Raw genomic sequence first — 904,430 nt, forward strand, 5'->3', positions numbered from 1 at the left:
CGGAAACTCCTCGCCGCCGGGCGCCAGGGCTTCGTACCGCACGGGTACCGAGAGCCGCGCGGGATCGATGACGAGTACCACCAGGTCCACCGGGCCCTCGGCACCGGCCGGGTTCTCGGAGCCGTACAGCATCTCGGCCACGCCGGGGAGCTGGTGGGGCGACGAGCAGTGGATGAAGCCCTCTTCGTGCAGAGTGCGGCCGCGGGTGGACATCTCGTACGTCCCCGTCCCGCGGGCCGCCTCCCACAAGGGGCGTTCGGTGAGGTGCTGCAGCAGTTCTTCGGCCATGGGGCCCAAACTAGCTGCGCAGACGGCTCCTTCGGGCCATCGGCGTGGCCGCCGATCCGGCCGTCGGCAGCGCCGCGATCCCGCCGACGATGTGCCGCGCCGGATGGGCCGGACGGGCCCCGGCGCGTGCGCCGCCTGCCCGGCAGCCGGCGTCTCTCCGCCCCTATTCCGTCAGCAGTTTCGCCTCGGTCCCGGGGTCCAGCCCCACCACCGGGCGGTCCGGCCGCTGCGGTGCCGCGCCGCCCAGCTCGGACAGCCAGTTCCAGGTGTCGGTGACCGTCTCCCCCACCGGCCGGCAGTGGAGTCCGGCCGCGCATGCCTTGCTGACGTCGCCGCGGTGCATGGTGTCGTGCAACTCTCCCGGCGGCAGCCAGACCGGCAGGTCGGTCCATGGCTCCACGCCCGCCGCGAGGATCTTCTCGGTGGCCGTCCAGCGCAGCACGGCGTCGGAGCCGGTGGCGCGTACACAGGCATCCAGCAGCTCGCCCATGGTGGCGTGCCCCGGGCGGCTGACCAGGTTGTACGGTCCGTGCAGGCAGCGATCCGCCGCGTCCAGCAGCCAGTTGGCGAGGTCGCGGGCGTCGATGTACTGGAGCGGGGTGTCCGGGGTGCCCGGGGCCATCACGGGTCCGCCGCGGGCGATCCGCCGCAGCCACCACGGCAGCCTGCCGATGTTCTCCCACGGGCCGAGTATCAGTCCGGCGCGGGCCAGCAGGGCGCGGTCGCCGAAGGCGTCGAGCGCGGCCAGTTCGCCACCGCGTTTGGCCAACGGGTACGAGACCTCCGCCCCGGCGTCCGGCGAGGCGCCGGTCACCAGCGGTCCGTCCTCGGGCAGTCCGGCCGGGGCCGGGTACGCGTACACCGAACGGCTGGAGACATACACGTACCGCCCGGCCCGGTCCGCGAGCAGCCGGGCCGCGTCCCGCACCGCCGAGGGCGCGCCGCTCCAGGTGTCGACGACCAGGTCCCAGCCGCCCTCCCCCGCGGCGGCGAGCGCTGCGAGGCCGTCGGCGGTGGTGCGGTCGCCGAACAGCTCTATGGTGCCCGGCGGGGGTGGGTGGTGGCCGCGGTGGAACACCGTGACGTGCCAGTCCCGCGCGAGCGCCGCCTCGGTGACGGCACGTCCGACGAATTCCGTACCGCCCAGGATCAGAAGCCTCATGGGCCGACTCTGCCCGCGGGCAGGGCGGTTGGGAACAGTTCCTCGCTCTGGGCGGAATCGGACACGCCGGTGGCCGCGGTACGCCGCAAGGAACCACGGCGGAACGGCTGAACCTGTGCCCCCGCTTGATCCGCCGGCAGCGAACGGTCCCGGCGGGCCGCTCCCCCTGATGGATGCTGGGCCCAGCGGCCCGGGGCGGACCGGGTCCAGCCATTGGAGGTAGACGCGTGAGCGAGCGTCCGGAAACGCTGTACAAGGCCATCGGCGGTATCGACGCACTGCGCCGGCTGAGCAGCACCTTCTACGACAGGACGCTGGCGGACCCGCTGCTCGCCCCTGTTTTCGCGGACTTCACTCCGACCCATATCGAACATGTCGCCGTGTGGCTGGCCGAGATCTTCGACGGGCCCACCGACTACACCGGGAAGCTCGGGGGCCATCAGTCCCTGTTGCGCTCCCATCTCGGGCTGTCGGTCACCGAGCCGCAGCGGCTGCGCTGGATGGAGCTGATGGCAGCCGCGGTCGACAAGGAACTGCCGGACGACGAGCTGCTGCGCCGCCGAGTGCTGGAGTACTTCGACTGGGGCACCAGGATCGCGCGCGACGTCTCGGCGTCCCCGGCCGGTGCGGACCTCGGTGATCCGGGGCCGACGCCGCGCTGGGGCTGGGAAGGCCTGCGCTGACGGCCGGCGCGCGCATGACCGGTGCGCGCCGACGCCCGGCGCGCATGACCGCTAGGCGCTGCCGGGTTCGGTACGGGCCGGGTTCAGCAGCTCGTCCTGTGTGTCCTCGGGCTCTCAGGCGAGTTCGAGCGGGAACGCGCCCCGGTGACCGGTGCCCGCACCCTCCGCCGGGCGGGCCTCGAACTCGCGGCAGCTCCAGATCTCCTGGACGAACCCGGTCCGCCGGTCCCACAGATCGAGCACATCGTCCTCGCCCGCCGCCCCGCGGTACGCGTCCTTCGCACCCCGGAAACAGGCAAGGCCGCCGGAGAGTCCCCGGTCGGTCGTCGCCGGGAAGTAGTCCGAGAACGCGCAGGCGATGCATGACTGCAGACGGACTCCGGGCGGGAGGGAGCGCTGGATCATGGCGAGTGCGGTGGCGAAGTCGCACTCGGCCCGGCGCGACCCGTAGACCGCGCCGCCGAAGTGCAGCTCCAGATGGAGATCGGCGTCCGGACGGCGCAGCGACAACAGGCAGCCGAGCGTGGCCTGGTGAACCGTGCCGTCCGCGACGACCGGAAGCGGCAGGTCCCACTCCAGCACGCAATCGGTGAGAGCGCCGTCCGCCAGGGCGAACATTCCGCTCTCCGGCGGCATGCCGGCCACCGGAGCGAGGTCGTCGAAGCTTTCGCCCTCGAAGTCGACGCCCCTGATCCGGATCCGGAGTTGCTGTCCATCGGTGGTGAGAATGACGGCCTCGGAACCTTGTCGGTCCCGGTACCACCCTGCCCATGACTCGTCTGTCATGGGCACGGACTGTAGCCCGTGCCCATCGCCGTCCCCCGGGCGCCCTCCACTTCGCCGTTGCGGGCGCCACGGGCGCCGTGACCTCAGCCGACCTGCGGCTCCCGCCACATGGGCCACATCGAGGGACCGTCCGGGAGTTCGACGGTCGTGCCCATGAAGGTAAAGCCCAGCCGTTCGTAGAGCCGGCGGCTGCGCGCGCTGCTCGCCTCCAGATAGGCGGGGACGCCGTCGCGGTCGCAGCGCTCCAGCACATCGGCGATCAGGGTCGCACCGATCCCCTCCCCCTGACGGTCCGGGGACACCCCGATCATGAGCAGATACTCATGGGCCCTGTCGTGCGGGTGGATCGCGCCCGTGAGCCTCCCCACCAGCTCGGCCCGCTCGTTGTCGGGGTCCGCGGTCGCGCGCATCAGGGCGGGGGTGGTGTCCTCCTCCGGGGGCGCGCCCGCGGGCACGGGCAGCCACAGGGCCACGGCCGTGCCGTCCTCCAGCAGGTCGATACGGCCTTCGGCGAGCGTGACGTCGACGAAGACGCCGAGGAACTTTCCGTGCACGGCCCGGCGGTGCGCCTCGTCCGGGAAGACCCAGCCGCTGACCGGGTCGTGGTGGAACGCCTCGTCCAGGAGCCGAACCACCTGTTCCCGGTCTTCCGCTTCCGCCTGCCGTATCCGTACGCCCATGTCCGGCTCCCGCTCTCGCTCGTACCACCTCAACCGACGTACAGGATCTTAGAGTTGATGCCGTACGGGTCCGGCGGGAGCCGGTCGCTCCGCCGCCCTCCTCTCTGCCCCGGCGCGTTCGGTGGATGACGGCCACTTCCTCTTTCTCCTCTCCTCCCTCAGTGGGTCCGGCGGGTGACGAACTCAGCCAGGGCGAGCAGATCGCCCGCCGCCGCCAGGTCGGGCACCGCCCGGGACAGATGGTGGACCGCGCGGGCCATCCGGTCCGCCGCGCCGACCTGCGCCCAGTCCCGGCCGCCGGCCCGGTCGACCGCGTCGGCGGCTCGGCTCACCTCGCCGGGTGTGCGCATGGAACCCCGGTAGAGCGCCGCGAGTTCGGCCGCCGCCGGGGTGTGGGAGGTCAGCGCGGCGACCACCGGCAGGGACTTCTTGCGGGCGGTCAGATCCGCCCCGACCGGCTTCCCGGTCTGCGCCGGGTCCCCCCAGATGCCGATCAGATCGTCGATGAGCTGGAAGGCGAGGCCCGCCTCCCGGCCGAAGCCGTCCATCGCGCCGACCGCCCGCTCCTCCACGCCGGCGTACAGCGCACCGAGCGCGCAGGCGCAGCCGAGGAGGGCGCCGGTCTTGGCGGTGGCCATGGCGAGACACTCGTCGAGCGAGACCTCGTCGGGGCCGCGCTCCTCGAAGGAGCAGTCGGCCTGCTGTCCCGCGCACAGCTCGATGACGCAGTTCGCGAGCCGGGTCGAGGCGCGCGCCGAGGCCGGGCGGGTGTCCTCGGTGAGCAGCCGGTGGGCCAGGGCGAGCATGGCGTCGCCCGCGATGACGGCGGCCGGGACGCCGAACACCGTCCAGGCCGTGGGCCGGTGCCTGCGGGTCCGGTCCTCGTCGATGACGTCGTCGTGCAGCAGGCTGAAGTTGTGGACCAGCTCCACGGCCACGGCTGCCCGCACCGCCTGCTCCGCATCGCCGCCCACCGCACGGGTCGCGGAGAGGACGAGTGCGGGCCTGATCGCCTTGCCGGCCTGCCCCGCGGTCGGAGTGCCGTCGCCGTGCTCCCAGCCGAAGTGGTACATCGCGACACGCCGGATGGATCCGGGCAGCGACTCGACCGCGGCCCGAAGCTGCGGATCGACGAGACTCCGGGTGCGCTCCAGGAGCGCCAGGGCCTCATGGCCCTCGGCGGTGGCGGTGTCCGTACTGATCATGGTCACAGTGGCTCCCTCAGGTCACCCGGGTCCGGAGCGACCCGGCCGGGGCGTCGGTGGTGCGGTGAGCGGGTGGTTTCCACGGGGCAGCGCCACAGGTCACTCGGCCCATAGGTCACCCCCGTCGGAGCGGACCAGGCCCGTCCGAGGAAACCGGGACGGGCCGCCGGTCCCGGGCCGGGGTGGGTCAACCGACCCAGGACACCTCGGATCGGCGGCCTCGGGCCGGGGATGACGGGTGGGACCCGGACGGGGCAGGTCCGGGTCCCGCGGACCTCAGCGCCAGCGGCTGACCTCGACGTTCTCCAGGACCCCGAGGGCGTCCGGCACCAGCACGGCCGCCGAGTAGTAGGCCGTCACCAGGTAGGAGATGATCGCCTGCTCGTCGATGCCCATGAAGCGGACCGAGAGGCTCGGCTCGATCTCGTCGGGGATGCCGGTCTGCTGGAGCCCGATGACCCCCTGCTCGGCCTCGCCGGTTCGCATGCAGATGATCGACGTGGTGCGGGCGTCGGTTACCGGGATCTTGTTGGACGGGAAGATCGGTACACCGCGCCAGGCGGGCACATGGTGGCCGCCGATCTCCACGCTCTCCGGCACCAGCCCGCGCCTGCTGCACTCGCGGCCGAACGCGGCGATGGCCCGCGGGTGGGCGAGGAACAGCTTCGATCCGCGGCGGCGCGACAGCAGTTCGTCCATGTCGTCGGGGCCGGGCACGCCGTCGTGCGGCTGGAGGCGCTGGTCGTAGTCGCAGCTGTTGAGCAGCCCGAACTCCCGGTTGTTGATGAGCTCGTGCTCCTGGCGCTCGCGGAGCGCCTCGACCGTGAGCCGCAGCTGCTGCTCGGTCTGGTTCATCGGCTGGTTGTACAGGTCGGCGACCCTGCTGTGGACCTTCAGCACGGTCTGGGCGACGCTCAACTCGTACTCGCGCGGCGCCGATTCGTAGTCGACGAACGTGTGCGGGACGACGGCCTCGCCGACATGGCCGGCGGAGAGGTCGATCTCCGCCTCGCCGTACTTGTTGGTGCGCTGGTGCGGGATGTTGAGCAGGCCGGCGAGATGCGCGCGGAGCGAGTCCGCCCGCTCGGCGAGGTTGAGCACATCCGCCCGCCTCAGCGTGAGCACCGTGCACGCGGTGACGGCGCGGGCCGTGTACTCCCAGACTGCGTCGCCCTCGATCAAGGAGTGGTCGCCGAAGTACGCCCCGTCGGCGTGCACCCCGAGCACCGCCTCGTCGCCGTAGGGGCCTGTGCCGACCTTCTCGACCTTGCCGTGCGCCAGCAGGAAGACCCGGTCCGCGGACTCCCCGGAAGCGGCGATCACCTGCCCCGCGGCAATCTCGCGCTGCTCGCACCGCCGGGCCAGCTCGGCGAGCACCTCCTCGTCGCCGAAGTCCCGCAGGGCGGACAGTTCACCGAGCTCCGCGGGGATCACCGTGACCCGGTCACCGGTCTGCACGAACGTCACCCGGCCGTCTCCGACCGAGTAGCTCAGCCGGCGGTTCACCCGGTATGTGCCGCCCTGTACCTGCACCCATGGAAGCATGCGCAGCAGCCACCGCGAGGTGATCTCCTGCATCTGCGGAGCGGACTTGGTGGTCGTCGCGAGGTTCCGCGCAGCCGCCGTGCCCAGACTCTGCTGCGGCGGTGCCTGCGTGTTCTGAACCTCTTCACCAACGGACATCTGACGTCCTCTCGATCATCGGCTGACCTGCGAGAAGAAGCCTTTCAGCGTGGGGACGCAGCACGCTATTACACAAAAGAGTGTGACTAATCGGTCTTTGGGCTGGGCACGACGCCGAGCGATGTCCACATCGCTTCTTAATTTGCATCGCTGATGCAAGTTATCTAGGCTGACCACCATGCGGCTGACGAGATTCACCGACGTGGCGCTGCGCGTACTGATGCGCCTCGCCGTCGTGGAGAACGAGGACCCGCCGACCACCCGGGAGGTGGCGGCGACCATGCAGGTGCCGTACACCCACACCGCGAAGGTGGTCGCCCGACTGCAGCACCTCGGCCTGATCGAGGCGCGGCGGGGCCGCGGCGGCGGACTCACCCTCACCGGAGCCGGCCGGTCCGCCTCGATCGGCGGACTCGTCCGCGAGCTCGAAGGGCCCGGCGATGTCGTCGAGTGCGAGGGCAGCACCCCCTGCCCGCTGCGCTCGGCCTGCCGGCTGCGCGGCGCCCTGCGCCGGGCGGAGGATGCCTTCTACGCCTCGCTCGATCCGATCACCGTCGCCGAACTCGTCACCTCCCCCACCGGCCCCCTGCTGATCGGCATCAGCAGTGGCCGCCCGGCCGCCGACTGAACCACCACATCCCCACCGGGCGGTTTCCGCTGCCCAAAAATACGAATCTCAGATACCAATTCAACCTCCGAGGAGTCAGCCCGATGCTCTCCGAGCCGTCCACCGCCACCGTCCGTGCCACCCTCCCCGTCGTCGGCGCGGCCATCGGCGACATCGCCGATCTCTTCTACCGGAAGCTGTTCGACGCCCACCCCGAGCTGCTGCGCGACCTCTTCAACCGCGGCAACCAGGCGTCCGGCGCCCAGCGCCAGGCCCTCGCGGGGTCCATCGCCGCCTTCGCGACCCAGCTGGTCGAGCGCCCGGACACCCGCCCCGACGTGATGCTCGGCCGGATCGCCCACAAGCACGCCTCGCTCGGCGTGACCGCCGCGCAGTACGACGTCGTGCACACCCATCTCTTCGCCGCCATCGCCGAGGTGCTCGGCGATGCGGTCACCCCTGAGGTCGCGGCCGCCTGGGACGAGGTGTACTGGCTGATGGCCAACGCCCTGATCGCCATCGAGGACCGGCTGTACGCGCAGCAGGGCGTGGCCGCCGGTGACGTCTGGCGCGCGTGGGAGGTGACCGACCGGATCGAGGAGACCGCGGATGTAGCCACCTTCCGGCTCCGCCCGGCCGACGGCACCTCCGCCCCCGCCTTCCGCCCCGGCCAGTACGTCTCCGTTCAGGTGGAACTCCCCGACGGGGCACGCCAGATACGCCAGTACAGCCTCTCCTCGGCCCCGGACTCGCCGGTCCGTTCCATCACCGTAAAGCGGGTGCACGGCGACGGCTCGCCCGACGGCGAGGTCTCGTCCCACCTGCACGCCCGCACCCGGGCGGGCGACCGGCTGCGTGTCTCCGCCCCCTACGGCGATCTCGTCCTCGACGCCGTCGACGCCCCGCTGCTGCTCGCCTCCGCGGGTATCGGCTGCACCCCGATGCTGTCGATGCTGGACCACCTCGCGGCCACCGGCCATCGCGCCCCGGTCACCGTCGTGCACGGCGACCGGTCCCCCGCCGACCACGCCCTGCGCACCGACCACGAGCGGCTCACCGACAAACTCCCGGACGCCGTGGCGCACTTCTGGTACGAGAACCCGGAGCCCGGCCACCCGGCCGACCGCACCGGTCTGGTCGATCTGAGCGGCCTCACGGTCCCGTCCGGCACGCACGCGTACCTCTGCGGTCCGCTGCCCTTCATGCGGGCCGTCCGCACCCAATTGCTGGCCAAGGGCGTCCCGGCGGCCGACATCCACTACGAGGTGTTCGGCCCCGATCTGTGGCTCGCCCAGGACTGAACCTCACCGGATGCTGGCGGAATTGACCGGATCTGCTCGCACACCGCCCGAACAACGTGCCGGCGGATGGCCCGGAGCACGGCGCTCCGATACAAGCGGTGTACGGACTCGCTCCCCCCACACCCCAAAGGAGTCGGCCATGTCCACCCCCATGTCCGCGAGCGCCCTGCTCGAAGCCCTCCGGCACGAAGGACTCACCGTCGTCCAGGTAGGCGACTGGCGTACGCACAACCGCAATCACAAGGGCCCCTGGGGCCCCGTGAACGGCGTGATGATCCACCACACGGTCACCAGCGGTACCGCGGCCACCGTCCGGATCTGCCGCGACGGCTACCCGGAGCTGCCCGGCCCGCTGTGTCACGGCGTGATCGCCAAGGACGGCCGGATCCACCTCGTCGGCTACGGCCGTGCCAACCACGCCGGCCTCGGCGACGACGACGTGCTGCGCGCCGTCGTCGCCGAGAAGCGCCTCCCGCCCGACAACGAGGCCGACACCGACGGGAACAGGCACTTCTACGGTTTCGAGTGCGAGAACCTCGGCGACGGCAAGGACCCCTGGCCCGACGCCCAGCTCGAAGCCATCGAGAGGGCCGCCGCCGCAGTCTGCCGCCATCACGGCTGGACGTCCCGCTCGGTCATCGGCCACAAGGAGTGGCAGCCCGGGAAGGTCGATCCTCGCGGTTTCACGATGGAGTCCTTGCGCACCCGGATGCACGCCCGGCTGAAGTAGCCGCACGCCCGCACCCACGCCACCAGGGCGACGGGGGCCGACCGGCAGACCGGGCGACAATGGGCGCATGCCCTGCCACCCACTCGACCTCTCCCGGCTGCAGCCGGTGCTCCCGTCACCCCTGCAACCGGTCGAGGACGAGCGCTTCGACCGGCACGGCATACGGCTGCTGCTCAAACGCGACGACCTGATCCACCCGGATCTGCCGGGCAATAAATGGCGCAAACTCGTCCCCAATCTGACGGCCGCCGCCGGGCGCACCGTGCTGACCTTCGGCGGCGCCTACTCCAACCATCTGCGCGCCACCGCCGCCGCCGGCCGGCTGCTCGGATTCCCCACCGTCGGCGTCGTACGCGGCGACGAGCTGGCCGGCCGGCCGCTCAACCCGTCGCTGGCGCAGTGCGCGAAGGACGGCATGCGTCTGCACTTCGTGGACCGTGCGACGTACCGCGCGAAGACCGATCCGGCGGTCCTGGAGGGGCTGCTGAGCGCCTACGGGGCGTGCAGTGTCGTCCCGGAGGGCGGCAGCAATGCCCTGGCCGCACAGGGCTGCACAGCGCTCGGGCGGGAGCTGCACGGCCTGGCCGATGTGGTCGCGGTGGCCTGCGGCACGGGCGGCACCCTCGCCGGTCTCGCCGCCGGCCTCGCACCGGGGCAGCGGGCACTCGGCATTCCGGTGCTGCGCGGCGGCTTCCTGGGGGACGCGATACGGGAGCTGCAGCGGGAGGCGTTCGGCGGGCCCGCCGGGGTGTGGTCCCTGGACGAGCGTTTCGCCTTCGGCGGCTACGCCCGTACGACTCCGGAGCTGCACGCCTTCGCCGACGACTTCGAGGACCGGCACGGGCTGCCCGTCGAGCGGCTCTACGTCGCCAAACTGCTGTACGGGCTGACCGAGCTGGCCCAGGAGGGCGCGTTCGCCCCGGGGACGAGGCTCGTGGCGGTCGTCACCGGTCAGCCCTGGGGCACGTCGGACTCCTCGCGGTAGGCCGCCGCCTCCTCCAGGTCCAGCCGTCGCAGCAGGTTCCGCATCATCTCGTCGTCGATCCGCCGCTCGTCCCGCAGCCGTACGAAGACCGTGCGCTCGGCGTCGATCATTTCCCTGGCCAGCCGCCGGTAGGTGTCGTCGGCCGACTCCCCGGTCACCGGGTTGGCCGCGCCGAGCCGCTCCCACACGGCGTTGCGGCGGCGCTCCAGGACCATACGCAGCCGGTCGGTGAGCGGTCCGGGCAGACAGTTGCGTGGGTCGGTGAGCAACTCCTCCAGGCGCGCATCGGCAGCCGCGGAGGCCTCGCTCTGGGCCTGCGCCTCGGCGAGGGTCTCCGCCTGCGCGTCGCGCCCCGGGAGCTTCAGGACGCGCACCAGGAGCGGCAGGGTGAGCCCTTGGACGACCAGCGTGCCGATGACGGTCGTGAAGGTCAGGAAGAGCACCAGGTTGCGGGCCGGGAAGTCCTCGCCGTTGGTCATCGCCACCGGGATGGAGAATGCGATGGCGAGCGAGACGACGCCGCGCATCCCGGCCCAGCCGACGATCAGGGGCGAGGTCCAGTTGGTCTCGGTCTCGCGCTCCCTGATCCGCTTCGACAGCCACCGCGGCAGATAGGTGGCCGGGTAGACCCAGATGAAGCGGACCACGACGACGGCGAGGAACACGGCCACCGCGTACCGAAGGGCCTCCGTGACGGCATAGGTGCCGAGCCCTTTCAGTACGAAGGGCAGCTGCAGTCCGATCAGCGCGAAGACCGCCGACTCCAGGATGAACGCGACCATCTTCCACACGGCCGCTTCCTGGAGCCGGGTCGCGAAGTCGACCTGCCAGGAGCGGTGCCCCAGATACAGCGCCACGACGACCACGGCGAGCACTCCGGAGGCATGCACGCGTTCCGCCGCCGCGTACGCCACGAAGGGGATCAGCAGCGACAGGGTGTTCTGCAGCAGGGCTTCCTTGAGGTGCGTGCGAAGCCAGTGCAGCGGCACCATCAGCACCAGACCGACCCCGACACCGCCGCCCGCCGCGAGGAGGAACTCGCCGATCCCGGCGCCCCAGCTGATGCTCTCGCCGACGGCGGCGGCCAGCACCACCTTGTAGGCGGTGATCGCCGTCGCGTCGTTCACCAGGGACTCGCCCTGCAGGATCGTCGTGACCCGGCTCGGCAGCCCGACCCGGCGGGCGATGGCGGCCGCCGTCACGGCGTCCGGCGGCGCGACGACGGCGCCCAGCACCAGTGCGGCCGTCAGCGGCAGGTCGGGCACCAGCCAATAGGCCAGCCAGCCGACGGCGAAGGTGGCGAAGAGGACGTAGCCGACGGAGAGCAGGGCGATCGGCCGGACATTGGCGCGCAGATCGAGGTACGAGCTGTCGACCGCGGCCGTGTAGAGCAACGGCGGCAGCAGCAGCGGCAGCACGATGTGGGCGTCCAGGGTGTACGACGGCACGCCCGGCAGATAGGAGGCGAGCAGCCCCCCGGCGACCAGCAGCAGCGGGGCCGGCACCGGGGTGCGGCGGGCGGCCCCCGCGATGGCCGCACTGGCCGCGACAAGTGCCACCAGCGGCAATGCGTCCATCTCACCGTCCTCACATCCGTCGTAACCTGACAATCATGAGTGAGTGCCTGCACGTTCTCGAACTGCCGCGCCCCGAGCCCGCCCCGCTCAGCGCCACATGTCCCGAATGTCTTGCCGCGGGCACCCACCCCGTGCAACTGCGGCTCTGCCTGGTCTGCGGCCATGTCGGCTGCTGTGATTCGTCGCCTCTGCAGCACGCCACGGATCACTTCAAGACGACCGGCCATCCGGTCATGCGGAGCTACGAGGCGGGCGAGAGCTGGCGTTGGTGCTTCGAGGACGGTTCGATCGTCTGACGTCTGGGTACGTCAAACCGGCGCCTGTTGTTCGTAATTGACCGCCGCAGACCTCTAGCCACTGTGTGTACTCATGGGCTTACCATGAGTGACAGTCATGGGATGGGGTCCCGGCGACACGGCATCATGGATCGCGATAGCGTCGCCGGACCAAGAACCGAAGACGTACCGCATGGCTCCGGGGCACCCTTCCCGGAACCTCGAAAGAGTTTGTGCCACCTTGGAGGTGAGGGTGTCCCAGATCGCAGGCGAGCCCGGGAATCAGGACTTCGTGGAAGTCCGGCTGCCCGCTGCGGGTGCCTACCTGTCGGTGCTGCGTACGGCCACGGCCGGTCTCGCAGCGCGCTTGGACTTCACGCTCGACGAGATCGAGGATCTTCGCATCGCGGTCGACGAGGCCTGCGCGATTCTGCTCCAGCAGGCCGTGCCCGGCTCCGTCCTCAGCTGCGTCTTCCGACTCGTCGACGATTCTCTCGAGGTGACGGTAGCGGCCCCGACGACGGACGGCCGGGCCCCCGAGCGCGACACATTCGCCTGGACGGTGCTCTCCGCACTGGCCGGCAAGGTCGACTCCACGGTCGCCGACGACCGTACGGTCAGTATCAGCCTGTACAAACAGCGCGGCGCGGGACCCGGGCCGGCGTGAGCAACGGGAACGGGGACGGTCCTGTGCGGGACGAGACGATCCGACCAGGGGTGGTGCGACCAGCAGGCATCCCGGAGCAGCAGGCCCTGCCCCATCCGGAGGACGGGGCGGACGGGCCGGTGGTCCGTACGGTCGCGGTGGAGCAGGCGGAGCGGGCAGGCCAGATGAGCGAGCACGGACACCACGATCCGCGTGACCGCAGTGGAGCGCGGGCACTCTTCATCGAGCTTCGGGAACTCCCCGACGGCTCGCCGGAGAAGGCCGAACTGCGCAACCGGCTGGTGCGGATGCATCTGCCGCTCGTGGAGCACCTGGCCCGCCGGTTCCGTAACCGCGGCGAGCCGCTGGACGATCTGACGCAGGTCGCCACGATCGGCCTGATCAAGTCGGTGGACCGGTTCGACCCGGACCGCGGCGTCGAGTTCTCCACGTACGCGACACCGACCGTCGTGGGCGAGATCAAGCGGCACTTCCGCGACAAGGGCTGGGCGGTCCGGGTGCCGCGCCGGCTGCAGGAGCTGCGGCTCTCGCTCACCACGGCCACCGCGGAGCTCTCCCAGCAGCACGGCCGGTCGCCCACGGTCCATGAGCTGGCGGAGCGGCTGGGCATCTCCGAGGAAGAGGTCCTGGAGGGCCTGGAGTCGGCCAACGCCTACAGCACGCTCTCACTGGACGTCCCGGACACGGACGACGAGTCCCCTGCGGTCGCGGACACGCTGGGCTCCGAGGACGAGGCGCTGGAGGGCGTCGAGTACCGGGAGTCGCTGAAGCCTCTGCTGGAGGACCTGCCGCCCCGGGAGAAGCGCATCCTGCTGCTCCGGTTCTTCGGCAACATGACGCAGTCGCAGATCGCGCAGGAGGTCGGCATCTCCCAGATGCATGTCTCGCGCCTGCTGGCCCGCACGCTGGCACAGCTGCGCGAACGACTGCTCGTCGAGGAGTAGCGGGCGTCGCGCGTCACGCCTCCGGCGTCGCGCGCGGACCCCGGATGCCCAGCGCCTCCCTCGTCACCGGCCTGAACAGCTGCACCAGCGCGGTCAGCGCCACCGCGGCGAGGACGATCCCCGCCGGGATCAGCGCACCGTGGGAGCGCAGCAGCGTCCAGGCCACCGGCAGCGCCATGAGCTGCGTGATCAGCGCCGGACCCCGGCTCCAGCTGCGCCGCAGCAGCAGTCCTCGCGCGGCGAGGAGCGGGATCAGGCCGAGCGCGATCAGCGTGAGACCGCCCATCTCCGCCTGCTCCGGACTGTCCGGCCGGCCGAGCAGGCCCATGACCAGCATGTAGACCCCGCCGAGTGCGAGCGCCGCCCCTTCGAGGGCGTTGAGTCCGGCCACGAGGGCGATCCTGGCCGGCTTCGTCGGCTCGGCCGTGGGCGACGAGGGCGGCGTGTTCTGCTGAGTACTCACCCTTGCAGGTTGGCATCCCGGCGCCGCGAAAGCGAAGCCGGGGTCCGGATCGGAGTGCCGCGATGCAGCCCCTCGCACCCGGACCGTCACCGAACGTGAAGACAACGGGTGAGGACTTCAGACCGATTCCACGCGGTAGGTAGTCTGGCCGTCATGCGCGCACTCCTTGTGGTCAATCCAGCTGCTACCACCACCAGTGCGCGGACCCGTGACGTGCTCATCCACGCGCTGGCCAGCGAGATGAAGCTGGAGGCGGTGATCACGGAGTACCGCGGGCACGCCCGGGACCTGGGGCGGCGGGCCGCCGACTCCGACGACATCGATCTCGTCGTGGCCCTCGGCGGCGACGGCACGGTCAACGAAGTCGTGAACGGCCTGCTCCACAACGGTCCCGACATCGACAACCTGCCGAGCTTCGCCGTGGTGCCCGGCGGCTCCACCAATGTCTTCGCGCGCGCTCTGGGCCTGCCCAACGACGCGGTGGAGGCGACCGGCGCGATCCTGGATGCGCTGGCCAACCGGACCGAACGCACGGTCGGTCTGGGACTGGCGGCCGGCACGCCCGGGACCGAGGACGAGTCGGTCCCCAAGCGCTGGTTCACTTTCTGTGCCGGTCTCGGTTTCGACGCGGGCGTGGTCGGCCGGGTCGAACAGAAGCGCGAGCGCGGCAAACGGTCGACGCATGCGCTGTACGTACGTCAGGTGGTGCGGCAGTTCCTGGACGAACCGCACCGGCGGCACGGAACGATCACGCTGGAAGTCCCCGGCGCGAACCCGGTCACCGATCTCGCGCTGTCCATAATCTCCAACACGGCCCCCTGGACCTACCTGGGGAATCGTCCTATATACGCATCCCCGAAGGCCTCGTTCGACACCGCCCTGGATGTCCTCGGACTGAAGCGCCTCTCCACCCCCGCGGTCGCCCGGTACGGCACCCAGCTGCTCACTTCGAGCCCCGAGAAGGGTCCGCACGGCAAGCACGCTGTTTCACTTCACGACCTCACGGACTTCACCTTGCATTCAAAGGTTCCACTGCCGTTCCAGATGGACGGTGACCACCTGGGCCTGCGTACCAGTGTGACGTTCACAGGCGTACGCCGTGCACTGCGTGTGATTGTGTGAGCGGAAGGACCCAAAGTCCTTTAACTCGAACGTTTGGACTGGCCTCCACCCCATAGAAGTACGGCTGTGACCTAGCCGACACCGAGGAATCAAAAAAAAGTTTCCGGAAGGGGTTGTATCCGCCGCCGAGGTTTGCGAATCTCTACATGGCGATCGGGACGGCCCGCAACAACGGCCTCCACTGAGAGCCAGAACCCCTCCTCACTTCACAGGACCACAACCAGTTCATCTGGGCGTCGGCCCATCAGCTGTGGGGGGATTCGTGAAAGCGTTCACATTCACAAGCAACAGTATGCAATACCAAGGAGAGGTAGCAGCCATGGACTGGCGTCACAACGCCGTTTGTCGTGAGGAAGACCCCGAGCTGTTCTTCCCCATCGGCAACACCGGTCCTGCGCTGCTGCAGATCGAGGAAGCCAAGGCCGTCTGCCGTCGCTGCCCCGTCATGGAGCAGTGCCTGCAGTGGGCGCTCGAGTCCGGCCAGGACTCCGGCGTCTGGGGTGGCCTCAGCGAGGACGAGCGCCGCGCAATGAAGCGCCGCGCCGCTCGCAACCGGGCGCGTAACGCCAGCGCCTGATCCGACGCCACCGCTACGAGCCTCAGTCAGGCGGCGCGTACAGAGCGTACGCACCACCCCGCCCCCCGAGTCGCAGCGCGCAGTACCCCCGAAGCGCATGCATGACCAGTGAGCCCGGACCATCAACAACGGTCCGGGCTCACTGCTGTTCCCCCGGGGAACAGCTCCGGCTACTTCTCCGCGCTGACCGGGATGTCGAGGACCACCTGGGTGCCGCGCCCGGGAGCCGGGACCATGCCGAACGATCCGCTCAACTCGCCCTCCACCAGCGTCCTTACGATCTGCAACCCCAGGTTGCCGGCCCGCTGCGGGTCGAACCCCTCGGGCAGTCCGCACCCGTCGTCCTGGACGGTGATCAGCAACCGGCCCTCGGCCGGGGAACCGCCGCGCACCGCAGAGACCTCCACCGTGCCGGTCTCGGCGACGGTGAACGCGTGCTCCAATGCGTTCTGCAGCACCTCGGTCAGCACCATGGCCAGCGGAGTGGCCACTTCCGCGTCGAGGATGCCGAAACGGCCCGTGCGACGGCAGGTGACCTTGCCCGGCGAGATCTCGGCCACCATCGCGATGACCCGGTCGGCGATCTCGTCGAACTCGACCCGCTCGTCCAGATTCTGGGACAGCGTCTCATGGACGATGGCGATCGAACCGACGCGCCGTACCGCCTCGTTGAGGGCCTCGCGGCCCTGCTCGGAATCCATCCGGCGGGCCTGCAGACGCAACAGGGCTGCCACGGTCTGGAGGTTGTTCTTCACCCGGTGGTGGATCTCCCGGATGGTGGCGTCCTTCGTGATCAACTCACGCTCGCGGCGACGCAGTTCGGTCACGTCGCGGAGCAGGACCAGGGAGCCGATACGGACACCCTTGGGCTTGAGCGGGATCGCCCGGAGCTGGATCACGCCGCCCGCGCACTCGACCTCGAACTCGCGGGGCGCGTAACCGCTGGCCACCTTGACCAGGGCCTCGTCCACCGGGCCGCGGGACGGGGCGAGTTCGGCGGTGGTCTTGCCGAGGTGGTGTCCGACCAGGTCGGAGGCGAGACCGAGGCGGTGGTACGCGGAGAGGCCGTTGGGGCTGGCGTACTGGACGACGCCGTCGGCATCGAGCCTGATCAGCCCGTCGCCGACACGCGGCGACGCATCCATGTCGACCTGCTGGCCGGGGAACGGGAAGGATCCGGCAGCGATCATCTGGGCCAGGTCCGAGGCCGACTGGAGGTAGGTGAGCTCCAGCCGGGACGGGGTGCGGACGGTCAGGAGGTTGGTGTTCCGGGCGATGACCCCGAGAACCCTGCCCTCACGGCGTACGGGGATGGACTCGACCCGTACCGGCACCTCCTCGCGCCACTCCGGGTCACCCTCGCGCACGATCCGGCCCTCGTCCAGCGCCGCGTCCAGCATCGGACGGCGGCCGCGCGGCACCAGGTGGCCGACCATGTCGTCCTGGTAGGAGGTGGGGCCGGTGTTGGGCCGCATCTGGGCGACCGACACATAGCGGGTTCCGTCGCGGGTGGGAACCCAGAGGACCAGGTCGGCGAAGGACAGGTCGGAGAGCAGCTGCCACTCCGAGACCAGCAGATGCAGCCACTCGAGGTCGGTGTCACTCAGGGCTGTGTGCTGGCGGACGAGGTCGTTCATGGAGGGCACGTGTGCGAGCGTACCTGTGGATACGCACTGGTTCCGAACCGAACGACCGGCCCGTACGTTCAAGGGGGAAGGGGCCGGAAATTGCCGCGCTCCGATGGATGGACACAGGCGAATGGTCTAGTCCACAATGCTCAAGACAGAGCTTCCGCTCTCCCCGCACAGGAGAGTGGATCGAGGTGGCCGCGCTCTCTGCCCTGACTGCGACGGCGCCTCTCCCCGGCCGGGGGCACCGCACACCGCCGGCCGAGTAACTCCGGGCTGCGGTGCCGGACGGGCTGAGGGTCCCGTCCTGGCGCCGCGGCCCGCGGGTGTTTCTGCGGGCCGCCCCGTGTTCAGCGGGTCTCGGTGACCTTGGCCAGTGCGCGGGGCGCGTCCGGGTCCTGACCACGGGCAATGGTCACCTCGTACGCCAGCAACTGCAGCGGCAGGATCTCCAGGATCGGCTGGACCTCCTCGGCGACCCCGGCCGTCGGCAGCACGAAGCCCGCGGATGCCGCCTCCACCTGGGCCTTCGGGCCGACCACGAAGAGGTCCGCGCCACGGCCGCGCAGCCGGTCCAGGACCGGCTGGAGGGCCTCGCCGCCCCGGCCGTCGGTGACCACGGCGATCACCGGGGAGATGTTGTCGACCATGGCGAGCGGGCCGTGCAGCAGATCGGCCCCGGAGTAGGAGAGCGCGGGGATATAGCTCGTCTCCATCAGCTTCAGGGCGGCTTCCTTGGCCGTGGGGTAGCCGTATCCGCGCGAGGTGATGACCATGCGCTCGGCAAAGCGGTAACGCGACGCCAGGCCCTTGATCTCGTCCTTGCGGGCCAGGACCGCTTCGGCCAGCTCCGGCAGGATCGCGGCGGCGGCGCCGTCCCCGCCGCGCAGGCCCTCGACGAAGAGGTAGAGGGACAGCAGGGAGGCGGTGTACGTCTTGGTGGCCGGAAGGGCCTTCTCCGGGCCCGCCAGGATGTCGATGTGGTGCTCGGAGACGGCGGCGAGCGGCGAGTCCGGGTTGTTGGTGACGGCCAGGGTGATCGCGCCGGCCTCACGGGCCGCCCGGGTGGAGGCCACCAGGTCGGGCGAGCCGCCGGACTGGCTGACGGTGATCACGAGGACGTCCCGCAGGTCCGGCTTGGCGCCGTACGCCGTGGTGGTCGACATCGACGCCAGACCGCAGGGCAGGCCGAGCCGGATCTCCAGCAGGTACTTGGCGTAGAGCGCCGCGTTGTCCGACGTACCGCGGGCGGTGAGCAGGACGAAGCGCGGGTTCTTCGCCGCGATCTCGGCGGCCACCGCCCGGATCTCCGGGGCGCCCCGGTCGAGGATGCGGCGCAGCACCTCGGGCTGCTCGGCCATCTCGCCGGACATGATGCGGCCCGGCCGCTCGCCCTCTTCGGCCGGAAACGTGGCGGACATGTCGGGTGCCTCCCAGAGGTCTCTCGGTGCGTCCGGAGCGGCGGTCCGACCAAGTCGACCACGGGGACGCCGAGGGCCGCCAGCGGGCCGCGGCCGGACAACGCACGAACGCCATCCGGACGTCACCGCAGGGTGGCCCGGCTCTGCTAGATTAGGTCTTGATTGGTCTATACCACATGTCATCATCTCCTCAGATCGGCAGGCCCCGCGTGGAAGTTGTCATCGTCCCGGACGCCAAGGCAGGCGGCGAGCTCATCGCGGGGGCCATCGGCGCCCTGCTCAGCCGCAAGCCCGACGCACTTCTCGGCGTTGCCACCGGTTCGACCCCGCTGCCCATCTACCAGGCACTGACCGCCAAGGTCCGCTCCGGCGAGGTGGATGCCTCGCGCGCCCGCATCTGCCAGCTCGACGAGTACGTCGGACTGCCCGCCGGCCACCCCGAGTCGTACCGCTCGGTGGTGCTGCGCGAGGTCGTCGAACCGCTCGGCCTGTCCGAGGCGTCCTTCATGGGCCCCGACGGCTCCGCCGAGGACGTACAGGCCGCCTGCGAGGCGTACGACAAGGCGCTCGCCGCAGCCGGCGGGGTGGACCTGCAGCTGCTCGGCATCGGCACCGACGGTCACATCGGCTTCAACGAGCCGTGCTCCTCGCTCGCGTCCCGCACCCGGATCAAGACGCTGACCGAGCAGACCCGGATCGACAACGCGCGCTTCTTCGACAACGACATCAGCCAGGTGCCGCACCACGTCATCACCCAGGGCATAGGCACCATTCTGGAATCCCGCCACCCGATCCTGCTGGCCACGGGCGAGGGCAAGGCCGAGGCGGTGGCGCAGACGGTCGAGGGGCCGGTGGCGTCGTTCGTCCCGGCGTCGGCGCTGCAGCTGCATCCACATGCGACGGTGGTGGTGGACGAGGCGGCGGCGTCGAAGCTGAAGCTGGCGGACTACTTCCGCGCCACGTATGCGGCGAAGCCGCGGTGGCAGGGGATCTAGGGTCTTCGTTCGGATCAGGCTGAGCCCAGCATGATCCGAACGAGAGGCCCCAGGTCTCCGGACAAGGAAGGGCCGGGGCACCGTGGCGGTGTCCCGGCCCTTCTTTGTTGCTCATACGCCGGACGGCTCGGCTCAGTGGCCGGACACGGTCGGGTGGGGTGCTCCCGTGATGGCTTCCGCTGCCGCAACTCCGCAGACTCGTGCCGCTCCGTGGGTCGCTATGTACAGCGCTCCCCTCGGCTCCGCCTGCGGTACGCCCATCTCGACCACCACCGTGTCGGGACGCTCCGCCAGCAGCGTGGTGAGTGCCTGGCTCATCCACGCGTGCCGGTGGGCGTCACGGACGACCGCGACGATGCGCCGCTCCCCCGCGGCCCGCATCACCGAGGCCGCCGGCTCCTCGGTCTCGCCGCTGTACGTGTCGGTCGCGGTGCCGGGCAGGACCCGGGCCAGTTCGGCCGCGACGCCCCACGGGGTCTCGTCACCGACCGCTATGTTCGCGACGGGGGTGAACGCGGCCACGTACGCCGGTTCGGTGAGCGGTTCTGCGGCGCCGGTCAGCTGCAGCGCGCGACGGGCGGCGACCAGGCCGATGTCGGACGCGATACCGGTGCGGGGCGCGGTCCCCTCCTGCGTTGCCGCGCCCGGCTCCGGGACAGCCCCCCGGGCCCGCTGCGTCCAGGACGCGAGGGCACGTACCCGTGCCGCCGCGTCGGCCAGCCGCTCCTCGGGCAGTTCGCCGGCCCGCACCGCCGCGACCAGCGCGTCGCGCAGCCGCAGCACGGTGGCCTCGTCCTCCAGCCCGCCGCCGACGCAGATCGCATCGGCGCCCGCGGCGATCGCGAGGACGGAGCCGCGCTCGATTCCGTACGTCGCGGAGATGGCCTGCATCTCCATGCCGTCGGTGACGATCAGGCCGTCGTAGCCCAGCTCGTTGCGCAGCAGACCCGTGAGGATCTGCGGGCTCAGCGTCGCCGGGCGGTCCGGGTCGAGCGCGGGCAGCAGGATATGCGCGCTCATCACCGATTTGGAACCCGCTGCGATCGCCGCCCGGAAAGGCACAAGCTCACGCGCGTGCAGGGTCTCGAGGTCCACATCGATGCGGGGCAGCGCATGGTGCGAGTCGACGGCGGTGTCGCCGTGTCCCGGGAAGTGCTTGGTGCAGGCGGCGACCCCGGCGGCCTGGAGGCCTTCGATGTACGCGGCGGTGTGCCGGGCCACGAGGTGCGGGTCGGCCCCGAACGACCGTACGCCGATGACCGGGTTGCCCGGATTCGAGTTGACGTCGGCGGACGGCGCCCAGTTGAGGTTGACGCCGCACTGGGCGAGCCGGCGGCCGAGCTCCTGAGCGACCGCGCGGGTCAGCTCCAGGTCGTCGACGGCCCCGAGGGCGAGGTTGCCCGGGAAGGACGAGCCATGACGCACCTCCAGTCGGGTGACGTCACCGCCCTCCTCGTCGATCGCGACGAGCACGTCGTCCCGCTCGGCCCTGAGCTGGGCGGTGAGCGCGGCGAGCTGTTCCGGCGTCTCGATGTTGCGGCCGAACAGGCCGACGGAGGAGAGGCCTTCACCGACGCGGCGCAGCAGCCAGTCGGGGGCGGTGGTACCGCTGAACCCGGGCTGCAGGACGGCCAGGGCGTCGCGCGTGACGGTGTCCGTGGTGGAGGTGAAGGTGGTCATGGGGCGGCGTTATCCCTTCACTGCGCCGTCGGTAAGACCGCTGACGGCCTTGCGCTGCAAGTAGATGAAGAGGATCAGGATCGGTACGGCGAAGAGCGAGGAGGCGGCCATGGTCGCTCCCCAGTCGTCACCGAACGCGGTCTGGAACTGGGAGAGCCAGAGCGGCAGGGTCTGCGACTCGATGTCCTTGTTGAGGATGAGGACGAGCGGGAATTCGTTCCAGGCGGTGATGAAACCGAAGAGCGAGGTCGCCATCAGGCCGGGGCCGAGCAGCGGCAGGATCACCTTCATGAAGGCCTGCGGGCGGGTGCAGCCGTCGACCATCGCGGACTCCTCCAGCTCCCTCGGCACCGAGGCGACATAGCCGCGCAGCGTCAGGATGGTGAAGGGCAGGACCATCATCATGTAGAAGACCGTCAGCGGGACCAGGCTGTTCAGCATGTCCGCGTCGCGGACCAGCATGTAGATCGCGATGACCATGACTTCCCACGGCGCCATCTGCGCGACCATGAAGGTCAGCAGGATGCCGCGGCGGCCCTTGAAGCGCATGCGCGCCATCGCGAAGGACGCCAGCAGCGCGATCAGCAGCGAGGCAGCCACGGAGAGCACGGTGACGGTGAACGAGTTGCGGACCAGGGTCCAGAAGTGGTCCGCCGCGACGGCCTTCTCGAAGTGGTCGAAGGTGATGTCGGTGGGGAACCACACCGGGGTGTCGGTGATGATGTCGCCGGTCGGCTTGAAGGCCGTGCTGAACATCCAGTAGACGGGGAAGGCGAAGCCTATGAAGAGGACGACTGCCGTCGCGTTGGGCCAGATCCGGCCGATCAGTGAGCGCCTCACAGCTCGTCCTCCTCTTGCTTGAGTACGGTGCGCAGGTAGTAGCCGGTCATCGCCAGCAGGACGATGATCGTCAGGAACGAGATGGCCGAACCCATGCCGAAGTGCTGGTTGCCGACACCTTCGACGAAGGCGTAGACGGGCAGGGTCTCGGTGAGCCGGTCCGGGCCGCCGCCGTTGATCGCGAAGAGCTGGGCGAAGGACTTGAAGACCCAGATGACTTCGAGGAACGTGGTGGCCAGCAGGAACGGCTTGAGGAACGGGAACGTCACCGAGGTGAAGCTCTTCCAGGTTCCGGCGCCGTCGAGCGACGCGGCCTCGTACAGCTCCTTGGGGATCGTCGTCGACGCGGCGTACAGGTTGATCGCCACGAACGGGATGGACATCCAGACGATCACCAGGGTGACCAGCGAGAAGGTGGAGAACTGGGTGCTCGTCCAGTTGTAGTCGGCCATCGAGTGCCAGCCGAGGCTGTCGAGCACATAGTTGACGACGCCGAAGCGCTGGGCGAACAGCCACTGGTAGACCGTGGTCGCGGCGATGATCGGCATGGCCCAGGCGAGCACGAGGCCCAGCATGAGCAGCAGTCGCATCTTCTGCCCGAGGCGCGCGAGCAGCAGGCCGATCAGGGTCCCGAACACCATGATCAGGACAACGTTGGCGGCGGTGAAGAAGATCGAACGCTCGACGACCTTCCAGAAGTCCGAACTGCCGAGGACTTCGGTGTAGTTGTCGAAGCCGTTCCACTCGGTCAGGTGGAGGATCAGCTGGCGCGGGTTGAGGTTCTGGAACGACAGCATGCCGTTCTTGACCAGCGGATAGCCGAGAAGCACCGCCGTGACGAGCAGTGCGGGCAGGAGGAGCAGGTACGGGGCCGAGCCACCGACCCGCTTCTTGCTCGATGCGGCAGGGCCGCCGGGAGGCGCGTCATCCTTGCGGACACCGGCTGCCGGGACCGAGTCCACTTGTTCGGTCTGCACTGACATGCTCGCCATCTCTTCTTGGGCCGTACGGTCGAGTCACGCGGGAGCGCCGGGGGGCGGTCGTTGCCCGCCCCCCGGCGCGTGCGGTCAGCTCGTCTGCGAGAGACGCTTGTTGATCTCCGACTCGACGGCCTTGGCGGCGTCGGCCGGGGACTTGCCGTTCAGAACCGCGGTCATGTAGCTCTTGATCGGGTTCGGCGCGTTCTCGACAGCGGCCCACTCGGGGATGAGCGGGGTGGTGCCACCACCGGCGGCGGCCGGGGCCGCGGCCTCGGCGGCGCCGTTGCCGGTCAGGTTGGAGTTGAGCGACTCCTTGTTCGGGATGACGCCGTTCTCCTTGGCCAGCTGGCCCTCGAACTGGTCGGACAGGGCGAGCTTCAGGAACTCCTTGGCGAGGTCCTGCTTCTTGCTGCCCGCGGCGACCGCGAAGTTGGAGCCACCGAGGAAGACGCCCTCGGGCTTGTCGGCGGTCTCACCCGGGATGGTGAAGTAGCCGATGTCGCCCTCGATCTTCTTGTTGGCCGCGATGGCCGTGCCGGCCTCCCAGCCCATGCCGACAAAGGCACCGACGTTGCCCTTGGCGAAGACCTCGGCCTGCTGCGGGGTCGCCTCGTCCTTGTCCTTGGGAGCCTTGGAGTAGGACTGGTACTTCTTGTAGAGCTCCATGGCCGCGGCGACCTTGGGGTCGGAGAGGTTGGAGACGTACTTGTCGCCTTCCTTCTTCACGAGGTCCGCGCCCTGACCGATGGTCAGACCATCGAAGAAGTACCAGTTCTGGCCGGGCAAGTAGATCGGCTCCGCCTTGCCCTTCTTCTTGATGGCGTCGAGGTCCTTGAAGAACTCGTCGCGCGTCTTCGGGGTGTCCTTGATGCCTGCGTCGGCCCAGACCTTCTTGTTGTAGATGACGACGCGGTTGGCGAAGTACCACGGGGCGGCGTACTGCTTGCCGTCGAAGACCGAGGACTTGTTGAGCGCGTCGACCCAGTCGCCGCCGATCTCCTGCTTGAGGTCGCTCAGGTCGGCGAGGCCACCGGTGGCCGCGTACGCCGGGGTCTGGGTGTTGCCGACCTCGATGACGTCCGGCGGGGTCGACTCGGAGAGAGCCGTCGTGATCTTCTGCTGGATGCCGTCCCACTTCTGGGTCTGGAACTTCAGCGTGGCGCCGGTCTTCTTCTTGAAGGCTGCGGTCAGGTCCTTGGTCCAGCCGGGAGGCGTGGAACCGTCCATGGCCCAGACGGTCAGCGTCTGGCCCTTGTAGCTGTCGGGGCCGGTCTTCTTGCCACTGTCGCCCTTGCCGTCGTCCGAGCCACAGGCAGTGGCACCGGCCATGAGAGCTACGACACCAATGGCCGCGATGAGTCCGCGCTTCACGACACCCTCCTCAGGGATGCAAGAGAATTCCCCCCACCACCCGAGATCGCCGTCCGTCGCACAACCTCATACGACGGGTACTGCCCGTGGGGCTGGGACCTGGTCTTTAATGGTTTAGACCAGTACCGGGAGCTTGGCCTAGACCTTTAGGGGTGTCAAGGGTGTATAAGAAGTGCACTCGCGTCCGTTATAGGACCGACACCTGAGGGAGGGCGACGAGCCGTGACCGGACCGTGCCACCATGTGAGCCGCGACAGATGGAGGAGCCGGTGACGGCAGCAGCGCAGCAGTCGGGAAGGCGGGCGATGGGTTCCGACGGGGGCAGTGCGGAGAACGGGACGGGCGCGGGCACCGGTGCGGCCACGCGTACCGCCCGCGTGCCGAAGTACTACCGCCTCAAGCGCCATCTCCTCGACATGACGGACACCATGCCGCCCGGCACCCCCGTGCCGCCGGAGCGGACCCTGGCCGCCGAGTTCGACACCTCGCGCACGACCGTGCGCCAGGCGCTCCAGGAGCTGGTCGTCGAGGGCCGGCTGGAACGCATCCAGGGCAAGGGCACGTTCGTGGCCAAGCCGAAGGTCTCGCAGGCCCTGCAACTGACCTCGTACACGGAGGACATGCGCGCCCAGGGGCTGGAGCCGACCTCGCAGCTGCTGGACATCGGCTACGTCACGGCCGACGACACCCTCGCCGGGCTGCTCGACATCACCACCGGCGGCCGGGTGCTGCGGATCGAGCGACTGCGCCTGGCCAGCGGCGAACCGATGGCGATCGAGACAACCCATCTGTCGGCCAAACGCTTCCCCGCACTGCGCCGTTCACTTGTGAAGTACACCTCGCTGTACACAGCACTGGCCGAGGTGTACGACGTACGGCTGGCCGAGGCCGAGGAGACCATCGAGACCTCACTCGCCACCCCCCGCGAGGCCGGCCTGCTCGGTACGGACGTGGGCCTGCCGATGCTGATGCTGTCCCGTCACTCCCTGGACGGACAGGGCGAACCGGTGGAATGGGTGCGGTCGGTGTACCGCGGCGACCGTTACAAGTTCGTGGCGCGTCTGAAGCGGCCGACCGACTGAGACGGCGGGCCCCGGCTCCTGACCGGCCAACTGCCCGAATAGGGACGGAGCACCAGGAGTCGGCCCCCCGGGCAGCATTCTCTCCCCCGGCCCCGGCACACCGTTGCCGGACCGAAATACGGACAGGGGGTGACGCTGGCCGGAACTCTCCCCTAGATTTCCTGCGCATTACAACAGGTGGTCAGCGAGGGGACGGAGTCGCCATATGCCAGAAGAAACAGACACGAAACCACCAACGGTCACACCTATGAGGGTGGTCATCGCCCTCTGCCTCATCGCGCCGTTCGTGGCGATGCTCTGGGTGGGTTCGTACGCGAAGGTGGACCCGGCCTTCATCGGCATTCCGTTCTTCTACTGGTACCAGATGCTCTGGGTACTGATCTCCACCGCGCTCACGATGGTCGCGTACAAGCTGTGGCAGCGTGACCAGCGCTCCCGCAAGGGGGGTGCTTCCGCATGAAGGACGGCGTGAACGGCGTCGCGCTCGGCGTCTTCATCTTCTTCTTCCTGGCCGTCACGGTCATCGGCTTCATGGCCGCGCGCTGGCGCAAGGCCGAGAACGAGGCCAGCCTCGACGAATGGGGGCTGGGCGGACGGTCGTTCGGCACCTGGGTCACCTGGTTCCTGCTCGGCGGCGACCTGTACACCGCGTACACCTTCGTCGCCGTCCCTGCCGCGATCTACGCGGCAGGCGCGGCCGGCTTCTTCGCGGTCCCGTACACCATCCTCGTGTACCCGTTGATCTTCACCTTCCTGCCGCGGCTGTGGTCGGTGTCGCACAAGCACGGGTACGTCACCACCTCGGACTTCGTCCGCGGCCGCTTCGGATCGAAGGGGCTCTCGCTGGCGGTCGCCGTCACCGGCATCCTCGCCACGATGCCGTACATCGCGCTTCAACTCGTGGGCATCCAGGCGGTGCTTGACGTGATGGGCGTCGGCGGCGGCGAGAACACCAACTGGTTCGTCAAGGACCTGCCGTTGCTGATCGCGTTCGCGGTGCTCGCCGCGTACACGTACTCCTCCGGGCTGCGGGCCCCCGCGCTGATCGCGTTCGTCAAGGACGGGCTGATCTACCTGGTCATCGCGGTGGCGATCATCTACATCCCGATCAAGCTGGGCGGCTTCGACGACATCTTCGCCAAGGCCGGCGAGGCGTTCTCGCAGACCAACCCCGCAACCGGCAAGCCGCGCGGCGCCCTCGCGCCGGCCGATCCGGGCCAATGGGGCTACGCCACTCTGGCCCTGGGTTCGGCGCTTGCACTCTTCATGTACCCGCACTCGATCACAGCGACGCTCTCCAGCCGCAGCCGTGACGTGATCCGGCGCAACACCACTATCCTGCCGCTGTACTCGCTGATGCTGGGCCTGCTGGCGCTGCTCGGCTTCATGGCGATCGCCGCCGGGGTCAAGGTGCAGAACGGGCAGCTGGCGATCCCGCAGCTGTTCGAGAACATGTTCCCCGACTGGTTCGCCGGGGTGGCGTTCGCCGCGATCGGTATCGGCGCGCTGGTGCCCGCCGCGATCATGTCGATCGCCGCTGCCAACCTCTTCACCCGGAACATCTACAAGGACTTCCTGAAGCCCGACGCGACCCCGGCCCAGGAGACGAAGGTCTCCAAGCTGGTGTCGCTGCTGGTGAAGGTCGGTGCGCTCGCCTTCGTCCTCACGATGGACAAGACGGTCGCGATCAACTTCCAGCTGCTGGGCGGGATCTGGATCCTGCAGACGTTCCCGGCGCTGGTCGGTGGCCTGTTCACCCGGTGGTTCCACCGCTGGGCGCTGCTCGCCGGCTGGGCGGTCGGCATGGTCTACGGCACGATCGCCGCGTACGGGGTGGCGAGCCCGACCCAGGCGCACTTCGGCGGCTCCTCGAAGGAGATCCCGGGGATCGGCGAGATCGGCTACATCGGCCTGACGGCGTTCGTACTGAACGTGGTGGTGACGGTGGTGCTGACGTTCGTCCTGAACGCGGTGAAGGCCCCGGCCGGAATCGACGAGACGTCACCGGCCGACTACACGGCGGACGCGGGCGACCCTGGCGTGAAGGTCGAACTCCCGTTGGCCAGGCCCGAGCCGGCCGGCTCCCCCGACGCGAGCCCGTCGACCAAGTAGGCCTGTACGCCAGTCATGAATGTGGCCCGCCCGGCGACGGAGGACAAATCCGTGGCCGGGCGGGCCACACAGGTCTCGGACAGGAGCGGCACCTCTGGTGCCCCTGGGCGCGCGCCCCGCGCCCCGTACTGCAGACTTCCGCCATGGACATATCGATCAGGCCCGTCGACCCCACCGAACACCACCTCCTCGGCGAGATCACCGCATTCGCGTACCTCGACGACGGCCTGCTCGACCTCGGTGCCGACGACCCGTATCTCGAACAACTCCGCGACGTGCCGCGCCGCGCCACCGAGGCCGACGTGCTCGTCGCGGTCGGTGCCGACGGCCGGGTACTGGGCGGCGTGACATACGCACCGCCCGGCAACCCGTGGGCCGACATCGCCGGCCCCGACGAGGCCGAATTCCGGATGCTCGCCGTCGCGCGGGAGGCGCGTGGCCTCGGGACGGGTGAGGCGCTCGTACGGGCCTGTATCGACCGTGCACGGGGTACGGACGGCGTCGCGCGGCTCGTCCTGTCGACGCAGTCGGCCATGCTCGGGGCCCACCGGATCTACCGTCGGCTGGGCTTCGTACGGACTCCGGAGCGCGACTGGTATCCCATTCCAGGCCTCCAGCTGCTCACCTACAGCCTCACCCTGTGAACCCCGTACGACACAACATGTGGGGGCCGTCTCATAGGGCGGCCCCCACATGTATGCTCGTGCTCGCTGTCGCCGCAGGGAAATCCGGTGTGAATCCGGAACTGTCCCGCAACGGTGTGATCGGTGTACTTTTGCGCACCCTGTAAGTCCGAGGACCTGCCGACAGCGCGTCCGGCTCGACCGATCCGGACGCCCAGACGTCCGGGCCTCGCGGATGGGCCGGTGGACGCCGCACGGAGTGCTGCCCTCTTTTCCGGGCCTGCCTCTGCCCGGCTGCCCCGCTCCCCGCCCGGCCCCGAGCCGAGCGAGGGAGAGCACCACATGACCATCGCGCCAGCCGATCCGGCTTCAGTCGCCGAGTCCACGGGAACCGCGAACGACGGACCCGGGACCGCACTGCTGCGGACCCTGACCGACCTCACCGTCGATCTGCCCGACACCGACCCCGGTCGCGTCGCCGCCGCCGCGCTGCGCGGCCGCAACGCCCGGTCGGACGAAGCAGAGTTGCGTTCGCTGGCCACCGAGGCCGCCGCGGGTCTGATCTCCGAGGACCCCGCGTACTCCCGGCTCGCCGCCCGCCTCCTCACCCGCACCATCGCGGACGAGGCGGCCGGTCAGGGCGCGGTGTCCTTCTCCGCCTCGGTCTCCGTCGGCCACCGCGAGGGTCTGATCGCGGACCGCACGGCCGCGTTCGTGGCGCTCCACGCGGCCCGGCTCGACGCGCTGGTCGAGCAGTCGCTCGCCGACGGCGCCGACGACCGGTTCGGCTACTTCGGACTGCGGACGCTGCACAGTCGCTACCTGCTGCGCCACCCGCACACCCGTCAGGTCATCGAGACGCCCCAGCACTTCATGCTGCGGGTCGCGGCCGGTCTCGCCGAGGACGACTCGGCGCGCGCAGTGGACGAGGTCGCCTCGCTGTACGGCCTGATGAGCCGCCTCGACTACCTCCCTTCCTCCCCCACACTCTTCAACTCCGGCACCCGGCACCCGCAGATGTCCTCCTGCTATCTGCTGGACTCGCCACTGGACGAGCTCGACTCGATCTACGACCGCTACCACCAGGTGGCACGACTCTCCAAGCACGCGGGCGGCATCGGCCTCTCGTACTCCCGGATCCGCGCCCGCGGTTCGCTGATCCGCGGCACCAACGGGCACTCCAACGGCATCGTGCCGTTCCTGAAGACACTCGACGCCTCGGTCGCCGCGGTGAACCAGGGCGGCCGCCGCAAGGGCGCCGCCGCCGTCTACCTGGAGACGTGGCACGCGGACATCGAGGAGTTCCTGGAGCTGCGCGACAACACCGGTGAGGACCAGCGGCGTACGCACAACCTCAACCTGGCGCACTGGATCCCGGACGAGTTCATGCGCCGGGTCGACACGGACGGCGACTGGTCACTGTTCTCGCCCGCCGACGTGCCCGAACTGGTCGACCTGTGGGGAGACGAGTTCGACGCCGCGTACCGGGCCGCCGAGGCCAAGGGCCTGGCCCGCAAGTCGATGCCGGCGCGTGAGCTGTACGGCCGGATGATGCGGACCCTCGCGCAGACCGGCCAGGGCTGGATGACCTTCAAGGACGCCTCCAACCGGACCGCGAACCAGACCGCCGAGCCGGGCCGCGTGGTCCACTCGTCGAACCTGTGCACCGAGATCCTCGAAGTCACCGACGACGGCGAGACGGCCGTCTGCAACCTCGGTTCGGTCAATCTCGGGGCGTTCGTGGCCGACGGTGAGATCGACTGGGAGCGGCTGGACTCCACCGTCCGTACCGCCGTGACGTTCCTCGACCGGGTCGTCGACATCAACTTCTACCCGACCGAGCAGGCCGGCCGGTCCAACGCCCGCTGGCGCCCGGTGGGTCTGGGCGCCATGGGGCTCCAGGACGTCTTCTTCCGGCTGCGGCTGCCGTTCGACTCCCCCGAGGCCCGCGCGCTCTCCACGAAGATCTCCGAGCGGATCATGCTCGCCGCGTACGAGGCGTCCTGCGACCTCGCCGAGCGGTCCGGTCCGCTGCCCGCCTGGTCCGAAACGCGCGCCGCGCGCGGTGTGCTGCACCCCGACCACTACGCCACCGAGCTGACCTGGCCGGAGCGCTGGGACGCGCTGCGCGCCCGGATCGCGAAGACCGGTATGCGCAACTCGCTGCTGCTGGCCATCGCGCCGACCGCCACGATCGCCTCGATCGCCGGGGTGTACGAGTGCATCGAGCCGCAGGTCTCCAACCTCTTCAAGCGCGAGACGCTCAGCGGTGAGTTCCTCCAGGTCAACGCGTATCTGGTGGATGAGCTGAAGAAGCTCGGCGTGTGGGACGCGCGGACCCGTGAGGCGCTGCGCGAGGCGAGCGGCTCCGTGCAGGGGTTCGCCTGGATCCCGGAGGACGTACGGGCGTTGTACCGCACGGCGTGGGAGATCCCGCAGCGCGGACTGATCGACATGGCGGCGGCGCGTACACCGTTCCTCGACCAGAGCCAGTCGCTGAACCTGTTCCTGGAGACGCCGACGATCGGCAAGCTCTCCTCGATGTACGCCTATGCCTGGAAGCAGGGGCTGAAGACGACGTACTACCTGCGCTCGCGCCCGGCGACGCGGATCGCCCGCGCGGCATCCGGCCGGGCAGCGGCCGCCGCCCCCATTCCCGTACAGCAGGCAGCGGCTCCCGACGCGGACGCGATCGCCTGCTCCCTCGAAAACCCCGAGTCCTGCGAGGCCTGCCAGTAATGAGCAACACCGAGAAGAATCTGCTCGACCCGGGCTTCGAACTGACCCTGCGGCCCATGCGCTACCCGGACTTCTACGAGCGCTACCGCGATGCGATCAAGAACACCTGGACGGTCGAGGAGGTCGACCTCCACTCCGACGTGGCCGACCTCGCCAAGCTGTCCCCCGGCGAGCAGCACATGATCGGCCGACTCGTCGCGTTCTTCGCGACCGGCGACTCGATCGTCTCGAACAACCTCGTGCTGACGCTGTACAAGCACATCAACTCCCCCGAGGCGCGGCTGTACCTGTCGCGGCAGCTGTTCGAGGAGGCGGTGCACGTCCAGTTCTATCTGACGCTGCTCGACACGTATCTGCCCGACCCGGATGACCGCGCGGCAGCGTTCGACGCGGTCGAGGAGATCCCGTCCATCCGCGAGAAGGCGCAGTTCTGCTTCAAGTGGATGGACTCGGTGGAGAAGATCGAGCGGCTGGAGACGAAGGCGGACCGCCGTCGCTTCCTGCTGAACCTGATCTGCTTCGCGGCGTGCATCGAGGGGCTGTTCTTCTACGGCGCGTTCGCGTACGTCTACTGGTTCCGCTCGCGCGGCCTGCTGCACGGTCTCGCCACGGGGACCAACTGGGTCTTCCGCGACGAAACGATGCATATGAACTTCGCGTTCGAGGTCGTGGACACCGTCCGCAAGGAGGAGCCCGACCTCTTCGACGACGAACTCCAGCAGCAGGTCACCGACATGCTGAAGGAGGCCGTCGACGCGGAACTGCAGTTCGGCCGTGACCTGTGCGGCGACGGCCTGCCGGGTATGAACACCGAGTCGATGCGCGAGTACCTGCAGTGCGTGGCCGACCAGCGGCTCGCCCGGCTCGGCTTCCCGACGGTCTACGGCTCCGAGAACCCGTTCTCGTTCATGGAGTTGCAGGGTGTTCAGGAGCTGACGAACTTCTTCGAGCGCCGCCCGTCGGCGTACCAGGTGGCGGTGGAGGGCTCGGTCGCCTTCGACGACGACTTCTAGACTCTGGCACCGACCCTGGGATACGGGCGCCGCGTTGCCGTGACCGGCTGCGCGGCGCCTGCCGTTTCCGGGGGCTCCGCCCGCCGTTCGTGCTCTGCGGCGCGCAGCTCACGGTTGATCCGGCGCTCCCGTGCGAGCCCGATGAGTGCGGGCAGCAGGACGAGAGCGAAAAGTGCCGCTATGGCCAGGAAGTTCATGAATGTGTTCATGCCTCTACTGTCGTCCGTGCGACCACATTCCGGCAGTGGCAGGACTGCCACACAGCATCGAATTACTGCCACACTGACGTCATGCTGAAGAATGTCGCCGCTCTCCTGCTGGACGAGGTCCACCCCTTCGAACTCGGCGTGCTGTGCGAGGTGTTCGGTCTCGACCGCAGCGACGAGGGTCTGCCGGTCCACGATTTCGCGGTGGTCTCCGCGGAAGGCCCGATGCTGCAGACCCATGCCGGGTTCACCATCAGCACACCGCACGGAATCGACCGGCTGGAGGAGGCCGACCTCGTCGCCGTACCGGCCGGCAGCCACTTCATGGACCGGGAGTACCCCGAGGAGGTCCTGGACGCCCTGCGCCGCGCGGTGGACCGCGGGGCGCGCGTGCTGAGTGTGTGCTCCGGCGCGTACGTCCTCGGCGCGGCCGGGCTGCTGGACGGCCGCCGATGCACCACCCACTGGCGCCACACCGCCGAGCTGGCCCGCCGCTTCCCGCGGGCCGTCGTCGAGCCCGATGTGCTGTACGTGGACGAGGGGCCGGTCATCACCTCGGCGGGCACCGCCGCCGGGATCGACGCCTGTCTGCATCTGGTCCGTCAGGCGCACGGTCCCGATGTCGCCAACGCCATCGCCCGCCGCATGGTGGTGCCGCCGCACCGGGACGGCGGCCAGGCGCAGTACATCAAGCGCCCGCTGCCGCGCACCGCGTGCGACACGGTCGGCGGGACGCTCGCCTGGATGGAGCGCCATCTCGACCAGGAGATGACCGTCGAGCAACTCGCCGCCCAGGCGCACATGTCGCCGCGCACCTTCGCACGCCGCTTCCAGCAGGAGACCGGCACCACCCCGTACCGCTGGCTGCTACGACAACGAGTCCTGCTGGCACAGCACTTGCTGGAGACCTCCGATGAAACGATGGATGTGATCGCCGACCGGACCGGTTTCGGAAACGCCGCCGCGTTGCGTCATCAGTTCGTCAAATCCCTGGGGACCACTCCGAATTCCTATCGCCGTACCTTCCGTGGACCGATGTCCGTCTCCGAAGCTGCCTGATCCACGTCGGACCTGACCTCCGATCATTCGTCCAACCATTTTCCGCATCAGTCCATGGACCACGGGCCCCGCTGCCCGCAAGGGTCGGGCGCATGGACATGCGGATGGCAAGACGAAGGACCATCGGAGCCGTGGTGACGGCGCTCGCCGCCGCGCTGCTGCCCTGGCAGAGCGCGGCGGCCGAGGGCGGCTCGGCCGCCGCGGCCCCGCCCGAGGTGCTGCCCACGCTCCGCGAATGGCAGGGCGGTCAGGGCGAGTTCACGCTCACCGATCGGGCCGGAATCGTGCTGGACGGGGTGCGGGACAGTCGTACGGCCGCCGACGCACGCCGATTCGCCGGCGAACTGAACGGCAGGGCGTCGGTGTCACAGGGCCGCGCGGCCCGTTCCGGGGATATCGTGCTGCGCCAGGACCCGTCCCAGAAGGGCGTGTTGGGAGCGGAAGGCTACCGGCTCACGGTCGGCGCCCGCATCACCGTCACCGCCGCGACCTCCACCGGCGTGTTCTACGGCACCCGGACCGTCCTCCAGTTGCTGAACGACGACGGCCGTGCCGCGCGGGGTTCGGCAACCGATGTACCCGCGTACCGCGAGCGCGGAGTCGGGGTCTGCGCCTGCTACATCAACATATCGACACAGTGGTTCGAGCGGCTGATGAAGGACATGGCGTCGCAGAAGCTCAACCAGCTGTGGATCGAGGCCAAGGTCAAAAGCGACACCGACCCGGCGTCGGCGTTCTGGGGCTACTACACGAAGCCGCAGGTCCGCACGCTGGTCGCGATGGCCAGGAAGTACCACATCGAGCTCGTGCCGGAGATCAACTCCCCCGGCCACATGGACACCTACCTGGAGAACCACCCGGAGCTGCAGCTCAAGGACCAGAACGGCGTCGCCTCCCCGCCCCGGCTCGACATCTCCCGGCCCGAGGCACTGGCGTACTACACCTCGATGGTCGACGAGGCGCTGAAGGTCTGGGACAGCCACTACTGGCACATGGGTGCCGACGAGTACATGATCGGCTCCTCCTACCCGGCCTACCCCCAGCTGCAGGCCGCAGCACGCGCGAAGTTCGGTGCGTCGGCCACTCCCGACGATCTCTTCACCGACTTCATCAACCAGGTCAACGCGCATGTGAAGGCGGACGGCAGGTCCCTGCGGATCTGGAACGACGGGCTCGTCGGCAAGAACGCCGTCGTCCCGCTGGACCGTGACATCACCGTCGAGCACTGGCTGAGCGGCGGTTCCATCCAGCAGCCGTCCTCGCTGCTCGCCGAGGGCCGGCCGGTCATGAACTCCGCCTACTCCCTCTACCTGGTGCGGGGCGGATTCACGATGCAGACCCAGAAGCTGTACGAGAGCGACTGGACGCCGTTGCGCTTCGAGGGTCAGACACTGACCCAGGGGGCGGCGAACCTCACCGGCGCGAAGATCAGCCTGTGGCCGGACAGTGCGGCGGCCGAGACGGAGAACGAGGTGGAGGCGAAGGTCTTCATGCCGCTGCGCTTCGTGGCGCAGGCGACCTGGGGCGGCCCGAAGCCGAGCCCGACGTACGCCGGTTTCGAGGCGCTCGCCCGGAAGGTCGGTCACGCGCCGGGCTGGGAGAACACCGACCGCACGCCGCTCGCCGACGGTACGTACCGGCTGACCACGGGCGCGAAGGCGCTGGCCCCTGGGACGGACGCGGGCGTGTCCCTGGTCAGGAACAGCGCGGCCTCCTGGGCGCTGACGGCGACCGCCGACGGGTACTACACGGTGCGGTCCACGGAGAACGGTCAGTGCCTGGACGCGGTGCGCGGCAAGAAGTATCTGGGCGCGCCGCTGGAGGTGGGGGCGGAGCTGTCGCTCGGGAACTGCTCGGCGACGGCGCGTACGCAGCGCTGGCAGCTGGACACCGGGGCGGGTGCGCTGACGCTGCGCAACGCGATCTCGCAGCTGCATCTGACGGAGCGGGCGTCGGACGGCGCCGCGGTGCAGACGACGGGCGCGACCCGGCTGACGGCCGGAGCCGCCTGACGAGTCCGGCTGAGGGCGTCACCCGCCCGATGCGACCCGGCTGACGGCGCAAACCGCCCGACGCCGTACCCAACGGGGCCCCGCCCGCCGGATCACCTGATCGCCGGCGCGCGGGGCCCTTCCATGTCCGGGGTCAGATACCGCAGTTGGACGCCGACCGGAAGTGGCTGGGTCGGTGGTCCAGATGGACGTGGTCGCCATGGTCCGGGTAGCCGGGACCGAGGATCCCGTCGAAGCCGTGGTGGCGGGCTCCGTCGGCGAGGGTGCACAGGGCGTGCGGCCCGGCCCCGAGGCCGGCCGCGTCGCCGTACAGATGGCGGCTGTTCGAGGCGCACCGCACTGTTGCAGGCCGTGGATCGGAAGCCGCTGACCACAGTTGGCTGCCTTCCGGAGTCCCGGAAGGCAAGCAGGCCCGGTGGAATCCGGAACGTCAGTCGTTCGGCACGATCTCGTAGCGTGGCGTGTTCTCCGCCATCTGCCTCAGCGCGTCCTTGCGGTCGCGCTTCGAGAGCCGGTCGATGTACAGGTAGCCGTACAGGTGGTCCGTCTCGTGCTGAAGGCAGCGCGCGAAGTATCCGTCGCCGCGGACCTTGATCGGGTTGCCCTTGGCGTCCTGTCCGCGCACCACCGCGTAGTCCGGGCGGGCCAGCGAGGCATAGGCCGTCGGCACGGAGAGGCAGCCCTCGTTGGAGTCGTCGAGGACGCGCTCCTCGGGCGGCAGCTCGTCCAGCACCGGGTTGCAGACGACGCCCACGTGCCGCACACCGTCGTCGTCCGGGCAGTCGTAGACGAAGACCTTGCGGTCCACGCCGATCTGGTTGGCGGCCAGACCCACGCCTTCAGCCGTCTTCTGGCTGGCGAACATGTCGTCGATCAGCTGGGCCAGCTCGTCGCCGAACTCGGTGACGTCCTTGCACTCCTTGTGGAGCACCGGGTTGCCCACGACCGTGATCGGCCGGGAGGTGCCACGCTCGCGGTACGCCGCCTCACGCGCCTCACAGTCCTCGGTGTCCACGACGAATCCTTCGTCGTCGACGCTGATCTGCTCGTCCGTCTCCTGCTGCGCCATGTCCGCCGTACGCCTTCCTCAAAACCCGAATCGATGCCCGTACAGCGTAACGGCCGGGCCGCGGACGCACGGCTCAGCAGACTTCTTCGAGATCCCGCCACTCACGGCTGTCCGGGCTGTCCGCCACCCAGCCGTCCAGCAGTCCGCGGACCAGCCCGGCCGGCGCAGCTATCCCGCACTCGCGCTCGGGCACCCACAGCTCACCGGCGGTCCGGTGGCCCAGCGGGCCCGGATGGCCGGGCTCGCTGTGGTCGTGCGGGTCGAGGTGCTCACCGTCGCCCTCGTCGCTCTCCATCCGGCTCTCCGAACAGGCCCGGCAGAGCAGCCGTACGGACGACGACCAGTCCTCGGCGGCGAACCCGGCATCGGACGCCAGCTGCTCCAGGGCGTCCCGGTCGGCCTCCGTGGCGGCTTCGAGAAGCACCACCCAGGTGGGTACGGGGGACGGCGCCCACAGCTCGATCTCGTCGAACACGGGATACGAGGGGCCGGCCGCGGTCACCCGCTCGCCGTGCGGCACCCCGTCGTGCAGGACGACCTCGCCCCAGCGCCGCCCGGAGGACGGCAGCGGGATCGACAGCACTTCCATCCGCGCCGGGTCCAGCCTGCGGCCCCAGACGACCTCGGCCTCGCCCTCGGGCGACAGCCGTACGGCTGCGCTGCCCAGCTCCATGCCGGCCGGCTCGCTGTTGGCCGCCGCGGTGTGCTGGCCGCTGCCGGGTACCTTCAGCCCGTAGGCCTGCCAGGCGCGACGGGCCAGTGGCCAGTCCTGCAGAGCGGTGGCGGCGATCCCGACGTTCCACCAGTCCGGGGCGCCGGACTCCTTGTCGAGCAGCGCCACGGCCCGTAGGCCGGCCGCCCTCGCCTGTTCCCAGTCGTGCCGGAACTTGTGCAGCAGCGCCAGGTTGAACCACGACTCGGAGAGCCAGGGCTCCAGGTCCGCCGCCCGTGTCAGCAGTGCGCCCGCGTCCTCGTACCGGCCGTCGCCGATCAGCGTGAACGCGCGGTCCGTGGCCTGCCGCCAAGAGGCGGAGGGCCGATGCCGTACCTTCCCGAAGATCTTCACGATTCCCGCCTGTCCCGACTCGGACACCCTCGTTTTCCGGTCTTCTTCGCATCCAACCATGCCCAGCCGGACGCCCGCTCATTACCCATGGGTTACCCAGGCAGGACGGGGGTCAGACCGCCCCGGGCCAGCACGCGAGCGAGCGATTCCACGACCTCCGGCTGATAGTCGTGGCCGGTCCCGAGCCTGAGCTGTTCCAGTGCGTCGAGCGGCCCGCTGAGACCTTCCCCGCATAGGTCGTCGTATGCGTTGACGGCCCGGACGATCCGGGCGGGCAGCGGCTGCTCGCGGTACGGGTCGGCCTGCCGCTCCACCACGACGGCGATCTCGGTGTCCACCCCGGTCTGCCGGACGACGGCCCCGCCCAGCAGCGCGATCCGGCGCTGCTCGGCGGCGGGCAGTGGGGCCGTCGCCCCGTCGGGCACCGGATCAACGAGGGAGAGCTGCCCGATGTCGTGCATCAGGGCCGCGTACTCCAGCACGGTCAGCTCGGCCCCGGAGAGCCCCAGCTCGCGGCCGACGGCCGTGCAGAGCATCGCCACCCGGCGGGCATGCCCGTGCGGGGTGTAGCCGGCGATCTCGGTGGACCGGGCGAGCGAGGTGATGGTCTGCCGGTAGGTGGTGCGCACCGCGACGAACCGGCGGAACGACACCTGGGTCAGCAGCAGCGGTACGCAGAGCACGGGCAGCGCCCACAGGCCGGCGACGGAGACCCCCAGGGCCATCACCGCTCCGGTCGCGCAGACCGCCGAACCGATACCCAGCAGAGCGCGCAGCTCGTCACGGAGCAGCGGCCCGTACGGGAAGGGGGTACCCGCCCGCAGCAGCAGGGCGCCGAGCACGGCGTCGCACAGGGCGGTGAGCACGAGCAGTACGAGCAGGAAGAGCGCGAAGTACGGGCCGTCGCCGAACCAGACGGCGGACCGGCCGGAATTGTGGAGCGGCTGGAAGCACACAGCGGCGAACGAGACGATGATGATCCGCCGGGCCACCTGATCGGCGGTGGGCCCGCTGCCACGTGCCACATGGGGCACGGCGGCGACGAGCTGCGCCGCGACGAGAACAGCGATGACCTGCAGGGCTCCGTGACTGGTGGGCTCCCCACCGCTGCGGCCGAGAAGCGCGTACGCGAGCGCTCCGGCGGCGCCGAGCGGCGCGGGCTCCCGCTCACCGGGCAGCGCACCCCAGCGGGCCAGCTCACCGACGGTGATGAGCACGCCGAAGGCGAGGGCAAGCCCGGGTTCGTGGAGACCGTGCCAGAGGGTGTGGGCGAGCCCGGCGACGGCGAGCGCACCGGCGGCGCCGCGGACCGCCAGGACAGCGGGGGGCAGCCTCGTCCGGCCCCGACCGCGACTCACCGGGTCCGGTCCACGGACGACTGCGCTCCAGGAGCGAGCCCGTACCCATCCGCAGCCACCGCACGACCGGCCGCCACATCAAGCCCGTCCCCGGACACCGCACGACCGGCCGCCGGCTCGAGCCCGTCAGGCGATTGCGGGCGAACCGGCCTCCGGACGGCCCCGGCTCCCGTACCCGCTCCCCCACCCACCCGTGGCACCGGCACCGTCTCGTCGGCCGTCACCGCCGTCGACGCCGTCGACCACCCGTGCCGGTCCAGGCCTCGCGCCAGCGCCCGCACCATCTGCGGATCGAACTGCGTGCCCGCACACCGCTTCAGCTCCTCCACCGCCGCCGGCACCGGCCGCCCTCTCCGGTACGACCGTGTCGACGTCATCGCGTCGAACGCGTCGGCCACCGCGACGACCCTCGCGAACTCGGGGATCTCCCGCCCGCTGAGTCCGTACGGATAGCCGCTGCCGTCGAGCCGCTCGTGGTGGTGCAGGATCGCCGCACGCGCCTCGCCCAGGAAGCCGATGCCCCGGACGATCTCGTGCCCGTACTCCGGATGCAGTTCGATCACGCGCCGTTCCTCCGGGGTGAGCGGCCCGTCCTTGCGCAGCACCCGGGTCGGGACGCAGAGCTTGCCGACGTCGTGCAGGATCCCGGCGAAGCGGAGCACTTCGAGGCGGTCCTCCGCCATGCCGAGTTCCCTGGCGATCAGCACGGAGGCCCGCCCCACGCGCTCGCTGTGCCCGCGGGTGTAGGTGTCCTTGATGTCGACGGCCTGCACCAGCGCCCTGATGGTGGCGCGGTGCGCGGCGTGCTCGCGGTGGTACTGGGAGAAGATCCAGCAGGAGATGTACATCGGCAGCAGGACGAAGAGCGCGGACACCGGTCCGTACGAGCTGCGCCACAGCACGGCCATCATCAGCCCGGCGAGACCGTGCACCAGATGCGGTCCGAGCGAGCGCGGCAGGAGCCCGCTCCAGGCGTGTCGCAGCGGCAGCCGTTCGGCCGTTGCCAGGATCGAGCCGTCCAGGGCGGTCAGGACGAGGCTGAAGGCCAGCGCGGCGGCGCAGGCGGGCAGCAGGGCGTACGGGAAGTCGGGCAGCCGTTCGGGACCCGGTCCGCCGAGCGTGGCGCCGCCGCCGAGCAGACCGTGGACGTACGACGCCGCCCAGACGGTGAGGGCGAGCTGTGCCGCCCGCCAGATGCGGCGGGCCGTGGCGGGCGCGTGCTCGACCCGGCCGATGAGCGAGCCGGGGATCGCGACCAGCGCGGCGGCTGCGGGCGGCAGCAGGAACGCGGCGGCGAGCAGCAGCGGAAAGAACGATCCGGCACTGATCGGCACGGAGCTGCCGAGGAGGCGGCAGCGGCCCGGAAGCTCGCAGGCCAGATAGAGCGCCGTGAGCAGTCCGACGGTGGTCCACGCAATCCCCGCACCGGGACGCAATGCGGGCAGCGCGCAGAGCGTGGCGCAGACCACTGTGGCCAGAATGTGCGCGCGCGCCGCTAACGGTGTGGCTCTCACCCGCCCCACCCGCCCCCCAACGATGGTCAATGGAGGCGCCAGGCTAGCGAGTTGGACGCGCGATCGAGCGCCGATGAGCTCGATTAGCACGTTCGGGTGAGTTCGGCTGATGTGTACGCCGTACCGGTGGTACGCGTAAGGGCGCGCCGCGGCTGTCGCGGCGCGCCCTTACGCGTACGGAGGAAGGTGGGTGCGGGACGTACCGCCGCTCAGCGACTGCCGCCCATCACTCTCCGGCCCTCACCTGCCGGCCGTCACTCGCTGGCGGCGGTCGGCAGCTGCGACTCGGCCACCACGTCCTGATCCGGCACGGCCTGCCCCGAGCGGATCAGGTCGATCCGGCCCATCACCTTGGAGCGCAGATCGGTCGGCACGTCGTCGTGACCGCAGCAGCGCTTCACCAGCTTCTTCACAGCCTGCTCCAGGCCGTACTTCTCAAGGCACGGGGAGCACTCCTCGAAGTGCACCTCGAACTTGGTGCAGTCGCTGTCGGGCATCTCATGGTCGAGAAACTCGTAGAGATGATCGAGGACCTCTGAGCAGTCTGTCTCGTGCGGCTCTCCGCAGCTCATGAGCCCGAGCCTTTCCGATCGTCCGACTCTCCGGCACCGGCCGGGACGAGCCCGCGCTCACGGGCGTAGTCCTCCAGCATGCCGCGCAGTTGGCGGCGGCCCCGGTGCAGTCGGGACATCACCGTACCGATGGGAGTCCCCATGATGTCCGCGATCTCCTTGTAGGCAAAGCCCTCTACATCCGCAAGATAAACGGCGATGCGGAACTCTTCGGGGATCGCCTGCAGTGCGGACTTCACATCCGAGTCCGGAAGGTGGTCGAGAGCCTGCGACTCGGCGGAGCGCAGACCTGTCGACATGTGCGACTCGGCGCGCGCCAGCTGCCAGTCCTCGATCTCCTCGGCGGCACTGCGCTGAGGTTCGCGCTGCTTCTTGCGGTACGAATTGATGAAGGTGTTCGTAAGGATGCGGTACATCCATGCCTTGAGGTTCGTACCCTCGCGGAACTGGTGGAAGGAGCCGTACGCCTTCGCATACGTCTCCTGGACCAGGTCCTCGGCGTCTGCGGGGTTGCGCGTCATGCGCAGCGCGGCCGAGTACATCTGGTCGAGGAAACCGAGGGCGTCCCGCTCGAAGCGCGCGTTACGCTCGGCGGTCGTCTCCTCCGCGCGGCCGTCGTCGGTCCCTGTGTCGGTACCGGTGACCGGACCCACCTCCTCCAACGCTGTGGCGGATCCGAAACCGGACCCGCTCGAATCGGAGAATAGTCGACCTTGCTTCGACGCGGGCTGTCGATCCGATCCGCTCAGTGCCCGCTCGGGAGTGGTCTTCGCCGCGTGCAGCACCGTCCACTCCAGGTCAGCGGCGTTCGAGCGGCGCGGGCAGATGGTCGAACCCATGCGACGGACTCCCTCTCCACATACGACGTTGATGTACCGATGTCACCGACAACAGTGGCCCCCCACTCAACATTCCCGGGGCTGTGCCCGGTCTCCGCGAGGGTGACCCGATCCACCCGGAAGGAGGGGTGGCCGGTGTGTGAGGGAGACGAGTCCGGCGTTACAGGAGTCGGTCCAGCCAATTGGTGACGGCGGTGGTGAGGATCTCCATCGCCTGATCCTGGGTCAGGTCGGCCTTCTTCGGTACGGCGAACCCGTGGTCGCCGTACGGCACCTCGGTGATCTCGAACTCCCCCGGCGGAAATTCGGCGGGCCGTCCGAACGGGTCGTGGCCGCCCTGCACGACGAGCGTGGGCACACCCGAGCCGAGCAGCTCGTCCTTGCGGGACTTCTCCGGCTTGCCGGGCGGATGCAGCGGGAAACTGAGCGCGAGGACCGCGTGGGCGCCCAGCTCCGTCGCCGTCCGGCAGGCCACCCGGGCGCCTGCGCTGCGTCCCGCGGCGACGACCGGGAGCCCTGCGGCGGTGAGCGCGGGCCACAGGCCGCGCCAGCCGGTGTCCAGGGTCTTCGGGGCGGCTGCGAGCTTCTTCCCGGCGACCCGCCACGGCTGCTCCACCAGGGCCACGGTCACTCCGTGGGCGGGCAGCGCGGCGGCCAGGGCCTGGAGGTCGCGGGCTTCGATGCCGCCGCCGGCGCCGTGACCGGCGGCGAGCACCAGGCGCGGCTTCTTCGAGGGCAGCCAGGTGATCCGGGCCGTCCCGGCGCCGGTGTCAACCGTCTCGGTTGTCGTACGAGCTGTCTCTGTGGGGCTCACGTGTCTCATCCTGCCCGGTCAGAAGAGTGTGCCGACCTCCGGCGCGGCCAGCTCCTCCAGCAGTTCGGGTCCGTTGTTGCGGACATTGCTGACGGCGGTGGTCACCGGGTAGGCCCGCATCAGTCCGCCGGGCGGTGGTGCGAGCAGCGCCCGCAGTCCCTCGATGTCCGTGTGCGAGGGGTCCAGCCAGGCGTCCCAGCGGTCCGGGGTGAGCATCAGCGGCATCCGGGGGTGGATGTCGGCGAGCGCCGACGGGCCCTCGGCGGGGGCGACGGCGAGCGGGGTGGTCTCCGCCTCGGTGGTGATCACGGAGCAGGTCACCCACCAGGCCTGCGGGTGGTCGTCGGGCAGGGTGCGGTCGCGCCAGAACTCGTACAGTCCGGCCATCGCGAAGACCGATCCGTCCGCGGGTGTCACGAAGTACGGCTGCTTGCGGGGGCGCTTCTTCCTCCCCTGCTCCTCCAGCTGCCGCTCGTCGGTACCGGTGACCCACTCGTAGTAGCCGTCGGCGGGCAGGATGCAGCGCCGTGAGACGAAGGGGCGGCGGAACGACGGCTTCTCGTGGACCGTCTCCGCCCGGGCATTGATCATCCGGGCGCCGCCCTCCGGGGACTTGGCCCAGGAGGGCACGAGTCCCCATTTCAGTGCGCGCAGCTGGCGAACCGGACGTTGATCATCGGCGTCTTTCACCGGGCGTTCCAGTACGGCGTAGACCTCCTTGGTCGGCGCCACGTTGTAGTCGGGCTCCAGCGCCTCCACCGGTTCCCACTTCTCGACGCCGAAGAGTCCGGTCAGATCCTCGGGCCGCCGACTCGCTGCATACCGTCCGCACATAAGTGCCAGACTGCCACGACCCACCGGCACGACCGCAAGGAGCCGCCCGCACCATGGACAGCACCGATCTGGGCGATCTGTGGGATCGCATATTCGGCACCCAGCCCGCACCCGAGCAGTGGCTGGTGGTCGTGACGGCCACGGTCGCACTCATCGCCGTCGTGCCGAACGTCCTGTGGCGGGTCTCCCGCAACACGATCACCATCGCGCACGAGGGGGGCCACGGGCTGATCGCTCTGGTCACCGGCCGCAGGCTGGAGGGCATCCGGCTGCACTCGGACACCAGCGGGCTGACCGTCAGCCGTGGCAGGCCCACCGGTATCGGCATGATTCTCACCGCGGCGGCGGGCTACACCGCGCCGCCGCTGCTGGGACTGGGCGGCGCCTGGCTGCTCAGCAGCGGCAGGATCACGCTGTTGCTGTGGGTGGCGACCGCGCTGCTTGCCGTGATGCTGGTGATGATCCGCAATGTGTACGGGGCGCTCACCGTGATCTTCACCGGCTCGGCCTTCCTGCTGGTGTCCTGGCTCGCCTCGCCCGACGTGCAGTCGCTCTTCGCATACACCGCGGTCTGGTTCCTGCTGCTCGGCGGCGTGCGTCCGGCGTTCGAGCTCCAGTCGAAGCGGCGCCACGGCGGCGCACCGGACTCGGACGCGGACCAGCTGTCCCGGCTCACGGACGTCCCGGCCGCACTGTGGCTCTTCCTCTTCCATGCGGTGTCGCTCTGCTCACTGATCGGCGGAGGCCGCTGGCTCCTCGGCCTGTGAGGGACGGTGGCACCGGCCCCGGGCTCGTTGCGGCCGGTACCACGCTTGTATTACGCCCCGGTTTCCGCCTGTTTGATCAAGATCCGGGTTTGCGGTGAGCCACTAAAGTGAAGGCCATGACCGAAAGTTCCGTGCACCCCGCCCTCTGGCCCGCCCCCCATGCGAGCGGAGCCGTCGACGCAACCGTCACCGTGCCCGGATCGAAATCGGTCACCAACCGGGCGCTGGTCCTCGCCGCCCTCGCCGCCGAGCCGGGCTGGCTGCGCCGCCCGCTGCGCTCCCGCGACACCCTGCTGATGGCGCAGGCGCTGCGCGCGATGGGCGTCGGCATCGAGGAGGGTGTCGGCCCGGACGGCTCCGGGGAGGCATGGCGGGTCATCCCGGCCGGGCTGCACGGCCCCACCACGATCGACGTCGGCAACGCCGGCACGGTCATGCGCTTCCTGCCGCCGGTTGCCACCCTCGCCGACGGGCCGATCCACTTCGACGGCGACGCGCGTTCGTACGAGCGGCCGCTGAACGGTGTGATCGACGCGCTGCGGGTGCTCGGCGCCAGGATCGACGACGACGGGCGCGGCTCGCTGCCGATGACCGTGCACGGCGGCGGTGCGCTGGACGGCGGCCCGGTGGCGATCGACGCGTCCTCGTCCTCCCAGTTCGTCTCGGCGCTGCTGCTGTCCGCGCCGCGTTTCAACCAGGGCGTGGAGGTGCGTCACACCGGCACCCGGCTCCCGTCGATGCCGCACATCCGGATGACGGTCGACATGCTGCGGGTCGTCGGCGCCCAGGTCGACGAGCCGGAGACGGGCGGCGAGCCGAACGTCTGGCGGGTCTCCCCGTCGGCGCTGCTCGGCCGTGATCTGACGGTCGAGCCGGACCTCTCCAACGCGCAGCCGTTCCTGGCCGCGGCCCTGGTCACCGGTGGCCGGGTCACGATCCCCGACTGGCCACTGCGCACCACCCAGCCCGGTGACGCGCTGCGCGAGATCTTCACCGCGATGGGCGGCAGCTGCGAGCTGACCGAGCGCGGTCTGACGTTCACCGGTTCGGGTCGCATCCACGGCATCGACGTCGACCTCGGCGAGGTCGGCGAGCTCACCCCGGGCATCGCGGCGGTCGCGGCCCTCGCCGACTCCCCATCCACGCTCAGCGGTGTCGCCCATCTGCGGCTGCACGAGACGGACCGGCTGGCCGCGCTGACCAAGGAGATCAACGAGCTCGGCGGCCGGGTGACCGAGACCGCCGACGGGCTGCATATCGAGCCGCGCCCGCTGCACGGCGGTACCTTCCATACGTATGACGACCACCGGATGGCCACCGCGGGGTCGATCATCGGCCTTGCAGTCCCCGGAGTGGAGATCGAGAACGTGGCGACAACCGCCAAGACCCTGCCGGATTTCCCGCAGATGTGGACCCGAATGCTCGGGGTCTGAGTCATGCGTCGCTACGGCAAGAACCCCGACGAGGACGACATCCGGTTCCGCCCCAACCCGAAGGGCAACCGGCCTCGTACGCATACCCGTCCGAAGCACGAGGACGCCGAGGACGGCATGGTCCTCACCGTCGACCGCGGCCGCCTCACCTGCCTCGTCGAAGGCCGTACGGTCATGGCGATGAAGGCGCGCGAGCTGGGCCGCAAGGCCGCGGTGGTGGGCGACACCGTCTCCCTCGTCGGCGATCTGTCCGGGGACAAGGACACTCTGGCCCGCATCGTCCGCATCGGTGAGCGCCGCTCGGTGCTGCGGCGGACGGCGGACGACGACGATCCGTACGAGCGGGTGGTCGTCGCCAACGCCGATCAGCTGGCGATCGTCACCGCGCTGGCCGATCCGGAACCCCGTCCGCGGATGATCGACCGCTGTCTGGTGGCGGCGTACGACGGCGGGCTCAGCCCTCTCCTGGTCCTCACCAAGTCCGACCTGGCGTCCCCGGACAAGCTCCTGGAGGCGTACACCCCGCTGGGTGTCCCCTACATCGTCACCAGCCGCCAGGAGCTGGAGAACGGCGACGCGGCGGACCGGGTGCGCGAGCAGCTGAACGACCGGGTCACCGCGTTCGTGGGGCACTCCGGCGTCGGGAAGACCACGCTGGTCAATGCCCTGGTGCCGAAGGACCGGCGGCGTACGACGGGTGTCGTCAACGCGGTCACCGGCCGCGGCCGGCACACCACCACCTCGGCCCTGGCGCTGCCTCTGCCGGACGGGCGGGGCTGGGTGGTCGACACCCCCGGTGTGCGCTCCTTCGGGCTGAACCACATCGACCCTTCGCGGGTCATCCACGCGTTCCCCGACCTGGAGCCCGGCACCGAGGACTGCCCTCGCGGCTGCACCCACGACGCCGTCCAACCGGAATGCGCTCTGGGCGCCTGGGTGGTGGCCGGGCATGCCGATCCGGCCCGGCTGGACTCGCTGCACCGGCTGCTGGCCACCCGGGAACGACGCGAAGGCGACTGACCCAGGCACGTTTGCGATCTGCTGCTACCGGTAAGTGCATAATCGCACGCAGCGCGACAGAGCAGTCACCGACGTGGGAGGGCACCGACGATGGCGTGGCTGCTGGTCGTGGTCGCAGGGCTTCTGGAGACCGGCTTCGCTGTCTGTCTGAAACTGTCGCACGGCTTCACCCGGCTCTGGCCGACCATCGCCTTCTGCATCTTCGCGCTCGGCAGTTTCGGTCTGCTGACCCTGTCCTTGAAGAAGCTCGATGTGGGGCCCGCCTACGCCGTGTGGACGGGCATCGGCGCAGCGGGCACCGCGATCTACGGCATGGTCTTCCTCGACGATGTGGTCTCCACGCTCAAGCTGGTCTCGATCTCCCTGGTGATCCTGGGTGTGATCGGGCTCCAGCTGTCGGGCTCGTCCCACTGATTGCGGCAGGGGGGCGTCCGGGGAAGGGACAGGCGGCGCTGTGCCCGGCCGCCTCGCCGACCGGAACCCCCACGCCCCCAACCGGAAGAGCGGGTGGCCTCGGGTCCGCGCCCGCGCAGGAGCGGAGAGCCACCGGAGCGGACCTCCCGCAGCCACGTTCCTGGCCCACGCGGAAGCAGTCCTCGGAATTGGTCCGCCACCGGTGCCCCCGTCACCCGGCAGGCCACCGCTCCACCACCTCGCGCACCAGCGGCGCCGCGTCCGTGGGGACGGGGGACGCGGCAACCGCGTACGACAGTGCGAGGCGCAACGAGATCTCGCAGGTCACGGCCAGCGCCGCCGGGTCGTGCGGCGGGCGCCCCCCGTCCAGGGCGGCCACCGCGCGGTCGCGCACCAGGCCGAGGAGCTCGGTCGGGGTCGGCGGCCCGGCATCGGCCCGCCGCTGCGCCGGTACGGGCGAGGAGGGCGGCCCCGAGAGGCGGGCGGGGCAGGGTAACCGCTCTCCCCAGTAACCCGTGAGCAACGCTCTGACCAGGCTGTTCGTACGAGCGGCCCGAACCGTCCAGGCGGCGGTGGCGGCCAGTCTGTCCCCCGTACCGCCGGGCGATTCCAATGCCCGTTCGACACCGGCGAGGTAGCCGTCGGCAGCGCGCCGGACGAGAGCCCGGGCCAGGCCGTCCTTGCTGCCGAACTCGTTGTAGAGGGTCTGCCGGGAGACTCCCGCGGCGGACGCGACGTCGACCATCCGCACCGTCGCCCAGGGCAGGGTGCTGACCGCCGAGAGGGCGGCGTCCAGTAATGCTTCTCGCGCTGCAGGCATCGTCGCCTCCCACGCCAGGGGTCTGCGGTTCAGAGTTGACGCGCTCCCCCGCACTGTCAAGAGTTCATGCACCTCCAGGGTCCTGTGGCTGCGTTCACCTGCGGTCGATACTGTGACGACATGCCCGACTACCACGATGATCTGCGCCTCGCCCATGTGCTGGCGGACGCCGCCGACGCGACGACGATGGACCGGTTCAAGGCTCTCGACCTCAAGGTCGAGACCAAGCCGGACATGACGCCGGTGAGCGAGGCCGACAAGGCCGCCGAGGAGCTGATTCGCGGTCACCTCCATCGGGCGCGCCCGCGCGACGCGATCCTCGGCGAGGAGTACGGGATCGAGGGCACCGGCCCGCGCCGCTGGGTCGTCGACCCGATCGACGGCACCAAGAACTACGTGCGTGGTGTGCCGGTCTGGGCGACGCTGATCTCACTGATGGAGGCGGGCGAGAACGGCTTCCAGCCGGTGGTGGGCGTGGTGTCGGCCCCCGCGCTGGGGCGCCGCTGGTGGGCGGCGAAGGGTGCGGGGGCGTTCTCCGGCCGCAGCCTCACCTCCGCGACCCGGCTGCACGTCTCGAAGGTCGAGCGGATCTCGGACGCCTCGTTCGCCTACGCGTCGATGACCGGCTGGGAGGAGCAGGGCCGGCTCGACGGGTTCATGGATCTGACCCGGGCCTGCTGGCGTACGCGTGGGTACGGGGACTTCTGGCCGTACATGATGGTCGCCGAGGGTTCCGTGGACATCTGCGCGGAGCCGGAGCTGTCGCTGTGGGACATGGCGGCGAACGCGATCATCGTCCAGGAGGCGGGTGGCCGGTTCACCAGCCTCGACGGGGTGCCCGGTCCGGGCGGCGGGAACGCGGCGGCCTCGAACGGGCTGCTCCACCACGAGCTGCTGGGGTATCTGAACCAGCGCTACTGAGACAGCTTGCGGCTTGACCTGCGCACTTTCCCTTCCCTCACGCTCCCTGGGCTGTCGTGGGGCCGTCATCGCTCTTCGGGCCGTACCCGAACACGCGGTTGACGGCCTCCCGCGTGTGCCTCTCGCTGCCCGGCATCAAGTGCGTGTACGTCCGCAGTGTGAAGCCGGCACACGAACGATGATCGATTGCTCACGCCAGTTACGCACTGTGTGTGGCGCTCCCGTCGTACACGTCCTGGTGGCGTCGGACCTCGGTGTGATGCTCGGAGCTCCAGGCGGCCAGGGGCTCGATGGCGGAGAGCAGGGAGGAGCCGAGGGTGGTGAGTGAGTACTCGACGCGGGGCGGCACCTCCGCGTAGGCAGTGCGGTCGACCAGCCCGCTGCGCTGAAGGCGCCTGAGGGTGAGGGTGAGCATGCGCCGGGAGAGGGCGGGGATCGCGGTGTCGAGGTCCGAGTAGCGGGCGTCGCCGGCGGCCAGGGCGCCGATGACCAGCATGCTCCACTTGTCGCCCACCAGGTCGAGGATCTCGCGAATGAAGTCCGCGTCCCGCTCGTCCCAGCGCTCACACGGGCCCGCCAGGCGCAGTACGTTCGCCCGCGCCTCGCCGGTGGAGGCCGCCTGGCCCTCGTTGTCGCTCACCGATGACGCCCTTCCAGTGTTCCTCAGGAACATAAAAGTACCTTTTGTAACTCTTGTCGCGCTCCTGCACAGTAGGCCTAGGCACCGGGCGTCAACGCCCTGGTCGAAGCGGTCGTTCTGCGCACAGGGCGCCAACCGCCGGGCACTTCAGGCGTATTCCCGCCTCATCGCCTCCGGCACTGCTCCCACCTGTCGCACCAGCGCCGCACCCTCACTGGGCGAAGGGATATGCCCAGCAATGGAAGGGCTCAAGGACAAGGTCTTCATCGTCACCGGCCGCGCATCGGGCATCGGCGCGGCCGCCGTCTTCCCTCAACGCTAGGAGCACACAGGTATGCGATACACACGACTGGGATCGACCGGCCTTCAGGTCTCGGCGCTGACCCTGGGGGGTATGAGCTTCGGGGATCCCACACGGGGCACTCACGAATGGTCACTGGGCTACGACGCCAGCCGTACCGTCATCCGCAAAGCGCTGGACGCCGGGATCAACTTCCTCGACACCGCCAACGGCTACTCCGACGGCTCCAGCGAGGAGATCATCGGCCGTGCACTGCGCGACCTCGGGATCCAGCGGGACGACGTGGTGATAGCGACGAAGGTCTACGGCCGGATGCGTCCGGGACCGAACGGCGCGGGCCTGTCCCGGAAGGCGATCCTCACCGAGATCGACAACAGCCTGCGCCGCCTGCAAGTCGATCACGTCGACCTGTACCAGATCCACCGCTGGGACTACGAGACGCCGATAGAGGAGACCCTGGAGGCCCTGCACGATGTGGTGAAGGCCGGAAAGGCCCGCTACATAGGCGCGTCGTCCATGTACGCCTGGCAGTTCTCCAAGGCGCTGTACCTGGCCGACCTGCACGGCTGGACGCGCTTTGTTTCCATGCAGAACCACTACAACCTCCTGCACCGCGAGGAGGAGCGCGAAATGCTGCCGCTCTGCGCGGACCAGGGCATCGGTGTCATCCCCTGGAGCCCGCTGGCGCGCGGCCGGCTCACCCGTCCGTGGGACTCGGCGACGGCGAGGTCCGAGACGGACGAGTTCGGCAAGACGCTGTACGGGGAGGACGCCCGCGTCATCACCGAGCGGGTCCTCGAGGTCGCCGAGCGACGCGGGGTGGCACCGGCGAGCGTGGCGCTGGCGTGGGTGCTGCGAAACCCGGTGGTGACCGCACCGATCATCGGAGTTACCCGTCCCGAGCAGTTGGACAGCCTCGTCGCGGGTGTGGACCTGACGCTCGACGACGAGGAGGCCGGCTACCTGGAGGCCCCGTACGTGCCGCAAGCGGGCTTCGTCCAGACGTCCAACAGGTAGACCACGCCGCGGGGCCGCCCCTGCAGGCTGCGGGCACGGGCGGCTGCCGGCTCGGACGGCGCCGCCTCATCGGCGGTGGGCGGGGTCGGCGTCGCCGTAGGGGGGCGTCACTCCGCCCGTAGTGGCGGGGTGGTGGCAGGGGCGGCCTTCCACCCGGCGTGATCCGTACACAAGGCGCACGGGCGGAGTGGGAACGTGGGCGACGTTCCTCCGGCCGCCTGTGGGCCGCCCGAGGGGGCCCACGACGACCGACAACGACCAATGCCGCTACGAGGCGTACAGACTCCCGAGGGGCGTGCGGTCCACTTCCGTGCGCCCCTCGAATGATCTCCACCTACCCCTTGTTGGACTCCGCCAAGGATGCAACGCTGAGAGTCCCCCCACTTGTGAACTTGTGAATCGGCTCACGTGGTCGCTTCACGAAGGAGGTGGCTCCCTTCATGCTCGTCCGTGACGCCATGAGCACGATGGTCCTCACTATCGGCCCCACCCACACGCTCCGCCAGGCGGCCCAGCTGATGTCGGCTCGCCGCATCGGCGCAGCCGTCGTCCTCGACCGCGACACCAGCGGACTCGGCATCATCACCGAGCGCGACATCCTCAACGCGGTCGGCGCCGGCCAGAACCCCGACACCGAGACCGCATCCACCCACACCACCACCGATGTGGTCTTCGCCGCGCCCAGCTGGACCCTGGAGGAGGCCGCAGAGGCCATGACGCACGGCGGTTTCCGGCATCTGATCGTGCTGGACGACCACGGGCCCGTCGGTATCGTCTCGGTCCGCGACATCATCCGCTGCTGGGCGCCCACCAGGCGCCACCCGGTGGAACTGGTCGGCTGACCGCCCCTACGCACGTACGGCCGGTGGACCGGCCCCCTCGATGCAGAGGGGACCGGCCCACCGGCACCGGCAGCCGTCCGTACTAGCCGCGAAGGGCCTGGACCGCGACCTCCAGCCGCTTGCCGAAGTCGCCGTCCGCCTGGCGGAAGTTGTTGATCGCGCGCTCGGCGATGTCGTCGCGTGAGACCTTGGCGATGAACCCGGCGAGGTTGTCGATCAGCCGGACCTTCTCGTCCTCGGAGAAGAGCCGGTAGAGGTTCCCGGCCTGCACGAAGTCGTTGTCCTCGGCGTGGCTCGGGGCCTCGTGCGTACCGGTCCCACCGGTGACGGTGATGGGCTCCCACAGCGGACGGTCGGTCTGGACCGGACCACCGAAGCTGTTGGGCTCGTAGTTCTTCGCACCCTTGTGACGGCCGTCGTACAGGTACCCGTCCCGGCTGTTGGTCCGTGCCTCGGTGGCGTGCGGACGGTTCACGGGCAAGTGGTCGGCGTTGATCCCGACGCGGTAGCGGTGGGCGTCGCCGTAGGCGAAGAGGCGGCCCTGGAGCATCTTGTCCGGGGACGGGCCGATGCCCGGCACGAAGTGCGCGGGGCTGAAGATCGATTGCTCGGTCTCCGCGAAGACGTTCTCGGGGTTGCGGTTGAGCTCCAGCTTCCCGATCTCGATCGGCGGGTAGTCCTCGTGCGGCCACACCTTGGTGAGGTCGAACGGGTTGAACCGGTACGCGGCCGCCTCGGACGCGGGCATGATCTGGACCTGCACCGTCCAGGACGGGAAGTCGCCGCGCTCGATCGCCTCTCGCAGATCGCGCTGGTGGCTGTCCGGGTCCTCGCCGGCGAGCTTGTTGGCCTCGGCCTGCGTGAGGTTCTTGATGCCCTGGTCGGTCTTGAAGTGGTACTTGACCCAGAAGACCTCGCCGGCCTCGTTGTTCCACTGGTACGTGTGCGAGCCGTACCCGTTCATGTGTCGCAGCGTGGCCGGGATGCCGCGGTCACCGAAGAGCCAGGTCACCTGGTGGGTGGACTCGGGCGACAGACCCCAGAAGTCCCAGACGTTGTCCGCCTCCTGCGAGCCGGTGTACGGATCGCGCTTCTGGGTGTGGATGAAGTCCGGGAACTTGATGGCGTCCTTGATGAAGAACACCGGGGTGTTGTTGCCGACGAGGTCGTAGTTGCCCTCTTCGGTGTAGAACTTCAGCGCGAAACCGCGGGGGTCGCGCACCGCGTCGGCGGAGCCGAGGTTGCCCGCGACGGTGGAGAACCGCAGGAACGTCTCGGTCTGCTTGCCGACCTCGGAGAGGAACTTCGCGCGCGTCCACTGCGAGACATCGCGGGTCAGCGTGAAGGTGCCGTACGCACCGGCGCCGCGGGCGTGCACGATGCGCTCCGGAATGCGCTCACGGTTGAAGTGCGCGAGTTTCTCCAGCAGCAACTGGTCCTGCACCAGGACCGGACCACCGACGCCTGCGGTCTGACTGTTCTGGTTGTCGGCGACCGGTGCGCCGGCCTCCGTGGTGAGCGGTCCCTGCGTCACGTGCGCCTCCTGCGTCATTCCTGCACATCCGTCATGTCCTGATGTCCGCACAGCCTGTCCCTTACTTATGATCCCGATCCTACAATGGACCAAGTCCAAGTCAAGCCAGGATCCAAAGTCACACCCGTTCGGAACCAGGGCGCCCTCACTGTTAGGCTTGCTCTTATGAGTGACCTGTTGGAACGACTCCGCGGACGCGGCTGGCGCATGACCGCGCAGCGGCGTGTCGTGGCCGAGGTCCTCGACGGGGACCATGTGCACCTGACGGCCGACGAGGTCCACGCCCGGGCCGTCGCCAAGCTGCCGGAGATCTCCCGCGCCACCGTCTACAACACGCTCGGTGAGATGGTGACGCTCGGCGAGGTCATCGAGGTCTCCACCGATCACCGCGCGAAGCGGTACGACCCGAACGCGCACCGCCCCCACCAGCACCTGGTCTGCGCCCAGTGCGGCGCCATCCGTGACGTGCACCCGGCGGGCGACCCGCTGGCGGACCTGCCGACGGACGAGCGGTTCGGCTTCACGGTCTCCGATGTCGAGGTGACGTACCGCGGCATCTGCCCGAACTGCGCCGCAACTGCCTGAGACGGGACGAAGGGCCCGGTGCGAGTGACACTCGCACCGGGCCCTTCCGCATTCCACCCGACCGGGACCGAGCCTGCTCACCTCACCGGCCGTTCCGGTACGGAACCACTTCGACGGGCACCCGCAGGGCCTGCCGTAGGTGCGCGCCGGCCGCGCGCTTCGCCCCCACTGGACGTGCCCGAGCGGCGAACTGAAGGTGCTTCCCACCCCGGACGCCCTGCCGCTGCTCGCCAAGGGCGATGTCGACGCCCAGTGGGCGGCCCCCGAGGCAGCCGTGATGAACGGCATCGACGGCGGCTTCGACATCAAGTGGGTGGCAGGGAACTTCTCCCCCGATCCCACCTCCAAGAGCGGCCTCTGGGTGCGCCTCAAGGAGGGCGAGAGCGCCGGACACGTCGACATGGCGGGCCGGAGGATGGGCACGGTGATCGGCAAGGGCTCGGTCATCGCGTACCCGATGGACACCTCGCTGAAGAAGCACGGCGGCGGCCTCGACAAGATCAGTTTCCAGCAGCTCGGCTCCGCGGACGTACTGACCGCCCTGCAGAACGGCAGCGTGGACTCCGCCTGGCTGCTCGACCCGGTCTGGCGCAAGGTGGACGGCGACAAGCGGTACGCGTTCCTGGGCGGCCAGCCGGTCGGCGAACCGCTCGGCGGTCTCCTCTTCGGCCCGACGCTGCTGACTGAGGACCCGGACGCGGGTGTCGCCCTTCTCCGCGCCTACATCCGGACGGTGAACACCTACTTCGCCGGGGACTACAAGTCCGATCCCGCGTTCGTGACGGAGCTGGCGAAGCTGATGAAGATCGACGAGGCGACGCTGCGGTCGACGCCGTCCATGCGGATGGACTGGGAGATCCGGAAGGGCACGACGGACCGGCTGCAGCAGGCGTACAGCGACGCGGGCGTCTCGGAGGGCAAGCCGCCGGTACCGGAGGAGAAGGCCGTCGACCGGGCGATGTACGGGGAGGCGGTGGGCCACAGGCTCTGACGCGGCGCCCGTACGGCATGCACAGGGGGCGGCATACACAGAGGGCCGGATCCTCGAAAGGATCCGGCCCTCTGTCTTCAGTAGCGGGGACAGGATTTGAACCTGCGACCTCTGGGTTATGAGCCCAGCGAGCTACCGAGCTGCTCCACCCCGCGTCGTGAACACAACATTACGTGACGCCCCGGACCAGCGCAAATCCGTTCCTGACGACTGTGGGAAGCGCGGTGGCGCGGGGCCCCGTCGCCCCTGTGACGCCCGTGCCGCACCCCCGCACACCACTACGCGGTCAGCTCCTGGTGCAGGGCCTCACGGAGCCTGGCAGCCCGCTCCGCGACCTCCGCCGGGCCCAGTTCGACCGCACGCGCGCACCAGCGCTGCCCCTCGGTGAGTTCGCCGCGGCGGGCGGCGAGCAGGGCCAGCCGCAGCGCGGCCCGGCCGTGGCCGTCGTTCGCGGCGCGGCTCCACCACAGGGCGGCCTCGCGCTCGCTGCCCTCACGGGCGAGGAGCAGCCCCAGATTGAAGGCACCGTTGCGGCTGCCCGACTCGGCGGCCTCGCGGTACCAGCGTGCGGCGCTCTCCAGGTCACCGCGGGAGGCGGCGAGCATGCCGACGCGCACCTGGGCGCGGCGGTGCCCCTGCTCGGCGGCCCGCTCGTACCAGGCCTCGCACTCGGTCTTCTCCGGCATCGGCTCACCGAGCCCGGGCGGCCCCGGCGGCGGCTGGCGTGAGTCCAGCACCCCGGCCAGCCGGAAGGCCGCCTCGGCGCTGCCGCCCCCCGCGGCGCAGCGCAGATGGCGTTCGGCCTCCTGCTCCTCGCCGTGGTGCAGCAGGGCCATGCCGACCTGCAGCGCGGCCTCGGTGTGCCCGGCGGCCGCGGCCCTCTCGTACCAGGTCAGAGCTGCCCGGTCCTCGTCGCGCCCGGCGTGCAGAATGCCGAGGTTGAAGGCGGCGTCGACACTGCCCGCCTCTGCGGCCTTGGAGAACCAGGGCTGCGCGCCGGTCGCGTCGCCCGCCTGGAGCAGCAGCACGGCCAGGGCGTTGGCGGCCTCGCGGTGACCGGCGTAGGCGGCACGGCGGTACCACTGCTCGGCCTGCGGTGTACGGTCCTGGGCGGCGCAGAGCAGCCCCAGGTTGTACGCGCCGTTGACGTCGCCCGCGTCCATAGCGGCGCGGTACCAGCGCTCGGCGGTCTGCTGCTCGCCGCGGGCGGCGTGCAGGGCGCCCAGGGCATTGGCCGCGTTGCCGTCGCCCTCCTGGGCGGCGCGCAGCCACCACACGGCCGCGCTCTCCTCGTCGCCCGCGTCGCGGAGCAGGAAGCCGAGTGCGCAGGCGGCCCGGGCCTCGCCGCCCTTGGCGGAGGTGAGGTACCAGCGGCCGGCCTCCTTGAGCTCGCCGCGCTGTTCCAAAATGGCGCCGAGATGCAGGGCGGCACGGCGATGACCGCGCGCGGCGGCCTGCCGGTACCACTGCTCGGCCTCACCGACGCGCCCGGTGGCGGGGCCCGCCACGGGTCCGTCGTCCTTGCGCCCGCCCGCACGGCCCTCCTTGCGCGCACCGGTCCCGGTTCCGGTGCCGTCGGCGGCGCCACTGCGCGCAGGCAGGCCCGTCCCCAGTCCGGCGTCCGCCCCCGGGCGGCCGAACGCGTCGTGCGGCTCGTCGGCAGCCTTGCTCTCCAGGGTGCGTGCCAGGCGGTACGCGGCCTCTCGGTGCCCCTGCTCGGCGGCAGCGCGCAGCCAGCGCTCGGCGCCGACGTCGCTGCGGTGTTCCAGCAGGTCGGCGAGGGCGTACGCGCCCAGCGCATGGCCCTGCTCGGCAGACTGGCGCAGCCAGTACTCGGCGCCCGGCTCGTCGCCACGCTCGCGGTAGTGGCGGCCCAGCGCGTGGGCCGCGGCGGCGGAACCGGCGACGGCGGCGATACGCCACCAGCCGGCCGCCTCGTCGGCGTAGCCGCGCTGGTGGAGGAGGACGCCCAGGTTGTTGGCGGCGGCCCGGTCGCCGTCGGCGGTGGCCGCACGCAGATAGGGCTCGGCGCCGTTCAGATCGCCTCGGCGGAGCAGCAGCGCACCGAGGACGCTCATCGACGCGGTGTCTCCGGCGTCGGCGGCGCGACGGTGCCGCGCCTCGCTCTCGGCGGTCTCCGTGCTCTCGGCGTTCTCGATGCCCCGAGTGCTCCCGGCGCTGTGGCACGGCTCCGCGTCCCCGGCGCTCCCACCGTCCTCGAAGGCCTGGACGGCCTGGACTGCCTCGGCGTCGTCCGTGGCATGGGAGACAAAAGCCGCATCTGCCATGTTTCCCGCCTCATGGACGCGCCGCTGCACAAACCGCCCTGTCTCCAACAGAGTTGCCCTGTCCCCCATAAATACCATCGTCCCACCACCTGCAACCCGCGTGCACCTGGTATCTCGCGGCCAGTGAGGTCACTTCAGCGTTTTGTCGACATGCCCACAGAGAGATAAGTCAAACACGCCCGGAACCAACTCGTGCCCCGCAAACCGCACTTCAGGCCCTTTGAGCCAGAAAGTCTCGACAACACGACGAAGGCCCGGATCCTCGAAAGGATCCGGGCCTTCATCTTTTCAGTAGCGGGGACAGGATTTGAACCTGCGACCTCTGGGTTATGAGCCCAGCGAGCTACCGAGCTGCTCCACCCCGCGTCGTTGTGTTCAAACCGTACCACGATGCGAGGGTGGTGCTTTACCCGTTGCTACCGGCCGCCGCTCAGCTGCCCTTCTCCGTCTTGGGCTGGGCCGCAGCCGCACGCCGCAGCGCGTCCTCCAGATCCGCCTGGGCCTTGCCGTAGGCGGTCCAGTCCTGCTTCTTCAGGGCTGCCTCGCCTTCGGTGTAGGCCTTCTGCGCATCCGCGATCGCCTGCTTCAGTGCGGCGTCGCCGGTGGCCGGCTTCGTGCCCGGTGGCCGGGTGGTCTCCGCCGGCGGCTGGCTGGTGCCGGTGTCCTCCACTCCGAAGACTGCGTTGAGCGCCTCCCCGAGGCTGTTCTCGAAGACGATCTTCGAACCGTACGAGGCGGCGACCTTGCGCAGCAGCGGATAGTTCTGCGTGCCACCGCGCGTGTACACCGGCTCGACGTACAGGAAGCCGCCGTCGAGCGGCACGGTCAGCAGGTTGCCGTACTCGATGTCGGAGTCGGTGCCCTTGAGGTTTCTCACGAACTCGGCGACATCGTCGTTGCCGTTGAGCTCGCTCTGTACCTGGCCGGGTCCCTTCACCGTCGTGGTGACTCTCAACAGCCTTATCGTGCCGTAGTCCTTGCTGGCCGCATCCGCGTCCACCGCCATGAACGCCCCGAGGTCGGGCCGCCCCTTCGGAGTGAAGGTGGTGGTCAGCGAGAACTTCTGGGCCGTCTGGTCCGGCATCTTTATGCTCAGGTAGTACGGCGGGACGGCGCCGGACTCCTTGTTGGTCGGGTCGTCCGGGACCTGCCACGCGTCACTGCCGCTGTAGAACTGTGCGGGGTTGGTGACGTGGTAGCGGGTGAGCAGCTCGCGCTGCACCTTGAACAGGTCCTGCGGGTACCGCAGGTGGTCCATCAGGTCCTCGGGGATGTCGGCCCGCGGCTCCACCGTCCCCGGGAACGCCTTGCGCCAGGTCTTGAGGACCGGGTCCTTGGTGTCCCACTCGTACAGCTTGACCTTGCCGTCGTACGCGTCGACGGTGGCCTTCACCGAGTTGCGGATGTAGTTGACCTGGTTCTGCTGGGCGACGACCGCACGCTGGTTGGTGGTGAGCGAGTCGGCCGTGGTGTCACCGAGCGTCGTACGCGAGGCGTACGGGTACCCGTTGGTGGTGGTGTAGGCGTCGACGACCCACTGGATGCGGTGGTTCACCACGGCCGGATAGGCGTCGCCGTCGATGGTCAGCCACGGGGCGACCGCCTCGACGCGCTCCTTGGGTGTGCGGTTGTAGAGAATCCGCGAGCCGTTGCCGATGGCCCCCGAGTAGAGGATCTGCGGCTCGCTGAACGACACCGCGTACGCGGCGCGGTTGAAGGCGCTGCCGAGACTGACCCCGCTGTTGCCGTTGTAGCTGGTGGTCTTCTCGCCGTCCTCCTCGTAGTCGAGCTCCTTCTGGGGCCCGCCGACGATGGAGTACTGCTCGGTCTTCTCGCCGTAGTAGATCTGCTGCTCGTACGAGCCGAGCTTGCCGGTGGTCGGCAGACCGGACTCGGTGAAGTCCGGGGAGCCCTTCGGGTTCTTGCCCGTCGTGGTGCCCCGGGCGGCGATGGCGCCGTAGCCGTGGGTGTACGTGAAGTGGTCGTTGATCCAGTTGCGCTTGGGGATGCCCTCCAAGTTGAGCTCGCGCAGACCGATGACCGTGTCCTGGTCCTTGCCGGCGGCATCCTTGTAGCGGTCGACGTCCAGAGTCTTGGGGAACTGGTAGTAGTTCCTCTTCTGCTGGAGCTGCTGGAAGGCCGGGGAGACGACGTTGGGGTCCATCACCCGGTAGCTCGCCGCCTCGTCAGCACCCGCACGGAGCTTCGCGTCGTCGGTCGTTGTGCTCTTGCCCGTGTAGTCGTCCACCTGTGCGTCATCGATGTCGTACGCGTCACGCGTCGCCTCGATGTTCTTCCGGATGAACGGGGCTTCCTTGGCCTGCTCGTTCGGCTGGACCTGGAACTTCTGCACGATCGCCGGGTACAGCCCGCCGATCAGGATCGCGGAGAGCACCATCAGGCCGAACCCGATCATCGGGAGCTGCCAGGTGCGGCGCCACAGCGTCGCGAAGAACAGCACGGCGCAGATCGCGGCGATGCAGAACAGGATCGTCTTCGCCGGCAGGTAGGCGTTGGCATCGACGTAGCGCAGGCCGGTCCAGTTGTCCGTCGCCTTGAAGTCACTGGACTTCACGGCGAGGCCGTACCGGTCGAGCCAGTACGCCACGGCCTTCAGCGAGACGAAGACGCCGAGCAGCACCGACAGGTGGCCGGTGGCCGCGCCGGTCGCCCGCGCGCCGGGGCTGGTGATGCGGAGCCCGCCGTACAGGTAGTGGGTCAGGGCGGCGGCGATCAGCGAGAGCACCGTGGCCGCGAAGCCGAAGCCCAGCAGGAAGCGGTACCACGGCAGGTCGAAGGCGTAGAAGGACACGTCCAGGTGGAACTGGGGGTCCTTCTGCCCGAACGACACGCCGTTCACGTACATCAGCCACGTACGCCACTGGCCCGAGGCGGACGCTCCGGCGATCAGCCCGACGAGCGCGGTGATCGCGAGCAGCACCCACCTCTTGTACGGGGCGAGACTCATCCGGTAGCGGTCCAGGCTCTGTTGCTCCAGCGACATCGCGCTCAGCGGCGGCCGGAGCCGGTGCGCGAGCCAGACGTTCACGCCGACGGCGATCGCCATCAGCAGTCCGAAGACGAGGAACAGCCCGATCTTGGTCCACAGGGTGGTGGTGAAGACGGACGAATACGCGACCGACCGGTACCAGAGCCAGTCCGTCCAGAACCCGGCGAACATGACAAACACCATGGCGAGAATCGCCAGGACGCCCAGTGTCATGAGCAGGGTACGGGCGCGCCGGGACGGGCGGCCGACTCTGATCCGTGGCCCGGTCGGGCCCCCGCCGCGGTCCGGCATCTGGAAAGCCAACGTGCGCCCCTCGAAGTTCGCGGTCGTGTGAAGCAGGCCCAGCGATGGTAGAGCCCACCTATGCAACTTACTGAGGCTTTACCTAGTTCCCGTTCCCGGGGCGGAAGGGGGGAGGATGTTGAGCATGTCCAACGTTTCCCCCTCAGGCCCCCCGATGGCCGCGAGCCCCCTCACTGTCGCCGTGCTCGAAATCGACGAGTACGCCTCCGGCCTCGGCTGGGACCAGCCGGCCCGGCTCTTCGCGCTCGTCGACACCGCCAAGCTGCGGGTCCAGGAGCCCGGCCTCGCCGCCCAGCTCGGTCTCGACAGCTCCGATTCGACGACCGCCGCACTCACCCCCATCGAGCAGGAGGAGCTTCCCCCCGGAAAGGCGCTGGACGAGTTCCTCGCCACGATCGCCTGGCCCGACGCGGTCGTCGGCTGCGCCATGACGGTGGAGCGCCTGATGCTGCCGCCGTCCGCCGAGTCCTCCGTACCGGAGGGGCTCAGTGACGCCCAGCTGACCAAGTGGGTCGCCAAGCACCCCGACCGGCAGGAGGTGCGGATGACCGTGGCCGTCCTGCGCAACGGTGCGCGGGAGTCGGCCGTACGGCTCCGGGAGAAGGACTCCCCGACCGAGGTGCTGACCGGCGCCGGCCTGGTGCCGGGGCTGGCCGAGGCGCTCGCCGCCACGTTCGAGTCCTGACCGGAGCGGGCGGTACCGCCCGCTCCCCCGCCAGGGGCGGCGCGGTCAGCCTGCCGAGCAGCTCGGCAGGCCGGCCGTGTCGCCCGCGCGGATCTTCTCCAGCGACTTCTTCGCGTCGTCGATCGTCTTCACCTTGACCAGGGTGAGCCCGCTGGGGGTGTCGGAGGCGGCGGCCTTGCAGTTGTCGCCCGGCGTCAGGAAGTACCTGGCGCCCGCGTCGCGCGCGCCGACCAGCTTCATGTTGATGCCGCCGATCGGACCGACCTTGCCCTGGTCGTCGATGGTGCCGGTGCCCGCGATGAACTTGCCGCCGGTCAGCTGACCGGGCGTGAGCTTGTCGACGATGCCGAGGGAGAACATCAGGCCCGCGCTCGGACCGCCGACATCGGCGAGCTTGATGTCGATCTCGAACGGGAACGTGTGGTCCGTCCCGGCCTGGATTCCGACGATCGCCCGGTTCTCCTTGGGGGCCTTCTTCGTCGTGATGGTGATCTTCTCGGTGCCCTCGGGCTGCTTCCCGGCCTTCTCGGCCGCTGCCGCCGTCTTGGCCGGGATCACCGTGAAGGTGACGTTCTCCCCCGGCTTGTTCTTGGTGACCAGTTTCGCGACGTCCTCGGGCTGCTTGACCGCCGTACCGTCGACCGCCTTGATCACATCACCGGCGTGCAGCTTGCCCTGCGCGGGGCTGTCCTTGATCACCGTGGAGACCACGACGCGCGACGTCACCGGGATGCCCAGTTCGGTCAGGGCGGCGACCTTGGCGCTCTCCTGGGACTGGCTGAACTCCTCGGCGTTCTCCTGCGTCGACTGCTCCTCGGTCTTGCCGCCCGGGTACAGCGTGTCGTGCGGAACGACCACGCTGTCGTGGGCCAGCCAGCCGTAGACGGCCTCGACGAGGTTCATGTTGTAGTCGGCGCCGGTGACCCTGACCGTCGTCATGTTGAGATTGCCGGACGTCTTGTACGTCGGATGCCCGGAGATCTGCAGGACCGGCTCGCCGTCGACCTTGCCGAGCGTGTTCACGGTCGGCCCGGGAGACATCTCCGAATACGGCACTGGGATCAGCACGCCTGCGCAGAGCAGCGCGATGAGAATCAGCGTGGAGGCGAGCATCGTCGCGGTGCGGCGTGGCATGGAACGACAGTACGGGAAGGGTCTCTCAGTGCACCGCCGGGGCCGGTCCGTACGGCCGGGCGTCGTGCTGTGCCGAGTGGCGGGACAGTCGGCGCCGGGATGCGGATTGGCGACTGCGTACGTTTCGGTGCTGCCTCAGGCAGCGTCGGAACCGGAGTCGGATCTCTCCATCGCTTCACGGAACCGGGCATATCCGGCGAGTTCGGTGACATCACCGGCCGTGCGATTACGGGCGGCCCAGCTTCCCCATATCGCAGCACCGACAGCAGCGAAAAGCGGAATCAGCAACCAGGCGAGTGCTGCCATCACTACCTCCCCACGCCATGTGCGACCGCAACGGACCGATCAGCAGATTAGCCTTCTGCAGATTCAACGCTCACGGCAGGGGTGCGGTTACGCAAATCGGGGCGGATGTCGCCGGTCCGGTTTGCGCTCAGCAGGCGCCCACCCACTCCTCCGTACCGTCGGAGAACCGCTGGTGCTTCCAGATCGGAACCTCATGCTTGAGGTCGTCGATGAGCTTGCGACACGCCGCGAATGCCTCCGCACGGTGCGGGCAGGAGACGGCGACGACCACGGCCAGGTCCCCGACCTCCAGTTCACCCACACGATGGACAGCGGCCAGTGCCCGGACCGGGAACTCGGCGACGACCTTCTCGGCCACCCGGCGCATCTCGTCCTGCGCCGACGGATGGCAGGAGTAGCCGAGCGCGCCGACGTCCTGGCCGCCGTCGTGATTGCGCACCGTGCCGACGAAGAGCGCCGTGCCCCCCGCGGCGTCGTCCCCGGCGGCGCGGAAGATCTCGTCGACGGACAGCGGGGTGTCCCGGATCTCCAGCAGCCGGATCGGGTCCTGCGCCGCCTGCTCACCGGGGTGGTCATGAGTGGGTGCCATGGCGCCCATGGTGCCGCACGGCACCGACTTCGCGGAATAGCGCTTTCCACCGGCGGGCCGCCGGCCGCCTTGGAGCCTCCTACAGCGACCGGGGCGCCCGGCCCGGTCCCGCCCGGACACACCGCGGCCGGACACGTCTCAGATGCGGCGGCGGGCCTTGCGGGCGCGGCGGACCAGGGCGGCGGTGCCGAGCAGCGCCACGGTCGCACCGGCGGCGCCGGCGGCGGTGGCGTCCTTGCGGCCGAGCCTGCGCCCGGCGACGGTGTGGCGGCCCTCGACCTCTTCGAGGAGGGCGGCGAGTACTTCCTCGTTGGTCCACCCGGGACGCCAGCCGACATCGTGCAGACGGCTCACGCTGACCACCCAGGGGTGCATCGTGTACGCGAGATCTCCCGCCGGGGACGGGGTGAGGCCGATCCGGTGCAGCCGGGCGGCGGCGCCGAGGGCGACCGCAGAGGGCAGTTCCATCCGGCGGACGCCACTGAGCTCCTCGACCTCCTCCTGTTCCAGCCAGCCGTCGCAGCCGACCGCGAACTCTCCGTCGATCTTCTCCAGCGCGGCGTACTCCAGGGCCGTGACCAGGTCGTCGACATGGCAGAACTGCCAGGTGGGGCGTGATCCGGCGACGACCAGGAGGCGCGGCGACTCGAAGTAGCGGGTCAGCGCCGTGTCCGTACCGCCGACCAGGACAGTGGGGCGGACCACGGTCACATTGAGGCCGGGATGGGCGCGGGGTGCGCGCCGCCCGAGCCGTTCGATCTCCAGGAGGTCGCCGACGCCGGTGGCCTCCGCCGTGGCACGCAGTTCGGCGTCCTCGGCGAGCGGGATGTCGTTGTCGGGAAGCGCCCCGTAGACCATCGCCGACGTGCAGAGCACGACCCGGTGGACCCCGACAGCCGCGGCGGCCGTCAGCACGGTCTGGGTGCCGCGGACGTTGTACGCGGTACGGGCGGCGGGGTCGGTCTCCAGGTCGAGATCGAGCGCCAGATGGACGACGACGTCTGCGCCGCGCAGCTTCTCGGCGATGGCGGGATCCCGTACGTCGAGGATGTGCCAGATCGCCTCGGAGACCTCGCCACGGCGCTCGTCGATGGCGATGACCTGCTTGATCTCCTCGGAAGCCGCGAGGCGCGCGGTGAGCAGCTCACCGACGCCGGTCGCGGCACCGGTGACCGCGACGACGGGGCCGCGGCTCTTGGAGCGGCTCTTCGAGGGTTTGCTCTCGGGCGAAAGGTCGGCCAGGTTTCGCGCTGCGCGAACCTGAGGATCTGGGGAACTCACCGGGCGTCTCCAGCGGTTGTCTTCAGTACGTACCCGAATGACGCGTACGTACCAGGTGGCGTCCATCCTGCCGCAGGCCGGGGGTCGGCGGAGCACTGAGGCCCCGAGCGGGCTTGGTGTCTACGCTGGATGGTGATGTCGGGCAGTCGCCGTCGGTTCGAGCCGGCGGCCCTACGAGCCGAGGAAACCCGTGAGTGACACCCCATTCGGATTCGGCCTTCCGCCGGAGGAGCCGGAAGACGGCGACGAGGGCAAGAAGAAGGACCCCGCCGGAGGTGGGCAGGGTTCAGGCGGGCCTGCGAACCCGTTCGGCTTCGGGCCGGGCGCGGGCGGGGACAACCCGTTCGCAGCGATGTTCGGCACGATGAACCCGAACGACCTGGGAGCCGCCTTCCAGCAGCTCGGCCAGATGCTGAGCTACGAGGGCGGTCCCGTGAACTGGGACATGGCCAAGCAGATCGCCCGCCAGACGGTCGCGCAGGGCACCCCGGACGGCACGAAGGACGCGAGCGTCGGCCCTTCGGAGCGGGCCGCGGTCGACGAGGCGCTGCGGCTGGCCGATCTCTGGCTGGACGGCGTGACGTCGCTGCCGTCCGGTTCCGTCTCGACCGTGGCGTGGAGCCGTGCGGAGTGGGTCGAGGCGTCCCTCCCCGCCTGGCAGAAGCTGGTCGACCCGGTGGCTGAGCGCGTCGGCCTCGCCATGGGCGATGTGCTGCCCGAGGAGATGCAGGCGATGGCGGGCCCGCTGATCGGCATGATGCGGTCGATGGGCGGCGCGATGTTCGGCCAGCAGATCGGGCAGGCCGTGGGCGTGCTGGCGGGCGAGGTCGTCGGCTCGACCGATATCGGGCTGCCGCTGGGACCGGCCGGAAAGGCCGCGCTGCTCCCGCTGAACGTCGAGAGATTCGGCAAGGACCTGAGCGTGCCGCAGGACGAGGTGCGGCTGTATCTCGCCCTGCGTGAGGCCGCCCACCAGCGGCTCTTCGCCCATGTGCCGTGGCTGCGCTCGCACCTGTTCGGCGCGGTCGAGGGGTACGCGCGCGGCATCAAGGTCGACACCAGCAAGCTGGAGGACGTGGTCGGCCAGTTCGACCCGTCGCAGCCCGAGCAGCTGCAGGACGCCCTTCAGCAGGGCATGTTCCAGCCGGAGGACACGCCGGAGCAGAAGGCCGCGCTGGCTCGGCTGGAGACGGCGCTCGCGCTGGTCGAGGGCTGGGTCGACGCGGTGGTGCACGAGGCCGCGAAGGCCCGGCTGACGTCGGCCGACGCACTGCGCGAGACGATGCGCAGGCGGCGCGCCTCCGGTGGTCCGGCCGAGCAGACCTTCGCCACGCTGATCGGCCTCCAGCTGCGGCCCCGGCGACTGCGGGACGCCTCGCGGCTGTGGGCGTCGCTCACGGACGCCCGCGGTCTCGACGGTCGCGACGCACTCTGGGCACACCCGGACATGCTGCCGACCGCCGGTGACCTGGACGACCCGGACGGGTTCGTGCACCACGAACAGCTGGACTTCTCGGAGCTGGACAAGATGCTCGGCGAGGCCGCGAAGGGTACCCAGAAGCCCGCGGACGACCAGGGCGACACCGGTGACCGGGGCGACGCGGACGGCAAGGGCGGCAGCGACGGCAAGGACGACACCGACCAGTGAGCCTGCACGACGACGCAATCCTCGTACTGAAGAGGTACGAGTCATCGGCCGACCCGGACCAGGAGCAGCTGCGCCAGGTCTATCTGGACCATCTGTCGCGGCACCCGGACGGCATGTGGAAGGCCTGCGGGGCCGGGCATCTGACGGCCAGCGCGCTGGTCGTCGATCCGGAGCGCGGCCGGGTTCTGCTGACGCTGCACCGGAAGCTGCAGATGTGGCTGCAGATGGGCGGGCACTGCGAGCCCGAGGACGACACGCTGGCTGCCGCGGCGCTGCGTGAAGCCACCGAGGAGTCCGGCATCAGCGGTCTGACCCTGCTGTCGGGCGGCCCGGTGGCGCTGGACCGGCATCCGATCCCGGCACCCTGTCACTGGCATCTGGATGTGCAGTACGCGGCACTGGCTCCGTCGGGCGCCACGGCGCAGATCAGCGACGAGTCGCTGGATCTGCACTGGTTCCCGTACGACGAGGTGGCCGAGGTGGCCGACGCCTCGGTCGTACGCCTGGTCGCGCGCACACGCGCGGCCCTGGAGGACGGCCGGCAGCCGTAACGGACCGCAACGGGTAAGGGGCGGCCTCCTTCGAGGCCGCCCCTTACCCGTGTCCATGCGGTGCGGCTCAGTTCCAGGCGTTGTTCTGGTTCTGGCCGTGCGCTCCCTGCTGGCCCATGCCGTACTGGGCGCGCAGCCCCTGGCCGATCTGGGCGCTCTGCGGGGGCAGCACCTCGCTGGGCTGGACCAGGGCGAAGCCCTGTCCGAGGAAGCTCAGCTCCCAGCCCTCGCCGGTGTTGCCGCGCCGCCGCCAGACCCCGGAGGAGTGCGTCTGGGCCTGCATCTGCACCCGCAGCGAGCTGGACCAGGCGACGATCGCATCGGCGTCGACGTTGACGTACTTGTCGGGCGTGACCTGCATCATCAGCGGCTGGCCCGAGGTCATCAGGGCGACCTTGCCGGTGCCGGAGATGTTGAGCTGGTACTTGCCGGTGCCCGAGATGCCGTACTGGCTGTCCACGGCGATGACCTCGGTGTGCAGCGACGAGTCGAGCGCCAGGACGTAGGCGCTGTCCACCGTCATGCCGTCGTGGTCGACGTCCACGACGTGGACGTACTGCGCCAGGTTGGCGAGGTAGACGGTGCCCTGCCCGGAGCAGCGCATCAGGTCGAGGCCCTCACCGGTGGTTGCGCGGGCGCGGCGCTGCCCGTGCGACTGGTACTCGCCGTCGAACTCCATCAGCCCCTGGTAGGCGACCATGGCGCCCTTGCGGGCGAGGACGTCGTCGCGACCGGTCAGCGAGACCCGCAGGAGCTGCGGGTTCTGCACGGTGTACCGCTCCTGGGACTGCTGTTCCGTGTAGCTGAAAAGCGGACTCTGCATGGTGTGTTCTCCCTCCCCCTCAGTTCCGGATCCGCAGGCGGTCCGTACTGTCCTCGCTCGGCTGGACGACGACGATGCCCTGGCCGGAGAACGCCATCTGGTACGCCTCGCCGCTTCCGCGCCCGATGAGCGAAGAGGCCTTGAAGCTGCGCTTGCCCTTCACCTTGAGGTTCGGGGACCACGCCACGAGGGCGTCCGGGTCGACGTAGGTCTCGTCGTCCCCGCGCCCGCAGTCCACGACGATCGGCGTGCCGCGTGAGGTGATGGCGACCCAGCCGGTGCCGGCGATGCAGACGTTCCACAGGCCCTGGCCGGCGAACTTGGCCAGCCCCTTGACCCGCTCGACGCCCCAGGTGAGGTGGCCGTCGAAGGCCAGGACGTTGGTGCCGTTGACCGAGAGCGAGTCGTTGTTGAGATTGATGACGACCACATCGGCGCCGTAGTCGGCGAGGTAGAGCAGCCCGTCACCGGCGCACTTCATCAGGGGCGCGCCCTCGCCGGTGATCCACTGGGAGGCGATCTGACGGACGGCGGGCGGATTCGGTTCGTACTGGATGAAGCCCTCGTACGACACCATCGAGCCGGTACGCGCATAGAGGTCCTGGCCGGTGGCCATGGCGACCTTGAGCATCGTGCGGCCGTGGTTCTCCATCCGGGCCGTGACGGGGGTCGGGGCGAAGCCCGCGAGTTGCTGGTTCATGACGGGCTCCCTCAGACCTCGTAGGGCTGGACGACGATGAAGTTGCCGGGGGCTCCCCGGAACTGGAGGTTCACGGTCTCTCCGCTGTGCCCGGGGTATGCGTTGCGGCGCAGTCGGACCTGGCTGGAGATGATCACCTGGGACGCCGACGACCAGGCCACGATGGCGTTGCAGTCGGCGAACGTGGTCGGCGTGACCGGCAGGACGACGGGAACCCCGTGGGTCTTGACGATGACCGTCCCGGTGCCCTGGAACTGCATGGTGAACAGGGCGCCACCGGGAATGCCGTGGCCCTCGATCCTGCGGACCTCGTGCTGCAGCGACTCGTCGAAGGCGAGAACGCTCTCCGCCGAGACGCAGATGCCGTCGCCCTGGAGCTCGATGGCGTGCAGATGGGAGCCGTCCTCGGCGAGGAAGACCTGCCCCCGGCCGGTACAGCGCATCAGCTGCATCTCCTGGCCGGTGGCGTTGCCGACGATGCGGCCGGCGAAACCGGCGCCCTTGTAGCTGAAGTCGACCTTGCCCTGGTACATCACCATGGAGCCCTGGCGGGCGAGCACCGGTGTGCCGCCCATGGTGAGGTCGACCCGCATGAGCTGCTGATTCTGCGGAGTCCAACGCTGGCCGGTGGCCGTCTCCTTGTACGGCTGGAGCGCGGCCTGCAAGCCTGCGCCGGCCGCCTGCGGCACCCCTTGCGGTACGCCCTGGGGCATGCCGGGGGGCTGCTGCCCGTACGGAGCCTGCTGCCCGTAGGGGGCGGCGGGCACGGGCTGGCCCGGGACCTGCCCGAACTGCGGCTGCTGGGGCGGCTGGCCCGGCTGTCCGTACGGAGCCGGGGCGGGCGCGGGCGGCGGCACGGTGCCACCCATCGGCGCCATCGGCGCCGCGATCGTCGGCGCGGCATGCATCTGCTGCTGCGGGGTGGGGGCCGGGGCCTGCGCGGCCGGGGCTCCGAAGGACGGGGCGGGCTGCGGGACTTGGGAGGTCTGCGGGGCAGCCGGAGCGCCGAAGGACGGGGCCGGGGCGGTCGCCTGCGGCGGCGGGGCGAACGACGGAGCGGCCGCCTGCTGCTGCGGCGCGGCGGGCGCCTCCTCGGCGACCTCGCCTCCGAAGTTCTTCAGCAGCGCGTCGAGGCCGCCGTCGAACCCCTGGCCGACGGCTGCGAACCGCCAGACGTCCTTCAGATAGAAGTCGCCCAGCATCACCGCACGCTCGGTGGTGAACTCGGAGCCGGTGAAGGCGTACCTGACGACTTCCTCGCCACCCGCGACGATCCGGATGTACCCCGGACCGACCTGCGACATCTGCCCCGCACCGTCGATGGTCGCGGTGAACGACAGCTTGTGGATGTTCGCCGGAATGCGGTCCAGAGTGACGCGGAACGACTCGGTGTCACCGGCCTGGGTGCCAAGGAGCTGAATGGACTCCTCGGGCGACTTCGGCTGATTGAAGAAGATGAAATACCGGTCGTCGGAGAGCTGCTCATTGGCATCGAGGCCGAAGCAGCTGATGTCAAAGGTCAGTCCCGGTCCGGAGATCTGCACACCTACGTACAGGTCCGTCCCCGGCGTGAGATCGCTGATCTTGGCCTTGTGGCCGCGTTGGAATTCCCTTGCCATGCGTAACGACCGTCCCCCATCCCGAATGTGAATGCGTCGCGCCAGGCTAGCCGCAAACTCCGACATTGAGCTGAGTCGGTACACACCCGGTACAGAATCACCGAATGTCACTCGCTTCGGGCGGCCGGCAGATGCGGCAGCCGGTCGGCCGCCACCACTCCTTCGAGGTAGCCGCGAGCCCGCTCGGTCCGCGGGTACGCCTCCAGCAGCCGCCAGAACCGCGGACCATGACCGGGGACCAGCAGATGCGCGAGCTCATGGACGAGCACGTAGTCGACGACGTACTCCGGCATACCCTGCAACCGGTGCGACAGACGGATGCTGCCCTCCGCCGGTGTGCAGGACCCCCATCGGGTGTTCTGATTGGTCACCCACCGCACCGACGCGGGTCTGGCCCGGCCGTCGAAATACAGGTCGGACAACCGCGCGGCACGCTCGGCGAGTTCGCTGTCACCGAGGATGCGCTTGCTCTCCTGGGCGGCGAGTTTGTCGAGCATCACGCTCACCCAGCGCTGCTCCTCCGCCTCCGACATCCGGGCGGGGATCAGCACAATGGTGCGGTCGCCCTCCCGGTACGCGGAGACCGTTCTGCTGCGGCGGCTGCTCCTGCGGACCTCGACCGCGCTCGTCGCCGAGACGCGGGGCGGATGGCTGGCCGCGCTGCGCTGATGATATCCGGCGCTGCGCGCGGGGGTCTCGCCGGCGAAGCCGGGTGACGGGTCGGCGGGCACGCCCCGACGTTACCCGCTGTCAGTGGGGGAAGTCCCGCCCCCAGGGCGGTTGACGCTTGATCCACTCCACGGCATGCACCATTTGAACGACTAATGCCCCTGCCTGTGGATAACTTTCTGCACGTTTCGACACCTGCCTGCATTCTGGCAACGGATCTCGCGAAGCTCCGGCCACGCCCCGCATACAGAGACCGCAGAGCGACCGCAGAGAGATCACACAGAGATCGCACACGGACCGCACCGACGCTGGACAGCACGACGGACAGAGACCGGGGAGACCATGCATCCGATGTTGAAGCCCGCACTGCGCCGCGCCTGGCGCGGCAGGAACACCGTGCAATTCGGAGTGACACGCGCTCACGCGGTGAAGCTCGGCCCGGTGGATATCGCCACCGGAAGTTTCCTGGAACTGCTCGACGGAACGCGCGGCCTGCCGCTGCTGCGCGAAGAGGCACGGGCGCTGGATCTCTCGGACCATCAAGTGGACACACTGGTGAGACGCTTGGCGAACGCGGGGCTGATCGACGACGTACGGGCCGGCGGCCCGGAAGCCGCAGCGTTACGGAACCGGGCCGACGTCCTGGAGCGGCAGCGCCCCGACCTCGCGTCGCTCTCGGTCATCCACCCCGAACCGGGCGGCGGGATGCGCAGGCTGGTGGCCCGCCGTGCGATGCGGGTCCAGGTGAGAGGCGCCGGCCGGGTCGGTGCGGCGATCGCCGCCGTTCTGTCCGGCTCCGGAGTGGGACAGGTCGAGGTCCTGGACGGCGGGGTCACCGAGCCCTCCGACATCTCACCGGGCGGGCTCCCGGCAGCGGCGGTCGGAGAGCGCAGGGACACCGCCGCCCGGCAGTTGGTCCGCCGCTCGGCCACCGGCTCCACTCCGCGGACGACGGGGACGGCGGACGCCGCGGCGGGTGGCACGTCGGCGGGCAGCCCAGCTGCGAGTGGCGGGCCCGGACTGTCGTTGGTCGTGGTCGCCCCTCGGGACGGTCTCGCGGTCTACGCCCCCGACCCCCGCGCCGCCGAACCGTGGATCACGTCGGGCATTCCTCATCTCTACGCCGGGGTGATCGAGGCCACCGGTGTGGTCGGCCCTCTGGTCCTGCCCGGGGGTACGGCCTGCGCGGGATGCCTGGCGCTGACCCGCACGGACCGGGATCCGCAGTGGCCAAGGATGCTGACGCAGTGGCGGTCCGGGCGACGCAATGCCGTGCAGGCGTGCGACCTGGGGCTCGCGACAGCGGTGGCCGGTCTCGCCGCAGCCCATGCGCTGGCTTTTCTGGACGGCGAACTGCCCGCCAGCACGGGGGCCAGGTGGGAGGCCGCTCTGCCGCTGTTGGACTGGAGGTCGGAGCAGGTCGGGGCGCACCTCGACTGTTCCTGCGGGGCGGGTGGGCACACTGAGGGGGAGCGCACCTCTGGGCTCGGCACGACGCAGGACACAATGGCCGGGTAACCGCCGCACGCGGCACGGCAGTCTGGGATTTGGAGGGGCGTATGTCTGATCTACCCCGGAAAGCGGTCACCCGTACCGCCAAGTTGGCCGCACTGCCACTCGGCTTCGCCGGCCGGGCCACGTGGGGTCTGGGCAAGCGGATCGGCGGCAGGTCCGCGGAGATAGTGGCCCGCGAGCTCCAGCAGCGCACGGCGGACCAGCTGTTCAAGACATTGGGGGAGCTGAAGGGGGGTGCCATGAAACTCGGTCAGGCCCTGTCCGTCTTCGAGTCGGCACTGCCCGAGGAGGTTGCCGGGCCGTACCGGGCGGCGCTCACCAAACTGCAGGAAGCCGCGCCCCCCATGCCGACCCGCACCGTCCACGGGGTGCTGGCAGAGCGGCTCGGTGAGGACTGGCGGGAGCTGTTCCTCGAATTCGAGGACAAGCCGTCGGCCGCCGCCTCGATCGGGCAGGTGCACCGGGCGGTCTGGCACGACGGGCGCGAGGTCGCGGTGAAGGTGCAGTATCCGGGCGCCGGGGAGGCCCTGCTCTCGGATCTCACTCAACTCAGCCGCTTCGCCCGGATGCTCGGCCCGCTGATCCCCGGGATGGACATCAAACCGCTCATCGCGGAGCTGCGTGACCGCGTGTCGGAGGAGCTGGACTACGAACTGGAGGCGCGGTCCCAGCAGGAGCACGCCGAGGAGTTCGCGGACGATCCCGATGTGGTGATCCCGGATGTGGTGCACCAGTCGGACCAGGTGCTGGTGACGGAGTGGATCGACGGTGTGCCGCTCTCCGAGGTGATCACCGACGGCACGCAGGAGCAGCGGGACCGGGCGGGCCAGCTGCTGGCCCGATTCCTGTTCTCGGGTCCGGCGCGCACGGGCCTGCTCCACGCGGACCCACATCCGGGCAACTTCCGGCTGCTGCCTGTGGGAACGGAGGACGGCGAGGCCGGACAGTGGCGGCTCGGGGTGCTGGACTTCGGCACGGTGGACCGGCTGCCGGGCGGTCTGCCGCAGCCCATCGGGGACTCGTTGCGGCTCACGCTGGCGGGTGACGCCGAAGCGGTGTATGAACTGCTGCGCGCGGAAGGCTTCGTCAAGGAGTCGATCGACCTCGACCCGAATGCGGTACTCGACTATCTGCTGCCGATCATCGAGCCGGCACAGGTGGAGGAGTTCACCTTCACCCGGAGCTGGATGCGCAATCAAGCGGCTCGGATAGCGGATCTCCGCTCCCCCGCCCATCAGCTGGGCAAGCAGCTGAACCTGCCGCCCGCCTATCTGCTCATACACCGGGTGACGCTGAGCACGATCGGAGTGCTGTGTCAGCTGGGTGCGACGGTGCGGCTGCGGGACGAACTGGAGTCCTGGGTCCCGGGGTTCCTGCCGATCGAGGATCTGCCCGTCGAGGACCTGCCCGTCGAGGACCTGGCCGTCGAGGACCTGCCGATCGCGGACCTGCCTGAGCAGGAGCAACGGGTGGGCGACGCGGCAGCCGGGGCATAGGCCCCGGGACCGGGCCGGGGCGGGCCTGTCACCACCAGGGCGAATCGAGGCGGCCTTCGATCGCCCTGATATGGCTGCGGGCGCAGTTGTCACAGAAGTACTGGCGTCTGCCGTTCTCCACGGAGCAGACCCAGGTCGGCGGCGCGTACTCGCTGTCGGCGGCGGTGCCGCACCGGGCGCACACCACGACATGCGCGCCCGGTGCGGGGTGATGAGTCTCCTCGTTCACCTCGTGACGATAACTCCGTCCCCGCCGCGCGGCACGTCACCACACAGCACGACCGCGGGGCCGATCCGTTCGGACCGGCCCCGCGGAAGGGGTACTGACAAGAGGTACTGATCGCTGCCGGGCAGAGCGGCTGTCCGGCAGCGGGTGGAGCGGTTCTTCGGCCTGACTAGTGCATGACCGCCATGGCCAGCGCGCGGCGGGCGCGCATCGAAGCGCGCTCCGCTCGGCGCTGCATCCGCCGGGCGGAGACCAGGCGCACGGCCTGGCGCTCCGCATCGGCTTCCCTCAGGCGGTCGTGCATATGCGCACGAGCCAGAGCTTCTGGGATGAGTTGCATTTCACGGGTCCTGTTCTGACGCGAGTCGTTCGCGCCGATGCTTGTGACGTTCGGTGTTGCGGAGCCGACGGGCTCATTCGTGGGGACGGACATTGGTGCCTGATTTCGGGGATCGTGGGTTCGGGGACGGTCGATGGTTCCGATGCGCTTCATGGGTTTGGGGGCCGTGGCCTCCAGGCCGGCGATCACGCCGCGACCGGGTTCTTGCGCGGACGGCCACGCGGCCGCTTGCGAGCGACGACGACGCCCTGGATGAAGAGCTCGCCGCCCCAGACACCCCACGGCTCGCGGCGCTCCTTGGCGCCGGCGAGGCAGGCCTCGACGAGCGGGCAGGTGCGGCAGAGGGACTTGGCGTACTCGACATCGGCCGGCGACTCGGCGAAGAAGACCTCCGGGTCGTAGGAGCGGCAGGGGACGGGCACGCCGAGGTTCTCGATGGCGTCGTCGAGCGCGGTGAGCGCAGTGAGGGGGATCAAGGTGGAGTCCTCCGTGAGGCCGGGCGGGGGGATCGTTTCGGAAGGCGGTACGGACGGGGCGTGCGCTTCGAGTTGCACGGTGGTGGTGTCCTCGTCTGGTCGTTCCGGCCGGTCGGCCGGGTGGCTGCTGGTACCGGGTGCTGCTTGTCCCGAGGCGCCTCTTCGCTGTGTCGTCCGTTTGGACAAAACAAAAGGGCCGCGGATCCCGAGTGGGGTTCCGCGGCCCTGAAGGCGCCGGCCTGATGGTCCATCAGGCTGGATCACTCCAGGGTTCAGGCCCACGGAAGGCCCACATCTTGTGGTGGTGCGTCGTCTGCTGCTCGGCTCCGGCACCGACTGCCGCAAAGGCATAGGCCGCCTTGGCCTGTCCCTTCGCTACTGCTGCCGTCGGTGCCTGGCTCGGTCGCTCATTGCGCTCCCGCACGGGGAGGCTCGCCAGGGACAGCGGGCTGACGGCGGAAATGCCGGACAGACCGGTGCCACGCAGCGAGGATTCCGAAGAGCAGGCGAGGCCGAGCGAGCAGGCGGAGACGACCGACAGATCGGTCATTTTGTTGGTCTCGATGATGCTGATCACGACAATCGCCTCCTCTCGGCGTCTCGGGGGGACCGGGCCTGCCGGTCCTGCGTATTCGGATAAGTACAGCACGGGGTGAGGGCTTCAGAGAAGTCGCTGTTCCCGTGGTTAAGAACCTATGGTGACGACTGGGGCGGGCGCAAACTATTTTTTCGACGAGTTTTTCTCACACCTCCTCGTCGTCTCCTCCGAGCCCCTCGTCTGGGTCCTGGCCTGCGCATATGGCCAGCACGGCGGCGCCGAACCGGTCCAACTTCCGGACACCGACCCCGGAGATTCCCGCCAGTTCACCGTCGCTGCCCGGGACCGCCTCCGCGATCGCCATCAGCGTCTTGTCGGTGAACACGCAGTAGGCCGGCTGGCCGATCTCCTTGGCCTGTTCCGCGCGCCAGTCGCGCAGCCGCTCGTAGAGCGCCTCGTCCATGTCGGAGGGGCAGTCCTCACAACGCATCAGCTTCATCTCGCCCGCGTCGGTGAGGGTCTTGCCGCAGACCCGGCACAGGGCGGGGCCACGGCGCCTGCGCTTGGCCACCGCCGGCCGCTCGATGCCTCCCCCGCCGCTTCCCCCGATGCCGGTCACGCCGCGGCCGCCGCCGAGCGCCGCCGAGCCGGGGCGCAGCCCGTTCAGGAAGCGGCTCGGGCGCCGTCCGCCGCGGCTGCCGGGCGACCGGGACAGCGACCAGGACAACGAGAGATGGAAGCGGGCTCGGGTGACGCCGACGTACAGCAGCCGGCGTTCCTCCTCGATCTGCTCGTCGGTCTTGGCGTACGTGATCGGCATCATGCCCTCGGTCAGTCCGACCAGGAACACGGCGTCCCACTCCAGGCCCTTCGCCGAGTGCAGTGACGCCAGCGTGACTCCCTGGACCGTGGGGGCATGCTGGGCGGCCGCCCGCTCGTCCAGCTCCGCCACCAGGTCGGAGAGTGTCGCCCCCGGCTTGGCCTGTTCGAAGTCCTCGGCCAGCCGGACCAGGGCGGCCAGGGACTCCCATCGGTCGCGCACCGCCCCGGAGCCGGCGGGCGGCTCCGTGGTCCAACCCTTGGTGGAGAGCACCGCCCGCACCTGCGAGGGCAGCCCCTCCGCGCCGTCGAGCAACGAGTCGTTACCCCCGGCGCGGGCGGCGCCGCGCAGGGCGACGCCCGCCTCCCGTACCTCGGCGCGCTCGAAGAAGCGCTCCGCTCCCCTCAGCTGGTACGGCACGCCCGCGTCGGACAGGGCCTGCTCATAGACCTCGGACTGGGAGTTGACCCGGTAGAGCACGGCGATCTCTCCGGCCGGGACGCCCGCAGCGATCAGATCGCGGATCCGGCGGGCGGTGCCCTCGGCCTCGGCGGGCTCGTCCGCGTACTCCGTATAGGCCGGCTCCGGCCCCTGCTCCCGCTGCGAGACCAGTTCGAGGCGGTGCTCGGCGGCACGGCCGCGGGCCTGGCCGAGCACGCCGTTGGCGAGATGGACGACCTGGGGCGTGGAGCGGTAGTCCCGAACCAGCTTGACCACGGTCGCGTTCGGGTGGCGGGTGCGGAAATTCAGCAAGTGGTCGGGGGTGGCCCCGGTGAACGAGTAGATGGTCTGGCCGGCGTCCCCGACGACGCACAGGTTGTCCCGGTCGCCGAGCCAGAGGTCGAGCAGCCGCTGCTGGAGCGGGCTGACGTCCTGGTACTCGTCGACCACGAAGTGCTGGTACTGGCTGCGGACATGGTCGGCAATGTCATGGCGGTCCTGGAGGATCGCGACGGTGAGGAGCAGCACATCCTCGAAGTCGATCACCGAGCGGTCGCGCTTCAGCTGCTCGTACATCGCGTAGATCTGGGAGATCTCGGCCGGATCGCGCGGGGCGTCCCGCTGGGTCTTGGCGACCACGGCCGGGTAGTCGGCGGGCACGGTCTGGGTGACCTTCGCCCACTCGATCTCGCTGGTGACGTCCCGCAGCTCGTTGCGGTCGAGCCGGATGCGGCAACGGGCGGCTGATTCGGCGACCAGCTGGACCTTGCGCTCCACCAGCCGCGGCAGATCACCACCGACTGCTTTCGGCCAGAAGTACTGGAGCTGTCGCAGGGCTGCGGAGTGGAACGTCCGCGCCTGCACCCCGGCCGCGCCGAGCTGGCGCAGCCTGCCCCGCATCTCGCCGGCGGCCCGGTTGGTGAACGTGACAGCCAGCACACTCGTCGGCTGAAGTATCCCGGCACGCACCCCGTACGCGATGCGGTGCGTGATCGCTCGGGTCTTGCCCGTACCGGCTCCGGCCAGCACACACACCGGACCGTGCAGGGCCAGGGCGACCTCGCGCTGCTCGGGGTCCAGTCCGTCGAGCACGGCGTCCGCCGACTCGGGGACCCGGGGGAAGAGAGAGGAATGCGTTGCTGATGTCACCCCGCCATGCTGCCAGGTCGGGAGAGCCGGACGCGGAAGTTGTCCACAGGGGAGCGGCATCCGTCGTATGAATGCAGGGGTGGCTGCGGGAATGGCGGCCAGGTCGCGTATGTTCCACTCCCTGCGGGGGGCACCTTTCCAGCTTTTCCGCTGGACGCGGCAACGCAACGTGACGAGACGAACGAGACAGAGGAGCGGAAAGACATGCCGGGCACTGTGACGATGTACAGCACCACGTGGTGCGGTTACTGCCGTCGGCTCAAGGGCCAGATGGACCGCGAGGGCATCACGTACAACGAGATCAACATCGAGCAGGACCCGGAGTCCGCGGCCTTCGTCGAGAAGGCCAACGGGGGCAACCAGACCGTTCCGACGGTTCTGGTAGTTCCCGCCCAGGGGGGCTCTGAGGTCGTCATGACGAACCCGAGCCTTGCCCAGGTCAAGCAGGCACTCAGCGCCTGACTCTCGCGAGACGCAACCCCCGGCCGGTCTGACGCCGATCGGGGGTTTTGTGTGCCCTGGGGACCCCAGCAGCAGGACAAGGAAGCCCGCCCTCGGCACGCCCGGTATCGGCTACCGCCGTGGTCGACAGGAGACCGTCATCACCCGAACTCCTGCACGTGTCCCACAGGGGCGCGAGAGACTGAGCACTCCGCCTGGCGGCCGTCGCCAACAGAAGCTCTCAGCGCGCGAAAGCAGAGCTGCAGGTTCAGAGCGTGAGCACAGGCCGGGTGGAGAAATCCTCGCAAAGGTCTTCACCGTCCGGGCCATACACGAACTCGGCCATGGATGGGTTGCGATTGGCTCTTCTCGGACGGTTCGACGCTGACGAACCCCTCGCTGGCCCAGGTGAAGCAGAAGATCGGCGTCTGATCGCGCGCGGTTGCGCTCTTCGCGCCGGTGCGAGGTGTAGAGGGCGAAGAACCCGCACGCAGAGCCGATGCCAAGAGCCCGCGTGAACGCCCGCTGCCTTCCGGTCGCCCCGGAGGACGGCGGGCGTTCGCGTACCCGGAAGCCGGGCTTCGGGTCACGCCGCCGCGACGCCGAGCTGCCGGGCCGCCGCCGCGACTGTCTGCTCAAGAAGGACCGCGATGGTCATCGGTCCGACCCCGCCCGGGACCGGGGTGATCAGCCGCGCCCGCTCGGCGGCTGTCTCGAAGTCGACGTCGCCGACGTTGCCCTCGTTGTAGCCGGCGTCGATCACCACTGCGCCCGGTTTGATGTCCGCACCAGCGATGAAGCGCGGCTTGCCGACCGCGGCCAGCAGGACGTCCGCCTCCCGCACGATCGACGAGAGGTCGGCCGTCCGTGAGTGGCAGTACGTCACGGTGGCGTCCCGGCCGAGCAGAAGCATCCCGGCGGGCTTGCCGAGGATGGCGCTGCGCCCCACGACGACCGCCTGCTTTCCCGCGAGGTCGACGTCGTACTCATCCAGCAGGCGGATGATTCCGCCGGGCGTGCAGGAGACGAAGCCGGGCAGGCCGAAACTCATCGTCGCGAACGAGTGCATGGTGACCCCGTCGACGTCCTTGGCCGGATCGATCGCTTCGAAGGCGGCGCGTTCGTCGATGTGCGGTCCCACAGGGTGCTGGAGCAGGATGCCGTGGACACCGGGGTCGACCGACAGTGCGGTGACCGCGTCGACCACATCCTGTGTGGTGGAGGTGGCGGGAAGGGCCACGTGCCGCGACTCGATGCCCGCGCTCTCGCACCGGCGGCGCTTCATCCGGACGTAGGTCACCGAGGCCGGGTCTTCCCCGACCAGCACCGTCGCCAGGCAGGGTGCCTTCCCGGTGCGCAGCCGGAGTTCCGCTGCCGCCGCGGAGCTGGTTCCGATGATCTTGCGCGCGAGGGCGGTGCCGTCCATCGGACGGGCTGTCTGAATCCGGGCCACGTTTCGCTCCTGAGTGTCACGAGGATCGCGAGGATCACGGTGTGTCGCCCAGGCGCACGGCATCGACGGTTGTCGAGAGTTCCGTCGGACCGCTCCCCGGTGGTGCTCCACCTCAGCGCCAGTCACGGCCCGGAGCCAGAGTAGTGCGCCGTCGTCTCTTCGGGGGAGAGACCGGCGCGGTCCTGAAGGTGCGACCGGGCCGCGCACGCCCCGGTCGCACGCCGAGCAGCGCGCGTCAGCCGACGCTGCCCGGCCTCGGGAGCGGCTTGCCGTACCAGAGTTCGATCAGACGTGCCGCGATCGAGATGCCGAACGGCGGCAGGACCTCGCCCGACTCGAAGGCCGCCGTCAGGTCCTCGCGGGAGAACCAGCGGGCCTCCTCGATCTCCTCGCCGTCCACATCGATCTCCGACGACGTGGCCCGGGCCATGAAGCCGAGCATCAGGCTCGACGGGAACGGCCAGGGCTGGCTGGCGATGTACTCGACCTCGCCGACCGTGACGCCCGCCTCCTCGAACACCTCGCGGGCGACGGACTGCTCGATCGACTCCCCCGGCTCGACGAAGCCCGCGAGCGTCGAGAAGCGGCCTTCCGGCCAGTGCACCTGACGGCCCAGCAGAGCACGGTCCTGGTCGTCCGTGACCAGCATGATCACCGCGGGGTCGGTGCGCGGGTAGTGCTCGGCGCCGCAGGCCTGGCAGCGACGGATGTGGCCGGCCGCCGCGATGACCGTGCGTTCGCCGCAGCGGGAGCAGAAGCGGTGCAGCCGCTGCCAGTTCTCCAGGGCCACCGCGTGCACCATCAGCCCCGCGTCGCGGGGGCCGAGCAGCAGTCCGGCCTCGCGCAGGCCGGCCGGGCGGGCCGGCTGGTCCATGCGGCCGGGCAGGGAGTCCTTCTGGAGCGCGAAGTAGCTGACGCCGTCCTCGTCGGTGCCGAGGAAGTAGCGGTGGGTCTCGGTGACCGGGGCCTCGAAGGCCGGGGTCATGACGATCTCCGTACCGCCGTCGGCCGTGTCGTCGATCAGCACCTGCCCGCCCGAGACCACGAAGACGCGGGTGGTCGGGTGGCTCCAGGCGGCGGAGAGCCAGGCCTCGTCGAGGCGGTGGTGCGCGGCGCGGTCGATGCCGCTGGGCGCGGTGAGACCGATGGGCCGGTCTGTCGTGGCGTTGTCGAAGGTGCTCACAGGTGCTTCCTACTCCCCCGGGACGGTTCGGGTGTTCAGAGGATTCAGCGGAGTGCGGCCGACAGCTCGCCCCACAGGTGGGCGGTGGTCTCCACGCCCTTGAGCAGGAGATCGAGTTCGACCTTCTCGTTGGGGGCGTGCCAGCCGTCGGACGGTACGGAGATGCCCAGGAAGAGGACGGGTGCGCCGAGCACGTCCTGCAGGTCGGCGGCGGGTCCCGAGCCTCCTTCGCGGGTGAAGAGGATCTTCTGGCCGAAGGCCCGTCCCATGGCCCGTGCCACGGCCTGCAGGGCGGGGTGGTCCAGCGGGGTCAGGCAGGGGCGGGTGGCGGGGGCGAAGGTGATCCGGTGGCGGATGCCGGCCGGGAACTGCGCCTCGGCCCAGGCGCGGACGGCCTGCTGGACATGGTCGGGGTCCTGGCCGGCGACCAGCCGGAAGCTGATCTTCACGAGGGCGGAGGACGGAATGATGGTCTTGCTTCCGGCGCCCTGGTAGCCGCCGCCGATGCCGTTGACCTCGGCGGTGGGGCGGGCCCAGATGCGTTCCAGCGTGGAGTAGCCGGCCTCGCCCGTCGTGGCCTGCGACTTGGCGGTGCGCAGCCAGGTGTCCTCGTCGAAGGGGAGCTCGGCGAAGAGGGCGCGCTCGGTGTCGGTGAGTTCCGTCACGCCGTCGTAGAAGCCGGGGATCGCGACCCGTCCGTTCGCGTCGTGCAGCGCGGCGACGAGGCGGGCCACGGCGGTCGCCGGATTGGGGACGGCGCCGCCGAACGATCCGGAGTGGATGTCCTGTTCCGGGCCGTACAGCTCGATCTCGCACTCGGCGAGGCCGCGCATGCCCGTGCAGACCGTCGGGGTGGTCTCGTCCCACATGCCGGTGTCGGAGACGATCACGGCGTCCGCGGCGAGACGCGCCGCCTGCTGCTCGACCAGGGTGCGGAAGTGCGGGGAGCCGGACTCCTCCTCGCCCTCGACGAGGAGCTTGAGGTGTACGGCGGGGGTGGTGCGGCCGGTGGTGGCGAGGTGGGCCCGGACGCCGAGGGTGTGGAAGAACACCTGGCCCTTGTCGTCGGCCGCGCCGCGCCCGTACATCCGGCCGTCCCGGATCACCGGTTCGAACGGATCGGTGTCCCAGCCGTCCTCCCGGGCTGCGGGCTGCACGTCGTGGTGCCCGTAGACGAGGACGGTCGGAGCGTCCGGGTCGTCGGACGGCCACTCGGCGAAGACCGCGGGCGCACCTGCGGTCTCCCAGATCTCCGTGACCGGGAAGCCGGTCTCCTTGAGCTTGGCGGACAGCCACTCGGCGCTGCGTCGTACGTCTCCGTCGTGTTCCGGCTGGGCGGAGACGGAGGGGATCCGCAGCCACTCGGCGAGGTCGTCGAGGAAGGCTGTGCGGTGCTGCTCGGTGTACGTACGGACGGCGCTGTCCGGGGTGTCGCTCATGGTCTTGAGCCTATCGGCCCATCGGAGGTGGCTCGTCCAGGAGGAGCTGCTCCAGCTCGGCACGGCACGGCAGGTGGTCGGGACGGACGGCTTCCCCGCTGCGGACGAACAGGAATGTGGTGGTGACGGAGTCGAGCGGTATGTCGTGCAGTTCGGCCCACGCGAGGCGGTAGACGGCGAGCTGGAGCGGGTCGGCGCCAGGGGTGCCCGAGGTGCCTTCGCGGCCGCTGGGCACATTGCGGGTCGTCTTCCAGTCCACGATCTCGTACGTGTACCCGTCGGGGCCCTCGTTGCGGTACACGGCGTCGATCCGGCCTCGGATCACCCGGCCCGCGAGGGTGATCCGGAACGGTGTCTCGACGCGGTACGGGGTGCGGTGGGCGTACGGGGTGCGCTCGAAGGCCTCCTTGAGCGCAGCGAGGTCGCGCTCGTCCGCGATGTCGGCGTCGCTCTCGTCGCCGCCGGGCAGCTCGTCGGGGCCGAGCATGGGCAGCGGCAGCTCCTCGAAGCGGGCCTCCACCCAGGCGTGGAACCGGGTGCCGCGGCGGGCTGCCGGAGCAGGCGGGCGGGGCATGGGGCGGGCCAGTTCCTGCGCGAAGCCGTCGGGGTCGTCGGCGAGACGCAGCAGCTGCGTGGCGGAGAGCGAGGCGGGCACGAGGACCTCGCGCACGGTGGCGCGGGCGCGGCGCAGCTCACCGGCGAGCGCGTCGAGGTCCCGGTCCCAGGAGGCGAGGGTGCGGGACTCCTCCGGGGTGAGCCGTGAGGGGGTGCGGGCTGCGGGGACGTGAGGGTCGGGGGCGTGTGGTGCCGGGGCCGGGTCCGGCCCCGGGGCCACGGGGGGTTCGGTCGACCAGGCGTCCCAGTCCGCGGCCTCGTCCGGGTACAGGTCCTCGTCCGGGTACGGGTCCTCGTCGGCGTACGCGTCGTCGTCCGGGAAGGGGAACGGGAACGCCTCGTCGTCCGGTGCGGCGGGATACGCCCCCGGCACCGAGTCGCTCCCCGTCGCCAACTTCTCCAGATGGGCCAGCACTGTGTCCGCGGCCGCCCGGCGGCGGGCGAGTGCCGTGTCGTCCAGGGGCAGCGGCCAGGCGTGGTCGCCGGCTGCGGTGGCCGCCAGTGCCGGGTTCTCCTCGTCCTCGGCCGGCTCGTCCTCCCATGCCTCGATCTCGCCGTGTCCGGCCGCACAGTGCTCGTACAGCGCCTGCAGAAAGCCGGACGGGCCACGCGGCTTCTTCTGGGACGGGCCCCACCAGTGGCCGGAGCCGAGCAGCAGGGTGCGGGGCCGGGTGAAGGTGACGTATCCGAGGCGCAGCTCCTCGGTGTGCTGGTGCTCCTTCATCTCCGCTCTGAAGCCCTTGAGCCCCTGGGCGTCCCAGGTGTGGACGACGGGAAGCGTGGCCACGTCGCCGCGCAGGGCGTGCGGGAGGACCTTGGACTGGGAGGTCCAGGCGTCGCGGGACTGGCTGCTGGGGAACTGGCCGGCGACCAGGCCGGGCACGGCGACGACGTCCCACTCCAGGCCCTTGGACTTGTGGGCGGTGAGGACCTTGACGGTGTTCTCGCCGCCGGGCAGCGCGTTGTCCAGGCCCTTCTCGTACTGGACGGCGGTGCGCAGGAAGCCGAGGAAGGCCAGGAGCGTGGCCTCGCTGTCGACGGAGGCGAAGCGGGCCGCCACGTCCAGGAAGTTGGCGAGGGTCTCTCGACGGCGGGCGGCCAGGGCCTGCGGCGACGCGGAGAGTTCGACTTCGAGGCCGGTGGTGGCGAGGACGCGGTGCAGGACGTCCATGAGGGGGTCGGCCAGCGAGCGCCGCAGGTCGCGCAGTTCGGTGGCGAGGCGGGCGAAGCGGATGCGGGCATCGGTGGAGAACGGCAGCCCGTCGTCCTCCGTACCGCTCGATTCGAGGAACGTGTCGAGGGCGTCGGCGAGCGAGATGACTTCGGCCGGGTCGATGCCCTCGACGGCTTCGGCGAGCCGTCGGTCGGGGTCGAAGTCCTCGTCGTCGGCGTGGGCGGCGTGGTGGACGAGGAGGCGGGCGCGGCGGCCGAGGAGGGCCAGGTCGCGGTGGCCGATCCGCCAGCGGGGGCCGGTGAGCAGCCGGACCAGGGAGGCGTTCGCGCCGGGGTCCTGGAGGACTTCACAGACCGCGACGAGGTCGGCGACCTCGGGCAGGTGCAGCAGCCCGGACAGGCCGACGACCTCGACCGGGATGTCGCGGGCGACGAGCGCGGCCTGGATCTCCGGGAAGTCCCCGGCGGTGCGGCACAGGACGGCGATCTCGCCGGGTGCCTTCCCGGTCCGTACGAGATGGGCGATCGAGTCGGCGAGCCAGTCGATCTCTTCGGTGTGGGTACGCAGGAGGGCGCAGCGGACGATGCCGTCGCGCTCGGCGCCCGGGGCGGGGCGCAGTGCCTCCACACCCTCGTGCATGGCGCGCAGCGGCTCGGCGAGCCCGTTGGCCAGGTGCAGCAGGCGACCGCCGCTGCGGCGGTTCTCGCTGAGGGAGTACCGGGTGGCGGGGGTGCCGTCGGCGTGCGGGAAGTGGCGCGGGAAGTCGTCGAGATTGGCGACGGAGGCGCCGCGCCAGCCGTAGATCGCCTGGCAGGGGTCGCCGACGGCGGTGACGGCGTGCCCGGACGCGGTGCCGTCGGGGCCGCTGCCGAAGAGGGCGGAGAGCAGCAGCCGCTGGGCGACGGAGGTGTCCTGGTACTCGTCGAGCAGGACGACCCGGTATTCATCGCGCAGGATCGCGCCGACCTCGGGGCGGGTGAGGGCGAGCTCGGCGGAGAGCGCGATCTGGTCGCCGAAGTCGAGGAGGTCGCGGCTGCGCTTGGCGTCCCGGTAGCGCCGGGTCAGCGAGAGGAGCTCGCGGCGGGCCTCGGCGGTCTCGGGGATCTTGCGCAGCTCGGCGTTGGTGAGCCGGGCCGATGCGAGGGTACGGAGGAGCTCGGTGTCGTACTCCGCGAGCCGTTCGGGGCGGACGAGATGCTCGGCGAGTTCGGCGTCGAGCGCCAGCAGATCGCTGACCAAAGTGGGGAACGACCTGGTCAGGGCCGGGTAGGGGCCGGGGGCCTCGCGCAGCACGCGGGCGGCCAGCTGGTAGCGGGTGGCGTCGGCGAGGAGGCGGGTGGTGGGTTCGAGTCCTATCCGCAGCCCGTGCTCGGTGAGGAGCCGTCCGGCGAAGGCGTGGTACGTGGAGATGCTGGGCTCGCCCGGCGGGTTGTCCGGGTCGATGACGTCCGGATCGGTGACGCCGGCGGCGACGAGGGCCTTGCGGACGCGCTCGGAGAGCTCGCCCGCCGCCTTGTTCGTGAACGTGAGCCCGAGGACCTGCTCGGGGGCGACCTGTCCGGTCCCGACCAGCCACACCACGCGCGCCGCCATCACCGTGGTCTTCCCGGACCCGGCTCCGGCCACGATCACCTGCGGGGCGGACGGCGCGGTGATGCAGGCCGTCTGCTCCGGGGTGAAGGGGATCCCGAGGAGCTCCTTGAGCTGCTCGGGATCGGTGATACGTGAGGACACTCCACAGAGGCTAACCGGGCGGACCGACAGTGTGCGGGCGATGAGCCGGACCGGCCGGTGGCCGGAAGGTGCCTCGTCCGGGGTTGCTGACCGGTCCAGGTTGAAGGCCGATCGATCCCGATCGCATGTGATCGCATCAACGACCTTACGAGGAGGGTCGTATGAGCCCCGACGCACCTGCCCCCGGCTTCGGGCCGGACTCCGCCTGGCTCATGGGGCGCATCGATACGACGAAGGCGCATCCGGCCCGGGTGTATGACGTATTCCTCGGCGGCACGGACAACTTTCCCGCCGACCGGGAGGCCGCGGCCATGGCGCCGGCGGCCAATCCGCGGGGGCACCTCGACGTCCGGCACAACCGGGACTTCGTACGGCGGGCCGTGACCGAGCTCACCACGGGCGCGGGCATCCGGCAGTTCCTGGACGTGGGGGCGGGGCTGCCCACCCGGCAGAACGTGCACCAGATCGTCCAGGACATCGCCCCGGAATCCCGGATCGTCCACGTCGACCACGACCCGGTCGTCCTGGTCCACGCGCAGGCCCTGCTCACCAGCTGCGCCGAGGGCAGGACGGACTACATCGAAGCCGACCTGCGCGACCCCGCGAAGATCCTCCTGGAAGCACGCCGGACGCTCGACCTCGACAGGCCGGTCGCCCTCGTTCTCGCCGCCGTACTGCACTTCATCGAGGACGACGAGGCGTACGACATCGTCCGGAACCTGCTGGACGCTCTGCCGTCCGGCAGCCATCTCGTCCTGAGCCACCTCAGCGAGGACATGAACCCGGTGGCGATCAACAAGGTCGCGGAGACATTCCGGAAGCGGGGATTCTCCTTCGTGCTGTGTTCACGTGCCGGCATCGAGCGCTTCCTGACCGAGAACGCCCTGGAGCAACTGGAGCCCGGCATTGTCCCTGCGCACCACTGGCGCCCGGATCATGCGGCCGACGCGGAAGGCACCGGAACCGGTGCCTTCCGCGGAGCACCTGGCGGGTCTCGACGCCATCGAACGGACCCGGTACGTGAGCATCGGCGAGGCGACCGATGACGACATCAATGTCTACGTGACCGTGGCTCGCAAGGGCTGACCGTCCACAGCCGATACCCGCGTCACTCCAGGATGTGGCGGCCCTCCGGCTGTGCGCTGCAGGACGCCCGGAACGTGCAGTGGGTGCAGTGCTGACCGGTCGTGGGGGTGAAGCGTTCGTCCAGTACACGGCCCGCGGCCGTGGCCAGCAGGTCGGAGACCCACTCGGTGGTGGGCGGCTCCTGGGCCTGCACCTTGGGCAGGGTGTCGCCGCCCTCCTTCTTGGGGGCGGGCTGCCTCAGCTGTACGAGTTCGGCGCCACCGGGTGCGGGACGGTGGCCGTCGAAGATCTCGTCGACCGCCCCTTCCCTGACGGCCAGCTGATACACGGCGAGCTGGGGGTGACGGGCGGCCTCGTCCTTCGTCGGAGCCTGTTTTCCGGTCTTGAAGTCGACGACGTACGCCCGGCCGTCGGCGTCCCGTTCGACGCGGTCCATGGAGCCGCGGATCCGTACCTCGTACTCCCCCGCTTCGAGTGTCACGTCGAAGTCGTGCTCGCTCGCGGCGGGGGTGCGGCCGGTGCGGTCCATGACATGCCAGCGCAGGAACCGCTCGAGGGCGACCCGCGCCTGCTCCTTCTCCTGCTGCGACTTCCATGGGGCGTCGAAGACCAGCCCGTCCCAGACGGAGTCGAGGCGTTCCATCAGGACCGCCAGATCGGCGGGGGTGCGGCCGGAGGCGACCTCGTCGGCGAGTACGTGCACGACGTTGCCGAAGCCCTGCGCAGCCGTCGCCGGGGCGTCCGCCTTCACCTCGCGGCCGAGGAACCACTGCAGTGCGCAGGTGTTGGCGAGCTGATCGAGTGCGCTGCCGGAGAGGGCCACGGGGTGGTCCCGGTCGCGGAGCGGGACGGCCGAGCGGGTCGGCTCGTACAGGCCCCACCAGCGGTACGGATGGGCCGACGGTACGAGCGGCTGGCCCTCGTCGTCCGTGAGTGCGGCCAGCCGGGCCAGCCGGTGGGCCGCCTCGTCGCGCAGGGCGTCGGAAGCATCCGGGTCGACGGTGGTGGCGCGCAGTTCGGCGACGAGCGCGGCGACAGCGAGGGGCCGGCGGGGGCGGCCGGTGACGTCGCGCGGTTCGACACCGAGCTCGGTGAGGAAGCGGGACGGCTGGTCGCCGTCGTCGGCGGGGGCCTTCACCGCGGTGACGATCAGGCGTTCTCGGGCGCGGGTCGCTGCGACGTAGAAGAGGCGGCGTTCCTCGGCGAGCAGGGCGCCCGGGGTGAGCGGTTCGGCGAGTCCGTCGCGGCCGATCCGGTCCGCTTCGAGGAGTGAACCGCGGCGGCGCAGGTCCGGCCAGAGGCCCTCCTGCACCCCTGCGACGACGACCAGCCGCCACTCCAGCCCCTTCGACCGGTGCGCGGTCATCAGGCGTACGGCGTCGGGGCGTACGACGCGCTCGGAGAGGGTGTCGGCGGCGATGTCCTGGGCGTCGACCTCTTCGAGGAAGTTGAGAGCGCCGCGGCCGCCGGTGCGTTCCTCGGCGCGGGCCGCGGTGTCGAAGAGCGCGCAGACGGCGTCGAGGTCGCGGTCGGCGTTGCGGCCGCCGGCGCCCCCGCGCAGCGCGGCCCGTTCGAGCCGTCCCGGCCACGGGGTTCCGGCCCACAGCTCCCACAGGGCCTCTTCGGCGGTGCCGCCGCCTTCGAGGAGCTCACGGGCCTTGCACAGGAGCGCGCCGAGACGCTGGGCACCGCGGGCGTACGCGGGGTCGTGCGCGACGAGGCGCTCGGGCTCGGCGAGTGCGCGGGCCAGCAGTTCCCCGGAGGGTGCCGGTACGCGATTACCGGCTGCCCGCTCCTCGTCGCGCAGCGCCCGCCCGAGCCGGCGCAGATCGGCGGCGTCCATCGAGCCGAGAGGGGAGGCGAGGAGGGTGAGAGCGGTCTCGGTGTCGAGCCAGGGAGCAGGAGACTCGTCGGAGGTGAGATCCGGGGCGGGATCCGAGGTTGGATCCGCGGCCGCGTCCGCTCCCGGTGTCTTCTTCGTAGTCGGCGTGCGGTGCAGCGCCGCCGTGGCGACCGTGCGCAGCGCCATGAGGAGCGGGGCCACCGCCGGTTCGTGGCGCAGCGGGAGGTCGTCGCCGTCGACCTCCAGAGGCACGCCCGCCGAGGTGAGCGCGCGGCGCACCGCGGGGATCGTGCGGCCGCCGGCGCGTACCAGCACCGCCATCTCGTTCCACGGCACGCCGTCCTCCAGATGGGCCCGGCGCAGCAGGTCGGCGATGTTGTCGAGCTCGGTGGACGCGGTCGGGTAGGTGTACGTCTCCACCCGGCCGCCCTCGCGGACCGCTGCGAGCTCGCGGTGGGCGCGCACCTTCGCCGACGGCAGGCGGGTCAGCGGCATCCGGCGGGTGAGCATCCGGGTGGCGGCCAGCAGCTGTGCGCCGGAGCGGCGCGAGGTGGTGAGGACGCCGACCGGGGCCGGGTCGCCGTCCGCCCGCCGGAACGTCTCCGGGAAGTCGAGGATGCCGTTCACATCGGCGCCCCGGAAGGCGTAGATCGACTGGTCCGGGTCGCCGAACGCGATCAGGTCCCGGCCGCCGTCGGCCCCCGGCGCACTCCCCCGGTTGCCGGCCAGCGCGTGGAGCAGCCGCACCTGCGCCGGGTCGGTGTCCTGGTACTCGTCGACGAAGACCGCGTCGTACTCGCCGGCCAGCAGCGCCGACACCTCGGGGCGCTCGGCGAGGAGCACCGCCCGGTGGACCAGCTCGGCGTAGTCCAGTACCCCCTGCGCGTCCAGCACGTCCAGGTACTCGGCGAGGAATTCGGCGGCCGCACCCCAGTCCGGGCGGCCGGTGCGGCGCGCGAAGTCGGCGAGGGCATTCGGGCCGAGGCCCAGCTCGCGGCTCCGGGCGAGCACCGCGCGTACCTCGTCGGCGAAGCCTCGCGTGGTCAGGCAGGCCCGCAGTTCGTCGGGCCAGCGGATGTGCGCGAGGCCCTCCCGCTCCAGTTCGAGCTGGCCGGCCAGCAGATCGCGGACGGTGACGTCCTGCTCCGGTCCGGAGAGCAGCCGCAGCGGTTCGGCGAAGAGGTCGGCGTCCTGGTGGGCGCGGACCAATGCGTAGCAGAAGGAGTGGAACGTGGTGGCCTGCGGGCCACGGGCGGCGCCGAGCCGGGCGGCCATCCGGTCGCGCAGCTCCACCGCGGCCTTGCGGCTGAAGGTGAGCACGAGGATGCGGGCCGGGTCGCCGCCCCGGGCGACGCGGGCGGCGACCGCCTCGACGAGCGTGGTGGTCTTGCCGGTGCCCGGCCCGGCGAGGACCAGCAGCGGACCGCCGGGGTGATCAACCACCGCCTGCTGCGCCGCGTCCAGGAGAGGGGGGTCCACGGAACCCGGCCGGGTACGCACCAGTCGGTACGCGCCTGTGGTCCTCCCCCTACGCCCCTGCGGGCGTGGAGAGACCCCCTGCCGTGCCTGACGGTGCGGACTGTTCCGGGTGAAGGAGGAGGAGCTCACGTGGATCGCCGGTCCTGGTGGGTGTGCTGGTGGTGAGGGGTCGGGGGTGCGCGCCGCGAACTGTCGACGCTACGCCAGCGAAGGGGTCGGATGCGGCGAGTCCGCTGCGGCGATCGTCACGTTCCACGTCGCACCGCAGGTCGCCCGGAAAGGTGGGCGGAGAGTCTCGGAGCAGGTCGGGCAGCAGGTCACGCTGCACTTCTCGCACGTCCTGCGGTCCCGGCTGCTCCCGTCCGGGGACCGAATGGCGGAAGCTGTCAGGTGTGAGCTCCTCCGTCCTCGCCCTCGGCCCCGCCGTGACCGCCGCCGGTCACGCCGTCCCACCGTGCGCGCTTCATGTCGAGGCGCGGTATGTGACCCTCCGCGCTGCGCGATGCCTCGCGCAGCGGAGTGCTCTCCTCGCGGTAGTGGTCCAGCGCCCGCAGTTCGTGGCCGGGCAGCAGCGCCCCGTCGGAGCGCACCACACGCCACCACGGCGCCGCACCGCCGTACAGCGCCATGACCCGGCCGACCTGGCGCGGCCCGCCCTCGCCCAGCCACTCCGCGATATCGCCGTACGTCATGACACGGCCGGGTGGGATCAGGTCGGCGACATCGAGCACGCGCTCCGCGTACTCGGGCAGCTCGTCGGGCGCCCGTTCGTCCCTCGCGCCGTCGTCGCTCGTCCAGTGTTCGCTCATCCGACCCATGGTGCCGTACGCCACCGACAGCCCGGCCCGGATCGCGAGCGACCGCTACGTATGCATCCGTTCACCGAGTGTGCACGCAGGAGCAAAGGAGCGTATGTTGCCCATCGCACGACCGTGCAATGCACCCTGATGCCCCCCTCTGTCTCCAGGCCGTGCCACCATCATGCGGGCGGTGACCGGTGATACGAGAACACGAAGACCAATCAGAGGCGACGAAGGAGCAGGGCGTGCAGCCACCGAAGGCGGCGGACGCCTCTGATGCCGAGCCGCGCCCGGAAGAAGGCCGGAACCGGGCTCAGCCACCGGAGCAGAAGACGGCACCGGAGCAGGAGCCGTCATCCGAGACGGAGCGCGAGCAGGGGCACGGCCAGGAGCCTGCGCAGCAGGCCCGCCCGCACCATCTGGTCGGCTCCACCCTCTCCACCGTCCGCGCGGCCGAAGAAGCCGACCGTGTCTCCGGGGACGAGCCGCTGCTCCCGGCGCGCGTGCACCGCCCCTCCGACCTCATGCGGCTCCTCGTCGGCGTTCTGGCGATCGCCGTCCTGTTCTCCATCGCCGCGTTCGCCCACGGCACGACCACCGGTCTCGAGAACGACATCAACAAGGGCACCGACCAGGCGCCCGACGTCCTCATCAAGATCGCCGGTCTGGTCTCCAGCATCGCCGTGCTGCTCGTGCCCGTCGCCTTCGCCATCGAGCGGCTGATCAAACGCGACGGGCTGCGGATCGCCGACGGGGTTCTTGCCGCCGTGCTCGCGCACGGGGTGACGCTCGCCACCGACCTGTGGGTCGCCAAGTCCGCCTCCGGCACCATTCAGGACGCCCTCACCCAGCCGCAGCCCGGTGCTGCGCTCACCGATCCTGTCCACGGCTATCTGGCACCTGTCATCGCCTATATGACGGCGGTCGGCATGGCGAGACGGCCGCGCTGGCGGGTCGTGCTGTGGGTGGTGCTGCTGCTCGACGCCTTCGCCATGCTGGTCGGCGGCTACACGACACCGTTCTCGATCGTCCTGACCGTGCTGATCGGCTGGACCGTGGCCTACGGCACGCTGTACGCGGTCGGCTCGCCGAACGTCCGGCCGACCGGTCAGCATCTGATGGCCGGTCTGCGCCACGTCGGCTTCCGCCCGGTCACCGCGATGCGCGCCGACGACGCCCCCGACTCCGGCGACCAGAGCGACCGGGGCCGCCGCTATCTGGTCTCCCTCGAGGACGGTCCACCGCTGGATGTGACGGTCGTCGACCGGGAACAGCAGGCGCAGGGCTTCTTCTACCGGGTATGGCGCAGACTCACCCTGCGGGCCATCACCCAGCGCCGCTCCATCCAGTCGCTGCGCCAGGCTCTGGAGCAGGAGGCGCTTCTCGCGTACGCGGCGATCGCCGCCGGGGCCAACGCCCCCAGACTGATCGCCACCTCCGAACTCGGTCCCGACGCCGTGATGCTGGTGTACGAGCACATCGGCGGACGCTCGCTCGACGCGCTCGAGGACGTGGAGATCACCGACGATCTGGTGCGCGGTGCCTGGCGGCAGGTGAAGGCGCTCCAGTCGCGGCGGATCGCGCACCGCAGGCTCACCGGCGACGCGATCCTGGTGGAGCCTTCCGGCACGGTGTTCGTCACCGATCTGCGCGGCGGGGAGATCGCGGCCGGTGATCTGGTGCTGCGGATGGACATCGCCCAGCTGCTCACCACCACCGGTCTGCGGGTGGGTGCCGAGCGGGCCGTCGCGGCCGCGCTCGAAGTACTCGGTCCCGACGCCGTCGCCAACTGTCTGCCGCTGCTCCAGCCGATCGCGCTCAGCCGCTCCACCCGGGCGGCGCTGCGCAGGCTCGCCCGGGAGCGGTCGCAGCGCGAGCGGGAGGCGGTGCTCGAAGCGTCGGACGCCGCCAGGCGCGCCAAGGCTCAGGAGTCCGAGGTGTCGGACGCGGAAGGGGTCCCCTCGGTCCCCGCCGACCGCAAGGCGCTCCGTAATGAGAAGCAGGCGGAGAAGCGCGCCGAGAAGCGGGCGATAGACGATGCGCTGGACGAGGCCCGCGAGGAGGATCTGCTGACTCAGATCCGCCGCCAGGTGCTGCTGATCCGGCCGCAGGCGCCCGTCGAGCCGGTTCGGCTGGAGCGGATCAAGCCGCGCACCCTGCTCAGCTTCATCGCCGGTGCCATCGCCGCGTACTTCCTGATCTCCCAGGTCACGGAGGCCGACTTCGGCGCGGTCGTCGAGCAGGCGGAGTGGGGCTGGGTGGCGGCGGCGCTCGGGTTCTCGGCGCTGAGTTACATCGCGGCCGCGATGAGCCTGCTGGGGTTCGTGCCGGAGCGGGTGCCGTTCGGCAAGACCGTGCTGGCGCAGGTGGCCGGCTCGTTCGTGAAGATCGTCGCGCCGCCCGCGGTCGGTGGGGTGGCGCTGAACACCCGGTTCCTGCAGCGTTCCGGGGTGCGCCCGGGGCTGGCCGTCGCGAGTGTCGGCGCCTCGCAGCTGTTCGGGCTCGGCTGCCATGTGCTGCTGCTGGGCGCGTTCGGCTATCTGACCGGTACCGAGAAGACCCCGTCGTCGCTCACCCCGTCCAGGACGGTGATCGCCGGGCTGCTGACCGTCGCGGTGCTGGTGCTGGTGGTGACCGCGATCCCGTTCCTGCGGAAGTTCGTGGTGACGCGGGTACGGTCCCTGTTCGCCGGAGTCGTACCGCGCATGCTCGACGTCGTGCAGCGGCCGCAGAAGCTGCTCACCGGCATCGGCGGCATGCTGCTGCTGACCGGCCTGTTCGTGATGTGTCTGGATGCGTCGATCCGGGCGTTCAGCGGTCCCGACGTACCGCAGCTCAGCTACGCGAGCATCGCGGTGGTCTTCCTCGCCGGCAACGCGTTGGGTTCGGCGGCGCCGACCCCGGGCGGTATGGGCGCGGTCGAGGGTGCGCTGACGCTGGGGCTGATCGCGGTCGGTCTGCCCAAGGAGGTCGCGGCGCCTGCCGTGCTGCTGTTCCGGCTGATGACGCTGTGGCTGCCGGTCCTTCCCGGCTGGCTCTGCTTCAACCATCTCACCCGCAAGGACGCTCTCTAGTAAGGGCTGTCCCGTAATCCCCCGCCAGGGATTACGGGACAGCCCTTGGGTCCCGGCTCACGGATCCGGTCCCCGGTCCCGCCGCCACCCGCTTGGACCGGCGTCCCGCGCGCGGTCCGGCACCCCATCGCACGATGGAGCAATGAGGACCCCCCCTGCCCTGCGCGCCGCGGCCCTCGCCGCAACCGTGACCGTTCTGCTGCCCCTCACCGCCTGTTCGGACAGCGGCGACGGTGCGGCCGACACGGACCGCACCCGGAACTCTCCGCACGCGGCGAACGCCGCCGACACGTCGGTGCCGGCCGACCTGACTTCCCAGAAGCTGGAGTGGAAGTCCTGTCCCGCCCCTTCCGCTGCACAGGGCGGTGGCACCGCCCCCACCCCGCTCCCCGGCGACACCGCCTGGGAGTGCTCCTTCATGAAGGTCCCGCTCGACTACGCGAAGCCGGACGGCGACACGATCAAACTGGCGCTCATCCGCGCCAAGGCCAGCAACCCGAGCAAACGGATCGGCTCACTCATCTTCAACTTCGGCGGCCCCGGCGCCTCCGGCGTCGCCACGCTGCCTGAATTCGGCACCACGTACGACAAGCTCCGAACCCGCTACGACCTGGTGAGTTTCGATCCCCGCGGGGTCGGCCGCAGCGAGGGCGTGAAGTGCGAGAACGACAAGCAGCTCGACGCGCGCTTCCAGAGCGACCTCACCCCGGACGACGCCGCCGAGGTGCAGGCCTACGCCAACGAGCAGAAGGAGTATGTGGCGGCCTGCAAGAAGAACTCCGGCTCCGAACTCCCCTACGTCGGCACCACCAACGCCGCCCGCGACATGAATCTGATGCACCAGGTGCTCGGCGACGAGAAGCTGCACTACCTCGGTTTCTCCTACGGCACCGAACTGGGTGGCGTCTACGCCCACTTGTTCCCGAAGAGCGTCGGCAGGATGGTGCTGGACGCGGTCGTCGACCCGACCGAGGACACCGAAGAGTCCTCCCTCGGCCAGGCGCAGGGGTTCCAGCTGGCTCTGGACAACTTCACCAAGGACTGCGTGAACCGCGGCGCCGCCTGCAAGCTCCCCGGTTCCACCGGGAAGGAGGTCGAGCTGTGGATCGCCGATCTTCTCCAGCGGCTGGAGAAGAAGCCGATCCCGGGGCTCGGCACGCGGCAGCTGACGCAGTCACAGGCCATCACCGGGATCGCGGCCGCCCTCTACTCCCGGGAGAACTGGCCGCTGCTGGAAGAGGGGCTCGACGAGGCGGACGGCGGCAACGGCGCACTCCTCCTGGCCTTCGCCGACTCGCTGAACGGCCGCTCCGACGACGGTCGTTACGACAACTCGACGGCCGCCAACACGGCCATCAACTGTGTCGACACCAAGCAACGGTTCAGCGCCGACGAGACGAAGGCGAAGCTCCCGGCGTTCCAGAAGGCGTCGCCGATCTTCGGTGACTATCTGGGCTGGGGCCTACTGGCATGCACCGGCTGGCCGGTGAGGGGTGCCTGGGACACCCCGGACGTCAGCGCCCCCGGCGCGCCCCCCATCCTGGTCATCGGCAACACGGGAGACCCGGCGACCCCGTACGAGGGCGCGAAGGCGATGGTCGACGCACTGGGCAAGGGCGTCGGGGTGGAGGTGACGTACAAGGGGCAGGGGCACGGCGCGTACAACAGCGGCGACGCCTGTGTGCAGAAGGCAGTGGGCGACTATCTGTTGGACGGCAAAGTCCCGGCGGCCGGTACTGTCTGTGGCTCAGGGGCTGGCGGCAGCGACAAATAGGGCGCGTCGCACGCCGTACGTGCAGGCACAGCGGGGAGGGACGTACAGGTGGTTCACCATGCTCGCGCCGGAGCGCTGGCCGCTGCCGCACTGCTGCTGACGGGGGTGCTCGCCGGCTGCGACGGGGGCTCGGACGCGAAGGCGGACGGCAAGGCGGGCCGCAGCGCCGCGCCCTCGTCCACCGGGGCGTCCGGCGGATCGGACGGGAAGCCGGACGCGCTGCCCGTCCTGCCCGCGGCCCTCACCTCCCAGCGGCCGGAATGGAACCGCTGCAAGGCAGTCGGGGGCGAGAGCGCACCGGCCTCCGGCTGGAGATGCGCGACGGTCAAGGTGCCGTTGAACTACGCCGAGCCGACCGGCGACACGATCGGGATCGCACTGATCCGCAAGGAGGCCCGGGACAAGGGCCGTCGGCTCGGCTCGATGCTGTTCAACTTCGGCGGCCCCGGTGGCTCGGGCGTCTCGATACTGCCACGCGCCGCCGGATCGTACGGGAAGCTCAACACCCGCTACGACCTGGTGAGTTTCGACCCGCGCGGAGTCGCGGGCAGCTCCGGGGTGAAGTGCCGCACCGACCAGGGGCAGGAGGACGCCAACCGGAAGATCGACCTGACTCCGGACACGGCGGCGGAGGAGGCGGCGTTCATGAAGGACGGCGCGGACTTCGGTGCCGGCTGCGAGCGCAGCTCGGGCAAGGTCCTCCCTTACGTCGGTACGACGAACGCCGCGCGGGACATGGATCTGATCCGCGAGGTGCTCGGCGACAAGAAGCTCACGTATTTCGGCATCTCGTACGGTACGGAGCTCGGCGGTACGTACGCGCATCTCTACCCGAAGAATGTGGGACGCACGGTCCTCGACGCGGTCGTCGACCCGACCGCCGACACGATCGGGCACGCCCGCAACCAGGCGACCGGCTTCCAGCGGGCGCTGGAGAACTACCTCAAGGACCGTGGCCAGGACCCGAAGGCGGGCACCCGGCGCATCGCCCGGCTGCTGGAGCGGATCGACGGGAAGCCGCTGCCGACCGGCTCGGGCCGCAAGCTCAACGAGACGCTGGCGATCACCGGCGTCGTGACGCCGCTCTACTCCAAGAGCAATTGGCCCGTTCTGACGCAGGCGCTGGACGAGGCCGAGAACCAGGGCACCGGCAATCTCCTCCTCCAGCTCGCCGACTCCTACAACGGCCGTGACGAGAACGGGCACTACGACACCCAGAGCCACTCGCAGCGCGCCATCTCCTGCGCGGACAGCAAGCTCCGGCCGACGGCGGGCGACGCGAAGGCGCTGCTGCCCGAGTTCCGGAAGCTGTCCCCGGTCTTCGGCCCGTTCCTGGCGTGGGACACGGCCGGCTGGTGTGCCGACTGGCCGGTGAAGGGTGAGCACGACACTCCGGAGGCGAGTGCTCCGGGCGCCGGTCCGATCCTGGTCGTCGGGACGACCGGTGACCCGGCGACGCCCTACGAGGGTGCACAGAAGATGGCGGACGAGCTGGGCAAGGGGGTCGGCGTCATGCTCACCAACAAGGGCGAGGGTCACGGCGCATACGGCGAGAGCCCGTGTGTGACGTCGACCGTGGACGCGTACTTCCTGGACGGGAAGGTTCCGGCGAACGGCAGGACCTGCTCGTAGAACGGGTCGACGGATACGACGAAGGGGCCGGCCCGCGCAGTGCGGACCGGCCCCTTCGAAGCGTTCAGCCCCCCATACGGAGGCTCGGTACAGCGGCTCAGTACACCGGCTTCTCGGGCTCGATCTGGTTGACCCAGCCGATCACGCCGCCGCCGACATGCACCGCGTCGGCGAAGCCCGCCGACTTGAGGACCGCGAGGACCTCGGCACTGCGGACACCGGTCTTGCAGTGCAGGACGATGCGCTTGTCCTGCGGAAGGTCCTGCAGGGCGTTGCCCATCAGGAACTCGTTCTTCGGGATCAGCTTCGCGCCGGGGATCGAGACGATCTCGTACTCGTTCGGCTCGCGGACGTCGATGATCTCGATCTTCTCGTCGGCGTCGATCCACTCCTTGAGCTGCTTCGGAGTGATCGTGGAGCCGAGCGCCGCCTCCTGGGCCTCCTCGGACACGACGCCGCAGAAGGCCTCGTAGTCGATGAGCTCGGTGACGGTCGGGTTCTCGCCGCAGACCGCGCAGTCGGGGTCCTTGCGGACCTTGACCTGGCGGTACTGCATCTCCAGGGCGTCGTAGATCATCAGACGGCCGACCAGCGGGTCACCGATACCGGCGAGCAGCTTGATCGCCTCGTTGACCTGGATGGAGCCGATGGATGCGCAGAGCACACCCAGCACGCCGCCCTCGGCGCAGGACGGGACCATGCCGGGGGGCGGCGGCTCCGGGTAGAGGCAGCGGTAGCAAGGGCCGTGCTCCGACCAGAAGACGGACGCCTGGCCGTCGAAGCGATAGATCGAACCCCACACGTACGGCTTGTTCAGCAGCACCGCGGCGTCGTTGACGAGATAGCGGGTGGCGAAGTTGTCCGTGCCGTCCACAATCAGGTCGTACTGGGCGAAGATCTCCATCACGTTCTCGGCTTCGAGCCGCTCTTCGTGAAGGACAACGTTCACATACGGGTTGATGCCCAGGACCGAGTCCTTGGCGGACTGGGCCTTGGAGCGGCCGATGTCGGCCTGGCTGTGGATGATCTGGCGCTGCAGGTTCGACTCGTCGACCTCGTCGAACTCCACGATGCCGAGCGTGCCGACACCGGCCGCAGCCAGGTACATCAGGGCCGGCGAGCCGAGACCGCCGGCGCCGACACAGAGCACCTTCGCGTTCTTCAGCCGCTTCTGCCCGTCCATCCCGACATCCGGGATGATCAGGTGGCGGGAGTACCTGCGGACCTCGTCGACGGTGAGCTCAGCAGCTGGCTCGACCAGGGGTGGCAGCGACACAGGAACCTCAACAATGCAGGTGGTCGGTTTCTACGTACTTCATCTACGTACGGTTGTTCACCCGCAACACTGCCACGCCCCTCCTCATTCCGAGATACCAGGTCCGATCCGCGAGACGATTTCGTCCCAGTACCCGGGCAGCGCCGCGAATGGGTCGGTTTGTCCACCATGGTCGGTGCGGATCGTGCGATCGGTGAAGAAGATCGTCCCCGCCCCCTGCCAGCGGGCGATCCGCATGGCCTCGTCGAGGTGGGTGCGCGGGACGCCGTGCACAAAGTGCGCAAAGCATTCCGGTGGGTAGTCCGCGGTCCACTCCGCCACCTGCGACCAGCGGTAGTCGGTCCACGCCCCGGAGAAGGTGACCAGCTGGTCGGCCGTCTCGGCATAGCCGGGATACGGGTGGGTCCCGTGCCCCAGCACCAGCAGACCGCCCCCGGCCTCTTCGTCCCCTCCGTCCTTGCTGTCCTCGCGCTCCTCCAGGAGCGCGGCGAGTGTGCTGGTGATCCGGCGGACCGCCGGAAGGTCGGCGCGCTCGGCCGGACACCGGTCGAGGTAGAAGCCGTCGACGCGGTACCAGTCGAGGAAGGACTGCGCGTCGGCGATCAGCTCGCCGAACGGCCGGTTGCCGAAGGTCAGATCGAGATGGCCCAGCAACAGGCCGCCGCCCGCCCGGACGGCGTCCTGCTCAGCCCTGTCATGCACGGCCCGTTCGCGGGCTTTGCGGAGCCAGCCCGCGGCCTCCAGACAGTGCGGGTCGGGCCGGGCGCCGGGGCCGCTGTCGATGTTGAGGACCGCCCAATGCAGCGGGGTGCCGGAGCGGGTCAGCTCGGCCCATTCGGTGGGCGCGAGCAGCGGGTGCGCGTACCCCGGGACGCCGAAGCCGAGCTGCTCGGTGCCGCTGGTCCGGCGGGCGGTACCGGCGCTGGTCAGATGCGGCATGCCGCCTCCATCCAGATGTCGGCGAGGGACTCCTCCAGATTGATCCGGGGGCGCCAGCCGAGCCGGTCGCGGGCGGTGCGGACGTCCGCCTGCTGCCAGGCCCCGCAGCCGTCCGGGTACGGGGACGGGGTCGCCGAGAGGTGTTCGATGACGGACTCGGCGGGGGTGCGGGGGGCGCCGATGGGGAGCCGGGCGGGGGGTGTGTCGAGCTCGTGCAGGGCACCCGGGTATCCCGCGACCTTGGCGAGCACGGCGGCCGCGTCGCGCAGCCGTACGGCCCGGCCGGTACCGATGTTGACGACGCCCTGCGCGGCGGAGAGCGAGGCGGCGTGCACGGCGCGGGCGACATCACGTACGTCGACGAAGTCGCGCTGCACTCCGAGGCCACTGAGTTTCAGCTCGCCGTCGCCCGACTGCATGGCACGGCGCATCGCCTCGGCGAGCCGGCCCAGCGGTGAGCCGGCCGGGGTGCCGGGGCCGACCGGCGAGAAGACCCGCAGCACGACCGCGTCGAGGCCGGAGCCCAGGACGAGTTCGGTGGCGGCGAGCTTGGAGACGCCGTACGGGCCGCCGGGGCGCGGCACGGCGTCCTCCGCGGTCGACGATCCGGGCTGCGAGGGCCCGTACTCCGAGGAGCAGCCGACCTGGACGAGACGGGCGCTGCAGCGACTGCGGCGCATCGCCTCGCAGACGGTGGCGACGGCGACGGTGTTGTGCCGGGTCAGATCGCGGGCGCCGCCGCGGGTGGCGCCCGCGCAGTTGACGACGACCCCGGGGTGGACGGCGTCCAGGAAGCGGGTGAGTGCTCCTGGACTGCCACCGGCCAGGTCGAACCGTACGTCGGCGTCGTCGCCGCGGCCGAGCGCGGTCAGGTGCACGGCGGGGTCGGCGAGCAGCCGGTCGGCCACGAACCGGCCGAGGAATCCATTGGCTCCGAGCAGCAGAACCCTCATCGTGTGCCCCCTTCGTGCCGACGGCGGGCTGCCGGCGCGGGGGATTGGGGGGTCATGTCCGGTGTCTCCTTGGGGAGGTTGCGAGCGTTACGGGACAGGCACCCGCGGCGTCGGCTCCGCGGGGTTCGTGCGGGGTTACCCGCGGGTGTGGGCGGAGGCCCTGGAGAGAGCGACGGTGGCGTGGATCAGCAGCCCGAGCGCGGCTGCGCCACAGGCGATGGCAGGTACGGCTCCGGTGCCGGCCGCCGCTACGACGGTGTCGACGGGCCGGGCGACGAAGTGCAGGCCGGGCAGCCGCCCGGCCAGGACCAGGGCGGGCGCGACCGCTTCGACGGCGCAGGCTGCGGCGAGTCCGGTGGTGGCGGGCTCGGGGAAGCCATGGATGGTCAGCAACCGGGCCAGCAGGAGCAGGACACCGAGAGCGGCGGCCGCGACCGGGGCGCCGCCACCTCCGTATCCCAGGTCGGCGAGGTAGAGCAGCCCGGTGAGGACGCACAGGAAGAACGCGACGGTCCCGAAGAGCAGGGGGCGCACAGCTGCTGCGAACTCCTCCAGTGCGCGGCTGCCTGCGAGTTTGCGCTGTGCGTGTACGGAGAAGAGGTGCGCGCACCAGGCGGCCGGGGCGACGGCGAGCGCGAGCCCCAGGAGGGGTGCGGGGGTGATCGCCCAGGGTCCTTCGGGGCCGCCGCTGAGGACCTGGTCGAGCAGGGCGTCGCCGTAGAGGACGTACCCGAGAAGCCAGTACCCGTAGACCGGGGCGGCAGCCGAGTAGCGTCCTTCGGCGGCGTGCAGGGGGCCGCTCCGCAGGCACAGACCGAGGCCGAGGAGCGCGACCAGCGCCCCGACAAGGGCCACGGTGAGCCGCGCTCCGCCGCCGAGCACCCCGTCGGTGAGTTTCAGGACGACAGCGGTCGCGGTAGAGGCGGCGCCGGGCAGCAGCGCGCGGAGCGACCAGGCGGCGCGCGTCTCGATGTCACGCATCGGCGCGGGCGCCGTCGCGCGACCGGGCTCGACCGCGACGGCGGGGACCCTCGCGTAGAGCTCCTCGGCGAGCGAGAAGACGTCGCGGTGCCGGTAGCGGGCGGCGGCGCGGTCGGTGACCCCGTGGGCTTCGAGCCCGGCGGCGATCTCCAGGGGATCGACGGCGCGTTCGCAGAGCTCGCGGTGCCGGTGCATGAGCGTCTTCACGGGGTCGATGGGCCCACGCCGGGCCACGGTGGGCTTGCGCGCGGAGACGGCGGGGGTGTGCGCGATCTCGGGGGCGCGGGCGATGGGCGCGGCGTCGGCCGTGCCCGTGGCCTTGACTTCGGTCTCGGCCTCGGCCGCTTCCGGCCCGGACTCCGGTTCTTCGCTGGGGAGGCGGTCCGGGGCGACGGTCGCCTTCCGCGGACGGGCGGGGTCGGTGGGCGGGGGTGAGTGGGGGGCCGGGGTCTGATCCAGGGCCGGGGCCACATGCGGGGCTGCGGCCGGATCCGGCTCCGCGGTCGGAGGGCGGTCCGGTTCCGTATCGCCGGCCGCGTCCGGCGCCTGGGAGGTGGCCGGGTCCACCTCCGGGGCATGCGGGCCTTCGCCCCGGTCGGCGCTCCCGCCCCGTCCCATGAAGTGCCTCATGACCGACGCCGGCCGTCCCTTCCCGGGGAGGCCCGGCACCACCGGCATGCGCCCCTTCCCGGTGAAGCCCGGCACCACCGGTGCCCGCCCCGGCAATGCGGGCAGGCCCCAAGCCGGTGCGGAGATCTCCGCGACCCGCGTCTCGGAGACCAGGGCCTCCGAGCGGGAGTCCCAGCTCGCGTCGGGCATCGGTGTGCCCGAGACATCAGGCGCCTCGGTCGGGCGGCCGCCCATGGGGGTTCCTCCGTGTTCTTCGCCAAGTCCGCGGGACCGGCCGGCGGGTGCACCCGGCCGGCCCGCCCTCGTGTCCGTCTCCTGCTCACACATCGCAGTCCCCCGTTCTCCGCGCGCCCGCGCACACGCCCTCGGCCGTCCAGCTCGGGGTGTGCCCGGCCGTGGGTGGGACGGGGGCCGTCCAGCTGCCCAGCACATGGGCCTCCGGCGGTGTCGCGAACGGGCGTGGGGCGCCGTTCGCGTTCAGCGCATGCGTGTCTCTGCGCACCGGGGAGTGCGAGATCAGCTCCAGGTAAATACCGCGAAATGCCGCGAGGTTCTGTTCGACGGTGAAGAGTTCGAGCGCGCGGGCGCGGGCCGCCGCGCCGAGGCGTGCACGGCGCTCGGGGTCGCGCAGCAGCGTGATGCACGCGTCGGCGAGCGCCCGGGGGTTGCGCGGCGGCACCACCAGCCCCGTACCGCCGATGACTTCGACGACGGCGCCGACGTCCGTCGACACCGTGGCACGTCCGCAGAACATCGCCTCGACCAGACTGATCGGGAAGCCTTCGACGACGCTGGAGAGGACCACGATCCCGCCCGCCGCATACGCCTCCGCCAGGTCGGGCAGTTCGGCGTCGCCGATGTCCTCGAAGGAGACCGGGTTGTCACCGATGGCGTGCGCGTCGGCGGCCTCGTCGGGGAAGAGCTGGGCGGCGAGCGCCCGGCACTGGGCGAGGTACGTGGTGCCTTCCGCGCACGGTGCCGGTGCGCCGATGATGCGCAGCCGCGCGTCCGGTTCGGCCTTCCGCACCACGGCGAACGCGTGCAGCAGCGCGATCAGGTCCTTGGAGGGTTCGATCCTGCCGACCCAGACCAGCGTGTCGGGTCCGCCGTCGTCGCTCTCCCCGAGCGCGGCGAAGCGGGCCGCCTCCATGCCGGGGTAGACGGTGCGCAGCTTGGCCCGGTCGGCGCCGCACCGCTCCTGCCAGCGGCGGGCGTGCGTATTGCCCGGGGTGATGAGCGCGGCCTGCCGGTACACCTCGGTGGCGAGCCGTCCGAGGAAGTTGGCGAGCAGGGCGCGCACCGGCGCGCTCAGCGGCGTGCCGGTCGCGGCGAGGTAGTGCGCCCGCAGTTGCACACCGTGTTCGGTGACCAGCAGCGGCACCCCGAAGAAGCGTTTGGCCAGCAGCCCCGGCAGAGCGGCGGCTCCGCCGGACGTGGCGTGGCAGAGGTCGACCGCGCCGAGGCTCTCCTCGTCGTACCAGTCGAGGGAGAGCGGACGCAGGACGCGGTCCAGCTCCGCGGCGAAGGCGAGGAGGTCAGGGACGGTCGCGGTCTGGACGGTCCGGCCGGTGCCGGGGGCGCGGCAGGCGGCTTGGAGTACGCGGACGGCGGTTTCGGAGCGGAGCGCCGCGGGAAGTCCGCCGTGTTCGCGGGCCAGTTCGGCGAGTCCGTACAGCCCGTCCGTGAACTGCGCGTCGGCGGTGTCGGAGCCACCCGTCCGACGTACGCCGTCCCCGTCGTCGCGCGTCACGTCCGCCGTACAGATGGATGTCGCGAGCGCCGTGAAGTGCGCCGTGAAGCGGCGCCGTTCGCGACGTCCGTACGACCGCCCGCCCCCGCCGGTCATCAGCCGGGCGAGCAGCCCCTTGGGGACGTGGCCGCCCAGGATGTCCTCGTCGGCCATCCACAGCGGCGCCGTCCGCACCCGGCTGACCTGGGGCGGGAGCTGTACCCAGCCCTGCGCCTCCTGCTCGGCGGAGCGGCTGAGCGCGTAGAGATCGAACTCGTGCGTCAGTCCGCGCACCAGACGGTCGCACCAGAGTCTGGACTCACCGGTCGCATACGGATAACCACCGTCGGTGAGGAGTCCGATCCGCACGAGTACACCCTCGATCTCCCTTGTGGGCGGCCGCCGCTGAAATGGCGACTCGCAGCGGGACGACCGTAAGCGGATACGCCGGTGGCGCGACGGACGGTTGTCCATCGCGCCACCGAAAGGGGTGAACCGTCGTAACTTTCCTGCCCCGGTAGCGTTCCGTCGCGCTATGAGGATGATCGGTTACGCAGGGTCAGGCTGCGGCCAGCTCCTTGCGGGCTGCGCGGCGCACTGCCGCGCGCGCCGGATCGAGGGCGGGCACCGCGGCCAGCAGCTGCTTGGTGTACGGATCCTGGGGCGCCCCGTACACCTCGTCGACACTGCCCTGCTCGACGATTCGCCCCTGCCGCATCACCGCGACCCGGTCGCTGACCTGCCGCACGACCGCGAGGTCATGGGCGATGAAGACCAGTCCGAGGCCGAGTTCGCGCTGGAGCTCGGCCAGGAGTGCGGTGACCTGTGCCTGGGTGGTGACGTCGAGCGCGGAGACCGGTTCGTCGCAGACGATCAGCCTGGGGTCGGCGGCGAGCGCGCGGGCGATGCCGACGCGCTGGCGCTGGCCGCCGCTGAACTCGTGCGGGTAGCGGTCGTACCGGTCGGGGTCGAGTCCGACGCGTTCCAGCAGTTCCTGGACGCGCGCCCGGATCCGGGTGTCGTCGAGTGCGCCTGCCGCGCGCAGCGGATCGGCGACGGATTCACCGATCGAGCGGCGCGGGTTGAGCGAGGCGACGGGGTCCTGGAAGACCATCTGGAGCTCGCGCCGGTGCGGGCGCAGCGCCTTGTCGGACAGCGATCCGATCTCCGTACCCCGGTAGTGGAGCCGGCCCGCGGTCGGGTCGAGGAGGCGTACGAGCATCCGGCCGAGCGTCGTCTTGCCGCTGCCGCTCTCGCCGACGATGCCGAGTGTCTCGCCGGGGTGGACGGTGAGCGATACGCCGTCCACGGCGGTGACCCGGCTGCGGCCCCGTCCGAATTCGCGTCGCAGATCGATGGCTTCGAGCAGCGGCTCGCCCGCCTGCGCAGCGAGGGACACGGCGTCGTCGAGCCTCGGCTCGCCCGCGTCCGCGACACGAGCCGCCGGAACCGGCTCCGGCTCCGGGCGCTTCACGTCCACCCGCGGTACGGCGGCCAGCAGTTCGCGCGTGTACGGCTGCCGGGGCGCGCCGAGCACCTCGGCGACCGGCCCGCGTTCCACCTCCCGGCCCGACTGCATGACCAGCACCTCGTCGACGCTCTCCGCCGCGACGCCCACATCGTGGGTGACCAGCAGGAGCCCCATGCCGGTCTCCCGGCGCAGGGTGTGCAACAGGTCCAGGATCTGGGCCTGGACGGTGACGTCCAGCGCGGTCGTCGGCTCGTCGGCGATCAGCAGCTGCGGCTCGCAGGCCAGCGCCATCGCGATCAGCGCACGCTGCCGCATCCCGCCGGAGAACTCGTGCGGCCGGGACCGTGACCGCCGCACCGCGTCGGGGATCCCGACCCGGTCAAGCACGTCGACGGCCCGCGCCCGCGCCGCCCGCCCGGAGGCGCGCGTGTGGACCCGGTACACCTCGGCGATCTGGTCACCGACCGCGTAGTACGGGTCCAGCGAGGACAGCGGGTCCTGGAAGACCATCGCGGCCTTCGCCCCGCGCAGTGCCCGCAGTTCCGCGTCGTCCGCCGCCTGTACGTCCACGCCGGCAACCCGGATCGAGCCGCCGACCGCGGCGCCTGTCCCCCGGTGGAGCCCGAGCAGGGCGTACGCCGACGCGCTCTTGCCGGAGCCGGACTCGCCGACGACGCCGAGCGCCGCGCCCTCCTCCAGCGTGAAGGAAAGGCCGTCCACGGCCCGTACGCCATCCGCGCCGTCGAAGGAGATGGTCAGATCGGAGACCTCGACCAGACTCATGCCAGCACCACCCGACGGTCGGCCATCGCCTGCAGGATGTCCGCGACGGCATTGGCAAGGACGACGAAGAAGCCGGTGACGAGCACCAGGCCGACGACGACCGGCAGGTCGACGTTCTTCACGGCGTCGACGAGTTCGCGTCCGACACCGGGGATGTTGAAGAGCGACTCGGTGAGGACGGCGCCGCCGAACATCGAGCCGATGTCCAGTGCGCCGAGCGCGATCACGGGACCGAGCGCGCCGCGCAGCGCGTGCCGCCCGACGAGCTTCCGCTCGCTCACCCCGTACGCCCGGAAGGTGCGCACATGGTCCTCGGCGAGGGTCTCCAGCATCGACGCCCGGGTCATCCGGGCGTACGGAGCGGCGGAGACCAGGGCCAGTGAGACCCAGGGCAGCAGCAGATTCCAGGCCCACTGTTCCGGGTTCTCGGTGAGCGGTACGTAGTCGGGGAACGGCAGCAGCTGCAGCGCCGAGCAGAAGACGATGATCAGCAGCAGACCGACGACGAAGACGGGCGTGGCCATGCCGGCCAGGGTCAGTCCGGTGAGGAGCCGCTCGGTCGCGCGGCCGCGCCGCCACACCGAGAGCAGCCCGGTGCCGACGCCGAGCACGATCCACAGCACGAAGGCGCCGATGGCGAGCGAGGCGGTGGCCGGGAGCTTGGTCAGGATCATCTGGGTGACCTGCTCGTCGTTCTGGTAGGAGCGTCCGAGGCAGGGTGCCTGGCAGTGCAGGATTCCGGTGCCGGTCGAGTAGTCGCGGCCGGCGAAGATCCCCTGGAGGAAGTGCGCGTACTGCAGGTACAGCGGGTCGCCGAGCCGCAGTTGGTCGCTGACCTGTGCCACCTGGGCGGGCGAGCAGCGCGGACCGCAGGCGATCTGTGCGACGTTGCCCGGGGCGACGTAGAAGGCGGCGTAGACGACGACGCTGAGGGCGAGGAGCACGAGGAGCGCCCCGCCGATGCGCCGCAGCAGGAACCGGCTCATGCTCCGGCCTCCTTCTTGCGTCCGGTGCCGATCCGCAACCGGGAGGCGATGCGCGGGTCGAGTGCGTTGCGTACACCTTCACCGAGGACGGTCAGCGCCAGCACGGTGATGAAGATCAGCAGGGCGGGGATCAGCAGATAGGTGGGCGCCGCCTGGTACCAGGTGTCGGCGTCGCTGAGCATCTGCCCCCAGGACGGCGTGGGCGGTTTGATGCCGACGCCGAGGAAGGACAGCGCCGCCTCGACGACGATGTTGCCGGGGAAGAGCAGCACGGCGTAGGTGATGACGGGTGCGGCGAGCGCGGGCAGCAGCTCCCGCCGGGCGATCCGCCAGCCGCCCCAGCCGCTCAGCCGGGCGGCCGCCACATGGTCGAGCGACTTCAGCGCGAGGGTCTGGGCGCGCACGATCTTGGAGATGCCGGACCAGCCGACCAGCCCGACGATCGCGGCGATCAGCACCGGACGCGGGAAGTCGGCGGGGACGACGGCGAGCGCGCCGAGCGCGATCACCATGACGGGCAGGGCGACGACGATGTCGGTGACACGGCTGAGCGCCTGGTCGACGAAGCGGCTGCCGAGTCCGGCGGCGAGCCCGACGACCACGCCGATGATCACCTGGAGCAGGGTCGCGGCCAGCGCGACGCCGAGCGAGACCCGGGCCCCGTACACGACGCGGGCGAAGAGATCGCGGCCGGTGAGCGGTTCGACGCCGAGCCAGTGGTCGGCACTGATCCCGCCGAACGAGCCCAGCGGTACGCCGCCGGTCGCGGAGTCGACGAGGTTCGCGTGGTAGGTGGTGGGGTCCTGGCCCTCGATGCCCGCCAGCAGCGGGGCGGCGAGCGCGACCAGGACCAGGAGGGCGACGATCACGGCCGCCACGGCGGCGGAGCGCCGTGCGCGCAGCCGCCGCCAGAACGAGGAGGCCCCGGAGGCGGGGGCCTGCACGGCCCCCGCCTCCTTGACCAGCAGAGCTTCGGCCATGGTTACTTGACCGCGACCTGCGAGATGTCGAGTACACCGGTCCAGTCGCTGATGACGACGTTCTTGACGGACTCGCCGTACAGGCGCTTGTAGACGGGGTGGAACAGCGGCACGGTCACCGCCTGCTCACCGATCTTCTTGTCGAGTGCGCCCCAGCGCTTCGCGGCCGCGCTCAGGTCGGTCAGTTTGTTGATCTCGTCGATCTCCTTGTTGACGGAGGCGTCGTCGAGCTGGGAGGCGTTGAAGTTGTAGCCGTTCTTGACGATCTGGCGTCCGTCGAAGATCGGTGCGAGGAACGGACCGCCGGAGGGCCAGTCGGCGCCCCAGCCGGTGAGGAAGAAGCCGGGCTCGCTCTTCACGTTGTAGATCTTGTCCGAGTACGCGTTGGACTCCAGGCCCTGGAGCTTGACCGTGATCCCGGCATTCTTCAGCGCCTCCTGGATCGCGGTGGCGATCTCCGGGCTGGTGGCGAAGTTCTTGTCGTTGGAGTGCGTGAGGGTGATGGTCAGGCCCTTGGCGTAACCGGCCTCCTTCAGCAGCTCCTTGGCCTTGGCCGCGTTGCCCGTCCTGCCGGCCGGGAAGGCGTCGTACGCGTTGTAGCCGAAGGACTCCTGCTCCGGCAGGAAGGTGGTGGCGGGCTCGGCGAGCGAGGAGCCACCGGCCGCGTTGACGACCGAGGTGCGGTCGACGGCGTACGAGATCGCCTGGCGCACCTTCGGGTTGTCGAACGGCTTCACCTTCGGGTTGAAGGCGATGTAGTTGGTGTAGCCGAAGTGGCCGGTGCCGACCCGGGCGGCGAGCTTCTTGTCGCCGGTGACCTTGGCGAGCTCGGCCGGGCCGAGGTTGGTGTCGGTGGTGACTGCGGCGGCGTCGGCGCCGCGGGAGGCGGAGAGCCGCTGGTTGATGACGGCCGAGTCGAGCCCCGAGCGCACGTCGATCCGGTCCGGGTACGCCTTGCGCTCCTCGTCGGTCGCGGCCGACCAGAACTTGTTGCGCTCCAGGACGAGGCGCTCGCCGTCGCCCTCGTTCTTGACGACCTTGTACGGACCCGAGGAGATGGGGTGGTTCTCGTACTTCGTGCCGGTGTCCTTGGCCTTCGGTACGGGGGTCGTCTGGGTCTGCGTCGCCAGGTAGGGGAACTCGCCCTCCGGCTTGTTGAGGTGGAAGACGATCGTCTTCGCGTCGGGCGTCTCGATCGAGGCGAGGCCCTTCTTGTCCTTGTACGGACCCCGGTAGTCGGCGCCGCCGATCAGCCAGTCGCGCAGGTAGGGCGCACCGCCGGAGAGTTCGGCAGCGAAGGAGCGCTCGATGCCGTACTTGATGTCCGCGCTCGTGATCGCGGTGCCGTCCTCGTACTTCAGGCCGTCCTTGAGCGTGTACGTCCAGACGGTGGCGTTCTTGCTGGGCGTGCCCAGGTCGGTCGCCAGGTCGGGGACGACCTTCGCGCCGGCCGCGCCGGCCTCCCGGTTGCGGGTGGTCAGCGTACGGAAGACCAGGGACGGAACGTTGCCGCCGCCGGAGGTGTAGAGCCGTGCGGGGTCGAAGTCCTCCTGCGCGGCTCTGTTGAGGACGGTGAGGGTGCCGCCCTTGGCGGGCTTGCCCGCTGCGCCGGAGCTGCTCTCGCTGCCCTTGCTGTCCTGGGGCCCGCACGCGGCGGCGCCCGAACCCACGACGAGAACCACGACGGCCGCTGCCACGCGGCGCGATATGACGGACGGTTGACGCATCGGAAGATGACCTCTCGGAGTGCTGCTTGCGGTGAAATGCGGATGGTGGGTCCGGGCAGGCTGCAGCGAGGGTGGGGGACAACCGGTCGGAAGGCGAAAAGGGGGACCGGGGTACCGAAACTGCCGCGCCTGCGGACGTGAGAACGCCGGGGCGCGGCAGTCGGGAAGGGCCGTTCGGGCCGAGACCAGGGCTCGGGGAAAGGGCCGACGCGCGCTCAGGCAGGCGTCAGCAACAGTGAATGTCGGCGACGCTGTGCCCGGTCACGCCGATGAGCGCCAGCACAATGGCGGCGCATTCGGAGGTGACAGGGTTGCGTGACATGCCGAGAAATATGCGGGACCACATCGGCGATGTCAACGCGGAACAAGACGCCGGTCTCAGATGCTGGACAGCGTTTCGGGCGGCCGCCCTCCCGGCCCGGGCGCGGGTCTCAGCAGGGGGCGATCAAAGGGTGGCCGGGCAAAACCGGGCCGACGCCCCGATCCGGCTCAACCGACCGGGTATACCCAGGGGTTGGGGCGGCACTTGATCCCATCGATGTCCAGGGATTTGGTCTGCTGCTGCATCACCGGGGCCGGTGCGCCCGGCGTGCGGCACGTCACATGGTCGTGCCCCAGCCGGTGGCCGACTTCATGGTTGATCAGCATCTGGCGGTAGGCGAAGAGCTTCCCGGGGCCGAACGTCGACGACCCCTGCGCCCAGCGATAGGCGTTGATCATCACGCGCTCGGTCGCCGCGGAATCGCACGAGACATTGTCCTCGGTCGTGTCGAGGCCCGACTTCTTGCACCAGTCGCCGGTGGTCCCCGGGCTGGCCAGAGTGATCACGAAGTCGGGGTCGCCCGAGGAGATCCGCTCAAAAGTCATGACGCCGTCGTGCGCCCAACTCCGGTCGTCATTAAGGGTTTTCTGGACGGCTTCGGCAAAGAGTCCGGCATCGAGACCGAGACCTTTTTCGACATCGATCCGATAGCGGTACTCATGTCCCCTGCCCGGAGCCTTCGCCCCGCCCGGGACCACCTCGAAATGCCCGGAGCCCTGGAGGTCAGGGGCGAGCGGATAGCCCTTGGCCATCTTCTGCTCGTACGAAAGGGCCTTGACCGCGACCGATGCGGGCGTCGGCCGGTCGTCCGAGCGGGAGGAGATGTCGTGGCCACCGTCCCGGTCCACGCCCGTAGGCGCGGCGGCACCGGCCCGCGCACTGCCGTCATGGGCGACCTGCCCCGCGACGACGACCGCGAGCACGGTGGTCACCGCGGCGGCCGCAATGCCGGTGAAGGTACGGCCCTTGCTGCCTTTGCCGTCCTTGGTGTCCGGAGCGGTGCCCGGCGCCACGTCCCTGTCCCCGCCGGGGGGCCGCTCGTCCGACTCGACGACCGAGCTGAAGGGATCGGCCGGCGGGGCCAGTGGGGCGGACGGGGAACGCGGTGCGGGTGGCGTGAGCGATGCGGGTGTCGCGTCGAAGGCGTCGACGAACTCCCGTCGCGGCCCCGGTATCAGCGACCGCTCACGGACCGCCTGCTGCTGGGACATCGGCTGAGGGCGCTGCGGCACCGGCGTCCGCTGAACCATCGGCTGCTGCTGGGAGACCGGCCGAGGTGCCCCCGGGCGTGGCCCCTGGCCACCGGCATCGGTCCGAGCCGGGACTTGCCAGTCGCCGTACCGCTGCCGCGTTCCGGCTCCCCAGCCACCACCCGGTTCACGCAGTTCGGGATGGCCGCCGCGCACCTGTGGGACTCCTTGGAACGGGATGTGCCCGTCCGTGCCGGGCGGCGTGTCGGCCGCCCTCCTGCGCCGTCCGTTGCCGGACTCCGGCCGCGGCCCCTCACGACCGCCGCCCGTCTTCGCGGCGGCATCACTCTCGGATCCCTTGAGTGGAGGGCCTTTTCGGCTATGTCGTCCCACGCCCCGGATCAGCTCCCGCCGCGTTCGTCGAGCAATTCCCGGAACGCCTGGGCGACCGCCTCCGGGTACTCCATCATCGCCACATGCCCGGCATCGGGCAGTGTCAGCAGCCGCGAATCGCGGAAGGCCGCGGACGCCCTGCGTGCCATCCGGTACGAGACGAGCTGGTCCCGTCCGCCGTACACGAGCTGAGTCGGAGCGAGCACACGCTCGGCCTGGCGCCACAGTCCGTGCTGCCCGCCCAGCGTGTAGGCATCGACAATGCCACGTGCCGAGCGCGTCATCGCGTCCCAGAAGTACGGCAGCTCCAGCCGTCGCTCCATTTCGGCCACCGCATCGCGGAAGCCCTCCTCGGAGACACGTGCCGGATCGCCGTAACAGAGTGCCATGACTCCGCGGGTGCGTTCTTCAGCGGTCCAGTCCCTGCTGAGCCGGGAGAACAGGGATGCGACACCCGGAACGGCGAGCAGTGCGGTCGGTACGGCAGGCCACTGCACCCTGATCTCGGGCAGTGCGGGCGAGACCAGGGTGAGCGTGCGCACCAGGTCCGGACGGACGGCCGCGACCCGGGTGGCCACTGCACCACCGAGTGAATTGCCGAAGAGATGAACGGGCCCGCGCTCCTCCGCGTCGAGGAGCCGGATCACCGCGCGGGCGTGCCCGGTGACCGAGTAGTTTCCGTCGTCCGGCGGCGGGGAGTCCCCGAAGCCGGGCAGGTCGACCGCCTCGCCGTCCACCACGTCCTGGAGCAACGACATCAGCGCCGACCAGTTCTGCGAGGAGCCGCCGAGCCCGTGCACATAGAGTGCGGGCGGCAGTCCGGACCGCTCCGGCGGGCGGGTACGGATGTTCAGCGTCAGCCCGGGCAACGCGACGGAGCGCAGCTTCTCCCCCTCGGCGACCCGGACGGGGCTCACCGTGGGGGCCACCGCGGCAGCAGCGGCGCGGGCTCCCGGCAGCTCGGTCGAAGACATGCGGCAATGTTACGAGACGATCACACCGTGATTCGTGTGTTCGCCGTCACAGATCGCATAGCGCCGCGAAGGGGGAGCTCCTACGCTCGAAGCTAAGGAAGGGAGTCACCATGTCGGTCGACCCCAGTGACCCGGAGACCTTTGAAGACATTCAGCCGGACGAACCGGACCAGGAGACGCCCGAGGCGGATGCCGTCGAGCAGCACGCCGACCTCCAGCAGAAGAGCGACGATCCGCTGACGGACATCGACCGGGCCACCGCAAATGAGGCGGATGCGGCCGAGCAGCACCGCGTCGTAGCACAGGACGAGGACGACTACCGCTGATACGTCCCGTTTTGCCGTGTGGTTCGAAGAATCTGTGGCTACCGCAGCGGTCCGGTCCGTGAAATTCTGCGTCCGCGCCGCGCGCACCCGGGTTACTCAAAAGTACGATGGCCGAACGGCGCAGCGCGTACGCAACGGCTGCGTTCGCTCACAAATTTGGGAGGCGGCGTGACAGCCATCGAGCAGACAGAGGCGGCGCGCCCGCGGGGCACTCGCCTGCCTCGCCGCGCCCGACGCAACCAGCTGCTGGGCGCCGCGCAGGAGGTCTTCGTCGCGCAGGGCTACCACTCCGCCGCGATGGACGACATCGCGGAGCGGGCCGGTGTCAGCAAGCCGGTGCTCTACCAGCACTTCCCGGGCAAGCTGGAGCTCTATCTGGCACTGCTCGACCAGCACTGCGAGTCGCTGCTGCAGGCGGTCCGTACGGCGCTGGCGTCGACGACGGACAACAAGCTGCGCGTCGCCGCGACGATGGACGCCTACTTCGCGTACGTCGAGGACGAGGGCGGCGCCTTCCGGCTGGTCTTCGAGTCGGACCTGACGAACGAGCCGGCGGTACGCGAGCGGGTCGACCGGGTCTCGCTGCAGTGCGCGGAGGCGATCTCCGACGTCATCGCGGGTGACACGGGGCTGTCCAAGGACGAGTCGATGCTGCTCGCGGTGGGTCTGGGCGGTGTCTCCCAGGTGGTCGCCCGGTACTGGCTGTCCAGTCAGTCGGCGATCCCGCGCGACACGGCGGTGCAGCTCCTCACCTCGCTGGCCTGGCGCGGCATCGCCGGGTTCCCGCTGCACGGCATCGATCAGCACTGACCGTCCGGCCTTGTTCGCTGCGGGCGTGGCCCGCCGACCCCTGACAGCTCCCCTCACCGGGCTAATGTGTGGTTCGTACGGCGCGGCTCACGCGCAGAGGACTGACCGTCGGAGGGATATAGCCGTGGAGGTCAAGATCGGCGTGCAGCACGCACCCCGGGAGATCGTTCTGGAGAGCGGGCTTTCCGCCGAGGAGGTCGAGAGCGCGGTCGCCGAGGCTCTCACCGGCAAGGCGCAGCTGCTCAGCCTCACGGACGACAAGGGCCGCAAGGTCCTGGTGCCGGCCGACCGGGTCGCCTACGTGGAGATCGGCGAGCCGAGCACGCGGCGGGTCGGGTTCGGCGCACTGTAGGAGCACGCTCGACGCAAGGCAGTGAGAAGCGGCCCGGCGGGGATTCCCGCCGAGCCGCTTCGTCGTTTCGCGCTGCTCACGGCCACCGGCGCCTGTGCGACACCTGTGCGAAAAATGTCGCAGGAGGGTTGCGTTCCATGGCCCACGGGTAGGACCGCCTACGACCGATTTGCCCCTACAGCTCCACGAGCAGGGGATATCCCCCTCCGCAACCCGCGAGGTGAACGTCTGTGATCTGGGAATCCCTCGGTTCCGTCGTGCTCGGACTCGCCCTCTCCTGGGCGGCGCTCCGTTCGCTGTCGGGTCGGCTCCCGTCCCGCCGCACCGTCTTTGCCACCGGCGGCCTGGGGGCCCTGTTCGGCGCGTATCTGACGCACTCGGCGCTGGGGCCGGGCCATGTCCTGGCCACCCTGATCGGCGCGGTGCTGATCGGGGCGGTGACGCTCTCCCTGCTGCTCCGTCCGGGCAGCCGCCGCCTGAGCCGATCAGCGGCGGCCTGACGGCCTCGTACGAGGCCGGCCCCGGATCGGCGGCCGGTCCGGGGCGGGCAGCGGTCGGGGTCAGGCAGCCAATCCGAGCGCGGCCATCCGCTTGGTGTGCGCCTCGGTGATCCGCGAGAACATCCGGCCGACCTCCGCCAGGTCGAACCCGTCGGCCACCCCGCCGACAAGCATCGTCGACAGCGCGTCGCGGTCGGCGACCACCCGCTGGGCCTGCGAGAGCGCCTCGCCCATCAGCCGGCGGGCCCACAGGGCGAGCCGGCCGCCGACGCGCGGGTCGGCCTCGATCGCGGCGCGCACCTTCTCGACGGCGAAGTTTCCGTGGCCCGTGTCGTCGAGCACAGCGAGGACGAGCGAGCGGGTGTCCGAGTCGAGGCGTGCGGCGACCTCGCGGTAGAAGTCACTGGCGATCGAGTCGCCGACGTACGCCTTGACCAGGCCCTCGAGCCAGTCCGACGGGGCGGTCTGACGGTGGAAGTCGTCGAGCGCCTTGGCGAAAGGCTCCATCGCGGCGGTCGGCTCCGTGTCGATCGCCGTCAGCCGGTCCGTCAACCGCTCGAAGTGATGGAATTCGGCGGCCGCCATCTTTGCCAGCTCTGCCTTGTCGGCCAGCGTCGGCGCGAGTTTGGCGTCCTCGGCGAGCCGCTCGAAGGCCGCCAGCTCTCCGTATGCGAGCGCCCCCAGCAGATCCACGACCGCGGCGCGGTACTGCGGTTCCGCCGATGCGGTGGCCCAGTCCTGGGCGGCGATTCCGGTGGGTGCGGGGGCTTCAGTGGCGTTGTCAGGCGTCTCCATGAACCGCAGAATAGCCCGCCCGACAGGGGGTGGAAGGGCCTGGTCAGCCACCGACATCACACCGTTCCGATGAATTCGCCCGACACACATGCGCGAATCCGGGGTACAGTGATATTGCGCTGACAGAGCATTTTGTATGTGCCGCTGGCGCGAAATGAATGAGGATGCCCGGTCGGTGGCCCGATCGGCTCCGACCCGACAGCCCTCCACGCGGGGCGTACGACACGTACGACCGCAGATGAGGGGCCCCCTCAGCGGCACGAGCGCTCGAGCGACGGCAGTGGTCCCGCGCCACCCGGCCCATCCACGGCCGGATGACCAACCCCGGCACGGTACGACCCCCAGCGTTCGCCTCGGACCGCGTCTCACAGAAGAGGCAGCACCCTGACTACGTTCCGAGACCTCGGGATTCTTCCCGAGACGGCCGAGGCCCTTGAGGCCGTCGGCATTGTGTCCCCGTTCCCCATCCAGGAGATGACGCTCCCCGTCGCACTCTCCGGCTCCGACGTGATCGGACAGGCCAAGACCGGTACCGGCAAGACGCTCGGTTTCGGTCTTCCGCTGCTGGAGCGCGTCACCGTCCCCGCGGACGTCGAGGCCGGCCGGGCACAGCCCGAGCAGCTGACCGAGGCGCCGCAGGCGCTGGTCGTCGTCCCCACCCGTGAGCTCTGCCAGCAGGTCACCAACGACCTGCTGACGGCCGGCAAGGTGCGTAACGTCCGCGTGCTCGCCATCTACGGCGGCCGTGCGTACGAACCCCAGGTCGAAGCCCTGAAGAAGGGCGTCGATGTGATTGTCGGCACCCCGGGGCGACTGCTCGACCTGGCGGGACAGCGCAAGCTCGACCTGTCGCACGTGCGCTCGCTCGTTCTCGACGAGGCCGACGAGATGCTCGACCTGGGCTTCCTGCCCGACGTCGAGAAGATCATCACGATGCTTCCGCCCAAGCGCCAGACCATGCTGTTCTCGGCGACCATGCCGGGTGCGGTCATCGGCCTCGCGCGGCGTTACATGACGCAGCCGACGCACATCCGTGCCACCTCACCCGACGGTGAGGGCGCGACCGTCGCGAACACCTCGCAGCACGTCTTCCGGGCCCACTCGATGGACAAGCCCGAGATGGTCTCGCGCATCCTGCAGGCCAACGGCCGCGGACTCGCGATGATCTTCTGCCGTACGAAGCGGACGGCCGCCGACATCGCCGAGCAGCTGGAGAAGCGCGGTTTCGCGTCCGGCGCGGTCCATGGCGACCTCGGCCAGGGCGCCCGTGAGCAGGCGCTGCGCGCGTTCCGCAACGGCAAGGTGGACGTGCTCGTCTGCACCGACGTCGCGGCCCGCGGTATCGACGTCGAAGGCGTCACGCACGTCATCAACTACCAGTCGCCGGAGGACGAGAAGACGTACCTCCACCGCATCGGCCGGACCGGCCGTGCCGGTGCCAAGGGCATCGCGGTCACGCTGGTCGACTGGGACGACATCCCGCGCTGGCAGCTGATCAACAAGGCGCTGGACCTGAAGTTCCCCGACCCGGTCGAGACGTACTCCACGTCGCCGCACCTCTTCGAGGAGCTCGACATCCCGGCCGGCACCAAGGGTGTGCTGCCGCGCACCGAGCGGACCCGTGCGGGTCTTCGCGCCGAGGAGATCGAGGACCTGGGCGAGACGGGCGGCCGTGGCCGCAAGCCGTCGGCCGCGTCCTCGGCGCCTGCGGCACCTGAGGAGCGCACACCGCGTACGCCGCGTCAGCGTCGTCGTACCCGGGGCGGGTCCACGGTCGCGGACGGCGCCGCCGCTGTGGTGCCGGCGCCGGCCTCGGAGGCCTCGGAAGCCGTGTCGGTTGCTGACGCGCCGGCCGAGCCGCGTACGCCGCGTCGCCGTCGTCGTACCCGTGTCGGGGCCCCGGATGTCGTGGCCGAGGCCGCGGTGGCCGTGGCGGAGGCTCCGGCCGCCGTCGTCGAGGTACCCCTGACGGTCGAGGCGGAGCCGGTGGCCGAGGCCAAGCCGCGTCGTCGCCGGGCCCGCGTCGTTGCCAAGCCGGCGGACGAGGTCGACTTCCAGACCGCGCCGATCGCCGAGCCGATGCCGGAGGTCAAGGCGGTGACCAAGCCGCGTCGTCGCGTCCGGGTCGTCGCCAAGCCGGCGGACGAGGTCGACTTCCAGATCGCGCCGATCGCCGAGCCGGTGCCGGAGAGCAAGCCGCGCCGACGGACGCGGGCTGCGGCGAAGCCGAAGGCGGAGACCGTGGTGGAGGCTCCGGTCGCCGAGGGCGAGGCGAAGCCGCGGCGTCGCCGGGCGCGGACGGCTACCACGGAGAGCTGATCGCACCAGGTCGGTCGATCCGGGGCTCCGCCCCGAACGCTTGAACCGCCGGACGGGCTTGAGGGCAACCTCAAGCCCGTCCGGCGTTTGAGGACACCCGATTCAGCCCGTGCGGCGTTCGAGGACTTAGCCTCTTTCCCATGAGTCGGCCGCACACCTTCACCCCGCCCCCCTGCGCCCGCGTCCACCCGCTGCGTACCGCGCGCGGGGACTTTGCCGTGCTGGAGGCCCTGCCGCCCGCCGAACCGCGCGGCACCGCCCTTCTGCTGCCCGGTTACATGGGCAGCAAGGAGGACTTCATCGCGCTCCTCGAACCGCTCTCCGCCGCCGGGTACCGCATCGTCGCCGTCGATGGTCGCGGACAGTACGAGACCGAGGGGACAGACCGTCAGGAGACGTATGCCCAGGGCGAGTTGGCTCGTGACGTACTCGCCCAGGCCGCCGCGCTCGACGCCGGCGGTGACGGCGCCGTACATCTGCTCGGGCATTCGCTCGGCGGCCAGATCGCCCGCGCGGCCGTGCTGCTCGACGCCTCGCCGTTCCGTTCGCTGACGCTGATGTCCTCCGGCCCCGCCCAGGTCATCGAGGCCCAGCAGCTCAAGGTGAAGATGCTCAGCGACGCCCTCGCGACGCTGAGCATGGCCGAGGTGTGGGAGGCGATGCGCGCCCTCGACCCGCCGGAGGACGCGGCCACGGACGGCGAGGGTCTGCGCCGGCGCTGGCTGCGGCACCGGGCCGCCCAGCTGATCGCCACCGGCCGGCAACTGGTGACCGAGCCGGACCGGGTGGCCGATCTCGCCGCCGTACCGCTGCCCGTCCATGTGCTGTCCGGCGAGCGCGACGACACCTGGCCGGTCCCCCTGCTCGACACGATGGCGCAGCGACTCGGCGCGCACCGCACCCGGATCGCGGGCGCCGAACACTCGCCCAACACGGACCGCCCGGAGCAGACCGCCGCCGCGCTCGTCTCCTTCTGGGACGGCGTGTAGCTCAGTACTGCGCCTGCAGGTGCTGCCAAAAGCCGTCGCGCAGCGCCCGCCGCAGGTGGGCGTGGCCGCGCAGCGAGTGCTGGAGGAGCCGTTCGGCTTCGACGAGCAGATCCTGGTCGACGGAACCCGGCAGGTAGGGGTGCCCGGGCAGCAGATCGGCGAGGGCCTCGCGACCGCGGGCGGCGAGCCAGGCCGCGGCGATCTGCGCACCGACGAAGCGGACATCGTCGCGCGAGGGGGCCGGGGTGTCGTCCTCGTATGTGGTGACGGGGCGTCTGGTGACGTACGGGCGACAGAAGTCGAGGTCGAAGGTGCGCTGGCTGTCCACCTCCCAGAGCAGCGGTTCGGCCTGGTTGCGGCCTTCTCCGGCCTCGATGCCCCACAGGTGGACCCGGGCCCCGTACCCCTGCGCCGCCTCGACCGCCGACACCAGGTCCTCGTCGCCGCCGACGAGCGCCGCGTCGCTGATGGCGCGGTGCCGGGCGAGCGATTCGAGGTCGGTGCGGATGAGTGAGTCGACCCCCTTCTGCTGGTTGTTGGCGTTGAGGTTGCCGAGTCTGACCTTGACGTCGGGGAGTTCGGCGATGGACTGCTGCTCGACGGTGTGGATCCGGCGCCTGGCCCCGTCGTACCAGTACACGCGCAGGAGTCTGCTGTCCGCGAAGATCGTGCGGGCCTTGTCGATGAACGCCTCGATCAGCCCCTCCGCATCGAGGTCGAAGGAGCGCCGGTCCTCGGTGCCGGTGACGAGCAGCCCGGCCGCCGCGTACACATAGCCCGCGTCCACGAAGATCGCGTGGGTCGACGGGGTCTTCGACACCTCGGCGAGCATGCGTTTGAGCAGCTCGTTGGTGCGGTCCAGGCTCTCTGCGATCTCTGCCTCGCTCATACGGACCTCATTGTCCGCGCACGATCCATTACCCACTGGTACTTAGACATCCAAAAAATTTCCTTAGCGTAGGGAATGTTTGCAGAGAGCATGCCGTTGTACCCCCTGTGGAGCGCGGGACACCGATGTCTGGTGCTCCACATCCTTGCGGACGGACCATCCGTCCTCCCCAGTAGTTCTCCAGCAGGAGGATCAGACGAAGGGAAGCCATATGCGCTTCGAGATCATGCGACTCGACGATGTCGACGGTACCGCCGTGGACAGCACCGTCGTGGACGCCGCCTCCGTCAACCGGATCGTGCAGCAGGCCGCCGCGATAGGCCAGCGCATCTATATCCGCCCGGCCGAGACCTCGGCTTCGTAACACCTGACGACGCACAAAGACGAAGCGCCCGCGTACGGACTGTCCGTACGGGGGCGCTGTGGCATGTGCGGGCGCCGTCAGGAGCCCTGGATGACCTGGGTGATCCCGTTGATGATCTGCTGCACAGCGATGGCGGAGAGCATCATTCCGGCAAGCCGCGTCACCAGCACGACACCGCCGTCCTTGATCACACGGATGATCAGCAGCGAGTAGCGCATGGCCAGCCAGAGCACGACATGCATGACGATGATCGCCGTCCAGACGGAGATCTGCGTGGCGAAGCTGTCGGCGTGCTGCACCGCCAGGATCACCGACACGATCGCCCCGGGTCCGGCGAGCAGCGGCATGCCCAGCGGTACGAGCGCCACGTTGACGTCCTTCGTCTGCGTCGGCTCGTCGGTCTTGCCGGTCAGCAGATCGAGCGCGATCAGCAGCAGCAGAAGTCCGCCGGCGATCATCAGGGCGGGCACGGAGACATGCAGATAGTCGAGGATCTGCTGGCCGAGCACACCGAAGACGGCGATCACACCGAAGGCGACCGCAACCGCCTGGAACGCCATCCGGCGCTGGATCTTGGCGGGCCGTCCGGCGGTCAGGGCGAGGAAGATCGGGGTGATCCCGGGCGGATCCATAATCACAAAAAGCGTGAGAAAAAGGGATCCGAAGACAGCAACGTCGAACACAGTGAGGCCTTGCGAGAAGAGAGCGGGTCGAAACAGGACACACGCAGCCCACAGCCGGGTCCGGCCGGGCACGCGAAGAGAGAGGGGGTGACGTACGGGACGTACGCGAGAAGCAATGAAGTACGCGAGGCGCGCAGGCGGGGAGCTACGCGGGGCGGGGTCCGCCGGCACCCGGCACCGGGAAGGCTCCCGTGGCGCGCCGGGTGATCTCGCCGTAGATCTCCGGGTCGGTGGTGTATTCGCCGAGCCGTACAGTCTTCCGGCTGCCGTGGTAGTCACTGGAACCGGTGGCCAGCAGCCCCAGTTCCTTGGCGAGCCCGCGCAGCCGGGCCCTGGTCGGCTCGTCATGGTCCATGTGGTCGACCTCGATGCCGTCGAGGCCTGCCGCGGCGAACCGGGCTATCGACGCCTCGGGCACCACCTCACCGCGCTTGACGGCGAGCGGGTGGGCGAAGACGGTGACGCCACCGGCGGCCTTGACCAGCCGGATCGCCTCGAAGGGGTCGAGTTCGTGCTTCTCGGCGTACGCGCGTCCGCCGTTGGCGAGCCACTCGGGGGTGAAGGCGTCGGAGACGGTCTCGACGACACCGAGCTCGACGAGCGCGGTGGCGATGTGCGGCCTGCCGACCGATCCTTCGCCGGCGATCCGGGCGACCTGCTCCCACTCGACGGGAACGCCGAGCGCCTGGAGCTTGCGCACCATCGTCCGCGCGCGCGGCACCCGGTCGTCGCGGACCAGCTCGCGTTCGCGCGCCAGCTCGGGCTCATCGGGGTCGAAGAGGTACGCGAGCATGTGCAGGCCCACGGCGTCCATCCGGCAGGAGAGCTCGGCGCCGGTGACGAGAGTGAGGCCCTCGGGGAGCGCGGCGATCGCCTCGGCGTGGCCGCGGACGCTGTCGTGGTCGGTGAGAGCGACGACATCGAGCCCCGCCGCGGCGGCGTTCCGCATCAGCTCGGCGGGGGTGTCCGTGCCGTCCGACGCGGTGGAGTGGGTGTGCAGGTCGATGTGCACGACGCGTACTCCAGTGCTCTCAGCCGGACAGGGGGGGACGCCCAAGGATAACCGGCATTCGAACACCGCCCGGTCAGGACGGCAGGACCGCGGGCAGGGCAGCAGCGCGGCCGGGACCGTGTGCCGCCCCTGGGGTCTTTCGTTTGGACCAGGCTGGATCAGGGAGCGGGGTCTGGAGGCCCTAGGGCTGGCTGAGCAGTCGTGGGCTGAGCGCCCCGCAGGGCACGAGGTCGACCTCTGCCCCGGCGTCGCGCAGATCGGTCAGTATCAGCTCGTCGTACATCAGCAGCGCGGACTGCTCGGGCCAGACGACCGCCCACAGCCAGAGCCCGCGCGCCTCACCCGCGAAGACTGCCCGGTCCTCGGGGGCGCTCTTGACCTGCCAGAGCGGGGTGGGCCGTCCGGCGGCCAGCACCTTGGCGTTGGGCGGGCCGTCGACGTGGAGGTACGGGCCAGGGTCGGGGCCGTCGATCCCGGCGTAGCGCGCGCCGAGGCCGACCCCGAGCTCCTCGGCGACGAGCAGCATCTCGCCCACCCCGCCGAGCGGACCGGGTCCCGAGCAGGCGACGACGGTGGCGCGGCCGCCGCTGCGGTCGTCCCCCGCGTACGCCACGCCGGTGAACAGCCAGCCGACCGGCAGCGGCCAGGGCATCCACACCGGTACCCGGGCACGGTGCACCACCACGCCGAGCGCCTCGACGCTGGGTGGGATCACCGGCTGCAACGGATACACGGCGCCGTGCACGGCGCACTGCCAGGTGTCGGCAAAAAGACCGGGCGCCCTGACCCGGCCACCGCACTTCGGGCAACTGGGTTCGCCCCTCATAGCGCCCAACGGTCCTCCCCGGCTGTCGCCGCGTCAAGGACGATCACCCGTCCGCAGCGTGGCTCCCACCAGGATAAGTAGATGTATCTTGCATTCATTAGGTTCTCTAACTTATTATGTGCACAGCGCATCGATCTACTGGAGAGCGAGAACCCCATGCCGGCAGAGGATCCATTCGATCAGGGAACGGGCAGCATCCTGCGCCAGCCCAAGGCCGTCTGGGCCACCGCGGGCGCCTCGGTTGTCGCGTTCATGGGGATCGGGCTGGTCGACCCGATCCTGCCGTCCATCGCCAAGGGACTCGAGGCCACGCCCAGCCAGGTGTCCCTGCTCTTCACCTCGTACTTCCTGATCACCGCGGTCGCGATGCTGGTCACCGGTTTCGTCTCCAGCCGGATCGGCGGCCGTAAGACACTCCTGACCGGCCTCGCGCTCGTCGTCGTCTTCGCCGGGCTCTCCGGTACTTCGTCGTCCGTCGCGGAACTCGTCGGCTTCCGGGCCGGCTGGGGGCTCGGCAACGCGCTCTTCGTCTCGACTGCGCTCGCCGTGATCGTCGGCGCGGCGGCCGGCGGCAGCTCCGCGGCGATCCTGCTGTACGAGTCTGCGCTCGGCCTCGGCATGGCCTGCGGACCGCTGCTCGGCGCGCTGCTCGGTGACGCCAGTTGGCGCTACCCGTTCTTCGGCACCGCGGCGCTGATGGCGATCGGCTTCATCTGCATCACGGCGTTCCTGAAGGAACAGCCGAAGCCGGCCCGCAAGACCTCACTGCTCGATCCGGTCAGGGCGCTCGGTCACGGCGGCCTCGCCTCGGTCGCCACCTCGGCGTTCTTCTACAACTACGCGTTCTTCACGATCCTGGCGTTCACCCCGTTCGTGCTGAACATGACGCCGTACAAGTCGGGCGCGGTCTTCTTCGCCTGGGGTCTGCTGCTCGCCGTCTTCTCGGTGCTCGTCGCACCCCGGCTGCAGAAGCGCTTCGGCTCACTCAAGTTGCTCGGCGCCTCGCTGGTCCTGCTCGCCGTCGACCTGCTGATCCTCGGCTACGGCAATCACACCGCGGCGATCGTCTGCACGATCGTCTCCGGCGCCTTCATCGGCATGAACAACACCGTCTACACGGAGCTGGCGCTCGGCGTCTCGGACGCGCCGCGCCCGGTGGCGAGCGCGGGCTACAACTTCGTCCGCTGGTTCGCCGCGGCTGCCGCCCCGTATCTCGCCCCGAAGATCGAGGAGTGGAGCAACATCCACGTCCCGTTCGTGGTCGCCGCGCTCGCCGCCGTGGCCGGCGCGCTCGTCGTCCGGATCCGGCGTACGGCCCTGACCCATGAGGCGGAGGAGCTGGAGCCGAAGCACGCCACCGAGGACGGCGTCACGGTCTTCGCCAACTGACCTGCGGGTCAACCCTGTTCCGCCCCGCCCGCGGCTCTGCCTCCTGGCCGCGCGGCGGGGCTTCCCCCGCGTCCCGTATGGCGTACGTCTCAGTCCAGGGCTACGGAGGTACGCAGCGGATCACGCAGATCCGTCCCGTGCGACAGCCACCGCTCCTGCAGCTCCTGAGCCCCGCGGACGCGCTTCCACGCCGCCTCGTTGTGCGTCATCGGCAGCAGCGGCAGGAACCGCACCGGCTCCATCGGCTCGTCCAGTTCGAGGTCCTCGACCAGACCGCCCGACTCGGCGACCAGCACGGAGCTGAACGGCGCCCCGGGCCACAGCGGTCCACCGAGGTCCAGCGAGGCGCCGGGCGCCACGATCAACCCCTCGACCTGCGGCGAGGCTGCCAGCACCGCCAGCCCGCGGAGGACCTTGTCGGTGTCGGCAAGACCGGCCCGCACGGAGAGGACCAGCTCGGCGCGTGGCCCCTTCACCGGGTCCGCGAGGGCTGCGGTCGGGTCGGCCATCGGCTGGGCGGACATGCCGAGCGTCGCGTAGCGCACCACATCGCCGTCGACGAAACGGAGCACCTCGATCCGGTCCGTACCGAGGAATGTCACCGCGGCGCGTGCGTCCGGTTCACCGAGAGCCGTCCGCAGACGGGCCTCGACCAGAGCAAGAATTTCTCCCATGTGGCGAGCATAGAACGCGTATCGAACGGGCAAAGTAAGGGATTGGCCCTGTGTCGGCTGATAGTCTTGGCCGCTGGTCGGACAGCACGCAGAAGCGTCGCTCTCAGTTCCGACGACACGTCATCCCCCACGGGGGACCGGCTGGAGGAGGTGGGGCTGCAATGGATCGAAGTCGATCGTGCAGTACCGATCGCTCTTCCGCCCGACACCTTTCTTCGGTGATCTGAAGCCTTCTCGGTCAAGGCCCGGGGCATTGCGCACGACGGAAGAGCACTCCTTTTTTGCCTGTCTGTAGCGAACGCCGTCATCGTGCCGCCGCGGTGCCGCCCGCTTTGCGGATGTGAGCACACGTCCCCATTCCGGGCTGTTCCACGCGCCCGACGACGGCCCTCCGTGAAGGAGCCAGCCATGTCGATGATCCGTGACCTGCGCGCCGCCGTGCGCCCGTCCCTGCGCAAGACCAACGTCCTGCACAGCAATTACGACACCACCCGTGACCCGTCCGCCTCCAGCGCGGTCGTCGACTGCGCGGTCTACCGCGACGGGCGGCGCCAGAAGAGCGGAAGCTGCCTCACACCGCACGAGGCGATGCTCCGGGTACGGGAGGAGGGCGGCTTCGCCTGGATCGGCCTCCATGAGCCGACCGAGGCCGAATTCGCCGATATCGCCCGGGAGTTCGGTCTCCACCCGCTCGCCGTCGAGGACGCCGTCCACGCCCACCAGCGGCCGAAGCTGGAGCGGTACGACGACACGCTGTTCACCGTCTTCAAGACCATCCACTACGTCGAGCACGCCGAGCTCACTGCGACCAGCGAGGTCGTCGAGACCGGTGAGGTGATGTGCTTCACCGGCCGGGACTTCGTCATCACCGTCCGGCACGGCGGGCACGGTTCGCTGCGTGCGCTGCGGCACCGGCTGCAGGACGACCCCGAACTGCTCGCCAAAGGGCCGTCGGCCGTTCTGCACTCCATCGCCGACCATGTCGTCGACGGCTACATCGCGGTGGCGGACGCTGTCCAGGACGACATCGACGAGGTGGAGATCGAGGTCTTCTCCACCCCCGCGAAGGGCAGCCCGCGCGGTTCGGACGCCGGCCGGATCTACCAGCTGAAGCGTGAGGTGCTGGAGTTCAAGCGGGCCGTCTCACCGCTGCTGCGGCCGATGCAGCTGCTCAGCGAGCGGCCGATGCGGCTGGTCGACCCCGACATCCAGAAGTACTTCCGGGACGTCGCCGACCACCTGGCGCGGGTGCACGAAGAGGTCATCGGCTTCGACGAACTGCTGAACTCCATCCTGCAGGCCAACCTGGCGCAGGCGACCGTCGCCCAGAACGAGGACATGCGCAAGATCACCTCCTGGGCGGCCATCATCGCCGTGCCGACCATGATCTGCGGCGTCTACGGCATGAACTTCGACCACATGCCGGAACTGCGGTGGACGTACGGCTATCCGATGGTGATGGGCGTCATCGGGGTCGTCTGCTTCTCCATCCACCGCTCGCTCAAGCGCAACGGGTGGCTCTAATAGAGTTCGGCCCATGACTGCTGCTGCCGCTGACTCGCTGCTCGGACCGGCCCTCGTCGAGGAGGCCACCAAGAAGTCCGGCCTCATCTGGGTGCGTGGCACCGGGCCCGCGCGGGCGCTGTGGCACGCATGGCACGAAGGGGCGGCCCATCTCGTCGGGGACGGCCCGGGCGAACAGCCGCTGCCGGCCGGTCTCACCGACGGGTCCGCCGCCGAGGTGACCGTACGCAGCAAGGACAAGGGCGGCCGGCTGGTCGCCTGGACGGCCGCCGTGACGGAGCTCGCGCCACACTCCGAGGAGTGGGAGGCGGCGGTCGCCGAGCTCAAGGGCAAGCGGCTGAACGCGCCGGACGCCGAGCAGATGACCGAGCGGTGGGCGCGCGAGTGCCGGGTACTGCGGCTGACGCCCGGCGACTCCCGTACGGACCTGCCGGACACCTCGCACGCGGCGCCGCCGCTGCCGACCCCGGCGACCACCCGCCGCCCCGCGCCCGACGCGCTCCCGCGCCTGCTGCTGAAGCGCCGCCGCAAGAGCTGACGGCGGCCGGCCGGCGCTACGAGGTCGACTTGGGGAGCTGCTGCCCATAGTCCACGGTGTCGCCCTTGGCCGGGGCCTTCAGCTCGAAGTCCAGGCCCCAGTCGGCGAGCGTGAGAATGCCTCCGCCACCGCCGCGGGCGAACCGCAGCGGATACGGCGTGCCCTTCAGCGATACGTCGAGCGCACCGCCCTCGCCCTTGCCGCCGAGGATCTGGACGGTACGGACGGAACCCACCTTGCCGTGGTCGCCCTTGTTGACCTTGCCGTGCAGCGTGAGCATCCCGTCGAGCAGGGTCTTCATGTCGGTGAAGCCGCGCAGCTGCTTGTACGTGGGGTCGTCCTGGGGGACCTTCACGTACTTGTTCTGGAGCTTGTCCCCGGCCGCGGCACCTGCGTCACCCTTGCTGTCCGTGCTGTCCTTCTCGTCGTGGCTCCAGAAGCCGGAGTCGGCCTTCAGGTAGACCTCGTCACCGATCCGCAGCAGCTCGAACGTGCTGTTCTTCGAGGTGAGCGAGCCCGTGCCGCCGTCCTCCTTGAGCCGCATGTCGATCTTGTACGTGCCGCCCTTGCTGACCAGCGTGCCGGCCAGCCGCACCGCGTCCGCGGAGTCCGCCGCACTCTGTGCCCGCTTCTCGATCTCCGCCGCCGAGAGTCTGCCGACGCCGTTGGTCCCCTTGTCCGGATCCTCGCTGCCGCACGCCGTCAGGGCTGCGGTCAGGCCCGCACAGAGCAGGACGGCAACAGCGGTCCGGCGGCGGGGAGCGACGGACGGGACAAAAGAGGTCACGGGCGCACTGCCTCTCATCTGCGTGTCGGGGGTGGCTGACGGCAGCGTACCGGTGCCGGGTACGCCGTCCGGCGCAGAGCCGTACGGACGGCTCCACCGGGCCGACCCGGAGCGGTACGGGCTAGCCTGATCCCGTCATAACAGCGAATAAACGACTAAACAGACCTACTCCATCTCGACGGGACGGAAGGAGGCACACAGCATGGCCGCAGGCGCCTCCCGGGTCTTCGTCTCGCACCTCTCCGGTGTGCCCGTCTTCGACCCCAATGGCGACCAGGTGGGCCGCGTCCGCGATCTCGTCGCGATGCTGCGGGTCGGCGGCCGTCCGCCACGGCTGCTCGGCTTCGTCGTCGAGGTGGTCAGCCGGCGCCGCATCTTCCTCCCCATGACCCGGGTGACGGGCATCGACTCGGGCCAGGTCATCACCACCGGCGTGGTGAACATGCGGCGCTTCGAGCAGCGCCCCACCGAACGTCTGATCCTCGGCGAGTTCCTGGACCGCCGGGTCCGGCTGGTGGAGACCGACGAGGAGGTCACCATCCTCGATGTCGCGATCCAGCAGCTCCCGGCCCGCCGCGACTGGGAGATCGTCAAGTACTTCGTGCGCAAGGGCAGGGGCGGGGCGCTGCGCCGCAAGGGCGAGACCCTGACGGTGGACTGGTCGGCGGTGAGCGGCTTCTCACTGGAGGAGCACGGGCAGGGCGCCGAGTCGCTCGTCGCCACGTTCGAGCGGCTGCGCCCGACCGATGTGGCCAACGCGCTGCACCATCTGTCGCCGAAGCGGCGCGCGGAGGTGGCCGCCGCGCTCGACGACGACCGGCTCGCCGACGTCCTGGAGGAGCTGCCCGAGGACGACCAGGTGGAGATCATCGGCAAGCTCAAGGAGGAGCGCGCCGCCGACGTCCTGGAGGCGATGGACCCGGACGACGCGGCCGACCTGCTCTCCGAACTGCCGGAGGAGGACAAGGAGCGGCTGCTGATGCTGATGCGGCCGGACGACGCGGCGGACGTGCGGCGGCTGATGTCGTACGCGGAGCGGACCGCGGGCGGCCTGATGACCACCGAGCCGATCGTGCTGCGGCCGGACGCCACGGTCGCCGACGCGCTCGCGCGGGTCCGCCGCTCCGACCTGTCCCCGGCGCTCGCCGCGCAGGTGTACGTGTGCCGGCCGCCGGACGAGACGCCGACCGGCAAGTACCTGGGCACGGTGCACTTCCAGCGGCTGCTGCGCGACCCGCCGTTCACACTGGTCAGCTCGATCGTCGACAGCGACCTCGTGCCGTTGACCCCGGACACCGCGCTGTCGGTGGTGACCAGTTACCTGGCGGCGTACAACCTGGTCTCGGTGCCCGTCGTGGACGAGAGCGGGGCGCTGCTCGGTGCGGTGACCGTCGACGACGTGCTCGACCATCTGCTGCCCGAGGACTGGCGCGAGAGCGACTTCCACGGCGAGGAGTGGGTGGCCCATGGCGGGTGAGGACCGCTCCCGGACGTCGGGGTCCGGGCCGTCGTCGACGGGGTCGTCGGCGATGACGCGCACCTCCAGGGGCCGGCTGGATCAGCCGAAGGACCTGCGGCCGCGGCTGCTGCCGGAGTACGACCCCGAGGCGTTCGGCCGGTTCTCCGAGCGGATCGCCCGTTTCCTGGGCACCGGGCGGTTCATCGTCTGGATGACGCTGATCATCATCGTCTGGGTGCTGTGGAACATCTTCGCCCCGGTGAACCTGCGCTTCGACCAGTACCCGTTCATCTTCCTGACGCTGATGCTGTCGCTCCAGGCCTCGTACGCGGCCCCGCTGATCCTGCTCGCGCAGAACCGGCAGGACGACCGCGACCGGGTCACCCACGAGCAGGACCGCAAGCAGAACGAGCGCTCCATCGCGGACACCGAGTACCTCACCCGGGAGATCGCGTCCCTGCGGATGGGGCTCGGCGAGGTCGCCACCCGCGACTGGATCCGCTCGGAACTCCAGGACATGGTGAAGGACATGGACGACCGGCGCGCACTATTTCCTGCCGAGAGTGACGAAGACCGCTGACGGCCCATCCCGGCGGCGGGCGCAGGCGCCGTAACATCGTCGTATGGCTACCGAAGACGCGGTGCGCGAAGCACTGGCGACAGTGAACGACCCGGAGATCCACCGACCGATCACCGAACTCGGCATGGTCAAGTCGGTCGAGATCACCGCTGACGGTGCGGTCGCTGTCACGGTGTATCTCACCGTGTCCGGCTGCCCGATGCGCGAGACCATCACCAAGAACGTGACCGACGCGGTGGCGAAGGTCGAAGGCGTCACGCGAGTCGACGTGACGCTCGACGTGATGAGCGACGAACAGCGCAAGGAACTCACCTCGTCGCTGCGAGGCGGCACGGCGGAGCGCGAGGTGCCGTTCGCCAAGCCCGGCTCGCTGACCCGGGTGTACGCGGTGGCATCCGGCAAGGGCGGCGTCGGTAAATCGTCCGTGACGGTGAACCTGGCGGCGGCGATGGCTGCCGACGGCCTCAAGGTCGGCGTCGTGGACGCGGACATCTACGGGCACAGCGTGCCGCGGATGCTCGGCGTGGACGGCAAGCCGACCCAGGTCGAGAACATGATCATGCCGCCGTCGGCGTACGGCGTGAAGGTCATCTCCATCGGCATGTTCACCCCGGGCAACGCCCCGGTGGTGTGGCGTGGCCCGATGCTGCACCGAGCGCTGCAGCAGTTCCTCGCCGATGTGTACTGGGGCGACCTCGACGTCCTGCTGCTCGACCTGCCGCCGGGCACCGGTGACATCGCGATCTCCGTGGCACAGCTCGTGCCGAACGCGGAAATCCTGGTCGTCACGACCCCGCAGCAGGCCGCGGCCGAGGTGGCCGAGCGGGCCGGCTCGATCGCGGTGCAGACCCACCAGAAGATCGTCGGCGTCGTCGAGAACATGTCGGGCATGCCGTGCCCGCACTGCGACGAGATGGTCGACGTGTTCGGCACGGGCGGCGGCCGGAAGGTGGCCGAGGGCCTGACGAAGACGGTCGGCGCGGAAGTGCCGGTGCTCGGCTCCATCCCGATCGACGTACGTCTGCGCGAGGGCGGCGACGAGGGCAAGCCCGTGGTCCTGTCGGACCCGGACTCCCCGGCCGGCAAGGCGCTGCGCACGATCGCGGAGCGGCTGGGCGGCCGCCAGCGGGGCCTGTCGGGCATGTCTCTGGGAATCACCCCGCGCAACAAGTTCTGACGACAGCCCGGGTCCTCGATCGCCGCGACGGAAAAAGCCCGTCCGGCGATCGAGGAAAGCGCGGCGAACCGCACACGTCCGGCCACGGCTCACCGCGCACCGCGCACCGCGCACCGATCGAGCCGCTACGCGTACGTGGCGATGTCTGCGATCACTGAGAACCCGAGTCCGTACGCGCTCATCCCGCGCCCGTACGCCCCGATGTGCACCCCGCCGCGCGCCGACCCCGCCAGCACCCACCCGTACTCGGACTCGCGGTAGTGGAACGGCACCGGAACCCCGTCCACCGGCAGGGACAGCACCGACCATGCGGGACCGTCCAGATCGTCGGCGAGTTCGAACGCCGTCTCCGTCTGCTGGTCCAGCCAGTCGTCGCGCAGTGTGTGGTCCAGCTGCGGGGGCCACGTGAACGCCAACAGGCCCGAGCCCGCCAGCCAGGCGGCCGACGACACCGTGGTCGCGTCCAGGACTCCCGTACCGTCGCCACTGCGCCGCACGGGACTGCTCGCCACGGTCACCACGACCGCGAACCGCTGCTTGTCACCGCCCGAGTCGCCCCGGATCAGCGGCTCGTCACCATGCCCGGTCGATCCGTGCTGCACCGTGCCGTCCGCCGCCGTGCCGACCGGCATCAGCCAGCGCGGACCGGTGAAGGCCTCGTCCAGTCCGTACCAGGGGAACGACGCCTGCAGATAGCCGTCGACCGTACGCCGGGCCGCCGGCACCTCCTCCTCGGTGACTGCGTTGGACGCACCTTCCGCGCCTGCCCGACTTGTCGTCTCCATCTGCCCGGCCGCCTCCTCGATCCCTAGGGTCCGGAGTGGCCCGCCCCCCTCGGGCAGCCTCGCAACCGGACAGATGGAGAATAGCCATACCGTCCGGACGAGTCGGGATTGACCGGTGTCAGGTGGCGTCTGCGTCGAACGGCGGACGGTCGTCCTTCGTGGGCTGTTCACGCTTCTTGAGCAGGTCGGGAGCGCCCGGGGAGCCGTTCGCCGCGGTGATCGCCGCGCTGCCCGACACGCCGCCCGCGGACTCCACGGACGTGGTCTCACGCCCGTGCACCGCGTCGGTGACCTCCGCCATCTCCTTGCGGAGGTCGAAGCTCTCGCGGATCTCCTTCAGCCCGAGATCGTCGTTGCCGTCCATGAGCTGCTTGCGGACGAACGTCTTCGGGTTGAGGTCCTCGAACTCGAAGTCCTTGAACTCCGGGCCGAGCTCCGTACGGATGTCTTCCTTGGCGCTCTCGGAGAACTCACGGATCTTTCGGATGAAGCGCGAGGCGTCCTGGATGACCTTGGGCAGCTTGTCCGGGCCGAAGACGAGCACGCCGAGGATCACGAGCGTCACCACCTCGAGTGCGCCTATGTCATTGAACACCTGGTTGCTCCTCGTGTTCTCCGAGACCATGGACCAGGCCGGATGAGGTCCGGCCCCGGCCCACGGTACCCGGCGGACCTGTCCGGGCGGTAGCGTCCCGGTGCCGTCACGTGCCCGTTGCGGACCCGAGGGTCAAAGTCATGGACAGGTCTTTACCACTGCGGGTCAGACCGAGGTCCAAACGGTCGCCCGGGCGGTGTGCGCGGATCTTCACGATCAACTCCTCGCCGCTGTGCACCCGCTGGCCGTCCACCTCGGTGATGATGTCGCCCGGCTTGATGCCGGCCCTCGCCCCGGGACCGCCCGGCGTCACCGCGGGCTTGCCCCCGGCGCCCTTCGCGCCGACCTTGGCACCATCACCGGTGTACTTCATGTCCAATGTGACGCCGATCACCGGATGGGTGGCCTTCCCGGTGTTGATCAGCTCCTCGGCGACCCGCTTGCCCTGGTTGATCGGGATGGCGAAGCCGAGGCCGATGGAACCCGCCTGGCCGCCCTCGGTCGTCGAACCGCTGTCGGCGGCGCGGATGGCGCTGTTGATGCCTATGACGTGGGCGTCGGTGTCGACCAGCGGGCCACCGGAGTTGCCCGGGTTGATGGGGGCGTCGGTCTGCAGCGCGTCCACGTAGCTGATGTCGCTGCCGTCGCCCTTCTCGCCGCCCGCGGTGATCGGCCGGTCCTTGGCGCTGATGATGCCGGAGGTGACGGTGTTGGACAGGTCGAAGGGGGCTCCGATGGCCACGACCGGGTCGCCGACCTGCACGTTGTCGGAGTTACCCAACGGCAGCGGCTTGAGCCCGGAGACGCCTTTGACCTTGACCACGGCGAGGTCGTAGCCGCTGTCCTTGCCGACGATCTCGGCGCTCGCGGTCTCGCCGCCGCTGAACGTCACCGTGATGTCGCCGGAGGGGCCGGCCGGGGCGACCACATGGTTGTTGGTGAGGATGTGCCCCTCGTTGTCGAGGACGAAGCCGGTGCCGGTGCCCGATTCGGTGGTGCCGCTGACGTGGAGGGTGACCACGCTGGGCAGGGCGCTGGCGGCGATGCCCGCGACGCTGTCGGGGGCGCGGCCGCCGCTGTTCTTCGCGGCCTGCGGGAGCTCGACCGTGGTCAGTCCGCCGTTGCGCTCGATGTAGGCCCCGATGCCACCACCGATGCCGCCCGCCACCAGGGCGAGCAGGAGCGCGCCGACGAGCAGCGGGCCGCGCCGGTTCCTCCCCCCTCCGCCGCCGGAGCCGAGCGGTCGGCCTGGCTGGGTCAGCGGCTGCTGGTATCCGCCCCAGGGGTCGTACTGCAGCCAGTGCGTGGACTGGGGCGGCTGGGGCGGGGGCGTGAAGGCCGGGGCGGGGACGGGACCCTGCGTGGGGACGGGCGCGGGCCCGGCGGGCCTGTCCGCGCCGTTCATGCCCGCGTACGGCGCGGGTACCGGGGTGCCGTGGGCCGGCGTCGGGACCGGGCGCTGTACGGGAGGTGCGGGCGCCCAGGGCCCGAGGCCGCCGTACGGCGGGGTGCTGTACTCATCGGGCTCATGCAGTGGCTTCACCGCCGGGGCCGGGGCGGGGGCGGATGCGTGGACCGCCGGTGCGGGGGCCGGGATTGCGGGCGCCTGCGCCACGGGCTCGGGTGCTATGGACTGCACGGGCGTCACGGGTTCGGGTGCTATGGACTGCACGGGAGCCACCGGCTCGGGTGCCACGGGCTGCGCGGGCGCCACGGCCTCGGACCGTGCGGGTGTGTCAGCCGCCCGCGCGTCCTCGATCGGTGCATCCACCGCGGCGGCTGCACTCTCCGGCGCTGAAGTGGTGGTGTGCCCCGGCGTGGGACGGCTCCACCACTTCGCCTTCGGCCCGGTGGGCTTTCCGTCGTCCATGTTCTCCCCGCAACTGCCGCAACTGGCCCTCTGCACGCCCGCGAGGGACGTCCCTCGCGGTATTCCTCCCGGGATTCAACCAGGTTCGCGAATGGCTGCGCAGATCCCCGTCAGCGCCGGGGAGAAAGCGGCAGAGCGTGATCGGCGGAGCTCGGCAGGGCCGAGGCCGATGTGGGCGTCCAGGACGAGGTCGACGAGGGCGCAGGGGACATGGGGGTCAGTCCGCTGCCGAGCGCCCGGGTGAACAGGGGGCTGGTAGCAGTCGGACGTATCAGCGGCGGCGCGGACATATTGGTCAGCACCGGGACCATGAAGGGGTTGGGCGTGACGAAACCCGTGCCCAACAGTGCGGGTACACGGCCGTTCGGCTGCTGGAACGGCGCGGCGGCGGCGACGGTGGGGCTGCTGTGGGGCCCTGCCGACGTGCCGATGCCGCCACCACGGCGGCTGGTCACGCCGCCGCTCTCGGCGCGTGCGTCGGCGTCGAGGGGTGTCACATTGTTTCCGGCGCCCTCGGCGCGGACCGGGGCGTCGGGACCGGCGTCCGTCGGCAGGGCACCGCCGAGCGCGATGGCCGCCAGCGAGACGGCGCTGGCCGCCGCGAAGGCGAACCTGCGACCGCGCCACGGCGAACGGTCCGCGTCCCGGCCCACCTCATGGATGGGAAACGCGGAGCGCGACGCGGCACCCGGAAGCACCGCGGCCGAGGCATGCGGTGTCGGGAGATAGCCGAAGCGGTCGAGCCGCGAGCTCCCCGAAGCTGAATCGGTGCGGCTGCCGGGAGGCTGGATCGCGGGGAAGAGTCCGTCGGCGAAGCGCCCGGAGCCGCCGAATGGTCTTCCTTGGCTGTCGTCGTCACCACCAGGTCCCCCGGGAAGGCCCTGAAGCCGGGCGAGGAACCCCTCGGACGGCGAAGGCGGGGCGGACTCTGCAAAGACGCTCTTCAGCCGCCGCTGGGCGGCAGCCTCGGCCTTGCACTTGGTACAGGTCGCGAGATGGGCGAGCACCCGGTCACGGACGTCATGTTTGAGCTCACCGTCGACAAGCGCGGCAAGCCGGTCCCCCAGATGCTGTTCCGCAGGGGTCGGACCCGTGCCACTCACGCCGATCCGCCCTCCCCCGCCACCATCGCGCCCGCCAGGGACCGCTGCTCGGCGCGGGCCTCGGGAGAGCGGTGCTGCAGCGCCTTGCGCAGATGCGAGCGTCCACGGTGGATGCGGCTGCGCACGGTGCCGAGCTTCACGCCGAGTGTCGCGGCGATCTCCTCGTACGAAAGTCCCTCGATGTCACAGAGCACGACCGCGGCGCGGAACTCGGGCGCAAGGGTGTCCAGCGCCTGCTGCACGTCCGCGTCGAAGTGGGTGTCGTTGAAAACCTGCTGCGGGGACGGCTCGCGGCTCGGCAGCCGCTCGGCGGCGTCGTCGCCGAGGGAGTCGAAACGGATCCGCTGCTTACGACGGACCATGTCCAGGAACAGGTTGGTCGTGATGCGGTGCAGCCAGCCCTCGAAGGTGCCGGGCGTATAGGTCGACAGCGAACGGAACACCCGTACGAAGACCTCCTGGGTGAGGTCCTCGGCATCGTGCTGGTTGCCCGTCAGTCGGTAGGCAAGGCGGTAGACACGACCGCTGTGCGTGCTGACGATCTCTTCCCATGAGGGCGGCATCCAAGCCTGGGAGTCCGCATCTGAGGCGAAGGTCGCGGTCGGTGCGGAGTCGCTGGAAGAACGGTCAGCAATGTTGGTCACGGATTTCGGCTCACCCGCCGACCTGAGGAAGCGCCGTAGCACTCCTCCCCGATCCACAGGCGCAGCCGCACCTCCCCTGTCGGCTCTGGTGGTGTCCAGTGGAGCCCCTACCATAGCCACCTCGCCCGTTAGCTCCGGATAAGCCTTTTTCCTGCTGGGGCCGGGGGCCACCCCGGAACCGCCGGCCGCGGATTCCCGGGCCCGATCTGCGGGCCCCGTCCACGCGCTTTCCCCTGCCCCTTGATAACGCCCGGTCCCATCTGCGGGTTCCCGGGTACAGCGGATACAGTCACCGTTGCGCCAACTACGGGGACAGGAGAGGGTCATTACCGCCAACCGGCAGACGAGCTGGGCGTTCGCCGACGCCTTTGTCGCCGAGGACGAAGCACTGCGCTGGGCCCGGGACCGGGCCCGGGACGCAGGTCTCCGCTCGGTGTCGCCAGGCACCGGCGCAGCGCTGCGCCTGCTCGCTGCCACGACGGGCGCCAAAGCAGTGGCCGAGATCGGCACCGGAACCGGCGTCTCCGGCATCTATCTGCTGCACGGGATGCGACCCGACGGCGTACTGACCACGGTCGATCCGGAGCCGGAGCGTCAGCAGTTCGCCCGCGAGGCGTTCCGGGCCGCGGGGTTCGCCGCCAATCGGGCCCGGTTCATCCCGGGACGCGCCCTCGACGTACTTCCGCGACTCGCGGACGGCGGATACGACCTGGTGTTCTGCGACGGCGACCGGCTGGAGAGCCTGGACTGCCTCGCTGAATCGTTGCGCCTGCTGCGACCCGGTGGTCTGGTCTGCTTCGAGGGTGTCTTCGCGGACGGCCGCACGGTGGACTCGGCGGCGCAGCCCGCGGAGGTGCTGAGGCTGCGGGAGCTGTTGCGGGCGGTGCGGGAGAGCCAGGAGCTGATGGCCACCCTGTTGCCGGTGGGCGACGGGTTGCTGTGCGCGGTCCGACGCGGCTGACCGTCCACCGGTCCCCGCCCCGTACCCGGGGCTGCGAAGTGTCCCGGACGCACCACTGCCCCGGCACGGGCTCCGTGGCGGGGCAGTGGTGAAGTGTGGGCGCCTCTGCGTCAGCCGACGACCTTCTTGAGGGCGTCGCCGAGCGCATCGGCCTCGTCCGGCGTCAGCTCCACGACAAGCCGACCGCCGCCTTCGAGCGGAACGCGCATGACGATGCCCCGCCCCTCCTTTGTCACCTCGAGCGGGCCGTCGCCCGTCCGCGGCTTCATGGCCGCCATGCTCGTTCCCCTTCCTGAAACCAGCTCATATCAACCGGCGGCCCCATGACAGGCGCTGTGTCACCGGCATCGAACACATTGCTTCCTCGCCATTATCCCGCATCACAGACCCCGATGACCAACATCGGTCTGCATCGCTTGCGCAACGCGCTCTCTCAAAACCACTCAATTCGGCGATCCGACTGCGATACTCCGTCGCCTTCACCCCTGCATCGGGGTGCAATTGTTAGACGCAGGTCACATGTTCGCCCTCCGTGATGTCGGCCATGCTTGCCTCGACAGGCATTGCCCAAGGCGCAAAGGGGACAGCAAATGGCGGACAACGTGGCCGACACGGTGCTCTACGAAGTGACTGACGGTCTCGCGACGATCACGATCAACCGGCCCGGCGCGATGAACGCCATGAACACGGCGGCCAAGGTCGCGCTCCGTGACGCGCTGCAGTCGGCTGCCGCCGACACCGCCGTGCGGGCCGTTCTGCTCACCGCGACCGGGCGCGCCTTCTGTGTCGGCCAGGACCTCAAGGAACACGTCGCCACGCTCACCGCCACCCGCGAATCCGGCACGGGCAATGCGCTGAGCACCGTGCAGGAGCACTACAACCCGGTCGTACGGGCGATCACCGAGATGGAGAAGCCGGTCGTCGCCGGGGTCAACGGTGTCGCGGCCGGTGCGGGCTTCGGGTTCGCGCTCGCGTGCGACTACCGGGTGGTGGCCGACAGCGCGTCCTTCAACACCTCGTTCGCCGGGGTCGCCCTGACCGCCGACTCGGGCGTCTCGTGGACGCTGCCCCGGCTGATCGGTCAGAGCCGCGCGGCCGATCTGCTGCTCTTCCCGCGTTCGATCTCCGCACAGGACGCCTACGAGCTGGGCATCGCGAACAAGGTGGTGCCCGCCGACGACCTCGCCGCGGAGGCCCTGACGGTGGCCCGCAGGCTGGCGGACGGTCCGACGGTGGCGTACGCCGCGCTCAAGGCGTCCCTGGCGTACGGCGCCGGCCACACGCTGAGCGAGACGCTGGAGAAGGAGGACGAGCTCCAGACGAAGGCGGGCGCGTCGGAGGATCACACGATCGCGGTGCAGGCCTTCCTGGACAAGGCGAAGCCGAAGTACCTGGGGAAGTAGCAGTCCGCTACGCCGCGGTACCCCGGGCCACGCAGTCCGCCAGATGGTCGTCGACCAGGCCGCACGCCTGCATCAGGGCGTAGGCCGTCGTGGGGCCGATGAAGCGCAGGCCGCGCTTCTTGAGGTCCTTGGCGAGGGCCGTGGACTCAGGGGTGACCGCCGGGACGTCGCCGAGGGTGCGCGGGGCGGGGCGGGTGGCCGGGTCGGGCGCGTACGACCAGATCAGTGCGTCCAGCTCGCCGTCCGGCCAGTCGGCCAGCACCTTGGCGTTGGCAAGGGTCGCCTCGATCTTCGCGCGGTTGCGGATGATCCCGGCGTCGGCGAGGAGACGTTCTCTGTCGGCGTCGGTGAACTCGGCGACCGCGGGGATCTTGAACCCGGAGAAGGCGCTGCGGAACCCTTCCCGGCGGCGCAGGATCGTCAGCCAGGACAGTCCGGACTGGAACGCCTCCAGGCAGAGCCGTTCGAACAGGGCGTCGTCGCCGTGGACCGGGCGGCCCCATTCGGTGTCGTGGTAGACGAGGTAGTCGTCGGTGGACAGTGCCCAGGAGCAGCGCGGCCTGCCGTCGGCCGCGGCTTCGACGCCGGCGCCGCTCATCGCTGCGGCTCCTCGCCGGGCCGGGGCCCGGACTGCGGCCCGGAAGGTCCGGGCGGGGGGCCGGACGGCGCCGGCGGGTGCGGCGGTTCCCACGGGGACCGCTCGGGGCGCGGCCGGTGGGACCGCTCGGGGAGCGGCGGGTGCGGCGGTTCCCACGGGGACCGCTCGAGGCGCGGCGGGTGCGGCGGTTCCTTGAAGAGCCCCTTGCCGCCCACTGCGGTCGCCTGCGCGCCGGCGAGCGCCGACTCCAGCTCGGCGATCCGCGCGTCCCGTTCGGCAAGCTCGGCCCCGAGCCGGCCGAGGGCGTCGTCGACGTCCGTCATCCGGTAGCCGCGGGCCACCACGGGCAGTCGCATCGCTTCTATGTCCGCGCGGCCGACCGGCCGGTTCGCGGGCAACGGGTCGGTCAGCTGCTCGGGCGCCACGTCCTGCAGGACGGCACTCTTCCCTCCGCCGACCACCGCGAGGGTGACCGCGGCCACGACCACCACCATCGCCAGCAGCAAGAACCAGAACACGCGCATCTCCCCGGGAGCGAAAACCTGTCCGGCTCCGATCGTGCCATGCGGTGCCGACAGTTAGGGTCGCAGGCGACCCACGGGGCGATCTACCAGAGGAGAAACACGGGATGCGAAGCGGTGCGCTCAGGCTGGGGCGGCGCGAATTCGGGGCGCACGAGCCGGTGATCATGGCGATCGTGAACCGTACTCCGGACTCCTTCTACGACCAGGGCGCGACCTTCCGCGACGAGCCCGCGCTCGCCCGGGTCGAGCAGGCCGTCGCGGACGGCGCCGCAATCATCGACATCGGCGGGGTGAAGGCCGGTCCCGGCGAGGAGGTGACGGCCCAGGAGGAGGCCCGACGCACGGTCGGGTTCGTCGCCGAGGTACGGCGCCGCCACCCGGATGTCGTCATCAGCGTCGACACCTGGCGCCACGATGTCGGCGAGGCGGTCTGCGAGGCCGGTGCGGATGTGCTGAACGACGCGTGGGGCGGTGTCGACCCGAAGCTCGCGGAGGTCGCCGCGCGGTACGGGGCGGGGCTGGTGTGCACGCACGCGGGCGGCGCCGAACCGCGGACCCGTCCGCACCGGGTCGTGTACGACGACGTGATGGCGGACATCCTGCGGGTGACGGAGGGGCTGGCCGAGCGGGCCGTGGAGCTCGGGGTCAGACCGGACGGCATCATGATCGACCCCGGTCATGACTTCGGGAAGAACACCCGGCACTCGCTGGAGGCGACGCGTCGGCTCGGTGAGATGACGGAGACCGGCTGGCCCGTCCTCGTATCGCTGTCCAACAAGGACTTCGTCGGGGAGACGCTCGACCGGCCCGTGAAGGAACGGCTGGTCGGGACGCTGGCGACGACCGCGGTGTCGGCCTGGCTGGGGGCGCGGGTGTACCGGGTGCACGAGGTGGCGGAGACGCGGCAGGTGCTGGACATGGTGGCGTCGATCGCCGGGCACCGGGCGCCGGCGGTGGCGCGGAGGGGGCTGGCGTAGCCGGGGCATGAGGTGGCGGGGGGCTGCGGCGGGCTTTGCCCCCTGCCCGTCCTCTCCCGAAACCGGGGCTCCGGCCCCGGACCCGCACCTCAATCGCCGGAGGGGCTCGAACAAGCCCGTCCGGCGCCCGCGTGCCGTCCTACCGGCCGACTTCCTTCGTCACCAGGGTGACCGCCTCTTCCACGCTGTCCGTGACGTGGAAGAGCAGCAGATCCCGCTCGGACGCCTTCCCCTGCGCCACCACCGTGTCCCGCAGCCAGTCGACGAGCCCGGACCAGTACGCGGTGCCGAAGAGCACGATCGGGAAGCGTGTCACCTTGCCCGTCTGGACGAGCGTGAGCGCCTCGAAGAGTTCGTCCAGGGTGCCGAGGCCGCCGGGCAGGACGACGAAGCCCTGCGCGTACTTCACGAACATCGTCTTGCGGACGAAGAAGTAGCGGAAGTTGACGCCGATGTCGACGTGCGGGTTGAGGCCGGACTCGAAGGGCAGCTCGATGCCGAGGCCGACCGAGACGCCCTTCGCCTCCCGTGCCCCCTTGTTCGCCGCTTCCATCGCTCCGGGCCCGCCCCCGGTGATCACCGCGAAGCCCGCCTCGACCAGCGCCTTGCCGATCTGTACGCCCGCCTCGTAGTCCGGTCCGCCGGCCGGGCTGCGGGCCGAGCCGAAGACGCTGATGGCGCTGGGCAGCTCGGCGAGGGCGCCGAATCCTTCGACGAACTCCGACTGGATGCGCATCACCCGCCATGGGTCGGTGTGCACCCACTCGGAGTCGCCCTCGGTGTCCAGCAGCCGCTGATCGGTGGTGCCGGGCTGTACCTGTTCCCTGCGGCGCAGTACCGGTCCGAGCCGCTGCTCCTCGGGGACGTGCGCTTCCTCGGGGTTGCCCATGACCTGCTCCCTCCGACGACATGCCGACGTTGTGTGTCAGGTCAGGGTAGATCTACGGAGGTTACGCACAGGGGAATGCTGTGGGTCAGCCGGTGAGCCAGGAGCGGAGCCGCTCCTCGCAGTGGGTGATCCGGTCGACGGCCACGTGCTCGTTGCGCTTGTGCGCGAGGAGTGCGTCGCCGGGTCCGTAGTTCACCGCGGGGACGCCGAGCGCGCCGAAGCGGGAGACGTCCGTCCAGCCGAACTTGGGCTGGGCGGTGCCGCCGACCGCCGCCATGAACGCCTTGGCCGCCGGGTGGGAGAGGCCGGGCATGGCCGCGCCGGAGTGGTCGTCCACGGTGAACTCGACGACGCCGCAGTCCGCGAAGACCTCGTGGACGTGGGCCAGGGCCTCTTCGGCGCTGCGGTCGGGGGCGTACCGGTAGTTGACGACGACGGTGCAGGCGTCCGGGATGACGTTGTTGGCGACGCCCGCCTCGATCCGTACGGCGTTGAGGCCCTCGCGGTACTCCAGCCCGTCGATGACCGGCCGGCGCGGTTCGTACGCGGCGAGGCGGCCGAGGATCGGGGCGGCGGCGTGGATGGCGTTGGACCCCATCCAGCTGCGTGCGGAGTGCGCGCGCTCCCCTTCGGTACGGAGAAAGACCCGCAGGGTGCCCTGGCAACCGCCCTCGACCTGAGCGTCGGACGGTTCGAGGAGGACGGCGAAGTCGCCCTCCAGCCAGTCCGGGTGGGCGTCGGCGACATGGCCGAGCCCGTTGAGGTGTGCGGCGACCTCTTCGTTGTCGTAGAAGACGAAGGTCAGGTCGCGGTTGGGCTCGGGCACGGTGGCGGCGATCCGCAGCTGGACGGCGACGCCGGACTTCATGTCGGAGGTGCCGCATCCCCAGAGCACGCCGTTCTCGTCGAGCCGGGACGGAACGTTGTCGGCGATCGGGACGGTGTCGATGTGTCCGGCGAGCAGCACGCGTTCGGCGCGGCCCAGCTGCGTCCTGGCCACGATGTTGTTGCCGTACCGGTCGACGGCCAGGTGCGGGAGGGCGCGCAGAGCCGTCTCGATCGCGTCGGCCAGCTCCTTCTCGTCCCCGCTGACCGACGGGAAGTCGACGAGCCGGGCGGTGAGCGCGGGACCGTCCAGGGTGAGGTCAAGCGTGCTTTCGGGCATGGAACCGACCCTAAGGGACTTCGGTCTCGGGCCCGCTCGGCCCCTCCAGTACGGTGGGGCCGTGCCCCGGACCGCCTCCTCCACCCGCCGACACACCCGCCGCAGCCGCCCCTTCCGTATCGCGGCAGCCCTTGCCGTGCTTCTCGCCGTGGCCGGCTACCTGACCGTGCAGTACGTCACCGGCAACAAGGGTGGCGAGCGGTGCACGGTGCAGTCCGCCGACGGTTCGGCGGGCCGGGGGCGTACGTACCGGATGAGCCCGGAGCAGGCCGCGAACGCCGCGACGATCTCCGCGGTCGGCACCTCCCGCGGGATGCCGGAGCGTGCGGTGACGATCGCGTTGGCGACGGCGTTGCAGGAGTCCGGGCTGCGCAATATCCAGCACGGCGACCGTGACTCGCTCGGGCTGTTCCAGCAGCGTCCCTCGCAGGGCTGGGGCACCGAGAAGCAGATCCTCGACCCGGTCTACTCGGCCGGGGAGTTCTACCAGCATCTGGCCGAGGTGCCCGGCTATTCGCGGCTGCCGCTGACCGTCGCCGCGCAGCGCGTGCAGCGCAGTGGCTACCCGCAGGCGTACGCCAAGCACGAGCCGGATGCCGCGCTGCTGGCCGCCGCGCTGACCGGCCGTACCCCCACGGCGCTGAACTGCACGCCGACGCGGACGGCGGCCGCTGCGGCCGACACGGCGAAGGTGCGCGCGGAACTGGTGCGGACCTTCGGCAAGGGCGTGCTGCCCGCCGCGGGCGAGGCGAAGGATGGGAAGTCGGCGGGCGGGACGCACGGCGGGACGTCGACGGCGGGCACGGTCTCGGTGCCGGTGAAGAAGTCCGCCCGGACCGCCGGGGACGGCGGCACGGCGCAGCGCGGCTGGGAGCTGGCGCACTGGGCGGTGGCGCAGGCCCAGGCACTGGACATCGACGAGGTCGCGTATGCGGGCCGGGTATGGAAGGCCGGGTCGGGCTGGCGGACGGAGCGTGCGGAATCGGGCACCGCAGAGGTCCGCATACGGCTCGTTCGCTAGTACGGAAGGTCCCTCGTACGGGCCATCCGGACTTTCCGGAACCGGTGGTCACCGCACACTTTCGACACCTCTCTCTCGGTTGCCCAAATCCCTTGGGAACAAAGAGAAGTGACGGTTCATCGAACGCTCGGTGAATGCAATGTTTGCCCGGGTTCCTCCGTTGCCGATTATGTGACGCATTACCGACTCTTTACCTCGGCACACCGCAACCTCTCCCTCCCCCACGACGGTTGTCACTGCGTCCGGTCAACGGACAGACAGAATCCACACCGCCGAAGGAGCATCATGTCCCTCCCCCTGACCCGTCGGATCGCCCGTGCCGCGCTGCTGATCGCGGCGGGCGCAGCCCCCGTGGTCGGTGCGGCCGGTGCCGCAGGTGCCGCGGAGCTCCCGCAGACCCCCGAGCTCGGCGGTCTGACCACGGTCGACGGCGCAGGCCTCGGCAAGGCCGTCGACGGCGCTTCCCAGCAGGGCACCAAGGCCACGGGCGCCACCGGTGGAAAGATCGCCGGGACGACCCTTCCGGCCGCGGGCAAGATCGTCGCCAAGACGGGCGGCACGGTCGCCCCCACCGCACAGAGGGCCGCCGGTGAGGCCGCGGGCAGCGCCGGTGAACTGGTCGGTGGGGCCACCGGTGGCGCGGCCAAGGGCGGTCTGCCCACGGACAGCCTCGTCGGCGGCGGCCTGCCCACCCACGGGCTGCCCACCCACGGGCTGCCCACCCAGAGCCTGCCCACCCACGGGCTGCCCACCCAGGGCCTGCCGATCGGCTGATCCCGCCGGCACGGCACATGCGAGAGGGCCCCGGGGTGCGCACTCCCGAGGCCCGCTCGCGTGTCGTTCAGATCATGCAGTGCGCATCATGCGGTGCAGATCACACGGTGCCGGTCCTGTCGTCCGGTTCAGGAGAGCCGCTTGACCGCTGCCTCGACGCGCTCGTCCGTCGCCGTGAACGCCACGCGTACGAAGCGGTCGCCCGCGGGTCCGTAGAAGTCGCCCGGCGCCACCAGGATGCCGAGCTCCGCGAGGTACGCCACGGTCTCCCAGCACGGTTCGTCGCGCGTCGCCCACAGGTAGAGGCTCGCCTCGCTGTGCTCGATCCGGAAGCCGTGGGCCTCCAGCGCCGCCCGCAGTGCCGCGCGCCGGTCCGCGTACCGGGTCCGCTGCTCGGCGACGTGCGTGTCGTCTCCGAGCGCCGCGACGGTGGCCGCCTGGACCGGGGCGGGCGTCATCATTCCGCCGTGCTTGCGGATCAGCAGCAGCTCGCCGAGGACGGCCGCGTCACCCGCGATGAAGGCCGCGCGGTATCCGGCGAGGTTGGAACGCTTGGAGAGCGAGTGGACGGCGACGATGCCCTCGTACCTACCGCCGCAGACGTCGGGGTGGAGCACGGAGACCGGTTCGGCCTCCCAGCCCAGCTCCAAGTAGCACTCGTCGCTGAAGACCAGCACATCGTGCTCGCGCGCCCAGGCGACGATCCGGGTCAGCTCGTCCTTGGACAGGACGCGGCCGGTCGGGTTGGACGGTGAATTGAGCCAGAGCAGCCTGAGGCCGGCCGGGTCGAGCTCGGTCGGGTCGTCGTAGACGACGGGCTCGGCGCCGCAGAGCCGGGCGCCCACCTCGTACGTCGGGTAGGCGAGCCGCGGGTACGCCACCTTGTCGCCCGCGCCGAGGCCGAGCTGGGTCGGCAGCCAGGCCACGAGCTCCTTGGAGCCGACGACCGGCAGCACGTTCTCGTGCGCCACGGAGATCGCGCCGAGGCGCCGTTCCACCCAGCCGGTGAGGGCGTCACGGAGTTCGGCCGTTCCCCACACCGTCGGATAGCCCGGGCTGTCCGCGGCGGCGACGAGCGCCTGCTGGATCAGATCGGGCACGGGGTCGACGGGGGTGCCGACGGACAGGTCGACGATGCCGTCCGGGTGGGCCGCAGCGGTCGACTTGTAGGGCGCGAGCTTGTCCCAGGGGAAGACCGGGAGGCGGGAGGAGACTGCTGCGGACACGGATCTCTGCTTTCTCGTACGAGGGTTACGAGGGCGATGCGGGTGTTTCGGGTGGTTCGGGGACTGCCGGTGGCCCGGGCCGGAAAACACCTCGGCCCCGCACGGTGACGAGCCGTACGGGACCGAGGCGGCGCACGTGCCGGTCGCCGCTTACTGGTTCTGCGGCGGCAGTGCTGCGATGAACGCGTGGTCGCGCTCGATCAGGCCCAGCTTGGAGGCACCACCGGGCGACCCGAGGTCGTCGAAGAACTCGACGTTCGCCTTGTAGTAGTCCTTCCACTCCTCCGGGGTGTCGTCCTCGTAGAAGATCGCCTCGACCGGGCATACCGGCTCACAGGCTCCACAGTCGACGCATTCGTCCGGGTGGATGTACAAGGACCGCTGGCCCTCGTAGATGCAGTCGACGGGGCACTCTTCGATGCAGGCCTTGTCCTTTACGTCGACACAAGGCTGCGCGATGACGTAGGTCACGCTGTCGTTCCTCCTCGGTAGGGCGTTGGCTCTCGCGCGGGAGCGCGGCGTCGTCGATGCCCACCCCTAGTATCTCCGTTCCTGGGCACGAACCGAACAGGAGGGGCGGACAGAGCTGTGGAATTCACCATCGGCGGACGGCTTGAGGTCCGAATTACACCAGCTGACGTGGGCAAACGGGTATCAGTGCGACGCCGCTCCAAGGGCGACGCGGCGGGGTCGAAGTTCACCGACACGGTAGGTGTTCTCACATCGTGGGACGCCGGTGTGCTGTCGATCACACCGAAGAGCGGTGAGTCCGTCCATATCTCGGAATCGTCGCTGGTGGCGGGCAAGGTCGTACCGTCCGCACCGGCCCGGCGCCGGGGTCCGGCGGCCACGTTCGCGGAGCTCGCCCCCGTCTACGCCCGCGCCTGGCAGCCCGTGGAGAGCGAACCGCTCGGCGACTGGCAGCTGCGCTCCGCGGCCGGCTTCACCCGGCGCGCCAACTCCGTACTGCCGCTCGGTGACCCGGGGCTCCCGCTCGACGAGGCGCTCGCACGGGTGAAGCAGTGGTACGACGACCGGGGCCTGCCCGCGTACATCCAGACCGCAACCGGCGCCGAGGGCACGCAGGAGGAGCTGTGCGCGGAGCTGGAGCGCCACGGGTGGCGGCGCGAGGTGACGGCGCAGGTACGGATCGCGGCGCTGGCCCCGATCGGCGATCTGGACGCGGACATCGCGCCGGTGCGGCTGAGCCGGGAGATCGACGAGGGGTGGCTCACGCGCTACCAGCGGTTCGACACCCCCGGCCCTCACGTGCTGGAGGTGCTGGGCAGCGGGCCCTCGGTGTGGTTCGCGACCGTGCCGGGTGACGCGCAGGGCGAGGCGCCCGCGGCGATCGGGCGGTGTGTGGTGGACGGGCGCTGGGCAGGCTTCATGGCCGTCGAGGTCGGTGCCGCGTACCGTCGCCGGGGTCTCGCCACCGCCGTGATGACCGCCCTGGCCCGCCAGGCTCTGGACGAGGGCGCGTCGGCGGCCTGGCTGCAGGTGGAGGAGGACAACGAGGGTGCGCGTGCGCTCTACGACCGGATGGGGTTCGAGACGCATCACCTCTATCACCACTTCCGGTCGGCGTAACCGGGGAAGGTACATACGTGTCCGCCATGAACCCGCCGAACCCCCCGAACCCGCCGGATCCGCCGGACCCCGAGAACCCGTCGGGCTCCGGGCGGGACGAGCTCCGACGGCAGTTCGCCGAGAAGGCGCGCGCCGAGCGGCCGGACCTGGCACTGCTCTGCCTGCTGCTGGCCGCGGAGGCCGACCCGGCTCTGGACACGGACGGGATCGACGCGGCGCAGATCGAGCTGGACCGGCTGGCGGGCCTGCTTCCGTACGGGGTACGGGGCGGGCATGCCTGGGCCTCGGCGCTGGCCGAGCTGCTCGGTGAGCGGTGCGGGTTCGCGGGCTCCTCGGCGGACTACCAGCGGCTGGAGTCGTCACTGCTGCACCACGTGCTGCGGCGCCGGCGCGGACTGCCGATCCTGCTGTCGGTGGTGTGGATCGAGGTGGCTCGGCGGGCGGGCGCCCCGGTGTACGGGGTGGCGCTGCCGGGTCATTTTGTCGTCGGGTTCGGTGATCCGGCCGAACGGGTGCTGGCCGACCCGTTCGCCGGCGGTCGGCCCATGACCGGGCAGGACGCGGAGCTGCTGGTGACGGGGGCGACCGGAGCGCCGCTGGAATCGTCGATGCTGGTGCCGGCCCGCCCGCTGGAGATCGTGCTGCGGATCCTGAACAACATCAGGGCGTGGGCGGCGGTCCGCCCGGAGAGCACGCGGGTGGCGCTCTGGGCGGTGGAACTGTCGCTGCTGCTGCCGTCCCATCCGGCGAGGCTGCGCTACGAGCGGGCTCAACTGCTCGTACAGAGCGGGGAGTTCCTTCGCGGGGCGGCTGAGATGGAGGAGTACGCGGAGTTGGTCGGGGTGGTGGAGCCGACAGCTGCGGAGGCGATCAGAGGACGGGCACGCGCGGCGAGGGCGTTGCTGAACTAGCCGTAGAGTGCGGCGGCGGACCGGGCCGTCCCGACTGCGGTGAGCAGGGCCCGGACGACGGGCCGCACGCAGGCCGCCGTGCGCCGTCATCGAGGGCGGCAGCGCCGGCCTCGGATTCACCACCTTCGCCACCACCGCCGTGCTGGGCGCGGCCGCGATCTGCCTGGTGCCGCCGGCCCGCCGCGCCCGGCGTGGGCCGGCCGCGCAGCAGACCTCGGCGCCGGCCGGTGCGACCGGCTGACGCCCCGCCCCACCCCGCCCCGCGAGTGACGTGATCGGACGCGCCCGCGGAACCCCGGACGACGCCGGGCGTTCCGCGGGCGCGTCCGTTTGATGCGGCGAGTGCGCCCGGAAACCCTGCCACCCCGAAACGTTGACGAACCGGGTGCCGGGGGATCAGAATCAGGGAACAATCTGAACTTAAGTTCATCTGGCGAACACGATGGATAGGCGGGCGCATGGACAAGGTGGTCGCCTCGGCCGCACAGGCCGTGGCAGATGTCCACGACGGTGCGTCGTTCGCGGTCGGTGGCTTCGGCCTCAGCGGCGTACCGAACACGCTGATCCAGGCGGTGTACGACACCGGAGTCGGCGGACTGGGCGTGGTCTCCAACAACTGCGGCGCGATGGACTCCGGTCTCGCGGTCCTGCTCTCGGCGGGCCGGATCGCCCGGGTCACGGGCAGCTACATCGGCGCGAACAAGGAGTTCGCCCGGCAGTACCTCGCCGGTGAGCTGGAGGTCGAGCTCATCCCCCAGGGCACCCTGGCCGAGCGGCTGCGCGCCGGCGGTTGCGGCATCCCCGCCTTCTTCACGCCGGCCGGCGTCGGCACGCAGGTCGCCGACGGCGGACTGCCTTGGCGCTACGACGGCGCGGGCGGGGTCTCGGTGGCATCGCCGCGCAAGGAGACGCGCGAGTTCGACGGTGACGAGTACGTGCTGGAGCGGGGTATCACCACCGATTTCGCACTGGTCCGGGCCGCCAGGGGGGACCGCCACGGCAACCTCGTCTTCAACAAGTCGTCCCGCAACTTCAATCCCCTGGCAGCCATGGCGGGCCGGATCACGATCGCCGAGGTCGAGGAGCTGGTCGAGCCGGGCGAGATCGACCCGGACCAGGTCCATCTGCCGGGCATCTTCGTCCAGCGGGTGGTGGCGCTCACTCCCGAAGAGGCCGTGGACAAGAAGATCGAGAAGCGCACGACCAGGGAGGTGCCGGCCTGATGGCCTGGACGCGAGACGAGATGGCCGCCCGCGCGGCCCGCGAGCTGGGCGACGGTGAGTACGTGAACCTCGGCATCGGGCTGCCCACACTGATCCCCAACCACCTCCCCGACGGCGTCCAGGTCGTCCTGGAGTCGGAGAACGGCATCCTCGGCACCGGCCCGTTCCCCCGCGAGGACGAGGTCGACCCGGACCTGATCAACGCCGGCAAGGAGACCGTCACCGTCCTGCCCGGCGCCTCCTTCTTCGACTCGGCGCTCTCCTTCGGGATGATTCGCGGCCGCCACATCGACACCGCCGTGCTGGGCGCCATGCAGGTCTCCGCCCGTGGCGACCTCGCCAACTGGGCCGTTCCCGGCAAGTTGGTCACCGGCATCGGCGGGGCCATGGACCTGGTGCACGGGGCCCGGCGGGTCATCGTGACGATGACTCACACCGCCAAGGACGGCAGCCCGAAGATCGTCGAGAAGTGCACGCTGCCGCTCACCGGCCGGACCTGCGTCGACCGCATCATCACCGACCTCGGTGTCCTGGACGTCACCGACGACGGCCTCGTCCTGGTGGAGAGTGCCCCGGGCGTCACCGCCGAGGAGATCCAGCGCCTGACCGCCGCCCCGGTCCGGATCGCCGCGACCGTCGAAGGGAACGCGCGATGACCCGTCAGCTGCGCGATGTCTACATCGTCGACGCCGTCCGCACCCCGGTCGGCAAGTACGGGGGCGCCCTGTCCGGGGTGCGCCCCGACGACCTCGCTGCCGGAGTGCTGCGGTCCCTGCTGACCCGTACACCGGACCTCGACCCGGCTCGGATCGACGACGTCCTCTTCGGCAATGCCAACGGCGCCGGCGAGGAGAACCGCAACGTCGCCCGGATGGCCGTGCTGCTCGCCGGACTGCCCGTCACCGTCCCCGGCAGCACCGTCAACCGGTTGTGCGCCTCCGGCCTCGAAGCCGTCGTCCAGGCCGCCCGCGCCATCGCGGTCGGCGACGCCTCCGTCGCCGTCGCGGGCGGCGTGGAGTCGATGAGCCGCGCCCCCTGGGTGCTGCCCAAACCCTCGCGTGCCTTCCCGGCCGGCAACCAGGAGCTGTTCTCCACCACGATCGGCTGGCGCATGGTCAACAAGCGCCTGGAGCCGCAGTGGACCGTCCCGCTCGGCGAGGGCGCCGAACTGATCGCCGACCGGTACGGCATCACCCGCGAGCAGCAGGACGCCTTCGCCGTGGCAAGCCATGAGAAGGCCGCCCGCGCCTGGAAGAACGGCCTGTACGACGGCGAGGTCGTGCCCGTCGAGGGTGTCGGCCTCACCCGCGACGAGACCATTCGGGACAACACCTCGCCACAGTCGCTGGCCGGGCTGAAGCCCGTCTTCCGCCCGGACGGCACGGTCACCGCCGGCAACGCCTCTCCGCTCAACGACGGTGCCGCCGCGCTGCTGCTCGTGGACGAGGAAGGCCTGAAGGCCACCGGCCGTGAGCCGCTGGCACGCGTCCGTGCCTCGGCCGTCACCGCCGTGGAGCCGCAGTACTTCGGCCTCGGTCCCGTCGGGGCCGTCAGTAAGGCCCTTACCGCGGCCGGCCGCGGCTTCGGCGACCTGACCACGTTCGAACTCAACGAGGCCTTCGCTGCCCAGTCCCTGGGCTGCCTGGCCGAATGGCCCGGCCTCGACCCCGCGGTCGTCAACCCGCGCGGCGGAGCCATCGCCATCGGCCACCCGCTCGGCGCCTCCGGTGCCCGTATCGCCGGAGCCGTCGCCCACCAGCTCGCCGCCGCGGGCTCCGGAACCGGCCTCGCCGCCCTGTGCGTCGGCGTCGGACAGGGCCTCGCCCTGGTCCTGGAAAGGTAGGAAACCCCCGTATGACCACCCCTCTGACCCAAGGTCGGATCTCCGAGGAGATGGCCGAGCAGCGCGAGGCCTACGCCAAGGCCGTGGCCGCCGGCGCTCCCGGGAGGAGCCATCCCGACCGCGGTTACGCCCCTTACCGCAGCAGCGTGCTGCGCCACCCCGGCAAGCCGCTGGTCGCCCTGCACGACCCCGAGGCCGTGGAGCTCTCCGGCCCGGTCTTCGGCGTCACCGATGTCACCGCCCTCGACCACGACCTGACCCGCCGGCACCAGGGCCAGCCGCTCGGCGAGCGGATCAGGGTCACCGGCCGGGTGCTGGACCGCGACGGCCGCCCGGTGCGCGGCCAACTGGTCGAGGTCTGGCAGGCCAACGCCTCGGGCCGCTACGCCCACCAGCGCGACGACCACCCCGCCCCACTCGACCCCAACTTCACCGGCGTGGGGCGCTGTCTCACCGACGATCAGGGCGCGTACGAGTTCGTCACCGTCAAGCCGGGCGCCTACCCCTGGCGCAATCACGTCAACGCCTGGCGTCCCGCCCACATCCACTTCTCGCTCTTCGGCAACGCCTTCACCCAGCGTCTGATCACCCAGATGTACTTTCCGGGGGACCCGCTCTTCGCCTACGACCCCATCCTCCAGTCCGTCACCGACGACTCCGCGCGCCGGCGGCTCGTCGCGACGTACGACCACGACCTGTCCACCCCCGAATGGTCGCTCGGCTACCGCTGGGACATCGTCCTCGACGGTCCGGCCGCCACCTGGATCGAGGAGGGCCGCTGATGTCCACCACCCCGTCGCAGACCGTGGGCCCGTTCTACGGCTACGCGCTGCCGTTCGCCAAGGGCGGCGAGATCGCCCCCGTCGGACACCCCGACGCCCTCACCGTCCACGGCTATGTCTACGACGGCGGCGGGGCTCCCGTCCCCGACGCCCTCATCGAGATCTGGCAGCCCGCACCCGACGGCTCACGCCGCGGCGCGCCCGGCTCGCTGCGCCGCGACCCCGTCACCGGAGAGGTCATCGGCCGGGGCGACGTCGGCTTCACCGGCTTCGGCCGCGTCGGGACCGACGCCGACGGCCACTACGAGCTGCGCACGCTGCCGCCCGGCGGCGTCCCCTACCTCTCGGTGATCGTCTTCGCCCGTGGTCTGCTGCACCATCTGCACACCCGGATCTACCTGCCCGGCCTGACCGACACCGCGGCCGACCCGCTGCTGGCCGGCCTGGACCCCAAGCGCCGTGCCACGCTCCTCGCCGTCACGCACGGAGACCGACTGCACCGCTTCGACATCCGGCTGCAGGGTGACGGTGAGCACGAGGAGACGGTCTTCCTTGCCTTCGACTGACCCCGCCGAGGACCTCGGCCTGCTCTCCCCGGGGCAGGCCGGGTCACCGGTCGAGGCCGCCACCGGCGACGCCGCGTACGTCCGCGCGATGCTGGATGCCGAAGCCGCTCTGACCCGTGCGCAGGCCGCGCTGGGCCTCGCCCCCGCCTCGGCGGCGCGGGCCGTCACGGCGGCGGCCGCCGAGACCGCCCGCTACGACGTCCGGGATCTCGCGTTGCGTGCCCGCTCCGGCGGCAACCCCGTCATCCCGCTCGTCGCCGACCTGACCGCCGCCGTCGCCGAGCACGACCGGCAGGCCGCCGCCCATGTGCACCGCGGCGCCACCAGCCAGGACATCCTGGACACGGCCGTCATGCTGGTCACCGCCCGCGCCCTGGAACCCGTCCTCGCCGACCTCGGACGCGCGGCCGACGCCCTGGCGCGGCTCGCCGCCGAGCACCGCGACACACCGATCGCCGGACGCACGCTCACCCAGCACGCCGTGCCCACCACCTTCGGCCTCAAGGCCGCCGGCTGGCGCTCACTGGTGCTCGACGCCCACGAACGCCTCGCGGCCGTCCGGGCAGCGCTGCCCGCACAACTCGGCGGAGCGGCCGGCACCCTGGCGGCCTTTCACGCCTTCGCCGAGGCCGACGGCTCGACCGCCGACGCGGATCCCGGCCCGGACCTGGGCCTGCGGCTGCTCGCCGGCTATGCCGCCGAGACCGGGCTGGCCGAGCCCGCGCTGCCCTGGCACACCCTGCGCACCCCCGTCGCCGACCTGGCCGGCGCCCTCGCCTTCACCGCCGGGGCACTCGGCAAACTCGCGGCGGACGTCCTGCTGCTGTCCCGTACGGAGATCGGCGAACTCGGCGAGGGCAGCGGCGGCGGCTCCTCCGCCATGCCGCACAAGGCCAACCCGGTCCGCGCCACGCTGATCGCCGCCGCGGCCCGACAGGTCCCCGCCCTCGCGTCCGTGCTCTACGCCGGGCTCGCCGCCGAGGACGAGCGCCCGGCCGGCGCCTGGCACGCCGAGTGGCAGCCCCTGCGCCAGGCCCTCCGCCTGGTCGGCGGAGCCGCCCGCGACGCCGCCGAACTGGCCGAAGGCCTGCGCGTCCACCCGCACCGGATGCGGGACAACCTCGACGCCACCGGCGGCCTGATCATCAGCGAGCGGCTCGCCGCGATGCTGGCGGCCCTGATCGGCCGCGACGAGGCCGGGCAGGCACTGTCCCGGGCCTCCCGCCGCGCCGTCGAGCAGGGCATGGAACTCGACGAGTCCCTCCGGGAGGAGCCCGGCATCGCCGGCGCCCTCCGGCAGGACCGGCTGCGCGAACTGACCGACCCGACGCGGTACGCGGGTTCCGCGGGCGCCCTCGTGGACCGCGCCCTGCGCCGCACCGGCGTTGCCCAGGACCCGATCTGACGCAGCGTCGGACATCGACGGCGACGGGCAGCCCCCCGCCCCACCGCGCCGACCGGCGGCCGCGAGCCGTCCGCGACCACCGCCCGCCGGGCGGCCCCGCACCACGAGCACGAGGAGACCGCATGAGCACTTCTGCCCCCGCGCAGCGTCTGCTGCACCACCGCGTGGACGGCCGGGACTCCGCCCCGCCGCTGATCCTGGGCCCTTCGCTCGGTACCTCGCTGGCCGTCTGGGACCCCCAGACCCCGTCGCTGGCCCGGACCCACCGAGTGGTGCGCTGGGACCTGCCCGGCCACGGCGGCTCCCCGGCGGGCCTGCTGCCCGACAGCGGCACCGTCGCCGACCTCGGGCAGCTGGTCCTCGGCCTCGCCGACGCGCTCGGCATCGAGGAGTTCGGCTACGCCGGCATCTCGCTCGGCGGCGCGGTCGGCACCTGGCTCGCGGTACACCACCCCGAGCGGGTCACCTCACTCGCGATCCTCTGCTCCTCGGCCCGCTTCGGCCGGCCGGAGGGCTGGTCCGACCGCGCGGCGCTGGTGCGCGCCGAGGGCACCGGCCCGGTCGCGGAAACCGCCCCCGCCCGCTGGTTCACCCCGTCCTTCGCGGCCTCCCCGGCCGCCCGGGCGATGGTCGACGACCTGTCCGCGGCCGATCCCGGGGCCTACGCCGGGCTCTGCGACGCACTCGCAGGCCTCGACCTGCGCGCCGAGCTGCCTCGTATCACCGCGCCGACCCTGGTCGTTGCGGGCCGCGAGGACCTGGCGACGCCCGTCGCGCACGCCCGCGAGCTGGCCGACGGCATCCCCGGCGCGGCCCTGACCGAGGTGGCGCACGCCGCGCACCTCGCCAACATCGAGCGTCCGGTGCCCGTACTGGCCGCACTGCTGGGACACTTCGCGGCCGATGCCGCACCGCCTGCCGACGACGCCTCCCGGCACGACGCCGGTATGGCCGTGCGCCGCGCCGTGCTCGGCGACGAGCATGTCGACCGGGCGATCACCCGCACCACCGACTTCACCGCCGGTTTCCAGGACTTCATCACCCGCTACGCGTGGGGCGAGATCTGGACCCGGCCCGGACTGAGCCGCAGAACCCGGAGCTGCATCACCCTCACCGCGCTGGTGGCCCACGGCCACCACGAGGAACTGGCCATGCATGTGCGGGCCGCGCGGCGCAACGGTCTCACCCCCGAGGAGATCCAGGAAGTCCTGCTCCAGTCGGCCGTCTACTGCGGCGTTCCCGCGGCGAACGCCGCTTTCGCCGTCGCGAACCGCATTCTCGAAGAGGAGAACTGACCGCCATGGACCACACCACCGTCGGCATCATCGGCGGCGGCCCCGCGGGGCTGCTGCTCGCCCGGCTCCTGCACAACTCCGGCATCGACTGCGTCGTTCTGGAGAGCCGGGACCGCACCTACGTCGAGCAGCGCCAGCGCGCAGGCATCCTCGAACAGAGCACGGTCGACGTGCTGCGGGAGTCCGGTGCGGGTGAGCGACTGGACCGCGAGGGGCTGGTCCACAACGGCATCGAGCTGCGCTGGAACCGCCGGGCACAGCGCATCGACTTCCCGTCGCTCACCGGCGGCCGCAAGGTGTGGGTGTACGCCCAGACCGAGGTCGTCAAGGACCTGATCGCCCTTCAGGTGGCGGACGGCGCCCCGCTGTTGTTCGAGGCCCAGGTGAATGAGGTCGTCGGAGCCGACACGGACCAGCCCGTCATCCACTACACCCACCAGGGCCAGGACAGGACTCTCGGGTGCGACTACGTCGTGGGCTGCGACGGGTTCCACGGTGTGACCCGCAGGGCGGTCCCGGACAGCGTCATGAGCACTTTCGAGCGGGTCTACCCCTACTCGTGGTTCGGCATCCTGGCCGATGTCCCGCCGTCCTGCGACGAGCTGATCTACGCCCACTCGCCGCGCGGCTTCGCCCTGCACAGCATGCGCTCCACCACGGTCAGCCGGCTCTATCTGCAGGTCCCGAACGACACCGACCCGGCCGACTGGCCGGACGACCGGATATGGGACGAACTCGACGCCCGTTTCGCGACCGACGGCGACTGGCGGCTCGAACGCGGCCCGATCACCTCCAAGGCCGTGCTGCCGATGCGCAGCTTCGTCACCGAGCCCATGCGCTGGGGCCGGATCTTCCTGGCCGGCGACGCCGCACACATCGTGCCGCCCACCGGTGCCAAGGGGCTCAACCTCGCGGTCTCCGACGTCGTCGTGCTCGCCCGGGCCTTTGCCCATCTGAAGGACAGCGGCTCCGCCGAGCTGCTCGACGAGTACTCGGACACCTGTCTGCGCCGGGTGTGGCGCGCGGAGCACTTCTCGTACTTCATGACGACGACCCTGCACACCGACCCGGGTCAGAGCGCATTCGAGACCCGGCTCCAGGTCTCCCAGCTGGACCGCGTGTCGTCGTCCCGGCACGCGGCCGCGGAGCTCGCCGAGAACTACGCGGGCCTGCACATCGGTTGAGCTCCTGCTGAGGCAGCGGCGGTGCGGGGCCGAAGAGTGCCGCGCACCCCAGGCGTTGCCCGGGGCGTGCGCCGGACACCCCGTCGGCGCAGGTGGAGCGGGTGCGCAGGGCCCGGCCGCCCCGCGCGGCCGCAGGGTCCGACGGGTACGGTTTCCGCACACCCCGGAGGCTCGACGAGGAGGACCGCATGCCGCATGCCGCGACCGCATCCGAGGCGGACGCCGCAGCGCCCGGCGGCGAGCCGGTCGGACCGCTGGAGCGCGGTCTGGCCGTGCTGCGCGCCCTGGCCGCGCACCCCGGACCGCGGATGCGCCCCGGCGATCTGGTCCGCGCCACCGGCCTGGCACGCTCCACCGTCGACCGCATCGTCACCACCCTCACCCACCTGGGATATCTGCGCATCGAGGACGACCGCGACGTCTTGCTCGCGCCGCGCCTGATGGAGCTGGGCAATGCCTACCTCACGTGCTGCGGTCTCCCCGACGCCCTGGAACCGCTCGCCGTCGCGCTGGCCGACGAGCTGGACGAGTCGGTCTCCCTCGCCGTGCCGGACGGCGCCGGGGTGCGGTTCATCAGCCAGTCCACCCGACGGCGCACCATGGCGCTGGCCTTCCAGATCGGCGACCTGCTGCCCGCCGAGCGGTGCGCCCCGGGCGCCCTCTTCGCCGCCGACTGGAGCCCCGAGCAGCAGGCTGCCTGGCGGACCCGGCTGCGCGACGACCCGGGTGACGCCGGCTTCCCCGCCGTTCCGCCCCGCTCGGCGCCACCGGCCCCCGACGAGGTGGAGTCGGTCTTCCGGCAGCGGGTGGCCGACGCCCGTAGTGCCGGCTGGGTCGCCGACGACCAGCTGATCGAGCCCGGTCTGGTCGCCGTCGCGGTCCCCGTGCACGCCCCCGGCGGCAGCACGGTGTGCGCGCTCAGCGTGGTGAGTCACACCAGCAGGCACAGCGCCCGGTCGCTGGCCGAGCACGCCCTGCCCCGGCTGCGGGAGTACGGGGCGCGGATGGAGGCGGCACTGGCTTCGCCCGCACCGGCGGCCACGCCGCCCGCGCCCGGCGGCCCGGACACCTCGCGCACCGCCAAGGCGGAGCTGGGTCCGGAATTCCTGCAGTCGCTGACCCGGGGGCTGGCCGTGCTCACCGCCCTGGGATCAGCGCCCGGTGGGCTCACCCTGTCCGGCGCTGCGGAGGCCACCGGCCTGGCCCGCGCCACCGCCCGCCGGGCGCTGCTCTCCCTCCAGCAGTTGGGGTACGCGGCCCCTGCCGGTGAGGGACGCCGTTTCACGCTGCTGCCCACGGTGCTGGAACTGGGCTATGCCCGGCTCTCCCGGCTGACCTTCGCAGAGATCGCGCAGCCCCATCTGGCCCGGCTGGTGGAGCAGGTGCACGACTCGGCGTCCGTCGCGGTGCTGGCCGACGACGACATCATGTACGTCGCCCGGGTGCACACCGTACGCATCATGAGTGTCAACATCACGGTCGGCACCCGCTTCCCGGCGTACGCCACCTCCATGGGCCGGGTGCTGCTTGCCGGCCTGCCCGAGCAGGAGGCGGCCGAGCGGGTGGCCCGCGCCTCGGTGCAGCCGCTGACACCGTTCACCCGGGTCGACGCCGCCGATCTCGCCGAGGCCGTGGCGCAGGCGCGACGGGACGGTCACGCCCTGGTCGACCAGGAACTGGAGGAGGGTCTGCGGTCGATCGCGGTGCCGGTGCACGACCGCACCGGCCGGGTGGTCGCCGCCGTGAACGTCTCCACCCACGCCAGCCGGGGCACCCTGGACGACGTGCGGCAAGCGGTACTGCCCGCGCTCACGGCGGCGGCGGCCGCGATCGAGGAGGACCTGGCGGTCGTGACCGAACGGGTCCGGCTCGCGATCCCCTGAAGGCTCCGGCCCTCGATCCTTCTGCGGGCTGTGTCGCCCACCCTCAGGCGAGTTCCGTGACCGTCCCCTCCAGCACCGCGGGGGCCGGGCCCCCATGGATGATCCCGAGGCGTTGTGTCGCCCGGGTCAGTGCCACGTACAGGTCGTTCAGACCGCGTGTCGACCGGGCCAGGATCTCCGTCGGATCGGCGATGAGCACCGCGTCGAACTCCAGGCCCTTCGCCTGGCGTACCCCCAGCACCACCACCCTGCTCTCCAGGTCGGGCTCCTCCCCGTACACCGCACCCGGGACCGACTCGGCGACCGCGGCACCCAGTTCGTCACGGCGGGTGTCAGGGACGAGTACCGCGAGCCGGCCGTCCTCCAGCGCGGCGGCCTCCTTCGCCGCCCGGTCGGCGAGGGTGGGGGCCAGCAGACCGGGCTCGGTGCGCATGCGCCACGGCTCCACCCCCGTCTCCCGTACCGAGCGCGGCAGCTGGAGCCCCGGGCCGAGCGCCGCGAGAACCTCCGTGGTGGATGCCATGATCTCGGCGGGGGTGCGGTAGTTGACGGTGAGGGACACCTGCCGCCACCGGTCGCCGACGTGCGGGGCGAGCGCGGACGCCCACGAACTGGCACCCGCCGCGTCGCCGGTCTGTGCGACGTCGCCGACCAGGGTCATGGAGCGGGTCGGGCAGCGCCGCATCAGCAGCCGCCAGGCCATCTGGGAGAGCTCCTGCGCCTCGTCGACGATGATGTGCCCGAAGACCCAGTCCCGGTCGGCGAAGGCGCGTTCGGCGACGGTCCGGACCATGCGTTCCTCGTGACGGTCGGCGAGCGTCTCGGCATCGAGCATGCCCGTCAGACTCTCCTCGTCCTCACCGTCGCCTGCCGCAAGGTCGAGGACGCCCTGCGCGTACGCGACACCCTCCGCCCGCTCGGCTGCGGCGGCGGCCTCGGCCGCACGGTTGTCCTGACCGAGCAGTTCAGCGGCCTCGTCGAGCAGCGGCACGTCGGCGGCGGTCCAGCCGTCCCCCGTCGTCCGGTACAGCAACTCCCTTTCCGCATCGGTCAGTTCATGTGCTGCCGAAGCAAGCCGCGCGCGGTCGCCGTACAGGTCGGTCAGCAACTGCTGTGCGGTGAGCGGCGGCCACAGGGCGTCGAGCGCGGCCCGCACGTCGGCATCGGTGGCGAGCATCCGCCGTACGTCGGCGATGTCCTGCGCCTCGGTCCGTTCCTGGGCAGCGGCCGAGTCGTCCTCGCCGAGCAGCCCCGGCAGGGCGTCCAGGTCGGCGCGTACGGCACGGTCGAGATCGGCCTCGGCGAGCACCTCGGCGATGTCCGCCTCCAGCCGGTCGGCGAGGTGGCGGATGTCCTCGACGGACCGCCGGGACAGCGCGGCGACGATCTCACGCCGGAAGACGGGGGCGGCCCTGTTGTGCGGCAGCCTGGTTGCGCGGGCGGCGTCGGCGGCGCGTACGCACTCCTCGTGGTCGAGGCGGACGACATCGCCGTCGAACTCGACCTCCAGCCCGGTGCCCGCCGGCACCTGCCGGTCCCGGACCGCCGCCGCGATCACGGCCGCCATCTCCGTACGCCCCTTGAGCTCGGCGGTCTCCGGCGGTTCGGTCCGGTCGGCGCGGACGCCCGGGAACAGCTCGCCGACGGTGGACAGCAGCACGCTGTTCTCGCCGAGACCGGGCAGCACCTGGCCGATGTACCCGATGAAGGTGGGGTTCGGTCCGACGACCAGCACGCCCCGGGAGGCCAGTTGCCGGTGCGTGTAGAGGAGATACGCGGCCCGGTGGAGCGCGACCGCGGTCTTGCCCGTGCCGGGGCCGCCCTGCACCACCAGGACCCCTCGATGGTCGGAGCGGATGATCGCGTCCTGCTCGGCCTGGAGCGTGGCAACGATGTCGTGCATGCGGCCGGTGCGCCCGGCGTCGAGCGAGGCGAGCAGCGCGGCCTCGCCGGTCAGCTCGCCGACCGGCACCCCGTCGCGGTCGAGCACCTCGTCGTCGAGCCGCACGACCCGGTTCCCGCGGGTGGTGATGTGGCGGCGCTTGCGGACGCCGTGCGGGGCGGCGGGCGTGGCGACGTAGAAGGGGCGGGCGGCGGGTGCGCGCCAGTCCAGCAGCAGCGGATCGTCGTCGGCGCACTCGGCAGGCAGTCCGACGCGCCCGATGTAGTGCCGATCGCCGTCCCGCAGATCGAGCCGCCCGAAGCAGAGCCCGTTCTCGGCGGCGTCGTACCGCGCGACCTGCCCGGCGTATCGGGCGGCGGATGCCTCGCGCTCCAGCCGCCCCTGCCGGGTCCCGCCGGTCTCCCGGAGGACGCCGGTCAGCTGGTGCCGGGCATGGTCGCGGAGGGCTTCCACGCGCGCGTGGAGCATGTCGAGATGGTCCTGCTCGTGTGCGATCTCAGCTGTGGACAACGGTGCACTGGCTCCCTGCGGGCGGTGGCGGGCGGCAGCCAAGGGTGCCCTACATCGGGACGGAAGGGGAGCCGCGCAGGTCCGCAGGTACGCCGGACTCGGATCCCCCCGCCCCGGCGCCGGCTACCGGGGGTCCCCCTGCCCGGCGATCCTGCGCACCGTGTGCAGCAGGTACTCCTTGCGGTTGAGCGGGTTGTGGTCGGTACGCGGACGGTCCGGGACCGTACCGACCACCGCCCGGTACGAGTCGAAGGCCGTCTCCAGGACGCCTTCGCCGCGCGTGAGCGCCGGAAGCTGTTGGTGCAGCTCATGGACCCGAGCCGCCGGAATCTCACCCTGCAGCACGCACGACGCACCCTGCACCGCCGGGGTCCGCGGCACGGCACGCAGGCGGGCGAGCACGGGCAGGGCCGGGCCGAGCGTGTCCGCCGGAAGCTCCAGCCGGAACCGGTGCATCGGCTCGTACACCGTGGTGCCGGCCTGTTGCAACGCGGCCATCAGGATCAGCGGTGTCAGATTGCGGAAATCCCCGGCCGTGCTCGACATGGATTTGTCGAATACGGCATGCGAATGACTCTGCCGGGGCCAGTAGCCGGAATGCGTCATCGTGACAATGCAATCGGTGACCTGCCAGCCATGAATTCCCTGGCGCAGCGCCGAACGGACCGTTTCCTCGACCGCCCTCATCAATGAGAACGGCATGGATCCGAGCTCCACCTCCAGTCGGTATTCCACTCCGCTGCCGATCGGAGCGGGATCGACACGCAGCCCGATGGTCGCCAGGAAAGGGTTGCGCTCCGTGTCCCCGGCCTCGAAAGCGGATCCGGTGCCGATCGGCCGTTCCACACAGATGGTGGTGGTCTCCCGGAAGGTGACGTCGATCCCGAATTCGTCGGCCAGCGTCGCCTGAATGACTTCCTTCTGCACCTCGCCGTAGAGCGATACGGACACTTCCTTCCGGATGTCGTCCTGACGCAGATTGATCAGCGGGTCCTGTTCGGCGAGCTGGGCGAGTGCGAGATGGAGTTCACCCCGGCCGGCCGGAGCGCGGGGAACGACGACCGATTCGAGCGTCGGCGGGGCGAAGAAGTGACCGGTCGTGGCGGTGCCCGGCACGCCGACCGAATCACCGATCCGGATGTCGCCGAGCCCCCAGAGCTTCCCGATCTGCCCCGCACGGACCGACGCGGCACGGACGGTGGAGCCCTGGTCGAAGACGCTGATGGCGGTGACCTTGCCGTCGTCGCGCCCGCCTCGCTCGTCCGGCGCGTCACTGTCACCGCGTCCGCCGTCCCGGCCGAACGGCAGCCGGTCGCGGGTCCGCACCGTTCCCGAGAACATCCGGACGTACGCGATCTTCTCGCCGCTCGAACCGCGCTCGACCTTGAACACGGTGCCCGAGACCGGCCCGTCGACGTCGCCCTCGGCCGCGGGCAGCAGCTCCTTGATCCCGCCGATCAGCGCGTCCACACCCGTCCCGGTGATGGCCGAGCCGAAGAAGACCGGATGGACGAGCGCCTGCCCGGTCTGCGCGACCAGCGCGCTGCGGAGCGTGCTGTACGGGAGCGGCGCGCCGCCGTCGACGTACGCGGCAAGGAGAGCCTCGTCGCGGTCGGCGAGCAGCTCGGTCAGCCGGGAGGTGAAGCCGGGGTCGGAGTCCGTGTACGGCGTGCAGCGGGCGCTCCGCGTCCCCAGCCCGTCGGCCGAACCCATCGCGACCACGTCCCGGCTCAGCTTCTCGGAGACGGTCCGCAGAACGGACGCGTACTGCGCACCGCCACGGTCGATCTTGTTCACGAAGATGAGCGTGGGAATGCGCAGCCGTTGCAGGGTCCGCATCAGCACGCGGGTCTGCGCCTGCACGCCCTCCACGGCGGAGACGACCAGCACCGCGCCGTCGAGCACGCTCAATACCCGCTCCACCTCGGCAATGAAGTCCGGGTGACCGGGTGTGTCGATCAGATTGACCGTGATGCCGTCGACCGGAAACGAGACGACGGCCGATTTGATCGTAATGCCGCGCTGTCGTTCGAGTGCGAGGGAATCGGTCTGGGTGTTCCCGTCGTCGACGCTGCCGATCTCGTCGATGACCCCGGCGGCGTGGAGCAGCCGCTCGGTCAGGCTTGTCTTACCGGCGTCGACATGCGCCAGAATTCCCAGGTTCAGCATGTACACGAAGCTTCATGTCCTCGAGATCGGTGGCAATTTCCGTCTGAATGAACATGGGAGTTCCGCGCATGATCGTCTCCTGGGTCTCGATTGACCGATGGCCGGTCGACTGATGCCGGGAGTACAGCAGGAAGCCACCCCGGCGGACAACTCATTTATGACCGGATTTCCAGCCGGAACCGTCGGACGCCCCGACTTTCTGCGCGGATCGTGGGGCCGGAGGCCGGGGCGACGGTCCGACCAGGGGCCGAGTCAGGGTCAAGCACCTCCCAACTCGCTTCGGACTCCGGCAAGTTCGAGTGCTCCACGCCGGCGCCACCAGCACCAGCGAACGCCCCGTCACCATGAGACACAGTCAGCAAACGAGTGGATCGACGAGCCCCAAACATCGATGCAGCTTTTCATACAGTCCAATGGGTGATTATTAGCTTTTCACCACCCGATGGGACCACGCATTAGCTCCGGCGCGGGGCTGCCTATTGGCGTTGAGTCGCTTTTCGATTGACGGTGGAGCATGTCGCTACTGCGTCACACCGAGTCGACAGCCGGTCACTCACCGCAGTTGCGCCGAAAGGAACGTGTTCAGATGCGCTCTGCCCGCACCTTGTTCGCTTCGGCCGCCATCAGTGCGGTCCTGGCGGTTACGACACCAGCTGCCTTCGCGATGGCCGCGGCCGACGGGGACGGCGGCGGCTCCTCCCACAGCAGCAACAGCCACGGCGGCTACGGCGGCGAAGACGGCGGCTACGGCCAGGACGGAGGCAGGCCCAGCGGCGGCGTCCGCACCGGTGGTGGCGCCCTGGCCATGAAGGCGGCCGGCGACGACGGCCACGGTGACAAGTCAGACCACGGCGATAAGTCGGGCCACGGTGACAAGTCCGACCACGGCGGGAAGTCGGACCGCGGCGACAGCGAGGACGCCGGCACTGGGTTCGTCGACGAGGACAGCAGTGGCTACCTCGACAAGCACGGCGACGAGGCCGGCAGCGAGGACGGCAGCGAGGACGGCAGCGACTACGGCAGCGAGGACGGCAGCGGATACGGGAAGCACGGCGGCGACAAGAAGGGCAGCGGCTACCTCGAGAAGCACGGCGACAAGGGCGGCCACGGCAACGGCAGCAAGCCCAGCGGCGGCATCCACACCGGCGGCGGCGCCATGGCCATGGTCGTGTCCGACAAGGGTAGCTACGGCGACGAGGAGGGCAGCGGCGACGGCAGCGACTACGGCAGCGGCGACGGCAGCGGCGACGGCAGCGGCGACGGCAGCGGCGACGGCAGCGACTACGGCAGCGAGGACGGCAGCGGATACGGGAAGCACGGCGGCGACAAGAAGGGCAGCGGCTACCTCGAGAAGCACGGCGGCGACAAGAAGGGCAGCGGCTACCTCGAGAAGCACGGCGGCGACAAGAAGGGCAGCGGCTACCTCGAGAAGCACGGCGACAAGGGCGGCCATGGCAACGGCAGCAAGCCCAGCGGCGGCATCCACACCGGCGGTGGCGGGACGGCCATGACCGCTGACAGCGGTCTGGCCGCCGGTTCGGCACTGCTGATCGGTGGGCTCGGCGTCGGTGCGTACAAGATGCGCCGCCGTCAGGCCACGGGCGGTGCGGTGGCCTGAACGAACTGACCTGGACGAACTGAACGGCCAGCGGCTTGCCGCATCTGTCGCGGTCGCCGTCCCTCGGGGCGGCGGCCGCGGCGGCTGCGTTTCCCGCCCCCACCGGCCGACCGACCCACCGCCCGACCGACTGATGACGCACGGAAGAAAGGCACGCTCCCATGGCCGCCCCGCAGTCGTCCGATTCGAACCCCTCCCCATCCGGCACCGGCTCTTCCACCTTCGGCCGCACCCTGCTCTGGCCCGCAGCAGCAGCCGGACTGGGCCTGCTCATGATCTTCAACTCGTTCGGCACTGCGGAGGACAACAAGCCGTTGACCGCCCCGTCGGTGGCAGCTCCCGCCCCCGCCGCCGCCCCCGCCGCCCCTCCCGCTCCGTCGGCCGCCGCCTCTCCCGTCCCGACGGGGCCGTTCATGCCGCGTTCCAACCCGACGAAGCTTCAGATCCCGTCGATCGCGGTCAGCGCACCCTTCACACCGCTGACCCTCGGCGCGAACGGGCAGCTCAACGCCCCGCCGCCGAACGACACCAACCTGGTCGGCTGGTACAAGGGCGGAGTGACCCCCGGTGAGCGCGGCTCGGCGATCGTCGCCGGTCACGTCGACACGACGACCGGACCGGCGGTGTTCCTTCAGCTCCAGTTCGTGAAGCAAGGCGCCACAGTCGACATCACGAGGGCGGACGGCAGCGTCGCCACGTTCAAGGTCGACTCCGTCGAGAAGTTCAGCAAGGCGAGCTTTCCCGACGACCTGGTGTACGCCGACGCCCCGAACGCGCAGTTGCGACTGATCACATGCGGCGGCACGTACGACAGGAAGGCCAAGGACTACAAGGACAACGTCGTGGTCTTCGCCCATCTCGACTCGACGAAGCGCCCCTGACGGTCTCCGTCCGCCCCCAACTCCTTGAAGAAATGATGACGGGTGTGGCCGCCCGGGATCCCTCCGCCGCTGCCGGTCTCCAGATAGCCCTGCCGACGGTAGAAGCCGGGCGCCTGGAAGGACATCGACGAGACGATCATCGACGTGCAGCCGCGCGCCACAGCCTCGTCCTCGGCGGCGCGCACCAGGCGGGCCCCCCAACCTTCGTGGCGCCGGTCGGCCCGCACCCACACTTCCGATATCCCGGCACAACCGCCCCAGGTCCAGCCGACCAGCCCGGCCACCAGTTCACCCGCCTCATCGGTGACCCGAACGGAGAGGCCGCGGTCGTCGTGGGCGCCGGTCGCATCGTTGTTGAACGCGGTCAGCTCTTCGCTCAGCCGGGTGGAGAGCACCGGGTCCTCCGCACCGACGCGCAGGGTCGCATCCGCGCTCTGTCCAGTCGTCATGACGTATGAGTGTGCCAGCACCGCGGATCACGCGAAAACGAAATCTGTCCTGTTCAGGCCGGTGGCATCGGCCACCTCCCCCGGTGCAGCCGTCGGCGGTCGGCTCAGGGCCTCAGCCAGAACGCCGGCCGTCCTGGCGACCAGGGGATTGTCGGCGGGGGCGTCCCGATCTGGCTTGGTGGTCATCACGGCCAGGACGACCGGCGGGCGGCCGGGGGGCCAGGCGATGCCGGCGTTGTTGTTGCCCCCGTAGCTGCCGCCGGCGGTCTTGTCGGCGACGGTCCAGTCGGCGGGAAGCCCGGCGCGGAAGCGTTCACCGCTGGTGGTGTTGGCGAGCAGCCAGCCGGTGAGCAGCCGGCGGTCGCAGGGAACGAGTGCGTCTCCCAGGACGAGGCGCGCATAGGTGCGTCCGACGGCACGGGGCGTGGTGGTGTCCGTCTCGCGCCATGGCTCCGCCGAGTTCAGCTCGGGCTCCCAGCGGTCGAGGCGGGTGACCGGGTCGCCGATGGAGCGGCAGAAGCGGGTGACGGCGCCGGGGCCGCCCAGTTCTCGGAGGAGGAGGTTGGCCGCGGTGTTGTCGCTGTGCGTGATGGAGTACGCGCACAGGTCGGCGACCGTCATCCCGCGGGAGAGGTTCTCGGCCTTGCCGGTGATCGGCGAGTTGCCCGAGGCCTGGACGTACTGTGCGCCGTAGCGGATGCGGCGGGTCAGGAACTCGCCGTTGCGGTCCAGATCACGAAGGACCGCTGCCGCGCCGATGGTCTTGAACAGGGAGCACATCGGGAAGCGCTCGTCCGGTCGATACACCACCGTGCGGCCCGTGGCGGTGTCATGTGCGTAGGCGCCGAGCCGGGCGGAGTGTTCCCGCTCCAGAACGCGCAACTGCCGGGCGGCCCGGGCCGCAGCGCCGGACGCCGTCGGGGAAGTGTGCACGGTTGAGGCGGCGTTCGCGGGGGCGGCAGGGACACGGCGGCCAGGGCCGCCCCGGCTCCGGTGGCCAGGATCCTCCGGCGGGTCGCACGAGCTCCGATGGATCGCACAGTCGTATGCCTTTCCTTCGTACGGCAGTCGTACGGCAGGACGTCTGCCAGGACATCACCTCCCACCCCACCGGTTGCGATGACCGCATCATTCGCTACTCGACGCCCACGCCCGTCAACCGTTTGAGGCAGTGCCGCTCCATCACCACCCGCTACGACCGGACCGCCGAGTCCTGCAAGGCGGCCGTCACTTCGTATCACCACTCGATTCCGAGGGTGGCGGCCAAATGTGTCGCCCCGGCCTGCAGGGGACCGTAGCCTCGCCCGCATGAAGCTGCTCTCCGTCAATGTCGGCAGGCCCCGGCCCAACCCGTGGAAGGGCCTCGGCGCGACCGGGATCGACAAGCGGCCGGTTCATGGTCCCGTCTCCGTCATCGCCCCCGGTTCGAAGGGCACCGGCACGGTCGGTCTCGTGGGCGATCGCGTGTACGACGTGAAGCACCACGGCGGTTCCGACCAGGCCGTCTATGCCTATGCCCGCGAGGACCTCGACGGGTGGCAGGCCGAGCTGGGCAGGCCGCTCGCCGGCGGCGCCTTCGGCGAGAACCTCACGACACTCGGCCTCGACGTCAACGGCGCCCTGATCGGTGAGCGCTGGCGCATCGGGCCCCACGTGGTCCTGGAGGTGTCGTGCGCACGGATCCCGTGCGCCACGTTCCAGGGCTGGCTGGAGCGCGAGGGCTGGATCAAACGGTTCACGCAGGCCGCACTGCCGGGCGCGTATCTGCGCGTGATCGAGCCGGGAGAGATCCGTGCCGACGACCCGGTCGAGATCGTGCACCGGCCCGACCACGATGTGAGCGTGGCACTGGCCTTCCGCGCGATGACGCTCGAACCGGAACTGTTGCCGCGGCTGCTGGTCGCCGACGCGTTGCCCGAGGAGAGCAGAGAACTGGCCCGCAGGCGCACGGCCACGTAGACGTCCGACGTCACTGCTCAGAGGTGGAGTTGAACTCCCTCTCGACTGCGCACCACGTCACGGTGGACGATCCCCTGCCCGATTCGCCGCAGCTCGCTCCCCGGCGGCCGGCCGCAGGGATCACATCGCGGCGGCCGGACGCGATCAGGGCGTCGGTTCCTCCGGCAGGGCCGCGTACAGGTCGCGGAACGCCGCGGTCAGGCTCGCGATCATCCGCCAGTACGTAAAGGCAACGGCGTCGGACGTGGCGCCGTCCGGCCGTACGGCGAGATCGAGGTTCCGGTACGCGACACGGAACAGCGCCCGGACGCCGCCACGGCCTTCCTGGTCGTAGCCGTAGTCCTCGACGGCCATCAAGGTCCGTAGATGTCCGATCAGTTCCTTGGTCGCCGTGTCGATGACGTCGCGTCGGGGACGTGTCGGGCGTTTCGCCAGCGCATGGTCGACGGCCCGGGCGATCGCGTCGATATCGATGCCGGTGCCGGCTGCCGCGTGCTGTGGAGCGGCGTGAGGTTCGGTCCCGGTCACGGGCTCTCCTACCGGCGGCCGGGAGCACACCCGATTGCCTTCAGATCTCCGAGGAATGGTGTTCCAAGGAGATCCCCATATGAACCTCCGCAGAAGGCAATTCGGGATGCCGTCCGCTCACGGACGACCGGAAATTTCTGGCGCCCGATCGCCCCACTGCCGGTGCCGGTTGTCGCTACCGTGAGTTCATGACGGGAAAGACCGGCAACGCCGTACTGGCCGATCGTATGAATGCTGCGGGTCTGATGCAGCACGAACTCGCAGCCCGGCTCAATGAGCACATCGAGCGGCTGACCGGCCGGCCCGGAACCCTTCAGGACCGGCACATCCGGAACTACCTGACCGGAAGAACCCGTTGGCCGCACAACCGTCAACGGCAGGCTCTGGAGGCAGAATTCGGCTGCACGGCCGAGGAGCTCGGCTTCGTCCCCCGGCAGAGCTCCTCCTCGGCTGCCGTCCGAGCGACACCGGAGGATTCCGTGGAGCGACGAGCCTTCACCACCAGGGCCGCGGTGGTCGCCGCAGGCGTTGTCCTGCCCGCAGCGCGGAACAGCATCGGCTTCAGCGACGTGCGGCGCATCGACCAGGCTCTGGACGCTCTGTATCAGGAAGAGAACAAGCTCGGCGGCACCAGTCGTATCGAAGCCCAGTTCCTGGGCTGGATGAACCATTCCCTGTCCCTGCTCAACAGCGGCCGCGCCTCGGCCCGCGTACGTTCCCTGCTCTATGCCACGGCCGCGAACGCGGCGAGCACCGCAGCCTGGGCCGCTCTCGACTCGCACCACCAGCAGCGGGCCGCGCAGCATCTCGAGCGTGCTGTCACCTTGGCCGGCCTGTCCGGAGATCCCGAAGCCGTTCACCGGGCGTGGAACAACGTCGCCATGCTTGCGGGGCAACGCGGACGCCCCATCGAGGCCCTTCATGCCGCGCAGGCAGCGCGGGACTCGGGCATGGCGCGGCGCGATCCTCTGTACGCGTCCCACGCCCACGTCCGGATCGCCCTGTCCCACGCACGTATCCGTGACAAACAGGCCGCACTCCGTGCCCTGGGTCACGCGGAGGACGCGCTCGCCCGCACCGATCCGGCTCATCGCCCCACCTGGCTCGCCTACTACGACAGGGCTGAACTGCACGGCCTGGCCGGGATCGTTCACCAGCGGCTCGGCCGGCCCGAGCAGGCCGAAGCCCGCACCCATCAGGCACTTGCGCGACTCAGCCCCGAGCTCACCCGGAACCGGGTCTACTACACCGCCCAACTCGCCCTCGCGCAGCTCAATCAGGACGCCATCGAGGCGGCGTGCGCGACCGCCGACCGCGCGCTCACCACAGCCGGAACGGCGCCCGGAAGCCACCGCATCAGCAGTCTCCTCGACGACTTTCGCCGTCGGCTGACCACGCACCCCTCCCCCCTCGCACGCGAATGGCTGCAGCACACAACCGTGAAGGAGACCGCCGAATGACCCTCGATCTGCGGCACTGCACGGACAGCGAACTGCCGGGCATCCGCCACGTCCTCCTGGACGTGTATGCGGAGGTGTACGCCGGTCAACTGCATGTGCCGTTCGCCGGCCTTGAGCGTTTCGATCAACGACTGACGAATCACTCCAGAGGCACCGGCTGGGAAGCGGTGATCGGCTATGCCGGCGCCGAACCCGTCGGCTACGCCTACGCCGCACCCCTGCCCGAGGACGCCCGCTGGTGGACACACATGACCACCCCCCTGCCCGAAGGTTTCACGAAAGAGACCGGGTCACGCACGCTCGCCCTGTTCGAGTTGATGGTGCGCGAGCCGTGGCGGGACACGGGCGCCGCGCACGCCATTCATGAGGAGCTGCTCAGCCGCCGCACGGAGCAACGGGTCACGCTGCTGTGCGAGCGGGAACACCCCGGGGTCAAGGCGCTCTACGAAACGTGGGGATACGCCCACATAGGCGATCAGCGGCCCTTTCCCGACAGCCCTCTGTTCGCCGTCATGGTGCGCGCCCTCCGCTAGGACAGCGGGAGCAGTCGGTCGACGCCGCAGGATGCTCTAGGTCAGGACCATCCAGCGTCGGCCGTCGATGAGTTCACGTGCCGCGTCGAGGTGGCCTGCGTGGCACGCGGTTTCGGTGATGACGTGCAGCAGAACGTCCCGAAGGTTGTGCAGGTGCGGTTCACCGAAGAGGTGATGCGGCCACCAGGCCAGGGCGGTGTCCGCAGCTGTGGCGGCGATGACGGCGTCTGCGAGATCCGTCTCGTGGCGGTACCGTCCGAGGACGTCGGCGGCCGTCAGACCGGGGCCCACCTGCCAGGCGTCGTCGCTGTCGTCCAGGGCCCGGATGACGTCCTTCTCACCGGCGACGACGGCACGGAACCAGAACCGTTCGACGTCCAGCGCAAGGTGCTGCACGAGTCCCAGGCAGTTCCATCCGGACGGCAGCACGGCTTGCCGCAGCGCATCCGCGTCCAGCCCGTCGAGAATTCCCGTGATGTGGCGTCGCTGCCCGTCCAGGGCTCTGAGGAGCGCCCTGATCTCGCCGTTCGGTGGCGCTTCCCCGGTCACTTCGCAATCTCCCAGATGTGGCCACCGGGGTCGCGGAAGCTGGCGGTCCGGATTCCCCAGGGCCGGTCCATCGGCCCGTTCAGCAGCGTCACGCCTCGTGCGGTCAGCTCCTCGCACATCGCGTCCACGTCATCCACGGCAAGGGTGAGCTGGAAGCGGGATCCGGCGTCGGGCGCCGCGACGCGCGCGGGCTCGATCAGCTCGTGCGCCTCGGTGGTCCTCAGCAGGTTGATGAGAGTGTCCCCGAAGCCGAATACGGCCGAGTTGTCGTCCTCGAAGATCACCGGCAGTCCGAAGACCTCCCGGTAGAAACGTTCTGTGGTGTCCAGGTCCTCGACGAACAGGGTGAGGGCGCCGATGCCCCCGGGCCACGCAGGATCGCTTGTCTTGTCGGTCACGGTTACAGAGGATCTCCGAATCGGCGGTGCCGTGTACAGGGGGCGGTCGGCCCGGACCGCCCCGTCCCCACCCCCGAGGCCTGATTCCGGGCCGCTACAGCCAGCCCTTCTCGCTCGCGATCCGTACCGCCTCCGCCCTGTTCCGCGCCGCCATCTTCTGGATCGCCGTGGACAGGTAGTTGCGGACCGTGCCCTGCGAGAGATGGAGCGCGGTGGCGATCTCCGCGTTGGTCGAGCCGTCGGCCGCCGTGCGCAGGACATCGCGTTCGCGTTCGGTCAGTGGGCTCGCCCCGTCGGCGAGCGCGGCCGCCGCCAGCGTCGGGTCGATGACGCGTTCTCCGGCGAGCACCTTGCGTACCGCCTCGGCGAGTTGGGCGGCGGGGGCGTCCTTCACCAGGAAGGCGTCCGCGCCCGACTCCATCGCGCGGCGCAGATAGCCGGGGCGGCCGAACGTCGTGACGACGACGACCTTCACGGCGGGGAGTTCGCTCCGCAGCAGTCCTGCCGCTTCGATGCCCGTCATGCCCGGCATCTCGATGTCGAGGAGCGCGACGTCGACGGCGTGCTCGCGGGCCGCGGCGAGCACCTCGTCACCGCGGGCGACCTGGGCCACCACCTCGATGTCGGGTTCCAGACCGAGCAGCGCCGCGAGGGCCTCGCGCACCATGGACTGGTCCTCGGCCAGGAGGAGTCTGATCATGCTCATTCCCCGGATCCTAGGTCGGATCCGAGCGGAACACTGAGGGTGAGGGTAAAGCCTTTACCGGAAGCGGAGTCGGTGGGCCGGGTGGTCATCGTGCCGTCGACCGTGGCGAGGCGTTCGGTGATACCGGTGAGGCCGTTGCCCGGCTTCGTACCGGAGCCGCCCCGGCCGTCGTCCGCCACCGTGAGTTCCAGGATCCGGCCGCCGAGCGTCTGGCGTGGGGCGAGGGTGACCGTGCAGCGGCGGGCGCCGCTGTGGCGTACGACATTGGTGACGGCTTCCCGCAGCGCCCAGGCGAGGACTTCCTCCGGCTTCTCGGGGAGGTCGTCGGGGGGATCGGTCGGGACGTCGGCGGTGATGCCGGCGGCGGCGAGTGCGGTACGGGTTCCGGCCAGTTCACCGGGGAGCGTCGGCCGCCGGTAGCCGGTGACAGCACTGCGTACGTCCACCAGGGCCTGGCGGCTGACCTGTTCGATGTCGGCGACCTGGAGCGCCGCCTGGTCGGGGTGGTCGGGGAGCATCCGTCCGGCCAGCTCGCTCTTGAGCGTGATCAGCGAGAGCGAGTGGCCGAGCAGGTCGTGCAGGTCGCGGGCGAGCCGCAGCCGCTCCTCGTTGGCGGCGAGCTGGGCGACGGTGGCGCGGGCCTCGCGCAGCTCGATCGTCGTACGGATCATCTGCCGTACGCCGGTCATCGCGAACCCGCCGAGGAGTGCGGGGACGACCAGGGCGGTGATGATCTCGCGCGGGTGGTCGCCGGTCAGGCCGATGCCGACGAGTACGGCGGTGACGGCGGGGATCAGCCACCCGGCGGTCCGCAGGGGCAGGGTGGCCCCGACGGTGACGGAGACGTACACGAAGAGGACCAGCCACGGGGTGCCCAGCGTCAGGGAGAGGGCGACGGCCAGGGCGCCGAGGAAGGCGATCGTCGTCCCGACCCGGCGACGGTCCAGCGCCTTCGACGTGTGGCGGAAGACGAGGACCAGGTACGTCCCGACGAAGACCACCAGGCCGAGGGCGCCCAGCGCGGTGGCCCACGGCGTGTGGTTGCCGTCGAGGAGGTCCTTGACCGGGGCGCTCATGAACGCGAGCCAGATGCCGATCCAGAGCAGCTTGATGCCCACCTGGCGGCGGTTGGTCGGCGGGCGCCCGATCCCTACGAACGTCGCGTCGTCGTTCACGCCTTGAGGGTGTCCTTCCGGTAGAGCCAGGCCGCGCCACCCGCGAAGAGCAGGAAGTAGACGCAGAGGATGCCGACGTCCTTGGCGTGCGGCGAGCCGCCCATCTCGACGGCCTGGCCGAGAGAAGCGTACGCGTGGGTGGGCAGCCACCCGGAGATGTTCTGGAGCCACTGCGGGAAGGTCGCGCTGGGCATCCACAGGCCGCCGAGGATCGACAGCGCAAAGTAGATGATCATGGTGATCGGGCGGACCGCGTCGCCGCTGGCGAGGTAACCGATGGCGACCCCGAGCGCGGCGAAGACCAGCGAACCGGCCCAGATGACCCCGACCAGCGCGAACCACTGCCAGGCGTCCAGCCGCACGTGCTTGACGGCAGCGGCGACCAGGAAGACGACCACGATGCACGGCAGGGTGACCATCGCGGCGCTGGCGATCTTCGCCAGGACGTAGCCGCGGCTGGGCAGTGCGGTCAGGCGCAGCTGGCGGACCCAGCCCTTCTCGCGCTCCTTGGCGATGCGCTCGCTGTTGCCCATCAGTACGGCGGTCAGCGCGCCGAACGAGGCCATCGAGACCATGAAGAAGGCCTGCAGCGTCAGGTCGGTGTGCGGGACCTTGTCGGTGGTGTTCTGCGTGCCGGAGATCAGCAGGTAGATCACCGACGGGTAGATGATCGAGAAGAACATGAACTTCTTGTTCCGCAGGGTGCGGGTCACTTCGAGCCTGATGAGTGTCCACGAGAAGAAATTCATCATGCGGTCCTGGCCTCCTCGGCCTCGGTGATGGCGACGAAGGCCTGCTCCAGGCCGAGTCCTGCGACTTCGAGTTCGCGCGGGTAGAGGCCGAGCGCGTAGACCGCGTGGACGGTCGCGTCGGCGTTGTGCGACTGGATGCGGACCCTGTTGCCGCTGATGTCGAACGTGGACAGGAACGGCAGGTCGCGCAGGGCCGCCTCGTCGATCGGGCCCTCCAGCTCGAAGGAGATCCGGCGGGCCCCGGCCTTCGCCTTGATCTCGGCCGCGGTGCCGTCGGCGAGGAGCCGGCCCTTGTGGAGGACGAGAACGCGGTCGGCGATCGCATCGGCCTCTTCGAGGTAGTGCGTGGCGAACAGGACGGTACGGCCCTGCTCGGCCTGCTCGCGCATGGTGGCCCAGAAGGCCTGGCGGGCGGTGACATCCATGCCGGTGGTCGGCTCGTCGAGGACGATCAGGTCGTTGGCCCCGGCGGTGGCGAGCGCGAACCGTACGCGCTGCTCCTGGCCGCCGGAGAGCTTGTTGACCATCCGGTCGGCGATCGACGCGATGCCCGCGCGGGCCAGGACTTCGGAGACCGGGTACGGGCGGGGGTGCAGATGGCAGACGAGCCGGACGATCTCCTCGACCGTGACGTCCTCCATCAGGCCGCCGCTCTGCAGCATCGCGCCGACCCGGCCCCGGGCGATCGCCTCCTGCGGGGACGTGCCGAAGAGCCGGACCGTGCCGGAGTCCGCGGTGCGCAGGCCGAGGAGCAGATCGAGGGTGGAGGACTTTCCGGCGCCGTTGGGGCCGAGGAGCGCCACGGTCTCGCCGGGGTGCAGGTCGAGGGAGAGCCCGTCGACGGCGCGCACGTCCCCGTATGCCTTGCTGACCTGGTCGAAGCTGACCACGGCCGCTTGCGCGGTGGTGGCTTCGGTGGCTGTCGTTGTCATGCGCCCAGCCTGGCGGAGCGGGGTGTTCGCCCGGCAGGGTCACGGGTCGTGAATCGGGGATGACAGATGTCATGCCGGACGTATGACACCGCCCGAGCGCCGCCGTCGTGGAGTACGCACGGCACCGCCCCCGGCCGGAGGTACGGGCGGGGGCGGTGCCGTGCGTGCTGCGGCGGTACGGGTGGTGCTATCCGTTGCCGTCGAGGGCGATCGTGGCGGTGCGCTCGGCGGGGGTCCTGCCGAGCAGCGCGGTCTGCATGGCATGCGCCACGTCGTCCGCACTCAGCTGGTGCTTCTTGCCGTCACCCTTGGTGATCATGATGCCGTCGAAGACGCCGTCGCAGAGGGTGTCGATCGCGGTCTTGTTGTAGTACTCGACCAGTCGGCCGTCGACCGCCCTCATGGAGAGGATCTGCGGCAGCGACTTCGCGGGGCCGAACTGGATCTGCTTGGGCCCGGCCTTGATGGTGATCAGGCCGGACATCGCGGGCTTCGCGAATTCCTTCATCGCCCGGTCCAGTTCGGCCTGGTCGATGGTGGGCTCGCGGGTGGCGACCGGCAGTTCGACCGTGGCCGGCTTGCCCGTCTGCACCTGGGCGCGGTACGCGTCCCGGACCGAGATCATCGACCGGTTGACGTCCAGCGCCTTGCCCACCTTGCCGGGAACCTCGACGGCCTTGCCCGGCTCGAACTTGATCGTGCCGTCACGGGCGGAGCCGGAGGCACCCGCCAGATCGGTCAGCGCGACGCCGAGCTTCTCCTTGTCGACCGGGATCACCGGGTCGGCCTTCCGCTCGCCGCCGAAGAGGGAGCCGATCACCGACACCGGGTTGTAGTCGCTGCCCGCGGCACCACGCACGGTCTCCTGGCTGTCCAGCGAGAGACCGGCCTTGTCCGGGGCCAGCTGCGTGTTCTTGCCGTCCACGGACAGCCGGAGGGGGGCCTTGGCGCGCTCGCCGAGCGCCGCGTCCAGTTTGGCGACAGCCTGCTCCTTCGTACCGCCGCCGATGTCGACGCCGAGGACGGTGGTGCCCTTGGCAACCTCGGAGTGGTTCATCAGCAGGCCCGCACCGTACGCGACTCCGGCCAGACCGACGACTCCCACGCAGAGCAGGACCAGCTTGGAGCGGCCCTTCTTCACGGGGGCCGGGGCAGGGCGGGTGGCGGCGGGGGCGGGCGACGGGGCGGCGGGGCGACCCGGTCCGGTGCCCATCGGGCTGTCCGGGAGAGGGGGTGTCAGGCCGGGACCCGGCACGCCGGGACCGCCGGGCCGCGCGAACGGCGACGGTGCGGACGGCGCGCGATGCTCCTGCGGGACGACCGGGATGCCACTGGTGAGCGTGTCCCCGGAGACATTGCCGCCGGGACCGGAGGCGGGCGCCGCGAACTGCGGCGTCAGGACGGCCGTGTCGTCGGACATCCGCGGAGGTACGCCACCGGGAGCACCGGGACCGGACAGGCCGGACGGACCACCGGGGCGGCCGGCGAATCCGTCCGCGCCACCGAGGTTCGGGCTGAGCGGCGAGGTGCCGGTGACCGGACCGGTGGTGGCACCGGACGGGCCCGGCGTACGCACACCGAGGTTCGGCGTGGCGCGCGGCCCGGGAATCTCGTCCCCACCGAACTCGTCACGGGCACCGGGGCGAGGCGCCCCCTGGTCGCCTCCGCGCTGCGGACCCTCCGAGAAGTACGGAAGGTCGGCGCGCGGCGGGGTCGGTCCGGCGGATCCCGCAGATCTACCGGCATCCATGTCCGCACCGGCACCCGTGCCCACGCCCGGGCCACCGCCGGCCGGTGCGCCCGCGCCGTCGACCACCGACGTGTTCGTCGGAGCCTTGCGCGGGGCGAACCAGTCGCTGCCGCTCTTCTCTCTGGACGGCTTGTCGGCGGCCGGTTCCGCGGTCGCCGATCCGTCCCGCGCCTCGTCGGCCGGCTCACCCTGTGCACCAGGTGCGCCGTTGGATGCGGGTCCGCCCGGACGCGGCGTGCTGCCTGTGCGCTCACGCGAGGCGTCCGCCTCGGCCTCGCTCATCGGCGTACGCATGACGACCGGGGGGATGGGACGCGATCCCGGGATGTTGATCCGGATACGCGTCGTCAGTGTCGTCTCGGTCCTCGGCTCTTCGGGCTGAGGCGCATCCGCAGACTCCGGGGACTCCTCAGGGGCGTCCTGCGAAGGGTGCAGCGACGGATACTGGCGTGATCCGTACGGCGGCGTACCCGACGGGTACGCGGCTCCCCCGCGCCCCTGGGGCCCGGAGGACGAACTGTCAGTTTCACGACTCAAAGCAGGTTCTCCCGATTGGCTCCGCCGCCCGTACTTCCCCCATGCCGCAGGCCAGGGAACGGCTCGGCGCGCGAACCACCATACTGGCCGCCGCCGCCGGACACCCCGCGACCGGGGGAGACGGCGGCGCACCCCCCGGACGAACAGGGGGCATTACGGGATCGGACGTGGCACATTACTTGCCAGGTCGACCGCTGTCGGCGCCTTGTTGAGGCGATCGCGACATGGTGGCACACATCACAGCGATCGCCATCCCGCCCAGCATGAAGAGGGTGAGGCCCAGTTCGTCGCCGAAGACGTAGTCGCCCTCCGGCCGCCCGCCGAGCAGAACGACGACCGAAATCAGCCAGCCCGCGGCGGGCGCCAGGGCGCCGATCTGGGTGCCGGTGAGCAGCCGGCCGCCGTAGAACAGTCCGGCGCAGGCCACCAGTGCGAGCAGCAAACCGCCCGGGAACCAGGCGGCTTGGACGAACGCTCCGGCGAGCCCGACGAGCACGCCGAGGACCACGAGGCCCAGGTAGGCGCCGATGCGGCCGGGGTTCAGGGGCGCAGCAAGGCCGGTGGGCACGGGCTCTCCGGGCGGGGCGTCGGTGCGGGACGGGCGCTGCTTGCCGTTGCTCATGGACGTGCTCCCGACTGTGCTTCCGGTACGCCCGGTACGCCCGGTACGCCCGCGAAGAGATCGTGTTCCCGTTCACCCTCGGGTGCTCCGGAGGCTCCGCGTACCAACTCGTAGTACTCGGTGCTGAAGACGGGCTGTCCCAAATCATTCGAAAGGGCGAAGAACGGACCTTCCACGGCGACCTGGGTGCTATGCGCCCGCATCGCCGCCGTCTTGGCCGCCGCTTGGGCCGCGCCGTCGATCTCCGTGGTGATCTGCGTGTCGTTCACCACACCCGGTACGTCATCGATCGCGGCGATCCCCGGGAAGGCGTCGGGGGCTGTGGCGCGCAGCCGTGCGAAGGCCTGCTCGGCGACGGAGCGCGGCACCCGGTTCCAGTAGATCTTGTCGATGGTGTGCGGCGAGGTGCCCGGGGATGCCTGCGGGGCGTCGGGCCCGGTGCGGTAGGCGGGATCGGCCGCGAGATCCGCGGCGCGCATCGCGACGCGGTGCGCCTGGATGTGGTCCGGGTGCCCGTAGCCGCCGTCGGGGTCGTACGTGACGAGGACCTGCGGGCGTACCGAGCGGATCACCTCCACGAGGTACGCGGCGGCGTCGTCGACGTCCGTGTTCCAGAAGGCGCCGGGCCGATGGTTCTGCTCGGCGCCCATCATTCCGGAGTCACGGAACCGGCCGGGTCCGCCGAGGAACCGGTGGTCGGTGACCCCGAGCTCCTTCATCGCGGCGGCGAGTTCACCGATGCGATGGGTGCCCAGGGTGTCGTCCCGGTCGGCCGCGAGGTGCGCGAGCTCGGGCGGGATGACCTCGCCCTCCTCGCCGAGCGTGCAGGTCACCAGGGTGACCTGGGCGCCCTGGGCCGCGTACAGGGCCATGGTGGCGCCGTTGTTGATCGACTCGTCGTCGGGGTGCGCGTGCACCAGGAGCAGACGACGGGCGGGAAGGTCCGTCATGGGACCCACCCTACGAGCCGACCGGCCCACGGTCCGACCGTGGACGGCGGCCCGGGCCCCGGGTCAGAACTTGATGCCCCCGATCATGCCGGCCACATTCGTGGTCAGTTCCGAGATGGTGGGCGCAATGGACGAACTGGCGAGATAGAAACCGAGCAGCATGCAGACCACCGCATGTCCGCCCTTCAGTCCGGATTTCCGGATCAGTAGGAAGACGACGATCGCCAGCAGCACCACCGCCGAAATCGAGAGTGCCACGGCGGTTCACCTCCATCAGTACGGTCGGGGACGGGCAGCACGCATGGAGCCAGCAGGTTCTTACCCACCGAGCGCTACGGATCATAACTATCCGTGCCACCGCATTGATCGGGGCACAGCAGCACGAGGGGCGCACGACCGGGTGGTCGGGCGCTCTGCCGGGTCCGGGGACCGACGCCGCATCAGGCCCTAGGGTTCGGGGTTATGACCTTGCAGAAGCTTTCGTTTCCCCGACAGCACGCCAGGACTCAGCGGTTCACCCTCGGCGCTCCCCGTGCATTCACCGTCTCGCCGGACGGGGAGCGGGTGATCTTCCTGCGGTCGGCCTCCGGCACGGACCGGTCCAACAAGCTCTGGGTGCTGGACCTGGCGGCCGACGGCACGCCGAAGGAGCGGGTCGTCGCCGACCCCGGGACACTGCTGGGCGGTTCGGCGGAGAAGCTGTCGGCACAGGAGCGGGCGCGGCGCGAGCGCAGCCGTGAGGGGTCCTCGGGGATCGTCGGGTACGCGGTGGACTCGGCGGCCGAGTTGGCGGCGTTCGCACTCTCCGGGAAGGTGTACGTCGCCGAGTTGCGGGCCGGTTCGACGCGCGCGCTGCCGGTACCCGGCCCGGTGCTCGACCCCCGGCCGTCGCCCGACGGGCGCCATGTCGCCTACGTGTCGAAGGGCGCACTGCGGGTCGTGGGGGCGGAGGGCGACGGGGACCGGGCGCTCGCGGAGCCGGAGGACGCGCACATCTCGTACGGTCTCGCGGAGTTCATCGCGGCCGAGGAGATGCAGCGCTCGCGCGGGTTCTGGTGGTCGCCGGAGTCGGACCGGCTGCTCGTCGCCCGGGTCGACGACAGCGCGGTGAAGCGCTGGTGGATCGCCGACCCGGCACACCCGGACCGCAAGCCCGCCGAGGTGGCGTACCCGGCGGCGGGGACGCCCAACGCCGACGTGCGGCTCCTGGTGCTGGGACTGGACGGCACCCGTACCGAAGTGGTCTGGGACCGGTCGCGCTATCCGTATCTGGCGCAGGTGCACTGGTCGTCCCAGGGTGCCCCGCTGATCCTTGTCCAGGCCCGTGACCAGCGCAGTCAGCTCTTCCTCGCGGTGGACCCGGAGAGCGGTACGACGCGGACGGTCCATGTCGACGAGGACCCCGTGTGGCTGGACCTCTTCGCCGGGGTGCCCGCGTGGGCGCCGGACGGGCGGCTGGTGCGGATCGTTGACGAGGGCGGGGCGCGGGTGCTCTCGGTCGGCGACCGGCCGCTTACCGGGGCGCAGTTGCAGATCCTGGCGGTCCTGGACATCGGTGAATCGGATGTCCTGGTGGCGGCGTCGGCGGGCGAGGAGGCCGCGGAGCCGGAGATCGGCGAGAGCCATGTGTACCGGGTCAACGAGCTGGGCGTGGAGCGGGTCTCCGAGGGGGCGGGGGTGCACTCGGCGGTCCGGGCGGGCGGGGTGACCGTGCTGGTCTCCACCTCGCTGGAGCGGCCCGGCGCCACGGTGCGGGTACTGCGGGACGGCAAGCAGATCGCCACGGTCGCGACATATGCGGAGGAGCCGGTTCTGTCGCCGCGGGTGCAGCTCACCGAGGGGGGCGCACACCGGATTCCGTGCGCCGTGCTGCTCCCCACCGACTATCAGGAGTCGGATGGTCCGCTTCCGGTACTGATGGATCCGTACGGTGGACCGCACGGCCGGCGGGTCGTCGCCGCGCACAATCCGCACCTCACCTCGCAGTGGTTCGCCGACCAGGGCTTCGCGGTGGTCGTCGCGGACGGCCGCGGCTCTCCGGGGCGGTCCCCCGCCTGGGAGAAGGCGATCAAGAACAACCTGGTCCTCACCCTGGACGACCAGGTGGAGGCGGTGCACGCGCTCGCCGAAAGGTTCCCGCTGGATCTCACCAAGGTGGCGATCCGCGGCTGGTCGTACGGCGGATACCTAGCGGGCATGGCCGTACTGCGGCGGCCCGACGTCTTCCACGCGGCGGTCGTGGGTGCTCCGGTGACCGACCAGCGGCTGTACGACACCCACTACACCGAGCGCTATCTCGGTGACCCGACGACACAGCCCGAGGTGTACGCGTACAACTCGCTGCTCACCGACGAGGGGTTGTCCGAGGCCGCGGACCAGGTCCGGCCGATGATGATCGTGCACGGTCTGGCGGACGACAATGTGGTGGTCGCGCACTCCCTGCGGCTGTCGTCGGCGCTGCTCTCGGCCGGGCGGCCGCATGAGGTGCTGCCGCTCAGCGGGGTGACGCACATGACTCCGCAGGAGCAGGTTGCGGAGAATCTGCTCCTGCTGCAGGTGGACTTCCTGAAGCGGTCGCTGGGGCTGAGCGAGTAGCTCCGGCCGACCGGTCCGACGCCGCCGGGCCCGTGGTCAACAAGCAACCGGCCGGGAGGACTTGAAAGTCCTCCCGGCCGGTTCACGGCACCCGCACGGCCGTACGCTGTTCATGCTGACGCGTTCGTATATCGGACGTGCGACGGCCGAGTTGCCCGTGCGTTAACGAATGCGGGGGCCGGTGCCCGGCTCCCCCGGCTCATCGGGCGCTTCGGGCCCCTCTCCCGGTCCCTCCGGCTCCTCGGCGGGCTCCTCGCCGGGCGGCACCACCTGCTTCTCCTCCGCGAAGTGGCACGCCGAGTCGTGATGGGCCGGGGTGTCCGTCAGCCGGAAGACCGCGGGGACCGCGAGCAGCGGCACCTCCAGTTCGCACCGCTCCTGGGCCTTCCAGCAGCGGGTGCGGAAGCGGCAGCCGGACGGCGGGTTGGCCGGGGACGGCACATCGCCGTACAGGATGATCCGCTCCCGGTGCTCGCGCGCCATCGGGTCCGGCACCGGCACCGCCGACAGCAACGCCTGGGTGTACGGGTGCGTGGGATGGTCGTAGATCTGCTCGTCCGTGCCGATCTCGGCGAATCGGCCCAGATACATCACGCCGACCCGGTCGGAGATGTGCCGGACGATCGACAGGTCGTGTGCGATGAAGACGTAACTCAGGTTGAACTCCGCCTGCAGCCGGTCGAGCAGGTTGATGACCTGAGCCTGCACGGAGACGTCGAGGGCCGAGACCGGTTCGTCGGCGACGATGATCTCCGGGTTGAGGGCCAGGCCGCGGGCGATGCCGATGCGCTGGCGCTGACCGCCGGAGAACTGGTGCGGGTAGCGGTTGATGTACTCCGGGTTGAGGCCGACGACATCGAGCAGGTCCTGCACCCTGCGGCGCCGGTCGCTCTTGGGTGCCACCTCGGGGTGGATCTCGTAGGGCTCCCCGATGATGTCGCCGACCGTCATCCGGGGGTTCAGCGAGGTGTACGGGTCCTGGAACACCATCTGGATGTTCCGGCGCACGGCCTTCAGCGCGCGGCCGGACAGCTTGGTGATGTCCTCACCCTTGTACTTGATCGAGCCGGCCGTCGGCTGTTCCAGATGAACGAGCATCCTGGCGACGGTCGACTTGCCGCAGCCGGACTCCCCCACGATGCCGAGGGTCTCGCCCGCGGCCAGTTGGAAGGAGACGCCGTCGACCGCCTTGACCGCACCGACCTGCTTCTTGAACAGGATGCCCTGGGTCAGCGGATAGTGCTTGACGAGGTCGCGGACCTCCAGAATGGGTTCGCCGCCCGCGCGGGTGCTCCCCTGCTCAGCGTGCATCGAGCGTCTCCTTCCAGAAGTAGCAGGCGCTCTCGCGGTGCTGGGCCACCTCGAACAGCGGCGGCACCTCGCCACGGCAGATGTCCTGGGCCAGTGGGCAGCGCGGGTTGAAGGCGCAGCCGGGCGGGATGTGCAGCAGGTTGGGCGGCAGCCCCTTGATCGCGTACAGCTCCTGGCCCTTCTGGTCCAGCCGTGGGATCGACTGGAGGAGGCCCTTGGTGTACGGGTGGGCGGGGGCCTTGTAGATCTCGTGGACGGGGGCCGACTCCACGATCCGGCCCGCGTACATCACGGCGATGTAGTCGGCGACGTCCGCGACCACGCCCAGGTCGTGGGTGATCAGGATGAGTCCCATGTTGAGTTCGCGCTGGAGCTCGGCGAGCAGGTCCATCACCTGGGCCTGGACGGTCACATCGAGGGCGGTGGTGGGTTCGTCCGCGATGATCAGCGAGGGTTCCAGCGCCATCGCCATGGCGATCATGATGCGCTGGCGCATGCCGCCGGAGAACTGGTGCGGGTAGTTCCCGACGCGTTCCTTCGCGGCCGGGATGCGGACCCGGTCCATCAGCTCGATGGCCTTGGTCCGGGCGTCCTTGCGGGACATCCCGCGGTGCACGACGAACATCTCGCCGAGCTGCTCCCCCACGCTGAGCACGGGGTTGAGGGACGACAGCGCGTCCTGGAAGATCATGGCCATCTCCTGGCCTCGGATCTTCCGGCGCTCCTCGGTCTTGAGCTTCAGCAGATCGCGGCCCTTGAAGATGATCTCGCCGCTGCTGATCTTCCCCGGCGGCATGTCGAGAATGCCCATGATCGCCTGTGCGGTGACCGACTTGCCGGAGCCGGACTCGCCGAGGACCGCGAGCGTCTCGCCCTCGGCCACCGAGTAGTTGACCCCGTTGACGGCTTTGGCCACCCCGTCCCGGGTGTGGAACTCCACGTGCAGATCGCGCACTTCGAGCAACATGGCAACGGGCTCCTCAGCGCAGCTTGGGGTCGAGGGCGTCGCGCACCGCGTCGCCGAGCATGATGAACGCGAGCACGGTGATCGCCAGCGCTCCGGCGGGCCAGAGCAGCATGTGCGGGGCGTTGCGGATGTACTGGGAGGCGGCCGAGATGTCGATGCCCCAGGAGACTGCCGGCGGCTTCAGACCGACGCCGAGGAACGAGAGGGTCGCCTCCAGAGAGATGTACGTACCCAGGGCGATGGTCGCGACGACGATCACTGGGGCGACCGCGTTGGGGGCGATGTGGCGGAGCATCATCCGGGAATTGGAGGCACCGAGTGCGCGGGCCGCCTGGACGTAGTCGTTCTGCTTGGCGGTGATGACCGAGCCACGGGCGATACGGGCGATCTGCGGCCAGCCCAGCAGCACGATGAATCCGATCACCGGCCAGACGGTCGAGCTGGTCACCACGGAGAGGAAGACCAGGCCGCCGAGGACGACCGGGATACCGAAGAAGATGTCGGTGATACGGGAGAGGAACGAGTCCCACCAGCCGCCGAAGAAGCCGGCCAGCCCACCCAGGATGCCGCCCAGGATCGAGACTCCCACGGTGGCGCAGACGCCTACGGTGACCGATGTCCTGGCCCCGTAGACGGTACGGGTGTAGACGTCGCAGCCCTGGCCGTCGAAGCCGAACGGGTGGCCGGGCTGGGAGCCCTCCTGGGCCTTGCCCAGGTCGCAGTTGAGAGGGTCCTGGTCCGCGATCAGCGACGGCCAGATCGAGATGATCACCAGGAAGAGGATGATCAGGGAGGAGATGATGAAGACCGGGTTGCGGCACAGGTCGCGCCATGCGTCGGACCAGAGACTGCGGGGCTTCTCGGCCGGTCCGGTGCCCTCGGGGCCGCCCGGTGTCTTCTCCAGCGTCTCCCCTTGCGCCAGGGCGAGATCCATGGCTGCTCCTGCCCCACCCGGAGAGATCGCTTCGTCCGGCGTCTGCTCAGGCATAGCGGATCCTCGGGTCGAGTACGGCGTACAAGAGGTCGACGATCAGGTTGGCCGCCAGGAAGACGAGGACCAGGACGGTGACGAACCCGACGACGGTCTGGGAGTTCTGGCGCAGGATGCCCTGGTAGAGCTGGTAGCCGACGCCGTGGATGTTGAAGATGCGCTCCGTGACGATCGCCCCGCCCATCAGGGCGCCCACGTCCGTACCGATGAAGGTGACGACGGGGATCAGAGAGTTGCGCAGCAGATGCCGGAGGACGACCCGGCGCCTGGGGAGGCCCTTGGCCGTGGCGGTACGGACGTAGTCGGCGCTGGCGTTCTCGGCGATCGAGGTCCGGGTGAGCCGGGTGACGTACGCCAGAGAGACCGAGGCGAGGACGAGTCCGGGGACGAGGAGCTCGTTGAACGGCGCCTCCGGGGAGACGGACGGTTTGATGACGCCCCACTCCACGCCGAGGAGGAGCTGGAGCAGCAGACCGGTGACGAAGGTCGGGATGGAGATGACGACCAGGGTCAGGATCAGCACCGTGGTGTCGACGGGCCGGCCGCGGCGCAGGCCGGTGACGACACCGAGGGTGATGCCGATGACGACCTCGAAGACGATCGCGACGATGGTGAGCCGGATGGTGATGGGGAAGGCGGTGCCCATCAGCTCGGTGACCTTCTGGCCGTTGAACGCGGTGCCGAAGTCGCCGGTGAAGACATTGCCCATGTAGGTGGCGTACTGCTGCCAGACCGGCTTATCGAGGCCGAATTCCGAGCGGAGCTGGGCGGCGGTCGCCGGATCGCACTGGCGCTCGCCACAGAGACCCGCGATGGGGTCGCCCATCACGTTCACCATGAGGAAGATCAGCAGCGTGGTGCCGAAGAAGACCGGGATCATCTGCAGCAGCCGCCGGATCACATAACGTCCCATGAAGACTCCGGATGTCGCGGGGGGTCGGTGGCGCGGGGATGAGGAAGCCGGATGGCCGGTGCGGCACAGCGCACCGGCCATCCGGCCCTGCGGGTTTACTTGACCTTGATCTGCTCGTACACCGGGACGCTGAACTGGTTCAGCGCGACGTTGGTGATCTTCTCCGAGTAGCCGGCGCTGCCGTTCTGGTACCAGAGCGGGATGACGGGCATCTGCTCGGCAAGAACCCTCTCCGCATCCTGGAAGGTGGAGACGGCCTTGGCCTTGTCGGACTCGGCGTTGGCCTTGTCGACCAGGGAATCGAACTGCTTGTTGCTCCACTTGCCGTCGTTGGACGAGGCGTTGGTGTAGTAGAGGGGCTGCAGGAAGTTCTGGATCAGCGGGTAGTCCATCTGCCAACCCGCGCGCCAGGCGCCGGTGAGCTTCTGCTGGGAGACCTGGCTGCGGAAGTCGGCGAAGGTGCCGACCGGGGAGCCGACGCAGGCCTTGTTGTTCCCCATCGCCTTGTTGATGCTGTTGCAGACGGCGTCGACCCACTCCTTGTGCGAGCCGGTGTCCGCGTTGTACGAGATCGTCAGCTGGCCGCCGGGGATACCGCCGCCCTCCTGGATCAGCTTCTTGGCGTTCACCGCGTTGTATTCGCACGGGGCCCCGCACAGCCCCTCCTTGAAGCCGCCGTCCACGCCGAGGACCGGGGACGTCCAGTCGGAGGCGGGGGTGCGGGTCTTCTGGAAGATCTGGTCGGTGATCTGGTCGCGGTTGATCGCCATCGACAGGCCCTGCCGGACCTTGATGCCGCCGGGGGTGTCCCACTTCTTGTCGTAGAAGGGGAAGGCGAGGGTCTGGATGATGCCGGCCGGGGTGTTGATGTACCGGTCGCCGAGGTCCGCCTTGACGTTCTTCAGCTGCGAGGCCGGTACGTCGTCGACGAGGTCGAGGTTGCCCGCGATCAGGTCGGTGTAGGCAGTGTTGTTGTCGGTGTAGACCTTGAGGTCGATGCCGCCGTTCTGCGCCTTGTCGTCACCGGGGTACTTGTCCCACTTGCGCAGGCTCATCGAGGAGCCCTTGGTGTACTTCTCGATGGTGTACGGGCCGTTGCCGACGGGCTTGGCAAGCCAGCCTGCATGGTCGGTGAAGAAGCTCTGCGGCAGCGGGGCGAACGCCGGGTAGCCGAGGGTGTCCGGCCAGAGGGAGAACTTCTGCGTCAGCTTCACCGAGAAGGTCATCGGGTCGACGACCTTGAGGCCGGCAAGCTTCGTCGCGCTGGCGCTGCCGGTGTCGGGGTGGACCTTGTCGTAACCGTCGATGTATCCGAAGAAGTAGGCGTTCTTCTGATTGTTCTTCAGCAGGGCGCCGTAGTTCCAGGCGTCCACGAACGACTTCGCGGTGATCTTCTCGCCGTTGCTGAAGGTCCAGCCGTCCTTCACCGTGATGGTGAAATTCTGCGAGTCGGTGGTGTCGATCTTCTCGGCGAGCATGTTCGTCGCCGCACCGGTCTTCGGGTCGTACTTCTTCAGCCCCCGGAAGACCATGTCGAGGACCTTGCCGCCCTGCACCTCGTTGGTGTTGGCGGGCTCCAGCGGGTTCTGCGGGTCACCCCAGGAGGAGCTGACGATCCCATTGGCGCCGCCGCCGCCACCACCGCCGCCCCCGCCGCCGCCACCGCAGGCCGTCGCCACCAGGGCGACGGCCACGGCACATGCGGCCCACTTGGCCTGTGTGGCTCCGCGCATGGAATGCCTCCTCATCGAGCTCCGTCTCACGTGGAGTCAAATATCACCTGATCGATCACCTTCTGCACATTTACACCCCCCATCCGAGCGCAGCAGGTGCGCCGCGGGCGCATTCCGGTGAGCAGCGGAGTGATAGCGGCCGCGCATCGAACGTGCATCGTCCACGCATCCGATTGGCCTGGTCGGCGAGTCCGGGTGCGGCAAGTCGACGACGGGCCGGCTGATCACCCGGCTGCTGGAGCCGACCGGCGGCAAGATCTCGTACCGCGGGCACGACGCACCGGCCCGTGAGCGGATCCGGCTGACCGGCGATGTGCCGTCTCCGGTCGACCCGCCGTCGGGCTGCCGGTTCCGCACCCGCTGCTGGAAGGCGACGGATAAGTGCGCGAGCGAGACGCCGCCGCTGGTACGCATCGAGGGCAGCCGGGACGGCCATCTGACGGCCTGCCACCACCCGGAAGGCCCCCGGGACCGTGTCGTCCGTCCCGCGGGCGCGTACGGGCCAGGACGCGCCGGGCCCGGCCGAGCAGAACCCCAAGGCCGGGGGCTGACACCCCTGCCCTCGCCCCGGAGACGGCCGGGCGGAGACGGATCCGATCGGTCCGCGATCCACCCGCCTCCTCCGGCCCGAGGAACCGAGCAGTCGGCCCATTGACCCGAGCCACTCGCGAGCCCGGTTCCCGGGACATGGGAAAGGCGCCCGGAACCGATCGGTTCCGGGCGCCTTCGTACCTGCGCCTTCGAGCAGAACTACGCCGCGTGCACGACGTCCTTCTCCTCGGCGAAGTGGCACGCCGACTCGTGCGCGGCCGGGGTGTCCGAGGACTTGAAGCGCTCGGGGATCGCCAGCAGCGGCACCTCCGTCGCGCACTTGTCCTGGGCCTTCCAGCAGCGGGTGCGGAAGCGGCAGCCCGACGGCGGGTTCGCCGGCGACGGGACGTCACCGGTGAGGATGATCCGCTCGCGGCCCTCGCGGGCCTCCGGGTCCGGAACCGGGACCGCCGACAGCAGCGCCTGGGTGTAGGGGTGCGTCGGGTGGTCGTAGATCTGCGTGTCCGTACCGATCTCGGCCATCTTGCCGAGGTACATGACGCCGACCCGGTCCGAGATGTGCCGGACGATCGACAGGTCGTGCGCGATGAAGAGGTAGGAGAGGTTGAACTCGTCCTGCAGCTTCTCCATCAGGTTGATGACCTGCGCCTGCACCGACACGTCGAGCGCGGAGACCGGCTCGTCGCAGATGATGATCTCCGGGTTGAGCGCGAGGCCGCGGGCGATGCCGATGCGCTGGCGCTGACCGCCGGAGAACTGGTGCGGGTAGCGGTTGATGTACTCCGGGTTGAGACCCACGACATCCAGGAGGTCCTGCACCTTGCGGCGCCGGTCACCCTTGGGGGCCACCTCCGGGTGGATCTCGAAGGGCTCCCCGATGATGTCGCCGACCGTCATCCGCGGGTTCAGCGAGGTGTACGGGTCCTGGAACACCATCTGGATGTTCCGGCGTACGACCTTCAGTGCGCGGCCGGACAGCTTGGTGATGTCCTGGCCCTTGTAGAAGACCTCACCGGCGGTGGCCCGCTCCAGCGTCATCAGGAGCTTGGCGACCGTGGACTTGCCACAGCCGGACTCACCCACGATGCCGAGCGTCTCGCCCTGGTACAGGTCGAACGAGATGCCGTCCACGGCCTTGACCGCACCGACCTGCTTCTTGAACAGGATGCCCTGGGTCAGCGGGAAGTGCTTGACCAGGTTGCGGACCTGGAGGATCGGCTCGCCCTGCGACACCGGCGCCTCGATGGCGGCAACGGCCTCCGCCTCGGTGGCCGCGTCGACCATCTCCACTTCGGTGACGTTCGGGGTGGCGTCCACGGGCTCCTTGTTGATGTCAGCCATGGATCGTCTCCTTCCAGAAGTGGCAGGCGCTGCCGCGGCCGACCAGCTCGGTGCCGTTCTGTTCGGTCACCGGGCGCAGGGCCGGGATGTCCGTACGGCAGATGTCCTGTGCCATCGTGCAGCGCGGGTTGAAGGCACAACCCGTGGGCACGCGGAGCAGGTTGGGCGGCAGGCCCTTGATCGCGAAGAGCTCCTGGCCCTTCTGGTCCAGCCGCGGGATCGACTCCAGCAGACCCTTGGTGTACGGGTGTGCCGGGCGCTTGTAGATCTCGTGGACCGGGGAGGTCTCGACGATCCGGCCCGCGTACATCACGGCGATCTTGTCCGCGACGTCGGCGACGACACCGAGGTCGTGCGTGATCAGGATGAGACCCATGTTGTACTCGCGCTGGAGCTCCGCGAGGAGGTCCATCACCTGGGCCTGCACGGTCACGTCGAGCGCGGTGGTCGGCTCGTCCGCGATGATCAGGTCCGGCTCCAGGGCCAGCGCCATGGCGATCATGATGCGCTGGCGCATACCGCCGGAGAACTGGTGCGGGTAGTCCGAGACCCGGGCCCTGGCGGCCGGGATCTTGACCTGGTCCATCAGGTCGATGGCCTTGGCCTGAGCGTCCTTCTTGGACAGGCCCTGGTGGACCCGGAACATCTCGCCGAGCTGGTAGCCGACGGTCAGCACCGGGTTCAGCGAGGAGAGCGCGTCCTGGAAGATCATCGCGATCTTCTGGCCACGGATCTGCCGGCGCTCCTCGTAGGACATCTTCAGCATGTCCTGGCCGCGGAAGAGGATCTCCCCCTGGGGGATCTTGCCCGGCGGCATGTCGAGGATGCCCATGACGGCCTGCGCCGTCACGGACTTGCCGGAGCCGGACTCACCGAGAACGGCGAGCGTCTCCCCTGCGTCCACGCTGTAGTTCACACCGTTGACGGCCTTGACCACGCCGTCACGGGTGTGGAACTCCACGTGCAGGTCACGGACTTCGAGCAGCGGGCCGACGTGGTCGTCACCCGAGCGCGGGGACGGGACTTCGGCGGTTTTGTCGATGGTAGTCACGTACGCCCTCCTTATCGCGACTTCGGATCGAGGGCGTTGCGGACGGCTTCGCCGAGCATGATGAACGCCAGAACGGTGATGCTGAGCATGATCGACGGGTACAGCAGGATGTGCTGCGCGACGCGGATCTGACTCGCGCCACCCGAGATGTCGATGCCCCACGAGATCGTCGGCTCGGCGAGCCCCAGACCCAGGTAGGACAGGGTGGCCTCGGCCGAGATGTACACACCCAGCGAGATGGTCGCGACGACGATCACCGGTGCCATGGCGTTCGGCAGGATGTGCTTGAACAGGATCCGGGACGTGCCCGCACCCAGAGCCCTGGCCGCCTGGACGTAGTCCGACTGCTTGATGGTGATCACGGCCCCGCGCATGACACGTGCGATCTGTGTCCAGCCGAGGAACGCGAGGGCGAGGACCACGACCCAGACGGAGCGGTCGGTGAACGCCTGCAGGACCACCATGGCGCCGAGCAGGAAGGGCAGTCCGAGGAAGACGTTGGTGAACCCGGACAGGAGCGCGTCGATCCAGCCGCCGAAGTAGCCGCCCAGCATGCCGATCAGGCCACCGAACACGGTCACCAGCGCGGTGACGGAGATACCGACGATCACCGAGGCCCGGGTGCCGTAGATGACACGCGCGTAGACACTGCGGCCCTGACCGTCGTAACCCAGCCACTCGGCCGAACCGACCTTGCCGAGCTCGGGCTTGCCGAGGAAGTGATGCACCAGGTCGCTGCTGGTCGGCGAGGCGCTGGTGAACAGCCCCGGGAACACCGTCATCACGAGCAGGATCACGATGAGGACGGACGAGATGACGAAGTACCAGTTGGAGCGGAGGTCGACCCACGCGTCGCCCCAGAGGCTGCGGGCCTTCTCGGCCTTCACGGCCACCGGCTCCGCCACTGCCGTCTTCGGGTCTTCGGTCGCGGGTGCGGTCTTGATCACGTCAGGCATAACGGATCCTCGGGTCCAGGACCGCGTACAGCAGGTCGACGAGCAGGCTCATGAAGAGGTAGACCAGCACCAGGACGGTGACCAGGCCCACGAGGGTGGTGCCCTCGCGCCGGACGATCGACTCGTAGATGGTGCCGCCGACGCCCTTCACGTTGAACAGACCCTCGGTCACGACCGCGCCGCCCATCAGGGCGCCCAGGTCGGTACCGAGGAAGGTGATGACGGGGATCAGCGAGTTGCGCATCAGGTGCACACCGACGATGCGGCGCCTGGGAAGCCCCTTGGCCACAGCGGTACGCATGTAGTCCGAGCGCAGGTTCTCGGCCATCGTCGTACGCGTCAGTCGTGCCACGTAGGCGAGGGAGAGCGACCCGAGCACGACGGCCGGCGCTATCAGCTCGCTCCACGTTGCCTCGTTCGAGACGTTCGGCGCGATCCAGTCGAGCTGGAAGGCGAACACCGACTTGACGATGAAGCCGAGGACGAAGACCGGGATCGAGATGATCAGCAGAGTGAAGACCAGGATCGCGTTGTCCGCGAGACGGCCGGCGCGCAGCCCGGCGACCATGCCGAGGCCGATACCGAGAACGATCTCGATGAGGAACGCCATGGCGGCCAGTCGCAGGGTGACGGGGAACGCGTCACCGAGGACGTCCGTGACCGGACGGCCGCTGGCTATCTGAGTGCCGAAATCAAAATGCAGGACGATGCCTGTCATGTAATTCCAGTACTGCTGCAGGATCGGCTGGTCCAGCCCCAGTTGGTGCCGCATGGCGGCCAGGGTGGCAGGGTCGGCGCCCTTGTCCCCGAAGAGTCCCCGCACGGGGTCGCCGGGCAAGGTGTAGACCATCAGGAAGATCAGCAGGGTTGTCCCGATGAAGACCGGGATCATCTGGAGCAGTCGTCGTGCGACATAGCGCCCCATGGTGCCTCCATGTAAGTGGCAAGCGGCAGCCGACGGGCCCTCCCCCGTCACCGACCCCCTGTGGGGTCGTCGGTGACGGGAAAGGGCCCCCCGGCCACGGCGTGCAGGCTGGTCCGGGACCGATGTCAGTGTCGGTCCCGCACCGGCCCGCGGACTACGTCGGTGGTTACTTCTTGACCTGAACTTCGGTCAGGATCGGGTCGCCGTCCTGGGCGTACTGGACGTTCTGGACCTTCTCCGAGTAACCGGCATTGACCTTGTAGTACCAGAGCGGGATGGTCGGCATGTAGTTGACCAGCTCCTTCTCGATCTCCTGGTACCCCTTGACCGACTCGTCGAGCGAGGCAGCGGAGTCCGCGGCCTTGATCTTCTTGTCGAGGTCCTTGTTGGAGAAGAAGCCGTTGTTGCCGGCCGCACCCGTACGGAACAGGTCGCTGATGAAGTTCGCGTTCACCGGGTAGTCGAGCACCCAGCCGCCGCGGTAGAACGACTTGACCTGCTTGGCGTCACGGGCGTCCAGGTCGGCCTGGAAGTCGACCTTCGAGTCACCGGCGCACGCGACGCCGGTCGCCTGGGTGATGCTGTTGCAGACAGCCTCGACCCATTCCTTGTGGCCGCCGTCGGCGTTGAACTGGATGTAGATCTTGTTACCCGGAACACCGCCGCCCTCCTTGATGAGAGCCTTGGCCTTCGTCGGGTTGTACGTGGTGACGTCACCCGCGACGTTCGGCTGGTAGCCGAGAACACCCTTGGCGACCCAGCCCGTGGCCGGCTCGCGGGTGCCCTGGAGCACCGTCTTGGTGATGGTGTCGCGGTCGATCGCCATCGACAGGCCCTGCAGGACCTTCGGGTCGGTGTGCTTCCACTGCTTGGTGTACATGGCGACACCGAGCGTCTGGATGGCGGAGTACGCCTTGTCCACGGCGCGGTCACCGAGGTCGGACCGGTAGACCGGGAGGTCCTTCGGCGCGATCTGGCGCAGCACGTCGACGTTGCCGGACTTCAGGTCCTCGTAGGCGGTCTCGAGGGTGGTGTAGTTCTTGAAGATCACACCGCCGTTCTTCGCCTTGTCGGGGCCCTTGTAGTCGTCGTAGCGGGCGACCTTGATCTGCTTCTTGTGGTCCCAGCTGACGAACTTGTACGCGCCGTTGCCGACCGGCTTCTCACCGGCAGCCTTCGGGTCCGCGTAGAAGGACTCGGGCAGCGGCGAGAAGACCGTGTAGCCGAGCTTGTACGAAAAGTACGGCAGCGGGTTGTTGAGCTCGATGGTGAAGGTGTAGTCGTCGACGACCTTCAGACCCGACATGGCGTCGGCCTTCGGCTTGGCCTTCTCGTCCTCGGGGTGGACGTCGGCGAAGCCCTTGATGTCGGCGAACCAGGACGCGTTGGTCTGTGCGTTCTTGATGTTCGCGGCCCAGTTCCACGCCTTGACGTAGGACTCGGCGGTGACCGGCGTTCCGTCGTGGAACTTCCAGTCCTTCTTGAGCTTGACGGTCCAGAGCTTGCTGTCCTTGGTGTCGACAGACTCGGCGTTGACCATCACGAGCTTGCCGGCCGGGTCGTAGTCGACCAGCTGCGAGAAGATCGCGTCGGTGACGATGCTGCCGTTCGACTCCATCGTGTTCGCCGGCTGCAGCGGGTTCTGCGGCTCGCCGACCTCGACGGAGAAGATGCCGTTGGCGTTGACAGCACCCTTGGCGCCGTCGTCCTTGCCCTTGCCACTGTCGCTGCCGCCACCACAAGCGGTCGCAGCCAGGGCGATGATGGCCGCTCCCGCGACCCACTTGGCGCTCTTGGCACCACGCATGGGTTTCCTCCTCATGAGTCCACTTTTGACTACAAGAAAGGCACTGGCGTGATACACCGACACCCCTGACGGTGATCGTTTCAGTGCCTCGAGTGTGCTCGTGAGTCGACACTCCCCACAGTGCGTGACCCATTGACCCGAGCTCAATGGACCCAACTATTAAGTACGCCCGGGCTGTAAACCACACTTAAAGGGTCTCGGTTTGACAACATCGGCCAGGCATGGTTGACCGAAATCCGGACAAAGTGATCCCAGACAGACACCCGCGAAACGGACCGTTAACACATGTTCCGGAGAGCGACGCCCGATATCCGGACACCCCGGGCAGGAAATCGAGTTGACGAAAAACCCGGGCCCCCACAGTGTCTGCGGGGGCCCGGGCCCTGTGTCAATGGGTCGTACGGGGTCAGCGCTTGGCGCGCGACGCGGCGCGGCCGCGCTCCTTCTGGTCCAGGACGACCTTACGGATACGCACGGTCTCCGGGGTCACCTCGATGCACTCGTCGTCGCGGCAGAACTCCAGCGACTGCTCGAGCGACAGCTTGCGGGCGGGCACCACGTTCTCCGTGGTGTCCGCGGAAGCCGCACGCATGTTGGTGAGCTTCTTCTCCTTGGTGATGTTCACGTCCATGTCGTCGGCGCGCGAGTTCTCGCCGATGATCATGCCCTCGTAGACCTCGGTGGTGGCCTCCGTGAAGATGACACCGCGCTCCTGGAGGTTGACCATGGCGAACGGCGTCACGACGCCCGCACGGTCCGCCACCAGCGAGCCGTTGTGACGCGTGCGCAGCTCGCCGAACCACGGCTCGTGGCCCTCGAAGAGGGAGTGCGCGATGCCCGTGCCGCGGGTCTGGGTCAGGAACTCCGTACGGAAGCCGATGAGGCCGCGGGACGGGACGATCCACTCCATGCGGACCCAGCCCGAACCGTGGTTCGTCATCGTCTCCATGCGGCCCTTACGGGTCGCCATGAGCTGCGTGATGGCGCCGAGGTGCTCCTCCGGCGAGTCGATCGTCATGCGCTCGATCGGCTCGTGCGTCTTGCCGTCGACCTGCTTGGTGACCACCTGCGGCTTGCCGACGGTGAGCTCGAAGCCCTCGCGGCGCATGGTCTCGATGAGAATGGCCAGGGCGAGCTCACCACGGCCCTGGACCTCCCAGGCGTCGGGGCGCTCGGTCTCCAGGACACGGAGCGAGACGTTACCGACCAGCTCCCGGTCCAGACGGTCCTTGATCTGCCGGGCAGTGACCTTGTGGCCCTTGCCGCCCTTGCCGACCAGCGGCGAGGTGTTCGCACCGATGGTCATCGAGATGGCCGGCTCGTCGACCGTGATCAGCGGCAGCGCGATCGGGTTCTCGGGGTCGGCCAGGGTCTCACCGATCATGATGTCCGGGATACCGGCGATCGCGCAGATGTCGCCCGGACCGGCCTTCTCGGCGGGCTTACGGGTGAGCGCCTCGGTCATCAGGAGCTCGGTGATGCGGACGTTGGACATCGAGCCGTCACGCTTGATCCACGCGACGGTCTGGCCCTTGCGCAGCTCACCCTGCTCGACACGGCACAGCGCGATACGGCCGAGGAAGTTGTCGGCGTCCAGGTTGGTGACGTGGGCCTGGAGGGGCGCCTCGTCGTCGTACTCCGGGGCCGGGACCGCGGAGAGGATCGTGCTGAAGAACGGCTCCAGGCTGTCGCTGTCCGGCGGGACGGTGCCGTCCTCGGGCTTGGTCAGCGAGGCGACGCCGTCACGGGCACAGGCGTAGACGATCGGGAACTCGATCTGGTCCTCGTCGGCGTCCAGGTCCAGGAAGAGGTCGTACGTCTCGTCGATGACCTCGGCGATCCGGGAGTCCGGACGGTCCGTCTTGTTGATGCAGAGGATGACCGGCAGCCTGGCCGTCAGCGCCTTGCGGAGCACGAAGCGGGTCTGCGGGAGCGGGCCCTCCGACGCGTCGACCAGCAGGACGACCGCGTCCACCATCGACAGGCCGCGCTCGACCTCGCCACCGAAGTCGGCGTGGCCGGGGGTGTCGATGATGTTGATCGTGATGACGTCGCCGCCATCCTTCGGGTGGTACTTGACGGCCGTGTTCTTGGCCAGGATCGTGATGCCCTTCTCACGCTCCAGGTCGTTCGAGTCCATCATGCGGTCGTCGAGGTGCTCGGCGGCGTGCGCGGCGAAGGCGCCGGCCTGCTTGAGCATGGCGTCGACCAGCGTGGTCTTGCCGTGGTCGACGTGGGCGACGATGGCTACGTTACGGATGTCGTGGCGCGTGGGCATGGGTGGCTTGCGCTTCTCTCGGATCGTGGGATCAGGCGTCTTAGTCGGTCTCAAGTCCTGGTACGCCCGCCGGGCGGACGCGCCACGGCTACCCCCCATGGTACGGGGCTGGCGCCGTAGCGGCTTCCCGGGCAGGTGTCACCAGCGACGGGAGAGGCGCACCGCTTCACGGGCCGCTGCCGATGCCTCCTTGCGCAGCGGCGTTTCACACCTGATGTCTCCGCCCCCCGAAGAGATCCAGTTCACTACGTGCCCGACGGTCTGTTTCCGTTGCTTGCCATGACCGCAGGAGTAGCGGAAATTCGGTCTCGATCAGCTGTACCGAGCTGAACTCCACAAGGTGTCCGGCAGCGCCGCCGAATTCACCGCCGGCGTTGTCGGCAGGCGCATACTCCCCCGGTTCGCCCAGCTCCGACGTCTCGTCCCCCTTCTCCGCCAGACCGAGGTGAACGCCGAGCGCGAGCAGCACGGCGTCGTTGTCCGGCGAGGTCCCGTCGGTCCCTTCGGTCCGTACGGACGCCATGTCCGTACGCAGGCGGCGCATCGGCTTGGTGAACTCGGTGCCCTTGGCGGCGGTGAGGTGCTGGGGCTCGGTGACCCCGTTGAGCACCCACCGACGCCGGGCGTCAAACCAGGTGCACGTGCCACCTTTACAGGGCCGGGGCCGTGATTCCGTGACGGGAACGTTGCCCTTGCCGATCCTGGCGGCCGTCGGCCAACCGTCCGACCGCGGCTTCTCGCGGCTGGTTCCGTCACTCGACGTACAGGCGCTCACGCCCGTCGTCATGACGGCAGCGACAGCTACGGCTGCCGGCGTCCTCTTCATGTTTCCGCCCCCGTGGTCATGTCTTCCGGTGAATTTCACCGGTGGTCATGGCCACGGTCCCCGGGGCGGGACGGCTGCACTCGGGACTTGAGCAGCTTCAGAGGTGGGGCTCCGAAGCTGCGGGACTCTGAGGCGCGGGCTAGGAGTTGGGGCTCCGGGGTGGGGGCTCTCAGAGGTGGGGGGATGGAGCGGCTACCCGGGTCAACAGGTGCTCATGACCTTGCCCGCCGGGACCGCGGCGGGCAAGAGACTTGAGCCAGTTCTGAGCTTGAGTTGAGGTTCTGACCTGCTACTTCTTACGATTCGCGGGGGAACCGGCCGCTTGCGGCTTCTTGAAACCGATGTCCTGGTAGTGGGGCACTCCGAAGCCGAAGGCACCGACGTTGACGAGCTTCCTGTCGGTGGCCACCAACTGCGGACGCTGATAGAGCGGAATCGACGCTGCGGCGGCCCAGATGCGGGCGTCGGCCTGCTTCATCAGATCCTGGGCGGCGCCTTCGTCCAGCTCGGAGAGCGCCTCGTCGAAGAGCTGGTCGATGTGGTCCGTGCCGACACGGGTGTAGTTCTGCTCGACGAGCAGCGAGCCGTCGGTGGCGGGCACCGGCTTGGCGAAGATCGGCCGGTCGTCGGTGGCCGGGTAGGCGGTGGCGGGCCAGGAGTACAGCGCCAGGTCGTAGGCGCCCGAGGCGACATGGTCCTTGAAGTAGCCGGCGTCCGCCACCTTGATGATCTCCGTGCGGATGCCGATCGAATCGAGCATGGCCGAAATTTTCTCCCCGACGGCCCGCAGAGACTCCGATCCAGGACCGGACGGCAGGACGAAACGCAAGGTCAGCGGCTTGCCGTCCTTGCCCAGCGTGTCGCGGACGGAGTCGGCGGCCTTGGCCGGAGCCGCGGGGGCCGCGGTGCCCATGGGGGCATAAGCACCGGCGGCACCGCCCGGCCCGCGGTTCTGTCCGGTGACCTTGCCGCGGGCGCTCTCGGCGGTGCTGGTGTCGGCGACGGCGCGGGCGGACGTGAAGGCGTCGGCCTGGCGCAGCAGGGCGGCGCTCTGGACGGCGGCGGCCGGGGCGGGGGCGAGGACGTGGCCGGGGCTGGTGTCCTCGTCCTCGCGCGGCTTGTTGTCGTCGCCGGGCTTGTTGTCGTCGCTCTTGTCGGCCTTGGCAGCCTTGTCGGCCGTCTCCGCCTTGCCGTGCTCGCCTCCCTTCACCTTCTCGCCCTTGCTGCCCGCCTTCGTACCGTCGGACTCCTTCTTCGTCGCGCCGCCCAGCGTCCAGCCGGCGTCGGCCAGCAGCGCCTGCGCCTTCTTGGTGTCCTGCTCGCCGAGTGCGCCGCTGTTGTCCTGGTATCCGGGCTGCCCGGCCAGCGCCAGGTGGCTGCCGAGCGGCGCGGCGGGCAGGCCGAGCGGCCCCAGTACGGTGTTGACGAGCTCCTGACGGTCGAGGGCACGGGCCACCGCGCGGCGTACCCGTTCGTCGGCGAGCGGCCCGGACTCACCGTTCAGCGCGAGCTGCGTGTAGGCGGGCTCCAACGACTTGCGTACGACATAGGCGCGCAGCCCGTCCTGCTCGGTGGCGTACACCTCCGCCGCTTTCCGGGTCTTCTCCCGACTCGACCGGGCGGCCGCCGCGGCCTTCTCGTCGGAGCCGTGCGCCAGGGCCCAGGAGCGCAGTGCGGCGGCGGGGCCGATCTCGGAGCCCGGGCCGTGGGTGAGCGGCTGGCCGTTCCCTCCCTTGTCACGCGCCGCGGCCACGATCCGGTGCGCCGCCGCGGCGTCGACATCGGCGATGTCGACCTTGCCGTCGACCAGTGCCTGGACCCGGTCCTGCGGCTTGACCGCCCGGAAGACCAGCGAGTCGAGCTTGGCCGGGCTGCCCCACCAGTGCGGGTTGCGGGTCAGGGTGACGGTGCCCGCGCCCTTCTTCACGCCGCGCAGCCGGAACGGTCCTGAAGTGGCCGCGAGGGTGGTGCGCGCTCGGTCGTTGAAGGCGGCCGGGGAACTGGTGACCTGCTTCGGGTACAGCGGGGAGAAGAGGGAGCGCCAGTCCCCGTACGGCTTGGCAAAGGTGACCCGGACCTCCAGGTCGGTCTTGCCGCGCTCGATCCGCTCGATCCGGTCGTAGCCGGCGTTGCGGGCGGTCCAGAACGCCGAGTCCTTGCCGCTCAGCGCGCGCCACTGGGCGACGAAGTCGGGGGCCCCGATCTCCCGGCCGTCGCTCCAGACGGCCTGCTGGTTGAGCCGGTAGAGCACGACCTGCTTGGGCTCGCGCTCGATGACCTTCGCCGATTCCAGGTAGTCGGGGTTCATGCGGGGGCTGCCTTTGGTGTCCAGCGGGAAGAGCGTCGGCAGCAGGGCCCCGGTGATGCGCGTGGTCGTGGCGTCGGCGTCCGCCTGGAAGGCGTTGAAGGTGGTGGGCATCGCGTCGATCGCCCAGTTGACCGTGCCTCCCTCGGCGACCAGATCCCGGCCGGCGGCGGCGACATCCTGTGGCACCACGATGGCGACGGTGGTCACCCTGTCCGAACTGGTACACCCGGCCAACGCGGGGATCGTGAGCACACCCGTCGCGAGGAGCGCGAGCACGCGGCGCTTTCGGACTGTCCCGCGCGGGACGCCGACGTGGGACATGGCTGATACCTCCGGGGCCGGCCCGGCCCACCCGCACACGGATGGGCCGGATTGTGCTTTTTAGTGGCATTTGCAGTTGATCACACTGGTTCCGCTCATCCACTGAAGGTGCCCACGCGCGAGAGTCGGCGCCGACACGGCGCACCGGCCCCGAACCTCACCCGGGCGGCGGAGCGTCCGATCGAGACGGAACGGTCCGCTCTCTTCCCAAAGGGGATGTGACGCGCGACACTCGCATGCGCATGAGCATGGCCACCCGCGACTGCGGAAGTGAGAGCAAGTCATGTCACTGCACGACGAGTTGACAGCTGTTCAGCGCTGTCTCGACGACCTCGCCCGCACCGTCGGACGGCTGGAGCGGAGCCTTTCGCAGCTGCGCACGGCCGAAGCCGGTCCGCGGCCGCCCGGCGCCGCCGGTGGCACCGACCCCGCCGACGGCGCCGTCACGGTCACCGACGTCATCACGATCACCGAGGCGCCGTACGACGCCACCCTGTGGACGGACTCGGACGACGAGGGTCTGGGCGTCCGCGGCAGGCACGCCCCCTAGGAGAGTTCCTTGGCCACCGGAACGGAACCAAGTGCGGAACCAGGTACGGAACCACCACAACTGAAGGGACCGCCCCGACGCGGCGCACGCGCCCGGCCGTCCGGTGTGCACGGCGCCTCGCGGGCCGCCATCGCCGCCCGCCATCTGCGGACCGACCGCTGGTGGCTGGCGCCCGCGGTGACCGCGGGCGGGCTCCTCGCCTTCATCGTCTACTCGACGTGGCGGGCCTTCTCGAACGCGGACTACTACGCCGCCCCCTATGTGTCGCCGTTCTACTCGCCCTGCCTGGCGGAGAACTGCGCCCCTATGCGGCACGGCCCGAACTGGGAGATCTTCGGCAGCTGGTGGGGCCTCTCCCCCGCTCTGCTGATCCTGATCTTCCCACTCGGCTTCCGGCTGACCTGCTACTACTACCGCAAGGCCTACTACCGGGGCTTCTGGGCCTCGCCCCCGGCCTGCGCGGTCGCCGAGCCGCACACGACGTACACCGGCGAGACCCGCTTCCCGCTGATCATGCAGAACATCCACCGGTACTTCTTCTACGCCGCACTGCCGGTCGCCGGAATCCTCACGTACGACACCGTGCTCTCCTTCCGCGACGAGCACTACGCCTGGGGCCACATGGGCCTCGGCTCCCTGATCTTCCTGGTCAACATCGTGCTGATCTGGGCGTACACCCTGTCCTGCCACTCCTGCCGGCACATCATCGGCGGCCGGCTGCGGCACTTCTCCAAGCACCCCGTGCGCTACCGGCTGTGGGGCTGGGTGGGCCGGCTCAACGCCCGGCACATGCTGCTGGCCTGGTCCTCCCTGATCAGCGTGGCGCTCGCCGACTTCTACGTGTATCTCGTCGCCTCCGGCGCCTTCGACGATCCGAGGTTTTTCTGAATGACAGAGCTCGAACGGCAGCAGTGGGACGTCGTCGTGGTCGGTGCCGGAGGCGCCGGACTGCGCGCCGCCATCGAGGCACGGGAGCGCGGCGCCCGTACCGCGGTGATCTGCAAATCGCTCTTCGGCAAGGCACACACCGTCATGGCGGAGGGCGGAATCGCCGCCTCCATGGGCAACGTGAACTCCGGGGACAACTGGCAGGTGCACTTCCGCGACACCATGCGCGGCGGGAAGTTCCTCAACCAGTGGCGGATGGCGGAGCTGCACGCCAAGGAGGCACCGGACCGGGTCTGGGAGCTGGAGACCTGGGGTGCTCTCTTCGACCGTACGCCGGACGGAAAGATCTCCCAGCGCAACTTCGGCGGCCATGAGTACCCGCGGCTCGCGCACGTCGGGGACCGTACCGGCCTCGAACTGATCCGCACCCTCCAGCAGAAGATCGTCTCGCTGCAGCAGGAGGACTATCGCGAACACGGCGACTACGAAGCCCGGTTGAAGGTCTTCCAGGAGTGCACCGTCACCCGCGTGCTGAAGGACGGCGAGAGGGTCAGCGGGACCTTCTGCTACGAGCGGGAGTCCGGTCGCTTCTTCGTCCTCGAAGCCCCCGCGGTCGTCCTCGCCACCGGCGGCATCGGCAAGTCCTTCAAGGTGACGTCGAACTCCTGGGAGTACACCGGCGACGGCCACGCCCTCGCGCTGCTGGCGGGCGCACCCCTGCTGAACATGGAGTTCGTGCAGTTCCACCCGACCGGCATGGTCTGGCCCCCGTCGGTGAAGGGCATCCTCGTCACCGAGTCGGTGCGCGGCGACGGCGGTGTACTGCGCAACTCCGAGGGCAAGCGGTTCATGTTCGACTACGTCCCCGATGTGTTCAAGGAGAAGTACGCGCAGTCGGAGGAGGAGGGCGACCGCTGGTACGAGGACCCGGACCACAACCGCCGCCCGCCCGAGCTGCTGCCGCGCGACGAGGTCGCCCGTGCCATCAACTCCGAGGTGAAGGCGGGCCGCGGCTCACCGCACGGCGGAGTGTTCCTGGATGTGTCGACCCGGATGCCCGCAGAGACGATCCGGCGGCGGCTGCCCTCGATGTACCACCAGTTCAAGGAGCTGGCGGATGTCGACATCACGGCGGAGGCGATGGAGGTCGGCCCGACCTGCCACTACGTGATGGGCGGGATCGCCGTCGACTCGGACACTGCGGCGACCGTCGCCGTGCCCGGTCTGTTCGCCGCGGGCGAGGTCGCGGGCGGCATGCACGGCTCCAACCGGCTCGGCGGGAATTCCCTCTCCGACCTGCTGGTCTTCGGCCGACGGGCCGGACTGCACGCAGCCGAGTACGCGGCCGGACTGTCCGCCGCCCCCGAGGTGGATGACGAGCAGATCGACGAGGCAGCGGCGGAGGCCCTGCGTCCGTTCAGCGCGGAGGGCCTGGAGGACGGGGCGACGGCAGAGAATCCGTACACCCTCCACCAAGAACTCCAGCAGACGATGAACGACCTGGTCGGCATCATCCGGCGGGCACCCGAGATGGAACAGGCCCTGGAGAAACTGGCCGCCCTGCGGGTACGGGCGCACCGCGCCGGGGTCGAGGGGCACCGGCAGTTCAACCCCGGCTGGCACCTCTCGCTGGACCTGCGGAACATGCTGCTGGTCAGCGAGTGCATCGCCCGGGCGGCCCTGGAGCGCACGGAGAGCCGCGGCGGTCACACCCGCGAGGACTGTCCGACGATGGAGCGCTCCTGGCGGCCGGCCAATCTGCTGTGCCGGCTGTCCGACGACGCCGTCATGAAACCGGGCGGCCAGATCGAACTCGTCCGGAAGACGACCGAACCCATCCGCCCGGATCTGCTCTCCCTCTTCGAGAAGGAGGAGCTGGTCAAGTACCTCGCCGAAGAGGAGCTGTACGAGTGAGCAGCTACGACGCACGGTTCAGGGTGTGGCGCGGGGACCCCGACGGCGGCGGTCTGGAGGACTTCACGGTCGAGGTGAACGACGGGGAGGTCGTCCTCGACATCATCCACCGGATCCAGGCCACCCAGGCGGGCGATCTGGCGGTGCGCTGGAACTGCAAGGCGGGCAAGTGCGGCTCGTGCAGCGCGGAGATCAACGGACGGCCGCGGCTGATGTGCATGACCCGCATGTCGGTGTTCGGCCGGGAGGAGACGATCACCGTCACTCCGCTGCGGGCGTTCCCGGTGGTCCGCGATCTGGTGACGGACGTGACGTTCAACTACACCAAGGCGCGGGAAGTGCCCGCCTTCGTACCGCCGAAGGGGGTGAAGGCGGGCGACTACCGGATGCAGCAGGTCGATGTGGACCGCTCACAGGAGTTCCGCAAGTGCATCGAGTGCTTCCTGTGCCAGGACACTTGCCATGTGGTCCGCGACCACGAGGAGAACAAGACGGCGTTCGCCGGACCGCGCTTCCTGATGCGGGTCGCCGAGCTGGACATGCACCCCCTGGACGCCGCTGCCGAGTCGGGACTCGACCGGAAGGCGACGGCGCAGGAGGAGCACGGGCTGGGCTACTGCAACATCACCAAGTGCTGTACGGAAGTGTGTCCCGAGCACATCAAGATCACGGACAATGCGCTGATCCCGCTGAAGGAGCGGGCGGTGGACCGCAAGTACGACCCGCTGGTCTGGCTGGGGAACAAGATCAACCGACGCCGGGACGCTCCGTGACCGGGCTCCGGCCGAGCCCGTCCGGCTCGACCGGGCTCAGCCGAGCAGCTTGACGATCGCCGCGGTGGTGTCCGTCTCGCCGAGCCGCGGGAAGATCTTCTCGATGCTGTTGTCGTGGGCGCCGCCGTCCATGTCGGTGACCGCGTCCGTGACGACGGTGACGTTGTAGCCGTGCTCGTTCGCGGCCCGGGCGGTGGACTCCACGCCGATGCTGGTGGCGATGCCCGTCAGCACGACCTGCGTGACACCGCGGCGGCGCAGCTGAAGGTCGAGGTCGGTGCCGTAGAAGGCGCCCCACTGCTGCTTGGTGACCACGATGTCGCCGTCGCGCGGGCCGAGCTCGGGGACGATGTCGGCCCAATCGGCAGCCGGCTGCCCGGAACGGGGGGCGCCCTCGGTGCGGCCGGGGGCGCCGCCGGTGACGCGGACCAGAACGACCGGGAGACCCTTGGCGCGGAACGCGTCGGCGAGGTTCGCGGAGTTCGCGACGATGTCGGCGGCGGGGTGGGCGGTAGGGAGGCCGACGATGCCCTTCTGAAGATCGACGACGACCAGGGCGGTCTTCTGGTCGAGGGTGGTGGCGGTCATGATGGCGCTCCTCCGAGAGGGATGGGTGGTTCCTGTGGTGATCAGGTGCGGGTGCGCAGGGCGCGGTCGGTGAGGGTCAGGACGATCAGCAGCAGGCCGAGCACGACCGAGACCCCTGCCATGAGATGGAGCCCGCCGTCGCTTGCCGACCGGCCGTAGGCGAGGGCGATCAGGCTGGACGCGGTGATCGCCCCGATGTACTGGGCGGTGCGCTGGAGTCCGGCGGCTGACCCGATGCTCTCGGGCGGCGCGTACGCCTGGACGGCGACCTGGTTGCTCGTACCGATCAGCCCCTGCGGGATGCCGAAGCAGGCTCCGGCGAGCAGCAGTACGGCGAGCGGCGTGGAACCGGAGAGGAACACCAGCACCGCGGCGCCGACGGTGAGCAGCACACAGGCCAGTGCGAGAGGGCCGCGGATGCCCTTCGTCCGGGCTCCGAGCAGCGAACAGACCAGTGCGGCGAGTGACATCGGCAGCATCAGCAGTCCCGTGTGGCCGGAGGAGTAGCCACGTACCTCCTCCAACCACTGCGTATATCCGTACATCACGCAGTAGATCAACAGATAGCTCAGTCCGTGCCGCAGATACGTGCGGGCGAGCGCTGCGTTGCTCGCGAGCATCCGCAGGTCGATGAAGGGCCGCGGGCGGCGCAGCTGCCACCACACCAGCGCACCGGTCAGCACGGCGAAGGGCGCGAGCAGCCACCACATCGGGTGGGCGAGATCGAGCAGGAAGAAGACCAGCACGGTCAGGGCGGTGGAGAAGAGGCCGATGCCGAGCGGATCCAGGTCGAGCCGGGGCGCACGACCGTCGGCTCCACGCGTGCGCGGCGGATCCGCCGGGATCCAGAGCAGCGCGGAGCCGAATGCGATGAGGGCGACGGGCACATTGACGGCGAAGATGCCCCGCCAGCCGACAACCATGACGAGCAGCCCGCCGAGCGTGGGCCCGACGGCGGCGCTGCCGAGCGCGGCGAAGGAGAGCCGGGCCAGGACGGGACGTGGGGTGGCGCGGCCGACCCGCCGGGACTCGTCGCGCAGCACCGCCATGGCGGCCGGGTAGGCGGCCGACGTACCGATGCCGAGCAGCAGCCGGGATGCGATCAGCCAGCCGAAACTCGGCGCGAACGTCCCGACGAGACCGGAGGCGATCACGACGACCAGACCTGCGAGGAAGACGCGGCGGGGGCCGAGGGCGTCGGCGAGCTTGCCGAGAACGGGCTGGGCGACGGCGCTGGCGAGGTAGAGGACCGAGATGAGCCAGGCGGTGTCGGCGGCGCCGATGCCGTAGGTGTGGGCGATCGCCACCAGGGCCGTGGAGATCATGGTGGTGTTGAGCGGGTTGAGCAGGGAGCCGAGGAGCAGCGGTGCGGTGAGGCGCGCACCGAAACCGGGGCCGGTGGCTGCGGGGCGGCCGGAGGAAGTGGCCGGAAGACGGCCGAGGCCGGTAGCGGTGGCCGCCGCGGTCGCTTCCGGGGCCGGCCGGTCGCTTGTCACTTTCACTTTGACTTTCACCGCGTCCGCCGCCGGGGTCGGCATCGGCTCCGGGGCGGTCACTGCTCGACCAGGCGGTCCAGGAGGGCCGTGGCCTCGGCGACGGCACGGCGCTCGGCCCCGTCGAGCTCGGCGGCGATCGCTTCGGCGAGCCAGTTGTGCTTGGCGGCCCGGACCGCGCCGAGCGTGGTCCGGCCGACGTCCGTGATGGACATGACCGACTTCCGGCCGTCGGCAGGATCCGGCGCCCGCTCGACGAGCCCCTGGCTCTCCAGCGCCCCGAGGGTCAGCCGCATGGACTGGGGCCGTACGTATTCGGCGCGGGCCAGCGCGGCCGTGGTGGCCGGACCCTCCCGGTCGAGGCGGGAGAGCACCGAGCGCTGGGTCGGGGTGAGCAGGCTGTCCGACGAGGTGGTGCGCAGCCGGCGCAGCAGACGGCTGACGACGGACGCCAGCTGCGTCGCGACCTGCTCCGCGCTGGGCTCGCCGCCCGACTCGGCGGTGGTTTCGGACGATGGTTCCCGCATGAGTCCACGGTAAAAGATGCACAGGCCATCTTGCAAGGTTGCCTGTCTATTTTTCCTCACGGCCTTGCTCGTGGCGTGGCGTGCGATCTAGGGTGAATGCGCTTTCAAAGTGTGTAGGTACGGAAGAAGAAGCGGACGGTCGGTTCGGGTGAGTGCCCCAACGGTGTACGACGTCGCAGAGCGGTCGGGCGTCTCGATTGCGACGGTCTCGCGGGTCTACCGCAACCCCGACTCCGTGCGTGCCCAGACCCGCGAGCGGGTCCTCGACGCGGCCCGCGAGCTCGGGTACGTGCCCAGCGGGAACGCGCGGGGCCTGGCCAGCCGCACCACGGGGGTGCTCGGGCTCTGCTTCCCCGACTACGCCGACCCGGACGCCGAGGCCGATGCGGAGGCGGACAGCGACGCCGACGACGCGGTGATGCTCTACTCCGACCAGATCATCCGCGGCATGGAACGGGCGGCACGGCGACACGGGTACGCGCTGCTGATCGCCGCGTCACTGGAGGGCGGGCCCGAGAGCCTTGTCGCGAAAGTGGCCGGCCGGGTCGACGGCTTCGCGGTGCTGGCGCAGACCGTGCCGACCGAGGACCTCGAAGTGATCTCGCGCCGGCTGCCGGTGGTGATGCTCGCCGGACCGCGCGAGATCGACCACCTCGACCACATCGTCGTGGCCAACGCCGACGGCGAACGCGAACTGGCCCGTCATCTGATCGAGGACCACGGGCTGCGCAGACTCGCCTTCATCGGGGGCGAGGTGGCGTCACCGGACGCCGAGGCGCGGTTCCGCGGCTTCCAGGAGGCCTGCCGCGACGCCGGACTCCCGGTGCCGGACGCACCGGACATGCGGGCCGAGATGATGACGCAGGCCGAAGGCGCCCGGACGGCGGAAGCCATGCTCGACCGGTACGCAGGCCTGAGCGACACCGAACGCCCGCAGGCCATGCTGTTCGCCAACGACCAGATGGCGGTGGGCGCGCTGCGCGCGCTGGAACGGCGCGGGGTGCGGGTGCCCGAGGACCTCGCCGTGACCGGGTTCGACGGGATCCCGCTGAGCCGGATCGTACGACCGCCGCTGACGACCGTACGACAGCCGATCCGGCAGCTGGGCGAGCAGGCGGTGGAACTGCTCGTACAGCGCCTGGGCGACCGGGAACGCGAGCCGGTATCCCTGATGCTCCCGGTATCCCTGGCCCGCCGGGCGAGCTGCGGCTGCGGCTGAGCCCGCCGAACGGGCTGCGGCTGCCTCACCCACCCCGGACGAACCGCGAAGCCCGGCCGTCCTGCGCGCGAGGCCGACCCGGCCGTTGTACATGCCTGGATGTGCGAGCCCAGCCTGACGGCCCGGCTCCTCCTCCCGGCACCCCCTGGCCCATATGCGCCCCGAAGAACCGCTCCCGGTTCCCCCGCAGCTGCGCCACCTCCCCGATGAGCCCCTCGTACTCGAAATGCCCCGCGCTCAGCACCTGCAGTTCACGCGGTCCGGCGAGCGCATTGTGTACGGCGAACTGGCCGGGCGGCGGCACCGAGGGATCGAACAACGCGGCCGCCACCAGCGTCGGCAGCTCCAGCTGTGCGGCGGCCGTCGCAGCGTCGAAGTAACGCAGCACTTCGGTGACTTCGGGATGGTCGCGGTGATACGCGCGCAACGACTCACCGCTGCCGACGCACCGCAGCGTCAGCCGCAACGGGTGGTTGCCGAACGTGGGCACCGTCAGCTGCGCGGCGCCGAACCGGTCGTCCCACGGCAGAGCCAGCGCACCGAGCCCGCCGCCGAAGCTCTCCCCGAGATAGCCGAGCCGGGGAGCCCCCGGATCATCCCCGGGGGCCAGCTCCGGAACGAGTTCATGCAGCGCCGACGCGGCACACCACAGATCCGCCACGCAGTCGCCGATGACATACGTGTCACGCGACCCGATGCCGTGACGGACATGCGCGTCGGCCACATCGGGGATGCCCGGCCACAGACCCCGGCTGCCCATGCCGCGCACGCAGGGCAGGATCGCGGCGGACCGGGGCAGGGGCAGATCGGGCCCCGGCTCCTGCCGTCCCCCGTACCCGTGGCCGATGACGAATCCGTGCTCCGCGGCACCCTCGACGGGCAGGGCGAGCCAGCCGCCGAGCCGGACCCCGCCCACGGAGGTGAACGTCACACCGTGGATCCGCAGTCCGTCCCGCTCGACCTCCAGCGGGCCGATCTCAGGCTCCGTGGCGACCTTGCGGGCCTCGTCGTGACGGGTTCGCCAGAAGGCCGCGAAATCGCCCGGGGCGGCGGGCGCGGGGACGCTCAGCAGCTCGTCCCGCGTGTACCCGTAGGACGGATCGAACGGGAAATCATGCGCAAACGAAGACATGATCACGACAATATCGCCCAACCTCGGGCAGCGCGGCGCCCTACGAAATGGGTCACATGCTCTTCATGTTCGCAAACACACCGTTTACCGTTCCAAAGTTGAACATTTAGATGACGAGCACGTTGCACGAGTGTGACCTAGCACCCCCTTGCGCATCCTCGAACCCGTGTCGCAGAGTGATGTATGCGCTTACAGGCAGCGCATACATCCGGATTGCTCGAGGAGGAGCCCTCCATGTCCCGCACCGCCAGAACCGCCTCGGTCGGTATCGCAGTCGCGCTCGCATTCGGTATCACTGCATGCGGCAGTTCCGATGCCGACGTCGCCGCGGACAAGAAGCAGACGCTCACCGTCTGGGCCATGGGGGCCGAGGGCGAGAAGCTCGCGGATGTGGCAAAGGTCTACGAGAAGTCGCACCCGAACATCACCCTCAAGGTGACCCCGGTCGGCTGGGACGTCGCCCACCAGAAGCTCGTCTCCGCGGCCGCCGCCGGCACCATGCCGGACGTGGCGCAGATGGGCGGCAGTTACATGGGCGAGTTCTCCGAGCTCGGTGTCCTGGAACCGGTGGACACCAAGACCTTCGACAAGAAGGACTTCTTCCCGTCCGGCTGGAACCAGGGCGAGGTGGACGGCACCGCGTACGGCGTGCCGTGGTACGTCGACACCCGTGTCCTCTACTACCGCACCGACCTGGCCGAGAAGGCCGGCATCGACAAGGCTCCGACCAACTGGACGGAGATGCAGGACCTCGCCACCGCGTACCAGAAGAAGGCCGGCACCAAGTGGGGCCTGTCCATCCAGCCCAGCGGTCTGGACACGGTGCAGAACTTCTACTCCTTCCTGTACTCGGCCGGCGGCGAGATCGTCAACGACAAGGGCGAAGCCGTCATCGACAGCCCCGAGGCCGTCAAGGCGCTCAAGGAGTACGGCTCGTACTTCGACAAGGGCCTCTCCAACAAGTCCGTGGCGCCCGGCTACGACGTGGTGAAGGACTTCGGCAACGGCCGCGTCCCGATGTTCTTCGGCGGCCCCTGGCACGTCACCCTGCTGAACGAGGGACAGCCGCAGATCAAGGGCAAGTGGGCGGTGGCCAACGTTCCCGCCGACAAGTCCTCCGTCTCCATGGCGGGCGGCTCCTCGCTGGTGGTCTCCAAGGACAGTGAGCACAAGGCCGCTGCCACGGAGTTCATCAAGTACCTGACCGACGCCAAGGGCCAGGCCGACTGGTACGAGCGCACCAAGGACCTGCCCGCCAACACCGCGGCCTGGACCTCCGGAGCGCTCGCCGACGACGCCAACCTCCAGGTCTTCAAGAAGCAGATGGACACCGCCAAGGCCGCTCCCTCGCTCGCCAAGTGGACCGAGATCACCGACAAGGTCGACCAGGCCATCGCGAAGGTCACCCAGGGCAAGGCTTCCGCCGAGGACGCGCTGAAGACGGCGCAGTCCCAGATCGAAGGCCTCGTGAAGTAGGAGCCATGAGCACCATGACCGGAAAGGCCGCACAGCCGGCCAAGGTGCAGGCCGGGCCGGGGACCTCCCAGTCCCCGGCCGCCGGGCCCCAGGAGCGCCGGGGTCGCAAGAGGCCGTCGATGGGTGTGCAGAACGCGGCCGGCTGGCTGTTCTCCACCCCCTTCCTCGTCCTCTTCACCGTCTTCATGGCGTTCCCGATCCTTGCCACCCTGCTGATGAGCTTCACCGACTTCGGGCTGCGCAATGTCACGCACCCGCTGGACGCGAATTTCATCGGCTTCGAGAACTACGTCAATCTGTTCGGCGACGAGAAGTTCCTCAAGTCGCTCTTCAACACGGCGTACTTCGTGGTCATCGGCGTCCCCTTGACGATCTTCCTCGGACTGGTTGTCGCGGTGCTGCTGAACAACGGCATCGACCGGGCTCGGACCTTCTTCCGGGTCGGCTTCTACGCCCCGGTGGTCACCACCATCGTCGCCGTCGCCGTGGTCTGGCGGTTTGTCCTCGACCCGAGCGACGGACTGATCGCGGGCCTCTTCACCGAAGTGGGTCTCACCCCGCCGGACTTCCTCGGCTCCGAGACGCTGGCGATGCCCTCGATGATCGCCATGGCGGTATGGCGCAACCTCGGCACGGTCATGGTGCTTTTCATCGCCGGACTGCAGGCCATTCCCACCGAGGTACGGGAAGCCGCGAAGCTCGACGGAGCCGGTGTCTGGCACGAGTTCCGCAGGATCACCGTGCCCCTGCTGCGGCCGACGCTGCTCTACGCCACCGTCATCACCACCATTGGCTACCTCAATGTCTTCGAGGAACCATTCGTGATGACGCAGGGCGGACCCTCGGACTCCACCCTCACCGTCTCGCTGAACATGTACCGCGAGGGCTTCAACTTCTTCCACATGGGCTACGCGAGCGCCATGGCGTATGTCCTCTTCGTAGTGATCATGGGCATCACTGTGCTCCAGCTCCGACTGCTGAAGGACAACACGAAATGAGCGCCACCCGCGCACCCGGCGCCGTCCCGACGGCGCCGTCGAAGGAGCCGATCAGGCTCCAGGGAGTGAAGAAGACCCGGAACCCGAAGCGGCTGCTGATCTACGTCCTGCTCGCGGTCGGCCTGTCGGTGATGTCCGCCCCGTTCCTCTGGATGGCATTCTCGGCCTTCAAGACGTCGAGCGAACTGTCGGCCAGCCCACCCGTGTGGATCCCCACCGAGTGGACCCTGGACAACTTCCGGGACCTGCTCGACAAGCTCGATCTGCCGCTGTACTTCATGAACTCCGTCATCGTGGCGGTGCTGGTCACCGTCTCGAACCTGGTGTTCTGCTCGATGCTCGGCTACGCCCTGGCCAAGCTGAACTTCGTCGGGCGCAACAAGATCTTCGGGCTGGTCCTGGGCGCCCTGATGGTGCCCGGCAACCTGATGCTGCTGCCGCTCTTCGTGCTGATGAGCAAGCTCCAACTGATCGACAGCTACGCAGGTCTCGTACTGCCCTTCGCCGCGGGAGCCTTCGGTGTTTTCCTGATGCGGCAGTTCATGCAGTCGATCCCGGACGAGCTGCTGGAAGCGGCCCGGATGGACGGCGCCGGCGAGTGGTACATCTTCTGGCGGATCGTGATGCCGCTGGTGAAGCCCGCCCTCGCAACGCTCTCGATCTTCGCCTTCCTCGGTTCCTGGAACAACTTCGTCTGGCCGCTGATCGCGACCAACGACCCGGACAAATACACACTTCCGGTCGCGCTCGCGACGTTCGCCACGGACCCCAACAAGGCCGGCGGCTCCAACGGCATGCTGATGGCCGGAGCGTTCCTGGTCGTGCTGCCCGTGCTGATCCTGTTCATCGCACTGCAGCGGCACTTCACCCAGGGCATCGCCACGGCGGGCATGAAGTAGCCCGCCCCACCGACTCGTACGAGGCCGCACCCCACACCCCCGGCGGCCCCCCTTCACGCACCAGAAAGACATTTTGCGATGACTCACACCCAGGTCCCGTTCCCCGAAGGCTTCCTGTGGGGTGCCTCCACGGCCGCCCACCAGATCGAGGGCAACAACACCAACAGCGACTGGTGGGTCAAGGAACACGCCGCGGGCACCCACATCCAGGAGCCCAGCCTGGACGCCTGCGACAGCTACCACCGCTGGCACGAGGACATGGACGTGCTCGCCGGACTGGGCTTCAGCGACTACCGGTTCTCCATCGAGTGGGCGCGCATCGAGCCGGCCGAGGGCCAGTTCTCCCGGGCCGAGCTCGCGCACTACCGCCGCATGGTCGAAGGCGCCGTTTCGCGCGGTCTGCGTCCGATGATCACGCTGCACCACTTCACCGTGCCGCAGTGGTTCGAGGCGCGCGGCGGCTGGACCGCCGAGGGTGCCACCGAGCTCTTCGCCCGCTACGTCGCCGCCTGCGCACCGGTGATCGGCCAGGACGTCAGCCATGTGTGCACCATCAACGAGCCCAACATGATCGCCGTGATGGCCGGCCAGGCCAAGCGTGGTGACAACAGCTTCCCGCCGGCGGGTCTGCCGACCCCGGACGACGAGACCACCCAGGCCGTCATCGCCGCCCACCACGCGGCCGTCAAGGAGGTCAAGGCGATCAACGCCGACATCCAGGTCGGCTGGACCATCGCCAACCAGGTCTACCAGGCCCTGCCCGGAGCCGAGGACGTCACCGCCGCGTACCGCCACCCGCGCGAGGACATCTTCATCGAGGCCGCCCGCGGCGACGACTGGATCGGCGTCCAGTCCTACACCCGTACCAAGATCGGCGCCGACGGCCCGATCCCGACGGCCGACGGCGTCGAGCGCACCCTTACGCAGTGGGAGTACTACCCGTCCGCGGTGGGCTACGCGCTGCGCCACACCGCCGAGGTCGTCGGCGGCGACGTACCGCTGATCGTGACCGAGAACGGCATCGCGACCGATGACGACAGCCGTCGCATCGACTACTACACCGGGGCGCTGAACGAGGTCGCCGCCGCGCTGCAGGACGGCCTCAACATCACGGGCTACCTGGCGTGGAGCGCCCTCGACAACTACGAGTGGGGCTCCTACAAGCCCACCTTCGGCCTGATCGGCTGGGACCCGGAGACCTTCGAGCGGCTGCCGAAGCCGTCCGCCGTCTGGCTGGGCGAGATGGGCCGCACCCGCACGCTGCCGCGCATCGCCGACTGACGACAACCCACAGACCGGGAGCCACCTGACGGCCCCCTTCAGTGCGGGAGCCGACGGAACCTGACGGCCGCCGGTCCCCGTGCTGCTCCGTTCGGCGCGGCCGAAGCCCCACGGCTTCGGCCGCGCCGAAGGCCATACCCGAAAACGGCGCCACCGCCGCAGCCATACCCGCGGCAGTCTCTCCACTGCCGCGTCGAGCACGCCACGAAATTCCCCCTTCCCCCTTCTGCCACTGGGAGCTGGATCTTCATGGACCGTCGCACATTCATCACCGCCGCCGGCACCGGGGCTGCCGCCCTGTCCCTGGGGGCCATGTCCGCGTCCTCCGCGAGCGCCGCGCAGTCCGCGCCATCCGTGGCCGCCTCGCCGGGCGTTCGTTCCGTTCCATCCGCGCAACCTGTTCATGCTCTTGATACACCGCTGCTGCTGCGCTGGTTCCGCGATACGTATCACTCGATCGAGGCCATGACGACCGACCTCGGTCTGGCCACGGACAAGATCGATGTCAGCGGCTCCGGCGGCCCCGTCCAGTCCCGCCAGACGTCGCCCACCAATATCGGCTGCGGCCTCTGGTCGACCGTCGCCGCCGCCGGTCTCGGGGTGATCAGCGAAGCCACGATGCACCGCAGGCTGGAGCGCACCGTCCGGACCGTGGAGAAGCTGGAGCGCCACCACGGCTTCTGGCTCAACTGGTACGACGCGCACGACGGTTCGGTGCTGACCGAGTGGCCCGGCACCGGGGACCCGGTCCGTCCGTTCCTCTCCTCCGTCGACAACGCCTGGCTGATCACGGGCCTGCGCATCGCCGCCGACGCCTCACCCGCGCTGCGCCCCCGCGTCGCCCGGATCCTGGCGACCGCCGACTGGTCGTACTACTACACGCCCTACGACGCCGCCGACCCGGTCGCCGGCCCCGGTCAGCTGCGCGGCGGCTTCTGGCCCGACACCGAGGAGCCCACCGGGCACCACTACGGAGCGCTCAACACCGAGCCCCGCATGGCCAGTTATCTGGGCATCGCGGACGGCTCGCTGCCCGCCGACCACTACTGGCACCTGCTGCGCACGATGCTTCCCGAGCACGAGCAGGAGCAGCACCCGCAGGGTGCGTACGTCGCCATGGACGGCGTCCGGGTGTGGCAGGGCCACTACACGCACCGCGGCCGGAAGATCGTGCCCAGCTGGGGCGGTTCGATGTTCGAGGCGCTGATGGTGCCGCTGTTCGTGCCGGAGGCGGAGTGGTCGCCGCAGTCATGGGGTCTCACCCACCAGCGTTACGTCCGCAGCCAGATCGAACACGGTATGAAGGAAGCGGAGTACGGGTACTGGGGCTTCTCCCCCGCCAACATTCCCGAGGGCGGGTACCAGGAGTACGGTGTCGACGCCATCGGCATGCAGGTCGACGGCTATGCCTCCAACACCGATCGCACGTACACCACGGACGGCGCTCCGCTGCCGCCCGCGTCGGCCTTCACCAACGGTGTCGTCACCCCGCACGCCTCGTTCCTCGCCCTGCCGTACGCACCGGGCGAGGCGGTCGCCAACCTGCGGGCGCTCGACCGCGACTTCGGGGCCTACCACGAGGGCTACGGCTTCCGGGACTCCGTCAATGTCCGCACCGGACGGGTCAGCGACTACATGCTCGCCCTGGACCAGGGCATGATCGCCGCGGCGCTGGCCCAGACGATCCGCCCCGGGCTGCTGCAACGGCCGTTCCGGACCGGTGGGTTCCGGTCGAAGGTGCGTCCTCTGCTCGCCAAGGAGCAGTTCTCCATCTGACCTGCGGCGGCGTGGAGCAAGGGCGATTCCGGGGTCAGTTCCATCCCTCGCGGTACGCCGCCCAGTCGCCGTCCCGCGCCGCGAAGTCGACATAGAGCGCGACTCCGAACCGTTCCCGGCCGCGGTCCGTACGCGCCAGACCCAGTCTGGTGCCGCGGACCGCGGCCGCGACCGTCTCCGCCGCCTCATGGTGTCCGAGATCGTCCTCGTGGAAGAAAGGCAGTCCCATCAGGAGATCGGTTCCCGGGGGTGTCACCTCCAGGGCGAGCGCGGTCTGCTCGGCGACGTAACCGCCGTACATGCCCTCCAGCGGCATCCAGGTGTCGTACGACATGACGGCGATCTGGTCGACGCGCCGCGCCACCTGCCCGAAGAACTTCTGCGACCACCACTTGGGACTGCCGCTGAGTGTGCCCACGACACTGTGCGCGGCGGGCAGCGGGTCGATCTGGTGAGCGGCGACGGAGAGCGGGGCCCTGCGGGCCCTCGTGAGGGTGTGCAGGTCGTCGAGGAGCGAGAGGTAGTGCGGGTCGCCGGAGTGCAGAGGTTCGAGGTCGAAGTGGACACCGTCGAAACCGGCATCGAGGATCTGCCTCGCGGAGTCGACCACGGCGGTGCGGGACGCGCGCCGTTCCAGGCGCAGACCAGCGGGTCCCTCCGTGGCGAGTACGTCCCCGAGCCAGGCCTGCACCCGGATGCCGGGCAGGGTGCGATGCACGGCATCGACCAGCCATCGTGCCTTCGGGTAGCGGGTCGCGGGCACTGTGCCGTCGTGCTCCAGAGGTCCCGCATGGACGTACAGGTCCTTGATCCCCGTCCCGCTGATCCGGTCGGCGAACGCGGCCAGGTCCCTGTCGTTCTTGCGCCCGTCGACCCAGGCGTGCCCGAGCCAGATGGCATCACGGCCGCGGGTACGGCTGCCGGCGCCCGGGTCGCCGGAGTAGTTGAGCCGCAGGGTGACACCCGCGGTGAGCAGCGGAACCACGATCACCAGGACGAGTCCCAGCGCGATCCGTCGCGGCCAGGTCCGCCACAACCGATTCCAGCGGAACCGGGCCGCCCAGTTCCGCACAGCGCCGGCCATGCCCTTCATATGCGAACGCACTCCGGTTACCCCCTGATTGTCGGTGTGCGGTGGCAGTATGACCGGCATGATGTCCCACCGCCGAAAGGCCGATGCCGCGTAAGCGGCCCGGCGCGCTGCGCGCTGCCCGGCGGAGGACGCCCGGATGGCTGTCCGACCCGGACGGAATTCATCGGCTCTCCCTCCCCACCAGCGCCGCGATCCGTTGTCTGGAGCGTGAGAGCGATCTGTACGGGATCTTCCCGGGCGCACAGCAGCGGCCCTGCGCCACGCCTGCTCCTTCTCCCCCTCCCCGGCCGCACGCTGCGTCCCAGCCTTGCCGGCTGCCCCTGCCGTGGCTGCCCGCTCGACGACGTGACCCATACCCGGGACGTGCTGGGCGACATCCTGTCCGCGCTCGCACCACGGCGGCGGGCCGAGCTGGGGCGTCGGGTCGCCCGGCTCGATGCGCCACTGCTGCGCCGGCCCCCGGCCCATCCGCGCACCCGGTCATCCGTGGCAGCGCGAGGCGTGCTGGAGATGCGTCTACGACGCGGTCGTCGATCCCCCACGGCGCCTGCGGTAGGACCGGCGGCGGGGCCGTCCTCGTGACGGTCCCCCGTGGATCGCCGGGTCGCGGGTCACTGAGGGTGGACATAGCCTCACACATGTGATGCAGCTCGTGAGCCGTACCCGGATTCTCATACCGGGCCGGGCCCTCGTCGCCGTGCTGATGGCGGTGTGCTGGCTGGCCCTTCCCGCTGCGCCGGCCGCTCGCGCCGACGACCCCGTCACGTTGTCCCGGGACGGGCAGATCACCGACAAGGTGGGTGCGCTCGGCGATCGCCGGGGCCAGGTGGTCGCCGCACTCGACCGTCTCTACGCAGACCGGCGCATCCAGCTCTTCGTCGTGTATGTACGGGACTTCTCCGGCCGCTCCGCGCAGAACTGGGCCGATGCGACGGCCGACAAGAACGGTCTCGGTCTCGACGACGTGCTGCTCGCCGTCGCCACGCACGACCGGCAGTACGCGTACACCGTGGACCCGGGCTCCCGTCTCACCGACGCCCAGCTGCGGGACGTGGCGAGCACGGCCATCGAGCCGGCCCTCAAGCAGAACGACTGGGCGGGTGCCGCAATCGGGGCGGCCAACGGCTACGCCGCCGTAGTGGCCGGGAAGCCCGTGCCCACTCCTACCATCACACCCGGCATCGACGATCCCGGAACAGGCAGTTCCGGCGGGACGAGCACCGGGGACCTGATCCTTCCCGTGGTCCTCGTCGGCGGGGCGGGAGCGGTCGCCGCCTATGCGTACACCCGCCGGAAACGGCGCACCACGACCCGCACCACGCCCGGGTCGGCCGGCTGGGGCCGGGGCGCCGCACCGTCGGGCGGGCCGCCCCGGCCGCCGACTCCGCTGCCGGAGCTCGATGCCCATGCCAGGCAGGCGCTGGTGGAGACGGATGACGCGGTCCGCACCAGTGAGGAGGAACTCGGTTTTGCCACCGCGCAGTTCGGGGAAGAGGCCGCCGCCCCGTTCACCGAGGCCGTCACGTTCGCGAAAGGCGAGCTGACGGCCGCGTTCCGGTTGCGTCAGCAGTTGGACGATGCGTTCCCGGAGGACGATGCGACGCGTCGCCGGATGCTGGACGAGATCATCAACCGCTGTACGGGGGCCAATGCCCGTCTCGATACCGTCTCCGCGGACTTCGACCGGCTGCGCGCGCTGGAACGCAACGCTCCACAGGCGCTTGCAACAGCCGAGACCGCGTTCCGTGCGCTCGCGGTCCGGGCTTCGGCGGCCGAGACCGCCCTCACCTCGATGCGCGGCCGGTACGCGGATTCGGCCTCCTCCTCCGTCGCGGACGACATCGAGCAGGCGAAGGACCGCCTCGTCTTCACGACCTCCAGCCTCAACCAGGCGAGGCAGGCGGTGGACGGGGGAAACAACGCGGCAGCGGCCGTGTACGTACGGGCGGCCGAGGGCGCGGTCGATCAGGCGACCACGCTCGTCGACGCCGTGGACCGGCGCGCCCGGGAACTCGCGGAGGCGGCGGCCGCACTGCCGGCCGCACTCACCGAGACGGAGACCGATCTGGCCGATGCGGGCGGGCTGCTGGAAGGCACCTCGGAGGGGGTGTCGACCGCGGATCTGCGAGGCCGGATCGCCCGCGCACAGTCGGTACTGGGCGACGTGAACAGGGAGATGCAGGCCGGCCGTTACGACCCGATCGATGCGCTGCGCAGGGTGGAGGAGGCCGATGCCGCGCTGGACGAGGCGCTGGCCGGGGCCCGCGAACGGGAGCAGGGTGACCGCCGGGCCCGGTCCCTGCTCGACCAGGCCATGCTCACCACACGTTCGGCAATCGCTGCCGCTGCGGACTACATCACGACGAATCGGGGGGCCGTCGGCAGCCAGGCCCGGACCCGGCTCGCGGAGGCCCAGCGGCGGCTGGAGCGGGCCCGGGAGCTGGCCGGTACGGCCGATCCGCAGGGTGCGCTGGCCGAGGCTCATCAGGCCGGCTCGCTGGCCGGGCAGGCGCGGAGCCTGGCCGAAGAGGATGTGCGGGCGTACGGGAACCGGAACGGTCCGGGCGGTGTACAAGGAGGGGGCGGCGGGGTTGGCGGCGCGGTCCTCGGCGGGATCATCCTCGGCGGTCTCCTGGGCGGCGGCGGGGGCGGCAGGGGCTACGGAGGGGGGTTCGGCGGCGGATTCGGCGGGGGCGGAGGCGGCGGCCCCGGCAGCTTCGGCGGCGGGGGCACTCGCGGCCGGCGGGGCGGCGGGGGCCGCTTCTGAACCATCGGCAGAGCATGCACGGGGAGCGTTCCCACGGTCCGAAACGGCGTTCGTAGTGTCCATACAAAGGAGAGGTGCCATGACCAAGCAGACCGTCCTCGGCCGCGTCACTCAGCTGGCGAAAGCCAATATCAACGCCCTGCTGGATCAGGCGGAGGATCCGCAGAAGATGCTGGACCAGCTGATCCGCGACTACACGGCGAACATCTCGGAGGCCGAACAGGCGGTGGCGGCGACCATCGGCAATCTGCGGCTGATGGAACAGGACCACCGCGAGGATGTCGACGCGGCCAAGGAGTGGGGCGACAAGGCCCTCGCGGCCAGTCGCAAGGCGGACGAGCTACGGGCCGCCGGATCGGTGGCGGAGGCCGACAAGTTCGACAACCTGGCCAAGGTCGCGCTCGGCCGGCAGCTCCAGTCGGAGAAGGAGGCGAAGACCGCGGAGCCGACAATCGCGTCGCAGACGGTGGTGGTCGACAAGCTCAAGTCCGGCCTGGATCAGATGAAGTCGAAGCTGACAGAGCTGAAGTCCAAGCGCGACGAGCTGGTCGCGCGCGCCAAGTCGGCCCAGGCACAGAATCAGATGATGGACTCCGTCAAGAACATCAATGTTCTCGACCCGACCAGTGAGCTCAGCCGATTCGAGGACAAGGTCCGGCGGGAGGAGGCGAGAGCGATGGGCAAGCAGGAGCTCGCCGCATCGTCCCTGGACGCCCAGTTCGAGCAGCTGGACAGCCTGGGCGACAGCGCGGAGGTCGAGGCCAGGCTCGCCGCCCTGAAAACGGCCTCATGACCACCGCACCCGGAGCGCTCACCGCACTCGCACCACGTCCGGGTGTCAGAACATGCTCAGCAGCTGCTCGACCGTGCGCTCGGCGGCCGGCTGCCCGTCGGGCAGCGGCAGTTCGAACCAGACGGTCTTGCCGCGCGGTGTCCGCCTCGAACCCCAGGCCGCGCTCAACAGCCCCACCAGCTGCAGCCCTCGCCCGCCCTCGTCCGTGTCGCGCGCCCGGCGTCGTCGTGGCTGGACGAGACCCGCATCCCATACCTCGCACACGAGCGTACGGTCACGCAGCAGCCTGAGCCGGATCTCGCCCTCGCCGTACCGCAGGGCGTTGGTCACCAGCTCACTGACGAGGAGTTCGGTGGTGTCCACCAGGTCGTCGAGGTCCCAGGCGATCAGCTGGCTGCGGGCCAGTTCGCGGGCGAGACCGACGGAGCGGGGTTCGCTCGGCAGCCGCCAGTCGCCGACCGCGTCGGCCGGCAGGCCCTGGATGCGGGCCATCAGCAGGGCGATGTCGTCCTCGCCGTGCCGGGTGTCGAGGGTGGCCAGGACGTGGTCACAGACGTCCTCCAGGGGGAGTTCGGGTTCGACGAGGGCGTCGCGCAGAGCCTGCAGTCCTTCGTCGAGCGGGTGGTCGCGGGATTCGACGAGTCCATCGGTGTAGAGGGCGAGGAGGGCGCCCTCCTTGAGTTCGACCTCGACCTCCTCGAAGGGTTCGCCGCCGACGCCGAGCGGCATCCCGGGCGGGACGTCGAGCAGCAGGGCCGGTTCGCCCGGCTCGACCACAACAGGGGGGAGGTGACCGGCGTTGGCGAAGGTGCACCGCCGGGTGACCGAGTCGTAGACGGCATAGACACATGTCGCCAGGTAGACCTCGGACAGGTCGGCGTCGCGGGACTTGTGGGAGGCCCTCGACGGCCACTGGGCGCCACCGCCGAAGCCGTCGGAGGCGGTGCTGCCACCGGGGGTGCCGAGGCCGCGGGCCACCTCGTCGAGCGCGGAGAGCACTTCGGCGGGTTCCAGGTCGAGGAGGGCCAGGGTCCTTACGGCAGTGCGCAGTTCACCCATGGCGACGGCGGCCCGCAGTCCGCGGCCCATGACGTCGCCGACGACCAGGGCGGTGCGATGCCCAGGGAGTTCGATCACGTCGAACCAGTCGCCGCCCACCTCGGTCGCCGCGTTGCCGGGCAGATAGCGGCAGGCTATGTCGAGGCCCGCGGCCTCGGGGTCGCCGGGCGGCAGCAGGCTGCGCTGGAGGATGAGTGCGCGTTCGTGCTCGCGCCGGTAGAGGCGGGCGTTGTCGATACAGACGGCGGCTCGGGCGGCCAGTTCGGTGGCGAGGGCACGGTCGCGCTCGCCGAAGGGCTCGCTGCCCTTCGTACGGGAGAACTGGACGAGGCCGACGACGGTGTCATGGGCGACCATCGGCACGGCGAGAGTGGACTGGACGAAGCCACGGTCGTCCCCGGGGACGTTCTTGACCCGGCCGGTGCGCAGAGCCGTGGCGCAGGGGGAGTTGAAGGGGTAGCGGTGGACGGCGCCCAGGGCCGGCGGGTCGGTGTCCCCGTCGGTCGCGGTGCTGTCCGGGACCGCGTCCGACACGGCGCTGGCGAATCCGACGCGCCGCAGTTCGGCGGAGCCGCCGACGGGCTCCTGGCGGAGCGAGCCCCAGCTGCCGGGCGGTGCCTCGTCGCCGGTGAGCAGCCCCTGGTAGAGGTCGACGGAGGCGAGGTCGCAGAAGCCGGGTACGGCCACGTCGAGGAGTTCGCGGGCGGTGGTCTCCAGGTCGAGGGAGTTGCCGATGCGTGCGCTGGCCTCGTTGAGGAGGGCGAGGTTGCGGCGGGCACTGGCGGCCTCGCGGGCGGCAATATGGCGGCGGGTGACATCGGTGGCCAGTCCGGCGATGCCGACGGGCCGGCCTGCTCCGCTGTGCACGCGGTAGAGGTTCATCGACCAGTGGCGGCTCTCCGCGTCGCCGGGTGCGGTGCCGACGAGCTGGAGATCGGTGACGGAGTCTCCGGTCTCCAGGACCCGCTTGAGCGTGGCGGTGAGCCGCTCGGCCTCGGGGCGGGCGAGATAGTCGTCGACCGTGCGGCCGCGGTGGTCGTCGGCCTGGCCGCCGAAGACGGTGGCGAAGCGCTGGTTGGCTCGTACGACCGTGAAGTCCGTGCCGAACAAGACGAAACCGAAGGGAGATTGGCCGAAAATGGCCTGCGAAGCCGCCAGATCAGTCTCGATACGGCGCAGGGCGCGGACATCCACGACGATGCAGAGCGCGGCCCGCTCCCCGCTCCCCGTCTCACTGGGCATCACATAGAGCTCGGCGAGCCCGTGGACGGCATTTTCGCCCGGGATGCGGAAGGGGACGAGGCCCGTCCACTCCTTGCCGTCGAGTATCTCACCGACCCGGCGATGGCCGTCGGTGCGCAGCTCGGAGGGCATGAATGCCTCGACCGGATCCCTGCCCACCGCCTCGTCTGCGGCAATGCCGAAGAGACCGGCGGCCCGGCGGCTCCACTGCTCGATCAGCCCGTCGGGGCCGATCGAGAAGGAGGCGACCCTGATGTAGTCATAGATCGAGCCAGGCGGGCTGCTCTGCCACACGACGTTGCCCGCTGTCCCAGGTATTTCGCTCACGCGACCGTCCCCTCCAGCTCACACACCGGACCGGTCCTGCCCGCAGTATTCAGCACTACGGCGCTTACCGACACGGCGTTCACGATCACAGCACGGTCTCAGTCCCTTTCAGCCAGGTACTGACAGGCACTGCCCGAGCTTTGTGATCGCTGTGCGTCCCACCCCACTCCTAACCAGGGAGGGCCAGCTCGAACCACACCGTCTTGCCACTCTTTCCGTGCCGAGTCCCCCAGCGGCGAGCAGAACGGGCCACGAGCTGCAGCCCTCGGCCCCCTTCGTCATCAGGTCCGGCGGCACGTTCGGTGGGCAGATCCGGAAGCGGATCGGAGACTTCCACAAGCAGTCCGGGGCGGGCGTCCGGACCTTCGCCGTTGGGTTGGGGACGCACGAGTCGTACGCCGATGGGGCCTGAGGTGTAGCGCATGGAATTGGTCACCAGCTCACTGACCAGCAGAACGGTCACATCACCGACGGTCGCGTCGAGCCCCCAGCCGCGCAGTGCCTCGTGGACCGCATGCCGAGCGGTGCGCACGGCCCCCGGCACGGCCGGAAAGGTCCACTCGGCGCAGTCGCCTTCGGTATCGATCACGCCGATCACTTCCCAAGACCAGCAAACAGGGAACGTCTGTCTAAGGGGACTAATCAGCCCATACCCGATATTTGGGGTGGACTATCGCTGGAATCGGCATGTGGGGCGTACGGGTGTAGGGCAGCGTGCGCGCACGGAGGGGGCACGGTCAGTGGCGCGCGCCGTCCGACAGGGGCCCGGTCGGGGCATCTCGGTCAGGGGCGGTTCCGGTCGAGGCGGCTCCGGTCGGCATGCGGCGCATGGCCTCGGCCACGGCGGGCCGGTCCTGGTCCAGCCAGTCGACGGCGTCACTCTCGCCCGGTCCGAGCCATCTCAGTTCGTCATGGTCCTGGAGCGGGGCGGGCACACCGGACACCAGCCGCGCCGTCCACACCCGGAGCACATATCCGGGCGCCAGCGGCCACTCGCCGGGGATGCGCTCCAGCGGCTCCGTCTCCACACCGAGTTCCTCGCGGAGTTCACGTACGAGCGCCTGCTCACCGGTCTCCCCCGGCTCCAGCTTCCCGCCGGGCAGCTCCCAGCGGCCCGCCAGCTCAGGCGGGGCGCTACGGCGCGCGGCCAGCAGGCGTCCCTGGTCGTAGACGGCTCCGGCCACCACCACGCGATCGTTCATACGCCGGAGCGTAACCCCCAGCCCGCGACGCTCCGACCCGCCCGCCGCGACCACTCCGCCCCGCCCCGGCTCGCGCGCCACCGGCCGGCCCGCTCCCCGAGGCGGCGGTCAAGGAAGGTGGTCAGGGACGGGCGCTCTGCCCCAGGCGCTCGACCCAATAGAGCTGCTTGTGGCCGCGGCTGTCGAGCTTGTCGGCGATCTTCTGCGCCTCGGCCTGCGTGGCATATCTGCCGACGCGGTACCTGTTGCCGTTGTCGTCCTGCCGTATCACCAGCCAAGGGAGCACGGCCCCGCTGTCGCTCATCGTGTCCCTCCCGAGCATCGCGCCCCTCCCCTGAACGGCCTGCACGACTCTAAGGATCCCCAGGAAACCGCAGTACGCATATGCCCGAGCGTACGCCTGACCTTCACGCAACGGATACGTAATTACACAAAGAGGCACCGATCCGGCCATCACAAAGGGGCGCAGTCATCCTGATGCGCCCCCCTGTGCCACACGGATCACTTGCGCCGCCTACGCCTCTGCCTCCGCCGTTGCCGTTGCCGATGCCGTCCGGATCGTCGGCATCGGCATGAGGACCGGACCGGCCGCCGGTTCCTTGCGGCAGACGTCCCCGCACTCCGCGTCCAGCGAGCAGCACAGCGAGCAGATCGGCCCCGACCGGACCGGGCAGTCGGCGATGTCCGGAAGTTCGTAGGCGGTGTCGCAGACCGAGCAGGTATGGGTGGCCGTGATGTCCTCGATCTCGACGTCCGGGCCGTTCACCGGGTTGGGGCGGGCCAGGTAGTACTTCCCCTTCGTCGCCCAGGCGATCAACGGGCAGAGGGTCAGGGAGAGTCCGGCCGCGATGAAGGTCGAGAAGGCCTCCGCGTAGGCACCGAACAGCCCGAAGAAAGCGAGGATCGAGACGGTTGAGGCGATCACCATCGCGCCGAATCCTGCCGGGTTCACCGCGTACAGATAGGCGCGTTTGAACTCGATGTACCGCGGGCTGAGCCCGATCCGCTTGTTGATGACCAGGTCGGCGGCGACGGCCGCGATCCAGGCTATGCCCACGTTCGAGTAGAAGCCCAGCAGTTTGTTGAGGGCGGCGAACATGTTCATCTCCATCAGCGTCAGCGCGATGGCGAGGTTGAGGAAGATGTACCAGACCCGGCCCGGGTGTTTGTGGGTGAGCCGCGAGAAGAAGTTCGACCAGGACAGTGAGCCGCTGTAGGCGTTGGTCACATTGATCTTGATCTGCGAGACGATCACGAACAGAGCGGCAGCCGGCAGGGCGAATGAGCCGAGCCACGGCTTCAGCGCCTCGATCTGCGGTGCGATCGGCTCCAGTGCGTGCGTCTTGCCGACCGCCCCCAGAGCCACGAACGCCAGCAGCGCACCGCCGAGCTGCTTTGCCGCCCCGATGACGACCCAGCCGGGCCCGGCGGCGAGCACCGCGAGATTCCAGCGCCGCTTGTTGGCCTCGGTCTTCGCGGGCATGAAGCGCAAGTAGTCGGCCTGCTCGCCGATCTGGGCGATGAGCGAGAGCGCGACGCCCGTACCGAGCCCGAAACCGATCCAGGAGAAGCCGGATCCCGCACCCTCCGTACCGCCGAAGGAGCCGAACGCGCCCCAGGCGTCGGGGGCTTCGAAGGCGAGCACGACGAACGGCAGGAGCATCCCGACGATCCAGATCGGCTGGGTCCACGCCTGCACCTTGGCGAGCGCCCCCATGCCACGGAAGACGATGGGGATGACGATCAACGTGGTCAGCAGATAGCCGACCTCGACCGGCAGCCCGACGGCCTGATGCATGGCCTGCGCCATGATCGAGCCTTCGAGGGCGAAGAAGATGAAGGTGAAGGACGCGTAGATCAGCGAGGTCAGCGTCGAGCCGAAGTAGCCGAAACCGGCGCCGCGCGTGACCAGATCCATGTCCAGGCCGTACTTCGCACAGGTCCGGGCGATCGGTATGCCGGTGAGAAAGATGATCGTCGCGGCGGTCAGGATCGAGGCGAAACCGCTGGTGAAGCCGTAGGCGAAGACGATCGAGGCACCGATCGCGAAGTCGGCGAGATAGGCGATGCCACCGAGTGCAGTGCCCGCGACCATCGAGGGCGACCAGCGCCGGAAGGAGTGCGGCGCGTAGCGAAGCGAGTAGTCCTCGCGGCTTTCGTCGGCGGCGAGCTTTGCGTAACTGCGCCTGGGGGGCGGCGGCTTGGCGGCCCCGGTCTCCGTTGCCTCCGGGACCCCGGCGGGCTTCACCTCCGGGGCCTCGGTCGTCGTCGTGGGGCCGGCAATGTCCGTCATCGGTGGCTTCCCGTTCGTCAGTCCGGTGTGCGGGTACGAACGGGAAGGTAAGAGCAGGACATGACAAGCCGTTACAGCCAGTGATTGCCCATCGGTTACGAGAGCCGAGTGGGCGTTAACTCGTCATCACGGGCGCCGGACAGGCCGTCCGAGTATCGGTCACCCGACAGGAACTCGACGCACCGGCCGCCCGGCAGGGACTCGACGTACCGGTCACCTGACGGGAAGGTGGTAGGAGATCCGGTAGCGGTCGGCGGGCACCACCACGTCCGCCGTCTCGACCGGCCGACCCGATGCGTAGTACGTACGCCCGATCACCATCACCACATGGCCCGGCACACCACCGAGCGCCAGGAGTTCCTCCGCCAGCCCCGGGCGCGCACCGACCTGCTCGACCACGTTGTCCACGACGACATCGATCGCGGCCATCCGCTCGACCACCCCACAACCGCCCAGCGGGCCTTCCTCGGGCAGCATCACCGGCGTGCGTCCCGTGATCGCGAGGGGTTCCCAGGAGGTGGAGAGCATCATCGGCTCCCCCGCTTCCCGGAAGATGTACCTGGTGCGCATCACCCGGTCCCCCGGCTCGACACCGAGGCGGCCGGCGATCTCCGGGCTCGCCTCTTCCTGTTCGCTGCGGGACTCCCAAGTCCCTCGCACCCCTTCCGCCGTCTGCTCCTGACGGAACGGGCTGGCTCCCGCGTCCGGCCGGTAGCCGGAGCGGGCGATGCTTCGCGGGACCGGGCGCGCACGCACATACGTACCGGAGCCGGAGCGTCCCTCGACCAGCCCCTCCGCCATCAGCACCTTGCGTGCCTCCAGCGCCACGGTGTCCGAGACCCCGTACTCCTCGCGGATACGGGCCTGCGACGGCAGGCGCGTGTGTGCCGGCAGCGAACCATTGACGATCTTCTCTCGCAGATCGCTCGCAACGCGCAGATAGGCGGGCTGCTCACCGAATGTCACAGGCCACTCCCAACAGGTTGACAGTCTGCAACAGCCTGGCAACCGTCGGTTGTGAATCGCAAGCACAGGCCAACGTTTCACCCGAAGTGATGACTTGGCGCCGCCCTGCGCATGTCGCGGTCCCGGCCGCCACGGGGATCTCGGCCACACTCGGCCCGGTACGGCGCCATGGCCTCTCGATCACGCTCGATCACCGCCAAACCCTTGACCCGTTTTGGTCCAGACCAATAGTTTCCTCACCACACAGCACGGCTCTCGCACCTCTCAGCGCACCCACAGGAACGGGCCCCATGCGTCGAAGAATCCTGTCCAGACTGGCCATTGCCGCCTGCGCCCTCTCACTGGCGGCCGGGATCGCACCCGCTGCCTCCGCCTCCGGAGGCTCCGCCTCCCCCTCCCACGCCTCCGGTTCCGCCGCCTACAAGCGCGTCGGCTACTTCACCCAATGGGGCGTCTACGGACGCGACTTCCAGGTCAAGGACCTGGAGACGAGCGGCACCGCGGCCAAGCTCACCCACATCAACTACGCCTTCGGCAACGTCAGCGCCGACGGCAAGTGCTTCACCGGCAATGTGCCGGGAGAGGCCGACGCCTGGGCGGACTACGTCCGTCCGCTGGACGCCGCAGGGTCGGTGGACGGCGTCGCGGACACCGACACCCAGCCTCTCGCGGGCAACTTCAATCAGCTGCGCGAGCTGAAGGCCAAGCACCCCGGCCTCAAGGTGATGATCTCCCTGGGTGGCTGGAGCTGGTCCACCCACTTCTCGGACGCGGCCCGCACCGCCGCCTCCCGCAAGGCGTTCGTCTCCTCCTGCATCGACCTGTACTTCAAGGGCAATCTGCCGGTGGACGGGGCGCGCGGCGGCGAGGGCGCGGCGGCCGGTCTCTTCGACGGCGTGGACATCGACTGGGAGTGGCCCGGTTCCGCCGGCGACACGGACACGGTCTACCGCCCCGAGGACAAGCGGAACTTCACCGCGCTGGTGCACGAATTCCGCACCCAGCTCGACGCGTACGCGAAGAGCACTGCCAAAGAGGGCGAGGGCCACGGGCACAGCAGCAGGCCCAAGCACTACGAGCTGTCGGCGTTCGTTCCCACCGCTCCGGCCAAGATCGACGCAGGCTTCGACGTCCGCCGCATCATGCGGGACTTCGACTTCGTGAACCTGCAGGGCTACGACTTCCATGTGTCCGGCGAGACGACCACGGCGCAGCAGTCCGCGCTGTACGCGAAGAACGACTTCAGCGTCGACCAGACCGTGCGCGAATGGATCGGGCGCGGCGCCCCCGCCCGCAAGCTGGTCATGGGCATGCCGTTCTACGGTCAGGGCTGGACCGGAGTGACGGGCGGCGGCGACGGTCTCGGCCGGCCCGCCGCGGCCCCCGCACCCGCCACCTGGGCTGCGGGCTACGAGGACTACAAGGCCCTCAAGAAGCTGGCCGAATCCGGTACGTACAAGATCCATCGGGATGTCAGGAACGGCCACGCATGGCTGTTCGACGGCACGACCCTGTGGACGTACGACGACCCGCAGGTGCTGCGCGCCAAGACGTCGTACATCCGTCAGCAGGGTCTGGGCGGCGCGATGTTCTGGTCGCTGGACGGGGACACGGACGACGGCGAGCTGATGACCGCCGTCGACCAGGGCCTCGACCTGCGCTAGGGGGTACTTCACAGAAGCCCCCAGGGCACTGGTCGGCAGGGGTGTGGGGGAGGCCGCCGATGCGGTCGCCCCCACACGTTCAGCAACTCACGAAAGCCCTACGGACGGGGCATCAGAACTGCAGCGCCCAGGAGTTGATCCTCCCGGTGTCGGCCGCCGCGTTGTCGCTGACCCGCAGTTTCCAGGTGCCGTTCGCCACCTCCGACGAGGCGTTCACCGTGTAGGTGGTGCTCACGTTGTCGCTGCTGCCGCCCGTTCCGTACGCCTTCAGGTTGTAGACCGAACCGTCGGGCGCGACCAGGTCGATCCTCAGGTCGCCGATGTAGGTGTGCGTGATGTCGACGGGCACGCTCAGCGCCGCCGGTGCGTTGCCGGTGACACCGGTGACGGTGACCGGCGACTCGACGGTGGAGTTGTCGCTGATGGTGTAACTCGTCGTGTTCTCGAACTTCGGTCCCGGCGGAGTCGTGGTGCCGGTGCCGACGTTCAGCAGCCGGTTCGGCGAACCCGTGCCCGGGCTGGTCACGACTCCGGTGGCGGCCGCGGCGACCAGTCCGGCCGAGACCTGCGCGGGGGTGTCGCTCGGGTGGTCGGCCAGATAGAGGGCCGCGGCGCCGGCGACGTGCGGAGTCGCCATCGACGTACCGGAGATCGTGTTGGTGGCGCTGTCGCTGGTGTTCCAGGCCGAGGTGATCGACGAGCCCGGGGCGAAGATGTCCAGCACGCTGCCGTAGTTGGAGAAGCTGGAGCGGGCGTCGGTGCTGGTCGTGGAGCCGACGGTGATGGCCTCGGTGACGCGTGCCGGTGACTTGGTGGAAGCGTTGGTCGACTCGTTGCCCGCGGCCACGGCGTAGGTGATGCCGGACGCGATGGAGTTGCGCACAGCGGCGTCGAGCACGGAGTCCGCCCCACCGCCGAGGCTCATGTTGGCGACGGCGGGCTTGACGGCGTGCGCCGTCACCCAGTCGATGCCCGCGACGACCTGGGCGGTCGTGCCGGAGCCGCTGTTGTCGAGGACCCGGACGGCAACGATCTTCGCCTTCTTGGCGACGCCGTACGCGGAACCTGCCACGGTGCCCGCCACATGGGTGCCGTGGCCGTAACCGTCCTGTGCGGTGTTGTCGTTGTCGATGGCGTCGTAGCCGTACGAGGCCCGGCCGCCGAAGTCGCTGTGGGTGATCCGGACACCCGTGTCGATGATGTACGCGGTGACGCCCTCGCCGGCCTTGTCGGGGTAGGTGTAACTCCCATTCAGCGGCAGGCTCTTCTGGTCGATCCGGTCCAGTCCCCACGAGGGCGGCGACGGCTGGGTGCCGGAGACCGTGAAGGTCCGGTTCTGCACGACCGACTTGACGGCCGGGTCCGCGGCGAACTTCTTCGCCTGGGCGGCGGAGAGCTCGACCGCGTAGCCGTTGAGCGCGGCGTGGTAGGTCTTCTTGATCTTGGCGCCGTACTCCTCGGCCAGCGCCTTTCCCTGCGCGGAGCCCGCTTCGGCCGCCGATTCGTCGAGCGTGACGATGTAGCTGCCACTGATGGTGCCCGGGGCGCCCGCGTTCTCGATCCGGCCTTCTGCCGCCGTCCCGGCCGCGGTGGCGGGGAACGTCGCGGCGGTGGAGAGAACGAGGGCGGCGCCGGCTATGACGCTCGCTGCGGCAAATCTTCGACGGGCGTGGGGGGTGTGACGCATCACTGACATGTGAGGGGTCCTCCTCAATTGCGGTGCGCTGGTGGGGGTGTGGCGCGGGATGCAGGGACTGAGGACGGAGACAGGAACAGAGAACAGCCGAAGAGCATGGCCATGACAACCAACTACTCTGGGATCCGTGCTGCCCATCGCCCGGCCGACAGCGAAAGATTGACCGATCCATAGGAATCCCACAAGGGCCCCGTGGGCTGTGCCATACCTTCGCCATTCGCCCGCCACACGCCTGACATGCTGGCGGCCATGGCCACCTATCTCTGCCCGCAGGACGGCACCCGCGCCGAGACCACCAGCCTGACCTGGTGCTGCCCGGTCTGCCGCGGCCCCTGGGACCTGGACTTCAAAGCCGCCGGGCGGCTCTCACTCAACTCCCTCGCCGGACGCGTCAATTCACTGTGGCGTTACGAGGAGGCACTGCCCCTCTCCTCGCCCGCCACCAGCCTCGGGGAGGGCCGCACGCCGCTCGTGCCGCTCACCCGCACGGTCTCGGCCAAGCTCGACTTCCTGATGCCGACGCTCTCCTTCAAGGACCGCGGCGCCGTGATGCTCGCCGAACTGGCCCGCCGCCTCTCCCCCGAACGCGTCGTCGCGGACAGCAGCGGCAACGCGGGAACAGCCGTCGCCGCCTACTGCGCGCGGGCCGGGCTGCCCTGCACGGTGTACGTCCCCGAGGGCACCTCCCCGAAGAAGACCGAACAGATCCGGGCCCACGGCGCCCGCCTCGAGATCGTCCCCGGCGACCGCGAGGCCACCGCACTCGCTGCCCGGACCGCCGCCGACTCCCCCGGCACCTTCTACGCCTCGCACGTCTTCAACCCGTACTTCCTGCACGGCACGAAGACATACGTCTACGAGATGTGGGAAGACCTCGGCGGCCGGCTCCCCGCCGCCATCGCCGTACCGGTCGGCAACGGCACGTTGCTCCTCGGCGCGGCCCTCGCCACCGCGGAACTCCACGCCCATGGCCTGATCGACGAGAGGCCGGCGCTGATCGCCGTACAGGCCGAGGCCGTCTCGCCGCTGGCCGCCGCCTTCCACGCGGGGACGGACGGCCTGCTCGACGATCCCGGCCGGGCGGCCGCCCCGACACTCGCCGAAGGCATCGCCATCCCCCGCCCACCGCGCGCACGCCAGATCCTGGCGGCGGTGAGGGAGTCCGGCGGCACGTTCCTCACGGTGACGGAGGATCAGATCCGCAAGGCGCAGCTGGATCTGGCAGCCCGCGGCTTCTACGTCGAGACGACCGGCGTCGCCTGCTGGGCAGCGGTCGGCGACTGGACGGACCGCAGCGTCGTCGTACCGCTGTGCGGCGCGGGCCTCAAGACGGGCCTGGCGCCCTGACCTCGCATGCGGTCACCTGCACGCCATGACCGGCATGCAGGTGACCCGCCATGCCGATCAGTCAGTCCAGTACGTGTCGTGCTTGATGAAGAACTCTGCCCGCTCCTGCTGCGACCACTCGGCGGCCTGAGCGACCTTCTCGAAGTACTCCTCGCGCGGCGCACCCGGCGTGAACAGCAGCAGCATCGACGCCGGCGCGTCGGAGTCGTTCCGGAATGCGTGCAGCCCGCCCTGCGGTACGTACACGAAGTCGCCCTGCTCGGTGTCGATCCACCGCTCACCGTTGTAGATCCGCACCGTCCCGTCGAGGATGAAGAACGATTCCGAGATCGACCGGTGGAAGTGCGTGGCCGGGCCGCCCGCTCTGGGCGCCATGTCCATCCGGTACAGCCCGAACTCGCCGTGCGTGGTGTGCGTGGTCGCCAGATAGTGGGTGGCGCTGCCGGTGCGGGACTGCAGGTTCGGCACCGTGTCCGCCGGCCTGTACGTGGCGCTGATCTCTCCCTTGCCGTCCCCGTAGATCGGCTCCGGATACGACATGCCGTTCTCCTCTCGATGCTGCCGGTGCTCTCGGTAGGGTCGGTGCTCTCGATGCTGCCGGTGCTCGATGCGGCAGCATCGGGTGACGATCGAGGCCCTCCGTATCGACTCTTGACGCATGGCCGCGATTGTCCACGGGCCGGGCACGGTCCGGAAGTCGACACCGGCTGCCGAAGCCGCGCAGGGCCGACTCGGGCAGGATGGGCTCCATGACGGACCCGCGGAACGCGGAGCCGGCGAAGCGCGCACTGCCGGGAATCGTGGTGCCGGGCGGGTGGCGGACGTCTCGGCCGACGGCCTGAGGGCGCGTCGGGAGGGAGGGGCCCGGGCTGCGGTGCAGGAGAGCCCCGAGGAGTGGTGCCACTCGGGCCCGCCTCGCGCATCAGGCGCTCAAGCAGCTACCCGAAGCGGCCCCTGTGGGCCGTCGGTGGCAAAGCAGCCCATGTCCTCGTGCGCCTGCCGTCGGGTTCCCACGCCGCGCTGAACAATCGCCCTGGTCAAAGCGTAGGACGTGGCTCAGCGGACCGAGGGGAACGACCGATGGACAGAACGGCACATCCGGATCGCAGAGCTCTGCTCACCGGCGGACTTGCGGTCGCCACGGTTGCGCTTGCGGGGTGCTCATCGACGAGCGCCACCCCGTCGACGAACAGCGCTCCGTCGGCGAGCAGCGCTTCGCCGGAGGCGCGGCCGGCCACGCCCGCCGCAGCATTCGCGAGACTGATGGACGGCAACAAGCGCTGGGTGAGCGGAGATCTGCAACATCCCGACCGGGATCCGGACCGGCGCCGGCTCGTGGCCCAGACGCAGGAGCCTTTCGGGTCGATCCTCGCGTGCATCGACTCCCGGGTACCGCCTGAACTCCTCTTCGATACCGGGCTGGGCGACCTTTACGTGATGCGCACCGGCGGAGAGGCGGTCGGCCCGGTGGTCACGGGTTCCGTGGAGTACGGCCCCATGACGAGTGGCACTCCGCTCATCGTGGTCCTTGGGCATCAGCGCTGCGGCGCCATCGAGGCGGCGTACAAGTCCATCCGCGACGGCAAGCCGCTGCCAGGAAACCTGGAGGCGATCGCCAAGGCTCTGCGGCCGGCGTACGAGCTAGCAGTCCGGGAAGGCGGTGCCGATCCGGTCGAGACCATGGCCCGCGCCCAGGTCAGGCTGACCGCGGCCGACCTGCGCTCCAACCAGGACCTGGCCCCACTCGTGGCAAAGGGCACCCTTGCCGTGGTCGGCGCCTACTACTCGCTCGACACCGGCAAGGTGGAAGTCCTGGCCGGCGCGCCTTCCTGACCGGCCGGACCGGGCGAATGCGCGTGGTCGGGGCGGTGCGGATGAACGGGACCGCCTCTTGGAGGCGCCTCGAAACAGCCGAAAGCGCCTTGCGGCGGTCCGCCGGATCGGGAGTTTCGTCGACGACGCGGCTACGCCAGATCCTCGAAGGAGTCCTCGCCCGGACGCCAGACCGTCCAGTCCGCAAAGTCCTGGGTCCGGTACGACGCGATCTCCGGGCCGACGAGCTCGTCCCATTCCGGATGCAGGACGACGGTGCCGGACGGCAGCCGGATCCGCAGGCCGATGCCCGTTGCCTCGACAGTGTCGACGACCTCCTCGCCGGCCAGGGCGCGCAGGGCGTCGGCGTAACCGAGCCGACCGTCGCGGTAGACCTCACCGTCGGGTGTCTCGACGCACGGCATCACGAGGTACGTGAGGATCTGCTCGTCCGGCGAGCCGAAGTGCAGCTCCAGGTGGTCCAGAACGAAATGCACCGCGTCCAGCCGGCACCCGACGAGCCTCGACAGCAGCTCGTTCGGCACGTACGCCGCCATTGCATTGCTCCCCTACACCGGTCGCCCCAGGATCCGCACAGCGGCGTCCGGGTGCCGCAAGCCCTCGGAGCCTAACAACAAACACCCCCTGACCTGCAAAAATAATCCAGAGGACGTCTCGCGCGGACACAAGGCGGCGGGTCGACGCAGAGGCCGGCATCCCGCACTACTGGTGCATCGAGGATGAGGACGGGGCACCCGTCGTCCACGTCTACGAGCTCGACGAACCCACCGGCGCCTACGCGCCCGCCGGTATCTTCCGGGGCGCCCTCCAGCGCCCGGTGCCCTTCGAGATCAGCCTGGACCTCGACAAGCTCACACCGCCCCGAAGCAGCTGAAATGTCACCACCATGTCAGCACGGGAACACAGAAGGGGTCGGACTCGTCAGAGTCCGACCCCTTCTGACCTGCACATTTGACGAAAGTACCTAACATGCAGTGACGGGGCAGCTACACATTGAAGCGGAACGCCTCGGCCCCGATCCTGGCCTGCGGCGAAGCTTCGCCCAAGCCACCGACCTTGGATTTCACCGCTCGGTCGCGTTGGCCCCCGACGAGCGTTTACGACCGTCCTGCGGACTACCTGCGGACCGGGCAGCCTCCCTCATGGCTCTTCGCACCCACAGAGTTACGACCGTCGGTAGGATCGACACCATGAGCAGTAGCAGAAAGTACTCCATCAGCCTGCCCGAGGACCTTGCCGAGGCCGTACGCGCCCATGTCGGGCCCGGTGGCTTCTCCGCCTACGTCGCCGAAGCCCTGGAGCAACGGGTCGCCATGGACAAGCTTCGGGAGATCGTCGCCGACTTCGAGACCGACAATGACGAGCTCACCCGCGAGGAGGTCGAGGCCGCCCGCGCCCTGCTGCGCCATGACCACCGACAGGTCGGCGGTGCCGCGGCCTGATGCCTGGCACCCTGTTGCTCGACAGCGAAGGACTCTCCAAGCTCTACCGCAAGGACCGCACCGTCGTAGCACTGGTCCAGGCGGCATCGGAGGAAGGCATCCGCGTGGCCACCAGCGCCATGACCACTCTTGAGGCCGATTACGAGCGGATCCACCCGGCCCGCATCAAGTGGGTCCTCTCCCGCGTCGACGTTCACGACGTCACCAGAGAGGTCACCGGCGAAGCCGCCGTCCTCCTTCGCGCCCATCATCTCCACGGCCACAAGTACGCCATCGACGCCGCCTTCGCCGTCATCGCCCGCAGCGCACCCCAGCCGGTCACCGTCCTCACTTCCGACCCCGAGGACCTGACACTCCTGTGCGGCCCTTCCGTAGAGGTCGTCAAGGTCTGAAGCGCCGGCCACAGCCACGCCAGCCAGGTCGGCCGTCAGCCACAGCACTTCGCGGACGAGGACTCCCCGCAGACAGACACCTGCGCCCGACCCACCAACAAGCGGGCCGGGCGCCGCCCTTGATGGAGCGTCAGACGTTGAAGCGGAACTCCACCACGTCGCCGTCCTGCATCACGTACTCCTTGCCCTCCATGCGGGCCTTGCCCTTCGCGCGGGCCTCGGCGACCGAGCCCAGCGTCACCAGGTCCTCGAAGGAGACGATCTCCGCCTTGATGAAGCCCTTCTGGAAGTCGGTGTGGATGACACCGGCCGCCTCGGGGGCCGTGGCGCCCTTCTTGATCGTCCAGGCGCGGGCTTCCTTCGGACCTGCCGTGAGGTAGGTCTGCAGGCCCAGCGTGTCGAAGCCGACGCGGCCGAGGGTGGCCAGGCCGGGTTCTTCCTGGCCCATGGACTGGAGGAGTTCGAGGGCCTCGTCGTCGTCGAGTTCGATCAGCTCGGACTCGATCTTGGCGTTGAGGAAGATCGCTTCGGCGGGGGCGACCAGGGCGCGCTGTTCGTTCTTGAAGTCCTCGTCGACCAGCTCGTCCTCGTCGACGTTGAAGACGTAGAGGAAGGGCTTGGTGGTGAGGAGGTGCAGCTCGTGGAGGAGCTTGCCCTTCTCCGTGCCTGCGGTGATGCCCGCGGCGAAGAGCGTCTCGCCGGACTCCAGGATCTGCTGGGCCTCCTCGACCGCGGCGAGGACCGCAACCTTCTCCTTCTGGAGGCGGGACTCCTTCGTGAGGCGCGGGACGGCCTTCTCGATGGACTGGAGGTCGGCGAGGATCAGCTCGGTGTTGATCGTCTCGATGTCGTCCTTGGGCGAGACCTTGCCGTCGACGTGGACGACGTTCTCGTCCTTGAAGGCCCGGATGACCTGACAGATCGCGTCCGACTCGCGAATGTTCGCGAGGAACTTGTTGCCCAGGCCCTCGCCCTCGCTCGCGCCGCGGACGATGCCCGCGATGTCGACGAAGTCGACGGTGGCCGGGAGCAGGCGCTGCGAGCCGAAGATCTCGGCCAGCTTGTTCAGGCGGGCGTCCGGGACCCCGACGACGCCGACGTTCGGCTCGATCGTGGCGAACGGGTAGTTGGCCGCCAGCACGTCGTTCTTGGTCAGGGCGTTGAACAGGGTCGACTTGCCGACATTCGGCAGACCGACGATTCCGATCGTGAGCGACACGTTGGCGACTTCCTGGAGTAAGGACGGGTGGGCCGATTCTCCAGTTTACGGGCGGGGGCGAGCGGGTACTCACGCGTCCGGTCGGGGGCCGATGCGGTTCCCGTTCGACCATGTGGCATCGAACTCACCGCCAAGGTCACCCAAAGGGCGTGTCCAACGCCTCCTCCCTCCCACCTCGCGACCTACGTTGTCCCGGTGGAGCAGCCCAGAACACGTCCCCCTCAGCGTCGGCAGTCGTCGCAGCAGGCCCCACCGTCCCCGCAGAGCACCATCGACGAGGCCGCCACCGTCTACCGGGTGGTGGCCACGCCCGACGGGCGGGCACGACGGGTGCCGGCCGCCCTGCTCGCGCTGCGCAGGCTGCCCAATCCTCGACTGACCGGCATCGGTGCGGGGCTGTTCGCCGCCGCCGTCATGTTCGCGCTGGCCTGCCTCGACTGGCTGCTGTTCGATGGTTCGTCGATCCTGTACGGGGTGCTGTTCCTGCCGGTCAGCGCGCTGACCGCGCTCTGGGTCCGGCCCGCGGACCTGGTGACCGCACCGATCAGCGTGCCGATCGCGTTCGCCGTCGGTGTGATTCCGATCGCCGGTGGCACGGGCGGCTTCGGCGGGCAGACCATGGCGGTGGTCACGGCGCTCGCCGTCCATGCCGGCTGGCTGTACGGCGGCACGCTCATCGCCGGGCTCATCGCCACCGTGCGCAAGGTCCGGCTGATGCGGCAGCGCCGGCGGCGGATGCGGTCGGCCACGAAGACGGGGCGCCCCGCCCGGCCGCCCCGGCGTCCAAGGCCCTGAGACCGGGGCAGGGGCGCCATAGGGCTATCTGCCTGCCGCCGCCATCGCCGCGCCCACGATGCCCGCGTTGTTCTGCAGCTCGGCCGGCACCATCTCGGCCCGCACGTGTTCGATCAGCGGCAGGAACTTGTCGGCCTTTCGGCTGACTCCGCCGCCGATGATGAAGAGCTCGGGCGTGAACAGCATCTCCAGATGGGCCAGGTACTTCTGCACCCGGTGCGCCCAGTGGTGCCAGCTCAGCTCCTCGTCCTCCTTGGCCTTCGTGGAGGCGTGCTTCTCCGCTTCGTGGCCGTCCAGCTCCAGATGGCCGAGCTCGGTGTTGGGTACGAGCTGCCCGTCGATGAAGACCGCGCTGCCGATACCCGTACCGAGCGTCAGCATGATCACGGTCCCCTTGCGGCCGCGCCCCGCGCCGAAGGTCATTTCGGCGATTCCTGCCGCGTCGGCGTCGTTGAGGACGGTCACCGGAAGGCCCAGCTTCTCGCCGAGCAGCGTCCGGGCGTCATGGTCGATCCAGCCCTTGTCGACATTGGCCGCGGTGCGGGTGACACCGCCCGTGACGACGCCCGGGAAGGCGATACCGACCGGGCCCGACCAGTCGAAGTGGCCGACCACCTCGGCCACGCAGCCGGCCACGTCCTTGGGCGTGGCCGGATGCGGTGTCAGTACTTTGTGGCGCTCCTGCACCAGGTCTCCGCGGTCCAGGTCCACGGGAGCACCCTTGATCCCGGATCCGCCGATGTCCACGCCGAAGATCTGCATGCGATCCACCGTACGGCCTGGCGCCGCACCCCGCTCACCTTCCCGGAGCACGGGCCGCTCCTCCCGGAGGAGAACGGAAGGCGTCACTCGGCGGTGAGTGCCGCCGCCTCTGCACGCAGGTCCCGGCGGAGCTCCTTGGGCAGCGAGAAGGTGATCGACTCGTCGGCCGTCTTCACCGTCTCCACGTCTCCGTAGCCGCGCTCGGCCAGCCACTCCAGTACGCCGTCCACCAGCACGTCGGGAACCGAGGCACCGGAGGTGAGGCCGACCGTGGTGACACCTTTCAGCCAGGCCTCGTCGATCTCGCTCGCGAAGTCCACCAGGTGCGCCGCGGGGGCGCCCGCGTCGAGGGCGACCTCGACCATGCGGATCGAGTTCGAGGAGTTCTTGGAGCCGACAACGATGACCAGTTCGGCGTCCTCGGCGAGCTTCTTCACCGCGATCTGACGGTTCTGCGTGGCGTAGCAGATGTCGTCGCTGGGCGGCGAGACCAGCTGCGGGAACTTCTCCTTCAGCGCGTCCACCGTCTCCATCGTCTCGTCGACCGAGAGCGTGGTCTGGGAGAGCCAGACGACCTTCGACTCGTCGCGCACGGAGACACGGGCGACGTCCTCGGGGCCGTCGACCAGCGTGATGTGGTCGGGCGCCTCACCGCTCGTGCCGATGACTTCCTCGTGGCCCTCGTGGCCGATCAGGAGGATGTCGTAATCCTCCTTGGCGAACCGGACGGCTTCCTTGTGGACCTTGGTCACCAGCGGGCACGTCGCGTCGATCGTGGCGAGCTTGCGCTCGGCGGCCTCGGCGTGCACGGTCGGCGCGACGCCGTGCGCGGAGAACATCACGATGGAGCCCTCGGGTACCTCCGCCGTGACGTCGACGAAGATCGCGCCCTTCTTCTCCAGGGTCTGCACGACGTACTTGTTGTGCACGATCTCGTGGCGGACATAGATCGGGGCCCCGTACTGCTCCAGGGCCTTCTCGACGGCGATCACGGCACGGTCCACGCCCGCGCAGTAGCCACGGGGCGCGGCGAGCAGGACACGGCGGGTGTCACTGTGGCGCGTGGTGCCCGCACTCGGGGCGGCGGCGGGTGACGGGCTGGGCGTAGCAGTCATGCGTCCCATCGTAAGGCCGTACCGAACAGGCGAGGGATCGGCCGTGTCGGGAGACTGAGCCGTACGCGACGTTCGCCACGTGTACGCCCTGCAATGCCACGTATGCCACGTACGCGACCGTGTCCGTGCGACCGACGGAGGGTTCATGGCGGGCAGCAGTACGGCGGACCGGGCGACCTTGCGGCGGACACTCGGGTTCCGGGATCTGGTTGTCTACGGGCTGCTGTTCATCGCCCCCATGGCGCCCGTCGGCGTCTTCGGCACGCTCGACGCGAAATCTGACGGCGCGGTCGCGCTGGTGTACGTCGCGGCGACCGTGGTCATGGGCTTCACCGCGTTCAGTTATGCGCAGATGGTGCGCGTGGCCCCACTGGCGGGTTCGGTCTTCACCTATGCGCGCAAGGGGCTCGGCGAAGGGCCCGGGTTCGTCGCCGGGTGGATGGCGATGCTCGACTATCTGCTGATTCCGGCGGTCGCCTATCTCTTCTCCGGGATCGCGATGAACTCACTGGTCCCGGAGGTGTCTCGGTGGGTGTGGACGGCGCTCGCGGTGGTCATCACCACACTGCTCAACCTCTGGGGTGTACGGGCTGCGGCGCGGGTCGGCTTCGCGGTGCTCGCGATGGAGATCGCGGTGCTGCTGGTCTTCCTGGTGTCGGCGGTGGTGGTGCTCGTGCGGGACGGGGCACAGCGCGGCTGGTGGACGCCGTTCACGGGTGACTCCGGCTTCTCCGTGAACGCGGTACTGGCTGCGGTGTCGGTGGCCGTGCTCTCGTATCTGGGCTTCGACGCCATCGCCTCGTTCGCGGAGGAGGCCACCGGCGGCTCGGAGAAGGTGGCGCGGGCGCTGCTGTTCTGTCTGGTCCTCGCGGGGGTGCTGTTCGTTGCGCAGGGCTATCTGGCGGCGCTGCTGGAGCCGATGACGTCGGCGGATCTGGCCGCCGAACCGGCCAGGCAGGGGTCGGCGTTCTACGACACGGTCGACTTCGCGGTGGGCAGGTGGCTGCACGACCTGGTGGCGGTCAGCAAGGCGATCGGGGCGGCGTTCGCCGCGCTGGCCGGGCAGGCGGCCGCAGGGCGGCTGCTCTTCGCCATGTCCAGGGAGCAGCGGCTGCCCTCGCTGCTGGCCCGGGTCGACCCGCGGTCCGGAGTGCCGCGGGCCGCGATCCTGATCGCCGCGGCCGTGACGCTGGTGGCGGCGGTCTGGGCGGCCCGCCGTGACGACGGCCTCGACCATCTGGTGTCGGTGGTCGACATCGGTGCGCTGACGGCGTTCGTGCTGCTGCACGCGTCGGTGGTCGGCTGGTTCGCCGTACGCCGCATGGACGGGCCGCCGAGCTGGTGGCGGCATGTGCTGGTGCCGGTGGTGGGTGCGGGGGTGCTGATCGCGGTGATCCTCAACGCGGCGACGAGCGCGCAGGTGGTGGGGGTCTGCTGGCTGGGGGTGGGGCTGGTGGTGCTGGCGATGCAGTGGGGGCGGGGTCCGGCTGTGTAGGGCTGCCTCGTTGTCCGTGGTGGCGGATACGCTCGCTCGCATGGCTCTCAATACCTCCGCGGAAGCCCCGCTGCCCGTCGGCGAGGTGTCACGGCTCATCGGCGGATGGATCGACCGGCTCGGGGCCGTCTGGGTCGAGGGGCAGATCACCCAGCTGTCGCGGCGGCCGGGCGCCGGGGTGGTGTTCCTGACCCTGCGCGACCCGTCGCACGACATCTCGGTGAGCGTGACCTGCTTCCGGCAGGTCTTCGACCGGATTGCGGACGTGGTGACGGAGGGCGCCCGCGTCGTCGTCCTCGCCAAGCCCGAGTGGTACGCACCCCGCGGCCAGCTGTCCCTGCGGGCCACGGAGATACGGCCCGTCGGCATCGGTGAGCTGCTGGTCCGGCTGGAGCTGCTGAAGAAGTCCCTGGCCGCCGAGGGGCTCTTCGCCCTGGACCGGAAGAAGCCGCTGCCGTTCCTGCCGCAGCTGATCGGCCTGGTCTGCGGGCGGGCGTCGGCGGCCGAGCGCGATGTGCTGGAGAACGCGCGGCGCCGCTGGCCCGCGGTGCGCTTCGAGGTGCGCAACACGGCGGTGCAGGGCGTGCACGCGGTGAACCAGGTGGTCCAGGCGGTGAAGGAGCTGGACGACCTGCCGGACGTCGACGTGATCATCGTGGCGCGCGGCGGCGGCAGCGTGGAGGACCTCCTGCCGTTCTCGGACGAGCAGCTGATCCGTACGGTCGCCGAGTGCCGTACGCCGGTGGTGTCCGCGATCGGGCACGAGCCGGACTCTCCGCTTCTCGATCTGGTCGCCGATCTGCGGGCGTCGACGCCCACGGACGCGGCGAAGAAGGTCGTGCCGGACGTGGGAGAGGAGCTGGACCGGGTGCAGCAGCTGCGGGACCGGGCGCTGCGGACGGTACAGGGGCTGCTCGACCGGGAGGAGCGGGGACTGGCGCACGCGCTGGGCCGGCCCTCCATGCAGCAGCCGCTGCGGATGGTGGACGAGCGCGCGGCGGAGGTCGACGCGCTGATCGGGCGCAGCCGCCGGGTGCTCGGGCATCTGCTGGACCGGGCGGACTCGGAGCTCGCCCACACCCGGGCGCGGGTCGTCGCGCTGTCGCCCGCGGCGACGCTGGAGCGCGGGTACGCGGTGCTGCAGCGGCCGGACGGTCATGTGGTCCGCTCCCCCGCGGACGCCGGGGCGCCGGGCGACGAGCTGCGGGCGCGGGTGTCGGAGGGCGAGTTCACCGTGCGGGTGGCCGAGTGAGCCGGTGCGGCGCCCCTTTCCCTTCGCCCGGACCCGGGGCAGCCGCGGACGCGGTTCGGACCTGGCTGTCGTAGCTCACACATAGGGTGGATCACATGACGGACGACGCGACAACGGCAGCTGCCGCCACGGACACGCTCGGCTACGAGCAGGCGCGCGACGAGCTGATCGAGGTTGTACGGCGCCTGGAGGCGGGCGGCACGACGCTGGAGGAGTCCCTCGCGCTGTGGGAGCGCGGCGAGGAGCTGGCCAAGGTCTGCCGGCGCTGGCTGGAGGGGGCCCGGGCCCGCCTGGACCAGGCCCTGGCCCAGCCCGGGAAGGACCAGCAGGACGACGCCGGGTGACTTCCGAGCCGTAGGGCTCCGGGGCGGGCCGGTCCGCCCGGCCCGGAATGGATCCGGAGCGCCCGGCGGTTGTGCATCTCGTCGGAAGTCGGGGCGGCCGCGCACGTCATCCACGCACACGTTTGTGGAGTGGATCACTCAGGCCAGCTTTTAGTTGAAAGTTAACCTATCTCTCGGTTACGGTCGCCGTATCGCTTGATCCCCCATTCGCCCGGAAGGTAATCCGCAAGATGTCCCTCGCTCTTGACCCCGCCGCCCAGGACCTCCTCTTCCGTGAGGCCCGCACCGCCAACGCCTTCACCGACGAGCCGGTCACCGAGGAGCAGATCCAGGCGATATACGACCTGGTCAAGTACGGCCCCACCGCCTTCAACCAGTCGCCGCTGCGCGTCGTCCTGGTCCGCTCCGACGACGCCCGCGCGCGCCTCGTGAGCCACATGGCGGAGGGCAACCAGCCGAAGACCTCCACCGCCCCGCTGGTCGCGATCCTGGCCGCCGACAACGAGTTCCACGAGGAGCTCCCGGCCCTGTTCCCGGTCTTCCCGCAGGCCAAGGACGCGTTCTTCTCCGAGCGCCCGGTCCGCGAGTCGTCCGCCATGCTGAACGCCGCCCTGCAGGCCGCGTACTTCATCATCGGCGTCCGCGCCGCCGGTCTGGCCGCCGGACCGATGACCGGCTTCGACGCCGCGGGCATCGAGAAGGAGTTCCTCGACGCCGACCACAGCCTGCTGATGGTCGTCAACATCGGCAAGCCGGGCGAGGACGCCTGGTTCCCGCGCCTGCCGCGTCTCGCCTACGACGAGGTCATCAAGACCGTCTGACCCACCCGGTCATACGGAGAAGGCCCCGGAGCACTTGGTGCTCCGGGGCCTTCTCCGTATGCCTGGCTCAGGACGTCTTGAGTGCGGCGGCCATCTCCGCCAGCCGCTGCGTCGAGGCCGAGCCCGTGACAACCGTGGTCGCGCCGTCGTCGTGGCGCACCAGGGCGTCGTACTTCGGGCCCTTCCAGTGCTGCCACGTCTCGCCCGCGACCTGCTGCGTACGCCCGGTGTTCCTCGCGTCCTGGCTGACCTCGGACACGTACTTCTTCGCCGGGGACGTGGACTGCTCCACCGCGACGTACTTGCCGTCCGGGTCGAGGAAGCCCAGGTGCCAGCCGTTGCCCGACTGACGCTCGTAGCTGACCGAGGTGGGCTTCCAGTCCTCGGACAGGCCGGCCGGAGCGGCCACCGGATACGGCGCCGCGCGCCGCGCCGTCAGGAGCTCCACCCGGTAGTCGACCGCCTTGACCGGGTTGGCCTTGTCGTCGTGCGGTACGAAAATGTAGACACCCCCGGCGACGGCGGAGATCACCGCCATCGACAGGAACATGTCCCGCACTGTCTGCTTGCCTCGCTTGCTTGCCACGGGTCCATGTTCGCATTACGCCCGACGGGTCCGACCGAGGGGCGGCCACCCATGACAACCGGCCGGCGAGGCCGCTCATACGTGACCCGGTCTGCTCATTTTATCGACCTGACGATAGAGTCACAGCACCCTCTTCCGGTCGTCGCCGTACAGAAAGGTGCGTTCCGATGTCCGAACATCACCTGCCGTCACAACTAGAGGTCTCCCCGGAGGCCCCCGACCGCAACCTGGCGCTGGAGCTGGTCCGGGTCACCGAGGCCGCCGCCATGGCTGCCGGGCGCTGGGTCGGCCGCGGTGACAAGATCGGTGCCGACGGCGCCGCTGTGAAGGCCATGCGGACCCTCGTCTCCACCGTCTCGATGAACGGCGTCGTCGTCATCGGTGAGGGCGAGAAGGACGAAGCGCCCATGCTCTTCAACGGCGAGCGGGTCGGTGACGGCACCGGCGCCGAGGTCGACATCGCCGTGGACCCGATCGACGGCACGACCCTGAACGCCAAGGGCATGCCGAACGCGATCGCCGTGCTGGCCGCCGCCGACCGCGGCACCATGTTCGACCCGTCCGCGGTCTTCTACATGGACAAGCTGGTGACCGGCCCCGAGGCCGCCGACTTCGTGGACATCAATGCCCCGGTGTCGGTGAACATCCGCCGGGTCGCGAAGGCGAAGAACTCCGCCCCCGAGGACGTCACCGTCGTCATCCTGGACCGCCCACGCCACGAGGGCATCGTCAAGGAGATCCGGGAGACCGGCGCCCGGATCAAGTTCATCACCGACGGCGATGTCGCCGGCTCGATCATGGCGGCCCGTGAGGGCACCGGCGTCGACCTGCTGATGGGCATCGGCGGCACCCCCGAGGGAATCATCTCGGCCTGCGCCATAAAGTGCCTCGGCGGTGTCATCCAGGGCAAGCTCTGGCCGAAGGACGAGGCGGAGCGGCAGCGCGCACTGGACGCCGGGCACGACCTCGACCGGGTGCTGTCCACCGACGACCTGGTCAGCGGCGACAACGTGTTCTTCGTCGCGACCGGCATCACGGACGGTGAGCTGATGCGCGGCGTGCGGTACCGCAGTGAGACGGCGACCACCGAGTCGATCGTGATGCGGTCCAAGTCCGGCACGATCCGCAAGATCGACTCGACCCACCGGCTGTCGAAGCTGCGCGCCTACAGCGCGATCGACTTCGACCGCGCGAAGTAGACCGCGCGAGGCAGGCCGCGCGCGGCAGGCGCCGCGCCGGTCAGGTGACGCGCAGCGGCGACACACGGCACTCCGTGCGGAGCCGTCAGAACGCGAAGAGGCGCCCCCCATGTGCGGTGGGGGCGCCTCTTCGCGTCGGTGCGAGGCTTCGGCGCAGGGCTGTCGCGCCGGGTGTCGGTCCGGGGCCGTCTGTTCAGAAGTTCCGTACGGCCGGTCAGCCGGCTGCGGCGATGTGGTCGGCCGAGGCGGCCGCCTTGAGCTCCACCTCGCGCCGCCTGCGGCGGGCGAGCACCACGCGGCGCTCGGCAGCCGTGAGGCCGCCCCACACCCCGTACGGTTCGGGCTGCGCCAAGGCGTGTTCCCGGCATTCGACCATCACCGGACAGCGCGCGCAGACCCGTTTCGCGGACTCCTCACGGGACAGTCGGGCAGCAGTCGGCTCCTTCGACGGGGCGAAGAACAGCCCGGCTTCGTCCCGGCGGCACACCGCCTCCGAGTGCCAGGGGCCGGCCTGGTCCTCCCGAGCAGGAGCGCCCTGGGTGGGAACGGCGGCGACCTGCAGGGGCTGATGCGGCAGTTGCAGCACGGTCTACTCCTGACGACGGCTTCGCGAGCGAGAGACGATGCAGCACTCCCTACCCGCTGTGCGTGCGCCTAAGCACTGAGTGGCACAGGGTTCCGGGCGACGGAATTGTGGTCGACCGGAATTTTGGCCGGATCCAGGGCCGTGCGGACCATTGCCAACCGATGCGGGTTCAGTGGCCGAGGTGCTTGCGCAGCTGGTTGTGGAGATCCGTAATCAGTTTCCCCCGCTTCGGCTTTGCCTCGACGTTCCCGAAGACGGAATAGCCGTTGACGACGATCACCGGGGCTTCCGGGTCTGCGGATTCCAGTGTGAGGACTTCGAAATTGCCGAAGACGCCCGTGCCGCTGCCGCGCAGCGAGATGTTCTCCGGGACCTTGATCTCGACACTGCCGAAGATGGAGGTCGCGTTGATGACGGTGAGTCTCTGGCTGAAAAGCGCCTCGGTCAGATCGATCTCCACGCTGCCGAAGAGCGCGAAGGCGTTCGTACGGCCACCGACCCGCCAGCGGCCCTTGCGGGTGGAGCTGCTGAAGATCGCCACCAGATTGTCGGCCGGGCCCGCGGGGGCCTCGGGGCCGTGCGCGTACGGCGTCGTGGACGACGGCCGGGTGGAGCCGCCGGGGGTCGGCAGGTCCCGTACCAGCGGCTCGAGTTCGCCGACGGTCTTGGCGCGGTAGACGGCGTCGACCCGCTCGGCGTGCTCCTCGACGGTCAGCCGGCCCTCGGCCATGGCCTCCCGCAGGATGTCCGCGATCCGGTCGCGGTCTGCGTCGGAGGCGCGGATGCCGGCGGGCGCGGGCGGCGCCGGGGCGGCAGGCTGCTGAGGGTGCTTTTCGAGGTCCACCGGCCCAGCGTACCCAAACGCGATAGATCGCGACTAGGGCCTGTCCGGGGCGCACTCCGAGCTGATCGGTGCAGGACGACGAGCGCATGCGGTGCTCGAACTGAGCCTTACCTCACAGGTTCGGCCCGCTTGCGGCGTTCTACCCTGGTGGGTGCGCTGCCCAAGGGTGGTCAGCCGCTGTCGCCGAGTGAGGAATGGCCGTAATGCCAGAGTTTGCGTACTCCGATCTGCTCCCGCTGGGAGAGGACACCACGCCCTACCGGCTGGTGACCGCCGAGGGCGTCTCGACCTTCGAGGCCGACGGCCGTACGTTCCTCAAGGTCGAACCGGAGGCGCTGCGCACCCTGGCCGCCGAGGCGATGCACGACATCTCGCACTATCTGCGCCCCGCACACCTGGCGCAGCTGCGGCGGATCGTCGACGACCCCGAGGCGTCGTCCAACGACAAGTTCGTCGCGCTCGACCTGCTGAAGAACGCGAACATCGCCGCCGCGGGTGTCCTCCCCATGTGCCAGGACACCGGCACCGCGATCGTCATGGGCAAGCGCGGGCAGAACGTGCTGACCGAGGGCGGTGACGAGGAGGCCCTGTCGCACGGCATCTTCGACGCCTACACCAAGCTCAACCTGCGCTACTCGCAGATGGCCCCGCTGACCATGTGGGACGAGAAGAACACCGGCTCGAACCTCCCGGCCCAGATCGAGCTGTACGCCACCGACGGCGGCGCGTACAAGTTCCTCTTCATGGCGAAGGGCGGCGGCTCGGCCAACAAGTCGTTCCTCTTCCAGGAGACGAAGGCCGTCCTGAACGAGGCCTCCATGATGAAGTTCCTGGAGGAGAAGATCCGTTCGCTGGGGACCGCGGCCTGCCCGCCGTACCACCTGGCGATCGTCGTCGGCGGTACGTCGGCCGAGTTCGCGCTGAAGACCGCGAAGTACGCCTCCGCGCACTACCTGGACGAACTGCCCGCCGAGGGCTCCCCGACCGGTCACGGCTTCCGGGACAAGGAGCTGGAGGAGAAGGTCTTCGAGCTGACGCAGAAGATCGGGATCGGTGCGCAGTTCGGCGGCAAGTACTTCTGTCACGATGTGCGCGTGGTGCGCCTGCCGCGGCACGGTGCCTCGCTGCCCGTCGCGATCGCCGTGTCGTGTTCGGCGGACCGCCAGGCCACCGCGAAGATCACCGCCGAGGGTGTCTTCCTGGAGCAGCTGGAGAAGGACCCCGCGCGCTTCCTGCCGGACACCACGGACGACCACCTCGACGAGGCGGGTGACGTCGTCGAGATCGACCTGAACCGGCCGATGGACGACATCCTCGCCGAGCTGACCAAGTACCCGGTCAAGACCCGGCTCTCGCTGACCGGTCCACTGGTCGTGGCGCGCGACATCGCGCACGCCAAGATCAAGGAGCGGCTCGACGCGGGCGAGGAGATGCCGCAGTACCTCAAGGACCACCCGGTCTATTACGCGGGCCCGGCGAAGACGCCCGAGGGGTACGCCTCCGGTTCCTTCGGCCCGACGACGGCCGGCCGCATGGACAGCTATGTCGCACAGTTCCAGGCGGCGGGCGGCTCCAAGGTGATGCTCGCCAAGGGCAACCGGTCCAAGCAGGTCACCGACGCGTGCGACGCGCACGGCGGCTTCTACCTCGGCTCGATCGGCGGCCCGGCGGCGCGCCTCGCCCAGGACTGCATCAAGAAGGTCGAGGTCGTCGAGTACGAGGAGCTCGGCATGGAGGCGGTCTGGAGGATCGAGGTCGAGGACTTCCCGGCGTTCATCGTCGTCGACGACAAGGGCAACGACTTCTTCACCGAGCCCGCCCCGGCGCCGACGTTCACCAGCATCCCGGTGCGGGGTCCCGGTCTCGTCTGATCACTTCGTGCGTACGTGCCCGCGGGGACGTTCCGGTTTCGGCCGGGGCGCCCCCGCGGTGCGTCCGTACCGCTTCGCTCAGAGGTCCAGCAGCCCCGACGTCGCGAGCAGATAGCCGAGTTGGGCGCGGCTGTTGCTGCCCAGTTGTTCCGAGACCTTCCGCATGTGTTCGGCGACGCTGCGACGGCTCATGCCGAGCCGGCGGGCGATCGACGCGTCCGTCTCGCCGCCCACGACCGCCAGCAGAATGGTGCGCTGGAGGTCGGACATGATGACGGAGGAGCGCAGCGGCGCGCCGTCGGGGCGGATCGGGACGGAGCGGGACCAGGCGTTGTCGAATTGCCGGACCAGCAGGCTGACCAGGGCCGGGTGCTGGACCCGCAGCGCCGTGTGCGGCTCGTCGGGGACGGGCACGAACCCGATTTCCCGGTCGCAGACGATGACCCGGTCGACGACTTCGGCGAGCGTCCGTACCTCGGCTCCGGCCGACGTCACCTGCTCGATGTAGGAGAGTGTCGCCCGGTGCGAGCGGACGGTGTGCTGGTAGATCGTCCGCTGCCGCACTCCGCGCCGCAGCATCCGCAGATCGCGGGGCAGCGCCTCGCCGAGGACGTGCGAGGGGCGGCCGCCGCCGGGCTGTGCGGTGAGCAACTCCTCCTGGCAACTGCCCACGGCCGCGTCAAGTGCCTTGCCGATGACGGCTCTTCCGACGAGCCGGGTGAGGACGGGCTGTTCGAGCCGGTGGACTTCCGCGTACAGCCCCTCGAACGCGGCGAGACTGGCGCGCACCGCGCGCAGGTTGCGGCGCTGCTGGACGATCTCCTCCTCGATGGGGCCGAGTGCGGCGAACGATGCCGTCTCCGGCGGCACGGGGATCAGCGAACCCGGTGCGTCCCGGTCCGTCACCACCAACTGCAGGGCCCGTAGACAGGCGGGCGCCCCGTCCTGCGGAAGGCTCCCCTCCATGAGCGCACGCCGGTACGCCGCCAGGGCCGTCTCGCAGGGACGGTCGGGCGACGATTCGCGGCAATCACATACCCGTGGGCCGGATTGATCGTCCTTCACAAGTATGCAGATTACATTTGTGCAAACGGCTCGACATCAGGGGTCGTGGTTGCTCGACGAGTATGTCCGGGTGAAGCTCGGCATCGACCAGACCAACAGCCATTCCGACGACGGACCGGACCGCACGGCGCTCGGCGAACGGCGTTATCGATTCCTCGTCGCCGGATACGCCATCTCTTCGTACGGCACCTTCCTGAATATGGTGGCGCTCAATCTGTTCGTCTATGAGACGACGGGCCGGGCGATCGCCATGGGGCTGTTCATGGCGGTGCGGCTGGGGTCCGGCTTTGCCGCCGGTCTGACGGCCGGCACGCTGCTCGCGCGCTTCACCGCCAAGACCGTGATGCTCTGGACGAACGTGGCACAGGCGGCGGTGATGCTGCTGCTGGTCCTTGCGCCGGACGGGCTGCGGACGGGCGCACTGGTGGCCGTCTCGGTGGTGGTCGGGTCCTGCGGCACGCTCTTCATGGTGTCGCTGCGCAGTTCCATTCCCGAGATGGTGGGCGCCGACCGGCGCGGCTGGGCGAACTCCCTTTCCATTACCGGGCGTTCCCTGGCGATGGTGGCCGGCTTCGCATCGGCCGGTGTGGTCGTCTCGCTGGTCGGTTACACCGCCGCGTTCGTGGTGGACATGGCCACCTTTGTGATCTGTGCCGTGACGGTGGCGCTGCTGCCGATCGCGGGCGGAGGCAGAGGGAGGAGCGCTCGGCCGGATTCGGAGGGGGATTCCGGCGGGCGCGCCGAACAGGGTGCGGCGGCCGCGGAGAAGGCGGGGCGGCGGCGGTTGCCCGTCGCGTTCGTCGCGCTGGCCGCCGCGCCCGGTCTCGGCCTGATGGTGGCGCTGCGCGGGGTGGACGCGTTCGGTTCGTCGTCCCACAACGCCGCGCTGCCGATCTACTCCACCGAACTCGACGCCTCGCGCCCGGCCGTGTTCGTCAGCGCCTTCTGGTGCCTGTGGGCGCTGGGCAACGTCGTCGCGCAACAGGTGATCCAGCGGTACGCGAAGCTCACCGGCCGATCGGTGGGTGCGCTGGGCTTCGGCTACGGCACGATCGTGATGTCCGGGGCGTTCATCCTCGCGTTCGCGGGGTTCCCGTTGGTGGCGACGGGAGGGATCGCACTGGTCGCGGGAGCGGCCGACGGGCTCACGGAGGTGTCGTACACCTCGCATCTGCAGACGCTCTCCGCCGACCTGCGCGGGCATGCGTTCGGGCTCTCCGCGACGTTCGAGAATCTTGGCTTCGGCGTCGGAATGATCCTTGTCGCAGCGGCACTTGACCGCTACAGCCCGCTGACCGTCGTCGGATGGTCCCATGGTGCTGCGATGGTGGTCGCGGTGGCGTTCCTGCTCCGGGTGGCGGGGCTGCGGAGGGGAGAGAGGCGCGGTGGTGGAGACGGCGAGAGAGCGGGATCAGGAGCGGGGGAACGAGAACCCCATCGCGGTGATCGGGATGGCGCTGAGGTTCCCGGGAGCTGACACCCCCGAGCAGTACTGGCGCGACATCCGTGCGGGCGTCTCGCACGTACGCCGGTTCACCGGGGCCGAGTTCGCCGCCGCCGGGATATCGGAGGCGGAGTACGCGGCGGAGGGGTTCGTCGGGGCGGCGGCGCTGCTGGGCGGCAACGGGCACGGCGGCATCGACGGGTTCGACGCCGGGTTCTTCGGGATGAGCGGGCGCGAGGCTGCCCTCACCGATCCGCAGCAGCGGCTCTTCCTGGAGTGCTGCTTCCACGCCCTGGAGGACGGCGGCTACGCCGGTCGCGACGAGTCGTTACGGATAGGGGTGTACGGGAGCGCCGGTTACCGCCTCTACTCCCTGCACAGCTATCTCGCCGAGAACCTGGCCACGGAGGCACGGTCCGGCGACTGGATGACCGTCAAACAGGTCCAGGTCGGCAACTACCCGGATTTCACCGCCAATCGGGCCGCGTTCCGGCTCGGTCTGACCGGTCCCGCGGTCAATGTGGCGACGGCCTGTTCCAGTTCGCTGGTCTCCGTCCATCTGGCCTGTCAGGCGTTGCGCGCCGGTGACGCCGATCTGATGCTGGTCGGCTCGGCGGCGCTGCATCTGCCGCAGGTGACGGGGCACCGCCATGTGAAGGGTTCCACGCTCTCGCGGACCGGTGCCGTGCGGGCCTTCGACGCGGGTGCGGACGGCACGGTCGGCGGCAACGGTGTCGCTGCCGTCCTGCTGAAGCCGCTGGACCGGGCGCTCGCCGACAAGGACACCGTGCACGCCGTGATCCTGGGCTCGTCGGTCACCAACGACGGTGCGGCGAAGACCGGTTTCGCCGCACCGGGTGTCGCCGGGCAGCGAGATGCCGTGCTGGGCGCGCTGCGGTCCGCCGGGGTCCCGGCGGAATCGGTGGGTTACCTGGAGGCGCACGGCACGGGCACGTTCAAGGGCGACCCGATCGAGTTCGCCGCTCTCACGGAGGCGTTCCGCCGCCACACCGACCGGACCGGGTTCTGTGCGCTGGGCTCCACCAAACCTGCCATCGGACACCTCGACAGTGCGGCGGGGCTGGCCGGGCTGATCAAAGCGGTCCTGGTGCTGCGGCACGGGATCGTCCCTCCGCTGGTGAACTTCCGGGCGCCGAATCCGGCGCTCGCCGTCGAGTCGAGTCCCTTTGTCCTGCCGAGGCGGGAGACGGCGTGGCCGGTGCCTGGGGAGGTGCGGCGAGCCGGGGTGCACTCCATCGGGATGGGCGGTACCAATGCGCACGTGATTCTGGAGCAGGCGCCCGTGGTGCGGGAGAAGGAGCGGGGGTGGGCCCCGGGGCGGGAGCGGAACGATTCCTCGGAGACGCTGCCCCTGCTGCCGCTGTCCGGCGCGAGCCGCGAAGCGCTGGTGGCGTACGCCCGCGCGTTCCGCGAGCGGCTGGTGCGCGGGCCCTGGGCGGCGCCCGCCGATCTGCTGGTCACGGCCGCGCTGGGGCGACGCCATTTGCGCCACCGGCTGGTCGTGACGTCCGAGGATCCGGTGGCGGGGCTGGACGCCTTCCTGGCGGGGGCGGCCCCGGGCGGTGCGTACGACGCCGGGGTCGTCGAGCAGGAGCCGGAGCGGCCCGTCCTCCTCTTCAGCGGGCAGGGCGGCGGACGTCCGGGCATGGGCGCGGAGCCGGCCGCACGCTTCCCCGTCGTGGCCGAGGTACTCGCCTCCTGCGCCCGCGTGTACGAGGAGGAGACGGGCAAGGGCGACTTCCTCGACCGGGTCGTGCACGGCCACGGCCCGGCCGCCTGGACCACCGACTTCGCACAGCCCGCCCTCTTCGCCCTCCAGATAGCCCAGGCCCGCCTCTGGCAGCAGCTCGGCGTCACACCCTCGCTGGTCGCCGGGCACAGCGTCGGCGAGTACGCGGCGCTCTGCGTGGCCGGGGCGCTGAGCATGGAGGACGGGATGCGGCTGCTGTGCCGGCGCGGGCGGCTGATGCAGGAGCGGTCGGCGAACGGTGCGATGCTCGCGGCGTTCGTACCGGAGGCGCGGGTACGCGAGTTGCAGGCCGCCGTCGAGGGGCTGGAGCTCGCCGTGGTCAACGGGCCGGCCCACCATGTCGTCGCCGGGCCCCCGGAGGCGGTCGAGGCCGCGCGCGCCCTGCTGGCGGCGGGCGGAGAGGCGTACGAGCCACTGGCCGTGGACCGGGCCTTTCACACCGCCCTGCTCGATCCGGTCCTCGACGAGCTGCGGACCGCCGTGGAGAAGGCCGGGCTGCTCCCGCTCCGTACACCGTTCGTCAGCGGGCTCGACGGGGCGGTGCGGCACCCGGGGTGGCGGCCCGACGCCGATTATCTGGTCCGGCAGGCACGCCGGACCGCCGACTTCCACGCGGTGCTGCGGGCCATCGGGTCCACGGGACCCGCTCGACCCACCGGACCCACCGGACCCACCGGCGTGGTCCTTCTCGAACTCGGCCCCTCCGCCGCGCTGACCGGGATGGCGCGCCGGGTGCTGCCGGGTGCTGACCCTGTACCGACATCGGCGTTCCGGCACGCGGTGGCCCGGCTGCACTGCGCGGGGGTGGCCGTCGACTGGGCGGCGTTGCTCGCGGGGTGCGGCGGCCGGCGGGTGCCGCTGCCGACGTATCCGTTCCAGCATCGGTCCCACTGGGTCGGTCCGCCGCCGGTCCCGACCACTTCGTACGTACCCGAGCGCACAACGGAGGATGGCATGACTGAACAGGCCGTACTGGACCGGGTTCTGGCGCTCACCGCCGGCCATCTCGGCTATCGGCCCTCGGAGGTCGGTGCGGACAGGACGTACGTCGGGCTGGGCGCCGACTCACTCCAACTGATCGGCATGGTCCGGCAGTTGGAGGCGGAGTTCGGTACGGAGATTGCGATACGGGAGATACTGGAGGAGGCGGGCACCCCCCGGCTCACGGCTCGCCTGATATCGACGCGTACGGCCCCGAAGCCGCAGGTGGCGGATGATCCGGAACCGGTCTACGCGACACGCGCCGAGGTCGAGGAACTGACCCGTCAGGTGGCCCAGTTGGCCCGCAACCAGGCCGCGATGCTCACCCAGCTCTCGGATGCCGTGGCCCTGCTGACCGGCATCTCCGCCGCCGCCCCGGAGGGGGACCGCCGATGAACCACACGGACGGTGCCGCCGCCGAGGTGACCCGTGCGGCGGAGCTCTCGCGACGCCTGACCGAACAGCTCGCAGCCGCTGCCGTCCCCTCTCCGTACCGCTCCCCCTCCACCGCTGCCGCACAGCACGGCCCCCGCCTCGTCGTGGATCCCGTGGCCGGCATGGCCGGGGCGGGCGCCGACGCCGCCCAGCGCGCGCACACCGCGTCCCTCGTCCGGCGGTTCACCGAGCGCACCCGCACCTCGAAGGAGCTGGCACAGCAGCATCGGCCGGTGCTCGCCGACAGCCGGGCCGTCGTCGGGTTCCGCCAGGCCACCAAGGAAATGCTGTACCCGATCGCCGCCCGGTCCGCGCACGGGTCGCGGCTCACCGATGTCGACGGCAACGACTACACCGACATCACCATGGGCTTCGGCGCCCTGCTCTTCGGGCACGAGCCGGAGTTCGTCACCGATGCCGTACGGCGCCATCTCTCGCAGGGCCTCCGGTTCGGTCCCCGCTCCGCCGACACCGGTGAAGTGGCCGCACTGCTGGCCGAGGTGACGGGGATGGAGCGGGTGGCGTTCGCGAGCACCGGTACGGAGGCGAACTCGGCGGCGGTCCGGCTGGCCCGGGCCGCCACCGGGCGCGACAAGGTCGTCATGTTCCGCGGCTCGTACCACGGACACATCGACTCCGTGCTCGGCCGCCCCGGCAGTCCGGGCGGCCGGGGCGCCGTGCCCGTCTCACGCGGCATCCCCGCGAGCGCCGTCGCCGAACTGATCGTGCTGGAGTACGGCAGCCAGGACGCCCTCGACACCATCGACGCGCTCGGTGACACCGTGGCGGCCGTCCTCGTCGAGCCCGTCCAGTGCCGCAACCCCGCACTCCGCCCGGCCGACTTCCTGCGGTCGCTGCGCGACCTGACTGCCCGCCGCGGCATCGTGCTCCTCTTCGACGAGATGCTGACCGGTCTGCGCCCGCACCCGCGCGGCGCCCAGCACCACTTCGGTGTCGTCCCCGACCTGGCCACCTACGGCAAGGCGCTCGGCAGCGGCTTCCCGATCGGCGCGATCGCGGGCCGTGCCGACATCCTCGACGGCGTCGACGGCGGTCTCTGGCAGTACGGCGACGACAGCGGACCCCCGCACGAGACCACCTTCTTCGGCGGTACGTATATGCAGCACCCGCTCTCGATGGCCGCGGCGCGGGCGGTGCTCACCCACCTCAAGGAGGAGGGCCCCGGTCTTCAGGAGCGGCTGAACGCCCGGACCGACGCGCTCGCCGACCGCCTCAACCGCTTCTTCCGGGACGAGGAGTTCCCGCTCGAACTGGCCCACTTCGGCTCGATGTTCCGGTTCACACACCGCGCCGACATGGAGTTGCTCTACCACCACCTCCTGCTGCGCGGCGTGTACGTCTGGGAGTGGCGCAGCTTCTATCTCTCCACCGCGCACACCGACGACGACGTGGCGACGGTCGCCGCCGCCGTGGAGGGTTCGCTGCGCGAACTGCGCGACGGCGGCTTCTTCCCGTCGGCGAAGCGGCCCGCCCGGCCACTGCCCGCACCGCGCACCCGCCCCGCCCCCGACCTCGGCGTCTATTTCTTCGGCGACTACCCGGAGACCGCGGACACCGCCAAGGCGTACGACAGCGTCATCGAAACCGCCCGCTTCGCCGACGAGCGCGGCTTCAGTTCCGTCTGGCTGCCCGAGCGGCACTTCCACTCCTTCGGCGGCCTCTTCCCCAACCCGGCCGTACTCGCCGCCGTCCTCGCCCGCGAGACCGAGCGGATCAGGATCAACGCGGGCTCGGTCGTCCTGCCGCTGCACGACCCGATCCGGGTCGCCGAGGAGTGGTCGGTCGTCGACAACCTGTCCGGCGGGCGGGTCGGCATCGGCTGCGCCACCGGCTGGCACGCGCAGGACTTCGCCCTGCACCCGGACCGGTTCGAGGACCGCCGGGAGATCGCCTTCTCCCATCTCGACGACGTCCGCCGGCTGTGGGCCGGCGAGTCCATAGCGCGGCGGACGGGCGAGGGCGCCGACACCCGTGTACGCATCCATCCCCGTCCGGTGCAGGCCGAGCCGCCGATGTTCCTCGCCACCTCCGGGCAGCGTTCCTCGTACGGGGAGGCGGCCCGGCGCGGGCTGGGGATCGTCACCAACCTCATGAGCCAGACCGTGGCCGAACTGGCCGCGAACATCGACCACTACCGGCGGGTGCGCGCCGACTGCGGACTCGATCCGGACGGCGGACGGGTGACCGTCCTGGTCCACACCTACCTCGGTACGGATCATGCTGTGGCGCGGGCCGAGGCGCTGGAGCCGATGAGCCGCTATCTGCGCTCGTCGCTGCTGATGAGGTCGGCCGCCACCGCGCTCGGCCGCAGCCCCGAGGACGTGGCGACGGCGAGCGAGGACGACCTGGACTATCTCTTCCGCCGCGCGTACGACCGGTACTGCGATCAGCGGGCCCTGATCGGCACCCCGGAGAGCTGCACCCCGCTCGTCGACGCCCTGCACAGGGCCGGGGCCGACGAGATCGCCGCGCTCGTCGACTTCGGGCTGCCCGAGGAGCGGATGCGGGCAGGGCTGGAACAGCTGGATCTGCTGCGGCGCCGCACCCGGGAGCGGAAGACGCCGGAGGCACAGGAGCTGCAGAAGGCACAGGACCTCACCGCGCCCGCCACCTCCGCGCAGCGGCGGCTGTGGCTCGCGGCCCGGCTGCTCGGCAACTCCGCCGCGTACAACGAGACCCAGGCGGTCCGCCTGCACGGCCGGCTCGACGAGTCCGCCCTCCGTGTCGCCCTGGACGGGCTGGTCGTCCGGCATGCCGGGCTGCGGACCGTGTTCCGGGCCGGAAGCGGCGACGAGACCGTGGTCCAGGTCGTCCGGCCCGGGCTGCGCATCCCGCTCCTGGTGACGGACGCCCGGGGACAGTCCCCCGACGGGGCCGACCGGACGATCGCGGCGGCGCTCGCCGAGGAGAGCGGGCGCGGGTACGACCTGGCCGAGGGACCGCTGTTCACACCCCGGCTGATCCGGCTCGCGGACGACGACCAGGTGCTGGTGCTCGGCATGCACCACATCGTCACCGACGCCCACTCCGCGGGGCTGATGGCGAGTGACCTGGAGGAGCTGTACCGGGCGGCGGTGGAGAACCGTGCGCCGGTCTTCGCACGGCCGGCCGGCACGACGGCCGGTGCACCGGAACCGCCCCGGGACCCGGCCGATCTGACGTGGTGGCGCGAGCAGTTGGGTGAGAAGCCGCCGGTGCTCGGGCTGCCCACCGACCGGCCGCGCGAGCGCCGGGTCGCGGGGCGCGGCGGGGCGGTGGCCGTACGGGTCGACCAGGAGCGGACCGTGCGGTGGCAGGAGTGGAGCGGGGAGCAGGGCGCCACACTGTTCGCGACGCTGTGCACGGCATGGCAGCTGGTGCTGCGCGGGCGGTCGGGTCAGAACGAGTTCGTGCTCGGGTCCACCTTCGGGCGGCGCACCCCCGAGACCCGGGACACGGTCGGCTTCCATGTGGCGCTGCTGCCGCTGCGGGTGTCGCTGCCGGACGGTACGGACACGGCCGTTGCGGTACGGGCCACCGGGCGCGCCCTGCGCGAGGCGGACGAGCGGCAGCTGGTCGACCTGGACGCCCTGCTCGTCGGGGCGCACCCGGACCCGGGTAACCCGCGCCCCCTGATCACCGTGTCGGTGGACCTGGACAACGAGACGCTGTCGCGGATCGACCTGCCGGGACTGCGGGCCGAGGAGGTGCCCGTCGGGACGGAGTCCGCCCCGCTGGAACTGGCCCTGATGGCGACGCGTACGGCATCGGGCCTGCGGCTGCGGCTGCGCTACGACGCGGATCTGTTCGACGCGGAGACGGCGCGCGGGTATCTCGACGAGCTGGTCGGGACGCTGGAGTCGATGACCGGAGGTGGCAGGGCCACCGGGGACGAATCATCGCGCTCCACCGCGGACACGCTCCGGGACGTCTGGGAGTCCGTCCTCGACGTCCGCGGCTTCCCCGCCGAGACCAACTTCTTCGACCTCGGCGGCAATTCGATCACCGCGATCCGCCTGGTCAACCGGGTACGGGACGCGCTCGGTGTCGACTATCCGATGGCGGACTTCTTCTCCGACGCCACGCTGCGGGCGATGACCGACCAGCTCGCGCACGGGCCCGCACCCACCGGGGAGGACGTCGAGATCATCGACCGAGCCCCGGTCAGCGACCAGCAGGCCCGGATGATCGCCGGACACCACTCGGTACCGCACTCCGAGTTGTGGAACATCCCGACCCGGATCACCTTCACCGGCGTGCTGGACGTGCCGGCGCTGCGGTCCGCGCTCACCGAACTGCTGGCCCGGCACCACTCCCTGCGGACCCGGTTCGTCGAGGAGAACGCGTCCTGGTGGCAGGAAGTCGCCGCCGCGCAACCCGTCGATCTGCCCGTCGAGGACCTCACCGGCCTGCCGCCGGGCCAACGGCAGCCCCGGGCCGATGAGTTGTGCCGCGAAACCGCCACGACCGCGTTCGATCTCTCGCAGCCCGCGCTTCCCGGACTGCGGCTGCTGCGCGTCGAGGAGGACCGCTGGGCGTTGATGTTCGTCCTGCACCACATCACCGCCGACGGCTGGTCCCTGTCGCTCCTGCTCGCCGAGATGGCCGCGCTGTACACCGCGGCGGCGAAGGGCGTGCCGCACACCCTTGACCCGCCGGGCTCGCAGGTCACGGAGTACGCCCGCTGGCAGCGCGCCCAGGACGACCCGGAGACCGGGACCCGCCGGGCCGCGTACTGCGCCGCGTACCTCGACGGAGTGCCGTCCCGGGTGCCCGTACCGACCGACCGCCCCCGGCCCGAGCAGCTCAGCGGGCTCGGCGACACGATCCGCGGCCGGGCGTCGGGGGCGGTGCGGGCGGCCGTCGAGAAGTTCGCCGGGGCTGTTCACACCACCCCGTTCGCGGTGGCGGCCACGGCGCTCGGAGTGTTTCTGACCAGGCTCTCGGGGGAGCCGGACATTCTGCTGAGCGTCCCGTACGCCAACCGTCAGGGCACCGCCTTCGAGTCGCTCGTCGCCATGACGTCGACGGCGGTGATGGTCCGCGTACGACAGGATTCGGCCAATCCCGGGACCACCTGTGCCGAGCTGACGGCGCGCACCGGGGCGGGGGCGATGGGGGCGATGGCGCATGTGCTGCCGACGGCCCGGATCATGCAGGCGATGCGCGATGCCGGCGCCGACGACGTGCCGGACCGGGTACCGCATGTGCTCGCCTTCCAGAACTCCCTCGACACGGACATCGAGATCCCCGGTCTGGGCGTCGAGGTGGAGGATCTGGCACCGCCTCTTTCTCGCAGCGAGCTGTGCTTCGGGCTTGCGCCGTGCCGGGACCGTACGAAGGGTTATCGGACGTTCCTGGAGTACTCCGCCGACCTGTGGAACCGGGAGACAGCTGAAGAGCTCCTCAGCTCGTACATCGCGCTGCTCGAAGAGTTCTGCGCCCGGCCGGACCGCCCGGTCCTGAAACTGCTGCTCCCGTCGTCCCCGTCACCCACGCCCTCGAAGCCCTCACCCCCACCCTCACCCCCCAAGCCCTCACCTCCACCCTCACCCTCGGAAGCGAACAGCGGAAAGGCGGACGCCGTATGACGCCGGCCCCCCACCCCAGTCACCCCAGTCACCGCAGTCACACCGACGACCTGCTCTCCTTCATCCGGGCCAGCCCGTCCCCGTACCACGCGGTGGCGAGCGCCGTCCAACGGCTGGAGAAGGCCGGCTTCCGCGAGCTGCGCGGTACGGACGACTGGACGGGCACGACCGGCGGCAGCTTCGTCACCCGCGGCGGTGCCCTGATCGCGTGGTACGTCCCCGAGGACGCCGCGGCGCACACCCCGTTCCGGATCGTCGGCACGCACACCGACTCGCCGAACCTGCGGATCAAGCCCACCCCCGACACGGGCTCGGCGGGCTGGCGCCAGATCGCCGTGGAGATCTACGGCGGGGTTCCGCTCAACACCTGGCTCGACCGCGACCTGGGCGTCTCCGGGCGGCTCGCGCTGCGCGGGCCCGGCGGCACGACCGAGTCGCGGCTCGTCCAGATCGACGAACCGCTGCTGCGGGTCCCGCAGTTGGCGATCCATCTGGACCGTTCCGTCAACGAGGGACTGGCGCTCGACCGGCAGCGTCATGTCGCCCCCCTGTGGGCGCTCGGCGCCCCCGAGGAGGGTGCGCTGCTGCGCCGGGTGGCGGCGGCCGCCGAGGTGGACCCGGACGAGGTGCTCGGCTGGGACCTGATGCTGCACGACGTCCAGCCGCCCGGATATCTGGGCGCTGACCGGGAGTTCGTCGTCTCGTCACGGCTGGACAACCTGGTGTCGGTGCACGCCGGCGTCACCGCCCTGGCCGGCGCGGCGACGGGAGCCGAGCCGCCCTCGTACATCCCCGTCCTGGCGGCCTTCGACCACGAGGAGGTCGGCAGCGGTTCCGAGACGGGTGCGCAGAGCCCCATGCTGGAGCGGGTCCTGGGCCGCTCCGTCACCGCGCGCGGCGGCAGCTCGGAGGACTGGTCGCGGGCGGTGTCGGGGGCCTTCTGCGTCTCCGCCGACATGGCACACGCGGTGCACCCCAACTACGCGGAGCGGCACGACCCGGACCACCACCCGCTGCCCAACGGCGGACCGACGATCAAGGTCAACGTCAATCAGCGGTACGCCACCGACAGCACCGGGATGGCCGTGTTCGCGGCGGCGTGCGAGCGGGCGGGTGCGCCGTGGCAGCCGTTCGTCTCCAACAACGCGATGCCGTGCGGTACGTCGATCGGTCCGCTCACCGCGGCCCGGCTGGGGGTCGCGACGGTCGATGTGGGGGTGCCGGGACTCTCCATGCACTCGGCGCGCGAGCTGTGCGGGGCGGACGACCCGGCGTATCTGGCCGCCATCCTGAGCGCGTTCGTGACGTCCGGCTGACCCTCCCGCACACCCGAGACCGGAAGAGAGACCGTGGAAGAGACTGTCCTGATCTGCCTGCCCTTCGCCGGGGCGGGTGCGTCGTTCTTCACGCCGTGGCAGGGGCAGGCCCCGGCGGAGCTGACGATCCTGCCGGTGCAGCTGCCGGGCCGGGAGAAGAGGTTCGCCGAGCCTGCGTACACCTCGGCGGCCGAGGCCGTGGACGATGCGTACGCCCAGGTCACCGCCGCGCTCGGGGGCACGGGCCGACGGGTGGCCGTGTTCGGGCACAGCATGGGCGCGGTACTCGCGTACGAGCTGGCGCACCGGCTCGAACGCGAGCCCGGGATCCGTCTCGAAGCGCTCTTCGTCAGCGGCTCGCCCGGTCCGTGGACCGCCCGCACCGACCGGGCGGGCGGGCTGCCGGAGGACGAGTTCGTCGCACAGGTGAAGAGCTTCGCCGGGTACGCGCATCCGGCGCTGGAGAACCCGGAGATGCGGGAGCTGCTGCTGCCGTCGCTCCGGGCCGACGTACAGCTGCACGAGAGCTACCGGCCGGCCTCCGAGCGGCCGCTGACCGTGCGCGTCGTCTCGGTCCGCGGGCGTGCGGACACGCTCGTCGGTGCGGCCGGCGCTGCCGAGTGGGGGTGGGCGACGAGCGGGAAGCTGACCGTCGCCGAGCTGGACGGCGGGCACATGTATCTGGCCGACCGCCCGGGCGCGCTGCTGGAACTGATCGCCGCCGAACTGGGCGAGGGATGACGACGAGCGGCGGCACCGGGCGGCTGGCCGGACGGACCGCGCTGATCACGGGTGCGGCCCGCGGACTCGGCAGGGCCTGTGCGCTGACGTTCGCCCGCGAGGGCGCGGATCTGGTGCTGCTCGATGTGGCGGGTCCGCTGCCCGGCGTCCCCTATCCGCTCGGTTCGGCGAGCCAGCTCGCGTACACGGCGGAGCTCTGCCGCGACGCCGGCTCCGCCGTGCTGACCCGGCAGGCGGACGTGCGGGATCTCGGCGCGCTGGAGGCGGCGTCGGACGATGCGGAGGAGCGCTTCGGGCGGATCGACGTCCTCGTCAACAACGCGGGGATCGCGGCCCCTTCGGGCCGTTCCGCACACGAGATCACCGAGCCCGAGTGGCAGCTGATGATCGATGTGGACCTCGGCGGTGCCTGGCGGGCGATCCGGGCCGTCGGCGGGCGGATGACCGCGCAGGGCTCCGGCTCCATCGTCAACATCGCGTCGACGGCGGGCCTGGTCGGCTACCGGCACTTCGCCGGTTACGTCGCGGCCAAGCACGGCCTCGTCGGGCTGACCAGGGCCGTCGCACTGGACTACGCGCCGCGCAAGGTGCGGGTGAACGCGGTGTGCCCCGGGTCGGTGCGGGACGACGACGCGATGGAGGGCCGGATGCTCGCGGAGATCGCCCGGTCGCTGGAGGTGCCGGTCGCCGGGCATGAGGAGACGTTCGTCCAGGCGCAGCCGATGAACGCACTCGTCGAACCGCAGGATGTCGCGGACGCGGTGCTCTGGCTGGCGTCCGACGAGTCGCGTCAGGTGACGGGAAGCGTGTTGACGGTCGACGGCGGATTCACGACGCGCTGAGGCGCACCCCTACGAGGAGGAGAGCACCGGTGCCAACTGCCCGCCATACGCTGACGGTCCGCCTGCCGCAGGGCGCGACGGACGACGGCCCGGTCGCGACCGCACTCGCGACGGCGTCGAGGCGGTGGTGGCCGGACGGCCCGCACCCCCGGCTGTGGACCGAGACCGTCCCGGCACCGGCGGACTCGGAGAGGGCAGCACGCCGCCGCGAGACCGAGGCCCGACGTCCGCTCGGACCGGGGCAGCTGCTGCGGGTGCTGCTGCTGCGGTACGAGGAGGAGGGCGCGGGTGAGTCCGGGGGCGGGTCGGCGGGTGGGAGCGCACCCGCCCCTGCGACCGGTGCCACAGACAGCCTCGCGGGCACCCGCGCAGGCAGGACCGCGGGCGACCTCGCGGGTGAGTCCGCAGGCGGGACCGCGCAGGGCACCGTGCGCCCGCCCGTGCCGCGTCCCGGTGATCTCGTCCTCGTCGCCGATCCGGCCGCGTTGGACGCGACCTCGCTCCGGCTGATCTCTCACGTGCTCTGCGGGGAGCTCGGGCCGGACGAGGTACGGACGGCGGAGCACTCCCCCGCAGCGCATCCCGCCCGCGTCCCCGGCCCCGAAGCCCTGCGGCGCGCTGCCGCCACCGCACTCGTACTCGGACGGTACGAGGGCAGGTCGTCCGTGCGCGTGGCCGTGCCCGTATCGGCGCTGGACCGGCCTGGGAACACCCTTGGCGCGTTCGACGGCCGGGCCGTGCTCGAGGCCGACCTGTCCGAGGACCGCACGGTCGGGGACCTCCTCGCCACTCCCCTCAGTCCTCCGGGCGACGACGCCGTCGACGAAGCCGCCCCTGCCGAGCGCCATGTCGCTCGCGTACAGGACCAGTTGGCCAGGGTGCCGCCCGAGACCCCCCTCATCGACCTCGTCCTGCTCGACGAGACGGAGTCCGCCGAGCAGCTCGCCCTCGGCCGCCCGCCCCGCTCGGCCGCCCCGCCGCCTCTCCCTTCCCGCCGCATAGACGAGGCCTTCGCGGACCAGGTCGCCCTGCGCCCCGAGGCGCCCGCCCTGACCTGCGGCCGGCGCACCCTGACCTACCGGGAGCTGGACTCCCGCGCCGACGAACTGGCCGCCGGGCTGCGCGCCCGGGGCGTCCGGCCCGGTGACCATGTGGGTCTCTGCCTGCCCCGCTCGACGGACCTCGTCGCAATGATGCTCGCGGTCCTCAAGGCGGACGCGATCTACGTACCGCTGGATCCGGATCACCCCGCGGACCGCCGCGCCCGCACCGCCGAGGACGCCGGTCTGCGGCTGACGGTGGAGGACACCGCCCCCCTCACCGGCCGTCCGGCCGACCGCCGGGCCCCCACCGCCCGGCCCGCCACCGCCCCGGCGTACGTCATCCACACCTCCGGCTCGACCGGCCGCCCCAAGGGTGTCGTCGTGCCGCACGCCAATGTCCTCGCTCTCATCGACGCCACCCGCGACGACTTCGGTCTCGGCCCCGGCGACACATGGACGCTCTTCCACTCCAGCGCCTTCGACTTCTCCGTCTGGGAGATCTGGGGCGCCCTGCTGACCGGCGCCCGGCTGGTCGTCGTCGACTACTGGGTCTCGCGCTCCCCCGCCGATTTCCACGCCCTGCTCGTACGGGAGGGGGTCACCGTTCTCAGCCAGACCCCGTCCGCGTTCACCCAGCTCATGGCCGCCGACCGGGAGCACGGGGAACGCCGGGGCCAGGGGACGCCGCTCGCCCTGCGCCTGGTCGTCCTCGGTGGCGAACCGCTGGACGCCCGCCCGCTGCGCGACTGGTTCGACCGCCACCCCGAGGACCGCTGCCGGCTGGTCAACATGTTCGGCATCACCGAGACGACGGTCCATGTCACGGCGCAGACGGTGACCCGGCGCACGGCGCTGTCCGGGTCCCGCTCGGTGGGGCGTCCGCTGCCCGGCTGGTACGTGTACGTGCTCGACGCCCGGGGCAGGCCGGTCCCGCCCGGGGCACCCGGCGAGATCCATGTCGGCGGCGCCGGGGTCGCGACGGGGTACCTGGGCCGCCCGGGCCTGACCGGGCAGCGCTTCGTGCCCGACCCGTGGCACGGCGGACGGATGTACCGCAGCGGCGATCTGGGCAGGCTGCTCCCGGACGGCACGCTGGAGCATCTGGGCCGGATCGACAGCCAGGTGAAGGTGCGCGGCTTCCGGATCGAGCTGGACGAGATCCGTCACGTGCTGCTGGCCGATCCGTCCGTGACCGCGGCGGCGGTGACGGTGTCCGGGGACGCGTTCCTCGATGCGGCGGGTGTGCGGATCGATGCGTACGTGGTTCTGGCGGCGGACCCGGCCGGCCCGGCCGACGACATACGCCGGCGGGCCGCGAAGCTGCTGCCGGAGCACATGCTGCCCGCCTCGGTGACCGCCCTGCCGCGGCTCCCGCTCACCCCGAACGGCAAGCTGGACCCGTCCCGGCTGCCCGCCCCGACGGCCCCGGCCGACGCCCCTGCCGACGCCCCGCCCGGCACCCCCGCCCCCGCCCCCGCCGCGGCCGACCCCTTCGCCGAACTTACCGGGATCTGGGAATCCGTCCTCGGTGTGCCGGTCGGCCCCGACGACAACTTCTTCGATCTGGGCGGCAATTCGCTCTACGCGATCCGTCTCGCCACCGCGATGCGGGAGCACGGCCTGCCTCCGGTGCCGCTGCGGCGGCTCTATCTGTCCCCGACGGTCCGGTCCCTGAGCGAGGCGGTGGACAAGTGACGGCGCGGTGGCCGCACCGCGCGACCGCCCCGCCGTCATGTGCCCTACGGACCTACGCGAAACGCTGCTTCGCCGTCCCGTCGCACGCCTGGAGCTTCAGCGGGTCCCTGGCCGCCGCGAGCGTCAGGCACAGCCCGGCCGAAGCCGCCGGGCGCAACGTGCCCGACTCCTGGACGAACTGCTGGTTCGCCGCACCCGAGCAGTTCCACAGGATGAGCGTGGCACCCGCCCCGTAGCCGGCGCCCGGCACATCAAGGCACCGGTCGTGGCTCAGTTCCGTACGGACGGTCCTCGTGCCTGCGTCGTACCACCAGCCCTGGTTGCGGCCGCCGTGGCAGTCCCAGCCCGCGATCTTCGTGTTGTTGCGGGTCACCGACGCGGGGACGTCCACACACGTGCCGGTGGCCTCGTTCTTGAGGGGCTTGAAGACCGAGTCCCAGGCGGCAGGCTCCAGGACCGGCTTTCCGGTGCTCGCCGGGTCGGCGCAGCTCGCCTCGCGCAGACCGGAGTTGTAGATCTGCGTCAGGCAGGAGGCGAAGGCGGCGTGCCCGCGCGCATTGGGGTGGAAGGACTGCCGGACGGAGTTGGAGTCCGGCGGGAAGTGCGACAGGTCGATGTAGAGGCCGCGTGCCCAGGTGTCCTCCATGCAGACCTCGTGGCCGTGGAAGAGCCGGGAGTTGTCGAGGTAGACGGCCCCGGTGTCGGCGGCGGCCTTGCGCATTCCGCGCTCGAAGGCGGGGACGGCGACGTTACGGCCCCAGGCGGCGTCGGAGTCGTAACCCGCGCAGCCACCCGGAATCTTGCCGGGGAAGTTCGGGTTGTCGTTGAAGTCGGGGCCGATGGGGCTGGGGTAGCCCATCACCACGAGCTTGTAGTCGCCACTGGTGTAACCGGCGTCGGACATGACGGTCTGCAGGTCGCGTACGGTCTTCTCGACCTTGGGGACGAGCCCGTCGATCCGAGCCTGCCAGCCGCCCTCGTACGTCGGCCGGCACGCACCCTGGAGGAGCACCCAACGCTCCACGCAGTCCGTCATCACCGGGCCGAACTGGAGGTCGTCGTTGGCGCCGGCCACGAGCACGATCATCTTGATGCGGGTGTTGCGGGCCTTGATGGCGAGGTTGTCGCTCTGCACGAGTTCGTCGGCGTACTGCCTGGATCCGCCGATCACGATGTTTCCGGTGTACGCGCCCGAACAGGAGACGTTGTACGTGACGTCGGCGGGGATCCCGGTGCGGTGGATGGCGGAGTCGGGCGAGCGGTGGCACCAGTTGTCGGGGCCGTTGGTCCCTGCCTCGTACGTTCCGACGCCCTCGCCGGAGATCTCGCTGTCGCCGAGCGAGATCAGCCCGGTCCTGCGGTCGGCCAGCGGGCGCTCCGCCGGGTCGCCGTACATCCGGATGGCTTCGGCGGCGCGGATGGCCTCCAGCTCGGGCGGGAGGGGGATGGATGCGGTAGGGGTGGTACCGGACCGGTGTGCCGCGCCTGCCGGTCCGGCGGCAGCGGTCATGCCGCCTAATACCGCCGCCATGGCCGCGGCGGCCGCGACCGTACAGCGGACTCTGCGTCTGGTGCGCCTCATTGCGCCTCCCCGGGTTGTGGTTACCCCCGGTATTTACTGGCCGGTAGGCGAATTGGGAATACACAGAACAAGACAAGTGCTCAACTTTTTCAGGAGGTTGAAACCCATGGACGACGCACAGACACCCGCCGGCACGGCCGACACCACCGGCGGCACCGAGTACCGCATCGAGCACGACTCGATGGGTGAGGTGAAGGTCCCCGCCCACGCCAAATGGCGGGCCCAGACACAGCGCGCCGTGGAGAACTTCCCGATCTCCGGCCGGCGCCTGGAGCGGGCCCACATCGAGGCCCTGGCCCGGATCAAGGCCGCCGCGGCCAAGGTCAACGCCGAGCTCGAGGTGCTCGACCCGGACATCGCCGACGCGATCCAGGACGCAGCGGGCGAGGTCGCCGACGGCCGCTGGGACGCGCACTTCCCGATCGATGTCTTCCAGACCGGGTCCGGCACGTCCTCCAACATGAACACCAACGAGGTCGTGGCCACCCTCGCCACCGAACGTCTCGGCCGTGAGGTCCACCCCAACGACCACGTCAACGCCTCGCAGTCGTCCAACGACGTCTTCCCGTCCTCCATCCACATCGCCGCGACCGCGGCCGTCACCGGTGAGCTGATCCCCGCCCTGGACCATCTGGCGGCCGCGCTGGAGCGCAAGTCCGCCGAGTTCGCGACCGTGGTGAAGTCGGGTCGTACGCATCTGATGGACGCGACGCCGGTGACCCTGGGTCAGGAGTTCGGCGGCTACGCCGCGCAGATCCGGTACGGCATCGAGCGGCTGAACGCATCGCTGCCGCGCCTCGCCGAACTGCCGCTGGGGGGCACGGCCGTCGGCACCGGCATCAACACCCCGCCCGGCTTCTCCGCCGCCGTGATCGCCGAGGTCGCCCGCGTCACCGGGCTGCCGCTCACCGAGGCCCGCGACCACTTCGAGGCGCAGGGCGCGCGGGACGGGCTCGTCGAGACGTCGGGCCAGCTCCGCACGATCGCGGTCTCGCTCACCAAAATCTCCAACGACCTGCGCTGGATGGCGTCCGGCCCGCGCACCGGATTGGCCGAGATCAGCCTTCCCGACCTCCAGCCGGGCTCGTCGATCATGCCGGGGAAGGTGAATCCGGTCATTCCCGAGGCCGTCCTGATGGTCGCCGCCCAGGTGATGGGGAACGACGCGACGGTCGCCGTCGCGGGCGCGGCGGGCAACTTCGAACTGAACGTCATGCTGCCGGTCATCGCGAAGAACCTGCTGGAGTCGATCCGGCTGCTGGCCAACGTCTCCCGGCTGCTGGCGGACCGTACGGTCGACGGGATCACGGCCGACGTGGAACGGGCCCGGGAGTACGCGGAGTCCTCGCCGTCCGTCGTCACCCCGCTGAACAAGTACATCGGCTACGAGGAGGCGGCGAAGGTCGCCAAGAAGTCGCTCGCCGAGCGGCGGACGATCCGTGAAGTGGTGCTGGCCTCGGGGTATGTGGAGCGCGGAGATCTCACGGTGGAACAGCTCGACGAGGCGCTCGACGTGTTGCGTATGACCCGCCCGTGACGTGGATCGCAGCAACCGGGCGGCGGCATCCCTAAGATCTCTCCATGGCAGGTAGGGGAGACAACGCGCGCGCAGAAGTCGATCGCCCGGATGCCGCGTACTGGGCGCCGGGCGATCACATCCTGTGGCGCTACCGCGGCAACGGTCCGCGGTCGCCCGGCGGCGCCCACGGCCCGGTTCACATCTGTCGGCCGGTCACTGTCGTCCAGGACACCGACGAACTGCTCGCCGTCTGGATGGCGCCCGGCACCGAATGCATCAGACCGGTCCTCGCCGACGGCACCAGTGTGCACGCCGAGCCGCTCGCCACCCGGTACACCGCGCCCCGCACCGTCGCCCGCTCGACCTGGTTCGGCAGGGGCGTGCTGAAGCTCGCCCGGCCCGGCGAACCCTGGTCGGTCTGGCTGTTCTGGGACCGCGGCTGGACCTTTCGCAACTGGTACGTGAACCTGGAGGAACCGCGCACCCGCTGGGCCGGCGGTGTCGACTCCGAGGATCACTTTCTCGACATCGCCGTGCACCCCGACCGGAGCTGGCGCTGGCTGGACGAGGACGAATTCGCCCAGGCGCAGCGGGTCGGTCTGATGGACCGGGACACCGCGCGGCGAGTACGGGAGGCGGGCCGCGCGGCCGTCGGCGTGATCAACGCCTGGGGCACGCCGTTCCGGGACGGCTGGGAGAATTGGCGGCCCGATCCGCGGTGGCACGTGCCCGCGCTGCCGGATGACTGGGACCGTACGCCCTCGCATATGCCGTCGTGAGACCCTTGATGCACCCCAGGGGGGCAAACGTAGGATCGTCCTCCGGAGGGCTGCTCCGCTCCAACCGGCGCGCGCGGCAGAGGACCTGACCGCAAGTCATCGCACGAGTTGCACGATCTTCATGAGCCGCATCAGTTGCATGAGCAGCAACAACCGCACGAGCCACTACGAGGGGGTGGAGATGTGCACGCTGTCCGCCGCCGAAAAGGCGGAATCGTTGTCAGCGACACACCCCGCAGGCATACGGTTTCGGCCCCGCAGAGCTGGGCATGCGATGGCAGCCGTTGTCATCACCGCCCTCGCCGGGGCACAGTGGCGCCCCACAAGGTGATTGCCTCATACAACCGGCCCGGACGGACGGAACCCCACGCGTGACGGAGCATCCCACCTCCCACGAAGGCCGGCAGCCTCTCGCCGCCCGGTCGCAGGAACGCGCCCGGCCGCGGCAGCAGGACGCCGCGCCGGCAGCCGCCCCTGCCACCGCAGCGATCCCCGGCCCCGCCGCGGCGTCGGGCCCGAAGCCCGCCACGCCGGCGGGCACCGGCTCGAATCCCACGGCGATTCCCGGCCCTGCGGCGGCACCGACCCCCGCCGTGGCACCGAGCGCCGCGGCGGCGGGACCGGACCCGCAGACGGTGGCCCGCCGCGAAGGTGACCGGCTGCGCTTCGTGGGCGCCGCGACCCGCCGGATCGCCCGCGGCATAGATCTGGACGAGATCGTCCTCGGCCTGTGCCGGGCCAGCGTGCCGACGTTCTCCGACGCCATACTCGTCTACCTCCGCGATCCGCTCCCGGTCGGCGACGAGCGCCCGGCCACCCCGTTCGTGCTGCGGCTGCGCCGGTCCGACCGGCTGCGTTTGAACGATGAGGAGACCGAGACCTCCCCGGAGACCGAGCGGCTGCGCCCGCCCGCCATCGACCCGCACGCCGACCTGACGCCCGCGGCCGAACTCTGCGAGGTGCAGGCGGGCGGTGCGCTCGCCGAGGTGCTGCGCGGCGTACGGCCCGTCTTCGGGGACTCCGCGGCGGCCCGCGTCGCCCTGCCCGAACTGCTCGGCGCCGGGCGCACCGTCCCCTCCGGCCACCGGGTGATCCTCGCCCCGCTGCGCGGCCGCCGCCGGGTGATCGGTGCTGCCGTCTTCCTGCGCGGGACCGAGCGGCCCCCGTTCGAGGCCAATGACCTGCTGGTCGCCGCCCAGCTGGCCACGCACACCGCGCTCGGCATCGACAAGGCCGTGCTGTACGGGCGCGAGGCGTACATCGCCGATGAGCTGCAGCGCACCATGCTGCCCGACTCACTGCCGCAGCCCACCGGCGTCCGGCTCGCCTCCCGCTACCTCCCGGCCGCCGAGACGGCCCGGGTCGGCGGTGACTGGTACGACGCCATCCCGCTGCCCGGCAGCAGGGTCGCCCTGGTCGTCGGCGACGTCATGGGCCACTCCATGACGTCCGCGGCAATCATGGGCCAGCTGCGCACCACCGCGCAGACCCTCGCCGGGCTCGACCTGCCGCCGCAGGAGGTGCTGCACCACCTGGACGAGCAGGCGCAGCGGCTCGGCAGCGACCGGATGGCGACCTGCCTGTACGCGGTGTACGACCCGGTCGCGCACCGGATCACCATCGCCAACGCCGGGCACCCGCCGCCCGTGCTGCTGCATCTGGGCGGCCGCGCCGAGGTGCTGCGGGTCCCGCCCGGCGCCCCGATCGGCGTCGGTGGGGTGGACTTCGAGGCCGTCGAGCTGGATGCGCCCTCGGGCGCCACGCTGCTGCTGTACACCGACGGCCTGGTGGAGTCCCGGCTACGGGACGTCTGGACCGGTATCGAGCAGCTGCGCGAGCGGCTTGCCGCCACCGCCCAGCTCACCGGACCGGATCATTCGCCGCCGCTGGAGGCGCTCTGCGACGACGTGCTCGACATGCTCGGCCCGGGCGACCGGGACGACGACATCGCGCTGCTCGCCGCCCGGTTCGAGGGGATCGCGCCGAGCGATGTCGCGTACTGGTTCCTGGAGCCTGAGGACTCCGCCCCCGGACGGGCCCGGCGGCTGGCCCGCAGGGCGCTCAGCCGGTGGGGCCTCGACGAGCTCTCGGACTCGGTGGAACTGCTGGTCAGCGAGGTGGTGACCAATGCAGTGCGGTACGCGGAGCGACCGGTGACGCTGCGGTTGCTGCGGACCGACATCCTGCGCTGCGAGGTCGGCGACGACGCCCCGCAGCTGCCCCGGCAGCGCCGGGCCCGCGACATGGACGAGGGCGGCCGCGGCCTGTTCCTGGTGAACCGGCTGGCCCGGCGGTGGGGTGCGACCCGGCTGTCGACCGGCAAGGTCGTCTGGTTCGAGATGCCGACCCGCGGCCAGCAATAGGGTGCGGTCGAAATAACCCAAGTCTGGACAAGGTCTACATGTTGCCGACCTCTCTTCGTCGGAGTTGACTCAGTCGTGACCGGGCGCTGCCTGGACAATCTGACCGACACCCCGCACCGACGGGAGGACGCTCGTGACCGAGGAAACCAAGAACGCTCCTTACACCACGAACAACGCCGGGATCCCGGTGGAGAGCGACGAACATTCACTCACCGTCGGATCCGACGGCCCGATCCTGCTCCAGGACCACTACCTCATCGAGAAGATGGCCCAGTTCAACCGTGAACGGGTCCCCGAGCGGGTGGTGCATGCCAAGGGCGCCGGGGCCTACGGCACCTTCGTCGTGACCAACGACGTCAGCCAGTTCACCAAGGCGGACCTCTTCCAACCGGGCAAGCAGACCGCCATGCTCGCCCGTTTCTCCACGGTCGCCGGCGAACAGGGCTCCCCCGACACCTGGCGCGACCCCCGCGGCTTCGCGCTGAAGTTCTACACGGAGCACGGCAACTACGACATGGTCGGCAACAACACGCCGATCTTCTTCGTACGGGACCCGATGAAGTTCCAGGACTTCATCCGCTCGCAGAAGCGCCGCCCGGAGAGCGGGATCCGCGACCACGACATGCAGTGGGACTTCTGGACCCTCTCCCCCGAGTCCGCGCACATGGTGACGTGGCTGATGGGCGACCGGGGCATCCCGAAGACGTACCGCAACATGAACGGTTACAGCTCGCACGCCTATATGTGGGTGAACGCGGGTGGCGAGCGGTTCTGGATCAAGTACCACTTCAAGACCGACCAGGGCATCGACTTCTACACCCAGGCCGATGCCGACGAGGTGGCCGGTACCGACGGTGACGTCCACCGCCGCGACCTGTTCGAGTCGATCAAGCGCGGCGATCACCCGAGCTGGACGCTGTACGTCCAGGTCATGCCGTTCGACGACGCACCGGACTACCGGTTCAACCCGTTCGACCTGACCAAGGTGTGGCCGCACGGCGACTACCCGCTGATCGAGGTCGGCCGGATGACGCTGAACGAGAACCCGGAGGACTTCTTCGTCCACATCGAGCAGGCGGCCTTCGAGCCGTCGAACCTGGTGCCCGGCATCGGCCCGTCGCCCGACAAGATGCTGCTCGGACGGCTCTTCTCGTACCCGGACACCCACCGCTACCGGATCGGCCCGAACTACGCGCAGCTGCCGCCGAACCGTCCGCGCTTCTCGCGGAACTCGTACGCGAAGGACGGCCCGATGCGGTACGAGCCGACGCGCACGGGAGCGGTCTACGCGCCGAACTCGTACGGCGGGCCGTCCGCGGACACCGAACGCTTCGGCGACCCGGCGGGCTGGGCCACCGCGGGCGAGATGGTCCACGAGGCGTACAAGCTGCACCGGGAGGACGACGACTGGGGCCAGGCGGGCACGATGGTCCGCAAGGTGCTCGACGACGCGGCGCGCGATCGGCTCGTGTCGAACATTTCCGGCCATCTCCTGGACGGCGTGAGCCGCCCGGTCCTGGAGCGGGCGCTGCAGTACTGGCGCAACGTCGACAAGGACCTCGGCGACCGGATCGCCAAGGAGGTCAACGGCGGCTGACACCGTCGTACGCGGACGCACGGGAGAGGGGCGATGCCGGCCGGCATCGCCCCTCTCCCGTGCGTTCACCGCTCGCTCATGCGTTCACTGATTGAGCGGTTTGTTGTTCCCCGGCCGCCCGGAGTTCGCTCCCCCGCCCGGCAGGACGGGGGACTCGCTCGGCAGGACGGGGGACTCGCTCGGCGTCTCGATGGGTGACTGACTGGCCGAATCGCTGGGCGTGTCGCTCGGGCTCTGCGAAGGCAGGTCCGACGACTCGGACGGCGACGGGTCGGGGCTCTGTGACGCCGAGGGGCTCGTCGACGGGCTGGCCGGCACGGAGACCTCGCCGCGCTCGACATCCTGAAGATCGAACCGGGCACTGGAGCCGCCGCCCAGCGCGCCGAGGGTGTAGTCCGCCCAGATCTGCGCCGGGAAGCCGCCACCGTTGGCCCGGCCGGAGTTGGCGGTACCGGTCAGACTGACCTGGCCGCCGCCGTCCTTGGGGGATTCACCGAAAAGCGCCACGACCGTGGTGAGCTCCGGGGTGTAGCCCGCGAACAGGGCGGACTTGTTGTTCTCCGAGGTGCCCGTCTTGCCCGCCGCCTCGTAGGCCGAGGTGTTGGCCGCCTGGCCGGAGCCGCTGTCCACGACGCCCCTCAGGACGGAGGTCACGGTGTCGGCGGACTTGCGGCTGATCACCTGATTCCCGATGCCCTTGATCGGGTCGACCGTGCGGTCCCGGTGCTTGGCGGACTTCACGATGAACGGGGTGACCTTCCGGCCGTGGTTGTCGAGCGTCGCGTACGCGCCCGCCATGTCCCAGGTCGAGGCGTTCATCGTGCCCAGTGTGATGGCGGGGCGCTCGGGGAAGTTCTGGTCCGGTACGCCGAGCGCCAGCGCGGTCTCCTTCACCGCGGGCGGGCCGACGTCGACCACCATCTGCGCGAAGACCGAGTTGATCGACTTGTTCATCGCGGTCTGCACGGTGACGTCACCGTAGCTCCGGTTGTCCTCGTTCTCCGGGGCGAACGGAGTGTCGCTGCCCACGACCGGCCGCTTGCTGGTGCCGTCGTAGCGGGTGTTGACGCCGATCAGATCGCCGTCCTGGGTTTTCGCCTCGTTCTCCAGCGCGGAGGCGAGGACCAGCGGCTTGAAGGTGGAGGCGGGCTGGTAGTCCCGACGCGTGGCGTTGGAGATGTAGTGCTTGACGTAGTCCACCCCGCCGTAGAGCGCGACAACTGCGCCGGTCTTCGGGTCGACGGAGGTGGCACCCGCCTGGACGGTCGCGTCGACCTTGTTGCCCTTGCGGTCCAGCTTGGACTCCAGCTGGCGGTCGACCGACGCCTCCAGCTGCTTCTGCCGCTTCTTGTCGATGTTCAGGGTGAAGGTCCAGCCGCCGGCCTCCCGCATGTCCCCCGTGATGCCCTGCTTGTCCAGCTCCTTGTTGGCGGCCTCGACGAGGTATCCGGTCTGGCCCTCCATGCCGCGGGCGGGCTTGGGCTTGTCCGGGACGGGGAACTTCAGGGTGTCGCGCTGGGCCTGGTCGAGCCAGTGCATCTCGACCATGTTGTCGAGCGTGTAGGCCCAGCGCTCCTTGACGAGCCTGCGGCCGGTGGGCGTCGCGACCGCCCAGTCGTACTGGCTGGGGGCCTGGAGCAGCGCGGCCAGATAGGCACCCTGGGAAACGTTGAGGTCCTTGGCGTCGACCCCGTAGTAGGCCTGCGCCGCGGCCTGGATCCCGCTCGCGCCGCGTCCGTAGTACGCGGTGTTGATGTACCCGGCGAGGATGTAGTTCTTGTCCTTCTTCTGGTCGACCTTGAGCGAGATCACCAGCTCTTTGAGCTTGCGGCTGACCGTCGGATCCTGCGTCAGGTAGTAGTTCTTCACGTACTGCTGGGTGATCGTCGAGCCACCCTGCTTGCCCTTGCCGGAGAGCGTGTTGAGGATGCCGCGCGCGGTGCCCTTCAGGTCGACGCCCTTGTCCTTGTAGAACGTCTTGTTCTCGGCGGCGACGAAGGTGTGCTGCACCTCCTTGGGGACCTGGTCGAGGTCCACGATCTGGCGGTTGACCCCTTTACCGGTCCGGGTCAGCACTGTGCCGTCGCTGTACTGGTAGACGTTGCTCTGCCGCTCGGCCAGGGCGTTGGCCTTCGGTATGTCCACGTACAGGTAGAGGGCCACGAAGGCGCCCATGATCAGCAGGCAGAACCCGAAGAACGTGCCCAGCATCTTCCGCCAGGTGAAGAGTCTGCGTATGCCGCCGCTCTTCGCGGCCCGCCGCGCTCCGCGCTGCTGGGCTCGTCGCGCATCCGCTCGACCCATCGCTGTATCGCTCCCGTTTCTCTGCTCGCCTGATCCGCCCGGCCCAGACAGCTAACACTGTCGGCAAGGACAAAATGCAGCCGATCCGGTCTTTTCCGGACGTGACAATCAGCACCCGTTCCCTAAGGAACCGACTCCCGGGAGGTGCGCATGGTTGCGAATTCGCTTAATGTGTAATCACATTGCTAGCAACACGCTAGACACGCAAACAGGGGGAATCATGACCGACCAACCGATAACGGTGCAGACCGACGGCGCTCCGGAGATGCCCGAGCCGCAGGTCCGGGAGACCACGGCCCACTCCATCCCCGGCGGCTTCGGCCTGCTCCTGACCGTCCTCGGCGTGTTCCTCGGCGTCGGCCTGGCGATCATCGGTGGCGCCCTGGGCGCCAACGGCCACAACGGGGCGGGGATCCCGCTCCTCGTCGTCGGGGTGCTTCTCGCCGTCGCCTCGTTCTTCTGCATGAGCGGCGTCAAGATGGTGGCGCCCGGCGAGGCCCGCGTCATCCAGCTCTTCGGCCGGTACGTCGGAACGATCCGCGCCGACGGACTGCGCTGGATCAACCCGCTGACCAGCAGCCGCAGGATCTCCACCCGGGTCCGCAACCACGAGACCGCGGTCCTCAAGGTCAACGATGCCTACGGCAACCCGATCGAGCTCGCCGCGATCGTCGTCTGGAAGGTCGAGGACACCGCGCAGGCGCTCTTCGAGGTCGACGACTTCCGGAAGTTCGTCGCCACGCAGACCGAGGCGGCCGTCCGCCACATCGCGATCGAGTACCCGTACGACGCCCACGACGAGGGCGGCCTGTCACTGCGCGGCAACGCGGACGAGATCACCGAGAAGCTGGCCGCCGAACTCACCGCCCGGGTGCAGGCCGCCGGCGTACGCATCATCGAGTCCCGCTTCAGCCACCTCGCGTACGCCCCCGAGATCGCCTCCGCGATGCTCCAGCGCCAGCAGGCGGGTGCGGTGGTCGCGGCCCGCCAGCAGATTGTCGAGGGCGCGGTCGGCATGGTCGAGATGGCGCTGACCCGGATCGCCGAACAGGACATCGTCGAACTCGACTCCGAACGCAAGGCGGCCATGGTCAGCAACCTGATGGTGGTGCTGTGCGGTGACCGCGCGGCGCAACCCGTCCTGAACACGGGCACGCTCTACCAGTGACGGAAGAAACCCCGAAGCGCAAGCAGATGCTGCTGCGGCTGGACCCCGCGGTGCACGACGCGCTGGCCCGCTGGGCCTCGGACGAACTGCGCAGCGCGAACGCCCAGATCGAGTTCCTGCTGCGCAGGGCACTGGCAGAGGCCGGCCGCCTGCCGAAGACGACATCCCCCATCCCCCGCAGAGGCCGTCCGCCCAAGCCCCCGGCGGAGTAGAGGGCGGGCGAGCAGGGGCAGGCGCCGGGCGCCTGCCCCTCAGCGCCGGACGGGCCGGAAGATCAGCTCGTCCGGCGATCGCGGGCACTCAGCCGTCGTCTCAAGGACAAGCCGGCGGAGGACACGACGGAGGACAACCGCGGCACCAAGGGCAACCTGATCGAGAAGGCCCAGAAGGCCGGTTACTCGTACGTCAACAGTGCGAGCGGGCTGAGCAAGGCCAAGAACGGCAAGCTCCTCGGGCTGTTCAGCAACGAGGAGATGTTCCAGCAGCACCCCGAGGGCCAGTGCGACGTCTACAGCCCGGTCGTGGACCTCGGCACGATGACCAGCAAGGCCCTGAGCAGCCTGGACAAGAAAAGAAACAAGAAGGGCTTCTTCCTCATGGTCGAGGAGGAAGGCACCGACGAGTTCGCGCACTCCAACAACGGCACGCGCGTCCTGCAGTCGATGCAGCAGCTGGAGAAGGCCGTCGCGGCGGCCCGCGCGTACATCGCGACGCACCCCGACACGCTGCTGGTCGTCACCGGTGACCACGAGACCGGCGGTCTCTCGGTCGAGGAGTTCGACGCCACCGACGAGTCCGGGGACGCCATCTCCGCCGAAGACGGTCCGTTCTCGATCCGCGGCAGCGACCGCAAGTTCACCATCGGCTGGACCACGTCGGGGCACACCAGCGTGGACGTGCCCGTGACGGCGAGCGGTCCGCTCTCCGACAGCTTCTCGGGCAAGCACCCGAACACATACGTGCACGACGTGCTCAAGCAGGTACTGGCACCGCGCGGCTGAACGCGGTGACGCAGGAACGGGCCCCGGGAGCATTCTCCCGGGGCCCGTTCCCGTGCGCAGGGGCGATGTCGTCGGGCCGTCGCGGCCCGGGCCCGCCGCAAGGTCCGCTCAGGGCCGCACCCAGCAGTACGGCCGATACCCCGCCTCATCTCGGGAGGACTGCCCCACTCGCGTATACATGCAAGGTATACACACAACGTATAGTGTCCGCATGTCTATCGGTCACACCCTCCTCGGACTCCTCGAGTCCGGCCCCCGCCACGGCTACGACCTCAAGCGCACATTCGACGAGAAGTTCGGCCACGACCGTCCCCTGCACTACGGCCAGGTCTACTCGACCATGTCCCGCCTCCTCAAGAACGGCCTCGTCGAGGTCGACGGCATAGAGAGCGGCGGCGGCCCCGAGCGCAAGCGGTACGCCATCACCGAGGCCGGTATCACCGATGTCGCCGGCTGGCTCGCCCAGCCCGAGAAGCCGGAGCCGTACCTCCAGTCGACGCTGTACACCAAGGTCGTCCTGGCCCTGCTCACCGGCCGCAGCGCCGAAACCCTCCTGGACACGCAGCGCGCCGAGCACCTGCGCCTCATGCGCATCCTCACCGACCGCAAGCGCGGCGGCGACCTCGCAGATCAGCTGATCTGCGACCACGCCCTCTTCCATCTGGAGGCCGACCTCCGCTGGCTGGAACTGACCGCCGCCCGACTCGACCGCCTCGCCCGCGAGGTCGCCGCATGACCCCTGCCGGCTCCCTCCTCGTCGCCCGCGACCTGCACAAGTCGTACGGTTCGACACCCGCCCTGGACGGCGCCTCGTTCTCCGTCCACCGCGGCGAGATCGTCGCCGTGCTGGGGCCGTCCGGCTCCGGCAAGTCGACCCTGCTGCACTGCCTCGCCGGCATCGTCACGCCCGACAGCGGCACGGTCACCTACGCGGGCCGCGAGCTCTCCGCGATGCCGGACGCCGAACGCAGCGCCCTGCGCCGCAGCGATTTCGGCTTCGTCTTCCAGTTCGGACAGCTCGTCCCGGAGCTGACCTGTGTGGAGAACGTCGCCCTGCCGCTCCGCCTCAGCGGCACCAGGCGTAAGGACGCCGAGCGCACCGCCCTCCGCTGGATGGAGCGCCTGGAGGTCGACGACCTCGGCGCCAAGCGTCCCGGCGAGGTCTCCGGCGGCCAGGGCCAGCGCGTCGCCATCGCCCGCGCCCTGGTCTCCTCCCCGAAGGTGATCTTCGCGGACGAGCCGACCGGCGCCCTGGACTCCCTCAACGGCGAGCGGGTGATGCAACTGCTCGGCGAGGCCGCCCGGTCCGCCGATGTCGCCGTGGTCCTGGTGACGCACGAGGCCCGCGTCGCCGCCTACTCCGACCGCGACGTCACCGTGCGCGACGGCCGGGCCCGTGACCTGGAGCACGCCGCATGACGCTGCTCGAACCGAAGAAGGTCCCGGCAGCCGAGCAGCCCCGGCCCGCCGAGCCCTCCCGCGCGATCGCCCTGCTGCGCGATCTCGGCCTCGGCATCCGGTTCGCCTCCTCCGGCGGGCGTGAGGGCTGGACCCGCACCGTGCTCACCGCGGTCGGTGTGGGCCTCGGCGTGGCGCTGCTGCTCGCCGCCTCCTCCGTCCCGCATCTGCTCGAACAGCGTTCCGCCCGCGAACAGGCCCGCACCGAGGCCCGCGTCTCACGCGACGACACCGTCCCGAAGTCGGACTCCACGGTGCTGCGGATCAACGCGGAGTCCGAGTACCGCGGCCGCTCCGTCGAGGGCTTCCTGATGCGGCCGGAGGGAACGCACCCGGTCACCGCGCCCGGCGTGACGAACTTCCCCGGCCCGGACGAGATGGTCGCATCTCCTGCCCTCAAGGAGCTGCTCGGCTCCCCGGAGGGCCGACTCCTCAAGGAGCGGCTGCCGTACCGCATCACCGGCACCATCGCCGACCCGGGCCTGATCTCCCCGAGCGAACTGCGCTTCTACGCGGGCAGCGCCACCCTGACCGCCGCCGCGGGCGGCCACCGGCTGGCGGGTTACGGCGACCGGGCCCCGGCCGAGCCCCTGTCCCCCGTTCTCATCGTGCTGGTCATCATGATCTGCGTCGTCCTGCTGGTGCCGGTCGCGATCTTCATCGCGACCGCCGTGCGCTTCGGCGGGGACCGCCGCGACCGCAGGCTCGCGGCGCTGCGCCTGGTCGGCGCGGACATCCGGATGACCCGCCGGATCGCGGCCGGCGAGGCGCTCTTCGGCGCGGTGCTCGGCCTCCTGGCGGGTCTGGCGTTCTTCCTGGCGGGACGTCAGTTCATGGGCGCCGTCGAGGTGTGGGACGTCAGCGCCTTCCCTGCCGATCTGGTCCCGGCCCCCTGGCTCGCGGCGCTGGTCGCGGTGGCGGTTCCGGTGGCGGCGGTGCTGGTCACCCTGACCGCCCTGCGCTCGGTGGTGATCGAACCGCTCGGAGTCGTACGCGACAACCGCAGTCGCAGGCGCCGGCTCCGGTGGCGGCTGCTGATGCCGGTCGCGGGCGTGGCGGTGCTCGCCCTGACCGGAAACGTCGACAGGCACACCCCCGTCGATCCGTATCCGATCGCGGCCGGCGCCGTCCTGGTCCTGGTGGGGCTCGCGCTGCTGCTGCCGTGGCTGGTCGAGGCGTGTGTGAACCGGCTGCGCGGCGGCCCCGTGCCCTGGCAGCTCGCGACCCGCAGGCTCCAGCTGAGCAGCGGGGCGGCGTCCCGTGCGGTCAGCGGCATCACGGTCGCGGTGGCGGGCGCGGTGGCGCTGCAGATGCTGTTCGCCGCGGTGGGCGACGACTTCAACCGGATGACGGGGCAGGACCCCTCGCGGGCCCAGTTCACGACGTTCTCCGAGAACGTGACCGGCGACGCGGCCACGCGCACCATCAAGGAGTTCCGTGCCACCAAGGGCGTGGAGGCCGTCATCGGCACGGTCGAGGTGTACGTCACCCGGCCGGGGAAGTACGAGGGCGACATCCGGCCCACCACCTCACTGTCCATCGGCGACTGCGCGACCCTGCGCGAGCTCGCCCGGATCGGCTCCTGCAAGGAGGGCGACGCCTTCGTCGTCCACCCCAGGAACAACAAGCGCATGGCCGCCTGGATGGACCAGACGGCCCGCAAGGGCAAGGAGGTCGAGATCAGCTCGTCCGCCGGGCCGTCGGGCGGCGTGAAGTCGAAGCGGTGGACCCTGCCCGCCGACGCCCCGACCGTCGTCTCCCGCCGCGATCCCATGGGCGAGGACCACTGGGGCATCATGGCCACGGTCGGCGCGGTCGACCCGAGTACGCTGCCCGGCGCGACGGTCAACGCGCAGATCAAGGTCGACGAGAGCGTCCCGGACGTCTCCGAGTACGTACGGAACACGGCGGCCAGGATCGACCCCGGGATGCGCGTCTCCTCCCTGCATTCGGTGACGCGCGACCGGCAGTACGCGAGCGTGCAGACCGGCCTCCAGGTCGGCGCGACTGTGACTCTGCTGCTGATCGCCGCCTCGATGCTGGTCTCCCAGCTGGAGCAGTTGCGGGAGCGCAGACGCCTGCTGTCGGTCCTGGTCGCCTTCGGCACCCGGCGGACCACCCTCGGCTGGTCGGTGCTCTGGCAGACCGCCGTACCGGTGCTCATCGGCCTGGTGGTGGCGGTCACGGGCGGGCTCGGGCTCGGCGCGGTGATGATCAGGATGATCGCCAAGAAGGTGACCGACTGGTGGCTGTTCCTGCCCATGGTGGGGGCGGGCACCGCACTGATCCTGCTGGTCACCCTGGTCTCGCTGCCACTGCTGTGGCGGCTCATGCGACCGGACGGCCTGCGGACGGAATGACGACGACGAAGCGGTGAGCGCAAGGGGTGCGGTCCCTCCGTGAGGAGGAGGACCGCACCCTTTTTTCACGCATGTCACGTGGCTGCGGTCACCCGTACCGGCAGCGGCCGCATCGCCTCACGCAGTGCGGCCGCGAACTCCTCGAACTCGCCGTGCCGCGCCGCCCCGGTCCGCATCCCCAGCGCCACCCGCCGCGACGGCGCGGGATCCGCGAAATAGCCGGTGGCCAGCGCGTCGTTGCGGGCGGTCTCCACGGTGACGGCGGTACGCGGCAGCAGCGTCACCCCGAGCCCGCCCGCGACCAGCTGCACCAGCGTGGAGAGCCCGGCCGCGGTCGTGGTCACCGGCGCCCCCTCCGTGCGCCCCGCCTCCCGGCAGATGTCCAGCGCCTGGTCGCGCAGACAGTGCCCCTCGTCGAGCAGCAGCAGCGGCAGCTCGCGCAGCGCCTCGCGCGGAATGTCGGCGCGACCGCCCAGCCAGTGGCTGCGCTCCATGACCAGCACGAAGTCCTCGTCGAAGAGCGGGAGTTCGGTCACCTGGGGCACCCCGAGCGGCACGGCGAGCAGCAGCAGGTCCAGCCGGCCTGCGGCCAGCCCCTCCAGCAGCGACGACGTCTGCTCCTCGTGCACCTGGAGGTCGAGCTCCGGGTAGCGGTCGTGGACCAGCCGCAGCACGGTCGGCAGCAGATACGGGGCGACGGTCGGAATCACGCCGAGCCTGAGCACTCCGGTGAACGGCGCCCGGACCGCCTCGGCCTCCTCCATCAGCTCGCCGACGGCCTCCAGCACCACCCCGGCCCGCACCGCCAGCCGCTCCCCGGCGGGCGAGAGCAGCACCTTGCGCGTCGTACGCTCGATGAGCTGGACACCGAGTGTCTCCTCCAGCGCGGACACCGCCCCGGAGAGCGCGGGCTGACTCATCCCGATTGCTGCCGCCGCGTCCCTGAAGTGCAGGTGCTCCGCCACGGCCGCGAAGGCACGCAGCTGCGACAGACTGGGTTGTTTGGGTCGATTGCCCTGGTTGCCCTGCGCCACTGATAGGCACCTCCGATCATCACGACCGAGTGTAGCTATTTCCGCGATCAATGCACCCTGTGCCAAGGTGGACATCGCCCAACCCCCAGGAACTCCCGCAAAAGGGAATTCCTACGCTGCAAGGAGAGCGCGTGCTCACTGTCGGTGACAAGTTCCCCGAGTTCGACCTGACTGCTTGTGTCTCGCTGGAGAGCGGCAAGGAGTTCGAGCAGATCAACCACAAGACCTACGAGGGTCAGTGGAAGATCGTCTTCGCGTGGCCGAAGGACTTCACCTTCGTGTGCCCCACGGAGATCGCCGCCTTCGGCAAGCTGAACGACGAGTTCGCCGACCGTGACGCCCAGATCCTCGGCTTCTCCGGCGACTCCGAGTTCGTGCACCACGCCTGGCGCAAGGACCACCCGGACCTGACCGACCTGCCCTTCCCGATGATGGCCGACTCGAAGCACGAGCTCATGCGTGACCTCGGCATCGAGGGCGAGGACGGCTTCGCGCAGCGCGCCGTCTTCATCGTCGACCCGAACAACGAGATCCAGTTCACGATGGTGACCGCCGGTTCCGTGGGCCGTAACCCCAAGGAGGTCCTCCGGGTCCTCGACGCCCTGCAGACCGACGAGCTGTGCCCGTGCAACTGGACCAAGGGCGAGAACACCCTGGACCCGGTCGCGCTCCTCTCGGGCGAGTGAGCTGACACCGACATGGCACTCGACGAACTGAAGGCCGCCGTCCCGGACTTCGCCAAGGACCTGAAGCTGAACCTCGGCTCGGTCATCGGGAACAGCGAACTCCCGCAGCAGCAGCTCTGGGGCACCGTCCTCGCCTGCGCGATCGCCTCGCGCTCGCCGAAGGTGCTGCGCGAGCTGGAGCCGGAGGCCAAGGCCAACCTCTCCGCCGAGGCGTACACCGCGGCGAAGTCGGCCGCCGCCGTCATGGCGATGAACAACGTCTTCTACCGGACCCGGCACCTGCTGTCGGACCCCGAGTACGGGACGCTCCGTGCGGGCCTGCGGATGAACATCATCGGCAAGCCGGGCGTGGAGAAGATCGACTTCGAACTGTGGTCGCTCGCCGTCTCCGCGATCAACGGCTGCGGCCAGTGCCTGGACTCCCACGAGCAGGTGCTGCGCAAGGCCGGCGTGGACCGTGAGACCATTCAGGAAGCCGTCAAGATTGCCTCGGTGATCCAGGCGGTCGGCGTGACCCTCGATGCCGAGGCCGTGCTCGCCGAGCAGTAACAGCAGTACCCCTGATACGAGAAGGGCCCCGAGGACGACCGACCGTCCACGGGGCCCTTCTTTTCGTGCCGCCTCATTGCACTCTCCGCCTCACTGCACCGGCGGCTTCACTTCCCCTTCGCCCTCACCCGCGGGCGGTGGCCCCGGCGTCGGGGGCGGGGACGGGGGCGGAATCGGGGTCGGGGCCGCACCGATTGCCGTGGCCCCGCGGGGCTGCGGTGCATGGCGAAGGGCGGCCTCCTGCCCGTACGTCCGCAGATAGCCGACCACCGTATTGGTGACCGCGACCAGCGGCACCGCGACGACCGCACCGCCGATGCCCGCGACCATGCCGCCCGCGGCGACCGAGAGGACGACGGCGAGCGGGTGGACGCGTACCGCGCGCCCGAGGATGAACGGCTGCAGCACATGCCCCTCGATCTGCTGCACGGCCAGCACCACGAGCAGCACCATCAGCGCGGTGAACACGCCCTCGGTGACCAGCGCGACGACGACCGCAAGCGCTCCGGAGACCACTGCGCCGACCAGCGGGATGAAGGCGAAGAGGAAGATGAAGACGGCGAGCGGCACCGCCATCGGCACATCGAGGAACCAGATCCCGAGCCCGATGAAGATCGCGTCGATCATGGCGACCAGCACCGTGCCCCGCACATAGGCGGTCAGCGTCCGCCAGGCGCGCGGCCCGGCGCCTGCGACACCCGGCCGGGCCTGGGCCGGTACGAGCTTGAGCACCCACTGCCAGATGCGCTTCCCGTCGTACAGCAGGAAGAGCGTCGAGAACATCGCCAGCAGTATCCCGGTAAGGACCTCCACCATCACGGTGACGCCCTGGAGTCCGGCGGAGGTTATCTCTTCGGTGTTGGTGCCGATGGTGTCGCTGAGGTTCTTCGCGACATCGTTGATCTGCTGCTCGGTGACGTGGAAGGGGCTGTCGAGCAGCCAGCGCTTCAATTCGTCGATACCGTCCCGCACCTTGTCGGAGAGGGTGTCGAGGTTGTCCATGACCTGCCAGACAACGAACCAGCCAACCAGGCCCATGATGACGAAGCCCAGGATCGCCGTGACGGCGGTGGCCAGGCCGCGCGGCAGCCCGTACCGCCTCAGCCGGGCAACGGTCGGCTGCAGCATCGCGGTGACGAGCAGCGCGGCGACGAACGCCAGCACCACCAGCTGTACGGCACTGATGACCCGCATCAGCACCCAGAGCGTGCCCGCCAGGACGAGCAGCCGCCAGCCGGCCTCGGCCGCGACGCGCATCCCCCAGGGGATCGCCGCGACCGGATCGGGCCGGACGGCGACGGACGGGGCGTACGCGGGCGGTGGCGGCACATGGTCGACCGTGGCGGCAGGGTGGTCGACGGCGGTCGGGATCGGCGGCTCGGCGTCCGCGTCCCGGTCCGCCTCGGCCTCCGCCGCGGCCCGGCGTTCCTCGAGGCGCTCGCCCAGCTCGGTCAGTTCGGCGCCCAGCCGGCCGAGCCACCCTGGCAGTTTCGACATGTGTGTTCCTCTTCCCCCGTTTTCTCTCCCCACCGCTCCCCCGGAGTCGTTCGGACGACGGTACACGCGCGAAGCCCCTCACCGTAGGACGGTGAGGGGCTTCGCAAGGTTGCGACCAGAACCCCGGAAGGTTCCGATTTCTAGTACCAGCTGTTCGCCTGCCAGAAGGACCAGGCACCGCACGGGCTGCCGTAGCGGCTGTCCATGTAGTTGAGGCCCCACTTGATCTGGGTGGCCGGGTTGGTCTGCCAGTCGGCGCCCGCGGATGCCATCTTGGAGCCGGGCAGCGCCTGGACCAGACCGTAGGCACCGGAACCGGCGTTGGTCGCCCGGTAGTTCCAGCTCGACTCGTGGTTCACGATGTTGCTGAAGCACTGGAACTGATCGCTGGGGATCATCTGGCGGGCCATCGCCTGGACTTCGGCCACGGTGTACGAGCTCTGCGTGGCGAACGCGGAGGCGCTGCGGACCTCGGAACGGCTGGCGCGCTCGGCGTCCTTCTTGGCCTGCCGCTCCTGCTCCAGCTTGTCCTCGGCCGCCTGCTTCTTCGACTTGGCGTCCTTGGCGGCCTGGATACGGGCCGCTTCCTCGACAGACTTCTTCGCCGCCGCGTCGGCCGCGGACGCCTGGGCGTCGGCCTGCTGCGTCAGCGAGGCGGTCTGCACCTGGGCCTGCTGGCCCGCAGGGATGTCGGCGAGAAGCGTCGTGTCGGCTGCGGCCGCCTCGAAGTTGTTGTCGTCGACAGCGGGAGTGCTGCCCGAAGCAACGCCTACGACGGCGCCGACGGTGGTGACCGCGGTGGCAGATGCCACGGCGAACCCCCGGACCGAGATCCGGCTCACACGGTGTCCTTCCAGCATCGCCCGCTTAGGTGACCTCGCAGGCGCAATCGTGCCCCTGACACTGGCCTCCCTACTGCTTGGGTCACGGGGAGGCACGGGCCCGGTGGGCAGCTCCCCTGAGGGAGTGCCGCGTGGTGCTCGCGGGCGGCATACGGACGGCGATTTTTGAGTTGTGTGGTGCGTGGCACCTCTGGAGGTGCGGGTGTGCCGTATGCGGGGCCTGACGGAAGCAAGACTCTGCCGGAACGGGCCGCCGCGAAGCAATTCTCCGTTGCGTGTGAAAGCTCACACCTCGTTTGGCTCAGGTGTTTTGCCGAAATGGTGCCGCAACATGATGCCGCCCGGCTAAGCTCCTTGGCTTGCCGGGCGGCATCAACTGTGGCATCCCCTATCAGATCTGGCCTTCCTCCAGCATTTCGGTCACCAGTGCGGCGATCTGCGAACGCTCGGAGCGGGTGAGCGTGACATGCGCGAAGAGCGGATGGCCCTTCAGCTTTTCGACCACGGCGACGACTCCGTCGTACCGGCCGACCCGGAGGTTGTCCCGCTGGGCCACGTCATGCGTGAGCACAACTCGGGAATTCGACCCGATCCTGGACAACACGGTCAGCAGGACGTTGCGTTCCAGCGACTGCGCCTCGTCGACGATCACGAAGGCGTCATGGAGCGACCGGCCCCGGATGTGGGTGAGCGGCAGGACCTCCAGCATCCCGCGCCCCAGCACCTCCTCGATCACCTCACGCCCGGCGACCGCCGACAGCGTGTCGAAGACGGCCTGCGCCCAGGGGCTCATCTTCTCGGCCTCGGTGCCGGGGAGATAGCCGAGCTCCTGCCCGCCGACCGCGTACAGCGGCCGGAAGACCATCACCTTCTGATGCTGCCTGCGCTCCAGCACGGCTTCGAGACCGGCGCAGAGCGCCAGCGCCGACTTTCCGGTACCGGCCCGGCCGCCCAGCGACACGATGCCGACGTCCTGGTCGAGCAGCAGATCCAGGGCGATGCGCTGCTCGGCGCTGCGGCCGTGGATCCCGAAGGCCTCCCGGTCGCCGCGGACGAGGCGCACATTGCCCTCGGCCGTGACCCGGCCGAGCGCCTTGCCACGCTCGGACTGGAGGACCAGTCCGGTGTGCACGGGCAGTTCGGCGACCTCGGGGACGTACAGCGTCTCCTCTCCGAAGAGCAGATCCACCTGTTCGGCCGAGAGGGGAAGTTCGGCCATCCCCGTCCAGCCGGAGTCGGTGATGGCGAGTTCCGCGCGGTACTCCTCCGCGAGGAGGCCGACCGACGATGCCTTGATGCGCAGCGGCAGGTCCTTGGAGACGACCGTGACGTCGTATCCCTCGGCCTGCAGATTGCGCGCGACCGCGAGAATCCGAGAGTCGTTGTCCCCCAACCGGTAGCCGGCGGGCAGTACGCCGGGATCGGAATGGTTGAGTTCGACGCGCAGCGTTCCGCCGAGATCCCCGAGCGGGATCGGGGCATCCAGCCGGCCGTACCGGACGCGGAAGTCGTCCAGCAGGCGCAGGGCCTGCCGGGCGAAGTAGCCGAGCTCCGGATGGTGGCGTTTGGCCTCCAGTTCCGTGACCACGACGATCGGGAGCACGACTTCGTGCTCGTCGAAGCGGGCCATGGCGTTCGGATCGGCCAGCAGGACGCTGGTGTCGAGAACATAGGTGCGCCTGTCGGGCATGCGGCGCTTTGTGCTGGTCACCACGGAAGGACGTACCCCCTCGGACGAGGTTGGGCTGCGACGGCGTCGCGGAGCATCCCAAAGGGAGAGGACGGACCGGGCTGCGGCCACCTTGCGCGGGCCGAGCGCCGGCCCTCCGCGTCGACCGCACTGTATGTACGGTCCTTCGTGTGCAAAGGGCCTCCCGGGCGAGCGGACTCGATGCCACTCACTTGGACACGACGTCCGCCTGGTTTTTGACCGGACGTCGACCTGACAGGGGTATTCCCTCGAACACGCGAAGCCATGCCGCCACGAGGCGGGCGGGTGAGCCGGAAGTGATGCCCCCGACCGCGCAGGTCCGGGCCCACGGTGTGAGCCTGTCCGGCACTTGAGGCCGGAACCGTTACGCAAGGGCGCGGGCGAGCCGGAAGCAGTGCCCCGGGGCACGGGTCAGGGCGCCCACCCGCCCCGGGGTTCAGTCCTCGAACGCCGGACAGGCCGGGTTCGGATGCGTGGCGTCAGCCGCCGAAGCGGCGGCCTCGGGCCGCGTAGTCGCGCAGCGCGCGAAGGAAGTCGACCTTGCGGAACGCCGGCCAGAAGACTTCGCAGAAGTAGTACTCGGAGTGCGCGCTCTGCCAGAGCATGAAGCCGGACAGCCGCTGCTCACCGCTCGTACGGATCACCAGGTCCGGATCCGGCTGCCCCCGCGTGTACAGGTGCTCGGAGATCAGGTCCGTGGAGACGATCTCCGCGAGGTCCTCGAAGGACGTCCCCTTGGACGAGTGGTCGAGCAGCAGCGACCGCACCGCGTCCGCGATCTCCTGTCGCCCGCCGTAGCCGACGGCGACGTTGACCAGTATTCCGTCGACGCCGACCGTGGCCTGCTCGGCCTCCTTGAGGACGGTCTGGGTGTGCGCGGGCAGCAGGTCCAGCGTGCCGACGTGGTGCACGCGCCACCGGCCGTCCGCCGCCAGGTCGCGCACGGTGTTCTCGATGATGCCGAGGAGCGGGGTCAGCTCGGACGCGGGCCGGTCGAAGTTGTCCGTGGAGAGCAGCCACAGGGTGACGACCTCGACATCGGTCTCACTGCACCAGCCGAGCAGCTCCTGGATCTTGTCCGCACCGGCCTGGTGTCCCTGCGCGGCCGTGCCGCCGGACGCCTTCGCCCAACGCCGGTTGCCGTCGAGGATGACACCGATGTGCTTGGGCACCTGGGTGTGATCGAGGCGGGCCTCCACCCGGCGCGCGTAGAGCCTGTACACCAGGTCGCGCAAGTTCACTGAGTTCACCTCTCGGTTCTGTGCGGGCCCGCCCGCCCCACTGCCCGGGGTCCGGGGTCGTCCCCCTGGGGATCGCCGCACAAGTCCGCGGAGTCCATCGTTCCGCCGTGCCGTGGCAGTCCCCGACGTCGCCACATTACTGCGCAGGCGCCGCACCGGCCCAACCTGGTCTGTCACAAGTACGTGATAAGGAGGGAAACGTGACTGATTCTTCTTCCTCCTACCGGGCTGCCGGTTCGCGCTACGACTCCATGGAGTACCGCCGGACCGGCCGCAGCGGTCTCAAGCTCCCTGCCGTCTCGCTCGGCCTGTGGCACAACTTCGGCGACGACCGCACACTGGACTCCCAGCGGGCGATTCTGCGCCGCGCCTTCGACCTCGGGGTGACCCACTTCGACCTGGCCAACAACTACGGCCCGCCGCCCGGCTCCGCCGAGCTCAATTTCGGAAAGCTCTTCCGTCAGGACTTTGCCCCGTACCGTGACGAACTGATCATTTCGACCAAGGCCGGGTATGACATGCACCCCGGCCCGTACGGCGAGTGGGGCTCCCGCAAGTACCTGTTGTCGTCACTGGACGCCTCGCTGAAGCGGATGGGGCTGGATTACGTCGACGTCTTCTACTCGCACCGCTTCGACCCGGACACCCCGCTCGAGGAGACGATGGGTGCGCTGGCTTCCGCCGTGCGGCAGGGCAAGGCGCTGTACGTGGGTGTGTCCTCGTACAACTCGGAGCAGACCGCCGAGGCCGCCCGGCTGCTCAAGGAGATGGGTGTGCCCGCCCTGATCCACCAGCCGTCCTACTCGATGATCAACCGCTGGACGGAGGACGACGGGCTGCTGGACACGCTGGAGGCGGCCGGCATGGGCTGCATCTCCTTCGTGCCGCTCGCCCAGGGCCTGCTCACCAACAAGTACCTCCACGGCATCCCGGAGGGTTCGCGCGCGACCCAGGGCAAGTCCCTCAGCCCGGATCTGCTCTCGGACGAGGTGGTCCGCCGGCTGAACGGGCTGAACGACATCGCTCAGCGGCGCGGCCAGTCCCTCGCTCAGCTGGCACTCAACTGGGTGCTGCGGGACAGCCGTATGACGTCTGCCCTGATCGGCGCGTCGAGTGTGCGGCAGCTCGAGGAGAATGTCGCGGCGCTCGCCGGACCGGCGCTGTCCGCCGAGGAGTTGAAGGAGATCGACACCTTCGCCGTGGACACCGAAGGCACCAACATCTGGGCCGGACGGGGCTGATCGGTCCGGTTTTCACGGGTCCCGCCCGGGACCCGCACCACCGGCCCACAAAAAATCGGGCCGGTCCGTGGGGGGGATACGGACCGGCCCGAGGGGGGGTTTCCACCATAACCCTTCGTAAGTGATGCTGCGTGCCACACCGCTCCACAATTACTCTCCGAATTCGCGGGACTCCGGTCCGGGCACGGATTCCGGGGCCTGGGAGAGGGTGCGAAGAGGGCGGACGGCCGGGGGCGCCGCCTTGACGCCGCACCGGTGCCTCCCGGGTCCGGGCCCGTCCCCGTTGGCGGCCCGCAGTGGGCTCGGTGGCCGCCGACCGGCCACCTTGCGGACCTCGGCCTCGGTGGTGTGCGGGTCCTGGGCCATCGGAGTGAGCGCCGCCTTGATCCGCTCGACCTGGGCATCGGCCTTCACCCGGTCGACGGTGGGCCGCTTCGGCGGAAGGGGTGGGCGTCGTCGTGAGCGCCGTTACGGTCGCTGCCGCGGCGGCGGCCGCCGCGCCGTCCTGGGCCCGCTCCTTCCCGCAGCCCGCGAGGGCCGGGCGCCAGGACGGGATCCATCGCGCCGGCGAGGACCGCAGCTGTACGTCTCGTGGAGGTCATGGACCACATATGGGACACGCCCTGACCTGATGGGCCGCTAGTTTCCGCATCATGACGACACGAACCGCGACCGTGACCTGGGCCCAGGCGAACGCGCGCCGGATCGAACGCCAGGGCCTCGCCGCCCCGATGACCTCCTCCCCCGACCGCGCCGTGGCGGCGATGCTCGCCGCGCACGCACAGGTGCCGTCCGCCGCCGAGCTGTCCGTGGGGCTGCGGCTGGCGGGCGCGACGCGTACCGACGTGCGCAAGGCTCTGTGGAACGACCGCACCCTGGTCCGGACGCATGGGCCGCGCGGCACCGTACATCTGCTGCCGGCTGCCGAACTGCCCTTGTGGACCGGTGCGTTGTCCGCGATCCCGGCCCGGACCAGCCCGTTCCGCCAGGACGTCCGGCTGAGCGCGGATCAGACCGAGGAGGTTCTCGCGGCGGTCGGCGACGCGCTGGCGGGGGCCGAGCTGACGATCGACGAGCTCTCCGACGCGGTGGTCGCCCGCACCGGGCCATGGGCCGGGGACCGGGTGATGCCCGCGTTCCAGGACATGTGGCCGCGCTGGCGGCAGGTGATGCATCTCGCGGGCCACCGCGGTGTGCTGTGCTTCGCCCCCGGCCGCGGCCGCAAGGTCACGTACACGAACCCGGGCGCCACCCCGCTCGACGGCCCGGAGGCGCTGGCCGGGCTCGTACACCGCTATCTGTACGCGTACGGGCCCGCCACGCCGCAGCACTTCGCGAAATGGCTTGCCGCACCGAACAGTTGGGCGGTGTCGGTGTTCGCGGAGCAGGCCGGGGCCGGGGCGATCGAAGAGGTGGCGTACGAGGGTGGCGGGCCGGCCTGGCTGGTGGCGGGCGACACCGACTTCCCCACCGGGCCGGCGCGCGGGGTTCGGCTGCTCCCCTACTTCGATGCGTTCGCCATCGCGTCGCAGCCGCGCGAGAGGCTCTTCCCGGACGCTGCGTACACCCGCGCGCTGGCGGGTGGCCAGGCGGGGAACCACCCTGTGCTGCTGATCGACGGCACGGTCGCCGGGGTCTGGCACCAGCGCCGCTCGGGCCGCCGGATCGCGGTGACCGTGGAGCCGCTGTCCCCGCTCACGACCGGGCAGCTGCGGGGGCTGGAGGAGCAGGTGGAGCGGGTGGGGGCGGTGCTGGAGGGGAAGCCGGAACTGACGGTCGGAAAGGTGACGGTGGGGCCGCACGCATAGCGCCCACCCGGTAGCCGGTCGCTTGTGTCCTCAGGTGGTCGCTTCCGCGCCGCGGTGGCCTCGGGTGTAGCGGATCGCGACCGTGTCCCCGCCGATGACCACGAAGCGTCCGCCCTCGCACCGGATGACGGCCTGGTGCACCTCGCCGCGCTCGTCCCGGAGCTCCTCCGTGCGGGTGACCGTCCAGCCGCCGTCGGGCGGTTCGGGCAGGTGCGGCAGGGCGGCGAACCCCCACTGGCCGGCGGGTACGCACCAGTCGGGCAGACGCGGCCAGGTGCCGGGCCCGATATGCAGGGTCCAGTCGGAGGCGCAGGTCAGGAGCAACGACTGGCTGCCGGAGAGCAGGAACTCGACGGCCTCCGGTTCCCCCATCCGCCCCTCCGGCCGGTAGAAGAGGCCGAGGACGCCGACGACCCGTGCCCCTCTGAGCCATTCGGCGTTGCCCTGCCGCGTGCTGCGGGAGGCCTCCTCGCCGTTCTCCACCCTCATGGCCTGCTCCTTCCCCGTGCGCTCACCGCCCAGGGTCGCATCATTTTGGGCGTACGCCGGTGAAGGGAGAGTGATGGCACAGCGAGCGTCACCACGTTTACGGCCGCTACGGCTTGCGGGCCTCGATCAGGAAGCGGGTGGTGTGCGCGACGAACGGCCCCTCGGCCTCGATGAGGTGGTGCAGGGCGGCCAGTTGCGGCCGGTACTGCTCGACCGTGAAGCCGGGCACCATCCAGATCACCTTCCGCAGGAAGTAGACGACGGCGCCGATGTCGAAGAACTCGGTACGCAGCGTCTCCAGCCGCAGATCGACGACTTCGAGCCCGGCCGCCTCCGCGTCCGCGCGGGCCCGCTGCGGGTCGCGGGCGCCGCGGGCCTCGGGGGGCTGCGGGCCGAGGAAGTACTCGACGAGTTCGAAGACGCTGGCCGGACCGACCTGCTGCGAGAAGTACGTACCACCGGGCTTCAGTACGCGCGCGATCTCCGCCCACCACGTGGTCACCGGATGCCGGCTGACCACCAGGTCGAAGGCCGCGTCCCCGAACGGCAGCGGCGGCTCGTCGGCGTCGGCGACCACGACCGCGCCGAGCGGGTGCAGAAAGGCGGTGGCGCGGGCGATGTTCGGCGGCCAGGACTCGGTGGCAACGGTCAACGGCGGCAGCTTCGGGGCGGAGGCGAGGACCTCGCCGCCGCCGGTCTGGATGTCGAGGGCCGCCTGCGCCCGGCCCAGCCGCTCGGCCATGGCGTGCGCATACCCCCAGGAGGGGCGCTGTTCGGTAGCCCGGCCGTCGAGCCAGGAGAAGTCCCAGCCGTCGACGGAGACGGCGGCGGCCTCGGCGACGAGCGCTTCGAAGCGTGTGCGTTCCTCTTCTTCGGATGTTCCGGGCATGCGGGGATGGTGTCATCCGCACATTCGCGGGCGCGACCGAATTCCGGGTGCTCCGGCCCGTCAGGCCGCGAGGCCGCCGAACAGTATCCCGAGCAGCGCGCCCGCGATCATGAACGGCCCGAACGGGATGCCCGTCCTGCGCCCGGCCCGCCGCAGGATCACCAGCCCGAACCCGTACACGGCACCGAGCACGAACCCGGCGAAGCCGCCCGCGAAGACGACCGCCCACCCGTACCAGCCGAGAGCCACCCCCAGCGACAGGGCGAGCTTGACGTCGCCGAAGCCCATCCCGTTCGGGTTGATCAGAAAGAGCAGGAAGTAGAAGCCGCCGAGGGCGAGGCCGCCGAGCAGAGCGGACAGCCACGAACCGGCGTGCTCCGGAAGCAGCGCCGCGCCACCCAGCAGTACGACGGCCGCACCCGCGAGCGGCAGTGTCAGCCGGTCGGGCAGCCGGTGGACGCGGCGGTCGATGGTGGCGAGGAGTACGGCGACGGGGGCAAGCAGCAGCCAGACGGCAAGCTCGGGCCGGAGCCCGGTGGCCGCGGCGAGGGCGGCGCAGCCAAGGGTGCCGGCGACGGGGGCAAGGACGGCGGGGGCGTAGCGCGCGACCGGTTCGGTGCGGGGGTCCCCCTCCCGACCGTCGCCTTCCCTCGTGCTCGCGTCCGCCGACTCGGCGATCTCGGCGGCCTCGTCGCGCTCGTCGGGTGGGGCCGGTACCGCGGCCGTCTTCGTCTGCGCAGTCGGACGCACCGCAGTTGTACGCACCGCAGCACCCGCGGCACACGCCGCGCACCGTGTGGAGCCGAGCCAGCCGCGGGCCACCCCACTGAAGGGGTGGCCGGCGGGGCAGGTGTCCCGCCATGCGTCCTCCGGTTCGACGGAGAACCGGTAGGCGGCGCGCGGGACCAGCAGTCCGGTCGCGGCGCCCCAGAGCGCGGCGACGCCTGTCAGCATGACGTACACGGAACCGACCCTAGGCGGGCGACGCACACGCGGTCATGGGCCCTGGGGCCCACTGCGCGTCATTTCGGGCCCAGCGGCTGTCACCGGGCGCTACCGTCGTCGCCATGGGTCAATGGCGCAATGGCAACGGGACGTTGACGATCGGGGACCGGGAGGGGGGACCGGGGCTGGAGGTACCGCTTCGGATCGCCGCCTCGTACCGGGCCCGGTCGAAGGGGCTTCTCGGGCAGGACGGGATCGACGGGGCGCTGATGATCACCCCGTGCGGGAGTGTGCACACGTTCGGGATGCGGTTCACGATCGATGTGGCGTACCTGGACCGGAAGTTCAACGTCGTGGCGGTCCACACGATGAAGCCGGGTCGGCTCGGGATGGTGCGGCTGCAATCCCGTCATGTGCTCGAGTCGGCGGCCGGGACGATGGAGAAGTGGGGGCTGCGGCCGGGCGTACAGGTGCAGATCGACCGGGCCGGCTGAGGGGCCGGTTACGGGAGCTTGGCCAGCTGCGCAGTGACCACTTCCGCCGGGAGTTCCGGAGGCGTCGCGTCGACGAAGTCGGCGACGTAGAACGTGACGACCGTCGAACCTCTCCGTACGAGCTGGAAGACCAGCGGCACCTTGTCGCCCTCGATGTTCCCCGTCACCTGGTAGGCGATGCTCTCCTCGCCCACCCGCGGCGCATCCAGCAGATCGACCTTGCTGTACGTGGACGGCCCCTCGTCGCTCGAGGTCCTGAACCCGCCCGCGCAGGCCTGCACCGCGTCCCGGACGTCGCGCAGCACCTGCTGGGCCGCGCCCTTCGGGTGGGAGGTGAGGATCTCGGTGACGACGGTCCGGTCGTCCCTTCCCTCCTCCGATTTGTCCATGACGGTACGGAAGACGGTGGCGGTCGCGGCGGGTTCGGGAGCGCCGTTGATCACGGCGGCCAGTGGCCGGCAGGCCCGGCTCTCGGCCTTTTCCGTGCCGGTGTCCTGGCTGCCCTGCAGCGGGGTGACCTCGTAGTCGGCCACGTCGCCGGTGGCCAGGGCCGCCTCGGTCAGCTCCGCCTCGGTGAGCACCTTGCCGGTGCCGGCCGGCAGCGTGCCCGGGGACGGCGGCGGGGGCGGGGACGAGGTGTCTTTGCCGGACGGCTTCGCGCTCGACGGACTGCTCGCCCTGCCGTTGTCCTTGCCGTGGGACGAGTCGCCGCCGGACGGGCCGCAGGACACGGCCGCGAGGCAGAGCGCCGCTGTCGTCGCCGCCATGACTGCTGTGCGAGCCTTCATCGTTCCCCGTTTCCGACCATGGGCCCCGTCCCCTGCCCGGCACGCTAACAACCGGGCGGCGGCGGGTGCGTGGGCCCACGGGCCCAACTCGGGGCCGCGCCCAAGAGGTTCGGTGCCCTTCTTTCGGATCAGGCCGGATCAGGGCGCGTGCCCCGCGAGTCCGGCGTGATCCGACAGCCCTTGGGGCCGGGTGCCCAGGCCGCGGCCGACGAGCGGGGACACCGTGCGGATCAGCTTCAGTTGCGTGGAGCGCAGGACCTTCACGGTCGTGTCGTCGGACCAGCCGGTCGTCGTGGACCACTCGTAGCCCGAGCCGACCACCTCGCTGGCGAACGCCAACTCCGTGGCGAGCAGCGCCCGCGCCCAGTCCATCGGCTCCAGGGGTTCCTTCGCGGCCAGTGCCGTACGGATCCTGGCCCCCCTCCGGTTCAGGTCGGCCGCGTCGTCGAAGCCCATGGCCACCGCGAACTCCTCCGTGCAGCGCGCCGGGCCGCTCCACTCGACCAGGCCCTGCTGCAGGAGCCGGGACTCCTCCTCGGTCAGCGCCAGTTGCTCCGCCGTCTGCAAGCGAGTCCTCACCCGTCCACCCTTCCGGTCCCGCGCCCGCCCCGTGGTCGTTGTCCGTACGTGGGGGCGGGCGGGCCATGAACACTTCCGGGGCACGACGCCAGCGACCCGCTCCGGAACCGTCTTGGGCCCCAGGACTCAGCCGGGGACCCAAGGTCGGCGACGAGGCCGATCCGTCGTCATTCGCTCGGGCTCTTCCCGTAGTAGGGCTTGACCGTCCTGGCCAGCTTCCGCTGGATCGACCGCAGCATCATGATGGTCGGCTCGTCACCGAGTCCCGTGGTCGTCCGCCATTCGACGCCGGTGCCGGCGAGGTCGCTGACGAACACGATCTCCACGGCCAGCAGGGTCCGCGCCCAGTCCACCGGTGCGAGCGGGGTGTCGTCGGCGAGTGCAGCCCGCAGCCTGCTGCACCGGTCGACCAGGTCCTGCTCGTCCGCGAAGCCCATGCCGACGGCGAGCTGGTCGCTGCAGTGAGCCGGGCCGCCCCATTCCAGGAGCGCCCGTCGCAGGAGTTCGGTCTCGGCCCCCGTGAGCAGTTCGCTCGCCGCCACTTCGCCTGCCGACATCAGTTCAGCCCTTCCCAGTACTCTTCGAGCTTCGCCGGGTCCCGCCGGAAGATGGTTCCGCCGTCCGGGCTCATTGGATCGTGGATCACGATGGTCGTGCCGTCCTTGCCGAGGAACGCCTTCCGGCCACTGCCCAGGTCCTTGGTCCGCGACGGATTCTTGATCACGTCCTTGGCGAGTTCGGCGAGATCGTCGGTCGACAGGCCGGGGAAGTCGCCCGCGTGCTTGCTGTCCGCGTGCCCCTTGGCGATGTCGTCGGCATCCTCGAGGCGTTCCTCGTCGGTGCACCAGGAGTTGTTGTGCACCAGGACGGGGGCGCCGCCTGCCAGCACATAGTACGTATGGATGCCGTTGACGGTCAGGTCGTACGTGGTCTGCCGCTGGGTGTACCGGAAGACGGCCGAGACGGCGAGCACGGAGCCGTCCGCGGTCCGCAGCTCCGTGCCGGGCGTGATGTCGTCCGCATCCACCCAACGCCGCCGGCCGACGGCCCAGAACGGGTGCGTGCCGGTCGCGGTGATCACCGCAGGCCCGCCGGCGGTCCGGAACGTCAGCCGGGTGAAGTCCTTGTCGTCGTACGTCGTGATCGTGCGCTCGACCCGTCGGCCCTGGGTGCGGTCGCTGTACGGGTCGGTGGCCCGGACCCGGTCGCCGGTCCGCACCGATTCGATGGGGACGGTCCGCCCGTCGGCGAGCAGCACCTGTGTTCCCGGCAGGAAGCTGTGCTTGACCTTGCAGTTCGGGTTCTCGTCGGGCTTCTTCTCGTCGGGCTTGTCGTCCTTCTTCGGCGGGTCCCTCTTCGTGTCGTCGAGCTTCTTCCGGGCGTCCTCGAGCTTCTTCTCGGCTTCCTTGACCTTCTTGCGGTTCTTGACCAGGCCCTTGAGGGCGTCGTAGAGGTCGCCGCCGTGCTTCTTCAAGCTCTTGATGAGCTTGTAGGCCTTCTTCCACTTCCATGGGGCGCCGTACTTCGCGCCCAGCTTCCCGACGGCACCCCCGATCAGGCTGAGCAGGACGTTGATCAGTGTTTCCGTGCAGGCGCCCATGTCGCCCTTGGTGATGCAGTTCAGTGCGTCGGTGATCCCGAGCTCGTCGGCGAGGATCTTCGCGAGTTCCTTCGCGGCTTCCTTCGCCTTGTCCGTGTTGGACGTCTCTTCCTTCTGGGCGTCCTGAAGCTCTTTCAGCGCCTTGTCGTAGTCGACCTGCGCCGGCGCCTTCGGCGTACCGTCGTCGTTGCGGTCCGACGCCGGATCCCCGGTGCCCGGCTTGCCCGAACCGCCGTCCCGGGCCTCGGTGTTCCCGTCACCACCGCAGTTCCCGCCGCCCCCGATCCGGCAGACCTGCGCGCCGATCTTCTCGGTGAGCTCCGCACCGATCCCCGTCGCCACCAGAGCGCCGACGATCGCCATGACCACCAGGACCAGGCCCAGGTACTCCAAGGCCCCCTGCCCCCGATCGCGCCGGTGGCGCAGACCCAGCAACCGGACGTCCGTACGCGGCCTGGAACCCCGTGACCATCGTCGGATCCGACGACGCAACTCCCCCAGATGTGACATGGTTTCGACGCTAACGAGCGTGCGGTGCACCCGTCTTGGGCCCCCGGACCCCAATGAGCCCCCACCTGCAACGGGCCCACCGGGCAGCGGATCCCCGACCGGTCGTGCCGGCTGCCCGGGCCGTGTAGTCACCTGACCGCCCGTGACCCAACGCCCCTTTCCCCGGACTTGGGCCCGAACTTGGGGCCAAGGGCCCAGGTCATCCGGCCCGCCCGCCCGTACGCTCACGCCACACCCGAGGTTCAGCAGCGGGGCGGGCAGGCAGTGCGAGTCAGTGGCGGAGGGGAAGACCGTGAGAAGTGGCGGCGGCTGGAGAAGCGGAAGCGGGGGCCATATACCGCGGGAGCGCGGCGGAGGTGTGTTCTTTCCCCTGACGCGCAGTTGGGCCGTCGGCACCCTCGTCTACGTCTTCGCCGGGATCCTGGTGACGCGTGGGCTCGTCGAGACGCTCGCCACCGATGAGCGGCTCCAGGCCTTCACCTGGCGGCTGGCACTGCTGCATGTGCCCAGCGTCATCACCACCCTCCTCACCACCCTGGCCGCCGCCCGCGTCCTGCCCGACGAGCAGCGTGAGTCCCGTCTCCTGTATCTGCTCGCCACCTTGGGTGTTCCGGTCGTCGGGCTCGCGTACGGCCTCTACGTCTCGTGGCATGTCGTCGGCGTCGAGGGCGTGCTGATGCCGGTGGTGGTGCTGGTCACCGGCTCTGCCGTGGGACTGGCCGTCGACCGGCTGCTGGAGGCCGACGAGACGGAGTCCGCCGCGCCGAACTCGTACACCTGGCGCGACACCGGTGCCACCGCCATGGAGTACCTGGGGGTGATCGTCCTCGTCGTCACCCTGATCGGCGCGATGGCGATGGCGGGTGTCGGCGGGCAGATCGGCGACCGGATCCGGTGTGCGATCAGTTCGATGGGCGGCGGCAGTGCCGGATGCACGACGGGCGGCGGGGACCCGACTACGAAGCCGAAGACCGATGCCGACTACGAGCCCAAGCTGTGCCAGGTCTCCAGCGTCTCCGACACCGTCGGCGACAAGGTGAAGATCGGCTGGTTCGAGTGGGGCAACGAGTACGGCTTCCAGCAGAAGGTCAGCCAGGCCAAGACGGATGTGAACGAGGACGGCAAGGTCGACGAGAACGACAAGCTGGTCTACATGACGTTCACGGACGCCGCGTCCGTCGGCGCCAGCGGCAGTACGCCCGGCGTCAAGCTCGGCAAGCTCGGCAAGGCGGATGTCGACGTCGGCGGCGGCGTCAAGATCACCAACGGTGACACCTGGGTCTTCAAGAGCGAGGAGGACGCCAAGAAGATGCGGGACGACATCGAGGAAATGAAGATGTGGGAGACCTCGACCAAGTACAGCGGCGGCTACGGCAGCGGCTGGTACTCGGGCATGAAGTGGGCCGAGAAGAAGGAGGACGTCGAGAAGAAGATCGGCGACAAGAAGATCTCCTACTCGACCATCGGCCTCAACGTGTATGCCGACGGCGGTCTCAACATCAGCGCGGGCGACGAGTCCAAGCTCGGCGCCAAGTTGGGCGGCAAGGCCAAGTTCTCCCCCGACGTGACCATCACCAAGGACGACGTGAACGGCAACGAGTCGTACACGTACACCGCCAAGCTCGAACTCGAGGGCAAGGTCGGCGGCACGGCGGGCCCGCTCACCGGCACGGCCGGCGCGAAGGACACCCGCACCGGGGCGATCACCGTCACCCGTGACCAGAAGACCGGCAAGATCGTCCGTATCGACATGACGAAGACGGTCGAGACGGGCTCGACGTCCGACAAGGGCGAGGCCAAGGGCGACAACGGCAAGAAGGACGGCGACAAGCGCGGCGGCAAGGGCAGTGTCACCGACTCGTCCGGCGAAACCGGCATCGAGGTCCAGACGAACTCGATCATCTTCGGCAAGGACGACGACAAGGCCACCGAGGACAAGCGGGCCATCGCCGAGAAGTGGCTGGACGGCAGCGGCAACAACACCGCACCGTTCGAGTACATGTTCGGTGACAAGTCGCTGCAGCAGAAGCCCGACGGGACGGACCCCTTCGACCAGATGATGTTCCAGGACGGCCTGTCGAGCACCATGCAGTACCACGGCGAGACGGACGCCCAGGAGTTCGGCTTCGAGGTCTCGCTCGGCATGAGTCTCGGGTTCTCCATCTCGGACGAGCACAAGAAGGAGACACTGACGGACGCACAGTTCCTCGGAGCTCCGCAGGGCGACAAGCGCAGCTTCCTTCCGTACAGCTACTGCGCGAATTGAGCACCCCCGCAACACCGGCGGCACCATCCGGCACCACCCGGCACCACGCACGACGAGAGGCGATGAACAGACCATGGCAGCGGCAACGGCAAGGGCGGCAGTGAACAGGTCCCGGACGCTCGGCGCGGCTGTTGCCGCCGCCATCGGTCTCACCCTTCTCACCGGCTGCGGCTCCTCGGACACGGGCGCCGTCCCGGACGGCTGGGGCAAGCTCGACACGAAGAGCCTGTCCGTCGGCTACCCGGAGGACAAGGGATACAAGGAGCAGTCCGCGGCCGACCGCAGCAAGAGCAATGCGGCCGTCGCGCTCAAGACGGAGGGCGGGCTGCGCACCGGCATGGTCTCGGTCCAGCTCGACTTCGCGACGGGCGTCGACGACGCGGGCGAGGCGGCCGCCGCGGCGGGCGCGGGCATCGGACTCGGTGCGAGCCGTAAGGCCACCTCCGATGTGCGGCTGGCGGGCGAGGAGAGCGCCCGGGACGCGCGTCGGATCGACTACGAGTTCACCTCGTCCGGCAAGGAGCAGACCCCGGCGAGCGGCACCCGGATGACGGGGGTCGTAGTGGCGGGGGTCGACTCGAAGGACGTACCGTTCGCCATCCGGATCAATGCGGTGAAGGGCTCGCTGAGCACGAAGGATCTCGACGCCTTCGTCGGCTCGATCACCGTGAAGTAGCCCGTGGAGGACTGGCGTTCATGAATGTTCTGCCCGGCGGCACCGCGACCTTCCTGCTGCTGTTCGGCCTGTTCCTCGGTGCGTTCGCCGTGCGCTCGGCGCTGCGGCTGGGCCGGGTACTGAGCCTGATCCGGCACGGGGTGCAGGTCGAGGGCCGGTGCGCGGAGCGCCGGGTCGTGGACCGGGGGGCGGACCGGGAGCGTGGGTACGCGACGGAGTACGTGTTCGCGTTCCGCACGCTGGACGGCCGCGACATGGAGTTCGTCGACCATGCGCCGGGCCCGTTCGGCTTCGAGGTCGGGGCGCCGATCCGGGTCACGTACGATCCGGCGGCCCCGGAGAAGCGCGCCACGGTGGCCGGGCCGCGGGCATGGGGGCCGGTGCTGATGCCCGCAGTGTTCGCGGCCGGCCTGACGGTGTTCTCGCTCGGTCTGCTGTACGGGTTCGTGGCGATGCGGGGCTGGGTCTGAGGGCTGCCGGGGCCGCACGCACCGGTGCGTGCGGCCGGGTACGACGCCCGCACGGGCCCTCCGGGGCGCAGGCCGGACGGCCGCTACCGGCTGGGGACCTCGCTGCCGAACAGCATCCACGGCGACTGCTCGAACGACGCCACACCCGACAACTGCGGCTGCGCCGCCGCCACCTCATGCCGTACGGCCAGCGTGTCCGGCCAACTGTCGAACAGCGTAGTGCCGTTGACGATGACCCCGTTCCAGTCGGTCGCCACCGATGCCCCCTCCCGGTCGACCACGAAGCCGATGCAGAGCACGGAGGCCCTGCCGATCGCCTCCCTGATCGCGCGGACGGCCAGCTCCTGATCGTCCTGGGACAGCCCGTGGAGTCCGAATTCGAGAGCGACGACGCCACCCCTCGTGCGACGGATGCGCGCGTACACCTCGGCGCCGCTCTTCACCCACAGCAGGAAGCTGATCTCGTCGAGCCGTTGCAGGCCCGCCACGGTCACCAGCTGCTCCCTGGTCACCCGCGCCTGGGTGGCCGGCGGTTCGGAGCCGGGGCTGACCAGCGTGATGCGGCCGGTGGCGGAGTGGTCGAGCCGCAGCCCCGCCGCGCCGAGATCCCCGAGCAACGACTCGGCATCGAGTCGGCTCCAGCCGAGGTGGTACGAGTGGAAGAAACCGTCTTTCATCGACGCTTCACCTCATAAGAGTGTGGGGGCACCTCTTCGGATGTGCGTATGAGCACGTCGAATCACCGCTCGGCGGCGGCAAGTCTTCGGCTCACGTTCGGTCGGTTACGAGCGTAATGAGCGCAGCCGACGGGGGCGTGGGCCCACGGGCCCAGGGGCAGGCCCCAAAACGCTCACCGCGCCGATGCCCCGGGCTGACGGCCGATGAGGACCTGAACGGCTCAGGCGACCGGCACAGCGGGGGCGGCGAAGAGCGAGGCGTCCCCGCCCTGGACTCCGTCCCGGACACGCCCGGACACGCCCCGTACGAGGACGCCCCTCCGCCTTGCGATGCACCGCATCCGACGCCGCGCGCTGATCCACCAGGGACTACGGGACAGCCCTCAGCCGATCGTGTCGAGCCTGGGCACGATGCGTGCGGCGAGCTGTTCGGTGAAACTGACCGGGTGCCGGTCCGGCAGCACCTGGACCGCGGTGATGCCGAGCTCCGCGTACTCCTCGACGTCGGCGAGGAACGCATCGGTCTCGTCCAGGACCGGCCTGTTGAACATGAGGGTCTTCTCGATGGAGTCGTAGTCGCGGCCCGCCGCCGCGCAGTGCACCCGCAGTACGTCGAGCTTGTGGGCCACCTCGTCCACATCGGTGGCGAACAGGTTGCACGCGTCCGCGTACCGGGCGACCAGCCGCAGCGTCTTCTTCTCGCCGCCGCCGCCGATCATGATCGGCGGCCGCTCGCCGATCGGCTCCGGCATGCACAGCGTCTCGGCCAGCCGGTAGTGCCGCCCCTCGTACGGGCCGTTCTCCTCGCTCCACATCTGCAGACAGATCTGCAGCGTCTCCTCCAGCCGTTCGAACCGCTCCGCGACCGGGACGACCGGCACCCCGAGTCCGCGCTGCTCCCGCTCGTACCAGGAGGCGCCGAGACCCAGCACGGCCCGGCCGCCGGACAGCACGTCGAGGCTGGTGACGATCTTCGCCAGCAGGCCCGGATGGCGGTACATCACCCCCGTGACCATCAGGCCGAGCGTCATCCGCTGGGTCAGCGCCGCCACGTATCCGAGGGCCGTGTACCCCTCCAGCATCGGCTCGTCGGCCGCGCTCTGCGGGGTCTCCATCTGGAAGTAGTGGTCCATCACGGTGAACGAAGCGACCCCGCCCTGGTCGGCGATCCGCGCCGCCTCGGCGAGCGTGGGCGCGATGAGCGCGGGGTCGGCGGGTTGCGAGTAGTTCCAGTAGTGCAGGCCGAGCTTCACGTCGTCCACTCCTCCATGCCGGAACCTCTGCGACGACCCTGTGCAGTCCCTCGTCACGGTACGTGCGTCCCGGCAGGCAGGCATGGACAGTACGCCCGGCCGGGTGCCGGGGCCTCGGCGCGGCCCTGCTTCGGAACCCTTGCGGGAGTCGGCTTGCTCCCCTGCATGCGGTAACCCGGCGCGCGCAGTGAACCTCCCCCCGGAAAGCTGTTGGGCGTACGCCCCCACCGTCCCCACGGCGAAAGACAAAGAGGGTCTCCCTGTGCGTTTGTACCGAATGGCACTGTGGGTCACGGTCCCTTTGGCCGTTCCTCTCCTGGCGGCACCGGCCGGGGTGACGAGGGCCGGCAGCGGGACGATGCCGGAAAGCCCTCCCTCGGCGCAGCGGACCGAAACCGTTGCGGAGCCGGCCGTCGATTCCACATGGCCGTTCCCCACCCTCGGAGCGACACCGGTGACATTCCCCCGTGCGGCGCGTCGGCCCGCCATCGTGTCGCGTGCACAGTGGCGGGCCGACGAGACCCAGCGCGACGCCCATGCCCACTACGCGGGAGGGGTGACAGCGATCTTCATCCACCACACCGACACCCCCAACGACTACAACTGCGCGGACGTACCGCTCACCCTGCGCAACCTGTATGCGGGCCAGACCCATGATCGGCATTGGGGAGACCTCGGCTACAACTTCCTCGTCGACCGATGCGGCAACATCTACGAAGGCCGCGCCGGCGGTGTCGACCGCCCCGTCGTCGGCTCCCACACCCAGGGGTTCAACCAGGGCACTGCAGGCATCGCGGCGATCGGCACCTTCGGACGAGGGACGGCGGTGCCGGCACCCATGGAGCGCGCGATCGCGGTCCTCGCCGCCTGGAAACTCGGCCTGGGCGGTGTCGACCCCCGCAGCAAGGTGCGACTGACGTCCACCAATGACAAAAGCCGCTACGCCAAGGGCACTTCGGCCGAATTCAATGCCATCTCCGGCCATCGCGACGGCACTGAGACCGACTGCCCCGGGGATGCGCTGTTCGCCCGGCTCCCCGCGATCCGGGACATGGCCGCCGATCTCCAGGGGAGGTCTGCGGGAGCATCCTCCGGCATCGGCGTCCCGGTGACCTTGCAGAGCCTCCACCAGGGCGGTAACTGACGCCGGCCGGCGCGCCTACGGACGCCGACGGCGCGGCCCTCACCCGTTCGGGGCCACCCGGCGGTGCGAATGAGTCCCTCCGGGTGCGTGGACGTCGGGGTCTGCACACGCTGAAGGGTGCTGCGGCCGGTGATCCACGATGAGGGACGATGATCGTATCGGTGGTGTCGATGCCGGATGGCGTCGTTACTCGTACACACGTGTCGGAGGCACGTGAGCGTCTCGCGGCGTCCCGTTTTCTGATCGTGGACATCGAGCTGCCCGAGGAGGCATCGCCCGACGAACAGCCGGTCGCCCACCAGCTCGGCCTGGAAGCCGAGGACTTGGCGTGGCTCGGCAGGGAAGGCGAAGCCGTGCGTGCCGAGTTCCTGGGAGAGAGTGCCGGGTTCGTCGTACCGGTCGTCGAGGCAGGCCAGGTCGCTCATATCCATGCCTTCGTGACCGAGCGGTATCTGGTCACAGTGCACCGAGGGCCGGTCGAAGCGATCGGGAGCCTCACCGCCCGGTTGCCGCGTGAGCGGCCCTCCGACACCGTGGCCACGCTGTTCCTGCTGCTGGAAGAGGCCCTGGAGACCTTTCGTCGCTCCGCCGTGCAGGCCCTGCTGGAGGTGGAGGATCTCGAGGACGAGATGTTCCAGCAACGCCGGCCTCAGCAGGTCTATCGTCTGGCACGGCTACGACGGCGCGCGGCCCTCCTGCACCACTCGCTCCTGCCCTACCTGGAGGCGACGGACGAGACCTTGACGCGGAGGACGATGAGCGGCAGCTTCCCGGAGGAGCGGCAGAGGCTCGCCCGCTCGTACCAGCGCGCTGCGAGGTCGGTGCTCACGGACATCGCGTCTCTCCAGGACGCCTCCCGGCGAGCCTTCGTCAGCTACTCCTCCCTCGTGTCCGGCGAACAGAACGGCGTGATCAACCGACTGGCCATCGTGTCGACGATCTTCCTGCCGCTGACGTTCCTGACCGGATTCTTCGGCATGAACTTCACTTACATGACCGATGAGTTGGAGAGCACGACCGTCTTCTGGCTCCTCGCCGTGGGCCTGCAGGCGATCGTCCTGTTCATCGCCCTTTACGTGCTGCACCGCACCCGCCTCTGGCGGAAGCTGCGCGACGAAGGTCCCGATGAACTGTGAGCCCACGCACGGCCCACATCGCCGGTTTCTCTCCCGGCCCTTCCTCTTGGCCATCGCCCTCCGCCGGAGGTCAGGCCGCAGTCGTGATTTTCTGTTGCTGTTCGAAGGAGCTCATCGTGCGCGTGAAGTCGCGGGTGGACAACAGCAGCTTGTAGACGATTGCCAGTTCGAAGACCAGCAGCAGTGCCGCGCTGACGACAGTGGCACCGATGACCTGGTCCAGGAGCGGGCCGATGATGAACACGCTCATCTGGAACTCGATGCCACTGACCAGATGCGTGCGGATGCGGTGACGCAGCATGAACGAGCGGAACCGTAGGTAGCCAGGGAAGCGGTGACGGAACTCCTGCTGCAGATCGATCACTTGCCCTTGGGAGGCGGCGAGTGTCACTGGGCCGGAGGGCGCCTCTTCCCGCTCAGGGGCGCTGGTTGCATCGTGCTCGATGTCGGCTTCGGGGTTGTCCCGGAGCAGGTCCTCCATGAAGGCGAGCTCCGCCTGGTTCTCGTCTCGACGGGCTGACCGGATGCGCGACTTGATCTGCTTGCGCATCGTGTGCCGGGTCTTGAAGATCTCCAGCGAGTTGATGTACCGCAGGCCGTCCAGGAAGACGACCACGGCAGCGAGCCAGACATAGATCATCTCACCGGTGCGGTAGTACTGGCCGGCCATGAGGGCGACGGCGCAGGCCATGACCCGTATCCGGTCGAAGATGTAGTCCAGCCAGGCGCCGAACACAGACCCCTGACCGGTGAGACGGGCGACCTTGCCGTCCATGCAGTCAAGGATGAAGCTCAGGTGGTAGACCAGCGCGCCGGCGATCAACCAGTACCAGTCGCCCTTGGCGAAGCACGCGGCTGCAACCAGCCCCAGGATCAGCGCGCCCCAGGTGATCTGGTTGGGAGTGATACGGGTGCGCCTGGCAACGAACCGCACCAGGGGTGTGGCTACGGGGTCGACCAGGAGCACGGTCCACCATGCATCGCGCTTCTTCTGTGTGATGCGACGCACCTCGACGAGGGGCGGTATGTCTCGGCGCATGGAATAACTTCCTGAAGTTCAACTGAAGTTCTACTGATGTTTGCCTGAACTTAAGAAAGGGATGATCCAGATACAAGTCTCCGCTTGTGCAACCTTTACCCGCCGGCAGGAGTCATGGCGCCCCGGCGCGGCCCCACACGCACACAATCGACTTCGACGCCGCCGCACTGCGATCCGGATACACACGTACGACCGCAGCCCGGCGAAGCCGCCGTCACCTGGGCAGCTGGACCCACGACGTGTCGGAGCGCCGCCACATCACCTTGCGCATGACCCCGTTCGACGCGGGCGCCTTCCCCGGTACGGGACAGACCGTGAACTACTCCGAGGGCCCCGTACCGCAGCTGGACACGGTGCAGGTGGGCGGTACACATGGGCCCGAATTCCTGTACGGGGAAGCGCAACTGGCCAAGTACCGTTCACACCTCGACCGGATGGAGCGCATTGCGCTGCCACCCGAGAAGTCCCGGGATTTCATCCACGACATCGCACGTCATCTCTGAGGTGAGTCTCCGTGCACGGCATCACATGGGAAGAACCGTTCTGTGGTGAGGGAACCAGCTGGTACCGACTCGGGACGGATGATCAGGGCAACAGCTACATCGCACTCGTCGGCCAGGAAGCCCACTACCTCACCGACAGCCGCGAGGCGCTCCGGCAGATGATCCGCGACATCAAGGCCGGCAAGGCCGACCACCTGCTCTGACGGCGGAGGTCCGGGCCGGTGTCGGCAAGAGGCGACTGTGCATCGGCTATGCCACTGGCAAACTCGCCGTCCGGTAGAAGGCGGCGCACACGTCACACAACGCCGGTGTCCGAGTACCGGTCGCGGCGCGGCGGCCGGCGTGGCCCCGTACCGCTCGGTGTCGCCGCGTCGAGCGCATCGCGGCACACTGAAAACGGGCGTCGATCCGGCGCCGAGTGCTCCTCAGGACGGAGGTCACCACCTCACCTGCGGGATCATCGAAGACTCGGGGCTGTCACCCGCTGCCAGAATGAGTGACCGCCCCGACGGCCGACGGAGGTGCCTGGGCCGTGAGGGGCGACGCACTCATGATCATCGATGGTTGCGGTGTGATCACGGAGTGGAGTCACGAGGCCGCCTCCTTGCTGGGCCTCCCCGCGTCCGAGGTGCTGGGTCTTCCGGCGACAGGACTCTTCACGGTCGGCAAGGGCAACCATGGCGGGGAAGAGCTGCAGCTGATCAGCCGGGAGGGCCGCACGGCAACGTGCGAGCTGTGGGTGCGACCGGTGCTGCGGGACGGTGCCGTGGCCTGGGAAATCGGGCGGCAGCCGACGGAACCCACGGGCGGGACCCATGCGGACGGCATCAGCGAGAGTCTGATCGAGGCCCTGTTCACCGAGTCACCCATCGGCTTGCACATCGTCGACCGCGAACTCCGGATCGTGCGCGTCAATACGGCCACACGCGCCTTTCACGGAGTGCCGTCCGAAGGCCTGCTGGGTCGGCCACTCATGGAGGTGTACCCCCTCTCGGACCCTGCGATCGAGGAATCCGTGGCCCGCCGTGTCCTGGAGCAGGGCGTGCCGGTGCTCGACCGCTTGGTGCGCGTTCGCTTTGCTGCCGATCGCGGCGGGGAACGAGTGTTCTCCGTATCCACCTACCGGCTTCAGGACACCCGAGGTGCAGTCCTCGGGCTCGCGATCTCCACGGTCGAGGTCACCGGCCGGGAGCGGGCGCACGCGCACACCGCCGTCCTCGCCCGTGTGCGCGAAGCCATCGGCCGGACCCTCGACGTGGTCACCACCTGCCAGGAGGCAGCGGATGTCCTGGTGCCTGAGTACGCCGACATCCTCGTGGTCGAGGTAGTGGATGAAGTCGTACGGGGTGAGGACCCCCCGATCGGTCCGCTCAGCCGGGATGTGCCCCTACGGCGTGCTGCCTTCCGCAGCTGTGTCGCGGAGCCCGTGCATCCGGTCGGCGACGTACGCACCGCGCCCTACGGGACCCCGTTCGGGCAAGCTCTGTCCGACCTGCGTCCCCGGCTCGTGGAACTGACTGCCGACAGTGCCTGGCTGGCGGCGGATCCGCCACGTGCCGAGGCCATCCGCGCGTCGGGAGCGCATTCGCTCATCACGGCGCCGCTGACCCTCCGCGGCACGGTGCTGGGGCTGATGAGCCTGTACCGCTGCGGACAGACCGAGCTCTACGGCGAGGACGACGTCGACCTCGCCCTCGAACTGGCCGCCCACACCGCGCTGTGCATCGACAACGCCCGCCGCTTCACCCGCGAGCGGACCATCGCCGCCACGACCCAGCGCCGGCTCCTGCCCCAGAGCCCGGGTCCGCGGGCAGCCCTCGACACTGCGTGGCTCCGCCTCCCCGCGGACCTGGGTGCGAGCTGGTTCGACACCATCGCCCTGCCCGGCGCCCGCACAGCACTGGTCACCGGCAACGCGAACGGCCAAGGAATCTCTGCCGCCACCACCATGGGGCAGCTGCGTACCGCAATCCACGCGCTGGCCGCACTCGACCTGGAGCCCGACGAACTCCTCGCCAGGCTGCACGACACCACCGGCCGCCTGGCCGAGGAACGCGCGGCGCTCCCACCCGCCGATCCGCTGCACGACGAGACACTGGCCGCAAGTTGCATCTACGGGGTCTACGACCCCATCACCCGCATCTGCACCATCGCCCGTGCGGGGCACCCCGCACCGATCGTCGTCCAGCCGGACGGGACGACCCACGTCTGCGACGTCCCGGCGAGCCCCCTGCTGGGATGCGCCGAGGACGTGCCCAGGGCTTCCGCGAGCCTCGAACTCGCCGAGGGCAGCATCCTCGCCTTCTACACCGCAACCCTGCTCCCGGAGGCGGAGGCGGAGGCGGAGGCGGGGGCGGAGACGGAGGCGGGGGCGGAGACGGATCCGGGCCTGCTCCGGAGCGTCCTGAGCCGGTCCGACCGCTCCCTGCAGTCCCTGTGCGACGACGTCGTCTACGCACTGGGAAACGATCCCCCACGAGGCGACGCCGCGCTTCTCCTGGCCCGTACCTCCGGCATCGCCCCCGACCACGTGGCCACCTGGCAGCTCACCCCCGACGCGACAGCCGCCGGCGAAGCCCGAGCCCTTGCCCGGCGCCGCCTCACCGACTGGGGACTGGACGAGGAAACCGTCTTCACCGCAGAGCTGATCGTCAGTGAGCTGGCCACGAACGCCGTGCACTACGGAGCCCCGCCCGTGCAACTGCGCCTCATCCTGGAGCTCACACTCACCTGCGAAATCACGGACGCCGGCAGCTCCGCACCCCATCTGCGACACGCGCCGGTCGCGGACGAAGGAGGTCGCGGGCTGTTCATCGTCTCCCAACTCGCCCACCAGTGGGGCACCCGCTACAGCCAGAACGGCAAGACCATCTGGGCCGAACAGTCCCTCCCGCCCCATTGAGGACTCGATGAACCGGGGAAGCAGGGTCGCTCCTCGAAGGGGAACATCACGCTGCCACCGCGGGACGACCATCTGCTGCGACGCCGAAGGCCCGGTGCCGGGTGGTTCGGCGGCCCGGGCCGTCCGTGAGAAAGCTGTTCCTTTCTGATCATGTGTGCCGCTACAGTGACGCAGCTGTCGTAGGGGAACGTGAGATTCCGTTCCGCGCCGGGGAGGCGAACGGCAGCCTTTCATCACTCTTGTGGGGGCACATGAAGATTCACAGACGCCGCGTGCTCGCGGCACTGGGCACCGCCGTCGCCGTTGCGGCGGGCATGGCCACCGCGCCGGGCGCGGCTGCGGCAGACCCCGTGACGTGGCAGGCCACGGACGGCAAGCTGATGTTCCTCAACGGCGCACGCAACGTCCTGCAGACGAACCAGCTCGGCAGCGGCACCTACACCGACTTCGTCGCCGCAGGAAGCCAGCCTTCCTGGTCGCCCGACGGCAGCCGGGTCGCGTACGTGAAGGACGGCCGGGTCGAGACCCGGCGGTACACCGACTCCACCCTGGTCAAGATCCCTGAGCGGGACACTCCGGGAGGGGTGGGCGATCCGACGTTCCTGTACACCGGCAACACGATCGTCTACTCCGAAGGCGGCCGCCTCCGCTACGCCCCGTCGGACGGTTCCCGCTATGCCGAGCCGCTGTTCTCCACCGCGGAGGACGGCTGCGACCGCAAGCCGAGCGCGTCCGTCAACGGCCTGATCGCCTTCGTGCGCACCGGCGACACCTGCGGCTCGCCGACCGGGTCGGCCGTCTGGCTCTACGACGACACCACCGGCGGCTTCACAGAGCTGACCGACAACGGCGACGACCCCGCGGTCTCGCCCGACGGCACGCAGGTCGCCTTCGTCCGCGAGGCAGGCGGTCTCACCCGGCTGTTCGTCATCAACGTCGACGGCACCGGGGAGCGCCAACTCTCCTTCAGCGACGCCGCGTACGCCCCGGAGTGGTCGCCCAGCGGTACCCGGATCGCCGTCACCAACGGAACCGACGAGGACGCGTCCACCCCTCGCATCGTGGACGTCGCCACCGGTGAGGTCACCAAGATGCCGTTGCCCCCGGGTACCTCGTCGATCCTCGACATTGCCTGGCAGCCGCTGCGCCGCCAGAGCGCCGGCCGGGTCTGGGGCGCCGACTCCTCGGCCACCAACGTGGCCTCGTCCCGCTGGACCTGGAACACGGTCGGCCGGAGCGAGCCCGGCCTGATCGACGCGCGGACGGCCGTCCTCATCAGTAAGGACAGCCCGTCCTACGCCCTGACCGGGCAGTCGCTCGCCGGCCAGAAGCAGGGCCCCCTGCTGATGACGTCGAAGACCTCCCTGTCGAGCGCCGTGCAGACCGAGCTGAAGCGCACGCTGAAGCCCGGCGCCACGGTCTACCTGGTGGGCGGCACGGACATCCTCTCCAGCACGGTGGCGAGCAAGGTCAGCTCGCTCGGCTTCACGCCCAAGCGGCTGTCGGGGACCTCGCGCTACTCCACGTCCGTGGCGGTCGCCAAGGCGGTCACCAGCGCCCCGGAGTACGTGTTCGTCGCCACCGGCACCGACTACCACTCGGCGCTCGCGGCCTCCGCGGCGGCCGGATCGCTCGGCTACGGCGGCAAGGGCACGGTCGTCCTCAACGAGGGCAACACGCTGTCGTCATCGGTGAAGTCGTACCTCAACGCGCTCGACCCCGACCGGACCATGGTCATCCCGGTCGGCACCTCGGCGAAGTACGCGCTCACGCACACGCAGCTCTCCAACTGGCCCGACACCTGGACGTACTACCCGATCAACGGCAGCGGCCACGACGGCACCTCCGTCGCGCTCGCCCGGTTCTGGTGGAGCTCCCCGTACCAGGTGGGCCTGGCCTGGTCGGACAGCTGGCGCGGCGGCGCCTCCGCGAGCGCCGGCATGCTCTCCTACGGCCCGGTCCTGTGGACCGACGAGACGACGCTGACGGAGACGGATGCGACCTACCTGCGCCAGCAGGCGGCCGGCGTCAGTTCCGTCATCGCCTTCGGCGGGACGGGGTCGGTCTCCTCGGCCGAGCTGACCGCGGCGGGCTCCGCGATCAGCGCGGGCAGCTCGCTGATGGACTACCACCCGTACTACAACGGTCTCGCCCCGGCGCAGCAGACGGCGCTCTCGGCGCAGCGCGACGCGAGCGGCACCGACACGGTGGCGCCGAGGGCCGGGACCGCAGCACCGCAACCGGACCTGGAGGCGGTACGGACCACGCACGGGTAGCGGACGGGCAACACGGTCCACCGGCCCCGGGCGTCACGTACGCCCGGGGCCGGTGCGCGTACCGGGCCGCAGGATCTCGCGGCTCCTGTCAGGGAGCGTCGCACCGAACAGCAAGTTCAGCATTTGTCCCAGGACACGTTCCTGCCGGCCTGGCCGGACGGGCTCGTGCCGGTTCCGTCACGTCCCCGCGGGCGGGGCGACCTCGACCCGCACTCCACGGGCCTCGAAGGCGCGGATCTGCGCGTCGGGGGGGCGGCTCAGCTCAGCGCCGCGGTGAGACGGCGCAGCGGCACCTTGCGGCGGTGGGGGCGCGCCGCGCTGGTGCGCAGGCCCATCAGGTGCGGGACCGGCACCTCAGGCATCCGCGTCGCCGGTGCGTGGAGCTCGTGCGCCTCCGGGGCCGGAGAGACCCCGGCAGGGTCGACGGGGGCGGTCGCCACGTGCAGAACCTGCTTGATCATGTCGTCCTCCTCATACATCGCCCAGCGGGGCGCCCGCTGGGCTCTGGAAGCCGGAGCTGAGCTTTGCCACGTCGGTCATGACGGTGTTGACCGGGATGGCGAAGCGGAGGCCCACGCGGCGGCCGTGACCGACGGCTGCGCGGCCGGCTGGCCCGGCTGTACTGTCGCGCCTGGCTCGGCGGCGACCAGGTGGGCCGGCTCGTACGCCGACGGGGGCGGCCACCCGGGGTTCACAGGGGAGGACGCCTGCCGCTGGGAGTGCGCAGGTCTCCGCCCGTCACCCTGGGGGTAAGCGCCGCCGCGGCGGAAGCTCTCGGTCATGGAAATGAGAGTGACCCGCGAACATGAGAACCACCTGAGTCATCCCTGAGAATCACGAAAGAACCGTATATGTTCACATAAGGACGCCTTGGGGGTGTTCCGGCACGGAAATCCGGCTCCTCGGACCTCATCCGCCCCGGGTGCGGTGGACGGCGCCGTGCGGGCCGAGCATCGAGCGGAGCCTCATCACATGCGTGCGGATCATCTGCGGTGCAGAGAGCGGGAAGTCGTCGCCCCACAGCCCCGCCACGATCCGCCGGGTGGACACCCCTTCGGGGCCGGCGGTCAGCAGCAGCGCGAGGAGCATCCGGGTCTTGGGCGGCAGGCCGCCGTGCCAGTGGCTCATCGATACGACGTGGAGATTGCCCAGCAGCAGATAGTTCAGGCTTTCCGTCAAGGGTGCGCCTCTCATCAGGTCAGGTCCACCAACGGTGGTCGTGGTGCTTCGTCCCGTGGTCCCGCAGTCGCGCTCACCCCAGGTCCAGCGGGGGCCTGTTCACCCATTGCACGTGCTGCTCCAGCTCGTGCCGGTCCCTGGGAGCAGTCAGCACCGTCTGCACGCCCGGCTCGGTGAGCAGCCGACGCAGGGTGTACTCGGGGGTGGTCATCCCCCTTCTCCCGGCCGCCAAGTGCAGCTGCGGGCCAACCGTGCGCGGCAGCCGCAGCGCGAGGTTCTTCATCCGGCCCGCGGTGGTCCAGTTGGAGACGGTGCGGTCCTGATGCTGCCAGGACAGCATCCGGTCGTCGTAGGGCTGGGCCGCATCTGGCCGGAAGGCGAGCGGTTTGCCCGCAGCGCGGGTGTGGCGCTTGGATCCCGGCTTGCCGTAGCGGCCCGCCCGCAGATTCGTGGCGAGGGCGGTGTAGGCGTCGCAGGTCTTCTTGATCGCGTGCTGCGCGGCCTGGGCGCCCAAACCCCAACGCTCCCTGACCGGGAGATAGGTGTGCTTGCGCAGCCCCAACGGCTTGCGCACCTTCTCCTCGAAGGCGATCTTCGCGGCCCAGGTGACAGCCTCGTTGCAGGCGGTCAGGGTCGCCTCCAGTGCCGCCGCCTGCTCAGACGTCGGCAGGAGCTTGACCCGCACCACCAGCTTCATGACGGCGGCCCTAACCCCCTGGTCATACAAACCAGCCCGCCGCGCACACGCCCCACACGATCAAGCGACCAGCCGCGCGCACGTTCGACTCGCGCGGCTTCTCCGGCTCCGCCGGACAGCGATACGGGCGCTCCACGCCCGAAGAGGAAGCCGCTGCGATGCTCACCGTCACGGGATGCGACTCCTCCCGCGCGTGAACGCCCGGGGTCCCTCGCAAGATCAGGCTGAAGGTCCTGTGCCGTTCAGAAATGCGTCGCTGCAGGGCGTAGGGACCTGGTGGTGCTCGTCGCTCTCCTGGTGGCCGCAGGCGTTCCGGCCGCCTGGACGGGCTGGAGAGCCGGTGCGGACGCGCCCTGTTCCCTCGCCCGTCTCGCCATGTACCGTTCAACCAAGCGTGCTCCAGTCTTCCGACCGATGCCTTTCTACGCGCGAAGAATCAGCGCCCGCACCGCCTCTCCCCCCACCTTCACGGAGGTATGACGGATGCTCGGATCCAGTAGGTCCCACCGCCGCGTCGCCAGAGTCCTGGCTCTCCTCGGTGCCCTCGTCGCGGGCGCCGCCGTCCAGGCGACTCCCGCCCCCGCGGCACCCGCACCGGGCGGCAGCGCACCGGCGACTGCCGCGGCCGCCACTCCCCACCGTGTCCTCTTCGACAACTCCAAGGCCGAGACCGCCGGCAACGCCGACTGGATCATCGGTACCAGTCAGCCGGACCCGCTTGGCCAGGATGCGACGCCCTCTGCGGAGACCGACTGGACGGGAGCGATCTCCTCCTGGGGCGTGGCCCTGCAGAAGACCGGCGCCTACTCGCTGAAGACGCTCCCTTCGGGCAACAGCATCACCTACGGCACCGCTTCGGCCCTGGACCTGCAGAATTTCGACACCTTCGTCCTCCCGGAGCCGAACGTCCTGCTGTCCTCGGCCGAGAAGGCGGCCGTCATGAACTTCGTGAAGAACGGTGGAGGCCTTTTCCTGGTCTCCGACCACACCGGTGCCGACCGCAACAACGACGGCTACGACGCGGTCGAGGTGATCAACGACCTGATGACCAACAACAGCGTCGACAGCACCGACCCGTTCGGCTTCTCCGTCGACTCGCTGAGCATCAGCACCGACGACCCCAAAGCCATCAACGACTCCTCGAACGCCGTCCTGCACGGGTCCTTCGGCACGGTCGGCGGCAGCATCATCCGCAGCGGCACGACCGCCACCCTCAAGCCGGCCGACAACCCCGCCGTCAAGGGCCTCGTCTACCGGACCGGTTACTCCGGCAACACCGGCGCCTTCTTCGCCACCAGCAGCTTCGGCAGCGGCCGGGTCGCGTTCTGGGGCGACAGCTCGCCGATCGACGACGGCACCGGCCAGTCCGGCAACACCCTGTACGACGGCTGGAACGACCCCGCCGGCACCGATGCCGCCCTGGCTCTCAACGCGACCGAATGGCTCTCCGGGGCGACCGGCGGGGGTGGCACCACCTGCACGTCGGCGCAATTGCTCGGCAACCCCGGCTTCGAGTCGGGCAGTTCCTCCTGGTCCGCCACCAGCGGGGTCATCACCGACGACAGCGGCGAGGCCGCCCGCACCGGCTCCTACAAGGCGTGGCTGAACGGATACGGGACCACCCACACCGACACGCTCTCCCAGCCGGTGACCATTCCGGCCGGCTGCGCCGCCACCCTCAGCTTCTACCTCCACATCGACACGGCGGAGACGACCACGACCACGTCCTACGACACACTCAAGGCCCAGGTCGTGAACAGCAGCGGCACGGTCCTGTCCACCCTTGCCACGTACTCCAACCTCAACGCGGCAGGCGGCTACACCCAGCGCAGCTTCAGTCTCGGCGCCTACGCCGGGCAGACGGTGACGGTCAAGTTCACCGGAACCGAAGGGTCCACGCTGCAGACGTCGTTCGTCATCGACGACACCACGCTCAACGTGAGCTGAGTGCGCACGCCCGCTCACGGCGCCCCGGGCCTGTTTGCATCATGCGCAAACAGGCCCTCGGCGAGTACGCAGGAGTCGAGGTCCGGGCCGAGGCCACGGCCGGATGGCAGGAGCTGAGCTAGGGCCGGTACCGCACGATCACGGCGCGGCTGAAGTTCGCGTCGCCGAACGCTCCGAGTTCGGCCTTGCCGACGCCCCATGCCTCATCGGTCCCCGGAACCGGGGCGATCTCGGCCAGCCGGAACGCCTGTTTCCTGTCGACCTCGGTGACCTTCCCGGTGATCCCGGTGACGTAGGGCGCCCGTGCCTCCAGTGGCAGCCGGATGGCGGTCCAGCCGCGCCCGTCCCAGTGCCAGGCCGTCTGCTGCTTGGGATTACCGAGCGCCCAGATGTCCGAGGGCCCGAGCACCGCGACGCCGGCCATGTCGCTTTCTTTGGGCAGCGCGACGGCCAGCCAGTGGGTGCCGTCGAACCGGGCGGCGATCGGAGTGGAGTACGTGCCCGGCCCGTGGTGGACGCGCGCGAACAGCCAGGCGCTGCCCGCGCCGGCGTACAGGGCCGGTGTGCCGAGCGTGCCGCTACCGAGTACGGCACGTCGATCGGAGGACAGGTCGTACTTCTGCCACCGTGAGCCGTCGAACCGGAGCATCTGCATCCTCGGGACGGAGCCGCCGGTGTCGTACAGCTCCGCAATGGCCCAGGCCTCGCGCTGGGACACGGCGGCGATGTCCAGCACCTGATTGCCGACGGGGTCGACGTCGGAGACGTACTCCGTACGCCTAGGCCCGGTGGGCGGGTGCTTCATCGGTACGGGAGCCACTCGGCGCCGGATCGGCCGCGTGCGGCCCCTCCGTGCCGCACCCGGCGAGCAGCGCGACAACGGCGACGAGTGCAACCCTGCTGGTGACGCGTGGTATCGGCATTCGCGGGGTTGTACGGCCTGGCTCGGCCTGCCCCTCGTAAGGAACTGGCGGTCGCGGAGCGGGTCCTGCGGCGTCATCGCGGGCACCGCCGAGACGGCGAGCTCGCACGTCGGGCCTCGGCCCCCGCTCAGGCGAGCTCCTGCGCAGCCAGTTCACGGATCTCGGGAGGCAGCGCCTCGTCCGCGGCCAGCCGGGCCAGGGCCTCGCGGCTCTGCGGGACCTCGGCGGTGTTGCGGAGTGCCCACACGGCCTGCTCGGCGGCCATGCCTCGCTGCGCGCACCGCTCGGCAAGCTCCATGGCCCATGGAGTGATCGCCGCGGTGTCATCGACCATGAGCCCGCACCAGTACAGGACCTGTTCGGCGATCCAGGCAGAGATACGGACGGTCCACCGTTCGGTGAAGTCCGTGGTGTCGAAGCCTCTGCGCGCGCACTCCGCCTCGGCCTCGGCCATGCGTTCACGCGTCACGCAGCGGGCGTACGGCATGCGCTCCCGCAATACGTGCCTGATCTCGGTCCATTCGGGCCAGGACGCGTCCTGGCCGAGGAACTTCAGAATCACTTCGGGGGGAGGTTCGGGCGCGGCGAGGGGAGCCGGGGGAAGGCATGCTTCGAGCACGGCTCGCGCGTAGGCGAGGTTCTCCTGGCTCTCCTCCGTTTCCGGGGGCCAGATGAAGCCGAGGTCCCAGGAGTACGGCAGGGCGCGTACGGCCTCGGGAAGCAAGGGCTCCTCGCCATCGTCTTCCGTAGTCATCACGAGACTCCCAGGTATTCCATCGCGCTCTTGGGATCCTTCATCTTGCCGGAGTCACGAGCGGCCTGCTTCTCCGCGTCGGTCTTGGAGTTCCACGCAGCGTCCATGTCCTTCAGCTGCTTGGGGGTGACGTCCTGACCGGCGATCCGGGCGCCGAGACCGTTGTCTGCGATGGTCTGAGCCGGGGTGCCTGGTGGGGTCGTACCGGTTTTTTTGTCCTTCTGGAAACCGTTGAAGATCTTGTCCCAGTCCTTGGGGGTCTCGATCTGGTAGCGGGCCGCTCGCGGCGGTGTCACTCCGCTCTCCTTGGTCCAATCGGCCAGCCGCTTGGCCTGAGCAGGGAGGGACGCCTGAGTGGTCGCATTGGCTGTGTTCTTGACCTCCACGACGTGGACCTTGCCGTCCTTGCCCTTGTAAGCGACGTCGACGTCATCGATGGCGCTGACATCGACCGGCTTGCCGTCCCCGAAGTCCACCGACTTGCGGCCCTTCTGCGCGCCGACACTCGCGTACACCTTGGTGCCCTCGGCAGCGTCCAGATCGGCGGCGCGCTTGGCTGCGCGGACCTCCGCCATGGCTTCGGCCAACTGGTGGCGGTCGGTGGCCTTGAGGACAGTGCCGCCCAGGGAGCCGCGGCTCTGGGTGTCGATGCGCTTGTCGTTGAGCATGTCGGTGAGATCGTCCAGTGCGGACGCCAGCTCGGACTTGCCGAATTCACCGCGGCTAAGGTCGGGGTTGTCCTTGGCTCTCGCGGCCAGCTTGTCGATCGCGCCCTCGTTGAGACTGTAGCGCTCGGACTTGGGCGTCTTCTGCTTGTCACTGGCGTCCCGGATGGTCTGCTTGGCCCGGTCGGCCGCGGTGGAGAGTTCGACTCCGTCAGCGGCCCGGTCGGCTTCGTCAGCTTCCTTCTGGGCGTCGCGAGCGTTGTCCGCCTCCTCGCCCTCGCACTCTTTGTTGCCTGCCGCGAGAACGATCAGGGGGGACTCGGCGTGTCCTGCGGCCAGGATTCCCGTGCCGGAGCCGGGCACGCCGCTGGGCTCACGGCCGGCGCCTGCGCCCTCGTACGGCACGAGCCTGGCGGCACCCAGCGCGATGGTGCAACTGCCGTGCTCCTCCGCCTTCTCGGCCGCGTCGTCGGCGTGCTCCTGCGCTTCGTCGGCCGCCTTACGGGCCCCCTTGGCGTCGCCGAGCCCGGCCGCCTTACGGGCCCGGCCCGCGGCGTCCTTGGCCTTGTCGGCTACATCGGCGATGGCTTGGGCGAGTTTGCCCAGCTTGCCGAGTTTGCTGGACTTTCCGGCGACCTTGGCCACGTCGTAGCCGGGGATGAAGAGCGAACCGACATTCCAGATGACGGTGGTGACGGCCTGGGTCTCCTCGCCCCGGTTCCAGGTTTCGCGGACCTCCTCGCCGACGAACATGTCGTCCAGGACCTTGACGCCCGTATTGACCGAGGCGCCGCCCCAGTCGGTCAGCGCGTCGAAGTAGTCACCATCGGCCCACTTGTCACCGGCGTCCTTGGAATCCGTGCTCCACTTGTCGCCGAGCGATTTCCCGTAGTCGACGATGCCGGAGACGGTGTCGATGGGGTGGACGACGGTGTTCCACAGGTCGGTGACATCGCCCCAGATACCGTCGACGAACAGGCCTTCGCCGACCTGCCCGAGCTGATCGAGGGTGCATCCGAAGAAGCCGGAACATTCCTCCTTCTTCTCCCCTTCCCTGCCCTCGTCGTCAGCTGTCCCCTCCTCATCAGTGGCGATCGGCTCATAGGGGTCAGTAGGATCGCCGGCCTCGCTAGTGGAGCCGGTGTCCTCTCCGCCGCCGGACGCGCCGTTGTCGGTGCCATCACCGGTACCGCCACCGGTACTGCCGCTGGTGCCGTCATCCGTGTCACCCCCGGTGCCGCCACCGGTCGTGCCGCCGGTGACGGTGCCGCCATCCGTCGTCGGGCCGGGCCGATCCTCCGTATCGCCGCCCGCCTCAACCGTCTCCCCACCGTCCCCGGTGGCCGGGCACGAGCTCCCCGTCAGTGAACAGATCGCCGACTGAAGGCCGTTGGTGATCCGGCCACCGACTCCACTCAACGCCAGCGCGAGGATGATCGCCGCGACCACAGCGATCAGACCGACATACTCCATCGCCGTCTGCCCGCGGTCCCGCCGCCACTTGATCAGGTGGGGCAGCGAGAAAGGGGGTCGCCCTGCCCGCTCGCGCTCCGCGAGCCGGAACCACCCCCGGCTCTCCTCCCGGCACAGGAACACGAGAATCACGACAGGCAGAAAGAGCTGAGTGAAACCCTGAACCGAACCGTCACGGATGTTGGACAGGCCACCGAGGATCAGCCACGCCTGTACGGCGATCAGGCCCCACCACACCCGGATCCCACCGGTCCAGGCGCGCAGCGCCAGCACCCAACCGACAGCCCCAGGCGCGGCCGCGTACGCAAGCAGCCCCAGCAGCGTGCCGTCCACCGCGTCCAGGGAGGCGGCGGTGAGGAACAGGCCGATGCCGCCCAGCACGGTCGCCCCGAACAATACGTACACCAGCCAGCGGGCCACCATGAGCGGTTGCGGCATGGGTCGGCGGGGAGCGTCATGGACCTGCCCTGACGCTCCGGACCATGGGACACCACCAGAGAAGGACATGACTGACCTCAACCCCCGGAACGGAAACGGCCGTTCATGGTGGCGCACGGCACCCCACCCCGGTGACCAATCGTATGGCGATCGAACAGACGCGCCATGGGCCCAAGGGCCCAAACCAGGACCCGAATCCCTCCCTTGGCACGCACCGATGCGGTCGCCACGGGCTGAGGCCGGCCAGGGAGCAGCGAGCGCCCCAGCAATGACGAGCACGCACCTTGCGGGCTTCAGCGACGCACCGCACATACATCGACGAGGCAGGACCACAACTGGCTTGGCGCCTCGGCGAAGCGGGGGCACCTCGCAGGCACCCCCCATGCATTCGCAGCGCGGCCGTGATCACGGTGCGTCCGATGGTCGCGCTGCGGGGCTTCCTCACTGGCAGCCGCGAGGCGCTCCAGCAAATGATCCGCGACATCAAGGCCGGCAAGGCCGACCACCTGCTGCAACGACGAAGGCCTGGCACTGCGACCGTGTCGCGGTGCCAGGCTGTAGGATCTCGCGGCCCGTGACATAGGCCGTCGCCCTGACCAGGGGCTCTCTGGGCTGTCTCAGCCCATGTCCTCGTCCGGTGTCTCAGGCTCGTGGCATTTCTCCAGGGTCGACTTCGGCAGTCGACCAGCTACTTCTGCCCACTCACGCTGGGCTGGTGCCCGCTCCATGCGGCTTGCGATGTCCGTCTTGAACGTGGCGTCCAAGGTCTCCGGGAGCTTGCTGAACGTGGCGGGGAGCACGTCGAGCAGGCTCAAGAACTGCTCGCCGCTCGAGGCCGTCAGCAGCAGTTCGCATCTCCAGTGCGGCGACGCCTCGGGGCGGTGACTGAGGTGATGCACGAGTGCGGGGAACAAGTAGTGCGTCGCTCCGGAAGCGAGGTGGTCCCGAAGCCAGTCGACCGGAAGCCGCTCGCTGAAGCCGTATGCGCCGGCCTCCCTCTCCAGGTCGAGGAGCTGTTCGGTGTCGACTGCCCGGATCGTGCGGGGAAGAGTTGGGGCCATGCCGTGATGATGCCAAGAAGCCGCCGCGGGGCCGAGAGGTCAGCGGAGCCGGGCTGCGATCTGCCGACGGGCAGGGCCCCAGACTTCCTCAAACTCGTCGGAGGTCAGTTGCTCCGGGTCATGGCCTTCCCACTCTGAGACGGGCAGTTCTGCTGTGATCCCGAACCTGTGGTCGAACTCGGCGAGGCGGCCTGCGGCGTGGGCCTGCTGCCATTCGTCGAGGGAGACCGCTGCGATCGGGGTCAGCTCAGGTCCTTCGAGCTCGATCTGCCGGGTCACCCAACCTTCGGCGTCGACCTCGAAGTAGAACCAGACGTCTTCCTCTTCCCAGTAGCAGCGCATCCACGTCGTCACCAGCCCATGATGACGGAGCCCTCGGATCGTCCACCGCGGCGATGTCAGAGTCATGCTGGAGGATTACGCCCATGCTGATCGCGACGTCGGCTGGGCTGCTGGCAGAGGGGACTGGCGGGACCCTTTCATGTGGAACAACATCGGCTCGCAGTTCGAAACCGGAGAAGCTCCGCAACTCGGCTGATCAGGCCGCCCATCCGGTAGTTGCTTCGCCCTTCGTCTGGATCCACTCGCGGATGGTCCCGATGGCGTCGAGAAGCTCCTCGAAGATGCGGAGATCACGACGCTGCCGACGACCTGTTGCCACGTCCCCGCACTCAAGTTCCGCTTCTCCACTACTCAGTGCCGCGCGGGGCCCTCGTGATGTCAGGCGGCGCGCTTCACGTGGCGGACCAGCCACATCAGCAGGGCGTCCAGGTCAGCGGCGGCCGAGAGGACTCGGTCGACCGCCTCGGGGGTGTGCAGCCACTCCTCGCAGCCGAGGGAACGGGCGGCGATCAGAGAACGGTGGCGCAGCAGGTTCGTACGGGAGTGGTCTGTCGGATAGCCGCGCGGGGGGCGTTTCATCACGTCCCCGGAGATGTCGTAGCCCTTCTTCCGCACGTCCTCGACGATGGCGGACAGTTCGCGGCCGCTCCCCTCGGAGGCCACGGCTTTGCGGAACATGTCCACCTGGCCGGGATCGGGGTACCACCAGGCGCCCTGGATCCGCAGGCCGTCCAGGGAGAACCGGAGACCGATCTCGATCTTGCGGCCGAGCCGGATCACCGCGCTCTGGTGCTGCCACCACCAGGAGTCGGTGCGGTAGTGCCAGACGGAGAAGTCCTCGTACCGGGGGTCGGTGTCCGCCACCTCGTTGAGCAGGGCGATCATCGGCTGCCGGACCAGGCGTTCGCGGTCCGCGCGGTAGCGCTCGCGGGTCGCGTGGGTCGGTTCGCCCTGGAGCTGCCACAACACGTCCATGGCCTGCTCCGGCCAGCCGGTGAACTGTCCGCGCATGCGCGCAGGATAGCTCACCCGTGATCCGCGCGCGGAGAGTGAGACGGGCAGGGAGGCGTAGCCCCAGACCTGTCGCGTCCGGCGGCCATGGTCAGCGCGTCCACGACCAGGCCGGCGCTGTGGTGGTCGGCCATCAAGTAGCCGACGATCTCGCGGGTGGCGAGGTCCAGCCAGGTCGCCAGATACAGCCAGCCCTCATCAGTGAGAATGTAGGTGATGTCGCCGACCAGCTTCATCCCCAGTGCACTCGCGGTGAAGTCGCGGCCGATCAGGTCCGGGGCGGGCACCGCCCTTTTGACCGGGCGGGTCAAGCCCTTGCGCCTGCGCCGCGTGACGCCGCTGATGTCGCGTTCCCGCATGACGCGCTCGACCCGCTTGCGGTTCACGCGGTGTCCGACCCGGCGCAGCCCGGCGTGGATACGCGGCACCCCCGTAAGTGCCTTTGGAGGCGAGGTGGAGCACGGTGATCTCATGGGCCAGGGCGTCGTCGGCGGCCTTCCTTGCCCGCCGGGCCTGCTCGTCGGCCAGCCACGCGTAGAAGGAGGAGCGGGCTACCTTCAGCAGCCGACGCAACAGAGCAACATGGTGGGTGGTCTTCTCCGCCTCGATGAACGCGTACACCTCGCTCATCGATCGCTCTCCTTCGCGAAGAAGACCGCCGCTTTTCACAGCACCTCGATCGTCTCCGCCCGCTCGGCGGCCAGCCTCCGCAGCCGGCGCAGCTCTTCGCGTTCGGCCGTCGTCAGCTCGCCCGCCGCCCCCCGTCCGCGGTCGATCGTGTCCTGCTTGGCCCAGTTTCGCAGTCCCTCGGCACTGACCCCGATGTCCCGGGCCACCTCGGTGACGGTCTTCCCGGAGGAGTGCACGAGCGCGACCGCATCCCGCTTGAACTCCTCCGTGTACCGCCTACTGCGGCTGCTCTTGCTTCCCACCTGGCACTACTTCCTCTGGAACTCACGTCCCAGTCTCCAGGTGTCCAAGATCAAGGGGAAGGTTCACACCCCCGGTTCACAGGCGTTCGCCTGTGAGACCACGGTGTCAACGATCACCGTTTGGGTGGCCCGAACCGAAGTCCGGGCCATCCAAACGGGTGAACCGCCTGAACTGGCAGTCTCAGAACTACGGCATATCTGCCACAACTTGGCCATCTCCTCTGAGATTCGGCCAAGAAATCTGAGACCCTACACAGGCTGTAGGGTCTCGCCGCCGATGACATGTCGATCTTCTGTGACCTGCTGGTTCTCTGTTGTCTCACCGCGATGTCACTCAAGATCAGTCTCAGATCGATGCCATTTCCTCGGCGGAACGATGCGTCTGCGGCTGAGCCACCGAGCACGAGGACTACATGTGAGCTCAGATCGCGCACCGATGAGTTTCCCGCGCCGCGCCGGTCTGTACGCGTGAGACCGACTCACGGAAGGCTGGCGCCATGGGGAAACTGATCTACGGCATGAACCTGACCCTGGACGGCTACATCGCCGCGCCCGGCGACGACATCGGCTGGAGCGTGCCGAGCGACGAGCTGTTCCAGTTTTGGTCCGACCAGTTGCAGGCGACCGACCTGTCGCTGTACGGGCGCAAGCTGTGGCAGACGATGAGCTCCTACTGGCCGACCGGCGACCAGCAGCCCAACGCCACCCCGGCGGAGATCGAGTTCGCACGCCGCTGGCGGGACATGTCGAAGGTGGTGTTCTCCTCGACGATCGACAAGGTCGACTGGAACACCCGCCTGGTCACCAGCGACGCGGTCGCCGAGATCACCCGGCTCAAGGCCGAGGACGGCGGACCGATGGACATCGGCGGCGCGACGCTCGCCGGGGCGGCCATGCGGGCCGGGCTGATTGACGAGTACGTGCTGGCCACCGCGCCGGTCCTGGTGGGCGGCGGCACGCCGTTCTTCACCGCGCTGGACAACTGGGTGAACCTCAACCTGGTGGAGACGCGGACGCTTCCCTGCGGCGTGATCCTGACCAGGTACGAGACGAGGCGCTGAGCGCCCGTCCTGGGTGACCCGGACTATCGCCCGAGCCACCCAAACGAGTGAAGCCCCTGAACTGCAAGTCTCATGGCAGTGGCATTTCTGCCATCCATCTGCCAACTGCCGTGAGATTCTGCCAAGGCTTTTGAGACCCTGCAAGGAGTGCAGGATCTCGCGGCTCGTGGCATAGGGCGTTGTGCTGACCAGCAGGTTCTGGCGAGGTCTCACATCGCGGCCAGGTACTCCTGTCTCAGGAGGGGCGGCATTTCCTCGTGGCCTGCTTCAGGAGTCAGACAGTCGAGCCGCGATCTGGCGACGGGCCGCATCCCAGACCGCCTCGAACTGGTCGGAGGTCAACTCCTCGGGGTCGTAGCCCTCCCACTCCGAGACGGGCAGTTCTGCTGTGATCCCGAACCTGTTGTCGTACTCATCGAGGCGGCCTGCGTCGTAGGCCCGCTGCCACTCAGCAAGGGAGGCACCTGCGATCGGGGTCAGCTCAGGCCCTTCGAGTTCAACCTGCCGGATCACCCAGCCTTCAGCGTCGACTTCGAAGTAGAACCAGACGTCTTCCTCACCCCAGTAACAGCGCATCCACATCGTCACCAGACCATGATGGCCGTGCCCTGGTCCGGCTGGCCGCGGAGGTGTCCGCATTTCGTTGGATGGGCGTCCGGCGGGTTGGGATGATCCTGCGTGACCAGCATGAGCAGAGTCCAGACCGAAGCAGGGTGGGACGGCCCGTATTACCGCGTCCGCGCCGAAGCGTTCGATGCGCTGTTCCTCCCCGGCCCTGACGAAGCACTCGACGAAGTCTGCAATGTTGATGTCGAGGTGCATCTCCCTGATGGCTCGCGCTGGAGCGCGACGGTCTTCACTCTTGCCGAGGTCGATCGGCTGATGAAGCGGTGGGAAGAGACCGGAGAAGCAGCTGGCGGCCAGTGCTTCTGGTGCTCTGACGGCTTGGTCGTGCGGGCTCCGGGCATCCCAGGGATGGTGACAGTGATCGCCGAGCTGCTCAGATCCGGAGAGTTCGACGGCGCATTTCACCGCCTGGATTCCTCGGTCTGAACGTGCCGGACAGAGCCTGTCGCTCAGTGTGCGGTGTCACGGAGGTAGAGGGCGGCGAGCCGCGGGAGTCGGCGTCGCATCTCATCGGGGTCGTCGAAGTCGAAGTCTTCGCCCATGTCTTCTGCGTCTTGTCCGGAACTGTCACCTGAGGCTGCGTACTCGTCCCAGGCCTCGTAGAAGTCCTCTTCGCCACCGGTGATGCGCTTGAACGCATCGCTGGCCGCGTAGTTGACGTCCTCGTAGAACACGGCTTCATCGTCGTACGCCTCTGCGGCGGCGATCACCGCAGGATGCTCAGCAAGACTGTCCGGGCAGGCCGCAGCCCTCTCGTACCAGTCGCGGCCCAGCGCGATCAGACCGGCGCGGAAGTCCATGAAGCTGTCGTCCGAGCAGCCGCCGCCGATGAGGTAGGCGGCTGCCCATACGTCCCATCGGTAGACGGCTTCATGTACCTCGTCGAAGCCCTCCTGGTAGCGGAGGATGTCGTCCTTGGCACGGGTGGCCAACTCGTCAACCAGGGCTTCCACGAAGGGCTTGTCAGCTGTGCCGGCCGAGCGAGCGGCCTCAATGATGGTCCAGAACTCAGAGGTGTCCATGGCGTGGGAACTCTGACAGTCGGGTATGACAACGGCTCCTGCTGGGGCGGATGGCTGCCGCTGTGATCACGGTGACGACCTTCGCTCCGAATGGTGTCAGCGTTATGCCTCGGACAGCCAACTCGTTGCTGCTCTGACGACCCGCTTGCCGAGTGGCGTGAGTTTCATGGGCCGGCCCCGTTCGGCTCGTTCGAGTAGCGGGCCGCCCAGTTCGCGGGCCAGGCGGTTGATCTGAGTGACGAGGGTGGGCCCGTTGACGCCCATGTCCCGGGCTGCCGCGCCGAGGGTGGGATAGGCGGAAGCTTTCACGAACCGCCGGAGGCGTTCTTCAGCGGCGAGGCCGTTGAGTGCGGGTCGCAGCAAGCGGGAAGCCTGTCTGGCTCTCTCCCGAATGCGGAGGCTCTCGTCATGGCTTGCGCCGCCGCGAGGACGCAAGGGGATCTCGTGCATCCTGGCCCACTTGGCGACGTTCGACATGGTCATACCGGTCTCCTCGGCGATGTCGGCGAGGGTGCGACGGCGCGTGACGTACTGCTCGTGAAGCCATTCGCGGGTGATCTCCTGACGGTGTCGGTACTCCTTCGGAGTACCGATCGGGATCTTGTACTCGTCGGCGATACCTCTGATCACGTCGGCCTGGACGCCGTAGAGCTCTCCGATGGCACGCAGGGACATCCGCTGCTCGATGTAGAGCCGCGCGAAGGTGGCTGAGTCAAGGACTTCGCGGACGGGGGCGGAGACGGGGGCGGGCCACGAGCGTCGTTCGCTTGTATCGAGTGCCGGGTGCCGGTCGAGGAGGCAGCGCACGACGTCAATCGTCGTCTGCAGGTGGGCGGCGGCTTGGGTGGCCGTCATTTCGTCCTGACGGATCACACTGTGCAGCTCCTTGATATTGATCTCGAAGGGGCGATGTCCGGGCAGGCCGAGGTCGTGGAGGAGATTGTCCGGCGGGTACCAGGTCACGGGTTCGTGGTGATGCGGTTGCGCTGCAGGAAATCCTCGGCCGCGTGGTCCAGATGCGCGAGAAGCTCGGGGGTCAACCGAAGGTAGCGCATGGCGTGTTGGCTGCGAGCGGAGTTGTTCTCGGGGGTGCAGGTGGACGGTGCCATTCGGGCGGGCAGGCCGCTGGTACGCAGGAACACATAGCTTCTGAAGAGTCGGGCGAGGGTGCCTGTGCTGCCGACGATGTCGCATCGTAGTGCTTCTGCCCCTTGAACCAGCGGAATGTTCGCCAAGGCACCGCCGATGCCAAGAGCTCGACGGACACCTCGCTCCAGGCCCGGTCCTCCATCGCCGCACGCCCCACGGGGCGGACACTCACAGACGCAGCGAATTCCCCCACCACACACCCCCAGCCACACATCAACTTCCTGTGCAGCCACGGTGCCAGCGCAGCGAACGCGGGCGGTATGGATCACTGTTATCGCCGCCCGAATGGGTGACGCTCCGACCTGCGAGTCTCACGGCGGCGGCATAAGTGCCGCCGCCGTGCAGTTCTCGCTGAGATTATGCAGCGAGTTTTGAGACCCTACACAGACCCCATGTGGGCATGCGCCCTCAGGAAGCGTTGCCGCGCGGGAAGGAGACCTCCACGCGCCGGTTCTTCTTCCGGCCCTCTTCGTTGGCGTTGCTGGCGATCGGGTACTGCTCGCCATAGCCGCGGATCTCGAAGGTGACGTTCGAGTCGAGCGACTGGGCCAGCACCGAATGCACCGCGTCGGCACGCTGCTTGGACAGCACGTCACCGTGTGCTGAGGAACCGAGATTGTCGGTGAAGCCGAAGACGCGCACCTTGGTGGCGTTCTGCTTCTTGATCTCGGCAGCGACGGCCGCGATACGGGACTTGGCCGCCGAACTCAGCTTCGCGCTGTCCTTGCCGAAGAGGACTTCGGCCTGGAGCGCGAACTTGATGCTCGCGTTGCTGTCCTCGCGACGCTCCTCGCCGCCCATGTCCTCGACAACCTGGATGATGTCGAGGACCTTGCCCGGCGCGAGCGTGCCACCGTCGGGCATCTTCAGGTCGGGGTCGTTCCCGTCCACCTTGACGGGCGGCTCCGACGACGCCTCCGTACCGGGAGGCACACTCGGACCGTCGTCCGCGAGAGCGGTCGAGACCCCGAAGACGCTGGTGCCGGCCATCAGCATCGCCACCGCGACGGCCCGCCCCACAGCATGTCCTGGCCTGAGCCTTGTGCGTGTGCTGGTCATGTCGGCCATCACCCGGAGATCTTGAGGGAGGTGGTGGCGAAGGTCGGCAACGTGAAGTCAACCTCCGTTGTCGTGCTGGGCGGAGCCGGGAACTGCATGAAGACCGGGATCGACTTCCCCGGCTGGAGCGGGAGAATCCCCGTCGTGCAGAGGCACCGAGAATCCGTGTCGCGGAGGATGTAGTAGCGCTTCTTGCCCGCCTTGTCCACCAGTGTGGCGCCGGCGACCGAGTTGGGGTTCTTCGCCACGATGGCGCTCTCGGCACCCGCCCAGCCTGCGGTGTTGCTCGACTGCTGGCCTTCGTTCTTGATCTCCCCTTGGATGGTGACGAACCCGCCGGAGTCGCGCTTGACCTGATTGATGACGAGGGTGAGGCCGCCCTGCCCCCTCGCCTCGGCCAGCTTCACATTCGGGTCCACGTTGTCCCCGGCGGAAGTGTCTTCCTTCGCACCCTTGTCCCCGTCGGAGGGCTTGGAGGGTGTGGAGGATGACGACGAAGAAACGGGGTCCTTCGTCTTTCCGCCGTCATCGCTGCCGCAAGCAGTGACGGCGAGGGCCAGTGCCGCCGTCACCGAGACAGCGGCCACCACCCTTCGGGTCCTCGCAGTACGCCGAATGCTCATCGGTTCTGATTCCTTTACTCGTCGTTCGCTGTCAGTCGTCGACCAGGTGGACGGCGAAGATGGCCTTGCTCAGAGCGGCCCATGCATCCTGATCGAAGTCAGTCGGGTCGATCGAGAAGCCATCCCGGCCATCGCACTTGAAGGCCACCGGTTCACCCGGGTCGCCCTTGAACTTGTAGGTGCATCGGAACTCGATGACTGCAGTCGCATCCGCGGTGGCCTGCTTGGTCTCCGTACCGGGGATCACCGTGTCGCCGACCGTGTAGCGGGTCCGGATGCTGACGTGCACCTTGTCCCGCAGGTAGCCGTACTCCGGGTAACACGTCTCGGTGTCCGATCGGTTGGACGATGCAAACCGTTGAGCCTGCATACACGGAACCGCCGGGTTGAACATGTAGTCCTGCAGGAACTCGTGAAGCCCGCCCGGCGTCATGAGTGCGGCGACGAACGGAGGTCCGAGGGTGTCACGAGCATCCTGAGCCGCAGCGAGCACGGCAGCGTCCGCTGCGCCCTGAGCTCCGTTTCGAGTTGCTGATGCCTTACCGACAGCAAAGAACGCACACGCGAGGAAGAGCAGGCCCGCCACCATCACTACATAGATGGGGAAGGCCTGCCCTGCATCGCCGCGTTTGCGCGTACCCATTAGCCGGCGGTGATGGAGTCCACGAGGCCGGAGATCCGAGTCGAGATCGCGCCACCGATACCCGTCGCCACGATCGCGCCGATGATCGCCACGACCACCAGGATGATGCCGAGGTACTCGAAGGCCGTCTGGCCGCGGTCCTTGGCCTCGTAGCGCTTCTGGATGGAACGGGCGGCGGTGCTGGCCCAGCCGTTGACGCGGACGGCGGTCTTCAGGGTGATGTTCGACATGGTGTTCCCCTCCAGGTTCGGCCGACCGGTAGCCGGCCGACTCACACGTTTCTTTGTTGTCGCTTCCGTTACCGGCTTCCTCCTGGCCGGTGCCGTTTGCGACATGAGAAACATACGGCGGAACACCCTGCCCGCCAGAGGGTCCCAGGGCCCAATCCCGGGCCCAAAGGGCGAGTTGGGTCCTGACGCCCGAGTCCTGGGCCCGAGTCCCCCGCTCAGCCATGTCCACCACTCCCCCGCGCCGGCGCCGTGCCGAGCCAGCGGGCGATCGCCTCGCTGCGGCTTCCGCTGTGCAGCTTGGTGAAGATGCGGTTGATGTGGTTCTTGACGGTCTTCTCGCTGATGAAGCAGGTGGCGGCGATCTGCTGATTGCTCATGCCGGACGCGATCAGCTCCATGACCTCCACCTCCCGTGAACTCAGCCCGTACTGCTGCCTGTTAGGGGCCGTGACCGACCCCCCGGTTGTTGAAGACTGTGCCACAACTGATTGCAGTTGCGAAAGACCCTGCGCCGGTAGGCCCGGTCGCGTCGCAGGTGACGGCATTTCGGGGGCCGACGGATGTGCAGGCGCACCGTGTTGCTGCACATGTCCGGCGCCCTGCCCGCCGTAGCCGGGGCCCTGGTGGACAACGCCTGTGGTCAGCGCGGTCCCCAGCCCCTCAGGCAGCTGCCCGCCCTGCGGTCCGGGGCCCTGCCTCATATGGGCCAGGAGCGCGTTCGCGGCGGTGGCGGTGAAGTGGGCCCGGCCGCTCTTGGTGTCCCTCACGGCCTGCACGAGTTGGTCCGCCGTGAACTCCCCGTGCACCAGATAGCCGCCCGCGCCCAGCCGCAGTGCCTCGTGGACGATCTCGCTCTCGCGGCTGTACGTCAGCATCATGACCGGGGCGACCTGCACGAGGTGCGGCAGCGCGGAGATGCCGTCGACCCCAGGCATGCGGACGTCGAGCAGGACGACGTCCGGGCGGTGCTGAACGGCCATGTCGTAGGCCTGGCGGCCGTCCGCGGCCTCCGCCACGACTTCGATGTCCTCACGGCCGGAGAGCAGCACGCCCAGGCCGGCCCGGACCACCGGGTTGTCGTCGGCGACGACGACCCTCAGCGGGCCGGTCACCGGCGCCGGAGGAGCAGCAGGAAAGGGGGGAGGCATGTCCTCGGATGCCGCGGACTGCTGGGGGACGGGGAACCCGGAGGAGCTGAGCTCCGAGTTGAGCGGGGTGACGTGCGAGGACGTGTGCTGGGAGGCGTGGTTCTGTGCGGCCCAGTTCTGGCCCGACGCGCGGGAGACGTCGTCCGGCATCTGCGACCTCCTCTCAGGTTCTTGGGGGGTGGGATGGAGCGGATCAGTTCAGTTGTGGTGCGTGGGAGCCGGCTGCGAGCGCGGCCACCGGAAGTTCCAGGCGTACTTCGGTGCCCTTGGCCGCCTTGCCCTTGCCGATGCGGATACGGGCTCCGATGGACGCGGCACGTTCGACCATGCCGACGAGGCCGAAGTGGCCGGCGCGCTTGAGGTCGTCGAGCGTCGTGCCCGGGGGCAGGCCGCGCCCGTCGTCGTACACGCTGACGCGCAGGACATCGCCCTTCACGCCGGCCAGCACAACGAGATAGGTCGGGTGGGCGTGGCGATGGGCGTTCTCCATCGCTTCGGAGGCGACGGTGAGCAGCTGGCGGGCGACCACCTGCGGCACGAGCGGGACCGGGGCCTCGTTGAGCATCCGGAAGGTGGCCGTGAGCCCATGGCGACGGGTGAAGTCGTCGGCCCTGGCGCGGAGTTCGGAGACGACGTCCACGCCTCCATCGAGTCCGGAGTCCCGGCGCAGGTCGGAGAGCAGTTCCCGCGACTCCGCCGCTGCCCGGCGGGCGGAGCGGGCGACCAGTTCGGCCTGGTGCTTGACGGTGAGCGGGTCCATCCGGTCGGAGGAGCTGGCCAGGCCGTCGGCGGCCAGCGCCAGGCCGTGCAGGGTCTTGGCCACCGAATCGTGCATCTCGCGGGCGAGCCGGGTGCGCTCGCCCTCCACGGCCTCGTTCACGGCCAGCCGGGCCCTGGTCTCGGTGAGGGCCTGGCTGGCCGTGCCGAACCGGAGAAGGAGATTGCGAAGGGTGACTCCGACGGCGCCCGCGATCACGCAGAAGCCGGGAAGGAGCAACGCGGTGGCGTCGCCGGCCTCCAGCCTCGAGTCGGTCCCGTACACGCCGATGACGATCAGTGTCTGGAGCGCCGCGAAGACTGCCGCGCCCCGCCAGCCGTAGACGAGTCCCGCCAGCAGCGGGGTACACACGGTGACATAGGCGAGAGTCGACTCGGGCGTGGCGGTGATCAGCAGCAGGGCTCCGAACAGCGCGTCGATGCCGAGCAGCCAGGGGTGGCGCAGGAGGACGGGCCCGAAGCGTTCCCAGTCCCGGAAGAGGACGTACGACCCCATGAAGGTGACGAGGACGGCCGAGCCGATCAGCCAGGTGGCCCCGCCCGACGCCGTGTGATCGATCGCGAACGGAGTGGCTATGGCGATCATCGCGAGCCGGAAGCCGAAGACCTGACGGCACATGGCCTGGAGCGCGTTGAGCTGGATCGCGAACGCCGGGCGCGCCCCGGGGTCGGCCATCGCCTGACGTACCTCAGCGGTCAGTCCGAGCTGTGAACTGCCGAGCTGGAACGACATGAGCCTGTCACCTCCCCCTGGTCATCGTGCTCAAGATCCCCGTCATGCATGTCATCCGCCCGTGAGGAAGCTGAAGTCGACGTTGGCTCCGTAGACGAAGCCGACCGTCAGCAGGACCAGGGTTCCCGGGAGCAGGAAGGTCGTGACCGCGAAGGTGGCCTTCGGAACGGCCCTGGCGGCCTTCCGGCGGGCGTTCTGGGCATCCGTACGCCGCATGTCGTTGGCGATCTGGATCAGCGTGTCGACGATCGGGGCGCCCAGCTCCTCGCCCTGCTGGAGCGTGGTCACGAACATCGCCACCTGTTCCGAGTCGTTGCGCTTGCGCAGCTCCTCGAAGGCCTGTCGACGGCTGACGCCCATGTCCATCTGACGCAAAGTGATGCGGAGTTCGTCGGCCCACGGGCCCTCGTACTTGTCGGCGACGCGCCCCAGTGCCTGGCGGAAGCCGAGGCCCGCCGAGACGACGACGGCCAGGACGTCGAGGAAGTCGGGGAGCGTCCGCTCGATGTGGTCCTTGCGGACCCGGACCGCCGACCAGATGCCGACCTCCACCCAGAACAGACCGAAGCCGATCAGCAGAAGGGAGAGGAAGAGCTGTCCGCGCAGGATCATCGAGGAGGCGCCGAGCAGGCCGAGGGCACCGTAGACGAAGCGGCGGGCGGCGTAGCGATCGATGGTCAGACCGCCGGGGTTGCCCGCCATGTCGATCTGGCGGCGCTTCTTGTTGACGGCCTTGGGGCCCATCATCCGCAGCACCATGGGGGCCCAGCGCATGCCGAGCCGGTCGATGCCGGAACCCACCGCACCGGTGCGGGTGGCGCCGACCTCCAGGGCGATGGCGAGGTCGCCGGGGAGTTTGGCGTCGGCCCGGTACATCCGGATGCCGGCGATGGCTCCGAACACCGCGAGACCCACGACGAGCGCAAGCAACAGGTCCATGTCAGCTCCTCCCCTCAGACATCGATACGGGACATGCGACGGATCACGATGAATCCGATCGCGTACAGGACGAGGGAGACGATCACGGCGACCTGACCGATGAGGGCGCCGGTCATCCGGTCGAGTGCGCCCGGCATCACCGCGTTCATCAGGAGCATCGCGCCGAAGCCGAAGACCGGGACGGCGTAGGCCGTGACGGTCACCTGCGACAGCTGCGTCTTGACCTCACGCCGGGTCTCCTTGCGCTCCTCCAGCGTCTCCGTGAGGTTGCGCAGCGAGCTGACGACCGTACCGCCGGCCCGGTTGGACAGAACGAGAGTGGTCACCAGGACGACCAGCTCGCGCGAAGGCAGCCGGTCGGTCAGTTCGCTCATCGCATCGTCGAGCGATTCGCCGACTGCGAGGCGGCGGGCGACACGGGCCAGTTCCTCGCCCGCCGGGTCCTCCATCTCGTCCGCCGCCATGCTGATGGCAGTGCGCAGGGCGAGGCCGGCCTGGGTGGCGTTGGCGAGGATGCGGGAGAGCTCGGGGAGCTGGTTGATGAAGCGTTCGGTGCGCTTGGTCCGCTGCCAGTTCAGGAAGGCATTGGTGCCCCAGAGACCGATGAGCGCCGCGACCGGGCCGAAGAAGCTGGCGAGGATCGACGAGGCGGCCATCCAGAGTCCGGCCATGGCGACGAGCGCGTAGACGAAGAACTCGCCCGGGGTGATCTCCAGCCCCGTGGCGGCGAGCTTCAGCTCCAGCTTGCGGCCCAGGCCCGTCTTGCGCAGCCTGCGGTCGACGCCCTGGAAGCGGCGCTGTCGCCCGGCTGCCGGTATCTGGCCGGTGTGCGAAAGCCGGTCGACGAGGGCGTCCCGGTCGGCCTTCCCGCCGGTGTAGGCGTGCAGGCCCATGACGCCCGTCACCCCGAAGACGAGGGTGACGCCGATCGTGAGCAGAGGGAGATTGTTCATCGCGCGGTACCTACTTGGCCTCTCGGGTGGCGAGCTGTTCGACGGACGCGGCGACTCCGAAGGCCTGCGGGACGGGCTGGCTGGCCATGTAGAGCTTGTCCGCGATCTTGCGCGGGAGCGGGAGGTACTGGAACTGGCCGTGGATCCGCCCGTCGGCGGCCATCGGCTGGGCATTGAACCGGGCGACGGTCACGATGCGGTACGCGTCGCGGCCGTGCGAGTCCAGCACGGCGATCTCGGTGACCTTGCGGGATCCGTCGGCGTGCCGGGTGAGCTGAACGATGACGTCCACGGCGCTGTTGATCTGGTCGTGCAGCGCCTCGAACGGGATCTTGATCTCGGACATCGAGGCCAGGGTCTGCAGACGCATGAGCGCGTCCTCGGCGTTGTTGGCGTGGACGGTGGCGAGAGAGCCGTCGTGACCCGTCGACATCGCCTGGAGCATGTCGAGCGACTCGCCGCCACGGACCTCACCGACGACGATCCGGTCCGGGCGCATACGCAGGGAGTTGCGGACCAGGTCACGGATGGTGATCTGGCCCTTCCCCTCGACGTTCGCCGGGCGGGACTCCAGGCGGATCACATGGTTCTGCTGGAGCTGGAGCTCTGCGGAGTCCTCGATGGTGACGATGCGCTCATGGTTCGGAATCAGTCCGGACAGTGCGTTGAGCAGCGTCGTCTTCCCCGTACCCGTGGCACCGGAGACGATGATGTTGAGCTTGGCCTGTACGAGCCCGGAGAGCAGGATCAGCATCTGGTCGTCGAGCGAGCCGACATTGATCATCTCCTGGAGCGTGAACGCGCGCGGGAACCGTCGGATGGTGAGGGTCGCGCCGGACAGCGACAGCGGCGGGATGATCACGTTGACACGCTCACCGCTGGGCAGACGGGCGTCGACCATCGGATTCGACTCGTCCACACGGCGGTTGACGGTCGACACGATGCGCTCGATGGTCTGCATCAGCTGCTCGTGCGAACCGAACCGCATCGGGAGCTGCTCGACCTTGCCGCTGCGTTCCACGAAGATCTGGTCCGGTCCGTTCACCATGATTTCGGTGATGGACGCGTCCTCGAGGAGCGGTTCCAGGATGCCGAGGCCGAGCGCCTCGTCGACGACGCGGCGGATCAGCTGGGTGCGTTCGACGGTCGAGAGGACCGGGCCCTCACGGCTGATGATGTGGCTGAGTACGCGCTCCAGGCGGGCCCGCCGGTCGGCGGCGGCCAGCGAGGACATCTCCGCGAGGTCGATCTCCTCGAGCAGCTTGGCGCGGTAGGTGGCCACCATGTGGCTGTCCTCCCGCCCCCCGCTGTTCTTCTCGGGGGCGGTGATGCGGGCCCGCAGGCTCATTCCGTGACTCCCTTGATCCGACGTGCAGATGGTGCTCCGGCCGCGCGACGCGGGGCTCGGTCACTCCCGGGGGAAGGTGGAGCTTCGCTCGGCGTAGCCCCAGCTGAGTCCAGGGACGACGGAGGGGATCTTGATGCGCGCGGTGTAGGTCACCTCGTCGATGCCGTAGCTCGGGATGAAGAGTGAGTCGTCGGCGAGCCAGTCGCTCATCGCCTCCCGGCCCGCCTCTTCGGGAAGCGTCAGCGGCATGTCGTGGCTGGCCGTACGGGCCGCCGCGCGGGCGCCCGTGCCGGCCTGGTTGGCCGTGTACGCGGCCACGCCCAGCTGGATCGCCAGGAGACCCACCAGGAGCAGCAGCGGGATGAAGCCCATGTACTCGATGGCCACCTGGCCGCGGTCGCGTCGGGATGTGACTGTGCGCTCGCTCATCGGTCAGCCCTCCGTCGGCGACGCGGCTTCGCCGGTGATCGTCATCGGCCAGTTCAGTACGCCGGGCACCAGGACCGGCACCTTCAGGCTGACCTCGGCCTTGTACAGAGTGGGCGTCGCCCGGCAGTGCGTTCTCGACTTGCTCTCCCAGGCGTCCGGCAGGTCCTCCCTGGCCGCGCGCTTGCAGGCCAGCGTCGGAAGGTACTCCGCCCCGGTACCCGCCCGGGCGGCCTCGTCGGCCGCGTTCGACGCCAGGCTGAACGTGTAGCCGATCAGCGCGCACTGCCAGAGCGCGATCAGTAACAGGATGATCAGCGGCGTGACGCCCACGAACTCGATCGCGGTCTGGCCGCGATCCCGCCCACGGAAGGAATCACCGTCACGCCTCCTCCGTATCCTCAGGCCTCTCATCTCGGTGGCTGCCATTGGTCAACGTGTCCCCTCGGTCGTCCCACGGCCCCCGGAGTCACCGTCGCGCCGTCTGCGCGGGCGTCCGATGGAGCCTCGGTCGTTCTTGAACTTTCCGGCGTTCTTCCCGCCGCTCCTGTCTGCGCCGGCGGGGAGCTTGACGATCCCCAGCTCTCCGGCCAGGCCCCAGAGCGCCTGCTTCACCGTGCTCCTGGCGTCGAGTTCGTGCATCCGGCCCGCGTCGACGGCGCCCTGGAGTTCCTTGAAGTTCGCGGGAATCGCCGTGTTCGCCATCCGAGTCCCGGTGATCTTCTCGATCAGCGGCGGCTGGATCTCGGTGTTGCGGATGAACCGGTTGACGAGCGTGAGCGTCTCCTCCGCCTTACGGATCTGGAGCCGCTCCCACATCCGTACGGTGCGCTTCGCGCCGCGCACCGCGATCACGTCCGGGGTGGTGACCAGCACCGCCGTGTCGGCCATTTCGATGGCTGCCGCGCCGGCTCCCTGGAGCTGGCTGCCGCAGTCGATGACCACCACCTCGTACCGCGAACGCAGGGCGCTGACGATCTGACGGGCCGACCGGTCGCTGACCTCCTCGCCGCGCTCGCCCTCGCCCGGCGCCAGCAGCAGGGCGAGCCCGCTGCTGTGGCTGAACACGGCGTCGGACAGGACGCGGGGCGATATGTCGGCGATCGCGGCCAGGTCGACGATGGAGCGCCGGAACTGCACGTCGAGGTACGAGGCGATGTCGCCGGACTGGAGGTCCATGTCGACCAGCGCGACGGTCTGCCCCGACGCCTGTGACGCCAGGGCGAGCTGGACCGCCGTGACGGTCGCCCCCACACCGCCCTTGGCACCGCTGACGGTGATGACGGTGCCGCCGGGCCCGGTGAAGACGTCACCTCCGGAGCCCAGGTGACGGCGGACCCCGACCGACCACTGGGCGGCGGACTGGACCCGGTTGGCGAGTTCCTCGTAACTCACCGGCAGGGTGACCAGGCCACGCGCACCCGACTCCATCGCCGCGGAGAACAGCCCGGGGCTGGCATCCGCGGTGATCAGCACGACCCCGATGGCGGGGAAGCGCAGGGAGACCTCCCGGATCAGCTCCAGAGCCGGCACCGGACCGATCCGCTCATGGACCAGCACGACCTCGGGCAGCTCGTCGATCGACTCGCCCGCGAGGCGGGCAAGGGTGTCGATGAGCTGGGTCGAGTCGCCGACCGGTGCGGCCGGCTCTGCGTCGGGAAGCTGGCTGAGCAGAGTGGTGACGGATCTGGCCGCGTCGGGGTCCCCGACGGCCGGGAGGATCCTTGTGGTCATTCGATCCTCACTTGTCCTTGTCGAGCGTGTAGGTGCGGTCGCCCGGTCGGATGGTGCTGTCGCTGCCGGAAGCCAGGAGCGCGAGGCGTACGTGCTCCGCGAAGGACTCGGCGTAGGCGATGCGCTGGGTGTCGAGCGTGTTGAGCGCGAACGTGATGGGGACGGCCTCGGTGCCCATGTTCGACTTGGCGTCCCGGCCGGGCTCCAGGGCGGTCAGCTTGCCGACGTCCAGCACCTTGGCGTTGGAGACGATGACCTTCGACTGGGACGGGGCGCCGTCCTGCTCGCCGGCGAACGTGGCGTAGATGTTGACCGTCGAACCGGGGGTGATCTTGCCGGCGACGCCGGTGGCGGCGTCGATCATGATGGCGATCTCCTGCTCACCGGGCTGCAGTTCGGGACTCTTCTGCATCATGTCCGACTGGAGCAGCGAGCCCTTGCGCAGCTGTGTGACGGCGATCTTTCCGTTGACCTCGGAGAGGTCGGTCACGGCGTTGGTCGACAGCCAGCGCTTCGGCATCTTGATCTTCTCGAACTGTCCGGAGGACAGCGCCGTGTAGGGGGCGATGTCGGACTTCAGCTGGTAGGCCGACACCTCGGGGCCGACCTTCGAGTTGACGTCACTGATCACCGAGAGCACGCCGGCGAAGGCGCCGAAGGCGCACAGGACCGACAGGAGCAGGAGTATCACGCCGCGGCGCTGGCGGGAGTTCATGGGCCGGACAACCTCGTTCGTATCGGATGCGTGGGGCAGCGGACAGAAGGATGCGCGGTGGCTGGGCGTACGTCTGGAAGTCGGCCGGGAATCGCGTCCGGGAGTGTGCCTGTACTACATCTGCATCTACGCGTGTTGCGGAAATGCAGAGACGTCACGGCCGTGCCTGCACGGCCGCTCCTTGGTTCAGGACACTTCCGGGATGCATTCGGTTCTCGGGTGGAGGAAGTGGTGAGGAACAGAACCCACAACGATCTCCGATGAGTTCCATTCCGCACCAGTGGCAGTTCTCGCGCCTTACGGAGGCCACCAGTTGGTACAGAACGGAGATGTCCGGAAGATAGGCGGCAAATTCCACCAGTTTTCCGGTTCCCCACCAGCGTGAGGAGTCGGAAGGCAGAGTGGCCTCCTGAATGGCCAGGGCCTTCCAGGCGGGAGCCAGAGTCTTGTGCACCCAATCCGACTGCGACTGGCCCTTGGCGATCAGCAGATGCGTTCCGAACTCCGGACCGGACGGCGGCTCCACGGCCGGGCCGACCTTGACGAGCTGCGGGTTCGGCCCCGCAACCACAGCGAACTGGGAGCCCGGCACCCATGATTTGGCATGCGTCTTGAGACTGACCGGAACCCGGTCCAGCTTGGTGACCGAGTTCAGCAGGGCGCCCGCGTGGATGTAGTGCGGCAGCAGCCGGGCGGCGGAGGCGACCACTCCGGGACTGAAGTCGCAGATCGACAACTGACGTAACTGCCTTACCAGTACGGCGATGCCGAGCGGCGGAAGATCCACCTTGAGCAGGGCGATGCGATCGCTCTCCAGGACCGATCTGACGGAATGCAGCCTGCGCTCGTGGGCGACCGGCAGGCCGGCCGAGTAGACGGCGACGACATAGCCGTGCTGCTCCAGCAGCACATGCATGTCACTGATCGCCAGATCCATCGTCTGGTCTTCCGGAGCCTGCAGCAAGGCCGCCGTGGGTGTCTGCTGGTCGGTCGGTGGTAGCACAAGATCAGCACTGGTCACTGCTATTGCGGTCGGCACGCTGGTCCCCGTTCGGCTCCGGCCACCGTCGCGCTGACGGCGGCCGCAATCGCTCCTGCTCCGTGCTTCTGCCACAGCACTTTATCCACGTCTTACCAGCCAGAGAACACCTTTCGTGGACCAGTACAGCTACATCCGGGCAACACCCTCGCGACAGGCGGGCGACAGTCAGGTGCGAAATCGGGCGAAACAGAGAGTGGTTAACTCCTGTACCACTGCAGAGGGTTACCGGAACGCGTTCCGATTTTCGCCGGCTTGAATTCATTCGCGCACGTCAGAATGGATCTCGGCTACTGACATCTCATTCCGGCGGTGCGAAATCCGTCACCGTCCGGCCATCCGGGCCGCCCCGGTCCGCCGTCCGCCCGACTCGCCCGTGAGGGTGACCGGTTGGACCGCGGAAGGGGCACCCGCAGCGATCCGGACCCCGGCCGACGCATTCCTGCCGCGCCCCTCGCCGGAACCCGTAACCGCCAGAGGTCTTGACAACTCGATTGGTCTGGACCAGCTTTGTCGGCCAACGGTGGCCACCGTTCTTCAACGCACCTCCATGCCCCGCACGTTCACTCCCGCGTCGCACTCCCGGCACCCGCCTGCATCCCGCGATGCTCCCCCGGCATCCCCAACTCCCCCACGGAGGCAAGCAAGTGGAACGCTCACCCGGCACCCGGCACGGCAGACGCCGCATCCGCCCGGTCCTCGGCTCCGTCATGGCCGTCGTCGCCGCAGCAGCGCTGACCTTCACCGGCCTCGTCGGCACCGCCCAGGCCGCCGACGTCAACAACGCCAAGAACGCGGGCTTCGAGTCCGGACTCGCCAACTGGACCTGTTCCAACGGCAGCGGCACCACCGTCTCCTCCCCCGTGCACGGGGGAGCCGCGGCCCTGAAGGCGACCCCGGCCGGCCAGGACAACGCCCGGTGCACACAGTCCGTGGCCGTGAAGCCCAACTCCACGTACGCACTCAACGGCTGGGTGCAGGGCGGCTACACGTACATCGGCGCGACCGGCACCGGAACGACCGACGTGTCGACCTGGACCCCCGACTCCAGCAGCTGGACCAAGCTCTCCACCAGCTTCACGACCGGCCCGAACACCACCTCGGTGACCGTGTACCTCCACGGCTGGTACGGGCAGGCCCCCTACCTCGCCGACGACATCTCCGTCACCGGCCCGGACGGGGGCGGCGGCGGTGACCCTGCGCCGACCGTGCCCGCCACCCCGGCCGGTCTCGCGGTGGGCTCCGTGACCACGACCTCCGTGGCCCTGTCCTGGAACGCGGTGTCCGGCGCGACGGGCTACAGCGTCTACCAGAACGGCACCAAGGTCCAGTCGGTGAGCGGAGCCTCGGCCACCGCGACGGGACTGTCCGCCTCGACCTCGTACTCCTTCCAGGTGTCCGCGACCAACGCGGCCGGTGAGTCCGCCAAGTCCGCGGCGGTGACCGGTACCACCTCGGCCACGGGTGGCGGCGGGGGCGGCGGGACCGTGCCCAAGCACGCGGTGACCGGCTACTGGCAGAACTTCAACAACGGCGCCACCGTCCAGAAGATCAGCGATGTGCCGGCCAACTACGACATCATCGCGGTCTCCTTCGCCGACGCGACCGGTACGCCGGGCGGCGTCACCTTCAACCTCGACTCGGCGGGGCTCGGCGGCTACACCGCCGACCAGTTCAAGGCCGACATCAAGGCCAAGCAGGCGGCCGGCAAGTCCGTGATCATCTCGATCGGCGGCCAGAACGGCACCGTCTCGATCAACGACGCCACCTCCGCGACGAACTTCGCGAACTCCGTCTACTCGATGATGCAGACCTACGGCTTCGACGGGGTCGACATCGACCTGGAGAACGGCCTCAACTCCACCTACATGACGCAGGCGCTCAGGTCCCTCTCGTCGAAGGCGGGCCCCAAGCTCGTCATCACGATGGCGCCGCAGACCATCGACATGCAGTCGACGTCGAACGAGTACTTCAAGACGGCGCTCAACATCAAGGACATCCTGACCGTCGTCAATATGCAGTACTACAACAGCGGTTCGATGCTCGGCTGCGACGGCAAGGTCTACTCGCAGGGCTCGGTGGACTTCCTCACCGCGCTCGCCTGCATCCAGCTGGAGGGCGGCCTCTCGCCGGCCCAGGTCGGGCTCGGACTGCCGGCCTCGACCAGTGGTGCGGGCAGCGGCTACGTCTCCCCCACGATCGTGAACAACGCCCTGGACTGCCTGGCCCGCGGCACGAACTGCGGTTCGTTCAAGCCGTCCAGGACGTACCCGGATCTGCGCGGCGCGATGACCTGGTCGACCAACTGGGACGCCAAGTCGGGCAACGCCTGGTCGAACGCGGTGGGCCCGCACGTACACGGCCTGCCGTAGCCGGCGCGAGGGGGTACGGGTGCCTGGTGCGGCGTCCGTACCCGCTTCACCCCATACCCCGTACATCCTGACCAGCAGTGCCGCCGCTCCCCCGGCGGCGCTGCTGCGTGTGCGGTGGTGATTGTAGGTGTGCAGCCAGACGGGGTATGCCTCGCGTCGCTCGGTCTCGGTTCGGCGGGTCAACGAGTATGCCGCCTTCATCGAAGTAGACCCGCCACCCAGTGCAATTGTCGTTGTTAATCATTGCTTAGTTCTTGTGTCTCTCTGAGGTAGCCCGAGCAAGGTGACGGAGTCGGCGAGGGCGGCGTCCCTGACGGGTTCGGGGAGGTGGTGGGAAGTTCGGAGGCTCGAAGGGTTGCCCCTGTTTCCGGTGGAGTTGGCCCTGCTTGACCATCGCCGCCAACAGACGGGTCGTGATACTGCGGCGGAGGGTGTTCCTAGGACCATGGCACAGCGGTGGGGCGTGTCTGCGTATCCCTGACCTGCACGGGTGTAAGGGTTCGGCGAACGATCTTCCATGACGACGGGGTGACTCCGACCGATGAACGCGATGCCGACTGTTGTCTCTGCCGAGCCCGCACAACACGACAGCACGCTCCCGGCCGCGCCGGTCGACCTGCACAAGCAGTCGAGCAGGCTGGTACGGCGCTATGGGCCGGCGGTCGGGTGCTACGCGGTACTGAAGGTGGCCGGCTTCGGGGTCTTCATGTGGCTGGTCGACTACTCCGGCTACCACCTCACGAAGCAACTGCGCTTGGGCGGCGGCGCCCACCCGTGGGACGTGCTCGCTTCCTTTGACGGCTGGTGGTACCAACAGATCGCGGAGTTCGGGTACAACCCCCAACTGGTGCCGATCACCGGTTCCCCCTGGTACACGTTCCAGGCGAACTCGGCCGCGTTCTTCCCGCTCTACCCGGGCCTGATGCGCATGGTCTCGGAGTTCACCGGTCTCGGCCTGTACGGCGCCGGGATGCTGGTATCGGTGGTCGCTTCGCTGTTCGCCGCGGCCGGTATCTTCGCCGTCGCGGAGAGGCTCGGCGGGGTCCGGGCCGGTGTGATCGCGGCGGGCCTCTGGGCGGTCGTCCCGGGATCCGGCGCGGAGTGGGCGCTCTACTCGGACTCCACCTTCACCGCGCTCGCCGCGTGGTCCTGCTACGCCGTGATGACCCGACGGTGGATCGCTGCCGGACTGCTCGCCCTGGTGGCCGGGCTCAACCGGCCGACCTCGGCGACCCTGATCGCAGCGGTGTGCCTGGCGGCGCTCGTCGCACTTCTGCGGCGCACTGACGGAACCGGGCGCCCTCTGGCCGCGATGGCGCTGGCTCCGCTCGGGCTGTTCGGGTATGTGGGCTGGGTGAGCTGGCGTATGGGCGACTGGGGCGGCTACTTCAAGCTCCAGAGGGGAGCCTGGCTGCACTTCTTCGACTGGGGCCAGCACAATGCCACCGTGATGCGGGGCATCCTGCTTGGCCGCGACGATGATCTTTTCGCCGCGCTCGTCCCCGATCTGCTGGCGGCACTGATCGTCATGGCGTTGCCGATCCTGATCGTCCTGTTGGTGCGGCTGCGCCCGCCCGCCGTTCTGATGGTGCACACGCTGCTCACCATCGCTACCGTGCTCGGCAGCCAGCAGATGTTCTGCAACGTCGCGCGCTTTCTGCTGCCCGCCTTCCCGTTGTTCATCCCGCTGGCGATTGCCCTGAGCAGGCTTCGCCGACCTGCTCTGGTAACTGTCCTCGGCACCTGCGCTCTCGCCTCCGGCTGGTTCGCCGGATTCGCGATGTTCGAACTCGGTGGTGCCCCATAGCAGCGGCCGGCCGCACGGTGAACTGCGTGTTCATCGGGCTGGTTGTGCCTCAGCTGACGGAGTTCGCGGCGGCCTCGGAAGCGGGGCGCCGCAGCCGCACGCCCAGTGCGCGGTAGCGGCCGGCCCACCGCTGAGCCGTCGTGGGCGAGACCTGGAAGCGCTCGGCGGCACGGCGCAGCGGCCAGCCGTCCTCGACGACGCAGCGGGCCAGACGCAGGCGGCCGATCTCGGTCAGCGGTGCGTTACGGTGAGGCATGAGGGCCTTTCGTCGTCCGGTGCAGATGTCACAATCCCCACCGAACCCGGAAGGCCCTCACTCGTTCAAGATCACCCAGCCGTGATCACTGTCACCAACCTCCATGGACAGAACACCTAGATCACCAGGCTCAGCAGCGCCGCCACCACGAAGCCCGCCACCGACAGGACCGTTTCCAGGACCGTCCAGGACTTCAGGGTGTCGCGTTCGGTGATGCCGAAGTACTTCGACACCATCCAGAAGCCGCCGTCGTTGACGTGCGAGGCGAAGATCGAACCCGCCGAGATCGCCATGATGATCAGCGCCAGATGCGCCTGCGACATGTCCTGGCCCTCGACCAGCGGTACGACGATGCCCGCCGTGGTGACGATCGCGACCGTCGCCGAACCCTGGGCGACGCGCAGGACGACGGAGATCAGCCAGGCCAGCAGGATGACCGGCAGGCCGACGTCGTTGAACGTGTCGGCGAGCGCGGCCGCGATACCGCTGCCCTTCAGGACGGCGCCGAAGATACCGCCCGCGCCGACGACCAGCAGGATGTTGCCGACCGGCTTCAGCGACGAAGTGGACACCGACTCCAGGGACTTGCGGGACCAGCCGCGCCGGATGCCCAGCAGGTAGTACGCGAGGAGCAGCGCGATCGTCAGGGCGACGAACGGGTTGCCGAAGAACTCGATGACCGAGCGGACGGTGGAGGGATCCAGGGCGATGGAGGAGAACGTCGCGGCGAGGATCAGCACCAGCGGGGTGCCGATGATCGTCAGTACGGTGGCGAGCCCGACCGGCTCCTCGCGCGGGGAGACCCCGGCGGCCCGCTGCTCGGCGACGACCGCGGCCTTCGACTCCTCGGCGGCCTCGACCATGTCCTGCGGGACCTCGACGAAGATCCGCTTTCCGATCCAGGCGGCGTAGACCCAGGCGACGAGGACGGACGGGATGCCGACGACGGCGCCCATGAGGATGACCCAGCCGAGGGAGACGTGGAAGAGACCTGCGGCGGCGACGGGTCCCGGGTGCGGCGGCAGGAACGCGTGGGTCATCGAGAGACCGGCGAGGAGCGGCATCGAGTACAGCAGGATCGACTTGCCGGACCGCTTCGCGGCGGCGTACACGATCGGCGCAAGGACGAAGATACCGACGTCGAAGAAGACCGGGATACCGAAGATGAGGCCGGTCAGGCCCATGGCGAGCGGGGCCCGCTTCTCACCGAAGAGGTTCAGCAGGCGGGCGCTCAACACCTCTGCTCCGCCGGAGACTTCGAGGATCGCGCCGAGCATCGTACCGAGGCCGATGATGATCGCGACATGGCCGAGGATGCCGCCCATGCCGGACTCGATGACGGAGACGGCGGCGGATTTCTGCACCGTGCCGAAGAGCTCGGTGACGGAGAGACCGGCGCCCAGGCCGACGGCTATGGAGACGGCGAGTAGCGCGACGAACGGCTGCAGCCTGACCTTGATGATCAGGAAGAGGAGGAGCGCGATTCCGAGGGCGGCGACGGTCAGCAGACCGGCGGTGCCGTCGATCAGGAGGAGGAGTCCACCGGTGTGGGGTGGTGTCTCGACCGGAGGTGGCGTGGCGGCGAGCAGCATGGGACGACTCCGTGGTGTGGGGGTCCTTCGGGCAGGGTGGGGCGCGGCACGGCGTCCCGGTCGTGCGGGGCGCCGTGCCGTGTGGCGTGGTGACGCGGTGCGGCAAGCGGATCAGCCGTGGATCGGTCGGCTCGTTCAGCTCAGGACGGCGAGCGCGTCGATCTCGATCAGCAGGCCCTTGGGGAGGCCGACGTAGACCGTCGTACGGGCGGCGGGTGCCTCCTTGAGGTTCTGCTCGCCGAAGTACGCGTTGTAGATCTCGTTCATCTCCGCGAAGTGGTCCACGTCCGTGAGGTAGACGCGCATCATCATCACGTCGTCCCAGCTCGCGCCGCCCTCCTCCAGGATCGCCTTGACGTTGGCGAACGTCTGGAGGGTCTGCTCACGCAGCGTCGGACCCGCCGGGGTCGGCGCCCGGCCCTCGACGGCGGGCAGGAAGCCGACCTGGCCGGCGACCTGGAGGATGTTCCCCTTCTTCACGCCGTGCGAGAACTTGGCGGGCGGGGCGGTGTGGGTGCTGGGGGTGAGGGCGGTCTTCTCGGTCATGACGGTTCAGGCCTTCTTGGGTTGGGGGGTGGGCGTGCCGGAGTACTCCCGGGTGATGGCGTCGGCGGTGCGGCGCACCAGCGGGAGCAGGGTGAGGAGTTCCTCGGCCGTGACGACGACGTTCGGCGCGGACACCGACATGGCGGCGACGACCCGGCCGTCCGCGCCGCGGATGGGGGCGCCGATGCAGTTGATGGACTCCTCGTGGCCGCCGAGATCGGTGGCCCAGCCCTGTTCGCGGACGGCGGCGAGCTCCTTCAGGAAGGCGCCGGCGTTCGGGATCGAACGGGACGTGTACATGGGGTAGTCGAGCTTCTCGGCGATCGCCCGCCGTTCCGGCTCGGTCAGATCGGCGAGCAGTAGCTTGGCGACGGCGGCGACGGTGATCGCGACGGGCTTGCCGATCCGGGAGTACATCCTGACCGGGTAGCGGCTCTCGACCTTGTCGATGTAGAGGACCTCGTGTTCCTCGTACACCGCGAGATGGACGGTGTGCCCGCACTGTTCGTTGAGCTCGACGAGGTGGGGGTGGGCGATCTCGCGTACGTCGAGGTTCTCGACGGCCTCCTGCGCCAGGGCGAACAGGCGGGCGCCGAGCCGGTAGCGCTGGTCCTGCTGGCGGTAGACGAGCCCGTGCTCGTGGAGCGTACGGAGCAGGCGCAGCGCGGTGGACTTGTGGACGCCGAGACGGTCGGCGACCTGGCCGAGATCGGCGGGGCCCTGGGCGAGGAGCGGAAGGATGCTCAGCGCGCGGTCGACGGTCTGACTCATGGGGTGGGTACCTCCTCGGATGCCCGCTCGGCCGCTGTCCAGCCGGGGCCGAGACGAAGTGTCCCCCAGGCGGTGTCGTCGAGAGCCACCAGCCGGTCGGCGTGGGCACGTGCCGGAGGGTCGGTGAGGTCACCGGGAACGGTGAGGACGGCGGCGGCCATCAGGTGACCGTGCCGGACGCGGTCCCGTACGGGCAGTTCGCGGAGGGTGGCGGAGAGGAACCCGGCGGCAAAGGCGTCGCCGGCGCCGACGGGGGCGACGACGTCGACCCGGAGGGCGGGGACGGTGGTGACACTCTCGGCCCCTCCGGCGTCGGAGGAGCCCGGCCCGGGGCGGGGCCCCGAAAAGACCGTCGCCCCCTCGGCTCCCCGCTTCACCACCAGCACGCCCGGCTCCGGCAGCGCCGCACGGATCGCCTCCGCGCCGCGCAGCCCCCACGCCTCCTCCGCCTCGTCCTCACCGACGAAGACGAGGTCGGAGCGGCGGGCCAGGTCGAGGAGCACGGCCGGTGCCGCGTCGCCGTCGCGCCACAGCCCCGTCCGGTGGTTCACGTCGAAGGAGATCAGCGGGCGTCCGGGGCGGGGCGCGGTCAGGGAGTGGAGCAGGGACAGGCAGTCCTCGGACAGCGCCGCCGTGATCCCGGACAGGTGCAGGATGCGGCCGCAGAGCGCGTCCTCGGCCGGGACGTTCGCCGGGGACATCGCCGATGCCGCGGACCCGGCCCGGTAGTACGCGACCTCGTGCGTGTCGGTCGCCCGGTCGGTCGCCGTACGGAAGTAGATGCCGGTGGGGCGGGCCGGGTCGCGCGTGACCGCCGATGTGTCGACGCCGTACCGGGAGATCGCCTCGACCAGATGGTCGCCGAACCCGTCCGCACCGACGCGGCTGACCCACTTCGCCCGGTGCCCCGACGCCGCGAGCGCGCAGGCAACATTGGACTCGGCGCCCCCGATCGCACGGCCGAAGGACGGCACGTCGGCGAGGCGTCCGGGCCGGGAGGGCAGGAACGTCACCATGGACTCGCCGAGGCAGACGACATCGCTCGTGGTGGCGGCGTGGGCCGCCCCCGCTGCGGGTCCGGGCACTCTGGGCTCCTCGATGATCAGCGTTCAGCGCCGGTTCTCACCATTGACCCGGCGTCGGCTCGGATGTTAGACAGCGTTAAGCGATATGCGCAATGACCGTTGCATATGTTGCAACGATTACTTCTTGAGGAGGCTCCCTTGGCCGCCGACCACCCGGTCACCCAGGCTGGACTCGCCGAACTCGCCGGACTTGCCGACGAACGGGTCGACCACCGCTTCAAGGCACTCCCGCCCGACGCGGAGGGCCTGACCGTCGGCGCCCTGGCCGCCGAACGCCGCAACCTCTTCACCGGCGGCTTCACCACCCCGGTCCTCGCCCTGTCCGCCGAGTCGGTCGAGCACAACCTCGCCCTCCTGGAGACGTACGCGGAACGCCACGGCCTCGCGTTCGCCCCGCACGGCAAGACCTCCATGTCCCCGCAGCTCTTCGCGGACCAGCTGAAGCGCGGCGCGTGGGGCATCACCGCGGCCGTTCCGCATCAGGCGCGGGTCTACCGGGCGTACGGCATCCAGCGGATCTTCCTCGCCAACGAGCTCGTCGACCCGGTGGCGCTGCGCTGGCTGGCCCGCGAGCTGGCGGCCGACGCGGAGTTCCGCTTCGTCTGTTACGTGGACTCGGTGCGTGGTGTCGAGCTGATGGACGAGGCCCTGCGCGCCGCGGGCGCCTCCCGTCGGGTGGATGTCGTGGTGGAACTGGGAGCGGGCGAGGGCGCCCGCACCGGCGCGCGTACCGAGGCCGACTGCGCGGCGGTCGCCGACGCGGTGGCTTCGACGGGGACCCTGCGACTGGTGGGCGTCGCCGGCTACGAGGGCGAGGTGCCGGACGCGTCGCCGGAGCGCGTACGGGAGTGGCTGCGCCGGCTCGTCGCGCTGGCGGCGGACTTCGACAAGGCGGGCCGGTTCGCCGGTGCGGACACGGTTCTGGTCAGCGCGGGCGGCAGCGCGTGGTTCGACGCGGTGGCCGAGGTCTTCGCGGAGATTCCCGAACTCTCCGTACCCGTCGTGAAGTTGCTGCGCTCCGGTGCGTACGTCTCGCACGACGACGGTCACTACCGGCGGATCACGCCGTTCAACCGGGTGTCCGAGGAGGGGACGCTGCAGCCGGCCTTCCGGCTGTGGGCGCAGGTCGTGTCGCGTCCCTCCGCCGAGCAGGCGTTCCTCAACGCGGGGAAGCGGGACGCGGCGTACGACCTCGACCTCCCGGAGGCGCAGGTGATCCGGTCCGGGCGCGACGGCTCGGTGCGGGCGGCGACGGGGATCACGGTCACGGGGCTGTCGGACCAGCACACGTGGATGCGGACCGAGGCGGGGGCGGAGCTCGAGGTCGGCGACTGGGTGGGGATGGGGCTTTCGCATCCGTGCACATCGTTCGACAAGTGGCAGCTGATTCCGCTGGTCGAGGCGGACGGCACGGTCACGGACTACATCCGCACGTTCTTCTGATCCCTGCGGGCCGACTCCCCGCCCCTTCCCGAAACCGGGGGCACTGCCCCGGACCCCCGCTCCTCCATCGCCGGAGGGGCTTGAAAGGCCCGCCTGCACAGGCAGACGAGCAAGGGCCTATGACCGGCCTCGCCGGCGTTCGAGGTGCAGGGTCCGGGGCGGGATGGGGTGAAGCGACACCGTCACCGAAAGGCTGCACAACCATGGACCTCGTCATCCGCGACGCCGGCGTCATCGACGGCACCGGCGCGCCCTCCTACCGGGCCGATGTCGGAATCGTCGAAGGCCGGATCGCCGAGATCCACCCCGAGGGCACCCCGGGGCCCCGCCCCACCGCCACCCGCACCCTCGACGCCACCGGCCTCGCCCTCTCCCCCGGTTTCATCGACATGCACGCCCACAGCGACCTGGCCCTTCTCCGCGATCCGGATCACAGCGCGAAGGCCGCCCAGGGCGTCACCCTCGAAGTCCTCGGCCAGGACGGCCTGTCGTACGCCCCGGTCGACGACCGCACCCTCACCGAGGTGCGGAAGGTGATCACCGGCTGGAACGGCGACGGCTCGGACATCGACTTCGACTGGCGCACGGTCGGCGAATACCTGGACCGCCTCGACCGCAACTTCGGCGGCCAGGGCATCGCGGTCAACGCCGCGTACCTGATCCCGCAGGGCACGGTCCGGATGTACGCGGTCGGCTGGGACGACCGCCCTGCCACCGAGGCCGAGCTGACCCGGATGAAGGAGCTCGTGGCCCAGGGCATGACGGAGGGCGCGGTCGGCATGTCGTCCGGCCTCACCTACACCCCGGGCATGTACGCGAAGAACGCCGAACTCGCCGAACTGTGCCGGGTCGTGGCGGAGCACGGCGGCTACTACTGCCCGCACCACCGCTCGTACGGCGCGGGCGCACTCGCCGCGTACGAGGAAATGGTGCAGCTCACCCTCCCCCGAGCTCCAAAGGGAGCAGGGGAGGCCCCATACGCCGGCTGCCCTCTCCATCTCGCCCACGCCACCATGAACTTCGGCGTGAACAAGGGCAGGGCCCCCGAGCTGATCGCCCTCCTGGACCGGGCCATCGCCTCGGGCGCCGACATCTCCCTCGACACCTACCCGTACACCCCCGGCTCCACGACGCTCGTCGCGATGCTGCCGAGCTGGGCGAGCGAGGGCGGACCCGAGTCGGTCCTCACGCGCCTCGCGGATGACGGGACGGCGGAGCGGATCCGGCACCACATGGAAGTGCTCGGTTCGGACGGCTGTCACGGGGTGCCGATCGAGTGGGACACGATCGAGATCTCCGGCGTCAGCGTGCCGGAGCTCGCCGGACATGTCGGCCGTACGGTCGCCGAGTCCGCGCGGATGCACGGCGAGGAGCCCTGGGTCACCGCCCGCCGTCTGCTCGTCGACGACCGGCTCGGCACGACGATCCTCCAGCACGTGGGCCACGAGGAGAACGTCCGGCAGATCATGCGGCACCGCGTCCACACGGGCGGCAGCGACGGCATCCTCCAGGGCGACAAGCCGCACCCGCGGGCGTACGGCACGTTCCCGCAGTATCTCGGCCGGTATGCAAGGGAGTTGGGCATCCTCTCGCTGGAGGAGTGCGTCGCCCACCTCACCTCGCGCCCGGCAGCCCGGCTGCGCCTGCCCGACCGGGGGTACGTCCGCGAGGGCTACCGCGCCGACCTCGTCCTCTTCGACCCGGAGACGGTGGCTGCGGGCTCGACGTTCGAGGAGCCACGCACGTTGCCGGTGGGCATCCCGCACGTCCTGATCGACGGCCGCTTCGTCATCGAGGACGGCAGGCGGACTTCCGTACTGGCGGGGCGGGCGGTCCGGTCGACGCCGTAGCCCTCTCCGCCGATGCCGCCGTCGGCATGCGGCTCACGATGATCCGAACCTTTCCGCCCGCTCCTTCGCCCAGGCCAGGTCCTCCTCGGTCGGGGCGTCGTCCTGGGTCAGCGCGCGCCGCCAGTAACCACTGAACTCCACCGCAGGCCGGGCCAGCCCGCGCTCCTCGACCAGGTGGCGGCGCAGCGCCCGTACCGCCCCCGCCTCCCCTGCCAGCCACGCGGCCCCCGCCGCCGCCTCACCGGGCAGCTCCGCCGCCCGGACCGCGTCGACCAGAGTCCGCCCCGGACCGTACACCCAGTGCACGGTCACATCGGCGGCGGACGTGAGCCGTTGCTCCTCCTGCGCATCGGGAGACGTTCACCGTCGGTCTGCTGGACGGGATCGAGGCGGCGGTCGCCCGGGGCGGCGACAGTCCGCTCAGCGGCTGACGGGCTGCTGCTCCCACGTGTCCGTAGCCGAGCCGGTGCGGTGGATGCGCTGCCATCCAAGCCGGTTCCCCAGCAGCGCGGTCACCACCGACTGGACCACCACCAGGTACATCAACTGCCGGTAGACGAAGATCTGGAGCGGCAGACTCCACAGCGGCTCGAACTTCTCCCGGTCCAGCCGGAGTGCGTACACCGCGCCGAAGACCTGGACAGCGGTGAAGCCGAGCCACACCAGGCCCGCCCGCCCGGCGTCCTGGAAGAGCAGACCGTACAGCGCGAAGACATCGACCAGCGGCGCGAGCAACGGAAGAACGGTCTGGAAGAGCGCGAGATAGGTCAGTCCCCGCCGGCCCAGCTTGCCCGCTGGACCCCGTTCGACCACAGCCCTACGGTGCTTCCACATCGCCTGGAGTGTCCCGTAGCACCAGCGGTAGCGCTGCTTCCACAGCTGCCGGACAGAGGACGGCGCCTCGGTCCAGGCGATGGCCGACTCCTCGTAGACCACCCGCCATCCGGCCCGGCAGAGCGCCATCGTGAGGTCCGTGTCCTCGGCCAGGGTGTCCTCGCTGACACCGCCGACGCCCATCAGCGCCTCACGCCGGAACGCCCCGATCGCACCGGGAACCGTCGGCATGCACTCCATGACGTCGAACATCCGGCGGTCGAGGTTGAACCCGATGACGTACTCGAGATGCTGCCAACGCCCCAGGATCCCCCGGCGGTTGCCTACCTTCGTATTGCCACTGACCGCGCCGACGCGCGGGTCGGCGAGCGGCTGGATCAGATTGCGGATGGCCTCCGGTTCGAAGACGGTGTCACCGTCGATCATCACGACGATGTCGAAGTGGGCCCAGGCCAGTCCGGTGTTGAGGGCGCTCGCCTTGCCCCCGTTGGGCTGGCGGACGACCATCACCCGGGGATCGGGGATGGATTCGGCGATTTCGTACGTACGGTCACTGGAACCGTCGTCCACCACGATGACCTGCACGTACTCATGAGTGGACGCGAGCAGCGAGCGTACGGTCGCTTCGATGCCCGCCTCCTCGTTGTACGCGGGAACGATCGCCGAGACCGGATCGGTGAGCGGAGGCAGACGCGTCGCGCCACGGCGCCGGCTCCGCTTCGTGCGCACCCGCTTCACATGGACGCGGGCCACGGTGAGCAGCAGGACGAGCCGCAGCAAGGTGAGCGCTCCTGCGACGGCCAGCAGCCAGGTCATCCCGTCGGCAAAGGCCCGGGAGCCCTGCTGCGCCAGGACGACGGCGGTGCCCCTCCACTCGGAGAGCGTGCTCACTTCGTACATCGCCGAGGGCTGACCGAGCCCCTTGCTGACGGTGGTGTACGTCAGGTCGTCGTCGGCCGCCGCCCGGAACAGCTTCCCGGTCTCCGCCACGGCCTCGGCCGAGCCGGTGAACTGCCGTACGGCGCCCCGCTCCGGGCTCCGCGAGCCATCGGCGGCGACCAGCACATAACCGTCGAGGATGGCGCGCCGCCCGGCCTCCCACTGCTCGCCGCAGAGGCTCTCGGTGGTGCTCGTGTGAGGCAGGCGCAGCAGTGGGGTGCCGACGCCCGCGGTACCGGCGAGGGTGTTCTGGGTGAAGGAGAGCTCCAGGCCCGCACGGATACCGGAGACGGAGCCGAGGTCGGCGTCGGTGTAGGTGTGCGAGCCGATCTCGTGGCCCTCGTCCTTGATCCGCCGTACGAGATCTGGATGAGCGGCGGCCTCGGTGCCGGTGAGGAAGAACGTGGCCTTGGCGTGGTGCTCGCGGAGCAGGTCCAGCAGGCGCGGGGTCCAGGCCGGGTCCGGGCCGCCGTCGTAGGTGAGGGCGACGGTACCGGGCAGCACCTCCAATGTGCGGACACCCCCCGTCTTCGGGTCCAGGCGGACAACAGGGCCGCCATGGAAGGGAGCCGACCCGGCGGCGGCGCAGGCGGCGGACGGGGAGGTCGGGGCTATCTCATGACGGCCGTATCCGCTGAACACCAACGCCGTGGCCGCAGCCGCCAGCGTCAGTATCAACAGCACCCAGTGGGCGCGGGGCTCACGACGTTGAGCATGCCTGGTCAATGGTTCTTCCCCTTGCCGGTGGCGGCGGGCGCCGCCGGAGTGCCACGGCCCGGTTTGCCGTCGGCGTTACCGGGCGCGGGGGCGGACGTCGCGCCCGTGGTCGGCGCGGAGGCAGGCGACGCGGAGGCGGGCGCCGAGCCGGTGGCCGTGCCGGCCGGGCGGGTGGTGGGTCCGGGGCTCGCGGACGCGGCGCCGGTGCCCTTGGTGGCTCCTGCCGTGGAGACGGGCGGCTTGGGGCGGGGAGCGTCCACCGGCGAGGGCGAGTGCTCTGCCCGCACCGGCGGCTTGTCGCCCCCGTTCCCGCCCCAGGGCAGGGAGCCACCCACCGGTCCTGAGCCGGAGAGCCCGACCACAACGGTCCCGAGGAAGAGCACGCAGACGACACCGAGCAACGCAGCCGCGTACTTCATGAAGCGGCCGCGCCGCCCCGAGGCGTCGACAAAGACTGCGCTGTTCTTGTCACTCCGATGGCTCATGACGGCGGATTGTACGGAGCGCGCCCCTCCACGGAAAAGCGCGCTCCGATACCGGGACATACCTCGCGGGACGGCCCGCCGCTAGGGCTTGGGCAGTGCGCACCCTGCCCGGCTCAAATCGATCTGGCTACCGGTGCCGATGCACGGCACGATGCCGTAGGTCTCCTGGGCGTAGTTGATGCCCCGGCGGACCGTCACATTGCCGTTCTCATCGACCTCGCACGGGTTGTTGTCCGTGCACTGCTGCCCGTCCTCGTTACCGGTGTTGTTGACGGCGACGACCTTGCCGGTCGCGTTGTCGATCACAGGGGAGCCGGAGGTGCCGCCGATGGTCCGGCAGGCGGAGGTGTAGCGGACCGAGTCCTTCCAGGTCCACTCGCCCTCCTTGAGGCGGTAGACGAAGCCGTCGACATTGCAGCTGTACGTGCGCCTCCAGTAGCCGGAGACGACCGTGATCGCGGTGCCCTGGACCGGGTGCGCGGCATTGAGCTCCAGCGCCTTGATGCCGTAGCTGCTCTCGATCTGGGCGTAGGTGCGGGTGAGTTGGTACAGCGAGATGTCGGTGTCGGTCATCGTCCCGTACGCGATCTTGCTGGCGCGCAGGGTGCCGACGCCGCTGCCCGCGGAGTTCAGCAGGGTGAAGCTGCGGGTGGACGACCGGTTGAAGACGACCTCACCCGGGCCCGGGAAGCCGGTCTCCATGCAGTGCCCGTTGGAGAGCACGAGGGCCGGGTCGGACGGCAGCGAAGCGGCGGTCCGGACTACGGAGCCGGAACAGTTGCTGAGCGCGACGGTCCCGGCGAAGTTGACGGCCTTGGCCTTGACGGCCCGCGGTACGGCGACCTTGGCCGTGGGCGCGGCCGCGTCGTGACTCGTGGCCGCGACAGCGGGGGCCGTTCCGGCTCCGAGGAGCAGAACGGCGAAGAGTGCGCCGACGAGAGGCTTTTTCATGTGGGGGTCCCCTCTGTGACCTCTGTGACCGAAGGGTTCCTTCGGTTTTGTCATGCGCATTGTTAGGGGCGCGCCCGTGCGGAGCAAGAGCCTGTTTTCGGCCTGAGGGCTGTCCCCTAATCCCTGGTGGATCAGCGTGCGGCGTCGGATGCGGTGCATCGCAAGGCCGAAGACGTCGACGGATACCCGGCCGAGATCCCGCAGGAGCGCCAGGAGGCCCTGCGCAGACTGCGGCAGATGTGCCGTCAGGAACTCGAAGGATTCGTCGAGGTGATGGCGTACGGGATGCCCGCCTACGAGCGGAACGGCGTCGGCGAGGTCGCCTTCGCCGGCCAGAAGAGCTGCATCTCCGTCTATTTGCTGCGCTCCGACGTCCGCGAGGCCTTCGCGGAGCGGCCGGCCGGATACGACATGGGCAAGGCGTGCCTGCGCTTCCGCAGGCCGGAGAACATCGACTTCGACCTGGTGCTCGACCTGTTGCGAGCCACGGCGGCCGGACCGGGCACGGTCTGCTGAGGAGGTCCCCGGGCCCTGGCGGGCGTCCGTAGAAGCCCCTCGCGCCGGCCGGATCACCTCATGGCCGGAGGCATCCCACCGCCCCGATTGCGTACGGTCGATTCATGACGACCGACCACGAGTCCGCGCTCGACCTCGACGCGTACCTCGCCCGCATCGGCTGGACCGGCGAGCGGCGCCCCACCGTGGAGGTGTTGCGCTCCGTGCACCGCGCCCATGCACTGGGCATCCCGTTCGAGAATCTGGAGCCTGTGCTCGGCAGCGCGCCCTCGCTCGCGCTCGCGGATCTGCAGGCGAAGCTCGTACGCAGCAAACGCGGCGGGTACTGCTACGAGCAGAACACCCTGCTCGCCGCCGCACTGACCGCGCTGGGCTTCAAGATCACGCTGCTCTGCGCCCGCGTGCTGATGGGTGCCGCGCCCGGGGACGTACGGCCCCGCACCCACATGCTCATGCGGGTCGAGGTACCGGGTGAGCCGACGCCGTATCTCGCGGACGTCGGCTTCGGTGCGAACAGTTCGCTGCTGGAGCCGATCCCGCTGGTGAAGGACGCCGAGCTCTACGACGCCCCGCGTCGTCACCGGCTCGTCCACGCACCGCACGACGGCCCACTGGAGCTGTGGAAACTGCAGACGCACGCCCCGGGCGGGGAGTGGGAGGACCAGTACGCGTTCACGCTGGAGCCGTTCGAGGCGCCGGACTACGAGGTCATCAACTGGCACATCGCGACCAACCCGCGCTCCCCGTTCCAGCACCTGCTGTACGTCCAGCGCACCACCCCGGAAGCCCATCTCGCGCTGATGGGCCGCAGGCTCGTGGAGACCGCGCCGGACGGCACGCGCAAGGAGCGGGAACTGACGGGCGGCGACGAGGTGCTGCGGGTCCTCTCGGCCGACTTCGGCATCCGTCTCCCGGAGGGCACCCGCCTGCCGGAGTGAACGCGCCAGGCGGCGGGCCTGATGAGCCGCGGCCCTCGGCTCGCCGCCCGCCTTCCCGGCGGGCCGTGCCGACCGCTTCGAGGCGAGGCCATCCGCGCCACGCATCCCTCTTCCATACGATGGCCGACCCATCGCCGGGGGCCTTGGTCACGGCCCACGCCTCCCTCACGTGGCGCATCTCACCGGTCCGGCCCGTCACACCCCTATTCCAAGCTCCGCCCCCGCCCGCGCCCGGGGATCCCACTGTCCGGGGCGGGGCGTACATGGCGATGGAAGACGCGGCGGGCGGGCGGCGCTACCCGGGTGGGTCAACCTGCGGGGAATCCCCGCGCCGCCCGTGAAACACGGCCGTAAGCTCGCTGACATGCAGGTCATCCAGTCCACGAAGCTCGCCAATGTCTGTTACGAAATCCGGGGCCCCGTGCTCGAGGAGGCCATGCGGCTGGAAACAGCCGGTCACCGCATCCTCAAGCTGAACACCGGCAACCCTGCCGCGTTCGGGTTCGAGTGCCCGCCCGAGATTCTCGAAGACATCCTGCGCAACCTCGCCGGGGCGCACGGCTACGGCGACGCGAAGGGCCTGCTGTCGGCGCGCCGGGCGGTGATGCAGCACTACCAGACCAAGGGGATCGACCTCGGCGTCGAGGACATCTACCTGGGCAACGGCGTCTCCGAGCTGATCCAGATGTCGATGCAGGCGCTGCTCGACGACGGCGACGAGGTCCTCGTACCCGCTCCGGACTATCCGCTGTGGACCGCCTCGGTGTCGCTGGCCGGCGGTACGGCGGTGCACTACCGGTGCGACGAGCAGGCCGACTGGATGCCGGACCTCGCCGACATCGAGCGGAAGATCACCGACCGCACCAAGGCGATCGTGATCATCAACCCGAACAACCCGACGGGTGCGGTCTACGACGACGAGATGCTGCGCGGGCTGACGGAGATCGCCCGGCGCCACAACCTGGTCGTCTGCTCCGACGAGATCTACGACCGGATCCTGTACGACGGAGCGACCCACACCCCGACCGCAGCAATCGCGCCCGATCTGATGGTGCTGACCTTCAACGGGCTCTCCAAGAACTACCGGGTCGCCGGATACCGGTCGGGGTGGCTGGCGGTCTGCGGTCCGAAGGCGCACGCCTCCTCGTACATCGAGGGGCTGACCATCCTCGCCAATATGCGGCTCTGCGCCAATATGCCGTCGCAGCACGCGGTGGCCACAGCGCTCGGCGGGCGGCAGTCGATCAACGACCTGGTGCTGCCGGGCGGCCGGATCCTGGAGCAGCGGGATGTCGCGTACGACCTGCTGACGCAGATCCCCGGGGTGACCTGTGTGAAGCCGAAGGGCGCGCTGTATCTCTTCCCGCGGCTCGACCCCAAGGTCCACAAGATCAAGGACGACCGGCAGATGGTCCTCGACCTGCTGCGGGCCGAGAAGATCATGGTCGTGCAGGGTACGGGGTTCAACTGGCCGGAGCCCGATCACTTCCGCATCGTGACGCTGCCCTCGACCGAGGATCTGACGGATGCCGTCCAGCGGATCGGGAACTTCCTGGACGGATACAGCCAGCCCTGACCAGGGCGGCGGCCCACAGTATCGGATCGCAGACAACTTTAGACTGATTCCAAGCTAGGATGGTTCCAAGCAACACCAGGAGGCCATCCATGTACGAACCGATCCGCACCAAATCGGTCCACACACCGGCCGACCACGCCGACGACTTCCCGCACCGCTCCCGCGAGGAGGAGCTGGACATCCAGCTGGCCGGACACCTGGCCGCGCTCCTCGCGGTGACCGACGAGCTCGGCCTCGGCGAGGCGGGCGACCGCGTCGCCGAGCAGGTCGCCCGGTTGCGCGGCGCACCGCCCGCCCGGCACGCCGGCTTGACCGACGCCGCACCGCACACGCTCCACCGCCGCGCGCACGCCCTCGCGGGCCGCGCGCTGGTGGTGGCCGCATCCCGCGCCGACACCGCGGCCGCGATCCTCGCCGCCGAGCGGATGGACGCGCACACGGCGGCGATGGCCGCCACGACCACCCCGCCGCCCGCCGCCACGTCCGGCACCACCGCGCCCGCCCCCGCCCCCGTGCGGCTGGTCGGCGCCCTCTGACGGCCCCGGTCCGCGGGCCGGTGAGGCGCGCGGACCGGGTGCCATTCGCCTGCCGGTCCCGGTCAGGCGTTCACGAGTGCCCTCGAGCCCAGCTTCTGCCGGGCGAATTCGAGGTTGCCGGTCACGCGGTCGCGGTGATCGGTGGGCACCTTGCCGCCCTTGAGGAGGCGTTGGCTGCAGCGCTTCGACTCCGCATAGTTCGCGGTCCAGTAGGCAGCTACGGCGAGTTCGTCGAGCGAGCGCCAGTTGTACCATTCGAACTCGACGAACAGGGTGTCGTTCGGGTACGGAATCTGCGCTGCTTGCCGCGCGAACATGTACGCAAGGGGCCAGCGCGGGCCGTTCATGCGGCAATAGCGTGCGAGTTCACCGAGGGCTTCGGCACGCGAGGGACGGCTTTCGTGCGCGCGCAGGTAGCGGTCGATCACCTCGGCCGGCGGCCGGTCGAGTTGTGCCGCAAGCCGTGCGGCGTAGAGATGGGCACAGAAGACCTCCTCGGCGAAGCCTCCCATGCCTGCCCGGCGGTCGTAGGCGGCGAGTGACTTCTCCGGCTCTCCGGCATCGCGCCAGCTCTGGGCGAGGTAGAAGACGTAGCGGGAGTTGTCGGGTTCCTTGATCAGGCCTTGCTGAAGGGTCTCGGCATCGCGCAGGTACTTATTCCGCTGACCTTCCCCCTTCAGGCGTGCACCGCCCCCCACCGAAAGGATGTTGGCGCCTTTGAATGTCCCGCGACTGTACGACGTTCCGCACTCGATGTACTCGTGCAGGACACCGACGTAGCGCCAGGGCAGCCGGGTCGAGACCAGGGCGGAGCGCCAGTGGATCAGGGACCCGGCGTGAAGTGCGACTCTGTAGGCGTCATGAGTCAGCTGTGGCATCCGAAAGCCGGGCTCCACCTCCATCAGGTCGTCGGCGTCGATGAACAGCAGATAGTCCGCTTCGCCGCGCGCCAGGTCGATCGCCTCGCTGCGGCTCCCGTCGTATCCCTTCCAAGGACTCTCGTGCAGGGCGCCGGGCAGATCACTGAAGACGTCACGGATGACGTCCTGGGTGCCGTCGGTCGAGCCCGTGTCCAGGATGACCCAGGTGTCGATCAAGGGGCGCACGGATTCGAGGCAGCGTCGGATGACATGGGCCTCGTTCTTGACGATCATGTTCAGGCAGACTGTCGATTTCACAGGTTTCACCCAACTCTGTGAGGTAAATAGCCGGAATGTAAAGGCACTTGGCTGCCCGACACCGGTCACGCAGCCGCGTCGAGTTGGCGCGGGAACGGCTCGCTGCGCCGTTCCCGCGGCGGCACGGAGCAGAACCGGGCTCTATCGCTTGCGCTTCAGAAGCGCGACGGTCAGACCGCTGAGGGGGACCGTCCCGGAGGTGGTGTACTTCGCACGCAGCACCCTGGCCTGATCGGCGGGGACACTATTCAGAGGATCCGGATTATTACCCGGTACCACCACCCAGATTCGGCTCTCGCCTCTCAAGCACGTGACCGGCACCGGACAATAAACCGGATACAGTTCGTTGTTCTCGGCCGCCGATGTGGCGACGAAAACTTCCCGCAGCTTCGGACCGGATCGAAGATAATAGCGAACTCCCTGATCGAGCATCCATGGAGCCCCCTTGACATATACCGCCGCATCCCCGGAGCGGTAATATTTCTCGATGGTTCGCGCGGCTGCCATGTAATCCGCATTATGCGGGACATCGTGTTCGAATTCTCCTCTCATCCTGCGCTGGTCGGGCAGCACAAGCAGACCGAATACGGTCAGAGCCACGCCAACCGACAGCCAGGACCGCGTCGCCCGGGCAAGTCCGGCCCCCGCCAGCACCGCCCAGGCCGGCACCGTGAACATGGCGTACTGAAAACGGAAATAGGAGATATCCCCATGGGAAGCCACCCACAACACAAAGGGAGGCAGGACGGCCACGGTGAAGCACAGCAGAACGGCATCGCGGCGCTCCATCCATGCCATGGCGGCCAGCGTGATCACCACTCCGGCACACAGGCCCGAGGCGAACACCTGGGGCCAGATGCCGGCCAGACCCCACGCGTCGGGCTCAGGAACCCAGAAGAGCTGGCGGGACGCCTGCGACGTGCCCAGGACGACCACCGGAATCACACAGGCTGCACCGGCCAGGGCCGCGAGGCAGAAGCGCCACAGGACGCCGCTCTCCTGGCGGGCGCGGAGGACAACCGCGACACAGTGCCCCGCCAGAACGGTCAGCGCGACCAGGTGCAGTAGCCCGACAACCGCCACACACAGGGCATACCCTGCCCAACGCCACCAGCGTCGAGGCATATCGAGCGCACGGAGCAGCAGGAACGTCGCCAAGGTCGCGGCCAGGACCACCAGGGCGTAACTGCGAGCCTCCTGAGCGAACCGGCTCACGACGGGAATCAGGGCGAAGAGCATCCCGCCGCACATCCCGGCACGCGGGCCGAAGAGCCTGCGCCCGATCAATGCCACAAGAGCCGCTGTTCCGCTCATGGCCAGCACCGAGGGCATGCGCATGGCCGCCTCCGAGTCGCCGAAGACGGCCATCCACCCGTGCATCAGGACGTAGTACGTAGCATGCACCGCGTCGACGTTGTGCAGCATCGCCAGAATCTGGCCCATGCTGCGATGGCCCACATCCGAGGTGACGAGCTCATCGGTGCCCAGCTGAGGGCCGTTGATCCGGAGGAACGCGATTGCCAGCGTGGCCAGCGCCGGCCACATCCATAGACCGACAGATGCCCCAAAGGGTCGTTTCCGCCTCGTGGTTTCCGGCTGAGTCTCTGCGGTCCGAACAGGACGAGTAAGGGTTGTCACGGAAACAGTCATAATGCCGCCGCGTTGTCGGCCGGGACAGCCACGGACGGAGAAAGCCGTCATTCCCCTGATCGGCCCCAGGCGTGGCGTTCCCAAACCGATAATCCGGATCGCGCACCGACCGGAGTAGGCACAGCACGCCAATGGATCTCTTATGGGTTACTTACGCTGGGCCATTGTATTGATCATTTCGCATACCACTCAACCGCATTGTGCTCACTGTCGAAAGATCCCGAAGAAGGCTCGAAGGAGCTTCCGGACGAATCCCATCGGTTCCCCCAAGGAGTAATGCAGATGAGTCCTGAAAACGGGACCCCATCCCGGCTGGGCCCGCTTCCCCGGCGCGGCAAGCAGCTCGCCGGCGGTGCAGTGGCATCGCTGGCCCTCGTGATGATCGGCTTCACCAGCCCCGCGCTGGCGATCGCCGCGTCGTCGCACACGGCCGGAGTGACCCCGGTCGGCGCGCAGAGCGCCGACAAGTGCAAGGACAAGGACAAGAAGCACCGCTACGGTGCTGCCGGTGCCCTGGGCGACAACGGCAAGGACAAGGACAAGTGCAAGGACAAGGACAAGAACAAGGGTAAGAAGGGCAACACCGGAGCCACCGGAGCCACCGGAGCCACGGGCGACACCGGCAACACCGGCGACACCGGAGCCACGGGCGACACCGGCAACACCGGCAACACCGGGAACACGGGCGACACCGGCGACACCGGAGCCACGGGCGACACCGGCAACACCGGGAACACGGGCGACACCGGCAACACCGGGAACACGGGCGACACCGGCAACACCGGAGCCACAGGCGACACCGGCAACACCGGCGACACCGGAGCCACGGGCGACACCGGCAACACCGGAGCCACGGGCGACACCGGGAACACCGGCGACACCGGAGCCACGGGCGACACCGGCAACACCGGGAACACCGGCGACACCGGGCCGTGCATCAGTGTCGACTCGGTGCGGCCCAACGGCAACGAGCAATTCCTCGGCGCACTCTTCAACGGGGTGCCGTTCTACGGTAGGCGCGACACCAGGGCAGCCGCCGGCGGCGACAATAATGCAAACATCACCCACGGATCGGCGAACGACGACGGCTGGGGAGACCTGAGCACAATCAAGGGTTTCCCCGACGACAAGACCGTCTGCGGCATCTCGGTCGACGGGGCCCAGGGAAATGACGCCTTCTACAAGATCATCACCACGGATGGTGACGTCTTCACCCTGCACTGCAAAACTAATGGGGACGCCATCCAATGCCCCGCCCTGGATGCTGAAGGCAACCCCACGTCGCAGTGGACGGAAGTATCGGATCTGCCGAACTCGCCGGGTTTCAGCTCCAGCGGGCCGCCGCTGAACGGGAGCCAGCAGTCCAGCAACCTGAGCTGGCTGGATCAGCTGATGAACAGCCTCGCCGGCAACAAGGCGATGGAGCCGGGCATGGACGCAGCCGAGAAGGGACTCTCGAAGAGCTAGAAGCGGTCCTGACCTCGTTGGGATCCCTCTGAAGTGTGCCGTGCCCGGGACCGTCCGGGCACGGCACACGTGCGTGCGCCGTGCAGCGCAGCCCAAGTCCTTCCTGTGATCGGGTTGCGGAGAAAATCGGCCGCTCCCGTTGCGTACTGGGATGCGCACTTCACCTTCCGTCCACTCAACTCCGTCCGGAATGTGGGTTTCCGCGAGCACGCTGCCTGTGTGAGACGCATCGTGGGAATCGTCCTGGCGGTGCTGCTGATCGGCGGAGTGGCAGTAGCCGTCGTAGCAGGCCGCGACAGCAAGGACACGAGCACGGCAACGAAGACCGTGCGTGGAGTGATCGGGTCGGAGAAGGCGGAGTTCTTCGCCGATCCCGATGTGGTGAAGGCCCTCGCTGCCAAGGGCTTCACCGTGAAGGCGGAGACGTCCGGCTCCTGGGCCATGGACCAACTGCCTCTGAAGGACTATGACTTCGCCTTCCCGGGCTCGAAGGCGCCCGCCGACGAACTGCAGCGCAAGTCCTCCGTCAAGGGCGGACCGATCCGGCCCTTCTACTCGCCGCTCGTCGTCGTCGCCCACCGAGGCGCCGCACAGGTGCTGGCGGACAACGGGCTGGCGACACTGAGCGGCAAGTCCAGCGGGAAGCTGCTCATGGGTCCGTATCTGAAGGCCGCGAAGGCGGACCGGACCTGGCAACAGCTCAAGGGTGCTGGAAAACACGCCGAGTTGACCGGGACGGTGTTCATCACGACCACCGATCCCGTCTCGTCCAACTCCGGCGCGCTGTACCTCGCCGCCGCCTCGTACGTCGCCGACGGCGGCCGGGTCGCCGCCGACGAGGCCGCGATCGACCGCACCGCGCCGCTGCTGAAGAAGCTGATCCAGGTCCAGGGGGCGCAGCAGACCAGCAGTGACGCGCCGTTCCGGGACTTCATCAGTGGAGTCGGCAATCCGCTGGTCCTGGTGTACGAGTCGCAGGTCGCCTCGCTGCTGCTGCAGAAGCAGGATCTCGGGGACCTGGTCGTCCTCTATCCGGACACCACCGTCTCCAGCGACCACACCCTCGTACCGCTGACCGACTCGGGACGGCAGTTCGGCGAGCTGCTCTCCACCGACCGGCGCCTGCGTGAGCTCGCCGTACGGCACGGCTTCCGCCCCCAGGGCGCGGCGGCCGAGTTCACCGCCGCGACCGCCGGTCACACCGACTACATCGACCGACAGCTGACCGGGATCCGCCAGGCGCCCGTGCCCACCGCCACGGTGCTGCGCGCGATGGCCCGCCGGACCCGCGGCTGATGACCCACGCTTCCCGGGAGACCTCACCCATGACCGAAGCCGAGCCGCAGCCGCTCGTCCTCACCCCGCCCGAGCCCGTCGCCCCCGTCCGCACCGAGCAGGCCGCCGGTCTCGTCCCGGTCGACGACTCCGTGCGCACGGAGATGACGCGACGCGCCACCGAGTACGTCGGCAGCCTCGCCGGGCTCGATGCCCGCTCGCCCGAGTTCACCACCAGGATCGGGGAGATCGCCGCCCTCGGGCAGGGCGACATCCGCAGCGCCGCCCAGCAGTCCAACCGGATGCTGGACCGAACGGTCCGCGAGCTCTCGGCCGGATCGGGGGACGGGGACGCGCAGTCGAGGGTCGGTGCCTCGCTCGTCGAGCTGCGCCGCACCGTCGAGGACCTCGATCCGCGCGACACCCCCGGCCGCGGCGCCCGCCGGCTGCTGGCGAAACTTCCCGGCGGCAACAGGCTGCGCGACCATGTCGCGAAGTATGCCTCCGCACAGTCCACCCTCAACCGGATCGTGGGCTCGCTCCGCGGCGGCCAGGACGAACTGCGTCGCGACAACGCCGCTCTGCACACCGAGCGCACCCGGCTCTGGGAGACGATGGGCAAGCTCCAGGAGTACGTGGTCCTCACCGAGGCCCTGGACGGCGCCGTCGAGCAGCGCATCCGGGCGACGGAGGCCGCCGACCCCGTACAGGCGGACGCCCTGCGCGCCGATGTGCTCTTCCCCGTACGGCAGAAGCATCAGGATCTGCTGACCCAGCTCGCGGTCTGCGCGCAGGGGTATCTGGCGATGGACGTCGTACGCCGCAACAACGAGGAGCTGATCAGGGGCGTCGACCGGGCCGCGACCACGACGGTCTCCGCGCTGCGGATCGCCGTGATGCTGGCATCGGCGCTGGAGAGCCAGCGCAAGGTGAGCGAACAGGTGCAGGTGCTGCGCTCCACGACGGAGGATCTGATCCGCGGCAATGCGGAGATGCTCGCCACGCAGAGCGGGGAGATCCAGCGGATCGCCGCCGACCCAGCGGTGGGTGCGGAGACGCTGCGGACGGCGTTCCAGCAGATCTACCGGACGCTGGACGCGATCGACACGTACAAGGTGCAGGCGACCGAGTCCATGGCGGCGACCGTCGAGTCACTGACGGCCGAACTCCAGCAGGCAAGCACCCACTTGGAGCGCAGCCGGTCCGCGGGCGCCCTCGAGGGCGGTGGTCTCGGATGACGGGCCGGCTGAGAAGGCTGCGGCGCCGGGTGTCGCGCACACTCGCGTCGCTGCTGGCCGTCGCGGTGCTCGTACCGCTGGCGGCGTGTTCGGCGACGGACGGTCCCGCGGCGCCCGGGAAGAAGGACGACGGCGCCCCTCGGGCCGGGACGCTGCGGGTGCTCGCGTCCAGTGAACTCGCCGATATGAAGCCGCTGTTGGCGCAGGCACGGAAGGCGACCAGGATCAGCGTGCGGCCCACCTGGACCGGGACGCTCGACGCCGTCGACCAGCTCGGGTCCGGGAAGGCGGACGGGGCGTACGACGCGGTGTGGCTGTCGTCCGACGACTATCTGCGGCTCCGTCCGGACGCGGCGAAGCGGATCACTTCCGAGACCCCGCTGATGACCTCGCCGGTCGCCCTCGGCGTCAAGCCGTCGGTGGTGAAACGACTCGGCTGGGACGCGTCGGATGTCACCTGGACGCAGGTGCATCAGGCGGTCGCCGACGGGCGGCTGACGTACGGCATGACTGATCCGGCTCGTTCCAACTCCGGCTTCTCCGCACTGGTTTCGGTCGCCTCGGCGCTGTCCGGCGCCCAGTCCGCGCTGACCGACGCCGATGTGCGCAAGGCGAGCGGGAAGCTGAAGGAGTTCTTCGGCGGGCAGCGGCTGACCTCCGGTTCGTCCGGCTGGCTGGCCACCGCGTACGCCAGGCATGGCACGGTCGACGCGCTGATCAACTACGAGTCCGTGCTGCTCTCCCTCAACCGGGACAGTCACACCGGGCTCACCGTGATCCGCCCGCGCGACGGTGTGGTGACGGCCGACTACCCGCTGAGCCTGCTCTCCGCCGCCTCGCCCGACGCCAAGGACGCGGTCCGCGCCCTGACCTCGTACCTCCGCTCCCCCGCCGTGCAGCGGCAGCTGACCCGGGAGACGTTCCGCCGCCCGGTCGTCGCCTCCGTACGGCCGGCGGCGCCGCTGGCCGCCGAGGCCCGCCGGGAACTTCCGTTCCCCGGCTCGCGATCCGTCGCGGACGGACTGCTCGACAGTTACGAGAACAAGCTCCGGCGGCCCTCGCGCACCGTGTACGTGCTGGACACGTCCGGGTCGATGGAGGGCGAGCGGCTGCGGAAGCTGAAGGCGGCGCTGACCGGGCTGACCGGGGACTTCCGGGAACGGGAGGAGGTCACGCTGCTGCCGTTCGGGTCGTCGGTGAAGCGGGCACGTACGCATACGGTCGATCCGGCCGACCCGCGGGCCGGGCTCGCGGCGATCAAGGCGGACACCGCCGCCCTGACCGCAAGCGGCGAAACCGCGATCTTCTCGAGTCTGGAGTCGGCCTACGACCGGCTGGGTCCGGACACCGAGTCCGCGTTCACCTCGATCGTCCTGATGACGGACGGCGAGAACACGACGGGCGACTCGGCCGACGACTTCGCCGCCTTCTACCGCTCGCTCCCGGCGGCGCGCCGCGTCACCCCCGTCTTCCCGGTCGTCTTCGGCGACTCGGACCGTGCGGAACTGGACGCGATCGCCACCCTGACCGGCGGCCGGCTCTTCGACGCGACGAAGGACCAGGGGCCGGGCTCCCTGGACGGGGCATTTGAGGAGATCCGTGGCTACCAGTAGATCGTCGGGCCGGGTCATGGCGTACGTCGAGTCCCGCAAGAATCTCACCGGGAGTGCGTGCGGGATCGCCGGGCTCGCCCTCACCTTCACCGGACTCGCCGGTGCGTACTGGCCGGTGGTGATCGTCGGGCTGTACGGCGCGGGCGCACTGCTCGCCCCGCCCGAGCGGCCGCCCGCCCCGGACTTCCCCGATCCGTCGTCGCAGCTGGAGACGGTGCGGGCCGACTTCGCGACCCTGCGGGAGTATCTGGCCGAGGTGGAGCTGCCGCCCGCCGCCTCCGGGCGGCTCGCCGAGCTGATCGGGCTGCTGGAAGGGCTGCTCGCACCCGGCTGGGTCTCCGAGGCCCTCGCCACCGACCCGGAAGCCATCCACGCCCTGTCCCGCGCCGTGCACCAGGACATCCCGGAATCCGTCGACACGTATATGCGGACCCGCTGGTGGACACGGCTGACGCCGGGCACCGAGCCGCCCGAGCGCCCGCTCGAACAGCAGCTGTCGCTGCTGCACCGGGAGGCGGAGTCGCTGGCCGCGGGGCTGCGGGAGGCCGAGGCGCGCCGGCAGCAGACGCATACGCGGTACCTGGAGGACCGGGGCCGGGCGAACTGAGTCCCGCACAGGCCCGTCCGGCCTCCGTGCGCCCCCGCCGGAGGCAATGTGAAGGAACGACGAAGCGCCGTGAAGATCTCGTGCGCTGGCCTGCAGCGCTGTGCGGACGTTCTCTATAAAAGGGGCGGGAAAGGGCGGCCCCCGGAACCGTCAGGGAGTTCCGGGGGCTGTACCGCGTCGGGCCGTTGACCCACAGGTCAGGGTGGATGTCGGGAGACCCGGCCGCGGAGTGTGCATGGGGGGCGCACTTCGGGAGTGCGCCCCGGCGGGCGTCAGCCCAGACGCTGGACCAGCGCGCGGTACTCGTCCCACAGCTCCTTCGGCGTGTGGTCACCGAAGGTGTTGAGGTGCTCGGGAACCAGCGCCGCCTCCTCGCGCCAGACCTCCTTGTCGACCGTGAGCAGGAAGTCCAGCTCGGACTCGGAGAGGTCCAGGCCGTTGGTGTCCAGGGAGCCCTTGGCGGGCAGGATGCCGATCGGCGTCTCGACGCCCTCGGCCTTGCCCTGGAGGCGCTCGACGATCCACTTCAGGACGCGGCTGTTCTCGCCGAAGCCCGGCCACACGAACTTGCCCGCCTCGTTCTTGCGGAACCAGTTCACGTAGTAGATCTTCGGCAGCTTGGACTGGTCGGGCTTGTCGGCGCCGACCTTGATCCAGTGGTTCATGTAGTCGCCCATGTTGTAGCCGCAGAACGGCAGCATGGCGAACGGGTCGCGGCGCAGCTCGCCGACCTTGCCCTCGGCGGCGGCGGTCTTCTCGGAGGCCACGTTGGCACCGAGGAAGACACCGTGCTGCCAGTCGAAGGACTCGGTGACCAGCGGTACGGCCGAGGCGCGGCGGCCGCCGAAGAGGATGGCCGAGATCGGCACACCCTTCGGGTCCTCCCACTCCGGCGCGATGATCGGGCACTGCCCGGCCGGCACGGTGAAGCGGGCGTTGGGGTGGGCAGCGGGCGTCTCGGACGCGGGCGTCCAGTCGTTGCCCTTCCAGTCCGTGAGGTGGGCGGGGGCCGTCTCGGTCATGCCCTCCCACCACACGTCACCGTCGTCGGTGAGCGCGACGTTCGTGAAGACGGAGTTGCCCCACATGGTCTTCATGGCGTTGGCATTGGTGTGCTCGCCGGTGCCGGGCGCGACGCCGAAGAAACCGGCCTCGGGGTTGATCGCGTAGAGGCGGCCGTCCTCGCCGAACCGCATCCAGGCGATGTCGTCACCGATGGTCTCGACGGTCCAGCCGGAGATCGTGGGCTCCAGCATGGCGAGGTTGGTCTTGCCGCAGGCGCTCGGGAACGCGGCGGCGACATACTTCGACTCACCCTGCGGCGGCGTGAGCTTCAGGATCAGCATGTGCTCGGCGAGCCAGCCCTCGTCGCGGGCCATCACCGAGGCTATGCGGAGCGCGTAGCACTTCTTGCCGAGCAGGGCGTTGCCGCCGTAGCCGGAGCCGTACGACCAGATCTCGCGGTCCTCGGGGAAGTGCGAGATGTACTTGGTGGAGTTGCACGGCCACGGAACGTCCTCCTGACCCTCCTCCAGGGGCGCGCCCAGCGTGTGGACGGCCTTGACGAAGAAGCCATCGGTGCCGAGCTCGTCGAGGACGACCTGGCCCATGCGGGTCATGGTGCGCATCGAGACGGCGACGTACGCGGAGTCGGTGATCTCGACGCCGATCGCGGACAGCGGGGAGCCGACGGGGCCCATGCAGAACGGGACGACGTACATCGTGCGACCGCGCATGGAGCCGCGGAAGACACCCTGCTCACCAGTGAAGATCTCCCGCATCTCGGCGGGGGCCTTCCAGTGGTTCGTCGGGCCCGCGTCCTCCTCCTTCTCGGAGCAGATGAAGGTGCGGTCCTCGACACGGGCCACATCGCTCGGGTCGGAGGCGGCGTAGTACGAGTTCGGCCGCTTCGTCTCGTCGAGCTTGGTGAACGTGCCGTTGGCCACGAGCTCCCCGCACAGGCGCTCGTACTCGGCCTCGGAGCCATCGCACCAGACCACACGGTCCGGCTGGGTGAGGGCTGCGATCTCGTTCACCCAGGTGACAAGCTCCTGGTGACGGGTGGGAACAGTGAGGGGAGCCGCGATGTCGCGCGCCACGATCGCTCCTTTTTGAGGGTGTCTTCTTGGTAGGTGCCCCGTGGGGGCCGCGACCCGGATGCTTCGTAGCCGCTCATCCGGTGCCGACCGCACTCATTTGATCATCCGACCGATTCGCCCATATGTCCAGGGGGCCGCCCACGTGAGCATCACCACTCGAGTTCGCAACCTACGGTGGCGTAGGTAGCATGCGGACATGACTGCTGCCGCCGCGCCCGAACCAGCCGAGGCCGAACCCGAGGTCGCACCAGCCGGGCTCGACCCGGCCGAAGCGGCGCCGTTCCCGGTGAAGCCGCACCTGCGCGGCTGGCTGCACGCCGGAATGTTCCCCGCGGTGCTGATCGCGGGGATCGTGCTGATCGCGCTCACGGACAGCACCCGCGGCCGGATCGCCTGCGGCATCTACATCGTGACCGCATGCCTGCTCTTCGGAGTGAGCGCGGTCTACCACCGCGGCACCTGGGGTCCGCGCGGCGAGGCGGTGCTGCGCCGGCTCGACCACGCCAACATCTTCCTGATCATCGCGGGCACCTACACGCCACTGACCTTGCTGCTGCTCCCGGAGTCGACCGGGCGACCGCTGCTGTGGGCGGTCTGGGCGGCGGCCGCGGCCGGCATCGCCTTCCGGGTTTTCTGGGTCGGCGCCCCCCGCTGGCTCTACACACCCTGCTACATAGCGATGGGATGGGCGGCGGTCTTCTTCCTGCCCGACTTCATGCGCACCGGCGGGATCGCGGTGCTCGTCCTGGTGATCGTCGGCGGGCTGCTCTACAGCGCCGGCGGCGTCATCTACGGCATCAAACGGCCCAACCCGTCACCCCGATGGTTCGGCTTCCACGAGGTCTTCCACTCGCTGACCCTGGCGGCGTTCGTCGTGCACTACGTCGGCATCTCGCTGGTGGCGTACAACCACAGCTGAGCGCCCCCTCCTGCCCCACAGTGGCCGCGGCTCGAAAGCCGCGGCCACTGTGCATGCCACCGCTCCGGCCCGGACCGGTGGACGGCAGCATGGCCCCGGCGCCCGTCGATGCCCGACAATGGCGATCATGGCCGCCACCTCCCGTACCCCGCCTCCCACCTCCGTCGAGGCGCAGCCCCGGCCGGGGCTGCGCGAACGGAAGAAACTCAAGACCAGGATGGCGATCCGGCGCTCGACGTACCGGCTCATCGCCGAGCAGGGGTACGACGCGACCACGATCGAGCAGATCGCGGAGGCGGCCGAGGTGTCGCCGAGCACCGTCTTCCGGTACTTCGCGACCAAGGAGGACATCGTCCTCACCGACGAGTACGACCCCCTCATGGAAGAGGAGCTGCGCAACCGCCCCGCGGACGAACCGCCGCTGCAGTCACTGCGGTTCGTCGTGACAGAGGCACTGGCGGCATTCCTCACCACCGAGGAGGAGGAACTTCGCCGGCGCACCCGGCTGATGGTGGAGGTCCCCGCGATCCGGGCGCGGATATCGGAGACCATGTCGGACACGGCGAACGTCCTGGCCCGGGTACTCGCCGACCGCAGCGGCCGCAGCGCCGACGACCTGCAGGTCCGGGTGTTCATCGCGGCGGTGCTGGGGGCGCTGCGCGAGGTGACGCTGTACTGGGGCGAGCACGGTCAGGAAGGTGACCTGATCGCGATGGTCGACCAGGCCCTGGACACGCTCGAGGGCGGCCTGACGCTCTGACGCCTCCGACGCGGTCGAGCCGGGGTGACCGAGCCCGGCAGCCCCCGGTCACCCCCCGAGCTTCCGCGCCAGCTCCTGCGCGTCCGTCGTCGGCGCATCGCACACAAAGTGCCGGCAGACGTATGCGGTCGGCGCTCCGTCCACCATCGGCCGGTCCGCCAGCAGCGGAAACTCCGTACCGCCCGCCGCGCCCGCCGCGACCACCGCCCCCGGCGCCCGCCCCCGCAGCGCCGTGCGGTGCAGTTCGCCGCCGACCGGACCGGCGACCGCCACCTCGCGCGGACCGTCGAGCAGCGCCTCCGCGACCGCGAGTCCCCACCCGATGAACCGCGGCACCCGCGGCCCCAGCGCCTTCACCACCCCCAGCGCACCCTCCGCGGCGGTGCGATGGGCCTCCGAGCCGGTGTGTGCCGCGTAGGAGAGCAGCGCCCCGGCCGCCGCCGTCCAGCCCGCCGGGGTCGCACTGTCGGTGGGGTCCTGCGGGCGGCGGATGAGCTGTTCCGCGTCGTCCGCCGTGTCGTACAGCTGCCCGCCCTCGCCGGTGAAGTGCTGGAGCACGATGTCGAGCAGGAAGCCGGCGAACTCCAGCCAGACACCCTCGCCGGTGACGGCGGCCAGCGCGAGGAAACCCTCCGCGACATCGCCGTAGTCCTCCAGCACCCCGGCGTTGTCTCCCGTCCGGCCGTCCTTGGACGTCCGGGCCAGCCGGGCGACGTCACCCATATGGACCCGGACCAGCAGGTCGGCCGCCTCGGTGGCGCGCTCGATCAGATCGGGACGGTCGAAGTACGCCCCGGCCTCGGCGAGCGCGGCGATCGCCAGACCGTTCCAGGCCGCCACCACCTTGTCGTCCCTTCCGGGACACATCCGCTCCTCGCGGGCCGCGAGCAGCCGGGCCCGTACATCGGCGGCCCGGTCCGCATCCACCGCCACGTCGGTGCGCGGCAGTTGCAGCACGGAGGCGCCCTCCTCGAAGGTGCCCTCCTCCGTCACCCCGAAGAGTTCGGCGGCGAACGCTGCGTCCTCCTCGCCCAGCACCTCGCGCAGCTGCGCGGACGTCCACACGTAGTACGCACCCTCGACGTGCTTGCCGTCGCTGTCCTCGCTGTCCGCGTCGAGCGCGGAGGCGAACCCGCCCTCCGTAGTCCGCAGCTCCCGCACCATGAAGTCGGCGGTCTCCAGCGCGACCCGGCGGGCCGGCTCGGACCCCGTCGCCCGCCACAGATGGGCGTACACCCGGCAGAGCAGCGCGTTGTCGTAGAGCATCTTCTCGAAGTGCGGTACGACCCATTCCCGGTCCACCGAGTACCGGGCGAACCCGCCGGCGAGCTGGTCGTACATCCCGCCCCTGGCCATCGCCTCACAGGTATCGGCGGCCATCTGGAGGGCGCCCTCGGCGCCGGTGCGCGCGTGGTGGCGCAGCAGGAACTCGATCGTCATGGACGGCGGGAACTTCGGGGCGCCACCGAAGCCGCCGTGCTTCTCGTCGTACTCACGGCTCAGCGCGAGCAGCGCCTGCGCCAGCTCCGACTCGCCCGGCAGCCCCTCCCCGCCGTGCGCCAGCGAGCGGCCCGCCAGATCACGGACGATGCGCCCGGCGACCTCGGCGACCTCGTCGCGGCGGTCGGTCCAGGCGGACACGACACCTTCGAGCACCTGGAGGAAGGACGGCATGCCGTGGCGGGGCTCGGGCGGGAAGTACGTACCGAAGTAGAAGGGCTCGGCGTCGGCGGTCAGGAAGACGGTCATCGGCCAGCCGCCCTGACCGGTCGCGGCCTGCACGGCCTCCATGTACACGGCATCGACGTCGGGCCGCTCCTCGCGGTCGACCTTCACCGCGACGAAGTGCGCGTTCAGATACGCGGCGACCTCCTCGTCCTCGAACGACTCGTGCGCCATGACATGGCACCAATGACAGCTCGCATAGCCGACGCTCAGCAGCACCGGCACGTTCCGGTTGCGCGCCTCCTCGAACGCCTCGGGCGACCACGGCCACCAGTCGACCGGATTGTCCGCGTGCTGAAGGAGATACGGGGAGGTGACCTGCGCGAGTCGATTGGGCATACCCCCATCCTTGCGCACCGGGCGAAGCGACTGCGGCACGCCACGGGCCGGGGCCGTGACTCGCACCCCGGGCGGTCACGGCCGATCCCCTCGCTCTCTCGCGCTCAGCCGCCCCACACAGGACACTTGTCCCGAACCGAAGCTCTCGGAGGGGGACGAACATGCGGGACAGCCACCGGGCCGAAGCCGAACGGCTGTTGGTACGCGCCGTGGAGGAAGAGGTGCGCCGATCGGGCGGCCGGACCGACGCCGCGGCGCTGATGGCGCGTGGGCGGGCCGCCCTCGATTCCCTGGTGGCCGACGCGGGCGAGGAGTACGCCGCGTACGTCCAGGCACTCGACGCGATGGAGGCCGGGCAGCAGCCCCTGTCGCAGCGATTCAGCAAGGCGGCGATGGGAACTCCCCTGCTGGTGACGGGGGTTGCCGCAGCTGCCGCGTTCTGCGCGGATGTCGCGCTCGGCACTTCGGCCGGGCCGGCGCTCGGCGCAGGCGCCGTCGTCGCCGTCGCGGGCGCCGCGACCACCGTCGCCAAGGTGACCGCCTCGCACTGGCCCGCCGCCCACCGGAAGGCGGGTGCGCTGGGTCAGCCCGGCGGCCCCGAGCAGCTGCGGCTGCAGTGGCTGGCGGCGCTGGAGGTACGGGGTATACGCCCGTTCCTGGACCAGCAGCGGATGCTGACCGCGTCGTCCCGTGCGCCGAAGAAGAAGGCCGCCACCGTCGTGCCGCAGCTGCGCGGCGGGGACCGCAGTGCGGCGGCGCGCACCCGGTCGTTGCTCGGCCAGTCCTTCAGTCATCTGCCCGCCCCCGACGGGCCGTTCGCGGGTCGCCGGGCCGAGCTGGCGCAGATCGCCCGGTGGGTGCACGCGGCCCGGGCCTCGACGGAGACGAAGCCGACCGTCGTCGTGCTGCACGGCGAGCCCGGTTCGGGCCGCACCACCCTCGCCGTTCGGGCGGCACACGAACTGAAGGACCAGTTCCGGGGCGCCTGCGTGGTGGATCTGCGCTCCGACATCATCGGCGAGAATCCGCTGCCGACCCGTGACGCACTGCTGCATCTGCTGAACCGCCTGGGCGCGCCCCGCGAGCAGCTGCTGTTCCGGGACGGGGTCTCCCCCGGTCGAGAGGGGTCGAAAGCCTGGGGAAGGTCCTCCGCGGAGCAGCAGGTGCGACGGCTCGGCGAGCTGTACCACCAGCATCTGACCGGTACGCCGGTGACGGTCGTCCTCGACGACGCCGGCGACCCGGCGCAGGTCCGCACGCTCATCCCTGAGCGCTCCGACAGCCTGGTCCTGGTCACCGCCCGTGCGCCCCTGGACCTGCCCGCCGACATCCCGGCCTGGGTGCACCAGCTGCCGGTGGGGCCTCTGGACGCGGCAGGCGCGGAGGAGTTGCTGCGCGCGTCGGCCGAGGAGCAGGAGCTGGGGCCGTACGACTCCCAGTCGACCGACACCATCACCGAGCTGTGCGGCAGCCTGCCGCTGGCGCTGCGCGTCGCGGGGTCCTCGCTCGGGGCGCGTACCCGCAGCTCGCTGGCCACCGATCTCGCCGCGTACGGTCCGGTCGCCCCCGTCGAGCGGACGCTGTGGCTGCGCTACACCGACCAGTCCGAGCAGGCGCGGCGGCTGCTGCGCCGGCTCGCGCTGGCCGGGCGCGCCAGCCTGGGCGCGGCGGCGGCCGCGGCGCTGCTGTCAGCCGAGGAGCAGGAGGCGCAGCGGCTGCTGACGGTCCTGTGCCGGGCCGGGCTCCTCGATCATGTGCGGGGCTCGCGTTACCGCTTGCACGATCTGGTACGGGGCTTCGCCCTCGCCCGGCTGCTGGACGAGGAGGGGGCGGCAGACCGTACGGCCGCGCAGGAGCGGCTGATCCACAACTATGCGGAGCTCGCCGGTGCGGTGATCCGGATGGTGGACGGCAAGATGTCGACCCGGGCGGGGCAGTTCGGCTCGCACGGCTTCACCTCGCTGGACGCGGCGCTGCGCTGGCTGGACGACGAGTCGAGCTTCATCACCTCCGCGCTGCGGCACGCGGAGGGCGTCGACCAGGGGGCCGTGCTGGATCTGCTGGGCGCGCTGTGCGACTACTGCCTGCTGCGCGGCGACCTCTACCGGCTGGGCGAGATCAGTGAGTTGACGCAGGCCGTCGACAAGGGCTTGCTCGAGCGGTCGGTCCAGTGGCGTACCGGTATCGCGGCCCGGCAACTCGGTGAGCTGGACAAGGCCCGTACCACCTTGTCCTCGGTCGTCGGCCTCTACCGTGAGGCGCAGAACGAGGCGGGCACGGCGCTGGCGCTCTGCTCGCTCGGCATCACCCTGCACCACCAGGGCAACCTGACCGAGGCGGCGGCGCGGCTGCGCGAGGCGATCGGGCTGCAGTCCTCGGACGAGCAGGCCGCGGACCGGGCGTGGTCGCTGCATGCGCTGGCCGCCGTCGAGCGTGACCGCGGTCGTCTCGCCGAGGCTCTGGCCCTCCTCGACACGGCACTGGTCCTTCACCGGGAGGGCGAGTCGCTGCACGGCGAGGCGTGGGCGCGGTTCCAGCTGGGTCAGACCCTGCTGCGGATGGGCGATGTGGCGGGGGCCGACGAGGCGCTGCGCACGGCGCTGGATCTGTACGGCCGCACCCGTGACGAACGCGGCGAGGCCTGGGCGCTGACCCAGTTGGCGCGCGCCCGGCTGCTCGACGGCGACGCGGCCCCGGCGGTCGACGAGCTGCGCCGGGCGCTGTCCCTGCACCGGGACAGCGAGGACGCGCGGGGCGAGGCGTGGACGCTGTACTACCTGGGGCAGGCTCTGGAGGAGACCGGCGACACCGATCAGGCGGTTCGGGAACTGGAGCGGGCGCGCACGATGTTCTCCCGGATGCGGGATGTGTACGGGCTGGCGTGTGCCCGGCACCACTCGGGCCGGGTCACCCGCGACCAGCGGGCCGCCCAGACCGGCAATCTGCGCAACTCCGGCTTCGCCCGGCAGCTCCTGGTCGACGCCCGGGCCGACTTCCGGCGGATCGGTGTCGCCCACGGCGAGGCGTGGACGTGTCTGGAGCTGGTTCTGATCGACGCGGGCAACAACCGCGCGCCGCAGGCGCTGGCCCTGTGCGACGAGGCGGCGCAGCTGTTCGACTCGTACGACGACACGCGGGGCGCCGACTGGGCCCACTTCCTGCGCTGCACGCTGCTGCCGTACGCGTCGGCGGGCGGCACGGAGGTGGGCACGGTGGTGGCCCAGCAGGAGCTCGCCGACCTGCTCGGGGCCGGCCATCCGACCCGCGACAGCAAGCTGGAGGACTGCGCGGAGGCGTTCACGGTGGTCCTGAACCGCGGGGTCGATCTGGAGGACGGCTGGCAGGCCTGGCGCCTGGGCATGACACCGACCCGCCATGCCCGCGAAATCATGGGCGTACCGGTGGGGGCGAGGTCGTAGGACGGGGCCGAGGCCTCTTGCCGGGCACTCGTATGTGCCGGACGGGCGGTGGATCAAGCCCGTCCGGCAGGTAGGGACAGAGCGCTACCGGGTGCGCCCGGTCCCGGTTCCCGATGTCCCGGCGTCGGCGGACACCGCGTCGGGATCCGGTGCCTCCTCGAAGTTCACCCTGCCCATGTGCCGGTTCATGGACTTCATCAGCAGCCACACGCCCACCGCGAGCGCCGCGAAGACGATGAAGCCGAGGACGCCGGGTGTCACCTTGTTCTTGTCGAATTCCTCGGCGAGAGGAACGACGTGGGTCAGTGCCTGGGTCGCGTACATATCAGGCATTGTCGCGGATGCCCGCGAAGAGGTCGCTCTCGGGGAGGGACGTATCGACGAGAGACTTCGCCAGCTCGTACTCCTCGGTCGGCCAGACCTCCCGCTGGATGTCCATCGGAACCCGGAACCAGCCGCCGTCGGGGTCGATCTGGGTGGCGTGCGCGATCAGCGCCTTGTCCCGGATCTCGAAGAAGTCGGCGCACGGAACGTGCGTGGTCAGCGTCCGCTCGACGCGCTCGAACTCCTTCCAGCGCTCCAGCCACTCGCCGTACGGCGACTCCAGGCCGCGGGCGAGCAGCGCCTCGTGCAGCGCCACCGTGCGCGGACGGTTGAAGCCCTGGTTGTAGTAGAGCTTCTGCGGCTGCCAGGCCGGACCGAACTCCACCTCGGGGAACGTCTCGGTGTCCGCGGCGCCATCGAACGCGATCATCGAGATCTTGTGGGTCATGATGTGGTCGGGGTGGGGGTACCCGCCGTTCTCGTCGTACGTGGTGATGACGTGCGGACGGAACGCGCGGATGCTCCGGACGAGACGCGCCGCCGCCTTCTCGTCGTCCTCCAGTGCGAAGCAGCCCTCGGGCAGCGGCGGCAGCGGGTCGCCCTCGGGCAGCCCGGAGTCGACGAAGCCGAGCCACTCCTGCTTGACGCCCAGGATCTCCCGGGCCTCGTCCATCTCCTTCTTGCGCACCTCGTGGATGTGCTCCTCGATGTACGCGTCGCCCTGGAGTTTCGGGTTGAGGATGGAGCCGCGCTCGCCGCCCGTGCAGGTCACGACCAGCACGTCCACCCCCTCGGACACATACTTGGCCATGGTGGCCGCGCCCTTGCTCGACTCGTCGTCGGGGTGGGCATGTACGGCCATCAGTCGAAGCTGCTCAGTCAAGACTCGATCCTCAGTGATTGGTCGCCATTGAGTGCTGCCGTCCCGTAGGGACGTCGGTGCGGGGTGGCGGTCGGGCTGCAGGTGGCAGACTTCTATAGTGACCGAAGCCGGGGGTGGAAAATTCCGCGATCCCCCGGTACGGAAGGAACAATCATGACTGCGGTGCGTGAAGCACTTCCGGAGGGCCGCTACGGGCGCTCCGCGGACGAGCGCGCGGACCGCAAGCTCAGGATCATCGGCTCGGTGCTGGGCGTCGCGCTGCTCGGCGTGGTCGGCTGGATCGGTTACGACTACGTGGCGGGCCAGGAGATCAGCGCCGAGGTGATCAAGTTCAAGATCGTCTCGGACGACCGGGTCGACGTCCACCTGGAGGTTCGCAAGGACCGGGACGCGAAGGGCTACTGCACGCTCCGCTCGCAGCGCGTGGACGGCGACGACGTGGCCCGCAAGGACATCCGGTTCGACGACCGCTCCGACCGGATCGACCGGATCGTCTCGTTGCGTACGACGTCGCGGGCGACCAGCGTGGAGCTGCTGGGCTGTACCGCCGACGGCGGGGCGTCGCGTTGACCGGCACGGACCGACTCCGACCTGCGGTTATCGTCCCTGACCTGCGTTGACGCGGTCGTAGCGGTTTACCTTCTCCCCCTTTTCCTGCGGAATTGTTAGGCTCGTGGTTTCGCCCACCCGTGGAGGCACATGCTTCTGGGTAGGGCGATGCTTTGTATTCCCAGTACCGACGCTTGTATTTCCAGTACCGACTAGGAGCACCTGTGACCCAGACCAGCGAAAACGTCACCTGGCTCACGCAGGAGGCGTACAACCAGCTCAAGGCCGAGCTGGAGTACCTGTCTGGTCCCGCGCGCACGGAGATCGCCGTAAAGATCGCGGCGGCTCGTGAGGAGGGTGACCTCCGGGAGAACGGCGGGTACCACGCGGCCAAGGAGGAGCAGGGCAAGATGGAGTTGCGGGTGCGCCAGCTCACCCAGCTCCTGGAGCATGCGAAGGTCGGCGAGGCCCCCGCCGACGACGGCGTGGTCGAGCCCGGCATGGTCGTCACCATCGCGTTCGACGGCGATCCCGACGACACCATGACGTTCCTGCTCGCCTCCCGCGAGTACGCGAGCGCGGACATCGAGACGTACTCCCCGCAGTCCCCGCTCGGTTCCGGCGTGAACGGCAAGAAGATGGGCGAGGACGCCGAGTACGAGCTGCCGAACGGCAAGAAGGCCTCGGTGAAGATCCTCGAGGCGAAGCCGTACACGGGCTGACCCGCACCACCTGCAGCAGCAAGGAGCCCCGGCCGCGGGACGGCCGGGGCTCCTTGCTGCCCTCAGGCGGCCGCCGAGCGGTACTTGCGGACCGCCAGCGTCCGGAAGACCGCGATGATCAGCACGGACCAGATCAGCGAGGCCCAGACAGGATGCTCCATCGGCCAGGCGTCGGACGGTGAGACGCCCGGGTTCCCGAAGAGCTCGCGGCAGGCCTGCACGGTCGCGCTGAACGGGTTCCATTCGGCGATCGGCTGGAGCCAGCTCGCCATGTTCTCGGTGGGCACGAAGGCGTTCGAAATGAACGTGACCGGGAAGAGCCAGATGAGGCCGCCCGAGGTGGCCGCTTCGGGGGTGCGGACCGAGAGACCGATCAGTGCCCCGATCCAGGAGAAGGCGTAGCCCAGCAGGAGCAGCAGCGCGAAGCCGCCGAGCACCTTGCCGGCGTTCCCCTCGGTGCGCCAGCCGACCAGCAGGGCGACGACCGCGAGGACGACCAGGGTGAGCGTCGTCTGGACGAGGTCGGCGAGCGTACGGCCGGTGAGCACCGCACCGCGCGCCATGGGCAGCGAGCGGAACCGGTCGATGAGGCCCTTGTGCATGTCGTCCGCGATACCGGCGCCGGCGCCGGCGGTGGCGAAGGTCACGGTCTGGGCGAAGATGCCCGCCATCAGGAAGTTGCGGTAGTCGGCGGGGCTGGTGGAACCGCCGATCATCATCGAGCCGCCGAAGACGTAGCTGAACAGCACCACGAACATGATTGGCTGGATCAGCCCGAAGATGACCATCTCGGGGATCCGGGTCATCCGGATCAGGTTGCGCCGGGCGACGACGAGGGAGTCGCGGACCGACCGGCCCAGGGAGCCGCCCGGGCGGGGGGCCGCGATGTGCAGCGTTTCCGTCGTGGCAGTCACTTCACGGCCTCCTGTCCGGCCTTCCGGCCGGTCTGCGCCCCGCGTCCGCGGGGGACGGTCCCTTTGTCGTCGGTCTCCGTCAGCTCGGCCACATGGCCGGTGAGCGAGAGGAACACGTCATCGAGGGTCGGGCGGCGCAGGCCGATGTCGTCGATCTCGACTCCTCGGGTGTCGAGGTCGCGGATGATCTCGGCGAGCAGTTTGGCGCCGCCGGAGACCGGGACGGTCAGTTTGCGGGTGTGCTGGGTGAGGGTGACCTCGCCCTTGCCCAGGTGGGCGAGGACGGCCCGGGCCGGGTCGATCTGGTCGGGCTGGTGGACGACGACCTCGACGCGCTCACCGCCGGTCTGGGCCTTGAGCTGGTCGGATGTGCCGCGGGCGATGACGCGGCCGTGGTCGATGACGCAGATGTCGTGCGCCAGGCGGTCGGCCTCCTCCAGGTACTGGGTGGTCAGCAGGAGCGTCGTGCCGCCTGCGACGAGTTCCTCGATGACCTCCCACAGCTGCTGCCGGTTGCGCGGGTCGAGGCCGGTCGTCGGCTCGTCCATGAACATCACCGGCGGGGAGACGACGAGCGCCGCCGCCAGGTCGAGGCGGCGGCGCATCCCTCCGGAGTACGTCTTCGTCGGCCGGTCGGCCGCGTCGGCGAGGTTGAACCGTTCCAGCAGCTGCCCCGCCCGGGCCTTCGCGTCGCGCCGGCTCATCTGGTAGAGCTGACCGACCATCTGCAGGTTCTCACGGCCGGTCAGATACTCGTCGACCGCGGCGAACTGGCCGGAGAGCCCGATCGAGCGGCGGACGTCGTCGGGTCTCTTCAGTACGTCGATGCCCGCCACGACCGCCCTGCCGCTGTCCGGCCGGAGCAGAGTCGTCAGGACACGTACGGCGGTCGTCTTGCCGGCCCCGTTGGGGCCGAGGAGGCCCAGGACCGTGCCTTCCGGCACGTCGAGATCAACACCGCCGAGTGCTCGTACATCGCCGAAGGTCTTCACCAGGCCTTCGGCATGGATGGCGCCTGGCATACGGATTCCCCCAGAGCGTTCGGGTGACTTGCCTCACAGATCCTAGGATTGTGCGCCTTGCGCCGCCCGGTGAACGCGCACACCGAGGGGACCGCGTGTCAGGCCGTCACCTCGTACCCCGCCTGCCGCAGCGCCGCGGTGACCTCCTCGCAGTGGGCCGGCCCCTTGGTCTCCAGGTGCAGCTCGACCTCCACCTCGGTGAGACCGAGCCGCGGATCGGTCCGTACATGGCCGATGTCGAGGACGTTGGCGTCCGCGACGGACAGCGAGGCGAGCAGGGAGGCCAGTGCGCCCGGGCGGTCCGTGAGCCGCACCCGCAGGCTCAGGTAGCGACCGGCCGACGCCATGCCGTGGGTCAGGATGCGCTGCATCAGCAGCGGGTCCACATTGCCGCCCGACAGCAGCGCGACCACCGGCCCCCGGAACGACCGGGGGTCGCTCAGCAGTGCCGCGACGGGGCTCGCCCCGGCCGGTTCCACCACGAGTTTCGCCCGCTCCAGGCAGAGCAGCAGCGCGCTGGACAGCTCGGCCTCGGAGACCGTACGGACCTCGTCGACCAGCTCCTGGACGAGCCCGAACGGCACGTCGCCGGGGCGCCCCACCTTGATGCCGTCCGCCATCGTCTGCAGCCCGTCGATCACCACCGGGTGGCCGGCCGCCAAGGAGGGCGGGTAGCAGGCCGCGCCCGCCGCCTGGACGCCGACGATCCGCACGTCGGGCCGGACGGCCTTCACCGCCACGGCGATGCCTGCGGCGAGACCGCCGCCGCCGATCCCGACAACGATCGTGCGGACCTCGGGGCACTGTTCGAGGATCTCCAGGCCGACGGTGCCCTGACCGGCGATGATGTCCGGGTGGTCGAAGGGGTGGATGAAGACTGCACCGGTCTCCTGGGCGTACTCCTGGGCGGCGGCGAGCGTCTCGTCGACGACCTGGCCGTGCAGCCTGACCTGCGCGCCGTACTCGCGGGTCGCGGCGACCTTCGGCAGCGGCGCCCCGACCGGCATGAAGACCGTTGCCCGTACGCCCAGCAGCGCAGAGGCGAGTGCGACACCCTGCGCATGGTTTCCGGCGCTCGCGGCGACGACCCCGGCCGCCCGCTCCACCGGGGACAGCCCGGCGATCCGTACGTACGCGCCGCGCAGCTTGAACGAACCGGTCCGCTGCAGGTTCTCGCATTTGAAGTGGACCGGCGCGCCGACCAGCTCCGACAGATGGCGGCTGCCCTCCATCGCGGTCACCCGGGCCACTCCGGAGAGCATCTTCTGCGCGCCCCGGACATCGTCGAGGATCACTGGGGGAAACGGGTGGGGCGTACGGAAGTTCATGTCCGCAAGTCTTGCAGCTGGACGCCGTGCGGGATGCCGCCGCAGCGGCGTCCTGCGTCGTTGTCCACAGGTTTGTGCGGCACTCGTACGCGTTGCCCCGGGGCCGCGTACTCTGTCCCCCACCCATCCGACACCGCACGAAGAGAGCCCCCGGCCATGCCCCCTCAGGACATGTCGACAGTTGCGTCTCCTTCCGGGGGCGCCACCCCCGATTCCCCGGGTCCCGACCACCTCCTCGATGCTCTGCAGCACCAGGTGGCCGTGTTCGCCCGCCGTGCCGAGCAGACCCGCCTCGGCGGTGTCGGCCAGGTCCGCAATTCCATGGACCGGGCCGCGTATCTGCTGCTCAACCGGTTGGACCGGGAAGGCCCGATGGGCGTCAAGGCGCTGGCCGCGGGGATGGGGATCGACTCCTCGACCGTGACCCGCCAGGTCGCGCCGCTCGTCGACACCGGTCTGGTCAAGCGCACATCGCACCCGGAGGACGGCCGCGCGGTCGTGCTCCAGCTGTCGCCGCGCGGGCAGGCCCGGCTCGACGAGGTGCGGGCATCGCGGCGGGAGCTGATGTCGCAGGTGACGCAGGACTGGACGGCGGAGGAGCGGGACACGTTCTGCACGCTGCTGACGCGGTTCAACGCGGCGCTGGCCGCGCGGCAGACGCATCAGCCGCCGAGCAACTGAGCCGGGCAGCGGGTCGGGCGGCGCCTCGGGGGTGGCATTCACTCCGTCCGACCTCTTGACCAGGGGTGGTCGGCGGGGCTGCCATGTGGGTGTGCGAGAGCGGCAGGCGGGTCCTCAGCGGCGCCGCGCCCAGGAGTTCGAGGCCTTTGTGGCGGGCGCGGCCGGCCGCCTGCTGCACACTGCCACGCTGCTCACCGCGGAACCCTCGCAGCCGCCCGGGAGCAACGAACGGGCGCTGCGTCTGCTGACCGCCGCACTGGCCCGTACATACGCGGACTGGGACCGGCTGCACGGCGAGGATCCGTACAACCGCACCCGGCAGGAGCTGGCTGCCCGGTTCGCCCGGGAGGCATGGCGGCACCACCGGCCGCGCGGCGGCCTGCTGGACCCGCTGACCCCGAAAGCGCGGCTGGTCCTCGTGCTGCGGCTGTACGAGGGTGTCGCGGAGGAGCAGACCGCCGCGCTGCTGGGGCTTCCGGTGGACCGGGTCCGGGCGATCTGCAACCGCTCGGTGGCCACCATGGGCGACCCGCGGGGGCCCACCCCGCGGCGCCGGACCAGGCGATGGACCATGGGGCCGCTGGGGGCCGCGCCGTGAAGCGCCCCGGCCGCAGGGAGGACCACGTCCGGCGGATGCTGGACGGGCCGCATCCGCAGGTCCCCGCCGGTCTGACGGAGCGGGCAGCGGAGCGAGGCGGTCGTATGCTGCGCCGCCACCGGGCGGCCCGCGCGCTGGCGCTGACGGTGCTGTTCCTGGCGGTGGCCGCGTTCATGGTGTGGGCGGTGGTCACCCAGCCGTGGCAGGTGCCGCCCGCCGAGACGACACCACCTCTGGAAGGCTGGTAAGCCCGGATTCGCCCGGAATTGCCCCTGGAGTGGGGCGTCGTGCGGATCGAGCCGAGGAGGCCGTCACGACCAGGAAAGTCGTTGACTGCCGCAAGTACCCGAGCGTCACGCTCGCTCACCGTCTCCGGTGAGGAAGAGAAAGTCCTGCGGGCCGCGACGGAACACGCGGTCTCCGTCCACGAGCACACGGACAGCCCGGAGCTGCGGCAACAGATCCGTGAGTCGATGGAGGACGAGAAGGCCAACGCCTGACCGGGCGGATCACCTGGCGATGCGCCGGGCGGGCAGCGAATCGGCCCACCCGGCGCTTCGGGGTCCACACCGTCCCAGGACGGACACGTTCTAGCCGAGCGCCTGCGTCAGGTCGGCCAGCAGGTCGTCCGCGGACTCGATGCCGACGGAAAGCCGGACCAGGTCGGCCGGTACCTCGAGCGCCGAGCCCGCCACCGAGGCGTGCGTCATCCGGCCCGGGTGCTCCACCAGGGACTCGACGCCACCGAGGGACTCACCGAGCGTGAACAGCTTCGTCCGGTTGCAGACCTCGACCGCCGCGTCCTCGCCGCCCTCGACACGGAACGACACCATGCCGCCGAACGCCTTCATCTGCTTGGCGGCGATCTCGTGCCCCGGGTGTTCCGGCAGCCCCGGATAGAGGACCTGGGTCACCTTGGGGTGCCGGGTCAGCAGCTCGGCGACCTTGGCGGCGTTCTCGCTGTGCCGGTCCATCCGGACCGGCAGCGTCTTGATGCCGCGCAGCACCAGCCAGGAGTCGAACGGTCCGGCGACCGCGCCCATCGCGTTCTGGTGGTACGCCAGTTCCTCGCCGAGCCCCGCGTCCGCGGCGATCAGCGCACCGCCGACGACGTCCGAGTGGCCGCCCATGTACTTGGTCAGCGAGTGCACGACGACGTCCGCGCCGAGCGCGATCGGCTGCTGCAGATAGGGGCTGGCGAAGGTGTTGTCGACGACCAGCCGGGCACCCGCGGTGCGGGCCACGTCCGCGACGGCCGCGATGTCGGTGATGCCGAGCAGCGGGTTGGACGGCGTCTCCACCCAGATGACCTTCGTACGGTCGTTGACCGCGGCCCGGACCGCCGCAGGGTCGGAGGTGTCCGCGACGGAGAAGTCGACGCCCCACCGCTTGACCACCTTGGCGAAGAGCCGGAAGGTGCCGCCGTACGCGTCGTTCGGGATGACGACGTGGGCACCGGGGTACAGCAGCGTACGCAGCAGGCAGTCCTCTGCCGCGAGCCCGGACGCGAAGGCGAGACCGCGGCGGCCGCCCTCGATGGCCGCGAGGTTCTCCTCCAGTGCGGTGCGCGTCGGGTTGGCGCTGCGGCTGTACTCGTAGCCGCCGCGGAGCCCGCCGACGCCGTCCTGTTTGTACGTGGACACCTGATAGATGGGCGGAACAACGGCGCCGGTGAGGGGATCGGCGGTGTTTCCCGCGTGGATCGCGAGGGTCTCAAAGCTGTGTTGGTCGCTCATGGGGCCCGAGCGTAGTTCGTCACAGGGGTGATCCATGTCCACTGCGCCGTCCGGTGACAATGGGCGTATGGAGATTCTCTGGTTCCTCATCGCGCTGTGCATGCTCGCCGCGGTGATCGGCCCCTTCGTGCTGCGCCGCAGATCCGGTATCCACCAGGTCGCGCCCGGCTCCCCGGACGCCGCCGACCCTGACACGTACGGCTTCGTCCGCCAGGAGGAGCTGGACGTCCGGATGCCGGGCCCCGATCAGGATCTCCTCGATGTTCTCGATGTCGTGCAGCGCACCCAGGACTGGCGCGCGGCCTCGCAGTTGCTGGCCGGGACGCCGAAGGAGAGCGAGGTGCGGTGGCAGCGGGTGCAGGCGTTCGCCGGCGCCGCGTCGCTGGAGCTGATGCAGGCCCCGGGTGTCGGTGGTGCGTGGCTGCGGTCGTGGCGGGCCGAGTCGCCGAAGGACGCGGGCGGTGCGGCCGTGCATGCCGAGTTCCTGGTCCAGCAGGCCTGGCGGTCCTCCACCGCGGGGACGGACGACTTCCGGATCATTCTGGAGGAGGCCCGTACGGTCTGCGGCGAGGCGGCCCTGCTGGCGCCCGGTGACCCGGTCCCGTACATCGTCGAACTGGCCGTCGCCCGCGGACTCGGCTACTCCCACGAGGAGTTCGACCGGCTCTGGGTGAAGATCATCGACCGGGCCCCGGCACACATGGGCGCGCACATCGCGGCGCTGCACTTCTGGTGCGAGAAGTGGCACGGCTCCCGCGAGGAGGCCGACCGCTTCGCCGTTTCGGCGGCCGCCCGCGCCCCGCAGGGCTCGCTGCTGGCCGCGCTGCCGCTGTTCGCGGTGTACGAGCATCTGCCCGAGGTCAATCTCGTCAGCGGCTTCTACGGGAGCCTGGTGGTGACGAGGGCGGTCGAGGGTGCGCTGTTCGCGGTGCACGCCGCGCGTCCCGACGATCCGATGCTCGCCCATGTCCGGCATCTGCTGGTGCTGTTCCTGGTGCGGATGGAGCGCTGGTCGGAGGCGATGAACCAACTCGTCCACATCGACGGGCATGTGGGCGCGCTGCCGTGGACGCAGAGCTCCGACCCGGCCGCCGAGTACACGGTGTACCGGGCGCTCGCGGTCGCCGGGTACGAGGCGAACGGCGGCAGTCCGGCGACGCTGCCGAGGTAGGGGCGGGGCGGCTCCGTGCCTGTTCAGCCCCTGTGCGGCGATTGTTCCGCCGCTGGTTTCGGGCTGCTCACGGACCACGTTGCCGCGCCGACCTGCGGTAGGTCATACTCCGGTTCCCCCCACACCACCCTTGCCGTACCGCTGTCACCAGCCCTGTTCCTGTGGGGGATCTGCCCGATGGGCCCAACTCTGCGCGCCGCCCGCGCTCTTGTCCTGCTTGCCGGCTTCTATCTGCTGAGCCTCGTCCTGCTCGCCGTCCTCGGCGCCCTCGACTGGGCCGCGTTCACGTGGACGACGGGCAGCGTCGCCGCGAAGCTGTTCATCCTCAGTGTCGTGCTGGCGATCCCGATCGTGCGGGGCATGTTCATGCTGCGTACGCCGAAGGACGACGGCCCGGCCGGGCTGCCGGTCGACGACACCCAGGAGCCCCGGCTCTGGGCCGCCGTCCGCGACATCGCCCAGCAGGTCGGCACCCGTGCCCCCGACGAGATCGTGCTCAACGGCGATGTGAACGCCGCGGTCAGCGAGGACGCCAGGTTCCTCGGCCTGGTCGGCGGCAGGCGCCGGCTCTACCTCGGCCTGCCGCTGATGGCCGGACTGTCCGAGGCCCAGCTGCGCTCCGTGCTCGCCCATGAGATGGGCCATTACGGCAACTCCGACACCCGTCTCTCCGCGATCACCGCACGCGGGCGCATCCAGGTGGTCCGCACCATCGCCCACTTCCAGGAGCGGGCGGGCCGGACCGTCGCCAAGGAGCAGGCGCGCCAGGAGAAGAAGGCGGCGAAGGCCGTCGCCAAGGGCAAGAAGGCAAAGGAGATCGACACCGGCGGTGCGGGTCTGTCGTACCGCGCGATGGCGGCGGTCTACACGGCGTACGCGAAGTTCTACATCCGCGCCACGCTCTCCGGGGCCCGCCGCGAGGAGCTCGCCGCCGATGTCGCCGCGGCCAGGATCGCGGGCCGTGACGCGACCGCGTCCGCGCTGCGCGAGCTCCCGGCGCTCGACGCCGCCCACGGCTTCTACATGAACGCGTACGCCACGCTCGGCGTCGAGGCCGGGATGCTGCCGCCGCCCGGCCAGGTCTTCGGCGGCGTACAGCATCTGCTGGCCGCCCGCGAGGACGAGCTGGACGAGATGCGCGGCTCCCTGCCGTCCGAGCCGTCCTCCCCTTACGACTCGCACCCGCCGATCGCGGAGCGCGTCGCCCGGATCGAGGCGCTGCCGGACGACGGGCGCGCGTCGGAGCCCGTGGAGCCGTCGCTGGGCCTGCTCGCCGACGCCGAGCGGACGCTCGCCGCCGTCGAGGAGTCGGTGCTGACCCCGGAGGCACTGCGGCTGCGCCGCGTCGACTGGCCGGAGCTGGTGCACGAGTCGATGACGGTGTACGCCGAGCAGTCGGCGCAGGGGTTCAGCGCGGTGGTCGGCGAGGTGACCGGCAGCGACGGCTCGCTGACTGCCACACTCGACGCGATCGACGCGGGTGCGCTGTGGCAGATCGCCGACCGCCTCCCCAAGTCCGACGAGGCCCGCGCCGCCACCGGCCGCGCGGCCCGCGAGTTCGCCAGGCCCCGGCTGCGCGCCGGACTGCTGCAGCTGGCCGGCGGCGAGTTCGTACGGCAGGGGCGGGCCCGCTGGCAGCTGTCCTGGACCGACTCCGCGACACTGAAGTTGCCCGAGGGGTACGAGGAGACGCTCCCGGCGGCGCTGGATGCGGCGGTGGCGGACGTGCCGGACACCGAACCGCTGCGCAAACTGCTCGCCCCCTAGCCCGCCTCCCTCTCCCATCCCTTATCCCTCCCCCTCCCCGAGCTCACCATTCTGGATTGGACCGGAACCCCCGTGGCACGACTGATACCCCTGCTGGCGATCGCTCTCGGCGTGTACTTCTGGCTGAAGGCGCGGAAGAAGACGACGGAGTTCGTGGAAGGCGCATCCGGCGCCGCCCCCTCGGCGCCCCGCACGCGCCGGAACCGGAAGTCCGGCCCGGCGAAGGCCGCCGCGGAGCTCGGCCTCGTACCGGCCGACGAGCTCGACACCGCGCACGCTGCCGCCCCCGACCCGCGCGACGAGGAGATACGCGCCACCGTCCGGTCCGGGAACTGGCAGGCGGGCGCCGACTTCCTCGCCGAAGCGGGCCGGGACTGGCAGGAGCGCTACCGGCGTGCCGGCGTCCTCCAGGACGAGGCCGCGGCCGACGACACCTGGCTGCTGGCCTGGCGCACCGCGCAGCCCAAGGACGCGGGCGCGACCTTCGTGCACGCCGGCGCGCTGATCAGCGTCGCCGCGGACATCCGTGGCGCGAAGCAGGCGAAGTACACCACGCAGGAGCAGTTCGCCGGCTTCCACCGGATGATGGCCCAGGCCCGGGAGGCCTGCCACGAGGCCCAGCAGCTGGCCGGCGACGACCCGGGCCCGTACATCGCCGAGATCTCCTGCGCCCTCGGCCTCGGCTACGGGCATGACGACTTCCGCGCTCTGTGGGCCGAGGTCGAGAAGCGCGACGCCCACCACCTCGCGGCTCACACATCGGCGCTCCAGTACTGGTGCCGCAAGTGGCGCGGCTCGCACGAGCTGGCCGAGCGTTTCGCGCGCGAGGCTGCGCAGAAGGGCAGCCCCGGCCGGCTGCTCTCCTTCCTCCCCCTCTACGCCGCGTTCGAGCAGGAGTCGGCGGAGCAGGATCTGGACCCGGACGTGTTCTACAAGAGTCCCGAGCTGATCGCCGCGGTCGACGCCTGCCTGATCGACGTGGCCGCCGCCGCGGCGGCCGACCCCGAGGACCGGCGGATCGTCCGGGTCCGCCATCTGCTCGCCTGGCTGCTGTACTGGCAGGACCGGTACGAGGCGGCGCTGGAGCAGTACCGCGCGATCGACGGCTACATCGACAGCGCCCCGTGGACGTACTCCGGGGACCCGAAGGCGCGCTACCTCCAGTCCCGCGACTTCTGCGCCGCGCAGGTCCTGGCCGCGGGCGGGAACTGACCGGTACGGACACGGTGGGGGCGCCGGAATCCCCGGCGCCCCCACCGTGTCCCGCCGCCGGCACCCTCTTCGTCCACGGCGGGGCACAAGCACGGTCCAGCCTCAGAACTTCCGCCCAGTCGGCCTGCGCCCGACGCCGGGCCGCCTCTCGCGGTCAGCCCTCCGCGCGGGCGGGCAGCCGCCATCCCGGGCGCGGGAAATGGCAGGTGTAACCCTCCGGGTAACGCTCCAGGTAGTCCTGGTGCTCGGGCTCGGCCTCCCAGAAGGGGCCGACCGGCTCGACCTCGGTGACGACCTTGCCCGGCCACAGTCCGGAGGCGTCCACATCCGCGATCGTGTCCTCGGCGATCCGCTTCTGCTCGTCGTCCACGTAGTAGATCGCCGAGCGGTAGCTGAGGCCGATGTCGTTGCCCTGACGGTTCTTGGTGCTCGGGTCGTGGATCTGGAAGAACAACTCCAGGATCGCGCGGAAGTCGGTCCTCTCGGGGTCGAAATGGATCTCAATGGCCTCCGCGTGCGTGCCATGGTTACGGTACGTCGCGTTCGGCACGTCACCGCCGGTGTATCCGACCCGAGTCGCCGTCACGCCCGGCTGCCGACGGATCAGGTCCTGCATCCCCCAGAAGCATCCGCCCGCCAGCACGGCCCTCTGCGTCTGCGCCGCCATTGCAGTCCTCCCATATCTGTAATTTCTGTCAGCTCAGTCACTCGGGCTGCTCGGTTCACACACCACCGGCATCCCATACCCACTTGCTCCAACGCGCGAGGGTTCCAAGCGATTCCGTACCCGTCCAACCGGCCCTGCGGTCGTCGGCCGCCGCGAGGAGCGCACCGCCGTGTTGCCCGACCGATATCGCCCCTGCACCGACTCCCACGGATGACTGACCGCACACCGGTGTCCGTGTTCGGAAATCGCCATATCGGCGAGTTCAGCCTCAGGGAGCATCTGGCGCTGATCCGAACACGGCCCGGCATGTACTGCCTAAGCGGCTCCGCGGCGACTACGTGACGTACCTGAACGGTTACGGCGCGGGCGCACGCGGCAGCGCGCTGCTCGGCTTCCGGGAATGGCCGCCCCTCAAACTGGGACGCCAAAGCAGCTTCGTATGGTCGAGCCTCGTGACGGAGCCGGCGCTGCCAGGTGTCTCACGTACGTACGGACACAGGAATCTGACCGAGGAGCAGGACCAGGTGGTTGTCGAGGCCCTGTGCCAGTTCCTTGGAACCTTCCTACGTGACGGTGATACGGAGCGTGACGGGCTGCAAAGCAGCTTCCGTGACTGCTCGCTCCGCTTCGCGGAGTGATCCACGAACGGGCCTACCCGTGTGCGGTGGCGTCGCCGACCCCAGTAGCCGATGGAGTGACGAACACCGCCAGGTAGCGGAACTCCCCGCCTCCTCCGTCCTGCTCGGAGTACTGCTCCCAATCGAGGGAGTACGTGCCTCGCAGATTGCATGTGTTCGGCTCGTAAGCCTCATCTGATTGAAGCATCGTGAGCCGGTATCAGGTCGCATACTCAACCGCGAACGTGCACGGTCACCAGGCCAGCCTGGAAGTAAGTCGGCCTGTGTCCCAGCCGCCAGCGGTGGCTACTTAGTTGGCGGTCTCGTCCCCGTCGGGCGAGGCCGCGAGTGCTTCATCACACGTTATCGTCTTCAACGCCCATCATCATGCCGAGAAGAGCGTTGCCGAGTTTCATGTTCGATTCGCTCTGCGAGATGCCGCAATCGGCACAGAGTTTTTCGCCGGGCTCTCCGCCGCAATCTTCGTCGTAGTTGAGCCCTCCATCGAAGTGCGAGTTGTACTCGTCTCGCGCGTCTTCGACGTCGAACTCCGTGGTGCACTCGACGCATTTCTCCATGCCGGTATGGAGTTTCTGGCCTCCGGCTACGGGGTCGGGGAACAGCTCCAAGTGCTCGGTGCCCTTGGTGGCGGCCAGCCCCTTGGCGAGACTAATGACGATCACGCCGGCCGCGACGCCGAGGACCGTGCAGCCGATGATGATCTTCCCCTTGTGCTTCTTGATCAGGCTCTTCGCGTTCTTGGCGAAGGAGGTGGGCTCGCCGTCCTCGGGGTTGGGCTCGCTGGGCGTGGAGTCATTCACCCGTACAGACCTACCGGACCCACCCCCCAACTGTCAGGCAATTACCCGACATTGCCCAATGAAGCTCAGTACCGTCGACAACGATGCGTCGTGAGCATGATCAGAGCGTCCGTCAGCAGCCCCGCAGCACAGCCGCACCAGATCGAACAGGGATCGCGGTGCAACCCAAAAGCGCCGACACGGCCTCAACTCAGCCATCTACCCAGGTCGGCGCCCGAGCGGGCCGGAACTGATCACAACTGACGGCCACAAGGTGCCTGATCACGCCTGTCGAATGCGTGTCGAAGACACCTCAACGCTCAATGAGCCTTTCCCGGTAACCGGTCGTCGCGCGCTGTGACGGCTGAGCTTGTGCCGCCTCCAAGTCCGCTCAAGCAGTTGAACCTCTGCACCGTGAGGCCAACGGCAATTTCAACAGCCTGGTCGATGACGCGGTACGGAACTACCAGTGGGTTCGCGGCATCAAGAGCGACGAGCTCGGGGTGTACGGCAGGGCGACCCGGGCGCGACTGGAATCGGAGACGTCGGAGCCGTAGGGGGCCCGCACCAGCGCATCCGGCCGATGCTCGCGCGGCTGCGCGCCGTGCGCCCGAGCCCGTGCGCCCGCGCATTCGATGTCCGCGCGCCGAGCGTGCGCGCCGCCGACAGCCGCTCCCGGTTGCTCAAAGTGCGGCGCAGTCACGGCGCACGCATCCTCAATGGATTCACGGAATTGCCGTGTGGATCGGCGACGAGCCCTGCATAATCGCTGGCGTCTATAGGGGGAAGGATTCGCATATGGATGGGCAAAGGTGTTCGAAGTGTTCCACTGAACGGGCGGCGGGGGGCACTGACGCCTGTCAGTGCACTCAGCAGGTGGCCACCACGGCCCGCCGGGGCGGCCCGTACGAAACGGCCGCGCCGGAGGACTTCCACTCGCGGGACGTCCGCCCATACATGTACGTCAAGCTGCCAAAACCGCCCGGCGCACAAGAGCTCCCCTCAGACCCGTCTCCGGGCCAGAGCCCCACCGCTTTGGGACAGCACGGAACACCGTCGGCCCCCGCCGCTCCGCCTTCTGCGACCGTTCCGTCGGGCATGAGCGTGGTGGGCGGTCGTACGCTGGAGGTGCCCCACTCGCTCCCCGCGCCGTCGGCACCGCCGACGACCGGGCCGGGTGAGGCCGACGCCCAGCCGCTCCACAAGCCGCACGACCCGGTAGCGCCGAGTGATCCACGCACACGGCGCACACCGAGTGCATCACACGGGCCGGACGGGCCGAACAGTGCGCTGTCGCCGTCGCGCCCCCCTTCCCGCAAAAGTTCCCGCGGGAGGCAGAGGCGCCGGCCGAAGGGCCGGCGCCGACAGGCCCTGATCCTCGCGGCGATCGTGGTCGCCGTCGCGGGCTTCACGAGCGGGCTGTTCATCCCGGACGAGCCAAGGCGCGACACCGCGCTGCAGGACGGACGCACCGGCGCGCCGGAAGAGTCCGGCCGCACCCCGGCCTCTTTGTCACCCTCCGCGTCGGCGTCCACCGAGCCGTCCGCTGCGAAGCGCGCGAGTTCCTCGGCGCTGCCGGCGTGGCCGACGTCGACGTCGGCCACGCCGGCAGCGCTCTTGGCGTCGACGTCGGCGTCGGCCATGCCGACGGTCCCGAGCCGCGTGCCGACGGCCCCTACCGCCGACTCGGTCGGTTCAGCGCAGCCTCCCACGAGCCAGACCGTCACGGGACCGGTGCTGCGCCGCGGCGACAGGGGCCCCGAGGTCGCGGAACTGCAGCAGCGCCTGCGCCAGCTCTCGTTCTACACCCACGACATCACCGGTAACTTCAACATCCAGGTCGAGAACTCCGTACGCAGCTACCAGAGCGCCCGCGGCATCTCCGCAGAGCCGGGCGTGTACGACGCGGCGACGCGCCGCAGTCTGGAGTCGGAGACCTCGGAGCCCTCGGAGACTTCGGAGCCCTCGGAGACCTCGGAGCCCTCGGAGCCCGACTGAGCGTTTGGTCCGCTGATTCGTGTTTGGTCCCGAGTCAGGTTCCGCGCCAGTTCAGGGTGGCTTCGCCGATCGGTCGGTACGCAGCGGAACATAAAAGGACTATGGAAGATGCTTGACATGGATCAAGCCGTCGTTCCTGTGGATGATGTACCGCTGCGGCTGGGGCACGAAGCCGGGGCAGGAGGCCGTACTTGCCGTCGAGATCACTCGCGAGGGCTTCGAGTGGGCCCTGCGCAACGCGAGCCTGTCGAGCTACGTACGTGGGCTGCATCCCGACCGAAGCACCTGGCAACGTCAGTTGAAGTGTGCACCCGCCCGCGTCCAGTGGGACCCCGAGCGGGACCTGCGCCTCCAACCCCTGTCGTACCGCTCGCTGCAACTCGGGCTCTCCGGGGAGGCCGTACGCCGCTACGCGGACGAGTGAACGGTCTCCATCAGCGACGTGACTCCCCTCACCCACGAGATCCACGCACTCGTCAGCAGCGGCGATCTGGACTCCGCGACCCAACTGCTGCCCCAGGAGCGGGAATACCCTGTCGCCGACGAACTGACGGCCCACCTGCGCTCGTGAGCCGACACGCACGTCGAACGGCCAGCCACCGCCATGGGTCACATGGCAGCACGCAACCGCGGGGACGGGGGTCAAGCTAACGACGTGGTGCGCGATTGAGGGTGGGGCGTGCTGGCCTGGCGGTTCGGCTTGGGGTGGTCACCTCTCGGCGCTGCGGTCGGAGACCAGGCCGGCGATGGCGAAGTGGGTCTGGTCGTAGTACTCGCGGCGGCCGAGGTAGCGCTGGAGTGGGCGCCACTGCTTGTGCTCGGCGTTCACGTGCTCCACGCAGATACGCTCGGAGGACTGCTGGTGCGTTCCTTCTCGTACGCTGCCCACTCCTGGGCCGGGGCGTTCTTCTTCGGCTTCAGCGGCGGGGCGCTGACCTGGTCGGGGAACGGCTTGGCCAGGCCTCGGTAGCCGGAGTCGACTTTGGCCTTGACGTCGGGGAACTGTTCGAACAGGTCGGCGATCCTTTCCGTTCTCACGGCGCTCTGGTCGTGCATCCGGCCGGGACACGGGTCGGGCTCGGAGAGGTGACCGGCCGGGTGGTGCCGGACACGCGAGTTGTACCAATCGTTTGACACAAACCCCCACTGGGCCGCATCTTGTACTCACCGCTTGATACAAGCGGTGAGTACAAGTGCGAGCACACGGGGGTTTCTCATGCGCGAACTCGGCACCGTCCCACGCCCGACCGCCACCGACCGCTATGTGCGCTGGGCCGGGCTGCTCGTCGGACTCGTCGCCGCTCGCCTGGTCGGCTCGAACGACGGCCTCGGCGTCGGCATCCTGTACGCCATCCCGGTGTTCGGGCTCTGCGCGGTCGCCGGCGTCCTGGTGGGCGACGCGCTGACACCGCCGCCGCGGGGAACCGTCCGCACGGCCGGTCTCGCGCCGCGCCGCATTCGCGACTACGTGCCACCGCGCATGACCCTGCTGCTCCTCGCCGAGGCCGCCGTCCTCGTCGTCCTGCTGGCGGTGGCCGCCGTGGTCGCCTCGCCCGACGACATGGGCCGCGCCGGGCGCTCCCTGACCGTGACCTGCCCGGACGGAAGCACGGCGAGCACGAGCCCCTGGCCGGGCCTCTTCTACGGCCTGCCCATCCTCGCCGCCCTCGCCGTCTCCACCACCGCGTGCGTCTGGTCCCTGACCCGGATCGCCCGCCGCCCCGGCGACGAGCAGACCCGCCGCGACCGGTCGCTGGCGATCGTCGCCGCATGGGGGCTGCTGGTCTCCGCACCCCTTCTCGGCGCCGCCTCGACGGCGTCGGGCGCGCTGATGGACATCGGCTGCGACGGCACGGTGGGGCGCCTCGCGAACTGGGCACTGTGGCCCACGGCCCTGGTCGCCCTCGTCACCGTGCCGTGGTGTCTGTTCACGGTGATCGCGCCCAAGGCCGGGGTGCGCCGGTGAACGGTCCCGCCGTCCACGTCGACACCGCGAGCCCCGTCCCGCCCTACGAACAGATCCGCGCCCAGCTGGCCGCACTCATCACCACGGGCCGCATGCCGGAGGGGGAACGCCTGCCGACGGTGCGCCAGCTGGCGGCCGACCTGGGCCTGGCGGCGGGCACGGTGGCGAGGGCCTACCGCGAACTGGAGGCGGCGTCCCTGATCCGCACCCGCCGTGGGGCAGGGACACGGGTGGCCCCGCTTCCGGCACCGACCCGGACACCAGACCCGGCCAAACTGGCGGAACTGGCCCTCCGCTTCGTGACCGAGGCCCGGGGCCTGGGCGCGGACGGGGAGACGGTGCAGCGGGCGGTACGGGACGCGCTGGACGAGTAGCGGCTGTAGGGGGCGGGCCCTGCAACCGCCGGCGCGGAGGGACGACGGTGCCGCCGCGGCCCTCGTCCCGCTTACGACGTTGTGCGCGATAGTCGCGGAGTCGGCCTGGGAAGATGACAACAGCCGTGCGAGTTGGGGCTGTTGTGAGAAAACTCCTCACCCGCACGGCCTTGTCGCATCGGATCTGCACCGGCATCTCCCGCAAGCACCTGGGCAAGCTGATCGCCGAGCTGACCGCTCCGTGGACGGCAGCCGAGGAGGGCCGGTTGCACAACCGGCGAGGTCACAGCCGGCTCCGCGCCGCGGGAGCGGGCCCGGACCACCAGCTGGTGTTCACCGATCGAGTGATCGCGACACTGGTCATCCTGCGTTTCCAACTACCCCACGCGGCCCTGGCCGTCTTCTACGGTGTGGACCGCTCCACGATCACCCGCGCGGTCCACGAGGTGCGCCCGCTGCTGGCCGCCCGCGGCTTCGCCGTCCCCGGCGAGCCCCACGTGCGCCTGCACACCCTGGCCGACGTCTTCGCCTACGCCCACGCCAAGGGAGTCGAACTGCGGCTGGACGGCACCGAGGTGAAGGTGCGCCGCCCCAAGGCCAACAAGCCGGGACGGCGCGCCTTCGTCTCGGGGAAACTGCGGCAGAACACCAAGAAGGCCACCGTGATCAGCGACGAGGCGGGCCGGACCCTGTGGACCGGCGCGATCCGTCCCGGCCGGATGCACGACCAGAGGGCCGTGAGAACGGAAGGGATCGCGCGACCGGGGGCCGGTGCCAGTGGTCGCCACCGGCCCACCGCCTCTACGCGATCCAGTCGAAGACGAACCGGTCCGGGTCCCACCGCTTCCGAGGATTCGCCGGACGTACCTCGATCGACCGCACGCACGCCGTGATGATGGCCCGGCGCTGGAAGTTGTGCTCACGGCGTCCGCTGATCAGGGCCGAGGCCGGTAAGCGGCGCAGCCCGCCGGGCTTCCAGGGCTTGCCCGCAGGGCTGACGATTCCCCTCGCCTGCTAGTCGCGGCAGATGCTTGCCAGGCTCTCGTTCGCGAGCACGCGCCGAACTCCCTCCCGGATCACCTGGGCCTCGCTCTGCGGGCTCGGGTCCGCAGTTCCGGCCGCGGCGGCCGGGCGACGTCGGCGAAAACGGGCCGGTACGCTCGCAGCGACTTGGACGCCGAGGGGGCACCGATGCGCGAGTACCGCACGAACGACAGGGAGATCCCTGTTCTGACCGGGCGCCCCTGGTGGGCGGCCAACGAAGTCCTGGCGTTCGTGCTGGAGTTGGCGGCGCTGGCCTGTCTGTCCTGGTGGGGCTTCCACGCCGGTGGCGGCCACCCGGCCCGGCAACTGCTGCTGGCCTTCGCGATCCCCGCGCTCGCCATCGCCCTGTGGGCGCTCTTCGCCGCGCCACGCGCCCGGATCCGGCTGCCGCTTGCGGGCGTGCTCGCGGTCAAGGCCGTGGTGCTGGGCGGCGGCGCCTTCGGGCTGTATCGGGTCGGCCACCCGGCGGCCGCGGTGGCGCTCGCCGTCGTGATGGTCGCGAACACCGGCCTGGCGGAGACCTTTCGGCACAAGCCTGCGCCCGGGAAGCACCACCCTCGGCCTCGGGCGGACGAAGCGGCAGAACGCGACGGATGAGCGGTTGGGTGTCGCGTTCGCGCGCGGAGCCGAGCTGCGGACCGTACCGGCTCCGGGCCGGCCGTCGTCAGCCGATGACCGGCGGGGCCGCCGCCCGCATCGCGGCCGCGGTCGCCGACGCGTCGTACTCCGGTCCGACGCCCTCGACGAGCACCACGTCGCCCGCCATGTTCCGCGTCCGCAGCGGCAGCAGCTCCTGGTAGGCGGCCGACTCGTACCAGCCGCGGGCGGCCGCCAGGTCGGGGAAGCCGATCACGACGAGCGCACCCGGCCAGTCGCCCTCGACGACCTCGACCTGGGTGCCATGGACGAGGAACCGGCCGCCGAACGGGTCCATGGTCGACTGGATGCGTTCGATGTACGTGAGAACCTCCTCGCCGGGGTAGGCGGCGGGGTGCAGGTGGCCTATGGCGTATGCGGTCATGGTGTCGCCCTCCGGATCTGCGTGCTGCGGTGGTTCCGTCAGCCGGTGTGCACCATGCTGCCCGCGGGCGTACGGACCGTCGATTACCTCCGAGGTAGGGGGCTCAGTCGTTGATGCCCAGGTCCTCCCGCATCAGCTTCCGCATGGTGTCGAGGTGCGGGTTCGCCGCCTTGAGTTTCTCCAGGGCCCTTTCGACGCTCTCGCCGTCGCGGGCCAGGCCGCGGTCCAGGCGTTTGATGGCCGCGTCACCGTTCGCGAGGACCCGGTTGAGGTCGCGGGACGCCTGCAGGATCCGCTCGGGGACGATCATCTGCGCCTCGGCGTAGCGGTCGCGGTGGTCGAGGCGGGCCTCTTCGAGCTGGGCGCGTTCCTGCTCCGTGTAGACGCCGTCCCTGATCCGGTGGAGGGCGTCCTTGAGGAGTGTGTGGAACTGCCGGGAGGCCCGGTTCATGGCCGTGTACTGGGCGCGTCGCTCCTCGAACCTCCGCCGCGTGTCGGCCAGTTCGGCTTCCTCGGCGCGCTGCCGCGCGGTCAGCCGCTGGGCGAGCATCGGGGCGAACAGGGTGCCCAGCACGCCGACGACTGCGGTGATCATGGCGGTGATGGCAGCGGTCATGGGTGTGAGATTAGTGCGATGAACGAACGGGGACGCGGAGCGGCCGGCAACGGAGTCGGCTCCGTCGCCGCCGCCCCGCGAAGGGGAGACCGGTGGGTCCGTACGTCAGGCCGCCGCGTTCTCCGTGACCGTGACGCGACCCTTGCGGATGGTCGCCAGCCGCGGCGCCCTGCGGGCGATCGCGCTGTCGTGGGTGACCATGATGAAGGTCAGCCCGTGCTCCTTCCACATCGTCTCCAGCACCTCCATGACCTCGTCGCGCATGGACTCGTCGAGGTTGCCGGTCGGCTCGTCGGCGAGCAGCACCTTGGGCCGCTTGACCAGGGCCCGTGCGATCGCCACGCGCTGCTGCTGGCCACCGGACATCTCGCCGGGGAGGTGTCCGAGCCGCTCACCGAGTCCGACGGATTCCAGTGCCTCCGCGGCCTGCCTGCGCCGCTCCGACGCCTTGCCGCCGAGCGGGACGAGCGCCGTTTCGACGTTCTCCTGCGCAGTCAGCGTCGGAATGAGGTTGAAGCTCTGGAAGACGAAGCCGATGTTCTGCGCGCGCACCTTGGTGAGCTTGGCCTCGCTGAGCTTCGCGAGGTCCACACCGTCGAGTTCGATGCTGCCGCTCGTGGGCCGGTCGAGGCCGCCGAGCATCTGCAGCAGTGTGGACTTGCCGCCGCCGGTGGGGCCCTGGATGACGAGCCGGCCGCCGTCCTCGATGGTCAGATCGACACCGGCGAGCGCATTGACGGTGGACTTGCCGCGGGTATAGCGCTTGGTGACGTCTCTGAGGGTGTACATGGGTCAACTCCTGCTGGAACAGAGGGGTGGGACGCCCGGGCGGGCTATTCGACGCGGCGCAGCGCATCCGCGGGACGCAGCCGGGAGGCCCGCCAGCCGCCGAAGGCACCCGCGATCAGCCCGCCCGCCACGGCCAGCGCGACGGCGATCAGGATGATGGAGAGGGAGACCGGTGCGGTCAGCGCGATGTCGAGGGACTTGGCCGCCGCCTGCCGGCCGGGTCCTGCCATGCCGGGGCCGCCGAGCATGCCGCCGCCGCCCGAGCCTCCGAGCTGTGCGGTGAGCGTGGGGCTGATCGCGGTCACGACGTACGCACCGGCGAGACCGACCGCGATGCCGAGGACACCGCCCATCAGACCGTTGACGAGGGCCTCGCCGACGACCTGGCGGGTGACCCGGCCGCTCTTCCAGCCGAGCGCCTTCAGTGTGCCGAACTCCCGCACCCGGCGGCTGACCGCGGAGGAGGTGAGCAGCCCGGCCACCAGGAAGGCGGCGATGAGGACGGCGATCGACAGCCACTTGCCGACGCTGGAGGCCAGGTCGGACGCGGTGGACAGGGAGCCGGAGACCGTGTCGGCGAGGTCCGCGGAGGTGGTGACCGTCGTGCCCGAGATGTTCTTCTGGATGGCGGACTTGACGTGGTCGATCTGCTGCGAGTCCGCGGCCTTGACGTAGACCGTGGTGACCTTGTTCTTGGCGTCGGCGAGGGTCTGCGCCTGCTTCAGCGGGATGTAGAGGTTGGCCGCCGCGTCGCCGCTGTCCGCCGTCGAGACGCCGACGATCTTGTACTTGGTCCCGGAGACGGTCACGGTCTTGCCGACCGCGAGCTTCTTCTCCTTGGCGTACGAGGCGTCGACGACCGCGACCTTCGCGTCGGTCTCGGTGGCCTTGAACGTACGGCCCTTGGTGATCTTCGACGAGGTCAGCGGGCCGAGGTCCTGCTTGGTGACGTCGGTGCCGTACACGGTGTACGAGTTGACGTCGAACGAGGCCCCACCGCCCTGGACTTGGCCCTGCGGCTGCCCGCTGCCGCCCTGGCCGCCGCCGGGACCACCCTGGTTGCCCGTGCTGCCGCTCTCGTCCTGCTTGAACTCGCCGCGCTTGAACTGCCCGTCCACCTTCATGACGGTCAGGCTCAGCCCGCCGACGGCGTCCGCGACGCCGTTCTGCTTGCCGACCTTGTCGACGGTGGTGGAGGCCAGGGTCTGGAAGCCCTGGACCATGACGCGGTCGGTGCTCTGGGTCGAGTCGTCGTCGCTGTCCTTGGCGTCGAACTCGAACCTCGGGCGCTGGCTGCTGGAGCCCTGGGCGGCGGCGGCCTTGGTCACCGTCATGTCCGTGCCGAGGCCGTACAGCGATTCCAGGACCTTGTCCTGGGCCTTGCTCATGCCGGAGGAGACCGAACTGACGATGATGACCAGCGCAATACCGAGAGCGAGCCCCGAGGCGACGACCAGCGCCGCCTTTCTGCGGCGGCGCAGCTCGCGCCGGAGGTAGGTGAAGAACATGGCGCGAGGCTATGAAGCGGTCGTGATGGCGAGTTAAGGCCCGCATGAGATCCCGATGAGAACGGCTACGAACGCCACAGGGCGGTGGCACCGGGGGATCCGGGTGCCGCCGCCCTGTGTACGTACGGGACTTCGGGGTGATGAAGTTGCTGCGTGAACCTCCCGCGGGGTCAGCCCGCGGAGCCCGCCTGCCATTCGGCCCAGTTCATGTTCCAGCCGTTGAGGCCGTTGTCGGGCGTGATGGTCTTGTCGGGGGAGTTCTTGACGATGACCACGTCGCCGACCATGGAGTTGTTGTAGAACCAGGCGGCGGGCTGGTTGGCGTCGCCCGCACCCTTCACATCGGCGAGGCCGACGCAGCCGTGGCTGGTGTTGGCGCTGCCGAAGACCGACGGCGCACCCCAGTAGTTGCCGTGGATGAAGGTGCCCGACTGGGACAGCCGCATGGCGTGCGGCACATCCTTGATGTCGTACTCACCCTTGCCGTCGTCGTCGGTGAAGCCGACCGTCGCACCGTTCATCCGGGTCTCCTTGAACTTCTCGGAGATGACCATCTGACCGTTGTACGTCGGGTTGTCGGGCGAACCGGCAGAGATCGGGATCGTCTTGATCGTCTTGCCGTCCTGGGTGACGGTCATGGTGTGCGTCGACGCGTCGACCGTCGAGACCTGGTTGCGGCCGACCTTGAAGGTGACCGTCTTCTGCTGCACACCGAAGACGCCGTTCGCGCCCTCGACGCCGTCGAGCGCCAGCTTCAGGGTGACGGTGGAGCCGCCCGTCCAGTACTGCTCGGGGCGCAGGTCGAGACGCTGCGAGTTGAACCAGTGACCGACGACCTGCTGGCCGCTGCTGGACGTCACGGTGATTCCGGCCTGGACGGCCTTCCGGTCCGTGATCGGCTTGTTGAAGTTGATCGAGACCGGCATGCCGACGCCGACCGTGGAGCCGTCCTCGGGGGTGAAGTTCCCGATGAAGCTGTTGGCGGGCGACACGGTGGTGAACGACGCGTTCTCGTGCGCCTCGCGGCCCTTGGTGTCTTCGGCCGTCGCGTTGATCTTGTACGTGGTCGAGCGCTCGAGCTGCGCGTTCGGCTGCCAGCTGGTGCCGTCGGCGGCCAGGGTGCCGGGGACGCTCGCGCCGGCCGACGTGGTCATGGCGACCTGGGTCAGCTTGCCCTTGGTGACGGTGACCTTCGCGGCGTTGTTGATGCTGGCGTTGGTCGCGCCGTTCTTCGGCGAGATCGCTATCTGCGCCTGGGACGCGTCCTCGGCCGCTGCCTTGTCGACTGCCGCCGCCTGAGACTTCTTCGAGCTCTCGTGGCTGCCCGAGCTCGTGCCTTCGCTGCAGGCAGTGAGCACGAGCACGCCGCCGAGCAGGGCGGACGCGGCCATCAGGCCCTTGCGCCGCTTGCTGTCCGTCATCACACGCTTCTCCATCGTTGCCGAATCCCCCATAACCCCGAGCGGAACCGTCGCGAGACGGATCCCCATCAATGTTTCAAGAACACCTGGCGAGGGCCCTCCGTTCCACATCCGCCTCAGATGTGGGGAACACCACTCATCGACGCAGCCGTGACACCTGTGGTTCCCGGGACCGGCGCGCACCGGCCCCGGGCCGCCGGAAGCGGGCCGGGGCCGGTGCCCTCCTCACCCGCTACGGCGCAACGTCGTCGTCCCCCTCGTCGCCCTCACCCTCGTCGTCGAGGTCCCAGTCGCCCGGGTCCGCGGGGTCGTAGTCGACGATCTCGCTGCTCCAGGAGGCCTGGGCCAGCTCGACCCCCGGCACCTCGCCGACGAGATCGAACGGGTCCACGAGGGAGGCGAGGGCCTCCGCCCCGTCTTCCCGTACCGCGGACTCGGCCAGCATGCGTTCCTCGGCGGACTCGCCGTCCGGCTCGCCGTACTCGGCTGCGATGCTCTCCAGTGCGGTGCCGCTGAGGGCCTCCGCGTCGGTGATCTCCAGCACCATGTCCACGCGAAGGCGAACAAACCGTGATGTCTCAGAAGTGCTCATACGCCGGAGCGTAGAGCTACCGGCAGCCACGACTTTCCTGCGACCCGCTGCTTTCATTAGCATCGGCGCACACGGCTAACTCATGGCTGTCACAAGGGGGATCGAATCCGTGGCCATAGCTCGTCGCCCACTCCTGACCGCCATCGCCGCGGGCACACTACTGTGCGCCCTGTGGTTCGTCCCCTCGGCGAATGCGACGGGCGACGCGGCCGGCGACGCGCCGAGCAGATCTGCCGGCGCGAGCACCGAGGACGAGGCGGCCGGGCCGGCCCTGGCCGAAACCGGCACCGGGGTCGACACCACTGCGTATCTGATCGGTGGCACCGCGTTCCTGGGAATCGGCGCGGGCTTCGTCACGTACTCCACACGCCGCACCACCGCGTTGTCCTCGATCGCCGGACGGGCTTGAAATTCCGGCCCGTCCGGCGATGGGGGACGAATTGCGCAGCAGGCCGCGCCACCCCTCCTAGGCCAGCGCCCCGGTCACCGGCTCCACGGCCGCGACCAGCTTCCCGCCCCGCACGAACGCCTCCGCCGCAGCCAGATCGGGCGACAGGAAGCGGTCCGGTCCCGGTCCCTCGACACCCGCCGCCCGCAGCGCCTCGATGGCGGCCAGGGACGCGGGTGCCGGGGTGAGCCCCTCGGCGGCGCGCAGTTCGATGGCGCGGGTCGCCGCGTACAGCTCGACGGCGACGATCCGGCCGAGGTTCTCGACGGCGGTACGGAGCTTGCGCGCCGCCGACCAGCCCATGGAGACGTGGTCCTCCTGCATCGCGGAGGACGGGATCGAGTCCGCCGACGCCGGGACCGCGAGCCGCTTCATCTCGCTGACCAGGGCGGCCTGCGTGTACTGGGCGATCATCAGACCCGAGTCGACGCCGGCGTCGTCGGCGAGGAACGCCGGCAGACCGTGCGAACGGTTCTTGTCCAGCAGCCGGTCCGTGCGGCGCTCGGTGATCGAGCCGAGGTCGGCGGCGACGATCGCCAGGAAGTCGAGCACGTACGCCACCGGAGCGCCATGGAAGTTGCCGTTGGACTCGACCCGGCCGTCCGGGAGGACGACGGGGTTGTCGACGGCGGAGGCCAGCTCACGGTCGGCGACGATCCCGGCATACGCGAGGGTGTCGCGCCCGGCGCCGTTGACCTGGGGCGCGCAGCGCACGGAGTAGGCGTCCTGGACGCGCGGCGCGTCGTCCTGGTGGTGGCCGGTGAGGCCGGAACCGGCAAGCACCCGCAGCATGTTGTCGGCGCTTGCGCCCTGGCCCGGGTGCGGCCGTATGGCGTGCAGCTCCGGGGCGAGGACCTTGTCCGTACCGAGCAGCGCCTCCAGGCTGAGCGCGGCGGTGATGTCGGCCGAGGTGTAGAGGCTGCGCAGGTCGGCGAGGGCCATCACGAGCATGCCGAGCATGCCGTCCGTGCCGTTGAGGAGGGCGAGGCCCTCCTTCTCGCGCAGTTCGACGGGGGTGATTCCGTGCGCGGCGAGCAGTTCGCCGGCCGGGCGCACGATGCCGTCGGGTCCCTCCGCGTCACCCTCGCCCATCAGCGTCAGGGCGCAGTGCGAGAGCGGCGCCAGGTCGCCGGAGCAGCCGAGCGAGCCGTACTCGTGCACGACGGGGGTGATGCCTGCGTTCAGTACGTCGGCCATGGTCTGCGCGACCTCGGGGCGTACGCCGGTGCGGCCCGAGCAGACCGTCTTCAGGCGCAGGAACATCAGCGCCCGTACGACCTCGCGCTCGACGCGAGGGCCCATGCCGGCCGCGTGCGAGCGGACAATGTTGCGCTGGAGCTGGGCCCGCAGCTCGGGGCTGATGTGGCGGGTGGCGAGTGCGCCGAAGCCGGTGGAGACGCCGTAGACCGGTTCGGGCTTGGCGGCCAGCGCTTCCACGATCTCGCGGGCGGCGGCCAGCGCGCTCACGGCGGCTGCGGAGAGCTCGACGCGGGCGCCCGCGCGGGCCACGGCGATGACGTCCTCTGCGGTGGTACCGGACGTCCCCACCACGACTGTGTGCATATCCATATTCAGAAGCGTACGGACTGAATCCCTTCATGTCACTAGTGGTCGTGCGGTTGACCCCTTACCGACCCGTTCACGGATTCCGCCGGACAGCCCTCAGGGCCGGCTCCCGCGCAGCCGGCGGCGGTCGTGGGCGGACTTCGGCGGCGAGTCGGCCAGCCGGATGACCTCGCCGTCGCGCCCCGCCACCACCGGTTTCGCGGAGCGGGCCGCCTTCGCCCGGTACTGGGCCGCGTCCGCCAGCCGGAACAGCCGCCGGGCCGAGGTCACCGGCCCGATCGGGTCACCGGTCGACGCAATCCCGCAGGCGACCCCGTCGCCCTGCTCCAACTCGGCTGCCCGGTCGCAGAGTTCGGTGGCCACCTCGACCACCTCGTCCGCGCCGGGGCCTACCGTCAGCAGGCAGAACTCATCGCCGCCCAGCCGGGCGGCGAGGGCGCCGGGCAGCATCGCACCGCACCGGGACAGCACCGAGCCGAAACGTTCCAGCAGCCGGTCGCCGACCGCGTGGCCCAGGGAGTCGTTGACCCCCTTCAGACCGTTCAGATCGCAGACGACCAGACTGACCACCGTGCCGTCGGCACGGTGCAGCTCCACCGCCTCGTCGAGCCGCGCGTCGACGGCCCGGCGGTTGGCGAGCCCGGTCAGCGGGTCGGTGAAGGCGAGCTTGCGGACCTCTTCGAGGCGCTCCGTCTGGGAGATACCGGCGGCGACGACGGCGGCCAGCACGGTCGCGAAGTCCGCGTCCTCCCGCCCGAACACCGGCTCCCCCACCGGACGCGCCACATAGAGCTCGCCCCAGGCCCGCCCGTGCAGGACGATCGGCGCCACCACACAGCAGCCGCGGCGTCGCCGTCGCAGGGCCGCCACGCGCTGATGGCGGTAGACGCGCCCGTACCCGTGCGCACCCGCCACCGCCGAATCGGCTTCGCCGTCCCCGGCGTCCCCGACCGGCCCGTACGCGGTCTCCACCCAGGCGTCCGGCTCGCCGCCCCCCGCCCACCGTTCATGCAGGAACTCGGTGATCTCCGGGAACTGATGCACCGGATACGTCTCGTCGTCGGGGAACTCCTCCTCCCCCTCGGCCCGTTCACCCGCGTTCACCAGCACCCGCAGCCGCCCGGGCCCCCGCTCCCACACGGAGAGCGCGGCGAAGGTGCCGCCCAACGCCTGGCACGCCCCCAGCGCGGCCGCCCGCCAGGACTCCGGCGGGGTGTGCGCCGCCGCCATTGCCTGCGCAAGCGAAACCACGGCCCGCAGCCGCGCATCATCACCACCCATCGCTACATCTTATGTAGATTTGCGAAGTCTTGATCAGTTTGAGGCAATGAATAGTCCGCGCTGCGCGTCGGGCGGTGACGCGCCGTTACTCTCCGGGCCAGTTCGGCTTCCGCTTCTCGTTGAACGCGGCCACGCCCTCCGCCCGGTCCCCGGAGAAGGCCACCGACCGCCAGGCCGCGTCCTCCACCTCCAGACCGGCCCGCAGATCGAGCCCGTGCCCGAGCCGCAGGGCACGCTTGGCGGCGCGCAGGCCCACCGGCGAGTTGGCGGCGATCCGCCCGGCGAGCGCCAGCGCCTGCGCCCGGTCCTGCCCCGCCTCCACCAGCTCGTCGACCAGACCCAACTCCCGCGCCTCGGCCGCCTCCACCCGCCGGGCGGTGAAGACCAGCTCGGCAGCGCGTGCCGCACCGATCCGGCGCGGCAGCAACTGCGTACCGCCGCCGCCCGGGATGACACCGACCGAGACCTCGGGCAGACCCACCACGGCCGTACGGTCGGCGACGATCAGATCGCAGGACAGCGCCAGCTCGAAGCCGCCGCCGAGCGCGAACCCGTGCACGGCGGCGACCGTCGGCATCGGCAGGTCGAGCACGCCGGTGTAGGCGGCGCGGGCGGTGGGCCGCTGGCGGACCAGTTCGGCGTCGGTGAACGAGTTCCGCTCCTTGAGGTCCGCACCCACGCAGAAGGCGCGCTCGTGGCTGGAGGTGAGGACGGTGACCCGTACGTCCCGGTCGGCGGCGAGCGCGGCGCAGGCGGCTCCGATCGAGCGGGCCATGTCCGTGGACACGGCGTTCATGGCCTTGGGCCGGTCCAGGACCAGTTCGGCAACGTGCTCCTGGCCCTCATGGACCCGTACGACGACGAACTCCCCGAACCGCTGCTCGGACGTGACGGTCATGGCTGCACCCCTCCGGTTAACGAGCGTTACCGGAGGATCCTAGGCCGCGCCCCGGACAGGGACAGGCGTCAGGAGGTACCTCGTCGCGCCAGCAGCCACGGTTCCACCACGCCGAGTCCGCGCACCGGCCGCTGCCACATCGGCTGCAGCCCGTACCGGTACTTCGGCACGGCCAGCGGCTCCACACCCTCCGCGCGCTCCTTCTCGGCCGCCGCGGCCTCCTCCGCCGCCTGCGCCTCGGAGGCCGGGGCGTCGCCCGTACGCGTCAGCTCCTCGGCGAGAGCGCCGTCCACCAGTACGGCGTCCTTCGGCGCTATCGACGTGAGCCGGCTGGCGAGGTTCACCGTCGTACCGAAGACATCGCCCATCCGGGTCGTGACGGTGCCGAACGCGATACCGACCCGCAACGCCGGCATCGTCTCGTCCTGGGTCATCGCCTCTATCAGGCGCAGCGCGATCTCGGCCGCCGTGCCCGCGTCGTCGGCGGCGAAGAGAACCTCGTCGCCAAGGGTCTTGATGAGCCGGCCGCCGTGTGCGGCGACCAGGTCGGCGGAGGTCGTCTCGAACGCCTCGACGAGCTCGCCGAGCTCCTCCTCCTCCAGCCGGCGGGTGAGCCGGGTGAAACCGACCAGGTCCGCGAAGCCGACGGCGAGCCTGCGGTCGACCATCTCGTCGTCGTCCGCGGCCTGCACCACGCGGCCGGTCGCGGCGGCGAGCTGGCGCCGCCAGACGTAGATGAGGAACTCCTCCAGCTCGGGCAGGAGCAGCTCGACCAGCGGGTACGTGACCTCGGTGCGGGTCATGCCGGGCTCGGGCGGCTCGGTCAGACCCTCCAGGAAGGAATCGATCTGCCACTCCGCCAGCCGGGCGGTGGTCTGCCCGGTGGACCGGGCGACCTGCACCGCCATCGGCTCGCTGAGCAGCCCGGCCTCGACGAGGCCCGCGAGCCGCCGCAGCGCCAGCACGTCCGCCTCGGTGAGCGCCTTGGCCTGCCCGATGTCGGCGAACCCCATGGCGCGCCAGAACCGGGACGCCAGGTCCATCGAGACTCCGGCGGTACGGGCCGCCTGGAACGGGGTATAGCGACGCTCGGCGCCCAGGATCAGCTGCTCCAGCCGGATCGCGAGGGGATCGTCGGTCGGTTCGGCCGTGTGGTCGACTTCGTGATGCGGTGTCGCGTGGACCGAGGGTTCCGGCGGGGGCTCCGCGCCCGTGCCGGAGGTCGTGTCGTCGACGGTCACCAGCCGCCTCCTGCCCGTTCCCTGCGCACTGCCCTGCCGATCTGTCGGTGGATCGCCTCAACGATACGGCAGATGTGCGCTACCTCACGTCCTTAGGGCACCCCGGTACGGGGTTGGCCGGGGGCGGGGGCCGTGGGGGGTGCTCTTCGGTGGGTGGTTTCCACGGGGTGGGGGCCGAGAGCACCCGGGGAACGGCCGGGGCGTGGGCCCGGTATGTGGGGCGTACGGCCTGTGGGGGCTTCCGCGGGGGCGGGGATCTTGAGCACCTGGGGAAGCGCGGCGTGGGCCCGGTGCGCGGGGCGTACGGCCTGTGGGGGGCTTCCGCGGGGGGCGGGGATCCGAGCACCCGAGGAAGCGGGGCGCGGGCCCGGTACGCGGGGCGTACGGCCTGTGGGGGGCTTCCGCGGGGGGCGGGGATCCGAGCACCCGGGGAAGCGGGGCGCGGGCCCAGTACGTGGAGCGCAGGGTCCATGGGGGCTTCCGCGCGGTGGCGGCCTGAGCCACCCGGAGAAGCCGGGTCGCGGGCCGGTACGCGGGGCGCAGAGCCTTGCGGAGGGCTTCCGCGGGGGCAGGGGACCTGAGCACCCGGGGAACGGCCCGCGGACCCGGCATGCGGGGCACAGGGCCCGTGGGGGCTTCCACGGGGCAGGGACCTGAAGCACCCAGGGAAGCCGGGGCGCGGGCCCGGTACGCGGCGCGCAGGGCCCGTGGAGCGGGCTTCCGCGCGGTGGCGGCCTGAGTGCCCGGGGAACAGCCGGGGCGCGGGCGCGTGGGGCGTGCGGCCCGTGGGGGTTTCCGCGGGTGCTGGGCTGATCGCACCCGGGAAACGTTCACCGGCGAGGCGGGCGCCCGGGCGTGGTTCTAGCTGAGGCCGCCTTCCGCGTCCCGTAGATGCACGATGTCGCCCGCCGACACCGGTTCCTGCAGACCGTCGGCCGTGGACAGGATCAGGCGGCCGTCACCGTCGACCGCCACCGCCTCGCCGACCAGCGAACGGTCGCCGGGCAACTGGGCCCGTACCGTCCTGCCCAGCGTCGCGCAGCCCGCCGCGTACGCCGCCTGCAGACCGCTCTGCGCCGCGTCCCCGCCGGCCGCGCGCCACTCGACGTACCAGTGGTCGAGCGAGCGCAGGACGCCGCGCAGCAGCGTCTCCCGGTCGGTGGAGACCGCACCGGCCAGGGCGAGCGAGGCCGCCGTCGGGGCGGGCAGTTCGGCCGTGCGGAGGGTGACGTTGAGGCCGATGCCGATGACGACGCCGTCCCCGGCGCGCTCGGCGAGGATGCCGCCCGCCTTGCGTTCCTCGCCCTCCACGGTGACCAGCAGGTCGTTGGGCCACTTCAGTGCCGTGTCGACGCCCGCGGCCCGCGCCAGCCCGGTCGCGGTCGCGACCCCGGCGAGCAGCGGCAGCCAGCCCCACCGGTGGACCGGCACGTCGTCGCCGGGGGTCAGATAGACGGAGAAGAACAGGCCCGAGCGGGCGGGCGCCGTCCAGGTCCGGTCGAGGCGGCCGCGGCCCGCAGTCTGCTCCTCGGCGACCAGAACCGTGCCCTCGGCCAGCTCCGCCGCCCGCGCCGCGAGGTCCGTGTTGGTGGACCCGGTGACGTTCACGACGTCGAGCGAGGTCCACAGCCCGCCCGGCCTCAGCAGCCCGCGGCGCAGCGCGGGGACGTTCAGGGGCGGCCGGTCCAGGTCCGACCAGCGGCTCGGTGACGCATCCGAAGGTGTCATGCAAGCCACCCTAGGTGTGGCAAACGACGCACTGCCGAACGGTATCCGCGCCGATACGCTACGGATCAGTAGCCATTCAGAACCTGATCGGCAGCTGCCGGACCGGCCGTCGTCGCGCACGCGGCCTCGCACGCAGCCGTAGAACCCACCAGTCAGTCGTCCCCGTGACCAGGCAGGGAGCCGCCACCCGATGTCCGAGCCGGAAGAGATCGACATCCACACCACCGCGGGCAAGATCGCGGACCTGCAGCGCCGTATCGACGAGGCCACGCACGCCGGTTCCGCACGCGCAGTCGAAAAGCAGCACGCCAAGGGCAAGTTGACCGCCCGCGAGCGGGTCGATCTCCTGCTCGACGAGGGTTCCTTCGTGGAGCTCGACGAGTTCGCCCGGCACCGCTCCACCAACTTCGGCATCGAGAAGAACCGCCCGTACGGAGACGGTGTCGTCACCGGCTACGGCACGGTCGACGGCCGCCCCGTCTGCGTGTACTCGCAGGACTTCACCATCTTCGGCGGCTCGCTCGGCGAGGTCTACGGTGAGAAAATCGTCAAGGTGATGGACTTCGCGCTGAAGACCGGCTGCCCGGTCATCGGCATCAACGACGGCGGCGGCGCCCGCATCCAGGAGGGTGTCGCGGCGCTCGGTCTGTTCGCCGAGATCTTCCGCCGCAATGTGCACGCCTCGGGTGTCGTCCCGCAGATCTCGCTGATCGTCGGACCGTGCGCAGGCGGCGCGGTCTACTCCCCCGCGATCACCGACTTCACGGTCATGGTCGACCAGACCTCGCACATGTTCATCACCGGCCCGGACGTCATCAAGACCGTCACCGGTGAGGACGTCGGCTTCGAGGAGCTGGGCGGAGCCCGTACGCACAACACCACTTCGGGTGTGGCGCACCACATGGCGGGCGACGAGAAGGACGCCATCGAGTACGTCAAGTCGCTGCTGTCGTACCTCCCGTCGAACAACCTCTCCGAGGCACCCGCCTTCCCGGAGGAGGCGGATCTCGCGACGACCGACGAGGACCGTGAGCTCGACACCCTCATCCCGGACTCGGCGAACCAGCCGTACGACATGCACACCGCGATCGAGCATGTGCTCGACGACGGCGAGTTCCTGGAGACGCAGGCACTGTTCGCTCCGAACATCATCACCGGCTTCGGGCGTGTCGAGGGCTACCCCGTCGGCATCGTCGCCAACCAGCCGATGCAGTTCGCGGGCTGTCTGGACATCAACGCGAGTGAGAAGGCCGCACGCTTCGTCCGTACCTGCGACGCCTTCAACGTGCCGGTGCTGACCTTCGTCGACGTACCCGGCTTCCTGCCCGGCGTCGACCAGGAGTACGGCGGCATCATCCGCCGCGGCGCCAAGCTGATCTACGCGTACGCGGAGGCGACCGTCCCGCTGATCACGGTGATCACCCGCAAGGCGTTCGGCGGCGCGTACGACGTCATGGGCTCCAAGCACCTGGGCGCGGACATCAACGTCGCCTGGCCGACCGCCCAGATCGCCGTGATGGGCGCGCAGGGTGCGGTGAACATCCTGCACCGCCGCACCATCGCGGCCGTCACGGACCCCGACGAGGCGGAGGCGACCCGCGCCGAGCTGATCGCCGACTACGAGGACACGCTGCTCAACCCGTACGTGGCGGCCGAGCGCGGCTACGTCGACGCGGTGATCATGCCGTCCGACACCCGGGCGCACGTGGTGAAGGGCCTGCGTCAGCTGCGCACGAAGCGGGAATCACTGCCGCCGAGGAAGCACGGCAACATCCCTCTCTAGAAAGGGTCCTGGCCATGATCAAGGTCGTACGGGGCAACCCGACCCCGGAGGAGCTGGCTGCCGCGCTGGCGGTGGTCCAGGCGCGCGCCGCGGCGACGGCCGCTGTGTCGTCCGGCGCGCCGGCGTCGCCCGAGCAGTGGTCCGACCCGGGCCGAATCGCCCGGCGGGACCGGCCTCGGCCGGGCCCACGGGCCTGGGCACGGACGTACTGGCCCGTTTAGTGCTCGGCGGCCCGGCCGTCCGTTCGCACGGCGTCCTCGGAGGCCCGGACCCCTGGCGGGTCCGGGCCTCCGCCGTGCCGCCGCGCAGCGGCCCGGTCCGTACGCATCAGGGCGGCTGAGTACCCGTACTCAGGCGCCGTGGCGGCGGCCGCAGCAGGATCGGGACCATGCTGTGGTCCGATCCCGAGAACAAGCCCCCCAAAGAGCTGCGCGACGCCCAGGACATGATGCGGCGCGTGTGGCTGGTGCTTGCGCTCGCCATGGTGGTCGCGATGTTCGTGCTGGGCCCCCGCTGAGGCGCTCCCGGGCGCCCGCCCGTCCTGCGGACGCGTGGTCCCCCGGCGCGCCGGGCCCTTCTACGATGGCCGGTATGACTGATCAGCGCCGTCTCGTACTCGCCTCCGCCTCACCCGCCCGCCTCAGCCTGCTGCGCCAGGCCGGGTTCGCGCCGGAGGCGATCGTCAGCGGTGTGGACGAGGACGCGCTGTCCGCCCCCACACCGGCCGAGCTGGCCCTGGTGCTCGCCGAGGCCAAGGCCGCCGTCGTGGCCGCCCGCCCCGCGGTCGCGGGTGCCCTGGTCATCGGATGCGACTCGGTCCTGGAACTCGACGGCGAGGCGCTCGGCAAGCCGGCCGACAGCGAGGAGGCCACGGCCCGCTGGAAGTCCATGCGCGGCCGGGCCGGCATCCTGCAGACCGGCCACAGCGTGATCGACACCGTGACCGGGCGCACTGCCTCCGCGACCGCGTCCACCGTCGTCCGTTTCGGCGAACCGACGGACGCCGAGATCGCCGCCTACGTCGCCTCGGGCGAGCCCCTCCATGTCGCGGGCGCCTTCACCCTGGACGGCCGCTCGGCCCCGTTCGTCGACTCCATCGAGGGCGACCACGGAAACGTCATCGGGCTCTCGCTGCCGCTGCTGCGTCGGCTCCTCGGCGAACTGGGATTCTCCGTCACCGACTTGTGGGTCTGATACCCACGAACGGGTTACGCGGGCGCCGGAGCACCCTCTTCGGCGCCGCCGCCCTTCTCGTTCGGGCTACCGGTTCCGCTCCCGTTCCCGTACGCGACCAGCGTGAGCACGATCAGGCCGAGCACGACCATCATGAACACGAACGCGGCCCAGCCGATCAGGCCCACCGTCAGCGCGCCCAGCACCCCGTGCACCACGGCGCAGCTGATCAGGACGGCCCGGCCGACACGCCCGGGAGCCCGGTCACGGATGCCGGTCAGCAGCAGGACCAGGCCGCACAGCACCAGGTACAGCCCGGCGACACCGCCCATCACCCACGCCCCGGCGGACATGGCGGCCGGGTCCAGCCCGGCGAGTGACATCTCCTGGTTGTCGACGACCGTGGCCAGGATGCCGTTGACGAGCACCATGCCCGCGGCCTCCCCGAACAGCACGATCGCGGCCACGAACGCCACCGGTCTGCGCACCACGGCGCTCACCCCTTGTTACCTGTAGTAAGTGCGGTAGCGCGGACCCTACTAACGGGTAATCATTCGGACAAGGGTTCCGACCACGTTCACTCGTCCCACACGCCCACATGCCCTCCGCACGGAGTGTTTACGCACCCCGCTTGTCGCGCCCCTCGTGCGTCGGGCAAAGAAACACTCGCTCGTTAGTAGGGACTCCACAAAGAAACACCGGGAGCCGCCCCTCGATCGAACAGAGACCTGGACCACACCTCGTGGCTACTGTGCGGTCATGAATCCCGGCGTACCGTGGTGCCACAAGGGATTTCGCGCCTCGAGCAAGCCTCGAATCACGCTCCGTGTGGGCAAGCTCACCAATGGGGACGGGTCGTAAGGCCGTGTCGGTAGTCCCTAAACTCAGCTTGTTTCAAGGAGGGAGCCATCGTGCGCAAGGTGCTCATCGCCAACCGTGGCGAAATTGCTGTCCGTGTTGCTCGGGCGTGCCGGGATGCCGGGATCGGGAGCGTGGCGGTCTACGCGGACCCGGACCGGGACGCTCTGCATGTGCGTGCGGCCGACGAGGCATTCGCTCTGGGCGGTGACACCCCGGCCGCCAGTTATCTGGACATGGCGAAGGTGCTGCAGGCGGCCAAGGACTCGGGGGCCGACGCGATCCACCCGGGTTACGGGTTCCTGTCGGAGAACGCCGAGTTCGCCCAAGCCGTCATCGACGCGGGCCTGACCTGGATCGGTCCGCCGCCGCAGGCGATCCGCGATCTGGGTGACAAGGTGGCCGCGCGGCACATCGCGCAGCGCGCCGGTGCCCCGCTGGTCGCCGGGACCCCGGACCCGGTGTCGGGTTCCGCGGAGGTCGTGGAGTTCGCGAAGGAGCACGGGCTGCCGATCGCGATCAAGGCCGCGTTCGGTGGTGGCGGTCGCGGGCTGAAGGTCGCGCGGACGCTGGAGGAGATCCCGGAGCTGTACGACTCCGCGGTCCGTGAGGCCGTCGCGGCGTTCGGCCGCGGGGAGTGCTTCGTGGAGCGCTACCTCGACAAGCCGCGGCACGTGGAGACCCAGTGCCTGGCCGACTCCCACGGCAACGTGGTGGTCGTCTCCACCCGTGACTGCTCGCTGCAGCGCCGCCACCAGAAGCTCGTCGAGGAGGCCCCGGCGCCGTTCCTGTCCGAGGCGCAGAACGCGCAGCTGTACGCGGCGTCGAAGGCGATCCTGAAGGAGGCCGGGTACGTCGGCGCGGGGACCGTGGAGTTCCTGGTCGGTGTGGACGGCACGATCTCGTTCCTGGAGGTCAACACCCGTCTCCAGGTAGAGCACCCGGTGACCGAGGAGGTCACGGGCCTCGACCTGGTCCGTGAGATGTTCCGGATCGCGGACGGCGAGAAGCTCGGTTACGACGACCCGGCGGTGCGCGGGCACTCGTTCGAGTTCCGGATCAACGGTGAGGACCCGGGCCGCGGGTTCCTGCCCGCCCCGGGCACGGTGACCGTGTTCGCCCCGCCGACCGGCCCCGGTGTCCGCCTGGACGCGGGCGTCGAGTCGGGTTCGGTGATCGGTCCTGCGTGGGACTCGCTGCTGGCGAAGCTCATCGTGACCGGTGCCACCCGTGAGCAGGCGTTGCAGCGGGCGGCGCGTGCGCTGGCCGAGTTCAACGTCGAGGGCATGGCCACCGCGATCCCGTTCCACCGTGCGGTCGTCACCGACCCGGCGTTCACCAGCGACCCGTTCCGCATCCACACCCGCTGGATCGAGACCGAGTTCGTCAACGAGATCAAGCCCTTCGCCGCTCCCGCCGACGTGGAGGCGGAGGAAGAGGCCGGTCGTGAGACGGTCGTCGTCGAGGTCGGCGGAAAGCGTCTCGAGGTCTCCCTGCCGTCGTCGCTGGGCATGAGTCTGGCCCGTACCGGACTCGCGGCGGGCGCCAAGCCCAAGCGGCGCGCGGCGAAGAAGACCGGCTCCGCGGTCTCCGGCGACACCCTCGCGTCCCCGATGCAGGGCACGATCGTCAAGATCGCCGTCGAGGAGGGCCAGGAGGTCCAGGAAGGCGACCTGATCGTCGTCCTGGAGGCCATGAAGATGGAACAGCCTCTCAACGCACACCGCGCCGGCACGGTGAAGGGACTCGCCGCCGAGGTCGGCAGCTCGGTCTCGTCGGGCGCCGTCATCTGCGAGATCAAGGACTGATCGCGCACGAAGTGTTCCGGCGAGGCCCCTGCGGAGTCGTACTACCGACTCCGCAGGGGCCTCGCCCGTTCGGCGGCCCGGCAGGAGGCGAGGTCCTCCGGTTGCGCGATGGCATCCTGGACCCGGGGGCGGAAAAAGGGAGGACTGCGCAATGGCGATGAGCACGGCACAGACGCCGGGCCGGCCCATGCGCGCCGACGCGCGCCGCAACTACGACCGGCTGCTCGGCGAAGCCCGTACGGCGTTCGCGGAACACGGCACGGACGCGTCGCTGGAGGACATCGCGCGCCGGGCCGGCGTGGGGATCGGCACGCTGTACCGACACTTCCCGAACCGGCACGCGCTCATGAGCGCGGTCTTCCAGGAGGCCCTGGGATCACTCCTCACCCGCTCCCACGAGTTGGCGGAGGCGCAGAATCCGTGCGGCGGCCTGGTGGAGTGGCTGGGTGCGATCATCACCCATGCGGGTGAGTACCGGGGGCTTGCGCAGGCGCTCATGTCGACGTCGCGGGACGAGTCTTCGGCGCTGTCCGACTGCAATGTGCCGCTGCGCGAGGCAGGGGCGCGGCTGCTGGCCCGGGCACAGGAGAGTGGCACCGTGCGGGCGGATGTATCGATCGGTGACTTGATGCAGCTGACGAATGCGATTGCGTTGGCGGCGGAGCAGGCGCCGGAGGACCCGGCGTTGGCGGGCCGCCTGCTGACGCTGACGCTGCAGGGGCTGAAGGGGCCGCGGGCGACCGGAGGTTGAGGCGGGCCGGAGCCGGGAGCTGTGCCCCCGAACCCTCGAAGAACCAAGGGTTTGTCCCATAATCCCTGGCGGGCGCACGACGCCGGCCACGGCACCTACGGGACAGCCCTCAGCGGCGGCGCAGGTCCGCCACGCGGGCGCGGTCGCCCGGGGGCTGGTCCGTCAAGGAAGCGGCCGCACTGCGCAGTTGCGGACCGGGGCCGCCGTGCGTGCGACGCTGGCCCGGAAGCGGCATGTCCCGGCGCGCCTGGCGGCCCGGAGAGAGGGAGTCCGCCCCGGCGGGGCCCGTCCCTCCACCGGCCACCGCGATCTGCACGCCCTGGTCCGCCAGGGCCTGCAGTTCGGTGGCGGCCCGGTCGTCATGGCCCGCGGGTTCGTCCGTCACCAGGCGGGTGATCAGGTCCGTCGGCACCGTCTGGAACATGGTGTCGGAGCCGAGCTTGGTGTGGTCCGCGAGGACCACCACCTCCGCGGCGGCCTGCACCAACGCCCGGTCCACGCTCGCCGAGAGCATGTTGGACGTGGACAGCCCACGCTCTGCGGTGAGCCCGCTCCCGGACAGGAAGGCGCGCGACACCCGCAGGCCCTGGAGCGACTGTTCCGCACCACTGCCCACCAGGGCGTAGTTGGAGCCGCGCAGGGTGCCACCGGTCATCACCACTTCCACCCGGTTGGCATGGGCCAACGCCTGGGCGACCAGCAGTGAGTTGGTGACGACGGTCAGGCCGGGGATCCGCGCGAGCCGACGGGCCAGCTCCTGCGTGGTCGTGCCGGCACCGACGACGATGGCCTCGCCCTCTTCGACGAGGCCCGCGGCCAGGTCGGCGATGGCCGTCTTCTCGGCGGTGGCGAGATGGGATTTCTGCGGAAAGCCGGACTCCCGCGTAAAACCGCCCGGCAGTACCGCACCGCCATGCCGGCGGTCGAGGAGTCCTTCTGCCTCCAGTGCCCGCACGTCCCGCCGTACGGTCACTTCGGAGGTCTGGACGACGCGGGCGAGCTCGCGGAGCGATACTGCCCCGTTGGCGCGCACCATTTCGAGGATCAACTGACGACGTTCTGCAGCGAACACGAAACTGACAGTAACGTGACCGAGCGAGGGTTTTCAGCAGTTTGCGCCGAAAAACAGAAGTTGTACACGCAAGGGGCCGCCAAGTGGTATAGGCGGCCCCGTTGTTGTTCCCTACTGACCGGACACCGGCATCCCACCCGCCTGACTTGCCGGGAGATGCCGGGGAATGCCAGGTTTTCTAGGCCTCGCCGGCGCGCTTCCGGGTGTGCAACTGACGTGCCACTTCTGCGATCGATCCCGACAGGGACGGATACACAGTGAAGGCGTTTGCGATCTGTTCCACCGTCAGATTGTTGTCGACCGCGATCGAGATGGGGTGGATCAGCTCGCTGGCCCGCGGTGCGACGACACAGCCGCCGACCACGATGCCGGTGCCGGGCCGGCAGAGGATCTTGACGAAGCCGTCCCGGATGCCCTGCATCTTGGCGCGCGGGTTGCGCAGCAGCGGCAGCTTCACCACGCGCGCGTCGATCGCGCCCGAGTCGACGTCCGCCTGGGTGTAGCCGACGGTGGCGATCTCCGGGTCGGTGAAGACGTTCGAGGAGACCGTCTTCAGGTTCAGCGGGGCGACCGCGTCACCGAGGAAGTGGTACATCGCGATCCGGCCCTGCATCGCGGCGACCGAGGCGAGCGCGAAGATGCCGGTGACGTCACCGGCCGCGTACACGCCGGGGGCGCTGGTGCGCGAGACCTTGTCGGTCCAGATGTGGCCGGACTCCTTGAGCCTGACCCCGGCCTCCTCCAGGCCCATGCCCGCGCTGTTCGGGATCGCGCCGACCGCCATCAGACAGTGCGAACCGGTGATCACGCGGCCGTCGGAGAGCGTGACCTCGACCCGGTCGCCGACCCTCTTCGCCGCCTGGGCGCGCGAGCGGGCCATGACGTTCATGCCGCGGCGCCGGAAGACGTCCTCCAGCACGGCGGCCGCGTCCGGGTCCTCGCCGGGCAGCACCCGGTCGCGGGACGAGACGAGGGTGACGCGCGAGCCCAGCGCCTGGTAGGCGCCGGCGAACTCGGCACCGGTGACACCGGAGCCGACCACGATGAGCTCCTCGGGGAGCTCGTCGAGGTCGTAGACCTGGGTCCAGTTCAGAATGCGCTCGCCGTCGGGGAGCGCGTCCGGGATCTCCCGGGGGTGGCCACCGGTCGCGATCAGTACGGCGTCGGCGGTGAGCGTCTCCTCCGTACCGTCGGCCGCGGTCACCACGACCTTGCGGGAGCCGTCGGCGGCCTGGAGGCCTTCCAGCCTGCCCCGGCCGCGCATCACGCGTGCACCCGCACGGGTGACGGAGGCGGTGATGTCGTGGGACTGGGCGAGCGCCAGGCGCTTCACGCGTCGGTTGACCTTGCCGAGGTCGACGCCGACCACCCGCGCCGCCTGCTCGATGTGCGGCGTGTCGTCGGCGACGATGATGCCCAACTCCTCGTACGAAGAGTCGAAGGTGGTCATCACCTCTGCCGTCGCGATCAGGGTCTTCGAGGGCACGCAGTCGGTGAGCACCGACGCGCCGCCGAGGCCGTCGCAGTCGACGACGGTCACCTCCGCGCCGAGCTGGGCGCCCACCAATGCCGCCTCGTACCCGCCGGGTCCGCCGCCGATGATCACGATCCGGGTCACGAAAAGTCCGCCTCGCGTATGTCATCCCGCGGCCGTCTGCCGCCCCGGCCGGGGGTCCGGGGGATCACCCCGGGGGAATGCAGTACGTACTCCATTGTCCCGCACGCGCCAAGATGCTTCGCCCCGGGGCCCTCCATACGGGAGAGAGGCCCCCGGACGAGCCGTCGGCGGAGCCTTCGGCCCAGACCCCGGCAGGACGCTCGCCGGGGTCTTCGTCACAGGAATCGCCGCTCGCCGGGCCGCCTCCCGTACCCTCGATCCCATGTCGCTCTACGCCGCGTACGCCGGCAACCTCGACGCGCGGCTGATGACCCGCCGCGCACCGCATTCCCCGCTGCGCGGCACCGGCTGGCTCAACGGCTGGCGGCTGACCTTCGGCGGGGAGCAGATGGGCTGGGAAGGCGCGCTGGCCACGGTGGTGGAGGCGCCGCGTTCGCAGGTCTTCGTGGCGTTGTACGACCTGGCGCCGATGGACGAGGACTCCATGGACCGGTGGGAGGGTGTCGGCCTCGACATATATCGGCGGATGCGGGTGCGGGTGCACACCTTGGACGGCGAGGAGCCGGCCTGGATGTACGTGCTGAACGCGTACGAGGGCGGGCTGCCGTCCGCCCGGTATCTGGGCGAGGTGGCGGACGCCGCCGAGTCGGCGGGCGCGCCGCACGATTACGTGATGGAGCTGCGCAAGCGCCCCTGCTGAGCCACACATTCTCAGCACGTTTTGTGTGAAAGCACGAAGAGGCGTGTGCAGACTCTCTGCATGAGCATCTACGCGCGTAGGGATTCACCGGTTACGCTCATCCGCGTGAACGCATCTGTTATTCCGGACAACATCCAGGGCGACCCGCACGCCGCCGCTGCCGACGCCGCCGCCCGACTGCGCGAGCTGACCGGCGCCGAGACCCACGACGTCGCGCTCGTGATGGGTTCCGGCTGGGCACCTGCGGGCGACGCGCTCGGCACGCCGGAGGCCGAGTTCCCGGTGACCGAACTGCCCGGCTTCCCTGCGCCGGCCGTCGAGGGCCACGGCGGCACGATCCGCTCGTACCGGATCGGCGAGAAGCGCGCCCTGGTCTTCCTCGGCCGCACGCACTTCTACGAGGGGCGCGGCGTCGCCGCCGTCGCACACGGCGTCCGTACCGCCGTCGCCGCGGGCTGCAAGACCATCGTCCTGACGAACGGCTGCGGCGGTCTGCGCGAGGGCATGCGCCCGGGGCAGCCGGTCCTGATCAGCGACCACATCAACCTGACCGCGGCCTCGCCGATCATCGGCGCCAACTTCGTCGACCTGACCGACCTGTACTCGCCGCGGCTGCGCGCGCTGTGCAAGGAGATCGACGAGACGCTCGAAGAGGGCGTGTACGTGCAGTTCCCCGGCCCGCACTACGAGACTCCGGCCGAGATCAACATGGTGCGGGTCATGGGCGGCGACCTGGTGGGCATGTCGACCGTGCTCGAAGCGATCGCTGCGCGGGAGGCGGGGGCCGAGGTGCTGGGTATTTCGCTCGTCACGAATCTGGCTGCCGGGCTGAGCGGGGAGCCGCTGAACCATGAAGAGGTGCTGCAGGCGGGGCGGGACTCGGCGACCCGGATGGGGTCGTTGCTGGCGCGGGTGCTGGACCGCATCTGAGCGGGCGTCGTTCCTGCGGCGGACGGTAGGGCCCCGCGCAGCGGCCCACCCGCCCGCACCCCCAAGAAACCATCCCACCCCCGAAAGGCGGACACCGTGCAGCAGGACCTCATCGCGCAGGCCAGGACCTGGCTCGCCGAGGACCCCGACCCCGAGACCCGCGACGAGCTCGCCAAGCTCATCGAAGCCGAGGATTTCGACGCGCTCGCCGCACGGTTCGCCGGCACGCTGCAGTTCGGTACCGCCGGGCTCCGTGGTGAGCTGGGGGCCGGGCCGATGCGGATGAACCGGTCCGTCGTCATCCGCGCCGCCGCCGGGCTCGCCGCCTATCTGAACGCGAAGGGGCAGACCGGCGGCCTGGTCGTCATCGGGTACGACGCCCGCTACAAGTCCGCCGACTTCGCCCGCGACACCGCGGCCGTGATGACGGGCGCCGGCCTGCGGGCGGCGGTCCTCCCCCGCCCGCTGCCCACCCCCGTCCTGGCGTACGCCATAAGGCATCTGGGTGCCGTCGCCGGCGTCGAGGTGACCGCCAGTCACAACCCGCCGCGCGACAACGGCTACAAGGTCTACCTCGGTGACGGCTCGCAGATCGTGCCCCCGGCGGACGGCGAGATCGCCGACGCGATCGCCGCGGTCGGCCCGCTGGCCGGCGTCGACCGGCCGGGGAGCGGCTGGGAGATCCTCGGCGAGGAGGTCCTGGACGCCTATCTGGCCCGTACGGACGCGGTGCTGGACGCGGCCACCCCGCGGACCGCCCAGGTCGTGTACACGGCGATGCACGGCGTCGGCACGTCCGTCCTGACCGCCGCCTTCGCGCGCGCCGGGTTCCCCACGCCCGTACTGGTCGCCGAACAGGCCGAGCCCGACCCGGCGTTCCCCACCGTCGCCTTCCCCAACCCGGAAGAGCCCGGCGCGATGGATCTCGCCTTCGCCACCGCCCGGCGCGCGAACCCGGACATCGTCATCGCCAACGACCCGGACGCCGACCGCTGCGCCGTGGCCGTGCCGGACGCCACCGCGGACGGCGGCTGGCGCATGCTGCGCGGCGACGAGGTCGGCGCGCTGCTCGCCGCGCATCTGGTCGCCCGGGGTGCCACCGGCGTCTTCGCCGAGTCCATCGTGTCGTCGTCGCTGCTCGGCCGGATCGCCGAGAAGGCGGGCAACGGCTACGAGGAGACGCTGACCGGCTTCAAGTGGATCGCCCGCGTCGACGGCCTGCGGTACGGGTACGAGGAGGCGCTCGGCTACTGCGTCGACCCCGACGGTGTACGCGACAAGGACGGCATCACGGCCGCCCTGCTCGTCGCCGAGCTGGCCTCCGTGCTCAAGGAGCAGGGCCGTACGCTCCTCGATCTCCTCGACGACATCGCGGTCCAGCACGGACTGCACGCCACCGACCAGCTGTCGGTCCGGGTGGAGGACCTCTCGGTCATCGCGGACGCCATGCGGCGGCTGCGCGACACCCCGCCGACCGCACTCGCGGGCCTCGCCGTCACCTCGGCCGAGGACCTGTCGGAGGGTACGGAGCAGCTGCCGCCCACCGACGGGCTGCGCTACCACCTCGACGGTGCCCGGGTGATCGTCCGCCCGAGCGGCACCGAGCCGAAGCTGAAGTGCTACCTGGAGGTCGTGGTGCCGGTGGGTTCGGCGGACGAACTGCCCGCCGCCCGCGCGAAGGGCGCCGAGCTGCTCGCCGGAATCAAGCGGGATCTGTCGGCGGCCGCGGGGATCTGAGCGGGTGCGGGCACCGTCATTCACGCATCAGGTACGTGAAGCCGGTGTCCGGTCCCACGCAGGACTGGAGCATCAGATCGCCCCAGTACAGGCCCTGGGCGGGGGCGCCGCAGCCCGGCGCGGAACGGCGCGCACACCCGAGGACGGCGCTGGACGTCCCGAAGGTCTCGCTACGAGCGGGGCAGGCAGGCCGGCGCCATCCGTGGAATGTCGGTCCGGCGACAAGGACAAAGCGCGGCCGCAGGCCGTACCGGCCGCCTACGCCACCGCGAACAGCACGACCAGTGCCACCGCACCCGCGACCGCCGGCGCAATCACCTCGTACGCCCACCGGACAACAACTGTCCCGGCGCCCTCGGCGCCGCCGTCCCCCGCCCGCTCGGCCATCTCCCGCAGGTCCCGCACCGTCTGGTCGGCCGCGGCGATCCGCGCGTTCGTGTCCCGCACATCCGCATGCACGGACGTCCGCCGGTACGGATCGTCCTGCGCCTTCAGCGTCTGCTGCCGCGCCGCCTTCTTCCGCTGCCGCAGCGACACCGGCACCGCCCACAGCTGGAACTTCGTGCCGTCCTGCGTGAACAGTTCACTGGAGTACCCGGCCCGCACATCCGCGACCGCCGTCCACGGCGCCGTGATCGTACGGAACGGGTTGCGGATCCGGATGCGCCGGGCGTTCACGAGCACCACCGGCCGCAGCGTGAACGCCACGATCAACGGCACGACCGTCAGCAGCCCGGCGAGCGCCAGCCACGGCACCCGGCCGGCACCCCGGAACACGGCGTCGCCGCCGATCCACCCGACGAGCAGGAGCAGCAGCACACCGCCCACCAGCCCGGCGGGCGACCGGAACGTCCGGTCGGCGTAGGTCGGCTCGGCTGGGGGCGTGGGGCTCGTCATGGGCCCGATTCTGCCTGATGCGCGGGGGGCCCGCCGGAGCGGCCACCCACCCACCGGCCCGGCACCCTCACAAACCCGGAATGCGGGTCCCCCTGTACAGGCCGCTACGCGCGTAGATATGCTCCTCTGGTGACCATGCCCAGCACTGCACCCTCCACCACGGCCGAACGCGTGGGAGGTACCCCCCTCTCCGACGTGACCGCGTCCGACAGCGCGCTGCGCCGCTTCCTGCACGGGCTGCCCGGCGTCGACGCCGTCGGCCTCGAAGCGCGCGCCGCGTCCCTCGGCACCCGTTCGATCAAGACGACGGCCAAGGCGTACGCGATCGACCTCGCCATCTCGATGATCGACCTGACGACGCTGGAAGGCGCGGACACCCCGGGCAAGGTCCGGGCTCTCGCCGCCAAGGCCGTCAACCCCGACCCGACCGACCGCACGACCCCGCGCACCGCCGCGGTCTGCGTCTACCCCGACATGGCGGCGACGGCCGTCACCGCACTGGCCGGTTCCGGCGTGAAGGTGGCGTCCGTCGCGACGGCCTTCCCGTCCGGGCGCGCCGCGCTCGACATCAAGCTCGCGGATGTCCGCGACGCCGTGGCCGCCGGGGCCGACGAGATCGACATGGTGATCGACCGGGGCGCGTTCCTCTCCGGCCGTTATCTCAAGGTGTACGAGGAGATCCTCGCCGTGAAGGCCGAGTGCGCCCGTGCCGATGGCACCGACGCCCGCCTCAAGGTCATCTTCGAGACCGGCGAGCTTTCCACGTACGACAACATCCGCCGCGCCTCCTGGCTCGGGATGCTGGCGGGCGCGGACTTCATCAAGACGTCGACCGGCAAGGTCGGGACGAACGCCACGCCCGCGAACACGCTGCTGATGCTGGAGGCCGTGCGCGACTTCCGGGAGCAGACCGGTGTGCAGATCGGTGTGAAGCCGGCCGGCGGCATCCGCACCTCGAAGGACGCGATCAAGTTCCTCGTCCTGGTCAACGAGACCGTCGGCGAGGACTGGCTGGACAACCACTGGTTCCGCTTCGGCGCCTCCAGCCTGCTGAACGACCTGCTGATGCAGCGTCAGAAGCTGAGCACAGGCCGTTACTCCGGCCCCGATTACGTGACGGTGGACTGATCCCCATGGCATCTGCATTCGAGTACGCACCCGCCCCCGAGTCGCGGTCGGTCGTCGACATCGCTCCCTCGTACGGGCTGTTCATCGACGGCGAGTTCACCGACGCGGCCGACGGCAAGGTCTTCAAGACGGTCTCCCCGTCGTCCGAGGAGGTCCTCTCCGAGGTCGCGCAGGCCGGCGCCGCTGACGTCGACCGGGCCGTGAAGGCGGCCCGCAAGGCGTTCGAGAAGTGGTCGGCGCTGCCCGGCTCCGAGCGCGCCAAGTACCTCTTCCGGATCGCCCGGATCATCCAGGAGCGCAGCCGCGAGCTCGCCGTTCTCGAAACCCTCGACAACGGCAAGCCGATCAAGGAGACCCGCGACGCGGACCTTCCGCTGGTCGCGGCGCACTTCTTCTACTACGCGGGCTGGGCGGACAAGCTCGACCACGCCGGCTACGGCCCGAACCCCCGCCCGCTCGGCGTCGCGGGCCAGGTCATCCCGTGGAACTTCCCGCTGCTGATGCTGGCCTGGAAGATCGCCCCGGCGCTGGCCACCGGCAACACGGTGGTCCTGAAGCCCGCCGAGACGACCCCGCTCTCCGCGCTGTTCTTCGCGGACATCTGCCGCCAGGCGGGCCTGCCGAGGGGTGTCGTGAACATCCTCACCGGGTACGGGGACGCGGGCGCGGCCCTCGTCGAGCACCCTGACGTCAACAAGGTCGCCTTCACCGGCTCGACCGCGGTCGGCAAGGCCATCGCCCGCCAGGTCGCGGGCACGGACAAGAAGGTCACCCTGGAGCTGGGCGGCAAGGGCGCGAACATCGTCTTCGACGACGCCCCGATCGACCAGGCCGTCGAGGGCATCGTCACCGGCATCTTCTTCAACCAGGGCCAGGTCTGCTGCGCGGGCTCGCGCCTCCTCGTCCAGGAGTCGATCCAGGACGAGCTGCTGGACTCCCTGAAGCGACGGCTGTCCACGCTGCGCCTCGGCGACCCGCTGGACAAGAACACCGACATCGGCGCGATCAACTCCCAGGAGCAGCTCTCCCGGATCACGGCGCTGGTCGAGACGGGCGAGGCGGAGGGCGCCGAACGCTGGTCCGCCCCCTGCGAACTCCCGTCGTCCGGCTACTGGTTCGCCCCGACGCTGTTCACGAACGTCACCCAGGCGCACACCATCGCCCGCGACGAGATCTTCGGCCCGGTGCTGTCCGTCCTGTCGTTCCGCACGCCGGACGAGGCGGTCGCCAAGGCCAACAACAGCCAGTACGGACTGTCGGCCGGCATCTGGACGGAGAAGGGCTCCCGCATCCTCGCGGTGGCGAACAAGCTTCGGGCGGGCGTCGTCTGGGCCAACACGTTCAACAAGTTCGACCCGACCTCGCCGTTCGGCGGCTACAAGGAGTCGGGCTTCGGCCGCGAAGGCGGCCGTCACGGCCTGGAGGCGTACCTCGCCCCGTCGAGCCCGGAGGGCGAGCGTTGATGAATGCAGTTGAGCACAGTGACCGACTGAGCGTCTTCAAGACCTACAAGCTGTACGTCGGGGGCAAGTTCCCCCGCTCCGAGAGCGGCCGGGTGTACGAGGTGACGGACTCCAAGGGCAAGTGGCTGGCGAACGCCCCGCAGTCGTCCCGCAAGGACGCGCGTGACGCGGTCGTGGCCGCCCGCAAGGCGTTCGGCGGATGGTCGGGCGCGACGGCGTACAACCGCGGCCAGATCCTCTACCGCATCGCGGAGATGCTGGAGGGCCGCAAGGGCCAGTTCGTACGCGAAGTGGCGGACGCGGAGGGGCTGTCGAAGTCCAAGGCGGCGGCCGTCGTGGACGCGGCCATCGACCGCTGGGTCTGGTACGCGGGGTGGACCGACAAGATCGGCCAGATCGTGGGCGGGGCGAACCCGGTCGCGGGCCCCTTCTTCAACCTCTCCACGCCCGAGCCGACCGGTGTGGTCACGGTCGTCGCCCCGCAGCACTCGTCGTTCCTGGGCCTGGTGTCGGTCGTCGCCCCGGTGATCGCGACCGGCAACACGGCCGTCGTCATCGCGTCCGCCGACGCCCCGCTGCCGGCGCTGTCCCTGGGTGAGGTGCTGGCCACCTCCGACCTGCCGGGCGGTGTGGTGAACATCCTGTCCGGGAGGACGGCGGAGCTCGCGGCCCCGCTCGCGGCCCACCAGGACGTCAACGCGATCGACCTCACGGGCGCCGACGCCGAACTGGCGAAGGAACTGGAGATCGCGGCGGCGGACAATCTGAAGCGAGTTCTCCGCCCACCCGTCTCCCGCCACCGCCCCGAGAAGGAGGCGCAGGGCGCCGCTCATCCACAGGCTGTGGACAGAGAAGACTGGTCGGCCGACCCGGGCACCCGCCGCCTGACGGCCTTCCTGGAGACCAAGACGGTCTGGCACCCCACGGGCGCGCTCGGCGTCTCGGGTTCCTCCTACTGACCGACGCGGCTGCGGCCCGCCCCTCCGGAACACTCCGGAGGGGCGGGCCGCAGCCCTGTGCGCCGGGATCAGCCGTGCAGCAGCCCCGTGACCTGCCCCAGCACCGGCAGGTCCTTCAGCGCGCCGCCGCTGGTCAGCGGATCGGTGGCGACGCCCGTGGAGAGCGGCTTGAAGTCCGCGACCTGCGTGCCCACCCCGTTCGCCAGCGGGTCCACACCCGTCCTGGCCAGCGGGTCGAGCTGCAGCTGCGTGACCGGCGAGACCGCGTGCCCGAGCGCCCCGGTCGCGCCGCCGGCCGCCTCGCCGACCGCACCGAGGCTGCTGTCGGCGCCCGAGGCCGGCGCGACGGGCAGCGGCGCCGCCTGCGCCGCCGCACCCCCCGCACCGAGCGCGGCGCCCACCGCGGTGACGGTCAGACCTGCACGCAGCAGCGCACGGCGCCGGGACCTGGAAAGTGCATGACGTGCCATGGAGTTCCCACCTGATCGAAACGATCGAGTAATCATCTGGGCACGTAGCGTAGTTGAGTTGTGATGCTGGATACCAACAGGGGGACCGGGGGGTTCCCTGCACGGGTCAATGCCTCACACTGGTGTCCCGTGAGTCCCCAACCGATCCCGACCCGCGTCGTGCTGCTCGCGGGCCCCTCCGGCTCCGGCAAGTCCTCCCTCGCCGCCCGCACCGACCTTCCGGTGCTGCGCCTGGACGACTTCTACAAGGAGGGCGACGACCCCACGCTGCCGCTGGTCCCGGGCAGTTCGGACATCGACTGGGACTCCGCACAGTCCTGGGACGCCGACGCGGCGGTCGCCGCCATCACGGAGCTGTGCCGCACCGGACGTACGAACGTCCCGGTGTACGACATCTCCACCAGCTCCCGGGTCGACTGCGAGGCGCTCCACATCGAGCGCACGCCGCTGTTCGTGGCCGAAGGCATCTTCGCGGCGGAGATAGTGGAGCGGTGCCAGGACCTGGGTGTCCTGGCGGACGCCCTGTGCCTGCGCGGCCGCCCGACGACGACGTTCCGCCGCAGGCTGCTGCGGGATCTGCGCGAGGGCCGGAAATCGGTGCCGTTCCTGCTGCGTCGGGGATGGCGCCTGATGCGGGCGGAACGACGGATCGTGGCGCGCCAGACGGCACTCGGCGCGTATCCCTGCGGGAAGCAGGAGGCGCTGGGCCGACTGGCCGCGGCAGCGGCCGGCCGCTGCCGCCGGGCCCCGGTGGCACGCGAGGTGGCGTAGCCGGGAAGACGCCGGGAGTTCACGCGTCCCGCAGCCTGAGTGCCAGCCCGCCTCCGAGCAGCGCGGCCACCGCCCAGCCGGCGAGCACCCCCAGCCCGGCCCACGGGCCGATGGGGAGCGTGTCGAGATCGACAGTGGCCTGGACGGCGAGCCCCGCTGTCATCGGGGCGATCTGCTGCAGGTGCCGGTGCCAGTCCGGATCGGTGACCAGCTGCGTGAGAATCGGCAGGACGAAGAGCAGGCCGAGCACGACTCCGACCGCCGCCGCCGAGTCCCGGACCGCGGTGGCCGCGCCCAGGCCGAGCAGGGCGATCAGCACCAGGTACAGCACCGACCCGGCCGCCGCGCGCAGCGTCGGACCGTCGGCCGGGGACAACAGCGCCCGGCCCGGCGCCGTCGTGAAACCGTTGCCCGGCAGGATCAGTCCCGCCGCCAGCAGGCAGCCGAGCACCGCGACCGGACGGCCCCCGCATCCTCATCCTGACCACGTTCGACCTGGACGAGTACGTGTACGACGCCCTGCGCGCCGGGGCCAGCGGCTTCCTGCTCAAGGACATCACCGCGGAGCGGCTCTTCGACGCGGTACGCGTCATCGCGGCCGGCCAGGCGCTGCTGGCGCCGACGGTCACCCGCCGCCTGATCAGCGAATTCGCCGGCCGGCACCGCAAGCCGAACCCCTCTCCCCCGGCAATCCTCGCAGCACTTACCCCCCGGGAGACCGAGGTCCTGCGCCTGGTCGCGGAGGGCCTGTCCAACCCGGAGGTCGCGGCGCGCCTGCTGATCACGGAGGAGACGGTAAAAACGCACGTCAGCCGAATCCTGGCCAAACTGGCCCTGCGCGACCGAACCCAAGCGGTGGTGACGGCCTACGAATCAGGCCTGGTCGTCCCGGGCTCCCGCGACTGACCACGACACCTTCGAGCCCGCCCGGCCCCCTCCGGCCCGCCCGGCGCGCGAGCACCGGGGTCCGGGGCGGAGCCCCGCCACCCCCGCGTCCGCCCCCAGACGCACCTCAGGGCCGGACAGGACCCCCCGGCCCGTCCGACCCTGCTGTGTTCCCCCGTGAACCCACCGCTCCCCCCGAAGCGGCAGTCCCCGGTTCCCCCCGCTGCCTTCAGGCCACCAGCTCGCCGAAGGACTCCTCCTCGTCACGGCCGAAGCTCAGCACCTCGTCCTCGCGCAGCCGTCGCAGCGACCGCCAGATGCTCGACTTCACCGTGCCGACACTGATGTCGAGGATCGACGCGATCTCCGGGTCCGTGCGCCCCTCGTAGTACCGCAGGACCAGCATCGTGCGCTGGAGTTCCGGCAGCCGCGCCAGCGCCTGCCAGAGCACGGCGCGCAGCTCCGTACCGCGCATCGCGTCCGTGTCGCCGGCCGTCTCCGGCAGCTCCTCGGTCGGGTATTCGTTCAGTTTGCGCCGACGCCAGGCGCTGATGTGCAGATTGGTCATGGTGCGGCGCAGATACCCGCCGACCGCCGCCTTGTCGCTGATCCGGTCCCATGCCCGATACGTCGAGAAGAGAGCGCTCTGCAGCAGGTCCTCGGCCTCGAACCGGTCACCGGTCAGGTGGTAGGCGGTTGCGTACAGGGAGGCGCGGCGCTCCTGGACGTAGGCCGTGAACGCCTCTTCGGCGTCCGCGATCTCCGCCAGGGGCTTCCGCTCCCCCGGGCCCTCCCCGTACACCGCTCCCCCGTTGCCCCCCGCAGATGCGTCGACCACCGTCATGTACGACGTGTGCTGCCGCCCGACGCCACGAGCGCACCCCCGCCCTGCGGCACCGGACTTCTCGGTGCTCCTGCCGACGTCGTGGAGACGCGTGACAACTGCGCTTGAGGTGGTGCTGTGCAGTGCGTTCATCTCGCGCCCCCCGTCGATGGAGTCCGTCCGTTCCATGTGCCAATGAGCTTGCCCGGGCAGTTTCATGGCGCTGTCCGCCGACTGTCACAGACCTGTCACAGGCCCTCCGACCGGCGTGCCGTCCGAATGAGAGGCCGCCAACGGTCGAACTGAGGCTCTCCCATGGGCCAGAATGACCCCCGTGCCTTTCCTGTTGCTGATCGAGGACGACGACGCCATCCGCACGGCCCTCGAACTCTCGTTGTCACGCCAGGGCCACCGTGTGGCCACCGCGGCGACGGGAGAGGACGGCCTGAAACTGCTGCGCGAGCAGCGGCCGGACCTGATCGTGCTGGATGTGATGCTGCCCGGCATCGACGGTTTCGAGGTGTGCCGGCGCATCCGGCGCACCGACCAGCTGCCGATCATTCTGCTGACGGCGCGCAGCGACGACATCGATGTCGTGGTCGGACTGGAGTCCGGCGCCGACGACTATGTGGTCAAGCCCGTGCAGGGCCGGGTGCTCGACGCCCGGATCCGTGCGGTGCTGCGCCGCGGCGAGCGCGAGTCCACCGACTCGGCGACGTTCGGCAATGTGGTCATCGACCGTTCCGCGATGACGGTGACCAAGAACGGGGAGGACCTGCAGCTCACGCCGACCGAGCTGCGGCTCCTGCTGGAGCTGAGCCGCAGACCCGGACAGGCCCTGTCGCGGCAGCAGTTGCTGCGGCTGGTGTGGGAGCACGACTATCTCGGTGACTCCCGGCTCGTCGACGCCTGTGTGCAGCGGCTGCGGGCCAAGGTGGAGGACGTACCGTCCTCACCGACCCTGATCCGTACGGTGCGGGGCGTGGGCTACCGGCTGGACTCGCCGCAGTGACCGCTGCTGCCAAGCGCAGCCTGCTCGCCGGTCTTCGCTGGACCAGTCTGCGGCTGCGGCTCGTCGTCGTGTTCGCGCTGGTGGCGCTGACCGCCGCGGTATCCGCATCGGGGATCGCGTACTGGCTCAACCGCGAGGCCGTGCTGACGCGTACGCAGGACGCGGCGCTCGGGGACTTCCGGCAGGAGATGCAGAACCGGGCGGCGTCGCTGCCGTTGCGCCCCACCAAGGACGATCTGCAGAACGCCGCCGTGCAGATGGCGAGCAGCAGTCCCGGTTACAGCGTGCTGCTCGTCGACAAGCGCGACGGCGACAAGCCGATCGTGGGCAACTCCAATCTGGACACGTTCACGCTCGACAACGTGCCGCTCTCGTTGCAGCAGCAGGTCAACAGGAAGCAGCCGGCGGAGGCGGGCAACACGTACCCGTACCACCTGTTCTGGCAGCGCACCTCGATCCGCGGTACGCCCTACCTGGTGGCCGGCACAAGGATCATCGGTGGTGGTCCGACCGGCTACATGCTGAAGTCGCTCGACCAGGAGCGGCAGGACCTCAACTCCCTCGCGTGGTCGCTGGGGATCGCCACCGGACTTGCTCTGGTCGGCTCCGCGCTGCTCGCGCAGGCCGCCGCGACGACGGTGCTGCGGCCGGTGCAGCGGCTCGGTGACGCGGCGCGCAAGCTCGGTGAGGGCAAGCTCGACACCCGGCTCGTGGTGTCCGGCACCGATGAACTCGCCGATCTCTCCCGTACGTTCAACAGAGCCGCGAGTTCTCTGGAGAAGAAGGTCGCGGACATGAGCGCGCGGGAGGAGTCCAGCCGCCGGTTCGTCGCCGACATGTCGCACGAACTGCGCACCCCGCTCACCGCGATCACCGCCGTCGCCGAGGTGCTGGAGGACGAGGCCGACAGCCTCGACCCGATGATCGCGCCCGCCGTGCATCTGGTGGTCAGCGAGACCAGGCGGCTGAACGACCTGGTGGAGAACCTGATGGAGGTCACCCGCTTCGACGCGGGTACGGCCCGGCTCGTCCTCGACACGGTCGATGTCGCCGACCAGGTCACCGCCTGCATCGACGCCCGCGCCTGGCTGGACGCGGTGGATCTGGACGCCGAGCGCGGCATGATGGTCCGCCTCGATCCGCGCAGGCTCGACGTGATCCTGGCGAATCTGATCGGCAACGCGCTGAAGCACGGCGGATCGCCGGTACGGGTATCGGTACGGACCGACGGCGACGAACTCGTCATCGAGGTGCGCGACCACGGCCCGGGCATCCCGGAGGACGTCCTGCCGCACGTCTTCGACCGCTTCTACAAGGCCAGTGCCTCCCGGCCGCGTTCGGAGGGCAGCGGGCTCGGACTGTCGATCGCCATGGAGAACGCGCACATCCACGGCGGTGACATCACGGCCGCGAACTCGCCGGACGGCGACGGCGCGGTGTTCGTGCTGCGTCTGCCGCGCGATGCCGAAGAGCTCACCCGCACCGCGCGGGACCACGGAGCCGAGGCCCGGGACGAGAAGGGGGACGCGACGTGAGGCGCAGCAACCGTGGTACGCGGCGGGCGCGCCGCACGGCCGGAGCACTGGCCGGCGCCGTCGTCTGCGCAGTGCTGGCCGCCGGGTGCGGGATCAGGACCACTTCGGTGCCGGTCGACGCCGGGGCCGCGCCGTCCCGGGTGCCGTGCTCGATGTCCGCGGAGGACGTCAGCACTCAGGCGATGCAGGGGATCCCGGTGCAGATCTATCTGATCTGTGCCTCGCAGCTGGTCACGGTGGACCGTTCGGTGCAGATCCACGAGGCGAAGTCCGACCGGATCCGGGTCGCGCAGGCGCTCCTCGACGAGCTTCAGGAGGAGCCGGCCGCCGATGAGCGGCAGGCCGGCTTCTCCACGGACGTACCGGCGAACCTGCAGATCAGCGGGGCCCGCGGGGACGATCCGGCGGCCGTGCTACGGCTCAGCGAGCAGCCCGAGGACCTGCCGTCGGAGGCTCTGGCACAGATCGTGTGCACGTACGCGGAGAGCGAGTCGCTGGCCTCGGACGGCACGGTGGTGCTCGGCGGGCCGGGGAATTACGCGCCGCGCGCCTATCTGTGCACCTCGGAGACGAAGGCCCGGCCGGAGGCCGTGCCGACGCTCGGCGCGGCCAAGCTGTCCTGACGGCCGGTCCCCCGGGGTTTTCATGTGGTCTTCAGGTCATCCTGGGGCGAGGCGGAACCGATCCTGCCGGTAGCCGCGTCTTGAGGGGTGTGCGTCAAGGTTCGGGCGGCCAAGCCGTCATCCGCTTCCGCGCGGTCGGGGTGTTTCTCCTCCTCGCGCATCTGCTGCTTGTCGGGTGGCTGACTCTGCGCCCGCTGGATGTGCCGTGGACAACGGCCGCCAATCTTCGGCCCTTCGCCGGCCTAAAGACGGATCTGTCCCTCGGCCCGGTCGAGGCGGCGCACCGGATCGGTGAGGGGTTGCTGCTGCTGGCGCCGCTGGGGGTGCTGCTGCCCATGGCCGGGGGACGGCTCCATGTGTCCCCGTGGGCCTCGCTGGCCCGTACCGTCGCCGCCGGGTCGCTGATCTCGCTGGCGATCGAGCTGGCGCAGACCGGGGTGCCGGGTCAGGTCGTCGATGTCGACTCGCTGCTGCTGAACACCGTGGGCGTGGGGCTCGCCCATCTGCTGGTCGTGCCGGTGTGCCGGAAGCGGCTGCGCCGCCGCGGCCAGGACCGGGTACGACCGGTTCCCCGACTCAGGGACGAGTCGCCTCAGGGGTCGACCCCGACGATTTCCAGGGTCGGTATCGCACCGTAGAGCGACGCTTTGCCCCTGTTCGCCGGGCCACCATGGATATACGGGGAGCACGACGGAGCTGCTCCTCGGCAACGGTTCGCGAAGGAGCCCACCATGGCCGCACTTGCCCGCCCCCGTGACGGACGCATGATCGGCGGAGTGTGCGCAGCGCTGGCACGGCGCTTCGGCACGTCCGCGGGGACCATGCGCGTGATCTTCCTCGTTTCCTGTCTGCTGCCGGGCCCGCAGTTCCTGCTCTACCTGGCGCTGTGGCTGCTGCTGCCGGCCGAGAAGGCGTCGGCGGCCGGCACCGCCTGGTAGTCCCGAGACATACGTGAGTGGGGGGGGGGCCCCGGGGCGGGGGCCCCCCCACACCCCTAATCGGCGGGGGGGGGCCCCGCCCCCGTGGGTCGGCCCCCCGGGGGGGGGGGGGGGGGCGCCCCCCGCCCCGGGGCCCCCCCCCCACTCACGTATGCGCGAGGGGTCAGCCGCCGAGCGGAAGGCCGTTGGTCGACAGGCCGCTGGTGGTCACGCCACCGGCGGGCAGCCCGCCGAGCAGGCCCTTGGCCGGGGCGGTGGCGTCGTTGAGGATCTCGGTCTGGCCACTGCCGAGGAGCTTCGTGGCCGTGTCCTGCACCGGCAGGGACCGGGTGGCGGTCCCCAGCGCGGAGCCGGCGATCGGCAGAGCGGCGGTCGGCAGAGCGGAGGTCGCGGCGTCGAGGGGAAGCGCGGCGGCGGAGGCCGTACCGGCGGCGGCAGCGGCGAAAGCGGCACCGAGAGCGGCGACACCGAGAGCCCTGGCAGCAGACTGCTTCATGTGAAATTCATCCTTGGGGAAGGGGATGCGAGCGGCTCTGCAAACTAGCCAGCGCACTACCCGTCCCGCAAACACGGCGGACGCGGAAAACGGCCGGGATCTGATCTTCCCGGCCGTTTGTCACTGAAGCGCAATTCAGCCCGCGGAAGCGGAAGATGTGCTGGTCGCAGCGGTCTGCTCGAAGAGCCACTCCGACTTCAGCTCGGCATATCCGGGCTTGATCACGTCATTGATCATCGCCAGACGTTCATCGAAAGGAATGAACGCTGATTTCATCGCATTGACTGTGAACCACTGAATGTCGTCGAGCGTGTATCCGAAGGTCTCGGTCAGCCGCTCGAATTCCTGGCTCATGGTCGTACCGCTCATCAGCCGGTTGTCCGTATTCACGGTGGCCCGGAAGTGCAGCCTGCGCAGCAGCCCGATCGGGTGCTCGGCGTACGAGGCGGCGGCGCCGGTCTGGAGGTTGGAGGTCGGGCACATCTCCAGCGGGATGCGCTTGTCCCGTACGTACGAGGCGAGACGGCCCAGCGTCACACTGCCGTCCTCGGCGACCTCGATGTCGTCGATGATGCGGACGCCGTGGCCGAGCCGGTCGGCGCCGCACCACTGGAGTGCCTGCCAGATCGACGGCAGGCCGAAGGCCTCGCCCGCATGGATGGTGAAGTGGTTGTTCTCGCGCTTGAGGTACTCGAAGGCGTCGAGGTGACGGGTGGGCGGGTAGCCCGCCTCGGCGCCCGCGATGTCGAAGCCGACGACGCCCAGATCCCGGTAGCGGTTGGCGAGTTCGGCGATCTCCAGGGCGCGGGCGGCGTGCCGCATCGCAGTGAGAAGGGCGCCCACCCGGATCCGGTTGCCGTCCAGCCGGGCCCGGCGCTCACCCTCGCGGAAGCCCTCGTTGACCGCCTCGACGACCTCTTCGAGGGTCAGCCCGGCTTCCAGGTGCTGCTCGGGGGCGTACCGCACCTCCGCGTAGACGACGCCGTCCGCGGCGAGGTCCTCGGCGCACTCCGCGGCCACCCGGACCAGGGCCTCGCGGGTCTGCATGACGGCACAGGTGTGGGCGAACGTCTCCAGGTAACGCTCCAGCGAGCCGGAGTCGGCCGCCTCGTGGAACCAGATGCCGAGCTTGTCCGCTTCGGTCTCGGGAAGGGCTTCGTAGCCCGCGTCACGGGCCAGGTCGATGATCGTGCCGGGACGCAGACCGCCGTCGAGGTGGTCGTGGAGCAGCACCTTGGGGGCGCGCCGGATCTGGTCGGGGCCGGGCACATGGAGGGTCGGGCTCATCATCTGGGCACTCTAGCGCCTACGCGCGTAGAGCGCCGCGCGCCGATACGCAACGGTGACCGCAAATACGGGTGGAGTACACCTGACCTTCTGACACTGTTCTGTCATGGCACAGCGCGCACTCCCCCTGCCTGCTGCGAGGCTGGGACGGGCCGTGAAGACGGCCGGAGCACAACCTGCGGTCAGCGGCGTGGTCCTGCTGCTCCCGGACGGCGAGGCCGACTCGCACCGCCGCCCTTCCCCTCTGTCGTACGCGCTCCAGTTGCCGCTCGCCCGCACCCTGGCCCGCGCCGGCCAGGACGACGGGCTGGCCGCGCATGTCGTGCACTACCGCTGCCGCGGCTGGAACGCCACGGACGCACAGCTCGCGGCGGACGCCGAGTGGGCGGTGGAGGAGGTCGTACGACGGTACGGCGACGTCCCCGTCTGCCTGGCCGGGCACGGCATGGGCGGCCGTGCGGCACTGCGCGCGGGCGGCCATACGGCGGTCAACTCGGTTCTGGCGATGGCCCCTTGGCTGCCCGAGGACCCGTCGGCCGAGCCGGAGCCGGTGAAACATCTGCTGGGCCGCCAGGTATTGCTCGTCCACGGCACGAACGACGCACGTTCCGACCCGGAGTTGTCGTTCCGGCTGGCCCAGCGCGCCAAGAAGGCCAACCGGGACACCTGCCGCTTCGAGGTCCACTCGGACGGCCACTCCCTGCGCCAGCACCGCGCCGAAGTGGTGGCGCTGGCGGTGGACTTCGTACGGGGATCGCTGTTCGGGCGGAGCTACGCGCGCCCGGTCGCCGACGCACTGGCGGCGCCCCCGCCGCTGGGACTGCGGATGCCCCTGGCGGCGGGATTCGGGCGGTCGTTGAAGTCCTAGGGCCCGCGGGATGCCCTGTGGCCACCAGAGGCGTCAGGGGCGGCAGAGCGACGAGCCGGCTCGCACGCCGCACGGCAGGGCTTCGCGCCGCAGCCCCGATCCTGGACACCCGGCATGCGCTGCATGACTTCTCACACACGCGCCACCGCCCGTCAGTCCGGCAGCAGATGCCCCCGGCGCGACAGCAGGAACTGCTTGAACGCCGCCACCGGGGGTGTGTCCGGGTGGCCGTCCAGCCAGGCCACGCCGATCTCGCGGGCCGCGCGCGGGGCCGTCACCGTCAGTTCGACGACGCCCGGGCGGGCCACCGCGGGCGGCGGCAGCAGGGCCACGCCGAGGCCGGCGGCCACCAGGCCGCGCAGGGTCTCCGCCTCCTCGCCCTCGAACGCCACGCGGGGCGTGAAGCCCGCCTCCGCGCACAGGTCGTCGGTGATCCGCCGCAGGCCGTACCCCGGCTCCAGGGTCACGAACGCCTCGTCGGCGGCCTCGGCCAGGCGGATGCGCCTGCGGGAGGCCAGGCGGTGGTCGTCGGGGACGACCAGGCGCAGCCGCTGCTCGTCGAGACGGCGGGCCACCAGGTCGGGGGCGTCCGGGACGGGTGAGGTGAGGCAGAGGTCGAGGCCGCCGGCCCGGAGCCGCTCGATCATCGCCTCGCCGTAGTTCTGCACGAGTTGGAAGCGCACGCGCGGGTGGTCGGCGCGGAAGGCCCGGATCAGCGCGGGAACGGTCTCCGAGCCCATCGTGTGCAGGAACCCGAAGGCCACCTTGCCCGCGGCCGGATCGGCGTCGGCCCGTACCGAGTCGGCGGCCCGCTCCACCTCGGCGAGGGCCCGCTCGGCGGAGCCCAGGAAGGTACGGCCCGCGGGGGTGAGGGAGACGGTACGGCCCCTGCGGGCGAACAGGGCGACTCCCAGGTCCTGTTCCAGCCTGACCATCGCCCGCGACAGCGTGGACTGCGGGACGCCGAGCTCATGCGCGGCGCGGGTGACGTGCTCGTGGCGGGCGACCGCCTCGAAGTAGGCGAGCCGCGGCGCGAGGACCGCGCGAATGTCTTCTTCGTAACTACTCGGTGACAGCCGAGGCTGTGAGCTGCGTTCATGCACCATGGGATTGATTATGGCAAGTTCGTGCATTGGACGCATGAACCAGGGAGATCTACTTTCGAGGTATGCCTCCTGCCAGTACCAAGGCGTCCACCCTCACGCTGGACGCCTCAGCCCCGTCATCGCCCGTCGCCCCCGCTGCCGCCGCCGTTCCGGACCGGCTGGAGCCCGGCGGCCCCGGCTACCGCCGGATGAGCTTCGCGCTCTTCGCCGCCGGTGTCGCGACGTTCGCACTGCTCTACTCCACCCAGGCACTGCTGCCCGCCGTCTCCGCCGGTTTCGGCGCCACGGCCGGACAGGCCAGCTGGACGGTCTCCGCGGCGACGGGTGCGCTGGCGTTGTGCGTGCTGCCGATGAGTGCGCTCTCCGAGCGGTTCGGACGGCGACAGCTGATGACCGCGTCGCTGACGGTCGCCGTACTGGTGGGCCTGCTCGTGCCGTTCGCCCCCTCGCTCGGCTGGCTGATCGCCCTGCGCGCCGTCCAGGGCGCGGCGCTGGCCGGGCTGCCCGCCTCCGCGATGGCGTACCTGGCCGAGGAGGTACGGCCGAAGGCGCTGGTCGCCGCGATCGGGCTGTTCGTGGCGGGCAACAGCATCGGCGGCATGAGCGGCCGCATCCTCACCGGCTGGATCGCCCAGCTGTGGGGCTGGCGGGCGGCGCTCGGCGCGGTCGGGCTGCTGGCCGTGGCCTGCGCGGTCGTCTTCCACTTCATGATCCCGAGGGCCCGTCACTTCACGCCCGGCACGCTGAACCCGAAGGCCCTGGCGAAGACGGTGGGCGGACACCTCGCCGATCCGCTGCTGCGCAGGCTGTACGCGATCGGCGCACTGTTCATGACGGTGTTCGGCGCGGTCTACACGGTGATCGGCTACCGGCTGATCGGCGAACCGTTCAACCTCCCGCAGGGCGTCATCGGCTCGATCTTCCTGGTCTACCTCGTCGGTACGGTGTCGTCTGCCGCGGCCGGCCGGCTCGTCGCCCGGCTCGGCCGCCGGGGCGCGCTCTACCTGGCCGTCTCCACCACGGCTGCCGGTCTGCTGCTCTCGCTCGCCGACCAGCTGGCCGCCGTACTGCTCGGCCTGGTCCTGATCACGGCGGGCTTCTTCGCCGGGCACGCGGTCGCCTCGTCATCCGTGAGCCGGACCGCGACGAAGGGCCGGGCGCAGGCGTCGGCGCTCTACCAGTCCGCGTACTACCTGGGCTCCAGCGCCGGCGGCACGCTCGGCGCGATCGCCTTCCACGCCGGTGGCTGGGCGGGCACGGTGTCCATGGGACTGCTCGCGGTCCTCGGCGTCGTCTCGATCACGTTGTACGGGTCGCGGGTCGCCCGGGCCGAGCGACGCCGGCTCGTACCGGTGGTGTCCGTACAGAACTGAGACATACGGCGCACAACCATCCACTCCCCGACGCGCGTCTAGCAGGCGGAACCACCGCACAGCGCGCGAAGGGGAGTTGGCGTACATGAGAGTCGCAGGGAACATACGGGGAGTCCGGATGCGGCGCGCGGTCGCGCTGTCCGTCGCCGGGCTGATGGCAGCGCCGGCGCTCGTGCTCGGATCGGGCGCGTCCGCGCAGGCGGCATCCTGCACCACGTCTACCGGGCCGTACCAGAAGCAGGTCGAGAACTACCTGCACCGGCCGGTCGACGGCAGGCAGTCGGCAGCCGACTGCAAGGCGATCCAGTCGTTCCAGCGCACCTACGGGATCACCCCGGACATCGGGTACGCGGGACCGATCACCTGGCAGACGATGAAGACGCTCACGGCCCAGAAGGCGGCCGGCAAGAACCCCAACAAGGACAAGAAGTGCCCCACCGACAAGGGGCGCATCGCGTGCGTGGACCTGACCCGGCAGCTGAGCTGGATCCAGGACGGCACCAATCTGAAGTACGGTCCGGTGCCGATCCGCAGCGGGCGGAACGGGTACGAGACCCGCACCGGGCCGAAGAAGATCTATCTGCGGCACATCAAGCACTGGTCGTCGCTGTACCACGTGTGGATGCCGTACTCGCAGTTCTTCGACGGCGGGCAGGCGTTCCACTCGGTCGGTCTGAAGATGTGGAACCCGCCGGGGTCCCACGGCTGCGTCAACATGCGGGACGCGGACGCCAAGGCATATTGGAATCTGCTGAAGAACGGCGACGACGTGTACGTGTACGGGCGCAAGCCCGGAACGTGACGGAACGTTAGCGGCTTCGGTACTTCCCGCCCCCGTTGTCAGTGGCCTCCTGTAGCTTCCGAAGTGCCGAGCGAGCGGTGACACAACGCAACAGGGGTGGAGCGATGAGTGATCTGACGGCAGCAACGGACATCGACAGCCGTCTGGAGGGACACCGGGTCGAGCTGACCGGTTACTGCTACCGGATGCTCGGCTCGGCCTTCGAGGCGGAGGACGCCGTACAGGACACGCTGGTGCGCGCCTGGCGCAACTTCGAGAAGTTCGAGGGCCGTTCCTCGCTGCGCTCCTGGCTGTACCGGATCGCCACCAACGTCTGCCTCGACATGCTGAACGCGGGGAAGAAGCGGGCCCGCCCGGTCGATCTGACGGGCCCGACACCACTCGCCCAGGCGGCGCTCAACCCACTGCCGGAGAACACCTGGCTGGAGCCGATGCCGGACGGGCGGATCCTGCCGTCGGTGGCCGACCCGGCGGAGGCCGCAGTGGCACGGGAGTCGGTGCGCCTCGCGTTCGTCGCCGCGCTGCAGCTTCTGCCGCCCAAGCAGCGGGCCGTGCTGATCCTGCGCGAGGTGCTGGCCTGGAAGGCGAGTGAGGTCGCCGAGCTGCTCGACACCTCGGTCGCCTCGGTCAACAGCGCCCTGCAGCGGGCCAGGGCGACCCTCGCCGAGAGCGAGGGACTGACCGCCGACACCGCAGACCCACTCGACGAGGAGCAGCGCAAGCTCCTCGAGCGGTATGTCGCGGCGTTCGAGGGCTACGACATGGCGGCGCTGACCGCGCTGCTCCATGAGGACGCCGTGATGACGATGCCGCCGTTCGACCTCTGGCTCCAGGGGCACCACGACATCACGGGCTTCATGGTCTCCGCCGGAGCGAGCTGCGAGGGCTCCCGCCTGGTGGTGACCGCGGCGAACGGCACCCCGGCGTTCGCCCACTACAAGCCGAATCCGGACGGCACCGGCTTCGTGCCGTGGGCGGTGCAGGTCATCGACATCTCGGATGGTGCGATCACCGGACTGCACTGCTTCCTGGACACACTCCGCTGGTTCCCGCTCTTCGGTCTGCCGGACCACCTCGAGGCCGACCCGGCGTGAGGCGGGGCATACGGCGGAGGAACGCGCCGGAGGCGGGCTGAGCTGCGCCGGGCCGGGGGGCTCAGTCCCGGCACCGCTCCTCCACGTTCACGACGTCGGCCAGCCCCACCAGGTCCAGCAGGTTCCGCACTTCGGGCGGCACATTGCGCAGCCGCAGCCGTCGGCCCCCCGCCCGGCGCGCGACAAGCCCCAGCCGCGCTATCGCCTCGACCAGGACCAGATCCGCCTGTACGACCCCGCCCAGGTCGCAGTCCACCCGGGCGTCCGGGGCGCGGACCCTGCCCTCGGGGTCGTACAGCAGGGACTCCAGCTCGGCGCAGAGCACCGGCACGTCGGGCCTGGTGACGCGACCGGCGATGACCAGAGCGTTCGGGGTCATGGGATCCACACGAAGGAGACCGCCGCAACGGCCGGAACTCATCGCTGCGCGACCCGGCTTCTCGACTGACCGGGAAGACCCCGGTGTCCAGCATGCCGAACGGGACCGGCAGCAGTCCACCGGTCCCGTTCACCCGTACGGGTAAGCCGCAGGTCAGGCGATACGTTCCCGCACCACCGGGGTGGCAGTGAACTCCGTGCCGACCGGGGCGATGTCGAACGACCCGGGCAGGGCCTTCAGCGCGTACTCGAACTTCTCCGGGGTGTCCGTGTGCAGCGTCAGCAGTCGCTGGCCCTTGGTCACCGTGTCGCCCGGCTTGGCGTGCATTTCGATGCCCGCGCCCGCCTGCACCGGGTCCTCCTTGCGGGCCCGGCCCGCGCCGAGACGCCAGGCGGCGACGCCGATGTCGTACGCGTCGAGACGGGTCAGTACGCCGGAGGTGTGGGCCGCAACCACGTGCTGCTCGCGGGCGACCGGGAGCGTGGCGTCCGGGTCGCCGCCCTGGGCGGCGATCATCCGGCGCCAGACGTCCATCGCGGAGCCGTCGGCCAGGGCCTTCTCCGGGTCGGCGTCCTTGAGTCCGGCCGCGTCGAGCATCTCGCGGGCCAGGGCGAGGGTGAGGTCGATGACGTCCTTGGGGCCGCCGCCGGCCAGGACCTCGACCGACTCACGGACCTCCAGGGCGTTGCCTGCGGTCAGGCCGAGCGGGGTGGCCATGTCGGTGAGGAGCGCGACCGTCCGTACGCCGCTGTCGGTGCCCAGCGCGACCATGGTGGAGGCCAGTTCACGGGCGTCCTCGATGGTCTTCATGAAGGCGCCGGAGCCGACCTTGACGTCCAGGACCAGCGCGCCGGTGCCCTCGGCGATCTTCTTGGACATGATCGAGCTGGCGATCAGCGGGATGGCCTCGACGGTGCCGGTGACATCGCGGAGCGCGTACAGCTTCTTGTCGGCGGGGGCCAGACCGTCCCCGGCGGCGCAGATCACGGCGCCGGTGGTGTCCAGGACGTCGAGCATCTCGGCGTTCGAGAGGTGGGCGCGCCAGCCGGGGATGGACTCCAGCTTGTCGAGAGTGCCGCCGGTGTGGCCGAGACCGCGGCCGCTGAGCTGCGGCACGGCGGCTCCACAGGCCGCGACCAGCGGGGCGAGCGGCAGGGTGATCTTGTCGCCGACCCCGCCGGTGGAGTGCTTGTCGGTGGTGGGGCGGGAGAGCGAGTCGAAGTTCATCCGCTCGCCGGAGGCGATCATGGCGGCGGTCCAGCGGGCGATCTCCGTACGGTTCATACCGTTCAGCAGGATCGCCATGGCCAGTGCGGACATCTGCTCGTCGGCGACCTCGCCGCGGGTGTAGGCGTCGATGACCCAGTCGATCTGCTCGGGGGTCAGCTCGCCCCGGTCGCGCTTGGTGCGGATGACGGAGATGGCGTCCATGTCCTGGGAGTCCTTCCGGCCGGTACGTACGCAGGAGTCCCGAATGACTCTACGCGCATAGAGGGTGGATACGGGTGTGGCCCTCCCAACGGACGGGAGGGCCACAGCAGTTCTACTTCAGATGGTCCGGGCCGAAGGCCTGCGGCAGCATCTCGTCGAGCGTGCGGAGGCCGTCCGGGGTCTCCAGGACGAGCTCCGGTCCGCCGAACTCGTACAGCAGCTGCCGGCACCTGCCGCACGGGACCAGGATCGCGCCCGTCCCGTCGACACAGGTGAAGTGGGTCAGACGGCCGCCGCCGGTGGCGTTGAGCTGCGAGACCAGGCCGCACTCGGCGCACAGGCCCAGTCCGTACGAGGCGTTCTCGACGTTGCAGCCGACCACCGTGCGGCCGTCGTCGACGCGCGCCGCGACGCCTACCGGGTAGCCCGAGTAGGGGGCGTACGCCCGGGACATGGCGTCGCGGGCGGCGACGCGCAGGGCGTCCCAGTCGACGTCGGCGGCCGCGGTCACTTGCCCTGGCCCTTCCGGTACCGCATGCCGTCCGCCTTCGGCATCCGCAGCCGCTGCGCGGAGAGCGAGAGGACGAGCAGCGTGACGATGTACGGGGTGGCGCTCACGAACTCGGTGGGCACCGTGTCCGTGGCGAGGTACCACACCAGCACGGCTGCGGCGATGACGGCGCTGGCCGCGCCCTGGACGAAGCTCTTGCGGTAGAGCTTCCAGGCGGCGAGCACAGCCAGCACGACGAACAGCAGGAGCAGCAGTGCATGGACGGACTCGCCGCCGTTGCGCAGCTGGAGCGCGTCGGCGAAGCCGAACAGCCCCGCGCCCATGGCGAGTCCGCCGGGCCGCCAGTTACCGAAGATCATCGCGGCGAGACCGATGTATCCGCGGCCGCCGGTCTGGCCCTCGTTGTAGATGTGCGAGGTCACCAGGGAGAGGAAGGCACCGCCGAGTCCGGCCATGCCGCCCGAGATGATCACCGCGATGTACTTGTAGCGGTAGACGTTCACGCCGAGCGATTCGGCGGCGACCGGGTTCTCGCCGCAGGAGCGCAGCCGCAGCCCGAACGAGGTCTTCCACATGACGAAGAAGGTCATGACGAAGAGGGCCGCGGCCAGGATCGTCAGCAGCGACACATTGGTGATCAGACCGCCGATGACACCGGCCACGTCGGAGACGAAGAACCAGTGATGCTTCTCGATCGAGTGCAGCCACTCCGACAGGCCGGGAATCGTCACCGAGGTGATGTCGTCGGCCGGCGGTGACTGCTTGGGGCTGCCGCCCTTGGCCGCCGCCTCACCCGTGTTGAACCAGAGCTTGGCGAAGTAGGTGGTGAACCCGAGCGCCAGGATGTTGATGGCGATACCGGAGATGATGTGGTCGACGCCGAAGGTGACGGTCGCGACGGCGTGCAGCAGTCCGCCGAGCATGCCGCCGATGACCCCGGCCAGCACACCGAGCCAGGGGCTGGTCTGCCAGCCGGCCCAGGCGCCGAAGAACGTGCCGAGGATCATCATGCCTTCGAGGCCGATGTTGACCACACCGGCCCGCTCGGCCCACAGGCCGCCGAGACCGGCGAGCCCGATCGGCACGGCCATCGCGAGCGCCGCGCTGATCTGCCCGGCAGAGGTGACGTCCTGCGCGCCGGTGATGGCGCGCACCGCGGACAGCGCGAGCAGCGCGCCCGCGACGATCAGCAGGACGACGGGGAAGGAGAGGCGGGTGCGGCCGCTGCCACCGGAGACCTTGGGGGCCGCGGGCGGCGGGGTGGAAGTCGCCGTGGCGGTCACGCCGACACCTCCTGCTGGTCGGAGTTACGGGCGGCCTGTGCGGCGAGTTCCGCGCCGACCTTGCTCTGCTGGCGCTTGAGTCCGTAGCGGCGGACGACTTCGTACGCGATGACGACGCACAGGACGATGACGCCCTGGATGACGCCGACGATCTCCTTGTCGTACCCCTCGAACTCGAGCTTTCCGGTGCCGCGCTCCAGGAAGCCCCAGAGCAGCGCGCCGAGCGCGATGCCGATGGGGTGGTTGCGGCCGAGGAGGGCGATGGCGATGCCGGTGAAGCCGATCCCGATGGGGAAGTCACCGCTGTACTCGTAGCTTTCGTTGAGCAGCGTCGGCATACCGACCAGGCCGGCCACCGCGCCGGAGATCAGCATCGAGGTGACGACCATCTTCTTGACGTCGACACCGCTGGCCTCGGCCGCGGAGCCGGACTGGCCGACGGTACGCAGATCGAAGCCGAACCGGGTGCGCGAGAGCGTGAACCAGTAGGCGATGCCCGCGACGACCGCGACCACGATGAAGCCCCAGACGGGCGTCGGGGTGGTCGGGAACTCGAAGAAGTGCGAGGACTCCGGGAGCGGGTTGGTGGAGATCTTCGTGCCGGCCTCGTCGAGGTGGCCGAGACGGCCCTGCTGGAGCAGATAGCCGATGATGGCGGTCGCGATGGCGTTCAGCATGATCGTCGAGACGACCTCACTGACGCCCCGGGTGACCTTGAGGACACCGGCAATACCGGCCCACATCGCGCCGACGATCATCGCGGTGAGGATGATCAGCGGGATCTGGAGGGCGCCCGGCAGGGTCAGCGCGCCACCGACGGCGGCGGCGAAGAAGGCGGCGAGCCGGTACTGGCCGTCGACGCCGATGTTGAAGAGGTTCATCCGGAAGCCGACGGCCACCGCGAGACCCGCGAGGTAGTACGTCGTCGCCTTGTTGAGGATGTAGACCTGGCTGTCCGACTTCACGCCGTAGTCGAACATGATGCCGAACGCGCTGAACGGTTCCTTGCCGGTGGCGGCCAGCACGAGGGCGGTCACCAGGAACGCGACCACGATCGCGAGTAGGGGGGCCGCGATCCCCAGGAGCAGCCGCTCCTTGTCGAACTTCTTCATCGGTCCTCTCCCCCGTTCCGGGGGTCGGTGTCGGCGGAGTCCGGACCGGACTCCGCATCCGTACCGGACTCGGCCGGCGCCTCGAGATGGCCGCTGGCCGCTCCCGTCATCGCCGAGCCGAGCTCTTCCGGGGTGATGGTCGCCGGGTCGGCGTCCGCGACCAGCCGGCCGCGGTACATGACGCGCAGGGTGTCGGAGAGCCCGATCAGCTCGTCCAGGTCGGCGGAGATCAGCAGCACCGCCAGACCCTCGCGACGCGCCTCGCGGATCTGGTCCCAGATCTGCGCCTGCGCGCCGACGTCCACGCCCCGTGTGGGGTGCGCGGCGATCAGCAGCTTCGGGGCGTGGCTCATCTCGCGGCCGACGATCAGCTTCTGCTGGTTGCCGCCGGAGAGCGAGGCGGCGGTGACCTCGATGCCGGGGGTACGGACGTCGTACTCGCGCACGATCCGCTCGGTGTCCGCGCGGGCGGCCTTGAGGTCGAGGAACGCGCCCTTGCTGTTGGGGCGCTCGGTGACATGGCCGAGGATGCGGTTCTCCCAGAGCGGGGCCTCCAGCAGCAGTCCGTGCCGGTGGCGGTCCTCCGGGATGACGGCCATGCCGTCCTCGCGGCGCTTGCGCGTCGGCGTACGGGAGATGTCGGCGCCGTCCAGGGTGAGCACCCCGTGGTCCAGGGGACGCATGCCCATGATGGCGTCGACCAGTTCGGACTGGCCGTTGCCCTCGACGCCCGCGACGCCGAGGACCTCACCCTTGTGGATGGTGAAGGTGATGCCGTCGAGCACGGCACGCACCACCCCGTCCGGGTCGGTGGCGGTCAGCCGCAGGTCATCGACGGTGAGCATCGGCGTGTCGGTGACGGTCGACTCGCGGGTCTCCGGCGACGGCAGCTCGCTGCCGACCATCAGCTCGGCGAGCTGCTTGGTCGTGGTGCTCGCCGGGTCGGCGGTGCCCACCGTCGTACCGCGCCGGATCACCGTGATCTCGTCGGCGACGGAGAGGACCTCGCCGAGCTTGTGCGAGATGAAGATGACGGTCAGACCCTCGGCCTTGAGCTCGCGCAGGTTGTCGAAGAGTGCGTCGACCTCCTGCGGCACGAGGACGGCGGTCGGCTCATCGAGGATCAGGGTGCGGGCGCCGCGGTAGAGGACCTTGAGGATCTCCACACGCTGACGGTCGGCGACACCGAGGTCCTCGACCATGGCGTCCGGGCGGATCCCGAGACCGTACGCGTCCGAGATCTCCTTGATCCTGGCGCGGGCCCGGTCGCCGATCCCGTACAGCTTCTCGGAGCCGAGGACGACGTTCTCCAGGACGGTGAGGTAGTCGGCGAGCATGAAGTGCTGGTGCACCATGCCGATGCCGCGCGCGATGGCGTCACCCGGGTTGTGGAACGAGACCTGCTCGCCGTCCACCGCGATGGTGCCTTCGTCCGGCTTCTGCATGCCGTACAGGATCTTCATCAGAGTGGACTTGCCGGCGCCGTTCTCGCCGACGAGAGCGTGGACGGTACCGCGACGCACGGTGATGTCGATGTCGTGGTTGGCCACGACCCCGGGGAACCGCTTGGTGATGCCGCGGAGCTCCACGGCATGGGGACTGCTGGACGCGTTGATGACGCACTCTCCTTGGCAGGAGCGGAGGGCGGAGGCGGTGGAGGCGGTGGGGGGCGAAAAAAGGTACCGCGCCCGGCGGACGCTACGCGCGTAGCGCCACCGAATCGTTGGCCACCCGATAGCAGGTGGCGGACGGTGTGCGTACGGCTACGGAGACGTGCTGTCGAAGGCCGTACGCGAAATCGGGGCCCGGGCGAGCAACCGAAGCAGCTCCCCCCGGGCCCCGATCGACGGGACGGATCAGGTCGTGGTCTTGACCGTGATCGTGCCGTCGACGATCTTCTTCTTCGCCTCGTCGAGCTTGGCCTGGATGTCCGTGAGGTGGTCACCCGTGGTGGTCAGCGAGACGCCGCCCTTGGCCAGGGAGTACGTCTGGACGCCGGTCAGCGGCTTGCCGTCCTTGACGGACTTGATCAGGTCGTAGACACCGGCGTCGACGTTCTTGACGACCGAGGTCAGGATCGTGTCCTTGTACTTCGCCAGCGCCGGGTCCAGGGCCTGGTCGGAGTCGACACCGATGGACCAGGCACCCTTCTGGCTCGCGACGGCCTCGATCGCACCGGCACCGGAACCGCCCGCGGCGGCGAAGATGACGTCCGCACCCTTGTCGAGCATGCCCTTGGCGGCGGCCTTGCCCTTGTCGGGGCTACCGAAGCCGGACAGGTCCGAACCGGTGGACAGGTACTGGATCTGCACCTTGGCCTTCGGGTTCGTGTCCAGGACACCCTGCTGGAAGCCCGCGGCGAACTTCTTGATCAGCGGAAGGTCCACACCGCCGATGAAGCCGACCTGGCCGTCCTTCGACTTCAGCGCCGCCGCGACACCGGCGAGGTACGAGCCCTGCTCCTCGGTGAAGACGATGGAGTCGACGTTCTTCGCGTCGGAGACCGAGTCGACCAGGCCGAAGTCGACCTTCGGGTACTTCGGGGCGATCTTGTCGACCGCGTCCTTGTACGCAAAGCCGATCGCGACGACCGGGTTGTAGCCGCCCTCGGCGAGCGACTCCAGACGCTGCTCGCGGTCGGCCGGGGTCTCACCGTTCTTGGCGGTGAGCTCCTTCGTCTGGGCCTTGAACTCGGCCTTGGCCTTGTCGAGACCGCGGGCAGCGGAGTCGTTGAACGAGTTGTCGCCACGGCCGCCCACGTCGAAGGCCATGCCGATCTTCATCTGGCCCTTGTCGGAGGGACTGGTGCTCTCCTCGGACGAGCTGCCGCACGCGGAGGCAGTGAGCGCGAGAGCGGCGGTGACAGCACATGCAGCAGTGATCTTGGATACCCGGCGCAAGGGAAGGCTCCTTCAAACCTGACCGAAGCGCCTCTTCCGGCGCTGGTTTCGCCGCGATCGTAACGCGCGTAGATGTCAGATAAAGCCCTGTACGGAAGCCGTTATCGGATCGTCGCGAACCAGCGGTGACCTGTCCGGTTACGAGCGGTTACCGTCGAGCAAAGCCGCGGCGGTGAACAGCTCCACGCCAACAGTGATCGCCTCCTCGTCCGCATCGAAGTCTCCGCGGTGCAGGTCAAGATGCCGGGTGTCTCCGGGCGTACGCACGCCGAGCCGTGCCATGGCCCCCGGAACGTGCTCCAGATACCAGGAGAAGTCCTCCCCGCCGAGGCTCTGCTCGGTGTCCTCGATCGCATACGATCCGCGGCGCCCGGCCATGGCGGCAGCCAGCAGCTCGATCGTCCCCGGGTCGTTCACGACCGGCGGGACCCCACGGACGTAGTTGATCACAGACTTGGCCCGGTACATTCCGGCCACCTCGTCGATGGCGGCATGGACCAGATCAGGAGCCTCCCGCCACGCCGCCAGATCCAGGCAGCGGACCGTCCCGGACAGTTCGGCGTGCTGCGGGATCACATTGCACGCGTGCCCGGCCACCAGCCGCCCCCAGGTGACCGCGAGCCCCCAGCGGGCGTCGACCCGGCGGGCGAGCAGCGCGGGCACCTCGGTGGCCACCCTCGCGGCGGCGGTGACCAGGTCGGTGGTCAGATGCGGACGGGCGGTGTGACCGCCGGGGCCGCCCAGGGTGACCTCCAGCCGGTCGCAGGCCGAGGTGATCGGCCCGGCCCGCAGCCCGATCCTCCCCACATCGACCCTCGGGTCGCAGTGCACCCCGATGATCCGCCCGACGCCCTCCAGCACCCCGGCCTCGATCGCATCGGCCGCCCCGCCGGGCAGCACCTCCTCGGCCGGCTGGAAGATCAGCCGCACGGGGTGCGGCAGCAGCCCCTGCCGGTCGAGCTCGGCGAGGACGAGCCCGGCGCCGAGGACGGTCGTGGTGTGAATGTCGTGTCCACAGGCATGTGCCCGGTCGGGGACGGTGGAGCGGTAGGGAACGCCGGTCTTGGTGTCCGGAATGGGCAGGGCGTCGATGTCCGCACGCAGGGCGAGCATGGGCCGCGTGTCGCCCGCCCGTCGCCCATCGCCCCTGTCCGAGCTTCGCGCCCCTCCCGATGTGCCCACGTCGCAGATCAGCCCGGTCCCGGTGGAGAGCACCCGGGGTTCGAGCCCGGCCTTCTCCAGCCGGGCCTTGAGGGCCGCGGTGGTACGGAACTCCTGGTTGCCGAGCTCGGGGTGCATGTGCAGATCGCGCCGGAACGCGATCAGCTCTGCCCGCAGGGGTTCGGGCAGCGTGCCGGGCAGGGAGGCGTCCTCGGGCAGCTCGGGATCGGACTCGCGGGACATCAACTGGTTCACCTGGTGAAGGGTAGGCCCCTTGCCCCCTCAACTGACCACAGATCAACAAAAGTTCAGCCGCATAGAGGAACAAAATACGGCGTCGGAGCGTGTGCCGTGAGATGGAGGTGGGTAAACTCACCCGCTTTCCCCCGAAGGCGTGCGCCGCGACCCGCCGGTCGGTCCGGACTCCACACGGCTTACGCTGCGTCGCCGGCCCGCTCGGTTCGAGTGCGTCGTACACAGGAGCGGTCCCTGGGCGGGGCCGCGGGACGAGGGGGGCCTCGACGATGCTCGACACCTTGGACCAGAGCGTTCAGCCGTGCCCGGAGTGCGGAACAGAGATCCCGACGGACCCCAGGTTCGTCGTGTGGTGCGCCGCCTGCGACTGGAACATGGACCCGGGAGAGCCCGAGGAGACTACTGGGCGGCTGGAGCGGCTGCGGCGCAGGCTGGCCCGGCAGCACGGGGAGAAGCTGCTCACCGAGGTGACGGCCGGTGAGACATTGCGGCCCCGACGCGATGGCGCCAGTGTCCTGGCCTACACCATCGCTCTGGCCGTCCACGGCGCTACGGCTGCTCTGGTCCTCGCCGGAATCCTGCTGGTGGTACTCGGCTGGGGCAGCGCGCTGCCCCTGGTGGGCGCGGTTCTCCTGGGCATCGCCTGGCCCCTGCGACCCCGCTTCGAACAGCTCCCCGACGACGAGCCGGTGCTGTACCGCGCCGATGCGCCCGAGCTGTTCGCCCTGATCGCCGAGGTCGCCGAGGTCGTCGGCACGGCGGGGGTGCACGCGGTTGTCGTGACCGTCGACGTGAACGCGTCCGTGAGCACGTACGGACTGCGGCAGCGCCGGCGGATGGAGATCGGACTCGGTCTCTGGGAGATCCTGACGCCGCAGCAGCGGATCGCACTGCTGGGGCACGAGCTCGGCCATTACGCCAACGGGGACGCCCGCCACGGGCTGATCATCGCGAACGCACTGCGCTCGCTGACCACGTGGTGGTATCTGCTGAGCCGGATCCCGCAGCCCACCCTTGGCGAGGTGGCGCTCAACGCGTTGTATCTGCTGCCCCGTTGCGTGGTCCAGGGTGTCCTGATGCTGCTCGACCACCTGACGTTGCGCGCCACGCAGCGCGGCGAGTACCTGGCCGATTCCTTCGCCGCCCGAGCCGGGTCCACCGAGGCGGCCGTGGGGCTCCTGGACCGCCTGCTGGTCGGCGGCTCCGCCACGTCCGCGCTGCTGCGCGAAGCCAACACCAAGCAGATGGCACGGTCCGGGAACCCGGCGCGCGAGGATGCCTGGCGCGGCCTGTGGAAGCGGCTGGCCGCCCACATGGACTCGCTCCCGCAGAGCGAGTACGAGCGTCAGCGGCGCTGCAGCGCCCTGCGGGGACACAGCGTCGACACGACCCACCCGCCGACCCACCTGCGCCGCGCCTGTCTGCTCACCGGGGCTCCGACGGCCGCCGAGGTGGTCGCGGCTCCCGAGCGGCAGGCTGCTCTCGATGCGGAACTGGCCGAGGCCCGAGAGACATTGGCGCGCGAGATCCTCAACGGCCGTTAGCGCAACGGGCGTCGGTCCGGCGGTCGAACCTCTTCACGTGCACGCGGATCACGCCGCGTCCCGGCATGATGGCGCCATGCATGACTTCGACTTCCTCTTCGGCACCTGGGACGTGGCGAACCGACGCCTGTCCGAACTCTTCACCGGCTCCACCGCATGGGACGAATTCCCGGGGCACGCGGTGATCCGCCCGGTTCTCGGCGGCATGGGCAACATCGACGAGATCCACTTCCCCACCAAGGATTTCCGTGGGGTGACGCTGCGCCTCTACGACCCTTCGTCGGAGCAGTGGAAGCTGCACTGGGCCGACACCACGACCGGTGCACTGCTTCCCCCGGTGACCGGCGGCTTCACCGACGGACGCGGCGATTTCCACGGCGACGACACCCACGAGGGGCGACCTGTCCGGGTCCACTTCGTCTGGTCGGACATCACGGAGGACTCCGCCCGCTGGACCCAGCGGTTCTCCGCGGACGAGGGGGCGAGCTGGGAGACGAACTGGACGATGGACCTCACCCGCACGGGGCGGTAGCGCCTGTCGCTGCCGGTCCGCCGCCCCGGGAGCCGCGCATGGAGGGCAAGTGCCTGCTCGAAAGTGGGTGGCTCCGGCTTTTTCGTGGCAGCTGAATGAAGCGTCCCGCGCCCTCCGGCACGAAACGGGGCAGTGCGTCGGGCAGCAGTGCGCCGTTGATCGAGGACAGGGTCGTGCGCCTCGGACGCCCCGCCGGCGGCTAGGCCTCCGTGACCGCCGTCGCCCGCCACGGGGCCAGCCGCTGTACGTCGCGCGCCGTCTCCGTGACTCCGCTCAGGAATCCCTGCGCGCGCGGCGACGCCGTGTCCCGCAGCCATTCCGGGGCGATGTCGCAGACCGCGACCTTGACCTCCGTGCCGACCAGTGCGAGTGGCAGTGTGTGGACGACCGTGGACGGGAAGCTCAGAACCGTGCGACCGATCGGGCCACGGCGGGCGATGAGTTCCAGAGGGAGGTCCGGACGGACGATCTCCAGGCCGGTGGCGGCTTCCAGGGCGTGGAGTTTGTCGGCGGACTCCCGGCGATGGGCGAAGTAGCGGGTCGCTCCGTGGGTCCGGGCCAGGGCGGAGACCGCCTCCAGGTACTGCTCCTGGTCGATGACGCCCGTCTCGACCAGGGATGTGCCGACCAGGTCCGCGCCCCGGGTGAGCAGCGGCGGACCGAAGCGGGCACGGGTCCAGGCGAAGGTGTTGGGGGTGACCGTGATGCCGGCCGGAGCCTCGACCGGCATCGCTGTGAACACCTCGACCGTACGGGTCCTCGACGGGGTGAAGCGGCGACGGGCGGTGGCCGTGACCGGAGCCAGGACCAGTTCGCGCGCGCCCGACCTGCCACGCCGGTGCCAGCGCACCAGCCGTTCGCCGCGCGCCATTTGGGCGACGAACTCCATCGTGGCCGTGCCGTCGTCGACCACCGTGAGGCGTCGGGCGCGGACCATCGTGAGGAGCAGCTGCACATAGCGGGAGAACGGGTCGCCGATCACGATCCGGTCCGCCCTGCGCAGCAGTCCCGTCAGTTCGCGCAGGGCCTTCAACGGCGCACCCGCACCGCCGCGCGCCTCCTGCCAGCGCACGGTGGCGCCCTCGTCGCGGGCCAGCTCCGCCATCCGGCGCAGCTGACCGCGCGACATCGGGTCGACCGGGGGGAGGACGACGACCGTCATGTCCGAGCGGACCAGGTCGTCGCCTCCCTCTGTGTAGGCCCACTCCAGGACGTTCAGGAGCTGGACCGGGCTCTCGACGAAGGCGAGGTTCACCGGTCGGCCCGTCAGACCGCGGCCGGCTCGGCGGCCGGGGCCGCCTCGATGTTCTCGGCGACGACGCCCGCGACGCGGCGGAGCTTCTTCATCGGGCCGAGCTCGGACTCGTACACCTTCTTGACACCGTCACCGAGGGAGGCCTCGATGGTGCGGATGTCGCGGACGAGGCGGGTGAGGCCCTGCGGCTCGACCGAGGCGGCCTGGTCGGAGCCCCACATGGCGCGGTCGAGGGTGATGTGACGCTCGACGAACGCGGCGCCGAGGGCGACGGCGGCGAGGGTCGTCTGGAGGCCGGTCTCGTGGCCGCTGTAGCCGATCGGGACGTTCGGGTACTCCTGCTGGAGGGTGTTGATGACGCGCAGGTTCAGCTCCTCCGCCTTCGCGGGGTACGTCGAAGTGGCGTGGCAGAGCAGGATGTTGTCGCTGCCGAGGACCTCGACCGCGTGCCGGATCTGGCGCGGCGTCGACATGCCGGTGGAGAGGATGATCGTGCGGCCGGTGCCACGCAGCGAGCGGAGCAGCTCGTCGTCGGTCAGCGAGGCCGAGGCGACCTTGTGGGCGGGGACGTCGAACTTCTCCAGGAAGGCGACGGCCTCGGTGTCCCACGGGGAGGCGAACCAGTCGATGCCGCGCTCGGCGCAGTGGTCGGAGATGGCCTGGTACTCGGCCTCGCCGAACTCGACGCGGTGGCGGTAGTCGATGTACGTCATCCGGCCCCAGGGGGTGTCGCGCTCGATGTCCCACTGGTCGCGCGGGGTGCAGATCTCCGGGGTGCGCTTCTGGAACTTGACGGCGTCACAGCCGGCTTCGGCGGCCACGTCGATCAGCGCGAGGGCGTTGTCGAGGTCACCGTTGTGGTTGATGCCGATCTCGCCGGTGATGTAGACGGGCTGACCGGGGCCGGCGGTGCGGGTGCCGAGGGTGCGCAGGCGGGAGGTGCTCATGGGGGTGTTTCCTTACTTGGTGGTGGTGTTGTTGGTGGGGGTGGACTGGTGGTTTGTGAGGCTGGGGCCGAGCAGCCACGCCGCGATTTCGCGGATGGCGCCGAAGCCGCCGGGGGTGGTCGTGACGGCGCGCGCGGCGGCGCGTACCGAGTCGTGGGCGCTGGCGACGGCGACGGGCCAGCCGGCGAGGGCGAAGCAGGGCAGGTCATTGACGTCGTTGCCGACGTAGAGCACCCGCTCGGGCGCGATGCCCTGCTCGTCGCACCACTGCTTGAGCGCGAGGTCCTTGCGGTCGATGCCGTGCAGGACGGGGATCCTGAGCTTGTTGGCGCGGGCGGCGACGACCGGGTTCTGCTCGCTGGACAGGATGAGGAGGTCGAGCCCGGACTTGCGCAGGGCCGCGATGCCCAGGCCGTCGCCGCGGTGGACGGCGACGATCTCGCGTCCGTCGGCGTCGATGAGGACGCGGTCGTCGGTCTGGGTGCCGTCGAAGTCGAGGACGACGGCGTCGATGTCGTCGCGGGTCGGCAGCGGCGACGGGTCGAGGAGCGGCGCGAGGGCGCGGGCGCGGGCCAGGTCGTGCGGGTCGTCGATCTCCAGCACCCGGGCGGGGTCGGTGCGGACCAGCGCGGTGTCGCCGAAGAAGCGGTGGCGGTGGGTACGGAAGCCGGCGACGTTCATCGCATACGCCGCGCCGGTCTCCAGCAGGTCCTCGGGGCGGTCCTGCCGCATCTGCCGGACGCCCTTGTCGTGGTTGACGCCGTAGGCGTGGTCCTCGACGGCGGTGCCGTCGCGCCATATGAAGCCGTGGAAGGGGGCCACGGTGACGGCCGTGTCGGCGCCTTCGTGGGCGACCGCTGCGGCCACCCCGTCGATGTCCTCGCGCGTGATGAACGGGCTGGTGCACTGGACCAGCAGCACCACGTCGACGGTGCGGTCGTGCATCGCCTCGTACGTGTCGAGGGCGTGCAGCACCGCGTCCTCGCTGCTCGACCTGTCGCCCGCGATGGCCGCGGGACGCTGCACGCAGTGCAGCCGCCCGGAGGCCCCCAGCGCGTCACCCGCGGCCCGTGCGGCGGCGGCGATGACCGTGTCGTCGGTCGTCACGACGACGTCGGTGACCTCGCTCGATCCGAGACAGGCCTGCACCGCGCGGGCGACCAGCGGTATACCGCCGACCTGGGCGATGTTCTTGGCCGGGACGCCCTTGGATCCGCCGCGTGCGGGGATCACGGCGAGCACGGTCGGGGTCGGGGTCATCTCTGCTCCTGAAGTGGTGTTCACAGTTCGCCCATCCGCCGGATCACGGGGGCGACCCGCTGGACTCCCTGCCGGTACGCCCCCCGCGCCGCCTCCCGAACGGCGTCGCGGACCGCGCCCCGCACCCCGCCGGTCTCGCGCGGCGCCGCGGCGCCCGGCAGCGGGTGGCCGTCCGGGGCCAGGTGGTGGCGGGCGAGGATGCCGGGGAGGTAGCCGGGGGCGGTGGCGGGTGTGTAGTACGGCGTGAGGTCGGGAAGGCGGTCCTCGGCCAGCAGCGCGTCGACGCGGGCGCGAGCGGTGTCGTAGGCCGTGTCGTACGTGCCGTCGGCGGCGACGCCCTGGCCGGCCAGCCACTTCTCGTCGGGCTCCGGGTGGGAGCCGCCGTCGAGCCGGTCCCACGAGGTGAGCAGGCCCGAGCCGATGAAGTGGTGGTTGCCGAGGGTCTCGCGGACGCCGAGGTCGGTGAGGATCGCGGTCGGGATGCGCCGGTGAAGGGACTCCAGCGCGGCGGTCGAGGAGACCGTGACCAGCAGGTCGGTGCGGTCGAGGACCTCGCCCATGTGCCCGTACACCAGGCTGAAGTTGGGCGGCAGCCCGCCGGGAAGCTTCGCCGCGAGCCGCTGGTACGGAAGTTCTTCGATGTGCGTGGTGTGCTCACCCGGCTTGGAGCGCAGCTTCAGCAGCACCTCGCGGTCGGGGTGCAGCCTGGCGTGCTCGACGAGCCGGCGCAGAAGGTACGTCCGGTCGGCGCGGGAAGCCGGTACGGAGGGCTGGGCTGCGAACACGACCGTGTCGCGGCCCTCCTGCGGCCGGTGCGGCGCGCCGCCGAGGAACGGCAGTGCGGCCTCTGTGACCGCCGAGGCATCGGCGCCCACTCCTTCGTACACCGCGCGGAAACGCTCCGCGTCGTGCCGGGAGTTGGCGAGGACGACGTCCGCGCCGTGTCGCAGCAGCAGCCCGTCGGCGAGCTTCTCGTAGACGACACCGACATAGCCGGTGACGACGACGGGCCGGGCGGCCTGCCGCAGGGCGGCGAGGCCGTGCAGCATCGCCTGGACGGCGCCGCCGACCAGGGCGAGGACCACCAGGTCGTACCCCTCGTTCCGCACGGTGTCCAGGAACTCGACGGCCGTCACCTCGCGCACCCGGCCGGTCTCGATCCCGACGTCGCCCACCTCGGCGAGCTGGCGCGGGGTCGGAGTGGCGCGGCCGCGCAGCAGCAGTCCGCTGATCTCGACCGGTCGGTCCGCTGCCCGGGACGCGTCCGGGGCCCCGGTGGTCAGGCGGCGCGCGGTGAGCGCGCCCCATTTCCACCGGGTGTCCGAGTCGGCGAGTACGGCTACCCGGAGCGCCGTCGTTTTGCTGGTACGTGGGGGCACGTCCTAGAAGTTAGGAAGACATTTCGATTGGCGGCCCAACGTGACGGCAACAGCTGGTTAACAGCCCGCCGACTGTTGGCGAATCAGCTCCACAAATGCCCCGTAATCCTCTCGGATTTGGACCGGTTCATCATTCCGACATTCGTCGTTCACCTGCCGTCCCCCCTGGGTCCAGGGCAAATGACGAGCGCCCCCCTAGCGTGTGAAGGGTGGTTAAGCTCTCCGTAATCGTGCCGTTCTACAACGTGCAGACATACGCCCCCGACACCCTGAGAAGCCTGCGGGCCAACGCCCGCGAGGACTTCGAATTCATCCTCGTCGACGACTGTTCGACCGACGGGACCGCGGACATACTCCGCCGCGCCGAGGACGAGATTCCGGGGGTGGTCGTACGCAGACACAAGCAGAACGGCGGACTGGCCACCGCCCGGAACACCGGTCTGGACGCGGCCCGCGGCGAGTACCTCGCCTTCCTGGACGGCGACGACTGGCTCGTCCCCGGGTTCTACACCGACCTGCTCGCCCGTACCGAGGCGCTGGGCTGCGACTTCGTCCGTACCGACCATGTCCAGGCCGACGGCAGGACCCGTACGGTCCACCGCGTCCCGCACGGCCGCAGGGGCGAGGTCATGGACCCGCGGGACGCGATCCTGCCCGCCGGGCGCACCACCTCGGTCGACTATCCGTACGCCTGGGCGGGCCTCTACCACCGCCGGCTCCTGGACCGCGGGCTGCTGCACTTCACGGACGGTCTGCGCACCGCCGAGGACCGGCCGTGGATCTGGCGGCTGCACCGCGAGGCGGATTCCTTTGCGGTGCTGGGGCTTCTCGGCATTTTCTACCGGCGTGGCATCGCCTCGTCACTGACCCAGATCGGCGACGTGCGTCAGCTCGATTTCATCCGCTCATTTGACCAAGTCGTACGGGAAACAGCGGCGGACCGGGATGCGCAGGCACTCCTGCCGAAAGCGGTCCGTACCTATTGCGCGATCATTTCGCATCACATGAGTTCGATGGAAAGGTACGAACCTTCTGTGGCCCGTGCCCTGAAATCGATGAGCGCCGGAGCGCTCAAGCGGATGCCGCAGGACGTGCTGGACGACGCCCTCGACTCGATGGACCTGCAGCGCGCGACCCTGCTGCGCCGGCTGCGCCGCCGGCCCGTCACCGCGAAGGAGGTGGCGGCCGCATGAGCAGCAGCCGGACCCGTACGACACAGATTTTCTTCGCCTCCACCCTCTACGGCGCGGCCACGCTCGCCGCCGCCCTGGACGCGGGCGTCTTCGCGGACGCCGACCGCCGCATCCTGCTCGTCTCGAACAACGCGGCGATCCCGGAGACGACACCCGCCGTCGACGCGATGCCCGGGTTCGACGCGCTGCGCGGCCGGTTCGACGACGTCGTGTCGTGGAACGCGACCATCGCCCCCCATCACCCGAGCGGCTGGGCCCCGCGCCCCGACGACGTGCCGCTGTGGGAACGGCATCTGCGCCTCGCCTGGGGACTCGGCGACGACGACATCGAGCTTGCCATCGAGTCGATCCAGGTCAACCCGGCGATGGCGATCGCCGAGATCTTCACCGGCGTACCGATCGATGTGTACGCGGACGGGCTGATGAGCTACGGCCCGACCAGGAACAAGATCGACCCGCTGATCGGCACCCGGGTGCGGCGGCTGCTCCACCTCGACCTCGTGCCGGGGCTGAAGCCGTTGCTGCTCACCGAGTTCGGCGTGGCGTCGCAGATCGTGCCGACCGAGGCGTTCCTCAAGGTGCTCGGTGAACTGGGCGACACCCACGATGTCGCGGCGAGCGTGCCGTCCGTGGACGCGCCCGCGCTGCTGCTCGGCCAGTACCTCTCCGCGCTCGGCCTGATCAGCGCGGCGGAGGAGGAACAGCTGCACCTGCGGATGATGCGCGGCGCGGTCGGACTCGGCCATACCCGCCTGGTGTTCAAGCCGCATCCGACGGCCCCGGCCCAGTGGTCGCAGGCGATGGAGACGGAGGCGGCGAAACTCGGCGCGGAGCTGACCGTGCTGGACTCGGGGGTGCTGACCGCGCCGGTCCTCGCCGAGGTGCTGTACCAGCGGATACGGCCGGCGCTGGTCGTCGGCTGCTTCTCGACCGCGCTGCTCACGGCGTCCGCGTTCTACGGGCTGCCGGTGGCACGGGTCGGTACGGACACTCTGCTGGATCGGCTGTCCCCGTTCGAGAACAGCAACCGGGTTCCGGTCACGCTGGTGGACGCGCTGGTGCCGGACCTCGGCGACCGGGGCGCGGTCACGGAAGCCGTTGCGGTGGCACCGGCCGAGTTGAACGAACTGATCACCGCGGTCGGCTTCACGATGCAGCCGAAGATCTATCCGGAGCTGCGGCCGGCCGCGGAGCGGTACCTCTCCGCCCATCTCACGGCCACGACCTGGCGCTACTTCAAGCGCAAGCGGCTGACTTCGCTGGGGCTGCCCGGCGGGGTGCCCGCGCAGTTCGCGTTCCTGCCGCGGAATGCCGCGGTGCGCCGGGTCGCGCGGCGGGCGAAGTCGTTGCGGCGGGTTGTGCGACGCTAGCCGGCGCGGCCACCGGTGACCGGGCCGGCCGACCGGGGCCGCCGGCTCCTCACTCGCCGGACGGGCTCGGTATTCGCGCCCGCCCGGCGAGCTTCGTACCGGTCCGGCGAGTTTCGAGCCCGACCGGCGGCCGAGGGCAAAAGGGGGGCGGGGTGCCTGGTCGGCGCCCCGCCCCCCTTCGTCGCGCCGTCAGCCGCGCACACCTCCCTGGATCACTCGGAGGTCGGCCGCGTTGGCCTCGGTGACCTTCCACAGTTCCTGCTGCCGCCCGTGCACATCGGCCACCGCCGCCGCATGGTCGTCCAGCAGCCCGGCCGCCCGCTCCACGAGCCGCGCCCCGAGGTGCCGGTCATGGACGGAGATACCCCACTCGGGCCGTTCGATGTCGGACAGGAAGTACGCCATCTTCGGGTGCGAGATCAGGCTGATGATCGGCGTACCGCAGCCGAACGGGATCATGCCCGCGTGCCCGCGCATCCCGATGACCAGCTTGGTCCGGGCGTACGTGGACCGGATCTCGTCGTTCTCGAAGTCGTACATCGGGATCACCGGCAGCGCGATGCCGTGCTCGCGACGCAGGTCGAAGGCGATGCGCTCGTCGTCCAGCGAGTGGGCCACGCACTGCACCTCGGCGCGCTTGCCGAGCTCCTTCACCGCGGTTGCCATCTCGGCGAGGAAGTGCGCGTAGTCGTGGCCGAAGCGGAGCCCGGACCGGTCGTACGCGGCGTTGATCAGCACGGTGTTCTCGCGCTGTACGGGGTCGCTCCAGCCGTCCACCAGCTGCCGGGTGACCGTGGTCGGGCAGGGCTGGAAGCGGACCTTGTCGTGCAGCGACGTCGGCAGCAGCTCGCGGACCTTCTCGATCGAGCCGTGGTTGCGCAGCCCGAAGAACGAGGCACGCTCCACCAGCTTCCGCAGCGAGGAGAGGAACCGGTCCCGGCCGTGGCCGTACGCCTGGCCGTCGAAGGCGTTGAACCCGACCGCGTACACCATGACGGGTACGTCGATCCGCTCCAGCAGTTCGTCGGGGACGTTCCACTGCCAGCCGCTGTTGCCGTTCGGCGCGGTGTCCGGGATGAAGAGGCCGCCGCCGCCGATGACCAGTCCGCGGCGGGCGTTGACCCGTTCCAGTGCGGCCTCGTCGAAGAGCCGGTGGGCGTGGACGGAGTGCCAGCGGGCCGGGCCGGTGTCGCGGCCGAAGGCCAGCCGGACGCTCTCCGGGAGCAGCTTGTCCCCGGCGTTGCCCTGCCGGTCCATGTAGAAGGCGACGTGCGCGAGCTGCTCGGCGGCCGGTCCCTCGGCGGGGGCCGCAACGTCCTTGGTGCGCAGGTACATCAGCCGGTTCGCCCGGTGGGTCGGGTCGACGCCGAGCCCTTCGAGGGCGTACTGCGCGGCGGTGGCGTCGTCGCCGTGGATCCAGGCGATCTGGGCGAGGCGCGAGAAGGCGGTCGCGGCCCGGTTGGGGGCGGCGCTGGCCAGCAGGAGCTGGGCGCGGGCCTCCTCGTAGCGGGAGACGCTCATCAGTGCGTGGCCGAGCACCTCGTGCGACCAGGCCTCGTCGACGGGGATCCGGACACCGCCGAGCAGGTCGGCCGCCTCCTGGTACTCACCGGCGCCGATGTGCGCGGCGGCGACCCGCCGGGCGCTCTCGGGGTCGGCGGTGCGCCGGACGTGCGCGGTGCCGTAGTGCACCAGCAGGTCGTGGTGCTTGGCGCCGGGCAGCGCCAGGTACGCGGCGTGGAACTCGGCGTCGGACAGTTCGAATTCGCGCCAGCGGTCCTCGGCCTGGGCGTAGCCGGCCTCGCCGCCCTGCCAGGGCTTGTGCCGGCCGGTGAAGTGCAGGATCGCGGTGGTGTCGGGCACCGGGAGGTCGCCGGAGAGCCGCCGCTTGACGAAGTTGTAGCGGGCGTCGAGCTGCACGAAGTCACCGTCGAGCACGGCGTTCAGGATGCCCTGGTCGTGCTTGTCGAGTTCGTACGTGCCCTTGCGGCCGACCTCGTCGATCTTCGCGCAGAACTCGTCGCTCAGATACTCGCGCTGGATGACCAGCAGCCCGCTGTTGAGCTTGTGCTGCCCGTAGAAGAACTGCGGAACGGCGGCAAGACCGTCGCGCAGCGTCAGCAGGTCGCCCAGATCGTCGAGGACCACCATGTCGGTGTCCAGGGTGATCACGGTGTCGTAGTCGCGCACCCGGAAGACGTCGAGGATGAAGTACGCCTTGCGCACCAGGTAGTTGTCCTGGTCGCCCTTGGCGTACGTGTCGTAGTGCGCGGCGTCGACCCGGCGGAAGTCGATGCGCGGGTGCAGCGCCCGGATCTGTGCGACCGAGGCGGGCCGCAGCCCGTCGTGCAGGACGATGAAGTCCTCGCAGACCGCCGGGTTGGACAGGGCGAGGCTGCGCAGCAGGGCGAGGAAGCCGGGCAGATAGTTCTCGTCCACGAAGCTCGCGAAGGCGACGCGGCGCTTGCCGGTGAGTGCGTTCGCGGGGGCGGGGGCCTGTGGTGCGGGCGCGTCGGTCGTAGGGGGCGTCGTCGTCATCGCAGTCGGATCCTCATATCGGTGACGCTCTGGGCGCGTTCCATGACCCACGCCTTTTCGCTGGTGTACTCGTGCACGGAGGTGATGGGCATCTTCATCGCGGCGGGCAGCCGGTAGGCGCCGCTCTCGTAGAAGTCGAAGCCGATCAGGTCGAGCTGCGGGCTGACGTCCAGGTAGTCCAGCAGCCACAGCATGTTGAAGCCACTGGTGGGGATGGCCGGCCAGACATCCGCGCCGACCTTGCCGATGTCGCGCAGCGGCCAGCGCAGCGATTCGTCGCCGAGGTACTGCTGGGCGCCCGGCACCAGCCGGTTGCGCAGCGAGTACTTCCAGTCGCCGGAGACGCCACCGAAGACCAGCCGGGTGTGGACCTTCTGGTCCCAGTTGAAGCCGTGCTTGTGGATGGTGGCGTGGATGTCGGTGCGCTTGCCGGTCGCCGACGGGTCGATCTTGTACGAGTTGAAGCGGACGACCAGGTCGTACGCGTCGATCTCGGCACCCATCGAACCGGTCCCGACACGCTGCGAGTTGGCGATCAGGCAGATCGACTTGCCCGCGATGCGGTTACGGAACTCGCCGAGCGTGGTCCATTCGACGCCGCCGAAGGTGGGGTCGGCGATCGGGCCGCGCATCCGGGTCCGGCGCTGCTCGGCGTAGAGCGCGATGAGGTCCGTGAGGAGGGCGAGATCGTCGGTGCCCGCGTTGCCACGGGGGCTGCCGCCGCTGCCCGCCGCGCCGCTGACCTCCAGCGCGAGGCCGAGGTATTGGCCCAGGGCCTCCTGGATCTCCGGTACCGGCGCACCGACCCGGTCCTGGGTCAGGAGTGCGCCGATCAGCCGGGGCCGTGCCTCGTTCCAGTCCCCCCGCCCGTGCAGCGCCAGGCCCTCGGCCCAGGACTCGGTGACGGACCGGCCGGCGAAGGCCGCGGCCTCGGGGCAGTCGCGCTCCAGCTTCCGCAGCAGTTCGCTCTGGCGCTCCGCGCCCACCCGCAGCCCGGCCGTCTTCGCCGCGACCCCGAAGCCGTCCTCGTCGGTGAGGTCGAGGTAGTGCCCGTACGCCTCGACTGCGGCGGTCTCCGCGCCCATCGCCTCCAGCGTCCGGGCCCGCAGCCGCCAGCCCGCCCGGGAGCGCTTGCGCTGGGTGAGCACGGTGTCCGTGATGAGGATCGCGAGCTTCAGCTCGTCCTCGTAACCGCAGTCCAGCGCCTTGTTGCCGACCGCGAGCAGCGGGTCGAGCAGCTCGTCGCCGAGCACCAGAGCGGCACCCGAACCGCCCTTGGCGGTGCGCCGCAGCAGCGGGATCGGGGAGGCCCCGGAGGACGTCTGCTCCATGGTGGCGTGGGTGGCCAGCAGATTCCGCAGGGCCTCCGCGAGCGCCGTACGCCGCCGGTCGAGCCCTGCGACCAGCTTCCCGCTGTGCGCGGCGCAGGCGCGCAGGCAGGTCTCCAGTTCCGTCGGCCGGACCGTGGCGAGGTGGGACGTACCGCCTTCGGGCGGGAGCGAGTCCTCAGCTTCACGCTGCCGTGGCCAACGGGTGCGGGCTTTCGTCATGGCGCTCCAAGCGTCTGGTGCCCGTGGGGGGTAGGGGCATATGGAGGGGTACTGATGTTCGGCAACCGTTTGGGGTTCCGTAGCACGCTAAGAAACCTGAACGGCCGGAAGATGAACTCGCCCTGTCAGCACGGGAAACTGATCCCCTCTCGTCCGTTTCGGGGCCTCGGAGCGCCCTAACCTGACCCTTCGCCACCGTGGGAAGGGAAGGCCGTGACCATCACTCCGGAGAATCCGGGCAGGACCCTCGAGCGGGTTCTCACCGCCCCGACGCCGGTGCCGGCGCCACCACGCCCGTCGTCATCGCCGCCCCGGGACCGTCGGCCGGCGCGTGCCAGGCCCCGGCTGCGCGCTCTGGACGGGCTGCGGCTGGTCGCCGCGCTGATGGTCGCCGCGTACCACTACGGCGGCCGGGGCGGCGACATCACCAAGGCGTGGGGAACCTCCGCCGCCTCCCTGTTCCCCACTGCCCACACCTGGTTCGCCTACGGCTGCCTCGGGGTGCAGATCTTCTTCGTCATCAGCGGCTTCGTGATCTGCATGAGCGGCTGGGGCCGCTCTCTGGCCTCGTTCTTCGCCTCCCGGGCGGCCAGGCTGCTGCCCGCGTACTGGGCGGCGGTCCTGCTGGTGACACTGGTCTTCGCGCTGCCCGCGGTGGCGTACAAGGCGGTCTCCCCCAGCGACGCGCTGGTGAACCTGACACTGCTGCAGCAGCCACTGGGCGTGGACCGGGTGCTCGGTGTGTGCTGGACGCTGTGGGCGGAGATCCGCTTCTACGCCCTGTTCGCCGTGTGCGTGGTGCTGCCGGGGGCCAACAGGCGACGGATCGTGCTGTTCTGCGCCGCGTGGACGCTGGCCGCGGCGCTCGGCAAGGCATCCGGCGAGCCGCTGGCCGAGGTGGTCCTGATGCCCGAGTACGCCCCCTTCTTCATCGGCGGCATCGGGCTCTACCTGATCCACCGCAACCGGCGGGACGCCACGGCCTGGGGCATCGTCGGAGTCAGCTGGCTGCTCGGCCAGCATTACGCCGTGGCCGCTCTGTGGCACCCAGCGGGCCCGCACGACTTCTCGTACCGCTCGTCGCCGGTCATCATCGCGATCGTGACCGCCGGCTTCGCCGCGGTCGCCGCGATCGCGCTCGGCGCCCTCGCCCGCTTCGACCGCCCTTGGCTGACAGTCGCGGGAGCGCTGACGTACCCCTTCTATCTCGTCCATGAACATCTGGGGTGGGTGGCGGTGAGCGCGTTGCACCGGCGGCTCGGCATCCCGGCGGGGGTGACGGCGGTGCTCACGGTGGTGCTGATGCTGGCGCTGGCGTGGCTGCTGCACCGGTACGTGGAGCGGTGGTGCACCCCGCTGCTGCGCAGATCCCTGACGGGCGGGGCGGGCCGCCCGGCCTGACCACCGCTCAGCGCACCCGGTGCCGTGCCTCGATCCCTGCGACGATCAGCCGCAGGCCGTCCTCGAACCGTTCCTCGTAGTGGGCGAAGTTCTCGGCGCCGGCCGCGGCGGCGAGCGGGTACTGCGCCATCCGGTCGGCGCGCTCGCCGATGTCGAAACCGTCCCGCCCTGCGGCCTCGCGCTCGCCTGCGATCTGACCCGCCGCGGCGTGCGCGCCCTCCTCGTCGAGCAAGCGCCCGCGCTCTTCCCCGGCTCGCGGGGCAAGGGCATCCAGCCGCGCACGAGAGAGATCCTCGACGATCTCGGAGTCGGCGCCCTCGACGCGGACGACATCACCGAGGTGCGGTGGTCCTCCGACTTCTGGCCGCGTGCTGCGCCGGCCGACAGGTTCCGCGAGGGCCGCGTCTTCCTGGCCGGCGACGCCGCCCATGTCCACTCCCCGGCGGGCGGGCAGGGGCTCGACACCAGCGTCCAGGACGCGTACAACCTGGGCTGGAAGCTCGGCCAGGTGCTGCGGCACGACGCACCGGTCGCGCTGCTCGACAGTTACGGAGCGGAGCGGCGGCCGGTCGCAGCCGACATGCTGGGACTCTCCACCCGCATCCACCGCGGTGATCCACCGGGACATCCCCGCCGAGGAGTACGTACGCGCCCTCAAGGTCCTGCGGCGCAAGATCCACGAAGTGGGGGCGACGCGTGGCACCGGTGAGCCGGGCCGCCCACCTCACACGCTGCTGAGCGAGAGCTTCGCCGCGAAACCGAGGAACAGCACACCGGCAGCCGAAGTCGCGCCCGCCGACAGCCGCTTGCGGCGGCGGAACGCGGCGGACAGCCGGGTGCCGCCGAATATCAGCGTCGACAGGTAGAGGAAGCTGGCAATCTGCAGCAGCGTGCCCAGCAGCAGGAAGGACAGCGCCGGATAGGCGTACCCGGGGTCGACGAACTGCACGAAGAAGGAGATCAGGAACAGGATCGCCTTCGGGTTGAAGAGGCTCACCACCAGCGCCCGCCGGTACGGCCGCTCCGCCGCCCCGGCCGCCGTCCTCGCCCCGCCCGGTCCGGCCGCGTCGTCGGTCAGCTCGGCGATCTGCCGGTGCCGCTCGCGCCACATGGACGCCGCGGCCCGCAGCATGCCGATCGCCAGCCAGGTCAGATAGCCCGCGCCCGCGTACTTGACGATGGCGAAGAGCACCGGCGTGGTCTGCAGCAGGGAGGCAGCGCCGAGCGCGGACAGCGTCATCAGCACCGTGTCACCGGTCCACACACCGGCCGCCGCCACATACCCGGTCCGCACACCGCGGCGGGCGGCGACGGAGAGCACGTACAACGAATTCGGCCCCGGCAGCAGAACGATCAGCACGAGGCCGACGAGGTAGGTCGGAAGATCAGTGACACCCAGCATGAAAAGGAGTGTCGCACGCGGGTACGACACTCCTCTCGGGTGGTATTCCCGCCCGGTGACCGTCGGGGCGGATCAGAACGCGTCCGTCGGCACGTACGTCCCCCACACCTCCCGCAGCGCGTTGCACACCTCGCCGACCGTCGCCCGCGCCGCCAGTGCGTCCTTCATCGGGTAGAGGACGTTGTCCGTCCCCTCGGCCGCCTTCTTCAGCCGGCCCAACGCCTCGTCGACCGCGGTCCGGTCGCGCTCGGCCCGCAGCTTCGCCAGCCGGGCCGCCTGCTGGGCCTCGATCGCCGGGTCGACGCGGAGCGGCTCGTACGGCTCCTCCTCGTCGAGCTGGAAGCGGTTGACGCCGACGACGACGCGCTCCCCGCTGTCCGTCTCCTGGGCGATCCGATAGGCGCTGCGCTCGATCTCGCTCTTCTGGAAGCCGCGCTCGATCGCGTTGACCGCCCCACCCATGTCCTCGACCTTGAGCATGAGGTCCCTGGCCTCGGCTTCGACGGCATCCGTCATCGATTCGACGACGTACGAACCGGCGAACGGGTCGACGGTGGCCGTGATGTCGGTCTCGTACGCCAGGACCTGCTGGGTGCGCAGGGCCAGTCGCGCGGACTTGTCGGTCGGCAGCGCGATCGCCTCGTCGAACGAGTTGGTGTGCAGCGACTGCGTACCGCCGAGAACCGCGCCGAGCCCCTGGACGGCGACGCGCACCAGGTTGACCTCGGGCTGCTGGGCGGTCAGCTGGACCCCCGCGGTCTGGGTGTGGAAGCGCAGCATCAGCGACTTGGGGTTCTTCGCACCGAACTCCTCCTTCATCACGCGGGCCCAGATCCGGCGGGCGGCGCGGAACTTGGCGACCTCTTCGAGGATCGTCGTACGGGCGACGAAGAAGAAGGAGAGGCGGGGGGCGAAGTCGTCGACGTCCATGCCGGCCGCGACGGCGGTACGCACGTACTCGATGCCGTCCGCGAGGGTGAACGCGATCTCCTGCGCGGGCGAGGCCCCGGCCTCCGCCATGTGGTAGCCGGAGATCGAGATGGTGTTCCACTTCGGGATCTCGGCCTTGCAGTACTTGAAGATGTCGGCGATCAGCCGCAGCGAGGGCTTGGGCGGGAAGATGTACGTGCCGCGGGCGATGTACTCCTTCAGGACATCGTTCTGGATGGTGCCGGTCAGCCGGTCAGCCGGAACGCCCTGCTCCTCGCCGACCAGCTGGTACATGAGGAGGAGCAGCGCGGCGGGCGCGTTGATCGTCATCGAGGTGGAGACCTTGTCGAGCGGGATCCCGCCGAACAGGACCCGCATGTCCTCGACCGAGTCGATCGCCACCCCGACCTTGCCGACCTCGCCGGACGCGATCGGCGCGTCGGAGTCATGGCCCATCTGGGTGGGCAGGTCGAAGGCGACGGACAGGCCCATCGTGCCGTTGGCGATCAGCTGCTTGTAGCGGGCGTTCGATTCGGAGGCCGTGCCGAACCCGGCGTACTGACGCATCGTCCACGGCCGGCCGGTGTACATCGACGGGTAGACACCACGGGTGAAGGGGTAGGCGCCCGGCTCGCCCAGTTTGTCGTCGGCGTTCCACCCGTCGAGTGCGTCCGGCCCGTACACCGGCTCGATGGGCAGTCCCGACTCCGACTCGCGCGTCATCTGCTGTGCCTCCCGCTGAAGCTACTTGCTGGTAACCAACGACCCTCGCGACGGACTGTAGCGGCGGGCGTGCGGCCGATGGAGAGGCACGGGCTGGGACCTTGCTCACAAGGTGCGTCCTACGGCCTTCCCCACCGCACTCACCATCATGCGCGGGCTTTGGCAACCGGGCAGAGCGGGAATTCGTCCCAACAGATACCGAAGGAAGCAGGGGGCCGAGGATGGCACACAGAACCGGGCACGGTGCAGGAACGATTGGCCGGACAGCAAGGCACCCGGGCGGCGCAGCGGTGGCTGCCGTCGCCCTCCTCGCTCTGACCGCCACCACCGCGGGCTGCAAGGCGCAACCCGCCAACGGGTCCCCGGCGACCACGTCGTCACCGCCGAAGGCCTCCGCCCCGGCGACCGACGACGCCAAGCCCGCCGCGACCGCCTCGAAGCCGCCGGTCTCACCGACACCGTCCGCCACGCCGAAGCCCGCCCCGCAGGGGAAGACGCTGATGGCGACCGGCTCCCAGGGCAAGCAGGTACGGGAACTGCAGGCCCGGCTCCGTCAGATCGGCCACTTCGGCCGCACTCCCACCGGTTACTACGGCACCCTCACCGTCGCCGCCGTGCAGTCCTTCCAGGGCAAGCGCGGACTGTCCCGTACGGGCAGGACGGACACCCTCACCTGGCAGAAGCTGCTCGCCATGACCCGGAAGCCGACGGCCGCCGAGCTGAACCCGCCGACCTCCCGCCCCGTCGCCAAGCCCGACAAGCGCTGCCTGACCGGCCGGGTGCTCTGCATCAGCAAGAACAGCCGGACCCTGTCCTGGATGATCGACGGCCATGTCGTCTCGACGATGGACGTACGGTTCGGCTCGCAGTACACGCCGACCCGCGAGGGCACCTTCTCCATCTACTGGAAGTCCCGGCACCATGTGTCGACGATCTACCACACGGCCATGCCGTACGCGATGTTCTTCAGCGGCGGCCAGGCCGTGCACTACTCGGCGGACTTCGCGGCCCGAGGCTACAGCGGCGCCTCGCACGGGTGTGTGAACGTCCGGGACGAGGGGAAGATCGCCGCGCTCTTCGACCAGGTCCGCACCGGCGACAAGGTCGTCATCTACTGGTGAGGGCGAAGAAGGAAAAGGGGGCGCGGGCGGGACCGGGGGAACGTGTCCCGCCCGCGCCAGGTGCGCTGAGCCGAAGGTACGGGGGGAACCCCGGCTCTGTGCGCTGCCGATGACCAGTCGGCTCACTCTGTACTGCGCCGACGGCTCGGAAAATGTCACACCCGGTGGCAGCGGAGCGGCCGGCGCGGCTCAGCGAGTGGACGCGGCGTTGTCCGGGGCGGCCGAGAGCGCGGGGGCCGACGGCGGCGGAGTGGCGGGTTTGAACCAGAGCGACCGGACCGCGTCCGGACCGTCGTTGCCCGTCCCCTCGTCGGAACCGCTGTCGCTGCCCTGTTGCGCGTCACCGTCGTCGCCGTCGGCTTGTTCCAGGACGCGCTTGCAGAACCGGTCCAGGTTGCCGGCGCCCCTGGCCATCACTACGAGGCGGCGCCTGCGGGCGGCGTCGAGATCGCCTTCGCGGTAGTCGCGGCAGTCCCTGACGGTCCGGCCCTGCCATTTGCCGGACGTGCCGCCCTGGCCGCCGCCGGAGGTGCTGTCGCGGGCGGTCCCGTCAGCGGAACGGGGGGCGGCGTCGGCATCGTCCCCGTAACCACCGTCCTTGCCTTCCGTGCCGCCCCGACCGTCCCGGCCGTTCGTACCGCCGTCGCCCTTGCGGGTTCCCTCGCCGGGGGCGGACGGGGCGGCGGGGTCCGGGGAGGTGTCCGGGCCCGGGGAAGCCGGCGGCGGGACGGGCGTCTTGTCGGACGTGGGCCCTGATCCGAGCCCCCCCGGGGAGGCGGGCGCCGACACGGAGGAGGCGGGCAACGGGTTGGCGTGCCCGCCGAACGGGCCCGGAAGCACGCCCGTACCCGCGGCGACGGCGACCCCGCCGAGCGCGCAGCCCGCGAGGGAAGCGGCAAGGCCGAAGCGCAGGGGCCGTCTCCAGCGCCGCGCACGCATACCACCGCCGGAGGAGGTGGCGAAGGAGGAGGACGAGGAGAATTGGGCGGAGGGGGCGGGGCCGATACGAATCGCTCCGAGCGTCTCGGGCAGCCCCGGATGCACACCTCGTCCTGGCTGCCCCGTCTGCTCCGGCTCGCTGCTCCGTACGGTGTGCCCCGTCGGCTGCGCCGCCTGCGTCGCGGACCGTCCCCGCGTACGGGCGGCGCGCGGGACTGCACGGAAGGCGGCCAGCGCGGCGGCCTCACCCGGCAGTTCGCCGGTGGCCGGCCGGGCTTCGCGGGCGGCGGCGGCCAGCGCGGCCATGAGTCGTACGGCCTCGGTACGCGCGTGGCCGTCGACGGGATCGACCGGTTCGCCGCGGAGCAATCTCTCCGCCGCGTCCTTGTCAAGCCATTCGTACTGTTCGTCGGCCATCACATGTTCCTCTGCGTCCACGGACGCGAATGCGTCACACCGGCGGACGCCGTCAGTCCGGTGCGCGAGACGCGCTGCGCGGGTACGGCATCGAGCTCCGCCATCTGACCTGTCGCGCTCCCGTGCGGGTGGGAAGCGCCGCGCCCGTCGCCGTTCGTGCCGGTCTCGTTGTCCGCATGGAGCAGTTCCGCCAGGCGTTTCAGCCCACGGTGCGCAGCCGTACGCACCGCCCCCGGCCGCTTGCCGAGTGTCTGCGCCGCACTCTTCGCGTCCAGACCTACCACCACACGAAGCACCACGGCCTCGGCCTGGTCCTGCGGCAGCTGGGCGATGAGAGACATGGTGCGGCCGGTGGCCAGGGCCTCGATCGCCTCGTCGGCGGTGTCGGACTCGGCCGGCTTCTCGGACAGCTCCGTCTCGTCGCCGCCGACCGCGGGGCGCCTGCCGCGCATCCGCAGATGGTCGAGGGCGCGGTTACGGGCTATGCGTGCCGCCCATCCCCGGAACCGGTCGGCGTCGCCGCTGAACCGGTCGAGGTCCCGCGCTATCTGCAGCCAGGACTCGGACGCCACGTCCTCGGCGTCCGGCTCCCCCACCAATGTCCGTATGTAACCCAGCAGCCGCGGCTGCACTGCGCGGTACACAGTACGGAAGGCGTCTTCGTCCCCGTCCTGTGCCGCGAGCACCGCGGCGGTCAGCTCCGCGTCGTCCCCCAGCACTCCCTCAACCTGCCCTGCTGTCCTGAATCGCAGCTGGTCACCACTGCCGCGCCACCCTGCGCGACTCAGCACGCTACGTCCTTGGCGGGGGCCACGTCCATGACTTGTACAACCCACAACCTTTCACGGGTACCGTGCGGTGTGACAGAAAACGCAGTCGCGGCGCTGAGATGAGTACGGGGTCGCCATGCGGCCCCGCGGAAGACGACCGGGGCCTCTCCTGTGGGGGGTGGCGGCCCCGGTCGTCCTCGTCAACTTCCCGAGCATTTCCGGCACTCCGCCGCCCGACCGGGTTCGATCACGCCGGCCCGCGCCCGCGCGCCCGCCGCGACGTCGCCGCACGGAGCACTCGCTGTCCCTCGGTCGAGACGTCAAGCGCCTGGCGCAGCCCCGCCCCCGCGGCCTCCGCCAGCATCTCCAGGATCCGGATCTGCCGGCGCACCTCCCCGGCGACCAGCGGCCCGGCCCCCGTCGGACCGTCCTCGCGGCAGCGCCGCAGCAGATCGTCCCCGGCAGCGGGCGTCGCGTCCTGCCCGAGGTGGACCTCCAGGGCCAGGAGCGAGCAGGCATCCGCCCACGCCCGCATCCCCGGATCCGTCCGCTCCGCAGGCGCTTCACCGAGCAGCTTCCGTATCGCCGGTATCGCCCCGTCCACCCCGGACGGCACATCGTTCAGCGCCGCGCGGGCCTCAGCCAGACGGTCCGGCCATTCGTCGCCGTTGGCGCAGCCCGCCCAGAGCGGACGCAGGGGGTCGGGGTCGGCACCCTCCGCGGGCTGCGGCAGGCATCGGTCGAGGCAGGCGATTCCGCTCGCGACCAGTGCCCGCTCGTCCGCGGCGGCGATCAGTTCCAGCAGGCTCATCGGCTTCTCCCCCGTCACCCTGTCCCCGTACGGGCCCGCACGGGGACGCGGCGCTTCCTGCTGCCGCATACCGCTTTCAGCGTCGAATGGCTCAAAAGCGTCACTGCTGGAGTCTGAAATCGCACCCACCAACAGGGGTTCACAACTGCTGGGCCAGCACCTCATTTTGGCGAACATGGGCACGATTGAGTGAACGGTGTGACGATCGGTGGGTGTGTCTGGCGGGGTGTGCGTAACGTTTTCGGCCCCCGTGTCACCAGCGAGATGGTGCGGGGCCTCCCCGTCGCCTCTGGCCGCACCCATATGGTCAGGTCGTAGGGATTCCGGCCGCCCGGGACGGACCGCATACGGGATATGCGTCGCCGACCAGGATGCGAAAGCGGAGGACCAGTGCGCCCAAGACCGTTCGGGGCGTGCCAGTGAGTCAGGACTCACTCCTGCTCACTGCTCAGGAACGGTTGGTTCCCCCGCTGAGCCTCAGCGGGTTCGCCCTCAGCTGAGCGGATACACGCCCAGCGCCGCCCGCTCCCCCTGCATCCGGGTCAGTTTGCGCACGAAGAGGATCGCGAACACCGCGGCCACGATGCCGAACGCATCGGCTGCCAGCATCCGGCCGGCCGCGTCCATGACCTCCTGCGCCCCCTCTGCCTTCATGTACTGCTGGGAGGCGTACCGGGAGAAGAGCGACGAGCAGACCCATGCCACCCACCACAGATTGACCGGGGCCACGGAAACCGTGCGCCAGCTGCCGTCGGTGTGGGTCTGGGCGCTCGCGGTCCAGATACCGCCCGCGATCCGACGCGGCAGCACCAGGTTGGCGACCGGGACGAACCAGGCACCGATCGCCCATCCGGGCTTCATCTGCTGCATGCTCGCGTCGAACACCTCGGCGTTCAGCCGCACCCGCCGGAACCAGAGGATGAAGACGACGCCGGTGGCCAGCATCACCAGGAGTTGCAGGACCCCTGAGGCCGCATACAGGTTGTCGGCGCGATCCGCCTCGGCGTCGTCGAGCGTCGCCAGGCCGTTGTCCAGCGCATCGCCGAGCAGGCTGCGGATGTTCAGCCCCGCGAGCACGGCGAGCAGGTCGGCCACGGCGGCGACCGCCAGCAGGATGACGACGGCCTTCGCGAGCCCGTCGGGTGAGCGCAGCTGCTGTTGCGGTGACGCGAAGGGCGGAGCCGCAGGCATCGGCGCCGACGCCCCGGCAGGGCCGGCGCACAGGATGCAGAGCCCCTCCGCGGTGACCGGCGGTCTGATGCGGCAGGTTGAGCACAGCATGAAGTGGACCCCCCAGGATTCTGACATCTTTTCGCAAGAACGCGCGCCTCCGCCCCCGGAGCGCGCGGCAAGCGGAATGTAGCCCCGGCCCACCGTCATGTCCATCGAAATCCGGTACGACCCACTCAGCCCGTCTTGTCGATCGTCCCGGCGAGCGCCTGGAACTGACTCCAGCTCAGCGCCGGCTTCCTCGGATCCCAGAGCTTCTGGGCCGTGGCCCGCAGTGGCATCCGGATCCCCGCCGCCACCTGCGCCGGAGTCTGTGCCTGCGGCAGGTCGCCCCAGACCGCGAACCGGCCGCCCAGGATCTGGCCCGAGTAACGGGCCGGGACCGGCTGGGTGCCGCGCAGGACGAGCGGCGTCCACTGCTCGTAGATCCGTTTCCCCGTCGGGTAGACGAACTCATTGGGCTGGCCGAGCACGTAGTAGAGGAACTCGTCGTTGAGGTTCACCACCCGGCGACCCTCGTTCAGGTACTCCTCCGGCGGCCGGGCGCCGTACTCCTTGCCCGTCCAGTACTCGACCTCGATGCCCTTGTCGGCCCGGACGATTCCGCCGCGGAAGAAGCCGTCGTTCCAGGCCTTGGGCTGCAGGCCGTGCGGGCGCACCACCGCCGCCCGGTCGTTGAGCCATCCGGTGGCGAGGTCCTTGATGCCGGCCGCCGCACCGTACTTCAGCTGGGCGGCGCGCTGCAGCTGCGGGTACGAGGCAGCGGGGTTCTGGACCGTCAGCGCGCGGTATTCGTCGCCGCCGAGATGCCAGTACCTACCGCCGAAGAGCTCCGCGAACTCGCCGATCAGCTGGTCGATGAGTTTCGCCGCGCCGGGACGGGAGATGTCGATCGACCCGGTCGAGGGCACGCCCGCCGTGTTGCGCAGCTGGAGTTCGGGGTGGGCGCGCAGGACGGCGCCGAGATGGCCCGGGGAGTCGATCTCGGGGACCACATCGATGTGCAGCCGGCCCGCGAGGGCGAGGATCTGGCGGACCTCCGCCTTGGTGAGATGTTCGGGCGACACCACCTCGGGGTGGGTGTCGGACTCGATCCGGAATGCCTGGTCGTCGGAGAAGTGCAGGCCCAGCTGGTTGAGCTTGAGGTCGGCCATCTCGCGCAGCCGGTCCTCGATCCAGCCCACGCTGTAGTACTTGCGCGCGATGTCGAGGTTGAGCCCGCGTTGCGGCCGGTCGGGGCGGTCGCGCACCTCCCCCTCGGGCATGGTGCCGTCGGCGCGCAGCGCCTGTTTGAGGGTGCGGGTTCCGTAGAAAACGCCCGCCTGGTCGGGGCCGGTGACGGTGACCCGCCCGTCGTGGGTCCTCAGGGTGTACGACTCGGAGGCGCCCTTGCCGGGGGTTCCCAGGGCCAGCTCGACATCGCCCGCGCGGGCGGGGACGGCACCCCGGTAACTGATCTTCAGCTCCTTGGCGAGCAGCTGCGCCTCGTCCGCGAGCGCCCCGCTGCCGTCGCCGATCACGACGGCACTCGTCGGCCCCGGCTGCCAGCCGGGGCCCCGGGCGGGGATGTGTTCACGTACGGCGGGGATGGTGCGGGGTGCGGTGGAGAGCGGGTAGCTACGGGTCGGCGAAGGGGACGCGTGCGAGGGCGTGCTGGCCCCGGCCGTCCCCTCTTGGCGTCCGGTGTCGGACACTTCCGGCCAGACGACGACGGTGATCGTCACCGCGGCCGCCGCGGTGAGGGCAGCGCCGGCCACGAGCGCACCGCGTGAGAGCGACATCGGTCAGAAACCTCCGATATAGGGGGTAATAGGGTAAAAGCATGGAGATAGCCGGGCATTCTCCTCGGAGATTCGTCCATCGAACGTTCCCAAACTCTCACTTCCGGGTGATATTCGCGCATCCGTCGGCGGCCGTTACCCGCGCTCGCTAACGTTGGATCACATTCATCTCTCCCTCACCCCGCATCCCCCTGGTCTCTCTCGTCCCACCACGCCAGGGTCACAGATGCCGATGATCCGAGGAGCCCACGCTGTCCAGGCCCAGCGAGTCCCACGCCGGCCTCCCCGAACCACTGCCACAACACGACGTCCGGCCCGCCGTGCCCGTCCAGAACTGCCGTCCGGCCCGAGTCAGCGCCCCCTCCCGCGGCCTCGACCGGTTCAACACCGCATCGCCCGCCGCCGCCGAAGCCGCCCTGCTCGGCTGCTGCGGCAGCCACCGCTGGGCACAGCGGCTGGCCGCCCACCGTCCGTATCCCGATCTGGGCGCATTGCTCGCCGCCGCCGACGAGGCGGGATACGACCTGGGCCCGGCCGATCTCGCCGAGGCACTCGCCGCCGAGGACTCCCCCGGACTGCACCACGCCGCACCCCCGTCCGCGCATCTCGCGCTGAGCGCCGCGCATGCCGCGTACGAGTGCCGCTTCGGCCATGTCTTCGTGATCTGCCTGGACGCCTTCCTGCCCTCCGAGCACCCGGACCAGGTGCTGGCCGGCATCCGGGCCAGGCTGGGCCACGACCTGGACGAGGAGCGGGTGGTCACGGCGGACGAGATGCGCAGACTGGCGCGGGGCCGCATCATCGAGCTGATGACGGACAAGGACCCGGCGGACACGCCCTGAAAGCTGGACGCCCCTAGCCCGTCCGTGCCTGTTTGATTGCCACTTTGATCACACCAGAGGCCCCGGCGCGAACGAACCGACAAACCGTCGCTACGATGGCCGGGGCCGGTGGACCGTACCCGGCCGGGTCAGACCGACAGTCAAGCCGGCCGACCCCAATCCCCGCTCCCGGAGGGTTCTTCCGTGCCGGCTGGAACGCTGTACCGCGGCCGGGAAGGCATGTGGTCCTGGGTGGCTCATCGAGTCACCGGTGTCCTCATTTTCTTCTTCCTGTTCGTACACGTCCTGGACACCGCTCTCGTCCGCGTCTCCCCCGAGGCCTACGACGACGTCGTGGCCACGTACAAGACGCCGATCGTCGCGCTCCTCGAATACGGCCTGGTGGCCGCCATTCTCTTCCACGCGCTGAACGGTCTCCGCATCGTCGCCGTGGACTTCTGGGCCAAGGGCCCGCGCTACCAGAAGCAGATGCTCTGGTCCGCCGTGGGTATCTGGGTCGTGCTGATGGTCGGGGCCCTTTACCCCGTCCTCGGCCACGCCGTACGCGAAGTCTTCGGGAGCTGAGGCCAATGTCCACCGAGTCCTCCGCCGCGATCGGCTCCGTCGAAGGCGTCAGCCTCTACGACGTCGACCACCCGGCCCCGGTCATCGAGCCCCCGCGCAAGCGGACGGGCAAGAGCCCCAAGGGTTCGCGCACCAACTTCGAGATGTACGCCTGGCTCTTCATGCGCCTGTCGGGCATCGTTCTTGTCGTCCTGGTCATCGGCCACCTGCTGATCCAGCTCGTGCTGGACGGTGGCGTCTCCAAGATCGGCTTCGCCTTCGTGGCGGGCCGCTGGGCCTCGCCGTTCTGGCAGGTCTGGGACCTGGCGATGCTGTGGCTGGCCATGCTCCACGGCGCCAACGGCCTCCGTACGGTCATCAACGACTACGCCGAACGGGACAACACCCGCTTCTGGCTCAAGATGCTCCTGTACACCGCCACGGTGTTCACCGTCCTGCTGGGCACGCTGGTGATCTTCACCTTCGACCCGAACATCCGCTAGGCGCCGGGCCAGAGGGACCAGAGGAAATCATGCAGATCCACAAGTACGACACCGTCATCGTCGGCGCCGGCGGCGCCGGTATGCGCGCGGCCATCGAGTCGACGAAGCGCAGCCGTACCGCCGTGCTCACGAAGCTGTACCCGACCCGCTCCCACACGGGCGCCGCGCAGGGCGGCATGGCCGCCGCGCTCGCCAACGTGGAGGAGGACAACTGGGAGTGGCACACCTTCGACACGATCAAGGGTGGCGACTACCTGGTCGACCAGGACGCCGCCGAGATCCTGGCGAAGGAGGCCATCGACTCCGTTCTCGACCTGGAGAAGATGGGCCTGCCGTTCAACCGCACGCCCGAGGGCAAGATCGACCAGCGTCGCTTCGGCGGCCACAGCCGTAACCACGGCGAGGCCCCGGTCCGCCGGTCCTGCTACGCCTCGGACCGCACCGGCCACATGATCCTCCAGACGCTTTACCAGAACTGCGTCAAGGAGGGCGTGGAGTTCTTCAACGAGTTCTACGTCCTGGACCTGCTGCTGCAGGAGGACCCCGAGACCGGGCTGAAGAAGTCAGCGGGCGTCGTCGCGTACGAGCTGGCGACCGGCGAGATCCACGTCTTCCAGGCGAAGGCGATCATCTTCGCCTCCGGCGGCACCGGCAAGTTCTTCAAGGTGACGTCGAACGCCCACACCCTGACCGGTGACGGCCAGGCCGCCGCGTACCGCCGCGGTCTGCCGCTGGAGGACATGGAGTTCTTCCAGTTCCACCCGACGGGCATCTGGCGCATGGGCATCCTGCTGACGGAGGGCGCCCGTGGTGAGGGCGGCATCCTCCGCAACAAGGACGGTGAGCGCTTCATGGAGAAGTACGCGCCGGTCATGAAGGACCTCGCGTCCCGTGACGTCGTGTCCCGCTCCATCTACACGGAGATCCGTGAGGGCCGCGGCTGCGGTCCCGAGGGCGACCACGTCTACCTCGACCTCACGCACCTGCCGCCGGAGCAGCTCGACGCGAAGCTCCCGGACATCACCGAGTTCGCGCGTACGTACCTCGGTATCGAGCCCTACACGGACCCGATCCCGATCCAGCCGACCGCGCACTACGCCATGGGCGGCATCCCGACCAACGTCCAGGGCGAGGTGCTGGCCGACAACACCACCGTCGTCCCGGGCCTGTACGCAGCCGGCGAGGTCGCGTGTGTCTCCGTGCACGGCGCCAACCGTCTGGGCACCAACTCGCTGCTCGACATCAACGTCTTCGGACGCCGGTCGGGCATCGCCGCCGCCGAGTACTCCGCGAAGAACGACTTCGTCGAGCTTCCCGAGAACCCGGCGCAGCTGGTCATCGACCAGGTCGAGCGGCTGCGCAATTCGACGGGCACCGAGCGGGTCGCGACGCTCCGTCTGGAGCTGCAGGAGTGCATGGACGCCAATGTGATGGTGTTCCGTACCGAGCAGACCATCAAGACGGCCGTCGACAAGATCGCCGAGCTGCGCAAGCGCTACCTGAACGTGTCCATCCAGGACAAGGGCAAGCGGTTCAACACGGACCTCCTGGAGGCCATCGAGCTGGGCAACCTGCTCGACCTGGCCGAGGTCATGGCGACCTCCGCGCTGGCCCGCAAGGAGTCCCGCGGCGGTCACTACCGCGAGGACTACCCGAACCGCGACGACGTCAACTTCATGCGCCACACCATGGCGTACCGCGAGGTCGCCGACGACGGCACCGAGTCGATCCGGCTCGACTACAAGCCGGTCGTCCAGACCCGCTACCAGCCGATGGAGCGTAAGTACTGATGGCAACCCCGACTTTGGACAAGGTGGAGGCGGAGTCCGCCGCCTCCCCGTACATCACGGTCACCTTCCGGATCCGCCGCTTCAACCCCGAGGTCTCCGACGAGGCCCAGTGGCAGGACTTCCAGATCGAGATCGACCCGAAGGAGCGTGTTCTCGACGCCCTTCACAAGATCAAGTGGGAGGTCGACGGCACGCTGACGTTCCGTCGCTCCTGCGCGCACGGCATCTGCGGCTCCGACGCGATGCGGATCAACGGCAAGAACAGGCTCGCCTGCAAGACGCTGATCAAGGACATCAACCCGGAGAAGCCGATCACGGTCGAGGCCATAAAGGGCCTCACGGTCCTCAAGGACCTCGTGGTCGACATGGATCCGTTCTTCCAGGCCTACCGCGATGTCATGCCGTTCCTCATCACCAAGGGGAACGAGCCGACGCGCGAGCGTCTGCAGTCCGCCGAGGACCGCGAGCGGTTCGACGACACCACGAAGTGCATCCTGTGCGCCGCGTGCACCTCGTCGTGCCCGGTCTTCTGGAACGACGGCCAGTACTTCGGCCCGGCGGCGATCGTCAACGCGCACCGCTTCATCTTCGACTCGCGCGACGAGGGCGGCGAGCAGCGCCTGGAGATCCTCAACGACCGTGACGGCGTGTGGCGTTGCCGCACCACCTTCAACTGCACGGACGCGTGCCCGCGTGGCATCGAGGTCACCAAGGCGATCCAGGAAGTGAAGCGCGCCCTGATCACGCGTCGCTTCTGACCCTTCCGCTACGCCAGTTCCACCGGAGGCCCCGTTTTCCCGCGCCAACGCCGCGGGAAGCGGGGCCTCTTGCTGCACTCTTCGGGGCTTGACGGTACGGTCATGCGGAACCGGACACCGGTTCGCCGCCCCCGGCGCAGCAAGGCGCGGGGCGCACAAGCTTGATCGAGAGCGGGGAACGTTGAGCGATCCGAATCCGTACGCGGACGACTCAGGCAGGTGGGGACCTCCCCAGCAGCCGGGCAATCCGCCCACCGTCCCGGACGCCCAGGGGTACGGCTACCCGGGTGCGGGCACGCCGAGCCCGGGCACGCCGACGTACGGCTACCCGCAGCAGCTGCCCGACCCCGCGCCCGGTTACGGCTACCCGAACGCCAACCAGCCGCCCCTGCCCGGTTACGGCTTCCCGCCGCAGCAGGGCCCGGGGGCCGGCGGCGGTGCACCGATGCTGTCGTTCGGCGACATCACCGTCATGAACGACTCGATCGTGACGCCGTCCGGCACGATGCCCCTCAAGGGCGCGGTGTGGACGGCCACCGACATGTCGCGCACCGAGGAGAAGATCCCGACGGTCGCGATCGTGCTCGCGATCATCTTCGCCCTGCTCTGCCTGATCGGGCTGCTCTTCCTCCTGATGAAGGAGAAGAAGACGACCGGCTTCATCCAGGTCTCGGTCACCAGCGGCGGCCGGCACCATTCGACGATGATCGCGGCGACGGGCCCGGAGACCTTCCAGATGGTGATGGCCCAGATCAACACGGCGCGTTCGCTGAGCATCTGACGGTCAGTAGGCGGGCGGCGGAACGGGGGCGGGGCCGGGCGCCGGCAACGCCCCTCCCGGCATTGTGGCGCAGGGCCGTTCAGGCAGCGCAGGTCCCGGCGCCACTCAATCCCACGGGGCGCCGTCCCGGTCCTCCGCGACGACCATGATGCGCCGCAACATGTCGTTGAGCAGGGTGCGTTCGTCGCGGTCGAGGACGCCGAGCAGCCGGTACTCCTCGTGGCCGAGGAAGTCCATCGCGCCGAGCCAGGTCGAGCGGCCCTCCTCGGTGAGTTCCACGTTGACCCGTCGCCGGTCCGTGGTCGACGGCGTACGCCGGACGAAGCCGCGCCGTTCGAGCGCGTCCAGCCGGCCGGTGACGGAGGCGGGGGCCAGGTCGAGGTCGGCGGCGAGCTCGGAGGGGGCCGCCCTTCCGCCGCGTCCGGCGAGCTTGTGGAGCGTGTCGAACTCCTGGCGGTCCAGGTCGAAGTCGACCAGGGACTGTTCGCGCACCCGGCGCAGATGGACGGAGAGCTTCTTCATACGGGTCACCGCACCCTCGACATCGGGATCGAGGTCGGGAAGCACGGGCTTCCACCGCTCCACATGTCCGTCGGTCCAGTCGCTTCGCTCCATGAGGAAAGGGTACGCCCGGAGCCTCGATGTACTTCGGTGTCAGATATTTCGTTGACGAATAATTCGGTGTCGAAATAGATTCCTGCGCATGCCGCATCCCCTGCGCACGCGCGCTTTCCGCCTGCTCTTCATCGGACGCACCCTCTCCCTCCTCGGCGACGCCGCCATCCCCACCGCACTCTCGCTCGCCGTCTATCTGGCCACCGGCTCGACGGCCGCCCTCGCCCTGGTCCTGGCGTGCGCGATGGTGCCCAAACTGATCCTGCTGCCGCTCGGCGGCGTCGTCGGCGACCGATTCAACGCCCGTACGGTCGCGCTCACCACCGATCTCGTACGGTGCACGACCCAGCTCTTCGTCGGGCTGGAGCTGCTCGGCGGCGCGCCCCAGCTGTGGCAGATCGCCGTCGCCGAGGCGATCGGCGGCGCGGCGAGCGCGTTCGCCATGCCGACCGCGTCGCCGCTGATCATCGGCACCGTGGAAGCGCCGGGACTCCTGAGCGCCAACTCTCTGATGGCCGTCGTGAACAGCGCGACCCGGGTGGCCGGCCCCGCCCTCGGGGGAACCCTGATCCTCACCGCAGGTCCGGGCTGGGCCTTCGTGCTGGACGGCGCGAGCTTCGCGGTGAGCGCCGCGCTGTTGTCCGCCACCAAGGTCCGGCACGTGCCGATCCCGCGCCGATCGGTGCTCAGCGACCTCAAGGAGGGCTGGAGCGAGGTCCGCAGCCGCGACTGGTACTGGACAAGCCTGATCGCCCATGCCGCCTGGAACGGCGCGGCGGCCGTGTTGATGACCCTGGGCCCGGCCCTCGCCGTACGGGAGATGGGCGGCAAGACCGTCTGGATCGCCCTGCTCCAGACCGGTGCGATCGGCCTGCTGCTCGGCTCACTGCTGGCCGGCCGCGCCCGCCCGCGCCGCCCGGTCCTGGTCGCCAACCTGGGACTCGCCACCTACGCGCTCCCGCTCGGCCTCCTCGCGGCGGGCGCGCCGGCTGTGCTGACCATTGCCGCGTACGGCATCGCACAGGCGGGCCTCGGCTTCCTCGGCCCGGTCTGGGGCACCTCGGTCCAGTCCGCGGTGCCCGCGCACGCACTGGCCCGCGTGACGTCGTACGACTGGCTGCTCTCCCTCGCCGCGATGCCGCTCGGCTACGCCCTGGCCCCGCTCGCCGCCTCGGCCTGGGGGGCCGAAGTCCCGCTCGCCGTCGCTGCGGTGGCGGTCGGCGCAGCCTGCCTGGCGACCGCGGCGGTACCGGGCGTACGGCACTTCAAGGCGCCGGCGACGAAGTCCGGGACCGCGCAGAAGGACCACCCCGGAGTACTCGCTTGAACATGTTCAAATACAGGTCTACAGTCCATGACAACAGCTTTTGAACGCGTTCAAGGGAGGGTGGGGCATGGACCTCACTGTTGTCGCGTACGTCATCTACCTGCTGATCAGCGTGGCGCTCACCGTCTGGGTGGCCCGCACACTGAGCCGCAACGGCAAGGTCTTCCTCGCCGACGTCCTGCACGGAAACGAAAAGCTCGCCGAGGCCGTCAACCACCTGCTGGTGGTCGGCTTCTACCTGGTCAACCTGGGCTTCGTCACCCTCTACCTGAAGAACTCCGACGGGGTCGCCGACGCCCGCGGGCTCTTCGAGGCACTCTCGGTGAAGGTCGGCGTCGTCCTGCTCGTCCTCGGAGTGATGCACCTCGGAAACGTCTACGTACTCAACAAGATCCGCCGCCGCGGTCTGATGGAGCGCGAGCAGACCCCGCCCGTACCGCCGCAGGGCTGGACGGGCCCCACCGGCCAAGGCCCGTGGGCCGCACCCGCCGCCGGCCGGTGACCGGGCAGGTCACGGCCCCGTTCGACGGGCGGCCGACGCCTGTCGAACGGCTCACCGTGCTCTACGACGCGCAGTGCTCGCTCTGCGTCCATGTGCGCCACTGGCTGATGAAGCAGCGTCAGCTCGTCCCGCTCGATCTCGTCCCGGCGGCCTCCGAGGAGGCGCGGCGCCGCTTCCCCGGACTCGACCACGCGGGGACGCTCTCCGAGATCACCGTGATCGGCGACCGGGGGCAGGTCTACCGCGGGACCTCCGCCTGGATCGTCTGTCTCTGGGCGCTGGCCGAACACCGGCCCAAGGCCCACTGGCTGGCTACCCCGGCGGGCCTGCCGTTCGCCCGGGCATCGGTGCTGGCCGCCGCGAAGTACCGGTCGGTGACGGCCGCACCCTGCGGCCCCGGGGACGAGGCCTGCCAGGTCCCCGACCTCGAAGGCTAGGGGCACATCCCCCGGTCCGGGCGGATACCCTCGGGGGCGTGGTGAAGGAAGTGAAGGACGTGAAGGAAGTCAAGGCTCCCAAGAGCGAGCAGACCCGCACACTCATCCTCGAAACTGCGCTTCGGCTCTTCGAGGAACGCGGTTACGACAAGACGACGATGCGGGCCATCGCGCAGGAGGCCGGGGTTTCCGTCGGAAACGCCTACTACTACTTCGCCGGGAAGGAACACCTCGTCCAGGGCTTCTACGACCGGCTCGCCGCCGAGCACGAGGCAGCGGTCCAGCCGGTCCTGGCCGGCGACAAGGATCTGGCCGTACGCATCCGCGGGGTGCTGCTCAGCTGGCTCGACGTGGCCGAGCCGTACCACCGCTTCGCCGCCCAGTTCTTCAAGAACGCCGCCGACCCGGAAAGCCCCCTCTCCCCGTTTTCGAAGGAGTCGGTCGCAGCCCGGGAGGCGGCGATCTCCATTCATGAACGGTGCCTGACCGGCTCCAGCACCAAGACCGACCCCGACATGGCGGAAGAGCTGCCGCAGTTGATGTGGCTGATACAGATGGGTCTGGTGCTGTTCTGGGTGTACGACCGGACGGAGGGCGCCGAGCGCAGCCGCCGTCTGGTCGAACGCACCGCCCCGATCGGCGCCCGAGCGATCGCGCTCTCCCGGTTCCGAGTGCTGCGACCGCTCGTGCGTCAGGTCCACGACGTACTGTCGGAGTTCCTGCCCGGGACGGCAGGACAACCGGCCGCGGATCCCGGGACTAGATCCAGTTGAGTTCCCACAGCCGCCAGATGCCCGTGCCGTCCGACAGGTACTGCGAGCCGGAGACTTCGGTCGTGCTGACGACGTAGTCCTTCTTCTGCCACAGCGGTACGAGCGGCACGTCCTCGCCGACCAGGGCCTGAAGGTCCTTGAAGTCGCCCGAGGTGCGGCTGCGGTCGCTGTACTGCAGCGTGGCCGAGATGAGCTGGTCCATCCGCTTGCTGGTGTAGCCGTTGTGAAGGCTGGTGTCGCGGCCGACGAGCGGCTGGCTGAAGGTGTCGGGGTCCGGGTAGTCGGGCAGCCATCCGACGGTGTACGCGTCGTACTTGCCCGCCGCGTACCCCTTCTGGAACTCCTGCCATTCCACAGCCTTGACGGAGACCTTGAACAGTCCGTTCGCCTCCAGCTGGCGGCGCAGCTCGGCGGTCTCCTTGGTGTACGCGTCGTCGGCGCGGTAGGCGAAGTTGATGTGCAGCGGGATCTGCACCCCGGCCTCCTCCATCAGCTTCCTGGCGCGCGCCGGGTCGGGCGTCGGGTAGTCGTCGAAGAACGGCGTGCTGTGCCCGATGTAGCCCTGCGGGATCAGCGAGTAGAGCGGCTCGACGGTGCCCTTGTAGACGTCGGTCACCAGCGGCCCCCGGTCGATGATCGACGCGATGGCCTGCCGGACCTTCTTGTTGGCGAGCGGGGCGCCGGGGCGCACGTTGAAGACCAGGTTGCGGATCTCGGCGCTGTCCGCCTCGGTGACGTGCATGTCGATGTCGGCGGGGTTGAGGTCGGCGAGAGTGTCGGGCGGCAGCTGCCGGTGCGTCACATCGACCTGCCCGGACTTCCAGGCTGCCAGGAGATCGTCCGACTGCTTGTAGTAGCGGATGTTGACCGGGACGCCGGTCTTCTTCAGCGCGCCCTTGTAGTTGGGGTTCGGGACCAGCTGAGCCTCGGTGCCCGGTGCGTACGACTTCAGGATGTACGGCCCCGAACCGTCGACCGTGTTCCCGGCGCGGAGCTTGTCCGCCGGGTACTGGTCGTGGTCGACGATCGAACCGGCCCCGGTGGCGAGCTTCTGCGGGAAGGTCGCGTCGCGCGAGGAGAGGTTGAAGGTGATCGTGCGGCCTTCGGACACCACGTTCTTGAGGCTGGGGAACAGCACCGAGGGGCCGACGTCCGTCTTGATCCTGATCATGCGCTCGATGGAGTACTCGACATCGGCGGCGGTGACCTTCCGGCCACTGGCGAAGGTCAGATCGTCGCGCAGCTTGCACTGGTACGTCTGCAGCTTCTGGCCGATGAACCCACAGCTCTCGGCGGCGTCCGGCTCGGGGACGATCGCCCCGGACTTGAACGTCAGGAGGGACTGGTAGACGTTGCTGTACATCGCCCAGGAACCGGCGTCGTAGGCACCGGCCGGGTCGAGTGAGGTCACCTCGTCCGTCGTGCCGACCGTGATCGGATCCTTCTTCGCCTCGTCCGAGGGAAGCAACTGCCAGGCGCCGACGCCTGCGATGACCAAAACCGCGAAAATCGCGAGAATCCGTACCCGGATCGACCGCATTGCCGTGCTCTCCCTTACCAGCCCCACCCGGGCAGATGTGCTCAGAAACGCACATCACCACATGCTCGAACTCACCCAATCACACGATTTTCACATCCGGAAGAGGAAATCTGTACTTCTTAGCCAATTCTTTGGCAGTTGAAACCTCCGATGGGCCGAACGGCCGAAAAGGTGGAGGTGCTGTGCGGTTGTGCGGGGGCCGCGACTACGCCTGTCGGGAGGCGAGCTGCACGACGGTGATGTCCGAGGGGGCGCCGACCCGCACCGGCGGACCCCAGGCGCCCGCGCCCCGCGAGACGTACAGCTGGGTGTCGCCGTAGCGTTCGAGCCCGGCGACCGTGGGGTTGGCCAGTTCGGCGAGGTAGTTGCCCGGCCAGAGCTGGCCGCCGTGGGTGTGGCCGGAGAGCTGGAGGTCCACCCCGTGCGCGACCGCGTCGTCGATGACGACGGGCTGGTGGGCGAGGAGGACGGAGGCGCGGGTACGGTCCCGGTCGCCGAGGGCGCGCTCGAAATCGGGGCCCTGCCCCTCGCTCTCCCCGGCAACGTCGTTGACCCCGGCCAGATCGAAGCCGTCTATCTCGACCCGCGCGTTCTCCAGTGGGTGAAGCCCCAATTCCCTTACGTGATCAACCCATTGGGCCGCACCGGAGAAGTACTCGTGATTGCCGGTGACGAAGAACGCCCCATGGCGGGCAGTCAGTCCCGCCAGCGGCTCGGCAGCCGGTCCGAGGTCGGCGACGGTTCCGTCGACGAGATCGCCGACGACAGCGATCAGATCGGGCTGCGTCCGGTTGATCGTGTCGACGATCCGCTGGGTGTGGGCGCGGCCCAGGATGGGGCCGAGATGGATGTCGCTGACGACGGCGATCCGGAAGCCGTGCGCGGACCGGGGCAGTTTGGCGAGCGGGACGGTGACCCGCTTGACGCGCGGGCCGCGGAGCACGCCGTACGTGCCGTATCCGACGGTACCGAGCCCGGCGACGGCGGCAGCGCCTCCTACGGCCCGCGCCACGAACAGGCGACGGGACGGATGGGTGGCCGCCGATGGCGGGGCGGGGGCTTCGACGACGAGGGTGGCCGGGGCCGCAGGAGCTCCACTCGCGGCCGCTTCGGCCGGAGATGAGCCCATATCAGCCGCATCGCTCCCGGCACCGGCCCTGCCGGCCGTACGGCCATCCGTCGCGCGGCGCGCGAGCACCCACCGCAGAACCGGCCGTACCGCCTCACCCACCAGCAGAGCCAGCGTCAGATACAGGAGCGCCGCCAGCCAGAGAAAGCCCGGCCAGGCCAGCGTCTGCTGCAGCCGGAACGGCGCGCCCGCGCGCCCGGAGACCAGAGCACCGATGCTCAACAGCGGCAGCAGCCAGGCCGCCACGGTGCCCGCCCGGCGCAGCGCGCTGCCCGGCGCCGTCGTGTCGCCGACAAGACGACGCCACACATAGCGGTGCACGCCGACCAGCAGCGCGAGGACCGCGACCGCGGCCAGAACGAAGACCAGTGCCACTTGCGCTCCCACTCCGGTACCGCACGCCTGTGTTTCGTACGCCTATGTCCGGTCGCCGCGCGGCCGGTTATGCACGTTCGCGGCGCAGAGCCCTGAGTCCGCGCAACCCGATCACACCGACCGCCGTCCCCAGAAGAAAGGACGTGATGGCGAGCAGCAGATGCACCCAGAAGTACGCAGTCGGGTCACCCGCGTCGTCGAAGGCAAGCCCACTGCCGTCTTTCCATAGATTCTTGGCGAAAGTGACCCAAATGCACCAGCTCCACACCCCGAAGGCGAGCAGGAACCAGGAGACGGGGCGGGTGAGCTTCATGAATCCAGTATCGCCACCGCGCTCCGGCCGGGGCGCTCGGGGTGGACTGTCCCGGCGTTCCGGTCGGCCGGTCCGGCGGTCCGCATCCCCCTCCACATCATCAGCCTGTACGTTTCCGACCGTGCCTGCTCTGAAAAAGACCGCGTTGATGGTCACCTCTGCCGTCCTGCTGTCCACCTTTGTCGTCGGCCCCGCGTCAGCGGTCGGCAAGGACACCACCGACGACCCGAAGCCGACCGCCCCGATGTCGAAGGTCGGCGGCGAGCGGCTCGGCCTCGTCGGCACCCAGGTCGATCTGGGGCCGGACGCCCCGGTGCTGCCGAAGGACCTCACCGGACGGTCCTGGATCGTCGCGGACGCGGAGAGCGGCGAGGTGCTCGCCTCGCACAACTCGCACTGGCGGCTGCCCCCGGCCTCCACGCTGAAGATGCTGTTCGCGGACACGGTCATGGACGCGCCCGAGCTCCAGCCGAAGACCCTGAAGCACAAGGTGACGAACAAGGATCTCGCCGACGTCGGTGAGGGCAGCAGCCTGGTCGGCGTCAAGGAGCGCCTGACGTACACGGTCCACGACCTGTGGCTCGGCGTCTTCCTGCGCTCCGGCAACGACGCGGTGCATGTGCTGTCCTCGATGTACGGCGGCGTCCCCAAGACCGTCACCGCCATGCAGGAGCACGCCGAGGAGTTGCAGGCCCTCGACACACACGTCGTGTCGCCCGACGGCTACGACGCCCCTGGCCAAGTCTCCAGCGCGTACGACCTCACGCTGTTCGCCCGCAGCGGACTGCAGAAGGAGGACTTCCGCGAGTACTGCTCGACTGCCACGGCCGAATTCCCCGGCGAGAAGAAGGCCGGCAAGAAGCGCGAGGCCTTCCAGATCCAGAACACCAACCGGCTGCTCACCGGTGGCGTCGGCGTCGAGCCGTACAAGGGCATCGCGGGCGTCAAGAACGGCTACACCACTCACGCGGGCAACACCTTCACCGGTGTCGCCGAGCGCAACGGCAAGGTGCTGCTCGTCACCGTCATGAACCCGAAGTCCGATGAGAGGCACGCCGTCTACAAGGAGGCCGCGAGCCTGCTCGACTGGGGCTTCGACGCAGCCGGCAAGGTGACCCCGGTCGGCGAACTGGTCCCCCCGAAGTCCGCGCAGACCGGAACCGGCAAGGGCATGGAATCGGGCGGCGGAGAGGGCGCGGCGGGCGCCAACGGCGCGGCGAACAAGGGCGAGCACGGTTCGGGCACCACCAAGGCGGCCGCGGCCGGTGCGGGCTCCAGCGGGGTCGGGATCGCGCTCGGGATCGTCGGCGGGGTCCTGGCGCTGCTGGCCGGCGGGGTGTTCCTGGTCAACCGGCGCTGGCCGCTGCCGGACCTGGTGCGCCGCCTTCCTCGCCGCTGACGTCCGCGGCGCCCTCCTTCGTCTGCCGCCTGCTCGGCGTCGCCGTCCAGGCGGCGCAGAACAGCAGCAGTTTCGCGGTGAAGTTGATCCACAGCAGGAGGGCGATCGGTACGCCGAAGGCGCCGTACATGCTCTTCGACGCGACGCTCTTCATATAGCTGCCGAGCAGCAGCTTGAGGAGTTCGAAGCCGATCGCGCCGATCACCGCGGCGGTCACCAGCCTGCGGTGCGGCGGCTTGACGCCGGGCAGCAGCGTCAGCAGATAGAGCAGCAGCAGGAAGTCGGCCAGGGCCGCCACCAGCAGGGCAGCGGTCTGCAGCAGCACCCCGCCGGCCCCCCGGTCGGAGATGCCCACCAGCCGGGCGGTCCAGCCGACCGCGGTGGAGCCGGCCGTGGAGGCGGCGAGGGTGACGAGCGCCGCCCCGCCGAGGCCTACCAGCAGTCCGGCGTCCTTGAGCTTACGGACGACCGGATTGCCCTGGTCCACGTCGTCCAACTCCCAGACCGCGCGCAGACAGTCGCGCATCGCACCGATCCAGCCGACACCGGTGAAGAGCAACAGCACACCGGCGACCAACCCGACCGTCCCCGCGTGGGCCACCAGACCGGCGATGCCGAGCTGATCGGAGATGCCGGGCACCTGCTCGGCGACCTTGTCCTCGATCTTGTTCAGCTGCTCGGTGGAGAGCATCGCGGCGCCGATCGCCGCGGCGACCGCGATCAGCGGGAAGAGCGCCAGGAAGCTGATGAAGGTGATCGCAGCGGCGAGCCTGGCCCAGTGGACCCGGTCGAGCCTTTCGTACGAGCGCCAGGCGTGCGTCGTCATCAGCCAGGAGACCGGTGGCCCGATGACGGGGAGTTTCTTCAGCCAGTCCATGACGTGCGCGTACCCTCCTGGGCGCGAAAAACCGGTGAGTGGCCCCCACTGCACTCTTCTGGTCGGCGGCGGACGTTTCGCATCCTGAATGGATGACACTCTTTCAACCACCCATTTCGGTGAGTGTTGTAACAAATCCCTCAAAGGTGTTTTCCCGGACGATACGGTCACCACCATGTCCGTCGACACCGTGTCCCTGACCGGCTGGGGCCGCACCGCCCCGACGACCGCACTGCGGTTCCGCCCCCGTACGTACGAGGAGGCGGCGGTCGCGGTGCGGGGCTGCGGACCCCGTGGTTCCATCGCCCGCGGCCTCGGCCGGGCCTACGGCGACGCGGCGCAGAACGCGGGCGGCTCCGTACTCGACATGACCGCGCTGAACCGGATCCGTACCATCGACGCCGCAGCCGGCCTGGTGGTGTGCGACGCGGGCGTGAGCCTGCACCGGCTGATGGAAGTGCTGCTGCCGCTCGGCTGGTTCGTGCCGGTGACCCCGGGGACCCGTTACGTCACGGTGGGCGGCGCGATCGGCGCCGACATCCACGGCAGGAACCAGCATGTCTGCGGCTCCTTCTCCCGACACGTACGGGCCATGGAGCTGCTCACCGCCGACGGCACGATCCGGACGGTCCGGCCCGGCGCCGACCTCTTCGACGCGACCGCGGGAGGCCTGGGACTGACCGGGGTGATCCTGTCGGCCACGCTCCAGTTCCACCCCGTCGCGACGTCACTCATGGCGGTCGACACCGAACGGACCGTCGATCTGGACGACTTGATGGCCCGGCTCACCGCCTCCGACCACCGCTACCGCTACTCGGCCGCCTGGATCGACCTCCTCGCCCGCGGCCGGGCGACCGGGCGCTCCGTACTGACCCGCGGGGAGCACGCACCCCTGCATGTGCTCCCGGCGCGCGACCGGCGCACACCGCTCATGTTCCGCCCGGGCCGGCTGCCCGCGGCGCCTGCGTTCGTACCGGACAGGCTGCTCGGCCGTACCTCCGTCGCCCTGTTCAACGAGCTCTGGTACCGCAGAGCCCCCAAGTTCCGCACCGGTGAACTCCAGAAGCTGTCCACGTACTTCCACCTGCTGGACGCCGTACCGCACTGGAACCGGGTCTACGGCCGCGGCGGCTTCGTGCGGTACCAGTTCGTCGTCGGACACGGACAGGAGGAGGCGCTGCGCCGCATCGTCCGGCGGATCTCGCAGCGCCGCTGCCCGTCGTTCCTCGCCGTGCTCAAGCGGTTCGGGGACGGTGATCCTGGCTGGCTGTCCTTCCCGATGCCGGGCTGGACGCTCGCCCTCGATCTGCCTGCCGCCCTGCCGGGCCTGGCCCGCTTCCTCGACGGGCTGGACGAGGAAGTGGCAGCGGCGGGCGGCCGCGTCTGCCTGGCGAAGGACTCCAGGCTGCGCCCCGAGACGCTGGCCGCCATGTATCCGCGACTGCCCGAATTCCTGGCGCTGCGCGCCGAGCTGGACCCGAACGGGGCGTTCCGTTCGGACCTCTCCCGCCGCCTCGCGCTCTGAGCCCGTGCTGCGCCCGCCGGCTCTTCTTCCCCTCCGCCTCTCACCAATTCGCTGTCCGCCGCCCCCGCTAGGAGTGTTTTCGTGAAGGACGCCTTCGGTGCCCCGCAGTCCCTGCTCTTGCTCGGTGGCACGTCCCGGATCGGGCTGGCGACCGCGCGTCGTCTGATCGCCCGCCGCACCCGCACGGTCTGGCTGGCCGGACGCCCCTCGCCCGGACTGGAGTCGGCCGCGGCGGAACTGCGCGCCCTGGGCGCGCACGTCCGTACCGTCGACTTCGACGCCCTGGACTCCGAGTCCCACGAGACCGCCCTCGGCAAGATCTTCACCGAGGGCGACATCGACATGGTGCTGCTCGCGTTCGGCATCCTCGGGGATCAGGAGCGCGACGAGGAGGAACCGCTCTCCGCGGTACGGGTCGCCCAGACCAACTACACGGGGGCGGTCTCCGCCGGCCTGGTGTGCGCCGGCGCGCTCCAGGAGCAGGGTCACGGATCGCTGGTGGTGCTGTCCTCGGTGGCCGGCGAGCGGGCCCGCCGCGCCGACTTCATCTACGGATCGAGCAAGGCGGGACTGGACGCGTTCGCCCAGGGGCTGGGCGACGCTCTGCACGGCACCGGAGTGCACGTGATGGTCGTACGCCCCGGCTTCGTACGGTCGAAGACGACGGCGGGGGTGGCCGGGTCCCGGTTCGCGACGACCCCGGAGGCGGTCGCGGACGCGATCGTGACGGGGCTGCGGAGGCGCTCGGAGACAGTGTGGGTACCGGGGGCGCTGCGGGTCGTGATGTCGGCGCTGCGCCATGTGCCGCGGCCGCTCTTCCGGCGTCTTCTAGTCTGAGCGGCGCGGTTACGGGGTCCGGCAGACCGTGGAAGCGCGGTCGGCCGGCACCTGCGGCCTCAGGGCTGCAGGGACGGCTCGTCCACGGAACTGCCGCCCTGCGCGGGTACCGCGGGAGCAGATCCCTCCGCCCCGAACGGGAACTCGTTGATCTTGCGCCAGACGGCGTCCGGACCCTGCTCGTACAGCGCGAAGGAACCGCAGGTCCAGGAAGCCTCGTAGTCGGAGAGCTCCGCGTACGCCCGGTCCATCGCCTCCTCGGCGATGTCGTGCGCCACGGTCACATGCGGGTGGTACGGGAACTGCAGCTCGCGCATCAGCGGGCCGGACGCGTCGCGCACCCGCTTCTGCAGCCAGGCGCACGCCGACGCGCCCTCGACGACCTGGACGTAGACGACCGGCGTCAGGGGGCGGAAGGTCCCCGTCCCGGACAGCCGCATCGGAAAGGGGCGGCCGCCGGTCGCGATCTGGGCAAGATGCCGTTCGACCGCGGGCAGGTCGGCCGCCTCGGCCTCGGTCGGCGGGAGAAGGGTGACGTGGGTGGGAATGCCGTATGCGGCAGGGTCCCCGAAGCTCGCGCGCCGCTCCTGGAGCAGGCTGCCGTAGGGCTCCGGGACCGCGATCGAAACGCCGAGCGTTACGGTCCCCACGTCGTTCTCCTCAATCTTCGAAGGTCGATGGCCGGCTTCGCGCCGTCACCGGAGTCGGTTTCCCGTCGCCAGTGTGCCGCCTGCGGCCACCGTCCCGCCAGGGTCCTTGGACTCAGTGCTTCGCGGGCAGAAAGCCCATCCGGTCGTAGGTCAGCGCCAGGGTCTCGGCGGCCACCGCTCGGGCCTTCTCCGCGCCCTTGGCCAGGATCGAGTCCAGCGACTCGGGGTCGTCAAGATACTCCTGGGTGCGGCTCCGGAACGGTGTGACGAACTCGACCATCACCTCTGCGAGGTCGGTCTTCAACGCACCGTAACCCTTGCCCTCGTACTTCTGCTCCAGATCCTCGATACCGGATCCGGTGAGGGTGGAGTAGATGGTCAGGAGGTTGCTGACGCCCGGCTTCTCGGCGCGGTCGAAGCGGATGACCGTGTCCGTGTCGGTGACCGCGCTCTTGACCTTCTTGGCCGTGGCCTTCGGCTCGTCGAGGAGGTTGATCAGCCCCTTCGGGGTGGCCGCCGACTTGCTCATCTTGGACGACGGGTCCTGAAGATCGAAGATCTTCGCCGTCTCCTTGAGGATGTACGGGTCCGGGATGGTGAAGGTCGCACCGAACCGGGCGTTGAAGCGCTCGGCGAGGTCGCGGGTGAGCTCGATGTGCTGACGCTGGTCCTCGCCGACCGGGACCTGGTTGGCCTGGTAGAGCAGGATGTCCGCGACCTGGAGGACCGGGTAGGTGAAGAGCCCGACGGTGGCCCGGTCGGCGCCCTGCTTCGCGGACTTGTCCTTGAACTGCGTCATCCGGGATGCCTCGCCGAAGCCCGTGAGGCAGTTCATCACCCAGCCGAGCTGGGCGTGCTCGGGGACATGGCTCTGGACGAAGAGCGTGCAGCGTTCCGGGTCGAGTCCGGCGGCGAGCAGCTGGGCGGCGGCGAGCCGGGTGTTCGCACGCAGCTCGACGGGGTCCTGCGGAATGGTGATCGCATGCAGGTCCACGACCATGTAGAAGGCGTCGTGGGACTCCTGCAGCGCCACCCACTGGCGGACCGCACCGAGGTAGTTGCCGAGGTGGAACGAGCCTGCGGTGGGCTGGATTCCGGAGAGCACGCGGGGGCGTTCAGAGGCCATGAAACTCATTGTCTCAGGTACGGAACCGATCTCCGGCAGCCGGTGTATGAAAGGTGTGAGGACGCAGGAGGGGGCCCTGCAGAGGGGCCGGGAGGGGGGCCGCGCCGTCGACGACGGGGGTACGGACCGCGCTCTCGGGCGTGCCGAGGGGCAGGTGGAGGGGCGGACCGGGAAGCAGGCCGGGACTCGGGCCGAGGCGGCGGCGAGAGCGCCGGCCGAGGGCGAGGCGGCGGTGATCGCTCGTGTGCGCGCCGGGGAGGCAGAGGCATACGCGCAGCTCGTGCGCGCCCACACGGGCGTCGCCCTGCGGGCCGCGGTCGCCTTCGGGGCGGAGGCCGACGCGGAGGATGTGGTGCAGTCGGCCTTCTTCAAGGCGTACCAGTCGCTGGGCCGTTTCCGGGAGGGTGCGGCATTCCGGCCATGGCTGCTGCGGATCGTGGTGAACGAGACGAGGAACACAGTCCGGTCGGCGGGCCGGGCGCGGGCGGTGGCCGGGCGCGAGGCGATATTGCGGGGCGCCGATCCGGTGATACCGGAGTCGGCGGATCCGGCGGTGGCGGCGCTCGCGCAGGAGCGGCGGACGCTGCTGACAGCCGCGCTCGACGAGCTGAGCGAGGAGCATCGTCGGGTCGTCACGTACCGCTACCTGCTGGAGATGGACGAGGCGGAGACGGCACAGGCCCTGGGCTGGCCACGGGGGACGGTGAAGTCCCGGCTCAACCGCGCCTTGAAAAAGCTGGAGAAGAAGCTCGGGACGACTGCGGACGGTCGAGGGGCGGACAGGCGAGAGGCGGGAGGGGGTGAGGGGCATGAGTGACGCGGAGCGGGGGCGTGGCGGTGACCGGGCGCGCCTGCGGGCGGAGCTGCTGGCGCTGGGGCGCGGGATGGATGTGCCGGAGCGCGATCCGGAGGGCTCCGGGCTGACGATGGCGGAGCGGGTGCTGGCGCAGATCGTCGCGGAGGCGGTCCCGGTGCCCGTTCCTCCGGGGCGGCTGAAGCGGGCCGGGGCGTGGGTGCGGAGGCGGGCCCGCCTGCTGGCCGCGGCCCTCTCGGGGGTCCTGGTCGTGCTGGTGCTGACGCCTCCGGTGCGGGCGACGGTCGCGGACTGGTTCGGCTTCGGCGGGGTCGAGGTGCGGTACGACCCGTCCGCGCCGGCCCCCGAGCGGCCGGGTGCGCCGGTGCCTGGCTGTGACACCCCGGTGACGCTGACGGAGGCGGCGCGGCGGTCGGGCTTCCGGCCGGTCGTACCGCCGGCGCTCGGCGCACCGGCAGCGGTGGCCTTGACGGAACTGCCGGAGGGCCGGTCCATGGTCACCCTGTGCTGGCGGGAGAACGGGCGGACGGTACGGCTCGACGAGTTCTTGTCGAGACTCGATCCGTACTTCACGAAGCAGGTGCGGGAGCAGCCGGAGTGGCTGAAGGTCTACGACGGCCGTGGCGGCCGGGTGGACGGGCTGTGGTTCGCCCGGCCACATGTGCTGCGCTTCGGCATGGTCGACGGGGACGGCAACCGGTGGACGCGGTCGCAACGGACGGCTGGGCCCACCCTGTTGTGGGTCAAGGACGATCGGCTGACACTGCGGCTGGAGGGCGTGGACGCGCGGGAGCGGGCCCGCGCGGTCGCCAAGTCCACGCTCGGACGGGCCGGCGATCGATAGGCCTGGGATCGGTGGGCGCCGGAGCGGAACCTGCAGGGCTCGAGCGGTGTACCAGAAGTGACGCGGTACGGACGGGCCGTAGCGCACAGGGCGAGAGCACAAAAGGGGGACGTCATGGGAAAGCCGGGAAGCCTGTTGATGCGAGGGCCGGGGGTGCGTTCCGTGCAACGGCAGGAGGGCCGGTTCAGGCGGCGGCCGGGGGCCCGGTTGCTGCGGCGGTCGGCCGTGCTTGCGGTGGTGTGGGGGCTGAGTCTCTGCCTCGCGCCGAGTGCGGTGGCGGGCGGATCGACAACCGTGCTCGTCTCCTCGCCCGACAGCGGGGAGGCGACCGCACTCTCCGTCTCGGATCCGAGATATGCCGAGCTGGAGACCCTGCTGGGCCCGGCCGGAAAAGGCGCCAAGCAGCGGCCGCAGAGCATGGACGCGGCTATGGGGACCCGGCAGATCAATGTGACCTGGATGGTCCTGGATCTGGAGCCGATGCGGACCGACCGCGTCTTCCCGGGCGACGATCCGGACACCATATGGATACACACGGCGTCCGAAGTCCCCTATACCTTCCGCGGGTACTGGCACCGGGCGAAGAATCCGGCGGGGCTGGTCAAGCTGTTCACGGAGCTCGGGCTGATGGGGAAGACGAGCAACCAGGACGCGTACGCGAGGGTGTTCCCACAGGCCTGGGACAACAGGAAGGTCGCCGCCCCGATGGACCCACTGGCCGGCCTCGCATCGGAACCGGAGACTTCCCCGTCCGCTCCCCCGTCGGCTTCTGCGGACACCGCCAGGGCCTCCGGCTCCTCCGATCGCTTCGACGGTGTGTGGTGGGCCGTACCCGGGCTGGTGGCGGGGGCGGCGCTCGCTCTGGCCCTGCGCCCCCTGGCAGCTCGCCGGCCTGGTGACGGCGGGGGTGGCGGAGGCTGGGGCAGCCGCGAGAGCGGCCCACGTCAGGAGCTCCTGGACCTCTGACTGCGCTATCTCACGGGCGCGCCACGGATTGAAGGTTTCCTCCCCGGAGATCCGACCGACGATACAAAGTGGGCACCACCCCAGCCCACGCCGCACGACGAACGGAGATCCCGTGTCGACCACGGAAACCGCCATCGCCTCCGCCGAGGCGCACAGCGCGCACAACTACCATCCGCTTCCGGTCGTCGTCGCCTCGGCGGAAGGCGCCTGGATGACCGATGTCGAAGGCCGGCGCTACCTCGACATGCTCGCGGGCTATTCGGCGCTCAACTTCGGCCATGGCAACAGACGCCTGATCGAGGCGGCCAAGGCACAGCTGGACCGGGTGACCCTGACCTCGCGCGCCTTCCATCACGACCGGTTCGCCGACTTCTGTACGCAGCTCGCCGATTTGTGCGGCATGGAGATGGTGCTGCCCATGAACACCGGGGCGGAGGCCGTGGAAACCGCGGTGAAGACCGCCCGCAAGTGGGGTTACCGGGTGAAGGGCGTCCCGGACGGCATGGCGAAGATCATCGTTGCGTCGAACAACTTCCACGGCCGGACGACGACCATCATCAGCTTCTCCACGGACCAGGAGGCGCGGACGGACTTCGGCCCCTACACGCCGGGGTTCGAGATCGTGCCGTACGGGGACCTGACCGCGCTGCGTGCGGCGATGACGGAGAACACCGTGGCAGTGCTGCTGGAGCCGATCCAGGGCGAGGCCGGGGTGCTGGTGCCGCCGCCCGGCTACCTCCCACGGGTGCGCGAGCTGACCCGCGAGCGGGATGTGCTCTTCATCGCGGACGAGATCCAGTCGGGTCTGGGCCGGACGGGCAAGACCTTCGCCTGCGAGCACGAGGGTGTCGTGCCGGACATGTATGTGCTCGGCAAGGCGCTGGGCGGCGGCGTGGTACCGGTGTCGGCCGTGGTCTCGTCGGCCGCGGTGCTCGGGGTGTACCGGCCGGGTGAGCACGGCTCGACGTTCGGCGGCAACCCTCTCGCCTGTGCGGTCGCGCTGGAGGTCATCGCGATGCTGCGCACCGGCGAGTTCCAGGAGCGGGCCACGGAGTTGGGCGACCACCTCCACCAGGAGCTGGGGCTGATGGTGGGTGGCGGCGCGGTGGAGACGGTGCGGGGCCGCGGTCTGTGGGCGGGGGTCGATATCGCCCCGGGTCATGGCACGGGTCGGGAGATCTCCGAGAAGCTGATGGACCGCCGGGTGCTGGTCAAGGACACCCACGGTTCGACGATCCGGATCGCTCCGCCCCTGGTGATCAGCAAGGAGGACCTGGACTGGGGCCTGGACCAACTGCGCGAAGTACTTCGCGGCTGACGGCGCCGGACCGGTGTGGGGCCGGGTCGGCCGGCCCCACCGGTGTCGCTAAAGGATGACGTGAGGCAGGAAGCGTGCGTACTCGTCCGTCACCAGCCCCGCCGATTCGCGGATACCGAGCCCCGCGGACTCGTCCTCGACGACCCAGGCGCCCAGCACGACCCGGTTGCCGTCGAAGTCCGGCAGCGGGGCCAGCTCCTGGTAGCAGCACGGCTCGTCCCGTATCACCACGGGGCTTCCAGGCTCATGGATCGTGACGCCGGCGCCCTCGCGGCCGAGCAGTGGCTTGGCGACATAGCCGATGCCACCTCCACCGTTCCCGTCCCCGGCCAGTTCGCGAGGACCGTCGAGATAGGAGGGCAGCAGATTCGGGTGACCCTGATAGAGCTCCCAGAGGATGGCCAGCAGCGCCTTGTTGGAGAGGAGCATCTTCCAGGCGGGCTCGATCCAGCAGGTGGTGCCCGTGCCGCCGCCGTTGTCGAGGGTGTCCAGGACCTGGGGGCCGAAGCGATCGGTCGCCAGCCACTCCCACGGGTAGAGCTTGAAGCAGCTACGGATGAAGCGGAGCCGGTCGTCGACGAACCGTCCGGTCAGCCGGTCCCAGCCGATCTTTTCCACGGAGAGCGCCTCCGTGTCGATCCCGGCCTGCTCGGCAGTCTCGCGGAGATACGCGACCGTCATCAGGTCCTCGCCGAGTTCGTCCCCCTCGGAGTGGGCGAAATGCAGCGGTCCCGGTGGCAGCAGTGCGGCCTGCCGCTTCCATGCCGCGACGAGGCGTTCATGAAGGGAGTTCCACTGGTCGGCGTCCGGGAAGCGGTCCTCCATCCAGAACCACTGGGCGCTGGCCGCCTCCACGAGTGAGGTGGGGGTGTCGGCGTTGTACTCCAGCATCTTCGCCGGGCCGGTTCCGTCGTAGCGCAGGTCGAACCGGCCGTACAGGGACGGAAGTTCGGCGCGGCGCCGCCACGACTCGGTGATCAGAGCGGCCAGTCGCCGGTCGGTGATGCCGAGGTCGGCGAAGCGGTCCTGCTCAACGATGTGCGCGGCGGCAGCCAGGCACATCGTGTGCAGTTCCTCGACCACGTCCTCCAGCGCCTCGACCTCGGGCAGTGAGAAGACGTAGTACGCGCTCTCGTCCCAGTAGGGGCGCAGCGATCCGTCCGGGTAACGGGTCAGCGGATAGACGATCCCCTGCTCCTCGACGGTCTCCTGCCAACCGGGGCGCGGTTCGGTGGTGCGGCGTTCCATGGCTGGTCAGCCGCCGCCCGTACCGGAGCAGCCGAAGCCGCCGCGGTCGACGGCGGACTTGTCGAAACTACCGCCCTGGACCTTGCCGCCCTTGGAGCTGCCGCCGTAGTAGTAAGTGCCGTTGCCGCTGCTGCTCTTGCACTCGTAACTCGGCAGCTTGGAGTGGGTCACAGGGTCCACACACCGCTTGTCCGGTTCCGATCCGCACGAGGTGATCGCCGCCGCGAGAACCCCCATGGAGCCGAGCACCACCGTGCTCGACCTCACCCTGCGCTTAGCCATGCTTCCGTCTCCCCCATCGTTCTGTTCCAGCCATAGGACCGTCCGTCAGATTAGATGGCCGCCCGGGAAGGCGAGAACCCTGGGGCTGGGGCTGGGGCTGGATGCGGTTCCGGAGTGGTCGAGGTCGCAGCGGCGGAGCACGCGGATGCTGACGGCAGGGCGCGCGGATGGCGGGTGCGGGCGAGGGTGCCGGTCGGGGTCCCGGTTACTACGGCAGCACCCGGCAGAGTGCTTCCAGAGCGCCCGCCCAGGCGCTGTCGGTCGGGGCGCCGTAGCTGATGACCAGTGCGTCGTTTCCCGCCTCCGCGTCCGCGTGCCGGAAGCGGGCCATGCCTTCCAGTGCCAGTCCCTGGAAGGCCGCGGCCTGGATCACCGATCGCTCGCTGCCGTCCGGGAGTTCGAGGACGGCGTGCAGACCGGCGGCGATCCCGCTGATGCGGAGTGCGGGCGCCTGTTCCGCGAGCGCCGCGACGAGCTGGTCGCGGCGGCGCCGGTAGCGCAGCCTCATCGAGCGCACATGACGGTCGTACGCACCGGACTCGATGAACTCCGCGAGCGTCAGCTGGTCCGGCGCGCTCGACACCCAGTCGATGTCGCCCTTCGCCTCGGCCACCTCCTTCACCAGTTCCTGCGGCAGCACCATCCAGGCCAGTCGCAGCCCCGGCGCCAGGGACTTGCTGGTCGTCCCCATATAGACGACCCGTTCCGGGTCGAGGCCCTGGAGGGCACCGACCGGCTGCCGGTCGTAGCGGAACTCGCCGTCGTAGTCGTCCTCCAGGATCAGACCGCCCGCCCCCCGTGCCCAGTCCACGGCCGCGGCCCGCCGGTCGGGATGGAGCGGCACCCCCGTCGGGAACTGGTGCGCGGGAGTCATCAGCACCGCGCCCACCCCGCGCATCCCGACCAGCTCCCCGGTCCGGGAGCCGAGTCCGTCGAGCGGCAGGCAGGGCGTGCGCAGTCCGGCGTCCGCGAGCAGATTCCAGTGCGCATCCAGTCCGTACGACTCGACAGCCACCTCCCGCACCCGCCGCTTCCGCAACACCTTCCCCATCAGCATCAGCCCGTGGAGGAAGCCGGAACAGATCACGATCCGTTCCGGGTCCGCGTACACCCCGCGGGCCCGCGCCAGATAGTCGGCCAGTACGGTGCGCAGCTCGATGCGCCCGCGCGGATCGCCGTATCCGAAGGCGTCGTTGGGCGCGGCGGTCAGAGCGCGCCGGGCCGCCTTGAGCCAGTCGGCGCGCGGGAACGTCGACAGGTCGGGCGAGCCGGGCATCAGGCTGTAGGCGGGCCGGCGCCGCACCGGCCGGGAGCGCGGGGCCGTCACAGCCGGTCGACGTGGCTCGGCCCGCTGCGCAACCCGGGTGCCCGAACCCTGCCTGGCGGTGAGCCAGCCCTCGGCGACCAGTTCGGCGTAGGCGTCGGCCACAGTGTTCCGGGCGATCCCCAGGTCGGTGGCGAGCGTGCGGGACGAGGGCAGCCGGGTCCCGGGCGTCAGCCGCCCGGTCCGTACGGCCTCCCGCAGCGCGTTCATCAGCCCCGCCCGCAGCCCCGCCGCACCTGCTGGGTCGATGTGTAGGTCAGCTCCGAAAGTGGCCCAGGAACCCGTCATGGAAATGGACCATACTCCTGCGCCATCCGCCGCGTAGCGTCATACACATGACTACGAACGAGCACAACCACCCGACCTCCGACTACGCCCCCGAGCACAGCCCCCGCCTGCAGTGGGCCGAGCTCGCGCCCGATGTCTTCAAGGCCATGGTCCGGCTGGAGACAGCGTCCCGTAAGGGCCTGGACCCGGTCCTCGCCGAGCTGGTGAAGATCCGTTCCTCGCAGCTCAACCACTGCGCGTTCTGCCTCGACATGCATACCAAGGACGCGCTCGCGGCGGGCGAGTCGGTCGAGCGGATCGTCCAGCTCAGCGCGTGGGAGGAGTCGCGACACTTCTACACGGAGAGGGAGATCGCAGCCATCGAGCTGACGGAGGCCGTGACGGTCCTGACCGACGGTTTCGTGCCGGACGACGTGTACGAGAAGGCTGCGAAGCACTTCGAGGAGGCCGAGCTGGCCCAGCTGATCGCCGCCATCACGGTGATCAACGCCTGGAACCGGTTCTCCGTGACCACTCGTATGGTCCCCGGCCACTACGCTCCCAGCGACACGAAGCACTGACCCGGACCGAGCAGCGTCGCCGCCCCGCCTCCGCGCCGCCCCTCCTCCGCCTCACCTCTCCCAGGAGCCCCGCGATGACCGTCTCCGTCTTCCGCGACCTGCACCACGGCCGCACCCCCGGAGACCCGCTGGTCCTCCCCGGCCCATGGGACGCCGCGAGCGCCCGCGTCTTCGCCGACGCCGGCTTCCCGGCGCTCGCCACGCCGAGCGCCGGGGTCGCGGCCTCGCTCGGGTACGAGGACGGGGCGACGCCCGCCGCCGAGATGTTCGCGGCCGTGGCCCGGATCGTGCGCGCCGTTTCCGTACCCGTCTCGGCGGACATCGAGGCCGGTTACGGGCTGCCACCGAAGGAACTCGTGGAGCGGCTCCTCGACACCGGTGCGATCGGCTGCAACCTGGAGGACTCGGCCGACGGCGTCCTGACGGACCCGCAGCGGCAGGCGGACCGGCTGGCGGAAGTACGCGCGGTCGCGGGCGATCGGCTCTTCGTCAACGCTCGGGTCGATACGTACGTACGCGGTGTCCCGGACGGCACCGACCCGGAGACGGAGACGATCGCCCGCGGCCGGCTGTATGCGGCAGCCGGTGCGGACTGCGTCTACCCGATCGCCGCACCGCCCGAGTCCCTTCCCCGCCTGGCCGCCGCCATCCCGGCCCCGCTCAACGTCTTCGCCCTGCCGGACGGCCCGACCCCGCGCCGCCTCGGCGAGCTGGGCGCGACCCGGATCACGTTCGGCCCCGGGCTGCAGCGCCAGGCCATGGCAGCCCTCCGAGAGATCGCCGACCGGCTGCACGCGCTGTAGCCTCCCGCCGCCGGCGCACCAAGCCCGCCAGGCCCTAGCCGTGGGCCTGTCTGCCGCCGAAGGCAGCCAGGGTCCGTTCCAGCATCGGCATGGCCCGCACCACGTTGCGGGAGCGGATCAGGGCGTCCCAGGCGGGTTCGAACTTCTTCCAGCCGCCCGCGTAAGCCAGGTGCCTCAGCCGCTCGTGCGTGCCCGGCTGTGCGGCCGCGCCGCGCCAGATGTTCGACCAGCGGTAGAAGTCCCGGTACGCACGCCAATAGCCGTCCTCCAGCTGACGCGAGGTCATCCCCTTCGGGCGGTGGACGACATGGCGGGTGTCGTAGAGATCCCAGTCCCGGTGGACGATCCGGTTCTCGGCCTCCATCTGCTTCCACAGGCCGGTGGACGGATACGGCGTCATGATGTGGAAAGTGGAAGTCTCGATGCCCTGCTCGACGGCCCACTCCACCGTCCGGTCGAAGACGTCCGGGCCGTCGTGGTCGAGGCCGAAGACAAAGCTGGCGTTGACCATGACACCGGCGTCATGGAGCCGGCGGACGGCGGCCGCGTAGTCCTTGCCGATGTTCTGGTCCTTGCGGCGTTCGGCGAGATTCGCGCTGTTGACGGTCTCGAAGCCGACGAACAGACTGCGCAGCCCCGCGTCCACGGCCCGCTCCAGCAGGTCCGGCTGGAGTACGGACTTCACGGTGCCGGCCGCCTGCCAGAGCCGTCCCGTTCCGGCCATCCCGTCGAAGAGCGCCTCGGCGAAGCGCCGGTTGCCGAACAGATGATCGTCGAGGAAGTACAGGTGCTTGCCGGGCAGCCGCTCGATCTCGGCGAGAGCGTCGTCGACAGCCTGGGTGTAGAAGGACTTGCCGCCCTCGAAGAACGCGTCCTTGTAGCAGAAGTCGCAGTGGTGCGGGCAGCCGCGCGAGACGACGATCGAGTTGGGCACCAGATACAGATTCCGCTTGATCAGGTCCCGTCGCACGGGCGGCAGTCCGGCCAGGGTGCGCAGCTTGGAGTCGTACCGGCGGCGCGGCGCACCGTCCCGGAACTCCTTCAGGAACAGCGGCCAGGTGTCCTCCCCCGGCCCGGTGAAGATCGTGTCGGCGTGCGCCGCCGCCTCGTCCGGGAGCGAGGTCACATGGAGGCCGCCCATGGCGACGTGGACCCCCCGGGCGCGGAAGTGGTCGGCTATCTCGTAGCTGCGCCGGGCGGAGGTGATGTACGGCTGGACGACCAGCAGGTCGGGGCTGTCGAGCGCCTCGATGTCGACCCGTTCGACATGCTCGTCGAGGAGCGTCACCTCGTCGTCCGGATCCAGGTAGCCGGCGAGGGTCGCCAGGCCGAGCGGCGGGAAGAGCGAGTACTTGATGGGCCGGAAGAGCGGGCTGGTCGCCTCGGTCAGGGCCGGAAGAATCATCGTCACGCGCATGACAGCCCAGACTGCGCAAACCGTGTCCGCAGTTCCCACCCACGGCCGTTCCCGCCGGGGCCGTGTGCGAACGCGGCCGCCCCCGGCAGCGAGTGCTGCCGGGGGCGGTGAGGTACGCGCCAGGAGGCGTACGGATCAGATCAGACCGAGCTCGCGAACCGCGTCGCGCTCCTCGGCGAGCTCCTGCACCGACGCGTCGATGCGCGTGCGGGAGAACTCGTTGATGTCCAGGCCCTGGACGATCTCGTACTTGCCGTCCTTCGTGGTGACCGGGAAGGACGAGATGAGGCCCTCGGGCACACCGTAGGAGCCGTCCGACGGGATACCCATCGAGGTCCAGTCGCCGGGGGCGGTGCCGTTGACCCAGGTGTACACGTGGTCGATGGCGGCGTTGGCGGCCGAGGCGGCCGAGGACGCGCCACGGGCCTCGATGATCGCGGCGCCGCGCTTGGCGACGGTCGGGATGAAGGTGTCGGCCAGCCACGCCTCGTCGTTGACGAGCTCGGCGGCGTTCTTGCCGGCCACCTCCGCGTGGAAGAGGTCCGGGTACTGGGTCGCCGAGTGGTTGCCCCAGATCGTCAGCTTCTTGATGTCGGAGACGGCGGCGCCGGTCTTGGCGGCCAGCTGCGAGATCGCGCGGTTGTGGTCCAGGCGGGTCATCGCGGTGAAACGCTCGGCCGGTACGTCCGGGGCGGCGGCCTGCGCGATGAGCGCGTTGGTGTTGGCCGGGTTGCCGACGACGAGGACCTTGATGTCGTCCGCGGCGTTGTCGTTGATCGCCTTGCCCTGCGGCTTGAAGATGCCGCCGTTGGCGGAGAGCAGGTCGCCGCGCTCCATGCCCTTCGTACGGGGGCGGGCGCCGACGAGCAGCGCGACGTTCGCACCGGCGAAGCCGACGTTGGCGTCGTCCGTGATCTCGATGTTGCGCAGCAGCGGGAAGGCGCAGTCGTCGAGCTCCATCGCGGTGCCCTCGGCGGCCTTCAGACCCTGCGGGATCTCCAGGAGGCGCAGGTTGACCGGCACGTCCGGGCCGAGCAGGTGGCCGGAGGCGATGCGGAAGAGCAGCGCGTAGCCGATCTGGCCGGCTGCGCCGGTCACGGTGACATTCACGGGAGTGCGGGTCATGGCGATCTCCGTTAGACAGCTGGCGGTGGGGGTCCCTGCCCCTGGTGCTGGATATCCCCTGAATCTTGATGTGAAGAGATATCCAGCGATCAGGCTATCCGACCCGGAACCTCCCGGCCGCCCGGCCCCCTGTGGCACCGCACACAACCGGTCACGCACCGCTCACCGCGACCCGCGTCTCATCCGGCAGCGTCGGTGCACCTCTTCGTCCCGGACGCGAGCGTCGCGCAGGCCCTGGCGTCCGCGGCCTTCTTGACGGCGACCATGGGGGTGTACGCGTCCGTGTCCGTGCCGGCGTCCACTGCGCCGCGCTGCCCCGGGGCCGCGCCTGCGGTGATCCGGACCGTGTCGCCCGGAGTGGCCCTGGTGATCCGGGCCCACGCCGCGGCACACGTTTCGCTGTAGCGCACCTCGACGAGACTTCCGCCGACCGTGACGGTTGCGGCCGTACGGGCGAACCTGCCGCCGCACCCCATGTCCTCCGGATCCTTCCCCGTGCAGTCGGCACCACTGCACTTGACGCCGTCCGGCAGCTCGGGCGCGCTGGGGCTTGGCGACGCCGCCGGGGTGGTGAAGTCCCTCCTGTCATTGTCGTCACCGTCCGGGCCGGTCAGGAGTACCGCGGCAGCTGTCACCATCAGCGCGCCCACCACACCGGCGAGGAACACGGTGAGCTTGCGGCGGTCGACCGGCTTCCGCGGACCGCCGCCTTGTTGCGGCTGCGGTGGCTGCGGTGGCCGCCCGCCTGCAGCGGATCCGTATAGGTCTGTGTATCCGGCACCCGGGCGCGCCTGTGACTGCTGCGGCACCCGCGGGGACGTCCCGCGCTGAATCGGCACGGACGGTGCGCGGCCCCCGTCGCGTTCACCCGCGCCCCCGTCCGAATCCGCGTCCGTGGCTGTGCCGACGCCCGTGCCGCTGACCGCTCCGGCAGAGCGGCGGCTCCCGCCGTGGCCCACCGGGCTCGGCCCGAACTCACCCAGCGCCGCACGCGCCTGAGCGATCCGGATGCCCCCCATCGTCATGTCGTGGCGCATCTCGGCGCGGCTCCAGGCCCGCTCCGCCAACTCCCACATGGTCGTCAGATGCACCTGATCGGTACCCGTGGCCTCGGCGAGAGCGACGATCGCCCCTTTGGGCGCGAGCAGCCGACCGTTCAGATAGCGCTCCCACGAGGTCTTGCTGTAGCCCGTGCGGTCAGCAACCGCGGCGATGCTCAGACCACTGCGGTCGATGAGTCTGCGAAGCTGGCCGGCAAACTCCCTGACCTGTGGGTCGAGTTCATCCGGTAGTGCCTTCCAACGAGGCATTACTTCCCCCTCAGTCCCCCGAACGTGCCCGATGTGCCCCGCTCTGTCGTTCCCCCCTTGTCCCGATACGGCGGTCTACCGTTCCGGACTACCCAGGAGGATGCACAAAGGCGGCCGGTCAGTTCCTGGAGAGAGAGCGCACCGAGTCATTCGGGAGTTCGGCTCGCACCGTCGCACGCCCCCTGTCCTGCCCCGCGTTGCCGTGCCGGCCCGCCACCGTTGCGCGGCGATCACACCGTGGCGGAATGGTCACTTCCGTGCCACAGGCCACAGGGTTTCCTTGAACCGTCGTTCCTCGTCGACGAGGCTGGCTCCAGGTCGGGGCAAGGCCGCTCAAGTCACCACTTTCCGGAGCCACTTCGCTCCTGTGGGCCCCGGCCGCAGGTGTCCGTCCCTTCTCGGGGGAGGGGACGGACATCACCTGGTGGGCGGAAGACCGCCGCGCAGAAGCCAGTCCCGCCGGGCCGGGCTCAGGCAGAACTCAACGGGATGCCATCTCCTTCTGCAGGTTGACGTCCAGCGCGTCCAGGAACTGTTCCGTGGTCAGCCAGGGGGCGTCCTCGGAGATCAGCAGCGCCAGATCCTTCGTCATCCGGCCGCCCTCGACGGTCTCGACGCAGACCCTCTCCAGCGTCTCGGCGAACGCAATGACCTCGGGCGTGCCGTCCAGCTTGCCGCGGTGCGCGAGACCGCGGGTCCAGGCGAAGACCGACGCGATCGGGTTGGTCGATGTCGCCTTGCCCTGCTGGTGCCGGCGGTAATGGCGGGTGACCGTGCCGTGCGCGGCCTCCGCCTCGACGGTCCTGCCGTCGGGCGACATGAGGACCGACGTCATCAGGCCGAGCGAGCCGAAGCCCTGCGCCACGACGTCGGACTGGACGTCGCCGTCGTAGTTCTTGCACGCCCAGACGTAGCCGCCCTCCCACTTGAGCGCCGAGGCGACCATGTCGTCGATCAGACGGTGCTCGTAGGTGAGTCCGGCCTTCGCGAACTCCGCACCGAACTCGGCGTCGAAGACCTCCTGGAAGATGTCCTTGAAGCGGCCGTCGTACTTCTTGAGGATCGTGTTCTTCGTGGACATGTACACCGGGTACCCGCGGTCCAGGCCGTAGCGGAACGAGGTGCGCGCGAAGTCGCGGATCGACTCGTCGTGGTTGTACATCGACAGTGCGACGCCGGCGTCCGGGAACTCGTGGACCTCGACCTCGACCGGCTCGGAGCCGTCCTTCGGGGTGAACGTCATGGTGAGCGTGCCCGGGACCGGGATCTTCAGGTCGGTGGCACAGTACTGGTCGCCGAAGGCGTGACGGCCGACGACGATGGGCTTGGCCCAGCCCGGGACGAGCCGCGGCACGTTCTCCATGATGATCGGCTCGCGGAAGATGACGCCGCCGAGGATGTTGCGGATCGTGCCGTTCGGCGAGCGGTACATGGCCTTCAGGCCGAACTCCTCGACCCGGCCCTCGTCCGGCGTGATCGTGGCGCACTTGACCCCGACGCCGTACCGCTTGATGGCGTGGGCGGCGTCGACCGTGACCTGGTCGTTGGTGGCGTCGCGATGCTCGATGCCCAGATCGAAGTACTTCAGCTCGACATCGAGGTACGGGAGGATCAGCTTGTCCTTGATGAACGACCAGATGATGCGGGTCATCTCGTCACCGTCGAGCTCGACGACGGGGTTGACCACCTTGATCTTGACCATGGAGTGGAACGTCCCTTCCGCACTTGGGCCAATTTATCTCGACGCCAAGATACTCGACATCGAGATAGATGGCCACGGTCTGCTGCGCAAAAGCCGCGGCCCCCTCGCACCCGGTGTGGGTGGCGAGGGGGCCGGTTCGGCGTCACGAGGAGTACGCGGCGTCCTGGACGCACTCGGCGCCGGACGTACCGGGCGTCGTACGGGAGTCAGCGGATCGTGAAGCGGACCGCGTGCTCCAGGAACGGTAGGTCCAGCCACGGCTTGGGCTGCGCCACGAGTGCGAGCAGCACGATCAGAACACCCAGCAGTCCGTACGTCACCAGGTCGGTGAACCGGGAACGGACCGCCAGCATGCCCACCGAGGGGACCACGCAGCGCAGCACGGCTCCACCGAGGAGAGCGACGCCGATCAGTATCGTGCCGATCCTGAAGGCTTCGGCAAAGGGGTTGACGGCCACGATCAGCAGGCCGATCCCGGCCGTGCAGAGCACGGCGAGCAGCGGCCACTGACGGGCCGGGGCGGGCGCGTCCCCGGACGCCGCCCTGCCGCCGCCCTCGGGGCGCGCAGTGTCCCGGGTGAACGAGGGGAACCGTCGCGACGGGCGGGGCTCGACACGCGGACCACCGCTGGGAGTGGAGTCGCCGGGATCGCTGCTGCCGGAGTCGACGCCCGCGGCTTCGACCGTCGCTTCGGCAGTGCTTTCGCCATCCGCGACTTCGGCATCCGTAGCCTCTTCGTCCGCAGGCCCGGCGTCCGGGCCCTCCTCGGTATCAGGGCCCTCGACCGCGGCGCTCACGCCCTCGCCCGGCACACCCTCGGCACGCTCATCCGCACCGCGCGCGCCTCCGCCCGGCGGCACCGGAATCGCCCGGTCCGCCGCGGCGGCCGGGTCGGCCGGACTCGTACCAGGACTCGTACCAGCACCCATGGGGTTCCTTCCGGATCAGGTCGGTCGGCTCAGTCGGCGGAGACGGAAGCCGCTGCAGCCACATCGCGCTCGGCCGCCTCGACCACGTTGACGAGCAGCTGGGCACGGGTCATCGGGCCGACACCGCCCGGGTTCGGGGAGATCCACGCGGCGACCTCGGCCACCCCGGGGTGCACATCGCCGACGATCTTCCCCTCCTCGTCCCGGCTGACGCCGACGTCGAGCACGGCCGCGCCCGGCTTCACGTACTCGGGCCTGATGATGTGCGGCGAACCCGCGGCGGCGACGATGATGTCGGCCTGCTTGAGCTGGGCGGCGAGGTCACGCGTACCGGTGTGACACTGGGTGACGGTGGCGTTCTCGGACTTACGGGTCAGCAGCAGCGGGATCGAGCGGCCGATGGTGACACCGCGGCCGACGACCACGACGTGCGCCCCGTTGATCTCGACGTCGTGGTGGCGGAGCAGCTGGACGACGCCCTGCGGGGTGCACGGCAGCGGGCCCGTCTCGTTCAGGACGAGCCGGCCGAGGTTCATCGGGTGCAGACCGTCGGCGTCCTTGGCCGGGTCCATCAGTTCCAGGACACGGTTCGTGTCGATGCCCTTGGGGAGGGGAAGCTGCACGATGTAACCCGTGCAGTCGGGGTTGGCGTTGAGCTCCCGTACGACGTCCTCGATCTCCTCCTGGGTGGCGGTGTCGGGGAGTTCGCGCTGGATGGAGCCGATGCCGACCTGCGCGCAGTCGCGGTGCTTGCCGTTCACGTACCACCTGCTGCCCGGGTCGTCCCCGACGAGCAGGGTTCCCAGGCCAGGGGTGATGCCCTCCGCCTTGAGGGCCGCCACGCGGACGGTCAGGTCGGACTTGATCGCGGCTGCGGTGGCCTTGCCATCGAGAATCTGGGCAGTCATAGTGCCCATCCTCGCGGATGACCCCGCCCGCATACCAATTCTGGGTCCCCACGGTGGCCGGCAGATTGCGCTTGCACAACACATACGGCAATCGACTGGACAAAAAGCCGATGTCAAGACCACGATGAGCCGCGCAGTATCGCGGGCAGTGCCGGGGGGACAGGCCGTTCTGATTGCGCATGATTCCTCCGCCCGGACCGCGTCGTCCCCGCACTTTCGCAACGGAGGAATTTCGCCATGAGCAACGGCGACCCGAACAACCCCTACGGCCAGCAGCCGGGCGGGCAGCCGGGCTACGGCTACCCCCAGCAGGCCCCGCAGGGCGTGCCCCAGCAGGGCTACGGCTACCCCGCGGCTCCGCCCGTCCCGCAGTTCGGCGCCGCAGGCTTCGGCGGGGGCCCGCTGGAGATGCCGGGCGGCGTCAAGGCCGCCCGCGTCATGCTCTACGTGATCGGCGGCCTGCAGCTCATCGGCGCGATCCTCTTCGTCCTCTCCGCCGTGGCCATGAACGCCGCCAAGAACGACCCGAAGCTCCAGGAGGACGTCCAGTTCCAGCAGCTCGCCGACTACTCCGGCGGCGCGCTGTGGGGCCTCTCCGTCCTCGTGCTGCTGTGGGGTGTCCTGGCCGTGTTCCTCGCCGTGAAGTTCGGCAAGGGCGGCAACGGAATCCGCATCACCGCCATTGTCTTCGGTTCGATCACCGCGCTTCTCGGCATCTACCCGTTCATCGTGGTCGGCCTCGTCCACACGGTTCTGGCGATCCTGGTCATCGTCTTCGTGGCGCGGGCCGACGGCAGCGCCTGGTTCAACCGTCAGCAGCAGCCGCAGTACTGAACCTGCCGGTCTGTCGTTCCCGCACGGGAACAAGAAGGCCGTGAACCCGCACACGCGTGGGTTCACGGCCTTCGGCGTTTTCCGGGTGCCGACCGACCCGCTCCAGGCGCAGCTCCCCGAACGGTCAGCGGTCAGCACCGAGGGCGCCCCCGGAGACCGGCTCCGGGGGCGCCCTCGGCGTTCGTTCACGCCGCTCGTTCGTTCATGCGGCTCGTTCGTTCACGCCGCTCGTTCGTTCATGCGGCTCAGTGGAAGAAGTGCCGCGTACCCGTGAAGTACATCGTCACGCCCGCCTTCTTCGCGGCCTCGACGACCAGCTCGTCACGGACCGAACCGCCGGGCTGGGCCACGGCCTTGATGCCGGCCGCGGTCAGGATCTCCAGGCCGTCCGGGAACGGGAAGAACGCATCCGAAGCGGCGTACGCACCGCGGGCACGCTCCTCGCCCGCCCGCTCGACGGCGAGCTTCGCGGAGTCGACGCGGTTGACCTGACCCATGCCGACGCCGACCGAGGCGCCGCCCTTGGCGAGCAGGATCGCGTTGGACTTGACCGCGCGGCAGGCCTTCCAGGCGAAGGCGAGCTCGGCGAGCTCGCCCTCGGAGAGGGCCTCACCGGTGGCGAGGGTCCAGTTGGCCGGGTCGTCGCCGTCGGCCTGGAGCCGGTCGGTGACCTGGAGCAGCGCGCCGCCGTCGATCGGCTTGACCTCGACCGTGGAGGTCGGGGCGTCGGGGCAGCGCAGCACGCGGATGTTCTTCTTGCGGGCGAGGATCTCGACCGCGCCGTCCTCGTACGCCGGGGCGACGATGACCTCGGTGAAGATCTCCGCGACCTGCTCGGCCATGGCGACTGTCACCGGACGGTTGACCGCGATGACACCGCCGAACGCCGACAGCGGGTCGCAGGCGTGCGCGTTGCGGTGTGCCTCGGCGACGTCGTCGGCGATCGCGATGCCGCACGGGTTGGCGTGCTTGATGATCGCGACGCACGGCTCGGCGTGGTCGTACGCGGCACGGCGCGCGGCGTCCGTGTCCGTGTAGTTGTTGTACGACATCTCCTTGCCGTGCAGCTGCTCCGCCTCGGCCAGGCCGCCGGTGCCGGACGTGTACAGCGCGGCGGGCTGGTGCGGGTTCTCGCCGTACCGCAGGACGTTGCTGCGCTCGTACGTCGCACCGAAGAAGTCGGGGAAGCCCGAGTCGTCGGCGGCGGCGTAGTCGTCCGCGAACCAGGAGGCGACAGCCACGTCGTACGCGGCCGTGTGCTGGAACGCCTCGGCGGCGAGCCGCTTGCGGGTCGTCAGGTCGAAGCCGCCCGCCTTGACCGCGGCGAGGACGTCGGCGTACCGCTCGGGGCTCGTGACGACGGCCACGGACGGGTGGTTCTTGGCCGCGGCGCGGACCATCGACGGGCCGCCGATGTCGATCTGCTCCACGCACTCGTCGGCGGAGGCGCCGGAGGCGACGGTCTCCTTGAACGGGTACAGGTTGACGACGACGAGGTCGAAGGGCTCGACACCGAGCTCGGCGAGCTGCTCGCGGTGGGCGTCCAGGCGCAGGTCGGCGAGGATGCCGGCGTGCACGCGCGGGTGCAGCGTCTTGACACGGCCGTCGAGGCACTCGGGGAAGCCGGTGAGCTCCTCGACCTTGGTGACCGGCACGCCGACGGCGGCGATCTTCCCGGCGGTCGAACCGGTGGAGACGAGCTCGACGCCCGCCTCGTGCAGACCGCGGGCGAGGTCTTCGAGCCCCGTCTTGTCGTAGACACTGACCAGGGCGCGGCGGATGGGCTTATTCACCGACATGACCGAGATGAACCTTTCGTCCCTCAATGCGATAGCCGTTACGGGCGAGCCGCCCCACGACCTCGACGAGCAGCTTGCGCTCGACTTCCTTGATGCGTTCATGGAGAGCGGCTTCGCCCTCCGGCGTGTCCTCTTCGGTCACCTCGACCACGCCCTGCGCGATGATCGGACCGGTGTCGACGCCGTCGTCGACGAAGTGGACGGTGCACCCGGTGACCTTCGCGCCGTACGCGAGGGCGTCACGCACCCCGTGGGCACCGGGAAAGCTGGGGAGCAGGGCGGGGTGGGTGTTGACGAACCGGCCGCCGAACTCGGCGAGGAACCGCTTACCCACGATCTTCATGAAGCCCGCGGACACCACAAGGTCCGGGCGGTGCGCGGCAGTGGCGGCGGCGAGCGCCGCGTCCCACTCCTCGCGGGTGGCGTAGTCCTTGACCTTGCAGACGAAGGTCGGCAGCCCGGCGCGCTCCGCCCGTTCCAGACCGACGATGTTGTCGCGGTCGGCGCCGACCGCGACGACCTGGGCGCCGAAGCCCGCAGGGTCGTCGCCGATCGCATCGAGCAGGGCTTGGAGGTTCGTACCGGAACCGGAGACCAGCACGACCAGGCGGGCCGGAGCGGCGGAGGGGGGCGGGGAGGCCACGGCTGGGCCCTTTCTCGCGTGGTGAAGCAGAGCGACGCTGTTTGTAGGGTCGTTATTTGTAGGGTCGTACGAAAGAATCGCGCCCCTCGATACGGGGAACTCTACGAAGGAGTCGACCGTCAGCAACGATACCGGCACATCGGGGGACCCCCACGGGACGGGGGTGAGGGGCCGGATCGCAGGGGAGATCCAAGGGAGATCGAGGGGGAGATCACAGAGGGCGGGGGTCCGGGCGGCGGATCTCGGCCTCCGGCGCCGCGCTCCCCGCTTTCGGCCCCTCCTGGCCGGGAGGTAGCGTCAGGGGACAGCGAACCGTCCGTCAGGGCGGAAATGACGAGATGGGGAAGACGTTCACCATATGCCGGACCGACGCCGCCGCACCGCCTTCCGCCACCCGCTGCCCGAGCGGGCCTCACTGCTGCTGCGGGAACGCCAGTCCCCGACGGGCTCCTCCTCCTCGGATCCTTCGGATTCGTCGGATTCCTCGAACAAGAAGGACGACAACCCCTTCGCCCCACCGCCGGAGAACCGCCCCGACCAGCCGTGGCGGCCGCGCCACCCGTCGCCCGGCGCGAACGGGAGCGGAGACAACGGTTCGAACGGGAACGGCGACGGGTCGCCCGAGGGCGGCTCGTCCGACGACCGGCCGGTCTGGGGCAGCCAGTGGAGCAGCCACCAGCCGGGCCGCCAGAGCGGCGGCTTCGGCGGCCGTCCGGGCGGCCAGGCCGGACCGAACGGCCCAGGCGGTCAGGGCGGCCCCGGCGGACTGCGCTGGGACCCGACCGACCCTGCCCAGCGGCGCGCCCGCTACGCGCTGCTTGCCGGCATGTGGGCCTTCTTCTTCGCGATCTTCGATTTCCCGGAGATCGCCCTGCTGCTCGGCGCACTCGCCGTGTACTGGTCGATCAGCTCGCTGCGCGCCAAGCCGAGGAGTGCAACGCCGACGGAGAGCACCGACAGGACTGCCGGTACGGGTTCCGGTTCCGCTCCGGCCGGGGGCCCGGCTCCCGGAGCCAGGACTGCCGCCCCGTACGCACAGGGCCAGGGCAGGCCGCAGACGACGGCTGCGATCAGCGGTCTCGTCACGGCGCTGCTCGCGCTCTCGATCGTCGCAATGACGTTCACGGTGCAGCTGGTCTACCGCGACTACTACACCTGTGTGAACGACGCTCTCACCAAGTCCGGACAGCTGGCCTGCAACGACCTGCTGCCGAAGCCGCTGGAGCCGTTCTTCGGCGTCAAGAACTAGCGCTTTCCGGACTGCTCGCCGGCCCAGCCTCCGGAGGCTGGGCCGGCGGCGTCCCGGGACCTTTGGAGAGCGATACCCAGAGGGAACCCCCGGCGGTCCAGGGGGAATCCCCGGCCGCCCGCTCGTGCCACGGGTCGGTCGGCAGGAAGTCGTACGGCTCAGCGCCCGCATCCCCCTCGTACCAGGGCTCCGCACCGGTCACGGGCGCGGACGTCGAGGGTGGTGAAGGCGGAGACACAGGTACGGAACCGACCCCGGCCGGGGATCCGGTTCGGGTTCCGGTTTCCGTGCCCGTTCCGGTGCCGGGTCCTGACTCCGATGCCCTGGCCGCATCCTCGCCCCGACGCCTGCGCCACCACCGCGGACCACCCCGCTGCCGCTCCGAAACCTCCGCATCCGCCGAGGAGGGAGGCACCGACCCGGCCTCCCCTGCCCCGCTGCCGTGCCGTCGCAGCCGCCAGGCCCTCAGCAGCAGCGCCCCGGGTACCCCGATCAACGCCGTCCACGCCGGTGCCGCCGCCCCCGTGAGCCACCAGACCGGGCCGAACTCGGCCAGCGCCCCGGTACCCATCGGTCCGCCTGCCGCCGCGGCCAGCGCCGCCGTCCCGACGCCGCAGCCCACCGCCGCGAGGGCAGCCGTCAGCGCGGTCTCCCAGAGACTGCACGCCTCCCCGTTGCGTCCGGTGAACCGGGCGATCGTCAACCCGGCCGCGACCGGCACCGCCACGGCCGCCCAGTTCAGGAGCGTCCCGGGGCCATGGGCCGGTACCGCTGCCAGCAGGGGGAAGTCCGGCAGCGCCGGTCGCCCGGTGAAGGCGAGCGGGGTCACCGTGGACGCTGTACCGAGTGCGAAGCCGGGCCCGAGCCCATAGGCGGCACCCCATACCGCCGCGTTCGGCACGAGCGCCATCGCGAGCAGCAGCACCGCGGACCGGCCCGCCCCGTCTCCGGAGAGCCCCAGGAACGACGCCTGCACCTGCTCCGCATGCCACACCAGTGACGCCGCGACCAGCAGCGCGCCGCCGCCCAGCAGCACCGCCGTCCCGGCCGCCGCCGACCGGAACACCGCCTCCGCCCGCCCCGCGAACCGGGTCCGCGCCATCGCCTCGTGCAGCCGCACCGGCGCCCAGGACGGCGGCCCGACCGGACGCCCGGCCGCCGTCCACACCCCTGCCCCCGCCGCACCCGCCACCACGGGAACCAGCAGGAACAGGAGCGAAGACGGCTGCGCCACCATCGAGCCGCTCTTCGCATAGAACGCGACAACCGCCACGACCAGCAGATATCCGCCCGTCACCAGGCAGAAGACGCTCCCGGCCGAGGGCGGGGTGCGCCCCTCGTCGTCGGGCTCCATCCCATCGCGGGCGGCCCGATGCACCAGCCACAGCAGCACCGCGGTGACCAGCAGCGGGACAACACCGACGGGGGCGGGGGTGCCGCTGAGGGTGTCGGTTCTGACGAGTTCGGCGCCCTGCGCCAGCAGCCAGATCCCCGCTGCGGCGTGGAAGGCGCCGCCGGGGCCGCTGTCGGAGGACGGGGAGCTGATCCACACCATCATGACGAGCACAGCCAGCGAGCCGAGCCCGAGCCCCCCGGCAAGCACGCCCCGCAGAAAGGCGGAGACCAGCACGGCGGACCGGCCCTGCTCAGCCGACAACGACGGGATGCGTTCGGTCATTTGGATCACATCGCAATGCTCCCAACGACACGCACTTTTTTCGTGTAACGGGCGAATAGCCGCTGTGTCGCTCAATATACGGTTATGTACTTTTCGGCCCAATGCGGGTCCGCCAGGGGGCCTTCATGACTCACAGCGCCACCGATGCGGCCACCCCCTCCCCGCTGCCCTCCTCCTAGGAGCTACGCAGTCTCCGGCCGCCCGAACCCAAGCCACCGGGAGCACCACCATGGCCCCGACCGACCCCGGCACCACCCGGGACCAGCCCATCCCACCCGTCTCCTCCACTCCCACAGCCCTCGCGGTCTCCACCTCCCCTGGCCCCACCCCCGCCGAGGCATTCGATGCCCTCTACGTTGGCCTCGCCACCGCCCTCTTCCGGCAGACGTATCTGCTGACCGGTCGCCGGAACCTCGCCAAGGAGTCCGTCGAGCGGGCCTTCGAGCAGGCCTGGCAGCGCTGGCCCGAGGTGGCGGTCGACCGGGATCCGGCCGGCTGGGTGCGGGCGGCCGCGTACGAGTACGCGATGTCCCCCTGGCACCGGCTGCGCCGCGCCCACCGCCACCCCGACCCCCAGCCGGAAGTCGATCCCCGCTCCCACGCCCTGCTCGACGCGCTGCTCGACCTGCCGCCGACGTACCGGCGCACCCTGCTGCTCCACGACGGTGTCGGCCTGGACCTGCCGGATACCGCAGCGGAGACGGAGGCGAGCACCGTGGCGGCGGCGGGCAGGCTGATGACCGCGCGGGCCGCGGTCGCCGAGCGGATGCCCGAGTTGGCGACCCCGCGCTCACCCGCCGAAGAGTCCGCACTGTGGCACGAACAGCTGGGCACGCTCGCACTCGCCCAGCCCGTGGCCCCACTGCTCACTCCCCATGCGGTCCGCACCGCCGGCGAGAACAAGGCCAGGCTCTGGACGCAGGCGGCCATCGCCCTCACGGCACTGCTCGTCGGCCTCGCGGCGGTCACCATGGTGACCGCTCCGCCGCGGTACGAGACACCGCCGTCGCCCGCCGAGCGGGTCGGTGGCGTGCCGCCCCGCGGCGGTCCGCAGCAGCTGACACCGCAGGACCTGTACATGCAGAAGAAGCTCGACGACGAGCTCGTTCACGGCCCTGCGCGGCTCGTCCCGGAAGTACGTTGACCGACCCGGATGGACCCCGAATCAAAACGGCGCGGGCCCGTACCCCTGAAGAGGGATACGGGCCCGCGCCGTCTGTGCAGTGACGCGACACAGCGGTACGCGCAGTACACGCAGTATCAGCGATACAGCGGATCAGCTGCGATGCAGCTGTCAGGCACCGAGGATCTCGCGCGCCAGCTTGGCGGTCTCGGTCGGCGTCTTGCCGACCTTGACACCTGCGGCCTCGAGGGCCTCCTTCTTCGCCTGGGCGGTGCCGGAGGAGCCGGAGACGATGGCGCCGGCGTGGCCCATGGTCTTGCCCTCGGGGGCGGTGAAGCCCGCGACGTAGCCGACGACCGGCTTGGTGACGTTCTTCGCGATGAAGTCCGCCGCACGCTCCTCGGCGTCGCCGCCGATCTCGCCGATCATGACGATCAGGTCGGTCTCGGGGTCGGCCTCGAACGCCTCCAGGGCGTCGATGTGCGTCGTGCCGATGACCGGGTCGCCACCGATGCCGACGGCGGACGAGAAGCCGATGTCACGGAGCTCGTACATCATCTGGTAGGTCAGCGTGCCGGACTTCGACACGAGACCGATGCGGCCGGGCTTGGTGATGTCGCCCGGGATGATGCCGGCGTTGGACTGGCCGGGGGTGATCAGGCCGGGGCAGTTCGGGCCGATGATCCGGGTCTTGTTGCCCTTCGAGCCGGCGTACGCCCAGAAGGCGGCCGAGTCGTGGACAGCGATGCCCTCGGTGATCACGACGGCGAGGGGGATCTCGGCGTCGATCGCCTCGACGACGGCGGCCTTGGCGAAGGTCGGCGGCACGAAGAGGACGGACACGTTCGCGCCCGTCTTCTCCATCGCCTCGGCGACGGAACCGAAGACCGGTACTTCGGTGCCGTCGAAGTCGACGGTCGTGCCGGCCTTGCGCGGGTTCACGCCACCGACGATGTTGGTGCCGTCGGCGAGCATGAGCTTGGTGTGCTTCATGCCGGTGGCACCGGTCATCCCCTGGACGATGACCTTGCTGTCCTTGGTGAGGAAGATAGCCATGGTGTTGGAGTCCCTCGTCCTTACTTCGCAGCCGCGGCGAGCTCAGCGGCCTTGTCGGCCGCACCGTCCATGGTGTCCACGCGCTGCACGAGCGGGTGGTTGGCGTCGGAAAGGATCTTGCGACCCAGCTCCGCGTTGTTGCCGTCGAGGCGCACGACCAGCGGCTTGGTGACCTCTTCGCCCTTCGACTTCAGAAGCGCCAGGGCCTGGACGATGCCGTTGGCGACCTCGTCACACGCGGTGATGCCACCGAAGACGTTGACGAAGACCGACTTGACGTCCGAGTCGCCGAGGATGATCTCGAGGCCGTTCGCCATGACCTCGGCGGAGGCGCCGCCACCGATGTCGAGGAAGTTGGCGGGCTTCACGTTGCCGTGGTGCTCACCGGCGTACGCGACGACGTCCAGGGTCGACATGACCAGACCGGCACCGTTACCGATGATGCCGACCTCGCCGTCGAGCTTGACGTAGTTGAGGTTCTTGGCCTTGGCGGCAGCCTCGAGCGGGTTGGCTGCGGCCTTGTCCTCGAGGGCCTCGTGGCTGGGCTGACGGAAGTCGGCGTTCTCGTCGAGAGACACCTTGCCGTCCAGCGCCAGGACGTCGCCGGAGGCGACCTTGGCGAGCGGGTTGACCTCGACGAGGAGCGCGTCCTCGGCGACGAAGGTGTCCCACAGCGTCACCATGACCTCGGCGACCTTCTCGGCCACCTCGGCCGGGAACTTCGCCTGGGCGACGATCTCGCGGGCCTTCTCGATCGTGACTCCGGTGTTGGAGTCGACCGGGACCTTCGCGAGGGCCTCGGGGGTCTTCTCCGCGACCTCCTCGATGTCCATGCCACCCTGCACCGAGGCCATGGCCAGGAAGGTGCGATTGGTGCGGTCGAGGAGGTACGAGACGTAGTACTCCTCAAGAATCTCCGGCGCGGTCTCGGCGATCATCACCTTGTGGACCGTGTGGCCCTTGATGTCCATGCCGAGGATGTCGGTCGCACGGGCGACCGCCTCGTCGGGGGTGGCGGCCAGCTTGACGCCGCCGGCCTTGCCGCGGCCGCCAACCTTCACCTGCGCCTTGACGACAGACTTGCCGCCCAGCCGCTCGGTCGCCTCGCGGGCTGCCTCAGGCGTGTCAATGACTTCACCGGCCAGCACCGGTACACCGTGCTTGGCGAAGAGGTCCCTCGCCTGGTACTCGAACAGGTCCACGCGCGTCCGTCCCTTTTCAGTGGTCTCGCGGTTCGTTTTCAGCGTGGGCGTGCCGCGAGGGGCAACGTGACTGCTCTGTCACAAGGAAAGCGCACACGGTGTCCGGGTACGCGGCATGTCCATCTCGCAGGTTATCCCCGAGCTCCGCAGGACCCTAAATCGCAGATCACACCTGGGCGGTGATTACGGTCACAGATCACGCTGGTAGCCGGGTCGCAGTGGACAAAACGGCACGTGAGCGGTGGTGGGAAGAGGGGACCCGGGGCCGGGCGGTGCCCGCGGTCCGGACGGAGTGGTCCGAACACGACGGGGAACCGCCCGGCGACGGGCCGGGAACTGCCCTCAGAGGTCCGAGAGGTCTCAGATCCCCTGGGCCGGGTACGCCGGAGCGGTGAAGGACGGCACCGCGTCGGTGACGAAGTCGGGGGCGATCGATGTCAGACCCTGCGCACCGTGCGCCGCGTTCTCGACGGTCGGGCGCGCTTCGCCGCCCGCCGTGCCCACGAGGCCGCCCGCGAACGGCTGCACCTGCGCGCCGACACCCTGCGCCAGCGGCATCACCTGGGTCGCGACCCCCTGTGCGAACGGGGCGACCGCGTCCCCGGTCAGCCCTTGAGCCAACGGCTGCACCCCGGAGACGACACCCCCCGCGAACGGCTGGACGTCGGAGACGACTGCCCCGGCGAACGGCTGCACCTCGGAGACAACACTCCCGGCGAACGGCTGAGCGTCGGAGACAACACCCCCGGCAAACGGCTGCACCGCGCCGACCGCGCCGTACGTCAGCGGCTGGACCTCGGCCGTGACGCCGTGCACGAAGGGCAGGGCGGCCTGCTCGACGACGCTGTCGGCGAACGGAGCGACCTCGGAGACCACACCCTGAACCAGGGTGCCGACATCTCCGAGCGCCTGGTCGACGACCGGCAGCACCGCGGAGACCGCCTCGGCGACGATGGGCGGGAGCACGGCGTCGGAGGTCTGACCGACGACCGGCCCGGCCTCTGTGAGAGCGCCCTGGGCCGCGCCCGTGACGGTGCCCTGAGCGGTGGTCGCGGCGCCGGGGACGGTGTTCTGCACGTAGCCGGGGATCTGCTCGATCGGGCCGAAGAGGTAGTCGATCGGTGCGTCGGGCGCGGCCGGGACGTCGTAGCCGGGGAGGCCCTGCAGGTCCTGCAGCACGTCTGTGCCGGACAGACCGGACAGGTCCTGCACGGCCTGTGCGTCCTGGACGTCCACGCCGTCGGCGCGGTCGACGGCGCCCGTGAGCTTGCCTGTGACGCCGGTGACCTGGTGCTCGATGCCGCCCGTCACGCGGCCGACCTGCCCAGTGGCCTTGGCGCCCGGGGCGGACGTCGCTTGCGCGACCACGGCGCCGGCAGCTGCCTTCGCCCCGGCGGTCTCCGTCTGCACGGTGTCCTTGAGCTCCGCGACCCCGTCGACCGCGTCGGCCGCGGTGTCGGGGGTGGAGAGCGGAACGGAGACAGGCTGTTCGTCCGCACTGGCTACGGCGGTCCCGAGGGCCCACATTCCGGTGGCCGTGGCGGCGACTGCTATGGAACGGCGAATGTTCTGGTGCATGTGTGTCAGATCCTTCGAATACGTTTCGACGGTCCGGAGTCGTCCGGACAGCGGGCAGACCTGTTCCGCCCCCGCGCGGCAGGTCGAGGCGGGGGAACGGCCTGCCCTAGCCGGGGAATTCGAGGATGTCGCCGGAGCTGTCGCGCATCGGGGCGACGGTCGCCGGAAGACCGGCACCGCGTATGAGCCCGAAGGAGGTACCGCCCGCGAACGGAACGGCGTGCTGTTCGCCGCCGCGTGGCCCATGGGCCTCGGCGCTGGAGGGGTGACCGAAGCCACCACGGGGATCGAGGGGCGCCCGCTCGGGCGCCGGTCCGTACCGCGGCGCGGGTACTCGGCTGTCCGTCCCGCTCGCGGAGGTGCCGTTCAGCAGGGCGACGAGGTTCCAGCCCCGGTCGGCCTCAGCGGTGTACCCGCAGACCGGACGCGCTGCGGGTGCGGCAGCGCGCGCGGCGCCGCCGGTGGAACCGTGGCCCGGGCGCCCTTCGGCAGGGGGATCGACGGCTGTGAGGGGAAGCAGCATCCGGGCGGGCAGCGCCCACAGGTCCGGGAGCACCCCGGCAGCGCTGTCGACCGCCGTGCCGACGCCCTCGACCGCCTCGCCGACTGGCCGGGCGAGATACCGGACGGTGTCCCGCGTCGTCCTGACAACCGACCGGGCACCGGCAACGGCGACGGACGTCGCGGTGTCGGTGGAAACGGAGGTCGTGGCGGAAGTGGCGGAGACGGAGAAGGTGGACGCGGAGGCGCTGGGAGCCGCGGAGGCACTGGAAGCCGAAGTGGCGGAAGCAGAGGCGGCGGTGGAAGCGGCGGCGGTGGAAGCGGCCATCGGCCTGGCGTGCGTTTCAGCAGCCGGCGCGCCCGGCGGCCCTGCGGCCGGAACGTGTGTCGGCACCGGGGCGGAGACATCCGGGAGCCCCGTCGCCGCTTCGGCGTTCGGGACGTCCACCGGCTCGGCTGCCGGATCGGCGTCCCTGTCCTGCGTCCCGGCCCCGTGCGCAACTGCCGTCCCCGCGGCAGGAAGCGACGGAACGGGTGCCTGCGCCGCGTGTGCCTCGGCTCCGAAGATGAGGCCGAGGGCCAGCAGTCCGCCGAGGAGCAGCACCACCTGCAGCGCACGCCGGCCGACCGACCCGCGCACCGGGCGCGGGTCAGCGGCAGGACGAACAGCTGCAGCGGTCACGTCGGAGTGAGCCCTCCCTGATGGCGCGGGGTGCGGAACGCAGTCCTCCGCGGACGACGGGACGATGCTTGCACGACCCTCCCGGGTTGACGCAAGTCCCTTGTTACTGATGGGTCTCCTTGTCCGGTATGGGCAGTGGCCTCTTCTCCAGTGCCGCGGCCATCACCTCCGGGAAAAGATCCGGGGTGCACGCGAACGCCGGTGCGCCCAGTGCGCCGAGCGCCGCCGCGTGTTCACGGTCGTAGGCGGGAGCACCCTCGTCGGACAGGGCGAGCAGCGTCACGAACTGCACACCGGAGGCCTTCATCGCGGCGACGCGCTTCAGCATCTCGTTGCGGATACCGCCCTCGTAGAGGTCGCTGATGAGGACGACGACCGTCTCGGCCGGGCGGGTGATCCTGGACTGGCAGTAGGCGAGTGCCCGGTTGATGTCGGTGCCACCGCCGAGCTGGGTGCCGAAGAGCACGTCGACGGGGTCGTCGAGCTGGTCCGTGAGGTCGACGACGGCCGTGTCGAAGACGACGAGCCTGGTCCGCAGCGTCCGCATGGAGGCGAGCACCGCGCCGAAGACGGAGGCGTAGACGACGGAGGCGGCCATCGATCCCGACTGGTCGATGCAGAGGATGACGTCCTTCTTCACCGCCCGCGTGGCCCGCCCGTAGCCGATGAGCCGTTCGGGGACGACCGTGCCGGCTCCGTCCCCGCCGGGAAGCGGCAGGTAGTTCTTGAGGTTGGCCCGGATGGTGCGGTCCCAGTCGATGTCACGGTGGCGGGGCCTGTTGATCTTCGCCGAGCGGTCGAGCGCGCCGGTCAGCGTGGCCCTCGTGCGGGTGGCGAGCCGCCTCTCGAGGTCGTCGACGACCTTGCGTACGACGGCTCGTGCCGTCTCCTTCGTCGTCTCGGGCATGGCCTTGTTGAGCGAGAGCAGCGTTCCGACGAGATGGACGTCCGCCTCGACGGCCTCCAGCATCTCCGGCTCCAGCAGCAGTGCGGACAGACCAAGCCGGTCGATCGCATCGCGCTGCATGACCTGGACGACGGAGCTGGGGAAATAGGTACGGATGTCGCCGAGCCAGCGGGCGACGGAGGGGGCGGAGCCGCCGAGCCCGGCCGAGCGGTCGCTCCCGCCCCGGCCGCCGGACTTGCCCCCGCCGCCGTACAGCGCGTTCAGTGCGCCGTCCATCGCGGCGTCCCGGCCGGTGAGGGTGCAGCCGGTGGTCTCGGCGCTGTCCCCGCCGAGCACCATGCGCCAGCGCCGCAGCCGTTCGTCGTCCGCCGCGCCGCGCCCGGCCCCTGCCCCGGTGCTCGATGTGTCTGTGTCCGTGGCCGTCGTCATCCTGTTGCCCCCAGCGGTTCCATGGCGTTGTCGACGGCGTCGGCGCCCTCTGTGTCCTCGGTGTCCAGCCCCAGCAGCAGCCGCAGTACGGGCACCACCGCCTCCGCCCGTTCCTCGTCGAGGGCGGGGCCGAAGCCGGGGGCTGTCGTTCCGGTGACGGTCCCGGCCTGCCCTCCGCTGGCCGGGCCGCGGCGTACGAGCTCGCCCAGCGTGCGCCGTACCCCCGATTCGTACGCCGAGAAAGTGCGGCGCAGCAGCGGCAGTACATCGGTGAACGTGTCCGCGGGGACGCCGGCCAGCCAGGCGTCGACCAGGCCGAGCAGCCGCTCGTCGTGGACGAGGAGCATGCCGCCCCCGCCGGCCCCGCCGACGAAGCCCTCGATCCAGGCCGCCGCGCCGGCCGGGGGCGTGCCGGGCGACAGGGCGAGGCCCATCAGCCGTGCCGCGTCGTCCTCTTCGAGCCGCCCCTCGTCGAGCAGCAGCCGGGCCGCCCGGCCCCGGATGACGCCGGCGACGGTGTCCCGGGCGGCCAGCTTGTGCAGCACCGCCGTCCAGCGCTCGCGGAGCCCGTCCGCCGGTACCGCACCGGCGAGCAGCCCGATCGCGGTGTGTACCCCGTCCACCTTGCGGCGCAGTTCGGCGGCACCGTCGGCGTCGAGCCCGGTGCAGGCGGGCGGCAGTCCGACGCAGATCCGCTCGGCGAGCCCGGCCGCGACCTCGCCGAGCGCCGCCGTGTCCGTGGACCGTACGTCCCCGTACCGCAGGGTCCGCGCCAGGGCGGGCAGCGCGTCGGCGAGGTGGCCGACGTCGGCGTCGAGCGCGGCCCGGTCGGCGAGCGCCCGCATCACGACGGGCAGTGCGTCGGGCAGTTCGGCGAGGAGGCAGCGCTCGGCGAGCGCGGTGACCTCGGCGAGCGCGGTCGCCGAGACGGCCTCCGACTCGGCCTTGGCGGTCGCGGCGGTCAGCACGGTGGTGCCCCAGATCCCGGCCTCGGCGACCTGTACATACAGCTCGGGCTCCCAGCGCAGCCGCCAGCTCTCCCGGAACGTGCCGGTGCTCCCCCGGCCGGCGGCCGGTTCGCCCCAGCCGACGGCAAGGAGCCGGAGCCGGTGCAGCAGGCGGCTGCGGCCCGCGTCGATGTCCTTGCGGAGGTCGAACTCCAACTCGCGCTCCATCGCCTCCGGTTTGAGCCGCAGCGTGCGCTGGAGCCGGGCGAGGTCGCGCTGCAACGGCACGGCGGGGGCGGTGTCCGGCACCGCTCCGAGCGTCTCGCCGACGATGAGCCGGTCCTGTACGAGCGCGAGCGGCACATCGGAGCCCTCGCACATCACGGCCCGGATCGCGTCGGTCGTCTCGCTCAGCCCGGCGAGCGGCCGGCCGCGCAGGGCGGCGAGGGTCCCGGCGAGCCGCACAGCCTCGATGACATGGGCCGACGACACGAACCGGTCCTCGTCGCGCAGGAGTCCGGCGACCTTGGTCATCCACCGTTCGATCGGTCGGTCGGGGGCGCCGAAGAGGTGCCCGTACCAACCGGGCGAGTCGATGCCCGCCCCGTAACCGCTGTGCCGGGCGAGCCGCCGATGGGTCCAGGGCACCCAGGTCAGCTCGGCCTTGACCTTGGGCAGCCCCTTGAGGAGGGCCCTGTCAGCCGTGACGGTCGTCCTCGCTCCGAGCGCGGGCACATGCCAGGCTCCACAGACGACGGCCACATCGTCCCCGAACTCCTTTTTCGCGGCCCGCAGTTGGATACGCATGTACGCCTCGCGAACGGCGTCGCGGGGGTGCCCGCCGTCCCCGTACACCTCGCGCAGCGCCGTCATCGCCTCGCCGAGCGCGGCGAACGGGGCCCGCGGGTCGACGAGCCGCCCGTCCGGTGCGCGGTGCTCGACGACGTCCTCCCACCAGCGCTCGGGGTCGTCGTACCCGGCGGCCTCGGCAAGGACCCCGATGGGGTCGATCGGAGGCGCGGCCACCGCCCCGACGGCGTCGCCGTCACCCGCCTGAGCCCGGTCGTGGTCGTGGTCCGCACCCGGGGCCGGGGAGTCGGTCATGGCCAGGGAGTGCGCCGCGGGCAGATCGATGAAGCGGACCGGCACGTCGTGGCGGAGCGCCCAGTGGATCGCGACCCACTCGGGCGAGAACTCGGCGAGCGGCCAGAACGCCGCCCGGCCCGGGTCGTCCACCGCGTGAGCGAGCAGCGCCACCGGTGGCCGCATCCGCTCGTCGGCGGCCAGCGGCAGCAGTGTGTCACCCTCGGGCGGCCCCTCGATGAGGACGGCCCGAGGTCCGGCGACGTCCAACGCGGCGCGGACCGCGCGGGCCGATCCGGGACCGTGGTGCCGAATCCCGAGCAGCAGCGGCCCGGCGGCGGGCGCGGCCCCGGTCACGCGGAGACCTCGCGGCAGGCGCGGTAGAAGTCCTTCCAGCCGTCCCGCTCGCGGACCACCGTCTCCAGGTACTCCTGCCAGACCACTCGGTCCGCCGCAGGGTCCCGGACGACGGCGCCGAGGATGCCGGCCGCGACATCGCCGGGGCGCAGCACCCCGTCGCCGAAGTGGGCGGCGAGCGCCAGGCCGTTGGTGACGACGGAGATGGCCTCGGCCGTCGACAGCGTGCCCGAAGGCGACTTGAGCTTGGTGCGGCCGTCGCTCGTGACACCGTCGCGCAGTTCACGGAAGACCGTGACCACCCGGCGGATCTCGGCCATGCCGTCGGGGGCGGCCGGAAGGTCGAGCGAGCGCCCCATCTGGTCCACGCGCCGGGACACGATGTCGACCTCGGCGTCGGGCGTGGCGGGCAGCGGCAGCACGACCGTGTTGAACCGGCGGCGCAGGGCACTGGACAGCTCGTTGACCCCGCGGTCGCGGTCGTTGGCCGTCGCGATGACGTTGAAGCCGCGGACGGCCTGGACCTCTTGGCCCAGCTCGGGGAGCGGAAGCGTCTTCTCCGACAGGATCGTGATGAGCGAGTCCTGCACGTCGGCAGGGATACGGGTGAGCTCCTCGATCCGCGCGGTCATGCCCTCGGACATCGCACGCATCAGCGGGCTGGGCACCAGCGCGTCGCGGCTGGGCCCGTGCGCCAGCAACTGCGCGTAGTTCCACCCGTAGCGCACGGCTTCCTCGGGCGTGCCCGCCGTGCCCTGGACCAGCAGCGTCGAGTCTCCGCTGACGGCGGCCGCGAGATGCTCGGAGACCCATGTCTTGGCGGTGCCGGGAACGCCGAGGAGCAGCAGGGCGCGGTCGGTGGCAAGCGTCGTCACGGCGACCTCGACGAGGCGGCGCGGGCCCACATATTTGGGTGTGATCACTGCTCCGTCCGGCAGAACGCCGCCGAGCAGGTAGGTGGCCACGGCCCAGGGCGACAGCTTCCAACGCTCGGGCCGCGGGCGGTCGTCGGCGGCCGCGAGCGCCTTCAGCTCGTCGGCGAAAGCGTCCTCGGCATGCGGGCGCAGAGCCTCTGCGCGGACGCCGGCGGTGGTTTCGGACACGGTCATGGATCCCCCTCCAGATCGGTCGACCGGATGTGGTTCCCACCGTGCACCATGCCACTGACAGTCGACCCTTCCCACGGTCTTTCCGCAGGTCGGAGCGATTGTCAGTGCCGCGCCCTACCGTCGTTGCCATGCTGCTATCTCACGGGGGAGAACCCTTGCGCACCGCTGCTCCGGTGGTGCGCTGGACGGTGGAGCAGGTCCTGGTCCTGGCTCCTGACGAGTCGTCACGCAAGGCCGGCGGCAGGCTCGGTTCGGCCGGTCCATGGTCCGGCGCGGGCCGCGACGGATCGGGTGCGGTGTGGGGGCTGTGCAAGGGAAGCGGGAGCAAGCCGTATCAGACGGTGGTCGATACGACAGGCCCCGCATACAAGTGCAGTTGCCCCAGCCGGAAATTCCCGTGCAAGCACGCGCTGGGGCTGCTGCTGCTCTGGGCGTCGGACGAGGCGGTGCTCGGCCCGGCGGAGGTGCCGGACTGGGCCGGGGAGTGGCTGGACGGCCGTCGCAGACGGGCGGCGCAGACGGCCGAGCCGGCCGGGGGAGGCGCGGTCGGCGCCGGTGCAGGCCCGTCCGACCCGGCGGCCGCGAGGCGGCGCGCCGAGCGCCGGGCCGAGCGGATCGCCGGCGGTGCGCAGGAGTTGGAGCAGCGGCTGACGGATCTGCTGCGCGGAGGCATGGCGGCGGCCGACCAGTCGGGGTACGGGCTGTGGGAGGAGACGGCGGCCCGCATGGTCGACGCCCAGGCGCCGGGACTGGCAGGCCGGGTACGGGAGTTGGGGGCGATCCCGGCGTCCGGCCCCGGCTGGCCGGTGCGGCTGCTCGAGGAGTGTGCGCTGCTGCATCTGCTGGACACCGCGTGGCTGGGCATCGACCGGCTGCCGGAGCCGCTGGCGGCGACGGTCCGCACGCGAGTGGGGCTGACGGCCTCCGCCGATGGCCCACCGGTCCGCGACCACTGGCTGGTCCTCGCCCAGTACGACACCCCGGACGGCAAGATCGTCACGCGCCGGATCTGGCTGTACGGAAGGGACTCGGGCCGCACCGCACTGCTGCTGTCCTTCGGGGCGGCCGGGCGCTCCCCCGGTCAGGCCCTGCCGGTGGGCGTCACCATCGACGCCGAGCTCACGCCGTATCGAGGGGCCGGGCAGCTGAGGGCGGAGCTGGGCGGGCAGTTCGGTGCGCCGGTGCCGACCGGTGCTCCCCCACCGGGCTCCACGGCGACGGCCGCGGTCACCGCGTACGGGCAGGCCCTTCGGGACGACCCCTGGCTGGAGTCCTGGCCGGTCACCCTGCGCGGGGTCATACCGGTGCCGTCGGGCGACGGCTGGCAGCTGGTGGACGCGGCAGGCGATACGGCCCTGCCCGTCGCCCCGTCGGCACTGACCCGTCCGGGCCTGTGGAAGCTCGTGGCGATCTCCGGCGGCGCGCCGGTCACGGTCTTCGGCGAATGCGGCCACCGCGGCTTCGACCCGCTCGCGGCCTGGGCCGACAGCTCCGACGACGGTGCGGCCGAGACCGTGCCGCTCATCTGACCCCTGGAGGAGGACCGATGCCCGGTACAGAACCGATGCCCAGTACGACCGCCGCATGGGAGGAGCTCGTCACATCGGCGCTGCTCGGCACCGACCGCCGACCGCTCGTTGCGGGAGCCGGGCCGGGGCCGATCACGCTGCTGGATGCGGCAGCGCTGCACACGGTGCGGCGCAGAGCCGGGCTGCGGCCCGCGACTGCGGCCGCCCGGCCCGGGACGGCGCCCGCCGACCCGCGGCCGCCCCTGCCGCCCGCCGCGCGCCGAAGGCTCGCCCAGCTGCTCGCCGACCGGTCGGCGCCGAGCGGTGCGGGCGGCCGGCGCGGTGCGGCGCCCGATCTCACGGAACTGATCCCGCAGTGGCTCGCCGCCGCCAATCTGCGCGGTTTCCGGGCCCCGGCGGCGCTGCTGCCACCCCTGCTGGACGCGGCCCGGGCACGTACCGACCTGCGGCCGCAGGCCCTGGCGTTCGCCGGGCCGCGCGGGCTGTGGCTGGCCGGGCTGAACCCCGAGTGGAAGTTCGCGCTGCGCGGCTCGTCGGGAAGCTCGCTGCTGCCCGAGGTGACCGACGCCGATGCGGTGCACCGGCTGTGGGAGGAGGGCCTGTTCGCCGAGCGCGTCGCCCTGCTCGGGGCCGTACGGGCGCACGATCCGGGTGGTGCGCTCGCGCTGCTGGCCAGCACATGGCCGACGGAGCGGGCGGAGGACCGGCTGATGTTCCTGGACTCGTTGCGCGCCGGGCTGTCCGCCGCGGACGAACCCTTCATGGAGCAGGCCCTCTCCGACCGCAGCCGCAATGTGCGCGCGACGGCCGCCGAGCTGTTGTCCGCGCTGCCGGAGTCGGCGCTGGCCGGGCGGATGGCGGCCCGCGCTTCGTCGTGCGTGAACCTTGACCTGACGGCGGGTGGCGCGACCGTCGCCGTGGAGGCACCGCACGAATGCGACGCCGCGATGCAGCGCGACGGCATGGTGGCGGTGCCGCCGTCCGGACGGGGCGAACGGTCCTGGTGGCTCGGCCAGTTGGTGGAGGCGACCCCGCTGTCCGTCTGGCCGGGGCGGTTCGGCGGGCGTACGGCGCAGGAGATCGTCGCCCTGCCCGTCGCCGACGGCTGGGGCGAGGAGCTGCACGCCGCCTGGTGCCGGGCGGCGGTGCGGCAGTGCGACCCGCAGTGGGCGCGCGCACTGCTCGGCGCCCCTTCGCTCCCTCCGTCGAACGGGCCGGGTACGGCGTCGCTCGCCGAGCGGTCGAAGCTCCTCGCCACGCTGCCCGGCGCGGAACGGGCCGCATGGGTGGCCGACTTCGTCGCCGCGCACGGCCTGTCGGAGGCGTTCCAGCTCCTGGGCGTCTGCCCGGTCCCCTGGGCGGAGCCGCTCGGCAGATCGGTCGTCGACGCGCTCGACATCGCCCGCGACGCCGGTAGTTACCCATGGAGCTTCAGCGGCGTCATGGGGCTGGCCGAGCGCTGCCTGAACCCGGCGGAGGCGGACCGCCTGGAGGTCCTCACGACCACCCCGGACGAGCCGGAAGGCGCATCACCGGGCGCGGCCGGCTACTGGTCGGAGGCGTTCCGGCGCCTGGTCTCCACGCTGCGGCTGCGCGCGGCGATGGATGCGGAGCTGGGGGTGGAGACGGCGTAGGCGGGCCCGGGGGGCTGGTGCGGCCGCGAAGGCGGGCTGCGCGGGCCGCGCCGGTCCTGGATCCCCCCATGGCACAGGGCCACCGGACCGCGTGCCGCGGGAGACGCGACAGGCGGACCGGGGCAGGCGTCGACCCGGCTGGGGCGGGCCTGGACCGCCCTCTGCCGGGGTCAGGCTTCTGCGGGCTGGCGGACGTTCGCGTTCACCCAGTCGACGATCGATGCCGTCGTCGCTCCCGGGGTGAAGATCGCCGCGACGCCCTGTTCCTTCAGCGGCGCGATGTCCGCCTCCGGAATGATGCCGCCGCCGAACACCTTGATGTCCTCCGCGTCGCGCTCCTTGAGCAGCTCGATCACCTTGGCGAAGAGCGTGTTGTGCGCGCCGGAGAGGATCGAGAGCCCGATCGCGTCGGCGTCCTCCTGGATCGCGGTGTCCACGATCTGCTCGGGCGTCTGGTGGAGCCCGGTGTAGATGACCTCCATACCGGCGTCGCGCAGCGCTCGCGCGATCACCTTGGCGCCGCGGTCATGGCCGTCGAGGCCCGGCTTGGCCACCACCACACGGATCGGACCGGTCACACCCATCACTGCCTCCACATGCGTCTCCCGTGCCTGAAGGGCCGGGGATGTGAACGAACGTTATCGACAGCATCCCGCAACCCGCCGTTTCGCGGTGGACCGGGAGGGGGAAATCACACCTGGGACATGTTCGCCAGGCTCCGTTCCCACATCACGCGGCACGCCGCGCGGGACGGACGCCAGGGGAGCCGCTACGAGGCCGCCGTACCACCGCGCCGCCAGCCGCACGGCACGGCGGTACGGCACCAGGGGCCCGACCAGCCCCCGCCCACACCTCTGCCACGGCGCCCATGAGGGCATACGGGGACCGGAGCCGCCTCCCCGTGCGCCGAGCAGGAGGTCGGCCATGAGGGTCATGAAGGTCCTGCCTTTCCTTCCATCGATGCTGCGCGAGCCGTGCCTGCGCCGCACCTGGCTGTCATCGGCGCTGCTGAGGGCCACCGCACTGGAGCTGATCGTGCTCGCCGGGCATGTGCTTCTCTATCCCGCGGGCATCACCAGCGAGCGACGGGACCCCACGCGCCCGTCCGAGCCGCCCTTCGAGCCGTCCACCGCACCGGCCGGTACCCCGGTCCTTCCCGCTGAGAGCCCCGACCGGCCGCCCGTCGTCCTGCTCCATGGGTTCATCGACAACCGCTCCGTCTTCGTCCTGCTGCGCCGCTCCCTCACCCGGCACGGCTGGCGCCACCTGGAGTCCCTCAACTACTCGCCGCTGACCTGCGACATCCGTACGGCCGCCGAGCTGCTCGGCCGGCACATCGAGGAGATCTGCGGCCGCACCGGGCACCATGAGGTCGACATCGTCGGGCACAGCCTCGGTGGCCTGATAGCCCGTTATTACGTGCAGCGACTCGGCGGTGACCGACGGGTCCGCACCCTGGTCACTCTCGGCACCCCGCACGGCGGCACGGCCGTCGCCCCGATGGCCAGTGCGCATCCGATCGTGCGCCAGATGCGCAGCGGTTCCGCCCCGATCGAGGAGCTGCGCCGGCCCGCGCCCGGCTGCCGGACCCGGTTCGTGAGTTTCTGGAGCGAGCTGGACCAGGTGATCGTCCCGGCCGAGGCGGCCTGCATCGACCATCCGGACCTCGATGCCCAGAACGTACGCGTCAGCGGGATCGGCCATCTCGCGCTGCCGGTCCACCCGGCGGTCGCCGCCGGGATCCGCCAGGCGCTCGAGTCCCCGGAAGCGGCCCCCGGTCTCGCGGGTACCGCCTCAGTGGCCTGAGGAAGACCGGAATCCTCACCGCGCAAGGCCGCCACGCCGCGATGAGGGTCGCCCACCCGCGCCCCAGGCCGCCCAGACAGGCCCAAAAAATAGAACGCGTTTCGAACATAGAGCCAAAGCTCTGTGCACAGCCCGTCGAAAGACGGCCGATTGCCCGTTTCCTGAGCGGCCAAAACCTGACGAAGATTGTCGGCGTCGCATACCGGCGGGTACAGTCGCGGCCACTGCTTTCCCCCTGGGATCCCCCACCGGACCCAGACCCCAGGTCCTGCTGCCGAGGCGAGAGAGAAGTTGGTGAACGACCAGCACCCCCACGCCGGGTATGTCGGTTACGACAGCCACTCCACGGGCAGCTTCGACAACGACCCGCTCTTCGGCTCCCTCCCGGGCAGCTACGACGGCACGTACGACACCACCGGCTACAACGGTGGCCACGACGGCCATTACGACGCCGGACAGGCCGGATACAGCGGCCAGTACGACTCAAGCCAGTGGAACACCGGCGCGCATCAGACCGCCGCGTACGACCCCTATGCCGCGTACGGGACCCAGCAGCCGCAGGAGTACGCCACCACCGCGACCTGGATGCCGGATGCCGGCGGCATTCCCGCACAGGGCGGCGCCCCGGAGTCGTCGGGCCAGTGGGACACCAACGGCTGGTATCAGGACGGCCAGTGGGTAACAGCCGGGACGGCCGCCTACGACACCGGCGCGTACGACGCCACTGCCTGGAACACCGGCGCCACGCCCGAACATGATCAGCAGACCGCGCAAACGGCACACACCGCGCAGGAGTTGTACGAACCGGGACAGACTGCGCACGGCGCCCAGGATTCGTACGAGGCGCATGAGTCGTACGCGGACCAGGGCTCCTACGATCCGTATGAGCCCTACCGCACCGCCGAGTTCAGCCAGCCCGACTCGGACCTCGCCGCCGCCACCGACATCGTCGACGACAGCGACAGCGACAGCGACAGCGATGATCTCGACACGGACCGCGCGGCGGACCACAGCGCCGACGACATCCCCCGTCCCGTGAGCCGCCCCAGCACCCGTGGTGGCAGCCGCAGTCGGCGTCGCACCCCCGCGAAACGTTCCGCACTCCTCACCGTCGCCGTTCCCTCCGCCTGCGTGATGAGCGTCGCCGGTATCGCCGCCGCCTCCGTCGGCGGGCTCGGCAGCGGCGAGGAGAAGGACGACACCATGTCGATGGCGGCCGCCGACCCCGGCACCGTCAAGCCCGTCGCCGCCAACAACAAGCTGGACACCCAGCTCGCCAACCTCAGCGCCGACGCGGAGAACTTCGCCGACCGCGCCAGCCGCACCCAGGAGCGCATCGACCTGAAGGAGCGGCAGGCGGCCGAGAAGAAGAAGCGCGAGGAAGAGGCCGCGCGCAAGGAGGCTCTGCGGCCCAAGTTCCTCCTTCCGGTCGCGCAGCACGGCCTCAGCGCCTACTTCGGCCAGGCGGGCGTCAACTGGATGTCCGTGCACACGGGCATCGACTTCCCCGTCTCGTACGGCACTCCGGTGATGGCCGCGACGGATGGCACCGTACGCACCCAGTGGAACAGCGCCTACGGGAACATGGCCATCGTCACCATGGCCGACGGCACCGAGACCTGGTACTGCCACCTCAGCAGCACCAAGATCCGCTCGGGCCCGGTCAAGGCCGGTGACGTCATCGCGTACTCCGGGAACTCCGGGAACTCCACGGGCCCGCACCTGCACTTCGAGGTCCGGCCCGGTGGCGGCGCGGCCATAGACCCGCTGCCCTGGCTCCGCAGCCACGGCCTCGACCCGACCTGAGCAGCCGCAAGGATCCTCGGCGAGTGGTGGCAGGCACCCCCACGCCCGGCACCACCGCCGCCAGCGCCCCCAGGGGCGTCCTGCCTAGAGCTTCTCCACCGGCGCGTAGCGCAGCAGCAGCTTCTTCGGCCGTTCGTCCCCGAAGTCGACCGTCGCCTTCGCCTGGTCGCCGATCCCCTCGACCGCCGTCACCGTGCCGAGCCCGAACTGGTCGTGCGTGACCCGGTCCCCGACCACCAGCGTGATCGTCGGCTTGTCCGAGGTGCGCCGGGTCGCAAATCCCGAGGGGCCCGAGCGCGAGCGTGACGAGGACAGCGACGACGTGATCCCCGACGTCGGTCCGGCCGGGGCCGCCATCGGCCCGGTCCGCTTCCACTGCAGATGCTGGTCCGGGATCTCCTCGAGGAACCGCGACGGCGGGTTGTACGAGGGCTGCCCCCATGCACTGCGCATCGCCGCCCGGGTCAGATAGAGCCGCTCACGGGCCCGGGTGATCCCGACGTAGGCGAGGCGCCGCTCCTCCTCCAGCTCCTTGACCTGTCCCAGCGCGCGCATGTGCGGGAAGACGCCGTCCTCCATGCCGGTCAGGAACACCACCGGGAATTCGAGGCCCTTCGCGGTGTGCAGCGTCATCAGCGTGATGACGCCGGAGCCGTCCGTGTCCTCGTCGGGGATCTGGTCGGAGTCGGCGACGAGCGCGACCTTCTCCAGGAATTCGGCGAGCGTGCCCGCACTCGCGCCTTCCCCTGCGTCGGACTCCCCCCGCTCCTGCTCGAACTCGAGCGCGACGGCGGCGAGTTCCTGCAGGTTCTCGATGCGGGTCTCGTCCTGCGGGTCGGTGGACGCCTGGAGTTCCGCGAGATAGCCGGTCCGCTCCAGGACCGCCTCCAGCACCACGGCGGGGCCGGCGCCCGACTCGACGATCGTGCGCAGCTCCTCCATCAGCGTGTTGAACCGCTTGACGGCGTTGGCCGAGCGGGCCGCCATGCCGTACGCCTCGTCGACGCGGCGCAGCGCCTGCGGGAACGTGATCTTCTCGCGCAGCGAGAGGGCGTCGATCATCGCCTCGGCGCGGTCGCCGATGCCGCGCTTCGGCACGTTCAGAATGCGGCGCAGCGGGACGGTGTCCTCGGGGTTGGCGAGGACCCGGAGGTAGGCCAGGATGTCCCGGACCTCCTTGCGCTCGTAGAAGCGCACGCCGCCGACGACCTTGTAGGGCAGGCCGACGCGGATGAAGATCTCTTCGAAGACCCGGGACTGCGCGTTCGTCCGGTAGAAGATGGCGACATCGCCCGCCTTGGCGTCGCCCGCGTCGGTCAGCCGGTCGATCTCATCGGCGACGAACTGCGCCTCGTCGTGCTCGGTGTCGGCGACATAGCCGGTGATCCGGGCGCCCTCGCCCGCGTTCGTCCAGAGATTCTTGGGGCGGCGGCTCTCGTTGCGTTCGATGACCGCGTTGGCCGCGGAGAGGATCGTTTGCGTGGAGCGGTAGTTCTGCTCCAGCAGGATCGTCGTCGCGTTCGGGTAGTCCTCCTCGAACTGGAGGATGTTGCGGATGGTCGCGCCGCGGAAGGCGTAGATCGACTGGTCCGCGTCACCCACGACGCACAGCTCGGCGGGGGCGTCGGCCGGTCCGGCCGGGCCCACCAGTTCGCGTACGAGCGTGTACTGCGCGTGGTTGGTGTCCTGGTACTCGTCGACGAGGACGTGCCGGAAGCGGCGGCGGTAGTGCTCGGCGACATCGGGGAACGCCTGGAGCAGATGGACCGTCGTCATGATGATGTCGTCGAAGTCCAGCGCGTTGGCCTCGCGCAGCCGGGACTGGTACATCGCGTAGGCCTGGGCGAGCGTCTTCTCGAAGCCGTCCGCAGCCTGCCCGGCGAAGGTCTCCTCGTCGATCAGCTCGTTCTTCAGGTTCGAGACCTTCGCCGTGAACGACTTCGGCGGGAAGCGCTTCGGGTCGAGGTCCAGATCGCGGCAGACCAGGGCCATCAGCCGCTTGGAGTCGGCGGCGTCGTAGATCGAGAACGACGAGGTGAAGCCGAGCTTCTTCGACTCGCGGCGCAGGATCCGTACGCACGCACTGTGGAACGTCATGACCCACATGGCGTTGGCGCGCGGTCCGACGAGCTGCTCGACGCGCTCCTTCATCTCGCCCGCGGCCTTGTTGGTGAAGGTGATCGCCAGGATCTGGCCGGGGTGCACCCCGCGCTCGGCCAGCAGATGGGCGATGCGATGGGTGAGTACCCGGGTCTTGCCGGAGCCGGCCCCGGCGACGATGAGCAGCGGCGACCCTGCGTGCACGACGGCGGCGCGCTGCTCGGTGTTCAACCCGTCGAGCAGGGCGGCAGCGTCGATCACTGGGCGGTGGGCGCCGTCCCGGTAGTACGCATCCCTGGGCGGCGGGGGCGCGTCGAACACGCCCGCGAAGAGGCCCTCCGGCACCGCTTCGGGTGCGGAGTCCTCGGGGGGCGGCGGGGGCTCTTCCTCCGAGTGCTGGAGGCCGGCCAGGAAACTGTCGTCAAAGAGGCTGCTCATCGCTTGACGAGTCTAGGCCGCCGCACCGACACCGTGCGGCCGCATGGCGAACAGCACCCGGCGCACGGGCACATAAGGAGACCGTGCGCCCACACCGCGTAGCGGAAGAGGGGGCCGCCCGGCCCGCACGCCCACCCCCGTCGTCGAGGTCACGAAAACGTATCGGGCATATCGAACATCGACCTTCACAGCAGCACCACGGGTTGGCTAGCGTGCTCCGTCGGGCGGCCCGTACCCCCTGAGGCGAACCACGCCGAGCGGGCTCCCACGCCGAATCCGGGCTGCCCTCATGAGAGTTCGGAACCGGGGACCCACACGCATCACCGGGGTGAATCGGTCCATATCCCCCCATCCGGACCGTAGGGCAGCCTTCCGTTCCGCCCGAACCCGACAGCTAACCCGGTAGGCGGTCCACGGAAGGAGATGCCGGCCTTGGCGTCGCATCGCAAACCGCGCACCCGGGTGCGCTCCACCACGCCCGCCGTCGGGCTCACAACGGCCGCATTGGCAGGTGTGACCCTGCTCTCCACGCAGAGCGCCATGGCCGCCCCGGCCTCGCCGAAGCCCAGCATCGAGGACGTACAGAAGAAGGTCGACGACCTCTACCGGCAGGCGGGCACCGCGACCCAGCAGTACAACCAGGCGAAGGAGGCCTCCGCCGCACAGCGGGGCAAGGTCGACGCCCTGCTGGACGACGTCGCAAAGCGTGCCGACAAGCTGAACGACGCGCGCAGGACGCTCGGCAACTACGCGGCGGCGCAGTACCGCACCGGCTCCATCGCGCCGAGCGCCACCTTCTTCCTGGCCGACGACCCGCAGGCGTACTTCGACCAGAACCAGCTGATGGCCCGGATGGCGGGCCGGCAGCAGGAGGCGGTCACGGACTTCCGTACGCAGCAGGCCGCGGCGTCGAAGAAGCGCGCCGAGGCGGCGAAGAGCCTGGAGACGCTCACCGAGTCACAGGCCACGCTGCGGACCAGCAAGGCGAACATCCAGAAGAAGCTGGGCGAGGCCCGCACGATGCTGTCGAAACTGACGGCCGAGGAGAAGGCGCGGCTCGCGGCGCTGGAGCGCAAGAAGGAGGCGGAGGCCAAGCGCAAGGCCGAGGAGCTGGCCCGTCAGCAGGCAGCCGCCAAGGCCGAGGCGGACCGCAAGGCCGAGGAGGCAGCGAAGCAGGCGGGATCCGGCGGCGATACGGGAACGGGCACCGGCACCGGCACCGGCACCGGCACGGGGACCGGCACGGGGACCGGCTCGGACAGCAGCGCCACCACGAAGGCCGACAAGGTCCTCGCCTTCGCCCGCGCCCAGATAGGCAAGCCGTACGTCTGGGGCGCGACGGGCCCCTCGTCGTACGACTGCTCGGGGCTGACCCAGGCCGCATGGAAGGCGGCGGGCGTCGACATCCCCCGTACCACCTGGGACCAGGTGGAGATCGGCACGCGGATCGCGACGGCGGATCTGCAGCCGGGCGACCTCGTCTTCTTCTACGACGACATCAGCCACGTCGGCATCTACAAGGGCGACGGCATGATGATCCACGCCCCGAAGCCGGGCGCGAATGTCCGCGAGGAGTCGATCTACTACATGCCGATCTACGGCAGCGTGCGGCCCGCGTAGCCGCGGTCCCGGACAACGGCGAGCCCCCGCCGGAAGAATCCGGCGGGGGCTCGCGCCATGAAGAGCAGGGACCGGCCCGGGCGGCAGCGGCCGGCTCAGGTCCAGAGCGTCGCGATGAAGATATTGGCGACCGTCAGCCCGCCGACCGCTGCGAAGGCGCCCTTCGCGACCTTCTCCTCGTCCCGCTTGATGTACACCAGTGCGAGGATCACGACCAGGACCGCCAGCTTCACGCCGATCTTGATGTTGTTGACCGGCTGGTCGTCCGCCTGGTTGAGCCCGACCAGTGCGATACCGGTGACCAGCATGGTCAGCGCACCGTGCAGCATCGCCGGGACGAAGCGTGCCGTGCCCGCACCCATCGCCTTCATCTGGGTCAGGAAGCCGCCCAGGAGGGCGGCGATACCGATGATGTGCAGCGCGACGAAGACATTGATGAGTACGTCCATGGGGCCGCAGCCTAGCCGGGGCCATGACACCGCTCTCCGGCAAGGTGGGGGCTCCTTGGTGTTTCACTCACATCTGCACCAATTGCCTGACTATGGAGCGTTTTCTCCGATCACTTGATGACATCGCCTCGCCAAATTCGGGCAATAGCCGTCATTACGACTCTTTCTCGTGCCCCGGGTTTAGCGTCCCTATCCAGGTGACCGGCTTCACCGACGCTCGGCACGCGGGCGGCGGCCCGGTCACCCCGCCGAAGAGTCCGGCGGCGGGCCGCTCCCCCTGCTGGCTCGCCGTCGGACCTCCGCGGGCCCGCCGGTAGGCCCCGACGGGCAGTCGACAGCAAGGAGCCCCGCTCACGTGGCAGCGCATCGAAAACCCAAGCAGCGCCCGTGTACCGGCTCTGCTGCCCGCACTGCAGCCACCCTCGCGTTCGCCGGGGCCGCGACAGCTGCTGCCCTGCCGGGGGCCGCACACGCCGATCCGCAGCTCACCCCCGCCCAGGTCAAGGCCAAGGTGGACCGGCTGTACCACGAAGCGGAGGTCGCCACCGAGCAGTACAACGGCGCGAAGGAGAAGGTGACCGCCACCGCCAAGTCCCTGGGCGCGTTGCGCGACGAAGCCGCCCGCAGGACCGAACGCCTCAACGTCTCCCGCAACGCACTCGGTTCGCTCGCCGCTGCCCAGTACCGCACCGGGGGCATCGACCCCGCCGTACAGCTGGCGCTCTCCTCCAACCCCGACGAGTACCTGCAACGGGCCTCGTACGTGGACCGGATCGCCGACCGCCAGGCCACCGAGGTCTCCAAGGTGCAGCGGCAGGTCACCGAGATCGCCCAGCTGCGCGCCGAGGCGAAGGAAGAACTGGCGGCACTGGGCACCCGCCAGGCCGAGCTGAAGAAGCACCGCACGACGGTCAGGGCCAAACTGGCCGACGCCCAGCGGCTCCTGGACACCCTGTCGCCCGTGCAGCGCGCCGCGTACGAGCAGTGGGACACCGCACGCTCCGCCGCCGGCCACGCCGATCGCAGCACGCAGCGCGCCGGCGCCGCACAGGCCGCCCCCAATGTCCGCGCCGCTGAGGCCGTCGCGTTCGCCTACGGGGCGCTGGGCAAGCCGTACGTCTGGGGCGCGACCGGTCCGACCTCGTTCGACTGCTCCGGGCTGACCCAGGCCGCCTGGCGCTCCGCCGGCGTCTCGCTCCCGCGCACCACGTACACGCAGATCAACGCCGGACAGCGCATCTCCCGCTCCGAACTCGCCCCCGGCGACCTGGTGTTCTTCTACTCCGGCGTCAGCCATGTCGGCCTGTACATCGGCGACGGCCGGATGATCCACGCGCCGCACCCCGGTGCACCGGTCCGCATCGCGCCGATCGACGAAATGCCCTTCGCCGGGGCGACCCGGGTGGCATAGGCTCCCGGCTGCCGCAGCCCGGAGTCCCACCGGACCGGTCGAAGGAGACTCGCGCATGCCCATGGACGCGGACGTCCAGAGCCACAGCCGTACGCTCGCCCTGCGCTCCCCCGGCCATCTGCGGGTCGGCCCGTTCACTGTCCGCCACAACCCCGACTGGCAGCTGAAGTACGCCAATTACGCGATCCCGGACCAGGGGGCCGAGCCGACGGCGGCCGATGTGCAGGCACTGATCGCCGCATTCCGCGAGCGGGACCGGATGCCGCGTCTGGAGTATCTGCCCAGTGGGGCACCCGCGGTCGAACCCGCGCTGATCGCCGCCGGTTTCACCGTCGAGAACCGGGCCCCGATCCTGGCCTGCGCCCCCGGCGACCTACTGCCGCCGAAGCCGGTGGACGCCCTTGTCATCGCCGAACCGGCCACCGACGCGGAGTTCTACGCCGCCGCCCGCGTACAGCGCACCACGGCTACGGCGGCACAGGCGAACCCGAGGGCGGCGAGGCGGCGTGGCTGCGCAACGCTGTGGCGGGCGGCGGCGCGGCGGCCCTCGCCACCGTGGACGGCTTACCGGCGGGCGCGGGCGGCTGCTCGGTCCCGGTCGACGGCCTCACCGAACTGGCCGGTCTCGCCGTCGCCGACACCTTCCGCCGCCGTGGCATCGGCGCCGCGCTCTCCGCGCATCTGACCGCGACCGCGTTCGCGCGGGGCCGCCGGGTGGTGTGGCTGGAGCCGGGCGACGCCGATGTGGAACGGATCTATGCGGGCATCGGATACCGCAGGATCGGCGAGAAGCTGAACATCTCGCTCGCCCCCGCCTGAGCACCTCCGGGGTCTCGGCCCCGCTGGTGCGCTTGCGGAGTTCAGACCAGCCGTCGGGCCGTCGCCCACCGCGTCAGCTCGTGCCGGTTCGACAGCTGGAGCTTCCGCAGCACCGCCGAGACATGCGACTCGACCGTCTTCACCGAGATGAACAGCTGCTTGGCGATCTCCTTGTACGCATAGCCGCGGGCGATCAGCCGCAGCACCTCGCGCTCGCGCTGCGTCAGCCGGTCCAGGTCCTCGTCGACCGGCGGCGCGTCCGTCGACGCGAACGCGTCGAGAACGAAGCCGGCGAGCCTGGGCGAGAACACCGCGTCGCCCTCCTGGACCCGGAAGACCGAGTCGATCAGGTCGGTGCCGGTGATCGTCTTGGTGACGTAGCCGCGGGCGCCGCCGCGGATGACGCCGATGACGTCCTCGGCGGCGTCCGAGACGGACAGCGCCAGGAAGCGCACCGGCTTCTCGACCGCGCCCATCAGCGGGGCGCAGCGGCGCAGCACCTCAACGCCTCCGCCGCCCGGCAGGTGGACGTCGAGGAGGACGACCTCGGGGCGGGTCGCCGTGATGACGGTGACCGCCTGGTCGACGTCGGCGGCCTCGCCGACGACCTCGACGCCGGTCTCCTCGGTGCGGCCGATCTCGGCCTGCACCCCGGTGCGGAACATCCGGTGGTCGTCGACGAGCACGACCCGTACCCGGCGCTCCGGGCCCCCGGTTGCCTCAGTGGTCTCCGTCATCGCTCGCCCTCTCCATCTCCAGCTCGACTTCCGTGCCCCCGCCGGGCACCGAACGCAGCCGCGCCGTACCGCCGTTGCGCTGCATCCGGCCGATGATTGATTCTCTTACGCCCATTCTGTCCGCCGGCACGGAATCCGGATCGAACCCCGGCCCCCGGTCCCGTACCGAGACGAAGACCGTACGGCCCTCGACCTCCGCGTAGACCTGCACGGCGCCGCCCTCGCCACCGTACTTCGCGGCGTTGACCATCGCCTCGCGTGCGGCCTGCATCTGGGCGGTGAGCTTCTCGTCGAGCGGGCAGTCGCCGACGACGACGACCTCCAGCGGGACGCCGTGCTTGTCCTCGACCTCGGCGGCGGCGCGCTTGACCGCTTCGGCGAGGGTCTCCGGTTCGTCGTCCTCGTCCTTGCCGGTGCCCTGCGGGTTGTACAGCCAGTTGCGCAGTTCGCGTTCCTGGGCGCGGGCCAGCCTGCGGACCTCGCCCGGGTCCTCGGCGTTGCGCTGGATCAGAGTGAGGGTGTGCAGCACGGAGTCATGGACATGGGCGGCGACCTCGGCCCGCTCCTGGGCCCTGATACGCATCAGGCGTTCCTCGGAGAGGTCCTGGGTCATGCGTACGAGATAGGGGCCGGCCAGCAGCGCGATGCCGGTGAGGACGGCGATCGCCGCGGTGAGGACATTGCCGAGCTGGGCCGCGGAGCCGCGTACCACCATGAAGCCGGCGAGACCCAGGCCGACCAGGGCGACCCCGGCCAGCCCGCGGGCCAGATGCAGCACCCGGCGGCGGCTGCCGACCTCCATCCAGCGGGCCCGCCGGGCGTTGTCGGCCTGCCGCCACACCAGGACGGAACCCGCACCGATCAGCAGCGTCGGCCAGATGTAGCGGTCGGCCTTGCTGCCCATGTCGACGTTGCCCACGAAGACGACCGCGCCGATCAGCAGCGCTATGAGGGCGAAGACCTGCCCCTTGTCGGGCTTGCGGAGCCGGCGCCGGCCGTCGGCACCGGTCTCGAAGACGGAGCGCGGCGACTCGACCCCGCCGACGCCGAGCGGGACGACGATCCAGAACACGGCGTACAGCAGCGCACCGAGGCCGTCAGCGAAGAACAGGCCGAGGAAGACGAACCGCACCCAGGCGACGGGCAGCCCGAGATGCCCGGCGAGTCCGCGCGCGACGCCGCCCAGCATCCGCCCGTCGGCGCTGCGGTACAGCTTGCGCAGCGGTGGCTCCTCCGGGTCGGCGCTGAGGGAGCTTGCGGCTCGGGGCGTGGCGGCTGGCATGCTCCGATCGTCACATGTCGGGGCGGGCGGCGGCATCAGGGTCGGCCCCCACTCGACCCTGAGACGGCCGGTCGTGCGGAGACCAGAGGGCCTCCCTTCAGGGTCCGGCGCGGCCAATATCAGGGATCGGCCAGGGTCGGCGCGGGTGCCGCGGGCGCGCACGGCCCGTCACCATGGAGCCATGACCGTTCCCCAGGACGCCGCCCCCGGCGTCGCACCGCCCGCCGCACCCGGTCCGCAGCTGCAGCGCAGCTCGCGGCAGAAAGTGGTGGCCGGGGTGTGCGGCGGGCTCGGCCGGTACTGCGACGTGGACCCGGTGATCTTCCGGATCGTGCTCGGTGTCCTGTCGGTGACCGGTGGCCTGGGCCTGATCTTCTACGGCTTCGCGTGGCTGCTGATCCCGCTGGAGGGCGAGGAGGAGAACGAGGCACGCAGGCTGTTGTCGGGCCGGGTCGAGGGGGCGTCGCTGATCGCGGTGCTGTTCGCGCTGATCGGCTGCGGGCTCTTCCTCTCCATGCTGGGCAACGGCGGAACGCTGGCGTTCTCCGCGATGCTGACGCTCGCGGTCATCGGCTGCTGTGTCTGGACGCAGCGCCGCAGGACCACGGCCCCCCAGGACCCGCTGCACCCGGCGGCCGCACAGGCGGTGGCGGACGCACCGCCGGAGGTGAAGGCGCCGCCGTCGCCGGCCGGCCCGTCCTGGTGGCGGGATCCGATCATCAAGGACGGCACCTCGGGGCCGGTGGGCGCCGGCTATCTGTGGGGTCCGGCGGACACGGTGCTCGACGAGGGCACGGCACGGCCCCGCAGGGCCGCTGCGGACGCGCCGTTCCGCGCGCCCCAACGGGTGCGGGCGGACCGGGGGCCGCACTCGATCGGCGGCCTGGTCTTTCTGTTCGCGCTGGTCGCGGGCGGTCTGTCCACGGGCCTCAGCTGGGAGACCCATCCGCTCGGTACGAGCCTGCAGTTCGGTCTGGCCGCGGCGCTGGCCGTGTTCGGTGCCGGCCTGGTGGTCAGCACGTTCCTCGGCCGGACCGGGTTCGGCACAGTGCTGCTGTCGGTGATCACGGCGGTGCTGCTGGCGGGCGCGGCCACGCTGCCGAAGGACATCAGCACCCGGTGGGTGCGCGCGGAGTGGCGCCCGGCCTCGGTCGCCGCGGTCCAGCCGCGGTACGAACTGGGCTCCGGGGTCGGCACGCTCGACCTCACAAAGGTGCCGGTCCCGAAGGGTGACACGGTCAGCACCCGGGTGCGGGTCGGCGCCGGCCGGGCGGTCGTCGTCGTACCGAAGGCGGTGACGGTCCAGGTGCGGGCGGAGGCCGCACTCGGGGACATCCGGCTGCCCGCCGATCCCCCGGGCGATGTGGACGTCAGCCCGGCGCAGAACGAGCACCGGACAATCGCTCCGCCGGCCGGCGTCACCCCGGCCGGCACGGTCGAGCTGGACCTGGAAGTCGGTATCGGACAGGTGGAGGTCACCCGTGCTGCGTCATGAGATCCGGCCGGGCCGCGCGGTGGCGGGCATCGCGATGCTCGCCCTGGCGGCCGGCTACGCGGCGGACGCGGCGGGCAGTTGGGAGGCTCCTTGGACCTTCTTCTTCCCGGTGCTCTTCGGCGGCCTCTGGCTGGCCGCCACCACGACGTGGGTGAGCTACCGGATGCGTCGCCGCCGCGACGCGAAGAAGGCGTCCACGGAGAACGACGCGGCGCCACCGAGCACGAGCGGCAGCCAAGCCATGAGGTAGGCCAGGTCGTTGCCGAAGTAGTACGGATCGGCCTGCCAGCTCACGGTCAGCCACAGACTCAGTGAGATCAGTGCCCCGCCGAGTGCGGCGAGCCGCGCCCACAGCCCGATCAGGGTGCCGATGCCGACGGCGAGTTCGCCGAAGGCGATGGCGTACCCGAACGCTCCGGGGTTCTTCAGCGAAAGGTCGACGAGGGCCGGGATCGCGGACGAGTCGCGTACCGCGTGCATCATCTCGCCGACCGAGCCGGGCCCGGCGGCGCGGAAGAAGGCACTCTCCGTCAGTTTGTCGAGCGCGGCATAGATGAAGGTGACGCCGAGAAATATGCGCAGCGGCAGCAGCGCATGCTCCCGTGCCAGATCCCGCAGGCTCCTCTTCTCACCCAGACCACCTGTATTCGTGCCGTATCCATGCATAGTGACCCCGCCTTCCGTCGACCCGTCACCAGACCATACGTACGCGGTGAACGCGCTGCTCACCAGCCCTACGGTTTGATCAGGTGCAATCGGCGTGGGTCCGGCCGGCCGTTCAGTCCGTGACGTCGATCTCGACCCGATTCGTCTCCACCCCGGCGGCCGTCACGACCTGTACGTCCACCAGTCCCGGTTCGACCTCCACCGGCACCGGCACGGTGAGCACGGTGTCCGCCGGGTTGGCGAAGCCGCCTGCCACCGGGATCAGCGGGACATGGACATGGACCCGGCCGATCCGGACGACCACGCGGGCCAGCCGGTCCGGGGCCCCGGCGCCGGGCGGTACGAAACCTGCACCGCGGATCTCGATGTCGTCGCCGGTACGGATCGGCGCGTCCAGATCTCCGGGCTCCCGGGCCCGTACGACGGACAGCACGACCGGACGCCCGCCCTCCGTGTACTTGCCCGCGAAGTACGTCGCCGCGGAGACACCCACCAGGAGGGCCAGCCCCCAGGGCAGATCGGGCAGTTGCTCGGGCCGGCGGGCCAGCCGGACCACGGCGAAGAGGACGGCGACGGCGCTCACCAGCACGTACTGCACGTCGGTGAAACTGCCCCGCCCGGAGTCGTCGGTGAGCAGATCGGCGGCGCGCGGCCGGTCGGCACGCAGCTTCTGCAAACGCCCGGCGAGGGCGCGTACGGTCACCACCCGGCGCACGACCACGGCAATGGCGCACACCAGCGCCAGCGCGGTCAGCACCCCGGCGCCACGCGCCAGCTCCAGACCGTCGATCAGCGCGTCGCGCTCCGCATGACCGGAGGCGCCTGCCAGCTGGAGCGCGAGAACGAGTACGGAGAAGACGGCGAGCAGCACCCAGGCCACGGCGACCGCACGGGAGGTGGAGAGCCGGTTGTCCTCGCCGATCAGCGGGGCGAGGACGCCGCCGCGGGCCCGGTGGAGGCGGGCGGCGCCGGTCAGCAGCCCGGCGGTGACGAGCGCGGCGACCAGACCGGCGGTGCGAGCCGTCGACCAGCCCGCACCGATGGCGGTGCCGGCCTCACCGATGGCGAGCAGGGCAACGCCTCCCCAGACGACGGCCAGGGTGCGCACCCACACCTGGTGAAGCCAGGCGTCGCCCGCCTCCCGGCTGCGCTCGGCGACCGTACGGGCCGACTCGGTCAGCTCGTCGGAGACCCACTGGCGAGTCGCGGACGCGGACTGGGCGACACCGGTCGGCAGCCCCTGGCCCGCGGCGAGTTCGTCCCGCTTGGCCAGGAAGGCGGCCACCGCGCGCCGGTGTCCCTCGCGCGCTCCGTGCGGGCAGTCGCCGCACGTACAGCCACCGCCGTGAGCGCCTTGTCGTGCCTCGTCCAACGCCACGGAGAACGCCGCCCTTTCCCGCCCACGTACTGCCAACTGACCACTGATTGCTGCGAATTGTGCCGTACGGGACGGGACGTGCCCGCATCGGGGCCGCTGGGACGCGCGGATCGTCAGAATGTTCGGGAGATCCTCTTCCACAGCGGCTGGTAGTTGATCCAGGCCACCAGGTCGCTGCCGAGCTGTTCGCGGGTGGCCACCGCCTCCCGGTGCTCGATCAGAACCGGCTTCCCGGCCGCCCGAGCGGCCAGCTGCACCTGGCAGGAACGCTCCATCGTGACGAACCACCAGGCGGCCGCGTCCACCGAGTCACCGACCGTCAGCAGCCCGTGGTTGCGCAGGATGATCGCCTTGCGGGTGCCGAGCGCGGCCGCGACCCGCCGCCCTTCCTCCTCGTCGACGACGACCCCGGTGTAGGCCTGGTAGACCGCATGGTCCTCGTAGAAGGCGCAGGACTCCTGGGTGATCGGCTCGATGAACTCACCGAGCGCGGACAGCGCCCGCCCGTGCAGGGAGTGCGTGTGCGCGACGGCGACGACGTCCGGGCGGGCCCGGTGCACCTGGGCATGGACGGCGAACGCCGCCTGGTTGACGTGGTGGCGCCCCTCGACGACCTGCCCGTCACCGTTGACCAGGATCAGCTCGTCCGGCAGGAGTCCGTCGAAGGGGGCGCCGAACGGGTTGACCCAGAAGCAGCCGGTGTACTCCGGGTCCCGTGCGGTGATGTGACCGGAGACGCCGTCCTCGTACCCGTACGCCGCGAACAGCCGCAGCGCCCCGGCCAGCCGCTCCTTGCGGTACGCGCGTTCCTCGTCGATCGACTGATGGACGGGCGGCATCGCGAACTGCAGCTGTTCCACGGGTATCGGTGTGGGCTCGGGCATGGCGACTCCTCGGGGCTACCAGGGCGTACGGGACCGGAAGTTACCGCCGGTCGCCGCAGGTGGCCAGAGCGATCACGCACCGATTCGGGAACGGTCAGGCGCTCAGCACGAGGTAGGCGAGGGTGAAGTCCCCGCGGTAGCCGCCGTAGTAGCCGGCGCGGCGGGCGTCGACCTCGGCGATCACCTCGTCGTACAGCGGATGGCCGGGGTTCTCCAGCGCCCAGCGCTCACCCCGTCCGATCGGCCCGTTCGACTCGAAGAGGTCCCATTCGCGCTGGTCGGCGACGGTCACCTGGAGTGCGCGCAGCCCTACGGACTCGGCGAGCCTGATCAATTCGAGCAGCGAACCGAAGTCGCCGGGCTCGGCCCCGATGCCGTCGAGTGCGGCGGGGGACGGCTCCCGCAGCCAGATCCCGTCGCCGTACAGCACCCGCCCGCCGGGCCGGGCGGCGGCGCGCAGGGCCTTCAGCGCCTCGGCCGTCGAGCCGGGCCAGGCATGGGCGGAACCGATGGACACGGCGAGGTCGTAGCCGCTCGCGGTCCACTCGGTGGCGGGCGTCGCGTGAAACCGTACGCGCTCCGCGAGCCCCCGCTCCTCGGCGAGCGCCCGCCCGCGCGCCACGGCGTCGGGGTCGGTCTCCACACCGTCGCCGGTGCTGCCGGGCGCCGATGCCACCAGTCGCATCAGCAGTTCGCCCCAGCCGCTGCCGATGTCCACGATGCGCGCCCCGGGGGCGGGTGCACAGGCCGAGATCAACTGTGCGGCGTGCTCCTCCGAGAGCGGGGTGTTCCAGGTCAGTCGGTAGTTGTGAGGCGCGGAGATGATCGGGCGGATCTGATCGGCAGACATGGTCGCGGAGCCTCGCACGGACGTGCAGGCGGTGCAATCGGTTTTCTCGACCGGTACGACGATGCCGCCGCTCAAAAAACGAATGAGCGACGGCATCACGTTGACCCTGCGGGGAGGGGCTACTCCCACTCGATGGTGCCCGGCGGCTTGCTCGTCACGTCGAGGACGACGCGGTTGACGTCGGCGACCTCGTTCGTGATGCGGGTGGAGATCTTCGCCAGAACCTCGTACGGCAGGCGCGACCAGTCGGCCGTCATGGCGTCCTCGGAGGAGACGGGGCGCAGGACGATCGGGTGGCCGTAGGTGCGGCCGTCGCCCTGGACGCCGACCGAGCGGACATCGGCCAGGAGGACCACGGGGCACTGCCAGATGTCGCGGTCGAGTCCGGCCGCGGTCAGCTCCTCGCGGGCGATGGCGTCGGCCTCGCGCAGCAGGTCGAGCCGGTCCTTGGTGACCTCGCCGACGATCCGGATGCCGAGACCCGGGCCGGGGAACGGCTGGCGCTGGACGATCTCCTCCGGCAGGCCGAGCTCCTGGCCGACCATCCGGACCTCGTCCTTGAACAGCTGGCGCAGCGGCTCGACGAGCTGGAACTCGATGTCCTCGGGGAGGCCGCCCACGTTGTGGTGGGACTTGATGTTGGCGGTGCCGGTGCCGCCGCCGGACTCCACGACGTCCGGGTAGAGCGTGCCCTGCACGAGGAACGCGACGTCCTCGCCGGCTGCGCCCGCCTCGGCGACGAGCTCGGCCTGGGCCTGCTCGAAGACGCGGATGAACTCGCGGCCGATGATCTTCCGCTTCTGCTCGGGGTCGGAGACCCCGGCCAGCGCCTTCAGGAACCGCTCCTCCGCGTCGACGACCTTCAGCTGGACGCCGGTGGAGGCCACGAAGTCCTTCTCGACCTGCTCGCTCTCGCCCTTGCGCATCAGACCGTGGTCCACGTACACGCAGGTCAGCTGGGAGCCGATGGCCTTCTGGACGAGGGCCGCGGCGACCGCGGAGTCCACGCCGCCGGAGAGGCCGCAGATGGCGCGCTTGGTGCCGACCTGCTCACGGATCAGCGCGATCTGCTCCTCGACCACATTGGTCGTGGTCCAGGTCGGTTCGATGCCCGCGCCGCGGTAGAGGAAGTGCTCCAGGACCTGCTGGCCGTGCGTGGAGTGCAGGACCTCGGGGTGGTACTGGACGCCGTAGAGCTTCTTCTCGTCGTTCTCGAAGGCGGCGACCGGTACGACGTCCGTGGACGCGGTGACGGTGAAGCCCTCGGGGGCGGCGGAGCAGGCGTCGCCGTGCGACATCCAGACGGACTGCTCGGCGGGCGTGCCCTCGAAGAGCGTGGAGCCGGTCTTGGAGACGGTCAGCGGGGTGCGGCCGTACTCACGGGCACCGTTGTCGTCGACGGTGCCGCCGAGCGTGGTGGCCATCAGCTGGAAGCCGTAGCACATACCGAAGACCGGGACCCCGGCCTCGAACAGCGAGCGGTCGAGGCTGGGCGCGCCCTCCGCGTACACCGAGGAGGGGCCGCCGGACAGGATGATCGCCCGCGGGTTCTTGGCCAGCATCTCGGCCACCGGCATCGTGGACGGGACGATCTCGCTGTAGACCCGGGCCTCACGGACGCGTCGGGCGATGAGCTGGGCGTACTGCGCGCCGAAGTCGACAACAAGGACCACGTCGGGTGCGGTGTCGGGGGCGGCGGGGGGTGCTGCTGGCACGGGGCGGCCTTCCGGCGGTGAAGGGGGGTCGGTCCTCCCGATTCTACCGGGGATGCGAGGGAGACCCTGTTCGCGTCCGCCAGGACGAGGTCGCCGGCCGCCCTCACTGCGGTGTCTCACCATCCGGGCGCCGCGTTGGACCACCGGCGCGGGCGGGTCCATACTGGCTCCATGCGTCAGCACACGACCTACGTCTTTACCTATGGCACCCGGCCCGCCGGCTGCCATGGTCGTGCTGCTTGAGCCACTGACAAGCAACGTTCCAGGCGCCCCGGGCCGACAGGCCCGGGGCGTTCTGGCATTCCGGGTCCGATCGCCTCGGGGGGCCGCACCCCACCAGGACACCAGGAGTCACGGAATGAACAGCACCGCCGTCGCCGCGAAGAAGCTCACCGGGAAGACCCTCACCGAGGAAACCGGTGCGTACACCGACGAGGCCGCCGCCCTGATCGCCGGAGCCCGCGAGCGCATCGATTCACTGGACGACCGGATCATCGGGCTCGTCCAGGAACGGATGGCCGTCTCGGCGGTCATCCAGGAGGCCCGGGTCACCTCGGGCGGCCGCCGGGTCAACCTCTCCCGCGAGATGGAGATCCTCGGCCAGTACCGGGATGCGCTCGGCAAGCCCGGCACCTCGCTCGGCATGACGCTGCTGGAGCTGTGCCGCGGCCGCGTGTGAGACCTGTGAGGCCGCCGCACCGGCCGCGGGGCTGTACGGGCGTATCTGCGTTCGGGCCGACTCTCACCCGTACGGCGCGTGACCGGGCGCACGGTGACTTCGTTGGTCCCGGTGTCCGTGCCAGCCAGGGGCGGCTTTCGAAGAATCCACGCGTGGCTCCGCTGGAGCGTGTGGCGTACTGCAGGTACGCCGTGGGACCGCGCCCCAGCGTGCGTGACCGGTCGGCAGGGGACAGCAGCCCGGTCACCCCAAGAGCGGTCGGCTTCGGGGACGCCCGGAGCCGACCGTATCCGGTCGAAACGGTTGCGCGGGGCGCAGCCAGCACGATGCAAAAGGTAGGTCCCCCTCATATCGCACCACCCCTGACTTGGGTCGACGCCACTCGTGCGCCCCCCGGTACGCCAGGGGGCGCAGACCCGATGCACCACCTCTGCGGCGCTCCCCCGGCACCGCTCCTCGGCACCGACGCTGCCCTGCCGTCGGTGCCGATCGACAAGGGCCCCATGGACCGGTTCGCGGCCCACGGGGCCCTTGGTCATGTCGTGATCCTTTCGTGGCTGCCGGCCTTCGAAGGCGCAGCGGGGCCGCCGCATCGGCAGGGCGACGGCAGCGCACCACGGGTACCGGAGGGGCCACAGAGAGGGGCGTGACGGGCGTCACATAAGAATTCTGTGAGGATCCGGACAACCATTGCCCCGGACCACGGGTCATGCATGCAGAACACCGGCCCCACCCGTGACCCCACCACGCGGAAGGCCTGTCCCTGCATCCGTGCCGCACCCGAAGCGGTACGCCGGACTTCCGAGGTCTTTCATGAAGCTTCGCCGCGCGATGGCGGTGGCCGCAGCCACCGCGGTCATAGCCCCTGCTGCCATCCTGGCCGCCCCGCTCGCGTTCGCCGACGACACGGTCCCTGCGGCCGAGACGACGTCTGCAGCGCCCACCGAGTCCGCTCAGACCAGCACGCCGTCCGCCGACGTCACCACCACCGCGCCCGCCGAGAGCACCTCCTCCTCGCCCGCCGAGGAGACCGAGGAGCCCGCGGGAGAGACGGGCGACCCCGCCGCGGACGCGTCCTCCACTCCCTCCGGGAGCACCACCCCGTCCGGCACGCCGTCCGGCTCCGTGACCCCGTCGGGCACCCCGTCCGAGTCCGAGGACCCGGAGGGGCCGACGGAGTGCGAGAAGTCCGCCCTGGACATCTCGATCAACGGCCTGCCCGGCAAGATCGCCCGCGGCAGCGGCTGGCACAAGTTCACGATGAACGTCTACAACTCGTCGAAGACGACCGTGCGCGATCTCGACTACTTCGCGGGCGCCTCCTCCGACAAGGCCGGCGACGACCTGTTCAGGTCGAAGCAGGTCAGCCTCCAGGCCCTCGACCCGGAGACCCACACGTGGGACGACCTCAGCGAGGACGGCCGCGCGGTCGGTTACGTCGGTCAGTCCGACGAGATCCGGGCCGGCTACGAGGTCGACCTCCCGCTCCGCATCAATGTGAAGTCGACCGCCCCGGTCGGCGCCGGTTTCACCCTCGGCGCCGGTCTGTACGTCGGCGACAAGGACTGCATGGGCGTCAGCGACGTCGCCTACAAGTTCCAGATCGTGAAGTCCGGCGGCAGCGGCTCGACGCCGCAGACCGGTGGCTCCGCTCCGGTCCCGTCCGAGTCGCCGGCCTCCAACACGACGGGCAATGTCTCCGGCACGCTCGCCGAGACCGGTTCGTCCTCCGCGGTGCCGATGTTCGCCCTCGCGGGCGGCGCGGCCGTAGTGCTCGGTGCCGGTGCGATGTTCGTCGTGCGGCGCCGCAGGAACGGTGACGCCGCCGCGTAACGGGCGACATCACCGGTAGGTGTGAGGGGCTGCACTCGGAGGGGGGTGCAGCCCCTTTCCGCTGCCCCCCTTCTCTCCTACTTGTCTGCGCCCTTCTTCGGCGGGACCGCGGGCAGGCCCAGGAACGGCAGCTTCAGCGCGCCGAAGGCCTCCTTCGGCACCGCCGACGCCTTCGGTTCGACCGCGGCCAGCCGCTCGTACGCCTCGCCCTGCGCCGGACGCGGGTCCGCCTCGCCCTTGTTGGGCCAGAACGACATGGCCCGCTCCGCCTGCGCGGTGATGGTCAGCGACGGGTTGACGCCGAGGTTCGCAGAGACCGCCGAGCCGTCGACGACCGAGATGCCCGGGTGCCCGTACAGCCGGTGGTACGGGTCGATGACCCCCTCATCGGCGCTCGCACCGATCGGGCAGCCACCGAGGAAGTGCGCGGTGAGCGGGGTGCCCATGAGTTCCCCGACGTTCGACCCGGCGAACCCGTTGATCTCCTCGGCGAGCAGCGAGGCGCTGCGCGTGGCTTCCTCGATCTGGGTCGGGTTGGGCGCGCCGTGCCCCTGGCGGGCGGTGAGCAGGCCCTTTCCGATGCCGCCCGGCTTGCGGTACGTCGTCAGGGAGTTGTCCAGCGACTGCATGACGAGCCCGATGATGGTCCGCTCCGACCAGCGGCGGTTGGAGAGCGACCGCACGGCGAGGGCCGGATGCCTGGCCATGTTGCCGAGCCAGCCCAGCACCCGGCGGCCGCCGTACGGCACCTGCAGGATCGACATCGCGCCCATGGCGTTGGAGCCCTTGCCGTAGCGGACCGGCTCGATGTGGGTGTTCTCGTCGGGGTGGATCGACGAGGTGATGGCGACGCCCTGGGTGAAGTCGGCCTTCGCGGTGCCGTGCTTCTTGCGGTAGCGGCGGTCGCTGGTCTGCGAGCCGACGAGCGCCTCGGAGTTGGTACGGGTCAGCTCACCGAGCCGCGACGACAGCCGGGGCAGCAGCCCCTGGTCCCTCATCGTGTGGAGCAGGGTCTGGGTGCCGTACGTACCCGCCGCGACGACCACCTTGCGGGAGCGCAGCAAAGTCGGCATGCCCTTCCTGCGGCGGTCCGTCGGGACGGTGGTGACGTGGTAACCGCCCTCCGGGTCGTCCGTGATCGCGACCACGGAGGTCATCGGGTGGATGACCGCTCCGGCCTTCTCGGCGAGGTGCAGGTAGTTCTCGTTGAGGGTGTTCTTCGCGCCGTGACGGCAGCCCGTCATGCATTCCCCGCACTCGGTGCAGGCCTTGCGGGCAGGCCCCGCGCCGCCGAAGTACGGGTCGGCGACCGTCTCACCGGGCTTCGCCCTCGCCGTGCCGTCGGCGTCCTTGCCGTCGCCGAAGAAGACGCCGACCGGGGCGAGATGGAAGGTGTCGCCGACCCCCATGGCCTGCGCGGTCGCCTTCAGATGGACATCGGACGGGGTCATCGTCGGGTTGAGCCGGACTCCGAGCATCCGCTTGGCCTGGTCGTAGTACGGCGCCAGCTCGTCCTGCCAGTCGGTGATGGCGGCCCACTGCCGGTCCTCGAAGAACGGCGCCGGGGGTACGTACAGCGTGTTGGCGTAGTTGAGCGAGCCGCCGCCGACCCCCGCCCCGGCGAGCACCATCACATTGCCGAGCAGATGCACACGCTGGATGCCGAAGAGCCCGAATGCGGGAGCCCACAGGTAGTTCTTGATGTCCCAGGAGTTCTTGGGGAGGGTGCCGGGGGTGAAGCGGCGGCCCGCCTCCAGGACCCCGACCCGGTACCCCTTCTCGATCAGCCGCAGGGCCGACACCGCACCGCCGAAGCCCGAGCCGACGACAAGGACGTCGTAGTCGTACGCCGCGTCGTCATCGGTCTCGCCGGCCGGTTCGGCCTGATTCTGGGCAGGGCTGTCCTGGGACATGGCTCTCCTCGGTGCGAAAAGGGCAGAAGGTGCCGCGGTGTTACGGGGGTCAGCGCAGGCGGAACGCCTTCATCGCCTTCAGGCTGCGGCTCATGAACGCCGCATACTTCTCGTCGTCCATCCCGAAGGACGGGGCGAGCGGGATCAGCCTCTGCTGGGCGACGGTCTGGGCCTCGGTGTACTTGAGGATGCCCTCGGAGCCGTGCCGCCGGCCGAGACCGGAGTCCTTCATACCGCCCATGGGGGACTGCACGCTGCCGTACGCGGGGGCGTACCCCTCGTTGATGTTGACCGTGCCGGTGCGCAGCCGGGCGGCGACCTGGTGACCGCGCTTGGAGTCCTTGGTCCAGACGCTGGAGTTCAGGCCGTACGGGGTGGCGTTGGCGAGGGCGATGACCTCGTCCTCGTCGGAGAAGCGGTAGATGGAGACGACCGGGCCGAAGGTCTCCTGGGTGCAGACGGCCATCGGCGCCTCGACGCCGTCGAGGATGGTCGGCTCGTAGAACAGCGGGCCGATGTCGGGACGGGCGACACCGCCGGCGACGAGCGTGGCGCCCTTCTCGACCGCCTCCGCCACATGCTGGGTGACGGTCTCCAGCTGGCGCTCGCCGACGAGCGAACCCATGTCGGCGCCGTACGCGAGGGAGTTGCCGAGCCGCATGGCCTTCGTGCGGGTGGCGAACCGCTCCACGAAGTCGTCGGCGACCGACTCGTGGACGTACAGCCGCTCGATGGAGATGCAGAGCTGCCCGGCGGAGGAGAAGCAGGCGCGGACGGCCCCCGCGGCGGCCTTCTCCACGTCGGCGTCCTCGAGCACCAGCATGGCGTTCTTGCCGCCGAGCTCCAGCGAGACGCCGACCAGGCGGGCGGCGGCGCCCTGGGCGACCTCGCGGCCGGTGCGCGTGGAGCCGGTGAACGAGACGTAGTCGGCGTGCTTGACGACCTCGGGCCCGACGACCGGTCCGTCACCGAGGACGACCTGGAACACCTCGGCGGGCAGCCCTGCCTCGATCAGCAGGTCACGGGCCCAGAGCGCGGTCAGCGCGGTCTCCGTGTCGGGCTTCATCACGAGGGCGTTCCCGGAGACGAACGCGGGCAGCGCATCGCCGACGGAGAGCTCGAACGGGTAGTTCCACGGCGCGATCTGGCCGACGACACCACGCGGCTGGCGCAGCTCGGTGACCTTGGTCAGCGTCGGCACGACACCGGTGTGCCGCTTCGGCTTCAGGTACGAGGCCGCCCTGCGCCCGTAGTGCCGGGCGGAGACGGCGACCGCCTGCACCTCCTCGTGGGCGTGCAGCCGGGCCTTGCCGGTCTCCAGCTGGATGAGGTCGAGGACCTCCGCCTGCCGCTGGAGCACGAGGTCGTGGAAGCGGAGGAGGACGGCCGCCCTGGTGCGGACAGGGGTGGCGGCCCAGGCGGGCTGGGCGGCGCGGGCCCGCTCGAAGGCGGTCGCGACGTCCTCGGGCGTGGACTCGGGCAGGTCGGCCAGCTTCTCCCCGGTGAACGGGGTGTGGTTCGCGGTACGGCCGGAGCCGACGACACCACGGGTCAGCTGGGCGATCACCTCGGGTGTCACCACATCGGCAGCCGTGCGCACACCCGCAGGGGCGGCGGCCACAGGGTTGGTACCGAGGGGGGCGGCAGAGGCCTGCGAATCCGTCGAGTCCGTCATGAGGGCGAGGGTATGTCCAGCCAACCGCTTTGGGTACCCGTCGGTAATAGGTTTTCACACTCCCCACAAACGAGCCAGTGATCACTGGCAACAAAGCCCCTGATCAGGGAGCTACTGCGGTTTGTGGCCGGTGGAATCCCAGCGGTCTCAGCCGGTGCCGGCCGGTGCGCGCCAGCCACGCAGCATCGTGTCGAACCGGTCCCGGGTGGTGTCCCAGTCGGCGGCCGGACCCGTCATGTACAGCGCGTACTCCGGGCCGCCCTCCTCGTCGTAGTACATCTGGTCGATCGCGTGACGCGGGCCCGGGTGGTCCTTGGACTCGGTCCAGGTGAACTCCCAGAGGGAGCCGGTCCGATCGCGGTAGTAGTTGGAGTGGAGGGTCTTGCGTTCGTACTCGGGCAGCCGCCGGGTGAGGCGCGTCTCCAGGTTCAGCATGTGCATGTACGAGTTCTCGAAGTCGGGCTCCGGGTCGATGCTGATCCGGATGTAATGGTTGCCGTCGTCCGGGGTGTAGTCGACGTTCTGCTTGTCCACCCGGCGCTTCCAGCCGTCGGGGACGACCAGACTGAACCCCTCGGGGTCGTCCACCCGGTGCCAGCCGTCGGGCACGACCGCAGTGGACGGTGCGCGCTTCGACGCCTCGGGCGAGGACCGCGGCGGTGTGCTGCTGCCGTGCAGCGAACCACTCCCGGCGGAGTCCGCCCCCGAGTTGTCCCCGTACTTCATCGCGGCCAGTCCGGCGCCGCCGCCGACCAGCGCCGCGAGGGCGACGACCAGAATCGCCGTACGCCAACGGCCGCGGCTGCGGCGGGTCACCGGGGCCGCGGCGGTGAACTGCCGGACGGTGGCACGTGATTCCGCTCCGGTGCCGTCCGTGCCCATCGAGCGCAGGGCCTCCTCGGACACCCGCTGGGTCGGGACGTAGGCCTGCGCCGCCCGGGGCTCGCGACCCTCCATCGCCTGCAGCAGCATCCGCTCCGTCTCGGCCGCAGACGGCCGGTCTGCCGGGTCCTTGCGGAGCAGTGCGGTGATCACCGGTCCGAGCGCCCCGGCCCGGGCGGGCGGCGGCGGCTCCTCGGTGACGACGGCCTGCATGGTGGAGATCGGGGACGTACGACGGAACGGCGAACACCCCTCGACCGCGGTGTAGAGCGTGGCGCCGAGGGACCAGAGGTCGGACGCGGGACCGGGGTCGCCGCCCCGTACCCGCTCGGGCGCCAGATAGTCGATGGAACCGACCAGTTCACCGGTCCTGGTGATGGTCGAGTCGCCCTCTATCGCGGCGATCCCGAAGTCGGTGAGCAGCACCTGACCGTCACGTGCGAGGAGTACGTTGCCGGGCTTCACGTCCCGGTGCAGCACACCGGCGCTGTGCGCGGCGCGCAGGGCGCTCAGGACATGAAGGCCGATCCTGGCCGCCTCGCGCGGCGCGATCTCGCCGCTCTCCTTGGCGGCGTCGGCGAGTGACGGCCCGTCGACGTACTGCATGACGATCCAGGGCCGGTTGTCGTACTCGACCACGTCATGGACGGTGACCACGCCGGGATGGGTGATGCGGGCCGCGGCTCGCGCCTCTTTCTGGGTACGGGCATGCAGCACGACCCGGTCGGCCTCCGCGACGTACAGCCCGGCGGTCAACTCCTTGACAGCCACCGTGCGGTGCAGCACCTCGTCGTGCGCACGCCAAACCTTGCCCATGCCTCCGCGTCCGAGGACTTCACCGAGCCGGTATCTTCCGGCCAGTACCAGCCCCGCGCCCGTTTCCTGCGATCGGTCCACTTGTCCCCGCCCCGTTTCATTCGGCTGCCAGGTTACGGAGGGGAGGTACGGCCACGGAACCTCGCATCGCTCAAGAGACCTCACTGTGATGCTTGTCGCCCGGCCGCCCGTGTTCCTGCCGGCGATTCAGGAAGTCACGCGGTAGGAGGCGATCGCCTGTTCGTAGATGGCTGTCACCTTGTCGCGCTCGCTGTCCGGACCGAGCACCTGGAGCACGTGGTAGCGGCCGTCGACGATCATCGCGAGGTTGCGGACGTACACTTCGCGCCCGGTGTCGTCCTGCCAGGTGAACTGGCCCTCCGCCATGGCCTGTCGGCCGACGTCGATACGGCGCAGCCCCGTCGCCGAGGACCAGCTGGAGTCCCGGAAGGGCTGCAACTCCCGCTCCTTGTCGCGCTGGTAGACCAGCGGATCACCGCCGTGGGCCCGCACGGTGTCGCGCCCCGGCACGACCAGCAGACTGAACCCGTCGCTGCCGTACCGTATCTGCCGGTCCGTGTTGGCGGGGCTGCGCTGCCAGCCCTTCAGCACGCCGACCTCGAAGCCCTCCTCGTCCTTGCGCAGGGTGTATCCGGGGGCGAGCGCGACGGCGGAGCGGCTGGTCTGCGGCTTCTGGCTACCGGGCGGCGGCGACGACCGGGGCGACTGCGACGGCGACTTTCCGTCGGACGCGCCGGGGTCGCCGGTGTCCGTGGCGGCCGGGGCCGATCCCTTCGAGTCGGATCCGGTACCGGCCTTGGGCATGAACATCACGGCGTACGCGATGGCCGCGGCCAGGGCCAGCAGGATCAGCACGAGCAGCAGCCGCCCGAGCCGCCGCGGCGCACGTCCGGCACCCTGCTGCGGACGGGGCGGGGTGCGCAACGCCTTGGGCCCCTTGGGCTCACGCGGAGCCCTGGGCGCTCTCTCCACCCGTGACCGCTCATACCGGTCGGGCCTCTCCCCCGTCTGGCGGTGACGGCCGTGCGCCGAGGCGCTGCCCAGCCGGCCGCGGCGCTTACGGACCAGCTCGCCCCGGCGGCGTACGACGGGCAGCCGGGTGTCGTCGACGGACGGCAGGGGCACGACATCGAGACCGGCCTCGGGCTCGGGCGCCGACCGTACGAGAGAACGCAGCCAGCCGCGCAGCTCCTCGAAGTCCGGCCGCTCGGTGGGGTCCTGGCGCAGCAGCGACTCGACGACGGGTCGCAGTGGACCGCACTCCTCGGCGAAGGCGGGCGGCTCGCCGCAGACCATCTGAACGAGCTCGGCCGCGTTCTCCTCCGGATACGGGGCATGGCCCTGGACGGCGCGGTAGAGCAGGGCGCCGAGCGCCCAGAGGTCGGTGGCGGGGCCGATGGGCGGCGCCAGCTGCCAGTTCTCGTGGACCGGTCCGGCCTGCTCGGGCGCCCAGCGCTCGGTGACGGCACCGACGACGGCGATCCGGGTCTGCCGGGCACGCTCGGCGGCCAGGGTGGTGGCGGGGCCGCGGTAGGCGGAACTCTCCCGGTCACCCGCGACGATGTCGTCCCAGCGGCCGGAGGCGACCTGCTGCGGCTGCTGGTGCCCGCGTTCCGCTGCGGAGGTGGTGCCGTGGCGCCGGGCGTCGGCGCGCAGAGCGTCCTCGTTGGAGCCTCCGGCGGGAACGGGGCGCCCGAAGTCGGCGCCGTCGCCCCAGGTGCCGGTCAGGTGCATCCGCCGGCCGGGCGGCCCCTGTCCACGGTGACCGCCGTTACCGTCGTCGCCCCTGTCGCTGCCGTACGGGATGCCGTACTCGTTGTCGTCCTCCTCGTCGCCCTCGTCGTCGTACGGGTCGTCGGCGGTGGGGCCCCAGCCGCCCGTCGGCTGCACCCGGCCGGTGTCGGGCCGTCCGGGGCGCTGGACGGGAAGGATGCCGCCCTCTTCCGCTTCCGCCGGCTCACTCGTCCCGGCCTGTCGCCGGTCCTCGCTGACGCGCGCGGCGGCACGGGCGCCCGCCCGGTAGGCGGCGATGGCTCCGGCCCGTGCGGCCCGCAACTCCGCGGCGCTGCCCGCGCCGTGAACGTCGGGATTCGGCGGCCGTCGTACGGCTTCCAGCTCACCGGCGGGGTGGCGCGGGGCCGGCAGCGCGACCGGATCGACGGACCCGACCGGATGATCGATGGCCTCGCCCGGCCCGGCGATCTCGACCGGACCGGCGGGCGGCACCGACGCGGTGGGCGGAACGTACGGACCGGTCGGACCCGACTCGACCGCGGGCCGCCCGTACGCGTCCTCGGCGTCGGGCTGCGGCGTCGGCACGTACCCGCACAGCGCTTCCTCCGCCGCCCCAGCCGCCAGGCCGGTCAGCACGACGCGTCCGTCATCGCAGATCAGCACCGTACGGACGGTGATGTTCCGGTGGGTCCAGCCGTGCGCGTGCAGCACCCGCAGGGCCATCAGCACATCGGAGCCGATCTCGGCGGCCCGGTACGGATTCAGCGGCCGCTCGGCGAGCAGCGCGGCCAGCGGGCGGGCCGCGACCAGTTCACTCACGATCCAGAGCGACCCGTCCTCGGCGAACACATCGAAGACCTGGTCGAGCCTCGGATGGTCGGGCACCTGGGCGGCGGCCTGCGCGGCCTCGATCGCGCGCCGGACCGCGGGGTCCGTGGACCGGCGCACCGCACGCCCGGTGGTCCGACGGGCCGCCGAGGGCAGCCCGTCGGCGTCGAGCACCTCGGCGTCCACGACCTCCGGCAACGGCAGCTGGCGCACCAGGACTTCCTGGCCGCTGGCCGTGTCGAACGCCCGGGTCTCGACCAGTTCGTACTCGTCCGACGGAGGCAGCGGCAGGCGGTAGCGGTCGGCAAGCACCCGACCCGCATAGTCGTCCACGACGCCTCCCCAGAGCGCGCTGTCCCCCCGGCCACGAATCCCGTATCAACCCGTCAATTGCGGTCACTTACCGTGCAATTGATCTATGCATTCGGCTGCGTACGGTTCTCAAGCTCTCACAATACGTGGCAAGTGCCAGCCGTGCGGCAGGGTCGCCGCAACCCGGCGCTCAGTCCCTGGGCTTGAACGTGGCGAAGGCCGTCTCGCGCAGCGTCCGGCACTCCTTGTCGTTCCACTCGCTCGCCTTGCAGCTGATCATGATCGAGTAGCCGTGCGTGTCGTCGGCCCGGAAACCACGGTTCAGCACCCGGATCCGCTGGCCCTGCTGCATACGCTCGAACTCCCAGTCGGCGACGGTCGGGTAGCCGTTGAACTCGATCTTCCTTATCCCGAGGTGCCGGTAGCCGTCGCTGCTGGCCGCGACCGCGCTCCTCGCGGCGTTCCAGGCGGCAGCGGCGTCCTGACCGGGAGAGCTGTTGAAGTCGATCTGGACGCGCGGGAATCCACCGCCGACGGCGTAGATCTGACCCGAGTTACTGCCCGCGATCTTGTAGCGCGTGAAGTTCTTGGGCATCGCCATCGTGAAGTGGAACTGCTTGTTGATGACCGCCCTGTACCCGTCGGGCAGCGCGTCGTCGGCCTTCGAAATCCCGGTCCCGGAGTCGTTCGACCCCTTGCCCGAGTTGTCGTCCTTGTCCTTGCCCTCGCCCTTGTCCTTGCCCTGATCGTTGCTCGGGTCCTGGCCCTGGTCCTTGCCGCTTGCGTCGCCCTCGTCCGTGTCGGCGGAGGCGCCGGCCGCCGAGGGGGCGGTGTCGCCCTTGCCGGAACCGCCGCTCCCGCTGCCCTTGTCATCCGCGCCCAGCCTGAGCGCAAGGACCGTGCCGAGCACGGCGAGGGCGATGGCGACCGCGATGATCGCCAGGGTACGGCGGGGCACCACGTCCGTGATGGACGCCCGGACCGGCGCGTTCGACGACCCGCCCGGACGCTGCGGAGGCACGCCACCGACGGCGGAGGCCGGCGAAGCCGTGGGCCGGGCCGGAGCCGAAGGAGCGGTCCGCGGCGCAGTCGAAGCGGAAGCAGTGGACGTCGAGGCGGCAACGGCCACACCCGCACCGGCGCCCGGCGCCGCCTTCGCGTTCCGCACGGAGCGCAGCGCGCCGCGCAGGCGGTCACGCGCGCCCTCCCCGGCCTCCCCGAGCTTCGAAGCCCCCTTGGTACGGGGGGCGGCGACGCGGCCGGGCAGCGCCATCACCTGGGTGGAGTCGGCCGGCGGGGGCACCACAGGGGCGGGCTTGTCGGCTGCGTGGATCACATCGTTGAGCAGGGCCCGCGCACCCGCGTCGTCGAGCCGCTGCTCCGGGTCCCTGGCGAGCAGACCGTAGATGACCTCCTCCAGCGGACCCGCGTTCTTCGGCGGGTCGAGCGGCTCGGTCATCACCGCGGTCAGGGTCGCGATCGCCGACCCCTTGTCGTACGGCGGGCAGCCCTCGACGCTCGCGTACAGCAGACCGCCGAGCGACCACAGGTCGGCGGGCGGTCCGGGTTTGTGCCCGCGGGCTCGTTCCGGCGAGATGTACGACGGGGCCCCGACGAGCATGCCCGTCGAGGTGACGGACGGGTCGCCCTCGACCTGTGCGATACCGAAGTCGGTCAGGACGACCCGGCCGTCCTCGGAGATCAGCACGTTGGACGGCTTCACATCGCGATGCAGAATCCCCTCGCGGTGCGCCAGACGCAACACGTCGAGGATGGCAAGGCCGACCTCGGCCGCGCGCTTCGGCGTCAGCACACCGTCCTCGCGCACCACCTCGGCAAGCGACTTGCCCTCGATGAGTTCCATCACGATCCACGGCCGGTCGTCCTCGTCGACCACGTCGTAGACCGTCACCGCGCCGTTGTTGCGGATCCTGGCGATCGCCTTCGCCTCGCGCAGTGTGCGAGTGATCAGCCGGCGCTTCTCGTCGTCGTCGATGGCCGACGGGAACCGCAGCTCCTTGACCGCCACCGTGCGGCCCAGCGTCTCGTCGACGGCACGCCAGACCGTGCCCATACCGCCCCGGCCCAGCACCTCCCCGAGCCGGTACCTACCCGCAAGGAGACGTCCATCCGTGTCCCGTTGGGGCTCCCGTGCCTGCTCCGCCTCCGACATGCGTCCCCTCTGCGATCAACCCGCCCTGGCAGAGCGTTCATTGTCCCTCACCCCGGTACCGGTCATGGTGCCGGGTCCGTGGTCCGTCATGATGTGGCCGGAGGAAGGGACTCCCTGCCATGCCGATAATCAGGTCGCTGCTCATCACCCCGTTGGTGATGACGCTGCTCGGCCTCGGAACGGCGAGCCTGCCCAGCGAACCACATCTGACTCCCGCAGCCTCCTACCTTCCCCGGCTCGTCGCCCGGGGCGGCGCTCCGACTGCGGCCCTTCTCGCCCATAGAGCCTCCACCGCCGGGTACGACACCTACCGTTCGACAGGACCCGGCATCCGGCGGCAGGACCGGTTCCGGGCAGGCAGCATCACCAAGACCTTTGTCGCCACGGTCGTCCTCCAACTCGCCCGGGAGCACAGGCTGCAGCTGTCGGACACCGTGGACCGGCATCTGGCAGGACTGGTCCGCGGACATGGCAACGACGGCCGCCGCATCACCCTGCGCGCCCTACTCACCCACACCAGCGGCCTGTACAACTACACGGCCGACACGGACGCCCGCCCCGTCACCGCCACCGACGCCGTCCGTGCGGCCATCGCTCACCGCCCCACGAACACCACCGGCGGTTTCGCCTACTCCAACACCAATTACGCCCTGCTCGGCCTCGTCGTTCAGCACGTCACCGGACACAGCTACGCCACCGAGATCCGCCGCCGCATCATCAACCCCCTCCATCTCGCCGGCACGTCGCTCCCCGGCGCCCGCACCACGCTGCCCGCACCGCACGGCCGCGGCTACTCCCGTGACCCGGCCGACGGCAGCCTCCGCGATGTCACCGTGCTCGACCCGCGCACCGCGGGTGCCGCCGGCGAGCTCATCTCCACACTCGCCGATCTGAACCGCTTCTACGCTGCCCTGCTGGGCGGGCGCCTGCTCCCGCCCGCCCAGCTGAACACCCTGCTGAACACCGGGACGGCGGACGGGATCTATGGCATGGGCATCTATCCGCAGAGGCTCTCCTGCGGTACCACCGTCTGGGGTCACAACGGCCACATAGCGGGCAGTTACGTCCGCACGGCTGCCACCCGCGACGGCCGGCACATCCTGACGTTCCGCATCAACACGGACAGCCTGTCCGATGCGACGCTCGAACCGGCGCTCCTCGACGCCGAGTTCTGCCGACCTCACCAGGGGCCGTCCGGCGCGTCACGGCCGGGCCGCGGACCGGCTCAGATCGGCACGATGTCCGGGGCCCCGAGCCGCGCCGCGTCCGCCGTCTGATCGTCCGGCTGGCGCTGCGAATCCCGCTCCGCCTGCACCCGCTTCTCGTAGTGCTCCACCTCCCGCTCGATCCGGCTCTTGTTCCACCCCAGCACCGACCCCATCAGCTCCGCGCAGAGCCGCGCGCTGCGGGTGCCCCGGTCAAAGGTCTCGATGGAGATCCGGGTCCGCCGCGTCAGTACGTCGTCGAGATGGCGGGCCCCTTCGTGCGAGGCGGCGTAGACGATCTCAGCCTTCAGGTAGTCGTCCGCCGCGGGCAGCGGCTCGCCGAGCGAGGGGTCGGCGACGATCAGATCGAGGATCTCCTCGGTCATGGATCCGAACCGGTTCAACAGATGCTCCACTCGGGCGACATGGAGCCCGGTGCGGGCCGCTATCCTCGCCCGCGCGTTCCACAGGGCCCGGTATCCCTCCGCACCCAGCAGCGGGATGTCCTCCGTGACACAGTCCGCCACCCGCTGGTCGAGGCCATGGACCGCCTCGTCGACGGCGTCCTTCGCCATCACCCGGTACGTCGTGTATTTGCCGCCGGCGACGACCACGAGTCCCGGCAGCGGATGCGCCACCGTGTGCTCGCGCGAGAGCTTGCTGGTCGCGTCCGACTCACCGGCCAGCAGGGGACGCAGCCCGGCGTAGACACCCTGAACGTCGTCCCTGGTCAGAGGGGTGGTCAGGACCGAGTTGACATGCTCGAGCAAGTAGTCGATATCGGCGCTGGAAGCCGCCGGATGAGCCTTGTCCAGGTCCCAGTCGGTGTCCGTCGTCCCGACGATCCAGTGGCGCCCCCACGGGATCACGAACAGCACGGACTTCTCGGTCCGCAGGATCAGACCGGTCGAGGAGTGGATGCGGTCCTTCGGGACGACCAGATGGATGCCCTTGGACGCCCGGACATGGAACTGTCCGCGCTCGCCTATCAGCGCCTGGGTGTCGTCCGTCCACACCCCGGTGGCGTTGACCACCTGCTTGGCCCTGACCTCGTACTCCCCGCCCGCCTCGACGTCCTCCACCCGCGCGCCGACGACCCGCTCGCCCTCCCGCAGGAAGCCGATCACCCGCGCCCGGTTCGCCACGTGCGCGCCGTAACCGGCGGCCGTGCGCACCAGCGTTGCCACATAGCGGGCGTCGTCCATCTGGGCGTCGTAATACTGCAACGCTCCGACCAGTGCGTCCTTCTTGAGCGCGGGCGCGACCTGCAGGGCGCGGCGGCGGGAGAGATGCCGGTGCACGGGCAGCCCGCGACCGTGCCCCGACGACACCGACATCGCGTCGTACAGCGCGACACCCGAACCGGCGTAGAGCCGCTCCCAGCCCTTGTGCTGCAGCGGATAAAGGAACGGCACCGGCTTCACCAGGTGCGGGGCCAGCCGCTCCAGCAGCAGCCCACGCTCCTTCAGCGCCTCCCGTACGAGCGCGAAGTCGAGCATCTCCAGATAGCGCAGCCCGCCGTGGATCAGCTTGCTCGACCTGCTCGATGTGCCGGAAGCCCAGTCGCGCGCCTCGACCAGTCCGGTCGAGAGCCCTCTTGTGGCCGCATCCAGCGCCGTCCCGGCGCCGACCACGCCCGCTCCCACGACCAGCACGTCCAGTTCGCGCTCGGCCAGCGCGGCGAGCGCCTCGGCACGCTCCGCGGGTCCCAGTGTCGCTGTCCTCACTGCTGCCTCCCGGTAGATCGGGGTGGTCCGGCACAGGGATGCGGTCCGACCGCGGGGTCGGGTGCCCGTGCCCACCACTCGATTCTGTCCGCGGTCCGCGACTTCAGCCACCGCCTGTGGACAACACCCGGTCGAAGAGAGCCACACAATGCGACATATAGGTCATATATAACCCTAGTGTGACATTGCGCTGTCCCCAGCGGTTGCGCTTTCTGCCTTCATGGTCTTAGGGAAGGACGGCCACCCACATGCCCGCAGACCTCGCCATCATCGGACTCGGTCACCTCGGCCTGCCCCTCGCCCAAGCCGCCGTCGCCGCCGGTATCCAGACCGTCGGCTACGACACCGATCCCCGCCCGTTCGCCGAGCTCTCCGCCGGCCGCACACCCGTCGAAGGTTCCCTCGCCGCTTCGGAGATCCGCCGGATGCTCTCGAGGGGCTTCCGGCCCACCACCGACCCGGCCGAGCTCGGCCGGGTCCGTACCGCCGCGATCTGCGCGCCCACCCCCCTCGGCGCCGACCGCACCCTCGACCTCACCGCCGTCGGCGACGCCGCCCGCGCCCTCGCCGCCCGGCTGCGCCCGCACACCACCGTCCTGCTCGAATCGGCCGTGCCCCCCGGCACCACCGAGAACTTCGTGCGCCCCCTCCTCGAAGAGGGATCGGGGCTGCGCGCCGGACGCGACTTCCACCTCGCGTGCTCCCCCAGCCGTCTCGACCCCGGCAACCGCAGCCACGTCTACAGCAACACCCCCAAGGTCATCGGTGGCCTCACCCCGGCCTGCACCGAATCGGCCGCCACCTTCTACGGCCGGCTCACCGACAAGGTCGTACGGGCCCGCGGGCCGCGTGAGGCCGAGATGACGAAGGTCCTGGAGACCAACTTCCGGCACGTCAACATCGCACTGGTCAACGAGATGGCGGTGCTCTGCCACGACCTCGGCGTAGACCTCTGGGACGTCATCCGGTGCGCCGAGACCAAGCCGTTCGGCTTCCAGCCGTTCCGTCCGGGCCCCGGCGTCGGCGGCCACTGCCCCCCGGTCGACCCGGGCTTTCTCCCGTACAGCAGCCGCACCCCCGGCCACCCGCTGCGGATGGTCTCGCTCGCCCAGGAGATCAACGACCGGATGCCGAGCTACGTGATCCAGCGCTGCGCCACCCTGCTGAACGAACACGGCAAGTCCGTCCGCGGCGCCCGGGTCCTACTCCTCGGCGTCACCTACAAGCCGGATCTCGCCGACCAGGAGGCCTCACCCGCCCGGGAGATCGCCACCCGGCTGATGGACATGGGTGCGCAGATCGGCTACCACGACCCGCACGTCCTGGACTGGCGGGTCCGCGAACTGCCGGTGCCGCGCGCGGACTCGCTGTACGAAGCCGCGTCGAGCGCGGATCTGACGGTGCTGCTCCAGCACCACCGTACGTACGACCTCCAGGGCCTCGCCGTGAAGGCCCAACTCCTCCTGGACACCCGGGGCGCCACCCCGGCAGGAGCGGCGCACCGGCTGTGAGGGCGGTCCCCCCAAGGATTTCGGTGGGCGATGTCGGAGACGGCTGCCAGCCTGCGGCGTCACTTCTCGCACAGTCGTGCGCTTCCGTCCCAGGGGGGATCCAGCACCATGAGTCAGCCCGTGCCGCCGCCGAACCGGCCACAGCCGCCGTACGACGCCCAGCCCGGCGGCGGCAATCCGTTCGCCGCCCAGCAGCCCGGCCAGCCCGGCGTCCCGACCGGCAACCCGTTCGCGGGTCAGCAGCCCGGCCAGCCCGGCCAGTTCGGCGGTGTGCCGTTCACCCCGGCGGCTCCCGTCCGCAACAACGTGGGCCTCGGCCTGCTCGCCGCGGTCGTCGCCGCCCTCGTCGCCGCCGGCATCTACGGCGGGATCATCGGCGCCACCAAGCACGAGATCGGCTACGCGGCCGTGGGTGTCGGTTTCCTCGTCGGCCTCGCCGCGGGCAAGGTCGGCGGCCGCAACCCCGCGCTGCCGGTCCTCAGCGCGGTGCTCGCGCTGGTCTCCGTCTACTTCGGCCAGCTGCTCGGTGTGGCCATGACCAACAAGTCGGACAGTGTGTCCCTCTCCGAGATCTTCCTCGATCACTTCAGCGAGCTGAACTCCCTGTGGAAGGCCGGCATCGACCCGATCGGCTTCCTCTTCTTCGCTCTCGCCGCGTTCGCCGCGTTCTCGGGCGCCAAGAAGGCCGCAGGCTGATCCGGCTCGTACGGGAGGGCCCGGACCGCCGCATGAGCGGTCCGGGCCCTCCCGTACGTCCGACAAAAAATCAGCGGCGGTGCTGCGAGTCCGCCACCGTCACCTCGACGCGCTGGAACTCCTTGAGGTCGCTGTACCCCGTCGTCGCCATCGCCCGGCGCAGCGCACCGAAGATGTTCATCGAGCCGTCAGGGGTGTGCGAGGGGCCGGTGAGGACCTCCTCCGTCGTACCCACGGAGCCCAGGTCCACCAGCTTGCCGCGCGGCACGTCCTCGTGGACCGCCTCCATGCCCCAGTGCCGGCCGCGGCCGGGCGCGTCCGTCGCACGGGCCAGCGGGGAGCCCATCATCACCGCGTCGGCGCCGCAGGCGATGGCCTTCGGCAGGTCGCCGGACCAGCCGACGCCGCCGTCCGCGATCACGTGCACATACCGGCCACCGGACTCGTCCATGTAGTCGCGGCGGGCCCCGGCCACATCGGCGACCGCGGTCGCCATCGGAACCTGGATACCGAAGACGTTGCGCGTGGTGTGCGCGGCGCCGCCGCCGAAGCCGACGAGGACACCGGCCGCGCCGGTGCGCATCAGGTGCAGGGCCGCGGTGTACGTGGCGCAGCCGCCGACGATCACCGGGACGTCCAGCTCGTAGATGAACTGCTTGAGGTTGAGCGGCTCGGCCGCGCTCGAGACGTGCTCGGCGGAGACCGTCGTACCGCGGATGACGAAGATGTCGACGCCGGCGTCGACGACGGCCTTGGAGAACTGGGCGGTGCGCTGCGGCGAGAGCGCGGCGGCGGTGACGACACCGGAGTCGCGCACCTCCTTGATGCGCTGCCCGATCAGCTCCTCCTGGATCGGCGCGGCGTAGATCTCCTGGAGGCGGCGGGTCGCCGACTCCACGGGCATCTCGGCGATCTCGTCGAGGAGCGGCTGCGGGTCGGCGTGCCGGGTCCACAGGCCTTCGAGGTTGAGGACACCGAGACCACCCAGCTCACCGATCCGGATCGCGGTCTGCGGGGAGACCACGGAGTCCATCGGAGCGGCCAGGAACGGCAGCTCGAACCGGTAGGCGTCGATCTGCCAGGCGATCGAGACCTCCTTCGGGTCGCGGGTGCGACGGCTCGGCACGACGGCGATGTCGTCGAAGGCGTACGCCCGGCGGCCGCGCTTGCCGCGCCCGATCTCGATCTCAGTCACGATGGTGTGGCCTTTCAGTTCCCTAGGCGTACTGTCTGCGTTTTCCAGTATCCCCGACACACAGCTGAGGGGCGGTCCCAGTACGCCCGGACCGCCCCTCACCTGTTCTGTTGCGTTACTTCCTGCTGTAGTTCGGCGCTTCGACCGTCATCTGGATGTCGTGCGGGTGGCTCTCCTTGAGCCCCGCCGAGGTGATCCGGACGAACCGGCCGTTGGCCTGGAGCTCCGGGACGGTGCGGCCGCCGACGTAGAACATCGACTGGCGCAGACCGCCGGTGAGCTGGTGGACGACCGCGGAGAGCGGGCCGCGGTACGGGACCTGGCCCTCGATGCCCTCGGGGACCAGCTTCTCGTCGGAGGCGACGCCCTCCTGGAAGTAGCGGTCCTTGGAGAACGACTTGCGGTCGCCACGCGTCTGCATCGCGGCGAGCGAACCCATGCCGCGGTACGACTTGAACTGCTTGCCGTTGATGAAGAGCAACTCGCCCGGGGACTCCTCGCAGCCCGCCAGGAGCGAGCCGAGCATCACGGTGTCCGCACCGGCCACCAGGGCCTTGGCGATGTCTCCGGAGTACTGCAGGCCGCCGTCGCCGATGACCGGGACACCGGCCGCCTTGGCGGCGAGCGACGCCTCGTAGATCGCGGTGACCTGCGGAACGCCGATGCCGGCGACCACGCGGGTGGTGCAGATGGAGCCGGGGCCGACACCCACCTTGATGCCGTCGACGCCCGCGTCGATCAGCGCCTGGGCGCCGTCACGGGTGGCGATGTTGCCGCCGATGACGTCGACACCCGACGCGTTCGACTTGATCTTGGCGACCATGTCGGAGACGAGACGGGAGTGGCCGTGCGCGGTGTCGACGACGATGAAGTCGACGCCCGCCTCGACGAGTGCCTGGGCCCGCTCGAAGGCGTCGCCCGCGACACCGACAGCCGCTCCGACCAGCAGCCGGCCTTCCTTGTCCTTCGCGGCGTTCGGGTACTTCTCCGCCTTGACGAAGTCCTTGACGGTGATGAGGCCCTTGAGGACCCCTGCGTCGTCGACCAGCGGAAGCTTCTCGATCTTGTGGCGGCGCAGCAGCTCCATGGCGTCCACGCCGGAGATGCCGACCTTGCCGGTGACGAGCGGCATGGGCGTCATGACCTCGCGCACCTGGCGCGAACGGTCCGGCTCGAAGGCCATGTCACGGTTGGTGACGATGCCGAGGAGCTTGCCCGCCCCGTCGGTCACCGGCACGCCACTGATGCGGAACTTGGCGCACAGCTCGTCGGCCTCGCGCAGGGTCGCGTCCGGGTGCACCGTGATCGGGTCGGTGACCATGCCGGACTCGGAACGCTTCACCAGGTCGACCTGGTTGGCCTGGTCCGCGATGGAGAGATTGCGGTGCAGCACACCGGCGCCACCCTGGCGGGCCATGGCGATCGCCATGCGGGCCTCGGTGACCTTGTCCATCGCGGCGGACAGCAGCGGGATGTTCACCCGCACGTTCTTCGAGATGTACGAGGAAGTGTCGATCTGATCGGGCGCCATGTCGGACGCGCCGGGCAGCAGCAGCACGTCGTCGTATGTCAGCCCGAGCGACGCGAATTTCTCGGGCACTCCGTCGACGTTTGCAGTCATGACACCTTCCCCAAATGGCCTTGATCGGTGCGGATGTCCATGCTAACGGCCTCCGGGGGTGTCTCATTCCACGAGCAAGATCACCTAGAGGTTCTGTAGCTTCGTACGGAACTCCGTTTCGGGGTGAAGCCGGTGTTGTTCACTGCTCGGCGAGGGCCCGCAACCTGCTCAGCGCACGGTGCTGGGCGACCCGGACGGCGCCCGGCGACATGCCCAGCATCTGCCCGGTCTCCTCGGCGGTCAGACCGACGGCGACCCGCAGAACCAGCAGCTCACGCTGGTTCTCCGGGAGGTTGGCAAGGAGCTTCTTGGCCCAGGCGGCATCGCTGCTGAGCAGCGCGCGCTCCTCGGGCCCGAGCGAATCGTCCGGCCGCTCCGGCATCTCGTCGGAGGGCACGGCGGTCGATCCCGGGTGCCGCATGGCGGCGCGCTGGAGATCGGCGACCTTGTGGCCGGCGATGGCGAAGACGAAGGCTTCGAAGGGTCTGCCGGTGTCCTTGTAGCGCGGCAACGCCATCAGCACCGCGACACAGACCTCCTGCGCCAGGTCCTCCACGAAGTGGCGGGCATCACCGGGCAACCGGTTCAGCCGGGACCTGCAGTAGCGCAGCGCCAGGGGATGAACATGGGCCAGCAGATCATGGGTGGCCTGCGCGTCGCCGTCGACGGCACGGTGCACCAGAGCACCGATCACCGTCGTCTCGTCGTCGCGCATCGGACCATGGTGCCTCGGTGCCGCTTCATCCGTGGCACCGCGTCCGTAGTTGTGCACCGAAGCGTTATGAGCGGGTGCGCCGGAAGTCATGTCCTGCGCCCTCCCCTTCCGCTCGACCGAATCGTTCCCGAGGAACTCCACATCTCAAGGATGCGGCATCGGCCGGGAAGCGTCACATACCGCGGGGCACCGGCTCCCGATCTGCGGCCCGGCGCGCCCGTCGCCCCGCCCGCCGGAGGGCGGACGGGGACACCTCCTACCGGCCATCGCCGGTCATCAGCGCACCAGGCCCCAGCGGAAGCCGAGCGCCACGGCGTGCGCCCGGTCCGAGGCGCCGAGCTTCTTGAAAAGCCGCCGGGCGTGCGTCTTCACCGTGTCCTCGGAGAGGAAGAGCTCGCGCCCGATCTCCGCGTTGGAACGGCCGTGGCTCATCCCTTCGAGCACCTGGATCTCACGCGCAGTGAGCGTCGGCGCCGCACCCATCTCGGCCGACCGCAGCCGACGCGGGGCAAGCCGCCACGTCGGATCGGCCAGCGCCTGGGTGACGGTCGCCCGCAGCTCCGCGCGGGAGGCGTCCTTGTGCAGATATCCGCGGGCACCGGCGGCGACCGCGAGCGCGACACCGTCCAGGTCCTCGGCGACGGTCAGCATGATGATCCGCGCCCCGGGGTCGGCGGAGAGCAGCCGCCGGACCGTCTCCACACCTCCCAGACCGGGCATGCGTACGTCCATCAGAATGAGATCCGAACGGTCGGCACCCCAGCGGCGGAGAACTTCCTCACCGTTGGCCGCCGTCGTCACACGCTCGACGCCGGGCACGGTCGCGACCGCGCGACGGAGCGCCTCTCGGGCAAGCGGGGAGTCGTCGCAGACGAGGACGGATGTCATGACCGTCCTCCGCAGCTGATGCGCGTCACCTTGAGCCTCCAGGCTGAATACAAGTCGTCACCTGTGCGGTTGACACTCTCGGACATCTGCCCGATCGCTTTTCCGTCAACCGCCTCCGCCCTCTCAACGATGGTCACTCGAAAGAGTTACGGGTCCGACGACCAGGTTCGGCACTCTACGTGAGGAGTCGCACACGGAGGAGAGCGGCGCGGATTGTTCGGTCGTCAATCGAAGCTTCACCTGAAGGTATGCCCCATTTAGCGGGTTTTCTTCCCTTTTGCTGGTGTCTGTGGATAGATTCGCAATCAGTCATATTTACATCTACTTACACCGTAGATGTACGGTCATGAGCACGGTCACCGACGAACGACTACCGCGTAGCCGACTCAGCATGGTTTCGAGGGGACAAGCAATGGCAGATTTCTCCCGCCTTCCCGGACCCAACGCCGATCTGTGGGACTGGCAGCTGCTGGCGGCCTGCCGTGGGGTCGACAGCTCACTGTTCTTCCACCCGGAGGGTGAGCGCGGAGCGGCCCGGAGCGCCCGCGAGAACTCGGCGAAAGAGGTCTGTATGCGATGCCCGGTACGCGCCGAGTGCGCAGCGCACGCCCTGGCCGTGCGTGAGCCCTACGGAGTGTGGGGCGGACTGACCGAGGACGAGCGCGAAGAGCTCATGGGACGGGCCCGCAACCGACTGATCGCGACAGCAGGGGCGCCATCGGGGTTGTCCGCCGCCTCAGGGCACGGCTGACCCTCGAACCGCGCAGAACAACCGAAGAAACGTTCCTGCACTCCCTAGCGGGCGGCCGCCAGGGAAAGCTGGTCCAGCGTGGCCGCCACGGCCGGGACCTGCGCCAGGTCCGGGAGCGTCAGCGCGACGATCTCACGCTCGATCGCCGGCTCCACCGTCACGGTGCGGGCCCCTTTGGGACGTACCGACTCGATCGCCAGCTCCGGCAGCACGGCCACCCCCAGGCCGGCGCCGACCAGGCCGATCACCGCCGGGTAGTCGTCGGTGGCGAAGTCGATCCGGGGAGTGAAGCCGGACTCCTCGCAGACCTCCACCAGTTGACGGCGGCAGCGCGGGCAGCCCGCGATCCAGGACTCGTCGGCCAGTTCACCGATCCCCACCGCATCCGCGCCGGCCAGCCGGTGCCCGTCGGGGACGAGGCCGATCAGCCGGTCGGTGAGCAGCGGACGTACGACCATGTCGTCCCATTCGGCGCCCGAGGTGCCGTAGCGGAACGCCAGTGCGATGTCGCAGTCCCCCTCCCGGAGCATCTCGACCGAGCGCGGCGGCTCGGCCTCGACCAGGGAGACCCTCGTACCGGGGTGGGCGGCACGCAGGGCGGCGAGGGCGCCGGGAACCAGGGTGGAGCTGCCACTGGGGAACGAGACGAGCCGGACCCGGCCGGCCCGCAGCCCGGCGATCGCGGCGATCTCCTCCTCGGCGGCGGTCAGCCCGGCGAGGATGCCGGAGGCGTGACGTACAAGCGCCTCACCCGCCTGCGTGAGCCGCATCTCGCGACCTGTGCGGATCAGCAGCGGGGTGCCCGCGGAGGACTCCAGGGCCTTCATCTGCTGGCTGACCGCGGGCTGGGTGCAGCCCAGTTCACGCGCGGCGGCGGAGAACGAACCGGTGGCGGCCACGGCGCGCAGGACACGGAGATGACGGGCTTCGATCACCTTTCAACCATAAGGCCCTCTTGGAGCGGAAGCCAGTATCCGGCCTGCGGCTTTGAGACCGGGTGGTTACCGTTGCCCCCTATGAAGCCGATGAAGTTGCTGACTGTGAATGTGGGACGGCCCAAGGCGGTCGACTACACCGACGCTCCGGGTGGCGTCACCGGGATCGACAAGCAGCCGGCCGACGGCCCGGTACGGGTCACCGATCCCGGCCCCAAGGGCACCGGCGGCAGCGGAGTGGCCGGGGACGCGGTCTGCGATCTGCGCCATCACGGCGGCACCGACCAGGCCGTGTACGCCTTCGCCCGCGAGGACCTCGACGTCTGGGCGAGCGCGCTCGGCCGCACGCTTGCCAACGGCGCGTTCGGCGAGAACCTGACGATCTCCGGACTGGACGTGAGCGGCGCGAAGATCGGCGAGCGCTGGCGGATCGGCCCCGACCTGGTGCTGGAGGTGACGTCCGGCCGCATTCCGTGCCGTACGTTCGCCGGTCACCTCGACCAGAGCCGCTGGGTCAAGCGGTTCACGGAGGCGGCCGCTCCGGGTGCCTACCTGCGAGTGGTCGAGCCGGGCGAGATCCGTGCAGGGGACACGGTCGAGATCGTGCACCGGCCGGACCACGACGTCACCGTGCAGCTGGAGTTCCTGGCCGCGACGACGCGCCGGGAGCTGCTGGCGGAGCTGCTCCCGGCCCGGGACGCACTCCATCCCCGGACGCTGCGCTCCGCCCTGAAGTACGTGGAGTCGGGGGCCGCAGGCGAGTGACCCCCGCGGTGGGCGTGGCACTAACGTGCCGCGTATGACGACTGCACTGATTACGGGCGCGACCGCGGGGATCGGGGCCGCCTTCGCACGGCGGCTCGCGGCCGAAGGGCACAACCTGGTGCTGGTGGCGCGCAACACCGAGCGGCTCCGGGAGCAGGCAACCGAACTGCACGACCTGCATGGCATCGAGGCCGAGGTACTGACCGCCGATCTGTCCGAGGACGACGGGATCGCCTCGGTGGAGGCGCGATTGACGGACCGTCGGCAATCCGTCGATCTATTGATCAACAACGCCGGGTTCGGCAACAAGGGCCGCTATCTGGAGGTGTCGATGGCCGATGAGCTGAAGATGCTGAAGGTGCACTGCGAGGCGGTGCTGCGGCTGACATCGGCGGCTGCGGCCGGAATGAAGGAGCGCGGGCGTGGCGGGGTCGTCAATGTGGCCTCGGTGGCGGCGTTCGTACCGCGCGGGACGTACGGCGCGTCCAAGGCGTGGGTCGTGCAGTTCACCCAGGGCGCGGCGAAGGATCTGGCCGGGTCGGGGGTGCGGCTGATGGCGCTCTGCCCCGGCTTCGTACGGACCGAGTTCCATGAGCGGGCCGGCATGGGGACCGGCAACATCCCGGGCTGGATGTGGCTCGACGCGGACAGACTGGTGGCGACGGCGCTGGCGGATCTGGCGCGCGGCAAGTCCGTCTCGATCCCGGACGCGCGGTACAAGACGCTGATGGGGCTGGTGAAGGTGGCGCCGCGCGGCCTGCTCGGAGGGGTCACCTCCAAGACTGGCCGCAAGTACGGGCCGCAGTGAGCGCGTTCTTATCGGATGCCGCGGCCCGCGCGGGCGCCGATGTCGGGGCGGCGGGCTTCGGCTTGTTGCCGAACCGGTCCTCGCCGCCGTTGTTCTCGATGACGGCGCCGGCGGCGAGAGCAGGCGAGTCCGGGCCGGGCCGTAGGTCGCGGCGCGGCTCCGGGTCCTCGGTGATACGCCGGGGCGCGCAGCACCACGCCAGATGTGATGGCTATTCACTTTCTGTCCGGGATACCGCCGCTGCACGGCTGCCGAGGGTGCTGTCGTCTCCGCACGTCGCACCGTCGCTCAGTGCCGGGTGGCACCGGACGACGGGCGAGGCGCCGGACGGGATGGCGCGGTTCGCGGCCGGTCCGCCCTTCGCAAAGCCGGTGCCGCCGAGAGGCCTGAATCACTCGGTCCGACCGCTCCACCCGAACCGTCATGAACCCCGTATCCCAATAAAATGGAACCATCTCATCCAGGCTCGTGAGACCGGGAGACACCATGAGATTCGTACAAGTAATCGACTGCAAGACGGAGCGGTTCGATGACATGGACCGCCTCATGGACGAGTGGGTCGAACAGACCAAGGGCTCCCGGACCGCCACTCACAGCCTGATCGGCAAGGACCGCTCCGACGGGGCCCACTACGTGGAGATCGTCGAATTCCCGTCGTACGAAGACGCGGTGGCGAACTCCAAGCTGCCGGAGACCGACCGGATCTTCCAGGAAATGGTGGCGCTCTGCGACGAGACGCCCACCTTCATCGATCTCGACGTGGTCCGCGACGAACAGTTGAACCAGAGACTGTCCCGCAGGTTCTTCCACGAGATCGCCGTCGGCGGCAACCTGGACGCCATCGACGAGGTGTTCGCGGTCGACTACGCCGACCACGACATCGCGAAGGAAGAGGAGACCGTGATCGGGTCCGGCAGCCTCCGGGACAATCTCATCGGATGGCGGGCCGCCTTCGACTTCTCCTTCGACCTGGACCGGCAGATCTGCGAGGGCGACGACGTCGTGACGCTGTGGACCTGGACCGGCACCCACAAGGGCGACTTCATGGGCATCCCACCGACGGGCAGGCAGTGCATCATGACCGGCACCACGATCTTCCGGTTCAAGGGCGGCAGGATCCAGGAGGGCTGGTGGCACGAGGACCTCATGGGCCTGATGCGCCAGCTCGGCGCGGTCGACTGAACCGCGCTCGACCGAGCACCGAGGAACGAAGAAGACCGAAGGCCCCCTGTTCCCGCCGCCGAGCGGCGGGAACAGGGGGCCTTCTACGGCTGTGCGCCGGTGCGGCTACGCGTCAGTGCGAGTGACCGTGACCGCCGTGACCGGAGTCGGCCTCTTCCTCGGCCGGCTTCTCGACGACCAGGGTCTCGGTCGTGAGCAGCAGCGACGCGATGGACGCGGCGTTCTCCAGCGCGGAGCGGGTGACCTTGACCGGGTCGATGACGCCGGCCTTCACCAGGTCGCCGTACTCGCCGGTCGCGGCGTTGAAGCCCTGGCCCTTGTCGAGCTCGGCGACCTTCGAGGTGATGACGTAACCCTCGAGGCCCGCGTTCTCGGCGATCCAGCGCAGCGGCTCGACGGCGGCGCGGCGCACGACCGCGACACCGGTGGCCTCGTCGCCGGTCTTGCCGAGGTTGCCCTCGAGGACCTTGACGGCGTGCACCAGAGCGGAGCCACCACCGGAGACGATGCCCTCCTCGACCGCGGCGCGGGTCGCGGAGATGGCGTCCTCCAGACGGTGCTTCTTCTCCTTGAGCTCCACCTCGGTGGCGGCACCGACGCGGATCACGCACACGCCGCCGGCCAGCTTCGCAAGGCGCTCCTGGAGCTTCTCGCGGTCCCAGTCGGAGTCCGTGGAGTCGATCTCGGCCTTGATCTGGTTGACCCGGCCCTTGACGTCGCCGGGCTCGCCGCCGCCGTCCACGATGGTCGTGTCGTCCTTGGAGATGGTCACGCGGCGCGCCGTGCCCAGCACGTCCAGACCGGCCTGGTCGAGCTTGAGGCCGACCTCCTCGGCGATGACGGTCGCACCGGTGAGGGTGGCGATGTCGCCGAGCATGGCCTTGCGGCGGTCACCGAAGCCCGGGGCCTTCACCGCGACGGCGTTGAAGGTGCCACGGATCTTGTTGACGACCAGGGTCGACAGGGCCTCGCCCTCGACGTCCTCGGCGATGATCAGCAGCGGCTTGGAGCCACCGGCCTGGATGACCTTCTCCAGCAGCGGGAGCAGCTCCTGGATCGAGCCGATCTTGCCCTGGTGGATCAGGATGTACGGGTCGTCGAGGACGGCCTCCATACGCTCCTGGTCGGTCACCATGTACGGGGACAGGTAACCCTTGTCGAAGGCCATGCCCTCGGTGAACTCGAGGTCCAGACCGAAGGTGTTGGACTCCTCGACGGTGATGACACCGTCCTTGCCGACCTTGTCCATCGCGTCTGCGATGAGCTCGCCGACCTGCGAGTCCTGCGCGGAGAGCGCGGCCACGGCGGCGATGTCGGACTTGTCGTCGATCGGGCGGGCGGTCGCGAGGAGCTCCTCGGACACGGCCTTGACCGCGGCGTCGATGCCCTTCTTCAGGGCGGCCGGGGACGCACCCGCGGCAACGTTGCGCAGGCCCTCGCGGACGAGCGCCTGGGCGAGCACGGTGGCGGTGGTGGTGCCGTCACCCGCTACGTCGTTGGTCTTGGTCGCCACCTCCTTCACCAGCTGGGCACCGAGGTTCTCGTACGGGTCGTCGAGCTCGACCTCGCGCGCGATGGTGACACCGTCGTTGGTGATGGTGGGAGCGCCGAACTTCTTGTCGATGACGACGTTGCGGCCCTTGGGGCCGATCGTCACCTTCACCGTGTCGGCAAGCTTGTTGACGCCACGCTCAAGGGCGCGACGGGCGTCCTCGTCGAACTTCAGAATCTTCGCCATGGGAGCTGAGCTTTCCTCTCAAACGAACTGCGCCCCCGACCGCCGGCTAGTTATTTCGCAGGGGGCCAGGGGCGCAGAACGGAAGCAAACGTGGGTGAATTACTTCTCGACGATCGCGAGCACGTCGCGAGCCGAGAGGACGAGGTACTCCTCGCCGTTGTACTTCACCTCGGTGCCGCCGTACTTGCTGTAGAGCACGACGTCACCGGTGTTGACGTCGAGCGGAAGACGCTCGCCGTTCTCGAAGCGACCCGGGCCCACGGCCAGGACGACGCCCTCCTGGGGCTTCTCCTTGGCGGTGTCCGGGATGACCAGGCCAGAGGCCGTGGTCTGCTCGGCGTCGAGCGGCTGGACCACAATGCGGTCCTCAAGCGGCTTGATGGCAACCTTGGAGCTGGTGGTCGTCACGATCCGGCCTCCCCCTTCGGAGATCTCGGGGTTAACTGCGGGGTTAACTGTCTGGGGTGGCGACCAGGTGGATCCGTCGTCGCGGGTGCCGGACCTGCCAGTCGCACAGTACTGCTGGCACTCTCCAGTGGGGAGTGCCAGAGCCGAGACTATGACCGCGATTAGCACTCGGTCAAGCGGAGTGCCAATTCGGTGCGGTCGTGGCGTGGCAGCCATGGGGCAAGACCCCCCGGGGCGCAGTCCAGGAGCATGCGCCCCGGGCGAGGCCCGCAGGGCGAAGTTCACGGGCGCGCGAAGTCCACGGGCACGCGGCTACCGCCGGTCGCAGCCGGTCCCGGGGTCCACGTCGCCGTACGATTCCGACCGGTCCGGCTGCCGCTCCCTCAGCGGTGGCGACAGCCGGGAGTCCGCGGACTCCTGCGGCCGGTCCCGCCGCCCGCAGGCGGTGACGACCCACGACCCGGGCGCCCCGTGATCACTCCGCACGTCCGCCTTCGGCCCCGACTCCGACGTCCGCCCGGGCCCCGCCGCCGGTGCCCGGTGCGGGCCGCGCACCTTCTGCGCGGCCTTCCGGCCCAGTCGTTCGATCGGGTCGACCGACTGCGCGCACCCGGCGGTGGCGGTCAGAAGAACACCGGCCGCCAGCAGTCCGGCGAGCAGCCGGCGCGCCCGGCTCATACGTAGTCCCCCGGCCGTGCCACGGCGTACCCCTTGTCCGTGATGGTCTTCATGACCGTCGTGACCGGCTTCATGGCCGCGCGGATCACGGCGGCCCGGCTGCCGCTACCGTCCCAGTCCGTGGCGTCCCCGAAGCGCGTGAGGACGATGTCGCAGGGGCGCAGATCGCGGTCCCGCTCCCGCCACTCCAGGTCCAGGTCCAGGTCCAGGTCCAGGTCCAGCTTCCCGGCAGGTGCGGCAGGTGCCGGCAGGTCGCCGGGCGGGCCGGCCCGCCCGGCGGGGGCGCCCGGCCCGCCTGCGGAGGGCCTGGCGGCCCGGCGCTCGGCGCGGTCGCCGGATTCGGAGGCGCAACCGGAGCCGACAGCGACGACGAGGGGCGCGGCCGGAACCGCGCATCCCGGCCACCCCCGTCGCAGGCCACCCTGCCTGCGACAGATCGAGCCCGGCCTCTGCCCCGTCATGGCAAATTCTTCCTTTTGTCGTAAAACCACATGATTTCGCATACTGGCAGCAATCGAACGATCACTCGGCCCGACACCGCCGCCGGCCCCCGAGCGGTCCCCCGGCTGGCTCACAATGGGCCGGTGAACGCCTTCGCCCCGACCGGCCCGACAGACCCGCGCGACCCGCGCGACCCGCGCAGCCCGAGCAGCCCGAGCGACCCATCCGATGCCGCCGACCCGCTCGCCGACCCGCTCACCGCCTTCATGGCATTGCGCACCCCCGAGGGCACGGCGCTCCTGGCCGAGCTACGGTCCTACGACCCCGCCCAGGAACTCTCCACCGCGACCCGGCTGCGCCGCAGCCACCCGGCCGCACTGGTTTCGGCGGCGCTGGGGCAGGCACGGCTGCGGCAGCGGGCGGTGGCGAAGTTCGGTGCCGAGGACGCGTACCGGATGTTCTTCACGCCGAACGGTGTCGAGCAGGCGACCCGTACGTCGGTAGCCACGTACCGGGCCGGCCGGTTCGCCGCAGCCGGCGTCCGCAGCGTCGCCGATCTCTGCTGCGGGATCGGTGGTGACGCCATCGCGCTCGCCCGCGCGGGCATCTCCGTCCTCGCCGTGGACCGCGACCTGCTGACCGCCGAGGTGGCCCGCGCCAACGCCGCCGCGCTCGGGCTGGACGCCCTGATCGAGGTGCGGTGCGCCGACGTCACCGAGATCGACACCGCCGCGTACGACGCCGTCTTCGTCGACCCGGCCCGGCGCGGCGGACGCGGCAGGATCTTCGACCCGGAGGCGTACTCCCCGCCGCTCTCCTGGGCGACCGGCGCCGCGCTGAAGGCCCCCCGCGCCGCGCTGAAGATCGCCCCCGGCATCCCGCACGAGGCGGTCCCGGCGCAGGCGGAGGCCGAGTGGATCTCGGACGGCGGCGATGTGAAGGAGGCGGTGCTCTGGTTCGGCGAGGGGTTCGCGGCCGGCTCGTACCGCGCCACGCTGCTCCCGGCCGGCGCGACACTGTCGGCTCCGGCCGCGCTGTCCGCCCCGCCCGTCGGCCCGGTCGGCCGCTATCTGTACGAGCCGGACGGTGCCGTCATCCGTGCGCATCTGGTCGCCGACATCGTGGACCGGTCGGGCGGCCGGCTGATCGACGAGACGATCGCGTACGTCACGAGCGACGAGCCGTACGATTCCCCGTACACCTCGGCGTACGAGATCACCGACCGGCTGCCGTTCAACATGAAGAAGCTGAAGGCGCTGCTGCGGGAGCGGAAGGTCGGCGTCCTGACCGTCAAGAAGCGGGGCTCGGCCGTCGAACCGGAGGAGCTGCGCCGCAAGATGAAGCTCCAGGGCCCGAACGCCGCGACCGTGTTCCTGACCCGGGTCGCCGGGGCGCCGACCATGCTGATCGGCCACCCCGTGCGGCCGGAGATGTCCTAGGCCAGGTCGGTCAGGTCTTCTGCGTACACCTGCGAGAGCGGCTGCGGGCCCACGTACTGCTGGCAGTTGCACTGCCCGGCTTCGAAGCGGACCGGCTTCTTGCTCTCGTCCCAGGCCGCCGGCACCTCGACCCGCTCATGGCACTTGCCCCGCTTGTCATGCTTCGCGAGGTGGTGCGTGCAGCCGCAGACCGGCTCCGGCGGCCGGTTCGCCGCCTCGACGGCCAGGCGTTCCTGCTTGCTCGCCTCCAGCAGTTCCAGCTTGCGGGTGTGCCGGTTGCGCAGCGCCGTACGGACGTTGTCGACCGCCCATCCGAAGCCGCCGGTCCAGAAGACGATGAGCACCCACCAGTACCACTCCATGTGACACCCTCCCCCTGCGCAGATCCTGCTACGCGGCCAGGATAGGGGCGGGGGCAGCGGTGAGTGCCGCTGCCGACGGAGATACAGCGGCTCGGACCCGCGCGCCCCGACGAGCGCCCGCAGCACCCGGCGGCGGTGCACGAACGCCTTGGTGACGCCGGCCGGGCCGGGCAGCCGGCCGATCGTCCGGATGCCCATGAACGACAAGTGGGACGGGCGGGGGTCGGTCGACAGCGGTGAGCCCCGCCCGTCCCGGTCCGGTTCAGTCGTACTGCTCACTGTCCAGGTAGTCCTCGTACGCATCGGGCTCGCCGGCCGAGCCGATGTACTCGGAGTCGTGGACGGCATCCGCCACGTCGGGATCGTGCTCCGGCTCGCCGCTGTAGTCGTACTGATCGGACATGGCGCCTCCTCTCTCGACGGGCACCCGATGCGCCCGGTCACACAGTCAACGAGGCTTCCGAACCGGCCGGTGCGCCCGCGCGATCGGAGTGACTCCATGCGGATGACCGGCGCCACCTCAGTGGCGTACAGCTCGGCCGGTTGACCATGTGCAGCGGCAGCCCGCCCGGAGCGGGCGCGGCCCGGACCGTCAGGCGTTGAGCAGCGCCTCGATGTCGAGCTTCTTCATGCCGAGCATGGCCTTCATGGCCCGGTCCGCCTTGGCCGGGTCCGGGTCGGAGAGCGCCTCGGACAGCCCGCGCGGGACGATCTGCCAGGACAGCCCGTACTTGTCCTTGAGCCAGCCGCACTGGCTCTCCTCGCCGCCGTCGGTGAGCCTGGCCCACAGCTCGTCGACCTCCGCCTGCGACTCGCAGTCGACGGAGAGCGAGATCGCTTCGGTGAAGGGGAACTGCGGGCCGCCGTTGAGTGCGATGTACTCCTGGCCGGCCAGCCGGAATTCGACGGTCATGACCGCGCCCGGCTCGCCCGGCGACGCCACGGAGTAGTGCGTGACGCCCAGCACCTTCGAGTCCCCTCCGAAGATGGAGACGTAGTGGTTCGCGGCCTCCTCGGCCTGGTTGTCGAACCACAGGAAGGTCTTGATCTTCTGCATGGCCTGCTCCTCGGCGACTCGTACGGGGGATGGCTGTGCAAGGTAGACCCTGCCGCCGCCCGAAACTCACCGCGGCGCGCCGCCCTCCTCCGCTTCCTTCTCCGCCCGCGCCAGCAGCAGCGCCCGCTCGCGTGCGTTACGGGTCAGCCCCGCCGCCCGCACGAATTCCGCCCGCGCCTCGTCCGCACGCCCCAGCCGTGCCAGCAGATCGCCGCGCACGCTCGGCAGCAGGTGGTAGGCCGCCAGCGCCGGATCGCCGGCCAGGGCATCGACCAGTGCGAGCCCGGCCTCGGGCCCCTCGGCCATCGACACCGCGACCGCGCGGTTCAGTTCCACCACCGGTGACGGGGCCGCCTTGGCCAGCAGGCCGTAGAGCGTGGCGATGACCGCCCAGTCCGTCTCCTCGTACGTCACCGCGTGGGCGTGGCACGCTGCGATGGCGGCCTGCAGTGCGTACGGGCCGGGGGCCCCGCCCAGCGCGTTCGCCCGCTCCAGGGCCGCGTACCCGCGCCGGATCAGCAACCGGTCCCAGCGGGACCGATTCTGGTCGCCGAGCAGGACGGGCTCGCCGTCCGGGCCGGTCCTGGCCGCGGTGCGGGACGCCTGGAGCTCCAGCAGGGCGGCCAGGCCGTGCACTTCGGGTTCCTGCCCCATCAGCCCGGCCAGCACCCGCGACAGCCGCAGCGCGTCCTCGCAGAGCCCCGGGCGCAGCCAGTCGTCGCCCGCGGTGGCCGCGTACCCCTCGTTGAAGATCAGGTAGATCACTTCGAGTACGGAGTCGAGCCGGGCCGCGCGGTCTGCGCCGTACGGCACTTCGAAGGGGACGCCGGCCCGGCCCAGGGTGCGTTTCGCGCGGACGATGCGCTGGGCGACGGTCGGCTCGGACACCAGGAACGCCCGGGCGATCTCGTCGGTGGTGAGGCCGCCGAGCAGCCGCAGGGTGAGCGCGATCCGGGCCTCGGTCGACAGCACCGGGTGGCACGCGGTGAAGATCAGCCGCAGCAGGTCGTCGTCGATGTCGTCGGCCCCGGCGATGTCGTCCGGCCCGGGCGGCTGCACGTCCTCCAGGGTCCGCCCGACCTCGGCGAGCTTGCGGGCGTACGTCTCCTTGCGGCGGACCAGATCGATCGCGCGGTGCTTGGCGGTTGCCATCAGCCAGGCGCCCGGCCGGTCCGGGACACCCGACTCCGGCCACTGCTCCAATGCCGCGACCAGGGCGTCCTGCGCGAGTTCCTCGGCGATGCCCACGTCCCGCACGATGCGGGCGACACCGGCGATGATCCGCGCGGACTCGATCCTGAATACGGCCTCGACCGCCGCGGTCGCGCTTGCTTCCGTCACGGCCACCCATCAGAGCAGCCGATCAGAGACGGAGCAAGCGCGGCCGGGCCGGGGTCGAGAGCGCCTACTCGCTCAGCCCTCGGCGATCTCGCGGACCTCGGCGGTGACCGTCCAGTTGTTCGGGTGGATCTCCAGGAACCGCTTGGCCCACTCCAGAGCCTCGGGCTTGTCCTTGCACTGCATGATGGCGTAGCCGCCGACGACTTCCTTGGTCTCGGTGAACGGCCCGTCGGTGTAGCTCACCTTGCCGTCCTCCCAGCGGACCCTCGTCCCCTGCGAGGTGGGGGCGAGTCCCGCGGTTTCCAGCATGACCCCGGCCTTGGTGATCTCCTCGAACAGCGCCCCCATGCGCGCCTCGAACTCAGGGTCGGGGGACTGGGCGGGCAGGTTCTGCTCATCGATGCGGATCATCGACAGGAAGCGCGGCATGGTGACTCCTCGGTGCGGGAGGGCGGGGGCTTTCCCTGCCTCTCACCCTTGCGTCGAACGGGAGACGCCGCAATCGACACACCTTCGGAAGAATTTTTCGGCCTTTATCGCAGGGACGCCCAGAGTCTGCTCGCGGCGGGCTCCTGCGCCACCACCCGGTTGGGGTCGGACGGGGCCGCGACGACGGGCATGGTGACCGTGGTCAGCCCGGTCGAGGAGACGGCGCCCAGGCTCTGTGCCAGGCCCCTCAGCTCGCCGAGCGAGTCGAGGCCGGTGTCCGTGGTCAGACTGCCGGTGACCGCGTCCACCATCTTGTACAGGCCGGCCGGGTCGGTCAGCAGATCGGTCTTCCCGGCCTCCTGCAGCAGCGCCTCGACCAGCTGTTGCTGGAGCTTTATCCGGCCCAGGTCGCTGCCGTCGCCGATGCCGTGGCGGGTGCGGGCGAAGGCCAGGGCCTGGGTGCCGTCGAGCCGGTGGGTGCCCGCGTCGAGGTGGAGATGGCTGCTGTCGTCGTCGATGTCCTGCGTCGTGGTGACGGTCACCCCGCCCAGCGCATCGACGAGACCGGCGAAGCCGGCGAAGTCGATCTCGATGTAGTGGTCCATCCGGACGCCGGTGAGCTGCTCCACCGTCTTGACCGCGCAGACGGGACCGCCGACGGCGTACGCGCTGTTGAACATCGCGTGGTACGTCGTCGGAGTGGTGCCGCCCGAAGATGCCGGACACGAGGGGCGCGTCACCAGGGTGTCGCGCGGAATGCTGACGACGGTGGCCTTCGTACGGTCGGCATCGACATGGACGACCATCGCCGTGTCGGAACGGGCGCCCGTGCTGTCACCGCCGCCGAGCGCGGAGTTCTCGCTGCCGCTGCGCGAGTCCGACCCGAGAACCAGGATGTTCAGCACACCGGCCGGCAGCGGGGACGCGGAGGCCGATGGCGACGCCGACGCCGAGGGGGCCGCGGTCGGGACGGTGACGGGCGCCCTGGCGGGGCGGTCGTCGCCCAGCGCGCTGTCGATGTCCACGCTGCGGATGTTCTGGTTCAGATGCCAGTACGCCCACCCCGCCCCGGCCGCGGCGAGCACCAGGATGCAGCCCATCACAGCCGCGGCCGCCCTGAGTCGACGGGAACGGCGTCTCTTGTCTCCGGTCACGTCGAGGAACGTAAGTCCGAATTATTACGCCCGGAACCCTTGTTCGGTTTTCCTTCGGGAAATCTCAGGATCCGTTGAGTTTTCTCATGTCCGGCCGACATCCCGGCCGGTGTCCGGACCGGCGACCTCGAACCGCCAGCGGTGCACCGCGCGGGTGATCAACTCCGGCTCGGGCTCGGGAAGTTCGGGCAGTACGTCGCCGTACGCCGCCTCCCACCAGGTGATGACCAGCACCCGGTCCTGCGGCGCGCGCAACAGTTCGTACCGCAGCGGCTCGTACGCCAGCTCGCCCGTGCGCGCCCGCGCCCACTCCAGCAGCTCGGCGCCCCGGCCGGCCACGGCCCGGGCCTCCCACATGAGGGCGACGGTCATGAGTAGAGGTTGTCCTTACTGACCTCGTGCACATGATCGTGGTCGTGGTGGTGCGCGCTGCCCGGCACATGCGTGTCCGTCACCGGCAGCGACGAGTCCGCCGACAGCTCCAGGTCCGACGCCGACCGGTTGCGGGCCACCATCTCGGCGCCCAGCGCCGCGACCATCGCACCGTTGTCCGTGCACAGCCCCGGCCGCGGCACCCGCAGCCGGATGCCGGCCCGCTCGCACCGCTCCTGGGCCAGCGCCCGCAGCCGCGAGTTGGCCGCGACCCCGCCGCCGATCATCAGATGATCGACGCCCTCGTCCTTGCAGGCCCGGACGGCCTTGCGGGTGAGCACATCCACCACGGCCTCCTGGAAGGACGCCGCCACATCCCGTACCGGCACCTCCTCGCCCGCGGCCCGCTTCGCCTCGATCCAGCGGGCGACGGATGTCTTCAGACCGGAGAAGGAGAAGTCGTACGCGGGGTCGCGCGAGCCGCTCAGTCCGCGCGGGAACGCGATGGCCTTCGGGTCGCCCTCCTTCGCCAGCCGGTCGATGACCGGGCCGCCGGGGAAGCCGAGGTTCAGCACCCGGGCGATCTTGTCGAAGGCCTCGCCCGCCGCGTCGTCGATGGTCGCGCCCATCGGCCGTACGTCGTTGGTGATGTCCGGCGCGAGCAGCAGCGACGAGTGGCCGCCGCTGACCAGCAGCGCCATCGTCGGCTCGGGCAGCGGGCCGTGCTCCAGCTGGTCGACGCAGATGTGCGAGGCGAGGTGGTTCACGCCGTACAGCGGCTTGTTCAGCGCGTACGCGTACGCCTTCGCCGCCGAGACGCCGACGAGCAGCGCGCCCGCGAGCCCGGGACCGGCCGTGACGGCGATGCCGTCGAGGTCGCGGGCGCTGATACCGGCTTCCTTCAGGGCGCGTTCGATGGTGGGGACCATCGACTCCAGGTGGGCGCGGGAGGCGATCTCCGGGACGACGCCGCCGAAGCGGGCATGGGTGTCGACGCTGGACGCGATGGCGTCGGCGAGCAGCGTCGTACCGCGGACGATACCGACGCCGGTCTCGTCGCAGGAGGTCTCGATGCCGAGTACGAGCGGTTCGTCAGCCATCAGTCAGTCTCTGTCTCTTGTACGGGCTCTTGCGCGGGCTCTTGCACCGTCAGGCGCATGACGAGCGCGTCGATGTTGCCCGGCTGGTAGTAGCCGCGGCGGAAGCCGATCGGTTCGAAGCCGAAGCGTTCGTACAGCTTCTGCGCGCGGGTGTTGTCGACCCGGACCTCGAGCAGCACCTCGGCGCACTCGAAGGCCGTGGCGTGCTTCAGCAGGTCGGTGAGGAGTTCGGAGCCGAGGCCGCCGCCCCAGTGGTCGCGGGTGACGCCGATCGTCTGGACGTCGGCGAGGTCACCGGCCGCGGCGAGCCCCGCGTACCCGATGATCCGGCCGGTGACCGGGGACTCGGCGACGACATAGCGCCGGGTCGCCTGCGGGCCGCGCGCGTGCGCCAGCTCGGACCAGAACATACCGGCCGACCAGGCGTCCTCCGGGAACAGCTCGTGTTCGAGCTCCAGCACCGGATCGATGTCCCACCAGCGCATTTCACGCAGTACGGCAGTCGGGGGCGTCACTTCGGGGTGACCACCTTGTAGTTCTTCGGGACCTGGGCGTCGGGCCTGCGCAGATAAAGCGGCTGCGGCGGCAGCAGCTGCGTTCCCGCGGCAAGACGCTCGGCGGCCAGCGCTGCGAGCGCACCCGCGGAGACGTGCTCGGGACCACGGGCGTCCGGGAACGCGTCGGGGTAGAGCGCCGCGCCCGCCCCGACCACCGGAAGGCCGGCGAGCTGTTCGGCGATGTCGGCGGGCCGGTCGACGGCGGGTTCACCGATGCGGGTACGGGGGTCCTCGTACCGCGCCCAGTAGACCTCCTTGCGGCGGGCGTCCGTCGCGACGGCGAACGGACCCTCCAGGCCGCTGCGCCCGGCGGCGTACGCGAGGCCGTCCAGCGTGCACAGCCCGTACACCGGCACGGAGAGCACCGAGCCGAACGTCGCGGCCGTCACCAGCCCGACCCGCAGGCCCGTGTACGGTCCCGGGCCGACGCCCACGACCACCCCGGTCACGGCGTCGAGTCCCGTCCCGGCGTCGCCGAGGACCCGGTCGACAGCGGGCAGCAGCAGCTCCCCGTGCCGTCGGGCGTCGACCTGACTCGACTCGGCGACGACGGCGGTCCCGTCGTGCAGGGCAACGGTGACGGCGGGGGTGGCGGTATCCACAGCGAGCAAGAGCACGCAAACAGCCTACGGCTCCGGCGACGGCACCACGGCTCCCCGTACGGAGTCCCGTTCCCACCGGTCGCTGCTGCTACCGTCACCCGGTGTACGTGGGTACGACGTAAACGCTTGTACGACATGCGACATACGAAGCGCTTGCGTGACGGACGACAGCGAAAGGGGCGCGCACGGTGGCAAGGGGCAGCTCGGGAATCGTGGCCGGGCTCACTGCGGCGGCACTCGCCGCGGTCGGTTTCCTGGCCTACCAGGCATCGGCGAACGTCCCCGAGACACTCGCCGCCCCCAGTCCGAAGGCGACCAGCACCGCCCCCGCCGGCCACGCCGCCGGGCACGCCGCCGGGCACAAGGACAAGAAGCACCCGCTCGCGGTCCCCGCCGGCTCCGGCACCGGGGCGCGGGTCGTGTACGCGCTGGACGACCGGCGGGTGTGGCTGGTCGACGCGAAGGGGAAGATGATCCGGTCCTTCGCCGTCATGCCGAGTTCCGTGAACCCGCGGCCCGGGTCCTACAAGGTGCGTTCGCGCACGGGCGTCATCAAGGGCTCGGACGGCGTGCCGATCGAGCACGTGGTGCTGTTCGCGATGGCCGACGGCGGCGTGCCCGTCGGGTTCAGTGCGGCACAGGACGGCTCCATGAAGAGCCCCGACCCGAAGCGGAAGACCGGCGGGGTACGGATGAAGCGGGCGGACGGCAACGCGATGTGGGCGTTCGCGACGGTCGGTGCCAAGGTGGTCGTGGTCCCGTAACGCCCGGGCGGAAGCCGGCTGCGCGCCGTCTCGTGCGGAAGTCCGCTACGCGGCGTCGCGCTCCTCGGACGCCTGCGGCTCCCCTGATTCCTGCCGTTCCTCGGACGGCGGGGTGGAGACCGCGGTGGCCGCGGCGCAGGCCGCCAGCAGATCCTTCATCGACACCGCGGACGGCACTGGCGGCTGCGGCTGCGGCTGCGCTTCACGCTCGGGCGTCGGCATGGATGCCTCCTGGGGCTCCGATGGAAGGCGTGGTTAGGTAGACCTAACCCGCTCTCGGCATCCATGTGACCACGCCCGGCCCGCCCCGCGCAACAATATGCCGACAGCCTGTCGGAAAACTCGTCTGCGCGGGCTCAGTGCGCCGCTTCCAACGCCGCCCGCAGCCCGGACCAGCGCGCGCCGATCCCGACCAGCGTCACCGAGCGCCGTTCGTCGTCCGTGTCGCCGACCGCGCGGTGGATCACCACGTGCAGCCGGTCGTCCGACAGCTCCTCGACCTTGCCGTCGCCCCACTCCACGACCACCACCGACTCCGGCAGCGACACGTCGAGGTCCAGGTCCTCCATCTCATCGAGCCCGCCGCCCAGCCGGTACGCGTCGACATGGACGAGCGCCGGGCCGGTGCCCAGCGACGGGTGGACGCGGGCGATCACAAAGGTGGGAGAGGTCACGGCGCCGCGCACCCCGAGGCCCTCACCGAGGCCCCGGGCCAGCGTCGTCTTCCCGGCGCCGAGCTCACCGCTGAGCATCACGAGGTCGCCGGGGCGCAGCAGGCCGGCGATCCGGCGGCCCAGGGCCTGCATCTGTTCGGGGGAGGTGACGTCGAGGCGGGCGGTGACCGTGGTTTCCCCGGCCCGGGCTGCTCCGGCCTGCGTCTCCCCGGGCGCCGGGTGCGCGACCGGTGCGTTCGCGGTGTCAGCCGCCAGGCTGTTGTGCGGTGCTTCCATGCCCGCCAACGTTAGCCGCTGCCGGTACGGCTCCGATCCGGACCAGCAGGTCCGCCATCCGGTCCGTCACCGTCTCCGGGTGCTCCAGCATCACCAGATGTCCGGCGTCCGGCACGATGACCAGCTCCGCGTCCGGCAGCTCGTCGGCGATGGCCTCGCTGTGCGAGCTGGGCGTCACCAGGTCCTTGTCGCCTGCCAGGATCAGCACCGGGATGTCGCGGAACGCGGGCAGCGCCGCACTCTTGTCGTGCTCGGTGAAGGCCGGGTAGAACTCCGCGACCACATCGATCGGGGTGGACTCGATCAGCCGCTCGGCGAACCGCTCGACCGCCGGATCCACGTCCCGCGAACCGAACGAGTACCGCTTGATGAGCCCGGCGAAGAGATCGGCGGTCGCCCGTCTGCCCCGCTCCACCAGCTCCGCCTGCGAGCCGAGCGCCTTCAGCACCCCGGGCAGCACCCGTCGCACGGCGTTCACGCCCGCGACCGGCAGCCCGAAGCTGACCTCGCCGAGCTTCCCGCTCGACGTGCCGACGAACGCGACGGCGGCGACCCGGTCCCGGATCAGCTGCGGGTACTGATCGGCGAGCGCCATGATCGTCATGCCGCCCATCGAGTGCCCGACCAGCAGCAGCCGGCCCTCGGGGGCGGCCGCGTCGATGACCGCCTTCAGGTCGCGGCCGAGCTGGTCGATGCCGACCGTCACACCCTCGGCCTGGGCCCGGCCGCGCTCGGAGCGGCCGTGGCTGCGCTGGTCCCAGTGCACGGTGCGCACCAGGCCGCGCAGCGCGGCCCGCTGGAAGTGCCAGGAGTCCTGGCTGAGGCAGTAGCCGTGGCTGAAGACGACAGTGACGGGCCCCGGGGCCTTGCGGCCGAAGAGCCGGCGCCGCCGCGGTCCCGTACCGGAGGCCCCGGCGCCCGCCCCCGGTCGGGTGCCCGCGCCCGTACCACCGTCCGGTTCCACCTCGTCGGTCTCGTAGTACAGCTCGGTGCCGTCGTCGGCGGTGGCCCGGCCGGGCATGCCGCGCAGCGAGCCGTACGGCCCCGAGGCGTCCAGCGCCAGCCTGGCCCTCCTGCGCATGCCCCGGCCGACAGTCATCCGCTCGACCGCGACACCGGCCGCCGCACCGGCCGCGATCACGCCTATGGCGGCTCCGGCAATGCCTGCCCGGCGCCAGCCGACCGCCACAGCGGCCGCCGTCGCCATCGCGTCCCCCGCACTGCTCTCGCTCACCGTGCCGCGCTCCTCGTCGATCGTTGTCCGTCAGGTCTGGTCAGGAGATGCAGGACGTGCCGGATCGGGCTTGATCAGGTCGGATCGGGCGGGGTCTTGTTCTCGGCGGCCCGGATCCCGTCCGGGCCGGCCTGGGCGTCGTTCTCGTCGGCCGGGGTCTCGTTCACATAGACGCGCGGTACCCGGCCGCCGATGCGGGTGACGATCTCGTACGCGATCGTGCCGGCCGCCTCCGCCCAGTCCTCGGCACTCGGCTCGCCCCGGTCCCCCGGCCCGAACAGCACCGCGTCGGTGCCCACCTCGACGACGTCCCCACCGAGGTCGACGACGAACTGGTCCATCGCCACCCGGCCCGCGACCCGCCGCAGGACGCCGCCGACGAGGACCGGGCCGCGCCCGGAGGCATGGCGCGGGATGCCGTCCGCGTAGCCGAGCGGGATCAGGCCGAGCGTCGTCTCGGCGGACGTCCTGTAATGGTGCCCGTAGCTGACACCGTGACCCGCCGGCACCTGCTTGACCAGGGCGATCGACGCGGCGAGCGTCATCACCGGGCGCAGCCCGAAGTCCGCCGGGGTGCCCAGCTCGGGGCTGGGCGAGATGCCGTACATGGCGATCCCGGTCCGTACGAGGTCGAAGTGCGACTCCGGGACCGTCAGCGTCGCCGGAGAGTTCGCCATGTGCCGTACCTCGGGTTCGACGCCCGCCTTCTCCGCGTACGCCACCATGTCCCGGTACACGCCCAGCTGGGCGGCGATCGACGGGTGGCCCGGCTCGTCGGCGCAGGCGAAGTGGGACCAGAGGCCGGTGATCCGGACCGTGCCCGCCTGCTCGGCGGTGCGGGCGGCGGCGACCAGCTCCGGCCAGTCGGCGGGCTGGCAGCCGTTGCGCCCGAGGCCCGTATCGGCCTTGAGCTGGATGCGGGCCGGGCGGCCGGCCTCCCCGGCCGCGGCGACGACCTCGCGCAGCGCCCACATGCCGCTCACCGACACATCGATGTCGGCCTCGATCGCCTCGCGCCAGGGACCGCCCGGCGTCCACAGCCAGCACATCACCCGGCCGCCGAGCCCGGCGGCGCGCAGGGCCAGTGCCTCATGAGGCGTCGCGGTGCCGAGCCAGGTCGCCCCGGCTTCGAGCGCGGCCCTGGCACAGGGCACCGCCCCGTGCCCGTACGCGTCGGACTTGACGACGGCCATGAGTTGCGCGCCGGCCGCCCGGGCACGCAGCGCACGCACGTTGGCGCGCAGTGCGGCGAGGTCGATCTCGGCTCGGGCTCTCAAGGACGCTGTCTCGTTCATCGCGCCCAGTCTCTCAGAGGCGTAGGACAGGGCCCTCAGGTACCGGGCCCGGGGCGCGTCAGGGGCGTCGGGACCGCGCACGACGCCGCCGACGTCACCGGTGGCGCAGCTCATGTTCCACATGGTCGACGAGGACCGGGACATGACTGTGCGGGACGTCCTTCACCGCCGTGACCAGGGTCACCGGCCCACCCGCGCGGACCAGTTCCACCAGCTCATGGACCGCCGCCGTGTGCACCGGGTCGGCGAGCTCGGCACGGTAGCGGTCGACGAAGTCGTCGTAGCGGGTGCCGGTGCGGTCCTCGTGGTACCAGGAGCGGAGTTCGTTCGACGGCGTGAGGTCCTTGAGCCACCGGTCGATCCTTGCCCGGTCCTTGGCGACGCCGCGGGGCCAGAGCCGGTCGACGAGGACCCTGGTCCCGTCACCGTCCTCCTGCGGGTCGTACACCCGGCGTACCCGTACCGAACTGCTGCCCACCGTCGACCACTCCTCACCGGCTCTCATCTGCGGTTCCCTGCCTGCTGGTGCTCAGGATCGCTCAGGCCCGTACGTCCCGCCACGCCGCCGGGATCGCGTCCGCGACGTCCTGCGCGGCGACCGGACCGCCGTCCGAGGCGTGCCGGGCCGCCAGACCATGCAGATGGGCACCGACGGAGGCGGCGTCGCGCGGATCGAGGCCCGCGGCCAGCAGGGATCCCGTCAGGCCGGAGAGGACGTCGCCGCTGCCCGCCGTGGCCAGCCAGGAGGTGCCGGTCGGATTGACCCGTACGGGAGTGTGCTCGGTGTCGGTGGCGACCAGCGTCGTCGACCCCTTGAGCAGCACGGTGGCGCGGTAGCGGGCGGCGAGTTCCCGTACGGCGGCGAGCCGCCCCGCCTCGACCTCCTCGCGCGGAACGCCGAGCAGCGCGGCAGCCTCCCCGGCGTGCGGGGTGAGCAGCGTCGGAGCGGTGCGCGACCGCACGACGGAGGCGTCGAGCAGCCGCAGACCGTCCGCGTCCACCAGCACCGGGACATCGGCGGCCAGCACGTCGGCGACCGCCGAGACGGCCGCCGTACCGTCACCGAGCCCGGGGCCGACGACCCATGCCTGCACCCGCCCCGCCTTCGAAGGCGGCCCCGAGTGGACCAGGGTCTCGGGGTGCCGGGCGATCACGGCGTCGGCGCCCGGGCCGACGTACCGCACCGCCCCCGCCCCGCCCCGCAGCGCCCCGCCGACGGCGAGCACCGCCGCCCCCGGATACCGGGCGGACCCGGCGACGATGCCGACGACCCCGCGCCGGTACTTGTCGCTCTCACTGGCGGGAACGGGCAGCAGCGCGGCAACGTCCGCGTACTGCAGCGCCTCCAGATCGGGTACGCCGGGCAGCTCGTCGTCGAGCCCGATGTCGACGAGGCGCAGCGCGCCCGCCCGCTCGGCGGCCGGGTCGATGAGCAGCCCCGGTTTGTACGTGCCGAAGGTGACCGTCGCGTCGGCCCGCACGGCGTCGCCGAGCACCTCTCCGGTGTCCGCCTCGACACCGCTGGGCAGATCGACGGCGACGATCGGCGCCCCGGTCGCCTCGAGGGCCCGCACCAGCGCGGCCGCGCCCTCACGCAGCCCGCCGCGGCCGCCGATGCCGGTGATGCCGTCGACGACGAGATCGACACGGCCGATCAGGTCCGTGCTCACCCGGTCGGCGCCGTCCACACGCCCGCCCGCCGCGCGGAGCGCCGCGACCCCGCCCTCATGGGCCCGGTCCGGCGCGGTCAGCAGGGCGCGGACGCCCGCGCCGCGCCGGGCCAGCCGGGCCCCCGCGTACAGCGCGTCGCCGCCGTTGTCGCCGCTGCCGACGAGCAGGACGACCCGGGACCCGTACACCCGGCCGCTCCGCCGCAGCAGATCGGCGCAGGCCGCCGCAAGACCCGCGGCGGCCCGCTGCATCAGGGCGCCGTCGGGCAGCCGTGCCATCAGGGCGCGCTCGGCGGCCCGTACGGTCTCCACGCTGTACGCAGTTCGCATACGGTCAACCCTCCGCGATCACCACGGCCGACGCCACCCCCGCGTCGTGGCTCAGCGAGACGTGCCAGTGCTGTACGCCCAGCTCGGCCGCGCGCGCGGCGACCGTGCCGACGACGCGCAGCCGGGGCTGCCCGCTGTCCTCGACGAACACCTCGGCATCCGTCCACAGCAGATTGCCGGGCGCCCCCAGCGCCTTGGCGATGGCCTCCTTGGCGGCGAACCTGGCGGCCAGCGAGGCGATCCCACGCCGCTCGCCGTTGGGCAGCAGCAACTCGCTGTCCAGGAACAGCCGCTGAGCCAGATGCGGCGTACGCTCCAGCGCCGCGTCGAACCGTTCGATCTCCGCCACATCGATCCCGACCCCGATGATCACGCGCTCACTCACTCATTCATTGGTTCACTCGACGGTCACGGACTTCGCCAGATTGCGCGGCTGGTCCACCTCGTTGCCGCGGGCGGTGGCCAGTTCGCAGGCGAAGACCTGCAACGGCACGGTCGCCACCAGCGGCTGAAGCAGCGTAGGCGTAGCGGGGATCCAGATCAGATGGTCGGCGTACGGAACGACCGCCTCGTCGCCCTCCTCCGCGATGACGATGGTGCGCGCCCCACGGGCCCGGATCTCCTGGATGTTCGACACGATCTTCTCGTGGAGCACCGACCGGCTGCGCGGCGACGGCACGACCACGACGACCGGCAGATCGTTCTCGATGAGCGCGATCGGCCCGTGCTTGAGCTCACCGGCCGCGAAGCCCTCGGCGTGCATGTACGCGAGTTCCTTGAGCTTCAACGCGCCTTCGAGGGCAACCGGGTAACCCACATGGCGCCCCAGGAAGAGGACGGTGTCCTGGTGCGCCAGCGAGCGGGCCAGCTCACGCACCGGCTCCATCGTCTCCAGGACCCGTTCGACCTGCCCGGGGACCTCGGAGAGCTGCCGGACGACGGTCCGGATCTCGTCGCCCCACTTCGTGCCGCGGGTCTGGCCGAGATACAGGGCAACGAGATAGCAGGCGACGAGCTGCGTCAGGAACGCCTTGGTCGAGGCGACGGCGACCTCCGGTCCGGCGTGCGTGTACAGCACCGCGTCGGACTCACGCGGAATGGTCGACCCGTTCGTATTGCAGATGGCGAGGACCTTCGCTCCCTGCTCGCGGGCGTGTCGCAGAGCCATCAGGGTGTCCATCGTCTCCCCGGACTGGGAGATCGCGATGACGAGGGTGCGCTGGTCGAGGATCGGATCGCGGTAGCGGAACTCGCTGGCGAGCTCCGTCTCGCAGGGCAGCCGGGTCCAGTGCTCGATGGCGTACTTGGCGATCATCCCGGCGTGGAACGCGGTCCCGCAGGCGACGATGACGACCTTGTCGACCTCCCGGAGCACATGCGGCGGGATGCGCACCTCGTCGAGGTGGAGCGAGCCCGCGCGGTCGATCCGGCCCAGCAGGGTGTCGGCGACCGCCTTCGGCTGCTCGGAGATCTCCTTGAGCATGAAGTAGTCGTAGCCGCCCTTCTCGGCCGCGGAAGCGTCCCAGTCCACGTGGTACTTACGGACATCGGCGGGCTGTCCGTCGAAGTCGGTGACCGTGACGGACTCCCGCCGCAGCTCGACGACCTGATCCTGCCCCAGCTCGATCGCGGACCGGGTGTGCGCGATGAAAGCGGCCACATCGGAGGCCAGAAACGCCTCCCCCTCACCGACCCCGACCACCAGTGGCGAGTTCCGCCGGGCCCCCACCACCACATCCGGCTCATCGGCATGCACGGCCACCAGGGTGAACGCCCCTTCGAGCTGCCGGCAGACCTGCCGCATCGCCTCCGCCGGATCGCCGCTCGACGAGTACGCCTCGGCGAGCAGATGGGCGACGACCTCGGTGTCGGTCTCGGACGCCAGATCGTGGCCGCGCTCGGCAAGTTCGGCGCGCAGCGCGGCAAAGTTCTCGATGATGCCGTTGTGCACGACGGCGACGCGCCCCGCGTTGTCGAGATGCGGGTGGGCATTGGCATCGGTGGGAGCGCCGTGGGTGGCCCAACGGGTGTGCCCGATCCCGGTGGTCCCGGCCGGCAGGGGCTGCTCCACCAGCGCCTTCTCCAGATTGACGAGCTTGCCGGCCTTCTTCACGGAGGCCAGCCCGCCGTCCGCGAGAACGGCGATGCCTGCGGAGTCGTAGCCCCGGTATTCGAGGCGCTTGAGCCCCGCGACGACAACATCAAGCGCGGACTGCCCACCGACGTAACCGACGATTCCACACATAACGATCCTTTCGTGGTCGCCCTCCCCTCGCTTGGCATCGTCGCAGAAGGGGCGCGGGGCGGCCGGGATCATTCGTCGGCGGAGTCGCTGCAATCCTCTGCGAGCCGCAGCCCCAGGTCCGCTTGCCCCTCCTGCACCCACCGCCGAAGTGCTGCGATGCGGCGGCCGCTCAGGCGCAGGCCTCGAACTCGGCACCGTCGATCCGGTATGCCCCGGCCGCCCCGACGGTCCACGAGGGAGAAGCGGGCACCCGGATTCATCTGGGCGCGAGCGTCGGAGATGGCGGCGTCGGTGTGGCCCTGACGTGAGGTGAAGACCGTTCCGGTTCCGCGCGGCGGACGGCTGGAAAGCTCACCGCCGCACTGTCCGCGCAGGCTGCTGACGTCAGGCGAACTCGTGACCAGGGGCAAACCCGATTTCGCCCTCCTGCGGACCTTCATCGGTGACCCCGGCAGCGGGGAGCTCTGTGTGCTCAGGAAAGTGAGCACACAACCGTAGTCGGCACGCCCGGAACGAGCCCTTTCGTCTCCCCACGTGACCGACCCCACCCCCCACTCCGGTAAAACTCCCGCAACAATGAACTCGTGATCACTTCGCCGCCACGGAGCACCCAGCGACGCGCCGAGCACGCTTCGACGCCGTACGTCGACCTGTCGCGTGCCGAATGGAGTGCCCTGCGCGACAAGACCCCGCTGCCGCTGACCGCCGCCGAGGTCGAGCAGCTGCGCGGGCTCGGGGACGTCATCGACCTCGACGAGGTGCGGGACGTCTACCTGCCGCTCTCCCGGCTCCTGAACCTCTACGTCCAGGCCACCTCCGGCCTGCGCGGCGCCCTCAACACCTTCCTCGGGGACGCGGGCAACGGCCACGGCGCGCAGCGCGGCACTCCTTTCGTCATAGGGGTCGCGGGCAGTGTCGCCGTCGGCAAGTCCACCAGCGCCCGTATCCTCCAGGCGCTGCTGGCCCGCTGGCCCGAGCACCCCCGGGTCGAGCTGGTGACCACGGACGGGTTCCTGCTGCCGATGAAGGAGCTCCAGGCGCGCGGGCTGATGTCGCGCAAAGGGTTCCCGGAGTCGTACGACCGACGCGCCCTGACCCGTTTCGTCGCCGACATCAAGGCCGGCAAGGACGAGGTGACGGCGCCCGTCTACTCGCACCTGATCTACGACATCGTGCCGGGCGAGCGGCTCACCGTACGCCGCCCGGACATCCTGATCGTCGAGGGCCTCAACGTGCTGCAGCCCGCGCTGCCCGGCAAGGACGGCCGCACCAGGGTCGGGCTCGCCGACTACTTCGACTTCAGTGTGTACGTGGACGCGCGGGCCGAGGACATCGAGACCTGGTATCTCAACCGCTTCCGCAAGCTGCGCGAGACCGCGTTCCAGAACCCGTTCTCGTACTTCCGTAAGTACACACAGGTCTCCGAGGAGGAGGCCATGGAGTACGCCCGCACAATGTGGCGGACCATCAACAAGCCCAATCTGCTGGAAAATGTGGCCCCCACCCGGGGCCGTGCCACCCTGGTGCTGCGCAAGGGCCCGGATCACAAGGTCCAACGTCTGTCACTGCGCAAACTCTGAGACTCCGACCTCCCGGGAGTACCCGCGTGCTGCACCTGCGCCTGATCGTCCCCGCCGACCGCACGGACGAGGTGCTGCATCTCGTCGACCACGCTGTCGGCACCACGCATCTGGTGGTGCTGCCCGCGGCCGCCCGTGACCCGGCGGGCGATGTGGTGCTGTTCGATGTGGCGCGCGAGGCGGGCGACGAGCTGATCAACGCCCTGCGCACACTCGGTATCGACGAGTCCGGCTCGATCACCGTCGAGCACTCGGACCTGACGCTCTCAGCCCTCGCCGACCGGGCCAAGGAGGACGCTCCGGGCGAGGGCGTGGACGCCGTGCTGTGGGAGAAGCTGACGGACGCGACCCACGAGGAGTCGACGTTCAGCATCACCTATGCGGCATTTCTCTCGGTCGCGACGATGCTCGCCGCCTGCGGTGTGATGCTCGACAACGCGATCCTGATCGTGGGCGCGATGGCGGTGGGTCCGGAGTTCGGACCGCTGGCCGGCATCTCCACGGCGCTGGTGCAGCGTGCCCCGCGTCTGGCGTGGCGTTCGCTGTGGACGCTGATCGCCGGGTTCGCCGTCGCGATAGCGGTGACGGTCGGATTCGCCTGGATGATGAACGCCTTCGGGCTGTTCACGGAGGCGATGATCGAGGCGGCCCGGCCCAACACGGCGTTCATCTGGAAGCCGGACTGGATGTCGTTCGTGGTGGCGTTCCTGGCGGGCATCGCCGGGACACTCTCCCTCACCTCGACGAAGTCCGGGGCGCTGATCGGCGTCGCGATCTCGGTGACGACCGTGCCGGCCGCGGCCAATGCGGCGGTGGCGTTCAGCTACCGGGACTACGGGCAGATGTGGGGCTCGGTGGGCCAGCTGATGGCGAACCTCGCCGGGATCGTGCTCGCGGGGACACTGACGCTGCTGCTCCAGAGGGCGCTGTGGGCAGCCCACCGCCGCCGGACCGCCGCCGCGGCCTCGAGGAGCGCCGGCCAGGCCTGAGAAGAAGCGCCGGAGGGGCCCGATGCGCGCATCGGGCCCCTCCGGCGTTCGGCAACAGCAGGACGACGCGCTACCCGAGCGCGGACTTCACCACATCGGCCAGCCGTCCGGCCACCGACCGCGCCTGCTCGATGTCGGCCGCCTCGACCATGACCCGCACCAGCGGCTCGGTACCCGACTGGCGCAGCAGTACGCGGCCGGTGTCACCCAGCTCGCGCTCCGCCTCGTCGATCGCGGCCGCCAGCTCCGCCGACGTCTCCACCCGGGACTTGTCGACGTCCGGGACGTTGATCAGGATCTGCGGAAGCCGCTGCATGACGCCGGCGAGCTCGGCGAGCGTACGGCCGGTGGCGACGACCCGGGCCGCCAGCAGCAGACCGGTCAGCGTGCCGTCACCGGTCGTGGCGTGGTCGAGGACGATGACATGGCCGGACTGCTCGCCGCCCAGCGCGAAGCCCTCGGCCTTCATCGACTCCAGTACGTACCGGTCGCCGACGGCGGTCTGGACGACGTGTATGCCCTCGCGCTCCATGGCGATCTTGAAGCCGAGGTTGGACATGACCGTGCCGACCACGGTGTCCTTTCGCAGCTGTCCGGCCTCGCGCATGGCGAGGGCGAGCACGGCCAGGATCTGGTCGCCGTCGACCTCCTCACCCGAGGCGTCCACCGCGAGGCAGCGGTCGGCGTCGCCGTCGTGCGCGATACCGAAGTCGGCGCCGTGCTCGACGACGGCGGCCTTCAGCAGGTCCAGATGGGTGGAACCGCAGCCGGCGTTGATGTTCAGACCGTCCGGGGCCGCACCGATCGTGATCACCTCGGCGCCGGCCCGTGCGAAGGCCTCGGGCGAGACCCGGGCGGCCGCGCCATGCGCCTCGTCGAGGACGATCTTCAGCCCGTCGAGCCGGTTCGGCAGGACCGCGACGAGGTGCGCCACATACCGGTCGAAGCCCTCTGCGTACTCCGTGACACGGCCCACACCGGCACCGGTCGGACGCTTCCACGGCGCACCGGTGCGGTGCTGCTCGTACAGCGTCTCGATCCGGTCCTCGAGCTCGTCGGAGAGCTTGTGACCACCACGGGCGATGAACTTGACCCCGTTGTCCGGCATGGCGTTGTGGCTGGCGGAGAGCATCACGCCGAGGTCGGCGCCCAGCGCGCCGGTGAGGTACGCCACCGCGGGGGTGGGCAGCACACCGACGCGCAGGACGTCCACGCCCGCGCTCGCCAGACCGGCCACGACAGCGGCCTCCAGGAACTCTCCGGACGCACGTGGGTCGCGGCCCACCACGGCTGTCGGCCGCCGCCCTCCGTCGAGGGTGCCCGTCTCAGCAAGCACATGCGCCGCAGCGACCGACAGGCCGAGCGCGAGCTCGGCCGTCAGATCCGCATTGGCGACACCGCGTACACCGTCCGTGCCGAAGAGTCGTCCCACTGGTGTCCTCCGAAGATGCTCCGAAACCGAACCGCAAAAACAAAACAAGCCATCACAAGTCAAAACGACTGAGGGCAAGACGCAAGGCGAGAAGCGTGGCGACGCGAAGAGTGATGCCGACCAGGGCGGGCCTATGAACGCCTTATGCCGTTATACGCCCGATGGCGTCTATAGACGAACGCCCCGGAGGCACGAGAAGTGCCGCCGGGGCGAACGTGTAAAGCAGCTGAGCAGGCGGATTAGCGCTTGCTGTACTGCGGGGCCTTACGGGCCTTCTTGAGACCGGCCTTCTTGCGCTCGACCGCACGGTCGTCGCGGGAGAGGAAGCCGGCCTTCTTCAGCGGGGCGCGGTTGTTGTCCACGTCCGCCTCGTTCAGCGCACGGGCGACACCGAGGCGCAGGGCACCGGCCTGACCCGAGACGCCGCCACCCGAGATGCGGGCGATGACGTCGTAGCGGTTGTCGAGCTCGAGCACCTTGAAGGGCTCGTTGACTTCCTGCTGGTGCACCTTGTTGGGGAAGTAGTCCTCAAGGGTGCGACCGTTGATCTTCCACTTGCCGGTGCCCGGAACGATCCGGACGCGGGCAATGGCGTTCTTCCGACGGCCAAGGCCGGCGGCGGGCTGCGGTTCGCCGAAGCGGGACGCCAGCGACTCGCTGGTGTACTCGCCCTCGACGGGAACCTCGGACTCGAAGGTGGTCACCTCGGCAAAAACCTCTTCGCCCTCGGTGCCCTCGATGGGGTTCTCAACAGTGGTCTCGGCCACGATTCTCCTCAGATCTTTCTTTATGTCTTAGGGGGAGGCCGGAACTACTGCGCGACCTGGGTGATCTCGAACGGGACCGGCTGCTGAGCAGCGTGCGGGTGCTGGTCGCCCGCGTAGACCTTGAGCTTCGAGAGCATCTGACGGCCCAGGGTGTTCTTGGGGATCATGCCCTTGATGGCCTTCTCGATGGCCTTCTCCGGGTTCTTGGAGAGCAGCTCGTCGTAGCGCACGGAGCGCAGACCACCCGGGAACCCGGAGTGGCGGTACGCCATCTTCTGGGTCTTCTTGTTGCCGGAGAGGTGAACCTTCTCGGCGTTGATGATGATGACGAAGTCGCCCATGTCCATGTGGGGGGCGTAAATCGCCTTGTGCTTGCCTCGGAGGAGGTTCGCAGCCGTGGTGGCCAGACGACCCAGGACGATGTCCTCGGCGTCGATGATGTGCCACTGGCGAGTGACATCGCCGGGCTTGGGGCTGTACGTACGCACTTCGTAGCCTTCGCTTCTTCAGTGGATGAGGTCCAGACACATGGCACCCCTGAAGCGATCATGCAGCTGGGGCCCACAATGCCGGGAACGCTGTCCGTATGCGAGCCACTGGTAACTGCTCCAGAGAACCTACGTAAGGGCTCTTCGCGTGAGAACGACGAAGCCGATACGTATAACAACCCCCGACAGTACCCGCCCCGCCCGGGACGGGTCAAAACGCGCCGGCCCTACCGCTCCCGCTCGACCCTGCGCTCGTCCCAGACCGGCTCCACGGTCTCCCGCACCACCCCGTCCGACCCGAACACCAGATAGCGGTCGAACGACTTCGCGAACCACCGGTCGTGCGTGACGGCCATCACGGTCCCGTCGTACGCCTCGAGACCGTCCTGCAGCGCCTCCGCCGACTCCAGGTCCAGGTTGTCCGTCGGCTCGTCCAGCAGTAGCGCAGTGGTACCCGCCAGCTCCAGCAGCAGGATCTGGAACCGCGCCTGCTGCCCGCCGGACAGCTTCTCGAAGGGCTGGTCCCCCTGCCGCTCCAGCTCGTACCGGCGCAGTACCGACATGGCCCCGCCCCGGTCCTTCGCGTGCTCGGTCCACAGGATCTCGACGAGCGTGTGCCCCAACAGCTCCGGATGGGCGTGCGTCTGCGCGAAGTGCCCGGCCACGACCCGTGCGCCGAGCTTCCACTCGCCCGTGTGCGCCACCGGCTCCCCGGCCAGCAGCCGCAGGAAGTGTGACTTGCCCGACCCGTTCGAGCCGAGGACGGCGACCCGTTCCCCGTAGAAGATCTCCAGGTCGAACGGTTTCATCAGCCCGGTCAGTTCGAGCCCCTTGCAGGTCACGGCCCGCACACCGGTCCTGCCACCGCGCAGCCGCATCCTGATGTCCTGCTCGCGCGGCGGCTCCGGCGGCGGCCCCGCGTCCTCGAACTTCTTGAAGCGGGTCTGCATGGCCCGGTAGCGCGACGCCATGTCGGGGCTGATCGCCGCCTGCTGCCGCAGCCGGTGGACCAGCGCCTTCAGCCGGGCGTGCTCCTCCTCCCAGCGCCGCAGCAGTTCCTCGAACCGCGCGAACCGGTCCTTGCGGGCCTGGTGGTACGTATCGAAGCCGGCGCCGTGCACCCACACATCGCTGCCCGCCGGGCTGGGCTCCACGCTGACGATCTTCTCGGCGGCCCGGGACAGCAGCTCCCGGTCGTGGGAGACGAAGAGCACCGTCTTCCGCGTCTCCTTGAGCTTCGACTCCAGCCACCGCTTGCCGGGGACGTCGAGATAGTTGTCCGGCTCGTCGAGGAGCAGCACCTCGTCCGGACCGCGCAGCAGCGCCTCCAGCACGAGCCGCTTCTGCTCACCCCCACTGAGCGTCCGCAGCTCACGCCACTGCGCCTTCTCGTACGGAACACCGAGCGCGGCCATGGTGCACATGTCCCAGACGGTCTCGGCCTCGTATCCGCGGGCCTCCGCCCAGTCACTGAGGGCCTGCGCGTACTTCATCTGCGCGGCCTCGTCGTCGACGGTGAGGATCAGCTCCTCGGCCCTGTCGACCGCCTGCGCGGCCTCACGGATGCGCGGCTGGGCGACGGAGACGAGCAGATCCCTGACCGTACGGTCGTCCCGGACCGAGCCCACGAACTGCGGCATCACCCCGAGTCCGCCGCTCACCGACACGGTGCCGCCGTGCGGCTGGAGCTCCCCGGACAGGAGTCGCAGCAGCGTCGTCTTTCCTGCGCCGTTCGCCCCGACGAGTGCGACGACGGCCCCGTCCGCGACCCGGAACGAAGCATCGCCGAGCAGCACCCGCCCGTCCGGTAGGTAGTACTCCAGATGGCCCGCTTCAAGATGTCCCATGCACAGCATTGTCACGGCCCGCGAAGCCCTGGCCCAACCGGTTTACGTTCCGTCTAGGATTCGCGGCATGAGCTTTGGGCAAGGGGGGCCCTCCTGGGGGCCCGGGGGCAATCAGACTCCGGACTGGGCGGCGCTGGCCGAGGCGTCCGCCGCGCGGAGCCGTCGTAAGAAATGGCTGCTGATCGGCGGCGGCGCGCTCGCCACCGCCGCGGTCGCGGCAATCGTCGCCACAGCCGTCATCTCGACCAACAACAACGGCGGCTCCACCGGCTCGGACACGAACGCGAGCCAACTGCCGGGACCCGCCGATCTGCCGACCGACTCGGCCGAGCCCGAGCCGTCCTTCTCCACGGTGGCGCCTCCACCCCCGCCGGACCCGAAGGACTACGTCTCCGACGTGAAGAAGGACAAGGCGCCGCTCACCATCGACTCCTTCTACCCGGGCAAGAAGCTGACGATGGGCGACCGCGTGTACGCCAAGGGCACCACGCACCGCACCACGAACTGCGCGGCGACCACGCAGGGCGCACTCGGCTCGATCCTCATGAACAACGGTTGCGACCAGGTCATCCGTGCCACATACAGCAGGGCAGGGGTCGCCGTGACCGTCGGTGTCGCGGTCTTCGAGACGGAGGCGCAGGCGAAGAAGTCGGCGCAGCAGGCGTCAGGGGGCCTGGCGTCGCTGAGCGGCGCGGGCGTGCCGACGTTCTGCCGGGGTGGTTCGATCTGCCGTCGTACCACCAACTGGTACGGCCGCTACGCCTACTTCACCATCGGCGGCTTCACGAACGGCAAGAACGTCTCCAAGGCCGACAAGAACGTCTTCACCGTCGGCGACGACCTGCGGAACTTCACGTTCCGTCAGATACGCCACCGCGGCGAGGTCCAGGCCTCCGCCGCGGCCACCGCGTCGACCGGCTGATCCGGTCCCGAAGACGTCGTGCGCCTTCCCTTCCTGCTCACGCTCCCCCGGGTACTGCGCCACAGCGCCACGATCGGCGCGGACCTGCCGCCGGACGAGGCCGTGGTCGTCGACCCGCCGGACGCGCCGCTGCGTGCGGCACTGGCGGCGGCCGCCGCGGGCGACCACGGACCCGCCCGTGACCTCCTGGCCGCGACCCGCGTGCACGCCCAATGGGAGCTGAGGGACGGGTACGTGACGCGTCTCGCCGAGGCCGCGCTGCACAACCCCGGCTGGCTGGACGCGTGGCTGGACGGGGCGCCCGGGGACCCGGACGCGGCCCTGGTCAAGGCCGAACTCTGCATCGACCAGGCCTGGGAGATACGTACAGCGGCCCGCGCCCAGCATGTCTCGCGCGACCAGTTCCAGGCCTTCTTCGCGCTCCTGGAGGACGCGGCCCCGGTAATCGGCGCGGCGGCCGAGCTCAACCCCGCCGACCCGGTCCCCTGGCGCATCGCCCTCACCCACGCACTCGGCAGCCAGGCCCCGCGTGCCGTCTTCGACGACTACTGGGCCGAGGCCACCGCTCGCGATCCGCACCACTACGGGTGCCACTCCGCGGCCCTGCAGTACCTGTGCGCGAAGTGGCACGGCTCACACGAGAAGATGTTCGCCTTCGCCGAGAGCGCGGCCGACACGGCCCCGCCCGGCTCGAAGCTGCACGCCCTGCCCCTGTCGGCGGCGCTGGAATACGAGGTCCTCACCACCGGCCCGACGACCACCCCCGCCGGCCCCGACCCGTTCGCGCCCCGCGTGGCAGCCGCCGTCACCCGCGCCCTGGCCCTCTCCGCCGAATACGTCCCGGGCAGCCGCGAGGCCGCCGGCTTCCGCAACCAGCTGGCCCTGATGCTGCTGCGCCAGGACCGCTGGCACGACACCCTGGACACGTTCCGCGCCATCGGTACCGCCGCCACCAAATACCCCTGGGCGTACTTCGGCGACGACCCGCGCCAGGAGTTCCTCGAAACCCGCTCGGGCGTCCGTATCCATGTGGCGACCAGGACGCCGTTCTTCGCCCGTCCCTCGCACCCCCACTCCGTGCCGGCCACCGGCTGGACGGCAGACGCCCCCTGCGCGCTCGCGATAGCGGCCGCCCGCCCGGAGGACGTGGCGCAGGCCGCGCTGATGTGCGGCATCTCCCTGCGTACGGCCCCGGCGTCGGCGACGCACACATACATCGAGGCCGTCCCCGACCTCAAGCCGGCCAAACGCTCGGTCCTGTCCACGGAGGACCGGCTGACCACGGCGGCCGACAACTTCACCACCGGTGAGAAGTGGCCGACACTGGTCCTGCGCCGCGCCCCCGAACGCTGCGGCTTCACCGTGTTCCACAAGGGCAGACCGCTGGCAGCGCACGAGTGGAACACCACGTCCCCGGCTCCGGACCACGCCACGGTCACCGCCACGGCCGCCACCCTGTCCCGGCTCTTCGCCGTCGCGGACCCGCGCCCCCTGAGCCACATCCTCCGCTCCACCGGCAACCCGCCCCGGCACCAGTCCGACCTGCTGGCCGCCCTCGCCCTCCCCCCGCTCCCCGCGGACTTCGGCACCCGCCCGGAGATCCTGGACACCCTCCCCGGCGCCCGGGTCCTCACCCGCCGCGGACTGCTCGCCGGGATGCGCGACACGATGGCGACGGAGGACGGCAGCCACCCGCCGGCCCCCGGCACCTACGAACCCCGCCCGGCCCGCTGGTGGCTGCTGCGGGTCCTGGGCCTGCTGCTGTTCACGGCGGCCTCGGCCTACGCCTGGTGGACCCCGGACATCGGCCCGGTCCGGTCGACGCTGTCGACGCTCACCGCACTGTTCCTGGCGGGACAGCTGACGGGGGCGTGGCGCCGACGGCGGGCACACGCGGGGAAGATTCCCCGCTGAGCCCGGTCCGCCTCAGCAGCACCCGCGTCCCGGCAGCGACCGCACATTGCGCGCCTCCTTGTTGCGCGCGGCCAGCAACTCATCGGCCGGGTAGGCGACTTCCTCCAGCGTCAGCCCGTGCGGCCGCACCACATGCACTCCCGGATCCCGCACCCCGGCAGCCAGCACCCGGGCGGGCCACGGGTCGGGCCGGCGCCCGTCACCCACGAACAGCATCGCCCCCACCAGCGCACGCACCATGTTGTGGCAGAAGGCATCGGCCTGCACGGCCCCGGTGACGACCCCGGACTCCGCGTCCCGTACCCAACTCAGCCTCTGCAGCGTACGGATGGTCGTCGCGCCCTCGCGCTTCTTGCAGTACGCGGCGAAGTCGTGCTCCCCGAGCATCCGGACCGCCGCCGCGTTCATCGCGTCCACATCCAACGGCCGGTCGTGCCAGAGCACATGACCACGCGTCAATGGATCGGCCCCACCGGGCCGGTCGGAGATCCGGTACGCGTAACGCCGCCACAACGCGGAGAAGCGCGCGTTGAATCCCACCGGGGCCTCGGCCACCCGCCAGATCCGTACGTCGGGTGCCATCCGCCCGGCCATCCGCCGCAGGAGCAGCCCGCCGTGCTCGGCCCACACCTCGGTCGGCAGATCGACATGCGCGACCTGCCCACGGGCGTGCACCCCGGCGTCGGTGCGCCCGGCGACCGTCAGGTCGTACGTCCGCGACGACCGCGTCACGGTCCTCAGCGCGTCCTCGATCTCCCCCTGCACCGTGCGCCGGGCGGTCTGCTTCGCCCAGCCGGAAAAATCCTTGCCGTCGTACGCAAGGTCCAGCCGTACCCGCACGAACCCGGGCTCTACTTCGTCACTCACCCAACGATCCTCTCAAGCCTGAACATACGGAACGGGCCCGCACCGCCCCGAAGGGTGGTGCGGGCCCGTCCAGTGGTCTCAGAACGCTCAGGCGTCCTTGGACTCCTCCGCCGGAGCGGCGTCCTCGACGACCTCGGCGGACTCGGCCGGGGCCGCGTCCTTCTTGAGGGAGTCTTCCTTGACCGCACGCTTCGTCGCGGCCTCGGCCTCACCGGTGGCCTGCTGCGCCACGGTCAGCGCCTCGACCAGCTCGATGACGGCCATCGGGGCGTTGTCGCCACGACGGTTGCCGATCTTGGTGATGCGCGTGTAACCACCGGGGCGGTTCTCGTAGCGCGGGGCGATCTCGGTGAAGAGCGTGTGCACGATGCCCTTGTCCGTGATCGTCTGCAGAACCAGGCGACGGTTGTGGATGTCGCCCTTCTTCGCCTTGGTGATCAGACGCTCGGCGACCGGACGCAGGCGGCGGGCCTTGGCCTCGGTCGTCGTGATGCGGCCGTGCTCGAACAGCGACTTCGCGAGGTTCGCGAGAAGCAGACGCTCGTGCGCGGCGCTGCCGCCCAGACGGGCACCCTTTGCGGGACGCGGCATGGTGTATCTCCTTGTGTGCTGCACCGGCCGTATCAGGTACCGGTGTCAGTTCCCGTGAAGCGGCCGCCCCACGGAAGACCATGGGCCGTCGGGGCTCATCGAGCCCGTCCGGCGATCGAGGCCGGAGCCTCACCCCGGTCCGGGGTGCCCGGAAATCCAGGCACCCCGGCCGGAGGCGTACTAGTACTGCTCGGTCTCGACGAAGCCCGCGTCCGCGTCGTCGTCGGCGCCGAAGGCGTCGGCAGCGGCGGTCGGGTCGAATCCGGGCGGGCTGTCCTTGAGCGCCAGGCCCATACCGGCCAGCTTCGCCTTGACCTCGTCGATCGACTTCGCACCGAAGTTGCGGATGTCGAGCAGGTCGGCCTCGGAACGAGCGACGAGCTCACCCACGGAGTGGATGCCCTCACGCTTGAGGCAGTTGTACGAACGGACCGTGAGCTCGAGCTCCTCGATCGGCAGCGCCAGATCGGCGGCGAGCGCGGCGTCCGTCGGGGACGGGCCCATGTCGATGCCCTCGGCATCGATGTTGAGCTCGCGCGCCAGACCGAACAGCTCGACCAGGGTCTTACCGGCCGACGCCATGGCGTCACGGGGACGCATGGCCTGCTTGGTCTCGACGTCGACGATCAGCTTGTCGAAGTCGGTGCGCTGCTCGACACGGGTCGCCTCGACCTTGTACGTGACCTTGAGCACCGGCGAGTAGATGGAGTCGACCGGGATACGGCCGATCTCCTGGCCCGCCTGCTTGTTCTGGACGGCGGAGACGTAGCCGCGACCGCGCTCGACGGTCAGCTCCATCTCCAGCTTGCCCTTGCTGTTCAGCGTGGCCAGGACCAGGTCCGGGTTGTGGACCTCGACACCGGCCGGCGGGGCGATGTCAGCAGCGGTGACCAGGCCGGGACCCTGCTTGCGCAGGTACATCACGACCGGCTCGTCGTGCTCCGAGGAGACGACCAGCTGCTTGATGTTGAGGATGAGGTCGGTGACGTCCTCCTTGACGCCCGGCACGGTGGTGAACTCGTGCAGGACACCGTCGATCCGGATGCTGGTGACAGCAGCGCCGGGGATCGAGGAGAGGAGCGTACGGCGGAGAGAGTTACCGAGGGTGTAGCCGAAGCCCGGCTCCAGCGGCTCGATCACGAACCGGGAGCGGAACTCGTCAACGACCTCTTCGGTCAGCGAGGGACGCTGAGCGATAAGCATGCTTCGATCCTTCAGTCGTGGGCGCCCACTATTTGACGCCCCCAGATACTGACAAGGGTACGGGCGGCACGACCCGAAAGAGCCGTACCGCCCGGACCCACGAGCTCTTCTACTTGGAGTAGAGCTCGACGATCAGCTGCTCCTGCACCTGGGTATCGATCACCTGGCGCTCGGGCAGGGAGTGCACGAGGATCCGCATCGTCGACGGCACGGCTTCGAGCCATGCCGGAACGGTGCGCTCGCCGGCCTCGGCCTGGGCCACCTGGAAGGGGGTCAGGGCCTTGGACTTCTGACGAACCTCGATGACGTCGTTCGCGGCGACGCGGGCCGACGGAATGTCGGTCTTCGTGCCGTTCACGGTGATGTGTCCGTGACGCACCAGCTGACGGGCGTGGTCGCGGGACTTGGCGAAGCCGGCCCGGTAGACCACGTTGTCGAGGCGGGTCTCAAGGATGCGCAGAAGGTTCTCACCGGTCTTGCCGGACTTCTTGTTCGCTTCCTTGTAGTAGTTCACGAACTGCTTTTCAAGGACACCGTAGATCCGCGAGCACTTCTGCTTCTCACGAAGCTGAAGAAGGTACTCGCTGTCCTTGGTGCGCCCGCGTCCGTGCTCACCCGGGGGGTAAGGACGGATCTCGATCGGGCACTTCGCGCTCTCGCACTTGCTGCCCTTAAGGAACAGCTTCTGCTTCTCCCGACGGCAACGCTTGCAGTCGGCCCCGGTGTATCGCGCCATTTTCCAGTTGTCTCCGTTGCTTCAGTGCGTCAGACGCGACGGCGCTTGGGCGGCCGGCATCCGTTGTGCGGAGTGGGGGTGACGTCCTGGATCGAACCGACCTCGAGGCCCGTGGCCTGGAGGGAGCGGATCGCGGTCTCGCGGCCGGAGCCCGGACCCTTCACGAAGACGTCCACCTTGCGCATGCCGTGCTCCTGCGCGCGGCGGGCGGCCGACTCGGCGGCCATCTGCGCGGCGAAGGGAGTGGACTTACGCGAGCCCTTGAAGCCGACGTGGCCGGCGGAGGCCCAGGAGATCACGTTGCCCGCGGGGTCCGTGATCGAGACGATCGTGTTGTTGAACGTGCTCTTGATGTGCGCGTGGCCGTGAGCGACGTTCTTCTTTTCCTTGCGACGCACCTTCTTGGCTGCGCCCTGACGACCCTTGGGGGGCATGTCTTGACTCCAGATGGAGAGGGGAGGTGATCGGTCCTACAGCGAAGACCGCTGGATGCTGCAACGGCCCGGGGATCCGGACTGCCGCAGTACGTCCGCTGAGGACTACTTCTTGCCCGGCTTCTTCTTACCGGCGATCGCGCGACGCGGGCCCTTGCGGGTACGGGCGTTCGTGCTGGTGCGCTGGCCGTGGACCGGCAGACCACGACGGTGGCGGATGCCCTGGTAGCAGCCGATCTCGATCTTGCGGCGGATGTCGCCCTGGATCTCGCGGCGAAGGTCACCCTCGGTGCGGAGGTTGGCGTCCACGTACTCGCGGATCTTGACCAGGTCCTCTTCGGCCAGGTCACGAACGCGGGTGTTCGGGTTCACGCCGGTGGTGGCGAGGATCTCCTTGGACCGGGTGCGCCCGATACCGAAGACGTAGGTGAGGGCAACCTCCACGCGCTTTTCGCGCGGGATGTCAACACCTGAAACGCGTGCCATTCAATGGCTCCAGTTGTTATTTCGGGGGTCTTCCGCAGTGCCACTCCCGACCGCCGACCGCTCCGTGGAAGGAGAGATGGTACGTCCGGGTCCCCGGCCCCCGCCGGAGGTGTCGTCAGCCGTGGCTTGGACGGGCTCTGCGTATGTACGTATTACGTGCGTCGCGCGAAGTGCTGCGAGATGCAGGGGGTCGTGCGTCAGCCCTGGCGCTGCTTGTGGCGCAGGTTGTCGCAGATGACCATGACCCGACCGTGACGGCGGATCACCTTGCACTTGTCGCAGATCTTCTTGACGCTCGGCTTGACCTTCATGGGATGTCAGGTTCTCCGGGTCAGTGCCACCACTCTGCCGAGGCAGGGCGTGGGCAAGATCTACTTGTATCGGTAGACGATCCGGCCACGCGTCAGGTCGTACGGAGAGAGCTCCACCACGACCCGGTCGTCCGGGAGGATTCGGATGTAGTGCATCCGCATCTTGCCGGAGATGTGCGCGAGGACCTTGTGACCGTTCTGGAGTTCCACCTTGAACATGGCGTTCGGGAGGGACTCGATCACGGTGCCCTCAATTTCGATGGCACCTTGCTTCTTGGCCACGCTTCGCCTTTCGAATCGGCTACCTTGATCGACCCTCCGCCCCGTATGTGGACACACGGATGCACGAGAGCCGACGAGTCAGTCTACGTCAGCGGACCCCAAAAGACGAATCCGTCAAGTTTGCCCACCAGAGTAGATCCTTAGACCTGCCCGGGCGCGCGTTCTCGGCCCGGCGGGTCCGGGGCCGCCTCGATGCCGGCCCCTCCCTCACGCAGCCCTCGCGGGCTCGGCGCCGGAGCGCCTCACAAGCTTCGGCCGGACTGCGCCGGACTCCGTCCGTCGGGTAAGTGATCAGCCCAGCGGGTCCGGGGCCGCCTCGATGCCGTACTGCGCGAGCTTCGCGCGGCCGCAGTCGGGGGCCGTCAGGACCAGGGGGCCCTGCTCGGTGAGGGCGATCGAGTGCTCCCAGTGGGAGGACCAGGTGCCGTCCGTCGTGATGACCGTCCAGTCGTCCTGGAGCACCTCGGTCTGCGCCGTACCGAGCGAGACCATCGGCTCGATCGCCAGGCAGACGCCGGGTACGAGCTTGATGCCCTTGCCGCGCTTGCGCGCGACATAGTTCAGCAGGTGCGGGTCCATGTGCATCTCGGTGCCGATGCCGTGGCCGCCGTAGTCCTCGATGATCCCGTACTTGCCGGTGGCGGGGCGGGGCTGTCGGCGGATGTAGGACTCGATCGCCTTCGAGATGTCGACGAGGCGGTTGTTCACCTTCATCGCGGCGATCCCGGCCCACATGGACTCCTCGGTCACCCGGGACAGCTCGATGAGCTCCGGAGCGTGACCGGTGCCGACGAACGCGGTGTACGCGGCGTCGCCGTGCCAGCCGTCGACGATCGCGCCGGCGTCGATGGAGATGATGTCGCCGTCCTTGAGGACGGTCTTGTCGTCCGGGATGCCGTGGACGACGACCTCGTTGACCGAGGTGCAGATGGTCGCGGGGAACCCGCCGTACCCGAGGAAGTTCGACTTCGCACCGTGGTCGGCGATCACCTTGCGCGCGACCTGGTCCAGGTCCTGGGTGGTGGCACCAGGCACCGCCGCTTCCCGCGTGGCCGCGTGAATGGCAGCGACCACCAACCCTGCCTCACGCATCTTCGCGATCTGCTCGGGGGTCTTGATCTGCACCATTACGCGGCGCCTCTCTGCATCGGACGGGTATCGAAGGGTGACGGGTGCTGCGGCGTACTCCACGATACGGCGCAAACAGAGCCGGCCGCGGCGCCCAAGGACGCCGCGGCCGGCTGTACAGCTACTACGGGTGTTTCCTCAGTCCTCGCCGGACTTCTTGAGGGCTTCCATCGCACGGTCGGTCACGTCCGTGACCTTGCCGAGCGCGGAGATCGTGACCACCAGGCCCTGGGACCGGTAGTAATCGATGATCGGCTCGGTCTGCGTGTGGTAGACCTCGAGCCGGGTGCGGACCGTGTCCTCCGTGTCGTCGTCGCGCTGGTACAGCTCGCCGCCGCAGATGTCGCAGACACCCTCGGTCTTCGGCTGGTTGTACGTGACGTGGAAGACGTGCGAACCGTCGTTCCGGCAGATGCGGCGGCCGGCAATGCGCTTGACCACCTCGTCCTCGGGGACCTCCAGGTCCAGGACCGCGTCCAGCTTGGCGCCCTCGTCCTTGAGCATCGCGTCAAGGGCCTCGGCCTGTCCCACATTGCGGGGGAAGCCGTCGAGCAGGAAGCCGTTCGCGGCGTCCGGCTGGGCCATGCGGTCCTTGGCCATCCCGATGGTGACCTCGTCCGGCACCAACTGGCCTGCGTCCATGTAGGCGCGGGCCTGCTTGCCAAGGTCAGTGCCCTGGCTGATGTTGGCGCGGAAGAGGTCGCCCGTGGAGATCTGCGGAATCGACAGGTTCTTGGCAAGGTACGCAGCCTGCGTTCCCTTGCCGGCACCGGGCGGCCCGACGAGGACGATTCGCATCAGCGGAGGAACCCTTCGTAATTGCGCTGCTGGAGCTGACTCTCAATCTGCTTCACGGTCTCCAGACCCACACCCACGATGATGAGGATGCTCGTCCCGCCGAACGGGAAGTTCTGGTTAGCGCCACCGAAGCCTGCCAACGCCATCGTCGGCACCAGAGCGATCAGACCCAGGTACAGCGAGCCCGGCCAAGTAATCCTGTTGAGCACGTAGCTCAGGTACTCGGCAGTAGGTCGACCAGCCCGGATACCCGGGATGAAGCCACCATACTTCTTCATGTTGTCGGCGACTTCCTCGGGGTTGAACGAAATCGCCACATAGAAGAAGGCGAAGAAGACGATCAACAGGAAGTACGCCGTGATGTAGTACGGGTGGTCGCCCTTGACGAAGTGGTCCTTGATCCATGTGGCCCAGCCCGCCGTGGAGTTGGAGAACTGGACGATCAGGGCCGGGATGTAGAGCAGCGAAGAAGCGAAGATGACGGGAATCACACCCGCCTGATTCACCTTCAGCGGGATGTACGTGGACGTACCCCCGTAGGACCTGCGGCCGATCATGCGCTTCGCGTACTGCACCGGAATCCGACGCTGGGCCTGCTCGACGAAGACCACGAGGGCCACCATCACGAAGCCGACCAGGATGACGGTGCCGAACTCGATCCAGCCGTCGGCCAGCTTGCCACTCTGCTTGATGGCCCACAGGGCGCCGGGGAAGCTGGCGGCGATCGAGATGAACATCAGGATCGACATGCCGTTGCCGATGCCGCGGTCGGTGATGAGCTCACCGAGCCACATGACGGCGGCGGTGCCCGCAGTCATCGTGACCACCATGACGATGGTCGTGAAGATGGAGTGGTTCGGGACGATCTGGTCGGCGACCGGGCAGCCGCTGAACAGTGCGCCGCTGGTGGCGGTGGCCACCAGGCCGGTGCCCTGGAGGATGGCGAGCGCGACGGTCAGATAACGCGTGTACTGCGTGATCTTGGCCTGGCCGGACTGCCCCTCCTTCTTGAGCGCCTCGAGTCGGGGAATGACCACGGTCAGCAACTGAAGAATGATGCTGGCCGTGATGTACGGCATGATGCCGAGCGCGAAGATCGTGATCTGCAGCAGTGCACCACCGCTGAACATGTTCACCAGGCCGAAGAGGCTGTTGTTGCCCTTGCTTGCCTGGTCAACACAGGTCTGGACGTTCTCGTAGCTCACTCCCGGTACCGGGATGTGTGCCCCGAGCCGGTAGAGCACGATGATGCCGAGCGTGAAGAGCAGCTTCTTGCGCAGGTCGGGCGTCTTGAACGCCCGGGCGAACGCGGTGAGCACGGTGCCTCCTGCGACCCCCGCGCAGAGCGAGAGGTGACGGTCTTGAGGATCGACGAATACGTAACAGTCAAAGATTCCTGGGCGTGTGCCCAGGGGTTACCACAGCAACAGTGCTGGCCACCTTACCGGCGACCATGCCCCCCTAGGAACGACCAACCGGGGATGCCCCAAATAAGAGGCATCCCCGGTTGGATGTTCAGGCCATCGAGTTGTCCGAGTTGTCTCAGACGAGCTCAGTGACGGTGCCGCCGGCGGCGGCAATCTTCTCCTTGGCGGAGCCGGAGACGGCGTCAACCGAAACCTGCAGCGCCACGGAGATCTCGCCCTGTCCGAGGACCTTGACGAGGTGGTTGTTGCGCACCGCACCCTTGGCGACCAGGTCGGCCACGGTGACCTCTCCACCCTCGGGGTAGAGCGTCGCGAGCTTGTCCAGGTTCACGACCTGGTACTCGGTGCGGAACGGGTTCTTGAAGCCCTTGAGCTTCGGGAGACGCATGTGGAGGGGCATCTGGCCACCCTCGAAGCGCTCCGGAACCTGGTAACGGGCCTTCGTGCCCTTGGTACCACGACCAGCGGTCTTACCCTTGGACGCCTCACCACGACCCACACGGGTCTTGGCGGTCTTGGCGCCCGGGGCAGGCCGGAGGTCGTGGGCCTTCAGCGGCTTGTTCTCCGCCATGTCAGTCGACCTCCTCAACCGTCACGAGGTGGCGGACGGTGTGCACCATTCCGCGGAACTCGGGGCGGTCCTCCTTGACAACCACGTCGTGCAGGCGCTTGAGCCCGAGCGAACGAAGGGTGTCGCGGTGGTTCTGCTTGCTGCCGATGTACGACTTCGTCTGCGTGATCTTGAGGCGAGCCATTACGCACCCGCTCCCGCACGTGCACGAAGCAGAGCCGCGGGGGCGACGTCCTCGAGGGGCAGACCACGGCGAGCCGCGATCTCCTCGGGACGCTGCAGGCCCTTGAGGGCCGCCACGGTCGCGTGCACGATGTTGATCGCGTTGGACGAGCCAAGCGACTTCGACAGGATGTCGTGAACGCCGGCGCACTCCAGAACGGCACGCACCGGGCCACCGGCGATAACACCGGTACCGGGGGAAGCCGGCTTCAGCAGCACGACACCCGCGGCCCGCTCGCCCGTGATCGGGTGAGGGATGGTGCCCTGGATGCGCGGAACCTTGAAGAAGTTCTTCTTGGCTTCTTCCACGCCCTTGGCAATGGCCGCGGGAACTTCCTTGGCCTTGCCGTAACCGACACCGACGGTGCCGTCACCATCGCCCACCACGACCAGCGCGGTGAAGCTGAAGCGACGACCACCCTTCACAACCTTGGCGACGCGGTTGATCGCGACAACGCGCTCAACGTACGCGGTCTTCTCGGCGGCAGCTGCGCCGCCGTCACGGCCCTTCCGGTCCCGCCGCTCGCCGCCACCGGCACCGCTTCCGCGGCGCTGGGGTCCAGCCATTGGATTTACCTCTCTCTGTTACGTCCGCTGTGCGTAGGAACCGGGGCTTAGAACTTCAGCCCGGCTTCACGGGCGGCGTCAGCCAGAGCGGCAATCCGCCCGGCGTACTGGTTGCCACCGCGGTCAAACACGACGGCCTCGACGCCTGCAGCCTTGGCGCGCTCGGCGACCAGGGCGCCGACCTGCTTGGCCTGGGCGCTCTTGTCACCCTCGCCACCACGGATGGACACGTCCAGGGTCGACGCCGAGGCGAGCGTGTGGCCCGCGATGTCGTCGATCACCTGAGCGACCATGTGGCGGTTGGATCGCGTCACGACCAAGCGGGGACGCTCCGGCGAACCGGAGATGTGCTTGCGGACGCGGATGTGGCGACGCTTGAGGGCGGCACGCTTGTATGCGTCGCCCTTGGCGATCTTTACGCCGTATGCCATCGCTACTTACCAGCCTTTCCGACCTTGCGGCGGATGACCTCGCCGGCGTACTTGACGCCCTTGGCCTTGTACGGGTCAGGCTTCCGCAGCTTGCGGATCTTGGCCGCGGTCTCGCCGACCTTCTGCTTGTCGATGCCCTCGACGGAGAACTTCGTGGGGGACTCCACCTTGAAGGTGATGCCCTCCGGGGCCTCGATCAGGATCGGGTGGCTGTAGCCCAGGGCGAACTCCAGGTTGGAGCCCTTCGCCTGGACGCGGTAACCGACACCACTGATCTCGAGCGCCTTGATGTATCCCTGGGTCACACCGGTGATCATGTTCGCCACCAGCGTGCGGGACAGGCCGTGAAGGGCCTTGTTCTGACGCTCGTCGTTCGGGCGGACGACGTTCAGGACGCCGTCCTCACCCTTGGTGACCTCGATCGGCGCGGCAACGGTGTGCGAGAGGGAACCCTTGGGGCCCTTCACCGCGACCGTGCGGCCATCGATGGTGACGTCCACACCGGCGGGAACCTGGATGGGGAGCTTGCCGATTCGCGACATTAGCTATTCCTCCGTTCCCGACTACCAGACGTAGGCGAGGACTTCCCCACCTACGCCCTTCTTCTGAGCCTGCTGACCGGTCAGGAGACCGTGGGACGTGGAGATGATCGCCACGCCCAGGCCGCCGAGGACCTTCGGCAGGTTGGTGGACTTTGCGTATACACGCAGACCCGGCTTCGAGATTCGCTTGATGCCGGCGATCGAGCGCTCGCGGTTCGGGCCGAACTTCAGCTCGAGGACGAGGTTCTTGCCAACCTCGGCGTCCTCGACCTTCCAGCCCGTGATGAAGCCCTCCTGCTGGAGGATCTCCGCGATGTGCGACTTGATCTTGCTGTGCGGCATCACGACGTCGTCGTGGTACGCCGAGTTCGCGTTACGCAGACGCGTGAGCATGTCTGCGATGGGATCAGTCATGGTCATGAATTGGCCTTCGGCCTCTCTCGCCGGGGTTTCCTGTATGCGCCATCCCTCTCCCCACTCAGTGGCGGGACGGGTGCGGTGCGGGGACCTACGGCGTAGTAAGTCGGTCTTGGGCGGCAGGCGCCCAACCCCACAAGCCTACGGCATGTGAGGCCGGGCTCCTGCCGACCAGATGCTTACCGAGAGCTTCCGTCAATTCCCAACGCCCAGAGGGCGAAGAAGAATTACCAGGAACTCTTGGTCACGCCCGGCAGCTCGCCACGGTGAGCCATCTCACGAAGGCACACGCGGCACAGGCCGAACTTGCGGTAGACGGAGTGGGGCCGGCCGCAGCGCTGGCAGCGGGTGTACCCGCGAACGCCGAACTTCGGCTTACGGGCGGCCTTAGCGATCAGAGCCTTCTTCGCCACGGTCAGTTCTCCTTGAACGGGAAGCCGAGGTGACGAAGGAGGGCACGACCCTCGTCGTCATTGGTCGCCGTGGTGACCACGGTGATGTCCATGCCCCGGACCCGGTCGATCTTGTCCTGGTCGATCTCGTGGAACATGACCTGCTCCGTGAGACCGAAGGTGTAGTTGCCACGGCCGTCGAACTGCTTCGGCGACAGGCCACGGAAGTCACGGATACGCGGCAGCGCGAGCGACAGCGTACGGTCCAGGAACTCCCACATCCGGTCACCACGGAGGGTGACGTGGCAGCCGATCGGCTGACCCTCGCGCAGCTTGAACTGCGCGATGGACTTGCGGGCCTTCGTGACGGCGGGCTTCTGGCCGGTGATCGTGGTGAGGTCGCGCACGGCGCCATCGATCAGCTTGGAGTCGCGGGCGGCGTCGCCCACACCCATGTTGACCACGATCTTGACCAGACCGGGAACCTGCATGACGTTCTCGTACGAGAACTCCTCACGCAGCTTGCCGGCGATTTCCTCGCGGTAGCGCGTCTTCAGACGCGGCGCAGTGGTGGCAGTCATCAGATGTCCTCACCGGTCCGCTTGGCAACGCGGATCTTCTTGCCCTCGTCGTCAAAGCGGTAGCCGACGCGGGTGACGACCTTCTTGCCGTCCTTCTCCACGATCAGCTGAACGTTGCTGACGTGAATCGGGGCCTCGGTGGTGACAATGCCACCGGTCTGCGAGCCGCGAGCCGTCTGACCGGCCTTGGTGTGCTTCTTGACCCGGTTGACACCCTCGACGAGGACACGGTTCTGCACGGGATAGGCCACGATGACCTTGCCCTGCTTGCCCTTGTCCTTACCGGTGATGACCTGAACCAGGTCGCCCTTCTTGATCTTCATGCTTACAGCACCTCCGGCGCGAGCGAGATGATCTTCATGAACTTCTTCTCGCGCAGCTCACGGCCCACCGGGCCGAAGATACGGGTGCCGCGGGGGTCGCCGTCGTTCTTCAGAATGACGGCGGCGTTCTCGTCGAAGCGGATGTACGAGCCATCCTGACGACGACGCTCCTTGACGGTGCGAACGATGACGGCCTTGACGACGTCACCCTTCTTCACGTTGCCACCGGGGATCGCGTCCTTGACGGTGGCGACGATGACGTCACCGATGCCCGCGTAGCGGCGACCCGAACCACCGAGAACACGGATGGTGAGGATTTCCTTCGCACCCGTGTTGTCGGCGACGCGAAGTCGCGACTCCTGCTGGATCACGTCTATCTCCTGATCGTCTGCCGGTTCCCGGCGGGGTTCGAACCTGAGTAGATCCGAACCCCACCGAGCCTGGCGGAACTTGCCTGAGGGGAGTGCCCCTCAGGAATTACTTGGCCTTCTCGAGGATCTCGACGACGCGCCACCGCTTCGTGGCGGACAGCGGCCGGGTCTCCATGAGGAGGACACGGTCGCCGACGCCGGCGGCGTTCTGCTCGTCGTGCGCCTTGAGCTTGTTCGTACGGCGGATGACCTTGCCGTACAGCGCGTGCTTGACACGGTCCTCGACAGCGACGACGACGGTCTTGTCCATCTTGTCGCTGACGACCAGACCCTCACGGGTCTTGCGGAAACCGCGGTCGGTGTTCGTCTCAGTCACAGTCTTCTCGCTCATCAGGCGCTCTCCACCGTCTCGATGCCCAGCTCGCGCTCGCGCATCAGGGTGTAGATCCGGGCGATGTCCTTACGGACGGACTTGAGCCGGCCGTGGTTCTCGAGCTGACCCGTCGCCGCCTGAAAGCGGAGATTGAACAGCTCTTCCTTGGCCTCGCGGAGCTTGTTGAGGAGCTCCTCGTTGCCCAGCTCGCGCAGCTCGGACGCCTTGGTACCGGCCGACATCACGACTCACCTGCCTCGCGCCGAACGATCCGGCACTTCATCGGAAGCTTGTGAGCAGCGCGGGTAAGCGCCTCACGAGCAATCTTCTCGTTCGGGTAGGACAGCTCGAACATCACCCGACCGGGCTTGACGTTCGCGATCCACCACTCGGGAGAACCCTTACCGGAACCCATGCGGGTCTCAGCAGGCTTCTTCGTCAGGGGGCGGTCCGGGTAGATGTTGATCCAGACCTTGCCGCCACGCTTGATGTGGCGGGTCATCGCGATACGAGCTGCCTCGATCTGGCGGTTCGTCACGTACGCCGGGGTCAGCGCCTGGATGCCGTACTCGCCGAACGCAACCTGCGTGCCACCCTTGGACATACCGCTGCGCTTCGGGTGGTGCTGCTTGCGGTGCTTGACCCTACGGGGGATCAGCATTTCGGTCAGGCCTCCGTTCCGGTGCTCTCAGCCGGAGCAGCGGCGGCGGGAGCCTCGGCCTTGGGGGCCTCGGCTGCCGGCGCGGACTGCTGCGGCTTGCGACCGCGACCGCCACGCTCGCCACCACGGCCACCACGGCCGGCCGGGCGGTCAGCGCCGCCACGGGCCGGGCGGTTGCCGGCGCGGGCAGCAGCGTTCTCGGCGCGGACCTCGGCGATGTTCTTGACGTCGCCCTTGTAGATCCAGACCTTCACACCGATGCGGCCGAAGGTCGTCTTGGCCTCGAAGAAGCCGTAGTCGACGTTCGCACGGAGCGTGTGCAGGGGCACACGGCCCTCGCGGTAGAACTCCGAGCGGGACATCTCGGCGCCGCCGAGGCGGCCACCGCACTGGATCTTGATGCCCTTGGCGCCGGCCTTCATCGAGCTCTGCATGCTCTTACGCATCGCACGACGGAAGGAGACGCGGGAGGAGAGCTGCTCGGCGACGGCCTGGGCCACCAGCTGAGCGTCCACCTCGGGGTTCTTGACCTCGAGGATGTTCAGCTGGACCTGCTTGCCGGTCAGCTTCTCCAGCTCGCCACGGATGCGGTCGGCCTCGGCGCCACGGCGACCGATGACGATGCCCGGGCGGGCGGTGTGGATGTCAACGCGGACGCGGTCGCGGGTGCGCTCGATCTCAACCTTCGAGATGCCGGCCCGCTCCATGCCCTTCGTCATCATGCGACGAATGGCGACGTCTTCCTTGACGTAGTCCTTGTACAGCTTGTCGGCGTACCAACGGGACTTGAAGTCCGTGGTAATGCCGAGCCGGAACCCGTGCGGGTTTACCTTCTGGCCCATTACCGGGTTCCTTCCTTGCTGCTGACGACCACGGTGATGTGGCTGGTCCGCTTACGGATCCGGTAGGCACGGCCCTGAGCACGCGGACGGAACCGCTTCAGGGTCGGGCCCTCGTCCACGTACGCCTCGCTGATGACCAGCGAAGAGGCGTCGGTGTGGTCGTAGTTGTGTGCAGCGTTGGCAATGGCACTGTCAAGCACCTTGCCAACCGGCACGCTCGCGGCCTGCGGGGCGAAACGCAGGACCGCCTGAGCCTCCGTGGCATCCATGCCACGGATGAGGTCCACCACTCGGCGGGCCTTCATGGGCGTGACGCGGATGTACCGCGCCTGGGCCCTGGCTTCCATGGTTGTCCCTTCGGTGTAAGTCATAGTCAGTCACCCCGCGCTAGCGGCGCTTCGACTTCCGGTCGTCCTTGACGTGGCCGCGGAAGGTGCGAGTCGGCGAGAACTCGCCGAGCTTGTGGCCGACCATCGACTCGGTGACGAACACCGGGACATGAATCTTGCCGTTGTGCACCGCGATGGTGTGACCCAGCATGGCCGGGACGATCATCGAGCGACGGGACCAGGTCTTGATGACGTTCTTGGTGCCTGCCTCGTTCTGTACGTCCACCTTCTTGATGAGGTGGCCGTCGACGAAGGGCCCCTTCTTGAGACTGCGCGGCATCTAAACCCGCTCCTAGCGCTTCTTGTTCGTCTTGCGGCGGCGGACGATGTACTTGCTCGATGCCTTCTTCGGCGAGCGAGTACGACCCTCCTTCTGACCCCACGGCGAGACCGGGTGGCGACCACCGGAGGTCTTGCCCTCACCACCACCGTGCGGGTGGTCAACCGGGTTCATCGCGACACCGCGGACGGTCGGGCGAACGCCCTTCCAGCGCATGCGGCCGGCCTTGCCCCAGTTGATGTTCGACTGCTCGGCGTTGCCGACCTCGCCGATCGTGGCGCGGCAGCGGGCGTCGACCAGGCGGATTTCACCCGACGGCATACGAAGGTGGGCCATGGTGCCCTCCTTCGCCAGCAGCTGCACGGAGGCACCCGCGGAACGGGCGAACTTCGCGCCGCCGCCGGGCCGCAGCTCGATGGCGTGGAGGGTCGTACCGACCGGGATGTTGCGCAGCGCCAGGTTGTTACCGGGCTTGATGTCGGCGGCCGGGCCGTTCTCGACACGGTCGCCCTGCGACAGTCCACGCGGCGCGATGATGTAGCGCTTCTCGCCGTCCGCGTAGTGCAGGAGCGCGATGCGCGCGGTGCGGTTCGGGTCGTACTCGATGTGCGCGACCTTGGCCGGCACGCCGTCCTTGTCGTGACGACGGAAGTCGATCACTCGGTAGGCGCGCTTGTGGCCACCGCCCTGGTGGCGAACGGTCACACGACCGGCGTTGTTACGGCCGCCCTTGCTGTGCAGGGGGCGGACCAGCGACTTCTCCGGCGTGGACCGCGTGATCTCGACAAAGTCGGCGACGCTGGAGCCACGACGGCCCGGGGTCGTCGGCTTGTACTTGCGGATACCCATTTCTCAGTCCTCGTCCGATTTCGGACGATCCAGACCGCCCTTAGGCGGTCGGACCGCCGAAGATGTCGATACGGTCGCCCTCGGCGAGGGTCACGATGGCGCGCTTGGTGTCGGCGCGCTTGCCGAAACCGGTCTTGGTGCGCTTGCGCTTACCCTGCCGGTTGATCGTGTTGACCCCGGTGACCTTGACCGAGAAGACCGCTTCCACGGCCTGCTTGATCTGGGTCTTGTTGGAGCCGGGCGCGACGATGAACGTGTACTTGTTCTCGTCGAGCAGCGCGTAGCTCTTCTCGGAAACGACCGGCTTGACGAGAACGTCGCGCGGGTCCGTGAAGGTCTTGCTGGTTACGGTCGCCTCGCTCATCAGGCGTCGCTCCCTTCGGTCTCATCGGCCTTGGGGCCAGACACGAAGGACTCGAAAGCGGCCTGGGTGAAGACCACGTCGTCGGAGACGATCACGTCGTACGTGTTGAGCTGGCCCGGCTCCAGGATGTGCACCTGGGGCAGGTTGCGGGCGGACAGCCACGCGGCCTCGTCGGCGCGGTCGACGACCAGGAGCAGGTTCTTGCGCTCCGAGATCTTGCCGAACAGCGTCTTGGCGGCCTTCGTGGAGACTGCACCGTCGACCACGCCGGTGACGACGTGGATGCGGGAGTGGCGTGCCCGGTCGGAGAGGGCACCACGCAGGGCGGCGGCCTTCATCTTCTTCGGGGTGCGCTGCGAGTAGTCACGCGGCTGCGGGCCGTGGACGACGCCACCGCCGACGAACTGCGGCGCACGGGTCGAACCCTGGCGGGCGCGGCCGGTGCCCTTCTGGCGGTACGGCTTACGGCCACCACCACGGACTTCGCCGCGACGCTTGGTCTTGTGCGTGCCCTGACGGGCAGCAGCCAGCTGAGCGACAACGACCTGGTGGATCAGCGGAACGCTGGTCTTCGCGTCGAAGATCTCCGCGGGGAGCTCGACGGTACCGGCCTTGTCGCCTGCCGGCGAAAGGATGTCAATGGTGCTCATTACCTCAAGCCCCCTTGGCCGCGGTACGGACCAGGACGAGGCCGCCGTTCGGACCGGGGACTGCGCCCTTGATGAGGAGCAGACCCTTCTCCGCGTCAACCGCGTGGATGGTCAGGTTCTGGGTGGTGACGCGCTCGTTGCCCATGCGACCCGCCATGCGCATGCCCTTGAAGACACGGCCGGGGGTGGCACAGCCACCGATGGAGCCGGGCATGCGGTGCACACGGTGGGCACCGTGGGACGCCTTGCCACCCTTGAAGTTGTGGCGCTTCATCACACCGGCGAAGCCCTTGCCCTTGCTCTTGCCCGTGACGTCAACCTTGACGCCGGACTCGAACACTGCGGCAGTGACCTCCTGGCCCAGCGTGTACTCGCTGGCGTCAGGGGTGCGGAGCTCCACCAGGTGGCGGCGCGGGGTCACGTCGGCCTTGGCGAAGTGGCCCTTGAGGGGCTTGTTCACCTTGCGCGGGTCGATCTCGCCGAAGGCGATCTGGACCGACTCGTAGCCGTCGCTGTCGTTGGTGCGGACCTGGGTGACGACGCAGGGCCCGGCCTTGACGACGGTCACCGGGACAACCCGGTTGTTCTCGTCCCAGACCTGGGTCATGCCGAGCTTCTCGCCCAGGACGCCCTTAATGTTCTTAGCCATCTCGCGCGTCACCTCAGAGCTTGATCTCGATGTCGACGCCGGCCGGCAGGTCGAGACGCATGAGCGAGTCAACCGTCTTCGGCGTGGGGTCGAGGATGTCGATGAGGCGCTTGTGCGTGCGCATCTCGAAGTGCTCGCGCGAGTCCTTGTACTTGTGCGGCGACTTGATGACGCAGTACACGTTCTTCTCAGTGGGCAGCGGCACCGGGCCCGCGACCGACGCACCAGTGCGGGTCACCGTCTCGACGATCTTCTTCGCCGAGGAGTCGATGACCTCGTGGTCGTAGGCCTTGAGCCGGATGCGGATCTTCTGTCCCGCCATGGCTACTAGTAGTCCTGTCTCTCGTAACGCTCTGGAACCCGAGGGCTCTCGTAACTCCACCTCCGACCCACGCGGTCGGGCGTGTCGCATCCCCTCTACGCAGAACTCCCGAAGGAATTCCCAACCAAGGGGGTGCGGGCCATGAGACCGCGGAACCGGGGGCGGAACACCCACCGGGTGCCTGGTCGGCGCCCCACTGTCACTTCCCGGAAGATTCCCGTACGTCCGGCCCGCATGGGGCCGACGAGTACTGTGGGACTCGCTTCCAGTCCTCCCGGCGGGAGGCGCGCAGCATTGACACTCAACCGAGCAACCTGGTCAGTGTGCCATATGCGACACGGCGCTGGCCAATCGGGCGGAGGATCTTACCCCCCGTGGCCGACTGGTCAAACGCGGCCGGACGTCGCCGGGGAGCTGCGGCGATGCCGACAGGTCCGGACACGGCCATTCCGGCCCGGCCCGCCACCGTGACCAACAGCACGCCGCACGCCCGCGACCGGGCCCGACCCGGTCTGCCGCACGGCCGCTGGAATACTCCGGGCATGGACACGATCACCAAGCCGGCCTGGACGCTGCGCCCGGCGGAACCGGCGGATCTCGAGGCCATGGCCGAACTCCGGGCCCTCGTCATGCGCCCGGATCTGGAGCGCCTCGGCCGGTACGACGAACATCGCGTACGGCAACGGCTGCGGGACATCTTCGCACCCGAGCACACCTCGGTCGTCCTCGCGGACGGCGAGTTCGCCGGCTGCGTCACCATGCGTCCGGTCGAGAACGGCTGGTGGCTGGAGAACTTCTACCTCTCCCCCGCGATCCATGGTCAGGGGATCGGCTCAGCCGTCCTGCGGACCCTGCTGGAGCGCGCCGACGCGGACGGGGCGGACGTCCGCCTCGATGTCCTGCAGGGCAGCGCGGCACGTCGGCTGTACGAACGTCACGGGTTCACGCTGGAGCACGAGGACCCGATCGATGTCTATCTGGTGCGCCGCTCCGGCGTGTAGCCGCGACATGCACCGTCAGCGCCCCGATCGCCGTCTAATCTGCCGCGGGAAGCGGCACCCGACCGGCCGCTCGGACGGGGTGAGCGGACGGAGTACGGCACGTGACGGATCGAAGCGGCCCTGGGTGCGGCAGTGGCGGGGTGCGGCGGCGCAGCGTCGTGCGAGCCGCCGCCGCGGCCGCCCTGATGGGCGTCGGCGCCTGTTCCGTACCGGCTCCGCGGCGCAGCGGCCCGATGGCGGACCCAGCCCCCGGCCTCCCGGTCGGCGGCCCCCGGCCGGCCCTGATGATGCAGATCCTCGCCCACCCGGACGACGACCTGTACTTCATGAACCCGGACACCCAGCAGGCCCTGGCCGCCGGAACCCCACTGGTCTGTGTGTACCTCACCGCCGGTGAGGCCGCCGGCCTCAACAGGATCCCCGGCCGGGCACGGCCCGCCCCCGACAAGGCCGCGTACTCCTCGGCTCGGCACCAGGGGCTGCGCCAGACCTACGCGGCCCAGCTCGGGCTGCCGATGTTCACCCGCTGGCACAAGTCCGTCCTCGGTCTGGCCGGCGGACATCGGGCGGAGATCAACACCCTGATGGGCGGCGGCCGACGGGTCGAGCTGATCTTCCTCAATGCGGCGATGCGCATCGGCCGCGGCCGGCTCGGGCTGCCCAGTCTCTGGCACGACCGGAAGCTGAACCTGCGCACCGTCGTCGCCGCCGGCTCACCGCTGGAGCGGGCGGGTGCGTACACCTACGACGGGCTGATCGATGCCCTCGTCGGGCTGCTCGACCGGTACCGGCCGACCGTCGTCCACACGCTCGATCCGGACCCGGACATCCAGCACAGCACGGAGGCCGTCCGCCGGCAGGACATCGAGCAGCCCGGCTACTCCGACCACGCCGACCACACCGCGACCGCCTCGTTCGCCTGGTCGGCGATGATCCGGTGGGTGGCCCGCGCGACCGACGACGGCGGGGGCGTGCCGCGGTTCGTCACCACCGCGTTCCGCGGCTACTACAACCGGCACTGGCCGAAGAACCTGCCGGGCGGGGTGCTGAAGGAGAAGGCCGCGCGCCTGGTCCCGTACGGCGGCGAGGCCGACTGGCGGTGCGGGAACCGGGCGGGCTGCGGCGACTACAACGTGGGCGGCGACCGGCCCCTGACCAACAGGAAGGGCTGGGTCCGCTCCACCCGCTACCGCTACCCCGGCCCCCGCCCCACCGTCACCGCCGAACCGGACGGGCGGCTCGCCGTCTACGGGGTACTGGGGCTGCGGGTGGTGCGGTGGCGCGAGAGCGCGCCCGGCAGCGGGGCCTGGGACGGGCCCGACGATCTCGGCGGCGGGCCCTTCGCGCCGGTACTGGGCCAGGCCGTGACGGCGGACGGCAGGCTGCTGCTGTTCGGGCTGCGCTTCGCGGCGCTCGGCGGACACGGGGCGGCGAACGAACGGGAGATCGCGCTCCTGGAACAGAGCTCCCGGGGCGGCACCTTCCACGCCTGGCGTGGACTGGGCAACCCGGAACCGGCCCCGGACCGGGGCCGCCGGATCGGCGTCCCGGTTGCGGTGACCGCACCCGACGGGCGGGTCCATCTCTTCGTACGGAACGCGGACAAGGGCGTGAGTACGCGGGTGCGGGGCGCGTTCGGCCGGTGGGGCGAGTGGACGGACCTGGGCGGCGGCGAGATCCAGGACGGGCTGAGCGCCGTGGTGGACGGGCACGGCCTGGTCCATGTGTACGGCGCCGGTCATCACGCGGTGCACCACTGGACGCAGGAGACGCCCGGAGCGTGGCTGACCGCCCAGCAGCAGATCGACGGAGCGCCGGTGCCGGGCGACGGGCCCGCCGCTCGGATCACCACGGACGGTTCCGTCGAACTGCTGTACCGGGCGGCGGCGCGGGCTCGGCTGACGGCCGTCACCGGGGGTACGGCGGTGGAGCGGACGGACTTCGACGGGTACGGGCCGGTGAGCGTCGCCGACTCGCCGCTCGGGCCGGTGCTGCTGGGCCGCACCGAGGAGGGCCGGATCCAGCTGCGTACGAGCGAACGGCTGTCCGTACGCGTGGGAGGGCCGGTGGCGCTCGACGGTCCCGCGCTGTACGTCGCGGGCCCGGGACGCCCGGCGGTGGTCGGCCTGGGACCGGACGCCGTCCCCTGGCTCTGGCGTCCGTGACCGCGCGCACCGGGGAATGCCGAAGGGCCCCGGTCCACCGCTTGCGCGGCGGGCCGGGGCCCTCCTTGGTGCTCTGTGCGGAGCAACCAGGTCAGACAGTCAGGTAATTACTTGACGATCTTGGTGACCTGGCCGGCGCCCACGGTCCGGCCACCCTCACGGATGGCGAACTTCAGGCCCTCTTCCATGGCGACCGGCTGGATCAGCACGACGTTCATGAGGGTGTTGTCACCCGGCATGACCATCTCGGTGCCCTCGGGAAGGGTCACAACGCCCGTCACGTCCGTGGTACGGAAGTAGAACTGCGGGCGGTAGTTGTTGAAGAACGGGGTGTGACGGCCACCCTCGTCCTTCGACAGGATGTAGGACTGCGCCTGGAACTCGGTGTGCGGCGTGACCGAACCCGGCTTGATGATGACCTGGCCGCGCTCGACGTCCTCGCGCTTGATGCCACGAAGAAGCAGACCGACGTTCTCACCGGCCTGGCCCTCGTCGAGCAGCTTGCGGAACATCTCGATGCCGGTGACCGTGGTGGTGGTCTTCTCCTGCTTGATGCCCACGATGTCAACGGTCTCGTTGACCTTGAGGACACCGCGCTCGATACGACCGGTGACGACGGTGCCACGACCGGTGATCGTGAAGACGTCCTCGATCGGCATCAGGAACGGCTTCTCGACGTCACGCTCGGGCTGCGGGATCGACTCGTCGACGGCCTTCATCAGGTCGAGGACGGTCTGGCCCCACTCCTTGTCACCCTCAAGAGCCTTGAGCGCCGAGACCTTGACGACCGGAAGGTCGTCGCCCGGGAACTCGTACTCGGAGAGGAGCTCACGGACCTCGAGCTCGACGAGCTCCAGGATCTCCTCGTCGTCCACCATGTCGGCCTTGTTCAGCGCGACAACGATGTACGGAACGCCGACCTGGCGGGCCAGGAGCACGTGCTCCTTGGTCTGCGGCATCGGGCCGTCGGTGGCGGCGACCACGAGGATGGCGCCGTCCATCTGCGCCGCACCCGTGATCATGTTCTTGATGTAGTCGGCGTGACCCGGGCAGTCGACGTGCGCGTAGTGACGCGACTCCGTCTGGTACTCGACGTGCGCGATCGAGATCGTGATACCGCGCTGGCGCTCCTCAGGAGCCTTGTCGATCTGGTCGAAGGCCGAGGCCTCGTTCAGGTCCGGGTACGCGTCGTGCAGCACCTTGGTAATGGCGGCCGTGAGGGTCGTCTTACCGTGGTCAATGTGACCGATGGTGCCGATGTTGACGTGCGGCTTAGTCCGCTCGAACTTCGCCTTCGCCACTGGGTCCTCCTGTGGAGTGGTTCTGTACGCCTTGCTTCATCGGCGCCAGGTGATCTTTGCTGGGATGCCGGGGCCGGGGGCATTCACCGCATTGCTTGCGCTCTGCGACGAATGCCCCACCAAGCTCCGGTGACAAGCCTAAAGCGTGAGCTCGGGAGAGTTACTCGCCCTTGGCCTTCGCGATGATCTCCTCGGCGACGTTCCGCGGAACCTCGGCGTAGGAGTCGAACTGCATCGAGTAGCTTGCGCGACCCGAGGTCTTGCTGCGGAGGTCTCCGACGTAGCCGAACATCTCCGAGAGGGGCACGAGGCCCTTCACGACGCGAGCGCCGCTGCGCTCCTCCATGGCCTGGATCTGGCCACGGCGGGAGTTGAGGTCACCGATGACATCGCCCATGTAGTCCTCGGGCGTGGTGACCTCGACGGCCATCATCGGCTCGAGGAGCACGGGGGACGCCTTGCGAGCACCCTCCTTGAACGCCTGCGAACCGGCGATCTTGAAGGCGAGCTCCGAGGAGTCGACCTCGTGGTAACCACCGTCGAGGAGGGTGACGCGAACGCCGACCATCTCGTAACCGGCCAGGATGCCGAACTGCATGGCTTCCTGAGCACCCGCGTCCACCGAGGGGATGTACTCACGGGGGATGCGGCCACCGGTGACCTTGTTGACGAACTCGTAGGACGCGTCGCCACCCTCGATGGGCTCAAGGGCGATCTGCACCTTCGCGAACTGGCCGGTACCACCAGTCTGCTTCTTGTGCGTGTAGTCGATGCGCTCGACGGCCTTGCGGATCGTCTCGCGGTACGCGACCTGCGGCTTGCCGACGTTCGCCTCGACGCGGAACTCGCGCTTCATGCGGTCGACGAGCACCTCGAGGTGAAGCTCGCCCATACCACCGATGATGGTCTGGCCGGTCTCCTCGTCGGAGTGCACCTGGAAGGACGGGTCCTCCTCGGAGAGGCGCTGGATGGCGACACCCAGCTTCTCCTGGTCACCCTTGGACTTCGGCTCGATGGCGACCTGGATGACCGGTGCCGGGAAGTCCATGGACTCCAGGATCACCGGGTTCTTGTCGTCGCACAGCGTCTCACCGGTGGTGGTCTGCTTCAGACCCATGACGGCGACGATGTCACCGGCACCCACCGAGGGGATCTCCTCACGCTTGTTCGCGTGCATACGGTAGATCTTGCCGATGCGCTCCTTCTTGCCCTTGACCGAGTTCAGCACCGCGGTGCCGGCCTCGAGGCGACCGGAGTAGATCCGGACGAAGGTGAGCTTGCCGAGGTGCGGGTCGCTAGCGATCTTGAACGCCAGGCCGGAGAACGGCTCGTCGTCCGAGGGCTTGCGCTTGACGACAACCTCGGGGTCCTTGACGTCGTGGCCCTCGATGGCCTCGACGTCCAGGGGGGAAGGCAGGTACCGGACGACCGCGTCGAGCAGGGGCTGGACGCCCTTGTTCTTGAACGCCGTGCCACAGAACACCGGGGTGACGGTGACGGAGCCCGCGCCGCCCTTCGATGCGAGGGTGATCCGACGGATCGCCTCGTACAGCTGCTCCTCGGTGGGCTCGACGCCCTCCAGATACAGCTCCATCATCTGGTCGTCGTTCTCGGAAACGGCCTCGAGCAGCTTGCCGCGCCACTCCTGAGCCGCCTCGATGTGGGTGTCCGGGATGTCGACGGTGTCGTACATCTCGCCCTTGACGGCCTCTTCCGGCCACACAAAGGCCTTCATCGACACGAGGTCGACGACGCCCTTGAAGTCGGCTTCGGCACCGATGGGGAGCTGCATGACGAGCGGGACCGCACCGAGGCGGTCGACGATCATGTCGACGCAGCGGTGGAACTCGGCACCCGTGCGGTCGAGCTTGTTGACGAAGCAGATACGCGGCACGCCGTAGCGGTCCGCCTGACGCCAAACGGTCTCGGACTGCGGCTCGACGCCGGCAACACCGTCGAACACGGTGACAGCGCCGTCGAGGACGCGGAGCGAACGCTCCACCTCGACGGTGAAGTCGACGTGACCCGGGGTGTCGATGATGTTGATGGTGTGGTCAACATCATTGAGCGGCCAGTGACAGGTCGTCGCGGCGGACGTGATCGTGATGCCGCGCTCCTGCTCCTGCTCCATCCAGTCCATCGTGGCAGCGCCGTCGTGGACTTCACCGATCTTGTACGAAACACCGGTGTAGAACAGGATCCGCTCAGTGGTGGTCGTCTTGCCCGCGTCGATGTGGGCCATGATCCCAATGTTGCGGACCTTGGCCAGGTCAAGCGAAGTGGTGGCCATAAGGCTCAATCTTCTCTCGGTCTCGATGTGGGTAGCGACTACCAGCGGTAGTGCGCGAAGGCCTTGTTGGACTCGGCCATCTTGTGGGTGTCCTCGCGCTTCTTGACGGCAGCGCCAAGACCGTTGGAGGCGTCGAGCAGCTCGTTCATGAGGCGCTCGGTCATCGTCTTCTCGCGGCGGGCGCGGGAGTAACCCACGACCCAGCGGAGCGCGAGGGTGGCGGCACGACCGGGCTTGACCTCGATCGGCACCTGGTAGGTGGCGCCACCGACACGGCGGGACTTGACCTCGAGCGAGGGCTTGACGTTCTCAAGCGCACGCTTCAGCGTGATGACCGGGTCGTTGCCGGTCTTCTCGCGGAGGCCTTCCATGGCGCCGTACACGATCCGCTCGGCAGTGGAACGCTTGCCGTTGAGCAGGATCTTGTTGATCAGCGAGGTGACAAGAGGAGAACCATAGACCGGGTCGATGATGACCGGGCGCTTCGGGGCGGGGCCCTTACGAGGCATTCTTACTTCTCCTTCTTGGCGCCGTAGCGGCTGCGGGCCTGCTTGCGGTTCTTGACACCCTGGGTGTCAAGGGAGCCGCGGATGATCTTGTAACGAACACCCGGCAGGTCCTTCACACGGCCACCACGCACGAGCACGATGGAGTGCTCCTGCAGGTTGTGTCCCTCACCCGGGATGTAGGCCGTGACCTCGATGCCGGAGGTCAGACGCACACGCGCGACCTTACGGAGTGCCGAGTTCGGCTTCTTCGGGGTGGTCGTGAACACACGCGTGCAGACGCCGCGGCGCTGGGGCGAACCCTCGAGCGCGGGCGTCTTGTTCTTCTCGACCTTGTCCTGCCGGCCCTTCCGGACCAGCTGCTGGATCGTAGGCACTACTTCTCCGGTTTCTGTGTGCCGTTCGTGAAACTAACCTGGAACGTCGCCGACCCACGCGGTCGGGTGTGTCGAATGCTGCAGGCTTCTGCCCTAGGGGCAGAAGGGGCGCAGATTGCGGTGGCCAAAGACAGGCTCGCCATGCGGTTGAGGACACGCACACGAGCCCAGGCACACCCCAGGCACAAGGTCTGAGCGTACCTACCTCACGGACTCCGGTCAAAACAAATGCTGTCCACGACGACGGGCCGCGCGTGACATTCCCGACAGTACCTCTGTTCCGGTACCGACGGGCAACGCCGCAGGGCGGCCACCCCGTACGAAACGGAGTGACCGCCCTGCGGACGGGACACGCGCCTTACTGGTTGTACGGACCGTAGTCGTAGTCCTCCAGCGGAACGGCCTGGCCGGAGCCCGTGCCGAACGGCGAGTAGTCGATGTCGTCGTAGCCGACGGCCGAGTACATCGCGGCCTTGGCCTCCTCGGTCGGCTCGACCCGGATGTTGCGGTAGCGGGACAGACCCGTACCGGCCGGGATGAGCTTACCGATGATGACGTTCTCCTTGAGGCCGATCAGGGAGTCCGACTTGGCGTTGATCGCCGCGTCGGTCAGAACCCTGGTCGTCTCCTGGAAGGACGCCGCCGACAGCCACGACTCGGTGGCGAGCGAGGCCTTGGTGATACCCATCAGCTGCGGACGGCCGGAGGCGGGGTGACCGCCCTCGGTGACCACACGACGGTTCTCGGTCTCGAACTTCGAGCGCTCGACGAGCTCGCCCGGCAGCAGCTCCGCGTCGCCGGACTCGATGATCGTCACCCGGCGCAACATCTGCCGGATGATGATCTCGATGTGCTTGTCGTGGATCGACACACCCTGCGAGTTGTAGACCTTCTGGACCTCGCCGACCAGGTGGACCTGGACCGCGCGCTGACCGAGGATCCGCAGCACGTCGTGCGGGTTGGTGGCACCCACGGTGAGCTTCTGGCCCACCTCGACATGGTCGCCCTCGCCCACCAGCAGACGGGCACGCTTCGAGATCGGGAACGGCGTCTCTTCGCTGCCGTCGTCCGGGGTGACGACGATCTTCTTGGTCTTCTCGGTCTCCTCGATACGGATGCGGCCGGCCGCCTCCGAGATCGGGGCGACACCCTTGGGCGTACGGGCTTCGAAGAGCTCGACGACTCGGGGCAGACCCTGGGTGATGTCGTCACCGGCCACACCACCGGTGTGGAAGGTACGCATCGTCAACTGGGTACCGGGCTCACCGATGGACTGGGCGGCGATGATGCCGACCGCCTCACCGATGTCGACCAGCTTGCCGGTGGCGAGCGAGCGTCCGTAGCAGAAGGCACAGGTGCCGACCGCGGACTCACAGGTCAGGACCGAACGGGTCTTGACCTCCTCGACGCCGGCGCCCACCAGGGCGTCGATCAGGACGTCACCGAGGTCGACGTTGGCAGGCGCGATGACCTTGCCGTCGACGACGACGTCCTCGGCGAGCATGCGGGCGTAGACCGAGGTCTCGACGTCCTCCGTCTTGCGGAGCACACCGTCCGCACCCTTGACGGCGATCTTCAGCTTGAGGCCACGGTCGGTGCCGCAGTCCTCCTCGCGAATGATCACGTCCTGCGAGACGTCCACCAGACGACGGGTCAGGTAACCCGAGTCGGCGGTACGCAGCGCGGTGTCCGCCAGACCCTTACGGGCACCGTGCGTGGAGATGAAGTACTCCAGAACGGTGAGGCCCTCACGGAACGACGCCTTGATGGGACGCGGGATCGTCTCGTTCTTCGCGTTCGACACCAGACCACGCATACCGGCGATCTGACGCATCTGCATCATGTTTCCTCGGGCACCCGAGTCAACCATCATGAAGATGGGGTTCGTCTTCGGGAAGTTCGCGTTCATCGCCTCGGCAACCTCATTGGTCGCCTTGGTCCAGATCGCGATGAGCTCCTGCGTGCGCTCGTCCTTGGTGATCAGACCGCGCTCGTACTGCTTCTGGACCTTCTCGTCCTGCGCCTCGTAGCCCTGGACGATGGCCTTCTTGGCCTCCGGCACGACGATGTCCGAAACGGAGACGGTGACGCCGGAACGGGTCGCCCAGTGGAAACCGGCCGCCTTCAGGTTGTCGAGCGTTGCCGCCACGATGACCTTGGGGTAGCGCTCGGCCAGGTCGTTGACGATCTCGGAGAGCTGCTTCTTGCCCACCGAGTAGTCGACGAACGGGTAGTCCTCGGGCAGCAGCTCGTTGAAGAGCGCGCGACCCAGGGAGGTACGCAGACGGAACGTGTCGCCCTGCTGGTACTCCTGCTCACCCTCCTCGGCAACCGGCGGCACCCAGCCACGCGGCGGGATGGTGCCCACCGGGAAGCGGATGTCGACCTGCGTCTGGAGCGAGAGCTCCCGGGCGTCGAAGGCCATGATCGCCTCGGCGGTGGAACCGAACGCGCGGCCCTGACCGATGACCTTGCGCTCCTCCTCGTCCGTGGTGAGGAAGAACAGTCCGAGCACCATGTCCTGGGTCGGCATGGTGACGGGACGACCGTCGGCCGGCTTCAGGATGTTGTTCGAGGACAGCATCAGGATGCGGGCCTCGGCCTGCGCCTCCGCGGAGAGCGGCAGGTGCACGGCCATCTGGTCACCGTCGAAGTCCGCGTTGAACGCGGTGCAGACGAGCGGGTGGATCTGGATGGCCTTGCCCTCGACCAGCTGCGGCTCGAAGGCCTGGATACCGAGGCGGTGCAGGGTCGGTGCACGGTTCAGCAGCACCGGGTGCTCGGCGATGACCTCTTCGAGGACGTCGTACACCACGGTGCGGCCGCGCTCGACCATGCGCTTGGCCGACTTGATGTTCTGCGCGTGGTTCAGGTCGACCAGGCGCTTCATCACGAACGGCTTGAAGAGCTCCAGCGCCATGGCCTTCGGCAGACCGCACTGGTGCAGCTTCAGCTGCGGACCGACGACGATCACGGAACGCGCGGAGTAGTCCACACGCTTGCCGAGAAGGTTCTGACGGAAACGACCCTGCTTGCCCTTGAGCATGTCGCTCAGGGACTTCAGCGGGCGGTTACCCGGACCGGTGACCGGGCGACCACGGCGGCCGTTGTCGAACAGCGCGTCGACGGCCTCCTGCAGCATCCGCTTCTCGTTGTTCACGATGATCTCGGGAGCACCGAGGTCAAGGAGACGCTTGAGGCGGTTGTTGCGGTTGATCACACGGCGGTACAGGTCGTTCAGGTCGGAGGTCGCGAAGCGGCCACCGTCCAGCTGCACCATCGGACGCAGGTCCGGCGGGATGACCGGCACGCAGTCGAGCACCATGCCCTTGGGGCTGTTGCTGGTCTGCAGGAACGCGGAGACGACCTTGAGGCGCTTGAGCGCACGGGTCTTCTTCTGGCCCTTGCCGGTACGGATGATCTCGCGGAGGCGCTCGGCCTCCTCGTTGAGGTCGAAGGACTCCAGGCGCTTCTGCAGGGCAGCGGCACCCATGGAGCCGTCGAAGTACGTGCCGAAACGGTCACGCAGCTCGCGGTAGAGCAGCTCGTCGCCCTCGAGGTCCTGGACCTTGAGGTTCTTGAAGCGGTTCCACACCTCGTCGAGACGGTCGATCTCACGCTGCGCACGGTCGCGCAGCTGCTTCATCTCACGCTCGGCACCTTCGCGCACCTTGCGGCGCACGTCGGCCTTGGCGCCCTCCGCCTCGAGCTCGGCCAGGTCGGTCTCGAGCTTCTTGGCGCGAGCCTCCAGGTCGGAGTCGCGACGGTTCTCCACCTGCTGACGCTCGACGGAGACGTGCGCCTCCAGCGAGGGCAGGTCACGCGTACGGCGCTCCTCGTCCACGAACGTGATCATGTACGCGGCGAAGTAGATGACCTTTTCGAGGTCCTTCGGCGCGAGATCAAGCAGGTAGCCGAGGCGCGACGGGACGCCCTTGAAGTACCAGATGTGAGTGACGGGAGCGGCAAGCTCGATGTGGCCCATGCGCTCACGACGCACCTTGGCGCGCGTGACCTCCACGCCACAACGCTCACAAATGATGCCCTTGAAGCGGACACGCTTGTACTTGCCGCAGTAGCACTCCCAGTCCCGGGTCGGACCGAAGATCTTCTCGCAGAAGAGTCCGTCCTTTTCGGGCTTGAGCGTGCGGTAGTTGATGGTCTCCGGCTTCTTCACTTCGCCGTGCGACCAGGTCCGGATGTCGTCCGCGGTGGCAAGGCCGATCCGCAGCTCGTCGAAGAAGTTGACGTCGAGCACTTGTCGTCAATCCCTCTTTCGGGGTCGAGTCTCAATCAATGGTCTGAACGGGTCCGGGGCAGGGCCGGGGCCTCATGAGCGAGGCCCCGGCCAGACCCGTCAGACCTCTTCGACGCTGCTCGGCTCGCGCCGGGACAGGTCGATACCGAGCTCCTCCGCCGCGCGGAAGACGTCCTCGTCCGTGTCACGCATCTCGATGGACATGCCGTCCGAGGAGAGCACCTCCACGTTGAGGCAGAGCGACTGCATTTCCTTGATGAGCACCTTGAAGGACTCGGGGATGCCCGGCTCGGGGATGTTCTCGCCCTTGACGATGGCCTCGTAGACCTTCACGCGGCCGGTCACGTCGTCGGACTTGATCGTCAGCAGCTCCTGGAGGGCGTAAGCGGCGCCATATGCCTCCAGCGCCCACACCTCCATCTCACCGAAGCGCTGTCCACCGAACTGAGCCTTACCACCCAGCGGCTGCTGGGTGATCATGGAGTACGGGCCCGTCGAACGAGCGTGCAGCTTGTCGTCGACGAGGTGGTGGAGCTTGAGGATGTACATGTAGCCGACCGAAACCGGCTCGGGGAACGGCTCACCGGAGCGGCCGTCGAACAGGTGGGCCTTGCCGGAGGGCTGCACCAGGCGGTCACCGTCGCGGTTCGGGATCGTGGCCTCGAAGAGACCGGAGATCTCGTCCTCGCGCGCACCGTCGAAGACGGGCGTGGCGACGTTGGTACCGGGGGCGACCTGGTCGGCGCCGATGGCCTGCAGGCGCTTGGCCCACTCGTCACCGAGGCCGGAGACGTCCCAGCCACGGCTGGCGAGCCAGCCGAGGTGGATCTCCAGGACCTGTCCCGGGTTCATTCGGGACGGGACACCCAGCGGGTTGAGGATGATGTCGACCGGGGTGCCGTCCTCCAGGAACGGCATGTCCTCGATCGGGAGGATCTTCGAGATGACGCCCTTGTTGCCGTGACGGCCGGCGAGCTTGTCACCATCGGTGATCTTGCGCTTCTGCGCGACGTAGACGCGGACCAGCTGGTTCACGCCCGGCGGCAGCTCGTCGCCCTCTTCGCGGTCGAAGACGCGGACGCCGATGACCTTACCGATCTCGCCGTGCGGGACCTTCAGCGAGGTGTCGCGCACCTCGCGCGCCTTCTCACCGAAGATCGCGCGGAGCAGGCGCTCCTCGGGGGTCAGCTCGGTCTCACCCTTGGGCGTGACCTTGCCGACGAGGATGTCACCGGCGACGACCTCGGCACCGATACGGATGATGCCGCGCTCGTCGAGGTCGGCGAGGACCTCTTCGGAGACGTTCGGGATGTCCCGGGTGATCTCCTCCGGGCCGAGCTTGGTGTCACGGGCGTCGACCTCGTGCTCCTCGATGTGGATCGAGGAGAGGACGTCGTCCTGCACGAGGCGCTGCGACAGGATGATCGCGTCCTCGTAGTTGTGACCCTCCCACGGCATGAACGCCACGAGCAGGTTCTTGCCGAGCGCCATCTCACCGTTCTCGGTGGCCGGCCCGTCGGCGAGGACCTGGCCCTCGATGACCCGGTCGCCCTCGGAGACGACGACCTTCTGGTTGACCGAGGTGCCCTGGTTGGAGCGCGAGAACTTGGCGATGCGGTACGTGGTGTACGTGCCGTCGTCGTTGGTGACGGTGATGTAGTCGGCGGAGACCTCCTGGACGACACCGTCCTTCTCGGCCTTCAGGACGTCACCGGCGTCGGTGGCGCAGCGGTACTCCATGCCCGTGCCGACGAGCGGGGCCTCCGACTTGATCAGCGGCACCGCCTGACGCATCATGTTCGCGCCCATGAGGGCACGGTTGGCGTCGTCGTGCTCCAGGAAGGGGATCATCGCGGTGGCGACGGACACCATCTGGCGCGGCGAGACGTCCATGTAGTCGACGTCGTCACCCGGGATGTAGTCGACCTCTCCGCCACGACGGCGGACCAGGACGCGGGGCTCGGTGAACCGCATGTCCTCGGAGAGCGTCGCGTTCGCCTGGGCGATCACGAAGCGGTCTTCCTCGTCGGCGGTGATGTAGTCGACCTCGTCGGTGACCCGGCCGTCGACGACCTTGCGGTACGGCGTCTCGATGAAGCCGAACGCGTTGACACGTCCGTACGAGGCGAGCGAACCGATCAGACCGATGTTCGGGCCTTCAGGGGTCTCGATCGGGCACATGCGTCCGTAGTGGGACGGGTGCACGTCACGGACCTCGAAGCCGGCCCGCTCACGGGAGAGACCACCCGGGCCAAGCGCCGACAGACGGCGCTTGTGGGTGAGACCCGACAGCGGGTTGTTCTGGTCCATGAACTGCGACAGCTGGCTGGTGCCGAAGAACTCCTTGATGGAGGCGACGACCGGCCGGATGTTGATCAGGGTCTGCGGCGTGATCGCCTCGACGTCCTGAGTCGTCATGCGCTCACGCACGACGCGCTCCATACGGGCCAGACCCGTACGGACCTGGTTCTGGATGAGCTCGCCGACGTTACGCAGACGACGGTTGCCGAAGTGGTCGATGTCGTCGGTCTCGACGACGATCGAACGACCGGACTCACCGACGGTCTCGGTCTCCCCGGCGTGCAGCTTGACCAGGTACTTGATGGTCGCGATGACGTCGTCGGAGGTGAGCACGCCGGCGTCCAGCGGCTCTTCGGCGCCGAGCTTCTTGTTCACCTTGTAGCGGCCGACCTTCGCGAGGTCGTAGCGCTTCGGGTTGAAGTAGAGGTTCTCGAGCAGCGTCTGAGCAGCCTCGCGGGTGGGCGGCTCGCCCGGGCGCAGCTTGCGGTAGATGTCGAGCAGCGCGTCGTCCTGGCCCTGGGTGTGGTCCTTCTCCAGGGTGGCGCGCATGGACTCGTACTCGCCGAACTCCTCGAGGATCTGCTCGGTGGTCCAACCGAGAGCCTTCAGGAGGACGGTCACGGACTGCTTGCGCTTGCGGTCGATACGGACACCGACCATGTCGCGCTTGTCGATCTCCATCTCCAGCCAGGCACCCCGGGACGGGATGATCTTGGCGGAGAAGATGTCCTTGTCGGACGTCTTGTCGATCGAGGAGTCGAAGTAGACACCCGGCGAGCGCACGAGCTGCGACACGACGACACGCTCGGTGCCGTTGATGACGAAGGTGCCCTTGTTGGTCATGAGCGGGAAGTCGCCCATGAAGACCGTCTGGGACTTGATCTCGCCGGTCTCGTTGTTGGTGAACTCGGCCGTGACGAAGAGCGGGGCGGCGAACGTGAAGTCGCGCTCCTTGCACTCGTCGATCGAGTTCTTCGGGGGCTCGAAGCGGTGGTCGCGGAACGTAAGCGACATCGACCCGGAGAAGTCCTCAATCGGTGAAATCTCCTCGAAGATCTCCTCCAGGCCGGACTTGGTGGGGACGTCTTGTCCACTGTCCAGAGCAGCCTCGACGCGAGCCTTCCAGGCGGCATTGCCGAGGAGCCAGTCAAAGCTCTCGGTCTGCAGCGCGAGGAGGTTCGGAACCTCGAGGGGCTCCTTGATCTTTGCAAAAGAGATGCGCAGCGGGGCGGTGCTGGCACCGTTGTTCGTATTCGCGGTCGAGGCGTTGCGCGAGGCGGCCAAGAGGGGGTCCTTCCGAGGGCTCGGACTCACTACGCGCGTACCGGTCCCAAGTTGGACACGGTGACGGAAATCCCAGGTCAGGGACGAACAGTCATCGGTGTTCAAGCATCGGGCATGCCCCTGGTGACGGGCAGGAGGCAGCTAACAGGCAGCGCAAAGGGTCAGTGTAGCCAAACGGCACACTGATGTCCAGTCCGGGTTCTCAGAGACCCTCGAAGCTCGCAACAGCTGTTCTCAACACCTATAAATCGCCCTCGCGCGGATGCGCTCTTCTTTACTGCCCTCTTCGCCAACGATCCATGCATCGGATCCGGATCGAGTGACGACGCGTCCTGAGAATTGCGCGCCGCGTGCGGTTCGTCAAGGCCCCCCTGCCGGACAGAGCCCCGAGACCCTCATCCGCTGCCCCTCGGCACCGGCCGCAAGCCTCCGCCGGAGGCGTACGGCGAAGATCACGATACTCGTCAACCACGGAAGAGCAAGGTGAGCGCCTCGGGTACGCCGAAGGGCGACCACCCGGATGGGTGATCGCCCTTCGCGATGTGACGTCCGTGCCGTGCGGCACGAGCAGTCCAGACGAGTCAGAAGACTCGCAGGGTCACTTGACCTCGACCGAGGCGCCGGCGCCCTTGAGGGACTCGGCAGCCTTCTCGGCGGCCTCCTTGGCGACCTTCTCGAGGACCGGCTTCGGGGCGCCGTCGACGAGGTCCTTGGCCTCCTTGAGACCGAGCGAGGTCAGCTCACGCACGACCTTGATGACCTGGATCTTCTTCTCGCCGGCACCGGTGAGGATGACGTCGAACTCGTCCTGCTCCTCGACGGCCTCAGCGGCGGCAGCAGCGCCACCGGCGGCGGCAACGGCGACCGGAGCGGCAGCCTTGACGTCGAACTTCTCCTCGAACGCCTTGACGAACTCGGAGAGCTCGATGAGGGTCAGGGTCTCGAACTGCTCGAGCAGCTCGTCCTGGGACAGCTTCGCCATGATGGCGTCCTTCCACTAAGTCGGCAGGTGCCGGGTGTATATGAAGGCGGGCGTACGGGCCCGCTGCGAGCCGTGGGGCGGAGTGTTACTCCGCCACCTCGGCGTCGGCGGGAGCCGGCGTACCGGCACCGCCCTGCTCGACCTTGGCGCGAAGGGCGTCCGCAGTGCGGACGAACTCCGACAGAGGGGCCTGGAAAGTCGCCGCGGCCTTGGCCATCGACGCCTTGATTCCACCGGCCACCTTGGCGAGCAGAACCTCGCGGGACTCGAGGTCCGCAAGCTTCTTGATCTCATCGGCGGACAGCGCCTTACCGTCAAGGACACCGCCCTTGATGATGAGGTTCGGGTTGTCCTTGGCGAAGTCACGAAGACCCTTCGCCGACTCCACCGGGTCACCGGTGACGAAGGCAACCGCCGTCGGGCCTGCGAACAGGTCGTCCAGCGTGTCGATCCCGGCCTCGTTGGCCGCAATCTTGGTCAGCGTGTTCTTCACCACGGCGTACTGGGCGTTCTCACCGAGCGAACGGCGCAGCTGCTTGAGCTGTGCCACGGTGAGACCCCGGTACTCGGTCAGCACAGCGGCGTTCGAGCTGCGGAACTGGTCCGCGAGCTCGGCTACCGCGGCAGCCTTGTCGGGCCTTGCCATGAGCGTCGGCCTCCTTCCGGGTGATGAGGACCGCTCAGAAGGGGCCGGGAAAAACGAAACGCCCCAGCACAAGTGCCAGGGCGCAGCTCGACCGGACAAAGTCCGGGAGCGTTCCACAGTCACCTGCGCAGGTCGTCCGCACTCAACGGATCCTTCGGTCACTGCACCCTCTTGCGAGAACACAGCAACGACCAGCGGTCTTTGGCTTCTGTAGGAGAGTACGCGACCGGGGTCGCGCCGAGCAAATCCGTCCCGGTTCGGGCGGTGCGGGAGGTTTAAGAAGCGCCCGCAGCGCTGCCCTGCTGCTGCTCCAGGAGCTTCTGGAGGTCGGCGGTGCCGGAGAGGCCGGGGCTCCTCGACCGTGCCGTCGGTGCGGCCGGCTCGGCCAGGGCGTCGCAGGAGTAACGGATCCAGCGCTTGCCGCCCGCCTGCCTGGCGAACGCCTCGCCCATGTCGGCGACCTCCGTACGGTCGACTCACGCCGACGCACGGCGCGGCCGGCCACTGCTGCGTACGAGAACGAGGACGGGCCCCGCACCTCGAAAGGTTGCGGGGCCCGCCCATGTCACACGAGACGCGGCTTTCGTACGAGCGCGGAGGCTCAGACGGCGGCCGGGTCCTCCTCGACGAGGAGGTTACGGGTGCGGTTGGCGTCCAGCGGGATGCCGGGGCCCATCGTGGTGGCCAGCGTGGCCTTCTTGATGTAGCGGCCCTTGGCGGCGGACGGCTTCAGACGGAGGATCTCCTCCAGCGCCGCGGCGTAGTTCTCGACCAGCTTCGTCTCGTCGAAGGAGACCTTGCCGATGATGAAGTGCAGGTTCGAGTGCTTGTCGACGCGGAACTCGATCTTGCCGCCCTTGATGTCGTTGACAGCCTTCACGACGTCGGGGGTGACGGTGCCGGTCTTCGGGTTCGGCATCAGACCACGCGGACCGAGCACGCGGCCGAGGCGGCCGACCTTGCCCATGAGGTCCGGGGTGGCGACGACGGCGTCGAAGTCCAGACGGCCCTTCGCCACCTCGTCGATGAGCTCGTCGGCGCCGACGATGTCGGCGCCCGCGGCTTCCGCGGCCGCAGCACGGTCACCGGTCGCGAAGACCAGGACCCGGGCGGTCTTGCCGGTGCCGTGCGGGAGGTTCACGGTGCCACGGACCATCTGGTCGGCCTTGCGCGGGTCTACACCCAGGCAGAACGCGACCTCGACGGTGCCGTCGAACTTGGTGCTGGCGGTGTCCTTGGCGAGACGGACGGCCTCGAGGGGGGCGTAGTTGCGCTCCCGGTCGATCTTGGCGTCCGCAGCGCGGAGGTTCTTGCTGCGCTTCACTTCTGCTCCTGTGTTTTCAAGGTGGGAGGCGTGGTGCGGGCCAGCGCTTGGCCCTACCACTGAAGGACTACGGGGCTGATCAGCCCTCGACCGTGATACCCATCGAACGGGCGGTGCCGGCGATGATCTTCGACGCGGCGTCCAGGTCGTTGGCGTTCAGGTCGGGCATCTTGACCGTGGCGATCTCGCGGACCTGGGCGCTCGTGAGCTTCGCGACCTTGGTCTTGTGCGGCTCGCCGGAGCCCTTGTCCACACCTGCGGCCTTGAGGATGAGCTTGGCAGCCGGCGGGGTCTTCGTCACGAAGGTGAAGGAGCGGTCGTCGTAGACCGTGATCTCCACCGGCACGACCATGCCACGCTGCGACTCGGTCGCGGCGTTGTAGGCCTTGCAGAATTCCATGATGTTGACGCCGTGCTGGCCGAGCGCGGGGCCGACCGGCGGGGCCGGGTTGGCCGCGCCGGCGTTGATCTGGAGCTTGATAAGCCCCGTGACCTTCTTCTTCTTGGGAGGCATTGCTCTCTCCGGGTCCTAGTGAGAGTTTTTCGCCGTCATCCGGATCATCCGGATGCAGGCATACCGCACAACGATAACGGGTATAGCTGCGCGACCAAAAACCGAGCAGGTCAGACAGGCTCTACAGCCTGTCTGACCTGCTCGGTAGGCGTGTGTCCAGAAGTCGGCGAAAACCGTCAGTTCTTCTGGATCTGGTCGAAGCTGAGCTCGACCGGGGTCTCGCGACCGAAGATCTCGACGAGGCCCTTGACCTTCTTCGAGTCGGCGTTGATCTCGTTGATCGTCGCCTGCAGCGTCGCGAACGGGCCGTCGGTGACGGTGACCGAGTCGCCCACCTCGAAGTCCAGCACCTGGACCTCGACCTTGCGGGAGGGAACGGGCTTGCCCGCGGCCTCGGCGGCCTCGCGGGCGGCCTTCTCCTCGGCCTCCGGGGCGAGCATCTTGACGATCTCGTCCAGGGTCAGCGGGTACGGGTCGTAGGCGTTGCCCACGAAGCCGGTGACACCGGGCGTGTTACGCACGACGCCCCAGGACTCGTTCGTCAGGTCCATGCGCACCAGGACGTAACCCGGGAGCTTGTTCTGGCGGACGTTCTTGCGCTCGCCGTTCTTGATCTGGACGATCTCTTCCTCGGGCACTTCGGCCTGGTAGATGAAGTCCTCGACGTTGAGCGAGACGGCGCGCTGCTCCAGGTTGGCCTTCACACGCTTCTCGTAACCGGCGTACGTGTGGATGACGTACCACTCGCCGGGGAGACCGCGGAGCTCGTCACGCAGAGCGGTGACGGCGTCGACCGGGGCGGCCTCTTCCTCGGCCTCTTCCTCGGTCTCGTCGTCGCCCTCGGCGGCCTCGTCCTCGTCGGACTCCTCATCGGAGTCGGCCGCAGCGGCCTCGTCCTCGACGTTCACGGCGGCCTGCTCGGCGGGCTCACCCGCGGCGTCGGCAGCTTCGGCCTGGTCCGGCTCCACAGCGTCAGCCGCCTCGACGATCTCGGCCTCGGCCTCGGCGGACTCGAAGGCGCCCGCCGTCGGCTCGACGGCGTCGTTCAGGTTCGGGTCAGACACGGTGGCTGCTTCTTCCTGGATACAAATGGGTGGAACATGCGAAAGGGGCGCCCATGAGGCGCCCTCCGCGGGATCAGCCGAAGACGTACTTGATGACCCGCTGGAATCCGAAGTCAATCACGGTCACAAGACCAATCATGACGACCACGAAAACAATCACCACGGACGTGTACGTCGTCAGCTGATTGCGAGTCGGCCAGACAACCTTGCGCAACTCGGCGACGATCTGGCGGTAGAACAACGCGAGGCGACCCATGGGGCCCTTCTTTCCGCGCTTGCCACCCTTCCGAGTCCTCTTCTTCGACTCGGGTACTTCATCCTCGGCATCAGGCATGTCGATGGAGCCCACGGCGTCCGTCACGCTTCTCACCTGATTCCGGGTCATGGCCGTGCCGCGCCCGGTGGAGCCGCACGGCGGTGCATTGAAGTACGTACATGCGCACACATCCTGGCGAAGGAGTGTGTAGCAGGGCCGGAGGGACTTGAACCCCCAACCGCTGGTTTTGGAGACCAGTGCTCTACCAATTGAGCTACGACCCTTTGTGGTTTCCACCAACCTACCGCATCTTCCCCGATGCTCCGGGTGCAGGAACGGTGCGGCTGGTGAAGGCCAACGACAGGTGAGTGTACGTGCTCAGCGGCCCGGCGTCGAACAGATAGCTCCGGACAACTCCTGTCCGGTTCTTGTCCGCATGCTGTCCGGGTGCTGTCCGGTCCCTGAAACCCCTGTGCCGACGGGGATTGCGGTCTGGGAGCATGGGGCCCATGAGCGCTGCAACTTCTCCCTCCGAGCGCCGGGTCTCCGCCCGCATCGGTGCAATCTCCGAGTCCGCCACTCTGGCCGTCGACGCCAAGGCCAAGGCCCTCAAGGCCGCCGGCCGTCCGGTGATCGGCTTCGGTGCCGGTGAGCCCGACTTCCCGACCCCTGGCTACATCGTCGACGCCGCGGTCGAGGCCTGCCGCAACCCGAAGTACCACCGCTACACCCCGGCGGGCGGGCTCCCCGAGCTCAAGGCCGCCATTGCAGAGAAGACGCTGCGCGACTCCGGTTACCAGGTCGACACCTCCCAGATCCTGGTGACCAACGGCGGCAAGCAGGCCATCTACGAGGCGTTCGCCGCGATCCTCGACCCGGGCGACGAGGTCATCGTCCCGGCGCCGTACTGGACCACCTACCCCGAGTCGATCCGTCTCGCCGGCGGTGTCCCGGTGGATGTCGTGGCCGACGAGACCACCGGCTACCGGGTCTCCGTCGAGCAGCTGGAGGCGGCACGCACCGAGCGTACGAAGGTCGTCCTGTTCGTCTCCCCGTCGAACCCGACCGGTGCGGTGTACAGCGAGGCCGACGCCAAGGCGATCGGCGAGTGGGCCGTCGAGCACGGTCTGTGGGTGCTCACCGACGAGATCTACGAGCACCTGGTCTACGGCACCGCGAAGTTCACCTCGCTGCCCGCGCTCGTGCCCGCCCTGCGCGACAAGTGCATCGTGGTCAACGGTGTCGCCAAGACGTACGCGATGACCGGCTGGCGCGTGGGCTGGCTCATCGGCCCCAAGGACGTCGTCAAGGCCGCGACCAACCTGCAGTCGCACGCCACGTCCAACGTCTCCAACGTCGCCCAGATCGCGGCGCTGGCCGCCGTCTCGGGGAACCTGGACGCGGTCGCCGAGATGCGGACCGCCTTCGACCGCCGCCGGCAGAACATCGTACGGATGCTCAACGAGATCGACGGCGTGCTGTGCCCGGAGCCCGAGGGCGCGTTCTACGCGTACCCGTCGGTGAAGGCGCTGCTCGGCAAGGAGATCCGCGGCAAGCGCCCGGCCACTTCGGTCGAGCTGGCGGCGCTGATCCTGGACGAGGCCGAGGTCGCGGTCGTTCCGGGCGAGGCCTTCGGCACGCCGGGCTACCTGCGGCTTTCGTACGCACTGGGCGACGAGGACCTCGTCGAGGGCGTGTCGCGGCTCCAGAAGCTGCTGGGCGAGGCGAAGGACTGACCTCCGCGCCCTTCCGCGCAGGTGCCCCCCGGCCGAGGCCGGGGGGCACCTTTTTTGTGCACATTTTCGATCGGGCTGTCGTACGAGCTTGCGTTCGAGGATCAACTCGATGGGAATCCCGCTACCGCGACAGCCCGCGGGTGCGGCAGGATCTTCGAATGGAGCGTGACGTACGGCTGTTGCCCAAGGCCCACCTGCACTTGCATTTCACCGGGTCGATGCGGCCCACGACGCTGCTCGAACTCGCCGACAAGTACGGCGTACGGCTGCCCGAGGCACTGACGGGCGGCGAGCCGCCCAGACTGCGGGCGACGGACGAGCGCGGCTGGTTCCGCTTCCAGCGGCTCTACGACATCGCCCGGTCCTGCCTGCGGGCGCCCGAGGACATCCAGCGGCTGGTGCGCGAGACAGCCCAGGAGGACGTCGCGGACGGCTCCGGCTGGCTGGAGATCCAGGTCGACCCCACCTCGTACGCCCCGCTGCTCGGCGGTCTCATCCCGGCGATCGAGATCATCCTGGACGCGGTGGACTCCGCGGCGCGCGATACCGGGCTCGGGATCCGCGTGGTGATCGCGGCGAACCGGATGAAGCACCCGCTGGACGCCCGGACGCTGGCCCGGCTCGCGGTGCGGTACGCGGACCGGGGTGTCGTCGGCTTCGGGCTCTCCAACGACGAGCGGCGCGGAATGGCGCGCGACTTCGACCGGGCCTTCGCCATCGCCAGGGAGGGCGGGCTGCTGGCGGCCCCGCACGGCGGCGAACTGGCCGGCCCATCGAGTGTGCGGGACTGCCTGGACGACCTCGAAGCGGCCAGGATCGGCCACGGCGTCCGGGCCGCCGAGGACCCGCGACTGCTGCGCAAGCTGGCGGAGCGCGGGGTGACCTGCGAGGTGTGCCCGGCGTCGAACGTGGCCCTGGGCGTCTACGAGAAGCCTGCGGACGTACCCCTGCGCACTCTGTTCGAGGCCGGGGTACCGATGGCGCTCGGCGCTGACGATCCGCTGCTCTTCGGGTCCCGCCTCGCCGCCCAGTACGAGCTCGTACGGCGCCACCACGCGTTCACCGACGAGGAGCTGGCGGAGCTGGCACGGCAGTCGGTGCGGGGGTCTGCGGCGCCCTCCGACGTACGGGCGCGGCTGCTGGCGGGGGTCGACGACTGGCTGGCGAAGCCGGCCGGCTAGCCGCCTCCTCGTCCGGGCACCCCTGTGGGGCCCGGGCCGGCCTTGTGCGTGGACTCAGGACTGTGTGCCGATCCCGTGCAGCACCGTCCGCGCGACGGAAGCGGCGAATTCGTCCAGAGACTGCGGCGGTCGGCCCTCCTCCGTCGCGTCGTACGCGAACGCGCGCTGGACACAGGCGCCGAGCAGCAGCGACGCGGCCGCGTAGGTGTCGGCGCCGGGCCGCACGCGGCCGGCCGCCTGCTCGCTGCGGAGATAGCCGGCGACGCCCCGGATCGGCATGTGCGGGCCGGTGCCGAGCTCGCGCATGGCCGCGTCGTGGCGGCTCTTGAGCCGCGGCTCGGCGTAGAGCGAGGCGGCGATCGGGAAGCTCTGGGCGTAGAAGAGCGCGGCCTCGCGGGCGATGTCGGTGAGATTCTCCTCGACGGTCCGCTCCCCAGCCGCCGGGTCGGCGGTCAACCGCCGCAGCAGTGGGTTGAGCTTGGGCAGCCGTTCCTTGAGCACGGCCACGAACAGTTCTTCCTTGCTGGGGAAGTGCTTGTAGAGCGCCGCTTCCGAGCAGCCCGCGGCCCGGGCGATCTCCTTGGTGGTGGCCCGCGCCAGGCCGATGGTGAGCATCAGCTGGTGAGCGGCGTCGATGATGCGGACGCGGGCCGGCTTCTGCTCCATGGGCACTCCAATGAGGCTTGACGCGTGGTGAGTATCCACTCACTCTAGGGGTGAGTGAATACTTACCCACCCTAGGAGGGTGCGCAATGAGACTCACGGTGTTCGGCGCGACAGGCGGCATCGGCCAGGAGATCGTCCGCCAGGCCGTGGCGGCGGGCCACGAGGTGACGGCGGTGGTCCGCGATCCGGCGCGGCTGCCGGTTCCGCTCTCCGACGTCACGGTCCGCACCCCGGCGCGGATCGACGATCCGGAGGGGCTGCGCGAAGCGGTCGCCGGGCGGGACGCGGTGCTCTCGGGGCTCGGCTCGCGCGGCCGGAAGGCCGACGGGATCACCGAACGGCTCACCGGCTCGGTGATCCGGGCGATGGAGGCCGAGGGGACGCGGCGGCTGCTCGTGGTGAGCGCGGCCCCGGTCGCGCCGAAGCCCGCGGACGACCCGCTGCTGGACCGGATGATGCTGAAGGCGATCGGCGCGATCCTCAAGGAGGTCTACACCGACCTGACCCTGATGGAGGGCGCGCTGGCCCGCAGCGCCACGGACTGGACGTCGGTGCGGCCGCCGAAGCTCACCAACGGGCCGCTGACGGGGAGGTACCGGACGGTCTACGGCAGCAACCCGCGCAGCGGCAGGTCCATCTCGCGGGCCGATGTGGCACACGCGATGCTGGCGCTGATCGACGATCCGGCAGCGGTCAAGCAGGGCGTGGGCGTGGCGTACTGACGCCACGCCCACACACCCCCGGCGGCCCTCGAAAGGTCGGAAGGCGGGGGCTCAGAGGCTGACGCCGACCGTCACCGGCTCATTGACGAGCGTGACGCCGAAGACGTCCTGGACCCCTGCCACGACCTCGCGGGCCAGCGCGAGCAGATCCTCGGTGGTCGCCCCGCCGCGGTTGGTGAGGGCGAGCGTGTGTTTGGTGGAGATACGGGCGGGGCCGGTGCCGTACCCCTTGGTGAAACCGGCCCTGTCGATCAGCCAGGCCGCCGAGGTCTTGGTGCGTCCCCCGTCCGTGGGGAAGGCGGGGGGCGTCACCTCGGGGCCGAGCCGGTCCTTGGCGCGGGCGAGGAACGCCGCGTACTGCGCGCCGTCGAGGATCGGGTTGGTGAAGAAGGAGCCCGCCGACCAGGTGTCGTGATCCTCCGGGTCGAGCACCATGCCCTTGCCGGCGCGCAGGCGCAGCACGGTCTCGCGGGCGGCCGCCGCACGCACCCGTTCGCCCTGCTCGACGCCCATGGCGCGGGCCGTTTCGGGGTACTTCAGGGGCGCGGAGAGACCACCCGCATCTTCCAGCTCGAACCGGACACGCAGCACCACGAAGCGGTCGGGTTCGGCCTTGAAGCGACTGTGCCGGTACGAGAATGCGCACTCGTCATTCGGGATGGTGACCGTTTCGCGGGTGTACCGGTCGTAGGCGACGACCTCCGTGATGGTCGATGCCACCTCCTGACCGTACGCACCGACGTTCTGGATCGGCGTCGCGCCCGCGGAGCCGGGGATTCCGGCCAGGCATTCGATACCGGCGAGACCGGCCTCGACGGTCCGGGTGACGGCGTCCGTCCAGACCTCTCCGGCGGCCAGTTCCAGCGCCGTGCCGACCAGCTCGAACCCCTTGGTCGCGATGCGCAGGGCGGTGCCGTCGAAGCCCTTGTCGCCGATGACCAGGTTGCTGCCGCCGCCGATGACGAGGAGCGGCGTACCGCTGTCGTCGGCCTCGCGCACGGCTGCGACCACCTCGGCGTCGGTCGTCGCCATGAGGAGGCGGGCCGCGGGGCCGCCGAGCCGGAAGGTGGTCAGGGGGGCGAGGGGGGCGTCGTGGAGTTCCTGCACGGGGACAAGAGTACGGTCCGTGGCCCCACCGCTCGGGCGGGGCCACGGACCGCGTACGCGGCAGGCCATGGATCAGGCGGCGACCGGGGCCCGCCCCTCGGCAGGCTCCGCACCCGCCATCGGGTCCGACTCCGGGTCCGCCACGGGCGCCGGTGCGGTGCGGCGGCCCGGGATCAGCAGGGCGGCGACCGCGGCGAGCACCACCGCCCCGGCGCCGATCCAGACCGCCGGAACGGTCCCGTCCGTGAACGACTGCGCGGAGCCGTAACCGCCCTGCGCCGAGAAGACCGAGGCGAGCACCGCGACACCGAGGGCGCCCCCGACCTCGCGGAGGGAGTTGTTGGCGCCGGAGGCGATGCCCTGCTCGGCGGGGCGGACGCTGGACATCACCAGGCTGGCGGCCGGCGCGAAGTAGAGCGCCATTCCGATGCCGCCGATCATCAGGGCGGGCAGCTGGGCGGTGTACGGGGCGTCGGGGGCGATGACCATGGCGAAGAGCGCCAGTCCGACGGCCTGGAGCGCGAGGCCGGTGACGACGACCGGACGGCCGCCGAACCGGTCGGAGAGATATCCGGCGATCGGGGCGACCAGCATCGGCATGCCCGTCCAGGGCAGCATCCGCAGCCCGGCCTCGCTCGGCGAGTAGCCCAGCACGCCCTGGAAGTACTGGCTGAGCAGGAAGATCGAGCCGAACATCCCGAGGAACATCAGCAGGCCGGCCATGTTGATCCCGAAGAAGCCGCGGTTGCGGAAGAGCCGCATGGGCAGCATCGGGTTCTTCGCGTGAAAGCCGTGGTGGATGAATCCGCCGATCAGCGCGGTACCGGCGATCAGCCCGGTGAGGACCGTGGGGCTGGTCCAGCCGTCGGCGTTGGCGCTGACCAGCCCGTAGACGATGCCGAAGAGGCCGCCGCTGACCAGGAGGGTGCCGGGGACGTCGAGCCGGGCGTTCGGGGCGTACGACTCCGCCAGACGCAGCCGGGCCAGCGGCAGCAGAACCAGGCCGATCGGCACATTCAGCCAGAAGATCCACTGCCAGGAGAGGTGCTCGGTGAGGCTGCCGCCGATCAGGGGCCCGCTGGCGACGGCAAGTCCGGTGACGGCGCTGAAGATGCCGAGTGCCATGCCGCGGCGGGCGGCGGGCACGGCGGCCGTGAGCAGGGTGAGCGTCAGCGGCATCATGATCGCCGCCCCGACCCCCTGGACGGCCCGGAAGGCGATCAGCTCATTGATCCCGGACGACAGGGCCGCGGCGGCGGAGGCGCCGGTGAAGACGGTGAGCCCGGCAAGGAAGAGCCGTCTCCTGCCGAACCGGTCACCGAGGGCCGCACCGAGCATGAGCAGCACGGCGAAGGTCAGGGTGTACGCGTTCACCGTCCATTCGAGCTCCGCCAGTTCGCCGCCGAGGCTCTTGCGGATGGAGGGCAGGGCGGTGGTGACGACGAGATTGTCGAGCGCGGCCATGAAGCCGGCGACGCTGGTGATGACGAGGGCCCAGACCGCTCCTGAGCGGCCTGTGGTGTGCTGATTCACTGCTCCCCCAGGGGGTTAGTTATCAATGACTAACTTCGATGGGCAGAAAGCCGGGCCGAACCCGGGTCGCACTGTTCAGACGGTCGGCCGCGCCGAGGGATAGAAACCGGCCCAGACCCGGTGGTCGGGCGGGAAGCCGAGCGAGGCCAGGGTATTGATGAGCATGCCGTACGCGAGGAATGTCGTGGTCTCGCCGATATCGGCGCCGAGCGCGAGGTGGATCTCGTCCCACATCTGCAGCCAGCCGGCCCGCACCGACTCGCCGAACTCGTGGTCCCCGGCGGCCTCGGCCGCGGCGATCGCCGCGTACATCTGCATCTGCAGCAGCAGCTTGTCGGGGTCGTCGACGATGAGGCGCTGATATGCCGCCGCCATGGCCTGGAGCGCTTCCTCGCCCTCCAGGCCGTCACCGGCCTCTGCGAAGACCTTCCGGGTGTCCGCCAGGCAGCGGTCGGAGGCGGCGAGGAACATGGCCTGCTTACTCGGGAAGAGGCGGAAGAGGTACGGCTGCGAGACGCCGACCCGCTTGGCGATCGCCTCCGTGGAGGTGGCGTTGTACCCGCCGCGGGCGAACTCGGCGACCGCCGCAAGGATGACGCTCTCGCGCCGCTCTTCTGCACTCATCCTGGCCATGCAGCTAAGTTAGTACTCAATCACTAACTTGGTCAAGCAGTGGGCGACGGCACTCATGAAAGCCGCACAAGGAGCCGACGCGTAAGGGGCACCCACCATGGGCGGGTACCCCTTACGCAAAGGTCGACTCAGCGGCTCAGGCGAGCTGCACGACGGCGCGGGACATGCCCAGCACCTTCTTGCCCTCACTCATCGCAGTCAGGTCCACCCGCACCTGGTTGTCGTCCAGCAGGGCGGCCACCTTCGCACTGACCTCGACCAGCGCACCCTTGTCGTCGTTCGGCACGACGACCGGCTTGGTGAACCGCACCCCGTACTCCACGACCGCCCCCGGGTCCCCGGCCCAGTCCGTGACCACCCGGATCGCCTCGGCCATGGTGAACATGCCGTGCGCGATCACATCCGGCAGCCCGACCTCACGCGCGAACTTCTCGTTCCAGTGGATCGGGTTGAAGTCACCGGAGGCACCCGCGTACTGCACCAGCATCGCGCGGGTCACCGGGAACGACTGCGCCGGCAGCTCCGTACCGACCTCGACCGACTTGTACGCAACCTTCGCCGTCATCACGCCTCCTCGGCGGCGCGCGCCACCAGCTTCGTCCACGCGGTCACGACATGCTCGCCGGCCTCGTCGTGGACCTCGCCACGGATGTCGAGGATGTCGTTGCCCGCCAGCGACTTGATGCCCTCGATCGTCGAGGTGACCGTCAGTCGGTCCCCCGCCCGCACCGGACGCACATACGCGAACTTCTGGTCACCGTGCACCACACGGCTGTAGTCCAGACCCAGCTGCGGGTCCTGCACCACCTGCCCCGCAGCCTTGAACGTGATCGAGAAGACAAAGGTGGGGGGCGCGATCACATCGGAATGCCCGAGCGCACGGGCAGACGCCGGATCCACATACGCCGGATTGGAGTCGCCCACCGCCTCGGCGAACTCGCGGATCTTCTCCCGGCCGACCTCGTACGGCGCGGTGGGCGGATAGGTCCGCCCCACGAAGGACTGGTCGAGCGCCATGGGCTCGCTACCTCCTGATGGAAAGACGAATGGGCCGAAGAGCAGCCCTGCACAGAACAGCCCTATACAACGACACGAGGCCGCCCCCAGTGGGGACGGCCTCGTGCACGAGCCTGATTCAGCGGGTTTCGCGGTGCGCAGTGTGCGAGTTGCAGCGCGGGCAGTGCTTCTTCATCTCAAGACGGTCCGGGTTGTTACGCCGATTCTTCTTGGTGATGTAGTTCCGCTCCTTGCACTCCACGCAGGCCAGCGTGATCTTCGGGCGGACGTCGGTGGCAGCCACGTGAGTGCTCCTTGGACGGACGGATGGACGGATGAACGCAAAAAAGAGTAGCCGATCGAAGGACCGACCCCACAATCGGCTACCGTAAGTAGCGGTGACCGGACTTGAACCGGTGACACAGCGATTATGAGCCGCTTGCTCTACCGACTGAGCTACACCGCTTTGATGCCGGATCCCCCCGCCGTGAGGCGGGGTTCCCCGATCACCAGAGCCCCAATACGGAATCGAACCGTAGACCTTCTCCTTACCATGGAGACGCTCTACCGACTGAGCTATTGGGGCGAGCGATGAAGACATTACACGGTCCCTCGCCGATCGCCCAAATCCGTTTCGGAGCCCCCCACCGAGACGTAGATCGCCACCGCCCCGATCCCTTTGATCAGCCACTCGTCCGCAGCCGGTCGAAGACCGGACCGGCCACCTGATCAGCGACTTGATCCACCCCCGGCCACCCCCGGTCCGGCCACCGCACCGACCGCCCCGGCCGCCCACACCCGCCCCGTGGCCCGCACCAAGCCACACCGGTATGACTATTTCGCCCCTGCTCGAACCGGGACGAACACGCCCCTAGGCTCGACTCACTCTGCGTGATCTTGCAACCCATCCAGGAGCACGATGCCCGACAGCCAGCCACGGCAGCCGGACGACCCCGCCGCCGACCCCACCAGCACCACCGAAGCCACCCCGCTGGTGCTGTGCGGCGCCCGTCTCACCGACGGCCGCATCGTGGACGTACGGCTCGGCGACGGCCGCATCGAAGCTGTCGGCACCACAGGCAGCCTGACCGCACCCGGCGCCCGCGTGGACCTCCGCGGCTACCTGCTGCTCCCCGCCCCCGTCGAACCCCACGCCCACAGCGACACCGCCCTCACCGCCGACAGCGCAGGCCCCCACAGCCGCGGACCCGCCTCGCACCACCCCGAGGACATCCAGCGCCGCGCGACCGAAGCCGCCCTCCTGCAACTCGGCCACGGCGCCACCGCACTGCGCTCACACGTACGGATCGGCGACGCAACCGGGCTCGCCCCGCTCGAAGCGATACTGCAGGCACGCCACTCACTGCGCGGACTCACCGACCTCACCCCGGTCGCCGTACCCCGCCTGCTCACCGGAACCGCGGGCGCCGACAGCCTCGCGATGCTCCGCGACGCGGTGAAGATGGGGGCCGGCGTCGTCGGCGGCTGCCCCGACCTCGACCCCGACCCGGCCGGATACGCCGAAGCCGTCCTGGACATCGCCGCGGAGCACGGCTGCCCCGTCGACCTGCATACGGACGGTGACGATCCCGCCCGCCTCACCCGCCTCGCCGCCATGGCAGCCGGGCTGCGGCACGGAGTCTCGATCGGCCCGTGTGCCGGCCTCTCCCGCCTCCCCCCGCAGACCACGATCCGCGCCGCCGATCAGCTCGCCGCCGCCGGAGTGACCGTCATCTGTCTTCCCCAGGGCGGCTGCTGCGGGGCGGAACGCCGAGGCACGGCACCGGTACGGCTCCTGCGCGCGGCCGGAGTACACGTCGCGGCCGGCAGCGGGGCACTGCGCGACGTCGCCAACCCGGTCGGCCGAGGCGACCCGCTGGAGGCCGCCTACCTGCTCGCCTCACAGAGCGGGCTACGGGCCGAGGACGCGTACGACACGGTGTCCACCGCCGCCAGAAAGGCCATAGGCCTGCCCGAAGTCCGCGTCGAAGCAGGCTTCCCCGCCGAACTCCTCGCCGTACGCGGCGAACAGCTCCCGGGCGTGCTCTCCCTCGCATACAGCCGGATCGTCGTGCACCACGGACGAGTAGTGGCACGCACGAGCGCGGTACGCGAGTACTGCGACTCGGAGACCGTCGTGGCCCTCGACCTGCCGCGCCAGGGACGACCGGAATCCGGTCCGGGCGGCGGGCCTTGAGCGAGGCGGCGCGCTGCGGCGTACGGTCGTGACCATGCGCATTGTCATCGCAGGTGGACATGGTCAGATCGCGCTGCGGCTGGAGCGGCTGCTCGCTGCGCGCGGAGATGAAACGGCAGGCATCATCCGCAATCCGGAACAGAGCGAGGACCTCCGGGCGGCCGGTGCCGAACCGGTCGTCCTGGACCTCGAATCGGCCACCGTGGAGCAGACGACGGAGGTCCTGCGCGGCGCCGACGCAGCGGTCTTCGCAGCCGGCGCGGGGCCCGACAGCGGTACGGAACGCAAGGACACGGTGGACCGCGGCGCGGCAGTGCTCTTCGCGGACGCCGCGGAACGGGCCGGCGTACGGCGCTACATCGTGGTGTCGGCCATGGGCGCCGATCCGGACCACCCGGGTGACGAGGTCTTCGACGCATACCTGAGGGCCAAGGGCGCCGCCGACATGTACGTACGTTCCAGGACCGCACTCGACTGGACGATTCTGCGCCCCGGAATGCTGACGAACGACGCAGGCACCGGCCAGGTCCAGATGTCCGTCTCGACGGGACGCGGGCCGGTGCCGCGCGACGACGTGGCGGCAGCACTGCTGGAACTGCTGGACACCCCGGCGACAGCCGGCCTGACGCTGGAACTGATCTCGGGTGGCGTGCCACTGACGGTGGCAGTGAAGGACGTCGCGGGGAACTGAGGGGACGGCTGTGCGGCTCCGGGTTCCCGGGACCCGGAACCCGGAACCCGGAACCCGTTCGACGGTGATCACGCGCGATCACCGTCGCACGCCCTCCGCACGCCCTTTCGCCAACTCTTCATCGCATGGCCCTTCTTGGGCCGAACGAGTGACCATGCTCGTACGCGCGACGACGATCAACGCCCACTGGGGCCGGGGGTCGGTAGCGGCCCTCACCGCGGACACCACTCCCACCGGCGCCAAGCTGTCCAGCCAGGACTTCACTGCCTGCCTGCCGACAGCTGTGGGGGCCCCGAGCTCCCCGCAGGCACCGCCGGTTCGTCACGCGCCGCCTGCAGGGGGACTAACTGGGCCCGCGCCAACTCCGCACAGCCGCCCACCGTGATGCGGGAGAGGACGGCGGGAGAGCCGTTTCGAACGAGATGGACGAGGCTTCGCATCCGGAGGACTTGAGCGACACGGATCGCGGGGGCTCCGGATTGCGGCGGCTGTCGTGTCCGGCGGTCGTGGTGGCCGTCCTCGCCTTGGTGGCGGGAGGCTTCATCCGGCTGTTCCAGGATGAGTTGTTCCATCCGTTCGGGGACGCCCGAGCCTATGAGGGCAGCGACACGATGCTGTTTACAGAGCGTCGGCCACCTCCGTCCTGACCTAATCCAGCCTGGAAGTTCAACGCTGTCGGAGGACAAGTGGGGTAGGGAGTTCGCGACTTGCCGAGCCCTCGGTATGCAGATGGGCCGAGCTACACCGTTTCAGTACTAGAAGCCGGCCTCGATGCGGGTCTGGACGCCGGACTCGTCGACGGGCGGGTCGAAGCCGGCCTCGATGCGGGTCTGGACGCCGGACTCGTCGACGGGCGGGTCGAAGCCGGCCTCGATGCGGGTCTGGATGCCGAACTCGTCGACAGGCGGGTCGAAACCGCCTCTTGTGTAGACGCCGTCAGGGTCTTCCCTGGCGCGCACGTCGGCACCCCAGTCGAAACCGCCCCTTGTGTAGACGCCGTCAGGGTCTTCCCTGGCACGCACGTCGGCACCCCAGTCCCCGTCATCGCCCCTGGTGTCGTCGTCATCCCGGCCGGTAATCCCTCTTCCGTCGACGCCGTCAGGGTCATCGTCCAAGGCGACCAGTTCATGCTCCAGCGCTACCGGTGCAGCCATGGCAGTCGCCGGCACTGCCAGGCCACCACCGGCCAGCACCATGGAAGCCGTGAGTACCACAAGCCGACGATTGCAGGATCGCTTGGTCATCGGAATTCTCTATTCGGTATTCGGGGGCTCTGCATTCACCCCGCGTCGAAAGCTGGGGTATTCACGGCTCCCTGTTGCCCGGGTTCGCCCCTGCGGGTCCTGCTTCCAACCAGGACTGGAAGCCTCCCGGCACGTCACGACAAGACATGGCTCGACAATCGAAAGCCGGCGGCTCGTCGGGCGCTGACCACCGGTTTGCACAGAACCAAACCCTGGGAGAGCCGCCGATCCCACCCGTGCGCGCACCCAACACACACGGCCAGGGCGAACAGTTCGTCGCACGTCACGTGGGCACGGTTCATGGGCGTGCAGTGCCACGCGCTCCGGCTCTTGGTCGCGTCGTAAACGCGCTCCGTTTCAGCCTCGATCCCGGCCATCCGAGATCTTCTGATCGGGTAATTATACCGCTTTACAAGTTCGATCAGCAGGCCTGCTCATCTGCCTGTGCCCCCTGTTTCTCGGAACGACCTACGCGCGAAAGTGCGTTCGCGGCTGCCTTGTGCGCCTATGTTGCCGTCACCTACTGCCGTCGCCCTTGTGCCCCAACAACAACTACATGATCTTGGGAAAACCGGCCTCAAGTCCCTGGCTTCGGCCGTCACCTGTGGAGAAGCGGTGCCACCAGTCATGAGAGGTGCGAATGACTGGCCGCTATTGACCGCCGTCGAACCGGAGTGGGGGTGCCACCTGTCACCCCGGGGACAGGCGGGGGACACGAACTGATCAGAGGCGGGGTACCGGCGGTGCGAGGTGAGACGAGCCGCCATTTCGGCACCCTCCCCCAGGCGCGTCCAGAGCCGCCACACCTTCATCGCCTCCGTCCCGCGCGAGGGCGCGCTGCGCACCCCGGACGCCCCCGGCCTCGACGGTGACGACAACTGGGCGGATGAGGACTGAACGAAGGTCAGAGGGCGGCCAGGGCAGTGACCAGCTCGCGAGCCGTTGCCCTGGTCAGCCACTTCAGGGCCGGGCAGCGGCGGCGATACGAGTGGGACCGGGAGACGGCCTCGGGTCACGCGGTCACTTTGGCAACGAACGCGGCGAGGTTCGCCACGGTCCGCTGGACCTTCTCCTCCAGGGTGAGGGACTCGTGGAGGCGTGCGCCGATGCCCGCGTCCTTCTTCCCGCGTACGTACAGGGAGCAGGCCAGGTCGCTGCACATGTAGACGCCAACCGAGTTGCCCTGCTGCCCGGCCTTCCCGGACCTCGGCGCGACCATCAGAGAGACGCCCCCGGTGTGGGTGGTCACGCACACCGAGCACATGCTGCGCCGCATCTGCCAGGAGCCGGCGCCGGAGGAGCGCAGCTGGACGCCGACCGGGCGGCCGTCCAGTTCGATCACGAGGTAGGCCCGGTCGGGGGCCTGAGGATCTCGCCAGCCCAGGAAGTCCAGGTCGTCCCAGCACCGCTCGGCCAGGTCACGGGGGACGGGCAGGCGCTTGGCCTCGCCCTTGGTGCAGTTGACAAACGCGGTACGGATCTCTTGCTCAGTCAGTAGCTTCATAAAGAACACGCTAATTTGCCTAATCAGATTAGGCAAGTGCATAATCATCGATGTCAGGGATGAGAAGCGATTCGGAGGATGAACATGGGACGGGCAGGACGGGTAGGACTGACCACGGAGCGCCTGGTCCGGGCGGGGGCAGAGCTGGCCGACGAGGTCGGCTTCGAGCAGGCGACCCCCGCGGAACTCGCCCGGCGGTTCGGTGTGAAGACCGCGAGCCTGTACTCGCACGTGAAGAACGCCCACGACCTCAAGACCAAGATCGCTCTGCTCGCTCTGGAGGAACTCGCCGACCAGGTGTCCACCGCGGTGGCCGGACGGGCCGGCAGAGACGCCCTGACCGCTTTCGCGAACGTCTACCGCGACTACGCCCTCAAGCACCCGGGGCGCTTCGCCGCAGCCCAGTTCCGGCTCGACCCGCAGACGGCGGCCGCCAGCGCCGGCGTTCGGCACGCCCAGATGACGCGGGCGATCCTGCGCGGATACAACCTGGCCGAACCGCACCAGACGCACGCGGTGCGGCTGCTGGGCAGCGTCTTCAGCGGCTACGTGGGCCTGGAGACCGCCGGCGGCTTCAGCCACAGCACCCCTGACTCGCAGGAGAGCTGGACCGAAATCCTCAACGCGCTCGACACCCTGCTACGCACCTGGCCCACCACCTCCTGACCAACCCTTCCGGCCGGCTCCGCCAACTGACCCTCCTGATCGAAGAGGCCGACGAGATGAACACCGAGCACGACTGGACCACCACTCCCATCACCGCCGACCTCCTGCGCGGCGCCCTCGACCTGGAGCCCACTGAACGCGGCGTGCTGCCCCACCGGTTGCCGGCGCGCGCCCGGCAGCAGATCCCCGACGGCCAGCTGGTCATGGCGGAGTCACAGCCCTCCGGAGTGCGGCTGGCCTTCCGCACCCGGGCCACCGCCGTCGAGTTGGACGTCGTGGCCACCAAACGGGTCTACGTCGGAGCACCGCCACGCCCCGACGGGGTGTACGAGCTCCTCGTCGACGGGCGGCTCGCGGGCCAGGCCGGCGCGACCGAGGGCGACACGCTCACCATCGACATGGCCTCCGGGACCGCACAAACCCGTCCCGGGCCGGTGGAGACCCTGCGCTTCACCGACCTGCCGGACGACGAGAAGGACGTCGAGATCTGGCTGCCGCACGACGAGACCACCCAGCTGGCCGCCCTGCGCACCAACGCTCCCGTCCACACACCGCTGCCCAGCGGCCGCAAGGTCTGGCTGCACCACGGAAGTTCGATCAGCCACGGCTCCAACGCTGCCACCCCGACCGGGATCTGGCCCGTCCTGGCCGCCGCCCTGGGCAAGGTGGAGCTGGTCAACATGGGATTCGGCGGCGGCGCTCTGCTCGACCCGTTCACCGCCCGCACCATGCGCGACACCCCCGCCGACATGATCAGCATCAAGATCGGCATCAACATCGTCAACGCCGACCTGATGCGGCTGCGCGCGTTCGGCCCGGCCGTCCACGGTTTCCTCGACACCATCCGCGACGGTCACCCCACCACCCCGCTGCTGGTCGTCTCGCCCATCCACTGCGCCATCCACGAGAACACGCCCGGACCCAGCGCCCCGGACCTCAGCGCGATGAGCGAGGGGCGCCTGCGGTTCGTGGCCACCGGCGATCCCGCGCAGAGCGCCGCCGGGAAACTGACCCTCACCGTGATCCGGGACGAGCTGGCCCGCATCGTCCGGCAGCGCGCCGCCACCGACCCGAACCTGCACTACCTCCACGGCCTCGACCTCTACGGCGAGGCCGACCACGCCGAACTGCCGCTGCCCGACGATCTGCACCCGGACTCCGCCACCCACCGGCGCATCGGCGAACGCTTCGCCCGCCTCGCCTTCGACGGCGGTCCTTTCGCCATGGAGAACCACTGACCGGCTGTCGGACAGGAAGGACGCGCCGGCGCGCCCCGCAGGCATGCAGAGTGCCGTGCGGATGCCGCAAGTCCCGGGCCGGCGAACCCGGCCAGAGGCCTCTCCGACTCACCAGCGCGAGCGACCCCATAAATCTCCCGCGCTCGCCGGGCTCGACACCACCTGACAAACAGCCGGACGAGTGCGCCACCGACCGGTTCGGCGGCGCACTCTTCCATGCTTCTGGTCAGTTGCGCGGCACACCCACGGCCGTTTCACCTTCTCCCGACAGCGCCGATGAGCAACGGCCGGAGAGGCAAATGGTCCAGGACACCGGGTACGGCGAGGTATGAGCAGAAGCCCACTTGCGGGTCCTGACGCCTGCCCAGCGGAGTTCCTCGGCGGCCGAACTGTGCCCCGCATCCGACCAGATGGTTGCGGGGCACAGTGCCGCGTCTCGGTGAAGCTGCGGCTTACTTGTCAGCCTTGTCCAGGCGCCACCCCACCATTCCCGTGGCTCCCGGCATCCCGTCGCCATCGATCTTGATCGGGGCCGCTGAGCCGTGAGGTGCTGCCGGAATGTGACACCGTCGCAATCAAGGGTCCGGCGAACGGGGTTCTTCACAGCTATGGAAAGGCTGATTTTGCCCTTTCCGGCGCAGACCACCGACAACTTGCATGAATGCCCTCGCGTTAGTTCCGGCACCGAGTGGAAGCCGTCGCCGACACGTTCGAGGCCGGTCTCAACGAACAGCGGATCGCTGGTCGGTCTCCGTCGGCGATGGCTCGGCGGCAGCGTTTTACCCGTCCTGACCGTCCCTCCCGTTCCTTCCCTTATGGCCATGTCTACCGTTATGACCGTTTTCCCCGTCTCGACCGGGTCTGCCGTCCTTGCCTGGCGGGCCGGAGGGGCCGCGCGGACCGGGGGGTCCGGACGGACCGGGGGGTCCGGACGGACCGGGGGGTCCGGACGGACCGGGGGGTCCGGACGGACCGGGGGGTCCGGACGGACCGGAGGGTCCGGACGGACCGGAGGGTCCGGACGGACCGGAGGGTCCGGACGGACCGGAGGAGCTGGGCTCGACGCGGTGCACCTGGAGGTCGATGTGCTGCGTCTGCAGATCATCGATCTGCATTTGGTGGGCGACGAGGGCAGCGGACTGCGCGACGAGCGCGACGATCAGCACGGCGCCGAGTACAAGGGGGCGCCACGGTCTACACGGCGCTTCGTTTACGCTGCTCACATCATCCCTCACAGTGCGTGACGGCGAAAGTGTAAATGCCGAGGAACTGGAGGAGGCGGACCTCCTCGTCGAGTATCTTCCCCGCGGTGACCTCACAGGCCCCGGGTTCGTCCATCACTGCGCGGCGCCGCTGAAGCACGTCATTGAGGCGAAGCGCGACCTCACGGTTCGCCGACACAAGACAACGGCCACCCGAGTCGAGCGCAGGGCAGCGCGCCGACTCATGGCCAACCACAGGATCGACTACCTCACCAGCACCCGGTACTGCAGCTCGTCGCATGTTGCCATCTGTAACTGCGAGCGTCGCCGTCCAGCCATGGAAGGATTGAACCCCTTCTAGTGCATGACGGAAGAGCTGCCCGGGAGGGCCCTGTCGTCAGCCTCCCCACGGCGACTCCGGGTCTCAGTCGGTGATGGCTTGGCTGCAGCGTCTTGACCGTCCTTCCCGTCCTTGCCCGGCGGGCCATCCCGCCCCTCCCGCCCATCCCGCCCATCCCGCCCATCCTTCCCGTCCTTCCCGTCCTTGCCTGGCGGGCCGGGGGGGCCAGACGGACCAGGGGGGCCAGACGGACCGGAGGCACTGGGCTCGACGAGGTGTCCCTGGAGGTCGATGTGCTGCGCCTGCAGATCGTCGATCTGCTCTTGCTGGGCGACGATCGCAGCCGACTCCGCGATGAGCGCGACGATCAGCGCTGCCCCGAGCACAAGGGGGCGCCGCGGTTTACGCAGCATTTCAGTTACCCTGCTCACATGATGCCTCACTATGCGTGACAGCGAAAGTGTAAACGACGAGGCGCTGGAGGAGGCGGACCTCCCCATCGAGTGTCAGGCCGGCAGTGGATGCAGGACCGGATCCCGTCGGCGAGGGCGGCGAGGGCCAGGGTGCGGAGGCGAGACAGATCGCACTCAGTGCGGCGGCCACTACCCGCCCCACAGCCGCCGAGGCGAGAGGATGACGACATGCTCACTCCCCAAGGGATCGCATTTGCCACCCCGGCCGACCTCGGCGACCTGGAGAACTACCGCCGCTTCTGCCTGGCCGCCGGCCTCGATCCCGTACCCGACGGCTACGGCCTCCTCCTCGTCACCGACGAGGTGGGCAACAAGAAGACGCTCGTCACCGGCGACCTCGAATACGTGCGGGCGATCGTCGGGGCCACACCCGAAGTGCTCAATGGACTGGAACTCCCCCAGGACAAGTTCCTCGTCCGCGACGGCTGGCCCGACAGCTGGGCCTGACCCTGTAGAGCTACACCGGCCCCACAGCCGCTGACGAGAAGATGCCTCTCCACACGTCATGGCTGCGGCGCCGCCCAGGCCGGTTCGCCCACGCGTCGAGCCGGAGCCATGTGGCGCCAGATCGGTAGGCCCGGTCATCCGCCCAGCCGAGGAGCTGCCCGACCTCAGCCGCACCCGCAACACCTTCGAGACCACCATCGGTCTCTGATCTCACCGTCCATGCCCGGCGGCGGCCTGGACCGCAGACAACGGCGGACCTCGCCATACCGCCGGATGGCCTACGTGGGGTTTGAGCCAGGGGAATGTGGGCTGGTTGAGTGGATGAGTCGTCCGGTCCACGGAACCGAACCTCACCCCGGCCGCAGCCGGACGGCGACTCCGCCCCCCACACTCGGGAGGGGGGCGGACTCAAGCTGGGTTCGAACTCGCCCCCGAGCACTCCGCCCCCTGTCTCCGGCCACCGCTACGGCTGAGACGGGGGGCGGTTTCGCGTATCCGGGGCTCGCTCACCACGGGGCAGGCCACAGGTTCGGCCCGCCTCCACGCCAGTCGATCATCCCGGACAGAATCACGTCTTCCTCGGCGATGTCGTCCATTCCGACCCGACGCAGTAACTCCGTCACATCCCGCAGGCTGTGCGCCATGCCGAGGATCTCCCCGTCGACACGCACCCGGCGACCGCCGGACTCATCGGGGGGTGGATCACGATCGGCAGGTATCCGGACATGGGCCAGGCCTCGCCCCGGTCGGCAACCCGCGCTCGCTCAGATGAGCCACACGCAGCAGCGCCCGGTCAGGACCAGGCAGGGCGGCCCATCCACCATCTACGTCGCACACGCGAACGACAGGCACGACGCCGATTTTTCGCTGAGGCAGGCAGTTTTGCAGAACCCCCCTCAACCCCTCTCACCTGTGGCTTCTCCGTTTACGGCACGGTGCAGTGCGTACCCCGGGATGCGATCAAGTCCGCTTCGGTCTGCCTGCGTTGCCGTCAAAGACTGCCGTCATCGCGGCTCGTAGAGGGCCCGCGTGACGGCACGAGACTTGGGGTCCTGAATGAGCGGGAAGCTGAGACGCGTCTCCTCTCCGGCGTGGCCGGGAGACCGTGGTGCCGCGCCGGAGGCTGAGTTCGGGACTACCTGCAGGAGCGCTGAACGGCCGCGAACGGTGGCGAAAACGATGCCGATCCGCTGAGGCCGGCAGATTCAGTCCGTGCCCAGCGTGCCCGCGGACAGGCACTTCTTCAGTCGCTGGATGTGGCGCCCCATATCGGCCCACAGGGCACCCCGACTCGTTCGTCAGGAGGGCGGAACTGCCGGAGAATGCCGGGAGCCGACCTGCGGGCCCGGTCGGCCGTGCAGCCGAGCCCGGGCCGGCCGATGCCGTCGGCCGATCCCCGGTCACTCCGTGCGCTGCCGTGGTTCGGACTGCCCGGTGCCGCTCTCGGTGAGAGCCGTGCGCGCGGCCTGCAGTAGTTCTTCGGAGATCGGGTTGCCCCGGGTGGCGCGGGCGAGGGCGAGGGCACCGACCATGGTGCAGAGCTGGGCCATGCCGTCGTCAGCGCCGGTGGCCAGCCGAGCGGCACGGTTGCGTACCCCCTTGATGTAGACGTGGCGGGCGCGGGCGGCCTCGTCGGGCTCGCGCCCCAGGTCGGCGGCGAATCCGGAGACGGGGCAGCCCTCCCCGGCGTGATCGCGGTGCCAGACCGAGAGGTAGTCCTCGATCAGCGTCCGGCGGGCGGCCTCGTGCTCCCCGGCGTGCTCCTCGAGCGTCACCGCCTGCTCGTCGAAGGCGTGGGCGATGGCCTCGTCGACCAGGTCCACCTTCGAGACGAACTGCTTGTGGAACCCGCCACGGGTGAGCCCGGCGGCCTTCATCAGGTCGGCGACGCTGACCGCGGTGCCTTTCTCGCGGAACATCCGGGAAGCGGTGGCTACGACGCGCTGCCGGTTCTCCTGTGCTTGTGCCTGGGACACGCGGCCCATGGAATCACTCTCCTCAGATGGATGTCGCTTGACATCTATTCTAGCCTCCATTTAGATTCCTAGTGACATCTATTTGATGCCGATGAGGTCACCGGTAGGTCAAGCAGGGCCTTGCGCTGCCTCCCACCGTCTGAGGTCGACGGCCTCCGCCCGGCAATCGCAGAACCACCGACAGCACTGGAGACCCCTGTGGCATCGCCACCCTCCCCCACCGAGTCCTCGACGCCCGCGGCGTCCACACCACCCGTGCCGCCTGCCCAGCGACGAGGCGTTTCCGAGGCGGTCCACCGCCGACGCTGGGCCATCCTGACCGTGCTCGCGTTCAGCCTCCTGGTGGTGATGCTGGACAACTCGATCCTCAACGTGGCGATGAAGACCATCGCCCAGCCCGCTCCCACCGGACTCGGCTCCACCCAGAGCCAGCTGGAGTGGGCGGTCAACTCCTACACGCTGGTCTTCGCCGGGCTGCTCTTCACCGCGGGCCTGCTCGGTGACCGGCTCGGCCGCAAGAAGGTGCTGCTCTTCGGCATGCTGGTGTTCGGCGTGGGATCCGTGCTGTCCGCGCTGTCGGACTCCTCCGGGCAGCTCATCACCTTCCGCGCCGTGATGGGCTTCGGCGGCGCCTTCATCCTGCCCGCCACCCTCGCGATCATCATGAACGTCTTCGAGCGCGAGGAGCAGCCCAAGGCCATCGGCATCTGGACCGGTGTGGTCGGTTTCGCCATCGCCGCCGGCCCGATCGCCGGCGGCGTTCTGCTGGAGCACTTCTGGTGGGGCTCGGTCTTCCTGGTCAATGTGCCGATCGTGGTCGCCGCGATGGTCGCGATGGTCGCGATCGTCCCCAACTCCAAGGACCCCAGGCCCGGCAGGCTCGACCCGTTCGGTGTGCTGCTGTCGATCGTCGGTCTGGCGCTGCTGGTCTACGGCATCATCAAGGGCGGCCAGCTGGGCGACTTCACCCGGCCCGAATCCTTGGCGACGATCCTCGGCGGCCTCGCGGTCCTCGCCGGCTTCGTGGTGTACGAGGCCCGCAGCGACCATCCGGCCCTCGACGTCACCTACTTCCGCAACCGGCGGTTCTCCGCGTCCGTCGCCGCCATCGGCCTGGTCTTCTTCGCCCTCATGGGCGTCACGTTCTTCAGCGTCTTCTACAACCAGAGCGTTCGGGGGTACAGCGTCCTGCAGTCCGGTCTGCTCGTGTTGCCGCTGGCCGCCTCCCAGATGTTCTTCGCCCCGCGAGCGCGGCTGGTCGTCAACCGCTTCGGTGCCCGAGCCGTGTGCGCCACCGGCCTCGTCCTGACCGCCGTGGCCTTCGCCGGCTTCCTGCTGCTCGGCCAGGACACCCCCATCTGGGTGCTGGAGGTGCTGTTCTTCCTGATGGGCACGGGGATGGCCCATGTCATGCCTCCCGCCACCGTCATGATCATGTCGTCGCTGCCGCGGGAGAAGGCCGGCTCCGGATCCGTGGTCAACAACACCTTCCGGCAGGTCGGCGGGGCCATGGGGGTCGCCGTGCTGGGGTCGCTGCTGTCCACCACCTACCGAAACGGCATCGACGGCCACCTGGGCGTACTGCCCGCCTCCGACCGGCACGCCGCAGGTGAATCCGTCCAGGCGACCCTGGCCGTCGCCGAGAAGCTGGGACCGGCCGGCAGGGCGCTGGTGCGGCCCGCGAACGACGCCTTCATCCATGCCATGCACATCACCGCAATAGGTTCGGCGGCCGTCGCCCTGGTCGGCGCGGTCGTCGTGCTGGTCTTCCTGCCGGGCAAGGACGCCGCCGTGGCCTCCGGCGGTGATAAGTCCCAGCGCCAGACCGTCTGAGCCCGACGGTGACGACCTTGGTCCAGCTCGCGAATTCGTCCGGCGGTGCGGGCTGGCCAAGCGGGAGTCCGCCGTGCTGCGCAACGTCGTGCTGCAGTCCCTACGCGCCGGAGCTGGGGCAGCTCTACCGCGACACCGTCATCCTGGTCCGCCGGACCCAGGTCCTCGAAGTCCGCGGCGACGTCGATCTGGAGCTGCTCGGCGATCTGATCGTGGGGCCGACGCTGTCGGGCGCGATGCTGCGGCCGGGCTCCTCGCTGGAGGAGGGGCTGTCCGAGCGGATGGTCGACACGCTGCTCGAAGGAGTGCGCCCGCGCGGGTGAGGCCTGTGCTGCCTTCGGTGCCGCTGACCTCCTCCGCCCGGCAATCGCAGAACCACCGACAACACTGGAGACCCCTGCGAAATCGCCACCCGGATCAGCGGTGACATCGCCGGGGCCAACGCCTTGCTGACAGCTCCGCCGACGCTCTGATCACACCTCAACTCAGATATTCCATTACTCCGAAGGAGATCGACTGATGATTACCAGCAACCTTGTTCTTATCCCCGGTGCCGGCGGCGTGAGCCGGACGGTCTTCGATCAATTGCGTTCTCAGGATGTACCGGTCCGTTTCATGGTCCGTCGCGAGGACGAGCGCGCAGCTGAGCTGCGGGCGCTCGGCGCGGAGGTCGTCATCGGCGACCTGACCCGGCCCGAGACGGTAGCGGCCGCGCTGCAGGGCGTGACGCGGATGTACTTCGCGATGCGCGTGTCGCCGGACCACCTGCTGGCGGCGACCGTGGTGGCCTCCGTCGCGAGGGAGTACGGGAAGCTGGAGGCCCTGGTCGACCTGTCGCAGATGACGGTGTCGCAGATGACCGCCACCAGCACCGAGGAGTCGCACCAGCAGCGGCTGCACTGGCTGGCGGAGCAGGTACTGAACTGGTCCGGCCTGCCCGTGGTGCACATCCGACCGACGGCGTTCCTCGACACTCCGCTGTTCACCACGATGGCGGCGCGGTCGATCCAGGAGAACGGCACGATCGCGCTGCCGTTCGGCACCGGACGCACCTCGCCGATCGCCGTGGACGACGTCGCCCGGGTCCTCGCCACCGTGCTCCGCGACCCGGCTCCGCACATCGGGCAGGTCTACGAGCTGACCGGACCGCGTTCGGTCGACATGACGGAGCTGGCCGCGGAATTCTCTCGGGCGCTGGGACGATCGGTGACCTACGTGGACATGCCCCCGGAGAGGTGGGAAGCCCAGCTCCCGAAGCTGGGGATGCCGCCGCACCTTGAACAGCACGTCGCCACCATGGCCCAGCTGCACCGGGACAACCGTTACGACCGCACGACCGACGGCGTCGAGCGCGTGACAGGCATCCCCCCGCAGTCGATCGAGGCGTTCGTGGCCGCCCGAAAGGACTTCTACCTGGGCTGAGCCGCGTCCGATAGCTGGGGGAGAGCGCGATGTGTAGCGCTCGCTGACTTGCCTCGCCCATTGGGACTCCGCCGACCCCGCTCGGATTCGCTGTCCGAGTGACGCCCCTGCTGTGCCCTGCTATGCGAACCCGTGAACACGCCCCGGACGGAGCCGACCGCCCCAGCCACGACGTATCCCTTCTCTGGCATCAGGCGGCTGATTGCTGAGAGCGCGGCACGGGCGCCGGCCGGGCTGGAGCGGGGCGGAGACAGGAGCGCAGGCCTGGCCGGGGGCCGTGCCGCGCGGTAAGCGGAGCGAGCCGCCTCGATGAAGTAGGGAAAGTTCTACCGTGCGGTGAACCGGGACAGTTCCCGAGGCCGGCTTGTCAGGACGAAGCCGTGTGGTCCTCGAAGCGGTGATCAGCCGGTGCCGTTCGACGCTGTGCGAGCCACCCGGAGACGCGTGGCCCCCCGTTCACCGCGCCACCCTCTCGGACGGTGCGGACGTGCCCGAACTCTTGCCGAAGGTAGTACCGCTGTAGCGCCTCGTTCGTTGTCCACGCGTCAAGACGGAGCCACTTCGCACCATGGCTACTACGCGGAAGACCTCGCGGACGCCTGGACCCGGTACTGTGCGGCCAGCTCCGCGTGAGCCGCGCCGACCTGGACGCATGGTGGGAGCGCTCAAGGCTCAGGCCGACGGGCGCCGTTCGGAGCTGATGACGGCCGTTCGACACGGCGAGCAGTTCGACGAGGACAAGGGCCCACCCACCTCCGAACTGCGGGCCCTGCAAGGCTCGATCACCCGGTACGAGCACACCCGGGCCTACATCGACCGCAAGTGGGCGACAGCGCCGGCCAAGTCCCGCAAGAACTACGCGGATGCCCTGGCAACGATCAACCCAACTCTGGTGAAGTCGACCGCCGGGAAGCCGGACTCCGCGCTGCTGCGGCGCGCCCTGTACGGGTGGGCGTACAACCGGAACCGGTGGGACGAGGAACCGCCCGAGGATGTTGCCCTTGCTCTGCGATGAATGGCCAAGAACTCGGTACCGGTCTCCGCCCTCGAAGACGCAGCCACGGTCCGCGTGGCACTGGACGCCCTGGGGCTGAAGGTCGATGGAAAGCCGGCCGCGCCTCGCACCGCACGGCGCAAGCGTGCCTGCCTCAGTGACGTGCTGGGGCTCGCCGTCGAAGAACGGTACTTCACCACGCCCGTGAATCCGCTGACGACCGTCAAGTGGGTCGCGCCGAAGTCTGCCGAGGAAGTCGACCCCGACAGCGTCGCCAACCCCCGCCAGGCCCGCTCACTGCTCAAGGGTGTGCGCGAGCAGGGGCCGCGCGGCGCGCACCTGGAGGCTTTCCACACCATCGCCGTTCTGTTCCGGGTGTACGCGAAGGTGCTGGCACAGACGCAGGAGCGTGCCAACCATCGGATCGATGCGGCGATGCGTGAGTGGAACGAACCGGAGTGAGGGTGCCACCTGTCCCCCGCGGGACAGGTGGGGGACAGGGCCTGATCAGAGGCGGGATACCGGTGGTACGAGGTGAGACAAGCCGCGCATTTCGGCACCCTCCCCCGGTGCGTCCGGAGCATGCAGAAACCCCCGCTGATCTGCTGTGTTAGCAGGTCAGCGGGGGTTTCCCGTTCTGTGGCGGCGCCAGGGTTCGAACCTGGGTAGGCTGAGCCGGCAGATTTACAGTCTGCTCCCTTTGGCCACTCGGGCACACCGCCTCGAACGACGCGTTGGAACTCCGTTTGACCGGGGCTCCTTGGCGACGACGTAAACGATACCTGATGACCGGGGGTGCTCCGCCACCTGATTGATCAGTGCTCGCGGCGGTCGGCGGTGGCTAGGCTTTGCCCTGTACCCACCGCATACGACGCAAGGAGCCACACGTCATGGCCGACTCCAGTTTCGACATCGTCTCGAAGGTCGAGCGGCAGGAGGTCGACAACGCCCTCAACCAGGCCGCCAAGGAGATCTCGCAGCGCTACGACTTCAAGGGCACGGGCGCCTCGATCTCCTGGTCCGGCGAGAAGATCCTGATGGAGGCGAACGGCGAGGAGCGCGTGAAGGCGATCCTCGACATCTTCCAGTCCAAGCTGATCAAGCGGGGCATCTCACTGAAGTCGCTGGACGCGGGCGAGCCGCAGCTGTCCGGCAAGGAGTACAAGATCTTCGCCACGATCGAGGAAGGCATCTCCCAGGAGAACGCCAAGAAGGTGGCGAAGATCATTCGCGACGAGGGTCCGAAGGGCGTCAAGGCGCAGGTCCAGGGCGACGAGCTGCGGGTCAGCTCGAAGAGCCGGGACGACCTGCAGGCCGTGCAGGCGCTGCTGAAGGGGCAGGACTTCGACTTCGCCGTGCAGTTCGTGAACTACCGGTAGGTCTTTCGGCCGCCCGCCCGGCCGGGCGCGGCGCGGGGTCGGGGCGGGGTGGCATGTGCCGGCCGGCCTCGCACCTCCGGGTGCGATGTCCGAATACCGCCGGTCGTTGGAGGCGGGCGGGCGCAGACTTGTCCGTACGGAATGATGAATCGGGCAATTCGGGTGACTCGGTGATTCGTCGCCGTGCACGGAGTCGCCCTGCACGGATGAAGAGAGGCACCGGCCATGACCATGTACGCGACCGTCGACAGCCCGCTGGGCGAACTGCTGCTGGTCGGCGAGGAAGTAGCTGCCGAGGCGGGCGGCGTGGCGCTCGCGTCGCTTTCCGTGCCCGGCCAGAAGGGTGCCGCGGTCGTCCAGGACGGCTGGGTCCACGCGCCGGAGGCCTTCGCCGGGATCGCCGACCAACTGCGGGCGTACTTCGAGGGCCGGCTGACTCACTTCGACATCGCGTACGTCGAGGGGCAGGGCACGGAGTTCCAGCGCCGGGTCTGGGGCGCACTGGACACCGTCCCGTACGGGGAGACGGTGTCGTACGGACAGATTGCCGAGCGGATCGGCACGCCCGGGGCGGGCGTGCGGGCCGTGGGGACGGCGATCGGACGCAATCCTCTGCTGGTCGTGCGCCCGTGCCATCGGGTGATCGGTGCGGACGGGGCGCTGAGGGGTTACGCGGGAGGTTTGGAGCGCAAGGAGCGGCTTCTGGGGCTGGAAGGTGCCCTGGTGGTGCGCTGAGGGGCCGTGTGCTCCATGGGTGTGCGCTGAGCGGCTGAGTACCGAATGGCGGTGTGCTGAATGGCGGGTCTCTTCCCCAGGCCACGGACCGTTGTGGCGCCGGGGGCGGTGCATGTGCCGGAGTGGCTGCCGGTGGAGCGGCAGCGCGAGCTGGTCGAGGCGTGCCGGGGGTGGGCGCGCGGGCCGGTGCCGCTGCGGCACACGGTGTTGCCGGGTGGCGGGGTGATGTCCGTACAGTCGGTCTGTGTGGGCTGGCACTGGCAGCCGTACCGCTATTCGCGCACCGCAGATGATGTGAACGGCGCCCGGGTGGCCGAATTCCCGGACTGGTTGGCGGAGTTGGGGCGGGCGGCACTGGTCGAGGCGTACGGGGAGGAGTACTCGGCCGAGGCATATGCGCCGGACACTGCGCTGATCAATTTCTATGACGGTGCGGCAAGGATGGGCATGCATCAGGACAAGGAGGAGCGCTCGGGCGCTCCGGTCGTCTCGCTCAGCATCGGCGATACGTGCGTCTTCCGATTCGGCAATACCGAGGACCGTGGACGGCCTTACACGGATGTGGAGTTGGCTTCCGGTGACCTGTTCGTCTTCGGCGGGCCGTCACGCTTCGCGTTTCACGGTGTGCCGAAGGTCTGTCCGGGGACGGCTGATCCTGCGACGGGTATGAGCGGTGGCCGGCTCAATGTGACGCTGCGCGAGACCGGGCTCGGCGGACCGGGCGCGGACGGACGTCAGTGACGTTCTCTTGAGTTCCCGAAGAGCAGCCGGTAGATGACGAGCAGCACCAGTGAGCCGCCGATGGCGGAGATCCACGTCGTGGTGTCGTAGAAGTCGTTGGAGATCGGGCGGTCGAGGAAGTGCGACGATATCCAGCCGCCGATGAAGGCGCCGATGATTCCGATGAGGGTGGTGCCGACCAGCCCGCCCGGGTCGCGGCCGGGGAGCAGGACCTTGGCAATGGCTCCGGCCAGCAGTCCGAGAATGATCCAACCGATGATGCTCATGTTGCCGAACCTACCCTTCGCCTGGTTGTGAAACCCAAGACGTTGCACAGGCCTGCGTGGTTGCCGGTTGAGCGGAAGGAGCGGCAGGTCACGGCGGGCTCAGATGCGGGCGTTGTAGTCCGGCCAGGGTTGCAGTTCCGGTGCGTCGTCGTCGGCGTCCTCTGCGTGCCAGCCGGTTCCGTCCAGCAGGGCGATGAGTGACTGTTGCCCGAAGAGGGCGGGTCCGCCGGTGAGCGGCAGCAGCTCGCGTTCCGGGCCGAAGCCGCCGTCGGTGATGCGGTTGCGGAGGACCGTGAGCAGTGGCGGCGGGGAGAAACCAGGGGTCGCCGCCGCACGGGCCACGTCTTCGGTGGTGCGGGCTGCGGGGAGGGGACGCTTCTCCCGTCGCGGGGTGGTGTGCGCTGTCTTCTCGACGGCTGTCAGCAACTGCTCCGTGTCGTTCATGGGTTCATGGTGGACGACGGCACTGACAGTGGGCAGTTGGCGGGTCGACGAGGAGGTCTTCGGCGGCTGCGCCGCCTCGCTGTCCGGTTGTCCGGCCCGCGTCACCGTCCGGCGAACGGCTGGTCCGTTCGCACGATTTCCTTGCCGAAAGGCATCAGGGAGACCGGGATCAGCTTGAAGTTGGCGACGCCCAGTGGGATGCCGATGATCGTGAGGCAGAGGGCGATCCCGGTGGTGATGTGGCCGAGGGCGAGCCACCAGCCGGCCAGGATCAGCCAGAGGACGTTGCCCACGCAGGAGGGCGCGCCGGCGTCGCGGCGGTCGACGACTGTGTAGCCGAACGGCCAGAGGGCGTAGAGGCCGATGCGGAAGGCGGCCAGGCCGAACGGGATGCCGATGATGGTGATGCAGAGGAGGATGCCGGCGGCTATGTAGGCGAGGAACATCCAGAAGCCGCACAGGACCAGCCATATGACGTTCAGGATTGTCTTCACGGGCGATGACCTGCCATCTGCTCTAGTCGGGCGATGCGCTCCGCCATCGGCGGATGTGTCGAGAACATCTTGGACATGCCCTGGCCGGGGCGGAACGGGTTCGCGATCATCATGTGGCTCGCGGTCTCGATCTTCGGCTCAGGGGGCAGGGGGAGCTGTTTTGTTCCGGCGTCCAGTTTGCGCAGGGCACTGGCGAGGGCCAGGGGGTCGCCGGTGAGCCGGGCGCCCGAGGCGTCTGCTTCGTACTCGCGGGAGCGGCTGACGGCGAGCTGGATGACGGAGGCGGCGAGGGGGCCCAGGATCATGATCAGCAGCATGCCGAGGATGCCGGGGCCTTCGTCGTCGTTCGATCGGCCCACGGGGATCAGCCAGGCGAAGTTCACCAGGAACATGACGACGGAGGCGAGTGCTCCGGCGACGGACGAGATCAGGATGTCGCGGTTGTAGACGTGGCTGAGCTCGTGGCCGAGGACTCCGCGCAGTTCGCGTTCGTTCAGGATCTGGAGGATGCCCTCGGTGCAGCAGACTGCCGCGTTGCGCGGGTTGCGTCCGGTGGCGAATGCATTGGGTGCCTGGGTCGGGGAGATGTAGAGCCGTGGCATGGGCTGCCGGGCTGCGGTGGAGAGTTCGCGGACGGTGCGGTAGAGCTGTGGCGCTTCGAACTCGCTGACCGGGCGGGCACGCATGGCTCTGAGTGCGAGCTTGTCGCTGTTCCAGTAGGCGTAGGCGTTGGTGCCTACGGCTACGACGAGCGCGACGACGAGGCCTGTACGTCCGAAGAAGCTGCCGATGACGATGATGAGTGCTGACAGGCCCCCGAGGAGTACGGCGGTTCTCAGCCCGTTGTGCCGGCGGTGCACGGTACGCCCTCCAAGTGGTGCAGCAGGGGAACCCTTTGCTGGTGGTGCTCCACTCCCCAGTGGAGCCTCCTGTACTGGTCAACGCCAGGCGAGGAGAGCTAGTTCCCTTGTGCGCACGGCCGGAGGGCGGGCCGTGTCCGGCGGCTTGTCCGGCTGTTGGGGCCGGAGCAGGCATTGGGCCGTACGGGTGTCGGGGGGGGCGGTGCCGGGTCGGCGCCGGGTCGGTCAGCGCTGGGCGGGGAGTTCGGCGAGCGCGAGGGCCTCGGGGTCGGGCTTGACCTCGCTGGTGCAGTGGGCGCAGCGGGAGGCGATGGCGGGGATCTCGGTGTAGCAGCGGGGGCAGTCGCGCAGGGCGGCCTTGATGTCGACCTTCTGGTCCTTGCTGGTCGCGAAGCGGTTCTGGACCTTGGTCATCGGGACGACGACGCAGAAGTAGAGCACCGCGGCGGTGATCAGGAAGGCGATGGCGGCGGCGAGGAACTTTCCGTACGGGAAGATGGCGCCCTCGACCGAGAACTGGGCCGTGCTGAAGTCGCCGACGGAGCCGGTGGCGAGGCCGATCAGGGGCGTGATGAATGCGGTGCTGAAGCCGGTGACGACTGCGGTGAACGCGGCTCCGACGGCGAGTCCGATCGCCATGGAGATGACATTTCCGCGCAGGATGAAGTCCTTGAACCCGTTCAGCACTGCTCTCGCTCCTCTTCGCTGTGTGCGTGTGTGTGTCGTACGTCTGTGTCGTTGTGCGGGCATGACCCTGCCCTGTTCGGTCCGCTCGGGGCAAACTTGGGCGGGGATGTGCGGTCAGAAGAGGTTGACCGCGGCGAACCGGAGTACGAGCTGCGGGGCGCCGGAGAGCACGATGCCGACCGCGGCGGTGAGGGCGATCGCCGTGGTGAGCGAGACGGGTGCCGCTACGGGTGCGTGCAGGGTCTGGACCGCCACCGCCGGGCCGTCGGCCAGGGCTGCGGCCGGGGCCGGGGCGGCCGGCTCGGCCTCTTCCGGGGCGCGGAACAGCGCAGCCGTCCACTGCAGGTAGTAGTAGAGCGCGATCACGACGTTCACGGCCATGACGACGGCGAGCCAGCCGAGTCCTGCGTCCACGGCCGCGGAGAAGACCGTGACCTTGGCGAAGAGGCCGACGATGCCCGGCGGGAGGCCGGCCAGGCAGAGCAGGAAGAAGCCCATCGCGAGGGCGGTGAGAGGGCGGGTGGCGTACAGGCCTCGGTAGTCGGAGAGGCGATTGTCCGGCTTTGTGCGGGCGACAAGGGCGACCACGGCGAAAGCGCCGAGGTTCACGACGGCGTACATGAGGGCGTACGCGACGGTGGAGCCGATCTGTTCGTCGCTGGAGTAGGCGGCGGAGGCGATCGGCACGAGGAGGTAGCCGGCCTGGGCGATGGACGACCAGGCGAGCAGGCGTACGGCGCTGCGGGCGCGGGTGGCGGTCTGGCGCAGGGCCGCGACGTTGCCGACGGTCATGGTGAGGGCGGCGACGACGGCGAGGGCCGGTCCCCAGACGTCGGCGTACGACGGGAACGCGATCACGGTGACGAGGATCAGCCCGGAGAAGCCGACGGCTTTGCCGACGACCGACAGGTAGGCGGCGACCGGCAGCGGGGCGCCGACGTAGGTGTCGGGGACCCAGAAGTGGAAGGGTGCGGCTGCGGTTTTGAAGGCGAAGCCGACGAGGGTGAGGGCGACGCCCGCCTCGGCGAGGGTGGAGAGCTGGTCGGGCACGTCGTGAAGGCGGGTGGCGAGTTCCGTGAGGTGGAGGGTGCCGGTCGTCGCATACACGAAGCTGACGCCGAGGAGCATCACGGCGGTCGCGACGACGGAGGAGAGGAAGAACTTGAGGGCCGCCTCGGAGGAGCGCCGGTCGTCGCGCTTGATGCCGACGAGGGCGAAGGCGGGCAGGGATGCGACTTCGAGGGCGACGACGAGGGTGGCGAGGTCGCGGGCGGCGGGCAGCAGTGCGGCGCCTGCCGCGGAGGACAGCAGCAGGAACCAGAATTCGCCGGCGGGGAGTCTGCGGGTGTCGCCGAAGGAGAGCAGCGCGGTGAGCAGGGCGCCGCCGAGGACGAGGACCTGGATGATCAGGGCGAAGTGGTCTGCGGTGTAGCTGCAGGCTTCGGTGCCGGTCCCCGTGGTGAGGCAGAAGGTGGAGTGGTTGCCGTCGCGCAGCGGGACGAGGAGGGCGAGGCCGGCGACGAGTCCGGCGATGCTCGCCAGGCCGAGGAGGGGTTTGCGTTCCTCGGGGAGGAAGAGGTCGGCCACCAGGATGATCAGGGCGACCGTCGCGACGATGACGGGGGGCGCGATGGCGAGCCAGTCGACGGACTGGACGAGGCTGGTGGTGCTGTCGGCCGCTGTGGTCACGACTTGCCTCCTGCGAGGAGCTTCTGCACGGCCGGGTCGGTGAGGCCGAGGAGGACGGCGGGCCACAGGCCGGCGAGGACGGTCAGGGCGGCGAGCGGGGTCCAGGCGGCGAACTCGTACGTCTGGATGTCTGCGATCCGGTGCGGTTCCTCGCGCTTCTCGCCCATGCAGACGCGGCGTACCACGATGAGCATGTATGCGGCGGTGAGCAGGGTGCCGAACGCGCCGATCGACATGAAGGTGAGGAAGGCCGGACGGCTGAGGCCCCGGGCCGGGTCGAAGGCGCCGAACAGGGTGAGCATCTCGCCCCAGAATCCGGCGAGCCCGGGCAGGCCGAGTGAGGCCACGGCGGCGAAGGCGAGGAGGCCGCCGAGGCGGGGGGCTCGGCCGTAGAGGGCGGCTCCGGTGGCGCCGGAGAGGGTGTCGAGGTCGGCGGTGCCGTACCGGTCCTTGACGGCGCCGACCAGGAAGAACAGCAGGCCGGTGATGAGGCCGTGGGCGATGTTGGCGAAGAGCGCGCCGTTGACGCCGGTGGGGGTCATGGTCGCGATGCCGAGGAGTACGAAGCCCATGTGGCCGACGGAGGAGTACGCGATCAGGCGCTTCAGGTCGCCCTTGGAGCCGGGGCGGGCGAGCGCCAGGCAGACGAGCGATCCGTAGACGATGCCGACGACTGCGAACGCGGCGAGGTACGGCGCGAAGGTGTGCATTCCGTCGGGGGTGATGGGCAGCAGGATGCGGACGAATCCGTACGTGCCCATTTTCAGCAGGACGCCTGCGAGGAGCACCGAGCCGACGGTCGGGGCGGCGGTGTGGGCGTCCGGCAACCAGCTGTGCAGCGGCCACATCGGGGTCTTCACGGCGAGCCCGATGCCGATCGCGAGTACGGCGATGACCTGCACGGACGAGGTGAGTCCACGGCCGTTGTCAGTGGCGAGTGCCACCATGTCGAAGGTGCCGCTCTTCAGTCCGATGAGGAGGAGGCCCAGCAGCATGATCACGGAGCCGAGCACCGTGTAGAGGATGAATTTCCAGGCGGCTTCCTGCCTCTGTGCGCCGCCCCAGCGGGCGATGAGGAAGTACATCGGGATGAGGACCATCTCGAACGCCAGGAAGAACAGCAGCAGGTCGAGGACGGCGAAGGTCGCGAGGGTGCCGGACTCAAGAACGAGGACAAGTGCGACGAAGGCCTTCGGGGAGGGACCGTCGGGCATTTTGAAGTAGCTGTAGAGCGCGCAGAGGAAGGTCAGCAGCGCGGTCAGCACGAGAAGGGGGAGCGAGATGCCGTCGATGCCGAGGTGGATGCGGACGTCGAGCGCCGGGATCCAGCTGATGTCGGTGGTGGCCTGCATCTTCGACGGGTGGTCGTGGTCGAAGCCGAGGGCCAGCACGATCGCGGCGATGAGGATCGCGCCGCTGACGGTCACGCCGTGGCGTAGCACGGCCTGGTCGGGGTTCTTTCCCCGCAGCCCGGGCGGGGCGGGCAGGAGGGCGGCGGCGGCGCCGATGAGCGGGCCCACGACGATGAACGCGAGAAGGAACTGCATCACGGATTCGCTGATATCGATCACGGCTCACGACCCGGCGTTGACGGTGGCAAAAACGACGGCGGCGATCGCCAGGACAAGGGAACCGGCGAGCAGTGCGCTGAGGTAGGTCTGCACATTGCCGGTCTGGGCGCGGCGGACGGCGGTGCCGAGCAGGCGTGCGCCGGTGCCGGAGCCGCGTACGTACGTGTCGACGACCTCCCGGTCCAGGAAGCGGACGAGGCTGGCCGCGGCCTGGACGGGGCGGACGAACAGTTTCGTGTAGAGGGCGTCCAGGTGGAAGCCGGTGGCGGCGTGGCGGTGGAGCGGGCCGAGCAGCAGCCGGCCCGGGTCGGCCGGGTCGGGGGTGCCCGGGGTGTCGCCGTAGCCGGCGGTGTGGTGGGTCATGGCCTCGGCCTCGACGAGTGCGGGTTCGGCGTCGGGGTGGGCGACGACGGCGCCGACGGGGGTGCGGGCGGCGAGGGCCGTGGTGTGGCGCCAGGCGGCGTAGGTGACGAGGCCGCCGACGAGGGCGACGCCGGTGGAGAGGACGGCGGTGGTCACGGTCGGGGTGAGGCTGTGGCCGTCGAACCAGTCGGTGATCACGCCGACGGTCAGTCCGAAGGCGATGGTGGGGATGGCGAGGACCCAGAGGACGGCGGTCATCGCGACGGGCTGCCTGCCGTGGTCGGGGACCTCGGCGCCGCGGCCGCGGAAGGCGAGGAGCCAGAGGCGGGTGGCGTATGCGGCGGTGAGGACGGCGGCGAGCAGTCCGGCGACGAGGACGGTCCAGCCGGCGGCGGCCGGAGCGACGTGCCGGTCGCCGAACGCGGTGTGTTCGGCGGCGACCAGGACGGCTTCCTTGGAGAAGAAGCCGGCGAACGGCGGGATGGCGGCGAGCGCGAGGAGGGCGACGGTCATCGTCCAGTAGGCGTCCGGGATGCGCTTGGCCAGTCCGCCCATGCGGGACATGGCGGTCAGCGAGTTGGTCCCGGCGGCGTGGATGACGACGCCCGCCGCGAGGAAGAGGACGGCCTTGAACGCGCCGTGCGAGAGGAGGTGGAAGACGGCGGCCCCGCGGTCGCCGACGGCCAGGGCACCGGACATGTAGCCGAGCTGGCCGATCGTCGAGTACGCGAGGACGCGTTTGATGTCGTCCTGGGCGAGCGCTGCGAGCCCTGATCCGATCATCGTGACCGCCGCCATGACGGCGAGGACGACGAGGGCGGCACCGGATTCGGCGAAGACGGGGAGGAGCCGGGCCACGAAGTAGATGCCGGCGGCGACCATCGTCGCCGCGTGGATCAGCGCGGAGACGGGGGTCGGGCCGGCCATCGCGTCGGGCAGCCAGGTGTGCAGGGGGAACTGCGCGGACTTACCGGCGACGCCTGCGAGAAGCAGCAGGGCGATGACGGTGGGATGGTCCAGGCCGCCGTTGGCGACGGCGCCGAGGATGCCGGTGATCCGGAAGGTGCCGGTGTCGGCGGCGAGCGCGAACAGGCCGATCAGGAAGGGGACGTCGCCGAGCTTGGTGACCAGGAAGGCCTTGAGGGAGGCGGCGCGCGCTTCGGGTGTCTCCCAGTAGTGGCCGACGAGGAAGTACGAGCAGATGCCCATGATCTCCCAGCCGACCATCAGCACCATCAGGTCGCCGGAGTAGACGACGAGCAGCATCGCCGCGGTGAACAGGGAGACGAGGGCCGCGTACGAGGGGTAGCGGGGGTCGTCGCGCAGGTAGCCGGTCGAGTAGATCTGCACGCAGGTCGCGACGAGCCCGACCAGGACGGCGACGAGGACCGCGAAGCCGTCGAGGTGGAGGGCGAGGTCGATCGGGACCGAGCCGGTGGGGGTGAGCCGGGTCGCAGCGTCGATGGCCGGGCCGCCGCCCTGGCGTGCGGCGACGACGACGGCGAGTACGGCCGCGCCGAGGGTGGGGAGGACGGCGAGGGGGCGTACGTAGCCGGGGGCGGTGCGGCCGAGGAGCAGGCCGGCTGCGGCGCCGAGGAACGGGAGGAGGGGGACGAGGACGGCGAGGGTCGTGGTGGTCACGCGGTGGCCTCTGCCTTCTTTGCCTTCCCTGCCGGAGCAGTGGCCTGGTCTTCGGTGCTGTCGCCGGGGAGGGCTTCGGCGGCGTCGGTTTCGGCGGTGTCGCGGAGGCGGTCGACGTCCGAGCTGCCTCGGTTGCGGTAGACGGCGAGGACGATCGCCAGGCCGATGCCGATCTCCGCCGCCGCGATGGCGATGGTGAAAAGGGTGAGGGCCTGGCCGGAATGCAGGGCGTCGCGGAGCCAGACATCGAAGGCGACCAGGTTGAGGTTGACGGCGTTGAGCATCAGCTCGACGGACATCAGGACCAGGATCGCGTTGCGACGTGCGAGGACTCCGTACAGCCCGGTGCAGAAGAGGAGGGCGGCGAGCACGGCGGGGTAGGCGAGGTGCATCAGCTCTGCTCCTTACTGCGCTTGCGGGACAGGACGATCGCGCCGACGAGGGCGGCGAGCAGCAGGACGGAGAGTGCTTCGAAGGGCAGGACCCAGTGCCGGAAGAGGAAGGCTCCGGTCGCCTCGGTGGACCCGTGGGCCGGTCCGTCCAGGTCTATCCAGGTGGCGCGGAAGGCGTCGACGACGACCCACACGAGGGCCGCCGCGGCGGCGACCGCCACGCCGAGGGCCGCCCAGCGGTTGCCGGAGTCGGCGTCCGGCGAGGGACCGATGGGGGCCTTGGTGAGCATCAGCCCGAAGAGAAGGAGGACGACGACGGAACCGACGTAGATCAGCACCTGCACCCAGGCGATGAACTCGGCGGTGAGCAGGAGGTACTCGACGGCGAGGCCACCGAGCGCGACGACCAGCCAGAGGGCGGCATGGACCAGCTGCTTGGTCGTGACGGTGATGAGGGCCGCTCCGAGGGTGGCGATGCCGACCAGGACGAAGGCGATCTCGATGCCGGTCGGGGAGAGGAAGCCGGGGTGGGCCGTGGCCGCGGTGGCTGCGAGTGTCACTCCTCCCCCTCTTCCTCTTCCTGGGCCTGCTGGGACGGCTGGGCTGCTTCCTTGGCCTGCTCGGCCTCCTGGGCGCGCTGGGCCTCGAGTTTCTCCGCCGTCTTGCGGGCGGCGGTGATCTCCTTCGGGTCCTCCGCCCCCGGGTCGAGCGCGGGCGGTTCGGGCACCGTCCACATCCATTCGCGGAGCTTGTCCCGCTCATGGGTGAGGTCGTGGATGTCCGTCTCCGCGTACTCGAACTCCGGCGACCAGAACAGCGCGTCGAAGGGACAGACCTCGATGCAGATACCGCAGTACATACAGAGAGCGAAGTCGATCGCGAAGCGGTCGAGGACATTGCGGCTGCGCTCGCGGCCGCCCGGGACGGCAGCGGGCACCGTCTCCTTGTGGGAGTCGATGTAGATGCACCAGTCCGGGCACTCACGGGCGCACAGCATGCAGACCGTGCAGTTCTCCTCGAACAGCCCGATGACACCGCGGGAGCGGGGCGGGAGTTCGGGCTGGACGTCCGGGTACTGCGCGGTGACCGTCTTCTTCGTCATCGTCCGCAGGGTGACGGCCAGGCCCTTGGCCAGGCCTGAGCCGGGGATCGGAGACATTAGCTGATCGCCACCTTCACGATGCCGGTGAGCGCGATCTGCGCGAGAGCGAGCGGGATGAGTGTGGTCCAGGCGAGCTTCTGCAGCTGGTCCTCGCGGAGGCGGGGGTAGCTCACCCGCAGCCAGATGACGACGAAAGCGAGGACCGCGGTCTTGAGGAGCGTCCAGACCCAGCCGAGTCCGTCGGCGCCGAGCGGTCCGTGCCAGCCGCCGAGGAAGAGGACGGTGGTCAATCCGCAGAGGACGACGATGCCCGCGTACTCGGCGAGCAGGAACAGTGCGAACCGCAGACCGGTGTACTCGGTGTACGCCCCGAAGATGATCTCCGAGTCGGCGATCGGCATGTCGAACGGCGGGCGCTGCAGTTCGGCGAGTCCGGCCACGAAGAAGACCAGGGCGCCGACGATCTGCCAGGGCAGCCACCACCACTCGAAGGCATTGACGATGCCGGGGAGGGAGACGGTGCCGGCCGCCATCGCGACGGATGCCGCGGCGAGCAGCATCGGCAGTTCGTACGCGAGGAGCTGGGCGGCGGTGCGGAGGCCGCCGAGGAGGGAGAACTTGTTCGCCGATGCCCAGCCGGCCATCAGCGAACCGAGCACTCCCACGCCCATGACGGCGAGCACGAAGAAGATGCCCGCGTCGACCACCTGGCCGACCGCGCCCTCGCTCGGGCCGATCGGGATGGCGACGAGCACCAGGAGGTACGGGAGGAGGGCGACGGCCGGCGCGAGCTGGAAGATGCGGCGGTCGGCGTCGGCCGGGACGATGTCTTCCTTCTGGGCGAACTTCACACCGTCGGCGACGAGCTGGGCCCAGCCGTGGAAGCCACCTGCGTACATGGGGCCGAGGCGGCCCTGCATGTGGGCCATCACCTTGTGCTCGGTCTGGCCCACGACGAGTGGGACGACCATGAACACCCCGAAGACGATGACGAGCCGGAGGGCGACGTCGAGTACGTCGTTCACGCGGTATCGCCTCCGGCGGGGGGGTTGGGGGTCGGCTCGGATACGGGGTCCGGGTTCGGGGTGTCCGGCTGATCCGGGGTGTCGGGCTGGTCAGGGGTGTCGGGCTGCGCCGGAGGCGCGGGCTCGTCCGAGGTGCCCGTGGCGTCGGTGGCGGGGCCGCTGCGCGGGGCCTCTCCCCTGCCCGCACCTTCCCGGACCGGGGGCTCCGCCCCGGGGCTCCCGCTCCTCGGTTGCCGGAGGGGCTGAGAGGCACCCGGCTCCTCGGTCTTGCCGACACTCGTCTTGCCGACACTCTGAGAGGAGCCCTCTTCCGGGGTCTCCTCGAAGGCCGGGCGGGCGTTGTGCCAGGGCGCGTCCGTGCCGCGGGGCGCCGGTTCCGCCGATGCCGATGCCGGCTCCGTCGCTCCCGGTTCCGTCGCTCCCGGTTCCGTCGCTCCGGGCTCCGTCGCTCCGGGCTCGGGCATCGCCGTTTCCCCCTGCTGGCTCGCCGAGCCCTGGGACGCACTGCGGGTGCGGCGCGGGGTCGCGGTCGGGGGTGTGGCTTCCGTGCTCGCGGCCGGTGCCGCCGCCTCCGGCTGCTGACTCGCCGAGCCCTCGCTCACGCTGCGGGCGCGGCGCACCGGGCGGTCGCCCGCGGCTCTGGCGGTGCGGGCCGGGCGGGTCGGGGCGGGTGGGAGCTGGCCCTTGAGGGGGCCCCATTCGTTCGGGTCGGGGACGCCCGGCGGCAGCATCGTGCGTCGCTTCGGTCCGCCGTGTTCGGATTCGCCCGGCTCCTTGGCGCCCGGCCAGGCCTTGGCGACCCGGGCCGCCAGCACGAAGTCCTTGCGTAGCGGGTGGCCCTCGAAGCCTTCGGGCAGCAGCAGCGGCACCAGATGCGGGTGGCCTTCGAAGCCGATGCCGAACATCTCGTGCGTCTCGCGCTCGTGCCAGGCGGCGCCCGAGTAGACGCCGACGGCCGTGGGAAGGACGGCAGCGTCGTGCGGAACGGTCGTACGGATCAGGAGTCGGCGGACCCTGCCGTGTGCCGGGGCGGCGACGTGGGCGCAGACGCGGAATCCGGTGCCCGGTTCGTCGACGGCGCTCAGCCAGTCGAAGTAGGTGCAGCCCAGCCGGTCGCGGGCCGTCTCGAGGGCAGCGATCCAGGCGGCGGCCGGGACGTCGACGGTCAGCAGCTCGTACGCGTGCTCCGCCGTGGCGTCCTCGCCGAAGAGTTCGGTGACGGCATCCGGCAGGCTGTCGTACGCATCGGCGGCGGGAGTGCTGGTCACTTCCGGTCCTCCCCCGGTGCGGGCGGGGCGGCGACCAGGCCGCTGCGCAGCGCGGCGGTGGAGGGCCGGCTGCCGCCGCCCGTCGCGTACCGCTCGCCCAGCGACTCGCGGGCGATCTTCTCCTGGAGCTTGAGGATGCCCTGGAGCAGGGCCTCCGGCCGGGGCGGGCAGCCCGGTACGTAGACGTCGACGGGGATGATCTGGTCGACGCCCTTCGTCACGGAGTACGAGTCCCAGTACGGGCCGCCGCAGTTCGAGCAGGCGCCGAAGGAGATGACGTACTTGGGCTCGGGCATCTGCTCGTACAGCCGCTTGACGGCCGGAGCCATCTTGTCCGTCACCGTGCCGGAAACGATCATGAGGTCGGCCTGGCGGGGGCCGGGGGCGAACGGGATCACACCGAGCCGGATGAAGTCGTGCCGGGCCATGGACGCGGCGATGAATTCGATGGCACAGCAGGCGAGGCCGAAGTTGAAGACCCAGAGGCTGTAGCGACGCCCCCAGTTGAGGACCACCTTCATCGGCTCCGGCGCGAGCCGGGACAGCACGCCGAGCCGCTTCGGCTCCAGCAGCAGGGTCGTTTCGGGCCGGGGCTGCGGCTCGGGGGTCTGCGGGCTCGTCACGTCCATTCGAGGACGCCCTTCTTCCATGCGTAGAGCAGTCCCACGGCCAGGAAACCGAGGAAGATGAACATTTCCACCAGCGTCGTCGCGCCGTATCCGGGCGCGGCGAATACGGTCGCCCATGGAAACAGGAAGATCGAGTCGACGGCGAAGATCACGTACAGGAAGGCATAGACGTAATAACGGACCTGGGTATGTGCCCATCCTTCACCCACGGGGTCCACGCCGCACTCGTACGTGAGGAGCTTTTCCGGTGTCGGGACCACGGGGCGCAGCAGTCGGCCGGCCCCGAAGGCCACGGCCACGAACAACACCCCGATCAGCGCGAGCAGTCCGACCACCGAGTAGCTGTCGAAGTAGTCCGACGCGAGAACGGTCGATTCCGGCAGGTCCGCCACGTAGGCCACGTCCGCCCCTCCGCTCCCTCATACCTGTTCGACGATCTGTACGCACGGGAGTCTAGGCCCTGCTAAAGAGACGGTAAGCAGCCGCGTCGGGCAAGAGGTGGGGTTATCCCTACTTCACCCCACCCATGAACCCCATGGCGTGCGCAGGTCCGGCCCGGCAGGCTGGGCGCATGACCATGAGCCCCCCGGTGCCCGACGGCGACCGACTGCCGCCCGCCCGCTTCGCCCTCGATCCGTGGACATGGAAGGAGATCTCCTATCTCCTGTCCAACCTGCCGATGGCGCTCGCCGGGTTTGTTTACACAGTGTTCATGATCGGTGTCGGTGTGGGGCTTTCGGTCACGGTGATCGGTCTGCCGCTGCTGGCCGCCGGGCTGCAGGGTGCGCGGCTGCTCGGCCGGGCCGAGCGGGGCCGGGCCCGGGGGCTGCTCGGGATACGGATCGACGAGCCGAGCTCGGTGGCGCTGGCCCGTCATGACCAGGGCTTCTTTCCGTGGCTGTGGTCGAGTCTCAAGGATCCGGTGGGCTGGCGCGCGGTGCTGTACTCGTTCATCCGGCTGCCCTGGGGCGTGCTCACGTTCACGGTGACGTCGGTGAGTCTGTTCGTTCTGTGGCCCGTGCTGCCCTTCACCGCGCGTCTGCTCACCAATGCGGACCGGGCGATGGCGCGCGGGCTGCTCTCGCCGTCGGACGAGCTGGAGCGCCGGATCGCCGAGCTGGAGTCCGACCGCGGGGTGGTCGTGGACACGGCCGCCGCCGACCTGCGGCGTATCGAGCGCGACCTGCATGACGGCGCCCAGGCCCGCCTCGTCGCCCTGGCCATGGGACTCGGCCTGGCGAAGGAGAAGCTCACCGAGGACCCGGAGGCGGCCGCCCGCATGGTCGACGAGGCGCACGGCGAGGTGAAGGTCGCCCTCCAGGAGCTCCGCGATCTCGCCCGCGGCATCCACCCGGCCGTCCTCACCGACCGCGGCCTGGACGCCGCGCTCTCCGCCATCGCCTCCCGCTGCACCGTCCCGGTGACGGTCGAGGTGGACCTGCCGGGGCGCCCGGCGGAGGCGATCGAGGGCATCGCCTATTTCACCGTCTCCGAGCTGCTGCAGAACGTGAGCAAACACAGCGGGGCGCGCTTGGCGTCCGTCGAGGTCTGGCGGTCGGCGGAGCGGCTGCTGATCCGGGTCAGCGACGACGGCCGGGGCGGGGCGCGGATGGACGGCGGTACGGGGATGTCGGGGCTGGCGGAGCGACTGGGAGCGGTCGACGGGCTGTTCGTCCTCGACTCCCCGGCCGGCGGGCCGACGACGGTCACCGCGGAGCTGCCCTGGCGGGACCGGGACCAGCGGCGGGGCCCGGACCGGGACCGGGGTCGGGACGGCGCGGGCACCGCTGAGCGCCGTTAGCCACCCAGAGGCGGGGGGTGGGGAAAACCCCCGGTCGAAGAGGGATACCGGCCTCATGGTGCCTCGTCCCGCAGAACAGCACCCTTGATGTATCAGCCGCTGTACGGGCTGTACCGGACAAGACCACCGCCGAAAGAAGAAACGGACGGCACCCATGGCCACGGCATACGGACCGGACACTCGGGACCATCAGCGGTCCGGCGCCGGCCCCGGGAACAACCCCCCGGTGAAGCACTTCTTCCCGGCGGTGCTGCGCGCGCCGCTGGAGGCGAGGACCTGGCGCGAGTTCAGCTATCTGCTGCTGAGCCTGCCGATCAGTGTGGTGCTCTTCAGCTTCGCGATCACCATGACCTCGCTGGGCGCGGGCCTGCTGATCACCTTCCTCGGCATCCCGGTCCTCGCCCTCGGTCTGGCGATGTGCCGCGGCTTCGGCGTGATGGAGCGGGCCCGGGCGCGGGGGCTGCTGAAGCTGGAGGTGGCGGAGCCGGCGCCGGTGCGCGGCAGGACGGGCGGCCTGATGTCGTGGGTGGGGGCGGTCCTGAAGAGCGGGGTGTCCTGGCGGCATCTGCTCTATGCGCTGCTGCACTTCCCGTGGGCGGTCTTCGCCTTCACCGTGTCGTTGACGTTCTGGGCGTACGGGTGGGCGGCGTTCACGTATCCGCTGTGGCAGTGGGTGTTCCCTGCGTACGTGGGAGGCGACGGCGTACAGCTGTACGGCGACGCCACGCACAACGTCTATCTCGACTCGTCGTTCGAGCTGACCGCGACCAGCGCGTTCGGTCTGGTTCTCGTCCTCCTCACCCCGTGGATCATCCGCGGTCTGGCGTCCGTGGACCGGGTGATGGTGTACGGGCTGCTCGGGCCGTCGCGGCTGGCGTCGCGCGTCGTCGAGCTGGAGTCGGACCGCGGGGTGGTCGTGGACACGGCCGCCGCCGACCTGCGGCGTATCGAGCGCGATCTGCATGACGGCGCCCAGGCCCGCCTCGTCGCCCTGGCCATGGGACTGGGTCTGGCGAAGGAGAAGCTCACCGAGGACCCGGAGGCGGCCGCCCGCATGGTCGACGAGGCGCACGGCGAGGTGAAGGTCGCCCTCCAGGAGCTCCGCGATCTCGCCCGCGGCATCCACCCGGCCGTCCTCACCGACCGCGGCCTGGACGCCGCGCTCTCCGCCATCGCCTCCCGCTGCACCGTCCCGGTGACGGTCGAGGTGGACCTGGCGTCCCGGCCCGCGCAGGCCATCGAGGGCATCGCCTACTTCTCCGTGTCCGAACTGCTGCAGAACGTCAGCAAGCACGCGCAGGCGACGCGTGCGACGGTCGATGTGTGGCGTACGGCCGACCGGCTGCTGCTCCAGGTCACCGACAACGGGCGGGGCGGGGCGGATCTGTCGGCGGGCAGCGGTCTCGCCGGTCTGGCCGAGCGGCTGGGGGCGGTCGACGGCGTCCTTGTCGTCGATTCCCCGGTGGGCGGCCCGACAAGGGTCACGGCCGAGCTCCCCTGGCGTGGCTGAGGCGGAGCACCTCACGGAGAGCGCGTCACACAGGAACATTGTCGCGCAACACATCTCGCGCAGCACATCTATACGCAGGTACGAATCGTCGTGCGGCGCCCGGATCCCGTCCGGGCGCCTCCGTCACGTCCCCCGCCCGCACACGAGCGTCCCTCACAGCCCCCGTCCGCGGACCGATGCTGGAATGCTGGGGGCACCGGGTCGGCCGCGGGCCGACGGACAACAACAGGGGGACAGGGCGTCGTGGCGGAGGACAGGGTGCGAGTAGTCATTGCCGAGGATTCGGTACTGCTCCGGGAGGGGCTCACCCGATTGCTGACCGATCTCGGGCACGACGTCGTCGCGGGGGTGGGGGACGCCGAGGCTCTGATCAAGACCGTGGGCGATCTTGCCGAGCAGGGCGAGCTGCCCGATGTGGTCGTCGCTGATGTGCGGATGCCGCCGACCCACACCGATGAGGGCGTGCGGGCGGCGGTGCGGCTGCGCAAGGAGTACCCCGGCATCGGGGTCCTGGTCCTTTCGCAGTATGTCGAGGAGCAGTACGCCACCGAGTTGCTGGCCGGCAGCAGCCGCGGTGTGGGCTATCTGCTGAAGGACCGGGTGGCGGAGGTCCGTGAGTTCGTGGACGCCGTGGTCCGGGTGGCGCAGGGCGGCACGGCGCTGGACCCTGAAGTTGTGGCTCAGCTGCTGGGCCGGAGCCGTAAGCAGGACGTCCTGGCCGGGCTGACGCCGCGCGAGCGCGAGGTGCTCGGTCTGATGGCGGAGGGGCGGACCAACTCGGCGGTCGCGAAGCAGCTGGTAGTGAGCGACGGCGCGGTGGAGAAGCACGTCAGCAACATCTTCCTGAAGCTCGGCCTGTCGCCCAGTGAGGGGGATCACCGACGGGTGCTGGCCGTCCTGACCTACCTCAACTCCTGATTACCTGACACCCTGTCAGATAATGGCCGATAATCATGCCCGGGCCGCGGAATAGGCGCCTGCGGGCGCCCGGCCACGCCGACGGACAGCCCAGGGGGTTCGCGAAATATGGCAAAGCGGCACGAAAAGGCGTCTCATAGTGGCGTCCACCATGTGACCGGTCCGGGGAAGGCGACCCTTACCGACGTAGGGTGGGCCTTGGGACCGCCGGCGGGCCGGACGGTCCCGAGCCGCCGCCCCGAGGGAGGTCCAGTTCAGTGACCAGCCAGGTCAGTAGCCCAGCCGACCAGGCCGATGAGGCCAACGACGCCGATCAGGCCAGTGAGGCTGTTCTCGGGGAGCAGCGAGCCCCCCAGCCCACAAAACCGGGCGCCGGCGAGAAAGAGATCCGCCGCCTGGACCGGGTGATCATTCGCTTCGCGGGTGACTCCGGAGACGGTATGCAGCTCACAGGTGACCGGTTCACCTCGGAGACGGCGTCGTTCGGGAACGACCTGTCGACGCTGCCGAACTTCCCGGCCGAGATCCGGGCCCCCGCAGGCACCCTGCCGGGCGTCTCGTCGTTCCAGTTGCACTTCGCCGACCATGACATCCTCACGCCGGGCGACGCCCCGAACGTGCTGGTCGCAATGAACCCCGCGGCGCTGAAGGCGAACATCGGCGATGTGCCGCGCGGTGCCGAAATCATCGTCAACACGGATGAGTTCACCAAACGCCCGATGGCAAAGGTGGGCTACGAGACCAGTCCGCTGGAGGACGGCTCGCTGCAGGCGTACAACGTCCATCCGGTGCCGCTGACGACGCTGACGATCGAGGCGCTGAAGGAGTTCGGGCTCTCCCGCAAGGAGGCCGAGCGCTCGAAGAACATGTTCGCGCTCGGGCTGCTCTCCTGGATGTACCACCGGCCGACCGACGGCACCGAGGCGTTCCTGCGGACGAAGTTCGCCAAGAAGCCGCAGATCGCCGAGGCGAACGTGGCCGCGTTCCGGGCGGGCTGGAATTTCGGTGAGACGACCGAGGACTTCGCGGTCAGCTACGAGGTGGCGCCCGCCTCGCACACCTTCCCCACCGGTACGTACCGGAACATCTCCGGGAACCTCGCCCTGTCGTACGGGCTGATCGCCGCGAGCCGGCAGGCGGATCTGCCGCTCTACCTGGGCTCGTACCCGATCACCCCGGCCTCCGACATCCTGCACGAGCTCAGCAAGCACAAGAACTTCGGCGTCCGCACCTTCCAGGCGGAGGACGAGATCGCGGGCATCGGTGCCGCGCTCGGCGCGGCGTTCGGCGGCTCGCTCGCCGTGACGACGACGTCCGGGCCCGGTGTGGCCCTGAAGTCGGAGACCATCGGTCTCGCCGTCTCGCTCGAACTGCCGCTGCTCGTCATCGACATCCAGCGCGGTGGCCCGTCCACCGGCCTGCCGACCAAGACCGAGCAGGCCGACCTGCTCCAGGCGATGTACGGGCGCAACGGCGAGGCCCCCGTGCCGATCGTGGCGCCGCGGACCCCGGCCGACTGCTTCGACGCCGCGATCGACGCGGCCCGGATCGCGCTGACGTACCGCACACCGGTCTTCCTGCTCTCGGACGGCTATCTCGCCAACGGCTCCGAGCCGTGGCGGATCCCGGACATCGACGAACTTCCGGATCTGCGCGTGCAGTTCGCCACCGGGCCCAACCATGAGCTGGCCGATGGCACCGAGGTGTTCTGGCCGTACAAGCGCGACCAGCACACCCTGGCCCGCCCGTGGGCCGTCCCCGGTACCCCCGGTCTCGAACACCGCATCGGCGGCATCGAGAAGCAGGACGGCACCGGCAACATCTCGTACGACCCGGCGAACCACGACTTCATGGTCCGCACCCGCCAGGCGAAGGTCGACGGCATCGAGGTCCCCGACCTGGAGGTCGACGACCCGGCCGGCGCCCGGACCCTGGTCCTGGGCTGGGGCTCCACATACGGCCCGATCACCGCCGCCGTCCGCCGGCTGCGCGCGGGCGGGCATCCGATCGCCCAGGCCCATCTGCGCCACCTCAACCCCTTCCCGAGGAATCTCGGCGAGGTGTTGAAGCGTTACGACAAGGTGGTCGTCCCGGAGATGAACCTCGGCCAGCTGGCTGCGCTCGTCCGGGCGAAGTATCTGGTCGACGCCCACAGTTACAACCAGGTCAACGGCATGCCGTTCAAGGCCGAGCAGCTCGCCACAGCTCTCAAGGAGGCCATCGATGCCTAACACCGACGAGGCACTCCCCACCGGTCTCCCGGCACTCCAGCTGGTGCCAAAGGCCGATGCCAGGCAGTCCATGAAGGACTTCAAGTCCGATCAGGAAGTGCGCTGGTGCCCCGGTTGCGGTGACTACGCGGTTCTCGCCGCCGTGCAGGGCTTCATGCCCGAGCTCGGTCTGGCGAAGGAGAACATCGTCTTCGTCTCCGGCATCGGCTGCTCCTCCCGGTTCCCGTACTACATGAACACGTACGGGATGCACTCGATCCACGGCCGTGCCCCGGCCATCGCCACCGGCCTGGCCTCGTCCCGCCGCGACCTGTCCGTCTGGGTCGTCACGGGTGACGGCGACGCGCTTTCCATCGGCGGCAACCACCTGATCCACGCGCTGCGCCGCAATGTGAACCTGAAGATCCTGCTGTTCAACAACCGGATCTACGGGCTCACCAAGGGCCAGTACTCGCCGACGAGCGAGGTCGGCAAGATCACCAAGTCGACGCCGATGGGCTCGCTCGACGCCCCCTTCAACCCGGTGTCGCTGGCCCTCGGCGCGGAGGCGTCGTTCGTCGCCCGCACCGTGGACTCCGACCGCAAGCACCTCACCAGCGTGCTGCGCGAGGCGGCGGCCCACCCCGGTACGGCACTGGTGGAGATCTACCAGAACTGCAACATCTTCAACGACGGCGCGTTCGAGGTCCTCAAGGACAAGGACCAGGCCGAGAACGCCGTGATCCGGCTGGAGCACGGGCAGCCGATCCGCTTCGGTACCGGGCAGTCCAAGGGTGTCGTACGCGACCCGGCCACCGGTGACCTCAAGGTCGTCGAGGTCACCGCGGAGAACGAGTCGCAGGTCCTGATCCACGACGCGCACGCCGCCAGCCCCACCACGGCGTTCGCGCTGTCCCGGCTCGCCGACCCCGACACCCTGCACCAGACCCCGATCGGGGTGCTGCGCAGCGTGGAGCGCCCGGTCTACGACACGCAGATGGCCGAGCAGCTCGACACCGCGGTCGAGCAGATCGGCAAGGGCGACCTGGCCGCGCTGCTCGCCGGCAACGACAACTGGACGGTCGTCGGGTAGGGCCTTGCTCTCGGATCGGCCCGCGAGCCGGCAGGGTCCGAAAGAGAGGCCCTGGGACACGGACGGGCACACCGTACGGGTGCCGGACCGGGGAGTCTTCACCGCTCCCGGCCCGGTACCCGTTCTCATGTGCCCATGGCCCTGGACCGTCCCGCGTACCGCATCAAACGGCATCTGCTCGGCAAGCCCCTCACCACCGAGCGCATCAGCGACGAGAAACTGAGCAACCGGACGGCGCTCGGGGTGCTCGCCTCCGACTGCATCAGTTCGTCCGCGTACGGCTCCGAGGAGATGCTGCGGGTCCTCGTGCCCGTCGTCGGCGCGGCGGCCTTCACCCTGCTCATGCCGGTGACCGGCGCGATCCTGCTCGTCCTGCTGCTCCTGACGCTCTGTTACAGCGATGTCGTCATGATCTACACCAGGGCGGGCGGTTCGTACGTCGTCGCCCGGGAGAACTTCGGGCCGAACATCGCGCAGATCGCCTCCGTGGCGCTGCTGGTCGACTACATCGTGACCGTCGCCGTCCAGGTGTCGGCCGGTACGAACGCCCTCATCTCGCTCGCCCATCTGATCGGGGGCGGCTGGACCGGCCTGGACCATCTGCAGCTGCCGGTCTCCGTAGCGGTGATCGTGCTGCTCGCGTACGGGAATCTGCGTGGCATCCGCGAGGCGGGCCGGACCTTCGCACTGCCCGCTTATCTCTTCATGGCCGCGGTCGGTCTGGTACTGGTCGTCGCCGGTGCGCGCGGGCTGACGGGCGGGCTGCCGCACGCCGATCTGCACGCGCCGGGGGTGGTGCCGCTGGGCACGCCGGGCAATGGCTGGCTCTACGGCGCCTCGCTCTTCATCGTGCTGCGGTCCTTCGCCAACGGCGGCTCATCGCTCACCGGACTCGAAGCGATCTCCAACGGCATCTCCGCGTTCCGCGAGCCGCAGGGCCGCAACGCCCGCCGCACGCTCATCACCATGAGCTGTGTGCTCGGCGTCCTCGTCCTCGGCGTCTCCACCCTGGCGCACTTCACGCACGCCGTCCCGTACACCGACGGCACGCCGACCGTCATCGCGCAGGAGGCCCATCTCGCCTTCGGCAGCGGGCCATTGGGGACGGTCGGGCTGATTTTCGTACAGCTCGCGACCGCGCTGGTCCTCTATACGGGCGCCAACACGCCGTTCACCGGCTTCCCGTTCCTCGCCAGCTTCGTGGCCGCGGACCGGTTCCTGCCGCGGGTGCTGACCCGGCGCGGGCACCGGCTGGCCTTCTCCAACGGGATCATCGCGCTGACCGTCGTCTCGCTGGCGCTGCTGCTGGCCACCGGCGCCAGCGTGGACAGGCTGGTGGCGCTGTACGCGATCGGTGTGTTCACCGCGTTCACCATGGCCGGGTCCGGCCTCACCGCGTACCACCTGCGCCGCCGCGAGCCGTACCGCAGGGTGAAGATCGTGGTCAACGGGCTGGCCGCGGTCATCTCGGCCGCCGTGGTGCTGATCTTCGCGGTCACCAAGTTCACCGAGGGCGCGTGGCTGGTCGTGGTGGTCTTTCCGCTCGGCGTCTGGGCGCTGATGCGGATCAACCGCGAGTACCGGCGTGAGGCCGCCGCGCTGCAGAGCATCCAGGCGCCGGGCGCCGACCGGCCGCGGGTCCGGCGCCATCTGGTCTTCGTCCTCGTCGACACGCTCGATCTGGCGACGCTGAAGGCGCTGCGGTACGCCCATGAGCTGCGCCCGGACGAGATCCGGGCGGTGCACTTCTCGATCGACGAGGCGCACGGCAGGCGGCTGGCCGCCCGGTGGGAGGCGACGGCCGCGACGTCCGTGTCGCTGGAGCTGGTGGCGTGCCCGGACCGGCGGCTGCGTCACGCGATGAAGGAGCTCGCGACCCGGACCACGGCGGACGGGGAGACCTCGCTGACGGTGCTCGTGCCGCGGCGGCTGTACTCCAACGCGCTCGGGAAGATCCTGCACCGGGGCACCGGCGAGGCGATGGCCATCGCGCTGGAGCAGCTGCCGCACGTGGCGGTGACGATCCTGCCGTTCGACGTCTCGCGCGCGCTGCGGACGCTGGCGGAGGGGCGGGCCCCTCAACCCGACTGAGCGCCACCTGCCCACCGGGGCCCGACTGACTCCGACTGCCCCCGAGCCGCCTCAGCCCGGCTGGTCCTGCGTCGCCTTCCGCGCGTCGTACGTCTCGCGGGCCGCGTGCACGGCGTCGAGGCGCCGCTCGGTCCAGCGCGCCAGCCCCCACACCTGCTCGGCGGCCTCCTTGCCCAGCCCGGTGAGCGAGTAGTCCACCCGCGGCGGGATCACCGGCTTGGCGTCCCGGTGCACAAATCCGTCGCGCTCCAGCGTCTGGAGGGTCTGGGCCAGCATCTTCTCGCTGACGCCGCCGACCTCGCGGCGCAGTTCGCTGAACCGGTACGAGCGCTCCAGCAGGGCGGCGAGGACGAGGACGCCCCAGCGGCTGGTGACGTGTTCGAGCACCAGCCGGGAGGGGCACATCTGCCGGTTCACATCCGGCACCTTACTTACGCTCATACCAGTACCTTACTTCAGAGTGGGTACTTTCCTCTGGTTAGTGCTGCCCCTAGGGTGAGTGACAGAGAGCCCGAACGAGGACCAGAGCATCCAAAGAGGAGAAACCCCCCCATGAGCATCGTCGTCACCGGAGCCACCGGACAGCTCGGCCGTCTCGTCGTCGACGAGCTGCTGACCACCGTGCCCGCGAGCGAGATCGCCGCTGTCGTCCGCGACAAGGAGAAGGCCGCCGGCCTGGCCGCCCGCGGCGTCGAGCTGCGGATCGCCGACTACGACCGGCCCGAGAGCCTCACCGACACCTTCGAAGCCGGGGACCGGGTCCTGCTCATCTCAGGCAGCGAGGTCGGCAAGCGCGTACCGCAGCACACCGCCGTCATCGACGCGGCCAAGGCGGCGGGCGTCGCGCAGCTCGCGTACACCGGCGTGCTGGGCGGCCCCGATGCCGACTTCCAGCTGGCCGCCGAGCACAAGGTCACCGAGCAGCTGATCCTCGACTCGGGCCTGCCCCACACCTTCCTGCGCAACGGCTGGTACACCGAGAACTACACGGCGAACCTCGCCCCGGCCCTGGCGCACGGCGCCGTCGTCTCCAACGCGGGCGAGGGCCGGGTCGCCTCCGCCACGCGCGCCGACTACGCAGCCGCGGCGGCCGCCGTACTGACCGGCGAGAGTCACCTCGGCAAGGCCTACGAGCTGAGCGGCGATGTCGCCTGGTCGTTCGCCGAGTACGCGGCCGAGGTGTCGAAGGCCACCGGCAAGGAGATCGCGTACAACAACGTCCCCGCCGCCGTGCACCAGGAGATCCTGGTCGGCGCCGGCCTGCCCGAGGGGTTCGCGGCAATCCTGGTCGACGTCGACGAGGCGATCGCGCGCGGACTGCTCGCCGGGGCCAACGGTGACCTGGCCCGCCTGATCGGCCGCCCGACGACGCCGCTCGCCGAGACGGTGGCCGGCGCGGTCGCCGCCGCGTAGGGCGTACTCCTCCGGACCGGCTCGGGCCCGGCGTCATGACCGTATCGCAATACGGGTATGACACCGGGCCCTCATGGCGTTACCGTCGTGCAGTTGACGGTGCAGCCGAATGGCTGACGCGGAGGATGCCGGGAGGGCCCGTGGCGGGGACAAATGAACAGCGGGCGGGATTGCTGTCCGGCTTCGGCGCGTATGGCCTGTGGGGCCTCGTCCCGCTCTTCTGGCCGCTGCTGAAGCCGTCCGGGGCGATCGAGATCCTCGCCCACCGCATGGTCTGGTCACTCGCCGTCGTCGGCATCGCGCTGCTCGCGCTGCGCCGCTGGGCATGGATCGGCGAGCTGGTACGGCAGCCGAAGAAGATGGGCCTCATCGCGGTCGCCGCGGCCGTCATCACCGTCAACTGGGGCCTGTACATCTGGTCCGTCAACAACGGTCATGTCGTCGAGGCGTCACTCGGCTACTTCATCAACCCGCTGGTCACCATCGCCATGGGCGTCCTGCTCCTCGGCGAACGGCTGCGCCCGGTGCAGTGGGTGGCGGTCGGCACCGGCGTCGCGGCGGTGCTCGTGCTGGCGATCGGATACGGGCGTCCACCGTGGATCTCGTTGACGCTGGCGTTCTCCTTCGCGACGTACGGCCTGGTGAAGAAGAAGGTCAACATGGGCGGCCTGGAGTCGCTCAGCGCAGAGACCGCGGTGCTGTTCGTGCCCGCGCTCGGGTATCTGCTGTGGCTCGGGGTGCAGGGCGACGCGACGTTCGTGTCCGCGGGTGCGGGCCATGCGGCGCTGCTCGCCGCGACGGGTGTCGTGACGGCCGCACCGCTGGTCCTGTTCGGGGCCGCGGCGATCCGCGTACCGCTCTCGACGCTGGGCCTCCTTCAGTACCTGGCGCCGGTCTTCCAGTTCGCCCTCGGCATCCTGTACTTCCACGAGGCCATGCCGCCGGAGCGGTGGGCCGGGTTCGCGCTGGTGTGGCTGGCGCTCACACTGCTGACGTGGGACGCGTTCCGGACGGCGCGGAGGACGAGGACGCAGGCGGCGCGGCTTGCGGCGTCGGCGCAGCCGCCGTCGGAGCGTCTTCCGCACCAGCTTCCGGCCGACGGGAGCTCTTCGCCGTACGCAGCCCGAGGACAGTGATCAACGCGCCCGGCGTCGCCATCGCCACCGAACGACGAGAGCCGTCCGGAAGGCCGCCAGGGTGGCTCCGGGCGAGCCGCCCGTACCCGCCGTAGCATCCCGCACATCGGTGCCACCGCCGAGCGCGGTGGCACGCGCCGCCTGCGACGCCGGGGCGACCGTGATCGACAACCAAACATGACTCAGTTGCTTTTTTAACTCTGTTGCGTTTTCCTGGATGTCCACGGAACCGCAACCGAGGAGTGCCCATGCCCGCATCCCCGCCCACGGCCGCCGTCCTGATCGTGGGGGCCGGACCGACGGGACTCACCCTGGCCTGCGACCTCGCCCGCCGCTCGATCCCCGTACGGATCATCGACAAGTCCCCCGAGTTCCCGCGCAGCTCGCGAGCCAAGGGGCCCAACCCCCGCTCCCTGGAGGTCCTGGCGGATCTCGGCGTCGTCGAGGAGATCCTGGCCGCCGGCTCGGCGCCGCTGCCCATGCGCAAGTACCGGGACAGGGTGCCGGTCGCCGACGCCGACCCGTTCGCGACATCGCGCCCGACACCCGACGTCCCGTACGACCGGCCATGGATGATCGCCCAGTGGAAGCTGGAGGAGATCCTGCGGACCCGCCTGGCGGAGTACGGCGTGCAGGTCGAACTGTCGGCCGAGGTAACGGGGTTGAAGGAAGGGCCGGACTCGGTGACCGCGTCGCTCGCTGACGGCAGGGACATCGAGGCGCGGTACGTGGTGGGCTGCGACGGCGGCCACAGCGCGGTACGGAAACTCCTCGGCATCCCGTTCGAGGGGGAGACGAACGAGGAGCAGGCCATGGTCTGCGGCGACGTCGAGGTGGACGGCCTCGACCGCGGCTACTGGCACCAGTGGTTCGACGAGGACGGCGCCGTGATGCTGTGCCCGATCCCTGGTACGCGGTCGGGCTGGTGGTTCCAGGCGGGACCCGAGACCGACGCCTCGGGAGCACCCGTACCCCCGTCGCTGGAGAGCTTCCGCCGGCTCTTCGCCCGGCACACCGGACTGCCGGCCACCCACCTGTCGAACGCCACCCTGCTGTCCACGTACCGGGTCAATGTCCGAATGGTCGACCGCTACCGGGTGGGCCGCGCGTTCCTGGCCGGCGACGCCGCGCATGTGCACTCGGTGGCGGGCGGTCTGGGCATGAACACCGGGATCCAGGACGCGTTCAACCTGGGCTGGAAGCTCGCGCTGGTCGTCGGCGGCCAGGCAGGACCGGCCCTGCTCGACACATACGAGGAGGAGCGGCTGCCGGTCGCCTCCTGGACGCTGGACATCACCTCCGAGCGGCTGCGGGCGACACTCGAAGCGATCAAGAAGCCGGGCGGCGGGCTGGATGCGGCGGCCACCCCGGAGACCACCGGCCTGAGCCGCGGCTACCGCTGGAGCTCCCTCTCCCACGACGGTACGGGCGGGAGCCCCACCGGTCCGCTGCGGGCGGGCGACCGCGCTCCGGACGCCCCCTGCCGCAAGACCGCGACCGGCGCACCGATCCGCCTGTTCGAGGCATTCGCCGGACCGCACTTCACCCTGCTGGGCTTCGGCGCGGGCACGGCTGAGGCACTGCAGGAGGCGGCCGCGAGGTACGGCGACGCGTTGCGGGCGTACGCGCTGGACCCGGCGAACACGGACGGCCTGGCCGACGACGGGGGTCATGCCCGCTCGGCGTACGGGATCGTGCCGGGTGAGGACACCCTCGTCCTGGTCCGGCCCGACAACCACGTGGGTCTGATCACTCCGGCCGCGGACGGCCGGGCCGTGGTGGACTACCTCGACCGGCCGGCATGAGTCAGCAGCCCTTGCGCAGCGGGGTGAAGGACAGCTTGGCGCCCTCCTTGAGCTGAGTGGCCTTGCGGTAGACGTCCGACTCGACCTCGTACCAGACGTCGTCCGCGGTGGAGTTGCCACCGACGTTGTCGAGTTCGACGCACCAGCGCGCCCGGCGCACGACACGGGTGTAGCGCATGGTGCCCTGCTGGACCTTCTTGCAGTCCTTGTAGGAGTCGTCGGTGTACCAGGTCCGGCTCCTCTTCCGGCGGCCCGTGCCGCTGGTGGAGGTGTGCTTGACCCTCCTGACACGGGTCGTGCAGCGCTTGACCATGCGCGGCCGGGTGCTCGTGGTGGTCCTCCGTGTGATGTGGCGGGTGTCGTCGCGCAGTCCCGAGACGGTGCGGTCGGTCGGGCTCGGCACGGTGCCGTCGACCACTCCCGAGCCGGCGGGACCGGTGGGTACAGCGTGGCTACCGGGACTGCTGGGCCCGCAGGCGGTGAGCAGGGCGGCCAGGAGGACGGCGGCGAGGACCGGGCGAATACGGATCCGAGCCGTCGAGGTCCTGACGGACCGTATGGACTGGCTGCTGTCGGGCGGGTTGGTCACGGGACGCCTGTTCTGGACGGCGGGGGCAGTGGGGGCTGTTGTCCCCACTGGCTGACCTGCGCGAAGGTACCTCACGGCGCCGCCCCATCACGCACCAGCGCCGCCTGCCGGGCCGCGAGGTGTCGACGAACAGCAACTGGCAGTCATGAGCGCCGCATTCACGGATGCGGCGCGCGTACGGCCCGACGAAGAACTCCATCGCGTCGCGGGCGACGGTGGACAGCAGTGCGCTGCCCGTGGCCCCGGAGGCCCACTCCTTGCCGGCCCCGACTGCGATGCGCGGCACCAGCGGGGGTTCGGCCGCCACCACGTTCACGACCTCGAAGTCCGCGGCGTCGGGCGTCGTCCCGTGCGCCCGGGCAGTGGCCAATCTCCTGAGAGAGGCGCGCAGTTCATGGGCGCGCGCCAGTTCACCACCGCTCACCGAGAGATCCGGGCCGAGCCGCAGCCGGCTCACCCCCGCCCACCGCACCGGATCGGCGGGGGTCTGCGGCACCTCGTACCGCGGACATCCGCTGTGGCCGCCGGTGGCGAGCAGCTCCAGGCACAGGGCGCCGGGGGACGCCGGGCGGGTTCGGGCCTCCTGCTCTGCGCAGTTCCTCCGGCTATGCCCCGGCCGGGTCGCCACTGTGCCCCGAACCCGGACCGTCTGTGCAGGTCAGGGCCGCACGACAGGAAGCGGATCTCCCTAGGCTTGGCCCATGCCCATCCCACCCGCACATGCCCTTGTCGCGACGGACCTCGACGGCACCCTGCTGCGCCACGACGACACCGTCAGTCCCCGCTCCCGTGCCGCGCTCGCGCTGGCCGCCGCGGCGGGAGCGCTCCATCTCGTGGTCACCGGGCGGCCGGTGCCGGGAATACGGAACCTGCTCGCGGAGCTGGACTACCGGGGTCTCGCGGTCTGCGGCCAGGGCACGCAGCTGTACGACGCCGGGACCGGGCGCATGCTGCACGCGGCCACGCTGGACCGGGACCTGGCCGACACCGCGCTCGGCAAGATCGAGGCCCAGGTGGGTCCGGTCTTCGCGGCAGTGGACCAGGACGGGCCCGAGGGCCGGACGCTGATCGAGCCGGGCTACCGGATGCCGCACCCGGCCCTGCCCGCCCAGCGGACAGGCCACCGGGACGAGTTGTGGGCCACCCCGATCGTCAAGGTCCTCGTCCGCCACCCCGAGCTCACGGACGACGCACTGGCCGCCGCGGCCCGCGCGGTCGTCGGCGATCTGGCCACCGTCACACTGTCCGGCCCCGGCACGGTCGAACTCCAGCCGTACGGCGTCGACAAGGGCACCGGGCTCGCGCTGGCCGCCGAGGCCCTGGGCGTGGATCCGACTGCCACGATCGCGTTCGGGGACATGCCCAACGATCTGCCGATGTTCCGCCGGTCCGGGTACGGGGTCGCGATGGCCAACGCCCATCCGGACCTGCGTGCGGCAGCGGACGAGGTGACGACGTCGAACGGGGACGACGGGGTCGCGGTGGTACTGGAGCGCGTGTTCGGCTGAGTCCCCCGGAGCGACATCCGTGCGGCGCCGGAACGGCGTCAGCCGGCGGAAGCGGCGCGTACCCGTTCCCAAAACTATATGCACACGCATATAGTGCAGGCGCACACAGTCGCAGCACGCAACCGTTCCCGGGGGACCCAGCCATGGCCACTCGTACGTTCCTGTTCCTGCTCGGCAGCAGCCGCACCGACGGCAACACCGAGGAACTCGCGCGGCTCGCCGCCGAACAGCTGCCGCCCGAGACCGAGCAGCGCTGGCTGAACCTGAGCGAACTGACACTCCCCGACTTCGAGGACCTGCGGCACGACGGTGAGGGCCGCTACCCCGTCCCCACCGGCAACGCCGCCACCCTGCTGGACGCGACGCTCGGCGCGACCGATCTGGTGCTCGCCTCACCGCTGTACTGGTACGCCATGTCCACCTCCACCAAGCGGTATCTGGACCACTGGTCGGGGTGGATGCGGGTGCCCGGCCTCGACTTCAAGGAGCGGATGGGTGGGCGGACCCTGTGGGGCGTCACGGCGCTGGCGACGTCCGATCGGAGCGTCGCCGAACCGGCGACGGGGACACTGCGGACCATCGCCTCCTACATGCGGATGGAGTGGGGCGGGATGCTGCTGGGAGTCGGCAGCCGGCCCGGTGAGGTACTGGGCGACACGGTCGCCCTCACCCGCGCCAAGACCTTCTTCGGCTGACGGCGCCTCATCTCACGCTTCCGGTGCGCCCAACGCCCGGAGCACATGCGTGACCAGTGCCGCGATCGTCGCCTCGTCCTGGCTCGGTTTGCGCAGCACATGGCGGTAGTAGACCGGCCCGTAGAGCATCTCCACGGCCAGCGGCAGATCGGCGCCCGGCGGGATCTGGCCCTGCTCCTGGGCTCGGCGCAGCCGGGCCACCGCCTCGCCGAAGCGGGGTTCGATCAGCTGGGTCCGGACCGTTTCGGCGAGTTCGTCGTCGTGGTGGAGTTCGGAGAGGATCCCGGCGTACGCGGGGCCGAACGGCGGCGTCGAGAGCAGTCTCACCGCGCCCGTCACATGGGTACGGATGTCGGCGGCGATGTCGCCGGTGTCGACGAACGGCGTGGCGTCGACCAGCGCCTCCGTGAACGCCTCCAGCAGCACCGCGCTCTTCGACGGCCACCAGCGGTAGATCGTCTTCTTGCTGACGCCCGCCCGGGCCGCGATCGCCTCGATGGTGACGCGGCCGTACCCCTTCTCCGTGCACAGTGCGAGGGCGGCGTCCAGGGTCGCCCGTCGTGATCGCTCGCTACGGCGCAGTGAACTCGGCGATGTGATCATTCGGTGAGCATAGGGGTGTTGAGTCCAATCCTTGTTGACAGGGCGTCGCCAGAAGTCGAACAATACAGAGGCAGAAACGGAACGTACCGTGTCGTGTCGTTCCTGCTGTTCGCACCGTTCGTGCCGTTCGTGCCGCGACGAGCCGATCGGGGGACGGCTCGCCCGGCCGACGGCACGAGCGGAACCGCGAACACCCCGCCGCTCAGGCCGTGATGTCCTTCGCTGTGAAGCGTGCCCAGGCGGCCGAGCCGAACACCGCCGCGTACAGCCCCTGCAGCCCCAGGTTCTTGACCACGTCGTCCCAGTAGACGGGGTCGCGCAGCAGGTCCGCGAAGGACAGCCAGTAGTGCGGGAACAGATACGGGTGCATACCGCTCAGCTGCGGGATCGAGTCCAGGATCTGCACCGTGATCAGCACCCCGACCGTCGTGGCCATCGCCGCGATCCCGCTGCCGGTGAGCGTCGAGACGAACAGCCCGAGCGCCGCGAACCCGATGAGCGAAGCCGCCACCGTCACCGCGATCAGCCCGGCCCGCAGCAGCCCCTCACCGAAGCCGATCTGCGTCCCGGAGATCGTCGTGACCTCACCGACCGGGAACAGCAACGCCCCGACGGCCAGTGCCGACGCCGCCACGACCACCGTCGCGAGCAGGCAGAACACCAGCGTGGAGGCGTACTTGGCGAGCAGCAGCCGGGTCCGGCCCGCGGGCGCGACCAGCAGATAGCGCAGGGTGCCCGCACCGGCCTCGCCCGCGATCGAATCACCCGCGACGACGCCGACGGCCATCGGGAGGAAGACCGGCAGGGTCACGGAGAGGGCGGCGAAGACCAGGAACAGACCGTTGTTGGTCACCTGGGAGAGGAACGCCGGGCCGCCGCCCCCGCCCGAGCCGGCCGGCGAGCCGTCGCTCGTCTCGATCCTCACCGCGATCCCGATCAGTACGGGAACGGCGGCCAGCACCCCGAGGAGCGCGAGCGTGCGCCAGCGGCGCAGCGTCGTGGTCAGTTCGGAGCGGAGGATCCCGAAGGTCCACAGCGGGTTGCGGGACCGGCCCGCCCCCGCCGGTCCGACTGCTTCAGCCTGCGACATCGAAACCCTCTCCGGTGAGTGCGACAAAGGCGTCCTCCAGCGAGGCCCGCTCGACGCCGAACGACCGTACGCGCACCCCGCCGCCGACCAGCGCGCTGTTCAGGTCCGCGAGTTCGACGTCGGCCGGCGGGGCCTCGGCGCTCACCCGGTCACCGTCGGCGGTGATACCCGTGACGCCGAGCTCCTTGAGGATGCGGGCGGCGTCGCCCGGGTCGGGGGTGGTGACGGCGAGCCGGCCACGGGTGCCCGCCGCGAGGTCGGCGACCGGGCCCTGGGTGATCAGCCGACCCCGGGCCATCACCGCGGCATGCGTACAGACCTGCTCGATCTCGTCGAGGAGGTGGGAGGAGAGGAAGACGGTGGTGCCCTCCGCCGCCAGTTCCCGGACCAGGGCGCGGATCTCACGCATCCCCTGCGGGTCCAGTCCGTTGGTCGGCTCGTCCAGGACGAGGAGGCGGCGCGGCTGGAGCAGGGCGGCGGCCAGTCCGAGGCGCTGCTTCATGCCCAGCGAGTACGCCTTCGCCTTCTTGCCTGCCGCCGCGCCGAGCCCGACCCGGTCCAGCGCGGTCGCGACCCGGGTCCGGCGGGTGCGCGGATCGGCGGTCGGGTCGGCGGAGTCGTACCGTACGAGATTGTCCCGGCCGGTCAGGAACCCGTACAGCGCGGGCCCTTCGATCAGCGCTCCGACCTGTGGGAGTACGGTGCGGGCGGCGCGCGGCATGGGGTGGCCGAGGACCCGGGCGGTACCGGACGTCGGGTCGATGAGGCCCATCAGCATCCGGATCGTGGTGGTCTTCCCGGAGCCGTTGGGCCCGAGGAAGCCGAAGACGCTGCCGCCGGGGACGCTGAGGTCGAGGCCGTCGACGGCGAGCTGGCCGCCGCGGTACCGCTTGGTGAGACCGCGGGTCTCGATCACGGCCGTTCCGGTCCGGGGCACCGCCTCGGACTCGATCACGGCGCCGGTCTTTGTCATGCGTGACTCCCCATGGGTCGGGTAACGGACCGCCCCGCCGTACGGAGCGTACGGCGGGGCGGTCGCGCGGTGCGGGAGGTGCGGGTCGTCCGGGCAGTACGGGTGGTGTCGGGGCGTCAGTTGGCGCTGTTGGCTGCCCTGACGAGCGCGTCCTTGGTGACCAGCCCGACGTAGACCTTGCCGTCGTCCGTCATCAGTGCGTTGACCAGGCGGGTCTTGAAGACCGTGCCCGAGCCGAACTTTCCGGTGACCTTGTCGCCGAACGAGTCCAGGAACTGCTGTGCCGCAGGCGGCACATCGCCGGACTTCGGCGACGTCGGGATTGCCCGGCCGCCCGGCGCCTCGATCTCCGCGACCGCGCTCCAGCCCTCGCCGATCACCTTCGCCCCCTTGCCGCCGGCCAGCTCGTCCAGCCCGGCCGGTCCACCCGGCACCTTGAACTCCGGTGCCTGCTTCCCGGCTTGCTGCTGCGCCTTCGCGTCGTCGGCCTCGGTCACCTTGGCGCCCTTCGGCGGGGTGAACGTGAACGAGGATCCGGCGGGCTTCGCGAAGTCGACGCTGGTGAACCCGGCGTCGATCACGGCCTTGCCGCCGCTGCTCGGGGAGAGCGTGAACTTCAGCGGTACGCCGTTCTTCGCGTCGACCGCGATCGTGATCGCGCCGATCGTCGAGCCGCCCTGCTTGGGCTTGATGACCAGCCTGTACGCGTCACGTCCGGCGACCTGCGCCGTGCCGTCGACCGTCACCGACGTGGTGGGGCCGGCCGTCTTCAGCGCCTCTTCGGCGAACGCCTTCGGCGTGGTCGGCACGCCGTCCGGGGTCTTGGCCTCGCCACGCTTCTCCGCGTGGCCCGAAGCCTTGTCGCCGGTCGCGTGGTACGCCTCGTTGGACTTGCTGTCGTACGCCCAGACCTGGTCCCCGTTGCGGATCACGCTGTACTCGGCGGCACTGTCCAGCATCGAGACGCGCTGCTTGTCGGGGCCGTCGGCGGCCACCCGCAGCGTGTGCGTACCGGAGGCGAGCTCCGTCAGCTTCTCCTGCGGGTCGGCGCTCGAACCGCCGCGCGGTCCGTCGCCGCCGCCCTGCGCCAGCGAGCCGGCGAGCCCGCCCAGCGACGGGATGCCGAGGTCGGTGCTGATCTTCACCGTGCCGGAGAGCTGCTCGGTGTCCGATGCGGCGATCTTCTCGATGAGCTGCTGTGCGGTGATCTTCGGCAGATCGGGGTCACCGGAGTCCGCGAGCGCCGGGACCAGCCCGATCGTCGCGGCCGCCACCCCCGCCACCGCGACCGGGACCACGTAGCGCGCCGCCCTGCGGCGGCCGGCCATGGTGCCGGTGGCCTCGTCCGCGGCGTTGCCGGTGGTCTCTGCGCTGTCGTTCGGTGCCATGTGTGCCCTACCTCCGTGGTCGGCGGCTTCCGTCCGGATGCACTCGTCCACTCCGCGCCGCCATTCTCACCCGTTTTGGTCAGGAGTGGTTCTTCTCCATCTGACCAAATTCGAGGTGGCGAAGCGTCAGCCCGCGGGAGCAACTCCGCATACCTCTACGGTATGACACCACCCGGCCGGGCCTCCCCCGACCCGTAGGGGTCGGGGTGCACAGCACGCCTGCCGGGGTCAGCCCGCGCGGTGCACCACGGCGTCGCACAGCTCTTCCAGCGCGGCCTTCGCGTAGCACTCGGGCAGCGGCGCCAGCGTCGCCCGCGCCTCCTCCGTCCACCGGATGGTGTCCCGCCGGGCCTGCTCCAGCGCCGGGTGCGTGCGCAGCCGGCAGAGCGCCTCGGCGAGCCGGGCGTCGTCGCTGAGGTCGCCGTCCAGCAGCTCCAGCAGCTCCAGGTCGTCCGGCTTGCCGTCGGCCGCCGCCTGCGCCCGCAGGTGCAGCACAGGGAGCGTCGGGATGCCTTCGCGCAGGTCCGTGCCGGGAGTCTTGCCGGACTCGTGGGAGTCGGAGGCGATGTCGAGTACGTCGTCGGCGAGCTGGAAGGCGACGCCGAGCCGCTCCCCGTACTGGGTGAGGATGTCGACGGCCGACTCGTCGGCGCCGGCCATCATCGCGCCGAACCGGCAGGCCACGGCGATCAGCGAGCCGGTCTTGCCGCGCATCACGTCGAGGTAGTGCTCGACCGGGTCGCGGCCGTCGCGCGGGCCCGCTGTCTCCAGGATCTGGCCGGTGACCAGGCGCTCGAACGCCTCCGCCTGAATGCGCACGGCCTCCGGACCGAGGTCGGCCAGTATGTGCGAGGCGCGGGCGAAGAGGAAGTCGCCGGTCAGCACGGCCACCGAGTTGCCCCAGCGGGTGTTGGCGCTGTCGACTCCTCGGCGTACATCCGCCTCGTCCATGACGTCGTCGTGGTAGAGCGTGGCGAGGTGCGTCAGCTCGACGACCACGGCGGACGGCACGACACCCGGCGCGTCCGCGTCACCGAACTGGGCGGACAGCATCGCCAGCAGTGGCCGGAAACGCTTGCCCCCGGCCCGTACGAGATGCTGCGCAGCCTCTGTGATGAAGGGGACATCGCTCTTGGTGGCATCGAGCAGCCCCGCCTCGACAGCTGCCAAACCGGTCTGGACATCGGCCTCAAGAGCCTGGTCCCGCACGCTCAGTCCGAACGGCCCGACGACGGTCACGAGGGGATCTCCTGTCTGCTGACGATCACACGGAATGTCGATGTGTCGCTGTCATCACTCAAGTCAGCGTATCCGGTCCCCTTTGGATCACCGTGGGCGCCTTCCCGCCACCGCCGGTATGTTCGGCTTGTCCAGGAGCACCGCCGCAGCCGGACGGACCCAGCTGCCTCCCGGCGACGCCCGGGCCCTTTCCGGTCGGCCGGGGGCTCACGCCCCTGTCCGGCCCCGAGATCCGGGTGGCGGCCGCCGTCGGGATGACGTTCGGTCCGATCGAGTACCTGCCGGTCCGGCTTCACCTGGCCGGACGCAGCCACGACGCCGAGTTCCCCGTCGCCCCGGAGCCAGCCGTACGGCCGATCGCCGGCGCTGCGGTCCAGGCCACCGCCGGCGCCCCCGCCCCCCCGCTCGAGCGCCCCATGTCCCCCGTCCACCGAGGTACGCCATGCGCATCCGCACCCGGTTCCCCTACGACACGGCCCACGAGGACGTCTGGATCCCGCTGCCGGACGGCACACGGCTGTACGCCCGGATCTGGCGGCCGATCACCGACGAACCCGTACCGGCGCTCCTGGAGTACCTGCCGTACCGGCTGAGCGACTGGACGGCGCCGCGCGACCGGCAGCGCCACCCCTGGTACGCGGGCCACGGTTACGCCTCCGTACGCGTCGATGCCCGTGGGCACGGCAACAGTGAGGGGCTGCCGGGCGACGCGTACGACGAGACCGGGCCGGCCGACGGGGTTGCCGTCGTCCACTGGCTGGCCGGGCAGGAGTGGTGCTCCGGCCGGGTCGGCATGTTCGGCATCTCCTGGGGCGGCTCCATCTCGCTCCGGATCGCCGCGCTCGCCCCCGAGCCGCTGAAGGCGATCGTCACGGTCTGCTCGACCGACGACCGCTACGACAACGATGTGCACTACATGGGCGGCTCGGTCCTCGCCGTCGGCATGCACGCCCGGGCGGCCACCACGCTGGCCTTCGCGGCCCGGCCGCCAGACCCGGCGCACGTCGGCGACGGCTGGAAGGCCATGTGGCTGAAGCGGCTCGAAGCGGTCCACCCGCCCATCCACACCTGGCTGGCGCATCGGACCCGCGACGCCTACTGGACCCATGGCAGCGTCTGCGAGGACTACTCCGCCATCGATGCGACGGTGCTCGCGGTGGGCGGCTGGCACGACCCGTACCGCGACACCGTGCTGCGGCTCGTCGCGCACCTCGACCCGGCGAAGGTGCGCGGACTGATCGGGCCGTGGTCGCGCCAGTACCCGGACCGCGGCCTGTCGCCGGGCCCGTCGATCGGCTTCCTCCAGGAGACGTTGCGCTGGTGGGACCAGCATTTGAAGGACGAGGACACCGGTGTCATGTCCGAGCCACTGCTGCGGTCCTGGATCAGCGAGTCGCACCGGCCCGCGACGGTGTACGAGACGCTTCCCGGCCGGTGGGTCGGCGACACCGGCTGGCCGTCGAAGAACGTCACGACGATCGCGTACGCCCTCCAGGGCGTCGTCGTCCTCCCGGTGACGCTCGACGAGCCGCGCCCCGAGCGCCTGGTGGTCCGCGATGTCGCCAAGGGCGAGTGGCGGCTGGAGGTCGACCCGCGCTACGGCGGCACACGCGTTCACCCGGACGGCCTCGAATTCACCGAGGACGGGGTGGATGCGTACACGATCCAGGAGAACGACCCGCTGTCGGCGCGCACCCGCTCCGACTGGACGATCAGGCTCCACCGGCCGGAGACGGCCTGGGACGTGAAGATCGAGACGCGGTCCGAGATCAGTGGGGACGAGCACGACTTCCTCACCTCCGACGAGATGGTGTGCAAGGACGGAGACGAGATCGTCTTCCGCCGCACCTGGGTGAAGCGGATCCCCCGCACGGCGGGCTGAACCCACAGTCACACCCCGTCCGACGTGGGGGTACGGCGGAACTTTCCGGAAATGCGGCGAAGTTGAGGCACTGCCGCGCGGTGGCCACACCGACGTAACGTGTCCCCCAAGCGACCTGGAAAGCGAGGCAGCACCACATGCCCGAGCAGAGCAGCCCGCTCGATCTGGCCGAGGGCGACCCCTTCGGTCCGCACAACCTTCCCTACGGCGTGTTCTCCACGACCGGCCACCCGGCCGAGCGCCGGGTCGGTGTCCGCATCGGCAACCATGTGCTGGACGCCGGAGCCGCGGCACACGCGCTCGGCTCGCCCTACGCGCAGCTTCTCGCGCAGCCGGACCTGACCGCGCTGCTGTCGGCCGGCCGCACCGCCTGGCGGGACGTCAGGCGGGCGCTGACCGCATGGGTGACGGTCCCGGCACACCGTGCGGACATCGAGCCGCTGCTGCATCCCGTCGAGTCGGTGACGCTCCATCTGCCGTACCAGGTTGCGGACTACGTCGACTTCTACGCGAGCGAGAACCACGCCACCAACGTCGGAAGGATCTTCCGCCCGGACGGCGACCCGCTCACCCCCAACTGGAAGCACCTCCCGATCGGCTACCACGGCCGGTCCGGCACCGTCGTCGTCTCCGGAACGGATGTGGTGCGCCCCGCCGGCCAGCGCAAGGCGCCCTCCGACGCCGCCCCGGTCTTCGGCCCCTCGGTCAAGCTCGACATCGAGGCCGAGGTCGGCTTCCTCGTCGGCGTGGGGTCCGAGCAGGGCCGGCCCGTCGCGCTCGGCGACTTCCGCGACCATGTGTTCGGGCTCTCGCTGCTCAACGACTGGTCGGCGCGGGACATCCAGGCGTGGGAGTACGTCCCGCTGGGCCCGTTCCTCGGCAAGTCCTTCGCCACGTCCGTATCGGCGTGGGTGACCCCGCTCGAAGCCCTGGAGTCGGCCCGGATCGCACCGCCCGCCCGGGACTTCCCGCTCCTCCCCTATCTGGAGGACGGGGGCGAGGAGGGGCCCGGCGGCCTGGACCTGCGGATCGCCGTCGCGATCAACGGACAGCTGGTCGCCGAGCCGCCGTTCGCCACCATGTACTGGACGGCGGCCCAGATGCTGGCGCACATGACGGTGAACGGCGCGTCGCTGCGTACCGGCGACCTGTACGGCTCCGGCACGGTCAGCGGCCCCGAGGCGGGCCAGCGCGGCTCCCTGCTCGAGCTCACCTGGAACGGACGCGACCCGCTGGACCTCCCGGACGGCAAGCGGACGTTCCTGGAGGACGGCGACACGGTGACGATGACGGCCTGGGCGCCCGGGCCGCACGGCACCCGGGTCGGCCTGGGCGAAGTGACGGGACGGATCGTGCCCGCGCCATGACCGCCCGGCCGGACTTCACCCTGCCCGAGGAGCTGCTGCTCCTCGCGTTGGATCCGCTGCGCGGCACCCCGTACTGCAGGAATCGCTTCCTGCAGTACGGGGTCGTGGGGGCTGCCCTGGCCGAACTGGAGCTCCAGGGGCGGATCACGGAGGAGCGCGGCCGACTGAGTGTGATCAACCCGCTGCCCCCGCACGACCCGCTCCTGGCCGCGATCCTGGCGAGTCTCCCGGCCCCGGCCAAGCGCCGTTTCTCGGGGAGCACCAGCACCTACCGGATGGTCAGGGCCACCGGCCGGGAGATCGAGGGCCTGTACCTGGACCATCTGGTCGCACAGGGCGCACTGGCCAGGGAGCGCCGCCGCTTTCTGGGCCTGTTCCCGTACTACCGGCACCCGGCCGGCCCGGACGACTGGTCGGCACCGGTCCGCGAGCGCTTCGCCGCCGCCGAGGCCGCGGGCTTTCCCGATCCCCGCAGCAGGCTCCTGGCCGGACTCGCCTCCGCCATCGGCCTGTCGCACGCGGTGACCCGCCGGGGCCGGCCGGGCCGCTCGGCGATGCGCGCCCTGGTCCGCCCGCACTGGGCCTCGCACGCGGTGCACCGGAACGTCCGTCAGGACAAGAACAGCCAGAACGGCAACTGACCCTCACTCGTACTCGGGCGGTTCCTCGTCCCAGCCGAAGTTCGGGTCATCGACGGGCGTGGTCCGCGCGGCAGGAGCAGCCGGACGGCTCGCGGGCACGGGAGCCGGCGCGGGGACTGCCGGGGGGGCGCCCCCACTCGTGGCCGGGGCGTCGGCAGCGGCGCCGGGCTCCTCGGACGCGGGCAGCCCGGCGAGCACCTCCAGCACCCCCTCGCCGTACGTCGCCAGCTTCTTCTCGCCGAGGCCGCTGATCGTGCCCAGATCGGTCAGGGAGCCGGGGCGCACGGAAGCGATCTCCCGCAGCGTCGCATCGTGGAAGATGACGTACGCCGGGACGCCCTGCTCCTTCGCCTGGGCGCCGCGCCAGGCGCGCAGCGCCTCGAAGACCGGTACGGCCTCCGGGGCCAGCTCGACGACGGCCGCCGCCTTCGGGCTCCGTTCGCCCTTCGAGGAGCGCGACGCGGGCTTCGGCGCCTCCTTGCGCAGCCGTACCTCCCGCTCCCGGCCGAGCACCGAAGCGCTCTGCCCGGTGAGCACCAGCGTGCCGTACTCGCCCTCGACCTCCAGCAGGCCCTGGGCCAGCAACTGCCGCACCACGCCGCGCCATTCCGCCTCGGACAGCTCCTCGCCGATCCCGAACACCGACAGCTGGTCGTGATCGAACTGGATGACTTTCGCGGTCTTGCGGCCCAGCAGGATGTCGATGATCTGGCCGGCGCCGAACTTCTGGCCCCGCTCCCGCTTCAGCCGCACCACGGTGGACAGCAGCTTCTGCGCGGCCACCGTGCCGTCCCAGGTCTCGGGCGGGGTGAGGCACGTGTCGCAGTTGCCGCAGGCCGCCTTCTGCGGCTCCTGGCCGAAGTACGTCAGCAGCCGGGCGCGGCGGCAGTCGGCGGTCTCGCACAGGGCGAGCATCGCGTCGAGGTGGGCGCCCGCGCGGCGGCGGAACGCCTCGTCGCCCTCGCCGCCCTGGATCAGCTTGCGCTGCTGCACGACGTCCTGGAGGCCGTAGGCCATCCAGGCCGTGGACGGCATCCCGTCGCGGCCCGCGCGGCCGGTCTCCTGGTAGTAGCCCTCGACGGACTTCGGCAGGTCGAGGTGGGCGACGAACCGTACGTCCGGCTTGTCGATGCCCATGCCGAACGCGATCGTCGCCACGACGACCAGGCCGTCCTCGCGCAGGAACCGCGCCTGGTGGCGCGCCCGCGTCCCGGCGTCCAGACCCGCGTGGTAGGGGACGGCCTCGATGCCGTTGCGGCAGAGGAACTCGGCTGTCTTCTCCGTCGAGTTGCGTGACAGGCAGTAGACGATGCCGACATCCCCGGCGTGCTCCTCCTTCAGGAAGGACAGCAGCTGCTTCTTCGGGTCGGACTTCGACACGATCCGGTACTGGATGTTGGGCCGGTCGAAGCTGGCGACGAAGTGCTTCGCGTCCGGCATGCCGAGGCGCTGGGTGATCTCCTGGTGCGTGGCGTTCGTCGCCGTCGCCGTCAGAGCGATCCGCGGTACGTCGGGCCACCGCTCGCCGAGCACGGACAGGGCCAGATAGTCCGGCCGGAAGTCGTGGCCCCACTGGGCGACGCAGTGCGCCTCGTCGATGGCGAAGACGGAGATCTTGCCCCGCCCCAGCAGATTGAGGGTGGAGTCCAGGCGCAGCCGCTCCGGTGCCAGATAGAGCACGTCGAGCTCACCGGCGAGAAATGCGGCCTCCATCACACGGCGCTCGTCGAAGTCCTGCGTGGAGTTGACGAACCCGGCGCGCACGCCGAGCGCCCGCAGCGCGTCCACCTGGTCCTGCATGAGGGCGATCAGCGGGGAGATCACAATGCCCGTACCGGGTCTCACCAGGGCCGGGATCTGGTAGCAGAGGGACTTTCCGGCACCGGTCGGCATCAGGACGACGGCGTCACCGCCCGCCACCACATGGTCGACGACCGCTTCCTGCTCGCCGCGGAACGCCTCGTAGCCGAACACCCGATGCAGCGTCCGCAATGCGTCGCTCTCGGTCACACCCATGGTCACGCCCGTCCCGCTCATCGCTCTGTCCCCCGGGGTCTGCCCTGTTCTGTCCGGCACCGTCCCTGCCACGATAAGCGCCGCCTACGACAACGCCGGACGGGCTTGACTTCTGGGGCCCGTCCGGCGTTTGCGTGGTCTCTGCGCGTTACCGCACGAACACTCCCGCCTGGCTCGCCAGGTCGAGGAAGTACTGCGGGGCCAGGCCCAGCACCAGCGTGACCGCGACGCCGACCGCGATCGTCGTCATCGTCAGCGGCGACGGGACGGCGACCGTCGGGCCGTCCGCCTTCGGCTCGCTGAAGAACATCAGCACGATGACCCGGATGTAGAAGAACGCGGCGATCGCGGACGAGATCACACCGACCACGACCAGACCGCCGGCCCCGCCCTCCGCCGCCGCCTTGAAGACCGCGAACTTCCCGGCGAAGCCCGAGGTCAGCGGGATACCGGCGAAGGCCAGGAGATACACCGCGAAGACCGCGGCGACCAGCGGCGAGCGCCGGCCGAGCCCGGCCCACTTCGACAGGTGCGTCGCCTCGCCTCCCGCGTCACGCACCAGGGTGACGACGGCGAACGCGCCGACCGTCACGAAGGAGTACGCGCCCAGGTAGAAGAGCACCGAGGAGATGCCGCTGGGGGTCGTCGCGATGACACCGGCGAGGATGAAGCCGGCGTGCGCGATGGACGAGTAGGCCAGCAGCCGCTTGATGTCGGTCTGGGTGATGGCGACGATCGCACCGCCCAGCATCGTGACGATCGCGACGGCCCACATGACCGGCCGCCAGTCCCAGCTGAGGCCCGGCAGCACCACGTACAGCAGGCGCAGCAGCGCACCGAACGCGGCGACCTTCGTGGCCGCGGCCATGAAGCCGGTGACCGGGGTCGGGGCGCCCTGGTAGACGTCCGGGGTCCACATGTGGAACGGGACGGCACCGACCTTGAAGAGCAGCCCGGTGAGGATCATCGCGCCGCCGATCAGCAGCAGCGCGTCGTTGCCCATGGTGTCGGCGAGCGCCGGGTCGATCTGGGTGACGGATCCGTCGACCACATCAGCGATGGCCGCGTAGGAGACGGAGCCCGCGTACCCGTACAGCAGGGCGATCCCGAAGAGCAGGAATGCCGACGAGAAGGCGCCGAGCAGGAAGTACTTCACCGCGGCCTCCTGCGACATCAGCCGCTTGCGGCGGGCGACGGCGCACAGGAGGTAGAGCGGGAGGGAGAAGACCTCCAGGGCCACGAAGAGCGTCAGCAGGTCGTTGGCCGCCGGGAAGACCAGCATGCCGGCCACCGAGAAGAGGAGCAGCGGGAAGACCTCGGTGGTGGTGAAGCCTGCCTTGACGGCGGCCTGCTCGCTCTCGCTGCCGGGGACGGACGCGGCCTGCGCGGCGAACGAGTCGACGCGGTTGCCGTGCGCCACGGGGTCGAGCCGGCGCTCGGCGAACGTGAAGACGGCGACCAGCGACGTCAGCAGGATGGTGCCCTGCAGGAACAGGGCGGGTCCGTCGACGGCGATGGCACCCATCGCGGCGATGTGTGCCTTCGTCGTGCCGTACCCCCCGGCCGCGAGGCCGACGACCGCGGCGAACGCGGCGGCGAGGGCGACGACGGCCAGGAAGACCTGCGTGTAGTAGCGGGCCCGGCGCGGCACGAAGGCCTCGACGAGTACGCCGACGACGGCGACACCGATCACAATGAGGACCGGGGTCAGCTGGGCGTACTCGATGACCGGTGCGTTGAACTTCTCTTTCGGGGCGGCCGATGTCACCCCGCCCGCCATTGTCCACAGGCTGTGGACAGCTGTTGCGCTCACTTGGCGGCCTCCACCTCAGGCTGGGGGTCCTTCTTCTGGACGTCCGACATGGTGTGCTGCACCGCGGGGTTGACGATCTCCGTCAGCGGCTTCGGATAGACACCCAGGAAGATCAGCAGCGCGATCAGCGGGAGGACCACCACCAGCTCCCGGGCCTTGAGGTCGGCCATGCCCTGGACCCCGGCCTTCACCGGGCCGGTCATCGTCCGCTGGTAGAGGACGAGGACGTAGAGGGCAGCGAGGACGATGCCGGTGGTGGCGACGATGCCGGCCGCCGGGTAGGCACTGAACGTGCCGACCAGGACCAGGAATTCGCTGACGAACGGGGAGAGTCCGGGCAGCGACAGGGTGGCGAGGCCGCCGATCAGGAAGGTGCCGGCCAGGACCGGCGCCACCTTCTGCACTCCGCCGTAGTCGGCGATGAGCCGTGAACCGCGCCGGGTGATCAGGAAGCCGGCCACCAGCATCAGCGCGGCAGTCGAGATGCCGTGGTTGACCATGTAGAGCGTGGCGCCCGACTGTCCCTGGCTGGTCATCGCGAAGATGCCCAGGATGATGAAGCCGAAGTGCGAGATCGACGCGTAGGCGATCAGCCGCTTGATGTCGCGCTGGCCGACGGCGAGCAGCGCCCCGTACACAATGCTGATCAACGCCAGGACCAGGACCACCGGCGTCGCCCACTTGCTGGCCTCCGGGAACAGCTGGAGGCAGAAGCGGAGCATCGCGAACGTGCCGACCTTGTCGACGACCGCGGTGATCAGGACGGCGACCGGTGAGGTCGCCTCCCCCATGGCGTTGGGCAGCCAGGTGTGCAGCGGCCAGAGCGGGGCCTTCACCGCGAAGGCGAAGAAGAACCCGAGGAACAGCCAGCGTTCAGTGCTGGTCGCCATGGAGAGCGAGCCGTTGGCGCGGGCCTCAGCGATCTCGGAGAGCGAGAAGGTGCCCGCGACGACGTACAGGCCGATGACGGCGGCCAGCATGATGAGCCCGCCGACCAGGTTGTAGAGCAGGAACTTCACGGCTGCGTAGGAGCGTTGCGTCGCGGCGTTCTCGTCGCTGCCGGCGTGGGCCCGGTCCCCGAAGCCGCCGATGAGGAAGTACATCGGGATGAGCATGGCTTCGAAGAGGATGTAGAAGAGGAAGACGTCGGTGGCCTCGAAGGAGAGGATCACCATCGCTTCGACCATCAGGATCAGGGCGAAGAAGCCCTGGGTGGGGCGCCAGCGCGAGGACTTCGTCTCCAGGGGGTCGGCGTCGTGCCAGCCGGCCAGGATGACGAACGGGATCAGCAGGGCGGTGAGCGCCATGAGCGCCACCCCGATGCCGTCCACCCCGAGTTCGTACCGGACGCCGAAGTCCTTGATCCAGGCATGTGATTCGGTGAGCTGATAGCGGGCGCCGCCGGGCTCGAAGCGGGCGAGCGCGACGCCCGCCAGCACGAGCGTGGCCAGCGAGAAGAGCAGCGCCAGCCATTTGGCGGCGGTGCGCCGGGCGGCCGGGACAGCTGCGGTGGCGATCGCGCCGATCGCCGGGAGCGCCGCCGTCGCTGTCAGGAGGGGAAAGGACATGTGATCAGACCGCCCTCATCAGCAGGGTCGCGGCGATGACGACCGCCGTACCGCCGAACATCGAGACCGCGTAGGAGCGGGCGTAGCCGTTCTGCAGCTTGCGCAGCCGGCCGGAGAGCCCGCCCATCGACGCGGCCGTACCGTTGACGACGCCGTCGACCAGGGTGTGGTCGACGTACACCAGGGAGCGGGTGAGGTGCTCACCGCCGCGGACCAGGACCACGTGGTTGAAGTCGTCCTGCAGGAGGTCGCGGCGGGCGGCCCGGGTGAGCAGCGAGCCGCGCGGGGCGACGACCGGTACCGGCCGGCGCCCGTACATCGCCCAGGCGATGGCGACGCCGATGACGAGCACCACCATCGTGGCGGCGGTGACGGTCGCGGCACCGACCGGCGATTCTCCGTGGCTGTGGCCGGTGACCGGCTCCAGCCAGTTCAGGAAGCGGTCGCCGATGGAGAAGAAGCCTCCGGCGAAGACCGAACCGAACGCCAGGACGATCATGGGGATCGTCATCGACTTCGGGGACTCGTGCGGATGCGGCTCGTGGCCTTCCGCATCGAGCTGCCACCGCTTCTCGCCGAAGAACGTCAGCAGCATCACGCGCGTCATGTAGAACGCGGTGATCGCGGCGCCCAGCAGCGCGACGCCGCCGAGGATCCAGCCCTCGGTGCCGCCCTTGGCGAACGCTGCCTCGATGATCTTGTCCTTGGAGAAGAAGCCGGACAGGCCGGGGAAGCCGATGATCGCCAGATAGCCGAGGCCGAAGGTGATGAAGGTGACCGGCATGTACGTGCGCAGGCCGCCGAACTTCCGCATGTCGACCTCGTCGTTCATGCCGTGCATGACCGAACCGGCGCCGAGGAAGAGCCCGGCCTTGAAGAAGCCGTGCGTCACCAGGTGCATGATCGCGAAGACGTAGCCGATCGGGCCGAGCCCGGCGGCCAGGATCATGTACCCGATCTGCGACATCGTCGACCCGGCGAGGGCCTTCTTGATGTCGTCCTTTGCGCAACCGACGATCGCACCGAAGAGCAGCGTGACCGCACCGACGACCACGACGACCAGTTGTGCGTCCGGCGCGGCGTTGAAGATCGTGCCGGAGCGGACGATCAGGTAGACGCCCGCGGTCACCATGGTGGCGGCGTGGATGAGGGCGGAGACCGGGGTCGGGCCCTCCATCGCGTCACCGAGCCAGGACTGCAGCGGCACCTGGGCCGACTTGCCGCAGGCGGCGAGCAGCAGCAGCAGGCCGATCGCCGTCAGCTTGCCCTCGCCCGTCTCCCCGGTCGATGCCAGGACGGGTCCGAAGGCGAACGTGCCGAACGTGGTGAACATCAGCATGATCGCGATCGACAGGCCCATGTCGCCGACCCGGTTGACCAGGAACGCCTTCTTGGCGGCGGTGGCAGCGCTGGGCTTGTGCTGCCAGAAGCCGATCAGCAGGTACGACGCGAGACCGACGCCCTCCCACCCGACGTACAGCAGCAGGTAGTTGTCGGCGAGCACCAGCAGGAGCATCGCCGCGAGGAACAGGTTCAGATAGCCGAAGAACCGGCGTCGGCGCTCGTCGTGCTCCATGTAGCCGATCGAGTAGATGTGGATCAGGGTGCCCACACCGGTGATCAGCAGCACGAACGTCATCGACAACTGGTCGAGCTGGAAGGCCACATCGGCCTGGAAGCCCTCGACCGGGATCCAGCTGAACAGGTACTGGTGCAGCGACCGGTGCTCGGCGCCCTTCCCCAGCATGTCGACGAAGAGCACCGCACCGATGACGAATGAAACGGCGGCGAGCAGCGTGCCGATCCAGTGTCCGAAGCGGTCGAGCCGACGGCCTCCGCAGAGCAGGACGGCCGCTCCGAGCAGGGGCGCCGCGACGAGCAGCGCAATGAGGTTGTCCACGATTCAGCGTCCCCTTACAACTTCATCAGGCTGGCGTCGTCGACCGAGGCCGAGTGGCGGGAACGGAACAGCGACACGATGATCGCGAGCCCGACCACGACCTCGGCGGCGGCGACGACCATCGTGAAGAAGGCGATGATCTGGCCGTCGAGGTTGCCGTGCATCCGGGAGAAGGTGACGAACGCGAGGTTGCAGGCGTTGAGCATCAGCTCGACACACATGAACACCACGATCGCGTTCCGCCTGATCAGCACTCCGGACGCGCCGATGGTGAACAACAGAGCGGCGAGATAGAGGTAGTTGACCGGGTTCACTTGGCGACCCCCTCTTCTTCGTTGTCACGGCCGAGCCGCTCCTCGGAGCGCTGCTCCAGGGCCTTGAGGTCGGCGAGCGACTCGTTCGACACGTCGCGGATCTGGCCGCGCTTGCGCAGCGTCTGCATGACGGTGAGCTCGGACGGGGTGCCGTCCGGGAGCAGGCCGGCGATGTCCACCGCGTTGTGCCGGGCGTAGACACCGGGGGCGGGCAGCGGCGGCAGGTGCTTGCCGCGTACGCGCTCCTCGGACATCTCCCGCTGGGTCTTGGCCCGTTCGGTGCGCTCGCGGTGGGTGAGCACCATCGCGCCGACAGTCGCCGTGATCAGCAGAGCGCCGGTGATCTCGAAGGCGAAGACGTACTTGGTGAAGATGAGGCTGGCCAGCCCCTCGACGTTCCCACCGTGCGCGGCGTTGGCGGTGCCCAGTCCGTTGAAACTGTTCAGGGATGCGTGGGCGATGCCCGCGATCAGCAGGACACCGAAGCCGAGTCCGCACCCCGCGGCCAGCCAGCGCTGACCCTTGAGGGTCTCCTTCAGTGAGTCCGCCGCCGTGACACCGACGAGCATGACCACGAAGAGGAACAGCATCATGATCGCGCCCGTGTAGACGACGATCTGGACGACGCCGAGGAAGTACGCGCCGTTGGCGAGGTAGAAGACCGCCAGGACGATCATGGTCCCGGCGAGGCTCAGCGCACTGTGCACGGCCTTCTTCATCAGCACGGTGGACAGCGCGCCGACCACGGCGACCGTGCCGAGCAGCCAGAACTGGACGGCCTCCCCGGTCGATGTGAGGGAGGCTGCGGCGAGGCCGGTCATGCGTCCACCTCCTGGGCCGCGCCGTTGTTCTCGTTGTCGTCGTCGGACGGCTTCTCGCCCTTGGAGACCGCGACCTGCCGCTCCGTACCGGGCGCGGCCTCCGTGACCAGGCCCCGGTAGTAGTCCTGCTCGTCCATCCCCGGGTAGATCGCGTGCGGGGAGTCGACCATGCCTTCCTCCAGGCCCGCGAGCAGCTCAGCCTTGGTGTAGATGAGGCTCTCGCGGGTGGTGTTGGCGAGCTCGAACTCATTGGTCATCGTCAGCGCCCGGGTCGGGCAGGCCTCGATGCACAGTCCGCAGAGAATGCAGCGCGCGTAGTTGATCTGGTAGACGCGGCCGTAGCGCTCACCCGGGGAGTAGCGCTCCTCGTCGGTGTTGTCCGCGCCCTCCACATAGATGGCGTCGGCCGGACAGGCCCAGGCGCACAGCTCGCAGCCGACGCACTTCTCCAGGCCGTCGGGGTGACGGTTGAGCTGATGCCGGCCGTGGAAGCGCGGCGCCGTCACCTTCTGCTGTTCCGGGTACTGCTCGGTCAGCCGCTTCTTGAACATGGCCTTGAAGGTCACGCCGAAGCCGGCCACAGGGTTCTGGAACTTCTCCCCCGAGGGTTCCGATGACTCAGGCACCGTCAGCCTCCTTTCCGTCACTCGGACTTGCGCCCATCTGACTGCCGTCACTCTGAGTATCCGACCCGCCACTGACAACGAGCTCCCGCTCATTCCGTGGCCTGCGGCGCGGTACCGGCGGCAGGGTCTGTCCGGGCAGCGGTGGCACCGGGTATCCGCCCGCCATCGGGTCGAACGCGGGTCCTGGTTCCGGTGCCGGTTCCGCCCCGGCCCCCTTGGCCGAGCGGTCCCGGAAGATGTCGGCGACGAAGGAGACCAGCAGGATCGCGATCACGGCGCCTGCGACGTACAGCACGATCCTGGTGAAGTCGTAACCCTCGTTGCGCAGTGCCCGCACCGTCGCGACCAACATCAGCCAGACCACGGAGACCGGGATCAGGATCTTCCAGCCGAGCTTCATCAGCTGGTCGTAGCGGACGCGGGGCAGGGTGCCGCGCAGCCAGATGAAGAAGAACAGCAGCAGCTGGACCTTGATGACGAACCAGAGCATCGGCCACCAGCCGTGGTTCGCCCCCTCCCAGAAGGAGCTGATCGGCCACGGGGCCCGCCAGCCGCCCAGGAACAGGGTCGTGGAGACCGCGGAGACGGTCACCATGTTGACGTACTCGGCGAGCATGAACATCGCGAACTTGATCGACGAGTACTCGGTGTTGAAGCCGCCGACCAGGTCGCCCTCGGACTCCGGCATGTCGAACGGGGCACGGTTGGTCTCGCCGACCATCGTGACGATGTAGATGATGAACGAGACCGGCAGCAGGATGATGAACCAGCGGTCGTGCTGCGCCTCCACGATCTTCGAGGTCGACATCGACCCGGAGTAGAGGAAGACGGAGGCGAACGCCGCGCCCATCGCGATCTCGTACGAGATCATCTGCGCGCAGGAGCGCAGGCCGCCCAGGAGCGGGTACGTCGATCCGGAGGACCAGCCGGCCAGCACGATGCCGTAGATCCCGACCGAGGCGACCGCGAGGATGTAGAGCATCGCGATCGGCAGGTCGGTGAGCTGCATCGCCGTACGGTGGCCGAAGATCGAGACCTCGTTGCCGGACGGGCCGAACGGGATCACCGCGATCGCCATGAACGCCGGTACGGCGGCGACGATCGGCGCGAGGACATAGACGACCTTGTCCGCCCGCTTGACGATGACGTCTTCCTTCAGCATCAGCTTGATGCCGTCGGCGAGCGACTGGAGCATGCCCCAGGGGCCGTGCCGGTTGGGGCCGATGCGCAGCTGCATCCAGGCGACGACCTTGCGCTCCCACACGATGGAGAAGAGCACGGTCACCATCAGGAACGCGAAGCAGAACACCGCCTTGATGACGACGAGCCACCAGGGGTCGGTGCCGAACATCGACAGATCCTCGGCGGCGAGTACGGCACGGTCGGGTGCCGCGGCCAGTTGAGCGAGGGCAGTCACGCTCGCACCTCCGGTGTGACGTCGGGAGTACCCGGTGCGGCGGGGCCGATCCGGACGAGTCCGCCGGGGTGGGCGCCGGTATCGGCCGGGACACCCCGCCCGACGGAGTTCAGCGGCACCCAGACCACCCGGTCCGGCATGTCGGTGACCTGCAGCGGGAGTTCGACGCTGCCGGACGGTCCGGTGACGGCCAGCAGATCGCCGTCCTTCACCCCCGTCTCGGCGGCGGTGACGGCGGAGAGCCGGGCGACCGCGGCGTGCCGGGTGCCGGCCAGCGCGGCGTCGCCCTCCTGGAGCCTGCCCTGGTCGAGCAGGAGCCGGTGGCCCGCGAGGACCGCCTCGCCGTCGCCGGCCCGGGGCAGCGGCTGCGCCGACTCGTGCGGGTCGGAGGCGTGCGTGCCGGTCCAGCCGCCGAGCCGGTCCAGCTCACGGCGTACGGACTTCACATCCGGCAGCGCGAAGTGGACGTCCAGCGCGTCGGCCAGCATGTGCAGGACCCGGGCGTCCGTCGGGGCGGGCGCCCTCGTCAGCTGCTCGGGCTTGAGCGCGGCCTCGAACATCCGGGCCCTGCCCTCCCAGTTGAGGAAGGTGCCGGCCTTCTCGGCCACCGCGGCGACCGGGAACACCACGTCGGCCCGCTCGGTGACCTCGCTGGGCCTCAGCTCCAGCGAGACCAGGAAGCCGACCTGGTCCAGTGCCTCCAGGGCGCGTGCCGGGTCCGGCAGGTCGACGGCCTCGACGCCGGCGACGAGCAGCGCGCCCAGTTCGCCGGTGGCCGCGGCCTCGACGATCTGGCCGGTGTCGCGGCCGAACCGGGTGGGGAGTTCGGCGACGCCCCAGACGGCCGCCACTTCGTCCCTGGCCCGCGGGTCGGTGGCCGGGCGTCCGCCGGGCAGCAGCGACGGGAGCGCGCCCGCCTCCACCGCACCGCGCTCGCCGGCCCGGCGCGGGATCCACACCAGCCGGGCCCCGGTCGCGGTCGCGGCCCGTACCGCGGCGGTCAGCCCGCCCGGCACCGCGGCCAGTCGCTCGCCGACCACGATCACGGCGCCCTCGCCGCGCAGCGCCTCGGCGGCCGCGGCACCGTCGCCGTCGAGTCCGACGCTGCCCGCGATCGCGTCCAGCCACTCGGTCTCGGTGCCGGGCGCGGCGGGAAGCAGCGTGCCGCCCGCCTTCGTCAGTCCGCGGGTGGCGTGCGAGGCGACGGCGAAGGTGCGCTGGCCGTGCTTGCGGTTGGCCTTGCGCAGCCGCAGGAAGACGCCGGGGGCCTCCTCCTCCGACTCGAAGCCGACCAGCAGCACGGTCGACGCCTTCTCCAGCGTGGTGTACGTGAGGCCGCTGCCGTCCAGGTCACGTCCGCGTCCGGCGACGCGGGCGGCCAGGAAGTCGGCCTCCTCGCTGCTGTGCACCCGGGCCCTGAAGTCGATGTCGTTCGTATCGAGGGCGATCCGGGCGAACTTGCTGTACGCGTACGCGTCCTCGACGGTCAGCCGGCCGCCCGTGAGGACACCGGCCCTGCCGCGTGCGGCGGCCAGCCCGGCGGCCGCGGCCTCCAGCGCCTCGGGCCAGCTCGCCGGTGCGAGGACACCGTCCTCGTTCCGTACCAGCGGAGTGGTGAGCCGGTCCCGCTGCTGCGCGTAACGGAACCCGAAGCGGCCCTTGTCGCAGACCCACTCCTCGTTGACCTCGGGGTCGTTGGCGGCGAGCCGCCGCATGACCTTGCCGCGCCGGTGGTCGGTGCGGGTCGCGCAGCCGCCCGCGCAGTGCTCGCAGACCGACGGCGACGACACCAGGTCGAAGGGCCGGGAGCGGAATCGGTAGGCCGCCGAGGTCAGCGCGCCGACCGGGCAGATCTGGATGGTGTTCCCGGAGAAGTACGACTCGAACGGGTCGCCCTCGCCCGTACCGACCTGCTGGAGCGCGCCGCGCTCGATCAGCTCGATCATCGGGTCGCCCGCCACCTGGTTGGAGAACCGGGTGCAGCGCGCGCAGAGCACACACCGCTCACGGTCCAGCAGCACCTGGGTGGAGATCGGGACGGGCTTCTCGTACGTCCGCTTCTTTCCGTCGAACCGGGAGTCCGGGTCGCCGTGCGACATCGCCTGGTTCTGCAGCGGGCACTCGCCGCCCTTGTCGCAGACCGGGCAGTCCAGCGGGTGGTTGATGAGCAGCAACTCCATCACCCCGCGCTGCGCCTTGTCGGCGACCGGTGAGGTGAGCTGCGACTTGACGACCATGCCGTCGGTGCAGGTGATGGTGCAGGACGCCATCGGCTTGCGCTGGCCCTCGACCTCGACGATGCACTGCCGGCAGGCGCCTGCCGGGTCGAGGAGCGGGTGGTCGCAGAAGCGCGGGATCTCGATCCCGAGGAGTTCGGCGGCCCGGATGACCAGGGTGCCCTTGGGCACGCTGATCTCGATGCCGTCGATCGTCAGCGTGACAAGGTCCTCGGGCGGGACCGCCGCCTCGCCGCCCCCGGAGGGCGCACTTGTGGTGACTGTCATGCGTTCACCCCCTGGTGAGCGTTCTTGTCGTCGGCCCAGGCGGTCGACTTGGCGGGATCGAAGGGGCAGCCCTTGCCGGTGATGTGCCGCTCGTACTCCTCGCGGAAGTACTTCAGCGAGGAGAAGATCGGCGAGGCGGCGCCGTCGCCGAGGGCGCAGAAGGACTTGCCGTTGATGTTGTCCGCGATGTCGTTCAGCTTGTCGAGGTCGGCCATCTGCCCCTTGCCGGCCTCGATGTCGCGGAGCAGCTGGACGAGCCAGTAGGTGCCCTCGCGGCACGGCGTGCACTTGCCGCACGACTCATGGGCGTAGAACTCGGTCCAGCGGGTGACGGCCCGCACCACACACGTCGTCTCGTCGAAGCACTGGAGCGCCTTGGTGCCGAGCATCGAGCCTGCGGCGCCGACGCCCTCGTAGTCGAGGGGCACATCGAGGTGCTCGTCGGTGAACATCGGGGTGGAGGAGCCGCCCGGGGTCCAGAACTTCAGCCGGTGGCCGGGGCGCATGCCGCCGCTCATGTCGAGCAGCTGGCGCAGCGTGATGCCGAGCGGCGCCTCGTACTGGCCGGGGCTGACGACATGCCCACTGAGCGAGTACAGCGTGAAGCCCGGGGACTTCTCGCTGCCCATCGACTTGAACCAGTCCTTGCCCCTGCTCAGGATCGCGGGAACCGACGCGATGGACTCGACGTTGTTCACCACAGTGGGGCAGGCGTACAGACCGGCGACCGCGGGGAAGGGGGGCCGCAGCCGGGGCTGGCCGCGTCGCCCTTCGAGCGAGTCGAGCAGCGCGGTCTCCTCGCCACAGATGTAGGCGCCCGCGCCCGCGTGCACGGTGAGTTCCAGGTCGAGCCCCGAGCCCAGGATGCTCGTCCCGAGGTAGCCCGCCTCGTGGGCCTCGCGCACGGCCTCGTGCAACCGCCGCAGTACGGGGACGACTTCACCGCGCAGATAGATGAAGGCGTGCGAGGACCGGATCGCGTAGCAGGCGATCACGATGCCCTCGATGAGGCTGTGCGGGTTGGCGAAGAGGAGCGGGATGTCCTTGCAGGTCCCGGGTTCCGACTCGTCGGCGTTGACCACCAGGTAGTGCGGCTTGCCGTCGCCCTGCGGGATGAACTGCCACTTCATGCCGGTGGGGAAGCCGGCGCCGCCGCGGCCGCGCAGTCCGGAGTCCTTGACGTACGCGATGAGGTCGTCCGGCGACATGGCGAGGGCCTTGCGCAGCCCCTCGTAGCCGCCGTGACGCCGGTAGGTGTCCAGGGTCCAGGACTCGGGCTCGTCCCAGAAGGCGGAGAGCACGGGCGAGAGCAGCTTCTCGGGGCTGGCCCCGCTGCCGTTGCCGCCCCCGTCGTTGATTTCGGCTGCCAATGTCATCACTCCCCCTCCTCAGCTGCGGGACCGGCCGGGTGGTCCGGGTCGGATGCCGAGGTCTGCTGCGAGGTGTTCGGCGTCCCGGAGGGACTCGTTGAGGGGCGGTGGTCGGGTGACGGGTGGGCGTGGGAGCTGAGGTGCTCGGCGCCCGGCTGCGGACGGTCCTGCGGAGCTTCCGCGCGGGCTGCCTCGCCGCGCGGAGCGACGACCTTCGGGTGCAGCTCCTCGCCCCTCGCCAGCCGGAGGCCGACGAGCGAGGCGGGGCCGGCGCCGCCGGTCGCCTCGACGGCACCGGGGCGCTGGTCGGGGAAGCCGGCCAGGATCCGGGCAGTCTCCTTGTACGAGCAGAGCGGGGCGCCCCGGGTGGGTTCGACGGTGCGCCCGGCGATCAGGTCGTCGACGAGCTGTGTCGCGCTCTCGGGCGTCTGGTTGTCGAAGAACTCCCAGTTGACCATCACGACGGGTGCGAAGTCGCAGGCCGCGTTGCACTCGATGTGTTCGAGGGTGACCTTGCCGTCCTCGGTCGTCTCGTTGTTGCCGACGCCGAGGTGCTGCTTGAGCCGGTCGAAGATGGCGTCGCCGCCCATCACCGCGCACAGCGTGTTGGTGCAGACGCCGACCTGGTAGTCGCCGCTCGGCCTGCGCCGGTACATCGAGTAGAAGGTGGCGACCGCGGTGACCTCGGCGGTGGTGAGGCCGAGCAGCTCGGCGCAGAGCGCCATGCCCGTACGGGAGACGTACCCCTCCTCGGACTGCACCAGGTGCAGCAGCGGCAGCAGCGCGGAGCGGCTGTCGGGGTAGCGGGCGATCACCTCCTTCGCGTCCGCTTCGAGCCTGGCGCGTACCTCGGCCGGGTAGGCGGGGGCGGGGAGCTGCGGCATCCCCAGACTGACTTCCTGACGTACTTCGGTCACCGGTCGACGCCTCCCATCACGGGGTCGATGGACGCGACGGCGACGATGACATCGGCGACCTGGCCGCCCTCGCACATCGCCGCCATGGCCTGAAGATTGGTGAAGGACGGGTCGCGGAAGTGGACCCGGTAGGGGCGGGTTCCGCCGTCCGAGACGACATGCACGCCGAGCTCGCCCTTGGGCGACTCGACGGCGGTGTACGTCTGGCCGGCCGGGACCCGGAAACCCTCGGTCACCAGCTTGAAGTGGTGGATCAGGGCCTCCATGGAGGTGCCCATGATCTTCTTGATGTGATCGAGCGAGTTGCCGAGCCCGTCGGGTCCGAGCGCGAGCTGCGCGGGCCAGGCGATCTTCTTGTCGGCGACCATCACCGGTCCCGGGGCGAGCCGGTCGATGCACTGCTCGATGATCCGCAGCGACTGGCGCATCTCCTCGAGACGGATGAGGAAGCGGCCGTAGGCGTCGCAGCTGTCGGCGGTGGGGACGTCGAACTCGTAGTTCTCGTACCCGCAGTAGGGGTCCGTCTTGCGCAGGTCGTGCGGGAGTCCGGCGGAGCGCAGGATCGGACCGGTGGCGCCCAGCGCCATGCAGCCGGTCAGGTCGAGATAGCCGACGTCCTGCATGCGGGCCTTGAAGATGGGGTTGCCGGTGGCGAGCTTGTCGTACTCCGGCAGGTTGTTCTTCATGGTCTTCACGAACTCGCGCAGCTGGTCGACCGCGCCCGGCGGCAGGTCCTGGGCGAGTCCGCCGGGCCGGACGAACGCGTGGTTCATCCGGAGCCCGGTGATCAGCTCGAAGAGATCGAGAACCAGTTCACGATCGCGGAACCCGTAGATCATGATCGTGGTGGCGCCGAGCTCCATGCCGCCGGTGGCGATGCACACCAGGTGCGAGGAGATCCGGTTGAGCTCCATCAGCAGGACGCGCAGAACGGTCGCCCGGTCGGGGATCTGGTCCTCGATGCCGAGCAGCTTCTCGACGCCCAGGCAGTACGCCGTCTCGTTGAAGAACGGCGTCAGGTAATCCATGCGCGTGACGAACGTGGTGCCCTGGGTCCAGTTCCGGAATTCGAGGTTCTTCTCGATGCCGGTGTGGAGGTAGCCGATGCCGCAGCGGGCCTCGGTGACGGTCTCGCCGTCGATCTCCAGGATCAGCCGCAGCACGCCGTGCGTGGACGGGTGCTGGGGACCCATGTTGACGATGATGCGCTCGTCGTCGGACTTGACCGCCGACTCGACGACCTCGTCCCAGTCGCCGCCGGTGACTGTATATACAGTCCCCTCGGTCGTGGCCCGGGGCGTTGCGTGTGGAGTAGACATCAGGAGTACGACCTCCGCTGGTCCGGAGCCGGGATCTGGGCGCCCTTGTACTCGACGGCGATGCCACCGAGCGGGTAGTCCTTGCGCTGCGGGAAGCCCTGCCAGTCGTCCGGCATCATGATCCGGGTGAGGGCCGGGTGCCCGTCGAAGATGAGCCCGAAGAAGTCGTAGGTCTCACGCTCGTGCCAGTCGTTGGTCGGATAGACCGTGACGAGCGACGGGATGTGCGGGTCGCTGTCCGGGGCCGAGACCTCCAGCCGGATCAGCCGACCGTGAGTGATCGATCGCAGGTGGTAGACGGCGTGCAGCTCTCGGCCCTTGTCGCCGAGGAAGTGGACACCGCTCACCCCCGTACAGAGCTCGAAGCGCAGGGCCGGGTCGTCGCGCAGGGTTCGAGCCACGGTGGGCAAGTGCTCGCGAGCGATGTGGAAGGTGAGTTCGCCGCGGTCCACGACGGTCTTCTCGATGGCGTTCTCGGGGAGCAGGTCCTGTTCCTCCAGGGCCCCTTCGAGTTCGTCGGCCACCTCGTCGAACCAGCCGCCGTACGGCCGGGGCGTGGCGCCCGGCAGCGTCACCGTGCGGACGAGGCCGCCGTAGCCGGAGGTGTCGCCGCCGTTGTTGGCGCCGAACATGCCCTTCCGTACGCCGATGACCTCGCCGGTCTCGTCGCGCGGCGCGGGTACGCCGTTGCTGTTCTGCTCGTCGCTCACCGCAGCAGCCCCTTCATCTCGATCAGGGGAAGCGCCTTGAGTGCCGCGTCCTCCGCCTCGCGGGCGGCCTCCTCCGCGTTGACCCCGAGCTTGGAGCTCTGGATCTTCTGGTGGAGTTTGAGAATGGCGTCCATCAGCATCTCGGGACGCGGCGGGCAACCCGGCAAATAGATATCGACCGGGACAATGTGATCAACACCCTGCACAATGGCATAATTGTTGAACATCCCACCCGATGATGCACAAACCCCCATGGAGATAACCCACTTGGGATTCGGCATCTGGTCATAGACCTGCCTCAGGACGGGTGCCATCTTCTGGCTGACCCGCCCTGCCACGATCATCAGATCCGCCTGCCGCGGCGATCCGCGGAAGACCTCCATCCCGAAACGGGCCAGGTCGTAGCGCCCGGCTCCGGTCGTCATCATCTCGATGGCGCAGCAGGCGAGGCCGAAGGTGGCAGGGAATACGGATGACTTCCGCACCCAGCCGGCGGCCTGCTCGACAGTGGTCAACACGAAGCCGCTGGGCAGCTTCTCTTCGAGTCCCATGGTGTGCCCCTCAGCCCCTCAGTCCCATTCCAGGCCGCCGCGACGCCATACATACGCGTAGGCGACGAAGACGGTGAGCACGAAGAGCAGCATCTCGACGAGCCCGAAGATCCCCAGGGCGTCGAAGGTGACCGCCCAGGGATAGAGGAAGACGATCTCGATGTCGAAGACGATGAAGAGCATCGCCGTCAGGTAGTACTTGATGGGGAAGCGGCCGCCTCCGGCTGGAGTGGGGGTGGGTTCAATACCGCACTCGTACGCTTCGAGCTTTGCTCGGTTGTATCGCTTCGGGCCGATAAGCGTGGCCATGACCACGGAAAAGATCGCAAACCCTGCCCCGAGGGCGCCGAGCACGAGGACGGGCGCGTAGGCATTCACGCTCCTCGCTCCTTCCAGTCGTCCTTGACCGTTGGACCGCATCGGGCGACCGGCTCGCCACCTCACCAAGATCGTGCACATGTGAGGCAGTTCACAAGCCCGACTGCCCCGCATCCTATGCCTGCCGTCCTGTGATCTGCGACACGGGGTACTACACCGGCTTTGTGATCTCCACCACCAGGCGAAGGATCATGAAGCCGGATGAGAAGTGATCTTCGTACGCAAAGCGGCCGGGTGACCACGAGACGTGACATCTGATGTTGTTACCGCTGGTCAAAGCGATGTTCCACTAACAATCAGACGCCTCGACATGCAAATTGGCAATGGACGACAGGGAGTGATAAGAGGATCCGTCCCGGTCTGACACTCACCCGCGCGAGGGGTTCACGGGGAGCGAAGTGGACGCGTGCGCACATTCGCGATCTTCCGGGCGAAAGGCCACCCGCCCGGCGCCGCCGACGGCACCGGGCGCGCCGGGCGCTCTTATGCCCGCCACGCAACAGCCATGCTGTGACCTACGTCACCCCACTCGACCTTCAACAAAAGCGGGCTTGGCCATTGGTGTGAACGGATGGTAGGCGGCGGGCAATTCGGGCGAATTCCCGAAAGACCGTGATCACAGGGGTGATCACCCCTGCCCGTTTTGCCCGTTACGGCGTCAATAAGGGTCGCCAGAAAGCGGATTCAAAGATTCCGTACGTAACTGTGTCGCAACACACGTTTCTTGAAGGGACCCCTGAGGCCCTGATAGCGCTAGTACTCATGTCCCACACCGCTCACATACCCAGCCACCGGAAGCCCCGCCGAAACGCCTCGAAGACGGCGCTGCGGGCCGGAGTTGCCGGTGGCGTCCTCAGCACCATCGCGGTCGCCGCAGCCGCCGCTCCGGCCCAGGCCGAGCCGGTGACTCAGACCATCGAGATGCCCACCCTCACCTCCGGGCTCTCCACCGCCGTCGCCGCGTCCGCCGAAGCCACGCAGCAGGTCGCCCTCGACCTGGAGACGCAGGCACACGAGGACGCCGCCGCCACCACCGCCGCCAAGGCCGCCAAGACGGCCAAGGCCGAGGCCGTGCGCAAGGCGGAGGCCAAGAAGAAGGCGGAGGCGGCCGCCAAGGCCAAGGCCGAGGCCGCCCTGCGCGCCTCCCGCTCCGAGGCCCGTACGACGCTCAGCGCCACGTCCGCCTCCACCTCCGTCGCCTCCTCCTCGTCGAGCGCCACCGGTTCCGCCGCGTCCGTCGTCTCGTTCGTCAAGGCTCAGGTCGGCGACGCGTACGTGTCCGGCGGCACCGGCCCCAACTCGTGGGACTGCTCCGGTCTGGTCCAGGCCGCGTTCCGCTCGGTGGGCGTCGACCTCCCCCGCGTCTCGCAGGCCCAGTCGACCGCCGGCACCCAGGTCTCCCTGAGCAACCTTCAGCCAGGCGACATCCTGTACTGGGGCGGCGCGGGCTCCGCGTACCACGTCGGTGTCTATGTGGGCGGCGGCCAGTTCGTCGGCGCGCAGAACCCGAGCACCGGTGTGGTGCTCCGCTCCCTGGACTACGACCCGCCGTCGGGCGCGGTCCGCGTTCTCTGAGTTCTCCCAGTTCCTCGAGTTCTCGGATTCACAAGCGCGTGTGATCCGGCTGAGGGCCGTCACTCCCCGCTCGGGAGTGACGGCCCTCAGCCGTGCGGACCGCCCCGGTCGACCCCGTAATCGCCCCGGGCCGAAGGTGTTCGGAAGCCCCGGCCCGAAGCGCACCTCGTCGATGCGCTTGAGGGGTTCCAGCTCGGGCGGTCGGTAATGACCCCAGGTCTGCTCACGGGTGCACCGCTTGGCTGTCTTCCCGTACGGAATGCCCGGCTTGTCCCACTCGGAGGCGATCGCCGGGACACAGGCGGGACCGTCGCGGCCCACGTCCCGGAGGACGTGGGCCGTCATCCCGGCTTCAGGAGCGCGGGGCCACCTTCGCCAGGCCGTTGATGATGCGGTCCATCGCGTCGCCGCCCGTCGGGTCGGTGAGGTTGGCCAGCATCTTCAGCGTGAACTTCATCAGCAGCGGGTGCGTCAGACCGCGCTGCGTGGCGATCTTCATGACCTTCGGGTTGCCGATCAGCTTCACGAAGGCCCGGCCCATCGTGTAGTAGCCGCCGTAGGTCTCCTTGAGGACCTTCGGGTAGTTGTGCAGCGCCAGTTCGCGCTGGGCGGGGGTCGCGCGGGCGTGCGCCTGGACGATGACGTCCGCGGCGATCTGGCCCGACTCCATGGCGTATGCGATGCCTTCGCCGTTGAACGGGTTGACCATGCCGCCCGCGTCACCGACGAGCAGCAGCCCCTTGGTGTAGTGCGGCTGGCGGTTGAAGGCCATCGGGAGCGCGGCGCCACGGATCGGGCCCGTCATGTTCTCCTCGGTGTAGCCCCAGTCGGCGGGCATCGAGGCGCACCACGCCTTGAGGACCTCGCGCCAGTCCAGCTCCTTGAACGCGGAGGACGAGTTGAGGATGCCGAGGCCGACGTTGGACGTGCCGTCGCCCATGCCGAAGATCCAGCCGTAGCCGGGCAGCAGCCGGTCCTGGGCGCCGCGCCGGTCCCACAGTTCCAGCCAGGACTCCAGGTAGTCGTCGTCGTGCCGGGGCGAGGTGAAGTACGTACGCACCGCCACACCCATCGGGCGGTCCTCGCGGCGGTGCAGGCCCATGGCGAGCGACAGCCGGGTGGAGTTGCCGTCGGCGGCGACGACGAGCGGAGCGTGGAAGGTGACCGGGGTCTTCTCCTCGCCGAGCTTGGCGTTCACGCCGGTGATGTGGCCGGTGCGCTCGTCGACGATCGGGGCGCCGACGTTGCAGCGCTCGTACAGCCGCGCGCCCGCCTTCTGTGCCTGGCGGGCCAGCTGCTCGTCGAAGTCGTCGCGCTTGCGGACCAGACCGTAGTCCGGGTACGAGGCGAGTTCCGGCCAGTCCAGCTGGAGGCGGACGCCGCCGCCGACGATGCGCAGACCCTTGTTGCGCAGCCAGCCGGCCTCTTCGGAGATGTCGATACCCATGGAGACGAGCTGCTTGGTGGCTCGCGGGGTGAGGCCGTCGCCGCACACCTTCTCGCGCGGGAAGGCCGTCTTCTCCAGCAGGAGAACGTCGAGTCCGGCCTTGGCGAGGTAGTACGCGGTCGTGGAGCCGGCTGGGCCTGCCCCGACGACGATCACATCCGCGCTGTGTTCGGAGAGGGGCTCGGTCACGGTCGGATCTCCCGAAGACTCGAAATCGCGTGCCGCGCGGCACATGTCCCGTGCAGTCTATGGGGGCCTGCTGATCAACCTTTCGAAGGGCTCCCCGATGTCGACCGTGCCCCCGCCGCCCCCTCCGTACAGCTGCGTGTCCCGACGGACGAGGACGCCCTCTCCTGGCACCGGGCGTTCGACGACCGCGAGGTCATGCCGGAGCTGGATGCGTGACGAGCCGGGTCAGTCGATGTCGTTGAGCATCCAGGTGGACAGGGCGGTGTCGAAGATCTGCCGGGCGTCCGACCAGTAGCGGTCGCGCTCGGTGGTGTAGATCGCGTACTCGGTGCCGTCGTCGGCGATGTAGCTCTGGTCGATCGCGTGGATCGTCTCGCCGCTCTGCTTGTCCTCGTACGTGTACTCCCAGATCGCGCCCTGGAGTCCCTGGAAGGTGTTGGCACCGAGCTTCAGCCGCCGGTAGTTCTTCTGGTTGGCGTCGGCGGTCCGCTCCAGGTTCTGGAAGTTCTCGTACGAGGTGTACGGGGCGTTGCGGATGACGCCGACCTTCAGCTCGGCCCGGCCGGTGGAGCCCGCGTACGTGATCTGGTGGTTCTTCTCGCTCTCCCGGTCCCACTGGACCGGAACGGCGAAGGAGAAGCCGGCACTGTCGGAGACCATGCGGTAGCCGTCGGGGACGGTGGGCGCGGCGGGGGGCGTGGTCGCGGACGCGCTGGGGGACGTGGTCGGAGACGGCGTCGGGGTGGCTTCGGGGGGCGCGCTGTCGCTGCTCGCGGGCGCCGCGGGCTTGTTGTCCTCGGCGGCCGCCGCGGGCGGGTGCTGGTTGTCGCTCCTGTCGTTCTTGAGGAACAGGACTCCGGCGGTGACCCCGCCGCCCAGCACGATGGCCGCGACGAGGGTCACGCTCCAGACGACGACGGAGCGCCTACGGGCGGCGGTGGCCGCTGCGTCGGCGTCGGCCTGGGCCCTAGCCACTGCGGGGCCGAGTCGTACGGTCCGCGGATCGTACGGAGGGTACGGGGTGGACGCGGGAGCATGCGTGGGGACGGTCGCGGGCGGCGTCTGCGGCGGGGGGTTCCAGGCGGGTGGCTGAGGCTGCGTTCCCGGACCCCACGCGGGCGCCGGAGCCACCGGGCCGGCCGGACGCCCCACCAGCCGCAGCAGATGCGGCGCCACCAGCACCGCTCCCCCCACCCACAGCAGCCCGAAGAGCAGCGCGTCCGGCACGCTCGGGGCGATCTCCGCCATGCCCTGACCGCCCACACCGGCGACATCGCCCGAGAGCTGGGCGGACACCCCGCTGAACCCGGTGAGCAGCAGATACAGCACGAGGAACAGCCCACCGGCGATGGCCTGTTCGCGCCGGTCCGCCGAGCGGCGGGCCGCCGACACACCGGCGTACAGCGCGCAGACGACGCCGGTCAGCACCGCACCGGTCACCGCCCACCCGTTCACCGCGTCGCCCAACTCGGAGAGTCCGAAGCCTCCGTGCTCCATCCCGGAGCCGAACCAGCCGAACTCGCCGCGCACGTCGTACTCAACCGGGGCACCCCAGCTCACCCCGAGCACCGCCAGACCGATGTTGGGCAGCACCGGCAGGGTGAGCAGCATGGCCGTGCCGTCCACCCCGTCGACGTTGGCGTACGCGATGAACCCGATCAGCGCGCAGAGCGCGACGACCGCTCCGAGCGCCCGGACCGCCGTGCCCGTCGCACGGACCACGGCATGCGCGGCAGGGCGCTGCGCCAGCCACTGGGCCGCCGCGTCCTGTTGCAGGACGCCGCCGGTGACGAGCAGCGAGAGCACGAGCGCGCCGAGCGCCGCGAGCAGCGGGGAGGACGAGACCGAGACCCCCGCGATGTCCGGCTGGGCGAACAGCCCGAGGACCAGGATCGCGCCGGTGACCAGGGCGCTGATCCGCACCGCCGCCTCCATGCCGCCGCCCTGCTTGCGGGCCGCCCGGGAGGCGAGCAGCAGCGCACCGACCCAGAGCACGGTGACGGTGAGCGGTACGAGGGAGAGCGTGGCGCCGGCCTGTCCGGCGGTCCCGTAGCCGGCGCCGAACGCGTCGGAACCTCCGGATCCGTCGGAACCGGAGCCGTACGGCGAGCCCGGCCCCTGCGCCCGGAGCTCGAAGCCGCCGCCGAACGCCTGGAGCAGCATGGCGAGTGCGATCCGCAGGCGGTCGCTCCAGCCGACGACGATCTCGTCCCCCTGACCGTACGAGGGGATGGCCAGCGCCACCGCGAGCGCCAGGATCAGCCCGGTCGGCCAGGCGGCCGCCTTCAGCGACCCTGCCCAGTCGCCGCGCATCGCCCGGCCGAAGAACTCCCCCGCGGGCGACGGCCGGACGGGTGCGTGACCGGGCGGGGGTGCGTAACCGGGCGGGGGTGCGTAACCGGGCGGGGGTGCGTAACCGGGCGGCGCCGGTTGGGGTGCGTGGCCGGGCTGCGGGGCCATGGGCGGCAGCGCGGGAGGAGCCGGGTCCGCTGCTCCCGCCGCGGTCGGCTGTTCTCGCCCGCATGTCATGCAGAAACGCGCCCCTTCGGGCGCGGCGGTTCCGCAGTGCGGACAGTAGGACGGCGGCATGGGAAGACTCCGGCGCAGCGACGGGGACACAGAGAACCGGTGACACACGGGAACGGAGAAAACGCGTGCCGTATCAACGGACACATCTTCCCGCCCACCGGTTCCCGCATTCACCGAACCCGGCAACTTCCGTCCGGCGAAGGGGTTCCCCACGGTTCACCGTGGCCGCGCCGCCTCCGAACCGCCTCGGCACCGCCGCCTCCCGACCGCCGCAGGGGTCAGGGGCGTACGCCCCGGTGCAGTGCCACGACACCGCCGGTGAGATTGCGCCAGGCCACCTTCGACCAGCCGGCCTTCTGCAGCAGCTGGGCGAGCCCGGACTGGTCGGGCCAGGCGCGGATGGACTCGGCGAGATAGACGTACGCATCGGGGTTGGACGACACGGCACGCGCGACCGGCGGCAGTGCCCGCATCAGGTACTCGGTGTAGACCGTGCGGAACGGCGCCCAGGTCGGCTGCGAGAACTCGCAGATCACCACCCGGCCACCCGGCTTGGTCACCCGGTACAGCTCGCGCAGCGCCGTATCCGTGTCCTGGACGTTGCGCAGCCCGAAGGAGATCGTCACCGCGTCGAACGTCTCGTCGCGGAACGGCAGCTTCGTGGCGTCGCCCGCGGTGAACGGCAGCCAGGAGTGCCGCTTCTTGCCCACCTGGAGCATCCCGACGGAGAAGTCGCACGGCACGACGTACGCACCGGTCGCGGCGAACGGCAGCGAGGACGTCGCCGTGCCCGCGGCCAGGTCGAGGACCTTCTCCGCCGGGCGGGCGTGCACCGCCTTCGCGACCTCCTTGCGCCACAGCCGGGCCTGGCCGAGCGACAGCACGTCGTTGGTGAGGTCGTAGTTCGCCGCCACGTCGTCGAACATCGAGGCGACTTCGTGCGGCTGCTTGTCCAGGGATGCTCGGGTCACCCACCCATTCAAGCAGCCCGGCCGACGGCGCCTCGCGCCGGTCGGCACCCGACCCGCCGGAAGTCGGCTTCGACCGTTCGGGTGCGTGGGGGCACTGCGCGTCGGTGGACCACGTCACCGCCCGAGAGCCCTCTCTCCTCCACGACGTGGGCGGCCCGCGTCACTCCGCATGCGCACTGCGCCGTCCCTGCGCCGCCGGGGCCGGTGCGGAGGCTCATGGCCGGACGGGGGGACGCGTGGACACCCGCCGGGGTGAGTGGCGACCCTCCGCCACCCCCCCGGCGCGGGCTCACACCCCCGGGATGCCCCGGTCCTGGAACGCCTTCCGCACGGCGTCCGCCGCGCTCTTGCCGTACATCTGCTGCGCGGTCGCGATCGTCGTCAGGGCCGCGTCCTGGAAGGACGTGTCCGGCGCGAAGCCGAACTGGGCGTTGACGATGATCCGGTCGGCCTCGCGCGCGCCGAGCGCGCCGCGGATGTCGAACAGGGCCCGCGACCAGATCTCACCGTCCGCGTGCACCTCGCCCACCTTGTCCGCGTAGGTCTTGTCGCCGTCGACACGGCGCAGGCAGTGCGGCGCGGAGGAGGTGTACGAGACGGAATCCCAGTCCGCGACGCAGCCCAGGTCGGTCTTGCGCGGCCAGCCGTACTTGGAGTCCGCGTACGCGCCGACCGACACGGCCAGGTAGTCGCCCCAGGCCTCTCCGATGGACCCGGCCTCCTCCGACGTACCGAAGCCGGGAACTTGGGCGTTGTGCACGGCATGCCCGTACTCGTGGACGATCACCTCCGCGTCCTCGGCATCGTCGACCCCGCCCTTGCCGAAGCGGATCTCGGCCTTCTTGTCGGTGAAGAAGGAGTTGTCGGCGCCCCACTGGTTGATGCGGACGGGCTGGGCCCGGTCGTTGGCACCCGGCAGCTCGCTGCCGAAGCCGAGGCTCTGCAGGTACTCCTGCGCCTCGTTGACCCAGAAGTAGGCCATCACCTGCTCGAACTGGTCGTCCTTGCGGGTGTACGTGCCCGCGTCGGCGACCTTCGCGGAGGTTCCGGTGTCGGATCTGATGTACGCCCACTTGCCGGAGAGCCCGCCGCTGCCGTCGAGGTTGCGCAGGGCGGCCAGGGCGTAGGCGTCGGCGGGCACGGCGGTGGCCGAGTCCTTGGCGTCGGTCAGGTTCTGATCCCCGGAGGACTGCACGGGGTTGACCATGAAGACCCGCCCCTGCGGGGAGCCGGCGGCCGATGCCGTGACGGGGGCGGCGAGGGTGGCTAGTGCCACGGTGGTGGTGGCCGCGGCGAGCAGAACGCGGGATGTGCGGCAGGCCATGAACATCCTCCTGGTGGGAGTACGTGGGCAGCGTGCGGGGGGCGGTAGGGCGCTGCGGGATCTTCCCGCACCCCGGGCCCGTGTGACCAGGGGGCCGACGTCACAGTTCGCCCCGGGGCACCCACGCCGGGTACCGCCCCGGTCACCGCCGCCGGTACACCAGCCGTCCGCCCAGCACCGTGGCCACGCATGTCGCCGCCCCCGCAGCGCACAGCGCCGCCTCGTCCGGTACGTCGAAGACCGCGAGGTCGGCGCGGGCGCCGACGGTGAGCGGGCCGTGCGCCGAGCCGGGCAGGTCGTGCCCCTCCGCGAACGGGTCCAGGCTCGGTTCGCCGATGAGGATGCCGGGGGCTCCGACGGCCGAGACCTCCGTCAGACCCGAGCGGGCGACGGCGGTGCGGACAGCCGGGTCGTGGAACCGGCCCGCAAGGTGCGTCGTCCCGTACCGCAGCATCTGCTGCAGCCCGCGCCGTACGCTGCCCGCCCGCCGCGTCGCGTCCATCCCGGCGGCCAGCCGCTCGAACGCCTCGCCCCACAACGGCCGGTCGCCGAGCTCGTCCACCTCGCGCGGATCGGGGTGGTAGCAGCGGGTGAGCAGCCAGAGGCCGTGCCACTGCCGCAGACCGGGGGTGATGACGCCGGGCCACTGGCGGACGCGGGCCGTCGGGTGGGCGGCCATGACGTCGTCGTACGGGCCGAGGGCGGCGATCCGGTCGCCGTCCACCGCCACCGCGCCCTGCCGGACGGCAGCCGCGCCGACCGGAAGAACCAGCGGCGCGGCATGAACGGTCAGCAATGCGGCCTCAGTTGGCGCTCAGGAGCTTGAGCTCCGGATGCGCGGTGCCGCCCTCGATCGCGGTGGACGAGATGTGCGAGACGACGCGCTCGTCGACCGGGTCGTTCGCCGGGTCGTCGTGGACGACGAGGTGCTCGTACGTCGTGGCGCGCTGCGCCGGGACGCGGCCCGCCTTGCGGATCAGGTCGATGATCTCCAGCCGGTTCGAGCGGTGCTTGGCACCCGCCGAGGAGACGACGTTCTCCTCCAGCATGATCGAGCCGAGGTCGTCGGCGCCGTAGTGCAGCGACAGTTGGCCGACCTCCTTGCCGGTGGTCAGCCAGGAGCCCTGGATGTGCGCGACGTTGTCGAGGAAGAGCCGGGCGATGGCGATCATCCGCAGGTACTCGAAGAGCGTGGCCTGCGTCTGGCCCTTCAGGTGGTTGTTCTCCGGCTGGTACGTGTACGGGATGAACGCGCGGAAGCCACCCGTCCGGTCCTGTACGTCGCGGATCATCCGCAGGTGCTCGATGCGCTCGGCGTTGGTCTCGCCGGTGCCCATCAGCATGGTGGAGGTGGACTCGACACCGAGCCGGTGCGCCGCCTCCATGATCTCCAGCCAGCGCTCGCCGGACTCCTTGAGCGGGGCGATCGCCTTGCGCGGCCGGGCCGGCAGCAGCTCGGCACCGGCTCCGGCGAAGGAGTCGAGACCGGCGGTGTGGATCCGCTGGATGGCCTCCTCGACGGAGACCTTGGAGATCCGGGCCATGTGCTCGACCTCGGAGGCGCCCAGCGAGTGGATCACCAGCTGCGGGAACGCCTTCTTGATCGCGGAGAAGTGTTCCTCGTAGTACTCGACGCCGTAGTCCGGGTGGTGTCCGCCCTGGAACATGATCTGCGTGCCGCCGAGTTCGACGGTCTCCGCGCAGCGGCGCAGGATGTCGTCGAGATCGCGGGACCAGCCCTTGGCGGTGTCCTTCGGCGCGGCGTAGAAGGCGCAGAACTTGCAGGCCGTGACGCACACGTTGGTGTAGTTGATGTTGCGCTCGATGATGTACGTCGCGATGTGCTCCGTACCGGCGTAACGGCGGCGGCGCACGGCGTCCGCGGCCGCACCCAGCGCGTGCAGCGGCGCCGACCGGTAGAGGTCGAGTGCCTCCTCCGGAGTGATCCGCCCGCCCTCGGCGGCTCGGTCGAGGATGGGCTGGAGGTCGGCCTTCTCGGTCACCGGGCTGTCACCTTTCGGCGGTTTTTCAACGGATCTACGGACCGGTTCAGCCTACGCCAGCCCCTGCCGGGGTCAGCGGCCGGACCGGCTGAGCGTGCCGTACGGCAGGCCGGCGCCCCTCTCCTCGGACCTGAAGCGCAGTGTGCCGTCGCCGACGAGGGTGAAGACGACATCGGTGGTGGTGCTCGTGCACAGCCCGGCGGTGTTGGGGCGGTCCGGATCGGTGCGCTCCCGGAGCGTCAGTTCCTTGGCGGTGCCCGAGGAGAGCCGGGCGATGCTGTTGCAGCTGACGGTCACTCCGAGGGTGGAGACCGTGGTGTTCATGCGGACGACGTCCGTGCCCTTCCTCCCCTCGGTGAACACGGCGGTGAGGGTGCCGTGCGGCTGTCCGGTGGTCTTCTCGGTCAGCGGCCCCTTCCAGGTGCCGACGAACGCCTTCGGCACTGCGGTGACCTGGTCCGCGCCGCCGGTGCCCGCGTCCGTCGGGGTCGACGGCCGCGTGGCGGACGTGCTGGGCGGGGGCTTGGCCGCACCGTCGTGCTCCCCGGCGTCGCCGCCACCGCTGCCCGGCAGCAGATCGAAGAGGAAGGCGCTGCCCACGGTCACAGCGGCGAGCGCGCCCGCCACCGCGAGGGCGACGGTGCAACTGAGCCTGCGGCCACGGTTCCGGTCGGGGCGGGCGGGCCCGGAGTCGGCGCCGACGGTGAGGGAGAAGCGTGGATCGGGGGTACGGGGGCCGGGCAGCCCGGTCGAGTTGTCCCCGACGGCCCCGCCCGGCCGCTGCGTCCGAGGAGGGAGGGTCGGCTCGAACGGCGGCCCGAACACCCCGAGCGCACCGCCCGCCCGGCCCACGGCCTGCGCTTCGTTGCCACCCGGTGTCCCGTCGGCCTGGCCGTCGAGGAACACATCGCTGAACGGCACCGGCCCCGACTGCACGGGCGCGTCCTGCGGCTCCAGGTCCAGCAGGGCCACCGCGGCCCGGCTGAGCTCACGCACCAGGGTGCCGGGCAGCCAGCCCGTCGCCACCCGCGCGGCCGCCCCGTCCGGCGCCAGCCGGAGGGCCAGCTCCGACGGGGTGGGCCGGAGCGCCGGGTCCTTCGCCAGACACGCGGCGATCACCTCCCGCAGCTCGCCCTCGATCTCGCCCAGCTCCGGTTCCTCGTGCACCACCTTGTAGAGGAGCACCGCCGAGGAGTCGCCGAGGAAGGGAGCGAGGCCCGTCGCCGCGTACGCGAGCACTGCGCCGAGCGAGAAGATGTCGGCCGCGCCCGAGATGTCCAGGCCCCGGATCTGCTCCGGTGCCATGTAGCCGGGCGAGCCGACCGAGACGCCGGTGGACGTGAGCGAGGCGGTGGCGTCGATGGCGCGGGCGATGCCGAAGTCGATCAGGCGGGGGCCGTCGAGGGCGAGCAGCACATTGGACGGCTTCACATCGCGGTGGATGAGTCCCTGCCCGTGCACGGCTGCCAGCGCCTCCGCGAGTCCGGCGCCCAGGGTACGTACCGACTGTTCGGGCAGTGGCCCGTGCTCGGCGACCGCCCCCGACAGCGGCGGCCCGGCGACATAACCGGTGGCCACCCATGGCACGGGCGCGTCCGGATCGGCGTCCAGGACGGGCGCCGTCCACTGCGCCCCGATCCGCCGCGCCGCGTCCACCTCGAGGCGGAACCGGGCCCGGAACTGCCCGTCGAGCGCGAAGTGCGGATGGACGACCTTGACCGCGACGGTGCGTCCCCCCGCGCTGCGCCCCAGATAGACCCGGCCCATGCCGCCCGCACCGAGCCTGCCGAGCAGACGGTAGGCGCCGATGGTGAGCGGCTCGCCGGCTTCCAGCGGCTGCATATGGACTCCCCCTGTGGACCGGCCGGACCTCCGACCGAAGCCTAGGGGCGAAGGTCATGCGATCACAGAGAAACCATCCGCCGATTTCGCCCCTATGGGAACGAACAGCAGTTTTCGACACAGCAAAAGGCGCGAATGTGTCGTTCAATCGAACGATTCCTGCACTCAACCGGGACTCACCCCGGACGCCATCCGCTAATCGGATACGGCGTGCGGGGTGACCGGCCGCGGCATTCGCGGCATTCGCCGGAAGGGAATCCCCGGGACCGGGCAATAAATACCGGGCTATAAATAACGCAGACGCGGGCGGGAAGGGCAGAAGAAGGTTCAGGATTCACCCATTGCCCGTCCCATTCCCGTACGCACGGATCAGTGGTCGAGCAGCTCGACGTTCACGTCCGCCGGGAAGCCGGTCGTCGGTCCCGTCCGGCGCGCGAACTCCCGTACACCCTCCAGCTGGGCCGCACCGAAGCGGAAGTCCAGCGTCGTGAAGTACCGCTCCAGCAGTTCCGCGTCGAAGACCTCCCACCGCGCCGCGGTCTCCGAGACCTTGGTGACCTCTTCCAGGGACAGGTCACGCGAGGCGAGGAACGCCCGGTGGACCTCGTTCACCATGGCCGGGTGGGCGGCCAGGTAGTCCTTGCGGGCCGCCCAGACAGCGAAGACGAACGGCAGCCCCGTCCACTCCTTCCACATCTGCCCGAGGTCATGGACCTGCAGGCCGAGCCGCGGCGCGTCGTGCAGCGAGGCGCGCAGCGCGGCGTCACCGATGAGCACGGCGGCGTCCGCCTCCTGCATCATCAGGCCGAGGTCGGGCGGGCAGGTGTAGTAGTCCGGCGACACCTCGTAGCGCTCGGCGAGCAGCAGCTGCGCGAGGCGGACCGAGGTGCGCGACGTGGAGCCGAGCGCCACCCGGGCACCGTCGAGCTCCTCCAGCGGCCGCTGGGAGACGATCACGCATGACATGACGGGCCCGTCGCAGCCGACCGCGATGTCGGGGAAGGCCACGAACTGATCGGCGTTGCGCAGGTACTCGACCAGGGTGATGGGGCCGATGTCGAGATCACCGCGGACCAGCTGCTCGCTGAGCTTCTCCGGGGTGTCCTTCGACAGCTCCAGGTCGAGCAGGGTTCCGGTCCGTGCCAGGCCCCAGTAGAGGGGGAGACAGTTCAGGAACTGGATGTGGCCGACGCGCGGCCTGCTGCGACGGTCGTCGCCTGCTGCGGGAGAGACGGTTGAATTGTCCACATCGCGAGGCTAGACCCGCGCGGGAACCCCGGCGCCACCGGGGCTCACAGGCTCGCCCGAGCCCGCTCTCCGGACCGTCTCGGACCGCTCCGCGACCCCTCCCCCGGCCGCCTCCCGAGCGCCCCCGGGCCCCTATGTTCGTCAGCTCATCGGCACGGCTATCAAACGTCCGAGTGAAGTGATCTTTCCCTCTACCCCTCTGCACATGCTGCGTGCTAGGCTCATCGCCAAGTTGCAGTTTGGTTTCCCTTGCAGTACAGAGCCTGCGGAGCATGTAACCCGCAGGCTTTTGTAGTTTTCAGACTTCTTTGCAGGTTCTGGAGCAGGGCAACCCTTTGGCCCAAGGAGGGCTTATGGCTACCGGAACCGTCAAGTGGTTCAACGCTGAAAAGGGCTTCGGCTTCATCGCCCAGGACGGCGGCGGCCCGGATGTCTTCGTTCATTACTCCGCGATCAACGCGTCCGGGTTCCGCTCCCTCGAGGAGAACCAGGTCGTGAACTTCGACGTCACTCAGGGGCCGAAGGGCCCGCAGGCTGAGAACGTCACCCCGGCCTAGTTGCCCGGGTCGGCCGATCGCGGCCGGCATGCAGTACCCAAGGAGCCCCGCTCCTCCGCTTCGGCGGGGAACGGGGCTCCTGCCTTTTGGTGCCCCGTCGCGGTGCCGGCGCCACGGACGAGGGGCTTGACCTTGACACCGTGTGAGGCCGTGCACTGGGAGACATCATGTTCACCATCGGAGACTTCGCCAGGTACGGACGGGTGTCGGCCCGGATGCTGCGTCACTACGACGCCATCGGACTCCTGCCTCCCGACCGCACCGACCCCGCCACCGGCTACCGCTTCTACGGTGCCGCCCAGCTCGCACGCCTCAACCGCATCATCGCCCTGAAGGATCTCGGCTTCACGCTCCAGCAGGTGCAGGCCGTCCTCGACGACCAGGTCGGCCCCGAGGAGTTGCGCGGAATGCTGCGACTGCGGCAGGTGGAGCTGGAGGCTGCCATGGCGGCAGCGGCGGCGCGGCTGGCACAGGTCGAGGCGAGGCTCCGGTCGATCGAGAGCGAGGGGCACATGCCCGCTGACGAGGTTGTGATCAAGAACGTTCCGGCCGTACGCGTGGCGGAACTGACCGGAACGGCGGCGAGCTATCAGCCGCAGGACATCACTCCGGTGATCGGACCGCTGTACGACCGGTTGTTCCCGCTGCTGGAAGCGGCCGGGATCCGGCCCACCGGTCCCGGCATCGCACGGTACGAGGACGCACCGGACGGCAACGGCACGATCGTCGTGCACGCCGGAGTGACGGTTTCGGTGCCGGTCGGTCCGGTCGGCGACACCGGTGTCACGGTGCTGGAGCTGCCCGCGTTCGAGGCGGCGACCATCGTCCACCGCGGCTCGATGGACGGGGTCCTGATCACCGAGCAGACGCTGGCCCGCTGGCTGGACGCCCACGGGTACCGGTCGCTCGGCTACACCCGGGAGATCAATCTGGAGTGCCCCGAGGACCGGGCGAAGTGGGTCACCGAGCTCCAGGAGCCGGTCGCCAGGGACTGATCCTCGGGGAGGACACAGGGTCGTGGGTGAACGTGACGGCGGTACGGGCGTCACGTTCACCCACGACCGCTCGTACGGCTGCCTCCCGCAGCAGCCCCCGGCGCTACGCCCCGGGCCCCGCCCACAGCCCGTCGGCCGTGAGCCCCAGAAGGCCGATCGCGTTGCGGCGCACGATCCGGTCCACCACGTCCGGATCCAGGTGCCCCATCTGCGCCTCGCCGACCTCACGAGACTTCGGCCAGGTCGAGTCCGAGTGCGGGTAGTCCGTCTCGTACAGCACGTTCCCGACGCCGATCGCGTCCAGGTTCTTCAACCCGAAGGCGTCGTCGAAGAAGCATCCGTACACATGCTCGGTGAACAGTTCCGACGGCGGCCGGTGCACCTTGTCGGCGACCCCTCCCCAGGCCCGGTTCTCCTCCCAGACCACGTCGGCGCGTTCCAGGATGTACGGGATCCAGCCGATCTGGCCCTCCGCGTACATGATCCGGAGGTTCGGGAAACGTTCGAACTTGCCGCTCATCAGCCAGTCGACCATCGAGAAGCAGCAGTTGGCGAAGGTGATCGTGGAACCGACCGCGGGCGGGGCATCGGCCGAGGTGGACGGCATCTTCGAGGAGGAGCCGATGTGCATCGCGATCACGGTGCCCGTCTCGTCGCAGGCCCGCAGGAACGGATCCCACTCGTCCGTATGTATCGACGGAAGGCCGAGATGTGGGGGTATCTCGGAGAACGCGACGGCGCGCACCCCGCGCGCGGCGTTCCGCCGGACCTCGTCGGCGGCGAGCTGCGCGTCCCACAGCGGGACGAGGGTGAGCGGGATCAGCCGGCCCCCCGCCTCGGGACCGCACCACTCCTCGACCATCCAGTCGTTGTACGCGCGCACGCCGAGCAGTCCGAGTTCGCGGTCCTTCGCCTCCGTGAACGTCTGGCCGCAGAACCGCGGGAAGGTCGGGAAACAGAGCGCGGACTGGACATGGTTGATGTCCATGTCGGCGAGCCGGTCCGGGACCGCGTACGAACCGGGGCGCATCTGCTCGTACGTGATGACTTCGAGCTTGATCTCGTCCCTGTCGTAGCCGACGGAGGTGTCGAGCCGGGTGAGCGGCCGGTGCAGATCCTCGTACACCCACCAGTCGCCGATCGGTCCGTCGTCGCCCTTTGCGCCCATCACCGGTGCGAACTTGCCACCCATGAAAGTCATTTCCTTCAGTGGGGCGCGGACGATGCGCGGGCCGCGGTCGAGGTACCTGGACGGGAGCCGGTCCCGCCAGACATGAGCGGGCTCCACCGTGTGGTCGTCCACCGAGATGATCTTCGGGAAGGTCTCCATGCCCTCCACGGTAGCGCCGATCTGACGTACCGTCAGCTATCTGGGTCGGCCCCGGTCCCAAATCGTTGTCGAGGGCTTGTGCAGAGCGTCACCCACTGCTGACGTGTCCGCCCATAACAAGGCAGACTGTTGAGCGCGATAGCAACGGTAGGGCGTAATCCGGATCCAGCCGGACCACATCGGCGCAACAGCGGTTATTCCGGGCACAGGTACCAGCGAGACCATCAGGATCAGCAGCACCGGCGGGACCAGCGTGACCGGCAGGACCGGCGGGGCGAGCAGGACAGGGGGCATCAATGGACCGTGACAACGGGCCACGCGTGCGTGTTCCGGAGCAGCGGGCTCCGCAGCAAGAGACGGCCGACACCGACCTGCGCTTCGCCGTACTCGGACCGGTACGCGCCTGGCGCGACGACGAACCGCTGCCCTCCGGCTCACCGCAGCAGCGGGCCCTGTTGGCCGCCCTGCTCCTGCGCGACGGCCGCACGGCCACCGCCGCCGAACTCATCGACGCCATCTGGGGCGAGGAGCCGCCGTCCCAGGCGCTCGCCGCCGTACGGACATACGCTTCCCGGCTGCGCAAGATCCTCGACCCGGACACGCTGATCAGCAAGGCCGGCGGATACGCGATACGGACCCGGCCCGACGCGCTCGACCTCACGGCGGCGCAGGAGCTGGCCGCGGACGCGGAGAAGGCGCGGGCCGGCGGCGACCGGTCCCGGGGCCGCGCCCTGATCAACGAGGCGCTGGCGCTGTGGGACGGCGAACCGCTGGCGTCCGTCCCGGGGCCGTACGCCGAGAACCAGCGCACCCGGCTGGAGGAGTGGCGGCTCCAGCTCACCGAGACCCGGCTCGAACTCGACCTGGAGCTCGGCTGCCACGCGGAGGCGGTCTCCGAACTGACCGCGCTCACCGCGGCGCACCCGCTGCGGGAGCGGCTGCGCGAACTCCTGATGATCGCCCTGTACCGCAGCGGCCGTCAGGCGGAAGCACTCGCCGTGTACGCCGACACGCGCCGGCTGCTCGCCGACGAACTCGGCGTGGACCCGCGCCCGGAGCTCTCGCAGCTCCAGCAGCGGATCCTGCAGGCCGACGAGGAACTGGCCCACCCGGCCGACGAGGCGGCGCCCGCACCCGCCGCCGTCCGCCCGGCCCAGCTCCCGGCCACGGTCCCGGACTTCACCGGCCGCGTCTCCTTCGTACGCGAACTGGGCAACCGGCTGGCTACGGCCGAGGGTTCGGTCATGGCCGTGTCGGCGCTGGCGGGAATCGGAGGCGTGGGCAAGACGACGCTGGCCGTGCACGTCGCGCACCAGGCCCGCCTGCACTTCCCGGACGGCCAGCTGTACGTCGACCTGCAGGGCGCGGGCGCACGGGCCGCCGAACCGGAAACAGTCCTGGGTGCCTTCCTGCGTGCCCTGGGCACGGCCGACTCGGCGATCCCCGACTCCCTGGACGAACGGGCAGCGCTCTACCGCTCCACGCTCGACGGCCGCCGCATCCTGGTCCTCCTGGACAACGCGCACGACGCGGCCCAGATCCGTCCGTTGCTCCCCGGCACGGCGGGCTGCGCGGCCCTGGTCACGAGCCGCGTCCGCATGGTCGACCTCGCGGGCGCGCACCTGGTGGACCTCGATGTGATGTCCCCCGAGGAGGCGCTCCAGCTCTTCACCCGGATCGTCGGCGAGGAAAGAGTCAACTCGGAGCGCGAGGCGGCCCTGGACGTGGTCGCCGCGTGCGGCTTCCTCCCTCTCGCCATCCGCATCGCCGCCTCCCGCCTGGCCGCCCGCCGCACCTGGACGGTCTCGGTCCTGGCGGCGAAGCTCGCCGACGAGCGCCGCCGCCTGGACGAACTCCAGGCGGGTGACCTGGCGGTGAAGGCGACATTCGAACTCGGCTACGGCCAGCTGGATCCGGCCCAGGCCCGCGCGTTCCGGCTGCTGGGCCTGGCGGACGGCCCGGACATCTCCCTGGCGGCAGCGGCGGCGCTGCTGAACCTGGAGGTGCAGGCGGCGGAGGATCTGCTGGAGTCCTTGGTCGACACGAGCCTGCTGGAGTCGGCGGCACCGGGGCGGTACCGGTACCACGACCTGGTACGGCTCTACGCGCGTGCATGCGCGGAGCGGGACGAGCAGCCGCCGGAGGAGCGGGAGTTGGCGCTGTCGCGACTGCTGGACTTCTACCTGGCCACGGCGGCGGGGGTGTATGCGCTGGAGCGGCCGGGGGATCGGTTGGTGGATCACCTGGAGCCGACGAGCTATCCGGGCCTCGCATTCGAGGACCGGCACGCGGCTCTGGACTGGCTCTACACGGAGGCCGGCACACTCCTCGCCTGTGTACGCCAATCGACCGGCCCCGGCACCCTGCGCCGGGCCGTGGACCTTCTCTGGGCGGCGCTGGATCTGGGCGAGTCCGGTGCCAACTCGAAACAGTACGAGACCACCGCTTTTGCCGTACGGGACGCTGCCCGCACCTGCGGCGACCGACGCACTGAGGTGCGTGCTCTGGTCACACTGGCCGATGTGCACCACACGTCGGGGCGCTTCGACCAGGCCGAGCAGGAGGCGGAGGAGATCATGCGGCTCGTCGAAGCCGACCTCGATCCGTTGCCCGGCTGCTGGGCCCCGAACGCTCGCGGCATCATGGCGCTCTACCAGAGCCGGCACGACGACGGCGAGACATATCTGACCCAAGCCATCGACAGCTTCCGTCGGATTCAGGACCGGCCGGGCGAGGCGAGCGCGCTGTGCAACTTGTCGCGCATTCACCTGGCCACGGGCCGCACCGGCAGCGCGGTGTCCCTGGCCCAACAGGGCATAGACATATACGACAGCCTGGGCCATGCCCTGCGAAGTGCCAACGGTCGCTACGCGCTCGGCATGGCCCTCACGCAGAGTGGCCAGTTCACTGACGCGACGGAGCGACTTCTGGAAGCACTGGACGTCTTCCGGGACAGCCGCCAGCGCCTGTGGGAAGGGATGACTCTCTTCAGGCTCGCCGAGGTCGACCTCGCTGCCGGATGCTCGGCCGATGCCGCGACCAAGGCCGAGCAGGCTCTGACCGCGCTGCGAGGCATCGGTGGCGAATGGCGGAGGGGCAACGTGCTCACCGTGCTCGGGCGCGCTCTTGGGGAGATCGGGCAGTTCGGGCGCGCTCAGGTCTGCTGGCACGAGGCCCTGGCCATCTACGAGGAACTGGGTTCGCACGAGGCGGCCGATGTGCGCGCCCTACTGTCTGCCGTTGCCTCCGTGGCGGCTGCGTAGGACGCCTGTCGGAGGCGTTCATCGTTCGTTTATCACGACCCGGCACTCTTCTTCTCAGTCGATCCGTCGCGTCGGGGGGCAGACGGGGCGACAGACGGCCGCGGCACTAAAGTGAGCGGCCCTGAAAGGCCCGTCCGGCAGTCCACGGGGGAACAGCCGGGCGGGCCTTGCCCACCCATCACGAAGAAATGCCAAGGGGAGCAGATCATCATGGCTGACGCGACGAAGAAGGACACAGAGATCAAGCCGCAGGACATGCACGCCACCGGTGGCGAAGCCGACCAGATCACCACTCAGGACATGCACGCGACCGGTGGAACGATCAAGCCGCTGGACATGCACGCCACGGGCGGCACGGCCACGACCGACGACATGCACGCGACGTCGGAGCCCACGAACTAGATCTATTTTCCGGCGGGGGTACGGGGGACGGCCGCGGCGGCGCGGAGGGGGAGCCGTCGCGGCCGCCGCATGTCCGTACACAGCCCAGTGCTCCGGGACATCCGACTGCTCACCGCCGGCCATCCCCGGGGAGTGGCCGAGAGAGTCTGACCGGTCGGGTGCCCCCTACCCCCGCCCCCGCAGCTCCCCCTTCACCACCTTCCCGCTCGCGTTCCGCGGCAGCTCTCCTACGAATTCCACCGCTCTGGGCACCTTGTAGTTCGCCATCTCCCGCCTCGACCAGGCGATCAGGTCGTCGGCCGTGAGCGTCGCGCCCGGGCGCCGGACCGCGTACGCCTTGCCGACCTCGCCCAGCCTGGGGTCCGGGATGCCGATCACCGCCACGTCGGCCACATCCGGGTGCAGGCCCAGGAGTTGTTCGATCTCCGCGGGATACGCGTTGAAGCCGCCGACGATGAACATGTCCTTGATCCGGTCCGTGATGCGCAGGTTGCCCGCCTCGTCGAGGACGCCTATGTCGCCCGTGTGGAGCCAGCCGTCCGGGGTGATGGTGGTGGCTGTGGTGCCGGGGTCCTCGAAGTAGCCCTGCATCACGTTGAAGCCGCGGACCAGGACCTCGCCGGGGGTGCCAGGGGCCGCCAGGACGCGGACCTCCGTGCCGGGGATCGCGCGGCCGGAGGTGGAGGAGATCACGTCGGGCCGGTCGCCGCGGCGGCACATCGTGACGATGCCGCTCGCCTCGGAGAGGCCGTATGCCGTGAGGACCGTCGCGATGCCCAGCTCCGTGTGCAGGCGTTCCACCAGTTGGAGCGGGACGACCGCCGCACCCGTCACCACCAGGCGCAGGGCCGAGAGGTCGTGCGCACCCCGCGCCGGGTGGTCCAGCAGGGACTGGTGGAGGGTCGGTGGGCCGGGGAGGACCGAGATGCGTTCGGCGGCGATGTTCGCGAGGACCGTGTCCACGTCGAACACCGGCTGCGGGATCATCGTCGCGCCCCGCATCAGGCACGCGATGATGCCCGCCTTGTAGCCGAAGGTGTGGAAGAACGGGTTCACGATCAGATAGCGGTCGCCCTCGCACAGGCCCGCCAGCTCGCTCCAGATCGCGTAGCAGCGCAGCGTCTGGGCGTGGGTGATCACGGCGCCCTTGGGGCGGCCCGTGGTGCCCGAGGTGTAGATGATGTCGGAGGGGGCGGAGGGGGCGATCGCGTCCGCTCGCGCCCACACCTCCGCCGGAGAGATCCGCTCGCCCGTCGCCAGGAAGTCCTTCCAGGTGACGTAGGACTCGGGGGCCGCGTCCGCCAGCACCACCACCCGTTCCAGGTCCGGGAGTTCCACCTCCGCCCGGCGCAGCGACGCCACGTAGGACGTGCCCAGGAACGTGCCGGTGACGAAGAGCAGCTTCGCGCGGCTGCGCTGCAGGATGTACGCCGCCTCCGTGCCCTTGAAGCGCGTGTTGAGAGGGACCAGGACCGCGCCGACCGTGACCGCGCCGAGCGCCGAGACGATCCAGTCCAGGGTGTTCGGCGCCCAGACCGCGACCCGGTCCCCCGGTTCCACGCCCGACGCCATGCACGCGGCGGCGGCCCGCTCGACACGGTCGCCGAGTTCGGCGTACGAGATGCGGATACGGCCCTCGACGACCGCCTCCCGGCCCCCGTACCGCCGCACTGCCGTCCGTACCAGCCCCGGGATGCTGCCCCATTCCTCGTCGCCGCGCATCGCATGCCCTCCCGCCGAACCGCAATAGCTGACTATCCGTCAGATTAGCTGTAGCCTCTGCGGCTGTCAGCAGTCATGACGATCGCGGAGGTTGCGGATGGCGACGCTCAAGGACGTGACGGCGATAGCCGGGATCGGGCAGACGGCCTTCGCGAAACAGCTTCCCGAGTCCGAGAAGACCCTGGCCTGCCGGGCGATCGTCGCGGCCCTCGACGACGCGGGCATCGCCGCGTCGGAGGTCGACGCGTTCGCCTCGTACACGATGGAGGAGACCGACGAGGTCGAGGTCGCCAAGGCGATCGGGGCCGGCGATGTCACCTTCTTCTCCAAGGTCGGCTACGGAGGCGGGGGTTCGTGCGCGACGATCGCGCATCTCGCTGCCGCCGTCGCCACCGGGCAGGCGAGTGTCGGGGTCGCCTGGCGGTCACGGAAGCGCGGCTCGGGGCCCCGGCCCTGGAAGAACACCACCGTGCAGCTGCCGACCCCCGCCCAGTGGACCCGGTCGTACGGCCTGCTGAGACCGGCCGACGAGATCGGGATGCTCGCACGGCGGTACATGCACGAGTACGGGGCCACCCGCGACCACCTCTTCAATGTCGCGCTCGCCTGCCGCAACCGCGCCAACCAGAATCCCGACGCGGTGATGTACGAACGCCCGCTGACCCGCGACATGTATATGACCTCGCGCTGGATCAGCGAGCCGCTCTGCCTCTTCGACAACTGCCTGGAGACGGACGGGGCGCTGGCCTGCGTCATCGTCTCCGCCGAGCGGGCCCGCGACTGCCGGCACAAGCCCGTCTACATCCACTCCGTCGCCCAGGGCCTGCCCGCCCAGCACCACGGGATGGTCAACTACTGGAACGACGACCCGCTCACCGGACCCGCCTGGACGGCCGCCCGACAGCTGTGGAAGCAGGCCGACTTCGGTCCGGACGATGTGGACGTCGCGCAGATCTACGACGCGTTCACCCCGCTCATCCCGCTCTCCCTGGAGGGATACGGCTTCTGCGGGCGCGGCGAAGGTGCCGCGTTCACGGAGGGCGGGGCGCTGGAGAGCGGCGGCCGGCTGCCGATCAACACCGGGGGCGGCGGGCTCAGCGAGGCGTACGTGCACGGCTTCAACCTCATCAACGAAGGGGTGAAGCAGCTGCGCGGGATCTCCACCGCGCAGGTTCCGGACGCCGCCACGTGCCTGGTCACCGCCGGTGAGGGCGTGCCCACCTCCGCCGTACTGCTGAGGAGCTGACATGGAATCGCTGTTGCTGCCCGTCGTCGACGAGGACGGCGCTCCCTTCTGGGAGTACGCCGCCCGGGGTGAACTCCGCGTCCAGGCGTGCGCCGCCCCCGACTGCGGAAGGCTCCGCTTCCCGCCCCGGCCCTGCTGCCCGCACTGCCGGTCGTTCGAGAGCGAGTGGCGGGCGATGAGCGAGCGCGGGCGCATCTGGTCGTACGTGGTGCCGCATCCGCCGCTGCTGCCCGCGTACGCAGCACAGGCCCCGTACAACGCCGTCGTCGTCGAACTGGCCGACGCCCCGCACATCCGGCTGGTCGGCAATGTGGTCAGCGGGCCCGACGCGCCGCTGAACTCGGTCGATCCGGGGAGGTTGCGGATCGGGGCATCGGTGAAGGCGGTCTTCGTGCCGGTTAGCCCGGAGCTGACCGTGGTCCGCTGGCAGTTGGAGCGGTGAGCGGCAAGAGGCATGCGGTGAGGGGACGACGATGACACTGCGGACGGAGACCGACAAGGAGACGGGTGTCGCGGTCGTCACCCTCGATCGGCCAGAGAGGCTGAACGCGATCGATCTGGCGACGGCCGATGAACTGGCCGGCGTCTGGCGGGCGTTCCGCTTCGATGACGGGGTACGGGCCGTCGTCGTGACCGGCGCGGGCGGGCGCGCCTTCTGTACGGGGCTCGACCGGGATGTGGAGGTGCCTCAGCCCTCGTCCCCGTACGCCATCGACGATCCGCTGATCGCGATCGGGCCGAAGGCGAACGACCTGTGGAAGCCGGTGATCGCCGCCGTGGAGGGGATGGCGTGCGGCGGGGCGTTCTATCTGCTGGGCGAGGCGGAGTTCGTCGTCGCATCGGAGGAGGCGACCTTCTTCGACCCGCATACGACGTACGGCATGGTCAGCGCGTACGAGGCGATCCACATGGCGCAGCGGATGCCGTTCGGGGAGGTGGCCCGGATGTCCCTGATGGGTACGGCCGAACGGGTGACGGCCCGCCGTGCGTACGAGACCGGGCTGGTCAGCGAGGTGACGAAGCCCGGCGGCGCGGTGGAGGCGGCGGTGCGGGCGGCGAACGTGATCGCGTCGTACCCGACGGAGGCGGTGCAGGGGACGGTACGGGCGGTGTGGTCCGCGAAGGAGGCCGCGAGGGCGCAGGCGCTGGCCCATGCCCCGCAGCTGATCGCGCTCGGGAACCTGCCGGTGGAGCGGCAGGGGGAGCTGTTCAGGGGGCGGGGGCGGGGCAGCGGGGAGTTCCGGCTGCGGTGAGGCGAGGCCGGAACTCCCCGCTGCGACGAGGCGGAGCCCCCGTCAGCTGCGGTCAGTAGCTGAGTTCGGCCTCGGCCCGGCACTTCTTCACCCGGGACACCTTGCTCGGGCTGTCCATCCGCACGGAGACGGTCGCGCTGTCGACTCCCGTCAGTTCCACGTTCGCCTCGCCGGTGTCGACGGTGTTGCCGCCCGCGTCGAGGAAGGTGACATCGACCTTGTACATGTGCGTACCGAGCTCGCTCGAGCTGACCCGGACGGTGGAGGACGTCACAGCCCGCCGCTTGCCCTTGCGGGGCTGGGCGCAGCGGATCACGGTCACACCGGGCTCGTCGGTCGCCGTGGCGCCGGGGGTCGCGGTCTCGTAGGTGGAACTGCCGGACGAGCTGCTCGACGAGTCGTCGTAGATATCGTCGTCGTAGTCGTTGTGGTGGTAGCTGCCGTTGCTCTTCTTGGAGTTGGAGCAGCCGCCGCCGCTGCTGCTCGAACCGTGGCTCCTGCTGCCTCGGCTCTTGCCGCCGTGACTCGACGTCGAGAAACCGGTGAGTGCGAGCACCACCACGACCAGAACCGCCGAAAGTTTCAGATGCTGCCGCATCATCGATGCAGCCCCCCCTTGATTTGTTGTCATGTCGCGGTCCATAGACCGCGCGACACCGTAGCGCATGGCCCATGCAGGAACAGGTGCCAGGCCGTTCCGTCCCTGGTGGCGGGGGTCAACGGCCGGGCGTAGCGTCGACGCCGAGAGCGGTGCAGATCCGCGACGCCGATCCGCACACCCGCAGGAGGCCGACGATGATCCGCAACATCCTCGGCTCGATCGTCGCTCTCGCAGGAGCGGCGGCCGTCGTGCTGAGCCCCTTCCGTGACTGGTACGACGGCCGTCTCGGGCGCCATTACCGGGTAGCGGACCTCTTCAACGGCATCAGTGGCGCGCAGCCGGGACCGTTGGCATCGATCTGGCTGCCGTTTCTGTTCGCGGCCGCCGTGGCGTTGGTGGGCGTGGCGCTGCGATCGCGGCTGCTGGTGGGCTGCGCGGGCGTGATCGTGCTCGGCTTCACCGTGCTGTGGATGGTGCGGCAGGGGCAGGCGGCCGGGAGCCTGACGGTGGCGTCGGACGGGTCCGGGCTGCAGCTCGGGGTGGCGTATGCGGCGGGCGGCGGGGTGCTGCTCCTGCTGGGCGCGCTGCTGATGTCGGGACGGCACGGCAGTGGCAGCCGCCTCGGCCGCAGGGCCCGCAACCAGCCTTACGCGGCGCCGGGGGCGGAAGATCCGGATACCTGGCCGCCGACGCAGGAGCCGGGGCCGTCGGTGCAGACGAGTCCGTGGCCGGAGCCGGAGGTCGACCCGTACACGGGTCCGGACACGCACTGGAGGGACCAGGACACGGCGCCGTACCCGGTGCAGGACGAGGGCCCTGACACGCGACGCCCTCCCCAGCCGTGACGCGTCCCCGGTGCAGGGTTCCGTCCCCCAACGCCGGACGGGCGGGAAGCGGCCGCTGAGTGGCCGCCGCCCCTACGCCCGTGCTCTGTTCCCCGTACCCGTTCCCTTCAGCGCGTCCAGCGCGTACACGCAGCGGTCCTTGCTGCACGCGTACACCACGCCTCCCTGCGCCACCGGTGAACCGGTGATCTCGCCGCCCGTGGCCAGCTTCCATCTCAGCTGGCCACCCGCCGCGTCCAGCGTGTACAGCACGTGGTCGGCGGAGCCGAAGTGGACCCGGCCGTCGGCCACGACCGGGGCGCCGACGACCGCGCCGCCCGCAGCGAAGCGCCACTTCGGGGTGCCTGTCACCGCGTCCAGCGTGTAGAGCGCGTTGCCGCTGCCGACGTGGACGTTGCCCGCTGCCACCAGCACCGGTTCGATCGACTGGCGGGCCTCCGTCGCGATGCGCCAGCGGTCCTTTCCGGTCGACGCGTCGAGCGCGTACACCGTGCCGAGGTAGTCGGCCAGGTACACCCCGCCGCCCGTGACCGCGGGGCCCGGTGCGAAGGCCGGTGGGGAGAGGAAGACCGCGGGCGACTCGAAGTGCCAGCGCACCCGGCCCGCCGCGATGTCGGCGGCGAGGACCCGGGTGCCTGCGGCGATGTACACATGCCCGTCCGGCGCCGGGGTCACCCGGACGGGCACCCCGCCGCAGGAGGCGGCGTCGCCGATCGGGTACGACCAGCGCTCGATGCCCGTGCGGGCGTCGACGGCGCGCAGCCGGGCGTCCTGCCACAGGTACACGGTGCCTTCGTGGATCGCGGGCCCGGCCTCCGCCGTCTCGAAGTCGGTCTGTACACCGCTCGTCTCCCACAGCTTCTCGCCGGTGGACGCCTCCCACGCCTGGACGCCGCCGCCACGCGTGCCGGTGACGACCGTGCCCCGGTCGGCTTTGAGGGAGTACACCCAGGCGTCCGTCTGCAGCCGCCACCGCTCGGCGCCGGTCAGCGCGTCCAGGGCGTACAGCGAAGGGCCGTCGGAGCCGTGGATGCGGCCGCCGTCGAGCGCCATCGACCAGGCCACGTCGCGGGTCTTGAACTGGCGCCGGCCGTTGCCGACGTCCAGGGCATGCACCTCGAAGGACGTCACGTACAGCAGGTCCCCGGCGACAACCGGCGTGCCCCACACGTCGTTCGACATCCGGAACCGCCAGGGCCGCCAGCGGTCCGGCCCGGCAGGCGCCGCTTCAGGGGCGTGCGCCGGAGCGGGTACGGGCGGGGCGGCGGCCGGGGCCGTGCCGTTCAGCCCGGCGGGCGGGCGCACCCAGCCGGTCGCGGGGCCGGCCTCGGCGCCGACCATGGCACGCACGTCACCGGCGCGCGGCCCGGGCCCGATCGGCACCTGCGCACCGCTCAGCCGCACCGGACCGCCCCCGTCCGGAGCCTGAACGGGGGACGGAGAGAAGGAGGGTGCCGGGGACGGGGATCTCAGGTCCGCGCCGCTGCGCCACGCCGGCTCCCAGTCCGCGCCCGGCGGGCGATGGGGCGGCGGGGGCGCCGGAGCAGGCGCGGGTGCGGACGCCACGGGCGCCGCCGTACGCCCTCCCCCGCGCCGCTGCTCGATCATTGCCGTCGCCGATGTCGGCAGCCAGGCCGACGCCGTACCGCTGTCGTCGCTGCCGGAGGCGAAGAGGTGCGGGGCCAGCTGGGCCTGCAGTTCGGCGGGGCTGGGCCGCAGCGCCGCATCCATCTGCATACAGGACTCGATCAGGGGCCGCAGATCGCCGGGCAGGCCCTCCACATCGGGGCCCTCCCGCAGCAGCATGAAGACCGTCTCGACCGGGTTGGCCCCATGGAACGGCGCATGGCCGGTGGCGGCGAACACCAGCGTCGAGCCGAGCGAGAAGATATCGCTGGCGCCCGTCACACTCCGCGAGTCCCGCGCCTGCTCGGGCGACATGTAGGCAGGGGTGCCGACCGCCACGTTGGTCATCGTCAGCCTGGTGTTGGAGACGCCGGACGCGATCCCGAAGTCGATCACCCGCGGGCCGTCCTCGACCACCAGCACGTTCGACGGCTTGAGGTCGCGGTGGACGAGGCCCGCGCCATGGATGGACTGCAGGGCCTCGGCGATCCCGGCGGCCAGCCAGCGCACCGCCTGGGTCGGCATCGGACCGCACTCATTCACTATTTCCTCGAGCGAGGGAGCCGGCACGTACGCGGTGGCCAGCCACGGCACGGCGGCGCGCGGATCGGCGTCCACCACGGCCGCCGTGTAGAACCCGCTGACCGCCCGGGCGGCCTCCACCTCACGCGTGAAGCGGACCCGGAACAGCTGATCCTCGGCAAGTTCTGTACGTACGGTCTTGATCGCCACCCGTCGGCCCGACGCCGAGCGGGCGAGATAGACCAGCCCCATGCCGCCGGCCCCGAGCCGTCCCAGTACCTCGAACGGGCCGATCCGCCTCGGGTCGTGCTGCGTCAGCTGCTCCACCACTTACCTGCCACCTCCCCGTACGGACCTCAGCAACAGAGGCCCGCGAAAAACCGCCCCGTGCAGGGTCTCACCACTGGGCACCACCCGGCGGTGCGCACCCCGATTGTTGCTGGCTAAAGCGATGGTTGCGAACCCGGGGGCGGATCGGGGTGTCACATGTCACTCTGCCCTCTATCGGGACACCGGGGGCTGAAGTACGGCGAACTCGGCACCCTGGTTGTCGTGCAGGACCGCCATCCTCCCGTACGGGATGTCGAAGGGCGGCACGGAGACCCGGCCGCCGAGGTGGACGCCGGTCTCGGCCGTGGCGTCGCAGTCCGCGACGGCGAAGTAGGTGAGGAAATAGCTGGGCATCTCGGCCGGGAACGCGTCGGTGATGACGCTGCGCCCGCCGATCGCGGTGTCGGGGCCCGGTTCGGTGCCTGCCGGGGACCACATCCGGAAGTCGACCCCGGGTGCGTCCGCGCCCGATCCGCCGATGCCGGACCCAACCGGGCCGGACCCGGGAGTCTCGGACCCGGGAGTCTCGGACCCGGGAGTCTCGGAATCGGGGGTCTCGGAATCGGGGGTCTCGGAATCGGGGGTCTCGGACTCACCCCTGCCGGGCTCACCGGTCCGGGGCTCACCGGTCCCGGACCCGGCGGGGCCCGGCGCGTCAGTGCCGGCCTCGGTCGTGCCGGACCCGCCGGTTCCGGGCTCCCTCGTTCCGGACTCACCCCTGCCCGACTCGCCCATGCCCGGCTCACCCATGCCGGCCGCGCCGAGATCCGTGCCACGGAACCCGAAGACCTGCTCGTAGAAGGCGTCCACGCGGTCCTTCTGCCGGGTGTACACCTCGGTCCAGCAGAAGGACCCCGGCTCGTTCTGCTTGTGGAACCCGCTGCGGTCCCCCGCCTGCCAGAGCCCGAAGACCGCACCTCCGGGGTCGGCGGCCTGCGCCAGCATCCCGGCGCTGCCCACCCTGACGGGTTCGGTGATCACCTGGCCGCCCGCCTGCCGGATCGTGGTGACGGTCGCGGCGATGTCGTCGGTGGCGAAGTAGATGCCCCAGGCGGTCGGCATCCGACCGTCCTTCTTGGCGGCCAGTGCGGCAACGAGCTTGCCGCCGCTGAGGGCATCGACACAGGGGCCGCCCCTCTCCACCTCTTCGCCGGCCCGGAAGGTCCATCCGAAGAGCTCACCGTAGAAGCGCTTGCCGGCTTCGAGGTCGGGGAGCTGCACATCCACCCAGCACGGCGCGGAGTGCATGAATGCGGCCATGGACCCGGATCCTTCCGAAGTAGTGACGCTCGTCACACCCAAAGTAGCCGCGGGCCGTCCGCACCGCGCTACAAGAAGCAGTCGAACACACTCTCGATATCGAAGTTCCTTGCCCACCGCGTCACCGAAAGTTATCCACGGAAGTTGTCCACAGGCTGTTGATAACACAATTCAAGCTGTGGATCGCATCCGCCGAAATCCGGCCACTTCCCCCACCCCCCGTGGAAACCCACCACGCACAACAACCCCCCACGCCCCCGGCCCACCCCGGCCACGTACCTGGGTACCCCCCACACCACCCCACCGCACCTGCGAAACTCCCCATTTGCAGTCGGCCGAATCGCGCTCCGATCACCCCTCGGTAAGCTGACGGCATGACAGGACAAGTGCGCACCGTCGACGGCCGCGTGGCCGGTCGACGCGGACAGGCGACGCGACAGAAGCTGCTCGACTGCCTCAGCGAGATGCTCAGCTCCTCGCCGTACCGGGACGTCAAAGTCATCGACGTCGCCCGGAAGGCAGGGACTTCGCCCGCGACCTTCTACCAATACTTCCCCGACGTCGAGGGCGCCGTCCTCGAAATCGCGGATGAAATGGCCAAGGAGGGCGCCGGGTTGACGGAACTGGTCGCAGGCCGCTCCTGGGTCGGCAAGTCCGGCTGGCAGACCGCCGAAGAACTCGTCGAGGGATTCCTCGACTTCTGGCGGCGCCACGACGCGATCCTGCGCGTGGTCGACCTCGGCGCGGCCGAGGGCGACAAGCGGTTCTACAAGATCCGCATGAAGATCCTGAACTCGGTCACCAACTCCCTTACGGATTCGGTGAAGGATCTCCAGGCCAAGGGCAAGGTCGACAAGGACATCAGCCCCGCCGCGATGGCGGGCTCACTGGTCGCGATGCTGGCCGCGGTCGCCTCGCACCAGAAGGGCTTCCAGACCTGGGGTGTCAAGCAGGCCGAACTCAAGCCGAACCTGGCGCTGTTGGTGCACCTGGGCATCACCGGCAAGAAGCCGACGAAGTAGCGCCGGCTCCCGGCTTCCCCTTCCGTTCCGGGCACCGCACGGCCATCCCGGGCTGCCCACGTCCTGTCGCGCCGACGGCGGACCACGCAATGTGGTCCGCCGTCGGCGTATCACCGCGCGTCACGCAGTCGCGCGCCGCTCCAGCCGGAAGAGCCGGATCTCCCGCTCCACCCGGGCCTGGTACGTGGCGTACGGCGGCCAGAACCTCAGCGCCGCCTGCCACACCTCCTCCCGTTCCGCGTCCTCCAGCAGCCGGGCGCGTACCGCGATGTCGTGTCCCTTCCAGTTGATGACGGCGTCGTCCGGATGGGCCAACAGGTTCACAGTCCAGGCAGGATGACCCGTACGGCCGAAGTTGCTGCCGATGAGAATCCACGTCCCGTCACCGTGCTCCGGGGTGGGCATACAGGCCAGTGGGGTGGTCCGCAGCTGCCCGCTCTTCGCGCCGCGCACCGTGAGGATCAGCCCCGGCAGCATCTGCGCGCTGAGCAGCACCTTGCCGCGGGTGAGCCGGTGGACGGTGCGGTCCATGGCGGGTATGACGTGCGGGGCGATCCTCGCGAAGGTGCGGGTCGAGGACACCTTCTGGATCAGCCGGACTCCGGGTGCCATCAGACCGCCACCTCCATGCGCGGCCCGTGCCCCTGCCCCTCTCCCTGCCCCTGGGCGTCGTGCGTGAAGAGCCCGGCCTGCTCGGCCGCGTGGGCGCGCAGCCGGTGGACCGGCCCGAAGAGCAGTTCGTCGGCGGCGGCCCGCTTGAAGTAGAGATGCGCCTCGTGTTCCCAGGTGAAGCCGATCCCGCCGTGCAGCTGGACGGCCTCGGCGGTGGTGATCCGCAGGGTTTCCAGCGCCTGGGCGAGAGCGAGCCCTCCGGCCGCCGGGTCCCAGGCCGCGTAGTAGGCCGCAGACCTGGCTGCCTGCACCCGCACGTACAGATCGGCGAGCCGGTGCTTCACGGCCTGGAAGGAGCCGATGGCGCGGCCGAACTGCTCGCGCGCCTTGACGTATGCGACGGTCCGGTCGAGTGCGCTGGCCGCGGCTCCGGCCGCCTCCGCCGCCAGTACGGCGGCGGCGGTGCGCCCGACACGGGCCAGGGCGCCCGCCGGGCCGGCCGCATCGCCCGTGCCGTCCGCTCCGAGCAGTTCCGCGGCGGTGTCGCGCAGTTCGATGCGGGCCAGCGGCCGGGTCTCGTCCAGCGAGGTCTGCCGGGTGCGGGCGAGCCCGGTCGCCGTGTCCGTGCGGACGAGGAAGAGGAGCGTACAGCTGCGCGGGTAGCCGCCCGCGTGGGCCGCGACCAGCAGCAGTCCGGCGCTGTGCCCGTCGAGGACCCGCTCGGCCTCCCCGTACAGCCGCCACCCCTCCGGGCCGGGCCGGGCCTGTACGCCACCGGCCCGCCCGCCGCCCGCCCAGGCGCCGCCGGTGGTGTCGCCGGTGAGACCGAGGGCGGTGGAGAGCGAGCCTCCGGGGACGGCGAGGGTCGCAGTCAGTTCACCGGCGGCGATGCGCGGCAGCAGGGTGGTGCGCTGGGCCTCGGTGCCGAGTGCGGTGATCAGAGGCGCGGCGAGCGCGGCGGTGGCGAGCAGCGGGGACGGCAGCAGGGCACGGCCGGTCTCCTCGCAGGCGACGGCGAGTTCGACGGGCCCGCAGCCGACCCCTCCGTACTCCTGCGCGAGCGCGAGCCCCGGCAGCCCGAGGTCCTGGGCGAGTTGCCGCCACAGGGCCTCGTCATATCCGTGCGCGGTCCGCACGGCGCTCCTGACCTCGCCGGGTACGCAGCGTTTGACCAGCAGTTCGCGCAGGGTGCGGCGGATCTCGTCCTGCTCCGCGGTGAAGGCGGCGTCCATCGTCTGGCTCCTTCCCCTCAGGGGCCGTAGGCCCTGATCTGACGGGTCGTCATGCTAGGCGTGATATTGCGAGAAACCCAGAGCCGCGCACGCGCTCACCCCACCCCCTCACACCACATCTGATGTACCGTCAGATTTATGCCTTCTTCGCCCTCCTCTCCCCCGCGCAAGGTCGCTGTCGTCGGCATATCCCTCGCGGACTGCGGACGCGTCGACGGCCCCACTCCGTACGCCCTGCACGCCCAGGCCGCCCGCCGGGCGCTCGCCGATTCGGGCCTGGACCGCTCGGTCGTCGACGGCTTCGCCTCCGCCGGACTCGGCACGCTCGCCCCGGTCGAGGTCGCGGAGTATCTGGGCCTCAAGCCCACCTGGGTGGATTCCACCGCGGTCGGCGGGGCGACCTGGGAGGTGATGACCGCCCATGCCGCCGACGCCATCGCGGCCGGCCGCGCCGACGTCGTACTGCTGGTGTACGGGTCCACGGCGCGCGCAGACATCCGGGCCGGGCGCCGCACGTCGAATCTCTCGTTCGGCTCGCGCGGCCCGCTCCAGTTCGAAGTGCCGTACGGGCACTCACTGATCGCGAAGTACGCGATGGCCGCCCGCCGCCATATGCACGAGTACGGGACGACGCTGGAGCAGCTCGCCGAGGTAGCCGTCCAGGCGCGCGCGAACGCGGCGGCCAACCCGGACGCGATGTTCCGGGACCCGATCACGGTGGACGACGTCCTGTCGGGCCCGATGATCGCGGACCCGTTCACCAAGCTGCACTGCTGCATCCGCAGCGACGGCGGGTGCGCGGTACTGCTGGCGGCCGAGGAGTACGTACCGGACACGGCGAAGGACCCGGTGTGGATCCTCGGAACGGGCGAGTACGTCTCGCACTCCACGATGTCCGAGTGGGACGACTTCACGGTCTCCCCCGCCGCGGTCTCGGGCCGGCTGGCCTTCGGGCGTGCCGGGGTGCGGCCCGCCGACATCGATCTGGCCGAGATCTATGACGCCTTCACCTATATGACGCTGGTGACGCTGGAGGATCTGGGGTTCTGCGCCAAGGGCGAGGGGGGCGCGTTCATCGAGAAGGGCCGAATCGGTCGGTCCGGCGAACTTCCGGTGAACACCGACGGGGGTGGGCTTTCGGCCTGCCATCCTGGGATGCGCGGGCTCTTCCTCCTGGTGGAATCCGTCCGCCAACTCCGTGGTGAGGCAGGGAAACGGCAGGTCAGAAGGGCGGACGGCAGCTTTCCCGAGCTGGCCGTTGCCTCGGGAACGGGTGGCTGGTTCTGTTCCTCGGGCACGGTCGTACTGGGACGGGGCTGAGAAGCCCAAAGCTGGGGCGAGCACTGCCTGAAAGCGCTCTCTCTATAACTTTTTGACCCGCGCACCTCAAGCCTCTAGGTTCTGGCGTCCAGGCTCGATCCAGCGAGGACGGGCCACCATCGTCCTTGGGGGGACACATGCACTGGTATCTCGATGTTCTGAAGAAGTACGCGGTGTTCAGCGGCCGTGCGCGCCGCCAGGAGTACTGGATGTTCGTGCTGTTCAACGTCATCGCCGCCATCATCTTGGCGGTGCTCGACGCGGTGCTCGGCACGCAGCCGGTCATCGTCGCGATCTACTACGTCGCCGTCCTTCTGCCCAGCCTCGGTGTCTTCGTGCGCCGCCTGCACGACACCGGCCGCTCCGGCTGGTGGGTGCTGTTCGGGCTCGTCCCGCTGGTGGGCGGGATCACGCTGCTCGTCTTCGCGTGCCTCGAGGGCGAGCGCAGCCAGAACGCGTACGGCCCGGACCCGAAGTCCGGATATGCCGCGGCCTAGTGGGTCCCGCTGTCGGCCCGCCGTCCGGCCGTCCGACCGCACGCATGACCGCATGACCGTGCGCTCACCGCTCTGAGCGCACACCACACAGGGCGTCGCCCCGGCAACCCACTGCCGGCCGACGCCCTGTGGGCGTTCGGCCGCGGCCGCACGCCCAGGGATCGTCGTCCCCCACGCAGGCCTCGGCGCCGAAGAACTCGCCCGCCTCCCACCACCGCGGACCGACCCGGCGGTCCCGCGCCCCGGCGGGCATGATGGGGCCGCATGACCGATGTGACGCCTGATCCGCACTCCGCCCAGCAGGCCTTCCGGGACCTCCTGCACGCCCAGCGCGTATGGGACGTCGAGCTGCCCTCGTTCGATCCCGCCGCCGCGCCCCGCACCCCGCTCCCCCTCTTCCACGCCTGGTTCGCCGAGACGGTGGCCGCCGGACAGGCCGAGCCGCACACCATGACGCTGGCCACCGTCGACGCCGAGGGACACCCGGACCTACGGACGCTGATGCTGCACGACGCGGACGACCGTGGCTGGCACTTCGCCACGCACGCCACCAGCGCGAAGGGCCGCCAGCTCGCCGCGCACCCGCACGCGGCGCTCGGCTTCTACTGGCCCGCGCAGGGGCGGCAGGTGCGGGTACGAGGTCCGGTCACCACCTGCACCCCCGCGGAGAGCCGGGCCGATCTGCATGTCCGCTCGACCGGGGCGCTGGCGTCGGCGCTGGTGGGACGGCAGAGCGAGGTGCTCGGCTCGTACGAGGAACTGCACCGCGCCTCGGACGCCGCCTGGGAGCAGGCGCAGGCGGAACCGGGGGCGGACGTGGCGAGCTGGACGCGGTACGTGGTCGAGCCGCGCGAGGTCGAGTTCTTCCAGGGTGACGCGAGGCGGCGCCACGTCCGGCTGCGCTACCGCCGGGACGGCGGCGACTGGACCCGGGAACTGCTCTGGCCGTGACCTGGCAGAACCGGTTCCAACCAGAAAGGAGCACTATGGGAGACAGGTGAGTTGCTGGAGGCATTCCATGACACGGACCCGTTCCCGCTACGCCCCCGACCACGGTCTGACCACGCGCATGGTCACCACCATGTTCCTGATCGGACTGCTGTACGTGATCCTGGTGGGCGTGCTCCTCGCGGTGCTGCGTGGCGCCTGGCCGATCATCCTGATCTTCACCGGCGGCCTGTTCATCGCCCAGTTCTGGTTCAGCGACCGCATCGCCGCATTCAGCATGGGTGCCCGCGAGGTCACCCCGGAGGAAGCACCCGAGCTGCACGGCACCATCGACCGGATCTGCGCCCTGGCGGACATGCCGAAACCCCGGGTGGCCATCGCCCGGAGCGACGTACCGAACGCCTTCGCCACCGGCCGCGGCGAGAAGACCGCACTCGTCTGCGCCACCACCGGGCTCCTGCGCAGACTCGAACCCGAGGAGCTGGAAGGCGTCCTCGCGCACGAGATGTCGCACGTCGCCCACCGGGACGTCGCCGTCATGACGATCGCCTCGTTCCTCGGCGTCCTGGCGGGCATCGTCACCCGCGTCGCCCTCTGGGGCGGCTTCTCCCGCAACCGCAGCAGCGACCCCGTCGGCATCGCGATCATGCTGATCCCGTTGATCAGCGCCGTCGTGTACTGCCTGAGCTTCCTGCTCACCCGGCTGCTCTCGCGCTACCGCGAACTCTCCGCCGACCGCGCCGCCGCCCTCCTCACCGGCCGGCCCTCCGCGCTCGCCTCGGCGCTCACCAAGGTCAGCGGCCAGATGGCCCGGATCCCGACGGAGGACCTGCGGAAGGCGGAGCCGTACAACGCCTTCTACTTCGTCCCCGCGTTCTCCTCGAAGGAGAGCCTCAGTCGGCTGCTCTCCTCCCACCCGACCCTCGAACAGCGCCTCGACCAGCTGGCCCGCATCTCCGCCGAACTTGCCCGCCCGTAAGGAACCAGGGAGTCCGCAGTGGGTCTTCTCGACACCATCCTCGGCCGCAGCAAACCGGTCCGCCCCGACCTCGACCAGCTCTTCGCCGTACCGTCCGCCGCCCTCACCCTCCAGGCGGGCGCCGGCTTCACCCCCACCGGACTGGGCTCGGTCTGCTTCGCGGGAGTGGAGGGCGGCACCTTCGCCCGTATCCGGCAGGACGTACAGGAACTGCTCGACGCGGACGTCGACCGGGGCGGCATCCCGGTGGAGTTCAGCCAGGACACGTACGGCTACACCTGGCTGCTCTCCCGCCGCTCCCCCGACGATGTGGCCGCCCTGGTCAACGACCTGCACGCGGTCAACACCCTGCTCCAGGACGGCGGCTTCGGCCCGCAGTTGCTCTGCTCGCTGATCGGCTTCCGAGACGCCGAGGGGCGGTCTCTGGCGCTGGTCTACCTGTACAAGCGCGGCACGTTCTATCCGTTCGCCCCGGTGCGGGGCGGCGCCGAGAAGCGCGACAACCAGCTGGAGTTGCAGATCAGGGCGACACTCGGGGACGACCTGCGGGTCGAGAAGGATCTCTCCCGGTGGTTCCCGGTCTGGGGGGCGCCCGGACTGTGAGCCGGACGCCGAGCCGTTCCGTATCATCAGGTTCATGACTGCTGAGCGCCCGAACTCCGTCAGTCGGCTGCGCGCTTCCGACGCCGACCGTGAAGCGGTGGTGGACCAGTTGAGGGAGGCCGCGGCCGAGGGCCGTATCGACCTCGACGAGCTGGATACCCGGCTGGGCCAGGCGCTGGTCGCCAAGACCTACGCCGAGCTGGCGCCCCTCACCGCCGATCTTGGGCCCGCGCCGCAGGACGCGGGGAAGCCGCTGGTCCTCAAGGGCGGCATCCACGGCGCGGTGCGCTCCGGGCGCTGGAAGGTGCCTGCGCACATCGATGTGGACGGCGGCATGGGCGGCGCCAGGCTCGACTTCACCCAGACCGAGTGCCGGCTGCGCGAGATCGAGCTGGAGGTCAACGGGCAGATGGGCGGGGTCAGGATCATCGTCCCTGCGGGCTGGGCCGCGGAGACCGACGAGGTCGATCCCGGCCTGGGCGGCTTCAAGGACCGGACCACGGACGAAAGACTCCCGGGCACCCCGCTGATCCGCGTCACCGGCACGGCCGGCATGGGCGGCGTGGTCATCCGCCACCCCAACGTCTGGGAGCGGTGGAAGCTGCGGCGCGCGCTGCGGCGCAGCAAGTCGTTCTGAGTCGTGCCGGGTGAGCGGCGGAGTGGGGGCCGTCTCACGGCCGGAAGACCGGGACCGCCTCGCCGCCCTCCTCCTGCCGGAAGGTGACGCGCAGTGCCATACCGATGGTGAGGTCGGACTCTGCGCAGTCGACGATCTCCGTCATCATGCGCGGCCCCTCGGCGAGGTCGACGACGGCCGCCGTGTACGGGACGCGGGCGCCGAACGGCGGCAGATCGTTCCGATGGACGACGGACCAGGTGTAGAGCGTGGCGCGGCCGCTCGCCCGCTCCCAGGTGACGTCCTCACTCCAGCAGCGCGGGCAGAACTCGCGTGGGTAGTGGTGGGCCCTGCCGCAGGCGTGGCAGCGGCGCAGCAGCAGGTGCCCCTCGGCGGCCGCGTCCCAGTAGGGCCGGGTGAAGCCGTCCGGTTCGGGCAGGTCGAAGCGGGGGGCGGCCGTGGTCATCCGAAGAGTCCGATCGCGTGGTCGAGGGACCAGACCTGCCAGGACATGGCGAAGAGGGCGACGAGGGAGATCAGCGCCATCATCGCGTTCTGTCCCTGCTCGGCCCAGTCGTGGATCATCAGCACCAGGTAGAGGAGGTTGAGAAGCAGTCCGCCGAGGAGCGCGACGGGTGTCAGGAATCCGGCGATCAGGCCGAGACCCAGGGCGAGTTCGGCGTAGACGACGAGGTAGGCCATGGCCTTGGGACGGGGTGCGACGATCCGCTGGAAGCCGGTCCGTACCGCCGCCCATCGGTGCTTGCCCGCGACGTCCGCCGCCCAGGCGATGCCCGTACCGCGCTCGAACCAGCCCTTCTTGTCCTTGTGCCGCCAGCTCTCCAGCCACCACAGACCGAGCCCTATTCGAAGGACGGCGAGCCACTCGGCTCCGCCGAGCCAGATCGTCTGCATCGGGGCCCCTCCCACTCACGACATCTGACGGTACGTCAGTTCATCTGATCCGGCACCGCTGCGCAAGAGGTGCGCAGCACACGGGCCGGACGCACACACTCGTGATCAATTCGCAATCGATTCCGACCTTGACCGAGACCCATCAAGTAATCGGGCGATTACGCTCCGATCCATGCCCAACAGCACCTCCAACTCCGGCAGTAGTCCCATGCCCGCGCCCGCGCCCGCCCCCGCGCCCACCGACACCACCGAACACCGGCCCGTCTACGTCGTCGGCGGCGGCCCCGGCGGGCTCGCCGCCGCGGCGGCCCTGCGCGAGCAAGGGGTACGGGCCGTCGTGCTGGAGAAATCCGGAAGCGTCGGCGCGTCCTGGCGCGGCCATTACGACCGGCTGCACCTGCACACCACCCGACACTGGTCCGCGCTGCCGGGGCTCGCGATGCCGCGCCGGTTCGGACGCTGGGTGTCCCGCGACCATGTGGTGCGCTACCTGGAGAAGTACGTCGAACACCACGAGCTGGAGGTGGTGACGGGTGTCGAGGTGACCCGTATCGACCGGGCGGCCGACGGCACCGAGTGGCAGCTCACCGCGAGCGGCGGCCGGGTACTGACCGGGCGGGCCGTCGTCGTGGCCACCGGCTACAACCACACCCCGCGGATACCGGACTGGGCCGGCCGCGACACCTTCGCAGGCGAGCTGGTGCACGCACGCGACTACCGCAACCCCGCCCCGTACGCAGGCAAGGACGTCCTCGTCGTCGGGATCGGCAACACCGGCGCGGAGATCGCCGTGGACCTGGTGGAGGGCGGCGCTTCCCGGGTACGGATCGCGGTACGCACCGTTCCGCACATCGTGCGCCGCTCGACGGCGGGCTGGCCCGCGCAGGCGACCGGCATCCTGGTCCGCAGACTGCCGGTGCGGCTGGTCGACCGGGCCGGCCGGCTGATGGCCAAGGCCGCCGTGCCCGACCTCGCCGAACAGGGTCTGCCGCGCCCGGACACGGGCCTCTATTCGCGGGTCAAGGACGGCGCCATCCCGGTCCAGGACGTGGGGCTGATCGACGCAGTGCGGGGCGGCCGCGTGGTGCCGGTGGCAACGGTCGAGTCGTTCGACAAGGACGCGGTCGTGCTGGCCGACGGGACCCGGATCACCCCGGACGCGGTGATCGCGGCGACCGGCTACCGGCGGGCCCTGGAACCGCTGGTCGGACACCTCGACGTACTGGACGCACGCGGGCGGCCGGTGGTGCACGGCAGCCGCACGCCGAAGCACGCACCCGGGCTCTTCTTCACCGGGTTCACCAATCCGATCAGCGGCATGTTCCGCGAAATGGCCCTGGACGCACGGAAGATCGCCAGGAAGCTGGCACACACCGGCTGACCGGCGGGGGGCCTCCGCGCGGACGTCACACGTAACGAGGGAGCGCGTCGGTCGAGATCGTCCACTCGCCGATGGTGACGTCCTCGCCGTACACGAAGTCCTTGCGGACCGCGTACCGCGGGCCTTCCGGCGTCGGATGGATGTCGGAGAGGACTGCACCCGTGCCCGTGCGGGGGTCGAAGATCGCGTAGACGCGGATGCCGAGCAGGGGGTAGTCGCGCATTTTGCTCACCCAGTCGTTGTCCGGATTTGATCGGGAGACGATCTCGACAGCGGCGATGAGAGACCCGGTGGAGCCGGTCACGGTACGGGGCGAGCCGGGCAGGACCGTCTTGCGCGGAACAGGTCGGGGAGCGACGCCCCAGCGGTCGGCGAGCGTCGCCTCGACCATCAGCAGATCGCACTCGTGTCCGCGTAGCCATCGGCGGGGCGGTCGCTCCGGAGGTCGGTGACCGCCTCTTCGTGCAGCAATGGGCGCCCCCTGGGACGATCAGGTGGTCCGGCAGGGCGGTCGGCTGATGGTGCTCGGTGACAACGGGGCCATACGGCCTGGACGATCGCGGTGATGCGGTTGGTGCTGCAGCGGAGCTTCCGCAGGAGGCGCCAGCCCTTCGGAGTGGCCATGGCCTGCTCGCCGAGGCGGCGGATCTTGGCGTGCGTGCTGTTGTGCCGGCGCTTCCACCGCTTGAGATGACGGCCGCGGAAGGGCACCCGGATGGAGCCGTCGGCGCCCTGATATGCCTTGTCGGCGCAGCACTTGAGGCCGGCCTCGATGAGTGCCTCGACGATTCCGTGGGTGCGGGCGGCGGTCAGGTCGTGGGTGGAGCCGGGTAGTGCGGGCGAGGCCCACCCCCCTGCATGCCTACAAGGCCGGCCCCGACTCGACCGAGTCGGGGCCGGAACCCGAGACTTTCAGCAGTCTTCTAGAACAGGCCCTTGTAGCCCTGCCACCCCGTGGTGATCTGCGTGCGCGAGGTGAACGATCCGTTTCCCTTGCCGTCGTTGCGGTAGAGGTTGCCGGAGGTGTCGCGGACGACCAGGTCACCCTTGCCGTCACCGGTGATGTCACCGACGCCCACCATCGCGTTGTACGTCTTGCCCCAGGCGGTGAAGACGGTGACCCGATCCTTGAACTGGCCCGCGCCCGTGCCGTCGTAGCGGAAGAGCGTGCCGTCGCTGCGGCGGGCGAGCAGATCTCCGAAGCCGTCGCCGTTGAGGTCGCCGACACCGGTGATGTGGGTGTACGTGGTCCACGCCGAGCGGATCTTCACCCGGCTCTTGAAGCCGCCGGCGCCGTTGTCGGCATACAGGTAGACGTCGCCCGTGGAGGCCTGCCGCGCGATGAGGTCCGTACGGCCGTCGCCGGTCAGGTCGCCGGGCGCGGTCAGCACGTTGTACTGCTGCCAGCCGGTGCTGATGGAGGTGTAGGCGCCGCTGGGGCTGTAGCCGCCGCCCGCGCACTTGCCCGTGTAGCGGCGCAGGGTGCCGTCGGGCGTGCGGACCAGGAGGTCGTTGCAGCGGTCCTTGGTCAGGTCCCCGAAGGGCACGGCGTAGGTGCCCGCGGGCCAGCCGGAGCCGGACGCCTTGCTGCCGAAGGCACCCTTGCCGTCGCCGTAGTGGGTGGTGAGGTAGCCGGAGGAGCTGAGCGTCATCACGTCGCCCGCGCCGCCGTTGAGGTCGTGGTGGCCACGTGCGCCCCCGGCCACCGTGATGCTCCCGGTGAGCTGCAGGGCCGCGCCCTGGCCGTCCTTCGGCGCCGCGGTCAGCGTCCAGGTGTACGTCCCGTCGGTCGCGTACGCCGCGTCGGAGACCTTGCCGTCCCAGTCGGCGGTCAGCGCGGCGCCGTGCGCGGTGGCGGTGAGCGTCCGCACGGTACGGCCGGCCCTGTCCTTGATCACGATCTGTGCGCCGGACGCCGCCGGCTTGGACAGCTGCCAGGAGCCGTCCCAGCGCGCGTCCGTCGTGGACTTCAGGTCGACGGTCGTGTCGGGGTGCGACTCGATCTCGGCGAGTGGGGACGCGGGCAGACCGGTGGACTCGGCGTGCACAACGCCCGTGGCCGAGTCCAGCCAGGCGACGCCACCGCCGAACCGGTCGGCCGTGATCTTCCCGGTGGCACCGGGCAGATCGGCCAGGTCCCGGGTGTCACCGACGGTGCCTGCGGTGAGGTCGGTCAGGCGGACCTTCCCGGCGTCCTTGTCGAGGCCGAGCAGATAACCGTCGCCCAGCTCACCCGCGGCGGGAAGGTCGGCCTTCTGTTTCGTCGTACGGTCGTAGAGCCCGGAACCGGAGGCGCAGTCCCAGGCGACCCAGCGACCCACTGCCTGGAGCCGGTTCGGCGTGCAGCCGATGTCGACGGTGTCGGCGGTCTCCTTGGACTTGAGGTCGACGGCCTTGATGGTGCCGTCGGTGTCGCCCACCGTCCACAGCTTGGTGCCCCACACGGCGCTGCCGCCGCCCACCCGCTCGGAGACGATCTTCGGCCCGCCGGTCGCTGCCATGTCCGCCACGTACTGGTGGTCGCTCGTGCCGGTGCCCTCGCCGAAGACGACATAGCGGCCGGAGGCCGAGAGCACCTTGCCGCCGTACGTCGTGGGAGTGCCGTCGGCGTTCTGCCGGGGCAGCGGCAGGGACAGCGAGTCCTGCTCCGAGGAGCGGACCTCGAGGTGTGTCTTGGAGGTGCTGTACGCGTAGGTGTCGCCGTACGCGAAGCGGCCGTCGCCGGTGCCCACGGGGAGGGTGCCCGCGAACCGGCGTACATCGCTCGCGTCGTCCGTCGCCGCGGGCTCCTGGAGCACCGAACGGTCGCCCGCAGACGGGCTGTCGCCGAGGTCGAGGGTGCGCTTGAAGATCGAGGGGTAGGGGCTGGTGTCCCACTCGCTCGTCGCCAGCACTCCGGTGGACAGGGCGAGTTCATGCACCTGGCCGGCGCGTGCCGGCAGCTCGCGCAGCGTGCTGAGGCCGATCGTGCCGTCGGAGCCGACCGTGGCCTTGCGCACCGCCCAGTGGCCCGCGTCCGCGCCGCCGGTCACCAGGACGCCGCCGTCGGGCGCCGCCGCCATGAAGAGGGCCGCGTGCGGCAGCAGGGTCTTGGCGTCGCTGCCGCCGATGGGCAGCGCCCGCAACTCCCCGCCCTGGCGTCGCTGATACTCGTCGCCGGGTTGCTGTGGCGAATAACCCGTGGCGGCAAGAACGTAGTCGCCGAGCACCGCCACGGTGGCCGGGTACTCGCGGCTTCCCGCCACGTCGACCGTCGTCTCGGCGCCGTCGAGTGCGTCCCGGCGCAGCAGATGCACCTTGTCGTCGCCGGACTCGCTGTCGTACCAGCCCACGTACGTGTCGGAGAGCACGACCTGCAGCTGCGCGCTCGCCCACGCGGTCGGGAACGCCAGGGTCGCGCGCCCGGTGTCCAGGTCGACGAGCGTGATCTGCTGGCCACCGGTGATGGGGGTGCGCAGGGCGATGGTGTGCCCGTCGGAGCCGACCGCCCACGCGGATGCCGGCACGGCACCGGTCACCGTGGTGTCCATGAGCTCGCCGCCGTCCGGCTTGCGCAGCACGTGCAGCGCTTCGATGCCGCCGGTGTCCTTCGAGGTGGCGGTGAGGACGGCGCCGCCCGTGGCGCCGAGATAAATGTGCCCGTCAGGCAGCGTGAACGTCGTCGACGCACCCGACTTGAGGTCCTTCAGCTCGACTGTGCGCGACGCCTTCGTGTACAGGGCGACGACGTCCGAGGCCGAGCCGTCCACCCGCACACCGGAATCGGCGGGGTCGGAGCCGACGGCCTGCGCGTCGCCGCTCTGCGGGATCCACCGGTACCCGCCCATGGGCCCGAAGCCGGTGTTGTACGCGTCGCCCTCCTGCTCCTCCCTGGTGAGGAAGCCCGAAGTGCCCGCATCGTGCACGGTGTTCTTCAGCGGTGCGAACCGGTCGGGGACCGGGATCGTCAGGGCGGCCGGCTCGGCCTGGGCGCCCTGGAGGAGAAAGGGAGCCGCGCCGCCGGCCACCGCGAGGGCGGCGGCCGTCGCGATGCCCGTGCGCATGAGTTTGCTTCTGCGACCAGGCGAATGACGTCCTGTCACACATACCTCCAACTGGATGGTGATGGGGAGACGGCTCGACGCGGGCGCACACGGACACGCGCATGCGGCGCGCATCGACGTGATGCGATGCGGAACAGACCTCCGGAGGCCGCGAAAGCTAACACAGGACGTACACGGAATTCGAACGTGCTCGCGAATCGTTCGCTAGTGGACAAAACGATATATGTCACTGCCGTGTGACGTTTGGGCATGGAGTTGCGCTGTGTACTTCGGGCAGCCGATGTGGCGGCTGTGCTCAAGCCGGGAAACCAGGACAAAGGGGTGGGAGCGTGACTCCGCAAGCAGCACGTCATCGGCGTTCGGTGAAGCGTCGCGTCATCGCCGGAGTTTCCGTCGCCGCGACGGCCGGAGTCGCGATCGCAGCGACGGTGACCATGAACGCCGAAGCCACGTGGACGTCCACGCGGAGCGTGTCGGCCTCGGACTGCGGATGGCCTCCGAGCTGTGGGCCTCGCCCGCACTACCCGGCTCCACCCACGACCTGACCGCCGCCCGCACCCACGGAATCGTCGAGGCACTCATCGAGGCCGGCCTCAAGTGCTGGGCCGACAAGGCATATCAGGGCGCCGACGGCTCCATCCGGGTGCCCTTCCGCGGCCGTCATCTCAAGCGGTGGAAGCGCCGGCACAACAGCACGCACGCCAAGATCCGCCGCCTCGGCGAGCAGGCCATGGCCACTCTGAAGGGCCGGCGCCTCCTGCGGAAGCTCCGCTGCAACACCACCGCGATCGTCCAGGCCGTTCTCGTCCTTCATCACGCGTCAGCGCGAGGTTGGAAAAGGCTCATCGGCTCACCCCGGCTTGTTCGCTGTGTTTCGAATCGGGGTCGTCGCGTGTCGCTGCGGCTGCGCCGGGTTGCACGGGCCCGGGTTGGTGCTGGTCTCTTCCGTTCTGGTCTTCGTCGGGGCGGGACCCGGCTATCAGGTGACGGTCGGGAGGTCGGCGATGCGGGTCCAGGCGGTGGTAAACGCGCTCGCCCAGGGCCAAGTGGTCTCGACGCAGAGCCATCGGCGGCGGGCGTGTTTCGTGAGGCGTGCGGGCAGGCGGTTGAGCCGGAAGCGAATGGCTTCCGGCTCGGCGTCGGCGAGGCCTTCCTTGTCGTGGAGGGTCAGGAGGCGGAGCCAGACGTCGAGGTCGGCGGCGAGGTTCGCGGTCAGCATCCATGCCTGGTTCACGGTGAAGGAAGGGCAAATCGCGAGGCCCATCGCTTTGTTCGTGCGGACGCTGTCTTCGACGCCGGCGTGGTGGCGGTGGGAGGTCCTGGGGCTGTCCACGCGTCCATGAAGCCGCTCGAATTCAATCGCCTCTACGGCGAGTTGGGTCAGGCGCTGCGCGGCTATGCAGGTCAGCCCGCAGACGACGGGGCCGACAGGTCGAGCGACGCCCTGCTCGCATCCATGCACCACACCTGGCACACCCGACCCTGAACCCTGTCGGAGCCGAACTCCATTTGCGCGCGTATGCCCGGAATCCTCTCAGCCGCCCGCGCTTGCGCCTCAGCGAGTTCCATCCAGAGCCGGACGTCGGGCCGGCCGAGTCCGAAATCCAGGACTGGCCCTTCCGGCTCGCCGATCACCTCAAGCAGAGTATCGAGTCGGGCAACGTCCCGCCGACGGCAGAGTCGCAGACTCATTGGGAGTGGCACGCACGCTTCCCCGAGCTCGCGCAGTTCCAACGATCCCGCCCACTCTTCCGTGCGTCCGGATCAGCCTTTGCCTGCACGACCATTCCTGACGAAGCGTCAGTTCAGTAACCTGACAAGGCGTCAGCTAATTGGATACGGGCGCCCCGAGCCCGGACGGACCTCTGGCAGGAGTGGGCGGAACGATGCTTGGATCGACTCACGGCACCCTCACCACACACTTCCGCGCCCGGGTGGTGGCCTGCGGCGAGGAGCCGCACGCCGCCGTCCACAGCATGACGGCCGCCGCCGCGGAAGGCGATCTCGACGTCAGCGGCCGCCCGCTGCACGCGCCCGTGCCCGACCTGGACCGGTTCTTCCGGCCCGAGTCCGTCGCCGTCATCGGGGCATCCGACACCGAGGGCCGGCCCCGCACCGGCATCACCCGGCAGCTCGTCGCCTGGGCCGAGCGGGTCGGGGCACGCCTGCACCCGGTCCATCCCACCCGGGAGTCCGTCTTCGGCCGCCCCTGCTCTCCTTCCGTCGCGGACCTGCCGGAGCAGGTCGATCTGGCGGTGCTGCTGGTCGGCGACCCGCTCCCGGTGATCGAGGAACTCGGGCAGGCCAAGGTCAAGTTCGCGGTCGCCTTCGCCTCCGGGTTCGCCGAGACCGGCGAAGAGGGCGCCGCCGCCCAGGCGCGGCTGGCGGCCGCGGTGGAGCGGTCGGGGCTGCGGCTGCTCGGACCGAACACCAACCTCAACGCATTCGAGGCGTTCCGGGACGACCTCGACGGGCCGGCGATCGCCCTGATCACCCAGTCCGGCCACCAGGGCCGCCCCGTCTACACCCTCCAGGAGCTGGGCGTACGGCTGTCGCACTGGGCACCCACGGGCAACGAGGCGGATCTGGAGACGGCCGACTTCATCTCGTACTTCTCGCAGCGCCCCGAGGTCGGGGCCATTGCCTGCTACGTGGAAGGGCTCAAGGACGGGCGTTCCTTTCTGCTCGCCGCCGACCGGGCGGCACGGGCCGGGGTTCCGGTCGTGGCGGTCAAGGTGGGGCGTACGGAGACGGGGGCCAGGACGGCCGCGTCACACACCGGCAAGCTGACCGGCGCCGACCAGGTGGTGGACGCGGCGATGCGGCAGTTCGGTGTGATCCGGGTGGACGGGCTCGACGAACTCCAGGACACCGCGGCCCTGCTGGCCCGGGCACGGAAACCGCAGGCCGACGGGGTCGTCGTGTATTCGATCTCGGGCGGCACGGGCGCGCACTTCTCGGACCTGGCAACGGGGGCGGGGCTGAAGCTCCCCACCCTGTCCGAGGAGAAGCAGCGCGAGCTGCACGAGTGGATTCCCGGCTATCTGAACGTGGCGAACCCGGTCGACAACGGCGGGCATCCGGTCGGCGACTGGCGTGGTCGGAAGATCATCGACGCGATCCTCGCCGACCCGGACGTCGGGGTACTGATCTGCCCGATCACCGGCCCGTTCCCCCCGATGAGCGACAGGCTCGCGCAGGACCTGGTGGACGCGGCGGAGACCACGGACAAGCTGGTGTGCGTGGTGTGGGGATCCCCGGTCGGTACCGAGGACGCGTACCGCACGACGCTGCTCGGCTCGTCGCGCGTCGCCACTTTCCGCACGTTCGGCAACTGCATCACCGCCGTGAAGGCCTATCTGGACCACCACCGGTTCGCCGGCTCGTACCGCTCGCCCTTCGACGAGGCGCCGCGCACGCCGTCGCCCTCGTTCCGCAAGGCGCAGGCCCTGATGCGCCCGGGCCACCAGCTGAGCGAGCACGCGGCGAAGCAGCTTCTGCGGGCGTACGGCATCCGCGTCCCGCGCGAGCAGCTGGTCACCAGCGCGGCGGCGGCCGTCCGGGCGGCGGGCCTGGTCGGCTACCCGGTCGTCATGAAGGCGTCCGGCGCGCGGCTGGCCCATAAGACGGAGCTCGGCCTGGTCAAGGTCGGACTCACCTCCGCCAGCCAGGTCCGCGACGCGTACCGCGAACTGACCGACATCGCCCGCTACGAGGGCATCGAGCTGGACGGCGTCCTGGTCTGCCAGATGATCGAGCGGGGCGTCGAAATGATGGTCGGCGTCACGCACGATGCCCTGTTCGGGCCCACGGTGACGGTCGGGCTCGGCGGCGTCCTCGTAGAGGTACTGCACGATGCGGCGGTGCGGGTGCCGCCCTTCGGCGAGGACCAGGCGCGGGCGATGCTGGGCGAACTGCGCGGCCGGGCCCTGCTGGAAGGCGTACGCGGCGGACCGCCGGTGGATGTCGACGCGCTCGTCGAGGTCGTGCTGCGCGTCCAGCGGATGGCACTGGAACTGGGCGACGACCTCTCCGAACTGGACATCAACCCGCTGATGGTGCTGGGCCGCGGGCAGGGCGCGGTAGCGCTGGACGCGCTCGCCGTCTGCCGCTGACCGCCCACGCCACCTGCCAAGGAGCCGCCTCATGCCGTCCTCCCCCGAAGACACCCCCGGGTCCGCCGACCCGCTTGACTCATTGGTACTCCACGCCACTGACAACGGCGTCTCATGGATCACTCTCAACCGCCCCGAAGCGATGAACGCCGTCACCTGGGACCAGCGGGAACGCCTCATCGCCCTCCTCGCCCGGGCCTCCGCCGACCCGGCGGTCCGGGCCGTCGTCCTGACCGCCACCGGCCGCGGCTTCTGCGCGGGCGCCGACCTGCGCGCCGCCCCGTCCACGGGCGCCCGGATCCCCGGCGATGTGGCCCGCACCATCCGGCTCGGCGCGCAGCGCCTGATCGCGGCGGTCCTGGACTGCGAGAAGCCGGTGATCGCGGCCGTCAACGGCACGGCGGCCGGCATCGGCGCACACCTGGCGTTCGCCTGCGACCTGGTGCTGGCCGCCGACTCGGCGAAGTTCATCGAGGTGTTCGTACGCCGCGGCCTCGTACCGGACGGCGGCGGCGGGTACCTGCTGCCCCGGCTGATCGGACCGCAGCGCACCAAGGAGCTGATGTTCTTCGGCGACGCACTCCCCGCGGCGGAGGCGGAACGCCTGGGCCTGGTCAACCGGGTGGTCCCGGCCGAGGAGTTGACGGCAACGGCCCGCGCATGGTCGCAACGTCTGGCGGACGGCCCGACCCGCACCCTCGCCCTCACCAAACAGCTGGTCAACGCATCCCTGGACGCCGACCGCGCAACGGCGTTCGCCGCCGAGGCAATGGCCCAGGAGATCAACATGACCACGCAGGACGCGGTCGAGGGCGTGGCGAGCTTCGTGGAACGCCGCGCACCGAAGTACCGGGGGCTGTGACGATCCGGGCCCAGCCCTTCTTATCTGACGATCCGTCAGCTTAACTGGGAGATGTGATGGGACACGCAGGCATGGCCGCCACCGCCGTCCGGTACCTCAGGTCCGTCGGCGCCGCCACAACCGCCGGCCCGGCGCCGGTCGATCCGCTGCCGCGCCCCGAGCTGCGGGCCGTCGCCGACGACGAGCGGCTGCCCGTCGATCCGGCCGAATTCCGGCGCGTGCTCGGTCACTTCGCGACCGGTGTCACCGTCGTCACCGCCCACGACCCGGACGGCCCCGCGGGGTTCGCCTGCCAGTCGTTCGCTTCGCTCTCCCTCGATCCGCCGCTGGTCACCTTCATGGTCGCCCGTACGTCGACGACCTGGCCACGCATCGCCCGCGCCGGGGCGTTCTGCGTCAACATCCTGGGCGCGGAGCAGGGCGCGTTGTGCCGGGGGTTCGCGGTGAGCGGGGCCGACAAGTTCGCCGGGGTGAGGTACGGGGCCGCTCCCGCGACCGGGTCGCCGCTGCTGGCCTCCGTACCGGCCTGGGTCGACTGCCGCATCCAGGCCGTCCACACGGGCGGCGACCATCTGATCGTGGTCGGGCGGGTGGAGGCACTGGGGGCGGCGGACGGGGTCGGTCCGCTGCTGTTCCACCGGGGGGCGTTCGGCCGCTTCAGCGGGTGAGCGTGTACCGACGCGGTGCGCGACGGCGGCGCTGACGGCGCTGCCGGCCGAGCTTCGGACGGGACCCACAGCTTCGGCAGCGGTGGCGCGACGCGCGCCCCTTCTCCCTCCGGGCTCAGCATGCGCAGCCCTCCCGTCCGCTTCTTCGCGCACGGGTCGGCGACCGCCTCAGCCGGTGCCGGTCAGCACCACCGGCTCCGGAGTCTGCGCCTGCCGCCGGATCACCAGCGCCATCAGCGCCGCCGTCGCGCACAGCGCCCCCGACGCGTACCAGACCATGTCGTACGAGCCGAACACATCGCGCGCCACACCGCCCAGGAACGCCACCAGTGCCGCGCCGACCTGGTGGGAGGCGAGGACCCAGCCGAAGACGATCGCACTGTCGTCGCCGTACTGCTCGCGGCACAGGGCCAGCGTCGGCGGGACCGTGGCCACCCAGTCCAGGCCGTAGAACACGATGAAGAAGACCATCGGCGGGTGCACCGTCGACGCCATCAGCATCGGCAGGAAGAGCAGCGAGACGCCGCGCAGAGCGTAGTAGACGGCGAGGAGCCGGCGGGCGTCGAAGCGGTCGGTGAGCCAGCCGGAGAAAATCGTGCCGATGATGTCGAAGACCCCGATGACGGCGAGCAGCGAGGCGGCTGCCGTGATGGGCATGCCGTGGTCGTGGGCCGACGGCACGAAGTGCGTACGGATCAGGCCGTTGGTCGAGGCGCCGCAGATCGCGAACGTGCCCGCGAGCAGCCAGAACGGTCCGGTGCGGGCGGCGTCGAACAGGACGCGTACGGTACGGGCCGCCGCGCCCCGGGCGGGCGCCGGCTTCTCCACGTACGAGCCGCCGTAGGGGGCCAGGCCCACATCGGCCGGGTGGTCGCGCATCAGGAGCCAGACGAACGGGACGACGACGAGCGCGGCCAGCGCGACGGTCACCGAGGCCGGGCGCCAGCCGTGCTCCTCGACGATCCAGGCGCACAGCGGCAGGAAGACCAGCTGCCCGGAGGCGCCGGCCGCGGTGAGGATGCCGGTGACCAGGCCGCGCCTGGCGACGAACCAGCGGTTGGTCACCGTGGCCGAGAAGGCCAACGCCATCGAGCCGGTGCCGAGGCCGACGAGCAGGCCCCAATAGATCATCAGCTGCCAGGAAGCCGTCATCCAGACACTGGCCAGGGCCCCCGCCGCGACCGTGGACAGGGCCACGACGACGACCCGGCGGATGCCGAACCGGTCCATCAGCGCGGCGGCGAACGGCGCGGTCAGTCCGTACAGCGCCATGTCGATCGAGACGGCCAGCCCGATCTCCCCGCGTGACCAGCCGAACTCCGTGTGCAGCGGGTCGATGAGGAGGCCGGGCAGGGAGTTGAACGCGGCGCCGCCGATGATCGTCACGAACGTGACGACGGCGACGATCCAGGCACGGTGGATGCGCAGGCGGGACGGCTTGCGGTCGGCCGGGCGGGCGTCGTCCTGCGTGGGACCTGCGGCGGCGCTATCGGTTGTCTGGGTCACGTCACCCAGCATCCGGTCCCGGGCCATGTCCTCACGAGTGGCCCGAGGGACATCGTTCGTAGGGATCGGGCCATGAGGGAAGGCGTACGATCATCCGTCGGCCGGGACGAACGCTCACCCGGCCGAATGAGACGGACGAGCCGATCGCACCGGGGGATCTCATGCAATGGGTCGCGCGTCAGCAGTTCCATCACCGTTCCGCGCTGATGCAGGCGTGGGGCGCCGGACTGCTGCTCATCGCCGCCGGGCTCTGGATCTGGCTGGCGTTCCTGCTGGTGGATCAGGCGGATGCGTACTGCTACCGCGTCACCATGCAGTGCACGGTGGTGTCGGAACTGCCCAAGCAGCTCACCGTCCTGGCGGTCTCCGGACCGCTCTCCGTCCTCGGCTCCGCGCTGCTCGTCGGTGGCAGTGTGCGCAGGCAGATCAGTGCGCATGTCTTCCAGGTCATCGAGATGCAGAAGTCCGAGGAGCGGGACCGGCAGAAGCGCTGACGGTCGTCGGCCCGGCCGGACTGCAGCCGTCCGGGCAGCCGCCACGCGGTGCGCGGCCCGGACCCCCGCCGCGGTTGCCCGGCTCACCCGATCCGCTCCAGGCGGCGGATCGGGCGGGCCGCGAGCAGCACCCCCACCACCAGCGCGTTGATCACCGCTCCGGCCAGCAGCACTTCCGAAGCGCCCACCGCGTCCGCGACCGGTCCCGCCAACGCGCGGCCCGCCGCCAGCATCAGCAGGGAACCCGCCACGTCGTAGGCGTGCAGCCGGTTCAGGGCCTCCGGCGGGACGTGCGTCTGGACCGTCGTCGACCACATCACCAGCCAGAACGCGAACACCGCGCCCGCCACGAACTGCCCGGCCCCCAGCGCGAACACCGGCATCCCGAGGCCGAGCACCACCAGATTCACGCACACCCCGGTCAGGGCGATCGCGCCCGCCGCGAGCGGTCGGCGGGGTCTCAGCCGCAGGGCCAGCAGGCCGCCGAGCACGCTGCCCGCGCCGTTCACCGCCATCATCACCCCGTAAGTGCCCGAGCCGTGTGCCTCGGTGACCTCGACCGCGGTCAGCGGGAGCATCGGGCCCATCACAGTGAAGCCGTACACCGTCCAGATCGCGATCACCCCCCACAGCCAGCTGCGCGCCCTGAATTCCCGCCAGCCATCAACCAGTTCGGCGACGAATGTGCCGCGTGGCGCCTCGTCGGACGGCATCGGGGCGAGACGCATCAGGAAGAGACAGACGCCGGAGACCGCGAACGTCGACGCGTTCGCCGCGTACACCGCTCCGGCGCTCGCCAGCCCGACCAGCAGCCCCGCGAAGGCGGGGCCGGCCATGGTCATCAGCGCCTCGGAGACTCGGAGCACCGCGTTGCCGCGCTGCACGTCGAGCGCCACCCGGGGCACCGTCGATGCGACGCCCGGCTGGAAGAGCGCGGCGCCGACGCCGGCCACCGAACTCAGTGCGTACACCGCCCACAGCGGCGGGTTGCCGGTGGCGAAGGAGATGGCCAGCACGGATGCCCCGACCAGCCGCAGCGCGTCGGCGATGATCATCATCCGGCGCGGGGTGAACCGGTCCGCCAGTACACCGCCGAAGAGCACGAAGAGCGCCAGCGGCCCCATCCAGGCGGCCAGCGCGAAGCCCACGGAGGAGTGCGGCCGGCCGGCCCCCAGCAGACCCGCGGTGAGCGCCACCGGGATCATGCCGTCGCCGAAGAGCGCGGCGGTACGGGCGATGAAGAAGAGCCGGAAGTTACGGTTCCAGAGCTCACTTCCCGGTCGGTCGTCGTCCCATCGCGCAACCAGCGGCGGCAAGGAAGCCGTAGGGCCGAGGAGGGACGAAGGGGATGGGGCGCTCTCACGGGTCGCGCCGGGAATGCACTCGTGCTCTGCTGACTTTTCCTTCACGTCAGTGACATGTATCAGTTTAAGGTCTATACCACTAGGGGTGAAGGGAGTCCGCCATGCGGCATCGAGTCGTCGTCCTGGCCCTCGACGGGCTGCTCCCTTTCGAACTGGGCATCCCACAAAGGATCTTCGGCCTGGCACGCGGTTCCGAGGCCGGAGACCAAGGCCGGAAGCTGTACGAAGTCGTAACCTGTTCCGTCCGCCCACCGGGACCGGTCGCCACCGACGCGGACTTCACCATCGCCGTCGAGCGCGGCCCCGAGGCGCTGGCCATCGCCGACACGGTCGTCATCCCCTCCTCCTACGAACTCGGCCCCGTCTACGAGGAGGGCAGGCTGACGGACGCGCTGACCACCGCGCTCGCGTACATCAGGCCCGGCACCCGGCTCGTCTCGATCTGCACGGGCAGTTACGTGCTTGCCGCCGCCGGGCGTCTCGACGGACGCCCCGCCACCACGCACTGGTCGTCCGCCGACCACTTCCAGCAGCTGTTCCCGCGGGTCCGGGTCGACCCCGACGTGCTGTTCATCGACGACGGGGACGTCCTCACATCCGCCGGGGTCGCCGCCGGGATCGACCTCTGCCTGCACATCGTGCGCCGCGACCACGGCACAGCCGTCGCCAATGACGTCGCCCGCCGCACGGTCGTACCGCCGCACCGCGACGGCGGGCAGGCCCAGTACATCCAACGCCCGGTCCCCGAGACACAGTTCGCGACCACGACGAGCGCTCGAGCCTGGGCGCTCGGGCGGCTCGACCGGCCGATCCTGCTGCGCGACATGGCGCAACAGGAGTCGATGAGCGTACGGACGTTCACGCGCCGGTTCCGGGAGGAGGTCGGGATCAGTCCCGGGCAGTGGCTGACCCAGCAGCGGGTGGAGCGGGCACGGGGGCTGCTGGAGACCACGGACCTGTCGATCGACCAGGTGGCACGGGAAGCGGGGTTCGGGACGGCCACGTCGCTGCGCCAGCACATCCAGGCGGCGTTGGGCGTGTCACCGACGATGTACCGGCGGACGTTCCGCGCGGGGGCGGGCGGTCGGTGAGGGCGGCGCGGATGCGGATGCGGCGCCCGAGGAGCTAGAACACCAGCACGCCGCGGGCCACCCGCCCGTGGTGCGCGTCGTCCGCCGCCTTCGCGAAGTCCTCCACCGGGTAGGTCTCCGTCACCAGCTCGTCGAGGAGCAGCCGGCCGTCCCGGTACAGGTCCGCGTAGAGCGCGATGTCGCGCTGCGGGCGCGAGGAACCGTACCGGCAGCCCAGGATCGACTTGTCCAGATACATCGACGAGACGAGGAACGACGCCTCCGCCGTCGCCGCCGGGACACCCAGCAGGACCGCCTGGCCGTGCCGGTCCAGGAGGTCGATCGCCTGCCGGATCAGTTCCGTGCGGCCCACGCACTCGAAGGCGTGGTCGGCGCCGGTCGGCAGGATCTCGCGCACGCCGTCCGCCGACGGCAGGAAGTGCGTCGCGCCGAACTGCCGTGCCACCGCCTCCTTCGCCGGGTTGGCGTCCACCGCGACGATCGTCAGCGCGCCCGCGATCCGCGCGCCCTGGATCACATTGAGCCCGATGCCGCCGGTGCCGATCACGACGACCGTGTCGCCGCGGTCGACCTTCGCCCGGTTGAGCACGGCGCCGACTCCCGTCAGCACACCGCAGCCGATCAGGGCGGCCGACGTCAGCGGGATGTCGGCGGGGATCTTCACCGCCTGCACGGCCTTGACGAGGGTCCGTTCGGCGAAGGCCGAGTTGGAGGCGAACTGGTACAGCGGCTTGCCGCCCCGCGAGAAAGGCTGTCCGGGCATCCCGATCGCCTTGCGGCACATCGTCGGCCTGCCCCGGTCGCACTGGGCGCAGGCGCCGCAGCTGGCCAGCGTGGACAGCGAGACATGGTCGCCGGGCGCGACATGCGTGACGCCCGCGCCGATCGCCTCCACCACACCCGCACCCTCGTGCCCGAGCACCACCGGCAGCGGGAACGGAATGGTCCCGTCCACGACCGACAGATCGCTGTGGCACAGGCCGGCGGCTGCCACCGCGACGAGCACCTCGCCGGGTCCCGGGTCGCGTATCTCCAGGTCGTCGACGACCTCGGTCTGCTTGCCGTCGAAGACGACGCCTCTCATCTCGGCTCCCTCGGTAGGCCGAGCACCCGCTCGGCGATGATGTTCCGCTGGATCTCGTCCGAGCCGCCGTAGATGGTGTCGGACCGGGTGAACAGGAACAGGCGCTGTGCCTCGTCGAGTTCGTACGGTGTGGTGGGCGACCAGTCGTCCGGGCCCACGGCTGCGGCGGCGCCCCTGATCTCCACGGCGAGCTCGCCGAGCCGTTTGTGCCAGCCGCCCCAGAGCAGCTTGGCGACGCTCGGGGCGCCCGCGTCGCCGGAACCGCCCAGGGTGCGCAGGGCGTTCCAGCGCATGGTCTTCAGCTCGGCCCACTGCCGGACGAGCCGTTCGCGCAGTACGGCGTCGGCGACCGCACCGCCGGCGACGGCGGCCCGGACCACACGGTCCAGCTCGGCGGCGAAACCGATCTGCTGGACCAGGGTGGAGACGCCGCGCTCCAGGGCCAGCAGCCCCATGGCGACGGTCCAGCCGTTGCCCTCGCCGCCGACCACCTCCTCGGCGAGCGCGCCGTCGAAGAAGACCTCGTTGAACTCGCTCGTCCCGGACATCTGGCGTATCGGGCGCACCTCGACACGGCCCGGCTGGTCCATCGGCACCAGCAGGAACGACAGTCCGTGGTGGCGCTGCGAGCCCGGGGTGGTGCGGGCGAGGACGAAGCACCAGTCGGCGTCCTGAGCGAGCGAGGTCCAGATCTTCTGGCCGGTGACGATGTACCGGCCGGTACCGTCCGGCACGGCGCCGGTCCGCACCCCGGCGAGATCGGAGCCGGCGCCGGGTTCGCTGTAGCCCTGGCACCAGAGCTCTTCGCCCCGGGCGACGGCGGGGAGGAACCGCTGCTTCTGCGAGTCGGTCCCGTACGCGATGAGGGTGGGGGCGAGGAGGTTCTCTCCGATGTGGCCGACGCGGGCGGGGGCGGTGGTACGCGCGTACTCCTCCGCCCAGGCGACCTGCTGGGTGAGGGTGGCGGGCCGGTTTCCGTAGCCGGCTGTCCCGGTGTCCCAACCGAGGCCGATCCAGCCGGCGCGGCCCAGCTCCTGCTCCCAGGCGCGGCCGCCCTCGGTGGCGCAGGGCTGTGCGAGGTGGGCCTCCAGCCAGGACCGGGCCTCCCGGCGGAAGGCGTCGTCCGCCGCGTCGAACGCGAAGTCCATGTCCACTCCTTGGGGTCGGGCGGAAAATCCAGCCCCTCCGTCGATCGAGGAGCGGGGTCCGGGGCGGAGCCCCGGTGGGAGGTCACGCGTTGGGCCTCGCCTTCGCCGCCGCCGCGGCCGCCATCGCCTCCAGTTGCGCCAGCATCGGCATCGGATCCACCCCCACCGTCCCCGGCAGGAAGTCGGCGATCCGCTCCGGCGTCCAGGCCCCCTCCGCGTACCCCGCCCGCAGTTCCCTCGGCTGCGCCCAGACCGCGATCTTCGGGCCGGCGATCGTGTAGACCTGACCGGTGATCTTCTCCTCGCGGGCCCGATCGCTCAGCAGGTAGACGACGAGTGCGGCCACGTCCTCCGGTTCGCCGATCTCCTTCAGTTCCATCGGGACGTTCGCGGACATCCGGGTCCGGGCCACCGGGGCGACCGCGTTCGCCGTGACGCCGTACTTGTGCAGGCCGAGCGCCGCGCTCCGGACGAGCGAGATGATCCCGCCCTTGGCGGCGCTGTAGTTGGCCTGGGCGACGCTGCCCTGATGGTTGCCGCTGGTGAAGCCGACCAGTGTGCCGCCGCCGTCCTGCTTCCGCATGACTGCCGAGGCCGCCCGGAAGACGGTGAAGGTGCCCTTCAGGTGGGTGGCGACGACGGCGTCCCACTCCTCCTCGGACATGTTGAACAGCATCCGTTCGCGCAGGATCCCGGCCACGCAGACGACCCCGTCGATCCGCCCGAACCGCGCCAGCGCCGTGTCCACGATCCGCTGTCCGCCCGCCATCGTGGAGATGTCGTCGGCGACCGCGACGGCCTCGCCGCCCGCCGCCTCGATCTCCTTGACGACGGACTCGGCTATCTCGCTGCTCGGTTCGCCGCCCTCGATGGAGACGCCGTGGTCGTTGACGACGACGCGGGCCCCCTGTGCCGCCGCGGCCAGCGCGACCGCCCGTCCGATGCCACGGCCGGCACCGGTCACGGCCACCACCTTGCCTGCCAAGAAGTTCCCCATGCCCGGCCCCTTCCCACGGTTTCTGACGGACCGTTAGATTTTACGGGCAGTCGGCTCCGTCAGCACAAGACCGGCGACCCATCGATTCCAGGAGGCCCCATGCCACTGCCGGCCGAGTTCCACGAGATCGCCAAGCGCGTGAACAACTGGGGGCGCTGGGGCGCGGAGGACGAGATCGGGACGCTCAACCTGATCACCGACGCGGTGCTACGGGACGCGGCGACGACCGTCCGCACCGGGCAGCGGATCCCTCTCGCGCTCGCCCTCCAGCAGGACGGCGTGCAGAGCGGGCTGATTCCGGGACGGGTCAATCCACTGCATTCGATGGTCCAGATCAATCAGGAGATCTTCGGCCCCGGCACGGTCGCCACCAGCGACGACGTCGTGACGCTCGGCCTGCAGGCGGCCACCCACTGGGACGCGCTCACGCACGCCTCGCACTCCGGGAGGATCTACAACGGCCGCCCCGCCGCCACCGTCACCGCGCACGGCGGCGCACAGTTCAGCTCCATCGCCGCACCCCCGCACCTCGTCTCACGCGGCGTACTGCTGGATGTGGCGCGCGCCCGGGGCGTGGACCGGCTGCCCGGCGACCACGCCGTGACCCCGGAGGACCTGGACGCGGCGGAGGAGTTCGGCGGGATCCGGGTCCGGGCCGGTGACATCGTCCTCGTACGGACCGGGCAGATCCAGGTCTATCTGGCGGGCGACAAGCACGCGTATGCCTATCCGTCGCCCGGCCTGTCGATCCGGACGCCCGAGTGGTTCCACGCGCGCGATGTCGCCGCGGTCGCCAATGACACACTGACCTTCGAGATCTTCCCGCCGGAGATCGAGGATCTGTGGCTGGGTGTGCATGCGCTGGACCTGGTCGAGATGGGCATGCTGCAGGGCCAGAACTGGAATCTGGAAGGGCTGTCCACAGCCTGTGCGGAGGCGAAGCGCTACAGCTTTCTGCTCTCCGCGATGCCGGAACCGTTCGTCGGTGCCACCGGCACCCCGGTCGCCCCGGTGGCCGTCCTGTGACCTCTATGCGGGATGGGTGACGACGGCGGGCGACGGCTCATGCACGCCGACCCCGTACGCCCCCGCCTGCATCTGGACCTGCATCACGGGCGTCCCGCGGTCCACCTCGCACCAGATCTGCTTGCCGGCGCCTTCCGGCTGCCAGCCCCAGCGGTCGGCGAGGCCGTCGACCAGCTCCAGGCCCCGGCCGCCGGTGTCCTCGCCCGCCGCGTGCCGCTGCTGCGGCGGGCGGCAACTGGTGTCGGCCACCTCGACCCGTACGGTCCCGGCCGTCCCCGCCGTTTCGGCCGCGCCGAACAGCATGCGCAGCACGGCCGGACAGCCGGTATGGACGACCGCGTTGGTGACCAGCTCCGAGATCAGCAGGATGAGCGTCTCGGCCAGCGGCTCGTCGTCCCTTATCCCGGACCCGATCAGTCTCGACCGCGCCCACCTGCGGGCCCGCCCGACCTCTGCGGGATCCGGCCCGACCTCCAACTGAACCTGAAGCACCTGCACCGCTCACACCATCCGAACCGGCGGACACATCGCCTCGCGCCTCCTCAGGATCACGGAACGTGATTCCCTTACGAGACAGCATGGTTGACGTACAGTCACCGCAACAAGCGCTTCGGGCATATTCCAGCGCGAAAGAGTACGCGTGGTGCATACTGTGCGACGCACGCTGCGGGGGGTCGAACAGAAGCACACAGAGGGCGAGGGAATCGCCCCACGGGCGGGCCCGGCGCTTCTGACGGGAACGCGAGCAGGGCACCTCGGCCGGACCGGAGTCGCCCCACGGGCAACACCCGGATCGCCAGGTTCCACAACCACTCGCATCCAACGGAGCGTACCCGAGCCGATGGCAACTGCGGCCCGTGACGAATCACGCAAAGGACACAAGCCGGTATCGGCACTTACCGACTGCACTGTGTAACTCCGCAGCGTGAAGTTCAGGGGTCTTTCGCGTGACATGCATGCACTCGGCACCCATCGTCCCGACCCCAGCCGCACCCGTACCCGGTCAGCCCTCGGTCTGCCGGCGCTCAGCACAGATCGGCCGCAAGCGCCTCCTCGGCCTCGGCCGCCGTCAGCCACTGTCCGGCCCGCAGCCACGCCCGCTTGAGGTGCAGATGCACGTCCGCCTCCCAGGTGAAGCCCATCCCGCCATGCACCTGGAGGCAGTCCCGCGCATTGCGGACGGCCGCCTCGTCGGCGAGCAGTTTCGCGCCGGCGATCTCGACCGGGTCCGCGGTCACGGCCGCCGCGTACACCGCGGCACGGGCCAGCTCGGCACGTACCAGCATCTGCGCGCACAGGTGTTTGACCGCCTGGAAGGCGCCGATCGGCGAGCCGAACTGCTCGCGCCCACGGGCGTGTTGAACAGCCATCTCGGTGGTGCGGGCGGCGCTGCCGAGCTGCTCGGCAGCGGCCAACAGGATGCCTTCGCGCCGGAACCGCGCCGCCCCGGCCCCGGGCAGGGGGTCGCCGAACGTGGCCGGGGCCGTCACACGGTGCAGCGGCGTGAGCGGATCGAGTGCTCGTACGGGGCGGGCGGCGCCCCGTACGAGCGCGCGCAGCGCAGCCCCCTCCAGCACCCGCACCTCCCCGCCCACCAGGGCGATCAGTGCGTCCGCCGCGCCCAGGTGGGCGACCGGGCGGCCCTCGTCCAGCACCGCGACCACCGTCCCGCCCTCCGCCGCCCCCTTCACCGCACCGGCGGCGAGATGCGTGGCCGCCAGCGGCCCAGGCAGCAGCACCCGCCCCGCCTCCTCGAACAGCAGGACGGCCTCGGGCAGCCCCAGCCCCACCCCGCCCTCCGCCTCCGGCAGTCGCAGTGCGAAGAACCCGGCCGCGCCCAGCTCTCCCCACACCACCCGGTCGACGTCCGTGCCCGCGTCGAGCGCCGCCCGCATCCGGTCCCTGCCGAAGCGGCCGGCGAGCAGCTCCCGTATCCCGGCCCGCAGGGCCCGCTGGTCGTCCGAAAGCTGGAAGTCCACAGTCCGCTCAGCGCCCCTTCGGCAGGCCGAGGATCCGCTCGGCGACGATGTTCTGCTGGATCTGCGAGGTGCCCGCGGCGATCGTGTACGAGAGCGAGGTCAGCCGGTCCAGGACCCACTCCCGGTCCAGATCGGCCCCGTCCGCGCCGAGCACCTCGGCCGCCGCGTCGTACAGCTCCTGGCGGGCCTGCGAGTAGCGCAGCTTGAAGACCGAGCCGCCGGTGCCGGGCACGCCACCGCCGGCCCCGGCCCGCTGCGCCTCGCTGACGTTCCACTGGGTGAGCCGCCACAGCGCCCGGAATTCGGCGTTCAGCCTGCCGAGCGTCCTGCGCAGCACCGGGTCGTCCCAGCGGCCGTTCGCCCGGGCCTCGGCAGCCAGGGCGGCCAGGGTGCGACGGCAGGCGACGACCTCGCCGACGAACGCCGTACCACGCTCGAAGGAGAGGGTGACCATGGTGACCCGCCAGCCGTCGTTCTCCGCGCCGACCCGGTGGGAGACCGGCACCCGCACCTCGTCGAGGAACATCTCGGCGAATTCGGTGGACCCGGCGAGCGTGCGCAGGGGGCGGACGGTGACGCCGGGGGCGTCCATCCGCATCGCGAGCCAGCTGATCCCGCGGTGTTTCGGCGCGGCCGGATCCGTGCGCACGAGCAGCTCGCACCAGTCGGCGACCTCCGCGTGCGAGGTCCAGATCTTCTGGCCGCTGACCACGTAGTGGTCGCCGTCGCGGACCGCCCGGGTCCGCAGCGATGCCAGGTCGGAGCCCGCTTCCGGTTCGCTGAACCCCTGGCACCAGATCTCGTCGCCGCGCAGGACCGGCGGCAGCCAGCGGGCCCGCTGCTCGGCCGTGCCCTCGGTGGCGATCGTCGGCCCGGCGTGCAGCAGTCCGACGAAGTTCGCGCCGACGTACGGCGCCCCGGCCCTCTCCGTCTCCTCCAGGAAGATCAGGTGCTGTGTGGGGGTGGCGCCCCGTCCGCCCGCGTCGACGGGCCAGTGCAGGCCCGCGTACCCGGCGTCGTGCAGCATCCGCTGCCAGGCGGTGTCGTACGCCCGCCGCCCCGGCCAGTCGTCGGGACGGGGCTTGGCGGGCAGTCCGGGCAGCACGTCGCCGAGCCACTCCCGCAGCCGCGCCCGGAACTCATCCTCCTCGGGCGTGTACGACAGATCCGTCACTTGCCGAGGTCCCGGTCGAGATCCAGGCCCAGCATCCGGATCGCGTTTCCGCGCATCAGTTTGTAGACGGTCTCGTCGTCCAGTCCCTTGACGTGGTCGAGGGCGACCTCCTTCGTGTGCGGAAAGGTCGAGTCGACGTGCGGGTAGTCGGTCTCGAACGTCGCGTTGTCCCGCCCGACCACATCGAGCGACGCGACACCGTGCTTGTCGCGGAAGAAGCAGCAGAACATCTGCCGGTAGTAGTACGTCGACGGCGGCTCGGGGATCAGATCGCGCACCCCGCCCCACGCCCGGTGCTCCTCCCACACGTCGTCTGCGCGCTCCAGGGCGTACGGGATCCACCCCATCTGGCCCTCGCTGTAGGCGAGCTTCAGCCGCGGGTACTTCACCAGCACCCCGCTGAACAGGAAGTCCATCATCGAGGCCATCGCGTTGTTGAAGGAGAGCGAGGCCTGTACGGCGGGCGGGGCGTCCGGCGAGGCGGCCGGCATCTGCGAGCTGGACCCGATGTGCATGTTGACGACCGTGCCGGTCTCCTGGCAGATCGCGAAGAACGGGTCCCAGTGGCCGGTGTGGATCGACGGCAGCCCGAGATGGGTCGGGATCTCGGAGAAGGTCACCGCCCGCACCCCGCGCGCGGCGTTCCGCTTGATCTCCGCGACCGCCAGGTCGATGTCCCAGAGCGGGATGATGCAGAGCGGGATCAGCCGGCCGCCGCTGTCGCCGCACCACTCCTCCACCATCCAGTCGTTGTAGGCGCGGACACACGCAACCGCCACCTCTTTGTCCTGCGCCTCGGCGAAGGTCTGGCCACAGAAGCGCGGGAAGGTGGGGAAGCAGAGCGACGCCTCGACGTGGTTGAGGTCCATGTCCTTGAGCCGTTCGACCGGGTCCCAGCAGCCCCGGCGCATCTCGGCGCGGGTGATGCCCTCCAGCGTCATGTCGTCGCGGTCGAAGCCGACGGCGGCGATGTTCCGCTTGTACGGGAACTTCAGGTCCTCGTAGATCCACCAGTCGGTCGGCGGGCCGTCCGGATCCATGGTGATGACGTATTTTCCGCCCGTGTACGCCAGCTCGCCGATGCCCGCGGTGAGCGGCTGCGGACCGCGGTCGCGGTACTGGGCGGGCAGCCAGGTCGAGAAGAGGTGCGGCGGCTCGATCACATGGTCGTCGACGCTGACGATCCGAGGCAGTTCCGTCATGGTGTCCCCTTCGGCGCACACGGCTCGTACCGGATGCGTGTCCGGTACGCATCCGATACGCATCTGATGACCCGTCAGATTCAGTTCGGCTCCCAGGCTAGCTCCGCACCCCTGGACCGACAAGGCGCGGCGCTCTACGCTCTCCGCACGATCTGACTACCCGTCAGCTACGAGGGAGCGGGGAACGCAGTGAACGAGACCGCACACGCCCTGGGCGCATCGGCCACCTTCTGGGAGCTCATCGAGCGCCGCGCCGCGCTGACCCCGGACCGTCCCGTCCTCCTCCAGGACGACCGCTCCCTCACCTTCGGCGAGCTGCGCGAGCGCTGCGAGCGGGTCGCGGCCGGGCTGTACGGGCTGGGGGTGCGCCCCGGCAGTGTGGTCGCCTGGCAGTTGCCGACCCGCCTCGAAACGGCGCTGCTCTCCTTCGCCCTCACCCGGATCGGGGCCGTCCAGACACCCGTCATCCCGTTCTACCGGGACCGCGAGGTGGGGTTCGCGCTGCGCGAGTCGAAGGCCGGCTTCTTCGCCGTACCCGGCACCTGGCGCGGCTTCGACCACACGGCGATGGCGCATCGGCTGGCCGCGGAGCTGGACCGTCCGCCGCTGATATTCGAGGCGTACGACCAGCTGCCGGACGCCGACCCGGCGGTGCTGCCCGCACCGCCCACCGACGGCACGGCGGTGCGCTGGATCTACTGGACGTCGGGGACGACCTCCGATCCGAAGGGCGTCCTGCACACCGACCGCAGCCTGATCGCGGGCGGCTCGTGCCTGGCCCACGCGCTGCATCTGTCGGCCGACGACATCGGCTCGATGGCATTCCCGTTCGCCCATATCGCCGGGCCGGACTACACCGTGATGCTGCTGCTCTACGGCTTCCCGGCGGTCCTTTTCGAGCAGTTCGCCATGCCCGGCGCGCTGGACGCCTACCGGCGCCACGGAGTGACGGTCGCGGGCGGCTCGACCGCGTTCTACTCGATGTTCCTGACCGAACAGCGCAAGGACCCCACGGCCAGGGTGGTCCCCACCCTGCGGCTGCTGGCGGGCGGCGGGGCGCCGAAGCCGCCGGAGATCTACCACGCGGTCGTACGGGAGATGGGCGTCCAGCTCACCCACGGCTACGGCATGACCGAGGTCCCCATGATCACCATGGGCGCCCCGGACGACACGGTGGAGCACCTCGCCGAGACGGAGGGCCGGCCGCCCGAGGGCATGGAGATACGGATCACCGACGAGGACGGCAAGCCGCTGCCGTACGGCACGGACGGCGAGGTACGGCTGCGCGGGGAGGCCGTCTGCCGGGGCTATCTGGACGCGGACGCGACACGGCACGCCTTCGACGGGGACGGCTTCCTCATCACCGGTGATGTCGGCCGTCTCCGGAGGAGCGGCCATCTGGTCCTCACCGGCCGGCTCAAGGACATCATCATCCGCAAGGGCGAGAACATCTCCGCCAAGGAGATCGAGGACCTCCTCCACCGCCACCCCGGCGTGGCCGACGCGGCCGTGATCGGCCTGCCGGACAGGGAGCGCGGGGAACGCGTCTGCGCGGTCGTCGAGCAGCCGGCCGGGGCCGGGACGCTGACGCTGGCGGAGCTCGCCGGGTATCTGCGCACGGAGGGTCTCGCGGTGCACAAGCTGCCCGAGCAGCTGGAGGTGGTGGACGCGCTGCCGCGCAACGAGACGCTGCGCAAAGTACTCAAGTACAAGCTGCGCGAGCAGTTCTCCTGACACGCGCACACGGGACACACCCCCGCGGTCCGCCGGGACACACCCCGCGGACCGCGGGAGAGACCCCCGCGAACACGCAGGACACCCCACCCCGGCGCGCCGGGGGTGGGGCCGGGTGGGGCCACGGCGAGGAGGCCACGCACCCGGCCCGGTCAGTGGGGCGCTGCGGACCGATCCGAGGGAATGGCCCTACGCGTCCGGTTCGATCACCGTGAAGTAGACGGCGAACGCGGCCACCGCGTCCTCCTCGGCGATCCGGCCATCATGGTCCGCATCCAGGCTCCGTGCCGCCAGGCTCGCCGATTCGGCACTCGCACCGAGCACCTTCAGCGCACGTTCCACGGCCGGTACCGAGGCCGCTCCGTTGTCGTCGTTGTCGGCCACGGCGATCGCCGCGCGCAGGAACGGGCGGGCGATCTCCGCGAAGCGCTCGGGGCTGTCGCGCAGCCGTTTCACGGCCCCGCCCACGAACTCCTCACGGGTGACGCGTTGGTCCCCGTCCACATCGGCGATGCCCGCCATGCCCTGCCAGAAGGCCTCGGCCCCGGTGTAGAGCGCCTGGCCCTTGTCAGAGCGGGCCGTCGTACCGAATTCGGCGAGCAGACGGGCCGCGGCGGCATTGAAATCGGCGCGATCGATGTATCCGTTGCCGTCCTGGTCGAAGGCGGCGAACCGGAAAGCGATCTTGCGCTCGTACTCTGCGCTGTCCATGCGGGGAGCGTACGACGCCGAAGGGCGTCACGTGTCACTTACGCGCGCCACCGGTGTTACAACCTGGTCTTAACGCCGGGTGGCGGGTACGTTTCAGGCCGAGAGCGGTTGGGCTTCTTCGTCGACGGCCGCGTCCCGGTCGGGGTAGACCTCGAACAGCCGTCGCACCCCGAGGGCGGCCAGCACCCGGTTGACGTGGGAGCCCTCCTCGGCGCCGCGGGCGGGCAGGATCAGTCGCAGCCGGCCGCCGCAGGAACGCATCAGGCGGCGGGCGGCGACCAGCACGCCGACGCCGCTGGAATCGCAGAACAGCACCTCGGAGAGGTCGAGCACCACATCGTGCCGCCCGAAGGCGACCGCGTCGTGGATGCTCTGGCGGACGACCGGCGACGTCACCAGATCGAGTTCGCCGTATATGCGCAGTACGGTCCATGGGCCCTGCTCGGTCTCGGCCACTTGCAGAGTCACGCAACTCGGCCTCTCGTTCCAGGGATCCCAGAGATCCGGAAGTATCCGTTCCTCCTCGCGGCTGCCCCACCGCGCGCCCATGAAACACCGGCCCGCCGACGAAGGCACAGCTGATTTCAGGCAGAAATGATCGCTTCAGGTCCGATTCCAACACCCTCGACGCCGCATTCCCTACCATCCAGGGCGTTCGCGGGGGCGTACTTGCCGCAAAGAGACGTGCATGGTCAGCAGGGCCGACTACATTCGACGGGACGAGGGGTACAGGGCTGGGGGTCCTATGGCGAAAGACACACCACCCCGCTGGGACCGCAAGATGCAGCAACGGCTGGCACGCGGCGAGGCGGCAGCCCTCGGCGAGCTCTACGACCGTTTCGCGTCGCTCGTACACAGCCAGGCCCACCGGATGCTCGACGACGAGTCGGCCGCCGATCTGGTGACCCGCGAAGTCATCGGTTACGTGTGGGAGAACCCCGACGCCTACGACCCCAAGCAGGGCTCGATGCGGTCCTGGGTGGCCCGGCTCACCCACCGCCAGTCCGTTCGGCGGCTGCGCGGGACAGCACCGTCCGCATTCGCGCAGGGATACGAGGACGGGACCGACGACGGCAGCGAGACCGGCGGTGCGGAAGAAACCGTCGCCCAGGAGGAACTGGAGGAGCGGGTGAGGCACGCCACGGCCGCGGCCCGCGCCGACTACATCGTCGCCTCCATGCCCGCACCTCTGCGGGCCGCGCTGGAGCTCGCGTACATCCAGCGCAGGGACTACCGGCAGACCGCGGCCGACCTCGGGGTGACCGAGGACGAGGCCCGCCGTCGCCTGCGGCTCGGGCTGCAGCTGCTCTCCACCGCCAGCACCCGCCCGCTCGAAGGGTCCTCGCCACCCGGATACGGACGGGCCCTGTGAGCGCGAACGACGACGCGGACGGGCGCGAGGGCAACGGGCGCGAGGACGAGGTGCAGGGCCCACGGCGCATACCGGGACCGCGGGCCGCCGCGGACGACTTCGACCTCGACGCCGTACCGCTGCCTGCCCCGCGCACGGACCCCGCACAACAGAGGGCACCGGAGCCGGAAGCGGAGCCGGAGCCCACGGCTGAACCGGCGGGACCGACGGAGCCCACGGGACGTACGACACCCATGGAACCCCCGGCAGCGCCGGCCCCGGCGACCCCGCCTGCCCTGGTGCTCCCCCACGGCGTCCTCAAGTCCCTCCTCGGCGCCTGGGCCCTCGCCGCCTGTTCCGCCGAGGAGACCGAAGCCGTCGAGGCGCACCTCACCGAGTGCGCCGCCTGTGCGGACGAGGCGCTGCGGCTGCGCGACGCGGTCGGCCTGCTGCACACCGACGGCAGCCTGGATCTCGACCCGATGCTGCGCTCCCGGGTGCTCGACGCCTGTCTGAGCCGCCGCCCGGCCAAGATCCCGGTGCCGGACTGGGCCGCTCCGTACGACGCGGAGACCGCCCGGCTCGATGCGCTGCTCCGGGACATCGGCGGCTCGGAGTGGCACGCTCCGGTGCGGCTGAAGTGGTTCGAGCGTGAGCGGGCGGTCAACCGGAAGACGACGGTCGCCGGCGTGATCGGCCATCTCATGACCGTCGACGGACTGGTCAGCACAGCCCTCCGCCTGGACGATCCGCTCGGCAACGCCACCGGCAAGCGGGGCGGGAACGACTCCGCCCGGGGCGGCGGCGTCCCGCTCTCCCCCCGCGCGCGCACCGAGGCGTACTGGTCGGCCGCCCGGCGCCCGCCCACCCGGGCCGTCCGCGAGCCCTGGCGCGAGCAGAGCCACGCCCTCATCCGCACGGTGTCCTTCGCCGGCCGCAGGGTCGCCGAGCTCTCCGTCTCGTACGGGGACTTCGCCCTTCCGCTGCAGGACTCCATGCTGGACCGGGCCTTCGAGTGCTGGGTGCACGGTGGTGACATCGCCAGCGCGGTGGACTATCCGTACGAGGCCCCGTCAGCCGCTCATCTCCACCGGATGATCGACCTGGCCGCGCGGCTCCTCCCGGCCGCCCTCGCCGGACGCCGCCGGGCCGGGCTCGCGGGGCCCGCCCGCCATCTGGTGACGGCCGGTTCGCCGGGCCGTTCGCTCCATCTGGAGATCGAGGGCTCGGGTGGCGGCAACTGGTACATCGCGCTGGACTCCCCGGCCGCGCTCGGCTCACCCGCCCACACGGTCGCACAGGTGGCGCTGGACGGCGCCGAGTTCTGCCAGCTGGTCGCGGGCCATGTGTCGCCCGCCGAGGCGGCGGCCGGGCAGGAGGGCGATCGTGAGGCGATCCGCGAAGTCCTGTTCGCCGCGGCGTCCCTCAGCCGCCTCTGAGCCGTAGCGCAGCCGCCTCTGAGCCGTACCGTCCGGCGCTACGCGAAGATCACCGTGCGGCGGCCGTTGAGCAGAATGCGGCGCTCCGCGTGCCACTTCACCGCGCGGGCCAGCGCCTGGCACTCCACATCGCGCCCGATCGCGACCAGCTCGTCCGGCGTGACACCGTGCCCGACCCGCTCGACCTCCTGCTCGATGATCGGCCCCTCGTCGAGGTCGGCGGTCACATAGTGCGCCGTCGCACCGATCAGCTTCACCCCACGGGCGTGCGCCTGGTGGTACGGCTTCGCGCCCTTGAAGCTGGGCAGGAAGGAGTGGTGGATGTTGATGATCCGGCCGCTGAGCTGCTTGCACAGATCGTCCGAGAGGACCTGCATGTAGCGGGCGAGGACGACCAGCTCGACGTTCTCCGCGCGCACGAGCTCCAGCAGCTGCGCCTCCGCCTCCGCCTTGTTCTCGCTGGTGACCGGGATGTGCCGGAAGGGGATGTCGTAAGAGGCGACGAGCTCGGCGAAGTCCGTGTGGTTGGAGACGACGGCCGCGATCTCGACCGGCAGCGCCCCGATACTGGCGCGGAAGAGAAGATCGTTGAGGCAGTGGCCGAACTTGCTGACCATCAGTACGACCCGCATGCGCTCCGACGACCGGTGGATCTGCCACTCCATCCGGAACGAGTCCCCGACGGCCGCGAAGCTGGCGCGCAGCTTCTCCACGGTCACCGGGGCGTCCGCCGAGAAGTGGACGCGCATGAAGAAGAGACCCGTGTCGTGGTCACCGAACTGCTGACTGTCCTCGATGTTGCAGCCGGTCATGAAGAGATAACTCGACACGGCGTGCACAATGCCCTGTCTGTCCGGGCACGAGAGGGTGAGGACGTACTGCTCGGGGACGGTCTCAGCAGGCTGCGGCGCGGTCATGTCCGTAGCGTGCCACACCGACCGCGGTTCAGGCGGTCCTGGTCATGATGCGGAGCACATCCAGGGAACGTGGCGGAACGTCCGGGTCCTCGCCGTCGTTCGAGGCGAGCAGCACATGGGCCTCGCGGGCGGCCCGTACGGCCTCCGGCCAGCCGTGGTGCTCCAGATAGGCGGAGACCGGGGCATCCGCGCCGACCTGGTGCATGATGCGCAGCACCCGCAGCACGGCGACGTCGACGAGAGCGGCCTCGCCGGAGTCGCGGAAGACCGTCCCGACGTACTTCTCGGCGGACCAGTTGTCCAGCCAGGTGTCCTCGACCAGGCGGTACACGGCGTCGGTGACGTCGCCGTACCCTTCCCGGCCGGCCAGCCAGCACTCGTGGTGGAAGACGGGGTCGGAGAGCATGTGCAGCGCCGAGCGCACGTTGCTGCGCCAGCGCCACCAAGGAACGTCATTGAGCGGCATGCCGCCCATGGTGGAGGAGCGACGGCCGCGACGGGAAGTGTTCTCCGAACCTTGCTGCACGGTTGTCGATCGTACGTTCCTTGTTGCCGAGCTTGCACCGGCCCCCGCAATTCACCTGGATGTCACCGAGCGTTGCACGAAGCACACATCTGCGTTACCCCAAGCGCGGAAATGTTCATGCCCATGACCGGATGGCGACGCCTCACTTCCCCCCGTCCCTACAAACTCCTCACATGTGCGGCGGCGGTCGGGGCGTCGCTGATCACCGGCTGTGGCGTGCTCCCTGGGGCCTCGGGGGACTCCAGGGAGCCCGTCACCGTCATGACCTGGGCCCCCAACGGCTCCACCGGCCCCGATGCGGCGAACATGGCCGGCATGACCGCCATGGCGCGGGCGTACGCACGCTGGGTGAACAACAACGGCGGGCTCGACGGCCACAAACTGCTCGTCGTCACATGCAACGAGGGCGACACCTCGATCGGAGCGGGCAACTGCGCCCGGCGGGCGGTCAAGGAGAAGGCGGTCGCGGTCGTCGGCTCGTACAGCCGGCACGGACAGGCCTTCATGGCACCGCTGGAGGTCGCCGGGATCCCGTACATCGGCGGCTACGGCGCCTCCGAGGAGGAGTTCAGCAGCTACGACTCGTACCCCGTCAACGGCGGCCAGCCGGCGCTCCTCGCGGGCAACGCCAAGCAGCTCGCCCGCGGTTGCGAGCGGGTCTCCGTGGTGCGGCCCGACACACTGGGCGGCGAGAACCAGGCGTGGCTGCTCAACACCGGCCTCAAGGAAGCGCATCGGCCGGCTCCGACGGACGTCCGGGCCGCGGAGTCGGCGACTTCGTACGACGAGGCGGCCGGTCAGGCGCTGCAGGGGGCCGGAACGGCCGACGGGTGTGTGACGGCGGTGCTCGGGGACCGCACGGAGACGTTCTTCGACTCCTTCCGCCGGCTCGAAGGGTCGTACGGGGACGTACGGATCTCCTCCGTGCTCGGCAGCGTCGACCAGCCGCTGATCGACCGCACCGGCGGCCGGGAGAGCCCGTTCGAGGGGGCTTACGTCGCCGGCTGGTACCCGGACGCGGGGGACGCCCGCTGGGACAAGATGCGCGAGGTGATCCGGAAGCACGCCTTCGGCGACAACCGGATCGACCCGGACGACACGGGTGTCCAGACCACGTGGATCGCGTACACGGCGCTGAAGGAGATCGTCACGGCGATCGACGACCCGCAGATCAGCGCGGGCAAGCTCACGGTTGCCCTGAACCAGGGCGTCCGGGCGGACACCGGCGGGCTCACACCGGTGCTGAGGTGGCGGTTCGAGGACATGCTGGGGTCCTCGGCGTACCCGCGGATCGTGAACCGGAAGGTGACGTTCCAAGTGGTACGGAAGGGACGGCTGGTGGCGGAGAAAAAGGGGTTTGTGGACGTGACGCAGACCTTGGCGAACGCCAGCGCGAAGGGGTGAGGGGCGGGGGGGATCAGCCCCGCCTCCCTGCCCGATACTCGGGGGCTCCGCCCCCGGGTCCCCGCTCTTCGAACGCCGGAGACGCCCGATTTTCGGATCAGAGATCGGTCGACGATCGCCGGGTCAGCCCGTACTTCGTCGCGATCGAGTTCCACAGCCCTGACGCCCGCTGCTTCGCCTCGCTCGCCTCACCGCTCGCCACGGTGGCCTGAGCCTTCTCGGGCGTCGCACGGGCCTTCCCGTGCCTGCACACTTTCTTGCCGTTCTTGGCCTGGCGGGCCCACGCTGCGTAGTGGTCGTCGGCGGAGGCCGATGCCTGCCAGGCCTTCGTGAGCGCCTCGGTCAGCTGCGCGTGGTCGGGGAGCTTGTCCACGGACAGCCCCTGCAGCCGTGTCACCAGCTCGCGGCGCTGCTGAGCGGCGCCCTGCAGATCCGTGATCGCCTGGTCCAGGTCCGTGCAGGACTGGGTCTTTGCGACGGCCGCGATCACGGTGGAACGGCTGTTGTTGCTGTCCGCCAGCAGCTTGTCGAGCTCCTCGGCCTGCGGCTTCGCCGGGTCGGCCGCCGCCTGCGTGGAGGGCCGCGCGGCGGGTGAACTCGCGGCGGCCACCGACTGCTTGTCGTCCTTGCCCTTGTCGTCGCCGCTCATCAGCGCACCCGCGCCGAGCCCGATGACCGCGCAGCCGACGACGACCGCGGCGATCAGCGGGACGTGCGACGGCTTCTTGCGCTGCCCGGCCCGGCCCTGCGGCGGCTCGCTGTGCTGCGGCTGCTGCTGCGGCTGCTGGAACGGGGGCTGCTGGGCGCCTCCGTACGGCGCCGCCTGTCCCGGGTCGAACCGGGGCATCTGCTGCGTGGCGCCCGCGGGCTCGTCACTGCGGAACAGGTTGTCGAACTCGGCGGGCGGCTGCCGCTCGCCGGGCGCTCCGGGCCTGATGCTGTACGGAGCGCCGCCCGGCACCGCCGGGATGTACTGGGTCGCATCGGCGTCGGAAGCCGGTGCCGGCTGGGCGTGGGCCAGGAACTGGGTGGCCTCCGCGGGGCTCTCGGGCGGAAGACCGCCCGGCGCGGGACCGGCCGGCACCGGGGCGATGTACTGCGTGGCATCGGCGTCCGCACCCGCGCCCGTGCCCGGCACGACCTCCGGCGGCAACGGCTGATACGGCTGGGGCAGGGGCTGCCCCTGGGGCTGCTGTCCGTACGGCGGCTCCTGGCCGTACTGGCCCTGCTGGCCCTGCTGGCCGTACTGGCCCTGCTGGCCGTACTGACCCTGCTGGCCGTACTGCCCCTCCTGGCCGTACTGACCCTGCTGGTCGTACTGCCCCTGTGACGCCTGAGGCCCCCAGGGCCGACCCCACGGCTGCCCACCCGCCGGAGCGGCCTGGTCGGACGCTCCGCCCGGTATCCAGGGCTCTCCGTCACCTGCGGGCAGCACGACACCTTCGTGCGTGGGCCGTACAGCAGGGAGCTGCTCGTCACCCTGTCCGCTCTGCGTCACCGGGACTCCTACGTGTAAACCTACGGAATCGTCGGCCCACGCTATCGGGTGGCTGCCACCCTTTGCCAAGCGCCCTTTGTCGCACACCGCCCCTTCACCGGGGCGGTAACACACAGCGCCCTCACGGCGCAGTTGACTGGCGCCCCGGTCAGGCCGCCTGGAGTTCCAGTCGCGCCCCGAATTCCCGTACCGCCGGCTCGTCCCCGTACGGCACGAACCTCTGCTGCAGATCGTCCAGATACTCCGTGCCCCGGCTGGACCGCACCGTCCCCAGCAGCTCCATCGCCCGCATCCCCGTATGACACGCCTGCTCCACCTCGCGCAGCTGCACCTGGGCCGTGGCGAGCAGCACCAGGCCGATGCCGCGGCGGCGGGCCCGGGACTCCGGGTGGCCCTCCAGGGACTCCGTCGCCCGGCGGACGGCCGCCTCGGCCTGGCCGAGGTCGCGGTGGCAGTGCGCCAGCTCATCGGCCAGATAGGCGTGGTCGAAGTGGGCGATCCACGCCGGGTCGTCGCCCGTGTCCGGCTCGGCGTGCTCCAGGGCCGTCAGCGCCCGGCCCGTCACCTGCTGGCAGGTGCGGGCGTCGCCGAGCAGGGCGTGCCCGCGGGCCTCCGCCGCGTAGAACATCGCCTCGGCACGCGGGGTGACCCGCCCCCGCGCACCCTCCTGCGCGGCCCGCGCCAGCTGCGCGATCTCCCGTGGGTTGCCGAGCTGGGCGGCGAGATGACTCATCGACGCAGCCAGCACATAGCCGCCGTACGCCCGGTCGCCCGCCGCCTGCGCCAGCCGCAGCGCCTGGATGTAGTACCGCTGGGCGAGCCCGGGCTGCCCCGTGTCGACCGCCATGTACCCGGCGAGTTCGGTGAGCCGGGCAACGGCCGCGAACAGCTGCCGCCCGACCGTTTCGCGGTACGCCCCCGCGAGCAGCCCGGAGACCACACTGTTCAGGTAATGCACCAGCACCGGCCGGACGTGCCCGCTGCCGAACCGGTGGTCGAGGTCGACCAGCGCGGCCGTCATCGCCCGCACCGCCTCGACGTCCGACATCCCGACCCGGGCCCCGGCAGCCCGCGCCACCTGCGGGTCGGCAGCGGTGATCAGCCAGTCCCGGCTGGGCTCGACCAGCGCCGAGGACACGACCGCCGAACCGGACAGGAAGTCGCGGCGACCGACATCGCTGCGCCACAGCTCGCAGACCTGCTCGATCGCGCCGGTCACGGTCGGTGCGAACTGCAGGCCGACGCCGGACGCCAGATTCTTGCCGTTGGCCATCCCGATCTCGTCGATCGTGACCGTACGGCCGAGCTTGCGGCCGAGCGCCTCGGCGATGATTCCCGGTGCCCGGCCGCGGGGTTGCTGTCCGCGCAGCCAGCGGGCCACGGAGGTCTTGTCGTACCGGAGATCGAGGCCGCGCTCCGCTCCGACCATGTTGACGCGGCGGGCCAGGCCCGCGTTGGAGCATCCGGCTTCCTGAATGAGTCCCTGGAGCCGTTCGTTCGGCTGACGGGCGACGAGAGGCCTGGCTGCCATGTTTCCCCCTGAGGCCGCAGTGATCGATGAGGAGATCACTGCCCGGCAATTGCAGAAGAAATGCACACATTCATGGTGTCGGTCGTTTCCGCGTTGTTCACGGTATTCGCTCGCTCATCGTGTCATTGTTCGAGTTTGGTACGTATTCTGCTTGGGCGAACTGTTCCGGATTCCCCCCGTGTGGCTACCCGCCCATCGACGCACCGCCTCATGCGCGCCCCCGTCCATGCATCCATGCGCCCCATATGCGTGATCGGTGTGCCGTGACCGCGTTCGCCACGCCCGTAACCCCAGGTGGTTGCGGCAGTTGAGGTGTTCGTGGAAGAGCCCATCAAAGTCATGGAAGCCGCACAGATCCCCAAGCAGCGAGGAGTACAACTGCTCGACGCCGCAGTGCGGTACACGGAAGAGCGGCACTGGGACGTGTTCCCCGGCACCTGGCTGGAGGCGGTGGGAGGGGCGGAGCGATGCTCGTGCAGGGAGGCCGGTTGCGCCTCCCCCGGCGCCCACCCCACCCGGACCGACTGGGCGGGCCGGTCGGCCGGCAGCGGCGCCGCGGCCCGCCGGATGTGGTCCGAGTACCCCACGGCATCGATCCTGTTGCCCACCGGGCGCACCTTCGACGCGATCGACGTACCGGAGTCCGCCGGTTTCCTGGCGCTGGCCCGGATGGAGCGGATGAACCTGCCGCTCGGCCCCGTCACCTGCACCCCCGACCGCCGGATGCTCTTCTTCGTACTGCCCGGGGCGGCGGCCAAGGTGGACGATCTCGTACGGAAGCTGGGCTGGAGCGCCGCCGCGATCGATCTGTCCGGCCGCGGCGACGGCGGCTACGTGGCGGCGCCGCCGACCCGGATCGGCGGGCGCGGTGCGGTTCAGTGGGCGCGTCGCCCCACCCCCGCAAACCGGTGGTTGCCGGACGCGGAGGAGGTCATCTGCCCGCTCGCGTACGCCTGCGGGCGGGAAGCAGCCGACGCGCGCGCACGCCTTTCGTAGTCTGTCCACCACAGACGGGGACACCGAAAGGCAGTGCACCATGTCGAACCGGACAGCAGCGGAATCGAGCGGGGCGGTGGAGGCGCCGCCCGCCGTTCGCGTGCAGGGTCTCTGGAAGCGGTTCGGCGAGCAGACCGCGGTCGCCGGGATCGATCTGGAGCTGCCCGCCGGGAAGTTCATCGGTCTGGTCGGACCCAACGGTGCAGGCAAGACCACCACGCTGTCGATGGTGACCGGCCTGCTCCGCCCCGACCACGGAACGATCGAGGTCGGCGGGCGCGACGTCTGGCGCGACCCGGTGGACGTCAAGGCCAGGATCGGCGTCCTGCCGGAGGGGCTGCGGCTCTTCGAGCGCCTCTCGGGGCGCGAACTCCTCGCGTACACCGGCCGGTTGCGGGGGCTGCCGGGCGCCGAGGTCGACAAGCGTGCCACCCAGCTCCTGGACGTACTGGATCTGGCGGGCGCCCAGCACAAGCTGGTCGTCGACTACTCGACCGGCATGCGGAAGAAGATCGGGCTCGCGGCGGCGCTGCTCCACAACCCCGAAGTGCTCTTCCTGGACGAGCCGTTCGAGGGCGTCGACCCCGTCTCGGCACAGACCATCCGCAGGGTGCTGGAGCGGTACACCGGCTCGGGGGCGACCGTTGTCTTCTCCAGCCATGTGATGGAGCTCGTCGAGTCGCTGTGCGACTGGGTGGCCGTCATGGCGAACGGCACGATCCGGGCCCAGGGCACCCTCTCCGAGGTACGCGGCTCGGCATCGTCGCTGCAGAACGCGTTCCTCGAACTCGTCGGCGCGGGCGGCCGGGACACCGGTGAGTCCCTCGACTGGCTGGGCGGCGCCCGATGAGCGTGCTCGACACCCCCGTCATCCCCTCCCCCCGCCCCTCGGACGGCCCGGGCGGTGAAGGACTCGTCTCCGTCTTCGTACGGCTCAAGCTGACACTGCTGCGCAACGGGCTGCGGCAGTCGTCGGGCCGGCGGGCCGCCTACATCTCGTCCGTCGTCGTCACCCTGCTGATCGCCGCCGGCCAGGTCATCGCGCTGATCGCGCTGCGCGGCCACGCCCACGCAGGTTCGCTCGTGGTACTGCTCACGGCGGTGCTGGCGCTCGGCTGGGCGGTGATGCCGCTGTTCTTCCCCAGCGGCGACGAGACCCTCGACCCGAGCCGGCTGGTGATGCTGCCGCTGCGGCCGCGCCCGCTGATCGGGGCGCTGCTGATGGCGTCCCTGGTCGGCATCGGGCCGCTGTTCACACTCTGTCTGGCGGTCGGCTCGGCGTTCGCGGTGGCGCACGGGGCGGCGGCCGTGGTGTGCGCGGTGGTGGCCGCGCCGCTGACCCTGCTGGTGTGCGTGGCGCTGGCCCGGGCCGTCGCCACGGCCAACACCCGGCTGTTGACCTCCCGCAAGGGCCGCGATCTGGCGGTGCTCAGCGGGCTGGTGATCGCGGTCGGTATCCAGGTCGTCAACTTCGGTGCGCAGCGGCTCGGCCGGTCCGGTGGACTGTCCGCGCTCGACCCGGCCGCGGACGTGGTGCGCTGGCTGCCGCCGGCCTCGGCGATCGGTGCGGTGGACTCCGCGGCGCAGGGGTCGTACGGCCGGGCCGTGCTGCAACTGCTGCTCTCCGTCGTGGCATTGGGCACACTGCTGTGGCTGTGGCAGCGGAGTCTGGTGAAGCTGATGACCGCCCCGGACGGTTCGACGCTCGCCGCCGCCGAACCGACCCGCAAGAAGTCCGCGGCGGCCGGCTCCCGGCTCTCCGCGCTGCTGCCCGAGGGGCGCACGGGGGCGGTGATGCGGCGCAGTCTGCGGTACATCGCACGGGACCCGAAGACCAAGGCCGCCTGGGTGACGGCGCTCGCCATCGGTCTGATCGTGCCGCTGCTCAACGCCGTGCAGGGCACCGGCTCGGTCTACTTCGCATGCTTCGCCGCCGGAATGCTCGGCATCCAGATGTACAACCAGTTCGGGCAGGACACCTCCGCGTTCTGGACAGTGGCGCTGACGATCTCCTCCACCCGGGACGCGTACCTCGAACTGCGGGCGCGGGCGCTGGCGCTGCTGGTGATCACCCTCCCCTACACAATCCTGGTGACCGTCGTGACGGCGGCGGTGCTCGGGGACTGGGAGGTGCTGCCGGGCGTCATGGGTCTCTCCTTCGCCCTGCTGGGCGCGATGCTGGCGACGGGCGCGGTGGCGTCGGCCAACTTCCCGTACTCGATCCCGCAGGACGGCGCGTTCAAGAACGTGGCACCGGGGCAGGCCGGGCTCGCCTGGATCTCGATCTTCGGCGGCATGGTCTCGGCGGCGGTGCTGTGCGCGCCGGTGATCGTGGCGACGATCTGGCTGCATCTCGCCGATGCGGAGGACTGGTTGTGGCTGCTGGTGCCGGTGGGTGGCGCGTACGGGACGGTGATCGCCTGGGCGGGGCTGCGGCTGGCGGCTCCCCGCACGGCGAACCGGCTTCCGGAGATCCTGGCGGCCGTCAGCAAGGGGTGACCTGAGCAGGTCCGGCCGGGGGTTCGGCTTTCGTTACGAGGAGACGGGCTCGCGGTCGTCCTGGGAGTCCTCGGCGAACTGCTCCAGGAACGGCTCGACCGCCGCGCGCCAGCCCTCCGGCTGGTCGTAGTGGACGAGATGACCGGCGTCCGCCACCTCCGCGTACTGCCCGCGCGGCAGTACGCGGACCATCTCCTGGGCCTCCGCCCGGCCCAGTTCGCCGTCCAGGCCACGGACCACCAGCGTCGGACACCGGACCTGCGCCAGCTCCTCCCAGTGCGCGTCGTGGACCCAGGTCGCGCGGGACTGGAGCATCTGGCGGCGGGAGAAGACCGGCCGCCAGCCGTCGGCCCGCTCGGCCATCACCTCGGCGAAGAACTCACCGCGGGACGGGTTCGGCCGCTCCACCCAGGGGTCGTCCTCGCCGAACCACTTCCGCACGTCGGAGAGCGTCGCGAACGGCAGCGGCCAGGACTTGAACCAGTCCTCCCACTCCCGCTGCGAGGCGGCGCCGAGCGCGGAGGCCCGCATGTCGCAGATGATCAGGGCCCGGACGAGATCGGGGCGCTTCGCGGCGAGCTGCCATGCGGTGAGGGCGCCCATCGAGTGGCCGACGACGGTGGCGGGGCCGAGGCCGAGCTGTTCGATCGCCGCCTCGGCGTCGGCGACGTATGCGTCGCGGGTGTACGGGCCTTCGGCCGGCTTCTCGCTGCGGCCGTGCCCCCGCTGGTCGAGGCCCACGGCCCGGTGCCGCTCGGCGAGCCAGCGGGTGGTGGGGGCCCAGTGGGAGGCCCGGCCCATCAACCCGTGGAGCAGTAAGACCCCGGGGGCGCGCTCGCCCTCCGTGCGCCCCTTGGGCGGATCGGCGAACTCCCAGGCCGCGAGGCGTACGCCGTCGGATCCCGTCACATCGATGCGCCGCACCATATGTCCTGGCACCCCCTTCTGGTCCTCAATCACCGCTCGATCACCGTGCGGTCGCGTCACACAGACTATCGAACCTTTATTCGAACAACGGGTTCCGGCTCGCAACACCCCTCGTTCGAGTGACAGCCCCCAAGGATTGACGTCGGCTCCGGTGGGGAGATCTTCTTCGGGAGGCGGACCACTCGGGGATGAGGGCCCGCGGGGACCGACCTTGAGAGCTCGGGGCTCCAGGTCGGAACAGGGGAGGACAGGCCCCGGCGCCGCGCGGCGCCGGGGCCCTCCCATGTCAGGGGGGCGTGCGAGGCGGTCTGCGCCGGAGTGCGGTCGGCCGGGGCGAGCGGGCCTGCAGGCGCCGGCGTCTGTGCGGGCGGGGCGGGCCGGCCGGGTGCAGTCGTCGGGGCGGCCGGACTCGTGGCAGTCACCTTCTGGTGCACATGCCAGTACGACGGGCGCATCTCCCGCTCCCTCCCCGACCGCGTGGCCAGGCGGCCGCCACTCTCAGGTATGCCTCAGCCACAGCCTGGCACGCGATCCGCCCGAGCGCTGCAATTCCGGACGGAAAAACGGAAAGCGGACGTTACGCTTCAGCATCTCGGTCAGCGCTTGGCGACGAAGACATGCGAAGCGACCTCGGCGTCCAGCTCCGCCGCCTCGCCACTGCTCCCGACCAGCACCCCGCCGGGCGACTGGGTCACGCTGACCACGGAGCCGGGCTGCACGCCCGCCCGCCGCAACGTGTACATCAGCTGGGCGTCCGTCTGGATCGGCTCACCGATCCTCCGCACCACCACGGTCTTGCCCTCGGCTCCCGGGTCGAGCTCCGACAGGCTGACCATGTCCGCGTTCAGGAACGGGTCGGCCTCGGCCTTCTCGCCCAGCTCCTCCAGGCCCGGGATCGGATTCCCGTACGGAGACTCCGTCGGGTGCCGCAGCAGTTCCAGCACCCGGCGCTCCACGGCCTCGCTCATCACGTGCTCCCAGCGGCAGGCCTCGGCGTGCACCTGCTCCCACTCCAGGCCGATCACGTCGACGAGCAGGCACTCGGCGAGCCGGTGCTTGCGCATCACCCGGGTCGCCAGCCGGCGGCCCTCCTCCGTCAGCTCCAGATGCCGGTCGCCCGCGACCTGCACCAGCCCGTCGCGCTCCATGCGCGCCACCGTCTGGCTGACGGTCGGACCGCTCTGGTCCAGCCGCTCCGCGATGCGGGCGCGCATGGGGACGACGCCTTCCTCTTCGAGTTCGAGGATGGTGCGGAGATACATCTCCGTTGTGTCGATCAGTCCGGACATTCGTGCCCCTCGATGCTGTGACATGAAAAACGCCGTCAACGCCATGCGCTGGCCCTCAGCCAATTCTGACGCATACCTCCGACAACCGTGCCGCGCCGACCGAACCCTGGACCGCGCGGGCGGCCCCGGGCGGTATTGACAGGTCACTGGTCCAGACCGCAACGTGATCCGCGGCACGGACACCCACGGTCACCCACCCCCGCCGAAAGGGCCTCCTCGATGAGCGACAGCAAGCTGGCCGGTCAGTTCCTCGACGCAGCGATCGGCCTGCTGGAGCGCGTACGCGACGAGGAGTCCGGCAACATCGCGGCCGCCGGGGCCGCGATCGCCGACACCGTCGCGGCCGGCGGCCGGCTCTTCGCGTTCGGCGCCGGCCACTCGTCGCTCGCCGCCCAGGATGTCGTCTACCGGGCCGGCGGTCTGGCCCTGATGAACCTTCTCGCCGTGCCCGGCACGCTCGGCGTCGACGTGATGCCCGCGACGCTCGGCTCGGCGCTGGAGCGGGTCGACGGTCTGGCCGGCGCCGTGCTGGACTCCAGCCCGGCGAGCGCGGGCGACCTGCTCGTGATCATCTCGCTCTCCGGGCGCAACGCGCTGCCTGTCGAGATGGCGCGGGACGCCCGCGCGCTCGGACTGACGGTCGTCGGCGTCACCTCGGTGGCGTACGCGGACGCGACACGGTCGCGGCACAGCTCCGGCGGATTCCTGCGGGACCACTGCGACATCGTCGTCGACAGCAAGATCGCGATCGGTGACGCAGAGCTGACCGCGGAAGGCATCGAGGCACCGTTCGCGCCCGCCTCGACGGTGGTCACCAGTGCGCTGATGCAGGCGATGATGGCGGCGGCCGCGGAGCGGCTGGTGGAGCGGGGGATCGAACCGCCGCTGCTGCGGTCCGGAAACGTCGACGGCGGGCACGAGTGGAACGGGCGCGTGATGACGGAGTACGCGGACCGGATCTTCTACCGGCAGTAGAGGAACCGGCGCCCGGCACGCAGCACCCCTTTCTGGTGGGCGGCCACCGATCCGTTGACGACGAGACCGCCGGCCGACACGGACACCAGATCCGGACCCGCCTCCTCACCCACCTCGGCCGCGACATCGTCCACCCGCGCCGAGGCCGAGCGCACGGAGACGACTTCGGACATCGGCACCACGGAACCGGCCCGGCCGGGTCGGCCTCAGCCGCCCAGCACCTGCGCCAGGTCCACCGCGCCCGCCACCCGGACCGCAACGCTCTCCGCATACGCCGCGTCCGGGCGCTCGAAGGCCGTGCGATGGGCCGCCCGCAGGAACGTCACCACACCCAGCGTCCGACCCCGGCTGCGCATCACGGCGCACAGGGCGTGCACCGAACCCTTCGGCCACTGACGCTCATCCGCCCAAGCCCCCGCACCCGGACCGGCACTCGACCGGACCGAACCCGTCCGGTCCACCGCCTGCAGCGCCGGATGCCCCGGCGCATACCGCAGGGGAAGGCCGCCACCGGCCACCGGCAGACACGGACCCGGAGCATCGGCCGGCGTCGCCGCCGCCCGCACCAGCCGCTCCCCCACCAGCACATCGATCAGCACATGGTCGGCGAAACCCGCGAGCGCGAAATCCAGATACGACATCGCCGCCTCCATCGGGTCCTCGCACTCGGCCGCCGACCGGCACGCCCGGTACAGCTGATTCGACCGGAACCGCACCCGGTCCGCCTCCTGCGCCGCCAGCTTCTCCGCCGTCACATCCTGGAACAGCCAGCCGACCCCCAACGGCACCGGCTCCTCCGCGAGCGGCGACGCCAGCTGCAGAAACCCGCTGCGCCAGCAGCGCCGCCGGTCCCCGTCCGCCGTCCGCAGCGTCACCCACAGCTCGGTGGGCGCGGGCGGCTGCCCCTCGGCCAGGACATGCTGCAGCGCACCCTCCAGCTCCTCCACCCCCTGCACGACCAACTCGGCGAGCGGACGCCCCAGCAGCGTCGTACGGCCACCGCCCAGCGCCCGCGCCGCACACGCGTTGACAACCGTCGGCCGCAGATCCACATCGACGAGGACCACACCCCACGACGCGTCCTCGAACAGCGCCTCACTCAGCGCGATCGACCGCTCCAGATCGATCTGCGCATGCACCTCGCTGAACGCGCAGTACACCCCGGCCGGCTTCCCGTCCGCACCCCGGACCCCGGCCGACTGCATCCGCACGAGCACCCGCCCGCCGTCCTTGCGCAGCAACGCGAACTCATGCACCTGACGCCCCGGCGCATCCATGGCCGCCATCAGCCGCCCCTGCACCTCAACCACATCCGCACTGCGCACCGCCCACCCCGCGAACCCGGGCCGCCCCACGGCCTCCTCGGCAGACCAGCCGAGAATCCGCTCCGCCTCACGGTTCCAGTGCGTGACCGTGCCGTCCGCGCCGAACGCACAGAGCGCCGCGTCCATCCCGTCGAGCAACGCCGCAAGCAGCTCCGACCCGGGGATCGGGTCGGGGCCGAGGGCATCAGTGGTTCCACTGCTCGTGGAAGTGCTCATCCCGGACCCCCTGCAGGACGTGTCCGCCATTGCCGCACGTCAGACCATTGAACTCGAACGTGACCCAGCACACATCGACTTCCAGGAAATCCGCCCCGCCCCCGGCGCAGGATCCGGCCTACCAACACGCCGAACGATCACACATTCGAGCGTCGCCGGAAGATCACGCATATGTGCGGTCGCAGCTCGCGACCCTCGGAAAACCGGTGCAGACCTGGTCGGGAGGTCGTACGAAGTGGAACCCGCACCGCCATGGGCCTGCCCAAGACGCACACACTCGACGCCCTCTGCGTCGGGCAGCTCGACCACGAGGCGGGGGCTGGGACCGTCCGCGTGCCCCAGCCGGCCCACGTCGTCACGGCAACGGGGCGCGGAAGCTACGCCCGCACCACCCCCGACCTGTACGGATTCCCCCGGCTCGCCCGCGCGCGCCAGAAGCGGCATCACGGCTTCGCCACCGGCGACCTCGTCCGCGCCTCCATACCCAAGGGCAAGTGGGCAGGCACTTGGACCGGGCGCATCTCCGTCCGCGCCTCCGGGAAACACAGCCTCAGCACGCCGGTGGGCCGCTGCACCGTGTCCCACAGGAACCTTCGGCTACTGCAGCGTGCCGACGGATACGCGTACAGCTACCGGCAGGAAGTCACCGAATAAATGGGTTGAGACATTCGCCGAGGGTTCCTAGGCTGCTGTCACACGTTGGAAAGGAGGTGATCCGGAAGTGCAGTCTTCTCGGACTCGTGAGGTGACTGCGGGCTGACGCCCGTTGTCGCGCTCTTTGCAGTGCAGGCCGGTCATCGGCCAATCCCAAGCAGTCACCGACCCGCAGGCTCGCCGGTAAGTCCGGCCGGCTCCTCCGCAAGGAGGAACCAGAGCCTGCGGGTTTCTGCGTGTGCGGGGCCGCCCGGTCACGGGGAGAGGCGCTCCACCCGCCAGTCGTCGCCCTCGCGTACGTATCGCAGCCGGTCGTGCAGCCGGTTCTCGTGGCCCTGCCAGAACTCGATGGTCTCCGGTACGACGCGGAAGCCGCCCCACTGCGGGGGTGCGGGGATGCGTTCGCCTTCGGGGTAGCGGGCGGCCAGTTCCTCGTACCGGTCGATGAGTTCCTGGCGGGAGCCGATCACGGCCGACTGTTCGCTCGCCCAGGCGCCCAGCTGGGAGCCGTGGGGGCGGGTGCGGAAGTAGGCGACCGTCTCCTCGCGGGCGATGCGGGCCGCGGTGCCGTTGACGACGACCTGGCGGGCCAGCGGGTGCCAGGGGAAGAGCAGCGAGACGTACGGGTTGGCGTCCAGTTCGCGGCCCTTGCGGGAGTTGTAGTTGGTGAAGAAGACGAAACCCCGGGCGTCGTACTTCTTCAGCAGCACCGTGCGGGAGGACGGGCGGCCGTCGGGGGTGGCGGTGGAGACCACCATGGCGTTCGGCTCATAGACCATTCCACCTGCGGCGATCTGCCGGAACCAGTGGGCGAACTGCTGCATGGGGTCGGCGTCGAGCGTGTCCTCGGTGAAGGCCTCGGAGCGGTACTGCTCGCGCATCGCGGCCGGATCGGTGGTGGAATCGGAAGGGGAATCTGCGGTGGGCACGGGGTCATCCTGCCGCAGCGGCCCAGTTTGCCCGGCGAGGAGGGGTATCAACCACGCATCGGTAATGCCGGGGGCTGTGCGGGATGTCACGCTTCCCCGCATCGTGGGAACCCGCCAATATCTTGGGGCAGGCCAGTGTGGCCTCCGTACAGCCGCCGATTCGAGGGAGCCGCATGATGTCCGACTTCGTACCCGGGCTCGAGGGAGTCATCGCGTTCGAGACGGAGATCGCCGAACCCGACAAGGAGGGCGGTTCGCTCCGCTACCGCGGGGTCGACATCGAGGATCTCGTCGGTCATGTGTCGTTCGGGAACGTGTGGGGTCTGCTGGTCGACGGGGCGTTCAACCCCGGTCTGCCGCCCGCCGAGCCGTTCCCGATCCCGGTGCACTCGGGTGACATCCGGGTCGACGTGCAGTCCGCGCTGGCGATGCTGGCGCCGGTGTGGGGTCTGAAGCCGCTGCTCGACATCGACGAGGAGACCGCGCGCAACGATCTGGCGCGGGCCGCCGTGATGGCGCTGTCGTACGTCGCGCAGTCGGCGCGCGGGCAGGGGCTGCCGATGGTTCCGCAGAGCGAGATCGACAAGGCGCAGTCCGTCGTCGAGCGGTTCATGATCCGTTGGCGCGGTGAGCCGGACCCGAAGCATGTGAAGGCCGTCGACGCGTACTGGACGTCGGCCGCCGAGCACGGCATGAACGCCTCCACGTTCACCGCGCGGGTCATCGCGTCGACGGGTGCCGATGTGGCGGCGGCGCTGTCGGGTGCGGTGGGTGCGATGTCGGGGCCGCTGCACGGCGGTGCGCCGTCCCGGGTCCTCGGGATGATCGAGGAGATCGAGCGGACCGGTGACGCGACCGCGTATGTGAAGAAGGCCCTGGACAAGGGTGAGCGGCTGATGGGCTTCGGGCACCGGGTGTACCGGGCGGAGGACCCGCGGGCGCGGGTGCTGCGGCGTACGGCGAAGGAGTTGGGCGCGCCGCGGTTCGAGGTGGCGGAGGCGCTGGAGAAGGCGGCGCTGGAGGAGCTGCACGCGCGGCGTCCGGACCGGGTGCTGGCGACGAACGTGGAGTTCTGGGCGGCGATCATGCTGGACTTCGCGGAGGTGCCGGCGCACATGTTCACGTCGATGTTCACGTGTGCGCGTACGGCGGGCTGGTCGGCGCACATTCTGGAGCAGAAGCGGACGGGCCGGCTGGTGCGGCCGTCGGCGAGGTATGTCGGGCCGGGGCCGCGTGATCCGCGGGCGATCGAGGGGTACGAGCAGATCACGGATCTGGGGAACTGACAGTCCCGGTGCTGCGCAAGCCCGGCGTGATCCGAAAGTACGGCCCCGGGCAGGTCCGCAAAGTCTCACCCGGCCTGCGTGTCCATACGCCTAGAGCTTGCCGCGGAGAGTGACGGTGCGGTGTCCGCCGAGGCGGCGCCGCACCTCCTGTTCGAAGCCGTAGGTCAGCTCCGCCCAGTTCCAGAAGGTGAGGCCGAGCTGCCCGCAGGCGTAGTAGTCGTCCTCCCAGCTCCAGCGGTCGATGCCGGAGGGCCGGCGGCAGGAGGGGCACTCCACGATGCCTTCGCCGCCGTCCGCCCAGGCGCCGAGCCGGCCCGCGAACGGGGCCCAGGCGCTGTCGACGGGGCACCAGGTGTCGTCGACGAGGCGGATCTCGGTGGCGCAGAGCGGGCAGGTGGCAGCTCCCGCGTCGCCCTGGCCGCTGTCGAAGACGGTGCGTCCGGTCGCAACGTAGAGACCGTTGCTCCACAGCTCGACCGGTTCCGGGTCGTCGACGGCCTCGGCGTAGTTCGGGCCAGGTGCGTTGCCGTAGCCGTCTCCGTCGAGGACGCAGTCGGTGCGCTCGGCGCTGACGATTCCGTCGGCGATCAGCCGGTCGAGGAGGCCGGCGCCGAGTTGTGCGGCGTCCTGCTCGGTGGCGTCGAGGTCGACGATCGTCTGGAAATGGTCACCCACAGGTCCCCCGAGGTCGGTCGAGTGCGTCGTCCAGCAGGGCCGCCCACTGTGCCACGACCCTCCGGCGCCGGGCGGTGTCGTCGGTCAGTACGTTGGCCAGGCCGAGGCCGCGGGCCATGTCGAGGAGGCCCTGGACGGTTTCGCGTACGCCTGGCCGTGTCTCGTCGGCCTTCAGGAGTTCGACGGCGATGCGGTGGGTCTCGCGGCCGACGCGGGCTTCGAGTTCGCTGACGCGGGGGTGCAGTGACGCCTCGTTGGAGGCGACGACCCAGAGCTGGAGTGCGGCGCGGAACAGCGGTCCTGTGTAGAGGTCGACGAGGGCGGCGACGACGGCTGCGCGGCCTTGGACGGGCAGGGCGCGCAGGGCGGCGGAGCGTTCCTCGGCGACGTATTCGACGGCTGCGGTGAACAGGTCCTCGCGGGTGGGGAAGTGGTGCTGGGCGGCGCCGCGCGATACGCCGGCGCGTTCGGCGACGACGGAGACCGTGGAGCCCGCCCAGCCGTGTTCGGCGAGGCAGGCGACCGCGGCTTCGAGCAGCCGTCGGCGGGTGGCGCGGCTGCGGTCCTGCTTGGGGGTCCTGTCGGTGGAGGGCGTCACAACACCCATGCGGGATCCCGTCGTTCGTGGAAGGCCGTCATCCCTTCCCGTGCCTCGGCGGAGGCGAAGAGAGCTGCCGAGCGGGCGATGAGGTCTTCGGCGTACTGGTCGAAACTTTCCCGCACAGTAACTGTGACCAGCTCCTTCGATGCTGCCAGCCCCTGTGGTGAGGCTCGGCGCAGTCCGTCGAGTACGGGGACGAGCGCCTTGTCCACGTCGTCGGCGGCGGCGAGGGTGATCAGGGAGATCCGGGCGGCTTCGGTCGCGTCGAAGCGTTCTCCGGTGAGGTAGTAGCGGGCGGCGGCGCGCGGGTCGGTGCGGGGCAGCAGGGGCAGGGAGATCACGGCGGGGGCGAGGCCGAGCCGGGATTCGGTGAGGGCGAAGGTGGAGGCGGGTCCGGCGGCCGAGATGTCGCAGGCGGCGAGGAGTCCGAGGCCGCCTGCCCGGACGTGTCCGTCGACGCGGGCCACCACGGGTTTGGGCAGGGTGACGATCTCCCGCATCAGGGCGACGAACGCTTCCGGGTCGGGGGGTGCGCCGAGGTCCGCACCGGCGCAGAACGTGTTGCCGGTGTGGGTGAGGACCACGGCTCGTACGGTGTCGTCCTCGCCGTATCGGGCGAGGGTTTCGCGGAGTTCGGCGACGAGCCGCGCGGAGAGTGCGTTGCGGTTCGTCTGCGAGTCCATCCGTACGGTGGCGATGCCACGTTCGCGGCCGGTGCGGACCAGTTTCATGCCTCTGCCGCCTTCTCGATGACTTTTTCGTTGGCCTGTTCCCGGTCGCGCAGTTCGCGCCGGAGGATCTTTCCGGAGGTGGCGCGGGGTACGGCGCCGATGAATTCGACCTGCCGGACCTTCTTGTACGGGGCGACGCGCTCGGTGACGTACGCCATGACGTCGTCGGCGGTGAGGGCGTCGGGGGCGACTCCCGCCTGCCGGACCAGATACGCCTTGGGGACTTCGTTGCCGTCGGTGTCGTACACCCCGATGACGGCGGCGTCCGCGATCGACGGGTGGCCGAGCAGCAGGGCTTCGAGTTCGGCGGGGGCGACCTGGTAGCCCTTGTACTTGATGAGTTCCTTGACCCGGTCGACGATGCGGAGCCAGCCGTCGGCGTCGACGCGGCCGATGTCGCCGGTGTGCACCCAGCCGTCGGCGTCGATCATGTCGGCGGTGGCGTCGGGCCGGCCGAGGTAGCCCTTCATCACCTGCGGGCCGCGGATGAGTACCTCGCCGTCGGTGTCGATGCCGGCGTCGCGGTCCGGGTCGTCGAGGGAGACGATCCGCATCTCGGTGCCCGGCAGGAGTTTCCCGACGGCGCCGGGCGGCGGGTTCTCGGCGGCGAGCGGGACGACGTGGGTGCCGGGCGAGAGTTCTGTCATGCCGTACGCCTGCCGTACCGGTGGCAGTCCGAGGCGCCGGGAGCAGGCGGCGGCGAGTCCTGCGTCGAGCGGGGCGGCGGCGCAGACGATGTACTCCAGCGAGGACAGGTCGTACTGGGCGACGGCCGGGTGTTTGGCGAGGGCCAGGACGATCGGCGGGGCCACGTACAGTCCGCTGATCCGGTGCTTCTCGATCGCGGTGAGGAACTGGACGAGGTCGAAGCGCGGCAGGACGACGACGGTGGCGCCGAGCCGCAACGGGGCGTTCATCAGGGCGGTCAGCCCGTAGATGTGGAAGAACGGGAGGACGGCGAGGATCCGGTGGCCGGGGTTCATCGGGATGAACGGCCGCAGCTGCTCCAGGTTGGTGGCCATGGAGCGGTGGGTGAGCATGACGCCCTTGGGTGTGCCGGTGGTGCCGGAGGAGTACGGCAGTGCGGCGATGTCCTCGGCCGGGTCGATGGTGATCCGTGGTTCGGGGGCGGTGGAGCCCAGCATGTCGAGTACGGAGGTGTGTCCGTCGGCCCGGTCGCAGACGAATATCTCCTCTATGCCGCCGACGAGTTCGGCGGCGCGGCGGGCGGTTTCGAGGAGTGGGGAGACGGTGACGATCCAGCGGGCGGAGGAGTCGCCGAGCTGTTTGGCGAACTCCTCCGCCGTGGCGAGGGGGTGCACGGTGGTGACGGTGGCACCCGCCCGGGTCGCTCCGAAGAACACGGTCGGGTAGGCGAGGGTGTTGGGGCTGTGCAGGGCGACGACGTCGCCCTTGCGGACCCCGGTGGCGGCGAGCGCCGCCGCGATCCGGCGGTGGAATGTGTCGAGTTGCCGGTAGGTGAGCGTGGTGGTGCCGTCGGTGCCGTCGATCAGGGCGACCGTGTCGCCGTAGGAGTCGGCGGCCTGCCCGAGGACCGCGTCATGGATGGGGAGGTCGAGCGGCTGGACGTCTGCGTACTCGCTCCGGAACACGTTCACCTTGGCGGGTCCCTTCGAACGGTGGCTGGAGGGACAGAGTCCCCTGTGTCAGTACGACTTGGGGAGACCCAGGGACTGGTGGGAAACGTAGTTCAGGATCATTTCCCGGCTGACGGGTGCGATCCGGGCGACGCGGGCTGCGGTGATCAGGGAAGCGATCCCGTATTCGCGGGTGAGGCCGTTGCCGCCGAGGGTGTGCACGGCCTGGTCGACGGCTTTCACGCAGGCCTCGGCGGCGGCGTACTTCGCCATGTTGGCGGCTTCGCCCGCGCCGATGTCGTCGCCCTCGTCGTAGAGCCTGGCGGCCTTCTGCATCATCAGGCGGGCCAGTTCGAGTTCGATGTGTGCCTGGGCGAGGGGGTGGGCGATGGCCTGGTGGGAGCCGATGGGCTCCTTCCACACCTGTCGGGTCCGCGCGTAATCGACGGCGCGGCCGAGGGCGTACCGGCCCATGCCGAGGGCGAAGGCGGCGGTCATGATGCGTTCGGGGTTGAGTCCGGCGAAGAGCTGGAGGAGGCCCGCGTCCTCTCCCCCGCTCTCGGCTTCGCTCGAGCGGGAGGTACCCCCTCCGACGAGGGCGTCGGCGGGCAGCCGCACGTCGTCGAGGACCAGCTCGAACTGCTTCTCCGGTGCCTGGAGTTCCATGTCGATCTGCGAGCGCCGAAATCCGGGGGCGTCGCGCGGGACGATGAAGAGGCAGGGCTTGAGCTTGCCGGTCCTGGCGTCCTCGGTGCGCCCGACGATGAGGGTGGCGTCGGCGATGTCGACGCCGGAGACGAACACTTTCCGCCCGGTGAGCAGCCAGTCCTCGCCGTCGCGGCGGGCGGTGGTGGTGATGCGGTGGGAGTTGGAGCCGGCGTCGGGTTCGGTGATGCCGAAGGCCATGGTGAGGGTGCCGTCGGCGAGGCCGGGGAGCCACTGCTGTTTCTGGGTGTCGGTGCCGAAGCGGGCGATGACGGTGCCGCAGATCGCCGGGGAGACGATCATCATGAGGAGGGGCGATCCTGCCGCTCCCAGTTCTTCCAGGACTATGGAGAGTTCGGCCATGCCGCCGCCTCCGCCGCCGTACTCCTCGGGGAGGTTGACCCCCAGGTAGCCGAGCTTGGCGGCTTCGGTCCACAGTTCGCGGGGGTGGGCGCCGTCGCGTACGACGGAGGTCATGTAGTCGCGCCCGTACCGCTTTCCGAGTGCGGCGACGGCGGCGCGCAGGGCTTGCTGCTCTTCGGTTTCGAGGACGGTGCTCATGGGGTCGGTTCCTCCTGTGCGTCTTGCACGACGGCGAGCAGGGCGCCGACCTCCACCTGGAGGCCGGGTGCGGCATGGAGCGCGGTGAGGGTGCCGGAGGCGGGGGCGAGAATGCGGTGTTCCATCTTCATCGCCTCCAGCCAGATGAGGGGCTGCCCGGCCCGGACGGTGGTGCCGGGTGCGAGGCCGTCGGCGAGCCGGACGACGGTGCCGGGCATGGGGGCGAGCAGGGAGCCGGGTTCGGTGCGTTCGGTGGGGTCGGTGAAGCGGGGGAGGACGGTGAAGGTGTGCGTGCCGGTGGCGCCGTCCACGTGGACCCGGTCGTGGTGGGTGGCGAGGCGGAAGTGGTGGGTGACGCCGTCGTCGGTTTCGACGGTGACGTGTCCGGGGGTGGCGGTGAGGATCCGGGCGCCGGGGGCGTCGATCGCGCCGCTGCGGGTGGTGCGGTACGCGATCTCGTGTTCGGCGCCGTCTGGTTCGCTGCGGTAGCGCCTGATCTGCGGCTGGGAGGGGAGGTTGCGCCAGCCGCCGAAGCGGGATGTGCCGACGGCGTCCGGGTGCCGGGCGGCGTGGGCGGCGGCTGCGGCGAGGGCCGCGAGGTGCCGGTCCGCATTGTCGCCCGGGGTGCGGGTGAGGGCGTCCAGGTGGCGGTCGTAGAAGCCGGTGTCGGGGCGGGCGCCGGTGAAGTCGGGGTGGCGCAGGGACCGTACGAGCAGCTCGCGGTTGGTGACCGGGCCGTGGATGCGGGCGCGTTCCAGGGCGCGGGCGAGGAGCCGTACGGCCTGGGCGCGGGTGGGGGCGTGGGCGATGACCTTGGCGAGCATCGGGTCGTAGTGGATGCCGATGGTGTCGCCGCCGGTGTATCCGGTGTCGAGGCGCAGACCGGGTTCGTCCGGTACGTCCAGCGTGAGCAGTGCTCCGGTCTGTGGCTGCCAGTCGCGGGCCGGGTCCTCCGCGTAGAGCCGGGCCTCGACGGCGTGCCCGTGCGGGGTCGGGGGCGTGGTGGGGAGGGGTTCGCCTTCGGCGACGGACAGCTGAAGGGCGACGAGGTCGAGCCCGAAGACGGCTTCGGTGACGGGGTGTTCGACCTGGAGCCGGGTGTTCATTTCCAGGAAGTACGGGCGTCCGTCGGCGGCGACGAGGAACTCGACGGTGCCCGCGCCCCGGTAGCCGACGGCGCGCGCCGCTGCGGTCGCCGCGTCGTGCAGCCGGGTGCGCAGCGCGTCGTCGAGGCCGGGTGCGGGGGCTTCCTCGATGACCTTCTGGTGGCGGCGCTGGAGCGAGCAGTCGCGGGTGCCGAGGGCCCATACGGTGCCGTGTGCGTCGGCCATGATCTGGACCTCGACATGCCGGCCGCGTTCGACGTAGGACTCGGCGAAGACTTCGCCGTCGCCGAAGGCGCTCGCAGCCTCGGCCGTGGCGGCCGCCATCTCGCCCGGCAGTGCGCCCAGTTCACGTACGACCCGCATGCCGCGCCCGCCGCCGCCCGCCGCGGCCTTCAGCAGCAGCGGCAGGTCACCTGCGGTCGCCTGCGCCGGGTCGACGGGTGCGAGCAGCGGCACCCCGGCGGCGGCCATCAGCTCTTTGGCCCGGGTCTTGGACGCCATCATCTCGATGGCCTTGACCGGTGGGCCGACCCAGACGAGCCCGGCGTCCTGCACGGCCCGGGCGAAGCCGGCGTTCTCGGAGAGGAAGCCGTAGCCGGGGTGCACGGCGTCGGCGCCCGCCGTGCGCGCGGCACGTACGACGAGATCCCCGCGCAGATAGGTGTCGGCGGGCGCGGCCCCCGGCAGCCGTACGGCGGTGTCGGCCTCCCTGACGTGCAGTGCGTCGGCGTCCGCGTCCGAGTACACGGCGACGGTGGCGATGCCCAGGGCACGGCAGGTGCGGAAGATCCGGCAGGCGATCTCGCCCCGATTGGCGACGAGCAGGGTGCTGATCATGGTCGGCCTCACATCCGGAAGATGCCGAAGCCGCCGCGGGCGCCTTCGACCGGGGCGGTGTGGATCGCGGACAGGCAGATCCCGAGGACGGTCCTGGTGTCGCGCGGGTCGATGACCCCGTCGTCGTACAGCCGCCCGGAGAGGAACATCGGCAGCGACTCGGACTCGATCTGCTGCTCCACCATGGCGCGCAGCCCGGCGTCGGCCTCGTCGTCGTAGGGCCGTCCCTTCGCGGCGGCGGAGGCCCGGGCGACGATGGACAGCACACCCGCGAGCTGCTGCGGGCCCATCACGGCGGACTTGCTGCTCGGCCAGGCGAAGAGGAAGCGGGGGTCGTAGGCGCGCCCGCACATGCCGTAGTGCCCGGCTCCGTAGGAGGCACCCATCAGCACGGACAGGTGCGGGACCCTGGAGTTGGACACTGCGTTGATCATCATCGCGCCGTGTTTGATGATGCCGCCCTGCTCGTACTCCTTGCCGACCATGTAGCCGGTGGTGTTGTGCAGGAAGAGGAGGGGGATGTCGCGCTGGTTGGCGAGCTGGATGAACTGGGCGGCCTTCTGCGACTCCTCGCTGAACAGCACCCCCTGCGCGTTGGCGAGGATGCCGACGGGGTAGCCGTGCAGCCGCGCCCATCCGGTGACCAGGCTCGTCCCGTACAGCGGTTTGAACGCGTCGAAGTCGGAGCCGTCGACGAGCCGGGCGATCACCTCGCGCGGATCGAACGGGATCTTGAGGTCCCCCGGCACGATCCCGAGCAGTTCGTCCTCGTCGTACTTCGGTCGCTCGGCGGGTCCCGGATCGGCCTGCGCCTTGCGCCAGTTGAGCCGGGCGACGATCCGCCGCGCCTGGCGCAGCGCGTCGTGCTCGTCGACGGCGAAGTGGTCGGCGAGTCCGGAGGTGCGGGCGTGCATGTCGGCGCCGCCGAGGGACTCGTCGTCGCTCTCCTCGCCGGTCGCCATCTTCACCAGCGGCGGTCCGCCGAGGAAGACCTTCGACTGCTCCTTGATCATGACGGTGTGGTCGGACATACCGGGGACGTACGCCCCGCCGGCCGTGGAGTTCCCGAAGACGACCGCGACGGTGGGGATACCGGCGGCGGAGAGCCGCGTGAGGTCCCGGAACAGTGCGCCGCCGGGGATGAAGATCTCCTTCTGGGACGGCAGATCGGCCCCGCCGGACTCGACGAGGCTGATGCAGGGCAGCCGGTTGGCGAAGGCGATCTCGTTGGCGCGCAGGGCCTTCTTCAGGGTCCAGGGGTTGGAGGCGCCGCCACGTACGGTCGGGTCATTGGCGGTGATCAGGCACTCCACGCCCTCGATGACCCCGATGCCCGTGACGAGCGAGGCGCCCACGGCGTACTCGCTGCCCCAGGCGGCGAGCGGCGACAGCTCCAGGAACGGTGTGTCGGCATCGATCAGCAGCTCGATCCGCTCCCGGGCGAGGAGTTTGCCGCGCCCCCGGTGCCGCTCGACGTACTTCTCGCCGCCGCCCGCGAGGGCCTTGCCGTGCTCGGTGTCGAGCTCGTCGATCCGGTCGAGCATGGTGGCGCGGTTCGCGGCGTATTCGGGACTCGTGGTGTCGAGCCCGGTGGCCAGGACGGTCATGCGTGCGCCTCCGGTGCGTCGGTGGTCTCGAGCAGGGTCACGGGGATGGGGAGGTGTCGGGACCGCAGCCACTCCCCCACCGCCTTGGCCTGCGGATCGAAGCGGGCCTGTGCGGCGACGCCTTCGCCGAGCAGGCCGTGGACGACGAAGTTCAGCGCGCGGAGGTTCGGCAGGACGTGCCGGACGACGGTCAACTCGGCAGTTTCGGGCAGCAGTTCCTGGAAGCGTTCGACGGTCAGTTCGTGCGCCAGCCAGCGCCAGGCGTCGTCGGTGCGAACCCAGATGCCGATATTGGCGTCACCGCCCTTGTCGCCGCTCCGCGCCCCGGCGATACGGCCGAGGGGGGTGAGCTGCGTCAGCCCGGCGGGCAGGGGTTCGGGGAGAGCGGGCTCATCCACTTCCTCGAGCGCCTTTGTCCGTACGGGTGGTGCCACCCGCTCCCGTCGCCCGTCCGGCCCCACGGCGATGTGCTCGACGTCTTCCGCCGGTACGTACCCCGCCTCGAACACTCCGTAGGGCGCGCCCTTGCCGGGCGGGGCGGTGACATGGAAGCCCGGGTAGCTGCCCAGGGCCAGCTCGATCGCGGCCCCGGAGACCGACCTTCCGACGGCCTCCGGGTCCTGGTCGCGGACGACGAGCCGGAGCAGGGCACCGGCGGTCTCCTCGGTGTCGGCGTCGGCCCTGTCGGTACGGGCCAGCTCCCACCGCACCTCGTCGGGCGGCCCGGTACGGGACCGGGTGAGCGCCTGCGCGAACTGGTCCTGCACCAGCTGCGCCTTGGCCTCGATGTCGAGCCCGGTGAGCACGAAGACGACCTCGTTGCGCCAGCCTCCGAGCCGGGTGAGCCCCACCTTGAGGGTGGGCGGCGGGGCCTCGCCGCGCACCCCGGAGATCCGGACCCGGTCCGGCCCGTCCTGGGTCAGGCTCACGGTGTCGAGCCGGGCGGTCACGTCCGGCCCGGCGTACCGGGCGCCCGCGGTCTCGTAGAGGAGCTGGGCGGTGACGGTCCCGACGTCGACGAAGCCGCCCGTGCCGTCGTGCTTGGTGATGACGGACGACCCGTCGGCGTGGATCTCGGCGAGCGGAAAACCGGGCCGGCGGATGTCGTGGCCGCGGAAGAAGGAGTAGTTCCCGCCGGTGGCCTGGGTGCCGCACTCCAGGACGTGCCCGGCGACGACGGCCCCGGCGAGGGCGTCGTGGTCGTCCGGCCCCCAGCCGAAGTGGGCGGCGGCGGGGCCGGTGACGAGGGCGGCGTCGGTGACCCGGCCGGTGACGACGACATCGGCCCCGGCGCGCAGGCAGGCAGCGATGCCGTGGCCGCCGAGGTAGGCGTTGGCGGTGAGGAACCCGTCGGGCACGGGCAGGCTGTCGCCCTCGACATGCGCGACCCGGACCGGCACGCCCACCTTGCGCGCCAGCTCGGCGACGGCCCCGGCTAGCGCGGCCGGGTTGAGCCCCCCGGCGTTGGCAACGATCTTCACACCGCGCTCGTGGGCGAGCCCGAGGCCTTCTTCGAGCTGCTGCAGGAAGGTGGTGGCGTAGCCGCGGGCGGGGTCCTTGAGCCGGCTGCGCCCGAGGATGAGCATGGTCAGCTCGGCGAGGTAGTCGCCGGTGAGGACGTCGAGGGGGCCGTCGGTGAGCATCTCGCGTACGGCGTCGAAGCGGTCGCCGTAGAACCCTGAGGCGTTCCCGATCCGCAGCGGTGCGGCGGTCATCGGGTGCCGCCCCGTGCACCGCCGCCGGGTGCGCGGCCCCCGGGGGCGCGCCCGGGGCCGGGTGGGCCGGCGAAGGCCTGGGCAATGTCCAGCCACCGGTCGGCGTCGGCCCCGACGGCACGGACGGCGAGATCGTCGCGGTGGGCGCGCTGGGTGACGAGGAGGCAGAAGTCGTGCAGCGGCCCGGTGACACGCTGTCCGGCGTCCTCGGGCCCGAATGCGATCGCCTCACCGTCGGGGGCTTCGAGTTCCACGCGGAACTCCTCATCGGGCGCCTTGATCCCCCGTACGAGGAACGCGTAGTCACGGGCCCGCACCCCGATCCGGGCGATGTGGCGCAGCCGGGTGGTCGGGACGCGTACGGCGCCGAGGGCGTCGGCGATGTCCTGCCCGTGCGCCCAGGTCTCCATCAGCCGCGCGGTCGCCATGGACGCGACGCTCATGGGCGGCCCGTACCAGGGGATGCGGGTGCCGGGCGGGGCGGCGCGCAGGGCTCGTTGGAGCCGGTCGCGCCCGTCGCGCCAGCGTGCGAGCAGCGCCGCCGGCGCCTCGGCCACGAGCACCTCGGCGGCCCGGTCGACGAAGCTGCCGGGTGCCGCCTGTGCCTTGGCGACCTCCGCCGCGAAGGCGTCCGGGTCGGTGACGGCGAGCAGGGCGACCTCGTCGGTCCAGGTCAGATGGGCGATCTGGTGGGCGACGGTCCAGCGCTCGGCGGGGGTCGGTCCGGCCCACTGCTTGGCGCCCAACTCCCCCACCAGCAGGTCGAGTTCGTCGCTCTCGCCGCGCAGATCGTCGAGCACGGCTGCGGCATCGGACACGGTGCGCTCCCCTCGGGGCGTGGCGGTGTGCCCAGGAGCATGTCAGCGGACCAGGAAACAAGCAAGCATGCTTGCATGATTTGATGCATCCGGCTCCACGGCCGGGCCGGGACCCGGCTGCTAGCCTCCGCCGATGACTGACGAACCTCGCACCGCGGGTGTGCGTTTCGACGACAACAGGCTTGTCCTGGAGCAGTATCGGGACGAGACCGGTATCTACTACTCCTTTCCGGGCGGCGCCCCGGGCTCCGCCCCGGGTTCCTTCCGCGCCGACGGCCGGACCGCCGGGGGCACATCGGCCGCGCTCTCCCTGGCCGAGGCGCTGCACGCCCGGATCCGCCCGGTCGGCACGGCGGAGAGCGTCCTGCGCGCCTGGTCGCAGGGGGCTCCCCCGCAGGACACGGCCGCCCTGGACGACCCGACGACAGCCGAACCGACCCGGGTCCGCGGCGGCGCGATCGTCATCCGCGACCGGCGGATGCTGCTGATCCACTTCCCCGGGGACGACGGCTGCCACTACGAGATCCCGGGCGGCGGCGTCGAAGCCGGCGAGACACCGGAGGTGGCGGCGGTCCGCGAACTCCGGGAGGAGACCGGCCTGCACGGAACGGTCGTACGCGAGGTGGCCCGGATCTGGCGGGGCGGCACCCGGGGCCACTACTTCACGATGGAGGCAGAGGGCGAGGTGGGCGAACCGGAGACCCTGGACAACTACGGTGGCGTCCCGGCCTGGGTACCGGTCTCCGACCTGCCCACCACCCCGGTCTGGCCCCGCCGCCTGTCCTGGCGGATCGCCCACTGGCACGCCTCCGGCTGGCCGGCGCCTCCGGCGGAACTGGCGGATTCGGTCTGGGACCTGGACGCGGCCTGCGGATGGTGACGGCAGCCCCCTGACTCCGCAGCAGGACTTTGCTGTCCGCCCACCGACTGGGCCGTGCACCTGCGAATTGGCCCACCGCCGAGGCGGCCGCGCGCACGTACGTACCCGCCGCACCCCCACCCCGCAGACCAGCAACGACGCGCCACAGATCGCCAACTGCGGCTGTCGTGTCAGTGGGACCGCATCCGGCGCCACGCGGCCAGGGCCGCGGCGAGGGCGAGTACGGCGAGGGTTATCGCCGCTGCCAGGTAGTGGCCGGGAGTGGCCCAGGAGGGACCCGGCCAGACTTGCACGGCCACCTTGGCGGTGTCGTTGGCGGCTGTGGTGTCATGGCTGGTACGCCCGGCGTCGCCGTCGGAGACGGTGACTCGCCCGGCGTGGTGGGCGACGTTCTTGTCGATGCGGAGGGTGAAGGGGAAGGTTGTCGTGGTTCCCACCGCTCCGGCCCGCGCCGTACACACGTACCGACGTGCGCTCGGCTGTCTCGCGGACGGGATGGTCCATGGCGTGCCGTCCGGGGCGAGGGCGCGGCAGTCCTGGTCGACCAATTCCTCATCGGCTTCGGGATCGTAGGGGGAGGACACGACGGTGGTGCCCGGCGGCACCGTGAACTCCACCCGCACCGTGGCGGGCAGCGCACCGGGGCCGTCGTTGCGCACGCCGACCTGCACGGTGGCGCGGCTGCCGATCGGGCCCTTGGCGGTGTCGGCGACGGCGACCAGGTCGGCCTCGTTGCGCACCGACACCTTCAGTTCCGACGAGCTTTCGTGCGCCGTACCCGTACCGGTACCCGCACCCCGGGCGTCGACGGGCACCAGGCGGAGCACGGATCCTTCGCCGGGTCTGTACTGCGACGCCAGCGGGTCCGGGGGTACGTAGTCGGTCCCGAGGGCGGCGGCCTCGAACACGACGGTCGGGTGCGTGGCGTCACGGTCGGCCCTGAGGACTTCTCGCGCGCCGAGGCGGTAGGACGCGCCCGGGGGGATGACGACATCGGCGGACGGCAGGCGACACCACGTCGATGTGCCGCCCTTGTAACGGCAGTTGCTGTGCTTGGCGGTCGACGCTAGGCCGTCTCGCGTGTTCATGAAGAGCGAGACTCCGCGGGCGGGCACGTCGCCGGTGTTGCGGATGGTCAGTGCGACGGCGAGGCTGCCGCCCGGGTCGACGTCGAGGCGATCGGGATGTGCGTCGACCTCCAGCTTCGGCATGCCGATCATGATGCGGGTGCTTCCCGTGACGGTGGGCCGGCCGGGCGAGGTCACCCGATAGCGCAGCACCGCCGAGTCACCCGCCTTGGTGCCCTTCGCGGGACTCACGCGGAAGGACCCTCCTCCGGCGGGGGTCCCGTTCTGCCCCTCGCAGTGGAAGACCGGCAGATGGATGGGACAGGTGTCCATCGTCTGTTTGATGACCGCGATGCCCTTCAGGTCGCCGGCGTCGAAGGTGACCGTGGCATCGGCCGCCTCGACGTGCAGCTCGGGGGTCTCGGCGGTGCTGTGGGGGTCGTGCGGGACGTAAAGGACCGATGGCGCGACAAGCTCGGGCCCGGAAGACGGTGCGCAGCCGACGAGGCCCGCCGGCAACGCGGCCAGGAGAATGATCGGCCCGACGGCCGCACGGAACAGCGCAATTGGGGCGGCAGCTCCCTGTCGTCCCACCGTGCGACAGCACTTGGCTCCCTCAGACGTGTCCACCGGATCACCCTGCCAGGAGGACATCACGTCCGTGCATCGGTACGGTCACATGGCTCTGACGTGCGGAAAGAGGCGGGGCGCCTGACGGTGACGCATGGTTGGCCACGCCGTTCCCGGCTCTGCGGCCAAGCCCTCGCGCCGGTGTCGTTCGGCTATGGCCCGCAGGGGATGCTCACTCCTGCGGACCCTTTCGCGCCCGGAGCACGGTCCCGGACGACCTGAACCAGCCGTCACCCACATGAGGGCGAGCCCGGCACGCGCGCTCTTCCCCCGGCCTCACCTGCGCCGATGACAGGCCTGAGTACGTCTCCTGCTCGCCGGATGTGCGTCCGTCGACCTCAGATCTGGTTCAGGCCGCCGTCGACGTACAGGCTCGAACCGGTTATGAAGCTGCTCTGGCCGGAGGCAAGGAAGAGCACGGCGGCGGCGATCTCCTCCGGGCGGGCCAGCCTCCCCAGCGGCACCTGACTGGCCAGATACTGCTTGAACTCCGCTGCCTGCTCCGCGTCGGCCTGAAGCCCTGACAGCCCAGGGGTTTCGGTCGGGCCGGGGGCGATGGCGTTGACTCGGATGCCACGTCCCTTGAGTTCGTTGGCCCAGGTCCGGGCGAACGATCGGGTGGCCGCCTTGGACGCCGCGTACACGCCGAACGCCGGCGCGCCGGAGTCCGCGCTGGTGGAGCCGTTCAGGATGACCGAGGCGCCGTCGTTGAGTACCGGCAGGGCCTTCTGGACGGTGAACAGCGTGCCGCGGACGTTGACGCCGAAGTGGATGTCGAAGTGCTCTTCGGTGATGTCCTCCAGCGGCACGAACTCGGCGATGGAAGCATTCGCGAACAGCACGTCAAGTCCCTTGCCCCGGCTACGGATCGCCTCGTACAGCCGGTCCAGGTCGTCCAGGTTCGAGATGTCACCCACCACCGCGGTGGCCGCCGCCGCCCCGATCGCTTCGACGGCCGCGTCGAGTTCGGTCTTGCGCCGGCCGGTGATGAACACGTGAGCACCTTCGGTGGCCATCCGCTCCGCGCCGGCCAGGCCGATTCCGGTGCCGCCGCCGGTGACGAGGGCGGTCTTTCCTTCAAGCAGTCCCACGGTGAACATTTCCTCTCGATTTATGCATCGATCACTACAGAATATGGACAGCAGTGCTCCCGTGCCGGATAGGCACAGAAGGGGGTGTTGGGGTGATGCCCGGTGCCGTCGGGACGGACAGCACGGGCGGGTCAGGCGATGACGATCGGACGCGCCTGGGCTAGATGGGCGGCCAGTTCCTCACGTGTCTGGTGCAGGTGCGCGTTCCACGCGGGCCGGCCGGGGCCGCTGCGCCAGGACTCGCTCAGCGGGCTGTTGTCGACGGTGTCGAAACCGAACTCGTCATACAGGCGTGTCACCAGCTCCACGGCCTCGGGAAAGTCGCTCGAGACCGACAGCGCGTGGCGGCCGGGCGTGCCCGCCGGGCTGCCCGAGGCGAAGAACCGTGGAGCCTGGATGTGCGTGAAGGCCTTCGCCACCTTCGAGGCGGGAAGCTGCTCCTGACGCAGCTCGTGCACGGTCTTCTCGCCCGAGTCGACGACGGGGTAGTGGCCGTCGCGCCAGGGCATGTAGTTGTTCGTGTCGAGCACGATCTTGCCCGCGAGCTGTTCCACGGGCATGTTGTTGACCAGCTTGAGCGGGACCGCCACGATGGCGAAATCAGCCGCCGCGGCGGCGTCGGCGGCGGTCGCGGCGCGCGCCGAGGGTCCGAGCCCGGCGATGAGCCGGGTCAGGGTCTGCGGGCCGCGGGAATTCGCGATGACGATGTCGTAGCCCTGCTCGATCGCCGCACGCGCGAGCGTGCTGCCGACCTCACCCGCGCCGATGATGCCGATTACGGTCATGGATCCTTACCTCAAAAGTCCCGGTGAGACGACGTGTCGCCGCCCGGCCCGGTATCGGCCGAGGCTGCCGCGCATGAGAATGACCTCCTAAAAATTCCGCATCGATCGATGCGGAACCCAGACCGTAGCACTTCCGGAGCGATCGATGCGAAAAGTTCTGCATCGATCGCTCCGGAAGAGGTAGAGTGCGCAGGGTGGCGACCAAACAGAGCGGTCCGATCGGCCGGCCCCGAGCATTCGACACCGAGGCAGCGCTCGAACGAGCCATGCTCTTCTTCTGGGAGCACGGCTACGAGGGCGCCAGTCTGACCGGCCTGACCAAGGCGATGGGCATCTCCACCACCAGCATGTACGCGGCCTTCGGCAACAAGGAGGAACTGTTCCGCAAGGCCCTGGAGCGCTACGACGAAGGCCCGAGCGCCTACCTGACCCGGGCACTGGAAGAGCCGACCGCACTCGGCGTCGCGACCACCGTCCTGACCGGCACCGTGCGCACCACCACGCGGCCGGCCCAACCCCACGGGTGCCTGGGCGTCCAGGGCGCCCTGGTCACCGGCGCCTCCAGCAGCAGCGTCCGCGACCTCCTCGCCGCCTGGCGCAACGACGGCTGCAACCGCCTCCGTGAGCGGTTCCAGCAAGCCGTCGACGAGGGCGACCTGCCCCCCACGACCGACGCGGGACTACTGGGCCGGTACGTCAGCACCCTGGCCTTCGGCATCGCCGTGCAGGCCGCAAGCGGTATCGGTCGCGACGAACTCCAGAGCATGGCCGACGCCGCCCTGGAAGCCTGGCCACCCTTCTAGCCAGAAGGGCTGTCCCGCAATCCCTGGCGGGCGCGCGACGACAGCCACGGCACCTCGCCGCGTTGTCGGAACGTCCGAATACGCCCCGTACGATGACGCCCCTCCGCCTTGCGATGCACCGCATCCGAAGCCACGCGCCGTTACTCCAGGGATTACGGGACAGCCCTCAGGAATTCGCCTTCGCGCGGCGGCCGGCGCCCACCTGGCTGCGAACCGCACCCATGCTCGCCCCGATGACCAGCGCGATCGCCAGCGCGTCGGTGGCCGTCAGGGCCTGGTCGAGGATGAGGAAGCCGGCCGTCGCCGCGATGGCCGGTTCCAGGCTCATCAGTACGGCGAATGTGTGCGCGGGCAGCCGGCGCAGCGCCATCAGTTCCAGGGTGTACGGGAGCACCGAACTCATCAGCGCCACCGCCGCACCCATCGCCAGTGTCGACGGGACCGCCAGCTTCGCGCCCGATTCCAGGATGCCCAGCGGCAGTGACAGCACCGCGGCGACCACCATCGCCAGGGCCAGACCGTCGGCCTGCGGGAAGCGGCGGCCGGTGCGGGCGCTGAAGACGATGTACGTCGCCCACATCGCCCCCGCGCCCAGCGCGAACGCCGCACCGAGCGGGTCCAGCCGGTCGAAGCCGCCGCCCCCCAGCAGGAACACCCCGCCCAGCGCGAGCCCCGCCCAGACGAAGTTGATCAGGCGGCGGGAGGCGATCACCGAGAGCGCCAGCGGGCCGAGCACCTCCAGGGTGACGGCCGCGCCCAGCGGAATGCGGTCGAGAGCCTGGTAGAAGAGCATGTTCATGGCGCCCATGGCGATGCCGAACGCGACCACCGTGCCCCAGTCGGCCCGCGAGTGGCCGCGCAGCTTCGGGCGGCAGACGACCAGCAGGACGACCGCGGCGACCACCAGCCGGAGCGTGACCACCCCGAGCGCACCGGCCCGGGGCATCAGCAGGGCTGCGACCGCCGAGCCGAACTGCACGGAGAGGCCGCCCGCGACCACCAGGGCCACCGGAGCGAGCGCCGCCCTGCGGCCGCCCGGACGCACGGGGCCCCCGTCGAGGGCGGACACCGCCTCCGGTACGGCGACGGCTGCTGCGGCCGGCTGTGCGGCACTGCGCTGGTCGTTCACGTGGCGGCCTTCGTCCTCGATGGGCTGAGCAGGGTCGGGTTCACTTCATTGCACTGCACGATTGAAGATACTGCACTCTTGCGGCTCGGGCCGTTTCTTTACGGTAGAGACCTCCGCGCGGCGCGTGAAATGCCGAATGCGCTCCCGTTATGCTTCCGCCGCATGAGCACAGGACAGGGCCGCAGCGTCGAGCTGCGCCACTTGCGGGCCTTCCTCGCCGTCGCCGACGCGGGCAACGTCACACGCGCCGCAGCCGCGCTCCGGCTCACCCAGCCCGCCGTCTCCCGCACCCTCGCCGCCCTTGAGCAGCATCTCGGCGTCCGGCTCGTGGACCGCTCCACCCATCACCTCGCCCTCACCCCCGAGGGCGTCGTCTTCCGCGACAAGGCGGCCGCCGCGGTCGCCGCTTTCGACGAGGCGGTCGACTCCGGTGGATTGCGCCACTGGCCGCTGCGGCTCGGACACGCCTGGTCCGCGTTCGGCCCGTACACCACACCGCTGCTCCGCAGCTGGCAGGAGCGGTACCCGGAGACCCCTCTCGAGCTGCTGCGGATCGACGACCGCACGGCCGGGCTCACCCGCGGCGAGGTCGACGCGGCGCTGCTGCGCGGGCCCGTCGACGCGCCGGGGCTCGTCACCGAGGTGCTGTTCAGCGAGGACCGGGTGGCGGCGGTGACCGCGGACGGGCCGCTCGCCGCACACACCATGCTCCGTCTCGCCGATCTCGCGGACGGCACGGTCGTCCTCAACACCGTCTCCGGCACCACCACCGTCGATCTGTGGCCGCCGCACGCCCGGCCCGCCGCCACCCTCACCGTCGCCAACACCGACGACTGGCTGACCGCCATCGCGGCCGGGCGCGGCTCCGGGGTGTCGGTCGCCTCCACCGCCGACATGCATCCGCACGCCGGGGTCGCGTACCGCCCGCTCGTCGATGCCCCGACCGTGCCGCTGCTGCTCGCCCGCCGCGACGCACCCGGCCATCCGGCGCTGCCGAAGCTCGCCGCAATGGCCCGCGAAATCATTGGAGAAGACATCACCGGGTGAGGGGACTTCCCCGCACAGCAGGGAAGTTGGGGTGCTGTGAAAGCCGGACACAGGCCGGCCGACACCTGTCGCCATCCGGCCGATGGCGCCCACCCCGGAGCAGGCGGCCGGGCTCGCGCTCGACCCGATCGATCCGAAGAGTCTCAGGGCCATCGCCTTCAACTACCCGACCGACCTGATCGCGTGGATCAACAAGCCGTCCGTGCGGGCGCTCGGCCCGGCCTCGGTGGGTGGTGTGGGCTCGGCGCGCGGGCTGGCCGGGATGTACGCGGCCGCCATCTCGGCGGTGGACGGCCGGGCCCCGCTGCTCAAGGCGGAGACGCTCGCCGAGGTAGCCCGGCTGCGCGCGGTGGGCACCGATCTGGTGACCGGCGAGGAGGACCACTTCGGGCTCGGCTTCGAGCGGCCGGCCGTGCGGTATCCGTCGCTGGGCGAGGGGGCGTTCGGGCACTGCGGTGCGGCGGGGGCGCAGGCGTTTGCCGATCCGGCCAGTGGGGTGGCGTACGGGTACACACGGCGGCGGTATGCGTTTCCTGGCGGGGCGGCGCCGGAGAACGAGCGGTTGGTGGCTGCGGTGGTGCGGGCGGCCGCCACGGACTGATGGCACGCGGGGCGGGGAGTGCCTGTTCCCCACCCCGCCCCTTCCCGAACCCGGGGCTCCGCCCCGGAGCCCCGCCGCTCAATCGCCGCAGGGGCTTGGGTGTTGCCGCAGGGGCTTGGGTCAGATCGGGTGGGTGTCGGTACCGTTCAGGCCCTCTGCCAGCAGCTCCGCCAGGTGTCTCGACCGCACGCCTGCCAGCTGTGCCAGTTGGGTCCGGCAGGAGAAGCCGTCCGCCAGGATGTCCGTGCCGGGCTCCGCGCTCCGTACCGACGGCAGGAGCTGCTCCTCCGCGCATGCCACCGACACCCCCCAGTGGCCCCGTTCGAAACCGAAGTTTCCCGCCAGTCCGCAGCAGCCACCGGTCAGTTCCCCTTCCAGTCCGGCGCGTTCGCGCAGCCGTCGTTCCGCCGCGTCGCCGAGGACCGCGTGCTGGTGGCAGTGGGTCTGGCCGACGACCGGGCGGTCCAGGCGCGGCGGTTGCCAGTCGGGGGCGTACTCCTCCAGGTACTGCGCCAAAGTGCGTACGGAGGCAGCGAGTTCGGCGGCGCGGGGGTCGTCGGGGAGGAGCTCAGGGAAGTCCGTACGGAGGGTGGCGGCGCAGCTCGGTTCGAGGACGACGAGCGGGTCGCCGAGGGAGGGCCCCATCCGGTCCAGCGTGCGGCGCATGACCCTGCGGGCCTTGTCCAGCTGGCCCGTCGATACGTAGGTGAGGCCGCAGCACACTCCCCGTCCCGGATACAGGGCTGTCCGGCCCGCCGCCTCCAGGACCCGGACAGCCGCCCTGCCGACCTCCGGGGAGAGATGGTTGGTGAAGGTGTCCGGCCAGACCGTCACCACCTGGTCGCTCGAAAGGAGCACCGTCCCCCGGCCCCTGCGCTTGACCGCCCACCGCGTGAACGTCTCCCCCGCCAGCACCGGAATCGTCCGCTCCGCAGCGATGCCCGCGAGCCGTTTCACCAGTGCGGCGAGCGGGCGGATCCGGGCCAGTACGTTCAGCACGGGCGCGAACGGGGCCGCGAGCCGCAGCCACCCCGGCAGCCGGCCCATCACGTAGTGGGCGGCGGGGCGCAGCCGCCCCCGGTAGTGGTGGTGCAGGAACTCCGCCTTGTACGTGGCCATGTCCACGCCCACCGGGCAGTCGCTGCGGCATCCTTTGCAGGACAGGCACAGGTCGAGCGCGTCCCGGACCTCCTTCGACCGCCAGCCGTCCGTGATCACCTCACCCGCGAGCATCTCGTGCAGCAGCCGGGCCCGGCCGCGGGTGGAGTGCGCCTCCTCGCCGGTCGCCCGGAACGACGGGCACATCACGCCCGCGCCCGGCGCCTGCGCCGTACGGCACTTCGCGACGCCGACACACCGTCGTACGGCCGCCGAGAAGTCGCCGCCGTCGTGCGGGTAGCCGAAGGTGACGTCCACCGGGTGCGTCGGCAGGACGTCGAAGCGGAGATTCTCGTCGAGGCGGGCCGGGCGGGCGAGCACACCGGGGTTCATGCCGCCGTCCGGGTCCCAGAGGTCCTTGAACCTCCCGAAGAGAGCGACGAGTTCGTCCCCGTACATGCGGGGAAGCAGCTCGGCCCGGGCCTGCCCGTCGCCGTGTTCCCCGCTCAGCGAGCCGCCGTGCGCGACGACGAGCGTGGCCAGCTCCTCGGAGAAGCGGCGGAACCGGGCCACGCCGTCACCGCTCAGCAGGTCGAAGTCGATCCGCACATGGATGCAGCCGTCGCCGAAGTGTCCGTACGGTGTGCCGCGCAGCCCGTGTGCCGTGAGCAGGGCGCGGAATTCGCGCAGATAGGGGCCGAGGCGGGCGGGCGGTACGGCGCAGTCCTCCCAGCCGGGCCAGGCCTCACTGCCGTCGGGCATCCGGGTCGCCGTGCCGGATGCGTCCTCCCGGATGCGCCACAGGGCCCGCTGCCCGGCCGGGTCCGTGACGACGGCCGCGTCCAACGCGTCGGCCGCCCGCAGGATCTGTCCGGCGCGTGCCCGTGCCTCGGCCGGGGTGGCGCCGCCCGTCTCGACGAAGAGCCAGGCTCCGCCGCGCGGCAGACCGGCCGGTTCGCGTACGAGATCGGCGGCCATGCCCTCGACCGTCAGGGGGCAGTACGGGAGGAGGCCGGGGGCGGCTTCGGCGGCCGCGGACTCGTCGGCGTACCCGAGTACGGCGAGGGCGCGGGCCTCGGGTGCCTCGACCAGCCGTACGGTCGCCTCCGTCACCACGCCGAGCGTCCCCTCGCTGCCGCAGAAGGCGCGGGCGAGGTCCGGTCCGCGCTCCGGCAGCAGGGCGTCGAGGGCGTACCCGGAGATGCGGCGCGGGAGTTCGGGGAAGCCGGTGCGCAGCAGGGCGAGGTGGCTGCCGGCCAGTTCGCGCAGGCCGGCGGGCGCGCCGTCCCACCGGCCGCGGCCCAGCCGCAGCGTGTCGCCGCCGTAGCGGGCGACGGTCAGCGCTTCGACGTTGTCGGCGGTGGTGCCCCAGGCCACCGAGTGCGAGCCGCAGGAGTTGTTGCCGATCATCCCGCCGAGTGTGCAGCGGCTGTGTGTGGACGGGTCCGGGCCGAACGTGAGGCCGTGCGGTGCGGCGGCGCGGCGCAGGTCGTCCAGGATCACGCCCGGCTGGACGACGGCCGTGCGGGCCCCGGCGTCCAGCTCCACGATCGACCGCAGGTGGCGGGTGAGGTCGAGGACCACACCGGTGCCGGTGGCCTGCCCGGCGATGGAGGTACCGCCGCCGCGCGGGACCACGGGCACCTCGTGCGCGCGGCAGACGGCGAGCGCGGCGGCGATGTCGTCGGCGTCGCGCGGGGCGACGACGCCGAGCGGTACGCGACGGTAGTTGGAGGCGTCCATCGTCATCAGCGCCCGTGCGGTGGCGTCGAACTCCACCTCTCCGCGCACAGCGCTGGAGAGGGCCCGCACAAGTGAGGTCCGCATCTGCTCGTCGGTCATGCGCCCAGGATGCCGTCGATCGTCCCGCCGACCGGGCCACTGGAGCTGCCGCCCCTCGCGTTTCCCCTGAATACGTCAGTACGTCGGAATACGTCGGAATACGTCGGTCCCGTAGTCACATACGTAACAAAGAAATCCGCAAGCGCTTCACAAACAGATCGTCAATTCTCATATAGTGACCTCGACTTGATTAGGAATTATCAGATCCAGTTATCGCCTCCACCCTCTCCCGTGCCGAACTGTCCGGATCCGCCCTGTCCGTCACCGTCCGCCCCCAAGGACTCCGCTTGCGTCCCTCATCCCGGCCGACCGCACTGGCCCTGCTGGTCTCGACGGCCGTCACCGGCTCCTGCTGCCTGTGGGCGGTCGTCGCCGCCCCCGCCTCGGTAAGGACCCCGCTGGCCTGGGGGGCGGGCGCCGCCGCCGTGCTGCTGTCGGTCGCCGTGGCCGCCGCCGTGCACGCCCGGGCCACCATGCGCCTGCTGCGCGCGCGTCACGCGGCGGAGGCCGAGCGGTTCACCGCGGAGACGGCCAGGATCAAGGCCGCCGCCTCGGCCGAGACCGCCCGGGTCTCCGAGCAGGCGGCCGCCGAGGCCGCCCGACTGGGCGCCGAGGTGGAACAGCTCACCGCCCGCGCGGCCCGCAGCGCCACCGAGCGCTCCGCCGCGGTCGCCGCATGTGCCAATGCCGCGGGCCGGATGCAGGCCCTGGCCACGAGCATGCTCGCCGACCTGCGCGAGATGGAGCACCGGCACTCCGCGGAGGACATCCTCGGCGATCTGCTGCATCTGGACCACCGCACCGCCCAGGTCGGCCGGGTGGCCGACTCCATCGCCGTGCTGACCGGTGCCCGCTCCGGGCGCCGCTGGGCGAAGCCGATCGTGATGGAGTCGATCCTGCGCGGTGCGATGGGCCGGATCGGCGACTACCAGCGGGTACGTCTCCACTCGACCAGTGATGTCGCGATCGCCGGTCACGCCGCCGAGGGCGTCATGCACGCCCTCGCCGAACTCCTCGACAACGCCGCCAACTTCTCGCCGCCCACCGCGGAAGTCCATGTGTACGTCGAGGAGGTGCCGGCCGGTGTCGTGCTGACTGTCGAGGACAGCGGTCTGGTGATGAGCGATGTGCAGTTGCGGCGCGCCGAGCGCGCGGTGTCCGCGACCGACCAGGACCTGGCCGGGCTGTCCGGCACCCGGCTCGGCCTGGCCGTCGTCGGCCGGCTGGCCCGTAAGCACGGTCTGACGGTGTCGTTCCGGCCGTCCGCGCGGGGCGGCACGGGGGCATTGATGATGCTCCCGCAGGAGCTCATCACCCGGACCTCGGTGGCCGTCCCGGCACCCGACCCGGTCACCGCGGCGACCCTCGCACCGGCCGCCGGGCCGGAACCCGCCCACGACGCGACGGGCTCGGCACCGAAGACCGACACCGGCGCCGAGCCCGGCACGGACACCGGCACCGAGCCCGAGCCCGCCACCGGCGACAGCGGACTGCCCAAACGCACCCGCGGCCGTACCCTCGCCGCCGCCGAGGCCCGCGCCCGGACCGACGGCGCCACCGCAACTCCCCGGCCCCGTACCGCCGACCCCAAGGAACAGGCAGCGCGCTTCAGCAGCTTCCGCCAGGCTGTACGGCCCAATTCCCCGCACCCGGAAGGCAACACCCGATGACCGCGACCACCGACGAGAAGCTCAACTGGCTGCTGGAGGGGCTCCTGGAGCGCACCCCCGGTACCCGGCATGCCCTCGTCCTCTCCAGGGACGGCCTCAAGCTGTGCCGCACCCCCGAGCTCTCCGTCGACCAGGCCGACCAGCTGGCCGCGATCTCGGCCGGCATCCAGAGCCTCTCGCACGGCGCGTCCGTCGAGTTCGGTGACGGCACCGGCGGCGTACGGTCCGCGATGGCCGAGTTCTACGGCGGCGTGCTGTTCATCGTCGAGGCGGGCGCGGGCGCCCATCTCGCGGTCGTCGCCTCCGAGGACGCCGATGTCGGCCTCATCGGGCACAACATGAGCGAGCTCGTCGAGCAGCTCGGCGAGCACCTCAGTGCCCCGCCACGCTCCCCCTCGGACCTGGCTGCCACCGTCGACGCGACCGCCGACGTATGACCCGCCCCCGACCCGGCCGGGACGACGGCCCGGACCGGCTGTACACCCTCACCGGTGGCCGCAGCCGGTCCGATTCGGACGCGTTCGATCTGGTGACGCTGGTGGTCTCCGAATGTGAGCCGTCCCCCGGCATGCAGTCGGAGCACGTCACCATCCTGCGCATGTGCGAGCGCCCCACCGCGGTCGTGGAGATCGCGGCGGGCCTCGGCCTGCCGGTCAGCATCGTCCGGATCATGCTGTCCGATCTGCTGGCCACCGGCCGGATCAGCGCCCGTCACCCCCGTACCGCCCGTGTCGCGGACCGGTTCCCCGACCCCGACATCCTGGAACAGGTGCTCGTTGGACTCCGCAACCTCTGACCGTTCCGCCCTGCAGGCGACGGCCGACAACGGACTGAAGATCGTCGTCGTCGGCGGCTTCGGGGTCGGCAAGACCACCATGGTCCGCTCCGTCAGCGAGATCCGTCCGCTGAACACGGAAGAGACCATGACCCGCGCGGGCGAGGCCGTCGACCGTCTCGACGGGGTGCACGCGAAATCGTCCACGACCGTCGCCTTCGACTTCGGCCGGATCACGCTCGACGAACGCTCGGTGCTGTACCTGTTCGGTGCCCCCGGTCAGGAACGCTTCTGGTTCCTGTGGGACCGGCTGTTCTCGGGCACGCTCGGCGCCGTCGTCCTCGTCGACACCCGTCGGCTCGCCGACTCCTGGTACGCGATCGACCGCCTGGAGCACCACGGCACGCCGTTCATCGTGGCGTGCAACGACTTCGGCGGCCCGCTCCACACCGAACAGCAGATACGTGAGGCGCTCGACCTCTCGGACGACATACCCCTGGTGGAGTGCGACGCGCGGGACCGTTCGTCGAGCAAGTACGTACTGATCACGCTGGTCGAGCACCTCCATGCGCTCGCACAGGGCAAGGTGACCGCCCCGACCACCGCCCGTACGGAGACCGCGCCGGAGCCCGCACCGCAGAAGACCCCGGAGCCCAGCTCGTGACTCAGCCCCCGGCGCCCCGCGCCGGCTGCCCCGTCCCGCACGGCCCCGCGCCGCCCCCGGGCCCCCGGTTCCAGACCGAACCGACCCGGCTGTACCGCGAGATGCGCCGCGACCACGGAGCCGTGGCGCCAGTCGTCCTCGGCGGCGACGTACCCGCCTGGCTCGTCCTCAAGCCGATCGTCACCCGGAACGACCTGTACGACCTGCCGGTCGATCTGGGCTGATCCGCCGTTCGAGGTGGTCCACAGGCCGGAGCGGGTGTCTCATCCGACGGACACGGTCCTCGACCGTGTCCATCAGGTACTACGCTCCGGTTCGTGGCCGATATCCAGATTCCCGCTGACATCAAGCCCTCCGACGGACGCTTCGGCGCCGGTCCTTCCAAGGTGCGGACGGAGGCGCTCGACGCGCTGGCCGCCACCGGAACGTCTCTTCTCGGTACGTCCCACCGCCAGGCCCCGGTCAAGAACCTGGTCGGCTCGGTGCGTCAGGGTGTGCGCGACCTCTTCTCCCTCCCCGAGGGCTACGAGGTGATCCTGGGCAACGGCGGTTCCACCGCCTTCTGGGACATCGCGACGCACGGTCTGATCGAGACGAAGTCCCAGCACCTCAACTTCGGTGAGTTCTCGTCGAAGTTCACGAAGGCCGCCAAGCTCGCCCCGTGGCTGGCCGACCCGAGCGTCATCGCCTCCGACCCGGGCACCCACCCGGAGCCGCAGGCCGAGTCGGGCGTCGACGTCTACGCGTTCACGCACAACGAGACGTCGACCGGTGTCGCCATGCCGATCAAGCGCGTCGCGGATGCCGACGAGGGCTCCCTCGTCGTGGTGGACGCCACCTCCGGCGCCGGTGGTCTGCCGGTCGACATCACCGAGACGGACGTCTACTACTTCGGGCCGCAGAAGTCCTTCGCCGCCGACGGTGGCCTGTGGATCGCCGTGTTCTCCCCGGCGGCCCTGGAGCGCGCCGCGCGCATCCACGCCTCCGGCCGGCACATCCCGGAGTTCTTCTCGCTGCCGACGGCGATCGACAACTCCCTGAAGAACCAGACGTACAACACCCCGGCACTCGCCACGCTGTTCCTCCTGAACGAGCAGCTGACCTGGCTGAACACCCAGGGCGGCCTGGACTTCTCGGTCGGCCGCACCGGCACGTCCGCGCGGAACCTGTACGGCTGGGCCGAGGAGTCGAAGTACGCGACCCCGTTCGTCACCGACCCGGCGAAGCGCTCGCAGGTCATCGGCACCATCGACTTCGCGGACGAGATCGACGCATCGGCGGTCGCCAAGGTGCTGCGCGCCAACGGCATCGTCGACACGGAGCCGTACCGCAAGCTGGGCCGCAACCAGCTGCGTGTCGCGATGTTCCCGGCGATCGACCCGGCGGACGTGCTGGCCCTGACGGCCTGCATCGACTACGTGATCGAGAAGCTGTAACGAGCAGCTGTACGTCTGCGAGGGGCCCTTGGTACGGATCCGTACCAAGGGCCCCTCGCCGTTCCTCAGCCCGCCGCCTCCACCAGGACCGTCCGGAGCCTGCCGATCCCTTCCTCCCACGGCTCCCCGTGCCCGCCCTCGCTCCACAGCTCGAGCAGCTCGGACGGCTCGGTCACCACCCGGTCAAGAGCCTGAACCGCAAGGCCCCGCAGCTCCGGGGGAAGCGCCGGAAGCGGCTCGTCCGGCCCGTACGCAGTCGTCACGGGCTCCCCGCCCGGGCACTGCGCGGCCACCAGGGCGGCCGCTGCCACGGCCACAACGGCCTCGTCGGAGTCGAGGTAGTCCTGAGTCGCGACGACGACCGTCAGAGCCTCCCGGATCAGCTCGGCACGCTCGCCCAGCGGGGCGTCGTCCAGATCCCCCGAGAAGTCCGCTGCGGTGTCGCTGTCGAAATGACCGATGTCCCAGGTGCCCATGGCAGCCCCTCCCTCAGTGATGCGGTTCATCGTGCCAACGACCACTGACAAGGGCATGTCCCGCTCGTTCACTCGACCGAGTGGACGAGCGCCAACGGGACGTGTGGGGGCGCACCGTCCCAGGCGCACGCCCCCGGCCGGCAGGTCACGCGCCCCGCCTCCGTCGGCGCCGAGGTCACCCTCGATGTCGCGGATCTGCTCAAGGCCGGGCAGCACCGGAAGTGACGTCCGCGCGGCGCCACCGCCGCTCCCCGTCCTCCCACTCGTCGGTGGGGACGAGTCCTGCCGCCGTGGCCACTGCCGCGGACGCCGCGTGGTCGGGGTGGATGTGTGCGACGACCGTATGGACCGTGCCCCCGGCCAGCAGGTGCGCCACCAGCCCCGCCGCCGCCTCCTTCGCGTAGCCCAGGCCCTGCCACTGGGTGCCGATCACCCAGGCGATCTCGGCCCGCCGGCCCACCACCGTGGCCTGGACCCAGCCCGCCGGGCGGCCGTCGGCGCGGACCCGGAGTACCCAGTTCCACCAGTGTTCGGCAGGGTCGGGGGAGCCGGATTCCCAGCGGGTGTAGCGGGCCCGGAGGGTGTCGAGGTCCTCCGGGGCGCCGCCCGTGTACGTGTGCAGGGCCGGGTCGGCAAGGACCGTCACCATCTCCTCGGCGTGCGCGGCTCGCAGCGGAGTTGCGTCGAGCCGCTCGGTGGAGAAGGCCTCGGGCCCGTGGTTCGTCATAGCGCCCGACCCTACGTGCGGCGCCTCACGGGATGGCTCCGGCCCCGGGACGTACGCCGACGGGGTCGGGTGCGGTCGGTCAGCCGCGCTTGCGGCGCCGGTTCATGAAGACGAGTGCGCCCACGGCGGCGAGCAGCGCCGCTCCGACCAGCGTGCTGCCCTTCATCTCACTGCCGCCCGCGCCCGCGCCGTCGGCGGACGACGCGCCGCCGCCGTCCTTCGACGGCGACTTGGAGTCGCTGCCGTTCCCGCGCGCTCCTGCGACGTCCACCCGTACCACCTCGCTCCGCGCGCCCTCCGAGCCGAACATCAGCGCCGAGCCGTCCGCCGTGTACGTCACGGACTCGGCCTGCCCCTGCAGCGGCGCGTCCACACGGTGGTCGGCGCCGAGCCGTCCGTCCTCGAACGCGTAGCCACGGGCGCTGAAGTAGGACCGCAGCACCAGTTCCTTCCCGTCCGGCGAGAACGTCCCGTCCGTCACCCATGGCACCTCCCCGACCCGCCGGAACACATTGGTCCGGCCGGTGGTGAGCCGTGCGGGGCCTTCGTAGAGTCCGCCGCCGCCCTCGTTCTTCGAGGCGATGTAGACCCGGCCGGTCTTCGGGTGCACCATCAGCGCCTCGGCGTTGCGCGCCCCGTCCGCGTACTTCACGTCGAACTGGGTCGCCCGGACCGTCGCGTCCTTCAGCACCTTCGGTTCGGGGAACCGGTAGATCCAGACGTGGTCCCAGCTGCCGTTCAGGTTGTCGCCGATGTCGCCGACGTACAGATTGCCGTCGGGCCCGAGCGAGATCGCCTCCACGTCGCGCGGCGCGCCGACCCCGCGCATGGTGATCGTCGCGACGGTCTTCCCGGTCCGGGAGTCGACGGCGTAGATGTACGGACCGTCCTCGCTGTCGTTGTGCGTCCAGTAGATGCCCGGGTGGGCGCGGCTCGCGGCGAGACCGCTGGACTCGGTGATCCGGGGGTCCTCGATCGTGAAGCTGCGGTCGGCAGCTCCGTCGTCGGCCGTGGCCGGGGTCGCGGCCGCACCGGCGAGGACGAGCAGCGCGGCGGCGCCGGAGACAGTCAGATACGAACGCATGGGGTCAAGTGTCCATCGTCACGTCGCAGCCCGGCGCGCTGATCCGCCATGATGTCGCCATGCGTTTCATGTTCGTCGGCGATTCCATGACCATCGGGCGCGCCGGCGACTTCACCTGGCGCTACCGCATGTGGCAGCACCTCGAAGCGGCCTTCGACGGCCCGTACGAGATCGTCGGCCCGCGCACCGAGCTGTACGACACCGTGACGAACACTCCGGTCTCGTACGCGTACGGCGACCCGGAGTTCCCCGCCGGGGCCCGACGCCATCTGGCGGGCTGGGGCGAGGGGTGGCTGCACATGGCCCCGGTGATCGCGGACACGGTCACCGCGACCCGCGCGGACGTGCTGCTCGTCTCGCTCGGCCTGATAGACCTCGGGTTCTACACGGACAGCGAGCAGACCGCCCTGAACGTACGGGCGTTCATCGAGGCCGCCCGCACCGCCGCACCGCACATCAAGGCTGTGCTCCTGCCCGTGATACCGAACGTCCGGGCCGAGTCCGATGCCCCGTTCGCCGCCGAGTGCGACCGCTTCAACGAACTGCTCGCGAAGGCCGTCGCCGATCTCGACGCGCCTGCGTCCCCGATCCTGCTGGCGTCGCGCCCGGCCACGTACGACATCCACACGGACACCTACGACGGTACGCACCCCGGCCCCACGGGCGAACAGAAACTTGCCGGGGCGTTCGCCGACGCGATGCATCAGGCGTGGGGCCTGGGAGGTCCCTACATATCGAGCCCGTCCGGGGGGTTGAGTACGACAGCCCCGGGTCCCCCGAACCTCCTCAGTGCCCCGCGGGTCGCGCCCGCACATGCATCCGCTCGCCCTGTCTCCCGAACAGGCTGAGGAACTCGACCGGTTCCGGCCCGGCGCCGGCCCACGCGTGGGGCGTACGGGTGTCGAACTCCACGACCTCCCCGGCGGTGAGTACGAGATCGTGCTCACCCAGCACCAGCCGAAGCCTCCCGGCGAGCACGTACAGCCACTCGTAGCCCTCGTGCACCCGCTGCTCCAGCGGCCCGGTCGCGCCCCGCCCGCCGGGAAGGATCTGCTTGTACGCGTGCGGCCCGCCGAGGTGACGGGTCAGCGGCATGAATGTCATGCCGTCGCGGGTGAAGGGGCGCAGATGGACGCGGGGATCCCCGGTGGGCGGGGCGCCGACGAGTTCGTCCAGCTGCACGCCGTACGCCTTGGCCAGCCGCAGCAGCAGTTCCAGGGTCGGTCTGCGGTGGCCGGACTCCAGCCGGGAGAGGGTGCTGAGCGAGATGCCGGTCGTATCGCTCAGCTGGGCCAGGGTCGTGCCGCGGTCCCGGCGCAGCGCCCGCAGTCTCGGACCGACAGCGGTCAGGACGGCGGCGAACCCGTCTCCGTCCGCCTCTTCTTCTCCGGCTGCCTTCGCACCCTCTGCCATGCCTCCATTTGCCGTCCCGGCAAGTAAAGTTGTCAAGCCGCGTGGTCATGTCGAGCTGTCACGGCGAGCCCAGCATGATCAGGGAGAGCCGGGTCAGCTCATCGATCAGCCAGTCGGGCGTGACCTGGCGCGGACGTCGGCCGTGGTGGGCGAGGAGCTCGTCGACCGAGTGGGTCATCACCATGACCGCGACCCGCTGGTCGCCGTCCCCCACCTCACCCCGCTCCGCGGCACGCTCGGCCTCGCAGGTCAGGAACTCCGACCACATCGTCCGCCACATCGCGAGATGGTCGTCCACCGTGCGGCTGACGCCCAGCACTTCGACGAACGCCACCCGCGCCGCGCGCGGATCGTCCGTGACGGCCCGCACATAGGCGTCGAAGAGGCGACGGAACCGCTCCTCGGTCGAGCACTCGTCCATGCCGTCGGAGAGCAGGACCGCCTCGGACGCGCGCAGTCCGCGGGTCGCCACCTCGTCGTACAGGGCGATCAACAGCGCCTCCCGCGAGGTGAACTGCTGGGAGAAGGCCCGGACCGGCACCTTTGCCTCGGCGCAGAGCTGCTCGACGGTCGTGTTTGCGTAGCCGTATGCGGCGAACAGGGCCCGTCCGGCCCGCAACAGCCGTCCACGCCACTGCGCACGGTCCTCGGCGATCGCATGGACCGTCCCGACCGGCCCGACCGCCTCGCCCGTCCCTGTTCCGCGGCTCACCAGGGCATCCACCACAGGTCCTCTTTCGTCGGCCCCGACATCCCGGCTCGGGGCGGCAACCCAGGAAACGCCGCCATTCTCCCCGTTTCGCCCCACAAGCGGAGGATCCGCCACGCCTTCGATGCCCGCCGATCGACAGGCGATGTCGCCCCTCGGAGAGCTTGTTCACGTAGATGTTCTTGGTGAACCGGGTGTCCTCGCGGCAGGCGTCGAGCGATCCCTCCTGCCCCGGATCGAGCAGGACCAGGTTTCCGTCCTGGCTCTCCGCGTCGAGATATCCGCCCGTGTCGTAGGAGAGTTCGTACCCACCGTCCTCGCCCTGCACGGGCCGGAGGTCGTCGTCACCGAGCGTCAGGTGGTACCCGGCTGTGCGAACCGGCGGCGGAACTCGGCGACCTCCCCGAACTCGGGGCGGATCACCTTGATGGCCACGGGCCGCCCACCGGGCGTGTACGACAGATACACCTTGCCCATGCCGCCCGCGCCGAGCTCGGCGGCCGGCCGGTATCCGCCGATGGTTGTCGGGTCGTCCCCCGCAAGCGGCTGAAAGACCTGGGGCGAACTCTCCCGGTCCGGCTGCTGAGCATTCATGAACTCACGTCTCCCCCGAAGAACGCCACCATCGACACGGCACCCTGTCCAAGGACGAGCCGTCGGCGCCCGCGCCCATTCCCCCACCGCCTGGGCGGACTTACCCCCGTACGCCGCGCGGCAGCAGGGGCCGGGCGGCGCCGGAGGCCGCGTCGCCGGCTGTCGGACCCGCTCCGTAGGGTGTCGGCATGTCCACTGAGTCGCCCCTGATCCAGAGCATGCGTACCGCTGTCGCCGCGGCGCCCACCGACATACCGCTGCGCCTGCACCTCGCCGAGCTGTTGCTCGGTGAGGGTCTGAGCGAGGCCGCGGTCGCCGAGGCCGCCGTGGCGTTGCAGCACGCGCCCGGGGACGCGGGGGCGCGGGCGCTCATGATGCGGGCGATGGGCCTGCCCGCACCGGCTGCCGAAAAGCCGGAGTCGGTGCCGACTCCGGCACCGGAGGTGCCCGACGCCCCCGCGCCACCCACCGGCTTCGACTGGGACCACGGCGGGACAGGACCTCACCGAGCAGGCGACCGCGCTGCTCATGCTCAATCGTGTCGACGAGGCGAAGGCGCTGCTGGCGAAGCGGCTGGCCCAGGACCCCGAAGACGTACGTGCCTGGTCCCAGCTGGGGCGCTGCCACGAACACGTCAAGGAGTACGAGCAAGCCGTCGATGCGACCGGGGCGGCGCTCGCGCTCGACCCGGAGTACGCCAACGCACTGATCATCCGGACGTACGCACTGCGTCGGCTGCGGCGCACCGACGAGGCGCTGGCGGCGGCACAGGAAGCGGTACGGCTCGCCCCGCATTTCTGGCAGTCGTACGAGGCACTCGCCGAGGCGCTGAACGCCTGGCAGCCACGCTGGCCCGAGGTGCTGGAGGCAGCGCAGGAGGCCGTCCGACTGGGCCCGGAAGAGATTGGGGCGTACTACGCGCTCTGGAAGGCGGCCCTCCTCAACGGCCGGCACGAGATCACCAGGATGGCGATCCGCGAGGCCCTGCGGATCGACCCGAACAACGCCTGGGCGCTGCGCGAGCACGCGGACAGGCAGGCCGCTGCGCCCGGGGTGAAGCCGAAGCAACGAGCCGAGGTGTACGCGCAGGCGCTGGCCGCCGACCCGTCCTCGGCCGGACTGCAGCAGGGGCTGGACCGGGCGGTGTTCCAGATGCTGCGCGGCACCCGCTGGCTCGCCGTACTGAGTCTGGTGCTGGCTGGTGCGGCGATCAACCTGTTCCCGTCCGACGGGGACGCCCCGGAGCTGCCGCTGCCGCTCGGGACCCGGCTGTACGTGCTGGCGCTGATCGGCGCGGTCTGGGCGTTCGGTGCGTGGCGGCGCTACCGGAAGCTGCGTGCGGGGGTGCAGCTGAGCGTGCGGTCACTGGTGCGGCGGATGTTCTGGGCGCGGCTGGTGCTCGTGCAGGCGGTGCTGGGGACGCTCTGCGCGGTGGCGGTCGCGGCGGTGCCGTGGACGGACCGGGGCGTTCCGCAGGTGATCTTCTGGGTGGGGCTCGCCCCGACGCTGCTGACGATCTGGTTCGACCGGCCGCGCACGCGGTAGGGGCCGCGTGCCCACAGCCGGTCACGGCACCAGCTGGTTGCCGGTGCCGGGCCCGAGCATCAGCCGCTCGGAGGAGGGGCAGCGGGCATTCCCGCAATCGCCGCCTGGCCGCACCGCCGCCGGCGCCCCGGCCCCGGATCGGGCCCGTACCGTCGAGAACCGTCGTACGACGCGGTCAGCGGGCGAGCCGGCCGAGGAGCGAACCGGCGGCGGCGATGCCGACGCATGCGGCGAGGACGAGTACCGCAAAGTCGAGCCCGAGGTGGGCGGGCGTACCGATGAGCAGTCCGCGCAGGGCGTCGACCTGGTAACTCAGCGGGTTCGCCCTGCTGATCGCCTGGAGCCAGCCGGGCATCAGCGCGACCGGGTAGAGCGCGTTGGAGGCGAAGAACAGCGGCATGGTGATGGCCTGGCCGATGCCCATCAGCCGGTCGCGGGTGAGGACGATCCCGGCGATCGACATCGACAGGCAGGAGAAGAACGCGGAGGCGAGGACGACCACGACGACCACGCCCAGCAGTCGCAGCGGGTTCCAGGTCATACCGACGCCGAGCGCCACGGCGATCACGATGACGACCGCCGCCTGGATCACGGCTTTCACCCCGGCGGCGAAGGCCTTGCCGGCCACTAGGGCGGTCCTGGGCGTCGGCGTGACCATGAGTTTGGTGAGGACGCCGGAGTCGCGCTCCCAGATGATCATGATGCCGTAGAAGATCGCGATGAACATGGCGGACTGGGCGATGATCCCGGGCGCCAGGAAGTCGAGATACGGAACGCCGCCGGTGGGGATGGCGTGGATACGGGAGAACGTCTGGCCGAAGATCAGCAGCCAGAGCGCGGGCTGGACGGCGCGGGTGTAGATCTCGGCGCGGTCGTGGCGCAGCTTCTGCAGTTCGACGGCGCACATCGCCGCGACCCGCGCGGGGACGACGCGCCAGCCCGTGCGGGCGGGCGGCGGTTCCAGGAGGAGGGCGAAGCGGCGGTCGGACGAGCCGGGTTCAGCCGCGGCGGGACGCGGTGCGACGGGTACGGAGGACATCGTTGAAGGCTCCCTTCTCCCCGGGAGAACCGGGGTCGTCCAGGCCGCTTCCGGAGTGGTAACGGAAGACGTCCTCCAGGGTCGGCGGCGGCAGGGCGGTCTCGCCGGACTCCCGGCGGTGCGCGATCAGTTCGGCCTTGAGCTCGGCGGGCGTGCCGAGCGCGCGGAGTCTGCCGAGGTGCATGAGGGCCAGCCGGTCGCAGCGCTGATCGGCCTCGTCCATGGAGTGGGTGGTGACCAGCACGGTCATCCCCGTGCCGGTCCGGATCTCGGTGATGCGGTCCCAGACGCTGTCGCGCGCGATCGGGTCCAGGCCGATGGTCGGCTCGTCCAGGATCATCAGGCGGGGCGCGCTGACCAGGGCCTGGGCCAGTTCGAGGCGGCGCACCATGCCGCCGGAGTATGTGGCGGCGAGCCGGTGCGCCTGGGGGCCGAGGCCGACCGCGTCCAGCGCCTGTCCGACCCGGGCCGCGCGCTGGCGGCGAGGCACGTCGAAGACGCGGGCGAAGAGGGCGACGTTCTCCCGGCCGGTGAGACCGGCGTCGGCCGACAGTTGCTGCGGTACGTAGCCGAGCAGGCGCCGTACGGCCATCTTCTGCCGGGCCGCGTCATGGCCGAACACCTCGATGACACCGGACGGCACGGGCAGCAGGGTGGTGATCGCGCGCATGGTGGTCGTCTTGCCCGCGCCGTTGGGCCCGAGCAGGCCGAAAACCTCGCCGGGGTGGACGAGCAGGTCCAGACCGTCGACGGCTTTCGACGTACCGAAGGAGTAGGTCAGACCGGTGCAGCTGAGAGCGGGGGTCACGGGGGCTCCTCCCCTTCGCGCAATGAGTCGGCGAGTCTGCGCAGTGACGGGAGCGCGGCGGTCAGCGCGGCCCGGTCGGCCGCGTCGAGCTTCGCGACGTGTTCACGGAAGAGCGCGTCGCGCCGGGCACGCCACTCGCGCAGCCGCGCGACGCCTGCGGGAGTCGGGTACAGCAGTGCGGCACGCCCGTCACCGGGGTCGGTCTCCCGCCGCAACAGCCCTTGCGCGACCAGGTGGTTGACCAGGGTGCTGACGGAGTTGGCCGCGAGGCAGAGGTCGTGCGCGGCGGCGGAGACCCGGATACCGGGTCCGGCGGCGACGAGACGGAGCAGCTCAGCGTGCGCCCCACGCAGCCGGGGTGGGGGCAGCCCGCTCCACAGCCGTCGCCGGGCGAGCCTCTGGATGCGGGGCAGAAGTCCGGCGAGCTCATCAGGTAGATCACCTGCCGCCACGCATCCATTTTAACTCTGTGTGCGAGGTATCGGCCGGGGCGCGACTGTCACAGTCCGACGGAGGGCCGCCGCCTCCCGCACTGGGGCGGGAGGCGGCGGCCCCGAGTCGCAGAACTCCGGCGGGCGCCTACTTCAGTGCGTACGCCCGGTTGATCGTCTGGACGGTGCGGTTGCCCGCGGCGTCCCACACCTCGGTCCGCAGGGTCACGTACCCGTTGGTGTCCGCAACCTTCGGGTGATGTACCGACGCCTGGAAGGAGTTGTCGTCCTCGCGCATGATCTTGGCGTTCTCCCAGGTGGCGCCGTCGTCGTACGAGACGGAGACCTTGGCACCCGCCATCGCGGTGGACCCGGACCAGCCCTTGGGCCGCCCCGCGTTCACGGTGAACGTGTACGGGCTGTTCGCCGGTGCCTGGTTGAGGATGTCCAGGGGGACGTCGTAACCGAGCATGACGACCGGCAGGGACTCACAGAGCTTGACGAACTTCTCGCAGCCCTTGACGGCCATGGTGGTCGGCGCCGCCGAGGCGAAGTTCCACTCCGTGCGGACCTTGCCGCCCAGCGTGACGCCCGGGTAGTCCTTGGCCCGGACGACCTCCTGGACGAACCGGTACTGGGCCTTCTCCGGGACCATCACCTTGGTCGTGTCGGTGATCTGCTCACCGTTGCGGTAGAACGTCCAGGTACTGGTGGGTCCGGTCGTCATCGAGTGGGTCGGGTCGCTGTCGCCGGCGATGGTGCCCGTGGTCCGGGTCCAGACGTCACTGCGGCAGAAGGCGCAGAACGACGGGTCTTCCATCGGCGGATGCATCGGCGCGGCGAGCCAGTCCTCCCGGTAGGTCTTGCCGGCGGTCGTGTACGTGGTACGGGGGCCCGTCATGTACGCCTGGTACGCGGTGCTGGGGTACACCACCCGCAGGTACGTGAGGCTGGAGCCCGCCAGCTGGTAGTCGTCCCTGGTGGCGCCCATGTTGAGGGGCTGGGCGGCACGGAACGAGGTCGGCTGGCCCGGGGCCCAGCTGTGCAGGGTTTCGGCGCCCTGATGACGTACGCCGTCGGCGTGGTAGGCGCTGCGGACCTTGACGAAGTCGGCGGCGTCCACGGTCCTGGTCAGGTCGGCCGGGATGCCGCTCGTGCTGAGCGGCATGTGGTAGGCGTAGCCGGACTCGAGAACACCCTTGAGGGCGATGGAGACGTTGCCCTTGCCGAGCAGGGTGCGCAGCTTCTCGCCGTTGTCGTGGCTCGCGATCGCGACCGGGATGGTCTGGTCGGCGGCGAGCGACCCGTTGAACAACGGACCCTGCTTCGCCGACGCCGCGATCACCGCGGTGGCTCCGGCCGCCGTGGCGCGGCGGACCTCGTCGTCCATCTTGCGCGGGTTGGCCACGGTGATGAGCGCGGCCCGGCCCTTGAGGTCGGCAGCGGCGATGTCCTCGGCGGTTCCGCTGCCCGCGTCGGCCAGCCGCAGGTCCTTCGTGCCCTCGAAGCGCTGGGCGAACCCAGGTGTCACCACGGGGACGGAGATGCGCTCGGGGCTGGTGACGCTGAGCTGCGTGATCGGCTCACGCTGGGTGAGGGCGTTGAACAGATGCAGGTCACCGGTGGTGGGCTGCTCGGTGGGCACGGCGCCGATCTTCGAGTCGGAACCGTTGATGAGACCGGCTTCGCCGAGGGTGTTGTTGTGACCGCCGGCTCCGTCGCTGCGGTTGACGAGCATCATCCACGAGGCGTTCTCCAGCGGGCGCTTCTCACCGGTGACCTTCACGGTGAAGTCGGTCGCCTTGGTGCCGTCGACACTGCGGGTCACGTCCTGGTCCGTGACGTCGATGTCGGGGATGGAGAAGCCGTCGATCGCGTAGGTGCGGGTCGGGTCGCCGGGGGCTTCCGTGTAGGTGAGGCCCTCGACGGAGTACGCGCCGACGGGCAACGTGATGGTCGTGGAGCCCTGACCAACCAGGGAGATGTTCCTGAAGGTGGAGTTGTTCATGCCGTGGAGGGTCAGGGCGACCCGTCCGGGGGTCTTGCCGAACCGGTCGGTGAACTTGACCGTGACATCGTGCTGCTCGACGGCCATCACGAAGCCGACCGGGGTGTGCACCGACTCGCCGTCGGTGCCGGTCGCGGTGATGTAGCCGCTGAACTGGCCGGTCTTCAGCCCGTTCGGGTCGAGGGTGACGGTCACCTCACTGTTTCCGCCGGCCGGGACGGTGACCTTGCCACCGGTCACGTCGGGGCCCGACAGGGTCAGCGCGCCGTCGGGCAGCGCGGTCCCGTCGGCTCCCTTGACCGAGGCGGCGAGGTCCAGCGTGGCCACGGACGAGGTGGAGTTGTGGATGGTGACGGTGCGGGTCTCCTTCTCGTACGTGCCCTTCTGCCACTCGACCAGACCGAAGTCGCCCGTACCCGACAGGTCCAGCGCGGGGTCGAGGGCGGCGGGGATGTCCACGCGGCCGTAACCCTGCTGGTAGGGCGTGTAATTGTCCGACTTCTTGGAGTGGGCGGTGAGCTCCTCCTTGATGCGCTCCCCGGACCAGTCGGGGTGGCGCTGGGCCATGATCGCCGCGGCGCCCGCGACGTGCGGGGTCGCCATGGACGTACCGCTGGCCGACGTGTAGTTGGCGTCGACCGGGGTGCCCATGGTCGTACCCGCGGCACGGGCGGCGACGATGTTCACACCGGGGGCGGTGATCTCCGGCTTGATCTTCATGTCGCCGAGGCGCGGGCCGCGGGAGGAGAAGTTGGCCAGGGCGTCGGCCTTGTCGACGGCGCCGACGGTGAGCGCGGCGTCGGCGATGCCCGGGGTACCGAGTGTCGACTGGCCGTCCTTGCCGTCGTTGCCTGCCGCGATGACGAACAGGGTGCCGGAGGAAGCGCTGAGCGAGTCGACGGCGTTGGTGAGTACATCCCCACCCGGGGTGAAGGTCCGGGCTCCGAGGCTCATGCTGACGACGTCGGCGCCCTGGGCGACCGCCCAGTCCATGCCCTCCAGGATCCCCGACACCGCGCCACTGCCCGCGTTGGCGAGCACCTTGCCGATGAGGAGGTCGGCGCCGGGAGCGACGCCCTTGTACTTGCCGCCGGAGTTGGCGCCGCTGCCCGCGATGGTGGAGGCGACGTGCGTGCCGTGACCGTGGCCGTCCTGGACCGCCTGGCCGGGGACGAAGCTCTGACTGGCGGTGATACGGGACTTGATGTCGACGTTGTTCAGGTCGGCGCCGGTGTCCAGCACCGCGACCTTCACACCCTTGCCGTCGAAGCCCTTCGCCCACGCCTCGGGGGCGCCGATCTGGGGCACGCTCTGGTCCAGGGTGACCTTGGCCCGGCCGTCGTACCAGAGCTTGGTCACTCCGGCGGCGCCGGGAACCATGGCGTCCGATCCGCTCCTTGCCTTGTCGGCCGTCGGCTTGACGGAGCGCCAGAAACCCTTGGCCGCACTCTTGTCGACGTGCACCGCCGCCAGGCCGAGGCGCGGCATGGTGTGTTCGTCCTCGGCGCCGGGCAGAGCCTCGGCCTGCTGCCGGAGACCCGCGGCGGACTCCTTGCCCCGGAAGTCGACGATGGCCGGCACGGCATCGGTCTTCGCGTCACCGTAGCCGTCCTTCAACGCCTGCGTGACGTTGAAGAGTTCGCGGTCCACGATCTGGGCGGACACGGCGTCCAGCGCGTCCTCGGGGATGACGTAGAGGTCCCCGTCCTGCCCGCTGGAGATCTGGAAGTGCTTCGACGCATCCGTCGCGGCAACGACGTCGACGGCCTGCTTGCCGTCGGCTCCGGTCGTCACGGCGACCTTGTCACCGGTGATCAGCGTCAGCATCGACGGGGCCGACTGCTTCGGCGCGGGCAGTATTCCCGCGCCCGCCGGGGACGAACCAGACGGGGGTGGCGCCGCGCTTGCCGCACCGGGCAGACCGGTCAGGGACAGGACGACGGCAATGGCCGCCCCTGTGACGGCGGTTCTCCGTATTCGTTCGGACGAGATGTGCATCAATTCCCTCTCGCGGGCGGGCCGGGACGCACCCGGATCACGACGTGAACAACACCATCCGGGTTGACGCAGCGTGACGGTTCGGGTGCGCGCTCGATGGAAGTGAAACGGATCGGCTCACGATGCCGGAACAGCCATGACAGGCGAATGGTCGCCATGGCGAGTCTTCGCCACACCCCGTCCTGTTGTGGGAGGCCTTACGGAAGGTCAGATGGAAGCCATGCTTGAGGTGCTGGGAATCGACCCGGAATCAGAGTCCGTCTACGCCGCATTGCTGTCCGGGCGGCCGGTCACCCTCGATGACCTGGTGCGCACCGCCGGACTCCCACCGGCCCGGGTGCGCGTGGCGCTGCGCCGGCTCCAGTCGTCCGGACTGGTCGGCCGCCGGCACGGGCGCCCGGTCACGTACATCGCCATCGATCCCGAAGTGGCGCTGGACGGACTCCTGTTGAACAGGCAGGACGAACTTCACAAGGCACGGCTGCGCGCCGGGGAGTTCACCGAGCGGTTCCGGCGCGCGGCCGCGACCCGGGACCCGGCCGAGGTCATCGAGATCATCACGGGAACCGACGCGGTGCAGCAGCGCAGCGATCAGATGGTGCGCAACGTACGCCACCAGCTGCGGGTCTTCGACAAACCGCCTTACCACGACGGCGGCCTGGACCCGAACCAGGCCGAACTCGATCTGCTCAACCGCGGTGTCACCGTCCGGGCTGTGTACGACGCCGCCTCCATCGACATCCCCGGCCGTCAGAAGCTGGTGCGCATGTGGGCGGAGGCGGGCGAGGAGGCCCGGGTACTGGCCGACGTACCCACCAAGATGGGTCTCGTCGACGACCGGCTGGCCATGCTGCCGCTGAGGGCCGGTTCGGGCCCGGACCCGAGCCCGTCCTTCGTCGTCCTGCACCGCTCGGCGGTCCTCGACGCCCTGTCCGCGCTGTTCGAGGCCTTGTGGGCGGTCGCCCAGCCGCTCCGCCCGGGCGACGAGGCGGACGAGAACCCGCAGGCCCTGTCTGTGGAGGACCAGCTCCTCGTCAGCCTGCTGACCGCCGGGCTGCCGGACGAGGCCATAGCCCGCCAGGCCGACCTCAGTTACCGCACGCTCCAGCGCCGCCTGCACGCCCTGATGGAACGGGCCGGGGCGAGCACCCGGTTCCAGTTCGGCATCCACGCCGCGGCGAACGGGTGGGTGACCGGCGTGAAGCCCAGGACGTCCGTGTCCGGTGGCGACGAGTAGGCCCCCGGCGCGCGCAGCAATCCGGCAGCCGTTGCCCGTACCGGAAACCGCTCAGCGCTCCGGGAACCGCTCCCCGCACCGGCTGCAGAACACCGGCGCCGGGTCCGGTGAGAGCCGGCCGCACCCGGGGCAGACCCGGTCCAGCATGCAGGGCGCCTCGCCGCCTTCGTGCGCCGCCGAGGGCGCGACCGAGGACTTGATGGTCAGGCCGGGACGGCGGCGGTGGACGGTCACATAGGCCAGACCGTCCGGTCCCGCGGCGAGGGCGCGTCGGGAGGTGCGGGGCAGCCAGAGGACAGTGGTCGGCGCCAGGTTCAGCACGTCGCCCCCGGCGGCGACCCGGCCGCTCCCCGCGATGACGACCAGAAGGACGTCCAGGACGTCCTCCTGATGCTCGCCGACCTCGGCGCCCGGCGGCAGACGCACCAGATTGGCGTCCAACTCACGACCATTTTCAGCCAGTTGCCAAAGGGCGCCACGCTCCTCCGGGCCTGCTTCGGTGAGCAGTTCGTCGAGTACGGCCAGGATCCGGGCGGTGGAATTCACGGCAGCCAGGCTACGCCCCGCCCTAGTGTGAACCCTTTGACCCAGACCAGGGGACGCCACCATGGACCGTGAGCCCGACAAGAAGTACCCGCCGATCGAGCCGTACGACCACGGGATGCTCGACGTCGGCGAAGGCAACCTCGTGTACTGGGAGGTCTGCGGCAATCCGGACGGCAAGCCCGCACTCGTCGTCCACGGAGGTCCCGGGTCGGGGTGCGGGGCGTGGGCGCGCCAGTATTTCGACCCGGACCGGTACCGGGTCGTCCTCTTCGACCAGCGGGGCTGCGGCCGGTCGACCCCGCACGCGAGCGACCCCGCCGCCGACATGAGGTACAACACGACTGACCGTCTGATCGCCGACATGGAACGGCTGCGCGTCCGCCTCGGCATCGACACGTGGCTGCTGTACGGCGGGTCCTGGGGTTCGACTTTGATCCTGGCGTACGCCGAGGAGCATCCGGACCGGGTCTCCGAGATCGTCATTCCGGCCGTCACCACGACCCGGCGCAGCGAGATCGACTGGCTGTACCGGGGCGTCGGACAGATCTTCCCCGAGGCGTGGGACCTGTTCCGGGCCGGGGTACCCGAGGCCGAGGGGAAGCCGACCCCGGACGCCCTCGCCGCGTACGCCCGGCGGATGGAGAGCCCGGACGCTGCGGTACGGGCGAGAGCGACGGCGGACTGGTGCGCCTGGGAGGACGCGGTGCTCTCCCAGGAGACGTACACGGGACCACCCCCCTACAGCGGCCGGACGGGCAGGGCGCAGCAGGCGCTGGTACGGATCTGCTCGCACTACTTCTCCCACGGCGCCTGGCTGGAGGAGGGGCAGCTGATCCGGAACGCCGGGCGGCTGGCGGGGATCCCGGGGGTGCTGGTGCACGGCCGGTTCGACCTCGGCGGCCCGCTGATCACCGCGTGGGAGCTGGCGAAGGCATGGCCGGACGCGGAGCTGACCGTGATCGGCGGGGCGGGGCATCTGGGCGGGCCGGCGACCACCCGGGCGGTCCTGGAGGCACTGGACCGGTTCGCCGCGCAGTAGAGGACGGGGCCGGCGGAGGGCGGGGGGCGGTCCCGTCGGCCGGAGAGAGCAATGGCATGCTATGCAGCCTGCCGCACTGCGGCGGATCTTGCTTCACTCGTCGGAATTTCACGTGGCGTTCCCCCAACCTGCCCGCGAGCCGACGGAATCTGACTGTCCCACCACTCTCTTCCCAAGGGATACGACTTGAGATCGCGGAGAAGACTCTGGGCCACGGCTGCTGTTGCGACGACGGCGGTGGCCGGTGTCCTGGTGCTCCAGGGCATGACCGGAAATTCCGGCGACAGTGCCGACAGCAAGGCAGGTCCGGTCAGGGCCGAGGTGCGCGAGGCGGCGCTGAAGGTGTCCGCCGACGGCAGTTCCGCGACTCTCGGCAGGCGGGACACCGCTCCGTTCAGCATGCTCGGCATCACCTGGACCGACCCGGCGGCGAAGGTGACGGGAGCGGTCGAGGTACGGACCAGGTCGGCCTCGAACGGCACCTGGTCGTCCTGGACGCCGCTGGAGACCGACAACGACGGCCGTACGGAAGCGGGCCGCTCCGGTGTCCGCGGGTCCACCGAACCGCGGTGGGTCGGCCCGTCCAACGGCGTCGAGGTACGCGTCACCGCGGGCGCCAAGGTCTCCGCGAAGCTGCCCGCCGGGCTGCGGCTGGACACCGTCGACCCCGGCAAGGGCTCGTCGCTGCACGCCGATCCGGCCGCCTTCGTCGCCGAAACCGGCGTCCCGGCCGAGCCGTCGCCGTCCGACTCCCCCCCGGCCGATCCGACGGCCACCGCGGAACCGACCCCCTCGGCCACGGAGTCCGACACCGCCCCGGCGTCCGAGGCGCCGCCCGTGACACCTTCCGAGACGGCGACGGACAGCCCCTCGCCCACGGCGAGCGACAGCTCCTCGCCGTCCGCGAGCACCTCGCCGTCCGCAACGCTGCCGCCCGCGCCGCCGTCCACCGTGCCCAAGCCGCCCATCACCTCGCGTGCGGGCTGGGGCGCCGACGAGTCGATCAGCCCGGAGGCACCGGAGTACAACGACACGGTCAAGGCCGTCTTCGTCCACCACACCGCAGGGACCAACGACTACTCCTGCGCCGACTCCGCGGCGATCGTGCGCAGCGTGTACGCGTACCACGTGCAGAGCAACGGCTGGAAGGACATCGGCTACAACTTCCTGGTCGACAAGTGCGGGACGATCTTCGAGGGCCGCAAGGGCGGCGTGGACCGGCCGGTCCTCGGCGCACACACCTACGGCTTCAACCGGGAGTCGACCGGTATCTCCGTCCTCGGCACCTACACGGACACGGCCGCCCCGAGCGCGGTGACCACCTCGGTGGCCCGGATCGCCGCGTGGAAGCTCGGCCAGTACAAGGGTGACCCGGCGGGCAGCACCATGCTCACCGCGGGCGCCACCGGCAGCAACCTCGCCGGTACCAAGTTCACCGCCGGTACGCAGTACTCCTTCAAGCAGATCTCCGGCCACCGCGACGGCTTCGCGACCGAGTGCCCCGGCACCAAGCTGTACGGGCAGCTGCCCGCGATCCGCAGCCTCGCCGCGGGCCCCGTCACCGGACTGGCCATCAAGTCGATGACCGGTGCCACGCTGTCCGGGACGTCGTACTACTCCAAGTCCGCGATCACGGTCGGCTGGTCGGCGAGCACGCCGAGCGTCTTCATCTCCAAGTACGAGCTGCTGGTCGACGGCAAGAGCGTCGCCACCACCGCGGGCACCGCCACTTCGGCGAAGGCCACTCTCGGCGCCGGCACGCACACCATCCAGGTCCGCGCCACGCACCAGTCGGGGAAGACGGCCACGTCCACGGCCTCGACCGTGATCGCCGATCAGACGGCTCCCACATTCACCACCAAGCCGAACCTCGCCCTGCGCACCGGCACGGTGAGCACCACCGCCGTCCCGCTCACCCTGAAGTGGAAGGCGACCGACGCCGCGTCCCTGAAGGAGGTCCGGCTGACCGCCCCGGTCGCCAAGACCTACGGGCCGACCACCACGAGCGCCTCGCACACCGCCAAATCCGGCGCGGCGACCGCCTGGTCCATGACCGCGTACGACCTGGCGGGCAACACCGCGGCCGCCTCCGTCTCCGGCACCCCGGTCATCCTCCAGGAGACCTCGGCCACGAAGACCGGCACCTGGACGACGAAGTCGTCGTCCAGCTATCTCGGCGGCAAGTCGTACTCCAGCTCGTCCAAGAGCGCGAGCCTGACCTGGACGTTCACCGGCCGGTCCGCCGCCTGGGTGGTCTCGCGCGCCAGTACGTCCGGCCAGGCGTACGTCTATGTCGACGGCACGAAGGTGGCCACGGTCGACCTGAAGTCGTCCACCACCAAGTACCGCGACGCGGTGTGGACGAAGAGCTGGTCCACGAGCGCCAAGCACACGGTCAAGATCGTCGTCGTCGCCACCTCGGGGCGGCCGACGATCACCACCGACGGCCTGGTCTACCTCAAGTAGCCGCCACGCACGATGACCTGAGCCCGGCTCCGCGCGCTTGTGCCGCAGAGCCGGGCTCAGGTGTTCACAGGGAGGCGCCCCTGCTCACCAGGCGAAGGCCTCCGGCGACGGGCCGGGGCCCGGGAAGATCTCGTCCAGGGCGGCCAGTACCTCGTCCGACAGCTCCAGGTCCACGGCGCGCACCGCCGAGTCCAGCTGCTCACGCGTACGCGGGCCGGAGATCGGGCCCGTCACGCCCGGCCGGGTCAGCAGCCAGGCCAGGCCCACCTCGCCGGGCTCCAGGCCGTGCTTCTCCAGCAGGTCCTCGTACGCCTGGATCTGCGCGCGCACCGTGGTGTTGGCGAGCGCGTCCGCGGACCGGCCGGACGCCGAACGGGCCGCGCCGCCCTCGCGCTCCTTGCGGATCACACCGCCGAGCAGTCCGCCGTGCAGCGGGGACCACGGGATGACACCGAGGCCGTACTCCTGCGCGGCCGGGATGACCTCCATCTCGGCGCGGCGTTCGGCGAGGTTGTAGAGGCACTGCTCGCTGACCAGACCGTACGAGCCGAGGCGCTTCGCGGTCTCGTTGGTCTGGGCGATCTTCCAGCCGGCGAAGTTGGACGAGCCGGCGTAGAGAATCTTGCCCTGCTGGATCAGGACGTCGATGGCCTGCCAGATCTCCTCGACCGGAGTGGCGCGGTCGATGTGGTGGAACTGGTACAGGTCGATGTGGTCCGTCTGCAGCCGCTTGAGGCTGGCGTCGACGGCGCGCCGGATGTTGAGCGCGGAGAGCTTGTGGTGGTTGGGCCAGGCATCACCGTCCGCGGCCATGTTCCCGTACACCTTGGTGGCGAGTACGACCTTGTCGCGGCGTTCACCGCCCTTGGCGAACCAGGTGCCGAGGATCTCCTCCGTGCGGCCCTTGTTCTCGCCCCAGCCATAGACATTGGCAGTGTCGAAAAAGTTGACGCCCGCGTCCAGGGCGGCGTCCATGATCGCGTGGCTGTCGGCCTCATTGGTCTGCGGACCGAAGTTCATGGTGCCGAGGACGAGTCGGCTGACCTCAAGTCCGGTGCGTCCGAGCTGCGTGTACTTCATGGGCGCCAAGCCAACGCCTTCGAGTCCGCTCGAAGCAAGGGCTCATCGGGCGGTCTCAGCGGATTTCGAGATCCTTCAGGGTCGTTGTCAGCCAGCTCAGTTCCGCCTCGCTCGTCGCGCGGGCGATCGCGAGAACACCTCGGCGGAACGGGTCGTCGAACGCCTCCGCTCCGAGCGGGCGCTCGCCCCCGGAGCCGTAGTCGTAGAAGAAACTGCTCGGCTCCTGCAGGAACGCCAGCCTGCGCCGCAGCACGTCCGCCTGCTCGGCGGGCGCCTGGAGATGGCGGAGGAAGGCGAGGACGGTGAACCAGCGGTTCTCGTCGCTGATGTCCACCTCGTCGGCCTCGCGCAGCCGGCGGCGCAGCTCCTCGCGCCCGTCGTCCGTCAGGGTCAGCGTGTGGCGGGGGGCGGCCCTGCTGCCGGGCTCGGTCCGGCGGCCGAGCCATCCGGCACGCTCCAGGCGCTTGATCGCCGGGTACAGGGTGCCGTCCGCGATCGGGCGGACGTGGCCGGTGAGGTGGGCGACGCGTCGCTTCAACTCGTAGCCGTGCAGCGGCTGCTCGTACAGAAATCCCAGGATGGCCAGTTCCAACACCCGAGCATCCTCCCTCATTGCTCAATACATCGGCGCCGATATATAGTCTCGCCGAGATCTTACATCGCCTGAGGGGAGCGGGAGACATGAAGAGCGCACAGGTGACAGCGGGCGGCGCACACATCCGGTGGGTGGAGATCCCCGGCAGCACGGCACGCACCCGCGTCTATCTGCATGGGCTGGGCGCCTCGTCCGGTCCGTACTTCACCGCGAGCGCCGTCCACCCGCTCCTCGCCGGCAGCCGTTCGCTGCTCATGGACATGCTCGGCTTCGGCATCAGCGACCGGCCCACGGATTTCGACTACACCCTCGAAGCGCACGCCGACGCGATTGCCGTCGCGCTCCGGTCGGCCGATGCGTACGCCACGGATGTCGTCGCGCACAGCATGGGCGGCGCGGTTGCCATCGTGCTCGCGGCCCGACATCCGGACCTGGTGGCGCGGCTCGTCCTGGTCGACGCGAACCTCGACCCGGTCGCGCCCGCTCCGCCGCGGCCCGGCACCAGCGGCATCGCCGCATACACGGAGGAGGAGTTCCTCGCTCACGGCCGGCATGAAGTGCGCGACCGGGTGGGACCCCACTGGTGGTCGACGATGCGGCTCGCGGGCCCGGAGGCGCTGCACCGCAGCGCCGTGCACCTCGCGCGCGGGACGACGCCCACGATGCGTGAGCAGCTGCTGGAGCTGAAGATTCCGCGCACCTACCTGCGGCCGGAGAGCGACGGGCCACTACCCGGCGAGGACGGTCTCGTCGCGGGCGGCGTGCGGGTCGTACCGGTCCCGGGATGCGGGCACAACATCATGCTGGACAACCCCGAGGCGTTCGCGAAGGAGACGGCCCGGGGCCTGGGGCTCGGCTGACGGGAGCCGGTGTCAGCGCCTCAGCCTCCGATCGCGGCTGTCACGGCGACAACGGCGAACATCAGTACGAGCACGGCGGCCATGATGCGGTTTCTGGTCTTCGGGTCCACCCGTCGAGCGTAACCGCACCGCTCAGTGCCCCAGCGGCCAGGAGGCCACCACCTCGTACCGTGGCTGCTCCCCCGGCACCCCGGCGATCGGCGGATTGCTGCGTACGAGAGCGACCTCGCCGACCTCCCACGGCGTGCCCTCGAAGGTGTCCAGGGCCTCCAGGTAGGGATGCAGGTCGGTCTCGGAGCGGCTGCGGGCGAGGGTGAGGTGCGGGGTGTATCGGCGGTGCTCGTCCATCGCGACGCCGGCGCGGCGAGCTGCCGCGTCGGCGCGCTCGGCGAGGAGCCTCAGCGTGTCGAGGCCGCCCGCAGCCCCGGCCCACAGCACATGGCCGTCGAACCGGCCGCCGCGGTGGATGCGCAGCGGGAACCGCTCGGTGCGGCGGGCGGCGCGTCCCAGCCGCTCATGCAGATCGGGCAGCAGCCCTTCGTCGACCATACCGAGGAAGGCGAGCGTGAAGTGCCACGCGTCGGTGCCGGTCCAGCGCATGCGAGCGGCGCCCGGAAGGGTGTGCAGCGGGGCGACGGCACGGCGGAGCTCCGCGATGGCGGAGTCGGGCGGCAGGACGGCGACGAAGAGTCTCATGCGGCTCATGGGCCGAGTGTCGCACCGTACCGGCGCGCAACCCGGTCACCCTGCGTACCGCGTTGCACCTGAGAAGCGGCCCCGCGTATCTGTGAAACGGCCCCGGCCGGTATCCACCCGGCCGGGGCCTTGCCACGTCGCGTACGGGCAGCCCTCAGGCCGCCGTGGTCAGCTGCTCGCGGGGGACGAACCGCACATGCGGGCGGCCCGGCCGCAGGTCGACCTTGATGCGCAGGCCGCCGACGCGGGCCAGCATGAAGCCGACGCCGAGCGCGGCGAACATCGAGAACGCGCCGCCGACCGCCATGGCGGTCCGGACGCCGTACGTGTCGCTGATCCAGCCCACGATCGGGGCGCCCACCGGCGTACCCCCGGCGAAGACCATCATGTACAGGCTCATCACCCGGCCGCGCATGGCCGGATCGGCGGCCATCTGGACACTCGTGTTGGCGCTGATGTTGGTGGTCAGACCGATCATGCCGATCGGGACCAGCAGGATCGCGAAGAGCCAGACGTACGGCGACACGGACGCGGTGATCTCCAGGAGACCGAACACCGTCCCCGCCGCCACCAGCATCCGCAGCCGTGAGGAGCGCCGGCGGGCGGCCAGCAGCGCGCCGGCCAGCGAACCGGCCGCCATGAGGATGTTGAAGAACGAGTACATCCCCGCGCCGCCGTGGAAGATCTCGTCCGCGAAGGCGGTGAGCCAGATCGGGAAGTTGAAGCCGAAGGTACCGACGAAGCCGACCAGGACGATCGGCCAGATCAGCTCGGGGCGCCCGGAGACATAGCGCAGCCCCTCGCGGAGCTGACCCTTGGCACGCGGCACGACGACCGCCCTGTGCAGTTCGCTCGTGCGCATCAGCAGCAGGCCGATGAGCGGGGCGACGAAGGACAGGCCGTTGAACATGAAGGCCCAGCCGCTGCCGACCGTGGTGATCAGGACACCCGCGAGGGCGGGACCGATCAGCCGGGCCGACTGAAAGTTGGCCGAATTCAGACTGACCGCGTTGCGCAGCTGGGCGGGGCCGACCATCTCGGAGACGAAGGACTGGCGGGCCGGGTTGTCCACGACCGTGACCATGCCGAGCAGGAAGGCGATCAGGTAGACGTGCCACACCTGGACGACGCCGGAGAGGGTGAGGGCGGCGAGGGCGAGCCCACAGAGGCCGAGCGCGGCCTGACTGACGAGGAGGAGCTTGCGCTTCGGGAGCCGGTCGGCGATGACGCCGCCGTACAGGCCGAAGAGCAGCATGGGAAGGAACTGGAGGGCCGTGGTGATGCCGACGGCGGTGGCGGACCCGGTGAGGCTCAGAACGAGCCAGTCCTGCGTGATGCGGGACATCCAGGTACCGGTGTTGGAGATCACCGCGCCTGTGGCGAACAGGCGGTAGTTGCGGATCTTCAGCGACGAGAAGGTCCCGCCGGGCTTGCTCTCGTGGGTGGACGTCGGTGCGGGGGCGGAGTCTGCTCCGGATCCCGTACTCAAAAGGGTTCGCCTCCTCGGGCGTGGACTGCGTGCTGACTGACGGGATGCGGCCGTACGGGCTGCACGCCGACGCTGGCCCCGGCGTACACCCCTACCGCTACAGGTGGGCGAGCTTCTCCAGCACAGGTGCGGCCTTGCGCAGCGTCTCCCACTCGTCCTCGTCCAGGCCTTCGGCGAGGGTGGCCAGCCAGGCGTTCCGCTTGGAGCGGCTCTCCTCGAGCATGGCTTCGGCCTGCTCGGTCTGACTGACCATCTTCTGGCGACGGTCATCGGGGTGCGGTTCCAGTCTGACCAGTCCCTTGGCTTCGAGCAGCGCGACGATGCGGGTCATCGACGGAGGCTGCACATGCTCCTTGCGGGCCAGCTCACCTGGGGTGGCGGAGCCGCAGCGGGCGAGCGTGCCGAGCACCGACATCTCGGTGGGGCTCAGCGACTCGTCGACGCGCTGGTGCTTGAGGCGTCGACCCAGCAGCATCACGGCGGAACGAAGGGAGCTCACGGCGGCCGCACTGTCGCCGTCGTGGATCAGGTCAGGCATGTTTGTTAGCGTAACTCATTACCTACCCTAAATACCACTCGACTGGTACACGCGCGGTCTATCGATCACCCAAACGAGTGAGTCAGATCCGGAAAGTGACGTGAAACGACCTCAAAGGCCGTATCTCTGCTTGCCATGGGATCGACAGTGCTCAGCCTGCGGCTAGACGGTGAGCTGCTCGACCGGCTCCGGCAGCACGCTGCCAGACGCGGAACGAGCGTCCAGGACTATGTCGTCAGGACGCTCATCCGCAGCGATTTCGACGAACGCTTCAAAGCGGCCGTCGAGGAGACGGAAAAGTTCTACGGGGCGGACGACCGGGTGAACTGATTCGCCCGGTCGTCCGCCCCGCAGGGGGTGGCGTGTGAAGGGTTACGACGTCAGGCCGAGGGCCGGCATCGCGTAGTAGAAGACGAAGACCGCCGACACCACGTACATGGCCACCGGCACCTCGCGCCAGCGACCGGCCGCCACCCGCAGCACGGAGAAGGCGATGAAGCCGATGCCGATGCCGTTGGTGATCGAGTACGTGAACGGCATCATCACCATGGCCAGGAAGGCCGGAATGGCGAGCGTGTAGTCGCTCCAGTCGATGTCCCGCACCGACCCCGCGATGATCAGGAAGCCGACCGCCAGCAGCGCCGGCGTGGCCGCCTGCGACGGAACCATGGTCGCCAGCGGCGTCAGAAACAGCGCAACCGTGAACAGCAGACCCGTCACCACGCTCGCGAAACCGGTGCGGGCACCCTCTCCGACACCCGCCGTGGACTCCACGAAGCAGGTACTGGCGGAGGAGGAGCTCGCACCGCCCGCGGCGACCGCGATGCCGTCCACGAACAGCACCTTGTTGATGCCGGGGAAGTTGCCGTCCTTGTCCGTCAGCTTGGCCTCGTCACCGACACCGAGGATGGTGCCCATCGCGTCGAAGAAGCAGGACAGCAGCACGGTGAAGACGAACAGGAGGCCGGTCAGCACACCGACCTTGTCGAAGCCGCCGAACAGGCTGACCTTGCCGATCAGTCCGAAGTCCGGGGTGGCGACCGGGTTGCCCGGCCACTGCGGAACAGTGAGACCCCAGGCTTCGCCCGGCAGGTCGGCGACCGTGTCGATGACCATCGCCACAACCGTCATGGCGACGATCGAGATCAGGATCGCGCCCGGCACCTTGCGGACGATCAGTGCGAGGGTGAGCAGCGCGCCGAGGATGAAGACCAGCACCGGCCAGCCGTTGAGGTGGCCGTCGCTGCCGAGCTGGAGCGGCACGGTGGTGTGCGCGATGTCCGGGATCCGGGAGACGAAGCCCGAGTCGACCAGGCCGATCAGCAGGATGAAGAGACCGATACCGATCGCGATGCCCTTGCGGAGCGACTTCGGTACGGCGTTCATCACGCGTTCGCGCAGCCCGGTCGCGACGAGCAGCATGACCACGATGCCGGCGAGGACGACCATGCCCATCGCGTCCGGCCAGCTCATCCGTGGGGCGAGCTGCAGGGCGACGACGGTGTTGACGCCGAGACCGGCGGCCAGCGCGATCGGCACATTGCCGATGACGCCCATCAGCAAGGTGGAGAACGCGGCGGTCAGCACAGTGGCGGTGACCAGCTGGCCGCCATTGAGCTGGTGCCCGTACATGTCCTTCGCGCTGCCGAGAATGATCGGGTTCAGCACGATGATGTACGCCATCGCGAAGAATGTGGCGAATCCGCCGCGGATCTCGCGCGCGACCGACGACCCCCGCTCGGAGATCTTGAAGAAACGGTCCAGGCCGCTGTGCGGCTGTGGAGCTATGGGCTGCCTGGAGTCGACCGAAGCGGTGGCCGAGGGGGACATGTATGACCTCAGTCGTGCGTAGAGGGGGGAGAAGAGCGGTCAGCTTTGGACTTTTACACGAATAAATCGAGACAGCCGTAAGCAGATTCAGTATGAATACATAAGGCGAAGATCGCTATCTCCGCGCGTAGACCCTTGGCCCGACTGGCCCGACAGGCTTTACATACGGGCCGCATACACTGAGCCCATGGCGAAGTGGACACCGACACACGAGGCACCCGAGCCCCTGGAGGGGCCCGTCGTCGCCACCATCACCGGCGGAACGATCCTCTGGTTCGTCCTCTTCCTCGTCCAGCTCCCGTTCTACGGCTGGTTCGACGACCACGGGCACACTTGGTGGGTGTGGACGTGTCTGGCCGGTGCCGGGCTCGGACTGATCGGCATCTGGTACGTGCGGGGGCGCGACGCGGCGCTCAAGCGGGCGGCCGCCGACAAAGCCGGAACGGCCGACGCGGCCGACGGCAGCCACTGACGCCACCGGCGCAAGCCGCTGCCCCGAGAGACCCGGGCCGGCGCAACGACTACGAATGTCGGGGACGAACCCCGACTTCCCTGACGCCGCGGACCGCACCCCCTCCTCCCGCGGTCCGATCTTCGGAATCCCGGCGGGTGAATCGGGCGTTCCGCCCGTACCGTCGGAACCATGACGCAGCGGGCAGTCGACTCCTCCGGGAAGCAGAAACCCCGCCGGCCCCGGCCGGCCCCCATCGACGCCGGTTCCGAACTCGACCCGGTCCACCCGATGAAGCTGCCGGCCTCGGCCGTGCGCAGCAGCGGGCTGACCGCCGCCGAGGTCGCCGAGCGGATCGCCCGGGGCGAGGTCAACGACGTACCCGTCCGCTCGTCCCGCTCCATCGGCGAGATCGTCCGCGCCAATGTCTTCACCCGGTTCAACCTGATCATCGGCGTGCTCTGGCTGGTCATGCTGTTCGTCGCGCCGTTCCAGGACAGCCTCTTCGGCTACGTGATCATCGCCAACACCGGCATCGGCATCGTCCAGGAGTGGCGGGCCAAGAAGACCCTCGACGGCCTGGCCGTCATCGGCGAGGCGAAACCCACGGTCCGGCGCGACGGGGCCGCCGCCGAGATATCCACCTCGGAGATCGTCCTCGGCGATCTGGTCGAGCTCGGCCCCGGCGACAAGGTCGTCGTGGACGGCGCGGTGGCCGAGGCCGACAACCTGGAGATCGACGAGTCGCTGCTCACCGGCGAGGCCGACCCCGTACTGAAACAGCCCGGCGATCCGGTGATGTCCGGCAGCTTCGTCGTAGCGGGCGGCGGCGCGTTCTCCGCCACCAAAGTCGGCCGCGAGGCCTACGCCGCGCAGCTTGCCGAGGAGGCGTCGCGCTTCACCCTCGTCCGGTCCGAACTGCGCAGCGGCATCAGCACGATCCTCAAGTACGTCACCTGGATGATGGCGCCGACCGCGATCGGCCTGATCATCAGCCAGCTCGTCGTCAAGAAGACCGACCTCAAGGATTCCATCGCCCGGACGGTCGGCGGAATCGTCCCGATGATCCCGGAGGGCCTGGTCCTGCTCACTTCGGTCGCCTTCGCGATCGGTGTCGTACGGCTCGGCCGCAAGCAGTGCCTGGTGCAGGAGCTGCCCGCCATCGAGGGCCTCGCCCGGGTCGACGTCGTCTGCCTCGACAAGACCGGCACGCTCACCGAAGGCGGCATGGACGTCACCGAGGTGCGGACGCTGGGCGGTGCGGACGACCCGTACATACGCCAGGTGCTGGCCAACCTCGGCGCGTCCGACCCGCGGCCCAATGCCAGCCTGCAGGCGATCATCGACGCGTACCCGTCGCCGAACGGCGAGGCGTGGCGCTGCACGGAGGCGCTGCCGTTCTCCTCGGCACGCAAGTACAGCGGCGCCGCGTTCGACGAGGGCAGCGGCAAGGCGTCGAGCTGGCTGCTCGGCGCACCCGATGTACTGCTCCCGGACCACGACCCGGCGCTCGGCGAGATCGAGCAGCTCAACCAGGAGGGACTGCGGGTCCTGCTGCTGGCCCGCGCGCAGGGGGAGCTGGAAGGGCCGCAGAGCGCCGCCGGGGCGGAACCGGCCGCACTGGTCGTCCTGGAGCAGCGGCTGCGGCCGGACGCCGGGCAGACACTGCGCTACTTCGCCGACCAGCGGGTCGCCACGAAGGTCATCTCGGGGGACAACGCCGTCTCGGTCGGCGCGGTCGCGGGCAAGCTCGGCCTGCCCGGCGCCGAACACACCCTGGACGCGCGCCGGCTGCCCACGGACCTGGACGACATGGCCACCGCCATGGAGGAGAACGCGGTCTTCGGGCGGGTCACCCCGCAGCAGAAGCGGGAGATGGTCGCCGCGCTCCAGTCCCGCGGCCACACGGTCGCGATGACGGGTGACGGGGTCAACGACGTGCTGGCGCTCAAGGACGCCGACATCGGGGTCTCGATGGGATCCGGCTCGGAGGCGACGCGCGCGGTGGCGCAGATCGTGCTGCTCAACAACAGCTTCGCGACCCTGCCGTCGGTGGTCGCCGAGGGCCGCCGGGTCATCGGCAACATCACCCGGGTCGCCACCCTGTTCCTGACGAAGACCGTCTACTCGGTGCTGCTGGCGATCCTGGTGGTCTGCTTCCAGGTCGAGTACCCGTTCCTGCCCCGGCATCTGACCCTGCTGTCGACGCTGACGATCGGCGTCCCGGCGTTCTTCCTGGCCCTCGCGCCCAACAAGGAGCGGGCCCGGCCGCACTTCGTCCGCAGAGTCATGCGGTACTCGGTCCCGTCCGGCGTCATCGCGGGCATCGCCACGTTCGCGACGTATCTGATCGCCCGGCACTACTACACGGGTCCGCATGCGCTGGAGGCGGAGACCAGTGCGGCGACGCTCACGCTGTTCCTGGTCTCGATGTGGGTCCTCGCGATCATCGCCCGCCCCTACACCTGGTGGCGGATCGTCCTGGTCGCGGCGATGGGGGCGGCGTTCCTGATCGTGCTGGTGGTGCCGTGGCTGCAGGGCTTCTTCGCGCTGAAGCTGGTGGGCACGGTCATGCCGTGGGCAGCAGTGGGGATTGCGGTGGTGGCGGCGACTGCCCTGGAGTTCACCTGGCGCCTGGTCAGTCGCCGCTTCCCGGTATAGCTGCTACTGCACGTCGACGTAGTCACTCGTGGTGGTGACGGCCGGGGTGGTGGACGTGCCGGCGAAGCTGTAGCGCCAGTAGCCGTCGACCGAGGCCGTGACCGTGGTCTTCAGGGCGCCGGTGCTGCTCGACTTGATCGTCTTCACCGTGGTGTAGGCGGTGCTGGTCTTCTTACGGAACTGGAGCTTCACCGGCTGGACGGTGTAGCCGGCGTAGGCGTGCGTCTCCCAGTTGGCGCGCGTCAGCTTCCCGGTGACCGTGATGGTTCTGCCCTTCTTGACGGGCTCCGGGGCGGCGTTGACCGTCAGCTTCGACAGCCGCTGCACATGGGTCGTGGCGTAGGAGTCGTACGACGTGCTGGAGCCGTCCTTGGCCTCGGCGCCCGCGAGGATGTGCCAGGAACCGGCCAGCGCGTTCCTGGTCAGGTCGGCCCTCGGGTCGACCGTGATGGTGAGCGAGCAGGTGGCGGTGGTGGCGCTCGCGTCCTTGCAGGTCGCTTCCTGCGTCGGCACCAGCGCGCCGTCCATGCCCTCTTCCAGGTTCGTCCCGTGCCAGAGGATCGCCCAGCCGGTGGCTATGCCGGAGGCGTGCGAGGCGGTGACGGAGACGGTGACCGTCTTAGGCACCGTCGTCCCCAGAACGATGTCCTTGCCGCCGTTGACAGTGACCTTGGAGAGGACGGGAGCCGTTGCCGCGTGAGCGGCCGGCACGGCGAGGGCCGAGAGAGCCAGGGCGCCGGTCAGGGCGGCCACAGTGGCACGAATGCGCATAAGTGTCCCCAGGTGAGAAAGGAGAATGGGGCCCCGCAGGCAGTGGCTCCGATGGCCCCGGCCTCGGCGGGACCCGATGAGTCGGTGGGTCCGCCGGACAGCGGGACCTCGCTCGGAGATCCCGCTGCCCGGGTGGAACCGCTGGTGGAACTACTGCTGTGACTACTGCACGTCGACGTAGTCACCGGTGGTGGTGACGGCCGGGGTGGTGGACGTGCCGGCGAAGCTGTAGCGCCAGTAGCCGTCGACCGAGGCCGTGACCGTGGTCTTCAGGGCGCCGGTGCTGCTCGACTTGATCGTCTTCACCGTGGTGTAGGCGGTGCTGGTCTTCTTACGGAACTGGAGCTTCACCGGCTGGACGGTGTAGCCGGCGTAGGCGTGCGTCTCCCAGTTGGCGCGCGTCAGCTTCCCGGTGACCGTGATGGTCCCGCCCTTCTTGACGGGCTCCGGGGCGGCGTTGACCGTCAGCTTCGACAGCCGCTGCACACGAGCCGTGCTGTAGAAGTCGGTGTACTCGAAGTCGGACTGGTCACCCGCGAGTGCGCCCGCGGAGACATGCCAGGTACCGGCCAGCGCGTTCTTGTACAGGTCGTACTGCGGGTCGACCGTGATGGTCAGCTTGCAGGTGGCGGTCGTGGCATCGACCGGCGTGCAGGTGGCCGCGTCCTCGTTGGGCAGGAGGGCGCCGTCGATGGTGTCCGGGGACGACGGGTCCGTCCCGTGCCACAGGTCGACATAGCCGTCGGCGATGCCGGACGGGTGCGAGGCGGTCACCGAAACGGTGATCGTCTTCAGCGCCGTCGTGCCCAGAACGACATCCTTACCGGCGTTGATGGTGACCTTGGAGATGACGGGAACCGTCGTCGCTGCGCTCGAAGAAGCGAAGGAACCCTTCGCCGTGTCCTTCACCGCGGAGCCGAAGATCTCGGCAGCCGACGGCTTGTGCACCTGCGGAGCCCGGTCGCCGGCCTGCGCGGCCGGAACGACAAGAGCGGAAAGAGCCAGGGCGCCGGAAACAGCAGCAACAGTGGCGCGAATACGCATGTGTTTCCCCAGTGGAGAAAGGGGCCCGCGGAGGTAGTCCGTCCGCGGGGCCCAAGATCGTCTGTGAAGCCTGGTGGCTTCACAGACGAGATCAATGAGGCGGGTGAACGGTTGTGCGGCCGGGGAGATTCTTTACGCATACGTGACCAGGCCCTGCCAATTGGGCCTGCGCCGTCAGTCGAACCAGCGGTCCCGGGCCAGTTCCTCCGTACGCGACGGGTCCTCCAGCAGCGCGGCGACCTCGAAGCGGCGCGGCCACTGACCCGCCGCCCACGCCAGGCCCGCCGCGACGCCTTCGAGCGTCGACGCGTGGACGACCCCGTCCGGGGTACGGCGCCAGTCCAGTTCGACGCCGCCCGCGCGGAGTTCGCCGTGTTCGATGTACGTGTCCGGGGTCCCGGCGCCGAGCAGGATCCGTACCGGCTCCGGCACCTGGTGCTCCTCGCCCTCCGTCGTCACCTGCGCCTCGACGGTCTCGCCGAGCCGCCGCACCTGGAACAGCTCGGCCAACTCGGCGGCGCGCGCCGGGGCCACCGGCAGCAGCGGAAGACTGTCCGTCAGCGGCAGCAGATCGGGAGCGTCCGCGATCACCGCGTCCGCCGCGTCGACGACCCGCACGTCGCCGTCCACCACGGCCCGCAGCTCGTCGGGCAGCGTGACGTGTTCGGGGTCGAGATCGGCCAGGGCCGTGTACAGCTCGTGGAGTTGCACGGAGCCGACCGGGCGGCCCTCGTCCGCGAGCCGGCCGAGGAGTTCGGCGGCACCGCCCGGCTCGTCGAGGAGCGCCGCGACGGACGTCCGTACGCCGAGCGCGCGCAGCACCTGGACATCGTCGAAGCCGGCAGCGTCGGCGGAGTCGTACAGTCCGGACAGCCGCGGGTCGCTGCCCGCGGCCCGCAGACCCGCCGGGCGGCGGCCGTCGAGCACCGGGTGGTCGCGCAGCCACCAGGCGGTGTACGGGCGCACGGACCGGGTCGTGCCGTCCGGGAGCAGCACCCGCACCGGCTGCGTCAGTGCGTCGCGCAGCGGCGGACGGGAGAGCAGGGCGAGCGCCTGCGGCCAGGCGTCGTCGTCGACGAGGTCGAGGTCGCGGACGGCGACGAGTTCGGTGGCGACCGGCGGCACAGGGGTGTCCGGCAGCTGGTCGAGGATGTCCTCGCACCACACATCGACGGCGTCGAGCAGCCCCGCGTCGTCGGGTTCCGCGAAGTCGCCTTCGCGCGGCTCCAGTTCGTCCGGGTCGAGGACGACATCGGTGGCGCGGACGAGTGCGAAGGTGGCCAGCACCCCGCAGGCGGTCAGTGGCTGTTCGCCCCAGCGCACAGCCAGTTCCTCGTCGCAGAGGGCGAGTTCGCCGTCGCGCATGATCTGTGCGAACGGGCTTCCCGGCAGCACGAGTTCACCGGCCGGAGCGAGTTCGCCCTCCTCGTCCGGGAGCGCGATGGCGCCGAGCCAGGGTTCGTCGCCGGGCGACAGGTCCGCGTCCCGGACCAGCGTGAGGACGGTCTCCGCGAGCTCTTCGGCGTCCAGCGCGTCCTCGTCCCACACCTCTCCCGCGTCCAGCGAACCGGCGACGGCCGCGCGCACCTGCGGGGTCGTCAGCACGGCGCGCGGAGTGGCGGGCAGCGCGCCCAGCTTCTCCAGGAGCGGATGAGCGGCGTCCGGATGCGCGACCTTCAGGCCGAGCCGGGCCAGCCGGTCGAGGACGGGGCCGGTGAGCGCTTCGGGCAACGGCAGCAGCACCTGGCGGGGACCGATCGTGGTGCGTGGGGCCGCAATGCCGTCCGGCCCCTTCGTCGCCTGATCCACCGTCCCGGCCAGCGGCACCGGCAGTCCGGAGAGCCGGTCCGGGTCGATGCCGGACAGGCTGTCGTACAGCCGCCGCCACCAGGCGGGATCGCGCTCCAGACCGGCGAGCCGGTCGATGGCCTCGGTCAGCGGCACCCTGGCCACCCCGAGCGTGCGCAGTTCGCTGCGGCGTTCAAGTCCCGCGGGTAGCAGGCACGGCAGCACCTCGGAGAGCACCCGGACGGTCTCGGCGCCGACCCCCTCCAGCACTTCGGCCTCGATGGGCCGCAGCGCGGTGGTGGCCTCGTGGGCGCTCGCCGGCTCCGCGTCCCAGGCGTCCCAGCGGTCCGGTTCGGCGGCGGTGTCGCGCGGGGCTGCGGGCTCCAGGAACGCGACGCGCGGCAGCCGTTCCAGGATCGCGCCGCGCAGCGCACCGTCCAGTTCGCCGTTGCCGAGCGGGCCGGGCACCAGGTCGATCGTTCCGATGCTCACCGGATGCCAGTCCGCGAGCAGTTCGGCGTAGGCGTCGGCCGCGCGCTGCACCAGGAAGTCGGTGAGCGGGCCGGGCGCGGGGTGGCGGCGGGTGGTGTCGAGCGGCAACGACGCGATGAGCAGGGCGGGCACGCCGAGGGGTTCGTCGGTGGGGGTCGGGGCGTGGACGACGGGGGCGGTACGGGGGTAGACCGGCGCCCCGTCGATGTCCACGGGCACCGCCCAGGTCACCGACCAGTGCGGGCGCAGCCGTTCCTCGAGCGGGCGGTCGGCGAGCAGGACCGGCTCGATCGGACCGTGACGCGCGACCGTGCGCCAGCGGTTCCTGCCGTGCACGGAGTCGTCGACGTGCGTGTACGGGCCGTGCTCGGAGCGGTGCAACGTCCGTACCCCGTCGGGGGTATCGATGACGATCTCTTCGAGGCCGGGCAGCGTCAGGAGCAGCGCGTCGTCGACGGCGGCGAGCAGCCGGCCGACGAGGTCCTCGGCGACACCGTCGCGCAACGGCAGGACGACGACCGTGTCGTACCCGTCCGGCGCGGTGCCCTCGGCGGGCAGCGGGAGCCGGAGCAGCGGTACGTGACCGTCGCGGCGGCGGAGTTCGTCACCGAGGCCGGGGCTGCCGACGGCGGCCTGTCGGGCGAGGCCGCGGGCCTCGGCGAGGGACCAGCGGACCCCACCGTGCCGGCCGACGACGGCGGGCTCGTCACTGACCGCGAGCACGGCGGCGAACCCGACACCGAACCTGCCGACGGCGGACTCGTGGCCCTCGCGCTTGGCGGAGGCCCGGAGCGTGCTGAGCGATTCGACGCCGGTGGCGTCGAGGGGGGCGCCGGTGTTGGCGGCGGCGAGGACGGCGTTCCCGGCGTCGCCGGGGTGCAGGGTGAGACGGAGACGGCCGGGGACGCCGGCGCGGGCGGCGGCGTCGGCGGCGTTCTGGGCGAGCTCGACGACGAGGCGGTCACGGTAGCCGCCGAGCGCGAGGTCCTCCTCGGCGTTGGCGTCCTCCCGGAACCGGGCGGGACCGGCGCCCCAGGCATCGAGCACCCCGCGCCGCAGCCGCGCCGTCCCGAACGGATCGGCCCCCTCGGTCGCATTCATGCTCACGCTCTGACTCCGCTCTGTCCGGTGACGCGTTATCCGTGTGCGGCGGGGAGTGCGGGTGCACCCGTGCCGCCAGTGTGCGCCCGAAGGTACCGCGAGCGGAAAGCCGGTGCGCCGAGCCCATGCGCCACGTTTTGTCCTCAAACGCCGGACAGGCTCGAATCAGGCCCCTCGAAGAGGTCCCCCATGCCCTTGAGGCCATGGGGGAGATCGAGGACGAAGCGGCCACAGGACGAAGCGGCCACCCGGTGGCCGGGCACCGCAGGCCCGGATCCCCCAGCGGCGAGGAGCGTCAGGAGTGGCCGAGGTCCTCCGACGGCGCATCCGGCTCCGCCGGAACCGACCCGCCGTCCCTCGCCGGGCGCAGCAGGTACTCGTCCACCTGCATCGTGTCCAGCGCGTGCGGCGCCGGCTTCGGCGGCTTCGGCATCACCGCGGCCTCCGAATGCCCACCGCACCCGTACGACAGCGAGACGACCCGCCCGTCCGCCGGGCTGAACTCGTTCGCGCACACCCCGAACGCCTGCCGCAGCGATCCCGCGATCGGCACCAGGAAGGCACACGTGTCGCAGGAGGCCGGTGCCGCCTGCGCCATCGGCGTCTTCGCGCCGAATGCCTCGTCCCACCGGTCGGCCGCCGCATGCAGCCCGTACCGGGACAGCACCCGCGCCCGCCGCATCCCGAGCTCTTCGGCGACCGCCGCGATCGAGCCGCGGTCCGTCGCCTCCGGGCGCGTCGTCAGCTCCGCGTCCTCCGCGTCGACGAGATCGGCCAGTTCCTCCGACATCTCGGAGACCACCGAGTTCGGCGGCGGCTCGTCCTCACCGGTGTACCCGGGCTCCAGCCGGAGATCCTCCGCCTCGGTGGGCAGCAGATCGCCGGGTCCCATGTCGCCGGGGCGCAGCCGCTCGCTCCACGGCACCCACTCGGGCGCGAGCAACGCATCCGTCCCGGGCAGCAGGACCGCCTCGTCGAGCGTGACGTTCTTGGCGCGGGAGGCCCTGGCGACCGTCACCGCCCAGCGCCAGCCCCGGTAGCCGGGATCCTTGCACTCGAAGTAGTGCGTGACGACCCGGTCCCCTTCGGAGACCAGCGCCACATGCTCACCGACCACTCCTGGCGCGGCGGCTTCCTCGGCCGCCGAGCGCGCGAGGTCTACCGCCTCGGCGCACAGGCGGTCGGGGGCAGGGGTACGGGCAGTACGGCTTCGCGTCGTAGCAGCACTCACAGGTCTCGCTTCTCTCCATACGCCGTCTCACGAGCGCGCCAGCAGATCCATCGATTTCGGCCATAACGGTTGCGGGCGGAGCGGACCTGGGGGCCGCGTCGACGTCCACACCCGTTGTGCCTGCCTCGGGCGCGCCTTCTGCTATCCATTCTGCGGGATCGCCGAGAGGCGCGCGGCCAAGAACAACCGCCGGTGGCGCGCTACGCACGCTACCCTCTCCGCCGCTCCCCGCCCACCTGCCCGTCCCAAACAAGGCCGTATCCACTGCCGTGTCCGTGTCAGAACGGACCCGGTAGCGGCGACTGCGGGCGCCCGCGGTCCTCACTGGCCCGACAGGGCGGCGCTCATCGCGCCTCGTACCGTTCTCGGTTCGTTACCGGTGTGACTGGGGCACTATGACGGGGTGGCTTCCGCCAGGTCGCACGACGGGTCCGGCCCGCTCCGCAGGACGGGCCGGACGATCGGTCATGCCCTGCACGCCCCGTTCACCGGCACAGCGAAGGGCATCCGCAAGGCGACCCACGCCCACGGCGCCGGCGAATCCGGGCTCGGCAAACTGATCGAGCTGCATGCCGTGAACGGCGCGGGCGACGTGATGATCACCGTCGCGCTCGCCTCGACGGTGTTCTTCTCCGTGCCGACGGACGAGGCCCGCGGGCGCGTCGCCCTCTATCTAGCCGTCACGATGGCGCCCTTCACACTCCTCGCCCCCGTCATCGGCCCGCTCCTGGACCGCCTGCCGCACGGCCGCCGCGCCGCGATGGCAGGCGCCATGCTCGCCCGGGCGCTGCTGGCACTCACCATGTCCAGCGCGGTCGCCACGGGCGGTCTGGAGCTGTATCCGGCGGCGCTGGGCGTCCTGGTCTCCTCGAAGGCGTACGGGGTCGTACGCAGCGCGGTCGTGCCGCGCCTGCTGCCACCCGGTTTCTCCCTGGTGAAGGCGAACTCCCGGGTCACCCTGGCCGGGCTCCTGGCCACGGGTGTGGCGGCGCCGATCGGGGCCGGGCTGCAGACCGTCGGATCCGGCTGGCCGCTGTACGGCGCGTGCCTGATCTTCATCGGCGGCACCGTGCTCGCCTTCACACTGCCGCGCAAGGTCGACTCGGCGAAGGGTGAGCGCCGGGCCCAGCTGGTCGAGCACCACGGCCATCAGCCGTTGGCCAAACCGTCCAAGGCCAACGGAAAAAGGACCAACGGCAAGAAAGCCACCACGAGGTCCGGAGAGAAGGAGAAGCGGCCGGGGCTGCGGACCGTCGGGCCGTCCGTCCTGCACGGGCTCCAGGCGAACGCCGCGCACCGCGCCCTCTCCGGCTTCCTGATCTTCTTCCTGGCGTTCCTGCTGCGTGAGCAGCCGCTGGCCGGGCAGAGCGCCGCCGTCTCGCTCGGCATCGTCGGTGTCGCGGCCGGTGTCGGCAATGCCCTCGGTACGGCCATGGGTTCCTGGCTCCGGACCCGCGGCCCCGAGGTGATCATCGCGTCGGTGCTGGGGCTGGCGCTCGGCGTCGCCGTCCTCGCCGCGGTCTTCTTCTCCACCCTGATGGTCGCCGCGCTCAGTGCGATGGCGGGCTTCACCCAGGCTCTGTCCAAGCTGTCGCTGGACGCGATGATCCAGCGCGACGTGCCGGAGGAGGTAAGGACCTCCGCGTTCGCCCGGTCCGAGACACTGCTGCAGATGGCCTGGGTGGTCGGCGGCGGCATCGGCATCTCCCTCCCCCTCAACGGCGTACTGGGGATGTCGGTCGCTGCGGGGATCCTCGCCCTGGGTGCGGCAGCCTCCGTACGGGGTCTGCTGAGCGCCGCGCGGCGCGGCTCGCCGCACCCCCGCGTGGCGTGAGCCGGAGCGACCGATAACCTTCGGCCCATGACCGTTGCGTTCTTCTCCGGTAAGGGCCGTCGTATCGGCGTCGCTCTTGGTGCCGTGTCCGCGGGACTCCTTGTCCTGTCCGCCTGCGACAAGCCGACGCCGCTCGCCACCGTGACGGTCGGCGACACCTCGGTGACCACCGAGGCGTCCTGCTACAACGACGGCGAGGCCCTCAAGGACTCGCAGGTCAAGACCTGCTTGAACAAGAAGGCGGAGAAGTCCGTCAAGGTCGCGATGGACGACAAGGTCCGCTTCGGCGTCGACCCTGAGATCGCGGACAGGGGCTGGACGCTCTTCATCAACGGCCAGCAGGCCGAGCAGGAGCCGTACAAGAGGACCTACCGGTCCATCCCGGGCAGCGCCTTCTTCTCCAGCCAGACCGGCGAGACCACGAACAAGACGCAGATCAGCATCGTGGAGACCGACGGCAAGAAGCTCACCGGCATCTGGCACTTCGAGCTCAAGAAGACCGACTGATCCCCTCCTGACCTGGGAGGACCTCCCCGTGCGTGTGCTTGTCGTGACCGCTGTCCCGGTGGAACGGGACGCGGTCACGCGTGCGTTCACGGACAGACCGCAGGTCCTCGATGTGCCCGGCGCCGAGCTGCACCGCGCCGGTGCCCTCGATGTCGTCGCGGGCGGCGCGGGTCCGGCTTCCGCCGCCGCCACGGCCGCCTTCGCCCTGGCCTCGGGGGCCGGGGCGGGGGTCGGTCCCGGCGCCGTGGCCGGACCGTACGGCCTGGTCGTCTCGGCCGGGATCGGCGGCGGGTTCGCGCCCGACGCCCCCGTCGGCGCCCTCGTCGTGGCGAGCGGGATCGTCGCCGCCGATCTGGGCGCCGAGACCCCCGACGGCTTCGTGCCCGTCACCGCTCTGGGCTTCGGACGGGAACGGTTCGTGCCGCCGCCCGACCTGGTACGGGACGTGGCCGCGGCCACCGGAGCGCTGACCGGCGAGGTCCTCACCGTCTCCACCGTGACCGGCAGCGCCGGACGCGCAGCCGCTCTGCGCACCGCCCACCCGCGCGCCGTCGCCGAGGCCATGGAGGGCTTCGGCGTCGCCGAGGCCGCCGAGCGGCTGCGCGTACCGGTGCTGGAGATCCGGGCCGTCTCGAACGCCGTCGGCCCGCGCGACCGGGACGCCTGGCGCATCGGCGACGCGCTGACCGCGCTCACCGAGGCGTTCGGGAAGCTCACCCCCGTACTGGAAGGCTGGACCACCCCCCATGACCGACACCGCTGACACCACCGGCGACGCCCTGCGCATCGCCTTCTCGCCGTGCCCGAACGACACGTTCGTCTTCGACGCCTGGGCGCACGGCCGGATCCCCGGCGCGCCCGCCCTCGATGTCACGTTCGCCGACATCGACCTCACCAACGGCATGGCCGAGCGCGGCGAGCTGGACGTACTGAAGGTGTCGTACGCGGTGCTGCCCTGGGTCCTGGAGGAGTACGCGCTGCTGCCCTGCGGCGGGGCGCTGGGGCGCGGCTGCGGGCCGCTCGTCCTGACGAAGGAGCCGGGTACGGATCTGACGGGGAAGACCGTCGCCGTGCCGAGCGAGCGCTCCACCGCCTATCTGCTGTTCCGGCTCTGGGCGGCTGATGTCGTCCCGGGTGACGTCGGCGAGATCGTCGTCATGCCGTTCGACGAGATCATGCCCGCCGTACGGGACGGAAAGGTGGACGCCGGTCTCGTCATCCACGAGGCGAGGTTCACCTACCGGAACTACGGTCTGCACAGCCTCGCCGACATGGGCGAGCACTGGGAGTTGACGACCGGTTTGCCGATCCCGCTCGGCGCGATCATCGCCAAGCGGTCGCTGGGCGCCGAGAAGCTGAAGGCGCTGGCCGAGTCGGTGCGTACGTCGGTGCGGATGGCCTGGGACGACCCGGAGGCGTCGCGGCCGTACGTGCTGGAGCACGCCCAGGAGATGGACCCGGCCGTGGCCGACCAGCACATCGGGCTGTACGTCAACGAGTTCACCGCCGACCTCGGCGAGAACGGCTACGCGGCGATCCGCGGACTGCTGACCCGCGCGGCGGCCGAGGGGCTGGTGCCGCCCCTCGGCCCGGACGCGCTGTCGTTCGTCTGACGGTGACGGGCGCCGGTTGGTCGGCGACAGGCTGCGCAGCCTGTCGCCGGTCCGCTATACGTCGAGCTGGTCGGCGACCGCGCGCAGCAGGCCGCCGATCTGCTTGCCGGCCGCCTTGTCGGGGTAACGGCCCCGCTCCAGCATCGGCGTGATGTTCTCCAGCAGCGTCGTCAGATCCTGCACGATCGATGCCAGTTCGTCCGGCTTGCGGCGCTGGGCGGCCGCCACGGACGGCGTCGGATCCAGAATCGTCACCGACAGTGCCTGGTCTCCACGCTGACCTGCCACGACGCCGAATTCGACGCGCTGGCCGGGCTTGAGGGCGTCGACTCCGTCAGGGAGCACCGACGAGTGCACGAACACGTCGCCACCGTCGTCGCGGGAAAGGAAGCCGAAGCCCTTCTCGCTGTTGAACCATTTGACCTTGCCAGTCGGCAAAGCACGCACCCCATCTCAACCCGTATGCCGGAACCAAGCCTCAGCAGGTCAGGCCGGACCATGGTCGTGCTCCCCCTGCTGGCAGAAGCCTCCACAGGTGCAGTACCCCTCGTCAAGCCTGGTCATCCGGACTGTGTCCAGAAACGGCGCACTACGGGTGAAGAGGGGTTCTTCCGGCGTGGGAACTACCCTTGCGGGGTGAGTACTCCTCCTTCTGGTGCCGGCGACCGGCTCGTCCGGGTCGGCGCGATCGTCTTCTTCATCGGGGCGCTGGCCACGCTGGTCACAGTGGCCCCGCTGTTCCTCGGGACCGACCCATTCCCGTCCATCGCGTATGCGGTGTGCATGTTGATGGGGGTGGGATTCCTGATCGCGGCGGCAGGCGTGGTGCGGTCGGCGTGGGCAGGGTCTCCGAAGCGGGACGCCACGCGGTAGAGCGAAAGCGGGCGTGACGGGGGGGGCCGATCCGCCGGACAGCCCCTACGCGGCCCGGTAGGCGTCCAGCCAGGCCGGAAATTCCGTCAGGTTCCGCAGGATCACATCCGCGCCCGCCGCTCGCAGTTCGTCCGCGTCGCACGGGCCCGTCGTGACCGCCACCGACAGCGCCTGTGCCGTGCGGGCGCCGCGTACGTCCCCGGTGTGGTCGCCGACATACACCTGCGCGCCGTGCTCGCGCAGCGCCCGCGCCTTTCCCTCCGCCCACAGGCCGCCGACGATCTCGTCGGCCTCGATCCCGAGATGCGCCAGGTGGAGCCTGGCGTTCGGCTCGTGCTTCGCCGTGACGACGATCGTCCGGCCGCCCCGCTCGCGGATCGCGGCGATGGACTCCCGGGCGCCGGGCAGCGCCGGGGTCGGGGTGATGGCGTGTGTGGGATAGATCTCCCGGTACCGGTCGGCCGTGGCGGCCACGACGTCCGCCGGGAACCAGTTCGCCAGTTCGTCCTCCAGGGGCGGACCGAGCCTGCTGACCACCAGATCGGCGTCGATCGGCCTCCCCGTCTCGGCGGAAAGCGCCTGGTAGGCGGCCTTGATGCCGGGCCGGGAGTCGATGAGCGTCATATCGAGGTCGAAGCCGACCGTCAGGGGGTGCGAAGCCATGGCCCCCATTGTGCCGAGGCCACGGAACTGCCCCTCGCCCTCCGGGCCCCATCGCACCCCGCCTAGACTAAGCCAAGCCTTACCTAGCTGTGCCGGCCCTGCGTGGCTGCGCGGAGCCAGGTCGTCCAGTTTGCCGATTGGGTCCGATGCCAGCCGCCGCACCTCGCCGCCACAGACGCGCTCTCGCGACGGCGACGGCCGTCCTGGCGCTGCTCGTGGCCGTCCTGCTCAGCCTTGCCGTGGGCGCGCGCACCATCGCGCCGTCCGCGGTGCTCGACGCCCTGCTGCACGGCGGGCACTCCGACGCCGCCGAAGTGATTCGCCAGTTGCGGGTGCCGCGCACCCTGATCGGGCTGATGGTCGGTGCGGCGCTGGCCCTCGCGGGCACGGTGCTCCAGGGCATCACCCGTAACCCCATCGCCGACCCCGGCATCCTCGGCATCAGCCAGGGCGCCTCGGTCGGCGTGGTGCTGGCCATCGCGTACGCGGGGATCCACACGCTGACCGGGTACGTCTGGTTCGCGTTCGCAGGGGCGGCCGTCGCGTCCGTCGCCGTGTACGCGATCGCGTCACGCGGGCGCGGCGGGGCGACGCCGGTGAAGCTCGCGCTGGGCGGCGCCGCGATCAATGCGCTGCTGGTGTCCGTGACGATGGCGGTGCTGACGACGAAGGCGTCCGCGCTCGACGAGTTCCGCTTCTGGCAGGTCGGTTCGATCGCCGGGCGGGAGGCCGAAGTGGCGCAGCAGATCTGGCCGTTCCTGCTCGTCGGCACGGTGCTCGTGCTGTCCGTGGCGCGAGGCCTCGACGCGCTGGCGCTGGGCGAGGACGTGGCGAAGGGGCTGGGGCAGAAGGTCGCGACGGTACGGATCGTCGGCGGCGTCGGGGCCACCGTGCTGACCGGGGTCGGGGTGGCCGCGGCCGGGCCGATCGCGTTCATCGGGCTGGCCGTCCCGCACATCGCGCGCGCGATCGTCGGCAGCGACCACCGATGGGTACTGCCGATGGCGGCGCTGATCGGCCCCGTGATGCTGCTGGTCTCGGACGTCATCGGCCGGATCGTCTTCCCGCCGAGCGAGGTCCCGGCGGGCGTGATGACGGCCCTGATCGGGGTGCCGTTCCTGGTCGCACTGGTACGTCGGAAGGCGGTCCCGGCATGAGCGGCACCCTCACCCGGACCCCGGTCCGGCCCGCCGGGTACGGCGTCGTACGGATCGGGGCGCGCGGGCGGTTCCTGCTGCACCGGCGTGCGGCCGTCGCCGCGACGGTCCTCGTCGCGCTGCTGGCGGTCGTCTGTGTCGCGTACCTCTGTGTCGGCGAGAGCTTCGTCGCACCGGCCGAGGTCGTGAAGGTGATCCTCGGGCAGCCGTCGCCGTACGAACTGGTCGTCGGGACGCTGCGGCTGCCGCGCATGGTCGTCGGTCTGCTCGTCGGCGCGGCCTTCGGGATCGCCGGGGCGCTGATCCAGACGGTGGCCCGCAATCCGCTGGCCAGCCCCGACATCATCGGCATCAGCCAGGGTGCGGGCGCGCTCACGGTCGGCGCGATGACATTCGGCGTCACCTCGTACACCGTGCTGCCGTATCTGTCGGTCATCGGCGGAATCGCGGCGGCGGCGCTCGTGTACGTCTTCGCATGGCGCGGCGGGCTGCACGCCACCCGGTTCGTCCTCATCGGCATCGGCTTCGCCATCGCGCTGCGGTCCGTCACCACACTGTTCCTGACCAAGGGCGACTATCTGGTCGCCCAGCAGGCGCAGATCTGGATGACGGGTTCGCTGAACGGCCGCGGCTGGAACGAGGTGGCGCCGATCGGCTGGACGCTGCTCGCGCTCGTACCGGCCGTCCTGTGGGCGGCTCGTGCGCAGCGCGCCGTGTCGATGGACGACGACACCGCGACCGCGCTGGGGGTACGGCTGGGCCGGGTACGCCTGGGGCTCGTCGCGCTCGGTGTGATCCTGGCGTCCGTGGCGACGGGAACCGCCGGACCGGTCGACTTCGTGGCGCTGCTCGCCCCGCAGATCGCCCGCCGCATGACACGTACCGCGCAGATCCCGCTGCTGTGCTCGGCACTGCTCGGCGCAGTGATCGTCGTCTTCGCCGATCTGCTGGCGCGCAAACTCTTCTCGCCCACCGAGCTGCCGGTGGGTGTGCTGACGGCGGCGGTCGGCGCCCCGTATCTGATCTGGCTGATCATCCGCGGTCACGGTGGCCGCAATGGAGGCAAGGCATGAGCTCGACCCGTACGTCCGATGCCGTCGCCGGGACGACGACCGGCCGGCTCACCGCGCGCCGGCTGACCCTCGCCTACGAGGACCGCACGGTCGTGCACGAGCTGGACCTGACCGTTCCCGACGGCCGGGTGACGGTCATCGTCGGCCCCAACGCATGCGGCAAGTCGACCACCCTGCGCGCGCTGGGCCGGCTGCTCAAGCCGCGCGGCGGGGCCGTGCTCCTCGACGGTACGGAGCTGTCCCGGATCCCCACCAAGAAGATCGCCCAGTCGATAGGGCTGCTGCCGCAGACCCCGGTCGCGCCCGAGGCGATCACCGTCTCCGACCTCGTCGCCCGCGGCCGTCAGCCGCACCAGCACTGGTGGCAGCAGTGGTCGGAGGAGGACGAGCGGGCCGTCACCGACGCCATGGAACGTACGGACATCACGGCGCTCGGCGACCGGTCGGTGGACGAACTGTCCGGTGGGCAGCGGCAGCGGGTCTGGATCGCGATGGCGCTGGCCCAGGAGACGGATCTGCTGCTGCTCGACGAACCGACGACGTACCTCGACATCTCGCACCAGGTGGAGGTCCTCGACCTGGTGCGCCAGCTCGCCGCACCGGCGGCGGACGGCAGTCGCGGCCGGACGGTCGTCACCGTGCTCCACGACCTGAACCAGGCTGCGCGGTACGCGGACCACCTGGTCGCGATGAAGGCGGGCCGGATCGTCGCCGAGGGCCACCCGGCGGACATCGTCACCGCGGAGCTCGTACGCGAGGTGTTCGGCCTGGAGGCAGTGATCGTCCCGGACCCGGTGACGGGTTCGCCCCTGGTCGTGCCGGGCGCCCCCTGGACCCCGCCCTCCTGAGCCCCACCCCGAAGCAGCCGGGCAGGCACCCCCCACCGGGCCGCGGACGCGGGTGATGCCCGGGTGGGGCCGTGCAGGGGCCCGAAGGGACTGGCGCACGTGCCGGGTTCGTCCGCGTCGCCGGCTTCCGCGCCAGTTCCGAGGAGACACCCCGGAGGGGCACCGCCCACCACTCCCCGGGCAGGGGCACCGGCGCCCACCCATGTGCCGGGCACCCGTTCGAACCCGTCCGGCGCTCGAGGACGGAACCGCCCACCCCCGTGGGCCCGAACCCGCCGCACGCGACAAGCCGCGCATCCGGCCCGCCAGGCACCCACCCCAGCCCGTCCGGCGCTCGAGGACGGAACCGGCAGCCGGACGCCCCGGCAGGAAGCCCCCGCCTACTCCACCCGCCTCCGCGCCCGCCACACCAGGAACAGCGCAGACGTCACCGCCGCCGCCCGCACCACCACCGGCCACACCCCGCTCAGCGCCTCGCCCATCCCGTCCTCCGGGATCGGCTCGCCCCAGCGCCCGTCCATCCGCCCCCACAGCCAGACCAGGCCGCCCGCCGCGACCGCCCCCGGCAGCCCCATCGCGGCCAGCTTGGCCTCCCTGCGCGAGAGCGTGCGTGAGCCGTACGCGAGCAGCCAGCCGCCCGCCAGGGCCACCCAGTACCCGGTCACCGCACCGGTGACCAGCAGCGCGGCGGCGAGCAGCAACAACGGGTGGGAGAACCGGAACCCCTTGTTCTCGTCGCGGGGTGTACGCCGACGCAGCCGCGGCCGCCACCGACCGCGCGGAGCGTCGTCCGCCTCACCGGAATCACCATCGTCGGAGCCGGCCCCGGCACCGTCATCCTCCGTGCCCTCGTCCGCATCCGCACCGGCCTTTCCCGCAGCCCCCTCCACCGGCGGCCGCGGTGGCCTCAACAGCTCGGCGATCTCCACCCCGCCCACGAACCCCGGCACCTCCACGCCGTCCCCGAACGGCCCCGACTCGATGCGCCACCAGTCGGGTTCGCTCCCGGACGCGCCCAGTTCGTCCGTCCCCGCCATGTGCGGCGGCGACGGCGCCCGCTGCGCCGGCACATCGTCCCCCGAAATCCCCGAGGCCCGGGAGGCCCCCGTCGCCCCCTCCGACGCGCCCTTGCGCGAACTCTCTTTCCGGAGCGTCCCTCTGCGTGGCCGGGGGATCCCCCGCGACTCCGGATCACCCGCATCCGGAGCCCCCGGCGCCCCCGGCAACGTCACCGTTCCGTCGGCCGATCGGGCCGCCGCGGCGACCAGTTCGTCCGGTGTGCCGAGCCGCCCGATGATGCGGCGCACCGCCGCCGGCGTGTCCGTGGCCTGGCTTCCGCGCTGCCGGTCGATCTCGGTGCGCAGTGCCGCCACGAGCCGCATTCTGGTGCCCGAGGACAGCTGTTGCTGCTGGGCCAGATCCCCGACCCGGCTCAGATAGTCGTAGACGAGCTGGTCGCTCTCGATCCCCACGTGATGGTTCCCCTCTGACCGGCCTGCACCGACGGTAGCGCCCTCGGGCCTGTCCGGAGCGACTACCGTGGGACGGATGGGGATGACCACACCACCGCGGACGCTCGCCGAAGCTCTGCGCGCCCGGGACGACGAGTCGTTGGCCGGGCTGCTCCGCGCCCGCCCCGATCTTCTGTCTCCGGTACCGATCGACATCACCCAGCTGGCGACGAGAGCCGGCACCCGGGCCTCTGTCGTACGCGCGCTGGAGCACCTCGACCGGTTCGCCCTGCAGACCGCGGAGGCGCTTGCCGTCGCGCCCGATCCGGCCCCGTACGACACTCTGCTCGCCCTGCTCACCGGCGACGGCCAGGACGACGGCGCGGCCCGCGACGACGCGGGTACGGCGATCCGGAGCGCGGCACCCGGCGCCCTCGCGACCCTGCGCGAACAGGCCCTCGTCTGGGGCGAGAACGACCGGCTGCGGCTGGTGCGCACCGCGCGCGAACTCCTTGCCCCGTCCCCGCAGCACCCCTCCCCCACCGGGCTGGGGCCGACCGTCGCCGAGGCCACGGCCGGCATGTCGCCGGGCCGGCTCCAGGAGATCCTGGCGGCGGCCGGGCTGCCCGCCACCCATGACCCGGTCTCCGCCGTGGCCTCCCTGTCCGCGCTCTTCACCGACCGCACCAGGATGGACGAGCTGCTCGACACCGCCCCCGTCGAGGCCCTGTCGGTGCTGGACCGGCTGGTGTGGGGCCCGCCGTACGGGGAGGTGACCCCGAACCCGACGCCGCCCGTGAAGTGGCTGCGCGACCGCGGGCTGCTGCTGCCCGTGTCGACGCGCACGGTCGTCCTGCCGCGCGAGGCGGCCCTGCATCTGCGGGCGGGGCGCGCCCACCGCGTACCGGAGCCGCTGCCGCCCGCCGTCGTGGCGGCCGCGACGCGCGATCCCCAGGCTGTGGACAGTGCGGCGGCGGGCCAGGCGTTCCTGGCGGTGTCCACCGTCGAGGAACTCCTGACGAGCTGGAACGGCGGCGGCCCACCGATACTGCGCGCCGGCGGCCTCAGCGTCCGCGAGCTGAAGCGGATCGCGGCCGTCCTCGACGTGTCCGAGCCGATCGCCGCGTTCTGGCTCGAACTCGCCTACGCGGCCGGGCTGCTGGCCTCCGACGGCGAGGCCGACGAGCGGTACGCGCCGACGCCCGCGTACGACGACTGGACCGAACTCCCCGTCCAGGACCGCTGGGTGCACCTCGCCACCACCTGGCTCACCGCCACCCGCACCGCCGGCCTGGTCGGCGGCCAGGACGCCAAGGGCCGGGCGCTGTCCGCGCTCGGCCCCGAACTCGACCGCTCGGCCGCCCCCGAGGTACGCCGCCGCATCCTGGCCCTGCTCGCCTCGCTGGACCCCGGCACCGCCCCGGACCCGGAGACGCTGCTCGCCCGGCTCCGCTGGGAACGGCCGCTGCGCGGCGCCTCCACGTCCGCCGGGAACACCACCGACCTGCGGTCCCGGATCGCCCTGTGGACGCTGAACGAGTCCGAACTCCTCGGCATCACCGGCCGCGGCGCGCTCTCCTCCCAGTCCCGCGCCCTGCTCGACTCCGGACCGGCGAAGGCCGCCGCACTGCTCGCCCCGCTCATCCCGGAACCCCTCGACCACGTCCTGCTCCAGGCCGACCTGACGGCCGTCGCGCCCGGCCCGCTGGAACGCCCCCTCGCCGACACGCTGTCCGCCCTCGCGGACATCGAGTCGAAGGGTGGTGCGACGGTCTACCGGTTCACGCCGGGCTCCGTACGCCGCGCGCTGGACGCCGGACAGTCCGCGGCCGATCTGCACGCGTTCCTCGCCGCACACAGCCGAACGCCGGTCCCGCAGCCCCTCAGCTACCTCATCGACGACGTCGCCCGCCGTCACGGCCATCTGCGGATCGGCGCCGCGTCCGCGTACGTACGCTGCGACGACGAGGCCGTGCTCAACGAGATCCTCGCCGACAGACGCTCGGCCACCCTGCGCCTGCGCCGCCTCGCACCGACGGCACTGGCCGCCCAGATCGACCCGGCGTCCCTGCTCGAAGGGCTGCGCGAGATGGGCTACGCCCCGGCCGCCGAGTCCGCCGAGGGCGACGTCCTGATCACCCGCGCGGGCACCCGCCGCACCCCGCCCCGTACACCGCCCGCCCCTGTCCCCGAGGGCCCGCCGGTACCCGGCGGAACGCTGCTGGGCGCGGCGGTACGGGCGATCCGCGCCGGGGACACGGCCGCGACGGTCGTCCACAAGGAGACGGACGGGACCACCGCCGCCACGGCCGGCTCGCTGCCCCGCACGACGTCCGCGGAGACCCTCGCCACGGTCCAGGCGGCGGCGATGACGGGCTCCGCGGTGTGGATCGGGTACGTCAACGCGGAGGGCGCGGCCAGTCAGCGGGTCATCGCCCCGGTCCGGGTGGAGGGCGGCTTCGTGACGGCGTACGACCACACGGCGGACGAGGTCCGCACCTACCCGCTGCACCGGATCACCGGCGTCGCCGAACTGGCCGACGACGCCACCACCTGACCTCCCGGCCCAGCGGGACGAGCCACCGCCGGCGCGGCTGCTCCGGGGCCGTATCCCCGGCAGCGGCATGGGTCACCCGCGGGCCAGGACACGTCCCGTACCCGGACGGCGAGCGAGTGGCCGGACATCCCGCTCGTCGACACCTACGCGCCACCTACCTCGCATGGGGCACACTGGACGTTTGGCCGCACGGGCGGCCGCACCACGTAGAAAGGGCCGAGACGCGTGACCGGACCCCTCATCGTCCAAAGCGACAAGACACTGCTCCTGGAAGTCGACCACGGCCAGGCCGATGCCTGCCGTCGCGCGATCGCGCCCTTCGCGGAACTGGAGCGGGCGCCAGAGCACATCCACACCTACCGGCTGACCCCCCTCGGGCTGTGGAATGCACGCGCCGCCGGGCACGACGCCGAGCAGGTCGTCGACGCGCTCGTGCAGTACTCGCGCTATCCGGTACCGCACGCGCTGCTCGTCGACATCGCCGAGACGATGGCCCGGTACGGCCGCCTCACGCTCTCCAAGCATCCGGTCCACGGCCTGGTGCTGACCTCCACGGACCGGCCCGTGCTGGAGGAGATCCTCCGGTCGAAGAAGGTCCAGCCGCTGGTCGGGGCCCGGATCGACCCGGACACCGTGGCGGTGCACCCGTCCGAGCGCGGTCAGATCAAGCAGACGCTGCTGAAGCTGGGCTGGCCGGCCGAGGACCTCGCCGGGTACGTCGACGGCGAGGCGCACCCGATCGAGCTGGCCGAGGACGGCTGGGCACTGCGGCCGTACCAGAAGCAGGCCGTCGAGGGGTTCTGGCACGGTGGCTCCGGTGTCGTCGTACTGCCCTGTGGTGCGGGCAAGACGCTGGTCGGGGCCGGTGCGATGGCGGAGGCCAAGGCGACCACGCTGATCCTGGTGACGAACACCGTCTCGGCCCGGCAGTGGAAGCACGAGTTGGTGAAGCGGACGTCGCTGACCGAGGACGAGATCGGCGAGTACAGCGGTACGCGCAAGGAGATCCGGCCGGTCACCATCGCCACGTACCAGGTGCTGACGACCCGCCGTAAGGGCGTCTATCCGCATCTGGAGCTGTTCGACTCCCGCGACTGGGGCCTGGTGATCTACGACGAGGTGCATCTGCTGCCCGCACCCGTCTTCAAGTTCACCGCCGACCTGCAGGCCCGGCGGCGGCTCGGCCTCACCGCGACGCTCGTCCGGGAGGACGGCCGCGAGTCGGACGTCTTCTCGCTGATCGGCCCCAAGCGGTTCGACGCGCCGTGGAAGGAGATCGAGGCGCAGGGGTACATCGCGCCTGCCGACTGTGTCGAGGTCCGGGTCAATCTGACGGACTCGGAGCGGCTGGCCTACGCGACCGCCGAGGCCGAGGAGAAGTACCGGTTCTGCGCGACGACCGCGACGAAGCGGAAGGTGACGGAGGCGCTGGTACGCAAGCACCGGGGCGAGCAGACCCTCGTCATCGGGCAGTACATCGACCAGCTCGACGAGCTGGGCGAGCATCTGGACGCCCCGGTGATCAAGGGCGAGACGAGCAACGCACAGCGCGAGAAGCTCTTCGAGGCGTTCCGCCAGGGCGAGCTCAGCGTCCTCGTCGTGTCGAAGGTCGCGAACTTCTCGATCGACCTGCCGGAGGCGACCGTCGCCATCCAGGTGTCGGGCACGTTCGGCTCACGGCAGGAGGAGGCACAGCGGCTCGGCCGGGTGCTGCGGCCGAAGGCGGACGGGCACGAGGCCCGGTTCTACTCGGTGGTCGCACGCGACACGATCGATCAGGACTTCGCGGCACACCGCCAGCGGTTCCTGGCCGAGCAGGGGTACGCGTACCGGATCGTGGACGCGGACGAGCTACTGACGGACAACTGAGCAGCTGAACCGAGCGGTCCGGCGCGGGGGCCGGGCTCGTCGCCTCCGCGCCGGAGGCTCGTACCGGAGCGGTGGCGCGAGCTCGGTGGCCCCGCCGTACTCAGTGTTCGCGGCGTGCGGAGTGGTCGTGCTGTTCTCGATGGTCGCGGCGGAGGACGCCCGCCTCCTCCGCGTACTCGCCGAGGACGGCCACGTCGAACGCGGCGCGTGCGAAAACCTTCACGGCGCGCACGGCGTCGCCGACGTGGTGGGTGGGCGGGTGACCGGTGGCGGCCGTCGCGCCGTGCGCGGGGCCGGTCCCGTGTGGGTTCAGGCTGGCGGTGCTCATGTAATCCATGGTCCTGCGCCCGTCCCGTAAAGGCATCGGCCCGCGGACGGAATCCCCGTGGTCTTCGCATAGGCCTCCGGTCGCATGCCGTCCCCTACGGGATGGGGCGGGGGAGGGACCGGGGTGGGCCGGGCAGCTCAATTCGTTCGACCCCGCCGATCGCGGTCGATACAATCGCCGGTCTGCCCGCCTCCCGCACCGTGGTACCGGCTCGTCGCCGGCAGCCGGGGGAGCGCCGCCGACCGGACGGAAACCGGCCGACAGTCGTACGTGCACCTGCGTGCGTACCCCGTGATCGATCCTCGAGCGGACCGCATCGCCCCCTGGCCGTAACCGGGAGCGAGCTGCGGGCCGCCGTCCTGCGTTGAAAAGCCGGAGGCAACACCGTGCCCGCGCACGAACACGAAAGCGACACCACCACCGATCCGCTGGCTCGCGAGCGCGCCCATCTCGCGGCGTCCCGGGCCGCGTTGCGCGCCATGCGTGAGGACGCCCAGGCCCTCGACATCCGCGATGTCACCGCGAACTGGGTCAACGCCGCCGTCCTCCAGGCCCAGATCGACGAACGCATCAAGTCGCTCGCCGACCTCTCCCACACCCCGCTCTTCTTCGGCCGCCTCGACTATCTGCACCCGGTCGGTGCCGAACAGGCCGAGGGCGCGGAGGGAGAGCAGTTCTACATCGGGCGGCGACATGTCCATGACGCCGACGGCGATCCGATGGTCATCGACTGGCGTGCGCCCGTCTCGCAGCCGTTCTACCGGGCCTCGAAGAAGGACCCGCAGGACGTCGGACAGCGCCGCCGCTTCGGATACACCGGCGGCGAGCTGACCGCGTACGAGGACGAGCACCTCAGCGACCCCACCGAAGCCGCGCAGACCAGCAAACTGCTGCAGGCGGAGATCGAGCGGCCGCGCGTCGGTCCGATGCGCGACATCGTGGCGACGATCCAGCCCGAGCAGGACGAGATCGTCCGCAGCGGGCTCGGCGGGACGGTCTGCGTGCAGGGAGGGCCCGGAACCGGCAAGACCGCCGTCGGCCTGCACCGGGTCGCGTATCTGCTGTACGCGCACCGCGAGCGGCTCGCCCGCACCGGCACGCTGGTCATCGGGCCGAACCGGTCGTTCCTCCACTACATCGAGCAGGTGCTCCCGGCCCTCGGTGAGCTGGAGGTGAAGCAGGCGACCGTCGACGATCTGGTGGCGGCGCATGTCGAGGTGCGGGGTTCGGACGCGGCGGAGGCGGCCGTCGTCAAGGGGGACGCCCGGATGGCGGAGGTGCTGCGGCGGGCGATCCGTTCGCATGTGACGCTGCCGACGGAGCCGGTGATGGTGGTGCGCGGTTCGCGCCGCTGGCGGGTGCCCGCGTACGAACTGGAGGAGATGGTCACCGAGTTGCTGGCCCGCGACATGCGGTACGGCGCGGCGCACGAGGCGCTTCCGCAGCGCATCGCGCACGCCGTCCTGGTACGGATGGAGGAGGCCGGTGAGGCCCCCGACGACCGGGTGCAGAACGCAGTGGCCCGCACTCCCGCGGTCAAGGCGGCCGTGAAGGCGATCTGGCCCGCCGTCGACCCGGCAAAGCTGGTGCTGCGACTGCTCTGCGACCCGGAGTTCCTGGCCGCGCACGCGGACGGGCTGCTCACCGAGGACGAGCAGAAGACGATCCTGTGGACGAAGCCGGCCCGGAGCGTGAAGTCGGCGAAGTGGTCGGCGGCGGACGCGGTGCTGATCGACGAGGCGAGCGATCTGGTGGCGCGTACGCACTCGCTCGGCCATGTCGTCCTCGACGAGGCGCAGGACCTCTCCCCCATGCAGTACCGGGCGGTGGGCCGCCGCTGCACGACCGGTTCGGCGACCGTGCTCGGCGACCTGGCGCAGGGGACGACGCCGTGGTCGACGGAGAGCTGGGCGCAGGCGCTGCACCACCTGGGCAAGGCGGACGCCGTGGTGGAGGAGCTGACGGCGGGCTTCCGTGTGCCGAGGGAGGTCATCGCGTACGCGTCCCGGCTGCTGCCGGTGATCTCGCCGGGTCTCGCGGAGGTGGAGTCGGTGCGTGAGTCGCCGGGTTCACTGGCGGTACGCGAAGTGGCCGGCCCGGCCGCTCTGGACGCGGCGGTGCTCGCGGCTTGCGAGGAGTCGCTGACGCAGGAGGGGTCGATCGGCCTGATCGCGGCTGACGCCCGGATCCCGGCGCTGGCCGAGGCGCTGACGGCGGCGGGGCACTCGTATCTGTCCCCCGGCGAGGAGACGACGGCCGAGTCCCGGCTGACGCTGGTCCCGGCGTCGCTGGCGAAGGGGCTGGAGTACGACTATGTGGTGCTGGACGAGCCGGCGGCGGTGGTCGACGGCGAGCCGGACGAACGCACGGGCCTGCGCCGGTTGTATGTGGCGCTGACCCGTGCGGTGTCGGGATTGACGGTGGTGCACGCGGCGGGGTTGCCGGAGGCGCTCGGGGGTACCGGGGCCGCCCGGTAGCCGCCGAGCCTCAATCGCCGGACGGGTTCGGCTCTCCGGCCCGTCCAGGGGGTCTCCCCAGGCCCTTGAGGCCATGGGGGAGGTTGAGGACGGACCCGGTCACGCCGGTGAGCCGTCCTGTCCGTCGAGCCGCGCCCGCCACTCCCGTACCGCTGCCTCGTCCACCGGCGCGTCCCATCCCTTGGGTCGCGCCGCACCCCCGATGTGCACTGCGTCGATGCCCGCGGCCAGCAGCTCCGGCAGGTGTTCGAGCCGCAGCCCGCCCCCCACCAGGATCTGCGGCTCGTAGCCGGGCTCGCCCTTCCGTGCCGCCTCGACGAGCAGCACCGGAATGCCGTCGTCGACGCCGAGCGCCGATCCGGCCGTGAGGTACGTGTCGAGGCCGGGCAGGTCCGCCAGCTGCTTGCGCAGGGCGTCCCGGTCAGTGGCGCGGTCGATCGCGCGGTGGAACGTCCAACTGCAGCCGTCCAGCTCGGCGACGAGCCGCTCGACGGCCACGAGGTCCGCGTGGCCCTGCGCGTCCAGGAAGCCGAGGACGAATTCCTCGGCGCCCTCGGCCCGCAGCTCGCGCGCCTTCCGTACGAGTACGTCGATGTCACCGGCCGCGAAGCCGTCCGCCACTCTGAGCATCACCCGCAGCGGGATGTCGACTGCGGCACGGATCTTCGCGAAGGTCGCGCAGGACGGGGTCAGTCCGTCCGCCGCCATGTCGGTGACCAGCTCGAGCCGGTCTGCACCACCCGCCTGGGCAGCGACCGCGTCCTCCGCGTCGAGAGCGATCACCTCCAGGACTGCACGGTTGCTCATGGGACCCCATTCCTCCAGTAAACAGCTATAGGTCTAGTCCAATGGCCAGCCTACGGGTCAGTCGGCTGAAGGCGCAGCTTCCCTGCGGACGTGAAGATACGCGAGGTCAGAGGGGTGCCCGACGGCCGGACACGCCCGGGTCCGCGGCCCGGCATCGGATCCACCCTTGCGCTTCATAGGGGTGGGGGGTATACATGCATCAGTATCAGATACCCCCTAGGGGTATATATCTGCCAGGGAGGACACCGTGCCCGCGCACACCGCCGCAACCGGCACCGGCACCACCGCAGAGGTCGAGCTCTCCATCGGCGGCATGACCTGCGCATCGTGCGCGGCCCGCATCGAGAAGAAGCTCAACCGGATGGACGGCGTCACCGCCACCGTCAACTACGCCACCGAGAAGGCCAAGGTCAGCTACCGGGGCGAGGACATGTCCGTGCAGGACCTGATCGCCACCGTCGAGAAGACCGGCTACACGGCGCAGGAGCCCGCGCCTCCGGTACGCACCGAGGAGTCCACGCCCGCCGCCGAGGACGGGGCCGACGCGCTCCGCCCGCTGCGGCAGCGGCTGCTCACCGCCGTCGTGCTCGCCGTCCCGGTGATCGCGATGGCGATGATCCCGGCGCTGCAGTTCATGTACTGGCAGTGGCTCTCACTGACCCTGACCGCCCCCGTCGTCACCTACGCCGCCTGGCCGTTCCACCGCGCCGCCTGGACCAACGCCCGGCACGGCGCGGCGACGATGGACACACTGATCTCCGTCGGCACATCGGCCGCGTTCCTGTGGTCCGTGTGGGCGCTGTTCTTCGGCACGGCCGGGATGCCGGGGATGACGCACCCCTTCGAGCTGACCATCGGCCGCAGCGACGGCGCCGGGAACATTTATCTGGAGGCCGCGGCCGGAGTCACCGCGTTCATCCTGGCCGGCCGCTGGTTCGAGGCCCGCTCCAAGCGGAAGGCCGGCGCGGCACTCAAGACGCTCCTGGAGCTGGGTGCCAAGGAGGTCACCGTGCTGAGGGACGGCCGCGAGGTGACCGTGCCGACAGCTGAGCTGCAGGTCGGGAACCGGTTCCTGGTCCGCCCCGGGGAGAAGATCGCCACCGACGGCACCGTCGTCGAAGGCGCCTCGGCGGTGGACGCGTCGATGCTCACCGGCGAGTCCGTGCCGGTCGAGGTCGGCGTCGGTGACGCCGTCACCGGTGCCACGCTCAACGCGGGCGGCCGGCTCGTCGTCGAGGCGACACGGATCGGCGCCGACACCCAACTGGCACGGATGGCAAAGCTCGTCGAGGACGCGCAGAACGGCAAGGCGGCGGCCCAGCGGCTGGCCGACAGGATCTCCGCGGTGTTCGTGCCCGTCGTGATCGTGCTCGCGCTCGGCACGCTCGGGTTCTGGCTCAGCAACGGGGCGGGCCTGACAGCCTCGTTCACCGCCGCCGTCGCCGTACTGATCATCGCCTGCCCGTGCGCCCTCGGCCTCGCCACGCCCACCGCCCTCATGGTCGGCACGGGGCGCGGCGCCCAGCTCGGCATCCTGATCAAGGGGCCCGAGGTCCTGGAGACCACACGCCGCGTCGACACGATCGTCCTCGACAAGACCGGCACGGTCACGACCGGCCGGATGACACTGCTGGACGTCCACGTGGCGGCGGACACGGCGGACAAGGCGCAGGTGCTGCGGCTGGCCGGCGCCCTGGAGCACGCCTCCGAGCACCCCATCGCCCAGGCGGTCGCCGCCGGCGCCCGCGAGCGGACCGGGGCCGCCCTTCCCGCCGTCCAGGACTTCGCCAACCTCGCGGGACTCGGCGTCCAGGGTGTTGTCGAGGGTCACGCCGTCCTCGTCGGCCGTGAGCAGCTGCTCGCCGAGTGGGAGATCCACCTGCCTGAGGAACTGGCCCGGAAGAAGGCGGCGGCGGAATCGGCCGGACGGACGGCCGTCGCGGTGGCATGGGACGGCGAGGCGCGGGCCGTCCTGGAGGTCGCCGACGCGGTGAAGGACACCAGCACGGAGGCGATCGCACGGCTGCGGGCTCTCGGTCTGACACCGATCCTCCTCACCGGGGACAACCGGGCGGTGGCGGAGTCGGTCGCGGCAGAGGTCGGGATCGACCGGGACAACGTGTACGCGCAGGTCATGCCCGAGGACAAGGTCGATGTCATCAAGCGGCTGCAGGCCCGGGGCCGTTCGGTCGCGATGGTCGGCGACGGGGTCAACGACGCGGCGGCGCTGGCCCAGGCGGACCTGGGCCTGGCGATGGGCACGGGCACGGACGCGGCGATCGAGGCCGGCGACCTGACCCTGGTCCGCGGGGACCTACGGGCGGCGGCGGACGCGATCCGGCTGTCGCGGAAGACGCTGGGGACGATCCGTACGAACCTGTTCTGGGCGTTCGCGTACAACGTGGCGGCGCTGCCGCTGGCCGCGGCGGGGCTGCTGAACCCGATGATCGCGGGGGCGGCGATGGCGTTCTCGTCGGTGTTCGTGGTGGGCAACTCGTTGCGGCTGCGGGGGTTCCGCGCGGCGGCGTAGCACCGGCTCCGCGGGGCCGGTGCTCAGCCCGCGCTCACGAACCGCACCCGCGTGCCCGGCGCCGCCTGTGCCGCCCCCGCGAGCGCGGTCTCGTCCACGACCCCGACGACCGGGTAACCGTTCCTGACCGGTGCGCGTAAGTGAATCCTGGACCCACTGCTGCGTACTGGGCGCATCCCGAACGGTTTTGGATGCACTGGGTTCCCGTTTTCGCTTCCCGCTCGGCGACGGCCCTCCAGGGGGCCGGTCCGTTGTGGGCGGGCGGGTTTGGGGGCGCGGCCTCGCGGGCGGAGTCCGCGCATCGCACTGGGCCCGACCCCGCACGGGCGCGGGGGTCGTGCTGGCATCATGGGTTCGTCATGGTCGCGTGCAGCCTGCCTCGGTGGGCGAGTTGGGGGAAACGTGGATGCTCTGACAGTCGCCGGCGAGATCGCGCCGTACGTCACAGCGGCGGTCGGCGCCTACGGCACTGCTGTACTGACCCGCGCCGCTGACGCGAGCGCGGATGCCACGGTCACGCTGGGCCAGCGCATCCTGCAGCGCATCCGGGGGAGCCAGGAAGGCGCCGACGGTTCGGACCGGTTCGACCGAGCGGTGGCGGAGGCGGCGGAAGCCCCCGGGGACGAGGACTTCCAGGCCATGCTCCGGGTCCAGATCAAGAGGGCGCTACTCGCCGACGCCGAGCTCACGGCGGACATCACGCGCCTGCTCTCCCAGTCCCCGGTGTCCTTCACGGCCTCGGGCGACGGCTCGGTCGCCGTCCAGCACAACTCCGGGGTCATCAGCACCGGAAGCAACGCCCAGATCCAGCGGTGAGCGCCATGATTCCCGTGCAGTCGCCCGACGGCCCCGGACAGATCGGTTCCCCGCGCTGGGAGGCGTCCGGCGAGCGTGCCGTCGCCCTGGACACGAACACGGGGATCATCAGCACAGGCCCGGGGGCCACCATCTACACGGCCCCCGCCGTCCAACTCCCCCCGGCCCAGACCGTCGCGGGACCCCGTGGTCAGCACAACCACAACCTGCCGCGCCCTCCCAGCGCCCTGTTCGTCGGCCGCGACGACGATGTCATCAGGATCGGTACGGCGCTCGCGGCGGAGAGCGAACCCGTCACGCGGATCCTGGTCGGTCTCGGTGGCGTCGGCAAGACGAGCCTTACGTTGCAGTACGCCCACCGGTACAGGGCCGAGTACACGACGGTGTGGTGGATCACCGCCGACAATCCGGACGCCATCACGGCCGGGCTCGCAGCGCTCACCAGCCGCCTGCTGCCCGACCTCGCGGCCCCGGCCACCACCAACGCGCTGGCCGAATGGGCGATCACCTGGTTCCAGACGCATCCTGGCTGGCTCGTGGTGTTCGACAACGCGGACGACCCGAGCCACCTTGCGCCGGTCATCAGCCAACTCGACACCGGCCGCCATCTGATCACCAGCCGCCGCACGGCGGGCTGGCACCATCTGGCTGCGCCGCTCCGCCTCGATGTGCTCAGCCCGAGCGACGCCGCCGAGCTACTGACTCGCACAGCCGGCAGTCACGCCGTGAGCGACAAGCCGGTCGTGGCCGAACTTGCAACGGAACTAGGGCACTTGCCGCTCGCACTGGAGCAGGCCGGTTCGTATATCCACAACCACGCAATCACCTTCGCCGCGTATCTGGAACGGGTGCGGCGCTACCCGGCCCGCATGTTCGCCACGGCCTACGCGGGCAGCACCGACCAGCGCACCATCGCTCGCGTCTGGCGCGTGACGCTCAGCACCATCGCCGATCGGGACCCGCTCGCCGTGGAGATCCTGCGCACCCTGGCCTGGTTCGCTCCGGACCGACTGCCGCAGGACCTCATCACGACAATCGACGACGATCTCCTGGCGGTGGACGACGCGCTGGCGCTCCTCGCCAGCTACAGCATGATCACCCTGGCACCACCCAACCTTCGCGTCCACCGCCTGGTCCAGGCGGTGGCCCGCACGGCGGACCCCGCCGACCCACTGCGTACGGAGGAGGCGATCTCGGTGGCAAGAGACCGGGCGGCGAGGATCCTTCTGGACAGCCTGCCGGGCGGGGGGACCGACGGGGAATCCGGCGCCGCGTCCATCGCTGTCCCCCAGTGGCCCAGTTGGCGAAGCCTTCGCCCGCACATCGAAGCCTTCATCGAGCTGGTGCCGCACGACGAGGACACCGCAGACATCGCCGCCGTCCTTCACGAGATGTCCCGCTTCCTGCTGGACCAGGGCCACGTCCCCCAGGCCGCGCGTTACAGCGAACGAGCCCTCGCCGCCCGCGAGCGCGTACTCGGGGGCGACGACCCCGACACCCTCTCCACCCGCAACCAGCTCGGGAACATCTACCGCGCCGCCGGGGATCTCCGCCGGGCGATCCCTCTGTACGAACGGACCGTCGCCGACCGCGAGCGCGTGCTTGGCGGCGACCACCCGGACACCCTCTCCACCCGCAACTACCTCGCCAACGCGTACCGCGACTCGGGTCGCGTCGACTGGTCGATCCCGCTGTACGAACGCACTCTGGCCGATCGGGAACGGGTTCTCGGCCGAGACCACCCGGAGACCTTGATCTCCCGCAACAATCTCGCGAGCGGCTACCGCGACGCGGGCGATCTCGGACGTGCGATTCCCTTCTTCGAAGCCACCCGCGCCGACGCCGAGCGAGTGCTGGGCCAGGATCACCCCCGGACGCTCCTCTTCCGGAACAATCTCGCCACCGCCTACGAGGCGGCGGGCGATCTGACCCGCGCCCTCCCCCTGTACGAGAGCACACTCGCCGACCGGGAAAACCTCCTCGGCGCCACCCACCCCGACACCCTCACCACGCGCAACAATCTGGCCGGCGCCTTGCAGGACACCGGCGACCTGCCACGCGCCATCGAGCTGTACGAGTACACGCTGGCGGACTCGGAGCGGGTGCTCGGTCCCGAACACCCCCGTACGCTCCTCGTCCGCAGCAATCTGGCTGACGCGCTGTCGCAGGCAGGCGACCGCGAGGAGGCCAGGTCACGGTGGGAGTCGGTCCTCAACGACTCCGAGCGCCTGCTGGGTGCCGACCACCCCGACACCCTTCTCGTCCGCAGCAATCTGGCCGGCGCCCTGCTCGACGCGGGTGACCTGGGACGGGCCACCGCGCTATGGGAGTCGGTCGTCGCCGACTCGGAGCGCGTCCTCGGCGACGACCACCCGGACACGCTCCTCGCCCGGAGCAATCTCGCCCGCGCCGGCCGCTCGGTCGAGCTGTCGGAGCGCGCGCTCGCCGACTGCGTACGCGTCCTTGGCGACGACCACCCTCGGACCATCACCACTCGCCGCGATCTGGCGCTCGCCCACGCCGCGGCGGGCGATCTGCTGCACGCGATCGCGGTGTGCGAGCGCGCGTTCCACGACTCCGTGCGGGCGCTGGGCGCGGACCATGCGCGGTCGCGCGCCGTACGGACCACCTCGGCGCGCCTGCGCCGCGGGTTGATCGTGAGGGTGCCTCCGTACAACGGGGCCGGATCCTGGCGGGTTCTCGTGAACGGCAGTTGACGGACCCCTCCCACCCAAGGCCGCTCTGGCTCAGCTGCGCATTCGGCGGGGTCCGAACAGGTGGGCGCCCGGCCGTTCGCGTCCGCCCTGCGGCCTCACCGCCGACGATCACCGACCCGACTGGAGGTGGTCATCTAGGGTCGTCCCATGACCGACAGCTCGCGCGAAAGCAGTGCCCCCGGGGCGGGCAGCGTTCACGAGGCAGGAACTGCCGCCGATGTCCTCCGTGGCCGCTGGCAGGAAGCACTCGCCGGCGCCCGGGGCGGCTCCGGCGGTCCCGACCCCGTGCCGTACGCCGACAACCTGCTGGCCCGTTGGGCCGAACCGCAGCGCCGATACCACACCACCGCCCATCTGACGGCGGTCCTCGACCGCATCGACACACTGGCCGGCCACGCCGCCGCCCCGGACGCCGTCCGCCTCGCCGCGTGGTTCCACGACGCGGTGTATCGCCCGGACCGCTCCGAGAACGAGGAACGCAGCGCCGCTCTGGCCGAGCGCGCCCTGCCCGAGGCCGGTGTCCCGGACGACATCACCGCCGAAGTGGCGCGGCTGGTCCGACTCACCGTCACTCACGACCCCGCGGCCGGCGACACCAACGGCGAGGTGCTGTGCGACGCGGATCTGGCGATCCTGGCGGCCGCCCCCAAGGAGTACGCGGAGTACGCGGCGCAGGTACGGGAGGAGTACGGCTTCGTCCCCGACGACGCGTTCCGGGACGGCCGGGCAGCCGTACTGCGTCAACTGCTGGGGCTGCCGCGACTGTTCCGTACGCCGCACGGGATCGCGGAGTGGGAGCCGCGCGCCCGGCAGAACCTGCTGACGGAGCTCGAGCTGCTCACCCGTTGAGACAGTCGGCACGATCCGCCGATACGGGAATGTAACGGACTGCATCGTCGTTGGCACCTGTCATGCCCGACTCTGCCGTTCGTCATCGCACCCGTATGCCCTTGGCCGTATACATTTTGGGGCTCTCGGTTTTCGCCCTCGGTACGAGCGAGTTCATGCTCTCCGGGCTGCTGCCGCCGATCGCCGACGACATGAATGTGTCGATCCCCCGGGCCGGGCTCCTGATATCCGCCTTCGCCATCGGCATGGTGATCGGCGCACCCCTGCTCGCCGTGGCCACGCTCCGGCTGCCGCGCCGGACCACCCTCATCACACTGATCTCGGTCTTCGGCCTCGGGCAGGTCGCGGGTGCGCTCGCTCCGACGTACGAGGTGCTCTTCGCGTCCCGTGTGGTGAGCGCCTTCGCGTGCGCCGGGTTCTGGGCCGTCGGTGCGGCGGTCGCCATCGCGATGGTGCCGGTGAACGCGCGGGCCAGAGCGATGGCCGTGATGATCGGCGGGCTGTCGATCGCGAACGTCCTCGGCGTACCGCTGGGGGCGTTCCTCGGTGAGAACCTCGGCTGGCGGTCGGCGTTCTGGGCGGTCGGTGCGGCGTCGGCGGTGGCTCTGGCCGGTGTGGCGACGCTGATCCCCCGCATCCCGCTCCCTGCGGAGAAGCCGCAGCTCAAGCGGGAGATGTCCATCTACCGTGACCGTCAGGTGTGGCTGTCCATCGTGGTCACGGCGCTTGCGGCGGGCGGGGTCTTCTGCGCGTTCAGCTATCTCGCGCCGCTGCTGACGGATGTCGCCGGGCTGGACTCGGGCTGGGTGCCGACGGTCCTCGCGCTGTTCGGGATCGGTGCGCTGATCGGTACGACGATCGGCGGCCGGGTCGCGGATGCGCACCTCTTCGGGGTGCTGATGAGCGGCATCGCGGCGTCGACGGTCTTCCTGGTCGCGCTGGCACTGTTCGCCTCGAACCAGGTCGCCGCGGTCGCGCTCGCGTTCCTGCTGGGCCTGTCGGCGTTCTACACGGCCCCGGCGCTGAACGCCCGGATGTTCAACATCGCGGGCGCGGCCCCGACCCTGGCGGGTGCGACGACGACTGCCGCGTTCAATCTGGGCAACACGGGCGGCCCCTGGCTGGGCGGCACGGTGATCGACGCGGACTTCGGGTTCGCGGCGACGGCCTGGGCGGGCGCGGCGATGACGGTGCTGGCGCTGGTGGGGGTGGTGTGGTCGCTGCGGCTGCAGGGCGGGGGCAGGTCGCGCCGGGTGACCGGTTCGCCCGCAGCGGCGGCGGCTTCGCCGGAGGCATCTGTGGAAGCACCTGCCCCGGCGGTGTGACCCCGGCGGCCGCGTCGGCCGCATCCGTTCAGCTGCCGGGAACCGGGCGTCCCTTGGGGCGTCGCAGTCCGGCGTCCGTCAGCCGTCGCACCAGTTCCTTGGAGCCGATCTCCCGGGCCCCGGCCCGCACCGCGTCCGCGTACCGGGTCTCCGGTACGTCGTAGTGGTCGCGCTCGAAGGCCTTCGGCGGGCAGCCGATCGAGGCGGCGAAGGCGTGCAGCTCCTCGAACGAGACATCGCTGACCAGGTGCGACCAGAGGCGTCCGTGACCCGGCCAGTCCGGCGGGTCGATATAGACCGTCACCGGCGCAGCACCCCGCTCAGCGCGCCGACGCGCGCCACCATCACGGTCGCCTTGGTGCATACCCAGCGCGGGTCCGGCCCCAGTTCGGGTTCGACGTCGAGAGCGTGCGGGTCGCCGGCGTCGCAGACCGGGCAGAGCGGCCACCGGCCGTATCGCTCCAGCAGCGCGTCCTGGACGTCCTGGGCGACCAGGCCGACCAGGTACTCCACGCCGTCCGGCCACTGTTCGACCCACCAGCGCCGGTGCGTCACCGCGTCCTCGACGAGGGAGACGATTTCGGCCTCGGCGACGTCGCCGGCGGCGAGATCGGCCATCACCAGCGCGCGGGCGGTATGCAGCGCCTGCTCCAGGCGGTTCAACTCCATGGAGTCATTCTCACCCCGCACCCGACCGGCCTTCGCCGTAAGACGGCCTTCGGCACAGACAGATTCTCGGCACCGCCAGAGGTCGGGACCAAAGAGGGGTTGACGGGTCGCAGGGTTGAAAATATCTTTCAAATGTGACCAATGACCTGAAGGAAAGTTTCAGCGGTGATTCTCCGCCCGCACCGGCCGCCCTCGCGGCCAAGGTGCGGACGCTCGCGCCGTCCATGACCCGCTCCATGCAGCGGGTCGCCGAAGCCGTCGCCGGTGACCCCGCCGGCTGCGCCGCCCTGACGGTCACCGGTCTCGCCGAGCTCACCGGCACCAGCGAGGCGACCGTGGTACGCACGGCCCGCCTCCTCGGCTACCCCGGCTACCGGGATCTGCGCCTCGCCCTGGCCGGGCTCGCCGCCCACCAGCAGTCCGGCCGCGCCCCCGCGGTCACGGCGGACATAGCGGTCGACGACCCGATCGCCGATGTGGTCGCCAAGCTCGCCTTCGACGAGCAGCAGACCCTCGCCGACACGGCCGCCGGGCTCGACACGGTACAGCTCGGTGCCGCCGTCGCCGCCGCGTCGACCGCCCGCCGGATCGACATCTACGGCGTCGGCGCCTCCTCCCTCGTCGCCCAGGACCTGGGGCAGAAGCTGCTCCGGATCGGCCTGATCGCGCACGCCCACATGGACCCGCACCTGGCTGTGACCAATGCCGTGCAGCTCCGCTCCGGCGATGTGGCGATCGCGATCACCCACTCCGGCTCCACGGTCGATGTGATCGAACCGCTCCGGGTGGCCTTCGACCAGGGGGCGACGACGATCGCGATCACCGGCCGCCCCGACGGCCCGGTGACGCAGTACGCGGACCACGTGCTGACGACGTCCACCGCCCGTGAGAGCGAACTGCGCCCCGCCGCGATGTCGAGCCGTACGAGCCAGCTGCTCGTCGTGGACTGCCTGTTCATAGGCGTCGCCCAGCGGACGTACGAGACGGCCGCCCCGGCGCTGGCCGCCTCCTACGAGGCGCTCGCCCACCGGCACACCCCTCGCAGCACCCGCTGACCACAACGCCGTACCCGCTGAACCGCACGAGACACGAGATCGAGAAAGCAGAGCCGCTGTCCATGACCTCCACCACCGACGCCAACGCCGCGACGCCCGGCCAGGACTCCGAGTACGGGGAGCTGCGCGCCGAGCTCGCCACCCTCACCACCGAGGCCTTCCGGCCCGAGCTCGCCGAGATCGACCGGCTGGACACGCTGGAGATCGCCCGGATCATGAACGGCGAGGACCGGACCGTCCCGACCGCCGTCGCCGCCCGGCTGCCCGAGATCGCAGCGGCGATCGACGGCACGGCCGCCCGCATGGCCCGTGGCGGCCGGCTGATCTACGCGGGCGCGGGCACCCCCGGCCGGCTGGGCATCCTGGACGCCAGCGAGTGCCCGCCCACGTTCAACACCGACCCGTCCGAGGTCATCGGCCTGATCGCGGGCGGACCGTCCGCGATCATCACGGCCGTCGAGGGCGCCGAGGACAGCAAGGAGCTGGCCGCCGCCGACCTCGACGCCCTGGACCTCACCCCCGACGACACGGTGGTCGGCATCTCCGCCTCCGGCCGTACGCCTTACGCGATCGGGGCCGTCGAGCACGCCCGCGCCAAGGGCGCGCTGACCATCGGCCTGTCCTGCAACGCGGACTCGGCGCTCGGCGCCGCGGCCGAGCACCCCGTCGAGATCGTCGTCGGTCCCGAGCTGCTCACCGGCTCGACCCGGCTGAAGGCCGGTACGGCGCAGAAGCTCGTCCTCAACATGCTGTCGACGATCACGATGATCCGGCTCGGCAAGACGTACGGAAACCTCATGGTCGACGTCCGCGCCTCCAACGAGAAGCTGCGCGCCCGCTCCCGCCGGATCGTCGCCCTCGCCACCGGCGCATCCGACGAGGAGATCGAGGCCGCGCTCGCCGCCACCGACGGCGAGGTGAAGAACGCGATCCTCACCATCCTCGGCCGGGTCGACGGTCCCACCGCCGCCACACTCCTGTCCGCGTCCGACGGCCACCTCCGTGCCGCCCTCGCGGCCGCACCACGCACCACCACCTGACCCCATCCGGGGAACCGCTCCGACACCCCCCGCACAGCAAGGCACCACGCACCATGGCTACAGAAGACAAGAACCGCGCCACTGCCGCCGCGATCCTTCCGCTCGTCGGTGGCGCCGCGAACGTCAGCTCCGTCGTCCACTGCATGACCCGGCTCCGGCTGGGCCTGCACGACCGCTCGCTCGTCGACGACGAGGCCCTGAAGGCGCTCCCCGCCGTCATGGGTGTGGTCGAGGACGACACGTACCAGATCGTCCTCGGTCCGGGCACCGTCGCCCGGGTCACCCCGGAGTTCGAACAGCTGGTGCGGGAGGGCCGCGAAGCCGCCCCCGGACCGGCCACCGCGGCCGAGCCGGCCACTGCCACCGCCACCGCCACCGCCACCGCGGCCGAACTCGCCGCCCAGGGCGCCGCGATCAAGGCGGCGCGGAAGGCGAAGAACGCCACCCCGTTCAAGCTCTTCCTCCGGAAGATCGCGAACATCTTCGTACCGCTGATCCCGGCCCTCATCGGCTGCGGCATCATCGCCGGTCTCAACGGCCTGCTGAAGAACCTGGGCTGGCTGACGTCGGTGACGCCCGCGCTCGGCGCAATGGCGTCCGGCTTCATGGCGCTGATCGCCGTCTTCGTCGGCT

At 70.1% G+C, this 904,430-nt stretch carries 820 protein-coding genes, 6 tRNA genes, 27 pseudogenes and 3 riboswitches (2 of these 856 only partly in view); of the genes and pseudogenes, 352 read left to right on the plus strand and 501 right to left on the minus strand.

From position 1 onward, the window contains the following. A protein-coding gene (locus tag ACWCP8_RS00250; protein ID WP_451113810.1) for a DUF952 domain-containing protein crosses the window boundary here: on the minus strand, positions 1 to 288 show its 5' portion. It extends 78 nt beyond the left edge of the window; only the first 288 of its 366 coding nucleotides appear in the window; the start codon lies at positions 286 to 288; the stop codon falls past the left edge of the window. A 163-nt stretch (positions 289 to 451) separates the two neighbouring features. Then, complete coding sequence (locus tag ACWCP8_RS00255; protein WP_451113811.1) at positions 452 to 1,450, minus strand: NAD-dependent epimerase/dehydratase family protein; 999 nt, start codon at positions 1,448 to 1,450, stop codon at positions 452 to 454. Positions 1,451 to 1,677: 227 nt separating this feature from the next. Between ACWCP8_RS00255 and ACWCP8_RS00260 the strand changes: the two genes are divergently transcribed. After that, positions 1,678 to 2,133 carry a group II truncated hemoglobin gene (locus ACWCP8_RS00260; RefSeq protein WP_451113812.1) on the plus strand — a complete coding sequence of 152 codons (456 nt, stop codon included), beginning with the start codon at positions 1,678 to 1,680 and terminating at the stop codon, positions 2,131 to 2,133. A 114-nt stretch (positions 2,134 to 2,247) separates the two neighbouring features. Here ACWCP8_RS00260 and ACWCP8_RS00265 read toward each other — a convergent pair whose 3' ends face one another. The 4 genes from ACWCP8_RS00265 to ACWCP8_RS00280 form a co-directional block, all read right to left on the minus strand. Beyond that, entirely contained in the window at positions 2,248 to 2,919 is a 672-nt protein-coding gene (locus ACWCP8_RS00265) for a DUF6304 family protein (protein ID WP_326627363.1), read from the minus strand. Positions 2,920 to 3,002: 83 nt separating this feature from the next. Further along, on the minus strand, positions 3,003 to 3,599 hold the full coding sequence (locus tag ACWCP8_RS00270; protein ID WP_355995188.1) for a GNAT family N-acetyltransferase: 597 nt from the start codon (positions 3,597 to 3,599) through the stop codon (positions 3,003 to 3,005). A 158-nt stretch (positions 3,600 to 3,757) separates the two neighbouring features. Continuing rightward, on the minus strand, positions 3,758 to 4,804 hold the full coding sequence (locus ACWCP8_RS00275) for a family 2 encapsulin nanocompartment cargo protein polyprenyl transferase (RefSeq protein WP_451113813.1): 1,047 nt from the start codon (positions 4,802 to 4,804) through the stop codon (positions 3,758 to 3,760). Between the two features lie 276 nt (positions 4,805 to 5,080). Further along, entirely contained in the window at positions 5,081 to 6,487 is a 1,407-nt protein-coding gene (locus ACWCP8_RS00280) for a family 2B encapsulin nanocompartment shell protein (protein ID WP_451113814.1), read from the minus strand. 178 nt (positions 6,488 to 6,665) lie between these two features. On the opposite strand from ACWCP8_RS00280, the gene ACWCP8_RS00285 reads away from it, so the two are divergent. The 4 genes from ACWCP8_RS00285 to ACWCP8_RS00300 all read left to right on the plus strand — a co-directional run bounded on the left by ACWCP8_RS00285 (position 6,666) and on the right by ACWCP8_RS00300 (position 10,110). After that, on the plus strand, positions 6,666 to 7,115 hold the full coding sequence (locus ACWCP8_RS00285) for an RrF2 family transcriptional regulator (protein WP_352266406.1): 450 nt from the start codon (positions 6,666 to 6,668) through the stop codon (positions 7,113 to 7,115). Positions 7,116 to 7,198: 83 nt separating this feature from the next. Further along, positions 7,199 to 8,395 carry a globin domain-containing protein gene (locus ACWCP8_RS00290; RefSeq protein ID WP_352266405.1) on the plus strand — a complete coding sequence of 399 codons (1,197 nt, stop codon included), beginning with the start codon at positions 7,199 to 7,201 and terminating at the stop codon, positions 8,393 to 8,395. A gap of 139 nt (positions 8,396 to 8,534) precedes the next feature. Continuing rightward, on the plus strand, positions 8,535 to 9,125 hold the full coding sequence (locus tag ACWCP8_RS00295; protein ID WP_451113815.1) for an N-acetylmuramoyl-L-alanine amidase: 591 nt from the start codon (positions 8,535 to 8,537) through the stop codon (positions 9,123 to 9,125). A gap of 67 nt (positions 9,126 to 9,192) precedes the next feature. After that, on the plus strand, positions 9,193 to 10,110 hold the full coding sequence (locus ACWCP8_RS00300; protein WP_352266403.1) for a 1-aminocyclopropane-1-carboxylate deaminase/D-cysteine desulfhydrase: 918 nt from the start codon (positions 9,193 to 9,195) through the stop codon (positions 10,108 to 10,110). Here ACWCP8_RS00300 and ACWCP8_RS00305 read toward each other — a convergent pair. Continuing rightward, entirely contained in the window at positions 10,077 to 11,687 is a 1,611-nt protein-coding gene (locus ACWCP8_RS00305) for a Na+/H+ antiporter (protein WP_352266402.1), read from the minus strand. The genes ACWCP8_RS00300 and ACWCP8_RS00305 overlap by 34 nt on opposite strands. Before the next feature lie 35 nt (positions 11,688 to 11,722). On the opposite strand from ACWCP8_RS00305, the gene ACWCP8_RS00310 reads away from it, so the two are divergent. The 3 genes from ACWCP8_RS00310 (at position 11,723) to ACWCP8_RS00320 (ending at position 13,573) form a co-directional block, all read left to right on the plus strand. Continuing rightward, positions 11,723 to 11,983 carry a UBP-type zinc finger domain-containing protein gene (locus tag ACWCP8_RS00310; protein ID WP_267002005.1) on the plus strand — a complete coding sequence of 87 codons (261 nt, stop codon included), beginning with the start codon at positions 11,723 to 11,725 and terminating at the stop codon, positions 11,981 to 11,983. Between the two features lie 232 nt (positions 11,984 to 12,215). Then, on the plus strand, positions 12,216 to 12,629 hold the full coding sequence (locus ACWCP8_RS00315; protein ID WP_030915678.1) for an ATP-binding protein: 414 nt from the start codon (positions 12,216 to 12,218) through the stop codon (positions 12,627 to 12,629). After that, the gene (locus ACWCP8_RS00320; RefSeq protein WP_382828530.1) at positions 12,626 to 13,573 is read left to right on the plus strand and encodes an RNA polymerase sigma factor SigF; all 948 of its coding nucleotides are present in this window, start codon (positions 12,626 to 12,628) and stop codon (positions 13,571 to 13,573) included. Before ACWCP8_RS00315 ends, ACWCP8_RS00320 begins: the two co-directional genes overlap by 4 nt. A 13-nt stretch (positions 13,574 to 13,586) precedes the next feature. On the opposite strand, the gene ACWCP8_RS00325 is transcribed toward ACWCP8_RS00320, so the two are convergent. Then, positions 13,587 to 13,964 carry a hypothetical protein gene (locus ACWCP8_RS00325; RefSeq protein ID WP_352266456.1) on the minus strand — a complete coding sequence of 126 codons (378 nt, stop codon included), beginning with the start codon at positions 13,962 to 13,964 and terminating at the stop codon, positions 13,587 to 13,589. A gap of 225 nt (positions 13,965 to 14,189) precedes the next feature. Between ACWCP8_RS00325 and ACWCP8_RS00330 the strand changes: the two genes are divergently transcribed. Continuing rightward, a complete protein-coding gene (locus ACWCP8_RS00330) occupies positions 14,190 to 15,158 on the plus strand; it encodes a diacylglycerol/lipid kinase family protein (protein WP_352266401.1) in 969 nt (322 codons plus the stop codon). A 319-nt stretch (positions 15,159 to 15,477) separates the two neighbouring features. Continuing rightward, entirely contained in the window at positions 15,478 to 15,735 is a 258-nt protein-coding gene (locus ACWCP8_RS00335) for a WhiB family transcriptional regulator (RefSeq protein WP_003953983.1), read from the plus strand. 170 nt (positions 15,736 to 15,905) lie between these two features. Here the strand turns inward: ACWCP8_RS00335 and ACWCP8_RS00340 are convergent, their stop codons facing one another. Both ACWCP8_RS00340 and ACWCP8_RS00345 read right to left on the minus strand, forming a co-directional pair. Next, entirely contained in the window at positions 15,906 to 17,372 is a 1,467-nt protein-coding gene (locus ACWCP8_RS00340) for a sensor histidine kinase (RefSeq protein WP_352266455.1), read from the minus strand. Positions 17,373 to 17,713: 341 nt separating this feature from the next. Further along, positions 17,714 to 18,784 (minus strand): SIS domain-containing protein, encoded by a 1,071-nt coding sequence (locus ACWCP8_RS00345; protein ID WP_326627375.1) that lies wholly within the window; start codon positions 18,782 to 18,784, stop codon positions 17,714 to 17,716. Between the two features lie 209 nt (positions 18,785 to 18,993). Between ACWCP8_RS00345 and nagB the strand changes: the two genes are divergently transcribed. After that, complete coding sequence (gene nagB / locus ACWCP8_RS00350; RefSeq protein WP_326634098.1) at positions 18,994 to 19,779, plus strand: glucosamine-6-phosphate deaminase; 786 nt, start codon at positions 18,994 to 18,996, stop codon at positions 19,777 to 19,779. A 132-nt stretch (positions 19,780 to 19,911) separates the two neighbouring features. Here the strand turns inward: nagB and ACWCP8_RS00355 are convergent, their stop codons facing one another. The 4 genes from ACWCP8_RS00355 to ACWCP8_RS00370 form a co-directional block, all read right to left on the minus strand. After that, on the minus strand, positions 19,912 to 21,459 hold the full coding sequence (locus ACWCP8_RS00355; protein WP_451113816.1) for a glycoside hydrolase family 3 protein: 1,548 nt from the start codon (positions 21,457 to 21,459) through the stop codon (positions 19,912 to 19,914). 9 nt (positions 21,460 to 21,468) lie between these two features. Continuing rightward, on the minus strand, positions 21,469 to 22,299 hold the full coding sequence (locus ACWCP8_RS00360; protein ID WP_355995161.1) for a carbohydrate ABC transporter permease: 831 nt from the start codon (positions 22,297 to 22,299) through the stop codon (positions 21,469 to 21,471). Next, the gene (locus ACWCP8_RS00365) at positions 22,296 to 23,282 is read right to left on the minus strand and encodes a carbohydrate ABC transporter permease (protein WP_352266398.1); all 987 of its coding nucleotides are present in this window, start codon (positions 23,280 to 23,282) and stop codon (positions 22,296 to 22,298) included. Before ACWCP8_RS00365 ends, ACWCP8_RS00360 begins: the two co-directional genes overlap by 4 nt. Before the next feature lie 84 nt (positions 23,283 to 23,366). Next, entirely contained in the window at positions 23,367 to 24,650 is a 1,284-nt protein-coding gene (locus ACWCP8_RS00370) for an extracellular solute-binding protein (protein WP_352266397.1), read from the minus strand. 305 nt (positions 24,651 to 24,955) lie between these two features. On the opposite strand from ACWCP8_RS00370, the gene ACWCP8_RS00375 reads away from it, so the two are divergent. The 6 genes from ACWCP8_RS00375 (at position 24,956) to ACWCP8_RS00400 (ending at position 32,219) form a co-directional block, all read left to right on the plus strand. Continuing rightward, complete coding sequence (locus ACWCP8_RS00375; RefSeq protein WP_352266454.1) at positions 24,956 to 25,732, plus strand: GntR family transcriptional regulator; 777 nt, start codon at positions 24,956 to 24,958, stop codon at positions 25,730 to 25,732. Positions 25,733 to 25,937: 205 nt separating this feature from the next. Then, positions 25,938 to 26,192, plus strand: coding sequence for a DUF3311 domain-containing protein (locus ACWCP8_RS00380; RefSeq protein ID WP_389028974.1), 255 nt, complete (start codon positions 25,938 to 25,940; stop codon positions 26,190 to 26,192). Then, on the plus strand, positions 26,189 to 27,844 hold the full coding sequence (gene mctP, locus ACWCP8_RS00385) for a monocarboxylate uptake permease MctP (RefSeq protein ID WP_352266396.1): 1,656 nt from the start codon (positions 26,189 to 26,191) through the stop codon (positions 27,842 to 27,844). The genes ACWCP8_RS00380 and mctP overlap by 4 nt, the downstream gene beginning before the upstream one ends. Before the next feature lie 143 nt (positions 27,845 to 27,987). Beyond that, positions 27,988 to 28,488, plus strand: a complete 501-nt coding sequence (locus tag ACWCP8_RS00390) for a GNAT family N-acetyltransferase (RefSeq protein WP_352266395.1) — start codon at positions 27,988 to 27,990, stop codon at positions 28,486 to 28,488. 53 nt (positions 28,489 to 28,541) lie between these two features. After that, positions 28,542 to 28,666: riboswitch (cobalamin riboswitch) on the plus strand. Between the two features lie 143 nt (positions 28,667 to 28,809). Then, positions 28,810 to 31,206, plus strand: a complete 2,397-nt coding sequence (locus tag ACWCP8_RS00395) for a ribonucleoside-diphosphate reductase subunit alpha (RefSeq protein WP_352266394.1) — start codon at positions 28,810 to 28,812, stop codon at positions 31,204 to 31,206. Next, on the plus strand, positions 31,206 to 32,219 hold the full coding sequence (locus ACWCP8_RS00400) for a ribonucleotide-diphosphate reductase subunit beta (protein ID WP_030915635.1): 1,014 nt from the start codon (positions 31,206 to 31,208) through the stop codon (positions 32,217 to 32,219). The genes ACWCP8_RS00395 and ACWCP8_RS00400 overlap by 1 nt, the downstream gene beginning before the upstream one ends. On the opposite strand, the gene ACWCP8_RS00405 is transcribed toward ACWCP8_RS00400, so the two are convergent. Next, a complete protein-coding gene (locus ACWCP8_RS00405) occupies positions 32,216 to 32,428 on the minus strand; it encodes a hypothetical protein (protein WP_451113817.1) in 213 nt (70 codons plus the stop codon). The two genes, ACWCP8_RS00400 and ACWCP8_RS00405, sit on opposite strands and share 4 nt — an antisense overlap. An 81-nt stretch (positions 32,429 to 32,509) precedes the next feature. Between ACWCP8_RS00405 and ACWCP8_RS00410 the strand changes: the two genes are divergently transcribed. Together ACWCP8_RS00410 and ACWCP8_RS00415 are read left to right on the plus strand one after the other, a co-directional pair. Beyond that, a complete protein-coding gene (locus ACWCP8_RS00410; protein WP_451113818.1) occupies positions 32,510 to 33,484 on the plus strand; it encodes a GlxA family transcriptional regulator in 975 nt (324 codons plus the stop codon). A gap of 98 nt (positions 33,485 to 33,582) precedes the next feature. After that, a complete protein-coding gene (locus ACWCP8_RS00415; protein WP_451114117.1) occupies positions 33,583 to 35,496 on the plus strand; it encodes a family 20 glycosylhydrolase in 1,914 nt (637 codons plus the stop codon). A 133-nt stretch (positions 35,497 to 35,629) separates the two neighbouring features. Here the strand turns inward: ACWCP8_RS00415 and ACWCP8_RS00420 are convergent. The 9 genes and pseudogenes from ACWCP8_RS00420 to ACWCP8_RS00460 form a co-directional block, all read right to left on the minus strand. Beyond that, positions 35,630 to 35,870: pseudogene (locus ACWCP8_RS00420) on the minus strand (D-Ala-D-Ala carboxypeptidase family metallohydrolase); the annotation flags it as partial. Between the two features lie 56 nt (positions 35,871 to 35,926). Further along, the gene (def, locus tag ACWCP8_RS00425; protein WP_352266390.1) at positions 35,927 to 36,565 is read right to left on the minus strand and encodes a peptide deformylase; all 639 of its coding nucleotides are present in this window, start codon (positions 36,563 to 36,565) and stop codon (positions 35,927 to 35,929) included. Between the two features lie 73 nt (positions 36,566 to 36,638). Next, positions 36,639 to 37,631, minus strand: a complete 993-nt coding sequence (locus tag ACWCP8_RS00430) for a tetratricopeptide repeat protein (RefSeq protein WP_352266389.1) — start codon at positions 37,629 to 37,631, stop codon at positions 36,639 to 36,641. Between the two features lie 92 nt (positions 37,632 to 37,723). After that, complete coding sequence (locus ACWCP8_RS00435) at positions 37,724 to 38,989, minus strand: HD-GYP domain-containing protein (protein WP_352266388.1); 1,266 nt, start codon at positions 38,987 to 38,989, stop codon at positions 37,724 to 37,726. After that, entirely contained in the window at positions 38,986 to 40,503 is a 1,518-nt protein-coding gene (locus ACWCP8_RS00440; RefSeq protein WP_451113819.1) for an HD-GYP domain-containing protein, read from the minus strand. Before ACWCP8_RS00440 ends, ACWCP8_RS00435 begins: the two co-directional genes overlap by 4 nt. 254 nt (positions 40,504 to 40,757) lie before the next feature. Continuing rightward, positions 40,758 to 41,075 (minus strand): mycothiol system anti-sigma-R factor, encoded by a 318-nt coding sequence (gene rsrA, locus ACWCP8_RS00445; RefSeq protein ID WP_313939123.1) that lies wholly within the window; start codon positions 41,073 to 41,075, stop codon positions 40,758 to 40,760. Beyond that, positions 41,072 to 41,728, minus strand: a complete 657-nt coding sequence (locus ACWCP8_RS00450) for a sigma-70 family RNA polymerase sigma factor (protein WP_266990480.1) — start codon at positions 41,726 to 41,728, stop codon at positions 41,072 to 41,074. The genes rsrA and ACWCP8_RS00450 overlap by 4 nt, the downstream gene beginning before the upstream one ends. Before the next feature lie 346 nt (positions 41,729 to 42,074). Further along, positions 42,075 to 42,728, minus strand: coding sequence for an alpha/beta hydrolase family protein (locus tag ACWCP8_RS00455; protein WP_451113820.1), 654 nt, complete (start codon positions 42,726 to 42,728; stop codon positions 42,075 to 42,077). Between the two features lie 18 nt (positions 42,729 to 42,746). Continuing rightward, positions 42,747 to 43,562 (minus strand): SOS response-associated peptidase, encoded by an 816-nt coding sequence (locus ACWCP8_RS00460; RefSeq protein WP_352266385.1) that lies wholly within the window; start codon positions 43,560 to 43,562, stop codon positions 42,747 to 42,749. Positions 43,563 to 43,615: 53 nt separating this feature from the next. On the opposite strand from ACWCP8_RS00460, the gene ACWCP8_RS00465 reads away from it, so the two are divergent. The 4 genes from ACWCP8_RS00465 (at position 43,616) to ACWCP8_RS00480 (ending at position 47,196) form a co-directional block, all read left to right on the plus strand. Beyond that, positions 43,616 to 44,329: a M50 family metallopeptidase gene (locus ACWCP8_RS00465; protein ID WP_352266384.1), complete on the plus strand. Its 714-nt coding sequence runs from the start codon at positions 43,616 to 43,618 to the stop codon at positions 44,327 to 44,329. A gap of 116 nt (positions 44,330 to 44,445) precedes the next feature. Continuing rightward, complete coding sequence (gene aroA, locus ACWCP8_RS00470; protein WP_352266383.1) at positions 44,446 to 45,762, plus strand: 3-phosphoshikimate 1-carboxyvinyltransferase; 1,317 nt, start codon at positions 44,446 to 44,448, stop codon at positions 45,760 to 45,762. 3 nt (positions 45,763 to 45,765) lie between these two features. Continuing rightward, positions 45,766 to 46,782: a ribosome small subunit-dependent GTPase A gene (rsgA, locus tag ACWCP8_RS00475; protein WP_352266382.1), complete on the plus strand. Its 1,017-nt coding sequence runs from the start codon at positions 45,766 to 45,768 to the stop codon at positions 46,780 to 46,782. Between the two features lie 90 nt (positions 46,783 to 46,872). Continuing rightward, positions 46,873 to 47,196 carry a DMT family transporter gene (locus ACWCP8_RS00480; RefSeq protein ID WP_030915586.1) on the plus strand — a complete coding sequence of 108 codons (324 nt, stop codon included), beginning with the start codon at positions 46,873 to 46,875 and terminating at the stop codon, positions 47,194 to 47,196. Positions 47,197 to 47,407: 211 nt separating this feature from the next. On the opposite strand, the gene ACWCP8_RS00485 is transcribed toward ACWCP8_RS00480, so the two are convergent. Next, a complete protein-coding gene (locus ACWCP8_RS00485) occupies positions 47,408 to 48,016 on the minus strand; it encodes a TetR/AcrR family transcriptional regulator (protein WP_451113821.1) in 609 nt (202 codons plus the stop codon). Positions 48,017 to 48,136: 120 nt separating this feature from the next. Between ACWCP8_RS00485 and hisN the strand changes: the two genes are divergently transcribed. Next, positions 48,137 to 48,937 carry a histidinol-phosphatase gene (gene hisN / locus ACWCP8_RS00490; RefSeq protein WP_326605688.1) on the plus strand — a complete coding sequence of 267 codons (801 nt, stop codon included), beginning with the start codon at positions 48,137 to 48,139 and terminating at the stop codon, positions 48,935 to 48,937. 199 nt (positions 48,938 to 49,136) lie between these two features. On the opposite strand, the gene ACWCP8_RS00495 is transcribed toward hisN, so the two are convergent. Further along, positions 49,137 to 49,577 carry a winged helix-turn-helix transcriptional regulator gene (locus ACWCP8_RS00495; RefSeq protein ID WP_451113822.1) on the minus strand — a complete coding sequence of 147 codons (441 nt, stop codon included), beginning with the start codon at positions 49,575 to 49,577 and terminating at the stop codon, positions 49,137 to 49,139. A gap of 334 nt (positions 49,578 to 49,911) precedes the next feature. On the opposite strand from ACWCP8_RS00495, the gene ACWCP8_RS00500 reads away from it, so the two are divergent. Further along, positions 49,912 to 50,895, plus strand: a complete 984-nt coding sequence (locus tag ACWCP8_RS00500; RefSeq protein ID WP_382828484.1) for an aldo/keto reductase — start codon at positions 49,912 to 49,914, stop codon at positions 50,893 to 50,895. A gap of 440 nt (positions 50,896 to 51,335) precedes the next feature. Next, positions 51,336 to 51,737, plus strand: a complete 402-nt coding sequence (locus ACWCP8_RS00505) for a CBS domain-containing protein (RefSeq protein ID WP_267002068.1) — start codon at positions 51,336 to 51,338, stop codon at positions 51,735 to 51,737. An 82-nt stretch (positions 51,738 to 51,819) separates the two neighbouring features. Here the strand turns inward: ACWCP8_RS00505 and ACWCP8_RS00510 are convergent, their stop codons facing one another. Further along, positions 51,820 to 53,289: a catalase gene (locus ACWCP8_RS00510; protein WP_352266378.1), complete on the minus strand. Its 1,470-nt coding sequence runs from the start codon at positions 53,287 to 53,289 to the stop codon at positions 51,820 to 51,822. Between the two features lie 147 nt (positions 53,290 to 53,436). On the opposite strand from ACWCP8_RS00510, the gene ACWCP8_RS00515 reads away from it, so the two are divergent. Next, a complete protein-coding gene (locus ACWCP8_RS00515) occupies positions 53,437 to 53,856 on the plus strand; it encodes a Fur family transcriptional regulator (RefSeq protein ID WP_352266377.1) in 420 nt (139 codons plus the stop codon). Between the two features lie 190 nt (positions 53,857 to 54,046). Continuing rightward, positions 54,047 to 54,847, plus strand: a pseudogene (locus ACWCP8_RS00520) (ABC transporter substrate-binding protein); the annotation flags it as partial. A gap of 81 nt (positions 54,848 to 54,928) precedes the next feature. Here ACWCP8_RS00520 and ACWCP8_RS00525 read toward each other — a convergent pair. From ACWCP8_RS00525 to ACWCP8_RS00540, 4 genes are all read right to left on the minus strand, one after another. Further along, positions 54,929 to 55,002: transfer RNA gene (locus tag ACWCP8_RS00525), tRNA-Met, on the minus strand. A 123-nt stretch (positions 55,003 to 55,125) separates the two neighbouring features. Beyond that, positions 55,126 to 57,213, minus strand: coding sequence for a sel1 repeat family protein (locus ACWCP8_RS00530; RefSeq protein WP_451113823.1), 2,088 nt, complete (start codon positions 57,211 to 57,213; stop codon positions 55,126 to 55,128). A gap of 214 nt (positions 57,214 to 57,427) precedes the next feature. Beyond that, positions 57,428 to 57,501, minus strand: a tRNA-Met gene (locus ACWCP8_RS00535). Between the two features lie 64 nt (positions 57,502 to 57,565). Continuing rightward, entirely contained in the window at positions 57,566 to 60,436 is a 2,871-nt protein-coding gene (locus ACWCP8_RS00540; RefSeq protein WP_451114118.1) for a UPF0182 family membrane protein, read from the minus strand. 127 nt (positions 60,437 to 60,563) lie between these two features. Between ACWCP8_RS00540 and ACWCP8_RS00545 the strand changes: the two genes are divergently transcribed. After that, entirely contained in the window at positions 60,564 to 61,133 is a 570-nt protein-coding gene (locus tag ACWCP8_RS00545) for a PPA1309 family protein (RefSeq protein ID WP_355995106.1), read from the plus strand. 45 nt (positions 61,134 to 61,178) lie between these two features. Here ACWCP8_RS00545 and ACWCP8_RS00550 read toward each other — a convergent pair whose 3' ends face one another. From ACWCP8_RS00550 to ACWCP8_RS00565, 4 genes are all read right to left on the minus strand, one after another. Continuing rightward, the gene (locus ACWCP8_RS00550; protein WP_451113824.1) at positions 61,179 to 62,267 is read right to left on the minus strand and encodes a YlbL family protein; all 1,089 of its coding nucleotides are present in this window, start codon (positions 62,265 to 62,267) and stop codon (positions 61,179 to 61,181) included. Positions 62,268 to 62,402: 135 nt separating this feature from the next. After that, the gene (locus ACWCP8_RS00555; RefSeq protein ID WP_352266373.1) at positions 62,403 to 62,573 is read right to left on the minus strand and encodes a hypothetical protein; all 171 of its coding nucleotides are present in this window, start codon (positions 62,571 to 62,573) and stop codon (positions 62,403 to 62,405) included. 127 nt (positions 62,574 to 62,700) lie between these two features. After that, positions 62,701 to 63,162 carry a molybdenum cofactor biosynthesis protein MoaE gene (locus ACWCP8_RS00560; RefSeq protein ID WP_030969712.1) on the minus strand — a complete coding sequence of 154 codons (462 nt, stop codon included), beginning with the start codon at positions 63,160 to 63,162 and terminating at the stop codon, positions 62,701 to 62,703. 138 nt (positions 63,163 to 63,300) lie between these two features. Beyond that, complete coding sequence (locus ACWCP8_RS00565) at positions 63,301 to 64,443, minus strand: SDR family oxidoreductase (RefSeq protein ID WP_352266372.1); 1,143 nt, start codon at positions 64,441 to 64,443, stop codon at positions 63,301 to 63,303. 190 nt (positions 64,444 to 64,633) lie between these two features. Here ACWCP8_RS00565 and ACWCP8_RS00570 point away from each other — a divergent pair, with 190 nt between their 5' ends. Both ACWCP8_RS00570 and ACWCP8_RS00575 read left to right on the plus strand, forming a co-directional pair. After that, entirely contained in the window at positions 64,634 to 66,091 is a 1,458-nt protein-coding gene (locus tag ACWCP8_RS00570; protein WP_352266371.1) for a zinc-dependent metalloprotease, read from the plus strand. Next, on the plus strand, positions 66,088 to 66,642 hold the full coding sequence (locus ACWCP8_RS00575; protein ID WP_352266370.1) for an NUDIX hydrolase: 555 nt from the start codon (positions 66,088 to 66,090) through the stop codon (positions 66,640 to 66,642). Before ACWCP8_RS00570 ends, ACWCP8_RS00575 begins: the two co-directional genes overlap by 4 nt. A 67-nt stretch (positions 66,643 to 66,709) precedes the next feature. Here ACWCP8_RS00575 and ACWCP8_RS00580 read toward each other — a convergent pair whose 3' ends face one another. The 4 genes from ACWCP8_RS00580 to ACWCP8_RS00595 all read right to left on the minus strand — a co-directional run bounded on the left by ACWCP8_RS00580 (position 66,710) and on the right by ACWCP8_RS00595 (position 70,515). Continuing rightward, the gene (locus ACWCP8_RS00580; RefSeq protein WP_267002095.1) at positions 66,710 to 67,465 is read right to left on the minus strand and encodes an AIM24 family protein; all 756 of its coding nucleotides are present in this window, start codon (positions 67,463 to 67,465) and stop codon (positions 66,710 to 66,712) included. A gap of 19 nt (positions 67,466 to 67,484) precedes the next feature. Continuing rightward, positions 67,485 to 68,165, minus strand: a complete 681-nt coding sequence (locus ACWCP8_RS00585; protein WP_267002097.1) for an AIM24 family protein — start codon at positions 68,163 to 68,165, stop codon at positions 67,485 to 67,487. An 11-nt stretch (positions 68,166 to 68,176) separates the two neighbouring features. Next, on the minus strand, positions 68,177 to 69,784 hold the full coding sequence (locus ACWCP8_RS00590; protein WP_451113825.1) for a TerD family protein: 1,608 nt from the start codon (positions 69,782 to 69,784) through the stop codon (positions 68,177 to 68,179). Positions 69,785 to 69,891: 107 nt separating this feature from the next. Continuing rightward, the gene (locus ACWCP8_RS00595) at positions 69,892 to 70,515 is read right to left on the minus strand and encodes a M48 metallopeptidase family protein (protein WP_451113826.1); all 624 of its coding nucleotides are present in this window, start codon (positions 70,513 to 70,515) and stop codon (positions 69,892 to 69,894) included. 280 nt (positions 70,516 to 70,795) lie between these two features. Here ACWCP8_RS00595 and ACWCP8_RS00600 point away from each other — a divergent pair, with 280 nt between their 5' ends. Beyond that, positions 70,796 to 71,971, plus strand: a complete 1,176-nt coding sequence (locus tag ACWCP8_RS00600; protein WP_451113827.1) for a ThiF family adenylyltransferase — start codon at positions 70,796 to 70,798, stop codon at positions 71,969 to 71,971. A 41-nt stretch (positions 71,972 to 72,012) separates the two neighbouring features. Further along, a complete protein-coding gene (locus ACWCP8_RS00605; protein WP_451113828.1) occupies positions 72,013 to 73,464 on the plus strand; it encodes an ABC1 kinase family protein in 1,452 nt (483 codons plus the stop codon). A gap of 28 nt (positions 73,465 to 73,492) precedes the next feature. Here ACWCP8_RS00605 and ACWCP8_RS00610 read toward each other — a convergent pair whose 3' ends face one another. From ACWCP8_RS00610 to ACWCP8_RS00630, 5 genes are all read right to left on the minus strand, one after another. Next, positions 73,493 to 73,693: a hypothetical protein gene (locus ACWCP8_RS00610; RefSeq protein WP_451113829.1), complete on the minus strand. Its 201-nt coding sequence runs from the start codon at positions 73,691 to 73,693 to the stop codon at positions 73,493 to 73,495. A gap of 166 nt (positions 73,694 to 73,859) precedes the next feature. Beyond that, positions 73,860 to 74,183 carry a hypothetical protein gene (locus ACWCP8_RS00615; protein WP_030915517.1) on the minus strand — a complete coding sequence of 108 codons (324 nt, stop codon included), beginning with the start codon at positions 74,181 to 74,183 and terminating at the stop codon, positions 73,860 to 73,862. Positions 74,184 to 74,215: 32 nt separating this feature from the next. Then, positions 74,216 to 74,584 (minus strand): WhiB family transcriptional regulator, encoded by a 369-nt coding sequence (locus ACWCP8_RS00620; RefSeq protein WP_030915514.1) that lies wholly within the window; start codon positions 74,582 to 74,584, stop codon positions 74,216 to 74,218. 172 nt (positions 74,585 to 74,756) lie between these two features. Further along, the gene (locus tag ACWCP8_RS00625) at positions 74,757 to 75,083 is read right to left on the minus strand and encodes a hypothetical protein (protein ID WP_352266365.1); all 327 of its coding nucleotides are present in this window, start codon (positions 75,081 to 75,083) and stop codon (positions 74,757 to 74,759) included. 166 nt (positions 75,084 to 75,249) lie between these two features. Continuing rightward, positions 75,250 to 77,454, minus strand: a complete 2,205-nt coding sequence (locus ACWCP8_RS00630; RefSeq protein WP_451113830.1) for an ATP-dependent DNA helicase UvrD2 — start codon at positions 77,452 to 77,454, stop codon at positions 75,250 to 75,252. A gap of 204 nt (positions 77,455 to 77,658) precedes the next feature. On the opposite strand from ACWCP8_RS00630, the gene ACWCP8_RS00635 reads away from it, so the two are divergent. Both ACWCP8_RS00635 and ACWCP8_RS00640 read left to right on the plus strand, forming a co-directional pair. After that, positions 77,659 to 77,916 carry a mycoredoxin gene (locus ACWCP8_RS00635; protein ID WP_352266363.1) on the plus strand — a complete coding sequence of 86 codons (258 nt, stop codon included), beginning with the start codon at positions 77,659 to 77,661 and terminating at the stop codon, positions 77,914 to 77,916. 342 nt (positions 77,917 to 78,258) lie between these two features. After that, positions 78,259 to 78,327 (plus strand): annotated as a pseudogene (locus ACWCP8_RS00640) (NrdH-redoxin); the annotation flags it as partial. A gap of 154 nt (positions 78,328 to 78,481) precedes the next feature. On the opposite strand, the gene ACWCP8_RS00645 reads toward ACWCP8_RS00640, so the two are convergent. From ACWCP8_RS00645 to ACWCP8_RS00660, 4 genes are all read right to left on the minus strand, one after another. Beyond that, complete coding sequence (locus ACWCP8_RS00645; protein WP_382828891.1) at positions 78,482 to 79,321, minus strand: bifunctional 5,10-methylenetetrahydrofolate dehydrogenase/5,10-methenyltetrahydrofolate cyclohydrolase; 840 nt, start codon at positions 79,319 to 79,321, stop codon at positions 78,482 to 78,484. 66 nt (positions 79,322 to 79,387) lie between these two features. After that, a riboswitch (ZMP/ZTP riboswitch) is annotated at positions 79,388 to 79,484 on the minus strand. Between the two features lie 99 nt (positions 79,485 to 79,583). Next, positions 79,584 to 80,531, minus strand: a complete 948-nt coding sequence (nudC, locus tag ACWCP8_RS00650; protein WP_355995072.1) for an NAD(+) diphosphatase — start codon at positions 80,529 to 80,531, stop codon at positions 79,584 to 79,586. Positions 80,532 to 80,575: 44 nt separating this feature from the next. Then, positions 80,576 to 81,970 (minus strand): dipeptidase, encoded by a 1,395-nt coding sequence (locus ACWCP8_RS00655; protein ID WP_451113831.1) that lies wholly within the window; start codon positions 81,968 to 81,970, stop codon positions 80,576 to 80,578. Positions 81,971 to 81,980: 10 nt separating this feature from the next. Then, entirely contained in the window at positions 81,981 to 85,493 is a 3,513-nt protein-coding gene (locus ACWCP8_RS00660) for a UvrD-helicase domain-containing protein (protein WP_451113832.1), read from the minus strand. Between the two features lie 161 nt (positions 85,494 to 85,654). On the opposite strand from ACWCP8_RS00660, the pseudogene ACWCP8_RS00665 reads away from it, so the two are divergent. Then, a pseudogene (locus ACWCP8_RS00665) lies at positions 85,655 to 86,579 on the plus strand (SAM-dependent methyltransferase). A gap of 22 nt (positions 86,580 to 86,601) precedes the next feature. On the opposite strand, the gene ACWCP8_RS00670 reads toward ACWCP8_RS00665, so the two are convergent. Both ACWCP8_RS00670 and ACWCP8_RS00675 read right to left on the minus strand, forming a co-directional pair. Further along, on the minus strand, positions 86,602 to 90,030 hold the full coding sequence (locus ACWCP8_RS00670; RefSeq protein ID WP_451113833.1) for an ATP-dependent helicase: 3,429 nt from the start codon (positions 90,028 to 90,030) through the stop codon (positions 86,602 to 86,604). Between the two features lie 257 nt (positions 90,031 to 90,287). Further along, the gene (locus tag ACWCP8_RS00675; protein WP_352266357.1) at positions 90,288 to 90,710 is read right to left on the minus strand and encodes an MGMT family protein; all 423 of its coding nucleotides are present in this window, start codon (positions 90,708 to 90,710) and stop codon (positions 90,288 to 90,290) included. A gap of 236 nt (positions 90,711 to 90,946) precedes the next feature. Here ACWCP8_RS00675 and ACWCP8_RS00680 point away from each other — a divergent pair, with 236 nt between their 5' ends. The 3 genes from ACWCP8_RS00680 to ACWCP8_RS00690 all read left to right on the plus strand — a co-directional run bounded on the left by ACWCP8_RS00680 (position 90,947) and on the right by ACWCP8_RS00690 (position 97,181). Next, positions 90,947 to 93,775, plus strand: coding sequence for a lysylphosphatidylglycerol synthase domain-containing protein (locus tag ACWCP8_RS00680; protein ID WP_352266356.1), 2,829 nt, complete (start codon positions 90,947 to 90,949; stop codon positions 93,773 to 93,775). 142 nt (positions 93,776 to 93,917) lie between these two features. Then, positions 93,918 to 95,549: an alpha/beta hydrolase gene (locus ACWCP8_RS00685; RefSeq protein WP_352266355.1), complete on the plus strand. Its 1,632-nt coding sequence runs from the start codon at positions 93,918 to 93,920 to the stop codon at positions 95,547 to 95,549. A gap of 48 nt (positions 95,550 to 95,597) precedes the next feature. Further along, positions 95,598 to 97,181: an alpha/beta hydrolase gene (locus ACWCP8_RS00690; RefSeq protein WP_451113834.1), complete on the plus strand. Its 1,584-nt coding sequence runs from the start codon at positions 95,598 to 95,600 to the stop codon at positions 97,179 to 97,181. A gap of 97 nt (positions 97,182 to 97,278) precedes the next feature. Here the strand turns inward: ACWCP8_RS00690 and moeZ are convergent, their stop codons facing one another. The 12 genes from moeZ to ACWCP8_RS00750 all read right to left on the minus strand — a co-directional run bounded on the left by moeZ (position 97,279) and on the right by ACWCP8_RS00750 (position 112,515). Next, complete coding sequence (gene moeZ, locus ACWCP8_RS00695) at positions 97,279 to 98,457, minus strand: adenylyltransferase/sulfurtransferase MoeZ (RefSeq protein ID WP_093772733.1); 1,179 nt, start codon at positions 98,455 to 98,457, stop codon at positions 97,279 to 97,281. An 84-nt stretch (positions 98,458 to 98,541) separates the two neighbouring features. After that, positions 98,542 to 99,396 carry a spherulation-specific family 4 protein gene (locus tag ACWCP8_RS00700; protein ID WP_451113835.1) on the minus strand — a complete coding sequence of 285 codons (855 nt, stop codon included), beginning with the start codon at positions 99,394 to 99,396 and terminating at the stop codon, positions 98,542 to 98,544. Continuing rightward, positions 99,384 to 100,349, minus strand: coding sequence for an NAD-dependent epimerase/dehydratase family protein (locus ACWCP8_RS00705; RefSeq protein ID WP_352266352.1), 966 nt, complete (start codon positions 100,347 to 100,349; stop codon positions 99,384 to 99,386). The genes ACWCP8_RS00700 and ACWCP8_RS00705 overlap by 13 nt, the downstream gene beginning before the upstream one ends. 135 nt (positions 100,350 to 100,484) lie before the next feature. Continuing rightward, a complete protein-coding gene (locus ACWCP8_RS00710) occupies positions 100,485 to 101,960 on the minus strand; it encodes a hypothetical protein (protein WP_451114119.1) in 1,476 nt (491 codons plus the stop codon). 319 nt (positions 101,961 to 102,279) lie between these two features. Next, entirely contained in the window at positions 102,280 to 104,058 is a 1,779-nt protein-coding gene (locus tag ACWCP8_RS00715; RefSeq protein ID WP_352266351.1) for a glycosyltransferase, read from the minus strand. 190 nt (positions 104,059 to 104,248) lie between these two features. Next, positions 104,249 to 105,943 (minus strand): ABC transporter ATP-binding protein, encoded by a 1,695-nt coding sequence (locus ACWCP8_RS00720; RefSeq protein ID WP_352266350.1) that lies wholly within the window; start codon positions 105,941 to 105,943, stop codon positions 104,249 to 104,251. Further along, the gene (locus ACWCP8_RS00725; RefSeq protein ID WP_352266349.1) at positions 105,940 to 106,929 is read right to left on the minus strand and encodes an ABC transporter permease; all 990 of its coding nucleotides are present in this window, start codon (positions 106,927 to 106,929) and stop codon (positions 105,940 to 105,942) included. The genes ACWCP8_RS00720 and ACWCP8_RS00725 overlap by 4 nt, the downstream gene beginning before the upstream one ends. Then, positions 106,926 to 107,909: an ABC transporter permease gene (locus tag ACWCP8_RS00730; protein WP_451113836.1), complete on the minus strand. Its 984-nt coding sequence runs from the start codon at positions 107,907 to 107,909 to the stop codon at positions 106,926 to 106,928. Before ACWCP8_RS00730 ends, ACWCP8_RS00725 begins: the two co-directional genes overlap by 4 nt. A gap of 2 nt (positions 107,910 to 107,911) precedes the next feature. Further along, positions 107,912 to 109,636 carry an ABC transporter substrate-binding protein gene (locus ACWCP8_RS00735; protein ID WP_352266347.1) on the minus strand — a complete coding sequence of 575 codons (1,725 nt, stop codon included), beginning with the start codon at positions 109,634 to 109,636 and terminating at the stop codon, positions 107,912 to 107,914. 226 nt (positions 109,637 to 109,862) lie between these two features. Further along, positions 109,863 to 109,958 (minus strand): Ms4533A family Cys-rich leader peptide, encoded by a 96-nt coding sequence (locus tag ACWCP8_RS00740; protein WP_352266346.1) that lies wholly within the window; start codon positions 109,956 to 109,958, stop codon positions 109,863 to 109,865. A gap of 167 nt (positions 109,959 to 110,125) precedes the next feature. Beyond that, positions 110,126 to 111,541 (minus strand): DUF3152 domain-containing protein, encoded by a 1,416-nt coding sequence (locus tag ACWCP8_RS00745; RefSeq protein WP_451113837.1) that lies wholly within the window; start codon positions 111,539 to 111,541, stop codon positions 110,126 to 110,128. An 8-nt stretch (positions 111,542 to 111,549) separates the two neighbouring features. Continuing rightward, positions 111,550 to 112,515: an alpha/beta fold hydrolase gene (locus ACWCP8_RS00750; protein ID WP_352266344.1), complete on the minus strand. Its 966-nt coding sequence runs from the start codon at positions 112,513 to 112,515 to the stop codon at positions 111,550 to 111,552. Positions 112,516 to 112,625: 110 nt separating this feature from the next. Here ACWCP8_RS00750 and ACWCP8_RS00755 point away from each other — a divergent pair, with 110 nt between their 5' ends. From ACWCP8_RS00755 to ACWCP8_RS00770, 4 genes are all read left to right on the plus strand, one after another. Further along, positions 112,626 to 112,841 carry a hypothetical protein gene (locus ACWCP8_RS00755; RefSeq protein WP_352266343.1) on the plus strand — a complete coding sequence of 72 codons (216 nt, stop codon included), beginning with the start codon at positions 112,626 to 112,628 and terminating at the stop codon, positions 112,839 to 112,841. A gap of 168 nt (positions 112,842 to 113,009) precedes the next feature. Next, on the plus strand, positions 113,010 to 113,651 hold the full coding sequence (locus ACWCP8_RS00760) for a TetR/AcrR family transcriptional regulator (protein ID WP_030915445.1): 642 nt from the start codon (positions 113,010 to 113,012) through the stop codon (positions 113,649 to 113,651). A 124-nt stretch (positions 113,652 to 113,775) separates the two neighbouring features. After that, positions 113,776 to 114,003 carry a DUF3107 domain-containing protein gene (locus ACWCP8_RS00765; protein WP_030915442.1) on the plus strand — a complete coding sequence of 76 codons (228 nt, stop codon included), beginning with the start codon at positions 113,776 to 113,778 and terminating at the stop codon, positions 114,001 to 114,003. Positions 114,004 to 114,233: 230 nt separating this feature from the next. After that, positions 114,234 to 114,503 (plus strand): hypothetical protein, encoded by a 270-nt coding sequence (locus tag ACWCP8_RS00770; protein WP_352266342.1) that lies wholly within the window; start codon positions 114,234 to 114,236, stop codon positions 114,501 to 114,503. A gap of 60 nt (positions 114,504 to 114,563) precedes the next feature. On the opposite strand, the gene ACWCP8_RS00775 is transcribed toward ACWCP8_RS00770, so the two are convergent. Then, positions 114,564 to 115,298, minus strand: a complete 735-nt coding sequence (locus ACWCP8_RS00775) for a ferritin-like fold-containing protein (protein WP_352266341.1) — start codon at positions 115,296 to 115,298, stop codon at positions 114,564 to 114,566. 474 nt (positions 115,299 to 115,772) lie between these two features. Here ACWCP8_RS00775 and ACWCP8_RS00780 point away from each other — a divergent pair, with 474 nt between their 5' ends. Both ACWCP8_RS00780 and ACWCP8_RS00785 read left to right on the plus strand, forming a co-directional pair. Then, a complete protein-coding gene (locus ACWCP8_RS00780) occupies positions 115,773 to 117,617 on the plus strand; it encodes a DEAD/DEAH box helicase (RefSeq protein ID WP_451113838.1) in 1,845 nt (614 codons plus the stop codon). A 140-nt stretch (positions 117,618 to 117,757) separates the two neighbouring features. Next, positions 117,758 to 118,606 carry an alpha/beta fold hydrolase gene (locus tag ACWCP8_RS00785; protein ID WP_451113839.1) on the plus strand — a complete coding sequence of 283 codons (849 nt, stop codon included), beginning with the start codon at positions 117,758 to 117,760 and terminating at the stop codon, positions 118,604 to 118,606. Position 118,607: 1 nt separating this feature from the next. Here ACWCP8_RS00785 and ACWCP8_RS00790 read toward each other — a convergent pair whose 3' ends face one another. Then, positions 118,608 to 119,495 (minus strand): NYN domain-containing protein, encoded by an 888-nt coding sequence (locus ACWCP8_RS00790; RefSeq protein ID WP_352266338.1) that lies wholly within the window; start codon positions 119,493 to 119,495, stop codon positions 118,608 to 118,610. Between the two features lie 211 nt (positions 119,496 to 119,706). Between ACWCP8_RS00790 and ACWCP8_RS00795 the strand changes: the two genes are divergently transcribed. Further along, complete coding sequence (locus tag ACWCP8_RS00795) at positions 119,707 to 119,859, plus strand: hypothetical protein (RefSeq protein ID WP_177328023.1); 153 nt, start codon at positions 119,707 to 119,709, stop codon at positions 119,857 to 119,859. 77 nt (positions 119,860 to 119,936) lie between these two features. Here the strand turns inward: ACWCP8_RS00795 and ACWCP8_RS00800 are convergent, their stop codons facing one another. The 3 genes from ACWCP8_RS00800 to ACWCP8_RS00810 form a co-directional block, all read right to left on the minus strand. Next, complete coding sequence (locus ACWCP8_RS00800; RefSeq protein WP_328626348.1) at positions 119,937 to 120,542, minus strand: MarC family protein; 606 nt, start codon at positions 120,540 to 120,542, stop codon at positions 119,937 to 119,939. 145 nt (positions 120,543 to 120,687) lie between these two features. Further along, complete coding sequence (locus ACWCP8_RS00805; RefSeq protein ID WP_451113840.1) at positions 120,688 to 121,554, minus strand: PHP domain-containing protein; 867 nt, start codon at positions 121,552 to 121,554, stop codon at positions 120,688 to 120,690. A 181-nt stretch (positions 121,555 to 121,735) separates the two neighbouring features. After that, entirely contained in the window at positions 121,736 to 122,380 is a 645-nt protein-coding gene (locus tag ACWCP8_RS00810; RefSeq protein WP_267002161.1) for a DUF6758 family protein, read from the minus strand. Positions 122,381 to 122,536: 156 nt separating this feature from the next. Between ACWCP8_RS00810 and ACWCP8_RS00815 the strand changes: the two genes are divergently transcribed. Further along, a complete protein-coding gene (locus ACWCP8_RS00815) occupies positions 122,537 to 123,769 on the plus strand; it encodes an MFS transporter (RefSeq protein WP_352266336.1) in 1,233 nt (410 codons plus the stop codon). An 89-nt stretch (positions 123,770 to 123,858) separates the two neighbouring features. Here the strand turns inward: ACWCP8_RS00815 and ACWCP8_RS00820 are convergent, their stop codons facing one another. Next, positions 123,859 to 124,443, minus strand: a complete 585-nt coding sequence (locus ACWCP8_RS00820) for a suppressor of fused domain protein (RefSeq protein WP_352266335.1) — start codon at positions 124,441 to 124,443, stop codon at positions 123,859 to 123,861. 408 nt (positions 124,444 to 124,851) lie between these two features. On the opposite strand from ACWCP8_RS00820, the gene ACWCP8_RS00825 reads away from it, so the two are divergent. Next, positions 124,852 to 125,967 carry a magnesium and cobalt transport protein CorA gene (locus tag ACWCP8_RS00825; RefSeq protein WP_352266334.1) on the plus strand — a complete coding sequence of 372 codons (1,116 nt, stop codon included), beginning with the start codon at positions 124,852 to 124,854 and terminating at the stop codon, positions 125,965 to 125,967. 13 nt (positions 125,968 to 125,980) lie between these two features. Beyond that, positions 125,981 to 126,505 (plus strand): hypothetical protein, encoded by a 525-nt coding sequence (locus tag ACWCP8_RS00830; RefSeq protein ID WP_382828389.1) that lies wholly within the window; start codon positions 125,981 to 125,983, stop codon positions 126,503 to 126,505. A 16-nt stretch (positions 126,506 to 126,521) separates the two neighbouring features. On the opposite strand, the gene ACWCP8_RS00835 is transcribed toward ACWCP8_RS00830, so the two are convergent. Continuing rightward, the gene (locus ACWCP8_RS00835; protein WP_352266332.1) at positions 126,522 to 127,292 is read right to left on the minus strand and encodes a hypothetical protein; all 771 of its coding nucleotides are present in this window, start codon (positions 127,290 to 127,292) and stop codon (positions 126,522 to 126,524) included. A gap of 202 nt (positions 127,293 to 127,494) precedes the next feature. Here ACWCP8_RS00835 and ACWCP8_RS00840 point away from each other — a divergent pair, with 202 nt between their 5' ends. Genes ACWCP8_RS00840 through ACWCP8_RS00850 form a run of 3 tightly spaced genes read left to right on the plus strand, consistent with a single transcriptional unit; the run spans position 127,495 to position 130,508 of the window. Next, positions 127,495 to 128,769 carry a magnesium transporter MgtE N-terminal domain-containing protein gene (locus ACWCP8_RS00840; RefSeq protein ID WP_352266331.1) on the plus strand — a complete coding sequence of 425 codons (1,275 nt, stop codon included), beginning with the start codon at positions 127,495 to 127,497 and terminating at the stop codon, positions 128,767 to 128,769. Next, positions 128,759 to 129,331, plus strand: coding sequence for a DUF1003 domain-containing protein (locus ACWCP8_RS00845; RefSeq protein WP_352266330.1), 573 nt, complete (start codon positions 128,759 to 128,761; stop codon positions 129,329 to 129,331). Before ACWCP8_RS00840 ends, ACWCP8_RS00845 begins: the two co-directional genes overlap by 11 nt. Before the next feature lie 43 nt (positions 129,332 to 129,374). Continuing rightward, complete coding sequence (locus ACWCP8_RS00850; RefSeq protein ID WP_382828382.1) at positions 129,375 to 130,508, plus strand: Mrp/NBP35 family ATP-binding protein; 1,134 nt, start codon at positions 129,375 to 129,377, stop codon at positions 130,506 to 130,508. Positions 130,509 to 130,633: 125 nt separating this feature from the next. Here ACWCP8_RS00850 and ACWCP8_RS00855 read toward each other — a convergent pair whose 3' ends face one another. The 5 genes from ACWCP8_RS00855 to sigE all read right to left on the minus strand — a co-directional run bounded on the left by ACWCP8_RS00855 (position 130,634) and on the right by sigE (position 135,619). Beyond that, positions 130,634 to 131,293, minus strand: coding sequence for a hypothetical protein (locus tag ACWCP8_RS00855; RefSeq protein WP_352266328.1), 660 nt, complete (start codon positions 131,291 to 131,293; stop codon positions 130,634 to 130,636). Between the two features lie 118 nt (positions 131,294 to 131,411). Continuing rightward, positions 131,412 to 131,888 carry a sec-independent translocase gene (locus ACWCP8_RS00860; RefSeq protein WP_352266327.1) on the minus strand — a complete coding sequence of 159 codons (477 nt, stop codon included), beginning with the start codon at positions 131,886 to 131,888 and terminating at the stop codon, positions 131,412 to 131,414. Positions 131,889 to 131,994: 106 nt separating this feature from the next. After that, positions 131,995 to 133,758, minus strand: coding sequence for a trypsin-like peptidase domain-containing protein (locus ACWCP8_RS00865; RefSeq protein ID WP_451113841.1), 1,764 nt, complete (start codon positions 133,756 to 133,758; stop codon positions 131,995 to 131,997). A gap of 110 nt (positions 133,759 to 133,868) precedes the next feature. Beyond that, on the minus strand, positions 133,869 to 134,861 hold the full coding sequence (locus ACWCP8_RS00870) for an anti-sigma factor family protein (protein WP_451113842.1): 993 nt from the start codon (positions 134,859 to 134,861) through the stop codon (positions 133,869 to 133,871). Continuing rightward, positions 134,858 to 135,619, minus strand: coding sequence for an RNA polymerase sigma factor SigE (gene sigE, locus ACWCP8_RS00875; RefSeq protein WP_199919160.1), 762 nt, complete (start codon positions 135,617 to 135,619; stop codon positions 134,858 to 134,860). Before sigE ends, ACWCP8_RS00870 begins: the two co-directional genes overlap by 4 nt. Positions 135,620 to 135,800: 181 nt before the next feature. Between sigE and ACWCP8_RS00880 the strand changes: the two genes are divergently transcribed. Continuing rightward, positions 135,801 to 136,466, plus strand: a complete 666-nt coding sequence (locus tag ACWCP8_RS00880; protein WP_352266324.1) for an O-methyltransferase — start codon at positions 135,801 to 135,803, stop codon at positions 136,464 to 136,466. Between the two features lie 110 nt (positions 136,467 to 136,576). On the opposite strand, the gene ACWCP8_RS00885 is transcribed toward ACWCP8_RS00880, so the two are convergent. Beyond that, entirely contained in the window at positions 136,577 to 136,744 is a 168-nt protein-coding gene (locus ACWCP8_RS00885) for a DUF3117 domain-containing protein (protein ID WP_003966491.1), read from the minus strand. Between the two features lie 312 nt (positions 136,745 to 137,056). Between ACWCP8_RS00885 and chcB the strand changes: the two genes are divergently transcribed. Continuing rightward, the gene (chcB, locus tag ACWCP8_RS00890) at positions 137,057 to 137,869 is read left to right on the plus strand and encodes a 2-cyclohexenylcarbonyl CoA isomerase (RefSeq protein ID WP_352266323.1); all 813 of its coding nucleotides are present in this window, start codon (positions 137,057 to 137,059) and stop codon (positions 137,867 to 137,869) included. 7 nt (positions 137,870 to 137,876) lie between these two features. On the opposite strand, the gene ACWCP8_RS00895 is transcribed toward chcB, so the two are convergent. Then, positions 137,877 to 138,467, minus strand: coding sequence for a DNA-3-methyladenine glycosylase I (locus tag ACWCP8_RS00895; RefSeq protein WP_382828369.1), 591 nt, complete (start codon positions 138,465 to 138,467; stop codon positions 137,877 to 137,879). After that, positions 138,464 to 138,985 (minus strand): hypothetical protein, encoded by a 522-nt coding sequence (locus ACWCP8_RS00900; RefSeq protein WP_451113843.1) that lies wholly within the window; start codon positions 138,983 to 138,985, stop codon positions 138,464 to 138,466. Before ACWCP8_RS00900 ends, ACWCP8_RS00895 begins: the two co-directional genes overlap by 4 nt. 110 nt (positions 138,986 to 139,095) lie before the next feature. Here ACWCP8_RS00900 and folP point away from each other — a divergent pair, with 110 nt between their 5' ends. Beyond that, positions 139,096 to 139,968 carry a dihydropteroate synthase gene (gene folP, locus ACWCP8_RS00905; RefSeq protein WP_313939055.1) on the plus strand — a complete coding sequence of 291 codons (873 nt, stop codon included), beginning with the start codon at positions 139,096 to 139,098 and terminating at the stop codon, positions 139,966 to 139,968. A gap of 139 nt (positions 139,969 to 140,107) precedes the next feature. Here folP and ACWCP8_RS00910 read toward each other — a convergent pair whose 3' ends face one another. After that, positions 140,108 to 140,857 (minus strand): LOG family protein, encoded by a 750-nt coding sequence (locus ACWCP8_RS00910; RefSeq protein ID WP_326605632.1) that lies wholly within the window; start codon positions 140,855 to 140,857, stop codon positions 140,108 to 140,110. Positions 140,858 to 140,942: 85 nt separating this feature from the next. Next, positions 140,943 to 142,022, minus strand: a complete 1,080-nt coding sequence (gene dapE, locus ACWCP8_RS00915; protein WP_352266320.1) for a succinyl-diaminopimelate desuccinylase — start codon at positions 142,020 to 142,022, stop codon at positions 140,943 to 140,945. A 61-nt stretch (positions 142,023 to 142,083) separates the two neighbouring features. Between dapE and ACWCP8_RS00920 the strand changes: the two genes are divergently transcribed. Both ACWCP8_RS00920 and ACWCP8_RS00925 read left to right on the plus strand, forming a co-directional pair. Further along, positions 142,084 to 143,043 carry a hypothetical protein gene (locus ACWCP8_RS00920; RefSeq protein ID WP_352266319.1) on the plus strand — a complete coding sequence of 320 codons (960 nt, stop codon included), beginning with the start codon at positions 142,084 to 142,086 and terminating at the stop codon, positions 143,041 to 143,043. A 285-nt stretch (positions 143,044 to 143,328) separates the two neighbouring features. Further along, positions 143,329 to 143,817: an ATP-binding protein gene (locus ACWCP8_RS00925; RefSeq protein WP_451113844.1), complete on the plus strand. Its 489-nt coding sequence runs from the start codon at positions 143,329 to 143,331 to the stop codon at positions 143,815 to 143,817. 128 nt (positions 143,818 to 143,945) lie between these two features. On the opposite strand, the gene dapC is transcribed toward ACWCP8_RS00925, so the two are convergent. Further along, positions 143,946 to 145,043, minus strand: a complete 1,098-nt coding sequence (gene dapC, locus ACWCP8_RS00930) for a succinyldiaminopimelate transaminase (RefSeq protein WP_267002208.1) — start codon at positions 145,041 to 145,043, stop codon at positions 143,946 to 143,948. A gap of 150 nt (positions 145,044 to 145,193) precedes the next feature. Further along, positions 145,194 to 145,514 (minus strand): ferredoxin, encoded by a 321-nt coding sequence (gene fdxA, locus ACWCP8_RS00935; RefSeq protein ID WP_018956287.1) that lies wholly within the window; start codon positions 145,512 to 145,514, stop codon positions 145,194 to 145,196. A 117-nt stretch (positions 145,515 to 145,631) separates the two neighbouring features. On the opposite strand from fdxA, the gene ACWCP8_RS00940 reads away from it, so the two are divergent. The 11 genes from ACWCP8_RS00940 to ACWCP8_RS00990 all read left to right on the plus strand — a co-directional run bounded on the left by ACWCP8_RS00940 (position 145,632) and on the right by ACWCP8_RS00990 (position 157,725). Continuing rightward, the gene (locus ACWCP8_RS00940) at positions 145,632 to 146,633 is read left to right on the plus strand and encodes a GNAT family N-acetyltransferase (protein ID WP_352266317.1); all 1,002 of its coding nucleotides are present in this window, start codon (positions 145,632 to 145,634) and stop codon (positions 146,631 to 146,633) included. Positions 146,634 to 146,659: 26 nt separating this feature from the next. Beyond that, complete coding sequence (locus ACWCP8_RS00945) at positions 146,660 to 147,544, plus strand: transglutaminase family protein (RefSeq protein WP_451114120.1); 885 nt, start codon at positions 146,660 to 146,662, stop codon at positions 147,542 to 147,544. Between the two features lie 458 nt (positions 147,545 to 148,002). Then, a complete protein-coding gene (locus ACWCP8_RS00950) occupies positions 148,003 to 148,767 on the plus strand; it encodes a CoA transferase subunit A (RefSeq protein WP_352266316.1) in 765 nt (254 codons plus the stop codon). Beyond that, on the plus strand, positions 148,767 to 149,423 hold the full coding sequence (locus ACWCP8_RS00955; RefSeq protein WP_352266315.1) for a CoA transferase subunit B: 657 nt from the start codon (positions 148,767 to 148,769) through the stop codon (positions 149,421 to 149,423). Before ACWCP8_RS00950 ends, ACWCP8_RS00955 begins: the two co-directional genes overlap by 1 nt. Next, positions 149,420 to 150,610, plus strand: coding sequence for a thiolase family protein (locus tag ACWCP8_RS00960; protein ID WP_352266314.1), 1,191 nt, complete (start codon positions 149,420 to 149,422; stop codon positions 150,608 to 150,610). Before ACWCP8_RS00955 ends, ACWCP8_RS00960 begins: the two co-directional genes overlap by 4 nt. Positions 150,611 to 150,621: 11 nt before the next feature. Continuing rightward, positions 150,622 to 151,392: a protocatechuate 3,4-dioxygenase subunit beta gene (gene pcaH / locus ACWCP8_RS00965; protein WP_451113845.1), complete on the plus strand. Its 771-nt coding sequence runs from the start codon at positions 150,622 to 150,624 to the stop codon at positions 151,390 to 151,392. After that, positions 151,392 to 151,958 (plus strand): protocatechuate 3,4-dioxygenase subunit alpha, encoded by a 567-nt coding sequence (gene pcaG, locus ACWCP8_RS00970; RefSeq protein ID WP_451113846.1) that lies wholly within the window; start codon positions 151,392 to 151,394, stop codon positions 151,956 to 151,958. Before pcaH ends, pcaG begins: the two co-directional genes overlap by 1 nt. Further along, positions 151,945 to 153,363, plus strand: a complete 1,419-nt coding sequence (gene pcaB, locus ACWCP8_RS00975; protein ID WP_451113847.1) for a 3-carboxy-cis,cis-muconate cycloisomerase — start codon at positions 151,945 to 151,947, stop codon at positions 153,361 to 153,363. Before pcaG ends, pcaB begins: the two co-directional genes overlap by 14 nt. Positions 153,364 to 153,485: 122 nt before the next feature. Beyond that, positions 153,486 to 154,658: a bifunctional 3-oxoadipate enol-lactonase/4-carboxymuconolactone decarboxylase PcaDC gene (gene pcaDC / locus ACWCP8_RS00980; protein WP_355994969.1), complete on the plus strand. Its 1,173-nt coding sequence runs from the start codon at positions 153,486 to 153,488 to the stop codon at positions 154,656 to 154,658. A 5-nt stretch (positions 154,659 to 154,663) separates the two neighbouring features. After that, complete coding sequence (locus ACWCP8_RS00985) at positions 154,664 to 155,842, plus strand: 4-hydroxybenzoate 3-monooxygenase (protein WP_352266309.1); 1,179 nt, start codon at positions 154,664 to 154,666, stop codon at positions 155,840 to 155,842. Between the two features lie 188 nt (positions 155,843 to 156,030). Further along, complete coding sequence (locus ACWCP8_RS00990; protein ID WP_352266308.1) at positions 156,031 to 157,725, plus strand: IclR family transcriptional regulator domain-containing protein; 1,695 nt, start codon at positions 156,031 to 156,033, stop codon at positions 157,723 to 157,725. Between the two features lie 43 nt (positions 157,726 to 157,768). Here the strand turns inward: ACWCP8_RS00990 and ACWCP8_RS00995 are convergent, their stop codons facing one another. Together ACWCP8_RS00995 and ACWCP8_RS01000 are read right to left on the minus strand one after the other, a co-directional pair. Beyond that, the gene (locus ACWCP8_RS00995) at positions 157,769 to 160,138 is read right to left on the minus strand and encodes a HelD family protein (protein ID WP_451113848.1); all 2,370 of its coding nucleotides are present in this window, start codon (positions 160,136 to 160,138) and stop codon (positions 157,769 to 157,771) included. A 123-nt stretch (positions 160,139 to 160,261) separates the two neighbouring features. After that, positions 160,262 to 162,313: a GTP-binding protein gene (locus ACWCP8_RS01000; protein ID WP_451113849.1), complete on the minus strand. Its 2,052-nt coding sequence runs from the start codon at positions 162,311 to 162,313 to the stop codon at positions 160,262 to 160,264. A 580-nt stretch (positions 162,314 to 162,893) separates the two neighbouring features. Here ACWCP8_RS01000 and ACWCP8_RS01005 point away from each other — a divergent pair. Then, positions 162,894 to 163,925 (plus strand): hypothetical protein, encoded by a 1,032-nt coding sequence (locus ACWCP8_RS01005; RefSeq protein WP_451113850.1) that lies wholly within the window; start codon positions 162,894 to 162,896, stop codon positions 163,923 to 163,925. A 161-nt stretch (positions 163,926 to 164,086) separates the two neighbouring features. Continuing rightward, entirely contained in the window at positions 164,087 to 164,806 is a 720-nt protein-coding gene (locus ACWCP8_RS01010; RefSeq protein WP_352266304.1) for a class F sortase, read from the plus strand. Here the strand turns inward: ACWCP8_RS01010 and ACWCP8_RS01015 are convergent. Then, positions 164,752 to 165,255 carry a GNAT family N-acetyltransferase gene (locus ACWCP8_RS01015; RefSeq protein ID WP_451113851.1) on the minus strand — a complete coding sequence of 168 codons (504 nt, stop codon included), beginning with the start codon at positions 165,253 to 165,255 and terminating at the stop codon, positions 164,752 to 164,754. The genes ACWCP8_RS01010 and ACWCP8_RS01015 overlap by 55 nt on opposite strands. 105 nt (positions 165,256 to 165,360) lie before the next feature. Further along, positions 165,361 to 166,295 (minus strand): annotated as a pseudogene (gene bla, locus ACWCP8_RS01020) (class A beta-lactamase); the annotation flags it as partial. 268 nt (positions 166,296 to 166,563) lie between these two features. On the opposite strand from bla, the gene ACWCP8_RS01025 reads away from it, so the two are divergent. After that, entirely contained in the window at positions 166,564 to 167,214 is a 651-nt protein-coding gene (locus ACWCP8_RS01025; protein WP_352266301.1) for an MOSC domain-containing protein, read from the plus strand. Between the two features lie 144 nt (positions 167,215 to 167,358). Here ACWCP8_RS01025 and ACWCP8_RS01030 read toward each other — a convergent pair whose 3' ends face one another. Then, complete coding sequence (locus ACWCP8_RS01030) at positions 167,359 to 167,742, minus strand: hypothetical protein (RefSeq protein WP_352266300.1); 384 nt, start codon at positions 167,740 to 167,742, stop codon at positions 167,359 to 167,361. Between the two features lie 188 nt (positions 167,743 to 167,930). Here ACWCP8_RS01030 and ACWCP8_RS01035 point away from each other — a divergent pair, with 188 nt between their 5' ends. Together ACWCP8_RS01035 and ACWCP8_RS01040 are read left to right on the plus strand one after the other, a co-directional pair. After that, complete coding sequence (locus ACWCP8_RS01035) at positions 167,931 to 169,202, plus strand: XRE family transcriptional regulator (protein WP_451113852.1); 1,272 nt, start codon at positions 167,931 to 167,933, stop codon at positions 169,200 to 169,202. Then, positions 169,199 to 169,735, plus strand: coding sequence for a GNAT family N-acetyltransferase (locus ACWCP8_RS01040; protein ID WP_352266298.1), 537 nt, complete (start codon positions 169,199 to 169,201; stop codon positions 169,733 to 169,735). The genes ACWCP8_RS01035 and ACWCP8_RS01040 overlap by 4 nt, the downstream gene beginning before the upstream one ends. A gap of 36 nt (positions 169,736 to 169,771) precedes the next feature. On the opposite strand, the gene ACWCP8_RS01045 is transcribed toward ACWCP8_RS01040, so the two are convergent. From ACWCP8_RS01045 to ACWCP8_RS01090, 10 genes are all read right to left on the minus strand, one after another. Beyond that, complete coding sequence (locus ACWCP8_RS01045) at positions 169,772 to 170,284, minus strand: mycothiol transferase (protein ID WP_451113853.1); 513 nt, start codon at positions 170,282 to 170,284, stop codon at positions 169,772 to 169,774. Continuing rightward, positions 170,281 to 170,682 (minus strand): VOC family protein, encoded by a 402-nt coding sequence (locus ACWCP8_RS01050; protein WP_352266296.1) that lies wholly within the window; start codon positions 170,680 to 170,682, stop codon positions 170,281 to 170,283. The genes ACWCP8_RS01045 and ACWCP8_RS01050 overlap by 4 nt, the downstream gene beginning before the upstream one ends. A gap of 94 nt (positions 170,683 to 170,776) precedes the next feature. Continuing rightward, positions 170,777 to 171,388 (minus strand): response regulator transcription factor, encoded by a 612-nt coding sequence (locus ACWCP8_RS01055; protein WP_030915281.1) that lies wholly within the window; start codon positions 171,386 to 171,388, stop codon positions 170,777 to 170,779. After that, a complete protein-coding gene (locus ACWCP8_RS01060; RefSeq protein ID WP_352266295.1) occupies positions 171,385 to 172,563 on the minus strand; it encodes a sensor histidine kinase in 1,179 nt (392 codons plus the stop codon). Before ACWCP8_RS01060 ends, ACWCP8_RS01055 begins: the two co-directional genes overlap by 4 nt. Beyond that, entirely contained in the window at positions 172,560 to 173,315 is a 756-nt protein-coding gene (locus ACWCP8_RS01065) for an ABC transporter permease (protein ID WP_451113854.1), read from the minus strand. The genes ACWCP8_RS01060 and ACWCP8_RS01065 overlap by 4 nt, the downstream gene beginning before the upstream one ends. Further along, complete coding sequence (locus ACWCP8_RS01070) at positions 173,312 to 174,247, minus strand: ABC transporter ATP-binding protein (RefSeq protein ID WP_352266294.1); 936 nt, start codon at positions 174,245 to 174,247, stop codon at positions 173,312 to 173,314. The genes ACWCP8_RS01065 and ACWCP8_RS01070 overlap by 4 nt, the downstream gene beginning before the upstream one ends. 187 nt (positions 174,248 to 174,434) lie before the next feature. Continuing rightward, positions 174,435 to 176,534 carry a hypothetical protein gene (locus tag ACWCP8_RS01075; protein WP_451113855.1) on the minus strand — a complete coding sequence of 700 codons (2,100 nt, stop codon included), beginning with the start codon at positions 176,532 to 176,534 and terminating at the stop codon, positions 174,435 to 174,437. A 175-nt stretch (positions 176,535 to 176,709) separates the two neighbouring features. Further along, complete coding sequence (locus ACWCP8_RS01080) at positions 176,710 to 177,156, minus strand: DUF6113 family protein (RefSeq protein WP_352266292.1); 447 nt, start codon at positions 177,154 to 177,156, stop codon at positions 176,710 to 176,712. After that, positions 177,153 to 178,106 carry an N-acetyl-1-D-myo-inositol-2-amino-2-deoxy-alpha-D-glucopyranoside deacetylase gene (mshB, locus tag ACWCP8_RS01085; protein ID WP_352266291.1) on the minus strand — a complete coding sequence of 318 codons (954 nt, stop codon included), beginning with the start codon at positions 178,104 to 178,106 and terminating at the stop codon, positions 177,153 to 177,155. The genes ACWCP8_RS01080 and mshB overlap by 4 nt, the downstream gene beginning before the upstream one ends. Before the next feature lie 63 nt (positions 178,107 to 178,169). Next, positions 178,170 to 178,364, minus strand: coding sequence for a hypothetical protein (locus ACWCP8_RS01090; protein WP_030915260.1), 195 nt, complete (start codon positions 178,362 to 178,364; stop codon positions 178,170 to 178,172). Between the two features lie 204 nt (positions 178,365 to 178,568). Between ACWCP8_RS01090 and ACWCP8_RS01095 the strand changes: the two genes are divergently transcribed. Next, a complete protein-coding gene (locus tag ACWCP8_RS01095) occupies positions 178,569 to 180,701 on the plus strand; it encodes a S9 family peptidase (RefSeq protein WP_352266290.1) in 2,133 nt (710 codons plus the stop codon). A 162-nt stretch (positions 180,702 to 180,863) separates the two neighbouring features. Here the strand turns inward: ACWCP8_RS01095 and ACWCP8_RS01100 are convergent, their stop codons facing one another. The 5 genes from ACWCP8_RS01100 to ACWCP8_RS01120 all read right to left on the minus strand — a co-directional run bounded on the left by ACWCP8_RS01100 (position 180,864) and on the right by ACWCP8_RS01120 (position 186,616). Beyond that, complete coding sequence (locus ACWCP8_RS01100) at positions 180,864 to 182,012, minus strand: ABC transporter ATP-binding protein (RefSeq protein ID WP_451113856.1); 1,149 nt, start codon at positions 182,010 to 182,012, stop codon at positions 180,864 to 180,866. Then, positions 182,002 to 182,979, minus strand: coding sequence for an ABC transporter ATP-binding protein (locus ACWCP8_RS01105; protein ID WP_352266288.1), 978 nt, complete (start codon positions 182,977 to 182,979; stop codon positions 182,002 to 182,004). The genes ACWCP8_RS01100 and ACWCP8_RS01105 overlap by 11 nt, the downstream gene beginning before the upstream one ends. A 13-nt stretch (positions 182,980 to 182,992) precedes the next feature. Further along, entirely contained in the window at positions 182,993 to 183,967 is a 975-nt protein-coding gene (locus ACWCP8_RS01110; protein ID WP_352266287.1) for an ABC transporter permease, read from the minus strand. Continuing rightward, positions 183,960 to 184,883 (minus strand): ABC transporter permease, encoded by a 924-nt coding sequence (locus ACWCP8_RS01115; RefSeq protein WP_352266286.1) that lies wholly within the window; start codon positions 184,881 to 184,883, stop codon positions 183,960 to 183,962. The genes ACWCP8_RS01110 and ACWCP8_RS01115 overlap by 8 nt, the downstream gene beginning before the upstream one ends. Positions 184,884 to 184,978: 95 nt before the next feature. Then, positions 184,979 to 186,616 (minus strand): peptide ABC transporter substrate-binding protein, encoded by a 1,638-nt coding sequence (locus ACWCP8_RS01120; RefSeq protein ID WP_451113857.1) that lies wholly within the window; start codon positions 186,614 to 186,616, stop codon positions 184,979 to 184,981. Between the two features lie 211 nt (positions 186,617 to 186,827). On the opposite strand from ACWCP8_RS01120, the pseudogene ACWCP8_RS01125 reads away from it, so the two are divergent. Then, positions 186,828 to 187,082 (plus strand): annotated as a pseudogene (locus tag ACWCP8_RS01125) (oligopeptide/dipeptide ABC transporter ATP-binding protein); the annotation flags it as partial. Between the two features lie 284 nt (positions 187,083 to 187,366). On the opposite strand, the gene ACWCP8_RS01130 reads toward ACWCP8_RS01125, so the two are convergent. The 8 genes from ACWCP8_RS01130 to ACWCP8_RS01165 form a co-directional block, all read right to left on the minus strand. Further along, positions 187,367 to 188,509 carry an ABC transporter ATP-binding protein gene (locus ACWCP8_RS01130; protein ID WP_355998403.1) on the minus strand — a complete coding sequence of 381 codons (1,143 nt, stop codon included), beginning with the start codon at positions 188,507 to 188,509 and terminating at the stop codon, positions 187,367 to 187,369. Then, on the minus strand, positions 188,502 to 189,560 hold the full coding sequence (locus tag ACWCP8_RS01135; protein WP_352266283.1) for an ABC transporter ATP-binding protein: 1,059 nt from the start codon (positions 189,558 to 189,560) through the stop codon (positions 188,502 to 188,504). The genes ACWCP8_RS01130 and ACWCP8_RS01135 overlap by 8 nt, the downstream gene beginning before the upstream one ends. Before the next feature lie 11 nt (positions 189,561 to 189,571). Beyond that, the gene (locus tag ACWCP8_RS01140; protein ID WP_451113858.1) at positions 189,572 to 190,516 is read right to left on the minus strand and encodes an ABC transporter permease; all 945 of its coding nucleotides are present in this window, start codon (positions 190,514 to 190,516) and stop codon (positions 189,572 to 189,574) included. After that, the gene (locus ACWCP8_RS01145; RefSeq protein WP_352266281.1) at positions 190,509 to 191,441 is read right to left on the minus strand and encodes an ABC transporter permease; all 933 of its coding nucleotides are present in this window, start codon (positions 191,439 to 191,441) and stop codon (positions 190,509 to 190,511) included. Before ACWCP8_RS01145 ends, ACWCP8_RS01140 begins: the two co-directional genes overlap by 8 nt. Before the next feature lie 166 nt (positions 191,442 to 191,607). Further along, complete coding sequence (locus ACWCP8_RS01150) at positions 191,608 to 193,248, minus strand: peptide ABC transporter substrate-binding protein (RefSeq protein ID WP_352266280.1); 1,641 nt, start codon at positions 193,246 to 193,248, stop codon at positions 191,608 to 191,610. Between the two features lie 406 nt (positions 193,249 to 193,654). Then, the gene (typA, locus tag ACWCP8_RS01155) at positions 193,655 to 195,526 is read right to left on the minus strand and encodes a translational GTPase TypA (RefSeq protein WP_352266279.1); all 1,872 of its coding nucleotides are present in this window, start codon (positions 195,524 to 195,526) and stop codon (positions 193,655 to 193,657) included. Positions 195,527 to 195,731: 205 nt separating this feature from the next. Then, positions 195,732 to 196,136: a hypothetical protein gene (locus tag ACWCP8_RS01160; protein WP_451113859.1), complete on the minus strand. Its 405-nt coding sequence runs from the start codon at positions 196,134 to 196,136 to the stop codon at positions 195,732 to 195,734. A 505-nt stretch (positions 196,137 to 196,641) separates the two neighbouring features. Continuing rightward, positions 196,642 to 198,981, minus strand: coding sequence for an ABC transporter family substrate-binding protein (locus ACWCP8_RS01165; RefSeq protein ID WP_451113860.1), 2,340 nt, complete (start codon positions 198,979 to 198,981; stop codon positions 196,642 to 196,644). 283 nt (positions 198,982 to 199,264) lie between these two features. On the opposite strand from ACWCP8_RS01165, the gene ACWCP8_RS01170 reads away from it, so the two are divergent. Genes ACWCP8_RS01170 through ACWCP8_RS01185 form a run of 4 tightly spaced genes read left to right on the plus strand, consistent with a single transcriptional unit; the run spans position 199,265 to position 203,106 of the window. After that, complete coding sequence (locus tag ACWCP8_RS01170; RefSeq protein ID WP_451113861.1) at positions 199,265 to 199,531, plus strand: hypothetical protein; 267 nt, start codon at positions 199,265 to 199,267, stop codon at positions 199,529 to 199,531. A gap of 9 nt (positions 199,532 to 199,540) precedes the next feature. Continuing rightward, positions 199,541 to 200,419, plus strand: a complete 879-nt coding sequence (locus tag ACWCP8_RS01175; RefSeq protein ID WP_352266275.1) for a hypothetical protein — start codon at positions 199,541 to 199,543, stop codon at positions 200,417 to 200,419. Next, positions 200,420 to 202,333 (plus strand): fumarate reductase/succinate dehydrogenase flavoprotein subunit, encoded by a 1,914-nt coding sequence (locus ACWCP8_RS01180; protein ID WP_352266274.1) that lies wholly within the window; start codon positions 200,420 to 200,422, stop codon positions 202,331 to 202,333. It begins immediately after the preceding gene. Beyond that, positions 202,330 to 203,106, plus strand: coding sequence for a succinate dehydrogenase/fumarate reductase iron-sulfur subunit (locus tag ACWCP8_RS01185; protein WP_352266273.1), 777 nt, complete (start codon positions 202,330 to 202,332; stop codon positions 203,104 to 203,106). The genes ACWCP8_RS01180 and ACWCP8_RS01185 overlap by 4 nt, the downstream gene beginning before the upstream one ends. Positions 203,107 to 203,142: 36 nt before the next feature. On the opposite strand, the gene ACWCP8_RS01190 is transcribed toward ACWCP8_RS01185, so the two are convergent. From ACWCP8_RS01190 to ACWCP8_RS01200, 3 genes are read right to left on the minus strand one after another with little or no spacing between them, the layout of a single operon-like run. Next, the gene (locus ACWCP8_RS01190; protein ID WP_352266272.1) at positions 203,143 to 203,694 is read right to left on the minus strand and encodes an isochorismatase family protein; all 552 of its coding nucleotides are present in this window, start codon (positions 203,692 to 203,694) and stop codon (positions 203,143 to 203,145) included. A 41-nt stretch (positions 203,695 to 203,735) separates the two neighbouring features. Next, complete coding sequence (locus tag ACWCP8_RS01195; RefSeq protein WP_451113862.1) at positions 203,736 to 205,196, minus strand: MFS transporter; 1,461 nt, start codon at positions 205,194 to 205,196, stop codon at positions 203,736 to 203,738. A 50-nt stretch (positions 205,197 to 205,246) separates the two neighbouring features. Then, positions 205,247 to 205,714, minus strand: a complete 468-nt coding sequence (locus ACWCP8_RS01200; RefSeq protein WP_451113863.1) for a MarR family winged helix-turn-helix transcriptional regulator — start codon at positions 205,712 to 205,714, stop codon at positions 205,247 to 205,249. Between the two features lie 148 nt (positions 205,715 to 205,862). On the opposite strand from ACWCP8_RS01200, the gene ACWCP8_RS01205 reads away from it, so the two are divergent. Continuing rightward, entirely contained in the window at positions 205,863 to 206,933 is a 1,071-nt protein-coding gene (locus ACWCP8_RS01205) for a LacI family DNA-binding transcriptional regulator (protein ID WP_352266269.1), read from the plus strand. A gap of 25 nt (positions 206,934 to 206,958) precedes the next feature. Here ACWCP8_RS01205 and ACWCP8_RS01210 read toward each other — a convergent pair whose 3' ends face one another. Then, a complete protein-coding gene (locus ACWCP8_RS01210) occupies positions 206,959 to 208,065 on the minus strand; it encodes an acetylxylan esterase (RefSeq protein ID WP_451113864.1) in 1,107 nt (368 codons plus the stop codon). 234 nt (positions 208,066 to 208,299) lie between these two features. Here ACWCP8_RS01210 and ACWCP8_RS01215 point away from each other — a divergent pair, with 234 nt between their 5' ends. The 5 genes from ACWCP8_RS01215 to ACWCP8_RS01235 all read left to right on the plus strand — a co-directional run bounded on the left by ACWCP8_RS01215 (position 208,300) and on the right by ACWCP8_RS01235 (position 214,495). Then, a complete protein-coding gene (locus ACWCP8_RS01215; RefSeq protein WP_352266267.1) occupies positions 208,300 to 209,541 on the plus strand; it encodes a sugar ABC transporter substrate-binding protein in 1,242 nt (413 codons plus the stop codon). Positions 209,542 to 209,546: 5 nt separating this feature from the next. Beyond that, positions 209,547 to 210,539 carry a carbohydrate ABC transporter permease gene (locus tag ACWCP8_RS01220; protein ID WP_326627607.1) on the plus strand — a complete coding sequence of 331 codons (993 nt, stop codon included), beginning with the start codon at positions 209,547 to 209,549 and terminating at the stop codon, positions 210,537 to 210,539. Beyond that, positions 210,536 to 211,438 carry a carbohydrate ABC transporter permease gene (locus ACWCP8_RS01225; protein ID WP_352266266.1) on the plus strand — a complete coding sequence of 301 codons (903 nt, stop codon included), beginning with the start codon at positions 210,536 to 210,538 and terminating at the stop codon, positions 211,436 to 211,438. Before ACWCP8_RS01220 ends, ACWCP8_RS01225 begins: the two co-directional genes overlap by 4 nt. Before the next feature lie 78 nt (positions 211,439 to 211,516). Then, positions 211,517 to 212,719 (plus strand): glycoside hydrolase family 1 protein, encoded by a 1,203-nt coding sequence (locus ACWCP8_RS01230; protein WP_352266265.1) that lies wholly within the window; start codon positions 211,517 to 211,519, stop codon positions 212,717 to 212,719. A gap of 249 nt (positions 212,720 to 212,968) precedes the next feature. Beyond that, the gene (locus ACWCP8_RS01235; RefSeq protein ID WP_451113865.1) at positions 212,969 to 214,495 is read left to right on the plus strand and encodes a glucoamylase family protein; all 1,527 of its coding nucleotides are present in this window, start codon (positions 212,969 to 212,971) and stop codon (positions 214,493 to 214,495) included. 34 nt (positions 214,496 to 214,529) lie between these two features. Here ACWCP8_RS01235 and ACWCP8_RS01240 read toward each other — a convergent pair whose 3' ends face one another. Further along, entirely contained in the window at positions 214,530 to 215,648 is a 1,119-nt protein-coding gene (locus ACWCP8_RS01240; protein ID WP_451113866.1) for a hypothetical protein, read from the minus strand. 583 nt (positions 215,649 to 216,231) lie between these two features. Between ACWCP8_RS01240 and ACWCP8_RS01245 the strand changes: the two genes are divergently transcribed. After that, complete coding sequence (locus tag ACWCP8_RS01245) at positions 216,232 to 218,355, plus strand: TPM domain-containing protein (protein ID WP_451114121.1); 2,124 nt, start codon at positions 216,232 to 216,234, stop codon at positions 218,353 to 218,355. A gap of 79 nt (positions 218,356 to 218,434) precedes the next feature. Then, on the plus strand, positions 218,435 to 219,148 hold the full coding sequence (locus ACWCP8_RS01250; protein ID WP_451113867.1) for a PspA/IM30 family protein: 714 nt from the start codon (positions 218,435 to 218,437) through the stop codon (positions 219,146 to 219,148). A gap of 45 nt (positions 219,149 to 219,193) precedes the next feature. Here the strand turns inward: ACWCP8_RS01250 and ACWCP8_RS01255 are convergent, their stop codons facing one another. From ACWCP8_RS01255 to ACWCP8_RS01280, 6 genes are all read right to left on the minus strand, one after another. Next, complete coding sequence (locus tag ACWCP8_RS01255) at positions 219,194 to 221,743, minus strand: SpoIIE family protein phosphatase (RefSeq protein ID WP_352267764.1); 2,550 nt, start codon at positions 221,741 to 221,743, stop codon at positions 219,194 to 219,196. 202 nt (positions 221,744 to 221,945) lie between these two features. Then, on the minus strand, positions 221,946 to 222,374 hold the full coding sequence (locus ACWCP8_RS01260) for an ATP-binding protein (protein WP_355998448.1): 429 nt from the start codon (positions 222,372 to 222,374) through the stop codon (positions 221,946 to 221,948). A 139-nt stretch (positions 222,375 to 222,513) separates the two neighbouring features. Beyond that, positions 222,514 to 222,978, minus strand: coding sequence for a (deoxy)nucleoside triphosphate pyrophosphohydrolase (locus ACWCP8_RS01265; RefSeq protein WP_451113868.1), 465 nt, complete (start codon positions 222,976 to 222,978; stop codon positions 222,514 to 222,516). 121 nt (positions 222,979 to 223,099) lie between these two features. Continuing rightward, entirely contained in the window at positions 223,100 to 223,300 is a 201-nt protein-coding gene (locus ACWCP8_RS01270; protein ID WP_352267749.1) for an SPOR domain-containing protein, read from the minus strand. 192 nt (positions 223,301 to 223,492) lie between these two features. Then, positions 223,493 to 225,271: a purine-cytosine permease family protein gene (locus ACWCP8_RS01275; protein ID WP_451113869.1), complete on the minus strand. Its 1,779-nt coding sequence runs from the start codon at positions 225,269 to 225,271 to the stop codon at positions 223,493 to 223,495. Positions 225,272 to 225,484: 213 nt separating this feature from the next. Further along, positions 225,485 to 226,237 carry a GntR family transcriptional regulator gene (locus ACWCP8_RS01280; RefSeq protein WP_352267746.1) on the minus strand — a complete coding sequence of 251 codons (753 nt, stop codon included), beginning with the start codon at positions 226,235 to 226,237 and terminating at the stop codon, positions 225,485 to 225,487. A gap of 290 nt (positions 226,238 to 226,527) precedes the next feature. Here ACWCP8_RS01280 and ACWCP8_RS01285 point away from each other — a divergent pair, with 290 nt between their 5' ends. Then, positions 226,528 to 227,901, plus strand: coding sequence for a glycoside hydrolase family 18 protein (locus tag ACWCP8_RS01285; RefSeq protein ID WP_451113870.1), 1,374 nt, complete (start codon positions 226,528 to 226,530; stop codon positions 227,899 to 227,901). Between the two features lie 112 nt (positions 227,902 to 228,013). Here ACWCP8_RS01285 and ACWCP8_RS01290 read toward each other — a convergent pair whose 3' ends face one another. Beyond that, positions 228,014 to 229,597, minus strand: coding sequence for a S8 family peptidase (locus ACWCP8_RS01290; protein ID WP_352267744.1), 1,584 nt, complete (start codon positions 229,595 to 229,597; stop codon positions 228,014 to 228,016). A gap of 249 nt (positions 229,598 to 229,846) precedes the next feature. Between ACWCP8_RS01290 and ACWCP8_RS01295 the strand changes: the two genes are divergently transcribed. Then, on the plus strand, positions 229,847 to 230,944 hold the full coding sequence (locus tag ACWCP8_RS01295) for a threonine synthase (protein WP_352267743.1): 1,098 nt from the start codon (positions 229,847 to 229,849) through the stop codon (positions 230,942 to 230,944). 57 nt (positions 230,945 to 231,001) lie between these two features. Here the strand turns inward: ACWCP8_RS01295 and ACWCP8_RS01300 are convergent, their stop codons facing one another. Continuing rightward, positions 231,002 to 231,484: a cupin domain-containing protein gene (locus tag ACWCP8_RS01300; RefSeq protein WP_352267742.1), complete on the minus strand. Its 483-nt coding sequence runs from the start codon at positions 231,482 to 231,484 to the stop codon at positions 231,002 to 231,004. A gap of 540 nt (positions 231,485 to 232,024) precedes the next feature. Here ACWCP8_RS01300 and ACWCP8_RS01305 point away from each other — a divergent pair. Then, on the plus strand, positions 232,025 to 232,777 hold the full coding sequence (locus ACWCP8_RS01305) for a carbonic anhydrase (protein WP_352267741.1): 753 nt from the start codon (positions 232,025 to 232,027) through the stop codon (positions 232,775 to 232,777). Positions 232,778 to 232,908: 131 nt separating this feature from the next. Here ACWCP8_RS01305 and ACWCP8_RS01310 read toward each other — a convergent pair whose 3' ends face one another. Further along, positions 232,909 to 233,313 (minus strand): hypothetical protein, encoded by a 405-nt coding sequence (locus ACWCP8_RS01310; RefSeq protein WP_352267740.1) that lies wholly within the window; start codon positions 233,311 to 233,313, stop codon positions 232,909 to 232,911. A gap of 146 nt (positions 233,314 to 233,459) precedes the next feature. Between ACWCP8_RS01310 and ACWCP8_RS01315 the strand changes: the two are divergent. From ACWCP8_RS01315 to ACWCP8_RS01325, 3 genes and pseudogenes are all read left to right on the plus strand, one after another. Beyond that, positions 233,460 to 233,651, plus strand: a pseudogene (locus tag ACWCP8_RS01315) (Uma2 family endonuclease); the annotation flags it as partial. 316 nt (positions 233,652 to 233,967) lie between these two features. Continuing rightward, entirely contained in the window at positions 233,968 to 234,219 is a 252-nt protein-coding gene (locus tag ACWCP8_RS01320; protein WP_073946283.1) for a hypothetical protein, read from the plus strand. Further along, positions 234,219 to 234,611 carry a DNA-binding protein gene (locus ACWCP8_RS01325; protein WP_352267739.1) on the plus strand — a complete coding sequence of 131 codons (393 nt, stop codon included), beginning with the start codon at positions 234,219 to 234,221 and terminating at the stop codon, positions 234,609 to 234,611. Before ACWCP8_RS01320 ends, ACWCP8_RS01325 begins: the two co-directional genes overlap by 1 nt. Positions 234,612 to 234,741: 130 nt before the next feature. Here ACWCP8_RS01325 and ychF read toward each other — a convergent pair whose 3' ends face one another. Continuing rightward, complete coding sequence (gene ychF / locus ACWCP8_RS01330; RefSeq protein ID WP_352267738.1) at positions 234,742 to 235,830, minus strand: redox-regulated ATPase YchF; 1,089 nt, start codon at positions 235,828 to 235,830, stop codon at positions 234,742 to 234,744. 300 nt (positions 235,831 to 236,130) lie between these two features. Between ychF and ACWCP8_RS01335 the strand changes: the two genes are divergently transcribed. Further along, the gene (locus ACWCP8_RS01335) at positions 236,131 to 236,625 is read left to right on the plus strand and encodes a DUF6542 domain-containing protein (RefSeq protein ID WP_451114122.1); all 495 of its coding nucleotides are present in this window, start codon (positions 236,131 to 236,133) and stop codon (positions 236,623 to 236,625) included. Between the two features lie 24 nt (positions 236,626 to 236,649). On the opposite strand, the gene ppgK is transcribed toward ACWCP8_RS01335, so the two are convergent. Then, a complete protein-coding gene (gene ppgK / locus ACWCP8_RS01340) occupies positions 236,650 to 237,387 on the minus strand; it encodes a polyphosphate--glucose phosphotransferase (protein WP_352267737.1) in 738 nt (245 codons plus the stop codon). An 83-nt stretch (positions 237,388 to 237,470) separates the two neighbouring features. Next, a complete protein-coding gene (locus tag ACWCP8_RS01345) occupies positions 237,471 to 238,511 on the minus strand; it encodes a 4-hydroxy-3-methylbut-2-enyl diphosphate reductase (RefSeq protein ID WP_451113871.1) in 1,041 nt (346 codons plus the stop codon). A 136-nt stretch (positions 238,512 to 238,647) separates the two neighbouring features. On the opposite strand from ACWCP8_RS01345, the gene ACWCP8_RS01350 reads away from it, so the two are divergent. The 4 genes from ACWCP8_RS01350 (at position 238,648) to ACWCP8_RS01365 (ending at position 242,414) form a co-directional block, all read left to right on the plus strand. Beyond that, complete coding sequence (locus ACWCP8_RS01350) at positions 238,648 to 239,997, plus strand: APC family permease (RefSeq protein ID WP_352267735.1); 1,350 nt, start codon at positions 238,648 to 238,650, stop codon at positions 239,995 to 239,997. A gap of 40 nt (positions 239,998 to 240,037) precedes the next feature. Then, positions 240,038 to 241,249, plus strand: coding sequence for an exodeoxyribonuclease VII large subunit (xseA, locus tag ACWCP8_RS01355; protein ID WP_267002379.1), 1,212 nt, complete (start codon positions 240,038 to 240,040; stop codon positions 241,247 to 241,249). A 95-nt stretch (positions 241,250 to 241,344) separates the two neighbouring features. Next, a complete protein-coding gene (locus ACWCP8_RS01360; protein WP_352267734.1) occupies positions 241,345 to 241,593 on the plus strand; it encodes an exodeoxyribonuclease VII small subunit in 249 nt (82 codons plus the stop codon). Between the two features lie 230 nt (positions 241,594 to 241,823). Next, complete coding sequence (locus ACWCP8_RS01365; RefSeq protein ID WP_352267733.1) at positions 241,824 to 242,414, plus strand: malonic semialdehyde reductase; 591 nt, start codon at positions 241,824 to 241,826, stop codon at positions 242,412 to 242,414. Between the two features lie 67 nt (positions 242,415 to 242,481). On the opposite strand, the gene ACWCP8_RS01370 is transcribed toward ACWCP8_RS01365, so the two are convergent. Beyond that, complete coding sequence (locus ACWCP8_RS01370; RefSeq protein ID WP_352267732.1) at positions 242,482 to 243,000, minus strand: DUF4245 domain-containing protein; 519 nt, start codon at positions 242,998 to 243,000, stop codon at positions 242,482 to 242,484. 167 nt (positions 243,001 to 243,167) lie between these two features. Between ACWCP8_RS01370 and glpX the strand changes: the two genes are divergently transcribed. After that, a complete protein-coding gene (glpX, locus tag ACWCP8_RS01375) occupies positions 243,168 to 244,199 on the plus strand; it encodes a class II fructose-bisphosphatase (protein WP_030915070.1) in 1,032 nt (343 codons plus the stop codon). Between the two features lie 214 nt (positions 244,200 to 244,413). Here the strand turns inward: glpX and ACWCP8_RS01380 are convergent, their stop codons facing one another. After that, positions 244,414 to 244,785: a WhiB family transcriptional regulator gene (locus ACWCP8_RS01380; protein WP_352267731.1), complete on the minus strand. Its 372-nt coding sequence runs from the start codon at positions 244,783 to 244,785 to the stop codon at positions 244,414 to 244,416. A gap of 169 nt (positions 244,786 to 244,954) precedes the next feature. Beyond that, positions 244,955 to 245,629, minus strand: a complete 675-nt coding sequence (locus tag ACWCP8_RS01385) for a DUF1707 SHOCT-like domain-containing protein (RefSeq protein WP_352267729.1) — start codon at positions 245,627 to 245,629, stop codon at positions 244,955 to 244,957. Positions 245,630 to 245,832: 203 nt separating this feature from the next. On the opposite strand from ACWCP8_RS01385, the gene ACWCP8_RS01390 reads away from it, so the two are divergent. Further along, positions 245,833 to 247,500 (plus strand): fumarate hydratase, encoded by a 1,668-nt coding sequence (locus tag ACWCP8_RS01390; protein ID WP_352267727.1) that lies wholly within the window; start codon positions 245,833 to 245,835, stop codon positions 247,498 to 247,500. A 78-nt stretch (positions 247,501 to 247,578) separates the two neighbouring features. On the opposite strand, the gene ACWCP8_RS01395 is transcribed toward ACWCP8_RS01390, so the two are convergent. Next, the gene (locus ACWCP8_RS01395; protein ID WP_352267726.1) at positions 247,579 to 248,565 is read right to left on the minus strand and encodes a helix-turn-helix transcriptional regulator; all 987 of its coding nucleotides are present in this window, start codon (positions 248,563 to 248,565) and stop codon (positions 247,579 to 247,581) included. Between the two features lie 199 nt (positions 248,566 to 248,764). Between ACWCP8_RS01395 and ACWCP8_RS01400 the strand changes: the two genes are divergently transcribed. Genes ACWCP8_RS01400 through ACWCP8_RS01430 form a run of 7 tightly spaced genes read left to right on the plus strand, consistent with a single transcriptional unit; the run spans position 248,765 to position 264,424 of the window. Then, positions 248,765 to 250,042, plus strand: coding sequence for an MFS transporter (locus tag ACWCP8_RS01400; protein ID WP_451114123.1), 1,278 nt, complete (start codon positions 248,765 to 248,767; stop codon positions 250,040 to 250,042). Further along, entirely contained in the window at positions 249,954 to 253,157 is a 3,204-nt protein-coding gene (locus tag ACWCP8_RS01405; protein WP_451113872.1) for a type I polyketide synthase, read from the plus strand. Before ACWCP8_RS01400 ends, ACWCP8_RS01405 begins: the two co-directional genes overlap by 89 nt. Further along, complete coding sequence (locus tag ACWCP8_RS01410; protein ID WP_451113873.1) at positions 253,154 to 258,787, plus strand: MupA/Atu3671 family FMN-dependent luciferase-like monooxygenase; 5,634 nt, start codon at positions 253,154 to 253,156, stop codon at positions 258,785 to 258,787. Before ACWCP8_RS01405 ends, ACWCP8_RS01410 begins: the two co-directional genes overlap by 4 nt. Continuing rightward, positions 258,784 to 260,103, plus strand: coding sequence for a M18 family aminopeptidase (locus tag ACWCP8_RS01415; protein ID WP_352267723.1), 1,320 nt, complete (start codon positions 258,784 to 258,786; stop codon positions 260,101 to 260,103). Before ACWCP8_RS01410 ends, ACWCP8_RS01415 begins: the two co-directional genes overlap by 4 nt. Before the next feature lie 33 nt (positions 260,104 to 260,136). Further along, positions 260,137 to 260,844: a thioesterase II family protein gene (locus ACWCP8_RS01420; RefSeq protein WP_352267722.1), complete on the plus strand. Its 708-nt coding sequence runs from the start codon at positions 260,137 to 260,139 to the stop codon at positions 260,842 to 260,844. Next, positions 260,841 to 261,686: a mycofactocin-coupled SDR family oxidoreductase gene (locus tag ACWCP8_RS01425; RefSeq protein WP_451113874.1), complete on the plus strand. Its 846-nt coding sequence runs from the start codon at positions 260,841 to 260,843 to the stop codon at positions 261,684 to 261,686. Before ACWCP8_RS01420 ends, ACWCP8_RS01425 begins: the two co-directional genes overlap by 4 nt. Before the next feature lie 29 nt (positions 261,687 to 261,715). Continuing rightward, on the plus strand, positions 261,716 to 264,424 hold the full coding sequence (locus ACWCP8_RS01430) for an amino acid adenylation domain-containing protein (RefSeq protein ID WP_451113875.1): 2,709 nt from the start codon (positions 261,716 to 261,718) through the stop codon (positions 264,422 to 264,424). Positions 264,425 to 264,476: 52 nt separating this feature from the next. Here the strand turns inward: ACWCP8_RS01430 and ACWCP8_RS01435 are convergent, their stop codons facing one another. Continuing rightward, positions 264,477 to 266,006: a ricin-type beta-trefoil lectin domain protein gene (locus ACWCP8_RS01435; protein ID WP_451113876.1), complete on the minus strand. Its 1,530-nt coding sequence runs from the start codon at positions 266,004 to 266,006 to the stop codon at positions 264,477 to 264,479. Positions 266,007 to 266,112: 106 nt separating this feature from the next. Here ACWCP8_RS01435 and ACWCP8_RS01440 point away from each other — a divergent pair, with 106 nt between their 5' ends. From ACWCP8_RS01440 to ACWCP8_RS01455, 4 genes are all read left to right on the plus strand, one after another. Next, on the plus strand, positions 266,113 to 267,543 hold the full coding sequence (locus tag ACWCP8_RS01440; protein WP_352267716.1) for a class II fumarate hydratase: 1,431 nt from the start codon (positions 266,113 to 266,115) through the stop codon (positions 267,541 to 267,543). 44 nt (positions 267,544 to 267,587) lie between these two features. Continuing rightward, positions 267,588 to 268,304 carry a cytidylyl-2-hydroxypropylphosphonate hydrolase gene (fomD, locus tag ACWCP8_RS01445; RefSeq protein WP_352267715.1) on the plus strand — a complete coding sequence of 239 codons (717 nt, stop codon included), beginning with the start codon at positions 267,588 to 267,590 and terminating at the stop codon, positions 268,302 to 268,304. 371 nt (positions 268,305 to 268,675) lie between these two features. After that, complete coding sequence (locus ACWCP8_RS01450; RefSeq protein ID WP_352267714.1) at positions 268,676 to 270,667, plus strand: ATP-binding SpoIIE family protein phosphatase; 1,992 nt, start codon at positions 268,676 to 268,678, stop codon at positions 270,665 to 270,667. A 133-nt stretch (positions 270,668 to 270,800) separates the two neighbouring features. Beyond that, positions 270,801 to 272,264: a catalase gene (locus tag ACWCP8_RS01455; protein ID WP_352267712.1), complete on the plus strand. Its 1,464-nt coding sequence runs from the start codon at positions 270,801 to 270,803 to the stop codon at positions 272,262 to 272,264. An 84-nt stretch (positions 272,265 to 272,348) separates the two neighbouring features. On the opposite strand, the gene ACWCP8_RS01460 is transcribed toward ACWCP8_RS01455, so the two are convergent. Then, positions 272,349 to 274,568, minus strand: coding sequence for a transglycosylase domain-containing protein (locus tag ACWCP8_RS01460; RefSeq protein WP_382832184.1), 2,220 nt, complete (start codon positions 274,566 to 274,568; stop codon positions 272,349 to 272,351). A gap of 220 nt (positions 274,569 to 274,788) precedes the next feature. Between ACWCP8_RS01460 and ACWCP8_RS01465 the strand changes: the two genes are divergently transcribed. The 7 genes and pseudogenes from ACWCP8_RS01465 to ACWCP8_RS01495 all read left to right on the plus strand — a co-directional run bounded on the left by ACWCP8_RS01465 (position 274,789) and on the right by ACWCP8_RS01495 (position 280,555). Beyond that, the gene (locus ACWCP8_RS01465) at positions 274,789 to 275,736 is read left to right on the plus strand and encodes an SPFH domain-containing protein (RefSeq protein WP_352267710.1); all 948 of its coding nucleotides are present in this window, start codon (positions 274,789 to 274,791) and stop codon (positions 275,734 to 275,736) included. Between the two features lie 26 nt (positions 275,737 to 275,762). Beyond that, entirely contained in the window at positions 275,763 to 275,948 is a 186-nt protein-coding gene (locus ACWCP8_RS01470; RefSeq protein ID WP_267007980.1) for a hypothetical protein, read from the plus strand. Between the two features lie 129 nt (positions 275,949 to 276,077). Beyond that, positions 276,078 to 276,494 (plus strand): annotated as a pseudogene (locus ACWCP8_RS01475) (alkaline phosphatase); the annotation flags it as partial. Positions 276,495 to 276,596: 102 nt separating this feature from the next. Further along, positions 276,597 to 276,737: an alkaline phosphatase gene (locus ACWCP8_RS01480; RefSeq protein ID WP_451114124.1), complete on the plus strand. Its 141-nt coding sequence runs from the start codon at positions 276,597 to 276,599 to the stop codon at positions 276,735 to 276,737. A gap of 211 nt (positions 276,738 to 276,948) precedes the next feature. Further along, positions 276,949 to 277,473 carry a PadR family transcriptional regulator gene (locus ACWCP8_RS01485; protein WP_267002441.1) on the plus strand — a complete coding sequence of 175 codons (525 nt, stop codon included), beginning with the start codon at positions 276,949 to 276,951 and terminating at the stop codon, positions 277,471 to 277,473. After that, a complete protein-coding gene (locus tag ACWCP8_RS01490; RefSeq protein WP_352267706.1) occupies positions 277,470 to 278,156 on the plus strand; it encodes an ABC transporter ATP-binding protein in 687 nt (228 codons plus the stop codon). Before ACWCP8_RS01485 ends, ACWCP8_RS01490 begins: the two co-directional genes overlap by 4 nt. Then, positions 278,153 to 280,555 (plus strand): ABC transporter permease, encoded by a 2,403-nt coding sequence (locus ACWCP8_RS01495; protein ID WP_451113877.1) that lies wholly within the window; start codon positions 278,153 to 278,155, stop codon positions 280,553 to 280,555. Before ACWCP8_RS01490 ends, ACWCP8_RS01495 begins: the two co-directional genes overlap by 4 nt. A 74-nt stretch (positions 280,556 to 280,629) precedes the next feature. On the opposite strand, the gene ACWCP8_RS01500 is transcribed toward ACWCP8_RS01495, so the two are convergent. Beyond that, a complete protein-coding gene (locus ACWCP8_RS01500; RefSeq protein WP_326627680.1) occupies positions 280,630 to 281,589 on the minus strand; it encodes a hydrogen peroxide-inducible genes activator in 960 nt (319 codons plus the stop codon). A gap of 131 nt (positions 281,590 to 281,720) precedes the next feature. On the opposite strand from ACWCP8_RS01500, the gene ACWCP8_RS01505 reads away from it, so the two are divergent. Then, positions 281,721 to 282,275, plus strand: a complete 555-nt coding sequence (locus tag ACWCP8_RS01505) for a peroxiredoxin (RefSeq protein ID WP_030969360.1) — start codon at positions 281,721 to 281,723, stop codon at positions 282,273 to 282,275. 12 nt (positions 282,276 to 282,287) lie between these two features. Further along, the gene (locus ACWCP8_RS01510; RefSeq protein WP_352267704.1) at positions 282,288 to 282,824 is read left to right on the plus strand and encodes an alkyl hydroperoxide reductase; all 537 of its coding nucleotides are present in this window, start codon (positions 282,288 to 282,290) and stop codon (positions 282,822 to 282,824) included. Positions 282,825 to 282,914: 90 nt separating this feature from the next. Here the strand turns inward: ACWCP8_RS01510 and ACWCP8_RS01515 are convergent, their stop codons facing one another. From ACWCP8_RS01515 to ACWCP8_RS01530, 4 genes are all read right to left on the minus strand, one after another. Beyond that, positions 282,915 to 284,321, minus strand: coding sequence for an AI-2E family transporter (locus ACWCP8_RS01515; protein WP_451113878.1), 1,407 nt, complete (start codon positions 284,319 to 284,321; stop codon positions 282,915 to 282,917). A gap of 140 nt (positions 284,322 to 284,461) precedes the next feature. After that, on the minus strand, positions 284,462 to 285,163 hold the full coding sequence (locus ACWCP8_RS01520; RefSeq protein ID WP_352267702.1) for an aggregation-promoting factor C-terminal-like domain-containing protein: 702 nt from the start codon (positions 285,161 to 285,163) through the stop codon (positions 284,462 to 284,464). Between the two features lie 391 nt (positions 285,164 to 285,554). Further along, the gene (locus ACWCP8_RS01525) at positions 285,555 to 286,877 is read right to left on the minus strand and encodes a PhoH family protein (protein ID WP_313938949.1); all 1,323 of its coding nucleotides are present in this window, start codon (positions 286,875 to 286,877) and stop codon (positions 285,555 to 285,557) included. A gap of 476 nt (positions 286,878 to 287,353) precedes the next feature. Then, complete coding sequence (locus tag ACWCP8_RS01530; protein ID WP_030914966.1) at positions 287,354 to 288,115, minus strand: isoprenyl transferase; 762 nt, start codon at positions 288,113 to 288,115, stop codon at positions 287,354 to 287,356. A gap of 200 nt (positions 288,116 to 288,315) precedes the next feature. Between ACWCP8_RS01530 and mgrA the strand changes: the two genes are divergently transcribed. After that, positions 288,316 to 289,356, plus strand: a complete 1,041-nt coding sequence (gene mgrA, locus ACWCP8_RS01535) for an L-glyceraldehyde 3-phosphate reductase (protein WP_352267701.1) — start codon at positions 288,316 to 288,318, stop codon at positions 289,354 to 289,356. A 150-nt stretch (positions 289,357 to 289,506) separates the two neighbouring features. On the opposite strand, the gene ACWCP8_RS01540 is transcribed toward mgrA, so the two are convergent. Beyond that, a complete protein-coding gene (locus ACWCP8_RS01540; protein WP_451113879.1) occupies positions 289,507 to 289,770 on the minus strand; it encodes a hypothetical protein in 264 nt (87 codons plus the stop codon). Positions 289,771 to 290,009: 239 nt separating this feature from the next. Between ACWCP8_RS01540 and ACWCP8_RS01545 the strand changes: the two genes are divergently transcribed. Continuing rightward, positions 290,010 to 291,164 (plus strand): winged helix DNA-binding domain-containing protein, encoded by a 1,155-nt coding sequence (locus ACWCP8_RS01545; RefSeq protein ID WP_451113880.1) that lies wholly within the window; start codon positions 290,010 to 290,012, stop codon positions 291,162 to 291,164. Positions 291,165 to 291,194: 30 nt separating this feature from the next. On the opposite strand, the gene ACWCP8_RS01550 is transcribed toward ACWCP8_RS01545, so the two are convergent. The 3 genes from ACWCP8_RS01550 to ACWCP8_RS01560 all read right to left on the minus strand — a co-directional run bounded on the left by ACWCP8_RS01550 (position 291,195) and on the right by ACWCP8_RS01560 (position 293,505). Next, entirely contained in the window at positions 291,195 to 291,653 is a 459-nt protein-coding gene (locus ACWCP8_RS01550; RefSeq protein WP_355998515.1) for a hypothetical protein, read from the minus strand. A 106-nt stretch (positions 291,654 to 291,759) separates the two neighbouring features. Further along, positions 291,760 to 292,542, minus strand: coding sequence for a class I SAM-dependent methyltransferase (locus ACWCP8_RS01555; protein WP_451113881.1), 783 nt, complete (start codon positions 292,540 to 292,542; stop codon positions 291,760 to 291,762). A gap of 60 nt (positions 292,543 to 292,602) precedes the next feature. After that, entirely contained in the window at positions 292,603 to 293,505 is a 903-nt protein-coding gene (locus ACWCP8_RS01560) for a prepilin peptidase (protein ID WP_451113882.1), read from the minus strand. A gap of 104 nt (positions 293,506 to 293,609) precedes the next feature. On the opposite strand from ACWCP8_RS01560, the gene ACWCP8_RS01565 reads away from it, so the two are divergent. After that, positions 293,610 to 293,981, plus strand: coding sequence for a DUF192 domain-containing protein (locus tag ACWCP8_RS01565; protein WP_382832161.1), 372 nt, complete (start codon positions 293,610 to 293,612; stop codon positions 293,979 to 293,981). A gap of 8 nt (positions 293,982 to 293,989) precedes the next feature. Here the strand turns inward: ACWCP8_RS01565 and ACWCP8_RS01570 are convergent, their stop codons facing one another. From ACWCP8_RS01570 to ACWCP8_RS01585, 4 genes are all read right to left on the minus strand, one after another. Beyond that, positions 293,990 to 294,769: a hypothetical protein gene (locus ACWCP8_RS01570; RefSeq protein ID WP_451113883.1), complete on the minus strand. Its 780-nt coding sequence runs from the start codon at positions 294,767 to 294,769 to the stop codon at positions 293,990 to 293,992. Between the two features lie 138 nt (positions 294,770 to 294,907). Further along, a complete protein-coding gene (locus ACWCP8_RS01575; RefSeq protein WP_352267689.1) occupies positions 294,908 to 295,348 on the minus strand; it encodes a hypothetical protein in 441 nt (146 codons plus the stop codon). Between the two features lie 167 nt (positions 295,349 to 295,515). Beyond that, entirely contained in the window at positions 295,516 to 295,905 is a 390-nt protein-coding gene (locus ACWCP8_RS01580; RefSeq protein ID WP_352267688.1) for a hypothetical protein, read from the minus strand. Continuing rightward, positions 295,905 to 297,341 (minus strand): Hint domain-containing protein, encoded by a 1,437-nt coding sequence (locus tag ACWCP8_RS01585; protein WP_352267687.1) that lies wholly within the window; start codon positions 297,339 to 297,341, stop codon positions 295,905 to 295,907. Before ACWCP8_RS01585 ends, ACWCP8_RS01580 begins: the two co-directional genes overlap by 1 nt. 409 nt (positions 297,342 to 297,750) lie before the next feature. Here ACWCP8_RS01585 and ACWCP8_RS01590 point away from each other — a divergent pair, with 409 nt between their 5' ends. The 3 genes from ACWCP8_RS01590 to ACWCP8_RS01600 all read left to right on the plus strand — a co-directional run bounded on the left by ACWCP8_RS01590 (position 297,751) and on the right by ACWCP8_RS01600 (position 300,870). Further along, positions 297,751 to 299,724 (plus strand): hypothetical protein, encoded by a 1,974-nt coding sequence (locus ACWCP8_RS01590; protein WP_451113884.1) that lies wholly within the window; start codon positions 297,751 to 297,753, stop codon positions 299,722 to 299,724. A 73-nt stretch (positions 299,725 to 299,797) separates the two neighbouring features. Then, positions 299,798 to 300,400 (plus strand): hypothetical protein, encoded by a 603-nt coding sequence (locus tag ACWCP8_RS01595; RefSeq protein WP_451113885.1) that lies wholly within the window; start codon positions 299,798 to 299,800, stop codon positions 300,398 to 300,400. A gap of 20 nt (positions 300,401 to 300,420) precedes the next feature. After that, a complete protein-coding gene (locus ACWCP8_RS01600) occupies positions 300,421 to 300,870 on the plus strand; it encodes a DUF3592 domain-containing protein (RefSeq protein WP_330246080.1) in 450 nt (149 codons plus the stop codon). An 83-nt stretch (positions 300,871 to 300,953) separates the two neighbouring features. Here the strand turns inward: ACWCP8_RS01600 and ACWCP8_RS01605 are convergent, their stop codons facing one another. Further along, entirely contained in the window at positions 300,954 to 301,547 is a 594-nt protein-coding gene (locus tag ACWCP8_RS01605) for a hypothetical protein (RefSeq protein ID WP_451113886.1), read from the minus strand. A 383-nt stretch (positions 301,548 to 301,930) separates the two neighbouring features. Continuing rightward, positions 301,931 to 302,800: an LLM class F420-dependent oxidoreductase gene (locus ACWCP8_RS01610; RefSeq protein WP_352267682.1), complete on the minus strand. Its 870-nt coding sequence runs from the start codon at positions 302,798 to 302,800 to the stop codon at positions 301,931 to 301,933. 454 nt (positions 302,801 to 303,254) lie between these two features. Between ACWCP8_RS01610 and ACWCP8_RS01615 the strand changes: the two genes are divergently transcribed. After that, the gene (locus ACWCP8_RS01615; protein ID WP_451113887.1) at positions 303,255 to 303,944 is read left to right on the plus strand and encodes a peptidoglycan recognition protein family protein; all 690 of its coding nucleotides are present in this window, start codon (positions 303,255 to 303,257) and stop codon (positions 303,942 to 303,944) included. Between the two features lie 200 nt (positions 303,945 to 304,144). Next, a complete protein-coding gene (locus ACWCP8_RS01620; protein ID WP_451113888.1) occupies positions 304,145 to 305,080 on the plus strand; it encodes a CorA family divalent cation transporter in 936 nt (311 codons plus the stop codon). Between the two features lie 70 nt (positions 305,081 to 305,150). Here the strand turns inward: ACWCP8_RS01620 and ACWCP8_RS01625 are convergent, their stop codons facing one another. After that, positions 305,151 to 306,119, minus strand: coding sequence for a CDP-alcohol phosphatidyltransferase family protein (locus ACWCP8_RS01625; RefSeq protein WP_352267679.1), 969 nt, complete (start codon positions 306,117 to 306,119; stop codon positions 305,151 to 305,153). Between the two features lie 86 nt (positions 306,120 to 306,205). Here ACWCP8_RS01625 and ACWCP8_RS01630 point away from each other — a divergent pair, with 86 nt between their 5' ends. The 4 genes from ACWCP8_RS01630 (at position 306,206) to ACWCP8_RS01645 (ending at position 311,800) form a co-directional block, all read left to right on the plus strand. Continuing rightward, the gene (locus tag ACWCP8_RS01630; RefSeq protein ID WP_451113889.1) at positions 306,206 to 306,622 is read left to right on the plus strand and encodes a Scr1 family TA system antitoxin-like transcriptional regulator; all 417 of its coding nucleotides are present in this window, start codon (positions 306,206 to 306,208) and stop codon (positions 306,620 to 306,622) included. Between the two features lie 11 nt (positions 306,623 to 306,633). After that, on the plus strand, positions 306,634 to 306,825 hold the full coding sequence (locus ACWCP8_RS01635; RefSeq protein WP_451113890.1) for a hypothetical protein: 192 nt from the start codon (positions 306,634 to 306,636) through the stop codon (positions 306,823 to 306,825). A gap of 329 nt (positions 306,826 to 307,154) precedes the next feature. After that, on the plus strand, positions 307,155 to 309,524 hold the full coding sequence (locus ACWCP8_RS01640) for a SpoIIE family protein phosphatase (RefSeq protein ID WP_451113891.1): 2,370 nt from the start codon (positions 307,155 to 307,157) through the stop codon (positions 309,522 to 309,524). A 251-nt stretch (positions 309,525 to 309,775) separates the two neighbouring features. Beyond that, the gene (locus ACWCP8_RS01645; protein WP_451113892.1) at positions 309,776 to 311,800 is read left to right on the plus strand and encodes a cell wall-binding repeat-containing protein; all 2,025 of its coding nucleotides are present in this window, start codon (positions 309,776 to 309,778) and stop codon (positions 311,798 to 311,800) included. A gap of 257 nt (positions 311,801 to 312,057) precedes the next feature. Here the strand turns inward: ACWCP8_RS01645 and ACWCP8_RS01650 are convergent, their stop codons facing one another. The 3 genes from ACWCP8_RS01650 to ACWCP8_RS01660 form a co-directional block, all read right to left on the minus strand. Beyond that, the gene (locus ACWCP8_RS01650; RefSeq protein WP_352267673.1) at positions 312,058 to 312,261 is read right to left on the minus strand and encodes a hypothetical protein; all 204 of its coding nucleotides are present in this window, start codon (positions 312,259 to 312,261) and stop codon (positions 312,058 to 312,060) included. 448 nt (positions 312,262 to 312,709) lie between these two features. After that, positions 312,710 to 312,979 (minus strand): AfsR/SARP family transcriptional regulator, encoded by a 270-nt coding sequence (locus ACWCP8_RS01655; protein ID WP_451113893.1) that lies wholly within the window; start codon positions 312,977 to 312,979, stop codon positions 312,710 to 312,712. A 73-nt stretch (positions 312,980 to 313,052) separates the two neighbouring features. After that, entirely contained in the window at positions 313,053 to 313,676 is a 624-nt protein-coding gene (locus ACWCP8_RS01660; RefSeq protein WP_451113894.1) for a hypothetical protein, read from the minus strand. Between the two features lie 483 nt (positions 313,677 to 314,159). Between ACWCP8_RS01660 and ACWCP8_RS01665 the strand changes: the two genes are divergently transcribed. Further along, positions 314,160 to 315,623: a hydrolase gene (locus tag ACWCP8_RS01665; RefSeq protein ID WP_451113895.1), complete on the plus strand. Its 1,464-nt coding sequence runs from the start codon at positions 314,160 to 314,162 to the stop codon at positions 315,621 to 315,623. Positions 315,624 to 315,741: 118 nt separating this feature from the next. On the opposite strand, the gene ACWCP8_RS01670 is transcribed toward ACWCP8_RS01665, so the two are convergent. The 9 genes from ACWCP8_RS01670 to ACWCP8_RS01710 all read right to left on the minus strand — a co-directional run bounded on the left by ACWCP8_RS01670 (position 315,742) and on the right by ACWCP8_RS01710 (position 323,222). Beyond that, on the minus strand, positions 315,742 to 316,428 hold the full coding sequence (locus ACWCP8_RS01670) for a hypothetical protein (protein ID WP_451113896.1): 687 nt from the start codon (positions 316,426 to 316,428) through the stop codon (positions 315,742 to 315,744). Next, entirely contained in the window at positions 316,403 to 316,546 is a 144-nt protein-coding gene (locus ACWCP8_RS01675) for a hypothetical protein (RefSeq protein WP_352267667.1), read from the minus strand. The genes ACWCP8_RS01670 and ACWCP8_RS01675 overlap by 26 nt, the downstream gene beginning before the upstream one ends. A 127-nt stretch (positions 316,547 to 316,673) precedes the next feature. Beyond that, a complete protein-coding gene (locus ACWCP8_RS01680) occupies positions 316,674 to 317,300 on the minus strand; it encodes a hypothetical protein (protein WP_326605495.1) in 627 nt (208 codons plus the stop codon). After that, complete coding sequence (locus ACWCP8_RS01685) at positions 317,300 to 319,876, minus strand: Flp family type IVb pilin (protein WP_451113897.1); 2,577 nt, start codon at positions 319,874 to 319,876, stop codon at positions 317,300 to 317,302. Before ACWCP8_RS01685 ends, ACWCP8_RS01680 begins: the two co-directional genes overlap by 1 nt. 617 nt (positions 319,877 to 320,493) lie before the next feature. Next, a complete protein-coding gene (locus ACWCP8_RS01690) occupies positions 320,494 to 320,937 on the minus strand; it encodes a hypothetical protein (RefSeq protein ID WP_451113898.1) in 444 nt (147 codons plus the stop codon). A 39-nt stretch (positions 320,938 to 320,976) separates the two neighbouring features. Continuing rightward, entirely contained in the window at positions 320,977 to 321,279 is a 303-nt protein-coding gene (locus ACWCP8_RS01695; protein ID WP_451114125.1) for a hypothetical protein, read from the minus strand. A gap of 378 nt (positions 321,280 to 321,657) precedes the next feature. Further along, on the minus strand, positions 321,658 to 322,290 hold the full coding sequence (locus tag ACWCP8_RS01700) for a DUF2461 family protein (protein WP_451113899.1): 633 nt from the start codon (positions 322,288 to 322,290) through the stop codon (positions 321,658 to 321,660). Between the two features lie 14 nt (positions 322,291 to 322,304). Beyond that, a complete protein-coding gene (locus ACWCP8_RS01705) occupies positions 322,305 to 322,718 on the minus strand; it encodes a DDE-type integrase/transposase/recombinase (RefSeq protein WP_451113900.1) in 414 nt (137 codons plus the stop codon). A 237-nt stretch (positions 322,719 to 322,955) separates the two neighbouring features. Next, the gene (locus tag ACWCP8_RS01710) at positions 322,956 to 323,222 is read right to left on the minus strand and encodes a transposase (protein WP_451113901.1); all 267 of its coding nucleotides are present in this window, start codon (positions 323,220 to 323,222) and stop codon (positions 322,956 to 322,958) included. Between the two features lie 497 nt (positions 323,223 to 323,719). Here ACWCP8_RS01710 and ACWCP8_RS01715 point away from each other — a divergent pair, with 497 nt between their 5' ends. Next, the gene (locus ACWCP8_RS01715) at positions 323,720 to 324,283 is read left to right on the plus strand and encodes a dihydrofolate reductase family protein (protein ID WP_451113902.1); all 564 of its coding nucleotides are present in this window, start codon (positions 323,720 to 323,722) and stop codon (positions 324,281 to 324,283) included. 267 nt (positions 324,284 to 324,550) lie between these two features. On the opposite strand, the gene ACWCP8_RS01720 is transcribed toward ACWCP8_RS01715, so the two are convergent. Next, positions 324,551 to 324,859, minus strand: coding sequence for a hypothetical protein (locus tag ACWCP8_RS01720; protein ID WP_451114126.1), 309 nt, complete (start codon positions 324,857 to 324,859; stop codon positions 324,551 to 324,553). Between the two features lie 111 nt (positions 324,860 to 324,970). Between ACWCP8_RS01720 and ACWCP8_RS01725 the strand changes: the two genes are divergently transcribed. Next, entirely contained in the window at positions 324,971 to 325,336 is a 366-nt protein-coding gene (locus tag ACWCP8_RS01725) for a hypothetical protein (protein WP_352267760.1), read from the plus strand. A gap of 23 nt (positions 325,337 to 325,359) precedes the next feature. On the opposite strand, the gene ACWCP8_RS01730 is transcribed toward ACWCP8_RS01725, so the two are convergent. The 17 genes from ACWCP8_RS01730 to ACWCP8_RS01810 form a co-directional block, all read right to left on the minus strand. Further along, positions 325,360 to 325,932, minus strand: a complete 573-nt coding sequence (locus tag ACWCP8_RS01730) for a DUF4240 domain-containing protein (protein ID WP_352267657.1) — start codon at positions 325,930 to 325,932, stop codon at positions 325,360 to 325,362. A 102-nt stretch (positions 325,933 to 326,034) separates the two neighbouring features. Next, entirely contained in the window at positions 326,035 to 326,895 is an 861-nt protein-coding gene (locus ACWCP8_RS01735) for a LysR family transcriptional regulator (protein WP_451113903.1), read from the minus strand. Continuing rightward, on the minus strand, positions 326,892 to 327,167 hold the full coding sequence (locus ACWCP8_RS01740; RefSeq protein WP_451113904.1) for a hypothetical protein: 276 nt from the start codon (positions 327,165 to 327,167) through the stop codon (positions 326,892 to 326,894). The genes ACWCP8_RS01735 and ACWCP8_RS01740 overlap by 4 nt, the downstream gene beginning before the upstream one ends. A gap of 322 nt (positions 327,168 to 327,489) precedes the next feature. Beyond that, positions 327,490 to 328,140, minus strand: a complete 651-nt coding sequence (locus ACWCP8_RS01745; protein WP_326605490.1) for an OmpA family protein — start codon at positions 328,138 to 328,140, stop codon at positions 327,490 to 327,492. 8 nt (positions 328,141 to 328,148) lie between these two features. After that, complete coding sequence (locus ACWCP8_RS01750; protein ID WP_451113905.1) at positions 328,149 to 328,763, minus strand: hypothetical protein; 615 nt, start codon at positions 328,761 to 328,763, stop codon at positions 328,149 to 328,151. Positions 328,764 to 328,794: 31 nt separating this feature from the next. After that, positions 328,795 to 329,406 carry a pilus assembly protein TadG-related protein gene (locus tag ACWCP8_RS01755; RefSeq protein ID WP_352267654.1) on the minus strand — a complete coding sequence of 204 codons (612 nt, stop codon included), beginning with the start codon at positions 329,404 to 329,406 and terminating at the stop codon, positions 328,795 to 328,797. Further along, a complete protein-coding gene (locus tag ACWCP8_RS01760) occupies positions 329,406 to 329,636 on the minus strand; it encodes a hypothetical protein (RefSeq protein WP_451113906.1) in 231 nt (76 codons plus the stop codon). Before ACWCP8_RS01760 ends, ACWCP8_RS01755 begins: the two co-directional genes overlap by 1 nt. Before the next feature lie 215 nt (positions 329,637 to 329,851). Further along, entirely contained in the window at positions 329,852 to 330,934 is a 1,083-nt protein-coding gene (locus tag ACWCP8_RS01765) for a response regulator (RefSeq protein ID WP_451113907.1), read from the minus strand. 43 nt (positions 330,935 to 330,977) lie between these two features. After that, positions 330,978 to 332,294, minus strand: a complete 1,317-nt coding sequence (locus ACWCP8_RS01770) for a sensor histidine kinase (protein ID WP_451113908.1) — start codon at positions 332,292 to 332,294, stop codon at positions 330,978 to 330,980. Between the two features lie 51 nt (positions 332,295 to 332,345). Next, the gene (locus ACWCP8_RS01775; RefSeq protein ID WP_451113909.1) at positions 332,346 to 333,233 is read right to left on the minus strand and encodes a DUF5936 domain-containing protein; all 888 of its coding nucleotides are present in this window, start codon (positions 333,231 to 333,233) and stop codon (positions 332,346 to 332,348) included. Positions 333,234 to 333,247: 14 nt separating this feature from the next. Continuing rightward, complete coding sequence (locus ACWCP8_RS01780) at positions 333,248 to 334,186, minus strand: type II secretion system F family protein (RefSeq protein WP_352267649.1); 939 nt, start codon at positions 334,184 to 334,186, stop codon at positions 333,248 to 333,250. Between the two features lie 10 nt (positions 334,187 to 334,196). After that, positions 334,197 to 335,534: a CpaF family protein gene (locus ACWCP8_RS01785; RefSeq protein WP_352267648.1), complete on the minus strand. Its 1,338-nt coding sequence runs from the start codon at positions 335,532 to 335,534 to the stop codon at positions 334,197 to 334,199. Positions 335,535 to 335,594: 60 nt separating this feature from the next. Then, on the minus strand, positions 335,595 to 335,963 hold the full coding sequence (locus ACWCP8_RS01790) for a TadE/TadG family type IV pilus assembly protein (protein ID WP_352267647.1): 369 nt from the start codon (positions 335,961 to 335,963) through the stop codon (positions 335,595 to 335,597). 3 nt (positions 335,964 to 335,966) lie between these two features. After that, positions 335,967 to 336,389: a TadE/TadG family type IV pilus assembly protein gene (locus ACWCP8_RS01795; RefSeq protein ID WP_328626488.1), complete on the minus strand. Its 423-nt coding sequence runs from the start codon at positions 336,387 to 336,389 to the stop codon at positions 335,967 to 335,969. Positions 336,390 to 336,392: 3 nt separating this feature from the next. Further along, on the minus strand, positions 336,393 to 337,694 hold the full coding sequence (locus ACWCP8_RS01800; RefSeq protein WP_267002545.1) for an AAA family ATPase: 1,302 nt from the start codon (positions 337,692 to 337,694) through the stop codon (positions 336,393 to 336,395). 7 nt (positions 337,695 to 337,701) lie between these two features. Further along, the gene (gene cpaB, locus ACWCP8_RS01805) at positions 337,702 to 338,409 is read right to left on the minus strand and encodes a Flp pilus assembly protein CpaB (RefSeq protein WP_313938919.1); all 708 of its coding nucleotides are present in this window, start codon (positions 338,407 to 338,409) and stop codon (positions 337,702 to 337,704) included. 154 nt (positions 338,410 to 338,563) lie between these two features. Beyond that, the gene (locus tag ACWCP8_RS01810) at positions 338,564 to 339,430 is read right to left on the minus strand and encodes a hypothetical protein (RefSeq protein WP_352267645.1); all 867 of its coding nucleotides are present in this window, start codon (positions 339,428 to 339,430) and stop codon (positions 338,564 to 338,566) included. 665 nt (positions 339,431 to 340,095) lie between these two features. Here ACWCP8_RS01810 and ACWCP8_RS01815 point away from each other — a divergent pair. Together ACWCP8_RS01815 and ACWCP8_RS01820 are read left to right on the plus strand one after the other, a co-directional pair. Next, positions 340,096 to 341,820 (plus strand): chitinase, encoded by a 1,725-nt coding sequence (locus tag ACWCP8_RS01815; RefSeq protein WP_451113910.1) that lies wholly within the window; start codon positions 340,096 to 340,098, stop codon positions 341,818 to 341,820. 550 nt (positions 341,821 to 342,370) lie between these two features. Next, positions 342,371 to 343,627 carry a hypothetical protein gene (locus ACWCP8_RS01820; RefSeq protein WP_451113911.1) on the plus strand — a complete coding sequence of 419 codons (1,257 nt, stop codon included), beginning with the start codon at positions 342,371 to 342,373 and terminating at the stop codon, positions 343,625 to 343,627. 100 nt (positions 343,628 to 343,727) lie between these two features. Here ACWCP8_RS01820 and ACWCP8_RS01825 read toward each other — a convergent pair. The 5 genes and pseudogenes from ACWCP8_RS01825 to ACWCP8_RS01845 form a co-directional block, all read right to left on the minus strand. Continuing rightward, positions 343,728 to 343,883, minus strand: a pseudogene (locus ACWCP8_RS01825) (helix-turn-helix domain-containing protein); the annotation flags it as partial. Positions 343,884 to 343,999: 116 nt separating this feature from the next. Beyond that, positions 344,000 to 345,475, minus strand: coding sequence for a GntP family permease (locus tag ACWCP8_RS01830; protein WP_352267643.1), 1,476 nt, complete (start codon positions 345,473 to 345,475; stop codon positions 344,000 to 344,002). A gap of 135 nt (positions 345,476 to 345,610) precedes the next feature. Further along, positions 345,611 to 346,021, minus strand: a complete 411-nt coding sequence (locus ACWCP8_RS01835; protein WP_352267642.1) for a RidA family protein — start codon at positions 346,019 to 346,021, stop codon at positions 345,611 to 345,613. Positions 346,022 to 346,027: 6 nt separating this feature from the next. Continuing rightward, positions 346,028 to 346,792 carry an IclR family transcriptional regulator gene (locus tag ACWCP8_RS01840; protein ID WP_326605479.1) on the minus strand — a complete coding sequence of 255 codons (765 nt, stop codon included), beginning with the start codon at positions 346,790 to 346,792 and terminating at the stop codon, positions 346,028 to 346,030. Further along, a complete protein-coding gene (locus ACWCP8_RS01845; protein WP_352267641.1) occupies positions 346,789 to 347,877 on the minus strand; it encodes a sugar kinase in 1,089 nt (362 codons plus the stop codon). The genes ACWCP8_RS01840 and ACWCP8_RS01845 overlap by 4 nt, the downstream gene beginning before the upstream one ends. Before the next feature lie 105 nt (positions 347,878 to 347,982). On the opposite strand from ACWCP8_RS01845, the gene ACWCP8_RS01850 reads away from it, so the two are divergent. Beyond that, positions 347,983 to 349,320 (plus strand): alanine racemase, encoded by a 1,338-nt coding sequence (locus ACWCP8_RS01850; protein WP_451113912.1) that lies wholly within the window; start codon positions 347,983 to 347,985, stop codon positions 349,318 to 349,320. Between the two features lie 203 nt (positions 349,321 to 349,523). Then, entirely contained in the window at positions 349,524 to 351,170 is a 1,647-nt protein-coding gene (locus ACWCP8_RS01855; protein WP_451113913.1) for an N-acyl-D-amino-acid deacylase family protein, read from the plus strand. A gap of 33 nt (positions 351,171 to 351,203) precedes the next feature. Here the strand turns inward: ACWCP8_RS01855 and ACWCP8_RS01860 are convergent. The 4 genes and pseudogenes from ACWCP8_RS01860 to ACWCP8_RS01875 all read right to left on the minus strand — a co-directional run. Continuing rightward, positions 351,204 to 351,521, minus strand: a pseudogene (locus ACWCP8_RS01860) (SIP domain-containing protein); the annotation flags it as partial. Between the two features lie 69 nt (positions 351,522 to 351,590). Beyond that, a complete protein-coding gene (locus tag ACWCP8_RS01865) occupies positions 351,591 to 353,669 on the minus strand; it encodes a bifunctional polysaccharide deacetylase/glycosyltransferase family 2 protein (RefSeq protein ID WP_451113914.1) in 2,079 nt (692 codons plus the stop codon). After that, on the minus strand, positions 353,666 to 354,145 hold the full coding sequence (locus ACWCP8_RS01870; protein ID WP_451113915.1) for a hypothetical protein: 480 nt from the start codon (positions 354,143 to 354,145) through the stop codon (positions 353,666 to 353,668). Before ACWCP8_RS01870 ends, ACWCP8_RS01865 begins: the two co-directional genes overlap by 4 nt. An 81-nt stretch (positions 354,146 to 354,226) precedes the next feature. Next, positions 354,227 to 355,096 (minus strand): S1 family peptidase, encoded by an 870-nt coding sequence (locus ACWCP8_RS01875; protein ID WP_451113916.1) that lies wholly within the window; start codon positions 355,094 to 355,096, stop codon positions 354,227 to 354,229. Between the two features lie 126 nt (positions 355,097 to 355,222). Between ACWCP8_RS01875 and ACWCP8_RS01880 the strand changes: the two genes are divergently transcribed. From ACWCP8_RS01880 to ACWCP8_RS01895, 4 genes are all read left to right on the plus strand, one after another. Further along, positions 355,223 to 355,612, plus strand: a complete 390-nt coding sequence (locus ACWCP8_RS01880) for an iron chaperone (protein WP_352267634.1) — start codon at positions 355,223 to 355,225, stop codon at positions 355,610 to 355,612. Positions 355,613 to 355,716: 104 nt separating this feature from the next. Further along, positions 355,717 to 356,550 (plus strand): arylamine N-acetyltransferase family protein, encoded by an 834-nt coding sequence (locus ACWCP8_RS01885; protein ID WP_451113917.1) that lies wholly within the window; start codon positions 355,717 to 355,719, stop codon positions 356,548 to 356,550. A gap of 364 nt (positions 356,551 to 356,914) precedes the next feature. Next, a complete protein-coding gene (locus ACWCP8_RS01890; protein WP_030969252.1) occupies positions 356,915 to 358,126 on the plus strand; it encodes a pyridoxal phosphate-dependent aminotransferase in 1,212 nt (403 codons plus the stop codon). An 89-nt stretch (positions 358,127 to 358,215) separates the two neighbouring features. Then, the gene (locus ACWCP8_RS01895; protein ID WP_451113918.1) at positions 358,216 to 358,662 is read left to right on the plus strand and encodes an SCO4983 family protein; all 447 of its coding nucleotides are present in this window, start codon (positions 358,216 to 358,218) and stop codon (positions 358,660 to 358,662) included. A gap of 62 nt (positions 358,663 to 358,724) precedes the next feature. Here ACWCP8_RS01895 and ACWCP8_RS01900 read toward each other — a convergent pair whose 3' ends face one another. Both ACWCP8_RS01900 and ACWCP8_RS01905 read right to left on the minus strand, forming a co-directional pair. After that, positions 358,725 to 359,909 (minus strand): tetratricopeptide repeat-containing glycosyltransferase, encoded by a 1,185-nt coding sequence (locus ACWCP8_RS01900; RefSeq protein WP_352267631.1) that lies wholly within the window; start codon positions 359,907 to 359,909, stop codon positions 358,725 to 358,727. Between the two features lie 72 nt (positions 359,910 to 359,981). Then, the gene (locus ACWCP8_RS01905) at positions 359,982 to 361,385 is read right to left on the minus strand and encodes a glycosyltransferase family 39 protein (protein WP_451113919.1); all 1,404 of its coding nucleotides are present in this window, start codon (positions 361,383 to 361,385) and stop codon (positions 359,982 to 359,984) included. Between the two features lie 387 nt (positions 361,386 to 361,772). On the opposite strand from ACWCP8_RS01905, the gene ACWCP8_RS01910 reads away from it, so the two are divergent. From ACWCP8_RS01910 to ACWCP8_RS01930, 5 genes are all read left to right on the plus strand, one after another. Further along, a complete protein-coding gene (locus ACWCP8_RS01910) occupies positions 361,773 to 362,957 on the plus strand; it encodes a hypothetical protein (RefSeq protein WP_451113920.1) in 1,185 nt (394 codons plus the stop codon). Positions 362,958 to 363,149: 192 nt separating this feature from the next. Then, complete coding sequence (locus ACWCP8_RS01915; protein ID WP_451113921.1) at positions 363,150 to 364,253, plus strand: substrate-binding domain-containing protein; 1,104 nt, start codon at positions 363,150 to 363,152, stop codon at positions 364,251 to 364,253. Further along, positions 364,253 to 365,470: a toxic anion resistance protein gene (locus ACWCP8_RS01920; protein ID WP_451113922.1), complete on the plus strand. Its 1,218-nt coding sequence runs from the start codon at positions 364,253 to 364,255 to the stop codon at positions 365,468 to 365,470. Before ACWCP8_RS01915 ends, ACWCP8_RS01920 begins: the two co-directional genes overlap by 1 nt. Then, entirely contained in the window at positions 365,467 to 367,083 is a 1,617-nt protein-coding gene (locus ACWCP8_RS01925) for a substrate-binding and vWA domain-containing protein (protein WP_451113923.1), read from the plus strand. The genes ACWCP8_RS01920 and ACWCP8_RS01925 overlap by 4 nt, the downstream gene beginning before the upstream one ends. Positions 367,084 to 367,099: 16 nt before the next feature. Then, positions 367,100 to 367,690, plus strand: a complete 591-nt coding sequence (locus tag ACWCP8_RS01930; protein ID WP_451114127.1) for a hypothetical protein — start codon at positions 367,100 to 367,102, stop codon at positions 367,688 to 367,690. 272 nt (positions 367,691 to 367,962) lie between these two features. Here the strand turns inward: ACWCP8_RS01930 and ACWCP8_RS01935 are convergent, their stop codons facing one another. Continuing rightward, a complete protein-coding gene (locus ACWCP8_RS01935) occupies positions 367,963 to 369,789 on the minus strand; it encodes a phosphoenolpyruvate carboxykinase (GTP) (RefSeq protein ID WP_352267622.1) in 1,827 nt (608 codons plus the stop codon). A gap of 196 nt (positions 369,790 to 369,985) precedes the next feature. Here ACWCP8_RS01935 and trhA point away from each other — a divergent pair, with 196 nt between their 5' ends. Continuing rightward, entirely contained in the window at positions 369,986 to 370,708 is a 723-nt protein-coding gene (gene trhA / locus ACWCP8_RS01940; protein ID WP_356005274.1) for a PAQR family membrane homeostasis protein TrhA, read from the plus strand. A 127-nt stretch (positions 370,709 to 370,835) separates the two neighbouring features. Further along, positions 370,836 to 371,468, plus strand: coding sequence for a TetR/AcrR family transcriptional regulator (locus ACWCP8_RS01945; protein WP_451113924.1), 633 nt, complete (start codon positions 370,836 to 370,838; stop codon positions 371,466 to 371,468). A 48-nt stretch (positions 371,469 to 371,516) separates the two neighbouring features. On the opposite strand, the gene ACWCP8_RS01950 is transcribed toward ACWCP8_RS01945, so the two are convergent. Then, complete coding sequence (locus ACWCP8_RS01950) at positions 371,517 to 373,532, minus strand: thioredoxin domain-containing protein (RefSeq protein ID WP_451113925.1); 2,016 nt, start codon at positions 373,530 to 373,532, stop codon at positions 371,517 to 371,519. 161 nt (positions 373,533 to 373,693) lie between these two features. On the opposite strand from ACWCP8_RS01950, the gene ACWCP8_RS01955 reads away from it, so the two are divergent. Further along, positions 373,694 to 376,951 (plus strand): tetratricopeptide repeat protein, encoded by a 3,258-nt coding sequence (locus tag ACWCP8_RS01955; RefSeq protein WP_451113926.1) that lies wholly within the window; start codon positions 373,694 to 373,696, stop codon positions 376,949 to 376,951. An 84-nt stretch (positions 376,952 to 377,035) separates the two neighbouring features. Here the strand turns inward: ACWCP8_RS01955 and ACWCP8_RS01960 are convergent, their stop codons facing one another. Both ACWCP8_RS01960 and mca read right to left on the minus strand, forming a co-directional pair. After that, entirely contained in the window at positions 377,036 to 377,275 is a 240-nt protein-coding gene (locus ACWCP8_RS01960; RefSeq protein WP_352267616.1) for a hypothetical protein, read from the minus strand. 1 nt (position 377,276) lies between these two features. Then, on the minus strand, positions 377,277 to 378,158 hold the full coding sequence (gene mca / locus ACWCP8_RS01965) for a mycothiol conjugate amidase Mca (RefSeq protein ID WP_352267615.1): 882 nt from the start codon (positions 378,156 to 378,158) through the stop codon (positions 377,277 to 377,279). 153 nt (positions 378,159 to 378,311) lie between these two features. Here mca and ACWCP8_RS01970 point away from each other — a divergent pair, with 153 nt between their 5' ends. After that, positions 378,312 to 378,728: a DUF4307 domain-containing protein gene (locus ACWCP8_RS01970; RefSeq protein WP_352267614.1), complete on the plus strand. Its 417-nt coding sequence runs from the start codon at positions 378,312 to 378,314 to the stop codon at positions 378,726 to 378,728. Between the two features lie 203 nt (positions 378,729 to 378,931). Further along, positions 378,932 to 379,429 (plus strand): transcription elongation factor GreA, encoded by a 498-nt coding sequence (gene greA / locus ACWCP8_RS01975; protein ID WP_030914765.1) that lies wholly within the window; start codon positions 378,932 to 378,934, stop codon positions 379,427 to 379,429. Positions 379,430 to 379,491: 62 nt separating this feature from the next. On the opposite strand, the gene ACWCP8_RS01980 is transcribed toward greA, so the two are convergent. From ACWCP8_RS01980 to ilvA, 3 genes are all read right to left on the minus strand, one after another. Then, on the minus strand, positions 379,492 to 380,343 hold the full coding sequence (locus ACWCP8_RS01980; protein ID WP_352267613.1) for an ABC transporter permease: 852 nt from the start codon (positions 380,341 to 380,343) through the stop codon (positions 379,492 to 379,494). Further along, positions 380,340 to 381,365 carry an ATP-binding cassette domain-containing protein gene (locus ACWCP8_RS01985; protein ID WP_352267612.1) on the minus strand — a complete coding sequence of 342 codons (1,026 nt, stop codon included), beginning with the start codon at positions 381,363 to 381,365 and terminating at the stop codon, positions 380,340 to 380,342. The genes ACWCP8_RS01980 and ACWCP8_RS01985 overlap by 4 nt, the downstream gene beginning before the upstream one ends. A gap of 98 nt (positions 381,366 to 381,463) precedes the next feature. Further along, positions 381,464 to 382,693: a threonine ammonia-lyase gene (gene ilvA / locus ACWCP8_RS01990; RefSeq protein ID WP_352267610.1), complete on the minus strand. Its 1,230-nt coding sequence runs from the start codon at positions 382,691 to 382,693 to the stop codon at positions 381,464 to 381,466. A gap of 156 nt (positions 382,694 to 382,849) precedes the next feature. Here ilvA and ACWCP8_RS01995 point away from each other — a divergent pair, with 156 nt between their 5' ends. The 4 genes and pseudogenes from ACWCP8_RS01995 (at position 382,850) to ACWCP8_RS02010 (ending at position 384,472) form a co-directional block, all read left to right on the plus strand. Then, positions 382,850 to 383,374: a MarR family winged helix-turn-helix transcriptional regulator gene (locus ACWCP8_RS01995; protein ID WP_352267609.1), complete on the plus strand. Its 525-nt coding sequence runs from the start codon at positions 382,850 to 382,852 to the stop codon at positions 383,372 to 383,374. Between the two features lie 91 nt (positions 383,375 to 383,465). Further along, positions 383,466 to 383,972, plus strand: a complete 507-nt coding sequence (locus tag ACWCP8_RS02000; protein WP_352267608.1) for a sigma factor-like helix-turn-helix DNA-binding protein — start codon at positions 383,466 to 383,468, stop codon at positions 383,970 to 383,972. 35 nt (positions 383,973 to 384,007) lie between these two features. Further along, positions 384,008 to 384,220: a hypothetical protein gene (locus ACWCP8_RS02005; RefSeq protein WP_411085386.1), complete on the plus strand. Its 213-nt coding sequence runs from the start codon at positions 384,008 to 384,010 to the stop codon at positions 384,218 to 384,220. 29 nt (positions 384,221 to 384,249) lie between these two features. Further along, positions 384,250 to 384,472, plus strand: a pseudogene (locus ACWCP8_RS02010) (DUF1059 domain-containing protein). Between the two features lie 90 nt (positions 384,473 to 384,562). On the opposite strand, the gene ACWCP8_RS02015 reads toward ACWCP8_RS02010, so the two are convergent. Then, positions 384,563 to 385,708 (minus strand): cystathionine gamma-synthase, encoded by a 1,146-nt coding sequence (locus tag ACWCP8_RS02015; protein WP_352267606.1) that lies wholly within the window; start codon positions 385,706 to 385,708, stop codon positions 384,563 to 384,565. 67 nt (positions 385,709 to 385,775) lie between these two features. Between ACWCP8_RS02015 and ACWCP8_RS02020 the strand changes: the two genes are divergently transcribed. From ACWCP8_RS02020 to ACWCP8_RS02030, 3 genes are all read left to right on the plus strand, one after another. Further along, positions 385,776 to 386,879, plus strand: a complete 1,104-nt coding sequence (locus tag ACWCP8_RS02020; protein ID WP_352267605.1) for a hypothetical protein — start codon at positions 385,776 to 385,778, stop codon at positions 386,877 to 386,879. A gap of 177 nt (positions 386,880 to 387,056) precedes the next feature. Then, on the plus strand, positions 387,057 to 388,646 hold the full coding sequence (locus ACWCP8_RS02025) for a M48 family metallopeptidase (protein WP_352267604.1): 1,590 nt from the start codon (positions 387,057 to 387,059) through the stop codon (positions 388,644 to 388,646). Between the two features lie 72 nt (positions 388,647 to 388,718). Then, entirely contained in the window at positions 388,719 to 389,858 is a 1,140-nt protein-coding gene (locus ACWCP8_RS02030; protein ID WP_451113927.1) for a hypothetical protein, read from the plus strand. Positions 389,859 to 390,012: 154 nt separating this feature from the next. Here the strand turns inward: ACWCP8_RS02030 and msrA are convergent, their stop codons facing one another. Continuing rightward, the gene (gene msrA, locus ACWCP8_RS02035; protein WP_352267601.1) at positions 390,013 to 390,525 is read right to left on the minus strand and encodes a peptide-methionine (S)-S-oxide reductase MsrA; all 513 of its coding nucleotides are present in this window, start codon (positions 390,523 to 390,525) and stop codon (positions 390,013 to 390,015) included. A 338-nt stretch (positions 390,526 to 390,863) separates the two neighbouring features. Here msrA and ACWCP8_RS02040 point away from each other — a divergent pair, with 338 nt between their 5' ends. Further along, positions 390,864 to 391,163, plus strand: a complete 300-nt coding sequence (locus ACWCP8_RS02040) for a hypothetical protein (protein ID WP_352267600.1) — start codon at positions 390,864 to 390,866, stop codon at positions 391,161 to 391,163. A 335-nt stretch (positions 391,164 to 391,498) separates the two neighbouring features. Here ACWCP8_RS02040 and ACWCP8_RS02045 read toward each other — a convergent pair whose 3' ends face one another. Further along, on the minus strand, positions 391,499 to 391,963 hold the full coding sequence (locus tag ACWCP8_RS02045; RefSeq protein WP_352267599.1) for a hypothetical protein: 465 nt from the start codon (positions 391,961 to 391,963) through the stop codon (positions 391,499 to 391,501). Between the two features lie 386 nt (positions 391,964 to 392,349). On the opposite strand from ACWCP8_RS02045, the gene ACWCP8_RS02050 reads away from it, so the two are divergent. Continuing rightward, positions 392,350 to 392,499: a peptidoglycan-binding domain-containing protein gene (locus ACWCP8_RS02050; RefSeq protein WP_351356632.1), complete on the plus strand. Its 150-nt coding sequence runs from the start codon at positions 392,350 to 392,352 to the stop codon at positions 392,497 to 392,499. Positions 392,500 to 392,811: 312 nt separating this feature from the next. Here ACWCP8_RS02050 and ACWCP8_RS02055 read toward each other — a convergent pair whose 3' ends face one another. Further along, positions 392,812 to 393,585 carry a hypothetical protein gene (locus tag ACWCP8_RS02055; RefSeq protein ID WP_451113928.1) on the minus strand — a complete coding sequence of 258 codons (774 nt, stop codon included), beginning with the start codon at positions 393,583 to 393,585 and terminating at the stop codon, positions 392,812 to 392,814. Between the two features lie 19 nt (positions 393,586 to 393,604). On the opposite strand from ACWCP8_RS02055, the gene ACWCP8_RS02060 reads away from it, so the two are divergent. Together ACWCP8_RS02060 and ACWCP8_RS02065 are read left to right on the plus strand one after the other, a co-directional pair. Then, the gene (locus ACWCP8_RS02060; RefSeq protein WP_352270748.1) at positions 393,605 to 393,940 is read left to right on the plus strand and encodes a peptidoglycan-binding domain-containing protein; all 336 of its coding nucleotides are present in this window, start codon (positions 393,605 to 393,607) and stop codon (positions 393,938 to 393,940) included. A 112-nt stretch (positions 393,941 to 394,052) separates the two neighbouring features. Beyond that, positions 394,053 to 394,511: pseudogene (locus ACWCP8_RS02065) on the plus strand (DUF4291 domain-containing protein); the annotation flags it as partial. A 138-nt stretch (positions 394,512 to 394,649) separates the two neighbouring features. Here ACWCP8_RS02065 and ACWCP8_RS02070 read toward each other — a convergent pair. Next, positions 394,650 to 394,778 carry a hypothetical protein gene (locus tag ACWCP8_RS02070; RefSeq protein WP_451113929.1) on the minus strand — a complete coding sequence of 43 codons (129 nt, stop codon included), beginning with the start codon at positions 394,776 to 394,778 and terminating at the stop codon, positions 394,650 to 394,652. Next, entirely contained in the window at positions 394,766 to 394,978 is a 213-nt protein-coding gene (locus ACWCP8_RS02075; RefSeq protein WP_451113930.1) for a hypothetical protein, read from the minus strand. The genes ACWCP8_RS02070 and ACWCP8_RS02075 overlap by 13 nt, the downstream gene beginning before the upstream one ends. A 178-nt stretch (positions 394,979 to 395,156) precedes the next feature. Between ACWCP8_RS02075 and ACWCP8_RS02080 the strand changes: the two genes are divergently transcribed. The 4 genes and pseudogenes from ACWCP8_RS02080 to ACWCP8_RS02095 all read left to right on the plus strand — a co-directional run bounded on the left by ACWCP8_RS02080 (position 395,157) and on the right by ACWCP8_RS02095 (position 397,921). Then, positions 395,157 to 395,906: a hypothetical protein gene (locus ACWCP8_RS02080; RefSeq protein WP_352270753.1), complete on the plus strand. Its 750-nt coding sequence runs from the start codon at positions 395,157 to 395,159 to the stop codon at positions 395,904 to 395,906. After that, entirely contained in the window at positions 395,903 to 396,280 is a 378-nt protein-coding gene (locus ACWCP8_RS02085; protein ID WP_360477223.1) for a GntR family transcriptional regulator, read from the plus strand. The genes ACWCP8_RS02080 and ACWCP8_RS02085 overlap by 4 nt, the downstream gene beginning before the upstream one ends. 113 nt (positions 396,281 to 396,393) lie before the next feature. After that, positions 396,394 to 397,038, plus strand: a pseudogene (locus tag ACWCP8_RS02090) (transposase family protein); the annotation flags it as partial. Between the two features lie 433 nt (positions 397,039 to 397,471). After that, positions 397,472 to 397,921 carry a YrdB family protein gene (locus ACWCP8_RS02095; RefSeq protein WP_451113931.1) on the plus strand — a complete coding sequence of 150 codons (450 nt, stop codon included), beginning with the start codon at positions 397,472 to 397,474 and terminating at the stop codon, positions 397,919 to 397,921. Positions 397,922 to 397,988: 67 nt separating this feature from the next. Here ACWCP8_RS02095 and ACWCP8_RS02100 read toward each other — a convergent pair whose 3' ends face one another. From ACWCP8_RS02100 to ACWCP8_RS02125, 6 genes are all read right to left on the minus strand, one after another. Beyond that, complete coding sequence (locus ACWCP8_RS02100; RefSeq protein WP_451113932.1) at positions 397,989 to 398,345, minus strand: DUF1330 domain-containing protein; 357 nt, start codon at positions 398,343 to 398,345, stop codon at positions 397,989 to 397,991. Between the two features lie 103 nt (positions 398,346 to 398,448). Further along, a complete protein-coding gene (locus ACWCP8_RS02105; protein WP_352270761.1) occupies positions 398,449 to 398,961 on the minus strand; it encodes a hypothetical protein in 513 nt (170 codons plus the stop codon). Positions 398,962 to 399,066: 105 nt separating this feature from the next. Next, on the minus strand, positions 399,067 to 399,750 hold the full coding sequence (locus ACWCP8_RS02110; protein ID WP_352270763.1) for an ABC transporter ATP-binding protein: 684 nt from the start codon (positions 399,748 to 399,750) through the stop codon (positions 399,067 to 399,069). A 44-nt stretch (positions 399,751 to 399,794) separates the two neighbouring features. Continuing rightward, complete coding sequence (locus tag ACWCP8_RS02115; protein ID WP_451113933.1) at positions 399,795 to 401,258, minus strand: ABC transporter permease; 1,464 nt, start codon at positions 401,256 to 401,258, stop codon at positions 399,795 to 399,797. 170 nt (positions 401,259 to 401,428) lie between these two features. Next, complete coding sequence (locus ACWCP8_RS02120) at positions 401,429 to 402,694, minus strand: L,D-transpeptidase (RefSeq protein WP_451113934.1); 1,266 nt, start codon at positions 402,692 to 402,694, stop codon at positions 401,429 to 401,431. Between the two features lie 217 nt (positions 402,695 to 402,911). Continuing rightward, on the minus strand, positions 402,912 to 403,271 hold the full coding sequence (locus ACWCP8_RS02125; RefSeq protein ID WP_352270768.1) for a hypothetical protein: 360 nt from the start codon (positions 403,269 to 403,271) through the stop codon (positions 402,912 to 402,914). 109 nt (positions 403,272 to 403,380) lie between these two features. Here ACWCP8_RS02125 and ACWCP8_RS02130 point away from each other — a divergent pair, with 109 nt between their 5' ends. Continuing rightward, positions 403,381 to 403,680, plus strand: coding sequence for a hypothetical protein (locus tag ACWCP8_RS02130; protein WP_451114128.1), 300 nt, complete (start codon positions 403,381 to 403,383; stop codon positions 403,678 to 403,680). A 57-nt stretch (positions 403,681 to 403,737) separates the two neighbouring features. On the opposite strand, the gene hutH is transcribed toward ACWCP8_RS02130, so the two are convergent. From hutH to ACWCP8_RS02155, 5 genes are all read right to left on the minus strand, one after another. Beyond that, positions 403,738 to 405,288, minus strand: a complete 1,551-nt coding sequence (hutH, locus tag ACWCP8_RS02135) for a histidine ammonia-lyase (protein ID WP_352270769.1) — start codon at positions 405,286 to 405,288, stop codon at positions 403,738 to 403,740. Positions 405,289 to 405,381: 93 nt separating this feature from the next. Further along, positions 405,382 to 406,566 carry a GGDEF domain-containing protein gene (locus ACWCP8_RS02140; protein ID WP_352270770.1) on the minus strand — a complete coding sequence of 395 codons (1,185 nt, stop codon included), beginning with the start codon at positions 406,564 to 406,566 and terminating at the stop codon, positions 405,382 to 405,384. A gap of 85 nt (positions 406,567 to 406,651) precedes the next feature. Next, complete coding sequence (locus ACWCP8_RS02145) at positions 406,652 to 407,464, minus strand: enoyl-CoA hydratase/isomerase family protein (RefSeq protein WP_352270772.1); 813 nt, start codon at positions 407,462 to 407,464, stop codon at positions 406,652 to 406,654. Positions 407,465 to 407,532: 68 nt separating this feature from the next. Then, positions 407,533 to 408,705, minus strand: coding sequence for an adenylate/guanylate cyclase domain-containing protein (locus tag ACWCP8_RS02150; protein WP_352270773.1), 1,173 nt, complete (start codon positions 408,703 to 408,705; stop codon positions 407,533 to 407,535). Positions 408,706 to 409,566: 861 nt separating this feature from the next. After that, positions 409,567 to 410,433: a biotin--[acetyl-CoA-carboxylase] ligase gene (locus ACWCP8_RS02155; protein WP_352270774.1), complete on the minus strand. Its 867-nt coding sequence runs from the start codon at positions 410,431 to 410,433 to the stop codon at positions 409,567 to 409,569. A gap of 190 nt (positions 410,434 to 410,623) precedes the next feature. Here ACWCP8_RS02155 and ACWCP8_RS02160 point away from each other — a divergent pair, with 190 nt between their 5' ends. The 4 genes from ACWCP8_RS02160 to ACWCP8_RS02175 all read left to right on the plus strand — a co-directional run bounded on the left by ACWCP8_RS02160 (position 410,624) and on the right by ACWCP8_RS02175 (position 413,410). Next, entirely contained in the window at positions 410,624 to 412,216 is a 1,593-nt protein-coding gene (locus ACWCP8_RS02160) for an acyl-CoA carboxylase subunit beta (protein WP_352270776.1), read from the plus strand. A 14-nt stretch (positions 412,217 to 412,230) separates the two neighbouring features. After that, positions 412,231 to 412,437 carry an acyl-CoA carboxylase epsilon subunit gene (locus ACWCP8_RS02165; protein WP_451113935.1) on the plus strand — a complete coding sequence of 69 codons (207 nt, stop codon included), beginning with the start codon at positions 412,231 to 412,233 and terminating at the stop codon, positions 412,435 to 412,437. 167 nt (positions 412,438 to 412,604) lie between these two features. Next, entirely contained in the window at positions 412,605 to 412,733 is a 129-nt protein-coding gene (mmpB, locus tag ACWCP8_RS02170) for a morphogenic membrane protein MmpB (RefSeq protein WP_352270778.1), read from the plus strand. A gap of 65 nt (positions 412,734 to 412,798) precedes the next feature. Then, complete coding sequence (locus ACWCP8_RS02175) at positions 412,799 to 413,410, plus strand: nucleoside triphosphate pyrophosphatase (RefSeq protein ID WP_352270779.1); 612 nt, start codon at positions 412,799 to 412,801, stop codon at positions 413,408 to 413,410. Between the two features lie 14 nt (positions 413,411 to 413,424). Here the strand turns inward: ACWCP8_RS02175 and ACWCP8_RS02180 are convergent, their stop codons facing one another. Next, the gene (locus tag ACWCP8_RS02180) at positions 413,425 to 413,877 is read right to left on the minus strand and encodes a hypothetical protein (RefSeq protein ID WP_352270807.1); all 453 of its coding nucleotides are present in this window, start codon (positions 413,875 to 413,877) and stop codon (positions 413,425 to 413,427) included. Positions 413,878 to 414,300: 423 nt separating this feature from the next. Between ACWCP8_RS02180 and ACWCP8_RS02185 the strand changes: the two genes are divergently transcribed. Further along, on the plus strand, positions 414,301 to 416,055 hold the full coding sequence (locus ACWCP8_RS02185; RefSeq protein WP_352270781.1) for an acetyl/propionyl/methylcrotonyl-CoA carboxylase subunit alpha: 1,755 nt from the start codon (positions 414,301 to 414,303) through the stop codon (positions 416,053 to 416,055). A 151-nt stretch (positions 416,056 to 416,206) separates the two neighbouring features. After that, positions 416,207 to 416,806: a TetR/AcrR family transcriptional regulator gene (locus tag ACWCP8_RS02190; protein ID WP_352270782.1), complete on the plus strand. Its 600-nt coding sequence runs from the start codon at positions 416,207 to 416,209 to the stop codon at positions 416,804 to 416,806. Positions 416,807 to 416,915: 109 nt separating this feature from the next. Here the strand turns inward: ACWCP8_RS02190 and ACWCP8_RS02195 are convergent, their stop codons facing one another. Next, positions 416,916 to 417,878, minus strand: coding sequence for a DeoR/GlpR family DNA-binding transcription regulator (locus ACWCP8_RS02195; protein WP_352270783.1), 963 nt, complete (start codon positions 417,876 to 417,878; stop codon positions 416,916 to 416,918). Positions 417,879 to 418,056: 178 nt separating this feature from the next. Continuing rightward, positions 418,057 to 419,496, minus strand: a complete 1,440-nt coding sequence (locus tag ACWCP8_RS02200) for an NAD(P)H-quinone dehydrogenase (protein ID WP_326605433.1) — start codon at positions 419,494 to 419,496, stop codon at positions 418,057 to 418,059. Positions 419,497 to 419,758: 262 nt separating this feature from the next. On the opposite strand from ACWCP8_RS02200, the gene ACWCP8_RS02205 reads away from it, so the two are divergent. The 3 genes from ACWCP8_RS02205 to ACWCP8_RS02215 all read left to right on the plus strand — a co-directional run bounded on the left by ACWCP8_RS02205 (position 419,759) and on the right by ACWCP8_RS02215 (position 422,863). Then, positions 419,759 to 420,196, plus strand: a complete 438-nt coding sequence (locus tag ACWCP8_RS02205) for a gamma-glutamylcyclotransferase (RefSeq protein WP_267002664.1) — start codon at positions 419,759 to 419,761, stop codon at positions 420,194 to 420,196. Positions 420,197 to 420,301: 105 nt separating this feature from the next. Continuing rightward, the gene (locus ACWCP8_RS02210; RefSeq protein ID WP_267002666.1) at positions 420,302 to 421,126 is read left to right on the plus strand and encodes a purine-nucleoside phosphorylase; all 825 of its coding nucleotides are present in this window, start codon (positions 420,302 to 420,304) and stop codon (positions 421,124 to 421,126) included. Positions 421,127 to 421,222: 96 nt separating this feature from the next. Continuing rightward, positions 421,223 to 422,863 (plus strand): phospho-sugar mutase, encoded by a 1,641-nt coding sequence (locus ACWCP8_RS02215; protein ID WP_451113936.1) that lies wholly within the window; start codon positions 421,223 to 421,225, stop codon positions 422,861 to 422,863. 258 nt (positions 422,864 to 423,121) lie between these two features. Here ACWCP8_RS02215 and ACWCP8_RS02220 read toward each other — a convergent pair whose 3' ends face one another. Next, positions 423,122 to 423,760, minus strand: coding sequence for a PH domain-containing protein (locus ACWCP8_RS02220; protein WP_352270788.1), 639 nt, complete (start codon positions 423,758 to 423,760; stop codon positions 423,122 to 423,124). Positions 423,761 to 423,895: 135 nt separating this feature from the next. Between ACWCP8_RS02220 and deoC the strand changes: the two genes are divergently transcribed. Genes deoC through ACWCP8_RS02235 form a run of 3 tightly spaced genes read left to right on the plus strand, consistent with a single transcriptional unit; the run spans position 423,896 to position 427,310 of the window. Next, on the plus strand, positions 423,896 to 424,888 hold the full coding sequence (gene deoC / locus ACWCP8_RS02225) for a deoxyribose-phosphate aldolase (RefSeq protein ID WP_352270790.1): 993 nt from the start codon (positions 423,896 to 423,898) through the stop codon (positions 424,886 to 424,888). A 5-nt stretch (positions 424,889 to 424,893) separates the two neighbouring features. After that, positions 424,894 to 426,351, plus strand: coding sequence for an aldehyde dehydrogenase family protein (locus ACWCP8_RS02230; protein WP_451113937.1), 1,458 nt, complete (start codon positions 424,894 to 424,896; stop codon positions 426,349 to 426,351). Then, positions 426,351 to 427,310 (plus strand): aldehyde dehydrogenase family protein, encoded by a 960-nt coding sequence (locus ACWCP8_RS02235; RefSeq protein ID WP_352270791.1) that lies wholly within the window; start codon positions 426,351 to 426,353, stop codon positions 427,308 to 427,310. The genes ACWCP8_RS02230 and ACWCP8_RS02235 overlap by 1 nt, the downstream gene beginning before the upstream one ends. A 68-nt stretch (positions 427,311 to 427,378) precedes the next feature. Here ACWCP8_RS02235 and ACWCP8_RS02240 read toward each other — a convergent pair whose 3' ends face one another. Beyond that, complete coding sequence (locus ACWCP8_RS02240) at positions 427,379 to 427,780, minus strand: hypothetical protein (RefSeq protein ID WP_352270793.1); 402 nt, start codon at positions 427,778 to 427,780, stop codon at positions 427,379 to 427,381. Between the two features lie 63 nt (positions 427,781 to 427,843). On the opposite strand from ACWCP8_RS02240, the gene ACWCP8_RS02245 reads away from it, so the two are divergent. Further along, positions 427,844 to 428,551 carry a uridine kinase family protein gene (locus tag ACWCP8_RS02245; protein ID WP_352270795.1) on the plus strand — a complete coding sequence of 236 codons (708 nt, stop codon included), beginning with the start codon at positions 427,844 to 427,846 and terminating at the stop codon, positions 428,549 to 428,551. Between the two features lie 19 nt (positions 428,552 to 428,570). On the opposite strand, the gene ACWCP8_RS02250 is transcribed toward ACWCP8_RS02245, so the two are convergent. After that, a complete protein-coding gene (locus ACWCP8_RS02250) occupies positions 428,571 to 429,002 on the minus strand; it encodes a hypothetical protein (protein WP_352270796.1) in 432 nt (143 codons plus the stop codon). Between the two features lie 5 nt (positions 429,003 to 429,007). Between ACWCP8_RS02250 and ACWCP8_RS02255 the strand changes: the two are divergent. Continuing rightward, a pseudogene (locus tag ACWCP8_RS02255) lies at positions 429,008 to 429,457 on the plus strand (LuxR C-terminal-related transcriptional regulator); the annotation flags it as partial. 208 nt (positions 429,458 to 429,665) lie between these two features. On the opposite strand, the gene ACWCP8_RS02260 reads toward ACWCP8_RS02255, so the two are convergent. Next, positions 429,666 to 430,412, minus strand: a complete 747-nt coding sequence (locus tag ACWCP8_RS02260) for a SigE family RNA polymerase sigma factor (protein ID WP_352270808.1) — start codon at positions 430,410 to 430,412, stop codon at positions 429,666 to 429,668. Between the two features lie 181 nt (positions 430,413 to 430,593). Here ACWCP8_RS02260 and afsQ1 point away from each other — a divergent pair, with 181 nt between their 5' ends. The 5 genes from afsQ1 (at position 430,594) to ACWCP8_RS02285 (ending at position 434,367) form a co-directional block, all read left to right on the plus strand. Further along, positions 430,594 to 431,271: a two-component system response regulator AfsQ1 gene (gene afsQ1, locus ACWCP8_RS02265; RefSeq protein WP_189275392.1), complete on the plus strand. Its 678-nt coding sequence runs from the start codon at positions 430,594 to 430,596 to the stop codon at positions 431,269 to 431,271. After that, entirely contained in the window at positions 431,268 to 432,806 is a 1,539-nt protein-coding gene (locus ACWCP8_RS02270; RefSeq protein ID WP_352270797.1) for a HAMP domain-containing sensor histidine kinase, read from the plus strand. The genes afsQ1 and ACWCP8_RS02270 overlap by 4 nt, the downstream gene beginning before the upstream one ends. Beyond that, entirely contained in the window at positions 432,803 to 433,429 is a 627-nt protein-coding gene (locus tag ACWCP8_RS02275) for a GerMN domain-containing protein (protein WP_352270798.1), read from the plus strand. The genes ACWCP8_RS02270 and ACWCP8_RS02275 overlap by 4 nt, the downstream gene beginning before the upstream one ends. An 89-nt stretch (positions 433,430 to 433,518) precedes the next feature. Continuing rightward, on the plus strand, positions 433,519 to 434,067 hold the full coding sequence (locus ACWCP8_RS02280; RefSeq protein ID WP_451113938.1) for a VanZ family protein: 549 nt from the start codon (positions 433,519 to 433,521) through the stop codon (positions 434,065 to 434,067). Between the two features lie 93 nt (positions 434,068 to 434,160). Next, positions 434,161 to 434,367 (plus strand): PspC domain-containing protein, encoded by a 207-nt coding sequence (locus tag ACWCP8_RS02285; protein ID WP_352270801.1) that lies wholly within the window; start codon positions 434,161 to 434,163, stop codon positions 434,365 to 434,367. A 163-nt stretch (positions 434,368 to 434,530) separates the two neighbouring features. Here the strand turns inward: ACWCP8_RS02285 and ACWCP8_RS02290 are convergent, their stop codons facing one another. Continuing rightward, positions 434,531 to 434,863, minus strand: a complete 333-nt coding sequence (locus tag ACWCP8_RS02290; RefSeq protein ID WP_451113939.1) for a hypothetical protein — start codon at positions 434,861 to 434,863, stop codon at positions 434,531 to 434,533. Between the two features lie 135 nt (positions 434,864 to 434,998). Continuing rightward, positions 434,999 to 436,153, minus strand: a complete 1,155-nt coding sequence (locus tag ACWCP8_RS02295) for an adenosine deaminase (RefSeq protein ID WP_352267769.1) — start codon at positions 436,151 to 436,153, stop codon at positions 434,999 to 435,001. A gap of 103 nt (positions 436,154 to 436,256) precedes the next feature. On the opposite strand from ACWCP8_RS02295, the gene ACWCP8_RS02300 reads away from it, so the two are divergent. Further along, positions 436,257 to 437,018: an alpha/beta hydrolase gene (locus tag ACWCP8_RS02300; protein WP_352267770.1), complete on the plus strand. Its 762-nt coding sequence runs from the start codon at positions 436,257 to 436,259 to the stop codon at positions 437,016 to 437,018. Positions 437,019 to 437,170: 152 nt separating this feature from the next. On the opposite strand, the gene ACWCP8_RS02305 is transcribed toward ACWCP8_RS02300, so the two are convergent. Then, positions 437,171 to 438,124 carry a LysR family transcriptional regulator gene (locus tag ACWCP8_RS02305; RefSeq protein ID WP_328626546.1) on the minus strand — a complete coding sequence of 318 codons (954 nt, stop codon included), beginning with the start codon at positions 438,122 to 438,124 and terminating at the stop codon, positions 437,171 to 437,173. A gap of 62 nt (positions 438,125 to 438,186) precedes the next feature. On the opposite strand from ACWCP8_RS02305, the gene ACWCP8_RS02310 reads away from it, so the two are divergent. The 3 genes from ACWCP8_RS02310 (at position 438,187) to ACWCP8_RS02320 (ending at position 441,393) form a co-directional block, all read left to right on the plus strand. Continuing rightward, a complete protein-coding gene (locus ACWCP8_RS02310) occupies positions 438,187 to 439,497 on the plus strand; it encodes an MFS transporter (protein WP_352267771.1) in 1,311 nt (436 codons plus the stop codon). A gap of 118 nt (positions 439,498 to 439,615) precedes the next feature. Further along, positions 439,616 to 440,299, plus strand: coding sequence for a L,D-transpeptidase family protein (locus ACWCP8_RS02315; protein WP_451113940.1), 684 nt, complete (start codon positions 439,616 to 439,618; stop codon positions 440,297 to 440,299). Between the two features lie 104 nt (positions 440,300 to 440,403). Further along, complete coding sequence (locus ACWCP8_RS02320; RefSeq protein ID WP_352267774.1) at positions 440,404 to 441,393, plus strand: sigma-70 family RNA polymerase sigma factor; 990 nt, start codon at positions 440,404 to 440,406, stop codon at positions 441,391 to 441,393. 61 nt (positions 441,394 to 441,454) lie between these two features. On the opposite strand, the gene ACWCP8_RS02325 is transcribed toward ACWCP8_RS02320, so the two are convergent. The 8 genes from ACWCP8_RS02325 to ACWCP8_RS02360 form a co-directional block, all read right to left on the minus strand. After that, entirely contained in the window at positions 441,455 to 441,772 is a 318-nt protein-coding gene (locus ACWCP8_RS02325) for an STAS domain-containing protein (RefSeq protein WP_352267775.1), read from the minus strand. A 153-nt stretch (positions 441,773 to 441,925) separates the two neighbouring features. After that, positions 441,926 to 443,203: a thymidine phosphorylase gene (locus tag ACWCP8_RS02330; protein ID WP_451113941.1), complete on the minus strand. Its 1,278-nt coding sequence runs from the start codon at positions 443,201 to 443,203 to the stop codon at positions 441,926 to 441,928. A 112-nt stretch (positions 443,204 to 443,315) separates the two neighbouring features. Next, a complete protein-coding gene (locus ACWCP8_RS02335; RefSeq protein WP_352267778.1) occupies positions 443,316 to 443,714 on the minus strand; it encodes a cytidine deaminase in 399 nt (132 codons plus the stop codon). After that, positions 443,711 to 444,997 carry an ABC transporter permease gene (locus ACWCP8_RS02340; protein WP_352267779.1) on the minus strand — a complete coding sequence of 429 codons (1,287 nt, stop codon included), beginning with the start codon at positions 444,995 to 444,997 and terminating at the stop codon, positions 443,711 to 443,713. The genes ACWCP8_RS02335 and ACWCP8_RS02340 overlap by 4 nt, the downstream gene beginning before the upstream one ends. Beyond that, positions 444,994 to 446,109 (minus strand): ABC transporter permease, encoded by a 1,116-nt coding sequence (locus ACWCP8_RS02345; RefSeq protein WP_352267780.1) that lies wholly within the window; start codon positions 446,107 to 446,109, stop codon positions 444,994 to 444,996. Before ACWCP8_RS02345 ends, ACWCP8_RS02340 begins: the two co-directional genes overlap by 4 nt. Beyond that, the gene (locus ACWCP8_RS02350; protein WP_352267781.1) at positions 446,106 to 447,698 is read right to left on the minus strand and encodes an ABC transporter ATP-binding protein; all 1,593 of its coding nucleotides are present in this window, start codon (positions 447,696 to 447,698) and stop codon (positions 446,106 to 446,108) included. The genes ACWCP8_RS02345 and ACWCP8_RS02350 overlap by 4 nt, the downstream gene beginning before the upstream one ends. Before the next feature lie 267 nt (positions 447,699 to 447,965). Beyond that, positions 447,966 to 449,009, minus strand: coding sequence for a BMP family lipoprotein (locus tag ACWCP8_RS02355; protein WP_352267783.1), 1,044 nt, complete (start codon positions 449,007 to 449,009; stop codon positions 447,966 to 447,968). Positions 449,010 to 449,147: 138 nt separating this feature from the next. Next, on the minus strand, positions 449,148 to 450,413 hold the full coding sequence (locus ACWCP8_RS02360; RefSeq protein ID WP_352267912.1) for an amidohydrolase: 1,266 nt from the start codon (positions 450,411 to 450,413) through the stop codon (positions 449,148 to 449,150). A 281-nt stretch (positions 450,414 to 450,694) separates the two neighbouring features. Between ACWCP8_RS02360 and ACWCP8_RS02365 the strand changes: the two genes are divergently transcribed. After that, positions 450,695 to 451,969, plus strand: a complete 1,275-nt coding sequence (locus tag ACWCP8_RS02365) for a M48 family metallopeptidase (protein ID WP_451113942.1) — start codon at positions 450,695 to 450,697, stop codon at positions 451,967 to 451,969. Between the two features lie 76 nt (positions 451,970 to 452,045). Further along, positions 452,046 to 452,501 carry a hypothetical protein gene (locus ACWCP8_RS02370; RefSeq protein ID WP_355995751.1) on the plus strand — a complete coding sequence of 152 codons (456 nt, stop codon included), beginning with the start codon at positions 452,046 to 452,048 and terminating at the stop codon, positions 452,499 to 452,501. Between the two features lie 199 nt (positions 452,502 to 452,700). Here the strand turns inward: ACWCP8_RS02370 and ACWCP8_RS02375 are convergent, their stop codons facing one another. The 4 genes from ACWCP8_RS02375 to ACWCP8_RS02390 are packed head-to-tail and all read right to left on the minus strand — an operon-like array spanning position 452,701 to position 457,342. Next, positions 452,701 to 453,756 carry a hypothetical protein gene (locus tag ACWCP8_RS02375; protein ID WP_352267786.1) on the minus strand — a complete coding sequence of 352 codons (1,056 nt, stop codon included), beginning with the start codon at positions 453,754 to 453,756 and terminating at the stop codon, positions 452,701 to 452,703. Positions 453,757 to 453,767: 11 nt separating this feature from the next. Then, positions 453,768 to 454,703 (minus strand): N-acetylneuraminate synthase family protein, encoded by a 936-nt coding sequence (locus ACWCP8_RS02380; RefSeq protein WP_451113943.1) that lies wholly within the window; start codon positions 454,701 to 454,703, stop codon positions 453,768 to 453,770. Between the two features lie 12 nt (positions 454,704 to 454,715). Beyond that, a complete protein-coding gene (locus ACWCP8_RS02385; RefSeq protein WP_451113944.1) occupies positions 454,716 to 455,963 on the minus strand; it encodes a cytidylyltransferase domain-containing protein in 1,248 nt (415 codons plus the stop codon). Between the two features lie 20 nt (positions 455,964 to 455,983). After that, positions 455,984 to 457,342, minus strand: coding sequence for a DUF6716 putative glycosyltransferase (locus tag ACWCP8_RS02390; RefSeq protein ID WP_352267789.1), 1,359 nt, complete (start codon positions 457,340 to 457,342; stop codon positions 455,984 to 455,986). A gap of 209 nt (positions 457,343 to 457,551) precedes the next feature. On the opposite strand from ACWCP8_RS02390, the gene ACWCP8_RS02395 reads away from it, so the two are divergent. Further along, positions 457,552 to 458,535 (plus strand): glycosyltransferase family 2 protein, encoded by a 984-nt coding sequence (locus tag ACWCP8_RS02395; RefSeq protein WP_352267791.1) that lies wholly within the window; start codon positions 457,552 to 457,554, stop codon positions 458,533 to 458,535. Further along, positions 458,532 to 459,905, plus strand: coding sequence for a polysialyltransferase family glycosyltransferase (locus ACWCP8_RS02400; protein ID WP_451113945.1), 1,374 nt, complete (start codon positions 458,532 to 458,534; stop codon positions 459,903 to 459,905). Before ACWCP8_RS02395 ends, ACWCP8_RS02400 begins: the two co-directional genes overlap by 4 nt. Before the next feature lie 189 nt (positions 459,906 to 460,094). Here ACWCP8_RS02400 and ACWCP8_RS02405 read toward each other — a convergent pair whose 3' ends face one another. Continuing rightward, positions 460,095 to 462,443: a glycosyltransferase gene (locus ACWCP8_RS02405; RefSeq protein ID WP_451113946.1), complete on the minus strand. Its 2,349-nt coding sequence runs from the start codon at positions 462,441 to 462,443 to the stop codon at positions 460,095 to 460,097. Further along, positions 462,440 to 463,993: a hypothetical protein gene (locus tag ACWCP8_RS02410; protein ID WP_451113947.1), complete on the minus strand. Its 1,554-nt coding sequence runs from the start codon at positions 463,991 to 463,993 to the stop codon at positions 462,440 to 462,442. Before ACWCP8_RS02410 ends, ACWCP8_RS02405 begins: the two co-directional genes overlap by 4 nt. A gap of 213 nt (positions 463,994 to 464,206) precedes the next feature. On the opposite strand from ACWCP8_RS02410, the gene ACWCP8_RS02415 reads away from it, so the two are divergent. Next, a complete protein-coding gene (locus ACWCP8_RS02415) occupies positions 464,207 to 465,394 on the plus strand; it encodes an acyltransferase family protein (protein WP_451113948.1) in 1,188 nt (395 codons plus the stop codon). Between the two features lie 7 nt (positions 465,395 to 465,401). Here ACWCP8_RS02415 and ACWCP8_RS02420 read toward each other — a convergent pair whose 3' ends face one another. Then, positions 465,402 to 465,545, minus strand: a complete 144-nt coding sequence (locus ACWCP8_RS02420; protein ID WP_451114129.1) for a TetR/AcrR family transcriptional regulator C-terminal domain-containing protein — start codon at positions 465,543 to 465,545, stop codon at positions 465,402 to 465,404. Here ACWCP8_RS02420 and ACWCP8_RS02425 point away from each other — a divergent pair. Beyond that, positions 465,486 to 466,055, plus strand: a pseudogene (locus ACWCP8_RS02425) (FAD-dependent monooxygenase); the annotation flags it as partial. The gene ACWCP8_RS02420 and the pseudogene ACWCP8_RS02425 sit on opposite strands and share 60 nt — an antisense overlap. 63 nt (positions 466,056 to 466,118) lie before the next feature. On the opposite strand, the gene leuE reads toward ACWCP8_RS02425, so the two are convergent. After that, positions 466,119 to 466,796, minus strand: coding sequence for a leucine efflux protein LeuE (gene leuE / locus ACWCP8_RS02430; RefSeq protein WP_328626562.1), 678 nt, complete (start codon positions 466,794 to 466,796; stop codon positions 466,119 to 466,121). Positions 466,797 to 466,868: 72 nt separating this feature from the next. Then, the gene (locus ACWCP8_RS02435; protein ID WP_352267799.1) at positions 466,869 to 468,449 is read right to left on the minus strand and encodes an acyl-CoA mutase large subunit family protein; all 1,581 of its coding nucleotides are present in this window, start codon (positions 468,447 to 468,449) and stop codon (positions 466,869 to 466,871) included. A 221-nt stretch (positions 468,450 to 468,670) separates the two neighbouring features. Here ACWCP8_RS02435 and ACWCP8_RS02440 point away from each other — a divergent pair, with 221 nt between their 5' ends. Further along, positions 468,671 to 469,570: a L,D-transpeptidase family protein gene (locus tag ACWCP8_RS02440; protein WP_451113949.1), complete on the plus strand. Its 900-nt coding sequence runs from the start codon at positions 468,671 to 468,673 to the stop codon at positions 469,568 to 469,570. Positions 469,571 to 469,759: 189 nt separating this feature from the next. On the opposite strand, the gene ACWCP8_RS02445 is transcribed toward ACWCP8_RS02440, so the two are convergent. The 5 genes from ACWCP8_RS02445 to ACWCP8_RS02465 form a co-directional block, all read right to left on the minus strand. Continuing rightward, positions 469,760 to 470,926: a hypothetical protein gene (locus ACWCP8_RS02445; protein ID WP_451113950.1), complete on the minus strand. Its 1,167-nt coding sequence runs from the start codon at positions 470,924 to 470,926 to the stop codon at positions 469,760 to 469,762. Then, entirely contained in the window at positions 470,926 to 471,645 is a 720-nt protein-coding gene (locus ACWCP8_RS02450) for an RNA polymerase sigma factor (protein WP_352267915.1), read from the minus strand. Before ACWCP8_RS02450 ends, ACWCP8_RS02445 begins: the two co-directional genes overlap by 1 nt. Before the next feature lie 298 nt (positions 471,646 to 471,943). Next, positions 471,944 to 472,507: a hypothetical protein gene (locus ACWCP8_RS02455; RefSeq protein WP_352267802.1), complete on the minus strand. Its 564-nt coding sequence runs from the start codon at positions 472,505 to 472,507 to the stop codon at positions 471,944 to 471,946. Positions 472,508 to 472,999: 492 nt separating this feature from the next. Next, positions 473,000 to 473,893, minus strand: coding sequence for a DUF4328 domain-containing protein (locus tag ACWCP8_RS02460; protein ID WP_352267804.1), 894 nt, complete (start codon positions 473,891 to 473,893; stop codon positions 473,000 to 473,002). Positions 473,894 to 473,913: 20 nt separating this feature from the next. Beyond that, on the minus strand, positions 473,914 to 475,518 hold the full coding sequence (locus tag ACWCP8_RS02465) for a beta-N-acetylhexosaminidase (protein ID WP_352267806.1): 1,605 nt from the start codon (positions 475,516 to 475,518) through the stop codon (positions 473,914 to 473,916). Between the two features lie 320 nt (positions 475,519 to 475,838). Between ACWCP8_RS02465 and ACWCP8_RS02470 the strand changes: the two genes are divergently transcribed. The 6 genes from ACWCP8_RS02470 to ACWCP8_RS02495 all read left to right on the plus strand — a co-directional run bounded on the left by ACWCP8_RS02470 (position 475,839) and on the right by ACWCP8_RS02495 (position 480,735). Then, positions 475,839 to 476,360 carry a 2-oxo-4-hydroxy-4-carboxy-5-ureidoimidazoline decarboxylase gene (locus tag ACWCP8_RS02470; RefSeq protein ID WP_352267807.1) on the plus strand — a complete coding sequence of 174 codons (522 nt, stop codon included), beginning with the start codon at positions 475,839 to 475,841 and terminating at the stop codon, positions 476,358 to 476,360. Positions 476,361 to 476,543: 183 nt separating this feature from the next. Beyond that, complete coding sequence (sdhC, locus tag ACWCP8_RS02475) at positions 476,544 to 476,924, plus strand: succinate dehydrogenase, cytochrome b556 subunit (protein ID WP_078852596.1); 381 nt, start codon at positions 476,544 to 476,546, stop codon at positions 476,922 to 476,924. 5 nt (positions 476,925 to 476,929) lie between these two features. Further along, complete coding sequence (locus tag ACWCP8_RS02480; RefSeq protein ID WP_030969064.1) at positions 476,930 to 477,406, plus strand: succinate dehydrogenase hydrophobic membrane anchor subunit; 477 nt, start codon at positions 476,930 to 476,932, stop codon at positions 477,404 to 477,406. A 29-nt stretch (positions 477,407 to 477,435) separates the two neighbouring features. Then, complete coding sequence (gene sdhA, locus ACWCP8_RS02485; RefSeq protein WP_267002757.1) at positions 477,436 to 479,196, plus strand: succinate dehydrogenase flavoprotein subunit; 1,761 nt, start codon at positions 477,436 to 477,438, stop codon at positions 479,194 to 479,196. Next, positions 479,196 to 479,954: a succinate dehydrogenase iron-sulfur subunit gene (locus ACWCP8_RS02490; RefSeq protein WP_030969061.1), complete on the plus strand. Its 759-nt coding sequence runs from the start codon at positions 479,196 to 479,198 to the stop codon at positions 479,952 to 479,954. The genes sdhA and ACWCP8_RS02490 overlap by 1 nt, the downstream gene beginning before the upstream one ends. Before the next feature lie 181 nt (positions 479,955 to 480,135). Then, on the plus strand, positions 480,136 to 480,735 hold the full coding sequence (locus tag ACWCP8_RS02495; protein ID WP_355995785.1) for a hypothetical protein: 600 nt from the start codon (positions 480,136 to 480,138) through the stop codon (positions 480,733 to 480,735). 105 nt (positions 480,736 to 480,840) lie between these two features. Here the strand turns inward: ACWCP8_RS02495 and ACWCP8_RS02500 are convergent, their stop codons facing one another. Then, entirely contained in the window at positions 480,841 to 481,350 is a 510-nt protein-coding gene (locus tag ACWCP8_RS02500) for a MarR family winged helix-turn-helix transcriptional regulator (RefSeq protein ID WP_326605383.1), read from the minus strand. An 88-nt stretch (positions 481,351 to 481,438) separates the two neighbouring features. Between ACWCP8_RS02500 and ACWCP8_RS02505 the strand changes: the two genes are divergently transcribed. The 4 genes from ACWCP8_RS02505 to ACWCP8_RS02520 all read left to right on the plus strand — a co-directional run bounded on the left by ACWCP8_RS02505 (position 481,439) and on the right by ACWCP8_RS02520 (position 484,389). Beyond that, positions 481,439 to 482,677 (plus strand): MFS transporter, encoded by a 1,239-nt coding sequence (locus ACWCP8_RS02505; RefSeq protein WP_352267809.1) that lies wholly within the window; start codon positions 481,439 to 481,441, stop codon positions 482,675 to 482,677. Positions 482,678 to 482,744: 67 nt separating this feature from the next. Then, entirely contained in the window at positions 482,745 to 483,179 is a 435-nt protein-coding gene (locus tag ACWCP8_RS02510; RefSeq protein ID WP_451113951.1) for a hypothetical protein, read from the plus strand. Next, positions 483,176 to 483,616 carry a thiol-disulfide oxidoreductase DCC family protein gene (locus tag ACWCP8_RS02515; protein WP_352267812.1) on the plus strand — a complete coding sequence of 147 codons (441 nt, stop codon included), beginning with the start codon at positions 483,176 to 483,178 and terminating at the stop codon, positions 483,614 to 483,616. Before ACWCP8_RS02510 ends, ACWCP8_RS02515 begins: the two co-directional genes overlap by 4 nt. A 38-nt stretch (positions 483,617 to 483,654) precedes the next feature. Further along, positions 483,655 to 484,389, plus strand: a complete 735-nt coding sequence (locus tag ACWCP8_RS02520; RefSeq protein WP_352267813.1) for a TetR family transcriptional regulator — start codon at positions 483,655 to 483,657, stop codon at positions 484,387 to 484,389. On the opposite strand, the gene ACWCP8_RS02525 is transcribed toward ACWCP8_RS02520, so the two are convergent. The 3 genes from ACWCP8_RS02525 to ACWCP8_RS02535 all read right to left on the minus strand — a co-directional run bounded on the left by ACWCP8_RS02525 (position 484,376) and on the right by ACWCP8_RS02535 (position 487,746). Beyond that, positions 484,376 to 485,929, minus strand: a complete 1,554-nt coding sequence (locus ACWCP8_RS02525) for an ABC transporter substrate-binding protein (protein WP_352267815.1) — start codon at positions 485,927 to 485,929, stop codon at positions 484,376 to 484,378. The two genes, ACWCP8_RS02520 and ACWCP8_RS02525, sit on opposite strands and share 14 nt — an antisense overlap. 205 nt (positions 485,930 to 486,134) lie before the next feature. Next, the gene (locus ACWCP8_RS02530) at positions 486,135 to 487,427 is read right to left on the minus strand and encodes a metallophosphoesterase (protein ID WP_352267916.1); all 1,293 of its coding nucleotides are present in this window, start codon (positions 487,425 to 487,427) and stop codon (positions 486,135 to 486,137) included. Positions 487,428 to 487,500: 73 nt separating this feature from the next. Then, a complete protein-coding gene (locus ACWCP8_RS02535) occupies positions 487,501 to 487,746 on the minus strand; it encodes an SCO4848 family membrane protein (protein WP_030969050.1) in 246 nt (81 codons plus the stop codon). A gap of 121 nt (positions 487,747 to 487,867) precedes the next feature. Between ACWCP8_RS02535 and ACWCP8_RS02540 the strand changes: the two genes are divergently transcribed. Beyond that, positions 487,868 to 489,145: a D-alanyl-D-alanine carboxypeptidase family protein gene (locus tag ACWCP8_RS02540; RefSeq protein ID WP_352267816.1), complete on the plus strand. Its 1,278-nt coding sequence runs from the start codon at positions 487,868 to 487,870 to the stop codon at positions 489,143 to 489,145. Here the strand turns inward: ACWCP8_RS02540 and ACWCP8_RS02545 are convergent. Further along, entirely contained in the window at positions 489,093 to 490,022 is a 930-nt protein-coding gene (locus tag ACWCP8_RS02545; protein WP_451113952.1) for a YihY/virulence factor BrkB family protein, read from the minus strand. The genes ACWCP8_RS02540 and ACWCP8_RS02545 overlap by 53 nt on opposite strands. A 175-nt stretch (positions 490,023 to 490,197) precedes the next feature. Between ACWCP8_RS02545 and ACWCP8_RS02550 the strand changes: the two genes are divergently transcribed. Both ACWCP8_RS02550 and ACWCP8_RS02555 read left to right on the plus strand, forming a co-directional pair. Continuing rightward, entirely contained in the window at positions 490,198 to 491,547 is a 1,350-nt protein-coding gene (locus tag ACWCP8_RS02550) for an FAD-binding protein (protein WP_382830866.1), read from the plus strand. 81 nt (positions 491,548 to 491,628) lie between these two features. Beyond that, complete coding sequence (locus tag ACWCP8_RS02555; protein WP_451113953.1) at positions 491,629 to 492,384, plus strand: decaprenylphospho-beta-D-erythro-pentofuranosid-2-ulose 2-reductase; 756 nt, start codon at positions 491,629 to 491,631, stop codon at positions 492,382 to 492,384. A gap of 59 nt (positions 492,385 to 492,443) precedes the next feature. Here the strand turns inward: ACWCP8_RS02555 and ACWCP8_RS02560 are convergent, their stop codons facing one another. Continuing rightward, positions 492,444 to 493,034 (minus strand): 2'-5' RNA ligase family protein, encoded by a 591-nt coding sequence (locus tag ACWCP8_RS02560; protein ID WP_352267821.1) that lies wholly within the window; start codon positions 493,032 to 493,034, stop codon positions 492,444 to 492,446. A 112-nt stretch (positions 493,035 to 493,146) separates the two neighbouring features. Further along, positions 493,147 to 494,160: a tryptophan--tRNA ligase gene (gene trpS, locus ACWCP8_RS02565; protein WP_352267823.1), complete on the minus strand. Its 1,014-nt coding sequence runs from the start codon at positions 494,158 to 494,160 to the stop codon at positions 493,147 to 493,149. 232 nt (positions 494,161 to 494,392) lie between these two features. On the opposite strand from trpS, the gene ACWCP8_RS02570 reads away from it, so the two are divergent. From ACWCP8_RS02570 to rocD, 4 genes are all read left to right on the plus strand, one after another. Further along, a complete protein-coding gene (locus ACWCP8_RS02570) occupies positions 494,393 to 494,977 on the plus strand; it encodes an RNA polymerase sigma factor (RefSeq protein ID WP_356320577.1) in 585 nt (194 codons plus the stop codon). Then, positions 494,970 to 495,818 carry a hypothetical protein gene (locus ACWCP8_RS02575; RefSeq protein ID WP_451113954.1) on the plus strand — a complete coding sequence of 283 codons (849 nt, stop codon included), beginning with the start codon at positions 494,970 to 494,972 and terminating at the stop codon, positions 495,816 to 495,818. The genes ACWCP8_RS02570 and ACWCP8_RS02575 overlap by 8 nt, the downstream gene beginning before the upstream one ends. 114 nt (positions 495,819 to 495,932) lie before the next feature. After that, positions 495,933 to 496,784, plus strand: coding sequence for a hypothetical protein (locus tag ACWCP8_RS02580; RefSeq protein WP_451113955.1), 852 nt, complete (start codon positions 495,933 to 495,935; stop codon positions 496,782 to 496,784). A gap of 112 nt (positions 496,785 to 496,896) precedes the next feature. Continuing rightward, a complete protein-coding gene (gene rocD, locus ACWCP8_RS02585) occupies positions 496,897 to 498,102 on the plus strand; it encodes an ornithine--oxo-acid transaminase (protein WP_352267827.1) in 1,206 nt (401 codons plus the stop codon). Between the two features lie 48 nt (positions 498,103 to 498,150). Here rocD and ACWCP8_RS02590 read toward each other — a convergent pair whose 3' ends face one another. The 3 genes from ACWCP8_RS02590 to pdxR all read right to left on the minus strand — a co-directional run bounded on the left by ACWCP8_RS02590 (position 498,151) and on the right by pdxR (position 501,244). After that, positions 498,151 to 499,350: a glutathionylspermidine synthase family protein gene (locus ACWCP8_RS02590; protein WP_451113956.1), complete on the minus strand. Its 1,200-nt coding sequence runs from the start codon at positions 499,348 to 499,350 to the stop codon at positions 498,151 to 498,153. A gap of 6 nt (positions 499,351 to 499,356) precedes the next feature. Beyond that, positions 499,357 to 499,632, minus strand: a complete 276-nt coding sequence (locus ACWCP8_RS02595) for a hypothetical protein (RefSeq protein ID WP_330245958.1) — start codon at positions 499,630 to 499,632, stop codon at positions 499,357 to 499,359. 208 nt (positions 499,633 to 499,840) lie between these two features. Then, positions 499,841 to 501,244 (minus strand): MocR-like pyridoxine biosynthesis transcription factor PdxR, encoded by a 1,404-nt coding sequence (gene pdxR / locus ACWCP8_RS02600; protein WP_451113957.1) that lies wholly within the window; start codon positions 501,242 to 501,244, stop codon positions 499,841 to 499,843. A gap of 47 nt (positions 501,245 to 501,291) precedes the next feature. Between pdxR and ACWCP8_RS02605 the strand changes: the two genes are divergently transcribed. Then, entirely contained in the window at positions 501,292 to 501,804 is a 513-nt protein-coding gene (locus ACWCP8_RS02605) for a carboxymuconolactone decarboxylase family protein (protein WP_352267831.1), read from the plus strand. Positions 501,805 to 501,878: 74 nt separating this feature from the next. Further along, a complete protein-coding gene (locus tag ACWCP8_RS02610; RefSeq protein ID WP_352267832.1) occupies positions 501,879 to 502,607 on the plus strand; it encodes an isocitrate lyase/PEP mutase family protein in 729 nt (242 codons plus the stop codon). Between the two features lie 34 nt (positions 502,608 to 502,641). Here ACWCP8_RS02610 and ACWCP8_RS02615 read toward each other — a convergent pair whose 3' ends face one another. From ACWCP8_RS02615 to ACWCP8_RS02640, 6 genes are all read right to left on the minus strand, one after another. Continuing rightward, the gene (locus tag ACWCP8_RS02615) at positions 502,642 to 504,024 is read right to left on the minus strand and encodes a B12-binding domain-containing radical SAM protein (protein WP_352267833.1); all 1,383 of its coding nucleotides are present in this window, start codon (positions 504,022 to 504,024) and stop codon (positions 502,642 to 502,644) included. 135 nt (positions 504,025 to 504,159) lie between these two features. Beyond that, positions 504,160 to 505,149 (minus strand): malate dehydrogenase, encoded by a 990-nt coding sequence (locus ACWCP8_RS02620; protein ID WP_352267834.1) that lies wholly within the window; start codon positions 505,147 to 505,149, stop codon positions 504,160 to 504,162. A gap of 179 nt (positions 505,150 to 505,328) precedes the next feature. Next, positions 505,329 to 506,459: an XRE family transcriptional regulator gene (locus tag ACWCP8_RS02625; protein WP_451113958.1), complete on the minus strand. Its 1,131-nt coding sequence runs from the start codon at positions 506,457 to 506,459 to the stop codon at positions 505,329 to 505,331. 481 nt (positions 506,460 to 506,940) lie between these two features. Next, on the minus strand, positions 506,941 to 508,161 hold the full coding sequence (locus tag ACWCP8_RS02630) for an NADP-dependent isocitrate dehydrogenase (RefSeq protein ID WP_451113959.1): 1,221 nt from the start codon (positions 508,159 to 508,161) through the stop codon (positions 506,941 to 506,943). A 206-nt stretch (positions 508,162 to 508,367) separates the two neighbouring features. After that, the gene (locus tag ACWCP8_RS02635) at positions 508,368 to 509,090 is read right to left on the minus strand and encodes a DUF3017 domain-containing protein (protein ID WP_451113960.1); all 723 of its coding nucleotides are present in this window, start codon (positions 509,088 to 509,090) and stop codon (positions 508,368 to 508,370) included. Positions 509,091 to 509,119: 29 nt separating this feature from the next. Next, positions 509,120 to 509,998 carry a bifunctional methylenetetrahydrofolate dehydrogenase/methenyltetrahydrofolate cyclohydrolase gene (locus tag ACWCP8_RS02640; protein WP_451113961.1) on the minus strand — a complete coding sequence of 293 codons (879 nt, stop codon included), beginning with the start codon at positions 509,996 to 509,998 and terminating at the stop codon, positions 509,120 to 509,122. A gap of 237 nt (positions 509,999 to 510,235) precedes the next feature. On the opposite strand from ACWCP8_RS02640, the gene ACWCP8_RS02645 reads away from it, so the two are divergent. Further along, positions 510,236 to 510,832: a hypothetical protein gene (locus ACWCP8_RS02645; protein ID WP_352267840.1), complete on the plus strand. Its 597-nt coding sequence runs from the start codon at positions 510,236 to 510,238 to the stop codon at positions 510,830 to 510,832. A gap of 245 nt (positions 510,833 to 511,077) precedes the next feature. On the opposite strand, the gene purH is transcribed toward ACWCP8_RS02645, so the two are convergent. Beyond that, on the minus strand, positions 511,078 to 512,631 hold the full coding sequence (purH, locus tag ACWCP8_RS02650; protein ID WP_355995837.1) for a bifunctional phosphoribosylaminoimidazolecarboxamide formyltransferase/IMP cyclohydrolase: 1,554 nt from the start codon (positions 512,629 to 512,631) through the stop codon (positions 511,078 to 511,080). After that, positions 512,618 to 513,274, minus strand: a complete 657-nt coding sequence (purN, locus tag ACWCP8_RS02655) for a phosphoribosylglycinamide formyltransferase (protein WP_267002817.1) — start codon at positions 513,272 to 513,274, stop codon at positions 512,618 to 512,620. Before purN ends, purH begins: the two co-directional genes overlap by 14 nt. Positions 513,275 to 513,632: 358 nt before the next feature. Between purN and ACWCP8_RS02660 the strand changes: the two genes are divergently transcribed. Then, positions 513,633 to 514,523: a hypothetical protein gene (locus tag ACWCP8_RS02660; protein ID WP_352267842.1), complete on the plus strand. Its 891-nt coding sequence runs from the start codon at positions 513,633 to 513,635 to the stop codon at positions 514,521 to 514,523. Here ACWCP8_RS02660 and ACWCP8_RS02665 read toward each other — a convergent pair. Next, entirely contained in the window at positions 514,513 to 516,201 is a 1,689-nt protein-coding gene (locus ACWCP8_RS02665) for a cell division protein PerM (protein ID WP_451113962.1), read from the minus strand. The genes ACWCP8_RS02660 and ACWCP8_RS02665 overlap by 11 nt on opposite strands. Positions 516,202 to 516,430: 229 nt before the next feature. Here ACWCP8_RS02665 and ACWCP8_RS02670 point away from each other — a divergent pair, with 229 nt between their 5' ends. Further along, positions 516,431 to 517,345 (plus strand): DNA-directed RNA polymerase sigma-70 factor, encoded by a 915-nt coding sequence (locus ACWCP8_RS02670; protein ID WP_451113963.1) that lies wholly within the window; start codon positions 516,431 to 516,433, stop codon positions 517,343 to 517,345. 150 nt (positions 517,346 to 517,495) lie between these two features. Here the strand turns inward: ACWCP8_RS02670 and sucD are convergent, their stop codons facing one another. The 7 genes from sucD to ACWCP8_RS02705 form a co-directional block, all read right to left on the minus strand. Beyond that, positions 517,496 to 518,380: a succinate--CoA ligase subunit alpha gene (gene sucD, locus ACWCP8_RS02675; RefSeq protein ID WP_451113964.1), complete on the minus strand. Its 885-nt coding sequence runs from the start codon at positions 518,378 to 518,380 to the stop codon at positions 517,496 to 517,498. A gap of 20 nt (positions 518,381 to 518,400) precedes the next feature. Further along, positions 518,401 to 519,582, minus strand: coding sequence for an ADP-forming succinate--CoA ligase subunit beta (sucC, locus tag ACWCP8_RS02680; RefSeq protein WP_267002824.1), 1,182 nt, complete (start codon positions 519,580 to 519,582; stop codon positions 518,401 to 518,403). A 360-nt stretch (positions 519,583 to 519,942) separates the two neighbouring features. Further along, a complete protein-coding gene (locus ACWCP8_RS02685; RefSeq protein WP_352267847.1) occupies positions 519,943 to 521,160 on the minus strand; it encodes a hypothetical protein in 1,218 nt (405 codons plus the stop codon). A gap of 106 nt (positions 521,161 to 521,266) precedes the next feature. Beyond that, positions 521,267 to 522,343, minus strand: coding sequence for a hypothetical protein (locus tag ACWCP8_RS02690; protein ID WP_451113965.1), 1,077 nt, complete (start codon positions 522,341 to 522,343; stop codon positions 521,267 to 521,269). A gap of 103 nt (positions 522,344 to 522,446) precedes the next feature. Further along, entirely contained in the window at positions 522,447 to 523,679 is a 1,233-nt protein-coding gene (locus ACWCP8_RS02695) for a VWA domain-containing protein (RefSeq protein WP_451113966.1), read from the minus strand. Continuing rightward, positions 523,676 to 526,066, minus strand: a complete 2,391-nt coding sequence (locus ACWCP8_RS02700) for a DUF5682 family protein (protein ID WP_451113967.1) — start codon at positions 526,064 to 526,066, stop codon at positions 523,676 to 523,678. The genes ACWCP8_RS02695 and ACWCP8_RS02700 overlap by 4 nt, the downstream gene beginning before the upstream one ends. Further along, the gene (locus tag ACWCP8_RS02705; protein ID WP_352267852.1) at positions 526,063 to 527,175 is read right to left on the minus strand and encodes an ATP-binding protein; all 1,113 of its coding nucleotides are present in this window, start codon (positions 527,173 to 527,175) and stop codon (positions 526,063 to 526,065) included. Before ACWCP8_RS02705 ends, ACWCP8_RS02700 begins: the two co-directional genes overlap by 4 nt. 128 nt (positions 527,176 to 527,303) lie before the next feature. Between ACWCP8_RS02705 and ACWCP8_RS02710 the strand changes: the two genes are divergently transcribed. Both ACWCP8_RS02710 and ACWCP8_RS02715 read left to right on the plus strand, forming a co-directional pair. Then, positions 527,304 to 528,704: an SWIM zinc finger family protein gene (locus ACWCP8_RS02710; RefSeq protein ID WP_451113968.1), complete on the plus strand. Its 1,401-nt coding sequence runs from the start codon at positions 527,304 to 527,306 to the stop codon at positions 528,702 to 528,704. A gap of 17 nt (positions 528,705 to 528,721) precedes the next feature. Next, positions 528,722 to 530,338: a DUF5691 domain-containing protein gene (locus ACWCP8_RS02715; RefSeq protein WP_451113969.1), complete on the plus strand. Its 1,617-nt coding sequence runs from the start codon at positions 528,722 to 528,724 to the stop codon at positions 530,336 to 530,338. Positions 530,339 to 530,508: 170 nt separating this feature from the next. Here the strand turns inward: ACWCP8_RS02715 and ACWCP8_RS02720 are convergent, their stop codons facing one another. After that, positions 530,509 to 530,922, minus strand: coding sequence for a cobalamin B12-binding domain-containing protein (locus ACWCP8_RS02720; RefSeq protein ID WP_030914396.1), 414 nt, complete (start codon positions 530,920 to 530,922; stop codon positions 530,509 to 530,511). 349 nt (positions 530,923 to 531,271) lie between these two features. Here ACWCP8_RS02720 and ACWCP8_RS02725 point away from each other — a divergent pair, with 349 nt between their 5' ends. Together ACWCP8_RS02725 and ACWCP8_RS02730 are read left to right on the plus strand one after the other, a co-directional pair. After that, on the plus strand, positions 531,272 to 532,144 hold the full coding sequence (locus ACWCP8_RS02725) for an esterase/lipase family protein (protein ID WP_352267917.1): 873 nt from the start codon (positions 531,272 to 531,274) through the stop codon (positions 532,142 to 532,144). Positions 532,145 to 532,438: 294 nt separating this feature from the next. After that, the gene (locus ACWCP8_RS02730) at positions 532,439 to 533,950 is read left to right on the plus strand and encodes a M23 family metallopeptidase (protein WP_451113970.1); all 1,512 of its coding nucleotides are present in this window, start codon (positions 532,439 to 532,441) and stop codon (positions 533,948 to 533,950) included. An 84-nt stretch (positions 533,951 to 534,034) separates the two neighbouring features. Here the strand turns inward: ACWCP8_RS02730 and pcrA are convergent, their stop codons facing one another. Continuing rightward, the gene (pcrA, locus tag ACWCP8_RS02735) at positions 534,035 to 536,488 is read right to left on the minus strand and encodes a DNA helicase PcrA (protein WP_451113971.1); all 2,454 of its coding nucleotides are present in this window, start codon (positions 536,486 to 536,488) and stop codon (positions 534,035 to 534,037) included. 258 nt (positions 536,489 to 536,746) lie between these two features. Beyond that, a riboswitch (cyclic di-AMP (ydaO/yuaA leader) is annotated at positions 536,747 to 536,913 on the plus strand. On the opposite strand from pcrA, the gene ACWCP8_RS02740 reads away from it, so the two are divergent. Then, positions 536,912 to 538,108, plus strand: a complete 1,197-nt coding sequence (locus ACWCP8_RS02740) for an NlpC/P60 family protein (RefSeq protein ID WP_451113972.1) — start codon at positions 536,912 to 536,914, stop codon at positions 538,106 to 538,108. Its footprint overlaps the riboswitch before it by 2 nt. A 95-nt stretch (positions 538,109 to 538,203) precedes the next feature. Here the strand turns inward: ACWCP8_RS02740 and ACWCP8_RS02745 are convergent, their stop codons facing one another. Beyond that, the gene (locus ACWCP8_RS02745; RefSeq protein ID WP_352267859.1) at positions 538,204 to 538,557 is read right to left on the minus strand and encodes a hypothetical protein; all 354 of its coding nucleotides are present in this window, start codon (positions 538,555 to 538,557) and stop codon (positions 538,204 to 538,206) included. Positions 538,558 to 538,912: 355 nt separating this feature from the next. Here ACWCP8_RS02745 and ACWCP8_RS02750 point away from each other — a divergent pair, with 355 nt between their 5' ends. Beyond that, positions 538,913 to 539,968: a C40 family peptidase gene (locus ACWCP8_RS02750; protein ID WP_352267860.1), complete on the plus strand. Its 1,056-nt coding sequence runs from the start codon at positions 538,913 to 538,915 to the stop codon at positions 539,966 to 539,968. Positions 539,969 to 540,023: 55 nt separating this feature from the next. Then, positions 540,024 to 540,787: pseudogene (locus tag ACWCP8_RS02755) on the plus strand (GNAT family N-acetyltransferase). A 41-nt stretch (positions 540,788 to 540,828) separates the two neighbouring features. On the opposite strand, the gene ACWCP8_RS02760 reads toward ACWCP8_RS02755, so the two are convergent. Both ACWCP8_RS02760 and ACWCP8_RS02765 read right to left on the minus strand, forming a co-directional pair. After that, the gene (locus ACWCP8_RS02760) at positions 540,829 to 541,524 is read right to left on the minus strand and encodes a LuxR C-terminal-related transcriptional regulator (protein ID WP_267002852.1); all 696 of its coding nucleotides are present in this window, start codon (positions 541,522 to 541,524) and stop codon (positions 540,829 to 540,831) included. Then, entirely contained in the window at positions 541,508 to 542,806 is a 1,299-nt protein-coding gene (locus tag ACWCP8_RS02765) for a PspC domain-containing protein (RefSeq protein ID WP_352267862.1), read from the minus strand. Before ACWCP8_RS02765 ends, ACWCP8_RS02760 begins: the two co-directional genes overlap by 17 nt. 181 nt (positions 542,807 to 542,987) lie before the next feature. Between ACWCP8_RS02765 and ACWCP8_RS02770 the strand changes: the two genes are divergently transcribed. After that, positions 542,988 to 544,301: a PspC domain-containing protein gene (locus ACWCP8_RS02770; RefSeq protein WP_451113973.1), complete on the plus strand. Its 1,314-nt coding sequence runs from the start codon at positions 542,988 to 542,990 to the stop codon at positions 544,299 to 544,301. 156 nt (positions 544,302 to 544,457) lie between these two features. Here the strand turns inward: ACWCP8_RS02770 and ACWCP8_RS02775 are convergent, their stop codons facing one another. From ACWCP8_RS02775 to guaA, 5 genes are all read right to left on the minus strand, one after another. Beyond that, on the minus strand, positions 544,458 to 544,967 hold the full coding sequence (locus ACWCP8_RS02775; RefSeq protein WP_352267864.1) for a DoxX family protein: 510 nt from the start codon (positions 544,965 to 544,967) through the stop codon (positions 544,458 to 544,460). 112 nt (positions 544,968 to 545,079) lie between these two features. Then, positions 545,080 to 546,345 (minus strand): hypothetical protein, encoded by a 1,266-nt coding sequence (locus ACWCP8_RS02780; RefSeq protein ID WP_451113974.1) that lies wholly within the window; start codon positions 546,343 to 546,345, stop codon positions 545,080 to 545,082. 113 nt (positions 546,346 to 546,458) lie between these two features. Then, positions 546,459 to 547,229, minus strand: a complete 771-nt coding sequence (locus ACWCP8_RS02785) for a class II aldolase/adducin family protein (RefSeq protein ID WP_352267867.1) — start codon at positions 547,227 to 547,229, stop codon at positions 546,459 to 546,461. A gap of 94 nt (positions 547,230 to 547,323) precedes the next feature. After that, on the minus strand, positions 547,324 to 548,079 hold the full coding sequence (locus tag ACWCP8_RS02790; protein ID WP_451113975.1) for an SAM-dependent methyltransferase: 756 nt from the start codon (positions 548,077 to 548,079) through the stop codon (positions 547,324 to 547,326). Between the two features lie 119 nt (positions 548,080 to 548,198). Then, positions 548,199 to 549,794, minus strand: coding sequence for a glutamine-hydrolyzing GMP synthase (gene guaA / locus ACWCP8_RS02795; RefSeq protein WP_352267869.1), 1,596 nt, complete (start codon positions 549,792 to 549,794; stop codon positions 548,199 to 548,201). Positions 549,795 to 550,152: 358 nt separating this feature from the next. On the opposite strand from guaA, the gene ACWCP8_RS02800 reads away from it, so the two are divergent. Further along, complete coding sequence (locus ACWCP8_RS02800) at positions 550,153 to 550,473, plus strand: chorismate mutase (RefSeq protein WP_352267870.1); 321 nt, start codon at positions 550,153 to 550,155, stop codon at positions 550,471 to 550,473. Positions 550,474 to 551,286: 813 nt separating this feature from the next. Continuing rightward, positions 551,287 to 552,306 (plus strand): LAETG motif-containing sortase-dependent surface protein, encoded by a 1,020-nt coding sequence (locus ACWCP8_RS02805; RefSeq protein WP_451113976.1) that lies wholly within the window; start codon positions 551,287 to 551,289, stop codon positions 552,304 to 552,306. Positions 552,307 to 552,383: 77 nt separating this feature from the next. Here the strand turns inward: ACWCP8_RS02805 and ACWCP8_RS02810 are convergent, their stop codons facing one another. The 5 genes from ACWCP8_RS02810 to ACWCP8_RS02830 form a co-directional block, all read right to left on the minus strand. Next, positions 552,384 to 554,219 carry a GMC oxidoreductase gene (locus ACWCP8_RS02810; RefSeq protein WP_451113977.1) on the minus strand — a complete coding sequence of 612 codons (1,836 nt, stop codon included), beginning with the start codon at positions 554,217 to 554,219 and terminating at the stop codon, positions 552,384 to 552,386. A gap of 49 nt (positions 554,220 to 554,268) precedes the next feature. Further along, on the minus strand, positions 554,269 to 555,894 hold the full coding sequence (locus tag ACWCP8_RS02815) for a succinic semialdehyde dehydrogenase (protein WP_352267874.1): 1,626 nt from the start codon (positions 555,892 to 555,894) through the stop codon (positions 554,269 to 554,271). Between the two features lie 147 nt (positions 555,895 to 556,041). Beyond that, complete coding sequence (locus ACWCP8_RS02820) at positions 556,042 to 557,673, minus strand: serine/threonine-protein kinase (protein WP_352267875.1); 1,632 nt, start codon at positions 557,671 to 557,673, stop codon at positions 556,042 to 556,044. A gap of 126 nt (positions 557,674 to 557,799) precedes the next feature. Further along, positions 557,800 to 560,508, minus strand: coding sequence for a protein kinase (locus tag ACWCP8_RS02825; protein ID WP_451113978.1), 2,709 nt, complete (start codon positions 560,506 to 560,508; stop codon positions 557,800 to 557,802). Positions 560,509 to 560,677: 169 nt separating this feature from the next. Next, positions 560,678 to 562,660, minus strand: a complete 1,983-nt coding sequence (locus ACWCP8_RS02830) for a serine/threonine-protein kinase (protein ID WP_451113979.1) — start codon at positions 562,658 to 562,660, stop codon at positions 560,678 to 560,680. Positions 562,661 to 562,779: 119 nt separating this feature from the next. Here ACWCP8_RS02830 and ACWCP8_RS02835 point away from each other — a divergent pair, with 119 nt between their 5' ends. Further along, entirely contained in the window at positions 562,780 to 563,937 is a 1,158-nt protein-coding gene (locus tag ACWCP8_RS02835; RefSeq protein ID WP_451113980.1) for a serine hydrolase domain-containing protein, read from the plus strand. Here ACWCP8_RS02835 and ACWCP8_RS02840 read toward each other — a convergent pair. Continuing rightward, a complete protein-coding gene (locus ACWCP8_RS02840) occupies positions 563,886 to 565,592 on the minus strand; it encodes a glycerol-3-phosphate dehydrogenase/oxidase (protein WP_352267881.1) in 1,707 nt (568 codons plus the stop codon). The genes ACWCP8_RS02835 and ACWCP8_RS02840 overlap by 52 nt on opposite strands. 248 nt (positions 565,593 to 565,840) lie before the next feature. On the opposite strand from ACWCP8_RS02840, the gene ACWCP8_RS02845 reads away from it, so the two are divergent. After that, positions 565,841 to 567,103: a nucleotide sugar dehydrogenase gene (locus ACWCP8_RS02845; RefSeq protein WP_451113981.1), complete on the plus strand. Its 1,263-nt coding sequence runs from the start codon at positions 565,841 to 565,843 to the stop codon at positions 567,101 to 567,103. A gap of 108 nt (positions 567,104 to 567,211) precedes the next feature. Further along, positions 567,212 to 567,799, plus strand: coding sequence for a hypothetical protein (locus ACWCP8_RS02850; RefSeq protein WP_451113982.1), 588 nt, complete (start codon positions 567,212 to 567,214; stop codon positions 567,797 to 567,799). Between the two features lie 70 nt (positions 567,800 to 567,869). Here the strand turns inward: ACWCP8_RS02850 and ACWCP8_RS02855 are convergent, their stop codons facing one another. The 4 genes from ACWCP8_RS02855 to ACWCP8_RS02870 all read right to left on the minus strand — a co-directional run bounded on the left by ACWCP8_RS02855 (position 567,870) and on the right by ACWCP8_RS02870 (position 572,218). Further along, positions 567,870 to 568,994, minus strand: a complete 1,125-nt coding sequence (locus ACWCP8_RS02855; RefSeq protein ID WP_030979608.1) for a GuaB3 family IMP dehydrogenase-related protein — start codon at positions 568,992 to 568,994, stop codon at positions 567,870 to 567,872. Positions 568,995 to 569,109: 115 nt separating this feature from the next. Beyond that, a complete protein-coding gene (gene guaB, locus ACWCP8_RS02860) occupies positions 569,110 to 570,615 on the minus strand; it encodes an IMP dehydrogenase (protein WP_352267885.1) in 1,506 nt (501 codons plus the stop codon). 139 nt (positions 570,616 to 570,754) lie between these two features. Then, positions 570,755 to 571,330 (minus strand): sigma-70 family RNA polymerase sigma factor, encoded by a 576-nt coding sequence (locus ACWCP8_RS02865; protein WP_030084428.1) that lies wholly within the window; start codon positions 571,328 to 571,330, stop codon positions 570,755 to 570,757. Positions 571,331 to 571,606: 276 nt separating this feature from the next. Further along, on the minus strand, positions 571,607 to 572,218 hold the full coding sequence (locus ACWCP8_RS02870) for a response regulator transcription factor (protein WP_003948568.1): 612 nt from the start codon (positions 572,216 to 572,218) through the stop codon (positions 571,607 to 571,609). Between the two features lie 412 nt (positions 572,219 to 572,630). Here ACWCP8_RS02870 and ACWCP8_RS02875 point away from each other — a divergent pair, with 412 nt between their 5' ends. After that, positions 572,631 to 572,969 carry a WhiB family transcriptional regulator gene (locus tag ACWCP8_RS02875; RefSeq protein WP_352267887.1) on the plus strand — a complete coding sequence of 113 codons (339 nt, stop codon included), beginning with the start codon at positions 572,631 to 572,633 and terminating at the stop codon, positions 572,967 to 572,969. A gap of 44 nt (positions 572,970 to 573,013) precedes the next feature. On the opposite strand, the gene ACWCP8_RS02880 is transcribed toward ACWCP8_RS02875, so the two are convergent. Next, a complete protein-coding gene (locus tag ACWCP8_RS02880) occupies positions 573,014 to 573,904 on the minus strand; it encodes a LysR family transcriptional regulator (RefSeq protein WP_352267889.1) in 891 nt (296 codons plus the stop codon). A gap of 90 nt (positions 573,905 to 573,994) precedes the next feature. Between ACWCP8_RS02880 and ACWCP8_RS02885 the strand changes: the two genes are divergently transcribed. From ACWCP8_RS02885 to ACWCP8_RS02895, 3 genes are all read left to right on the plus strand, one after another. After that, the gene (locus ACWCP8_RS02885; RefSeq protein WP_451114130.1) at positions 573,995 to 574,669 is read left to right on the plus strand and encodes an MOSC domain-containing protein; all 675 of its coding nucleotides are present in this window, start codon (positions 573,995 to 573,997) and stop codon (positions 574,667 to 574,669) included. A gap of 34 nt (positions 574,670 to 574,703) precedes the next feature. Next, entirely contained in the window at positions 574,704 to 575,477 is a 774-nt protein-coding gene (locus ACWCP8_RS02890) for an SDR family NAD(P)-dependent oxidoreductase (RefSeq protein WP_352267890.1), read from the plus strand. Between the two features lie 486 nt (positions 575,478 to 575,963). Then, positions 575,964 to 576,659: an ester cyclase gene (locus ACWCP8_RS02895; RefSeq protein ID WP_451113983.1), complete on the plus strand. Its 696-nt coding sequence runs from the start codon at positions 575,964 to 575,966 to the stop codon at positions 576,657 to 576,659. A 112-nt stretch (positions 576,660 to 576,771) separates the two neighbouring features. Here ACWCP8_RS02895 and groL read toward each other — a convergent pair whose 3' ends face one another. The 4 genes and pseudogenes from groL to ACWCP8_RS02915 all read right to left on the minus strand — a co-directional run. Next, positions 576,772 to 578,397 carry a chaperonin GroEL gene (gene groL / locus ACWCP8_RS02900; protein ID WP_352267892.1) on the minus strand — a complete coding sequence of 542 codons (1,626 nt, stop codon included), beginning with the start codon at positions 578,395 to 578,397 and terminating at the stop codon, positions 576,772 to 576,774. Positions 578,398 to 578,496: 99 nt separating this feature from the next. Beyond that, positions 578,497 to 578,805 carry a co-chaperone GroES gene (gene groES / locus ACWCP8_RS02905; RefSeq protein ID WP_329022280.1) on the minus strand — a complete coding sequence of 103 codons (309 nt, stop codon included), beginning with the start codon at positions 578,803 to 578,805 and terminating at the stop codon, positions 578,497 to 578,499. A 312-nt stretch (positions 578,806 to 579,117) separates the two neighbouring features. Further along, positions 579,118 to 579,483 carry a hypothetical protein gene (locus ACWCP8_RS02910; protein ID WP_451113984.1) on the minus strand — a complete coding sequence of 122 codons (366 nt, stop codon included), beginning with the start codon at positions 579,481 to 579,483 and terminating at the stop codon, positions 579,118 to 579,120. After that, positions 579,480 to 579,674 (minus strand): annotated as a pseudogene (locus ACWCP8_RS02915) (hypothetical protein); the annotation flags it as partial. The pseudogene ACWCP8_RS02915 and the gene ACWCP8_RS02910, both read right to left, overlap by 4 nt. Before the next feature lie 516 nt (positions 579,675 to 580,190). Between ACWCP8_RS02915 and ACWCP8_RS02920 the strand changes: the two are divergent. Continuing rightward, on the plus strand, positions 580,191 to 581,363 hold the full coding sequence (locus tag ACWCP8_RS02920; protein ID WP_451114131.1) for a THUMP-like domain-containing protein: 1,173 nt from the start codon (positions 580,191 to 580,193) through the stop codon (positions 581,361 to 581,363). On the opposite strand, the gene ACWCP8_RS02925 is transcribed toward ACWCP8_RS02920, so the two are convergent. The 10 genes from ACWCP8_RS02925 to tsaB form a co-directional block, all read right to left on the minus strand. Then, the gene (locus ACWCP8_RS02925) at positions 581,360 to 581,725 is read right to left on the minus strand and encodes a hypothetical protein (RefSeq protein WP_267002908.1); all 366 of its coding nucleotides are present in this window, start codon (positions 581,723 to 581,725) and stop codon (positions 581,360 to 581,362) included. The genes ACWCP8_RS02920 and ACWCP8_RS02925 overlap by 4 nt on opposite strands. A gap of 262 nt (positions 581,726 to 581,987) precedes the next feature. Further along, positions 581,988 to 582,128: a hypothetical protein gene (locus ACWCP8_RS02930; protein ID WP_352267893.1), complete on the minus strand. Its 141-nt coding sequence runs from the start codon at positions 582,126 to 582,128 to the stop codon at positions 581,988 to 581,990. A 189-nt stretch (positions 582,129 to 582,317) separates the two neighbouring features. Next, positions 582,318 to 582,782, minus strand: a complete 465-nt coding sequence (locus tag ACWCP8_RS02935; RefSeq protein ID WP_451113985.1) for a VOC family protein — start codon at positions 582,780 to 582,782, stop codon at positions 582,318 to 582,320. Between the two features lie 66 nt (positions 582,783 to 582,848). Further along, positions 582,849 to 584,129 (minus strand): RNA polymerase sigma factor, encoded by a 1,281-nt coding sequence (locus tag ACWCP8_RS02940; protein ID WP_451113986.1) that lies wholly within the window; start codon positions 584,127 to 584,129, stop codon positions 582,849 to 582,851. A 66-nt stretch (positions 584,130 to 584,195) separates the two neighbouring features. Further along, positions 584,196 to 584,552 (minus strand): YciI family protein, encoded by a 357-nt coding sequence (locus ACWCP8_RS02945; protein WP_451113987.1) that lies wholly within the window; start codon positions 584,550 to 584,552, stop codon positions 584,196 to 584,198. A gap of 104 nt (positions 584,553 to 584,656) precedes the next feature. Continuing rightward, on the minus strand, positions 584,657 to 585,652 hold the full coding sequence (locus ACWCP8_RS02950) for an LCP family protein (protein ID WP_451114132.1): 996 nt from the start codon (positions 585,650 to 585,652) through the stop codon (positions 584,657 to 584,659). A 138-nt stretch (positions 585,653 to 585,790) separates the two neighbouring features. Next, positions 585,791 to 586,078, minus strand: coding sequence for a hypothetical protein (locus ACWCP8_RS02955; protein ID WP_352267897.1), 288 nt, complete (start codon positions 586,076 to 586,078; stop codon positions 585,791 to 585,793). After that, positions 586,075 to 587,178, minus strand: a complete 1,104-nt coding sequence (tsaD, locus tag ACWCP8_RS02960; protein ID WP_267002920.1) for a tRNA (adenosine(37)-N6)-threonylcarbamoyltransferase complex transferase subunit TsaD — start codon at positions 587,176 to 587,178, stop codon at positions 586,075 to 586,077. Before tsaD ends, ACWCP8_RS02955 begins: the two co-directional genes overlap by 4 nt. After that, on the minus strand, positions 587,178 to 587,693 hold the full coding sequence (gene rimI, locus ACWCP8_RS02965; RefSeq protein ID WP_352267898.1) for a ribosomal protein S18-alanine N-acetyltransferase: 516 nt from the start codon (positions 587,691 to 587,693) through the stop codon (positions 587,178 to 587,180). The genes tsaD and rimI overlap by 1 nt, the downstream gene beginning before the upstream one ends. Continuing rightward, positions 587,690 to 588,352, minus strand: coding sequence for a tRNA (adenosine(37)-N6)-threonylcarbamoyltransferase complex dimerization subunit type 1 TsaB (tsaB, locus tag ACWCP8_RS02970; protein ID WP_352267900.1), 663 nt, complete (start codon positions 588,350 to 588,352; stop codon positions 587,690 to 587,692). The genes rimI and tsaB overlap by 4 nt, the downstream gene beginning before the upstream one ends. Positions 588,353 to 588,549: 197 nt before the next feature. Here tsaB and ACWCP8_RS02975 point away from each other — a divergent pair, with 197 nt between their 5' ends. After that, positions 588,550 to 589,101, plus strand: a complete 552-nt coding sequence (locus ACWCP8_RS02975; protein ID WP_451114134.1) for a hypothetical protein — start codon at positions 588,550 to 588,552, stop codon at positions 589,099 to 589,101. A gap of 45 nt (positions 589,102 to 589,146) precedes the next feature. Here ACWCP8_RS02975 and ACWCP8_RS02980 read toward each other — a convergent pair whose 3' ends face one another. From ACWCP8_RS02980 to glmS, 8 genes are all read right to left on the minus strand, one after another. Continuing rightward, the gene (locus ACWCP8_RS02980; RefSeq protein ID WP_451113988.1) at positions 589,147 to 589,323 is read right to left on the minus strand and encodes a hypothetical protein; all 177 of its coding nucleotides are present in this window, start codon (positions 589,321 to 589,323) and stop codon (positions 589,147 to 589,149) included. Positions 589,324 to 589,457: 134 nt separating this feature from the next. After that, on the minus strand, positions 589,458 to 590,051 hold the full coding sequence (gene tsaE / locus ACWCP8_RS02985; RefSeq protein ID WP_352267901.1) for a tRNA (adenosine(37)-N6)-threonylcarbamoyltransferase complex ATPase subunit type 1 TsaE: 594 nt from the start codon (positions 590,049 to 590,051) through the stop codon (positions 589,458 to 589,460). Further along, positions 590,020 to 591,285, minus strand: coding sequence for an alpha/beta fold hydrolase (locus tag ACWCP8_RS02990; RefSeq protein ID WP_352267902.1), 1,266 nt, complete (start codon positions 591,283 to 591,285; stop codon positions 590,020 to 590,022). The genes tsaE and ACWCP8_RS02990 overlap by 32 nt, the downstream gene beginning before the upstream one ends. A gap of 74 nt (positions 591,286 to 591,359) precedes the next feature. Beyond that, complete coding sequence (alr, locus tag ACWCP8_RS02995; RefSeq protein WP_451114136.1) at positions 591,360 to 592,580, minus strand: alanine racemase; 1,221 nt, start codon at positions 592,578 to 592,580, stop codon at positions 591,360 to 591,362. Positions 592,581 to 592,674: 94 nt separating this feature from the next. After that, positions 592,675 to 593,085 carry a DUF488 domain-containing protein gene (locus tag ACWCP8_RS03000; RefSeq protein WP_328626626.1) on the minus strand — a complete coding sequence of 137 codons (411 nt, stop codon included), beginning with the start codon at positions 593,083 to 593,085 and terminating at the stop codon, positions 592,675 to 592,677. Between the two features lie 34 nt (positions 593,086 to 593,119). Further along, positions 593,120 to 594,580, minus strand: a complete 1,461-nt coding sequence (locus tag ACWCP8_RS03005) for an NAD(P)H-hydrate dehydratase (protein ID WP_352267903.1) — start codon at positions 594,578 to 594,580, stop codon at positions 593,120 to 593,122. A gap of 4 nt (positions 594,581 to 594,584) precedes the next feature. Beyond that, entirely contained in the window at positions 594,585 to 594,953 is a 369-nt protein-coding gene (locus ACWCP8_RS03010; protein ID WP_352267924.1) for a holo-ACP synthase, read from the minus strand. Between the two features lie 24 nt (positions 594,954 to 594,977). After that, positions 594,978 to 596,825 (minus strand): glutamine--fructose-6-phosphate transaminase (isomerizing), encoded by a 1,848-nt coding sequence (glmS, locus tag ACWCP8_RS03015; protein WP_326605307.1) that lies wholly within the window; start codon positions 596,823 to 596,825, stop codon positions 594,978 to 594,980. A gap of 584 nt (positions 596,826 to 597,409) precedes the next feature. Between glmS and coaA the strand changes: the two genes are divergently transcribed. Next, entirely contained in the window at positions 597,410 to 598,405 is a 996-nt protein-coding gene (gene coaA / locus ACWCP8_RS03020; protein ID WP_030914205.1) for a type I pantothenate kinase, read from the plus strand. Positions 598,406 to 598,431: 26 nt separating this feature from the next. Beyond that, positions 598,432 to 599,394, plus strand: coding sequence for a DUF389 domain-containing protein (locus ACWCP8_RS03025; protein WP_451113989.1), 963 nt, complete (start codon positions 598,432 to 598,434; stop codon positions 599,392 to 599,394). A 70-nt stretch (positions 599,395 to 599,464) separates the two neighbouring features. Here ACWCP8_RS03025 and glmM read toward each other — a convergent pair whose 3' ends face one another. The 4 genes from glmM to ACWCP8_RS03045 all read right to left on the minus strand — a co-directional run bounded on the left by glmM (position 599,465) and on the right by ACWCP8_RS03045 (position 603,937). Then, positions 599,465 to 600,826, minus strand: coding sequence for a phosphoglucosamine mutase (gene glmM / locus ACWCP8_RS03030; protein ID WP_352267906.1), 1,362 nt, complete (start codon positions 600,824 to 600,826; stop codon positions 599,465 to 599,467). A gap of 239 nt (positions 600,827 to 601,065) precedes the next feature. Next, complete coding sequence (rpsI, locus tag ACWCP8_RS03035) at positions 601,066 to 601,593, minus strand: 30S ribosomal protein S9 (RefSeq protein ID WP_037688031.1); 528 nt, start codon at positions 601,591 to 601,593, stop codon at positions 601,066 to 601,068. 44 nt (positions 601,594 to 601,637) lie between these two features. Beyond that, positions 601,638 to 602,081: a 50S ribosomal protein L13 gene (gene rplM, locus ACWCP8_RS03040; RefSeq protein WP_030979660.1), complete on the minus strand. Its 444-nt coding sequence runs from the start codon at positions 602,079 to 602,081 to the stop codon at positions 601,638 to 601,640. Positions 602,082 to 602,308: 227 nt separating this feature from the next. Beyond that, positions 602,309 to 603,937: an ABC-F family ATP-binding cassette domain-containing protein gene (locus ACWCP8_RS03045; RefSeq protein ID WP_352267925.1), complete on the minus strand. Its 1,629-nt coding sequence runs from the start codon at positions 603,935 to 603,937 to the stop codon at positions 602,309 to 602,311. A gap of 58 nt (positions 603,938 to 603,995) precedes the next feature. On the opposite strand from ACWCP8_RS03045, the gene ACWCP8_RS03050 reads away from it, so the two are divergent. Beyond that, entirely contained in the window at positions 603,996 to 604,850 is an 855-nt protein-coding gene (locus ACWCP8_RS03050) for a hypothetical protein (protein ID WP_451113990.1), read from the plus strand. Positions 604,851 to 604,868: 18 nt separating this feature from the next. Beyond that, complete coding sequence (locus ACWCP8_RS03055) at positions 604,869 to 606,764, plus strand: hypothetical protein (RefSeq protein ID WP_451113991.1); 1,896 nt, start codon at positions 604,869 to 604,871, stop codon at positions 606,762 to 606,764. A gap of 12 nt (positions 606,765 to 606,776) precedes the next feature. On the opposite strand, the gene truA is transcribed toward ACWCP8_RS03055, so the two are convergent. The 32 genes from truA to rpsJ all read right to left on the minus strand — a co-directional run bounded on the left by truA (position 606,777) and on the right by rpsJ (position 624,823). Next, positions 606,777 to 607,631 carry a tRNA pseudouridine(38-40) synthase TruA gene (gene truA, locus ACWCP8_RS03060; RefSeq protein WP_451113992.1) on the minus strand — a complete coding sequence of 285 codons (855 nt, stop codon included), beginning with the start codon at positions 607,629 to 607,631 and terminating at the stop codon, positions 606,777 to 606,779. 87 nt (positions 607,632 to 607,718) lie between these two features. After that, positions 607,719 to 608,222: a 50S ribosomal protein L17 gene (gene rplQ, locus ACWCP8_RS03065; protein ID WP_352267911.1), complete on the minus strand. Its 504-nt coding sequence runs from the start codon at positions 608,220 to 608,222 to the stop codon at positions 607,719 to 607,721. 180 nt (positions 608,223 to 608,402) lie between these two features. Next, complete coding sequence (locus tag ACWCP8_RS03070; protein WP_030914177.1) at positions 608,403 to 609,425, minus strand: DNA-directed RNA polymerase subunit alpha; 1,023 nt, start codon at positions 609,423 to 609,425, stop codon at positions 608,403 to 608,405. 109 nt (positions 609,426 to 609,534) lie between these two features. Then, positions 609,535 to 610,161 carry a 30S ribosomal protein S4 gene (gene rpsD / locus ACWCP8_RS03075; protein ID WP_267002997.1) on the minus strand — a complete coding sequence of 209 codons (627 nt, stop codon included), beginning with the start codon at positions 610,159 to 610,161 and terminating at the stop codon, positions 609,535 to 609,537. 29 nt (positions 610,162 to 610,190) lie between these two features. Next, on the minus strand, positions 610,191 to 610,595 hold the full coding sequence (gene rpsK, locus ACWCP8_RS03080) for a 30S ribosomal protein S11 (protein ID WP_006376016.1): 405 nt from the start codon (positions 610,593 to 610,595) through the stop codon (positions 610,191 to 610,193). Positions 610,596 to 610,700: 105 nt separating this feature from the next. Continuing rightward, entirely contained in the window at positions 610,701 to 611,081 is a 381-nt protein-coding gene (gene rpsM, locus ACWCP8_RS03085; protein ID WP_014047799.1) for a 30S ribosomal protein S13, read from the minus strand. 197 nt (positions 611,082 to 611,278) lie between these two features. Next, positions 611,279 to 611,392: a 50S ribosomal protein L36 gene (gene rpmJ / locus ACWCP8_RS03090; RefSeq protein ID WP_003956441.1), complete on the minus strand. Its 114-nt coding sequence runs from the start codon at positions 611,390 to 611,392 to the stop codon at positions 611,279 to 611,281. A gap of 60 nt (positions 611,393 to 611,452) precedes the next feature. Continuing rightward, positions 611,453 to 611,674, minus strand: a complete 222-nt coding sequence (gene infA, locus ACWCP8_RS03095) for a translation initiation factor IF-1 (RefSeq protein ID WP_003956442.1) — start codon at positions 611,672 to 611,674, stop codon at positions 611,453 to 611,455. A 291-nt stretch (positions 611,675 to 611,965) separates the two neighbouring features. Continuing rightward, a complete protein-coding gene (gene map, locus ACWCP8_RS03100; RefSeq protein ID WP_093773280.1) occupies positions 611,966 to 612,802 on the minus strand; it encodes a type I methionyl aminopeptidase in 837 nt (278 codons plus the stop codon). A 138-nt stretch (positions 612,803 to 612,940) separates the two neighbouring features. Continuing rightward, positions 612,941 to 613,600 carry an adenylate kinase gene (locus tag ACWCP8_RS03105; protein WP_352265665.1) on the minus strand — a complete coding sequence of 220 codons (660 nt, stop codon included), beginning with the start codon at positions 613,598 to 613,600 and terminating at the stop codon, positions 612,941 to 612,943. Beyond that, on the minus strand, positions 613,600 to 614,919 hold the full coding sequence (secY, locus tag ACWCP8_RS03110) for a preprotein translocase subunit SecY (protein ID WP_030914158.1): 1,320 nt from the start codon (positions 614,917 to 614,919) through the stop codon (positions 613,600 to 613,602). The genes ACWCP8_RS03105 and secY overlap by 1 nt, the downstream gene beginning before the upstream one ends. Positions 614,920 to 615,142: 223 nt before the next feature. Further along, positions 615,143 to 615,598 carry a 50S ribosomal protein L15 gene (rplO, locus tag ACWCP8_RS03115; RefSeq protein WP_018550610.1) on the minus strand — a complete coding sequence of 152 codons (456 nt, stop codon included), beginning with the start codon at positions 615,596 to 615,598 and terminating at the stop codon, positions 615,143 to 615,145. 1 nt (position 615,599) lies between these two features. Beyond that, the gene (gene rpmD, locus ACWCP8_RS03120; protein WP_018550611.1) at positions 615,600 to 615,782 is read right to left on the minus strand and encodes a 50S ribosomal protein L30; all 183 of its coding nucleotides are present in this window, start codon (positions 615,780 to 615,782) and stop codon (positions 615,600 to 615,602) included. Further along, positions 615,782 to 616,387, minus strand: coding sequence for a 30S ribosomal protein S5 (gene rpsE / locus ACWCP8_RS03125; RefSeq protein WP_030977962.1), 606 nt, complete (start codon positions 616,385 to 616,387; stop codon positions 615,782 to 615,784). The genes rpmD and rpsE overlap by 1 nt, the downstream gene beginning before the upstream one ends. 47 nt (positions 616,388 to 616,434) lie before the next feature. After that, complete coding sequence (gene rplR / locus ACWCP8_RS03130; protein ID WP_030914149.1) at positions 616,435 to 616,818, minus strand: 50S ribosomal protein L18; 384 nt, start codon at positions 616,816 to 616,818, stop codon at positions 616,435 to 616,437. Positions 616,819 to 616,820: 2 nt separating this feature from the next. Then, positions 616,821 to 617,360: a 50S ribosomal protein L6 gene (gene rplF, locus ACWCP8_RS03135; protein ID WP_030977959.1), complete on the minus strand. Its 540-nt coding sequence runs from the start codon at positions 617,358 to 617,360 to the stop codon at positions 616,821 to 616,823. A gap of 21 nt (positions 617,361 to 617,381) precedes the next feature. Further along, entirely contained in the window at positions 617,382 to 617,780 is a 399-nt protein-coding gene (gene rpsH, locus ACWCP8_RS03140) for a 30S ribosomal protein S8 (protein WP_030977958.1), read from the minus strand. Positions 617,781 to 618,004: 224 nt separating this feature from the next. Then, positions 618,005 to 618,190 carry a type Z 30S ribosomal protein S14 gene (locus ACWCP8_RS03145; protein ID WP_003948630.1) on the minus strand — a complete coding sequence of 62 codons (186 nt, stop codon included), beginning with the start codon at positions 618,188 to 618,190 and terminating at the stop codon, positions 618,005 to 618,007. A 2-nt stretch (positions 618,191 to 618,192) separates the two neighbouring features. Beyond that, positions 618,193 to 618,750, minus strand: a complete 558-nt coding sequence (gene rplE / locus ACWCP8_RS03150) for a 50S ribosomal protein L5 (RefSeq protein ID WP_006126888.1) — start codon at positions 618,748 to 618,750, stop codon at positions 618,193 to 618,195. Next, positions 618,750 to 619,073: a 50S ribosomal protein L24 gene (gene rplX, locus ACWCP8_RS03155; protein WP_266982596.1), complete on the minus strand. Its 324-nt coding sequence runs from the start codon at positions 619,071 to 619,073 to the stop codon at positions 618,750 to 618,752. The genes rplE and rplX overlap by 1 nt, the downstream gene beginning before the upstream one ends. Positions 619,074 to 619,075: 2 nt before the next feature. Then, positions 619,076 to 619,444 carry a 50S ribosomal protein L14 gene (rplN, locus tag ACWCP8_RS03160; protein WP_003966950.1) on the minus strand — a complete coding sequence of 123 codons (369 nt, stop codon included), beginning with the start codon at positions 619,442 to 619,444 and terminating at the stop codon, positions 619,076 to 619,078. 106 nt (positions 619,445 to 619,550) lie between these two features. Next, positions 619,551 to 619,835: a 30S ribosomal protein S17 gene (gene rpsQ, locus ACWCP8_RS03165; RefSeq protein WP_030977953.1), complete on the minus strand. Its 285-nt coding sequence runs from the start codon at positions 619,833 to 619,835 to the stop codon at positions 619,551 to 619,553. After that, positions 619,835 to 620,059 (minus strand): 50S ribosomal protein L29, encoded by a 225-nt coding sequence (rpmC, locus tag ACWCP8_RS03170; RefSeq protein ID WP_015035581.1) that lies wholly within the window; start codon positions 620,057 to 620,059, stop codon positions 619,835 to 619,837. Before rpmC ends, rpsQ begins: the two co-directional genes overlap by 1 nt. Beyond that, positions 620,059 to 620,478 carry a 50S ribosomal protein L16 gene (gene rplP / locus ACWCP8_RS03175; RefSeq protein WP_014047785.1) on the minus strand — a complete coding sequence of 140 codons (420 nt, stop codon included), beginning with the start codon at positions 620,476 to 620,478 and terminating at the stop codon, positions 620,059 to 620,061. Before rplP ends, rpmC begins: the two co-directional genes overlap by 1 nt. Before the next feature lie 5 nt (positions 620,479 to 620,483). After that, a complete protein-coding gene (gene rpsC, locus ACWCP8_RS03180; protein WP_030914139.1) occupies positions 620,484 to 621,320 on the minus strand; it encodes a 30S ribosomal protein S3 in 837 nt (278 codons plus the stop codon). Further along, on the minus strand, positions 621,320 to 621,667 hold the full coding sequence (rplV, locus tag ACWCP8_RS03185) for a 50S ribosomal protein L22 (RefSeq protein ID WP_004571827.1): 348 nt from the start codon (positions 621,665 to 621,667) through the stop codon (positions 621,320 to 621,322). Before rplV ends, rpsC begins: the two co-directional genes overlap by 1 nt. A gap of 40 nt (positions 621,668 to 621,707) precedes the next feature. Continuing rightward, positions 621,708 to 621,989, minus strand: coding sequence for a 30S ribosomal protein S19 (rpsS, locus tag ACWCP8_RS03190; RefSeq protein ID WP_003966956.1), 282 nt, complete (start codon positions 621,987 to 621,989; stop codon positions 621,708 to 621,710). 12 nt (positions 621,990 to 622,001) lie between these two features. After that, positions 622,002 to 622,838 carry a 50S ribosomal protein L2 gene (gene rplB / locus ACWCP8_RS03195; protein ID WP_267003009.1) on the minus strand — a complete coding sequence of 279 codons (837 nt, stop codon included), beginning with the start codon at positions 622,836 to 622,838 and terminating at the stop codon, positions 622,002 to 622,004. A gap of 40 nt (positions 622,839 to 622,878) precedes the next feature. After that, positions 622,879 to 623,202: a 50S ribosomal protein L23 gene (gene rplW, locus ACWCP8_RS03200; protein WP_030914135.1), complete on the minus strand. Its 324-nt coding sequence runs from the start codon at positions 623,200 to 623,202 to the stop codon at positions 622,879 to 622,881. Further along, positions 623,202 to 623,852 (minus strand): 50S ribosomal protein L4, encoded by a 651-nt coding sequence (gene rplD / locus ACWCP8_RS03205; protein WP_030914133.1) that lies wholly within the window; start codon positions 623,850 to 623,852, stop codon positions 623,202 to 623,204. The genes rplW and rplD overlap by 1 nt, the downstream gene beginning before the upstream one ends. A gap of 4 nt (positions 623,853 to 623,856) precedes the next feature. Next, positions 623,857 to 624,501 carry a 50S ribosomal protein L3 gene (rplC, locus tag ACWCP8_RS03210; RefSeq protein ID WP_030914132.1) on the minus strand — a complete coding sequence of 215 codons (645 nt, stop codon included), beginning with the start codon at positions 624,499 to 624,501 and terminating at the stop codon, positions 623,857 to 623,859. A 13-nt stretch (positions 624,502 to 624,514) separates the two neighbouring features. Continuing rightward, on the minus strand, positions 624,515 to 624,823 hold the full coding sequence (gene rpsJ / locus ACWCP8_RS03215; RefSeq protein ID WP_003948644.1) for a 30S ribosomal protein S10: 309 nt from the start codon (positions 624,821 to 624,823) through the stop codon (positions 624,515 to 624,517). Positions 624,824 to 625,365: 542 nt separating this feature from the next. Here rpsJ and ACWCP8_RS03220 point away from each other — a divergent pair. Beyond that, complete coding sequence (locus ACWCP8_RS03220) at positions 625,366 to 625,824, plus strand: GNAT family N-acetyltransferase (RefSeq protein ID WP_352266006.1); 459 nt, start codon at positions 625,366 to 625,368, stop codon at positions 625,822 to 625,824. Positions 625,825 to 626,009: 185 nt separating this feature from the next. Beyond that, complete coding sequence (locus ACWCP8_RS03225; RefSeq protein ID WP_451114139.1) at positions 626,010 to 627,989, plus strand: PIG-L family deacetylase; 1,980 nt, start codon at positions 626,010 to 626,012, stop codon at positions 627,987 to 627,989. Between the two features lie 107 nt (positions 627,990 to 628,096). Here ACWCP8_RS03225 and tuf read toward each other — a convergent pair whose 3' ends face one another. From tuf to ACWCP8_RS03295, 14 genes are all read right to left on the minus strand, one after another. After that, entirely contained in the window at positions 628,097 to 629,290 is a 1,194-nt protein-coding gene (tuf, locus tag ACWCP8_RS03230) for an elongation factor Tu (RefSeq protein WP_030977937.1), read from the minus strand. A gap of 160 nt (positions 629,291 to 629,450) precedes the next feature. Continuing rightward, on the minus strand, positions 629,451 to 631,580 hold the full coding sequence (fusA, locus tag ACWCP8_RS03235) for an elongation factor G (RefSeq protein WP_352265670.1): 2,130 nt from the start codon (positions 631,578 to 631,580) through the stop codon (positions 629,451 to 629,453). A gap of 38 nt (positions 631,581 to 631,618) precedes the next feature. Then, a complete protein-coding gene (gene rpsG / locus ACWCP8_RS03240; RefSeq protein ID WP_030977935.1) occupies positions 631,619 to 632,089 on the minus strand; it encodes a 30S ribosomal protein S7 in 471 nt (156 codons plus the stop codon). Positions 632,090 to 632,091: 2 nt separating this feature from the next. Further along, positions 632,092 to 632,463: a 30S ribosomal protein S12 gene (gene rpsL / locus ACWCP8_RS03245; RefSeq protein ID WP_003948652.1), complete on the minus strand. Its 372-nt coding sequence runs from the start codon at positions 632,461 to 632,463 to the stop codon at positions 632,092 to 632,094. Positions 632,464 to 632,821: 358 nt separating this feature from the next. After that, a complete protein-coding gene (locus ACWCP8_RS03250; RefSeq protein ID WP_352265672.1) occupies positions 632,822 to 636,721 on the minus strand; it encodes a DNA-directed RNA polymerase subunit beta' in 3,900 nt (1,299 codons plus the stop codon). A 99-nt stretch (positions 636,722 to 636,820) separates the two neighbouring features. Then, positions 636,821 to 640,306 (minus strand): DNA-directed RNA polymerase subunit beta, encoded by a 3,486-nt coding sequence (gene rpoB / locus ACWCP8_RS03255; RefSeq protein ID WP_352265674.1) that lies wholly within the window; start codon positions 640,304 to 640,306, stop codon positions 636,821 to 636,823. Between the two features lie 598 nt (positions 640,307 to 640,904). Then, the gene (gene rplL, locus ACWCP8_RS03260) at positions 640,905 to 641,288 is read right to left on the minus strand and encodes a 50S ribosomal protein L7/L12 (RefSeq protein ID WP_352265676.1); all 384 of its coding nucleotides are present in this window, start codon (positions 641,286 to 641,288) and stop codon (positions 640,905 to 640,907) included. Between the two features lie 85 nt (positions 641,289 to 641,373). Beyond that, the gene (gene rplJ / locus ACWCP8_RS03265) at positions 641,374 to 641,934 is read right to left on the minus strand and encodes a 50S ribosomal protein L10 (protein ID WP_030914107.1); all 561 of its coding nucleotides are present in this window, start codon (positions 641,932 to 641,934) and stop codon (positions 641,374 to 641,376) included. Positions 641,935 to 642,209: 275 nt separating this feature from the next. After that, positions 642,210 to 642,386 carry a hypothetical protein gene (locus ACWCP8_RS03270; RefSeq protein WP_451113993.1) on the minus strand — a complete coding sequence of 59 codons (177 nt, stop codon included), beginning with the start codon at positions 642,384 to 642,386 and terminating at the stop codon, positions 642,210 to 642,212. 149 nt (positions 642,387 to 642,535) lie between these two features. Then, positions 642,536 to 643,258, minus strand: coding sequence for a 50S ribosomal protein L1 (gene rplA / locus ACWCP8_RS03275; protein ID WP_352265680.1), 723 nt, complete (start codon positions 643,256 to 643,258; stop codon positions 642,536 to 642,538). Between the two features lie 79 nt (positions 643,259 to 643,337). Continuing rightward, on the minus strand, positions 643,338 to 643,772 hold the full coding sequence (rplK, locus tag ACWCP8_RS03280) for a 50S ribosomal protein L11 (RefSeq protein ID WP_030977920.1): 435 nt from the start codon (positions 643,770 to 643,772) through the stop codon (positions 643,338 to 643,340). A gap of 176 nt (positions 643,773 to 643,948) precedes the next feature. Further along, positions 643,949 to 644,836 (minus strand): transcription termination/antitermination protein NusG, encoded by an 888-nt coding sequence (nusG, locus tag ACWCP8_RS03285; protein ID WP_352265682.1) that lies wholly within the window; start codon positions 644,834 to 644,836, stop codon positions 643,949 to 643,951. A gap of 73 nt (positions 644,837 to 644,909) precedes the next feature. Continuing rightward, entirely contained in the window at positions 644,910 to 645,197 is a 288-nt protein-coding gene (secE, locus tag ACWCP8_RS03290; RefSeq protein WP_267003030.1) for a preprotein translocase subunit SecE, read from the minus strand. 106 nt (positions 645,198 to 645,303) lie between these two features. Further along, positions 645,304 to 645,376, minus strand: a tRNA-Trp gene (locus ACWCP8_RS03295). Positions 645,377 to 645,601: 225 nt separating this feature from the next. Here ACWCP8_RS03295 and ACWCP8_RS03300 point away from each other — a divergent pair. Then, the gene (locus ACWCP8_RS03300; RefSeq protein WP_352265684.1) at positions 645,602 to 646,828 is read left to right on the plus strand and encodes a pyridoxal phosphate-dependent aminotransferase; all 1,227 of its coding nucleotides are present in this window, start codon (positions 645,602 to 645,604) and stop codon (positions 646,826 to 646,828) included. A gap of 158 nt (positions 646,829 to 646,986) precedes the next feature. Beyond that, positions 646,987 to 648,009, plus strand: coding sequence for an adenosine deaminase (locus ACWCP8_RS03305; protein ID WP_352265685.1), 1,023 nt, complete (start codon positions 646,987 to 646,989; stop codon positions 648,007 to 648,009). A 54-nt stretch (positions 648,010 to 648,063) separates the two neighbouring features. Here ACWCP8_RS03305 and ACWCP8_RS03310 read toward each other — a convergent pair whose 3' ends face one another. Beyond that, on the minus strand, positions 648,064 to 648,675 hold the full coding sequence (locus ACWCP8_RS03310; RefSeq protein ID WP_355995983.1) for a TetR/AcrR family transcriptional regulator: 612 nt from the start codon (positions 648,673 to 648,675) through the stop codon (positions 648,064 to 648,066). An 86-nt stretch (positions 648,676 to 648,761) separates the two neighbouring features. Here ACWCP8_RS03310 and ACWCP8_RS03315 point away from each other — a divergent pair, with 86 nt between their 5' ends. Further along, on the plus strand, positions 648,762 to 649,397 hold the full coding sequence (locus ACWCP8_RS03315) for an NAD(P)-dependent oxidoreductase (RefSeq protein ID WP_451113994.1): 636 nt from the start codon (positions 648,762 to 648,764) through the stop codon (positions 649,395 to 649,397). 51 nt (positions 649,398 to 649,448) lie between these two features. On the opposite strand, the gene ACWCP8_RS03320 is transcribed toward ACWCP8_RS03315, so the two are convergent. The 8 genes from ACWCP8_RS03320 to ACWCP8_RS03355 form a co-directional block, all read right to left on the minus strand. After that, entirely contained in the window at positions 649,449 to 650,504 is a 1,056-nt protein-coding gene (locus ACWCP8_RS03320; protein WP_451113995.1) for a UDP-N-acetylmuramate dehydrogenase, read from the minus strand. A gap of 72 nt (positions 650,505 to 650,576) precedes the next feature. Further along, a complete protein-coding gene (locus ACWCP8_RS03325; RefSeq protein ID WP_352265692.1) occupies positions 650,577 to 652,037 on the minus strand; it encodes an MFS transporter in 1,461 nt (486 codons plus the stop codon). Between the two features lie 75 nt (positions 652,038 to 652,112). After that, positions 652,113 to 652,661, minus strand: coding sequence for a TetR/AcrR family transcriptional regulator (locus ACWCP8_RS03330; RefSeq protein WP_328629749.1), 549 nt, complete (start codon positions 652,659 to 652,661; stop codon positions 652,113 to 652,115). A gap of 145 nt (positions 652,662 to 652,806) precedes the next feature. Continuing rightward, a complete protein-coding gene (locus tag ACWCP8_RS03335) occupies positions 652,807 to 653,235 on the minus strand; it encodes a MaoC family dehydratase (protein ID WP_356332842.1) in 429 nt (142 codons plus the stop codon). Further along, positions 653,235 to 653,687: an FAS1-like dehydratase domain-containing protein gene (locus tag ACWCP8_RS03340; protein WP_451113996.1), complete on the minus strand. Its 453-nt coding sequence runs from the start codon at positions 653,685 to 653,687 to the stop codon at positions 653,235 to 653,237. The genes ACWCP8_RS03335 and ACWCP8_RS03340 overlap by 1 nt, the downstream gene beginning before the upstream one ends. A gap of 118 nt (positions 653,688 to 653,805) precedes the next feature. Continuing rightward, on the minus strand, positions 653,806 to 653,970 hold the full coding sequence (gene rpmG / locus ACWCP8_RS03345; RefSeq protein ID WP_003956487.1) for a 50S ribosomal protein L33: 165 nt from the start codon (positions 653,968 to 653,970) through the stop codon (positions 653,806 to 653,808). A gap of 89 nt (positions 653,971 to 654,059) precedes the next feature. Beyond that, positions 654,060 to 654,132: transfer RNA gene (locus ACWCP8_RS03350), tRNA-Met, on the minus strand. 47 nt (positions 654,133 to 654,179) lie between these two features. Then, positions 654,180 to 654,252, minus strand: a tRNA-Thr gene (locus tag ACWCP8_RS03355). A 333-nt stretch (positions 654,253 to 654,585) separates the two neighbouring features. Between ACWCP8_RS03355 and ACWCP8_RS03360 the strand changes: the two genes are divergently transcribed. Then, positions 654,586 to 655,863: an amidohydrolase family protein gene (locus tag ACWCP8_RS03360; RefSeq protein ID WP_352265695.1), complete on the plus strand. Its 1,278-nt coding sequence runs from the start codon at positions 654,586 to 654,588 to the stop codon at positions 655,861 to 655,863. A 34-nt stretch (positions 655,864 to 655,897) separates the two neighbouring features. Beyond that, a complete protein-coding gene (locus ACWCP8_RS03365) occupies positions 655,898 to 656,554 on the plus strand; it encodes an SDR family oxidoreductase (protein WP_451113997.1) in 657 nt (218 codons plus the stop codon). A gap of 755 nt (positions 656,555 to 657,309) precedes the next feature. Here ACWCP8_RS03365 and ACWCP8_RS03370 read toward each other — a convergent pair. Next, on the minus strand, positions 657,310 to 657,798 hold the full coding sequence (locus tag ACWCP8_RS03370; protein WP_451113998.1) for a hypothetical protein: 489 nt from the start codon (positions 657,796 to 657,798) through the stop codon (positions 657,310 to 657,312). 750 nt (positions 657,799 to 658,548) lie between these two features. Here ACWCP8_RS03370 and ACWCP8_RS03375 point away from each other — a divergent pair. After that, positions 658,549 to 658,695, plus strand: coding sequence for a hypothetical protein (locus ACWCP8_RS03375; RefSeq protein ID WP_352265701.1), 147 nt, complete (start codon positions 658,549 to 658,551; stop codon positions 658,693 to 658,695). Between the two features lie 115 nt (positions 658,696 to 658,810). Here the strand turns inward: ACWCP8_RS03375 and ACWCP8_RS03380 are convergent, their stop codons facing one another. Then, entirely contained in the window at positions 658,811 to 659,302 is a 492-nt protein-coding gene (locus tag ACWCP8_RS03380; protein ID WP_451113999.1) for an FBP domain-containing protein, read from the minus strand. Between the two features lie 84 nt (positions 659,303 to 659,386). Between ACWCP8_RS03380 and ACWCP8_RS03385 the strand changes: the two genes are divergently transcribed. The 5 genes from ACWCP8_RS03385 to ACWCP8_RS03405 all read left to right on the plus strand — a co-directional run bounded on the left by ACWCP8_RS03385 (position 659,387) and on the right by ACWCP8_RS03405 (position 663,668). Beyond that, complete coding sequence (locus ACWCP8_RS03385) at positions 659,387 to 659,968, plus strand: TetR/AcrR family transcriptional regulator (protein WP_352265705.1); 582 nt, start codon at positions 659,387 to 659,389, stop codon at positions 659,966 to 659,968. A 56-nt stretch (positions 659,969 to 660,024) separates the two neighbouring features. Beyond that, on the plus strand, positions 660,025 to 661,206 hold the full coding sequence (locus ACWCP8_RS03390; protein ID WP_451114000.1) for an SGNH/GDSL hydrolase family protein: 1,182 nt from the start codon (positions 660,025 to 660,027) through the stop codon (positions 661,204 to 661,206). 1,067 nt (positions 661,207 to 662,273) lie between these two features. Further along, complete coding sequence (locus ACWCP8_RS03395) at positions 662,274 to 662,450, plus strand: hypothetical protein (RefSeq protein WP_352265709.1); 177 nt, start codon at positions 662,274 to 662,276, stop codon at positions 662,448 to 662,450. A gap of 573 nt (positions 662,451 to 663,023) precedes the next feature. Beyond that, complete coding sequence (locus ACWCP8_RS03400) at positions 663,024 to 663,200, plus strand: hypothetical protein (protein ID WP_352265711.1); 177 nt, start codon at positions 663,024 to 663,026, stop codon at positions 663,198 to 663,200. Positions 663,201 to 663,389: 189 nt separating this feature from the next. Beyond that, entirely contained in the window at positions 663,390 to 663,668 is a 279-nt protein-coding gene (locus tag ACWCP8_RS03405) for a hypothetical protein (protein WP_352265712.1), read from the plus strand. Between the two features lie 506 nt (positions 663,669 to 664,174). On the opposite strand, the gene ACWCP8_RS03410 is transcribed toward ACWCP8_RS03405, so the two are convergent. Together ACWCP8_RS03410 and ACWCP8_RS03415 are read right to left on the minus strand one after the other, a co-directional pair. Then, positions 664,175 to 664,312 carry a hypothetical protein gene (locus ACWCP8_RS03410; protein WP_352265714.1) on the minus strand — a complete coding sequence of 46 codons (138 nt, stop codon included), beginning with the start codon at positions 664,310 to 664,312 and terminating at the stop codon, positions 664,175 to 664,177. A gap of 756 nt (positions 664,313 to 665,068) precedes the next feature. Continuing rightward, the gene (locus tag ACWCP8_RS03415; RefSeq protein ID WP_352265716.1) at positions 665,069 to 665,653 is read right to left on the minus strand and encodes a TetR family transcriptional regulator; all 585 of its coding nucleotides are present in this window, start codon (positions 665,651 to 665,653) and stop codon (positions 665,069 to 665,071) included. Between the two features lie 246 nt (positions 665,654 to 665,899). On the opposite strand from ACWCP8_RS03415, the gene ACWCP8_RS03420 reads away from it, so the two are divergent. The 3 genes from ACWCP8_RS03420 to ACWCP8_RS03430 all read left to right on the plus strand — a co-directional run bounded on the left by ACWCP8_RS03420 (position 665,900) and on the right by ACWCP8_RS03430 (position 668,899). Then, positions 665,900 to 667,477, plus strand: coding sequence for an MFS transporter (locus ACWCP8_RS03420; RefSeq protein WP_451114141.1), 1,578 nt, complete (start codon positions 665,900 to 665,902; stop codon positions 667,475 to 667,477). An 8-nt stretch (positions 667,478 to 667,485) separates the two neighbouring features. Beyond that, the gene (locus ACWCP8_RS03425; RefSeq protein ID WP_451114001.1) at positions 667,486 to 667,800 is read left to right on the plus strand and encodes a hypothetical protein; all 315 of its coding nucleotides are present in this window, start codon (positions 667,486 to 667,488) and stop codon (positions 667,798 to 667,800) included. Positions 667,801 to 667,996: 196 nt separating this feature from the next. Then, positions 667,997 to 668,899, plus strand: a complete 903-nt coding sequence (locus ACWCP8_RS03430) for an NmrA family NAD(P)-binding protein (protein WP_451114002.1) — start codon at positions 667,997 to 667,999, stop codon at positions 668,897 to 668,899. Positions 668,900 to 669,266: 367 nt separating this feature from the next. Here the strand turns inward: ACWCP8_RS03430 and ACWCP8_RS03435 are convergent. Further along, positions 669,267 to 669,467: pseudogene (locus ACWCP8_RS03435) on the minus strand (GNAT family N-acetyltransferase); the annotation flags it as partial. On the opposite strand from ACWCP8_RS03435, the pseudogene ACWCP8_RS03440 reads away from it, so the two are divergent. Then, positions 669,468 to 670,244 (plus strand): annotated as a pseudogene (locus ACWCP8_RS03440) (site-specific integrase); the annotation flags it as partial. 289 nt (positions 670,245 to 670,533) lie between these two features. Here the strand turns inward: ACWCP8_RS03440 and ACWCP8_RS03445 are convergent. Beyond that, a tRNA-Tyr gene (locus ACWCP8_RS03445) sits at positions 670,534 to 670,615 on the minus strand. A 168-nt stretch (positions 670,616 to 670,783) separates the two neighbouring features. On the opposite strand from ACWCP8_RS03445, the gene ACWCP8_RS03450 reads away from it, so the two are divergent. The 3 genes from ACWCP8_RS03450 to ACWCP8_RS03460 all read left to right on the plus strand — a co-directional run bounded on the left by ACWCP8_RS03450 (position 670,784) and on the right by ACWCP8_RS03460 (position 672,748). After that, positions 670,784 to 671,272, plus strand: coding sequence for a YajQ family cyclic di-GMP-binding protein (locus tag ACWCP8_RS03450; RefSeq protein ID WP_030926258.1), 489 nt, complete (start codon positions 670,784 to 670,786; stop codon positions 671,270 to 671,272). A 225-nt stretch (positions 671,273 to 671,497) separates the two neighbouring features. Continuing rightward, positions 671,498 to 672,007, plus strand: coding sequence for a methylated-DNA--[protein]-cysteine S-methyltransferase (locus ACWCP8_RS03455; RefSeq protein ID WP_352265724.1), 510 nt, complete (start codon positions 671,498 to 671,500; stop codon positions 672,005 to 672,007). 60 nt (positions 672,008 to 672,067) lie between these two features. Further along, positions 672,068 to 672,748: an alpha-ketoglutarate-dependent dioxygenase AlkB family protein gene (locus ACWCP8_RS03460; protein ID WP_352265726.1), complete on the plus strand. Its 681-nt coding sequence runs from the start codon at positions 672,068 to 672,070 to the stop codon at positions 672,746 to 672,748. Here the strand turns inward: ACWCP8_RS03460 and ACWCP8_RS03465 are convergent. The 15 genes from ACWCP8_RS03465 to ACWCP8_RS03535 form a co-directional block, all read right to left on the minus strand. Continuing rightward, positions 672,742 to 673,014 carry a GlsB/YeaQ/YmgE family stress response membrane protein gene (locus tag ACWCP8_RS03465; protein ID WP_352265728.1) on the minus strand — a complete coding sequence of 91 codons (273 nt, stop codon included), beginning with the start codon at positions 673,012 to 673,014 and terminating at the stop codon, positions 672,742 to 672,744. The genes ACWCP8_RS03460 and ACWCP8_RS03465 overlap by 7 nt on opposite strands. A gap of 99 nt (positions 673,015 to 673,113) precedes the next feature. Then, positions 673,114 to 673,458 (minus strand): hypothetical protein, encoded by a 345-nt coding sequence (locus ACWCP8_RS03470; protein WP_352265730.1) that lies wholly within the window; start codon positions 673,456 to 673,458, stop codon positions 673,114 to 673,116. Positions 673,459 to 673,559: 101 nt separating this feature from the next. Next, a complete protein-coding gene (locus tag ACWCP8_RS03475; RefSeq protein ID WP_352265732.1) occupies positions 673,560 to 673,952 on the minus strand; it encodes a YccF domain-containing protein in 393 nt (130 codons plus the stop codon). Beyond that, positions 673,949 to 674,812 carry a zinc metalloprotease HtpX gene (gene htpX, locus ACWCP8_RS03480; RefSeq protein WP_352265734.1) on the minus strand — a complete coding sequence of 288 codons (864 nt, stop codon included), beginning with the start codon at positions 674,810 to 674,812 and terminating at the stop codon, positions 673,949 to 673,951. Before htpX (ACWCP8_RS03480) ends, ACWCP8_RS03475 begins: the two co-directional genes overlap by 4 nt. Before the next feature lie 225 nt (positions 674,813 to 675,037). After that, positions 675,038 to 675,499 carry a large conductance mechanosensitive channel protein MscL gene (locus ACWCP8_RS03485; protein ID WP_451114003.1) on the minus strand — a complete coding sequence of 154 codons (462 nt, stop codon included), beginning with the start codon at positions 675,497 to 675,499 and terminating at the stop codon, positions 675,038 to 675,040. A gap of 114 nt (positions 675,500 to 675,613) precedes the next feature. After that, positions 675,614 to 677,188, minus strand: coding sequence for an NADH-quinone oxidoreductase subunit N (locus tag ACWCP8_RS03490; protein WP_451114004.1), 1,575 nt, complete (start codon positions 677,186 to 677,188; stop codon positions 675,614 to 675,616). Then, positions 677,185 to 678,735 (minus strand): complex I subunit 4 family protein, encoded by a 1,551-nt coding sequence (locus ACWCP8_RS03495; protein WP_451114005.1) that lies wholly within the window; start codon positions 678,733 to 678,735, stop codon positions 677,185 to 677,187. The genes ACWCP8_RS03490 and ACWCP8_RS03495 overlap by 4 nt, the downstream gene beginning before the upstream one ends. A 27-nt stretch (positions 678,736 to 678,762) precedes the next feature. Further along, complete coding sequence (locus ACWCP8_RS03500) at positions 678,763 to 680,763, minus strand: NADH-quinone oxidoreductase subunit 5 family protein (RefSeq protein ID WP_451114006.1); 2,001 nt, start codon at positions 680,761 to 680,763, stop codon at positions 678,763 to 678,765. Continuing rightward, positions 680,760 to 681,155, minus strand: a complete 396-nt coding sequence (gene nuoK, locus ACWCP8_RS03505) for an NADH-quinone oxidoreductase subunit NuoK (protein WP_030926276.1) — start codon at positions 681,153 to 681,155, stop codon at positions 680,760 to 680,762. Before nuoK (ACWCP8_RS03505) ends, ACWCP8_RS03500 begins: the two co-directional genes overlap by 4 nt. Continuing rightward, positions 681,155 to 681,715 (minus strand): NADH-quinone oxidoreductase subunit J family protein, encoded by a 561-nt coding sequence (locus ACWCP8_RS03510; protein ID WP_352265742.1) that lies wholly within the window; start codon positions 681,713 to 681,715, stop codon positions 681,155 to 681,157. The genes nuoK (ACWCP8_RS03505) and ACWCP8_RS03510 overlap by 1 nt, the downstream gene beginning before the upstream one ends. Then, positions 681,712 to 682,314, minus strand: a complete 603-nt coding sequence (locus tag ACWCP8_RS03515; RefSeq protein ID WP_451114007.1) for a NuoI/complex I 23 kDa subunit family protein — start codon at positions 682,312 to 682,314, stop codon at positions 681,712 to 681,714. Before ACWCP8_RS03515 ends, ACWCP8_RS03510 begins: the two co-directional genes overlap by 4 nt. Continuing rightward, positions 682,314 to 683,282 (minus strand): complex I subunit 1/NuoH family protein, encoded by a 969-nt coding sequence (locus ACWCP8_RS03520; protein ID WP_352265746.1) that lies wholly within the window; start codon positions 683,280 to 683,282, stop codon positions 682,314 to 682,316. Before ACWCP8_RS03520 ends, ACWCP8_RS03515 begins: the two co-directional genes overlap by 1 nt. Further along, a complete protein-coding gene (locus ACWCP8_RS03525; RefSeq protein WP_451114008.1) occupies positions 683,279 to 684,550 on the minus strand; it encodes an NADH-quinone oxidoreductase subunit C in 1,272 nt (423 codons plus the stop codon). The genes ACWCP8_RS03520 and ACWCP8_RS03525 overlap by 4 nt, the downstream gene beginning before the upstream one ends. After that, positions 684,547 to 685,179 carry an NADH-quinone oxidoreductase subunit B gene (locus tag ACWCP8_RS03530; RefSeq protein ID WP_451114009.1) on the minus strand — a complete coding sequence of 211 codons (633 nt, stop codon included), beginning with the start codon at positions 685,177 to 685,179 and terminating at the stop codon, positions 684,547 to 684,549. The genes ACWCP8_RS03525 and ACWCP8_RS03530 overlap by 4 nt, the downstream gene beginning before the upstream one ends. Next, entirely contained in the window at positions 685,170 to 685,571 is a 402-nt protein-coding gene (locus ACWCP8_RS03535) for an NADH-quinone oxidoreductase subunit A (RefSeq protein ID WP_267008001.1), read from the minus strand. Before ACWCP8_RS03535 ends, ACWCP8_RS03530 begins: the two co-directional genes overlap by 10 nt. A 179-nt stretch (positions 685,572 to 685,750) precedes the next feature. Here ACWCP8_RS03535 and ACWCP8_RS03540 point away from each other — a divergent pair, with 179 nt between their 5' ends. The 6 genes from ACWCP8_RS03540 to ACWCP8_RS03565 all read left to right on the plus strand — a co-directional run bounded on the left by ACWCP8_RS03540 (position 685,751) and on the right by ACWCP8_RS03565 (position 694,802). Then, positions 685,751 to 686,980 carry a sensor histidine kinase gene (locus tag ACWCP8_RS03540; protein WP_451114010.1) on the plus strand — a complete coding sequence of 410 codons (1,230 nt, stop codon included), beginning with the start codon at positions 685,751 to 685,753 and terminating at the stop codon, positions 686,978 to 686,980. 154 nt (positions 686,981 to 687,134) lie between these two features. Further along, positions 687,135 to 688,490 (plus strand): sensor histidine kinase, encoded by a 1,356-nt coding sequence (locus ACWCP8_RS03545; protein WP_352265751.1) that lies wholly within the window; start codon positions 687,135 to 687,137, stop codon positions 688,488 to 688,490. A 258-nt stretch (positions 688,491 to 688,748) separates the two neighbouring features. Beyond that, the gene (locus ACWCP8_RS03550; protein ID WP_267008002.1) at positions 688,749 to 689,408 is read left to right on the plus strand and encodes a response regulator transcription factor; all 660 of its coding nucleotides are present in this window, start codon (positions 688,749 to 688,751) and stop codon (positions 689,406 to 689,408) included. Positions 689,409 to 689,665: 257 nt separating this feature from the next. Further along, positions 689,666 to 691,639 (plus strand): 2-oxoacid:acceptor oxidoreductase subunit alpha, encoded by a 1,974-nt coding sequence (locus tag ACWCP8_RS03555; RefSeq protein WP_352265753.1) that lies wholly within the window; start codon positions 689,666 to 689,668, stop codon positions 691,637 to 691,639. Continuing rightward, positions 691,632 to 692,711, plus strand: a complete 1,080-nt coding sequence (locus ACWCP8_RS03560; protein WP_352265755.1) for a 2-oxoacid:ferredoxin oxidoreductase subunit beta — start codon at positions 691,632 to 691,634, stop codon at positions 692,709 to 692,711. The genes ACWCP8_RS03555 and ACWCP8_RS03560 overlap by 8 nt, the downstream gene beginning before the upstream one ends. Before the next feature lie 135 nt (positions 692,712 to 692,846). After that, positions 692,847 to 694,802 (plus strand): APC family permease, encoded by a 1,956-nt coding sequence (locus ACWCP8_RS03565; protein WP_352265757.1) that lies wholly within the window; start codon positions 692,847 to 692,849, stop codon positions 694,800 to 694,802. A 51-nt stretch (positions 694,803 to 694,853) separates the two neighbouring features. Here ACWCP8_RS03565 and ACWCP8_RS03570 read toward each other — a convergent pair whose 3' ends face one another. Beyond that, entirely contained in the window at positions 694,854 to 695,243 is a 390-nt protein-coding gene (locus tag ACWCP8_RS03570) for a winged helix-turn-helix transcriptional regulator (RefSeq protein WP_267003139.1), read from the minus strand. A gap of 111 nt (positions 695,244 to 695,354) precedes the next feature. Between ACWCP8_RS03570 and ACWCP8_RS03575 the strand changes: the two genes are divergently transcribed. The 3 genes from ACWCP8_RS03575 (at position 695,355) to ACWCP8_RS03585 (ending at position 699,156) form a co-directional block, all read left to right on the plus strand. Then, positions 695,355 to 696,215, plus strand: a complete 861-nt coding sequence (locus ACWCP8_RS03575; protein ID WP_451114011.1) for an SDR family oxidoreductase — start codon at positions 695,355 to 695,357, stop codon at positions 696,213 to 696,215. A 140-nt stretch (positions 696,216 to 696,355) separates the two neighbouring features. After that, complete coding sequence (rarD, locus tag ACWCP8_RS03580) at positions 696,356 to 697,351, plus strand: EamA family transporter RarD (RefSeq protein WP_352265761.1); 996 nt, start codon at positions 696,356 to 696,358, stop codon at positions 697,349 to 697,351. A 248-nt stretch (positions 697,352 to 697,599) separates the two neighbouring features. After that, positions 697,600 to 699,156 (plus strand): FAD-dependent oxidoreductase, encoded by a 1,557-nt coding sequence (locus tag ACWCP8_RS03585; RefSeq protein ID WP_451114012.1) that lies wholly within the window; start codon positions 697,600 to 697,602, stop codon positions 699,154 to 699,156. A 1-nt stretch (position 699,157) separates the two neighbouring features. On the opposite strand, the gene ACWCP8_RS03590 is transcribed toward ACWCP8_RS03585, so the two are convergent. Then, entirely contained in the window at positions 699,158 to 699,559 is a 402-nt protein-coding gene (locus ACWCP8_RS03590; protein ID WP_451114013.1) for a hypothetical protein, read from the minus strand. Between the two features lie 49 nt (positions 699,560 to 699,608). Further along, a complete protein-coding gene (locus ACWCP8_RS03595) occupies positions 699,609 to 700,373 on the minus strand; it encodes a CGNR zinc finger domain-containing protein (RefSeq protein WP_451114014.1) in 765 nt (254 codons plus the stop codon). Between the two features lie 73 nt (positions 700,374 to 700,446). Between ACWCP8_RS03595 and ACWCP8_RS03600 the strand changes: the two genes are divergently transcribed. Further along, complete coding sequence (locus ACWCP8_RS03600; protein ID WP_451114015.1) at positions 700,447 to 701,253, plus strand: HAD family hydrolase; 807 nt, start codon at positions 700,447 to 700,449, stop codon at positions 701,251 to 701,253. A 143-nt stretch (positions 701,254 to 701,396) separates the two neighbouring features. Then, positions 701,397 to 701,948, plus strand: a complete 552-nt coding sequence (locus tag ACWCP8_RS03605) for a flavodoxin family protein (RefSeq protein WP_352265769.1) — start codon at positions 701,397 to 701,399, stop codon at positions 701,946 to 701,948. A gap of 12 nt (positions 701,949 to 701,960) precedes the next feature. Here the strand turns inward: ACWCP8_RS03605 and ACWCP8_RS03610 are convergent, their stop codons facing one another. The 5 genes from ACWCP8_RS03610 to ACWCP8_RS03630 form a co-directional block, all read right to left on the minus strand. Continuing rightward, positions 701,961 to 702,551 (minus strand): TetR/AcrR family transcriptional regulator, encoded by a 591-nt coding sequence (locus ACWCP8_RS03610; RefSeq protein ID WP_267003153.1) that lies wholly within the window; start codon positions 702,549 to 702,551, stop codon positions 701,961 to 701,963. A 202-nt stretch (positions 702,552 to 702,753) separates the two neighbouring features. Next, positions 702,754 to 703,641 carry an ABC transporter permease gene (locus ACWCP8_RS03615; RefSeq protein WP_352265771.1) on the minus strand — a complete coding sequence of 296 codons (888 nt, stop codon included), beginning with the start codon at positions 703,639 to 703,641 and terminating at the stop codon, positions 702,754 to 702,756. Next, positions 703,628 to 704,614, minus strand: a complete 987-nt coding sequence (locus ACWCP8_RS03620) for an ATP-binding cassette domain-containing protein (protein WP_451114016.1) — start codon at positions 704,612 to 704,614, stop codon at positions 703,628 to 703,630. Before ACWCP8_RS03620 ends, ACWCP8_RS03615 begins: the two co-directional genes overlap by 14 nt. Before the next feature lie 116 nt (positions 704,615 to 704,730). Next, positions 704,731 to 706,002: a LolA family protein gene (locus tag ACWCP8_RS03625; protein ID WP_451114017.1), complete on the minus strand. Its 1,272-nt coding sequence runs from the start codon at positions 706,000 to 706,002 to the stop codon at positions 704,731 to 704,733. Positions 706,003 to 706,230: 228 nt separating this feature from the next. Continuing rightward, positions 706,231 to 707,241: a polyprenyl synthetase family protein gene (locus tag ACWCP8_RS03630; RefSeq protein ID WP_352265775.1), complete on the minus strand. Its 1,011-nt coding sequence runs from the start codon at positions 707,239 to 707,241 to the stop codon at positions 706,231 to 706,233. 442 nt (positions 707,242 to 707,683) lie between these two features. On the opposite strand from ACWCP8_RS03630, the gene ACWCP8_RS03635 reads away from it, so the two are divergent. The 3 genes from ACWCP8_RS03635 (at position 707,684) to ACWCP8_RS03645 (ending at position 711,131) form a co-directional block, all read left to right on the plus strand. Further along, positions 707,684 to 709,123 carry a CocE/NonD family hydrolase gene (locus ACWCP8_RS03635; RefSeq protein WP_451114018.1) on the plus strand — a complete coding sequence of 480 codons (1,440 nt, stop codon included), beginning with the start codon at positions 707,684 to 707,686 and terminating at the stop codon, positions 709,121 to 709,123. A gap of 137 nt (positions 709,124 to 709,260) precedes the next feature. Continuing rightward, positions 709,261 to 710,490, plus strand: a complete 1,230-nt coding sequence (gene fahA / locus ACWCP8_RS03640; RefSeq protein ID WP_451114019.1) for a fumarylacetoacetase — start codon at positions 709,261 to 709,263, stop codon at positions 710,488 to 710,490. Next, positions 710,487 to 711,131 (plus strand): GOLPH3/VPS74 family protein, encoded by a 645-nt coding sequence (locus ACWCP8_RS03645; protein WP_352265779.1) that lies wholly within the window; start codon positions 710,487 to 710,489, stop codon positions 711,129 to 711,131. Before fahA ends, ACWCP8_RS03645 begins: the two co-directional genes overlap by 4 nt. Before the next feature lie 3 nt (positions 711,132 to 711,134). Here ACWCP8_RS03645 and recQ read toward each other — a convergent pair whose 3' ends face one another. From recQ to ACWCP8_RS03720, 15 genes are all read right to left on the minus strand, one after another. After that, positions 711,135 to 713,168, minus strand: a complete 2,034-nt coding sequence (recQ, locus tag ACWCP8_RS03650; RefSeq protein WP_451114020.1) for a DNA helicase RecQ — start codon at positions 713,166 to 713,168, stop codon at positions 711,135 to 711,137. Positions 713,169 to 713,295: 127 nt separating this feature from the next. After that, on the minus strand, positions 713,296 to 714,960 hold the full coding sequence (gene nuoN / locus ACWCP8_RS03655) for an NADH-quinone oxidoreductase subunit NuoN (protein WP_352265781.1): 1,665 nt from the start codon (positions 714,958 to 714,960) through the stop codon (positions 713,296 to 713,298). Beyond that, entirely contained in the window at positions 714,957 to 716,528 is a 1,572-nt protein-coding gene (locus ACWCP8_RS03660) for an NADH-quinone oxidoreductase subunit M (protein WP_352265783.1), read from the minus strand. Before ACWCP8_RS03660 ends, nuoN begins: the two co-directional genes overlap by 4 nt. Before the next feature lie 4 nt (positions 716,529 to 716,532). Then, positions 716,533 to 718,428, minus strand: a complete 1,896-nt coding sequence (nuoL, locus tag ACWCP8_RS03665; RefSeq protein WP_352265785.1) for an NADH-quinone oxidoreductase subunit L — start codon at positions 718,426 to 718,428, stop codon at positions 716,533 to 716,535. A 14-nt stretch (positions 718,429 to 718,442) separates the two neighbouring features. Then, positions 718,443 to 718,742 carry an NADH-quinone oxidoreductase subunit NuoK gene (gene nuoK, locus ACWCP8_RS03670; RefSeq protein ID WP_024493678.1) on the minus strand — a complete coding sequence of 100 codons (300 nt, stop codon included), beginning with the start codon at positions 718,740 to 718,742 and terminating at the stop codon, positions 718,443 to 718,445. Beyond that, positions 718,739 to 719,563 carry an NADH-quinone oxidoreductase subunit J gene (locus ACWCP8_RS03675; RefSeq protein WP_352265788.1) on the minus strand — a complete coding sequence of 275 codons (825 nt, stop codon included), beginning with the start codon at positions 719,561 to 719,563 and terminating at the stop codon, positions 718,739 to 718,741. Before ACWCP8_RS03675 ends, nuoK (ACWCP8_RS03670) begins: the two co-directional genes overlap by 4 nt. Then, positions 719,560 to 720,189 carry an NADH-quinone oxidoreductase subunit NuoI gene (gene nuoI, locus ACWCP8_RS03680; protein WP_326605217.1) on the minus strand — a complete coding sequence of 210 codons (630 nt, stop codon included), beginning with the start codon at positions 720,187 to 720,189 and terminating at the stop codon, positions 719,560 to 719,562. The genes ACWCP8_RS03675 and nuoI overlap by 4 nt, the downstream gene beginning before the upstream one ends. Then, on the minus strand, positions 720,182 to 721,606 hold the full coding sequence (nuoH, locus tag ACWCP8_RS03685) for an NADH-quinone oxidoreductase subunit NuoH (RefSeq protein ID WP_356000457.1): 1,425 nt from the start codon (positions 721,604 to 721,606) through the stop codon (positions 720,182 to 720,184). The genes nuoI and nuoH overlap by 8 nt, the downstream gene beginning before the upstream one ends. Further along, positions 721,603 to 724,110 (minus strand): NADH-quinone oxidoreductase subunit G, encoded by a 2,508-nt coding sequence (locus ACWCP8_RS03690; protein ID WP_451114021.1) that lies wholly within the window; start codon positions 724,108 to 724,110, stop codon positions 721,603 to 721,605. Before ACWCP8_RS03690 ends, nuoH begins: the two co-directional genes overlap by 4 nt. Next, positions 724,107 to 725,486, minus strand: coding sequence for an NADH-quinone oxidoreductase subunit NuoF (gene nuoF / locus ACWCP8_RS03695; RefSeq protein WP_352265796.1), 1,380 nt, complete (start codon positions 725,484 to 725,486; stop codon positions 724,107 to 724,109). Before nuoF ends, ACWCP8_RS03690 begins: the two co-directional genes overlap by 4 nt. Beyond that, positions 725,486 to 726,364: an NADH-quinone oxidoreductase subunit NuoE gene (nuoE, locus tag ACWCP8_RS03700; RefSeq protein WP_352266012.1), complete on the minus strand. Its 879-nt coding sequence runs from the start codon at positions 726,362 to 726,364 to the stop codon at positions 725,486 to 725,488. Before nuoE ends, nuoF begins: the two co-directional genes overlap by 1 nt. Positions 726,365 to 726,393: 29 nt before the next feature. Next, positions 726,394 to 727,716, minus strand: a complete 1,323-nt coding sequence (locus ACWCP8_RS03705) for an NADH-quinone oxidoreductase subunit D (protein ID WP_352265798.1) — start codon at positions 727,714 to 727,716, stop codon at positions 726,394 to 726,396. Beyond that, positions 727,716 to 728,426 (minus strand): NADH-quinone oxidoreductase subunit C, encoded by a 711-nt coding sequence (locus ACWCP8_RS03710; RefSeq protein WP_267003189.1) that lies wholly within the window; start codon positions 728,424 to 728,426, stop codon positions 727,716 to 727,718. Before ACWCP8_RS03710 ends, ACWCP8_RS03705 begins: the two co-directional genes overlap by 1 nt. After that, positions 728,423 to 728,977: a NuoB/complex I 20 kDa subunit family protein gene (locus ACWCP8_RS03715; RefSeq protein ID WP_030975705.1), complete on the minus strand. Its 555-nt coding sequence runs from the start codon at positions 728,975 to 728,977 to the stop codon at positions 728,423 to 728,425. Before ACWCP8_RS03715 ends, ACWCP8_RS03710 begins: the two co-directional genes overlap by 4 nt. An 18-nt stretch (positions 728,978 to 728,995) precedes the next feature. Beyond that, on the minus strand, positions 728,996 to 729,355 hold the full coding sequence (locus tag ACWCP8_RS03720; protein ID WP_053644853.1) for an NADH-quinone oxidoreductase subunit A: 360 nt from the start codon (positions 729,353 to 729,355) through the stop codon (positions 728,996 to 728,998). Between the two features lie 762 nt (positions 729,356 to 730,117). Here ACWCP8_RS03720 and ACWCP8_RS03725 point away from each other — a divergent pair. Beyond that, entirely contained in the window at positions 730,118 to 730,930 is an 813-nt protein-coding gene (locus tag ACWCP8_RS03725) for a C40 family peptidase (protein ID WP_352265800.1), read from the plus strand. Between the two features lie 352 nt (positions 730,931 to 731,282). Here the strand turns inward: ACWCP8_RS03725 and ACWCP8_RS03730 are convergent, their stop codons facing one another. Then, the gene (locus tag ACWCP8_RS03730; RefSeq protein ID WP_352265802.1) at positions 731,283 to 732,566 is read right to left on the minus strand and encodes a geranylgeranyl reductase family protein; all 1,284 of its coding nucleotides are present in this window, start codon (positions 732,564 to 732,566) and stop codon (positions 731,283 to 731,285) included. A 43-nt stretch (positions 732,567 to 732,609) separates the two neighbouring features. Here ACWCP8_RS03730 and ACWCP8_RS03735 point away from each other — a divergent pair. Further along, positions 732,610 to 732,764, plus strand: a pseudogene (locus ACWCP8_RS03735) (GNAT family N-acetyltransferase); the annotation flags it as partial. Between the two features lie 27 nt (positions 732,765 to 732,791). Here ACWCP8_RS03735 and ACWCP8_RS03740 read toward each other — a convergent pair. The 8 genes and pseudogenes from ACWCP8_RS03740 to ACWCP8_RS03775 all read right to left on the minus strand — a co-directional run bounded on the left by ACWCP8_RS03740 (position 732,792) and on the right by ACWCP8_RS03775 (position 742,483). After that, the gene (locus ACWCP8_RS03740; protein WP_451114167.1) at positions 732,792 to 735,026 is read right to left on the minus strand and encodes a hypothetical protein; all 2,235 of its coding nucleotides are present in this window, start codon (positions 735,024 to 735,026) and stop codon (positions 732,792 to 732,794) included. Between the two features lie 57 nt (positions 735,027 to 735,083). Then, positions 735,084 to 735,155, minus strand: a pseudogene (locus tag ACWCP8_RS03745) (zinc-ribbon domain-containing protein); the annotation flags it as partial. Positions 735,156 to 735,373: 218 nt separating this feature from the next. Further along, positions 735,374 to 736,066, minus strand: coding sequence for a demethylmenaquinone methyltransferase (locus ACWCP8_RS03750; RefSeq protein WP_030926348.1), 693 nt, complete (start codon positions 736,064 to 736,066; stop codon positions 735,374 to 735,376). A gap of 289 nt (positions 736,067 to 736,355) precedes the next feature. Next, positions 736,356 to 737,390 carry a M4 family metallopeptidase gene (locus ACWCP8_RS03755; RefSeq protein WP_382833553.1) on the minus strand — a complete coding sequence of 345 codons (1,035 nt, stop codon included), beginning with the start codon at positions 737,388 to 737,390 and terminating at the stop codon, positions 736,356 to 736,358. A gap of 142 nt (positions 737,391 to 737,532) precedes the next feature. Next, complete coding sequence (locus tag ACWCP8_RS03760; RefSeq protein WP_451114022.1) at positions 737,533 to 738,186, minus strand: imidazolonepropionase-like domain-containing protein; 654 nt, start codon at positions 738,184 to 738,186, stop codon at positions 737,533 to 737,535. 7 nt (positions 738,187 to 738,193) lie between these two features. After that, entirely contained in the window at positions 738,194 to 739,393 is a 1,200-nt protein-coding gene (mqnC, locus tag ACWCP8_RS03765; RefSeq protein WP_356000439.1) for a cyclic dehypoxanthinyl futalosine synthase, read from the minus strand. 72 nt (positions 739,394 to 739,465) lie between these two features. Continuing rightward, on the minus strand, positions 739,466 to 741,235 hold the full coding sequence (locus ACWCP8_RS03770; RefSeq protein ID WP_451114023.1) for a serine/threonine-protein kinase: 1,770 nt from the start codon (positions 741,233 to 741,235) through the stop codon (positions 739,466 to 739,468). Positions 741,236 to 741,604: 369 nt separating this feature from the next. Then, complete coding sequence (locus tag ACWCP8_RS03775) at positions 741,605 to 742,483, minus strand: menaquinone biosynthetic enzyme MqnA/MqnD family protein (protein ID WP_352265809.1); 879 nt, start codon at positions 742,481 to 742,483, stop codon at positions 741,605 to 741,607. Positions 742,484 to 742,836: 353 nt separating this feature from the next. On the opposite strand from ACWCP8_RS03775, the gene ACWCP8_RS03780 reads away from it, so the two are divergent. Both ACWCP8_RS03780 and ACWCP8_RS03785 read left to right on the plus strand, forming a co-directional pair. Continuing rightward, the gene (locus ACWCP8_RS03780; RefSeq protein ID WP_003967102.1) at positions 742,837 to 743,040 is read left to right on the plus strand and encodes a cold-shock protein; all 204 of its coding nucleotides are present in this window, start codon (positions 742,837 to 742,839) and stop codon (positions 743,038 to 743,040) included. Between the two features lie 167 nt (positions 743,041 to 743,207). Continuing rightward, complete coding sequence (locus ACWCP8_RS03785) at positions 743,208 to 744,035, plus strand: MerR family transcriptional regulator (protein ID WP_451114024.1); 828 nt, start codon at positions 743,208 to 743,210, stop codon at positions 744,033 to 744,035. A gap of 103 nt (positions 744,036 to 744,138) precedes the next feature. Here ACWCP8_RS03785 and ACWCP8_RS03790 read toward each other — a convergent pair whose 3' ends face one another. After that, positions 744,139 to 745,365: an amidohydrolase family protein gene (locus ACWCP8_RS03790; RefSeq protein WP_352265812.1), complete on the minus strand. Its 1,227-nt coding sequence runs from the start codon at positions 745,363 to 745,365 to the stop codon at positions 744,139 to 744,141. Positions 745,366 to 745,661: 296 nt separating this feature from the next. Between ACWCP8_RS03790 and ACWCP8_RS03795 the strand changes: the two genes are divergently transcribed. After that, positions 745,662 to 748,628: a BTAD domain-containing putative transcriptional regulator gene (locus tag ACWCP8_RS03795; RefSeq protein WP_451114025.1), complete on the plus strand. Its 2,967-nt coding sequence runs from the start codon at positions 745,662 to 745,664 to the stop codon at positions 748,626 to 748,628. Between the two features lie 210 nt (positions 748,629 to 748,838). After that, complete coding sequence (locus ACWCP8_RS03800) at positions 748,839 to 749,030, plus strand: hypothetical protein (protein WP_352265815.1); 192 nt, start codon at positions 748,839 to 748,841, stop codon at positions 749,028 to 749,030. Between the two features lie 165 nt (positions 749,031 to 749,195). Here the strand turns inward: ACWCP8_RS03800 and ACWCP8_RS03805 are convergent, their stop codons facing one another. Further along, complete coding sequence (locus ACWCP8_RS03805; RefSeq protein WP_451114026.1) at positions 749,196 to 750,752, minus strand: FadD3 family acyl-CoA ligase; 1,557 nt, start codon at positions 750,750 to 750,752, stop codon at positions 749,196 to 749,198. 97 nt (positions 750,753 to 750,849) lie between these two features. On the opposite strand from ACWCP8_RS03805, the gene ACWCP8_RS03810 reads away from it, so the two are divergent. From ACWCP8_RS03810 to ACWCP8_RS03820, 3 genes are read left to right on the plus strand one after another with little or no spacing between them, the layout of a single operon-like run. After that, a complete protein-coding gene (locus tag ACWCP8_RS03810) occupies positions 750,850 to 751,998 on the plus strand; it encodes a lipid-transfer protein (RefSeq protein ID WP_451114027.1) in 1,149 nt (382 codons plus the stop codon). A gap of 1 nt (position 751,999) precedes the next feature. Further along, positions 752,000 to 752,440, plus strand: coding sequence for a Zn-ribbon domain-containing OB-fold protein (locus ACWCP8_RS03815; RefSeq protein ID WP_451114028.1), 441 nt, complete (start codon positions 752,000 to 752,002; stop codon positions 752,438 to 752,440). Between the two features lie 31 nt (positions 752,441 to 752,471). Next, entirely contained in the window at positions 752,472 to 753,251 is a 780-nt protein-coding gene (locus ACWCP8_RS03820) for an enoyl-CoA hydratase/isomerase family protein (RefSeq protein ID WP_451114029.1), read from the plus strand. 52 nt (positions 753,252 to 753,303) lie between these two features. Here ACWCP8_RS03820 and ACWCP8_RS03825 read toward each other — a convergent pair whose 3' ends face one another. Next, positions 753,304 to 753,852 carry a hypothetical protein gene (locus ACWCP8_RS03825; protein ID WP_451114030.1) on the minus strand — a complete coding sequence of 183 codons (549 nt, stop codon included), beginning with the start codon at positions 753,850 to 753,852 and terminating at the stop codon, positions 753,304 to 753,306. Positions 753,853 to 754,046: 194 nt separating this feature from the next. On the opposite strand from ACWCP8_RS03825, the gene ACWCP8_RS03830 reads away from it, so the two are divergent. Continuing rightward, on the plus strand, positions 754,047 to 754,697 hold the full coding sequence (locus ACWCP8_RS03830; RefSeq protein WP_352265825.1) for a hypothetical protein: 651 nt from the start codon (positions 754,047 to 754,049) through the stop codon (positions 754,695 to 754,697). Between the two features lie 72 nt (positions 754,698 to 754,769). On the opposite strand, the gene ACWCP8_RS03835 is transcribed toward ACWCP8_RS03830, so the two are convergent. Both ACWCP8_RS03835 and ACWCP8_RS03840 read right to left on the minus strand, forming a co-directional pair. Next, positions 754,770 to 757,175: a serine/threonine-protein kinase gene (locus ACWCP8_RS03835; RefSeq protein WP_451114031.1), complete on the minus strand. Its 2,406-nt coding sequence runs from the start codon at positions 757,173 to 757,175 to the stop codon at positions 754,770 to 754,772. Between the two features lie 171 nt (positions 757,176 to 757,346). After that, positions 757,347 to 758,435, minus strand: a complete 1,089-nt coding sequence (locus ACWCP8_RS03840) for a VOC family protein (RefSeq protein WP_451114032.1) — start codon at positions 758,433 to 758,435, stop codon at positions 757,347 to 757,349. 374 nt (positions 758,436 to 758,809) lie between these two features. Here ACWCP8_RS03840 and ACWCP8_RS03845 point away from each other — a divergent pair, with 374 nt between their 5' ends. Continuing rightward, entirely contained in the window at positions 758,810 to 759,457 is a 648-nt protein-coding gene (locus ACWCP8_RS03845; protein WP_030975659.1) for a TetR family transcriptional regulator, read from the plus strand. A gap of 120 nt (positions 759,458 to 759,577) precedes the next feature. On the opposite strand, the gene ACWCP8_RS03850 is transcribed toward ACWCP8_RS03845, so the two are convergent. Both ACWCP8_RS03850 and ACWCP8_RS03855 read right to left on the minus strand, forming a co-directional pair. Continuing rightward, complete coding sequence (locus ACWCP8_RS03850) at positions 759,578 to 760,069, minus strand: nitroreductase family deazaflavin-dependent oxidoreductase (RefSeq protein ID WP_451114033.1); 492 nt, start codon at positions 760,067 to 760,069, stop codon at positions 759,578 to 759,580. Next, positions 760,069 to 761,301 (minus strand): acyl-CoA dehydrogenase family protein, encoded by a 1,233-nt coding sequence (locus ACWCP8_RS03855; protein WP_451114034.1) that lies wholly within the window; start codon positions 761,299 to 761,301, stop codon positions 760,069 to 760,071. The genes ACWCP8_RS03850 and ACWCP8_RS03855 overlap by 1 nt, the downstream gene beginning before the upstream one ends. A 138-nt stretch (positions 761,302 to 761,439) precedes the next feature. Here ACWCP8_RS03855 and ACWCP8_RS03860 point away from each other — a divergent pair, with 138 nt between their 5' ends. The 6 genes from ACWCP8_RS03860 (at position 761,440) to ACWCP8_RS03885 (ending at position 766,285) form a co-directional block, all read left to right on the plus strand. Beyond that, positions 761,440 to 762,621 (plus strand): thiolase C-terminal domain-containing protein, encoded by a 1,182-nt coding sequence (locus ACWCP8_RS03860; protein ID WP_451114035.1) that lies wholly within the window; start codon positions 761,440 to 761,442, stop codon positions 762,619 to 762,621. 137 nt (positions 762,622 to 762,758) lie between these two features. Beyond that, the gene (locus ACWCP8_RS03865) at positions 762,759 to 763,118 is read left to right on the plus strand and encodes a DUF805 domain-containing protein (RefSeq protein ID WP_352265835.1); all 360 of its coding nucleotides are present in this window, start codon (positions 762,759 to 762,761) and stop codon (positions 763,116 to 763,118) included. A 264-nt stretch (positions 763,119 to 763,382) separates the two neighbouring features. After that, a complete protein-coding gene (locus ACWCP8_RS03870) occupies positions 763,383 to 764,069 on the plus strand; it encodes a pyridoxine/pyridoxamine 5'-phosphate oxidase (RefSeq protein ID WP_352265837.1) in 687 nt (228 codons plus the stop codon). A gap of 67 nt (positions 764,070 to 764,136) precedes the next feature. After that, positions 764,137 to 765,045 carry a zinc metalloprotease HtpX gene (gene htpX, locus ACWCP8_RS03875; protein ID WP_267003247.1) on the plus strand — a complete coding sequence of 303 codons (909 nt, stop codon included), beginning with the start codon at positions 764,137 to 764,139 and terminating at the stop codon, positions 765,043 to 765,045. Positions 765,046 to 765,063: 18 nt separating this feature from the next. Continuing rightward, positions 765,064 to 765,648: a PspA-associated protein PspAB gene (gene pspAB / locus ACWCP8_RS03880; RefSeq protein WP_451114036.1), complete on the plus strand. Its 585-nt coding sequence runs from the start codon at positions 765,064 to 765,066 to the stop codon at positions 765,646 to 765,648. A gap of 34 nt (positions 765,649 to 765,682) precedes the next feature. Continuing rightward, positions 765,683 to 766,285, plus strand: coding sequence for a DUF1707 SHOCT-like domain-containing protein (locus tag ACWCP8_RS03885; protein ID WP_355994838.1), 603 nt, complete (start codon positions 765,683 to 765,685; stop codon positions 766,283 to 766,285). 34 nt (positions 766,286 to 766,319) lie between these two features. Here ACWCP8_RS03885 and ACWCP8_RS03890 read toward each other — a convergent pair whose 3' ends face one another. Beyond that, complete coding sequence (locus tag ACWCP8_RS03890; RefSeq protein WP_352265845.1) at positions 766,320 to 766,730, minus strand: Zn-ribbon domain-containing OB-fold protein; 411 nt, start codon at positions 766,728 to 766,730, stop codon at positions 766,320 to 766,322. Then, positions 766,727 to 767,179: a DoxX family protein gene (locus ACWCP8_RS03895; RefSeq protein ID WP_326605182.1), complete on the minus strand. Its 453-nt coding sequence runs from the start codon at positions 767,177 to 767,179 to the stop codon at positions 766,727 to 766,729. The genes ACWCP8_RS03890 and ACWCP8_RS03895 overlap by 4 nt, the downstream gene beginning before the upstream one ends. A gap of 172 nt (positions 767,180 to 767,351) precedes the next feature. Between ACWCP8_RS03895 and ACWCP8_RS03900 the strand changes: the two genes are divergently transcribed. Continuing rightward, positions 767,352 to 768,560: a flavin-containing monooxygenase gene (locus ACWCP8_RS03900; protein WP_451114037.1), complete on the plus strand. Its 1,209-nt coding sequence runs from the start codon at positions 767,352 to 767,354 to the stop codon at positions 768,558 to 768,560. A 25-nt stretch (positions 768,561 to 768,585) separates the two neighbouring features. Here the strand turns inward: ACWCP8_RS03900 and ACWCP8_RS03905 are convergent. The 3 genes and pseudogenes from ACWCP8_RS03905 to ACWCP8_RS03915 all read right to left on the minus strand — a co-directional run. Beyond that, positions 768,586 to 768,846, minus strand: a pseudogene (locus ACWCP8_RS03905) (Uma2 family endonuclease); the annotation flags it as partial. A 257-nt stretch (positions 768,847 to 769,103) separates the two neighbouring features. After that, positions 769,104 to 769,409: pseudogene (locus ACWCP8_RS03910) on the minus strand (transposase family protein); the annotation flags it as partial. Between the two features lie 74 nt (positions 769,410 to 769,483). Then, positions 769,484 to 772,603 (minus strand): FG-GAP-like repeat-containing protein, encoded by a 3,120-nt coding sequence (locus tag ACWCP8_RS03915; RefSeq protein WP_451114038.1) that lies wholly within the window; start codon positions 772,601 to 772,603, stop codon positions 769,484 to 769,486. A 502-nt stretch (positions 772,604 to 773,105) separates the two neighbouring features. On the opposite strand from ACWCP8_RS03915, the pseudogene ACWCP8_RS03920 reads away from it, so the two are divergent. Further along, positions 773,106 to 773,429 (plus strand): annotated as a pseudogene (locus ACWCP8_RS03920) (transposase family protein); the annotation flags it as partial. 153 nt (positions 773,430 to 773,582) lie between these two features. On the opposite strand, the gene ACWCP8_RS03925 reads toward ACWCP8_RS03920, so the two are convergent. After that, on the minus strand, positions 773,583 to 774,077 hold the full coding sequence (locus ACWCP8_RS03925) for a transposase (protein WP_451114039.1): 495 nt from the start codon (positions 774,075 to 774,077) through the stop codon (positions 773,583 to 773,585). A gap of 412 nt (positions 774,078 to 774,489) precedes the next feature. Here ACWCP8_RS03925 and ACWCP8_RS03930 point away from each other — a divergent pair, with 412 nt between their 5' ends. From ACWCP8_RS03930 to ACWCP8_RS03940, 3 genes are all read left to right on the plus strand, one after another. Then, complete coding sequence (locus tag ACWCP8_RS03930; protein WP_352265851.1) at positions 774,490 to 776,718, plus strand: acetate--CoA ligase family protein; 2,229 nt, start codon at positions 774,490 to 774,492, stop codon at positions 776,716 to 776,718. Between the two features lie 31 nt (positions 776,719 to 776,749). Then, positions 776,750 to 777,580 carry an enoyl-CoA hydratase/isomerase family protein gene (locus ACWCP8_RS03935; RefSeq protein WP_451114040.1) on the plus strand — a complete coding sequence of 277 codons (831 nt, stop codon included), beginning with the start codon at positions 776,750 to 776,752 and terminating at the stop codon, positions 777,578 to 777,580. A 71-nt stretch (positions 777,581 to 777,651) separates the two neighbouring features. After that, positions 777,652 to 778,248, plus strand: coding sequence for a flavin reductase family protein (locus tag ACWCP8_RS03940; protein ID WP_352266013.1), 597 nt, complete (start codon positions 777,652 to 777,654; stop codon positions 778,246 to 778,248). Between the two features lie 168 nt (positions 778,249 to 778,416). Here the strand turns inward: ACWCP8_RS03940 and ACWCP8_RS03945 are convergent, their stop codons facing one another. Then, a complete protein-coding gene (locus tag ACWCP8_RS03945; RefSeq protein WP_451114041.1) occupies positions 778,417 to 779,754 on the minus strand; it encodes an MFS transporter in 1,338 nt (445 codons plus the stop codon). Between the two features lie 161 nt (positions 779,755 to 779,915). On the opposite strand from ACWCP8_RS03945, the gene ACWCP8_RS03950 reads away from it, so the two are divergent. Then, positions 779,916 to 780,248 (plus strand): hypothetical protein, encoded by a 333-nt coding sequence (locus tag ACWCP8_RS03950; protein ID WP_451114042.1) that lies wholly within the window; start codon positions 779,916 to 779,918, stop codon positions 780,246 to 780,248. Between the two features lie 83 nt (positions 780,249 to 780,331). Here the strand turns inward: ACWCP8_RS03950 and ACWCP8_RS03955 are convergent, their stop codons facing one another. Continuing rightward, positions 780,332 to 781,564, minus strand: a complete 1,233-nt coding sequence (locus tag ACWCP8_RS03955) for an MFS transporter (protein ID WP_451114043.1) — start codon at positions 781,562 to 781,564, stop codon at positions 780,332 to 780,334. A 149-nt stretch (positions 781,565 to 781,713) separates the two neighbouring features. Between ACWCP8_RS03955 and ACWCP8_RS03960 the strand changes: the two genes are divergently transcribed. Beyond that, a complete protein-coding gene (locus ACWCP8_RS03960) occupies positions 781,714 to 782,703 on the plus strand; it encodes a GlxA family transcriptional regulator (RefSeq protein WP_352265857.1) in 990 nt (329 codons plus the stop codon). Between the two features lie 34 nt (positions 782,704 to 782,737). On the opposite strand, the gene ACWCP8_RS03965 is transcribed toward ACWCP8_RS03960, so the two are convergent. From ACWCP8_RS03965 to ACWCP8_RS03975, 3 genes are all read right to left on the minus strand, one after another. Continuing rightward, positions 782,738 to 783,787, minus strand: a complete 1,050-nt coding sequence (locus ACWCP8_RS03965) for a Zn-dependent alcohol dehydrogenase (protein ID WP_352265858.1) — start codon at positions 783,785 to 783,787, stop codon at positions 782,738 to 782,740. After that, entirely contained in the window at positions 783,784 to 784,935 is a 1,152-nt protein-coding gene (locus ACWCP8_RS03970) for an acyl-CoA dehydrogenase family protein (RefSeq protein WP_451114044.1), read from the minus strand. The genes ACWCP8_RS03965 and ACWCP8_RS03970 overlap by 4 nt, the downstream gene beginning before the upstream one ends. An 82-nt stretch (positions 784,936 to 785,017) precedes the next feature. Next, positions 785,018 to 785,932, minus strand: coding sequence for an SDR family oxidoreductase (locus tag ACWCP8_RS03975; RefSeq protein WP_451114045.1), 915 nt, complete (start codon positions 785,930 to 785,932; stop codon positions 785,018 to 785,020). Between the two features lie 99 nt (positions 785,933 to 786,031). On the opposite strand from ACWCP8_RS03975, the gene ACWCP8_RS03980 reads away from it, so the two are divergent. Then, the gene (locus ACWCP8_RS03980) at positions 786,032 to 786,958 is read left to right on the plus strand and encodes a cyclase family protein (protein WP_451114046.1); all 927 of its coding nucleotides are present in this window, start codon (positions 786,032 to 786,034) and stop codon (positions 786,956 to 786,958) included. 3 nt (positions 786,959 to 786,961) lie between these two features. Here ACWCP8_RS03980 and ACWCP8_RS03985 read toward each other — a convergent pair whose 3' ends face one another. The 4 genes from ACWCP8_RS03985 to ACWCP8_RS04000 form a co-directional block, all read right to left on the minus strand. Continuing rightward, positions 786,962 to 787,456: an ATP-binding protein gene (locus ACWCP8_RS03985; RefSeq protein ID WP_352265866.1), complete on the minus strand. Its 495-nt coding sequence runs from the start codon at positions 787,454 to 787,456 to the stop codon at positions 786,962 to 786,964. A gap of 527 nt (positions 787,457 to 787,983) precedes the next feature. Next, complete coding sequence (locus tag ACWCP8_RS03990) at positions 787,984 to 788,937, minus strand: acyl-CoA dehydrogenase family protein (RefSeq protein ID WP_451114047.1); 954 nt, start codon at positions 788,935 to 788,937, stop codon at positions 787,984 to 787,986. A gap of 7 nt (positions 788,938 to 788,944) precedes the next feature. Next, positions 788,945 to 790,111, minus strand: a complete 1,167-nt coding sequence (locus ACWCP8_RS03995; RefSeq protein WP_451114048.1) for an acyl-CoA dehydrogenase family protein — start codon at positions 790,109 to 790,111, stop codon at positions 788,945 to 788,947. Next, the gene (locus tag ACWCP8_RS04000; RefSeq protein ID WP_352265872.1) at positions 790,108 to 791,313 is read right to left on the minus strand and encodes an amidohydrolase family protein; all 1,206 of its coding nucleotides are present in this window, start codon (positions 791,311 to 791,313) and stop codon (positions 790,108 to 790,110) included. The genes ACWCP8_RS03995 and ACWCP8_RS04000 overlap by 4 nt, the downstream gene beginning before the upstream one ends. 189 nt (positions 791,314 to 791,502) lie before the next feature. Here ACWCP8_RS04000 and ACWCP8_RS04005 point away from each other — a divergent pair, with 189 nt between their 5' ends. Next, positions 791,503 to 793,047 (plus strand): class I adenylate-forming enzyme family protein, encoded by a 1,545-nt coding sequence (locus ACWCP8_RS04005; protein ID WP_352265874.1) that lies wholly within the window; start codon positions 791,503 to 791,505, stop codon positions 793,045 to 793,047. A 189-nt stretch (positions 793,048 to 793,236) separates the two neighbouring features. Here the strand turns inward: ACWCP8_RS04005 and ACWCP8_RS04010 are convergent, their stop codons facing one another. Next, positions 793,237 to 793,758: an EF-hand domain-containing protein gene (locus ACWCP8_RS04010; RefSeq protein WP_352265876.1), complete on the minus strand. Its 522-nt coding sequence runs from the start codon at positions 793,756 to 793,758 to the stop codon at positions 793,237 to 793,239. 93 nt (positions 793,759 to 793,851) lie between these two features. After that, the gene (locus tag ACWCP8_RS04015; protein WP_030926424.1) at positions 793,852 to 794,226 is read right to left on the minus strand and encodes an STAS domain-containing protein; all 375 of its coding nucleotides are present in this window, start codon (positions 794,224 to 794,226) and stop codon (positions 793,852 to 793,854) included. 277 nt (positions 794,227 to 794,503) lie between these two features. Between ACWCP8_RS04015 and ACWCP8_RS04020 the strand changes: the two genes are divergently transcribed. Then, positions 794,504 to 795,130, plus strand: a complete 627-nt coding sequence (locus ACWCP8_RS04020; RefSeq protein WP_352265879.1) for an RNA polymerase sigma factor — start codon at positions 794,504 to 794,506, stop codon at positions 795,128 to 795,130. Continuing rightward, entirely contained in the window at positions 795,127 to 796,548 is a 1,422-nt protein-coding gene (locus ACWCP8_RS04025) for a maleylpyruvate isomerase N-terminal domain-containing protein (RefSeq protein ID WP_451114049.1), read from the plus strand. Before ACWCP8_RS04020 ends, ACWCP8_RS04025 begins: the two co-directional genes overlap by 4 nt. A 38-nt stretch (positions 796,549 to 796,586) precedes the next feature. On the opposite strand, the gene purU is transcribed toward ACWCP8_RS04025, so the two are convergent. Beyond that, the gene (purU, locus tag ACWCP8_RS04030) at positions 796,587 to 797,465 is read right to left on the minus strand and encodes a formyltetrahydrofolate deformylase (protein WP_352265883.1); all 879 of its coding nucleotides are present in this window, start codon (positions 797,463 to 797,465) and stop codon (positions 796,587 to 796,589) included. Between the two features lie 28 nt (positions 797,466 to 797,493). Further along, entirely contained in the window at positions 797,494 to 797,940 is a 447-nt protein-coding gene (locus ACWCP8_RS04035) for an SCO4402 family protein (protein WP_267008006.1), read from the minus strand. Positions 797,941 to 798,114: 174 nt separating this feature from the next. Here ACWCP8_RS04035 and ACWCP8_RS04040 point away from each other — a divergent pair, with 174 nt between their 5' ends. Beyond that, on the plus strand, positions 798,115 to 799,395 hold the full coding sequence (locus tag ACWCP8_RS04040; protein WP_352265885.1) for an ABC transporter substrate-binding protein: 1,281 nt from the start codon (positions 798,115 to 798,117) through the stop codon (positions 799,393 to 799,395). A 97-nt stretch (positions 799,396 to 799,492) separates the two neighbouring features. Here the strand turns inward: ACWCP8_RS04040 and ACWCP8_RS04045 are convergent, their stop codons facing one another. Both ACWCP8_RS04045 and ACWCP8_RS04050 read right to left on the minus strand, forming a co-directional pair. Further along, entirely contained in the window at positions 799,493 to 800,893 is a 1,401-nt protein-coding gene (locus ACWCP8_RS04045; protein WP_451114050.1) for a hypothetical protein, read from the minus strand. Positions 800,894 to 801,041: 148 nt separating this feature from the next. Then, a complete protein-coding gene (locus ACWCP8_RS04050; protein ID WP_352265889.1) occupies positions 801,042 to 802,424 on the minus strand; it encodes a transcriptional regulator in 1,383 nt (460 codons plus the stop codon). Between the two features lie 339 nt (positions 802,425 to 802,763). Here ACWCP8_RS04050 and ACWCP8_RS04055 point away from each other — a divergent pair, with 339 nt between their 5' ends. Genes ACWCP8_RS04055 through ACWCP8_RS04065 form a run of 3 tightly spaced genes read left to right on the plus strand, consistent with a single transcriptional unit; the run spans position 802,764 to position 805,919 of the window. Beyond that, positions 802,764 to 803,420: a bifunctional DNA primase/polymerase gene (locus ACWCP8_RS04055; protein WP_451114144.1), complete on the plus strand. Its 657-nt coding sequence runs from the start codon at positions 802,764 to 802,766 to the stop codon at positions 803,418 to 803,420. A 40-nt stretch (positions 803,421 to 803,460) separates the two neighbouring features. Then, a complete protein-coding gene (locus ACWCP8_RS04060; RefSeq protein WP_352265891.1) occupies positions 803,461 to 804,270 on the plus strand; it encodes an ABC transporter ATP-binding protein in 810 nt (269 codons plus the stop codon). Beyond that, positions 804,267 to 805,919: a transporter gene (locus ACWCP8_RS04065; RefSeq protein ID WP_451114051.1), complete on the plus strand. Its 1,653-nt coding sequence runs from the start codon at positions 804,267 to 804,269 to the stop codon at positions 805,917 to 805,919. Before ACWCP8_RS04060 ends, ACWCP8_RS04065 begins: the two co-directional genes overlap by 4 nt. 33 nt (positions 805,920 to 805,952) lie before the next feature. Here ACWCP8_RS04065 and ACWCP8_RS04070 read toward each other — a convergent pair whose 3' ends face one another. Further along, complete coding sequence (locus ACWCP8_RS04070; RefSeq protein WP_326608540.1) at positions 805,953 to 806,846, minus strand: alpha/beta fold hydrolase; 894 nt, start codon at positions 806,844 to 806,846, stop codon at positions 805,953 to 805,955. Positions 806,847 to 807,442: 596 nt separating this feature from the next. Beyond that, positions 807,443 to 808,135 (minus strand): metal-dependent transcriptional regulator, encoded by a 693-nt coding sequence (locus tag ACWCP8_RS04075; RefSeq protein ID WP_030926443.1) that lies wholly within the window; start codon positions 808,133 to 808,135, stop codon positions 807,443 to 807,445. A 219-nt stretch (positions 808,136 to 808,354) separates the two neighbouring features. Between ACWCP8_RS04075 and ACWCP8_RS04080 the strand changes: the two genes are divergently transcribed. Beyond that, positions 808,355 to 809,110 (plus strand): SIS domain-containing protein, encoded by a 756-nt coding sequence (locus ACWCP8_RS04080; protein WP_326605158.1) that lies wholly within the window; start codon positions 808,355 to 808,357, stop codon positions 809,108 to 809,110. Here ACWCP8_RS04080 and ACWCP8_RS04085 read toward each other — a convergent pair. Together ACWCP8_RS04085 and ACWCP8_RS04090 are read right to left on the minus strand one after the other, a co-directional pair. Continuing rightward, positions 809,098 to 809,283 (minus strand): hypothetical protein, encoded by a 186-nt coding sequence (locus ACWCP8_RS04085; RefSeq protein ID WP_451114052.1) that lies wholly within the window; start codon positions 809,281 to 809,283, stop codon positions 809,098 to 809,100. The two genes, ACWCP8_RS04080 and ACWCP8_RS04085, sit on opposite strands and share 13 nt — an antisense overlap. A 33-nt stretch (positions 809,284 to 809,316) precedes the next feature. Continuing rightward, positions 809,317 to 810,651, minus strand: a complete 1,335-nt coding sequence (locus tag ACWCP8_RS04090) for a PAS domain-containing protein (protein WP_352265898.1) — start codon at positions 810,649 to 810,651, stop codon at positions 809,317 to 809,319. A gap of 252 nt (positions 810,652 to 810,903) precedes the next feature. On the opposite strand from ACWCP8_RS04090, the gene ACWCP8_RS04095 reads away from it, so the two are divergent. Beyond that, positions 810,904 to 811,305 (plus strand): hypothetical protein, encoded by a 402-nt coding sequence (locus ACWCP8_RS04095; RefSeq protein ID WP_352265900.1) that lies wholly within the window; start codon positions 810,904 to 810,906, stop codon positions 811,303 to 811,305. Positions 811,306 to 811,559: 254 nt separating this feature from the next. Here ACWCP8_RS04095 and pdxH read toward each other — a convergent pair whose 3' ends face one another. After that, the gene (pdxH, locus tag ACWCP8_RS04100) at positions 811,560 to 812,186 is read right to left on the minus strand and encodes a pyridoxamine 5'-phosphate oxidase (protein ID WP_352266018.1); all 627 of its coding nucleotides are present in this window, start codon (positions 812,184 to 812,186) and stop codon (positions 811,560 to 811,562) included. 224 nt (positions 812,187 to 812,410) lie between these two features. Here pdxH and ACWCP8_RS04105 point away from each other — a divergent pair, with 224 nt between their 5' ends. After that, on the plus strand, positions 812,411 to 813,520 hold the full coding sequence (locus tag ACWCP8_RS04105) for a citrate synthase 2 (RefSeq protein ID WP_030975571.1): 1,110 nt from the start codon (positions 812,411 to 812,413) through the stop codon (positions 813,518 to 813,520). Positions 813,521 to 813,610: 90 nt separating this feature from the next. Here ACWCP8_RS04105 and ACWCP8_RS04110 read toward each other — a convergent pair whose 3' ends face one another. From ACWCP8_RS04110 to ACWCP8_RS04150, 9 genes are read right to left on the minus strand one after another with little or no spacing between them, the layout of a single operon-like run. Continuing rightward, on the minus strand, positions 813,611 to 814,195 hold the full coding sequence (locus ACWCP8_RS04110; RefSeq protein WP_352265902.1) for a hypothetical protein: 585 nt from the start codon (positions 814,193 to 814,195) through the stop codon (positions 813,611 to 813,613). Further along, on the minus strand, positions 814,188 to 814,802 hold the full coding sequence (locus ACWCP8_RS04115; protein ID WP_355994765.1) for a TetR/AcrR family transcriptional regulator: 615 nt from the start codon (positions 814,800 to 814,802) through the stop codon (positions 814,188 to 814,190). Before ACWCP8_RS04115 ends, ACWCP8_RS04110 begins: the two co-directional genes overlap by 8 nt. Then, on the minus strand, positions 814,790 to 815,527 hold the full coding sequence (locus tag ACWCP8_RS04120) for an enoyl-CoA hydratase family protein (RefSeq protein ID WP_451114053.1): 738 nt from the start codon (positions 815,525 to 815,527) through the stop codon (positions 814,790 to 814,792). Before ACWCP8_RS04120 ends, ACWCP8_RS04115 begins: the two co-directional genes overlap by 13 nt. Continuing rightward, positions 815,524 to 817,140 carry a 4-coumarate--CoA ligase family protein gene (locus ACWCP8_RS04125; protein WP_451114147.1) on the minus strand — a complete coding sequence of 539 codons (1,617 nt, stop codon included), beginning with the start codon at positions 817,138 to 817,140 and terminating at the stop codon, positions 815,524 to 815,526. The genes ACWCP8_RS04120 and ACWCP8_RS04125 overlap by 4 nt, the downstream gene beginning before the upstream one ends. A 54-nt stretch (positions 817,141 to 817,194) precedes the next feature. After that, on the minus strand, positions 817,195 to 818,391 hold the full coding sequence (locus tag ACWCP8_RS04130; protein ID WP_451114054.1) for an acyl-CoA dehydrogenase family protein: 1,197 nt from the start codon (positions 818,389 to 818,391) through the stop codon (positions 817,195 to 817,197). Continuing rightward, entirely contained in the window at positions 818,388 to 820,334 is a 1,947-nt protein-coding gene (locus ACWCP8_RS04135) for an acetyl/propionyl/methylcrotonyl-CoA carboxylase subunit alpha (protein WP_451114055.1), read from the minus strand. Before ACWCP8_RS04135 ends, ACWCP8_RS04130 begins: the two co-directional genes overlap by 4 nt. 8 nt (positions 820,335 to 820,342) lie before the next feature. Beyond that, entirely contained in the window at positions 820,343 to 821,941 is a 1,599-nt protein-coding gene (locus ACWCP8_RS04140; RefSeq protein ID WP_352265917.1) for an acyl-CoA carboxylase subunit beta, read from the minus strand. Then, entirely contained in the window at positions 821,938 to 823,656 is a 1,719-nt protein-coding gene (locus ACWCP8_RS04145; protein WP_451114056.1) for an acyclic terpene utilization AtuA family protein, read from the minus strand. Before ACWCP8_RS04145 ends, ACWCP8_RS04140 begins: the two co-directional genes overlap by 4 nt. Beyond that, positions 823,653 to 824,474, minus strand: coding sequence for a TIGR03084 family metal-binding protein (locus ACWCP8_RS04150; protein WP_451114057.1), 822 nt, complete (start codon positions 824,472 to 824,474; stop codon positions 823,653 to 823,655). Before ACWCP8_RS04150 ends, ACWCP8_RS04145 begins: the two co-directional genes overlap by 4 nt. Before the next feature lie 133 nt (positions 824,475 to 824,607). Here ACWCP8_RS04150 and ACWCP8_RS04155 point away from each other — a divergent pair, with 133 nt between their 5' ends. Then, positions 824,608 to 825,354 carry an NUDIX domain-containing protein gene (locus ACWCP8_RS04155; RefSeq protein ID WP_352265923.1) on the plus strand — a complete coding sequence of 249 codons (747 nt, stop codon included), beginning with the start codon at positions 824,608 to 824,610 and terminating at the stop codon, positions 825,352 to 825,354. 170 nt (positions 825,355 to 825,524) lie between these two features. Here ACWCP8_RS04155 and ACWCP8_RS04160 read toward each other — a convergent pair whose 3' ends face one another. The 3 genes from ACWCP8_RS04160 to ACWCP8_RS04170 form a co-directional block, all read right to left on the minus strand. Then, positions 825,525 to 827,015: a hypothetical protein gene (locus ACWCP8_RS04160; RefSeq protein WP_451114058.1), complete on the minus strand. Its 1,491-nt coding sequence runs from the start codon at positions 827,013 to 827,015 to the stop codon at positions 825,525 to 825,527. Positions 827,016 to 827,389: 374 nt separating this feature from the next. Further along, positions 827,390 to 828,142 carry an SDR family oxidoreductase gene (locus tag ACWCP8_RS04165; RefSeq protein WP_451114059.1) on the minus strand — a complete coding sequence of 251 codons (753 nt, stop codon included), beginning with the start codon at positions 828,140 to 828,142 and terminating at the stop codon, positions 827,390 to 827,392. Positions 828,143 to 828,273: 131 nt separating this feature from the next. Next, entirely contained in the window at positions 828,274 to 828,927 is a 654-nt protein-coding gene (locus ACWCP8_RS04170) for an NADPH-dependent F420 reductase (protein ID WP_451114060.1), read from the minus strand. Positions 828,928 to 829,121: 194 nt separating this feature from the next. Between ACWCP8_RS04170 and ACWCP8_RS04175 the strand changes: the two genes are divergently transcribed. Then, a complete protein-coding gene (locus ACWCP8_RS04175) occupies positions 829,122 to 829,730 on the plus strand; it encodes a TetR/AcrR family transcriptional regulator (RefSeq protein ID WP_352265927.1) in 609 nt (202 codons plus the stop codon). 166 nt (positions 829,731 to 829,896) lie between these two features. Here ACWCP8_RS04175 and ACWCP8_RS04180 read toward each other — a convergent pair whose 3' ends face one another. Beyond that, the gene (locus ACWCP8_RS04180) at positions 829,897 to 830,859 is read right to left on the minus strand and encodes an EamA family transporter (RefSeq protein WP_352265928.1); all 963 of its coding nucleotides are present in this window, start codon (positions 830,857 to 830,859) and stop codon (positions 829,897 to 829,899) included. A gap of 162 nt (positions 830,860 to 831,021) precedes the next feature. Here ACWCP8_RS04180 and ACWCP8_RS04185 point away from each other — a divergent pair, with 162 nt between their 5' ends. Both ACWCP8_RS04185 and ACWCP8_RS04190 read left to right on the plus strand, forming a co-directional pair. After that, positions 831,022 to 831,906 carry a LysR family transcriptional regulator gene (locus ACWCP8_RS04185; protein ID WP_352265929.1) on the plus strand — a complete coding sequence of 295 codons (885 nt, stop codon included), beginning with the start codon at positions 831,022 to 831,024 and terminating at the stop codon, positions 831,904 to 831,906. A gap of 82 nt (positions 831,907 to 831,988) precedes the next feature. Next, the gene (locus tag ACWCP8_RS04190; protein WP_451114061.1) at positions 831,989 to 832,507 is read left to right on the plus strand and encodes a serine hydrolase; all 519 of its coding nucleotides are present in this window, start codon (positions 831,989 to 831,991) and stop codon (positions 832,505 to 832,507) included. 120 nt (positions 832,508 to 832,627) lie between these two features. On the opposite strand, the gene ACWCP8_RS04195 is transcribed toward ACWCP8_RS04190, so the two are convergent. Then, the gene (locus tag ACWCP8_RS04195) at positions 832,628 to 835,447 is read right to left on the minus strand and encodes an FAD-binding and (Fe-S)-binding domain-containing protein (protein WP_451114062.1); all 2,820 of its coding nucleotides are present in this window, start codon (positions 835,445 to 835,447) and stop codon (positions 832,628 to 832,630) included. A gap of 287 nt (positions 835,448 to 835,734) precedes the next feature. Between ACWCP8_RS04195 and ACWCP8_RS04200 the strand changes: the two genes are divergently transcribed. From ACWCP8_RS04200 to serC, 6 genes and pseudogenes are all read left to right on the plus strand, one after another. After that, positions 835,735 to 837,117: an ATP-binding protein gene (locus tag ACWCP8_RS04200; protein ID WP_451114063.1), complete on the plus strand. Its 1,383-nt coding sequence runs from the start codon at positions 835,735 to 835,737 to the stop codon at positions 837,115 to 837,117. Continuing rightward, a complete protein-coding gene (locus ACWCP8_RS04205) occupies positions 837,114 to 837,554 on the plus strand; it encodes a roadblock/LC7 domain-containing protein (RefSeq protein WP_352265932.1) in 441 nt (146 codons plus the stop codon). The genes ACWCP8_RS04200 and ACWCP8_RS04205 overlap by 4 nt, the downstream gene beginning before the upstream one ends. Continuing rightward, positions 837,551 to 837,913, plus strand: coding sequence for a DUF742 domain-containing protein (locus ACWCP8_RS04210; RefSeq protein ID WP_267003310.1), 363 nt, complete (start codon positions 837,551 to 837,553; stop codon positions 837,911 to 837,913). Before ACWCP8_RS04205 ends, ACWCP8_RS04210 begins: the two co-directional genes overlap by 4 nt. Then, positions 837,894 to 838,556: a GTP-binding protein gene (locus ACWCP8_RS04215; RefSeq protein WP_352265933.1), complete on the plus strand. Its 663-nt coding sequence runs from the start codon at positions 837,894 to 837,896 to the stop codon at positions 838,554 to 838,556. The genes ACWCP8_RS04210 and ACWCP8_RS04215 overlap by 20 nt, the downstream gene beginning before the upstream one ends. Beyond that, positions 838,553 to 838,726 (plus strand): annotated as a pseudogene (locus ACWCP8_RS04220) (cytochrome P450); the annotation flags it as partial. The gene ACWCP8_RS04215 and the pseudogene ACWCP8_RS04220, both read left to right, overlap by 4 nt. Positions 838,727 to 838,873: 147 nt before the next feature. After that, the gene (gene serC / locus ACWCP8_RS04225; protein WP_352265934.1) at positions 838,874 to 839,992 is read left to right on the plus strand and encodes a phosphoserine transaminase; all 1,119 of its coding nucleotides are present in this window, start codon (positions 838,874 to 838,876) and stop codon (positions 839,990 to 839,992) included. A gap of 65 nt (positions 839,993 to 840,057) precedes the next feature. On the opposite strand, the gene ACWCP8_RS04230 is transcribed toward serC, so the two are convergent. The 3 genes from ACWCP8_RS04230 to ACWCP8_RS04240 form a co-directional block, all read right to left on the minus strand. Further along, entirely contained in the window at positions 840,058 to 840,468 is a 411-nt protein-coding gene (locus tag ACWCP8_RS04230; RefSeq protein ID WP_352265935.1) for a DUF4259 domain-containing protein, read from the minus strand. A 199-nt stretch (positions 840,469 to 840,667) separates the two neighbouring features. Next, on the minus strand, positions 840,668 to 841,195 hold the full coding sequence (locus ACWCP8_RS04235) for a GNAT family N-acetyltransferase (protein ID WP_352265936.1): 528 nt from the start codon (positions 841,193 to 841,195) through the stop codon (positions 840,668 to 840,670). 79 nt (positions 841,196 to 841,274) lie between these two features. Beyond that, the gene (locus ACWCP8_RS04240) at positions 841,275 to 842,279 is read right to left on the minus strand and encodes a WD40 repeat domain-containing protein (protein ID WP_451114064.1); all 1,005 of its coding nucleotides are present in this window, start codon (positions 842,277 to 842,279) and stop codon (positions 841,275 to 841,277) included. Positions 842,280 to 842,338: 59 nt separating this feature from the next. On the opposite strand from ACWCP8_RS04240, the gene ACWCP8_RS04245 reads away from it, so the two are divergent. Beyond that, the gene (locus tag ACWCP8_RS04245) at positions 842,339 to 843,127 is read left to right on the plus strand and encodes a GDSL-type esterase/lipase family protein (RefSeq protein ID WP_451114149.1); all 789 of its coding nucleotides are present in this window, start codon (positions 842,339 to 842,341) and stop codon (positions 843,125 to 843,127) included. On the opposite strand, the gene ACWCP8_RS04250 is transcribed toward ACWCP8_RS04245, so the two are convergent. The 3 genes and pseudogenes from ACWCP8_RS04250 to ACWCP8_RS04260 all read right to left on the minus strand — a co-directional run. Continuing rightward, positions 843,066 to 843,692, minus strand: a complete 627-nt coding sequence (locus tag ACWCP8_RS04250) for a helix-turn-helix domain-containing protein (protein ID WP_451114065.1) — start codon at positions 843,690 to 843,692, stop codon at positions 843,066 to 843,068. The genes ACWCP8_RS04245 and ACWCP8_RS04250 overlap by 62 nt on opposite strands. Before the next feature lie 58 nt (positions 843,693 to 843,750). Continuing rightward, positions 843,751 to 844,347: a TetR/AcrR family transcriptional regulator gene (locus ACWCP8_RS04255; RefSeq protein ID WP_352266021.1), complete on the minus strand. Its 597-nt coding sequence runs from the start codon at positions 844,345 to 844,347 to the stop codon at positions 843,751 to 843,753. Positions 844,348 to 844,770: 423 nt separating this feature from the next. After that, positions 844,771 to 844,995 (minus strand): annotated as a pseudogene (locus ACWCP8_RS04260) (serine/threonine protein kinase); the annotation flags it as partial. A gap of 188 nt (positions 844,996 to 845,183) precedes the next feature. Here ACWCP8_RS04260 and ACWCP8_RS04265 point away from each other — a divergent pair. Both ACWCP8_RS04265 and ACWCP8_RS04270 read left to right on the plus strand, forming a co-directional pair. After that, positions 845,184 to 845,477, plus strand: a pseudogene (locus ACWCP8_RS04265) (ATP-binding protein); the annotation flags it as partial. Between the two features lie 46 nt (positions 845,478 to 845,523). Continuing rightward, a complete protein-coding gene (locus tag ACWCP8_RS04270; RefSeq protein ID WP_451114066.1) occupies positions 845,524 to 846,540 on the plus strand; it encodes a tetratricopeptide repeat protein in 1,017 nt (338 codons plus the stop codon). Between the two features lie 175 nt (positions 846,541 to 846,715). Here the strand turns inward: ACWCP8_RS04270 and ACWCP8_RS04275 are convergent, their stop codons facing one another. The 4 genes from ACWCP8_RS04275 to ACWCP8_RS04290 form a co-directional block, all read right to left on the minus strand. Then, positions 846,716 to 847,579, minus strand: a complete 864-nt coding sequence (locus ACWCP8_RS04275; protein ID WP_352265940.1) for an ABC transporter permease — start codon at positions 847,577 to 847,579, stop codon at positions 846,716 to 846,718. Next, positions 847,539 to 848,387 carry an ABC transporter ATP-binding protein gene (locus ACWCP8_RS04280; protein WP_451114067.1) on the minus strand — a complete coding sequence of 283 codons (849 nt, stop codon included), beginning with the start codon at positions 848,385 to 848,387 and terminating at the stop codon, positions 847,539 to 847,541. The genes ACWCP8_RS04275 and ACWCP8_RS04280 overlap by 41 nt, the downstream gene beginning before the upstream one ends. Continuing rightward, positions 848,384 to 848,839: a MarR family winged helix-turn-helix transcriptional regulator gene (locus tag ACWCP8_RS04285; protein WP_328626767.1), complete on the minus strand. Its 456-nt coding sequence runs from the start codon at positions 848,837 to 848,839 to the stop codon at positions 848,384 to 848,386. Before ACWCP8_RS04285 ends, ACWCP8_RS04280 begins: the two co-directional genes overlap by 4 nt. A 127-nt stretch (positions 848,840 to 848,966) precedes the next feature. Further along, positions 848,967 to 852,824 (minus strand): S8 family peptidase, encoded by a 3,858-nt coding sequence (locus ACWCP8_RS04290; RefSeq protein ID WP_451114068.1) that lies wholly within the window; start codon positions 852,822 to 852,824, stop codon positions 848,967 to 848,969. Between the two features lie 211 nt (positions 852,825 to 853,035). Here ACWCP8_RS04290 and ACWCP8_RS04295 point away from each other — a divergent pair, with 211 nt between their 5' ends. Continuing rightward, entirely contained in the window at positions 853,036 to 854,061 is a 1,026-nt protein-coding gene (locus ACWCP8_RS04295; protein WP_451114069.1) for a helix-turn-helix domain-containing protein, read from the plus strand. Between the two features lie 51 nt (positions 854,062 to 854,112). Here ACWCP8_RS04295 and ACWCP8_RS04300 read toward each other — a convergent pair whose 3' ends face one another. Beyond that, the gene (locus tag ACWCP8_RS04300) at positions 854,113 to 854,607 is read right to left on the minus strand and encodes a cupin domain-containing protein (RefSeq protein WP_451114070.1); all 495 of its coding nucleotides are present in this window, start codon (positions 854,605 to 854,607) and stop codon (positions 854,113 to 854,115) included. 61 nt (positions 854,608 to 854,668) lie between these two features. Here ACWCP8_RS04300 and pip point away from each other — a divergent pair, with 61 nt between their 5' ends. Beyond that, complete coding sequence (gene pip, locus ACWCP8_RS04305; RefSeq protein ID WP_451114071.1) at positions 854,669 to 855,646, plus strand: prolyl aminopeptidase; 978 nt, start codon at positions 854,669 to 854,671, stop codon at positions 855,644 to 855,646. 186 nt (positions 855,647 to 855,832) lie between these two features. Beyond that, a complete protein-coding gene (locus ACWCP8_RS04310; protein WP_451114072.1) occupies positions 855,833 to 858,112 on the plus strand; it encodes an N-acetylmuramoyl-L-alanine amidase in 2,280 nt (759 codons plus the stop codon). Between the two features lie 84 nt (positions 858,113 to 858,196). Here the strand turns inward: ACWCP8_RS04310 and ACWCP8_RS04315 are convergent, their stop codons facing one another. After that, positions 858,197 to 859,192 carry an aldo/keto reductase gene (locus ACWCP8_RS04315; RefSeq protein WP_352265947.1) on the minus strand — a complete coding sequence of 332 codons (996 nt, stop codon included), beginning with the start codon at positions 859,190 to 859,192 and terminating at the stop codon, positions 858,197 to 858,199. A gap of 55 nt (positions 859,193 to 859,247) precedes the next feature. After that, the gene (locus ACWCP8_RS04320) at positions 859,248 to 859,787 is read right to left on the minus strand and encodes a PadR family transcriptional regulator (RefSeq protein ID WP_451114073.1); all 540 of its coding nucleotides are present in this window, start codon (positions 859,785 to 859,787) and stop codon (positions 859,248 to 859,250) included. 86 nt (positions 859,788 to 859,873) lie between these two features. Here ACWCP8_RS04320 and ACWCP8_RS04325 point away from each other — a divergent pair, with 86 nt between their 5' ends. Further along, positions 859,874 to 860,647 (plus strand): alpha/beta fold hydrolase, encoded by a 774-nt coding sequence (locus tag ACWCP8_RS04325; protein ID WP_451114074.1) that lies wholly within the window; start codon positions 859,874 to 859,876, stop codon positions 860,645 to 860,647. 132 nt (positions 860,648 to 860,779) lie between these two features. On the opposite strand, the gene thpR is transcribed toward ACWCP8_RS04325, so the two are convergent. The 3 genes from thpR to ACWCP8_RS04340 form a co-directional block, all read right to left on the minus strand. Further along, positions 860,780 to 861,343 (minus strand): RNA 2',3'-cyclic phosphodiesterase, encoded by a 564-nt coding sequence (thpR, locus tag ACWCP8_RS04330; RefSeq protein WP_352266024.1) that lies wholly within the window; start codon positions 861,341 to 861,343, stop codon positions 860,780 to 860,782. Positions 861,344 to 861,497: 154 nt separating this feature from the next. Next, positions 861,498 to 862,832: an MFS transporter gene (locus ACWCP8_RS04335; RefSeq protein WP_352265950.1), complete on the minus strand. Its 1,335-nt coding sequence runs from the start codon at positions 862,830 to 862,832 to the stop codon at positions 861,498 to 861,500. Positions 862,833 to 862,929: 97 nt separating this feature from the next. Then, on the minus strand, positions 862,930 to 863,370 hold the full coding sequence (locus tag ACWCP8_RS04340; RefSeq protein WP_037692928.1) for a MarR family winged helix-turn-helix transcriptional regulator: 441 nt from the start codon (positions 863,368 to 863,370) through the stop codon (positions 862,930 to 862,932). A gap of 135 nt (positions 863,371 to 863,505) precedes the next feature. On the opposite strand from ACWCP8_RS04340, the gene ACWCP8_RS04345 reads away from it, so the two are divergent. Beyond that, entirely contained in the window at positions 863,506 to 863,700 is a 195-nt protein-coding gene (locus tag ACWCP8_RS04345; RefSeq protein WP_352265951.1) for a ribbon-helix-helix protein, CopG family, read from the plus strand. Positions 863,701 to 863,742: 42 nt separating this feature from the next. Here ACWCP8_RS04345 and ACWCP8_RS04350 read toward each other — a convergent pair whose 3' ends face one another. Beyond that, positions 863,743 to 865,200, minus strand: coding sequence for an NCS2 family permease (locus ACWCP8_RS04350; RefSeq protein WP_352265952.1), 1,458 nt, complete (start codon positions 865,198 to 865,200; stop codon positions 863,743 to 863,745). A 187-nt stretch (positions 865,201 to 865,387) separates the two neighbouring features. On the opposite strand from ACWCP8_RS04350, the gene ACWCP8_RS04355 reads away from it, so the two are divergent. Both ACWCP8_RS04355 and ACWCP8_RS04360 read left to right on the plus strand, forming a co-directional pair. Beyond that, complete coding sequence (locus tag ACWCP8_RS04355) at positions 865,388 to 865,672, plus strand: DUF2530 domain-containing protein (protein ID WP_352265953.1); 285 nt, start codon at positions 865,388 to 865,390, stop codon at positions 865,670 to 865,672. Between the two features lie 171 nt (positions 865,673 to 865,843). Then, positions 865,844 to 868,312 carry an HAD-IC family P-type ATPase gene (locus tag ACWCP8_RS04360; RefSeq protein WP_451114075.1) on the plus strand — a complete coding sequence of 823 codons (2,469 nt, stop codon included), beginning with the start codon at positions 865,844 to 865,846 and terminating at the stop codon, positions 868,310 to 868,312. Between the two features lie 3 nt (positions 868,313 to 868,315). Here the strand turns inward: ACWCP8_RS04360 and ACWCP8_RS04365 are convergent, their stop codons facing one another. The 4 genes from ACWCP8_RS04365 to ACWCP8_RS04380 all read right to left on the minus strand — a co-directional run bounded on the left by ACWCP8_RS04365 (position 868,316) and on the right by ACWCP8_RS04380 (position 874,739). Continuing rightward, positions 868,316 to 869,083, minus strand: coding sequence for a DUF5707 domain-containing protein (locus ACWCP8_RS04365; protein WP_451114076.1), 768 nt, complete (start codon positions 869,081 to 869,083; stop codon positions 868,316 to 868,318). 162 nt (positions 869,084 to 869,245) lie between these two features. Next, entirely contained in the window at positions 869,246 to 870,127 is an 882-nt protein-coding gene (locus tag ACWCP8_RS04370; protein WP_451114077.1) for a DUF5707 domain-containing protein, read from the minus strand. Between the two features lie 174 nt (positions 870,128 to 870,301). After that, on the minus strand, positions 870,302 to 873,508 hold the full coding sequence (locus ACWCP8_RS04375) for a sacsin N-terminal ATP-binding-like domain-containing protein (RefSeq protein ID WP_451114152.1): 3,207 nt from the start codon (positions 873,506 to 873,508) through the stop codon (positions 870,302 to 870,304). 295 nt (positions 873,509 to 873,803) lie between these two features. Beyond that, positions 873,804 to 874,739, minus strand: coding sequence for a DUF3027 domain-containing protein (locus tag ACWCP8_RS04380; RefSeq protein ID WP_352265957.1), 936 nt, complete (start codon positions 874,737 to 874,739; stop codon positions 873,804 to 873,806). Between the two features lie 403 nt (positions 874,740 to 875,142). On the opposite strand from ACWCP8_RS04380, the gene ACWCP8_RS04385 reads away from it, so the two are divergent. The 4 genes from ACWCP8_RS04385 to ACWCP8_RS04400 are packed head-to-tail and all read left to right on the plus strand — an operon-like array spanning position 875,143 to position 878,693. Beyond that, on the plus strand, positions 875,143 to 876,573 hold the full coding sequence (locus ACWCP8_RS04385) for an MFS transporter (RefSeq protein WP_352265958.1): 1,431 nt from the start codon (positions 875,143 to 875,145) through the stop codon (positions 876,571 to 876,573). 27 nt (positions 876,574 to 876,600) lie between these two features. Next, entirely contained in the window at positions 876,601 to 877,080 is a 480-nt protein-coding gene (locus ACWCP8_RS04390; RefSeq protein WP_451114078.1) for a DUF2771 domain-containing protein, read from the plus strand. A 28-nt stretch (positions 877,081 to 877,108) separates the two neighbouring features. Continuing rightward, the gene (locus ACWCP8_RS04395; protein ID WP_352265960.1) at positions 877,109 to 877,843 is read left to right on the plus strand and encodes a futalosine hydrolase; all 735 of its coding nucleotides are present in this window, start codon (positions 877,109 to 877,111) and stop codon (positions 877,841 to 877,843) included. Continuing rightward, positions 877,827 to 878,693, plus strand: coding sequence for a 1,4-dihydroxy-6-naphthoate synthase (locus ACWCP8_RS04400; protein WP_352265961.1), 867 nt, complete (start codon positions 877,827 to 877,829; stop codon positions 878,691 to 878,693). Before ACWCP8_RS04395 ends, ACWCP8_RS04400 begins: the two co-directional genes overlap by 17 nt. Before the next feature lie 54 nt (positions 878,694 to 878,747). On the opposite strand, the gene ACWCP8_RS04405 is transcribed toward ACWCP8_RS04400, so the two are convergent. Continuing rightward, positions 878,748 to 879,131, minus strand: coding sequence for a cold-shock protein (locus tag ACWCP8_RS04405; protein WP_030926546.1), 384 nt, complete (start codon positions 879,129 to 879,131; stop codon positions 878,748 to 878,750). A gap of 198 nt (positions 879,132 to 879,329) precedes the next feature. On the opposite strand from ACWCP8_RS04405, the gene ACWCP8_RS04410 reads away from it, so the two are divergent. Continuing rightward, entirely contained in the window at positions 879,330 to 879,566 is a 237-nt protein-coding gene (locus ACWCP8_RS04410; RefSeq protein ID WP_030926548.1) for a hypothetical protein, read from the plus strand. A gap of 45 nt (positions 879,567 to 879,611) precedes the next feature. On the opposite strand, the gene ACWCP8_RS04415 is transcribed toward ACWCP8_RS04410, so the two are convergent. Further along, complete coding sequence (locus tag ACWCP8_RS04415) at positions 879,612 to 880,238, minus strand: HAD family hydrolase (RefSeq protein ID WP_451114079.1); 627 nt, start codon at positions 880,236 to 880,238, stop codon at positions 879,612 to 879,614. A gap of 137 nt (positions 880,239 to 880,375) precedes the next feature. Between ACWCP8_RS04415 and ACWCP8_RS04420 the strand changes: the two genes are divergently transcribed. The 3 genes from ACWCP8_RS04420 to ACWCP8_RS04430 are packed head-to-tail and all read left to right on the plus strand — an operon-like array spanning position 880,376 to position 883,307. Next, positions 880,376 to 881,386, plus strand: coding sequence for a FecCD family ABC transporter permease (locus tag ACWCP8_RS04420; protein ID WP_326605104.1), 1,011 nt, complete (start codon positions 880,376 to 880,378; stop codon positions 881,384 to 881,386). After that, the gene (locus tag ACWCP8_RS04425) at positions 881,383 to 882,459 is read left to right on the plus strand and encodes a FecCD family ABC transporter permease (protein WP_352265963.1); all 1,077 of its coding nucleotides are present in this window, start codon (positions 881,383 to 881,385) and stop codon (positions 882,457 to 882,459) included. The genes ACWCP8_RS04420 and ACWCP8_RS04425 overlap by 4 nt, the downstream gene beginning before the upstream one ends. After that, positions 882,456 to 883,307: an ABC transporter ATP-binding protein gene (locus ACWCP8_RS04430; protein WP_382828139.1), complete on the plus strand. Its 852-nt coding sequence runs from the start codon at positions 882,456 to 882,458 to the stop codon at positions 883,305 to 883,307. The genes ACWCP8_RS04425 and ACWCP8_RS04430 overlap by 4 nt, the downstream gene beginning before the upstream one ends. A gap of 380 nt (positions 883,308 to 883,687) precedes the next feature. On the opposite strand, the gene ACWCP8_RS04435 is transcribed toward ACWCP8_RS04430, so the two are convergent. Then, positions 883,688 to 884,779: a hypothetical protein gene (locus tag ACWCP8_RS04435; protein WP_451114080.1), complete on the minus strand. Its 1,092-nt coding sequence runs from the start codon at positions 884,777 to 884,779 to the stop codon at positions 883,688 to 883,690. A 76-nt stretch (positions 884,780 to 884,855) separates the two neighbouring features. Here ACWCP8_RS04435 and ACWCP8_RS04440 point away from each other — a divergent pair, with 76 nt between their 5' ends. Continuing rightward, on the plus strand, positions 884,856 to 887,315 hold the full coding sequence (locus ACWCP8_RS04440; protein ID WP_352265966.1) for a helicase C-terminal domain-containing protein: 2,460 nt from the start codon (positions 884,856 to 884,858) through the stop codon (positions 887,313 to 887,315). A gap of 225 nt (positions 887,316 to 887,540) precedes the next feature. Beyond that, complete coding sequence (locus ACWCP8_RS04445) at positions 887,541 to 889,184, plus strand: DNA repair helicase XPB (RefSeq protein WP_352265967.1); 1,644 nt, start codon at positions 887,541 to 887,543, stop codon at positions 889,182 to 889,184. A 100-nt stretch (positions 889,185 to 889,284) separates the two neighbouring features. Here ACWCP8_RS04445 and ACWCP8_RS04450 read toward each other — a convergent pair whose 3' ends face one another. Then, positions 889,285 to 889,512, minus strand: coding sequence for a hypothetical protein (locus ACWCP8_RS04450; protein WP_352265968.1), 228 nt, complete (start codon positions 889,510 to 889,512; stop codon positions 889,285 to 889,287). Between the two features lie 386 nt (positions 889,513 to 889,898). Here ACWCP8_RS04450 and ACWCP8_RS04455 point away from each other — a divergent pair, with 386 nt between their 5' ends. Then, complete coding sequence (locus ACWCP8_RS04455) at positions 889,899 to 891,989, plus strand: HelD family protein (protein WP_451114081.1); 2,091 nt, start codon at positions 889,899 to 889,901, stop codon at positions 891,987 to 891,989. A gap of 99 nt (positions 891,990 to 892,088) precedes the next feature. On the opposite strand, the gene ACWCP8_RS04460 is transcribed toward ACWCP8_RS04455, so the two are convergent. Beyond that, positions 892,089 to 892,796, minus strand: coding sequence for a copper homeostasis protein CutC (locus ACWCP8_RS04460; protein ID WP_352265970.1), 708 nt, complete (start codon positions 892,794 to 892,796; stop codon positions 892,089 to 892,091). A 247-nt stretch (positions 892,797 to 893,043) separates the two neighbouring features. Between ACWCP8_RS04460 and ACWCP8_RS04465 the strand changes: the two genes are divergently transcribed. The 5 genes from ACWCP8_RS04465 (at position 893,044) to ACWCP8_RS04485 (ending at position 901,033) form a co-directional block, all read left to right on the plus strand. After that, positions 893,044 to 895,326, plus strand: coding sequence for a heavy metal translocating P-type ATPase (locus tag ACWCP8_RS04465; protein ID WP_451114082.1), 2,283 nt, complete (start codon positions 893,044 to 893,046; stop codon positions 895,324 to 895,326). Positions 895,327 to 895,728: 402 nt separating this feature from the next. Further along, positions 895,729 to 896,142: a hypothetical protein gene (locus ACWCP8_RS04470; RefSeq protein ID WP_352265976.1), complete on the plus strand. Its 414-nt coding sequence runs from the start codon at positions 895,729 to 895,731 to the stop codon at positions 896,140 to 896,142. A gap of 5 nt (positions 896,143 to 896,147) precedes the next feature. After that, positions 896,148 to 898,859: an FxSxx-COOH system tetratricopeptide repeat protein gene (gene fxsT, locus ACWCP8_RS04475; protein WP_451114083.1), complete on the plus strand. Its 2,712-nt coding sequence runs from the start codon at positions 896,148 to 896,150 to the stop codon at positions 898,857 to 898,859. 147 nt (positions 898,860 to 899,006) lie between these two features. Continuing rightward, positions 899,007 to 899,708 (plus strand): HD domain-containing protein, encoded by a 702-nt coding sequence (locus ACWCP8_RS04480; RefSeq protein ID WP_451114084.1) that lies wholly within the window; start codon positions 899,007 to 899,009, stop codon positions 899,706 to 899,708. Positions 899,709 to 899,803: 95 nt separating this feature from the next. After that, a complete protein-coding gene (locus ACWCP8_RS04485) occupies positions 899,804 to 901,033 on the plus strand; it encodes a Cmx/CmrA family chloramphenicol efflux MFS transporter (protein WP_451114085.1) in 1,230 nt (409 codons plus the stop codon). A gap of 28 nt (positions 901,034 to 901,061) precedes the next feature. On the opposite strand, the gene ACWCP8_RS04490 is transcribed toward ACWCP8_RS04485, so the two are convergent. Both ACWCP8_RS04490 and ACWCP8_RS04495 read right to left on the minus strand, forming a co-directional pair. Then, entirely contained in the window at positions 901,062 to 901,337 is a 276-nt protein-coding gene (locus tag ACWCP8_RS04490) for a DUF4031 domain-containing protein (protein ID WP_093779569.1), read from the minus strand. Beyond that, positions 901,334 to 901,702 carry a hypothetical protein gene (locus tag ACWCP8_RS04495; protein ID WP_326605085.1) on the minus strand — a complete coding sequence of 123 codons (369 nt, stop codon included), beginning with the start codon at positions 901,700 to 901,702 and terminating at the stop codon, positions 901,334 to 901,336. The genes ACWCP8_RS04490 and ACWCP8_RS04495 overlap by 4 nt, the downstream gene beginning before the upstream one ends. A 134-nt stretch (positions 901,703 to 901,836) precedes the next feature. Here ACWCP8_RS04495 and ACWCP8_RS04500 point away from each other — a divergent pair, with 134 nt between their 5' ends. The 3 genes from ACWCP8_RS04500 to ACWCP8_RS04510 form a co-directional block, all read left to right on the plus strand. Next, positions 901,837 to 902,757 (plus strand): MurR/RpiR family transcriptional regulator, encoded by a 921-nt coding sequence (locus tag ACWCP8_RS04500; protein WP_267003431.1) that lies wholly within the window; start codon positions 901,837 to 901,839, stop codon positions 902,755 to 902,757. A 62-nt stretch (positions 902,758 to 902,819) separates the two neighbouring features. Continuing rightward, positions 902,820 to 903,797 carry an N-acetylmuramic acid 6-phosphate etherase gene (murQ, locus tag ACWCP8_RS04505; protein WP_352265980.1) on the plus strand — a complete coding sequence of 326 codons (978 nt, stop codon included), beginning with the start codon at positions 902,820 to 902,822 and terminating at the stop codon, positions 903,795 to 903,797. A 53-nt stretch (positions 903,798 to 903,850) separates the two neighbouring features. Beyond that, positions 903,851 to 904,430, plus strand: partial view of a PTS transporter subunit EIIC gene (locus ACWCP8_RS04510; protein WP_451114086.1) — the 5' end (the start) only. It continues 968 nt past the right edge of the window; 580 of the gene's 1,548 nt are visible here — the first part of the coding sequence; its start codon is at positions 903,851 to 903,853; its stop codon lies beyond the right edge, outside the window.

The sequence above is a fragment of the Streptomyces sp. NPDC002206 genome (assembly GCF_053593595.1).

Coding starts and splice junctions, on each gene's coding strand:
- ACWCP8_RS01365 (WP_352267733.1), top strand. CDS start 241,824: ATGTCCCTCGCTCTTGACCCCGCCGCCCAGGACCTCCTCTTCCGTGAG.
- ACWCP8_RS04420 (WP_326605104.1), top strand. CDS start 880,376: ATGCCAGCCGCCGCACCTCGCCGCCACAGACGCGCTCTCGCGACGGCG.
- ACWCP8_RS01875 (WP_451113916.1), bottom strand. CDS start 355,096: ATGAAAAAGCCTCTCGTCGGCGCACTCTTCGCCGTTCTGCTCCTCGGA.
- ACWCP8_RS03940 (WP_352266013.1), top strand. CDS start 777,652: ATGGCCGCCACCGCCGTCCGGTACCTCAGGTCCGTCGGCGCCGCCACA.
- ACWCP8_RS00785 (WP_451113839.1), top strand. CDS start 117,758: ATGAGTCGGCCGCACACCTTCACCCCGCCCCCCTGCGCCCGCGTCCAC.
- rpsD (WP_267002997.1), bottom strand. CDS start 610,161: ATGGCGCGATACACCGGGGCCGACTGCAAGCGTTGCCGTCGGGAGAAG.
- ACWCP8_RS00775 (WP_352266341.1), bottom strand. CDS start 115,298: ATGGAGACGCCTGACAACGCCACTGAAGCCCCCGCACCCACCGGAATC.
- ACWCP8_RS03570 (WP_267003139.1), bottom strand. CDS start 695,243: ATGAGCGTAAGTAAGGTGCCGGATGTGAACCGGCAGATGTGCCCCTCC.
- ACWCP8_RS01910 (WP_451113920.1), top strand. CDS start 361,773: ATGAGTCCTGAAAACGGGACCCCATCCCGGCTGGGCCCGCTTCCCCGG.
- ACWCP8_RS00685 (WP_352266355.1), top strand. CDS start 93,918: ATGAGGACCCCCCCTGCCCTGCGCGCCGCGGCCCTCGCCGCAACCGTG.
- ACWCP8_RS04195 (WP_451114062.1), bottom strand. CDS start 835,447: ATGACCGACGAGCAGATGCGGACCTCACTTGTGCGGGCCCTCTCCAGC.
- ACWCP8_RS01025 (WP_352266301.1), top strand. CDS start 166,564: ATGAAGCTGCTCTCCGTCAATGTCGGCAGGCCCCGGCCCAACCCGTGG.
- ACWCP8_RS01625 (WP_352267679.1), bottom strand. CDS start 306,119: ATGCGCCGAGACATACCGCCCCTCGTCGAGGTGCGTCGCATCACACAG.
- ACWCP8_RS00675 (WP_352266357.1), bottom strand. CDS start 90,710: ATGAGCGAACACTGGACGAGCGACGACGGCGCGAGGGACGAACGGGCG.
- ACWCP8_RS03890 (WP_352265845.1), bottom strand. CDS start 766,730: ATGACCACGGCCGCCCCCCGCTTCGACCTGCCCGAACCGGACGGCTTC.
- ACWCP8_RS00275 (WP_451113813.1), bottom strand. CDS start 4,804: ATGATCAGTACGGACACCGCCACCGCCGAGGGCCATGAGGCCCTGGCG.
- ACWCP8_RS01285 (WP_451113870.1), top strand. CDS start 226,528: ATGCGTCGAAGAATCCTGTCCAGACTGGCCATTGCCGCCTGCGCCCTC.
- ACWCP8_RS01970 (WP_352267614.1), top strand. CDS start 378,312: ATGACTGCGGTGCGTGAAGCACTTCCGGAGGGCCGCTACGGGCGCTCC.
- ACWCP8_RS04485 (WP_451114085.1), top strand. CDS start 899,804: ATGCCCTTGGCCGTATACATTTTGGGGCTCTCGGTTTTCGCCCTCGGT.
- ACWCP8_RS02745 (WP_352267859.1), bottom strand. CDS start 538,557: ATGGACGTACTCATCAATGTCTTCGTCGCGCTGCACATCATCGGTATC.
- ACWCP8_RS03315 (WP_451113994.1), top strand. CDS start 648,762: ATGAGACTCACGGTGTTCGGCGCGACAGGCGGCATCGGCCAGGAGATC.
- pcaDC (WP_355994969.1), top strand. CDS start 153,486: ATGAGCACTTCTGCCCCCGCGCAGCGTCTGCTGCACCACCGCGTGGAC.
- ACWCP8_RS04080 (WP_326605158.1), top strand. CDS start 808,355: ATGAGCGACAGCAAGCTGGCCGGTCAGTTCCTCGACGCAGCGATCGGC.
- ACWCP8_RS03455 (WP_352265724.1), top strand. CDS start 671,498: ATGACCATGTACGCGACCGTCGACAGCCCGCTGGGCGAACTGCTGCTG.
- ACWCP8_RS02095 (WP_451113931.1), top strand. CDS start 397,472: ATGCGCGAGTACCGCACGAACGACAGGGAGATCCCTGTTCTGACCGGG.
- ACWCP8_RS03970 (WP_451114044.1), bottom strand. CDS start 784,935: ATGGACTTCGCGTTCGACGCGGCGGACGACGCCTTCCGCCGGGAGGCC.
- ACWCP8_RS01415 (WP_352267723.1), top strand. CDS start 258,784: ATGACGCCGGCCCCCCACCCCAGTCACCCCAGTCACCGCAGTCACACC.
- ACWCP8_RS01690 (WP_451113898.1), bottom strand. CDS start 320,937: ATGGCCCCAACTCTTCCCCGCACGATCCGGGCAGTCGACACCGAACAG.
- ACWCP8_RS03645 (WP_352265779.1), top strand. CDS start 710,487: ATGACCGCCCGGCCGGACTTCACCCTGCCCGAGGAGCTGCTGCTCCTC.
- ACWCP8_RS03515 (WP_451114007.1), bottom strand. CDS start 682,314: ATGTCTCCGATCCCCGGCTCAGGCCTGGCCAAGGGCCTGGCCGTCACC.
- ACWCP8_RS00345 (WP_326627375.1), bottom strand. CDS start 18,784: ATGTCCGCCACGTTTCCGGCCGAAGAGGGCGAGCGGCCGGGCCGCATC.
- ACWCP8_RS03430 (WP_451114002.1), top strand. CDS start 667,997: ATGATTACCAGCAACCTTGTTCTTATCCCCGGTGCCGGCGGCGTGAGC.
- folP (WP_313939055.1), top strand. CDS start 139,096: ATGCGAAGCGGTGCGCTCAGGCTGGGGCGGCGCGAATTCGGGGCGCAC.
- ACWCP8_RS00895 (WP_382828369.1), bottom strand. CDS start 138,467: ATGAGCGGCGCCGGCGTCGAAGCCGCGGCCGACGGCAGGCCGCGCTGC.
- ACWCP8_RS00960 (WP_352266314.1), top strand. CDS start 149,420: ATGACCCGTCAGCTGCGCGATGTCTACATCGTCGACGCCGTCCGCACC.
- ACWCP8_RS02385 (WP_451113944.1), bottom strand. CDS start 455,963: ATGACCCCGACCCCGACCGTGCTCGCCGTGATCCCCGCACGCGGCGGA.
- ACWCP8_RS00985 (WP_352266309.1), top strand. CDS start 154,664: ATGGACCACACCACCGTCGGCATCATCGGCGGCGGCCCCGCGGGGCTG.
- ACWCP8_RS01650 (WP_352267673.1), bottom strand. CDS start 312,261: ATGATCAAGCAGGTTCTGCACGTGGCGACCGCCCCCGTCGACCCTGCC.
- fahA (WP_451114019.1), top strand. CDS start 709,261: ATGCCCGAGCAGAGCAGCCCGCTCGATCTGGCCGAGGGCGACCCCTTC.
- ACWCP8_RS04055 (WP_451114144.1), top strand. CDS start 802,764: ATGGAAGCCGCACAGATCCCCAAGCAGCGAGGAGTACAACTGCTCGAC.
- ACWCP8_RS01930 (WP_451114127.1), top strand. CDS start 367,100: ATGGCGTACGTCGAGTCCCGCAAGAATCTCACCGGGAGTGCGTGCGGG.
- ACWCP8_RS04120 (WP_451114053.1), bottom strand. CDS start 815,527: ATGAAACTGGTCCGCACCGGCCGCGAACGTGGCATCGCCACCGTACGG.
- ACWCP8_RS01570 (WP_451113883.1), bottom strand. CDS start 294,769: ATGAAGGCTCGCACAGCAGTCATGGCGGCGACGACAGCGGCGCTCTGC.
- ACWCP8_RS02365 (WP_451113942.1), top strand. CDS start 450,695: ATGCTCGACACCTTGGACCAGAGCGTTCAGCCGTGCCCGGAGTGCGGA.
- fusA (WP_352265670.1), bottom strand. CDS start 631,580: ATGGCCACCACTTCGCTTGACCTGGCCAAGGTCCGCAACATTGGGATC.
- ACWCP8_RS00255 (WP_451113811.1), bottom strand. CDS start 1,450: ATGAGGCTTCTGATCCTGGGCGGTACGGAATTCGTCGGACGTGCCGTC.
- rplD (WP_030914133.1), bottom strand. CDS start 623,852: ATGAGCACCATTGACATCCTTTCGCCGGCAGGCGACAAGGCCGGTACC.
- ACWCP8_RS03705 (WP_352265798.1), bottom strand. CDS start 727,716: ATGTCTACTCCACACGCAACGCCCCGGGCCACGACCGAGGGGACTGTA.
- ACWCP8_RS03585 (WP_451114012.1), top strand. CDS start 697,600: ATGCCCGCATCCCCGCCCACGGCCGCCGTCCTGATCGTGGGGGCCGGA.
- ACWCP8_RS04270 (WP_451114066.1), top strand. CDS start 845,524: ATGCTCAATCGTGTCGACGAGGCGAAGGCGCTGCTGGCGAAGCGGCTG.
- rpsJ (WP_003948644.1), bottom strand. CDS start 624,823: ATGGCGGGACAGAAGATCCGCATCCGGCTCAAGGCCTACGACCACGAG.
- ACWCP8_RS02100 (WP_451113932.1), bottom strand. CDS start 398,345: ATGACCGCATACGCCATAGGCCACCTGCACCCCGCCGCCTACCCCGGC.
- ACWCP8_RS03565 (WP_352265757.1), top strand. CDS start 692,847: ATGGCCCTGGACCGTCCCGCGTACCGCATCAAACGGCATCTGCTCGGC.
- ACWCP8_RS01300 (WP_352267742.1), bottom strand. CDS start 231,484: ATGTCGTATCCGGAGCCGATCTACGGGGACGGCAAGGGAGAGATCAGC.
- ACWCP8_RS04350 (WP_352265952.1), bottom strand. CDS start 865,200: ATGTCCCCCTCGGCCACCGCTTCGGTCGACTCCAGGCAGCCCATAGCT.
- ACWCP8_RS00355 (WP_451113816.1), bottom strand. CDS start 21,459: ATGACCACCTTCACCTCCACCACGGACACCGTCACGCGCGACGCCCTG.
- ACWCP8_RS02550 (WP_382830866.1), top strand. CDS start 490,198: ATGTCCGTCGACACCGTGTCCCTGACCGGCTGGGGCCGCACCGCCCCG.
- ACWCP8_RS04400 (WP_352265961.1), top strand. CDS start 877,827: ATGACCGACACCGCTGACACCACCGGCGACGCCCTGCGCATCGCCTTC.
- ACWCP8_RS02360 (WP_352267912.1), bottom strand. CDS start 450,413: ATGTCCCGCGAGTCCGATCCCGAGCTGCCCGAGGACGCCTCCCTGCCC.
- ACWCP8_RS00955 (WP_352266315.1), top strand. CDS start 148,767: ATGGCCTGGACGCGAGACGAGATGGCCGCCCGCGCGGCCCGCGAGCTG.
- ACWCP8_RS02370 (WP_355995751.1), top strand. CDS start 452,046: ATGCATGACTTCGACTTCCTCTTCGGCACCTGGGACGTGGCGAACCGA.
- ACWCP8_RS02790 (WP_451113975.1), bottom strand. CDS start 548,079: ATGTCTGCCGATCAGATCCGCCCGATCATCTCCGCGCCTCACAACTAC.
- ACWCP8_RS00515 (WP_352266377.1), top strand. CDS start 53,437: ATGAGTGACCTGTTGGAACGACTCCGCGGACGCGGCTGGCGCATGACC.
- ACWCP8_RS04495 (WP_326605085.1), bottom strand. CDS start 901,702: ATGGAGTTGAACCGCCTGGAGCAGGCGCTGCATACCGCCCGCGCGCTG.
- ACWCP8_RS02640 (WP_451113961.1), bottom strand. CDS start 509,998: ATGACTGCCCAGATTCTCGATGGCAAGGCCACCGCAGCCGCGATCAAG.
- ACWCP8_RS00560 (WP_030969712.1), bottom strand. CDS start 63,162: ATGGCACCCACTCATGACCACCCCGGTGAGCAGGCGGCGCAGGACCCG.
- groL (WP_352267892.1), bottom strand. CDS start 578,397: ATGGCGAAGATTCTGAAGTTCGACGAGGACGCCCGTCGCGCCCTTGAG.
- ACWCP8_RS03360 (WP_352265695.1), top strand. CDS start 654,586: ATGCCCGACAGCCAGCCACGGCAGCCGGACGACCCCGCCGCCGACCCC.
- ACWCP8_RS04370 (WP_451114077.1), bottom strand. CDS start 870,127: ATGCGTATTCGCGCCACTGTTGCTGCTGTTTCCGGCGCCCTGGCTCTT.
- ACWCP8_RS01460 (WP_382832184.1), bottom strand. CDS start 274,568: ATGGGTCGAGCGGATGCGCGACGAGCCCAGCAGCGCGGAGCGCGGCGG.
- ACWCP8_RS03865 (WP_352265835.1), top strand. CDS start 762,759: ATGCACTGGTATCTCGATGTTCTGAAGAAGTACGCGGTGTTCAGCGGC.
- ACWCP8_RS03980 (WP_451114046.1), top strand. CDS start 786,032: ATGCCACTGCCGGCCGAGTTCCACGAGATCGCCAAGCGCGTGAACAAC.
- ACWCP8_RS01685 (WP_451113897.1), bottom strand. CDS start 319,876: ATGCCGCAACCGCTCATGGTGGCCCGCTGGCTGGTGTACGTATTGTTC.
- ACWCP8_RS03805 (WP_451114026.1), bottom strand. CDS start 750,752: ATGCGCGGCGACGAGGAATGGGGCAGCATCCCGGGGCTGGTACGGACG.
- ACWCP8_RS02235 (WP_352270791.1), top strand. CDS start 426,351: ATGAATGCAGTTGAGCACAGTGACCGACTGAGCGTCTTCAAGACCTAC.
- ACWCP8_RS03740 (WP_451114167.1), bottom strand. CDS start 735,026: ATGGCCCCGCAGCCCGGCCACGCACCCCAACCGGCGCCGCCCGGTTAC.
- ACWCP8_RS03855 (WP_451114034.1), bottom strand. CDS start 761,301: ATGGACGCCGCCTTCACCGCGGAGCAGGACGAGATCCGCCGCACCCTG.
- ACWCP8_RS03220 (WP_352266006.1), top strand. CDS start 625,366: ATGGACACGATCACCAAGCCGGCCTGGACGCTGCGCCCGGCGGAACCG.
- ACWCP8_RS01400 (WP_451114123.1), top strand. CDS start 248,765: ATGGTGGCGCTCAATCTGTTCGTCTATGAGACGACGGGCCGGGCGATC.
- ACWCP8_RS04390 (WP_451114078.1), top strand. CDS start 876,601: ATGACCGTTGCGTTCTTCTCCGGTAAGGGCCGTCGTATCGGCGTCGCT.
- ACWCP8_RS02330 (WP_451113941.1), bottom strand. CDS start 443,203: ATGGACGCCATCTCCGTCATCCGCACCAAGCGCGACCGGGGCGAGCTG.
- ACWCP8_RS00305 (WP_352266402.1), bottom strand. CDS start 11,687: ATGGACGCATTGCCGCTGGTGGCACTTGTCGCGGCCAGTGCGGCCATC.
- ACWCP8_RS03575 (WP_451114011.1), top strand. CDS start 695,355: ATGAGCATCGTCGTCACCGGAGCCACCGGACAGCTCGGCCGTCTCGTC.
- ACWCP8_RS01750 (WP_451113905.1), bottom strand. CDS start 328,763: ATGAGCATTCGGCGTACTGCGAGGACCCGAAGGGTGGTGGCCGCTGTC.
- ACWCP8_RS01515 (WP_451113878.1), bottom strand. CDS start 284,321: ATGTCGAAACTGCCAGGGTGGCTCGGCCGGCTGGGCGCCGAACTGACC.
- ACWCP8_RS03300 (WP_352265684.1), top strand. CDS start 645,602: ATGAGCGCTGCAACTTCTCCCTCCGAGCGCCGGGTCTCCGCCCGCATC.
- msrA (WP_352267601.1), bottom strand. CDS start 390,525: ATGGCGGCGCAGACGCAGAGGGCCGTGCTGGCGGGCGGATGCTTCTGG.
- ACWCP8_RS01015 (WP_451113851.1), bottom strand. CDS start 165,255: ATGACGACTGGACAGAGCGCGGATGCGACCCTGCGCGTCGGTGCGGAG.
- ACWCP8_RS01605 (WP_451113886.1), bottom strand. CDS start 301,547: ATGAAAGACGGTTTCTTCCACTCGTACCACCTCGGCTGGAGCCGACTC.
- trpS (WP_352267823.1), bottom strand. CDS start 494,160: ATGGCCTCTGAACGCCCCCGCGTGCTCTCCGGAATCCAGCCCACCGCA.
- ACWCP8_RS02445 (WP_451113950.1), bottom strand. CDS start 470,926: ATGGCCGACGAACAGTACGAATGGCTTGACAAGGACGCGGCGGAGAGA.
- ACWCP8_RS04060 (WP_352265891.1), top strand. CDS start 803,461: ATGTCGAACCGGACAGCAGCGGAATCGAGCGGGGCGGTGGAGGCGCCG.
- ACWCP8_RS02635 (WP_451113960.1), bottom strand. CDS start 509,090: ATGGGTGCTGGTACGAGTCCTGGTACGAGTCCGGCCGACCCGGCCGCC.
- ACWCP8_RS02110 (WP_352270763.1), bottom strand. CDS start 399,750: ATGTACACCCTCAGAGACGTCACCAAGCGCTATACCCGCGGCAAGTCC.
- ACWCP8_RS00855 (WP_352266328.1), bottom strand. CDS start 131,293: ATGGAGACGACAAGTCGGGCAGGCGCGGAAGGTGCGTCCAACGCAGTC.
- ACWCP8_RS01295 (WP_352267743.1), top strand. CDS start 229,847: ATGGCCACCTATCTCTGCCCGCAGGACGGCACCCGCGCCGAGACCACC.
- ACWCP8_RS03070 (WP_030914177.1), bottom strand. CDS start 609,425: ATGCTTATCGCTCAGCGTCCCTCGCTGACCGAAGAGGTCGTTGACGAG.
- ACWCP8_RS02175 (WP_352270779.1), top strand. CDS start 412,799: ATGGCCGGTATGACTGATCAGCGCCGTCTCGTACTCGCCTCCGCCTCA.
- ACWCP8_RS02720 (WP_030914396.1), bottom strand. CDS start 530,922: ATGGGTGTGACCGGTCCGATCCGTGTGGTGGTGGCCAAGCCGGGCCTC.
- ACWCP8_RS00510 (WP_352266378.1), bottom strand. CDS start 53,289: ATGACGCAGGAGGCGCACGTGACGCAGGGACCGCTCACCACGGAGGCC.
- ACWCP8_RS01035 (WP_451113852.1), top strand. CDS start 167,931: ATGACGGGAAAGACCGGCAACGCCGTACTGGCCGATCGTATGAATGCT.
- ACWCP8_RS00925 (WP_451113844.1), top strand. CDS start 143,329: ATGTCCCTCCCCCTGACCCGTCGGATCGCCCGTGCCGCGCTGCTGATC.
- ACWCP8_RS03935 (WP_451114040.1), top strand. CDS start 776,750: ATGCCGTCCTCCCCCGAAGACACCCCCGGGTCCGCCGACCCGCTTGAC.
- ACWCP8_RS02895 (WP_451113983.1), top strand. CDS start 575,964: ATGAGATTCGTACAAGTAATCGACTGCAAGACGGAGCGGTTCGATGAC.
- ACWCP8_RS03530 (WP_451114009.1), bottom strand. CDS start 685,179: ATGGACGTGACGAGCCCGCAGACCCCCGAGCCGCAGCCCCGGCCCGAA.
- ACWCP8_RS01250 (WP_451113867.1), top strand. CDS start 218,435: ATGACCAAGCAGACCGTCCTCGGCCGCGTCACTCAGCTGGCGAAAGCC.
- ACWCP8_RS01190 (WP_352266272.1), bottom strand. CDS start 203,694: ATGACCGCCACCACCCTCGACCAGAAGACCGCCCTGGTCGTCGTCGAT.
- ACWCP8_RS03635 (WP_451114018.1), top strand. CDS start 707,684: ATGCGCATCCGCACCCGGTTCCCCTACGACACGGCCCACGAGGACGTC.
- ACWCP8_RS01165 (WP_451113860.1), bottom strand. CDS start 198,981: ATGTCCCACGTCGGCGTCCCGCGCGGGACAGTCCGAAAGCGCCGCGTG.
- ACWCP8_RS00270 (WP_355995188.1), bottom strand. CDS start 3,599: ATGGGCGTACGGATACGGCAGGCGGAAGCGGAAGACCGGGAACAGGTG.
- ACWCP8_RS01440 (WP_352267716.1), top strand. CDS start 266,113: ATGGACGACGCACAGACACCCGCCGGCACGGCCGACACCACCGGCGGC.
- ACWCP8_RS02055 (WP_451113928.1), bottom strand. CDS start 393,585: ATGGCCGACGCCGACGTCGACGCCAAGAGCGCTGCCGGCGTGGCCGAC.
- ACWCP8_RS04095 (WP_352265900.1), top strand. CDS start 810,904: ATGGGCCTGCCCAAGACGCACACACTCGACGCCCTCTGCGTCGGGCAG.
- pcaH (WP_451113845.1), top strand. CDS start 150,622: ATGACCACCCCTCTGACCCAAGGTCGGATCTCCGAGGAGATGGCCGAG.
- ACWCP8_RS00615 (WP_030915517.1), bottom strand. CDS start 74,183: ATGAAGCGCATCGGAACCATCGACCGTCCCCGAACCCACGATCCCCGA.
- ACWCP8_RS02810 (WP_451113977.1), bottom strand. CDS start 554,219: ATGTCCCAGGACAGCCCTGCCCAGAATCAGGCCGAACCGGCCGGCGAG.
- ACWCP8_RS03620 (WP_451114016.1), bottom strand. CDS start 704,614: ATGACAAAGACCGGCGCCGTGATCGAGTCCGAGGCGGTGCCCCGGACC.
- ACWCP8_RS01780 (WP_352267649.1), bottom strand. CDS start 334,186: ATGAACAATCTCCCTCTGCTCACGATCGGCGTCACCCTCGTCTTCGGG.
- ACWCP8_RS04155 (WP_352265923.1), top strand. CDS start 824,608: ATGACTGACGAACCTCGCACCGCGGGTGTGCGTTTCGACGACAACAGG.
- ACWCP8_RS01800 (WP_267002545.1), bottom strand. CDS start 337,694: ATGACCACAAGGATCCTCCCGGCCGTCGGGGACCCCGACGCGGCCAGA.
- ACWCP8_RS01265 (WP_451113868.1), bottom strand. CDS start 222,978: ATGAACGATCGCGTGGTGGTGGCCGGAGCCGTCTACGACCAGGGACGC.
- ACWCP8_RS04115 (WP_355994765.1), bottom strand. CDS start 814,802: ATGGGTGTTGTGACGCCCTCCACCGACAGGACCCCCAAGCAGGACCGC.
- ACWCP8_RS02705 (WP_352267852.1), bottom strand. CDS start 527,175: ATGACCGTGTCCGAAACCACCGCCGGCGTCCGCGCAGAGGCTCTGCGC.
- ACWCP8_RS01390 (WP_352267727.1), top strand. CDS start 245,833: ATGCCAGAGTTTGCGTACTCCGATCTGCTCCCGCTGGGAGAGGACACC.
- ACWCP8_RS03675 (WP_352265788.1), bottom strand. CDS start 719,563: ATGACCGGCCTCGCCGCAGCCTCCCTCACATCGACCGGGGAGGCCGTC.
- ACWCP8_RS02260 (WP_352270808.1), bottom strand. CDS start 430,412: ATGAACGCACTGCACAGCACCACCTCAAGCGCAGTTGTCACGCGTCTC.
- ACWCP8_RS01140 (WP_451113858.1), bottom strand. CDS start 190,516: ATGCCTGACGTGATCAAGACCGCACCCGCGACCGAAGACCCGAAGACG.
- ACWCP8_RS01320 (WP_073946283.1), top strand. CDS start 233,968: ATGAGCAGTAGCAGAAAGTACTCCATCAGCCTGCCCGAGGACCTTGCC.
- ACWCP8_RS00950 (WP_352266316.1), top strand. CDS start 148,003: ATGGACAAGGTGGTCGCCTCGGCCGCACAGGCCGTGGCAGATGTCCAC.
- ACWCP8_RS03330 (WP_328629749.1), bottom strand. CDS start 652,661: ATGAGTGCAGAAGAGCGGCGCGAGAGCGTCATCCTTGCGGCGGTCGCC.
- ACWCP8_RS02920 (WP_451114131.1), top strand. CDS start 580,191: ATGGCATTGCGCACCCCCGAGGGCACGGCGCTCCTGGCCGAGCTACGG.
- ACWCP8_RS04130 (WP_451114054.1), bottom strand. CDS start 818,391: ATGAGCACCGTCCTCGAAACCGAAGAGCAGCAAGCCCTGCGCGCCGCC.
- ACWCP8_RS00380 (WP_389028974.1), top strand. CDS start 25,938: ATGCCAGAAGAAACAGACACGAAACCACCAACGGTCACACCTATGAGG.
- ACWCP8_RS00655 (WP_451113831.1), bottom strand. CDS start 81,970: ATGAGCGACACCCCGGACAGCGCCGTCCGTACGTACACCGAGCAGCAC.
- ACWCP8_RS04075 (WP_030926443.1), bottom strand. CDS start 808,135: ATGTCCGGACTGATCGACACAACGGAGATGTATCTCCGCACCATCCTC.
- ACWCP8_RS04345 (WP_352265951.1), top strand. CDS start 863,506: ATGGGATCGACAGTGCTCAGCCTGCGGCTAGACGGTGAGCTGCTCGAC.
- ACWCP8_RS00840 (WP_352266331.1), top strand. CDS start 127,495: ATGGCCGCAGGCGCCTCCCGGGTCTTCGTCTCGCACCTCTCCGGTGTG.
- rplC (WP_030914132.1), bottom strand. CDS start 624,501: ATGGCTAAGAACATTAAGGGCGTCCTGGGCGAGAAGCTCGGCATGACC.
- ACWCP8_RS00730 (WP_451113836.1), bottom strand. CDS start 107,909: ATGGCCGAAGCTCTGCTGGTCAAGGAGGCGGGGGCCGTGCAGGCCCCC.
- ACWCP8_RS01600 (WP_330246080.1), top strand. CDS start 300,421: ATGAATGTTCTGCCCGGCGGCACCGCGACCTTCCTGCTGCTGTTCGGC.
- ACWCP8_RS02910 (WP_451113984.1), bottom strand. CDS start 579,483: ATGAGCCGGGCGCGCCGGCTGCTCGCCGGACTGCTGGCGGCCGGTGTT.
- ACWCP8_RS03450 (WP_030926258.1), top strand. CDS start 670,784: ATGGCCGACTCCAGTTTCGACATCGTCTCGAAGGTCGAGCGGCAGGAG.
- rpmD (WP_018550611.1), bottom strand. CDS start 615,782: ATGGCTCGCCTCAAGATCACGCAGACGAAGTCGTACATCGGCAGCAAG.
- ACWCP8_RS04205 (WP_352265932.1), top strand. CDS start 837,114: ATGACCGCGACCACCGACGAGAAGCTCAACTGGCTGCTGGAGGGGCTC.
- ACWCP8_RS03050 (WP_451113990.1), top strand. CDS start 603,996: ATGAGCTTTGGGCAAGGGGGGCCCTCCTGGGGGCCCGGGGGCAATCAG.
- ACWCP8_RS01720 (WP_451114126.1), bottom strand. CDS start 324,859: ATGCGCTGTTACTGGGGTGAGGAAGACGTCTGGTTCTACTTCGAAGTC.
- ACWCP8_RS00530 (WP_451113823.1), bottom strand. CDS start 57,213: ATGGTATTTATGGGGGACAGGGCAACTCTGTTGGAGACAGGGCGGTTT.
- ACWCP8_RS03610 (WP_267003153.1), bottom strand. CDS start 702,551: ATGATCACATCGCCGAGTTCACTGCGCCGTAGCGAGCGATCACGACGG.
- ACWCP8_RS02165 (WP_451113935.1), top strand. CDS start 412,231: ATGATCAAGGTCGTACGGGGCAACCCGACCCCGGAGGAGCTGGCTGCC.
- ACWCP8_RS00990 (WP_352266308.1), top strand. CDS start 156,031: ATGCCGCATGCCGCGACCGCATCCGAGGCGGACGCCGCAGCGCCCGGC.
- ACWCP8_RS02740 (WP_451113972.1), top strand. CDS start 536,912: ATGCCGGCCTTGGCGTCGCATCGCAAACCGCGCACCCGGGTGCGCTCC.
- ACWCP8_RS01555 (WP_451113881.1), bottom strand. CDS start 292,542: ATGCCCGGAACATCCGAAGAAGAGGAACGCACACGCTTCGAAGCGCTC.
- mctP (WP_352266396.1), top strand. CDS start 26,189: ATGAAGGACGGCGTGAACGGCGTCGCGCTCGGCGTCTTCATCTTCTTC.
- ACWCP8_RS00825 (WP_352266334.1), top strand. CDS start 124,852: ATGTCGATGATCCGTGACCTGCGCGCCGCCGTGCGCCCGTCCCTGCGC.
- ACWCP8_RS01835 (WP_352267642.1), bottom strand. CDS start 346,021: ATGACCGAGAAGACCGCCCTCACCCCCAGCACCCACACCGCCCCGCCC.
- ACWCP8_RS01470 (WP_267007980.1), top strand. CDS start 275,763: ATGCTGCTGCGGCTGGACCCCGCGGTGCACGACGCGCTGGCCCGCTGG.
- ACWCP8_RS01200 (WP_451113863.1), bottom strand. CDS start 205,714: ATGCGGGAACCATCGTCCGAAACCACCGCCGAGTCGGGCGGCGAGCCC.
- ACWCP8_RS02155 (WP_352270774.1), bottom strand. CDS start 410,433: ATGACACCTTCGGATGCGTCACCGAGCCGCTGGTCGGACCTGGACCGG.
- ACWCP8_RS03825 (WP_451114030.1), bottom strand. CDS start 753,852: ATGATGCGGCAGCATCTGAAACTTTCGGCGGTTCTGGTCGTGGTGGTG.
- ACWCP8_RS04290 (WP_451114068.1), bottom strand. CDS start 852,824: ATGCACATCTCGTCCGAACGAATACGGAGAACCGCCGTCACAGGGGCG.
- pdxR (WP_451113957.1), bottom strand. CDS start 501,244: ATGACGGGTTCCTGGGCCACTTTCGGAGCTGACCTACACATCGACCCA.
- ACWCP8_RS00645 (WP_382828891.1), bottom strand. CDS start 79,321: ATGGACGGCACCGCCCTCGCGCGCAAGATCATCGGAACCAGCTCCGCG.
- ACWCP8_RS02785 (WP_352267867.1), bottom strand. CDS start 547,229: ATGCCCGAGCCCACACCGATACCCGTGGAACAGCTGCAGTTCGCGATG.
- ACWCP8_RS03660 (WP_352265783.1), bottom strand. CDS start 716,528: ATGTCCTTTCCCCTCCTGACAGCGACGGCGGCGCTCCCGGCGATCGGC.
- ACWCP8_RS03860 (WP_451114035.1), top strand. CDS start 761,440: ATGCCTTCTTCGCCCTCCTCTCCCCCGCGCAAGGTCGCTGTCGTCGGC.
- ACWCP8_RS01325 (WP_352267739.1), top strand. CDS start 234,219: ATGCCTGGCACCCTGTTGCTCGACAGCGAAGGACTCTCCAAGCTCTAC.
- ACWCP8_RS00945 (WP_451114120.1), top strand. CDS start 146,660: ATGAACCCGCCGAACCCCCCGAACCCGCCGGATCCGCCGGACCCCGAG.
- ACWCP8_RS01225 (WP_352266266.1), top strand. CDS start 210,536: ATGAGCGCCACCCGCGCACCCGGCGCCGTCCCGACGGCGCCGTCGAAG.
- ACWCP8_RS01230 (WP_352266265.1), top strand. CDS start 211,517: ATGACTCACACCCAGGTCCCGTTCCCCGAAGGCTTCCTGTGGGGTGCC.
- ACWCP8_RS00605 (WP_451113828.1), top strand. CDS start 72,013: ATGTCTGATCTACCCCGGAAAGCGGTCACCCGTACCGCCAAGTTGGCC.
- ACWCP8_RS03780 (WP_003967102.1), top strand. CDS start 742,837: ATGGCTACCGGAACCGTCAAGTGGTTCAACGCTGAAAAGGGCTTCGGC.
- ACWCP8_RS03470 (WP_352265730.1), bottom strand. CDS start 673,458: ATGAACGACACGGAGCAGTTGCTGACAGCCGTCGAGAAGACAGCGCAC.
- ACWCP8_RS04365 (WP_451114076.1), bottom strand. CDS start 869,083: ATGCGCATTCGTGCCACTGTGGCCGCCCTGACCGGCGCCCTGGCTCTC.
- ACWCP8_RS03840 (WP_451114032.1), bottom strand. CDS start 758,435: ATGGCCGCATTCATGCACTCCGCGCCGTGCTGGGTGGATGTGCAGCTC.
- thpR (WP_352266024.1), bottom strand. CDS start 861,343: ATGAGACTCTTCGTCGCCGTCCTGCCGCCCGACTCCGCCATCGCGGAG.
- ACWCP8_RS04085 (WP_451114052.1), bottom strand. CDS start 809,283: ATGTCCGAAGTCGTCTCCGTGCGCTCGGCCTCGGCGCGGGTGGACGAT.
- ACWCP8_RS03545 (WP_352265751.1), top strand. CDS start 687,135: ATGGCCACGGCATACGGACCGGACACTCGGGACCATCAGCGGTCCGGC.
- ACWCP8_RS04355 (WP_352265953.1), top strand. CDS start 865,388: ATGGCGAAGTGGACACCGACACACGAGGCACCCGAGCCCCTGGAGGGG.
- ACWCP8_RS04145 (WP_451114056.1), bottom strand. CDS start 823,656: ATGACCGCCGCACCGCTGCGGATCGGGAACGCCTCAGGGTTCTACGGC.
- ACWCP8_RS00720 (WP_352266350.1), bottom strand. CDS start 105,943: ATGAGTCTGGTCGAGGTCTCCGATCTGACCATCTCCTTCGACGGCGCG.
- rpsS (WP_003966956.1), bottom strand. CDS start 621,989: ATGCCGCGCAGTCTCAAGAAGGGGCCCTTCGTCGACGGCCACCTCATC.
- ACWCP8_RS01495 (WP_451113877.1), top strand. CDS start 278,153: ATGACGCTGCTCGAACCGAAGAAGGTCCCGGCAGCCGAGCAGCCCCGG.
- ACWCP8_RS01730 (WP_352267657.1), bottom strand. CDS start 325,932: ATGGACACCTCTGAGTTCTGGACCATCATTGAGGCCGCTCGCTCGGCC.
- ACWCP8_RS00865 (WP_451113841.1), bottom strand. CDS start 133,758: ATGGACGACGGAAAGCCCACCGGGCCGAAGGCGAAGTGGTGGAGCCGT.
- map (WP_093773280.1), bottom strand. CDS start 612,802: ATGGTGCAGATCAAGACCCCCGAGCAGATCGCGAAGATGCGTGAGGCA.
- ACWCP8_RS02525 (WP_352267815.1), bottom strand. CDS start 485,929: ATGCGGTCGATCCGGGTACGGATTCTCGCGATTTTCGCGGTTTTGGTC.
- ACWCP8_RS01760 (WP_451113906.1), bottom strand. CDS start 329,636: ATGTCGAACATCACCCTGAAGACCGCCGTCCGCGTCAACGGCTGGGCC.
- ACWCP8_RS04275 (WP_352265940.1), bottom strand. CDS start 847,579: ATGTCCTCCGTACCCGTCGCACCGCGTCCCGCCGCGGCTGAACCCGGC.
- ACWCP8_RS01665 (WP_451113895.1), top strand. CDS start 314,160: ATGCTCGGATCCAGTAGGTCCCACCGCCGCGTCGCCAGAGTCCTGGCT.
- ACWCP8_RS00545 (WP_355995106.1), top strand. CDS start 60,564: ATGTTGAGCATGTCCAACGTTTCCCCCTCAGGCCCCCCGATGGCCGCG.
- ACWCP8_RS00590 (WP_451113825.1), bottom strand. CDS start 69,784: ATGGCAAGGGAATTCCAACGCGGCCACAAGGCCAAGATCAGCGATCTC.
- ACWCP8_RS01425 (WP_451113874.1), top strand. CDS start 260,841: ATGACGACGAGCGGCGGCACCGGGCGGCTGGCCGGACGGACCGCGCTG.
- ACWCP8_RS02830 (WP_451113979.1), bottom strand. CDS start 562,660: ATGTCGGAGGCGGAGCAGGCACGGGAGCCCCAACGGGACACGGATGGA.
- ACWCP8_RS04425 (WP_352265963.1), top strand. CDS start 881,383: ATGAGCGGCACCCTCACCCGGACCCCGGTCCGGCCCGCCGGGTACGGC.
- ACWCP8_RS02080 (WP_352270753.1), top strand. CDS start 395,157: ATGCGCGAACTCGGCACCGTCCCACGCCCGACCGCCACCGACCGCTAT.
- ACWCP8_RS00845 (WP_352266330.1), top strand. CDS start 128,759: ATGGCGGGTGAGGACCGCTCCCGGACGTCGGGGTCCGGGCCGTCGTCG.
- ACWCP8_RS02025 (WP_352267604.1), top strand. CDS start 387,057: ATGGGCCCAACTCTGCGCGCCGCCCGCGCTCTTGTCCTGCTTGCCGGC.
- ACWCP8_RS01645 (WP_451113892.1), top strand. CDS start 309,776: ATGAAGATTCACAGACGCCGCGTGCTCGCGGCACTGGGCACCGCCGTC.
- leuE (WP_328626562.1), bottom strand. CDS start 466,796: ATGCTGGGTGTCACTGATCTTCCGACCTACCTCGTCGGCCTCGTGCTG.
- ACWCP8_RS03000 (WP_328626626.1), bottom strand. CDS start 593,085: ATGAGAGCCGGTGAGGAGTGGTCGACGGTGGGCAGCAGTTCGGTACGG.
- ACWCP8_RS01310 (WP_352267740.1), bottom strand. CDS start 233,313: ATGGCGGCGTACGTGCCGAACGAGCTGCTGTCGAGGCTCGTCGGGTGC.
- purU (WP_352265883.1), bottom strand. CDS start 797,465: ATGACCGCGCCGCAGCCTGCTGAGACCGTCCCCGAGCAGTACGTCCTC.
- ACWCP8_RS04140 (WP_352265917.1), bottom strand. CDS start 821,941: ATGACCGTCCTGGCCACCGGGCTCGACACCACGAGTCCCGAATACGCC.
- ACWCP8_RS03715 (WP_030975705.1), bottom strand. CDS start 728,977: ATGGGACTCGAAGAGAAGCTGCCCAGCGGCTTCGTGTTGACCACTGTC.
- ACWCP8_RS01110 (WP_352266287.1), bottom strand. CDS start 183,967: ATGCCTGAGCAGACGCCGGACGAAGCGATCTCTCCGGGTGGGGCAGGA.
- ACWCP8_RS02665 (WP_451113962.1), bottom strand. CDS start 516,201: ATGACCGAACGCATCCCGTCGTTGTCGGCTGAGCAGGGCCGGTCCGCC.
- ACWCP8_RS03725 (WP_352265800.1), top strand. CDS start 730,118: ATGTCCCACACCGCTCACATACCCAGCCACCGGAAGCCCCGCCGAAAC.
- ACWCP8_RS01345 (WP_451113871.1), bottom strand. CDS start 238,511: ATGGGACGCATGACTGCTACGCCCAGCCCGTCACCCGCCGCCGCCCCG.
- ACWCP8_RS02120 (WP_451113934.1), bottom strand. CDS start 402,694: ATGGAGAAGCGTGTGATGACGGACAGCAAGCGGCGCAAGGGCCTGATG.
- ACWCP8_RS03625 (WP_451114017.1), bottom strand. CDS start 706,002: ATGGCACCGAACGACAGCGCAGAGACCACCGGCAACGCCGCGGACGAG.
- ACWCP8_RS01245 (WP_451114121.1), top strand. CDS start 216,232: ATGCAGCTCGTGAGCCGTACCCGGATTCTCATACCGGGCCGGGCCCTC.
- ACWCP8_RS01305 (WP_352267741.1), top strand. CDS start 232,025: ATGGACAGAACGGCACATCCGGATCGCAGAGCTCTGCTCACCGGCGGA.
- ACWCP8_RS04020 (WP_352265879.1), top strand. CDS start 794,504: ATGGCGAAAGACACACCACCCCGCTGGGACCGCAAGATGCAGCAACGG.
- ACWCP8_RS00550 (WP_451113824.1), bottom strand. CDS start 62,267: ATGCCACGCCGCACCGCGACGATGCTCGCCTCCACGCTGATTCTCATC.
- ACWCP8_RS00335 (WP_003953983.1), top strand. CDS start 15,478: ATGGACTGGCGTCACAACGCCGTTTGTCGTGAGGAAGACCCCGAGCTG.
- ACWCP8_RS04185 (WP_352265929.1), top strand. CDS start 831,022: ATGAGCACAGGACAGGGCCGCAGCGTCGAGCTGCGCCACTTGCGGGCC.
- purH (WP_355995837.1), bottom strand. CDS start 512,631: ATGTCGGTGAATAAGCCCATCCGCCGCGCCCTGGTCAGTGTCTACGAC.
- ACWCP8_RS03225 (WP_451114139.1), top strand. CDS start 626,010: ATGGGCGTCGGCGCCTGTTCCGTACCGGCTCCGCGGCGCAGCGGCCCG.
- pcaG (WP_451113846.1), top strand. CDS start 151,392: ATGTCCACCACCCCGTCGCAGACCGTGGGCCCGTTCTACGGCTACGCG.
- ACWCP8_RS03885 (WP_355994838.1), top strand. CDS start 765,683: ATGACTGCTGAGCGCCCGAACTCCGTCAGTCGGCTGCGCGCTTCCGAC.
- tsaD (WP_267002920.1), bottom strand. CDS start 587,178: ATGGCTGACGAACCGCTCGTACTCGGCATCGAGACCTCCTGCGACGAG.
- ACWCP8_RS03385 (WP_352265705.1), top strand. CDS start 659,387: ATGGGACGGGCAGGACGGGTAGGACTGACCACGGAGCGCCTGGTCCGG.
- ACWCP8_RS04375 (WP_451114152.1), bottom strand. CDS start 873,508: ATGAATGCGACCGAGGGGGCCGATCCGTTCGGGACGGCGCGGCTGCGG.
- ACWCP8_RS03460 (WP_352265726.1), top strand. CDS start 672,068: ATGGCGGGTCTCTTCCCCAGGCCACGGACCGTTGTGGCGCCGGGGGCG.
- nuoK (WP_030926276.1), bottom strand. CDS start 681,155: ATGCACCTCGCCTACCCCGCCGTGCTCGCCGCCCTCCTCTTCTGCACC.
- pip (WP_451114071.1), top strand. CDS start 854,669: ATGGACCGTGAGCCCGACAAGAAGTACCCGCCGATCGAGCCGTACGAC.
- ACWCP8_RS00500 (WP_382828484.1), top strand. CDS start 49,912: ATGCGATACACACGACTGGGATCGACCGGCCTTCAGGTCTCGGCGCTG.
- alr (WP_451114136.1), bottom strand. CDS start 592,580: ATGAACGAGACAGCGTCCTTGAGAGCCCGAGCCGAGATCGACCTCGCC.
- ACWCP8_RS01670 (WP_451113896.1), bottom strand. CDS start 316,428: ATGAAGCACCCGCCCACCGGGCCTAGGCGTACGGAGTACGTCTCCGAC.
- ACWCP8_RS03930 (WP_352265851.1), top strand. CDS start 774,490: ATGCTTGGATCGACTCACGGCACCCTCACCACACACTTCCGCGCCCGG.
- ACWCP8_RS01095 (WP_352266290.1), top strand. CDS start 178,569: ATGACCTTGCAGAAGCTTTCGTTTCCCCGACAGCACGCCAGGACTCAG.
- ACWCP8_RS03365 (WP_451113997.1), top strand. CDS start 655,898: ATGCGCATTGTCATCGCAGGTGGACATGGTCAGATCGCGCTGCGGCTG.
- nuoE (WP_352266012.1), bottom strand. CDS start 726,364: ATGCCGCAGCTCCCCGCCCCCGCCTACCCGGCCGAGGTACGCGCCAGG.
- ACWCP8_RS02205 (WP_267002664.1), top strand. CDS start 419,759: ATGTCGCTCTACGCCGCGTACGCCGGCAACCTCGACGCGCGGCTGATG.
- ACWCP8_RS01680 (WP_326605495.1), bottom strand. CDS start 317,300: ATGACTACGGAAGACGATGGCGAGGAGCCCTTGCTTCCCGAGGCCGTA.
- rplE (WP_006126888.1), bottom strand. CDS start 618,750: ATGACTGCCACCACTGCGCCGCGTCTGAAGACGCGCTACCGCGAGGAA.
- ACWCP8_RS00310 (WP_267002005.1), top strand. CDS start 11,723: ATGAGTGAGTGCCTGCACGTTCTCGAACTGCCGCGCCCCGAGCCCGCC.
- ACWCP8_RS03005 (WP_352267903.1), bottom strand. CDS start 594,580: ATGCGAACTGCGTACAGCGTGGAGACCGTACGGGCCGCCGAGCGCGCC.
- ACWCP8_RS04460 (WP_352265970.1), bottom strand. CDS start 892,796: ATGAGCAACCGTGCAGTCCTGGAGGTGATCGCTCTCGACGCGGAGGAC.
- ACWCP8_RS02800 (WP_352267870.1), top strand. CDS start 550,153: ATGAACAGCACCGCCGTCGCCGCGAAGAAGCTCACCGGGAAGACCCTC.
- ACWCP8_RS00540 (WP_451114118.1), bottom strand. CDS start 60,436: ATGCCGGACCGCGGCGGGGGCCCGACCGGGCCACGGATCAGAGTCGGC.
- ACWCP8_RS02500 (WP_326605383.1), bottom strand. CDS start 481,350: ATGGAGCGAAGCGACTGGACCGACGGACATGTGGAGCGGTGGAAGCCC.
- ACWCP8_RS04065 (WP_451114051.1), top strand. CDS start 804,267: ATGAGCGTGCTCGACACCCCCGTCATCCCCTCCCCCCGCCCCTCGGAC.
- ACWCP8_RS03755 (WP_382833553.1), bottom strand. CDS start 737,390: ATGGCCTGCCGCACATCCCGCGTTCTGCTCGCCGCGGCCACCACCACC.
- ACWCP8_RS02575 (WP_451113954.1), top strand. CDS start 494,970: ATGAGTGACGCGGAGCGGGGGCGTGGCGGTGACCGGGCGCGCCTGCGG.
- ACWCP8_RS02870 (WP_003948568.1), bottom strand. CDS start 572,218: ATGACATCCGTCCTCGTCTGCGACGACTCCCCGCTTGCCCGAGAGGCG.
- ACWCP8_RS01240 (WP_451113866.1), bottom strand. CDS start 215,648: ATGCCGGTCATACTGCCACCGCACACCGACAATCAGGGGGTAACCGGA.
- ACWCP8_RS03560 (WP_352265755.1), top strand. CDS start 691,632: ATGCCTAACACCGACGAGGCACTCCCCACCGGTCTCCCGGCACTCCAG.
- ACWCP8_RS00790 (WP_352266338.1), bottom strand. CDS start 119,495: ATGAGCGAGGCAGAGATCGCAGAGAGCCTGGACCGCACCAACGAGCTG.
- ACWCP8_RS04245 (WP_451114149.1), top strand. CDS start 842,339: ATGCGTTTCATGTTCGTCGGCGATTCCATGACCATCGGGCGCGCCGGC.
- ACWCP8_RS01170 (WP_451113861.1), top strand. CDS start 199,265: ATGTCACTGCACGACGAGTTGACAGCTGTTCAGCGCTGTCTCGACGAC.
- ACWCP8_RS01115 (WP_352266286.1), bottom strand. CDS start 184,883: ATGGGACGTTATGTGATCCGGCGGCTGCTGCAGATGATCCCGGTCTTC.
- ACWCP8_RS03495 (WP_451114005.1), bottom strand. CDS start 678,735: ATGCAGTTCCTTCTCGCGTTCATCGTCGTGGGCCCGCTCATCGGCGCC.
- ACWCP8_RS00280 (WP_451113814.1), bottom strand. CDS start 6,487: ATGTCCGTTGGTGAAGAGGTTCAGAACACGCAGGCACCGCCGCAGCAG.
- ACWCP8_RS00910 (WP_326605632.1), bottom strand. CDS start 140,857: ATGGGCAACCCCGAGGAAGCGCACGTCCCCGAGGAGCAGCGGCTCGGA.
- sigE (WP_199919160.1), bottom strand. CDS start 135,619: ATGGTAGGGGCTCCACTGGACACCACCAGAGCCGACAGGGGAGGTGCG.
- rpsK (WP_006376016.1), bottom strand. CDS start 610,595: ATGCCCCCCAAGGGTCGTCAGGGCGCAGCCAAGAAGGTGCGTCGCAAG.
- ACWCP8_RS02145 (WP_352270772.1), bottom strand. CDS start 407,464: ATGACCGTCACGTCCGAGCAGCGGTTCGGGGAGTTCGTCGTCGTACGG.
- ACWCP8_RS00465 (WP_352266384.1), top strand. CDS start 43,616: ATGGACAGCACCGATCTGGGCGATCTGTGGGATCGCATATTCGGCACC.
- ACWCP8_RS02660 (WP_352267842.1), top strand. CDS start 513,633: ATGCCGGACCGACGCCGCCGCACCGCCTTCCGCCACCCGCTGCCCGAG.
- ACWCP8_RS04135 (WP_451114055.1), bottom strand. CDS start 820,334: ATGATCAGCACCCTGCTCGTCGCCAATCGGGGCGAGATCGCCTGCCGG.
- xseA (WP_267002379.1), top strand. CDS start 240,038: ATGGCTCTCAATACCTCCGCGGAAGCCCCGCTGCCCGTCGGCGAGGTG.
- ACWCP8_RS02580 (WP_451113955.1), top strand. CDS start 495,933: ATGGGAAAGCCGGGAAGCCTGTTGATGCGAGGGCCGGGGGTGCGTTCC.
- ACWCP8_RS02435 (WP_352267799.1), bottom strand. CDS start 468,449: ATGACGCGCGAGTCGGAGTCGGGACTGCCCATCGAGCCGGTGTACGGG.
- ACWCP8_RS02670 (WP_451113963.1), top strand. CDS start 516,431: ATGGCCCCGACCGACCCCGGCACCACCCGGGACCAGCCCATCCCACCC.
- ACWCP8_RS00480 (WP_030915586.1), top strand. CDS start 46,873: ATGGCGTGGCTGCTGGTCGTGGTCGCAGGGCTTCTGGAGACCGGCTTC.
- mmpB (WP_352270778.1), top strand. CDS start 412,605: ATGCTGTGGTCCGATCCCGAGAACAAGCCCCCCAAAGAGCTGCGCGAC.
- rplW (WP_030914135.1), bottom strand. CDS start 623,202: ATGAGCGAGGCGACCGTAACCAGCAAGACCTTCACGGACCCGCGCGAC.
- ACWCP8_RS01290 (WP_352267744.1), bottom strand. CDS start 229,597: ATGTCAGTGATGCGTCACACCCCCCACGCCCGTCGAAGATTTGCCGCA.
- ACWCP8_RS04190 (WP_451114061.1), top strand. CDS start 831,989: ATGGCGCCCACCCCGGAGCAGGCGGCCGGGCTCGCGCTCGACCCGATC.
- ACWCP8_RS01840 (WP_326605479.1), bottom strand. CDS start 346,792: ATGAGTCAGACCGTCGACCGCGCGCTGAGCATCCTTCCGCTCCTCGCC.
- pdxH (WP_352266018.1), bottom strand. CDS start 812,186: ATGCGCGAGCAGTACCGCTCCGAGGCCTTCACCGAGGACACGCTCGAC.
- murQ (WP_352265980.1), top strand. CDS start 902,820: ATGACCTCCACCACCGACGCCAACGCCGCGACGCCCGGCCAGGACTCC.
- ACWCP8_RS02465 (WP_352267806.1), bottom strand. CDS start 475,518: ATGTCGCTCTCACGCGGTGCGCTCGTGGCCGGCGCTGCCCTCACCGCG.
- ACWCP8_RS01830 (WP_352267643.1), bottom strand. CDS start 345,475: ATGCTGCTCGCCGCCACGCCACCTCCGGTCGAGACACCACCCCACACC.
- ACWCP8_RS01055 (WP_030915281.1), bottom strand. CDS start 171,388: ATGAGCATGATCAGACTCCTCCTGGCCGAGGACCAGTCCATGGTGCGC.
- ACWCP8_RS02315 (WP_451113940.1), top strand. CDS start 439,616: ATGCGGCGCGCGGTCGCGCTGTCCGTCGCCGGGCTGATGGCAGCGCCG.
- ACWCP8_RS00390 (WP_352266395.1), top strand. CDS start 27,988: ATGGACATATCGATCAGGCCCGTCGACCCCACCGAACACCACCTCCTC.
- ACWCP8_RS02115 (WP_451113933.1), bottom strand. CDS start 401,258: ATGTTCTTCACCTACCTCCGGCGCGAGCTGCGCCGCCGCAGAAAGGCG.
- ACWCP8_RS02875 (WP_352267887.1), top strand. CDS start 572,631: ATGGCAGATTTCTCCCGCCTTCCCGGACCCAACGCCGATCTGTGGGAC.
- ACWCP8_RS00780 (WP_451113838.1), top strand. CDS start 115,773: ATGACGCTCCCCGTCGCACTCTCCGGCTCCGACGTGATCGGACAGGCC.
- ACWCP8_RS02490 (WP_030969061.1), top strand. CDS start 479,196: ATGGCAACCCCGACTTTGGACAAGGTGGAGGCGGAGTCCGCCGCCTCC.
- ACWCP8_RS02945 (WP_451113987.1), bottom strand. CDS start 584,552: ATGCCGCGCTTCCTGTCGATGATCCGCATCGATGAGCAGAACCTGCCC.
- ACWCP8_RS02105 (WP_352270761.1), bottom strand. CDS start 398,961: ATGACCGCTGCCATCACCGCCATGATCACCGCAGTCGTCGGCGTGCTG.
- ACWCP8_RS00600 (WP_451113827.1), top strand. CDS start 70,796: ATGCATCCGATGTTGAAGCCCGCACTGCGCCGCGCCTGGCGCGGCAGG.
- ACWCP8_RS02020 (WP_352267605.1), top strand. CDS start 385,776: ATGGAGATTCTCTGGTTCCTCATCGCGCTGTGCATGCTCGCCGCGGTG.
- ACWCP8_RS04105 (WP_030975571.1), top strand. CDS start 812,411: ATGTCCGACTTCGTACCCGGGCTCGAGGGAGTCATCGCGTTCGAGACG.
- glmS (WP_326605307.1), bottom strand. CDS start 596,825: ATGTGTGGAATCGTCGGTTACGTCGGTGGGCAGTCCGCGCTTGATGTT.
- ACWCP8_RS01545 (WP_451113880.1), top strand. CDS start 290,010: ATGACGACACGAACCGCGACCGTGACCTGGGCCCAGGCGAACGCGCGC.
- tsaE (WP_352267901.1), bottom strand. CDS start 590,051: ATGGAAGCACCGCACAACAGCCTGGCGGCTGACACCGCGAACGCACCG.
- ACWCP8_RS01955 (WP_451113926.1), top strand. CDS start 373,694: ATGCGGGACAGCCACCGGGCCGAAGCCGAACGGCTGTTGGTACGCGCC.
- ACWCP8_RS00555 (WP_352266373.1), bottom strand. CDS start 62,573: ATGGCAGCACTCGCCTGGTTGCTGATTCCGCTTTTCGCTGCTGTCGGT.
- ACWCP8_RS00885 (WP_003966491.1), bottom strand. CDS start 136,744: ATGGCGGCCATGAAGCCGCGGACGGGCGACGGCCCGCTCGAGGTGACA.
- hutH (WP_352270769.1), bottom strand. CDS start 405,288: ATGGATATGCACACAGTCGTGGTGGGGACGTCCGGTACCACCGCAGAG.
- ACWCP8_RS00340 (WP_352266455.1), bottom strand. CDS start 17,372: ATGAACGACCTCGTCCGCCAGCACACAGCCCTGAGTGACACCGACCTC.
- hisN (WP_326605688.1), top strand. CDS start 48,137: ATGCCCGACTACCACGATGATCTGCGCCTCGCCCATGTGCTGGCGGAC.
- ACWCP8_RS02220 (WP_352270788.1), bottom strand. CDS start 423,760: ATGACGAGCCCCACGCCCCCAGCCGAGCCGACCTACGCCGACCGGACG.
- ACWCP8_RS01950 (WP_451113925.1), bottom strand. CDS start 373,532: ATGCCCAATCGACTCGCGCAGGTCACCTCCCCGTATCTCCTTCAGCAC.
- ACWCP8_RS04050 (WP_352265889.1), bottom strand. CDS start 802,424: ATGGCAGCCAGGCCTCTCGTCGCCCGTCAGCCGAACGAACGGCTCCAG.
- ACWCP8_RS02695 (WP_451113966.1), bottom strand. CDS start 523,679: ATGACGACGGCCACGGACACAGACACATCGAGCACCGGGGCAGGGGCC.
- pcrA (WP_451113971.1), bottom strand. CDS start 536,488: ATGAGCAGCCTCTTTGACGACAGTTTCCTGGCCGGCCTCCAGCACTCG.
- ACWCP8_RS01130 (WP_355998403.1), bottom strand. CDS start 188,509: ATGGCTGACATCAACAAGGAGCCCGTGGACGCCACCCCGAACGTCACC.
- ACWCP8_RS03690 (WP_451114021.1), bottom strand. CDS start 724,110: ATGACAGTCACCACAAGTGCGCCCTCCGGGGGCGGCGAGGCGGCGGTC.
- ACWCP8_RS02480 (WP_030969064.1), top strand. CDS start 476,930: ATGTCCACCGAGTCCTCCGCCGCGATCGGCTCCGTCGAAGGCGTCAGC.
- ACWCP8_RS02140 (WP_352270770.1), bottom strand. CDS start 406,566: ATGGGTGGTGATGATGCGCGGCTGCGGGCCGTGGTTTCGCTTGCGCAG.
- ACWCP8_RS02605 (WP_352267831.1), top strand. CDS start 501,292: ATGACTACGAACGAGCACAACCACCCGACCTCCGACTACGCCCCCGAG.
- sdhA (WP_267002757.1), top strand. CDS start 477,436: ATGCAGATCCACAAGTACGACACCGTCATCGTCGGCGCCGGCGGCGCC.
- ACWCP8_RS02850 (WP_451113982.1), top strand. CDS start 567,212: ATGAGTCAGCCCGTGCCGCCGCCGAACCGGCCACAGCCGCCGTACGAC.
- fxsT (WP_451114083.1), top strand. CDS start 896,148: ATGATTCCCGTGCAGTCGCCCGACGGCCCCGGACAGATCGGTTCCCCG.
- ACWCP8_RS01700 (WP_451113899.1), bottom strand. CDS start 322,290: ATGCGCGGACAGTTCACCGGCTGGCCGGAGCAGGCCATGGACGTGTTG.
- fomD (WP_352267715.1), top strand. CDS start 267,588: ATGGCAGGTAGGGGAGACAACGCGCGCGCAGAAGTCGATCGCCCGGAT.
- ACWCP8_RS02230 (WP_451113937.1), top strand. CDS start 424,894: ATGGCATCTGCATTCGAGTACGCACCCGCCCCCGAGTCGCGGTCGGTC.
- ACWCP8_RS01595 (WP_451113885.1), top strand. CDS start 299,798: ATGGCAGCGGCAACGGCAAGGGCGGCAGTGAACAGGTCCCGGACGCTC.
- ACWCP8_RS01105 (WP_352266288.1), bottom strand. CDS start 182,979: ATGTTGCTCGAAGTGCGCGATCTGCACGTGGAGTTCCACACCCGGGAC.
- ACWCP8_RS02625 (WP_451113958.1), bottom strand. CDS start 506,459: ATGCCTCGTTGGAAGGCACTACCGGATGAACTCGACCCACAGGTCAGG.
- ACWCP8_RS03975 (WP_451114045.1), bottom strand. CDS start 785,932: ATGGGGAACTTCTTGGCAGGCAAGGTGGTGGCCGTGACCGGTGCCGGC.
- ACWCP8_RS02630 (WP_451113959.1), bottom strand. CDS start 508,161: ATGGTCAAGATCAAGGTGGTCAACCCCGTCGTCGAGCTCGACGGTGAC.
- ACWCP8_RS00265 (WP_326627363.1), bottom strand. CDS start 2,919: ATGACAGACGAGTCATGGGCAGGGTGGTACCGGGACCGACAAGGTTCC.
- ACWCP8_RS01550 (WP_355998515.1), bottom strand. CDS start 291,653: ATGAGGGTGGAGAACGGCGAGGAGGCCTCCCGCAGCACGCGGCAGGGC.
- ACWCP8_RS04210 (WP_267003310.1), top strand. CDS start 837,551: ATGACCCGCCCCCGACCCGGCCGGGACGACGGCCCGGACCGGCTGTAC.
- ACWCP8_RS03850 (WP_451114033.1), bottom strand. CDS start 760,069: ATGGCACCCGGAGTCCGGCTGATCCAGAAGGTGTCCTCGACCCGCACC.
- ACWCP8_RS02440 (WP_451113949.1), top strand. CDS start 468,671: ATGGCACACAGAACCGGGCACGGTGCAGGAACGATTGGCCGGACAGCA.
- rsrA (WP_313939123.1), bottom strand. CDS start 41,075: ATGAGCTGCGGAGAGCCGCACGAGACAGACTGCTCAGAGGTCCTCGAT.
- ACWCP8_RS03410 (WP_352265714.1), bottom strand. CDS start 664,312: ATGGCGCACAGCCTGCGGGATGTGACGGAGTTACTGCGTCGGGTCGGA.
- ACWCP8_RS02980 (WP_451113988.1), bottom strand. CDS start 589,323: ATGCCGACGCCCGAGCGTGAAGCGCAGCCGCAGCCGCAGCCGCCAGTG.
- rplQ (WP_352267911.1), bottom strand. CDS start 608,222: ATGCCGCGTCCCGCAAAGGGTGCCCGTCTGGGCGGCAGCGCCGCGCAC.
- rpsQ (WP_030977953.1), bottom strand. CDS start 619,835: ATGAGCGAGAAGACTGTGACTGAGACGAACACCGACCGCGGTTTCCGC.
- ACWCP8_RS02460 (WP_352267804.1), bottom strand. CDS start 473,893: ATGGACATGACGGTGGGCCGGGGCTACATTCCGCTTGCCGCGCGCTCC.
- ACWCP8_RS00330 (WP_352266401.1), top strand. CDS start 14,190: ATGCGCGCACTCCTTGTGGTCAATCCAGCTGCTACCACCACCAGTGCG.
- ACWCP8_RS02845 (WP_451113981.1), top strand. CDS start 565,841: ATGCCCGCAGACCTCGCCATCATCGGACTCGGTCACCTCGGCCTGCCC.
- ACWCP8_RS03895 (WP_326605182.1), bottom strand. CDS start 767,179: ATGCAGACGATCTGGCTCGGCGGAGCCGAGTGGCTCGCCGTCCTTCGA.
- ACWCP8_RS03815 (WP_451114028.1), top strand. CDS start 752,000: ATGGAATCGCTGTTGCTGCCCGTCGTCGACGAGGACGGCGCTCCCTTC.
- ACWCP8_RS02595 (WP_330245958.1), bottom strand. CDS start 499,632: ATGGCTAAGCGCAGGGTGAGGTCGAGCACGGTGGTGCTCGGCTCCATG.
- ACWCP8_RS01770 (WP_451113908.1), bottom strand. CDS start 332,294: ATGTCGTTCCAGCTCGGCAGTTCACAGCTCGGACTGACCGCTGAGGTA.
- ACWCP8_RS01580 (WP_352267688.1), bottom strand. CDS start 295,905: ATGTCGGCAGGCGAAGTGGCGGCGAGCGAACTGCTCACGGGGGCCGAG.
- ACWCP8_RS01785 (WP_352267648.1), bottom strand. CDS start 335,534: ATGAGCCTGCGGGCCCGCATCACCGCCCCCGAGAAGAACAGCGGGGGG.
- ACWCP8_RS02805 (WP_451113976.1), top strand. CDS start 551,287: ATGAAGCTTCGCCGCGCGATGGCGGTGGCCGCAGCCACCGCGGTCATA.
- ACWCP8_RS02610 (WP_352267832.1), top strand. CDS start 501,879: ATGACCGTCTCCGTCTTCCGCGACCTGCACCACGGCCGCACCCCCGGA.
- ACWCP8_RS01675 (WP_352267667.1), bottom strand. CDS start 316,546: ATGCCGATACCACGCGTCACCAGCAGGGTTGCACTCGTCGCCGTTGTC.
- ACWCP8_RS02770 (WP_451113973.1), top strand. CDS start 542,988: ATGACCGTTCCCCAGGACGCCGCCCCCGGCGTCGCACCGCCCGCCGCA.
- ACWCP8_RS01360 (WP_352267734.1), top strand. CDS start 241,345: ATGACGGACGACGCGACAACGGCAGCTGCCGCCACGGACACGCTCGGC.
- trhA (WP_356005274.1), top strand. CDS start 369,986: ATGACTGCTGCCGCCGCGCCCGAACCAGCCGAGGCCGAACCCGAGGTC.
- ACWCP8_RS00460 (WP_352266385.1), bottom strand. CDS start 43,562: ATGTGCGGACGGTATGCAGCGAGTCGGCGGCCCGAGGATCTGACCGGA.
- htpX (WP_267003247.1), top strand. CDS start 764,137: ATGACACGGACCCGTTCCCGCTACGCCCCCGACCACGGTCTGACCACG.
- typA (WP_352266279.1), bottom strand. CDS start 195,526: ATGCCCACGCGCCACGACATCCGTAACGTAGCCATCGTCGCCCACGTC.
- ACWCP8_RS02950 (WP_451114132.1), bottom strand. CDS start 585,652: ATGGGCTGCATCCTGGTGCTCGCCGCGGCCGGGGCGGGGTGGGCGTAC.
- rpsM (WP_014047799.1), bottom strand. CDS start 611,081: ATGGCACGCGTTTCAGGTGTTGACATCCCGCGCGAAAAGCGCGTGGAG.
- ACWCP8_RS00375 (WP_352266454.1), top strand. CDS start 24,956: ATGGGTTCCGACGGGGGCAGTGCGGAGAACGGGACGGGCGCGGGCACC.
- ACWCP8_RS00850 (WP_382828382.1), top strand. CDS start 129,375: ATGGCTACCGAAGACGCGGTGCGCGAAGCACTGGCGACAGTGAACGAC.
- ACWCP8_RS01755 (WP_352267654.1), bottom strand. CDS start 329,406: ATGGGTACGCGCAAACGCGGCGATGCAGGGCAGGCCTTCCCCATCTAT.
- ppgK (WP_352267737.1), bottom strand. CDS start 237,387: ATGCAGATCTTCGGCGTGGACATCGGCGGATCCGGGATCAAGGGTGCT.
- ACWCP8_RS04000 (WP_352265872.1), bottom strand. CDS start 791,313: ATGACGGAACTGCCTCGGATCGTCAGCGTCGACGACCATGTGATCGAG.
- ACWCP8_RS01210 (WP_451113864.1), bottom strand. CDS start 208,065: ATGTCTTCGTTTGCGCATGATTTCCCGTTCGATCCGTCCTACGGGTAC.
- ACWCP8_RS01765 (WP_451113907.1), bottom strand. CDS start 330,934: ATGCCGGACGACGTCTCCCGCGCGTCGGGCCAGAACTGGGCCGCACAG.
- ACWCP8_RS04480 (WP_451114084.1), top strand. CDS start 899,007: ATGACCGACAGCTCGCGCGAAAGCAGTGCCCCCGGGGCGGGCAGCGTT.
- ACWCP8_RS03615 (WP_352265771.1), bottom strand. CDS start 703,641: ATGTCGCAGGCTGAAGCAGTCGGACCGGCGGGGGCGGGCCGGTCCCGC.
- ACWCP8_RS03915 (WP_451114038.1), bottom strand. CDS start 772,603: ATGCGCACGGGCATCGCGACGGCCGCCGCCCTCGCGGTGGCCGGCGGC.
- ACWCP8_RS02325 (WP_352267775.1), bottom strand. CDS start 441,772: ATGACCCCGAACGCTCTGGTCATCGCCGGTCGCGTCACCAGGCCCGAC.
- ACWCP8_RS01180 (WP_352266274.1), top strand. CDS start 200,420: ATGACAGAGCTCGAACGGCAGCAGTGGGACGTCGTCGTGGTCGGTGCC.
- ACWCP8_RS03045 (WP_352267925.1), bottom strand. CDS start 603,937: ATGCTGTGCATGGGACATCTTGAAGCGGGCCATCTGGAGTACTACCTA.
- ACWCP8_RS03830 (WP_352265825.1), top strand. CDS start 754,047: ATGATCCGCAACATCCTCGGCTCGATCGTCGCTCTCGCAGGAGCGGCG.
- ACWCP8_RS00505 (WP_267002068.1), top strand. CDS start 51,336: ATGCTCGTCCGTGACGCCATGAGCACGATGGTCCTCACTATCGGCCCC.
- ACWCP8_RS01745 (WP_326605490.1), bottom strand. CDS start 328,140: ATGACCAGCACACGCACAAGGCTCAGGCCAGGACATGCTGTGGGGCGG.
- ACWCP8_RS02955 (WP_352267897.1), bottom strand. CDS start 586,078: ATGACCGTCGCCCTCATGTGGGAGGCCCGGGCCGTGGCCGGCCGGGGC.
- ACWCP8_RS01870 (WP_451113915.1), bottom strand. CDS start 354,145: ATGAGCCATCGGAGTGACAAGAACAGCGCAGTCTTTGTCGACGCCTCG.
- rplP (WP_014047785.1), bottom strand. CDS start 620,478: ATGCTGATCCCCCGTAGGGTCAAGCACCGCAAGCAGCACCACCCGAAG.
- ACWCP8_RS04295 (WP_451114069.1), top strand. CDS start 853,036: ATGGAAGCCATGCTTGAGGTGCTGGGAATCGACCCGGAATCAGAGTCC.
- chcB (WP_352266323.1), top strand. CDS start 137,057: ATGGCGGACAACGTGGCCGACACGGTGCTCTACGAAGTGACTGACGGT.
- ACWCP8_RS02345 (WP_352267780.1), bottom strand. CDS start 446,109: ATGAAGAAGTTCGACAAGGAGCGGCTGCTCCTGGGGATCGCGGCCCCC.
- rplR (WP_030914149.1), bottom strand. CDS start 616,818: ATGGCATACGGCGTAAAGATCGCCAAGGGCGACGCATACAAGCGTGCC.
- ACWCP8_RS00585 (WP_267002097.1), bottom strand. CDS start 68,165: ATGAACCAGCAACTCGCGGGCTTCGCCCCGACCCCCGTCACGGCCCGG.
- ACWCP8_RS01945 (WP_451113924.1), top strand. CDS start 370,836: ATGGCCGCCACCTCCCGTACCCCGCCTCCCACCTCCGTCGAGGCGCAG.
- ACWCP8_RS02400 (WP_451113945.1), top strand. CDS start 458,532: ATGAGCAGCAGCCGGACCCGTACGACACAGATTTTCTTCGCCTCCACC.
- ACWCP8_RS01005 (WP_451113850.1), top strand. CDS start 162,894: ATGCGCTCTGCCCGCACCTTGTTCGCTTCGGCCGCCATCAGTGCGGTC.
- ACWCP8_RS02245 (WP_352270795.1), top strand. CDS start 427,844: ATGCTGGATACCAACAGGGGGACCGGGGGGTTCCCTGCACGGGTCAAT.
- ACWCP8_RS00395 (WP_352266394.1), top strand. CDS start 28,810: ATGACCATCGCGCCAGCCGATCCGGCTTCAGTCGCCGAGTCCACGGGA.
- ACWCP8_RS01995 (WP_352267609.1), top strand. CDS start 382,850: ATGCCCCCTCAGGACATGTCGACAGTTGCGTCTCCTTCCGGGGGCGCC.
- ACWCP8_RS01350 (WP_352267735.1), top strand. CDS start 238,648: ATGGCGGGCAGCAGTACGGCGGACCGGGCGACCTTGCGGCGGACACTC.
- ACWCP8_RS01100 (WP_451113856.1), bottom strand. CDS start 182,012: ATGCACGCTGAGCAGGGGAGCACCCGCGCGGGCGGCGAACCCATTCTG.
- ACWCP8_RS02865 (WP_030084428.1), bottom strand. CDS start 571,330: ATGCGCGACGACGAGACGACGGTGATCGGTGCTCTGGTGCACCGTGCC.
- ACWCP8_RS02410 (WP_451113947.1), bottom strand. CDS start 463,993: ATGACGAAAGCCCGCACCCGTTGGCCACGGCAGCGTGAAGCTGAGGAC.
- rplK (WP_030977920.1), bottom strand. CDS start 643,772: ATGCCTCCCAAGAAGAAGAAGGTCACGGGGCTTATCAAGCTCCAGATC.
- ACWCP8_RS03600 (WP_451114015.1), top strand. CDS start 700,447: ATGCCCATCCCACCCGCACATGCCCTTGTCGCGACGGACCTCGACGGC.
- ACWCP8_RS01985 (WP_352267612.1), bottom strand. CDS start 381,365: ATGCCAGGCGCCATCCATGCCGAAGGCCTGGTGAAGACCTTCGGCGAT.
- ACWCP8_RS01410 (WP_451113873.1), top strand. CDS start 253,154: ATGAACCACACGGACGGTGCCGCCGCCGAGGTGACCCGTGCGGCGGAG.
- ACWCP8_RS02815 (WP_352267874.1), bottom strand. CDS start 555,894: ATGACGGACTCGACGGATTCGCAGGCCTCTGCCGCCCCCCTCGGTACC.
- ACWCP8_RS02935 (WP_451113985.1), bottom strand. CDS start 582,782: ATGCAGAAGATCAAGACCTTCCTGTGGTTCGACAACCAGGCCGAGGAG.
- ACWCP8_RS03305 (WP_352265685.1), top strand. CDS start 646,987: ATGGAGCGTGACGTACGGCTGTTGCCCAAGGCCCACCTGCACTTGCAT.
- ACWCP8_RS02765 (WP_352267862.1), bottom strand. CDS start 542,806: ATGCCAGCCGCCACGCCCCGAGCCGCAAGCTCCCTCAGCGCCGACCCG.
- ACWCP8_RS04360 (WP_451114075.1), top strand. CDS start 865,844: ATGACGCAGCGGGCAGTCGACTCCTCCGGGAAGCAGAAACCCCGCCGG.
- ACWCP8_RS01490 (WP_352267706.1), top strand. CDS start 277,470: ATGACCCCTGCCGGCTCCCTCCTCGTCGCCCGCGACCTGCACAAGTCG.
- ACWCP8_RS02775 (WP_352267864.1), bottom strand. CDS start 544,967: ATGCATGGATACGGCACGAATACAGGTGGTCTGGGTGAGAAGAGGAGC.
- ACWCP8_RS01820 (WP_451113911.1), top strand. CDS start 342,371: ATGCCGACTGTTGTCTCTGCCGAGCCCGCACAACACGACAGCACGCTC.
- ACWCP8_RS00285 (WP_352266406.1), top strand. CDS start 6,666: ATGCGGCTGACGAGATTCACCGACGTGGCGCTGCGCGTACTGATGCGC.
- ACWCP8_RS03335 (WP_356332842.1), bottom strand. CDS start 653,235: ATGACGGCGAAGGTTGCGTACAAGTCGGTCGAGGTCGGTACGGAGCTG.
- ACWCP8_RS01065 (WP_451113854.1), bottom strand. CDS start 173,315: ATGATGAATTTCTTCTCGTGGACACTCATCAGGCTCGAAGTGACCCGC.
- ACWCP8_RS01660 (WP_451113894.1), bottom strand. CDS start 313,676: ATGAAGCTGGTGGTGCGGGTCAAGCTCCTGCCGACGTCTGAGCAGGCG.
- ACWCP8_RS02405 (WP_451113946.1), bottom strand. CDS start 462,443: ATGACGACGACGCCCCCTACGACCGACGCGCCCGCACCACAGGCCCCC.
- ACWCP8_RS02285 (WP_352270801.1), top strand. CDS start 434,161: ATGGCCGCACTTGCCCGCCCCCGTGACGGACGCATGATCGGCGGAGTG.
- ACWCP8_RS03380 (WP_451113999.1), bottom strand. CDS start 659,302: ATGAAGCTACTGACTGAGCAAGAGATCCGTACCGCGTTTGTCAACTGC.
- ACWCP8_RS02510 (WP_451113951.1), top strand. CDS start 482,745: ATGGACCTCACTGTTGTCGCGTACGTCATCTACCTGCTGATCAGCGTG.
- ACWCP8_RS03270 (WP_451113993.1), bottom strand. CDS start 642,386: ATGGGCGAGGCGTTCGCCAGGCAGGCGGGCGGCAAGCGCTGGATCCGT.
- mshB (WP_352266291.1), bottom strand. CDS start 178,106: ATGACGGACCTTCCCGCCCGTCGTCTGCTCCTGGTGCACGCGCACCCC.
- ACWCP8_RS00400 (WP_030915635.1), top strand. CDS start 31,206: ATGAGCAACACCGAGAAGAATCTGCTCGACCCGGGCTTCGAACTGACC.
- rplO (WP_018550610.1), bottom strand. CDS start 615,598: ATGGCGGAGAACAAGCCGCTGAAGGCCCACGACCTCCGGCCTGCCCCG.
- ACWCP8_RS04070 (WP_326608540.1), bottom strand. CDS start 806,846: ATGGTGCGGCGCATCGATGTGACGGGATCCGACGGCGTACGCCTCGCG.
- ACWCP8_RS02015 (WP_352267606.1), bottom strand. CDS start 385,708: ATGAGCGACCAACACAGCTTTGAGACCCTCGCGATCCACGCGGGAAAC.
- ACWCP8_RS02455 (WP_352267802.1), bottom strand. CDS start 472,507: ATGAGCCTGCTGGAACTGATCGCCGCCGCGGACGAGCGGGCACTGGTC.
- ACWCP8_RS02005 (WP_411085386.1), top strand. CDS start 384,008: ATGCTGGACGGGCCGCATCCGCAGGTCCCCGCCGGTCTGACGGAGCGG.
- ACWCP8_RS02590 (WP_451113956.1), bottom strand. CDS start 499,350: ATGGAACGCCGCACCACCGAACCGCGCCCCGGTTGGCAGGAGACCGTC.
- rplX (WP_266982596.1), bottom strand. CDS start 619,073: ATGAAGATCAAGAAGGGCGACCTGGTTCAGGTCATCACCGGTAAGGAC.
- ACWCP8_RS00300 (WP_352266403.1), top strand. CDS start 9,193: ATGCCCTGCCACCCACTCGACCTCTCCCGGCTGCAGCCGGTGCTCCCG.
- ACWCP8_RS00700 (WP_451113835.1), bottom strand. CDS start 99,396: ATGCCGCATCTGACCAGCGCCGGTACCGCCCGCCGGACCAGCGGCACC.
- ACWCP8_RS01220 (WP_326627607.1), top strand. CDS start 209,547: ATGAGCACCATGACCGGAAAGGCCGCACAGCCGGCCAAGGTGCAGGCC.
- rplV (WP_004571827.1), bottom strand. CDS start 621,667: ATGGAAGCCAGGGCCCAGGCGCGGTACATCCGCGTCACGCCCATGAAG.
- ACWCP8_RS00290 (WP_352266405.1), top strand. CDS start 7,199: ATGCTCTCCGAGCCGTCCACCGCCACCGTCCGTGCCACCCTCCCCGTC.
- ACWCP8_RS04430 (WP_382828139.1), top strand. CDS start 882,456: ATGAGCTCGACCCGTACGTCCGATGCCGTCGCCGGGACGACGACCGGC.
- recQ (WP_451114020.1), bottom strand. CDS start 713,168: ATGAGCGGGACGGGCGTGACCATGGGTGTGACCGAGAGCGACGCATTG.
- dapE (WP_352266320.1), bottom strand. CDS start 142,022: ATGCCCGAAAGCACGCTTGACCTCACCCTGGACGGTCCCGCGCTCACC.
- ACWCP8_RS01775 (WP_451113909.1), bottom strand. CDS start 333,233: ATGGACCTGTTGCTTGCGCTCGTCGTGGGTCTCGCGGTGTTCGGAGCC.
- ACWCP8_RS01895 (WP_451113918.1), top strand. CDS start 358,216: ATGTACGAACCGATCCGCACCAAATCGGTCCACACACCGGCCGACCAC.
- ACWCP8_RS01850 (WP_451113912.1), top strand. CDS start 347,983: ATGTTGCAACGATTACTTCTTGAGGAGGCTCCCTTGGCCGCCGACCAC.
- ACWCP8_RS01790 (WP_352267647.1), bottom strand. CDS start 335,963: ATGAGCGAGCGCACAGTCACATCCCGACGCGACCGCGGCCAGGTGGCC.
- ACWCP8_RS04235 (WP_352265936.1), bottom strand. CDS start 841,195: ATGACGAACCACGGGCCCGAGGCCTTCTCCACCGAGCGGCTCGACGCA.
- ACWCP8_RS02125 (WP_352270768.1), bottom strand. CDS start 403,271: ATGAGCACTTCTGAGACATCACGGTTTGTTCGCCTTCGCGTGGACATG.
- ACWCP8_RS01885 (WP_451113917.1), top strand. CDS start 355,717: ATGACGACCGACCACGAGTCCGCGCTCGACCTCGACGCGTACCTCGCC.
- ACWCP8_RS02620 (WP_352267834.1), bottom strand. CDS start 505,149: ATGACCCGCACTCCCGTGAATGTCACCGTGACCGGCGCAGCCGGCCAG.
- rplB (WP_267003009.1), bottom strand. CDS start 622,838: ATGGGTATCCGCAAGTACAAGCCGACGACCCCGGGCCGTCGTGGCTCC.
- ACWCP8_RS03900 (WP_451114037.1), top strand. CDS start 767,352: ATGCCCAACAGCACCTCCAACTCCGGCAGTAGTCCCATGCCCGCGCCC.
- ACWCP8_RS03790 (WP_352265812.1), bottom strand. CDS start 745,365: ATGGAGACCTTCCCGAAGATCATCTCGGTGGACGACCACACGGTGGAG.
- ACWCP8_RS03795 (WP_451114025.1), top strand. CDS start 745,662: ATGGACCGTGACAACGGGCCACGCGTGCGTGTTCCGGAGCAGCGGGCT.
- ACWCP8_RS02645 (WP_352267840.1), top strand. CDS start 510,236: ATGAGCAACGGCGACCCGAACAACCCCTACGGCCAGCAGCCGGGCGGG.
- ACWCP8_RS03950 (WP_451114042.1), top strand. CDS start 779,916: ATGCAATGGGTCGCGCGTCAGCAGTTCCATCACCGTTCCGCGCTGATG.
- ACWCP8_RS00815 (WP_352266336.1), top strand. CDS start 122,537: ATGCCGGCAGAGGATCCATTCGATCAGGGAACGGGCAGCATCCTGCGC.
- ACWCP8_RS00755 (WP_352266343.1), top strand. CDS start 112,626: ATGTCGGTCGACCCCAGTGACCCGGAGACCTTTGAAGACATTCAGCCG.
- rpmJ (WP_003956441.1), bottom strand. CDS start 611,392: ATGAAGGTCAAGCCGAGCGTCAAGAAGATCTGCGACAAGTGCAAGGTG.
- ACWCP8_RS04230 (WP_352265935.1), bottom strand. CDS start 840,468: ATGGGCACCTGGGACATCGGTCATTTCGACAGCGACACCGCAGCGGAC.
- ACWCP8_RS04415 (WP_451114079.1), bottom strand. CDS start 880,238: ATGGGGGCCATGGCTTCGCACCCCCTGACGGTCGGCTTCGACCTCGAT.
- ACWCP8_RS01960 (WP_352267616.1), bottom strand. CDS start 377,275: ATGTACGCGACCCAGGCACTGACCCACGTCGTTCCTCTCGCCGAGGAA.
- ACWCP8_RS03965 (WP_352265858.1), bottom strand. CDS start 783,787: ATGAGAGGCGTCGTCTTCGACGGCAAGCAGACCGAGGTCGTCGACGAC.
- ACWCP8_RS01905 (WP_451113919.1), bottom strand. CDS start 361,385: ATGTGGCCGGCGCTGGCCACGCTGGCAATCGCGTTCCTCCGGATCAAC.
- ACWCP8_RS01275 (WP_451113869.1), bottom strand. CDS start 225,271: ATGACGGACATTGCCGGCCCCACGACGACGACCGAGGCCCCGGAGGTG.
- ACWCP8_RS04340 (WP_037692928.1), bottom strand. CDS start 863,370: ATGCCTGACCTGATCCACGACGGCGACAGTGCGGCCGCCGTGAGCTCC.
- ACWCP8_RS02890 (WP_352267890.1), top strand. CDS start 574,704: ATGACGACTGCACTGATTACGGGCGCGACCGCGGGGATCGGGGCCGCC.
- ACWCP8_RS02290 (WP_451113939.1), bottom strand. CDS start 434,863: ATGAAGCAGTCTGCTGCCAGGGCTCTCGGTGTCGCCGCTCTCGGTGCC.
- ACWCP8_RS00710 (WP_451114119.1), bottom strand. CDS start 101,960: ATGAGGCACTTCATGGGACGGGGCGGGAGCGCCGACCGGGGCGAAGGC.
- ACWCP8_RS03540 (WP_451114010.1), top strand. CDS start 685,751: ATGACCATGAGCCCCCCGGTGCCCGACGGCGACCGACTGCCGCCCGCC.
- ACWCP8_RS01145 (WP_352266281.1), bottom strand. CDS start 191,441: ATGGGGCGCTATGTCGCACGACGACTGCTCCAGATGATCCCGGTCTTC.
- ACWCP8_RS01715 (WP_451113902.1), top strand. CDS start 323,720: ATGGGGAAACTGATCTACGGCATGAACCTGACCCTGGACGGCTACATC.
- ACWCP8_RS04040 (WP_352265885.1), top strand. CDS start 798,115: ATGACCGGATGGCGACGCCTCACTTCCCCCCGTCCCTACAAACTCCTC.
- rplL (WP_352265676.1), bottom strand. CDS start 641,288: ATGGCGAAGCTGTCCCAGGACGAGCTGCTCGAGCAGTTCGAGACCCTG.
- ACWCP8_RS02380 (WP_451113943.1), bottom strand. CDS start 454,703: ATGAGCACCTCCCGCCTGCGCACCCTCGGCACCCGCACCGCCGGCCCC.
- def (WP_352266390.1), bottom strand. CDS start 36,565: ATGGCGCAGCAGGAGACGGACGAGCAGATCAGCGTCGACGACGAAGGA.
- ACWCP8_RS01890 (WP_030969252.1), top strand. CDS start 356,915: ATGCAGGTCATCCAGTCCACGAAGCTCGCCAATGTCTGTTACGAAATC.
- ACWCP8_RS01795 (WP_328626488.1), bottom strand. CDS start 336,389: ATGGCAGCCACCGAGATGAGAGGCCTGAGGATACGGAGGAGGCGTGAC.
- ACWCP8_RS00810 (WP_267002161.1), bottom strand. CDS start 122,380: ATGAGGGGCGAACCCAGTTGCCCGAAGTGCGGTGGCCGGGTCAGGGCG.
- ACWCP8_RS02320 (WP_352267774.1), top strand. CDS start 440,404: ATGAGTGATCTGACGGCAGCAACGGACATCGACAGCCGTCTGGAGGGA.
- ACWCP8_RS03960 (WP_352265857.1), top strand. CDS start 781,714: ATGCGGCATCGAGTCGTCGTCCTGGCCCTCGACGGGCTGCTCCCTTTC.
- ACWCP8_RS02240 (WP_352270793.1), bottom strand. CDS start 427,780: ATGGCACGTCATGCACTTTCCAGGTCCCGGCGCCGTGCGCTGCTGCGT.
- ACWCP8_RS01510 (WP_352267704.1), top strand. CDS start 282,288: ATGGCACTCGACGAACTGAAGGCCGCCGTCCCGGACTTCGCCAAGGAC.
- nuoF (WP_352265796.1), bottom strand. CDS start 725,486: ATGACATTGGCAGCCGAAATCAACGACGGGGGCGGCAACGGCAGCGGG.
- ACWCP8_RS00820 (WP_352266335.1), bottom strand. CDS start 124,443: ATGGGAGAAATTCTTGCTCTGGTCGAGGCCCGTCTGCGGACGGCTCTC.
- ACWCP8_RS00365 (WP_352266398.1), bottom strand. CDS start 23,282: ATGTCAGTGCAGACCGAACAAGTGGACTCGGTCCCGGCAGCCGGTGTC.
- ACWCP8_RS02715 (WP_451113969.1), top strand. CDS start 528,722: ATGCCCGGTACAGAACCGATGCCCAGTACGACCGCCGCATGGGAGGAG.
- ACWCP8_RS01435 (WP_451113876.1), bottom strand. CDS start 266,006: ATGAGGCGCACCAGACGCAGAGTCCGCTGTACGGTCGCGGCCGCCGCG.
- ACWCP8_RS03785 (WP_451114024.1), top strand. CDS start 743,208: ATGTTCACCATCGGAGACTTCGCCAGGTACGGACGGGTGTCGGCCCGG.
- ACWCP8_RS01215 (WP_352266267.1), top strand. CDS start 208,300: ATGTCCCGCACCGCCAGAACCGCCTCGGTCGGTATCGCAGTCGCGCTC.
- ACWCP8_RS01010 (WP_352266304.1), top strand. CDS start 164,087: ATGGCCGCCCCGCAGTCGTCCGATTCGAACCCCTCCCCATCCGGCACC.
- ACWCP8_RS01080 (WP_352266292.1), bottom strand. CDS start 177,156: ATGAGCAACGGCAAGCAGCGCCCGTCCCGCACCGACGCCCCGCCCGGA.
- rplF (WP_030977959.1), bottom strand. CDS start 617,360: ATGTCGCGAATCGGCAAGCTCCCCATCCAGGTTCCCGCCGGTGTGGAC.
- ACWCP8_RS04325 (WP_451114074.1), top strand. CDS start 859,874: ATGAAGAGCGCACAGGTGACAGCGGGCGGCGCACACATCCGGTGGGTG.
- ACWCP8_RS01920 (WP_451113922.1), top strand. CDS start 364,253: ATGACCCACGCTTCCCGGGAGACCTCACCCATGACCGAAGCCGAGCCG.
- ACWCP8_RS04240 (WP_451114064.1), bottom strand. CDS start 842,279: ATGCGTTCGTATCTGACTGTCTCCGGCGCCGCCGCGCTGCTCGTCCTC.
- ACWCP8_RS00740 (WP_352266346.1), bottom strand. CDS start 109,958: ATGTCACGCAACCCTGTCACCTCCGAATGCGCCGCCATTGTGCTGGCG.
- ACWCP8_RS02685 (WP_352267847.1), bottom strand. CDS start 521,160: ATGCACCAGAACATTCGCCGTTCCATAGCAGTCGCCGCCACGGCCACC.
- ACWCP8_RS02835 (WP_451113980.1), top strand. CDS start 562,780: ATGCCGATAATCAGGTCGCTGCTCATCACCCCGTTGGTGATGACGCTG.
- ACWCP8_RS04170 (WP_451114060.1), bottom strand. CDS start 828,927: ATGACCGTAATCGGCATCATCGGCGCGGGTGAGGTCGGCAGCACGCTC.
- ACWCP8_RS00795 (WP_177328023.1), top strand. CDS start 119,707: ATGCGCTTCGAGATCATGCGACTCGACGATGTCGACGGTACCGCCGTG.
- ACWCP8_RS00405 (WP_451113817.1), bottom strand. CDS start 32,428: ATGAACACATTCATGAACTTCCTGGCCATAGCGGCACTTTTCGCTCTC.
- ACWCP8_RS03820 (WP_451114029.1), top strand. CDS start 752,472: ATGACACTGCGGACGGAGACCGACAAGGAGACGGGTGTCGCGGTCGTC.
- cpaB (WP_313938919.1), bottom strand. CDS start 338,409: ATGAACTCCCGCCAGCGCCGCGGCGTGATACTCCTGCTCCTGTCGGTC.
- ACWCP8_RS03465 (WP_352265728.1), bottom strand. CDS start 673,014: ATGAGCATCATCGGTTGGATCATTCTCGGACTGCTGGCCGGAGCCATT.
- ACWCP8_RS03810 (WP_451114027.1), top strand. CDS start 750,850: ATGGCGACGCTCAAGGACGTGACGGCGATAGCCGGGATCGGGCAGACG.
- ACWCP8_RS00295 (WP_451113815.1), top strand. CDS start 8,535: ATGTCCACCCCCATGTCCGCGAGCGCCCTGCTCGAAGCCCTCCGGCAC.
- ACWCP8_RS04250 (WP_451114065.1), bottom strand. CDS start 843,692: ATGGCAGAGGGTGCGAAGGCAGCCGGAGAAGAAGAGGCGGACGGAGAC.
- ACWCP8_RS03415 (WP_352265716.1), bottom strand. CDS start 665,653: ATGGGCCGCGTGTCCCAGGCACAAGCACAGGAGAACCGGCAGCGCGTC.
- ACWCP8_RS00830 (WP_382828389.1), top strand. CDS start 125,981: ATGACTGCTGCTGCCGCTGACTCGCTGCTCGGACCGGCCCTCGTCGAG.
- ACWCP8_RS03310 (WP_355995983.1), bottom strand. CDS start 648,675: ATGGAGCAGAAGCCGGCCCGCGTCCGCATCATCGACGCCGCTCACCAG.
- ACWCP8_RS00580 (WP_267002095.1), bottom strand. CDS start 67,465: ATGCAGAGTCCGCTTTTCAGCTACACGGAACAGCAGTCCCAGGAGCGG.
- ACWCP8_RS01270 (WP_352267749.1), bottom strand. CDS start 223,300: ATGCTCGGGAGGGACACGATGAGCGACAGCGGGGCCGTGCTCCCTTGG.
- ACWCP8_RS01925 (WP_451113923.1), top strand. CDS start 365,467: ATGACGGGCCGGCTGAGAAGGCTGCGGCGCCGGGTGTCGCGCACACTC.
- ACWCP8_RS00415 (WP_451114117.1), top strand. CDS start 33,583: ATGCGGATGGCAAGACGAAGGACCATCGGAGCCGTGGTGACGGCGCTC.
- ACWCP8_RS00735 (WP_352266347.1), bottom strand. CDS start 109,636: ATGCGTCAACCGTCCGTCATATCGCGCCGCGTGGCAGCGGCCGTCGTG.
- ACWCP8_RS01725 (WP_352267760.1), top strand. CDS start 324,971: ATGAGCAGAGTCCAGACCGAAGCAGGGTGGGACGGCCCGTATTACCGC.
- ACWCP8_RS03800 (WP_352265815.1), top strand. CDS start 748,839: ATGGCTGACGCGACGAAGAAGGACACAGAGATCAAGCCGCAGGACATG.
- ACWCP8_RS02930 (WP_352267893.1), bottom strand. CDS start 582,128: ATGTCCGATCAGTACGACTACAGCGGCGAGCCGGAGCACGATCCCGAC.
- ACWCP8_RS03605 (WP_352265769.1), top strand. CDS start 701,397: ATGGCCACTCGTACGTTCCTGTTCCTGCTCGGCAGCAGCCGCACCGAC.
- ACWCP8_RS01565 (WP_382832161.1), top strand. CDS start 293,610: ATGGGTCAATGGCGCAATGGCAACGGGACGTTGACGATCGGGGACCGG.
- rpsE (WP_030977962.1), bottom strand. CDS start 616,387: ATGGCTGGACCCCAGCGCCGCGGAAGCGGTGCCGGTGGCGGCGAGCGG.
- ACWCP8_RS01485 (WP_267002441.1), top strand. CDS start 276,949: ATGTCTATCGGTCACACCCTCCTCGGACTCCTCGAGTCCGGCCCCCGC.
- ACWCP8_RS03340 (WP_451113996.1), bottom strand. CDS start 653,687: ATGGCGCTCGACCAGTCCTTCGTGGGGCGGACCTATCCGCCCACCGCG.
- ACWCP8_RS01465 (WP_352267710.1), top strand. CDS start 274,789: ATGACCGACCAACCGATAACGGTGCAGACCGACGGCGCTCCGGAGATG.
- ACWCP8_RS03770 (WP_451114023.1), bottom strand. CDS start 741,235: ATGCAGCCGCTGGAAGCCGGCGAGCCGCTCACCATCGGCGCCTACCGT.
- ACWCP8_RS04315 (WP_352265947.1), bottom strand. CDS start 859,192: ATGAAGTACACGCAGCTCGGACGCACCGGACTTGAGGTCAGCCGACTC.
- aroA (WP_352266383.1), top strand. CDS start 44,446: ATGACCGAAAGTTCCGTGCACCCCGCCCTCTGGCCCGCCCCCCATGCG.
- ACWCP8_RS01695 (WP_451114125.1), bottom strand. CDS start 321,279: ATGCGCTGCTACTGGGAAGAGGAAGACGTCTGGTTCTACTTCGAGGTC.
- ACWCP8_RS04090 (WP_352265898.1), bottom strand. CDS start 810,651: ATGAGCACTTCCACGAGCAGTGGAACCACTGATGCCCTCGGCCCCGAC.
- ACWCP8_RS01070 (WP_352266294.1), bottom strand. CDS start 174,247: ATGACAACGACAGCCACCGAAGCCACCACCGCGCAAGCGGCCGTGGTC.
- ACWCP8_RS02545 (WP_451113952.1), bottom strand. CDS start 490,022: ATGGACTGGCTGAAGAAACTCCCCGTCATCGGGCCACCGGTCTCCTGG.
- ACWCP8_RS02760 (WP_267002852.1), bottom strand. CDS start 541,524: ATGACGGAGACCACTGAGGCAACCGGGGGCCCGGAGCGCCGGGTACGG.
- ACWCP8_RS02305 (WP_328626546.1), bottom strand. CDS start 438,124: ATGGTGCATGAACGCAGCTCACAGCCTCGGCTGTCACCGAGTAGTTAC.
- glpX (WP_030915070.1), top strand. CDS start 243,168: ATGTCCGAACATCACCTGCCGTCACAACTAGAGGTCTCCCCGGAGGCC.
- ACWCP8_RS04440 (WP_352265966.1), top strand. CDS start 884,856: ATGGGGATGACCACACCACCGCGGACGCTCGCCGAAGCTCTGCGCGCC.
- ACWCP8_RS01855 (WP_451113913.1), top strand. CDS start 349,524: ATGGACCTCGTCATCCGCGACGCCGGCGTCATCGACGGCACCGGCGCG.
- ACWCP8_RS04010 (WP_352265876.1), bottom strand. CDS start 793,758: ATGGACAGCGCAGAGTACGAGCGCAAGATCGCTTTCCGGTTCGCCGCC.
- ACWCP8_RS02725 (WP_352267917.1), top strand. CDS start 531,272: ATGAAGGTCCTGCCTTTCCTTCCATCGATGCTGCGCGAGCCGTGCCTG.
- sucD (WP_451113964.1), bottom strand. CDS start 518,380: ATGGCTATCTTCCTCACCAAGGACAGCAAGGTCATCGTCCAGGGGATG.
- ACWCP8_RS03405 (WP_352265712.1), top strand. CDS start 663,390: ATGCTCACTCCCCAAGGGATCGCATTTGCCACCCCGGCCGACCTCGGC.
- ACWCP8_RS00705 (WP_352266352.1), bottom strand. CDS start 100,349: ATGAGGGTTCTGCTGCTCGGAGCCAATGGATTCCTCGGCCGGTTCGTG.
- ACWCP8_RS04450 (WP_352265968.1), bottom strand. CDS start 889,512: ATGAGCACCGCCAGCCTGAACCCACACGGGACCGGCCCCGCGCACGGC.
- rpsH (WP_030977958.1), bottom strand. CDS start 617,780: ATGACCATGACTGATCCCATCGCAGACATGCTCACGCGTCTGCGTAAC.
- ACWCP8_RS03845 (WP_030975659.1), top strand. CDS start 758,810: ATGACAGGACAAGTGCGCACCGTCGACGGCCGCGTGGCCGGTCGACGC.
- rpmC (WP_015035581.1), bottom strand. CDS start 620,059: ATGTCGGCCGGTACCAAGGCGTCCGAGCTGCGCGAGCTGGGCAACGAG.
- ACWCP8_RS04035 (WP_267008006.1), bottom strand. CDS start 797,940: ATGGGCGGCATGCCGCTCAATGACGTTCCTTGGTGGCGCTGGCGCAGC.
- ACWCP8_RS00725 (WP_352266349.1), bottom strand. CDS start 106,929: ATGAGCCGGTTCCTGCTGCGGCGCATCGGCGGGGCGCTCCTCGTGCTC.
- rpsC (WP_030914139.1), bottom strand. CDS start 621,320: ATGGGCCAGAAGGTAAACCCGCACGGGTTCCGGCTCGGCATTACCACG.
- ACWCP8_RS01235 (WP_451113865.1), top strand. CDS start 212,969: ATGGACCGTCGCACATTCATCACCGCCGCCGGCACCGGGGCTGCCGCC.
- rpsG (WP_030977935.1), bottom strand. CDS start 632,089: ATGCCTCGTAAGGGCCCCGCCCCGAAGCGCCCGGTCATCATCGACCCG.
- ACWCP8_RS02505 (WP_352267809.1), top strand. CDS start 481,439: ATGCCGCATCCCCTGCGCACGCGCGCTTTCCGCCTGCTCTTCATCGGA.
- ACWCP8_RS00635 (WP_352266363.1), top strand. CDS start 77,659: ATGCCGGGCACTGTGACGATGTACAGCACCACGTGGTGCGGTTACTGC.
- ACWCP8_RS02885 (WP_451114130.1), top strand. CDS start 573,995: ATGAAGTTGCTGACTGTGAATGTGGGACGGCCCAAGGCGGTCGACTAC.
- ACWCP8_RS02310 (WP_352267771.1), top strand. CDS start 438,187: ATGCCTCCTGCCAGTACCAAGGCGTCCACCCTCACGCTGGACGCCTCA.
- ilvA (WP_352267610.1), bottom strand. CDS start 382,693: ATGAACTTCCGTACGCCCCACCCGTTTCCCCCAGTGATCCTCGACGAT.
- ACWCP8_RS02300 (WP_352267770.1), top strand. CDS start 436,257: ATGGCACAGCGCGCACTCCCCCTGCCTGCTGCGAGGCTGGGACGGGCC.
- ACWCP8_RS01120 (WP_451113857.1), bottom strand. CDS start 186,616: ATGCGCGGAGCCACACAGGCCAAGTGGGCCGCATGTGCCGTGGCCGTC.
- rplJ (WP_030914107.1), bottom strand. CDS start 641,934: ATGGCAAGGCCCGACAAGGCTGCCGCGGTAGCCGAGCTCGCGGACCAG.
- ACWCP8_RS03105 (WP_352265665.1), bottom strand. CDS start 613,600: ATGCGAATCGTCCTCGTCGGGCCGCCCGGTGCCGGCAAGGGAACGCAG.
- ACWCP8_RS02535 (WP_030969050.1), bottom strand. CDS start 487,746: ATGAAGCTCACCCGCCCCGTCTCCTGGTTCCTGCTCGCCTTCGGGGTG.
- ACWCP8_RS00485 (WP_451113821.1), bottom strand. CDS start 48,016: ATGCCTGCAGCGCGAGAAGCATTACTGGACGCCGCCCTCTCGGCGGTC.
- ACWCP8_RS02615 (WP_352267833.1), bottom strand. CDS start 504,024: ATGCGCGTGACGATGATTCTTCCGGCCCTGACCGAGGCGACCAGCCCG.
- deoC (WP_352270790.1), top strand. CDS start 423,896: ATGCCCAGCACTGCACCCTCCACCACGGCCGAACGCGTGGGAGGTACC.
- ACWCP8_RS02190 (WP_352270782.1), top strand. CDS start 416,207: ATGGCGATGAGCACGGCACAGACGCCGGGCCGGCCCATGCGCGCCGAC.
- guaB (WP_352267885.1), bottom strand. CDS start 570,615: ATGACTGCAAACGTCGACGGAGTGCCCGAGAAATTCGCGTCGCTCGGG.
- rsgA (WP_352266382.1), top strand. CDS start 45,766: ATGCGTCGCTACGGCAAGAACCCCGACGAGGACGACATCCGGTTCCGC.
- ACWCP8_RS02925 (WP_267002908.1), bottom strand. CDS start 581,725: ATGGAGTGGTACTGGTGGGTGCTCATCGTCTTCTGGACCGGCGGCTTC.
- ACWCP8_RS03390 (WP_451114000.1), top strand. CDS start 660,025: ATGAACACCGAGCACGACTGGACCACCACTCCCATCACCGCCGACCTC.
- ACWCP8_RS02160 (WP_352270776.1), top strand. CDS start 410,624: ATGTCCGAGCCGGAAGAGATCGACATCCACACCACCGCGGGCAAGATC.
- ACWCP8_RS01150 (WP_352266280.1), bottom strand. CDS start 193,248: ATGCGTGGTGCCAAGAGCGCCAAGTGGGTCGCGGGAGCGGCCATCATC.
- ACWCP8_RS02710 (WP_451113968.1), top strand. CDS start 527,304: ATGCTGCTATCTCACGGGGGAGAACCCTTGCGCACCGCTGCTCCGGTG.
- ACWCP8_RS00750 (WP_352266344.1), bottom strand. CDS start 112,515: ATGTCTTCGACCGAGCTGCCGGGAGCCCGCGCCGCTGCTGCCGCGGTG.
- ACWCP8_RS03870 (WP_352265837.1), top strand. CDS start 763,383: ATGACCGATGTGACGCCTGATCCGCACTCCGCCCAGCAGGCCTTCCGG.
- ACWCP8_RS00410 (WP_451113818.1), top strand. CDS start 32,510: ATGCTGAAGAATGTCGCCGCTCTCCTGCTGGACGAGGTCCACCCCTTC.
- ACWCP8_RS01040 (WP_352266298.1), top strand. CDS start 169,199: ATGACCCTCGATCTGCGGCACTGCACGGACAGCGAACTGCCGGGCATC.
- ACWCP8_RS02295 (WP_352267769.1), bottom strand. CDS start 436,153: ATGATGAGCCCGACCCTCCATGTGCCCGGCCCCGACCAGATCCGGCGC.
- ACWCP8_RS03370 (WP_451113998.1), bottom strand. CDS start 657,798: ATGACCAAGCGATCCTGCAATCGTCGGCTTGTGGTACTCACGGCTTCC.